This is a genomic window from Methanoregula boonei 6A8 (genome assembly GCF_000017625.1).
GTDB classification, from domain to species: domain Archaea; phylum Halobacteriota; class Methanomicrobia; order Methanomicrobiales; family Methanospirillaceae; genus Methanoregula; species Methanoregula boonei.
In genome coordinates this window covers 1,127,422-2,050,167 of record NC_009712.1, presented here as the reverse complement: position 1 = coordinate 2,050,167, position 922,746 = coordinate 1,127,422, and the positions used below count along the sequence as shown (strand labels likewise).

General features: G+C 53.9%; 871 protein-coding genes, 19 tRNA genes, 1 other RNA gene and 4 pseudogenes (2 of these 895 cut by a window edge). 469 read left to right on the top strand and 426 right to left on the bottom strand.

The window, feature by feature from the left end:
- Together MBOO_RS10340 and MBOO_RS10335 are read right to left on the bottom strand one after the other, a co-directional pair.
- Positions 1–64, bottom strand: partial view of a ThiF family adenylyltransferase gene (locus tag MBOO_RS10340; RefSeq protein WP_232385603.1) — the 5' end (the start) only. 992 nt of this gene lie to the left of the window's left edge; the window shows 64 of its 1,056 coding nt (coding positions 1–64); its start codon is at positions 62–64; its stop codon lies beyond the left edge, outside the window.
- Between the two features lie 65 nt (positions 65–129).
- Positions 130–1,314, bottom strand: coding sequence for a cysteine desulfurase (locus MBOO_RS10335; protein ID WP_012107553.1), 1,185 nt, complete (start codon positions 1,312–1,314; stop codon positions 130–132).
- An 89-nt stretch (positions 1,315–1,403) separates the two neighbouring features.
- On the opposite strand from MBOO_RS10335, the gene MBOO_RS10330 reads away from it, so the two are divergent.
- The 4 genes from MBOO_RS10330 to MBOO_RS10315 all read left to right on the top strand — a co-directional run bounded on the left by MBOO_RS10330 (position 1,404) and on the right by MBOO_RS10315 (position 5,162).
- Positions 1,404–1,616, top strand: a complete 213-nt coding sequence (locus tag MBOO_RS10330) for a hypothetical protein (RefSeq protein ID WP_048068447.1) — start codon at positions 1,404–1,406, stop codon at positions 1,614–1,616.
- A gap of 526 nt (positions 1,617–2,142) precedes the next feature.
- A complete protein-coding gene (cysK, locus tag MBOO_RS10325; RefSeq protein ID WP_012107552.1) occupies positions 2,143–3,072 on the top strand; it encodes a cysteine synthase A in 930 nt (309 codons plus the stop codon).
- 13 nt (positions 3,073–3,085) lie between these two features.
- Positions 3,086–4,048: a serine O-acetyltransferase gene (gene cysE, locus MBOO_RS10320; RefSeq protein ID WP_012107551.1), complete on the top strand. Its 963-nt coding sequence runs from the start codon at positions 3,086–3,088 to the stop codon at positions 4,046–4,048.
- Between the two features lie 262 nt (positions 4,049–4,310).
- Positions 4,311–5,162 carry a UbiA family prenyltransferase gene (locus MBOO_RS10315; RefSeq protein WP_012107550.1) on the top strand — a complete coding sequence of 284 codons (852 nt, stop codon included), beginning with the start codon at positions 4,311–4,313 and terminating at the stop codon, positions 5,160–5,162.
- Here the strand turns inward: MBOO_RS10315 and MBOO_RS10310 are convergent.
- Entirely contained in the window at positions 5,159–5,890 is a 732-nt protein-coding gene (locus MBOO_RS10310; RefSeq protein ID WP_232385602.1) for a helix-turn-helix transcriptional regulator, read from the bottom strand. The two genes, MBOO_RS10315 and MBOO_RS10310, sit on opposite strands and share 4 nt — an antisense overlap.
- Positions 5,891–6,448: 558 nt before the next feature.
- Here MBOO_RS10310 and MBOO_RS10305 point away from each other — a divergent pair.
- The 3 genes from MBOO_RS10305 (at position 6,449) to MBOO_RS10295 (ending at position 9,739) form a co-directional block, all read left to right on the top strand.
- Positions 6,449–7,609, top strand: coding sequence for a nitrogen regulation protein NR(II) (locus MBOO_RS10305; RefSeq protein WP_048068446.1), 1,161 nt, complete (start codon positions 6,449–6,451; stop codon positions 7,607–7,609).
- A gap of 305 nt (positions 7,610–7,914) precedes the next feature.
- On the top strand, positions 7,915–9,126 hold the full coding sequence (locus tag MBOO_RS10300) for a YcaO-related McrA-glycine thioamidation protein (RefSeq protein ID WP_012107547.1): 1,212 nt from the start codon (positions 7,915–7,917) through the stop codon (positions 9,124–9,126).
- Positions 9,089–9,739: a TfuA-related McrA-glycine thioamidation protein gene (locus tag MBOO_RS10295; protein WP_012107546.1), complete on the top strand. Its 651-nt coding sequence runs from the start codon at positions 9,089–9,091 to the stop codon at positions 9,737–9,739. The genes MBOO_RS10300 and MBOO_RS10295 overlap by 38 nt, the downstream gene beginning before the upstream one ends.
- An 84-nt stretch (positions 9,740–9,823) precedes the next feature.
- On the opposite strand, the gene MBOO_RS10290 is transcribed toward MBOO_RS10295, so the two are convergent.
- From MBOO_RS10290 to MBOO_RS10275, 4 genes are all read right to left on the bottom strand, one after another.
- Entirely contained in the window at positions 9,824–10,747 is a 924-nt protein-coding gene (locus MBOO_RS10290; RefSeq protein WP_048068445.1) for a DNA polymerase subunit beta, read from the bottom strand.
- Positions 10,748–10,764: 17 nt separating this feature from the next.
- Positions 10,765–11,337 (bottom strand): L-threonylcarbamoyladenylate synthase, encoded by a 573-nt coding sequence (locus MBOO_RS10285; RefSeq protein ID WP_012107544.1) that lies wholly within the window; start codon positions 11,335–11,337, stop codon positions 10,765–10,767.
- A complete protein-coding gene (locus MBOO_RS10280) occupies positions 11,337–12,014 on the bottom strand; it encodes a DUF5612 domain-containing protein (RefSeq protein ID WP_012107543.1) in 678 nt (225 codons plus the stop codon). The genes MBOO_RS10285 and MBOO_RS10280 overlap by 1 nt, the downstream gene beginning before the upstream one ends.
- Positions 12,015–12,023: 9 nt before the next feature.
- Positions 12,024–12,094: transfer RNA gene (locus MBOO_RS10275), tRNA-Gly, on the bottom strand.
- Positions 12,095–12,310: 216 nt separating this feature from the next.
- Here MBOO_RS10275 and MBOO_RS10270 point away from each other — a divergent pair.
- Positions 12,311–13,234, top strand: a complete 924-nt coding sequence (locus MBOO_RS10270) for a hypothetical protein (RefSeq protein ID WP_012107542.1) — start codon at positions 12,311–12,313, stop codon at positions 13,232–13,234.
- A gap of 429 nt (positions 13,235–13,663) precedes the next feature.
- Here MBOO_RS10270 and MBOO_RS10265 read toward each other — a convergent pair whose 3' ends face one another.
- A complete protein-coding gene (locus MBOO_RS10265; protein ID WP_048068444.1) occupies positions 13,664–13,933 on the bottom strand; it encodes a hypothetical protein in 270 nt (89 codons plus the stop codon).
- A 244-nt stretch (positions 13,934–14,177) separates the two neighbouring features.
- Between MBOO_RS10265 and MBOO_RS10260 the strand changes: the two genes are divergently transcribed.
- Positions 14,178–14,963, top strand: a complete 786-nt coding sequence (locus MBOO_RS10260; RefSeq protein ID WP_012107540.1) for an FHA domain-containing protein — start codon at positions 14,178–14,180, stop codon at positions 14,961–14,963.
- A gap of 73 nt (positions 14,964–15,036) precedes the next feature.
- Complete coding sequence (locus MBOO_RS10255; protein WP_012107539.1) at positions 15,037–17,160, top strand: protein kinase domain-containing protein; 2,124 nt, start codon at positions 15,037–15,039, stop codon at positions 17,158–17,160.
- A gap of 221 nt (positions 17,161–17,381) precedes the next feature.
- Here the strand turns inward: MBOO_RS10255 and MBOO_RS10250 are convergent, their stop codons facing one another.
- On the bottom strand, positions 17,382–18,560 hold the full coding sequence (locus tag MBOO_RS10250) for a deoxyguanosinetriphosphate triphosphohydrolase family protein (protein WP_012107538.1): 1,179 nt from the start codon (positions 18,558–18,560) through the stop codon (positions 17,382–17,384).
- A gap of 48 nt (positions 18,561–18,608) precedes the next feature.
- Between MBOO_RS10250 and MBOO_RS14180 the strand changes: the two genes are divergently transcribed.
- On the top strand, positions 18,609–18,851 hold the full coding sequence (locus MBOO_RS14180; protein ID WP_232385601.1) for a hypothetical protein: 243 nt from the start codon (positions 18,609–18,611) through the stop codon (positions 18,849–18,851).
- 38 nt (positions 18,852–18,889) lie between these two features.
- Here the strand turns inward: MBOO_RS14180 and MBOO_RS14175 are convergent, their stop codons facing one another.
- Entirely contained in the window at positions 18,890–18,973 is an 84-nt protein-coding gene (locus MBOO_RS14175) for a hypothetical protein (RefSeq protein ID WP_232385651.1), read from the bottom strand.
- 333 nt (positions 18,974–19,306) lie between these two features.
- Between MBOO_RS14175 and MBOO_RS10245 the strand changes: the two genes are divergently transcribed.
- The 3 genes from MBOO_RS10245 (at position 19,307) to MBOO_RS10235 (ending at position 21,136) form a co-directional block, all read left to right on the top strand.
- Entirely contained in the window at positions 19,307–20,200 is an 894-nt protein-coding gene (locus MBOO_RS10245; protein ID WP_012107537.1) for an Mrp/NBP35 family ATP-binding protein, read from the top strand.
- 6 nt (positions 20,201–20,206) lie between these two features.
- A complete protein-coding gene (locus MBOO_RS10240) occupies positions 20,207–20,515 on the top strand; it encodes a hypothetical protein (RefSeq protein ID WP_012107536.1) in 309 nt (102 codons plus the stop codon).
- Between the two features lie 165 nt (positions 20,516–20,680).
- On the top strand, positions 20,681–21,136 hold the full coding sequence (locus tag MBOO_RS10235; RefSeq protein WP_012107535.1) for a hypothetical protein: 456 nt from the start codon (positions 20,681–20,683) through the stop codon (positions 21,134–21,136).
- A 95-nt stretch (positions 21,137–21,231) separates the two neighbouring features.
- Here the strand turns inward: MBOO_RS10235 and MBOO_RS10230 are convergent, their stop codons facing one another.
- The 4 genes from MBOO_RS10230 to MBOO_RS10215 form a co-directional block, all read right to left on the bottom strand.
- Positions 21,232–22,188: a hypothetical protein gene (locus tag MBOO_RS10230; RefSeq protein WP_157677674.1), complete on the bottom strand. Its 957-nt coding sequence runs from the start codon at positions 22,186–22,188 to the stop codon at positions 21,232–21,234.
- Positions 22,189–22,334: 146 nt separating this feature from the next.
- Complete coding sequence (gene proS / locus MBOO_RS10225) at positions 22,335–23,771, bottom strand: proline--tRNA ligase (RefSeq protein ID WP_012107533.1); 1,437 nt, start codon at positions 23,769–23,771, stop codon at positions 22,335–22,337.
- Between the two features lie 28 nt (positions 23,772–23,799).
- The gene (locus MBOO_RS10220; RefSeq protein ID WP_012107532.1) at positions 23,800–24,393 is read right to left on the bottom strand and encodes a stage II sporulation protein M; all 594 of its coding nucleotides are present in this window, start codon (positions 24,391–24,393) and stop codon (positions 23,800–23,802) included.
- Positions 24,386–25,252, bottom strand: a complete 867-nt coding sequence (locus tag MBOO_RS10215) for a DUF63 family protein (RefSeq protein ID WP_012107531.1) — start codon at positions 25,250–25,252, stop codon at positions 24,386–24,388. Before MBOO_RS10215 ends, MBOO_RS10220 begins: the two co-directional genes overlap by 8 nt.
- An 11-nt stretch (positions 25,253–25,263) precedes the next feature.
- On the opposite strand from MBOO_RS10215, the gene MBOO_RS10210 reads away from it, so the two are divergent.
- Together MBOO_RS10210 and MBOO_RS10205 are read left to right on the top strand one after the other, a co-directional pair.
- Complete coding sequence (locus MBOO_RS10210; protein WP_012107530.1) at positions 25,264–26,343, top strand: NAD(P)-dependent glycerol-1-phosphate dehydrogenase; 1,080 nt, start codon at positions 25,264–25,266, stop codon at positions 26,341–26,343.
- Between the two features lie 36 nt (positions 26,344–26,379).
- Entirely contained in the window at positions 26,380–26,826 is a 447-nt protein-coding gene (locus MBOO_RS10205) for a UPF0179 family protein (protein ID WP_012107529.1), read from the top strand.
- Positions 26,827–26,985: 159 nt separating this feature from the next.
- Here the strand turns inward: MBOO_RS10205 and MBOO_RS10200 are convergent, their stop codons facing one another.
- Entirely contained in the window at positions 26,986–27,915 is a 930-nt protein-coding gene (locus tag MBOO_RS10200; protein WP_232385600.1) for an ADP-ribosylglycohydrolase family protein, read from the bottom strand.
- A 56-nt stretch (positions 27,916–27,971) separates the two neighbouring features.
- Between MBOO_RS10200 and MBOO_RS10195 the strand changes: the two genes are divergently transcribed.
- The 11 genes from MBOO_RS10195 to MBOO_RS10150 all read left to right on the top strand — a co-directional run bounded on the left by MBOO_RS10195 (position 27,972) and on the right by MBOO_RS10150 (position 36,873).
- Positions 27,972–28,250, top strand: a complete 279-nt coding sequence (locus MBOO_RS10195; protein ID WP_083756205.1) for a UPF0058 family protein — start codon at positions 27,972–27,974, stop codon at positions 28,248–28,250.
- Between the two features lie 3 nt (positions 28,251–28,253).
- Positions 28,254–29,834, top strand: a complete 1,581-nt coding sequence (locus MBOO_RS10190; protein WP_012107526.1) for a tRNA uridine(34) 5-carboxymethylaminomethyl modification radical SAM/GNAT enzyme Elp3 — start codon at positions 28,254–28,256, stop codon at positions 29,832–29,834.
- Entirely contained in the window at positions 29,831–30,955 is a 1,125-nt protein-coding gene (locus MBOO_RS10185; RefSeq protein ID WP_012107525.1) for a DNA primase small subunit domain-containing protein, read from the top strand. The genes MBOO_RS10190 and MBOO_RS10185 overlap by 4 nt, the downstream gene beginning before the upstream one ends.
- A 26-nt stretch (positions 30,956–30,981) precedes the next feature.
- Entirely contained in the window at positions 30,982–31,716 is a 735-nt protein-coding gene (locus MBOO_RS10180) for a hypothetical protein (RefSeq protein ID WP_012107524.1), read from the top strand.
- 217 nt (positions 31,717–31,933) lie between these two features.
- Positions 31,934–32,212, top strand: a complete 279-nt coding sequence (locus MBOO_RS10175; RefSeq protein WP_012107523.1) for a 50S ribosomal protein L44e — start codon at positions 31,934–31,936, stop codon at positions 32,210–32,212.
- A 6-nt stretch (positions 32,213–32,218) separates the two neighbouring features.
- Complete coding sequence (locus tag MBOO_RS10170) at positions 32,219–32,407, top strand: 30S ribosomal protein S27e (RefSeq protein WP_012107522.1); 189 nt, start codon at positions 32,219–32,221, stop codon at positions 32,405–32,407.
- 7 nt (positions 32,408–32,414) lie between these two features.
- Complete coding sequence (locus MBOO_RS10165) at positions 32,415–33,206, top strand: translation initiation factor IF-2 subunit alpha (protein ID WP_012107521.1); 792 nt, start codon at positions 32,415–32,417, stop codon at positions 33,204–33,206.
- On the top strand, positions 33,203–33,367 hold the full coding sequence (locus tag MBOO_RS13610; protein ID WP_012108040.1) for an H/ACA ribonucleoprotein complex subunit NOP10: 165 nt from the start codon (positions 33,203–33,205) through the stop codon (positions 33,365–33,367). The genes MBOO_RS10165 and MBOO_RS13610 overlap by 4 nt, the downstream gene beginning before the upstream one ends.
- Positions 33,364–34,122, top strand: a complete 759-nt coding sequence (locus MBOO_RS10160; protein WP_012107520.1) for a proteasome assembly chaperone family protein — start codon at positions 33,364–33,366, stop codon at positions 34,120–34,122. Before MBOO_RS13610 ends, MBOO_RS10160 begins: the two co-directional genes overlap by 4 nt.
- Positions 34,123–34,272: 150 nt before the next feature.
- On the top strand, positions 34,273–35,658 hold the full coding sequence (locus tag MBOO_RS13195; protein ID WP_012107519.1) for a response regulator: 1,386 nt from the start codon (positions 34,273–34,275) through the stop codon (positions 35,656–35,658).
- 24 nt (positions 35,659–35,682) lie between these two features.
- Positions 35,683–36,873 carry an endonuclease Q family protein gene (locus MBOO_RS10150; protein WP_012107518.1) on the top strand — a complete coding sequence of 397 codons (1,191 nt, stop codon included), beginning with the start codon at positions 35,683–35,685 and terminating at the stop codon, positions 36,871–36,873.
- A gap of 490 nt (positions 36,874–37,363) precedes the next feature.
- Here the strand turns inward: MBOO_RS10150 and glnA (MBOO_RS10145) are convergent, their stop codons facing one another.
- The gene (glnA, locus tag MBOO_RS10145; protein ID WP_012107517.1) at positions 37,364–38,839 is read right to left on the bottom strand and encodes a type I glutamate--ammonia ligase; all 1,476 of its coding nucleotides are present in this window, start codon (positions 38,837–38,839) and stop codon (positions 37,364–37,366) included.
- A gap of 267 nt (positions 38,840–39,106) precedes the next feature.
- Here glnA (MBOO_RS10145) and MBOO_RS10140 point away from each other — a divergent pair, with 267 nt between their 5' ends.
- Together MBOO_RS10140 and MBOO_RS10135 are read left to right on the top strand one after the other, a co-directional pair.
- The gene (locus MBOO_RS10140) at positions 39,107–39,283 is read left to right on the top strand and encodes a 4Fe-4S binding protein (protein ID WP_012107516.1); all 177 of its coding nucleotides are present in this window, start codon (positions 39,107–39,109) and stop codon (positions 39,281–39,283) included.
- Positions 39,273–40,469, top strand: a complete 1,197-nt coding sequence (locus MBOO_RS10135; RefSeq protein WP_012107515.1) for an NAD(P)/FAD-dependent oxidoreductase — start codon at positions 39,273–39,275, stop codon at positions 40,467–40,469. Before MBOO_RS10140 ends, MBOO_RS10135 begins: the two co-directional genes overlap by 11 nt.
- Here the strand turns inward: MBOO_RS10135 and MBOO_RS10130 are convergent.
- Positions 40,458–41,126 (bottom strand): potassium channel family protein, encoded by a 669-nt coding sequence (locus MBOO_RS10130; protein ID WP_012107514.1) that lies wholly within the window; start codon positions 41,124–41,126, stop codon positions 40,458–40,460. The two genes, MBOO_RS10135 and MBOO_RS10130, sit on opposite strands and share 12 nt — an antisense overlap.
- A gap of 54 nt (positions 41,127–41,180) precedes the next feature.
- Between MBOO_RS10130 and rnhB the strand changes: the two genes are divergently transcribed.
- Both rnhB and MBOO_RS10120 read left to right on the top strand, forming a co-directional pair.
- Positions 41,181–41,822 (top strand): ribonuclease HII, encoded by a 642-nt coding sequence (rnhB, locus tag MBOO_RS10125; protein ID WP_012107513.1) that lies wholly within the window; start codon positions 41,181–41,183, stop codon positions 41,820–41,822.
- A gap of 89 nt (positions 41,823–41,911) precedes the next feature.
- A complete protein-coding gene (locus tag MBOO_RS10120) occupies positions 41,912–43,210 on the top strand; it encodes a site-2 protease family protein (RefSeq protein ID WP_012107512.1) in 1,299 nt (432 codons plus the stop codon).
- Between the two features lie 39 nt (positions 43,211–43,249).
- Here the strand turns inward: MBOO_RS10120 and MBOO_RS10115 are convergent, their stop codons facing one another.
- The 4 genes from MBOO_RS10115 to MBOO_RS10100 all read right to left on the bottom strand — a co-directional run bounded on the left by MBOO_RS10115 (position 43,250) and on the right by MBOO_RS10100 (position 45,634).
- Positions 43,250–44,305, bottom strand: a complete 1,056-nt coding sequence (locus tag MBOO_RS10115) for a 6-phosphofructokinase (protein WP_012107511.1) — start codon at positions 44,303–44,305, stop codon at positions 43,250–43,252.
- A gap of 102 nt (positions 44,306–44,407) precedes the next feature.
- Positions 44,408–45,262: a damage-control phosphatase ARMT1 family protein gene (locus tag MBOO_RS10110; RefSeq protein ID WP_012107510.1), complete on the bottom strand. Its 855-nt coding sequence runs from the start codon at positions 45,260–45,262 to the stop codon at positions 44,408–44,410.
- 34 nt (positions 45,263–45,296) lie between these two features.
- Positions 45,297–45,370: transfer RNA gene (locus MBOO_RS10105), tRNA-Pro, on the bottom strand.
- Positions 45,371–45,454: 84 nt separating this feature from the next.
- Positions 45,455–45,634 carry a hypothetical protein gene (locus MBOO_RS10100; protein WP_012107509.1) on the bottom strand — a complete coding sequence of 60 codons (180 nt, stop codon included), beginning with the start codon at positions 45,632–45,634 and terminating at the stop codon, positions 45,455–45,457.
- 473 nt (positions 45,635–46,107) lie between these two features.
- Here MBOO_RS10100 and MBOO_RS10090 point away from each other — a divergent pair, with 473 nt between their 5' ends.
- The 11 genes from MBOO_RS10090 to MBOO_RS10040 all read left to right on the top strand — a co-directional run bounded on the left by MBOO_RS10090 (position 46,108) and on the right by MBOO_RS10040 (position 56,398).
- The gene (locus MBOO_RS10090) at positions 46,108–46,467 is read left to right on the top strand and encodes a roadblock/LC7 domain-containing protein (protein WP_012107508.1); all 360 of its coding nucleotides are present in this window, start codon (positions 46,108–46,110) and stop codon (positions 46,465–46,467) included.
- Complete coding sequence (locus MBOO_RS10085) at positions 46,467–47,096, top strand: response regulator (RefSeq protein WP_012107507.1); 630 nt, start codon at positions 46,467–46,469, stop codon at positions 47,094–47,096. Before MBOO_RS10090 ends, MBOO_RS10085 begins: the two co-directional genes overlap by 1 nt.
- 150 nt (positions 47,097–47,246) lie before the next feature.
- Entirely contained in the window at positions 47,247–47,912 is a 666-nt protein-coding gene (locus MBOO_RS10080; RefSeq protein ID WP_012107506.1) for a response regulator, read from the top strand.
- A gap of 56 nt (positions 47,913–47,968) precedes the next feature.
- A tRNA-Lys gene (locus MBOO_RS10075) sits at positions 47,969–48,042 on the top strand.
- 76 nt (positions 48,043–48,118) lie between these two features.
- A complete protein-coding gene (locus MBOO_RS10070) occupies positions 48,119–48,370 on the top strand; it encodes a DNA-directed RNA polymerase subunit H (protein WP_012107505.1) in 252 nt (83 codons plus the stop codon).
- 9 nt (positions 48,371–48,379) lie between these two features.
- The gene (locus tag MBOO_RS10065; protein WP_012107504.1) at positions 48,380–49,948 is read left to right on the top strand and encodes a DNA-directed RNA polymerase subunit B''; all 1,569 of its coding nucleotides are present in this window, start codon (positions 48,380–48,382) and stop codon (positions 49,946–49,948) included.
- The gene (gene rpoB / locus MBOO_RS10060; RefSeq protein ID WP_012107503.1) at positions 49,945–51,759 is read left to right on the top strand and encodes a DNA-directed RNA polymerase subunit B; all 1,815 of its coding nucleotides are present in this window, start codon (positions 49,945–49,947) and stop codon (positions 51,757–51,759) included. Before MBOO_RS10065 ends, rpoB begins: the two co-directional genes overlap by 4 nt.
- A 17-nt stretch (positions 51,760–51,776) precedes the next feature.
- The gene (locus tag MBOO_RS10055) at positions 51,777–54,416 is read left to right on the top strand and encodes a DNA-directed RNA polymerase subunit A' (RefSeq protein WP_012107502.1); all 2,640 of its coding nucleotides are present in this window, start codon (positions 51,777–51,779) and stop codon (positions 54,414–54,416) included.
- A gap of 2 nt (positions 54,417–54,418) precedes the next feature.
- On the top strand, positions 54,419–55,591 hold the full coding sequence (gene rpoA2, locus MBOO_RS10050; protein ID WP_012107501.1) for a DNA-directed RNA polymerase subunit A'': 1,173 nt from the start codon (positions 54,419–54,421) through the stop codon (positions 55,589–55,591).
- Between the two features lie 47 nt (positions 55,592–55,638).
- A complete protein-coding gene (locus tag MBOO_RS10045) occupies positions 55,639–55,932 on the top strand; it encodes a 50S ribosomal protein L30e (protein ID WP_012107500.1) in 294 nt (97 codons plus the stop codon).
- A 1-nt stretch (position 55,933) separates the two neighbouring features.
- On the top strand, positions 55,934–56,398 hold the full coding sequence (locus tag MBOO_RS10040; RefSeq protein ID WP_012107499.1) for a NusA-like transcription termination signal-binding factor: 465 nt from the start codon (positions 55,934–55,936) through the stop codon (positions 56,396–56,398).
- A 107-nt stretch (positions 56,399–56,505) separates the two neighbouring features.
- Here MBOO_RS10040 and MBOO_RS10035 read toward each other — a convergent pair.
- From MBOO_RS10035 to MBOO_RS10025, 3 genes are all read right to left on the bottom strand, one after another.
- Positions 56,506–56,580 (bottom strand) — tRNA-Arg (locus MBOO_RS10035).
- 129 nt (positions 56,581–56,709) lie between these two features.
- Positions 56,710–57,108: a DUF473 domain-containing protein gene (locus MBOO_RS10030; protein ID WP_012107498.1), complete on the bottom strand. Its 399-nt coding sequence runs from the start codon at positions 57,106–57,108 to the stop codon at positions 56,710–56,712.
- A gap of 6 nt (positions 57,109–57,114) precedes the next feature.
- Positions 57,115–57,843: a proteasome assembly chaperone family protein gene (locus tag MBOO_RS10025; RefSeq protein WP_012107497.1), complete on the bottom strand. Its 729-nt coding sequence runs from the start codon at positions 57,841–57,843 to the stop codon at positions 57,115–57,117.
- Positions 57,844–57,878: 35 nt separating this feature from the next.
- Between MBOO_RS10025 and MBOO_RS10020 the strand changes: the two genes are divergently transcribed.
- Positions 57,879–58,196 (top strand): DUF5611 family protein, encoded by a 318-nt coding sequence (locus MBOO_RS10020; RefSeq protein WP_012107496.1) that lies wholly within the window; start codon positions 57,879–57,881, stop codon positions 58,194–58,196.
- Positions 58,197–58,264: 68 nt separating this feature from the next.
- Positions 58,265–58,786 carry a YkgJ family cysteine cluster protein gene (locus MBOO_RS10015; protein WP_048068439.1) on the top strand — a complete coding sequence of 174 codons (522 nt, stop codon included), beginning with the start codon at positions 58,265–58,267 and terminating at the stop codon, positions 58,784–58,786.
- Positions 58,787–59,067: 281 nt separating this feature from the next.
- Here MBOO_RS10015 and leuS read toward each other — a convergent pair whose 3' ends face one another.
- A complete protein-coding gene (leuS, locus tag MBOO_RS10010) occupies positions 59,068–61,848 on the bottom strand; it encodes a leucine--tRNA ligase (RefSeq protein ID WP_012107494.1) in 2,781 nt (926 codons plus the stop codon).
- 52 nt (positions 61,849–61,900) lie between these two features.
- Positions 61,901–63,877, bottom strand: a complete 1,977-nt coding sequence (locus tag MBOO_RS10005; protein ID WP_012107492.1) for a PINc/VapC family ATPase — start codon at positions 63,875–63,877, stop codon at positions 61,901–61,903.
- A gap of 1,175 nt (positions 63,878–65,052) precedes the next feature.
- Between MBOO_RS10005 and MBOO_RS10000 the strand changes: the two genes are divergently transcribed.
- Positions 65,053–65,556, top strand: coding sequence for a DUF4352 domain-containing protein (locus tag MBOO_RS10000; protein ID WP_048068438.1), 504 nt, complete (start codon positions 65,053–65,055; stop codon positions 65,554–65,556).
- 110 nt (positions 65,557–65,666) lie between these two features.
- Complete coding sequence (locus MBOO_RS09995; protein WP_012107489.1) at positions 65,667–66,047, top strand: cupredoxin domain-containing protein; 381 nt, start codon at positions 65,667–65,669, stop codon at positions 66,045–66,047.
- A 59-nt stretch (positions 66,048–66,106) separates the two neighbouring features.
- On the opposite strand, the gene phoU is transcribed toward MBOO_RS09995, so the two are convergent.
- The 6 genes from phoU to MBOO_RS09965 all read right to left on the bottom strand — a co-directional run bounded on the left by phoU (position 66,107) and on the right by MBOO_RS09965 (position 72,533).
- Positions 66,107–66,757, bottom strand: coding sequence for a phosphate signaling complex protein PhoU (gene phoU, locus MBOO_RS09990; RefSeq protein ID WP_012107488.1), 651 nt, complete (start codon positions 66,755–66,757; stop codon positions 66,107–66,109).
- Between the two features lie 8 nt (positions 66,758–66,765).
- A complete protein-coding gene (pstB, locus tag MBOO_RS09985; RefSeq protein ID WP_012107487.1) occupies positions 66,766–67,527 on the bottom strand; it encodes a phosphate ABC transporter ATP-binding protein PstB in 762 nt (253 codons plus the stop codon).
- A gap of 3 nt (positions 67,528–67,530) precedes the next feature.
- Entirely contained in the window at positions 67,531–69,426 is a 1,896-nt protein-coding gene (gene pstA / locus MBOO_RS09980; RefSeq protein ID WP_232385650.1) for a phosphate ABC transporter permease PstA, read from the bottom strand.
- Between the two features lie 118 nt (positions 69,427–69,544).
- Entirely contained in the window at positions 69,545–70,531 is a 987-nt protein-coding gene (locus tag MBOO_RS09975) for a phosphate ABC transporter substrate-binding protein (RefSeq protein WP_012107485.1), read from the bottom strand.
- A gap of 447 nt (positions 70,532–70,978) precedes the next feature.
- Positions 70,979–71,350, bottom strand: coding sequence for a phosphoribosyl-AMP cyclohydrolase (hisI, locus tag MBOO_RS09970; RefSeq protein ID WP_012107484.1), 372 nt, complete (start codon positions 71,348–71,350; stop codon positions 70,979–70,981).
- Position 71,351: 1 nt separating this feature from the next.
- On the bottom strand, positions 71,352–72,533 hold the full coding sequence (locus MBOO_RS09965; protein ID WP_012107483.1) for an A24 family peptidase C-terminal domain-containing protein: 1,182 nt from the start codon (positions 72,531–72,533) through the stop codon (positions 71,352–71,354).
- A 212-nt stretch (positions 72,534–72,745) separates the two neighbouring features.
- On the opposite strand from MBOO_RS09965, the gene MBOO_RS09960 reads away from it, so the two are divergent.
- The 3 genes from MBOO_RS09960 to MBOO_RS13190 all read left to right on the top strand — a co-directional run bounded on the left by MBOO_RS09960 (position 72,746) and on the right by MBOO_RS13190 (position 75,591).
- Positions 72,746–73,357: a hypothetical protein gene (locus MBOO_RS09960; protein WP_012107482.1), complete on the top strand. Its 612-nt coding sequence runs from the start codon at positions 72,746–72,748 to the stop codon at positions 73,355–73,357.
- Between the two features lie 112 nt (positions 73,358–73,469).
- On the top strand, positions 73,470–74,579 hold the full coding sequence (locus MBOO_RS09955) for a V4R domain-containing protein (protein ID WP_012107481.1): 1,110 nt from the start codon (positions 73,470–73,472) through the stop codon (positions 74,577–74,579).
- Positions 74,580–74,799: 220 nt separating this feature from the next.
- Positions 74,800–75,591, top strand: coding sequence for a response regulator (locus tag MBOO_RS13190; RefSeq protein ID WP_012107480.1), 792 nt, complete (start codon positions 74,800–74,802; stop codon positions 75,589–75,591).
- 50 nt (positions 75,592–75,641) lie between these two features.
- Here the strand turns inward: MBOO_RS13190 and minD are convergent, their stop codons facing one another.
- The 3 genes from minD to MBOO_RS13185 all read right to left on the bottom strand — a co-directional run bounded on the left by minD (position 75,642) and on the right by MBOO_RS13185 (position 77,844).
- A complete protein-coding gene (gene minD, locus MBOO_RS09945; RefSeq protein WP_012107479.1) occupies positions 75,642–76,442 on the bottom strand; it encodes a cell division ATPase MinD in 801 nt (266 codons plus the stop codon).
- An 80-nt stretch (positions 76,443–76,522) separates the two neighbouring features.
- Complete coding sequence (locus MBOO_RS09940; protein WP_012107478.1) at positions 76,523–77,086, bottom strand: hypothetical protein; 564 nt, start codon at positions 77,084–77,086, stop codon at positions 76,523–76,525.
- 26 nt (positions 77,087–77,112) lie between these two features.
- Positions 77,113–77,844, bottom strand: coding sequence for a hypothetical protein (locus MBOO_RS13185; RefSeq protein ID WP_012107477.1), 732 nt, complete (start codon positions 77,842–77,844; stop codon positions 77,113–77,115).
- Positions 77,845–78,109: 265 nt separating this feature from the next.
- Here MBOO_RS13185 and MBOO_RS09930 point away from each other — a divergent pair, with 265 nt between their 5' ends.
- The 6 genes from MBOO_RS09930 (at position 78,110) to MBOO_RS09910 (ending at position 83,768) form a co-directional block, all read left to right on the top strand.
- Positions 78,110–78,457: a roadblock/LC7 domain-containing protein gene (locus MBOO_RS09930; protein ID WP_012107476.1), complete on the top strand. Its 348-nt coding sequence runs from the start codon at positions 78,110–78,112 to the stop codon at positions 78,455–78,457.
- Positions 78,458–78,482: 25 nt separating this feature from the next.
- On the top strand, positions 78,483–79,220 hold the full coding sequence (locus MBOO_RS13180) for a roadblock/LC7 domain-containing protein (RefSeq protein WP_012107475.1): 738 nt from the start codon (positions 78,483–78,485) through the stop codon (positions 79,218–79,220).
- Between the two features lie 330 nt (positions 79,221–79,550).
- Positions 79,551–81,800: a type II/IV secretion system ATPase subunit gene (locus MBOO_RS09920; RefSeq protein ID WP_012107474.1), complete on the top strand. Its 2,250-nt coding sequence runs from the start codon at positions 79,551–79,553 to the stop codon at positions 81,798–81,800.
- Positions 81,793–81,990 (top strand): hypothetical protein, encoded by a 198-nt coding sequence (locus MBOO_RS14170; protein WP_012107473.1) that lies wholly within the window; start codon positions 81,793–81,795, stop codon positions 81,988–81,990. Before MBOO_RS09920 ends, MBOO_RS14170 begins: the two co-directional genes overlap by 8 nt.
- A gap of 51 nt (positions 81,991–82,041) precedes the next feature.
- Positions 82,042–82,716, top strand: coding sequence for a type II secretion system F family protein (locus tag MBOO_RS09915; RefSeq protein ID WP_012107472.1), 675 nt, complete (start codon positions 82,042–82,044; stop codon positions 82,714–82,716).
- Positions 82,717–82,718: 2 nt separating this feature from the next.
- The gene (locus tag MBOO_RS09910; RefSeq protein WP_012107471.1) at positions 82,719–83,768 is read left to right on the top strand and encodes a type II secretion system F family protein; all 1,050 of its coding nucleotides are present in this window, start codon (positions 82,719–82,721) and stop codon (positions 83,766–83,768) included.
- A gap of 153 nt (positions 83,769–83,921) precedes the next feature.
- Here the strand turns inward: MBOO_RS09910 and yciH are convergent, their stop codons facing one another.
- Positions 83,922–84,227 carry a stress response translation initiation inhibitor YciH gene (gene yciH / locus MBOO_RS09905; RefSeq protein ID WP_012107470.1) on the bottom strand — a complete coding sequence of 102 codons (306 nt, stop codon included), beginning with the start codon at positions 84,225–84,227 and terminating at the stop codon, positions 83,922–83,924.
- Positions 84,228–84,345: 118 nt separating this feature from the next.
- Here yciH and MBOO_RS09900 point away from each other — a divergent pair, with 118 nt between their 5' ends.
- Complete coding sequence (locus MBOO_RS09900) at positions 84,346–85,788, top strand: cobyric acid synthase (RefSeq protein WP_012107469.1); 1,443 nt, start codon at positions 84,346–84,348, stop codon at positions 85,786–85,788.
- A 14-nt stretch (positions 85,789–85,802) separates the two neighbouring features.
- Here the strand turns inward: MBOO_RS09900 and MBOO_RS09895 are convergent, their stop codons facing one another.
- Positions 85,803–86,069 carry a hypothetical protein gene (locus MBOO_RS09895; protein ID WP_012107468.1) on the bottom strand — a complete coding sequence of 89 codons (267 nt, stop codon included), beginning with the start codon at positions 86,067–86,069 and terminating at the stop codon, positions 85,803–85,805.
- A gap of 67 nt (positions 86,070–86,136) precedes the next feature.
- Here MBOO_RS09895 and MBOO_RS09890 point away from each other — a divergent pair, with 67 nt between their 5' ends.
- On the top strand, positions 86,137–87,315 hold the full coding sequence (locus MBOO_RS09890) for a sugar phosphate nucleotidyltransferase (RefSeq protein WP_048068436.1): 1,179 nt from the start codon (positions 86,137–86,139) through the stop codon (positions 87,313–87,315).
- 28 nt (positions 87,316–87,343) lie between these two features.
- Here the strand turns inward: MBOO_RS09890 and MBOO_RS09885 are convergent, their stop codons facing one another.
- On the bottom strand, positions 87,344–88,129 hold the full coding sequence (locus tag MBOO_RS09885) for a CBS domain-containing ParB/RepB/Spo0J family partition protein (RefSeq protein WP_048068435.1): 786 nt from the start codon (positions 88,127–88,129) through the stop codon (positions 87,344–87,346).
- A 466-nt stretch (positions 88,130–88,595) separates the two neighbouring features.
- Between MBOO_RS09885 and MBOO_RS09880 the strand changes: the two genes are divergently transcribed.
- Entirely contained in the window at positions 88,596–89,294 is a 699-nt protein-coding gene (locus MBOO_RS09880; RefSeq protein WP_012107465.1) for a hypothetical protein, read from the top strand.
- 133 nt (positions 89,295–89,427) lie between these two features.
- Here the strand turns inward: MBOO_RS09880 and MBOO_RS09875 are convergent, their stop codons facing one another.
- On the bottom strand, positions 89,428–90,003 hold the full coding sequence (locus tag MBOO_RS09875; RefSeq protein ID WP_012107464.1) for an HVO_0476 family zinc finger protein: 576 nt from the start codon (positions 90,001–90,003) through the stop codon (positions 89,428–89,430).
- A gap of 34 nt (positions 90,004–90,037) precedes the next feature.
- Between MBOO_RS09875 and MBOO_RS09870 the strand changes: the two genes are divergently transcribed.
- A complete protein-coding gene (locus MBOO_RS09870) occupies positions 90,038–90,475 on the top strand; it encodes a DUF371 domain-containing protein (protein ID WP_012107463.1) in 438 nt (145 codons plus the stop codon).
- Here the strand turns inward: MBOO_RS09870 and xseB are convergent.
- Positions 90,450–90,635 carry an exodeoxyribonuclease VII small subunit gene (gene xseB, locus MBOO_RS09865; RefSeq protein ID WP_048068434.1) on the bottom strand — a complete coding sequence of 62 codons (186 nt, stop codon included), beginning with the start codon at positions 90,633–90,635 and terminating at the stop codon, positions 90,450–90,452. The genes MBOO_RS09870 and xseB overlap by 26 nt on opposite strands.
- Positions 90,619–91,893, bottom strand: coding sequence for an exodeoxyribonuclease VII large subunit (gene xseA, locus MBOO_RS09860; RefSeq protein WP_012107461.1), 1,275 nt, complete (start codon positions 91,891–91,893; stop codon positions 90,619–90,621). The genes xseB and xseA overlap by 17 nt, the downstream gene beginning before the upstream one ends.
- A 44-nt stretch (positions 91,894–91,937) precedes the next feature.
- Between xseA and MBOO_RS09855 the strand changes: the two genes are divergently transcribed.
- From MBOO_RS09855 to rpl18a, 12 genes are all read left to right on the top strand, one after another.
- Complete coding sequence (locus tag MBOO_RS09855; protein ID WP_012107460.1) at positions 91,938–92,765, top strand: sugar phosphate isomerase/epimerase family protein; 828 nt, start codon at positions 91,938–91,940, stop codon at positions 92,763–92,765.
- A gap of 116 nt (positions 92,766–92,881) precedes the next feature.
- Positions 92,882–94,159 (top strand): hemolysin family protein, encoded by a 1,278-nt coding sequence (locus MBOO_RS09850; RefSeq protein WP_012107459.1) that lies wholly within the window; start codon positions 92,882–92,884, stop codon positions 94,157–94,159.
- A 10-nt stretch (positions 94,160–94,169) separates the two neighbouring features.
- Positions 94,170–94,778 carry a phosphoribosylglycinamide formyltransferase gene (purN, locus tag MBOO_RS09845; RefSeq protein WP_048068727.1) on the top strand — a complete coding sequence of 203 codons (609 nt, stop codon included), beginning with the start codon at positions 94,170–94,172 and terminating at the stop codon, positions 94,776–94,778.
- Positions 94,779–94,856: 78 nt separating this feature from the next.
- Positions 94,857–95,171, top strand: coding sequence for a ribonuclease P protein component 4 (locus MBOO_RS09840; protein ID WP_012107457.1), 315 nt, complete (start codon positions 94,857–94,859; stop codon positions 95,169–95,171).
- Complete coding sequence (locus MBOO_RS09835; RefSeq protein WP_232385599.1) at positions 95,168–95,419, top strand: YhbY family RNA-binding protein; 252 nt, start codon at positions 95,168–95,170, stop codon at positions 95,417–95,419. The genes MBOO_RS09840 and MBOO_RS09835 overlap by 4 nt, the downstream gene beginning before the upstream one ends.
- 110 nt (positions 95,420–95,529) lie before the next feature.
- Positions 95,530–96,129: a 30S ribosomal protein S19e gene (locus tag MBOO_RS09830; RefSeq protein WP_012107455.1), complete on the top strand. Its 600-nt coding sequence runs from the start codon at positions 95,530–95,532 to the stop codon at positions 96,127–96,129.
- Positions 96,130–96,144: 15 nt separating this feature from the next.
- Positions 96,145–96,483: a DNA-binding protein gene (locus MBOO_RS09825; protein ID WP_012107454.1), complete on the top strand. Its 339-nt coding sequence runs from the start codon at positions 96,145–96,147 to the stop codon at positions 96,481–96,483.
- Positions 96,483–97,082 (top strand): alpha hydrolase, encoded by a 600-nt coding sequence (locus MBOO_RS09820; RefSeq protein WP_012107453.1) that lies wholly within the window; start codon positions 96,483–96,485, stop codon positions 97,080–97,082. Before MBOO_RS09825 ends, MBOO_RS09820 begins: the two co-directional genes overlap by 1 nt.
- A gap of 9 nt (positions 97,083–97,091) precedes the next feature.
- A complete protein-coding gene (locus tag MBOO_RS09815; protein ID WP_048068726.1) occupies positions 97,092–97,244 on the top strand; it encodes a 50S ribosomal protein L39e in 153 nt (50 codons plus the stop codon).
- A 4-nt stretch (positions 97,245–97,248) separates the two neighbouring features.
- On the top strand, positions 97,249–97,515 hold the full coding sequence (locus MBOO_RS09810) for a 50S ribosomal protein L31e (protein WP_012107451.1): 267 nt from the start codon (positions 97,249–97,251) through the stop codon (positions 97,513–97,515).
- Between the two features lie 4 nt (positions 97,516–97,519).
- Entirely contained in the window at positions 97,520–98,182 is a 663-nt protein-coding gene (locus MBOO_RS09805; RefSeq protein WP_012107450.1) for a translation initiation factor IF-6, read from the top strand.
- 5 nt (positions 98,183–98,187) lie between these two features.
- A complete protein-coding gene (rpl18a, locus tag MBOO_RS09800; RefSeq protein ID WP_012107449.1) occupies positions 98,188–98,379 on the top strand; it encodes a 50S ribosomal protein L18Ae in 192 nt (63 codons plus the stop codon).
- A 565-nt stretch (positions 98,380–98,944) separates the two neighbouring features.
- Here the strand turns inward: rpl18a and MBOO_RS09795 are convergent.
- Complete coding sequence (locus MBOO_RS09795) at positions 98,945–100,429, bottom strand: MFS transporter (protein ID WP_048068725.1); 1,485 nt, start codon at positions 100,427–100,429, stop codon at positions 98,945–98,947.
- 213 nt (positions 100,430–100,642) lie between these two features.
- Between MBOO_RS09795 and pfdA the strand changes: the two genes are divergently transcribed.
- The 9 genes from pfdA to rsmA are packed head-to-tail and all read left to right on the top strand — an operon-like array spanning position 100,643 to position 107,364.
- The gene (gene pfdA, locus MBOO_RS09790) at positions 100,643–101,185 is read left to right on the top strand and encodes a prefoldin subunit alpha (protein ID WP_012107447.1); all 543 of its coding nucleotides are present in this window, start codon (positions 100,643–100,645) and stop codon (positions 101,183–101,185) included.
- Between the two features lie 18 nt (positions 101,186–101,203).
- The gene (gene ftsY / locus MBOO_RS09785) at positions 101,204–102,238 is read left to right on the top strand and encodes a signal recognition particle-docking protein FtsY (RefSeq protein ID WP_012107446.1); all 1,035 of its coding nucleotides are present in this window, start codon (positions 101,204–101,206) and stop codon (positions 102,236–102,238) included.
- Complete coding sequence (locus MBOO_RS09780) at positions 102,238–103,563, top strand: signal recognition particle protein Srp54 (protein ID WP_012107445.1); 1,326 nt, start codon at positions 102,238–102,240, stop codon at positions 103,561–103,563. Before ftsY ends, MBOO_RS09780 begins: the two co-directional genes overlap by 1 nt.
- Position 103,564: 1 nt before the next feature.
- A complete protein-coding gene (gene trmY, locus MBOO_RS09775) occupies positions 103,565–104,140 on the top strand; it encodes a tRNA (pseudouridine(54)-N(1))-methyltransferase TrmY (protein WP_012107444.1) in 576 nt (191 codons plus the stop codon).
- On the top strand, positions 104,131–105,363 hold the full coding sequence (locus tag MBOO_RS09770; protein WP_012107443.1) for a tRNA pseudouridine(54/55) synthase Pus10: 1,233 nt from the start codon (positions 104,131–104,133) through the stop codon (positions 105,361–105,363). Before trmY ends, MBOO_RS09770 begins: the two co-directional genes overlap by 10 nt.
- Complete coding sequence (locus MBOO_RS09765; RefSeq protein WP_012107442.1) at positions 105,364–105,654, top strand: 50S ribosomal protein L21e; 291 nt, start codon at positions 105,364–105,366, stop codon at positions 105,652–105,654.
- A gap of 22 nt (positions 105,655–105,676) precedes the next feature.
- A complete protein-coding gene (locus MBOO_RS09760) occupies positions 105,677–106,027 on the top strand; it encodes an RNA polymerase Rpb4 family protein (RefSeq protein WP_012107441.1) in 351 nt (116 codons plus the stop codon).
- Between the two features lie 12 nt (positions 106,028–106,039).
- On the top strand, positions 106,040–106,603 hold the full coding sequence (locus MBOO_RS09755) for a DUF655 domain-containing protein (RefSeq protein ID WP_012107440.1): 564 nt from the start codon (positions 106,040–106,042) through the stop codon (positions 106,601–106,603).
- Complete coding sequence (rsmA, locus tag MBOO_RS09750) at positions 106,600–107,364, top strand: 16S rRNA (adenine(1518)-N(6)/adenine(1519)-N(6))-dimethyltransferase RsmA (RefSeq protein ID WP_012107439.1); 765 nt, start codon at positions 106,600–106,602, stop codon at positions 107,362–107,364. The genes MBOO_RS09755 and rsmA overlap by 4 nt, the downstream gene beginning before the upstream one ends.
- 494 nt (positions 107,365–107,858) lie before the next feature.
- On the opposite strand, the gene MBOO_RS09745 is transcribed toward rsmA, so the two are convergent.
- A complete protein-coding gene (locus MBOO_RS09745) occupies positions 107,859–108,131 on the bottom strand; it encodes a DUF4405 domain-containing protein (protein WP_012107437.1) in 273 nt (90 codons plus the stop codon).
- 86 nt (positions 108,132–108,217) lie between these two features.
- Between MBOO_RS09745 and MBOO_RS09740 the strand changes: the two genes are divergently transcribed.
- Entirely contained in the window at positions 108,218–108,775 is a 558-nt protein-coding gene (locus tag MBOO_RS09740; RefSeq protein ID WP_012107436.1) for a HemK2/MTQ2 family protein methyltransferase, read from the top strand.
- Here MBOO_RS09740 and MBOO_RS09735 read toward each other — a convergent pair.
- Positions 108,772–108,939 (bottom strand): hypothetical protein, encoded by a 168-nt coding sequence (locus MBOO_RS09735; protein WP_157677670.1) that lies wholly within the window; start codon positions 108,937–108,939, stop codon positions 108,772–108,774. The two genes, MBOO_RS09740 and MBOO_RS09735, sit on opposite strands and share 4 nt — an antisense overlap.
- Positions 108,940–109,106: 167 nt before the next feature.
- On the opposite strand from MBOO_RS09735, the gene MBOO_RS09730 reads away from it, so the two are divergent.
- The gene (locus MBOO_RS09730) at positions 109,107–109,709 is read left to right on the top strand and encodes a hypothetical protein (RefSeq protein ID WP_012107434.1); all 603 of its coding nucleotides are present in this window, start codon (positions 109,107–109,109) and stop codon (positions 109,707–109,709) included.
- 24 nt (positions 109,710–109,733) lie between these two features.
- Here the strand turns inward: MBOO_RS09730 and MBOO_RS09725 are convergent, their stop codons facing one another.
- From MBOO_RS09725 to MBOO_RS09700, 6 genes are all read right to left on the bottom strand, one after another.
- On the bottom strand, positions 109,734–110,519 hold the full coding sequence (locus MBOO_RS09725; RefSeq protein WP_012107433.1) for an ABC transporter permease: 786 nt from the start codon (positions 110,517–110,519) through the stop codon (positions 109,734–109,736).
- 1 nt (position 110,520) lies between these two features.
- Positions 110,521–111,432, bottom strand: coding sequence for an ABC transporter ATP-binding protein (locus MBOO_RS09720; RefSeq protein ID WP_012107432.1), 912 nt, complete (start codon positions 111,430–111,432; stop codon positions 110,521–110,523).
- A gap of 97 nt (positions 111,433–111,529) precedes the next feature.
- On the bottom strand, positions 111,530–111,988 hold the full coding sequence (locus MBOO_RS09715; protein WP_012107431.1) for a phosphate-starvation-inducible PsiE family protein: 459 nt from the start codon (positions 111,986–111,988) through the stop codon (positions 111,530–111,532).
- A 76-nt stretch (positions 111,989–112,064) separates the two neighbouring features.
- Positions 112,065–112,538: a HEAT repeat domain-containing protein gene (locus MBOO_RS09710; protein ID WP_012107430.1), complete on the bottom strand. Its 474-nt coding sequence runs from the start codon at positions 112,536–112,538 to the stop codon at positions 112,065–112,067.
- A 24-nt stretch (positions 112,539–112,562) separates the two neighbouring features.
- Positions 112,563–112,910: a hypothetical protein gene (locus MBOO_RS09705; protein ID WP_012107428.1), complete on the bottom strand. Its 348-nt coding sequence runs from the start codon at positions 112,908–112,910 to the stop codon at positions 112,563–112,565.
- 87 nt (positions 112,911–112,997) lie between these two features.
- A complete protein-coding gene (locus tag MBOO_RS09700; protein ID WP_012107426.1) occupies positions 112,998–113,396 on the bottom strand; it encodes a hypothetical protein in 399 nt (132 codons plus the stop codon).
- A 214-nt stretch (positions 113,397–113,610) separates the two neighbouring features.
- Here MBOO_RS09700 and MBOO_RS09695 point away from each other — a divergent pair, with 214 nt between their 5' ends.
- The 3 genes from MBOO_RS09695 to MBOO_RS09685 all read left to right on the top strand — a co-directional run bounded on the left by MBOO_RS09695 (position 113,611) and on the right by MBOO_RS09685 (position 115,876).
- Positions 113,611–113,799 carry a hypothetical protein gene (locus MBOO_RS09695; RefSeq protein ID WP_048068432.1) on the top strand — a complete coding sequence of 63 codons (189 nt, stop codon included), beginning with the start codon at positions 113,611–113,613 and terminating at the stop codon, positions 113,797–113,799.
- 97 nt (positions 113,800–113,896) lie between these two features.
- Positions 113,897–114,271: a MarR family transcriptional regulator gene (locus tag MBOO_RS09690; protein WP_012107425.1), complete on the top strand. Its 375-nt coding sequence runs from the start codon at positions 113,897–113,899 to the stop codon at positions 114,269–114,271.
- Between the two features lie 201 nt (positions 114,272–114,472).
- Positions 114,473–115,876, top strand: a complete 1,404-nt coding sequence (locus MBOO_RS09685) for an MATE family efflux transporter (RefSeq protein WP_012107424.1) — start codon at positions 114,473–114,475, stop codon at positions 115,874–115,876.
- A gap of 56 nt (positions 115,877–115,932) precedes the next feature.
- Here MBOO_RS09685 and MBOO_RS13990 read toward each other — a convergent pair whose 3' ends face one another.
- The gene (locus MBOO_RS13990; protein WP_012107423.1) at positions 115,933–116,082 is read right to left on the bottom strand and encodes a hypothetical protein; all 150 of its coding nucleotides are present in this window, start codon (positions 116,080–116,082) and stop codon (positions 115,933–115,935) included.
- A gap of 318 nt (positions 116,083–116,400) precedes the next feature.
- On the opposite strand from MBOO_RS13990, the gene MBOO_RS09680 reads away from it, so the two are divergent.
- Positions 116,401–116,748 (top strand): hypothetical protein, encoded by a 348-nt coding sequence (locus MBOO_RS09680; RefSeq protein ID WP_012107422.1) that lies wholly within the window; start codon positions 116,401–116,403, stop codon positions 116,746–116,748.
- A 40-nt stretch (positions 116,749–116,788) separates the two neighbouring features.
- Here the strand turns inward: MBOO_RS09680 and MBOO_RS09675 are convergent, their stop codons facing one another.
- The 3 genes from MBOO_RS09675 to MBOO_RS09665 form a co-directional block, all read right to left on the bottom strand.
- Complete coding sequence (locus MBOO_RS09675; protein WP_012107421.1) at positions 116,789–117,349, bottom strand: flavin reductase family protein; 561 nt, start codon at positions 117,347–117,349, stop codon at positions 116,789–116,791.
- Positions 117,350–117,442: 93 nt separating this feature from the next.
- A complete protein-coding gene (locus MBOO_RS09670) occupies positions 117,443–118,702 on the bottom strand; it encodes a WD40 repeat domain-containing protein (protein ID WP_012107420.1) in 1,260 nt (419 codons plus the stop codon).
- Positions 118,703–118,782: 80 nt separating this feature from the next.
- Positions 118,783–119,055, bottom strand: a complete 273-nt coding sequence (locus tag MBOO_RS09665) for a hypothetical protein (RefSeq protein ID WP_012107419.1) — start codon at positions 119,053–119,055, stop codon at positions 118,783–118,785.
- A gap of 120 nt (positions 119,056–119,175) precedes the next feature.
- Here MBOO_RS09665 and MBOO_RS09660 point away from each other — a divergent pair, with 120 nt between their 5' ends.
- From MBOO_RS09660 to MBOO_RS09640, 4 genes are all read left to right on the top strand, one after another.
- Positions 119,176–120,066, top strand: a complete 891-nt coding sequence (locus MBOO_RS09660; protein ID WP_157677668.1) for a tetratricopeptide repeat protein — start codon at positions 119,176–119,178, stop codon at positions 120,064–120,066.
- 497 nt (positions 120,067–120,563) lie between these two features.
- On the top strand, positions 120,564–120,800 hold the full coding sequence (locus MBOO_RS09650; protein ID WP_012107417.1) for a DUF7557 family protein: 237 nt from the start codon (positions 120,564–120,566) through the stop codon (positions 120,798–120,800).
- Complete coding sequence (locus tag MBOO_RS09645; RefSeq protein ID WP_012107416.1) at positions 120,797–121,072, top strand: type II toxin-antitoxin system RelE family toxin; 276 nt, start codon at positions 120,797–120,799, stop codon at positions 121,070–121,072. The genes MBOO_RS09650 and MBOO_RS09645 overlap by 4 nt, the downstream gene beginning before the upstream one ends.
- 364 nt (positions 121,073–121,436) lie before the next feature.
- On the top strand, positions 121,437–122,417 hold the full coding sequence (locus tag MBOO_RS09640; RefSeq protein ID WP_048068429.1) for a hypothetical protein: 981 nt from the start codon (positions 121,437–121,439) through the stop codon (positions 122,415–122,417).
- Positions 122,418–122,558: 141 nt separating this feature from the next.
- Here the strand turns inward: MBOO_RS09640 and MBOO_RS09635 are convergent.
- Both MBOO_RS09635 and MBOO_RS13985 read right to left on the bottom strand, forming a co-directional pair.
- Positions 122,559–122,633: transfer RNA gene (locus MBOO_RS09635), tRNA-Glu, on the bottom strand.
- A gap of 29 nt (positions 122,634–122,662) precedes the next feature.
- Positions 122,663–122,869 carry a hypothetical protein gene (locus MBOO_RS13985; protein ID WP_157677666.1) on the bottom strand — a complete coding sequence of 69 codons (207 nt, stop codon included), beginning with the start codon at positions 122,867–122,869 and terminating at the stop codon, positions 122,663–122,665.
- Between the two features lie 15 nt (positions 122,870–122,884).
- Between MBOO_RS13985 and MBOO_RS09630 the strand changes: the two genes are divergently transcribed.
- On the top strand, positions 122,885–124,000 hold the full coding sequence (locus MBOO_RS09630; RefSeq protein WP_012107414.1) for an OBG GTPase family GTP-binding protein: 1,116 nt from the start codon (positions 122,885–122,887) through the stop codon (positions 123,998–124,000).
- Between the two features lie 56 nt (positions 124,001–124,056).
- Here MBOO_RS09630 and MBOO_RS09625 read toward each other — a convergent pair whose 3' ends face one another.
- The 3 genes from MBOO_RS09625 to MBOO_RS09615 all read right to left on the bottom strand — a co-directional run bounded on the left by MBOO_RS09625 (position 124,057) and on the right by MBOO_RS09615 (position 126,779).
- Positions 124,057–124,695: a hypothetical protein gene (locus MBOO_RS09625; RefSeq protein WP_232385598.1), complete on the bottom strand. Its 639-nt coding sequence runs from the start codon at positions 124,693–124,695 to the stop codon at positions 124,057–124,059.
- A gap of 210 nt (positions 124,696–124,905) precedes the next feature.
- Positions 124,906–125,592: a hypothetical protein gene (locus MBOO_RS09620; RefSeq protein WP_012107412.1), complete on the bottom strand. Its 687-nt coding sequence runs from the start codon at positions 125,590–125,592 to the stop codon at positions 124,906–124,908.
- A gap of 62 nt (positions 125,593–125,654) precedes the next feature.
- Positions 125,655–126,779, bottom strand: a complete 1,125-nt coding sequence (locus tag MBOO_RS09615) for a tRNA (guanine(10)-N(2))-dimethyltransferase (RefSeq protein ID WP_012107411.1) — start codon at positions 126,777–126,779, stop codon at positions 125,655–125,657.
- A gap of 64 nt (positions 126,780–126,843) precedes the next feature.
- On the opposite strand from MBOO_RS09615, the gene MBOO_RS09610 reads away from it, so the two are divergent.
- The 4 genes from MBOO_RS09610 to MBOO_RS09595 all read left to right on the top strand — a co-directional run bounded on the left by MBOO_RS09610 (position 126,844) and on the right by MBOO_RS09595 (position 129,017).
- A tRNA-Arg gene (locus MBOO_RS09610) sits at positions 126,844–126,918 on the top strand.
- Between the two features lie 115 nt (positions 126,919–127,033).
- Complete coding sequence (locus tag MBOO_RS13605; protein ID WP_012107410.1) at positions 127,034–127,591, top strand: hypothetical protein; 558 nt, start codon at positions 127,034–127,036, stop codon at positions 127,589–127,591.
- Positions 127,592–127,683: 92 nt separating this feature from the next.
- Positions 127,684–128,523, top strand: a complete 840-nt coding sequence (locus tag MBOO_RS09600) for a geranylgeranylglycerol-phosphate geranylgeranyltransferase (protein ID WP_012107409.1) — start codon at positions 127,684–127,686, stop codon at positions 128,521–128,523.
- 80 nt (positions 128,524–128,603) lie between these two features.
- Positions 128,604–129,017, top strand: coding sequence for a bactofilin family protein (locus MBOO_RS09595; RefSeq protein ID WP_157677664.1), 414 nt, complete (start codon positions 128,604–128,606; stop codon positions 129,015–129,017).
- Here the strand turns inward: MBOO_RS09595 and MBOO_RS09590 are convergent.
- From MBOO_RS09590 to MBOO_RS09575, 4 genes are read right to left on the bottom strand one after another with little or no spacing between them, the layout of a single operon-like run.
- Positions 128,982–129,695: a DUF116 domain-containing protein gene (locus tag MBOO_RS09590; protein ID WP_012107407.1), complete on the bottom strand. Its 714-nt coding sequence runs from the start codon at positions 129,693–129,695 to the stop codon at positions 128,982–128,984. The two genes, MBOO_RS09595 and MBOO_RS09590, sit on opposite strands and share 36 nt — an antisense overlap.
- Positions 129,696–129,697: 2 nt before the next feature.
- Positions 129,698–130,744: an S-methyl-5-thioribose-1-phosphate isomerase gene (gene mtnA / locus MBOO_RS09585; RefSeq protein ID WP_012107406.1), complete on the bottom strand. Its 1,047-nt coding sequence runs from the start codon at positions 130,742–130,744 to the stop codon at positions 129,698–129,700.
- The gene (locus MBOO_RS09580) at positions 130,741–132,042 is read right to left on the bottom strand and encodes a CoB--CoM heterodisulfide reductase iron-sulfur subunit A family protein (RefSeq protein ID WP_052291915.1); all 1,302 of its coding nucleotides are present in this window, start codon (positions 132,040–132,042) and stop codon (positions 130,741–130,743) included. Before MBOO_RS09580 ends, mtnA begins: the two co-directional genes overlap by 4 nt.
- Positions 132,035–132,523 (bottom strand): gamma carbonic anhydrase family protein, encoded by a 489-nt coding sequence (locus tag MBOO_RS09575; protein ID WP_012107404.1) that lies wholly within the window; start codon positions 132,521–132,523, stop codon positions 132,035–132,037. Before MBOO_RS09575 ends, MBOO_RS09580 begins: the two co-directional genes overlap by 8 nt.
- Positions 132,524–132,559: 36 nt before the next feature.
- On the opposite strand from MBOO_RS09575, the gene MBOO_RS09570 reads away from it, so the two are divergent.
- On the top strand, positions 132,560–133,057 hold the full coding sequence (locus tag MBOO_RS09570) for a phosphopantetheine adenylyltransferase (RefSeq protein ID WP_012107403.1): 498 nt from the start codon (positions 132,560–132,562) through the stop codon (positions 133,055–133,057).
- 36 nt (positions 133,058–133,093) lie between these two features.
- Here the strand turns inward: MBOO_RS09570 and pyrI are convergent, their stop codons facing one another.
- Positions 133,094–133,591: an aspartate carbamoyltransferase regulatory subunit gene (gene pyrI, locus MBOO_RS09565; protein WP_012107402.1), complete on the bottom strand. Its 498-nt coding sequence runs from the start codon at positions 133,589–133,591 to the stop codon at positions 133,094–133,096.
- On the bottom strand, positions 133,588–134,517 hold the full coding sequence (gene pyrB, locus MBOO_RS09560) for an aspartate carbamoyltransferase (protein ID WP_083756204.1): 930 nt from the start codon (positions 134,515–134,517) through the stop codon (positions 133,588–133,590). The genes pyrI and pyrB overlap by 4 nt, the downstream gene beginning before the upstream one ends.
- Before the next feature lie 154 nt (positions 134,518–134,671).
- Here pyrB and MBOO_RS09555 point away from each other — a divergent pair, with 154 nt between their 5' ends.
- The 3 genes from MBOO_RS09555 to MBOO_RS09545 are packed head-to-tail and all read left to right on the top strand — an operon-like array spanning position 134,672 to position 138,115.
- Positions 134,672–135,763, top strand: coding sequence for a DegT/DnrJ/EryC1/StrS family aminotransferase (locus MBOO_RS09555; RefSeq protein ID WP_012107401.1), 1,092 nt, complete (start codon positions 134,672–134,674; stop codon positions 135,761–135,763).
- Between the two features lies 1 nt (position 135,764).
- A complete protein-coding gene (locus MBOO_RS09550) occupies positions 135,765–136,688 on the top strand; it encodes a Gfo/Idh/MocA family protein (protein WP_012107400.1) in 924 nt (307 codons plus the stop codon).
- Positions 136,685–138,115, top strand: coding sequence for a nucleotide sugar dehydrogenase (locus MBOO_RS09545; RefSeq protein WP_012107399.1), 1,431 nt, complete (start codon positions 136,685–136,687; stop codon positions 138,113–138,115). The genes MBOO_RS09550 and MBOO_RS09545 overlap by 4 nt, the downstream gene beginning before the upstream one ends.
- Before the next feature lie 531 nt (positions 138,116–138,646).
- On the opposite strand, the gene MBOO_RS13980 is transcribed toward MBOO_RS09545, so the two are convergent.
- From MBOO_RS13980 to MBOO_RS09520, 5 genes are all read right to left on the bottom strand, one after another.
- Positions 138,647–138,790, bottom strand: a complete 144-nt coding sequence (locus MBOO_RS13980) for a hypothetical protein (RefSeq protein ID WP_157677660.1) — start codon at positions 138,788–138,790, stop codon at positions 138,647–138,649.
- A 119-nt stretch (positions 138,791–138,909) separates the two neighbouring features.
- A complete protein-coding gene (locus MBOO_RS09535; protein WP_012107398.1) occupies positions 138,910–139,635 on the bottom strand; it encodes an rRNA adenine N-6-methyltransferase family protein in 726 nt (241 codons plus the stop codon).
- The gene (locus MBOO_RS09530) at positions 139,632–139,973 is read right to left on the bottom strand and encodes a nascent polypeptide-associated complex protein (RefSeq protein WP_048068425.1); all 342 of its coding nucleotides are present in this window, start codon (positions 139,971–139,973) and stop codon (positions 139,632–139,634) included. The genes MBOO_RS09535 and MBOO_RS09530 overlap by 4 nt, the downstream gene beginning before the upstream one ends.
- Positions 139,897–140,451, bottom strand: coding sequence for a PUA domain-containing protein (locus tag MBOO_RS09525; protein WP_012107396.1), 555 nt, complete (start codon positions 140,449–140,451; stop codon positions 139,897–139,899). The genes MBOO_RS09530 and MBOO_RS09525 overlap by 77 nt, the downstream gene beginning before the upstream one ends.
- A complete protein-coding gene (locus MBOO_RS09520) occupies positions 140,396–141,796 on the bottom strand; it encodes a DHHA1 domain-containing protein (protein ID WP_012107395.1) in 1,401 nt (466 codons plus the stop codon). Before MBOO_RS09520 ends, MBOO_RS09525 begins: the two co-directional genes overlap by 56 nt.
- A 28-nt stretch (positions 141,797–141,824) precedes the next feature.
- Here MBOO_RS09520 and MBOO_RS09515 point away from each other — a divergent pair, with 28 nt between their 5' ends.
- The 12 genes from MBOO_RS09515 (at position 141,825) to MBOO_RS13975 (ending at position 149,127) form a co-directional block, all read left to right on the top strand.
- Positions 141,825–143,267 (top strand): bifunctional ADP-dependent NAD(P)H-hydrate dehydratase/NAD(P)H-hydrate epimerase, encoded by a 1,443-nt coding sequence (locus MBOO_RS09515; RefSeq protein ID WP_012107394.1) that lies wholly within the window; start codon positions 141,825–141,827, stop codon positions 143,265–143,267.
- Positions 143,267–143,734, top strand: coding sequence for a cyclic pyranopterin monophosphate synthase MoaC (moaC, locus tag MBOO_RS09510; protein ID WP_012107393.1), 468 nt, complete (start codon positions 143,267–143,269; stop codon positions 143,732–143,734). The genes MBOO_RS09515 and moaC overlap by 1 nt, the downstream gene beginning before the upstream one ends.
- Positions 143,735–144,095: 361 nt before the next feature.
- Positions 144,096–144,686 carry a 50S ribosomal protein L15e gene (locus MBOO_RS09505; RefSeq protein WP_012107392.1) on the top strand — a complete coding sequence of 197 codons (591 nt, stop codon included), beginning with the start codon at positions 144,096–144,098 and terminating at the stop codon, positions 144,684–144,686.
- Between the two features lie 30 nt (positions 144,687–144,716).
- Positions 144,717–145,358: an RNase P subunit p30 family protein gene (locus MBOO_RS09500; protein ID WP_012107391.1), complete on the top strand. Its 642-nt coding sequence runs from the start codon at positions 144,717–144,719 to the stop codon at positions 145,356–145,358.
- The gene (locus MBOO_RS09495) at positions 145,359–145,922 is read left to right on the top strand and encodes an Rpp14/Pop5 family protein (RefSeq protein WP_012107390.1); all 564 of its coding nucleotides are present in this window, start codon (positions 145,359–145,361) and stop codon (positions 145,920–145,922) included.
- Entirely contained in the window at positions 145,894–146,616 is a 723-nt protein-coding gene (gene psmA / locus MBOO_RS09490; RefSeq protein WP_012107389.1) for an archaeal proteasome endopeptidase complex subunit alpha, read from the top strand. The genes MBOO_RS09495 and psmA overlap by 29 nt, the downstream gene beginning before the upstream one ends.
- A 6-nt stretch (positions 146,617–146,622) precedes the next feature.
- Positions 146,623–147,327, top strand: a complete 705-nt coding sequence (locus tag MBOO_RS09485; RefSeq protein ID WP_012107388.1) for a ribosome assembly factor SBDS — start codon at positions 146,623–146,625, stop codon at positions 147,325–147,327.
- A 43-nt stretch (positions 147,328–147,370) separates the two neighbouring features.
- Positions 147,371–147,670: a 50S ribosomal protein L37ae gene (locus tag MBOO_RS09480; protein WP_012107387.1), complete on the top strand. Its 300-nt coding sequence runs from the start codon at positions 147,371–147,373 to the stop codon at positions 147,668–147,670.
- Between the two features lie 12 nt (positions 147,671–147,682).
- Positions 147,683–147,817, top strand: coding sequence for a DNA-directed RNA polymerase subunit P (locus MBOO_RS09475; protein ID WP_012107386.1), 135 nt, complete (start codon positions 147,683–147,685; stop codon positions 147,815–147,817).
- A 5-nt stretch (positions 147,818–147,822) separates the two neighbouring features.
- The gene (locus MBOO_RS09470; protein WP_012107385.1) at positions 147,823–148,131 is read left to right on the top strand and encodes a KEOPS complex subunit Pcc1; all 309 of its coding nucleotides are present in this window, start codon (positions 147,823–147,825) and stop codon (positions 148,129–148,131) included.
- Positions 148,132–148,226: 95 nt separating this feature from the next.
- Complete coding sequence (locus tag MBOO_RS09465; RefSeq protein WP_048068720.1) at positions 148,227–148,589, top strand: prefoldin subunit beta; 363 nt, start codon at positions 148,227–148,229, stop codon at positions 148,587–148,589.
- Positions 148,590–148,791: 202 nt separating this feature from the next.
- The gene (locus MBOO_RS13975; RefSeq protein ID WP_048068424.1) at positions 148,792–149,127 is read left to right on the top strand and encodes a hypothetical protein; all 336 of its coding nucleotides are present in this window, start codon (positions 148,792–148,794) and stop codon (positions 149,125–149,127) included.
- Between the two features lie 137 nt (positions 149,128–149,264).
- Here the strand turns inward: MBOO_RS13975 and MBOO_RS09455 are convergent, their stop codons facing one another.
- Positions 149,265–150,782 (bottom strand): 2-isopropylmalate synthase, encoded by a 1,518-nt coding sequence (locus tag MBOO_RS09455; protein WP_048068423.1) that lies wholly within the window; start codon positions 150,780–150,782, stop codon positions 149,265–149,267.
- A 151-nt stretch (positions 150,783–150,933) separates the two neighbouring features.
- Here MBOO_RS09455 and MBOO_RS09450 point away from each other — a divergent pair.
- A tRNA-Tyr gene (locus MBOO_RS09450) sits at positions 150,934–151,039 on the top strand.
- A 16-nt stretch (positions 151,040–151,055) separates the two neighbouring features.
- Positions 151,056–151,128, top strand: a tRNA-Asp gene (locus tag MBOO_RS09445).
- 135 nt (positions 151,129–151,263) lie between these two features.
- On the opposite strand, the gene MBOO_RS09440 is transcribed toward MBOO_RS09445, so the two are convergent.
- The 6 genes from MBOO_RS09440 to MBOO_RS13175 all read right to left on the bottom strand — a co-directional run bounded on the left by MBOO_RS09440 (position 151,264) and on the right by MBOO_RS13175 (position 161,560).
- Positions 151,264–151,662 carry a response regulator gene (locus tag MBOO_RS09440; RefSeq protein WP_012107381.1) on the bottom strand — a complete coding sequence of 133 codons (399 nt, stop codon included), beginning with the start codon at positions 151,660–151,662 and terminating at the stop codon, positions 151,264–151,266.
- A gap of 77 nt (positions 151,663–151,739) precedes the next feature.
- Positions 151,740–152,687 (bottom strand): response regulator, encoded by a 948-nt coding sequence (locus MBOO_RS13595; protein WP_232385597.1) that lies wholly within the window; start codon positions 152,685–152,687, stop codon positions 151,740–151,742.
- Positions 152,688–152,696: 9 nt separating this feature from the next.
- Complete coding sequence (locus MBOO_RS09430; protein WP_012107379.1) at positions 152,697–156,869, bottom strand: PAS domain S-box protein; 4,173 nt, start codon at positions 156,867–156,869, stop codon at positions 152,697–152,699.
- 3 nt (positions 156,870–156,872) lie between these two features.
- The gene (locus tag MBOO_RS09425; RefSeq protein WP_012107378.1) at positions 156,873–157,334 is read right to left on the bottom strand and encodes a response regulator; all 462 of its coding nucleotides are present in this window, start codon (positions 157,332–157,334) and stop codon (positions 156,873–156,875) included.
- Positions 157,335–157,339: 5 nt separating this feature from the next.
- Positions 157,340–158,890, bottom strand: a complete 1,551-nt coding sequence (locus MBOO_RS09420) for a sensor histidine kinase (RefSeq protein WP_269677932.1) — start codon at positions 158,888–158,890, stop codon at positions 157,340–157,342.
- A gap of 63 nt (positions 158,891–158,953) precedes the next feature.
- Complete coding sequence (locus tag MBOO_RS13175) at positions 158,954–161,560, bottom strand: PAS domain S-box protein (RefSeq protein WP_012107376.1); 2,607 nt, start codon at positions 161,558–161,560, stop codon at positions 158,954–158,956.
- 333 nt (positions 161,561–161,893) lie between these two features.
- Between MBOO_RS13175 and MBOO_RS13170 the strand changes: the two genes are divergently transcribed.
- Positions 161,894–163,705 (top strand): PAS domain S-box protein, encoded by a 1,812-nt coding sequence (locus tag MBOO_RS13170; RefSeq protein ID WP_012107375.1) that lies wholly within the window; start codon positions 161,894–161,896, stop codon positions 163,703–163,705.
- 31 nt (positions 163,706–163,736) lie between these two features.
- Here the strand turns inward: MBOO_RS13170 and MBOO_RS09405 are convergent, their stop codons facing one another.
- Positions 163,737–164,513 carry a response regulator gene (locus MBOO_RS09405; RefSeq protein ID WP_012107374.1) on the bottom strand — a complete coding sequence of 259 codons (777 nt, stop codon included), beginning with the start codon at positions 164,511–164,513 and terminating at the stop codon, positions 163,737–163,739.
- A gap of 225 nt (positions 164,514–164,738) precedes the next feature.
- On the opposite strand from MBOO_RS09405, the gene MBOO_RS09400 reads away from it, so the two are divergent.
- Together MBOO_RS09400 and MBOO_RS09395 are read left to right on the top strand one after the other, a co-directional pair.
- A complete protein-coding gene (locus tag MBOO_RS09400) occupies positions 164,739–166,784 on the top strand; it encodes a PAS domain S-box protein (protein WP_012107373.1) in 2,046 nt (681 codons plus the stop codon).
- Between the two features lie 656 nt (positions 166,785–167,440).
- Complete coding sequence (locus MBOO_RS09395; RefSeq protein WP_157677656.1) at positions 167,441–167,947, top strand: type IV pilin N-terminal domain-containing protein; 507 nt, start codon at positions 167,441–167,443, stop codon at positions 167,945–167,947.
- A 36-nt stretch (positions 167,948–167,983) separates the two neighbouring features.
- Here MBOO_RS09395 and MBOO_RS09390 read toward each other — a convergent pair whose 3' ends face one another.
- The gene (locus MBOO_RS09390) at positions 167,984–168,178 is read right to left on the bottom strand and encodes a rubredoxin (RefSeq protein ID WP_012107371.1); all 195 of its coding nucleotides are present in this window, start codon (positions 168,176–168,178) and stop codon (positions 167,984–167,986) included.
- A 24-nt stretch (positions 168,179–168,202) separates the two neighbouring features.
- The gene (locus MBOO_RS09385) at positions 168,203–168,844 is read right to left on the bottom strand and encodes an endonuclease dU (protein WP_012107370.1); all 642 of its coding nucleotides are present in this window, start codon (positions 168,842–168,844) and stop codon (positions 168,203–168,205) included.
- A gap of 38 nt (positions 168,845–168,882) precedes the next feature.
- Here MBOO_RS09385 and aglJ point away from each other — a divergent pair, with 38 nt between their 5' ends.
- On the top strand, positions 168,883–169,806 hold the full coding sequence (aglJ, locus tag MBOO_RS09380; protein ID WP_012107368.1) for an S-layer glycoprotein N-glycosyltransferase AglJ: 924 nt from the start codon (positions 168,883–168,885) through the stop codon (positions 169,804–169,806).
- A gap of 530 nt (positions 169,807–170,336) precedes the next feature.
- Here aglJ and MBOO_RS09375 read toward each other — a convergent pair.
- The 6 genes from MBOO_RS09375 to MBOO_RS09350 are packed head-to-tail and all read right to left on the bottom strand — an operon-like array spanning position 170,337 to position 174,760.
- Positions 170,337–170,873 (bottom strand): aldolase, encoded by a 537-nt coding sequence (locus tag MBOO_RS09375; protein WP_012107367.1) that lies wholly within the window; start codon positions 170,871–170,873, stop codon positions 170,337–170,339.
- A complete protein-coding gene (locus tag MBOO_RS09370; RefSeq protein ID WP_232385596.1) occupies positions 170,846–171,496 on the bottom strand; it encodes an endonuclease III domain-containing protein in 651 nt (216 codons plus the stop codon). The genes MBOO_RS09375 and MBOO_RS09370 overlap by 28 nt, the downstream gene beginning before the upstream one ends.
- Positions 171,471–172,121 (bottom strand): NADPH-dependent F420 reductase, encoded by a 651-nt coding sequence (gene npdG, locus MBOO_RS09365; RefSeq protein ID WP_012107364.1) that lies wholly within the window; start codon positions 172,119–172,121, stop codon positions 171,471–171,473. Before npdG ends, MBOO_RS09370 begins: the two co-directional genes overlap by 26 nt.
- Complete coding sequence (trxA, locus tag MBOO_RS09360) at positions 172,122–172,394, bottom strand: thioredoxin (protein WP_012107363.1); 273 nt, start codon at positions 172,392–172,394, stop codon at positions 172,122–172,124. It lies immediately after the preceding gene.
- A gap of 54 nt (positions 172,395–172,448) precedes the next feature.
- Complete coding sequence (locus tag MBOO_RS09355; protein ID WP_012107362.1) at positions 172,449–173,909, bottom strand: preprotein translocase subunit SecD; 1,461 nt, start codon at positions 173,907–173,909, stop codon at positions 172,449–172,451.
- A complete protein-coding gene (locus MBOO_RS09350) occupies positions 173,906–174,760 on the bottom strand; it encodes a protein translocase subunit SecF (protein ID WP_012107361.1) in 855 nt (284 codons plus the stop codon). Before MBOO_RS09350 ends, MBOO_RS09355 begins: the two co-directional genes overlap by 4 nt.
- Before the next feature lie 219 nt (positions 174,761–174,979).
- On the opposite strand from MBOO_RS09350, the gene MBOO_RS09345 reads away from it, so the two are divergent.
- The 15 genes from MBOO_RS09345 to MBOO_RS09275 all read left to right on the top strand — a co-directional run bounded on the left by MBOO_RS09345 (position 174,980) and on the right by MBOO_RS09275 (position 186,318).
- Positions 174,980–175,288: a DUF2551 domain-containing protein gene (locus MBOO_RS09345; protein ID WP_012107360.1), complete on the top strand. Its 309-nt coding sequence runs from the start codon at positions 174,980–174,982 to the stop codon at positions 175,286–175,288.
- 57 nt (positions 175,289–175,345) lie between these two features.
- Positions 175,346–175,633, top strand: coding sequence for a hypothetical protein (locus tag MBOO_RS09340; protein ID WP_012107359.1), 288 nt, complete (start codon positions 175,346–175,348; stop codon positions 175,631–175,633).
- A complete protein-coding gene (locus tag MBOO_RS09335; RefSeq protein WP_012107358.1) occupies positions 175,630–176,037 on the top strand; it encodes an archease in 408 nt (135 codons plus the stop codon). Before MBOO_RS09340 ends, MBOO_RS09335 begins: the two co-directional genes overlap by 4 nt.
- 10 nt (positions 176,038–176,047) lie before the next feature.
- On the top strand, positions 176,048–177,481 hold the full coding sequence (locus MBOO_RS09330) for an RtcB family protein (RefSeq protein WP_012107357.1): 1,434 nt from the start codon (positions 176,048–176,050) through the stop codon (positions 177,479–177,481).
- Positions 177,478–178,053: a hypothetical protein gene (locus MBOO_RS09325; RefSeq protein ID WP_012107356.1), complete on the top strand. Its 576-nt coding sequence runs from the start codon at positions 177,478–177,480 to the stop codon at positions 178,051–178,053. Before MBOO_RS09330 ends, MBOO_RS09325 begins: the two co-directional genes overlap by 4 nt.
- 35 nt (positions 178,054–178,088) lie before the next feature.
- Positions 178,089–178,511 carry a DUF2111 domain-containing protein gene (locus MBOO_RS09320; protein WP_012107355.1) on the top strand — a complete coding sequence of 141 codons (423 nt, stop codon included), beginning with the start codon at positions 178,089–178,091 and terminating at the stop codon, positions 178,509–178,511.
- A 6-nt stretch (positions 178,512–178,517) separates the two neighbouring features.
- Positions 178,518–179,498: a biotin--[acetyl-CoA-carboxylase] ligase gene (locus MBOO_RS09315; protein WP_012107354.1), complete on the top strand. Its 981-nt coding sequence runs from the start codon at positions 178,518–178,520 to the stop codon at positions 179,496–179,498.
- 44 nt (positions 179,499–179,542) lie between these two features.
- Complete coding sequence (locus tag MBOO_RS09310) at positions 179,543–180,052, top strand: biotin transporter BioY (protein WP_012107353.1); 510 nt, start codon at positions 179,543–179,545, stop codon at positions 180,050–180,052.
- Positions 180,049–180,720, top strand: a complete 672-nt coding sequence (locus MBOO_RS09305; protein ID WP_012107352.1) for an ATP-binding cassette domain-containing protein — start codon at positions 180,049–180,051, stop codon at positions 180,718–180,720. Before MBOO_RS09310 ends, MBOO_RS09305 begins: the two co-directional genes overlap by 4 nt.
- Entirely contained in the window at positions 180,708–181,415 is a 708-nt protein-coding gene (locus tag MBOO_RS09300) for an ATP-binding cassette domain-containing protein (RefSeq protein WP_012107351.1), read from the top strand. Before MBOO_RS09305 ends, MBOO_RS09300 begins: the two co-directional genes overlap by 13 nt.
- A complete protein-coding gene (locus MBOO_RS09295) occupies positions 181,397–182,029 on the top strand; it encodes a hypothetical protein (protein ID WP_012107350.1) in 633 nt (210 codons plus the stop codon). The genes MBOO_RS09300 and MBOO_RS09295 overlap by 19 nt, the downstream gene beginning before the upstream one ends.
- 76 nt (positions 182,030–182,105) lie before the next feature.
- Positions 182,106–183,854: a sodium-extruding oxaloacetate decarboxylase subunit alpha gene (oadA, locus tag MBOO_RS09290; RefSeq protein ID WP_012107349.1), complete on the top strand. Its 1,749-nt coding sequence runs from the start codon at positions 182,106–182,108 to the stop codon at positions 183,852–183,854.
- Complete coding sequence (locus MBOO_RS09285) at positions 183,851–185,332, top strand: acetyl-CoA carboxylase biotin carboxylase subunit (protein WP_012107348.1); 1,482 nt, start codon at positions 183,851–183,853, stop codon at positions 185,330–185,332. The genes oadA and MBOO_RS09285 overlap by 4 nt, the downstream gene beginning before the upstream one ends.
- A 69-nt stretch (positions 185,333–185,401) precedes the next feature.
- Positions 185,402–185,531, top strand: a tRNA-Met gene (locus MBOO_RS09280).
- A gap of 286 nt (positions 185,532–185,817) precedes the next feature.
- The gene (locus tag MBOO_RS09275; RefSeq protein ID WP_012107347.1) at positions 185,818–186,318 is read left to right on the top strand and encodes a DUF350 domain-containing protein; all 501 of its coding nucleotides are present in this window, start codon (positions 185,818–185,820) and stop codon (positions 186,316–186,318) included.
- A 155-nt stretch (positions 186,319–186,473) separates the two neighbouring features.
- On the opposite strand, the gene mmp10 is transcribed toward MBOO_RS09275, so the two are convergent.
- Positions 186,474–187,700 carry a methyl coenzyme M reductase-arginine methyltransferase Mmp10 gene (gene mmp10, locus MBOO_RS09270; protein ID WP_012107346.1) on the bottom strand — a complete coding sequence of 409 codons (1,227 nt, stop codon included), beginning with the start codon at positions 187,698–187,700 and terminating at the stop codon, positions 186,474–186,476.
- 185 nt (positions 187,701–187,885) lie between these two features.
- Here mmp10 and MBOO_RS09265 point away from each other — a divergent pair.
- From MBOO_RS09265 to MBOO_RS09240, 7 genes are all read left to right on the top strand, one after another.
- Positions 187,886–187,958: transfer RNA gene (locus tag MBOO_RS09265), tRNA-Thr, on the top strand.
- Positions 187,959–188,410: 452 nt separating this feature from the next.
- Positions 188,411–189,262, top strand: coding sequence for an ABC transporter ATP-binding protein (locus MBOO_RS09260; protein WP_198324430.1), 852 nt, complete (start codon positions 188,411–188,413; stop codon positions 189,260–189,262).
- Positions 189,252–190,016: an ABC transporter permease gene (locus MBOO_RS09255; RefSeq protein ID WP_012107344.1), complete on the top strand. Its 765-nt coding sequence runs from the start codon at positions 189,252–189,254 to the stop codon at positions 190,014–190,016. The genes MBOO_RS09260 and MBOO_RS09255 overlap by 11 nt, the downstream gene beginning before the upstream one ends.
- Positions 190,017–190,028: 12 nt before the next feature.
- Positions 190,029–190,163: a hypothetical protein gene (locus tag MBOO_RS14210; RefSeq protein WP_269677924.1), complete on the top strand. Its 135-nt coding sequence runs from the start codon at positions 190,029–190,031 to the stop codon at positions 190,161–190,163.
- Positions 190,164–190,508: 345 nt separating this feature from the next.
- Entirely contained in the window at positions 190,509–190,958 is a 450-nt protein-coding gene (locus tag MBOO_RS09250) for a type IV pilin (RefSeq protein WP_012107343.1), read from the top strand.
- Between the two features lie 472 nt (positions 190,959–191,430).
- Complete coding sequence (locus MBOO_RS09245) at positions 191,431–191,952, top strand: type IV pilin (protein ID WP_232385595.1); 522 nt, start codon at positions 191,431–191,433, stop codon at positions 191,950–191,952.
- A gap of 262 nt (positions 191,953–192,214) precedes the next feature.
- Complete coding sequence (locus MBOO_RS09240) at positions 192,215–192,676, top strand: hypothetical protein (RefSeq protein WP_012107341.1); 462 nt, start codon at positions 192,215–192,217, stop codon at positions 192,674–192,676.
- Between the two features lie 95 nt (positions 192,677–192,771).
- On the opposite strand, the gene MBOO_RS09235 is transcribed toward MBOO_RS09240, so the two are convergent.
- Both MBOO_RS09235 and MBOO_RS09230 read right to left on the bottom strand, forming a co-directional pair.
- Positions 192,772–193,263, bottom strand: coding sequence for a type II toxin-antitoxin system VapC family toxin (locus tag MBOO_RS09235; protein WP_012107339.1), 492 nt, complete (start codon positions 193,261–193,263; stop codon positions 192,772–192,774).
- Positions 193,263–193,448, bottom strand: a complete 186-nt coding sequence (locus tag MBOO_RS09230) for a hypothetical protein (protein ID WP_048068422.1) — start codon at positions 193,446–193,448, stop codon at positions 193,263–193,265. The genes MBOO_RS09235 and MBOO_RS09230 overlap by 1 nt, the downstream gene beginning before the upstream one ends.
- Before the next feature lie 126 nt (positions 193,449–193,574).
- On the opposite strand from MBOO_RS09230, the gene MBOO_RS09225 reads away from it, so the two are divergent.
- The 5 genes from MBOO_RS09225 to MBOO_RS09205 all read left to right on the top strand — a co-directional run bounded on the left by MBOO_RS09225 (position 193,575) and on the right by MBOO_RS09205 (position 195,943).
- On the top strand, positions 193,575–193,943 hold the full coding sequence (locus MBOO_RS09225) for a hypothetical protein (RefSeq protein WP_012107338.1): 369 nt from the start codon (positions 193,575–193,577) through the stop codon (positions 193,941–193,943).
- Positions 193,944–194,364: 421 nt separating this feature from the next.
- Complete coding sequence (locus MBOO_RS14260; protein WP_394295869.1) at positions 194,365–194,787, top strand: nucleotidyltransferase family protein; 423 nt, start codon at positions 194,365–194,367, stop codon at positions 194,785–194,787.
- The gene (locus tag MBOO_RS09215) at positions 194,730–194,978 is read left to right on the top strand and encodes a DUF433 domain-containing protein (protein WP_012107336.1); all 249 of its coding nucleotides are present in this window, start codon (positions 194,730–194,732) and stop codon (positions 194,976–194,978) included. The genes MBOO_RS14260 and MBOO_RS09215 overlap by 58 nt, the downstream gene beginning before the upstream one ends.
- Positions 194,975–195,334 (top strand): DUF5615 family PIN-like protein, encoded by a 360-nt coding sequence (locus tag MBOO_RS09210; RefSeq protein ID WP_012107335.1) that lies wholly within the window; start codon positions 194,975–194,977, stop codon positions 195,332–195,334. Before MBOO_RS09215 ends, MBOO_RS09210 begins: the two co-directional genes overlap by 4 nt.
- 147 nt (positions 195,335–195,481) lie before the next feature.
- Positions 195,482–195,943: a hypothetical protein gene (locus tag MBOO_RS09205; protein ID WP_012107334.1), complete on the top strand. Its 462-nt coding sequence runs from the start codon at positions 195,482–195,484 to the stop codon at positions 195,941–195,943.
- Between the two features lie 672 nt (positions 195,944–196,615).
- On the opposite strand, the gene MBOO_RS09200 is transcribed toward MBOO_RS09205, so the two are convergent.
- The 6 genes from MBOO_RS09200 to MBOO_RS09175 all read right to left on the bottom strand — a co-directional run bounded on the left by MBOO_RS09200 (position 196,616) and on the right by MBOO_RS09175 (position 203,895).
- Positions 196,616–198,376 (bottom strand): flippase-like domain-containing protein, encoded by a 1,761-nt coding sequence (locus MBOO_RS09200; protein WP_012107333.1) that lies wholly within the window; start codon positions 198,374–198,376, stop codon positions 196,616–196,618.
- Between the two features lie 12 nt (positions 198,377–198,388).
- Positions 198,389–199,447 carry an NAD-dependent epimerase/dehydratase family protein gene (locus MBOO_RS09195; protein ID WP_012107332.1) on the bottom strand — a complete coding sequence of 353 codons (1,059 nt, stop codon included), beginning with the start codon at positions 199,445–199,447 and terminating at the stop codon, positions 198,389–198,391.
- Positions 199,444–200,553, bottom strand: a complete 1,110-nt coding sequence (locus MBOO_RS09190) for an NAD-dependent epimerase/dehydratase family protein (RefSeq protein WP_012107331.1) — start codon at positions 200,551–200,553, stop codon at positions 199,444–199,446. Before MBOO_RS09190 ends, MBOO_RS09195 begins: the two co-directional genes overlap by 4 nt.
- 135 nt (positions 200,554–200,688) lie before the next feature.
- Entirely contained in the window at positions 200,689–201,699 is a 1,011-nt protein-coding gene (locus tag MBOO_RS09185; RefSeq protein ID WP_012107330.1) for a UDP-glucuronic acid decarboxylase family protein, read from the bottom strand.
- A complete protein-coding gene (galU, locus tag MBOO_RS09180) occupies positions 201,696–202,583 on the bottom strand; it encodes a UTP--glucose-1-phosphate uridylyltransferase GalU (RefSeq protein ID WP_012107329.1) in 888 nt (295 codons plus the stop codon). Before galU ends, MBOO_RS09185 begins: the two co-directional genes overlap by 4 nt.
- Before the next feature lie 34 nt (positions 202,584–202,617).
- On the bottom strand, positions 202,618–203,895 hold the full coding sequence (locus MBOO_RS09175; protein ID WP_012107328.1) for a UDP-glucose dehydrogenase family protein: 1,278 nt from the start codon (positions 203,893–203,895) through the stop codon (positions 202,618–202,620).
- Positions 203,896–204,044: 149 nt separating this feature from the next.
- Between MBOO_RS09175 and MBOO_RS09170 the strand changes: the two genes are divergently transcribed.
- From MBOO_RS09170 to MBOO_RS09100, 16 genes and pseudogenes are all read left to right on the top strand, one after another.
- Positions 204,045–205,628 carry a hypothetical protein gene (locus MBOO_RS09170; protein WP_198324429.1) on the top strand — a complete coding sequence of 528 codons (1,584 nt, stop codon included), beginning with the start codon at positions 204,045–204,047 and terminating at the stop codon, positions 205,626–205,628.
- Positions 205,629–206,439: 811 nt separating this feature from the next.
- Positions 206,440–207,489, top strand: coding sequence for a GDP-mannose 4,6-dehydratase (gmd, locus tag MBOO_RS09165; RefSeq protein WP_012107326.1), 1,050 nt, complete (start codon positions 206,440–206,442; stop codon positions 207,487–207,489).
- A gap of 126 nt (positions 207,490–207,615) precedes the next feature.
- The gene (locus tag MBOO_RS09160) at positions 207,616–208,464 is read left to right on the top strand and encodes an ABC transporter permease (RefSeq protein ID WP_012107325.1); all 849 of its coding nucleotides are present in this window, start codon (positions 207,616–207,618) and stop codon (positions 208,462–208,464) included.
- Between the two features lie 159 nt (positions 208,465–208,623).
- A complete protein-coding gene (locus tag MBOO_RS09155) occupies positions 208,624–209,871 on the top strand; it encodes an ABC transporter ATP-binding protein (RefSeq protein ID WP_012107324.1) in 1,248 nt (415 codons plus the stop codon).
- Between the two features lie 12 nt (positions 209,872–209,883).
- Positions 209,884–210,324 carry a hypothetical protein gene (locus MBOO_RS09150; RefSeq protein WP_012107323.1) on the top strand — a complete coding sequence of 147 codons (441 nt, stop codon included), beginning with the start codon at positions 209,884–209,886 and terminating at the stop codon, positions 210,322–210,324.
- A 43-nt stretch (positions 210,325–210,367) separates the two neighbouring features.
- Positions 210,368–211,597 (top strand): class I SAM-dependent methyltransferase, encoded by a 1,230-nt coding sequence (locus tag MBOO_RS09145; RefSeq protein WP_012107322.1) that lies wholly within the window; start codon positions 210,368–210,370, stop codon positions 211,595–211,597.
- Between the two features lie 37 nt (positions 211,598–211,634).
- Positions 211,635–213,419, top strand: coding sequence for a methyltransferase domain-containing protein (locus MBOO_RS09140; RefSeq protein ID WP_157677653.1), 1,785 nt, complete (start codon positions 211,635–211,637; stop codon positions 213,417–213,419).
- On the top strand, positions 213,416–214,285 hold the full coding sequence (locus MBOO_RS09135) for a GDP-mannose 4,6-dehydratase (RefSeq protein ID WP_012107320.1): 870 nt from the start codon (positions 213,416–213,418) through the stop codon (positions 214,283–214,285). The genes MBOO_RS09140 and MBOO_RS09135 overlap by 4 nt, the downstream gene beginning before the upstream one ends.
- The gene (locus MBOO_RS09130) at positions 214,264–215,403 is read left to right on the top strand and encodes a glycosyltransferase family protein (protein WP_012107319.1); all 1,140 of its coding nucleotides are present in this window, start codon (positions 214,264–214,266) and stop codon (positions 215,401–215,403) included. Before MBOO_RS09135 ends, MBOO_RS09130 begins: the two co-directional genes overlap by 22 nt.
- A gap of 349 nt (positions 215,404–215,752) precedes the next feature.
- Positions 215,753–216,195: pseudogene (locus tag MBOO_RS14085) on the top strand (transposase).
- Positions 216,196–216,576: 381 nt separating this feature from the next.
- The gene (locus MBOO_RS09125; protein ID WP_012107318.1) at positions 216,577–217,470 is read left to right on the top strand and encodes a glycosyltransferase family 2 protein; all 894 of its coding nucleotides are present in this window, start codon (positions 216,577–216,579) and stop codon (positions 217,468–217,470) included.
- 50 nt (positions 217,471–217,520) lie between these two features.
- The gene (rfbA, locus tag MBOO_RS09120; protein WP_012107317.1) at positions 217,521–218,414 is read left to right on the top strand and encodes a glucose-1-phosphate thymidylyltransferase RfbA; all 894 of its coding nucleotides are present in this window, start codon (positions 217,521–217,523) and stop codon (positions 218,412–218,414) included.
- 2 nt (positions 218,415–218,416) lie between these two features.
- Positions 218,417–218,992, top strand: coding sequence for a dTDP-4-dehydrorhamnose 3,5-epimerase (gene rfbC / locus MBOO_RS09115; RefSeq protein ID WP_012107316.1), 576 nt, complete (start codon positions 218,417–218,419; stop codon positions 218,990–218,992).
- A gap of 6 nt (positions 218,993–218,998) precedes the next feature.
- Positions 218,999–219,850 carry a dTDP-4-dehydrorhamnose reductase gene (rfbD, locus tag MBOO_RS09110; RefSeq protein WP_012107315.1) on the top strand — a complete coding sequence of 284 codons (852 nt, stop codon included), beginning with the start codon at positions 218,999–219,001 and terminating at the stop codon, positions 219,848–219,850.
- Positions 219,847–220,911: a dTDP-glucose 4,6-dehydratase gene (gene rfbB / locus MBOO_RS09105; protein WP_012107314.1), complete on the top strand. Its 1,065-nt coding sequence runs from the start codon at positions 219,847–219,849 to the stop codon at positions 220,909–220,911. Before rfbD ends, rfbB begins: the two co-directional genes overlap by 4 nt.
- A gap of 345 nt (positions 220,912–221,256) precedes the next feature.
- Positions 221,257–222,159 carry a glycosyltransferase family 2 protein gene (locus MBOO_RS09100; RefSeq protein ID WP_012107313.1) on the top strand — a complete coding sequence of 301 codons (903 nt, stop codon included), beginning with the start codon at positions 221,257–221,259 and terminating at the stop codon, positions 222,157–222,159.
- A gap of 48 nt (positions 222,160–222,207) precedes the next feature.
- Here the strand turns inward: MBOO_RS09100 and MBOO_RS13165 are convergent, their stop codons facing one another.
- From MBOO_RS13165 to MBOO_RS09025, 15 genes are all read right to left on the bottom strand, one after another.
- Entirely contained in the window at positions 222,208–223,020 is an 813-nt protein-coding gene (locus tag MBOO_RS13165; RefSeq protein ID WP_012107312.1) for a glycosyltransferase family 2 protein, read from the bottom strand.
- 228 nt (positions 223,021–223,248) lie between these two features.
- A complete protein-coding gene (locus MBOO_RS09090) occupies positions 223,249–224,514 on the bottom strand; it encodes a glycosyltransferase (protein WP_012107311.1) in 1,266 nt (421 codons plus the stop codon).
- Positions 224,515–224,614: 100 nt separating this feature from the next.
- Positions 224,615–225,355 carry a 3-oxoacyl-ACP reductase family protein gene (locus tag MBOO_RS09085; RefSeq protein ID WP_048068706.1) on the bottom strand — a complete coding sequence of 247 codons (741 nt, stop codon included), beginning with the start codon at positions 225,353–225,355 and terminating at the stop codon, positions 224,615–224,617.
- Between the two features lie 13 nt (positions 225,356–225,368).
- A complete protein-coding gene (locus MBOO_RS09080) occupies positions 225,369–226,661 on the bottom strand; it encodes an acyl-CoA reductase (protein ID WP_012107309.1) in 1,293 nt (430 codons plus the stop codon).
- A 1-nt stretch (position 226,662) separates the two neighbouring features.
- Positions 226,663–227,793: a LuxE/PaaK family acyltransferase gene (locus MBOO_RS09075; RefSeq protein WP_012107308.1), complete on the bottom strand. Its 1,131-nt coding sequence runs from the start codon at positions 227,791–227,793 to the stop codon at positions 226,663–226,665.
- Positions 227,790–229,283 carry a class I adenylate-forming enzyme family protein gene (locus MBOO_RS09070; protein ID WP_012107307.1) on the bottom strand — a complete coding sequence of 498 codons (1,494 nt, stop codon included), beginning with the start codon at positions 229,281–229,283 and terminating at the stop codon, positions 227,790–227,792. Before MBOO_RS09070 ends, MBOO_RS09075 begins: the two co-directional genes overlap by 4 nt.
- Before the next feature lie 6 nt (positions 229,284–229,289).
- A complete protein-coding gene (locus tag MBOO_RS09065) occupies positions 229,290–229,529 on the bottom strand; it encodes an acyl carrier protein (protein WP_012107306.1) in 240 nt (79 codons plus the stop codon).
- 1 nt (position 229,530) lies between these two features.
- Complete coding sequence (gene acpS, locus MBOO_RS09060; protein ID WP_012107305.1) at positions 229,531–229,986, bottom strand: holo-ACP synthase; 456 nt, start codon at positions 229,984–229,986, stop codon at positions 229,531–229,533.
- 17 nt (positions 229,987–230,003) lie between these two features.
- The gene (locus MBOO_RS09055; RefSeq protein ID WP_012107304.1) at positions 230,004–230,873 is read right to left on the bottom strand and encodes a UDP-3-O-(3-hydroxymyristoyl)glucosamine N-acyltransferase; all 870 of its coding nucleotides are present in this window, start codon (positions 230,871–230,873) and stop codon (positions 230,004–230,006) included.
- A 33-nt stretch (positions 230,874–230,906) separates the two neighbouring features.
- Positions 230,907–231,626 (bottom strand): LbetaH domain-containing protein, encoded by a 720-nt coding sequence (locus tag MBOO_RS09050; protein ID WP_012107303.1) that lies wholly within the window; start codon positions 231,624–231,626, stop codon positions 230,907–230,909.
- A complete protein-coding gene (locus tag MBOO_RS09045) occupies positions 231,623–233,032 on the bottom strand; it encodes a polysaccharide deacetylase family protein (protein WP_012107302.1) in 1,410 nt (469 codons plus the stop codon). Before MBOO_RS09045 ends, MBOO_RS09050 begins: the two co-directional genes overlap by 4 nt.
- Before the next feature lie 7 nt (positions 233,033–233,039).
- The gene (locus tag MBOO_RS09040) at positions 233,040–234,128 is read right to left on the bottom strand and encodes a DNA topoisomerase IV subunit A (RefSeq protein WP_012107301.1); all 1,089 of its coding nucleotides are present in this window, start codon (positions 234,126–234,128) and stop codon (positions 233,040–233,042) included.
- A complete protein-coding gene (locus MBOO_RS09035) occupies positions 234,121–235,923 on the bottom strand; it encodes a DNA topoisomerase VI subunit B (RefSeq protein ID WP_012107300.1) in 1,803 nt (600 codons plus the stop codon). Before MBOO_RS09035 ends, MBOO_RS09040 begins: the two co-directional genes overlap by 8 nt.
- Positions 235,910–237,142 (bottom strand): histidine--tRNA ligase, encoded by a 1,233-nt coding sequence (gene hisS / locus MBOO_RS09030; RefSeq protein WP_012107299.1) that lies wholly within the window; start codon positions 237,140–237,142, stop codon positions 235,910–235,912. Before hisS ends, MBOO_RS09035 begins: the two co-directional genes overlap by 14 nt.
- Positions 237,143–237,182: 40 nt before the next feature.
- Positions 237,183–237,506: a hypothetical protein gene (locus MBOO_RS09025; protein WP_012107298.1), complete on the bottom strand. Its 324-nt coding sequence runs from the start codon at positions 237,504–237,506 to the stop codon at positions 237,183–237,185.
- A gap of 50 nt (positions 237,507–237,556) precedes the next feature.
- Here MBOO_RS09025 and larB point away from each other — a divergent pair, with 50 nt between their 5' ends.
- The 3 genes from larB to MBOO_RS09010 are packed head-to-tail and all read left to right on the top strand — an operon-like array spanning position 237,557 to position 240,192.
- Positions 237,557–238,333: a nickel pincer cofactor biosynthesis protein LarB gene (larB, locus tag MBOO_RS09020; RefSeq protein ID WP_012107297.1), complete on the top strand. Its 777-nt coding sequence runs from the start codon at positions 237,557–237,559 to the stop codon at positions 238,331–238,333.
- Positions 238,330–238,836, top strand: a complete 507-nt coding sequence (locus MBOO_RS09015; RefSeq protein WP_012107296.1) for a nicotinamide-nucleotide adenylyltransferase — start codon at positions 238,330–238,332, stop codon at positions 238,834–238,836. Before larB ends, MBOO_RS09015 begins: the two co-directional genes overlap by 4 nt.
- Positions 238,837–238,887: 51 nt before the next feature.
- Positions 238,888–240,192, top strand: a complete 1,305-nt coding sequence (locus tag MBOO_RS09010; RefSeq protein ID WP_048068418.1) for a hypothetical protein — start codon at positions 238,888–238,890, stop codon at positions 240,190–240,192.
- Between the two features lie 45 nt (positions 240,193–240,237).
- Here the strand turns inward: MBOO_RS09010 and MBOO_RS13970 are convergent, their stop codons facing one another.
- The 3 genes from MBOO_RS13970 to MBOO_RS09000 all read right to left on the bottom strand — a co-directional run bounded on the left by MBOO_RS13970 (position 240,238) and on the right by MBOO_RS09000 (position 241,499).
- Positions 240,238–240,387 (bottom strand): hypothetical protein, encoded by a 150-nt coding sequence (locus MBOO_RS13970; RefSeq protein ID WP_157677652.1) that lies wholly within the window; start codon positions 240,385–240,387, stop codon positions 240,238–240,240.
- Positions 240,384–240,581 (bottom strand): antitoxin VapB family protein, encoded by a 198-nt coding sequence (locus tag MBOO_RS09005; protein WP_012107294.1) that lies wholly within the window; start codon positions 240,579–240,581, stop codon positions 240,384–240,386. Before MBOO_RS09005 ends, MBOO_RS13970 begins: the two co-directional genes overlap by 4 nt.
- Before the next feature lie 138 nt (positions 240,582–240,719).
- Positions 240,720–241,499, bottom strand: coding sequence for a metallophosphoesterase family protein (locus MBOO_RS09000; protein ID WP_012107293.1), 780 nt, complete (start codon positions 241,497–241,499; stop codon positions 240,720–240,722).
- A 199-nt stretch (positions 241,500–241,698) separates the two neighbouring features.
- On the opposite strand from MBOO_RS09000, the gene MBOO_RS08995 reads away from it, so the two are divergent.
- Positions 241,699–242,172, top strand: a complete 474-nt coding sequence (locus tag MBOO_RS08995; protein ID WP_012107292.1) for a hypothetical protein — start codon at positions 241,699–241,701, stop codon at positions 242,170–242,172.
- A 192-nt stretch (positions 242,173–242,364) separates the two neighbouring features.
- Here MBOO_RS08995 and MBOO_RS08990 read toward each other — a convergent pair whose 3' ends face one another.
- Complete coding sequence (locus MBOO_RS08990; RefSeq protein ID WP_012107291.1) at positions 242,365–242,685, bottom strand: hypothetical protein; 321 nt, start codon at positions 242,683–242,685, stop codon at positions 242,365–242,367.
- A gap of 182 nt (positions 242,686–242,867) precedes the next feature.
- Positions 242,868–244,037 carry a redox-regulated ATPase YchF gene (locus tag MBOO_RS08985; protein WP_012107290.1) on the bottom strand — a complete coding sequence of 390 codons (1,170 nt, stop codon included), beginning with the start codon at positions 244,035–244,037 and terminating at the stop codon, positions 242,868–242,870.
- A 200-nt stretch (positions 244,038–244,237) separates the two neighbouring features.
- Between MBOO_RS08985 and MBOO_RS08980 the strand changes: the two genes are divergently transcribed.
- Positions 244,238–244,828, top strand: coding sequence for a pyruvate kinase alpha/beta domain-containing protein (locus tag MBOO_RS08980; RefSeq protein WP_012107289.1), 591 nt, complete (start codon positions 244,238–244,240; stop codon positions 244,826–244,828).
- A 4-nt stretch (positions 244,829–244,832) separates the two neighbouring features.
- Positions 244,833–245,687, top strand: a complete 855-nt coding sequence (locus MBOO_RS08975) for a DUF7847 domain-containing protein (RefSeq protein ID WP_012107288.1) — start codon at positions 244,833–244,835, stop codon at positions 245,685–245,687.
- 255 nt (positions 245,688–245,942) lie between these two features.
- On the opposite strand, the gene MBOO_RS08970 is transcribed toward MBOO_RS08975, so the two are convergent.
- Positions 245,943–247,169 carry a DUF92 domain-containing protein gene (locus tag MBOO_RS08970; protein WP_012107287.1) on the bottom strand — a complete coding sequence of 409 codons (1,227 nt, stop codon included), beginning with the start codon at positions 247,167–247,169 and terminating at the stop codon, positions 245,943–245,945.
- Between the two features lie 119 nt (positions 247,170–247,288).
- Between MBOO_RS08970 and MBOO_RS08965 the strand changes: the two genes are divergently transcribed.
- Positions 247,289–249,883: a valine--tRNA ligase gene (locus MBOO_RS08965; RefSeq protein WP_012107286.1), complete on the top strand. Its 2,595-nt coding sequence runs from the start codon at positions 247,289–247,291 to the stop codon at positions 249,881–249,883.
- Between the two features lie 243 nt (positions 249,884–250,126).
- The gene (locus MBOO_RS14080; protein WP_012107285.1) at positions 250,127–250,927 is read left to right on the top strand and encodes an EVE domain-containing protein; all 801 of its coding nucleotides are present in this window, start codon (positions 250,127–250,129) and stop codon (positions 250,925–250,927) included.
- A gap of 964 nt (positions 250,928–251,891) precedes the next feature.
- Here the strand turns inward: MBOO_RS14080 and tmk are convergent.
- Positions 251,892–252,512: a dTMP kinase gene (gene tmk, locus MBOO_RS08955; protein WP_012107284.1), complete on the bottom strand. Its 621-nt coding sequence runs from the start codon at positions 252,510–252,512 to the stop codon at positions 251,892–251,894.
- Positions 252,503–253,180, bottom strand: coding sequence for a HisA/HisF-related TIM barrel protein (locus MBOO_RS08950; protein ID WP_048068417.1), 678 nt, complete (start codon positions 253,178–253,180; stop codon positions 252,503–252,505). Before MBOO_RS08950 ends, tmk begins: the two co-directional genes overlap by 10 nt.
- A gap of 47 nt (positions 253,181–253,227) precedes the next feature.
- Between MBOO_RS08950 and MBOO_RS08945 the strand changes: the two genes are divergently transcribed.
- The 3 genes from MBOO_RS08945 (at position 253,228) to MBOO_RS08935 (ending at position 256,137) form a co-directional block, all read left to right on the top strand.
- A complete protein-coding gene (locus MBOO_RS08945; RefSeq protein ID WP_012107282.1) occupies positions 253,228–253,914 on the top strand; it encodes a (5-formylfuran-3-yl)methyl phosphate synthase in 687 nt (228 codons plus the stop codon).
- Positions 253,915–253,930: 16 nt separating this feature from the next.
- Positions 253,931–255,400, top strand: a complete 1,470-nt coding sequence (gene guaB / locus MBOO_RS08940) for an IMP dehydrogenase (protein ID WP_012107281.1) — start codon at positions 253,931–253,933, stop codon at positions 255,398–255,400.
- Positions 255,401–255,516: 116 nt separating this feature from the next.
- The gene (locus MBOO_RS08935) at positions 255,517–256,137 is read left to right on the top strand and encodes a superoxide dismutase (RefSeq protein ID WP_157677651.1); all 621 of its coding nucleotides are present in this window, start codon (positions 255,517–255,519) and stop codon (positions 256,135–256,137) included.
- 103 nt (positions 256,138–256,240) lie between these two features.
- Here MBOO_RS08935 and MBOO_RS08930 read toward each other — a convergent pair whose 3' ends face one another.
- A complete protein-coding gene (locus tag MBOO_RS08930) occupies positions 256,241–256,456 on the bottom strand; it encodes a KTSC domain-containing protein (RefSeq protein WP_048068416.1) in 216 nt (71 codons plus the stop codon).
- A gap of 168 nt (positions 256,457–256,624) precedes the next feature.
- Between MBOO_RS08930 and MBOO_RS08925 the strand changes: the two genes are divergently transcribed.
- Positions 256,625–257,581, top strand: a complete 957-nt coding sequence (locus MBOO_RS08925) for a hypothetical protein (protein ID WP_012107278.1) — start codon at positions 256,625–256,627, stop codon at positions 257,579–257,581.
- Between the two features lie 58 nt (positions 257,582–257,639).
- Here MBOO_RS08925 and MBOO_RS08920 read toward each other — a convergent pair whose 3' ends face one another.
- Positions 257,640–258,068: a hypothetical protein gene (locus MBOO_RS08920; RefSeq protein ID WP_012107277.1), complete on the bottom strand. Its 429-nt coding sequence runs from the start codon at positions 258,066–258,068 to the stop codon at positions 257,640–257,642.
- 154 nt (positions 258,069–258,222) lie between these two features.
- Here MBOO_RS08920 and MBOO_RS08915 point away from each other — a divergent pair, with 154 nt between their 5' ends.
- Both MBOO_RS08915 and MBOO_RS08910 read left to right on the top strand, forming a co-directional pair.
- The gene (locus tag MBOO_RS08915) at positions 258,223–258,864 is read left to right on the top strand and encodes an ArsR/SmtB family transcription factor (protein WP_012107276.1); all 642 of its coding nucleotides are present in this window, start codon (positions 258,223–258,225) and stop codon (positions 258,862–258,864) included.
- Entirely contained in the window at positions 258,845–259,264 is a 420-nt protein-coding gene (locus MBOO_RS08910) for a hypothetical protein (protein WP_012107275.1), read from the top strand. Before MBOO_RS08915 ends, MBOO_RS08910 begins: the two co-directional genes overlap by 20 nt.
- A gap of 110 nt (positions 259,265–259,374) precedes the next feature.
- Here MBOO_RS08910 and nrdD read toward each other — a convergent pair whose 3' ends face one another.
- On the bottom strand, positions 259,375–261,564 hold the full coding sequence (gene nrdD / locus MBOO_RS08905; protein WP_012107273.1) for an anaerobic ribonucleoside-triphosphate reductase: 2,190 nt from the start codon (positions 261,562–261,564) through the stop codon (positions 259,375–259,377).
- On the bottom strand, positions 261,564–261,833 hold the full coding sequence (locus MBOO_RS08900) for a glutaredoxin family protein (RefSeq protein ID WP_012107271.1): 270 nt from the start codon (positions 261,831–261,833) through the stop codon (positions 261,564–261,566). The genes nrdD and MBOO_RS08900 overlap by 1 nt, the downstream gene beginning before the upstream one ends.
- 159 nt (positions 261,834–261,992) lie before the next feature.
- Here MBOO_RS08900 and thpR point away from each other — a divergent pair, with 159 nt between their 5' ends.
- Both thpR and cca read left to right on the top strand, forming a co-directional pair.
- Positions 261,993–262,544, top strand: a complete 552-nt coding sequence (thpR, locus tag MBOO_RS08895; RefSeq protein ID WP_012107270.1) for an RNA 2',3'-cyclic phosphodiesterase — start codon at positions 261,993–261,995, stop codon at positions 262,542–262,544.
- A complete protein-coding gene (gene cca / locus MBOO_RS08890; RefSeq protein ID WP_012107269.1) occupies positions 262,541–263,923 on the top strand; it encodes a CCA tRNA nucleotidyltransferase in 1,383 nt (460 codons plus the stop codon). Before thpR ends, cca begins: the two co-directional genes overlap by 4 nt.
- A gap of 378 nt (positions 263,924–264,301) precedes the next feature.
- Here cca and MBOO_RS08885 read toward each other — a convergent pair whose 3' ends face one another.
- Positions 264,302–264,913, bottom strand: a complete 612-nt coding sequence (locus MBOO_RS08885; protein ID WP_012107268.1) for a TetR/AcrR family transcriptional regulator — start codon at positions 264,911–264,913, stop codon at positions 264,302–264,304.
- Positions 264,914–265,391: 478 nt separating this feature from the next.
- Between MBOO_RS08885 and MBOO_RS08880 the strand changes: the two genes are divergently transcribed.
- Complete coding sequence (locus MBOO_RS08880; protein ID WP_012107267.1) at positions 265,392–266,078, top strand: mechanosensitive ion channel family protein; 687 nt, start codon at positions 265,392–265,394, stop codon at positions 266,076–266,078.
- Positions 266,079–266,442: 364 nt separating this feature from the next.
- On the opposite strand, the gene MBOO_RS13155 is transcribed toward MBOO_RS08880, so the two are convergent.
- Complete coding sequence (locus tag MBOO_RS13155) at positions 266,443–267,042, bottom strand: TetR/AcrR family transcriptional regulator (RefSeq protein ID WP_012107266.1); 600 nt, start codon at positions 267,040–267,042, stop codon at positions 266,443–266,445.
- 443 nt (positions 267,043–267,485) lie between these two features.
- Here MBOO_RS13155 and MBOO_RS08870 point away from each other — a divergent pair, with 443 nt between their 5' ends.
- The 7 genes from MBOO_RS08870 to MBOO_RS13145 are packed head-to-tail and all read left to right on the top strand — an operon-like array spanning position 267,486 to position 275,436.
- Positions 267,486–268,697: a COG1361 S-layer family protein gene (locus tag MBOO_RS08870; RefSeq protein WP_198324427.1), complete on the top strand. Its 1,212-nt coding sequence runs from the start codon at positions 267,486–267,488 to the stop codon at positions 268,695–268,697.
- Positions 268,698–268,736: 39 nt separating this feature from the next.
- The gene (locus MBOO_RS08865; protein WP_012107264.1) at positions 268,737–271,070 is read left to right on the top strand and encodes an efflux RND transporter permease subunit; all 2,334 of its coding nucleotides are present in this window, start codon (positions 268,737–268,739) and stop codon (positions 271,068–271,070) included.
- A 22-nt stretch (positions 271,071–271,092) separates the two neighbouring features.
- A complete protein-coding gene (locus MBOO_RS08860) occupies positions 271,093–272,385 on the top strand; it encodes a COG1361 S-layer family protein (RefSeq protein ID WP_012107263.1) in 1,293 nt (430 codons plus the stop codon).
- An 11-nt stretch (positions 272,386–272,396) separates the two neighbouring features.
- Positions 272,397–273,710: a COG1361 S-layer family protein gene (locus tag MBOO_RS08855; protein WP_012107262.1), complete on the top strand. Its 1,314-nt coding sequence runs from the start codon at positions 272,397–272,399 to the stop codon at positions 273,708–273,710.
- A 19-nt stretch (positions 273,711–273,729) separates the two neighbouring features.
- Entirely contained in the window at positions 273,730–274,257 is a 528-nt protein-coding gene (locus MBOO_RS08850; protein ID WP_012107261.1) for a response regulator, read from the top strand.
- On the top strand, positions 274,254–274,748 hold the full coding sequence (locus tag MBOO_RS13150; protein ID WP_012107260.1) for a response regulator: 495 nt from the start codon (positions 274,254–274,256) through the stop codon (positions 274,746–274,748). The genes MBOO_RS08850 and MBOO_RS13150 overlap by 4 nt, the downstream gene beginning before the upstream one ends.
- A 25-nt stretch (positions 274,749–274,773) precedes the next feature.
- Entirely contained in the window at positions 274,774–275,436 is a 663-nt protein-coding gene (locus MBOO_RS13145) for a TMEM175 family protein (RefSeq protein ID WP_012107259.1), read from the top strand.
- Positions 275,437–276,425: 989 nt separating this feature from the next.
- On the opposite strand, the gene MBOO_RS08835 is transcribed toward MBOO_RS13145, so the two are convergent.
- From MBOO_RS08835 to MBOO_RS08810, 6 genes are all read right to left on the bottom strand, one after another.
- Positions 276,426–276,764 carry a P-II family nitrogen regulator gene (locus tag MBOO_RS08835; RefSeq protein ID WP_012107258.1) on the bottom strand — a complete coding sequence of 113 codons (339 nt, stop codon included), beginning with the start codon at positions 276,762–276,764 and terminating at the stop codon, positions 276,426–276,428.
- Positions 276,765–276,961: 197 nt separating this feature from the next.
- Positions 276,962–277,570, bottom strand: a complete 609-nt coding sequence (locus MBOO_RS08830) for a hypothetical protein (protein ID WP_012107257.1) — start codon at positions 277,568–277,570, stop codon at positions 276,962–276,964.
- A gap of 264 nt (positions 277,571–277,834) precedes the next feature.
- Positions 277,835–278,857, bottom strand: coding sequence for a Coenzyme F420 hydrogenase/dehydrogenase, beta subunit C-terminal domain (locus tag MBOO_RS08825; RefSeq protein WP_012107256.1), 1,023 nt, complete (start codon positions 278,855–278,857; stop codon positions 277,835–277,837).
- A 6-nt stretch (positions 278,858–278,863) separates the two neighbouring features.
- Positions 278,864–279,607 carry a GltB/FmdC/FwdC-like GXGXG domain-containing protein gene (locus MBOO_RS08820; RefSeq protein ID WP_012107255.1) on the bottom strand — a complete coding sequence of 248 codons (744 nt, stop codon included), beginning with the start codon at positions 279,605–279,607 and terminating at the stop codon, positions 278,864–278,866.
- A gap of 5 nt (positions 279,608–279,612) precedes the next feature.
- The gene (locus MBOO_RS08815) at positions 279,613–281,124 is read right to left on the bottom strand and encodes a glutamate synthase-related protein (RefSeq protein WP_012107254.1); all 1,512 of its coding nucleotides are present in this window, start codon (positions 281,122–281,124) and stop codon (positions 279,613–279,615) included.
- The gene (locus MBOO_RS08810) at positions 281,121–282,170 is read right to left on the bottom strand and encodes a class II glutamine amidotransferase (RefSeq protein ID WP_012107253.1); all 1,050 of its coding nucleotides are present in this window, start codon (positions 282,168–282,170) and stop codon (positions 281,121–281,123) included. The genes MBOO_RS08815 and MBOO_RS08810 overlap by 4 nt, the downstream gene beginning before the upstream one ends.
- Before the next feature lie 170 nt (positions 282,171–282,340).
- Here MBOO_RS08810 and glnA (MBOO_RS08805) point away from each other — a divergent pair, with 170 nt between their 5' ends.
- The 5 genes from glnA (MBOO_RS08805) (at position 282,341) to MBOO_RS08785 (ending at position 288,593) form a co-directional block, all read left to right on the top strand.
- On the top strand, positions 282,341–283,666 hold the full coding sequence (gene glnA / locus MBOO_RS08805) for a type I glutamate--ammonia ligase (protein ID WP_012107252.1): 1,326 nt from the start codon (positions 282,341–282,343) through the stop codon (positions 283,664–283,666).
- A 258-nt stretch (positions 283,667–283,924) separates the two neighbouring features.
- Entirely contained in the window at positions 283,925–285,124 is a 1,200-nt protein-coding gene (locus MBOO_RS08800; RefSeq protein ID WP_012107251.1) for an ammonium transporter, read from the top strand.
- A gap of 417 nt (positions 285,125–285,541) precedes the next feature.
- Complete coding sequence (locus MBOO_RS08795) at positions 285,542–286,750, top strand: ammonium transporter (RefSeq protein WP_012107249.1); 1,209 nt, start codon at positions 285,542–285,544, stop codon at positions 286,748–286,750.
- 18 nt (positions 286,751–286,768) lie between these two features.
- Positions 286,769–287,098 (top strand): P-II family nitrogen regulator, encoded by a 330-nt coding sequence (locus tag MBOO_RS08790; RefSeq protein WP_048068415.1) that lies wholly within the window; start codon positions 286,769–286,771, stop codon positions 287,096–287,098.
- Positions 287,099–287,420: 322 nt separating this feature from the next.
- Positions 287,421–288,593: a hypothetical protein gene (locus tag MBOO_RS08785; protein ID WP_012107247.1), complete on the top strand. Its 1,173-nt coding sequence runs from the start codon at positions 287,421–287,423 to the stop codon at positions 288,591–288,593.
- A 15-nt stretch (positions 288,594–288,608) separates the two neighbouring features.
- Here MBOO_RS08785 and MBOO_RS08780 read toward each other — a convergent pair whose 3' ends face one another.
- From MBOO_RS08780 to MBOO_RS08765, 4 genes are all read right to left on the bottom strand, one after another.
- Entirely contained in the window at positions 288,609–289,349 is a 741-nt protein-coding gene (locus MBOO_RS08780; RefSeq protein ID WP_012107246.1) for a heparan-alpha-glucosaminide N-acetyltransferase, read from the bottom strand.
- 94 nt (positions 289,350–289,443) lie between these two features.
- Positions 289,444–289,528 (bottom strand) — tRNA-Leu (locus MBOO_RS08775).
- A gap of 60 nt (positions 289,529–289,588) precedes the next feature.
- Positions 289,589–291,418: an AMP-binding protein gene (locus MBOO_RS08770; protein ID WP_012107245.1), complete on the bottom strand. Its 1,830-nt coding sequence runs from the start codon at positions 291,416–291,418 to the stop codon at positions 289,589–289,591.
- A gap of 307 nt (positions 291,419–291,725) precedes the next feature.
- Complete coding sequence (locus MBOO_RS08765) at positions 291,726–293,393, bottom strand: AMP-binding protein (protein WP_012107244.1); 1,668 nt, start codon at positions 293,391–293,393, stop codon at positions 291,726–291,728.
- A 191-nt stretch (positions 293,394–293,584) separates the two neighbouring features.
- On the opposite strand from MBOO_RS08765, the gene MBOO_RS08760 reads away from it, so the two are divergent.
- Positions 293,585–294,139: a TATA-box-binding protein gene (locus MBOO_RS08760; protein WP_012107243.1), complete on the top strand. Its 555-nt coding sequence runs from the start codon at positions 293,585–293,587 to the stop codon at positions 294,137–294,139.
- Between the two features lie 672 nt (positions 294,140–294,811).
- On the opposite strand, the gene MBOO_RS08755 is transcribed toward MBOO_RS08760, so the two are convergent.
- The 5 genes from MBOO_RS08755 to MBOO_RS08735 all read right to left on the bottom strand — a co-directional run bounded on the left by MBOO_RS08755 (position 294,812) and on the right by MBOO_RS08735 (position 300,747).
- Positions 294,812–297,523 (bottom strand): DEAD/DEAH box helicase, encoded by a 2,712-nt coding sequence (locus MBOO_RS08755; RefSeq protein WP_012107242.1) that lies wholly within the window; start codon positions 297,521–297,523, stop codon positions 294,812–294,814.
- Positions 297,495–298,277: a metallophosphoesterase gene (locus tag MBOO_RS08750; protein WP_012107241.1), complete on the bottom strand. Its 783-nt coding sequence runs from the start codon at positions 298,275–298,277 to the stop codon at positions 297,495–297,497. Before MBOO_RS08750 ends, MBOO_RS08755 begins: the two co-directional genes overlap by 29 nt.
- Positions 298,274–299,068, bottom strand: a complete 795-nt coding sequence (locus tag MBOO_RS08745) for a hypothetical protein (RefSeq protein ID WP_157677650.1) — start codon at positions 299,066–299,068, stop codon at positions 298,274–298,276. Before MBOO_RS08745 ends, MBOO_RS08750 begins: the two co-directional genes overlap by 4 nt.
- 102 nt (positions 299,069–299,170) lie before the next feature.
- Positions 299,171–299,698 carry a tetratricopeptide repeat protein gene (locus MBOO_RS13140; protein WP_012107239.1) on the bottom strand — a complete coding sequence of 176 codons (528 nt, stop codon included), beginning with the start codon at positions 299,696–299,698 and terminating at the stop codon, positions 299,171–299,173.
- A 29-nt stretch (positions 299,699–299,727) separates the two neighbouring features.
- A complete protein-coding gene (locus MBOO_RS08735; protein WP_012107238.1) occupies positions 299,728–300,747 on the bottom strand; it encodes a DUF3821 domain-containing protein in 1,020 nt (339 codons plus the stop codon).
- Positions 300,748–300,925: 178 nt separating this feature from the next.
- Here MBOO_RS08735 and MBOO_RS08730 point away from each other — a divergent pair, with 178 nt between their 5' ends.
- The 22 genes from MBOO_RS08730 to MBOO_RS08620 all read left to right on the top strand — a co-directional run bounded on the left by MBOO_RS08730 (position 300,926) and on the right by MBOO_RS08620 (position 322,079).
- Positions 300,926–301,894 (top strand): replication factor C small subunit, encoded by a 969-nt coding sequence (locus MBOO_RS08730; RefSeq protein ID WP_012107237.1) that lies wholly within the window; start codon positions 300,926–300,928, stop codon positions 301,892–301,894.
- A gap of 9 nt (positions 301,895–301,903) precedes the next feature.
- Positions 301,904–304,015, top strand: a complete 2,112-nt coding sequence (locus MBOO_RS08725) for a minichromosome maintenance protein MCM (RefSeq protein ID WP_012107236.1) — start codon at positions 301,904–301,906, stop codon at positions 304,013–304,015.
- A gap of 10 nt (positions 304,016–304,025) precedes the next feature.
- A complete protein-coding gene (locus tag MBOO_RS08720; RefSeq protein WP_012107235.1) occupies positions 304,026–304,403 on the top strand; it encodes a dihydroneopterin aldolase family protein in 378 nt (125 codons plus the stop codon).
- A complete protein-coding gene (locus tag MBOO_RS08715; RefSeq protein ID WP_012107234.1) occupies positions 304,375–305,202 on the top strand; it encodes a TatD family hydrolase in 828 nt (275 codons plus the stop codon). The genes MBOO_RS08720 and MBOO_RS08715 overlap by 29 nt, the downstream gene beginning before the upstream one ends.
- 56 nt (positions 305,203–305,258) lie before the next feature.
- Positions 305,259–305,552: a DUF424 domain-containing protein gene (locus MBOO_RS08710; RefSeq protein WP_012107233.1), complete on the top strand. Its 294-nt coding sequence runs from the start codon at positions 305,259–305,261 to the stop codon at positions 305,550–305,552.
- Complete coding sequence (locus tag MBOO_RS08705) at positions 305,549–306,592, top strand: 60S ribosomal export protein NMD3 (protein WP_012107232.1); 1,044 nt, start codon at positions 305,549–305,551, stop codon at positions 306,590–306,592. The genes MBOO_RS08710 and MBOO_RS08705 overlap by 4 nt, the downstream gene beginning before the upstream one ends.
- 16 nt (positions 306,593–306,608) lie before the next feature.
- Positions 306,609–307,487, top strand: a complete 879-nt coding sequence (locus MBOO_RS08700; protein WP_012107231.1) for a class I SAM-dependent methyltransferase — start codon at positions 306,609–306,611, stop codon at positions 307,485–307,487.
- Complete coding sequence (gene coaBC / locus MBOO_RS08695) at positions 307,484–308,677, top strand: bifunctional phosphopantothenoylcysteine decarboxylase/phosphopantothenate--cysteine ligase CoaBC (RefSeq protein ID WP_012107230.1); 1,194 nt, start codon at positions 307,484–307,486, stop codon at positions 308,675–308,677. The genes MBOO_RS08700 and coaBC overlap by 4 nt, the downstream gene beginning before the upstream one ends.
- Before the next feature lie 42 nt (positions 308,678–308,719).
- Positions 308,720–309,586 (top strand): pantoate kinase, encoded by an 867-nt coding sequence (locus MBOO_RS08690; protein ID WP_012107229.1) that lies wholly within the window; start codon positions 308,720–308,722, stop codon positions 309,584–309,586.
- Positions 309,583–310,314 carry a 4-phosphopantoate--beta-alanine ligase gene (locus MBOO_RS08685; RefSeq protein ID WP_012107228.1) on the top strand — a complete coding sequence of 244 codons (732 nt, stop codon included), beginning with the start codon at positions 309,583–309,585 and terminating at the stop codon, positions 310,312–310,314. The genes MBOO_RS08690 and MBOO_RS08685 overlap by 4 nt, the downstream gene beginning before the upstream one ends.
- A complete protein-coding gene (locus MBOO_RS08680; protein WP_012107227.1) occupies positions 310,301–311,296 on the top strand; it encodes an AAA family ATPase in 996 nt (331 codons plus the stop codon). The genes MBOO_RS08685 and MBOO_RS08680 overlap by 14 nt, the downstream gene beginning before the upstream one ends.
- 1 nt (position 311,297) lies before the next feature.
- Entirely contained in the window at positions 311,298–312,029 is a 732-nt protein-coding gene (locus MBOO_RS08675) for a class I SAM-dependent methyltransferase (protein ID WP_012107226.1), read from the top strand.
- 82 nt (positions 312,030–312,111) lie between these two features.
- Positions 312,112–312,447, top strand: coding sequence for a DUF5350 domain-containing protein (locus MBOO_RS08670; RefSeq protein WP_012107225.1), 336 nt, complete (start codon positions 312,112–312,114; stop codon positions 312,445–312,447).
- Between the two features lie 162 nt (positions 312,448–312,609).
- Positions 312,610–312,966 (top strand): hypothetical protein, encoded by a 357-nt coding sequence (locus tag MBOO_RS08665; RefSeq protein WP_048068413.1) that lies wholly within the window; start codon positions 312,610–312,612, stop codon positions 312,964–312,966.
- The gene (locus MBOO_RS08660; protein WP_012107223.1) at positions 312,953–313,480 is read left to right on the top strand and encodes a nitroreductase family protein; all 528 of its coding nucleotides are present in this window, start codon (positions 312,953–312,955) and stop codon (positions 313,478–313,480) included. The genes MBOO_RS08665 and MBOO_RS08660 overlap by 14 nt, the downstream gene beginning before the upstream one ends.
- A gap of 24 nt (positions 313,481–313,504) precedes the next feature.
- Positions 313,505–313,843, top strand: a complete 339-nt coding sequence (locus MBOO_RS08655) for a DUF555 domain-containing protein (RefSeq protein WP_012107222.1) — start codon at positions 313,505–313,507, stop codon at positions 313,841–313,843.
- Positions 313,840–314,736 (top strand): PfkB family carbohydrate kinase, encoded by an 897-nt coding sequence (locus MBOO_RS08650; RefSeq protein WP_012107221.1) that lies wholly within the window; start codon positions 313,840–313,842, stop codon positions 314,734–314,736. Before MBOO_RS08655 ends, MBOO_RS08650 begins: the two co-directional genes overlap by 4 nt.
- A gap of 57 nt (positions 314,737–314,793) precedes the next feature.
- Entirely contained in the window at positions 314,794–316,530 is a 1,737-nt protein-coding gene (locus MBOO_RS08645) for a DUF2070 family protein (RefSeq protein ID WP_012107220.1), read from the top strand.
- Between the two features lie 910 nt (positions 316,531–317,440).
- The gene (locus MBOO_RS08640; RefSeq protein ID WP_012107219.1) at positions 317,441–318,196 is read left to right on the top strand and encodes an RNA-guided endonuclease TnpB family protein; all 756 of its coding nucleotides are present in this window, start codon (positions 317,441–317,443) and stop codon (positions 318,194–318,196) included.
- A 106-nt stretch (positions 318,197–318,302) separates the two neighbouring features.
- Positions 318,303–318,644 (top strand): hypothetical protein, encoded by a 342-nt coding sequence (locus tag MBOO_RS08635; protein ID WP_012107218.1) that lies wholly within the window; start codon positions 318,303–318,305, stop codon positions 318,642–318,644.
- Positions 318,645–318,921: 277 nt separating this feature from the next.
- Positions 318,922–319,797: a VIT1/CCC1 transporter family protein gene (locus tag MBOO_RS08625; protein WP_012107216.1), complete on the top strand. Its 876-nt coding sequence runs from the start codon at positions 318,922–318,924 to the stop codon at positions 319,795–319,797.
- Positions 319,798–319,937: 140 nt separating this feature from the next.
- A complete protein-coding gene (locus tag MBOO_RS08620; protein ID WP_048068412.1) occupies positions 319,938–322,079 on the top strand; it encodes a SpoIIE family protein phosphatase in 2,142 nt (713 codons plus the stop codon).
- Between the two features lie 178 nt (positions 322,080–322,257).
- Here the strand turns inward: MBOO_RS08620 and MBOO_RS13965 are convergent, their stop codons facing one another.
- The gene (locus MBOO_RS13965; RefSeq protein WP_157677649.1) at positions 322,258–322,539 is read right to left on the bottom strand and encodes a hypothetical protein; all 282 of its coding nucleotides are present in this window, start codon (positions 322,537–322,539) and stop codon (positions 322,258–322,260) included.
- Positions 322,540–322,678: 139 nt separating this feature from the next.
- Between MBOO_RS13965 and MBOO_RS08610 the strand changes: the two genes are divergently transcribed.
- The 7 genes from MBOO_RS08610 (at position 322,679) to MBOO_RS08580 (ending at position 328,777) form a co-directional block, all read left to right on the top strand.
- The gene (locus MBOO_RS08610) at positions 322,679–323,140 is read left to right on the top strand and encodes a DUF2178 domain-containing protein (RefSeq protein ID WP_012107213.1); all 462 of its coding nucleotides are present in this window, start codon (positions 322,679–322,681) and stop codon (positions 323,138–323,140) included.
- The gene (locus MBOO_RS08605; protein ID WP_012107212.1) at positions 323,130–323,339 is read left to right on the top strand and encodes a helix-turn-helix transcriptional regulator; all 210 of its coding nucleotides are present in this window, start codon (positions 323,130–323,132) and stop codon (positions 323,337–323,339) included. The genes MBOO_RS08610 and MBOO_RS08605 overlap by 11 nt, the downstream gene beginning before the upstream one ends.
- Positions 323,340–323,822: 483 nt before the next feature.
- A complete protein-coding gene (locus tag MBOO_RS08600; RefSeq protein ID WP_012107211.1) occupies positions 323,823–325,190 on the top strand; it encodes a COG1361 family protein in 1,368 nt (455 codons plus the stop codon).
- Between the two features lie 13 nt (positions 325,191–325,203).
- Positions 325,204–325,884, top strand: coding sequence for an ABC transporter ATP-binding protein (locus MBOO_RS08595; RefSeq protein ID WP_012107210.1), 681 nt, complete (start codon positions 325,204–325,206; stop codon positions 325,882–325,884).
- Entirely contained in the window at positions 325,881–327,071 is a 1,191-nt protein-coding gene (locus MBOO_RS08590) for an ABC transporter permease (protein ID WP_012107209.1), read from the top strand. Before MBOO_RS08595 ends, MBOO_RS08590 begins: the two co-directional genes overlap by 4 nt.
- 157 nt (positions 327,072–327,228) lie before the next feature.
- Positions 327,229–328,095 carry an NAD(P)-dependent oxidoreductase gene (locus MBOO_RS08585; RefSeq protein ID WP_012107208.1) on the top strand — a complete coding sequence of 289 codons (867 nt, stop codon included), beginning with the start codon at positions 327,229–327,231 and terminating at the stop codon, positions 328,093–328,095.
- Positions 328,096–328,261: 166 nt separating this feature from the next.
- Positions 328,262–328,777 carry a class I SAM-dependent methyltransferase gene (locus tag MBOO_RS08580; protein ID WP_157677648.1) on the top strand — a complete coding sequence of 172 codons (516 nt, stop codon included), beginning with the start codon at positions 328,262–328,264 and terminating at the stop codon, positions 328,775–328,777.
- 52 nt (positions 328,778–328,829) lie between these two features.
- Here MBOO_RS08580 and nikR read toward each other — a convergent pair whose 3' ends face one another.
- Positions 328,830–329,252, bottom strand: a complete 423-nt coding sequence (gene nikR, locus MBOO_RS08575) for a nickel-responsive transcriptional regulator NikR (RefSeq protein WP_012107206.1) — start codon at positions 329,250–329,252, stop codon at positions 328,830–328,832.
- Positions 329,253–329,505: 253 nt separating this feature from the next.
- Between nikR and MBOO_RS08570 the strand changes: the two genes are divergently transcribed.
- Positions 329,506–329,955, top strand: coding sequence for a hypothetical protein (locus MBOO_RS08570; protein ID WP_012107205.1), 450 nt, complete (start codon positions 329,506–329,508; stop codon positions 329,953–329,955).
- Positions 329,956–330,569: 614 nt separating this feature from the next.
- On the opposite strand, the gene MBOO_RS08560 is transcribed toward MBOO_RS08570, so the two are convergent.
- Positions 330,570–330,779, bottom strand: a complete 210-nt coding sequence (locus tag MBOO_RS08560) for a TOBE domain-containing protein (RefSeq protein WP_012107204.1) — start codon at positions 330,777–330,779, stop codon at positions 330,570–330,572.
- A 387-nt stretch (positions 330,780–331,166) separates the two neighbouring features.
- Here MBOO_RS08560 and cbiQ (MBOO_RS08555) point away from each other — a divergent pair, with 387 nt between their 5' ends.
- Positions 331,167–332,108, top strand: coding sequence for a cobalt ECF transporter T component CbiQ (gene cbiQ / locus MBOO_RS08555; RefSeq protein ID WP_012107203.1), 942 nt, complete (start codon positions 331,167–331,169; stop codon positions 332,106–332,108).
- Between the two features lie 21 nt (positions 332,109–332,129).
- Entirely contained in the window at positions 332,130–332,966 is an 837-nt protein-coding gene (locus MBOO_RS08550; RefSeq protein WP_012107202.1) for an energy-coupling factor ABC transporter ATP-binding protein, read from the top strand.
- 853 nt (positions 332,967–333,819) lie between these two features.
- On the opposite strand, the gene MBOO_RS13960 is transcribed toward MBOO_RS08550, so the two are convergent.
- The 3 genes from MBOO_RS13960 to cbiM all read right to left on the bottom strand — a co-directional run bounded on the left by MBOO_RS13960 (position 333,820) and on the right by cbiM (position 335,236).
- Entirely contained in the window at positions 333,820–333,996 is a 177-nt protein-coding gene (locus tag MBOO_RS13960; protein ID WP_157677647.1) for a hypothetical protein, read from the bottom strand.
- A 146-nt stretch (positions 333,997–334,142) separates the two neighbouring features.
- Positions 334,143–334,490 carry a PDGLE domain-containing protein gene (locus MBOO_RS08545; RefSeq protein ID WP_012107201.1) on the bottom strand — a complete coding sequence of 116 codons (348 nt, stop codon included), beginning with the start codon at positions 334,488–334,490 and terminating at the stop codon, positions 334,143–334,145.
- Positions 334,491–334,507: 17 nt separating this feature from the next.
- Complete coding sequence (gene cbiM / locus MBOO_RS08540; protein WP_012107200.1) at positions 334,508–335,236, bottom strand: cobalt transporter CbiM; 729 nt, start codon at positions 335,234–335,236, stop codon at positions 334,508–334,510.
- Positions 335,237–335,549: 313 nt separating this feature from the next.
- Between cbiM and ercA the strand changes: the two genes are divergently transcribed.
- From ercA to MBOO_RS08505, 7 genes are all read left to right on the top strand, one after another.
- Positions 335,550–336,707, top strand: coding sequence for an alcohol dehydrogenase-like regulatory protein ErcA (gene ercA / locus MBOO_RS08535; RefSeq protein ID WP_232385594.1), 1,158 nt, complete (start codon positions 335,550–335,552; stop codon positions 336,705–336,707).
- Entirely contained in the window at positions 336,691–337,815 is a 1,125-nt protein-coding gene (locus tag MBOO_RS08530) for a PAS domain S-box protein (RefSeq protein WP_012107198.1), read from the top strand. Before ercA ends, MBOO_RS08530 begins: the two co-directional genes overlap by 17 nt.
- Positions 337,816–337,959: 144 nt before the next feature.
- Positions 337,960–340,086 (top strand): DNA topoisomerase subunit B, encoded by a 2,127-nt coding sequence (locus tag MBOO_RS08525; protein WP_012107197.1) that lies wholly within the window; start codon positions 337,960–337,962, stop codon positions 340,084–340,086.
- Positions 340,076–342,565, top strand: a complete 2,490-nt coding sequence (gene gyrA / locus MBOO_RS08520) for a DNA gyrase subunit A (protein ID WP_012107196.1) — start codon at positions 340,076–340,078, stop codon at positions 342,563–342,565. The genes MBOO_RS08525 and gyrA overlap by 11 nt, the downstream gene beginning before the upstream one ends.
- Positions 342,566–342,652: 87 nt before the next feature.
- Positions 342,653–343,177, top strand: a complete 525-nt coding sequence (locus MBOO_RS08515; protein WP_048068408.1) for a hypothetical protein — start codon at positions 342,653–342,655, stop codon at positions 343,175–343,177.
- Positions 343,178–343,203: 26 nt separating this feature from the next.
- Complete coding sequence (locus tag MBOO_RS08510; RefSeq protein ID WP_012107194.1) at positions 343,204–343,620, top strand: secondary thiamine-phosphate synthase enzyme YjbQ; 417 nt, start codon at positions 343,204–343,206, stop codon at positions 343,618–343,620.
- 146 nt (positions 343,621–343,766) lie between these two features.
- Positions 343,767–344,573, top strand: a complete 807-nt coding sequence (locus MBOO_RS08505; protein WP_012107193.1) for a 4Fe-4S binding protein — start codon at positions 343,767–343,769, stop codon at positions 344,571–344,573.
- Between the two features lie 33 nt (positions 344,574–344,606).
- On the opposite strand, the gene MBOO_RS08500 is transcribed toward MBOO_RS08505, so the two are convergent.
- Positions 344,607–345,530 (bottom strand): DUF475 domain-containing protein, encoded by a 924-nt coding sequence (locus MBOO_RS08500; protein WP_012107192.1) that lies wholly within the window; start codon positions 345,528–345,530, stop codon positions 344,607–344,609.
- Between the two features lie 134 nt (positions 345,531–345,664).
- Here MBOO_RS08500 and MBOO_RS08495 point away from each other — a divergent pair, with 134 nt between their 5' ends.
- The 5 genes from MBOO_RS08495 to MBOO_RS08475 all read left to right on the top strand — a co-directional run bounded on the left by MBOO_RS08495 (position 345,665) and on the right by MBOO_RS08475 (position 349,767).
- On the top strand, positions 345,665–346,147 hold the full coding sequence (locus MBOO_RS08495) for a YkgJ family cysteine cluster protein (RefSeq protein WP_012107191.1): 483 nt from the start codon (positions 345,665–345,667) through the stop codon (positions 346,145–346,147).
- 355 nt (positions 346,148–346,502) lie between these two features.
- Entirely contained in the window at positions 346,503–347,285 is a 783-nt protein-coding gene (locus MBOO_RS08490) for a RimK-like ATPgrasp N-terminal domain-containing protein (RefSeq protein WP_232385593.1), read from the top strand.
- Positions 347,282–348,154: an ATP-grasp domain-containing protein gene (locus MBOO_RS08485; protein WP_012107189.1), complete on the top strand. Its 873-nt coding sequence runs from the start codon at positions 347,282–347,284 to the stop codon at positions 348,152–348,154. The genes MBOO_RS08490 and MBOO_RS08485 overlap by 4 nt, the downstream gene beginning before the upstream one ends.
- Positions 348,155–348,160: 6 nt before the next feature.
- A complete protein-coding gene (locus MBOO_RS08480; RefSeq protein WP_012107188.1) occupies positions 348,161–348,658 on the top strand; it encodes a YkgJ family cysteine cluster protein in 498 nt (165 codons plus the stop codon).
- On the top strand, positions 348,655–349,767 hold the full coding sequence (locus tag MBOO_RS08475; protein WP_012107187.1) for a glutamate-cysteine ligase family protein: 1,113 nt from the start codon (positions 348,655–348,657) through the stop codon (positions 349,765–349,767). The genes MBOO_RS08480 and MBOO_RS08475 overlap by 4 nt, the downstream gene beginning before the upstream one ends.
- A 157-nt stretch (positions 349,768–349,924) precedes the next feature.
- Here MBOO_RS08475 and MBOO_RS14230 read toward each other — a convergent pair whose 3' ends face one another.
- Positions 349,925–350,284, bottom strand: a complete 360-nt coding sequence (locus tag MBOO_RS14230) for a hypothetical protein (RefSeq protein WP_332306243.1) — start codon at positions 350,282–350,284, stop codon at positions 349,925–349,927.
- Positions 350,285–350,948: 664 nt separating this feature from the next.
- Here MBOO_RS14230 and MBOO_RS13135 point away from each other — a divergent pair.
- From MBOO_RS13135 to MBOO_RS08445, 5 genes are all read left to right on the top strand, one after another.
- Positions 350,949–352,646 (top strand): PAS domain S-box protein, encoded by a 1,698-nt coding sequence (locus MBOO_RS13135; protein ID WP_012107185.1) that lies wholly within the window; start codon positions 350,949–350,951, stop codon positions 352,644–352,646.
- Positions 352,647–352,657: 11 nt separating this feature from the next.
- On the top strand, positions 352,658–353,242 hold the full coding sequence (locus MBOO_RS08460) for a DUF7504 family protein (RefSeq protein ID WP_012107184.1): 585 nt from the start codon (positions 352,658–352,660) through the stop codon (positions 353,240–353,242).
- 371 nt (positions 353,243–353,613) lie between these two features.
- Entirely contained in the window at positions 353,614–355,698 is a 2,085-nt protein-coding gene (locus MBOO_RS08455) for an acetate--CoA ligase family protein (RefSeq protein WP_012107183.1), read from the top strand.
- Between the two features lie 73 nt (positions 355,699–355,771).
- Positions 355,772–356,281: a hypothetical protein gene (locus tag MBOO_RS08450; protein WP_012107182.1), complete on the top strand. Its 510-nt coding sequence runs from the start codon at positions 355,772–355,774 to the stop codon at positions 356,279–356,281.
- Between the two features lie 1,611 nt (positions 356,282–357,892).
- Positions 357,893–358,237 carry a DUF2769 domain-containing protein gene (locus MBOO_RS08445; RefSeq protein WP_012107180.1) on the top strand — a complete coding sequence of 115 codons (345 nt, stop codon included), beginning with the start codon at positions 357,893–357,895 and terminating at the stop codon, positions 358,235–358,237.
- 563 nt (positions 358,238–358,800) lie between these two features.
- Here MBOO_RS08445 and MBOO_RS08440 read toward each other — a convergent pair.
- The 7 genes from MBOO_RS08440 to MBOO_RS08410 form a co-directional block, all read right to left on the bottom strand.
- Positions 358,801–360,480, bottom strand: a complete 1,680-nt coding sequence (locus MBOO_RS08440) for a PAS domain S-box protein (protein ID WP_012107179.1) — start codon at positions 360,478–360,480, stop codon at positions 358,801–358,803.
- Positions 360,481–360,639: 159 nt separating this feature from the next.
- Complete coding sequence (locus MBOO_RS08435; protein WP_012107178.1) at positions 360,640–361,170, bottom strand: hypothetical protein; 531 nt, start codon at positions 361,168–361,170, stop codon at positions 360,640–360,642.
- A 45-nt stretch (positions 361,171–361,215) separates the two neighbouring features.
- Positions 361,216–361,557, bottom strand: coding sequence for a helix-turn-helix transcriptional regulator (locus tag MBOO_RS08430; RefSeq protein ID WP_012107177.1), 342 nt, complete (start codon positions 361,555–361,557; stop codon positions 361,216–361,218).
- A 21-nt stretch (positions 361,558–361,578) separates the two neighbouring features.
- Positions 361,579–361,815, bottom strand: coding sequence for an LSM domain-containing protein (locus tag MBOO_RS08425; RefSeq protein WP_012107176.1), 237 nt, complete (start codon positions 361,813–361,815; stop codon positions 361,579–361,581).
- Positions 361,816–361,904: 89 nt separating this feature from the next.
- Positions 361,905–363,002, bottom strand: coding sequence for a fructose-1,6-bisphosphate aldolase/phosphatase (fbp, locus tag MBOO_RS08420; protein WP_012107175.1), 1,098 nt, complete (start codon positions 363,000–363,002; stop codon positions 361,905–361,907).
- 75 nt (positions 363,003–363,077) lie between these two features.
- Complete coding sequence (locus tag MBOO_RS08415) at positions 363,078–364,217, bottom strand: class II fructose-bisphosphate aldolase (protein ID WP_012107174.1); 1,140 nt, start codon at positions 364,215–364,217, stop codon at positions 363,078–363,080.
- 18 nt (positions 364,218–364,235) lie between these two features.
- Complete coding sequence (locus tag MBOO_RS08410; protein ID WP_012107173.1) at positions 364,236–365,138, bottom strand: class 1 fructose-bisphosphatase; 903 nt, start codon at positions 365,136–365,138, stop codon at positions 364,236–364,238.
- 602 nt (positions 365,139–365,740) lie between these two features.
- Here MBOO_RS08410 and MBOO_RS13575 point away from each other — a divergent pair.
- Positions 365,741–366,793 (top strand): response regulator, encoded by a 1,053-nt coding sequence (locus MBOO_RS13575; protein ID WP_157677646.1) that lies wholly within the window; start codon positions 365,741–365,743, stop codon positions 366,791–366,793.
- A 111-nt stretch (positions 366,794–366,904) separates the two neighbouring features.
- Here MBOO_RS13575 and MBOO_RS08400 read toward each other — a convergent pair whose 3' ends face one another.
- The 8 genes from MBOO_RS08400 to MBOO_RS13130 all read right to left on the bottom strand — a co-directional run bounded on the left by MBOO_RS08400 (position 366,905) and on the right by MBOO_RS13130 (position 377,567).
- Positions 366,905–367,387 carry an Hsp20/alpha crystallin family protein gene (locus MBOO_RS08400; RefSeq protein WP_012107171.1) on the bottom strand — a complete coding sequence of 161 codons (483 nt, stop codon included), beginning with the start codon at positions 367,385–367,387 and terminating at the stop codon, positions 366,905–366,907.
- Between the two features lie 179 nt (positions 367,388–367,566).
- Positions 367,567–368,634, bottom strand: a complete 1,068-nt coding sequence (gene dnaJ / locus MBOO_RS08395) for a molecular chaperone DnaJ (RefSeq protein WP_012107168.1) — start codon at positions 368,632–368,634, stop codon at positions 367,567–367,569.
- Between the two features lie 21 nt (positions 368,635–368,655).
- A complete protein-coding gene (dnaK, locus tag MBOO_RS08390) occupies positions 368,656–370,545 on the bottom strand; it encodes a molecular chaperone DnaK (protein WP_012107167.1) in 1,890 nt (629 codons plus the stop codon).
- Positions 370,538–371,026 carry a nucleotide exchange factor GrpE gene (locus tag MBOO_RS08385; RefSeq protein ID WP_012107166.1) on the bottom strand — a complete coding sequence of 163 codons (489 nt, stop codon included), beginning with the start codon at positions 371,024–371,026 and terminating at the stop codon, positions 370,538–370,540. The genes dnaK (MBOO_RS08390) and MBOO_RS08385 overlap by 8 nt, the downstream gene beginning before the upstream one ends.
- A 44-nt stretch (positions 371,027–371,070) precedes the next feature.
- Positions 371,071–373,662 carry an ATP-dependent chaperone ClpB gene (gene clpB / locus MBOO_RS08380; protein ID WP_012107165.1) on the bottom strand — a complete coding sequence of 864 codons (2,592 nt, stop codon included), beginning with the start codon at positions 373,660–373,662 and terminating at the stop codon, positions 371,071–371,073.
- Positions 373,663–373,791: 129 nt separating this feature from the next.
- A complete protein-coding gene (locus MBOO_RS13955) occupies positions 373,792–373,956 on the bottom strand; it encodes a hypothetical protein (RefSeq protein ID WP_012107164.1) in 165 nt (54 codons plus the stop codon).
- Between the two features lie 169 nt (positions 373,957–374,125).
- Entirely contained in the window at positions 374,126–375,019 is an 894-nt protein-coding gene (locus tag MBOO_RS13570; protein ID WP_012107163.1) for a restriction endonuclease, read from the bottom strand.
- Positions 375,020–376,091: 1,072 nt separating this feature from the next.
- Positions 376,092–377,567 carry a 6-bladed beta-propeller gene (locus tag MBOO_RS13130; RefSeq protein ID WP_012107162.1) on the bottom strand — a complete coding sequence of 492 codons (1,476 nt, stop codon included), beginning with the start codon at positions 377,565–377,567 and terminating at the stop codon, positions 376,092–376,094.
- A gap of 786 nt (positions 377,568–378,353) precedes the next feature.
- Here MBOO_RS13130 and MBOO_RS08370 point away from each other — a divergent pair.
- The gene (locus tag MBOO_RS08370; RefSeq protein WP_012107161.1) at positions 378,354–378,674 is read left to right on the top strand and encodes a hypothetical protein; all 321 of its coding nucleotides are present in this window, start codon (positions 378,354–378,356) and stop codon (positions 378,672–378,674) included.
- 568 nt (positions 378,675–379,242) lie between these two features.
- Here MBOO_RS08370 and MBOO_RS08365 read toward each other — a convergent pair.
- From MBOO_RS08365 to MBOO_RS08345, 5 genes are all read right to left on the bottom strand, one after another.
- Positions 379,243–379,431 carry a hypothetical protein gene (locus tag MBOO_RS08365; RefSeq protein WP_012107160.1) on the bottom strand — a complete coding sequence of 63 codons (189 nt, stop codon included), beginning with the start codon at positions 379,429–379,431 and terminating at the stop codon, positions 379,243–379,245.
- Positions 379,432–379,725: 294 nt separating this feature from the next.
- Positions 379,726–380,193: a GtrA family protein gene (locus tag MBOO_RS08360; RefSeq protein WP_012107159.1), complete on the bottom strand. Its 468-nt coding sequence runs from the start codon at positions 380,191–380,193 to the stop codon at positions 379,726–379,728.
- A gap of 9 nt (positions 380,194–380,202) precedes the next feature.
- Positions 380,203–382,368: a glycosyltransferase family 39 protein gene (locus MBOO_RS08355; protein WP_394295866.1), complete on the bottom strand. Its 2,166-nt coding sequence runs from the start codon at positions 382,366–382,368 to the stop codon at positions 380,203–380,205.
- 59 nt (positions 382,369–382,427) lie between these two features.
- Positions 382,428–382,619 carry a hypothetical protein gene (locus MBOO_RS08350; protein WP_048068404.1) on the bottom strand — a complete coding sequence of 64 codons (192 nt, stop codon included), beginning with the start codon at positions 382,617–382,619 and terminating at the stop codon, positions 382,428–382,430.
- Positions 382,598–385,003: a CDC48 family AAA ATPase gene (locus MBOO_RS08345; protein ID WP_012107157.1), complete on the bottom strand. Its 2,406-nt coding sequence runs from the start codon at positions 385,001–385,003 to the stop codon at positions 382,598–382,600. The genes MBOO_RS08350 and MBOO_RS08345 overlap by 22 nt, the downstream gene beginning before the upstream one ends.
- Positions 385,004–385,212: 209 nt before the next feature.
- On the opposite strand from MBOO_RS08345, the gene thiC reads away from it, so the two are divergent.
- The 7 genes from thiC (at position 385,213) to MBOO_RS08310 (ending at position 391,017) form a co-directional block, all read left to right on the top strand.
- Positions 385,213–386,490 carry a phosphomethylpyrimidine synthase ThiC gene (thiC, locus tag MBOO_RS08340; protein WP_012107156.1) on the top strand — a complete coding sequence of 426 codons (1,278 nt, stop codon included), beginning with the start codon at positions 385,213–385,215 and terminating at the stop codon, positions 386,488–386,490.
- A 68-nt stretch (positions 386,491–386,558) separates the two neighbouring features.
- Positions 386,559–387,371 (top strand): anaerobic ribonucleoside-triphosphate reductase activating protein, encoded by an 813-nt coding sequence (locus MBOO_RS08335; protein ID WP_012107155.1) that lies wholly within the window; start codon positions 386,559–386,561, stop codon positions 387,369–387,371.
- On the top strand, positions 387,368–387,916 hold the full coding sequence (locus MBOO_RS08330) for a dephospho-CoA kinase (protein WP_012107154.1): 549 nt from the start codon (positions 387,368–387,370) through the stop codon (positions 387,914–387,916). Before MBOO_RS08335 ends, MBOO_RS08330 begins: the two co-directional genes overlap by 4 nt.
- Positions 387,913–388,686: a sugar phosphate isomerase/epimerase family protein gene (locus MBOO_RS08325; protein WP_012107153.1), complete on the top strand. Its 774-nt coding sequence runs from the start codon at positions 387,913–387,915 to the stop codon at positions 388,684–388,686. The genes MBOO_RS08330 and MBOO_RS08325 overlap by 4 nt, the downstream gene beginning before the upstream one ends.
- Positions 388,683–389,621 (top strand): ribonuclease Z, encoded by a 939-nt coding sequence (rnz, locus tag MBOO_RS08320; protein WP_012107152.1) that lies wholly within the window; start codon positions 388,683–388,685, stop codon positions 389,619–389,621. Before MBOO_RS08325 ends, rnz begins: the two co-directional genes overlap by 4 nt.
- A 106-nt stretch (positions 389,622–389,727) precedes the next feature.
- Positions 389,728–390,378: a phosphoribosyltransferase gene (locus MBOO_RS08315; protein ID WP_048068403.1), complete on the top strand. Its 651-nt coding sequence runs from the start codon at positions 389,728–389,730 to the stop codon at positions 390,376–390,378.
- A 75-nt stretch (positions 390,379–390,453) separates the two neighbouring features.
- Positions 390,454–391,017, top strand: a complete 564-nt coding sequence (locus MBOO_RS08310) for a hypothetical protein (protein ID WP_012107150.1) — start codon at positions 390,454–390,456, stop codon at positions 391,015–391,017.
- Between the two features lie 286 nt (positions 391,018–391,303).
- Here the strand turns inward: MBOO_RS08310 and MBOO_RS08305 are convergent, their stop codons facing one another.
- Both MBOO_RS08305 and MBOO_RS13950 read right to left on the bottom strand, forming a co-directional pair.
- Complete coding sequence (locus MBOO_RS08305; RefSeq protein ID WP_012107149.1) at positions 391,304–392,302, bottom strand: hypothetical protein; 999 nt, start codon at positions 392,300–392,302, stop codon at positions 391,304–391,306.
- A 652-nt stretch (positions 392,303–392,954) separates the two neighbouring features.
- Positions 392,955–393,290 carry a hypothetical protein gene (locus MBOO_RS13950; RefSeq protein ID WP_012107148.1) on the bottom strand — a complete coding sequence of 112 codons (336 nt, stop codon included), beginning with the start codon at positions 393,288–393,290 and terminating at the stop codon, positions 392,955–392,957.
- Positions 393,291–393,395: 105 nt separating this feature from the next.
- Here MBOO_RS13950 and MBOO_RS08295 point away from each other — a divergent pair, with 105 nt between their 5' ends.
- The 3 genes from MBOO_RS08295 (at position 393,396) to MBOO_RS08285 (ending at position 395,929) form a co-directional block, all read left to right on the top strand.
- Positions 393,396–395,231, top strand: a complete 1,836-nt coding sequence (locus MBOO_RS08295) for a DHH family phosphoesterase (protein WP_012107147.1) — start codon at positions 393,396–393,398, stop codon at positions 395,229–395,231.
- 225 nt (positions 395,232–395,456) lie between these two features.
- Positions 395,457–395,708 carry a DUF7123 family protein gene (locus MBOO_RS08290; RefSeq protein ID WP_012107145.1) on the top strand — a complete coding sequence of 84 codons (252 nt, stop codon included), beginning with the start codon at positions 395,457–395,459 and terminating at the stop codon, positions 395,706–395,708.
- A gap of 32 nt (positions 395,709–395,740) precedes the next feature.
- Positions 395,741–395,929 carry a hypothetical protein gene (locus tag MBOO_RS08285; protein ID WP_012107144.1) on the top strand — a complete coding sequence of 63 codons (189 nt, stop codon included), beginning with the start codon at positions 395,741–395,743 and terminating at the stop codon, positions 395,927–395,929.
- A gap of 47 nt (positions 395,930–395,976) precedes the next feature.
- Here MBOO_RS08285 and MBOO_RS08280 read toward each other — a convergent pair whose 3' ends face one another.
- Positions 395,977–396,654, bottom strand: coding sequence for a hypothetical protein (locus MBOO_RS08280; RefSeq protein ID WP_012107143.1), 678 nt, complete (start codon positions 396,652–396,654; stop codon positions 395,977–395,979).
- Between the two features lie 107 nt (positions 396,655–396,761).
- On the opposite strand from MBOO_RS08280, the gene MBOO_RS08275 reads away from it, so the two are divergent.
- On the top strand, positions 396,762–397,022 hold the full coding sequence (locus MBOO_RS08275) for a hypothetical protein (protein ID WP_048068693.1): 261 nt from the start codon (positions 396,762–396,764) through the stop codon (positions 397,020–397,022).
- Positions 397,023–397,030: 8 nt separating this feature from the next.
- On the opposite strand, the gene MBOO_RS08270 is transcribed toward MBOO_RS08275, so the two are convergent.
- The 5 genes from MBOO_RS08270 to MBOO_RS08250 form a co-directional block, all read right to left on the bottom strand.
- On the bottom strand, positions 397,031–397,840 hold the full coding sequence (locus MBOO_RS08270; RefSeq protein WP_012107141.1) for a CheR family methyltransferase: 810 nt from the start codon (positions 397,838–397,840) through the stop codon (positions 397,031–397,033).
- A gap of 91 nt (positions 397,841–397,931) precedes the next feature.
- Complete coding sequence (locus MBOO_RS08265) at positions 397,932–400,835, bottom strand: methyl-accepting chemotaxis protein (protein ID WP_012107140.1); 2,904 nt, start codon at positions 400,833–400,835, stop codon at positions 397,932–397,934.
- 36 nt (positions 400,836–400,871) lie between these two features.
- Positions 400,872–401,384 carry a chemotaxis protein CheW gene (locus MBOO_RS08260; protein ID WP_012107139.1) on the bottom strand — a complete coding sequence of 171 codons (513 nt, stop codon included), beginning with the start codon at positions 401,382–401,384 and terminating at the stop codon, positions 400,872–400,874.
- Between the two features lie 3 nt (positions 401,385–401,387).
- Positions 401,388–403,379, bottom strand: a complete 1,992-nt coding sequence (locus MBOO_RS08255; RefSeq protein WP_012107138.1) for a methyl-accepting chemotaxis protein — start codon at positions 403,377–403,379, stop codon at positions 401,388–401,390.
- On the bottom strand, positions 403,370–404,257 hold the full coding sequence (locus MBOO_RS08250) for a ParA family protein (RefSeq protein WP_332306252.1): 888 nt from the start codon (positions 404,255–404,257) through the stop codon (positions 403,370–403,372). Before MBOO_RS08250 ends, MBOO_RS08255 begins: the two co-directional genes overlap by 10 nt.
- A gap of 273 nt (positions 404,258–404,530) precedes the next feature.
- Here MBOO_RS08250 and MBOO_RS08245 point away from each other — a divergent pair, with 273 nt between their 5' ends.
- From MBOO_RS08245 to MBOO_RS13945, 4 genes are all read left to right on the top strand, one after another.
- A complete protein-coding gene (locus MBOO_RS08245) occupies positions 404,531–404,878 on the top strand; it encodes a hypothetical protein (protein ID WP_012107136.1) in 348 nt (115 codons plus the stop codon).
- A 4-nt stretch (positions 404,879–404,882) separates the two neighbouring features.
- The gene (ade, locus tag MBOO_RS08240) at positions 404,883–406,559 is read left to right on the top strand and encodes an adenine deaminase (RefSeq protein ID WP_012107135.1); all 1,677 of its coding nucleotides are present in this window, start codon (positions 404,883–404,885) and stop codon (positions 406,557–406,559) included.
- A gap of 97 nt (positions 406,560–406,656) precedes the next feature.
- Complete coding sequence (locus MBOO_RS08235; protein WP_012107134.1) at positions 406,657–407,211, top strand: CBS domain-containing protein; 555 nt, start codon at positions 406,657–406,659, stop codon at positions 407,209–407,211.
- An 84-nt stretch (positions 407,212–407,295) separates the two neighbouring features.
- Entirely contained in the window at positions 407,296–407,436 is a 141-nt protein-coding gene (locus tag MBOO_RS13945) for a hypothetical protein (RefSeq protein WP_157677645.1), read from the top strand.
- Between the two features lie 27 nt (positions 407,437–407,463).
- Here the strand turns inward: MBOO_RS13945 and tpiA are convergent, their stop codons facing one another.
- From tpiA to MBOO_RS08220, 3 genes are all read right to left on the bottom strand, one after another.
- Entirely contained in the window at positions 407,464–408,132 is a 669-nt protein-coding gene (tpiA, locus tag MBOO_RS08230; RefSeq protein ID WP_048068691.1) for a triose-phosphate isomerase, read from the bottom strand.
- 70 nt (positions 408,133–408,202) lie between these two features.
- On the bottom strand, positions 408,203–410,701 hold the full coding sequence (locus MBOO_RS08225; RefSeq protein ID WP_012107132.1) for a DUF3656 domain-containing U32 family peptidase: 2,499 nt from the start codon (positions 410,699–410,701) through the stop codon (positions 408,203–408,205).
- A gap of 121 nt (positions 410,702–410,822) precedes the next feature.
- Positions 410,823–411,359, bottom strand: a complete 537-nt coding sequence (locus MBOO_RS08220; RefSeq protein WP_048068397.1) for a small multi-drug export protein — start codon at positions 411,357–411,359, stop codon at positions 410,823–410,825.
- Positions 411,360–411,458: 99 nt separating this feature from the next.
- Here MBOO_RS08220 and MBOO_RS08215 point away from each other — a divergent pair, with 99 nt between their 5' ends.
- Complete coding sequence (locus tag MBOO_RS08215; RefSeq protein WP_012107130.1) at positions 411,459–412,088, top strand: type I 3-dehydroquinate dehydratase; 630 nt, start codon at positions 411,459–411,461, stop codon at positions 412,086–412,088.
- A 55-nt stretch (positions 412,089–412,143) separates the two neighbouring features.
- Here the strand turns inward: MBOO_RS08215 and MBOO_RS08210 are convergent, their stop codons facing one another.
- The gene (locus MBOO_RS08210) at positions 412,144–413,073 is read right to left on the bottom strand and encodes an MBL fold metallo-hydrolase (RefSeq protein WP_048068396.1); all 930 of its coding nucleotides are present in this window, start codon (positions 413,071–413,073) and stop codon (positions 412,144–412,146) included.
- Positions 413,074–413,103: 30 nt separating this feature from the next.
- Positions 413,104–413,742 carry a DUF2284 domain-containing protein gene (locus MBOO_RS08205; protein WP_012107128.1) on the bottom strand — a complete coding sequence of 213 codons (639 nt, stop codon included), beginning with the start codon at positions 413,740–413,742 and terminating at the stop codon, positions 413,104–413,106.
- 123 nt (positions 413,743–413,865) lie between these two features.
- Here MBOO_RS08205 and MBOO_RS08200 point away from each other — a divergent pair, with 123 nt between their 5' ends.
- Positions 413,866–414,474, top strand: coding sequence for a TetR/AcrR family transcriptional regulator (locus tag MBOO_RS08200; protein WP_012107126.1), 609 nt, complete (start codon positions 413,866–413,868; stop codon positions 414,472–414,474).
- 202 nt (positions 414,475–414,676) lie between these two features.
- On the opposite strand, the gene MBOO_RS08195 is transcribed toward MBOO_RS08200, so the two are convergent.
- Complete coding sequence (locus MBOO_RS08195; protein WP_012107125.1) at positions 414,677–416,128, bottom strand: MFS transporter; 1,452 nt, start codon at positions 416,126–416,128, stop codon at positions 414,677–414,679.
- Between the two features lie 118 nt (positions 416,129–416,246).
- Here MBOO_RS08195 and MBOO_RS13125 point away from each other — a divergent pair, with 118 nt between their 5' ends.
- On the top strand, positions 416,247–416,849 hold the full coding sequence (locus MBOO_RS13125; RefSeq protein WP_012107124.1) for a hypothetical protein: 603 nt from the start codon (positions 416,247–416,249) through the stop codon (positions 416,847–416,849).
- 26 nt (positions 416,850–416,875) lie between these two features.
- Here the strand turns inward: MBOO_RS13125 and aroC are convergent, their stop codons facing one another.
- From aroC to MBOO_RS08150, 8 genes are read right to left on the bottom strand one after another with little or no spacing between them, the layout of a single operon-like run.
- On the bottom strand, positions 416,876–417,862 hold the full coding sequence (gene aroC, locus MBOO_RS08185; protein WP_012107123.1) for a chorismate synthase: 987 nt from the start codon (positions 417,860–417,862) through the stop codon (positions 416,876–416,878).
- Positions 417,859–419,301 carry a shikimate dehydrogenase gene (gene aroE, locus MBOO_RS08180; RefSeq protein ID WP_232385592.1) on the bottom strand — a complete coding sequence of 481 codons (1,443 nt, stop codon included), beginning with the start codon at positions 419,299–419,301 and terminating at the stop codon, positions 417,859–417,861. The genes aroC and aroE overlap by 4 nt, the downstream gene beginning before the upstream one ends.
- Positions 419,244–420,509, bottom strand: a complete 1,266-nt coding sequence (gene aroA / locus MBOO_RS08175; RefSeq protein WP_012107121.1) for a 3-phosphoshikimate 1-carboxyvinyltransferase — start codon at positions 420,507–420,509, stop codon at positions 419,244–419,246. The genes aroE and aroA overlap by 58 nt, the downstream gene beginning before the upstream one ends.
- Positions 420,506–421,300 carry a prephenate dehydratase gene (locus MBOO_RS08170; protein WP_012107120.1) on the bottom strand — a complete coding sequence of 265 codons (795 nt, stop codon included), beginning with the start codon at positions 421,298–421,300 and terminating at the stop codon, positions 420,506–420,508. The genes aroA and MBOO_RS08170 overlap by 4 nt, the downstream gene beginning before the upstream one ends.
- Positions 421,297–422,121, bottom strand: a complete 825-nt coding sequence (locus MBOO_RS08165; RefSeq protein ID WP_048068395.1) for a prephenate dehydrogenase/arogenate dehydrogenase family protein — start codon at positions 422,119–422,121, stop codon at positions 421,297–421,299. The genes MBOO_RS08170 and MBOO_RS08165 overlap by 4 nt, the downstream gene beginning before the upstream one ends.
- Before the next feature lie 2 nt (positions 422,122–422,123).
- The gene (locus MBOO_RS08160) at positions 422,124–423,113 is read right to left on the bottom strand and encodes a 3-dehydroquinate synthase II (protein WP_012107118.1); all 990 of its coding nucleotides are present in this window, start codon (positions 423,111–423,113) and stop codon (positions 422,124–422,126) included.
- Positions 423,114–423,896 carry a 2-amino-3,7-dideoxy-D-threo-hept-6-ulosonate synthase gene (locus tag MBOO_RS08155; protein WP_012107117.1) on the bottom strand — a complete coding sequence of 261 codons (783 nt, stop codon included), beginning with the start codon at positions 423,894–423,896 and terminating at the stop codon, positions 423,114–423,116.
- 10 nt (positions 423,897–423,906) lie between these two features.
- On the bottom strand, positions 423,907–424,695 hold the full coding sequence (locus MBOO_RS08150) for a 2-amino-3,7-dideoxy-D-threo-hept-6-ulosonate synthase (RefSeq protein WP_012107116.1): 789 nt from the start codon (positions 424,693–424,695) through the stop codon (positions 423,907–423,909).
- A 481-nt stretch (positions 424,696–425,176) separates the two neighbouring features.
- Between MBOO_RS08150 and MBOO_RS08145 the strand changes: the two genes are divergently transcribed.
- A complete protein-coding gene (locus tag MBOO_RS08145; protein ID WP_157677643.1) occupies positions 425,177–425,620 on the top strand; it encodes a ribonuclease HI family protein in 444 nt (147 codons plus the stop codon).
- A 165-nt stretch (positions 425,621–425,785) separates the two neighbouring features.
- Here the strand turns inward: MBOO_RS08145 and MBOO_RS08140 are convergent, their stop codons facing one another.
- Positions 425,786–426,346: a flavin reductase family protein gene (locus MBOO_RS08140; RefSeq protein WP_012107114.1), complete on the bottom strand. Its 561-nt coding sequence runs from the start codon at positions 426,344–426,346 to the stop codon at positions 425,786–425,788.
- Between the two features lie 837 nt (positions 426,347–427,183).
- On the opposite strand from MBOO_RS08140, the gene MBOO_RS08135 reads away from it, so the two are divergent.
- Positions 427,184–428,320 (top strand): CBS domain-containing protein, encoded by a 1,137-nt coding sequence (locus MBOO_RS08135; RefSeq protein ID WP_012107110.1) that lies wholly within the window; start codon positions 427,184–427,186, stop codon positions 428,318–428,320.
- Positions 428,321–428,403: 83 nt separating this feature from the next.
- Here the strand turns inward: MBOO_RS08135 and MBOO_RS08130 are convergent, their stop codons facing one another.
- Entirely contained in the window at positions 428,404–429,315 is a 912-nt protein-coding gene (locus MBOO_RS08130) for a DUF3821 domain-containing protein (protein WP_012107109.1), read from the bottom strand.
- A gap of 422 nt (positions 429,316–429,737) precedes the next feature.
- On the opposite strand from MBOO_RS08130, the gene MBOO_RS08125 reads away from it, so the two are divergent.
- From MBOO_RS08125 to MBOO_RS08105, 4 genes are all read left to right on the top strand, one after another.
- The gene (locus MBOO_RS08125; RefSeq protein WP_012107108.1) at positions 429,738–430,070 is read left to right on the top strand and encodes a hypothetical protein; all 333 of its coding nucleotides are present in this window, start codon (positions 429,738–429,740) and stop codon (positions 430,068–430,070) included.
- Positions 430,049–430,897 carry a PAS domain S-box protein gene (locus tag MBOO_RS13120; RefSeq protein WP_012107107.1) on the top strand — a complete coding sequence of 283 codons (849 nt, stop codon included), beginning with the start codon at positions 430,049–430,051 and terminating at the stop codon, positions 430,895–430,897. The genes MBOO_RS08125 and MBOO_RS13120 overlap by 22 nt, the downstream gene beginning before the upstream one ends.
- A 365-nt stretch (positions 430,898–431,262) precedes the next feature.
- Positions 431,263–431,550, top strand: a complete 288-nt coding sequence (locus tag MBOO_RS08110; RefSeq protein WP_232385591.1) for a hypothetical protein — start codon at positions 431,263–431,265, stop codon at positions 431,548–431,550.
- A 568-nt stretch (positions 431,551–432,118) separates the two neighbouring features.
- A complete protein-coding gene (locus MBOO_RS08105; protein WP_048068391.1) occupies positions 432,119–432,466 on the top strand; it encodes a hypothetical protein in 348 nt (115 codons plus the stop codon).
- Between the two features lie 133 nt (positions 432,467–432,599).
- Here MBOO_RS08105 and MBOO_RS13565 read toward each other — a convergent pair whose 3' ends face one another.
- Positions 432,600–433,124 (bottom strand): cupredoxin domain-containing protein, encoded by a 525-nt coding sequence (locus tag MBOO_RS13565; protein ID WP_012107104.1) that lies wholly within the window; start codon positions 433,122–433,124, stop codon positions 432,600–432,602.
- A gap of 238 nt (positions 433,125–433,362) precedes the next feature.
- A complete protein-coding gene (locus MBOO_RS08090; RefSeq protein ID WP_012107102.1) occupies positions 433,363–434,256 on the bottom strand; it encodes an SAM-dependent methyltransferase in 894 nt (297 codons plus the stop codon).
- 261 nt (positions 434,257–434,517) lie between these two features.
- On the opposite strand from MBOO_RS08090, the gene MBOO_RS08085 reads away from it, so the two are divergent.
- The 5 genes from MBOO_RS08085 (at position 434,518) to MBOO_RS08070 (ending at position 436,488) form a co-directional block, all read left to right on the top strand.
- Positions 434,518–434,751 carry a hypothetical protein gene (locus tag MBOO_RS08085; protein ID WP_048068388.1) on the top strand — a complete coding sequence of 78 codons (234 nt, stop codon included), beginning with the start codon at positions 434,518–434,520 and terminating at the stop codon, positions 434,749–434,751.
- Positions 434,752–434,890: 139 nt separating this feature from the next.
- The gene (locus MBOO_RS13940; RefSeq protein WP_157677642.1) at positions 434,891–435,049 is read left to right on the top strand and encodes a hypothetical protein; all 159 of its coding nucleotides are present in this window, start codon (positions 434,891–434,893) and stop codon (positions 435,047–435,049) included.
- Positions 435,050–435,249: 200 nt separating this feature from the next.
- Positions 435,250–435,522: a hypothetical protein gene (locus tag MBOO_RS08080; protein ID WP_048068387.1), complete on the top strand. Its 273-nt coding sequence runs from the start codon at positions 435,250–435,252 to the stop codon at positions 435,520–435,522.
- A gap of 132 nt (positions 435,523–435,654) precedes the next feature.
- The gene (locus tag MBOO_RS08075; RefSeq protein WP_012107099.1) at positions 435,655–435,987 is read left to right on the top strand and encodes a hypothetical protein; all 333 of its coding nucleotides are present in this window, start codon (positions 435,655–435,657) and stop codon (positions 435,985–435,987) included.
- 39 nt (positions 435,988–436,026) lie between these two features.
- Entirely contained in the window at positions 436,027–436,488 is a 462-nt protein-coding gene (locus MBOO_RS08070; protein WP_012107098.1) for a phosphate-starvation-inducible PsiE family protein, read from the top strand.
- A gap of 311 nt (positions 436,489–436,799) precedes the next feature.
- Here MBOO_RS08070 and MBOO_RS08065 read toward each other — a convergent pair whose 3' ends face one another.
- The 7 genes from MBOO_RS08065 to MBOO_RS08030 form a co-directional block, all read right to left on the bottom strand.
- Entirely contained in the window at positions 436,800–437,987 is a 1,188-nt protein-coding gene (locus MBOO_RS08065; protein ID WP_012107097.1) for a phosphoglycerate kinase, read from the bottom strand.
- A gap of 197 nt (positions 437,988–438,184) precedes the next feature.
- Positions 438,185–439,261 (bottom strand): alkene reductase, encoded by a 1,077-nt coding sequence (locus MBOO_RS08060; protein ID WP_012107096.1) that lies wholly within the window; start codon positions 439,259–439,261, stop codon positions 438,185–438,187.
- A 76-nt stretch (positions 439,262–439,337) separates the two neighbouring features.
- Positions 439,338–440,477 carry a glycosyltransferase family 4 protein gene (locus MBOO_RS08055; RefSeq protein WP_012107095.1) on the bottom strand — a complete coding sequence of 380 codons (1,140 nt, stop codon included), beginning with the start codon at positions 440,475–440,477 and terminating at the stop codon, positions 439,338–439,340.
- Complete coding sequence (locus tag MBOO_RS08050; RefSeq protein ID WP_012107094.1) at positions 440,459–441,913, bottom strand: glycoside hydrolase family 57 protein; 1,455 nt, start codon at positions 441,911–441,913, stop codon at positions 440,459–440,461. The genes MBOO_RS08055 and MBOO_RS08050 overlap by 19 nt, the downstream gene beginning before the upstream one ends.
- Before the next feature lie 213 nt (positions 441,914–442,126).
- Positions 442,127–442,366, bottom strand: coding sequence for a winged helix-turn-helix transcriptional regulator (locus MBOO_RS08040; RefSeq protein ID WP_012107092.1), 240 nt, complete (start codon positions 442,364–442,366; stop codon positions 442,127–442,129).
- Positions 442,367–442,393: 27 nt separating this feature from the next.
- Complete coding sequence (locus MBOO_RS08035; protein WP_012107091.1) at positions 442,394–442,741, bottom strand: hypothetical protein; 348 nt, start codon at positions 442,739–442,741, stop codon at positions 442,394–442,396.
- A gap of 401 nt (positions 442,742–443,142) precedes the next feature.
- Entirely contained in the window at positions 443,143–443,550 is a 408-nt protein-coding gene (locus MBOO_RS08030; RefSeq protein WP_012107090.1) for a hypothetical protein, read from the bottom strand.
- Between the two features lie 201 nt (positions 443,551–443,751).
- On the opposite strand from MBOO_RS08030, the gene MBOO_RS08025 reads away from it, so the two are divergent.
- Positions 443,752–444,258 (top strand): type 1 glutamine amidotransferase domain-containing protein, encoded by a 507-nt coding sequence (locus MBOO_RS08025; protein WP_012107089.1) that lies wholly within the window; start codon positions 443,752–443,754, stop codon positions 444,256–444,258.
- A 328-nt stretch (positions 444,259–444,586) separates the two neighbouring features.
- Here the strand turns inward: MBOO_RS08025 and MBOO_RS13935 are convergent, their stop codons facing one another.
- The 7 genes from MBOO_RS13935 to MBOO_RS07995 all read right to left on the bottom strand — a co-directional run bounded on the left by MBOO_RS13935 (position 444,587) and on the right by MBOO_RS07995 (position 453,832).
- A complete protein-coding gene (locus MBOO_RS13935; RefSeq protein WP_157677641.1) occupies positions 444,587–444,772 on the bottom strand; it encodes a hypothetical protein in 186 nt (61 codons plus the stop codon).
- Positions 444,773–445,086: 314 nt separating this feature from the next.
- Positions 445,087–445,869: a peptide-methionine (S)-S-oxide reductase MsrA gene (msrA, locus tag MBOO_RS08020; RefSeq protein WP_012107088.1), complete on the bottom strand. Its 783-nt coding sequence runs from the start codon at positions 445,867–445,869 to the stop codon at positions 445,087–445,089.
- Positions 445,870–445,897: 28 nt separating this feature from the next.
- Entirely contained in the window at positions 445,898–446,998 is a 1,101-nt protein-coding gene (locus MBOO_RS08015; protein ID WP_052291907.1) for a redoxin domain-containing protein, read from the bottom strand.
- Between the two features lie 7 nt (positions 446,999–447,005).
- Positions 447,006–447,713, bottom strand: a complete 708-nt coding sequence (locus MBOO_RS08010; protein WP_048068385.1) for a cytochrome c biogenesis CcdA family protein — start codon at positions 447,711–447,713, stop codon at positions 447,006–447,008.
- A 332-nt stretch (positions 447,714–448,045) separates the two neighbouring features.
- Positions 448,046–448,324: a hypothetical protein gene (locus tag MBOO_RS08005; protein WP_012107087.1), complete on the bottom strand. Its 279-nt coding sequence runs from the start codon at positions 448,322–448,324 to the stop codon at positions 448,046–448,048.
- A 468-nt stretch (positions 448,325–448,792) separates the two neighbouring features.
- Entirely contained in the window at positions 448,793–450,145 is a 1,353-nt protein-coding gene (locus tag MBOO_RS08000; protein WP_012107086.1) for a response regulator, read from the bottom strand.
- Positions 450,146–450,148: 3 nt separating this feature from the next.
- The gene (locus MBOO_RS07995) at positions 450,149–453,832 is read right to left on the bottom strand and encodes a PAS domain S-box protein (RefSeq protein ID WP_012107085.1); all 3,684 of its coding nucleotides are present in this window, start codon (positions 453,830–453,832) and stop codon (positions 450,149–450,151) included.
- A gap of 307 nt (positions 453,833–454,139) precedes the next feature.
- Here MBOO_RS07995 and MBOO_RS07990 point away from each other — a divergent pair, with 307 nt between their 5' ends.
- A complete protein-coding gene (locus MBOO_RS07990; protein WP_048068384.1) occupies positions 454,140–454,334 on the top strand; it encodes a hypothetical protein in 195 nt (64 codons plus the stop codon).
- A gap of 180 nt (positions 454,335–454,514) precedes the next feature.
- Here the strand turns inward: MBOO_RS07990 and glgP are convergent, their stop codons facing one another.
- Entirely contained in the window at positions 454,515–456,674 is a 2,160-nt protein-coding gene (glgP, locus tag MBOO_RS07985) for an alpha-glucan family phosphorylase (RefSeq protein ID WP_012107084.1), read from the bottom strand.
- A gap of 152 nt (positions 456,675–456,826) precedes the next feature.
- Here glgP and MBOO_RS07980 point away from each other — a divergent pair, with 152 nt between their 5' ends.
- The 4 genes from MBOO_RS07980 (at position 456,827) to MBOO_RS07965 (ending at position 462,538) form a co-directional block, all read left to right on the top strand.
- A complete protein-coding gene (locus tag MBOO_RS07980) occupies positions 456,827–458,080 on the top strand; it encodes a phosphofructokinase (RefSeq protein WP_012107083.1) in 1,254 nt (417 codons plus the stop codon).
- A 357-nt stretch (positions 458,081–458,437) separates the two neighbouring features.
- Positions 458,438–459,577 (top strand): glycosyltransferase family 4 protein, encoded by a 1,140-nt coding sequence (locus MBOO_RS07975; RefSeq protein WP_012107082.1) that lies wholly within the window; start codon positions 458,438–458,440, stop codon positions 459,575–459,577.
- Complete coding sequence (locus MBOO_RS07970) at positions 459,574–460,815, top strand: glycosyltransferase family 4 protein (protein WP_012107081.1); 1,242 nt, start codon at positions 459,574–459,576, stop codon at positions 460,813–460,815. The genes MBOO_RS07975 and MBOO_RS07970 overlap by 4 nt, the downstream gene beginning before the upstream one ends.
- Positions 460,816–460,840: 25 nt before the next feature.
- Positions 460,841–462,538 carry an amylo-alpha-1,6-glucosidase gene (locus MBOO_RS07965; protein WP_012107080.1) on the top strand — a complete coding sequence of 566 codons (1,698 nt, stop codon included), beginning with the start codon at positions 460,841–460,843 and terminating at the stop codon, positions 462,536–462,538.
- Between the two features lie 646 nt (positions 462,539–463,184).
- On the opposite strand, the gene MBOO_RS07955 is transcribed toward MBOO_RS07965, so the two are convergent.
- Positions 463,185–463,490, bottom strand: a complete 306-nt coding sequence (locus MBOO_RS07955; protein WP_012107079.1) for a YciI family protein — start codon at positions 463,488–463,490, stop codon at positions 463,185–463,187.
- A gap of 172 nt (positions 463,491–463,662) precedes the next feature.
- Between MBOO_RS07955 and MBOO_RS13115 the strand changes: the two genes are divergently transcribed.
- Positions 463,663–467,727 (top strand): PAS domain S-box protein, encoded by a 4,065-nt coding sequence (locus MBOO_RS13115; RefSeq protein ID WP_332306251.1) that lies wholly within the window; start codon positions 463,663–463,665, stop codon positions 467,725–467,727.
- Positions 467,728–469,269: 1,542 nt separating this feature from the next.
- On the opposite strand, the gene MBOO_RS07940 is transcribed toward MBOO_RS13115, so the two are convergent.
- From MBOO_RS07940 to MBOO_RS07920, 4 genes are all read right to left on the bottom strand, one after another.
- Positions 469,270–469,878: a cytochrome b561 domain-containing protein gene (locus MBOO_RS07940; protein ID WP_083756196.1), complete on the bottom strand. Its 609-nt coding sequence runs from the start codon at positions 469,876–469,878 to the stop codon at positions 469,270–469,272.
- A 513-nt stretch (positions 469,879–470,391) separates the two neighbouring features.
- Positions 470,392–470,775, bottom strand: coding sequence for a response regulator (locus MBOO_RS07930; RefSeq protein ID WP_012107075.1), 384 nt, complete (start codon positions 470,773–470,775; stop codon positions 470,392–470,394).
- Positions 470,772–474,389 carry a PAS domain S-box protein gene (locus MBOO_RS07925; protein ID WP_012107074.1) on the bottom strand — a complete coding sequence of 1,206 codons (3,618 nt, stop codon included), beginning with the start codon at positions 474,387–474,389 and terminating at the stop codon, positions 470,772–470,774. Before MBOO_RS07925 ends, MBOO_RS07930 begins: the two co-directional genes overlap by 4 nt.
- A gap of 158 nt (positions 474,390–474,547) precedes the next feature.
- A complete protein-coding gene (locus MBOO_RS07920; RefSeq protein ID WP_012107073.1) occupies positions 474,548–474,793 on the bottom strand; it encodes a DUF2769 domain-containing protein in 246 nt (81 codons plus the stop codon).
- 449 nt (positions 474,794–475,242) lie between these two features.
- Between MBOO_RS07920 and MBOO_RS07915 the strand changes: the two genes are divergently transcribed.
- Positions 475,243–475,707, top strand: coding sequence for a YbhB/YbcL family Raf kinase inhibitor-like protein (locus tag MBOO_RS07915; RefSeq protein ID WP_012107072.1), 465 nt, complete (start codon positions 475,243–475,245; stop codon positions 475,705–475,707).
- Positions 475,708–475,883: 176 nt separating this feature from the next.
- Here the strand turns inward: MBOO_RS07915 and MBOO_RS07910 are convergent, their stop codons facing one another.
- The 4 genes from MBOO_RS07910 to MBOO_RS07895 all read right to left on the bottom strand — a co-directional run bounded on the left by MBOO_RS07910 (position 475,884) and on the right by MBOO_RS07895 (position 478,509).
- The gene (locus tag MBOO_RS07910) at positions 475,884–476,927 is read right to left on the bottom strand and encodes a Gfo/Idh/MocA family protein (protein WP_012107071.1); all 1,044 of its coding nucleotides are present in this window, start codon (positions 476,925–476,927) and stop codon (positions 475,884–475,886) included.
- 108 nt (positions 476,928–477,035) lie between these two features.
- Positions 477,036–477,248: a hypothetical protein gene (locus tag MBOO_RS07905; RefSeq protein WP_012107070.1), complete on the bottom strand. Its 213-nt coding sequence runs from the start codon at positions 477,246–477,248 to the stop codon at positions 477,036–477,038.
- 23 nt (positions 477,249–477,271) lie between these two features.
- Entirely contained in the window at positions 477,272–477,526 is a 255-nt protein-coding gene (locus MBOO_RS07900; RefSeq protein ID WP_012107069.1) for an ATP cone domain-containing protein, read from the bottom strand.
- Positions 477,527–477,780: 254 nt separating this feature from the next.
- Positions 477,781–478,509, bottom strand: a complete 729-nt coding sequence (locus tag MBOO_RS07895; protein WP_012107068.1) for a PP2C family protein-serine/threonine phosphatase — start codon at positions 478,507–478,509, stop codon at positions 477,781–477,783.
- Positions 478,510–478,779: 270 nt separating this feature from the next.
- On the opposite strand from MBOO_RS07895, the gene MBOO_RS07890 reads away from it, so the two are divergent.
- Entirely contained in the window at positions 478,780–479,172 is a 393-nt protein-coding gene (locus tag MBOO_RS07890) for a hypothetical protein (protein WP_012107067.1), read from the top strand.
- A gap of 138 nt (positions 479,173–479,310) precedes the next feature.
- Here the strand turns inward: MBOO_RS07890 and MBOO_RS07885 are convergent, their stop codons facing one another.
- Positions 479,311–479,535 (bottom strand): hypothetical protein, encoded by a 225-nt coding sequence (locus MBOO_RS07885; protein ID WP_157677640.1) that lies wholly within the window; start codon positions 479,533–479,535, stop codon positions 479,311–479,313.
- Positions 479,536–479,628: 93 nt separating this feature from the next.
- Here MBOO_RS07885 and MBOO_RS07880 point away from each other — a divergent pair, with 93 nt between their 5' ends.
- Together MBOO_RS07880 and MBOO_RS07875 are read left to right on the top strand one after the other, a co-directional pair.
- Positions 479,629–479,826 (top strand): hypothetical protein, encoded by a 198-nt coding sequence (locus MBOO_RS07880; protein WP_048068378.1) that lies wholly within the window; start codon positions 479,629–479,631, stop codon positions 479,824–479,826.
- Positions 479,827–479,832: 6 nt separating this feature from the next.
- The gene (locus MBOO_RS07875; RefSeq protein ID WP_048068377.1) at positions 479,833–480,108 is read left to right on the top strand and encodes a hypothetical protein; all 276 of its coding nucleotides are present in this window, start codon (positions 479,833–479,835) and stop codon (positions 480,106–480,108) included.
- A 364-nt stretch (positions 480,109–480,472) separates the two neighbouring features.
- Here MBOO_RS07875 and MBOO_RS07870 read toward each other — a convergent pair whose 3' ends face one another.
- From MBOO_RS07870 to MBOO_RS07850, 5 genes are all read right to left on the bottom strand, one after another.
- Positions 480,473–481,369, bottom strand: coding sequence for a hypothetical protein (locus tag MBOO_RS07870; RefSeq protein WP_012107063.1), 897 nt, complete (start codon positions 481,367–481,369; stop codon positions 480,473–480,475).
- Positions 481,370–481,510: 141 nt separating this feature from the next.
- Entirely contained in the window at positions 481,511–482,899 is a 1,389-nt protein-coding gene (locus MBOO_RS07865) for a dihydrolipoyl dehydrogenase family protein (RefSeq protein ID WP_012107061.1), read from the bottom strand.
- Between the two features lie 93 nt (positions 482,900–482,992).
- Positions 482,993–483,610, bottom strand: a complete 618-nt coding sequence (locus MBOO_RS07860; protein ID WP_012107060.1) for a superoxide dismutase — start codon at positions 483,608–483,610, stop codon at positions 482,993–482,995.
- A gap of 317 nt (positions 483,611–483,927) precedes the next feature.
- Entirely contained in the window at positions 483,928–486,279 is a 2,352-nt protein-coding gene (locus tag MBOO_RS13110; RefSeq protein ID WP_012107059.1) for a PAS domain S-box protein, read from the bottom strand.
- 389 nt (positions 486,280–486,668) lie between these two features.
- Positions 486,669–489,095, bottom strand: a complete 2,427-nt coding sequence (locus tag MBOO_RS07850; RefSeq protein WP_048068376.1) for a plasma-membrane proton-efflux P-type ATPase — start codon at positions 489,093–489,095, stop codon at positions 486,669–486,671.
- Between the two features lie 1,454 nt (positions 489,096–490,549).
- On the opposite strand from MBOO_RS07850, the gene MBOO_RS07845 reads away from it, so the two are divergent.
- Entirely contained in the window at positions 490,550–492,619 is a 2,070-nt protein-coding gene (locus tag MBOO_RS07845; RefSeq protein WP_083756195.1) for a type II/IV secretion system ATPase subunit, read from the top strand.
- Positions 492,620–493,514: 895 nt separating this feature from the next.
- On the opposite strand, the gene MBOO_RS13105 is transcribed toward MBOO_RS07845, so the two are convergent.
- The 8 genes from MBOO_RS13105 to MBOO_RS07790 all read right to left on the bottom strand — a co-directional run bounded on the left by MBOO_RS13105 (position 493,515) and on the right by MBOO_RS07790 (position 506,467).
- Positions 493,515–494,657, bottom strand: a complete 1,143-nt coding sequence (locus tag MBOO_RS13105) for a response regulator (protein ID WP_012107054.1) — start codon at positions 494,655–494,657, stop codon at positions 493,515–493,517.
- Between the two features lie 227 nt (positions 494,658–494,884).
- A complete protein-coding gene (locus MBOO_RS07825; protein ID WP_012107053.1) occupies positions 494,885–498,646 on the bottom strand; it encodes a PAS domain S-box protein in 3,762 nt (1,253 codons plus the stop codon).
- The gene (locus MBOO_RS07820) at positions 498,643–499,683 is read right to left on the bottom strand and encodes an ATP-binding SpoIIE family protein phosphatase (RefSeq protein WP_012107052.1); all 1,041 of its coding nucleotides are present in this window, start codon (positions 499,681–499,683) and stop codon (positions 498,643–498,645) included. Before MBOO_RS07820 ends, MBOO_RS07825 begins: the two co-directional genes overlap by 4 nt.
- Positions 499,674–499,997 (bottom strand): ATP-binding protein, encoded by a 324-nt coding sequence (locus MBOO_RS07815; RefSeq protein ID WP_198324426.1) that lies wholly within the window; start codon positions 499,995–499,997, stop codon positions 499,674–499,676. The genes MBOO_RS07820 and MBOO_RS07815 overlap by 10 nt, the downstream gene beginning before the upstream one ends.
- A 52-nt stretch (positions 499,998–500,049) precedes the next feature.
- The gene (locus MBOO_RS07810) at positions 500,050–500,454 is read right to left on the bottom strand and encodes an STAS domain-containing protein (protein WP_012107050.1); all 405 of its coding nucleotides are present in this window, start codon (positions 500,452–500,454) and stop codon (positions 500,050–500,052) included.
- A gap of 25 nt (positions 500,455–500,479) precedes the next feature.
- Positions 500,480–501,328, bottom strand: coding sequence for an STAS domain-containing protein (locus MBOO_RS07805; protein ID WP_012107049.1), 849 nt, complete (start codon positions 501,326–501,328; stop codon positions 500,480–500,482).
- 610 nt (positions 501,329–501,938) lie between these two features.
- Entirely contained in the window at positions 501,939–505,421 is a 3,483-nt protein-coding gene (locus tag MBOO_RS14075) for an ice-binding family protein (RefSeq protein ID WP_198324425.1), read from the bottom strand.
- 665 nt (positions 505,422–506,086) lie between these two features.
- Positions 506,087–506,467, bottom strand: coding sequence for a large conductance mechanosensitive channel protein MscL (locus MBOO_RS07790; RefSeq protein ID WP_232385590.1), 381 nt, complete (start codon positions 506,465–506,467; stop codon positions 506,087–506,089).
- Between the two features lie 662 nt (positions 506,468–507,129).
- Here MBOO_RS07790 and MBOO_RS07785 point away from each other — a divergent pair.
- Complete coding sequence (locus MBOO_RS07785) at positions 507,130–509,355, top strand: C13 family peptidase (RefSeq protein WP_012107046.1); 2,226 nt, start codon at positions 507,130–507,132, stop codon at positions 509,353–509,355.
- 320 nt (positions 509,356–509,675) lie between these two features.
- Here MBOO_RS07785 and MBOO_RS07780 read toward each other — a convergent pair whose 3' ends face one another.
- The 7 genes from MBOO_RS07780 to MBOO_RS13095 form a co-directional block, all read right to left on the bottom strand.
- Positions 509,676–511,028: a response regulator gene (locus tag MBOO_RS07780; RefSeq protein ID WP_012107045.1), complete on the bottom strand. Its 1,353-nt coding sequence runs from the start codon at positions 511,026–511,028 to the stop codon at positions 509,676–509,678.
- Entirely contained in the window at positions 511,022–513,796 is a 2,775-nt protein-coding gene (locus tag MBOO_RS13100; protein WP_012107044.1) for a PAS domain S-box protein, read from the bottom strand. Before MBOO_RS13100 ends, MBOO_RS07780 begins: the two co-directional genes overlap by 7 nt.
- Before the next feature lie 39 nt (positions 513,797–513,835).
- Positions 513,836–514,189: a circadian clock KaiB family protein gene (locus MBOO_RS07770; protein WP_012107043.1), complete on the bottom strand. Its 354-nt coding sequence runs from the start codon at positions 514,187–514,189 to the stop codon at positions 513,836–513,838.
- Position 514,190: 1 nt separating this feature from the next.
- Positions 514,191–514,532 carry a circadian clock KaiB family protein gene (locus tag MBOO_RS07765; protein ID WP_048068675.1) on the bottom strand — a complete coding sequence of 114 codons (342 nt, stop codon included), beginning with the start codon at positions 514,530–514,532 and terminating at the stop codon, positions 514,191–514,193.
- 90 nt (positions 514,533–514,622) lie between these two features.
- The gene (kaiC, locus tag MBOO_RS07760; protein ID WP_012107041.1) at positions 514,623–516,344 is read right to left on the bottom strand and encodes a circadian clock protein KaiC; all 1,722 of its coding nucleotides are present in this window, start codon (positions 516,342–516,344) and stop codon (positions 514,623–514,625) included.
- Entirely contained in the window at positions 516,341–516,610 is a 270-nt protein-coding gene (locus MBOO_RS13930; RefSeq protein WP_157677639.1) for a hypothetical protein, read from the bottom strand. The genes kaiC and MBOO_RS13930 overlap by 4 nt, the downstream gene beginning before the upstream one ends.
- Before the next feature lie 408 nt (positions 516,611–517,018).
- Positions 517,019–518,989 (bottom strand): hybrid sensor histidine kinase/response regulator, encoded by a 1,971-nt coding sequence (locus tag MBOO_RS13095; RefSeq protein WP_012107039.1) that lies wholly within the window; start codon positions 518,987–518,989, stop codon positions 517,019–517,021.
- A 346-nt stretch (positions 518,990–519,335) separates the two neighbouring features.
- Between MBOO_RS13095 and MBOO_RS13925 the strand changes: the two genes are divergently transcribed.
- From MBOO_RS13925 to MBOO_RS07720, 5 genes are all read left to right on the top strand, one after another.
- Positions 519,336–520,115 carry an EB domain-containing protein gene (locus MBOO_RS13925; RefSeq protein WP_012107038.1) on the top strand — a complete coding sequence of 260 codons (780 nt, stop codon included), beginning with the start codon at positions 519,336–519,338 and terminating at the stop codon, positions 520,113–520,115.
- Between the two features lie 1,194 nt (positions 520,116–521,309).
- Positions 521,310–526,412: an ice-binding family protein gene (locus MBOO_RS13090; protein WP_012107037.1), complete on the top strand. Its 5,103-nt coding sequence runs from the start codon at positions 521,310–521,312 to the stop codon at positions 526,410–526,412.
- A gap of 313 nt (positions 526,413–526,725) precedes the next feature.
- Positions 526,726–527,904: a peptidase associated/transthyretin-like domain-containing protein gene (locus tag MBOO_RS07730; RefSeq protein WP_012107036.1), complete on the top strand. Its 1,179-nt coding sequence runs from the start codon at positions 526,726–526,728 to the stop codon at positions 527,902–527,904.
- Complete coding sequence (locus tag MBOO_RS13540) at positions 527,901–529,181, top strand: response regulator (RefSeq protein WP_012107035.1); 1,281 nt, start codon at positions 527,901–527,903, stop codon at positions 529,179–529,181. Before MBOO_RS07730 ends, MBOO_RS13540 begins: the two co-directional genes overlap by 4 nt.
- 271 nt (positions 529,182–529,452) lie before the next feature.
- Positions 529,453–531,465 (top strand): hypothetical protein, encoded by a 2,013-nt coding sequence (locus MBOO_RS07720; RefSeq protein ID WP_157677638.1) that lies wholly within the window; start codon positions 529,453–529,455, stop codon positions 531,463–531,465.
- A gap of 518 nt (positions 531,466–531,983) precedes the next feature.
- Here MBOO_RS07720 and MBOO_RS13920 read toward each other — a convergent pair.
- Positions 531,984–532,160 carry a hypothetical protein gene (locus tag MBOO_RS13920; RefSeq protein ID WP_157677637.1) on the bottom strand — a complete coding sequence of 59 codons (177 nt, stop codon included), beginning with the start codon at positions 532,158–532,160 and terminating at the stop codon, positions 531,984–531,986.
- Positions 532,161–533,389: 1,229 nt separating this feature from the next.
- Between MBOO_RS13920 and MBOO_RS07710 the strand changes: the two genes are divergently transcribed.
- On the top strand, positions 533,390–533,731 hold the full coding sequence (locus MBOO_RS07710) for a hypothetical protein (protein ID WP_012107033.1): 342 nt from the start codon (positions 533,390–533,392) through the stop codon (positions 533,729–533,731).
- A gap of 228 nt (positions 533,732–533,959) precedes the next feature.
- Positions 533,960–534,865, top strand: coding sequence for a 4Fe-4S dicluster domain-containing protein (locus tag MBOO_RS07705; RefSeq protein WP_012107032.1), 906 nt, complete (start codon positions 533,960–533,962; stop codon positions 534,863–534,865).
- 163 nt (positions 534,866–535,028) lie between these two features.
- Here MBOO_RS07705 and MBOO_RS07695 read toward each other — a convergent pair whose 3' ends face one another.
- The 6 genes from MBOO_RS07695 to MBOO_RS07670 all read right to left on the bottom strand — a co-directional run bounded on the left by MBOO_RS07695 (position 535,029) and on the right by MBOO_RS07670 (position 540,488).
- Positions 535,029–535,784 (bottom strand): SagB/ThcOx family dehydrogenase, encoded by a 756-nt coding sequence (locus MBOO_RS07695; RefSeq protein WP_012107030.1) that lies wholly within the window; start codon positions 535,782–535,784, stop codon positions 535,029–535,031.
- A gap of 76 nt (positions 535,785–535,860) precedes the next feature.
- A complete protein-coding gene (locus MBOO_RS07690; protein ID WP_048068371.1) occupies positions 535,861–536,664 on the bottom strand; it encodes a formylmethanofuran dehydrogenase subunit C in 804 nt (267 codons plus the stop codon).
- 10 nt (positions 536,665–536,674) lie between these two features.
- A complete protein-coding gene (locus MBOO_RS07685) occupies positions 536,675–538,411 on the bottom strand; it encodes a formylmethanofuran dehydrogenase subunit A (protein ID WP_012107028.1) in 1,737 nt (578 codons plus the stop codon).
- A complete protein-coding gene (locus tag MBOO_RS07680) occupies positions 538,408–539,793 on the bottom strand; it encodes a formylmethanofuran dehydrogenase subunit B (RefSeq protein WP_012107027.1) in 1,386 nt (461 codons plus the stop codon). The genes MBOO_RS07685 and MBOO_RS07680 overlap by 4 nt, the downstream gene beginning before the upstream one ends.
- 2 nt (positions 539,794–539,795) lie before the next feature.
- Positions 539,796–540,206, bottom strand: a complete 411-nt coding sequence (locus tag MBOO_RS07675; RefSeq protein ID WP_012107026.1) for a molybdopterin dinucleotide binding domain-containing protein — start codon at positions 540,204–540,206, stop codon at positions 539,796–539,798.
- Positions 540,207–540,224: 18 nt separating this feature from the next.
- A complete protein-coding gene (locus tag MBOO_RS07670) occupies positions 540,225–540,488 on the bottom strand; it encodes a 4Fe-4S binding protein (protein ID WP_012107025.1) in 264 nt (87 codons plus the stop codon).
- Positions 540,489–540,782: 294 nt separating this feature from the next.
- Between MBOO_RS07670 and MBOO_RS13915 the strand changes: the two genes are divergently transcribed.
- Positions 540,783–540,920 (top strand): hypothetical protein, encoded by a 138-nt coding sequence (locus MBOO_RS13915; protein WP_157677635.1) that lies wholly within the window; start codon positions 540,783–540,785, stop codon positions 540,918–540,920.
- 298 nt (positions 540,921–541,218) lie between these two features.
- Positions 541,219–541,872 carry a flavodoxin family protein gene (locus MBOO_RS07660; protein WP_232385589.1) on the top strand — a complete coding sequence of 218 codons (654 nt, stop codon included), beginning with the start codon at positions 541,219–541,221 and terminating at the stop codon, positions 541,870–541,872.
- A gap of 163 nt (positions 541,873–542,035) precedes the next feature.
- Here the strand turns inward: MBOO_RS07660 and MBOO_RS07655 are convergent, their stop codons facing one another.
- Entirely contained in the window at positions 542,036–542,587 is a 552-nt protein-coding gene (locus tag MBOO_RS07655; RefSeq protein WP_012107021.1) for an NADPH-dependent FMN reductase, read from the bottom strand.
- A gap of 369 nt (positions 542,588–542,956) precedes the next feature.
- Complete coding sequence (locus MBOO_RS07650; RefSeq protein WP_012107020.1) at positions 542,957–544,423, bottom strand: amino acid permease; 1,467 nt, start codon at positions 544,421–544,423, stop codon at positions 542,957–542,959.
- An 841-nt stretch (positions 544,424–545,264) separates the two neighbouring features.
- Here MBOO_RS07650 and MBOO_RS13085 point away from each other — a divergent pair.
- The gene (locus tag MBOO_RS13085; RefSeq protein ID WP_012107019.1) at positions 545,265–547,004 is read left to right on the top strand and encodes a response regulator; all 1,740 of its coding nucleotides are present in this window, start codon (positions 545,265–545,267) and stop codon (positions 547,002–547,004) included.
- 201 nt (positions 547,005–547,205) lie between these two features.
- Here MBOO_RS13085 and MBOO_RS13080 read toward each other — a convergent pair whose 3' ends face one another.
- Positions 547,206–549,512, bottom strand: a complete 2,307-nt coding sequence (locus MBOO_RS13080) for a response regulator (RefSeq protein WP_012107018.1) — start codon at positions 549,510–549,512, stop codon at positions 547,206–547,208.
- A gap of 192 nt (positions 549,513–549,704) precedes the next feature.
- Entirely contained in the window at positions 549,705–550,217 is a 513-nt protein-coding gene (locus tag MBOO_RS07635) for a multiprotein bridging factor aMBF1 (RefSeq protein ID WP_012107017.1), read from the bottom strand.
- Positions 550,218–550,411: 194 nt separating this feature from the next.
- Between MBOO_RS07635 and MBOO_RS07630 the strand changes: the two genes are divergently transcribed.
- Entirely contained in the window at positions 550,412–551,587 is a 1,176-nt protein-coding gene (locus tag MBOO_RS07630) for a proteasome-activating nucleotidase (RefSeq protein ID WP_048068666.1), read from the top strand.
- Positions 551,588–551,774: 187 nt separating this feature from the next.
- Positions 551,775–552,494 (top strand): FKBP-type peptidyl-prolyl cis-trans isomerase, encoded by a 720-nt coding sequence (locus tag MBOO_RS07625; protein WP_052291902.1) that lies wholly within the window; start codon positions 551,775–551,777, stop codon positions 552,492–552,494.
- Positions 552,495–552,548: 54 nt separating this feature from the next.
- On the opposite strand, the gene MBOO_RS07620 is transcribed toward MBOO_RS07625, so the two are convergent.
- Both MBOO_RS07620 and MBOO_RS07615 read right to left on the bottom strand, forming a co-directional pair.
- A complete protein-coding gene (locus MBOO_RS07620; RefSeq protein ID WP_012107012.1) occupies positions 552,549–553,055 on the bottom strand; it encodes a DUF5804 family protein in 507 nt (168 codons plus the stop codon).
- Positions 553,056–553,132: 77 nt separating this feature from the next.
- Positions 553,133–554,302, bottom strand: coding sequence for a proteasome-activating nucleotidase (locus MBOO_RS07615; protein ID WP_012107011.1), 1,170 nt, complete (start codon positions 554,300–554,302; stop codon positions 553,133–553,135).
- Positions 554,303–554,304: 2 nt separating this feature from the next.
- On the opposite strand from MBOO_RS07615, the gene MBOO_RS07610 reads away from it, so the two are divergent.
- A complete protein-coding gene (locus MBOO_RS07610; protein ID WP_012107010.1) occupies positions 554,305–554,745 on the top strand; it encodes a DUF126 domain-containing protein in 441 nt (146 codons plus the stop codon).
- A 23-nt stretch (positions 554,746–554,768) separates the two neighbouring features.
- On the opposite strand, the gene MBOO_RS07605 is transcribed toward MBOO_RS07610, so the two are convergent.
- From MBOO_RS07605 to MBOO_RS07590, 4 genes are all read right to left on the bottom strand, one after another.
- Complete coding sequence (locus MBOO_RS07605; protein ID WP_012107009.1) at positions 554,769–556,430, bottom strand: Ppx/GppA phosphatase family protein; 1,662 nt, start codon at positions 556,428–556,430, stop codon at positions 554,769–554,771.
- On the bottom strand, positions 556,427–558,031 hold the full coding sequence (locus MBOO_RS07600) for a CHAD domain-containing protein (RefSeq protein WP_012107008.1): 1,605 nt from the start codon (positions 558,029–558,031) through the stop codon (positions 556,427–556,429). Before MBOO_RS07600 ends, MBOO_RS07605 begins: the two co-directional genes overlap by 4 nt.
- Complete coding sequence (ppk1, locus tag MBOO_RS07595) at positions 558,018–560,120, bottom strand: polyphosphate kinase 1 (RefSeq protein WP_012107007.1); 2,103 nt, start codon at positions 560,118–560,120, stop codon at positions 558,018–558,020. Before ppk1 ends, MBOO_RS07600 begins: the two co-directional genes overlap by 14 nt.
- A gap of 154 nt (positions 560,121–560,274) precedes the next feature.
- Positions 560,275–561,105: a PEGA domain-containing protein gene (locus MBOO_RS07590; protein ID WP_012107006.1), complete on the bottom strand. Its 831-nt coding sequence runs from the start codon at positions 561,103–561,105 to the stop codon at positions 560,275–560,277.
- Between the two features lie 87 nt (positions 561,106–561,192).
- Here MBOO_RS07590 and MBOO_RS07585 point away from each other — a divergent pair, with 87 nt between their 5' ends.
- Complete coding sequence (locus tag MBOO_RS07585; protein ID WP_232385588.1) at positions 561,193–561,882, top strand: VTT domain-containing protein; 690 nt, start codon at positions 561,193–561,195, stop codon at positions 561,880–561,882.
- Positions 561,883–561,911: 29 nt separating this feature from the next.
- Here the strand turns inward: MBOO_RS07585 and MBOO_RS07580 are convergent, their stop codons facing one another.
- The 6 genes from MBOO_RS07580 to MBOO_RS07555 all read right to left on the bottom strand — a co-directional run bounded on the left by MBOO_RS07580 (position 561,912) and on the right by MBOO_RS07555 (position 567,134).
- Positions 561,912–562,991 (bottom strand): GHMP family kinase ATP-binding protein, encoded by a 1,080-nt coding sequence (locus tag MBOO_RS07580; protein ID WP_012107004.1) that lies wholly within the window; start codon positions 562,989–562,991, stop codon positions 561,912–561,914.
- A 96-nt stretch (positions 562,992–563,087) separates the two neighbouring features.
- A complete protein-coding gene (gene gpmA, locus MBOO_RS07575) occupies positions 563,088–563,837 on the bottom strand; it encodes a 2,3-diphosphoglycerate-dependent phosphoglycerate mutase (RefSeq protein WP_012107003.1) in 750 nt (249 codons plus the stop codon).
- Between the two features lie 113 nt (positions 563,838–563,950).
- Positions 563,951–564,511 carry a ferredoxin domain-containing protein gene (locus MBOO_RS07570; RefSeq protein ID WP_012107002.1) on the bottom strand — a complete coding sequence of 187 codons (561 nt, stop codon included), beginning with the start codon at positions 564,509–564,511 and terminating at the stop codon, positions 563,951–563,953.
- Between the two features lie 72 nt (positions 564,512–564,583).
- Positions 564,584–565,051, bottom strand: a complete 468-nt coding sequence (locus tag MBOO_RS07565) for a hotdog fold thioesterase (RefSeq protein WP_012107001.1) — start codon at positions 565,049–565,051, stop codon at positions 564,584–564,586.
- Positions 565,020–565,721 carry a glycosyltransferase gene (locus MBOO_RS07560; RefSeq protein WP_012107000.1) on the bottom strand — a complete coding sequence of 234 codons (702 nt, stop codon included), beginning with the start codon at positions 565,719–565,721 and terminating at the stop codon, positions 565,020–565,022. The genes MBOO_RS07565 and MBOO_RS07560 overlap by 32 nt, the downstream gene beginning before the upstream one ends.
- 72 nt (positions 565,722–565,793) lie before the next feature.
- Entirely contained in the window at positions 565,794–567,134 is a 1,341-nt protein-coding gene (locus MBOO_RS07555; RefSeq protein WP_012106999.1) for a protoporphyrinogen/coproporphyrinogen oxidase, read from the bottom strand.
- Between the two features lie 144 nt (positions 567,135–567,278).
- Between MBOO_RS07555 and MBOO_RS07550 the strand changes: the two genes are divergently transcribed.
- On the top strand, positions 567,279–568,856 hold the full coding sequence (locus MBOO_RS07550) for an L-lactate permease (protein ID WP_012106998.1): 1,578 nt from the start codon (positions 567,279–567,281) through the stop codon (positions 568,854–568,856).
- A 147-nt stretch (positions 568,857–569,003) separates the two neighbouring features.
- Here the strand turns inward: MBOO_RS07550 and ilvN are convergent, their stop codons facing one another.
- From ilvN to MBOO_RS07535, 3 genes are read right to left on the bottom strand one after another with little or no spacing between them, the layout of a single operon-like run.
- A complete protein-coding gene (gene ilvN / locus MBOO_RS07545) occupies positions 569,004–569,507 on the bottom strand; it encodes an acetolactate synthase small subunit (protein WP_012106997.1) in 504 nt (167 codons plus the stop codon).
- Positions 569,504–571,183, bottom strand: coding sequence for a biosynthetic-type acetolactate synthase large subunit (gene ilvB / locus MBOO_RS07540; protein ID WP_012106996.1), 1,680 nt, complete (start codon positions 571,181–571,183; stop codon positions 569,504–569,506). Before ilvB ends, ilvN begins: the two co-directional genes overlap by 4 nt.
- Positions 571,180–572,670 (bottom strand): 2-isopropylmalate synthase, encoded by a 1,491-nt coding sequence (locus tag MBOO_RS07535; RefSeq protein ID WP_012106995.1) that lies wholly within the window; start codon positions 572,668–572,670, stop codon positions 571,180–571,182. The genes ilvB and MBOO_RS07535 overlap by 4 nt, the downstream gene beginning before the upstream one ends.
- Before the next feature lie 182 nt (positions 572,671–572,852).
- Here MBOO_RS07535 and MBOO_RS07530 point away from each other — a divergent pair, with 182 nt between their 5' ends.
- The gene (locus tag MBOO_RS07530) at positions 572,853–573,530 is read left to right on the top strand and encodes a DUF2115 domain-containing protein (protein ID WP_012106994.1); all 678 of its coding nucleotides are present in this window, start codon (positions 572,853–572,855) and stop codon (positions 573,528–573,530) included.
- Between the two features lie 360 nt (positions 573,531–573,890).
- Complete coding sequence (locus tag MBOO_RS07525) at positions 573,891–575,273, top strand: PKD domain-containing protein (RefSeq protein ID WP_012106993.1); 1,383 nt, start codon at positions 573,891–573,893, stop codon at positions 575,271–575,273.
- Between the two features lie 143 nt (positions 575,274–575,416).
- Here MBOO_RS07525 and MBOO_RS07520 read toward each other — a convergent pair whose 3' ends face one another.
- From MBOO_RS07520 to MBOO_RS07495, 6 genes are all read right to left on the bottom strand, one after another.
- Complete coding sequence (locus tag MBOO_RS07520; protein ID WP_012106992.1) at positions 575,417–576,073, bottom strand: nitrite/sulfite reductase domain-containing protein; 657 nt, start codon at positions 576,071–576,073, stop codon at positions 575,417–575,419.
- Between the two features lie 126 nt (positions 576,074–576,199).
- The gene (locus MBOO_RS07515) at positions 576,200–576,754 is read right to left on the bottom strand and encodes a PEGA domain-containing protein (protein WP_012106990.1); all 555 of its coding nucleotides are present in this window, start codon (positions 576,752–576,754) and stop codon (positions 576,200–576,202) included.
- Positions 576,755–576,849: 95 nt separating this feature from the next.
- On the bottom strand, positions 576,850–577,482 hold the full coding sequence (locus MBOO_RS07510; protein WP_012106988.1) for a class I SAM-dependent methyltransferase: 633 nt from the start codon (positions 577,480–577,482) through the stop codon (positions 576,850–576,852).
- A gap of 32 nt (positions 577,483–577,514) precedes the next feature.
- Entirely contained in the window at positions 577,515–578,792 is a 1,278-nt protein-coding gene (locus MBOO_RS07505) for a magnesium transporter MgtE N-terminal domain-containing protein (protein WP_012106987.1), read from the bottom strand.
- Entirely contained in the window at positions 578,789–579,010 is a 222-nt protein-coding gene (locus MBOO_RS07500) for a hypothetical protein (RefSeq protein ID WP_012106986.1), read from the bottom strand. The genes MBOO_RS07505 and MBOO_RS07500 overlap by 4 nt, the downstream gene beginning before the upstream one ends.
- Positions 579,011–579,025: 15 nt before the next feature.
- Complete coding sequence (locus tag MBOO_RS07495; RefSeq protein WP_012106985.1) at positions 579,026–580,294, bottom strand: NRAMP family divalent metal transporter; 1,269 nt, start codon at positions 580,292–580,294, stop codon at positions 579,026–579,028.
- A gap of 421 nt (positions 580,295–580,715) precedes the next feature.
- Between MBOO_RS07495 and serS the strand changes: the two genes are divergently transcribed.
- The 5 genes and pseudogenes from serS to MBOO_RS14255 all read left to right on the top strand — a co-directional run.
- A complete protein-coding gene (gene serS, locus MBOO_RS07490) occupies positions 580,716–581,993 on the top strand; it encodes a serine--tRNA ligase (RefSeq protein ID WP_012106984.1) in 1,278 nt (425 codons plus the stop codon).
- 104 nt (positions 581,994–582,097) lie between these two features.
- Positions 582,098–583,687 carry a zinc ribbon domain-containing protein gene (locus MBOO_RS07485; RefSeq protein ID WP_012106983.1) on the top strand — a complete coding sequence of 530 codons (1,590 nt, stop codon included), beginning with the start codon at positions 582,098–582,100 and terminating at the stop codon, positions 583,685–583,687.
- A 91-nt stretch (positions 583,688–583,778) separates the two neighbouring features.
- The gene (locus MBOO_RS13075; protein WP_012106982.1) at positions 583,779–584,759 is read left to right on the top strand and encodes a PEGA domain-containing protein; all 981 of its coding nucleotides are present in this window, start codon (positions 583,779–583,781) and stop codon (positions 584,757–584,759) included.
- Positions 584,760–584,846: 87 nt separating this feature from the next.
- Entirely contained in the window at positions 584,847–585,758 is a 912-nt protein-coding gene (locus MBOO_RS07475) for a hypothetical protein (protein ID WP_012106981.1), read from the top strand.
- 61 nt (positions 585,759–585,819) lie between these two features.
- Positions 585,820–585,936: pseudogene (locus MBOO_RS14255) on the top strand (carbohydrate-binding protein); the annotation flags it as partial.
- A 50-nt stretch (positions 585,937–585,986) separates the two neighbouring features.
- Here MBOO_RS14255 and MBOO_RS07470 read toward each other — a convergent pair.
- Positions 585,987–586,529 carry a hypothetical protein gene (locus MBOO_RS07470; RefSeq protein ID WP_012106979.1) on the bottom strand — a complete coding sequence of 181 codons (543 nt, stop codon included), beginning with the start codon at positions 586,527–586,529 and terminating at the stop codon, positions 585,987–585,989.
- 291 nt (positions 586,530–586,820) lie between these two features.
- Positions 586,821–587,435 carry a TetR/AcrR family transcriptional regulator gene (locus tag MBOO_RS13070; protein ID WP_012106978.1) on the bottom strand — a complete coding sequence of 205 codons (615 nt, stop codon included), beginning with the start codon at positions 587,433–587,435 and terminating at the stop codon, positions 586,821–586,823.
- A 144-nt stretch (positions 587,436–587,579) separates the two neighbouring features.
- Here MBOO_RS13070 and MBOO_RS07460 point away from each other — a divergent pair, with 144 nt between their 5' ends.
- The 5 genes from MBOO_RS07460 (at position 587,580) to MBOO_RS07435 (ending at position 598,629) form a co-directional block, all read left to right on the top strand.
- Positions 587,580–588,080, top strand: coding sequence for a DUF350 domain-containing protein (locus MBOO_RS07460; RefSeq protein ID WP_012106977.1), 501 nt, complete (start codon positions 587,580–587,582; stop codon positions 588,078–588,080).
- Between the two features lie 1,586 nt (positions 588,081–589,666).
- Complete coding sequence (locus tag MBOO_RS13065) at positions 589,667–592,177, top strand: autotransporter outer membrane beta-barrel domain-containing protein (protein ID WP_052291901.1); 2,511 nt, start codon at positions 589,667–589,669, stop codon at positions 592,175–592,177.
- Positions 592,174–596,259 carry a PKD domain-containing protein gene (locus MBOO_RS07445; protein ID WP_012106974.1) on the top strand — a complete coding sequence of 1,362 codons (4,086 nt, stop codon included), beginning with the start codon at positions 592,174–592,176 and terminating at the stop codon, positions 596,257–596,259. The genes MBOO_RS13065 and MBOO_RS07445 overlap by 4 nt, the downstream gene beginning before the upstream one ends.
- 68 nt (positions 596,260–596,327) lie before the next feature.
- Positions 596,328–596,681, top strand: a complete 354-nt coding sequence (locus MBOO_RS13910; RefSeq protein WP_157677633.1) for a hypothetical protein — start codon at positions 596,328–596,330, stop codon at positions 596,679–596,681.
- Between the two features lie 982 nt (positions 596,682–597,663).
- Positions 597,664–598,629 (top strand): HNH endonuclease signature motif containing protein, encoded by a 966-nt coding sequence (locus MBOO_RS07435; protein ID WP_012106973.1) that lies wholly within the window; start codon positions 597,664–597,666, stop codon positions 598,627–598,629.
- 54 nt (positions 598,630–598,683) lie between these two features.
- On the opposite strand, the gene MBOO_RS07430 is transcribed toward MBOO_RS07435, so the two are convergent.
- The 6 genes and pseudogenes from MBOO_RS07430 to cfbA all read right to left on the bottom strand — a co-directional run bounded on the left by MBOO_RS07430 (position 598,684) and on the right by cfbA (position 604,104).
- Positions 598,684–598,758, bottom strand: a tRNA-Glu gene (locus tag MBOO_RS07430).
- A gap of 290 nt (positions 598,759–599,048) precedes the next feature.
- A pseudogene (ilvE, locus tag MBOO_RS07425) lies at positions 599,049–599,912 on the bottom strand (branched-chain-amino-acid transaminase); the annotation flags it as partial.
- A 126-nt stretch (positions 599,913–600,038) separates the two neighbouring features.
- Positions 600,039–601,412, bottom strand: a complete 1,374-nt coding sequence (gene cfbB / locus MBOO_RS07420) for a Ni-sirohydrochlorin a,c-diamide synthase (RefSeq protein ID WP_012106971.1) — start codon at positions 601,410–601,412, stop codon at positions 600,039–600,041.
- Positions 601,409–602,482, bottom strand: a complete 1,074-nt coding sequence (gene cfbD / locus MBOO_RS07415; RefSeq protein WP_012106970.1) for a Ni-sirohydrochlorin a,c-diamide reductive cyclase catalytic subunit — start codon at positions 602,480–602,482, stop codon at positions 601,409–601,411. Before cfbD ends, cfbB begins: the two co-directional genes overlap by 4 nt.
- A 2-nt stretch (positions 602,483–602,484) precedes the next feature.
- Positions 602,485–603,696 carry a coenzyme F430 synthase gene (gene cfbE, locus MBOO_RS07410; protein ID WP_012106969.1) on the bottom strand — a complete coding sequence of 404 codons (1,212 nt, stop codon included), beginning with the start codon at positions 603,694–603,696 and terminating at the stop codon, positions 602,485–602,487.
- 6 nt (positions 603,697–603,702) lie between these two features.
- Positions 603,703–604,104 (bottom strand): sirohydrochlorin nickelochelatase, encoded by a 402-nt coding sequence (cfbA, locus tag MBOO_RS07405; protein ID WP_012106968.1) that lies wholly within the window; start codon positions 604,102–604,104, stop codon positions 603,703–603,705.
- 279 nt (positions 604,105–604,383) lie between these two features.
- Between cfbA and MBOO_RS07400 the strand changes: the two genes are divergently transcribed.
- From MBOO_RS07400 to MBOO_RS07390, 3 genes are read left to right on the top strand one after another with little or no spacing between them, the layout of a single operon-like run.
- Positions 604,384–605,523 carry a methanogenesis marker 9 domain-containing protein gene (locus MBOO_RS07400; protein ID WP_012106967.1) on the top strand — a complete coding sequence of 380 codons (1,140 nt, stop codon included), beginning with the start codon at positions 604,384–604,386 and terminating at the stop codon, positions 605,521–605,523.
- Positions 605,495–606,316, top strand: coding sequence for a triphosphoribosyl-dephospho-CoA synthase (locus tag MBOO_RS07395; protein ID WP_012106966.1), 822 nt, complete (start codon positions 605,495–605,497; stop codon positions 606,314–606,316). The genes MBOO_RS07400 and MBOO_RS07395 overlap by 29 nt, the downstream gene beginning before the upstream one ends.
- Positions 606,304–606,861 (top strand): DUF447 domain-containing protein, encoded by a 558-nt coding sequence (locus MBOO_RS07390; protein WP_012106965.1) that lies wholly within the window; start codon positions 606,304–606,306, stop codon positions 606,859–606,861. Before MBOO_RS07395 ends, MBOO_RS07390 begins: the two co-directional genes overlap by 13 nt.
- Before the next feature lie 63 nt (positions 606,862–606,924).
- Here MBOO_RS07390 and hypE read toward each other — a convergent pair whose 3' ends face one another.
- The 5 genes from hypE to MBOO_RS07365 form a co-directional block, all read right to left on the bottom strand.
- The gene (gene hypE, locus MBOO_RS07385) at positions 606,925–607,920 is read right to left on the bottom strand and encodes a hydrogenase expression/formation protein HypE (protein WP_012106964.1); all 996 of its coding nucleotides are present in this window, start codon (positions 607,918–607,920) and stop codon (positions 606,925–606,927) included.
- A complete protein-coding gene (locus MBOO_RS07380; protein ID WP_012106963.1) occupies positions 607,917–608,261 on the bottom strand; it encodes a hydrogenase maturation nickel metallochaperone HypA/HybF in 345 nt (114 codons plus the stop codon). The genes hypE and MBOO_RS07380 overlap by 4 nt, the downstream gene beginning before the upstream one ends.
- The gene (locus MBOO_RS07375; RefSeq protein WP_012106962.1) at positions 608,261–608,485 is read right to left on the bottom strand and encodes a HypC/HybG/HupF family hydrogenase formation chaperone; all 225 of its coding nucleotides are present in this window, start codon (positions 608,483–608,485) and stop codon (positions 608,261–608,263) included. The genes MBOO_RS07380 and MBOO_RS07375 overlap by 1 nt, the downstream gene beginning before the upstream one ends.
- A gap of 133 nt (positions 608,486–608,618) precedes the next feature.
- Positions 608,619–608,703 (bottom strand) — tRNA-Ser (locus tag MBOO_RS07370).
- A 102-nt stretch (positions 608,704–608,805) separates the two neighbouring features.
- Positions 608,806–609,900, bottom strand: a complete 1,095-nt coding sequence (locus MBOO_RS07365) for a hypothetical protein (protein ID WP_012106961.1) — start codon at positions 609,898–609,900, stop codon at positions 608,806–608,808.
- A 30-nt stretch (positions 609,901–609,930) separates the two neighbouring features.
- On the opposite strand from MBOO_RS07365, the gene MBOO_RS07360 reads away from it, so the two are divergent.
- A complete protein-coding gene (locus MBOO_RS07360; protein WP_012106960.1) occupies positions 609,931–610,917 on the top strand; it encodes an archaeosine biosynthesis radical SAM protein RaSEA in 987 nt (328 codons plus the stop codon).
- An 81-nt stretch (positions 610,918–610,998) separates the two neighbouring features.
- On the opposite strand, the gene MBOO_RS07355 is transcribed toward MBOO_RS07360, so the two are convergent.
- The 3 genes from MBOO_RS07355 to MBOO_RS07345 all read right to left on the bottom strand — a co-directional run bounded on the left by MBOO_RS07355 (position 610,999) and on the right by MBOO_RS07345 (position 613,967).
- Positions 610,999–612,234, bottom strand: a complete 1,236-nt coding sequence (locus MBOO_RS07355) for an ornithine cyclodeaminase (protein WP_012106959.1) — start codon at positions 612,232–612,234, stop codon at positions 610,999–611,001.
- Positions 612,235–612,375: 141 nt separating this feature from the next.
- Entirely contained in the window at positions 612,376–612,981 is a 606-nt protein-coding gene (locus tag MBOO_RS07350; protein ID WP_012106958.1) for an NTP transferase domain-containing protein, read from the bottom strand.
- The gene (locus MBOO_RS07345; protein ID WP_012106957.1) at positions 612,969–613,967 is read right to left on the bottom strand and encodes a pyridoxal phosphate-dependent aminotransferase; all 999 of its coding nucleotides are present in this window, start codon (positions 613,965–613,967) and stop codon (positions 612,969–612,971) included. Before MBOO_RS07345 ends, MBOO_RS07350 begins: the two co-directional genes overlap by 13 nt.
- A 195-nt stretch (positions 613,968–614,162) precedes the next feature.
- Here MBOO_RS07345 and MBOO_RS07340 point away from each other — a divergent pair, with 195 nt between their 5' ends.
- The 4 genes from MBOO_RS07340 (at position 614,163) to MBOO_RS07325 (ending at position 618,062) form a co-directional block, all read left to right on the top strand.
- On the top strand, positions 614,163–614,342 hold the full coding sequence (locus tag MBOO_RS07340; protein WP_012106956.1) for a ribbon-helix-helix domain-containing protein: 180 nt from the start codon (positions 614,163–614,165) through the stop codon (positions 614,340–614,342).
- Positions 614,343–614,352: 10 nt separating this feature from the next.
- Positions 614,353–615,519: a cell division protein FtsZ gene (gene ftsZ / locus MBOO_RS07335; protein WP_012106955.1), complete on the top strand. Its 1,167-nt coding sequence runs from the start codon at positions 614,353–614,355 to the stop codon at positions 615,517–615,519.
- Between the two features lie 476 nt (positions 615,520–615,995).
- Entirely contained in the window at positions 615,996–616,856 is an 861-nt protein-coding gene (locus tag MBOO_RS07330) for a coiled-coil protein (RefSeq protein WP_012106954.1), read from the top strand.
- Positions 616,857–616,928: 72 nt separating this feature from the next.
- On the top strand, positions 616,929–618,062 hold the full coding sequence (locus tag MBOO_RS07325; RefSeq protein WP_012106953.1) for a DUF373 family protein: 1,134 nt from the start codon (positions 616,929–616,931) through the stop codon (positions 618,060–618,062).
- Positions 618,063–618,257: 195 nt separating this feature from the next.
- Here the strand turns inward: MBOO_RS07325 and MBOO_RS07320 are convergent, their stop codons facing one another.
- The 8 genes from MBOO_RS07320 to MBOO_RS07285 form a co-directional block, all read right to left on the bottom strand.
- On the bottom strand, positions 618,258–618,737 hold the full coding sequence (locus tag MBOO_RS07320) for a hypothetical protein (RefSeq protein WP_012106952.1): 480 nt from the start codon (positions 618,735–618,737) through the stop codon (positions 618,258–618,260).
- A gap of 113 nt (positions 618,738–618,850) precedes the next feature.
- Entirely contained in the window at positions 618,851–619,132 is a 282-nt protein-coding gene (gene albA / locus MBOO_RS07315) for a DNA-binding protein Alba (RefSeq protein WP_083756220.1), read from the bottom strand.
- Positions 619,133–619,149: 17 nt separating this feature from the next.
- On the bottom strand, positions 619,150–620,166 hold the full coding sequence (gene asd / locus MBOO_RS07310; protein WP_012106950.1) for an aspartate-semialdehyde dehydrogenase: 1,017 nt from the start codon (positions 620,164–620,166) through the stop codon (positions 619,150–619,152).
- A gap of 256 nt (positions 620,167–620,422) precedes the next feature.
- Positions 620,423–620,596: a 4Fe-4S binding protein gene (locus tag MBOO_RS07305; protein WP_012106949.1), complete on the bottom strand. Its 174-nt coding sequence runs from the start codon at positions 620,594–620,596 to the stop codon at positions 620,423–620,425.
- A 72-nt stretch (positions 620,597–620,668) separates the two neighbouring features.
- Positions 620,669–621,436, bottom strand: coding sequence for a 4-hydroxy-tetrahydrodipicolinate reductase (dapB, locus tag MBOO_RS07300; protein WP_012106948.1), 768 nt, complete (start codon positions 621,434–621,436; stop codon positions 620,669–620,671).
- Positions 621,437–621,443: 7 nt separating this feature from the next.
- A complete protein-coding gene (dapA, locus tag MBOO_RS07295; RefSeq protein WP_012106947.1) occupies positions 621,444–622,385 on the bottom strand; it encodes a 4-hydroxy-tetrahydrodipicolinate synthase in 942 nt (313 codons plus the stop codon).
- 8 nt (positions 622,386–622,393) lie between these two features.
- Positions 622,394–622,585, bottom strand: a complete 192-nt coding sequence (locus MBOO_RS07290) for a 30S ribosomal protein S17e (protein ID WP_012106946.1) — start codon at positions 622,583–622,585, stop codon at positions 622,394–622,396.
- 10 nt (positions 622,586–622,595) lie between these two features.
- Entirely contained in the window at positions 622,596–623,153 is a 558-nt protein-coding gene (locus tag MBOO_RS07285; RefSeq protein ID WP_012106945.1) for a thiamine-phosphate synthase family protein, read from the bottom strand.
- Between the two features lie 190 nt (positions 623,154–623,343).
- Here MBOO_RS07285 and MBOO_RS07280 point away from each other — a divergent pair, with 190 nt between their 5' ends.
- On the top strand, positions 623,344–623,523 hold the full coding sequence (locus MBOO_RS07280) for a hypothetical protein (RefSeq protein WP_048068365.1): 180 nt from the start codon (positions 623,344–623,346) through the stop codon (positions 623,521–623,523).
- A gap of 253 nt (positions 623,524–623,776) precedes the next feature.
- On the opposite strand, the gene priL is transcribed toward MBOO_RS07280, so the two are convergent.
- On the bottom strand, positions 623,777–624,865 hold the full coding sequence (gene priL, locus MBOO_RS07275) for a DNA primase regulatory subunit PriL (RefSeq protein ID WP_012106944.1): 1,089 nt from the start codon (positions 624,863–624,865) through the stop codon (positions 623,777–623,779).
- On the bottom strand, positions 624,866–625,609 hold the full coding sequence (locus MBOO_RS07270; protein WP_012106943.1) for a DNA polymerase sliding clamp: 744 nt from the start codon (positions 625,607–625,609) through the stop codon (positions 624,866–624,868).
- Positions 625,610–625,703: 94 nt separating this feature from the next.
- On the opposite strand from MBOO_RS07270, the gene MBOO_RS07265 reads away from it, so the two are divergent.
- The 4 genes from MBOO_RS07265 (at position 625,704) to MBOO_RS07250 (ending at position 628,975) form a co-directional block, all read left to right on the top strand.
- Entirely contained in the window at positions 625,704–626,285 is a 582-nt protein-coding gene (locus MBOO_RS07265) for an RlmE family RNA methyltransferase (protein WP_012106942.1), read from the top strand.
- Positions 626,286–626,296: 11 nt separating this feature from the next.
- On the top strand, positions 626,297–627,187 hold the full coding sequence (gene moaA, locus MBOO_RS07260) for a GTP 3',8-cyclase MoaA (RefSeq protein ID WP_012106941.1): 891 nt from the start codon (positions 626,297–626,299) through the stop codon (positions 627,185–627,187).
- 74 nt (positions 627,188–627,261) lie between these two features.
- Entirely contained in the window at positions 627,262–627,771 is a 510-nt protein-coding gene (locus MBOO_RS07255) for a hypothetical protein (RefSeq protein WP_012106940.1), read from the top strand.
- A gap of 22 nt (positions 627,772–627,793) precedes the next feature.
- The gene (locus MBOO_RS07250; protein ID WP_012106939.1) at positions 627,794–628,975 is read left to right on the top strand and encodes a M20/M25/M40 family metallo-hydrolase; all 1,182 of its coding nucleotides are present in this window, start codon (positions 627,794–627,796) and stop codon (positions 628,973–628,975) included.
- A gap of 40 nt (positions 628,976–629,015) precedes the next feature.
- Here MBOO_RS07250 and MBOO_RS07245 read toward each other — a convergent pair whose 3' ends face one another.
- The 7 genes from MBOO_RS07245 to MBOO_RS07215 form a co-directional block, all read right to left on the bottom strand.
- Entirely contained in the window at positions 629,016–630,017 is a 1,002-nt protein-coding gene (locus tag MBOO_RS07245) for a tetratricopeptide repeat protein (protein ID WP_012106938.1), read from the bottom strand.
- A gap of 62 nt (positions 630,018–630,079) precedes the next feature.
- The gene (locus MBOO_RS07240; protein ID WP_012106937.1) at positions 630,080–631,183 is read right to left on the bottom strand and encodes an MFS transporter; all 1,104 of its coding nucleotides are present in this window, start codon (positions 631,181–631,183) and stop codon (positions 630,080–630,082) included.
- A gap of 13 nt (positions 631,184–631,196) precedes the next feature.
- Positions 631,197–633,116 (bottom strand): beta-CASP ribonuclease aCPSF1, encoded by a 1,920-nt coding sequence (locus tag MBOO_RS07235; RefSeq protein WP_012106936.1) that lies wholly within the window; start codon positions 633,114–633,116, stop codon positions 631,197–631,199.
- Positions 633,117–633,140: 24 nt separating this feature from the next.
- Positions 633,141–633,782: an archaeal proteasome endopeptidase complex subunit beta gene (psmB, locus tag MBOO_RS07230; RefSeq protein WP_012106935.1), complete on the bottom strand. Its 642-nt coding sequence runs from the start codon at positions 633,780–633,782 to the stop codon at positions 633,141–633,143.
- Positions 633,783–633,866: 84 nt separating this feature from the next.
- The gene (locus tag MBOO_RS07225; RefSeq protein WP_012106934.1) at positions 633,867–634,715 is read right to left on the bottom strand and encodes a CBS domain-containing protein; all 849 of its coding nucleotides are present in this window, start codon (positions 634,713–634,715) and stop codon (positions 633,867–633,869) included.
- A 5-nt stretch (positions 634,716–634,720) separates the two neighbouring features.
- A complete protein-coding gene (locus tag MBOO_RS07220; RefSeq protein ID WP_012106933.1) occupies positions 634,721–635,149 on the bottom strand; it encodes a universal stress protein in 429 nt (142 codons plus the stop codon).
- Positions 635,150–635,178: 29 nt separating this feature from the next.
- Positions 635,179–636,225 (bottom strand): amidohydrolase family protein, encoded by a 1,047-nt coding sequence (locus MBOO_RS07215; RefSeq protein WP_012106932.1) that lies wholly within the window; start codon positions 636,223–636,225, stop codon positions 635,179–635,181.
- 48 nt (positions 636,226–636,273) lie between these two features.
- Here MBOO_RS07215 and MBOO_RS07210 point away from each other — a divergent pair, with 48 nt between their 5' ends.
- Positions 636,274–636,444, top strand: coding sequence for a preprotein translocase subunit Sec61beta (locus tag MBOO_RS07210; RefSeq protein ID WP_048068364.1), 171 nt, complete (start codon positions 636,274–636,276; stop codon positions 636,442–636,444).
- Between the two features lie 31 nt (positions 636,445–636,475).
- Here the strand turns inward: MBOO_RS07210 and MBOO_RS07205 are convergent, their stop codons facing one another.
- A complete protein-coding gene (locus MBOO_RS07205) occupies positions 636,476–637,228 on the bottom strand; it encodes a coenzyme F420-0:L-glutamate ligase (protein WP_048068363.1) in 753 nt (250 codons plus the stop codon).
- Positions 637,229–637,384: 156 nt separating this feature from the next.
- Here MBOO_RS07205 and MBOO_RS07200 point away from each other — a divergent pair, with 156 nt between their 5' ends.
- The 3 genes from MBOO_RS07200 to MBOO_RS07190 all read left to right on the top strand — a co-directional run bounded on the left by MBOO_RS07200 (position 637,385) and on the right by MBOO_RS07190 (position 639,506).
- Positions 637,385–637,654, top strand: a complete 270-nt coding sequence (locus MBOO_RS07200) for a DUF1922 domain-containing protein (RefSeq protein ID WP_048068362.1) — start codon at positions 637,385–637,387, stop codon at positions 637,652–637,654.
- Between the two features lie 142 nt (positions 637,655–637,796).
- Complete coding sequence (locus tag MBOO_RS07195; protein WP_012106929.1) at positions 637,797–639,044, top strand: BaiN/RdsA family NAD(P)/FAD-dependent oxidoreductase; 1,248 nt, start codon at positions 637,797–637,799, stop codon at positions 639,042–639,044.
- Positions 639,045–639,131: 87 nt separating this feature from the next.
- A complete protein-coding gene (locus tag MBOO_RS07190; RefSeq protein ID WP_012106928.1) occupies positions 639,132–639,506 on the top strand; it encodes a hypothetical protein in 375 nt (124 codons plus the stop codon).
- 34 nt (positions 639,507–639,540) lie between these two features.
- Here the strand turns inward: MBOO_RS07190 and MBOO_RS07185 are convergent, their stop codons facing one another.
- Entirely contained in the window at positions 639,541–640,746 is a 1,206-nt protein-coding gene (locus tag MBOO_RS07185) for a TraB/GumN family protein (protein WP_012106927.1), read from the bottom strand.
- Positions 640,747–640,948: 202 nt separating this feature from the next.
- Here MBOO_RS07185 and MBOO_RS07180 point away from each other — a divergent pair, with 202 nt between their 5' ends.
- The 8 genes from MBOO_RS07180 to MBOO_RS07145 all read left to right on the top strand — a co-directional run bounded on the left by MBOO_RS07180 (position 640,949) and on the right by MBOO_RS07145 (position 651,519).
- On the top strand, positions 640,949–641,746 hold the full coding sequence (locus tag MBOO_RS07180; RefSeq protein ID WP_012106926.1) for an ATP-binding protein: 798 nt from the start codon (positions 640,949–640,951) through the stop codon (positions 641,744–641,746).
- Entirely contained in the window at positions 641,743–642,522 is a 780-nt protein-coding gene (locus MBOO_RS07175; RefSeq protein ID WP_012106925.1) for an ATP-binding protein, read from the top strand. Before MBOO_RS07180 ends, MBOO_RS07175 begins: the two co-directional genes overlap by 4 nt.
- A 105-nt stretch (positions 642,523–642,627) precedes the next feature.
- Positions 642,628–644,988, top strand: coding sequence for a CO dehydrogenase/acetyl-CoA synthase complex subunit alpha (gene cdhA / locus MBOO_RS07170; protein WP_012106924.1), 2,361 nt, complete (start codon positions 642,628–642,630; stop codon positions 644,986–644,988).
- Positions 644,985–645,539: a CO dehydrogenase/acetyl-CoA synthase complex subunit epsilon gene (gene cdhB, locus MBOO_RS07165; RefSeq protein ID WP_012106923.1), complete on the top strand. Its 555-nt coding sequence runs from the start codon at positions 644,985–644,987 to the stop codon at positions 645,537–645,539. The genes cdhA and cdhB overlap by 4 nt, the downstream gene beginning before the upstream one ends.
- Complete coding sequence (gene cdhC, locus MBOO_RS07160; protein ID WP_048068361.1) at positions 645,532–646,917, top strand: CO dehydrogenase/CO-methylating acetyl-CoA synthase complex subunit beta; 1,386 nt, start codon at positions 645,532–645,534, stop codon at positions 646,915–646,917. Before cdhB ends, cdhC begins: the two co-directional genes overlap by 8 nt.
- A 3-nt stretch (positions 646,918–646,920) precedes the next feature.
- A complete protein-coding gene (gene cdhD / locus MBOO_RS07155) occupies positions 646,921–648,156 on the top strand; it encodes a CO dehydrogenase/acetyl-CoA synthase subunit delta (RefSeq protein WP_012106921.1) in 1,236 nt (411 codons plus the stop codon).
- A gap of 11 nt (positions 648,157–648,167) precedes the next feature.
- On the top strand, positions 648,168–649,598 hold the full coding sequence (acsC, locus tag MBOO_RS07150; protein ID WP_012106920.1) for an acetyl-CoA decarbonylase/synthase complex subunit gamma: 1,431 nt from the start codon (positions 648,168–648,170) through the stop codon (positions 649,596–649,598).
- Between the two features lie 73 nt (positions 649,599–649,671).
- A complete protein-coding gene (locus MBOO_RS07145) occupies positions 649,672–651,519 on the top strand; it encodes an ASKHA domain-containing protein (RefSeq protein ID WP_012106919.1) in 1,848 nt (615 codons plus the stop codon).
- A 13-nt stretch (positions 651,520–651,532) separates the two neighbouring features.
- On the opposite strand, the gene MBOO_RS07140 is transcribed toward MBOO_RS07145, so the two are convergent.
- Positions 651,533–653,059, bottom strand: a complete 1,527-nt coding sequence (locus MBOO_RS07140; RefSeq protein WP_012106918.1) for a TrkH family potassium uptake protein — start codon at positions 653,057–653,059, stop codon at positions 651,533–651,535.
- A 99-nt stretch (positions 653,060–653,158) separates the two neighbouring features.
- Between MBOO_RS07140 and MBOO_RS07135 the strand changes: the two genes are divergently transcribed.
- The 4 genes from MBOO_RS07135 to MBOO_RS07120 all read left to right on the top strand — a co-directional run bounded on the left by MBOO_RS07135 (position 653,159) and on the right by MBOO_RS07120 (position 657,503).
- Complete coding sequence (locus MBOO_RS07135; protein ID WP_012106917.1) at positions 653,159–654,205, top strand: AI-2E family transporter; 1,047 nt, start codon at positions 653,159–653,161, stop codon at positions 654,203–654,205.
- Between the two features lie 90 nt (positions 654,206–654,295).
- A complete protein-coding gene (locus MBOO_RS07130; protein ID WP_048068360.1) occupies positions 654,296–656,110 on the top strand; it encodes a KUP/HAK/KT family potassium transporter in 1,815 nt (604 codons plus the stop codon).
- Between the two features lie 80 nt (positions 656,111–656,190).
- Positions 656,191–656,275: transfer RNA gene (locus tag MBOO_RS07125), tRNA-Leu, on the top strand.
- Between the two features lie 160 nt (positions 656,276–656,435).
- Positions 656,436–657,503 carry a hypothetical protein gene (locus MBOO_RS07120; protein ID WP_012106915.1) on the top strand — a complete coding sequence of 356 codons (1,068 nt, stop codon included), beginning with the start codon at positions 656,436–656,438 and terminating at the stop codon, positions 657,501–657,503.
- Between the two features lie 516 nt (positions 657,504–658,019).
- On the opposite strand, the gene MBOO_RS14165 is transcribed toward MBOO_RS07120, so the two are convergent.
- A complete protein-coding gene (locus MBOO_RS14165; RefSeq protein WP_232385585.1) occupies positions 658,020–658,265 on the bottom strand; it encodes a hypothetical protein in 246 nt (81 codons plus the stop codon).
- 735 nt (positions 658,266–659,000) lie between these two features.
- On the opposite strand from MBOO_RS14165, the gene MBOO_RS07115 reads away from it, so the two are divergent.
- On the top strand, positions 659,001–660,290 hold the full coding sequence (locus tag MBOO_RS07115; protein ID WP_048068358.1) for a hypothetical protein: 1,290 nt from the start codon (positions 659,001–659,003) through the stop codon (positions 660,288–660,290).
- Between the two features lie 65 nt (positions 660,291–660,355).
- Here MBOO_RS07115 and MBOO_RS07110 read toward each other — a convergent pair whose 3' ends face one another.
- Entirely contained in the window at positions 660,356–661,783 is a 1,428-nt protein-coding gene (locus tag MBOO_RS07110; protein ID WP_012106913.1) for a hypothetical protein, read from the bottom strand.
- A gap of 193 nt (positions 661,784–661,976) precedes the next feature.
- Here MBOO_RS07110 and MBOO_RS07105 point away from each other — a divergent pair, with 193 nt between their 5' ends.
- Genes MBOO_RS07105 through MBOO_RS07090 form a run of 4 tightly spaced genes read left to right on the top strand, consistent with a single transcriptional unit; the run spans position 661,977 to position 667,580 of the window.
- Positions 661,977–662,867, top strand: coding sequence for a hypothetical protein (locus MBOO_RS07105; RefSeq protein ID WP_157677631.1), 891 nt, complete (start codon positions 661,977–661,979; stop codon positions 662,865–662,867).
- Between the two features lie 28 nt (positions 662,868–662,895).
- Positions 662,896–664,470 (top strand): sensor histidine kinase, encoded by a 1,575-nt coding sequence (locus tag MBOO_RS07100; protein WP_012106911.1) that lies wholly within the window; start codon positions 662,896–662,898, stop codon positions 664,468–664,470.
- Positions 664,470–666,365 carry a sensor histidine kinase gene (locus MBOO_RS07095; protein WP_012106910.1) on the top strand — a complete coding sequence of 632 codons (1,896 nt, stop codon included), beginning with the start codon at positions 664,470–664,472 and terminating at the stop codon, positions 666,363–666,365. The genes MBOO_RS07100 and MBOO_RS07095 overlap by 1 nt, the downstream gene beginning before the upstream one ends.
- A complete protein-coding gene (locus MBOO_RS07090) occupies positions 666,366–667,580 on the top strand; it encodes a response regulator (protein ID WP_012106909.1) in 1,215 nt (404 codons plus the stop codon). It begins immediately after the preceding gene.
- A gap of 13 nt (positions 667,581–667,593) precedes the next feature.
- On the opposite strand, the gene MBOO_RS13060 is transcribed toward MBOO_RS07090, so the two are convergent.
- Positions 667,594–668,040 carry a type IV pilin gene (locus tag MBOO_RS13060; protein ID WP_012106908.1) on the bottom strand — a complete coding sequence of 149 codons (447 nt, stop codon included), beginning with the start codon at positions 668,038–668,040 and terminating at the stop codon, positions 667,594–667,596.
- 170 nt (positions 668,041–668,210) lie between these two features.
- On the opposite strand from MBOO_RS13060, the gene MBOO_RS07080 reads away from it, so the two are divergent.
- Positions 668,211–668,879 carry a type 1 glutamine amidotransferase gene (locus MBOO_RS07080; RefSeq protein ID WP_048068651.1) on the top strand — a complete coding sequence of 223 codons (669 nt, stop codon included), beginning with the start codon at positions 668,211–668,213 and terminating at the stop codon, positions 668,877–668,879.
- Between the two features lie 37 nt (positions 668,880–668,916).
- Here MBOO_RS07080 and MBOO_RS07075 read toward each other — a convergent pair whose 3' ends face one another.
- From MBOO_RS07075 to MBOO_RS07055, 5 genes are all read right to left on the bottom strand, one after another.
- Positions 668,917–670,023, bottom strand: coding sequence for a hypothetical protein (locus MBOO_RS07075; RefSeq protein ID WP_012106906.1), 1,107 nt, complete (start codon positions 670,021–670,023; stop codon positions 668,917–668,919).
- The gene (locus tag MBOO_RS07070) at positions 670,007–670,993 is read right to left on the bottom strand and encodes a homoserine dehydrogenase (RefSeq protein ID WP_012106905.1); all 987 of its coding nucleotides are present in this window, start codon (positions 670,991–670,993) and stop codon (positions 670,007–670,009) included. The genes MBOO_RS07075 and MBOO_RS07070 overlap by 17 nt, the downstream gene beginning before the upstream one ends.
- Positions 670,990–671,481: an amino acid-binding protein gene (locus MBOO_RS07065; protein WP_012106904.1), complete on the bottom strand. Its 492-nt coding sequence runs from the start codon at positions 671,479–671,481 to the stop codon at positions 670,990–670,992. Before MBOO_RS07065 ends, MBOO_RS07070 begins: the two co-directional genes overlap by 4 nt.
- 87 nt (positions 671,482–671,568) lie before the next feature.
- Positions 671,569–672,381: an NAD(+)/NADH kinase gene (locus tag MBOO_RS07060; protein WP_012106903.1), complete on the bottom strand. Its 813-nt coding sequence runs from the start codon at positions 672,379–672,381 to the stop codon at positions 671,569–671,571.
- Between the two features lie 6 nt (positions 672,382–672,387).
- Positions 672,388–673,164 (bottom strand): bifunctional fructose-bisphosphatase/inositol-phosphate phosphatase, encoded by a 777-nt coding sequence (locus MBOO_RS07055; protein WP_012106902.1) that lies wholly within the window; start codon positions 673,162–673,164, stop codon positions 672,388–672,390.
- 106 nt (positions 673,165–673,270) lie between these two features.
- Between MBOO_RS07055 and MBOO_RS07050 the strand changes: the two genes are divergently transcribed.
- A complete protein-coding gene (locus MBOO_RS07050; RefSeq protein ID WP_012106901.1) occupies positions 673,271–673,648 on the top strand; it encodes a translation initiation factor IF-5A in 378 nt (125 codons plus the stop codon).
- Positions 673,649–673,832: 184 nt separating this feature from the next.
- Here MBOO_RS07050 and MBOO_RS07045 read toward each other — a convergent pair whose 3' ends face one another.
- A complete protein-coding gene (locus tag MBOO_RS07045) occupies positions 673,833–674,672 on the bottom strand; it encodes a hypothetical protein (RefSeq protein WP_012106900.1) in 840 nt (279 codons plus the stop codon).
- Positions 674,673–674,931: 259 nt separating this feature from the next.
- Here MBOO_RS07045 and MBOO_RS07040 point away from each other — a divergent pair, with 259 nt between their 5' ends.
- The 16 genes from MBOO_RS07040 (at position 674,932) to MBOO_RS06965 (ending at position 690,878) form a co-directional block, all read left to right on the top strand.
- Complete coding sequence (locus MBOO_RS07040; protein WP_012106899.1) at positions 674,932–675,540, top strand: archaellin/type IV pilin N-terminal domain-containing protein; 609 nt, start codon at positions 674,932–674,934, stop codon at positions 675,538–675,540.
- 217 nt (positions 675,541–675,757) lie between these two features.
- Positions 675,758–676,378 (top strand): archaellin/type IV pilin N-terminal domain-containing protein, encoded by a 621-nt coding sequence (locus MBOO_RS07035; RefSeq protein WP_012106898.1) that lies wholly within the window; start codon positions 675,758–675,760, stop codon positions 676,376–676,378.
- Positions 676,379–676,748: 370 nt separating this feature from the next.
- A complete protein-coding gene (locus MBOO_RS07030; protein WP_012106897.1) occupies positions 676,749–677,666 on the top strand; it encodes a hypothetical protein in 918 nt (305 codons plus the stop codon).
- 9 nt (positions 677,667–677,675) lie between these two features.
- Positions 677,676–678,179 carry a hypothetical protein gene (locus MBOO_RS07025; protein WP_012106896.1) on the top strand — a complete coding sequence of 168 codons (504 nt, stop codon included), beginning with the start codon at positions 677,676–677,678 and terminating at the stop codon, positions 678,177–678,179.
- Between the two features lie 14 nt (positions 678,180–678,193).
- Positions 678,194–678,694, top strand: a complete 501-nt coding sequence (locus tag MBOO_RS07020) for a hypothetical protein (RefSeq protein ID WP_012106895.1) — start codon at positions 678,194–678,196, stop codon at positions 678,692–678,694.
- Between the two features lie 10 nt (positions 678,695–678,704).
- Positions 678,705–679,439 (top strand): ATPase domain-containing protein, encoded by a 735-nt coding sequence (locus MBOO_RS07015; RefSeq protein WP_012106894.1) that lies wholly within the window; start codon positions 678,705–678,707, stop codon positions 679,437–679,439.
- Positions 679,440–679,442: 3 nt separating this feature from the next.
- Positions 679,443–681,311 (top strand): type II/IV secretion system ATPase subunit, encoded by a 1,869-nt coding sequence (locus tag MBOO_RS07010; protein WP_012106893.1) that lies wholly within the window; start codon positions 679,443–679,445, stop codon positions 681,309–681,311.
- Between the two features lies 1 nt (position 681,312).
- The gene (gene flaJ, locus MBOO_RS07005) at positions 681,313–682,953 is read left to right on the top strand and encodes an archaellar assembly protein FlaJ (RefSeq protein ID WP_012106892.1); all 1,641 of its coding nucleotides are present in this window, start codon (positions 681,313–681,315) and stop codon (positions 682,951–682,953) included.
- Between the two features lie 539 nt (positions 682,954–683,492).
- The gene (locus MBOO_RS13905; RefSeq protein ID WP_012106891.1) at positions 683,493–684,218 is read left to right on the top strand and encodes a hypothetical protein; all 726 of its coding nucleotides are present in this window, start codon (positions 683,493–683,495) and stop codon (positions 684,216–684,218) included.
- 68 nt (positions 684,219–684,286) lie between these two features.
- Complete coding sequence (locus MBOO_RS06995) at positions 684,287–685,096, top strand: CheF family chemotaxis protein (protein WP_012106890.1); 810 nt, start codon at positions 684,287–684,289, stop codon at positions 685,094–685,096.
- A gap of 66 nt (positions 685,097–685,162) precedes the next feature.
- Positions 685,163–685,525, top strand: a complete 363-nt coding sequence (locus MBOO_RS06990) for a response regulator (protein ID WP_012106889.1) — start codon at positions 685,163–685,165, stop codon at positions 685,523–685,525.
- Between the two features lie 5 nt (positions 685,526–685,530).
- Positions 685,531–686,583: a chemotaxis-specific protein-glutamate methyltransferase CheB gene (gene cheB, locus MBOO_RS06985; RefSeq protein WP_012106888.1), complete on the top strand. Its 1,053-nt coding sequence runs from the start codon at positions 685,531–685,533 to the stop codon at positions 686,581–686,583.
- The gene (locus tag MBOO_RS06980; RefSeq protein WP_012106887.1) at positions 686,576–688,549 is read left to right on the top strand and encodes a chemotaxis protein CheA; all 1,974 of its coding nucleotides are present in this window, start codon (positions 686,576–686,578) and stop codon (positions 688,547–688,549) included. The genes cheB and MBOO_RS06980 overlap by 8 nt, the downstream gene beginning before the upstream one ends.
- Positions 688,550–688,556: 7 nt before the next feature.
- Positions 688,557–689,168, top strand: a complete 612-nt coding sequence (locus MBOO_RS06975; RefSeq protein ID WP_012106886.1) for a chemotaxis protein CheC — start codon at positions 688,557–688,559, stop codon at positions 689,166–689,168.
- A gap of 17 nt (positions 689,169–689,185) precedes the next feature.
- The gene (locus tag MBOO_RS06970; protein WP_048068355.1) at positions 689,186–689,680 is read left to right on the top strand and encodes a chemotaxis protein CheD; all 495 of its coding nucleotides are present in this window, start codon (positions 689,186–689,188) and stop codon (positions 689,678–689,680) included.
- Positions 689,658–690,878: a ligand-binding sensor domain-containing protein gene (locus tag MBOO_RS06965; RefSeq protein ID WP_012106884.1), complete on the top strand. Its 1,221-nt coding sequence runs from the start codon at positions 689,658–689,660 to the stop codon at positions 690,876–690,878. Before MBOO_RS06970 ends, MBOO_RS06965 begins: the two co-directional genes overlap by 23 nt.
- Before the next feature lie 30 nt (positions 690,879–690,908).
- On the opposite strand, the gene MBOO_RS06960 is transcribed toward MBOO_RS06965, so the two are convergent.
- Both MBOO_RS06960 and MBOO_RS06955 read right to left on the bottom strand, forming a co-directional pair.
- Complete coding sequence (locus MBOO_RS06960) at positions 690,909–692,681, bottom strand: ribosome biogenesis/translation initiation ATPase RLI (protein ID WP_012106883.1); 1,773 nt, start codon at positions 692,679–692,681, stop codon at positions 690,909–690,911.
- Between the two features lie 24 nt (positions 692,682–692,705).
- Entirely contained in the window at positions 692,706–693,059 is a 354-nt protein-coding gene (locus MBOO_RS06955; protein WP_012106882.1) for an EMC6-like membrane protein, read from the bottom strand.
- A gap of 62 nt (positions 693,060–693,121) precedes the next feature.
- On the opposite strand from MBOO_RS06955, the gene rqcH reads away from it, so the two are divergent.
- Both rqcH and MBOO_RS06945 read left to right on the top strand, forming a co-directional pair.
- Positions 693,122–695,017, top strand: a complete 1,896-nt coding sequence (rqcH, locus tag MBOO_RS06950; RefSeq protein WP_012106881.1) for a ribosome rescue protein RqcH — start codon at positions 693,122–693,124, stop codon at positions 695,015–695,017.
- Positions 695,014–696,039 (top strand): mRNA surveillance protein pelota, encoded by a 1,026-nt coding sequence (locus MBOO_RS06945; RefSeq protein WP_012106880.1) that lies wholly within the window; start codon positions 695,014–695,016, stop codon positions 696,037–696,039. The genes rqcH and MBOO_RS06945 overlap by 4 nt, the downstream gene beginning before the upstream one ends.
- A gap of 116 nt (positions 696,040–696,155) precedes the next feature.
- On the opposite strand, the gene MBOO_RS06940 is transcribed toward MBOO_RS06945, so the two are convergent.
- Entirely contained in the window at positions 696,156–697,229 is a 1,074-nt protein-coding gene (locus MBOO_RS06940; protein WP_157677629.1) for a glycosyltransferase family 87 protein, read from the bottom strand.
- A 403-nt stretch (positions 697,230–697,632) separates the two neighbouring features.
- Positions 697,633–698,310 (bottom strand): FKBP-type peptidyl-prolyl cis-trans isomerase, encoded by a 678-nt coding sequence (locus tag MBOO_RS06935; protein ID WP_012106878.1) that lies wholly within the window; start codon positions 698,308–698,310, stop codon positions 697,633–697,635.
- Positions 698,311–698,367: 57 nt separating this feature from the next.
- On the opposite strand from MBOO_RS06935, the gene cyaB reads away from it, so the two are divergent.
- Entirely contained in the window at positions 698,368–698,895 is a 528-nt protein-coding gene (gene cyaB / locus MBOO_RS06930) for a class IV adenylate cyclase (RefSeq protein ID WP_012106877.1), read from the top strand.
- Here cyaB and MBOO_RS06925 read toward each other — a convergent pair.
- The 14 genes from MBOO_RS06925 to MBOO_RS06855 all read right to left on the bottom strand — a co-directional run bounded on the left by MBOO_RS06925 (position 698,885) and on the right by MBOO_RS06855 (position 712,687).
- Complete coding sequence (locus MBOO_RS06925) at positions 698,885–699,526, bottom strand: metallophosphoesterase family protein (protein WP_012106876.1); 642 nt, start codon at positions 699,524–699,526, stop codon at positions 698,885–698,887. The genes cyaB and MBOO_RS06925 overlap by 11 nt on opposite strands.
- Before the next feature lie 6 nt (positions 699,527–699,532).
- Complete coding sequence (locus MBOO_RS06920) at positions 699,533–700,642, bottom strand: TIGR04013 family B12-binding domain/radical SAM domain-containing protein (RefSeq protein WP_012106875.1); 1,110 nt, start codon at positions 700,640–700,642, stop codon at positions 699,533–699,535.
- A gap of 45 nt (positions 700,643–700,687) precedes the next feature.
- Complete coding sequence (locus MBOO_RS13900; RefSeq protein ID WP_012106874.1) at positions 700,688–701,176, bottom strand: hypothetical protein; 489 nt, start codon at positions 701,174–701,176, stop codon at positions 700,688–700,690.
- 90 nt (positions 701,177–701,266) lie between these two features.
- Positions 701,267–702,103 carry a HEAT repeat domain-containing protein gene (locus MBOO_RS13055; protein WP_012106873.1) on the bottom strand — a complete coding sequence of 279 codons (837 nt, stop codon included), beginning with the start codon at positions 702,101–702,103 and terminating at the stop codon, positions 701,267–701,269.
- Positions 702,100–703,458, bottom strand: a complete 1,359-nt coding sequence (locus MBOO_RS06900) for a protein kinase domain-containing protein (RefSeq protein WP_012106872.1) — start codon at positions 703,456–703,458, stop codon at positions 702,100–702,102. The genes MBOO_RS13055 and MBOO_RS06900 overlap by 4 nt, the downstream gene beginning before the upstream one ends.
- A complete protein-coding gene (locus MBOO_RS06895) occupies positions 703,452–704,360 on the bottom strand; it encodes a PP2C family serine/threonine-protein phosphatase (RefSeq protein WP_012106871.1) in 909 nt (302 codons plus the stop codon). The genes MBOO_RS06900 and MBOO_RS06895 overlap by 7 nt, the downstream gene beginning before the upstream one ends.
- A gap of 7 nt (positions 704,361–704,367) precedes the next feature.
- Complete coding sequence (locus MBOO_RS06890) at positions 704,368–705,057, bottom strand: vWA domain-containing protein (RefSeq protein WP_012106870.1); 690 nt, start codon at positions 705,055–705,057, stop codon at positions 704,368–704,370.
- 171 nt (positions 705,058–705,228) lie between these two features.
- Positions 705,229–705,495 (bottom strand): hypothetical protein, encoded by a 267-nt coding sequence (locus tag MBOO_RS06885; RefSeq protein WP_012106869.1) that lies wholly within the window; start codon positions 705,493–705,495, stop codon positions 705,229–705,231.
- 557 nt (positions 705,496–706,052) lie between these two features.
- A complete protein-coding gene (locus MBOO_RS06880) occupies positions 706,053–707,435 on the bottom strand; it encodes an NAD(P)(+) transhydrogenase (Re/Si-specific) subunit beta (RefSeq protein ID WP_012106868.1) in 1,383 nt (460 codons plus the stop codon).
- On the bottom strand, positions 707,432–707,749 hold the full coding sequence (locus tag MBOO_RS06875) for an NAD(P) transhydrogenase subunit alpha (RefSeq protein WP_012106866.1): 318 nt from the start codon (positions 707,747–707,749) through the stop codon (positions 707,432–707,434). Before MBOO_RS06875 ends, MBOO_RS06880 begins: the two co-directional genes overlap by 4 nt.
- A complete protein-coding gene (locus tag MBOO_RS06870) occupies positions 707,746–708,891 on the bottom strand; it encodes a Re/Si-specific NAD(P)(+) transhydrogenase subunit alpha (RefSeq protein ID WP_012106865.1) in 1,146 nt (381 codons plus the stop codon). Before MBOO_RS06870 ends, MBOO_RS06875 begins: the two co-directional genes overlap by 4 nt.
- Before the next feature lie 89 nt (positions 708,892–708,980).
- On the bottom strand, positions 708,981–710,621 hold the full coding sequence (gene arcS / locus MBOO_RS06865; RefSeq protein ID WP_012106864.1) for an archaeosine synthase subunit alpha: 1,641 nt from the start codon (positions 710,619–710,621) through the stop codon (positions 708,981–708,983).
- Complete coding sequence (gene tgtA, locus MBOO_RS06860) at positions 710,618–712,066, bottom strand: tRNA guanosine(15) transglycosylase TgtA (RefSeq protein WP_012106863.1); 1,449 nt, start codon at positions 712,064–712,066, stop codon at positions 710,618–710,620. Before tgtA ends, arcS begins: the two co-directional genes overlap by 4 nt.
- 45 nt (positions 712,067–712,111) lie before the next feature.
- On the bottom strand, positions 712,112–712,687 hold the full coding sequence (locus tag MBOO_RS06855; RefSeq protein WP_012106862.1) for a TIGR00296 family protein: 576 nt from the start codon (positions 712,685–712,687) through the stop codon (positions 712,112–712,114).
- A gap of 107 nt (positions 712,688–712,794) precedes the next feature.
- On the opposite strand from MBOO_RS06855, the gene rnpB reads away from it, so the two are divergent.
- Positions 712,795–713,140, top strand: an RNA gene (gene rnpB, locus MBOO_RS13285) — RNase P RNA component.
- 89 nt (positions 713,141–713,229) lie between these two features.
- Here rnpB and MBOO_RS13525 read toward each other — a convergent pair.
- The 4 genes from MBOO_RS13525 to MBOO_RS06845 form a co-directional block, all read right to left on the bottom strand.
- Positions 713,230–714,252, bottom strand: coding sequence for an ATP-binding response regulator (locus MBOO_RS13525; protein ID WP_012106861.1), 1,023 nt, complete (start codon positions 714,250–714,252; stop codon positions 713,230–713,232).
- A 199-nt stretch (positions 714,253–714,451) separates the two neighbouring features.
- Positions 714,452–714,589: a hypothetical protein gene (locus tag MBOO_RS14070; RefSeq protein WP_198324424.1), complete on the bottom strand. Its 138-nt coding sequence runs from the start codon at positions 714,587–714,589 to the stop codon at positions 714,452–714,454.
- Between the two features lie 279 nt (positions 714,590–714,868).
- Entirely contained in the window at positions 714,869–715,372 is a 504-nt protein-coding gene (locus tag MBOO_RS13895) for a hypothetical protein (protein ID WP_157677628.1), read from the bottom strand.
- A gap of 438 nt (positions 715,373–715,810) precedes the next feature.
- On the bottom strand, positions 715,811–716,470 hold the full coding sequence (locus MBOO_RS06845; RefSeq protein WP_157677627.1) for an FmdE family protein: 660 nt from the start codon (positions 716,468–716,470) through the stop codon (positions 715,811–715,813).
- A gap of 209 nt (positions 716,471–716,679) precedes the next feature.
- Here MBOO_RS06845 and MBOO_RS06840 point away from each other — a divergent pair, with 209 nt between their 5' ends.
- Complete coding sequence (locus MBOO_RS06840; RefSeq protein WP_012106858.1) at positions 716,680–717,765, top strand: hypothetical protein; 1,086 nt, start codon at positions 716,680–716,682, stop codon at positions 717,763–717,765.
- Positions 717,766–717,774: 9 nt separating this feature from the next.
- Here MBOO_RS06840 and MBOO_RS06835 read toward each other — a convergent pair whose 3' ends face one another.
- Together MBOO_RS06835 and MBOO_RS06830 are read right to left on the bottom strand one after the other, a co-directional pair.
- Positions 717,775–719,205 (bottom strand): aldehyde dehydrogenase family protein, encoded by a 1,431-nt coding sequence (locus MBOO_RS06835; RefSeq protein WP_012106857.1) that lies wholly within the window; start codon positions 719,203–719,205, stop codon positions 717,775–717,777.
- A 65-nt stretch (positions 719,206–719,270) separates the two neighbouring features.
- Entirely contained in the window at positions 719,271–721,181 is a 1,911-nt protein-coding gene (locus tag MBOO_RS06830; protein ID WP_012106856.1) for a molybdopterin biosynthesis protein, read from the bottom strand.
- A 633-nt stretch (positions 721,182–721,814) separates the two neighbouring features.
- Here MBOO_RS06830 and MBOO_RS14160 point away from each other — a divergent pair.
- From MBOO_RS14160 to MBOO_RS13890, 4 genes are all read left to right on the top strand, one after another.
- Positions 721,815–722,342: a tryptophan transporter gene (locus tag MBOO_RS14160; protein WP_012106854.1), complete on the top strand. Its 528-nt coding sequence runs from the start codon at positions 721,815–721,817 to the stop codon at positions 722,340–722,342.
- On the top strand, positions 722,339–723,784 hold the full coding sequence (locus MBOO_RS06820; protein ID WP_012106853.1) for an ABC transporter ATP-binding protein: 1,446 nt from the start codon (positions 722,339–722,341) through the stop codon (positions 723,782–723,784). Before MBOO_RS14160 ends, MBOO_RS06820 begins: the two co-directional genes overlap by 4 nt.
- Entirely contained in the window at positions 723,784–724,587 is an 804-nt protein-coding gene (locus tag MBOO_RS06815; protein ID WP_012106852.1) for an energy-coupling factor transporter transmembrane component T family protein, read from the top strand. The genes MBOO_RS06820 and MBOO_RS06815 overlap by 1 nt, the downstream gene beginning before the upstream one ends.
- A 1,063-nt stretch (positions 724,588–725,650) precedes the next feature.
- On the top strand, positions 725,651–726,121 hold the full coding sequence (locus MBOO_RS13890) for a hypothetical protein (protein WP_157677626.1): 471 nt from the start codon (positions 725,651–725,653) through the stop codon (positions 726,119–726,121).
- 186 nt (positions 726,122–726,307) lie between these two features.
- Here the strand turns inward: MBOO_RS13890 and MBOO_RS06810 are convergent.
- Both MBOO_RS06810 and hypD read right to left on the bottom strand, forming a co-directional pair.
- Positions 726,308–726,379: transfer RNA gene (locus tag MBOO_RS06810), tRNA-Arg, on the bottom strand.
- A 59-nt stretch (positions 726,380–726,438) separates the two neighbouring features.
- Positions 726,439–727,467 carry a hydrogenase formation protein HypD gene (hypD, locus tag MBOO_RS06805; RefSeq protein WP_012106851.1) on the bottom strand — a complete coding sequence of 343 codons (1,029 nt, stop codon included), beginning with the start codon at positions 727,465–727,467 and terminating at the stop codon, positions 726,439–726,441.
- Positions 727,468–727,512: 45 nt separating this feature from the next.
- On the opposite strand from hypD, the gene MBOO_RS06800 reads away from it, so the two are divergent.
- From MBOO_RS06800 to MBOO_RS06790, 3 genes are all read left to right on the top strand, one after another.
- The gene (locus MBOO_RS06800) at positions 727,513–728,544 is read left to right on the top strand and encodes a mechanosensitive ion channel family protein (protein WP_012106850.1); all 1,032 of its coding nucleotides are present in this window, start codon (positions 727,513–727,515) and stop codon (positions 728,542–728,544) included.
- 248 nt (positions 728,545–728,792) lie between these two features.
- Positions 728,793–729,506, top strand: a complete 714-nt coding sequence (locus MBOO_RS06795; RefSeq protein WP_012106849.1) for a sugar phosphate isomerase/epimerase family protein — start codon at positions 728,793–728,795, stop codon at positions 729,504–729,506.
- A 172-nt stretch (positions 729,507–729,678) separates the two neighbouring features.
- Positions 729,679–729,752, top strand: a tRNA-Thr gene (locus MBOO_RS06790).
- Positions 729,753–729,835: 83 nt separating this feature from the next.
- Here the strand turns inward: MBOO_RS06790 and MBOO_RS06785 are convergent.
- From MBOO_RS06785 to MBOO_RS06715, 15 genes are all read right to left on the bottom strand, one after another.
- Positions 729,836–730,441, bottom strand: a complete 606-nt coding sequence (locus MBOO_RS06785) for a YIP1 family protein (protein ID WP_048068352.1) — start codon at positions 730,439–730,441, stop codon at positions 729,836–729,838.
- A 118-nt stretch (positions 730,442–730,559) separates the two neighbouring features.
- Entirely contained in the window at positions 730,560–731,243 is a 684-nt protein-coding gene (locus tag MBOO_RS06780; protein ID WP_012106847.1) for a YIP1 family protein, read from the bottom strand.
- A gap of 113 nt (positions 731,244–731,356) precedes the next feature.
- On the bottom strand, positions 731,357–732,568 hold the full coding sequence (locus MBOO_RS06775) for an energy-coupling factor ABC transporter ATP-binding protein (protein WP_012106846.1): 1,212 nt from the start codon (positions 732,566–732,568) through the stop codon (positions 731,357–731,359).
- Positions 732,569–732,575: 7 nt separating this feature from the next.
- Positions 732,576–733,367, bottom strand: coding sequence for a cobalt ECF transporter T component CbiQ (cbiQ, locus tag MBOO_RS06770; protein ID WP_012106845.1), 792 nt, complete (start codon positions 733,365–733,367; stop codon positions 732,576–732,578).
- Between the two features lie 51 nt (positions 733,368–733,418).
- Complete coding sequence (locus tag MBOO_RS06765) at positions 733,419–733,727, bottom strand: energy-coupling factor ABC transporter substrate-binding protein (protein WP_012106844.1); 309 nt, start codon at positions 733,725–733,727, stop codon at positions 733,419–733,421.
- On the bottom strand, positions 733,724–734,422 hold the full coding sequence (locus MBOO_RS06760) for an energy-coupling factor ABC transporter permease (RefSeq protein ID WP_012106843.1): 699 nt from the start codon (positions 734,420–734,422) through the stop codon (positions 733,724–733,726). The genes MBOO_RS06765 and MBOO_RS06760 overlap by 4 nt, the downstream gene beginning before the upstream one ends.
- 351 nt (positions 734,423–734,773) lie before the next feature.
- A complete protein-coding gene (locus MBOO_RS06755) occupies positions 734,774–735,205 on the bottom strand; it encodes a hypothetical protein (RefSeq protein ID WP_048068351.1) in 432 nt (143 codons plus the stop codon).
- Between the two features lie 73 nt (positions 735,206–735,278).
- Positions 735,279–736,334, bottom strand: a complete 1,056-nt coding sequence (locus tag MBOO_RS06750; RefSeq protein ID WP_012106841.1) for an AI-2E family transporter — start codon at positions 736,332–736,334, stop codon at positions 735,279–735,281.
- Positions 736,335–736,384: 50 nt separating this feature from the next.
- The gene (locus MBOO_RS06745; protein WP_012106840.1) at positions 736,385–737,791 is read right to left on the bottom strand and encodes a hypothetical protein; all 1,407 of its coding nucleotides are present in this window, start codon (positions 737,789–737,791) and stop codon (positions 736,385–736,387) included.
- Positions 737,784–738,512 (bottom strand): ABC transporter ATP-binding protein, encoded by a 729-nt coding sequence (locus tag MBOO_RS06740; RefSeq protein WP_012106839.1) that lies wholly within the window; start codon positions 738,510–738,512, stop codon positions 737,784–737,786. The genes MBOO_RS06745 and MBOO_RS06740 overlap by 8 nt, the downstream gene beginning before the upstream one ends.
- Positions 738,513–738,651: 139 nt before the next feature.
- Positions 738,652–739,299, bottom strand: coding sequence for a TetR/AcrR family transcriptional regulator (locus MBOO_RS06735; RefSeq protein WP_012106838.1), 648 nt, complete (start codon positions 739,297–739,299; stop codon positions 738,652–738,654).
- Complete coding sequence (locus tag MBOO_RS06730; protein WP_012106837.1) at positions 739,296–739,976, bottom strand: MBL fold metallo-hydrolase; 681 nt, start codon at positions 739,974–739,976, stop codon at positions 739,296–739,298. The genes MBOO_RS06735 and MBOO_RS06730 overlap by 4 nt, the downstream gene beginning before the upstream one ends.
- Positions 739,977–741,209, bottom strand: a complete 1,233-nt coding sequence (locus tag MBOO_RS06725) for an aldo/keto reductase (protein ID WP_012106836.1) — start codon at positions 741,207–741,209, stop codon at positions 739,977–739,979.
- Between the two features lie 146 nt (positions 741,210–741,355).
- Positions 741,356–743,950, bottom strand: a complete 2,595-nt coding sequence (gene mgtA / locus MBOO_RS06720; protein WP_012106835.1) for a magnesium-translocating P-type ATPase — start codon at positions 743,948–743,950, stop codon at positions 741,356–741,358.
- A gap of 883 nt (positions 743,951–744,833) precedes the next feature.
- On the bottom strand, positions 744,834–744,980 hold the full coding sequence (locus MBOO_RS06715; RefSeq protein ID WP_157677625.1) for a desulfoferrodoxin FeS4 iron-binding domain-containing protein: 147 nt from the start codon (positions 744,978–744,980) through the stop codon (positions 744,834–744,836).
- Between the two features lie 177 nt (positions 744,981–745,157).
- Between MBOO_RS06715 and gap the strand changes: the two genes are divergently transcribed.
- Complete coding sequence (gene gap, locus MBOO_RS06710) at positions 745,158–746,177, top strand: type I glyceraldehyde-3-phosphate dehydrogenase (protein ID WP_332306250.1); 1,020 nt, start codon at positions 745,158–745,160, stop codon at positions 746,175–746,177.
- Between the two features lie 65 nt (positions 746,178–746,242).
- Positions 746,243–747,136: an Mrp/NBP35 family ATP-binding protein gene (locus MBOO_RS06705; protein ID WP_012106832.1), complete on the top strand. Its 894-nt coding sequence runs from the start codon at positions 746,243–746,245 to the stop codon at positions 747,134–747,136.
- Positions 747,137–747,369: 233 nt separating this feature from the next.
- Here MBOO_RS06705 and MBOO_RS06700 read toward each other — a convergent pair.
- A tRNA-Leu gene (locus MBOO_RS06700) sits at positions 747,370–747,454 on the bottom strand.
- Between the two features lie 253 nt (positions 747,455–747,707).
- Between MBOO_RS06700 and MBOO_RS06695 the strand changes: the two genes are divergently transcribed.
- The gene (locus MBOO_RS06695; protein ID WP_012106831.1) at positions 747,708–748,208 is read left to right on the top strand and encodes a hypothetical protein; all 501 of its coding nucleotides are present in this window, start codon (positions 747,708–747,710) and stop codon (positions 748,206–748,208) included.
- Between the two features lie 14 nt (positions 748,209–748,222).
- Here MBOO_RS06695 and MBOO_RS06690 read toward each other — a convergent pair whose 3' ends face one another.
- The 5 genes from MBOO_RS06690 to MBOO_RS06670 are packed head-to-tail and all read right to left on the bottom strand — an operon-like array spanning position 748,223 to position 751,183.
- Positions 748,223–748,720 (bottom strand): HD domain-containing protein, encoded by a 498-nt coding sequence (locus tag MBOO_RS06690; RefSeq protein ID WP_012106830.1) that lies wholly within the window; start codon positions 748,718–748,720, stop codon positions 748,223–748,225.
- Entirely contained in the window at positions 748,713–749,234 is a 522-nt protein-coding gene (locus tag MBOO_RS06685) for a transcription factor (protein WP_012106829.1), read from the bottom strand. Before MBOO_RS06685 ends, MBOO_RS06690 begins: the two co-directional genes overlap by 8 nt.
- Complete coding sequence (locus tag MBOO_RS06680; RefSeq protein ID WP_012106828.1) at positions 749,234–750,307, bottom strand: ATP-grasp domain-containing protein; 1,074 nt, start codon at positions 750,305–750,307, stop codon at positions 749,234–749,236. Before MBOO_RS06680 ends, MBOO_RS06685 begins: the two co-directional genes overlap by 1 nt.
- On the bottom strand, positions 750,304–750,834 hold the full coding sequence (locus MBOO_RS06675) for a tRNA (cytidine(56)-2'-O)-methyltransferase (protein WP_012106827.1): 531 nt from the start codon (positions 750,832–750,834) through the stop codon (positions 750,304–750,306). Before MBOO_RS06675 ends, MBOO_RS06680 begins: the two co-directional genes overlap by 4 nt.
- 4 nt (positions 750,835–750,838) lie before the next feature.
- Positions 750,839–751,183 carry a hypothetical protein gene (locus MBOO_RS06670; RefSeq protein WP_012106826.1) on the bottom strand — a complete coding sequence of 115 codons (345 nt, stop codon included), beginning with the start codon at positions 751,181–751,183 and terminating at the stop codon, positions 750,839–750,841.
- Positions 751,184–751,202: 19 nt separating this feature from the next.
- On the opposite strand from MBOO_RS06670, the gene MBOO_RS06665 reads away from it, so the two are divergent.
- The gene (locus MBOO_RS06665; RefSeq protein ID WP_012106825.1) at positions 751,203–751,613 is read left to right on the top strand and encodes a hypothetical protein; all 411 of its coding nucleotides are present in this window, start codon (positions 751,203–751,205) and stop codon (positions 751,611–751,613) included.
- On the opposite strand, the gene MBOO_RS06660 is transcribed toward MBOO_RS06665, so the two are convergent.
- The 3 genes from MBOO_RS06660 to MBOO_RS06650 are packed head-to-tail and all read right to left on the bottom strand — an operon-like array spanning position 751,608 to position 754,212.
- Entirely contained in the window at positions 751,608–752,324 is a 717-nt protein-coding gene (locus MBOO_RS06660) for a UPF0280 family protein (protein WP_012106824.1), read from the bottom strand. The two genes, MBOO_RS06665 and MBOO_RS06660, sit on opposite strands and share 6 nt — an antisense overlap.
- Entirely contained in the window at positions 752,321–752,707 is a 387-nt protein-coding gene (locus MBOO_RS06655) for an indolepyruvate ferredoxin oxidoreductase subunit alpha (RefSeq protein ID WP_012106823.1), read from the bottom strand. Before MBOO_RS06655 ends, MBOO_RS06660 begins: the two co-directional genes overlap by 4 nt.
- Entirely contained in the window at positions 752,704–754,212 is a 1,509-nt protein-coding gene (locus tag MBOO_RS06650; protein WP_012106822.1) for a homocysteine biosynthesis protein, read from the bottom strand. Before MBOO_RS06650 ends, MBOO_RS06655 begins: the two co-directional genes overlap by 4 nt.
- A gap of 95 nt (positions 754,213–754,307) precedes the next feature.
- On the opposite strand from MBOO_RS06650, the gene MBOO_RS06645 reads away from it, so the two are divergent.
- Positions 754,308–755,015: a Nif3-like dinuclear metal center hexameric protein gene (locus MBOO_RS06645; protein ID WP_012106821.1), complete on the top strand. Its 708-nt coding sequence runs from the start codon at positions 754,308–754,310 to the stop codon at positions 755,013–755,015.
- Positions 755,012–755,329: an SWIM zinc finger family protein gene (locus MBOO_RS06640; RefSeq protein WP_012106820.1), complete on the top strand. Its 318-nt coding sequence runs from the start codon at positions 755,012–755,014 to the stop codon at positions 755,327–755,329. The genes MBOO_RS06645 and MBOO_RS06640 overlap by 4 nt, the downstream gene beginning before the upstream one ends.
- Positions 755,330–755,350: 21 nt before the next feature.
- On the opposite strand, the gene MBOO_RS06635 is transcribed toward MBOO_RS06640, so the two are convergent.
- Complete coding sequence (locus tag MBOO_RS06635; protein ID WP_012106819.1) at positions 755,351–756,559, bottom strand: molybdopterin molybdotransferase MoeA; 1,209 nt, start codon at positions 756,557–756,559, stop codon at positions 755,351–755,353.
- Positions 756,560–757,052: 493 nt separating this feature from the next.
- Between MBOO_RS06635 and alaS the strand changes: the two genes are divergently transcribed.
- Entirely contained in the window at positions 757,053–759,797 is a 2,745-nt protein-coding gene (gene alaS, locus MBOO_RS06630) for an alanine--tRNA ligase (protein WP_012106817.1), read from the top strand.
- A 2-nt stretch (positions 759,798–759,799) separates the two neighbouring features.
- Positions 759,800–760,396 (top strand): ArsR/SmtB family transcription factor, encoded by a 597-nt coding sequence (locus tag MBOO_RS06625; protein WP_012106816.1) that lies wholly within the window; start codon positions 759,800–759,802, stop codon positions 760,394–760,396.
- Between the two features lie 117 nt (positions 760,397–760,513).
- On the opposite strand, the gene MBOO_RS06620 is transcribed toward MBOO_RS06625, so the two are convergent.
- From MBOO_RS06620 to MBOO_RS06610, 3 genes are all read right to left on the bottom strand, one after another.
- A complete protein-coding gene (locus tag MBOO_RS06620) occupies positions 760,514–761,347 on the bottom strand; it encodes a hypothetical protein (protein ID WP_012106815.1) in 834 nt (277 codons plus the stop codon).
- Positions 761,348–761,434: 87 nt separating this feature from the next.
- Complete coding sequence (gene hisH, locus MBOO_RS06615) at positions 761,435–762,043, bottom strand: imidazole glycerol phosphate synthase subunit HisH (protein ID WP_012106814.1); 609 nt, start codon at positions 762,041–762,043, stop codon at positions 761,435–761,437.
- Positions 762,036–763,430 carry a phosphoadenosine phosphosulfate reductase domain-containing protein gene (locus MBOO_RS06610; protein WP_012106813.1) on the bottom strand — a complete coding sequence of 465 codons (1,395 nt, stop codon included), beginning with the start codon at positions 763,428–763,430 and terminating at the stop codon, positions 762,036–762,038. Before MBOO_RS06610 ends, hisH begins: the two co-directional genes overlap by 8 nt.
- A 188-nt stretch (positions 763,431–763,618) precedes the next feature.
- Here MBOO_RS06610 and MBOO_RS06605 point away from each other — a divergent pair, with 188 nt between their 5' ends.
- Together MBOO_RS06605 and MBOO_RS06600 are read left to right on the top strand one after the other, a co-directional pair.
- Positions 763,619–763,882, top strand: a complete 264-nt coding sequence (locus MBOO_RS06605) for a hypothetical protein (protein WP_012106812.1) — start codon at positions 763,619–763,621, stop codon at positions 763,880–763,882.
- Positions 763,879–764,217, top strand: a complete 339-nt coding sequence (locus tag MBOO_RS06600) for a hypothetical protein (RefSeq protein ID WP_012106811.1) — start codon at positions 763,879–763,881, stop codon at positions 764,215–764,217. Before MBOO_RS06605 ends, MBOO_RS06600 begins: the two co-directional genes overlap by 4 nt.
- 92 nt (positions 764,218–764,309) lie before the next feature.
- On the opposite strand, the gene MBOO_RS06595 is transcribed toward MBOO_RS06600, so the two are convergent.
- A complete protein-coding gene (locus tag MBOO_RS06595) occupies positions 764,310–764,663 on the bottom strand; it encodes a hypothetical protein (RefSeq protein WP_012106810.1) in 354 nt (117 codons plus the stop codon).
- An 825-nt stretch (positions 764,664–765,488) separates the two neighbouring features.
- Here MBOO_RS06595 and MBOO_RS06585 point away from each other — a divergent pair.
- Positions 765,489–766,160 (top strand): hypothetical protein, encoded by a 672-nt coding sequence (locus MBOO_RS06585; protein WP_157677624.1) that lies wholly within the window; start codon positions 765,489–765,491, stop codon positions 766,158–766,160.
- A 190-nt stretch (positions 766,161–766,350) separates the two neighbouring features.
- Here the strand turns inward: MBOO_RS06585 and MBOO_RS06580 are convergent, their stop codons facing one another.
- A complete protein-coding gene (locus tag MBOO_RS06580; RefSeq protein WP_012106808.1) occupies positions 766,351–767,013 on the bottom strand; it encodes a nitroreductase family protein in 663 nt (220 codons plus the stop codon).
- Positions 767,014–767,423: 410 nt separating this feature from the next.
- On the opposite strand from MBOO_RS06580, the gene MBOO_RS14205 reads away from it, so the two are divergent.
- Positions 767,424–767,558: a hypothetical protein gene (locus MBOO_RS14205; protein ID WP_269677923.1), complete on the top strand. Its 135-nt coding sequence runs from the start codon at positions 767,424–767,426 to the stop codon at positions 767,556–767,558.
- Between the two features lie 144 nt (positions 767,559–767,702).
- The gene (locus tag MBOO_RS06570) at positions 767,703–770,165 is read left to right on the top strand and encodes a plasma-membrane proton-efflux P-type ATPase (protein ID WP_157677623.1); all 2,463 of its coding nucleotides are present in this window, start codon (positions 767,703–767,705) and stop codon (positions 770,163–770,165) included.
- A 63-nt stretch (positions 770,166–770,228) separates the two neighbouring features.
- On the opposite strand, the gene MBOO_RS06565 is transcribed toward MBOO_RS06570, so the two are convergent.
- On the bottom strand, positions 770,229–770,729 hold the full coding sequence (locus MBOO_RS06565) for a shikimate kinase (RefSeq protein ID WP_012106806.1): 501 nt from the start codon (positions 770,727–770,729) through the stop codon (positions 770,229–770,231).
- Between the two features lie 79 nt (positions 770,730–770,808).
- On the opposite strand from MBOO_RS06565, the gene MBOO_RS06560 reads away from it, so the two are divergent.
- From MBOO_RS06560 to MBOO_RS06540, 5 genes are all read left to right on the top strand, one after another.
- Positions 770,809–771,432, top strand: coding sequence for a 2'-5' RNA ligase family protein (locus tag MBOO_RS06560; protein WP_012106805.1), 624 nt, complete (start codon positions 770,809–770,811; stop codon positions 771,430–771,432).
- An 82-nt stretch (positions 771,433–771,514) separates the two neighbouring features.
- Complete coding sequence (locus MBOO_RS06555; RefSeq protein ID WP_012106804.1) at positions 771,515–772,033, top strand: hypothetical protein; 519 nt, start codon at positions 771,515–771,517, stop codon at positions 772,031–772,033.
- A 241-nt stretch (positions 772,034–772,274) separates the two neighbouring features.
- Positions 772,275–774,314 carry a type B DNA-directed DNA polymerase gene (locus MBOO_RS06550; RefSeq protein ID WP_012106803.1) on the top strand — a complete coding sequence of 680 codons (2,040 nt, stop codon included), beginning with the start codon at positions 772,275–772,277 and terminating at the stop codon, positions 774,312–774,314.
- 85 nt (positions 774,315–774,399) lie between these two features.
- Positions 774,400–775,017 carry a CheR family methyltransferase gene (locus tag MBOO_RS06545; protein ID WP_012106802.1) on the top strand — a complete coding sequence of 206 codons (618 nt, stop codon included), beginning with the start codon at positions 774,400–774,402 and terminating at the stop codon, positions 775,015–775,017.
- Positions 775,014–775,604, top strand: a complete 591-nt coding sequence (locus tag MBOO_RS06540) for an MBL fold metallo-hydrolase (RefSeq protein WP_012106801.1) — start codon at positions 775,014–775,016, stop codon at positions 775,602–775,604. Before MBOO_RS06545 ends, MBOO_RS06540 begins: the two co-directional genes overlap by 4 nt.
- A gap of 40 nt (positions 775,605–775,644) precedes the next feature.
- On the opposite strand, the gene MBOO_RS13050 is transcribed toward MBOO_RS06540, so the two are convergent.
- Complete coding sequence (locus tag MBOO_RS13050; RefSeq protein WP_012106800.1) at positions 775,645–777,324, bottom strand: ATP-binding protein; 1,680 nt, start codon at positions 777,322–777,324, stop codon at positions 775,645–775,647.
- A 214-nt stretch (positions 777,325–777,538) separates the two neighbouring features.
- Between MBOO_RS13050 and MBOO_RS06530 the strand changes: the two genes are divergently transcribed.
- The 10 genes and pseudogenes from MBOO_RS06530 to MBOO_RS13040 all read left to right on the top strand — a co-directional run bounded on the left by MBOO_RS06530 (position 777,539) and on the right by MBOO_RS13040 (position 788,342).
- On the top strand, positions 777,539–777,766 hold the full coding sequence (locus tag MBOO_RS06530; RefSeq protein WP_048068346.1) for a hypothetical protein: 228 nt from the start codon (positions 777,539–777,541) through the stop codon (positions 777,764–777,766).
- Positions 777,763–777,936, top strand: a complete 174-nt coding sequence (locus tag MBOO_RS13880; protein ID WP_157677622.1) for a hypothetical protein — start codon at positions 777,763–777,765, stop codon at positions 777,934–777,936. Before MBOO_RS06530 ends, MBOO_RS13880 begins: the two co-directional genes overlap by 4 nt.
- Positions 777,937–777,948: 12 nt before the next feature.
- Positions 777,949–778,140 (top strand): hypothetical protein, encoded by a 192-nt coding sequence (locus MBOO_RS06525; protein ID WP_048068345.1) that lies wholly within the window; start codon positions 777,949–777,951, stop codon positions 778,138–778,140.
- Positions 778,127–781,072: a methyl-accepting chemotaxis protein gene (locus tag MBOO_RS06520; protein ID WP_012106797.1), complete on the top strand. Its 2,946-nt coding sequence runs from the start codon at positions 778,127–778,129 to the stop codon at positions 781,070–781,072. The genes MBOO_RS06525 and MBOO_RS06520 overlap by 14 nt, the downstream gene beginning before the upstream one ends.
- 20 nt (positions 781,073–781,092) lie before the next feature.
- Positions 781,093–781,698, top strand: a complete 606-nt coding sequence (locus tag MBOO_RS06515) for a chemotaxis protein CheW (RefSeq protein WP_012106796.1) — start codon at positions 781,093–781,095, stop codon at positions 781,696–781,698.
- A 28-nt stretch (positions 781,699–781,726) separates the two neighbouring features.
- Positions 781,727–782,266: a response regulator gene (locus tag MBOO_RS06510; protein ID WP_012106795.1), complete on the top strand. Its 540-nt coding sequence runs from the start codon at positions 781,727–781,729 to the stop codon at positions 782,264–782,266.
- A 287-nt stretch (positions 782,267–782,553) separates the two neighbouring features.
- Positions 782,554–783,315: pseudogene (locus tag MBOO_RS14225) on the top strand (response regulator); the annotation flags it as partial.
- Positions 783,316–783,487: 172 nt separating this feature from the next.
- Complete coding sequence (locus MBOO_RS13045; protein ID WP_083756188.1) at positions 783,488–786,292, top strand: PAS domain S-box protein; 2,805 nt, start codon at positions 783,488–783,490, stop codon at positions 786,290–786,292.
- A gap of 28 nt (positions 786,293–786,320) precedes the next feature.
- A complete protein-coding gene (locus MBOO_RS06495) occupies positions 786,321–786,683 on the top strand; it encodes a DUF5658 family protein (protein WP_012106792.1) in 363 nt (120 codons plus the stop codon).
- A 240-nt stretch (positions 786,684–786,923) separates the two neighbouring features.
- On the top strand, positions 786,924–788,342 hold the full coding sequence (locus MBOO_RS13040) for a response regulator (protein WP_012106791.1): 1,419 nt from the start codon (positions 786,924–786,926) through the stop codon (positions 788,340–788,342).
- A 533-nt stretch (positions 788,343–788,875) separates the two neighbouring features.
- Here the strand turns inward: MBOO_RS13040 and MBOO_RS06485 are convergent.
- Entirely contained in the window at positions 788,876–789,445 is a 570-nt protein-coding gene (locus MBOO_RS06485; RefSeq protein WP_012106790.1) for a flavodoxin family protein, read from the bottom strand.
- A 534-nt stretch (positions 789,446–789,979) separates the two neighbouring features.
- Here MBOO_RS06485 and MBOO_RS06475 point away from each other — a divergent pair.
- A complete protein-coding gene (locus MBOO_RS06475; RefSeq protein ID WP_012106789.1) occupies positions 789,980–790,795 on the top strand; it encodes a hypothetical protein in 816 nt (271 codons plus the stop codon).
- Positions 790,796–790,953: 158 nt separating this feature from the next.
- Here the strand turns inward: MBOO_RS06475 and MBOO_RS06470 are convergent.
- Positions 790,954–791,025, bottom strand: a tRNA-Gly gene (locus tag MBOO_RS06470).
- A gap of 210 nt (positions 791,026–791,235) precedes the next feature.
- Here MBOO_RS06470 and MBOO_RS06465 point away from each other — a divergent pair.
- The 3 genes from MBOO_RS06465 (at position 791,236) to MBOO_RS13875 (ending at position 793,385) form a co-directional block, all read left to right on the top strand.
- On the top strand, positions 791,236–791,862 hold the full coding sequence (locus tag MBOO_RS06465; protein ID WP_012106788.1) for a precorrin-2 dehydrogenase/sirohydrochlorin ferrochelatase family protein: 627 nt from the start codon (positions 791,236–791,238) through the stop codon (positions 791,860–791,862).
- A complete protein-coding gene (gene hemA / locus MBOO_RS06460) occupies positions 791,855–793,129 on the top strand; it encodes a glutamyl-tRNA reductase (protein WP_012106787.1) in 1,275 nt (424 codons plus the stop codon). Before MBOO_RS06465 ends, hemA begins: the two co-directional genes overlap by 8 nt.
- A gap of 94 nt (positions 793,130–793,223) precedes the next feature.
- On the top strand, positions 793,224–793,385 hold the full coding sequence (locus MBOO_RS13875) for a hypothetical protein (protein ID WP_157677620.1): 162 nt from the start codon (positions 793,224–793,226) through the stop codon (positions 793,383–793,385).
- Positions 793,386–793,612: 227 nt separating this feature from the next.
- On the opposite strand, the gene MBOO_RS06455 is transcribed toward MBOO_RS13875, so the two are convergent.
- The gene (locus MBOO_RS06455; RefSeq protein ID WP_157677619.1) at positions 793,613–794,278 is read right to left on the bottom strand and encodes a hypothetical protein; all 666 of its coding nucleotides are present in this window, start codon (positions 794,276–794,278) and stop codon (positions 793,613–793,615) included.
- A gap of 123 nt (positions 794,279–794,401) precedes the next feature.
- On the opposite strand from MBOO_RS06455, the gene hemB reads away from it, so the two are divergent.
- Genes hemB through MBOO_RS06430 form a run of 5 tightly spaced genes read left to right on the top strand, consistent with a single transcriptional unit; the run spans position 794,402 to position 798,720 of the window.
- Positions 794,402–795,379 carry a porphobilinogen synthase gene (gene hemB / locus MBOO_RS06450; protein ID WP_012106785.1) on the top strand — a complete coding sequence of 326 codons (978 nt, stop codon included), beginning with the start codon at positions 794,402–794,404 and terminating at the stop codon, positions 795,377–795,379.
- On the top strand, positions 795,376–796,617 hold the full coding sequence (gene hemL, locus MBOO_RS06445; RefSeq protein WP_012106784.1) for a glutamate-1-semialdehyde 2,1-aminomutase: 1,242 nt from the start codon (positions 795,376–795,378) through the stop codon (positions 796,615–796,617). Before hemB ends, hemL begins: the two co-directional genes overlap by 4 nt.
- Positions 796,608–797,492 carry a hydroxymethylbilane synthase gene (gene hemC, locus MBOO_RS06440; RefSeq protein ID WP_012106783.1) on the top strand — a complete coding sequence of 295 codons (885 nt, stop codon included), beginning with the start codon at positions 796,608–796,610 and terminating at the stop codon, positions 797,490–797,492. The genes hemL and hemC overlap by 10 nt, the downstream gene beginning before the upstream one ends.
- Entirely contained in the window at positions 797,489–798,253 is a 765-nt protein-coding gene (gene cobA / locus MBOO_RS06435; protein WP_012106782.1) for a uroporphyrinogen-III C-methyltransferase, read from the top strand. The genes hemC and cobA overlap by 4 nt, the downstream gene beginning before the upstream one ends.
- A complete protein-coding gene (locus tag MBOO_RS06430) occupies positions 798,253–798,720 on the top strand; it encodes a phosphate-starvation-inducible PsiE family protein (protein WP_012106781.1) in 468 nt (155 codons plus the stop codon). The genes cobA and MBOO_RS06430 overlap by 1 nt, the downstream gene beginning before the upstream one ends.
- 83 nt (positions 798,721–798,803) lie before the next feature.
- Here MBOO_RS06430 and MBOO_RS06425 read toward each other — a convergent pair whose 3' ends face one another.
- The gene (locus tag MBOO_RS06425) at positions 798,804–799,904 is read right to left on the bottom strand and encodes a sensor histidine kinase (RefSeq protein WP_012106780.1); all 1,101 of its coding nucleotides are present in this window, start codon (positions 799,902–799,904) and stop codon (positions 798,804–798,806) included.
- Between the two features lie 202 nt (positions 799,905–800,106).
- Between MBOO_RS06425 and MBOO_RS06420 the strand changes: the two genes are divergently transcribed.
- The 10 genes from MBOO_RS06420 to MBOO_RS06375 all read left to right on the top strand — a co-directional run bounded on the left by MBOO_RS06420 (position 800,107) and on the right by MBOO_RS06375 (position 806,382).
- Positions 800,107–800,649: a bifunctional cobalt-precorrin-7 (C(5))-methyltransferase/cobalt-precorrin-6B (C(15))-methyltransferase gene (locus MBOO_RS06420; protein WP_012106779.1), complete on the top strand. Its 543-nt coding sequence runs from the start codon at positions 800,107–800,109 to the stop codon at positions 800,647–800,649.
- Positions 800,640–801,245 (top strand): cobalt-factor II C(20)-methyltransferase, encoded by a 606-nt coding sequence (locus MBOO_RS06415; RefSeq protein ID WP_012106778.1) that lies wholly within the window; start codon positions 800,640–800,642, stop codon positions 801,243–801,245. The genes MBOO_RS06420 and MBOO_RS06415 overlap by 10 nt, the downstream gene beginning before the upstream one ends.
- A 2-nt stretch (positions 801,246–801,247) precedes the next feature.
- Positions 801,248–801,994: a cobalt-precorrin-4/precorrin-4 C(11)-methyltransferase gene (locus MBOO_RS06410; RefSeq protein WP_012106777.1), complete on the top strand. Its 747-nt coding sequence runs from the start codon at positions 801,248–801,250 to the stop codon at positions 801,992–801,994.
- Entirely contained in the window at positions 801,991–802,863 is an 873-nt protein-coding gene (gene cbiG, locus MBOO_RS06405) for a cobalt-precorrin 5A hydrolase (protein WP_012106776.1), read from the top strand. The genes MBOO_RS06410 and cbiG overlap by 4 nt, the downstream gene beginning before the upstream one ends.
- Positions 802,853–803,635, top strand: coding sequence for a precorrin-3B C(17)-methyltransferase (gene cobJ / locus MBOO_RS06400; RefSeq protein WP_012106775.1), 783 nt, complete (start codon positions 802,853–802,855; stop codon positions 803,633–803,635). Before cbiG ends, cobJ begins: the two co-directional genes overlap by 11 nt.
- Positions 803,583–804,248 (top strand): precorrin-8X methylmutase, encoded by a 666-nt coding sequence (locus MBOO_RS06395; protein ID WP_012106774.1) that lies wholly within the window; start codon positions 803,583–803,585, stop codon positions 804,246–804,248. The genes cobJ and MBOO_RS06395 overlap by 53 nt, the downstream gene beginning before the upstream one ends.
- Positions 804,245–805,249: a cobalt-precorrin-5B (C(1))-methyltransferase gene (locus tag MBOO_RS06390; protein ID WP_012106773.1), complete on the top strand. Its 1,005-nt coding sequence runs from the start codon at positions 804,245–804,247 to the stop codon at positions 805,247–805,249. Before MBOO_RS06395 ends, MBOO_RS06390 begins: the two co-directional genes overlap by 4 nt.
- Positions 805,246–805,857, top strand: coding sequence for a cobalt-precorrin-7 (C(5))-methyltransferase (locus MBOO_RS06385; RefSeq protein WP_012106772.1), 612 nt, complete (start codon positions 805,246–805,248; stop codon positions 805,855–805,857). The genes MBOO_RS06390 and MBOO_RS06385 overlap by 4 nt, the downstream gene beginning before the upstream one ends.
- Positions 805,858–805,940: 83 nt before the next feature.
- Entirely contained in the window at positions 805,941–806,111 is a 171-nt protein-coding gene (locus MBOO_RS06380; RefSeq protein WP_157677618.1) for a hypothetical protein, read from the top strand.
- A 79-nt stretch (positions 806,112–806,190) separates the two neighbouring features.
- Positions 806,191–806,382 carry a hypothetical protein gene (locus MBOO_RS06375; RefSeq protein ID WP_012106770.1) on the top strand — a complete coding sequence of 64 codons (192 nt, stop codon included), beginning with the start codon at positions 806,191–806,193 and terminating at the stop codon, positions 806,380–806,382.
- A 41-nt stretch (positions 806,383–806,423) separates the two neighbouring features.
- On the opposite strand, the gene MBOO_RS06370 is transcribed toward MBOO_RS06375, so the two are convergent.
- A complete protein-coding gene (locus MBOO_RS06370) occupies positions 806,424–806,957 on the bottom strand; it encodes a hypothetical protein (RefSeq protein WP_012106769.1) in 534 nt (177 codons plus the stop codon).
- Between the two features lie 67 nt (positions 806,958–807,024).
- Positions 807,025–807,921 (bottom strand): HhH-GPD family protein, encoded by an 897-nt coding sequence (locus tag MBOO_RS06365; protein ID WP_232385640.1) that lies wholly within the window; start codon positions 807,919–807,921, stop codon positions 807,025–807,027.
- Between the two features lie 187 nt (positions 807,922–808,108).
- Here MBOO_RS06365 and MBOO_RS06360 point away from each other — a divergent pair, with 187 nt between their 5' ends.
- The gene (locus MBOO_RS06360; protein ID WP_012106767.1) at positions 808,109–809,653 is read left to right on the top strand and encodes a CorA family divalent cation transporter; all 1,545 of its coding nucleotides are present in this window, start codon (positions 808,109–808,111) and stop codon (positions 809,651–809,653) included.
- Between the two features lie 36 nt (positions 809,654–809,689).
- Here the strand turns inward: MBOO_RS06360 and mutL are convergent, their stop codons facing one another.
- Genes mutL through MBOO_RS06345 form a run of 3 tightly spaced genes read right to left on the bottom strand, consistent with a single transcriptional unit; the run spans position 809,690 to position 815,037 of the window.
- On the bottom strand, positions 809,690–811,528 hold the full coding sequence (gene mutL, locus MBOO_RS06355; protein WP_012106766.1) for a DNA mismatch repair endonuclease MutL: 1,839 nt from the start codon (positions 811,526–811,528) through the stop codon (positions 809,690–809,692).
- Positions 811,528–814,239, bottom strand: a complete 2,712-nt coding sequence (gene mutS, locus MBOO_RS06350) for a DNA mismatch repair protein MutS (protein WP_012106765.1) — start codon at positions 814,237–814,239, stop codon at positions 811,528–811,530. Before mutS ends, mutL begins: the two co-directional genes overlap by 1 nt.
- Positions 814,240–814,296: 57 nt before the next feature.
- Entirely contained in the window at positions 814,297–815,037 is a 741-nt protein-coding gene (locus MBOO_RS06345; RefSeq protein WP_012106764.1) for a metalloprotease family protein, read from the bottom strand.
- 93 nt (positions 815,038–815,130) lie between these two features.
- Between MBOO_RS06345 and MBOO_RS06340 the strand changes: the two genes are divergently transcribed.
- Positions 815,131–817,278 carry a thioredoxin domain-containing protein gene (locus MBOO_RS06340; protein ID WP_232385639.1) on the top strand — a complete coding sequence of 716 codons (2,148 nt, stop codon included), beginning with the start codon at positions 815,131–815,133 and terminating at the stop codon, positions 817,276–817,278.
- Between the two features lie 23 nt (positions 817,279–817,301).
- Here the strand turns inward: MBOO_RS06340 and MBOO_RS06335 are convergent, their stop codons facing one another.
- The 8 genes from MBOO_RS06335 to MBOO_RS06300 all read right to left on the bottom strand — a co-directional run bounded on the left by MBOO_RS06335 (position 817,302) and on the right by MBOO_RS06300 (position 827,656).
- Positions 817,302–817,778 carry a pyridoxamine 5'-phosphate oxidase family protein gene (locus tag MBOO_RS06335; protein WP_012106762.1) on the bottom strand — a complete coding sequence of 159 codons (477 nt, stop codon included), beginning with the start codon at positions 817,776–817,778 and terminating at the stop codon, positions 817,302–817,304.
- Between the two features lie 69 nt (positions 817,779–817,847).
- Positions 817,848–819,221, bottom strand: a complete 1,374-nt coding sequence (locus MBOO_RS13035; protein ID WP_052291897.1) for a 2'-5' RNA ligase family protein — start codon at positions 819,219–819,221, stop codon at positions 817,848–817,850.
- A 107-nt stretch (positions 819,222–819,328) separates the two neighbouring features.
- Entirely contained in the window at positions 819,329–820,042 is a 714-nt protein-coding gene (locus MBOO_RS06325) for a tetratricopeptide repeat protein (protein ID WP_012106760.1), read from the bottom strand.
- Between the two features lie 55 nt (positions 820,043–820,097).
- Positions 820,098–821,066: a TRM11 family SAM-dependent methyltransferase gene (locus MBOO_RS06320; protein ID WP_012106759.1), complete on the bottom strand. Its 969-nt coding sequence runs from the start codon at positions 821,064–821,066 to the stop codon at positions 820,098–820,100.
- A 138-nt stretch (positions 821,067–821,204) separates the two neighbouring features.
- Positions 821,205–823,823, bottom strand: a complete 2,619-nt coding sequence (locus MBOO_RS06315; protein WP_012106758.1) for an oligosaccharyl transferase, archaeosortase A system-associated — start codon at positions 823,821–823,823, stop codon at positions 821,205–821,207.
- Between the two features lie 166 nt (positions 823,824–823,989).
- Positions 823,990–825,111, bottom strand: a complete 1,122-nt coding sequence (dnaJ, locus tag MBOO_RS06310; RefSeq protein WP_012106757.1) for a molecular chaperone DnaJ — start codon at positions 825,109–825,111, stop codon at positions 823,990–823,992.
- A gap of 103 nt (positions 825,112–825,214) precedes the next feature.
- Positions 825,215–827,077: a molecular chaperone DnaK gene (dnaK, locus tag MBOO_RS06305; RefSeq protein WP_012106756.1), complete on the bottom strand. Its 1,863-nt coding sequence runs from the start codon at positions 827,075–827,077 to the stop codon at positions 825,215–825,217.
- 36 nt (positions 827,078–827,113) lie between these two features.
- The gene (locus tag MBOO_RS06300) at positions 827,114–827,656 is read right to left on the bottom strand and encodes a nucleotide exchange factor GrpE (protein WP_012106755.1); all 543 of its coding nucleotides are present in this window, start codon (positions 827,654–827,656) and stop codon (positions 827,114–827,116) included.
- 439 nt (positions 827,657–828,095) lie between these two features.
- Here MBOO_RS06300 and purH point away from each other — a divergent pair, with 439 nt between their 5' ends.
- Together purH and MBOO_RS06285 are read left to right on the top strand one after the other, a co-directional pair.
- Positions 828,096–829,583: a bifunctional phosphoribosylaminoimidazolecarboxamide formyltransferase/IMP cyclohydrolase gene (gene purH, locus MBOO_RS06290; protein ID WP_048068637.1), complete on the top strand. Its 1,488-nt coding sequence runs from the start codon at positions 828,096–828,098 to the stop codon at positions 829,581–829,583.
- A gap of 138 nt (positions 829,584–829,721) precedes the next feature.
- Positions 829,722–830,426, top strand: a complete 705-nt coding sequence (locus MBOO_RS06285) for a DUF4013 domain-containing protein (RefSeq protein WP_012106753.1) — start codon at positions 829,722–829,724, stop codon at positions 830,424–830,426.
- Between the two features lie 76 nt (positions 830,427–830,502).
- Here MBOO_RS06285 and ilvD read toward each other — a convergent pair whose 3' ends face one another.
- Positions 830,503–832,155: a dihydroxy-acid dehydratase gene (ilvD, locus tag MBOO_RS06280; protein WP_012106752.1), complete on the bottom strand. Its 1,653-nt coding sequence runs from the start codon at positions 832,153–832,155 to the stop codon at positions 830,503–830,505.
- 302 nt (positions 832,156–832,457) lie between these two features.
- Here ilvD and MBOO_RS06275 point away from each other — a divergent pair, with 302 nt between their 5' ends.
- Both MBOO_RS06275 and MBOO_RS06270 read left to right on the top strand, forming a co-directional pair.
- The gene (locus MBOO_RS06275; RefSeq protein ID WP_157677617.1) at positions 832,458–833,222 is read left to right on the top strand and encodes a hypothetical protein; all 765 of its coding nucleotides are present in this window, start codon (positions 832,458–832,460) and stop codon (positions 833,220–833,222) included.
- 132 nt (positions 833,223–833,354) lie between these two features.
- Positions 833,355–833,426, top strand: a tRNA-Arg gene (locus MBOO_RS06270).
- A 148-nt stretch (positions 833,427–833,574) separates the two neighbouring features.
- Here MBOO_RS06270 and MBOO_RS06265 read toward each other — a convergent pair.
- The 5 genes from MBOO_RS06265 to MBOO_RS06245 all read right to left on the bottom strand — a co-directional run bounded on the left by MBOO_RS06265 (position 833,575) and on the right by MBOO_RS06245 (position 839,165).
- The gene (locus MBOO_RS06265) at positions 833,575–834,612 is read right to left on the bottom strand and encodes a M42 family metallopeptidase (protein ID WP_012106750.1); all 1,038 of its coding nucleotides are present in this window, start codon (positions 834,610–834,612) and stop codon (positions 833,575–833,577) included.
- Positions 834,605–835,720, bottom strand: a complete 1,116-nt coding sequence (locus MBOO_RS06260) for a pyridoxal phosphate-dependent aminotransferase (protein ID WP_012106749.1) — start codon at positions 835,718–835,720, stop codon at positions 834,605–834,607. Before MBOO_RS06260 ends, MBOO_RS06265 begins: the two co-directional genes overlap by 8 nt.
- A 16-nt stretch (positions 835,721–835,736) precedes the next feature.
- Positions 835,737–836,336, bottom strand: a complete 600-nt coding sequence (gene hxlB, locus MBOO_RS06255) for a 6-phospho-3-hexuloisomerase (RefSeq protein ID WP_048068338.1) — start codon at positions 836,334–836,336, stop codon at positions 835,737–835,739.
- A 105-nt stretch (positions 836,337–836,441) separates the two neighbouring features.
- Entirely contained in the window at positions 836,442–837,971 is a 1,530-nt protein-coding gene (locus MBOO_RS06250; protein ID WP_012106747.1) for an MBL fold metallo-hydrolase, read from the bottom strand.
- Between the two features lie 99 nt (positions 837,972–838,070).
- Positions 838,071–839,165 carry a PEGA domain-containing protein gene (locus tag MBOO_RS06245; RefSeq protein ID WP_012106746.1) on the bottom strand — a complete coding sequence of 365 codons (1,095 nt, stop codon included), beginning with the start codon at positions 839,163–839,165 and terminating at the stop codon, positions 838,071–838,073.
- A 177-nt stretch (positions 839,166–839,342) separates the two neighbouring features.
- Here MBOO_RS06245 and acsB point away from each other — a divergent pair, with 177 nt between their 5' ends.
- The 7 genes from acsB (at position 839,343) to MBOO_RS13520 (ending at position 848,110) form a co-directional block, all read left to right on the top strand.
- Complete coding sequence (gene acsB / locus MBOO_RS06240) at positions 839,343–841,373, top strand: acetyl-CoA decarbonylase/synthase complex subunit alpha/beta (protein ID WP_012106745.1); 2,031 nt, start codon at positions 839,343–839,345, stop codon at positions 841,371–841,373.
- Positions 841,374–841,382: 9 nt separating this feature from the next.
- On the top strand, positions 841,383–842,330 hold the full coding sequence (locus MBOO_RS06235) for an acetyl-CoA decarbonylase/synthase complex subunit delta (protein WP_012106744.1): 948 nt from the start codon (positions 841,383–841,385) through the stop codon (positions 842,328–842,330).
- A 2-nt stretch (positions 842,331–842,332) separates the two neighbouring features.
- Positions 842,333–843,667, top strand: coding sequence for an acetyl-CoA decarbonylase/synthase complex subunit gamma (gene acsC, locus MBOO_RS06230; RefSeq protein ID WP_012106742.1), 1,335 nt, complete (start codon positions 842,333–842,335; stop codon positions 843,665–843,667).
- Complete coding sequence (locus MBOO_RS06225) at positions 843,668–845,575, top strand: ASKHA domain-containing protein (protein WP_012106740.1); 1,908 nt, start codon at positions 843,668–843,670, stop codon at positions 845,573–845,575.
- Positions 845,576–846,616, top strand: a complete 1,041-nt coding sequence (locus MBOO_RS06220) for a uroporphyrinogen decarboxylase/cobalamine-independent methonine synthase family protein (protein WP_012106738.1) — start codon at positions 845,576–845,578, stop codon at positions 846,614–846,616. It begins immediately after the preceding gene.
- Positions 846,617–846,634: 18 nt separating this feature from the next.
- Complete coding sequence (locus tag MBOO_RS06215; protein ID WP_012106737.1) at positions 846,635–847,411, top strand: ATP-binding protein; 777 nt, start codon at positions 846,635–846,637, stop codon at positions 847,409–847,411.
- 186 nt (positions 847,412–847,597) lie between these two features.
- Positions 847,598–848,110: a zinc ribbon domain-containing protein gene (locus MBOO_RS13520; RefSeq protein ID WP_198324451.1), complete on the top strand. Its 513-nt coding sequence runs from the start codon at positions 847,598–847,600 to the stop codon at positions 848,108–848,110.
- A 939-nt stretch (positions 848,111–849,049) separates the two neighbouring features.
- Here MBOO_RS13520 and MBOO_RS06205 read toward each other — a convergent pair.
- Together MBOO_RS06205 and MBOO_RS06200 are read right to left on the bottom strand one after the other, a co-directional pair.
- On the bottom strand, positions 849,050–849,763 hold the full coding sequence (locus MBOO_RS06205) for a winged helix-turn-helix transcriptional regulator (protein WP_012106735.1): 714 nt from the start codon (positions 849,761–849,763) through the stop codon (positions 849,050–849,052).
- Between the two features lie 19 nt (positions 849,764–849,782).
- On the bottom strand, positions 849,783–850,226 hold the full coding sequence (locus MBOO_RS06200) for a hypothetical protein (protein ID WP_048068337.1): 444 nt from the start codon (positions 850,224–850,226) through the stop codon (positions 849,783–849,785).
- Positions 850,227–850,493: 267 nt separating this feature from the next.
- Between MBOO_RS06200 and MBOO_RS06190 the strand changes: the two genes are divergently transcribed.
- From MBOO_RS06190 to MBOO_RS06160, 8 genes are all read left to right on the top strand, one after another.
- Positions 850,494–851,771, top strand: coding sequence for a hypothetical protein (locus tag MBOO_RS06190; RefSeq protein WP_048068335.1), 1,278 nt, complete (start codon positions 850,494–850,496; stop codon positions 851,769–851,771).
- 615 nt (positions 851,772–852,386) lie between these two features.
- The gene (locus MBOO_RS14200) at positions 852,387–852,518 is read left to right on the top strand and encodes a hypothetical protein (RefSeq protein WP_269677929.1); all 132 of its coding nucleotides are present in this window, start codon (positions 852,387–852,389) and stop codon (positions 852,516–852,518) included.
- A gap of 123 nt (positions 852,519–852,641) precedes the next feature.
- Positions 852,642–852,878 carry a hypothetical protein gene (locus tag MBOO_RS06180; protein WP_157677616.1) on the top strand — a complete coding sequence of 79 codons (237 nt, stop codon included), beginning with the start codon at positions 852,642–852,644 and terminating at the stop codon, positions 852,876–852,878.
- A gap of 321 nt (positions 852,879–853,199) precedes the next feature.
- On the top strand, positions 853,200–853,868 hold the full coding sequence (locus tag MBOO_RS13870) for a hypothetical protein (RefSeq protein ID WP_157677615.1): 669 nt from the start codon (positions 853,200–853,202) through the stop codon (positions 853,866–853,868).
- A gap of 164 nt (positions 853,869–854,032) precedes the next feature.
- Entirely contained in the window at positions 854,033–855,364 is a 1,332-nt protein-coding gene (locus tag MBOO_RS13865) for a hypothetical protein (protein WP_012106730.1), read from the top strand.
- Between the two features lie 928 nt (positions 855,365–856,292).
- A complete protein-coding gene (locus MBOO_RS06170) occupies positions 856,293–856,589 on the top strand; it encodes a hypothetical protein (RefSeq protein WP_012106728.1) in 297 nt (98 codons plus the stop codon).
- Positions 856,574–857,902: a hypothetical protein gene (locus MBOO_RS06165; RefSeq protein WP_012106727.1), complete on the top strand. Its 1,329-nt coding sequence runs from the start codon at positions 856,574–856,576 to the stop codon at positions 857,900–857,902. The genes MBOO_RS06170 and MBOO_RS06165 overlap by 16 nt, the downstream gene beginning before the upstream one ends.
- A gap of 22 nt (positions 857,903–857,924) precedes the next feature.
- Positions 857,925–858,863, top strand: coding sequence for an LPXTG cell wall anchor domain-containing protein (locus MBOO_RS06160; RefSeq protein ID WP_012106726.1), 939 nt, complete (start codon positions 857,925–857,927; stop codon positions 858,861–858,863).
- Positions 858,864–859,163: 300 nt separating this feature from the next.
- On the opposite strand, the gene MBOO_RS06155 is transcribed toward MBOO_RS06160, so the two are convergent.
- A complete protein-coding gene (locus tag MBOO_RS06155) occupies positions 859,164–859,853 on the bottom strand; it encodes a hypothetical protein (protein WP_012106725.1) in 690 nt (229 codons plus the stop codon).
- 1,012 nt (positions 859,854–860,865) lie between these two features.
- Here MBOO_RS06155 and MBOO_RS06145 point away from each other — a divergent pair.
- Positions 860,866–861,489, top strand: coding sequence for a hypothetical protein (locus MBOO_RS06145; RefSeq protein WP_012106724.1), 624 nt, complete (start codon positions 860,866–860,868; stop codon positions 861,487–861,489).
- A 255-nt stretch (positions 861,490–861,744) separates the two neighbouring features.
- The gene (locus MBOO_RS06140; RefSeq protein WP_157677613.1) at positions 861,745–862,083 is read left to right on the top strand and encodes a protease inhibitor I42 family protein; all 339 of its coding nucleotides are present in this window, start codon (positions 861,745–861,747) and stop codon (positions 862,081–862,083) included.
- Positions 862,084–863,512: 1,429 nt separating this feature from the next.
- On the opposite strand, the gene MBOO_RS06130 is transcribed toward MBOO_RS06140, so the two are convergent.
- The 5 genes from MBOO_RS06130 to MBOO_RS13645 form a co-directional block, all read right to left on the bottom strand.
- Positions 863,513–864,055 carry a pyruvoyl-dependent arginine decarboxylase gene (locus MBOO_RS06130; protein WP_012106722.1) on the bottom strand — a complete coding sequence of 181 codons (543 nt, stop codon included), beginning with the start codon at positions 864,053–864,055 and terminating at the stop codon, positions 863,513–863,515.
- An 86-nt stretch (positions 864,056–864,141) separates the two neighbouring features.
- Positions 864,142–864,867, bottom strand: a complete 726-nt coding sequence (locus MBOO_RS06125; RefSeq protein WP_012106721.1) for an HAD family hydrolase — start codon at positions 864,865–864,867, stop codon at positions 864,142–864,144.
- Between the two features lie 85 nt (positions 864,868–864,952).
- The gene (locus MBOO_RS06120) at positions 864,953–865,174 is read right to left on the bottom strand and encodes a hypothetical protein (RefSeq protein WP_012106720.1); all 222 of its coding nucleotides are present in this window, start codon (positions 865,172–865,174) and stop codon (positions 864,953–864,955) included.
- Positions 865,175–865,227: 53 nt separating this feature from the next.
- Positions 865,228–866,067 (bottom strand): slipin family protein, encoded by an 840-nt coding sequence (locus MBOO_RS06115; RefSeq protein ID WP_012106719.1) that lies wholly within the window; start codon positions 866,065–866,067, stop codon positions 865,228–865,230.
- 255 nt (positions 866,068–866,322) lie between these two features.
- Positions 866,323–878,562 (bottom strand): tetratricopeptide repeat protein, encoded by a 12,240-nt coding sequence (locus MBOO_RS13645; protein WP_012106718.1) that lies wholly within the window; start codon positions 878,560–878,562, stop codon positions 866,323–866,325.
- A gap of 479 nt (positions 878,563–879,041) precedes the next feature.
- Here MBOO_RS13645 and MBOO_RS06105 point away from each other — a divergent pair, with 479 nt between their 5' ends.
- The 5 genes from MBOO_RS06105 to MBOO_RS06085 all read left to right on the top strand — a co-directional run bounded on the left by MBOO_RS06105 (position 879,042) and on the right by MBOO_RS06085 (position 882,853).
- A complete protein-coding gene (locus MBOO_RS06105; RefSeq protein ID WP_012106717.1) occupies positions 879,042–879,332 on the top strand; it encodes a hypothetical protein in 291 nt (96 codons plus the stop codon).
- Positions 879,333–879,627: 295 nt separating this feature from the next.
- Entirely contained in the window at positions 879,628–880,053 is a 426-nt protein-coding gene (locus MBOO_RS06100) for a metal-dependent transcriptional regulator (RefSeq protein WP_012106716.1), read from the top strand.
- Positions 880,054–880,204: 151 nt separating this feature from the next.
- On the top strand, positions 880,205–881,158 hold the full coding sequence (locus tag MBOO_RS06095) for a metal ABC transporter solute-binding protein, Zn/Mn family (RefSeq protein WP_012106715.1): 954 nt from the start codon (positions 880,205–880,207) through the stop codon (positions 881,156–881,158).
- A gap of 3 nt (positions 881,159–881,161) precedes the next feature.
- Entirely contained in the window at positions 881,162–881,959 is a 798-nt protein-coding gene (locus MBOO_RS06090; RefSeq protein WP_012106714.1) for a metal ABC transporter ATP-binding protein, read from the top strand.
- A 12-nt stretch (positions 881,960–881,971) separates the two neighbouring features.
- Positions 881,972–882,853 carry a metal ABC transporter permease gene (locus tag MBOO_RS06085; RefSeq protein WP_012106713.1) on the top strand — a complete coding sequence of 294 codons (882 nt, stop codon included), beginning with the start codon at positions 881,972–881,974 and terminating at the stop codon, positions 882,851–882,853.
- Between the two features lie 75 nt (positions 882,854–882,928).
- Here MBOO_RS06085 and MBOO_RS06080 read toward each other — a convergent pair whose 3' ends face one another.
- From MBOO_RS06080 to MBOO_RS06070, 3 genes are all read right to left on the bottom strand, one after another.
- On the bottom strand, positions 882,929–884,086 hold the full coding sequence (locus MBOO_RS06080; protein WP_012106712.1) for a geranylgeranyl reductase family protein: 1,158 nt from the start codon (positions 884,084–884,086) through the stop codon (positions 882,929–882,931).
- A 19-nt stretch (positions 884,087–884,105) separates the two neighbouring features.
- Positions 884,106–884,711, bottom strand: a complete 606-nt coding sequence (locus MBOO_RS06075; RefSeq protein WP_012106711.1) for a DUF308 domain-containing protein — start codon at positions 884,709–884,711, stop codon at positions 884,106–884,108.
- 170 nt (positions 884,712–884,881) lie between these two features.
- On the bottom strand, positions 884,882–885,106 hold the full coding sequence (locus MBOO_RS06070; RefSeq protein ID WP_012106710.1) for a hypothetical protein: 225 nt from the start codon (positions 885,104–885,106) through the stop codon (positions 884,882–884,884).
- Positions 885,107–885,362: 256 nt separating this feature from the next.
- Between MBOO_RS06070 and MBOO_RS06065 the strand changes: the two genes are divergently transcribed.
- From MBOO_RS06065 to MBOO_RS06055, 3 genes are all read left to right on the top strand, one after another.
- A complete protein-coding gene (locus tag MBOO_RS06065) occupies positions 885,363–885,710 on the top strand; it encodes a hypothetical protein (protein ID WP_012106709.1) in 348 nt (115 codons plus the stop codon).
- 88 nt (positions 885,711–885,798) lie between these two features.
- Positions 885,799–886,326, top strand: a complete 528-nt coding sequence (locus tag MBOO_RS06060) for an META domain-containing protein (protein ID WP_012106708.1) — start codon at positions 885,799–885,801, stop codon at positions 886,324–886,326.
- A 95-nt stretch (positions 886,327–886,421) separates the two neighbouring features.
- Entirely contained in the window at positions 886,422–887,732 is a 1,311-nt protein-coding gene (locus MBOO_RS06055) for an STAS domain-containing protein (RefSeq protein WP_012106707.1), read from the top strand.
- A gap of 27 nt (positions 887,733–887,759) precedes the next feature.
- Here the strand turns inward: MBOO_RS06055 and MBOO_RS06050 are convergent, their stop codons facing one another.
- Entirely contained in the window at positions 887,760–888,176 is a 417-nt protein-coding gene (locus MBOO_RS06050; RefSeq protein WP_012106706.1) for an ATP-binding protein, read from the bottom strand.
- Positions 888,177–888,389: 213 nt separating this feature from the next.
- Between MBOO_RS06050 and MBOO_RS06045 the strand changes: the two genes are divergently transcribed.
- Positions 888,390–888,755, top strand: coding sequence for an STAS domain-containing protein (locus tag MBOO_RS06045; RefSeq protein ID WP_012106705.1), 366 nt, complete (start codon positions 888,390–888,392; stop codon positions 888,753–888,755).
- A gap of 66 nt (positions 888,756–888,821) precedes the next feature.
- Here MBOO_RS06045 and MBOO_RS06040 read toward each other — a convergent pair whose 3' ends face one another.
- Positions 888,822–889,577: a SagB/ThcOx family dehydrogenase gene (locus tag MBOO_RS06040; RefSeq protein WP_012106704.1), complete on the bottom strand. Its 756-nt coding sequence runs from the start codon at positions 889,575–889,577 to the stop codon at positions 888,822–888,824.
- 104 nt (positions 889,578–889,681) lie between these two features.
- On the opposite strand from MBOO_RS06040, the gene MBOO_RS06035 reads away from it, so the two are divergent.
- Positions 889,682–890,497, top strand: a complete 816-nt coding sequence (locus MBOO_RS06035) for an ABC transporter ATP-binding protein (protein WP_012106703.1) — start codon at positions 889,682–889,684, stop codon at positions 890,495–890,497.
- 35 nt (positions 890,498–890,532) lie between these two features.
- Here MBOO_RS06035 and MBOO_RS06030 read toward each other — a convergent pair whose 3' ends face one another.
- From MBOO_RS06030 to MBOO_RS06020, 3 genes are all read right to left on the bottom strand, one after another.
- Positions 890,533–891,117, bottom strand: a complete 585-nt coding sequence (locus tag MBOO_RS06030) for an HdeD family acid-resistance protein (RefSeq protein WP_012106702.1) — start codon at positions 891,115–891,117, stop codon at positions 890,533–890,535.
- Positions 891,118–891,322: 205 nt separating this feature from the next.
- Complete coding sequence (locus tag MBOO_RS06025) at positions 891,323–892,273, bottom strand: aldolase (protein ID WP_012106701.1); 951 nt, start codon at positions 892,271–892,273, stop codon at positions 891,323–891,325.
- 115 nt (positions 892,274–892,388) lie between these two features.
- On the bottom strand, positions 892,389–893,192 hold the full coding sequence (locus MBOO_RS06020) for a V4R domain-containing protein (RefSeq protein ID WP_012106700.1): 804 nt from the start codon (positions 893,190–893,192) through the stop codon (positions 892,389–892,391).
- A gap of 106 nt (positions 893,193–893,298) precedes the next feature.
- Between MBOO_RS06020 and MBOO_RS06015 the strand changes: the two genes are divergently transcribed.
- From MBOO_RS06015 to MBOO_RS06005, 3 genes are all read left to right on the top strand, one after another.
- Entirely contained in the window at positions 893,299–894,516 is a 1,218-nt protein-coding gene (locus MBOO_RS06015; protein ID WP_012106699.1) for an FprA family A-type flavoprotein, read from the top strand.
- Between the two features lie 275 nt (positions 894,517–894,791).
- Positions 894,792–895,856, top strand: coding sequence for an epoxyqueuosine reductase (locus MBOO_RS06010; protein WP_012106698.1), 1,065 nt, complete (start codon positions 894,792–894,794; stop codon positions 895,854–895,856).
- 355 nt (positions 895,857–896,211) lie between these two features.
- Complete coding sequence (locus MBOO_RS06005) at positions 896,212–896,883, top strand: MarC family protein (RefSeq protein WP_048068326.1); 672 nt, start codon at positions 896,212–896,214, stop codon at positions 896,881–896,883.
- 53 nt (positions 896,884–896,936) lie between these two features.
- Here the strand turns inward: MBOO_RS06005 and MBOO_RS06000 are convergent, their stop codons facing one another.
- The 9 genes from MBOO_RS06000 to nifH are packed head-to-tail and all read right to left on the bottom strand — an operon-like array spanning position 896,937 to position 905,423.
- Entirely contained in the window at positions 896,937–897,563 is a 627-nt protein-coding gene (locus MBOO_RS06000) for a Fe-only nitrogenase accessory AnfO family protein (protein WP_012106696.1), read from the bottom strand.
- Positions 897,564–897,600: 37 nt separating this feature from the next.
- Entirely contained in the window at positions 897,601–897,909 is a 309-nt protein-coding gene (locus MBOO_RS05995) for a 2Fe-2S ferredoxin (RefSeq protein WP_012106695.1), read from the bottom strand.
- Between the two features lie 5 nt (positions 897,910–897,914).
- Positions 897,915–899,306: a nitrogenase component 1 gene (locus MBOO_RS05990; protein ID WP_012106694.1), complete on the bottom strand. Its 1,392-nt coding sequence runs from the start codon at positions 899,304–899,306 to the stop codon at positions 897,915–897,917.
- Positions 899,296–900,693 carry a nitrogenase iron-molybdenum cofactor biosynthesis protein NifE gene (gene nifE / locus MBOO_RS05985; protein ID WP_012106693.1) on the bottom strand — a complete coding sequence of 466 codons (1,398 nt, stop codon included), beginning with the start codon at positions 900,691–900,693 and terminating at the stop codon, positions 899,296–899,298. The genes MBOO_RS05990 and nifE overlap by 11 nt, the downstream gene beginning before the upstream one ends.
- A gap of 48 nt (positions 900,694–900,741) precedes the next feature.
- Positions 900,742–902,109 (bottom strand): nitrogenase molybdenum-iron protein subunit beta, encoded by a 1,368-nt coding sequence (nifK, locus tag MBOO_RS05980; protein WP_012106692.1) that lies wholly within the window; start codon positions 902,107–902,109, stop codon positions 900,742–900,744.
- On the bottom strand, positions 902,102–903,742 hold the full coding sequence (gene nifD / locus MBOO_RS05975; protein ID WP_012106691.1) for a nitrogenase molybdenum-iron protein alpha chain: 1,641 nt from the start codon (positions 903,740–903,742) through the stop codon (positions 902,102–902,104). The genes nifK and nifD overlap by 8 nt, the downstream gene beginning before the upstream one ends.
- Positions 903,743–903,769: 27 nt before the next feature.
- Entirely contained in the window at positions 903,770–904,189 is a 420-nt protein-coding gene (locus tag MBOO_RS05970) for a P-II family nitrogen regulator (RefSeq protein WP_048068325.1), read from the bottom strand.
- A gap of 16 nt (positions 904,190–904,205) precedes the next feature.
- On the bottom strand, positions 904,206–904,532 hold the full coding sequence (locus MBOO_RS05965; RefSeq protein WP_012106689.1) for a P-II family nitrogen regulator: 327 nt from the start codon (positions 904,530–904,532) through the stop codon (positions 904,206–904,208).
- Between the two features lie 60 nt (positions 904,533–904,592).
- On the bottom strand, positions 904,593–905,423 hold the full coding sequence (gene nifH / locus MBOO_RS05960) for a nitrogenase iron protein (RefSeq protein ID WP_012106688.1): 831 nt from the start codon (positions 905,421–905,423) through the stop codon (positions 904,593–904,595).
- Positions 905,424–906,365: 942 nt separating this feature from the next.
- Here nifH and MBOO_RS13030 point away from each other — a divergent pair.
- The 3 genes from MBOO_RS13030 to ygiD all read left to right on the top strand — a co-directional run bounded on the left by MBOO_RS13030 (position 906,366) and on the right by ygiD (position 909,421).
- Positions 906,366–908,057 (top strand): ATP-binding protein, encoded by a 1,692-nt coding sequence (locus MBOO_RS13030; protein ID WP_012106685.1) that lies wholly within the window; start codon positions 906,366–906,368, stop codon positions 908,055–908,057.
- Positions 908,058–908,193: 136 nt separating this feature from the next.
- Complete coding sequence (locus tag MBOO_RS05945; RefSeq protein WP_012106684.1) at positions 908,194–908,382, top strand: tautomerase family protein; 189 nt, start codon at positions 908,194–908,196, stop codon at positions 908,380–908,382.
- 217 nt (positions 908,383–908,599) lie between these two features.
- On the top strand, positions 908,600–909,421 hold the full coding sequence (ygiD, locus tag MBOO_RS05940; protein ID WP_012106683.1) for a 4,5-DOPA-extradiol-dioxygenase: 822 nt from the start codon (positions 908,600–908,602) through the stop codon (positions 909,419–909,421).
- Between the two features lie 62 nt (positions 909,422–909,483).
- Here the strand turns inward: ygiD and MBOO_RS05935 are convergent, their stop codons facing one another.
- From MBOO_RS05935 to MBOO_RS05925, 3 genes are all read right to left on the bottom strand, one after another.
- On the bottom strand, positions 909,484–910,095 hold the full coding sequence (locus MBOO_RS05935; RefSeq protein ID WP_012106682.1) for an isochorismatase family protein: 612 nt from the start codon (positions 910,093–910,095) through the stop codon (positions 909,484–909,486).
- Positions 910,096–910,783: 688 nt separating this feature from the next.
- Positions 910,784–912,007, bottom strand: coding sequence for an MFS transporter (locus MBOO_RS05930; protein WP_012106680.1), 1,224 nt, complete (start codon positions 912,005–912,007; stop codon positions 910,784–910,786).
- Between the two features lie 148 nt (positions 912,008–912,155).
- Entirely contained in the window at positions 912,156–912,908 is a 753-nt protein-coding gene (locus tag MBOO_RS05925) for a winged helix-turn-helix domain-containing protein (RefSeq protein ID WP_012106679.1), read from the bottom strand.
- A gap of 133 nt (positions 912,909–913,041) precedes the next feature.
- On the opposite strand from MBOO_RS05925, the gene MBOO_RS14155 reads away from it, so the two are divergent.
- The 3 genes from MBOO_RS14155 to MBOO_RS05910 all read left to right on the top strand — a co-directional run bounded on the left by MBOO_RS14155 (position 913,042) and on the right by MBOO_RS05910 (position 914,460).
- Positions 913,042–913,443 carry an MTH865 family protein gene (locus MBOO_RS14155; RefSeq protein WP_232385638.1) on the top strand — a complete coding sequence of 134 codons (402 nt, stop codon included), beginning with the start codon at positions 913,042–913,044 and terminating at the stop codon, positions 913,441–913,443.
- A 32-nt stretch (positions 913,444–913,475) separates the two neighbouring features.
- On the top strand, positions 913,476–913,880 hold the full coding sequence (locus tag MBOO_RS05915) for a pyridoxamine 5'-phosphate oxidase family protein (RefSeq protein ID WP_012106677.1): 405 nt from the start codon (positions 913,476–913,478) through the stop codon (positions 913,878–913,880).
- A 205-nt stretch (positions 913,881–914,085) separates the two neighbouring features.
- Positions 914,086–914,460 carry an ArsR family transcriptional regulator gene (locus tag MBOO_RS05910; protein ID WP_048068323.1) on the top strand — a complete coding sequence of 125 codons (375 nt, stop codon included), beginning with the start codon at positions 914,086–914,088 and terminating at the stop codon, positions 914,458–914,460.
- A gap of 194 nt (positions 914,461–914,654) precedes the next feature.
- Here the strand turns inward: MBOO_RS05910 and MBOO_RS05905 are convergent, their stop codons facing one another.
- Positions 914,655–915,212, bottom strand: a complete 558-nt coding sequence (locus MBOO_RS05905; protein ID WP_012106675.1) for a ferredoxin domain-containing protein — start codon at positions 915,210–915,212, stop codon at positions 914,655–914,657.
- A 74-nt stretch (positions 915,213–915,286) separates the two neighbouring features.
- A complete protein-coding gene (locus MBOO_RS05900; RefSeq protein WP_012106674.1) occupies positions 915,287–915,571 on the bottom strand; it encodes a hypothetical protein in 285 nt (94 codons plus the stop codon).
- 550 nt (positions 915,572–916,121) lie between these two features.
- Here MBOO_RS05900 and MBOO_RS05895 point away from each other — a divergent pair.
- The 6 genes in view from MBOO_RS05895 to MBOO_RS05870 are tightly spaced (at most 15 nt apart) and all read left to right on the top strand, a layout consistent with a single transcriptional unit that may run on beyond the window.
- On the top strand, positions 916,122–916,601 hold the full coding sequence (locus MBOO_RS05895) for a GNAT family N-acetyltransferase (RefSeq protein ID WP_012106673.1): 480 nt from the start codon (positions 916,122–916,124) through the stop codon (positions 916,599–916,601).
- A gap of 15 nt (positions 916,602–916,616) precedes the next feature.
- A complete protein-coding gene (locus MBOO_RS05890; protein ID WP_012106672.1) occupies positions 916,617–918,566 on the top strand; it encodes a proton-conducting transporter transmembrane domain-containing protein in 1,950 nt (649 codons plus the stop codon).
- A complete protein-coding gene (locus MBOO_RS05885) occupies positions 918,563–919,504 on the top strand; it encodes a respiratory chain complex I subunit 1 family protein (protein ID WP_012106671.1) in 942 nt (313 codons plus the stop codon). Before MBOO_RS05890 ends, MBOO_RS05885 begins: the two co-directional genes overlap by 4 nt.
- A complete protein-coding gene (locus MBOO_RS05880; protein WP_012106670.1) occupies positions 919,501–920,193 on the top strand; it encodes a hydrogenase-4 component E in 693 nt (230 codons plus the stop codon). Before MBOO_RS05885 ends, MBOO_RS05880 begins: the two co-directional genes overlap by 4 nt.
- The gene (locus tag MBOO_RS05875; protein ID WP_012106669.1) at positions 920,190–921,674 is read left to right on the top strand and encodes a proton-conducting transporter transmembrane domain-containing protein; all 1,485 of its coding nucleotides are present in this window, start codon (positions 920,190–920,192) and stop codon (positions 921,672–921,674) included. The genes MBOO_RS05880 and MBOO_RS05875 overlap by 4 nt, the downstream gene beginning before the upstream one ends.
- A protein-coding gene (locus MBOO_RS05870; RefSeq protein ID WP_012106668.1) for a hydrogenase large subunit crosses the window boundary here: on the top strand, positions 921,671–922,746 show its 5' portion. 505 nt of this gene lie beyond the right edge of the window; 1,076 of the gene's 1,581 nt are visible here — the first part of the coding sequence; its start codon is at positions 921,671–921,673; the stop codon falls past the right edge of the window. Before MBOO_RS05875 ends, MBOO_RS05870 begins: the two co-directional genes overlap by 4 nt.

Genomic DNA, 922,746 nt, shown 5'->3' with positions numbered 1-922,746 from the left:
GCTGGCGGCAGTACCGGTCCGGCTTTTTCAGCAGAGGATCCCGGGATATGCCCGCTGCTGACACCTCTGAGGTGTGTCTTCTCTTTTCATCTATTTTCTCTGGCAAAACCATCCCCCGTATCCCTGCGTTCACCGTTCCCCGGCAATTTTTCCGACAGTTTCTACGAGCCGATCTGCATCCTCCATCGTGTTATAGCAATGCAGGCTTGCACGGATCGTACCCTCGGAAAGGTGCAGGCAATCCATGAGTGGCATACAGCAGTGGTGGCCGGACCGTACCATAATATCTGCTTCACTGTCCAGAAGGATGGCAACATCATGGGGATTAAAGCCGTCCAGGGTAAACGAGACAACCCCTATCCGGTTTCCTGATGGGCCGGGACCAAAGATATGGAGGTTCCCGATCCCGGTCAGACCCTCGATAATTCTCCGGGTGATTGCCTGCTCATGGCGTTGAATATTTTCCATGCCCAGAGAGTTGAGGTATTCGATGGCACGGCCAAGACCGATCGCACCTGCGATATTGGGTGTACCGGATTCGTACCGCTCATATCCCCCGGTAAGTGTATACCCTGCGGCTGTAACCCGTTCCACGCTTCCTCCCCCAACAACGAGGGGCTCCAGGCAGGGCTCTTTCATGAACAGGACACCGGTGCCGGTAGGTCCAAGCATCTTGTGTCCGGAAAAACAGAAAAAATCACAACCGCTCTTCCCGATATCTACCGGGATGTGGGGAACAGACTGGGATCCGTCCACCAGAAGGAGCGCCCCATAATCATGACAGATTTTTGCAAACTCACTGACCGGAACGACGTTCCCAAGAACGTTGGAGGTCTCGGTGATGGCCACAAGGCGCGTCTTTTTGGTAATGATCGCCTCCAGGGCAGCCGGATCCAAGGCTCCGTCCTGTGCCGGTGTCAAAAAACGGAGGTCGAGCCCCTGGTGGTCACGCAGGCGCATCCAGGGAAGAAGATTACTATGATGTTCAAGGAGGGTGGAAATGATACCCTCCCCCTCATGCCAGGAAAGGCCCGATGCGACCGTGTTTATCGCCTCGGTGGAGTTGCGGGTAAAAACGACTTCCCCCTCTTCGGCATGAATAAATTTTTTGACCCGTTCATGGGCCTCCTTGTATTTCTGGGTGGCTTGTTGGGCGAGCCTGTGGACGCCGCGGCCGGCATTTGCCCGGCAGGTATGCTCGTACTCGAGCATTGCGTTAAGGACCGGCTCCGGTGAAAGGCTGGTTGCGGCGCTGTCCAGGTAGCAGACCGAGGAAAGCAGCGGAAAATCCTTACGGATTGTATCGGGAATCATCAGTACTTTACCCTGCTGATAATATTATATTGGAGTTCACAATTGTTAATTCTTACTATACCTGTCGGACAAAACGGGAAGATTCCCTGATGCTACGAAAACTATGGGTCTTTATCAGGCAGGCATCACTCCTGATGGTGAGCCTGCATGAGGATCATGGTCCTGTAGCCTCAGAAAAAGAGCCGCAGCCGGGGAGTGTGGACTATCCCGAATGCCTAGGAGGAGATGAAGAGGTTGTGGTACATGAGGCGATTGGCGATCCGGCGGATATATTGACCATACACCGCGAGATAATGCCGTGAGTGGAAAGTCGGATCGTTGGTGATCAGGATATTCAGGATATGTCCCTTACGGGCGTATACCCGTAACCGGAAATCTCCTGCAGGGTGCTGTAAGTGATCACAGGAAGCCGGTTCAAATCAGCTCTTTTGGCGTACAATACTGCCCGGAGCCTCCTACGCTGCTTGAACGTACCGCCAGCTTTTGGGGCAAGGGTAGTGCAGTGACACAGACAACATTTCCTGCAGGTAGCAGACCGGCCGTATGACCCGCGATATTCGCGTAGTGTGTATTCATGGCCGTTTTCCTGTTCACGTAGATGTGAACACGATAATATTGACCCGTTTTGATAATATATCCTGATTTTGTGTTGGATTTTGCCACGAGTTTTAATTCCGATTACTTAAATGGCATCTTTTAGACCTCCGAACGCAGAGCCATCCTGCAGAAAACCAAACTATATCATCTCTTAAGAGTTAACAATTGTGAAGTAAGGGGCTTCCTCTCGCTACCATAAGAGGGATTTCCGACAGGATCAAGAGGCAGATTATGGCAAAAATTTACGACAATATTACTGCAACAATCGGCAACACCCCGCTTGTGCGCCTCAATCGCGTTACCCGCGGTCTGGGAGCTGCGGTGCTAGCCAAGGTTGAATCATTCAACCCCATGGGCAGCGTCAAGGACAGGATCGGATATGCCATGCTCGATGCGGCAGAAGCAGCCGGGCTTATCAAACCGGATACGATCATTCTTGAACCTACCAGCGGGAATACCGGGATTGGGCTTGCAATGGTGTCCGCGGCCCGGGGATACCGGATAACCCTCGTCATGCCTGAAACAATGAGCATTGAACGGAGAAAACTCCTCAGGGCCTTTGGAGCGGAACTGATTCTTACTCCCGGAAAGGAGGGCATGAAAGGTGCGATAGCGAAGGCCGAGGCACTTCTTGAAGAAAACCCCAAGTGCTTCTATATCCCCCAGCAGTTCCGGAACCCGGCTAACCCTGCCGTTCACCGGAAGACCACCGCCGAAGAGATCTGGCGGGATACCGATGGAAATGTGGATGCTATCATTGCAGGAGTAGGAACTGGCGGGACCCTCACGGGTGTTGCAGAAGTAATCAAACCCCGCAGGCCATCCTTTAAGGCTATTGCGGTTGAACCTGATGCATCACCCGTCCTGTCCGGAGGACAGGCCGGGCCTCACAAGATCCAGGGACTGGCACCAGGTTTCATTCCGCCGGTGCTTAAGATGGACCTGATAGATGAGGTAATCCGCGTAACTTACGAGGATGCTGTCGCCACCGCACGGCGTATGGCAAAAGAGGAAGGGATCCTGATCGGTATATCCGGTGGAGCTGCCACATGGGCGGTGCTCCAGGTGGCAGCCCGGCCTGAATTTGCGGGCAAGACGCTTGTTGTCATTCTCCCGGATACCGGTGAGAGATACCTGAGTACGGAACTCTTCGAAGCTTAAATGAGGAATAATTATGGTTTTTGACCGGCTGCGGGAGGATATACAGGCCATTTTTTCCAAGGATCCGGCGGCCCGTTCTACCGTCGAAGTGCTCTTCTGTTATCCCGGACTCCATGCGCTCTGGATTCACCGCAGGGCACATTGGCTCTGGTCTCACGGTTTAAAATTCTGGGGGCGTTTGGTTTCCCATATCAACCGGTTCCTGACGGGGATTGAGATCCATCCGGGCGCTACGATCGGCCGCCGTGTGGTTATTGACCATGGCATGGGTATTGTTATCGGCGAAACTGCCGAAGTTGGCGACGATGTCCTGATTTATATGGGTGTTGTGCTTGGCGGGACAGCGCTTGAAAATGTCAAACGCCACCCTTCTATCGAGGCTGGAGTGACGCTGGGATCCGGTGCCATTGTTCTTGGCCCTATCATTATTGGCAAAGGCGCAAAAGTAGGGGCCGGATCCGTTGTGGTCAGGTCAGTTCCCCCTGGGGCAACCGTAGTCGGGGTCCCGGGCAGGATTGCCGGATTGGATCGGGGTATGGAGGAGGAAATCGCCGGCGAGGTACTTCCCGACCCGGTGCTCCGTGTGGCCAGCCGGTTGCTGGAGCGGCAGAACCAGTTTGAAGAGCGGCTCCGCCTCATAGAACAGGCACAACCGGCTCCGGCCTCACCCTCAGTCCAGAAAGAACTGATCTGGGAACTCCAGATTCGCGATGCATTGCGCGAAGTAATCGATCCGGAAGTGGGCCTTGACATCATCGATCTCGGTCTGGTCAAAGCGGTCCGGGTAAAAGGTACCAGCGTGGAGATCGATCTGGTTCTTGCCTGTAGCGGCTGCCCCCTTTCGGATCACCTGTCGGAACAGGTGAAACTTAAGGCTCTTGGTGTCAATGGTATCGAGCACGTGACGGTCAACGTTCTCAACGAGCCATGGAGGCGTGATGGGGCAAAAAAGCGGGAAAACACCGGACCGGGATAACCCGTTTGCGTCGGAAACTCATTTTAGGAAGGAAAATGTCATCTCCTTATTTTTCCCGTGTTAACTTCTTACAATGACCTCGAAACTGCGATTATACTATATATTGTGAATATGAATGGCGATAGAATAAGTGCAGAGGAGCAAAGATTTTCGTGAGGAAAACAAATTAAAAATGTATTATATTTAAATATCTAATAATTTTAATCTTGTTGAAATTTATCATGCGTTTGTAATAACATAGCCGGCCAAAATTTTTTAGGGTATGTCAATCTTTGGCAACCCAACCTTTCGGCTTCTGAATTCATCAACAGTAGTTGCAATAGGAGGAGGGCTCCGGCTGCACATCGCCTTTCTCCTTGCAGGTCTCGCAGTTCAGATACCCGAATATTGCGCCTGTGCCCTGATCATTTATGCTACTTATACCCTTGATCGGGCGCTCGATTGTAAAGAAGATGCAATCAACAAACCCTCACTTATAGGTGCAAATGGCAGAATAGGGATCCTTGCCTGCATTGTTGCATTTCTTCTGGGTACCTTTCTCTTTGTACGCGACGGGATTTACCTGGCACCCTTTTTCCCGTTCATTGTCGGGTATATTTACACAAGAGGTCTACAAATCGGACCTTATGCATTCAAACTCAAAGGTGGAGCCGGGATAAAAAATATTATCATCGGCATAAGCTGGGGAGGAGCGATCGCACTTGTCGTAAGCCGTTACTGCGGCAGTATTGCAACTGTCGGTGTGATCTTCCTTTTCTTTGGACTAAAACTGTTTGTCACTTCATGTGTGAATGATTTCAAAGATGTTCGCGGTGATGTGGCTGCCGGCATTCACACGCTCCCTGCATATCTTGGAGAGAATCTGACAAAAAAAGTCCTGGTGATCATTATTGTTGCGCTTCACATCGTGATGGCTTATGCAGTGTTTTTCCATGTTATCCAGAATGAATGGATTATAATCGTGTACAGTTTCGTAATTACCTCATCCTTCCTTCTTGTATACTCATCATCATTTGAAAAAAGCTCGCTAATTATCTGCCGGAGGCTTCGAGAAATCGTTATTTACTGGGAATCGGCCATAACACTGGTAATCCGGTCATGTATAATGGCCTAATCATCCGCCTCAATTTTTTCCGCTCTGTTAAGGTAATAAGAAAAGAGACGGTTCCCCCATTCACGGGCGGAAGGATCATAACTGATGACATCGTGTTTGGAGTCAAATACCCCGTTATTATAGAATAAGGACAAAGAAAAATAGGTATCCGTGGTAATATTTGAGAATTTGACGTCTTCTTTTAACACATACACATCCGCGGATTTGAGTTTCAATCCTTCATTGAGCAGATGCCGGTATTTCTCCTGAATAATTTTAAAAACGCCGGGTGTCAGGATCAGGGACATTTTCACCCGCTTCTTGGCAAGATTCAGGAAAAAATCCGGGAATCTCGGATGCACGGTATGGGATATGCCGGTGAGCGTCCTTGCCTTGTTTATGTTATCCAGAAAAGCGCTTATACCGAATATTTCCTCATCTGCTGTTTCCAGGATCTGGTAATTTCCCAGATCTCCGATATCCATTAAAAGCTCAATCGGAAGTGCGTCAAGATTATGATCCTGCCAAAACTTTTTGTTCTTGTCAAATACATCCATCGTTCTGATAAGCGGGGTCATATGGGCAGTGAGGACTCTTCCCATAGATGTGAGAGAAAATTGTTTTCCTGCTCTCTCAATCAGGTGCTCTTCCTCAAGAATTTTAACCTGGGGGAGCATGCCGGTGGACGTGACTTTTAGAATCTGTTTAATTTCATCCCATTCTTTTGGGCCGTTATTTAAGAGGATCAAAAGATTCCGCCGTTTATCGGATGCCGAGATGATACTCAAAAGATCGCTCATGTTGCACTGTCCGGAGTGTGTTTTCCTGAATAGTGTATATTGCTATCACGTATGAAAAACCCTCCTGAAATATGACGTCGGGATCTCTGATTTTTAAGTTTCAAGGCGTGTTTTTTTAAAAGACTGAATGCCTCTCTTTGGAGTTTGCTCGAAAACCCGGATGCAATTCGATGGATTGCCATGGCGGTAACGTCCGGGTCTGGTAAGGTCTCCGCCAGCGTAAATGGATTATAACCGCGTTGAAATTTTTAATGGCGTTAAAACTCACCGGCAGGTAATAATATACTTGTCCCTGCCGATACAATGAACACTGTCTGATTTCCTGAATGAACAGTAAGTATGATACCATACCGGCACACAGGTCCTTCCCGAAAGTTTTCCCTCGTAAAGTGATCCAAGATCCTTGGAAAAATCTGTTCTCTTTGGGATTTCAGACAGACTTTCTTCATCGCGGCTAATGCATAGGCATCACAGAACAACTTCGTGCCGAATCTGTACCAGAGAGATATGACCACGACGACAAATCCGGAAAAACGGGAAGATGGCAAATTATCTGCAATCCTGACCCCCTCCGTGGATCAGAGCAACGACATTCTCTCCCTCATGGGTGCCGTCGTACGAATGTCTGTCATCCCGCAATTTCTCATAGATCGCAGTCACTCGGTTATTGCCTGGAACCGGGCGCTGGAAGAATCCACCGGGATCTCCGGAGAAGAGATATCCGGGACGCCGCGGTCTTGGACGGCATTTTACGAAACAAAAAGGCCCTGTCTTGCTGATCTACTGGTAGATGATGCAACAAAAGACCTAAGCATCTGGTACCGTGACAAATGGGCGGAATCCGATTGCGTTGAACGATCCTATGAAGCCATTGATTTTTTCCCCCGCTTGGGAAAGAAGGGCAAATGGTTGCATTTTACCGCGGTTCCTATCCTAGACGGAAACGGGGTGATCCTTGGATGTATCGAAAGCTTTGAAGATCTTACTTCCCTCAAAATGATGGAGCGTTCATTCCTGCTTTCCCAAAAAAAACTCCATCTGATGAATAATATTGTCTGGCATGAGATAGAAAACAAGATCACAAGCATACGCGGGTACATCGAATTTTCAAAAGAGATCGTGAAAAATGAATCGTGCATGAAGTGTTTTGAAGCAGAGGAGAACCTGCTGCGGAAAATCCATGCTCTCCTCCAGTTTACAAGGGATTACCAGAAGCTCGGTACGCAACATCCCTGCTGGGTGAATGTGGGGAGGGCGATCCAATCAGTTTTCTCTTTAATGGAGACCGGATCTCTTTCGATGGATGCCGAGGCACATGCGCTGGAGATCTTTGGAGACCCCGCACTTGAGATAATGTTAGCCTATCTGGTGAAAAATACCCTGGCAAACGGGAAATCTGCACCGGAAGTCAGGATCAGTTTTGCGGAAGTAAAGGAAGGCCTTCAGCTCACCTATGGGGACAATAGCGCCGGCATTCCCCTTACAAGGAAGAACAATCTGTTCAAAGAAGAGATCGTGAATGCCAGCAACTTTTCCCTGAAACTCATCCATGACACCCTTGAATATTCCGGTATGAGCATACGGGAAACCGGTGACCCGGACCTGGGTTTGCGCTTCGAAATTCTTATTCCCAAAGGTGCATACCGATTTAACCGGGCCCACTGCTAGATCTCTTTTATCAACCGCTTTGAGTTCATGGAAAGCAATCAGTGTATCCCCAGAACTGCAATAATCCCGATCCCAGAGGTCCTGCCGAAGAGGGGGAGTACGGGTCCCGGGTAATGTAAAGACGGTTAGGGCCGGTGAAGTGATTAGTAACGAGATCGTGAATCTTCGTGCCGTGTACTTGATAGTCCCCAGAGCACAGGATCATCGCTGGAGAGGAGTTATTGCCCTGGGGGACATGTATAAACCGCAAGAGTGTGAAACCTCAAGAGTGAAAAACAGGTAACCCTCGGAATCCCGGTGAATCCATGCGTATTTCCTCCTGCAAGAAGACTTACAGCAACGAGACCCAGCGTGCCGTACCGCTCGCAGAGACCCTTGCACGCATAGAGCCGAAGATCCCCGTTGCCGGCATCACCCGGGTAGCAGAGATCACGGGTCTTGACAGGATCGGTATTCCTGTCTTCTCCTGCATCCGGCCGACAGCAGAGGATGGGGCGATCACGGTATACAATGGAAAAGGCGCAACCGTGGAGGAGTCGCGAATCTCCGGGATAATGGAAGGGATCGAACGGTATTCTTCCGAAATTCATGATCGAAAAGTCCGGCTTGATACCTATGAGATGCTTAAAGACCGGGAACCTGTGATAAATCCTGCAGATCTTATCCTTCCGGCAGAAACACAGCCCGGGCATGTACTTCCCTGGGTCGAGGGATGGGATATTGCCAACGATGAGCAGCTTCTTGTCCCGGCCCAAGCTGTATTCCACCCGCTTCCGAGAAATTTCCGTCAGATCTTCCGCACATCCACCAACGGTCTCGCCTCGGGAAATACCCGGGAAGAGGCAATCTTTCACGCGCTTTGCGAAGTGATCGAACGGGATGCATGGTCTCTGGTGGAAGCCACCCGCGATACCGGGCCATCAGTAGTAAATATCAGCGATCCGATGCTTGCGGATATGCAGAAGAAGTTTGCCGATGCGCAGGTGGATGTGATCGTGCGGGATATCACAAGCGACATCGGCATTCCCACGATGGCAGCGGTTGCAGATGATGTGCTCCTTAAAGATCCCTCGTTGCTCACCATTGGGATCGGCACCCATAGCAATGCACGAATCGCGGTGATGCGGGCACTCACTGAGGTAGCACAGAGCCGGCTTACCCAGATCCACGGGGCACGGGAGGATACAATAACCGCCGAGCTCAGGAAGAAGATGGGCTATGACCGGGCGAAAAGGATCAACGGTTACTGGTTCAAGGATAACGGATATGTGGACTATGCGGCTCTACGATCGTTTGACAGTGACGATTTTGCACGGGATATCCGGGTTGTCATAGAAGCGCTCAAAAAACAGGATCTGAACCGGGTAATCGTGGTGGATCTGACCCGGGAAGAGGTGGGAATCCCGGTGGTCAGGGTAATTGTGCCCGGTCTTGAGGTGTATGCCATGGATCCGGAGCGCAGAGGAGAGCGGCTGAGACATGCCAAAAACCATCGTCTTTCTCGGGCCAAGTCTTGATCGGACTTCTGCGGAAAAAATCCTCCCTGCAGAGTACCGGCTACCCGCAAAACGGGGTGATATCCTCGCCGCCGTCGATGCCGGTGCCACAATCATTGGTTTGATTGACGGGGTATTTCACCAGGATTCCGCGGTTGCCCACCGGGAGATCCTCACCGCTGTAAAAAGGGGCGTTGTGGTGGTCGGGGCGTCCAGCATGGGTGCACTGCGGGCTGCAGAGATGGACACATTAGGAATGATTGGTATCGGTAAAATCTATCAGATGTATAAGGAAGGCACACTTATTTCTGATGACGAAGTTGCATTGGTCTTTGATCCGATCTCTGGATACGCGCTCTCAGAACCTCTCATTAACATCCGCTGTACACTTAAACGGGCAGAAACTGCAGGTATCATAACCGCAGCGGACCATGCTGCCTTTCTTGCCGCAGCCCGTTCAGTCTTCTACCCGCAGCGAACATACCCAAAAATTGTATCTGTAGCTGGTGGGGTAATCGATGTCGATACCCGGGAACGGTTCCTCGCCTATACTGAGGCTACTCCGGCCGACCAGAAAAAGGAGGATGCGATCGCTGCAATCGAATATATCCGCACGCTCAAAAAGGGAGTTTAAGAGATCTGCACCGGTCTCGTCTCAACATCCGCTATCCTTTTGCTTTTTGCGCATTCTCGAAGAAAACGGCGCACTTACAGGATCTTACCGTCCGAGCAGTGTTTTTGATATAATATATTCCCCTCGCGCTTCCCGGGTCGTGCCAACAATGAGCCAGCGCTCATGTCCGTGCTGCTCCACTACGCCGCAGGCTTCGATGGTTTCGCCGGGAAGGGCCTGGCCGCTGTATGTATGCGTGAACGAAAGAACCTTACTCACGGATTCATGTTTAACAGAGTAGACCGCCGGGTTATCAAAGGCAAGCGACGCATCGGTTACCCGCGCTTCGATCGTCTCTTTTCCCAGGATTTCGCCTTTCCCGGCAGGAACCCCTTTGCAATCATTATAAGTCCGGGTATACAGGATATCAAAGTAGGTGCCATCGATCTGCCCCCGGTTCCACTTCCGCTGTTCATGAAGCACAAAGGCCTCAAAGGGGATTTCCGGTTTACGTTTTTTGTACACTTTCCGCCACATATCCTGTGACATGCCCTCGATCTTTCCCTCGTCAATGCCGCGTTTGACCTGCGCCTGCGCATCAAACCAGTGCCTGCCGTATACTACCATGTCGATATCCGAGGTCTCATTATCGAGACCGCACAGGAGTGAGCCGGTGCAGCCTATCGTTCCCTGGGGGAGGTCGAAAAGATGCAGCAGTTTCCTGACCCGATCATGTGATGTGGCTATCCGGTAAATCTCCACATCCGGTTTTAATACCCTGCGCAGATCGGTAACCGGTATACGCTGAACCAACCCGGCATAGGCCGGTTTCTCGCGTGCGATCCGCGCATAGGCGTCTTCAAAATCGTACTTGTGGTACCTCTGGCCGGCCGGGTTTACCCGGTCTCCCTGGCTGTCCGGCACGTACCTGAGAACACACCCGACATTACGGTCATTGTCATACGTGGAGACGGCGTAGATCCAGCCGTCAGGATCCTCAACAAAATCACGCAGGCGGATAGGGAGCACGGGTACCACATCCGGGATCAGCCGGATCGCAGAAATGCCTCTATAGCATCCGCCTCGGCACCGCGCCTGACAATCTCTTTTTTGGTCAGATCAACGACAGTACTGGGCTTCCCGGCAAGTCTCCCTCCATCAACGAAAAGATCCCGGGGTACGGTACATTCCTCGGGAGTCTGCGGATCTTTTCCCCCGGAGAGGTTGGCACTTGTCGCGGTGATGGGCGCATCAAATTTCTCAATAATCTGGAGGGCAACACCGTGGGCAGGGATCCGGATCCCGATCATCCCTGTTCCCCCACTCAGGATTTCGGGCAGCATCTTTCGTACCGGCACAATCACGGTCACCGGCCCGGGCAGGAATCGTTCGATAAATTCCTCGGCAAAGGGAGTGGTATGCGACACCGCAGCAAGCATTTCGAAATCAGAGACCGCTATTGATATCGGCTTTGAAAGATCCCGCTTCTTTGCCTCGTACACCTTTTCCAGGGCCTCATCGGAAAAAGCATCAGCTCCAAGACCATACAGCGTATCAGTCGGGTACACAATCAGGCCATCGTGTGTCAGTACCGAGACTGCGCGCTCGATAATATCCATTAGAATTCCCTGCCACGGACCCGGTTAATATCGAAAACTGCCTTGCTGCTCACTTGCATCACGGCAAATACGCCGGCCTGGATTGGATCGGTAACTACAAGATCGGCATGCTCCGGTACGGTTCCCGCCATCTTGAGGGCAATGACCGGAATACCGGCTTCCCTCACCCGATCTACCGCTTTTGAGATTTCGCCACCCATGATCGAACCGGCGAGCACGAGAATCGATGCGCGGGGGAGTCGCGAGACTGCGTCAACCGCAAGGGCAAGTGTACGTTCGCCCACCAGTGGGATTGTATCAACTGATATGCGCTCGCCCCGGATGTTATGCCGGTCCGCTTCATTTACTGCACCTAGTGCCACCTGAGCAACCTGCGCCCCGCCACCAATAATGATCACCCGGGAACCGAATATATCCCCAAATGGCTGGAAATTTTTTACGTCCCGGACCGATTTTATTGCTTCAAGATCGCGCACCAGCTTTTCCCGATCAGGACCCGGTTCGTACTCAAGATAGAGTTCTCCAAGACCGGCATAGGGGCCGGAATCAAAGATTTCCTGATTTATCATGAGGATATTTGCCCCATGGCCGGCAATAACTGTCGCGATATCCCGCAGAACACCACTGGTATTCTCCGCAATGATTCGCATTGCACAGCGTTCAGGTTGCGCGTCCATACCAACCAATGCGATAGCCGGGGATCGAACCCGGGTTAGAAGCTTGGGAAGCTCCTGTCCTGCCGCTAGACTACTATCGCGAAAGTACTTTCTGCTCTATCATATTGCCTTATTTCGAAGATAAATATAGTGCTCCCCCGGATCCAGAGGAGAACGTTCTGTTATTTAGAGATATTTTTATGAACGGCGGCAGAACATTATAAGCATACATTGCTTGCGGATACCTTCCTGCCCGGCATATTTCCGGGACGGATTCGCACACCGTTTGACCATACATCTATAAGGGAGTACACATCGTGAGAAACATCCGCTTTTTCCTGCTTCTGGTGCTGGCTGCCGCAGTCATCACCCTGGTAAGTCCTGTTCAGGCAGATTCGGCAACACCAGGCGTTCTCTATCAGGAGAACTTTGCATCAAATCCCCAGTGGACCACCAACAATCCTTCATCGGATTACTGGGATTCCACTCAGGAGATGTACCATTTTGGAATCGAGCCAAGTACCGGCAATTATGCATACTCGTCAGCAATCAGTTTCAATGGTGGATCATTCACACTGGAGTACGATATCCTCTTCGTGCAAATGGATCCCGGTGCCACATTCAGACTGGGCTTTACCGGCACCGATATGGACTTCAACAAGGGCCCCAACGTGATAACTGCGTTCACCAATAATAAAAATGGTCTGATTATGGTGCTCCACACAGTCTCCCCCAGTGCCATTCAGGAAGAAGTAACCAGTGAGCTATCTTCCTATGGCGGGCAGACTGTTAACTTCGAATTGAATACTACATACCATGTCAAGGTCGATTATAACAACGATACAAACATCATCACCGAGACGGTTACAAATAAACAGACCGGTCAACCTCTCTGGAGTTACTATATCACTTCACAATCCCCCCTCAAGGGAATGAACAGGATCTATCTGGGTAATGTTGGCGATTACGGTACTATGGGATTGTACGCAATAGGGTGGATCGATAATGTCCGGCTAACTGTTCCTGCACCTGCCGCATCAGTAACGGAAACCCAGCAACCTGTCATCACCCAGCCAACGTACTCTATTAATCAGACTGCGACGACACATCCGCTTGTGACATATACGCCAATATCTACGGCGACAAAGAAATCTCCGATTCCGGGATGGGTATCAGTGAGCGCTGTGGGAATTGTAGGGTTTTTCACCATAATTCACCCTGTGCAGAAAAAGAAAAGATAAGCATTTGGGGAAGTCAGGGACGCTCCATTTTTAACTCCGGTTTTTCTTTTTTCCGTTGAATGATGCCGTTACTTGTGCCGGATCAATTTTGTAATGATTTCGTTGGTTGGCGAATCACGAAATAGTGAGAGGGATGTGGTGCATCATGATCTCCATGGATTACGTCCCCCCTTGTGAAATTCATTAAAACGCACGAACTTCGCAAAATCTTACACATGCGATTTTAAATCGATTTAATGATGTTCACCCATTTCTGATTCACGAACTCATAGAGCACAAAATAGTCTGGGTCCTTAAAAAGAGTATGGGGGTGGCTTTTATGAAGCCTGGAGGATGTGTATCAGGGTTTTTGAGGAAAGGCCGCATGCGGGAGCGTCCTTCCCGGTTTTGTCTTGCTCGTGCTGCTGCTTGTTGTACCTTTCAGGTTGTTCATCCCGTAATTTTCGGGTCATCCGGAATGAATGATGCACAAGTACTGATGATAAATCGTTTGTACGAATGCGTGGCGGGAACGGATGAACCGGCCCCGGGATCACAGAATACATTACAGCCTGTCGGGATCTGCCCAGAATCACCGATGTCAATGTTCTGCTGAACCGGGTATATGCAACCGGTTTGTGCAGCGTTCGCAGGATGTACCACAAGACCGATCATGAGCAGGACCAATGCTGTTCCCATCAGGATCTTCCCGGTGTCCATTGTACGTGCTCCATCCGTTTTTTGTTCATGGGTCGGTGACACACCGAAAACATTTCCGGCTATCACCTGATCTCATAGTTACATGCAGCGTCACTTATATTGCCCCCATGAAGCCGGTTAGACCATTGAACCCGCGGGTTATACAATAACCTTATTGTGTAATCATGATCGGATTCAGTGAATCCGGGCTTGGAACGTGCATAGGGTTATAGGAGGACAAAGCAACGTATCTCTCAGGAAGAATATGGACCCGGCAGACAAGTCTCCCACAATTGTCGTTGAGGATACGGAGGATTCTCTCGATGAACTCTCGGAATATCTCGATGTTTTATCGAGCAGCGCCCGATTGAGGATTGTTAAGTTTCTCGAAAAGAAACCCCGGGATGCGCGGGCTATCTCCCATGAGATTGAGACCAGCTATGAAAATACCAAGAAACATCTGGACAAACTCATGAGTATTGGTGTGATAAAAAAGGAGGCTGGTTTAGGCTCCCCGACGTCCAAAGGGATTCACCCGGTCTGGCAGTATTCTCTTGTCCCAGGAGGTCTTGAATCCATTATCCGGAATCTCGGACTCTTCTCCAACACCAGAGTCCAGATTATCGGTGGGGAAATATCACGTCGGCTGGAATCGGTCAAAAATACTCTCTCCAAGGAAGTGCTCGGGAATGTTCCCGCAGTAATTATCCTTGGCGGTCATGATGATGGCAAAACATTCCTGTTGAGGAACGACGGAGTACGGGTCGGGCGCAGCGATCCCGAACGCCCCGCCGGGGCAACCGGAGACAGCGATGTTGAAATTTCCGGATCCTATACTGCGGTCACCCGGATCTCAAAACCTCACGGCAGATTCCTCCAGAGAAAAGACGGATGGTATTATGAAGATTGTGGGAGTACCGGTGGATCGATGCTGAACAATGCGCGACTGGAGCGCAATACCCCCGTCCAGATTCACGATGGCGATCTGCTGGAACTGGCAAAAGGCCCGGCCGGGACAAAGATGCTGTTAATTATCCCCAAAAGCCCATAATATAAGTAATCCTTCTAATAATGTAACAGATTCTTCCCCCCCTTCACCCTTTGCCTCCACCCATGAATGAGCCATGATCCAGAAAAGAATTGACCCCATTAAGACCTGCATCCCGGCATGGATCCTTATTATCAGCGCAGCGGTATTGCTTATTATCGCATCTTTTGTCCCTCCAGCTGCAGGAGCGGAATACGTGGTTGCACCATCCGGAGGCAGCTTTACCAGTATCCAGAATGCAGTGACATGGGCGTCGCCTCTCGATACCATTGTGGTGAAGAGCGGGACCTACCCGGGGACAGTCAAAATCGATAAAAGGATCACGCTGATTGGGATGGATACCGGTGGAGGAGCGCCGGTTATAGATCCCGGAAGGAAAGGAACCGCTGTTGAGATCGATGCTGACAATTGTTCCGTTCAGGGTTTTGTTATCCGGAACAGTGCGGAGGCGAGCGGGATTCTAGTTGCCTCGAACGGGAATACGATCTCCAACAACACTCTTACCGGTAATGCAGTAGGGATCCAGCTCTCTTCTACAAATAGCAACTGGGTGACCGGAAATACGATAACTGCCAACAGCCGGGCGGGCATTGTGCTCAAGGATGCCCAGGGTAACCTGATCTATGGGAACCGGCTGACAAACAATGCTATCGGGATATCCATTGATGAGCTCTCCGGTGCTAACACGATCTACCTTAACTCCTTTTCCAATACGGTAAATGTTGTGTCCCGGGGCAGCGGCCAGCAGTGGGAATCGCCGTCAAGTCTGACCTATACGTATATGGGACGATCGTTTACCCGGCAACTGGGAAATTACTGGAGTGATTACCGGGGGACCGGAGATCAGAACTCTGATGGGGTAGGTGATGCATCGTATATCATACGTTCTGAATCTGCCCGGATTTCTGGAAATGCCGGCTCTGGCAACGAAATCGATCCGGCTCCCCTCATGGATCCTATTGATTATTATCTGCAGATCAGTTCGGCGGCATCCGGGACAGGGACGATTACCCCGCCATCATCCCCCTCAGTAACTGCACCTGCCACCGGACAAGTATCAATTCCCGAGGAGAGTACTTCTCTGCCTGGGAGCCACCCCGGCAGGGATCTCGTAACTCTGGTCATAATTATAATCCTGATCGGTATTGTTGGAGTTGGGGGGATGCTCTTCATCCGGTCCCGTTCACAGCATAAAGGTCAGGTACTCTCTGCCCCGGTAAATATCGACGATACTCCGTCTCGTCAGGTTCACGCATCACACCACGTTGACGAATCCTTAGTATATAGTAAGCCCCCTCTCGACACCGGCCCTATGGAGACCGTTCCTGCCCTTGAGACCGAAGTGATCACTGCCTCTCGGGAATCAGCTCTGCCCTCAGCAGGATCGAAGTTTTACTTCCCGCCGGAACTTGAGAGCAGGTATAGTGACATCCGGCATATCGGCCGGGGGGGCGTGGCGCAGGTCTTTGCCGCGCATCGAAAATCCGATAACCTTCTCGTAGCAGTCAAGATACCGATCAGCTTTGATGAAGTGACCGGTAAATGTTTCCTTAACGAGATTGCTGCATGGCAGACACTCCGTCACAAAAATATTGTCGAAGTGCTGGAGGTTAACATCCTCCCGGTTCCCTATGTGGAAATGGAATATGTGCCCGGTTCCCTGGAGTCCGTGGAAAAACCCCTTCCGGTCTGGAAGGCGGTTCATCTGGTGCACGGGATAGCAGACGGTCTGGCATACGCCCATACCCACGGAATCATTCATCGTGACATCAAGCCGCACAACATCCTTGTAACCAGCGATTTTGTTCCCAAGATCACTGACTGGGGCATGAGTAAAGTCATCGCAACTACCATGGACAAATCCAATGTTGCCGGTTTCTCTCTTTCGTACGCTGCACCTGAACAGGTCTCCCCGGCCGAGTTTGGCAGAACTGATATCCGTACCGATATATACCAACTGGGGGCGCTCTTTTACGAGCTGGTCACGGGGTCCATCCCCTTTGGCGGGGACAGCATTGTTGAAGTTGGAAACGCTATTGTTCGGGATGATCCCCTCCCTCCCACCGAGTACAATCCCGATGCGGAAGTCGTGGAAAAAATTATCCTTAAATGTCTTGCAAAAAATCCTGCGGACCGGTACCAGTCCGCTGACGAATTGCTTAATGCTCTTTCCCGTTATCTTGATGAGGACGATGAATAAAGAATCGCGGTCAAAATTGTGATGGTAACTGATTGGGTAACTTACGAACCAGCAATCTGCGGACATTGCGGCGGACTAGGCTGTTCCTATTGCAATGGGACCGGTACCGTTCTTGTGCAGGCACCCAAGAAAGTCTGTCCCGAGTGCGAAGGAGTGGGTTGCCTTTATTGTGGTTTTACTGGATGGTTTCATCCTAAAGGAAAGTACGACTAATGCCCCCCTCACCGAAATGCCCCTTCGATTCTGTGGGGAATTACACAATCCTCGAATCGTTTCAGGAAATAGCGATCGGTCATCCCGGAAATAAAATCACGGGTGAGCCCGGCAGGCGGGGTCGTGTGAAGGTACTCCCGATTAACCCATGGGGCATTAATAAAATCAGAGAATATTTTTGAGCTGCGCCGATCGGATTCTATATCGGAAAGATAGGTTAAGAACAGAACCCGGTACATCGTTCGGATCTTTTCCCGCTCCGCGGTCAGTTTCGGGTTATTGTAAATGGTGTGCCGGGAGAATGCCCGGAGTGTAGCGAGTGCATGTTCTACCTCCCTGCTGTAGGAGATAAAACATTTATCATCCGCATCGCTGTTCTCCAGTAGATCACGAATCAGGGTATCGATTATAGCGCGGTTATCTGATCCAAATACCTCTTGGCATTCCTGCGGAATCTCACCGGGATTTTTAATAAGCCCGACTTCTTGTGCATCTTGGAGATCGCGGCCAATATATGCAATCGTATCGGCAAATTTTACCACACATCCCTCAAGAGTCATCGGAGATCCAGGCCGCCCACCTGTCTCGTTTGCGCAGACTTTCCGATCAAAAGTTGCCCAGTCCGGGCAGGATTCCGGGGACATACGCAAATCCTCGGCTTCCCCGTTATGGCAAAGGATCCCGTCCAGTACCTGCATGGTCAGATCCTGATCCTCAATCCTGTCCAGGGATCTTACGCTCTGAACGTTATGGGCAAATTTCCCGATCCCGTGCTCCAGGCAGAGGTCCGAAAGGCAGGCCTCGCCGAAATGCCCATAAGGTATGTGACCGATATCGTGTCCGAGCGCGATCGCCTCGATCAAGTCTTCGTTGAGGCGCAGGCACCGGCCGATCGTGCGGGCGATCTTCGAAACGAGCTGGACATGGATAACCCGGTGGGTGATGTGGTCGTTTTCAACAAGGTAAAAAACCTGAGTCTTGTCAATGTACCTCGTGTACGCCCGGGTATGGAGGATTCGGTCCGCGTCCCGGGAGTACGGGGTGCGTATATCTTCCGGCTTGCGGCTCTTGCGTCTCAGCGCCTGGTCGCTGCGCGAGGCACGAGGAGAGAGAAGAGCCTCGCGTTCGCGTGTGTACCGGAAAATTGCTGCGTTGCGATCCGGGTCCTGATCTCTCTGCTTTACCATGCGTAGTGTCAATTTAGGGGGCGGGGGGCATTAAGGCTGACGACTGTCGTGCCGTTACCGTCACTACGTGACAAAGGTCTCCCAGTACAGGATGGCCTGCCCATTCATCGCTTCAACCAACTGGTCTTTGGCGGCACCGGGTGCGAGATCAAGTTCTGTATCGAGCCCGTAAACCTTGAAGAAGTTCCGGGGGTCTTCCCATGGGGCGGGCAGGGGCCGAAGTACCCGATTGTCCCAAAACTGTTGGTTCCCCGGACCGCCCGGATCGGGAAGGTCACCTCGGGGTCCTGAAGGATTTTCTCCGGTATGAGTCTTGCCAGTACTATTTTTCAGGCTATCCAGTGAATGAATCCCCTGCCACCCGGGGCATCAGGATCCGTACAGATGAGGGCAAGGCATTTTGCGTGTTGCACGTTTACACGCCCGACTTCGATCTCAGGTTATTTGTTCGCTCCAGCGCATGTGTATGCGCTCGGGAGGCTTTTAACGGAAATCCGTACACTTAATGATTCCATAATTACATTTCCCCTCTTCTTGCATCATCAAGGGCACAGTCCATAAAATTTTGATCATACACAACGATGTCATACATCACGATTTACTCGATCTTTCGTTCATTTCCCGCTTATGAACGGGCACTCCTTCACCTCCCCTCATGCATGCCGGTTGCCCTCTCCGCATGTTTATTGTCTCACAAGGTGAATACAACAGGAAAGAAGTACTCTTACTGTACTTCAGAGGCAACCATGGCAAAGAAATCTACCGGCGCCCTGCCGGAAAAACCCACGAAGGATACCTGCTCCCACGAATGCTCCAGCTGCGCGACGGCAGGAACCTGCTCCGATGCAAAGCCAGGCCTGCCCCCCAAAGCGGACATCGATGTAAAGCACGTTATTCTGGTGCTTTCGGGAAAAGGCGGTGTAGGAAAATCGACAGTATCGGTAAATCTTGCCTACGCGCTCTCCAGCCACGGTAAAAAAGTCGGGCTCCTTGACTTGGATATGCATGGCCCCAATATCCCAAAGATGCTCGGGATAGAAGAGTACAAGCTCTCGACTATCGGTACCAAGATTGAACCGGTCCGGGTAACCGGTGCCCTTTCGGTTATTTCCATGGCATTTCTCCTGCCGGATAAAAGCACACCGATTATCTGGCGCGGGCCCATGAAGATGGCGGCGATCAACCAGTTCCTCACTGATGTAAACTGGGGATACCTGGACTACCTTGTCGTGGACCTTCCCCCGGGCACTGGGGATGAGGCTCTCACGATTGCTCAGCTTGCACCCAACGTGCGCGGTGCCGTGATCGTGACCACTCCTCAGGACGTTGCCACACTGGATTCAAAAAAAGCCATCAAGTTCGTGGAAAAACTCGGCCTCCCTGTGCTTGGCGTTATTGAGAATATGAGCGGGATGGTCTGTCCCCACTGCGGTCAGGAGATCGACCTTTTTGGCAAAGGCGGCGGTAAAAAGATTGCCGATGAGTTCTCGGTTCCGTTCCTTGGGGCAATTCCGATCGATATTGATATGCGTAAGGCAGGTGATGAGGGCAGACCGTTCATTATCCGGCGTGGCGACAGTACAACATGGGCGAGCGTGGACAAGGTTATGGAAGCGCTTATCAAAGTGGTCGAGGGATAAGCCGGCATGGACTTCCTTCGGATCCTTTCCGGGAAATCAGCCCCGCTTCCCATTTATGAACCGGTTATTGCCTGTCTGGAGAGTCCTCAGGTATTTCCCGATCTGCTGGAACCGGTGTACCGTCAGGCAATGAAGCTCGATGACGAGACCCTTGACCAGTTCCGTTTTGCGCTCTTGCGTCTCCAGATCTATGCAGATGTCCACAGAAACGAGGATCTGGAGAAGGCTATGTATATCCGTTACGTTGCCCAGGTTCTCGAAAAAGTGATCTTTGGAACCCTTGTCATGGAGCCTCAGGAGCCTGAGACCTCGTGAAACGATATCAGGTGCCACAAACCTCTTATCGGGGAGGATATGCACGGATGATATCTATAAGTGTCCGTCCGTATCATGTATGATCAGGCAGATATATCCAATCTGAGACAATCTTCATGCGATCTTTCTGCATCCGCAAAGTGAATACAAACGAAAAGGTTACCTATGACGTCACGCATGCATGCCCCTCATACCACTTGCCCGGGTTGTCAGGAAGAGGTGTTCCTCGACGAGCTGGTGGGTGGCAAATGCCCGCTGTGCGGCTGTTCACTGGAGGACTTCGAAGAGTCCATTGGCGAGTACGACGGCATTCTCGATCGTTCCGATCTTTCGTGGCTAATCTTCAATTATTTTGTATTTAAGAAATTTGCGGACTTAGGGGTTCCCCCTTCCCAGATCATGGATCTTCTCAGCACCTATGAACAAAACGCTGAGAAGCCCCGCGAAGAATGGACAAAATCGGATTTCTCCCTCGAGCTTCCTATGGGTATGTTGGATGCACTTCGTCCCAAGAAATGCGCCAAGTGCAACCGACTCTTTTTCCGTGGCGGAAAAAAGGAAATTCACGGAGATATGCGCTCCACAAAAGTATATACCCGGTATTTTTGTGACCGGTGCTGATCCTTTTTTCTGATAGTGCTTTCTGATTTCGTCAAAGCTGGCGAAAAAGTCTGCGATCCTGATATATAATGCCGTTGCCAAAAAAGGGAGTGCTGTTACTTTCGCAACGATACGAGCATAATGATCCCGATAATGGCAAGAGCAGCACCGCTGATCAGGAGGGGGAGAAGAACATCAAAGGGTGTTGTCCCCGGGGGAAGTTCCGGTTGAGGGATAAAGGAAGAGTTGCCAGCAATCAGATATTCCCGGATCATGAGCTGTGCTGATGCGCTGCCTTTGGTTGTGTACTTTTGCTCTCCAACAGTCACCGTATATGAACCGGGCGGAAGGCCCGGTTCGTTGAGTGAATAGGTCCACTGGTTGGTATTGGCACCTTCCACCACCGGGATAGTTTGTGAGGTGACCAGATCTCCCGATGTTGCATTCCGGACGCTGACCTGGAGCTGGTTTTCGGTTCCAATGTTTGTGGTTCCGGTGATGAGTAGTGCTTCACCAGTGGTCTGGTCGGGCAGGCTTCCGGCACTATTTTCCCGGTTGAAGTGGATAGTAGGCTCCTCCACGTAAAAATAATACGGGGTAAAAATATCATCCACATCGGGTCTGTCTGAAGCATTAAGAACAGTCTCGGCCACCGGCACAATATTAGCCGGAAAAGTTGCCGGAGAACCTATATTTTCTACAACTTTTCCGCGGTCTGAAATGCGGATGCTGCCATCAGACCAGGATAGCGGCCCGATCTCAAACACCTGGTTAGCTCCGGGATCCTGAATCAGGAAAGCATATTTTCCCGGGGAGAACCGGTTTGTATCTGCCGGCTTGAGCGTAAAGGTATAATTCCCTTTTTTATCCGGTGTCGTTGTCATGGTGGCAAAATAATTGCTCCCGAAAATCCAGAGAGTAATCGAACCATTCTGGGCACCGGACCCCGAGAGAGTTACCGTATCTGCCTTTACAATAGTCTGGGGGGTGCTCGTATTAATTACGGTAAGATCAGCAGATACTGGCAGTACAATCAATATAAGAAGAATAACTGCCAGAATTGTCGAGTTCATACGGGCCTCAAGGATCACATCGTGGCTTACAATCGCCCGGTGCAACCGCTTGTATAAATAGGGGGTTTTTTTCTCTTTTAACATTAACGCCCGGAATCTGACTCGCGCTCTATGGTTTCGCCTGTTAGTTGACCGGTTAAATAGGATCAGTAGGTTCTGCCAACGAGAGTTGCTTTCCCTGGTTTGCCGCAGATGATGCATGGCCCATCTGTCGCTTCGATATATTCCGACCTGACCTCTGTTCCGAGCAGGCTCGAGTTGGCCTTTTCCTCAATAGTGTCCCCACAGGTCCGGTCACGGCACCAGTGCACTACTGCCACCTTTCCTTCATTGAGTGCGATGTCCAGCCCGTCCATGGTGTGCGTCGTGCAGAGATGGGATTTGGTGTGCTCCCCGGCTTTGGCCCGGATCGCATCCGTGATCCCGGTCAGAATGCTTGTCGTGTCCTCCGCAGCATTCGCAAGGCAGATCGTCGTCTTCTCGCCCGTCCGCGTTACTGCCATCGCTTTCCCGGAATCGAGATCCCTTGGCCCCAGTTCGAGCCGGAGAGGAACGCCCCGAATCTCCCACCAGTAATATTTCGCCCCGGGCCTCAGGTCCCGCGTATCGAGTGTGACCCGGAGACCGGCGTTTTCGAGATCATTTTTGAGTTTTCCTGCAGCTGCGAGCACATCTTCGTGGCGCTTCCCTATGGTGATCGGAACGATCACCACCTGGAACGTCGCGACCGTCGGTGGGAGAATCAGACCCTTGTCATCCCCATGGAGGGAGATCAGCGCTGCGATACAGCGCTCCGAAATGCCGTAGCAGGTCTGATATGCCTCTTTCTGCTCCCCGTTCTTGTCCTCGTACTGGATATTGAAGGTCCGGGAAAAATGATTGCCGAGATGGTGGACAGTCCCGATCTGGAGCGTCTTGCCATTAGGCATGATCGCATCTACCGCAATCGTGTAATCAGCACCGGGGAATTTGTCCCAGTCAGGACGCTTTGAGATGATGATCGGGATACAGAGGTTCCGATAAAATTCACGGGTGAGTGCGATCTCCGATTCTACCTGGATTTCGGCCTCGTCCCAGGTTGCATGGACCGTATGAGATTCCATAAACGAGGTGATCTCGCGGAGCCGGATCAGTGGCCGTGTTTGCTTGGTCTCATACCGGAAGGTGTTGACAATCTGGTAGATCTTTATAGGGAGGTCGGCATGGGAGCGCACCCAGAGAGCAAACATCGGGTAGATCGCAGTTTCGCTTGTGGGGCGGAGGGCCAGTTTCACTTCAAGGGGTGTAGTGCCGCCGTGGGTGACCCAGTAGACTTCATCCTCAAATCCCTTGATGTGCTCGGCCTCTTTCATGAACTCCTGTTCCGGGATAAGCAGGGGAAACAGTGTCTCTTTGTGATCCCGGTCAAGCAGTTCGCGAAGGTGCTGGTACACGAACTTGCGAATCGCAAATCCGTACGGAAACCAGACATAGAGTCCTTTTACCGGGTAGCGGACATCCATGATCTCCGCACGCCACAGAATCTCGTTGTACCATTCAGAAAAATCCTGCTTTTTTGGCAGGGCGCCCGTGTCTGTTTCCATGATAATTGTACCCTCGGATATTTTGCGGTTATGCTACCATTTGTATGATTGCCGGCGTAATAAAAGCCTCGACAATTGCTGCGACGGTGATAAGGGGCAATACATACAAGAGAAACAGCCGGGCGAACCGCTGGGCATCGGCCGCGGTATCGGCAACCCCGTACCACTCTGCGATCAGCGACTGTGCCATACAGAATCCAAGCGTGGATGCGATAATGAATGCGGGGATCTCGAAGATTCCATGGGGGATGATGGCGGCGGCAATAAAGAGTATGGAATGCCCTTTGCTGATGATCTCGGTGACTGCACCGATTACGATCCCGTTCAGGCTCAGGATTATGAGCGTCAGGATGCCGAATGTGGCCCCCCCCAGAAAGAGCAGGATGCAGGCTTCGAGGTTATTTGCAAAGATCATCATGCACATGTTAGCCGGGTTATCCATCGTAATCTGACCTGCGATCTCTTTCTCGAAGAGGGCAAGGAGCTCGTTACCTATTGCAGGGTTGTGCAGGGTTCCGATCCATCCTGCAATCAGGGAGATGATAAAAATAAGAATGGTGACCGTTGCGGTTGTCCTTAAAAGGAATCTCATCTGGATGGTCGGGACACCGGAATCAGACATACAGGACCATCCGGATCATATCACGTATACCCGGGGCAAGGCCGACTACGATCATTGCAAGGAGCACCAGGTGCCAGAAGGTCGCATTTGCCTCCTTACGGTAGAGTTGCATGATATAGATGGCCGGGAAGAGGATGACCAGCTTGAGCGGGTACATGACAAACGCGGTCCCCGTCATTGCAATCAGGTTAGACCCGACCACGTGCTGCTCTATATAATGTACGGCAGGGTGGAAGGTGAGTCCGTAACTGGTGGCACTTGCGTCCAGCATCTGCCCGAAAATAAGAGCAATATAGAGAGGATCCTGCACATATTCCCAAGAGAGGATATATCTCATGAAGCCCCACACCAGCACTGTTGCCGCAAGGGCCATAAGCAGGATTATCGCAAGGATGAATAGATCAACATGAGCGTGGGCCATACCCCATGAAAGAAGGATAAGCGATACGACAAAAACCGACATGCAGCCAATGAATGCATAGAATGACAGGAAATCTTTTATAAGTCCGTTTTTCTTCAGGGTACCTCCGATAAAAATCATTGCGAGGGTAAAGAAGAACAGTACAAAGTAGATCGGGGGAGTGACGATCAGGTACTGCCAGTCCCCCCCAACCATCCCGGTATCCTGGATCACCCGGAGCACGCCGCCAAGCACAACATAGGGCAGCGTGGCAAGGATAAATGAGGAATCAAGCTTTATCCCATGATCCAAGAGCCATGCAGAGTTAGAGAACCACCGGTACAGTAAATATACTCCTATGATAAGGATGATCGCGTAAGTCAGTGTTTCAACAATATTGTAGGGTTCACCGTATTTTACTGGATCGATGTAATATTTGTATAGGAAATCACTAATCATTCATAATCCGGATGAGCCCAGATGCTATAAAATTACTCAAAGAGAAGGTCTTTGACAAGTCCAAATGGATGCAGTTACCCCGTGACGTGGTGATCGGTCACGATGTCCTCGGCCAGATCGCTCCTGTGTGCGAAGATCTCAAACTGGGCAGGTCCGCCCTTTTGATCTCCGGCAAAAACACGATGGACCGGGCCGGAAAAACGGTTCAGGATGTGATCGGGAAGACCTGTGACGTAATGGTCTATATCTCCGATGAGATCAGCCCGGCTGTTATCAAGGATGCCGAGAAGGCGGCAAAGGACGTAGACTTTGTGATCGGTGTCGGAGGCGGCCGGGTTATCGATACGGCAAAGATCGTATCGTACAACCTTGATCGACAGTTCGTGTCGGTACCAACCGCTGCCTCCCACGATGGCATTGCATCAGCCCGGGCATCGGTACCTACCGGCGAAGGTAACGTTTCCCTTGAAGCTCATCCCCCCATAGCGATCATTGCAGATACCTGCATCATTGCATCTGCCCCTCACCGTCTCCTTGCGGCCGGGTGCGCTGATGTGATCTCCAATTACACAGCGATCCTTGACTGGGAGATGGCGCACCGGATCAAGGGTGAACCCATGAGTGAATATGCAGTGGCCCTTTCCAAAATGACTGCAGAGATTCTGGTGAAGAATGCCGATCTCATCCGGCCAAACCAGGAACAATCGGCATGGTTTGTCACCAAGGCCCTTGTGTCGAGCGGGGTGGCTATGAGCATTGCCGGATCGTCCCGGCCGGCCAGCGGCGGCGAGCATAAATTCTCCCATGCGCTCGACCGGCTTGCCCCCAATAAAGCTCTTCACGGTGAAAGCTGTGGGATAGGGACGATCATATCGATGTATCTCCATGGGGGCGACTGGCGGGGAATCCGTCAGTCCCTCCGGACGATCGGTGCCCCGGTAACACCGACTGACGTTGGCATAGCGGATGAGATTGCGGTAGAGGCGCTCCTTATGGCAAAGACTATCCGCCCGGAGCGCTTTACCATCTTTGACATGGGTATTACCCGGGACTCCGCGGAGAAGCTTATCCAGATGCTTTATGCGGATTGATTATATCCCCGTAAAGAAGGATGCAGGAGGTTTGTCATGGCTGAGACAAAAACCAAAGTGACGCTTGTGGGGACGGTGCTTGCAAAACCCGGCACCGAGTTTGTGTACGAAGGCGAGTCTCCGGAATGCGAAACCTGCAAGGTCAAAAAAGCGTGTAACAATCTTAACCGGGGACACCGGTACCGGATCATCACGGTGCGGAGTACTCATCATGACTGTGCTGTCCATCTGAACGGTGCGACCGCTGTCGAAGTAATGGAGGCGCCAGTTACCATGCTCATTTCTGCAGATATGGCAATGATCAACTCCAAAATAAAGGTGGAGTTCTCCTGCAACAAAACTGAGTGCCGGAGCTATTCCCTCTGCCGGCCTGATGGTGTGGTTGAGGGTGAAAAATACGTGGTTGCCGATGTTCTGGGCAACGCGTCCGATATCTGCGGCAAGGGTCGGGCCCTCAAGCTGGTCGAGATCAGGCCTGCGTGATCCTTTAAATTGCCCTTTTTCTTCCCTTGCGTTTGGCATAAGTGTGTGAAATGTGGCCGTGCAGATCAGCCCGGTATACTCTGCTTATCCTTCTTGGAGATTACCCTGATGTTCCCAGGGCTTCAACTTGTTGTCTGAAACCTCCCCCACCAGAGTAGATTATGGTAAGAACTCGCGGTTATCCGCACGCCACCTCTGTTCTTTCCGGTCTTCCCGACTCTCCCACAACGCCCCTGCAATACGGATCAGCTCGTCGTACCCCTCAATCATCCGGCTCCACCGCTCCGGTACGGCGTTCATACCCCAGTATGCCCCGGCAAGCGCCCCGCAGCAGGCCCCCACGGTATCCGCGTCTCCGCCAAGATTGACTGCGGCAAGGAGTGCGTTTTCAAATGTCCTGGCGTTCATGAAACACGAAAGCGCCGCGTGTGCACACTGTACGGCGTCCAGAGAGGGGATACGGGGGTACCGCTCGAAACTGCCTAGGACCGCAAGCACTTCCGCATTCAGGCACCGCGAGCGTGCATGCATAAAAGCCCGTCTCCGGGTCGCGCCCCGGCACAGGTCTGCTGCCATCATGGTCATCCATGCGGAGCAGTGAGCGGCCACCGTGTCGTAGTGCGTGATCCGGGAGCAGTCTATGCTGATGGTATATGCATGGTCAGCCGGGTAAAAGATCCCAAGCGGAAAACCTCTCATAACGCTCCCGTTTGTCCGGCTCCCCCCATTGCGACGGTGGACCAGCCACGCGGCATGGTGAGGCGGGGTACCGGAACCAACCAGATCGAAAAAAGCAGATGAGGTAGGGCCGTACCATTCCGGCCGTTTGCGGTATCCGGAAAGAAAACGTTGTACGAGGTCTGACGGGTCGAATCTCTCGCATGCAATAAGCGATTCCGCGACCGCAAGTGCCTGGAGGGTGTCGTCCGTGTACTGACCGGCCCTCCGGAAATGGCGCCCGCCGGGCCGCATATTTGTTACCCAGGCTTCAGATTGCGGAGATCCCTCTAAAGGCGCACCCAATGCGTCCCCAATTGCGAGTCCTGCCAGCAATCCCCTAGGGTGAATGTATTCTCTTATAAATCTCACCAAAAAGGTATATCTGCCGTACAGAAAAATTAACTTTTCAGAGAGAAGGCGATAGTGTGCAAAAGGAAGAGTTACTGCATCTGCATATGCTGATGGTTCACATCAGGAAGTACTACGAGAGCACTACAAACGAAGAGATTCCTACCGAACGCTACGATGCCCTTGAAATATCGCCGGTTCATATCCATAAAGACAAAAAAGCCCACAAAGACGCCCTCCTCACCCTTGGTGAAGAGGTTGTAACCCATATAAGCGGACACCACCGCGTGCATGTGGTGAACTATTCTCCTGAGACTGTAACTGCCGCAACCCAGCAGGTAGCAGTCGAACATTAAGTCATGGATGAGGCGCTGGCGATTCGGGAGATCATCTCCCTCATCCTCTCCCATCCTCAAGGTGAGAACGGGATCGTTGCCGCAAAGATCGAGACCTGCCGGAAGTACCGGCTGAATGCGGTTCCCAAGAATTCGGCGATACTTGCCGCAGCCACTCCTGATGAGCGGGAGACTTTGCGGCGTATCCTGCTGGTCAAGCCCACCAGGACGCTCTCGGGAGTTGCGCCGGTTGCGGTCATGACCTCTCCGTATCCATGCCCGCACGGGCGGTGCCTTCCCTGCCCGGGCGGTCCTTCCCATCCTTTCAGCTCGCCCCAGAGTTACACCGGGGAAGAACCCGCAGCAAAGCGGGCCCGGGAGAATGGCTACGATCCATTTGCCCAGGTCCATGCGCGGCTCAGCCAGTTCGAGACGCTGGGGCACCGGGTGGAAAAGGTGGAATTGATTGTGATGGGCGGGACCATGACCGCCCGCCCGATTGAGTACCAGCATGAATTTGTTGCCCGGTGCATCGAAGCAATGAATCTCTATCCTGAAAACACGCCCGCAGCCTCCCCTCCGGCAGTTGAAGGAGTCCAGTCAGCAAATGAGATATCAGATGTCCGGTGCGTGGCGATCACGTTCGAAACACGCCCCGACTGGTGCAGGAAAGAACATATCAACCGGATGCTCGATCTTGGCGTTACCAAAGTGGAGCTGGGCGTCCAGCATCTGGATGACGAGATACTTGCCTTCAACCGTCGGGGATGTACGGTTGCAGACACCGCGGAAGCAAACCGGCTCCTGCGGGACGCAGGGATCAAGGTCGGATTCCACATGATGCCAAATCTGCCGCATTCGACCATCGCGGCAGATAAGGCAATGTTCGAGACTCTCTTCTCCGATCCCCGGTTTAAGCCGGATTTCCTGAAGATCTACCCGACCCTGGTCACCCCCGGCTCAGAGATCGAGGAGCTCTGGGAACTCAAGCGGTATGCCCCGTACGATGAGGAGACGCTTATCGATCTTATTGCATATGCAAAAATGCTCATCCCGGAGTACACACGCCTATCGAGGGTGCAGCGCGATATCCCGGCCAAGCTGATCGTGGCCGGATCCCGGCATTCCAATTTCCGGCAGCTGGCCCAGAACCGGCTTGCCGCACAGGGCCGGCGCTGCCGCTGCATCCGGTGCCGGGAGATCGGCCGTCTCCCCTCAGCAGATGAGGCGGAGATCCGGGTGATCCGGTACGAGTGCTGCGGGGGCATGGAACATTTCATATCGGCTGTAGCTGGTGATTCTCTGATTGGGTTTGCCCGTCTCCGGTTTCCCTCGGCCGAGTTCCGTCCTGAGATTGCCGGTGCCGCGCTCCTCCGCGAGCTCCACGTATACGGGAGCCTTGTCCCGGTGGGGATCGATGCGGCAGAACAGGAGGAGTATCAGCACCGGAATTTTGGGAAGATTCTGCTCTCCCGGGCTGAGGAGATTGCACAGGCCGCAGGCTTCGGGAGTATGGCTATTATGAGCGGCATCGGAGTCCGGCCCTATTACCGGCGGCAGGGATATGAGCGCAACGGGCCCTATATGGTAAAGGAGATGCCATGAACCCGGCGACAACGGAGTTTGTGCGGCAGCGTTTTGCGGAGTACTATCGCAAGGCCATGCTAGTTTCGCCCTCATCTCTTGCCCAGCGTGAATGGGGTTTTGTCCTTTTTAACCCGGGGGCCGCCGAGCTGCGGATGCGCCGACATATCGCATTCCCTGAACGTACGGAGCTTTTTGATTACATCAGGAACCTTGTCCCCTCTCATGTGTATTACTCGAGCGCGTACTATGAGAAACCGGATGCGCCTACCATGGCCGAGAAAGGCTGGTGTGGGGCCGACCTGATCTTCGATCTCGATGCGGATCATATTGTCAAGGGGCCCTACGACCAGATGCTCTCCCGGGTCAAAACCGAAACCGAGAAACTGCTTGCCATGCTCACTGAAGAGCTGGGGATCGATTCAAAACAGATTGAGCTGGTCTTTTCCGGTGGGAGGGGCTACCACGTGCACGTGCGGGATCTTGCCTTCCGCGGGTGGGGGAGTGCTGAGCGGCGGGAACTGGTTGACTACATCTGCGGTATCGGGATAGATCCCGCCGTGCTGCTGAACGGGGGCCTGGTGCCCGGGTGGCCAGCCCGGTTCCGCAGCGCGCTGGCGGAATATATCGGATGGCTCGGAACGCTCAGCGAAGATGGGGCGATGGCACATCTGACTTCGCTTGAAGGCGTGGGAAAAGAATCAGCAGCCGGGTTTTTGAAAAAACGTGCAGAGATCCTTGCCGGGCTCAGCGGGGAAATCGATCCCACTCTTCTCAAAGACCGGGTAATAAAAGCAGTTGTGCACGAAACTGAAGGGGAGTTTCGGAAACGGCTCAACGAGAAAGCCGCGCTTGCAGATGAACCGGTCACAACGGACATCAAGCGCCTGATCCGGATGCCAACATCCATCCATGGCGGCAGCGGGATGCGGGTCCAGCCACTTGAACTACGGGATCTGCCTGACTTTGATCCCCTTGTGGATGCAGTGGTCTTTTCTGCCCGCGAGGTCCGCGTGGACGCTCGCTTCCCGCTTGCCATGCCTATGCTGGGAAGCACTTATCAGATCCAAAAAGGGATCTCTACAGTACCCGAAGCCGTGGGCGTCTTCCTCTGCTGCCGCGGCATTGCGGAAATTGCATAACCCTTCAAACCCGGAGGCGCTCATCCATGGGATTTGACGATCTGCGCAGCATCCTGCTCACCGAACGCGAGACCGGCAAACTGGTACAGGTATCTCCGGATATCTTCGACCGCACTCACGCTGAAATTGCCGCACTCTTAAAGAAGGTCTATGCAATAGAGGATCCGCTCTCCGACGAAGCCCGGGCTCTCATCGAAGAGACGATCGCCATGAAAGAAACCATGCACGAACTCTTCTCGATCCGTTCGCGTAAAATCCTTGCCCTTACCCTCATGCATGCAGAGGGTAACTACTATGACCGCGAGGAGGTCAAAAGGATGCTGCCGGCTGAGCGCACCATGTTCGAGCAGATCGCAGCAGATCTGGCAGCCTGCCAGGGGGCACTCCTGAAAAACGAGAAGCAGCCGCTTGTCGCTGTGCCGGCACCGGTGGCCTCTCATCCAGCCGCTGCACTTACGGTCGCGACTCCGACAGATACAAGCGATGATGACTGGGAATCTGCTTACGAACTGGCCTCGACCGAAGCTGGAGGAGCTGGTGAACCCTCCCGTGACTCCCCGACGCCTGCGTCTGACTCACCGGCCCTCATGCCGCACTACCTGCTTGTGCGGGTACGTGCAGACATGGACTCCTTCATGGGGATCGATGGGAGAACCTATACACTTACCCGGGGCGATATTGTGACCCTGCCCGAGAGGAACGCCGCGGTGCTCAGCGACCGCGGGATTGTGATGCCGATCTTGCTTCCGAGCTGTAAATAACCCCCCCTCTTCCCATTTAACTTGTTCACAGGTGACGGGAGTATCCGAATCTTTTTTAACATCCCGGCGCCAAAACCTAAACACTCTTCGCCACGATGAGAATTGCATAATGGTGGGACTGAACAGTGCCTGAGTACTGCCGGAAACCCATATCTTAAATATGAACCTTAGCCAATAATACTGGGATTCAATATCCAGTACGATCGGTGAAATTATTATGAAGATGCCAGCGAAATTCAAAACTTACTGTCCTTTTTGCCGGAATCACCAGATCCACGAGGTGGAGAAGGTCAAGAAGAGCAAGACGACCGGCCTCCACTGGATCGACCGCCAGAAGGCACGCAGAGGCAAAGTGGGTAACATGGGCAAGTTCTCGAAAGTCCCCGGTGGCGATAAGCCCACAAAGAAGATCAATGTCAGGTACCGCTGCACCACCTGCGGAAAAGCACACCTGCGCAAGGGCTTCAGGGTTGCCAAATTCGAATTAACGGAGTGAGTGATTATGGTACGTGAAGCACGAGCAAACCGGAGCAGCTTTTTAAAGGTAAAGTGCCCGGACTGCGACAACGAGCAGACCGTCTTTTCAAAGGCAAGTACAACTGTCAAATGTGTTGTCTGCGGGCGCGATCTCGCGACCCCCACAGGTGGAAAGGCGAACCTAAAGGCTGAGATCATCTCAGAGTTCAAGTGAGCAATTCATGCCGGACAGGGAGTGGCCTCAGGAAGCGGAACTGGTTGTTTGTACCGTAGAAAATGTCAAGGATTTCGTAGCGTTCGTATCGCTTGACGAGTACAACGGCAGGCAGGGTCTCATCCCGATATCTGAAATCGCAACCGGCTGGATAAAATATATCCGTGACCACATCCGTGAGGGCCAGAAAATCGTCTGCAAGGTTCTCAACGTTGACCGGACCCGTGGCCACATTGACCTTTCTTTAAAAGACGTCAACGACCACCAAAGGCGCGAGAAGATTCGCGAGTGGAAGAACGAGTCCAAGGCACGCAAGTGGATTGGATTTGTTGCGGAAAAATCCGGGGAACCTGCCACAGCGATAGAGGATGTTATCCTCGATAAATACGGGGAACTCTATGCGGTTTTTGAAGATGTAGTCCTTGACAGCGACGCAACGATCAGGAAGCTGGGCCTCTCCAAAAAGGCAAGTGAAGCCCTGATTCATATCGCCCACGAGAGTGTCAAAATCCCAAGAGTCGAAGTGACCGGCCAGCTTGTTCTGACGTCTGCTGAATCTGACGGCGTGATGGTTATCCGGAATGCCTTAAAAAAGGCAAGCGACGCAAAGACGGCGGGAGCCGATATCGAACTGCTGTACCTGGGTGCGCCGATCTACCGGATCAAGGTTACCGCTGCCGATTACAAGAAAGCGGAAAAAGCGCTTGAAAAGGCAGCAAACGCTGCCATTGCCGTTGTTGAGAAGAGCGGCGGCGAGGGCAAGCTGGTCAAGAAGCCCAAGTCCGGGAAAAGCCAATGAGTGGTAAAATCCGCCGCTGCGGTACTGATCATACCTATACTCTTTCTCTGCAGTGTCCGGTATGCGGCGGATCTACATCAGTTGCGCACCCGGCGCGTTTTTCTATCCAAGATCGATTGGGCCGGTACCGGCGAATCGCCGGGGGCCGGTTTGAGCCATGATCGACGATATCAGCATCCGTTACTGCGATACCTTCACGGATAAAAACCTTGCAGATCCGATCCTTGTCGTGGGGCTGCCCGGCATCGGTCAGGTGGGAAAACTTGTTGCCGAGTACATGGTCCATATGCTCGGCGCAAAAAAAATTGGTGAGATCCATGCGATCTACTTTCCCCCACAGGTAATCCTTGACGAAAACGGTATCTCTCGTCTGCCGCGGAACGAACTCTACTTATACCTGGCGGAAAACCGGCATGTGGTCTTTCTTGTGGGCGATTTCCAGAGCACCTCAAACGAGGGTCACTATCTCATGGCGGACGCGTACCTCGACACTGCAGCCGAACTGGGTGTAAAGCGGATCTACACGCTGGGTGGTTTTGGCGTTGGTCACCTCGTGTCCGCACCCCGGGTTTTCGGTGCTGCCAACCGGGAAGATCTTAAAAATGAGGTCTCAGAGGCCGGTGTGACCTTTGATCGCGACGAACCCGGCGGAGGAATCGTTGGTGCGGCCGGGCTCCTCCTGGGGATGGGAGGTCTGCGGGGGATCGATGCCGTCTGCCTGATGGGTGAAACGAGCGGGTACGTTGTTGACCCTATGAGCGCTGCAAGCGTTCTTTGTGTCCTCTCAAAACTTATTGCCGTGCCGGTGGATCCCACGCAGCTCAATGACCGCGCGGCCGAAATGGAGAAAGTCGTGCAGGGTCTTCTTGAAAGCGAAAAGAACCAGCACGATGAAGAACTCAGTTATATAGGTTGATTTGATCCTGTTTTTGCCGAATCCCGGATTGTTTGTACGCGGTAGCCCGGTAGATCCTGATCGGAGCAGCAATCTGCATGCGCGTATTTTATAAGCCCATGCTGACCTGATTATATATTGCGCGAATATACGAGCGCAGGTGCAGGCAGCATGCTTTCCGTGATGATGGTTGATGATGATCCGGCGATTCTGGATGTTACCCGGCAGGTACTGGAGAGATCGCACGAGATCACTGTCCGACCGGTCATTTCAGCACGGGAAGCCCTCGAACTGCTTGATAAGAATAGTTTCGACGCCATCGTTCTTGATTACGATCTGCCCGAGATTAACGGTATTGAGTTCCTGAAAATTATCCGGGGCAAGGGAATTGTCACGCCGGTCATCATATTCACCGGTGTCGGGCGGGAAAATGCAGCGATCTCTGCGCTCAATAATGGAGCCAATTTCTTCTTAAAAAAGGGCGAGAATCTGGAGATGCCGTTTATCGAGCTCCAGCGGATGATCCGGCATGCGGTTGACCAGCGCTTCATGGGAAAGGCAAAAGGTCTTGCCAGAAAGATTGTTTTCGACCTGCTCAATTTTTCCCTTGATGCCGGTTTTGCCATTGATCCGGATGGGAACGTGCTGGTATGGAACCGGGCCATGGAACAGCTGACCGGCATGCCATCGCACGCGGTGATGGAAAAGGGCAATTACCTTTATGCAGAGCCATTTTTTGGCAAACGCCAGAAGATGCTCATCGATTTTGTTTTTTCCTCTGATGAGAACATCCGCAAAGCCCGGTACATGGTCATCAGCAGGGAGAAGAACGGGCCGGTCGTGGCGGTAACCCGGGCGCGGAAACCGGATGGGACGGAATGGACGCTCTGGATGAAGGCAACCCCACTCTTTGACAACCACGGGGAGTTCGTTGCTGCGGCCTGCATTGTCCGCGATGTCACCACTACATTCCGTGATGTCAGTATCGAGGAGGAATCGGAAGCCGGGACTTCTCCGGCAGCTGCAAACGGCGAGGCTCAGCCCTCGGGCAGCGGGGGTTTCATCGACCGTATCCTTGGCCGGGCAATGGGGCAGTACAAAGAGGGAGTAGTCCTGTATGCCCGCAACCGGAATTACCGCGGGGCGATCGAGGCGTTCGAGCGGGCGATCGAGATCGACCCCAAACTTCCCCATGTCTGGAATGACCGGGGGATCTGTATACGGGCGCTGGGCGATTATGATGAGGCGCTCAAATCGTTCCTGCGTGCTGTGGAACTCTCCCCTCAGAATCCCGAGATCCTGTACGAGCTTGGCGAAACGCTCGAACAGATGGGGGTAATGCAGATGAACAACCGGTATATCGAAGCGGCAGTGGAAACCTTCAAGATGGTGGTTAATAGCCTGCCAAACAACATGGATTCCTGGAACCATATCGGCATCTGCTTAAAGGAACTGGGAAAACCCGAGGAATCTAAGTTCTATTTTGACCGGGCCCGGGACATTAAACTCTGGAAGAAGGATACACCCGTTCCGCGGAAGCGCAACGAGTTCCTGTAAAGGGGCCGGCTAAATAGTTGTTTTATGGAAGGGGGGCTGAAAACACGGGTCCTCCTTATATCCCTGTACGGCGTAATCCGGAAAGGTATACTCATGCTTGCCACTGCCGACCTGCACATCCATTCGCCGTACTCGATTGCGGTTTCCCGATTCATGCAGCCGGAGGCGTTGATCAAAGGGTGCGTGACCAAGGGCATCCAGGTGCTCGGCACTGGTGACGCACTCCAGCCTGACTGGCTTGCCGGGTGGGAACCTTTCCTTGAGAACGATGCTGGCATTATTATCGTTCCTCAGGCAGAAGTCGAGGACAAAAAGCGTGTCCACCACGTAATCCTTGCGCAGGAACCCGCCCAATTCGATCAGCTTCGGGAGCTGCTGGCCGGAACCACCAAGAGTTTTCTTTCGAGCGGGCGACCGCACGTATACCTGAGTGGGGAGGATATTGCCCGGCATGCCCACGATGTTGGCGCGCTTATAGGCCCGGCCCATGCATTTACCCCGTGGACGGCAATGTATGCATACTTCGATAGCGTTCCTGCCTGTTACGGGGGCGAGCCGATTGATTTTGTGGAGCTTGGCCTTTCTGCGGACAGCTCGTACGGGGCTGCCATCCCGGATCTCTATAATCTGCCGTTCCTCACCAACTCTGATGCCCACAGCCCGACACCGGATAAGCTCGGGCGGGAGTTCAACCGGTTCAATCTGACCGGCCGTACCGCAAAAGACGTGATCGCGATGATACGGGTCGGGGATGTTGCCATGAATGCCGGCTTTTTTCCCGAGGAAGGGAAGTACAACCGGACTGCCTGCACCCGCTGCTACACGCAGTACTCCCTTGAGGAGGCGATCGGGCACAACTGGAAATGTCCCGTAGATGGCGGGCTCATCAAGAAAGGGGTATCTGACCGGGCAAGGGAACTCTCACGGGGAGGAACCGCCCGACCCCGGCCGCCGTACCTCCATGTGCTGCCGCTTGCCCAGATCATCCAGACTGTCGAAGGCGCTTCTTCACCGAATACAAAGAAATGTAAGGAGATTTATGCCTCGTTTATCGGGACGTTTGAAAACGAGATTGCCCTTCTGGTCGATATTCCCCTTGCCGAGATTCAGGCGGTCCACCCCGGTGTCGCGGAAGCAATCTCGGCACTGCGGGAAAACCGGGTTGTCCTCCATCCCGGTGGCGGGGGGAAGTACGGAACGTTCTCGCTGAGGTGAATTTTTCTTTTCCCGCTTCTATCGTACGGCATTGGTCATGTGGGTGAGGTCGGGCCCGGGATTTTTTTAACCGGCCAGGTACCCTGCCTGCGCAAAGGACATGGCCGGTCCGCCACATTTTTGTGCTACGCGGGGGGGGTACCCCCTACCCCCCCCTCCATTGTTTTTACAAGAGGGTGGTTCACTCCCTTTATCTTTAAGGAAATGGTGCTTTGGCAGACTGAAGTTTCATTCCTGAAAATGTCGATTTTCCCACACAATCGGGAGGGGGGTGCCCCTCACCCCCCGGTCCTTATTTTTTATAAGGGGGGATCACCCTCTCCCCCTCGTATTGGTCGTGCGGGGGATTCTCCCATCCTTCAAGAGCTGTGCGTGATGCACAAGGTTGTAGTGTTGCTGGTAATCAGCATTGCCCGGTATGGCGCACTATGATAATTAAGTTAAAAATCCAGTAGCGCAACATCGCAACCTATAAAAAAAGGTGAGAAAATTATACGTCGAAGTAGAGCTGGAACTCCCACGGGTGGGGGCGGAGACGGACAGCATCGATCTCTGCACGCTTGATCTCGATCCAAGCCTCGATAACATCCTGCGTGAACACACCACCTTCGAGCAGGAACTTGTGGTCTGCCTCCAGTGCATCGATGGCCTGTTCGAGCGATCCGGGAACGGTTGGGAGCTTCTTTGCTGCCTTGCCGTCGAGCTCATAGGTGTTTCCTTCGAACGGCTGACCCGGGTCGATCTTCTTCTTGATCCCGTCAATACCTGCCATCAGGAGTGCTGAGAATGAAAGATACGGGTTGCATGTCGGGTCCGGGGGACGGAATTCAATTCTTTTCGTCTTGGGGTTTTCCGAGTACATCGGGATCCTGACTGCTGCCGACCGGTTCCTGAGCGAGTACACAAGGTTGACCGGGGCTTCGTAGCCCGGCACGAGACGCTTGTAGGAATTGGTTGACGGGGCGCAGAAGGCCATTAGCGCATTTGCGTGCTTAAGGAGCCCACCGATGTAGTACTTTGCGGTCTGACTGATCATACCGTAGCCCTTCGGATCGAAGAACAGGTTCTTTCCGCCCTTCCAGATCGACTGGTGGGTGTGCATGCCGGATCCGTTGTCGCCAAAGAGGGGCTTGGGCATGAAGGTTGCAACCATGCCGAACTGCTGGGCCATGTTCTTGACGATGTATTTGTACATCAGGCAGTTGTCCGCCTGCTTGACAAGCGAGTTGTACCGTATATCGATCTCATTTTGTCCTGCGGTTGCCACCTCGTGGTGGTGCACTTCTACCGGAATGCCGGTCTCGATCATCTTGTTGATAATATGGCTCCTGACATCCTGGAGAGAGTCATGCGGCGGGACCGGGAAATAGCCTTCCTTGTGCCGTATTTTGTATCCAAGGTTGGGCTGTTCGTCGCGTCCTGAGTTCCAGATGCCCTCTACTGAGTCTACCGAGTAGAATCCCTCGTTAACTGTCTGGGAGTATCTCACATTGTCAAAGAGGAAAAACTCGTATTCCGGTCCCCAGAAACTTTCCTCTGCAATGCCGGTGGACTTGAGGTACTGCTCCGCCTTCTGGGCAATGTATCTTGGATCACGGGTATATGCCTCTTTGTTTATCGGATCAAAGACATTACAAATGATGGAAAGCGTGGGAACCTCGCAGACCGGATCCGTGACTGCGGTTGAGGGATCCAGGTACAGGACCATGTCTGACTCCTGGATCTTCTGGAATCCCCTAATCGACGAACCATCAAACCCGATTCCTTCTGCCCAGATGCCGGCATGAGGGTCGGACTCCTTGACAAGTTCGTGGGCCGGGATGGAGAAATGCTGCCAGAGGCCCGGCAGATCATTGAATTTGAAATCAACGATCTTGATCTCCTTCTTTTTGATAAGGGAATTGATCGAGCTGATCTGATCTTTTGTAACGCTCGGAATCGTGGTATCCTTGCTCTTTTGAACCATTTGGTCACCTGTTCATACCGGCAGTCATGTACGTACGAATGCGGATCCCAAACCCTCATGAAATCCACGGACGCGCATCTGCTGGCAACAGGAAGAGTATTTCCTACTAATAATATTTAAACATAAGTCCTCTATACCCGATATCTCCACGGTCAGATATTCCCGGTCTTTGGTCATGGGTGTTACACCCTGGAGGAGGAAATCATTTCGTCTTTCCCGGTTTTTTGCGTAAAGATTAATGAAACCGGCCTCCAACATATTCGATCAATGCTCAATGTACACAGGGATATCTGCGGGTATTGTGGTTGCTGTGTGTCAGTCTGCCCCGAAGGTGCGCTGGAACTGATCGATGCATACCTTTCTGTTGAGGAGAACTGTACAAGCTGCGGTATCTGCGCCAAGGTCTGTCCGTTAGGTGCGCTGGAGGTCGTCCATGAAAAGTAAGTACGATGTGCTGATTATCGGTGGTGGTCCTGCCGGGGCCCTTGCAGCACGGACTGCAGCACAAAAAGGGCTCTCGGTCTGCCTGGTGGAAAAGCGCCCCGCGATCGGTGCCCCTGTCCGTTGTGCTGAAGGCATCGGTAAAGAAGCCCTTGCCGAGTTTATCCCGCCCAATCCCCGCTGGATCTCAGCGGAGATGACCGGCGCGGGCATTGTCGCCCCTGATGGTTTTGAGATGACCCTTGAATCCTCCATGGCCGGGGGGAAAGTCGGGTACATTCTCGACCGCAAGGTCTTTGACCGGGAACTGGTCTGGCAGGCGGCCGATGCCGGTGCCGATGTCTATGTCAAGACCCGGGCTTCTTCCCCGATTATGAGCGAGGGAAGGCTCAAGGGGGCAGTGCTTGACTATTGCGGGAGCTCCAGCAAAGTCACGGCGGATGTCGTGATCGCCGCTGATGGCGTTGAATCAAAGTTTGGCAAGTGGTGCGGGATTGACACGACAGTACCGGTGCGCGAAATCATGAGCTCGGTACAGTATGTCATGACCGATATCGACATCAATCCCGGCGCCACGATTTTTTATCTCGGTAACGAGGTGGCCCCTGAAGGATACCTCTGGGTCTTCCCGAAAGGAAAACGGGCTGCAAATGTGGGTATAGGTATTTCAGGAAGGAAGAGTGGCAAAGGGCACCGGGCAAAAGACTATCTCGACAAGTTTGTGAAACAAAAGTTCCCGCACGGCAAGACCATCGAATGTATTGTAGGTGGTGTCTCGGTCTGCAGACCTCTGGAGTGCACGGTCGCTGATCACCTGATGCTGGTAGGTGATGCGGCACGGGTTGTGGATCCGCTCACGGGTGGTGGCATCTATAACGCAATGTATACCGGCAAACTCGCGGCAGAGGTCGCGGCGGATTGCATTGCCAAAGGGGATCTTTCGAAAAAAGCCCTGATGATCTACGATCGGGAGTGGCGGGCCTCCAAGATGGGTAAGAGCATCGAGCGCAATTATCATATAAAGGAATACCTGATTAAGCAGCCCGATGAGAAACTCAACACCATCATTCATTCGGTTTCGAAGCTGGACCTCAAGGAGTTCTCCACGCTCACACTGATAAAAGAGTTATTGAAGGCAAATCCCAAGCTGCTTGTGGAACTCGGGGCGCTTGCCGCATCAATCCGCTGATTTTTTTAACTGTTTGTTGAGGAGCCGCAGGCAGTCTTCCTCTGCCTCTTTTTTGGTAAAAACCGTAAAGACATCGCCGGGCTGGATCCGGACATTGCCGCTAGGGATAATAAGCGCACCGCCGGCCCGCCGGATCGCGATAAAGACAAAGTCCTTAACCTTGAGCTCGCGGATCTCATGACCCACTATAGGAGCATTCTCTTCTGCCATGATCTCGAAGATCGATCCGCCGGGAATGGAGGCCAGCTGCTGGAGTTTCGGGTTCTCGGTCCAGTAATAGAGACGCGAGGCCACCAGGTCGTCCGGGTTCTCGCTGATCCGGACTCCTACCTCTTTGAAGAATTCCGAATGGGCTGGCTGGTTGACGATTGCTACCACGTTTGGGACATGAAATCTTTTTGCAAGCCAGCAAGTCATCAGATTGACGGCATCATCGCTTGTGGTGGCCACAAATGCATCAGTCCGATCGATACCAGCTTCCTCAAGTGTTGACTTGTCGGTGGCGTTACCGGTGATTGCCAGGATATCGTAGTGCTCCAGGATTTCGCTGCACCGGGCCTCGTCCTGGTCGATGACAACCACGTTGTTGCCGTGTTCGACCGCCTGCCTGACCAGACTTCGCCCGATTCCGCCAAGCCCCACGATGATGATGTACATGCCTACCGGTTACCATCATCTCCATTGAAATAATTTGCGCAGAAATCACTCTATGTGATCTGCGGGGTGGACGAGGCCGGAAAAGGATCGGTGCTGGGGCCGATGGTGATCGCGGGAGTGGGTGTAGGATCCACAGAGATGATCGACGGCTTTGGACTTCGGGACTCCAAACAACTATCTCCCTCAGAACGGGAGCGTCTATTTGTACTGATCAAAAAAAAGTGCAAGGTTGCAACAGTAGTGATATCTGCGGCGGAAATAGACGCATTCCGGCGCGAAATGACCCTGAATACCTGTGTTGCCCGGGCCCACGCAGTGGTTATTGCCCAGCTTGCGCCGGAGATTGCGTATGTCGATGCCTGCGATGTGAATCCATTCCGGTACGCAGAGACCGTCCGGGGATATCTTTCCTCGCCATGCGAGATCGTTTCAGAGCATCATGCGGATAGTACCTACCCGGTGGTTTCCGCGGCAAGCATCGTAGCAAAGGTCACCCGCGACCGGGAAATTGCAAAGCTCGCGAAAAAATACGGGCAGATCGGGAGTGGCTATCCCTCCGATCCCGAGACGATTGCCTATCTCAACGCGTATATTGACGAGCACCGGATCCCTCCTCCAATCGCCCGTAAAAGCTGGAAGACGGTAAGTACCCTGCTTGCAAAAAAAACCCAGAGCAGTCTTACTTCTTTTTTTTAGGGCCGGATTTTTTCAGGGGATAACAAAAACAACCTCGGGGGACTGTAGTCCCCACCATTGCCTTAATGTGGTTGTCCAGACCATAAGGTATGATGGACTGGCTGTTGATCCTGATCGCCTTGGTTGCGATCTACGCCGTTGTGGCGTATATCGTGCACCGGAATGGGCTCTGGACCGATCATATTGTCTTCTATGGTCCGATCATGGCGATCAAGACCCGCCGGGTGCAGTTCTTTGACCGGTTTACTGCACTGCGGTCATTTTTCAGGATCTATGGCACAGTCGGCGTTATTGCAGTGGTTATTGTCTCGGTCTTCATGACCGTAATGCTCTTACTCTCCATACGGTACACGCTTATGGTCCGGCCCGAACCGACCGGGATTTATGAACCACAGAATATTCTCCTGCTTCCGGGGATAAATGATTATGTCCCCTCGACGTTTGCGGTCTGGTTTGCTTTCTTTTTGACGATCGTAGTCCACGAATTCGGCCATGCCATCCTCTGCCGCGTAGAGAATATCAAGGTCAAGGGCATGGGAGTCCTGCTTGCCGTCATCCCTATTGGTTTCTTTGTAGAACCTGATGAGGAGGAACTGGAAAAGACAAAAGGTATGCCCAAGGTGCGGATGTTTGGGGCCGGGATCACCAATAACCTGGTGATCGGCTTTTCCTGCTTTGTTCTCATGATCCTGCTTTTCGGGCTGGTCGTTCCTTCCACCCAGCCGGTGGTCCATGGGATCTACCAAGGCTATCCTGCTGACAATGCCAGCCTGCCGCAAGGGGCCGTGGTGACCGCGATCAACGGGGTACCGGTGGCAAGCCGGGCTGATGTTGCATCGATCCTCAATACGACAAAACCCGGGGATACGATCACTCTCACAGCCGAAAAGGGGGGGGTATCGTCAGACTACCGGCTCACGCTCGCCACGTGGCCTGTCGGTGATAACACCGGCCAGACCAGCGGGTTTATGGGTGTTGAGTACTATGACGGACCCACCGTCAAGTCTGCGATCGGATCCATGCTCTCGCCGGTAGGGTTCTTCGAATTTTTGATTGTCCCCTTTACGACAAGCGATGGGATGCAGTACCTGCGTATCCTTGCCTTTGATTCCCCTGATACTTCGTATTACCAGGTGCCGTTTGCCGGATTCTGGGACGCGATCCACCTCCTCTTCTGGTGTGCATGGATCAACATCAACGTGGGGATCTTCAACGCAATCCCAATGATCCCGCTCGATGGGGGGTACATCTTCAAGGAAGGCGTCGATCGGCTGCTCGACCGGCGCGGGCTCATTAAATATTCCGGTTACGTGGTCGGAGCTGTCAGCTACGTGATGATCGTGGTTCTTATCTCTCTTATCCTGCTGCCGTACCTGCTGCACATGTGAATGCTGCTGATTATAACGTGATATGGGGGCTGCTTCAGTTCACTTGTGCTCCGTGATTCCTGCCACGTTCATTGCCTCTTCGTATACCTTGGGATCGACTCCCTGGGACCGGCCAGCTACGGACTCCAGAGGTACCTGGACGATCCGGCCCTCCTGCATCCCGACCATGCAGCCAAAACTGCCCGTGTGGATTTGCTCTACCGCTGCGATCCCAAGCCGTGTAGCAAGGATCCGGTCATGTGCAGTTGGGCTTCCCCCGCGCTGCACATGGCCGAGCACCGTGACCCGGGTCTCGATGGACAGACGCCGCTCCAGCTCCTTTCCCAGGAAATTGCCAATCCCGACAAACTTTTCATGGCCACATTCATCCCTGTCACATGCCGGGACCACAGTTCCGGCAATATCTTCGTGCCGGGTCCCTTCTGCCACAACCACAATCGAGAATTTTTTCCCGACCCGGGACCGTGCCTCAAGGGACGAACAGACTTCATTCATGAGTACCTGGATCTCCGGTACCAGGATTTGGTCGGCACCCCCGGCCATCCCGGCCGCGAGCGCGAGCCGGCCGGACCGGCGTCCCATCACTTCCAGTATCATAATCCGGTGATGGGATTCCGCGGTTGTGTGGAGCCTGTCGATCGCCTCAGTCACAATTGCTACTGCAGTATCGAACCCGATAGTGACATCAGTCCCAAAGACATCGTTATCGATGGTTTTTGGGATCCCCACAAGGTGGACGCCCTTTTCTGCCACCTCTTTTGCTGCACTGAGGGTTCCGTTGCCCCCGATCACCACGAGAGCTCCGATGCCCTGCTCGTCCAGCGCCCGTTTGAGGGCTGCGATATCGTCAGGATTTTTCACCGGATCGGTACGGGACGTACCAAGGATTGTTCCTCCCCACGAGATAATCCCGGAAACCAGATGATCCGAAAGCGGGAAAATATCGTTGGCAATGAGACCCTGCCAGCCGTTCCGGATTCCGATTACCTCATACCCGTGTGCAATTCCGCTGCGCACCACCGCACGGATCGCCGCATTGAGACCCGGACAGTCTCCGCCACCAGTCAGCACGCCGATTTTTCCTGTGAATGCCATGTGTCAGCCGTCCTGGTATGTGCATTTTGCAAAGGGACGTAATGATATTTTGTATGATTGCACGATCCCGGGTGTTTGTGCCCGTACAGAAAAGCCGCTCGGTTATTCGCGGAGCATTGCAATTTTTGCCCCAACCGGTACGCCGGCCTCCTGCGCAACAGGCTGACATTTTGCTGCCATCAGGTACGCAACCGGGGGCAGTTCGCTGCGTTCGAAAAGGGATTCAAAGTTCGCCATCCCTTTTGCAATGACCAGTGTGCAGTGCGAAAGCGCACTCTTGAGTTCCGGGGGTGCCTCTTCAGGAGAGAGCCCGATCTCGGGGATCGTGCCATTTGTTGTTAGGCAATCGACGATCCGGTCAAGGCCGAGCATCTGTGCATCATCAAGGGTCGCATCATTGAGTGCCGGTAGGGCTTTTACCGCAAGCGTAACATGTGCACCGCGGGATTTCAGGTACTGGATCAGGAGCCGGTCAAAAACGATCTCCCCGCAGTTATCGCTGAGGTACACCACCCGTTGTGTCAGCGGCAGGATCCGGTCGGTATCATCGACTGCAAGCCCTTTTTCAAATTCCTGCCGGAAAAATGAGGAGAAATCATCCGTAACGATGTGCCCCCTGACCCCGTAATCAAATATGTTTCCAATCACCGAAGCGAGCACAAAGTCCCGGAATGTAGAAAATGTTGGCCGGACCTCTCTGCAGACCCGGATCGCCTCAGCATTTCCCTGGGCTTTGAGCTCGCGGAACGGATCTGTAGTACTGAGCAGCTGGTACGCATGCAGATGGATCCTGCTTGCGATCTGCGGGTGCGTGAGCGGCTGATCTTTTAAGGAAAACAGCAGATCGCGGCACGATTCCATGGTCTGCCGTGTAACTTGAGGGTCAGCTCCGACAAGCCTGCATTCGAGCGCCACCCGCGAGATCAGGCAGTCAATGCAGGAGTCCGTAATCTTCACGGGTCATCACCACGAAAAACGAAACAATTGAAAATGGGGCCATCGCGATTTGAACGCGAGTCAGAAGACCCCCAGTCTCCTAGGATGGCCAGGCTACCCTATGGCCCCGCGGTCATAGTATTCGCACATATCCCATATGTATCTTGTTATCCGAAAACGGGAGAATCAGAAAGGAAAATGTGCAAAGGGGGATCAGAGGCTGCTACGCTTGAACTCCTCAACTTTCTGGATCAGGCTGTCGATTTCCGTATCGGTGATCTTCATCTTTCCTTCAATTGCATTGATCTCGGTGAGGAGCTGACGGATCCTGACGTACATCAGGTACATGATGAACTGTTGGACAACGATCACCGCACCAAATAAAACCACCATGTAACTCTCTAACACCCTATCACCCCGTACGAAGTCTGATCCACCCGGATTCTGGTATATCTCTCATCCGAACACTTTTTCTCCGGACTCTGCTGCATACACCTGTTTTCAATCGGGCAGAAACCAATACACCATTTTTCTTTTTAGCTTTATTTTTATCCTTTCTCTATGCAAGAATTTCCATTTTACGGTTGTGCGCGAAAAAAGGTAAATCCGCCCTTGTCATTGCGTCACCGGAAATTTTTTCTCTCTTCATATCTGTTCAGCGGTGGGGAAAAAGATACATGATTTTTTCTTCTCCTACTGCATAATTAATTATCAGGCGCAAAAGGATCGCGGCTCCGGCAATCCCCCGGAACCGTGTAACTTTCTCCGGAACGTGGAAAATGCGCCTGAAATAAAAAAGATATGTATATAAGGTGCCATCTGTTATTATGACATACAGCGAATAATGCATCACTGGAGCCATGGGCATGTTAAAAGACAAGATTGCGGCATTTATTGAAAAAATCCGGGCTGTCGACGGGGTAACCTCATGCGCCCTCGTATCGCGCGACGGCATTATTGCCGGGAAATATTTTGACCGTGATCTCAACGAACCCTGGTTTGGTGCACTCGCTGCCACTATCCTTGCTTCATCAGAATCTGCGGGGAACCTCGTTGGCATGAAATCTCTTGGGACAGTCTCTGTATTGGGGGCTGACTCATCCATGCTTATCATGGGTGCCGGTGATCATTTCCTTATCGCAGCGCTCCTGAAGGGTGATGCACAAAAGGAAGAAACAAGCTCCCAGATCCATGCCGTTGCCGCAGAGATCGGGCAGGTGATGTAATGTACACAATTCTTGTGGTAGATGACAGTCCCTTTATCGTTGATGTTTTTGTCACGATGCTTGAACGGGGGGGATACCGCACCGTGGCTGCATATGGCGGCGAGGAGTGTTTGGGAATCCTCAAGACCGTGACCCCGGATCTCATCCTTCTGGATATCATGATGGAACCGATGGACGGGTGGGAGACCTTAGAAAAGATCAAGGAAAACCCGGCCACAAAAGATATTCCGGTGCTGATGCTCACGGCAAAACAGCTGACTCCGACAGAAGCGGAGGAGTATGGAATCTTCATCGAAGATTATGTACTCAAACCCATCACCCATCGTGAGCTCTATGATGCCATTGAGCATGTACTTGGCCGGCGCCAGACGATCAGGTCCGATATGGACCGGGCCCGGCAGTCCGGGGTCGATTTCGATGTTGTGAACGAATACGCCCTGCTCTCAAAGAGCATTGATGTGAACAAACGGTTAATGAAGATTCTCGAAACGACCTACAATTTCAATGACTCAAAAGTCCGGATCAGCGATGACATCTCTCGTGCCCTCAAAAATATGGACACCAATATCAAGTTCCAGGAAGCACGGCTCCAGCAGATCAAAGGAGAACTGGCCGGAAGAATCCAGTAAGAATACCGTTTTTTTAAAAAAAAAACGGGATCTCTTATCCTCCTCCGAAAAACAGCGATCGTTAAGAATGAATAGGATGGCACTGAAGTCCTGCGCTCGCAGATATATAATTCATCCTGCCTGCCAATCCCCGGATATTGGAGAACTCAGATGGACGCTACTATCCTGATTGTGGATGACAGCCCGTTCATTGTCGATGGTCTTGCAGCGATCCTTACGCGGAAGGGCTACACCCCGCTATCCGCTAATGGCGGGGATGACTGTCTTTCCGTTCTTAAGACCGTGACCCCGGATCTTATACTGCTGGATATCATGATGGAACCGATGGACGGGTGGGAGACACTGGAAAAGATCCGTGAGAATCCGGTGACAAAAGATATTCCTGTGCTGATGTTCTCGGCAAAAAAAATTACGCCCGATGAGGCCCGGGAGCACAGCATGAACATCGACGATTTTGTCTCAAAACCCGTCAGCCCGGCGCAGCTTCTAGAATCGATCCAGCGGATCTTCTCTCGGAGAAATGATGTGCTGCTTGCGCGCCTTGCGGCACAGGACAAAGGGATGGATACCACAATCATAGATGAATATGCCCTTCTCCGCAAGAATGTCGAAGTTAACCGGAACCTCCTTTCAGTTCTCCGTGCAGCAAGCGGGATCGATCTGCCGGGACGTGAAGTCTCGCGCGAGGACAGGGATGCAATCCGGAACCTCGAGGACAAAGTGTATGCCGAGGAGCGAAGGCTGCGAGAAATTCATGATCTGGTTGAAAAGGTGCAACCCCCTGTTCTGGAAACAAAAAAACCGGAAGGGCTCTGAAGGAACATTTAAATAAGTTTCTAACATTGTTATAATGCTGTACATCTTACTTTCCAGGGTTCGTAGCTCAGTTCGGTAGAGCGCCTGGCTTTTAACCAGGTGGTCGGGGGTTCAAATCCCTCCGGGCCCGTTACCACGACCAATCGTGGATCTTTTGCGGTGATGCATCTGAGAGGCAATCGTTTCAATGTTAAGGGGGTTTTTCCTTGAGCACCAAACTGAATGTGTTGAGCCACGTAATGGTGCCGGATCACCAGCTCATGAGTGAAGAGGAGGTATCTGCCCTGCTCTCCCGCTACCATATTACTACCGAACAATTACCAAAAATCTATCACGACGATCCTGCAGTAAAAGCGATCGATGCGAAAGTCGACGACGTCATCCGGATCATCCGGAAGAGTCATACCGCCGGCAGAGCCGAGGCGTACCGACTTGTTATCAGGAGACCCAAAAAATAAAGGCCGGGGATGGTCTATCTGATCGACAGAAGCGTTTTATCTAGGGCATACTTTGCACGGGAGCATGTTGCGCGCCACCAGCTTGACTCCTTTAACTATTTCCTGACAGAAAATCTTCAGAAAGTGGTCAATGAACAGAAGATTATCGAAACCGATATCGAGAACCGGGGCCGGAATAACGACCCGGTCTGGGTCGAGCTCGGCAATATTGAGGTAAAAAAACCGCTCGTGCGCGAGGCCGATGGTTCGCAGGGTGAACTGTACCCGAGCGAAGCTCGCCTGCGCAACCTCACCTACGCAGCACCAATTCAGCTCGGGCTTACGCTCGTACACGGAGAGGATCGCCAGGAGCCGATCGTCACGACCATCGGGCAGCTGCCGATCATGGTTGGTTCGGTTGCCTGCAATCTGTATGGTATGAGCGATGAGGAACGCGTTTCCCATGGGGAAGATGCGTTTGACCCGGGCGCGTATTTCATCGTCAACGGCACTGAGCGCGTGCTCATGACCTTAGAGGATCTTGCCTCCAACAAGATCATGACCGAGTTCACCGAGCGGTATAACGAGCGGATCTATGTGGCCAAGGTGTTCTCGCAGTTCCGCGGCTACCGTGCGCTCGTTGTTGTCGAACGCAACAAGAAGAATCTGCTTGAGGTCTCGTTCCCCTCGGTTGCAGGCCACCTCAAGTTCGTGGACCTGATGCGGGCCCTGGGCATGACCAATGATCAAGAAGTCGTGAATGCGGTCTCGACTGATGAGGACATCCTCACCTTCATGATGCAGAACCTCGAAGAAAGCGAGTGCGACTCGGTTGAGGGCGGCGTCATGTACGTAGGAAAAAAGCTTGCCCCCAACCAGACCAAGGACTACCAGAAGAAGCGCGCCGAGTTTGTGCTGGACAATTACCTGCTTCCCCACCTCAACTATGCGCTGCCTACTACCCTCAAGGAGGGTGATGAGGGCTATGATGAGGCTGTTGCCTCGGTCCGACTCGCAAAGGCGCACTTCCTTGGCCGCATGGCAGAGGCCTGCTTCGACCTTGTGCTGAACAAGCGCCGGATCGATGACAAGGATCATTACTCCAACAAGAGGCTCAAGCTCGCAGGCGACCTTATGGAGGATCTCTTCCGTATCTCGCTCAACCGCTTGACCCGGGATATCAAGTATCAGCTTGAACGGGCAAGTATGCGGCATCGCGACCTCTCGATTGCCACTGCAGTCAGGGCCGATGTGCTCACCGAACGCCTGCTTCACCCTCTTGCAACCGGTAACTGGGTGGGTGGGAGGACTGGTGTCTCCCAGCTTCTGGATCGGGTAGACCACATGGCAGTTCTCTCGCACCTGCGCCGTGTCATCTCTCCTCTCTCGCGCTCGCAGCCTCATTTCGAGGCCCGTGATCTGCACCCGACCCAATGGGGCCGGATCTGCCCAAGTGAGACACCAGAAGGGCCGAATTGTGGTCTGGTAAAGAACTTCGCGCAGATGGTGGAGATCAGCAAAGGAGTCAATGACGAAGAGGAGATCATGCGCATCCTGCATTCACTCAATGTCGAGCACATTCGGGGTGAAGTCAGATGAAGAAATCACGCGTATTTGTTGATGGTGCCTTAATCGGCCTTGTCGATGACCCAAAGGGCCTTGTGGAGAATATCCGTTCCATGCGCCGGCAGGGCGCCATATCCTCCGAGGTCAATGTCTCGTTCAAGGAATTCAACGGCGATGTGATCCTTCTCACCGACCGCGGCCGCGCCCGCCGACCCCTGATCGTATTAAAGGACGGCAAGAGCCTGATCTCTGAAGACGATATTAAGAAACTTGCCAAGCGTGAGATCGATTTCTCCTCATTCGTACAGCGGGGCCTCATCGAGTTCGTGGATGCCGAGGAAGAAGAAGATCTCCTCATTGCCATGAATCCCGCCGATATTACGCCGGCGCACACCCACCTGGAGATTGACCCCTCGCTTATCCTTGGGATCGGTGCGGCGCATGTCCCGTTCCCGGAGCACAATGCAAGTCCGCGTGTCACAATGGGAGCAGGGATGGTCAAGCAGGCGCTGGGGTTTGCCGCGGCAAACATGAAGCTCCGGCCGGATACCCGTGGCCACATGCTTCACTATGTGCAGAAACCGCTCACCCACACCCAGACCTCCGAATTGATTGGATCAGACGACCGGCCTGCCGGGCAGAACTTTGTGGTTGCCATCCTCTCGTACGAAGGTTACAACATTGAAGATGCGCTTATCTTCAACAAGGCCTCGATTGACCGTGGCCTGGGCCGTTCGCACTTCTTCAGGACCTATGAAGGTGAAGAACGCCGGTACCCCGGTGGCCAGATTGACCGCATCGAAGTCCCAGATGAAGATGTGAGCGGTGCCCACGGTGCCGAATCCTATAAGAATCTGGATGAGGATGGCGTGATCAATCCCGAAACGATCGTTGCCGAAAAGGATGTCCTGATCGGTAAGACTTCGCCGCCCCGGTTCCTTGAAGAGCCCTCCGGAGAACTTATCGCGGTGGAGAAGCGCCGCGACACCTCGGTCACGATGCGCAGCAACGAGCACGGCATCGTGGACACGGTTATTATCACTGAGGGTGAGAACAGTTCACGCCTCGTGAAGGTGCGGACCCGTGACCTCCGTGTCCCAGAGATCGGCGACAAGTTTGCATCCCGACACGGACAGAAAGGGGTTATCGGGCTTATTGTCAACCAGGAAGACATGCCCTTTACCGAAAGTGGTCTCTCTCCCGATCTCGTGATCAATCCCCATGCAATCCCGAGTCGTATGACCATCGGGCACATGCTCGAGATGATCGGTGGTAAGGTCGGGTCACTCGAAGGCCGAAGAATCAATGCCACCGCATTTGGAGGCGAGAGCGAGGCTGACCTCCGTGCCTCTCTCAGAAAACTCGGCTACTCTCATACCGGCCGAGAAGTGATGTATGACGGGTATACCGGAAAATCTTTTAAGGCCGATATCTACATCGGCGTAATTTACTACCAGAAGTTGTACCACATGGTCAGCTCCAAGATGCACGCCCGGTCCCGCGGGCCGGTGCAGGTGCTTACCCGGCAGCCCACCGAGGGCCGTGCCCGTGAAGGAGGTCTCCGGTTCGGTGAGATGGAGCGTGATGTCATGATCGGCCACGGTGCCGCTATGGCATTAAAGGAGCGTCTGCTTGACGAATCAGACAAGGTGCAGGAGTATGTCTGTGCCCACTGTGGAATGGTGGCAATGCTTGACCGCAAGCGCAACATGACCCGCTGCCTGGCCTGCGGCAACGAGACTGACATTTACCCGGTCGAGATGAGCTACGCATTCAAGCTCCTGCTGGATGAGATGAAGAGCATGGGAATAGCACCCCGCCTGAGATTAGAGGATGTAGTATAAGGAGGTGCCATACAGTCATGCCAAGCCCAAAGAGAATTGGAAAAATCGAGTTCGGCCTGCTCTCCCCAAAGGAGATCCGGGAAATGAGTGTCAGGAAGATTATCTGGGCAGATACCTACGATGATGATGGTTTCCCGTATCCGCAGGGGCTCATGGACCTCAACCTCGGGGTTATCGACCCGGGGCTCCGGTGCAAGACCTGCGACCAGAAGGCCAGCGATTGCCCGGGGCATTTCGGGCACATCGAGCTCGCCAAACCGGTCATCCATGTAGGCTACACGCGCTTGATCAGAAAACTCCTCCGTGTCACCTGCCGGTCCTGTGGCCGCCTGCTTCTCTCCCCTGATGAAGTCGAGAAGGTAGTCGGGACGGACGAGGACCTCACCGGAGACCAGATCTCGGAGAAGGACGTGAAAAAAGAGCGCGTCTGCCCCCACTGCGGCGAACAGCAGCTCAAGATCAACTTCGAGAAGCCCACAACCTTCTCCGAAGTGATGATCGAGGATGGCAAGAAAGTCGAGCACAAGCTCACACCCGCGGATATACGGGCGCGCCTCGAAAAGATCCCAGATGAGGATCTCATACCGCTTGGGATCAACCCCCGGGTGGCCCGCCCGGAATGGACTATCCTCACGGTGCTCCCGGTGCCCCCGGTTACGATGCGCCCCTCCATTATCCTTGAGAATGGGCAGCGATCGGAAGACGACCTCACCCACAAGCTCGTGGATATTATCCGTATCAACCAGCGTTTCAAGGAGAACCAGGACGCCGGTGCACCCCAGCTGATTATTGAGGATCTCTGGGAACTGCTTCAGTACCATGTCACTACCTACCTTGACAACGAAGTTGCCGGTTGCCCACCGGCACGGCACAGGAGCGGTCGGCCCTTAAAGACCCTGTCCCAGCGGCTCAAGGGGAAAGACGGGCGGTTCCGTGGCTCGCTTTCGGGTAAGCGTGTGAACTTCTCAAGCCGTACCGTTATCTCGCCCGATCCCAATCTCTCGGTGACGGAAGTAGGCGTTCCGCGTGCGGTTGCAAACGAAATGACGATCCCCGTCAGGGTCACACCCTATAATCTCGAGGAACTCAAGCAGATTGTCAGGAACGGCCCGATCCGTTCCAGTGTCAATGCTCCCTGCGGCGCAAACTATGTCATTCGTCCGGACAATCGCCGTCTCCGTCTGGGTGCAGATAATCTGGATACTGTCGCCGACATGATTGAAACCGGCTGGACGGTTGAACGCCAGCTCCGCGACGGCGACATTGTCCTCTTCAACCGGCAGCCCTCACTGCACCGCATGAGTATTATGGCCCACCGGATCAAGGTTATGGAAGGCAGGACCTTCCGGCTTAACCCGGCTGTCTGCCCGCCCTACAACGCCGACTTTGATGGCGATGAGATGAACCTCCATGTTCCCCAGACTGAGGAAGCCCGGGCAGAGGCATCGATTCTCTGCTCCGTTCAGGAGAATATCCTCTCTCCCCGGTTTGGCGGTCCGATCATTGGCGGTATCCACGACCACATATCCGGCATCTTCATGCTGACCCATGACATGCGCTGGTTCACCAAAGAAGAGGCGCTCTATCTTTTAAAGCCTGTCAGGGTCGATCACATGCCCCCGCCCGGTAAGACCGAGAATGGGATCGAATACTGGAGCAACAAGCAGGTATTCTCGCAAATCCTGCCGACAGCGCTCAACATGGTCTTCCATGCCAGCTCCTGCCAGAACTGTGACACCTGCAAAAAGGAGCTCTGCGAGCGTGACGCTTATGTCCGCATTATGGGGGGCCGGCTTGAATCCGGTACCATCGATAAGAAAGCAATCGGTGCATTTGACGGCCAGATCGTTAACCGGATCATTCGCCAGTACGGCATGAAGCGGGCGACTGAGTTTATTGATCAGGTTACGAAGCTTTCTATCCGTGGAATTATGATAGACGGTTTCTCGTTCGGTATCGATGACGAAGATCTCTCCAAGACCGAGTACGGCCAGATCGACGATGTTCTGAATACTGCCGCACTTGATGTCTCCCGCAGGATTAAGATCTACGAGGACGGCCAGCTCGAACCGATGCCCGGGCGTACTGTCGAGGAAACCCTCGAGATGCAGATTATGCAGGTGCTTGGGAAAGCTCGTGACCAGACCGGTCAGATTGCGGGCCGACACCTTGGTCTTGGGAACAGTGCCGTGGTAATGGCGGTCTCAGGCGCCCGTGGTTCGATGCTGAACCTGACCCAGATGGCTGGTTGTATCGGCCAGCAGTCTGTCCGTGGTGAGCGTATCGTCCGTGGGTATGATGACCGTACCCTCCCGCACTTTAAAAGAGGTGACCGGGGTGCTGATGCACACGGATTTATCGCGCACAGCTACAAGGGTGGCTTAAATCCGACCGAGTTCTTCTTCCATGCTATCGGTGGCCGTGAAGGTCTCGTGGATACAGCCGTTCGTACGTCCCAGAGCGGGTACCTCCAGCGGCGTATGATTAACGCACTTCAGGATCTCAAGGTCGCGTACGACGGTACTGTCAGAACGACCGGCGGCAGGATCATCCAGTTCCAGTACGGAGAGGACAGCACCGACCCCACGAAGAGCGCTTTTGGCGACCCGGTGGATGTCAAAGGCATTGTTGAAGCCGTGCTCAAGGAGGAAGTCTGATCATGGTTGCCGATAAGTACGACAAGAAGATCGAGGCAGCCGGTCTCCCGCAGAAAACAAAGGACCAGTTGCGTACCTTCCTGGAGGGCAAGGAGATCACCGACGCCCAGTTCAAGGAAATTCTGGAACGGGTTGAAAAAGAGTACCAATCGACCCGGATCGAGGCCTGCGAAGCGGTGGGAGTGATCGCCGCACAGTCGATCGGAGAACCGGGCACCCAGATGACGATGCGTACGTTCCACTACGCAGGTGTCGCAGAAATCAACGTTACCCTTGGCCTCCCCCGCCTCATCGAGATCATGGATGCACGAAAAGAGCCCAGCACCCCGACAATGACCGTGTACCTCGAAACCGAGTACGGTATTGACCGGGACCGGGCCCGTGAGGTCAGCTGGCAGATTGAGGCCGCACCGCTTCACGAGTTCGGTGACATCACTACCGACATGGAGAATATGCAGGTAGTGGTTCACCTCAATGTTAAGGTCTGCGAGAAACGCAAGATCTCCCCTTCGGAGATCATGGAAGTGGCGCCCAAGAAGATCCGCGACCGCCGTCACTACCGTGACTTTGAGCATGATGTTGACGAAGCAAACGCAACCCTCATTTTCACGCCCAAAGACCGGGAGAGCTACCAGAACCTTTTCCAGCTGGCCGAGCACGTCAGGAACGTGATTGTGCAGGGCATTGATGATATCCTTCGTGTCGTCGTGAGAAAGGAGGCCGGGGAGTATATACTTTATACTGAGGGATCCAACCTAAAAGATGTCTTTGACGTTGCCGGTGTGGACACCACAAGAACCCGCACCAACAACATCAGTGAGATCGCCCAGGTACTTGGTATCGAAGCGGCAAGAAATGCGATCATCCACGAGGCCCAGTCGACTTTGAACGAACAGGGGATCCTCGTAGATGTCCGTCACATCATGCTTGTTTCTGACATGATGTGCATGGAAGGCGAGGTCAAGCAGATCGGCCGTCACGGTATTGCCGGTGAGAAGGAGAGCGTGCTCTCCCGTGCCGCATTCGAGGTGACCGTCAACCACCTGCTCGATGCTGCCGTTGCAAACGAAACCGATGAACTGAGCGGCGTCACCGAGAACGTTATCGTTGGCCAGCCGATCCAGCTGGGCACCGGCGATGTAAAGCTCGTGGCCGTCAAACAGCGAGAGAATTAAAGACCAGGTAAAAAACCAAAAACCACCCTTTAGAAGGAGAATTGCAGATGGATTTTAATGCTTCATTAAGAAGAGCAATCAAGACCGGAGATGTCATTCTCGGTCAGAACAACACAGAAAAATGCATAAAAGAGGGCAAGGCCCAGATGGTTGTCATCGCGGCAAACTGCCCGGAGAACTTTAGAAGCCAGCTTGGCTCGTACGAGAACCTCTTTATCCACACGTTCGAAGGCTCGAGCGTGGCGTTGGGCAAGGCCTGCGGTAAACCGTTCATGGTGAGCACGCTTGCGATTGTCAGCCCCGGCGAGTCAGACATTCTCTCCTTAAAGAGGACGGCATGATATGGTCGAAGTCAAACTGACCGAAGACTGCATGCGCCTGATCTCCCAGTTCGAGTCGCTGACCGGTGCGGGAAGCCGCGACTGCGTTATCGATGACCGGAATGAGAGGCTGATCTTTGTCGTCAACCCCGGGGATATGGGGCTTGCGATCGGAAAGAAAGGCGCATCCATCAAGAAGGCGTCCGAGGCAATGGGCAAGAAGATCGAAGTTGTGGAGTACAACAGTAACTCTGAGCAGTTCCTCAAGAACTGTTTCCTGCCTGCACAGGTAACAAGTATTGTCTTTTCCGGGGAGCCCGATGCACAATCGGCAACTGTCGAAGTCCGCGATGAGGACCGGGGTATTGCGATAGGCAAGGACGGTAAGAATATCTTCAAGGCAAAGAAACTGGCCCTGCGACAGCACAACATCGTGGATGTGCAGATCCTCCAGAAGCCGGTAGACGATGCACCGGCCCAAGAGTAATACATCTTACCTCTTCTTTTTATCCCGTCTTTTGTTTAACAGATCATCTTACGGTATTCAATCGAGCAGGAGCAGTCCCCCTCATAAGAAGTGTATAAAAAGGAGAACGGGCTTGGAGGGATTTGAACCCCCGACATCCGGGTTAGAAGCCCGGCGCTATGTCCAAGCTAAGCCACAAGCCCAAATAACGCCTCCTATATTCGTTTTCCGGGCTAATTAATCTGTGTTCCCAATCGGGAGACCAGGTTTCGCACGCAGGACGGATCATTATGCATTACAAGAATAAGATGATGTAGTCCTGCCCGGGGCACTCAGCCGGCATGGTAACATGATGATTTTAGCACTTCCACAAATGTCGGGGCGCAGAGCTTTTCGCGGAAGACTTCCCGAACCGTGGACGAGAAGCAGTACTTCACCTGCACCCGGGCTGACATCCGCTCCCGTTCCTCGTAATAGATTCCTTGTGCATATTCCACGACCCGCTTCATGGAGATAGATGAGGAGAGAACTTCGACGCAGATTCCTGCATCCCCGGGTCCCAGGTCCTCGGCATCAATGGAGGTCAGGAAGATATGGGCTTCGGGTCCGGCATCGATATTTGCGATAGTAATGATATTCTGTGTGCTCTGGAATTCGAGTGTTCGGGGCCGTCCGGCCCGGAGATCCCGGATAAGATCGGGCGAAATTCCGGTTAATGCTGCGCATTTCATAACAGGTCACCCGTACATTGGCAGATCTTTTTTGGGCGAGGTATCTGCGGACTGCTGGACCTCTTCTGAGATCCGGTGCATACTCTGCTCAATTTCCTCGGCCTGCTCAAGGAGTGGCTTGATATCGAGGCCCAGATTGTACATCTTGTTGAGTACCTCGATAGTTGCTGCAGAGGATCGCGGGTCGGGCGCATTTACCGTTTCGCCCAAGAGGCCGTACCCCGGGATATTCCGGATCTTGCATCCCGTGAGAATACTCGAAGCGATCCCCGAAATACTCCCGATTGGGAGGACGAGGGTGTGATCCTGGATCCGGGTGAGTGCTTCGGGAGTCGTTGCAACGCCAAAGACCCGTTTTTCCGACTCGTTGGTGACTATCCCGGCAATCGTGAGCACCTCCTTAGGCTTTAAGGGGGCAAGCCAGTCGAGAATACCTGTCGAGATCTCGTAGCAGATCATAGGGTGAATAGGGATATCGGCCACGATAGCAGCAATATCGTTTTTCATGTACAACCGTACGGGATCGTTGACAACGCCTTTGTTCATCATGGCGAGAGGAGGGAAGTACCGGGAGGTCATCGTGCCGACCAGATCGAATTCGAGCTGATCGACCATGTACTGGAGGGCGATTGTGCCCACAAGGCCGCTCCCGGGGAATCCCATCAGAACCGCAGCGCCCTCGCCCGGTGGGGGGTTGGCAAATATCATGAGGTCGTGAGAAGATTCGGGTGTCATTAAGTTAACATACACGCAGTACCTAAAAAAGTAGTATGCAGGAGTACCCCATCAAGCGAGGCCTCACAAAAGATCTCGAACAGCGCGTTTTCACGGAGCTCAGGAACTGCTTTGGAATTGAGCCGGAGAAGTCCGGGAGCACGTACCGGATCCGGTTCGGTGCCTTAAAAAAACTGGAAGCAACGATCGGCGCCGGGGGAAAGACTCTCCGGGTGGACACTGAATCCGACATCTCGGCAAGCGATGAGGTGATTATCGACACGAACAAGCGATTCAGGAAATTCCTTGATGCGGCCACAGGTTTTTCCACCAAGGAACGGGTAAAGCGGGCAAAGAGCGTAGAAGGGGAATAACGCTCTCCTCTCCGATCTTGTTTTTCCCCCGTCTTCTCTGCGTATTCATTACCGGTAACCGGTGCCCGATGGTCTTGTTTGTCTGTGATCACTGCGGGAAGTGCTGTACCAGCCTTGGCAGATATATCCGGATTGAGCGGCAGCTTTCAGACATGGACTATTATTGCAGGAACACGATCACGGGGGAGATCTCTCCCGTTCATGTGGCGCCGGAGTTCGCGGAGGAGATTGATGAGGACTTCACCACGGGTTCCGCCGGCTCCCGCCCGGGTTGCATCTTCCTGCGCCGCAATCCACATGGCCCCGGGCAGGTCTGTGCAATCTATTCCACCCGGCCCCAGATATGCCGGGAGTTCCGGTGCTATCATATGATTATCTACAATTCGAAGGGTGAGCCAGCAGGCCGGATGGTCGGGCGGGCGGATATCCAGACTGCTGATCCTGTGCTCACCACGATATGGAATGATGAGGTTAAACCCTTGCCCTGCCCGGCAACACACTGTGGCGATCCCACGTGGGTAAATAGTGTTTGTGCGATTCTTGCCGGACACGGGTACCGGGGGGAGACGGTTAAGGGTGGATATGCGTGATAACACAACGGTCGATCTCTTTCCGATACGGGGGCCTCACACATCCGGGCGGTGCAGGTCGTCAGCGATCTCTCCGAAATATAAGAGAATGAACCCGCCCACCCTGCAAAACAAGGAACCATCGCATCCCTCGCGAGGAGGCCCCCCTCATTCCGCCCGCAGCCACACCTTGTGGAAGGGGGGCGATGGCGGAGAAGGGTGGTGGTCGGTCTCTCTCATCGACTCCAGAGTGTACCTGTTTCAGGCGTATTTTTCTGTAAAAAAGAATCAAAAAAGAATACTTACTCGATTACAATTGCCGGCTTGAATGGCAGAGCGGTTGCCCCCTTGGCATGACCGCTTGACTCCGCATCCATGATGTGAACTGGCACGCCGAGTTCGTGTTCGAGGAAAGCCTGGGCCGCCTCAAAGACTGCCCGCTCGTTGATTGATTCCTGCGCAAGAGACGTAACCACGTGCGGGGGCAGGCGGTGGATGAGTGTGGTGCACTGTTTTGCAGCGTCGGTGGCTTCTTTGCCCCGCCTCTTCATGCTCTCGTCCTTCATGATCTCCTTGAGCACGGTGTTGCGGTCGCTGGACTTTGCGATGGTCTTAAAAACCTCATGCTTCCATGCAGGTGCGAGCACGATACTGAGGGACTTGGGTGTGATCTGGATGAGTTTTTTGATCGACTCAATGTCCTCCACGGTCCGGGCAAGGAGCTCTTCTGCGAGCTCGATTCTTGTGTTGACCAGTTTTTCATCTGCGACCGGCCATTCAGCAAAGGAGACAAGATCCTTGTTGCCCAACTCTTTCCATAGGTGCTCGGCAGTGAACGGGATAAAGGGTGAAAGGAGCCGTGTCCAGGCCGAACAGAGGTTGGCCAGTTCCCTGCTGCCATCGCAATTCGCGGGCAGCCGGCGGCGGTACCATTTCATGTCGGTCTCGATGCCGAATGATGCTTCCTGGAGCGCCTGCCGGGTCTGGAAGTTCTCAAGGGCCGCTGTTGCTTTTGCAATGTGCTCCTGGAGCCGGCTGATCAGCCAGCGATCGATGTCCTGGGGCTCGCCACCGGTGTCCTTGATCTCCATGATCGTAGAGTAGACCCGTTCGATTTGCTTTTTGGTGGAGAGAACGAGCTCGTTTCTCCAGTCGAAATCCTGCCAGGGTTCGGCACTGCCGGTCAAAAACATCCTGACCGTGTCGGCCCCGAACTCGCTTACGGCATCTTCGAGCAAGAAGACATTCCCCTTCGAGGATGACATCTTCGCACCATTCAACAGGCCCATGCCGAAGACCACCATGCCTTTGGGGAGCTTGTCCTTGGGGAAGATGGTCACATGATGGAAAATCTGGAAGGTGAGGTGGTTGCTGATGAGGTCCTTTGCCGAGAACCGGTAGTCGTACGGGTACCAGTACAGGAATTCCTCCCTCATCGCGTCCAGTTTTTTCTTCTCGGGAAGGTCGGGGGACTTCTTCCCGAGGAAGATGTAATCAAAGACCGCCGGGGTAAGAAGTTTGGGATCGAGCTCACGGATCTTGTGGGCGATCGTGTAGTATGCCATGTACACGGTTGAATCGGAGAGTGGCTCGATCAGCTGGGCCGGGTCCCACGGGAACCGGGTACCAAGGCCAACGCGCCGGGTGCAGGCCCAGTCCTTGAGCCAGCCGACAGTACGGTCAAACTCGGCCCTGACCTCGGGTGGGACAAGCGCCATATCGTTGATATGGGTACCCGCCTGCTCCTTCCATACGGGATCGCTGTACTTCAGGAACCACTGATCGTGGAGGATCTTGACCCTGACTTTGTTGCCGCACCGGCAGATCACGGGGCGGGTATCGAACTCGTACATCACGACCGAGCCGTACTTTTCGCACATCTCCTGAGCGACCTCGTCGCGAGCCACCCGGACCGGCTTTCCGCCGTATTTCTCGAAAAGTTTTCCCTTCGAAAATTCCGCAGAATAGATCTCCTGAGTGAGGGTATCCATCCGGCTGTCCATCTGGTGTTTGATCCCTGCCCGCTCAACTGCATCCTGGGCAGGGACTTCACCGTAACCCTCGACTTTGATCAGCGGGACCGGCTTGATCGTGGTGTATTTGCCCTGCTGCTGGAGGTCGCGGAGCGCGATATAGTCAAATGGTGCATGGGCGGGAACGCTCATGACCATACCGGTTGCCATGTCGGGATCCACGAAATCGGCCGGGAGGATCGGAACCGTGCCGCAGAGAGGGTGGGTGACGGTCTTGTCGATGAGATCCTTTCCGGGAATCTCATTCTCGATCTCGACGGTGTGGTCCTGAAGTGAGAGTTTTTCTGCTGCTTCTTTTGAGACAATCCACGGTTTGCCATCGATGATTGCACGGACGTAGGTCACGTTCGGGTTGGCCCAGAGGTTGGTGACCCCGTGGATGGTCTCGGGGCGGAGGGTGGCGGTGGGGATGAGGGCATCGCCATAGTGGAACATGACGAGCGTGAATTTGATCACCTCTGCCTTGTCCCCTTCGAGCAGGTCGTGGTCCCCGACCGGATTCTCATCCACTGTGCAGTACCGGACCGGGTGGACCCCTTTCATTACGTGGCCGGCCTCGTACAGGTGCTTCCACTGCCACTCGACGAATTTGCTGTAGGTCGGGTCGACCGTGATGAAGCGCCGGCGCCAGTCTATCGAAAGGCCGCAGGAGGTCATCACGCGCTGGTACTCTGCCGCAAAGTGCTTGACAATGGTCAGCGGGTCGGTAAACTCCGCGAGCACGTTTTGCGGGACTTTATAGAGGTCGCGGTACAGATGGATTGTCTTTGGGTCGTTTCGTGCAATCCTTTTCGAGATCCCGACTACCGGTGCGCCCGTGACGTGGAATGCCATGGGGAAGAGCACCTGTTTTCCCCGCATCCGCCAGAACCGTGCGATAACATCGGGAGCGATATAGGTACGCCCATGACCGACGTGCATTGCGCCGCTCGGGTACGGGAATGCGACCGTTATGTAAAACTTCTCGCGGTCCGAGGGGTTGGACTCGAACGCCCGCGCCCACCGCTCGTGTGCTTCCTTCTCGAATGTGCCCAGATCAAATTCGCTCAAAACCCTTCACCTTCCCTCTCATTATGGGTGGTAGTGCGTTTTATTCCTCCGGTCAGACCGGCCGCAGCCTGATGGTCTCGCTATTCTGATAGCGCCGGAGCATCTCCTGCGCGATGCTTGAGTTCTTGGCAAGGCTGATCTCGCCGGTCTCGTTTACTGTGGCGGTGAAAAGGTACTCCTTGCCGGCAAAGACGTCAACGATCTTGCCGCTCTGGTCCGGGGCGATGATCACCAGCTGCTTCTTGTCGGTCTGGATCTTGATCCCACCGCCCAGTGAGATCTCACCCTCGGGTTTTGCAGATGCCTGCTGGGTGTGCTGGCGTTCAAGGTCGGAGCGGGGCTTGATGTCGATCCCGATTCCGATCTTGTTTACGATGGCAGACACATTCTTGCCACCCTTGCCGATCGCTGCCGGAACATCCTTATCGTCAATGTAAACTACGGCCTTGGTGTCGCTGATCATCTCAACTTCTACCTCACCGTCAGTGTACCGTCCGATCTCGCGCTGGATCTCCTTCTCGTTAACCTTCCAGCCGGGTCGATCTTCGGCCTGCGGTGCCCGGGGGGTTGCGTCGGGAATGGAGGCTAGGGAACTCCCGGGTCTGCTGACCGGAGGAATTGGCTGGGCGTTCTGGACCGTGGCTGCTTTTGCCGTCGGCGCAGCGGGAGCAGCCGGGACGCCGGGGACGACCGGCATCACTATCGTCTGGCCATCGTACCGGAAAATATCGAGCACGAGGCTGCCGGTCTCAAGATCAGTAACTGTGGTAACCGGCCGGATGTGCATCTCGCTTCCCATGCCCTCGGGCACCTTGATGGTAAACCCTACCTCGTAGATTTTTGTAACCACGCCCTTTTCCAAAAAGACAATCGTGTTGAGGATCTGCGAGAGGACGGAGAAGTCCTCGCGATCAGAGAAGCGCTGGAGCGCGTCCTGGACGCTGTTTGCGTGGATCACGCCAACCATGCCCAGTCCCGCAAGCCGCATGTCGGCAAAGACCGAAAAGTCCTCGTTCTTGCGCAGCTCGTCGAAGATGACAAAGTCCGGACGGACAAGGAGGAGGACATCGGCAGTGTTGGACATGCTCCCGTCAAGGGTGGTGTACTGCGTGATCTGGTCGGGCACCTGGAGCTCGCGGGGTGCTTCCATAGTCTTGACCACGTAGCCGTTGTCAGACAGGAAGATGGCAATGCTCTGGGCAAGCGTGGTCTTTCCTGCGCCGGGAGAACCAGCGATAATGAGGCCCCGGCGGTCCGAAATAATCCTCTTCTTGATGACCTCGGCTTTCGCGTAGTTGTCCAGGGTTACGTCCACGATGGGGCGGACTGCGGTTATCTCCATACCGTCCGAGAAGGGACGACGTGCGATCGCGATGCGCATGGACCCGATCTGGACAACGGTAATCCCGCGCTTCTCGACTTCGATAAACCCGTCGGGATCCCGTTTTGCCCGTTCGAGGATTTCCTGGGCGAGGTTCCGGAGCTCGTACTCGCTTACCGGCTGATCGCGGATTTTGACCAGCTTCATATCGTTTATGGTGCCCTTCTTTGCGCTTGGGGGAACCCGTTCCTTGAGGTATACGGCTATTGTATGCTCATCAAAGAACTGGTCTATCCCGAGCGGGACAAAATCGGTAATTTGGGGTTTTAAGTAGATGACATCGAGCCCTTTTGCACGTGCCACTTCGGCCTGCACGTTGTCGCTGGTGATGAACCGTGCAGCGTTCTCAATCGCGATGCTTCGTATCATCGCGTCGATCTCCCCACCGCTTGCAAGCTTTACCTGTTCGAGCGTGGGGCGGATGCCGGAGAACTTGAGTTCGATGGTTTTTTCCTCGGCCATCCTGCAGAGGGACTGGAGTTCGCCCAAGCCCGAGAACCCGATCTCGCGCCCGTTATTTGCCTGGGCTTCAAGCTCGGCAATGACCGCCTCAGGGACGATTATTGTTGCTCCCTTGTATTCACCGGCCTTTATCATTGAGGTTATGCGCCCGTCAATGAGGACGCTTGTATCTGGTACCAGTATCATAAAATATTCCTCATCCCATATAGTATGGTGTTGTATACTATTCATTCAACGAATGGGTACGTTGATAGGTACTGTTATACGGTGTTGGGGTTTATAAGCGTGAGGGGGACAAAGATCCTTTTTGCTATTTAAATCTGCTTGCTTGGATCTGTTGTGATAAAGTTTTTCCGAGTATATTTCATTGCGCCACGATAATCGTATTTTTTGGTTTTCTCACATCTCTCAAAGAATTATCCGTCATGAAATACAGGTTCGGACACTTTGTACCCATGTGCCCCCCTCCATCCCCTCCCCCGGCTATAGTACACGATCCACATGCTCGGGTATGGCTGCAGCATCCCATCTCCACGTTATAAAATATCAGAAAAACCGGCCGGTAATTCAAATACAGCATCCGGATCTGTGCGGGACCATTCTACAGTTTGTACCCACGTGACCCCCTTCATCCCTGCTTCAAACCTGATACAAAATTGAGCCATTTTTATGACTATAACTCATGGCAAAATAGGGTACCGTGTTCTGCAGGGGGTCACGCGATCCAAAAGTGTTCTGACCACCGTATATCGATGGGGCATGACGTTTTCGTTGATTTAGGTCAGGCCCGCGTCGGGTGCGGTACCCCCAAACAGATCTGGATCCAAAAAGAGACAACAAGGTTTCCTAAGTCGGTTCCGAAAGTTAACTGAAATTTATTTCACTCAAAACCCGTATTATGATCAAACAGGTGGAAGGATCCTTCACACACTGCACAGGTACTCTTCCTCAACATTATCATCGCGATTCTCCACGCCATTGTCCATGTCCTTCCCGCCGCATAACGGGCAAAACAGGATCATAGCGAATAATGCCGGGCAGGGATGCTCCCTGCAATTCCTTCTCTATTCTTTAGCATGAATAAAAAAGAAAAGTCCATAAGCCGGGCCGCTGATGTGATCATTCCCTGACATGCGAAATGCGTGCATATGCCGGGGTCGGCGTGCGTTCGGAAACACTTCTTCGTTCCCGGGGACGCGGCACCTGACAGGAACAAAAGGTGATGAAGTACGGCAGTAAAACGGTGTCCCCGGTGTAAAACTGACAACCCGGTGATTTACACCCGGTGCATTAATTGTGGTTCACCCCTGCCGGAGCTCCCTCAACATGAGGGGATACGGCGGTACCTGGTTCCCGCAGTCGTGCTCCTGGTCGTTTTTATAGTTCTCGTCCTTGTGATCGTCCCGGCCATTGAATATTCCATGGCCGGCGGGCACGTACTCTCAACCGCTCTCGGTGCTATTACTGCCACACCAACACCATTACCTCAGTACCCTCTCAACCAGCCTGTGCGGATAGGGGATCTCCAGGTCACGGTCACCGACGCCCGAGCCGGAGAGACCCAGTTCAACGGAAACCGGTTCTATACTGTCACCCTCACTTTCCAGAACTATAACGCATCCGACACCTATACCATTGCGGCAGCTGATTTTGCCCTAACCGATGGCAAGGGCATCTATTACACTCCTTCCGGGGGAATTCAGTCCAAACCTTCGTACGATCTGTCTCCTGATACCACCGGCATTGCAAGCGTGGTGTACATCGTTCCCCAGAACTCCGACAAGATGCAATTGCTGTACACATTCCCTTCTGCAACAGCAGCAGCACCCGACAAAGGACGTACCCAGGTTGCGTTTATCCTGTAAGGCAATCCCGAAAGACCCTACAGGATATTCTTCCGGTTCCTGCTGACAAATGGGGAACAAACCTGGCCAAAACCATGAAGCCTTTATTGTCCGGTAACCAATCTTAGTCCATGCAGCCCCGATCTCCTGTGGTATTGATGGTCGGCGTTCTTTGTGTGTTTGCTGCACTGATATGTATTGCAGGCTGTGCCGGTTCGCCACCCCCATCCCGCCCGTCAACACCTCTGTATACCCCGCAGACCACAATCCTGATCGGGAGCGCAGGTGTCAATCCCCAGGTTCTGGTGGTGGATAAGGGGGTGACGGTTACCTGGCTCAACCTTGATATGGGTGTCCATACGGTCACCTCCGATGCATCAGATCCCGATTCCTTCACCTCACCGCCCCTGGTAAATAACAGCCGGTACCAGTTCACGTTCACGATCCCGGGGACGTATGGTTACCACTGCACGGATAACCCGTCAATAAAAGGAACGGTAATCGTCCACTGAACTCCCGGGCAGCAAAAGGGGTGTGCTTCTCTCAACAAATCCCTGTTTTTTTAAAGATCTCATTTGATTTCGATCCGTTCGCCGGTTTCCATGTACTGGACATTTTCTGCCATCTTGCAGGCATGGTCAGCACAGCGCTCCAGGTACCGGGCAATGATGATATAGTATGTGGCCTGGGTGATGGTTTTGGGGTTTTCCATCATGTAGGTGATAGCCTCACGGAAGATGGAGTGGCGCAGAGCGTCGATTGCATCGTCCCGTGCGGAGAATCCCTCGAGTTTTTTTACGTTTTCGGTTTCGTAGGTAGTGATCGCATCGTCGATCATTGCAAGCACGTATTCCGACATGAGCGGGATGCTCATCATGTTGGCAATATGGGGCTTGCCGGAGATCTCTTTTACGATTTTAGCGGTTGACTTGCCGTATCTCCCGATCCGTTCCGATGCTGCGATCATCTTTAACGAGCAGACGATCGTCCGCATGTCCTTTGCCACCGGCTGGTTTAAGGCAATGAGTTGATAGCAGATCTCCTCGAGTTCCACGGTCTTCTCCCGGAGAGCGTCTTTGCGGTCGAGCACCGTGGCGGCAAGCGCGGCGTCCTGGTTGATGAATGCCTCCTGCGAGTCCTGAAGCATCGAGAAGGCGTAGCGGGCCATTCCCGAGACCCCTTTTTTGAGATCTTTGAGTTCCGTGTGGAATTTGTCTGTCATATTTTCCCTCACCCGAACCGGCCGGTGATATAGTTCTCGGTCAGGTCCTCATTGGGGTGCTCGAAGATGGTGGTGGTCTTGTCAAATTCGATGAGCTTGCCCAGGTACATAAAACCAGTATAATCGCTGACCCGGGCCGCCTGCTGCATGTTGTGCGTGACAATGATGACCGTATAATATTCTTTGAGCATTTCGATGAGGTTCTCGATCTTCGCTGTCGCGATCGGGTCAAGCGCAGAGCAGGGCTCGTCCATCAGGATTACTTCAGGCTCTACGGCAAGGGTCCGGGCGATGCAGAGCCGTTGCTGCTGGCCTCCTGAGAGTCCGAGAGCGGAATCGTTAAGCCGGTCCCGAACCTCGTCCCAGAGCGCGGCGTGCCTGAGGCTCTTTTCCACGATTGTGTCCAGCTCCTTACGGTCGTTGATCCCGTGGACCCGGGGGCCGTAGGCAACGTTCTCGTAGATGGACTTGGGGAAGGGGTTGGGGCGCTGGAAGACCATGCCGACCCGTTTCCGTAAGGCCACTACGTCCATGCCGTTGCAGAGCATATCCTCTTCATCGAGGAGGAGTTGCCCGGTGATCTTCACGTGGCTGATGAGATCGTTCATCCGGTTAAAGCACCGGAGCAGCGTGGACTTCCCGCACCCGGAGGGTCCGATCAGCGCGGTGGTCTTCTTCTTTTCAATATCCATGGTGATATCCTGGAGAGCGTGTTTCTCGTTATACCAGAGGTTGAGGTTTTTGGTTGCAATAACAGTTGAATCGGACATGGATTATCCCCGTGCCTTTTTTGCATAATGGTTCCGGATCAGGATAGCGACTGCATAGAATGTCACGACCAGCATCAGGAGAACAAGCGCCGTCCCGTACTTGTTGGTCGAAGAGCCGGGTACATTGGTCGACAAGATGAAGAGATGGTAGGGCAGCGCCATCACCGGCTGGAAAAGCGATGTCGGTAAAAACCGGGTCGAAAAGACGACCGCGGTGAACATGATCGGCGCTGTCTCCCCGGCGGCCCGGCCGATCGATAGGATCGCTCCGGTCACAATCCCGGGAACTGCGGGTGGGATGACCACGTTTTTGATCGTCTGCCATTTCGTGGCGCCGAGCGCAAGGCTTCCTTCCCTTAGGGACTGCGGGACGTTCTTGAGGGCTTCTTCCGTCGTTCGGATCACGGTCGGGAGCACCATCAACGCCAGTGTAATCATGCCGGCGATAAGTGATACGCCTACATTGAGGAAGAGAACCAGGAATGCAAAGCCAAAAAGACCAAAGACGATCGAGGGCGTCCCATTGAGGAGATCAACCCCGGTCCGGATCAGCTTGGTGATCCTTCCTTCCCGGGTGTATTCGATCAGGTAAATTGCGGCCCCAACCCCAAGGGGAAGGGCGATCAGGATGGCGCCTGCCACAAGATAGAGGGTACCTACAATCGCCGGGAAGATCCCGCCACCCCTGCCCAGGTCCGTAGGGCTCTGTGTCAGGAACTGCCACGATATGGCCGGCAAGCCGTTTATAATAATGTACCCAAGGATGATCGCGAGGATGGCAAGGACTGCCATTGCCGCGGCGATGACGCATCCGAATGCTACCCGTTCAATGGAGCGCCGTGAGAACCGCTCACGGCCATAGTGCCAGGCCCCTGCAGCAAGGACAATGACGATTGATACTTCCCAGAGACCGATAGCAAGGAACAGGAGCGCGATGAAGGCAAGAAGAATCTTTTGGGAGTACGGGTGGAGTTTTTCCCTCACCGGTGCAAGAGCGGGGATGTCGAGCCACGGGCGTTTCGCCCGGCCTGCCGATTTCCCAAGGTGGGAGAGGATGGCCACCGCACTTATATTGATAATGAGTGTAATAAGGAGGAGCACGACAGCCACGCCGAAGAGTGCATGGTAGTGCTCGCTTCCGATGGCTACATCACCCATTTCGATCCCAAGTGTCCCGGTAAGGGTGCGGACTGATGAGAGCACGTTCCATATGGGACTGGGGATGATGGCGGCGTTCCCGGTGACCATGATCACGGCCATGGTCTCGCCGATGGCACGCCCGATCCCAAGGATGATTGCTGCCGCTATCCCCGAGAGTGCTGCCGGGACGATCACTTTGCTGATGGTCTGCCAGCGTGTTGCTCCGGTTGCAAGCGACCCCTCGCGGTACTCCCGGGGAACGGAGCTGATTGCGTCTTCGGAAACGCTGATGATCGTGGGGAGCGCCATGATGCCCAGAAGGATCGACCCGGCAAGCCAGGTCTGCCCGCTGGAGATGTTGAAGGTAACGCGAATGAAGTTGCTTAATACGATCATGCCGAAGAACCCATACACGACTGACGGGATGCCTGCGAGAAGTTCAGTGGCCGGTTTTAGGATATTCTTTATCCGGGGAGAGGCGAGTTCAGAGATGTAAATGGCACAGCCCAGGGAAAGCGGAACGGCAAAGACCATAGCACCCAGTGTAACAAGGAGCGTACCGATGATGAGTGCGGCAATCCCGTAACTGGGCACATACGCGCCCGGGGCCCAGATCGTCCCGAAGAGGAAGTTGAGTGGTCCCACGGTCTCGAAGATCGAATAGCCGTCCCGGAGCAAGAAGAGCAGGATGAATGCTACGACAATGACTGCAAAGAATGCTGTGACGAAGAATACGGATCTGACGAACCGCTCCTTGATGAGGGAGACAAAGGCGGTGTTTCCCGGGAGCTTTCCGACAGGTTTTTCTCTCTCTGTAATGGTTTGTCACCTCTCCACACTACTTAAAAAAGTGGATTTAAGGAACTTCATCATCAGTTCAGGGAAGGGCGACGTACCCTTGTGCAACAACGATCTGCTGGCCCTGTGTGCTGAGGAGGAAGTCGAGGTAATCCTTCGCAAGACCCGTGGGCTGTCCGTTAGTGATCATGTAGAGATCGCGGTGGATCGGGTAGGTCTTGTCCTTGACGGTCGCAACGCTCGGGGCGATGACATGGCCGTTTGTGGTTAAGATCGGGACTGCCTTGACATCGGACGTGAGGTAGCCGATGGAGATGTACCCGATAGCACCCGGGGTCTGGGCAACTTCCTGAAGGACTGCTCCGTTGGAGTTATCCTCATGCATGGACAGGGAGTCGTTGGTATTCAGCATAACGAACTGGTCAAAGTAGGTACGGGTTCCCGAGGAACTGTCACGGCCGACAAGCACGATCTGGTTGTTGGAGTTGGGCACACCGGCGCCAGGGACGGAAGTCCAAGAAGTGACGCTGCCATTGTAGATGGCCTTGACCTGGTCAAGAGAGATGTCCTGGATGGTGTTTGCAGGGTTCACAATGATTGCAATGCCATCGTGGGCAATCGTAATGATATTCATCTGAGGGTCTTGTGCCTGCTGTGCTGCAGAGACCGCAGCTGAGCTCATCCCGATATCTACTTTCTTGTTAATGATAGCCTGGACGCCGACACCGGATCCTCCGCCGGAAACCTGAATGTTTACGTTAGGGTTGTTCTGCATGTAAGCATCAGCAACAGCCTGAGCAATGGGCAGAACGGTGGTCGAACCTGTCAGGGTAAGCGTCTGGCCGGAAGAAGCAGTGGTGTTTGAGCTCTGGGTTGCTGCTGCGGTTGCCGCTGCTGTGGCAGCAGCCGTTGCCGGGGCCGCAGTGGGCGCGGCAGTTGCCGCCGGTGATACCGTGGCAGAGTTTGTTGATCCGTTGCTGGTACATCCGGCAACGATAAGCGATGCAATGAGCAATGCCAAGAGGCATGCTGTCACCAAGAGATATGAACTCCGATTGGCTTTCATGGTGTTCGTTCATGTGATTATCCCGAGTTAATATACAGTTTTTCGACATAGAATATACGAATATATATGAAAAAAAGATTGACATGGAGTCACGCATATCTATCATATATCTCTAGAGTTATTGTACTCTTTTTTGCACTCTTTTATTTTTCCGGATAGTCGGGTTATGCCATTTACGGAGATATGAGTAGGAGATCCGCACTGGCATCGTTCTGTCAGCCCTTATACTACAACAGACCCGTATTGATAGTTGGTATACCGTTGGACCAATGTATCCTTTCCGGTCCCGGAAATCTGCTTTCCCAATTTGCGAATCGTTAAAAAAAGTTTTTGCGTTGAATCACTCTTACCCTGAACCGTCAAGTTCAGGGCCTATTCTCCACAATCCCCCGGCCTCCCGGTGATTCCCACAGGATCTAAAACTGCAAACTGGATCCGCCCGGTGATCTAATGCCCGGTTTTCCCGTACACTTTTTCTGGGTCAAATATTTTTTCACCAATGGTGACGCCGTCGAGGGTCCGGTAAAAGCAGGTGCGATAGCCGGTATGGCAGGCCGCACCGGTCTGCTCGACTTCGTATATGAGGCAATCCTCGTCGCAATCCACGAGAATACGTCCTACTTTCTGGAAATGGCCGCTCTCTTCTCCCTTCTTCCAGATTTTTTTCCGGCTCCGGCTGTAATAATGGGCAGAACCGGTACTCTCGGTAAGCCGTACTGCCTCCTCGTTTGCATAGGCCATCATCAGGACTTCCCGGGTCTTTTGATCCTGGACTATGACGGGGATCAATCCGCCCTCATGGAATTTAAGGGGGAGCACGTTATGCACCACCGGTTACAAAGCTCATTATAGTAAATAGGATATCCCCAAAGAGAATGGCGGTGATCAGTCCCGCGGTAATGGGAAGGATAAACGGGACGGCATACGAGATCCAAACATTCCCTGCTTTCTTGTATGTTCCGAGCTCTTTTTCGAATTCTTCAGGGTGTTCACGGAGATCCTTGGTATACACTCGTCCCTCATCGGAACGCATCCGGCGCAGGGAGTCCCAGAACCCAATGAATTTTCGTTCTATCTTCCCCTCCTTCTCAGTGAAGTCCTCCATCACAAAGCCCCAGGCCTCTTGGATCTTTTCTCCTTTTACAGGGAAGCCAAAAAACATGTACTGGAGCGGGGCACGGTTCTTTTTGACTACGTTGATGATGAAGATCCCCAGTGGAGCTACAAGGTTGAGGATCAGCGCATTGATCAGCACCGAAAACGCGAGAAACCCTATGGGGGAGGCCTTGAAGAGCGGCGTTATGGGGAACGTAGGGATGCAGAAGGCGATAAAGATGAGCGCCCAGGCATCGGCACCGCCAAAGAGGCGCATCTGTCCGAAGATATAGAACACTCCACAGAAAACTGCTGCAAGTGCAATGTAAATGCCCGGAATTCCCCAGTTTCCGCTCCCAATCATATAGAATGATGCTATGGCCAGGATGACAACGACCAGCACGAAATACCAGCGTGTCAGTACTTCCTCTACGTTCGATTCCCGCTGCGCCTCCTTTCGTGCTTGTTTTGCCGTGAGCCGGCGTTCAGGTTCCCGTTTGTATTCGCGGTACGAGACGTACCCGAGCAGACCGGCAAACATGATATACCACGGAATCAGCTGCGTTTCAGGCATATGTCCTGTAGTGAGGATAGGAAGAAGGAACCAGGATAGAATAGGGAGCGCAAGCACAATGGCAAGATACTGCAGCCGGAACGGTGTCCCGGGCTCATGGTTGTCGAGATAGTCCGCGTACAGGAAGCTGGCCACCAGTGCCAGGTAACCGCAAATCAGGCTGATGTTTTCGGTATTCTGGTAGAAGAGTACGATGGTAGCAATCATTCCGACAACAAGCATGGGGTACCATGTCCTGAACGGGACACGCCGCTCTTTGACATCCAGGTACGAGGCATAGAGAAGCGTAATGAAAACGGCAACCGTCGATATTATAAGCGGGGAATATGTCATATGCAGAAATACCGGTTATATCTCCAACCACTTATGCATGACGATTCCCGTGCCTGTTTCCTTCATCGGAGATATCCGGTTTTGTCCGACAGTGAGCTTTTTTGCAAATATATAATACGCCTGTTGTGAATATATGATTAAAAGCAATTGGCACTTGGCCGGGAGAGATTATCTTTATTTCTGCCCCGGATTGAATACGCGGAGAATAATTCATGGATCTGCAGGAGCTGCTGGAGAATATTCTGAAGGGTGCGAAATACCTGGGTACTTTTTCCCTCACCGATATGCTTGCGTTCGCTGCATCCCGTCGCCTGCATGCCCTTGCTGTAGCAAAGGAAGGAAACAAGCAGTTCTATCTTGCTTTTCTCAACGGGGAACCGGAAGGGGCAATCTATATCGACTCCGAGGGAGCGCTCTATGGCGACAAAGCAGTTGTCTATATCCGGGAGGGCCGGCAGTATGTTCTCTGCGATGTCAAACCGGAGATTATCGATGCGCTTGTCATGGGGTGCCGGATCTTTGAGAAGGGGCACATCCGAAAGAATATCACGTATTCGGTACCGGAGATCGGCAAGAAGAGTGAGGGCCTCGGGGTTGTCACGCTCACGGTCCGTCGGGAAAAAATGCCGCAGAACGGCGTACGGGTATCGATCCGGAAAGATGGTAAGATTGTGGGAAGCGATGTCACGACCGGTAACGGAACGGTCAGTTTTCGGGTGATGTACGGCACCTACACCTGTATTGTCCAGGACCGGTCCCAGGTTGTGACCCGTTTTACTATTAATTTTGATGAAGCGCACCCTTCCCATATTCTGGATCTCTGATTATCCCGTTGGGCATCAGGGGATGGGTGAACCAACAGTTGTTTTTCCTTGGGAATATACGCCGAGAATCGAGGCGAAACCCTTTAATTATATAATCGCAGACTGATTGCTTATGAAGATCGGACGTGAAGACTTCGAGGCGCTGATCAAGGGTGAGAAGGACATCACCTCATATATCGAGCTGGATCCCGTGGCCGGCACCTATTCGGTTTTTGGGGTGAAGACTGCGAGCAACCCCAATTATCTGATTAAAGCTATCTACGAGATGTACGAGGGGCACCTGAACCGGAAACTGGCCGTAAAAGCGGTGCGTAAACTGTTCCGCTCTGTCGGTCAGGGTGCTGTGGGCCTGCAGAATCTCCTCAAAAAAATGGGCATGGAACTTACTCCGGCCGAATTTCTCCTTCTGGTCTTCAAGCTCCAGCACCAGCAGGGCTGGGGAGCTCCTTTTGAGGTTGTGGAGCAGAGCGAAAAGCGGATCGTCCTTCGCACAAAACACACCTTCGAATCGGAGATCTTAAAAGACTGGAAAATGCCGGTCTGTGGTGTCCACATGGGATGGATCGAAGGTGTACTGACTGCGGTTACCGGTAAAACCTGGTATTGCCTCGAACGCAAGTGCGTGGCAAACGGGGATGACTGCTGCGAGTTTGTTGCCGATCAGGTTGAACCGAGCTGGAAGTTCAAGGCCCAGGCCGTGGTAAAGGGAGATTCTGCTATTACTGAGTTCATCGATCACCGCCCGGTGGAAGGGATCATCCAGCTGATCGATGACCCGGTGGTTCTGATGCCACGTTTTGTCTTCACGTCCATGATGAATTCACTCAAAAAGACGATGGGGGAGCTTCCGGCAGGTGGAGTAAACTACCGTGCCTATATGGACATGGGTAAGGAAAACGTCGAACACTATAAGAAGATGGGCATCACGGAACCAACGACACTCTCCGATATGGCATTTACGTTCTACTCCCAGATGGGCTGGTTTAAGCTTGTCAAGAGCGAGTGGAACGAAGCAAAGAAGGAAAAGATTATTACGCTCGAACACACCGTTGAGTCAGAAGCGTTTGGTTCAACCGGTAAGCATGTATGCTATTGTACCGCTGGCCTTCTCGCCGGGATCATTGAAGGATCGTTTGGCGTCAAAGTTCAGTGCCGGGAGATCAAGTGCCGGTCAAAAGGTGACGAATTCTGTGTCTTCACCGTAACCAATAAGGCAGAATGATCTTTGCCGGAACGTAAAGGCATGGATTTTCACCCCCACACCAGTTTTCCTTTTTTTAACTCTTGGATACAGGATGTTGTATGCCGGGAAGGGGATAGTTTTTGATGTACTCTCTGTGAGGAGATCGGGATGTGTTCTGCTTTTTTATAAAAAATAAAATCTACATTTAAATACTCCTGTTCCATATTCTTAACCAGAACAATCCCATCCTGTGAATGCCATGGCCTCGCCCGTCCAGATCCTGATCGTGGAAGATGACGAGATTATCTCCAACCTTATAAGCGTTATTCTCGAAAAGAAAGGATATGCTGTTGCCGGCAAGGTGATGACCGGCGAAGACGCTATCATGAAGGCGGCCGAATATCAGCCTGACTTAGTTCTCATGGACATCAGCCTCGCCGGTGCACTGGATGGTATTACGGCTGCTCAGTATATCTATTCTATTTTCCGCATCCCAGTAATTTTTCTCACTGGCCAGTGCGATGACGCGATCCTTACCCGGGCTAAGGCCGCAGAGCCGTACGGGTTCCTCCTCAAGCCTTTTACGTCAAACGAAATCGTATCCAATATTGAGATCGCCCTGTACAACCATACCATCCGCAAGCGCTATTTCGACAAAGCAGCACTGTGGGATATGAAAAAGATCATGGCTGCACTTGAATCGGTGATCATCACTGACACCCGGGGCCGGATCATCTTTTTGAACCCATATTCCTGCCGCTTGCTGGATATTCTGGAGAAGGATGCACTGGCGCAACCGCTCAGGAAGGTCCTGATTCTGGTCAACAAACTCACCGGTGAGAGGATTAATGATCCGGCACTTGACGTCATCCGGGACAAGATAGTAGTCAGCTATGAGCTTAATACCGTTCTTGTCTCTCTTGCTAACAAGAAACGGTTTGTTGCGCTCACGGCCAGACCGGTCAAGGATGACAAGAACGAGATGATTGGCGTTTCCATCCAGATCCGGGAGAAAACATTAACTGAGATCAAGATGGCAGAGAAGGTTTGAATCTGACCTCCCCAGTTCCGGCAAGTTCCTAAAAAAAACGCAAAAAATCCTTATTTCTTATCCGATTTCTTCTTGAAGAGTGCCTTTGAGAAACGGTCAATGAATCCTTCGCGCTTGGCCACCGCCGGGGTCTCGTCCTTGTATGACACCCCGATAAGGTCTGCGGCTATCCGGTGGATTGCCTTTGATGCAGGTGAGTCCGGGTAGGAGACTACTATTGGAGAGCGGGCTGCTGCTGCTCTCCTGACATTAGAATCTTCAGGTATGATTCCGAGGACTTTTACCCCGAGGACTTTTTCCATCTTCCGTGAGATGACATCGCTTTTGTCCTGGTCCACCCGGTTGATAATGGAGCCAAGCACATGGCCGCCGACCACTTCTGTCAGGATCTTGGTCTTGAGTGCATCGACAATGGACGAGAGTTCGGGGTTGACCACGAGGATGACCTCATCGGCAACCGCGAGCGGGACGACCCCATCCTTACTGATGCCGGCAGGTGCATCGATCAGGAGGAATTCGCACCGTTTTACGATTTCCGACATAACGTCGCGGATTTTGTCCGGGTCTGCCTGCTGGAAGCCCTGGAGCGAGATGCCGCTTGGGATAACCTTGAGCCCGGCCGGGCCCGTGTAGATACCCTCATCGATATTGTTTTTTCCGGCAAGAATTTCATGAAGGGTGACCGGTGCATCCTGCAATCCCAGGATTAGTCCGACGTTTGCCATCCCGATATCGGCGTCCATCAGATAGGTCTCTTTACCCATCTTGGCAAGCATTGTTCCGAGGTTAACAGAAACGGTGGTTTTTCCTGTACCCCCTTTTCCGGATGCAATCGTATATACCTTGACCATCAAACACCTGTCGTCCTGAATATTATCCTGTGTAAATATACGTATTGTGGAATATTTTATTTATGTGTTTCATATTCGTGTTATATCCACCTGTTTAAAATAGCTTTTGTCTCGCGTACCATATCCGGATCGGGCTCCTGGATCAGCAGATCTCTTCCCCTGGCGATTCCTACAAGATGCGAACCCTTGTACTCCAGACCAAAGAGGATGATCCCAGGTGGCCGGGGCTGGATGTTTTCAGCAAACATTCCTGTGTATCGTGCAATATCTCCTGCCGGTGGAGCGTTCCGGGACGAGGCAAGCAAAAGGCCGTCCGCCGTGGCAAGGATAATTTCGTCCAGGGAATATTTCTTTGCAAGGGCATCCAGGCTCCCGGCAAGATCCCTCTGTTTGTTGACGCAGTCTGTCTCTTCCTTGTGGGACGTGGCATCTGTGATCTTGTCGGGATTGGCAGGATCTTCAGTACTCCGGAACGGGACTTTCTGCACCCGGAGCGGTGACCGGTTGGGGTCCAAACTGATGGCAGAGGCCAATCTCTTTACTCCGCGCCGACGTTTCCCTGCGAGGAACCACGCTGCAATGCAGAGGATGAGCAATCCCCCGGCAAGCAAAAGAATAATTCTCAGAGAGGGCAGGTCAGGCATCGTTGGTATCACCACGTAAGGGGTAGTTAATCCTTGTCCATGAGATGATCCAGCTTGAGATGCTTGACCATGGTCTTGCATTCATCCCGGATCTTACTTTTGACCTGGTCGAGATTCATGGAATCCAGCGTGTCCAGATCGCTCTCAAGTGAGGTTTTCCCGCTCTCTTTTGAGGGAGGTACCGGCTCCGTCAGCTCTTCTTTTTGTACATGTATTTTTTCTGCCCGGATCAATGGTGGTGGCCCTACGATAGGATTTCTAGGGCCTGCTAATGGTGGTCGGGGTGTTTTCTCCACGGGGTGTGTTATCAGCCTTGTGACTTCGCTGCCGGGGGGGGGATTGCCTGCTGTTGGTGCGGGGCTGGTTTTCTTTGCGAGAACTCTCGGTGCAGGGTGGGCAGGGAGGATATCCGGGTGCACCGGTTTTTCCTGTTTTCGGGAAGGATTAGGGGAAACGACTTGTTCGCGTTTGTTAAATTCAAGAGATAACCGGATCTGGGCCTCATCAAGCGTGGAGAGCGCAGCGTCCACAGCCTCCTCCTCAAAGGAAGCAAAGAGGCTTTCGAGCGCAGCATCGCCCTTTGCCGTGTTGTATTCTGCAAGAATGGATTTTCCCGTATGGAAAACAAGCGTACAGATACCATCGGGGCAGGAAATACTGCAGATCCCGCTAAACCGGCTCCGCTCCAGCTCCGTGAGGATCTCACGGGCTTTCCGGCTCTTCTGGATCTCGCGGAATGTCCCCCGGGGTAATTGCATGATCTCTCTAATGATTGCATTCCAGTATATAGTTTCTTTTTGCACAATCCGGTCAGGTATCCCCGGTTTCAGACAATGCCAAACGGAGCCACCTGTATTTGTTTTCTCACCTTACCTTGAGGTAGGTCATTTTTCCGATTTTTGCGCCACAAATGAGGGTTTTTTTTGGTTTTTAAAGGCTATTTTGTGGCATTCTTATGGAAAATGATCCCAACATTTTAATAGGAAAAAAACAAGAAAGTCACAATTATTAAATGGTGAGATAATGCTCAAGCCGTTATTAGATGAATTTCTGAGAGTTGAAGGCGTATCGGCGGCAGTTGTGGTGGGGAGGGACGGATTTGTAATAGAAAGCGCCGTATCCGGTAAGGTAGATATCGAGGCGCTGGGAGCTATGGCATCGACCGGCCTTGGGACATCAGAAGCAATGGGTAATACCCTCGGGAAAGGCGAGCTTTCCCAGATGCTGGTCGAATTGGAAAAAGGGCCTATTATTCTTGCACCTTTATCCGCAGATGAACTGATAGCACTTGTCGCAGATACAACTGCAAATATCGGTAGAATCCGTTATGAATTAAAGAAGAACAAGGAACGCATTGTTGCGGCCCTTTAGACCACTCTTTATTGGGCTTTTTTTTATGAAAATGCCGGCAGGAACACAAGGGGGTATCGCTCTCGATCCCCGGAAGGGTGACACTCTTGAGAACCTTAGGGGCTTTAAAGGGTTAATTGAGGTGGAAACCGACCGCGGAAAGGGGTTCATCCTGATGCGTAACGGCGAACTGGTGGCAGCCTGTTTTGAGGATAAGGAGCAGATGTATCGGGGAGATGCCGCACTCAGGTACATCATGGCAACACCTGCGGGAGGGAGCGACCCGAACCAACAGCAGTTTGCCCTGAGACCTTATTCGGATAAGGATTTTGCAGAAGCACTAGATCGGTGTACAGAACGCCAGCTCTTTATCGGATCAGCCCCGGTAGTGCAGAAATCTCCTCCCCCTCTTTACGAGAGCACACAAGTACCCCGTCAGCCTTCAGGTAATTTGGATGAGGCAACCCTCACAAAGATTATGGCACAACCGGGCGTTGTAGCCGTTTCCGCCTTCTATGAGGGATTCCCGGTAATTTCCCGAGGCAATGCGGATTTCGAGCACGTTGCCGCACGGGCAGAGGACCTCCTCCGGACGGGAACCACTATTGCCCTTGATATGAGTCTTGGCCGGCCTGATCAGCTGATTCTTGAAACCGCAGAGAACAAGTTCATCATCTCACCATTCGGGGATCTTTGCCTTTGTATCATTGCCCGATCTGATGCCCAACTCGGTCTCCTCCGGGTACTTATCAGGAGTCTCCAGCACGAGGCTGGACATTCCTGACAAGCAGCTGGTTTTGCCGTATGCCCGGCGAGGGGGAAGGTTTTTCCTGATTGGGGTAAGAGAGTACATATAGTCCGGGATAAGAAAGATCTTTTATAAAATTTTAAGGAACGTGGAGATGAAAACAGGGGGACATCCGGCTTGAAACCAAAGGATGACGAGGATCAGGACAGTGTAAGCAATCTTCTCAAAAAGATACGGGGTATCCAGGCACCGGGCAGTACACCTGAGGCGCCGGTAGCCGCGCCTCCTCCGGCGACGCAGGGAGAGGACGGAAGTGCTGGAGATGGAAGCCCGGGTGATTTCTCGGCACTGATAAAAAAGCTTGGCATGAATGCCGGTACCCCTCCTCAAGAGGTAGTTCCGGAATCCCTCCCCACCCCGGATGAGCCCGTACAATTCCCGAAAGAAGCAACCGGTAAACCTGAAGAGCTGGATACTTTCGATGAGCTTCTCGAAGATGTCCCCCCGGCGCAAGAAGGTGTAGAACCCCCGGTACTAAGCGGGGACGATGTTCGCGCGGCACTGGGCAAGATCATGGGACAACCGGAGATGGTCCCCCCGTCGGCGCACTCCCCGGAGCCTCTTACAGCCTCCCCGGAATCAGAGTTACCCCCGGAACAAGTTGTCGAAATTACTGAAGAGGAAGATCCCCGCGAGAATCGCACGTCCCGGTTTTTCAAGAAAAAGAAGGCCGAAAAAGTGGGAGCCCCGACAGATCAGATCGGGAAATCCGCGGTGACCGAATCTGATGAGCGGATTATTTCCGCTGACCAGATATCCGAATTTTCCGGTCTTATTCTCCCCAAAGGTGCGACATTCCATGTTGATGAGATCAATCTTCATGGCCGGATGCAGGCGTTTGAGTCCACCGGAACCGGTAGCCTTCCCCCGGAACTTGCCGAGATCTGGAAAAGGGAGTTTTCCACATCCGGTTTCAAGGACCTTGAATCAGAACTGACCCTTGCAGACAAGGGGACGGATAAGGGGACAGAAAAGAAATCCTGGTTTAGTGCACTCTTCAGCGCGATCCGGTCGGAGAACGTGGAATACGATCCCAAGATCCATGGACCTCTCGTCGATCTCACCTTTGAGCCAAAACCCGGTATCGAAGTGATGGATACGTACCCCGTCAACGATCCCTATGCATATGTCCGGGTCATCTATGACCATTCCACCCATGAATATACCTACCAGGTTCTCGAACCTGTACTCTCGGAGCCAGAGAAAGACCTGTTAAAGGAGTTAAAGGAACGCCTTTTTGAGATCCTTGACATCAACACCAAGGACATTTCCAAAGAGGAGGCCCGCAGCCAGCTCCGTCGTTCGGTTGATGAGATTCTGGCGGATTACGGAATCAAGCTCAACCCGGTGGAACGTGAGAAGATCCTCTATAACATGCACAAGGACTTTCTGGGTGATGGCATGATCGATGCGATCATGCATGACAAGTATATCGAGGATATCTCCTGCGACGGGGTCAACACCCCTCTCTTTGCCTTCCATGCCAATTACGAGTCAATGAAGACCACCCTGATGTACCACAATGCCGAGGAGCTCGACTCCTTTGTCACCAAGCTCGCACAAAGGGCAGGCAAGTACATCTCCATTGCCGAGCCCATTCTCGATGCGACCATGCAGGATGGATCCCGTATCCAGATGACACTGGGGCAGGAGGTCACTGCGCACGGCTCGACATTCACTATCCGTAAGTTCAAGGACGAGCCAATTACCCCTACCGATCTCATTGAATGGCACACCTTTGCCCCGCTCTCGATCGCTTACATATGGCTCTGCGTCGAGAATGGCAAGTCCGCTATCTTTGCCGGTGGGACCGCGTCCGGGAAGACTACTGCCCTCAATGCAATCTCGCTTTTCATTCCCCCGATGGCAAAGATTGTCTCTCTGGAGGATACCCGTGAAGTCAAGCTTCCTCACCCGAACTGGATCCCGAGTGTCACGCGTGACTCATTTGACACCGCCGGCAGAGGAGAGATCAACATGTATGAGTTGCTCCGTGCGGCTATGCGTCAGCGGCCCGAGTACATCATCGTCGGTGAGGTTAGAGGTAAGGAATGCCAGACACTTTTCCAGGCAATGAGCACGGGCCACGTTACCTACTCCACAACTCACGCCGACTCTGTTGCGAGCGTCGTGCACCGTATCGAGAACCCGCCCATGGACGTACCACGGAATATGCTCTCCGCGCTCGATTTCATCTGTGTCCAGGTACAGGCCCGGATGGGCGGGAAACGGATCCGCCGGAACAAGCAGATTGTTGAGATCCTCGATATCGATCCGCGGACAAACGAACTGATCACAAACGAGGTCTTCCGCTGGCGATCGGCAACCGATGAGATCACCTACTCGGGGAAATCTTACATCCTTGAGGACATCATGGAGGCGCGGGGCTGGAACGAGAACCGTATGCGGGAAGAACTCAAACGCAGGCAGGAGGTGCTGGAGTGGATGCGTATCAAGAAGATCCGGCACTACAAGGATGTAGCAAAGATCCTTATCTCGTACTTCCGTGAGCCCGAAGTGGTTGTAGAGCGCGTAAGGAAGGATCTATATGAATAGTTTCGAGCGGTTCTGCTTCAACCTTCTGGGTATGAGGATGAAGTCAAAACGGGAGCAGTACGCCCAGCTCCGGAACGATATCATCTCGGCCCGGCTCAAGACCCCGTTTGAGGTATATATCTCCACTGCGGTTGTCAGTTCCATCCTTGTTGGTCTGATTTCGGCGGTCTTCCTGGGTCTTATCACATAGGCCTTAAAACTCCCCAACCTGATACACTACAAAGGTGAAGTCCCGGCAACGATGCTTTTCCTCAACCAGTACGGCGTCCTTCTCGGGACTATCTTTGTGGTGGTCTTCTCGCTTCTGGTTTTTGGGGGGATCACGTATGCAATTTTTATTGCATATCCTTCTGTTGTCGCCGGGAACCGACGCCGGAATATTGACGCGACCCTGCCCTACGCGATCAACTACATCACCTCTATGTCCACGGCCGGTATCACACCGGCAGAGATCTTCCGCCTGCTCGGGGACAGCCCGATATATGGTGAAAGTTCCGTGGAGGCCCGTTACATAGCCCGGGAGCTCGATATCTTCGGGCGAGACCTTATCGATGCCCTCCGGATCGTTTCCTCGAGTACACCTTCCCTGCGGATGAAGGAATTCCTGCAGGGTGCAATGGCAAGCATATCGAGCGGGGGAAATCTCACCGAGTATTTCCGGACAAAAGCTGCTCAGTATGCCCTGGAGAACCGCCAGACCCAGAAACTCTTCCTGGATACGCTTGCCCTGATTTCGGAGTCCTACGTGACGGCGATGGTGGCAGGTACGCTCTTTTTGATCATCCTCCAGTCCATCATGTCGGTGCTGGGTGGGGATTCAAAACCGATATTTCTCTATGTCGTTATCTACCTCATGATTCCCTTCGGTACGATGATGTTTATCATCATGATCAGTTCCATGACCCCGGAGTCCTAATTATGGCATTCAACGATAGATTAAAGGGCATTCTTGGAAAAGAAAAAGATCCTCTCTCCCAAGCCCCGCCACCGCTTTCCAAAAGCGAGATGGATTCCGTGGAAAAGGAACTGAGCGATATTTCCGGCAGGCTGGATACGGAACGCAAGAGCCGGGAAGGGATCGGGCGTTTTCTTAAGCACCCGCTCAAGGTGCTCGTGGAAAAGCCCGAGAATATCCTTATTGTCTGCGTCCCCCTGTCACTTATCGTTTTTGTTGGTGGATTTATCTCGATGGTGAAGATGTACGGCATCTCCGTGCTCTTCAACTCAACCGTGATTGATGATTTTGCCGTTGCGGCGGTGCTCATTTCCATCATCCCGGTGGCAGTCCTCGATTTCCGGGAACAATCACGGATGCGGAACCTGGAGACCGCACTCCCCAACTTCTTCCGTGATCTTGCCGGCATGAATGATTCCGGTATGACCCTGCCAAACGCGGTCCACCTGGTGGCAGGGGCGGAATACGGTACCCTGTCCCCCCATATCAGAAAACTCGATAACGAGATGTCATGGGGAGTCGGTTTTGTCGAAGCCCTGTACCGGTTTGGGAAAAGCCTGGGGACCCCGCTTGCCGACCGGAGTGTTGACCTGATTGCCAAGGCAAGCAAGGCCGGCGGGGACATCAGCGAAGTGCTCCGTGCGGCGGCAAACGATACCTTTGAGGTGGTCAATCTTGCCCAGGAACGCCGGAACAACATGCTGATTTACGTGATCATCGTGATTGTCTCATTTACCGTATTCCTGTTTGTTATCGCGGTGCTCGTAAGCTCTTTCCTGAGCACCATGGCAACCGCAGGGACGGCCGCCCAAGTAACCGCGGCAAGCAGCAAATTCATGGGACGAATTGATCTCCCGGCCTATAAGCGCCTGTTCTCCCATGCGGCTATGATCCAAGGCTTTTTCTCTGGCCTCTGCGCCGGGCAGATGGGCGAAGGCCGGGTCATTGCCGGGCTCAAATACTCCGCGATCATGCTGATTGTCGCGTGGGTCACCTTCCGGTTCTTCATCTGATTTTTCTTTTTACCTCCGTTTTTTTGTGAGGTTATCTCTTGCAGGAACTCTGGACTTACCGGTTTTCCCGCGAGCTTATTTTTTGAAAAAATCGGACAAACCGCCCGCTATCTTACACCCGGATAGTGTGAAAAAGAGAAGAACGAGATTATATTAAGAGATGTTTTCCGTGCTGTAGCCTTTGAGCGAGAGAAGTTCCTTGACACGGTCGCGATGATTACCCTGCAGTTCGATCGAATTTCCCTTGACCGTTCCGCCGCACGCAAGCTTGCCCTTCATAAATTTTGAGAGATCCTCAAGGTCAATATCCGTAGGGTCAAGACCTTCGATTACTGTGACCTCTTTCCCGTACCGGCGTTTGTTGACTTTGACGTTGATCCTCTGCTGTTCCTTTGCTACCTCCTCGCAGATACATAGTTCCTTGGGAAGTCCACACGTCGGGCAAATGCCACCAATCATTACAGCTATTTTTAAGTTCTCTTTATTTATTACTTGGCATTGTCCGGACGTATTTCCTGCTTTTTTTGCGCAATCCGGCACGTATCCGTTTTATGTGGGGGCATTCAAATGATTGTATATGCCGCTCATGGTCGTGGGGACATCGTCGCATGTGGGGAAGAGCACGATGGTAGCGGCGATCTGCCGCTGCCTGGTGCGCCGGGGCATCCGCGTTGCGCCTTTTAAATCCCAGAATATGAGCCTGAACTCCTTTGTGACCGCAGATGGCGGGGAGATCGGGATTGCCCAGGCAATGCAGGCCTGGGCCGCCCGGCTCTCTCCCACAATCGATATGAACCCGGTGCTGCTCAAGCCTAAGGGTGACTGCACTTCGCAGGTCGTGCTCCTCGGCCACCCGTACAAGGATGTCCCCATCGCCGAGTATTATATGGAAACCCCCTATCTCCTCACCGAGGCACTCGCAGCGTACGGGAGGCTGGTGGAGGAGTACGGCGAGGTAGTAGTTGAAGGGGCCGGCGGGGCAGCCGAGGTAAACCTGTACGACCGGGATATTGCCAATACCCTGCTTGCAGAGAAACTGGGTATTCCCCTGATCCTTGTTGCCGATATCGAGCGGGGCGGGGTCTTTGCCCAGGTCTACGGGACCATAAAACTGCTCCCGGCCCCGCTTCGGCCGCTGGTCAAAGGGATTATTATCAACAAGTTCCGGGGCGATCCCGCCATCTTTGCAAACGGAATCCGGATCATCGAAGAACTCACCGGGGTCACGGTACTTGGTGTGGTGCCACATTTCTCCCTCCCTTTACCCAGTGAAGACTCCCTCTCGATAGGGGACAAGAGACATCGCGATCTCCCGGTCCGGATTGCAGTGATCCGCCTTCCCCATATCTCCAATTTTACGGATTTTGAGTTGCTCGAACAGTATGCCGCGGTGGAGTATGTGCCATGTGGTGGATCGCTTGCGGGCTACGATTGTATCATCATTCCCGGTACCAAAAATACCATCGAAGACCTTGCAGCTCTCCGGGAGGCAGGGACGGACCGGGAGATCCTATCTGCACGGGAACAGGGGATCCCGGTGATCGGTATCTGCGGGGGATACCAAATGCTGGGTGCCACCCTGATTGACGATGGCTTTGAATCAGCGGCCGGCGAGTACCCCGGTCTCGGCCTTCTTGACTGTTCCACCCGGTTTGCCACGTACTCCAAAAACACTATGCAGGTAAAGCGGCTGGCCGCACCGGTGTCTCCTATCCTCGTTTCCATGGGTGAGGTGACCGGCTACGAGATCCATATGGGTGTGACCGATCCGGGCACAGACCAAGAAGCGTTCTCCGGCGACGGCAGGGTAACCGCGGACGGACTGGTCTTTGGCACCTACATGCACGGGCTTTTCCTCAACCCATCTGCGGCAGATGCCCTGCTTGCCTACCTGTACGCCAAAAAAGAACTAACATATTCCCCGATACAGACCGGGGCTGCCGATCCCTACGATCTGCTTGCTGGCCTCTTTGAGGAACACGTGGATATGGAAGCCATAGTAGCCCTGCTTGAAAAATAGCGGGATGGCCTGTTTTACCCGATAAGGCTTGTGATGCTGTGGAACCCCTCGCTCTGGCGATCCGCACACCGGACCGCCTGGACGACCGAGAGGTCTACTTCCCCGGTTACCCGGCATTTCACGCAATAGGCAAGGGAGGGGGATTTCACAAACTGGCCCTTTACTTTGAATTCCCGGCAATGGATGCAGAGGCGGCAATGCTCCACGGGCTCCCGCTTCTCCGGCAGGCACTGCACGGTTCCTCCTGATACATCAAGATCCCGGTATGTTTCCGATCCCATGATCTCTCCCGGCTGTACTGTTTTTCAGGCACTATACTTAAAGCAATTCAACGCCAACGTGTGAACCATGAAGGTGTGTATCATGTGCGGGGGCGAAGGTACACGCCTGCGCCCTCTCACCTTCGAACGGCCAAAACCCTGTATTCCGATCGTCAACCGACCGTCAATCCAGCACCTGGTTTCCCATCTCTCCAACCTTGGGTTCCGCGAAGTGGTGATGACCCTTGGATACATGGGAAAAGACATCGAGGCTGCGCTAGGTGATGGGTCACTCTATGGCGTTGATATCACGTATGTCCATGAGAAAACCAAGCTCGGGACAGCCGGCAGCGTGCGCAATGCCAAAAAATATCTTGACGATCAGGACTTCCTTGTGGTCGGCGGCGATCATGTTACCGATCTTAATGTCCTTGAATTCTACCGGACCCACCAGAAGGAGAAGGCCGTTACTACAATCGGCCTGATCTCGATCGATGATCCCGGGGAGTATGGTATCGCTGAGATCGATGTGAGTTATGAGATAAAACGGTTCAAGGAGAAGCCTTCCCCCGGAGAGATCTTCTCCAATCTCGCAAGCACCGGGATGTACGTCTGCAGTCCTGAGATCTTCGATTATATTCCGTCCGGGAAAAAATCCGACTTTGCCCGGGACATTTTCCCGCGCCTGATGGAGGAAGGAAAATCCCTCAAGGGCTGGCTTGCCCGCGGGAACTGGACCGATGTGGGCAGCCCGCACATGCTCCGCCAGGCCGAGCGCTGGAAACTCCAGGAGATCACCACCACCGATATCATCGGCGATCTTTCCATGCACGGAGCCCGGATCCAGGGACCGGTGAATCTTGGGGATTCGATAACCCTTGGGAAGAACACCCGGGTGATCGGGCCGGTATCGATTGGATCGGGCACCACCATCGGAAACAACGTGCTGATCGGTCCCTATACGAGTATCGGCGAGCGCTGCATTATCCGGAACAACGCGAAGATCTTCTCGTCTTCGCTCTACAACCGGGTAACAATCGGATCAAACAGCACGATCTCAGGAAGCATCATTGATAACGACACCCATATAGGTGAGGGCTGCAGTATTGAGAACGATACCGTTCTTGGCCCCCGGGTGGTGCTGCGCAACAACGTGGTGGTCCATTCCAAGACCCGAATCTGGCCTGAGATCGTGGTCTGCGATAATCAGATCATAAAAGAGCACGTGCTCAACGACAAGTTCGACCTCCGGTGCGAGGGATCGTAAAAAAAGATAATTTCCTATTTTTCGTATTTTACGGGCGTTTTACCAACCGGTGTGTGATAGCCACGAGCGGGTGGCGGGCGTAATCCAGCACCTGGACATCGTCCAGCGTCTTGAGGTTCATTGTGTGGGCGGTCCGTTCCATACCCAGTTCGATATCCTCGTTAACCTCGATGATGTATGCATCCAGCGCCGTGATGCCCAGTTTTTTTGCCGCGATCGCCCGGTGATGGCCGTCCACAAGAATGATCCTCCCCGGGCGGCGCACCACGATAATAGGCTCGGCAAGCCCTTTCTTGATCTCGTAGATCCGGCCTTCGAGTTCGTCCTGGTAGATCTTAGACTGGGTAGGGAGCAGATCTTTAACGGGGACGATCCCGCGGTTGAGGGTGGGATCCACACCATAGAGTTTCTTGAGCGTGGTCATGAAGTTAAAGACTTTTTCGGGAGAGACGTGCTCGATCTGCGAGCGAATCACATCGGAATTGGAGATAATGCCCAGCAGGTGATTTTTCTCGTCCACGACCGGAAGTTTCTGGATGCCGCTCCTGAAGATCACCCGGGCTGCATCGTTGATGTCCATCTCGGGGTCGGCAACAATCAGTTCGCCGGACATGGCGGCCTCGATTGTCTCGCCCGGCTTGACAAAGAGAAGGTCCCGGGCGGCGATATACCCGACTACCACATCCCCGTCAAGGACCGGGAAGCCATCGTGCTTGGTCTGCTGGATCTTCTCGATGACTGATTCCACCTTCCCGTGGAGATCCACGCTGACTACATCGTAGGTCATGTAGTCCTTGACCTTTTTCTTATCCATCTGTACAATTTCCGGTGCCGGTAACATTAAAGGAATCGGTGGACCGGAATAACAAAAAAGGAAATGAGGTACGAAGGGTAAGGAGCCTCACATGATTGTGATGCCCGAGGATGGTGCGATGGTCTGGCGTTTGAGATGGACTTCCAGGACACCGCTTTTGAATCTGGCTTTTTTGCTTCATGGATAACGTCCGCGGGCAGTACCGCTACCCGCCGGAGCATGCCATAGATCATTTTCCGCAAACCCCTGCTTTTTTCACTCGAAAGGGGTACGTGCGGTCCGCACAAAAATGAAAGGGGGGTCCGGCAAAATAAAAAAAGTACCCTTGGCCTCCCGGGTTCTGCTTGGGTTCTTGGGGCACATTAATACCCTGGCCGGTTGGCAGCTGCTCCCGGCAACCACCTCCCCGTTTGGAAAGAATAGTTTAAGACCGTTCAACAAGGAACTAATAAGGAGGATTTTAGGCATGGGCACGAAAAAACAGGCAGAAAAATCGCAGAAGATGTGGATAAAAGTAATCGCTGTTATCGTCGGGGTTGTTTTTGTGGTCCTGATGGTGGTATCGGCCATGGGTTCGAGCTGGATCTCAAGCCTTGCCACGATAAAGCCCGGTGACACGGTACAGATTGATTATACGTTTAAGAATGCGCAGGGAGCCCCCATCCTGACCTCGAGCTCCCAACTGTACCTGCAGCTTGCCAAAGAAGGATCAGGTGTACTGTACGCGAAACCGCTGACGATTACGGCTAACCAGACCTATTCCGACAGCGTGTACCCGATCGCATTCTATACCCCGACAAACGGCTGGTCAACCGATAACCAGTTTGCCCTGTTCCGGGATGAGTTCAACGCCATCAGTTCCGGTGTTGTTGGCATGAAGGCAAACAGCCAGAAGACCATCTCCCTTGATTCCACCAAGCCCATGACCCAGTTCTGGTCAAAAGACCAGCTTTCGGCAGGGAACATGAGCCTCTCCTCGATCAGTGTCGGGGACTACCTGAATATGGGTGTCTCCAGCAACCCGTACGCCTCTGAGGACAACTCCACTCCAACGTATGTCCGGATTGCCCAGGTAACCAACAAGACTGCCGATGGCGTCACCATAGATTTCTCTTACCCGACCGTTGATATCACGGTTGATTCGATCAACTCCGCATCGAGCTGATCATTCATTTTTTTTAACCGTGCTGTCTTTTCTGACGCCCGGCGCTTGAAAAACAGGTATTCCCCGTTTTTTCGGGAAAGCGGCTGGCAAACAGTCCCCGGAATATGGAATTGCCGCCCTTAAAAAAAAGAGATTATGACCTGACGCCGTAGACCCTCTTGATCCGGCGGGCAAAGGTCTTCCAGTCCGGCTTTCGCATCAGGGGGCCATCGCGCAGCTTGATGTGGGAGAGGGTGAAACGCTTTCCGTCCACCACGTATTTCTGGCCTACCACGAACTCGTCCTCGCCTTCGCATTCTAGGTAGAGTGGAATGGTCTTCCTGCCGTCGTGGATGGAGATCTTCACCACTACCCGGTCGATGGTCCGGGTCCACAATGTGGTGATATCCTTTACCTTCGCCCGCTGCGGCCGCTTTTCTCCGCACTCGACTGCCGTGATCTCGACCCCATAGGCTTCATCCCCGGCCTCGGCAACCAGATGGTCGTCCACGGAGCATTCGTCCTCGGGGTCAAACTCAATGGTCCCGGCAATCGAGGTCCCCTCACGGGAGATGATCGTCTTTACCACAAGTGGTTTTACCTCTTTTTCCCTGGGGATATGGTGGTGGTGCCCGCATGCAGTGCACCGGACGAGCCGGTCGCGGGATTCGGAGAGGATCTCGTGCTCGGTCTCTTCCTTGCATTCAGGGCACGGAACGGTGATAAACATTAAAATATGAATGGCAACCCTCACATGATAAAGCATGGAGGCGCAGGAGATCATCCGCTGCCGGGGGCATCCCCTTGTCCTTGGTACCCACCCGACGACGTTTGAAGTGACGTGCGAGGAACACCTTACGGAGAACGGTAATTGTATCGTCGGGGTTGCAGCTGACAGGGGCTGCGCCGGCCTCTCGCAGGAATTCCGTTCCCTTCTCTGCCATGATGACGCGATGCTCACCACCCGGCTCGCGTCAGGGGAGATTACGGCGGAGATCCATGCAAAAGGCTCGGACCGGCTCACCCTCAGTCACCCCACCGATATGGTCTGGCGGCGCAGCACGTTTACTTGCTCACGAACGATTGGCATCTGCTCGGACGCGGTTGCTGCCACATTGCCCCGGGAACTTATTGCCCGGCTCCGGCAGGGAGACGAGCTTATCGTTACCCTGACGGTTACGCGCCCCGGGCCAGCGTCGTGATCTTCTCTTCTGCATCAGCAAGAAGCGTCTCGCACTGCTTCACAAGTGCCGCCCCTTGTTCGTAGAGCTTCATGCTCTCGTCAAGGCTCGTCGTGCCGTCCTCGATCTTTGCGATGATCTGCCGCAGTTCTTCGATCTTTTCCTCATAGGTTCCCGTCATGGTCCACACGCTCCACCACCACTCCGCCCCTGCCATCGTAAAAATGCAGGGACAGGTGGTCGTCTTTATGCAGGGCACCCGCTGATCGCACCACGGTGCCGCCTTTTTCTGCCACGCAGTAGCCCCGGGCAAGGACCGCTCGCGGGCTCCTGCCTTCGAGTGCCGTTCTCATCTCCGCAAGCACGAGCCGGTCCCGCTCGATCCGGGTGACAAAGGCCCGTTCGAGCCGTTCGGAAAGATCGGCCGTGGCCTGCCTTTTCTCTCCGATCTTCCGGCAGAACCGCTGGGGGCGGAGCCGGTCACGGAGATCCGCTACGTCCTTTTGGGCCCGGGCAACCCGGGCAAGGAGAGCCCCGCCCAGCTGGCACCGGAGCTCCCCAAGCGCCACCCGGAGATCCCGCCGATCCGGTACTACGAGTTCTGCTGCCGCAGACGGGGTCGGGGCCCGAATATCTGCCGCAAGATCGGCCAGGGTCACATCAACTTCATGGCCGATGGCCGAGACCACCGGTACCGGGCAGGCTGCAATCGCCCGCACTACGTCAGGGTGGTTGAAGGCAAAGAGATCCTCGAAACTCCCGCCTCCCCGGGCTACGATCACTACATCCACATGGCTAGCGACCCGTGTGATAGCCAGTGCGATATCGGTGTGCGCTTCCTCGCCTTGCACGGCAGTCGGGGAGATAACGATCTCCACCGGGAAACGCCGGGCGATCACGATGCGGATATCGTGGATCACCGCCCCGGTTTCCGAAGTGACTACGCCCACGCGGGCAGGAAATGCCGGGAGCGGGCGTTTCCTTTCCGCGGCAAAACATCCCTCGGCTGCCAGTTCCTTCTTCCACTGCTCCACGAGCAGGTACTTCTCCCCGAGGCCGCCCCGGGTCATCCGTTTTACCTGGACCTGGTAAGCGCCTGACGGGGCATAGACCCGGACCGACCCGGTGACCACTACTTCCATGCCATCCTCGGGTACAAACACGAGACGGTCAGCGTCTGTACGCCACATGACGCACCGTATTATGGCTGCCGTGCTCCCTCCTCCTTTCTCCGAGAGCGAGAAATACCGGTGGCCCCGGCTGTGGTGCTTGTAGTTGGTCACCTCGCCCAGCACCCGGATATCCTGGAGCCTCCGGTCGTCGAGCAGATCTTCGATGAGGCTGCTCACCTCCCCGACCGTAAGCGGGGCCTCCGTGACAGCGGGCGTTTTTGGCTCTTTCCGCTCGTCCGGTGTTTCGGTGCGGTAAAACCAGTCCATGAAGGAAGTATTATGCACCAAAGTGCTTATCAATTAGTATTATCATGACCGCCTACGGCGTTTCGAGCATGTTCTTCCATGAGTACCCCTCAGCGGAAATATTCTCCCATGTTTCGCGGGCGGGCCTTGACGGGATTGAATACTGGCTGGAGACACCGTACTTCTGGCTTTCCCGTCTTCCGACCGGGGAAGTAGCAGCCTGCCGGCAGGCGCACCCGGAGATCGCCACGTTCACGGTCCATACCCCGGTTCTCGATCTTAATCCCTGTTCCATCAATCCTGATGTAGCCGAGGTCTCGGTTGCATGGGCAGTACGATCGCTTGCCCTTGCCCGGGAGCTCGGGGCCGGGCTTCTCACGGTCCATCCCGGGCGGCGGACGGCAAAACGCCCTCCCGGGGATGCAGACCAGATCAGATTTGACCATTACCTTGCCGTACTGAAGGAGGCAGCCCGGAAAAGTACAGTAACTGTGGCCATGGAGAACATGGAGCCTGCCGTCAATGCCCTCATCTGCACGCCGGAACGGATGCGGGAGGTGCTTGATGCAGAACCGTGGCTGAAGTTTACCCTGGACACTTCCCATGCCCTCGTTTCCTCGGAAGAGACGGTCTCCGAGTACATCGATCTCTGCGGCGACCGGCTGGCAAACGTTCACCTCAGCCGGGCTGCCGGGGGCAGACTCCACCTTCCGCTGGAGGAAAGCCCGGTGATGGCCCGGATCCTTGGGTTCCTCCGCGATCATCATTACCTGGGCCCCCTGATGTTAGAGATTGATGACCTTAATTTTCCCCGGCCCTTCTCTCATGAGGAAAAATGCGCAGTCCTTGCACGGGATCTCCGGTTCATGCGGGAGTGCGTGGAACAGGGCTAAAATGCTTCCCTTTTTTCCGCCGTCCGTTGGTTTTATGTAATCTTGTCCCCTATATCTGGTGTAGATTACGAAATGAACCAACGATGCCTGCGTGCCTGTGCACGGTGTGAAAGCGGATGATTGAGGACTTTTTTTATCTCCTGCTATTTATCATCTGCATCCTGCTCTCCGCATTTTTTTCGAGTGCCGAAGTGGCCCTGATCTCGATTACCCGGGCACGGGTGCGGACGCTGGCAAACGACAATAAGCCTGGCGCCGCAGCCCTTGCCCGCTTAAAGGAGAACCCCGATCACTTCCTGATCACGATCCTTGTCGGGAACACGATTGTCAACATCGCTGCCGCGTCCATTGCAACGGCAATTGCCATCAGCTTTTTTGGCAGCATCGGTGTCGGGATCGCCACCGGGTTTGTGGTGATTGTCCTCTTGGTCTTTGGGGAGATCGGCCCCAAGATCTATGCTACCCGGGCCCCGGATACCTATCCCCGTGCCGTTGCCCCGGTGATCCTTTTCCTCTCCCGTATCCTCTCCCCGGTTATCTGGGTGGTGGAACGGGTGAGCCCGTCGCTTGGGATGGGCAGGGACTCTGCCGAACCGGCGGTGACCGAAGAGGAGATTAAGGAATGGATCGATGTGGGCAAGGAAGAGGGTACGATCGAGCAGGATGAACAGGATATGCTGTACTCGGTGCTCGAGTTCGGGGATACCACTGCCCGGGAGATCATGACCCCCCGCGTTGATGCGATCGTGATGGAGGATACCACAACACTCGGTGAAGCGATCCGGCTTTTTAACGAGACCGGCTTTTCGCGCATCCCCGTGTACCACGACCAGATCGATAACATCACCGGTGTTCTCAATGTCAAGGACGTCTTCTCCGCGATGGTCTCCAACCGCAAGGATCTCTCGATAAAAGAGATCATGTACGACCCGACCTTTGTTCCCGAGACCAAGAAGATTGACGACCTCTTAAAGGAGCTCCAGGTCCACCGGGTGCAGATCGCAATTATTATCGACGAATACAGCGGCTTTGTCGGTATTGTCACGGTCGAGGACATCCTGGAGGAGCTGGTAGGGGATATCCGGGACGAATACGACCGTGAGGAGCCCGATGTGCAGAAGATCGCAGAGGGAGTGTACATCCTTGACGCTCAGATGTGGGTGGACGATGCAAACGAGGAGCTTGGCCTGGCATTGCCCATGGACGAGTCCTACGAGACTATCGGCGGCCTGTTGATCGACCGGCTCGGCCACCTCCCCCAGCACCCGGGTGAAAAGGTGGAGATCGAAGGGGGCAGGATCACGCTTGTGGTCATGCAGATGCACGGGCGGCGGATCGTAAAGATCAAGTGCGTGGTCCGCCCGGAGACAAATGACCGTGAAGAGTCCCGTTAACGGAGGAAGCATGACAAAACGGATCGTGGTGGTTGCGTCGGGACGTGGCTCGAATTTCCAGGCTGTGATCGAGGCGCTCCAGCGAAAGTGGATCCCGGGTGAATGCGTGGCTCTTGTCACGGATAACCCCAAAGCCTTTGCCATTGAGCGTGCACAGGAGGCGGGTGTCCCGGTGGTTGTTGTGGATTACGGCTCGTACGCCTCCCGCGAGCTCTACGAGCAGGCGCTCCTTGCCGCACTCAAAGAAGCACGCCCGGATCTTGTGATTCTCGCCGGCTACATGCGGATCCTCGGTTCTGCAATCGTGCGGGAGTACGCCGGGATGATGATCAACATCCACCCGGCACTCCTGCCCAGCTTCACCGGTCTTCACGCCCAGCGCCAGGCCCTTTTGCATGGCGTGAAGATTACCGGCTGCACGGTCCACTTCGTAGATGAGAGCCTGGATGGCGGCCCCATCATCCTCCAGCGGAGCGTCAGGGTGATGGATGATGATGACGAGGACACCCTCGCAAACCGGATCCTGATCCAGGAGCATATCGCGCTTCCCGAGGCAGTCCGCCTCTTCTGCGAGGATCGGCTCACCATTGAGGGACGGAGAGTCCGGACCCGGCTCTAGGCTCCCCGCCCGGGCACCTGCCCTTTTTATACCCCGGGCACGGATACTATCTCACCTCAGGGCAGGCATAAGAAGACCATGAAGGACAAAAAGCGCCCCCCCTCCGTAAAACCCCTGGCACGGGAGCGCATCGCGGTGCTTTTCTCCGAAGCAGAAAAGATATTCCACGAAAATCCCGGTTACAGCGACCGGTACGTGGCCCTGGCCCGGAAGATCTCCATGAAGGAGCGGGTGCGGATCGATCACGAATACCGCCGCAGGTTCTGCCACCATTGCTCGCGGTACCTGGTCCCGGGGGCGAACATGAGAGTGCGGGTGCACCACGGATGGGTGGCGGTCACCTGCCTTGGATGCAAAAAAACAACCCGGTACCGGGTGGAGAGAACCCCATGACCACAAAGAACGATCCCGCAATGCAGGACCTCAAGCCCACGGTCTGGATAGGAAAGCAGGGCTGCACGGAAGCAACGATCGACGAGATTACGGCCCAGCTCAAGAAGCGCAAGGTGATCAAGGTAAAATGGCTCCAGAATACCGAGGTCGACCCGGAAGCCGTGGCAGAAGCAGCATGCGCGGCGCTTGTCGGGGTCAGGGGAAAGACCATGATCCTTGCACAGCGCGGAAAACCGACGAAGAAATAAGCCCTTTTTTCGTGCCCGGATACCGGGCGCCGAACCTCGAAATATATAAAAACCTCGCTACCCAATAAGTTAAGACTGTTATTTAGTTTTAAATACAGTGAGGACTAGTCATGACGACCGTATATGATGTCCCGGCCGACCACCTCATCAGGAAGGTAGCCGAGGAGCTCAAGAAGCGGCAGGAGATCAAGCCGCCGGCATGGGCTGCCTTTGCAAAGACCGGGGTACATAAGGAGATGCCCCCCGAGGATCCCGACTGGTGGTTTACCCGGGCAGCAGCAGTGTTAAGACGCGTCTATGTCGACGGCCCCCTGGGTGTCGAACGGATGCGGAGTTTCTATGGCGGGAGCAAGAACCGCGGCTCTAAACCGAATGCTTTCCGGAAGGGCAGTGGCTCTGTTCTCAGAAAAGCTCTCCAGCAGCTTGAGGCAGCAGGACTTATTGTGCACGACAAGACCGGGCGCAAAGTCTCTCCTGCCGGCATGGCCTTCCTGGACAGCGTGGCAAAAGAGGTGCTCACCAATCCGCCGGCACCGGTCCCGAAGAGAGTAAAACCGGTTGCCGAGGAGCCAAAGAAGGCCGAGCCGGCCAAGAAAGGCGGCAAGGCTCAGAAAGGCGGCGAGAAGTCCGACGATGCCAAGGCCGAGAAGAAGCCTGCCGCAAAGAAAGGCGAAGGCAAGAAATCTGAAAGCAAGAAGTCCGAAGAGTAACAACGGTGATGATCCATGGGAGACGATGAGCTGAGTGAGATCCGCAAGAGAAGGATGGCGCAACTCCAGCAGCAGGCCGGCGACCAGCAGGCCATGCAGGAGGAGGTCGAACGCCAGCAGCGTCTCAAGTCCCAGATCCAGATGGTGCTCATGCAGGTTCTCGAGCCTGATGCCCGGGAACGTCTCAACACCATCCGGCTGACAAAACCGGACTTCGCGAGCGCCGTGGAACAGCAGCTGGTGATGCTTGCCCAGAGCGGGCGTCTCCGGCAGAAGATCACCGATGCACAGCTCAAAGATCTGCTCCGGCAGCTTGCACCGGCAAAACGGGATTACTCGATCACCAGAAAGTGATGAAAGCAGGAGTGCTTTACAGCGGCGGGAAGGATAGTTCCCTTGCAGCGATCATGCTGGGTACGTATTTCGAGGTCGAACTCAACACGTTTGTGTTCGACCCCGCCCGCTTAATCCCGTCAATAGAACAGGCCGCGCAGGCGCTGGGGCTCCGTTTGAAAAAACGGGTATTTCCCGAAGGTATGGCAGAAGAGATGGCAGAGATGGTAATTTCATGCGGATATCCCAATGACGCGATCAACCGCATCCACCGGACTGCCATCGAGACCCTTGCCGGTGAGTACAGGGTTGTCGGAGACGGCACCCGGTTTGACGACCGGGTCCCGATGCTCACCAGGGATCAGGTGCAGAGCATCTGCAGCCGGACCGGGAGCACGTATGTGCGCCCGCTTCTTGGCTATATGCGGGCCGATGTTGACCGGCTGGTTGACCGGTTTTTCCTCGTGGAATACGGGGAGACCGGGACGATCGCAAACGGCGACTACGAGTCCGAGATACGGGCTGCTGTCCGCACCCTTGGCGCGGATCCGGCTGCCCTGTTCCCCCTGCATCACGAGCAGTCGCTTGTGGTGGGAACAAAGAAGAACACGAACAACTAGGTGAATGATATGAGCAAGCTCAGCAAAGGAAGGAAGATCCGGCTCGCGAAAGCATGCGACCAGAACCGGCGCGTGCCCCAGTGGGTCATGATCCGGACCAAGAGAGCGGTGGTCAACCACCCCAAAAGACGCAACTGGCGCAGAAGTGTGCTGAAGGTGTAAGATCATGGCAGAAGAGATGAAAGAGCATATCTACATCATCCCCCTCCGGGATGCCCGCAGGATGCCACGGTGGAAGCGTGCCAATGGCGCGATCAAGGATATCCGCAAGTACCTTGCCAAGCACATGAAGACCGAGGACGTCAAGCTTGACAAGACCATCAACGAGAAGGTGTGGAGCAGGGGAGCCGAAAAACCGCCCTCAAAAATCCGCGTCCGCGCCATGAAGATGGAGGACGGGCAGGTCCAGGCGGAACTTGCCCTGGAATCGTAAGCATATGGAACGCACGACCACCTTTGCCGGGGATCCCAATATCGGGGTCTTTGCCCGGGTAGCAGGCAACATTGCCGTGATCCCACCGGAGGCGCCGGAAGAGTTCCGGAACGCAATCCGCGAGGGTCTTGGCGTGGAACTGCTGGTTACCACGATCCAGGGCAGCGCGATCATCGGATCGCTTGTTGCAGGGAACAGCCGGGGCCTCGTGGTCTCGGGGCTTGCAACCGATGAAGAACTTGCGGTTTTGAAAAAGCACCGGAAGGTCATGCTGCTCTGCGAGACGATGAACGCAGCGGGGAATGTCATTATGGCAAACGATACGTTTGCCGCGGTGCACCCCGACCTTCCCGCTGAGGTTGCCGAAGAGATCGGCGCATTCCTTGGTGTTGAGGTGATCCACCTGACACTTGGGGGAGTGCGGACAACCGGCATGGCCGGGGTTGCGACCAACAAGGGCGTGATTGTCCATCCGCGGGCAACAGCGCAGGAGATTGCCCGGCTCGAAACAGTATCAGGCATCCCGGTCGGTACCGGCACAATTAACATGGGCAGCGGCCTTGTCGGGACCGGTCTTCTGGTGAATGACACGGGATACCTGGCCGGTAATGCAACAAGCGGATTTGAACTGGGCAGGGTCGAGGACGTATTTGGATTTCTGGAGTGAGAATTATGGCAGCAGAGCAAAAGTTTGAAGTGAAAGGAACTTTCTTAATGGGCGAAGACTGGATGCCCTACACGAAAGTGATCGAGGCCCCGAATGCAAAGCAGGCTGAGGAGCGCACCTTTGCAACCATCGGGAGCAAGCACAACCTCAAGAGACGCTACATCACGGTCTCCGGCGTTTCGCCGGTTAAAGAGTAACTCTTTCTTTTTCCTGTTCCCGGTGGCAGGTCACCGGGAGATCCGGGATTTCGGATTTTTCGCTGCGGATTGTGCAGGGTTATCCAATCCGTCTCTCATTCCGGAAACGCTGTCCTCTACCAATGAACAAAGGGCCGCCCCGATCTTTTTTGAGATCGATCGACCCGGCCAATTTTTTTGCGGAGCGCAGAGTGGAGGGTAGGGGGCCACCTGAGATCCCGCTGCATGATCGGTAGCCCCGACCAATTCCGGAATTGATCGGTCCGGCCATTTTCAGAAACGATCGGACTGATCATCCCGTTTCACCTGAAACTCCAGTGGAAGCATATGTTGCGATATTGGAAGAAAAGGGGTTGCCCCGACCTATTTTGAAATTGATCGGTCCGATCAATTTTTTTGCGGAGCGCCAAGAGGGGGGAGGGGGGTGACCGGTTTTTTTTGGAATGGGGGGGGTCACCCCCCCCAATATTTTTGGAAATGTCCGAGTACGAGCCGGGGAGCCCTCCATTATAACCTCCCAAAAAGCCGCAGTTCCGGCTCAAATCTCCAAGCCCCATACCTTTTCTTAGATCATCCCCGGTCCGTTTTCTCCTGTGTCGTTCTCGTAATCCGGGTGGATCTCCTGACGGATCACGAGCGTCAGGGCAAGGATGATCAGGCCCAGGATAAACGAGCCCAGGAACGCAAGATCAAAACCGGCTGAGGCTACTTTTATCTGCAGGTCGACCGGGGAGGCCTGTGTCACATTGTGGTTTGTGGCAATGGAGAGGATCCCCCACAGGAAGATCAGGTTGAACATTGCAATACCCAGCGTGAGGGGGACAAAGCGTTCGAGGCTCGTGAGGCTTGAGACCATGCCCTGTTTTGCCTTTGCCACCGAGTTCATCACCAGGTTCGAAGCCGGGGTGATAATCAGGCCCAGGCCAAACCCGATGAGGGCAAGACAGAGGACGATATATCCGACCGGTGTATCCGGGTGGAGCTGCATGATGAGGAAATAGCCTGCGGTAAGCAGGATACCGGCAGCAATGCAGAGCAGCTTGGGGCCGGTCCGGTTGAAGAGCATGCCGGCAAGGATACCTGCCACCATCATGGCAAAGGAAAGCGCGGTCATGATCAGGCCTGCAGTGGAGGTATCGTAGGCCCCGATGTACTTGAGGTAGAACGGCAGGAGGTAGTTGATCCCGGAAAAGCTCAGAAATACCAGGGAGAGCAGGAGGTTTACGGCCAGGAAATTTTTGTTTTTGAAGAGCGAGAAGTCAAGAAGCGGATCAGAGAGCCGGCATTCGTGCCGGATAAACCACGCGAGCGTGACTATGGCAAGGGCGGCAATACCCAGGATGGCAGGGGAGGTCCAGCCCATCGTCTCTCCTTCGGAGACTACAAAGAGCAGGGCGGCAAGGCCGGTAAATATGAGAACGGCGCCGGACCGGTCAAAACCGGCAAGACTGCCCCTGGCTGTCGATGCCGGGATCTCCCGGGTGCCGAGTATAACCGCACCGATCCCAACTGGCACGTTGATGAAAAAGATCCAGTGCCACGAGAGGTACTGGGTCAGGAATCCCCCAATGGTCGGCCCGAGCGCAGTCCCAAGGCCGGCAAGCGTCATGACAATGCCCATTGCCTTTCCCCGCTGGTCCAAGGGGATGTACGCCGTGACCATGGCCGGCGCAATGGCAGTGATCATTGCCCCGCCAATTGCCTGGACCATGCGCGAGCCCACAAGCACCGGAAGGGAATGGAACAGGTCCGGCAGGGTGCCACAGGCAAGTGATCCGAGCGTGAAGATGACAAAACCGGTCAGGAATATCTTCTTAAAACCGATGATGTCCGATATTTTCCCGAAGATCAGCACGCAGCCGGCCATCACGAGCAGGTAAGCGGTGGCAACCCAGCTCACCGTTGTGGAGGAGACGTGGAACGCCTCCGAGATTGTCGGAAGCGCGATATTGACAATCGTGCCGTCAAGGCCCGCCATGAATGTGGCAAGCGAGATGGAGAAGACAAGGAGGAAAAAACCGGACCGGGGGGCAGAGCCCTGACTGTTCATGAAAGGGATGTTGCCTCCCATGGGTCAAGAGAATTGTGATCCGACCTTACTGGCCGCAACCACACTTGAGTACAGAAGCGGACAGGGTTGGCATGCGGGTTTTGTGACCGGGTAACGAGGGGGATCCCCCGAAAAAGAGCGGGATATGGGGGAGGCGGGACGGGCCGATTGCCGGCCGGGAAGCGCCGCATCACGCCGCATCATGATGTATTTATGCTCCCTGCGGACAAACATATCAGAAAGACCCGGTACCAAAAGAACGGGGAGGCACGGATCGTGGCAGCAGCACAACCCTTGGATCAGAATGAAATTGAGACGCTCCAGTACTACTTAAAAGAATACGGCCAGCAGGCCGAGGTCTTTGCCGGCCAGCTCGAGCTCATGGAGAACGGGCGCATGGAGGCGCTTGCCGCGATCGAGGCGCTTGAGGCGCTTGCCACATCAGAAGACGGCACCGTGCTCCTCCAGATAGGTGGCGGGGCAAGCCTGCGGGCAAAAGTCCTTGAACCGGAGAAAGTCCTCCTCAATATCGGATCAGAGGTCATTGTGGAGAAGACAAGTGTTGATGCGATCGAGTACCTCAAGGACCGTATCACCGAACTTGAGGCCTCGCAGAAGAAGGTTAGCGAGGCGCTGGAGAAACTCCGCGCCCAGACAAACGAGATCGCAAAACGGCTCGAACAGGGGTACCGGCAGGCCCCGGGTGGCAGCCCGGTCCCCCACCGCCACGATCACGAAGATCACGACGAAGAATAAGAGTTCGGAATTACGGTTATGTTTTCGGGTCTGAGGGAACGGCTGCAGTCTGCACGGGACCGGCTTGGCGCAAGTATCGGTGCTGCAGCGGCAGCATCACAACCACAGGAGCCGGAAAAACCGGCTGCACTTGAGAAGGAGGGGGAAGCCCCGGCAAAGAACCCGACCCTTGCCGACAAGGTCCGGATCCTCATCATCGACCGGGAACTGGTGGTATCGGAGAAGGACATCGCCGATGCGCTCTCGGAACTGGAGATGACGCTTCTTGAAAGCGATGTGGCTCTTCCCGTAACCGATGCCCTGATTGCCGATATTCGTGCGGGGCTCGTAGGAAAGCACCGCAAGATCGGAGAGTCCGTGGACTCCCTTGTGGTCCGGTCCCTCAAATCCGCCTTGTTAAAGGTTCTTGGCCAGGGTTTTGACCTCCCGGCCTATATCCGGTCCCATGAGCGGCCGGTCAAGATCCTCTTTACCGGGGTAAACGGCACCGGCAAGACAACAACGGTCGCAAAGATCGGGGCGTATCTCAAAAAGGAAGGATTCTCGGTTGTTATCGGGGCCGGCGATACGTTCCGGGCCGGTGCCATCGAGCAGATCGGGGTGCATGCAGAGCGGCTTGGTATCAAGGTGATCGAGCACCAGACCGGTGCCGACCCGTCCGCGGTGCTCTTCGATACCGTGCAGTACGCCATTGCCCACAAAACAGATGTGGTGCTCGCCGATACCGCAGGCAGGTTCCACACCAAGGCGAACCTTATGAGCCAGCTTGAGAAGATCCGGCGCGTGATGAAGCCCGATCTTATCGTGTACGTGGACGAGGCGGTTGCCGGGAACGACGCGGTGGTCCGGGCAGCGGAGTTCGACAAGACCGTGGGTGCAGACGCGATCGTGCTCACCAAGGCCGACATGGACTCCCGGGGAGGGGCGGCGATCTCAATCGCCCATACCATTGGTAAACCCCTCCTTTTCTTGGGCACCGGCCAGGCATATGAGGATATTATGCCGTTTGAGCCCGGGGCGGTTGTAGAAGAACTTCTTGGCGGTGCTGCCTGATGATGGACAGCCTTTCAGGCTCGCTCAAGGACGCCTTAAAAAAGCTGGCAGGAAAAGCAGTAGTTGACCGAGCGGCGGTTGACGAGCTGGTAAAAAATCTCCAGCGGGCGCTCCTCTCCGCCGATGTTAACGTCAAGTTGGTCATGGATCTTTCAAAAGCGATCCGTACCCGGTCGCTTGATGAAGAGCTGCCCAAAAATACCAATGTCCGCGAGCATGTCCTGCGGATTGTGTACCAGGAACTGGTACGGCTCGTCTACGCCAGCGCCGACTTAAAACTAGAACCGCAGGTCATTCTCATGGCCGGTCTCCAGGGGAGCGGCAAGACCACGACCACGGCAAAGATCGCCCGCTACTTCCAGAAGAAGGGCATGAAGGTCGGGGTGATCTGCGCCGATACCTTCCGGCCCGGGGCGTACGACCAGCTCTCCACGCTCTGTGCGAAGATCAACGTGCCCTGCTTTGGCAACCCGAAGGTTACCGATGCCCGGCAGATTGTCCGGGAGGGTCTTGTTGCGGTTAAGGACCAGGAAGTCATCATCGTTGATACCCAGGGCAGGCACGCTCTGGAGCCCGACCTGATCCAGGAGATTATCGATCTCAATGCACTCACGAAAGCATCCCACCGCTGGCTCGTGATCGATGCCGCACTTGGCCAGCAGGCAAGCGAGCAGGCAAAACGGTTCCACGAAGCGATCGGGATCGATGGCGTGATCATCACCAAGATGGACGGCACGGCAAAAGGCGGTGGCGCCCTTTCGGCAGTTGCCGAGACAAAGAGCGGGATTGTCTTTATCGGTGCCGGGGAGACGATCGAAGATCTCGAACGCTTCGATGCAAACGGGTTTATCTCCCGTCTCCTCGGTATGGGGGATCTCCAGGCCCTTGTCGAGAAGGTCCAGGAAGCCCAGATGGCTGACGAGGTGGACATGGAAGCGATGATGAAGGGCCACTTCACCCTTCGCGACATGTACAAGCAGCTCGAAGCCCTCAACAAAATGGGGCCCTTAAAGCAGATCATGAGCATGCTCCCGATGGGAAACATGCAGCTCCCCGAGGGGGTCTACGATGTCACCAGCACCAAGATGGCGCGGTACCGGATCCTTATGGACTCGATGAGCCCAAAGGAACTCGACGATCCTTCCCTCATCAACAGCTCCCGGATGCAGCGGATCGCCCGGGGTGCCGGGGGTACTCCCGAAGAGGTACGGGAACTCCTGAAATATTACAAGATGATGCACAAGACCCTCAAGGGCCTGCGGGGTTCCGGTGGCGGGAAATTCAACATGCAGCGCTTGATGAAGCGTTTCTCCGGAATGCAGTGAGATGACCGTGTTTGCCATTGTCGGGCACCGTGCCCGCACGGACGGTGAATTCTCCTTAAACGACCTGCCTGGTGCCGGGCGCATGGATGTGCTCTGCCGGTGCGTAAATGCGTCGCTCTTCCTCTCGCATGACCTGCGCAGGGATGTGGAGTGCGGCCTTGTGCTGCTTGGCGAGCCCAAACCCCCCAAAACGGTGCTCTTCAAGGGTAGTGAGATCCGGTCCCTGTCTCCTGATGAACGGAGCGCGGGGGCGCTTATCAAAAAGGCGCTCTCAATCCCGTGCGGGAGCGAGTTCCGCGAGGCAGCACCCGGGGTCTTTGTGCGAAACGGAGGCCTTGAACGCCTCCTTGCAGAACAGGCATTTGCCGTACTGGACGAGAAGGGTACCGATATCCGCACGGCCAAGGAAGTGCCGGGGGCGTTTCTCCTGTCAGACCACCAGAATTTCACGGAAGAAGAAGAGGCACTCATCCGGGATGCCCCCCGGTACTCGGTGGGGCCTGCCTGCCTGCACGCCGATCACACGATTACGGTGATCTCAAACGAGATCGACCGGAGGACAAACGGATGGAGATAAACGAACAGGTTGAAAAGATCCTTGCCTATGGCGAGTGTTGCGACCATTGCCTGGGCCGTTTCTTTGGGAAACGCTCGCATGGCCTTACCAATGATGAACGTGGACGGGGGCTCCGGATCGCACGGGCCCTTGCTGCAAACCAGCCATACGAGCGTTTTAGCGGCACCTGCTGGGTCTGCGGCAACTTCTTTGATAATATTCCCCAATGGGCACAGAAAGTCGCAGCAGCCCTGGAAGGCCACGAGTACAAGACGTTCCTTGTCGGCTGCCGGGTCCCCCCGCTTATCGCGGAGAACGAGGAGATGGTCTGGAGCGATCTCTCGCTTGGCGAACCGGAACCGTTTAAGTCCGAGGTGAACCGGGAGGTAGGCAAGGCGGTATCAGTCATCACGGGAAAGGTCGTGGACTTCAAAAAACCCGATATCACCGTCCTGCTCGACCCGGCGTCAGGTCTCGTGGATATCCAGGTCAATGCCCTGTTCTTTTATGGCAGGTACCAGAAGTTCGAGCGCGGCATCCCGCAGACTCACTGGAACTGCCGGGCCTGCGGGGGTGCCGGCTGCGAGAAGTGCAATTATACCGGCAAGCAGTACGCAGACTCGGTGGAAGAACTGATCGGCAGGCCGGTCATCGAACTCTTTGATGCGGAGAACGCGGTCCTGCACGGGGCGGGCAGGGAAGATATCGACGCCCGTTGCGTGGGTACCGGCAGGCCATTTATCCTTGAGATCGTGGCACCCAGGAAACGTTCTGTTGATCTGGCCGCCGTGGAAGCGGAGATCAACAGGTCTGCAGAAGGAAGGGTTTCGGTTGCCCTTTCGCGCTGGAGCGACCGCTCGGAGGTGGAAACCCTTAAATCAAGCAAAGCGCATAAAAAATACAGGATCCTGGTCGAGGTTGATGGGCAGGTGCCGGCAGAACTGCTTGCAAATGCCCTGAATACCTTAAAGGGCGTCACAATACAGCAGCGCACGCCCGAACGGGTCGCCCACCGGAGAGCAGATAAGATCCGGGAGCGTAAAGTCCTCGATATCGAGTATGTGGGGGAACAGGACGGAAAGTTCATTCTTGAAGTCCTCGGCGAAGCCGGCCTCTACATCAAAGAACTCATATCAGGCGATCAGGGAAGGACCATCCCGAGTCTTGCCGAGATCCTGCAACGACCGGCACGCGTCACCAGTCTTGATGTCGTGCAGGTAGAAGGACCACAGGAGGGAGATTAAATGGCACACCACAACGGACCCAGAAAGAAAACACGGTATAAGTTCAAGAAAGAGTTAAGACAGCGCGGGCTGCCGCCGGTCACCTCCGTGATCCAGCAGTTCGAAGTGGGCGAGAAGGTTCACATTGTCGTGAATTCAAGCGTCCAGAAGGGTATGCCGCACCGCCGGTTCCACGGGCTCACGGGCACCGTGATCGGTAAGAGGGGCCGGGCCTGGATGCTCACAATCCACGACGGTAATGCGGAAAAAACGGTCATTGCAAGACCGCAACATCTAAAAGCACAAAAGTAAACTCAATTGTCAGGTGATTGGCATGAAAGTCAAGGGCGTTCTTAGCGAAGAAAAGGTTACGCTCCCGGAGCTCCGCGCTTCACTTCAGGGCGTGGAATCCGAGAGAATTGCTGCGGAAAAAGAACTTTCGTATGAATTCCGGCGCAGCATGGAACATGCCAATCAGCTTGCCAGGACCACTCCTGAAAAATCCAAGGAACTCGTGGAGAAACTTCTCAAGCTCGAGAAGATGAAACCGGAGATTGCCTATAGGATCGCAAATATCATGCCCAAGAGCCGGGATGAGGTCCGGGCAATCTTTGCCAAGGAGCGTTTCACTCTTTCTCCTGAAGAGATCGATTCTATCATCGACCTGGTCATGGCACACTTTTAAGGGGTGCAGATCATGAAGGCCGAGAAGAAAGAGGTCAACGCGATCGTACTGGACGTGCTCATGAAAGGGCATGCCGGGGATCCCCGGCCCCAGTTCAAGCGTGAACCGGTTATCCAGGCAATGGGCCTTGAGCAGTTCAAACTGCTCGAGCTGATCCCCAAACCCGGTGTGGTCATCAACCTGCATGACAAGATGTATATCGGGGACTCTGAAAGGGACAAGATCGAGCGGGTGAAACGCCGGATCGGGTACGAAGAACTGACTCCCACGGCAAAGGGAGAGCTGCCGTTTATGGTCGAGCAGGTGGTAAAGGAGCGCGAACAGGACTTTGTCACTTTCTTTAACAAGGCGATCTCGATCACCCCCAAACTCCACATGCTCCACCTTCTGCCCGGCATCGGGAAGAAACTGATGTGGGAGGTGCTTGAGTCGCGAAACCGCAAGCCTTTCGAGAGCTTCGCAGATATCTCCACCCGGATCAAATCGCTGCCCCACCCGGAGAAGATGATCGAGGCCCGTATCCTCGAAGAACTGCAGGACAAGGACGTCAAGTACCATCTCTTTACCACAAAATGACAGCCCGGTACGACCAGCACTTCCTTATCGATAAGAACGCGATCGAGCGGATCGCGGGCTGTGCGGACGTGAAGGAAAAAGAGGTTCTTGAGATCGGGCCGGGGAACGGGGCCCTGACCCGGGCCCTGCTCGACCGGGGTGCCATTGTCCACGCGGTGGAGCTGGACCGGATCCTCTGCGACGAGCTGGCCGATCGTTTTTTTGAAGAGATCCAGAAAGGGACGCTCACCGTTACGCACGGGGATGCGACAAAATGCCCCCTTCCGCCCTTTGAGATGGTGGTTTCCAACCTTCCCTACTCGGCCTCGTCAAAGATCACGTTCCGGCTTCTCGATCTCGGGTTTAGTGTTGCCGTCCTGATGTACCAGCAGGAGTTTGCCGAGCGCATGGCAGCCCCGGCAGGCACCAAGGACTGCGGGCGCCTCTCGATCATGGTTCAGACGTATGCGACCGTCCAGCGGTGCTTCACGCTCCCGCCTGCCTGCTTCTCCCCCAAGCCACAGGTGCATTCGATGGTGGTAAAGATTGTTCCCCGCCCCCCTATCTTTGGGGTTAATGATAGAAAGCGGTACGCGGACGTGGTACGGGCGCTCTTTACCCACCGGCGAAAAACGGTACGAAACGGTCTTCGGGGGTCTTCGGGCATCCTTGCTCCCGAATGGACAAAGCGTGTTATTGACGCACTGCCGGGTGAAATTCTCCAGAGCCGGCCGGAAGAACTGTACCTGGAAGATTTTGCAACAATAGCAAATTTCGTATAATTTTTGGATTTTTTTCGGAAATTTCTGCCCCTTTTTCGACGAGAGACCTCCCCATTTTTTTGGATTTCCCGTTTTATTGGCTGGTGATCCTGGCAGGGCTCCCTTTTTTTGTCTGTTCTTACGGATTGTATCTGAGAATGGTACAGTACACGGTCATTCCCCTTTTTCTATCAGTATATACTCCCGGTGAGTTTATTGTAACCGGGATTTTTATGGGAGAACCGGGCCGGACCTGCCGTTGTAACAGGGCATCTTTTTTGCGCCGGGTCTCCCGATATTCCCGATCAGAAGAATACGGTGAGAATCTTCCCGCTGGTGGCGGAGAACATGTGCGGGTAAGGGTGAATCAAAGGATTTGAAAAGATCGGGCTATCCTGCTGATCCCTCATATACACGCTGAGGGGAAGCCGCAGGGATACCCGAATTCAGGGAACAAAAACCAGAGTTTCATCCCGGGGCCGATCCTTTGGATGCCGACCCGGGCAGCAAAAAAATCAGGGCTCTTTCCTGCTTACGGCAAGGATCTTTTTGGTGGTAGCGATGATCCAGTGGCGGTTCAGGATCAGGTGAAGGAAGACAAAAAATCCCATCAGGAGCCCGGTCCAGTCGTGGAGATCGGAGATCTGGGCGGCAGGGAGGACAATGTTGTTAAGCCCGGTCAGCTCGAGGAGATCCTGGTATTTCAGCAGGCCGGTGACAAAACAGACAAGAAACGAGACTCCCATAAGGAGGTCGATGAGCCATTTTACCTTTATTGGGGCATCCATTGAATCTCCGTTTCTCGTAGTTGCTCATATTATTTTGCGCTAGGGGCGATCCCTTTTTCCCCTCTTTTGCCCCAGATTCCTGTGTCATGCCCTGTGATCCCACCCAGGTGTACCAACCCGAGGCCGATACGTTCCTGCTTCTTGAAGCAGCGCAGGAGGAAGTAAGGCCTGGGGACCGGGTGCTTGAAATTGGCACCGGATCCGGGCGGATCGCGGCAGCACTGGTGCGGGATCATGAGGTTGTTGCCACCGATATTAACCCCCACGCGGTCTTCTGTGCCAGAAAAGAAGGCCTTGATGTCATCCGGTGCGATCTCTTTTCCGGCATACGGGGCAGGTTCAATCTTATCCTCTTCAACCCCCCCTACCTCCCGACCCGGCCTGAGGAGCGGATCGATGACTGGCTGGAGTTTGCACTTGATGGCGGGGCAACCGGCCGGGCAACCATAGATCGATTCGCATCATCTGTCGGCGATGTGCTTTCCCCCGGCGGCCGGCTCCTGCTCCTGATCTCCACCCTGACCGGACTCCCCGAAGTACAGGAACTCTTTTCCCGGTACGGATTTGCGGTATCGGTGGTCCGGCAGCAGGCACTGGAAGGAGAGGATCTCTTCGTGCTCCGGATCACGCGGCAGGGAGACTAGCTTTTTATCCAGAGGATCAGCACGACTACGTTCGTGGCAAGGATCATACCGATCATGCAGAGCCCCGGGTAGAACCAGTCGCTGTTCAGGAGAAGGAAAGCAGCCCAGAGCAGCCCGGTTAAGGATATTAGGTAAAAGAATATCAGCTGGCGGAGGTTTTTCATGCGGTTCCTCAGTATACGCCGTTTGTGATAGTAGTTTTTTCCCATTTCGGAGATACGGCACCGGGATACTCCCGGCAAAATCAAATTATTTATGGAAATACCGGCAATATGTATACAGATTTTTCGCCGATCCCGCTTTACTTGCACCAAAATAACCAGGTAATCCCATGGACACCGTTACTCCTGATGACATCACCTGCCGCCTCCGCCATTTTGCCACGGCAGTAAAAGAGACCAGTACCCATGCCGCAGAACGCAGTGCCTTTGGGAGATACCGGGCCGGTGCCCCCTATTTTGCCCTGTACCCGTTGCGCCGCCTGATGGCTTCAGGTGAGACTGAGGCCCGGTGTTCCCCGGAGCATCATGCGGAGTTTGGGCGTATCAGCCGGGATCTTGCCGCACTCGAAGAAGAAGGTGGCAGTGCATACCGTAAGGAACTCTTCTCGGACCTTTTCGTGTACACGGAAGCGTACCGGACCCTGTTCTGCTACCATGAGCTGGGCATGTGTTCGCTTGCCGGGATTGCACGCGATCCGCTTCGGGAGGAGATCGCGGTCCTCCTTGCCGAGCTTGAAGGGGAATTTCCTCTTGAAGAGATCCGCGCGTTGGTTGCGGGCCTTGACGAAACGCTCTGTCTTCTCCACCGGTCATCTTCGTCAGGAACCCCCCGGGCGGATCCCGCCGGTGGTGCCGCAGGAGAGGCACCTTCTCCCTATGGGGAGAGCATTCCCGCTTTCCACCGGCCGCGGGAAAGGACCGGCTCTCTCTGATCGCGGATCTCTTTTCCCTCTCCGTTATACGATCAGCCGGCGCCGCATCAGGTTGATCGAGATGATGCAGAACACCACGGTCGCAACAAGGATCCAGGTGATATTGAGCAAAAGGATCGCACCCGGCGCCGGAAGGGTAGCCATCCTCATGAGTGAGACCAGGTGCGTGAGCGGGAAGAAGGCAAGGGCAACGTACTGGAAGATCGCCGGGAGGATCGAGAGCGGAAAGAAGGTGCCCGAGAAGAGCATCATCGGGGTGATGAGCAAAAACGACGGGTAGTTGAGGGTGTCAATGCCCGGGGTGATCGCAGTAAAGCACATGGCAAGGCCGGCAAACATGAGGCCGCCGATGAATGCCAGTGGTATGGTAAGAAGCGAGAAGGGCAGGGAGATCACGTTAAAGGCCACGAGCACCGGCAGCATGATCGTAACCGAGATCACGGCCCGGGTGGCGCCCCAGAGAAGTTCGCCGGCGATTACGTCCTCGATGGAGAGAGGGGTCGCGATGATCGCGTCAAAGCTCTTCTGGTAATACATCCGCACGTAGGAGCCATAGGTGCACTCGAAGAAGGCCGAGTTCATGGCCGAGATGGCAAGGATGGCCGGTGCAATGTAATTCACGTACGGCACCCCGTTGAGTGCGCCAATGTAACTCCCGATCCCAAGGCCGATGGCCGAGAGGTAAAGGAGGGCCTCGATAAACGGCGGGAAGAAGTTCACCTTCCAGGTCTTACAAAAGACATCGAAGTTGCGGCGCCAGACCCTGCCGGCGCGGCGCGAGACCCGGGGAATGGCCCAGAGGTGCGCCATCTCACTCACGCAACGTCCTCCCGGTCAGTTTCAGAAACACGTCCTCAAGTGTTGCCGGCCGCGTGCTCACGCGGCTGGTTTTGCATCGGTCAAGCAGGATTTTTGCCAGTTCCCGCGAGGACGCATCGGTTGCCACCTGTACCTGGTCGCCTGCCACCTCAAAAGTCACGCCGAGTTCATCAAGGCAGGCGATCACCTCGGGGGTGTTATCCATCTCGATGATCTCGCTTCCCACCTGCTCGCGTACCAGGTCTGCAGGGGCGCCCTCCACCAGGAACGTGCCATGGTCCATGATCACCAGCCGGTCGCAGAGCCGGGCAGCCTCGTCCAGGTAATGGGTGGTCATGAGGATGGTGTTCCCCTGCGCCCGCAGGAGCCGCAGGCGCTCCCAGATCAGGTGGCGGGCCTGCGGGTCAAGGCCGATGGTGGGCTCATCCAGGATGAGCAGATCGGGGTTGTTGATGAGCGCCCGGGCAAGGATGAGGCGGCGTTTCATTCCCCCGGAGAGCTTGTCGATTGCAGTATCGCGTTTCTCGGTGAGCGCCACGAATTCGAGGAGGTTTTTAACCCTTATTTGCGCTTCTGCGGAGGGGATATCGAAGTACCGGGCATAGACCAGCAGGTTTCCTGCACAGGTGAAATCCGGGTCAAGATTGGTCTCCTGTGGGACAACCCCTATCCTCTGCTTGATCCCGGCCGGGTTTACCTCAGGATCCATGCCAAATACCCGGAGCGTCCCCGAGGTCCGGGGGGAGACGCATTCGATCATCCGCATGGTGGTGGTCTTGCCGGCGCCATTGGGCCCCAAAAATCCGAAGATCTCGCCTTTTTTTACCGAAAACCGGATATGGCTGACCGCAACCATATCGTTATAGGTCTTGGTCAGTTCGTCGGCCTCGATAATCGCAGTCATGCAACTCCCCCAGTATCCATCAGTTTATTGCCGGCCCATAAAATGCCCGCGATGTTTCCAAAACCCCCGGACTGTCTCTGTATCCGGTGCGGCAAAATCAGACCGGTGAGATCTGATCTTCGCTTTTTACAAACACAATCCCCACGATGAGGACCGCGAGCAGCGCCACGGTGGCAAACATCTGGAGAGCGTCGGTGGTTGCCACATTGTAGACCAGGATGTGGCGCACAAGGCCGGTAACGCCGGCAATCAAGAGCGCCCGCACATCCACACGCTTGGTACGGAAATAGACGGTGACCGTCTCGAAAAGCACGATAATGGTGATCGTGAGGAGCAGCGCATAGATCGTCTGGACCAGACCGTCGGCAAAGTCGCGGGAAACGATCATATCCACGATCTGCAGGGCCGCATCGTAGACCGAGAAGATGGCGATGATCGTGAGCAGGGCCGCGACAATGATGTACATCGCGAGTGGGACAAGGGAAAAGAACCGGATCACATAGTCGAGACCGCGCTGTTTTTTTGGTACGCTTGCTGCAGGGGTATTTTCTGGCATGGTACGCACTCCTTGGGAGATACCAGTAGGTAAGATGGTACGGGATTAAAAAATCATGGGCCGGACCTGGCCCGGCTCACCTGTTCTTTTGCAGCCGGCCAATCGCCCGTCCTGCCGCTTCCCTGACCTCTTCGAAGGGATCGTGCATGGCCGCGGCAAGCGCCGTAGCAGCCCGCCGGTCCCCGAGTTTTCCCAGTACTTCTGCAGCCCCGGCCCGGATCCGATCGTCGCGGTCCGAGAGGCACGCGGTAAGGGGGATCACTGCGCTTTTGTCCTTAAGCCGCCCAAGGGCAGCAACCACCCCTGCCCTGACCCTGGGATCGGTGTCGGAGAGTGCAACCACAAGCCCCGGGACAGCCCGTGCGTCGTCCAGCCTTCCCAGTGCAAGCGTGGCCTCGATCCGGATGGCAGGATGGGGATCAGAAAGCGCCTGCACAAGCGGCATGACTGCCTCCGGGTTGCCGGACCGGCCAAGGGCCGCAGCGGCCGTGCGCCGGATCTTTACCGTAGTGGAACCAAGACCGGCAAGCAGGGTGGAAATATCGGCCATACGAAAAAAGGAATTAACCCGGGATCAGGTGTTGCATTCCCCGCCGGACTCGTAAGCGGCAATTACTTTTTTTGCCATATCGGGGGAGATCCGGTCGTGGACGAGTTTTACCAGTGCTTCTGCATCCTCGGGCTCGACGCACCCAAGACCCTCCTCGCCGGTGAGGATCTTGTCGGTGATATAGGCCAGTTCCTCATCGGAAAGCCGGCTGATCCGCTCAGTAAAATCCTCCGCACTCTCGGCAAAGTGGTTGGAGACCGGGGGCAGGATCGCGTGGAACCGGTGCCCTGATCCCCCGCAGGTGAGATCGTCGCATTCGGGAGCAAGTTTTTTGAATATTGCGAGGTCCTTTTCTGTCAGTTCGCGTGCCATGTGTCCCTCCTGGATCCGGGGTCAGTGATAGTGCTGCAGGACAGGTTGTTTTTGCCTGCCCGGTATCTGCAAAAAAAAGACCGGTGATCAGAAGTACTTATTGATCCACTTCTTGATCCCTGCAATAATGCCCGTGCTGCTGCCGGATGAGGATCTCCTCTGGGGGGTCCGCGGGGGCTGCGGTTCGGGCCGGGTTGCCTGGATGGGGGGCGGATGGGCAACCGTTCGCCTCTGTACCGGTTCCGAGCGCTGGGGGATGTCCCGGATCATGCCCTGAGGCTCCTCTGCTGCGGGTTCAAATCCCCACGAGAAGCCGACCTTGTACGCTTCCTCGTTGTTGCGGATCCAGTTGGCGGCTGCCATATACCCACGGTCTTCTGCCCTTTTTACCGTGTCCTGGGTGTCCAGCGTGAAGTGGATCTCACGCTCCAGCGCTACCAGTTCTTCGTATACATTGCCTGGGACCTTGATCTTCTCCCTGCTCATAGTAATTCATATAGGCATATGCAGGGATACGATATTTAATGTTTCCTCATAAAAAAGCGCAAAGACGCGTTAAATCCAGAAACCGGGTGAAAAACCACGGAATCCAGGCAGAGGCGCCGCGATCTCCGCAGAAAGTTGATACACGTGCCCGTACAAAGACTATCCTTTGAGAGGGCAGTCCCGGTAACGGGATGCCCGCGGGAGCGTCCGTTGTATGGCAACAGTTGTTTTTGTGGATGATGATTTCCGTCGGATGCCCCGTGCGGACATGGCACGGCTCCAGCGGCTTATTGCCGCCGGCAAATATGGCGAGCACCGGATCGCGTTCGGGGATCGCCAGATAAATGTGGAACTCAAAAAGCAGGGAGACAAAATAGTCGTCCGGATCTCCCGGATAAGTTAGATGTACAGGAGATACAAGGGGGTATAAACACAATATTTATAAGAATGGGTTATGTAAAATAGAATTAACATAATGGAAATAGGGGTGTATAAAAAGTATGCCGGGAATGAAAGTCCAGTATTTCACTGAACGGGAAGAGGAGTTTGCCGGCACCCTGATCGCAGTCGGTCTCCCCCGGATCGTGGCAAAGGTCCTGGTCTTCCTTGCCTACGCCGGTGAGGCCTCCTCCCGGGATATCGAGAGGGGAGCCGATCTCCGCCAGCCCGAGGTCAGCCTTGCGATGCAGTATCTCCTGGAACGGGGCTGGGTTGCAAGCCGGCTGGATAAGACCGATGCGATTGGCAGGCCCCAGAACATCTTTTCCCTTTCCCGGCCCATCGCGGAGATCGTCGGGCAGATCCAGACAGAAAAGGAGACCGAGATCCGGCACAAGATAGAGCTCACCCGGAAGATCCGGGATTACGTCTCGTAAACCCGCTATCCGGCGGAACTTTTTTTGGTCTCTCCAGCCCTTATTAGTCAGGATTTCTAGCCGGCACCGCGATCTCCTGTTCCGGTGCCATTTCCCGGGAGTGAAAAAACATTCTGACTGGACATTTGGCCGGCACCGGCAGTCTTTTTGGGCAGTCCTGCCGGCGCTGTGCGTCCCCGGGAAGGAACGGGGGTACCGGCCATGTCCGCTGATTCCCCGACAGGGAAGGCCCCGGAACCGGTCCCTGTACAGGCAACACTTGGCGTTGCCCTCCTGACCGGCGATCCCAAAAAGGCGATCCTGAAACTCTCGGGCCCGATGATCGTTGTCATCCTCCTGATGTCGACCTACAACCTGATCAACGCAATCTGGGTGGCCGGTCTTGGCCCGGATGCCCTTGCCGCGGTCGGGTTTGTCTCTCCCCTGTTCATGGTGCTCGTTGGCTTCGGAAACGGCCTTGGCGCCGGGGCAGCCTCGCTTATTGCCCGGAGGATCGGGGCAGGTGACCGTGCAGGGGCAGACAGTGCGGCTGTCCACTCCCTGGTTATCATCACCGTGATCTCGGTTGTCACGACCGCGCTCCTGCTTGCCTTTGCCGGACCCATCCTGATCGCGTTTGGCGCCGGTCCAACCCTGGGGCTCGCCCTTGAGTACGGGCAGATCATCTTTGCCGGGACCCTCCTCCTTCTTGTCACAAGTATCCTTGGTGCCATCCTCCGGGCCGAAGGTGACATGAAACGGACCTTCTATGTCTTTGGCGCATCGTCCATCCTCAACATGATCCTCGATCCGATCCTCATCTACCGGGCGCACATGGGCATTGCCGGTGCCGCATGGGGGATGATCATCTCCCAGGTCATGGTCGCCCTCGTGCTCCTGTACTTGTTCTTTGTCAAAAAAGACACCTATGTCTCGCTCTCATGGAATGGTTTTGTCCCGGACAAAAAGACGGCCATGGGTATCCTTGGCGTGGGCCTGCCCGCCAGCACGGAATTTTTCATGATGGCGATCCTCTCGATCTTTGTCAACCTCATGCTCGTGATGGTTGCCGGCACCGACGCCGTAGCGGTATACACCGCGGGTTGGAGGCTGGTCATGTTTGCGGTCATTCCTATCGTAGGGATCGCCCTTGCGGTCGTTTCCGTAGCCGGGGCTGCATACGGGGGACGGCACTTTGATAAGCTCCCTATCATCCACCACTTCTCGATCCTGCTCGGACTTGCCATTGCGCTCTGCACCAGCGCGATCACCTGGCTCTTTTCCTCCCAGATCGCGACTGTTTTTACGTACTCATCAGAGACCGCGTATCTCACCCCGGAGATTGCGGCATTCCTTTCGGTTATGTGCCTCTTTTACCCGTTTGTCCCGCCGGGCATGATGTCGACTTCGATCTTTCAGGGTGTGGGTAAGGGCATGACCTCGCTTGCGATCGTGGTGCTGCGGGAGCTGGTCTTTATTGCCGTTTTTGCCTGGATGTTCGGGATTGTCCTTGGCATGGGAGAACGGGGGGTCTGGTGGGGCATGGTGGTGGGTGTCACGCTTGGCAGCCTGGTTGCCTATGCCTGGGCCCGGGTATATATCCGCAGGCTCCGCCGGAACGCATGATCGCTCTACGGTGGAATGCAGCCATCCCCCTCCCGCAGGTTAAAAAGAGGGAAAACCTAGATTTGGGATTCGTGCTCGGCAGAGTACAGCAGCGCTTTTACCAGGAAATAGGCAAGAACAATGGCAATGGTGAGAAGGGCGACTGCAAGGAGGACGCGATCCTGGGGCGGAACCACAAGCGAAAGGTATGCATGGTTGACAAGCATCAGGTCTCCCTCTTTAGAGCAGATATACTCAGATTCAGTGCTCTTTTACTGTTTCCCCCTTTAAATAACCTGTTACCGGCCAGGCCGGCGAGGCTCTGCCCGGCATCCCGGTGTGTGGCTGGTACTTCTGTTTCCCGCAGACCCCCGTTTTCTGTCCGCAGTTCCGCCGGAAACTCCCTGCTTCCCTGATGACTGCGGTATGCCACCCGATTCCACCGGGCAGGTATGATGCCTCTTATGCACTATTGAGCGGTACTTCGGATATCCTCAAATGGTTCGGCAGTAAATGGTGGATTTGAGGACGTGTTTTCGGGCCGTATGAAGACCAGGAACGGATGGGTGGAGATCGACGGTGTGCGGTATGATCATGACGTGGTGGTCCATACCGACCGGAGCGTGACCAAAAGGCACAAGAAACCGTCAAAGCGCCTCAAGAGCACCTATGGCCACACGCCCCTTTCTGGCGTGGAACTGGGATTTCTGATTCACGAGCAGCCGGCGATCCTCTATATAGGGACCGGCCAGTACGGGGATCTTCCCGTTACTCCCGATGCAGAGGATGTATTCCGGCACTACGAGACCGTGGTCCGGCCCACACCGGATATCGTCGATCTGCTCAAGGAGGAGCCGCGGCCGTTTGTCGCGATCCTGCACGTGAACTGCTAAAGCCGGGCAGGGATCTGGCCGCAAAAAAGGGTTGTTTCCGTTACGCGGAGTGGTACTTCTTGCCTGCGGAAAAGGCTTTGTCGAGCTCCTTTCCCACACCGAAATAGGTGGCCTGCGAGTACACGATCGGAGCAATCTTCGCAACGTCTGGCTTCCCGTCGGTCAGGACAGACTTGTCCGCATGGATCTCTGCGATTTCACCCACGTACAGGAGATGGCTCCCGCAGTCCACCGAGTTGTAGAGCCTGCATTCAATGTTGACCGGGCATTCCTTTGCCAGGGGTGCGGTCTTCAGTTTTCCGTAATATGACGTAAAGACCGTTGACTTGTCCTTGTGTGTACCGGAGACAAGGCCGCAGTGGTCGGTTTCGATCACCTGGGCTGCTGAGGGAATGTTGACGGAAAACGTCTTGTTCTCCTCGATCCCGATCGCAGTGTACCGCTGCTTGTTGATTGCCACGCAGAGCATCGGGGGGGCCATGCAGGCGACCGTTGCCCAGGCAACAGTCATGTAGTTTGCTTTGCCTTTCACGTTTGCACCCACAAGGACCGTGGGCATGACACTCAGGTACGGCATCGGGCCGAGCGTTACTTTTTCCATGGGAGGTTCACCGGTTTCCGGTTTGCAAAGGAGGGGTTTAAGGATATCCCTACCCTTGGGAGGTGAGACCGGGCACTCCCGGAAAAAAGCCACTTACCGGTGCAGGCGTCCCTTTGCAAAGGCCAGGGCCGCAAAGGCACACAGGACAAGGGGAGGGGAGAACCCGGGCATGGTGGTTCCCGCAGGGGCCGGGCTCGCACCCTGAGCGGTCCCCGGTGCAGTCGCGGAGAGGGTGCTCATAAGAGTTGTGCTTACCGGTGAGGACGGGAGCGTAGTGTTCGTGGTCCCTCCCATGGCCGGCGTGGATGCCGCGGACAGGTTGGCCGGTGTGGCAAACTGGCTGCGCGAAAATCCGTACACGTTCGTGTTGTCAACCGCTACGATCAGGCTGCCGTCGCCGCTCACGGCAACCGACCGGGATTTTACCGGATTTTTGGTAATAGCTTCCCCAAGGAGCGTGCCCTGTCCGTCGTAGACATGGATCCGGTTATCGATGCTGCCGGTGGCAACCGTTGAGCCGTTATCCGAAACGGCCACGCTCGTTGCCCAGGCACCGGCCGTCCCGGTCCAGATGAGGTTCCCGTTGCGCCCGATATCAAGAACTGTTCCGTCGTCCCGCCCGGCAACAATGGTTGATCCGTCATTGGAATAGGCAAGGGAGATGATGTTTCCCCCGGGGAATGCCTGGTTCCAGAGCAGAACCCCGCCACCGTGGTACATCCGTACCCGGTTGCCGTTCACGGCTACGATTCCGGTGCCGTCACCGGAGATTGCCACAGCCGAAGGGTTGAAGGTTGTGTCATTCCAGAAGGGGACATACGAGAGGTTGAAACTCTGCAGGGCCCCGGCGGTGCAGACCAGGATCTGATCCTTTTCCGGGGATACTGCGAGATCCTGCACGGTTCCGGTGGTGTTCTTTCCCATGCCGGCACCCGAATTGTACCAGGACTGGATCGATGTCCCGCCGCCGGCTGCTATCACCTCCGCATCCGGTGAGAGGGAGAGGGCCGTGACCGTTTCGCCCAGCGGCTGCTGCCAGAGAAGGATTCCCTGCCCCGAGATAAGTTGTACAAGCTGGCCCTGGGCCGCCGCAATATACCCGCCATCGGCGCTCACCGCAAGGGGCGAGCCACTCCACCCGGCCCAGAGTTTTTCACCCGTCGGGGAGATGGCAATCAGCTGGTCTCCCCCGGCAACGATGACCGAACCGTCATGTGCCATGGCCACCGCAGACAGGCTCTCGCCCGGGGTGGCATTGACGATCCAGAGGGGTGAAACTGCCAGTGCCGCAGGTACAAGAAGGCAGAGCAGGGCAAACATCCCGAAGAACCGCAGGGGCAGGCGTGTGGGCATTCCAATAAATGAACCCATGATCGGGATCGGTTAAGAACTCTTGCCCGTGTCCCGGGCGAAAAAAAGGTATGCACCCGCGTTCACGGGTTGTTGTTCTCTGTGGCCGGGTTCTCCTGGACCACCTTGCGGAGCAGCGCCCGGAACTCGTCATCGTGGCGGGCGAGGTTGAAAAAGACGCCCCGCATGGTTTCGGGGAACCGCTCGCTGTTCATGTCATAAAACTGGCAGTAGTAGGCACAGGCGTCTATGATCACGTCCTCGCGGTTGAGGTACTTTAATTTGGCAATGGTATCCAGCTTCTCGACGAGCGCGGTGGGGATGATAAGCGAGACCGGGGTATCGTCTTGAGACATACTGTGAACTCTTCGCTTTGAGTTTATGAAGTTATTGCCGGGTCCTGCCTGTTTTTGGCCGGTGTCCCGTTCCTGCTTCCTGTCACAATCCCTATATCCGATCAGGTTGCCCTTATCATCATGGAAGATGCAGAGAGCCTGTTTGCTGAAGGTGTGGCCCTGTACGGGAAGGGGGATTTTCGCCGCGCGATTGCCGCCTTCGATAAGGCCCTCGTCCTTGACCCGAAGCTGACGGAGGGGTGGAACAACCGGGGGCTTGCCCAGATCCAGACCGGGGATTATTCAGGGGCACTCCAGTCCATCAACCATGCCCTGGCCCTGGATCCCGGTCACGCGAATGCAAAGAAGGCAAAGAAGGTGGTCCAGGGCCTTATCAGCGAGTCGGGAGGCACCCTTCCTCCTGAATCCTCCGGCCCTCTCGCACCTGATAGCGCGGCAACACGCGGCCAGATGCGCCCCTTTATCCTGATCATTGCGGTGGCGGTGATCGCGGTCGCGGGTACTATCGGAGTCCTTGCGATCCTCCATCCCGGTGGTGCGGCGGCCATTCTCCCGATTGCGACTCCCACCCCGGTCCCGACCCCGATTCCTGTCCTAACTCCGACCCCGACACCCCTCCCGACCGCTACCCCGGTGCCGACGCCAACCCCGACCCGTATCCCGCAGACCGGGGTCTGGGTGGAGGTCAGCTACGACCAGCTCTTCTCGGGGAACGTGGGTACGCCCGGCAACCTGCAGCAGCTGGCCGGCAGCCTGCAGGCGCATCCGAACACCGGGGACCAGTTCTACCAGATCCCAAGGACGAACAGTGGGTACATCACGGCCTCGGTGAACAAGAACGATGGCTCCGGGGATAACCTGACGGTGAGCATCTATTCCGACGGTACGCTCGTCCAGACTGCGTCCACCACCCAGCCCTACGGCGCGCTGGATGTCGTGGCAATCATACCGGCTTCAACCCCGGCCCTGTCATCGGACAACAGCACGACAAACGCTACAACCACTGCATAACCCGGGGCCGCACCATCTTTTTTTGTCCGGCAACCCGGCCCTCCCCATCATGAGCGGGGGGTAGGGCCCCCTTTTTTTGAGTCAATGGGGGGTCGGCTTCTTTTCGTGCGGCCCCCCCGTGGGGGGTAGGGGGGTACCTTTGATTTGCGAATTTCGCGAAGGGACTCCCCTTTATGATCAGATCAAGGAGGACCCCCTGATCATTGAGTAAAAGGGGACCCCCAATCCCCTCTCACCGGAGCATCCAGTGGAAATGCAGGTCGGGAAACTGGAATATGCAAAGGGGGTCCCCCTTTACGTTGGGTCAAGAGGGTCCGGCTTCTTTTTGTGCAGACCCCCATGTGGGGGGTAGGGGGGTGTCTGATTTTTTTAAAAGGGGGGGGTCCCTGATCGTGATGATGGGTGGGGCGGACTTTTTCGGAACTCTTTGGTCCATCCAGACCGTTTATCTCCCCTACAGGCACTTATAACACCTATAGGTGCATAGTAGTATTACCATGCAGGCCGCGACCACCATTTACATCCGGGAAGATCTCAAGGATCAACTCAACTCCCTGAAACGTCACCCCAAGGAATCATACAACGATGTCATCGAGCGCTTGGTCACGCTCGCGGTGGATGAGGAACCCTTAAGCGAAGAGACCATAGCAGGACTCGAAGAATCCCTTGGGGATGTCAGGAAAGGCAACCTGATTGCCGAGAAAGAGGTCATGAAAAAATACGGGGTTAAATGAGCGGTTACGCGGTCCGGTATACGCACCGGGCCGACCGCGATCTCGGCCGGCTTCCTCCCGAACTTGCCCGGCAGGTTATCCGGAAGATCCATGCGATCAGCCAAGAACCCTATCACCATATCAAAAAGATCAAGGGCTCCCATCCCCTGCATCCCGTCTATTCCGTCAGGATCCGGAGGGGTCTACGGGCATTTTTGTCGATCCATGATGATGTTTTAATTATTCATGTCCTTGAGGTGGAATATCGGAAGAGTGCATACCGTGATTTTTAAGCGCCCCGGGGACGGTCATTCTTACCGGGGGATATCGTAACGATGCCTGACGCGCAAAACGCCTCGTCGGGTTTTGCGCTACGCACTTACCGGGATCCGGAATTATTCGTCAAGGCTCTTGCCCGAAGAGGCGCCCGAGCGACCATTAGCAAAGCAAGTTCGAGGGAAATATATTGTCTCGTTTGCTGAACTCCTTCTATATTGGGCAGATTTTATTCAACAGAAAAAAATGAGACAGATTTTGTTGAATGAGTAGTAAATCTAAATTTACTTCTTCTTACAGTGTAGTATTGAATTGTAATGATTGTTGAGAATCCATAAACGAGGATCGCGTTTTTATAATGCTCGATGCATTTATTTCCATATGCCATTGGTTGATGACATATCTGTGGTTGTTAATGTTTTCGTGGCGTTAGGAACAATTCTGCTTGCGATTTATGCTTATAGAAATATCAAAATTACTCAATCTCAATTGAAATCCTTCCAAGAACAGACCTCATTTCTTCTTTCTCAGAATCGACCTATTTTAGAAATTGGTAATTGTTCAGTTGATAAAAATAAATTAAAAATTAGCTTGAAAAATGTTGGGAATACTCCTGCTTTTGAATTGGGAGTGTCTACGTACTGTTTCTCTGTCGATAAGACGGATGACATTAAACATATGAAATGGCTCCATGATTTTGGCTGGCCGTATGTAACTGAACGCCTTGTTAAAGATATATTTAGGAAAAGACTCGACCAAACTGTAGATGTCACTTATTATGATCCAGAGAGAGTGCTTGATGGGGAAAAAACTTCTAAATACAAACCTATTGAAGGAATTACTTTTTTAAAGCGGCCAACTGGCGATTCCTACTTATTACCATCTGAAAACTGGATGCCCTTTGAAATTGAGCCAGTCTATATGCTTGATGATGATTTCAATAATAACCTGAAATATGAATTTTTGGAACATAAAAGAGCAGATCTCCTTCAAAATTACAAACCTAGGAGATATACTTTAGAACAGATTGCAAAAATCTATTTGAAAAATGAATTGCCTTATATTTGTGTAAAATTTTCATTGTATTGTAAAGATTCGTTTGAGAATGAAATTTTTGTGAACGATATTGATTACTATATTATTGATTTGAAAAAGGAGAAATCGATTGAAGAAGGCGTGGGTAAACCCCGGCTGTTGGCACCTTCGTTTTTATCACATCCTCGTCTCGTAAAAGAGGTTGGGTATCAACCTCGATGGATATACTCAAACTTGAAATGGAGAACCGTTAATTTAACAGAAAGTGATCGAGAGGAGCAAAAAAAGCAGAAAAAGCGGGCCTTGTATCGTGTCCCGGGTAGATGAGATTTCAATGTTTAGAATCGCATCAATTGAAGAAACATAAAAATATATTTCACAATTTATCAAATATTAATCGTGATCCGTAAATAATAGATGCTGGACGTGAACTCTCATCAAAAGAGCATTAAACCATGAGTGTTCGAGTGCTGCTAAGGGGATTTGAACCCCTGTCGCGAGCGTGAGAGGCTCGCATGATTGGCCGGTCTACACTATAGCAGCGTAATTGCCCAATAACATGGGCGATGGACTTACTTAAAGGTTGCCCGAATGCCATCGCCCTGCCGGTACTGCCGATGTGGGGGAAGGCGCGGCAGGGGTTGGGTCTCACCCGGGTCCTGGATCTCCCCCAGAAGCAGGATCCGTATGCACCGGGTCTTGTTCTGCCCCGGCTCGGCCCGGTGGATCCGGCAGGAATACGGGCTGTTCCCATGAACAACTATATCCCGAACGGGCATCGATTAATATGAGAAATGGCTGGTAGTCTTGAAGAGCAGATAGCCGAACTGGAAGCGGAGCTGGTAAAGACTCCGTACAACAAGGCTACATCCAAGCACATCGGGCGGGTTAAGGCAAAGATAGCCAAGCTCCGCGATGAAGCCGTTAACCGTGCGATGAAATCGGGCGGTGGCGGGGAAGGCTACTCAGTCAAGAAGTCCGGCGATGCAACTGCGGTGCTTGTCGGTTTCCCGTCCACGGGTAAATCCACACTCTTAAATAAGCTCACCGGTACCGACAGTGCCGTGGCCGCGTATGCGTTTACCACGCTTACGGTGGTGCCCGGCGCCCTTGAACACAAAGGGGCGAAGATCCAGCTGCTCGATATCCCGGGACTTATCGCCGGTGCTGCCATGGGGAAGGGGCGCGGCAAGGAAGTCATCGGTGTCGTGCGGAGCGCCGACATCATCATCATCCTTGTGGATGTCTTCAACGAGCGGCATGTCGAAGTGCTCTTAAAAGAACTCTACGATGCGGGTATCCGGATCAACGTGCCAAAACCCGATATCACCATCAAGAAATCCTCTGTCGGCGGGATCCGGCTCGCGGCTGTCGGGACCCTGGATCTCGATATCGATGATGTGCGATCGATCCTCTCCGAGAGCAAGATGATGAACGCCGATGTGCTCATCAGGGGGAACGCCTCCCAGGACGACCTTATCGATGCCCTCCAGGGGAACCGCGTGTACGTTCCCGCTTTTATTGCGGTCAACAAGGTGGACCTCGTGGATAAGGAGCGGTACCTGGAGATCGAGCACGATATCGCGGCCCGGTTCGCAAACCCGCCCATCATGATCTCCGCCCATGCAGGGTACCACATGGAGGAGCTCAAGGACGCGATCTACGACTGCCTCGGTTTCATGCGGGTCTACTTAAAACCCCAGAGCGGCGAGGCCGATCTCGAAGAGCCGCTCATCATCCGGACGGGAAGCACGGTCGAGACGGTCTGTACCAAGCTCCACCGGGACTTCGTGCGCCGGTTCCGGTACGCCCGGATCTGGGGCGACTCGGTCAAGCACGGCGGCCAGAGGGTAGGCCTCACCCACCCGCTTCTTGATGGTGATATCCTCACCATCATCATCGAGCACTAGAAACCGCTTCTCCTGCCCCGGCAGGAAAGCGATCCTTTTTTTGCACCTGTTTACCGTTATGCTGCGCCGGCAGCAGCGGAGGTGATGTTGACCGACTTTATCATGGAGTCAAAGTCAGAATCTTCCATGGTATTGTACGTAAAGATATAGGCGGTGTTGTCCGGCGTGATCGTAAAGACTGCGATCTCAACCGAGTTGTCCGGTTTTACAAAATCAAAGCGGTACGCCTTGTACCCGGAAACATGGTAAATGGATGTGGGGCGGAGATTTGAGACTGGTGCGTAGTTCCTGCTCAAAGTCGCGGTAGCAGCGTTGAAGTAATCTTCGAGGCTTGATCCCGGCGAGGGATCAACATCCACGCTGAAGATGCGGTATGCCGGGTTATCAGGGGAATAGAAGTTGACGATATTGCAGGTGGTCCGCCCGTAGTCCCGCAGGGAACAGTCTCCCGGCTGGTTAAGAACCCAGCCTTGGGGGTAGTTCATGGTCAGTGGGTACTTGGGATCGGTATAAACCTGGTTTGGCACCGGGGTTGCGGTCAGGGGAATGATCGTTGTCTGTACGATGGAGGCGGACGGAGCAGGTGAGGGCAAGCTTGTACCCGGACCGCTCGTTGCTGCTGCCAGCGGTGAACTATCAGTCTTGGTACTGCAGCCCGCACAAAGAACGAGAAGGATCAGCAGGATCCCTCCCATAACTGCAATACGTCCACCTGCCAGTTTCCCGTTCATGGTTCCACGGGAGAGTCTGGAACGCTTTCTCCCATAAACGTTTTGAACCGGCGTTTCTCCTGGTAACAGGCAGTTTTTGGCCCGGATCGCGTCCCGGGGCACCGGGAGCACGATAGGGGACTTCCGACACCTGGGGTCAAAAATACGATTTTTTGGGGATTGCAGGGAGACCACTTACATGTTTGTCGTAGCAGCGGCAACGCTGGTAATGTTGACCGAATGCATCAGGGTCTGGAAATCCGCGTCCTCCATGGCATTGTACGTGAAGATATAGCCCACGTTATCCGGGGTGATCGTGAAAACCACGATCTCGTTTGTGTTGTCCGGTTTGGTAAAATCAAGCCGGTACGCCCGGTACCCGGATACCGTGTACATCGCGTCGTGCCGGGTAACGGTGAGGGGATCGTAGGTCTTTCCCAGGGCAACAGTTGCGTGGTTGAAGTAATCCTCAAGGTCCGAGCCGGGCGAGGGATCGACGTCCACGCTGAAGGTCCGGTAGGTCACCTGGGTTGCATTCGGGGAATAGAAGTTGGCGATATTGCGGGTCATCTTCCCGTAGTCTTCCATGGTGAAGTTGCCTGGCTGGTTATAGACCCATCCCGCAGGGTAGTCCATGGTCAGCGGGTAGGTGGGATCTGTGTACACCTGGTAGGGCGGCGGTGTTGTTGTCACCGGAATGATTGTTGTCTCCACCAGGCTTGCGGATGTTGCAGCGGGGGGGAGGGTCGTAACCGGCGTAGTTATTGCAGCAGTCGTCGGTGCATTCCCGCCCGTTGAACTGCACCCCGCGGAAATGACAAGGAGACCCAGCAGGATCCCTCCGATAACTGTGATCGTAACACGAGCCTTATTCCCGTTCATGGTTCCACGGGGGAGTCTGGAACGGGTCTGCCCATAAACGTTCCGAACCGTTTTTTTACCGGTTACGGCTCGTTTTTGCCCCGGATTGCATCGTAAAGTACCGGAAGGGGGGCATTGGTCTTTACCCCGGTGCCGGAATAGTGTGTGCGGCTTGCGTCAAAACCGGCCGACCGCAGGGCTTCCAGGAGAGTTTCGATCTTCGGCGGGGAGACCACGAGCTGTTGTGCTACCCGGTGGTAATCATAATGGCTGGAGGTGGGTAGTTCCTCCCGGCAGGTGGTAAGGAGTTTTTCGAGTTCTTTTTGTGTCCCAAGTCCGCAGCTTGGGAGCCGGGCCTGCATCTGCCCCAGGATCTCGTCAGAGGAGATCGCCCCCAAAAAGAGCGGCCCGATGGGGCGCAGCGGCTTTCCACAGAAGGGGCAGGTGGCAGCGGGAGGAAACATCCCGGGCAGCTCCTCGCGGTAGGCACAGGTGGGGCACTGCAGGATAAACCCGAGCCTTTCAATGGTCCGGTCAGCGGCTTTTGGCCCCCGGGTAAGGCGGAGATTGAGGCGAACGAAATGCTCCCGGGCAAAGCAGAAGAGCGGTTCTATCCCCCGATCGTACTTCACGGTCTCCCGGGCAACAAACCCAAGGAGGATCCGAAGGCCCACCTCCCCGTGGTAACCGGTGTTTCCCGGGCGGGCAAAGTACCGGCGGATCCCGGCCTTAAGGTGTGCCCCGCAGAGTGGTGCTGTGTCGGTGGCAGTCAGGAGCAGGAACCTTCGCGTGCCCCGGATCCCGGCATCGGTAAAGGGCGCCGGCGTTCCAAAGGGGTCGATGTCCACCGCGTCAAATGCCTGCTCGAAAAGGAGCGAACAGGCATCCCGGCAGGTGACGGTAACGGGAAGCCCGAGCCGGGCCACGTTCTCCCGGATCAGGGGGATTGCCTCCGGGTCCCGGTCGTTGATGGTGACCGGGATCCCGACCTCGTGTGCTACCCGGAGCCCCCGGACACCGGTAGCCCCCATGGCATCCAGGTAATCGGACGGCTGGAGTACCGAAAGGAGGAGCACAGTTGCGTCCCGGTTGAGCTCCATACGGCGGTTGAAAAAGACCGGGGCTGTTCCGGGCGGGAACTGCCCGGTGCTGTCCTGCACCGGGACAAGAAACGTTGTTGTGCCTTCCGTGGCCTCGATAACGTCCATGGTGAGGAGAGAGATTGCAGCGCGCAAAACTTATACATATTCCCCCGCAATTGGTATGAGCAGTGGGCGAGTGGCTTAGTCCGGATAGAGCGTTAGCCTCCTAAGCTAATGGTCGGGGGTTCAAATCCCCCCTCGCCCGTCTCTCCGGCACTTTTTTCCCTGCCTTCACCCGCATCTCCCGGCTCTGTTTTTCGACAGGATTTTATGGAAAAACACAAAAAATATCCGGAAAAAATACAGACCGGAGAAAAATCATGAAGACCGTAATCATTTGTCTTTGTGCTCTTGCTTGTATCGGCCTGATTCTTGCTGCCGGGTGCACATCCGGCACGGGAAGCAACGGAACAACCGTGCCATCATCCGCTGCCGGCGCATCGGGTCAGGCAGCAGTTGATCAGGATCGCGTGATCAGCCTCACGAACGGGACGTACTCCTTCAACGCGAGTATCGACCAGATATCCACAACCGTCCTGCCATCCGGCAGTCACGAGGTGGATATTTTTGTGCGGGTAACCGATACGGGAACAACCCCTCTCCAGCTGCAATGGTACAGCACCCTGACCAATGCAAAAGGGTCCTCATTTGGCGGCATCGGGGTTTCCCATGGCGGTGACGGGTCAGAGACTCCTCCTCTCGGGCCGGGACAGCCAGCGTCAGGAAGGGACTATGTAACGATTACTTCCGACCAGGATTACCAGTCCCTGAAAAACGGAGCTGCTCTGACAGTGAACTTCTTCACCGAACCGTCCGGTAACCAGACCCCGGCCAGTTTCTCGGCCACGTGGACGCTGGATCCGGCGGATTTCCCCTGACTTTTTTCCTGCCCGGGCCTCCTGATACCAGGCCATCCTCCGTCAACGGGTACGCAGGTTAATATCTGGCAAGCCCGAACCGGATCCTGTATATGGGAGTCAGGGGCTTTTTTGCCATTACCCGCCCGGCCAACTCGGTTGTTGCCGGCCTTGCAGCCATTGTCGCGTACCTGATCGCGACCGGGACGCTTGTGTACGGCGTCCTCCTGCTCATGGCAGTTGTACTCCTGGTAACTGCTGCCGGGAACGTTATCAACGATTATTTCGATGCCGCGATCGACACGATCAACCGCCCCGATCGCCCTATCCCGTCGGGAGCTGTCAGCCGGAACGCAGCGCTTGCCTGGGCGTTTTCCCTCTTCCTTCTCGGCCTTGCGGTAAGTGTATTCACCACGCCCCTCTGCATGGGCATTGCTCTTGTGAACGCCCTGCTCCTTGTCCTCTACGCCGCCCGGCTCAAGAGCACGCCGTTTTTCGGGAACGCTGCGGTTGCCTTTCTCTCGGCAAGCATCTTTCTCTTTGGCGGGGCGTACGCCGGGTGGCACGCACTTCTCGACATGCTCCCGATTGCGGCCATCACCTTCCTTGCCATGCTTGCCCGCGAGCTCTTGAAGGACGCCGAGGATATTGAGGGGGACCGGGCCCACGGGGCTGACACCCTTGCCATCCGGATCGGTGTCCGTAAGACTGCGCTTATCGCCTTTGCGTGCACTGCATTTGCCATCGCGGCAAGCGCAGTCCCGTACCTCTGGTGGGGGGGCTGGTACCTTGCCGGGATCGCGGCAGTCGATCTGGTAATCCTTTTTGCAGCCGGGCGCTCTCTGGGCTGCACCGATCCTGTATCCCTTAAAGCCACTGGATCCACAACGCTCCTCAAGCTGGGGATGTTTGCATCCCTTGTCGTTTTCACGCTTTCTGCGGTATTCCTGTAAGTTATAACGTCTGTTTTACGTAACAACAACCTTTATGCCCAAGGTCATGCCTCATCTACCTTGATATACACATGGCCCGCATGGCACGCGTCATCCAGAAAGGCAGCACGTTTTATGCCCCAAAAGGGGCGTATTACGAAGGAAATGTCAGGATTGACGGCGATTTCATCGTGCCGGCCCGGACCCATTTCTGGGGCCGGCTCGTGGTGACCGGGCGGCTGGAGCTGGGCAAAAAATCCAGTGTTGCCCTTGACGTGGAATGCGGGAGCGCAATCATCGGAAGCCATGCCCGGATCAAGGGTCCCCTGGTCTCTGCCGGGGACGTGAGCCTGCTTGACCATTGCGTGGTCTACACGGTAACGGCGGGGGGAAAGGTCATGCTCCGCCCTGATGTCCATGTCGGCGACGTGACCAGTGCCGATACCATCATCGTCCACGGGAAGGTAAAAAGCGGGAAGTTAACCGGCAAGAGCATGAAGGTCCTCGGGAACTGAGGCCTTTGGGTCGAGCCCGAGGATTGCCACGTCATAGATATCCTGCCAGTTCACGAGTGTCTCCACGCACCCTTCTTTTATGGTTACCACGCCCATGGCAACAAGACCGATCTTGTCGGCCATGTCGATCCCTTCTTTTACCTCAGTCAGGCAGCCAACCCCGATGATCGCCCGGGGATGATATTTTTTCACCATTCTCTTGATAAAGGACGAGCCCGGGATGATAAAGACCCGGTATCCCATCTGTTCGAGCCGGGCCCTGGCCTCCCCCACGGTACACTCCCCGCAGTTCACGCACTTGAGCCCTTCCGGGGTAAGGTGGGCCGGGCACTTTGCGGACCGCAGGCACTGGGGGAAGAAGATCGCCCGCTCTGCAAGCGGGATCTTCGAGAATGCGCTCGTGTTCATCGTGTTGTGGATCTTGATAAAGAAGGTAAGCATCTCCCGGTCCTCAAGGCCCAGGAGCCGGAAGAATGCTTTCATAAAGCCTTCCAGGAACACGATCCCCGCTTTGATGAACGTGGGGAAGTAGAGGTGCCCCCGCCGTATCGAGTACAGGGAGATGACCACAAGGATGAACGATACCAGAAGGGCCCCAAGGATAAAGAGAACCGTAATCTCCCCGATGATGTACATGAGGCTGTGCCAGGGGGTAAGGTCGATATCAAAAAGCGACATGGTCAGGGCACCGGGCCGGAACGGGAAAGAAGTGCCCCGATATCAAAGGGCGGGCGGACAACGCCCTGTTCGGTTACAATCGCGCTGACAAGGTCCATGGGGGTGGAATCGAATGCGTAATTCTTTACCGGGACACCCTCGGGAATGAGGGTCCGGTTCCCCACCACCGCGAGCTCACCGCGTCCCCGCTCCTCGATGGTGACCTCCGACTCCTTGCGGGTGGCATCGAAGGTCGAGAGCGGGGCTGCCACATAGAAGGGAATTACATGGTGTTTTGCGCAGACGGCATGCATGTAGGTACCGATCTTGTTGAAGACAGCATCCCCGGTGATGCGATCCGCTCCTACGATCACGGCATCGATCGCCCCGCTCCGCATCATGTGTGCGGCAGTAGAGTCGGTGATCACCGTGACATCGATCCCGTCCCGGGCGAGTTCCCACGCGGTGAGGCGTGCGCCCTGCAGGAGCGGGCGGGTCTCGCAGGCGATCACCTTTACCTGCTTTCCTGCCGCAACCGCAGACCGGATCACCCCGAGCGCCGTCCCCCACGATGAGCAGGCAAGGGCCCCGGCATTGCAGTGGGTGAGCACGGTGCATTGGTCGGGGAGGAGGGCTGCCCCGTGCTCCCCGATAGCATGGCAGCAGCGGGTGTCATCCGCGGCGATTGATTCAGCTTCGGCAAGAGTGACGGTCTTGGCGGATGTCTCATCGTTTGCTGCAAGGAACCGGGCCACCACCCGGTCCACACCCCAGCTCAGGTTGACCGCGGTAGGCCGGCTCTCCCGGATCCGGTCGGCAGCACGCAGCACGGCCCGGGCATAATCATCAAACGAGGGCCCGGTGCAGGTACGTGCGGCAAGGGCCACCCCGTATCCCCCGGCAACGCCAAGGGCCGGTGCTCCCCGGATCTCCAGCCGCTGTATCGCGGTGATGAGCTGGTCTATGTCCGTGCACCCAGCGATTGCGTATTCCGTGGGAAGGAGGGTCTGGTCGATGTACCGGATGCCCCCGAGGGACTCGTCCCACCAGAGTGTCTTTGTCTCCTTCACCGGGATCGCGCCCTCGCTGCCGTTTTCTTTTTTGCCCCTGCAAATGCCCGCATGGCCGCAGCCCCGCCCGAGGCCACGCTGTCGGGGATATCCTTGGGAGAGACTGCCGCACCGGCAACAAAGATTCCCGGCCGGACCGTCCCCGCGGTATCGACAGCGTCATGCAGAGAGCGCAAAAACCCGCTCTCCTCAAGTGGAAGGCCGAGATTCTCCGCAAGTGCCGCGGTGGCACCCGAGGGCTCAATTCCCACCGAGAGCACCACAAGGCCCGGGCGGAGGACCTCGATCTCCCCGGTCTCGGTGTTCTCCACCTGGAAGGAGAGGCCGGTTCCGCTGGCGTCTGCATGGAGATCGGAGGGCATCCCGCGCAGGAACTTTACACCGACACTCTTTGCCCGCTCGTAGTACTCCTCGTACCCCTTGCCGTAGGCACGGACGTCCATGTAGAAGATCGTGACTGCGATCTCCGGGTGCTTCTCCCGGATAAGCATTGCGTTTTTCATTGCCTGCATGCAGCAGACACAGGAGCACCAGGGCCGGCGTAAGGGGGCGTCCCGCGAACCCACGCACTGGATAAAGACAATACTTTCGGGTTCCCTGCCGTCGCTTAAGCGCCGGATTTTCCCGCTGGTCGGCCCGCTGGCATTGATCATCCGCTCCAGTTCCAGGCTTGTTATCACATCGGGATATTTCAGGTACCCGAGCGGGCCTTTCTTTTGTGCGTCAAAGACATCGTAACCGGTGGCAACGACAATTGTCGATGCGGTGATGATGGTCTCTTTCTCCGTATCTTCGCGCAGGATCGCCTGCGGGCCGCACGAATCATAGCAGAGCCCGCACTCGATACAGTGCTCATTGTCCTTGACTACGCGGTCGGGTACCACCTGCGGATGGGGTTTGTAGATTGCTTTTCGAACCCCTACCCCGGCATCGAACCGGTTATACACCTCGACCGGGCAGACCTCGATGCAGTCGCCGCAGCCGGTGCAGGCCACCATGTCGATATAGCGCGGGTGTTCGCGGACGGTTACCTTAAAATCACCGGCCTTTCCCTCGACCTGTTCCACTTCTGCAAGGGTATGGATCCTGATGTTTTTGTGCCGCTGGACATCCACCATCTTGGGTGAGAGGATGCACATGGAGCAGTCGTTTGTGGGAAAGGTCTTGTCGAGCTGGGCCATGTGCCCTCCTATCGTGGGCTCCCGCTCAATGAGGTGGACGGTAATACCGTGGTTTGCGAGGTCGAGCGCTGCCTGGATGCCGGCAACGCCGCCTCCGATCACGACCGCGTCACCCATGGGCATATTCCCCGGCGAGCCTGACGTAGGACTGCGCGTTTTCGAGGATGTGTGCCTTCTGGGCATCGGTGGTAGTTTTGAGGACTTTCCCCGGGACCCCGAGCACGACCGAACCGGGCGGTACCTGCATGCCCTCGGTAACTACAGCTCCCGCGCCGATCAGGGAATCTTCTCCCACCACGGCACCGTTGAGGACAATAGCACCCATGCCGACCAGCACCCGGTCTTTTATGGTGCACCCGTGGAGGATCGCTCCGTGACCCACGGAGACATCGCACCCGATCGTGGTCGGAAATGCAGCGCTTGTGTGGACCACGCAGTTGTCCTGGACATTTGACCGGTCGCCGATGATGACCCGGTCCTTGTCTGCCCGGATCACTGCCCCGTACCAGATGCCGACATCCTTTCCCAAGGTCACGCTGCCTATCACCGTTGCATTCGGCGCACACCAGAGCGGCGTGCCTGCGATCCTCTTATCCATACCCATAATACCATAGGAACTTAACGTACAGGTAACATGAAGGTTATGGTAGGGGGCACCTTCGACCCGCTCCACGACGGCCACAAGCGCCTTCTGACCCGTTCGTTCGAACTGGCCGGGCCGGGCGGAAAAGTCGTGATCGGGCTTACGACCGATCCGTTTGCGAGCCGCAAGACCCACCCGATCCATCCTTTTGCAGAGCGCCGGGCCGATCTTGAAAAGTTCATTACCGGGCATATCATCGCGCAGATCCCGGAGCGAAAGTATGCAACTCTCTGGGAGATCGAACCCTTAAGCGACCGTTTCGGTTCGGCACTCGACGCGGACTTTGATGCGATCGTGGTCTCCGAGGAAACGCTCCCTGTTGCCGTAGAGATCAACAAGATGCGCAGGGAAAAGAACCTCCGCAAGGTGGATATCCACCAGATTACCTGCGTGCTTGCCGAGGATGGCCGCTGGATTTCGTCCACCCGTATCTGGCGCGGGGAGATCGATGTGCACGGGCACCTGATCCACAGCCCGCAGCCGGAATAAGCCCGGGTCTGCCGGGGAGAAAAAAAGCAGATAAAATCAGATGATGTAACTGGTCAGGTCTTTTGTGATCACCGAGTCGCAGTAAAGGCAGCGCAGGCCTTTCCCGTCCGGCAGCACCGCAAACCGGGTCCGGATCGGCTCGTTTGTGCGGGTAATACAGCCGGGGTTCGGGCACCGCACGCTCCCTTCGATCACGGTGGGGATCTCGACGCCCTGCTTCTCGCAGACCTTGAAGTGCCGGATGATGTTGATTGTTGCATTTGGGGAGATGAGTGCAATCCGGTCCACCTCTTCCTTGGAGAGCTCACGGTTGGAGATCTTGACGATATCCTTGGTACTCCCCATGTGCTTACTGGGAACATTGGTGGCAATCGAGAGTGCCTCATTTGTGGTCCCCGAGATCCCGAGGATCCGTATGACATTGAGTGCTTCGCCCCCGTCGATATGGTCGATCACGGTCCCGTTTTTGATCCGCCGCACAAGAAGGCCTTCGCCTTCGTCATCCCCGGTATCTGCTGCTGCGATATGCCTCATTTCATCACGTCCAGGAGCATTGCCATCCGCACGGGAACCCCGTTCTTGGACTGTTCGAAGTACTTTGCATGGGGAGAGGAGTCCAGGCGTGGGTCGATCTCGTCAACCCGGGGCAGCGGGTGGAGGACAATCAGGTGCTTTTTTGCCCCCACGAGGAGTTCCGGGGTGATCCGGTAACTGGAGGCCACGTTGAAGTACGAGGCCGGGTCCGGAAACCGCTCCCGCTGCACCCGGGTTACGTAGAGGACGTCGAGATCCTTTACGACCTCTTCAATGGTGTCGTGCTCGATGATCTCCATGCCCTTTGCCGTAAGGGTGCCCACAAGCGCCGGGGGGAGTTCGAGCCCGGGCGGGGAGATCGTGTGGAGCCGGACCCCATAGAGGGAGAGCGCCGAGGCAAGGGAGTGCGCCGTCCTCCCGTACCGCAGGTCGCCTACGAGCGCCACATCAATCCCGTCGATCTTCATTGACTGGCGAATGGTGTAGAGGTCAAGGAGCGTCTGGGAGGGGTGCTGGCCGGCACCGTCGCCGGCGTTGATGACCGGCACCGTGGCAAACTCCCCGGCAAGCCGCGCCGCGCCTTCCTTGGGGTGGCGAATCACGATCGCATCTGCGTACCCGCTCACCACGCGGATGGTGTCGGCAAGCGTCTCGCCCTTTGCCATGGAGCAGGCTTCCACGCTGCTCACCGCAATCGAGCTCCCTCCGAGTCGCGCCATGGCTGATTCAAAAGACATCCGTGTCCGGGTACTGGGTTCAAAAAAGAGGACGGCAAGAATCTTGCCATTGAGGGCGTTTGTATCGTATTTTTTCTTTCCTATCTGTTGTGCATGATCCAGCAGCCGGTCAATTGCGCTGCGATCAAAATCCCCGATGGAAATGATGTGATGCGTGGCAACTCCTCCCGCGCGGTATTTTCCGGAAATATATGCACGTTCCGGCCTAATGTACCTATCTTCACGCGATCACGGTAAAAACCCACGCCGGGAAAACGACGGTGGGCGACAAAATGATATTATCCCTTTGGGGGCAATGTACCTGGAAGGATATCTTTTACCATTTAAGGGAGACAAAAAAGCCATGCAGATACCCGTAGCGCGGCCGGTCATCGGCCCGGATGAAGTGGCGGCCGTTTCGGAAGTATTGCTGTCCGGCATGCTTGCACAGGGGGAGAGGGTCGCCGAGCTTGAAAGCAAATTCGCGGCGTACTGCGGCACTGCCCAGGGGATTGCGGTCAACAATGGCACCGCCGCTCTCCATGCCGCCCTGCTTGCCTGCGGGATCGGGCCCGGCGACGAGGTGATCGTCCCGGCCTTCTCGTTTATCGCTACCGCGACCGCGGTCTCGATGTGCGGGGCAAAACCGGTCTTTGCCGATGTGGACGAGGAGACCTTCAACATCCGTCCTGACCAGGTAAAAGAGCGCATCACCCCCAAAACCAAGGCCGTTATCGGTGTCCACCTCTTCGGCCAGCCCTTTGATGTCGACCCCGTCCAGGAGATCTGCGAAGCGCACAGCCTCGTGCTCATCGAGGATGCGGCCCAGGCCCATGGCGCCCTGTATCATGGCACAAAGGTGGGCAATTTCGGAAGGTGCGGGTGCTTCTCGTTCTATGCCACAAAAAATATGATCACTGGTGAGGGAGGGATGGTGACCACAAGCGACAAGCCCACGGCTGACCGGCTGCGCCTGATAGTCAACCACGGCCAGAGCGAGAAATACCTCCATACCGTGCTCGGGTACAATTACCGGATGACCGATATTGCGGCGGCGATCGGGATTGTCCAGCTCAGGAAACTGGATAAGTTCAACCTGCGCCGGAAAAAGAACGCGGAGTACTACGCGGCAAACCTTTCTGCAAAGGGCCTAATCAAGCCAAAAGTAGCCGACAACGTGCAGCACGTATACCACCAGTACGTTGTCCGGCTCACCGAGGAATTCCCCCTCTCCCGGGAGGCGTTTATGGACTATCTCAAAGCAAAAGGGATCGGCTCGGCGGTGCACTACCCCATCCCGATCCACCGCCAGCCCCTCTATGCCCCGGTGGCCGAACCTGATCCCTGCCCGGTGGCAACAAAGCTTGCCGGGACGGTTCTTTCCCTTCCGGTGCACCCATCGCTTGACGCAAAAGATCTTGCCACGGTCTGCGAGGCAGTAAATAAGGTGAAATAAGATGGATGTCGGGGTCATCGGTGTCGGGGCAATGGGTAAGAACCATGTCCGGGTCTATTCGGAGTTAAAGAGCGTAGGCACTCTGGCTGTCTGCGATGTGAATGCGGCAGCGGCACAGGCAATAGGAAAGCAGCACGGTGCCGAGGTGTACCCCTCGGTTGCCGAACTCCTGCGGCACGTTGATGCGGTCAACATCTGCGTCCCGACCCCGTTCCACGCGGGTGTGGTGCGCGAGGTCTTTGCCGCAGGAAAGCATGCATTTATCGAAAAGCCGATCTGTGCCACCGCAGCCGAGGCCCGGGCGCTCATGGCATCGGTTCCGAAGGGGATCGTGGTCGGTGTCGGGCATATCGAGCGGTTCAACCCGATAGTTTCTGAGATCAGGAAAATCGTGACAAAACCCCTGTACGTGGAGCTCAAGAGACATAACCCGGCATCCGCCCGGGTGACCGGGAGCTCTGTTGTCGAGGATCTGATGATCCATGATATTGATATCGTGGCAAACGTCTTTTTCCCGGAGATCGGCACGATCCGGTCCATGGGCAATGCCGACCTCTGCAGCGTGCAGATGGATGCAGGAGGCGTCCCGGTCATGCTCTCTGCAAGCCGGAAGGCCTCAAAGAAAATCCGGCTTATCTACGTCGAGGACGAGGAGTTCACGGTAGAAGGCGACTTCATGAGCCAGGAGGTCACGATCTACCGTAAGCCCGGGCAGTACCGGTTCGAGAATGAACGGTACGTGCAGGAGAACATCATCGAGAAGGTGATGGTTAACAAGGTTGAGCCCTTAAAGGTCGAGCTTTCGGCTTTTATCGACTGCGCAAAATACGGCCGGTCCTTCCCGGTCACCCCGGCCCAGGCAATCCGGAACCTTGATATCTGCGAGCAGATCCGGGCCGGTTTCGCGCCCGGGGCACCGGCATGACCCTTGCGGATCTCATCAGGGGCCGCGGCCCGATTAAAAAGATCGGTGTGCTCGGCATGGGATACGTCGGCATCCCGGCTGCTGCCCTTTTTGCCGATGCCTCTCAGTTCTCTCACGTGTACGGCTTCCAGCGGGATTCGCCATCTTCGGGATACAAGATCGCGATGCTCAATCGTGGCGAGAGCCCGCTCAAAGGCGAGGAGCCGGGCCTTGAGGACCTGCTCAAAAAAGTGGTGGGGGCAGGAAAGTTCGCGTGCACCCCGGATTTCTCGAAGATCGCCGGGCTCGATGCAGTTACCCTTTCGATCCAGACGCCGTTTGCGAACAAGGACGACCTGATCCCAGATTTCTCTGCCCTGTATGAAGGAATCCGGAATGTCGGAAAGTACCTCCGGCCCGGGATGCTTGTGGTGCTCGAATCCACCATCACCCCGGGGACAACGGAAGGACCGGCCCGGCAGATGCTCGAAGAGGAGTCCGGCCTTGTTGCGGGCAAAGATTTTGCGCTCGCCCATGCCCCGGAAAGGGTGATGGTGGGCAGGCTCCTGCGGAATATCCGGGAGCACGACCGGATCTTGGGCGGGATCGACCCGGTGAGCACAGCAAGGGCAACCGAGCTGTACTCTCCTGTGTTGACAACCGGCAGGGTGATCCCGATGAGCGCGACCGCGGCAGAGGCCACCAAGACCGCGGAGAACACCTTCCGCGATCTCCAGATCGCAGCGGCAAACGAGCTTGCCCTCTACTGCGAGGCAATGGGGATCAACTTCTATGATGTGCGGACCGGGATCGACAGCCTCAAGGGCGAGGGGATCACCCGGGCCATGCTCTGGCCGGGCGCCGGCGTTGGCGGCCACTGCCTGACCAAGGACACCTACCACCTGGAACGCGGGGTGCAGCAGTTGGGAAAGGATCAGCTGGATTACCCGGCAGGCGAGCCCTCGCTCTTTGTACTTGCCCGGCGGATCAATGATTTCATGCCCCGGCACATGCTCCGCCTCACCCGGGAAGGCCTTGCCCGGGTAGGTACGCCGCTTGCAGGGGCAAGGATTGCACTCCTTGGCTGGGCATTTTTGGCAAACTCCGATGACACCCGGAACACCCCCTCAGAGCCGTACCGGGACGAGCTGCTTGCAGCTGGGGCACACGTTACCCTCCACGACCCGTACGTGGAGCATGCGCCGGGCATCACGCTCACCCCCTCCATCGATGAAACGATCCGGGGCGCAGATGCCGTGGTTGTCTTTGCCGGCCACCGCCAGTACCGCTCGCTCGACCCCCGGCAGGTAAAAAAGCTGAGCGGCAAAAAACACCCGGTCGTCGTGGATGGTCGGAACCTCATTGACCCGGACCCGTGGATTGCTGCCGGGTTCGTGTACAAGGGAATCGGGCGCGGGGACAAGAACAGCCACCCGGTACGGGATTAATCTCTTTTTTGGCCGTACCTGCGGCAAGGCAGAACAAAATATCGGGAGAACAAAACGCCGGTACTTGCGCAATTACCGGGAACGGGGAGTCTGGAGCAACCAGGTATGGGGCTTTGGAGGAGGCTTGAAATGTCTGGGGTCATTTTCTCCTCCCCGTTTCCGGAACCGTGCGCATGGATCCGGGGGACAGGACCCGAAGGGGAGGTCAGGGAAGGTTTTCCCTTTGGGTCTGCTGCTGTACCGGACCACCGGGTTTGCCGGTATGAGATGAGGGGAATGCCACGCGGGTATCCTTTCCGCGTGGGCCTGCAGAATGGTTCCACGTGTCTGTGGTATTCCTGCAGGCCTGATCCATGGGTTGGGCAGGGCTGGTTATAAAGCGCGGGAAGTTGGAAAAAAGTGGCTCCGTTGTTTCCATCGGGGTGGCATTCCCGGGTCACCAGCGGTGCCATGAGATACACGCTTTCCCGGCAATTTTGAGGTGAATCTGACCGGGTATTGAACAGGAAAAGAGAGGAGAGATCTAAAGGTTTAAGGGAGAACTGCGGAGAGCGGTCCGCACACTGCGGTAACTGCGATAAGGAGCAGGATTCCTGCCAGGTGGATGGCAGGGGGAATGGTGTGGCGGGCCGGAATCGTTTCGTTGATAATTGTGCCAATGGTTTGGGTGAGCATTATGGTATCCTCCTTTTAGCGGGTATATCCGCTGATCCTCTGTGGACCCGGCCGCGATATAAATCCCGGGAAGTTGGAAAAAGAGATGCCAAAATTTTCGAAAAAAGAGAAGGTCAGATCTATTTCCTTGCAATCGTGATATACCCCGAATGGCTCACGCTTGTTGAGGGCCGGGTTCCCCTCTTGGACCGGGTCATCTCACGCTCGATGAGCTCGTGGGTATGGACCTCAGGGAACCGTGCCTGCGCAGCATCGACAACGATCGCCATCTGTTCCAGGAATGGCGTGTAGCAGGCCATGTATCCCCCGGCCCGGAGGTGGTCGCAGGCAAAGTCAACGTGCGCCGTCTCGATTTGCAGATCGAGATGGATCACATCATAGATGCCCTCCGCGGTAAGCACGTCAGCAGCGACAGCCTCCACGTTTTCGAGTTTTGCTTCTTTGATGTTCTTTGCCGCGAGCGCCGAGAATTCTGGCCTGACCTCATAGGTCTTCACATGTGCTGCGATCCCTCCAAAATAGATCGCAGCGATTCCGCTGCCGGTGCCGGCGTCAAGCACCTCGTCGTTCCTGTTCATCCCGGTAAACGCGATCACAAGGCCGATGTCTTTGGGGAGCATCGGGGCTCCCGAACGCTTGCCGTGCACGAAAAAGTCTGTCGGGCGCGGGAGCCGGAGCACGAACTCCTGTCCCGTATGGGTAGTAAAAACATCGCCCGGGGCCGCACCGACCAGCGGTTCAAGCTCGAGCTGGCCCTTGTCGGTTGAGAGTTTTCCCGGGCCGGCGCGGACAAAAAATTCCCTTCCTGCGCCGACTAAAAGGACACGATCGCCGGCTTCGATCATGGCGAGGAAAGTTTCACGATCGCTTCAGCGATATCGCCCCTGGTGGCGACAAGCGCCTCTTTTGCCTTCTCTGGCGGCACCTGTGCCTGTTCGGCCACCATCGCGATGTCTTCAGCAGGAATCTCGACTGCCGCTTCCTCAAAGTGCGGGGTGCCCGTGACCTGGTAACTGGTGGACCCCTGCATGGTCATCACGGTCACTTCTGCCTCATCAAAAACCCAGTTCCCCTTCGGGGTCTTAATGACAATACTCTGGACGTCCTCAATCTGCTCGACCTGCATGCCGAGCTTCTTCATCATCGTCTTCATCTGGCGCGGATTGATGTTTCCTGGAAGCATTTTTCTCACTCCCCTGCCGTACTCTTACCGCTGCACCGTAATTAAATGCAAGCATCTCCTTACCTGAAAGGAGCGCAGCGCCGCAGGCTAAAAGCCGATCGCCACCTGCAACCACAAGCACATCATCTCCCGCGCGGATCTGCGGGTCGGCTTCGAGCACGTGCTTTGCAAACGTGTTCTTGCCCTGTGCAACAAACCCGGCCACGTCTTCACGGATCACTACCCGGTAGCCGGGTGCCGGAAGGGCCGCGTGGAGCCGTCGCGCCCCCTCAATCCCGAGCGTAAGCCTGCCATCAGATGCACGGATGGTTGCAAGCCGGACATCATTGTACAGGATCTGGCGTACCCTTCCCGTAGTAGAGAGCAGAAACCTGCACCCTTCAGGGAAGAGCGCAGTGCCGCACAGGCCCCCGAACTGGTAGTCAGCGATTGCCTGCACCCGTGCGAGCGAACTGTTCTCCGAGTATCCTGTTGACACGGTTGACAAACTCCTGTTCTGCGGTTTTCGGGATAAATGCTCCGGCGGCGATCTTGTGACCCCCGCCGCTGCCTCCGTATTCTGACGAGGCTTCGCTTACTGCCTGCTGGAGGTCGACGCCCCGGGCTATCACCCGTTCGTTTGTCCTCATCGAGACTTTCAAGAGGTTCTTGTCCTCCGGCACCTCGCACAGGATCAGGATGGGTTTGTTCGCGTTCAGCTTGGAAAGTGCCATTCCTGCCCCGATCCCAACGATGGTGTCCGGGTACTTCCCCCCGACATCGATGTACTGGACGTGTTCAAGCTCGGTCACACCGGTCTCAATGATGTACTGGAGGAGGTCCCGGATAATCGCACGGTGGTTCCCCAGCATGTGCTCCGCTTCCCGGTAGGCCTGCCCCCGGTCACCTTTTAAGATGGCACTCCCTACCGCGGGTTTTGTCCACCGGCCGCAGGCGTTGAGGACCGTTGCGTACTCCTGCGCATTCCGGAGCGGGGTTCTGGGGATCTCATCCGGGAACCGGTAGGTCTCCGCCAGGAGCCGGTCCACGCTCTCGCCGTTTGCGATCAACTGCTGGGCAAGCGCGGAGATGATCTGGCGCCGGTCATCATCGGAGAGTTCTTCCCATACGTACCAGCGTCCGTCAGATGTCTGCTGGACGATCCCGAGTTTCTTTAAGAACTGTTTTGCGCCGTCAGGGTTGTTACTGATTCCTTTAATGAACGGGTCGTCATTGTAGGCAAGCGAGAGGTGGACCGGCCGCGTGGCTGTTCCATAACAGTTGAGGTCTTTTTTGCAGACCTTCACCGAGCGGTGCCGGACACCATCCTCCACGATCTGTTCGCGGACCGGGCCGACAAGGCCGCAGGTTTCCCGCGCCATCATGTCTCCGACGTTTCCTATCACCGCAAGTTTTGCAAGGTCGATGTTTGCTTCGTCCAGTGCCTTTGCAATAAGATACGAGACACCAGCAGCGCTCATCTTTGTGTACCCGTAGGGGAGGCAGTTGACCTGCGGGTACGTAATCTCACCGGGCTGGCTGACGTGATGATCCACAATCAGGACGTCCTTTTCCTTAAGTCCCTTTGCTGCAAGGAGGTTCTGCTGGCCGGCGCCAAGATCCGTGAAGATCTTAAACGAGGAATCGTCAGGCACCTGGGGCATGGTGAGCGGTTCAAGCTGCCGGACAAAAACGGAGCGGACCGGAATACCCTGCCTTGCTATTGCCTGCGAAAGAATAGCTTCACAGGAGATGCCGTCGGCATCGATGTGGGAGATGATGGTAATTTCGTGTGCGGCCGCAATCTGTTCGGATGCAGCCTTCACCTCATCGGAAAAACCCATTGCCTAATATTTAGGGAGTTCTTAATTGATGAAGTGTAGCATTATGCGGCCCGACCTTTCCACCTGTGCTGAGGAGTTCACTGAGACCGGCATCGTCACTCACGAGCGGATGCGGGTAATAGACGCGAACGCCCGGGCACTGGGGGTCTCCGGACTCCAGCTCATGGAGAGCGCAGGGAGGGCACTTGCAGATGCCGTGCTTGAGTACACGCCAAAAAATGTGCTCGTGGTGTGTGGCCGGGGCAACAACGGAGGCGACGGGATGGCCGCGGCCAGGTACCTCCAGCATGGGGTGGATACAACGGTATGTTACTTAGACCATGGCGACCGCAGCCCCTCCTGCTCCCTGCAACTCAAGGCTCTTTTGGGGTGCCGGGTCAGGCTTTCCCCGTTTATTTCAAGCGACGATCTGCGCTCCCTCGCCCCCCTTTTTGGCAAAGCGGATGTGATCGTTGATGCCCTGCTTGGGACCGGGACAGCGGGGGTACCCCGGGAACCCCTTGCCACCTGTATCGCTATGGCAAACGCGTCTCAGGCAAGGATTGTCGCAGCTGATATTCCGACATCGGGGATGAGAGCGGACCGGATCTGCGCCTTCCACCGTCCCAAGGTTGAAGGATCGACAGCCGCTGATATCGGGATCCCGATCGAGGCGGAGATCTGCACCGGCCCGGGAGAGATCACTCTTCTCCCGGCCCGGCAACGGACCCGTCACAAGGGGGATGGCGGCGAGGTGCTCATCATCGGGGGCGGGCCGTACCAGGGTGCACCGTACCTTGCCGGTCTCGGGGCGCTCCGCGCCGGCGCGGATATCGTCCGGGTGGCATCGCCTGTTTTTGAACCGGTGCCGGACCTTATCTATGAACGCCTGTTCGGGGACAGGATTGGTGAGGAGCACACGGAACTGCTCATCGCCCTCGCGGAGCATGCGGATGTGGTTGTCTGCGGGAACGGCCTCGGGAAAGAGAGTCATGGGGCGGTGCTGGCGGTGGCCCCGTACTGTAAAAAAGTGGTCTTTGACGCGGACGCCCTCCGGCTGCCCATTCCCCGGGCCGCACAGGAGACGGTGTACACCCCCCATGCCGGCGAGTTTGCCCGGATCGCGGGAAAATTCCCTCTCCCCGGTGATGCAACCGATGCCTGCGGCAGGGCGCGTGCGGCGCGCGCGGCGGCAAAGAATCTTCGCGCCACGATCCTTCTCAAGGGCCCGGTGGATGTGATCACGGACGGGAGCCGTACGCGGTTCAACCGGACCGGCGATCCGGCCATGAGCGTGGGCGGGACCGGGGATGTTCTGGCAGGGGTTACGGGTGCGCTCCTCTGCCACCTACCGGCGTTTGAAGCAGCCTGCATTGCCGCGTACGTGACCGGGCGGGCAGGAGAGCGCGTAGCGGAAATGCGGGGAGAAGGGATGCTTGCTTCCGATCTCGTGAACCATATCCCGGAAGAACTGTTCGTGAGGCATGCGTAATGGTCGAGTTTACCCATATATCGGATGGCAGGGCACAGATGGTGGATATCAGCGCAAAACCCGATGTGGTGCGCGAAGCGGTGGCACAGGGGAGGATCTACCTGCGGCCGGCCACCCTTGCCGCGATCCGGGAGGGTTCGGTGGTCAAGGGCAATGTGCTTGCCACGGCCCGGGTTGCCGCCACCCTCGCGGTCAAGGATACGCCCCGGATCATCCCGATGTGTCATACGATCCCGCTTGGCGCTGTCACGGTGGACTTTACTGAAGGTGACGGGTACATCGAGGCGACGGTTGTCACCAAATCGACCGGGAAGACTGGCGTTGAGATGGAGGCGTTGACCGGTGTCTCGGTGGCGCTCCTTACCATCTGGGACATGGTCAAGTCCGCGGAAAAGGATGAGAACGGCCAGTACCCTGTGACCTGTATCGAGGGGATTCGGGTTGTGGAGAAGAAGAAGGGGCAGTGAGTTTCGTCAACATTTTTTTGTTTGTCTCTCACTATTATCCCAAAGTGCTTCTCTTGGGGGTTTTGCCCCGGCCGCTGTGCTCCTCCCTGTGATATCCCTACGCGCAAAATTCCTTATCGGGTTTTGTGCTACCCATTGCCGGAGCAGATTTTAGCGGGTAATTGAGCCGCTGCAGGAGTACTCCTTCGGGGCGGCAGCAGAAATCCCTTCGGGAAAGTGTGGTCTCCTTGTCAGTGAAGTGCTTGTGAAATGGCCTGCGTACTTTAATATCCCCCTTATCCAATTCTATAGAACCGCGGGATTCGTCCCGTTACAAAGGAATGTAGCCCGTCATGGGCCGAACCTTGAGGTGTTATCGCACATGGTAAAATCGATGTACGCATATGTCAGGGAGGCATGGGCCCGCCCTGACAAGTCTGATGTAAAAGCACTGCTCTGGGACCGGATGCAGGTGTGGCGCCGCGAGGGCAGCGTTACCCGCATCGACCGCCCGACCCGTATCGACCGCGCCCGCGCGCTCGGGTACAAGGCCAAGCAGGGTATTGCAGTTGTCCGCGTGCATGTGCGCCGTGGCGGCCGCCGTGCTTCACGGTATGTCCGCGCCCGCCGGTCCGCACGCATGGGCAAGAACAGTTCCACTCCGGGCAAAAGCATCCAGCGGATTGCCGAGGAGCGTGCATCCGTCAGATACCCGAACATGGAAGTGCTCAACTCCTACTGGGTCGGCCAGGATGGTAAGCTGAAGTATTACGAGGTTATACTTGTTGACGGCCACCACCCCTCGATCCAGAGCGACAAGAACCTTGCATGGCTTGCAAACCCGACTCACCGCGGCCGGGCAGAGCGCGGCAAGACTTCGGCAGGCCGGAAGGGCCGTGGCATGCGGACACGGGGCCGGGGCACCGAAAAGACCCGCCCGAGCATCCGCTCCCACGCAAACCAGGGCAAATAATCTTATCTTTTTTTACGGCAAGGGTATCTCATGAAGATCACCGATGCCTGTGTGTTCCCGTATCCTGTCGGTGACTCATCAGTGCGCCGTTTTGCGCTAGAAGCCCGCTCGCTCGGGTATGACAGTCTCGTTGCGGCAGATGCCACAGCGGCCACGATCTGCGGTGTCAATATTATCCCCGGCGTGATACTTGTCGGCGTTTCCGCAAAGGATGTCCAGAGCCGGGCAAAAAAGAGCCGGGGCACCGGGGGAATCATCTCCGTCCAGATGGGAGACAATGGCTTTAACCGGGCCGTTGCCGGGACAAGCGGTATCCATATCCTGCGGGGGATTGCGACAGCCGACAAGCAGGCATTCGATCATGTAGCCGCAAAGATCGCTGCCGACAACAACACCGCCCTCGATATAGATCTCTCTCCCATTATCTTCGGGCGCGGACACCTGAGGCAGAAAGCAATCCACCGGTACCTCGATCTCATGGTCCTGCACCGGCGGTTCGAATTCCCGCTTACGATCTCGTCTTTTGCCTGCTCGGTCCTTGGCCTGCGGGCCGTACGGGATGCAGCCGGCCTCTGCTCGCTCTTTGGGATGGATGAAATCGATGTTCAGGCAGCGCTTGCCGGGGTTTCCCGGGTTATGGTGAGGGGCGGGGCAGCCGTCAGGGTGATCTAGATGAGCATTCGCCCCCCTACGCTCCGGGAAAAGAAACGGTACGTGCTTGCCCGGATCGATCCGGCCGGTATATCTCCCGATCCAAAAGACCTGTATTACGCGGTGTACGAGGCAGTAGTCTCGCTGTTTGGCGACATGGCCGCGGCAGCAATGCAGCCCTCCGTGCTTTCGGTGGAGAAGGGCTGCGTTATCCTGCGTTGCCGCCGGGGTGCCGAGCGGGAATTTGCGATTGCCCTTTCCACGCTCTCCGGTTGCCGGGACACCTTGCTCACCCTCCGCGTTCTTGCCGTCTCGGGCACCATCGAGAGCCTGCGGGAGCGGATCGCGGAAATCGCATCCCGGAAAGATCCCGGGGACCGCCCAAAAGATGTGGTTTTACCTTCAGCAGAAGGGACAAGCGAACCTTCCCTGTACCGGTTCGGTTCCGAACCGGTTGACATAATCGTATGGGACGGTCGCAAGGTTGATGCATTAGAAAAGGGATTTAAAAATGCACGCCGATTGTTCTTAACAACTGAGGATCTGGAGATTATACATGCAACCACAATACCAGATGGGCTATGACCGGGCGATAACTGTTTTTTCGCCTGATGGCAGGCTGTACCAGGTAGAGTATGCCCGGGAAGCGGTAAAGCGCGGGACAACCGCAGTCGGAATTAAGGCACATGACGGGGTTGTGCTGATTGTTGACAAGCGGGTCAGCTCCAAGCTGCTCGAGTCCTCATCGATCGAGAAGATCTTCAAGATCGATGAGCATATCGGGGTGGCCTCATCAGGCCTTGTCGGGGATGCACGGGCCCTCGTGGACCGGGCTCGGATCGAGTGCCAGATCAACCGTGTCTCCTATGATGAGCGCATCGAAGTTGAGGCACTGGCAAAGAAGCTCTGCGACCATATGCAGACCCTTACCCAGTACGGCGGTATCCGCCCGTACGGCACTGCCCTCCTTATCGCCGGGGTAAGCGATGGCGAAAGCCGGCTTTTCGAGACCGATCCTTCAGGCACGCTGCTTGAGTACAAGGCAACCGGTATTGGTATCGGCCGGCCGGCCGCGATGAAGGTTTTTGAAGAGGAATACACTGCAGATCTCGCCCTCAAGGATGCGATCCTTCTTGGCCTCAAAGCCCTGCACTCCGCAACAGAGGGCAAATTTGATGTCGACACCGTGGAGATGGGCATAGTTGAGAGCAGCACCGCGCAGTTTAAGAAGATGACCAAGGAAGAAGTCGCATCGTACGTCGGACAGTTCAAGCAGTGATCCGGTATGATTCCCCTTGAGAACGCGGTGGTTGCCCGTCTGGAAAGTTACGGGGAACGCTTCGAGATATTAGTCGAGCCCCATCTTGCAGCACGGATAAAACAAGGTGAGGACATCAATATCGAAGATGCTGTCGCAGCCTTAAACGTGTTCGGGAATTCCTCGAAAGCCACCCGGGCATCCGAGGAGTCGCTGGAAAAGGTATTCCACACCTCGGATTTTGCAACTGTGGCAAAGAAGATTATCGAGAAAGGCGAAATCCACCTGACCTCAGACCAGCGCCGGGAGATGACCGAGGAGAAGCGCCGGCAGGTAATCACGTTTATTGCACGAAACGCGGTCAACCCCCAGACCGGCCACCCCCACCCGCCGCAGCGGATCGCGATGGCCATGGAAGAGGCACGGGTCAATATCGATCCTTTCAAGCACGTGGATGAACAGGTCAAGGAGACTGTTAAGGCGCTGCGCCCGCTCCTCCCTATCCGGTTTGAGGAACTCCGGCTCGCAGTGAAGATCCCTCCCGATTTTGCTGCCCGCGCATACGGGGATATAGCGGCTGCATGCACCATGGAGAAGGACGAGTGGCAGAAGGACGGTTCCTGGGTCTGCGTTGTACGTATTCCGGCCGGCATCCAGGGCGAGTTCTACGACCTGATAAACAAGCTTTCCAAAGGCGAAGGACAGGTAAAGATCCTCAATCAAGTATATTAATTGCGACGACAAATATAGCAAGACAGTTTGGTGGACAGTTATCATGGCAGGCTCTGAACATTCAGCAAAAGGAAAAGTAACCGGCAGTGCCGGTCGTTTCGGCTGCAGGTACGGACGCTTCGTGCGCAAGCGTGTTGCAGAGATGGAGAAGATCTCGCGTGCATCCCACCGTTGCCCCAAGTGCGACACCCAGTCTGTGGAGCGCAAGGGCACCGGTATCTGGCTGTGCCGGAAGTGCGGGTATAAGTTCGCCGGCGGCGCATACCAGCCCGAGACCCCGACCCTCCGTGTTGCCCTCCGTGCGATCGACCGTACTCGTGCAGTCGAAGGCAAGACCCCGTAAGCGGTACCGAGAATGGCAAGTACCTACAAGTGCGCCCGGTGCAAACAGAAAGTGGAGATCGACGTTAACGTCCGGTGTCCCTACTGCGGCCACCGTATTCTCTTTAAAGAGCGCGGCGCAGCGATAAAAGAGCTCAAAGCCAGGTAAATGAAGTGCCGGCACGAGAACCGGCCGTTCCCTTTTTTATTCCGTTTGTCGTATACCTTTCCGAGGTATTCAAAGTGCCGCCGCACGATGCCCTGTTCCGGTTCACTACCGTTCATGCGGATCGGATCTACCGCTCGCTCCTTCCCGAGCTCAAAGATGAAGTCAATCCGAGATCCGTTGCGACCTGCTGGGTAGAGGAGGCCAACACGCTGGTACTCCGGATCGAGGCACAGGATCTTGCAGCGCTCCGGGCGGCGCTCAATATGTTCCTTCGCCTGGTCAGCATTGCCGAAGAGATGCAGCAGATTGCATAAAAAAAGACCGGCACGGGAACACTTCCGCCAAAAAAAGAATTTTGCGGAATCATTTTTATTGCTGGCAGATGAACCTAGATACGGAAGATTCAATCATGCAGAACATATCCCCCAAGGTCCAGAACCAGTTTGCGATGCTCCAGCAGGTCCAGCAGCAGCTCCAGACCGTTCTCTCTCAAAAAGCCCAGTACGAGATGGCGGTACGCGAGGCCAAGCGCGCCGCAGAAGAGGTAAAGGACGCTGCCGATGACACGCCCATGTACCTGAGTATCGGGACGGTCATGGTGCAGAAGAAGAAAGACTACATTGACGGGAAGCTGACCGAGAAGGTAGAAACGCTCGAACTCCGGATCAAGTCCCTGGAAAAGCAGGAGACCCTCCTGCAGGGCAAGTTCGAGCAGCTTCAGTCCCAGATCAAGGCCGCACTTGAGGGGAAGGGCGCCCCGAACGCGGCATAAGTTTTTTTTTTTAAATTTTACCTTTCACCGGGTGGTTACGTGCTGCCCAAAAATGATACATTCTCTTTTGTGGGATCTGTAGTGAAGGTCTTTTTGCATCTTTGCTGCGTTAGTGGTGGGCAAAGCACATTTTTGTAAGATAATGCCACATCAACCGCGTTCTCTCAACAGGTATATTTTTTACAATGTCAAATACACAAGAATGAAAAAACGTGATGCAGGCCTCATACTTGGGATGTTTTTTGTCCTTATGGCAGTATACTTCCCGATTACCGCGTTTGTATTTAATGGTGGGTTTACCAGTGCCATCGGAATAGAAGCGTTCTCTCTTAACGCAGCACTGGCAGCGATCATCACCGCACTGATTTATACCCTGGTTGCAGAGAAGGGTCAGACTGAAGCGGATGAGGAAGAAGAAGACGAAGAAGAAGACGAAGAAGAAGACGAAGAAGAAGACGAAGAAGGGGATGAAGAAGAGGAAGAAAACGGCGTGAAAAAAAAGGAACTCTCAAAAGAGGAAAAACCAGAAACAAAATAATTCGATTTTTTCTTCTCTTTTTGCTTTATTGAAATCCCGGATGGGAATTGTAAGAACGCTCTTTTAGGTCTCCGTCAATCTCTGCCCGGGGCCCCCGTGTGGTCTTTTCGTGCTACTAAAAAAGGTACCACCGGGGTTTACTCCCTGCTTGTCAGGTTGATCGCGTTTACGAGAGCATCGACCGAGGCAAGAACGATATCGTCCCCGCTCCCGCTTGCATCGTAGATACGCCCGTGCTCGTCTTCGACAGCAATCGTCACGTGGCACATCGCGTCCGAGCCTCCGCTGATAGCTTCGATATTGAACTCGGTAAGCTGGATCCGGGCCGGAATGATCCCGACAATCGCCTTGAGCGCCGCGTCCACCGGGCCGTTTCCCACACTGGAGAAGACATGCTCGGTACCGTTTACCTGCGCCCGCACGCTCGCGGTTGGGATCACGTGGTTGCCGGTCATGATGGCAATGTCTTCCAGCCGGAGCACTTTTTTGCCGACAGCAATACCCATAACACTTTCTGCGATCTCGTAGAGATCGGCGTCGGTCACCCGTTTCCCCCGGCTTGCGATCGCCTTGACCCTCTCGACAATGGTATCCAGCTCAGCATCACCGGGCTCGATATGGACATCGATAAGCATCTGGCGCACGGCATGGCGACCTACGTGCTTGCCCAGAGTCAGCCGGCGGCGGTGGCCGACCATCTCGGGGGTCATGATGCCGGGTTCGAAGGTCTCGGAGCACTTTAAGACGCCCTGCGTGTGGATGCCGCTCTCGTGAGAGAAGACGTTCTCCCCGACTACCGGCTGGGTGGGAGGGATCCCGATACCCGAGAACCGGGAGATCAGGCGCGATGTCTCGACCAGGCGCTCCTTTGTGATCCCGGTTCGGATTCCATAGATGGACTCCATGATCATCACGGTCTGGGCAAGGTCGGCATTGCCGGCCCGTTCCCCGAGGCCGTTGACCGTCACCTGCACCTCTGAGGCGCCGGCTTCCACCGCAGCGATCGTGTTTGCCACCGCTAGCCCGAAGTCGTTGTGGCAGTGGACATCGAGCGGGCAGCCGACCTCGCGGGCGAGCCGGCCCATCAGGGTCTTCATGCCCGAGGGAGAGATGACCCCAACGGTGTCCGGGATGTTGATGATCGTGGCGCCAGCTGCTGCTGCGGTCCGGCAGACCTCAACAAGGTAGTCCGCGTCCGTCCGGGTTGCATCCATCGGCGAAAACATGCATTTGTCCACGTGGTCGCGGACATAGCGGACGATATCGCCGGTGATCCCGAGCACCTGCTCGCGTGTCTTGTTGATCGTGTTCTCCCGCTGGATGTCCGAGGTCGGGATAAAGACATGAATCATGTCGACATCGCAGTCTATGCAGGCGTCCACGTCGGCTTTCACCGATCGGGCGAGCCCGCAGATGTTGGCCGACAAACCCAGTCGTTTGATCGCGGCGACGGTCTCTTTCTCAGGCGCAGATGATGCAGGGAACCCTGCCTCGATGGTATGCACGCCGATGTCAGAAAGCTGACGGGCAATATCGATCTTCTGTTCGAATGTGAAGGCAATCCCCGGGGTTTGTTCCCCGTCGCGGAGTGTCGTATCAAAAACGGTCACGTCATTCTTCGCACGGCTATCGGTGAAGAAGACGATCCCCCGCAAAATCCTTGCGAGCCATGGTAATTCATACGGGCCCGGATTATTTAAAGAAACCCTGCACCACGATCTTTTATGCCGGTTCTTTCTCCCTGAAAAACTCTCTGCTCCTACGATATGTTTAATAGGAAACTGTCCCTACATTATTAGGCAGTGCCCCGCCTTAACTCAGCCTGGTAGAGTGCGCGGCTGTAGTATGGTTTGCCGGTATCGGCAACTGCGCGGCTACCGCGATGTCCCCGGTCCGAATCCGGGAGGCGGGATAAACTGTACCAAAGAGCCCAGGTAGTGTAGCGGCCTATCATGATTGCCTGTCACGCAATCGACTCGGATTCGAATTCCGACCTGGGCGTTTACAACGTTTTTTAGTGTTTATTCTGTTGCTGCGATAGGTCTATCGCTGTGTTTTCATTAAACGAGCCCGGTTTCCTGTGTGATCGCATTCTGTCTGTAAGCGTTCATTTTGACAAAGACTGGCGGGCAGTCCTTACTGCTGATCAGCAGATCCTGTCTTTTCCCGGTCAAGTGCTGTCTGGATACACCCCGCCAGGTCCCGCGGATGGACCGGCTTCCTGATGACATCGGCGATCACTCCGCCAAACCTCTGGCGGTCCTCTGGAGGGAGATCCCATGCCGACACAATAATGACCGGGATCCCGTTTATCGAAGTACTTTTTTTCTGTTCTTCCAGGAACTGGAGTCCGGTGATCGGGGACATCATCAGGTCAAGAAGAATCAGGCTGGGCGCCGGATCCTCACAGGGCAGGCTCGCCAGCGCTACTGCGGGGTCCGTAAAGGTACAGGTATCATATCCAAAAAAGGTCAGGGTCTGGGAGAAAACCTCGACAATTGAGGGATCGTCGTCGATTACTGCGATCTTGTCCATAGATATTATTTCTCTTTAATACAGCGTATCTAATGAATGTGCCCTTTTTCTTTTAAAGAGCCCACATCATGTCATGCTCATCTCTCTAGTTCTGACAGGCCAATAGCACTTCCCAGGATATTTGCTGCTATGTGCATGGCCTCGATCTCCTCTGCCGGCCAAGAACGGTCGGTTCCATCGACAAAGAAGATCAGGCCGTACGGCATTTCCCGGACCTCAATTTCGAGGACAGCCATGCATGAAAAGCGATATGCGGCAAAGGTGGACCGGATCTCCGGAGCAAAATCCCCAATCCCGAGGGTGACTGCGGCCCCGCGTGCCAGATCGTGCATGTGTGGCTCAAGCCCCAAAGATGAGGGGGCGATCTTCCTGACAAGGGGTGAATGAACAAGGCCGGCAGAATCCTGGAATGTCCATTCGTCAGCCAGAGTGAGCATGGACCGGTCTGTCCCGTTATAGCGAAACAGGGCAATCCTTGCAAGGTCCATGGCGTTTCCCAGGCTCTCAAGGATTGGCCGGTATCCCGGTTCTCCCGAATGTGCAGGGTCATGGTGCGGGACAATCCGGTGATGGTCTGCGAACTGCCTGAGGAACCATTCGATCCCGGAACCCAGCGCAAGCAGGATGGCATCGCGCTTCTCAATCTCCCGGTCCAGCCGGTGCCGGTACAGGGCGATCTCGATATTCGAGCGGATCTCCCGCTCATTAAAAGGTTTGACAATGTACCCGAACGGCCCGGTTTTTTTTGCGCGGGCAAGGAGAAGATCATCGGCATATGCGGTAACGTAGATGATCGGGGTGGTACGGATTGTCTGGATCCTTTCTGCTGCGGAAATCCCGTCCATCTTTCCTGAAAGCATGATGTCCATGAGAATGAGATCCGGTTTTTCTCTCTCTGCAAACGTAATGGCGTCTTCACCGGACCCGGCTATGCCGGCGATCTCATACCCAAGCGATACAAGCGTCCTGCTTAAGTCTTCTGCCACGACCCGTTCGTCTTCCACAATCAGTATCCGTGCTGTCATCATCATTCCTCACGTTCCGGCGTGCCGGGGGATCCTGAGGACAAACCGGGTTCCCGTGCCGTTCTCTTCTTTTTCAATGGTCCCTCGGACCTGCTCGATCAGGGTCACCACCAGGTGCATGCCCAGTGACGGTGAATTGCGCCAGTCAAAATCCACCGGCATCCCTGCCCCGTTATCCTGTACTGAGATGACAATCGTATCAATTGTCTGCGATCCCGTGATCATGATCTCCCCTCCTGTCTGCGGAGTAAACGCATGCTTGAGGGCATTGGCGATCAATTCGTTTAAGATCAGGCCTATCGGGATGGCGCGGTTGATATCCAGTGAGAGATCGGCAATCTCCACCTTGAATGCCACCCGGCCCTGGTTTACCGAATAGGTATTGAACAGGTACCGGGTGAGATCCCGAAGATAATCGCCGATATCGATATGCGCGAGATCGATAGACCGGTAGAGTTTCTCATGGACCAGCGCCATGGACCGGACCCGGCTCTCGCTGTCAAGAAGGATCGCCTGCATCCCGGGATCGGTGATATGGCGGTTCTGGAGCCGGAGGATGCTGATGATGATCTGGAGGTTATTTTTTACCCGGTGATGGATCTCGCGGAGCAGGACCTCTTTTTCCTCAAGGGTGGCATTAAGCTGATCGGTACGCTGGATGACCCGCTGTTCAAGTGCACGGTTCAGCGACCGGATCTCCTCTTCCATCATTTTGCGGTCTGTGATATCGACGAATGTGGACTGGAATAACCGCTCCCCCCCGCGCAGGATCCTGGCACTGTTAAGGAGGACGGGAAAAGTACTGCCATCGCGGCGCCGGCACACCAGCTCGTAATCGCTGACAGAGCCTTTGGCAAGGACGGTGCCTGCCAGCTGTAGCCGGATTTCGGAATCCGCGTAAAAAGAAGAGATATTGGTTGAACCAATCTCGTCCCGGGTGTACCCGAACATCCCGAGCATGGTCTCGTTTATCTCGAGTATGTTTCCCGCGATATCGGTAAGGGTGATCCCGACCGGCGATCGGCGGAAAAGGCTGCGGTACCTCTCCTCACTTTCCTCAAGGGCGATCTGGGCTTTTTTCCGGTCAGTGATATCATGGGAGATTCCCAAGACCCCCAGCACGTTATTCTCTGCGTCAAACAGCGGAGAAAGCCGGGCTTCGATCCAGATGTTGCCGGAAGGCAGGTTCTCGATCAGCTCAGTTTCCGACGGCTCGCGTGTTTCAACGATGTGCTGTATCCCGATGAGATGGTTCCGGGCGGTATCGGGCAGGAAAATATCGTTGAGGTGTTTACCTATGATATCTTCCGGCTTCATCAGCAGTCCCTCTGCTGCACGGCGGTTGACAAACCGGATATGCCCCTCCGGGTCGATAAAATAAATCATATCCGGAGAAGTTTCTGTAAAGAGCCGGTATTTCTCCTCGCTTTCCCCAAGGGCCCGCTGTGCCTTACGGACCTCCGTGATGTCCCTGATGATCCCCATAGCGCCCACGATTGCGCCGTTGGCGTCATGGATCGGCGAATAAATCCCCTGTCCCCACCCTTTTTTACCGGTCCGGCCAAAGATGAACGGGATATCTGCAGACTGCCCGCTCTTTCCTTCGAGTGCCTTGAGGAGCAAAACATCGATCCCCTCCTCTTTGAGGAACGGGAAGATCTCAAAGACATCCTTTCCCAGCACCTCCTCTGCCGGGTAACCGGTCAATTCTTCCATAAACCGGTTCCAGAGGGTGATATGGAGATCCCGGTCATATCCTATGATGCCTTCTCCCGCACCGTTGATCACCTGGCGCAGGAATTCCTCTGATTCGCGAACCTTTGCCTGGCTTTCCAGGAGCGCCTGCTCTATCTCCTTGCGCTGTCCGATGGGCCGGGTTGTGATCACAATGCCGTCTACCCCCTGAACCCCCAGCAGATTTGCGCCAATGGAATCAACCCAGATATAGGTGCCATCTGCACGGCGTACCCGGAATTCCGTTGGAATGCCATCGTTGGTCTGGTCAAATATTGTCTGGAAATCTGATCTTACCCGCTCTACATCGTCAGGGTGGATATAGGGCCAGGGCTCCTTCCCTGTCAGGGCTCCCTCCGGGTAGCCAAGTATTCTCTCCGTTGAAGGGGACTCGTACCGGATCTTTCCCTGACGGTCAAGGATTCGTATCATATCGGATGCATTCTGGATGAGCAAACGGAACCGGGTTTCGCTCCCTTTTAGGGCATCTTCTGCCGCCTTTCTCTGGGTGATGTCCCGGTTACTTCCTCTGCGTCCAAGATATTCTCCATCGGGGCTATAGATCGGATGGCAGACATGCCCGATCCACATGAGGTCTCCCTTTTTTGTCCGGATGCGGAATTCGAGGATCCCGGTATCCGGGGAATTACTGAGTTGATCGCAATGGGTCCGGAATCTCTCCCTGTCCTCCGGGACGATGAGATCATCGAAGAGTTTTTCGTTGCGGTAGAATTCATCCGGGGGATAACCGCTGATCCGCTCGCAGGAAGGAGATACATAGACAAATTTTCCATCGGCACCGATCCAGTACTCCCAGTCAAAAGTATAATCGGCAAGGGTCCGGAATTTCTGCTCGCTTGCAAAGAGTGCATCCTGTGCCCATTTTTTCTCAGTGATGTCGGTCAGCACGTTGAGGGTTGCCGGCTGTCCTTCAAACAGGATGGCTGCGCCCCGGATCTCAACCCAACGCAAAGGACCGCCACCCGGGGCAGCAACCTTAACAACATAGGGCAGTACCGGGCCGCCACCGGCCCGTTTTTTTATCGCCCCGCGGACAATCTCCTGCGACTCTTCCGGGATATACGCTAAGATATTGGTGTGTTGTAATTGTTCTGCGGGCCTTCCCACCAGCCGTGTGATCGCCGCGTTGACATAGAGCAGCTTGCCCTCACGGTGGACGATCACAAAGTCCGGGAGTTCATCGACAAGCGTGCGGTACCGCTCCTCGCTCTCGCGCAGGGCTTTTTCGGCACGGATCCGATCGGTAACGTCGAGATCTGCGCCACGGTAGCCAAGAAGCGTGCCGTCATAGGCAAGGACCGGGATGCCTCGGGTTTCCAGCATGACGATGCGGCCGTCCTTGTGTAGGTTGGGATTGATAAAATTACCGAATGCTTTTTTTTCCTTGAATGCGGCGAGCGCCGCGTTCATGAGAGTCACTCTCTGGCCGGGTTCGAAATAATCGTAAAAATACGTTCCCACGATCTCTTCCGGGGTATACCCGAGAAGATTTTTCACGACCGGGCTGCTGTAGGTGTATCTGCCGTCTGCATCCACTTCCCAGATCCATTCTCCTGCGGTCTCGGCTACCTGGGCAAACCGTTTGCTGCTTTCGGCAAGAGCCTTTTCCGCACACCTGCGTTCGGTAATGTCCCGTGCTATGATAAGGACCTGGACGACTTTGTCGTTTTCACCTGGTATCGGCTGGATAATATTATCGTACCAGCATCCCGCGTGCTCATCCTCAAAACGTTCCATTTTTCCTGTTTTGAACACATTTTCAACTTTCCTGCGTCGCACTGATGCGAGATCGGCCGGGAGATAATCGTAAATGCAGGTTCCTAAAACCTCAGGAGGGGTCTTCCCCATTCCTTTTGCAAGGGTAGGGTTCAGATCGAGGATAGTACCGCTCCGGTCGAGAAGTGCGATCGAATCGGCAGGATTGTTCAGGAGGGCGCGCAGTACTGACTCCCTTGTGGTCAACCGGTGGAGAAGTACCCGTTCTGACTGGCGGTTTTTCCATATCCCGAGCGAACGTTCGGTGATATGGGCAAGATCATCAAATACCGCTTTGCCCTTCACAAGATAGTCGACAGCGCCCCTCCGGACCAGCCGGGTACCCTCGGCCTCGTTCCCGTAACTGGTCATGACAATGACCGGGAACTGCAGTTCTTCCGGACTCTCTGGCAGCAGTTCTTCGCCGCTCCCATCAGGAAGCCCTCTGTCCAGGATCAGGAGGTCCGGCGGATCGGCCAGGATGCTCTTTCGTGCTCCTGCAAGGGTTGTTTCGATCGTCAGCCGGTACGGCGTTTTGTATGCCAGAAGCCCGCGCCGGATCAACTCGGCATGGGATGGATCGTCTTCAACAATAAGAAAATGAAATGTTTTATCGTGGGGAGGCTTTGCCGGGGGGCTTTTTTGTGATTGTCGTATTTTGGATCTCTTCATGTATTACTCGCCGGCACAGGAGGGGACATTCCAGCCCAGCCAGTAGTGCCCGAGGCTTTCCATAACCCTGGTAAATTTTCTGAATTCCGTAGGCTTGACTACGTAACTGTTTGCACCGGAATCATAGGAGCGCAGGATATCGTTTTCTGCATCGGAACTGGTGAGAATTACAACCGGGATGCGCTGGAGGCCGGGTGTCTTTTTTATCTCCCTGAGCACATCAAGACCATCGACCTTGGGAAGCCTGAGGTCGAGGAGTACCAAGTGTGGGCGTGGATTCGTTTCTGCAGTTTTTGCAAATCCTCCCTTGTTATGCAGAAAATCAAGCGCCTGCTGGCCATCACTGACATGGAAGATCACATTCTCTATGTCCAGCTCCCGGAAGCTCCGCATCACCAGCTCGGCATGAGCCTCGTTGTCTTCCACAAGCAGGATAACCGGTGGATCTCCTTGCGATTCCGCCATGTAAATCACTCTCTTCCTTTTCCCTTATTATGTGTATCTGTCTCTGCCGTCAGTGCCAGGGGAAGCGTAAACAGGAACGTGGTCCCCTTACCCGGGCCTTCAGACTCCACCCGGATCGTCCCTCCGTGGACCTCTATGATCCGTTTGACTATGGCAAGGCCGGCACCGGACCCTTCTTTAAGGACATCCAGTTTTTCAAACAGGTTAAAGATCCGCTCGTGGTATCTCGGGTCGATCCCGATCCCGTTGTCCCGGATAAAGAACACCGGCCGATTGCCGTCTTCGTGAACCCCGATGTGGATCTCCGGGTGCTGCTGGTCGCCCATGAACTTGATTGCGTTCTCGACAAGGTTTGTCACCACTTCGCGGACCCGCCCACGGTCGACACTGACCACCGGCATATCCGGATAGATAGTAACCGTTACTTCCCGTTTTTTTAAGGGGGCATTCAGGAGTTCTATTGCTTCCTGTGCGATTTCGGTAAATGACACGTTTTCCGGAGGATTGACGATCCTACCGATCCTTGAGAGGTTCAGGAGGTCCTTTAGGAGCATCTCCATTTTCTCTGTGGCCGCATCAATGCGATCGAGATCGCGTTTCACAGCAGCGGTATCATTGTTCCGGATGTCTTCTTCGACAAGACCGGCAAATCCCCTGATGGTGATGAGCGGACTTTTGAGGTCATGGGACACGGTATACGTAAAGCGTTCGAGTTCGGCATTTTTCTGCTCGAGATCCGTTATGAGGGCTTCCCGCTGCCGTGCCAGCCTCTCGCGTTCAGCTTCGATCGCTTTCCGTTCCGTGATATCCCGCGTGATGCCGGAGATTCCCATGATTGCACCGGTGCTGTCATGGATTGGGTTGAGTACGACCTCGTAATCATGGACAGCGCCGTCCGGCATGGGTGTTTTTGTTTCGGCAGTAAGTGAGATATCCGTTGTATAAACCCGGCTGTGCAGAGCATCCCATTCCCTGCAGATTTCCCGGGGAAAGCCCAGTTCCTCATGCGTTTTCCCGATTATCTGGTCCGGCCGCATGTGCATGTTTTCGCAGAGCTTCCGGTTGGCGCTGGTAAATCTGCCGGCCCTGTCGTAGCTGTAGATAGAATCCTTGGAAGAATCATTAACGAGACGGAGCCGCTCCTCGTTCTCCCTGAGCGCCTCCTCTGCTTTTTTGCGATCCGTGATATCATGGATAATGGAGAACAGGTACTGCCTGCTCCCTACGCTGATGGGTGACGAGTGAATCTCCACCGTCCGCACGCTCCCATCGGAAATACGGTGAGGGGCAACAAAATACTGCAGGGATCCCTCTGAAATCTCCCTGCGGAGCCGGGCAACCTCTTCAGGGGAAAGCTGGTTGATCTCTCCTATCTTCATGGTGCAGAGGACATCCCGGGGATACCCGTAAAAGGCTGATGCCGCCGGGTTAACATCAAGGATGGTGCCGGTCCAGGGATCGAGCATAAGCATGACCGCATTGTTCTTTTCAAAGAACTGGTGGAAGCGTGCCTCACTCTCTCTGAGCGCTTCTTCTGCACGTTTACGATCAGTGATATCGGAAAAGATCGCTACAAAATGTTCCGGTGCGGAGGAATATGCAGAAACATGCAGCCATCTCTATGAGGGACTGAATTCTATATCAAACGATTCAGGGTTCCCGGTCCGGGCAACCCGTCCGTAAATCTCAAACAATTGCGGGAATGCAGTGCGGATACCCGGGAACACTTCGGTGACCGGTTTTCCGATCACGGTGCCGGCACCAATAATCCGATCGAATGAATGGTTGACAGCCAGGTATACGAAGTCCACCGGCTGGCCATCATTATCATAAAGCATGCGGCAATGGGCAAGCCCTTCCTGCATGTTTTCGAACAGAGAGCGGTACTGCTCCTCGCTCTTTTTCAGTGCTGCCTCCGCGGTTTTGCGTTCTGATATATCCAGGACAAAAGCAACGCCCTCAAGGAAGTGATCGTCAAGCATCGCTCCTGCAATGAGAACCGGGAAACATGTACCGTCTTTACGGAAGTACTCCTTCTCGAAGGGTGCCCTGTTGACGCCGCGTTCCCTGAGTTCCTCCAGAGATTTTTCATCCTGCTCCCTGAACTCGTCCGGCGTCATGGCGCCCCAGTCGATCCGGTCTGCAAGGAGATCTTCGCGGGTGTACCCGGTCATGGAAAGGAATTTGTCATTGGCATCAGTGATCTTCCCGGTGGTAGTCCAGAAGATCACCCCAAAGAGGCCTGATTCGTAGAATCGCCGCAGGCGCTGTTCGCTCGATCGAAGGGCCCTCTCACTTGCCTCGAGCTGCTCATAGTTTTGCCTGAGTTCTTCTTCAGTCGAAGTCAGCTGCTCATAGGCTGCATTCAGTTCCGCATGTTTTTCCTGCAGTTCCTGCTCTGCTTTCTTTTTTTCAGTGATATCCCGGCCGGTCACCACAGAACCGACGATCCTGCCGGTTACATCGCGGATGGGGCTATAACTGTAACTGCCCACCCATGTTTCTCCAGTATCCTTTCTTTTGAGGGCAAATTCCACGTTTGTCCCGGTCTCGCCCTGAAGGGCACGTGGCACTGCCCACATATCCAGCGGCGCCGGCGTCCCATCGGCCATGAGCACATCGAGAAATGCCGGGTATTCTGCGAGGGTCGTAGCGCACTCGGCCTTATTCTTAAACCGGTGGAACGTAGCAAAGGCATCGTTGAACTCAATAAACTTCCCCTCTGTATCCGAGATAAAGACTGCATCTGTCATGCTGGCAAGCGCAGCGGCAAGTTTTGTCCGGCTTTCACCGAGTGCCATCTCTGCTTGTTTACGCCAGGTGATATCTTCAGAGAAAATAACAATCCCGCCGATGGCATGATCCGAAGTATACCACGGGCGGACCTCCCAGGAGAGCCACTGGACTGTCCCATCCCCCCGTACAAACCGGTCCTCCTGTGCAGTCACCACTTCTCCTGCAAGACCACGCCGGTGAACCGCTTTCCACTCATCAGTAATTTCAGGGAAGATCTCGTAATGGGATCGACCGATGAGCTGCTGGTCTTTTAACTGGTAATCGGTCATCCACTTCTGGCTGACAACAAGGTAACGCATTTCCCGGTCAAACATCGCAAGCGCCGCCGGTGCATGCCTGATAAAAAGGCGGAGCCGCTCTTCGCTTTCCTGAAGTTTTTTCTGGCTTCCTGCCAGTTCCTCATAGTTCCCCCGCAGTTCTTCCTCTGTGGACGTCAGAAGCTCGTATGTGGTATTCAACTCATCGTAGTTCTGCCGGAGCTCTTCTTCTGCCTGTGCTCTCAGTTCCCGCTCGCGATCGATGGTATGACCTATACTTCCCGCAAGGATCGTAACTCCCCAGCTTGCAATGACGCAGAAGAGAATGAGGGTTAAGGAAAGCTCAATGGCCTGGTTTACATGGAAGATCGAGAGCAGGAGGATCGAGAGCTGGTTCTGGATAAGGACGAGCGTAATCGTGAAGGGGACAAAGAACCTGAGAAGACGTGCACGCGTGGATGGGCCGGAAAAATATACAAGCGGAAATACGGCCGGGCCGGCCGCTGCAATCATCCCGACACCGACAAACAAGCCGGCCAGTGCAGACGTGAAGGCTATGGGCAGGATTGAAGTGCCATAGAAGAACGGCATCTGGTACAGGTAGCTTGCGATAAAGAGAAAGCCGGCGAGCAGGCAGAATACTCCGAAAATTCCAATGAGTGAATGTTCATTTTTGTTCTCATCCGGGTACTCCTTCTTTACGATCAGCAAAAACAGGCCTATTGCCGCAGGGAGTATCATGAGCGCTGCCAGCGGCGAGATGGGAACAAGAGCGGTCTGAACAAAATGAGATGCGTTGGTGTTGATGAAGGATTCGATAAAAGAATGCCGGCCAAGGAATCCCAGGGGAAACTCGATCGCTACAGCGACCGCGATGAATGCTGTCACGGTCCCGAGGAGAACTTTTACAATCCGGGAGAATGGCCGTTTGCAGCAGAAGATCAGGACCAGACCGAAAAAACACCAGATCAGTGCTGCAGAAAGTGCTATAGGCCGGTAGCCTGAAAAAACGCTTGAAAGCGGGACAATCCCGAAAAACAGCCCAAAAAGCCCGGCCATTCCCAAAATTAGAGTGCCCGCACCGGAGACAATAAGGAGAATACGGATAACGTATGCGGCGTTCTTCCTGTCCTCCCCGCGGAGGATATCATTCGCATTTTGGGCAGAAGACATGATCTGCTGGCTCCTGATCGTTACTCTTTTAGGAACGCGGTTCCCCGGGGTATAAAGAGAGCATACCGGTAATAGGACAATATACTTTTTAATCTGTAGTAAATATATTGATTCTATATATGTAAGGATAAGTTCCGGACGAAGGTAATCAGTGATCTGGTAAGGTGGAAGATATCCGCGACCGGCAAAGAACCTGCGTTGTGGGTATTTACCTCTTCACGGTCCTGAAACGATGATGCCGCAAAAACAGGTATCCCTGTGATTGTCGGGTTACTGCCTGTATTTCATCCCGGACTTTTACCAACGGGCAAAAAAGAGGAGAGGATTAGACCTATGACTGCCGCACGGATCCTGATTGTGGAGGATGAAAGGATCGTTGCCGAGGACCTCCGCCTGACTCTTCTCCAGCTGGGATATGAAGTGACGGGCAGCGTTGCTTCCGGGGAAGAAGCCATCCCTCTTGCGAAGGAGCGTTCCCCTGATCTTATCCTGATGGATATTTTTCTTGCAGGGAAAATGGATGGCATCACTGCTACCGGGGAAATCCGGAAGTTTTCTGCAGTACCGGTGATCTACCTGACAGCTTTTGCCGATACGACCATCATGGACAAGGCAAAGATCACGGAGCCTTATGGGTATATCCTCAAACCTTACCAGGAACGGGAACTCCACACGATCATCGAGATTGCCCTGTACAAATACCGTCTCGACCGGCAGCTCCGGGAGAGCGAGGAGCGGTACCGACGCATCGTGGAGACTGCTAACGAGGGGATATGGTGCATTGATACCACGGGTCGGACGCTCTTTACCAACCAGCGGATGGCCGCACTGCTTGGCTGTTCTGTTGATGACCTTGTCGGCCGCAATGTATCAGAGTTCATCGTTCCCGATGACCTGGCAGCATATACCCGCGAATGGACGGAGCGCCACTTGGGAAAACGGGGAAACTATGAGCTGCGGTTGCGTCACCGAAACGGGTCAGTACGGTGGATGCACCTCTCATCAACTCCACTCTATGATGAAAAGGGTGCTTTCTCCGGATCGTTCTCCATGCTTGCAGACATCACCGATCGTGTGATTGCAGAAGAAAATCTTAGGCAGATTAACGAAGAACTGGAAGAACGGGTCTGCAAACGAACCGCGGATCTCGATCACCAGGTGCATTTCCTCCAGCAGCTCATCGATACGATCCCAAGCCCGGTATATTACAAGGATAGTAATTTCAGGTACCTTGGGTGCAACAGGACCTTTGAAAGTTATCTGGGCCTTTCACGGGATGCCATCATTGGAAAGACCACAAATGATATTGCGCCTCAGGATCTGGCGGCACTGACCGCGCTCAAGGACCAGTACCTGATCAGTCACCAGGGTATTCAGGTCTACCAGATCAAATTCCCTCACCAGGATGCATCGGTCCGTGATATCATCGTTAAAAAAGCCACATTCAATGACAGCAGCGGCAGGACTCTGGGCATCATCGGAGTCTGGATGGATATCAGCGACCGTGTCCGGGCCGAAGAGGCACTCACGGAGAGTGAAAAGCGGTTCCGGGCAGTGGTCCAGGACCAGTCAGAATTGATCTACCGGTTCCGGGTGGACCGGCGGATCCTCTTTGCCAACAAGGCGTTTCTCGACTACTTTGCCCTTGATGAGAATAAAACGGTGGGATATATCTTCCGTCTCCCCATACATCCGGATGACCAGCAGTCAGTTAATGACCATTTTGCATCGCTGGTGCCGGAACACCCGGTCGGTCTCATCGAATATCGGTGCACACGGGGTGACGGTTCTGTTGCCTGGCAGCAATGGAGCAACCGCGCCTTTTTCGATGGAGCCGGGAACGTGACCGAGTACCAGTCTGTGGGCAGGGATATTACCCGGAAAAAAGAGATTGAGGAGCAGCAGCGCAGGGCCTTCCAGCAGATCGAGCAGAACCTCCAGCAGTTTGCAACCCTTAACGATCACATCCGAAACCCTCTTGCTGTTATCGTCATGCTGGCCGGGCTCAAAGAGGATGAGAACTCCCGGAAGATCATTGAAAAATCCCGTGAGATCGATCAGATTCTCGGGCGGATGCACGCAGGGTACCTTGATTCTGAAAAAGTGAGAATGTTTTTGCGAAAGCACTACGGTATCGAAGGGTAAGTGTGGATTTTTGGGTTTTTTGGATCATCAGTTATTCTTTTGTAAAATCCGCCGGATCGATCTCGCTTACCAGGATGAAGATGCTCTTATGATCGTCTTTTTCTTCCCGGACCAGCCCGGTCCGGAACACCCCGGTCCTCCGTTTTCCGCTCCTTGTGGAAAACGTTGCAACCGGCGCAAGATAATCGAGGGCCTCAAGAGCAAGGAGTCTCTGGATGGTTTCGTCCCCCGCATCCCCCCGGTGAGAGGGAGCAAGATTCATGAGATCAAAAAAGTTCATCCCTTTCATCTCCTCCGTCTTGTACCCGGTCAACACCTCTGCAGCAGGGTTGGTGGAAAGGATCCGGTTTTTGAGATCGATCACAAAACCGGCATCTTTTACCTTGGTCATGAACAGCTCGAGGTTTTCCCGTGAGGTTCCTGCGCGGTCATGGAGGCGGTGCTTGTAGATGGCAAATTCGATATTCGAGTACAGCTCTCTCTGGTTGACCGGTTTTACCAGGTAACTGTGCGACCGTGTTTTGATGGCGCGGGCTACCGTCTCGTCATCGGCATAGGCTGTGAGGTAAATAATCGGTACATCGGAAAACTCGTTAATCTTCTCGGCAGTCTGGATACCGTCAGACGATCCCTTGATATGGATGTCCATGAGGATAACATCGGGTTGCCGGTCCCGGGTGAGTGAAATGGCCTCGTCCCCGGTGATGGCGGTGCCGATAATCGTATATCCCATTTTTGTCAGGATGGACTGGAGCGAGAGGGCAACGACCCCTTCGTCCTCCACGATAAGGATTTTTTTCTGCTGCATGTTCCACGGATCCCTTCTCTTCTGTGATCTGGCAAGGTACAGTTACGTCCGGAAATAGGGGATTAATACATACCACTCCCGCGGTTTCCGGTTCAGTTCCCTTGAGTAACCGTTGTACGCGATTTATATAAAACTATATAATGCCGGGGCTCTGATGAAAGGATTGGTAAATCACGGATACGCTGGATAACAAGCGCAAAAACACTGCCCAGGAAGTGAATCCTCATGCCAGAAATCAGGAAGTCCCGGTTTGTCATCATCCTGCTGGCGGCCCTCCTGTCCATTGCCAGTATCCTTATTACGATCTTTTCTCTCAGGAACGGCCTTGTTGATGTATACCCCTACCTGTACCTCGTCCCTGTTATCCTTGTTGCCTATGCGTGGCCGAGGATGGGAATTTATTTTACCATTGTTCTTGGGTGGCTGTATCTGGGCACCGTGTACATGTATGGCGCGCTCGACCTGCACCTTCTTGCTTCCAGTAGTATCTGGTTCTATATCTTTGTCTCGCTGGGTGTCCTGATCTCTGCGTACACAAACGAGCTGGCAAAGCAGCGTACATTCAGGGACATCTTCATGAGTTCCCAGTCCGGGATCTTCACTTTTGATCTTGAGACTCTGAGAATCCAGCAGCACAACATCCGGCTCAATAATCTCCTGGGGTACGATGAGCGGGAGCTGGACGATAAAAAACTCTCTGATATATGGGAATCCCCCGGGGAGATGAATGCACTCATCTCCCGGATCCGGTCGGGCAGCGCGGTAAATGATGCAGAAACCGTGTTTGCAAAAAAGGATGGCAGCCGGGTCTGGTGCCAGATTACGATGTCCTGTAGTACTGAGAACCTTGTTACCACTTCGGTTGCAGATATCAGTGAGCGCAAAAAGGTGTGTGACCAGCTCCGTGAAACCGAGCTTCAGTACCAGATGCTCTTTGACCGGGCCGGCGATGCCATTGTCATCCATGACAGGAGCGGCCTGATCCTGGCAGCAAACCGGATTGCCTGCCAGCGCTCGGGCTATTCCGCAGAAGAGCTTAAAACGATGCACTTTACGGATCTCGATCTTGCGTCATGCGCCGAAAAAACGCGTATATCCCTGCGGGAACTTGAACACAAAGGTTTCCTGATTTACGAAACAATTCACCACTACCGGTCCGGAACGAAAATCCCTACTGAGATCAGCAGCAGCCTTATCGAATTCCGAGGCCGCCCTGCGGTTATCAGTATTATCCGGGATATCTCGGAGCGAAAACGGGCCGAAGCCCAGATCCGCGAACGCGAACAGCGCTTCCGGAAGACCGGCGAGCTCATTCCCTATGGCGTCTGGATTGCCGATGCAGCCGGCCAGTTTACCTACTGCTCGGATTCCTTCCTGGCACTTCTTGACATGAAACTTGAGGAATGCGCACACTTTGGCTGGATGAAACGTCTCTCGCCGGAAGATGCGGAGCGCACGAAAAACGACTGGATTGAGACTGTGCGGACCGGCGGGTTCTGGGACTACGAGTACCGCCTCTTTGATAAGGCCGGGGGAGAGCACTTCGTTTTGAGCCGCGGTTCGCCTTTACGGGATGGTACAGGAACGATCCTCTCCTTTGTGGGCATCCACCTGGATATCACGGACAGGCGACGGTACGAGAACCAGCTCGAAGAATCTCTCCGGGAAAAAGAGGTCATTATCAAGGAAGTCCATCACCGGGTCAAGAATAACATGCAGGTGATCTCGGGGTTTTTGCAACTCCAGTCCAATTATATCAGTGACCCGGAATCGGCCGAGAAGCTCAACGAGTGCCAGCGCCGCGTGCGCTCCATGGCACTGGTTCACGAGAAACTTTACCAGTCGCGGCACCTCGGGTTCATCAATGTTGCAGAGTATATCAAGTCCCTGGTGTCAGAACTTCAGGAAGCTTACGTGGTCCAGGCCGATATCCGGTTTGAGGTGAATGTCGAGAATGTCAATATCAACCTGGATACTGCAATTCCCTGCGGCCTTATCATCAACGAGCTGCTGACCAATTCCCTGAAGTATGCCTTCAAGGGGAGAGCTTCAGGGACTGTGAAGATCTCCCTGAACCTTTCCCCGGACCACCGGTTCACTCTTAAGGCAGGTGATGATGGGACCGGTCTCCCGGCGAATTTCGATCTCCACAGCACAGCCACGCTCGGGATGCAGCTGGTCCAGGTACTGGTGCGCCAGCTCGGCGGGGAGATTGCCATCGTCTCCCAACAAGGGACAAGTTTTGTGATCACATTCCCGGAAAAATTCTAAATTATAGTGCCCGGTAATGTCCCGGGCTAGGGAGGCATTCAGCTGTGGTACCTTGCAGAAAAACGGGGGGGGGATCTCGTCATCAGGATGCCCGTTCTCACCCCGCATTGGGGCCCCGGGTTGCCGATCCCCGGATTTTTTTCCGGATTTGCCGGTTGTAATTCCGGGGGTGCAGATTCTCGTTTATTTCGGGCCGTATTCGCAATCCAGCCCCCTTTCGTGACCCTGCTGGACTCATTTAGCATCCCATTTTTGGGGCCCGTACAAAGGCCGCTAATTTGCACGGTCTGTTTTTGATTAAAACAGGTTATTTTTAAAAAGAACGATTTAAACGAAAAATCATGGAATGAGTTGGCACCATCTCTCCGGGAACGTCCCTGTCCCGGGAAGGGTACTGGAGTGCCTCCGTCGGAGAAAGATTTGCAGGAAACTATAAGTCCCGCCCACCCCTGAACAGGATCCTGCCCTTATTTCCGGCATCAGGCCGGGACCAAACTTCTTTTCTCATCCGCAATCCATGACCGGGACCCGGGCGGCCGGAGAATCTTGTCCCGGCTTTTCGTTATTCTGATCGAAAAAATGGTTTTATACATGACATAATGTCGCGTACTCTTTCCGGACATGTTTATTGCACTTGATGAAAAGATCCAAAGAATGTGCACTCATCAGCCAAGCGTCAGGAGGCAGCCTCACCTGCACTGGGAATAATGCTGATGCTTGCGATAACCCTTATCCTTGCTGTCCTCGTCCTGCTGATGTTCCGCCTGCCGTACCTTTATGATCCTTCTGTTCCTGCGATCTTCAAGATTACAAATATAAAACACGACCAGAATGGCATTAGAAATTTTGACAGTTATATGGTGGTCATGAACACCGGGACAACAAGTTACCGTAACAGCAATCTCTATGCTGAGATCTACCGGAACGGAGAAAAACTGGACTGCCGGATAGAGACCCTGAACGGGCACGATTTTATTCCGACCCACCATTATAAGATCCAGACGATGGGCGGGCCGGGATCGCAGGGGTTTTTCTGGAACCCTGTTGAAATGATTTTTGTTGATTTCCGTGACGGGACGTTCCATCCGGGCGATCAGGTTACCTTTGAAGTGTATGACAACACCACGCGCCAGTTACTTTCGCGTCACACGTACACGGCATAACTTCTGGCAAAAAAGAAAACCGGGCATTGCCGGTTTTTACTCATCGAGTTTTTTGAATACGCCTTTCTTGATCTTGCGGATCTTGCAGATCGGGCAGATCCAGGTGTCGGGCAGTTTCTCAAAGGGGATCCCCGGAGGGACATCCTGTGTTTTATCCCCTTTCTCTGGATCATAGATGTAATGGCATTCGAGACATACCCAGCGGGAAAGTTTTTCTGTCTGTTGTGTCATTCATGTACCTCGGATATTTCTTTTCTATTTATCATCCTTGCCAGATATGAACTCTCCTGACGAGGCCAGGGAATCCGCTGCATCGCCTCCCGTACCTGTATCCGCCCGCCGGGTAAATTCGTGGACCGCCCGGGCTGATATCCGTGCAACGCGGAGGGGCTCGGGGATCTTTCCTTCGCTGGTAAAAGCCGAACAGAGCTGAGCGGCCTCGCAAAAACCTATGCCCCAGCTGCGAATGAACACCATCTGCCCGTTTGGGTGTGTATGTGGTATCCTTTCCCCAAGGCTCCGGTAGGCGTCCCGCCGCTTGGTATCCCCGGGAAAATGATGACGGATGTCTCCTTCCAGACCAAAGGATTCCTCGTAGGACACGCAGATGACCGGCAGCCCCGTGCATTCCTGTACGCGCCGGGGATCGATAATGTTGAAAAAAGCGATCACGCAGCCCGAAAGGAAGATCGCGTTGATATCCCGGCGATCAAGTGCCCGGATGAGGGTAAGAACGCCCTCCGTTGCATCCATTCCGCCGACGGTGACTTGGGAGAATGCCGTTCCATCAATGACAAGATCCCGGCGCATCACGATCCCGGCAAGGATCGAGTGCTCCCGCCCGGAATAACTATCAGCGATACCGAGCACCCGCAGGCCCTTTTTCTGGAGGTGCATAGAAGCACTTATGATACCGCGGTAAAAATAGTATACCAATGAAATTTAACAAAGATGAGGTCTGCATCCTTATCCCCACGCTGAATGAGAGCTTAACCATCGGTCCGGTGATTAAGGATTTTAAAAGCCTTGGCTTTAACCGCATCCTTGTCATCGATGGTAAAAGCACGGACAATACCGTTAAGAATGCGCGGGAGGCCGGGGCAGTAGTCCGTACCCAGTCCGGCAAGGGCAAGGGCAACGCTATCATTGAGGCATTCGAGATCATCGAAGAGCCCTATATCCTGATGGTTGATGGTGACGGGACGTACTCGGCCAAGGACGCGGAAAAGATGCTTACTCCGCTCTTTTTGGGATTCGATCAGGTGATCGGAGACCGGCTTATCAATGCAGAGGAAGGGTCGTTCTCACATCTCAACCTCTTTGGCAACCACATGCTTAATCTCTTTTTCAAGCTTGCCCACAGCCGTGACCTCCACGATATTCTTTCCGGCTACCGGGCCTTTACCAAGCTCTCCATCCAGCAGATGAACTTAAAGGAGACCGGCTTTGAGATTGAGACCGAGATGTCTGTTGAGGCGGTCAGAAACGGCCAGCGGATCATGGTTGTACCGATCCGGTACTCCCGCCGCCCGGGAACGCCGACAAAACTCTCCCCGTTCCACGATGGGATCCGGATCGTGACCACCATCTACCGGCTTGCCCGGGTCAACAACCCGATGTTTTATTTCGGCATTATGGGGCTGTCTATTTCTGTCCTGGGGCTGCTCACCGGGGTATATGTGCTGCTGGAATGGTTTCGTAATATCCAGCATATCCCTCTCACCATCCTCACGGTGCTCCTGATCGTAGTAGGGATCGAGATCTTCATGTTCGGGATGATCTCTGATATGCTGCTTGTCTTCCACCGGGAGATTATCCGGGAGATCCAGCTGAACCAGCAACCCCGGCAGCCAAAGTGATCCCATTCGTTATTCTATTTTCCCCACCTTTTTCAGGGCGGCTCTCATTTTTTAAAAACAGCAGGACTCTTTTAGCCACCTTATACGTGAAGAGAAAGGGTACCCCCACCTTTTATTATGATGGGCCACCCCGACTCCCAAAAAAACGGTCATCCCCTCCCCCCAATATGATGCTCCGAAAAAAAAATAGACGGACCGATAAAATTCAAAACTGGTCGGGATGACCTCTTTTGCTCCAGTATCAAAACCAGCACTTCCCTTGGAACTTCAGGAGAGACGGGGTGGTCGGTCCGATCGTACACAAAATCGATCGGTCCGGCTAATTTCAGAAATGATCGGGGCAACTCTTAACGCACGCGGATCAGGGGTAGCCCCCCAACCCCCATGAGGTTCAAAAAAAAAAATGATAAGACCAATCGATCATGGAGATTGATTGTCCCAACCCCTGGTTAACAAGGGAGAGGACCGGATAAAAAAATGTCCGGCCACGCTGCTTAAGTGTCTGGAAAAAATCCGGTTATCCGCCAGGTTCAGAGAAACATCTTCCTGAACGCGATTACCCGGCAGGCATGTTCAGCAAGGGAAGTGAGCTGGAATGCCTCGTCCAGAGTTGCGCCACCCGCAAATGTCCCGTGCCCCCGGGCAATGACCAGTTTATGGTGCAGCATTGCGGCCGTCACCGCGTCAGCAAGACCCTGCGTCCCGGGATCGCCTGAGGTCACCGGGATGAGTGGACAGAACATGATCCCTTCGCTGTCCAGCGGCCGGATTTCGTCTGCCTCAAGCGAGGCGGCAACAGCATAGGGAGGATGGGCATGGACAATTGCTTTGTATGCAGTTTTTCTGTACACTGCGAGGTGAACGCGGTACTCGCTTGAGGCATCTTTTGGGACCTCCCCATGGAATGGAACAAATGCCGGATCCCCGGGATCATCAAGATAGGTCCCGGTTCGTTTGACAAAAAATCCTTTCTCCCCGTCCCGCACACTGATATTCCCGAAGTTCCCGCCGACAAGGTGTTCTGCAAACAGCCGTTTTCCTATCCGTTCAAAGCCGTAATCCTGCATCCTTCGCACCTCTTTTTTGTACACCAGCCTTTGGCGTATTCAACGATATGGGCATGGGTCTGGCGATAGACATACTGATCTTTTTCAAGTACGCTCTCAAAAAGATCTTTGAGGCCACAACGCGGAGCGGCGATGCCCGCGCAGCGGGATATCCGGTCCGTATAGGCATCGATCACAAAACTCGCCCGGCCAAACCCATAACAGAGAATGCTGTCCGCAGTCTCCTCGCCAATCCCGTTCACACCCAGGAGCCCTGCGCGGAGCACTTCGGTGGGCATTGTCTCCATGGCCTCCACACCCCCACAGGGTCCGGTGGCATATGCCGCAAGAGCCTTGAGCCGGCGCGTTTTCATCCGGTAAAATCCCGTGCACCGGATCGCGGCTTCGATCCTGTCAGGTTCAGCTGCAACAATGGCTGCCAAGGTGCAGAGATCCTTTTCCCTGAGCAGCCGGAGTGCCTGTTCCACGTTCTCCCACCAGGTCTGCTGGGTCAGGATAGCCCCGATCATAACCTCGTCGGTATCCCCGGGCCACCACGGGATTTCGCCGAATATGGCCGCAAGGATACTCGCGATCTCTCCTGCCTTTTTTGCGTTCTTAACGGAACTGGATGCCGACATCATGCATCCTGTTGTACCGTGCTATATTGAGCACCAGCGGCGTGAGCGATTCGATCAGCGGCGCGACAGAGAGCGGCCCGGCATTAAACGCCTGGAGATCTGAGATCCGGTTCACCATTGCCATCACCTGGTGTTTGGCATCCTCATCATCCCCGCAGACCGGCACCGAGTATGCCAGTTCCTCCTCAATGGCCTTCCACCGGTTTGCCGCAATGGTATTGAATGCGCAGCAGAGCCGCACCTCTTTTGGCAGGAGTTTTTTGATCAGCAGTGCCGCCGATCCCTCCGGTGGGGGGACAAAGACGAAATGGTCATGTTTCTCCATTGGGTTGACCGGGCTTATTACGATCTTGTCCTCAAACCCGTGAAGTGTTGAAAGGGTCGGTACAACATGCTTAAACGGGACTGCAAGGATAACAATATCTGCCTTGTCTACGGCGTCCTGGTTGGAGACGCCATGGAGAGTGCATTCCTGGCCCCGGTGTTTCAGCATCTCGCGCGTGGCAGTACAACTGGCTTCGGCTTTATCCTGCTCCCGCGAACCGACAACAATGTCAAAGACCGGGGAGAGACGCATGGCCATGCCCTCTCCGATATCCCCGGTCCCGCCGACAATGCCAATCTTCACTTATCCCACCAGCGGCCGGAGCAGTTTTTCAAGCGTTGCTGCATCGGTTACGCCTTCCAGTGTCTGGACAATCTTCCCGTCCTTTTCGATGATCAGGGTGGGTACCACGCGGATACCATATTTCTCAGCAAGCTCCATGTTCTCGTCGACATCCACTTTTTTTATCTCCACTGCGTCGCCCAGTGTCTTTGCCAGTTCCTCGATAATGGGTGTCTGCATTTTGCAGGGGCCGCACCACGTGGCAAAAAAGTCATACAGAACAGGTTTTGTCATAGCATCATACCCGCTAGAGTAGTGGGTAAAAAAAAAGATAAATCTATGGTATTGTTATTCGGAGAGGATCTCCATGATGATCCTGCCGTAAGCCGGCCGGGTCACCACGACGCCCACGATGACGCCCATGATAGTGATGATGGCAAATCCCTTGAGCGTGGAGAGATCCATAAGTGCGAGCGGCAGCATCGCGATAATCACCGTGGCCGCCGCGATCATGATAATGGTGAGCGCCCGGGCCAGTCTTTTTAAGTATACATTGGGGGAGGGAACCAACCCTTCGTGGAGGATCTCATCGGTAATAACGACCAGCTGGTCGATACCGGTCCCGAGCACTGCAATGAGACCGGCGATTGTCGGCAGGTCCATCTGGAACTTGATCACGCTGATGAACCCCAGCAGGATCACGATCTCTGATGCATTGATCAGCACCATGGGCAGCACGATCCTCGGCTCGCGGTACCGGTAGAAGATCACAAATGCGACCATGATCAGCGCAAGGATACCCGCGAGCAGGCACATCTCCATGTAGTGCTGGCCAAGCGACGCAGAAGTCGAACCTGACCCGGCAACTGAGACATCGACCGGCAGTGCCCCGGCCCGAAGCTGGATTTCAAGGTCGGTTGCCTGCTGCTCACCGGATGTACCGGAGCCGGTAGATGCGAAGAGCTGGGTAGTGGGTTCAGACACGAGCGATGCTGCCAGCTGCTGGGAAAGCGGGGCCGAGTACACGGTCTGGTTGTCGAGCAGCATGGTGAGCTTGTGGTTGCTTGGGTCGGTGGTGGCACCGTACTTGATCGCCGCGTTCTGGAATGTGGCTGCGCCGTCTGAGCTTAAGGTAAAGCCAACCCCCCAGTCGCCGCTGCCCGCCGGCTGCTGGCTGGGTGACTGGACACTGGTTATTGAATCTCCAAAGAGGACATGCTCGGACTGGTTTCCTGTAGTCTGGATACGGATCTCGAACTTGCCCTGCTTGCCCACGATCTGCTGGGCCTGGTTCATGTCAACGCCGGCCATCTCCACGCGCACGTACCGGGCCACGTTGTTCATCCCGGTGAGAGTATTGACCTTTGCATCTTTGGTGCCCATCGCATTGATCTTCTGCTCGAGGATCTGTTTTACCAGGTCTGCTGTACTCGAGGAGATGCCGGGCTGGTACGAGACAATGGTCCCTCCTTCAGCGGCAAAATACGGTGCAAGTTCGTCCTGCGTGTAGGATTTCCGGATCTCGACATGGTTTGCATCGACCAGAACCACATCCGTGTCAAGACTTTTTGAGAGGTTGGTCACGAACGTATCGACTGGCTCCGTTGTGGTAAAACCTACCACTTCAGCCTTGAATTCAAGCTGGAGCCAGGCTCCCTGCTGGAGATCGAGGCCATACTGGAGATTGGTGGTGAGGTTGCCATTACTGTCGAAGTGCGGGTAGATGGCGATGATCGCGAGGACGAGAAGGGTAATGAGAACCAAAACCCGCCAGTCCCTGAACATGTCCTTGATCCGTTCCGGCTTCATTTCCCGCCTCCCTTCTGAACATACCATTTCAGGATACCGACATTCGTAAGCCAGGTGTTGAGGATATCAAAGAAAAGGCCCATAAGGAGAACTGCCGATATTTCCTCTACCACTTCGACCTGCCCGGCCCAGGATACTATCAGCAGCACCGTTACCGCCGCAATCGTGGTTGAGGTCATAATGATACCGGTATGGAATGCACCGGCAAGCTTGTCGTTGAGTTTGCCCTGACGTTTGAGTACCCTTGTTGTGAGCAGGATATCACTGTCCACAGAATAACCGATCAGCATCAGGAGCGCCGCAACCGTCCCAAGCGTGAGCTGGATGCCCAGCACGTTCATCATCGCAGCGGTCATGACCATGTCCGCAAATGCGGAGAGGACTACTGCGACAGAGGGGATAAAGGTCCTAAACGAGACAAAGACCACAATTGCCATCCCGATAAAGGCAATAATTAAGGCAATAAATGCCTGGTCCTGCAGAGTCTTCCCGAACGATTCCCCGATCTGGTTGATCTGTGCATCGGGGTATTTGCTTTCCACAAGGGCCGTCAGACTCTGGTACTGCGTATCACTCATTGGCCCGAACGTGATGAATTTACCATTGTTGAGACCCTGGCTGATGCTCACAAGGGGGTACCCGGTAAACGTCGCCTGAATCTGATCCGTGGTATCCGGCGTGATAACGGATATGGCAGTCCCGCCGGAGAAATCGATCCCCGGCCTGACCGGCATTCCCGCCGTGAGCGTGACATATGCAAGCACCACAAGCGATATGGCCAGCAGCACCAGCGGGATTATCACCAGTTGCTTTGGTGAATATTTCTCGATGTTATAATGAAATAACCCCATGCTGTATTCATCTGCTCATGAACGATAAATAAGTACCAGATACGCGATGACGATTCCCCGCCTCCGCAGAGTCTGCCTGTACAGCAAATGCGGCAGATGGCTGCGCGATAATTTCGCAGAATATTCCTGTCACCTGCAGGAATGGCGGGATTTCCAATCGGGGTTTGTAAAAAGGAAAAAAACAAAAAATATATATGGAAAAGGCCGTGATACTAACGCATGAGATCTCAGTTTGAGATCGAACGGATCATCGAGGGGAGGCTTAAGTCCTATCTTCACCGGGATAAGACCGGCATCCGGCGGGAAGTGCTCCGACTCTTCTTACGATTCCGGCAGACCACCATCGCTGACATCCTTGAAGACCTTAAAGGACAGTTCAGCGTATCGTTCCATACGATTGCATCGATGGTCGGGATTATTGCCTCCCGGATCGGCATCCTGAAAGTGAGCAGGAATTCCGGCGGGGTCACGACCTACGAGCTCAGGGAGAAGTACGCGGCGATGGTCGTACGGCTTGCCGGTGCATGAGTGTATCCATTCTAACCATAACCGTTTTTTACCAACGAGGGAAATAGTACCGGCATAATGCCAGGTTATTCTCCTGATTCTTCCGGTGTTTCCCGGATTGCCATTGCACCCGATGTTATCCGGTACATCGAAAAGAGGGACTGCGATTTTAGGATCTGCACATCCTGCGGTGGGCCGGTTCTCCTTCCTGTGCGCATAAAACCTCCCAAAAAGAGCGATATCCTGATCCAGGCTGCACGCCATACGATCTACATTTCCATCCACCAGGCGCGTTTTCTCGATGAGATCCGGGCCGATATGATCCCATTCTTCGAAGAATGTCCGGAAGGGTTTGAGGGAGAATGAGCTACGAAGAGCTCTCTCATACGGCCGATGTGAAAATCCGGGCCCGTGCGCCCACCCGGGAAGGGCTTTTTGAGGAAGCATTTCGGGCGCTGATGCAGGTGATGTACGGGGAGGACCGGATCGGCAATGTAACAAGGACTATCGACCTCTGCGCGGATGACCCACAATCACTTCTCTGTGATTTCCTGTCCGAGGTGCTCTATGTTTCCGAAGTGGACGGGTTGGTTTTCCGGGATGCCCGCGTCCGGCTTGACGGGACGCGGCTCCATGCAGTTCTCGAAGGCGAACCGTTCGATCGGGCGCGGCACGCGATGGGTACTGAGGTAAAAGGGATCTCGTACTCGGGCATGTCGATTGTTCAGGATGCCAAAGGATATATGCTGGACATCTTATTTGATGTATGACGGGGAAAAAATGCCTGACGGTATAATACGGGTTGGTACGGACGAATGGGAGATTCCGGTCGGATATGTTCCTGGAATGCGGGTGCCGGGGCGATTTTTCCTTTCGGAGGCCCTTGCGGGACTTCTCGAACCGGGTGCGTTGCAGCAGCTGGCAAACGTTGCCACGCTGCCTGGTATCGTGCGGTACTCGCTTGGCATGCCGGACCTCCACTGGGGTTACGGGTTTCCCATAGGGGGAGTAGGGGCGTTCTCGCTCGATGAGGGTGTTATCTCTCCGGGTGGGGTGGGCTTTGATATCAACTGCGGGGTCCGGCTTTTTACAACCCCGCTTGTGAGAGCGGATATAAAAAAGCCCCGCGAACTCATTGAGTCTCTGTACCGTGCGGTACCTACCGGCGTAGGCGCAAAAAGCACTGCAAAGATCCCAAAGGAAGCACTCTTATCAATGATGGTAAAAGGGGCACGCTGGGCTGTGGAGACGGGATATGGGACCACGCGGGATCTCACCCGGTGCGAAGAGGGCGGCGCGATGAATGATGCCGATATCCGGGCAGTCTCGGAAAAAGCCCGGGCCCGGGGGATCCCCCAGGGAGGGACGCTCGGTTCGGGAAACCATTTCCTTGAACTCCAGGAAGTAAGCGAGATATATGATGAGAAAGCAGCGGCAGCCTTTGGCGTAAAAATGGGGCAGGTCTGCTGCATGATACACTGCGGCTCCCGGGGACTCGGTCACCAGGTCTGTACTGATCATCTTAAGGTGCTGGAAACCGCCACAAAAAGATACAACATCGCTCTTCCCGACCGCCAGCTGGCCTGCGCCCCGGCCGGGTCACCTGAAGGGCAAGCCTATTATGGTGCCATGGCTGCCGCGGCGAACTATGCCTGGGCAAACCGCCAGATGATCCTTCATGCGGCCCGCAAGGAATTTGTCCGGATGTTTGGCATGGATTACGAGAGCATGCCCCTCGTATATGATGTTGCCCACAATGTGGCAAAGATCGAGGAACACACCGTGGAAGGGCGCCGTGCCCGGCTTCTTGTGCACCGAAAGGGTGCCACCCGATCGTTCGGGCCCGGTGCTCCCGATCTCCCGGGAGATCTTGCGGCAATAGGCCAGCCGGTTATCATCCCCGGGAGCATGGGAACCTCCTCGTACGTCCTTGCAGGGACAGCAACGGCAATGGAACGGACGTTCGGGAGTACCTGTCATGGGTCGGGCCGGATCATGAGCCGGTCGCAGGCAAAAAAGAAGCTGACCGGAAAAGAGGTGGCAGACGCACTCCTTGCCCGTGGAATCATTGTCCGTGCACCCAACGAAGCAGCGATTGCCGATGAAGCGCCGGATGTGTACAAGCCCAGCAGCGAGGTTGTACAGGTAGTTCACGACGCCGGCCTCTCTACGCTTGTGGCCCGGCTCACCCCCCTTGGGGTGATCAAGGGTTGAGCTGCCGGGCGGGCTTTGTCTGGGAGACACCCCAGCCGTTTATCCGTTATATTGAGGAATGTGGTGTTCCCTGCGAACTGGTCACCCCGTATATGCTCGCTGCTCCGTACTTTCGCGGGTCATTTTCCTGCCTGATCATTCCTACCGGCTTTGCAAACCCGGCCTACTGCCGGCTGCTCCCGGCGCTCCGGTCATCATCGGGCCGGATCCAGAGGTTCGTGGAAAATGGTGGCAACCTCCTCGTCTATGGTGCCGCAATCGATCGGCCCGGAGTTTATGACTGGCTGCCATTTCCGGTCGAGTACCGGCATGAATTCTCTTCCCGGTCCGTGAACTGCAGTGGATCGGACCTTGGAGGATCCCTCGTGGAGGATTACGATCCTTCCTGTATCGAATGCGATGGATCATTTCCCTTACATGGGGGTACCACTGCGGGCATCTCCGGGGATGCCTCGCTCATCATAGAAAAAAATCTTGGGAAAGGAACCGTGATCGTGACAAGTGTACACGAGTACCCGTCCCGTGCCTTTGTGAAAAACTTCTGTTGTAGCGGCATCCAAACCTTATTTTAGAAAGAACATTACCAGATTGATATGAGGTATGTCCGATGCACCGTTACACGTTTTGCGAAACAGCGGAGGCAGCAGATCTTGAACCGGTGGTTCTTGCCATCCACGAGATCATCCACCGCCTGCCGGTGACGGCAAAATCGCTCCAGAAGCCCGGGATCCGGATCGAGGATGGCAGGGTAGTCGACCGCAATTATACGGGTCCGGTGCTCGAACAGGCCATTGCGACAAACCGGGTGATCAAAACCACTCCTGAGAATGGTGCGTACAAGGGAGTGCCGGTAACCGTTGCTCCCATCCGCGATCACGAGGGAAAGGTGATCGGGGCGCTTGGGGTGGTGGATGTGACCGGGATCTTCGATCTTGCTACGCTCATGGAGGACCAGTCCGCGATCATCAAGCAGGTCTGCGGAAAGGATCCCTGCCCGCTGCCTGAAGAGGCCAGTGATTCCCGGAGGTGACGCGGTTTGCCCGATTCTGCGTTCAAGGTCATGGCGGTTCTCGAGAAGGCGGATGGGCCGGTCTCGGGCGAAGTGATCAGCAACGAACTCGGGATCACCCGTGCCGCTGTCTGGAAACATATCAACGAACTGCGGATGATGGGGTACGATATCTCGTCGTCGCAGAAGGAAGGCTACCGCTTGACAAGGATGAGCAACAAGCTGCTGCCTTACGAGATCCACAAGAAACTCCACACAAAGTTCATCGGCAAGAAGATGCGGTACCTGGAGAACACCCCCTCTACTATCTGGGCGGGAAAGCAGCTCTGTGCCGAGGGCGATGTGGAGAAGATGCACGGCATGGTGATCATCGCCGAGGAGCAGACCGGCGGTGTCGGTCGTATGGGCCGGGCCTGGGTCTCGCCCAGTGGCGGGATCTGGGTAACCGTTGTGCTCAAACCCCATATACCGATCGACCATGTCTTTATGATAACCATGGCCGGCTCGGTGGCTGTGGCCCGGGCGATACGAAAAGAGTTCTCCCTGAGTGCATTGATCAAATGGCCCAATGACATCTTTATCGGGAACAAGAAAGTTGCCGGGCTGCTCCTTGAGCTTGCGGCCGAGTCCGATACCGTGCACTACTGCCTGCTTGGCATGGGCATCGATGCCAATATCTCGCTTGCCCAGTTTGCACCCGGGCTAAGGGATCTCATCACGTCGATCTCCGCAGAGCTCGGCCATGAAGTGGACCGGGCTGCGTTTCTGGCACGGGTCTTAAAGGAATTCGAGAGCCAGTATCTCCTTGTCGAGAGCGGGGAGTACGATACCATTATCCGGGAATGGAAGAGCCTCTCCTGCACGCTCGAACACCGCGTGGATATACGAACCTTAAAGAACAGCTTTTCCGGTGAGGCGGTCGACATCGATGAGTTTGGTGCGCTTATCATCCGGAAAGACAACGGCAAGCTCGAACGGGTAATTGCCGGAGACTGTTTCCACCAGTAAGCAATCCTTTTTATCGTCAACCTCCAAAATTTCAGAGGTTTACGATGTTTGGCGATCTCGCACGCTCACGCCGCGTTGCATATACAGCGGCCTTTATTGGACTTATCACTCTTGGAGGGTGGATATCAGTTCCGTTTATCCCCGTCCCCTTTACCCTCCAGACATTTTTTGTCCTGCTCGCAGCAGCGGTGATGAAGCGCGACGCCGTCATCCCGGTCACCCTGTATGTAGTACTGGGTGTGCTCGGGCTGCCTGTTTTCCACAATGGCGTAGCAGGAATGGGTATCCTTCTGGGGCCGACGGGAGGATATCTTGTCGGTTTTATCCTGGCAGTTCTGGTTTCCGGCTTTGCGTATGAATCCGGCAAGGCTGTGATCCGGATTGCCGGGCTTGCCAGCGGCGATCTGCTCATTCTTCTCTGTGGGATGGCATGGCTGATCGTTTCCACGGGCATGGCCCCGGCTGCGGCATTTGTCCTTGGACTGGCAGTTTTTATTCCCGGTGAAGCGGTGAAGGTGGGTGCAGTCTACTACCTTGGCCGGGACTTGTCATGATCACTATTCGGGATCTCCGGTACCGAGCCTTTGCTATCGATGCCCTGGATATCTCCCCCGGCATCACCTCAGTGATTGGGAAAAACGGCAGCGGCAAGAGCACATTTTTGAAACTGTGCGCCGGTATTGCAGAACCCGGGAGCGGAACCATCTTTGTGGACACATTACCCCCACGGGAAACGGACGCCGGGTACGTCAACGAATTCCCGGACCGCAACATCCTATTTTCCACGGTAAAGGACGAACTTGCCTCTCCCCTTCGGTTCCGGTTTACTCCCTGCGAAGAGACCGGACACATGGTGCAGGAATGTGCGGAACGTCTCGGCATCGGACATCTCCTGGACCGCCGGATGGGGGAACTGAGCGGCGGGGAGAAGGTGCTGGTTGCTTTTGCTGCTGCGGTTATCGGCCGGCCACGCGTTCTCGTACTAGATGAGTGCGATTCGCATCTCGATTCTGGCCGGTGCGGGTGGCTTGAGGGCGCGATCCGTGCCTCCGGTGCCATGTACGTGATCCGGTGCACGCAGCAGATGGATACTGCGGCAAGCAGCGATCACCTGCTTTTTCTTGAAAAAGGGCAGGTGCTCCACGCGGGTACGCCCGGGGAGGTCTTTTCCCGGTTGGCCGATACGCCGTTTTATCCTCTTTCCTGGAGATGCACGCCTTGAGGCTCGTACTCGATCATGGCAACACCCGTCGCCCTTTCTGGTCGCTTGAGGCGCACGGGATTTTCGAAACGGGCATTCACCTGGTAAGCGGCGATGTCGGGAGCGGGAAGTCCACTCTTGCCCTGATGATGGCCGGCCTGCATGCCCCAACAAGTGGCGCAGTGGTCCGCGAGGGGATCAGGAGCGTGCTCGTCTCTTTCCAGTTTCCCGAGTTCCACGTGACCGGGCTCTCGGTGGCAGAGGAGTGTGCATCGTGGGGCTTTGAACCGGGAGCCGTGATCCGGCAGGCAGGCATCGATGTGTTGCCGGAAATACCGGTCCTTTCCCTCTCCCGGGGGGAGCTCAAGCGCCTGCACCTTGCCTGTATCCTCTCAAAGGAATGCGATCTGCTGCTGCTCGATGAGCCGTTCTCCTCGCTGGACTGCCCGGCAAAAGAGGAGGTCTGCCGGCAGATAAGCCGGCGGGCCGGGGGTATCACGGTGATCTTCACCCACGAGCAGGGCATTTTCCCGGAGATCGATCATCTCTGGGAGATCACCGGAGGGAGCCTGGTTGATTGCGGCAGGATGCCGGACGGGCTCCGGCACTGGCAGCACGCCCCGCCGCTGGCGCGGCTCCTTGTGGAAACCGGCAGGATCCCTGCATCGCTCACACCGAAAGGGTTGCAGGAGGCCGCATGCAGGATCCGAGATTAAGACTGGCCTGTGTGCTGCTGCTATCTCTTGCAGCATTCGCAAGCATCGTCGGGGCCATAGCAGTATTCCTTTGGTGGCTGGCCTTTACCGCGCGGCAGAAGAGTATCCGGCACGTGCGGGCGCTTGCCGCAGCGTTCCTGCTGTTTATCCTGATCGCCGTGGTTATGATCTTATCCGGGAGCGACGGGCTCTCGTACCTTGTCCGTATGACTGCTATCCTGCTCGTAGGTGCCTGGGTATATGCCGATTCCCGACCCGGGGATTTCCTTGCAACCGGGGTCTGGATGGGGGGCAAAAAGACCGGATTTGAACTGGGCATGACCGCAGAGATGGCAATGGGGATGGCAGAAGGGCTCTTTTGTGATTTTTCCCGGATCCGGATTGCGTCGGTACAGAAAGGCGTTGTGTGGGGACCGCGCAGCCTGCTTCCGGCCGGCCGGGTCCTTATCTGCGATGCGCTCCGGCGGGCAGATGAAACTGCAGAGATCCTTGCCGTGCGGGGATATCGCGGGGGTGGAACGGTCTGCACCCGGTTTGCCGTGACCGTTCCAGGAATTATTGCAACTCTTTGCGCTGTTGCGGCTTTTATCGTGGCAATTTTCCCCCGTTGGTGAATTTTTTATACTTACCCGCCGAAGTTTTGAGAGGCTAATTATACAACCGGAGCCCCTTTGATTGTCGAGGTTTCCCATGTGTGCTGCCGTTTCCCGCAAAGTGCATATTACCGATACAACGCTTCGTGACGCTCACCAGTCCCTGATCGCCACCCGGCTCCGCACTGAAGATATGATTTTGCTCGCCCGCGAGATTGATGCATGCGGCTTTTTTTCTGCCGAAGCATGGGGGGGAGCAACCTTTGATACCTGCATACGGTTCTTAAACGACGATCCATGGGACCGGCTCCGGGCGCTCAAGGCTGAACTCACACACACCCCTATCCAGATGCTCCTGCGCGGCCAGAACCTGGTGGGGTACCGCCACTACTCCGATGACGTAGTGGACCGGTTTGTTTCGGCCTCGCACAAAAATGGTGTGGACATCTTCCGGATCTTTGATGCGCTCAACGATATCCGGAACATGAAGCGCTCGATGGAGCAGGTGAAAAAGGCCGGGGCGCACCTGCAGGGCACCATTTCCTATACCACGAGCCCGGTCCACAACACGCAGATGTTTATCGAGATGGCAAAGGAACTGGCCGCGCTCGATTGCGATTCCATCTGCATCAAGGACATGGCCGGGCTTATCATGCCCGGGGCTGCCCGCGAGCTGATCAGCGGGATCAAAAAGGCGGTTGATATCAAAGTCTGCCTCCATTCCCATTCCACGAGCGGGATCGCCCCGATGAGTTACCAGGCGGCGATCGAGGCAGGCGTGGATATTCTTGATACCGCAATGTCGCCATTTGCCATGGGGACCTCGCAGCCGCCGACCGAGAGCGTGGTGGCCTCCCTTACCGGGACGTCCCGCGATACCGGGATCGATATGCTCAAACTCCGGACCGTGAGGAACACCTGCGTGCAGATCCGGGAAAAATATGCGGGGCTGGTGAACCCGATCTCGGAGCGCGTGGACAGCAACGTGCTCATCTATCAGCTGCCCGGCGGCATGATCAGCAACCTTGTCTCGCAACTTCAGGAACAGGACGCGCTTAATCGTCTCGATGAGGTATTCGCCGAGATCCCCCGGGTACGCCAGGACCTTGGGTACCCTCCGCTCGTGACTCCCACAAGCCAGATCGTGGGAACCCAGGCAGTTTTAAACGTGCTCGTAAACGGCCAGCGGTACGCGAATGTGACAAAAGAGGTTAAGGATTATGTCCGGGGTCTGTACGGCCGCTCCCCCGCTCCTGTCAGCGAAGAGATCCGGAAACTGATCATCGGTGATGAAAAGCCGATCACCTGCCGCCCGGCCGATATGCTCGAACCCTCGTACGAGCGCATGAAGGTAGAAGCGGAAAAGGCGGGCCTTGTAAAAAAAGAGGAGGATGTCCTCACCTACATCATGTACCCGGCCATTGCCCCGGCGTTTTTGAAAGGTGAGCGGGCGCCCGAGCAGATACCCTGCAAACAGCCGGCCGCCCAGCCTGCAGCAGGAGCCGGGGGCGTTCCGGACCGGATGGAAGTCGAGGTCGACGGGGAGGTATTCTCTGTCCGGATCGTTTCAGTGGGCGGAAACCAGGTGCAGGTGACGCAGGCTGTGCCCCAGAAAGCGCCACGGGGCGAGATCGCCGGCGGGATCCGGAGCAACATGCAGGGCATGGTTCTCCAGGTGATGGTCAACCGGGGGGCGGCCGTAAAAAAAGGCGATACGCTCCTTGTGCTCGAGGCCATGAAGATGGAGAATCCCATCCACAGCCCGGTTGACGGCAAGGTCACCGAGATCTTTGTCGATACCGGCGATGTCGTCCAGAACGGCGATGTCCTGCTGGTGGTGCAATGAAATTTTTCGAGAAGATCCTGATCGCAAACCGCGGTGAGATCGCGATCCGGGTCATGCGTGCCTGCCGGGAACTTGATATCGATACCGTCGCGATCTACTCGGAGGTGGACAAAAACGCCCTCCACGTGAAGTACGCCGATGAGGCATTTGCTGTGGGCGAGGCACACCCGTCAAAGAGCTACCTAAACATGGAGCGGATCGTTGACATTGCAAAAAAGAGCGGTGCAGAGGCGATCCACCCGGGGTACGGGTTCCTTGCGGAAAATTACCGGTTTGCAAAGTTGTGTGCTGATGAGGGTGTGACCTTCATCGGGCCAAAGTCAAAGACCATCCAGGCCATGGGCTCCAAGATTGGGAGCAAGCAGATGATGAAGAAGGCCGGGGTACCCGTGCTCCCCGGGACCGATGACGGTATCCGCGATATCGATACAGCAAAAAAGGTGGCCGCGGAGATCGGCTATCCGGTGATTGTCAAGGCAAGCGCCGGCGGTGGCGGCATCGGGATGCAGATCGTCAATGACGAGGCCGCACTCGAAGAGGCGATCACCGGCAGCATGAGGATTGCCCGGTCAGCATTCGGCGATCCGACGGTTTTTATCGAGAAATATCTCGTCAAGCCCCGGCATATCGAGTTCCAGGTGCTTGCCGATGAGCACGGGCACGCGGTCCATCTCTTTGACCGCGAGTGTTCCATCCAGCGCCGGCACCAGAAACTGGTCGAGGAAGCCCCCTCGGCGATCATGACCGACGAGCTTCGGGCACGCATGTCTTCTGCCGCACTCAAAGTAGCAGAAGTATCTGATTATACAAACGCCGGCTCTGTCGAATTTTTGTACAGCAACGGGAACTTCTACTTCATGGAGATGAACACCCGGCTTCAGGTTGAACACACCATTACCGAATTTATCACGGGGATTGATCTGGTCAAGCAGCAGATCGCCATTGCGGCCGGGGAATCCCTGCCCTTTGACCAGCAGGATATTTCGATCCGGGGCCACGCGATCGAGTGCCGGATCAATGCCGAGGATCCGCTCAATAACTTTGCTGCGGACCCGGGCAAAATCCAGCGGTACCGCTCCCCGGGTGGCCCGGGCATCCGGGTGGACAGCGGCATCCATATGGGATACATGATCCCGCCCAACTATGATTCGATGATCGCGAAGCTCTGCGCGTGGGACAGCACCCGTCCCGAAGTGATCATGCGGATGCGCCGTGCGATCTCGGAGTACATTATTCTCGGGATCAAGACCACGCTCCCGCTCCATTATGCAATCATGAACAACCCGCAGTTTATCGAGGGCAACACCCACACCCACTTCCTGCAGGAGGAGCATATCGTAAAGACCCTCGAACGGTACAAACTTGATGAGGAGGCGCGGATGCAGACGCTGGCCGGATCGTTCTCGCAGGGCAACAAGGTGGCGGCAATTACCGCGGCGGTAAACGTGTACCTCCAGCAGCAGAAAAAGGGTGGATAAAATAATCCTCATAATCCTTTTATGAGAACCTTTAAGAGTTTTTATGGCGTTGTAATTATGCACTTTCGTGCTGCGGTGGCCTAGCTGGTTAGGGCGCCAGACTCATAGGGTTTTATTGGAGCGCAAAAACAATCCGGTTTTTGCGCGATAAGATACCTGGGACATCTGGAGATCGTGGGATCGTAACCCACTCGCAGCATCCCTGTTTTCATGAGAATTTTTGAGGATATTTTCTTTCTTTTTCTGTTTCATACTCCTGCTGGTCTCTCCGGGGAGAAGGCAATAACAGATAGGGCGGGGTGCCGGGTGGACCCACAGTACAGATTTTTGTTGCCGGAACCCTGTTTGCTTTCCGATCCATTTTGGCGGAGATTGTTTCCCGGAATGTCATTTCGCCCGGAATTTCTGCGTATTTTTGCCTGTCCGGCGGAGATATATTTATTTATCCCGTAAGCCCATCTAACTAAAAAATGAGGTGAAAAAAAATGATTCTTGTTAATGCAGCTGTCGGTATCATCCAGTTGGTCATCGCAGTTATCCTTGCCGTGGTGGCACTGTACATCGGCTTTTCTGTCTTTGGCAAGGTTACCCGGGAGGTTGACGAGCAGAAGGAGCTTGCAAAGGGCAATGTGGCATTTGGTATTGTCGTTGCCGCAATCTTTGTTGCCATTGCTGTGGTAGTCCAGTCCGGTGTTTCCGGCATCTCGGTTGGCATCAGCAAGGCATCTGTTCTTGGTTTTACCTCAGTTGACGGACTGATCGTTATCACCGTTGCGATCATCCAGCTGATCCTTGGTGTTCTCCTTGCGATCGGTGCAATCTACCTTGCGCTCAACATTCTCGATAAGCTCACCAAGGAAGTCGAGGAGTTCGAGGAGCTCAAGAAGGGTAATGTGGCTGTCGCGCTCGAGATGGCTGGCGTTATTATCGCAGTTGCCCTGATCATCCAGTCCGGTATCGTGGGTATCACGACATCACTGGCCTAATCCTACCCAATTTTCCTTTTTTTGTTTTTATCTTACTGGACCGGATCCAGGTGGCAAAAAACCGGTAACCTCTGATGGATTAAAAAGGGGAGTGACGGTTATTCTCCCTCTTACGCCACGGCCATACCCGGGATCCACAACGGGCGTCGGCGACTTTATGTCCCATAGTGATTGATACACCAGATCAGGTTACTGATCCCGTCCATCTCCAGCGCAAGCACCTCTTTTTTTGTCATGCCCATGCTTGTCTCGGCATCTGCGGTAAGCTGGTCCGGCCCCCGGATCACCGTGCGGGTAGTCCCGTCACGGCTTGCGATCTTTTGTGCCTCGGTATCGTGGACAAAGGCCCTGCCCGGGATAATAATTACGGGTTCGAGGATGGAGCAGTCGATCTCCCGGAGATCGTCTTCCGTGATCAGGCAGGCGATCTCTTTTTCCACCGGGATCACCGGGACTGTTGCCCCGCGTGCTGACAGGATTGCATTGATGAACGGGGCGGCAACCGAACCGCTGATCACCGAGGCGCGGCGCTGGACCCGGGGCAGTTTTTTGAGGAGGTGTGGCTCGTGCAGGATCGCAAACGGCGATCCGATGGCCGGGTCCCAGAGCGGGGTGCCGGAGATCTTCATTTTATACATGTGGGAAAGATCGCTGACCATATCCCGGAACGATTCTGTGGACTGGACGACCTGGCCTTTAATAACCGGTGCGTTTTCGAGGATGAGTCCCTGCTGAGTAGTATTGGCAAACCGCATGAGGATGAGTCCTTTAGCGCCGCGTTCTTCAAGCCATGAACAGGTGTGTTCGAGCACCTCCCCGTCATTTATCCCGGGCAGCACAACCGCTGCTGCGTAAACATCGGCAGCACCGCAGAGCCGTTCGAGAATCTCAAGCGAGGCCTCGGGAGTCGGGTCATGCATCCAGCGCTTCCTCAGTGCGGGATCTGCGGCAAAGACGGTAAATGAACATTCGGTAAGGCCGTTTTCAACCAGAAGATCGGCAATTTTTGGATCGTCCCATCCCTTGCCGCTGGTATAACCGATGTGGAGCGGGGCCTCGGTTGCCCCCAGCAGTTCGACCAGATCCGTAAACTGGGGGTAGCAGCTGGGATCCCCTCCGCCGGAAATTGTGATACGGTCAAGGTCGCCGGTCTTTGTCTGGAGTGCAGCAAGCGTATCCTGTGCAATGGTCCGGAGATCCTTAAACCCGGCGTACTCTTCCCGGACGCCCTTTGTGCAGTAATCGCAGCCTTTTGCAAATGGCAGGCAGTGCCGGCAGCCGAACGCACGGGTGGCCTTTACCCGCTTGAAGTAGCAGTACTCGCAGAACCCCCGGCAGTCCAGGCCCGCCCGTCCCCCGATATCCACGGTCAGCTGTGCCATTATTGCTGGTACAGTACTTGTCAGGATGTGTATAATGTGTTTGGAAACGAGCAGGCTTGAGGTCAATCCTTTTTTGCCCCAGGTCAATTCGACCGGGACGTTTTTTCTTTCCGGAATGATCTCCGGTTGGAAAATCTGCAGGGCAGCACCATCTTTTTTACCCCTCACGGTCTATTGTATATGGCGCCTCAGTGGCTTAGCTGGCAGAGCGGCTGACTTGTAATCAGCAGGTCCCGTGTTCAAATCACGGCTGAGGCTTTGTCGTACTTCTCTTTCTGACGATATTTTTCCTCATCTTTCCCGGGTTAAAATCCAGATAAACGATTTTTCTATACTCGAAGCTTGTATTGACATTGTTGTCAGATTCAGGTCGTTTAAACCCAACTCCATTTCAGCGATAAAAATTCCCCATCCCCATTGTAGGGATTAACCTGTATTCCGACCAGTGAGGGATCATAATCCCCGGGAAAATGGACAAGCTAAAAAGGGGCATTGCCTGGGCCCTTTACTTTATCTGACGCCGGAGCAAAAACTACCTATAAACCCCATGCTGCCAAAAATCAGTTCCGGAGCAGAGATGATCTCATTTCCGACAAAGCATCGTAAGGGACAACAGGATCAGTTCAGGAGGATAGAGCATCCCGGCAGATGCATTGTCACTGGTATGTGAAGGGTTGACCAAGATCTATGCGGGGAGTCCCGTCCCGGCCTTGAACTCCGTCAGCTTCACTCTTCCCGCCCGGGGAGTATTCGTACTCATCGGGCGGAATGGTTCGGGAAAGACTACGCTGGTCCGCATCCTTGCAACCAACCTCGAGGCTACCTCAGGAACCGCCACGCTCAACGGGATCGATGTGATGTCGGAACCGGATCAGATCCGGGAACGAATTGCCATCGTGCCCCAGGAGGCCCGGCCGGTTCCCTGGATGACTCCCCTGCAGTCGGTGCTTTCCTATCTTCTCTGGCGGGGTCTGGGCTATGGCGAAGCAAAACAAAAGGCTGGCGAGGTGCTGGAAAAGCTTAAGTTCGGCAGGAAGGCGCGGGTCCTTAATCGCACGCTTTCCGGTGGCATGAAGCGAAAGGTGCTGATGGCTATGATCCTTGCCACGGAAGCAGATGTAATCTTCCTGGACGAACCTACCACCGGGCTTGATCCTCTTGCCCGGCGTGAGTTCTGGGAGGTGCTTCAGGAGGTCCGCAAGGACCGTTTCGTGGTACTAACCACTCATTACATGGAGGAGGCAGAACAACTGGCAGATACGATCGGTGTACTGGAGGAGGGGAAGCTGATCGCCCTCGGTACGCTGGACGAACTGAGAAAACGATTGCGGTACAACTACAGTGTGAAGCTGCTCTCCATCCCGGAAGCACCTGTTATCCTTACTGAGGGGGAGATGGTGAAGGGAAACCACGATCTCCCGGTGATCCTGACGACCGAGGGTGAGGCCTTCCGTATCGCTCAGGAACTGTCCCGGGAGGGGATTAAGTTTACCATCAATCCTGTAGGGCTGGAGGATATTTTCTTCTATCTTCACCCCGGGGGTGACACCGGTGGCAGATAAGAACCTGACCCGGAAGCGAAACCTGTTCAGTCAGGTTTTCGCGGGGATTCTTGTAAACTCCGTGTACGAGATGCAAAACTACCCCATCGTACTCCTGAATACGGTAGTCTCGCCTCTCTCAATATTAGTGGTGATTGTGTTCGTCAGCCACGGCAGCCTTTTCGGAGTGGGCATCATGGGTGGATTCATCATGGCCATGTTCTCCGCAGGCATGGCCCTTTCCGCCGATCTTTCCCACTTAAAGAACGATTTTAAGCTTCAGGATATGATCGTGAGCTCCCCCACTGGCTGGCTCGCCTATATGCTCGGGCTTTCCTTTGCTGAGATTGTGTACGCTATCCCTGCCCTTATAGTGCTCACCGTTCTTGCCTCATTCGGGCTGTCCCTGACCCTGGTGGGAGTCCTTGAATTCGTGGCAGTACTGCTGCTTATTTTTATCACTTCGATCTCCATTGGCTATACGCTCGCTACCTTCTCCAGCGACATCGTGCAGAGCTTTGCCTTTACAAGGCTGATCTCGACTTTTTTCTCCACCATCCCTCCCGTGTATTATCCAATTACCTACATCCCCCTTCCTTTCCGCTATCTGGCCTACCTCTCCCCTACTACCTATGCGGCTGAGCTGGTCCAGGGGATTGGCGGGTACCTGTCCCTTTCTTTGACTACGGTCATAATCGACTGGGCCGTTCTGATCTCTGTCACGGTTGCCTTGTTTGTTCTGGCCCGGAACAAGGCGCGATGGAGGGAGGTTTAGGGTGCCGAGTATATGGTTGCGATGAAAGGTATGGAACAAAAAAGATTAATTGCGGTTGATGACAGTTTCTTTTCCGGTTTTTTCCCTTTTTGGGAATCCCCTGGTATTTTTTTGGAATGTGTGGGTGGGTTGGTTTTCGGTATCTAACCGTATACGGGAATGGAACGTACTATTCCCTGTGTAAAAACCTGGAATAATTTCTCTTCATTAAAATATCTGTGAAATAAAAGAGAAGATTGGATCCAGCGGATATCATTTTCTTCAAGGATTCAATGAAGCCGGATTTTCCCGCTCATCTTTGCGATTATGGTTATCCTCTTTCAACCAGCATTGTATCTTTGTACTGTAATCTTTACATTATTTGGTGATTTCCCGATCAGGTTCCAATTTCTATGAGAATTCGGATAAAAATATCTATATAGTGTAAGATGGAAATAATCTGATTATACTGTGTCTATCTTTTAAAGGATATAGTTATTGGAGTGTATTTGTATGGTATTTACCAGAAAGAATGAAGAAGCAGTGTCACCGGTCATAGGTGTCATCCTGATGGTCGCGATCACTGTAATCCTCGCGGCTGTTATTGCAGCGTTCGTATTTGGCATGGCCGGTAACATCCAGAAGACCAAGGTGGTTGCGGCGACTGAGCATCGTACCAATTCGAATAACGTGACTATCACCTATCAGGGTGGACAGGATGCAGGAACATTAGGCTCAATTTTCTTTACCGTTGGCGGTGCAAACGCAACAATGACTGTTCCGAGCGGTGGTACTTATAAAGCTGGTGGACAGGGTACTGAAACTCTTATGCCCACTTCAGGAAGTGTATTGCCCGTTGGAGCAACATGCATTATTACAAATGCGCCAACCACTTCACATGTAGTTGGAGTGGGTCAGTTTACGGACGGGTCAACACAAGTCATTGTTGATACCACCATCTAATTTTTTTATTCAGGATAGTTTTATTCGATGGGTAAATTTCTTTCTTTACGTTAAGAGAACTTTGATGAGCGAGCGCTTTATTCAATATTTGTTATCCTAAATTAATTATCAAGAATAATATCTGATGATGACGTCGAAATACCTATATGCAATTATAAATTGCGTATATGTCCGATAATAAGGCCGCAAATTAACCGTGGAACTTGAATAAAAAAAATATTTATTCGTGAAATGTTATGAGATCCTCTGATATTTATAAACTCTTGCCTTCAGATTTTCCCGCAGTTCACAGAATTTCCTTTTGTCAGCCCTTCTTCATTCATAATATAAGGCTACTGTCTCTGCTCAGCAGTACCCCGCTGACATCGGTTTCTCACGTCTCTGCTAAAATGGATTTACTCCCCTGAAAAGATCCCATAATTTCCAGAGAACTGTTCTTGTTTTCTCGTAATTCCAATAATAATATTTATATGTGGAAAAGGGAAATAATCAGATCATAAAGTATCATATCCAGAATGGGATATGGATATTGGAGTGTATTTATATGGTATTTACCAGAAAGAATGAAGAAGCCGTGTCACCGGTCATCGGTGTCATCCTGATGGTCGCGATCACTGTAATCCTCGCGGCTGTTATTGCAGCGTTTGTATTTGGCATGGCCGGTAACATCCAGAAGACCAAGGTTGTTGCAGCTACTGAGTCCCGTACCAACTCGAACAACGTGACTATCACCTATCAGGGTGGACAGGATGCAGGAACATTAGGCTCAATTTTCTTTACCGTTGGCGGTGCAAACGCAACAATGACCGTTCCGAGCGGTGGTACATATAAAGCTGGCGGACAGGGTACTGAAACTCTTATGCCCACTTCAGGAAGTATATTGCCCGTTGGAGCAACATGCGTTATTACAAATGCGCCAACCACTTCGCATGTAGTTGGAGTGGGTCAATTTACGGACGGGTCAACACAAGTCATCGTTGATACCACCATCTAATCATTTTTTTAATATTTGCGATTTCACGCTAGGTTTCATTTGACCCTATATTTGAATTCCTTCTTCAGCCGGAAATATCCGTTCCGATGTTTATCCTGCTTTAAAGATTCGGTACGATGATGAGTTGTGGTACGCCACACATTTGTAGACGCATTATTTTCCGCTCTTGGGAAGAGCTGGCCTTTCAGAAAAGCATTTTACCCCCTCGGTAGTTCTTAATGAAAAGAAAAATGTTCGGAACCTGTGCCCCCGGAGAACTTGCATGAAAGGAAAACAACCGGAGAACCTCCGCACCGCCTGGATCGACTGCGCCCACCGGATGGGATATTTCTGCGCGGAAAACAATGAGGCCGCGTTGCCCTTTGACGGCCTCATGTACCGCGACACAAATGTGGTGGCAGTCAAACTCAAAAAAGTCCGGTACAGCCCGGGTGAGGATTTCCTTTTGGATAAGAAGTTCCCGGACGAAGTGGAGGCACTCCGTACCCTTCCCCTCCCGCCGACCGTGCACCGCGAGCTCTGGCTCCGTACCCAGAACGAACGGGCGTTCCGAAGATTCTGGATCGTGCCGGGATCCACCACGGTCGAGATCCAGGAGATCACCCGGGACGGCTACCGAAATCCCCATTACCAGAATGGGTACTGGGAGAACGCACCGTACCGGGTGGATATCCTGTTCGGGAAGGATGGGGGAGGAGAGGGAAGTTCTCCAAAAACCCCGTAAAATGACCCGTCGCCGGCGGGAGCCTCATACGCCAGTGCCGGGGTAATCAGATTACACAGACAGGAGTCCAAACGGATCCATCATCTGGAATTGTCTTATGGTCTTACAACGGTCAAAAAATCCACCCGATCGAAATCGTGATCGTTGGTTACGAAGTAATCTATGCAGTTCCTGCGTGCGCAGGCTGCATGGAGCGCATCGGAAAATAACAGGCCGAACTTTTGCGATATATCCAGGGCATCAGTGAGAACCCCGGATGTATCGAGAACGACCAGCCCAAAATTCCCCAGCAATTCTTTTGTCATCTCGAAGGGCTGGTGAAATTCGTGAAGCCTATCCGGGTTTTGTTTGATATATGCAATCGCATCTTTAGGGACAAGATGTCTCTCCATGAAGAGATTTGTGAGAAGAAGTTTATGAAAAAATTCGTCAATAACTGTGGGGTTTACAAATCCCCGGATTTTTCCTGACTGCACCCGCTCAAGAAATGCCTCACAGGACGGGGAGAACGGTGTCGAAGTATATGCATACAGGAGAATGTTTGTATCGACAAACGCAGATCCCCCGGGGATATCCGCGATCTTCATCAATACAGCTCTTCAAGATCTTTCTCTGCGATCTCCATGACAAAATCCTGAGGAGCGTACATCTTGGTCGGGACAGGAGATCTTTTTTTCAACCTGACCACTACCTGGTCCTCGCCGTTTTGCAACGGCTGATCAAGCTGTATTGTAGTAGTATTGAGCAATCGGCCTTCTACCTCAACCGGCATACCCATCCATCCTGATGGGATATTGGAGTATTATGGTTAATATGTCTTTCATGAGAGGAGAACCACCGTACCGGATGGATCGACTGCGCGGAAAACAATGAGACCTTGTTATCTTTTGATGGCCTGATGTGCCGCAAAGAGGTCGTGGCGGTAAAACTAAAAAAAGTCCGGTACAGCCCGGGTGAGGATTTCCTTTTGGACAAGAAGTTCCCGGACGAGGTTACCTCCCTTCGTACTCTTCCCCTCCCGCCGACCGTGCACCACGAGTTCTGGCTCCGTACCCAGAACGAACGGGCGTTCCGGCGGTTTTGGGTAATCCCGGGTACGACCACAGTCGAGATCCAGGAGATCACCCGGGACGGGTACCGGAACCCCCATTACCAGAAGGGGTACTGGGAGAACGCACCGTACAAGGCTACCCTTTACTTCGCTGACCGGGGAAAAGGGTTGGAGGCGGAGGCGGGCAGGGAAAGCGACGACCGGAAAACCCCGTAAAATGTCCGGATTGGCAAACGGGCGATCCCGTTTTTCGGCTGGAGTGGAAATGGTGTCCACGCCCGTGAAAAATCCTGTTTTATTGAGTTGTTTTTTGAAAATACGGCATTATCGGGGGGTTCAAACCTGCACTACCGGGCCGTTTATTTGCCCCTGTTTTTGGAGAGGGTGTTTTGGCCTGTCCTTTCTGCTGTCGCCCACCGGATAGCCGCTATGGCCTTTTTCCGGGGATACACATTTTTACGACGGAATCTGCGAAGATAGCAGGAGTTTTTGTGGGTCTGTCACCGGGCGGCTATGATCCGGACTGACGAGTATCCTTCCGGTGGAGGAGCGTTGTCATGCTTTCAGATGGTGCAGGCAGAAGATAGGTACGGAAAGGTTCCGGAAAAATAACGGATCATAAAAGAACCGCCAGGCTATCCTTGCTCTCGCACGGAAACGAGGGGCAAAGAATATACGGATTTTTGGATCGGTAAGCAGGCACGAAGCCCGCCCGGACAGCGATATCGATCTCCTCATCGATCTCAGAACCGGGATGACAGCCTTCTGGATGTCGGTGGTCTTGCCATGGATCTGCAGGCCCTTCTCCACTGCCCTGTCGATATCGTTACCCAAGCGGTCTCCGCCCCCGGATCCGTGCCAGCGTGTTAAAGGATGCCCGGCCACTATGAGAAACGATCGCGAACGTGCACGTTTAACAAAAACAAAATCCCGTAAGGCACTCTCCACTTTTTCGTTTTCCGGCAGAATAAGTATATTATTTCCGGGACACCATGGTTTTCCATGGACACTGCATCCCGGATTATCCTTGATCCATCCATCCTGGCCGGCAAACCGGTGATAAAAGGTACACGGATCTCTGTAGATCACATCCTGGATCTCCTGGCCTCGGGATGGAGTGAGTCCGAAGTACTTCAGGAATACCCGGATCTTTCCCGTGAAGACATCCTTGCATGCATCAGGTATGCTCAGGAGATCATCCATTCGGAGCGGGTTTATTCCACAACACCCCGGGGCCGGATTACCGGATGAAATTCCTTGCCGATGAAAATGTTCCGGCATCTGTCGTCAGGATGCTTGAAAATGCGGGAGTGCACATCCGCTCGATCGGGGCGGATACTCCTGGTATTTCAGACCGGGATGTAATGAAGTATGCTTTGGAAGAAGAGCGGATCATTCTTACCTTTGACAAGGATTTCGGGGAACTCGCAATAAAAGATACGATCTGCCCGGTTCCCGGTGTTATCCTCTTGAGGCTCCCGGGAATGAAACCGGATCAGCTTGCGGGATTCATCACGCAGATTCTCACCTCCCGCGATGACTGGGACGGACATTTTTCCGTAATCGAAAAGGAGAGAATCCGGATGCGGCCACTTCCCCCACCGTAATAAAATCCATCGGACGTTTTATTCGCTTTTGAGTAATTCAACGGATTCTCCGGTCCGGGAAAGATCCGGACAAAAAAGCATTTTGCCCACCCGGTCGTTCTCAATAAAAAGAAAAATTCCCGGGCTCCATAACCCGGGTGAACCCGCATGAAAGGAAAAGCCCCCGGGGACCTCCGCACCGCCTGGATCGATTGCGCCCACCGGATGGGCTACTTCTGCGCAGAAAACACCGAGACTGCGTTGCCGTTCGATGGGCTGATGTACCGCGAAGCAATGGTCGTGGCGGTAAAACTAAAAAAAATCCGGTACAGCCCGGGTGAGGATTTCCTTTTGGACAAGAAGTTCCCGGACGAAGTGGAGGCACTCCGTACCCTTCCCCTCCCTCCGACCGTGTCCCGCGAGCTCTGGCTCCGCACCCAGAACGAACGGGCGTTCCGGCGGTTCTGGGTAATCCCGGGTACGACCACGGTTGAGATCGAGGAGGTTGCCCGGGACGGGTACCGGAACCCCCATTACCGGAAGGAGTACTGGGAGAAAGCACCGTACCGGGTGGAGATCCTGTTTGAAAAAGAGGGGAAGGGAGAGAGCAACTCTCAGAAAACCCCGTAAAACGCCCGGATTGCCAAAAGGGCGATCCCGTTTTCCGGTTGGAGTGGAAATGGTGTCCACGCCCCTGAAAAATCCTGTTTTATTCGGGTATTTTCGGAAAAGGAGGTCTTTTTGGGGCGTTCAAACCTGCAATACCGGGCCGTTTTTTCGCCCCTGTTTTTTGAGAGGGTATTGGGGTCATATATTTCTCCCGGGACCGCCGGATGGCCGCTATTGCCGTTTTCCGGGAAAGGGGCAGTTTTATGACGGATTATGGGATGACAAGCCGTGATTTTTGTGGTCCTGACACCGGACAGCTATGATCCGGATCAACGGCCGGAATAGATTTTCTGGCCAGACGTCTAAAAAAAGCAGTCCTGCTGGTATTTCATAGAGTGATTTATGGGTTTATTAATGAAATTCCATCGGCGCTGCGTGAACTGTCCGCAGTCTCCGGGATTGCAAAATGTCCTTCAGTAAACTCGCCGGGATGGGAAATACCAAAGTTAGTGTCGTCCTCCAGTATTCATAAGAAGGGGTGCAGTTCAGGATACTTCTCGATCCGCATAAATTGTAGATACTTTTTGCGGGTGATCTTCGGGCACTGAAAATATTATATCATTCGAATCACGTATTTCCTGAACGGCAAATCTCATTTTTTGGGATAAAAATATTAAAATCTTTGTTGAAATCTCAACTCTCATGCGTTTTATCCAATTCTTTGTCGGACTTCCCATTTTTCCTGAAGAACCACCGCGAAGCAAAGGCGATATGAATCGTTGCGATCAGGCCAACGATATAAATTACCAGGCCCCGTGCGAAGTGGTCGACGAGGGCTATGGACATACCGAGAGCACTGGGGACGGAGAAGAGCATCAGGACGCCGGTTATCGATGCTTCCTGGACACCAAGACCTGCGGGGGTGAGGGGGAGTGCTTGGACGATGAACGCCACAACTCCGGCGGTAGCGGCGTAAACAAAGGAGAGGTTGTAGCCGACGCTCCGTGCTGCAAAGAAGATGCTGGAGACTTCGAGGAGCCAGACCGGGATGGAAAGGATGAAACAGAGCACCATGGCTTCGGGGTTCGTTGCGATCTCATCAAGTCCTTTCTTGAGCAGGACGAGGGACTGGCGGATAGAGGGAATGCGACGTTCGAAGAGCCGGATGATTGTCTCCTCATATTTGTAGATCATCAGCAGGACCAGAACCATGGCAGCAATAATCACAAAGGATCCGGCCTCGATGTAGACAAAGGAGGCCTTGTAAACGAACATCGAGGCAACGCCCAGGAAGAGCGCGAGGGTAATCATATCGAGGATCCGTTCGATTACGATTGTTGAGAGGGTCATACCGAACGGGGCGTCAGAGGTTGTCTTGAGGGCTGCGGCCCGGGCAATATCTCCCAGGCGGGCCGGCAGGATATAGTTCAGGAACCAGCTAAACATAAGGCATTTGAACAGGATGTCCCGGGGATAGACATAGCCGGCGCTCCGTAACAGAACACTCCACCGCCAGGTCCGGACCACAAAGGAGAAAAGAATCGCAATGCAGCTGGCGGCGATCCAGGGCCAGGACACTGTTGCCAGGATTGAGAAGATCGTGGAAAATCCGGTCAGGGTAAAGAGGAACGCAAGGATAAGGAGACCAAAGACCAGTGCGAGGATAATTCCCAGCCAGGAACCTTTCACAAAATACCGGAAGAGGTCTTTGAGAGCCACGAGGTTCCCGTGGATGAACAGATTCAGGAACCGTTTGCCATAGACCGAGCCGTTCCGGGACAGCTTCAGCTTTGCCTCGCCAGCAGTCCGGTCCGTCCACTGGACCGGGACCTCGGAACTCCGGAATCCCAGGATATGTGCCTTGATCGGGATTTCGACCGTGAGATCGAACCCAATGGATTCCAAGGTATCTGTCCCAATCTCATCGATAACTTCTCTACGGTACGCTTTGAATGCGTTGGTCACATCTCGGAAGGGTATCCCGAACGCCAGCCGGACCAGGTTATTGAAGGCACGGTTGGCGATCATCTTTGCTTTAGGGTATCCGTTGAGCGCTCCTCCCTCCACGAAACGGGAACCGTAAGCTACATCGTATCCTTCGTCAATTCGTTCCACGAGCCGGGGAATGTCGTGAGGATTATCCGAGAGATCGCCCATAAACGGGATGAGAATATCCCCACGGGCTTCTTTCATGCCGGCTTTAATGGCATTGCCAAACCCGGGCGAGGTGGTCCGGTGGACCGGCCGGACATGCGGGTCGTTCTGCGCAAGGGTATCGATCAATCTCCCGGTGGAATCGGTGCTGTTGTCATCTACCACAACGATCTCATAGTCCCTGATGATGGGGACACTTTGCAGGACCGGCGTCAATGCAGCGATCACGGAAGTAATGTTCCCCTCTTCGTTTCGGGCAGGGACGATACATGAAACAAAATAGGTATTCCCGCTTGTCACGTCAAAAAGCCCCTATAAAATATTGGAGAGTAATGCCCTGCTGGAATCAATCCACCGCGTAATATCCGTGACGGTATCCTTAACCGATCGTTGTGGTTTCCAGCCAAAGGTGCGGGAGACTCGGGAATTATCGGTAACATACCAGATGAGGTCGTTTGGCCGGGTCTCCGGAACAGAACGTACAGGAATTGTTTCTCCGGTAACTTCCCGGCATATCGCGGTCATCTCCTGGAGCGAGATGCTGTTGTTCAGTCCGCCGCCAGCGTTGAATATCTCCCCGGAAAATTCATCAAGACGTTTCATCTGCGCAAGGACCAGATCACAGAGATCATCGATATGCAGCACATCCCGGACCTGTTTTCCTGTACCGTAGTACCCGATATAGGCTAGATCTTTTCTGAACCGGTGACATGCCGCCCAGAGCATCACCACACCCTGATCGACTTTGCCCATCTGCCACGGCCCGGCGATAAGCCCGCACCGGTTGATGATTGCATGGATACCATATGATGCGCAGTACTCCTGGATGAGATACTCAGAGCATAACTTGGTCGCCCCATAGATCGACCGGGGGCCGGCGAGGGGGAACTCTTCGGCAATCCCCCGAGAGCTCACCCCGGGAATTCCCGTGGTATCTCCCAGCGAGAACCGGGTGGCCTCCTCGCGGAACGGAAGAGCATTGATCGGTCGGATGGGATACACCCGGCTCGTGGAGAGAAAGAGGATGGCCGCATGGTTTTTCCTGACTGCTTCAAGGCAGTTAATCGTGCCCAGCAGGTTCGTGTTCATGACATACGATGGTGACGATCCGACCCCCGCAAGAACCGAAGGTTCAGCTGAGCATTCGATCATCAGGTCAAAAGGAGGAAGCGCCTCGAAATCTTCCTCATTCCGGACATCCCCATGGGTAAATTGGATCCCGGCCACTTTCAACCGGGTAAGATTCAGTTCGGAACCTCTTCGTTTCAGGTTATCAAAACAGATAACCGTGGTGGCAGGCAGGCGGTTTTTCAGGAAAATCGCAAGATTTGACCCGACAAACCCGGCACCCCCGGTTATCAGCACTCTCATGTACGGAGCTCCCGGAAATAATGCGGCTCTTTAAGATCGAGATCCAGATGGAATATATCGATCCAGTTGTGGAGGAGTTCATTAAAGATATAGTCCAGATCTTTCTTTGGGCCTTTCCAGTCCGGGTAATCATTCTTGAATCTGGACATGTTGCTGATCCACCAGAGATGATCGCTTTCCCGTTCGGGTGCTTCTTCGAAATTGGCCTTTAACCCTGTTTTTGCCTCGATGGCCGCAATGGTCTCGTAGATTGAGACTGAATTGGCCCGCATGCCGCCGAGGTTGTACGGTTTCCCGAATTTCCCCGTTTGGGACGGTACAGGTTTGGTTATCCACCTGTACAGAACATCCGCCACATCGCTGGAATGGATGTTGTCCCGGACCCGGTATCCCCCGCCATACACAAACAATTTGTTCTGCTGCAGGATCTGTTTGGTGAAAAATCCCAGGAACCCGTGCATCTCAACTGCTTTCTGGTGCGACCCGATCAGGCACCCGCCCCGGAATGTTGCCGTGGTCATGCCATAATTGATCGCATATTCCTGACAGTACATATCGGCCGCAGCTTTCGATACCCCAAACGGTGTATGGCCGCACCCGTCTATTGGCAGGTACTCGTCAAAGGATTCCAGTGCGGTGTTCTCATACCGTTTATAGACCCCGTTTTCAATGGTGGTATAATTGTAATAATTGGGATAGTCCCCGTATACTTTATTTGAGGACATATACGCAAACGGAATATCCGGATTATATTTCCTCGTTAGTTCAAGAAGGTTGAGAGTCCCAAACGCATTGATCTGGAAATCCTCCATTGGGATCTCCAGGGATCGTGGATGCGACGGCTGCGCTGCAAGGTGCACTATCGCATCCGCATCCTTGATCAGCGGTGTAACAACCTCGTTGTTCCGGATATCTGATTCGATATTGGTGAAATTCCTCTCTTTTTTCAGAGGATCGAGATTGCTGTGCGTGTCGGCCTCTTTGCCAAATAATTTCTCCCGCGTGAAATTATCCACGCCGGTTACATGCCAGCCTTCGTGCAGAAATTTTTCCACACATGCGCTGCCGATTAACCCGCTCGATCCGGTTATTATGACGTTTTTCATCGATCGCTCACTTCTGAAACGGCAATAATATTCTTGGATTTATAGCATAATAATCGTCATGAATACAATAAAAGTGTATAGTTTTCGGGAACAGAGTTGTTCTCAACGATGGTGTCCGGGGCTTTATCCAGGCAGTCAATTATGTGGTTTTATCCATTCAATCATCCGCCCCAGCCCTTTTTCCAGCGGCACCTTCGGCTGCCAATCGAGGATCTTCTTTGCCTTTGTCACATCCGGCCTTCTCCGAAGCGGGTCATCCTCCGGGAGCGGATGGAATGTCAGGGCCGATTTCGACCCGGTAAGGGCGATGACCTTTCGTGCCAGTTCAAGAACCGTGATCTCATTCACATTCCCGATATTGATTACCTGTCCCTCCGCATCATCCAGTGCCGCCAGCCGGAGAAGCCCTTCAATCTGGTCTGTCACATAAGTAAAACTCCGGGTCTGGGATCCATCGCCAAATACCGTGATGGGTTTACCGGTCAGGGCCTGGTCGATGAACCGGGGAATAACCCTGCCGTAGATACCGTCCATCCGTATGCGGGGGCCGTAGGTGTTGAAGATCCGGGCGATGCGGGTGTTGAGCCGGTGCTCCCGGCGGTAGGCGATCACGTAGGCTTCACCACAGCGTTTTGCCTCGTCATAGCACCCGCGTAACCCGACCGGGTTTACATTCCCGTGGTAAGTTTCTGGTGTAGGGACGATATCCGGGTTCCCGTACACCTCGCTTGTGGAGGTAAAGACAAATCGTGCGTTGTGCTTTTTTGCGATCTCAAGCGCAATCATCACGCCCTGCGTGTTTGCCCTTAAGATCTCAATGGGGTAACGCTCGAACTCGAACGGGGAAGCCCGGCTGGCCATGTGGAAAACATAATCTACAGGTGTCTCAACGGGAAGCGACCGGGAAATATCGTGCTCGATAAACCGGAACCGTTCGTTTGCCATAAGGGCATGAATGTTTTCTTTTCGGCCGCTTGCAAAGTTGTCAACACAGGTAACTGATGCCCCAGAATCTATCAGGAATTCACACATCCACGAACCGAGAAAACCGGCACCCCCGGTCACCAGCACCCTCCGGTCTTCAAAGGAGAGCTCACCAAGGTTTTTACGTATCGTATCAAGTTCTTCGCGGGAATCAAACGTCATGAACCTTCACCTTTCAGGAGTTTTGACAAAAACGGACGAATCTCCCCGGCAAACTCCTCGCGTTCGAGCGTGAGCTCGATGCTGGATTTCATCCAGCCCAGTTTGTCTCCGATATCGTAACGGCGGCAGTTGGTGACAAGGCCTAAGGGCCTGTCCAGCCGGCGGAGTGCATCGGTAAGCTGGATCTCGCCGCCAACCCCGGGTGTTGCATCGGCAAGCAGGAAAAAGATCTCCGGGGTAAGGACATAGCGCCCGATCGCCCCAAGATTTGAGGGTGCATGCTCCGGGGCAGGTTTTTCCACAATATCATCTATCTCGTAGACGCCCTTTTCGATCTCCCTGCCGTCAATAATGCCGTAATCCTGTATCTTGTTCCCTGCTACGGGTTCAACTGCTATGATCGATCGCCGGTGGCGTTCGAATGCATCCATCATCTGGCGGGTACAGGGTTTTTCCTTTGCAGGAGAGATGCAGATGGTATCGCCCAGCAGTACGGCAAATGGTTCGTTATCGCAGTGTCGCCCGGCGAGGTTTACTGCATCCCCAAGCCCCTTTTGTTCCCGCTGACGGATGAAATGGAGATCCGGGAAATCCGCAAGGGCCTGTAAAGATTCCGTGAATGGATCTTTTTTACGATGGGAAAACTTTACCTCCAGCTCAAAACACCGGTCAAAGTGATCCTCAATGGCCCGTTTGTTCCTGCCCGTTATGATCAGGATATCGTCAATCCCGGACTGGATCGCCTCTTCTACTACGTATTGGATCACCGGCTTGTCGACAACCGGTAGCATCTCTTTAGGTTGGGCTTTTGTTATTGGGAGAAATCTCGTGCCAAGGCCGGCTGCGGGAATCACCGCCTTGCGCACATGCTGGCCCCCCTTCATCCCATCCCTCCTCTCTGATTCGACGGTTTTGGTCTTACCAGCATATTCCCTCTCCGCCTTTCCATGTCAAAATCCGCCTGCCTTCAATGACGATCTTATGAGCCATCAGGCCAAACTCCTTGTCAATCTTCGAAAATTCCGGCCACTCGGTCATCACCAGGCATGCATCGGCACCGGTAAGAGCACCGGCTGCCGTAGAACAGTACTCGATTGCAGGAAAGATCTTCTGCATATTCGGGATCGCCAACGGATCATATGCGGTGACACAGGCGCCTTTTTCAACCAGTTCCTGAATCACCGGGATCGCCCGGGAATCACGGATATCATCGGTATTATCCTTGAACGCAAGGCCGAGGATTGCGATACGCTTGCCTTTAATGACACCTACCCTTTTTTCCACGATCGAGATCATCCGGTGTGGCTGGTGCTCGTTGACCGTAAGAACGGATTCCAGCAGAACCGGATCTTCACCGTTCTCTTTTGCAAGGGAGACCAGCGCAGAAACATCCTTGGGAAAACAGCTTCCCCCGAATCCTGCGCCTGCATTGAGAAAGAGCGGCCCAATACGGGCATCGAGACCCACCCCTTTCATCACTTCGTAGACGTCAATGCCCAGCACTTTGCAGAGGTTTCCGATCTCATTTGAAAATGAAATTTTTGTGGCAAGAAAGGAATTCGAGGCATACTTGATCATTTCCGCAGCGGTGAGTCCCGTATGTATAATCGGTGCCTGAATGTTTTGGTACACGTCTGCGACCCGGTTTCCGGCGCGTGGATCGCTGCATCCTATGACGATACGATCCGGGTGCAGGAAATCTTCCACGGCGCGTCCCTCACGGAGAAATTCAGGATTCATGGCAAAACCGATCTCATTTTCGGTTTTACCGGATGCCTGAATAACTGCGGGCCATACGATCTTTTCCGTAGTGCCCGGGGGAACCGTACTCTTGACGGTTATAACGCAATAAGACCGGTTATTCTTTAACACTTTCCCGATTGAGGTACTTGCGGATTCTATATACGAAAGATTTGCGCTGCCATCCGGTTTTGGCGGAGTTCCCACTGAAATAAAGACGATATCTGCAGATGCAACGGAGTCGTAATCTGTGCGGGCCCGGAGTCTTTTTCCGGCATTTTTTTTCAGCAGATCTCCAAGCCCGTTTTCAAAGATCGGCGGTTTCCCGTCATTTATTGCCCGGACTTTCTCCGGATCGATCTCGATAATTGTAACCTCGTGTCCAAGCTCTGCAAAGCATGTCCCGGTTACGAGACCAACATACCCTCCACCGACAATGGATATTTTCAGGGACATAGTTCCGTAATGAACTAATAGGTGGTTGAAACATATAATAAACTGGTTAAGTATTCAGCGAAACCTGTTATCGAGGATATCCGATGAATTTTGATAAATTTTTATTTCCTATCGAAAATAATCCCCTATTTTCCCGGGTTTACGGATATTTGGACTATATTGTGCTTATCTGCCTGAATATCCTCACCCATTACCTGTTCATCGGGTCTTTTAAATTTGTTTCAGATGACTGGGTTCAGGTGGTATATTCTGACTTCAATCAATATTCGTTTCTCCATCTCCTGTTTGAATCCCAACGACCCGGTCAATATATCCTCATAAAAATTGCTGTTGATGCGTTTGGTAGTGTTGCCCTCTGGTACCATGTCTTGAATTTTGTATTGTCGACAATTCTCCTTCTTGTAGTATATATAACAGCAAAATCGTTATTTAAACTTTTTTTCCAGAATCCGGCTCCTTGTGCGCTCCTTTTTGCCGCTTGTTTTTGCCTGCTGTTTAATAAAGATCAATTATACCCCTGGGCAGACCTGTTTTATGACAATATTGCGTATATCCTGTATTTTGGTTCATTTTATTGTTACATGCAGTCAAGAGAAAAACGATCGTATTTCTTTTTGGCATGGATTTTTTATGCCGGGGCAGTTTTTATTTACCAGATTGGGGCATTTCTGCCGATTGTTTATATCTTTTATGATATCTTGCAAAAGAGAACCTTTAAACAGGCAATATGGTTCGTTCTTCCTCCATTTGCGTATATGCTTATCCGTATCACCGATTGGTTCGGGTTCGGCTGGGTGTATATGAATTTTAATTATAATTATCTCTCAGCACATTTTCTGACCAATTTTATTACTAATCTTGTTCATGATGTCATTACCTCAATTGGTGTGACGGTTGTCAATGTAGTATACGGTGTATTGGGTTTAATGAATCTGACCGTTCCGGCCGTATGCCTGCTTATTGTCCTTGATGTGATTATTTCATGGCTCATCTGCCATTATATTGCAAATTTGCTGAAAAAAGATCCCGGGTATGTTTCCGCCGGCTATAAGGAACAAGTCACCAGATTCATTATTTTTTGTATTATCGGTGCATTTTTTTCCTACATATTAATCAGCGCGAATGGGTTTGTTGAATCCAGGTACCTGATATTTGTTGATTTTTTCCTTCTCTTGGCGTTTGTCCTTCTGCTGATCTCTCTGATACAGAAAAATATGGCCATTTTCGCTGTGATTTTTATGCTCTGTCTTTTAGTGAATCAGGGATTATATGTAAACTGGGTAATTTCCGGAAATATTCAGGATAGTGTAAATAAGGATCTTGCAGCCCACTCCGGGGAGATCATGGGAAAACCTTATTTTTATGTTAATGCATCTGATTTTTCCCGGGTCCGGCCTGATATCATTTTTACTGTTGGACCGGGGTTTTCGCTGCATCGCAACCAGTTCTCATATCAGATCTATGATCCTTACCTGAACAGCCAGGGCCTGTCCCAGTCCGCCCTGGTATTTATGCTCACTTATGGGGCACATATCAATCTGACATCAACCAAGTTGATCTACGGGACGACGGGGAACGTTTTTGTATCTTCGGAAAATGGGACACTTACCTGTCAGGACTCTAAAACAGGCATCTATTACACGGTTAACCCGTCCGATTATTATGAAGGAAATTCGTCAAATCTTCTTTCAGATTATACTGCGGAAACAGGATCAGACTGGTTACTTCGATAATGAAGGTGAGTAATCCAGACACTACCCAATACCTGCCGGCATTTAAAAAACGCGGAGGCATTAGTGGTGGCCGGGTAATCCGATCCAACCATTCGTCTTTATATAGATCATACGGAGTCGGGAGAGAGATTATCTCTTTATTAACGGTACTTTTCGTGTCACCTGCAATCTGACAATAAGTAACGCGAAAATGGAATTCCCGGTACCAACTCATAACCGTGACTCTCTCCCTCCCGGGAAGGGATTCAAAGAGGGGAGGGAAAGAGCGACACCCAAAAAACCCCGTAAAATGCCCGGATTGACAATCGGGCGATCCCGTTTTCCGGCTGGAGTGGAAATGGTGTCCACGCCCATGAAAAATCCTGTTTTATTCGGGTATTTTCGGAAAAGGAGGTTTTTTTGGGGCGTTCAAACCTGCAATACCGGGCCGTTTTTTCGCCCCTGTTTTTGGGGATGGTGTTTCGGTCATATATTTCTCCCGGGGCCGCCGGATGGCCGCTATTGCCGTTTTACGGAGAGGGGATATTTTTTTATCGTGTCCGTAATATAGATGGGGTTTTTGTGACCCCAAGACCCGGCTTGATACTTTGGGCAACAAAGTCCGGTATTTCCCCTTCTTAAAATGGGCTCAAACGTTTATTGGATAACTTCACGATTCAAAGAACCAGGAAGACACCACTAGGTGAATTTCTCTGCGATTTCGGGTTGTATTGATATATATTAGATCCCTGTTCCACCAATCATTATAATGCCCTGCGGGGAATAACCTAAGACGAGTCCAACTCCAAAATCTTACGATGGTGAGTATTCCATGGCAGATAAAAAAGCACTGATTACCGGGATTACCGGACAGGATGGATCCTACCTTGCGGATTTTTTGCTGGATCGCGGGTACGAGGTTCACGGCATCATACGGAGATCCTCCTCATTTAATCGCCAAAGACTCGAACATCTCTATATAGATCCACGGGAATCCGGGGCGAAACTTTTCCTACATTATGGGGATCTATCTGATGCTGAAGCCCTTTCTCATATTATATACAATATCCGGCCGGATGAAGTGTATAACCTGGGGGCCCAGAGCCATGTTCGGGTCAGCTTCGATATGCCTGAATATACAACAAACGTTACCGCCTTGGGAGTAACACGATTGTTGGAAATTGTACGGAGATCCAACCACAATGTCAGAATATATCAGGCCTCCTCCAGCGAAATGTTTGGTTCTGCTACCCCGCCCCAGGGAGAAGAGACTCCCTTTTGCCCGAGAAGCCCGTATGCCTGTTCAAAACTCTATGCCTACTGGATGGTGAAAAATTACCGCGAGGGATATAAGTTGTTTGCCTCCAACGGGATCCTGTTTAACCATGAATCCCCGCGGAGAGGGGAGACATTTGTTACCCGTAAAATCACTTACAGCATTGCTCGCCTGCTCACCAAAAAGGACCGACACCTGTATCTTGGCAATCTGGAATCGAAACGGGACTGGGGGTATGCACCAGAATATGTTGAGGCAATGTGGAAGATGCTCCAGCAGGAATCGGCAGATGATTTTGTTATCGGTACCGGGGAGTCCCATTCTGTCCAGGAGTTCCTCGACCAGGCATTTGCTTACGCGGATCTTGATGTTGGCGAGTATGTAAAGATTGATCCGTCATATTTCCGGCCAACAGAAGTTGAAGTTCTCATCGCGGATACGAAAAAGTCTGAGAAGAAACTTGGATGGAAACCTAAGATCAAATTCAATGAACTGGTTAAGATCATGATCGATGCAGATATGCGGGCTGCCGGACTTGAACCCCTTGGGGACGGCGATGAGATCCTGCAGAAAAAATTCCCTCATCGTTACTGGACTTCTGACTAATCCTGTTTCATCAATGGGATTCCCGGGGAGGATCCCAGAGGTAAAAAACTCCATTTTATCTTGCCGTGTGAAGACAATTTCACGGTACTATAAGTAATGCCACAACAAAAATCCTGATCAACTTTCATGACCGAGACCTCACCTGCCCCGGAAGTCACCCTGCCAACCCTTGTTATTCGCCCGCCCAGGAAATGGGTGCCGGTTGATCTCAAGGAACTCTGGGCCTACCGTGAATTGATCGCTGCGTTCACCATGCGCGATGTGAAGCTCCGGTACAAGCAAACCGGCCTCGGGATTGCTTGGGCAGTCCTGCAGCCGCTCCTGACAATGATTATTTTTACGGTCGTTTTCGGAGGCCTTGCACATCTCCCTTCAGATGGTGTGCCGTACCCGCTCTTTGTCCTGGCGGCGCTACTCCCATGGATGCTCTTTGCCGAAGGGTTGACACGATCCACAACGACAATGGTGACCAACTCCAGCATTATGACCAAAGTGTACTTTCCCCGCCTGATTATGCCCCTTTCGAGTATTCTCTCGCCTCTCGTTGACTTTGGCGTCTCATTTATCATCCTCATTGCAATGATGGTCTATTACGGATTTGTGCCAACTTTTAACATTGTATTCCTGCCGCTCTTTGTTCTGCTTGCTCTTGCAACCTCGCTTGGGGTCGGCCTCTGGTTATCGGCACTTAACGTCAGGTACCGTGATTTCCAGTACACTGTTCCCTTCCTTATCCAGATCTGGATGTTTGCTTCGCCCGTCGTGTACGCCTCAAGCCTTGTTCCTGAATCGCTGCGTGTCTGGTACGGTCTCAATCCGATGGCGGGGGTAATTGAAGGATTCCGCTGGGCATTGCTCGGTTCCGGGACACCCAGTGCGATGATACTTGTTTCAGTTGGGATGGTTATCCTGCTTCTTGTCTCCGGTATGTTTTATTTCCGGAGAATGGAGCAGTACTATGCGGACATTGTGTGATGTACACCGTGAGAATATATTGAATTCATATCTTTCAATGGGAATGTGTCTATCCGTTATCATAGAAAATTTTCAGACAATCTCCCCTACCGTTTGATTCAATTATTCCGGGTACAAATACTTTAACGATATCCTCCGTTATTCAGGAACCAATCCCCTATGTCCGATGATCGCATTGCCATCCGTATAAGTCACTTAAGCAAGCAGTATACTCTTGGCGGACCGCAGGAGCCTTACCATACGTTCCGCGATGCTATTATCAATTCCCTTAAGGTGCCACTGAAAGTGTTCAACAAGGCCCCTCCGGTCGAAGGGTTCTGGGCTTTGAAGGACGTCTCGTTTGATGTGGAACAGGGGGAGGTTGTCGGGATCATTGGCCGGAACGGTGCCGGGAAGAGCACTCTTTTAAAGATTCTTTCACGGATTACTTCGCCCACGGAAGGTACCGTTGAACTGCATGGGCGGGTAGGTTCGTTGTTGGAAGTAGGAACCGGGTTTCATCCGGAGCTGACCGGCCGTGAGAATATCTACCTGTCCGGTTCTATTCTCGGGATGAAACGAAAAGAGATTGATGCGAAACTTGATGAGATCGTAAAATTCTCGGAGATTGAAAAGTTCCTTGATACGCCGGTAAAAAGATATTCGAGCGGAATGTATGTCCGTCTAGCTTTTGCGGTGGCGGCGCATTTAGAACCGGAGATCCTGCTGGTTGATGAAGTTCTTGCGGTTGGGGATGCGGCATTCCAGAAAAAGTGCCTCGGGAAAATGAGCGATGTGGCAAAAGAAGGGAGGACTGTGCTGTTCGTCAGCCATCAGATGGGATCAATAGCACAGCTCTGTAAGACTGCGATCCTTCTTGAAAATGGTAAGATTTCTCAAAGGGGCCCTGTTTCCGAAGTTATTGCCGGTTACATGAATCAGTTGGGCCAAGGCTCCATGAATTTTGAAGCCCCCACTATGGGCGACAGGGATATCGCAATAATCCGTGCGGTGGTAATGGATGACGCTGGTAATCCAACAGCCACATTTACCCATATGCAATCGATTACTATTGCGATTACCTGCCGGATCAATAAATGGATTCGTGGCGCCGAGATAAGAATCGCTGTGCGGGATTCCCGCAGGAATGTTTTCACAACAGATACCGGGATTGTTGTGGACACTAATTGCATGCCGGAAATTATTGTTGCAAAAGCCGTCATCCCGGGAAATTTGCTGAGGCCGGAAACTTATTTTCTGACGCTGGCAATATTTATTCCTAATCAACTGGTAATCGATCGTATAGACGATGCAATCTCTATAACTGTTATTGACGGCGGATCCAAATACGCTGCAAGTGCGGGGCTAGATTATGGATGTGTGTTTGTAGATTGTTTCTGGACAATAGAACCGGCAATAAACAGATAAAGGGGAGAATTTATGGCTGAAACACTAGGATCACTTTGCGACAAACTAACCATCGTAAAACTGAAGCAGTTCCATTCGGAGGACTCATATCGCCTAAGCAGTCTCGCAACTCAGGAAAAGCAGCTCTGTGAAGAGATAGACTGGTTTATTCGTGATGCTGTAACCGGGGAGATCCCTTCGGAAAGGCTTGTTTTCTCTTCTAACAAAGTCTATAAAAAAGAAGGAAACGAGATCGCTGAAATATCTGGTTCAATCAGCGAGGTTTTTTCCGAACTTGCGAGAGTTAACTGTGAATTGTGGCATGAACAGGAAAAGGTCTATGATTTCGAAAAAGTGGCCCCTGATGAAAAAAATGTTGTTGTCAAACAACTTGCGATCCTCAATTTGCAGCGGAACCAGTGTATAGACAAGATTGATAAAAAATTCCAGCAAATAATAGAAGGCACTCATTAAAGCAGCGAAAATTTAGGGAAATATCAGTAGATGGGGATATATAATGTATTCTGAGATAAAGCAGTGTCGTATCTGCCATAATTCCACTCTTGTAACGGTACTATCTTTGGGTGAACAATCACTGACAGGTGTTTTTCCCGGGCATGCTTCTGATTTCGTCTCAAGTGGCCCGCTGGACCTTGTCTGGTGTTCTCATTGCGGATTGCTCCAGTTAAAACAATCCTACAATCTGGATGAAATGTATGGCGACAATTATGGATATCGTTCCGGGTTAAATATCTCTATGGTACGCCATCTCACGAATAAAATCAGAACACTGGAAAATTTAGTGAAATTATCCGAAAGCGATCTGGTTGTGGATATCGGAAGCAATGATGCCACTTCTTTAAAGGCGTACACTGTCAAGTGCAAAAAACTGGGAATTGATCCTACCGGGATTAAATTCAGAGAGTATTATACCGAAGATATTGATCTGATCCCTGATTTCTTTTCCTCGAAGGTTTTCACTCAAAAATACCCTGATAAAAAAGCAAAGATTGTAACTTCTATAGCCATGTTTTACGATCTCGAAGATCCGACGGCCTTTGTAAAAGATATCGAATCTGTTCTGGCGGATGATGGCATATGGCATTTTGAGCAGAGTTATATGCCTTCGATGCTCCGTTCGAATGCCTACGATACGGTCTGCCACGAACATATTGAGTTCTATTCGTTTAAAGTTGTAAAAAATCTCTTGGAATCCTGCGGACTTCGCATCATCGATGTCCAGATGAACGCGATTAACGGAGGAAGCTTCGCAGTAACTGCATGCAAGAAAAATGCGGCATTTCGATCCAATCAGCCCATTATCGATTGGGTTCTCCGGCAGGAAGAGGATCTTGGACTGGACACTCCGCGACCGTACCGGAATTTCGAAGAACGTGTTTATCGTCACCGGAAAAGTTTGCTTGAACTCATAGATGCCCTGACCAGAGATGGTAAAAAAATATTTGGCTACGGTGCATCAACAAAAGGAAATGTACTTCTCCAGTTCTGTGGGATTACCAGCAAACAGATCCCCTATATTGCTGATGTAAATCCGGACAAGTTCGGGTGCTTTACACCGGGAACGCATATCCCTATTCTTTCCGAGAAAGAAGCGCGAGCCATGAAACCGGATTATTTCCTTGTTCTGCCATGGCATTTCAAATATTCCATACTGGAACGTGAACATGAGTTTATTGAGAATGGCGGGAAATTTATTTTTCCCATGCCGGAAATTGAGATTGTGTAATAATTAAAGATAAATAATGATATTTAGGAAAGAAACTATGGATCTAAATAAAAATCCTATTCTCTTCGTAAATCACAGACCCCAAAAATGCGGTGTATACGAATTTGGTCTAGCCATTGGAAATACATTGACAAAATCGAGAAAATATAACTTTATTTATCGGGAGATTGATAATTGGCTTGAATTTAAGGAAATTTTTGATCAATTGAAACCTTCAATTGTTTTGTATAATTATTATCCCTCGACAATGGGGTGGATTAGTGAATGGAATGGAATGAGTATTAATTCCCATAAAGTGAATGCAATTCAAATAGGTATCATTCACGAGGTAACTCAGGAAATATCCGATAGAACGACTGATTTGTTGTTTGATTATTATATTGCTGCAGATCCGACTCTCTTATTAAAAAATCCGATCGTTTACAAAACCGGTCGACTTATTCCGCGTTTTGAAGGAAAATTGCAATCTAATAAAATAATAAATATTGGTAGTTTTGGATTTGCGACTCAAGGGAAGGGATTTATCAAAATTATTGAAAAGGTTCAGGAAGAATTTGATGAAGCAATGATAAATTTGAATATCTCATTTGCAAAATATGCCGATGAAAATGGTGATAATGCTAAAAAAATCGCAAAGGAAGCCCAAAAATTTGTTACAAAAAAGGGCATATTTTTGAATATATCGCATGAACATTTATCTACAGATGATTTATTGAAATTTCTCTCTAAAAATGATCTTAATATGTTTCTTTATGAATATCAAGAAAACCGTGGGATTTCGAGTGTCACAGATTGGGCGGTTTCGGTTAAAAAACCTCTTGTTATTACCAAAAGTAAAATGTTTAGACATCTCTTTGAATGTTATCCAAGTATATGCATCGAGGATAATTCCATAAAAACAATTTTAAAAAATGGGATAAAGCCAATAGAATGGTTATATGAAGAATGGAGTCCTGACAATTTACTTTGGGATTACGAAAGAATTGTGACCGATATCCTTAATAAAAGCAAAACTCGTCCAACCCCCTCTAGACTACAGAAAAAAATTATGTATGTCCTTAACAAGTTTCATTTAAAACGAATTCGCCCTCCACATTCAATCTCTCCATGGTTAAAGATTGATGATTCAAATTTATTTGATGGATTCGTTGACAAATCCTACATCCCCCTCAATGATAATGATCTTTCGTACAATATAATTTTAGATGACCCCCTACGAGAAAAATATAAGCGGACATTGGACTTTATTAAGGCTGTATCTCCTGACCTGTATGCCAAAAAAATTTTGAAGGCCAATATTCAACAGGGTTTTGTATTTGATACGGCATATCGTATCGCTTCCCAGAAAGATTCAATGAAAATTCTTGCGATAGGGGCATTTGAAGATACCGCTGCATTGGCCTTAAAAAAACTTGGTTTTTCTATAGAATTTATTGATCCTATTATCAATTACGATTTGGAGACATATATTACAAAACCTAGCGTTAAAAGCCAAAATTTTGATGTAATTATTTCTACATCCGTCATTGAACACGTTAAAGATGACGAACGGTTTATCAAGGATATTGCATATTTACTTAAAGTGGGGGGTTGGGGGATACTCACTTGTGATTTTAATAACTCTTATAAAATTGGCGATTCCCTTCCCAAAGTTGATTGTCGGCTGTATACCCAGAAAGATTTTCTTGAGCGACTTCTCCCTTCGATTCCCAATTGTAAATTGGTAGATACCCCTAATTGGATATATCAGAATCCGGATTTTATTTATGATAACTGCCATTACTCCTTCGCCTCATTAGTATTCAAAAAGGTGGAACCTTGAAAGCATTTATATTCGGCGCCAATGGTCAGGATGGGTTCTATTTGAACCAACTCTGCGTGAGAAAGAAAATACACGTCATTGGAGTATCAAGGTCACCCGGCAATTGGGTACAAGGTAACGTAAGTGATTTTAATTTTGTCGAAAATCTCATAAAAAAAGAACAGCCGGACTATATCTTTCATTTAGCTGCAAATTCCTCTACCCGGCACGATGCACTTTTCGAAAACCATGAAACTATTTCAACAGGTACCTTAAATATTCTGGAATCTGTCAGGCGCCACAGTCCGAAGAGCCGTGTTTTTCTTGCCGGCAGCGGTATACAGTTTAAAAATAATGGCTTGCCTGTAAAAGAAACAGATGAATTTGAAGCGACCAGTCCATACTCAATTGCCCGCATACAATCTGTATATGCTGCGCGATATTTCCGGAGGTTGGGGTTAAAAGTGTATGTGGGTTATTTATTCCACCATGAAAGCCCGCTTCGGAAGCCAACCCATGTAAGCCAGATGATTGCCATGGCGGTTAAACGGATTGTGCAAGGCAGCAGCGAGAAAATTACACTTGGTGATGTGTCGGTCAGAAAAGAATGGGCATTTGCGGGAGATATTGCGGAAGGAATGTTTACACTGATAAGTCAGGACAAAATATTTGAAGCATGTATCGGGACTGGAAAAGCGTATTCTATCCAGGATTGGCTGGAAATTTGTTTTAATACTATCAATAAAGATTGGGCGGAATATGTAGTTTTAAAGGAATCATTTTTACCAGAGTATAAAATCCTGGTTTCCGATCCATCGACTATTCATTCGTTAGGGTGGCTGCCCCGGACTTCTTTTGAGGATTTATGCACACTGATGCTGAAATGAAACAACAAATAAGGATATTATTAGTACATCTGGTATCAATGGGGGACTGTCTCTTTGTTACCGCATTAGCCCGACAGATAAAACAGGATTATCCTGGTTGCCATCTGACATGGGCTATCAGCGATCGTTGCTCACCGGTTATCCTGCATAATCCGTACATCGATGAAATCTGGGAAATTTTTTCTGAAAAGATGAGAGATAATTTTGGATTTGTATGGGAGCAAACCAAAAAGGAGGCCCTGGCAAGAAAAGAAAAAGGCTTATATGATATTATATTTTTTACCCAAATAATCCCGGATAATTTATCCAATTATGATGGAACTATCCGCTCATCCACATTCCGTAACTATCCAAATCCAATAACTGTCCCGGTATCCCCTATAATATGTCTGACCGAAAAAGAGATTGAAAACGTTAGAATTTTCGCGATGCGATATAATCTGCAGGAATTTGACAAGGTGATCCTCTTTGAGTGCTCCCCCCAAAGTAAACAATCGCCGGTTAATGTGAATTTTGCCCTGGAATTATCCAGAAAAATTGTGGATGGATTTGAAGATTGTGTAATTTTGCTGACGAGTAATCAAAAAATAAATACCGGTCATAATCGAATTATTGATGCTTCTGAAATAACTTTTAGAGAAAATGCAGAATTATCGAAATATTGCAATTTATTAATCGGTTGTTCAAGTGGCATAACCTGGTTATTAACTTCAGAATGGGCAAAAAAAATACCCACAATACAAATTTTGAACACCAGATCTCTGGGTTTTTCATTTGCATCGGTAAGTTATGATTTGAGTTACTGGGGGCAATCAACCGAACATATAATTGAAATCACTAAATCCGAAGATCAGTACATTTTTAACTGCATTAAAATGACCTTGGAATGTGGGGTGGAAAACGCCCGAAATAAGTATAATCAAGTATTAAAACCAGATATTTTATCTCTCGATGAAATAATAAAATCCCTCCCCTATGAAGAAAAATTTAAAAACATTATTAAAATATTACGTAATTTCTATAATCGAAATAAAGATCCGTTAATGATACTTATAATCCCGTATGTGACTGCTAAAGTTTTTATCGGCTATTTATTGAACATTATTAAGAAATTATGATTATTTAACGGTGGGCCCTCATTTTCGTCAAAATAACAACAATATACAATTTGTTTCCGTAGGGTTCATTTATCCGAGGGAAACCCCCCCGATTTACTAAAAGATCAAGGATGCAGAGATTCTTACCTTTATTATGTGCCATAAATGGCGGGAGACGCAGAGGTCGTGTTCTCTTTCCTTATCAGAAATTAAAACCTAAACAATTTTCGTGAATCTATTAGGTAGTATAACGAATTGCTGTAAAAAGTGAAGATGCCCTGTATCCAACATCATATTGCAACAAGGAGAATCAGAGGCAATGAATCTAAATAACATCGTACTGAATTACCTTACCGATAACGAGTAGGGAATGCAACAGCTCATCACATGGTTCCTGAACGATGTGATGAACGAGGTAGTGGCACAACCAGCGGAGTACCGAAACACGCGAGATCGAGTTCGAGAAGATCTCAAAGGAATGGGTTACCGATCCAGGTCCCTCAAAGAATGCCTGAGTTATTCCGGGAGATTGCCAGAATACTCAGACCCACTCAATTCCCATGTTCTTACTCGTACTTCTGATACGATTCACCGGTTCCCCCAAGGGGTGACGAATTGCCCGGCATTTCCCCCTGAGTTCTTGAAAAAGATCCGAACTACAAATATCCTGGAACGTGTTAACAAAGAACTTAATCGATGGAGCAAAAAGATCGGGGCCTTCCCAAATAACGCTTCGTTGTTAAGACTTGCCGTTCAATCCTTATCGATATTAACGAGGAGTGGATCACGGGTAACCGGTATTTATCTGTCTAAAGTGAAATGATCTTTTGGGATACTGGAGGTGCTGATATTACATCTTTATAGTGACACTGCTCTATTGGATATCTGGAAATAATATCTTGGAAAGAAGAAATAATCATTTTCTACAGCGGAAAATTTTCCTGCGTTACAATGCTCCGTTTTTCCTCCCGTAATTTCCTCCAATATTTTTAATGCCCCGCAAATTAACCACTATTCATTCACCATGATAAAGAACGAAGGGAAATCAGGCCATTTCAAACTTTACCTCACGCTGGCTATTCGGTTCAGGGAGATTTGGGCTCACAAATGGTTTCAGGAGGATGGGCTGCCTCTCGACAATATCTCATTTGAAATCCGCAATGGTGAGATGCCCGCGAGACCGTGTGGGGCGGAATGCTGATGGAATCCCCACGCGTTTGCATTATCCTCCTGAATTGGAATGGCTGGCAGGATACGCTTGCGTGTATCAGTTCTCTACGCCGGATCACCTATCCCAACTATCGCATCATTCTTATCGATAATGGCTCCAACGATAACTCCTGTGACGTCTTTGCCTCGCATCTCGATGCCGGCATTTGTTTTATCCCCCTCAAAGAGAATCTCGGGTTTGCGAAGGGATGCAATTTTGGCATGAAATACGCCTTGGAGAACATGAATCCCGATTATATCCTGCTGCTGAACAATGACACGGTTGTCGAACCGGATTTCTTAAGCAAGGTTGTTCAGGAAGCCGAGGCATCCGGTGCCGGGATGGCTCAGCCATTGCTGTTGAGAATGGCAGATCACAATATAATCGATGTCAGCGGCCACAAACTCTACTGGGGACTCATGTTCGCCCGAGGTGCAGGGGAACCAAACAAAGGGCAGTACAAAGACAGCTCGGGGCTCATGGGAGTATCCGGTGCGTGTGCACTGTATAAAACTGAAATGATCCGACAGATCGGAATATTGGATGAATCCTATTCCCATGGTTCCGAGGACACCGAGTATGGGTGGCGCGCAACGAAAGCCGGGTGGAAAACTGCATTTATTCCATCAGCAATTGTCTACCATAGAGGTCAGGTATCAGGAAAAAAAATGCTGAAAATTAATCCCCAATTGATTAATGCCATATACAAAGATTCTGCCAGACCCTGCAAGACTCACGGAACTAGACTCCAGAAAATACAGTTTGTTTTTTTAATGCTGTACCAGGGAACCAGAAGCGTAATCGGGAAGTACCTGGGGCGGCATGAATTTGGATGCGGACCCCATATTATTGCGATCAGAGAAATGATTTTCGGTTGAAGTCCCATATCATTAAAAATTTCTAAAGTCCATTGGATAATGGAACACTCATGAAAGGCATAATACTCGCTGGTGGATTTGGCACCCGTCTCTATCCGATCACAAAAGCCGTGTCAAAACACCTTCTGCCGGTGTACGATAAACCCATGATTTATTATCCCCTGTCAATCCTTATGCTTGCGGGGATCCGGGATATCCTTATTATTTCCACTGAGCGGGACATCCCCTTGTATAAGGATCTTCTCGGGAGTGGAAAACAACTTGGCCTGTCTTTCTCGTATGCAGTACAGGAAAAACCTGGGGGGCTCGCCGAGGCATTTATTGTCGGTGAAAACTTTATCGGGAAGGATCAGGTTGCGCTGATTCTTGGGGACAATATCTTTTACGGGCAGCACTTTTCAGAGTTACTCCGGAATGCACGGAAAATCCACGACGGGGCCGTGATATTTGGCTACTATGTCCGGGATCCCCGGGCATATGGCGTTGTGGAGTTTGACAAAGACGGCAACGTGATCTCAATCGAGGAAAAACCGTCCAGCCCTAAGTCAAATTATGCTGTCCCCGGCCTGTACTTCTTTGACAATAATGTCATCCGGATCGCAAAAACCTTAAAACCCTCCGGAAGAGGCGAGCTTGAAATTACCGATGTAAACCGGGAATACCTGCGTATGGGTAAATTAAAAGTTCAGGTTTTTGGACGCGGTATGGCCTGGATGGATGCAGGAACCCACGAATCTCTCCTTGAATCGGCGAATTTTATTGAGACCATTCAGAAGAGACAGGGAATGTATGTTGCCTGTCTCGAAGAGATTGCCTATCGTCTTGGATATATAAACCGTGAGCAAATCAGGGATTTGGCAAAGTCGCTTGGCAACACGGATTATGGCCGTTACCTGGTATTAGTTGCCGATGATTTCGTACAGGAACCCATCCCGGAGAGATAACCGTGGGGAAATTTGAGAGAGTTAAAACAAAACTCAACGACATAACAATAATCCGGCCCACCGTCTTCAAAGATGATCGCGGTTTTTTCCTTGAGACCTATAACCGGGAAGAATTTGCAGAAGTGGGTATCACTGATGAATTTGTTCAGGATAATGTATCGCACTCGGCAAAAGGAGTTGTACGGGGTCTCCATTACCAGTCAAAAAATGCGCAGGGTAAACTGGTACGGGTGTTGAGGGGAAAAATCTTCGATGTTGTGGTCGATATCCGCAATGGCTCTCCAACCTATGGGCATCATCTCGGTATCGAGCTTGATGCACAGGATGCCGGGATGTTATTTGTCCCGGTTGGTTTTGCCCATGGATTCATGGCCTTAAAAGACGCTACCGAAGTCATGTACAAGGTGACAGATTTTTATTCCCCGCAGTATGATGCAGGTATTCGCTGGGATGATCCCGATCTCCGGATTCCCTGGCCGATGAAGGCACAGGAAATCAGCAGGCCGGTTGTCTCTCCAAAAGATGCAGTGCTTCCTTTCCTCAGGGACATTATATCACCGTTTAACTATGCCGGGTAAGAGATCATGAGAGTCCTTATAACGGGTGTTAATGGCCAGCTTGGGCAGGATATCCGGAAAGTCTGCGAACAAAATTCCATCGACCATATCGCAACCGGCTCAAAAGAACTTAATATCTCCAATGTGTCCGAAGTACAGCACTTTGTGAAAAAGAATCCCGTGGATGTTATTATCAATTGTGCGGCTTATAATGCGGTCGACCTCGCAGAAACCGAATGGAAAAAAGCGTATAGGGTAAACGGGCTGGGGGTGCGAAACCTTGCAACAGCCGCAAATTCTCTGGGTGCAGTATTTGTTCATTTTTCAACCGATTACGTCTTTGACGGGAAATCCCGTCTCCCGTATACCATTGCTGACCTCCCAAGGCCGATAAGCAGGTATGGAATGAGTAAACTTCTTGGGGAGACGATGACCCGGGATATTGCTGATACATTTATCCTTATCAGGACCAGCTGGGTATTTGGAAAAGGAAACGATAATTTCCCCAAAAAAATTATGGGCTGGAGTAAAAACAAGACGGAACTTAAGGTTGTTGACGATCAGGTTGCATCACCGACCTATACCGCGGATCTCGCCAAAGCGACACTGGATTTGATCCTGAAAAATGCAAGGGGAATGTACCATATCACAAATTCCGGCTACTGTTCCCGGTATGAGTGGGCAGAGTTCCTCCTGGCAAAGGTTGGTTGGAAAGGAAATCTTGTCCGGGGTTCATCAGATGAATTCATGAGTGCAGCACAAAGGCCGGCATACTCTGTTCTCGATAACTTTGGAACACCGGAGTGTCTTGGGTATTCCCTTCCTGACTGGAAGGATGCAACAGAGCGGTTCTTACAAGATCTTGAGGCAGTATCATGAAAATCCTTGTGACCGGCGCGGCCGGGTTTATCGGGAGCAATTTTGTTTATTATTATCTTTCCCGCTATCCGGAGAGAACGATAATCGGTCTTGATAATCTTTCGTATGCGGGAAATCTGGAAAACCTTTCTTTGTTATCCCCTGATCAAAAGGCGAGATTCGTCTTTGAGAAGGCCGATATTACCGACACCGTTCAGATAAAAAAGATCCTTTCAAAATACCCTGTTGACGGTATCATAAATTTCGCTGCTGAGACCCATGTGGACAGGTCAATTCATGACCCGCAGGTGTTCCTGAAAACAAACATCCTTGGCACTCATGTTCTCCTGGATGCAGCAAAAACTATCTGGCACACAAAAGAAGGCGGCTGGGAAGACGGGAAAAAATTCCTGCAGGTGTCCACGGATGAAGTGTACGGGACACTTGGGCCATCGGGGTACTTTACCGAAACAACGCCCCTGGACCCTCACAGTCCCTATTCCGCGAGTAAAGCCTCTGCCGACCTCGTGGTAAAAGCGTATCACGACACCTATGGAATGCCGGTGAATATTACCCGGTGTTCCAATAATTACGGGCCCTGGCAGTTCCCCGAGAAATTAATCCCTCTCCTGATACAGAACGCCCTTTTGCACCGGGAAATTCCCGTTTATGGCGATGGAAAACAGATCCGTGACTGGCTCTATGTCGGAGATCACTGCCGGGCAATTGATCTGGTATACGAGTCCGGTAAGACCGGGGAGACCTATAATATCGGGGGCAATAACGAACGGGAAAATATTGTCATTATAAAAAAGATTCTTGTCCTGTTACAGGATATGACCGGAGACCCGCACATTAATGATAACTTGATTTCTTATGTGAAAGATCGGCTGGGACATGACCGGAGATACGCGATTGACGCTTCGAAAATCAAAAGGGATCTTCACTGGGAGCATAAGGTTCCCTTCGATGAGGGGATCGAGCGAACGGTCCGGTGGTATCTTGATCACCGGGAATGGATGGCCAATGTCATCTCCGGGGAATACACGAAATTTTATGAGAAAAATTATGAGGATCGTTAACTAGGCAAAAGTAACGAACCCGGTTCAACCCTCATCAACTCTGACCGGCGGATGAATATTCGCCTCCCTATCATTTACAGAGGGAAAATTCACCATTACACTCGTTTTCCCACTCCGATATTTTTAATGTACCCGCAGGTCAACCGGAATACACGCATCCATGACGAAATTCCAAGGAATCTCAATACAGCTCAAACGCCATCGCTCCTCTCCCGATAGGCTCAGGGAACCCGTATCCTTTCCAGCGTATCGTAAGGAATTTATGGCGCTCATAGCGATCTCCTTCAAATCCCTGCATGGTGTGACGACAATCTGGAGAACAGGGCCGGATGGGGCGTGCTGTTGATGGAATCCCCTCTTGTCTGTATTATCATCCTGAACTGGAATGGCTGTCAGGATACTCTTGCCTGTCTGCGTTCTCTTAAAAATATCACCTATTCTGACTATCGCATCATTCTTATCGATAATAACTCCTCAGATAATTCCCTCAACGAATTTGCCTTGCATCTTGACCCCGGTATTACCTTTTTCCCCCTCAGGGAGAATCTCGGGTTTGCGAAGGGATGCAACTTTGGCATGAAGTACGCACTGGACTCATTAAATCCGCAGTACATCCTGCTCCTGAATAATGATACCGAGGTAGAACCTGATTTCCTGGATAAAATGGTTAAAGCAGCGCAAACATCTGGAGCAGGTATGGTTCAGGCGTTGATGCTCAAACAATGGGATCATACGATTATCGATAGTACCGGCCATATCCTTGTGTGGGGGCAGGTAGAGGACCGGGGCAACAGGGAAATTAATTCCGGCCAATATACTGACAATCGAAATCTTATCGGAGTGTCCGGAGCAGCTGCATTATATCGGTCTGAGATGATCCGGCAGATGGGGATGTTCGATGAATCATTTGATTCCGGATTCGAGGATAGCGAGTATTCGTGGCGGGCATACAAGACTGGATGGAAAACGGCGTATTCTCCCGCCGCCATCATTTACCATAAAAGGAGTATCTCGGTTATTAAAAGATCTGACGTGGATCCACTTTTTTTTCAATCTACCTGGCGCAATTATGTCCGTCCCTGTAAAATGCATGGGACAAGTGTGCAGAAGATCCAGTTAACAATAAACATTTTATGCAGTATCGTGAAGAGCGGGGTTGGTAAATGGATGGGAAGGAATAACGTGGGCGCCCATCCCTATATCATTGCCCTCAGGGAAATGCTGAAACGCGATATTAGGCAGAAATAAATGCATAACTTTTTACGGGCAAATATTACGTAGCCTGAAATATTTTTTCTATTGTACTCTCCTTTTCAAAAACCTGCATGCAATTCGCATCCAGAACGGGAAATTCTTATTTTCTGAATACATCTCCAGCCTCAGTTTTTTGAGGACTTCCTTGCCCCGGGAACTTTGGGTATTCTGGTTTGGGTGAACACGCCAGAACGCCCCCATGGAATGAATTGCCCGCCCTTTTAATTTATGAAGGAAAAGTCCCTCGTAGATGATGTGATCGCAATAGGTCCCGTACTGATTATACCAGGTAAGATATTTGTGATATGATGATGCCCGGATCATGACTGCGTTGGTATTCATTGGACCGCGTAACCCCAGGATAAGGTAGCAGATATTGGGGAATTTCAGAAAAAGATTATCAAAAATCCAGAACCATCGTGGAGAATATTTTAGGGGCAGGGGAACCCATGAAGTATATGTTTCGACCGCATCCGTTGTTGTGTCGCCAATAAGACTGATGTTGTTGTAACACCAGTCCAGATTCTTTTTTTCCATTTCGGCGACCTGAATGGATATGTGATTGGAATTAACAAACGCATCATCCCCGGTCAACCGGCAAAGATACGTCCCCTTCGCATGTGCATATCCAATACTGCAGGTTTTACACTCTCCAAGATTGTTTTCATTTTTTAAAACAGTTATACCTGAATATTGAATGATATGCTGTACGCTTTCGTCAGTGCTTGCATCGTCTATTATGATTATCTCTGTATTCGGGTAGTCTTGTTTTTGTGCCGATCTAATACATTCATCGATATAGGGTTCGGCATTGTAAACCGGGATGATAATTGAGACGAGCGGATTGGTTTCCATTATTCAGCGGCTCCTTAATTTTTTCGTGTCATATCTTACATCGAAAATATCGTATTCATGTTTTTGTGCAGGTTAATTGTACGCTATATTAGCATCTGCGAAATAATCTGGTTTTCGCCTGACATCGAATTTATCTGTGCGATGTGGCCTGGGCAGGATTTCCCGAAAGATCAGTCCGTGCGAATCCTGCACCGACAATGCATTCCCTTATAATGACCACCATGATTTTCAGGGTTTATCTGCCTTAAATTCATAAAGATCTGCGGGAAATGATTCAATTAACTGTCTGTACACCTCGTTCAATTCGCGTCCGATTGCTTCCCAGCTGAATTGTTGTGCGTATTGAGAGATCCGTTCACGGTCCCATGCTCTTCCCAGGGCCGCGGTAAGGACCTGTGCCAGGGCTTGCGGATTTGCAGGTTCACATACGTACCCGTAATCGTCCGACTGAATTATTTCCGGGATCCCCCCGGCATCCGTCCCGATAAACGGGGTCCCGCATCCGAGGCATTCAAACATGACGGTCGGATTTCCTTCCTTGAGGCTTGGCAGGACAAAGAGATCTGCACTGTTCATCCAGCGGACAACCTGTTTGTCCGGGACAAACCCGAGAAGAAAAATATTTTTTTGCAGCCCCTTTTTCCGAATCTTTTCTGTAAGGTTCTTCTTTTCCGGGCCTTCACCCCCGATATAACAGAGGGTCGAAGGATCTTTTTTTATCACCTGTTCCATGGCATCGATAAGATAGGAAAAACCCTTGCGCTCGATCAGGGGAGCGAGACTGAAAACAATCTTATTCTCCGCCGGAATACAAAGGACGCGCCGTGACTCCTGCTTGTCCATCGGATGAAATTCCGGCCCAAAGCCATTGGGAATCGAGATAATCCGGGTATTGTAGCGGAGGAGGAGTGGGACGTCTTTCTTATTTACTCTGATTAACCTGTCGCATTCTCTCCATGCCCTGACGAGGAGTGGCTGCTCCATACGGATCTCTTCCTCAAGCCACCCTGAATCCTCATGGATTGTTGTAACAACTGGGACATGGAACTCTTCCCTGATCTGCGCGGCAATTGCTGCGGAGGGCCAGGTGAAATGGGCATGGATAAGATCAAACTGCGTGTTTTCTTTCCGGATAATCTGTCTCACTGCAGAATACCGGAAATCAAATGACATTTTTTGTTTATTGCTTACAAACGGAAGCGGAAGGCTGCGGGGAAGAAAGAAACAGCGCGGGTAAAAGACCCGGACATTCCCGTATGTGTAATTTTTGCAGTACCGGTCATTGGGCAGCAGCCGGAAACTGAACAGGACCGGGCAGATGACAATAATTTGTCTGAAAATTTTTTTTAGTGGTTCAATCTGGTTTTTCACAAAAATTGAACCAATATAGTGGTGATCCCTATCAGGAAAATCCGGCGTGATAACAAGAAGTGTTTTATCCTTGAGATCGGCAAAAAGTCGATCTGGTATTGTAGTCAATAAATTTTCATCCATTTTGCGTTACCTTAGTCGAAATAAAGGCATTTACTTTTTTTTAGGAGATCCGGGATCCCACTTTCACTCACTCTAATTCCAATGTGCCGGTACCTGGTGTTTACATAATCTCGCAGCCGTCCACCCCGATTACCTGCCCGCTGACATACCCGGCGAGATCCGATCCAAGAAATACGATTACCTTAGCCACATCATCAGGTGTCCCGATTCGGCCGAGTGCAATATTTTTAAGGATATCCTCTTTTACCTGAGATCTGGTATCTGCAGTCAGGTCCGTATCGATAAATCCCGGTGCAACGGCATTGACCGTGATATTGAACGCCCCCAGCTCTTTAGCAGCGCATTTGGTAAACCCGATTACAAAAGATTTGCTGGAGGCATATGCTGACTGGCCCCTGTTCCCATAAACCCCGACGACAGAAGCAAGGTTGATAATCGTTCCGGCCTTTTGTCGTACCATTATTTTTGCCGCATGCTGGGTGCACAGGAACGTTCCCTTGCAGTTTACGTCCATCACGTCCTGGTATTCCTGGATTTTTGTCATCATCAGGAGATTGTTCTTCATGATGCCCGCATTGTTTACCAGGATATCAAGGCGCCCGTACTGTTCCCGGATCTGCCGGAACATCTCTTTGACCTCCTCTTCACAGGTCACATCGGCACGGATTGCCATGGCAGAATGACCAAGAGCAGTTATTTCACTGACCAGGGATTCTGCCTGATCTGCGTGTTTCTGATAATTCACAATAACCTGCGCGTGGTTTTTTGCAGCAAGAAAGGCTGTGGCCCGTCCTATTCCCCGGCTTGCGCCGGTAACAAGTATCACTTTACCGTTAAGCATAAGGATCACCTCATCACGCATCTCTCAGTACAACCCATCTGACCAGCCGGTTCAGGGTCATAATCCCGTCCCATGGCAGGATAAAATCATGCATTGTCCCGGGGATTACAATGCGGTCTGCACCGCGTGCAGTGACCTGCTGCGCAAATACCTTTCTCTTCTCCGGGTCAGAAATTCCGATAGCGATTGCCTGGATCTTGTGATTCACCTGGGGGATGACATCGTCCAATGCTTTCACCTCTTTTATAAAGATGCATTTTCCCTGGACAGGTTCTTCAAGGCCGGGCCTCCCGCCAATGAGAATTGTCCAGCCCAGATCGGCAGGGGCTACGCAGTTTTTATCCTCTGCAAGGCGGTAGATCGCCCGTTCATTGATAATTTTTGCTGAAAGGCTGACAGGTATATTCTGGAGACGCAATGCAGGTGGCAGGCGCTCGAAAGCTTCTGCAAGCAGTGCCGCAATCGTTTCCATAGAGAACCTGCTTTTCTCCAGGAACAGGACATGGGGCGAAGAACAGGCCATCTGGTTAAAGACAGCGATGTCACGGGCGAAAAGGTCAAGGGATTTTTTGAAGCCCTCCGATTCTGTGTATTCCCGGTCAAATGCCGCAAAGGAGTATTTCGGCCCAAAGACAATGGTCTCGCAGTGGTCCCGACAGGGCAGGCGGGTAATAGCGTGGATTGCTTCACTCCCCCCAAAGACGATGCGGCAATCGGCAGAACGGGAAAATTTTTCGCTAATGTCTGCGGATCTCCCTTCAAAGACCACAATAGCGATCGCTTTAAGAAGGGTTTCGCCGGTGCATTTTGTGTTTTCCACCTCTACTATGATACCCTGCAATTCGCGGAGGAGCGAGAGGATCAGCGGCACATATTCTTTTGGAATTTTTGCCATGCTGCCGTTTTTGGAGAGGAACGCCTGGACAATGGAGAAGAATCCCAGTGTCGGCATATTTGCTGCGATCCAGTGGCAGACAATCCCCCGGGGTTGTGCCATCATCCGGGAATGGGAACCGGCCTGCTGGCAGAACCGATCCGCGAACCGGTTGTCAGTATAGTTGACCTGGCAGATACGGTCGAGATTTTCACGGCGCAACCAGAGCGAGATGTAACTGACACCGGGCACGGAATTTACCTCAGGATTTTTCAGGATCTTTTTTCCCAGCGCATCAAGGATTCTTATGATACCTTCGAGTGGCATCGCGGCAAGATTAATCCTCCCGGAATTGACGCTACCCGCTATATCTTCGAAATCCTGACAAGTACAAGTTTCGAACTTCCCGTTTACCAGGTAACAGGTGATCATATCAGCCAGACTCCCGGAAAGTATCCCCGCATCCGCGTATCTCGGCTTTTTCCACCCGTGAGACAAAACGGAAATATCTTCCCTTTCTTCCACACGGACAGTCATCCACGCCAACAAGCATGCCAAGATCCTCGGTCAGCACAGCCTGATCGTAGTAACTGTCGGCAAGGATACTCATTACCTCGATAAGACCGGGCTTCCCGGGAGCGCAAGGTTCCAGTGTGAACGGATCCCGGATAATGACCTGAGAGAATGCCGGCACGTGTTTGTTACCACATTTACAATCAACAAATATTATGCCGGTCTGTTCAGCCATCCCATAAAAATCGAGGATGTTTTCCACTCCGGTGCCAAAGACCCCGGCGATTGTCCCGGAAAAAGTCTCTTTAGAGACTGCGAGATCTTTCATTTTTTTCCATCCGCCCCCATGGAACAGCGTGATCCTGTCAAAAGAGAACCGGATCCCCTCTTTTTTGAGCTGTTCGTAAAAGACCGTCCAGATAATGTACGTGAATCCGAACGCGTACATCTCTTCATGCGAATAATTCTCCATAATATCCCGGATGACCGGCAGGTTCAGGGAAAGGTGCCCATCTTCTTCCTTAAGCAGGTAAAATGTTTTTTTCGCATAGATGCTCAGGCCCCGGACCCCGGCGGTGCGTGCGGAAAAAGCCATCTCCGGTTTATTGATCCCTTCATGATCGATAACGAGGAAGATCTTCCTGTTTTTTCCGAGATAATCGGAGAGAATTGCCTTGAGGGCCTTTATCTGGTTTAAGGTGGTTAATTTATCCAGCGGAATTCTGCTGGGAGTACCGCCGGTAGTCCCGCTGGACTGGAGGATTTTTGCGACGGCATTTTCCGGGCAGGTCCTGAGATCGAAGTGCTTGAACATCTGGACCGGGATAAACGGTACATCTTCCGGTTGCAGAAGGGTATCGATATCAATCTGCAGCTTTGAAAAATAATGTTCTATATGCCGGTTATTGCCACGGGCACCTTTCAGCTGTTCCCGAATAATAGGCATGAGTCGTTTATTTTTCTCCCGGTCGTCAAGGCTGTACGGGTCAAGTGTGAGGAGGACCTCTCTCTCGTTAGTCTCCTGTGCCCCGGCCCGGGCGGTCGTCGTCATTTCTCATGCACCCCTTTCTCCTTCAGCCCAGAACGCAGGGATGCAGCAATGACCTGCCTGTCCACTTTATTGGAAGCATTGAGCGGGAACTCCTTTACGAAGTATAGTGATCGTGGGACCTTATATGATGGCAGATGCTGCCTGCATTGCGTGAGGATCTCTTCCCTGAGTGACGCTTCCGGGATATCCCCCGGCTGGACCACGGCCACAACGGCCTCTCCCATAATCTCGTCCGGCAGGCCCAGCACCACACAACCGGCGACGTTATCAAGGGAGCAGATAAACTCCTCTATCTCGTTTGGAGAGATACGGTACCCGCCGGATTTAATGATGTTCTTTGCCCGACCGACAATAAAAATATACCCGTCTTCATCCACTGTTGCAATATCCCCGGTAAAGAGCCTGTGGTCTTTTATAACGCTCTGTGTCTCTTCAGGATCCCCATAATACCCCTTCATGATATTGTCGCCGCGTGCAATGATCTCACCGGCTTCTCCGGGTTTTACCGGATCTCCTTTCTCGTTGAGCACTTCGAGAGTAACCCCGGGGATGCCCTTTCCGACAGAGCCAAGTTTTGTAAGCACCAGTGCCGGTGGGAGGTACGACATCCGTGCCGTGGCTTCCGTTGCCCCGTACATCACGAAGAATTGTTTCTCCGGGAATGCCTCTGCGATCTGCCGGATGTACTTGTTTGGCAGCTGCCCGCCGGCCTGTTGCATATACCGGAGGGACGGGAGTTCTTCCCTGAGAAAGGGGGTTTTTGTTACCAGAATCTGGTAGGTACTGGGAACACCGGCAAAACCGGTGCAGGAGAAGGTCTTGATATCCCGGAGAGCGCCTCCGAGAAAAATGTTGTTGGAAAGGACTATGCTCCCCCCGGCCCTGAGATGCGTGTGCAACAGGGATGCCCCGTAACAGTAAAAGAACGGTAGAGTGGCGCAGATCCGGTCGTCCGGGGTGAGGCCCAGATACTCCACGATTGATCCGGTGTTGGCACGCAGGTTCCGGTGCGTCAGCATGACCCCTTTCTTTGCGCCAGTACTTCCGGAAGTAAAGATAACAACGGCAACATCATCATCATTGACCGCAGAACTTTCGTACTTTTTTACCGAAGTGAGAACCGGGAGGATATCCTCTGTAATGGCAGTAACGTGGTCCGGGATCTTTGCCAGGTATTTTTTCTGGACCAATACCGCCCCGATATGGCATTCATGAAAGAGGGAGACCAGTTGTTTGTCCGCAATCTGTGTCTCAACAAGCAGGGCCGTATTCCCGCTCTTTATAATGGCAAGATAAGCGATGACAAAAAAAGGGATGTTTTCAGAGAGTAATAGGCATTCTTTCCCCGTGCCTAAAATGCCCGCGAGGTAACCTGCAAGACCGTCAACCTGTGAGATAAGATCCCGGTAGGTAAGGGTGCCTCCGCGGGACAGGATGCACTCCTTTTGGGGGTCCGGAACATGTTCAAAGAGGTAATCGACGAAATTCATAACCGGCTACGTGAGATACTTGTGGAGAATTTCCTTGATCTTCCCGTAATTTTCCATCGCGATGATATCATCCATATCGATCTCAATTTCAAATTTTTCTTCGAACATGGCCACCAGCTGGAGATGTTTGAGGGAATCCCATTGCGCGCAGGAGTTATACGCGAGCGTATCTGTTACCTCATCTGCCGGGATTCCAAGGACTTCACAAAAAATATTTTTTATCGCATTCTCATTAAAGGATGCCATGTCAGACCTCTCGAATAATAATACAAAACGCCAGCGCCATACCTGAACTGTGCGACAAACTAAGTTTTATACACAATTTTTCGCAGTGTTCGGTATTAATCCTGACGCAGGGAACGCCCCGCTCATTGTTGAGTATTTCGATATCGGGATAGAAAATACGGGGGATGTTCAGGCTGGAGATCGCTTTTATTATGGCTTCTTTGCCTGCGAACCGTGCAGCAAGATGCGGTGCCGGTGCATCTTTTGACAGGCAGTACTCCCTCTCCTCTCGTGTGAAATTCTTTTCGAGAAATGCTGCAACTGCCCGGTCACGAAAATTTTCGAACCGGCGGATCTCTTCTATGTCTGTGCCTATGCCAATGTCCTGCATGAGATTCTCCAGTATCTGACCGGTGGCTCCCTGCAACCGGTAAAGATAGTTATCGATTCCGGCCCCCATGAATTGCATAATCTGCATGCATCCATGCGAAATGGTTACCGTATCACTTTTTTGAATCGCTGCCGGTCAATTACATACTTGTCTTTTACCAGCATATTATCTCCGACATCACGGGATACATGGGAGCCAAGGGTGATGTATGCCTGGTTCCCGATCAGGATCTGTTCGGCAAGCGTGGAATTTGGTCCGATCCAACTGTCGTTCCCTATAACAACACAGTCGCCAATATTTGCACACGCAACGACAAGGCATCTCTCCCCAATCCTCACCCCGGGGCCGATGTGTACCAGGTTGTCCACCTTGGTCTGCCGGCCAATTACGGTGTATCCTTTGAAGACCGCCCGGTCAATGATCGTATTTGCGTGGATGTCAACGTCACGGTGGATATGGACACCCCCGGAGGGATGCATATCAATACAATCCTGTTTTCCCTTCAGCGTGCAGGTATTTCCAACCACACTCCCGGAACGGATAATAACTCCATCGTCAATAATGGTCTGTTCATGGATCACGACATTTTTTCCGATCTCCACGTTCCTCCCGATACGGACACCGCGGGAAGCAATGGTTGCACTCGGATGTATGGTTGAGGATGAATGAATCGTATTCTCCAACCGTTCAAAGGCGCCTCCTGTCTGCCGGGACAATGACGCATGGATTTCATAGAATATTTCCTTTGGATTGTCTGCAGAGATAAGACCGGGATATCCGGGAACTTTTGGGACGAGCGTATCCGTGGTGATTACGCAGGATACAGAAGGATTGTGCTGGATCTTGTCAATATCCTGTTCCCGCAGGGCAAACACCAGTTGCTGGGGATAATGCGTAAAAACGGACCCAAGTGATTCAAATCCGCCGTTACGAACTAGGGTGCAATCGTCTGACTGGTAATCTGCGAGCTCCATCACAACCCCACATTTCACATGATTTCCCAAATGTCAGGCCATTCCATCGTGATCGGCGCCTCTCATCTCATCACCGCTTATCTTTTTTATGGAACGGGTTACGATGGTACAATCAGGTACACGTACCTCATCTTCGAGGGCTATTGCATCAGCCAGTGAAGAGTCCCTGCCAATCCGCACCCGGCTCCCGATATCCGCATAACCCCCTACCATCGTACCCTGTGCAAGCGTTGTACCCTGCCCGATCTTAACACCGTGTCCAATATGCGTACAGGTATGAATATATGATGAATCACCAATCTCGGTATAGGTACCCAGAGAGCTTTTGTCTATGCAGACGGATCGGCCAATTCTCACATTATCGTGAATAATCACACCTCCTGTATGGACGATTGGCACGAGTTCTCCGGCAATTCTGCGGAATTCAAAACCCTCCGAACCAATCACGGCTCCCTCTTCTATAGTGACGTTGTTGCCAATTATGGTATTTTTTTCTATTATCACGTTTTTCCCGATCGTGCACAAATTTCCCATCACTACATTTTTTCTTTCGATGATCGCAGTCGGATGAATACTATTTCCTGTCCCGCAGGAACCGTTAAGCCCATGCTGGAAAAAAGAAGTCCGGCTGACCAGAAAATTATACGATTTCAGGGAATACTTAAAAAAAAACTGCATGATCTTCGAATGCGCAATCCTGGAATTGGCAATCTGCGGACTTTTAATCTTTTTAAATATTTTTTCTGTGATCATGCTATGCGCACCGTTATGCACCGTTTGTCCATCTTTATGTCAATATATCCACAAGCTGGGGAATACTCCGCGTCTATCGATACAATTTGATCCGGCGGGATATGTACTCGCGCTTGTAGGGCGTGTGTATCTTGTTCCGGGAGAATTCCATCAGCAGTAATAATAATTTCATTCTGGAACTGTAACGCCGTAAAGTAGATCTCCCTCCGTTTCCTGAACCACTTCGCCACTTCCCCCGCTGTCGTCACCCACGCCCCGTCCACCTTCGCCTGCCTGACCATGTCCGCGTAAAACCCGGACCAGCCCTTGGGCGGCATAAGATTCTCGTAGTGCCAGAGTACCGTTACTGCTCCTCCATAAGTACGTGCGTACGCAAAGATGCGGTCGCACCACGCACGTGCCGTTGGTTCATCGAGATGCAGGCACGGTGTTTTTTCCCAACCGTTCTCTGTAGGTGCCCAGCAGAATTTCCCAAAGAGCCCGAGATCCTGGATATGGAGCGGGAGTTCCAGCAGATTTTTTACATCGCGCGGCCGATATGCCTGCAGGGTGCCGGCACGGAACCCGGCATCGTCGTTGTACCCGAAGGTCGTATCGTATACATATCCCGCAGCATCGAGAAATTTCCAGCTGTTTGTATCAAAGAGGAGCCAGTGCGTCCGGTTGCCAGGATGTGCCGTCACCGGCTCTAGAAATACTCTCTCCTGTTCGCCGGAACCAGCATCAGCCCAGTTGTCAAGGCCGTGGACGCCGGTCTCCCATCCGCCGTTTTCCAGGTCACGCAGCACTTCTGATTTCTGGGTTACATTATAACTGATGGCCCGGTACGGGTGTGCCCTGATGCCTGGCTTCCCCGGTTTTGGGACAAAAAAGAAGGTAGAGTGGACCCCAAGAGAGTCCTCAAACTCTTTCCAGCGGGAAAAGAGCACCCATGGATCGGAACAAAATCCGCAGCGCGCAAGGAGGAGATGTAATCCCGCTGACCAGCTCCCCTGCGTAAAGCACTGGTATGCTGCATATCCCACGGTAGTCCACCGGCACTCCCGGACTGAGGTGAGATCCACATCGTGGGTCAGCGCGACCATGTAGGGATGTCCCCACGGGGTGGGCGGGATCTCCACAAGCAGAGTATGTTTTTTGAGTTCCTGCCGGAGAGCATCGAGCAGGATATCGCACGTTGGTTCGTGCAGGTGTTCCGCGCCGGTGTTGAGCAGCCCGGCCACTTTGCTGAAGACATCGTTGCCGGTAAGATCAACAAGACTGCCGGTCCATTCCGGCACATCAGCTTTGCGGGAAATGACAATATCGTACTGCCGGCCGGGCGCGTACCATTCCCAGGGTACTTTGAGAAGCTGGAAGGTTTCTTCAACGGCATACTTGTCCGGGTAGCAGACACCAATGCTCATGGCACTCCTAGATCACGCCCATTTCAGATAACCGGGCCGGCAGGTACTTTTTTGTTACAAAGTCCAGCCCCCGGGCCGCAAACGCCTGCTGTTCTGACTTCAGCCCCAGTTCGAGCTGCAAATTGATCTGCTTCTTCCAGTAATCTGTTGCAAACCGGGGATCGGTCAGCTCGGCATTCAGGGCCTCGACATCTTTGTCAGATAGTTTGTCTGATGGCAGATTGTAATCCCGGATATCGCTGGGCTGCAACCCGAGGAACTGCGCTTTCGGCGTAGCCAGCAGTTCGGACATATGGGCGCTTTTGATAGCCCCGTACGCAACCGACGCATAGATCCGGTACGACCATGGGTCGCCATCGGTAAAGACAAGGATCGGCAGGTTCCAGGTCTGGCTTATCCGGTTAAGCAGCCTGCGTGTTGACCGGGCCGGCTGGCCCTTAAGATGGAGGAGGATCGCGTTGTGCTCCTCGTCAAACCCGTTCTCGATCAGCCGGTCGTACATACCACCTGTTTCCATGGCGATGACGAATTTCGCATCGTGATCCACCAGTTCGAGGTTTTCAACATTGTTCGGGATGGAATACCCGGCCGATCCTACGTCATCCTGGCAGTGGATCATTTTTAAGCCCCGCCGGGTCGGCTCCCGGATCCGCATCGGGCCGTAGATGCTTGCACCATTTTCCTCGGGGCGGAGGTGGAAACCTTCGCGCGGCACATCGGAGATGATCTCGAGGTCTTCTACAAGGAAGTTGCTCTCGTCCTGCGCGCCAAACTTCGCCCGCTTCCAGCCTTCAGAGATGTAATACATTTCTCTCAATGTTGAGGAGCGGTTCTCGATGAGCTGCTGCTTGACAAAACCGATCACATAGGCCATTTTCAGAAGGTGTGTCGCGCTCTTTGCGGTTGCCGCGGTCCGGAGGCTCTCCTTGTCCCCGTACTTCCAGACCTCACTTGCATCGTCGTACTCGATGTTGTATTTTGTACGGGTGGGAAGCGAGATGGATGGGATATCCCCGGCCTTCATCTGGTCGTACCAGGCCGACGCGATCGTCATGAGTGCCTTCATCGACCGCGCATCGAGTTCCTCTTTAGACATCGAGATCCACCACCATCTTCTTGTTGTCCTCTATCCCGCGGATGTCAAGCATGCCGCCGCCTTTGCCGGTGTACGTAACGCGCCACACGGTCTGTTTGGGGATTGCCATCTTCCAGACTTTCGTGAACTGTCCGTCCATCTCGGTCGAGAATGCGGGCGGCATATCGGCATCGGCAGCATTATCCGCGGAAATATCGTAGACCGAGATCTCGACATCGCTTGCGGTATAGTTGTTCGCTTCGATCGTAACCTTCCCGTCCCGGGTCCATTTCTTTGCAATCAGCTTGCGCATCAGCCGGCCCTCGATCGGGGTCGTGTCGACCACCGGCTTTTCCACGATCTCGCTCACTTTTGCCGCGATCTCGGGGATAACTGCACAGACGGCCCGGGCCCGGTCCTCGGCAAGCTTGTTACGGTCCCTGCGCGAGAGGAATGTCTTAAGCTCACGGCCAAGATCCTGGAGCGCGAGCACGATCTCCTTTTCGATCTCCGGGATGTCTGCAATTGCGTCCTTACTCTCGCTTGTGAAGGGCACGTTCGTGGACGCGACATGGACGAGGATCAACACCGGCCCAAGGGGGAGGCCCTGCTGGGAGATGTTGTACGATTTCCAGTTGACGTTTGCAATGCATTCAGTGATTGCGCAGGCACCCTGCTGGTACATGAGCGGGACCCGGTTTGCAAAGCGCAGGATCGTTGCATTGCCTTCGGCTTCGAGCCGGCCGCCGTATCCGATCGCTGCCTCGACCACAAACGGGTGGCCGGAGTAGACCGAACTGGGCCGCGTCCGTGCCGCGACAAAGTCCATCTGGAATTCCTTGTCAAGCCCGCGCCGGATTAAGTCTTCACCAATGGGTGACAGGCACTGGCTGGTTGGAGGGGCAGGCACGGCCACCGCCTGCATGGCGGCAAGCAGGTTTTTGAGTTCGTCAGCAGAGAGGCCGGCCACTTTTGCGGTAACTTTGAGGCCGGCGCGGTCGCACATCTCCTGCGCGGTCTTCTTACCCACCCGGGAAAAGCCGTTTACGAGAAAGTCGATCAGTTTCTCGTCACTTGCGGCGGCCATCCGTTTGAGCTGCCCGAACTCGATCCCGTGCGGGTGGGGCTGGATCGCCACCGGGCACGCGATCACCTCCTGGCTCACCCGCTCGAACGTGAACGCCTCATCGTCCAGCTCCACCCGGAACCGGGCATGGGGGTTAACGATCGAAGTGTACCTGAGGTATTCGAGCAGCTTCTTCTTGGCCGACATCGTACTCTTGAACTCGATCTGGACCCGGGTGCCGTGGATCCGGTCCCATTCAAAAGGCTGCTCGGAGATCACATCGGGTTCGTTGGTCTCAATTTTTATCTGGATCCCGAATTTGTGCGCCTGTTCTTTTACCCCGGTGCGTGAGATGACAACCGTTGGCAGGCCGCTTGTCAGCTGCGCATAGAGTACCGCCGCCGAGATCCCAATCCCCTGCTGGCCCCGGGTCTGCCGGATCTGGTGGAACCGGGAGCCGTACAGGAGCTTCCCGAACACGAACGGGACCTGCGCCGGGACAATGCCGGGGCCGTTGTCCTCCACAATGATCCGGAAAATCTCCGGGCCTGTTTTTTTGATGCTGATGTAGATATCGGGCAGCACCTGCGCTTCCTCGCAGGCGTCTAGGGCGTTATCCACTGCCTCTTTAATAGTGGTGATCACGCCCCGGGTAGGGGAGTCAAAGCCCAGCAGGTGCTTGTTCTTCTCGAAAAATTCCGCTACGCTGATGCTGCGCTGCTGCTTTGCAAGCTCCTCAGCGAGCACCATGCGCTTTCACCTCGGCAATCGCCGCGGCCGGGTCAAGTGTTTTCTGCTCGCCCGAATGAAGATTTTTGAGCGTGACCTGGCCGGCATCCGCCTCGCGTTTGCCAATCACGACCGCAAAGTCAGCAGTCTTTGACGCATGGGCAAGCTGTGCCCCAAGCCCGCGTCCCATAAGGTCCATCTCCGCCCGGATCCCGGCGGCCCGGAATTCGCGGGCCACCGAGAGCGCGAAGCTGCGGCCCTCATCCGTGCAGACAATCCCGGCAATGGTATCTTTTGCAGCAAACACCTCTCCAAGGGAGACCATCACCCGGTCAAAGCCGATAGCAAACCCGCAGGAAGCAACATCGTCCCCTCCGAACAGGTGTGCGAGCCGGTATGCCCCGCCGCCCAGGATCTGGTTCTCGGCACCGAGGTTCTCTGCAAACCCCTCAAAGACCATGCCGGTGTAGTAGTCCAGCCCCCGGGCAATCCCGAAGTTAAGCGAATATCTGACACCGGAAGCATCGAGGATGCCCATCGTTTGCTCCACGCGCTCCTTTTCTGGAATAGTCCCGGCGATCTCAAAAGCCTCCGCGAGCGTGCGGCACTCCACGAGCGCTGTAAGAGAGTCGTTCAAGCCGGATTTTCTCATCCCTGCCAGCGTTTCTGCAAGCCCTTCGAAATCTTTCTTGTCGAGATGCGCCATCACCCGGCGCTGGGCTGCCGGGTCAAGGTCGGCGAGAAGATTTTTCATAAACGCGAGATGGCCTACCTTAAGTTCCCATGTGACGCCGGTTGCGTTGAGGGCCTCTGCAGCAAGCATGATCACTTCCGCATCGGCAAGCGCGGTGTCGGCCCCGATCAGTTCGGCCCCAAACTGCCAGAACTGGCGGTACCTCCCTTTCTGCGGGCGCTCGTACCGGAAGCAGTCCGCAAAGTAGCACCAGCGCAGCGGTTTTGGCGCTACCTTTGCCTCATTGATGTACATCCGGATCACAGCAGCGGTGATCTCCGGGCGCAGGGCAAGCTTGCGGCCACCCTTGTCCTCAAAGACATACATCTCCTGCATGATCCCCTCGCCCGACCGGAGCGTGAAAAGTTCGAGTTCCTCGAATTCGGGGGTGCAGACCTCCCGGTACCCGAAGCGGCGCACTGCCTCACGCATCTTTGCCTCTATACTGCGCCGTGCTTCCATCTCATCGGGAAGGAAATCCCGTGTGCCTCGTGGTTTCTGGATCATGCCTCTAAAATCCCTGATAGTTTGTTCTCATGCCGCAGCCTTATTTTTTGTCCGGGGCCCGGCGCGGTGCGCTGCCCAGGAGACGCACAAGCGTGCTCTCGTCTCCCTTCCAGATTTTCTCTTTTCCTATCCTGCCCTGCAGGTACAGCGCTGCAAGGATGATGCCCAGGCCCAGGAGCTCAAAAGTGTTTCCCGCAATCGCGCACAGGACACCGAAGGTTCCAAGGGCCCCATAGAGCACACCGTGGTACGCTGCTTTCCGGTACCCGGGAAGGCCGGTCCTGAAGAAGATCCGCGCATCGCGCAGCCAGAGCAGGATCACCACTGCGCCGCCAAAATAAGCCACATAGAGCAGGTACGACATGGCAATGAACTAACTTATAATACGCCTCTCCATATCTGTATTATCACATCATGCATGCAAATCCCGTCCTCTCATCGGTTCTTGAACGCTACAAAAACGGCGAGATCCCGCTCGAAGCAGCAGCAGAGGAGATCGAGGGGCTACGGATGGAGCGGATTGGGGACTTTGCCTGCCTTGACCTTGGCCGGGCGGTCCGGTGCGGGATGCCCGAGGTAGTGCTTGCGGAAGGAAAAGACGAAGCGCACCTGGCAGAGATCGCGGCCTGTCACGCACAGGCTGCCGGCCGCTGCGTTGTGACAAGGGTAAACGCTGCGCAGGTTGCGGCAGTGCAGGCACGGTGTGCCGGCACCGGCATTTCCGTTGAGCACCGGGAGGCGGCACGGGTGCTTGTGCTTTCAACCGGGACTGCACCGGAACCAACCGGTGGCGTGGTTGCGATCATCACTGCCGGTACCTCGGACATCCGGGTCGCAGAGGAGGCAAAGGTGATCGCAGAAGAGATGGGTTGCACCGTGAGAACCGCGTACGATGTCGGGGCGGCCGGCATCCACCGGCTCTTCCCGGCCTTAAAGCCCCTGCTGGATGCCGATGCATTCATTGTCTGTGCAGGAAGGGAGGGAACGCTGCCGGCAGTTGTAGCCGGGCTCGTGGACAAACCGGTGCTTGGTGTTCCTGTCAGTACCGGGTACGGCTACATGGGCCAGGGACGTGCGGCACTTGCAAGCATGCTCCAGTCCTGCTCGGTTATTGCCGTAGTAAATATCGATGCCGGGTTCACGGCAGGTGCCTTTGCGGCCCGGATCGCAAACGGGGGAGGAAAACAATGAAGCGGGGATTTTACGTGGGCAGGTTCCAGCCGTACCACAACGGTCACCAGGCCGTGCTCTCCGAGCTTGCCCGTACCTGCGATGAGATTATCCTTGGCGTGGGGAGCGCGCAGCTCTCCCATACGCTTGAGAATCCATTCACCGCGGGAGAGCGTGTGCTCATGATCACCCGGGCACTGACCGATCTCAGGTGCCCGTACTATGTGATCCCGATTGAGGATGTGCAGCGGAATGCGCTCTGGGCTGCACATGTCAGATCGATGACACCGCCGTTTGATACCTGCTATTCCTCAAACCCGCTTGTGGTCAGGCTCTTTTTCGAGGCAGGGGTCGATGTGCAGTCCCCCGCGATGTACGAACGCGACCGGCACAGCGGTACGGAGATCCGGCGCAGGATGCTTGCAGGTGAGCCCTGGGAAAACCTGGTACCTCCTGCAGTAGTAACCGTAGTCCGCGAGATCGACGGCGTGGAAAGACTGCGCGAGATCGCCCGCGCTGATTGAAGCAACCACGAACCATTTCTCTTTGTACAGACAAAAGTACCAGAAACTTTCATGTACCGACTGGAGGATTCCATGCTGAAATTTCTCAAATCGCTTCTTTTGCCGTCAACCGGGAATACAATCACCCTTGCGGAACACGATGTACCTGCATGGCTTGATGAACGGGAGAAGGCGGCAAGGGAGGTGCTCAGAGCAGAAGTGGCAGAGCCGGTACAGGCTATCCAGACTGCAAAAGCCCAGCTTCAGCTGACGGTAAATAATCTCCAGGGTGCCGACCAGGATCCTGAAGCCCATCCGCGGATAAAAAGCATAGCGAAGAATTCACTGCCCCTTTTTCTCAAGGCAATGAACACTTCGCTGGCGCGTGAGCTGCCTGAGGATCCGGAGGAATTCTATGCAGCAGCTGTCGAGTGCGTCAAGGGTGCCTTAAACGCAGCACGAGGTCAGGGCCGGTACCTGAACGTGGCATTCCCGGATGAGATGAAGGACATCAGGGCAGGCATTGATGCGATAGGCCGGGAGATCAATACCATGACCAAAGCCATTGGCCGTTTCAAGGAAGAGTCTGCCCGGATTGCTGCTGCACGGGCGGCAGCCGGCTCTCTTTCTGCTGCACGCAACGATCGGGTGCATTCGCTTGCAAAGGAAAAGCGGCTCAAAGAACGTCTTTGTGAGATCACAGAGCGTCTCTCCTCCATCGAAACGGAAACTGCCCGTCTCAACAATGATCCCGCGTACCTGGCGCTCGAAAATGACCGGGCCCGTTGTGCGGAACTGGCAGCAGAGCGCGACAATCTCCTGCGCCACTATGCCGCGCTGACCATGACCGCCTCGCATGTTTTCCGGAAGGCAGAGAAGATCGCGGCAAAAAAGAAACTTTCAAAGGAGGTGCATATCCTCAAGAGTGCAATGGAGATCCTCTCCCACCACGATGTGGCAACTGCCCGGGAAGTCACTGGTGCGCTTGAGGCTGCATGCCCGGTGGTACAGAAGATGGTTGATGACGGGGAGATTATTCTGAAAAACCGCGATGAGCGCACGGTCTTCTCCGATACTGCCGCATTTTCCCGTGAGGTGGGTGATCTCTGCACCCGGCACTGCGCAGTTACAGGGCAGTTTAAAGAAGAGGAAGACCTTCTCGCGTCCCACCCGATCCCTTCACGGCTGCGATCGCTTGTTCGGGAAAAAGAGCAGCTGGATCACATGCAGGCCCGCGAAGAACAGGAGCACCACGATCTTTTGTCTGCGCAAAAGGAGCGTGAAGAAACAATTCCCCACCTGTACGAAGAACTGGCAAAAAAACTGGGGGAGATGAAAGGGGAGACCGTGCAACTGGTGGAGGATGAACCGGTGTGAGGGTAATGCACCGGTACATGGCCGAGAGCAGGTCGTTTTTCCGTTTTATGTGAACAAGTCCTCTGCATCCTCGAATATCGATTCGAGGCTGTCCTGGGTAATGTCGTTTTTGATACTCCAGCTGCTTGTGTCTGCACCCTGCAGCCGCAAAAGAAGCGCCCGTTCGCTTGGGGAATTCCCGCCGGGTTCCCTCATGTGCGGTCCTCTTCTTTGGCAAAATCCGCAAGTTCGCTCTGGCCGGCCGGGAAGGCATCCGACCAGCCATAGCACTCATGGAGCATCTGTGCAATCACATCGCTGAAGGTCATGTTGCCGCGCTTGAGCGCGAGCAAAGCCTCATACACCTCGGGATCAATCCGGATCGACCGTCCCTCGCCTGCACGAGGCATAATTACCACTCTGTGGTAACACTATATAAATATATCCTAAAAATCGCGACCGGGTTTTTAAACAACCGCTAAAATCTCATTAAATTGGGGATTTTTTATACACCCGGAACGGGCATGCGGTCCCGCCCGGCCTGCACATTATGAAAACGACGTACCGCATCTGCCCGGGCACTTGAGCCGGATATACGTAAACGAGGTTGAGTCAAGGTAACCGAATTCCGGCTCGTCCCCATGGCACCCGCCAATCCTGAAAAGTGTTGGCATATCAAGGAGGATGCGGGCCGATTCCATCGCACAGCCGTAAAGAAGAGGCTCTTTTTCCGGGACATAACGGATCCGGTGTTCGTTAATCCCGCTGGTGGTCTTGCGGCAGCAGATATGGGTATGCTGGTGGCCGCAGACCAGGAACGAGAGCCCGCGCCGTTCGAGCGCCTCAAAAGCCATCTGTGCAGTGTAGTGGTATCCGGTAAAGGAGTCACCTGCCGTGCGCGAGAGCCGCTGCCAGCACTTGAGCCGGAGCGTCTGGGTACCAAGATCCAGCGGCCCGCCATGGACAAAGAGCATGCCCCGGTCCACCCACTCCATGGGCATACCGGAAAAGATCTCAAGGAGCGGGGAACCGCGCAACTTCTCGTGACGGCGGGTACTTATCTCATCGCTTCCTGAGACCGGGACACCGTTGAGGTACGCATGATCGTGATTGCCAAGCACAGAGATGAGCCGGTACTCTTTTGAGAGATCCCGGATAAGTTCGAGCGTGGGCTCAGGGCAGTTTCCCCGGTGCAGGAGATCTCCCAGGTTTACCAGGGTATCGACCGGGCCAAAGCGCCGGGCAAACGCGTTGTCCCTGAGGAGATCTGAAATCATGCCCAGCGCATCTGCGTCGGCATGTACATCGGAGAAGACAACCGTGCCCATAGATCCGTGGATGGATATTGATCGTTTATCCTCATATATACCCGTGATATCCCGGGTTCGATCAATAAATTGCGCGCTTATTAACGGATACGGTTATGTCTGATTTCCGCACATGGTACATGGTTAAGGAAGAGGGTAGTACTCATCCTGCCCGTGAGGCAGGGGTACGCGCCCAAAAAAGAGAAAGGACACGATCCCCATGGAGAAGTTTCTCGACGCGTATCTGGAACGGATGATGCCAGTGTTTGAACGGTTCCCGGAAAAAACGGGCCATGGCATAGCCTCAGTTTTCCTCGCATACCGGTTTGGCCTGTACCCAAAAGCAGTCAGGGAATGTGCTGCCGTGCTCCCGCAGGTGCCGGAGGGCAGCGGCAGTGCCGCACTGAAAAAAGCGATCGCGATAACCGGTGCCTATGCCCAGGCTTTTGCGGATTCGCAGGTAAAGCCGGATCAGCCGCTCTCGTTTGCACCGGAGGAGCGATCTTTTCTTGCGGTCAACCTGCCCCGGGAAAGCGTTGAGGACCCTGAGACCCTGGAACTGGACAATGCCCTTATTCTTGTTTATGCTGCAGCCATGATATCATCCCCGGATGATGAGGACGCACTGGAAGAGCACCGGAAATTCGTTGTCATCATGCTTGAGGCATACAAAACTGCGCTCGGGCTTGCATAACGTTCCTTTTAGGGTTTCTCACGACATATCCTATTTTTCGCAGATCGCCATTTGCGGATTCTTTGGTATCACTGTTCGATAATATCCTCAAAGGATTTTCATGGAGCCCGGGGCTGCCTGAAAATCATCCGGATCGGGCACAGCATATCCGGCTTTTCTTAAGCCGGGAAATGAGCTAATAACAAAAAAAGGTTACAGGCTGTCAAGGCTGACAGCGTTAAAGTCCTGTGCCACATCCTTGATGTCCTTGACACCGAATGCAGTCTGGACGCTTGCAAGCTCGAGTTCGTTTGCCGCGTCACAGACATAGTCCAGCAGATCGACCGAGAGCTCCTTTTTGATCTTGCTCTTTTTGAGCTGGTCGAGCAGGGTCGCCATCTTTTCGGGGGACTCCATGCGGAGCTTTGCAAGGCTCATAACACACATGTAGATGCGTGTCAGGTTTCTGTCCGTGCCGGTGATGGTGTCAAAGAAGTTCCGGATCACCTGTGCCTGGTAGATTTCTCCTCCCATGGATTCACCTCCTTCCTGCTGTTAGGATATTTCCCCTATACTCTGCGTCATGTTATAAAGATTGTGGTAAACCGAGCAAAATCCTGCCTTAAATCGCGAAAAAAAGGGCAAATCTGCCGCAGGAGCGGCGCGGTTGTCAGACAATCGTATGACAAGCGTCACACAACGCGGCCCGGCGCCGCCTACTTCGCGGCACTTACGATCTTGATAATATCCCCATCCTTGAGGATATGGGTCTCCTTGATCCGCATCTTGGTGCGGGCATCGATTGCGTACAAAAATCCCTTGCCGATATCAGTGTGAACCTGGAACGCGAGATCGTGCGGAGTCGATCCACGCTTCATTAAAAATGCATCCGGCAGCACGTCGCCCTGCTTGTTGCAGAGCTTGTTCTCGTCTTCGACCGGGTATACGACAATCCGGTCGAGAAGTTCAAAAACCGCCCGGTTAATCGCGTCCTGAACACCCGTCCCATTGTTCTTCTTCATGACCTCGGCGATCTTCACAAGGCCCGCTTTCTGCGGGGCGGAGAGCGTGATGCCATCAGCAACAGAGAACTGCTTGTCGCCCGGCAGATATTTGATCACTTTTGCAGCCGCGGCATTCCGGAGCGCAAGTTCGGATGCTGCGCTTGCAAACGCGACTTTCTCAGCGGCAAGTTTTTCTTTCAGTGGTTCGGGCGTCTCATCGATCTTGTTTCCTACCACAAGCATCGGCTTTGAGATCTTTACCATCTCCGCGCTGAACTGCACAAGTTCCTCCATCTGCGCGTGGACAAGGTCGAGTTTGAGCTTGAGTTCCACCTCACGCACTTCATCGGCCGTGATCCCAAGGCCCGTAAAGACCTCGGCAATGCCCTGGTGGATAGAGAATGTCTTGACCGAGGCCTGCCGTGAGAGACGGGACCAGTGCTTGTCGAGGATCCCATAAACCCACATGGTCATCTCATAGGTAAGGAACTTCACGTCTTCGGATGGGTCGTGGTTGCCGGCGCCCACAGGGTTCCCCTCGCTGTCGGTTCCGCCGCTTGCATCGATCACGTGCAGGATCGCATCGGCCTGCCGGAGGTTGTCAAGGAACTGGTTACCCAAACCTTTACCCTTGTGCGCATCGGGAACGAGCCCGGCAACATCGATCAGGTTGACCGCCACGAAGCGCACACCGTCAATGCAATGGCCGCATGTGAGGTCGAGACCCTTACAGGGGCAGGTCGTCCGTACATAGGCGACGCCGAAGTTGGGATTGATGGTCGTGAACGGGTAATTGGCGATCTCAGCGTTCGCCATGGTGGCCGCCTTAAAAAAGGTGGACTTTCCGCAGTTTGGTTTGCCTGCAAGCGCAAGAGTGATCATACTTACTCCTCATAATTTCCCGGTGAAGGGAAGAGATATCTGTGGGGGATAAAACGGCACAGGTGTGCAGTTCTCTTTTTTTATGGTTATTTTTAGAATCTGACAAAGTTTTTCATGGCTGGTTATTAAAAGGTACTTCTACCAGAGGATTCCCGCGTCAAAATACTCATGTGCTGGCACGCGAGATGTACATGATAGTTATGGCGTTTACTGCAAAAACCACGTATTATTTCGATGCACCGGGCGCTGCCAACACAAAGGATGCAGCGCGCTTTGCGGTCGAACGGGCAAAGGAACTACACCTAAAAAAGATCGTGGTCGCGAGCAGCTCCGGTGAGACTGCGAACGTCTTTTTTGATGCAATGAAAGGAACAGGGCTCACCCTTGTTGTCGTGACCCATGTCATGGGCTTTTCAAAACCCGGTGAATGGGAGTTTGACAAAAAGGCTGCCGAAGACCTCCGCAGGCAGGGTGTTATCATTGTGACCGGCACCCATGTCCTCTCGGGACTCGAGCGCGCCATCTCCCGGTCAAAGAATCTGGGTGGCGCATCCCGGTCCGAGGCGATTGCCGAGGCGTTGCGCCGGGTGATCGCGATAGGCCTCAAGGTCGCAGTTGAATGTGTCCTTATCGCTGCAGACCAGGGCGCCATAGGAATTGATGAAGAGGTTATTGCTGTCGGGGGAACTGCGACCGGTGCTGACACGGTGTGTGTGATCCGCCCGGCAAACACCTCAAGCTTCTTCGATCTCCAGGTGCGGGAGATCGTGGCCATGCCAAGGAACCGGTAAAACCATGGTGCTTGCTGAGTTGCAGGAGGCCGTCCGGTCCGTTGGCCAGGCCCCGGTGTACTGGGTTTCAGGGGCTGCAGCCGGGCTGCTCTGCGCGGCACTCTGGATTGTGTATAATATCTCCGGTGCTTTCTTTGCCGGACGTCTGGTCATTCTTGCCGCGCTCGTGATGGTCCTCTTTATTGCCGGGACCTTTGCCTTAGTAAAGAAGAATAGTACTGATGCCGGAGAACTGGTGCGCGAAGGAGTGCAGTATTATTTCCGGGTACTGCTCCCGTGGCTTGTCATCTCCGCCGTGCTCCTTCTGGTCTTTGTCGTGATCACCATTGTTACCGTTTTTACCCAGGGCAGCACGGTGGATTATGAAGCAATGGGGATCCTTGCCGTGATTGTGATGATCCCTACGCTCTTCCTGACCTTCTTTTGCGATACGGCTGCAGTCTTTGAGGACCTCAGGGTCTTTACTTCCCTGCGCCGCAGCATCGGGGTTGCAGCAGCCCATGCGGGTGCAGTGTTCAGTTTCTTTGTTGTGTGTGCCGCGCTCGTGTTTGCGGACTTCTTTATCTTTGCCATTATCTGGGAAGGACTGCTCTACGAGAAACTGGCACCGCTTGCGCAGTACAATGAGACGCAGTTTGCCTCTGTTACCCCTCAACTGCTCATCACCATGATTGGTCCGGATGGAATCTGGATTACTGCCGCGGTCATCTGTCTTGCGCTCCTCTTTATCGTACCGCTCCTGCTCGCCTACAAGGCCTGCTTTTACCGGTCCATTGCAGGAGTTGCGGGAGTTGCACCGGGTGTTGAGAAACCACTGACCGGCGAATACGACAGCAAGGGCCGCTGGTACAAATACTGATCTTTTTTTTGATTTTTGCGAAACTCTTACTGCCCGGTTCTTACCCGTGCATACGAAGCCGTATCAGGAAGACCCCGGCCTTTGTGATTTCCGGAGTGGATCCCGGGGCCGGGGGCCGGTAATTTTTTTAGAAGCCCGGGCCCGCATCCGGTCATTTTTTGGATCCCTCTCCAGCGTGAGACAGTTTGTAATATTACAGCTCAACTGTAAGGTTAAGTAATCCGGCCCGGCCGGTTTTGTAAAAAACACCGGCCCTTACCAGACAATGCCGTGCGTGATAAAGATCCAGTACAGGGCCACCGCAAAGAGGCCGCCGCCCAGTGTGGCAAGGAAATTTGTCCCTGCATTTCCCAAAAAGCCCTTGTTTTCGAGAAGTGCTCCTACCAGGCTGTCAAGATTTGTACCCACAAAGCCCGTAATCGTGCAGATGACCGCCATTGACGGCGTGATGAGATGGAATCCGAGTGCAACCAGCGACACCACAAGACTGCCCAGCACGCAGACGGCTTCCCCCTTCACCGAGACGCCGCCGTTTGTCCCGATCGGCACCTTGCGCAGCGTTGTTATCATGTAGGGTATCCCACCGGTAACACCAATCTCGCTTGCCATCGTATCCGCGGCCGCGGTTGCCACGCACCCGACGTACATTACGATAAAAACCGGCTGGACAAAGACGCCGTACAGCACCGCAGCAGCACAGGCAACGATCCCGTTTGCAAAGACATTGCGGTAGCCCCGGGCCCCGCTCTTACCCTGCTCAACCCCGATCTGCTTCTTGTACTCGAATTTGTACCGGGTGCAGACCGAACCGAGGATAAAGAAGGTGAGCATGACAAGGAGCCATGTTGCATCGGCAAAGACAAGGAGGATGACGCCCACAAGTGCGATGGAAAAAAGCCCCGAGAGATCTGCGGTCTTTGCCCGGAATGCAAAATATCCAAAGACAAAGGCAATGACCACAGCAACGAGCACGATCTCAATGTTGGCCGTGTAGTTGAGCTCCTTTATCAGGTACATTGTCATTGCAATACCCACACCCTCAAGCACCAGCGAATCCTCGTACTTCAGCAGGATCACCTTGAGGAGCACGGCGGCGATGATCCCAAAGATAATCATGAGGATTGCATTTTCATGGAGATAGACCATGACAAGCACGCCGGCCCAGGCCGTGGATACGATGTAGTAAAAGTAGGTGTTGAGATCATCGGTCCCCGACTGGAAGACCAGTTCGCCAAGCGCTATCATGGCCATTGTTGTTGCAAGGACGAGAAAAGGCAGGAGGTTGACCGCGTACAGGCCAGAGAGAATGCAAAAGACGTACGCGAAATATTTCAGATCAAAGAACCGCCAGAGGATAAGGGAGAAAAGAATGATAATAAGGGCCATGAGCCACGGGGACCACAGCGACTGCACGTACGGGCCGGCAAGGATGGCACCACCGGTAAGCGCCGCTGCGTATCCCAGTCCCCGCTGCTTTGCCATTGTCAAGATATGTGATCCCGGATAAGAAGAGCCTTATCGTTTTTCCCCTGCAATGCATTTCCTTTCCCGCGGGCAGGTGACGATCACTATATTTTGTGCAACAACCAATCCGGTACGGAATGGCTTCCTCTGACGAACTTCCCAAAAATTACGATTTTGCCGAGGTGGAGGAGCGCTGGCGGAAGAGCTGGCGCGACGAGGACCACTATTTTGACCACAACTCGAAAAAACCGCAGTTCGTGATCGATACGCCCCCGCCCTACCCTACGGGAAATTTCCATATCGGAAACGCGCTCAACTGGTGTTATATCGATTTCTTCGCCCGGTACAAGCGGATGAAAGGCTACAACGTGATGTTCCCGCAGGGCTGGGACTGCCACGGTCTCCCCACCGAAGTAAAAGTCGAGGAACTCAACCATATCACGAAAAACGATGTGTCCCGCGAAGAGTTCCGGAAGATGTGCCGGGAGCTCACGCTCAAAAATATCGAGCAGATGCGCCTGACCCTGCGGCGCATGGCGTTCTCCACGGACTGGTCGAATGAATACATCACGATGATGCCGAAGTACTACTCAAAGACCCAGCTCTCGTTTTTGAGGATGTACCAATCCGGCTATATCTACCAGGACGAACACCCGGTCAACTATTGCACCCGGTGCGAGACCGCAATCGCGTTTGCCGAGGTTTCGTACGAGGACCGCGAGACGCAGCTCAATTTCTTTAATTTCGATGGTGTGGAGATCGCGACCACCCGGCCGGAGCTCCTTGCCGCCTGCGTTGCCGTTGCAGTCCACCCGGACGATGACCGATACCACAAGCTCAAAGGAAAATCCCTCAAGGTGCCGCTCTTTGGCCACGCGGTTCCCGTGGTCCAGGATGAGGCCGTTGATCCGTCATTTGGGTCTGGCGCGGTGATGATCTGTACGTTTGGTGACAAGCAGGATGTCCACTGGTGGAAGCAGCACAACCTGCCGCTCCGTAAAGCCATCGACCGTACAGGAAAGATGACAGAGATCTGCGGGAAGTATACCGGCCTGTCTACCACGGAATGCAGGAAAGCGATCCTTGCGGACATGAATGCTGCCGGCATCCTTAAAAAACAGGAGAAACTCCAGCAGCGCGTGGGCACCTGCTGGCGGTGCAAGACCCCGATCGAGATCCTCTCGAACCGGCAGTGGTTCATCCGGATCAAACAAAAGGAGATCCGGGATGCCGCCCACCAGATTGCATGGTACCCCGAACACATGCTGCGCCGGATGGAGAACTGGATCGACCAGATGGAATGGGACTGGTGCATCTCCCGGCAGCGGATCTTTGCAACCCCGATCCCGGTCTGGACCTGCGCAAAGTGCGGCGAGATCGTGGTGCCTGACGATAAGGATCTTCCCTGCGACCCCACGCTCACCAAGCCCAAACACCCCTGCCCGAAATGCGGTGGGAACGACTTTGTAGGTGAAGAGGATGTCCTTGATACCTGGATGGACTCGTCCATCTCGGTCTTAAACGTGACCGGCTGGGACGGCTCGGGGAAGCCGAAGATCTTCCCGGCGCAGATCCGCCCGCAGGGCCACGATATCATCCGGACCTGGGCGTTCTACTCGATCCTGCGCTCGGTCGCGCTCACGGGAAGCAAACCCTGGGACCAGATCCTCGTCAACGGCATGGTGCTCGGCGAGGACGGCTTCAAGATGAGCAAGAGCCGGGGGAACGTGATCGTTCCCGAGGATCTCGTAGGTCGGTACGGCGCCGATGCGCTCCGGCAGTGGGCGGCGACCGGGGCAGCGCTCGGCTCCGATATCATGTTCTCATGGAACGATGTGATCGCCGCGTCACGGTTCCAGACCAAGATGTGGAACATCGCCCGCTTCGCGCTCATCCAGCTCGAAAAGGAAGGCATTGATGAGAATGCCCCCATAACCGCGCTTGCCGACCGCTGGCTCCTTGCCCGGCTCTCGGACACGGTGGCAACGGTCAGCGCGAGGATGGAGAACTACGAGTTCGACGAAGCCCTCAAAGAGATCCGGGAATTCGCATGGGACGTACTCGCCGATAACTACATCGAACTGGCCAAAGGCCGGCTCTATGCCGGTGACGCATCGCGCAAGAGCGCCTGCCGGGTGCTCTACACCGCGTACGACGCACTCTGCCGGATGCTCGCGCCATTTGTCCCGTACTTTGCCGAGGAGTGCTACTCGTACCTCCACAAGGGGAGCGTGCACAATCAGTCGTGGGTTGATTTCACCTTCGATGACCCCGCAGCCCGGGCCGAAGGCGATCTGCTCGTGAAAGTGGTTGCTGAGGTACGCAAGTACAAGCATGACAAGGGCCTGGCGCTCAACGCACCGCTCGGGAAGGTCACGGTCTATGCCCCGCACACCACAAACGATGAGAACGACACAGGCCGGACCCTGAATGCGGACGTCCATTGGCGGACCGACAAGGCCCATCTTGACAAGGTGGTTTCGGGGATCGACTTCAACCGATCTGTGGTCGGCCCGGCATTAAGGAAAGATGCGGGCGCGTTCATGGAAGCAGTCAAGGCTCTTTCGCCCGAAGAACTCGCCAATCCGCCAAAAACGATCACGGTGAACGGGAAAGATCTCGCGATTCCCGAAAATGCATTTACGCCGAAGTATTCCTATGTGGAAGAAGGTGCGAAAGTTGATGTGATCACGGTCGGCGATGTGATCGTGACGGTGGCGGGGAAGGAATAAGTTTTTTTTGATTTTTAAGTTTTAGATCGTACGGTTTGCACTCAACGGTAGTGATGGCTCCCCGCCTCAGGGCCCCTAGCGGGGCACGGCGGGGCAGATTACCAGCATTTTTCTAGTAATTACCGCTTTGTGGGCCATCCCATGCGGGGTGGCTAGAGGCATCGCAGCACGACGAGCTAATATCATATTTTAATATATGTTAGTAATATTAAAACTTTCAAACAATCTTGGGGGCTCTGTTGAATGTCGAATGTCTGGATTTTTCAATCGAATCCTAAATACTATGATCTCATTCGTGATTTAGGTGAACTGACAAGGATGGAATCTGGCTGGCCTATAAGACAGCAGAAAAATAAAATCGAGAAAGGAGATTTGGCTTTATTGTGGGTATCTGGTGAGAATCGAGGAATTTACGCGACTGCGGATATTATTTCTAAACCTAAAATGGAAAAAGTTGACTTCACAGATTCTTGGGTTAATCCTAAAAGATCCGCAGATGGAAAAACTGAGGAATTAATGGTCGAATTAGGACCTATGACGATTTTAAAGCCGCCATTGCTTGAATCGGAACTTAAACAAATTCGTGAATTGTTTTCACTCTCTATTATGCGACAACATAATGGAACAAATTTCCCCGTTACAGAATCCGAATGGGATATACTTTCCAAAGAGATTGAAAAAAGAACTTTAACAAAATATGAGGAAATATTCACTTGTCCGGAATATTTTACCGAAGGAAAAGAGAGAGAAATAATCCAAACAATTTATGAAAGAAATTCAAAACTAAGAGAGATGGCCATAAAAATGCACGGAACTACGTGTTCAGTGTGTGGTTTTAATTTCGCTAAAAAATATGGGATATTAAGTGAGGGTTACATCGAAATTCATCACCTTGTTCCTCATTCAGAGCATAAAATTAAAGGAGAATCTGAAATCAATCCTGAAACAGACCTTATCCCACTTTGCTCAAATTGTCATCGGATAATACATAAACCTGAAAAAATGTTAAGCATCGAAGAGTTGAAAAAAATTGTAAAATCTTAATTTTAATCGTAGAATTATTTCGTCACCTTTTTGCTCACACAATCCCTTCAACCCAATTCGATTACGCGTTGGGATCCCGGTAAGTGCGTAGCGCAAAACCTGACGAGGCGTTTTGCGCGTAGAGCCTCGCATCGTTTCAGCGGCCTGGAAAACTTCTGTGAAATTCTTTCTCTCTCATTTCAAAATTGGTTCATTCGTTTTCCTGTCGCGTGATCAGATCATTTTTCATCGTCCGGCACGGGAACTCCTGTCGGATGTGGTAGCTCCCCTCCCTGGGGGGTATATGGGGACAAAACCCCCGGATCCCACGATCTGAGATACCCTAATCCGGGCCCGTATTGAGCCCGGATGGTTCATTTCCAGATCCGGATAAGCCCAATTTGGGCTCCGTTTAAATCAGAGCCCAAATAAGCCTTATTTTTACAAACGGACGATTTTAATGAGCCTCATAACGGCCCTTTCCTGCCCTGTTCTCACCTCAAACGGGCATTTGTTCATTCCCGGAAAAAGAGGCCGAAAAAAGGCCGCTATTGCCCGGCAATGGGCATTATATGGGGCTTAATTTGGGCGTGTTTTGGCAAATAAATCAATTTAATGGCTTTATTTCCACGCGAACCGAAACGGACGGTTTTACGGGCGTATTTTTGGGGGTGGTGTCCCCCAGTTTTCGTCTTCCCCTCTGATTCCAAATTGTTCGACTCAATTCATAGATTTCCGGAAAAGTCCGGTCCACGATCTGAGAATTTAAAAAAAAAGATCGATCCGGCAGCCGGGGATTTTGAAATATTCAACTGCTGACCGGTCCATTTTCCGGAATTCACAAGCTTGCAATGTATTTTTTGAAAGCGTCCTTGCCCAGCGAGGGCCCGATGAGGCGCCCGAGCGACCCCCGAAGGGGGTGGGGTCCCTCATAAAATGTCTGAGAAAAGTATGCCATTACAATGTTAACCAAACCGTGCCCCGGTTATTTCCTCCTCCTCTTCTTCCCCTCCGCCACAACCTGCCGGATCGCACCCGCGACAAATTCCGCGACTGCATCCTTGTCCAGCATGGAATCTACAATCACAAACCGATCCGGTTCCGCCCGGGCAAACTCCATGTACCGGTTCTGGACTTTCTCCAGCACGTCGCGCCGCTCGAAGTGTTCCCGCCCGCTCTTTTTCGAGAGCCGGGCGAGCGCGTCATCGATCGGGATGGCAAGAAGGAAGGTCTTGTCCGGGACAATGGACCACCCGTCATGCATTGCCCGGAGCCAGCGCTCCGGTTCCGGGATAACGCCTTCGAGCGTGACTGCCTGGTACGCGAACCGGCTGTCAGAATATCGGTCCGAGATCACGAGTTTATGTTCCGCAAGCGCCGGGCGCACGACCGTTGCAAGGTGGGCTGCATGGTCAGCGACAAAGAGCGTTGCCTCGCAGACCGGATCGATCTGTTCGGCAATTGCCCGTCTCACAGAATCTCCCACCCACGTGGCCCCCGGCTCACGGGTAAAGACCGGCGAGAGATCTTCGAGTGATTCCTTAAGGGCTGCAAGCAGCGTGCTCTTTCCCGATCCGTCGATCCCTTCGAGTGTGACTAGGACCATGTGCCCCTCCGGATTGCTTCGGCCGGCACAGCCCCCTTGTGAAGTGCCGTTGCGATAATGGCCCCGTCAAAGCCGGCATTTTTTATCGTATCAAGATCGGCAGGTGAGGCAACTCCGCCTCCATACAGGAGCCGGCCCGGGTACGCGGAGCGCCATGCGGCAAGCGGCCCGGTCCCTTCCCCAATACCGTTCTCCGTTCCCACAAATCCGAGATTGAGAAGAATGCAGCCCTCAAAATCCCAGCCGCGTGCCTCCCGAAGCACGGATTCGGGGGAATCTCCGGTTGGGATCACCTTCCCGTTCATCACATCAATGCTCAGGTACCCTCCGTGGTACTGCGAGAGCTTGGCAAGACTGGTCTCGGTGCCGATAATATTTTTGAGATGCGGGCCGGTTAGCAGGTCTGACGGTGTCTGCACTCCCCGATCCACGTAACAGCGCTCGACAAGATCGGCACAGCCCCGTATCAGGGCATCATGGTTTCCTTTCCCTTCGATCCGGTCGAGATCGGCGATATAGAGGAATTTCGGTGCTGTCGCTTTTACAAAACCGATCGGTTCCGCCGTCGGGGAAAGCCCCCAGTCCAGCGGTTTGTAGGTCGCACGCTGCCCGGATTTTCCGTGTACAACCATATTATGCTGCAAATCCAGCGCGAGCACCAGTTCCATCGTCGCCTGCCCAAAACCACTATTAGGATAAAAGATCATTAAAGCTTATGCAATTGTTGGTCAGCCCCAGCTCTATTTCCGAGGCTCACTCTTCTGTCGCTGCAGATATTATCGATGTCAAAAAACCCTCCGAGGGCTCGCTTGGTGCCAACTTTCCCTGGGTGATACGGGAGATCAAATCGTTTGCAAACAAACCCGTGAGTGCAGCGATTGGCGATTTCCCGCACAAACCGGGTGGCGCTGCACTTGCGGCATACGGGGCTGCCTGCGCAGGAGCTGACTATGTGAAGATCGGTCTTGCGTTTTCCGGGAAGGACAAGGCCCGCGAAGTGATCGAGGCAGTGACAAAAGCCGTAAAGGACGAGTTTCCCGAAAAATTCGTGGTAATTGCCGGGTATTCCGATTACGAACGGATGGGATCGATCTCCCCGTTCGAGATTGCCCCCCTTGCCGCCGCATGCGGAGCCGACTATGCCATGGTGGACACAGGGATAAAAGACGGGCGGAGCACCTTCTCCTTCATGGACGAGACAACCCTTGCACGGTTCACGAAACAAAACCGGGAGCTGGGGATTGGCACCGCTCTTGCCGGCTCGCTTGTCTTTGCCGACATCGACGCCCTCAAACGGATCAACCCGGAGATCATCGGCGTCCGGGGCATGGTCTGCGGCGGCGACCGGAACGCGACTATCCGGGAGGATCTCGTAAAGACCGCCCTTGCCCGGATCCATTAACAAAAACAGGTGTGTAATGTTTCAAAACAAACTGGATGTTCCCCTCTCTCTCACGTTCGATGATGTGCTGCTTGAACCCCGCGAATCATGGATCGAACCGGCCGAGACTGATACCAGGAGCCGGTTTTCCAAAAATATCGGGCTCAATATTCCGTTAGTCTCTTCCGCGATGGATACGGTGACCGAGGCGATGATGGCAATCGCGCTTGCCCGTGAAGGCGGGATCGGCGTGATCCACCGGAACATGACCGCCGAGCATGAGGTCCAGGAAGTCAATGTGGTCAAGCAGGCCGAGGAGCTCATCGAGCGCGACGTGCTTTTTGTGGAGGATACGGCCACGGTTTCCGATGCCGAGAAACTGATGAACCAGTACAGTATCGGTGGCCTTCCTGTTGTGGGGAAGGGGAAGATCATCGGGATTGTCTCACGCCGGGACGTGCGGGCAATCGTTTCCCGGTGCGGTGAAGAGAGCATCCGGACTATCATGACCAAAAAGCCGATCACGGCAAGCGAAGACATCACGCCAGAAAAAGCGCTTGAAGTGATGTACACAAACAAGGTCGAACGGCTGCCGGTAGCCGATAAAATCGGCCGGCTGACCGGGATTATTACCATGCAGGACATCCTGGAAAAGCGCCAGTACCCCAAGGCAACCCGGGACAGGAAAGGCAACCTGCGGGTTGCTGCCGCGGTCGGGCCCTTTGATTTTACCCGGGCAACCCTTCTTGATTCCCATGGTGCGGATGCGCTTGTCGTGGACTGCGCCCATGGCCATAATATGAAAGTGGTCGAGGCAGTCAAGAACATCAAGGGCAGCGTAAATGCCGAGGTGATTGCAGGAAACATCGCTACCAGTTCCGCGGCAGAGGCCCTGCTCGACGCCGGTGTTGATGGCATCAAGGTCGGGATCGGCCCGGGTTCGATCTGCACAACCCGGATCGTGGCGGGAACTGGTGTCCCCCAGATCACCGCGATTGCGCAGGTAGCCGATGTTGCGTCCCCGGCCGGCGTACCGGTGATTGCCGATGGCGGCGTGCGGTATTCGGGCGACGTGGCAAAAGCGCTTGCGGCCGGCGCAGACACCGTGATGATGGGGAGCATGTTTGCCGGCACCGACGAAGCGCCCGGCAAGGTGATCACTATCAAGGGCCGGCGTTACAAGCAGTACCGGGGCATGGGGTCGCTTGGGGTCATGAGCTCGGGCCAGTCCAGCGACCGGTACTTCCAGAAGAAGGGAATCGGGGCGACAAAGTTTGTGCCCGAAGGCGTGGAGGGCGTGACCCCGTATGTCGGGCCCGTGGGCGAAGTGATCTACCAGATGGTGGGGGGGCTTAAGTCCGCTATGGGTTATTCAGGGGCATCCACGATTGCCGAGATGCACACCAAGGCCCGGTTTGTCCGGATCACAAACGCCGGCATGACCGAGAGCCATCCGCACAATATCCTCATCACGGACGAGGCGCCGAATTACCGGCTCTTCGAGTAACTTTTTCTCCTGAATTCTTTTCTCCACAAAGGTCCATTTTCTGCCCCTATGCAGACCATCAAATAGCCGGGCGGGAATAGTATCCGTGTATCCCTTCGTGTAAGGAAGCGATGCATATGACCAGCGAAAAACTCTATACCCTCCCGAAGCTGCCGTACGATTATGCGGCGCTCGAACCCTACATCTCAAAAGCACAGCTCACCCTGCACCATACCAAACATCACCAGGCGTACGTGACCGGTGCAAACGCGATCTTCGAGAAACTGGACAAGGCACGAAAAGAGAAAACTGACCTTGACCAGAAGGCAACCTTAAAGGAGCTCTCGTTCCATATCGGGGGCTTCCGGCTCCATGACATCTTCTGGGAGAACCTTGCCCCGGCCGGTAAGGGCGGTGGCGGCCAGCCAGAAGGGGAACTTGCCAAAGCCATAGATGCGGAATTCGGATCGTTTGAATGGTTCAAAAAGGAGTTTACCGCAGCGGCATCGAGCGTGGAAGGCTCGGGCTGGGCGGTACTGACGGCAAGTACAACCACCCCTCGGCTCCTGATCAACCAGATCGAGAAGCACAACGTGAACGTATACCCGGGCTTCCGGATCCTGCTTGTGCTCGATGTCTGGGAGCACGCGTATTATCTGGATTACAAGAACGACCGGGCTAAGTACATCGAGGCGTTCTGGAACCTCACAAACTGGGATGCGGTAAACAAGCAGTTCATCACGCACCTTAAGAAATAACAATCTCTTTTGCATTCATTTTTTTATCCGGTACCCGGAGCGGGTACAAAAAAATTCCAAAACCGGGAAAAAGGAACGTATTTTCGTATCTTAGCGATTGATTCTATGCCCCTATCTTTCTTGCCCGGAACCGGTTCCGGACCTTCTCGGAAAAGTATTTTCCAACCGAATCAGAACTCATGAGATCCGCGTAGATTTTTGCAGGGACACCCGCATACTGGAAGACAAGTCCCGAAGAAAATTCGATCTCCATGTTTTTTTGCGCGGCATCATATCCCACGGAGCGAAGAATACAGGATTTAACGGCAAGTCTTTCCACAAGTATCACCGCGGAACCATATGCGCTTTGGATAGTTAACGGTTTTTATAAAACCAAAGCAATGTGTTGGTGGAAATGGGCAGCCGTAACCTGCGGTTTTTCCCTATTGTTTCCCAAAGGCCGGTAAAAACACGATCTATATGATATGCCTGTCCTATTCTTCATTACATGAAGTCCTTCCTTTTCTGCCTGATCCTCCTTCTTGCTGCCGGTACCTGCGGCTGCCTGTCGTCAGCCCCGCAGGGTAACCCTGCCGGCCCTGTTACCTCTGCCATCACCACTTCACCCGCATCAGGAATTTCCGGGAGTCCCGTGACAGGAATTCCTGTGGGACGGAGCCAGTTTGTTTTTACCGATACGCTCGGGAATGCTGACCGCCCGATCACGGTCTACTGCTACCGCCCGGCCTCGTGGAACCAGTCCGGGCCGATCTTGATCGTGATGCCCGGTGCCGGCCGGACCGGCGAGTCTCCGCGGGACACATGGGTACCGTACGCGGACGAGTACTCAGGCATTGTCCTTGTTCCTGAATTTTCGCAGCAGTACTATCCCGGTGACATGTTCTATCCGCTTGGGTACATCTACGGTTCTACGTGGGAGCCCAAAACGAACTGGACCTACATGGCCATTGAACATCTTTTTGATTACGTGAAGAACGAAACCGGCGCAACAACGCCGACCTACCTTCTTGACGGCCATAGTGCTGGTGGCCAGTTCGTCCACCGGCTGGTGACCTTCCTGCCCGATGCCCGGTACAGCAGGGCGGTTGCGGCAAATGCCGGCCTGTATGTGATGCCGGACTACACAATCCCGTACCCGCTGGGCCTTGAGGATTCTCCGCTCCCACAAAGCGAGCTTGCGACGGTTCTCTCCCGGAAACTGATCATCATGTCCGGCAGCCTCGATACAAACCCGAACGATTCGAGCCTTGCAAATTTCCCGGCCGCTGAGGCAGAGGGCAGCACCCGGTTTGCCCGGGCACAGGCCTATTACGCAAACGCACAGGCACAGGCAGCGACGCTTGGCGTCCCGCTCAACTGGGAGTATCACATCGTCCCGGGTGTTGGCCACGATGAGGCAGGCATGGCCGGGCCGTCGGCAGCGCTGCTCTTTAATGCGAGCTAAATGGGGTGTCCGGACCGGATCCTGTTTTTCTTTCGCGGGAACGTTCTATAGGTTCCCCTCAGAATTTCTTTTTCCTGTTCATTGCCCCCATTTTTTCTTTATCAAACCAGCCATCGCGGTTGTAACTGAGATCGAGGAAATGCAGGATATAATTGTTAACAGCATCTCTTCCCGACCGGGTTCTCATCGTTCCTGCTTTTAGGTAATCCCCGTAAAGATCCAGGATGATATCATCCGGTAATGTTTTGACCCGGTCGTCGAAGTGATCAATGATCATCCGTTTGGTCCATGCCTCCTCAAAATCCAGGGAATCTATGGTTATGCGGTCCGCAAACGGCTGCTTATATTCCATGATCAACCGGTTGCGCATTGTGGCAATCGCCGATCTGCTGGTAAACAACTGCCTGAATTTTTTCTTCAGCCGGGCAAATGGGGCAGGCTTACCAAATGTTTCCGTGATGAATTGTGCCTCTTCGGTGCCCACCATACAGGTCCCTTCTTTTTTTAAACAATTGTAGTTTTCGGGAGTAGAATTTAAAGGAAAGATATGCCGGCATTTACCCTTAAGATAGTGCCTGAAACGCATCAGACTGCACACTTCATCTTATTTTATATTGTTACAACACTAACATAAAGTAAACATGGAGGATCTCGCAGAAGTTGCCCGGTTGCTCGATATCCTCGGGAACCGGAACCGGCGGCGCATCATCGGCCTCCTGCGGCAGAAGCCCTGCTTTGTGACCGAGATATCGGAGACGCTGATGATCTCACCCAAAGCCGTCATCGAGCATCTTCAGCTCATGGAGCGTGAGGAGATCCTCTCCTGCCAGACAGATGACCGCCGGCGCAAGTACTACTACCTCGCAAATGACATTCTCGTGGATGTCTCCCTTCGCAGCCTGCAGAGCGCTATGATCGGGCTGGATGTGGAGGGAAAAAATATGGAAAACGAGCGGACACGTCAGGCGGTTGTCATGCTTGCAAAGATGGTCCAGGCCCACGACCAGCTCGTTACCCATCTTGAGCAGCTCAACCATGACATCGACACGAAACTGGCCGATCTTGCCCGCAACCATAATGATTTATTCAAAAGCGAACGAGAACTATCTGTGGCAATTGCCCTCTCCCACGAACCCCTGACTCCCGAAGAACTGCGGGAGGCCACCGGGTATACGCAAGAAGAGCTGGAGCCGGTGGTTGCAGAGTTCGTACAACGAGGAATTGCAGGAAGAACAAAGAACCGGATACACTTACGAGGAGTCCATGCAGACCAATCCCAATAATCCCTACGATGAAGTGTTTGGCAACCTCTCGAAAATCGTCGAGGAGATCGTGCGCTCCATGCCCGAAGCCGAGCACGCCCGTGTCATCGGGTATACCATCGTAACCCGGCAGATGCCCGGCGAGCCCGGGATCTTTACCGGGGGAACCCCGGACAGCGAGGACGACATCCCGTACGAGGTACAGGAATCCGATACCCACATCTTTGTCACCGCCGCGATCCCGCCCGAGGCAAAGCACGCCCCCTACGCGGACATCCAGCCGCACGCGGTCCGTATCTGCGTTGATGACCGCGAGACCCCCGTGGAGCTCGAAAAGGCAATCGATGTGATCCACAGCACGTACCGGGTGCACCGCGGCGTGATGGACATCACGCTCCGGAAGGTACCGGACTACCAGTAAATTTTTCTTTTTCGCGGCAGAAGGCGCTTTTTAACCAACCGCTTTACGGTCGGTCTTGCGGGCACAGCCCGTTTCTCTCCTGCCTTAGAGAAGTTCCCGTCAAAAAAAAGTTATGCCTTTGCCGGCACATCTGCCGGTGGCATCCACGATCCTTCCGCCCTCTTTTCCGGCCGGAACTCACGGAACTGCCGGAGCGGCACGGTGAGATCCCGGGTGAATGCGAAGTACCCGATCTGCGTGTTCCGGCAGAGGTTCATGGCCATATCCATGAGCCCACGCGGATCGGGCCGGGCCTCCCCGAGCCATATGTGGAAGATGTTTCCGCCGTCCACGATCGGGAAGAAGACATGCTCGATCTCCATCCTTTTTGTGAGCGGGACATTGGCGCCCGGTGCCACGTGTGTCCCGTTCGTGTAGTAAATCGGGAGGTCGCGGGTCTTTCCCAGGTTATTGAGTGCATAATCGAGGTCGCCCTTGATCACCTTTGCCGCCATGTCGTGGTACCGCTTATCAATGAGATCGGCGACCGCAAAGCGCTGGCCGGTTGTCTCGGCCGGGGTGCGGGCAAGGGCTATGGTCATGTTGTTCTTTGCCGAGAGTTTCCTTGCATACAGTTCCATCTCGGTCATGGCGCGGATGGCAAGTTTGAATGCCGCCTTTGACTCGTGGACCTGCTGGCCTGTGTGGTGCTGGACCATTTCGTTGACCCCCACGACACCGATCGTGTACACAAGACCTTCGAGATCAACGGCAATTGCCCCGCGATCACCGGTGTTGGGGTCCTTTGGCCGCTGCATGGCAAACGGCATCCGCCCGCTCGCCCGGATATTATTCATCCACCGGCGTTTTATCTTGAAGAGTTCGACGGCCACATCCATGAGCGCCCGAAGTTCAGCAAAGAGCCGTTCGTCCTTCCCCTCCGCATTATAGGCTGCACGCGGGCAGTTGACCGAGACCACCTGCCACGAGCCCATCGAGAAATGCCGGCCACCTTCGAAAAGGAGTTTTTTGTCAAACTCCGAGTCCTTGTCTGCCACTGTGGAGAACTGGTACGCGCAACACTGGTAGCATGAGATCCCCTTGCCTGCGCCGCGGTACGCCGGGAGCTGGTTGTCGTAGTACGGCGTCCCGAACTTGGAGGCAAGCTCAAATGTCATGAGATAAAGATCGCGGAATGTCGGGAGATCCGGGTGGTTCCGGTTGAACTCCTCGCGCTCTTTTGTGAAGTCCGGCTCAATGGAGATCTCGGGTTTGGGGAAGTTGAACGGCTTTCCCCAGTAATCGCCCTCGATCATTACGTCCATGAGCGCCTTGAAAAGCAGCCGGACCTCCCGCTCAAACTCTCCGTAGGTGCGGCGCGGGGCCTCTTTCCCGTCCCAGATTTTTCCTTTAAAGACGCAGGGCTTGTCCTGCCAGAGCGTCGGGACGCCCGGTGAGAGCTGGACGGATGAGAAGACGAGCTGGCCGCCCCGGGCCACCATCATCTGGGTCATCTCGTACACAAACATCTGCATGTTCTGCTTGATCTCGTCGTAACTCATGCCCTCCATGTAGGGCGCGAGGAACGTGAGGAAGTTGTAGTAACCCTGCCCGCCGGCAAAATTGGTCTGGGCGCTCCCGAGCGCTTTTACCGCATGGAGGATTGCGACCTCTGCACGTTTGGCCGGGCCGGCGACAGAAGCCTTTGTCCCGTTCCCGTCCGGCATGAGGCCATAATAAAAGAAATACCTCAGGTCCCAGTCCTGGCAGAACGGCCGGGTGCCGAAGTATTCGAGATCGTGGATATGCATCTCACCGCACAGGTGATGGTCGGCAAGCTCCGGGGGGAGCTGGAGCAGGTACTGTTCTTTAGAGATCTTGTCCGCCTTTTTCTTGTGGCTGGTCTCGGCATTCTCCTGGAGGTTCGCGTTGTCGTGGGCCTCAAAGCCCTTGCCCACATCGATCTGGTGCGCATCGTAGACAGGTGTTCCCACCCGGGTGCAGACGTTACGGTACTGCACCATGCCTTTTTCGAGGAGCGTGATATTCATGATCTCCCGGATGAGCGGGCCCGAGAGTGACTTGAGGCCGAGCGCAAGGATGCGCTGCTCGACCTCCCTTGCGATCTCCTGTGCGGTTGCGTCGTCTGCGCCCTCGTACCCGTAAAAAGACTCGACAAGTTTTGTTTCCTTTTTGATCTGCTCGGCGATCCGGTTCCGGTCCCAGTCAACGATGTGGCCGTCGGTTGTGCGGACCGGGGGCAGGGCCGGGGAAAAGCCGCCACCAAAGGTCAGTTGCCGGGTCTCCCTTCGGGCCGGCATCATGCACCCGAGAGTATCGCACCGAGTTTTTTCTCGTCAAGCGATCCTGCCGGGAAGATGTCATCAGTGGTGTAGAAGTCCTCACCGCGCTGGAGGACCGGCGCTTCATTGACAAAGACGCCGTTTACCCGGAGCTCGGTAAGGGCCTCTGCGGTGGAGAGGTCCTTTTCGGAATACGCATATCCCTTGTTTTTGAGGAATTTTTTGAGCATCTCGCAGTGCGGGCACATCTCAAGGGAATAGACAATCAGGGGTACGGATTCCGGCATGGACACTAACCTCTCTTTCATTTTAGCAATATGCACTTTTTTGGATAAAAGACGATCCCTGCCGCCGTAAACCCGGGTAATTGTACCTGGCTAAACCCGGTTTTTGCCTGGTACCGGGTTCTTTCATGGAAACGATTACCATTGTGGACTGACTAACCAATGCATACAGTCATGGTCAGGGCGTTTGTGGCATTCGAGATATCAGAGGAGATGCGGGAGCTCCTGAGAGCAGCGCAGGATACGTTCAAAAAGAGTTCATCACGGCTCACATTTGTCGATCCCCCGCTCATCCATATCACGGTCAAGTTCCTTGGCGAAGTAGACGAGCGTAAGATCCCGCTGGTCATCAGTGCCTTAAATACTATAAAGGCCGTGCCGTTTGCCGCAAAAGGCAGCCGGATCACGGTCAACAATTTCAAAAGCCCGCATACAGTCTGGTGCGCAATCGACGATGCCGGGAAGGGCCGCGAGGTCTTTGGCGCTGTCGAAAGCGTTCTTGCGCCGCTCGGGTTTGCCCGCGAGACCCGGGCGTTTACCCCCCATGCAACGCTCGCCCGGGTCAAAGTGGCAAACCCGGCACTTTTCCGGTGCCTGGAGGAAGTGAAGACCGCCCCCTGCGGCAGCTGCATGGTTGCCGGTCTCAAGCTTAAGAAGAGCACGCTCACTCCCAACGGACCGGTGTACGAGGATATTGCAGAGGTGGCCTGGTGAGCGGCCGGCTCCCGTTTGAGGAACAGCTCCTTTCCGGGCAGCTCCGCCCTTCCGCAGAGGAGCGCGAGTACATTGCCGGGGTTGCGCGCCGGCTGCTTGATGCGATCAATGCGAGCGGGAAAGCAACAGGGATGGTGGTCGGCTCGATTGCCCGGAACACCTGGGTAAAAGGCGACCGCGACCTCGATGTCTTCCTGCTCTTTTCCCCGGAGATGCCCCGCGAGGCACTCGAAACCGAGGGTCTTGCGCTTGCCCGGAGCATCGCACGGGCGTTTACTCCCATGTTCCACGAGAAGTACGCCGAACACCCGTACATCAATGCAAACGTTGAGGGGATCGATGTGGATCTCGTGCCCTGCTACAACGTGGCAAGCGCTGAACATATCCAGAGCGCGGTGGACCGGACACCATTCCATACCCGGTACATCACGGACAAGATCAACGGCCTGACCGACGATGTGCTCCTCTTAAAACAGTTCGCAAAGGCCGGGGGGATCTATGGGTCCGACCAGATGACCGAAGGTTTCTCGGGCTATCTTTGCGAGCTTCTCGTCCTCCATTACGGCGGGTTTGCCCCGCTCCTTGCCGCGGCAGCAGAGTGGCGACCGCCGGTGATTATCGATATCGGGAAGCATGCGGCAAAGAAATTCGATGAGCCGCTTGTGGTAATTGACCCGGTGGATCCCCGGCGCAACGTAGCAGCGGCGGTCTCGCTTGACCGGATGGCAGAGTTCGTGGAGCTAGCCCGGGGCTACCGCGATGCACCTTCGGAGGAATTTTTCCGTATCCGAAAGGAATACCCGTGCTGCCCGGCCGATCTTGCGGCACTGCTTGCCTCGCGGGGCACCTCGCTTTATGCGGTCACGTTTGCCACCCCACCGTTCATTGAGGAGATCGTGGTGCCCCAGCTCAAGCGGAGCACGGGAGCAATATCGGATCTCCTGGACCGGAGCGGTTTTGCCGTACACCACGCCCATTACCGGATGGGGCCGGGGCGGTGCATGCTCCTCTTCGAGCTCATAATTGATGAGCTTCCGCCCATCCGCCGCCACGAAGGACCGCCGGTCTGGAACCGGGTAAACGCGGAGAAGTTCCGGGAGAAGTACCGCACTTCGCCCCTGCCCGGGCCGTTTATCGAGAACGGGCGGTACGTGACCGAGGTGCCCCGGGAATTTACCCGGGCCGGGGATCTCATAAGCTCACCTGCCATTCTCTCCGTGGGAACCGGCCGGCACGTGCGGGAGTCGCTCGGGAAAGACTGGTGCGTGCTTGAGGGCGCCGATTGCTGGCAGGAAGAGTTCTCCGGGTTTATTGCCACGTTCTTTTCCCGGCGATCGCCGCTTGTCAGGATCGAGCGGGACAGGCCGGGCCGGGAATAAACCGGGCTGCTGCGAATGAGGGCATCCGGACCGGGGGTCATCATCCTTTCCCCTCCGGAGAGAAGGTATTAGAAGGGATCTTCGTATAACGCCCTTTTTTACACATGCCCCCTATTCCGGCACATCCGGAAAACCGGGGCAAAAGAAAGCCCGCTATAATGCAGGTTTGAAGGCCCTCATTTTTGGCCGGTTTTTGAAAAAAAGGACAAATTGCCATTTTTTCCGTGGACGTGGACACCCTTTCCGGTGGAACCGGAAAACGGGACCCCCGGATCGGGAATCCGGGTTTAATTTGGGCCCGGAAAAGCATAGCCAAGATCCCGAAGGACATGGATGATCCCCTATATCTCTGCCCGGTCCGCAAATGCAACTGAACCCTCAATCCGAATCTTGATAAGGCTTTAACTGCAGGATACATTCCACCGAGTCTATCCAGATCACTCTTGCTTCCTGCGGATCTTCCTCCGACAGGATATAGATAAATGCAAGACCCAGGGTTAATCCGTTAATAGCACGGATTGCTCCGTACACATCGATCATTGTTGAGATCTCTCCCGATCTTTGTCGCTCTAAAAGTTTTCTGGAGAGAGCAAGAAGCACTTCGTCATACTGCCGGTATACCTGCTCGCGGAACTGCTTATCCCGGATAATTGCCGATAACGCCTGTAAAAAGAGCGGTGCAATAGGATCGCCACGGGAATAAAGGATCTCAGCGATATGTTCAATCGATTCGCGGATCCCGACGTTCTCTTTTTCTGTGTCAGCGAGAATGCGTCCCCAGAGTTTCCGGATAAGTTCGAAGGTGGCCTCTTCTGTTAGGGAACTGCTGTTCTCAAAGTAGGTATACAGTGCGGCTTTTGTTACGCCCACCCTTCGTGCAACAGCCTCCAGCGTCACCGTACTCCAGCCGCTCTCACGGGCGATATCAAGCGTCGCTGTAATAATTTTCCTTTTTGCGTCGCGGTGGTATTCAGCATTGATTCGTGGCATGTCCGTCTGCTACCTGCGATATCCTCCATTATATCTACATCGTTTCACTTAATTTAACTTTCGTTTAGAAAGTTGACAGATATTTTGATATAGTAAAAGTATGTATAGTATTTTGGGACAATGGTGCCAGTCCCGCGGATATGCCCGAAAACCCGGATACAGACACCAGATCTGATGATAAACTCCAACCCTCTCAGGCATCGTCAGGTGCCGGGTCGGAGGGCATTCATCCGCAAAAAGACTTTAGCCTGACCGGAATTCGCGAAAAGCAAAAAAAAATGTCCCCCACAGAAAAACACTCCAACCCGCTTTTCGCGATACGGTCTTTCATGAAAGGGTAAACGGCACACAAAAAGTACGTTAACACGCGACAGGATTTACCGGGGAAAACGAAAAAGAGAATGAACCTGATGGGCTCACTCGCGAAATAAAAGGAAAGATCCCTGTTCTGCAGTTAATCGTGGAGGTTATGACAACAATGGCTCCTGTAACGGATACATTCTTTAGTGGTACTTACCATAATCTGGCGACGTATGTCCCTGGTATCATAGGTGCGCTCGTCGTCCTTATTCTCGGCTGGATTGTCGGCCGTCTCCTGGGCAAGGCTGCCCGGATTATTCTTGACAAGATCGGTGAACAACATGTCGTGGAAGAAGGGGCAGACCTTGCTTCGATCCGCGGCTCTATGAAAAGTGCCGGGCTGACGCTGGGATATATCGGCGATATTACGGTCCGTATCGTAGTATACCTGATAGCGCTTCTTGCAGCAGTTAATATTCTGAACCTGGATTACCTGTCCCAGCTGATGATGGAGATTGTCAATTACATCCCGCACGTGGTTGTCTTTGTCATTATTCTGGTGGCCGGCTTCCTCTTAATTGACGCGTTTATCGATTTCCTTAACCGGTATTATGCCCAGAAGGATGTCGAGTTTATCAGGCCCGTCCTGGTCCTTCTCCGGGTCTTTTTGTATTTTATCACGGTAATTCTCGCCCTCTCGCAGCTGGAACTCGACCTCACTATCATCTATACGTTTGTTACCCCGGTCGCATGGGGTATTGGCCTTGGCCTTGGCGCCGCGATTGCGATCATCGTCGGGTTTGGTCTCAAGGATCGCAGCGGGGAGATCATGGACCAGGTACTTTCGGGCATCTTAAAAAAGTAACACTTTTTTTTAAAAAAACAGGTCTGGGAAAAACCCGGGAAGATCAGGATTTCTTCCAGAAGAACCCATGAGCAAATGAATGGTTCTTCCCTTACCTGTTTTCTATCTGTCCGCAGCCGGGCGTGGGTAGGGTAACTGTGCAGGTAAACCCTGTACCGTTAGCTATTTGGCAGGGTGAGGTGTACTGGCCCCCCTCAAAGGTGCTGCCTCTGGACTATTACAGGAAATCCCTGGCCGGGTTGTTGCGTTTAACCGTAATTGGGAGATCTATTTTATCGCGTTTTTATCGGTACGCATATGCCGGGCGCCCTCGCGGCCGGAACGGTACGATCAGGGATAAAAGAAAAAACAGTGCTGACCGTTCCTACGTAGTGATGTGTAAGATCTCTTTGGTATGAGCAATCCAGGTCTCCTTTGCAGTCTCCGGATCCCCGCCACCCAGCACATACATCATGATATCAAGACCCAGATTCATGGCATAAATTCCCCGGACTGCTGAAGCAAGATCCACGTCTTTGGCGATCTGCCCTGATTCCTGGAACGGGAGGAGTGCTTCTGCAAACCGGGTCACACTTTCATCGATCAGGGAAAAAATTTCTTTCCGGAATTCAGGCTCCTGGGGCATGCAGGTGACAATAGTCTGGATGTAGAGCGGGATGTATCGTCTGGGTTTAATGAAGAGAACATTTGCCGCGTGATCGAGTGCAGTGTTGATATCAGTGGTCCGGGCAAACGCAGAAACCTGCTGGCCCTGGTGATCCTTAATAATGGTCACGATCACTTCCTGGGTTAATGCATTGCTGCTCTCGAAATAAGAATAAAAGGCTCCCTTGGTCACGCCGATCTTCTGCGCAATGGATTCCAGTGTTACTGCATGCCATCCTTCAGTGGCTGCAATCTCCATCGCAGCAGCAATAATCTTCTTTTTGGCCTCGTCCCGGTATTCCGTATTGATTCTGGGCATGATTCTGTAACTGTATACTGTTCCAACTATATTCTCTTTGTGTTTGTTTAATTAAACGTTATCCAATAAATTGTATTTATGTTTTCAAAGTAAACAAAGGTTTAATAATTTGAACAAAGATACATTATACCTATCATCCGTACGCATGGATGGTGCAGGAACGAGCGGGGAAGATCTCCCTGTACAAAAAGCCCAGATCATGCCGGAATGCATCAGATTAAAAAAAGCCAAAAAAGGGAAGTGAGTGCTTAATGGTATATTCAGCGGTTTTGCGCAATGGCGAACCTAAAGGAAATAATTGCGGATCGTACAAAAGATCGGTGTCTTTGAAAGGCTCCCGGAATGGTTCGGAGGGTGCCTGGGGCATCCTCTGGATCTTATGTGCGGCTCTTGCTGTATTCCTCCTGATCGCCGTTTCTCCGGTGTCAGCGGGGGAGCAGGTGATGGCAGGCAACCCGGAGCTCTCGGCTCATATCGTGGGAACAAACGAATTTTCCCCGGGTGACGATCTCAGTCTCCAGGCAGAGATAGAGAATACCGGGCTCAATGAATTTATGATCGTCAAGTCGGGGATCATAAGCCCGGGTGATCTTTCGAGCACGGCAAAGCAGCTGACGGTTACGCTGGGAGCCGGGGATGCACCGCTGGTGGTCAAGGCAGACCCGCAGATTGCCGGAGACCTGCCGGCAAGCCAGAGTGCCACGGAAGCATTCCACATCACGGTCAACAAATATGCTCCGGCCGGGGTCTATCAGCTGCCGGTAATCCTGAATTACACCTACCTGTACCAGGCTAACCAGGAAGGCAGCGAGACGCTCAATTACCAGTACAAAAGCGTCAACCAGACCATTCTCGTCCCTATCCACATAAAACCCCAGATAGAAATTGCAGTTTCCGATGTTCAGGCTGACAACCTCAACGCCGGTATCGAGGGGTATGTCAATCTGACCGTAAAGAATGTGGGATCGGATAACGGCCAGAATGCCGTGGTCCAGGTCCGGCAGAGCCAGGACAGCCCACTTGTCCCTACTGAAGGAAGCAATTATATCGGGGACTTCCCGGTGGGTGTGGTGACCAACTGTTCGTTCCGGGTAACGGTGGATCATGATGCACAGCAGAAGACCTACCCGCTTGACGTGCTCGTTTATTACAAAAACTATGAGGGTGACTACGTGGACTCGCCCATAGAAACGGTGGGTGTCCCGGTTGGCCAGAAGGTAAAATTTACCATGACGCCGGTGGACGCGTCGATGTCTCCGGGAGGAAAGACGGTCCTTACCTACCAGGTCCAGAATGTCGGTGGTACCACGGCATACAACGCCGAAGCCCGGATCAGCGCAATCGTTCCCTTTACCTGCAACGATGATACGTCATTTTTGGGTACCATAGCCCCGGGAGAGACCCGGACGGCCTCATTCGATATCACTGCCGACTCCGATGCGACGGTAAAGGACTACGGCATGGATGCCGAGGTTCTTTACCGCGACTCCCTTGATAACCAGTTCACCTCTGATCCGCTCAAGGCAAATATCCAGGTTGTCCCGCCATTTAACCCGGTTAACCTGATCGGCCTGCCGGCCCTTATTGTGATCCTCCTTGCCGTGCTCGCGGCTGCCGGATACGGTGCCTACCTCAGGTGGTTTAAGCCGAGGTAAATTTTCGGACTTTCTCCGTTACGACAAAAGGGAGCAATCATGATCGATCAAATCTTTTCCGCCATTGCCCATGGGGTCAATCGCCATCCCAAGGTGATAATCGCTGCAATAGGGGTGCTTTTTGTCATTGCCCTCTATGGCATGACCATGATCACCATGGACACCAGCAACAATGTGTACATAGATAAAACATCGCCGGAGGGCATCACCAATAATCACTACACCGAAACGATCAACAAAGACGTATTTGTCCTGATTATCAAGACCAGCGACCCGACGAGCCCCGCCGTGCTCAACTACATGGACCGGCTGGAAGGGGATCTCCGGCAGCAGCGCTATATTTCCGGTGTTTCCAGTATCGTTGATATCCTAAAACAGGAGAACCATGGGGTCCTCCCCCAGACAAAGGGTGAGATCGATGCGCTCGTAGGCCAGCTCCCGCCATCTGCCAGGGAAATTTACCTGCCCTCTAATGTCCTGGTCTTAATGGAAGTGGATCCCTATACCGGGATCTCGGCAAAACTCACCCAGACTACGGTCCTTGACACGGTCCAGCAGGTAGTTGACCAGTCGAATCCGCCACCCGGATTAGGAATTTCAATATCCGGAATGCCGGCGTTCCATGCCCAGCTGGAGGCAACGATGGGATCCCAGATGGGCGTGCTCATCGGTGCAGCAATGATCCTGATGGTAATCATGATGGGCCTGCTCTTTTCGTACGTCAGCCATCGGTTCCTGCCGGTCCTCTTTGTCGGGCTGGGCCTTACCACCGCGATGGGCATCATGGGGCTTGCCGGCATTCAGCTTACTCTTGCCGTGCTCGGGGCTTTCCCGGTCATGATCGGCCTTGGCATCGATTATGCGATCCAGTTCCATGCCCGGCTTGACGAAGAGGCCCGCAAAGGATCGCTTGAAGATGCAGTGTTCATGACCATCACTCGCACCGGGCCTGCCGTTATGTATGCAATGCTTGCTACATCCCTCGGGTTTGCTGCGATGTTCGTCTCGACCGTGCCCATGATCCGTTCCTTTGGCCTTGTGGCGATGATCGGTATCATGAGCTGTTACTGCGTCTCGCTTGTGGGACTCCCGGCGATCGCTCTTGTCATCCACTACAAGCCTAAAGCCCAGACCCCTAAGGTATGTTATGCGGTTGGCGAAGATGCCTGCGAGTCCCTGCCACCTGCCACTCCCAGGAAAAAATCCTGGTCCTACAGCCAGTTCCTTACCGACAGCGCGGTGAAGATCGCCAAAAATCCGATCCCTATCCTGCTCATCGGGTTAGTTATTGCCGTCATCGGCTTCCAGATCGACCCGCTCATCCCTATCAATGCGGATCAGAAAGACTTTGTCCCCAGCACCCTGCCGGCAAAAATCGACCTGGACACCGTCACAAACATCCTTGGCTCTACGGTAACTGCGGATTATTATATCCAGGGTGCCCGGGTTACCGATCTTGATACGCTCCAATGGATAAAAAATTTCCAGGATTACGAACTCTCCCACCAGTCCCACATTACCTCGGCAACCTCCATTGTGACCTACATTATGGCCTACAACGGCGGAACAATGCCCCAGACCCAGAGCGAAGCCGATGCAGCACTGGAAAAAATCCCGGAGAGCATCAGGGATCAGTACCTCAGCGGGTCCACGCGTGGCCTGATCGTGTTCACAACAACAAATCTCCAGATTCCCCAGCAGCAGGACTTGAAAAATCAGCTCCAGAACGATATAACGTTCCTTGATCCCCCGCCAGGAATTACCCTGAGCCCGGTAGGGGATTTCGAGGTCTTTACGACAGTTATCTCTTCGCTTGTCGCATCCAAGGACGAGATGACCTACCTGGGATTTGCCTTCATCTTTGTGTACCTCCTGCTGGTGTACCGGCACATCCACGCAATCTCCCCCCTTATCCCGATCATCTTCATTGTCGGCTGGAATTCGGTGGTGATGTATGTGCTTGGCATTGCCTACACACCGATGACTGCCACCCTTGCCTCAATGACGATCGGGGTTGCCGCCGAATATACCATCCTTGTGATGGAGCGCTATTCCGAAGAGGAGGAGAGACTCGGCGACCATATCGCCGCCATCCAGGAGAGCGTCAGCAAGATTGGATCTGCCATTACGGTCTCCGGTCTTGCGACATTCTTTGGTTTCTCTGCGCTCTGTCTTTCCAGTTTCCCCATTATCAGTAACTTCGGGATCTGTACCCTGATCGCGGTCGGATTCTCGCTCTTTGGCGCGATCTTTGTGATGCCGGCGGTACTCTCCCTCATGGGCGGGTTCACCGAATGGCTTGAAAAGAGAAAACACCAGTACCAGGCAGGACCGGAGATTGCCACAAAAACCGGAGAGCCCGGCCTGAATTAAAAAAATTACAGAGGTAAATGACATGAAAAATTACACAACATGTGCGGTCCTGCTCCTTACCGCCGTTCTCTGCGTGATGCCGGTCCTGGGACAGGAAAAGTACCTTGGGGGCTCCCCCCGGGTGACTGCCTACATAGCCGGGACAAACGATTTCTTCCCCGGCGAGGACGCCACCATCATGGTGGAAATCCGGAACAGCGGAACAGAGGCGGTGATGTTCACCGACCAGGGCACGCTGCCGCAGACAGATCTCCCCACCACGGCAAAATTAGTTACCGTCGGACTCTCCAGCGGGGGCGCCCCGATCAACATTACCTCCGGTCCCCTGGCGCTGGGAGATATACCAAGCCCCGGGGTCACCACCGTAAGTTTCCCGGCCAAGATCACTTCTGATGCAGATATGGGATCCTACACGCTGCCTCTCGCGGTGCAGTACGAGTATCTCTCCAACAGCCTCGCAAATCAACCCACCAGTGATGTGGTCCAGTCCGTGTATACTCCCGTGAACGTGACGATCCCGCTCACGGTCATGATCCAGCCGGTGGTCCATATCCACGTGCTCGATGTACAGGCCACGGATCTTGCCGTGGGGACAGAGGGCTACGTTAACCTGACTATCGAAAATACCGGCTACCAGGACGGGACAAAGGCAACGGTAAAGATCCTGCAGCATGGGGAGAGCGCCATTATCCCGACCGATAACAGCGTCTACGTTGGGGACTTCCCGCAAAACGGGATCGTTACCTGTCTCTACAAGGTCTCCGTTTCCAACGAAGCACAGCAGCAGACCTACCCCGTCGATGTGGAAGTGATCTACACAAACTCGGACGGTAACATCGTGACCTCCGCGATCGATACCGTGGGTATCCCGGTGGCCGGCAAGCTTACCTTTGCCGTGGTTTCGCCCCCGGAGGCAATTACCCCGGGCTCAGATGCCGTGGTCAACATCACGTACAAAAACACCGGTGCGATCATGGCGCATGATGCCGAGGCACGGCTGATACTCTATGGTCCGCTTTCGGGCCCGGACTCCCTTGCCTACCTTGGCGATCTTCCTCCCGGAGGGACCGTGAATGCCCGGTACGCCATCTCCGCTGCCGAAAACACCGCACCCGGCACCTATACCTTAAACACCGAGATCAGGTACCGCGACGACCTCGATAACAGCAAGGTATCTGATATCTTTACGGCAAACGTCACGGTCGCTCCCAAACCTCCTGCATCCCCGTTTGTTATGGTTCTTGAGATTGCCGGGATTGGTATCATTGCAGTGATCGCCGGTTATGCCCTGATCCGCGCCAAGAGGAAACAGTGAGGTGATTTACCATGGAAATAACATTCCCACAAAAAAGCCGGATTGCAATCATCCTCCTTCTCATGACAGCAGTCCTTCTGGTTGTACCGGCGCAGGCCGGTACACGGTTCTTTGGAGGCAGCCCGAACCTGACGGCATACATAGCCGGCACCGACCAGTTTACAGCGGGAAGCGAGATCCAGATCCCGGTAGTAATCAAAAACACAGAAATCGACGATAATTATGAAGTATCCCCGGATATCGTGGACCGGGCAGATGTCCCCACTACTGCGAAATTTGTAACGATTGCGATGGGGGCAGGAAATGCGCCGGTCACCGTCAAGACCGATCCGCAGATGATTGGCGATATCCCCAGCCAGGCACAGCAGACCGTCGTATTCTCAGCGAAAGTCAACGAGAACGCCCCGGGCGGTACATACACGCTTCCGCTCACCATCAATTTCACGCAGTTCTCGTCCGTTGACCAGCTTGATAACATGGGATCGTTCCGGTATTATTACGTACCGGTGAACATGACGCTCACTGTGCCGCTGGTCATTAAATCTGAGGTGATCCCGGAGATCGTATCGGCAACGTCCGAGAACCTGGTGGCAGGTTCCAGCGGGTACGTGAACTTAACGATTGCAAATACCGGGTCGCTTGACGGCACAAAGGCAACGGTCCAGATCACACAACACGACGACAGCCCGGTAAGCCCTGTGGACTCCAGCGTGTACATCGGAGATTTCCCGGCAGGAAGCACGGTCTCGTGCCAGTACAAGGTCTCGGTTGCAAAGGATGCTGAAAACAAGACTTACCCGGTGGATGTGACCGTACTCTACCAGAACGATGAAGGCGACTTTATCTCCTCTCAGACCAAGACCGCGGGAGTACCAGTCGGAAACAGGGTGACATTTGTCATCCTCTCACCCCAGGTCATCATGAGCCCGGGCAGCACGAACACGATCCAGGTCGAATACGAAAACACCGGGGATAGTACGATCTACAATGCCGAGGCACGGGTAAGCGTGGTCGCTCCCTTTTCCAGCTCATCTGCTGTTGCATATATCGGCGAACTTGCCCCGGGACAGACCGCGGTTGCTTCTTACGAGATCAGCGTTGCACAGGCTGCCACACTCAAGCAGTACGGCCTTGATTCCGAGATCCGGTACAACAGTGCGCTCGGAGATACCTATGTGTCCGACCCCGTGAAGGTTTCCATCAGCGTGGAAAACCTTACCGGTATCCAGGGTATCATCTCCAATCCAGTGTATGTCTCCCTGATTATCGCAGTTCTCATCGGTATCATCTATGGTGTCATCCATACGAGGCGGAAAAACAGGTAAAGTAAAAAGGGCAGTCATCATGGGACAAGTGCGCGATGGACCGGCTGTCGGGATAAGCCCCAGTATATGCATACCTTCCTCCGGGAGCGAGGTAACGGAAAAAGCCCCCAAAAAACCCGGGGCAAAAATTTCCGTCCTGTACGTGGAGGACCGCCCGTTTCTGCTTGATGTGGTCAAATGGTACCTTGAGAGCGGGGGAGGGATAGTTGTGGAGTCTGCACAGTCCATTGCAGACGCGGTCCAGAAAATCGGGATCTGCCGGATAGATGTCGTGGTGATCGATTACCACCAAATGGGGGAAACAACCGGCACTGTTCTGTTCCAGCTCAAAAGGGAATTTGGGATATCGACGCCGTTTATTTTTTTTGCCCTTTCACCCTCAGTTGCTGAGGAAGAGGCACGGCAATCCGGGCAGATGCAGTGGGTGCGAAATCACACGCTTTCCGGGATTGAGGAACTTAAAAGGCTGATCCACGTTGTTTTGAAGTGTCCCGGGTCATGTCATGAGGCCCGGGAATTCTACAAGTCACGGGAGTATCACCCATGATACCAATACTGTACGTGGACGATGACCCCGGCCTGCTTGAAATCTGCACCTTATTTTTCGAACGGACCGGGGAGATAGAGATCGATACTGCATCATCGGTATATGAGGCAAATAAAAAGATGAGTTCCCACTCGTATGAATGCATCATCGCCGACTACCAGATGCCAGGAATGAATGGGATCCAGTTTTTACAGGAATTGCGTTCCCGTGGCAACATGACCCCATTTATTCTTTTTACCTCCTATAATGACGATGACAGCATCAAAGAAGCGGCATACCGGCGTGGTGCTTTCAGCGTTGTCGGTAAAAATTCGGCAGAAAAAAATACGATCCGCACCCTTATCAGGACCGTATACTGGGCAGTTCTGTATGATAAGGATTCGAAGCGATCCGAATGCCTCGATCCAGACACGCACCAGGTAAGGCAGGAAGACAATTACGAAAGGAACCGAAAAGATATCGACCGTGAACCTGTCAGAAGCGAGATTTAATGAGAGAACCGGAGATCAGGTAATTATGCCACCGGAAAAATCCCATTCAACATACCAGTTTTTCAAGAACCTCGAACGCCTGATTAATCTCACGGACTGTATATTCGCATTTGCAATAACCCTGATGGTCCTCTCGCTTACCGTTCCTGTTGTTACAAAAGGTAATATCGCCGCGGAACTCCCGGTACATCTCATCAGTGAATGGCCGACGTTTTTGATCTATGCCATTAGTTTTGTCATTATCAGCGAATGGTGGATGGCCCATCACCACATTTTCCAGCATATAAGAAAACTGGACCGGACCGTTAGCGTACTGAACTTTTCATTCCTTTTTTTTATTACCCTCATCCCGTTCCACACCTCGCTTATTATCGAGTATCCCGAGACTCCGGTTGCTGTGATATTTTATGCGATGACCCAGGCATGTGCCGGTGTTGTTCTTGCTGCTCTCTGGTGGTATGCAACAAAACATCGCAGACTTTCGGACTCTGATATCACTGACGGATATGTGCATTACCGGCTCATACGCCTGCTGGGCGGGTCAGGAGTATTTCTCATTTCGATAGGAATTGCAGTATTTAACACCTATATTGCCGAATTATCGTGGATTTTTATTGGGATCCTCATATGGCTGGTAAACAAATGGTTTTACCGGAATGATCTGCTGGTTTCCGCTGAGGTCGATTAATTTTATGCCGGCTGTTATTTTAGAACCCTGACACTTTTGCCCAACGGTATCAGGTGATTCGTTATTTTTCTTTGAAAGATCAAAATTCAGCATGGCTGATATCTTTGAAAGCGCAATTGCGCCCACGGGATCTGGTGCAATAAAGAAAGTTTGGGAATAAACCTCCGAAGAAAATTTGGGGACTCTCCCAGAAATACACCGAAAACGGACTGATAGAACCACCTCAATATGAGAGAGAAACACCTTTTCGCTTTCCGGGGTACCTTGAAAACAGGGGTTAGACCGGAAGCGGGAGAATAAGCCCGAATCGGGCTTCTTTTCCGGATTTTGGATCCCGATCACTCCCGGAAAACTCCGTATTGCCCTCCGTTTTGGTTCGCGTGGAAAAGGGACCATATACTAGCCCTGTTTGCCGAAATGCGCCTGATTTCGATGTCAAAGAATGGCCACTACGGGCCCTAAAATCTCGGTCAATTTTGACCCATGCTTTTACCCATCCGGTACCTAAAAAGGCCGGAAAAACGCGGATATTGCGATCTTTTTTCCGGGTTGAAATCTCTGCAATATCACCCTTTTTTACACTTGCCCCCTATTCCGGCACATCCGGAAAACCGGGGCCGAAAAAAAGCCGCTATATTGCAGGTTTGAACTCCCCGCAAACTCGTTTTTTTCCAAAAATACCCAAATAAAAAAGAATTTTTCATAGGCGTGGACACCATTTCCTGTGGAACCGGAAAACGGGACCACCGGATCGGGAATCCGGGCCCGTATAGGGCTTATTTTACCTGCACTTTTTCCCGGCTGGCTGCCCGTAGAGTGAACAGGAAAAGAAGAGGCTGTTTTAAGGGCAGATCATCGGGAAAATTAAACGGGAGGGGAAATGGTTCATCGCCGGTAAAAGAACCGCCGGTCCAAAATTGCGTGAAAGCACGTTGCCGGGCCAGACCCGGGAGAAGAGTAAAAAAGAACGTATGGATCTGTAAACAGTTTCAGATCCCCTTGGATCCCCGCTCGCCCGTCCGGACCCGGATCGAGTCCTCGACCGGCAGAACGAAGATCTGGCCATCGCCGACCTTCCCGGTGTATGCGGCTTTCCTGATAGTCTCGATTACGGTCTCTGCTGACTCGTCCGGGACAACGATCTCCAGTTCGCGCTTGGGGATCAGGTCGACAACATACTCGGCGCCCCGGTACTGCTGCTTGATCCCCCGCTGGACCCCGCGGCCTTCCACATCGAAGATTGTCATCGCCCCGAATCCTGCCGTGTCCAGGGCGGCTTTGACATCTTCGAACTTCTCGGGCCGTATCATTGCCTTGATCATCTTCATGGTATTCACCTGCCGGGAGAGGGACGGGCATATTTAGCGCCTGTGCCCGGATTTTTCCGGTAACATAGAATGAGGAAGGCATCCCTTAAAAGAATTCGGGAATGTACAAGGGACAAAAAATCTCAAAGGCAGGGTCCGGGTGCCTTTTCCGAATTTTGTGAACAGACCCGTCCCTGTAAAAATGTGATAAGGGGATATCAGGCTTTTTTCAGGATATCCGGACGGTACTTTGTCAGTGCTTCCAGTGCCCGCTGTTTGTGTACACGGGCGGGGTACCATACGGTAAAGATGATCGCGATTACCATGAAAACCCATTTCAGGTTGTCCCAGAAGAGTAAGCCCGGTGATGGGTACACCAGCAGGAAAGCGTCTATTGCAAAACCCAGGGTAAACGCGATTGCCCAGACGGCGGTGATAATATAATTGACCCGCAGGAAGGGGGCGCTCTTGGCCCGCTCGGGTTCCACTCCTTCCCGCGAATACTGGAGGGTGAAGGGAAACCGGAACAGGATGGTGGCCCAGCAGACAATCGTCAGGAGCAGCATTGACAGCACTGCGATGTAATTTGCAAGATAATAGTACTTGAGTCCGATAATGAGGACAAAGAATACGGCAAAGAATGCAAGCGACACTATGGCAAGGATATACCCTTTGAGGATCTGGTGGTAACTGGTCAGGAGGGTGAGTGCGATAGCGATCACAAACGCAAGAATCAGGCTGAGGCCGGGATTGCCCAGGGGTGCTTCAGCAACAAGGGCAAAAGCGATCCACGGTATGAATGCAGCGAACAGAGATAGTATGTTCATAATCCCTCGCTATATTGGATCCTTTCAGGGATAACGCTTTTGAAAATTAACCCCACTTACGGTCAGTTTTGGCTCACCTGGTGCAAAGGGGCCTTTGCAGGAGCCGGTTACGGGGATAATGTCCTTGTATTTACCGTAGAGTATCCCCGGCAGTTGACTGTGCATCTGTTGTGGCAGGCGGGGGAATTTCATGTCCCGGGGATTATGCATTTCCGCTGCAAAGGGACCAGCCACGCAGGGTACACGGGTAAAAAAAGAAAAAAATTATTTTTTTGCGTTCTTCCGGATCTTTGTCGCCGCAAGCTTCTCGATCGCAGCGGTATCGACCCCGGGTCCTTTCTCCAGTTTCCCGTTCCGGAGAGCGCTCTCCACAAAGCCTCTGCCGGTATCGGTGCGGACCACAAGCGTTGTGTATCCCGCCGGGCTCCCTACCGACCCTGCCGAAAGATCGGCAGAGAGCGAGGAGAAGTCCGTGCAGATCCGGCAGCCCGGCCGGATGGTCTCTTCAAGATCCGCAAGCGGGATGGAGAGATGGGAATCGTCCTGTTTGAGGATATCGAGCTTGCCCTTTACGTCCAGTTTTTTTATCTCGTGGGGGGCAAGATGGTATTTCTTTTCGAGCTTGCCGTGCACGAGCCCCGCGTAATCGAAAGTCTCCGTGCAGAAGAGACCGACAACGAGCCGGATCCCTTTTGCGTACGGGCGGAGGAGATCGTTGTCGCTCGACCGGATCCGGGCCGCTGCCTGTACTGCGCAGGGAACCCCGATCACGGCAACCTTCGTGTACTTCCGGGTAATGCATGCTTCTTTAAGCGCGGCAAGGAGCGGTACCCACCAGCCGTACCGGCTGCCGGCTTCGCGGATGAGAACTTCGGACTTTGTGATGACCGCTGATGACGGTTTGAGCGTCCAGGGATCTTCGGTCACCGTGACAACGGCATCGATCAGGCCCTGTTCGAGGGCATTTGCAAGGATCGCGGTCACCGCGCCGCCGCTCTGCCGGTGCGGGATTGCAAAGGTCGATTTTGCCGTGAACAGATCGAGATGTGCGCCGAGGGTCCCGGTGGACTGTTCGCCGGTCCGGGGGCAGACCGCGTAGCACGCCCCGCAGGGGACATTGTCGGTCGCCTGCTTGCAGTAGCCGTTACTCCTCGGGCTTGTCACCATCTCCCCTTCGGCAAAGGAGAGGGCATCGGCCGGGCAGACCGCGACGCAGGCACCGCACCCCGAGCATTTCTTCTCATCCCAGACCTCGCTTTTCAAATCGAGATAACTCTTTTCTGCCATCGCTTCTCACTCCGGTGTATACTTGCTTGCAAACGGCCGTGCGCTTACTGCCGCGATCCGGGAATAGGATGCAGAAACGAGGGGTGCTGCATCGATCCCGTATGCCTTTGCAAAGTCCTCGATGATGGGCTTTAGGATCGCCATCTGATCGGGAGTTGCCGGCTCCTGCTTTGCACCAACCCCGAGATACTTTGTGTCTATTTTCCCGCGGACATAGATCTCGCCGCCGTGGATCCCGCTGCCTACACCCCGTTCCGCAACCGGTGGCTGGCCGTTAAGGCCAAGGACAATGAGAAGGCCCCCGGCCATGTACTCGCCAAGGAACGCCCGGGCAGAGCCGCCGACCACAAGGATCGGGCGTTTCTCCATGTACTGCTTCATGTGGATACCGCCCCGGTACCCGATATTGTCCCGGACATACACCCTCCCGCCCCGCATGGAGTGTGCTGTTGCATCGCCGGCACTTCCGTGGATGATCACCTTGCCCTGGTTCATCGTGTTGCCCGGCGCATGGTCGGCGTTGCCGTGGACAATTACGGTCGGCCCGCTCATGAACATCGCAAGGTCTCCTCCGGGAACACCGTTGACGGTTATGGTTACGTCATTTCCCCTGAGGCCGTCCCCGATAAACCGCTGGCCGAGCACATTGTCGATTACGATCTCCTTTGCGCCATCGCAGATCGCTTTTCGTATCTGCTGGTTGAGCGGCGTATAGTGCAGGTCCTTTGCATCAATGCGTACTGCTGCCATCGGTTTTACGCCCCCACGGTTTTTACATCCAGTACTTTGAGCAGGCCTTCGTCGAGCATGTAGCCCCGGAGCCGGTCGCGGTTGCCCCGCAGGCTCTCGATTGAGTTGATGCCGGCTGCGCCCATCAGCTCTGCAATCTCGTCGGTCCACGCGTGGATCAGGTTTGCAACCTGCACCGCGTTTGTCTCCGGGTCAAGCCTTTTTGTGAGCTCCGGCCTCTGGGTCGCGATCCCCCACGCGCAGACTCCCCGGTTGCAGGTACCGCAGACCCGGCAGCCCATCGCAACGAGTGCGGAGGTGCCGATGTACACTGCGTCAGCCCCAAGGCAGATGACCTTTGCGATATCCGCGCTCTGCCGGATCCCTCCGCTTGCGATGATCGAGACCTCATTGCGGATCCCCTGTTTGCGAAGTTTTTCATCGACACTTGCAACTGCCGCCTCGACCGGGATGCCTACGTGGTCACGGAAGACCCGGGGGGCAGCTCCCGTCCCGCCGCGGAACCCGTCCACGACCACGGCATCGGCGCCCGAGCGGGCAATGCCGGCTGCAATCGCGGCAGAGTTGTGCACGGCTGCGATCTTGACAAAGACCGGCTTCTTCCACTCGGTTGCCTCTTTGAGGCTGTGCACGAGCTGTTTTAGGTCCTCGATACTGTAGATGTCATGGTGCGGTGCCGGGCTGATTGCGTCGCTTCCTTCGGGGATCATCCGGGTACAGGAGACATCTGCGCAGACCTTTTCGCCCGGCAGGTGCCCACCTATACCCGGCTTTGCGCCCTGGCCGATCTTGATCTCGATTGCCGCTCCCCGTTCAAGGTAGTTGATGTCAACCCCGAACCGGCCCGACGCGACCTGCACGATCATGTGGTCCTGGTACGGGTAGAGCGACTCGTGTAATCCTCCCTCACCGGTGCCAAGGAAGGTGCCCATCTTCTTTGCCGCTTTTGCAAGGGCGGTCTGGGCGTTCAGGCTGATCGCACCATAACTCATGTGGCCGATCATGATCGGGGTCTCGAGCTTGAGGTTCGGCGCGAGCGTGGTAAGGAGATCCGTGTCGCCGTTTGGGTGCTCTTTTACGGAGAGGGCAGCGGGCTTTTTCCCAATATAGGTGCGCAGCTCCATGGGCTCGCGGAGCGGGTCGATGGAGGGGTTGGTGACCTGGCAGGCATCGAGCAGGAGCCGGTCAAAAATCATAGGATAGGGAAGCACGTTGCCCATACCGGCAACGATGATCTTTCCCGTTTTTGCCTGGTTGAAGACTGCCTCCCTGACCTCGCGGGTCCAGACCGGGTGGCTCCGGTAGTCCGTGGGCTTCTCGTAGATGCTGATCGCATCACGGGGACAGAATGCGGTACAGCGATGACAGGCAACGCAGTTGCGCGAGTTGACCACGATCCGGTCGCCCTCCCGGCGGTACACGCCGTACGAGCAGTTCTCGATGCAGCGCCCGCAGTTCATGCACTGCCCGGTGTCAAGCTCTACCTTGAACCTGAGCGGGATGCTCCCGATACTCATGCGATGACCCTCCCGATCACAGGTTCGCCGGCCTTGGGCATACTCACGTCAGCAATCTCCGGTTCGATGCGCCGGATGGCGGCCTCTTCGCTGGAGATGAAGAGCCGATCGCCATGTTCACCGGTAACAAGCGGGCGGAGCTTGATCCGGTCGGTAAAACCCAGGAGCATGTCAGGAGTGGCAACACAGATCGCAAACGGTCCGTTCATGAGCGCCGGACCGTACGTGAGCCGGAGTGCCCGGTTGAGTTCCTGCTCCTTTGCCGGCATCACATCGATCTCGTCCCAGAACGGCGGGGCAAGGGCTTTGACCGCCAGTTTCTCGGAAAGCCCGTGCTTTCGCACCAGGAGATCGACGAGGTAAGCAACAACTTCGGTGTCGGTGTACATCGTGCACCTGTACCCGTAGCTCTCGATATAGCGCTGGTTGGTGCCGTACGAAGTGATCTCCCCGTTGTGGACAACGCTCCAGTCAAGCAGGTTAAACGGGTGTGCCCCGCCCCACCAGCCGGCAGTATTTGTGGGGTAGCGGTTGTGGGCGATCCAGAGATATCCCTGGTAGTCCTGGATCCGGTACAGGTCGGCAACTTGTTCAGGCCATCCCGAAGCCTTGAAGACGCCCATGTTCTTTCCCGATGAGAAGATAAGCGTACCCCTGCGTGCGGTGTTGACACGCATGACCAGCTGCATGACAATTTCATCTGCGGTCTCTCCGGGTTCCTGTGCACGGCTGATGTCAGGCTTGAAAAAAAAACGCCAGGGAGTGTGGACTTTCTTTATCCCGGCCTCGAAAGTGGGAATGGGTTCATCATGGACTATCGTACCCCATGATTCGAGCTCTTTTACCAGGGCCGGTTTGTTCTCCTTTACATTGTCAAAGAAGACATGGAGGGCGTAGGCATCCTTGTAGTCAGGGTAAATGCCGTAGGCCGCGTAACCGGCGCCTTCCCCGTTTCCCCGCTCGTCCATCTGGGCAAGCGATTCCCGTATCTTACTGCCGTCCATGGGCCGGCGGCGTTTGTCGATAACACCGATAATTCCACACATTTTCAATCACAATCGGGATGTCTGGTTCTTCTATTATCCCCGGCCGTACTTTCCCTGCCGGGAAATTGAAACGTATAGTATTGGTACGTTCCCAGAATTGAATGTAACCATTCTCCCATGAAATAAGTTAAGAAAATATAAATGTAATTGGTAGGAAAATTATTGCCGTTATGTCTGCGGATGTTACCAAACTGCTCAAAAAGATTGAAGCGGACGACGTACAGTTCATCCGGCTCCAGTTCACCGATGTACCCGGCATGCCCAAGAATGCCGCAATCCCGGTTGCCCAGGCAGAAAAGTCCCTGACCGACGGGACCTGGTTTGACGGATCCTCTATCGAGGGTTTCACCCGGATCGAGGAATCTGATATGCTTTTAAAGGCCGACCCTGCCTCGTACGCGCTCCTGCCATGGAGGCCCCAGGAAGGAAAGGTTGCCCGGTTCATGTGCGATGTGTACACCTACGGGAACAAACCCTTTGAAGGCGACCCCCGCTACGTGCTCAAGAAGGTCCTGGCAGATGCGGCAAAGATGGGTTACACCTACAACACCGGTCCCGAACTCGAGTTTTTCCTCTTCAATCTTGTTGACGGGAAGCCGACCACCCAGTTTGCCGACCAGGGATGCTACTTTGATCTTGCTCCTATGGACAAGGCAGAAGACGTCCGCAGGGAAATTGTCCTCTCCCTGAAAAGCATGGGTCTTGAGATCGAGATGTCCCACCACGAAGTTGCGGCAAGCCAGCACGAGATCGACTTTAAGTACGCCGATGCCCTGACCACCGCGGACCGGGTGATGACGTATAAGTTTGCGGCAAAGGCAATCGCGCTCAGGCATGGCCTGCACGCATCCTTCATGGCAAAGCCGATCGCCGGAATCAACGGCAGCGGCATGCACACCCACGGCTCGCTTGCAAAGAACGGCAAGAATGCATTTTATGATGCAAATGCAAAAGACGGCCTCTCCGATACCGCTCTCTACTACATTGGCGGTCTCTTAAAGCATGCAAAGGCCATCACCCGGGTTGCAAACCCGACGATCAACTCCTACAAGCGGCTTGTCCCCGGTTACGAGGCACCCTGCTATATCTCGTGGAGCACCACCAACCGCTCGGCCCAGATCCGTATTCCGGCCGCCCGCGGCAACAGCACCCGTGCGGAGTTCCGGAGCCCGGACCCGATGTGCAACCCGTATCTCACGTTTGCCTGCCTGCTCGCTGCTGGTCTTGACGGTATCAAAAACAAGATTATGCCGCCAGACCCTACCAACACCAACATCTACCATCTTTCCGCAAAAGAGAGAAAGAAGATGAAGATCGATATGCTGCCCGGCAGCCTTGCGGAGTCCCAGGCAGAACTTGTCAAGGACAAGGTCATCTGCGAAGCGCTCGGCCCGCACATCCTTGAGACCCTTGCTACTATTGCAGAGGCAGAGACCGATGCGTTCCGTCTCGCGGTTCACCCGTGGGAACTGGACCGGTACCTCGCTACCTACTAATCTTTAAAAAAACTCCATAATCTCCCAAAATTTTTCCCGCATATCGGGACAGGCTGGACTTTTTATCCGGTAACTGCCCGTCGCCCGTTCAGGATCCGGGAAAGAGGGATAAAACGGCCGGGGCACCCTGCCGCATGCTGTACAGGTACGTACTTCGCACGCTGACGTGTGCATAAACCTGTTCCTTGCAGGCCCCCGGTTTTTCCCCGCAGGATCCAGACACGGGCCACCCCACTAAAAGTTACAGGAGAAAAAGATATGGCTCTTGATACCGGTGTTACCACCTGGCTCATGGTCTCGGCGCTGCTGGTCATGCTCATGACCCCGGGCGTCGGGTTTTTCTATGGCGGACTTGTACGCAAAAAGAACTTCATCTCGATGATTGCCCTCTCGTTCCTGGTGCTTTCCCTTACCAGTATCCAGTGGATCCTCTATGGGTACTCGCTTGCGTTTGGCCCTGATGTGGGGGGATTTATCGGCAACCTCCAGTACCTGGGGCTTTCCGGCGTGAGCGCCACCGCCACCGGCGTTGCGGCCTACCCGCCGCTGGTGTACATGGTATTCCAGCTCTTCTTTGCCTCGGTCACGCTTACCATCGTGACTTCCGCGGTTGCCGAACGGGTCAAACTGACGTCGTTTATCGTATTTTCCCTGATCTGGCTGACCATCGTATACTGCCCGATCGCACACTGGGCATGGGGAGGCGGCTGGGCCCAGCAGATGGGCCTTATTGATTTTGCCGGCGGGACAGTCGTTGAGATCTGCTCAGGTTTTGCGGCCCTTGCTCTGGCGATGGTAATAGGGAAACGGGCCGGCTTTGGCGAATACTCGCTAGAACCGCACAATATCCCAATAGCTCTCCTGGGTGCGGCCCTGCTCTGGTTTGGGTGGTTCGGGTTTAATGCCGGGAGTGCCCTTGCGGTGAATGCGAGTGCGGTTACGGCTTTTGTGAACACGAACACCGCGGCTGCTGCAGGTGCCCTCGCGTGGATGTTTGCCAGCTGGTACAAGGGCAAGCCCAGTTCACTGGGCATGGTAAGCGGGGCCATTGCCGGGATGGTGGCAATCACTCCTGCAGCCGGCTTTGTGACCCCTCTTGTAGCTGTCCTTATTGGTGCCGTAGCCGGCGTGCTCTGCTTTGGCATGATGCTTTTACGGATCAGCAGGCAGCTTGATGAGAGCCTGGATGCATGGGCGATTCATGGCATGGGCGGGGTCTGGGGGACGCTTGCCACCGGTCTCTTTGCTGCTGCAGCCGTGGCCGGCTTTTCCGGGTTTTTTGAAGGTAATACCCACCAGCTGGTGGCAAACACGATCGGCGCCTTGGCAGCAGTGGCGTACGCATTTGTCATGACCTTTGTTATCGCGTGGATCCTTGACCGGGTCATTGGTCTGCGAGTCACCCCGGACGAGGAATATGTAGGGCTCGATATCTGCCATCACGGCGAACGGGCATAACTTTTTTTTTTATAATCTGGCTGATGCAACCTCACTGTTGCGCTATTTACATTCCGGGTATTCCGCCCCCGATGTAAACGGGCCTTTTCAGGATCCTGGACGATTGTCTGTAATATAGTGACTTCCATGGGTATATTGCGGACCTCGGGTATCGAGAGCACAAAATCAAAACATTTATATGTATAGGAATAGAACTTCCTTCCTACAATCTTAGTGAGCATTTCAACATGGACTCTTTCCCGCTGGTGCAGGTATCAAATGGTATGGGTGACACCGGACTTTCTTCCCGGAGTATGTCGCCGGCATTTGGCCGGGGTGCCATGCACGGGAAGAGATCCGCTGCCGGCTTGTGCAACCGGAAAATTATCCGGTTCGCGTAGCTGGCAGAAATCTGATTCATGATACCAGGTGAACTACATGGCTTTGGATTCTGGAGCAATTGCATGGGTGCTTGCCTCCACGGCGCTCGTCATGATCATGACGCCGGGAGTCGGGTTCTTTTATGGCGGTCTTGTCCGCAAGAAAAACTTCATCGACATGATCACGCTCTCGTTTGTGGCATTTGCCCTCGTGAGCATCCAGTGGGTACTCTTCGGGTACTCGCTTGCGTTTGGCCCTGATGTCGGCGGGTTTATCGGAAACCTGAGCAACTTAGGCTTAAACGGCGTAAGCATGACCGACCCCGGCCCGTACAGTACGCTCGTACCGGGAATGCTGTACATGGTATTCCAGCTCGTGTTTGCCACGGTTACGATGGCGATTGTCACGTCCGGGTTTGCCGAGCGTATCAAGTTCAGCTCGTACCTGATCTTTGCCCTGATCTGGACAACGATTGTCTATGACCCGCTCGCCCACTGGGTGTGGGGCGGTGGCTGGACCTCACAGTTCGGTTCAATCGATTTCGCGGGCGGCACGGTCGTGCACATCAGCTCGGGTTTTGCCGCACTTGCCCTGGCACTTGTGATCGGTAAACGGGTGGGATATGGAAAGTATGCAATGGAACCGGCCAATATTCCGTGGTCAATCCTCGGTGCCGTGCTCCTGTGGTTTGGCTGGTTTGGGTTTAACGCGGGCAGTGCAGTTGCCGCAAACGGTCTTGCGGTCAACGCCTTTGTGACCACCAACACCGCAACTGCAGTTGCTGCAATGGCATGGCTGCTTGTATCGTGGTTCCATGGCGGCAAGCCCAGTTCTCTCGGGTTTATCTCGGGTGCCGTAGCAGGCCTTGTCGCGATCACTCCCGCTGCCGGTTACGTTACGCCGATGGCATCGATCGCAATCGGTGCGGTCGCAGGCGTGATGTGCTACTTCATCATGCTCTGGAGGCAGAGCAAAGGTGTTGATGAGAGTCTCGACGCGTGGGCAGTCCACGGTATGGGCGGCCTGTGGGGTGCTATTGCAACAGGTATCTTTGCATCCGCAGCAGTGAACGGTGCCTCGGGTCTTATCGAGGGTAACGTCCACCAGTTCGTTGCCCAGATCGTTGGGGCCGGCTCGGCCGTGATCTATGCGTTCGTGGTCACGTACATCCTTGCAGTCATCGTGGACAAAACGATTGGCCTGCGCGTGACCGAGGAAGAGGAATATGTCGGGCTCGACATCTCCCAGCACGGGGAGCGGGCCTGAAGGCTTCGGGTGATTACCATGAAAATGATCTCCGCAATCATCAAACCGGAACGCTTCGAGTTTGTGAAAAAAGCACTTGAAGACAAAGGCTATGTCAGTATGACCATCACGGAAGTGAAGGGAAGGGGCGAGCAGAAAGGGATCTCCCTTGAATACCGCGGCGGCAAGATGACCGTCGACCTTCTTCCCAAGGTCAAAATCGAGATCGTTATCCGTGACAAGGATCTCGAAGATGTGATCGCAACCCTCACCGGTGCGGCCCGGACCGGAAAGATCGGCGACGGAAAAATCTTCGTTATTCCGGTCGAGAAATCCATCCGGATCCGGACCGGTGACATCGAGACATAAAAACGACCACAAAAACGTGTACCGTCAGGAGTGTGCTACGCACAAAAGTGCGGGGCCAGGAAAGGCAGGGCATCTCATCCCTGCTTTTTCCTCACGTTAAGGCACCGTGGCCGGATTGTCCCTGCCAGGGACAGCCGTTTTTTTTCCGATTTATTCCGGGAACAATTATCCTCCTGCTTCCCTGCGCATGCCAGCCGGATGCACAGGAAGACAGGGCGCGATCTTATTGCATGTTCGGCCCCGGGTCCGGCCCCTGGTCAAAGGACCTGCCTTTTTGCAGATTATTATTTAGCCTTCCCGTAGAAATGTATCATATTCCATCATGATCCCGTGGCTGAACTCCAATTTTAAAAATTTCAAACCCACGGCTGCCATTGCCCTTAATGCTACACGGCACATGAACACTGCCGAGCGCAAAAAACTTTTCTCCCCGGATATCGAACCAATGCGGACTGCCGAAGGCCGCTGGTTTGAGGCTATCGTGTACGAGATGTTTTTGGAGATCTCGCAAAAATCTTCTCAGATTAAGTACCTCGCACGCAAAGGTGCCGATGCCCCGCGGGCTGGTGCAGTTGCACGGCTCGGCCAGAACGGGATATTCTACTCCCGGTACGGGGATATCACGTTCCGGGGCAACGGCCAGGATCTCGCGGAGTTTGACCTCCTTTTAGTGGATGCGCAGGATCGGGTTGCATTCGGGGAGGTGGTCACCTCCCCGGCCGATCTCAAGGAGTTTGAAGTCGAGATCGCGTTTAAAAAGCGGCTGCTCGGGTACCTTTACGGCCAGGAGCACGTCCCGTTCATTCTTGTGTCTTCCTTTGACATCTCCAATTATTCCGTGGTAAAACGCCTGGCAAAGGATCCGGACAACGCGATCATCCACACCAGCTCCTGCGAAGAGATTAAGGCGCTCGTAAAACATTACCGTCCCCGGATCCTGTACACGAAACCGGCCGACCACCCCAAGCTGGTACAGGCTACCGACATCCCTCTCAAACACCCGATTGATTACCGGGTTTTCCACGACGGGTTCCGGAACCGGATCTTCTCTGAGATCGGCCGGGGCCGGGCAAAAAAAGACTTGTCGCCGTCCACCGGATCCGAAGCACTGGTCAAAAAGATCCTCTATGGGGCACTCTACCCCCGTGCGATCAAGGCGGTCTGCGAGCAGTACGGCCTTGTGGTCCGGGGCCGGCGCGTGGAATGGGGTGAATTCTTCCGGTACTTTTCCAAAGCGATCATCGCAACCGATCTTCCCGGTTTTGAGCTGATCATCTACCTCAGGTCCCGGGAGAAAAAAGAGTATTTCAAGATGGTGCAGACAAAGGAAGGTCACTTCCGGTTCGAGCGGCCGACCCCGTCCCGGGTGGGATTTTTCCTCTGGATCGAATCGCTCCAGCCCACCCTTGGGACAAAGATTTCCCTGGATATCCTTGGGACATTCAGCATCAGGGAGCCGGTAAGAAAAGATCCGGCAAAAAAACCGCAGGAATAAAATCCCGTCTTTTTTTTAAAGCACCGGTGCCCCGTTTACCAGGTACAGGATGAGCAGGATCACCGGCTGGTGAACCAGATAGATGACAAGGGTGTGCCTGCCGATAAACGTGACCGGGGCGATCGCCCGTTCGGGAAGTTTTGGGAGCGTCCACCACCGTTCTCCCCCGGGGTAGGCAAACTCCCCGATGGCCAGACCGATCAGTACCAGGCCCATCCATGGGAAGACGGGTGTGTAATCAACGCTCTGGAAGGTGAGCGGGTGGATGCCGATAACCAAAAGCTCCATCGGCCCGGGGATGGTGGCAAGAATCCACCCGATAGCGATAAAAACGATCCCTATCACCGCGTTCCACGTGCGGAACCGGAAGAAGAGCGGCGAGAGCATGACGGCAAGCCCGATCAGGTGGAGGATACCAAAGATCACGTAGCCTTCCTGCAGGTACCACCAGGTGGCAACGGTTACCAGAAGTCCACAGCAGAAGATCCCGCCTCCACGGAGGAGGAATTTCTGCACAAGTGCACGGCCCTGGAGCCGGCGTGCGGCCCGGGCATGGCTGACAGAAAGCGACACCCCTACTATCAGGAGGAAGAGCGAAGCGGTGGCATAGGCAAAGTACCGCCAGAAACCGTCAGAAACATCGACCGGTGCGATCCGGAAGAATGCAAGATCAAAGAGCGTGTGGAAGAGGATCATCATCAGGAGAGCGATCCCCCGGAGGAGATCAATCTCCGGGTACCGTGCCGGGCCGCTCATGGGTACAGGTACAATCGATGCCGGGCTCTGATATGTGTTTTGACAAATAAGTTCCAGAACGACAAAAAAAAGTTCCGGCCATCATGGCCAGAGATGCGAGGGATGGGATTCGAACCCAAGAACTCCTGCGAGACCAGGCCCTGAACCTGGCGCCGTTGACCTGGCTTGGCTACCCTCGCGCCTGTATAGATTATGTTCACGGTTTAATAAAGGTAAGGGAAAAAAGGGAGGCCGGGCCGTTACTGTTTCTGGCCGGCGGAAAACCTCTTGAGTTCCCGGTCCCTCAGTTCGATCCTCCGGATCTTGCCGGAGATGGTTTTGGGGAGTGAATCGACAAACTCGATCGCCCGGGGATACTTGTACGGCGCCGTGACCTTTTTTACGTGGGTCTGGAGATCCCTGACCAGCGCATCCGAAGGTGCAAATCCCGGTTTGAGGATCACAAAGGCCTTGACAATCAGGCCCCGGATATCATCGGGCGATCCGACCACGGCAGCTTCCTGGACCGAGGGGTGCTCGATAAGTGCACTCTCCACTTCAAAGGGCCCGATCCGGTAACCGGATGCCTTGATCACGTCATCGTCGCGGCCGATAAACCAGAAATACCCGTCCTCATCCTTGTAGGCCTTATCCCCGGTGTAATACCAGCCGTTCACAAACGACTTGCTGTTCTCTTCCGGGTTCTCAAGGTATCCCGTGAACATCCCCACCGGCCAGGGCTCGACCTTGATGGCGATCCTCCCCTCTTCATGGATGCCCACCGGTTTGCCTTTCTCATCATGGAGTTCGATGACCCAGCCGGGCGAAGGCTTGCCCATCGATCCATAGCGTGCTTCCATGCAGGGAAATGTCCCGATGCAGAGCACGGTCTCGGTCTGGCCATATCCTTCGTAGATTGTCAGCCCCGTGGCATCCTTCCATGCCTTGATCACCTCGGGGTTGAGCGGTTCACCGGCGCTAACGCAGTGCCGGAGCTCGGTGAAGTCAAACTTATCGAGATCAGCAAGGATCAGCATCCGGTAGATCGTGGGCGGGCAGCAGAACGTATTGATCCCATACCGCTCGATCAGCGGGAGAAGTTCGGTGGCGTTGAACCGGCCCCGGATATCGTACACAAAGATTGCAGCGCCTTCCAGCCACGGGCCATAGAGTTTCCCCCATGCACTCTTTGCCCAGCCGGTATCCGAGAAGGTGAAATGAAGATCGTTTTCATGGACGTCGTGCCAGAAACGGGAGGTGGTGATATGGCCAAGGGCATAGCTCTGGCTGTGGACCACCATCTTTGCTTCACCTGTGGTGCCTGAGGTAAAGAAAATCACCATCGGGTCGGTGGCCTTGGTCTTTTTCATGCCGGGGAGGTTGACCAGTTTTGCCGAGACCGGTGCCGGGTAATCGAGTTCGACCGGGTAACTGATCCAGCCGTCGCGCTTGCCATCGATCAAAAACCGGCAGGAGAGGGAGGGGCAGTCGTTCTTGATCGCATCGATCTTGTCTGCCTGGTCCTGAGAAGTGATCACCATCTTAATCTCTGCGGCATTAATTCGGTATTTCAGGTCGTGCTCGGTGAGCATGGTCGGGGCCGGGCAGTACACTGCACCACGTTTGATGAGTGCGATAGTAGCGATCCACCACTCGGGGACTCTTGGGAGCATGATCATGACCCGGTCGCCCTTGCTGACGCCGTACTTGATGAGCATGTTCACGATCTGGTTGGAAAGGCGCATGAGATCCCAGAAGGTGAACTTCTTCTCCTCACCTTTCTGGTTGGTCCAGATCATGGCAAGTTTGTTCCGGTCCTTCTTTGCCCATGCATCGATTACGTCAAAACCAAAATTGAAGTACTCGGGCACATTGATCCGGAAATCCCGGTATGTTGTATCATAGTCCTCCATGTTGTGCCGGAAGGCAGCGGGTACCGGCAGGGTGCCGGCAGGGCCCGTTGCACTGGTGGTCAGGTGGCCGGTGCAGGCCTCGCTGATCCAGTCAGAGCGCGAGATCTTCTTCTGCTCGCAGAGCCGATCGATCTTTTCCGTGAGGGTATCATCCATGGAAATTGAGTAGCGCACCATGCATGATCTGTTTAGTGGTGCGTATTATCATTGTTTGCCTTTATTGTGCACCAAAAACGTGTGTTTATTGGAAAAACCGGGCTCTCATTACATGAGTATCACGTCGATGGTGCACTACATTGGCGGATTTTTTGGATTTCCAAAACAAAATACTGCATCCATTGGTCCTGATAACTGCAGCATTGACCGAAAAGTTCTGTTATGACAACGACAGCGATCAGGTGCATCATCTCATAGTTCCGGTTATTATGGCCAGGAACCGGTTCTGCACGGATTTTTGGGAAAAGAGAATGGTTGATGGGTCCGCTTACCGGAATTCCCGGTACTTCCTCAGTTCCCGTTCGCGGAGCTCGGCTCGCCGGATCTTGCCGGAATGGGTCTTGGGGAGCTCGGCCACGAATTCGATCGCCCGGGGGTACTTGTACGGCGCCGTGGTCTTCTTCACGTAATTCTTGATCTCTTTTATGAGCGTCTCCGAGGGGTCATATCCCTTGTTGAGGACCACAAAGGCCTTCACGATCAGCCCCCGGAGCCGGTCCGGTGCACCGATGACTGCGGCCTCCTGCACGGCCGGGTGTTCAAGAAGCGCACTCTCCACTTCAAAAGGCCCGATCCGGTAGCCGGACGATTTGATCACGTCATCGTCCCGGCCCACAAACCAGAAGAACCCGTCTTCATCTTTGTACACCTTGTCGCCTGTATAGTACCAGCCGTTCACAAACGACTTCTTGTTCTCCTCGGGGTTGTCCAGGTACTCCACAAAGAGGCCTGCTGGGGGCGGAGTAACGGAGATTGCGATCCTGCCCTCCTCGCGGACGCCAACCGGGCGGCCCTCCTCGTCATGGATCTCCACGTTCCAGCCGGGCGAGGGCTTGCCCATGGAGCCGGGCCTGACTTCGATGCACGGGAACTCGGCAACGCAGCAGCAGGTCTCGCTCTGGCCGTAGCCTTCGCGGATATCAAGGCCGGTTCCCGCTTTCCAGACCCGGATCACCTCGGGATTGAGAGGCTCGCCGGCACTCGTGCAGTGCCGCAATGATGAGAGGTCGAACTTGTCGAGATCGGCAAGGATCAGCATCCGGTAGATCGTAGGCGGGGCACAGAACGTGGTGATCTGGTACTTCTCCAGGAGGGGCAGGATCTCGGTTGCGTTGAACTTCCCGGTAAAGTTGTAGACAAAGATGCAGGCCCCTTCGATCCACTGGCCGAAGATCTTGCCCCACCCGCACTTGGCCCAGCCGGTATCGGTGACCGTGAAGTGGAGATCGTTGTGCCGGAGGTCCTGCCAGAACCGGGCGGTCACGGTCTGGCCCAGCGGGTGGCCGTGGTTGTGGAGCACCATCTTTGGCTCTCCCACGGTGCCTGAGGTAAAGTAGATCAGCATCGGGTCGGTGCTCTTTGTTTTCTGATCGTCCGGAATGCTCGGGGTGTGGTGGGAGACCGGTGCCGGGTACAGGAGCTCATAAGGCCAGCTTGCCCAGCCCTTACGCTCGCCATCTGCAAGGAACCGGCAGGTGAGCGTCGGGCACTCGTTGCAGATCTCCTCGACCTTGCCTGCATTTTCAAGATCGGTGATCACCATCCGGAATTTCCCCTTGTTCACCCTGTATTTGATATCCCTCGGGGTAAGCATTGTGGGGCAGGGGCAGACGACGGCCCCGAGCTTGATGAGCGCCACGACAAAGATCCACCATTCGGGGATCCGGGGGAGCATGATCAGGACCCGGTCGCCCTTGTTGATCCCGTATTTTAAGAGGACATTTGCCGCCTGGTTGGAGAGGCTGGACATATCAAGGAAACTGAACTTCTTCTCCTCGCCTTTCTGGTTTGCCCAGATCATGGCCAGTTTGTTCCGGTCCTTTTTTGCCCAGGCATCGACTACGTCAAAACCGAAGTTGAAATGTTCGGGAACTTCGATCTTAAATGCTGCCATCGTCTTGTCGTAGTCTTCCATGTTGTGCTGGTCTTCGCCCATACAAATCAGCCTGGATAATGCCGGAATATTGAAAGTTTTTCCATTTCAATCTGTCTTTTGGCGTTTCTTATTCTCTGCCATTTCCCCGGGAGTATCACGTTTCAGGTCTCCTCATTTACGTCAGGGAATCAGGCAGGGACATAAAGATTCTCCATTAGTATTATGATTCGACAGACTGCATAGTATACAGGATGGCTGACAAACGGTACGATTCATTGAAAATTGAGAATGTCGTGGCTTCGGGAGTCATCGCCGAATCCATTGACCTTAACGAGGTCTCTGCCAAGATCAAGAGCTGCGAACTCAATACCAAGAGGTTCCCCGGTGCAGTGTACCGCATCGAGAACCCCAAGATTGCATCCCTGATTTTTTCCTCGGGAAAAGTGGTGCTCACCGGCATCCGTGATGACAAGGCGTTAAAGGACGGCCTTGCAATCATCATAAAATCCCTCAAAGAGGCCGGGGTCGAGACACTGGAGAAACCCCGGGTCAATATCACCAATATTGTCTGTTCCTATGATATCGGCAAGTACATCAACCTCAACAAGGTCGTTGTCACCCTCAACCTTGAAAATATCGAGTACGAACCCGAGCAGTTCCCGGGCCTTGTGTACCGGATCAAGGATCCGAAGATAGTTGCACTTCTCTTCTCCTCTGGTAAGATCATCTTAACCGGCGGGAAAAACCTGGACGATATCAAGAAAGGTCTTGATTTCCTGGAACAGAAACTTGAAAGTATCATGTAAATACCGGTACCGTTCTGGTACCGCGATCTTTTTTTCCTGAATCTCTTTATATCTCGGACAACCGGATACAACAGAGATTATTGTTCGCGTGACCCATCTCCACGACGTTATTTCTGCCTTTCACAGGGACCCGGCATTTTTTATATCCTGTACATACTCCCCTGCTGTAAAGATACGGAAGATAACCTGTTCCGCGTATTTCTTCTTTACCTGACCACTACCTCCTTTGTGAAAGAGAGTAGCCGGACCCGCATTCATCAGGGATCTATTCTCCGTCGGAGAGTTTCCGGACCGGATCCGGACCCGGACGGTTAATGTGGCAAGGGTGCCAACCCAATCCTCGATTTTTCGTATAAATGGTTATTTTCCCAAACAGGCTGTTTTAATCGGGAACAGACCGTGCAAATTAGAAGCGTTTTTTCGGGCTACGAAAATCGTGATGATAAATTGGTTATGCAGATTGCAAAACAGGGCTAAAAACGCGGACAGGGCCCGAAAATTTCGGGGGTTCTGTACCGGGAAACGAGGTCACCTGTGTTTTTCGTGAAAATCCTGCGATCTGTCATCCGGAGCCTTTCAGGGAGGCAGGAACTGGTATCCGGTACTAAAGGCACGTTATTTGTCCTCAAAACTCTTCTCGGATAACGGGAAATGAACCCCTGTTAGGATCCCCTACGACCAGTACCGGTGTGTCTGGATAAAATTCCGTTCTGCCTTGAGGATCTCGCGGTAGAAGGCATCGCCATCCGCTAAGGTTGCAAGGATCCGGGACGCATTCTCTGGCCCCACGCCCCGGGCCGAAAGTGCAATCACCGCCTTCTTCCCGCTCGAGAGCACGATATTTGCACTCCGGAGCAGGCGCTGCTCGGTTGCCCGCTCCTCCGGGGATTTGTTCTTCTTTGCGGTAGTCTCGTACGTGTCTGCCTCGTACGGCTTGAGCACGGCAATCAGCCGGGCCCCGCATTTCGGACACTGGGGGATCTCCGGTACCCGGGAGACCACGGTCCGGCTCTTCCAGTTCCGGCAGTTCATGCACGCGAGCACCACTTCGTCCTGGTCAAGCCGGCGCTTCAGGGTGGCAAGCACAGCCTGGTCTGCGGTGGGGGGTGGGATCTGGTCCCGGGAAGAGAGGATCCCGTCCGCCCCGATGATCGAATGGGGCCCGATGGCCAGCTCAATCTCGCCGGCTTTTACCCGGCGTACGATCTCTGCTGCTGCGTCCACGTCCATGTAGCCGGACAGGAGCTCGCGATACGCCTCGCGCTGCACGACCGTGTTGTCGAAATAATCGAGCAGCCGCTGGATGCTGATCTTCTCGTAGTCCGCGTCCGGGTCGATTGCGCCGAACTTCTTTGCGATCTGTACGAGCTTCCACTTGAAAAGTGCCGTACGCTTGAGGGCGAGCTTCAGGATGCCGGGCATATGGGCGGGTTCGAGCGAGAGGAAAAAGTCGCGGACATCGGCCGCCCGGACTTCGGAAGGCAGGCGCAGCAGGATCCGGTACGCGTCAAGCTCGATTCCTACCGTTGTCCCATACCGCGCCGAGATCAGGATCGAGAGTACGCGGCCGAGCGCCTCGTTTGACTTGTGGCCGGCGCAGACATTGCAGACCACGCCGTCATCGATGTTCTCGAAGGTGATGAGACGGTCTGTCGGGATTTTGCACCGGTTCTTCTCCATCTCGGAAAGGACATGATCTGCAAATGCGATACCTTCTTTTTCCTGCGTGTACTTTCCCGTTGTGCGTTCGCGCCGGATTGTCCCTGCCTCCCGGGCCACTGCAAACGGGACCGGGATCTGCTCGCCTTCCCATGAAGGGAGCTCGCCGATTGCCTTTTTGGCCGGCTCGACCGTAAGCCGGCCATCGTTTATCTCCAGTACACGCCAGAGCTGGCCCTTGGTGATGAAGACCGCCCCGGTGTGCACCCAGCCGACAACAAAGGATTCGTCGAGGGTTCCCACGGTCCGGCGCGAGACCATGTCAAAGACCGGGATCTTTCGCTCGTCATGGATCATCGAGAGGTTACCCGAGAGGTATCGCCTGGCCCGTGCCGTGGTGACGATCCGGCTGCCATCGAGCCGGACAAGCCGGTGCTCCTCAAGCTGGGTACAGACATCGTCAAGGAGTGTGCCGGAGCCGGCAAAAAGGGAGGTGCGCTCCACTATTGTGCGGATCCGGGACCGCTCGATCTCGCCATACTCCACGGCAATCGCCGCGACCTGGTTTGCGAGCACATCTGCCGCACTTGCCTCAGGCACCACCGGCTCGATCTCGTTTGCACGCGCCCTCCGCGCAATCACAAGCGACTCCAGCAGATCGTCAAAACCGGTGGTGAGGATGGTGCCGCGCGAGATGGTATTGAGCTGGTGGCCGGCCCGGCCCACCCTCTGGACCAGCCGGGCCACCTCGCGGGGGGAACCAAACTGGATCACATGGTCAACTCTCCCGATGTCGATCCCCAGTTCCATGGACGAAGTGCAGATAAGGGTCCGGATCTCGCCCTTCTTGAACCGGTCCTCAGCATCGATCCGGATCTCTTTTGAGAGCGAGCCATGGTGTACTTCCACGTCCCCCCTGGGGTACAGGGCATGGCCGAGCGCTTCGGCAGTCACCCGGGTATTGACAAAGACAAGGGTCGAGCCTTCCCGGTCCAGCGCCTGTTCGAGCGCCCGGACCTGGTGCTTGAAATCATCCCCCACAAAATGTACCGCGATCTCCAGCTGTTTTGCCACGGGCACCTGTACGATCGCACAGGGCCGGGCCCCGCAGAGGAACCGGGCAATTGTCTCGGGGTTGCCTACCGTTGCGGAAAGCCCGATGCGCTGGAACTCCCCGGCGTATTCTGCGAGGCGTTCGAGTGCCACCGCGAGCTGCGCCCCCCGCTTGCTTGCGGCCATCTCATGGATCTCATCGATGATGACAAATTCCACGTGTTCGAGATGCTTGCGCAGCCTCTTTCCCATGAAGAGCGCCTGGAGCGTTTCAGGAGTCGTTATGAGCAGATCAGGCGGCGAGAGTGCCTGTTTCCTGCGCTCGGCCATAGGGGTGTCCCCGTGCCGGACGCCGACTTTAAGGCCCAACTCCCGGCACCACCATTCCATCCGCGAGAGGATATCCCTGTTAAGTGAGCGCAGCGGTGTTACGTAGATCGCACGGATCCCGCCGCCTGCCGGCATCTTTACAAGGGAATCAAAGACCGGGAACATTGCGCTCTCGGTCTTGCCGGTGCCGGTCGGGGCGATCAGCACCAGGTTTTTCTTCTGCAGGACAAGGGGAATTGCCTGTTCCTGCGCAGGAGAGAGACCGGCAAACCCGCGTTTTTTTATGCAGGCTCGCACGTGGTCGCCAAGCAGTTCAAGCGCCAGGGCAATCCCCCCTCTCATTCTCGTCTTCCCGGTCATCGTCAAGCAGCATTGCAAGCGGACCGATAAGCGTGCCGTCGGCGAGAATGACCTCCGCATCCTCCTGTTGTATGCACCGGGAGATTGGCGAGAACGGGTCTTTGGCGATCCTGACAATATCGTACCCCGCTATCTCGTTGAAAGCGGGCACGAACAGGGCACGGGTCGTTCCCGTATATCCTCCTTCAAGGCCGAGCGCCAGTGCATTTATCGCCGCCCGCAGGAAGGCCGGCGCCACAAGCGAACAGCCCACCTGGTCGCGCAGGCTTACCTGGGGGTGGTGATGCCCGGTAACGAGCAGGCGTCCGGCAAGGCCCGGCGCCGGGTACGTATGGCCGTGAAGATATGCAACCCCATCAATCACTGCCCCTTCCTTTGGCTGGATCTCGCCGGGAAGAAGGAACCTCTCAATTCCTATGTCGTGGTTTCCCGGGAAGACAAGGACCGGGACGCGCTGCCTGATCGTATCAAGAATGCCCGGGATCTCTGCCCATTCCTGCCGGGTGAGCGAGGGGATACTATGCTTGACATCCCCAAGGAGGATAAGCCGATCGGGCCTGGTTGCCTCCACGGTCTGCATCAGCCGGTCAAGGCGCTCCCGGCTGTGGCTCCGGAAGTGCATGCCATGGGAGGCGAGATCGGCCTCGATCCCGAAATGGAGATCGGCCACGACGAGCAGGCGCTCGGTGTTCTCGATTACGAGCGCCGGGCCGTCACGGATAAACTCCAGTTTCATAGTGGCCTGATGTATCCTTTCTGGGGCTGGTAGCAGTCATCGTTCGTGATGAGTGTCTCGATCGCGGCAAGCACCGCCCTTTGAGTATGCCCGAGCACGCCGGCCTTTGTGAGCACATCTTCTACGGAAACGCCCCGGGGGCCGCTTTCCGTGCGGATGATCTCCATCACTGCTGCACTGATATCTTCTTCCGTGGCCGGTGGCGCATCGGGAACGGTGCAGGCACCGGCGAGCGCCACTTCGATCTGTGCGGCCATGTCCCGGAGATTCTCCCGGGTGAGGCTGTAGTGCCGGACAACCCGGGCTGCCCGGTCGTCCCCGGTGGTTCCTTCAATGGCGGATAGCAGCCCTTCGAGACGGGCGATTGCCATGTCTGCGGTTGCAATAACCCACCGGTTCCGTCCGGCTTTATCGATCGTCTCCACGAATTCCGGCCGGACCTGGACTACACACCCTCCGCCCTTCCGGTACAGCTGTGCGGTCCCTGTTACCGCAACAAAGGACGGTACCGGGATCGCACGGATCTGTCCCGCCACAACCCCGCGCCTGCCTCCTGCGACAAGGTCAAAAGCCCCGGTCGGATCGGCAAGCCGGCAGTACAGGACATCTGCCACCTCTGTGATCTCGGTGAGCGCACCGCAGAGATAGAGCGACCGGCACCAGGCACCGCCCGGGGTGACCACCCATGCCGCATTCCCGGGTTCATCCGCAGGTACTGACAGCGTTGCCTGCGCATAATCTCCGGCAAAAACCCGGGCTGCACCTTCCATCGTTGTGATCAGTACTTGCAAAAGAGAGTTCTTCAAGGTATAGGCATTGATAACCGGCCGGGATGCCGGATTGTATCAGGAATGTTTCCCGGATCGAAAAACGATCAGGTAATTGGATAAAAATTATGGGTGTTTGAGTGTCGGATCCAGTGCTGATGCATTTGCGTAATTCGCATCTGCCTCGCTGGTCCGTCCCAGCGCTTCAAGAGCATTTGCCTTATTGTAGTATGCAATGGCCCGGAGCGTGGTCAGGTTCCCGGGCGCGCTGATCGCCACATCGGCTGCATCGATCGCTTCACTGTAATTTCCCGTCTCCACCAGAATCCCCGCCCGGTTGGACTGGATCAGGGGAATGAGCGAAGGGACATTATATGCAAGCGCGGCATTGGCATCAGCGAGTGCTCCGGTATAATTCCCTTCGTTTGCCAGGTCAACGCTCTGGCAGTACAGGGCCCCTGCAGACATAAAACTTGCCTCGTCAGTTACCGGGATATTTGCTGTAGCGTCTGCCCACGGTCCCTGCTTTGTGAGCACCAGGCCGGCAACGATCGCGATACAGATTACGATTATCACACCGAGTGCAATAACGTATTTTCGTGGTATCCTTGTGCTGGGCTTTTCCTCAGAACTTGTTTTTTTCTTACTGCTCATATCGTACAAAAAAAGGGACAGGAGACTGATTAATACTTCCGTCCTGCCACGATTGCGCATGTCGCAATGCCGAAAGCGGCGATGGCAATCCCGTCAGGCAGAGGGGTAAAGGTAGTCTTTTTTGGGATGATGGTTGCGGTTGGTTGTACTGTTGTCGGTACAGGTGTAATGGTTGCTGCGGCGGTTATATTGGTGGTTTGATTAGGTGTGGCCTGCGTGAGCGGGATTGTGGTCGGGGTAGCAAAAGAGGCCGCGGGCAGGAAGGTTACCGTTCTGTTCCCGCTCGTGACATTGCCGATTGCAGCATCACCGGTAAAGCTGCCGGTCATACCGTTAAGATTTGCCGTTGCCACAAAAGTGTAAGTTCCGGGCTGGTACACCGCGCTCCCGTCAGTGCTTTTTGCGTTCCGGTCCCATGCAGGTCCGTTCTGCCAGAAATACGGTGAGGAGGTAATCATCGGGTTGCTGTCAAAGGGGATGATCTGTGTGGCAGAATTTCCCACATTCCCGGTAAAAACAGAGGGCATATTCCCTCCGGATGGCGAGGTCAACGTTACGGTAAAGAAACCATCTGCGGGATTGAAATTCGGGCGGTAGGTATAGTTGAGTGCCAGGTACAGGTTCGTATCAATGCGGTAAGTAACATTGGCGGATAACGGAACCGATTGGCCGGTAACGTCCGTGTTAGTATCGGTGTCCCATACCGAGAGATTGATCTGGGGCTGATATACATTCAAAACAGGGATATCAGGTTTTACATCATGCGAGTACCATATCCCCGTATACCCTTCGAAAAGGGCGGGGTCGATATAATAAGAATGGGGATTTCCTGATATTGTTATCGTCTGCGCCGGGGTGCCACTTGTATCCGCACCCGCCGGCCACCACGCGATCACTGAATGGCCGTTCAGCCCCGCGGAGATATCCACGTTGTTTTCACCGATAAAGACCGGGGCGCCCGCAGCGATCTTTGTAAGACTCGCCTGGGCGGGCAGGATGAGGAGGATTGCAATGAGGAGGAGACCAAGGGAAATAGGGCACCGTAACATGAAGAGTAATTTCAAAACGCTTATGATAAAGATTATGACAATCCGGGGGTTCCCAAAAGAATTTTTCTTTTTTTAGCTCCTCCTCTCTGCAGGTACACTGTTTTTTTGATTATGTGAAACGAAAATGCAAAAATAGTCCGGCACCAACCTAGTGGGTACCTACTGGGTGATCTTTCTCATGGATGAGTCTCACACTATCTGGATAGAGAAGTACCGGCCGGCAAAGCTTGCCGATATAGTCGGTCAGGACGATATAGTAGAGCGGCTCTCATCCTATGTAAAGTCCGGGAACCTTCCCCACCTCCTTTTCACGGGAAGTGCCGGGGTGGGAAAGACCACCGCCGCAGTCACCCTGGCCCGGGAATTCTTCGGGGACTCGTGGCAGATGAACTTCCGCGAGCTCAATGCCTCTGATGAACGGGGTATCGATGTAGTGCGCAACCAGATCAAGGAGTTTGCCCGGACCCGGCCTGCAGGTGATGCGGCATTCAAGATCCTCTTTTTGGACGAAGCCGATGCACTCACCACCGATGCTCAGGCAGCACTGCGCAGGACAATGGAGAGCTATGCCAAGACCTGCCGTTTCATCCTCTCCTGCAACTACTCCTCAAAGATCATCGACCCCATCCAGAGCCGGTGCGCGATCTACCGGTTCCGGCCTCTCGGTCCGCAGGCAGTAAAAGAGGAGATCACCCGGATTGCCGCAAGGGAGCACTTAGATGTGACACCGGAGGCAATGGATGCAATGGTATACATCGCTCAGGGGGATATGCGCAAAGCCATCAACGCCCTCCAGGGTGCAGCGATCCTCAGTGCAACGATCGAGGCCCCGATGGTGTACGCGATCACGTCCAATGCCCGGCCGGAAGAGATCGGGGAGCTCTTAACGCTCTCTCTCTCCGGGGATTTCGATGGGGCCGAGGCGCTGCTCACCCGGCTCCTGCGCGAGCGGGGTATCGCTCCCAACGAATTGATCAACCAGTGTTACCGTGCCCTCACCAAAAGGGATATGGACCGGGTGCTCAAGGTGGAACTCATCGACGCGCTTGGCGAAACGGATTTCCGTCTCTCTGAAGGGGCGAGCAGCGACATCCAGATGGAGGCGCTGATTGCCAGGTTTGTTCTTGCCGGTACAAGGAAGCGGTGAGGAGCAAAAATGGAGAAGGTACCCGAACTACACCAGGGCGATCGTGCCGATGACTGGGGCCGGTTTCTGAAAAGCCGGTACAAGAAGGAGCTTGGCGAGATCTCGCGCCTTTACCCGCACAGGCGATCGCTTGTTGTTGATTACCGCCAGATCGAGAGGTTCGGCAAAGCCGGTATCACTCTCGCCGATGAGCTGCTGGAGAACCCGGGCAAGGTGCTCGAGGATGTCTGGGATGCAATAAAAAACAACCAGCTGGTCAGGACACGGGATGGCAAGGAGCCAAAGGCCCTCAATATCCGGTTCACAAACCTCCCCAAAAAGACGGCAATCCGCGAGATCCGGTCCGAGGATATCAACCGGTTTATCTCGGTCGAGGGGATCCTCCGGAAGACCACCGAGGTCCGCCCCCGGATCGTGGAGGCTGTTTTTAAGTGCCCGGCCGGCCATTTCACCAAAAAGACCCAGAAGTACGGCAAGTTCATCGAGCCGGATGGCTGTGCCACAGATGGCTGTACTTTCAAGAAGGTCGAGCTCGTGCCCAAGCGTTCCACTTTTGTCGATTCCCAGAAACTCCGGGTGCAGGAATCCCCCGAGGGCCTGCGGGGCGGCGAGCAGCCGCAGACGCTTGATATCGATGTGACTGATGACCTTACCGGCACGGTTGCGCCCGGGGACCGGGTCGTAATCAACGGGATCCTCCGGTCCATGCAGCGGGTGGTCAAGGGTGAGAAGAGCACGGTCTTTGACATCTTCCTCGAATGCAACTCGATCGAGATCGCGGAAAAAGAGTTCGAGGAAGTTGAGATCGATGAGGAGGCCGAGGATGAGATCAAAAAACTCTCCAAGGATCCTATGATCTATCGTATGGTCACCCATTCGATCGCCCCGACTATCTACGGGAACGAGGACGTTAAGGAAGCGATCACCCTCCAGCTCTTCGGCGGGATCGCAAAAGAGATGCCGGACGGGAGCCATCTCAGAGGAGACATTCACGTGCTCCTGATAGGCGACCCCGGTATTGCAAAAAGCCAGCTGCTCCGCTATATCGTGAAATGTTCGCCCCGGGCCATTTACACAAGCGGGCAATCCTCCACATCGGCCGGTCTTACCGCAACCGCGGTCAAGGACGAGTTTGGCGAAGGGCGCTGGACGCTTGAGGCTGGTGCGCTCGTGCTTGCCGATATGGGTATTGCAGCGGTGGATGAGATGGACAAGATGCAAAAAGAGGATCGTTCAGCCCTTCATGAAGCAATGGAGCAGCAGTCCATCAGCGTGGCAAAGGCCGGCATCACCGCTACACTCAAGTCCCGGTGCGCCCTTTTAGGCGCGGCGAACCCGAAGTACGGGCGCTTTGATATGTACGGCGATATTGCCGACCAGATCAACATGCCTCCTTCGCTCCTCTCGCGTTTCGACCTCATCTTTATCATGACCGATCAGCCGGAGCAGAAACGGGACCTTGCCATTGCCGAGCACATCCTTAAAGCACACGGCGTCGGGGAGCTGATCGCCCAGCACAAAAAGACGCCGATCCCCGGTGTCACCCAGGAGTTTATCGAGCAGCAGCTCAAGCCGGTCATGCCGGATATCGATCCTGCGTTTTTCCGGAAGTACGTAGCGTACTCCAAGCGTACCTGTTTTCCCATCCTCTCTGCGGAGGCAAAGGAGGCGATTGTCGGTTACTATCTCAAGCTCAGGGGGATCGCGGAGCCCAACAAGCCTGTCCCGGTAACGGCCCGGCAACTGGAAGCGCTCGTCCGGCTTGCAGAGGCAAGCGCCCGGATACGGCTCTCTGATAAGATCGAGGCCGGCGACGCGGAGCGCGTGATCCACATCGTGGACGCCTGCCTGCGCCAGATCGCCTACGATGCAAAGACCGGTAACTTCGATATTGACAAGGTGGCCACCGGTATCTCCAAGGAGAAGCGCGACATTGTCCGGGTGATCAAGGATGCGATCCGGGACATTGGTGGCGAAGGCCGGCGCGCTTCCATCGATCAGGTGATCGAGGCTGCAGCGGCAAAGGGCTTTGCCCACGACAAAGTAAGGGAAGGAATCGAGATGCTCCTGCGGCATGGCGAGGCCATGGAGCCAAAGTCGGGGATCATCCAGCTGATATGAGGTGCAGATCATGGAAGGAGCACACGAACACGACAGGCCAACAGACCGGGAGCAGGCTATCTTTGAAGCCGGGATCAAACTGGGGGCGCTCTACCACCAGTGGGTGGGAACCCCGATTGCACAGGAATCTGCGGCAAGCGTGGAATCCGCGATTGAAAAGGCAGTGGTCCTCCAGCCTTTTGTCGAGGAGATCACGGTGAGGCTCGATCGTTTTCGGATGCAAAAGAATGTATTTGGGTACAGCGAACTTTCCGGTCTCATGTTTGATGTGGAGATCGTGACCCGGGTAGGCTTTTGGTACTGCCGGGCCACTCTTGCACCGGAGAACGGTTACCCTCTCATGAAGGTCCTGGAGTGCCATGAGATCGCGGCTCTTTCCGATCACTGACGATCATATCCATTTCGACCCGGTAAACGGGCGCGGGGTCGAAGCGGCAAAGGATTTCCTGCATGGGGGAGGAACGCATCTTTTCCTTGTCTCCAAACCCTCGTGGTCGCTCGGGGTCGAGCCGGTAACAGGGAACGATTACGCCAGAGTCTTTGACGAGACCCTGCGTATCGCCGGGCTGATCCGGGAGACCGGCCTTGTGGTCTTTCCCATCCTTGGGATCCACCCGGCCGAGATCAGCCGGCTTACGGAACGAATGCCACTTGAGGATGCGGTACTGGTAATGAAGGGGGGTCTCGATTGCGCTGCCGGCTATGTCCGTGAGGGAAAGGCTGTGGCGCTCAAGAGCGGGCGGCCGCACTACGAGGTCAGCCCCGAAGTGTTCTCTGCCTCAAATGTCGTGCTCTCTCATGCGCTCTCCCTTGCCGCAGGATACCGGTGCGCCCTCCAGATCCACGCGGAGAGCGGCCCGTGCGCCGATGTCGTCGACATGGCACGGAATGCCGGCATGGACCCGGGGCGCGTCATCAAGCATTACGGATCTCCGGATACCCCTCTCCATCCCTCGCTTGTGGCCCGGCACGAGGCGGTGCCGGTCCTTGCCCGCGAACGCCGCCCCTTTACCATGGAGAGTGACTTCATGGACGAAAACTCGCGGCCCGGCGCTGTGACGGGCCCAAAGTCGGTCCCGAGGATCACAAAAAAACTGCTTGAATCGGGTACTATTACCGAAGAGGACTGCTGGCGCATCCATGGGGAGACCGTGGAGAAGGTGTACGGCGTCCGCATCGTGCTGTAGATGCACCGGTTGCCTTCCCATCTTTTATCAGGTCAGCCCTGCAAACGATCTGATTAATGTTCTTAAAAATCCACCACTCGCCGGAGATGGGCGATGTGGTTGCGGTCTGTGACCGCGAACTGCTCAACACCACCATCACCCACGGAGACCTCAGGGTCACGGTGACTGAGGGCTTCTACGGCACTACGCATGCAGATGAGGCCGCTGTCACTGAAGCCCTTTTGCGGGGAGACAACGTCAACCTCATGGGAGAGCGTGCCGTGGGGGTTGCCGTGAAGATGGGACTGATCACCCGGGCTGATTGCATCATGATCGGCAGCGTCCCGCATGCCCAGATCTACCGGCTATGACCTCCATACAGGACCGGTTCTGCCCCAAGTGCGGCAAACCTTCAGATTCAGACGGGCTCTGTGCGGCCTGCCGGGTAGCGGACACGCAGTGGGCCACCTGCGATACGCGGGTAACAAGCATCCACTGCCCCGGCTGCGGGGCAACAAAGCAGGTGAACACGTGGACCGATACGAACCGGGAGCGTGAAGATCTGGCCCCGGATCTGGCACGCAGCGCGGTGCATTTCCACCCGGACGTAAAAAAGCGGTTGATCGAGGTCAGGATCCGCGAGCTTAGTTCCAACCGTTCCCGGGCCTACCTGAAGATCAGCGGAACCCTGTACGGTCAGCCCGTAGAAAAAGAGTGCACCGTGGAGATCGCCTGGCACCGGGAGCAGTGCGACCGGTGCAACCGGATCACCGGAAGTTATTATGAAGGGATTGTGCAGGTGCGTGCTGACGGACGCGACATGAGCCCCTTTGAAATGCAGAAGGCAGCGGCAATTGCGACCCAGATCGAGGACTCGCTCCAGCAGGGCGGGGAACGGCTGTCGTTTATCTCCGATATGGCCGAGACCCGGGATGGCCTTGATGTCACAGTAGGCTCCCAGCATATCGGCCTTTTGATCGTGCAGGGGATCACGGCGCAGCTTGGCGGGAGGTATACGACCCACCCAAAACTGGTCGGCGAGAAGAACGGGCGGCAGCTCTTCCGGATCACGTATCTTGTCCGGCTGCCCCGGTACCAGCGGCATGATGTGGTAAAGCTGCCCCGGACCTACGCGGAGATTGAGCAGTCGGATTCCCGCACAATCCGGGTATTTGATCTCTATGAGGGCAGGAACCGGACGGTAAAAGAGGAAGATATCGTGCGGCTGGTGGGCAATGCAAGAAACGCCGTGCCGGCGCTTGTGGCATATATTGCGCACGGGATGTTTGGGCTCCTTGATCCGGCAACAGGTGCAACCATCGAGGTCACGGAACGTCAGTGGATGGCGGTGAGCGCAGGGGAGAATGTGCAGGTGCTCCGCGATGGCGACACAATGGTCGTGATGCGGTAAGTTCCCGGGTAATCCTATGCGGGTACGGGAAGTCCGGACAGATCGGCTGGGTGCCGTGAGCGGTGAGGTGTGGGTTGACCTGACCCGGCACCCCTACGTTGAAGGGGAAACTGCCTGGGTACCGGTCAGGGAAGGATTTGCTTTCGACCGCGAGATCCCGGAACGCCACGCATACGCTGGCAGGGGTTATTTCATGCTGGGCGACGTGGCGGTCGTGCGTGGGGACCGGCCTGCAGAAAAAGAGGTTGCAGGAATTGTCCGGTTCCGGCACCCGCGCGGGGTGCTCTGGATCGAATCGCTTGACGGGGTCACCCGGACACCGGTGACCGAGATCCTGTGGGGCAGTGCAGGAGAGGTCTGTCACCGGGAGGAGGGGTATACATACTATCTCGATCCCGGCCGGGTGATGTTTGCGCAGGGAAACCGGGACGAAAAAATGCGGATGGCCCGGCTCGTCCGTGAAAGTCCGGCCGGTGCCCGGGTGGCAGATATGTTTGCCGGCATCGGGTACTTCGCTATCCCGATGGCCGGTAGCGGGGCGAAAGTCCATGCCATGGAGATCAACCCGGTAGCCTGTGCGTACCTGGAACGCAATATTGCGGCAAACGGCCTTGCCGGCCGAGTACAGGTTTCCTGTGGGGACTGTCGTGTACATCTCTCCGGCACGTACGACCGGGTAGTGATGGGACACTTCGATGCCGTAACTATGCTGCCCGCAGTTTTTTCCCATGTCCATGGGAGAAGCGTGATCCATGTGCACAGCATCGGTGATGTATCCGGGACAATACAGGATCTTGCGGAGGGCGCAGGTTTTTCTCCCTCAATCAATGTACATAAGGTAAAGAAATACCGCCCGCACGAATGGCATATCGTGCAGGATGTGACCCTGTCATGACTCAGAAGACCCTTGCCGGAAAAGAGATCGTGCTTGCTGTCACCGGGAGTATCGCAGCGGTTGAAACGGTAAAACTGGTCCATGCGCTGCGCAGGAAAGGGGCCACGGTCCAGCCGGTGATGAGCGCGGCAGCGCAGGGGATTATCCATCCCGATGCGCTCACGTATGCGAGCGGCAGGCCTGCGATTACCCGGATCACGGGTCTTGTCGAGCACGTGACGTACTGCGGTGATGGAGGGAGCGCTTCGCTCCTCCTTGTGGCACCCTGCACGGCAAACACGCTCGGGAAGATCGCATGCGGGATCGATGATACCCCGGTCACTACGTTTGCCACGACCGCACTTGGGAGCGGGATGCCGGTTCTCACTGTTCCTGCCATGCACCACAGCATGTACCGCCACCCGGCGGTGGTGAAGAATATCGAAACCCTTGTATCGTGGGGCGTTGGTTTTGTGGGTCCCCGGATAGAAGAAGAGAAGGCAAAGATCGCCGATATTGACGAGATTGTGCTCCGGTGCGAACGGACCCTCATCGGAAAGCCGCTTGCCGGAAAAAACGTGCTCATCACGGGTGGTGCCTGCCGGGAACCCGTGGACGATGTCCGGGTGCTCACCACCCGGTCGAGCGGGAGGATGGGCAAGGAGCTCGCGCTTGCAGCGTACCGTCTCGGAGCAGAGGTCACCCTTGTCCACAACGGTTCCCTGCCCTGCGTAGAGAATGTTCCCGTGGAAACGGCCCGGGACATGCGGGCAGCAGTCACCCGGTACCTGAAAAAGAGGCATCCCGACATTTATATCAGCGCAGCGGCAATCTCGGATTTTGCCCCGGAAAAGGTTCAGGGGAAGATCAAAAGCGGGAAACGTGTCACTCTTGATCTCGCGCCGATTCCAAAGCTGATCGATACACTTCTGGCAGAAAGGAAGACCCGGGTGGTTGCATTCAAGATCGCAAGAGATCCCCTCCCGGAGGCACGGGCATTTCTTGCGCGCGGTGCATGGATGGTGGTGACCAATACGCCTGAGAGCATGGGATGTGCGGACGGTTCGTATCGCATCCTGTCTGGCAGGGCAAAGGCCGGCACCGCCGTTTCCGGCACAAAAGAGGCGATCGCCGCCCGGATCTGGGATGCCATCCTTGAAGGGATAAAGAAGGATACTGCCGCCCCACGTTCCCGGCAGCACAATTCCTAATAGCGCCGGGCCACCAATTGATATGACAGGTACCTGACTGCCATGACAGCGGCATCCGTGACAGTGTTCTGCCCCGGCCATATCTCCGGTTACTTCAAGAGGGTGGACGGATCCAATCCGTCAACAACAGGGAGCATCGGCGCCGGTATCGTGATAAGTGAGGGAGTGACTGCCACGGTAAAATCTGCTGCCCGTTCCTCCGTTCTTGTGCGGAACCGGTGCGCTGATGGGACGATACGGGAGATCTCCCGCGAGTCCTCTCCTCTCACATACGCACTGGACCAGCTGGGCGTTACGGTTGCCGTTGAAACCATCTGCCGGCTTCCTATCAGTGCCGGTTTTGGTCTCTCTGCCGCGGCGCTGCTTTCAACACTTGCCGCTGCCGACCACCTGCTGGACCTCAGGCTCGGCGCAGACGGGATTGCAGAGCGGGCCCACGAGACCGAGGTCCTGTTCCGGACCGGCCTTGGTGATGTTGCCGCCTGCCAGGGTGGCGGACGGGTGGTACGGACCGACCCGGGCATCCACGGTACGATCCTGCGGAGCTTCGACGTTGATACTCCGGTCTGTGCAGTCAGTTTTGGCCCGATCCGTACACCCGATGTATTGGGATCCCCGGCCCGGATGGCACAGGTGGCTGCTGCATTCCCGGAAAAGCAGCCGGAAAACGTTGTGGAATTTTTTACCTGCTGCCGGGAATTCTCGGCTGCAAGCGGGCTTGAGACCGTAGCGGTGCGACGTGTGCTCGAGGAATGCGACCGCCAGGGTGTTCTTGCCGCAATGACGATGCTTGGCGATGGCGTTTTTGCCTGTGGAAAACGTGCCAGTACGGTGCTCCGGTCGTTTGGTGAAGTATACCCCATGGATATGGCCAAAGCCGGTGTGCATATCGTCGAGGGTGCAGCATGATCCCGCACGACCATCCGCGGTACCAGTCGCTTGTCACCCGGGAGCACCTTGCAGAGTGTGCACGATCGGGAATTGTCTCATGGGAAGGTCTCATCTCCCATGGTCGCGGCGAGGCGTTCGATTACCTGCTCGGGGAAAAGACAAGCGACAGTGCACGACGGGCCGCCCGTGTGGCGGCGGCCCTGCTCCGTACTGCCCGCTACCCGGTTATCTCGGTAAACGGCAATACGGCGGCCTTGGCCGCCCGCGAGATTGCCGGGCTCCAGAAGGCAAGCGGAGCCCTTGTCGAGGTCAACCTTTTCCACCGGACCCCTGAGCGTGTGGCGCAGATAGAATCCCTGCTTTGCGATGCAGGAGCGGATGTCTTTTCCGGTGAAGCAGAACGCCTGCTCCCGCTCTCGCATGACCGGGCCTGGTGCCGGCGTGACGGGATGTACAGGGCCGATGTCGTCCTTGTCCCCCTCGAAGACGGGGATCGGTGCGGTGTCCTTGTGGAGATGGGAAAAAAGGTGATCGCGATCGATCTTAATCCCCTCTCCCGTACTGCACGGACGGCAACGCTGACCATTGTGGACGAAGTGACCCGGGCCCTGCCGCTCATTGCGGAAGCCTGTGCTACCCTGAGCGCGGAAGAGTGCCGTGAGCTGGTGGCCATGCTGGACAACCGCGTTTTTCTCAAAGAGGCGGGAATCGAAATGGCAGGGAGGCTTTCTCATGCTCTGGACTGAACGTTACCGCCCGTCACAGTTCTCCGATATTGTAGGACAGGACCGGGTCACCGCACTTCTTACATCCTGTGCTGCTTCAAAAAACGCGCCGCACCTGCTGCTTGCCGGCCCGCACGGGACCGGGAAAAGTGCAGCGATCCGATGTTTTGCCGGCGAACTTTATGGGGAAAACTGGGAAGCAAATACCACGATCTTCCAGACCGCAGATATCTTCTCCCAGGGTAAAAAGGTCTTTGAGGAGGACGAGCGGTATGCCCACCTGTACCAGAAAGGCCAGAGCCTGATTGTCAACTTCAAGTACATCCTGAAGTGGTATGCCTCGATGCGCCCGCTGGATGCCGGTTTCAAGCTGATGGTCTTTGAGGATGCGCATGCCCTTTCCCGGGATGCCCAGCAGGGACTGCGCCGGATCATGGAGCGGTACAGCAGCACCTGCCGTTTTGTCTTTTCCACTACCAACCCGAGCGCGATCATCCCGGCAATCAGCTCCCGCTGCCTCCCGCTCTTCTTTGCACCCCTGCCGGCCCACGTGATTGCCGCACAGCTGAGATCTATCCGGGTCCGGGAGACGCAGGGAATGCAGGCCGCATGCACCGATGACGATATTGAGCTGATTGCCGAGGCCGCGCAGGGTGACCTGCGCCGGGGAATCCTGCTCCTTCAGGCAGTCTCCGGCGCCGGTACATGTAACGGCCTTGCCGCGCTGTCACAGTCGGAGACCGAGACCGTTGCCGCAGGAGCCATCCTTCTCATCAGGGATGGTGATGTCAGGGGAGGGATCCGGCAGCTCGAAGCCCTGATGATCGATTACGGGCTCTCGGGCCGTGAGGTTCTCTCGGAGATCCGGTCTGTGGCCCGGAGGGAGTACAACCATCCGCTCCTCGCGACCGCCCTTGCTGGAGCAGATGCCCGGCTCGGACACGCGAACAACGAATATGTCCAGATCGATGCCTTTGCCACCGGTCTTAAGGAGATTTTTTAAAATGACAGTTGCAAAACGGGAGAAGATCCAGCAGCATTACGATGAAATTGCTGAGGTATACGATCTCCACTACGACCACCCCCGCGGCAGGACGTACCATACCCGCATCAGCCGTCATGTAATGGAGGCACTCCCCCGGGGTGGGGCTCTCCTTGATATTGGTTGTGGTACCGGCCTTTTTGTGGAAAAATACCTCCACCATGGCGGTTCCGCTGTAGGCATTGATCTCAGCAGGAACATGATCGAGCGGGCACGCAGGCGATGCAGCTGTTGCGGTTTCACCCTTGGGACCGGCGAATCTCTTCCGTTCCGCGATAACTCGTTTGATGCTGTTGCGAGCCTTCTTGTTTTCAGCTATGTGCGGGATCCTGAATCCATGCTCAACGAGGCGTACCGGGTGATGCGCCCCGGTGGGGCGATCTCGATCTGTACGCTGGGGAAAAAACTGCTCACGAGCGGCATTCCGGTTCTCTACAAGGTAAGCGAGAAGATCCGGATCCCCCATGTGGTCATGAAGGATTTCGGCGAACATTACTATGACGAAGAGGATATGAGGGCACTCTTTTCCCGTGCCGGCTTCTGCAATGTAAAGGTCAGCTGGTGCTCGTTTGCCCATATCGACATGGGTGACCCTCTTTTCAATCTTGCACAGCGGATGGAGCCGTTTATCGAGCGCAGGATCCCCCAGCTGACGTACAATATCTGCGTGGATGCACAGAAACCGGCAGAGTGAGTGTGTTTTTAAAAAAAAGGGGGACGGATTCTCCCCAACCTTTATCTGCGGCACGGCAGAATTAGATAAGGAGTTCACGTTTATGGGCAAGACAGGTACAACCCTCTGGTCACAGGTTAAAGGCGTCAAGGGCCAGATCCGGCTCGTTCCCAAAAAGGAAGGGGAGCGCAAGAGCCCGGGACCCAACCAGCGGTTCAAGTCCAGTATCAACTTAAAGAAGATCGATCAGGCCGCAGCCGAAGAGCAGCGCGGTGGCCGGGGTGGCGGGGCACGGCGCGGCGGCCGCGGCGGAAGGCGCGGAGGCGACCGGTCCGGTGGCTCAGGCATGAACGAATCCACGGCAAGCCCGCTCATCCGCCGGCGCATGCGCAGGGCAAAAGTCTCCGCCCTGGGCGCAAAGGCAAAATCCGGAAAATAAGGTGAACTGCAGCCGGGATTGTGCATGACCGGCGGCAAATAACGGGGCAACGCCCCGTCATGGACATTTTTTTGTGTTTTATGCGGCCGGGTATTATATCCGGGGTCTGGCCGGAAACATCCGAATCATAATTATCATTTATCTCCAGAAACCATGGTGAGTATGGATCTTCCGACCGCAGTGAACAGTTTCCAGTTCGGTGAGCGGGCAAAATCCGAACTGATCGTAGTCTCCCAGCTTTGCGTCGCACTTACCGGTTTTCCTGATACCCAGAAGAGCGGCGGCAAAAAGATGCTCCTCCTCCTCATGGAACAGGTAAGGACAGAGGTGGCATTTGCCGAGAAGAGCACGGGACTTGCAGATTTTGGAAAGGCGGTCAATGCCATAAACGAGGCGATCTCGCTTGTGGAAGGGGATCGCCCTGAGCAGGCCACAGAGAAACTTGCTCAGGCCATCAGCGCTACGACCACCCCGGCGCAGAATGCATGGCAGGTGCTCTCTCTTCATGGACTCCTCTGATTTCAAAAAATTTGTTTCCGGCCGGGTTTCGGTGCGCGACTTCCAGGAGACCGCGCTTTGTGAAGATGAGATCTCGTATATTGTTTCCTGTGCCGGTACAGCTCCCAGTGCCGGCAATCTTGAAGCATGGGATGTTGTGGTGGTGACCGATGCCGAGGCCCGGTTTGCGCTTGCAAAAGCGGCATTCGGGCAGGAGCATGTGGGCGCTGCCCCGGCCCTTTTTGTAGTATGTGCCAATTACGTGCGTTCGATGTCCCAGTACGGGGAACGGGGTATCCTGTACGCGGTGCAGGACGCTACGATTGCCTGCACATACATGATGCTTGCAGCCCATTCCCATGGCCTGTCCTCCTGCTGGACCGGCGCATTTGAGGAGGATGACGTGCGGGAGATCCTTGATCTTCCCCCGCACGTGCGGCCGCTTGCGCTCCTTGCAACCGGGTACGGCCGTGAGCCGTCCCGGCGTGCCGGGCGCATGGAGATCGGGGAGCACCTCCATTATGAGACATGGTAATGGAAAAGAGCAGGGGAGAACATTATGCCTGACTATCTGGTAACTCTTGAATCAGCGTGGTATATCAAGGAAGCAAAGACGCTTGACGATGCAATCGGGATCGCGATCAGTGAGGCGGGAAAACGCCTTAATCCCTCGGCGAAGTTTGTCGAGGTCGAGGCAGGTATGCTTGCCTGCCCGTTCTGCGAGCGGGAACTCTCCAGCGCCATTGTTGTTGCCGATACCGCGCTCGTGGGCCTTATCCTGGAGATGAAAGTGTTCCGTGCCGAGTCAAAGGAGCACGCCAGCCGGATTGCAAAATCGGTGATCGGGAAAGCCCTTCACGAGATCCCGTTGAAGCTGCTGGATGTGCAGGAACTATGATCCATGTAGTAGGCCACACCGCGGTCGATCATATCTCAAAGGTACATCACCTCCCGGAGCCCAACAAGTCCACCCATATCACAGACCGTCAGGTTTTTTTCGGTGGCGGTGCAGCCAATATTGCGGCAGGGATCGCTACCCTTGGTGAACAGGTGACGCTTCATTCCTGTGTCGGTGACGACTTTTCCGGCAGTGCTTATGAAAAATGGATGGACGGGCTGGGTATCCGCCGGCAGTTTTTCGAGGTCCCCGGCACGCATACGCCGACAGCCTTTATGTTTACTGACGATGCGGGCAGCCAGATGACCTTCTTTGAATGGGGGGCATCAGCGGCATTTGCGACCGCGGAGGCCCCGGCGCTCCCTTTAGTCCACATGGCAACTGCTGATCCCGAGTTCAACTGCCGGGTGGCAGAAAAGAGCGAATTTGTCTCGTTTGATCCGGGACAGGATGTTTTCTGGTACACAAAAGAACAACTTGATTCAATCCTGGCAAACACCGATCTCCTTTTTGCCAACCAGCACGAGGTAAAGCAGATGTGTGCCACGCTCGGGGTGACAAAAGAGGCACTCGTCGATAGTGTCACACTGGCGGTCTTTACCATGAGCGGGGATGGAAGTCGCCTGTACGCTGACGGTAAAGAGCATTTTGTCCCGGCAGTCCCGGTCACGCTCTGTGACCCGACGGGCGCAGGAGATGCATACCGCTCCGGCTTCCTGTCCGCATATGTGAGGGGGCATTCCCCGCTGGACTGCTGCCGGGTTGGGACCGTGACCGCGTCCTACGTAGTCGAGCACGCCGGCTGCCAGACCCATCTGCCCACCTGGACGCAGATGCTCGAACGCTACCGGAAACACTTCGGCACTCTTGAACCTGTGCCGGCACAGGGATAAGATCATGAATATGGCGGGTACTGGCAGTTTTCGATCTTTTAACGGGGGTCGGACCTGATGGCGATTGCAAGTGATGTCAAACTCGGGCAGCTCACCAAATACCTGTTTACTGCCCCTTCATGGCCGGTCTCTCTCCTGATCCTTGTTATCCTTGGCCTGGTTATCGATGGTGCGAGCGCCCGTGCCTGGGTCTACCTTCCCTTCTCGGGCACACTTGCCTTTACTATCCCGGCGATAGCCGGGTTCCTTCTCACAAAACCCATCATCGAGTACTCCGGTAAGACGATGACCTGGAACCGCTCGGCACTCCTCGCACTTGCCTGCACGATCTTTGCGGTCATTATCACGTTTGCCTCGCTTGCCGGCGGAATAAAATACCTCCCGCTTTTCTATGGGATCTCTCTTGGCTTTATTTTCGGACTGCGCCTCTTTGTGCTGGTGGCGATCTCGGACTACCGCCTGCCCCGGATGATCCTGCCGGCGATCACCCAGAGCGGTGTCGGTGTTCTTGCCGGGTTCTTTCTCTTCTCGCCCGGGTGGGCGCTCTTTGCCATTGTCCTCCATATCGTCTTTGGCCTGGGTTTTGCGATCCTGGTCTGGCTCATCGAGCGCCCGCTCTACCGGGCATTCCATATACGGGGCCTGGCATTTGTAAACGCCTTTATTGCAAACATGACTGACGGCTCCAAGAGCATGGAGAACTTCTTTAGGGAGATTGGAGAAGAGATCTATGTCCCGCAGGTCTGTCTTTTCTTCCGTCGCACAAAGAAGATCCCCCTTCTCTTTACGGTCCCAAATCTCCATCCCGGCCCGATGGGAGAGATTGGGGGTGGCAACCTGCCCATGGTGATCCACGACCACATGGAAGAGGAGACTCTTGTCCCGCACGGGTGCGCATCCCATGACTTTAACCTGGTTTCCGAAAGTGAGATCGGGAAGGTGGTTGATGCGATCGAACGCTCGAAGAATGATCGGATCTACGGGCAGGGTGCCACCCCGTCCTCCAGAATCTCATGCGGTACCGTTCAGATCCTGTACCAGCGCTTTGGCGATTCCATCCTGATGGTTTCGACCCGCTCACCACAGATGACCGAGGATCTCGATTACTCTATCGGCTTGGCGATCATGGCTGAAGGCCATCGCTGGTTCCCGCACGTGGCCTTTGTGGATGCGCACAACTGCATGACCGATCTCTCCTCCGCAGTGCTCCCGGCGACGCTGACCGCAACCGAGTACCAGCATGGAGCGATCCAGGCAATGCAGGCCGCTCACGCAGCTGAGCTCCATGCATTCTCGGTTGGTTACGCCCGTGAGCGCCTGCCCTATTCCCGCGAGCAGGGTTTTGGTGACCTTGGCGTGCAGGTCATGGTCGTGGAAACCTGCGGCCAGAAGACCGCGTACGTGCTTTTCGATGGGAATAACATGGCATCGGGTGTCCGGGATGTCATGCTCGGAAAGATCCTGACGCTTGTGGATGCCGCGGAAGTGATGACTACCGATTCGCACGTGGTCAATACCCTGACCGGTAAAAATCCGGTGGGCCAGGAAGTGCCGGTGGATGTGTTCCTTCCTGCGGTCCTGCGCACCGTGCAGGCCGCGATCGATGATCTCGGGACAGCTGAGTGTGCGGCAACCACGGCCCAGTGCGAGCATGTGGTGGTCTTTGGCTCCAACCGGATCTCGCAGCTTGCAAGCACGGTAAATGCGATGCTGATCTTTGTGGCCCCGCTCTCGCTTGCGATGCTGCTCCTTGCATTTTTCCTTTCGCTTGCGGCGTACGTGCTGATGGTGTGAGGGACACCCGACGTCCATCATCATGAAACACATACCGGATTTTTCCGGAAAAGTTCGCACCGCAAGCCGAGAATAAAAAAATAGTCGATTCGGTTGCCGGAGATTAACTTAAGAGAACAGGTTACGAGCGGAGAATTCCGGAAAATCTTCGACCCGACAGCGGAGAATTTCCAAAAAAAGATTGCGAACCGGGCCTTCCGGGAATCCCACTTCCCCCCTCTCCGACGGTGTCTGGCCAGACACCTCCCAAATCCCCCTGATCCGGCTTACGCCCATCCGGGCCCGTATTGAGCCCGGATTTCCCTTTTTGGGAGCTCGAAAAGCCCGTATCGGGCTCCGTTTTAAAATAAGCCCGTATGGACCGTATTTTTGCAAACGGACAAATTTTAAGGTTCGCGTAAAGGCCCTTTCCTGCCCGTTTCCGGATCAAAATGGGCAAATATCCGATCCAGGAAAAAGAGGCTCCCGGATGGCCGCTATTGCCCGCTAAAGGGCATTATATGGAGCTCAATTTAGGCTTATTTTGGCAAATAAAACGATTAAAATGCGCATTTTTTATGCGGACCAAAAAGGAGCGTTTTACGGGCGTATTTTTGGGGTGAATCCGGAGACACTTGTACAAACTGAGCCGGGGCAGCCCCCTACTCCTCAGGAGATCCCTATATTCTCTAGAGATCGTCTTTTCGTCGAAAAATGCCCCAAACCATCCCTGAATATTTCCCGCATACATAATTCAGCATGATTTATCATTCCTTTTTCAAATTCGGGCCGAATGCCTCAACCGTTTGACCACAAAGTTTAAAGGAAAGCCCTGCCTAAACTCGAGTAAGGACAGGAGGATCAAAGAACCAGAGCAGCACGTAATCGTGTATTGGCAGTTTGTACCGCAGGCGAACTTGGGTAGGGGAAGGTGATTAAAGTTCATTTAACCGCACATGCACCTGCCCGCTGGATCGGTGTAGATCTCAACACGACCGGCCATGCGGCCGTAGCCGCCGAACCGGACAGCGGGAAAGTCCTGAAACTGGGAAAAAACGTACACTATGTCCGCAGCAACTCCATCAAAAACTGCACGAAACTCTACAAGGAAGGAAAACTCTGGAAACTAAAAAAAGTAAAAAGCCGTGAACGCAAGGCGTTCAAGGCGGCATTAAGCAAAATCTCCCGGCAGATCGTATCCTTTGCGGAATCGCTCGGCACGGGCATCAAGTTTGAAAAACTCTTCTCCAGCCGTTACTCGCATTCCCATGATGCCGGGGGTTTTGTTGAGTTCTCGTTTGCAAACGGATCGTTCTTCTCGCTCCAGCGTCTCGTGGAAAAAATGGCAGAGAGAAAGGGCATTCCTGTCATCTACGTGAATCCGGCATATACCTCCAAACGGTGCAGCCGGTGCGGGAGCATGGGCCGACGAAGCAGAAAACGGTTCGAATGCCCGCACTGCGGTTTTGTCGCCCACGCGGATGTGAACGCTGCGTTTAATATAGCACTTACCTCCCGCCGGTCATCGCTGCTGAACTTCACCGAGGAAGAACAGGATGAACATGTCCGGCTTACCAAAAAGCAGGTGCGCCGGCGCGTCCGCGAGGAGATATTTTCCCATCATCCCGTTATTCCCGGGGGAACGGTTCAGGCTCCTTGTGAAAACCTGCTTGCGGTGCTGGAATAGCGCAAGCCCTCCCTTTTATTTTTCTGTAACCCGAGAGGCAGCTGTTTCCTGATTCCTGCGGGAATGGGGAGAAAAGATTTCCCCTTTTCGGGGAAACTATCCTTCCATGACTGAACACAAAGGGCTGCTCTACAGTTTTGCGCTCTTCAAGCAGCGGTACACAAGGGGGACTTCGTGGACCCAGATTCTGCTCAACTTTGGTATCATCACAGCAAACGCCAAGCTCTTCGAGGATTTTTTCTACATCCACTTTGGTCTGACCCTGCCCATGGTCATTGCTCTCGCGGTTCCCTGCTATATCCTTGTCTGTTACATCATCGGGCACTACGATGAAAAAATCGGGTTCTGGCAGATCGAGAACAACATGAGTTACCGGTACACCCCGTACTCTGAAGAGATGCTCAACAGTATCCGGGAGATCAAAAAGAAACTGGATAAGGAATCATAATCGCTCCTGTGGATACACCCGCTATTCTCTATTATTTCGGGGAATCTGTCCATTATGGGCAATCTTTTTTACAGATCGATCTGTTGCGGTTCATATACTATTATGAGGCACCGCAATACCCGGCCCCGGGAAAAATTATGCAACAGGGGATGCCAGTCGATCTCCTTATACAGGGGCTCTTTCATACAGTTCAGGAGATCACCTGCCTGCCCCCTCTGTCGGACAACCGGATATCCAGTCCCGAGGGGGCAGACAGAATACCACGGTGAGGTATACCATGACGCTGACCGCACCATCTCTTGCAAGGATCGCCCGTCTCCAGAGAAATGAGATTACCGAACACCATATTTACCAGAGGATCGCGCAGGTGACCCCGGATCCTCACAACCGTGAGGTCCTGCTCCGCATTGCCGGGGAAGAAATCCGGCATTATGCCACCTGGAAGCACTATACCGGCCGGGACATCGCCCCCAACCTCCTCCGGATCTGGTTTTACTACCTTATTGCCCGGTTGCTCGGGATGACCTTTGCCATAAAACTCATGGAGGGGGTGGAGCAGGGAGCGCAGATCGGAGATCCCGCGCTCCTCTCCGCAATACCCGAACTACCGGCGATGCTTGCCGATGAGGCAAAGCACGAGAGGGAACTTATCGCCCTCATCGATGAGGAACGACTGAAGTACGTGGGCTCGGTGGTCCTGGGCCTCAACGACGCGCTTGTGGAGTTCACCGGTACCCTTGCCGGCCTGACATTTGCGATCCAGGATTCACGCATTATCGCGGTTGCCGGGCTGATTACCGGTGTTGCCGCATCCCTCTCCATGGCTGCATCCGAATATCTCTCGCAGCGGTCTGATGAGTCAGCCGGGACCAGTCCGAAAAAGGCCGCATTTTATACCGGTATTACCTATATCGCGACCGTTGCCCTGCTGATCCTTCCGTTCCTCCTTCTTGCAAGCCCATACGTGGCGCTGGTCTTCACTCTTGTCGGTGCAGTGCTGGTCATCTTTGTGTTCACCTTCTATATTGCGGTGGCAAAAGATCTCCCCTTTTGGCGGCGTTTTGCCGAGATGGCTGCGATCAGCCTGGGGATTGCGGCGATCTCCTTTGTCATAGGGCTCCTGATCCGGGTGCTGCTGAACGTGAACGTATGAAGGGCTGGTACCACTAAGTTCCCTCTGTTCCCGTTTTTTCTGGTCCCGCCCCGGATTGACAGAGAGAAAAAAGGGATGGGCTTTTTGCTGATCACGACATTCATGAACACATACGGTCGTTTGCGCCCGCGAGCAGCCCTATGAAATCGTCCGCCTCCTCACGCATTGCCCTTTCTATACGGGCTAAGATCCTGATCCTGTTTCTTGTACTTTCGCTTGTGGCGCTTGCTCTTACCGGGTATTTTGCGTTTTTTGCCATTACCCGTGTGGGCTCCTATGCACAGGGGAGCAGTGAGGCACTGGGAATGGGGATGGCAGACCAGAGCTCGGCAGCGCTTCTGTCTCTGGGAGAGGAGTACCTGCAGCGCATCACCGCCGACCAGGCAAATGTCACAGATACCCTCTTTGCCGATACCGATACCGATACCGAGATGGAGATCCTTGCAGCACAGACCGCGGAGCTCAAGCGTAATTCCCCGGTGAAGGCTATAACTCCGACCTATCTGGCAACGCAACCTCCATCGGATCCCATGGCCGGGGCGGTGCTGGTCTTTGCCCAAAATGCAACTGTAACCCCGGAATCACAGGAGGCGCGAACGCTTGCCGGTCTTGCAGACAGTCTCAAAGGGGTATATGACTCAGATGAGGATATGGCGAGTGTCTATATTGGCACGGCCTCCGGCATGATGCTCTATTACCCGGGACAGGGGAATTTCCCCAAAGACTATGATCCCCGGACACGGCAATGGTTTACTGATGCTGAAGCGTCGCCAGAGATTGTCTGGTCCGACGCTCCGTATGTAGATGCTGGTGGCAATGGTCTTGTTATGACCTCGTCGGAGGATATAACCGGTCCGGCCTATGGAAACTGGGTAATCGGATCTGATGTAAAGACCGATACGATTAATGAGGATTTTATCGGGAAAACGCTGGGCGGGAACGGGTATGCCGTGCTCATCAACCAGGAGGGTACGATCATCAGCCAGCCCGGGCTGTCTGCCGGCAATCAGACCTGGAACAAGCCATTCACCCAGAAAAATGTGCTCTCGGGCAGCGCTCCCGATCTCCGTGCCGTGGTCACCAATATGACCGCCGGAAAGACCGGTATCGGCACAGTAAACTTCAGCGGGACAGAGACATACGTTGCCTATGCACCGGTCCGTTCCATGAACTGGAGCCTTGCGGTCTCGATCCCGGTCAGCCAGATCACTGAACCGGTTCAGGAGTTCACCGGGAAAATTGAAGATGCGACCCGGGATACCGGGACACAGATTACTGCCCAGACAGACTGGCTCAAGGAAGTTTTTGCGATCCTTTTTGTCGTTATCCTGCTCGTGGTCCTGCTTGTGTCCATTGAACTCAGCCGGGTGATTACCCGGCCCGTTGAGCAGCTCAAAGAGGGAGCAGCGGCCATCGGTGAAGGGGACCTCGCGTTCCGTGTGAATATCCAGTCGGGTGACGAATTTGAGGATCTTGCCCGGTCCTTCAATGTCATGGCCGGTGCGCTCCAGGAAAATATTGAAAATCTCCGGCGGACTACCGCGGAAAAGGAGCGGTACGCAAAAGAACTGGAGATTGCCCGCTCCATCCAGACCAGTTTCCTCCCTGAAAAAATGCCGGACATTCCCGGGTATGATATTTCGGCAGTTATGATACCGGCGATGGAAGTGGGCGGGGACTTTTACGATATTATCCCGGCAGCTGATGGAAAATGGGCGTTTGTCATTGCAGATGTCTCCGGGAAAGGGGTCAGCGCCGCACTCTTCATGGCCATGTCAAGAACGCTGCTTCGCGCCGGCCTTGAGAATGCATCCGATCTTTCCTGTGCTATTGGTACTGCAAACCAGGTCATATCCCGGAACGCACCGTCATGTATGTTTGTAACAGTATTTACTGCGCTCCTCGATCTTCCTGCCCGAACGTTCACCTGCATCAATGCCGGTCACAATCCACCTCTTCTTGTCCGGGGTAAGAGCGGCGAGACGGTGTTTTTCCATGAAGGTGGCGTCGCGCTGGGAGTCCAGCCTGAAATCAAAAGCGTCCAGGAATGCGTGCAGCTCCAATCCGGGGATCTCGTGATCCTGTATACTGACGGCGTGACTGAGGCCTTCGATGCTGCGTATACCCCGTTTGGCGAGGATCGGTTGGTAGAAATCGCAAAAGAGTGCAGCAACCTTCCGGCTGACCGGGTAAGGGAGGGGATCATAGCGGGAATCCGCGCATTTACCGGCCCGGTTCCCCAGTCTGACGATATCACCCTCGTCGTGATCCGGGTGCTGTAACCCCCGGCAATTAGTGGAGCAGAATAATTGTGGTTATGTCCGCCCCTGCTACAGCACAGCAGCAAACGCAGGCATTATTTCCGGCAGGGATATCCCATTATGCAAAAAATCATCGTCTGGAATAGTTAAAAAACGAGCGAAATCCAGGGAACTGATCTTAACGCGAGGAAAATAGGGGTTATTTCACCACCATTTCTTCAGTAGCTTCTTCTGTGGGGGGTGTGACCCAGACTTTCCAGCAGAATCCGATGATCGAACCGAGTTCGAAAATGACCAGGATCACCGCACTGAAAATGTTCTCCGCTACATCAGTACTCACGGGGATGTTCATACCCATGTGGTCATTGAACACACCAATAAACAGAGCGACAACCAGGAAGAGAATAAAACCCACGATGGCTCCAAGGATTATAGCCGCTGCAATCCGCAGAATCCCGGGGTTTGACGTCTTGTTATCCATACCATTGATGGTAAATTTGCCGATAAGAATCTTTTTAACTTTTGTCCGATCAAAAAATGGTGTCCGGATCTGCACTTTTCCGGGGACAAAGCAGATATTTATATCTTGCATCGTGTAAAATGCATAGAATAGGAGTACTATGAAAAAAAACATCTTCTACCTGATGACCGGTCTCGTCGCAGTTGTGCTGCTGGCGATCTTCTGGTATTCAGTAGAAAATTTTACCCCGCTGTTTTTTACGATCGCTTTTGTGGCAGGCATCGTTCTTCTTTACCTTGCCTACCGGAAGGTCGAGGATTTTATTGAGGACGAACGGAGTGCACGGATCACCGAAAAGGCTGCCACACGGACACTTCAGGTTTTCTGGGTCTGCTTCTGTGCGTTTTCAATCCTCGCCGTGATGAACCTGCTTGACATGCCCCGTTTTTCCCGTGCATTCTGGCTGAATCGCGGAACCGCGGTAGTTCCTCCGGAAGTATTGCCGCTGAAACTGATTGGCTACTTCCAGCTGGCATTGCTCTGCCTGATGATCTTCCTGTATGTCGGGTTCAGGATCTACTACGCACGAAAGTTCGGGGACTGGGAGTCCGATGAAGAATAAGATCAAGGTATACCGGGCCATGCACGATCTTACCCAGGAGGATCTTGCAGGTGCAATCGGCGTAACAAGGCAGACCATCCTTGCTATAGAAAAAGGGAAATATGTACCCTCCCTTGATCTTGCCTTCAGGATCTCGCGGTATTTCAAGGTAAATATCGAAGAGATCTTTTTCTATGATGAAAATATAAACGGAAGTTAAGATTGGTCCACAATATCTCTTTTTTTCCGGGACTCATGTGTGGCACCCCATTTTCCGGGTGCTCCGTTGCCTTGATGTACCGCAAAAAGGCCTCTTCCCCGAAACGACAGGGTCTGTACTTTTTGTTTATCGGATTTGTCCGGGTTCATGGAGAGCGACTGCCCGTAATCATCTGAATTTTCCCCCGGTACTGACTGCCTGACCATACCGGATGTATTTTTGGGGAACTGCGCGATCGTATCGTCCTCTCTGGTGTAGGGAACAATCCTTTATTCTGTTCGTCGTAGTGATTTATTCCCGGGTTGCCGAATGAGAAATGCATTTATAGGTTTAAGTATCCAATAATGAACAATAAGTAAAATATACATTACATTTGGTTTCCTGGGCTGATCCGTGGACAGACTTAAATGACCGTATGGTCTAAGCTTGACTGTTCCATAATCGATTATACAGGGGCCGGAGTAACGAAAACATGGTGTCATTATGAAGTTTCATGCTGCTTGCATTGGAATCCTGCTGGTGTTTTTGATGGTTGCCGCCGCCAGTGCCGGCTCCACCAGTTCAACAACCTCTACAGGGAGTACAACGTCCAGTACGAGTTCTGTCAGTGCGTCGACTACTGTTTCAGCCGAACAGGCGTTGTCGCAGGTGTACGTCAGTTCGGTCACGGTAGATCCGCAGGTATTTTATCCTGGCGATCAGGGAACGATCACCGTTCAGCTGACAAACAGCGGTACTCAGGAAGTTGCATTTGAACATGCAGATATCCTCAATTCCCAGAATGTCTATATCCCTGACGAGCTCCACAATCCCTACCAGGTCATGACCTATCTTGGGCCCGGTAATACGATGACCTACACATTCAATGTCGTTGCAAAAGGGTCTGAGGGAATATACTACCCTGATTTCAGTGTGGCTTCACGGGATTCCGCCAGCATCATTTATCCCATCAAGGTTCAGGTTGACTCGACTCCTGTTCAGGAAACCATCACTCTTCGGCCGGATAATTTTGCCCTTGATAATACGGATACGGTCAATCTCACGATAACCAACCCGCGTAACGGTGCTATCGACAATGTTGAGGTAACACCTTCAGGTACCGGTTTTGGAATCTCCCCACTCCAGTCGTTCATCGTGTCCATCCCCGGGGATTCATCGGTAAATATCCCCTTTGCCATTACTCCTTATCAGGCAGGGTCCAACGTGACATTCACGATCCAGTACAGCAACGGGCAGACAATCCAGAACCCCCATACGGACACCGTAGTCCTGCCTCTCAATATCGGGCCGAGCAAGACTGCTGCAACGACTGTAATCAATGATCTTGCTCTTACCGTCAGCAATGGCGCGTATCAGCTGACCGGGGATGTCACCAATACCGGTATCACCGATGCAAACGGCGTTGTTGTCACGGCTGGAGCCCCGGCCCAACCGGTCGAACCCTATTCAAGTTACGCCGTGGGTTCGCTGACGTCCAATGATTTCTCCAGCTTCACCCTCACCTTTACTGCATCCGATCTCTCTGCAATCCCGATTACGACTCAGTGGAAGGACGCAAATGGTAACACCCTCTCCTCCACCCAGACGTTCGATCTCCGTTCACTTGCCAGTGCTGCAGAATCCGGTACCCGGAGTGGAAGTTACTCCGGAGGATCGAGTACTGGTGTTTCATCATCTGCAAGCGGGTATGGCGGAGCCGCACGTGGCGGCGGCCTGTTTGGGATTGGTGGCGGCCGTGGCGGTGGCCTCTCATCTTTCTACCCGGTCATTATCGGTGCGATCGTAATCATCGCGGCAATTGCGCTCTACGTCAAGAGGAAATGGATCCTTGGCAAATTCAGGAAGCAGTGAGCGGTGATTCGCCATGAGCGATATGCCACTTATCCGACTCAATGATGTCTCAAAAATATACCATCTGGAGAGTGGTGACTTTACCGCGCTCGATCATGTAACTCTCGATATTGCCGAGAACGAATTCGTGGCGATCATGGGACCGTCAGGGTCGGGCAAATCAACGATGATGAACCAGCTGGGGATCCTCGATGTCCCGACCACCGGGGAACTTTTTATTGCCGGCGAAAACGTGGCAAAGATGTCCAGCCTCGAACGGACGCACATGCGCCGGGATATCATCGGGTATATCTTCCAGAAATTTTACCTGATCCCTCTCCTTTCCGCGTACGAGAACGTAGAATATCCGCTTATCCTCAAGTACAAAAAGCGGGACACCACCGGCCGGGCTGCCGGATACCTCAAGGCTGTTGGCATTGATGAGGAAAAAAGCGCCCACCGTCCCAACCAGCTGTCAGGTGGTCAGCAGCAGCGTGTGGCCATAGCGCGGGCACTGGTTAATGATCCCAAGATCCTTCTCTGCGATGAGCCGACCGGGAACCTTGACAGCAAGACAGGCCTTCAGATTATGGAGATCCTCTGCGATCTCCACCGGAAAGGAAAGACGGTGATCATCGTGACGCACGACCAGAAGATCGCGGATTACGCCCAGCGGACGATCCGGCTCGCTGACGGCAGGGTCGTGGACTCATGAAGGATATCTTCTTTGATCTTTCGGTCCGGAGTGTCCGGCTCAACTTCCTGCGTTCCCTTCTTGCTTCTATTGGGATCGTGATCGGGGTAGTTGCCATCTCATCCATGGGGATGCTCGGAACCAACATGCAGCTCTCGGTAAAAGACCAGCTCTCGGCAGATGTCAATACGGTCATGCTCACTTCTGATGTCGTGAAAGTAAGCAGTGGTCTCGGGGCTGCCCCGGTTTCAAGTACAATTGATGAAAGCACCCTCAATGATATCAAAGGCTCCGCAGGACAGAATGATGTAGTGCCGATCCATCATACGAGTACGCAGTTTAGCGTTGGTGACCAGAATGGTCGCGGATCGATCTATGGGCTCGACCCCAGTGATGTCCCAAAATTCCTTACCATCGCACAGGGATCAAATATCCGGGGCAGTGATGTCCTTGTGGGCGCAACCATTGCCAGCAATTTTAACCTTGTGGTTGGAAGCACGATCAAGATCGGTGAGAATTGTGCCACCGTTTCACGGCCGGTGGTCAGGGTTGCCGGGATTCTCCAGGCCCGGGGCATTGCGGCCGATGGCGTAAACGTGGACAATGGGATTGTGGTAGACGATACCTGGTACACAGATCACTTCGGAGGCCTGGACCAGTACGACCAGGTCAACGTGATAGTAGCTGATGTTGATACCATCAACCAGACCGAAGCGGCGATCAACGCAAAGGTCAACCGGAACAGCGATGTGGTCAGGGTCTCCGATGCCAGTTCCCGGTTGTCGACCATTTCAAGTACACTTGGTACGATTACCACGTTTATCATGGCGATCGGCGGTATTTCGCTTGTGGTCGCTGCGGTAAGTATCTTTAACGTCATGATGATGTCGGTCAAGGAACGGGTCCAGGAGATCGGGATTCTTCTTTCGATCGGAACGGAGAAAGGTGAAGTCCGCAGGATGTTCCTGTACGAGGCATTAATCCTCGGTATCATTGGTGCGGTGGTGGGCGGAATCATGAGCTTTATCATCGGCTACTCGGTCGTGAGTGCCATGATCGGCTCCACCCAGTACTTCTTTACCCCGGACAGCCTGATCTTCATCCCGTACGGGATGATCATCGGTGTGGTTGTCTGCGTGGCATCCGGTATGTATCCCGCGTGGGCGGCTTCGAATATGGACCCGATAGACGCCCTTCGGGCTGATTAATTTTTTTCTTTTCTTAAAAAAGATCTTTATTTTGGGATTTGTTTTTGCAGGGATACCCCAACGGTGTGCCTAGCGAGACTACGAGGGGCTGTGCATCTTTTCTTCAGGCTGATAATTTAATGAACACATTCGATCAAGCATTACCCGGGAATTCTTCATGAAACCGGAACAAACTGTCGGATGTATTGGTCTTGGTCACCTGGGCCATACTATTGCACGTCGCCTCATAGATCAGGGTGTACCGGTTGCCGTATGGAACCGGACCCCTAAAAAAGCCTCCGATCTCGGTGTACCTGTTGCTGCATCACCCCGGGACCTTGTCGGGCGGGTGGATGTTGTTCTTATCAATCTCTTTGACAGCGATGCGGTCGAATCTGTCCTCTCCGGCCCTGAAGGCCTCCTTTCCGGACCCTGTACCGGGAAGATTATCATCGATACAACAACCAACCACTTTGGCCGCGTGAGTGACTTTTATGCCGGTGCCCGCGATCATGGTGCCACTTATCTCGAATGCCCGGTGCTCGGGAGCGTGGTGCCTGCCTCGCAGGGCAAACTAACCGTTCTTGTCAGCGGGGATGAGGGAACATATGAAGTGGTAAAACCGCTGCTTTCACGGATAGGATCAACGCTGTACTATCTTGGAGAACCGGCTCTTGCAACAAAGATGAAACTGATCAACAACCTGGTTCTTGGCTCATTTATGGCAACGTGTGCCGAGGCAGTCGCGCTGGGGGAAGCGGCGGGTATTGACCGCGGAGAAGTGATCGATATCCTGCTCTCTGGCGCCGGTAACTCAATGGTGCTTGCGGCAAAGAAGGATAAACTCAAAAACAGGGAATTCTCTCCACACTTTTCCTCTGCGCTGATCTATAAGGATCTCCATTATCTCCAGGACCTATGCCGCACGCTCAAAAAACCTCTCTTTGTCGGGAGCACCGTAAAGGAGGTCTTTGCCCTTGCACGTTCGAAAGGTATCGATGAGCAGGATTTCTCCGTGCTATATGAGGTATTCAGGGAATTCTGATCCTGCATTTGCCCGGCAATCGTATTTTTTCACTATGAATATACAGTATCTGTGAGGGGGGTTGAGAATGGACCGGCCGGTCTTTCCGGGATTCTCATCTGGTATTGAACACCATGGGGGATGTCAGTTTCGTGTATGTAGTGCACCGTACCGGCAAATCTTCGAAGTGCCTGAATACCATTTTCAAGACATCCGAGAGGAGGATCATGTCCTTGATATCGGGGCTAATGTGGGTGCGTTCTGCATCCGGGCCGCTTGTTTCTCGCAGCACGTGACCGCGGTCGAACCGGTAACTGCGGATCTTCTTTCCGATAATATTGAGCTCAACCATGCTGACATCACCGTGATTAAAGGGGCGCTTGGCACCGGCTCCCCGACTGAGATCACCTGGGATGACTGTAGTGTAGTCTCGCCGACATTCACGCTTGGGACGCTTGTTGACCGGGCAGGCGGATGTGATTTTCTTAAATGTGATGCAGAAGGGGCAGAGTGGCTGATCCGGCCTTGTGATCTGGATGGGATCCGGCGAATAGAAATGGAACTCCATGTTCCTCCCATTGGCCCCCCTCCGGATCCCCTGCTGCTCGAATACCTTGGTGAAAAGTACACGTTTTCCCTTGACCGGACTCCGGTTCACTCAGCACTTGGCGTAATGGGAATCCTGCACGCAGTCCGAAAATGAGCTGCCTCTTAAGAGAAACTGCACGAAAAAAGCGGGGAAGAATCCCGGAATCTTATTCTTCAATCTGAATAGTTGTCAGTTTCACGGACTCAACACCTTTCTGGGACATCAGTCGTTCGGCAAGCGCCTTGAGCTGTCCTCCATCGCCATGGACAAGAATTACTTCCAGGCACCGGTTATGGGTCACATGCGAATGAAGGGATGCCTTGATAATCTCGTGGAATTCGTGCTGGATATCCGTAATTGTGGTAAGAAGACCGCGCTGGTCATGATCGTAGACCATCGTGATCACTCCTTCACGCTCGCCTTTGACATCCGCCATCCACTTGTAATAAGTGATGTAGGTACGGATCGCGTCGCGAATACCCTCAGACCGGGAGGAGTATCCCCGGGCATTGATAATTTCGTCAAACCGGTCAAGCAGGTTCTTGGGAAGGGAGATCCCGATGCGGGAGAGATCGTTTTCGAGTGTCATACAATCAGGTAGGTGTATATCATAGCTGCTTCTTTTTTAACTTTTTTAAATAAAGAGCTCCGGGTAATACTTCGTAAGATTCGATAGTAAAATCGCCTGTTTCAACCCTGGTTTTCATTCATCCGCATCAACATTTGTTAATCTTCCTCATCTAAATTCAAAAATCGTATGCTATTTTTAGTTTACTTAAATGCAAAATAAATCACTTTAAAAAAACTTATAATCTTACAGGAACAATGGGAAAAAGATCACTATGGGTGTCGCAACCGATATCATGCAGACGTTTGCCACAAAAGAGATCCGGTCCTGTTTCCGGGAGAGCGATGGCTGGGAATGCCGGCAGGAGTCCTCTCCTGTTCCCGGCGCCATGACCTTTGTCCTGTCCCGTGAGATCCGGGGGAAAAAACAGATCATTCCCCTTGCGGTTTCGTACGAGCACGAACCCACCCTCTTCCCGCTTGAGCATCTGGTTGGTACGATGAAAGGAAAGAGACTGACCGGAAAGTGCCTGCTTGTCCCAAAGGGGGCAGATGTCACCGCGCTTCCGGGAGATATCCGGGTGCTTTTCATGGATTCATTTGGATTCGTGGATGAGAGACTGGTCTGGCTCACCAAGAAGAAGAATGCAAAACAGTACCTCGCTGCTGAAGTTCCTGCCGCTGCGGAACCTGCAACCCCGGCCAGCCAGCCGCACGCAGCATAAGATAGCGGTTCACTCAAAAACATTTTTTTATATTTGCGTCTTGTGTCGGATGATTAAAATTGCATTATCTCAGGTTTTTTTAGGGATACGGTTTTCCAGGAATCAGACCGGTTTTTGCATGTTGCGCAGATGCCGGGCATGTTTTCAACAAATCGAAAACGTTCTGTGCTGCAGAAGAGTGCACTCACTGACTGGTACGAGCGGGATGTTTTACGTAACAGGATCAGATTAACGGCAAAAATGACAGTTCCCAAACGCAGATGGCTGGCACCGGCCGCAATGGAGGATGGTGCTCATGAGATGATCATGATAATTGTGTGCGGTGACTCCGGTGCCGGGGACTTTTTTTACCAGTCTGCCGTTTCGAGCGAGGCTCTGATATTCCCTGTATTGTTCCTGTGTCTGTGTGCATGTGTCCTTGGGTTTTTGTGCTTCCTCCAAGGGACACTATCTCTATTGATCCTCAGGTGTTATAATATTTTTCTTTTAACTTTACAGTTATATTAATTAAAATACCTAAACTCACCCGGAGATGGAGGATTTACCTGTCACTTTTTCCCGGAATGACCCGGAAATGACCGGGACCTCAAACACAGTTCTATAAAAGAGGAGAATTAGTCTACCGCGATCATGACTTCGCTGGATTTGATTACCGCATAAGCCTGCTTGCCCGGGGCAAGGCCGAGAGCTGCAACAGACTTCTTCGTGATGATGGAGGTGATCTCCTGTCCTCCGGGAAGCTCGATGACGACTTCGGAGTTAACGCTGCCAGCCGTGATCGCTTTTACTGTGCCTTTCAGGATGTTGCGTGCACTGATCTTCATAGCTTTCACCACAGGGAAGTGGTGGCGATCTCTATAAGTATCTTACGATGATTCCACATTTTTACAGGATTATTTCCGACACTGGTTAATTGGACTGTATTCATGACTTTTCCAGATGCCGGTTTGTTTTTGTCTCGTTTTATCGTCCGGGAAACCTGTGCTTACCAGGACAAGATAGTCGGGAAGTCGGGTTATTTTACCAGATTCCAAATTATTGCACTTTTTTCGCTACCGAAGAACAGATTGATCAGACTCAATCGCAAATACTAATGCTTTTTAACTACCAGGTATCACTATACGAAATAATCGTAACAACATTGTGTGTTCATCTGCCCGGACTTCCCTCCCGGGAATCATCCGTTGCACATGATCAGGATTGTCCGTTCCATGATACCCGAGTGGATGCAGAAGATCGAAGCAGGCCCCTGTTCCTGCTGCACGGTAAGTGTCGGCAAGAAAAAGGGTTTTGTCCAGAAGGCGATCTCTGACATCTTCACGTTCTTTGAAGAGTGCCTGGTAAATGACAACATCGCCCGGCGCAAGGGCCTGCTGCAGAGCCTTGATCCCCGGGTGAAACTGGTGTCGATGATTGCCCTTATCTTTGCCGTGGCTATGACCCATGACATACGGCTACTTGCAATCGTATACCTGCTGACACTCATCGGGGCATACCTGAGTAAAGTCGAAATAGGTTTTTTCCTTAAGCGTGTCTGGGTATTTATCCCGATCTTTGCCGGCATCATCATGATCCCGATTCTTTTCAATGTTTTTACCCCCGGTGATACGCTGGTAACCGTTGCAACCCTGGGCCAGAATGCACATGTTGGCCCGTTTGCGCTCCCGCCGGTTATCACCATTACGGTCCAGGGAGTAATGCTTGCACTGGCCTTCGTGCTGCGGGTGGCAACCTGTGTGTCTGCGGCGGTACTCCTGTTCCTCACGACTCCCCGGGATCTCATCTTCAAATCCCTTCGCTCGCTTAAAGTACCTAAAGTGTATGTGCTTACGATGGACATGTGCTACCGGTATATTTTCCTTTTTGCCGATACCATCAGGGGTTTTTACACGGCAAAGAAGAGCAGATCCATCAAACCGCTACCGTTGATCGAGGAACAGAAATGGGTGGGAAACCGTATCGGCTATACCCTTGTAAAATCCCTCAGCATGAGCGAGAAGGTACACCAGGCCATGATATCGCGGGGATTTACCGGGGATATCAAGATCATGCACCGGTATTCGATCCATAATCGTGATTACGTAGCGTGCGTGAGTATGTTTGCGCTCAGCATCTTCCTGATACTGGTGTCCCAGAACCTGGTACGAATTTAACGAATAGACACGAGGCATACCATGGAGACGATATTCGACCTGCGCGATGTATCCTACACCTACCTGAGAAGGTTCGAAGCGCTCAGGAATGTGACTCTGTCTTTTAAGGCCGGGGAGCAGACCGCCATCCTTGGAGCCAACGGAAGCGGTAAATCTACGCTCCTTTCGATCCTGAATGCGCTGACATACCCGACTTCAGGTGAATTTTCTGCGTTTGGAACCCCGGTAAAAGAAGAGGTATTTGACACTCTCGAAGATAATGAATATGCCCGGTTCTTCCGGAAAAAGGTGGGTTTTTTATTCCAGAACCCGGATATCCAGCTCTTCTCATCAACGGTCTTTGATGAAATTGCCTTTGGGCCGCTCCAGCTTGACCTCCCTCCGGATGAAGTACAAAAAAGAACAGACGAGGTTATCGCGATGCTTGGGATCGAGAACCTCCGGGACCGGGCGCCCCATATGCTAAGCGGCGGTGAAAAAAAGAAGGTTTGTATCGCATCGATCCTGTCTACAAATCCCGATGTCCTGCTCCTTGATGAGCCCTCCGGTGGTCTTGACCCGCGCAGCCAGGCCTGGCTGATTGAGATCATCCAGGATCTTGCAAAGGCCGGGAAAACGATTATTACGGCAACGCATGACCTTGACATTGTCGAACAGATCAGCACCCGTGCCATTGTGGTCGGGGAAGACCATACGATACATGTTGATTGTGACTGTGCAAGTGTGATGGACAATCTTGAGCTGCTGATGTCGGCAAATCTCATCCACCGGCACATGCACCGGCACGGCAAACTTCTTCACGAGCACCTGCATGCCCACTCAAAAGAGCACGACCATGTGCATAGTGATGCTTCCTGATCTTCATAACGGTCTTTGTCCGATTGACTTTAAGAGAACCGTTGTGCCGTAAAAAGTCCGGAGAACCCGGAAAAATCTGTTTGTTTTTGAGATTTTCGATTCTTTCTTTTTTTAAGATGCCCGGCTTGGCGGAGACCGGATACGAAAATGTAACACGAGATTTTTTTTTATGAAACCCGGATAGGAAAAAGAGATCCCGCGCTCAAAGAAAAATTGCGCATGAAATAGTCCTTTGTATTCCGCGTCTGTGTGTATAGGTGATGGCCCTCTCAATGGGGGGTCGGCTGATCTCCTCTCCCGTCCTGTCTGCAGGATGATCATGCATAGGTAATCCGGCCCCATTCTGGCCTCCGATCACTCATTTTCAGAAAAAAATAACCCCGTATCGGGCTCCGTTTAAATCCAAGCCCAAATATGCCTTATTTGGGCAATCGGACAATTTTAATGGTTCTCATAAAGGCCCTTTCCTGCCCCGATCTCACCTCAAACGGGCATTTGTTCATTCCCGGAAAAAAAGGCTGAAAAAAGGCCATTAAAGGCCGATTATGAGCATTTTATGGGGCTTAATTTGGGCTTATTTTGGCGAATAAATCGACAAATGGGCACAGAATTCCGGGCAGGGGAATCGGACGGTTTTACGGGCTTTTTTTGGCTTCTGCAAGGGAGGTCACTATGTCCGGTTTGCACACAACAGATGTGAACCTCTCTCTTTGGGTTTACCCACGTTTCCCCGGATCTGCCGGCAGTGCGAAGGTCATTACTCAAAAATATTTTTTCGGAGATCAATAATGCCGGAGATATGCTGCTCTGTGGCAATCGATGCAAAAAAGGATCTCCAGCTAAAGGCAGCGCATCAAACCCACCATCCATAGATCTGACCAAGTTTGTACAGGATAGTGACAGACAGGCAGAATCCGATAATGGCAATGTACACCCAGTTTTGGTTCTTGTGCATCCACGCGGCAATAGATTGGATCCGGGCCTGAATCTTTTGGACAGGTGAATCTGCTGGCGGCTTTTTCTTTGACATGGCAACCTTACCTTTGGCGGTGATTTTGGATATTTGATCTGATCACTTCTGCTGCAGGAAGACTCCCTTCTCATTGGTAAAGCCGCATTCAGTTCCCGGTTTTACTCAGGTATGCCAGCTATAAAAAAAGGTAATTTTTACGAGATTCAGTCATTCCTCTTGATGATGACTTTTCCCACCCCATATGCAATCAGGCCGGCACCGATAACACCAACGATCGCTGAGACATAATATCCCGGTGTCTGGGTTGGAATGGTTTCGTGGTCCCCGGGTAAATCATAGCCGTCCAATGGAGCGCTCCAGAGACCGGTCATCTGCTGAAGCCCGGCCGGCACATATCCTACCGCCTGCTGGAGTTCGTCGGGACCCCATTCCCCAAAGGCAGTCCCGCTTGCGATAAGTCCGATGGGCACAAGGAGCATGAGGACGATCAGGCAGATTATCAGTGTCCTGAACGTTTTGTCCATTTTGTTGAATGAATCCATAATACTCATACCATTCACCACCATTATTACGCCGGTGTTGCCACCGGTCGGGCCTCCGGTTTCGAATTCTTTTCAATTTCTTTATAATTGAAGATGACATCCGGACTGTTTCTTGCAATGTATGCAAATGCCAGGCCGGTTACAATCAATTCTACCCAGCAGAAGAAACCGAAATGATCGATCAGCATCGCAGGTACGGTAACGTTGAGCCCGTACGGCATGTAGAGGGGGGTACCCGATGCCGTATGTTCGAGAATTGGCTGAAGGCCCATCTCGAACCCTGCAACACCTGCAGCGATACCCAGTCCGAAGTACCCGCCAAGCGCCGCGGCAATGATCCTCCGGGTTGAGGCAATAGCGGACTTCCCGGCAATCAGTTTGTAGAGGAAGTACCCCACGAACGGGATGACCGTGCCCATGTTGAAACAGTTTGCCCCAAATGCCGTAATCCCTCCATCCCCGAAAACAAGACACTGGATGAGGAGCGCGACGGATGTTGTTACGACTGCTGCCCAGGGGCCAAGGATGATCGCCACGAGAGCGCTGCCGACCGCGTGCCCCGAACTGCCACCGGGAACCGGTACATTGAACATCATGATAACAAAAGAGAATGCAGCTGCCAGCGCAAGGTACGGCACCTGCCGGGACCGGAGATTTTTCTGAACCCAGTATCCGGCGTATAGCCAGATTGGGATCATAATCAGGTACATGGTGATAAAGGTCGTTGGACCCAGGTATCCATCAGGTATATGCATTTTTTCACCGGAATAGAATAATCGCTTTAGGTTATAAAAAACTGCCGATTTCGTAGCACTGACTACTACAAAATAAAAAAAAAGTGCTATCTCTCATGTTGCTCTCTCCGGTTTTTGCCCGTTTACCTGAATGCCCTGTCTTCACCTGGTTCTACCGTCAATCAGGTAAATACCGGTATCTGTGGCACGATCTCTGGATGAATATTTTATACCGGGGCTGCTATCATGTTGTTGTAGTCCGGAAAAAGTACTCTTGTGGTAAGGGGAGGCCTGCCACTGGAGCAATCTGCCCGGCCCTCTTGTGTGCATGTCTATGACCCGCCTTGAATTACGGAAATTTGTTGCTCCCGAACTGCTTTTTGGGAGTGGCGCACGGCATCTTGCCGGCAGGTATATCCGGAACTTTGGTGCAAAAAGCGTGCTGCTGGTCACGGATCCCGGCGTCCGGAAAACCGGGGTAGTCGATGAGGTCGGTGCCGATCTCCAGCGGGAAGGGATAGGATACGAGATCTACTCGGATATCAAGCCAAACCCGACGGTCGAAAATGTGATGGGGGGCGCTGAGTTTTTTTCGCAAGGAAGGTGCTCTGCACTTATTGCGGTAGGAGGAGGATCGGTTATCGATTGTGCAAAGGGGATTGGCATTGTCTCTTCAGAAAACCGGCCGATCACCGAGTTCGAAGGCGTTGATCTGATTACCGTGCCTCCTCCCCCGCTGATCTGTATTCCTACAACCGCAGGTTCAAGTGCGGATGTCTCGCAGTTTGCCATTATTTCTGATTCTGTACGCAGGGTCAAGATCGCCATTATCTCCAAGGCACTTGTTCCCGATGCCGCCCTTATCGATCCTGAACCCCTGCTCACCCTTCCCCCGGATCTTACGGCATACACCGGCCTTGATGTTCTTGTCCATGCCATCGAAGCCTATGTCTCTAACGCGAGCTCGCCGCTGACCGATCTTTACGCGCTTGAGGCGATCCGGAGGATCTGCCGGAGTCTTGAAAATGCCGTAGCCTCCCCCTGCGATCTCTCTCTCCGCGAAGAGACCATGCTTGCGAGTATGTATGCCGGCCTTGCCTTCTCCAACGCAAGCCTCGGGGCGGTGCACGCGATGGCGCACAGCCTGGGCGGGTACCTTGACCTGCCCCATGGAAAATGTAATGCACTGCTGCTCGACACGGTCATTGCCTATAACTACTCATCGGCGCGGGAACGGTACCTGGATATCGGTGAGGCTATGGGAATTGCGGTTCGTTCCCAGCCGGAAGAAAAGCGCCTCCCGGCGATCACCGGGGAGATCCGCCGGTTGCGCGCAGCACTGGGGATCACGGAGACGCTGGCCGACCTCGGCGTAACAAAATCCACGATCCTGCTGCTTGCCGACAATGCAATAAAAGATGCGTGTATGGCCACCAATCCCCGGGACCCTGCCCTTGAAGAGATCCGGGTGCTCTATGAATCCGCACTCTGATCCCGGGCGGGATCGTACCGCCCTGCGGGAGCGGATCATCGGGATGGGGGAGACCTCGCTTCACAAAAGTTACTATCCCCTCCTCCAGCAGCGGCTTGCAGACCTTGAACGGTTCCGGGCCCTAATCGATGAAACCAATGAGATGATCCTTGTAGTACAGACCCCCGGGAACCGGTGCGTGGATGCCAATCATGCCTGTACTGTCCAGCTGGGCTACACCATTGCACAGCTGCAGGACATGGATATCTTTTCCCTTGTTGCTTTGACAAAACGAGAGCAGTTCCGGAAGGTGTTTGCCCAGGCAGCTGCCACCCGTGCCCAGGAAAAGATCGAGACCGATCTTTTTACCTCACAGGATAAGGTGATCCCGGCGGAGATCCTGATACGTTTTGTGACGTTTGACCGGCAGATATACGGGGTCATTGTAGCCCGCGACATCAGCGAGCGGATCCGGTACGAGCGGGAGCTTGTAGCTACCCAGAAAAAACTTAACCTCATAAACTCCCTGGCCCGTACCGATGTCAAGAGCCAGATCTTTATTGTCCGGGCATATCTTGATGTGCTCCGGCAGATCGCAAAACATCCTGAGGAGACTGCAATCCTGGACAAGCTCCGGGATACAACCGGGGAGATCCAGAACCATATCGAACTTGCAGAGAATTACCAGAAACTGGGGCTGCATGCACCGCGATGGCAGAACTTTAACGAAGTGCTGCTCTATGCCATCTCCCATATTCCCCCGATCCTCCTTACTCGTACAACGGGAATGGACCGGCTGGAAATCCTTGCGGATCCTCTTCTTGAAAAGGGGCTTACCCACCTGATGGAATATCTCTACGCCTCCGGCGGGATTGCAGAACCGGTGAGGATCTCTTTTCAGGAAAACGAAGGAGGTCTTGTCATTTCCCTGGAGAAAACGGGAACCGGTATCCCGGCGGTCCAGAAGGAATCCCTGTTTGTCTGGGCTCCTGCAAAAACCACCGGCCCAAACCTTTTCTTTATCCGGGAAATTCTTGATATAACCGGGATAGGGATCAAAGAGACCGGCGATCCGGCAATGCTCTGTTTTGAGATCCGTGTACCCAAAGGGGGGTACCGGTTTTCCTAAAAACCTTTTTATAGAAAAAACTGGTGGCTATACAGGTTCCCACGCCTGATTTTATGACAAGCAGGATTTTAATGCCGGAGAACCAATAATTATTGTGATAATCTTAAGGAATTTTTTTAATGAATTTTCCACGGGAGGTTTTTCTTGACTGATACTTACGATGCATCCCACATCACGGTACTGGAAGGTCTGCAGCCGGTTCGGGAGCGCCCTGCCATGTATATCGGGAGCACTGATACCCGGGGGCTCCATCACCTTGTGTATGAAGTCGTGGACAACTCTATCGACGAGGCACTGGCCGGCTTCTGCAACCGCATCTGCGTTGTCATCAATAAAGACGGGTCGCTCATGGTCGAGGACAATGGCCGGGGGATACCCGTTGACACGATGGAGAAGAACCACAAGAGTGCCCTCGAAGTCGTTCTGACCGTACTCCATGCAGGCGGAAAATTCGACAAGGAGACCTATCAGGTCTCAGGTGGTCTCCACGGTGTTGGTGTCTCCGTGGTGAATGCCCTCTCGAACTGGCTCTCCGCCCGGGTGTACCGGGACGGCAATATCTACGAGATGCGGTTTTCGCAGGGAAAAACCACGTTGCCCCTCACGACCCGGGAAGAGACCCTTGCCGAACTTCTTGCACGGTACCAGCAGTGGTATGGCGAACCGGCACCGTTTGCCAGAGCCTCCCCGGCGCTTGCGGTCTCTTCGGGCGCTATCCCGGGTCAGGTTCCTGTCACACCTCCCGGCACGGTCACCGGCCAGCTCGATCTCACGACGGCCGCCCACTATCCCACGGGCAACGAACAGGAAGACCGGGCATCGCTCCTCGCAACCCTCGGCAACAAGCTGACCGGCACCCGGATCCACTTCGTCCCTGATGCTTCGATCTTCGAGACCACCACTTTCGACTATGACGTCCTCGCCCACCGGCTCCGGGAACTTGCGTTCCTTAACGCCGGGCTCACCATTATTATCACTGATGAGCGGACCGGGGACTCGGCGACGTACTGTTATGCGGGCGGGCTTTCCGAGTTCGTGAAATACCTAAATGAAGGCAACGAAGTCCTTCACCCGAATCCCATCTACATCACCAAAAAAGACGCTGAAAACAAGCTCGACCTCGAAGTCGCGATGCAGTACACGACAGGGTACGACGAGAAACTCTATACCTATGTCAACTCGGTCAACACCCGTGAGGGTGGCACCCATCTCGAAGGATTCCGGAGCGCTATCACCCGGGGTATCAACGTTGTTGCAAAGAGAAACGGCATCATCAAGGAGAATGCCCAGGTTACGCTCAGGGGCGAAGATGTCCGCGAAGGCCTGACCTCGGTCGTCTCGGTCAAGATGGCCAACCCCCAGTTCGAGGGCCAGACCAAGATGCGCCTCGGGAACAGCAGCGTGAAAGGTATTGTCGATTCACTCGTTTATGCTGCACTTACCGAGTACTTCGACGAAAATCCGGGCGTGCTCAAGATCATCGTCGAGAAGGCACTATCAGCAGCAAAGGCCCGTGAAGCAGCGAGGAATGCCCGTGATCTTGCACGGCGCAAGAGCTCGCTTGAATCTGCCGGCCTGCCCGGGAAGCTCTCGGACTGTTCCGAGCGCGACCCGGCAAAAAGCGAGATCTATATCGTGGAAGGCGACTCTGCAGGCGGCAGTGCCAAGCAGGGCCGCGACCGCAAGTTCCAGGCCATTCTTCCCCTCCGGGGTAAGATCCTCAACGTAGAAAAAGCAGGCGAACACCAGATCCTGAAAAATGCCGAGATCCAGACACTGATTAACGCTATCGGCACCGGGATTGGCGAGAAATTCGATCCCGAACGCGCCCGGTACCACCGCATCGTCATCATGACCGATGCCGATGTCGACGGGGCGCATATCCGGACTCTTCTCCTCACGTTTTTCTACCGGTACATGAGGAAACTTATCGAGCTCGGGTACGTGTACATCGCCCAGCCGCCTCTTTTCAGGATTGCGAAAGGAAAGGAGGAAAAATACGTGTACAAAGAGGCTGAGATGCAAAAAGTTTCAGCCGCCATGGGAGATAAGGGAGTCTCCATCCAGCGGTACAAGGGTCTTGGTGAGATGAATGCCCAGCAGCTCTGGGACACGACCATGGACCCCGAGAACCGGATTTTCCTCAAGGTCTCGATCGAGGACGCGTACGAGGCAGACGAGATGTTCAAGACCCTGATGGGGAAGGATGTGGAGATACGAAAGAATTTCATCATGCGCCATGCAAAGGAGGTGACGAACCTTGACATCTGAAGTCCCGCCTGCAGGCACCCCCGAGACCCATAAGACGGAACCGATCAGCATCGAGCAGGAGATGAAGACATCGTTCATCAACTACGCGATGTCAGTCATCATCCAGCGTGCCATTCCTGATGTCCGCGATGGCCTCAAACCGGTCCACCGCCGATCGCTTTACGCGATGTGGGACATGGGCAACACGAGCGACAAGCCCACGAAAAAGAGCGCGAGGGTGGTCGGTGACGTGATGGGTAAGTACCACCCGCACGGTGACGCATCCATCTACGACACCATCGTCAAGATGGCCCAGCCGTTTTCCTACCGGCACCCGCTCGTGCAGGGGCAGGGAAACTTCGGTTCAGTGGATGGGGATGCCGCAGCAGCGAGCAGGTACACCGAAGTGAGGCTCTTCCCGTACGCCGAGGCGCTCCTTGAGGATCTCGATAAGGAGACGGTGGAATTCGTTCCCAACTACGATGAGTCGTTGAAGGAGCCAACGGTACTCCCCTCGAAGATCCCCAACCTCCTCGTCAACGGGACGGATGGGATTGCGGTCGGGATGGCCACGAAGATGCCGCCGCACAACCTCCGCGAGGTCTGCGCAGCGGTCAACCGGTTCCTCGATGAACCCTCCGTCCCGGTCGAAGAACTCCTGAAGATCATGCCGGGCCCGGACTTCCCGACCGGCGGCATCCTGATGGGTGTCGACGGCGTGAAGAATATCTACGCCACCGGCCAGGGCCGGATCGTAGTCCGCGGCGTTGCTGAAATAGAGGAATCCGAGGGTGGAAACCGGGGCGACCGGATTATCGTCACCGAGCTCCCGTACCAGGTCAACAAGGCCCAGTGGATCACGGCCATCGCCGACATGGTCAAGGATAAGAAACTCGACGGGATCAGCGATATCCGCGATGAGTCCGACAAGGACGGGATCCGGGTTGTCTTCGAGCTCCGCAAGGGCACGATCTCGGCGGTCATCCTCAACAACCTGTACCGGTTCACCGCCCTTGAGTCTGGTTTCTCGGCGTATAACCTCGCGATTGTGGACGGTACCCCCAAGCTCCTCAACCTACCGGCCCTGCTCGGGAACTTTGTGCATCATCGCATCGAGGTTATCCGGCGCAGGTCGGAGTTTGATCTTAAAAAGTGCCAGGAGCGGGTCCATATCTTAAATGGTCTCCTCACGGCGCTTGCGAGCATCGATAAGATCATCGCGGCGATCCGCGGTTCTGATACCGTGGACAACGCACGCATTGCGCTCATCTCCGGATTTGGACTGGATGAACTCCAGGCAAACGCAATTCTCCAGATGCAGCTGCGCCGCCTCGCGGCGCTTGAACAGCAGAAGATAGTCGATGAAAAATCAACCCTCGAGGCGGAGATCCTCAAGCTCGAAACGATCCTCGCAAGCGAAGAAAACATCAAAGATGAAATCCGGCGCGAGACTTCCGAGATTGCACTCAAATTCGGCGATGCGAGGAGAACGGAGATTACCCTTGACGCAAGCGATCTTTCCACTGAGGACTTAATCGAAGACAAGACGGTTCTTGTCTCGATCACCACTGCCAACTACATCAAGCGCATGGACCTTGACACCTACCGCAAGCAGCGCAGGGGAGGCCATGGCATCACCGGGATGACCACAAAAGAGGACGATGTCGTGAGCTCTGTCTTTGCGGCGGGGATGAAGGATTACCTTCTCTGTTTCACGAACATCGGCCGGGTCTACTGGCTCAAGGTCTACCAGATCCCCGAAAGCTCCCGCATTGCAAAAGGCAAGCCGATCGTTAACCTCCTTAACTTGAAAGACGAGGTCGTTACAACGGTCATCCCGATCCGGGAGTTCCGGAAAGACCGCTACCTGTTGTTCGCAACGCAGCTCGGGCAGGTCATCAAGATCCCGCAGGATGAGTTCTCGTTCCCGCGTTCAACCGGGACCAACGCTATCCGTCTCAGGGAAAACGACAAGCTGGTCGATGTGATCACGACCGACAACACCAAAGAAGTCGTGCTTTCGACCCGGTTCGGGTACGGCCTCCGGTTCCACGAGGACACTGTGAGGATCGTGGGCCGCGGTGCTTCCGGTGTTATCGGCATGCGGCTGCGGGGCAACGATACTATTGTCGCACTGACGCTCGTGGAGAAAGATCACCTCCTGTCCATCACCGATGCCGGGTTTGGCAAGAGGACCGAGTTCGACGACTTCCGCGGTCACGGCAGGGCAACAATGGGTGTCAAGAACATGCAGGTCGAGCGGGATGTCGTGATACACTCGCGTGCGGTCGCGGATACCGATGAGATCTTTGTCATGACCGCATCGGGTGTCGTTATCCGGACATCGGTCAACTCTATCCGGATCACCGGCCGTGGCGCCAAAGGTGTCAAGATCATGCGTCTTGATGAGAAAGACAAGGTTATCGGCGTTGCCATAGTCACCCCGGAACCGGGTGTGGAGGCTGACCCTGAACCCCCCGCACCTGTATCTCCGGAATAATCTTTTTTTTTTTACTGGTCTCCTGCTCATTCCAATGAGAACCTTTTTGAGCTGGATCTTCCAAGGATGGTTTACGGATCTGATCCTTTGCCCCTCCCGTGCCGTGACCGCGCCCTGACTGAAGCATACGGGATTTTTCTGCTCATCCTTCTGATCGGTATTTCGGTTGTCCTTATCATTGCCGTTTCGGGGGTATTTGTCACCACCTTTCTCCAGAAGCCCCCGGTATTTGCCGTCCAGGCAAAAGTTTCAACACCGGTTCCCGACAAAAGTGTGATCATCCTGTACCATTTGCAGGGCGATCCGGTTGCTCTGGCCAACGCATCCGGTCCTGCATCATCACCCGGGGTCTTTGTTACCCTTGAGTCTCCCGATGGTGAAAAGATTCCCGTCGCACCTTCCCCGGTCATGACCGGAAAGCCATGGGCTGATGGGGGGACTGTGATCATTTATTACGATGGATCGCAGTTCTGGGACACGGATAATTTCAGTGCTGTGATATCAGGGAAAGGAACCGGGGAAATAACCGTCATTCCCCCAGGGATCTGGATCATCTATATCACCGACCAGCAGACCCAGGTTGTGGTTAACTCGCTTGCGGTTACTGCCTGAACGTTCTAAAAAAAATGGAGCCCCCCATGTTCCGTAAGATTATATCCGTTACCACCCGGCGTGAAGGAGAGATACTCAATATCACGCCGCAGGTAGCTGCTGTTGTTTGTGAGAGCGGGATACAGGACGGCCTTGTACATCTTTTCGTGCAGCACTCGACTGCGGCGCTGACCACGATCGAGTACGAGCCCGGCGTGCTAGCGGATCTCGACCGGGCACTCTGTGTTCTTGCGCCCGATACTGCAGACTATGCCCATAACACGAAGTGGGGGGATGGCAACGGGCGCTCGCATGTAAAAGCCGCGCTTGTGGGCCCGTCTCTTACGATCCCGGTTTCAGGCGGGGCTCCCTGCTGCGGGACATGGCAGCAGATTGTCCTTCTTGAGCTTGATGTAAACTCAGGCAGAAAACGAACCATTGTGTGTACGGTCACCGGCGAATAAATGCCGCTTGCCCTTTTTGTCCTGTCCCCCGGCATATATCCCTCTCGTGATAAAGGGATGTCCGGGATTTTTTGCCCGGATCTTGCCGGGCATATTCTTTGCCCGGGAACAAACTCTCTTTACCTTCCCCGTGCAACACGTGATCCATGAGCTCGCTCCTCCGGCGCCAGATCCTCAGGAAAACCGGTGGCATGGATATCCCGCTTGTCGGATTTGCCCCGGCAGAGCGCTGGAACAATCCCCTGTTCGAACCCTGGGTCCCGGAGGCATTCCGGCCGGCATCCCTTGTTCCCGGGACAAAAAGTGTGATCGTGATCGGATTCCCGGTCAGCCTCCCGATCGTGGACACTGCACCGTCCATCTGGTACCACGAGCTGTACCATGTGGTTAACGAGACTCTTGATGCCTGTGCGTACCGCCTTGCCACATTCCTGACTGAGAAAGGTTACCCCTCGGTCTGGGTCCCCCGCGACGGGTACGGGTCGATTACGGTCCTAAAGGAGAACCCGGCAGCTTTCTTTTCCCACCGGCATGCGGCTTTCTGCGCGGGTCTTGGCACATTCGGGGAGAACAACATGCTCCTTACCCCCCAGTACGGCCCCCGGGTCAGGTTTGCTTCCATTCTCACCTCAGCCGAAATCCCCGGTGACCCGGTTTTAGAGGAATCCCTCTGCATCCGTTGCGGGCGTTGTGTATCCGCCTGCCCCGTATCGGCTGTAAAAAGCGGCGGTTACCCGGCACACCTTACCGATAAGCATGCCTGTGCATGCCGGTCAGAAGAACTCCGGGACCGGTACCTGTCCCCGTGCGGGTGCTGCATCAAGGTCTGCCCTGTGGGAAACGACCGGCAGCAGTACAACCGCAACGACATGCGGATGTACGATGACCACAACCCCCTCTCCGAACCCTATCGCCGCGTCCGTGACCATGTCCGATCCTACGGGTCGCGGTGATTCCTCTCAAGAAAATGAAGAAGGATCCTTGGTTTACGTAGTACCGGCCGGCGGGGCTGCCCGGATGGAGCGGTACAGGAAATACCCGACAATGCCAAAAGTGGCGATCGGGGAGACATACTCAGGGATGCCGGCGCCAAAGCCATCCAGGATCATGATAATGCCCAAAATGAGGATGGAATACATGGCCCCGTTTTTCAGGTACCGGTAATTCCGGATTGTGTCCACGTTCCTTACGGTCAGTTCCCGGACAATCAGGGCACCAATCCCGTTACCTATGATGATGAGCGGGACTGCCATGGTAAACGCGAAGGCTCCCATGACCCCGTCGATGGAGAATGTGGCATCGATGATCTCCAGGTAAAAGATCTTGCTGATATCGGAGAGATCGCCCGAGACCATTTTTCTCTCATGCTCCTCTGCATTCTGCCGGAACCCGTGCACAATGAAAAATGCCGAGGAGCCCACAACCGCACCAAAGGCCATCATGGGATTTTTGCTTATGGCAAGCCAGACAAGGCCGGCAAGGAAGATTGAGACCACGGCAAAGAACCAGACACCCTTTGTAGCGATATAACGCTCGCCGCAGATCCCGTACTCCTTCTCCTCTAAAAAGATCCAGTGTAAAAAGAGGAAGATAAGGAATGTCCCGCCGCCCACAAGAAGGATCGGGGCGGCCTGGGCGATTGCGGCAACAACCGCGGGGTCGCTAGAAAAGGTTGCGGTGAGTGCGCCAACCGGCCCAAGCGAGGGTGCTGAGGCCCAGACAATCAGCCAGGGCAGCACGCCCCGGATCACAAAGACGGCAAAAAGGAGACCCCAGATCAGGAACCACCGTCGTGCCTTTTGCGACATGGTGGAGAGAACCTCGGCATTGATAATGGCATTGTCAATGCTTGTGATCGTCTCAAAAAGGCAGAGCCCGGCGATGGTTAAGAGAATCGAAAGAATCTCCATGCGATGGTACGTATATGTGCGGGACCGGTATTAATCTTGGCAATTTCCGGCAAGAGCAGTGTTTTTTTTAACCTTCCCCTGCACCAGTGCCATTAAAACGCGGGGCGTTCTATGTCCGGTAGAGGACCGGGACAATGGTTTTTGACTGCCAGCAGTGCGGGGAATGCTGCAGCCACCTTGGGCTGGTGCACAGCATAACCGAGGATCGCGGAAACTATACGTTTGTGGTCTTTAACCGTTACACAAACGAGTCCAACGTTGTTGTGGTGGACCCGGATAAGCAGGCCCTGTACGATGACCGGGCCATCTTTGACAAACTCCCCGAGGCATGCCCGTTCTTCCGGCACCAGCCCGGTTCCGAAAAGGCATTCTGTACCGTGCACCTGACCCGGCCCGATATCTGCCGGGACTATGGATGCTGGAGGATGCTGATCCTTTCCCGGACCGGAAGGAGGGCCGGGCGGATCATGTTCTCGCGCTACCTCTGCTCGGAGGATCCGTTTGTGACCCGTATCTTTACAGAATGCATCGATCCGGTGCACGAGCCGGACGATAACCGGTGGGACGATCTGGTGATCCGGGTCCTGACCGAACGGGGATATACGGTACGGAAATAACAGTGCGACCTGCGCGTCTTCTCTGGTCCCGGCCCGGGCTATGACCCGTAATCATAAATGCAGGGTGGAACACCCAAAGATACATTATACGGCCTCTGCTTATAGAAGAAAAGAGAATAAATCCGGTCACGTGTGCCGGATTAGTGTTGAACATGACCGTCTGTGTCAGCAACGATGACGATGAAAAAGAGGATAAACGGGTCTCGTTTTCTCCTTCTTTTTCTATAGAGCGCTGCAGGGTAACCGCGGCGCGTATGATTTGTAATCTGTCTTTTGCCCGGTCCTGCCATGCCGTACCGGAACTACCCGGCCCCCGGGGACGATCAGCGAGGGTAACAAACGAGCTGATCTGCAGATGAACGATAGGTGGGATGCTTCGGCAGAGGCCGGGGCTATGCCTGAATCCGGGGGCAGCATTCTTTCCAAAACCGCGGGCACAGCATCAGGCGCGCTTCCCCGCCCGGTGGTAAAAAAGCGGGCAGCGGCACATGTCCTGCACCGGAAGGATCACGCCATGGTGCGGGACTCCCTTGCGGTGATCCAGCGGGACAGTGCCTGTCATGTAATTGCCGAGGACTACTCATACAAATCCGAGGCTTACTACACCATTCTTGCCCGCGAGCAGGCAGGCGAGGCAACCCGCCCCTCCAGCCGCGATGTTCTTGATGCATTCGTGGTGCCGGTCTGCCTTGAGCGCGCAAAACGTGCCGGTATCCCGGTAGCAGAATGGGGGATCTCGCAGGCGTACGTTCCCCTGCCGGCCATCCTGTACGGCATCAACTACTTTGCCACGGCTACCGATTATGCGGTGGTACGGGACAGCGATCAGTCAAAGGATGTGATCAAGCACATCACCAACCGGGGCAAGTACCCCTTCTGCTACCAGAAGATCGACGATGATGCAGCGATCTGCACCTGCACGGCAGTCTTTGGGAAGACTACGGACAGGTGTGCGACAATCGCCGGCTATGCGGAGAAACTCTACGGGCTCTTCTCCATCCCGCTTGTGAACATGGTCTTTGTCCGGAACGGCGACACCTGCGCTCTCTCCTCGCTCGCCCCCACGCGGTACACGCGCCTCTCCCCGGGAGAGCGGGCATTCCTTGCGGCGTACCGCGATCACCAGGTGTTCCTATGAGCCGGCTTGGCATCTTTGTGGACCGGAAAACCCTCTCCAACGCCGAGCAGCTTACTGCCCTGATCCACTGCCGGGACGTGGCGGAAGCCCTGGGGCACAACGCGGAGTTCCTTTTTCCCGTAGATATCAACAAGATCCCGAAAATGGATGCCCTTTTTATCCGGGCCCGGACCGATCCCAAGAACATCACCTACGTGGCGGCCCGGATGGCGGAATTCCACGGGATTCCCGTAATAGATGATGCAAACTCCATCCAGATCTGCGGGGACAAAATCAACATGTACTCCCATCTCATCAGGATGAACGTCGCGCTCCCAAGAACGGTATTCCTGCCAAAAACCGATCTCACGGTCGAAAAGGTTACCGAGCTCTTCGATACACTGGGAACACCGCTCATCCTCAAGGAACCCTCGACCTCGTTCTCGCAGCGGGTGGAGAAGGTGAGCGATATCGCCGAGTTCTTCCGGGTTGCGCGGCGCTTCATCAAGATGTCGGACCGGATCGTGGTCCAGCAGTTCGTGGAGAGCAAATACGACTGGAGAGTGGGAGTCCTTGACGGGAAACTCCTGTATGCCTGCAAGTACACGATCCCCTCGGTGACCTTCAAGATCCAGGCCTCAGTCAACGGCCATATTGTGTACTGCGGGGTGGAAAGCATGCCCGAAGCAGCTGTCCCTCCCCACGTGGTGCAACTCGGGATTGAGGCGGGTAATGCCATAGGGAACGGCCTGTACGGCGTGGATATCAAGAACAACAACGGCGATGCCTGCGTGATCGAGGTAAATGACAACCCGTCGCTTGAGAGCGGCGAGGATGCCTGCTACCCGCAGATCTACGAGCAGATCATCGGCCACCTTTTTGCGGCGTGATCTATTATGACCGAAGACTGGCTGCTTCGTGCCGAAGCTATCTGTATGGCCTGCGGGGGACACTGTTGCGATGAGGCACATCCCCCGGTTTCGCAGGAACGGTACCGTGCCCTGATTGCTGCCGGCATCCCGGCAGCATCGTTTGAGCGGAAGGAAGGCTATTTCCGGCTCCGGACCCACAAGGACAATACCTGTATCCTCATGGTGGATCACAAATGCACCTGCCATGCGATCAAGCCCGAGACCTGCCGGGCCGGTCCTTTTACCTTCGATGTGGTAAACGACACCATCCGGATCTTTTTAAAACAGGCATCCATATGCCCGATTGTCCCGCTCCTTAAGGAACAACCTGCGGCGTACCACCAGCAGTACGAACGGGCGGCAGAGAATATTGTCCGGCTTGTTTCCGGCCTCCCCAAAGAAGAGATCGAGGCGATCAACCGGATCGAGGAACCCGAGACCGATCTCGTGGCGGTTATTCCACGGGAACACCCCCCGGTATGACTGTCGGAACAGAGCACGAGTACTCGATCAACGATGCGCACTTTACAGCGCTCCCGGTCTCCGACCAGATCATAAAGGCGATCTGCGGGCGGTTCGAGAGCGAGATCCGGTTTGGTGAAGTAAATCTGGGAAAAGAGCTCCAGAAGAGCGTGATCGAGTTTGTCCCGCGCACGCCGGCCTCCGGTCCTGCAGCGCTTGAGGCCCAGATCTTTTCCGGCATAGAAAAGTTTTACCGGGTTTTTCCTGCCCGGTACCACCTCCTTGGGCTGGGGATGCACCCAACACTTACCCTTGACCGGGCTATTGTGTGGGACCATGACGAGGGAGAGTACTACGAGGCCTATGACCGGCTCTTCAATATCCGCCAGCACGGGTGGCTCAATATCCAGGCGCTCCAGATCAATCTCTCCTATGCCGGGGAAAAGGACCTGCTCGTGCAGTACAACCGGATCCGAACCCTGCTCCCGTACCTTATCGCGCTTTCGGCCTCCTCTCCCATGGTCGAGGGAAGGCTGACCGGGGCCATGGACAACCGGCTCCTCTTTTACCGCGAGAACCAGAAAGAGATCCCGGGGATCTGCAGCGGGATCATCCCGGCCCGGCTTTCATCTGTTGCAGAGTACAAATCTGCGCAGGAAGTGATCTATACAGAGCTCCGGGAACGGGATGCGGCAATCCTCTGCGAGGAGTGGCTCAATTCAAGCGGCCTTATCATCCGGTTCTCCCGGCAGTGCCTGGAGATCAAGGCGCTTGACGAACAGGAGTGCGTCCGCTCGGACATGGCATTTGTGGCATTCGTCTCCTCCCTTCTCCGCTGTACAACCCTTCCGGTGGAGAGCGACCAGGACTCGCTCCTTGCGCTTACCGAAACAGCGATCCGGCAGGGTACGGCCGGCCTCTTGCCCGAACTGGAAGCGTTGTACTCTCATGCCTGGCGAAAGGCAACAGCCGAGGAACGGCAGTATCTCCCGGTTATCAAAGAGCGGATTGCCAAAGGCAGCCTTGCCGAGCAGATCGCAGAACGATACCGGAAGGAACAGGCGATCGAGCCTGTCCTTGCAGATCTTGCGCAGTGCCTGCGGGCAAACCGCCCGTACGGGGCAGAGTAATTTTTTTTTATTCGAGGACAGGCACGGATTTTTTCTTTTGGATTTTAGGAATGGATCCGGTGTTTCTTTCGGACGAACCTATTGTCCTCTGCCGGATGATGATACCCGGCGGTCCACCCCGGTAGTTGTGACCGTTCAAACCATCATTCTTTTATTTTTAGTTCCGGTATTTCCCGCAATGCTGTTTGTACTCCAGGTTTTTTGTACCTGGTGCTGTTTTGCGCGGGATGGGGATTTGCACTCTCCAGAAGTCGCGGTTGGGCCGGGAGGATGGCGCCGGCAGGTTAGCATTCCCGTTTTCCTGTACGGGAGCCATACGGTACTGGTAAATGATCTGGCGCATGTCATGGATGTTCATCTTTTCTATGAGGAGTTTTCTTTCCCTGAGCTGTTTTAAGGCGTAGCGTATGGTTCTTGGGGAGTAGTCACATTTGCCCACGAGATCCTTGTGGGTCATTGCACCACAGGTACCGAGAATATCGAGTATGGCTTTTGATGACCGGGGTAACGGGTTCATGATCATTACCTGTCGCGGAACCGGGTGAGATCGCAATACCGTACAGACTGGTAAGGAAATTCCCAGGCATTGTCATGACTCTCCTGCATGGATGCAACCGGGGAATTTGAATCAGGTTTTAAAGCATCCTGTACTGTATATGCAGCCACGCGACCGTCATCAATGGCATCGCCGGCCCTGCATTTCTGATTGTCAGGTAGTATGGTTTCAACTCCGCTCCCCGGTTAAATTTTTTCCTTTTTCCTGTTAAGAGCCTGACACCATATCGTTGGATGGAGGATAAATCTGTCCTGTTGTTGCAAAATATGTCTTAATTTTTGATTTTTAAGGTAATTACCGGTAAATCCTGTTTTCCCCGGTTTGCCGGCGGGCCAAGGGGTTGGTGTTACTCTCCCCCAAAAGCAGATTGTGTGTGACGAGCCCCCGTATTTCTCTCATTTCTGGCCCGGATTCACGTTATGGAAGTAACTTCAGGGAAGTACCGGGCTTCCTGGATGGCGATTTACTAAAAAAAAGAGGTTTCTAAAAAATATTTTTCACACGACATTATATTACCCGTTGTTATCCAGATACCTCCATCGTTCTTCCGGTCCTTGCAGGCATACAAAAATGCTCCACGGTGTGGTTCCTGCCCTGCCAGGTCCAGGGTATAACGGGAAGGTACATGATGGACAGTCGCAGTATGTGGAGGAAAATCCCGGGGCTCGATCCCCGTTTTTCCCTGATTCTTGTTTTTATGGGAATGTTTGTCCTGACCGGCATTTTTGAGACGGGCTATAACTTTTTTTATCCGTATCCCGGGATGTGGGAGGTTTCCCTTCTTACCATGGTCGTGGTGAGTGCATGCGGAGCATTCATCGCATTCTTCCCCATACGGTCTCTCCGTACCGCAGAAGCCCGACTGGACACGCTCCTGAATGGTTCCCCGGCCCCGCAGTTTGTGATCGACGCGGATCACCGGGTTATTTTCTGGAACCGGGCCATGGAGATCGAGAGCGGGATCAAGGCTGCAGAAATGTACGGCTCCACGGATCCCTGGCGTGCGTTTTATACTGAACAACGCCCGACCCTCGCCGATCTCCTTGTGGACGGAAATGTTGAAAAATTTCCCGAATGGTATACGGGCAGGATCACCCGGTCCCCGCTTATCGACGGATCGTATGAAGCAGTGGATTTTTTCCCGCATATCGGAAAAAATGGCAGATGGTTCTATTTTACCGCATCACCGGTCCGTGACGATAAGGGCGTCCTTCTGGGGGCTGTCGAATCATTCATTAATGTGACCAGGAGTAAACGTACCGAAGAGGTGCTTAAAGCCAACAAGCTCCTGCTTGAAGATTCAATGGAACTGGCGCACATGGCATACTGGGAATTTGATTTGCCATCGGGTACGTTCATCTTTAACGACCGGTTCTACGCCCTTTATGGTACAACCGCAGAGCGCGAAGGGGGGTACCGGATGCCAGCGGATGTTTATGTGAAAAATTTCGTCCTCCCTGAAGACGCCGGTCTCGTTCAGGAACGGATCGCCGCATCCCTCTCCTCACAAGGCCCGGACACACCCTCTGAACTGGAGCACCGGATTATCCGCAGGGATGGTGAGATCCGGTATATCAAGGTGCGTATCCGCACAACCCGGGACAAAACGGGTCGCACGATCCGATCCAATGGGGCAAACCAGGATATTACCCTACGGATACAGGCACTGATCTCCCTCAAAGAAAGCGAAGCGCGGTACCGGAATGTTGTCGAGGACCAGACGGAATTCATCTCCCGGTTCTTACCGGATGGCACGCATGTTTTTGTCAACGATGCCTACTGCCGGTATTTCGGGCTGAAGCGCGAAGATATCATCGGACACCGCATCCGCCCCCGGATCCCCGCTGAAGACCGGGAACGGGTGAAACAGTTCTTTGCATCCCTGACCCCGGACCATCCGGTCGATAGCATCGAACACCGGATCATCATGCCGGACGGCACAATACTGTGGCAGCGATGGAGCGATCGTGCGATCTTCGATTCTTCCGGAACGATCACCGGATACCAGTCGGTAGGCCGGGACATTACCGAACAACGACAGGCAGAGATCGCGCTCAAAATAAGCGAGGCGCGTTTCCTCGCGTTTATCAGCGAGGCAGCCATGCGGTTGAAAAATCCCCTTACCCTTATCGAAAACAACCTTGAGTCTGTGGTAAGCGATATCGACCGGGGCAAAGTGAGCATTCCTGATCTTACCCTCCAGCTCAGGCTGCAGACAAAGAACCTCGCGCAGATCCGCAGTAACATCAACGAGTTGAACAGGGCAATTGTCGATCATTCGGGCGGGATCCCGGATGCCTCGAAAAAATTCCTGACAGAATAAGGTGATCAGATATGGCAATTACCCAGGCTGATCTCAAAGACGAGGGGCTGTACCTGATTACCGCCCCTGCTGCACGAATGAGGGAAGAAAATATTAATCTGATCCGGATGCTGCTTTTGCGGGATTATTACGTGCTCGTAGTCACGGTAAACCTGCCCTATGATATCCTCAAAAAGAACTATGCGGAGAAAGGGATCCCGATGGAAAAGATATTTGTGGTCGATACTGTCACGAAATACGCGATAGGGCACGATCACGAACCGGTGTTAAACTGCCGGTTCGTCGGCAACCCTTCTGATCTTACCGATCTTGGGATCGCCATCACGGGAATCTTAAGCAGTAACAAGGAGAAGAAAATTTCCCTGCTCTTTGATTCGGTCAATGCAATGCTTATCTATATCTCGTCCCAGAATATCACCAAGTTCATCCATTTTGTCACGAATAAACTGCGGCTGATGAAATTTTCCGGGATCTTCCTTGCTGTGGAGAAGGGACTTGATCCTAATCTTCTCCTCCAGCTGACAACCTTTGTGGACCGGGTTATTGATGTGGATGAGGAAGGTACCGGGGCAGTGCAGTCGGAGCTAAAAGAGTAATGAAAGGGCAAAACCGGATTTTCATCCCATTACTATCCCCTGCCCTCTGACAACGTATCCGATCCCCGCCCGGATATTCAATCAGTTCCATACAGGTTCATCACCACCGTTACCCATTGATAAATTCCCGCACAAGAATGAACGGTTATCCTGTGCGGCGGCGTTCATCGGTCATCGAATAATGATACCAATTCCCGGAAGGGATCTCCAAAGGATTTTTGTGTGCCTCCGGTCAGACCGGGCCAGAGCGTAAAATCCCCGGGCGAACTACCTGTCTTGCATATCCCTCTAGAGGAACAGGTTACCCGGAGATCTGCACAATCCTCATTAACCCGGTGGGCGGAACTATCAGGTAAGGAGTTGTTGCCACCATGACCCGCACCCTGCTCTCCGAGGCACAAGGTTACGCACTGCTGGAAAAATATGGCATTCCGGTGCCCCGGTACGCGATCGTGCAGACGGCGGCGGAAGCCGAAAAAAAAGCTGAAGAGATCGGCTTTCCGCTTGTGGCAAAGATAGTCTCGTCCGACGTGATCCATAAGAGCGATGCGGGCGGTGTCATTACCGGCATTGCATCTGCTGAGGAGGCCGGGGAAGCATTCCGGTCCATCATGGGGAACGTGAAGGCGGCATACCCGGAGGCCGGGATCCAGGGAGTCATTCTTGAGGAGCAGCAAAAAGCCGGCCTCGAACTGATCGTCGGGGGAAAGACCGACCCGGCATTCGGGAAGGTGCTCTCGGTGGGCATGGGCGGTACGCTCGTGGAACTGCTCCGGGATATCTCCCTTCGTCTCCTCCCGGCAAGCGACGAGACTGTCCGGGCCATGGTCCGCAGTCTCCGGGGTTACCCGCTTCTCGCCGGGTACCGGGGCGCCGGCCCCAAAGACGAGGAGGCATTCTGTGCAATCATCGGGGCACTGGGGCGCATGTTCCTTGAACATGCAGAGATCGCGGAGTTCGATATCAACCCGGTGATCCTGTACGGGAAGGGTGCGTGTGCGGTCGATGCCCGGATTTACGTGAGTGATCTGCCGTTACCGGCCCGTCAGGATACAGGCGATGTGGCGCCGCCGGGGAACCTGTTCCGGATCGGATCGGTTGCCGTAGTCGGCGCATCCCAGAACCCGGATAAGGTAGGGTACGCCATCTGCCGGAACATGCTTGCATTCCCCGGGGCCCTGTACCCGGTCAACCCCGGAAGCGCGGACATCCTCGGGAAGACGGCGTATCCTTCCCTTTCTGCCATCCCGGACCGCGTCGATGCTGTGGTCATTGCGATTCCTGCGGCGGGAGTGCCGGCCATTGTCGAGGAAGCGGGGAAAAAGAAGATCCCGCTTGCCGTGATTGTTTCTTCAGGTTTCCGCGAGATCGGGCCGGCAGGAAAGGTGCTTGAGGACCAGGTGCTTGCCGCTGCACGGAAGTACGGGATCCGGGTGATGGGTCCCAACTGCCTGGGTTTCATGCTGCCAGCACAGGGAATTAATACTACCTTTGATCCGGTCTCCCCCCGGGCCGGTTCCATCGCGTTTGTCTCGCAGAGCGGGGCGATTATTACCACGATTGTGGACTGGAGCCTGCCCGAGGAGATCGGGTTTTCGGCAGTCATATCGGTGGGAAACCAGCTCGATCTCACGTTCGAGGATTTCGTTGCATGGACCGGTTCTGATCCGGCGACAAACGCCATCATCCTGTACGTGGAGGAGATCCGGGACGGGCGGCGTTTCCTCGATGTGGTGAGCCGGATCACACCCACAAAACCGGTGATCGTGATAAAATCCGGATCTTCGGAGATTGGGCAGAAGGCCGCATCGTCCCATACCGGATCCCTTGCAGGGAGTGCCGGGGTGTACCTGGCAGCGTTCCGCGAGGCCGGGATGATCCCGGTCCGCTCGATCCGGGAGGCGTTCCAGGCCGCAGAACTTCTTGCCTCCGAAGGCTACCCTTCCGGTACCCGGGCCGTGGTCATCTCCAATGCCGGCGGGTTTGCGGTGCTCTCCTCGGATTATGCGGAACGTTTCGGGATCGATCTTGTGCATTTCCCGGACGAACTGGTCCGGGAACTGGATGCGGTCCTTCCCCCGGCCTGGAACCGGGCCAATCCCATGGACATGGTGGGGGATTCACATCCCGAGCAGTACGCAAAAACGTTTGATATCCTGATCCGGCATCAGGATCTCTGGGATATCGCGTTTGTGATCGCGGTCCCGACAGCAATCTCCAATCCCATACGGGTGGCAAACGAGCTGATCCGGTTCTCAACCCACACAAAAAAGATGATCGTGGGCTGCATGATTGGCGGCGATTCCATGAAGACACCGCAACGGATCCTACGGGAGTCAAAGATCCCCAATTTCCCGGATCTCGAAGATGCGTTCCGGGCCGTGGGAAACATCTGCCGGTACACCTGCCGGAGTGCGGATGGGCATCCCGGGTGCCGGAAAGGATCGCGTGACTGAAGGACCGGACCTTAACGCTATCTAACCCCGGCTATCCTATTATCATATATACCCTCAGGGTTCATGTTCCCGCATGAACTTCCGACTGGCCATTGTCCCGGCACTTCTCCTTGTGCTGGGGCTTGCTCTTGCCGGCTGCACCCAGCCGGACTCAACATCATCCGGTACTCCTGATACTACGCCGGCAACGATGACCGCTGCAACAACCGTAGCGACTACCCCGACTTCTGCTTTCCCCCCGGAGTCCGCTACTCCGGAACCCACCGGGACCCTTCCCACCTACTGGAGCGTGAACGTACAGGCAGCAAGCAACGGGATGGCCATTAACCCGCAGATCATTATGACCTTCCGGGGCGGCCAGGGCCTGAACCTCATCCCGCAGATCCTGCTGAGAGTCACCCGGTCGGATGGCGTTGTCGAGACCGGGGAGATGGACCCTCCGTTCTCCATGGGCCAGAGCGTTACTTTTGCGGCAACCACCGGCTACCAGGACCGGGCCGAGGCCTGGGCTATCACGCCCCAGGGGGATGCGGTAAAGATCCTTGACCAGTACGTGCCGTTCCGGTCCTATAATACCGGGTAACGAAGCCGGGAAAAACCGGGGAATAATTTTACTTTTTTCAGGAAATTTTCAGAACCGGCGCCAACTGTTTTTTCCGGATTCTTCCCGCGTGGCTCGGACTTTTTTTAAATCGCCAGCAATCGGATCAAATTTTTTCCAAAATGTTCCGCAGCTTGGTTGATTATTTTCCAGAATCAATGGTTCCCGATCCGCACTTTTCCGGAAGATATTGGCCGGGCCGTATACTCATGATTGCATAATGGTGATGTCGTGGGGACTGTCATCCCCCCCACGCGAAGGGTGTCGCCATACCCAAAAATACGCCCGTAAAACCGTCCGTTTTGGTTCACGTGGAAAATAGTCGTTTTAATCGATTTATTCGCCAAAATACGCTCAAATTGAGCCCCATATAATGCCCTTTAGCGGGCAATAGCGGCCATCCGGCAGCCTCTTTTTTTTAGGATTGGGGAATGCCCGTTTTGAGCCGGGATCGGGCTGGAAAGGGCCTTTATGAGATCGTTTTATTTTGTCCGTTTGCCAAAATACGGCCTATTTGGGCTTATTTTTGCCGGCCAGGAAACGGAGCCCGATACAGGTCCGGATTGGATCCAAAAAGGGTCATCCGGGCTCAATTTGGGCCCGGATTAGCTTAAGTCCAATCTGGAGGAACGGAGGTGCCGGTGCTGTCACCCCGGGAGGTAAACTCCTGTTCCCTTACGGGAACATACGTTGCTCTGTACAGCGTTCACCAGACACCGGTTTTCCCGGATAGATCAGTACTTCAAAAATACGCCCTGTACGGGCTCCGATTCCTTGCTTTTCCGGACCGGGAGGTAATAATTCCGAAAAAAACGGTAATAATTCGGTCGAAAACCCACCTTTTTACGCCGGAGAACCAGAGGCAACAATTAGCAGCATTTGGGAGGCGAAAACTGAGTGGAGGCAGGTATTTGCCTCCCGGGGGATTTTTTTTCGGTTCCCGGGCCGTTGGTGGCCCATAGCTGACATCTAAATCGGGCGTATTTCGGCAAACAGAGCTCAATTTAAGGATATTTCTCTTGCGACCTGAAACGGAGCATTTTACGGGCGAATTTTGAGTGGGGCCGGATCGGAAAGGTGAAGTCCGGGCTCAATTCGGGCCCGGAATAGTACAGGTCAGATAGTGGGAGTAAAGGTGCTAATACCCCTGTAATCCCATACGCGATGCGCTGTAACTCTTAAAAGGACAATTAAGGATCTTACGCATTCTGCCGGACAAACGATCTCATGATTGAGAAAAAGAAAAAAGTACTTGCACGAGAATTTTTTTCCTGATGCTTTTGATGAGGAGAGCGATGTCAGGTGCAAGATAATGCCGTGCCGGGTTTTCCGCTTTGCGAACGTAGCAGGATCCGGTTTTGATCAAGGCAATTGCCCAATCAGGGGGCAAGTCAGGCAGCCCGGGCAACACCAAACGCTCGCGGGAATGACGATTTGACCCGTTAGCCCGGATACCAGGTGCCCGGGAACTTTCAAATTGTGTCTCACAATTCAACACCTGTGGATATTTTATTAAATACCGTGGGAAAAAGGGAGGCTGAACGGAAAGCTGGATCACGTATGGATCCGGTTTTCTGCAGGATGTGAAAACAAATGGCAATGTCAGCGAGCACAACATGCGTAATGCCGGAAGACACCTTCACAAAGGCAATGAAGTCAATGACGAAGATGCCGGCCAACCAGGCAAGGGCAAAGGTGGGGGAACTCGAAAAGATATGCGTCTGCAGCACGTGCCCGACCTATACCGCGACCTGTGCAAGTAAGGCCGGTGAGAGCGTTTTCTGTGCCCGGGGGACGAGTTTTAAGTGCATCACCGCGGACAAGGGAGGATGTATCTGCACGACCTGCCCGGTGTCAAAATCGATGGGCCTCCAGTACCAGGCATTCTGTCTTATGGACGGGGAGAAGGCGCAACGGTTCGACGCGATGCTTCGGTAATCGTTTTTCTCTCTTTTTTTCAGATCCCGCTGAATACGGGACTTATCCCGGCGGAAATAAGGTTTGGAAAAAAGCAGCGACGGGTATGGCAGTACGGGAACTGATCGGCTCCGTTGCGTTGTCGTGACTCAAAAAAGATGACTCCGTCAAAATCAGCCACGCCCTGTATGTAAAGAGTCTCGAAGATGCACCAAGACCGGCATTGATGGGGAGCGATGCCGGACGCGAGAAAACGCCTCGTCGGGTTTTCCCGCTACGTACTTACCGGGTCCGGATTTGATCAAGGGATTTGACGGCGAGCGACTGGTCGGACTTAGGTGTCTGAGCGATTGTTTTCCGGAATCAGCTGCTCCAGATCCATCTTTTTTCCTCAAACAACTGCCGGCCGTGAAAAAGAGAACAACCTTTCCCGGTTGTTCCTCCTAGCGAGACGAGTGTGGCTGTGTCACCCGTCGAGCGCGAGGGGGCGGAGGGGGCGCGTACTCGCACTGTTTTGAGAATATATAGAATAAATCATAGCAAAGATGACGCCACAATTAACCGTGCGCCATTTCAAAAATTTCTCATAGCGTGATCTTCTTCAAAATCAGCCCGTTCTTGAAGATCGTGATCCCGCCGCCACTCTGGGAGACCACGATGCCCACGGCCCTTGTCACGCTTGTTATTGCGGCAACCGAGTTGTGGCGGGTGCCCATGCCCTTGGGGAGCGTCACCTTGCTTGAATCCACCGTGATGTACCGTCCCGAAGCCTCGATGAACCCGTCGCCCGAGACCACGAATGCCCCGTCAAGCTGGGCAAACTCCTTGATGTTCTCCTTTAAGTCGGGGTTGGTGACCATGCGCATCTCGGGGACATGGCCCTCGAAGGCGTTGAGCATGATCTGGCGGGACTTGGCAAGCACGTTTTTGGTGTCGCCGATCAAAAAGGTCGTGCCCACCGGTTTTCCTTCCCTGCCCTCGATCGAGATCTCGGTGCAGATATGGAAGACGGAATCAAAGACCTCTTCGCGCACATCGGTATCTGCAACCACCTGGTCTTTCCAGGTATCGGTGCTGATCCGTACTTCCCCGCTCCGTTTCCGGTCGGTGATATCGTGACCTATACAGAGCACTTCCACGATATGGCCCTGCGGGTCGCGGATCGCCTTGTTGATCCACGCGATCCAGACAATATCCCCGTTCCGCCGGATATTCTCGCTGACGTTGATCGCGTACCCCTCGGCATTGAACCCGAGATCGTTTGCCATCATCGAGAGATCATGGCCGCCCCGGTTCTTCTCGGGAGCTATGGTCCCGACCACGTTCTTCCCGACAAGGCCTGCCTCGGGGTAATCGAAGAACGCCGCCGCGTAGGTGTTGACATACGTGATCGTGCCCTGCATGTCCATACGCACGATGATGCTCTGGGCATTCTGCATCATCTCGCGGTACTTTGCCTCGCTCTCCTTGAGGGCATCGCGCATCTTTTTCCGCTCGGAGATGTCGGTGACGACAACGGTACCGCCTTTTTTTGCATCAAGCGGGTCAAGAAGCCTGGCCTGGAGAGTGCAAGGAAGGATGCTCCCGCCCGGGCGGACAAGTTCGCAGTCAGCACACCCGTTCCCGAGCACGTCCCGGCGGATCTGGAGGTCCCGGCAGACCTGCACGTATTCCTCCTCGGTTACGAAAAGCGAGCGGACCGGTTTTCCCACGATCGAGGACTCCGGGACTCCAAGAAGGGCTGTGAGCGGATGGTTGACCCATTCGATGATCCCGTTCTTCATGTTGAAGATTCCAAGAGGCGTTGCCGAGAGAATCGCGGTGAGCTGATCGTTCTGCGCCTTGATGTCGCGCTCGGCTTTCTTTCTTAGCGCAGCCTGCCTGATGAGCGTGAGGAGATCTGCTGCCGGTGAACGCAGGTCAGCAGCGCGGGGAATGGCGATCTCCGAGCCGTTGCTGACCTCGGCAAAAGCCACCCGGCTCTCGCTTTTACGATGAAAAAGGAGGACCGGTGTGGGGTTTCCCATGGAGCGGAGGTATCGCAAAAAGCCGACGCCATCCATGTCGGGGACAAAATCGATGCCGTTGACCGGCGAGATGTCCTCGTAACAGACAATCACATCAAAGGCCCGGTTCTTGAGTTTCTCGATTGCCTGCTTGGTGGAGGCCACCACCTCAAGCTTCATCTCGCCGGTCTTTTCAAGGACCGGGCGGAACTGCGCAAGGAACTCGGTATTGTCATCGACAAACAGGACAGAGATCATCACAGGCTCACGAAACGAGGGGAATATTTCCCGGCGTGTACACCTATAATCTGGATGGCGGTCGGATAAATAGTTGACTTTTGTTGCGGTGAAATTGCCGGTGGGGCACAATTTACAGCCGGAATACCTTTTTGCGGCATCAGGCCGGTTTTACCGTGGCTATCCTTTTGTCCCGTCGGATTCCGGCCCGGCGCATTCATCCGGCTCCCCGGAATTTTCCTCCGGGGTTGTGAAATTCCCGCAGGCAAGCCAGAGCCCGACAACAATAATGACCGGGATACCAACAGGGACAGAGGATCCGTGATCGTTTGCAAGTGTTGGCCCGTACTCAACGAGTTCCGCAAAAAGGAAGAGCGTCCCGCAGGCAATCGTGAGTATCCCGGCGGGCCGGACCAGGCCGGGTTTGTCCCGCACCGCAGCGATGGCAAGCACAACAAGTGCCGCGACAAGAAGCACCGCCCCGGTGACCCAGATACCGGTCGAGAGGGCGCTGGCACCCCGCAGAACCCCGCCAATAACATAGTGGATATCCTTGTGGATCAGAATCAGGGTGTTTCCCAGAGAACTCTGCTGGTACCGGAAGAGGGCCCACTGGACACCTTCTGCGAGATTATTTCCGATCACATAGATGTTGAGCGGGATGCACAGGAGCAGGCACTCGCAGATAAAGGGTAGGGTGAGGCGGGTCATGGTACAAAAAAGAGATGATAAAATGTGAGGGAAGGGACCGGTTACTCAAGAACTGTTCCCGACAATGGCAAGCTGGTACATCCAGTCCATTAAGGGGTGGCAATCCTCGACCACGCACTCAAGGTCGCAGGCAATACAGGGAATAAGTTCGTCACCGGCAAGCAGGTCTTCAGGCCGGACCGGCTGTCTTTTTGCCCGGAGGAGGTAGGTCTTGATCCCCTCCTTTTTGAATTCAACACGCTCGATAAGCCCGCCGTCTTCAAGTTTTTTTACAATCCGGGAACATTTCCGGCTGTCCACACCCAGTTCCTTCCAGAGCTCGCTCTGGAGGACGCCCTCGGGGTGGGACTGGATCAGGGCAAATGCTTCATCTTCAGGTTCAGGCATTGCTGGTACTGCTCCTTTCTTTTAGAGAACCGGGGCAATGGTAAGAATATTGTTGCCCCGGATAACGACCGTGCCCAGGCTCCGCCCGCGCTCGTTGTTGACGAATTCGATCGTCTCGTCCATATGGATATTGAGGTATTCGTCTACTGCCACAAGCCGGCCCTGCAGCTTGCGCCCCTCATCCTTGATCTCGACTATGATCTTGGAATCTACGAGAGCAAACACTTTCTTTATGGGCAAAACAATTCCGTTAACCATCTGTCCTGATTTGGGTCGTAAGATTATTAAAGTTTCCCGCGGGGAAAAAAGAGATACCCGGATTACCAGTCCCCCTTCTTACGGAGGTCTTATTCTTTGAGCAGTTTCCAGCGGTTTTCCAGCTCCTTTTCAACTGCGGGAAGCGTGGTGTACTCCATCTCCCCGGCAGAAAGGCGGTGGGGTTCAAAGGGCCCCTGCGCCCGGATCGTATCGGCGAGTTCGTTGCACCGTGCCCTTACCCGGTCAAACGCGGGGTCATCGAATATGTCAGCCGGGCCGACAAGGGCCCCGTTTGCCACCTGGAACCCGAAGCAGACAACCCGGGGAGGGCCGTCAAACCGGGTGCAGTTGGCATCGCAGAGTCCGACCGGCAGGAGCGGGCCATTGTGGGAGCCGCGCATCCAGCCGGCCACAAGCACCGGGACCGTGAAGGGTTCAAGCACCTCGCCCATAGAGGGAAAACCGCTCTCTGCCCGGACGATCATAACGGGATCATCTTTTCCCACGTATTTTCCTGCGGTAAGGTTGAGGCGCTGGGTGCTCGTGGAAGCCACAATCGTCCCATCCCGTTTAAACACATACTTGATCACGTACCGCGATGATGACCCGATATAGGCAAGCAGGCTGTAACTTTCCTCGGGGCAGGAGAACGTGATCATCCGTTTTGCCACGGTGTCATGCACCTCGAAGACAAATCCCCCGGAGAGCGCCGGGTCGAGGACAAGCCCGGGGGTGTTGAAGGGATCGGCAAAGATCTTGTACAGGTAAAAATTCCATGCCCCGGGCCCTGTCTTGTCCGCCATGAAGATAAGGACGGGATCGGACTCCCGTTCCTCGAATTCCATCTCGGCCACGCCCGGGCCGAGTTCCCGGATATCGCCCGTGAAGGCTTCGGCAAGGAGGTCCTGGCCGGCACCGTGCAGCTTGAATCTCTTTGCAACTTTTGTGCATTCGGCAAAAACATTCCACGCAAGGCGGTGAACGGCCTCGCTGTTGGCCCCATGGGAATGGGTCATGACCAGTTCGAGATCATCGCCGCAGTGGGTGACAAAGGAATCAAGGAGGAGTTTTCCCCTCTCGGCCCTGAGCATCTGCGCCGCGGTTTCAAGCAGCTTGGGATGGGCGCGGGAATGGCCGGGGAAACTTCCTACATCTGCCTTAATAACGGAGATGGTGGTCTTTGGCATGGGTACTCACAACTAGGAGATCGCACGGGGATCCTAAAAATGGTTGGGGCTGGTTTGTTGCAGGCACACCGGGAATCAGTGCAGGGATTTCCTGATGGCCGACGCGGTGCCGTACGCGCCAAACGCCCTAAAGAAGACCAGGCTTTCTGCATAGGCCATTGCCTGCATGGCCTTGTTTGTGGTGTCATCGACCGCGTAGATCTCTTTATAGAACTCTTTTATCGCCATCTTGCAGTTGCCGTCAAAGACCTGCCGGTCTTTCTTGCCCGGGTTCTGAGGGCGGTACTTTTCCAGCGTCCAGTCTACGATGCTCTTGTAGAGATCGGGCTCGTAGATCTTCAGGACCCCGAATGCCACGTCCTGCCAGAAGGTCCCCACATTGCCCTTGATGATATCTCCCTTGGGGAAGTGCAGGTTGATGAGGTCCCGGGGAGTGCCGGTGATCCCGTGCTGGGCGATCCCGACCTTGAGGTGGTTATCGCGGAGCGCCTGTGCGATCTCTTTTGTGCGGTTGATATCGATCGAGAGCTGCTCAACCACGTTCCCGTTCGCATCGTAGGCATGGCCGTGGGAGCTGCCGTTTGCAATTGCGATCACATGGGGGAACACATCGTTCTCGTTAAGTGCCTTGATGAACCCTACGGCTTCCTCGGGCCGGGTCAGGATCAGGCCCTCGGTGTCCTTTCTCCCGATCTCGCCTACCTCCACCTCAAGGCCGAACTCCTTTCCCTTCATCTGCTGTTTGATGTAGCGGGCGATATCCGTGGTGGCCGCAATATTTTCGGCCAGTTCCTCGCGGACATTCTTTCCCGCGAAGTTGAAGAGATGCGAGGCATCGATGGCAAAGGAGGTGTAGCCTGCCTTTACCTGTGCATCGATCAGTTCTTTTGTCCCGGCGATCTCTGCGGCATCGCCCTTCTTGATAGAGATATGGTCCGCGTGCAGCGCCCAGATGTCGCAGCCTGTTGCTGCAGCCGCTGCCCGCATCTTATCACCAAAGATCTGCGGGGTCATGCCGGTGTATCCGCCTTTAAGGTCGGATTCGGACCGGGCCAGTTCCATGAAAACCGCGGAGTCGGTATCTTTTGCCGCCTTAAAAATCCCCTCGGCAACGGTGGCGATGCGGACATTTGCCGCCATGACAATGGCTTTCTTTCCTGTTACCCCGGAAAGGATCGTTGATCCGGGGATCGGATCGTAACGGTGTTTGCTCATCGTGGGTCTTTCCTTACCTTATCCTTCTCTCATACAGGATTCAATCTTTGCGATCTCTTTTTTGCCGCCGATGTAGAGAGGCGTGACCTGGCCGATGGCGGAAGGGACAATCTCCCGGTAATCCGTATGCCCGTTGCTTGCCGCACCGCCGGCTTCGCAAACGATCATGCCCATGGGGTTTGCCTCGTACAGGAGGCGGAGCTTGCCGGACTCTTTTCCCTTGTAGCCGGGATAAGAGAATACTCCTCCCTTGTGGAGGATCTGGTGGACATCAGCCACAAAGCAGCCGGAGAAGCGGAGTTTGTATCCCTCGTTTTCCAGGCATGAGATCCATTGTGCATGGGCAGTGAGGTAGTCCCTGCGCAGGGCGCCGGGGGACTGGATCTTTCCTTCGGGGATCTTCAGGTTTTCGTGCCGGAGCACAAACTCGCCGGTTTCGCACTGGACAAACTCGTGGACACCATGTTTTGTGGTAAATGTGAGCAGCGTCAGGGGACCGTAGAGCATATAGAGGGCGGCGATCATTTTTGTCCCCTTCTCAAGGACATGGCCCGGGTAGATGCCGATGATGGAGCCTACGCAGAGGTTGACATCGAGAAGCGAGGACCCGTCAAGGGGATCGATAACAACGCCGAACTGGTTCTTTGCGCCGCTCACTTCGATTACGTGGTCCTGTTCTTCGGTCGCAATATACCGGACAAGACGCGATTTCTGGAGCGCGTGGATGAATACATCATCAGCGTACTTGTCCAGGGGCTTCTGGTCCTCCCCGAACATGTTTTGGGTACCGCAGGCCCCGGTGTTCATGCAGGTGGAAAGAAATCCTTTTTTGACCTCGCGTGCCTGTCCGCTTAAAAAGAGTATGAGCTCTGCGAGGTTCTTCTCTGTTCCCTCTTTGTCAAGAAATTCCCTGAGGATCATAGTGCGACTCCTGATTTACCGCCGGATACATCCCGCCCGGTGCCGGGTAATGTGACCTGCACTGGCGCGGGATTCGTGGTTAGTCGTTGGAGCCGGATCTTTATCAGGATTGTTGATCAGGGTAGGTTAAAAAAATCATTTGGGATTTTTTCAGGGATCATTAAAGAGAAAATAAGAGCTACAATCTTAATTTAAGAGAAAATATTATCATATCCTAAATAATATTGCATTTAAGAATTGTGAAAAAATAACTTGCAAAAATTATGGAAGATTCCAACGAAAAGTGGCATACATCGTCAACTGTCACCTATTCAGCCGAGGATTTGGAGCAGATCAGAAGAGATTACAACGCTAAGCTGTCAGCGCTTGAGTCCAAGCTTCAGGTTATAGAAAATGCGGTCCTTCCCAAATCCTCAACAAGATGTCATATCAGTGCACTCATGCCGCAGTCCACAGACTCCTCTCTTGAGAGGGCTACCCCCCGGCAGCTGTTTGAACTGTTCGAATCCTCTCTGAACGCGGGACCCAAAAAACCGGATTTCCGCAAACTTACTTCTGCCTGGGGCATATTGTTCTCTTCCCTGTTTTTATCCCCCATGGAAATGCAGAGCGAGATCCAGAATAAGATTAGCACAGAGAACCTCGCGATGCTCCGTGAAGTTATTAAATCAGACTGTGCACGGCAAGGCAGGTTCGTTTTTGATGTGATAAAAAAAGGCGAGCAAATCGACCGGTTGGCACTCATCCTGATTGCAGACCTACGGGACCTGGGGGGAATTGAACATGATGGAGTACCTGCGATCCACCTTCTCACCAGGGCATGCGATAAAAGTATACGTCCTGTCCTTATCGAGAAGGCAGGAAAACACCTGCTCTCCAGTGTGTTTGACCGCGACGGGATGCCCGTCTTCTTTACCATTCTAGGTTTGGGCAATCTCACCATATATGATATTAACGCTATAGAGAAGGTCTTCTCAAAGGATGATCTCCGCCAGGTCATGGTCCAAAAAAAGACGGGAAGAAACGGTCTCGAAGCATTCACCGAGATCTCGACACAAATGCGGGAGAAACTGGCTCTCCAACGCAAAAGGCTTACCACCAGTTGTCACAAAGCAAATGCAACCTATAAGGGTGCTGTCGGGCCTCCGAAAAATATCCCTGTCCCGGATGAGAATGGTAAGGATATGCAGGCAGGCGAGGAAACCGGGAGCCCGGCAGAACCGGGCAACGACAACAAATCCACTATCTGTCAGCAAGACGCGTCATCAATGAGCGACGCCGGGGATACCCCGAATAAAAACAAAAAAATTCTCATTGTTGATGATAATGAGATCATCCGGCTCCTGCTCTTACAGCGTCTCAACGATCTCGGGTATGAAAACTGTGTCCAGGCAAAATCCGGCGATGAAGCTGTGAAGCTTGCCGAGGCAGCCAGACCCTATCTTATATTCATGGACATTAAGATGCCCGGAAAACTGGACGGGGTTGCAGCGGCACACAAAATCAAGGCAAGTCTGGATACACGGATTATTTTTGTCACGGGCAGCTCTGATGAGGATACCCTTGATCGTGCGAAGGATGTTCATCCGGAGGGATATATCCTCAAACCTTTTGACGAGACAAAACTTCGTGTCGCGTTACAATTATTGAGGTGAGAGATTTTTCGCCGGCACCCGGTTTAGTTCGTTCCAGGAATCCATCCTTTTCCCGAGGCAGGTCACCGATTCTTTTCAGATGCTTCACTCCCTCATGGATCTTCTCCATCATCAATCCACGGGTATTTTTCCCCGTGATCCTTTCGTGATCTTTTTGAGATGGACTTCCAGCACGCCGTCCTTAAACGTTGCAGACGATCCCTCATCAGTCACCGGTTCCGGGAGGGGGACGATCCGTGTCATCGATCTGATCGAATGCTTACGCTGATAATATCCCTCGTTCTCCTTTGTGGTCTCATCCGTTTGTTCACAGGAAATTTCCAGCGTGTGAGGATTGATCAGGTCAAGTGCAATATCTTTTTTCGTGATACCGGCGATCACCCTCGTGGCGATCACCACTTCATTATCGTTCTCAAAAACATCTGTCGGGAGAGTTGTCGGTTGCACCGGCAGCATTTTTATTGCCGACCCGCCGGAGGCAGCGGGCAATAACGCCGCAGGGGTGGTCCCGTATATCTGCCGGTTCAGCGCCTCAAGGTAGCTCCTCATGTCCTCAAGTTCGTCAAAGACAGAGCGGTAATACCATGTTACCATATGTTTTGCCCCGCACGTGGTTGGGAATCAACAGTGCCCAAATCCCGTTCTGATCCTTTTTGCCGTTCCGGACCTGCGGACTGTTCTTTCTCCCGGCTTCCCGTCCGCTCCTCCGGGAAGCAAGCCTTCCGGGATAAACAGCGGTAATGAACCCCCGGTTCAGTGGTCCGCATTATGGCTCACCCTGCAGGCCCACCCACGAACGCTTCCTTCATCAGTTCCTCCTGCTTTTTTGTCAGGTTTGCCGGGATTTTCACGATCACCCTGACAAGGAGATCCCCGCGGTTCCCGGAACTGAGGGACGGCATCCCCTGGCCCCGGAGCCGGAAAAGGGTATGGCTCTGCGTACCGCGGGGAATTTTTAAGGACGCACTCCCGGTAATCGTCGGTACCGTGATCTCTCCTCCCAGGAGCGCGGTGGCAAGGCCGACCGCTGCTGTGGTCTGCAGGTCGGCACCGTGCCGTTCGAAGATCTCATCCTTCTTTACGTGAACCACAACATAGAGATCGCCGGGAGGGCCCTGGTTCTCCCCGGGTTCTCCTTCCCCGGCAATGCGCAAAAACTGCCCGTCCTCAACGCCCCGCGGGATCGTCACTTCGATCCGCCGCATCTTCTGCACAGTTCCCGAACCTTTGCAGGTACTGCACGGCTTGTCAATGATTTTGCCGGTTCCGCCACAGTCCGGGCACTGGGCGATGCTCATCATCGTGCGGTTACCTACTTTCCGCGGGTTCCGGATCTCACCCGTCCCATGGCAGGTTGGACAGTCCTTCACGTGACCGGGTTCTGCACCCGTTCCATGGCAGGTGCCGCATTCGTAATCATGCGGTACGGCAACGGTATTCTTCGTCCCGCTGAAAGCATCGGCGATGGATATCTCGATATCATAGCGGAGATCCGCCCCGCCCCGCTGCCGCATCCCCCGGGGTCCCCCCGAGAACGCGTTGAAAATATCCCCAAGGCCATAGTCCCGGAACAGGTCGTCGTAACTGGGCGGACGGTATCCCGCCGTTTCTCCTGGGGCAAACTCGACATTGCCTCCCTGGTCGTACTGGGCTTTCTTTGCGGGGTCGCCGAGCACCTGGTATGCCTCATTGATCTCCTTGAATTTTTCTTCCGCTTCTTTACTGCCCTTGTTCAGGTCCGGGTGATACTTTCGTGCAAGGTGCCTGAATGCTTTTTTGAGATCATCCGCTGAGGCATCCCGTTTTACGCCAAGGATCTCATAATAGTCGCGTGTTGCCATGGGTATTTGTGATAAAAAAAATTATTTTTCATCCTTTACTTTGAAGTCGGCGTCAACAACGTTCTCGCCGCCGGGGCCACCGGCATTGCCCGAACCGCCGGCATCCTGCGAAGGCTGCTGTGTGTTCTGTGAAGCACCCTGCTGTTCCGCCTGCTGCCGGGCTGCCGCTTGGTATGCAGCGGAACCTGCCTCGCTTAAGACTTTCTGGAGTTTTTCTGTTTCGGTCTTAACACTTGCAGTATCCTTACCCTCCAGTGCCGCTTTGACCCCGGTGATCGCAGCATTCAGCCGTTCGACCATATCCGGGTTGAGTTTATCCGCCAGATCGGTTTTTGTTTTCTCTGCCGTGTAGACAAGGGAATCCGCGATGTTCCTGGCCTCGACCTCTTCCTTTCTCTGCCGGTCCTGCTCTTCAAACTGTTTTGCCTCGTCAACCATCTTCCTGACATCCGTTTCTCCCAGTTTTGTGGAAGCCGTGATGGTCATCTTCTGCACTTTCCCGGTGCCGAGATCCTTTGCAGAGACATTGAGGATACCCGATGCATCGATATCGAAGGTGACCTCGACCTGTGGGACACCCCGGGGCGCCGGGGGAAGGCCGACAAGGTTGAACTGGCCCAGGCTCACGTTATCGGCTGCCATGGGTCGCTCGCCCTGGAGCACATGGATCGTGACCTCGGTCTGCATATCCGCCGCAGTCGAGAATATCTGGCTCTTCTTTGTCGGGATCGTGGTATTCCGGTCGATGAGCGCAGTCCGGACCCCGCCGAGGGTCTCAAGGCCGAGTGTCAGGGGAGTTACATCGAGCAGCACCATGTCATTGATCTCGCCGCCAAGGATCCCGCCCTGGATCGCGGCACCCATGGCCACGCACTCCATCGGGTCAATACCGCGTTCCATCTTTTTCCCTACATGGTCCTCGATAAATTTCTGGACAACCGGCATCCGGGTCGGTCCCCCGACAAGGATCACTTTCTGGACATCGTCTTTTGTGAGTTTTGCATCTTTGAGGGCCTGCTCGAAGGGTTTGATGCACCTTCTTATGATCGGGTCGATCAGCTGTTCGAGTTTTGACCGCGAGAGCTTGATGTTGAGGTGCTTGGGGCCGGTCTGGGTCGCCGATACATAGGGAAGGTTGATCTCCGTTTCCATAACGGTGGAAAGTTCAATCTTGGCCTTTTCGGCAGCCTCCCTGACCCGGTTGACTGCCATCTTATCTGCCCTGAGATCGATGCCTTCCTGTTTTTTGAACTCATCTGCGATCCATTCGAAGATGGCATTGTCCATGTCCGTGCCGCCCAGCTGGGTGTCCCCGGAGGTTGCAAGAACGGTAAACGTGCCGCCGCCGAACTCCATAATGGTGACATCGAGCGTGCCGCCGCCGAGATCAAAGACCAGGATCTTGAACTCGCCACCCTTATCAAGGCCGTATGCCATGGATGCTGCGGTGGGTTCGTTCACCAGCCTGACTACGTCGAGGCCGGCGATCTTTCCGGCATCCTTTGTTGCGGTCCGCTGGTTGTCGTTGAAGTAGGCAGGGACAGTGATGACGGCCTTTGTGATCTTCTCTCCCAGGAACGCTTCGGCATCGCGTTTGATCTTCTGGAGGATGAACGCCGAGATCTGCTGGGGGGTGTACTCCTTCCCGTAGATCTTATAGACGTGGTTTGTCCCCATCTTTCTCTTTGCTGCGGTAACGGTACCCTCGGGGTTGCTTACGGCCTGCCGCCGTGCCGGTTCCCCTACGAGAAGCTGGCCATCCGGGGTAAAGGCCACATAGGAGGGAAACATTTTCCCGGCAACTGTAGCCCCCTCTGCGGACGGGACAATAGTCGGTTTACCGCCGACCATGACGGCAGCTTCGCTGTTTGAGGTACCAAGGTCAATTCCGATGATTTTTTCTTTAGCCATTGTTCTCACCAACTTTCTCTGTTACATGTTCTGCAATCTTTACTTTCGAGGGCCTGATGACTTTGGATTTCAACTGGTAGCCTTTCCCGAAGTCTTCAAGGATCGTGTTCTGCTCCTGCGGGCATTTTTCTGTACAAAGTACTTCGTGGTAATGGGGATCGAATTTTTTTCCCACGCATTCTATCGGTTGCAATCCATAGTCGGACAGGATTTTTGCAAATTTTTTATAGATCATGGTCATTCCTTCCCGGTTTTTCTCCTGCTCTAAGGAAGGCAGGGCCAGCTCGAAATCGTCGAGGATAACCAGGAGATCGTGGATCAGTTTCTCGTTTGCAAGGGCGGTGATCGTCTCCTTTTCCTTTGCACTCCACCTGCGGAAATTGTCGAAATCTGCCTGGAGGTATTGCAGCTGATTGAGGCGTTCCTCAGCAAGCCGGGTCTGTTCTGCGAGTTCCTTTTTGAGCTCTTCAATATCTTCCATGCTACTCCCTACCCTACAACTGCATTACCCCGGGCGTTCAGGTTTCAGGCATTCCCGAACACCAGTTTTCCTCCTTTCTCATCAACCACGATCTCCTTGTCCTTCTGCACTTTTCCTTCGAGGATCATCTTTGACAATTCATTGAGCAGGTTTTTCTGGATCACGCGTTTGATGGGCCGTGCTCCGAACTGCGGGTCAAAGCCCAGGGCGGCGATAAACCGGATGGCTTTCTTTGTGGCCGTGAGCCGGACATCGCTCTTTTCAAGCATCTTCTGAACGCCCTCCAGCTGGATCTCAACAACCGTCCGGATCTCATCCTCCGTGAGCGGTTTGAACATAATGATCTCGTCGATCCGGTTGAGGAATTCAGGACGGATGGTCTTCTTGAGCAGGTCAAAGACCTGTTCCCGCGTGCGCTCAAAGAGCTCGTCCCTGTCCTTCTCGGTGGCTTTTTCCATGTTCTCCTGGATGAGGTGCGACCCGATGTTCGAGGTCATGATGATGATGGTGTTCTTGAAATCCACCGTGCGGCCCTTGTTATCGGTCAGGCGGCCGTCGTCAAGGACCTGCAGGAGGATGTTAAAGACATCCGGGTGGGCTTTTTCTATCTCGTCCAGCAGTACCACTGAGTAGGGCTTTCTCCGGACCGCTTCGGTCAGCTGCCCGCTCTCTTCATAGCCAACGTAGCCCGGCGGTGCGCCGATCAGTCTTGACACGGTATGCCGTTCCTGGTACTCCGACATATCGATCCGCACCATGCTGTTCTCGTTGTTGAACAGGAATTCTGCGAGCGCTTTGGCGAGTTCCGTCTTTCCTACACCGGTTGTGCCAAGGAAGATAAACGAGCCAATCGGGCGTTTTGTGTCCTGCAGCCCGGCACGGCTCCGGCGGATCGCATTGGATACTGCCGCGATGGCCTCATCCTGGCCGACAACACGCTTGTGGAGTTCGGCTTCGAGGCTGAGCAGTTTTTCCCTTTCGCTCTGGAGCATCCTGCTTACGGGAATCCCGGTCCAGCGCGAAACAACTTCGGCGATCTCTTCGGCATCCACCTCTTCGTTCACGAGCGCGGAATCCTTCTGCAGCACGGTGAGTTTTTCCTTTAACGCCACCATGCTTTTTTCATTATCCGGGATACGGCCATAACGGATCTCGGCAACTTTCCCGAGGTCGCCGTTCCTTTCGGCACGTTCGGCCTCGAACTTTAAGTCCTCGATCTCGGTCTTCCGTGACTGGATCTGCTCGACAAGCTCTTTTTCCGACCGCCACTTTGCATTCAGCCGGTTGCGTTCCTCGGTCAGGTTCCCGATCTCTTCATTTAAGGCCTTGAGCTTCTGCTGGTCTTTCTCGCGTTTGATCGCTTCCCGTTCAATCTCCAGCTGGTGGATCTTCCGTTCAATTTTTTCGAGTTCTTCCGGTTTTGAGTTAATTTCCAGCCGGAGTTTTGATGCAGCCTCGTCGATTAAGTCGATCGCCTTGTCGGGGAGGAACCGGTCGGAGATGTACCGCTGCGACAGTTCAACGGCGGCGATAATCGCCTCGTCCTTGATCCGCACATGGTGGTGGGTTTCGTACTTCTCCTTGATGCCCCGGAGGATGGAGATGGCGTCCTGCATATCCGGTTCGTTGACCATCACCGGCTGGAATCGTCGCTCAAGCGCCTTGTCCTTCTCGAAATACTTCTGGTATTCCTTTAAGGTTGTTGCGCCGATGACATGCAGTTCTCCGCGTGAGAGCGCCGGCTTGAGGATATTTGCCGCATCCATCGCACCCTCGCCGCCACCGGCCCCGACCAGGGTGTGGATCTCGTCGATGAAGAGGATAATTTCCCCGTCAGATGAGGTCACTTCCTTGACTACGCTTTTCAGCCGCTCTTCAAATTCTCCCTTGAACTTGGCCCCGGCGATCAGGGCTCCCATATCAAGGGAAAAGATCTGCTTGGTCTTCAGGTTATCCGGGACATCCTCATCGATGATCCGGTGGGCGATACCTTCAGCGATCGCTGTCTTTCCCACCCCGGGTTCCCCGATGAGGATCGGGTTGTTCTTTGTTCTCCGTGAAAGGATCTGCAGTACCCGGCGGATCTCTTCGTCACGGCCAATCACCGGATCGAGTTTTCCCTTGCGGGCAAGATCGTTGAGGTTCCGGGCATATTTTTCCAGGGCATTGTAGGTCTCTTCGGCATTCTGGTTGTTCACGGTCTCACCTTTCCGCAACTGGCCAATGGCAGTCTTGAGATCTTTTTCCTTTACCCCGTTCTCTTTGAGCAGCCGTGAGGTGCTGTTGTCTACCGAAAGGATCCCAAGGAGGATCTGTTCCAGGGAAACGAATTCATCCCCGGACTCCTGGGAAAGTGCGGTGGCTTTCTGCAGGGCTTTTGTGGCATCACTGGAGAGGTGCTGATCCCCGCCGGTCACCTCGGGATACGCATCGATAATCCGGTCGAGCGCAGGAGTAAACCCGTTGAGGTCCACATTGAGTTTCTTGAGGAGGTACGGGATGACATTCTCGTCAACCAGGAGCATTCCCTTGAGGAGGTGCGACGTCTCGACAGACGGGTTCTTTTTTGCCGTTGCTAATTCTATCGCCTTTGAAACGGCTTCCTGCGATTTGATGGTGAAATTGTTGAAGTTCATGGCAATCGTAATTTTTTCTTGTTATTCGTAATCCGCTACCGGTAATTCGTAATAGCGTTTCTTCCTGTCAAATAGTTTGGCAATGCGGAAGTTTCAGTCCGGCAAACACCGGGGATGATCCCGTGGCCGTCAGACGGATTGCGCCAGTGGCATCCGCATTGATCCCGGTCGTGTCCCGCCGGGCAGGCGGAGCCGGTCGATCACCCGCCAGGGCAGGATGGCACTCTTGCGCCTGACATCGTCGTTGCTCGCGGCTTCCCGTTCGGTCAGTTTTACGTCGTTGGAATCGGTCATAATCATAAGCCTCCTTTTCGAGGATTAACCATTAGTTAGTCTGGTTTAGTATATAAAATATTGTGTTGGGGGTTCTGTCAAGTTGTCGGGAGGTAAGTTATGTTGAAAAGTGCTGTCAAAAATCAGGTGGTATTACCGTACGTTATAACTAACAATGTTTTAGTGCGCATTATTCCGGTTTAACAGGTCTGGTGGAGACTGAAAAAATAGCCTCTCCGTTCTTTTCGGGTTTTCTATGAAATGTCACAATTCCTCTCTCCTTATTTATTGGCAATTCGGCTTCGATCATTTCACTGATCACCCCGTTATCTCCTTCATATTTCCGATAGGTTAGAGGTACCCATTTTTCTTCTATCCAAAATTCTGCAATTGCTTTAAAATTTTCCACATCAGCCAATCCTTGTTTCCCGATAAGTGCAATTACATGCAATTTGGGATCTAAATTTAAATTGACAAGGCGTGTTCTCCTCTCTCCATTTGGTTGTAATGAATTATATACAAAATCGAAATTTGAAGATTGCCACAAATTCCAAAAACTTAATAATTTTCCATCTTTCTTATTCAAAAATACAATATCGTGTGATTTTGGTGGAATACCCTCATATACAAAATCGGAAGATACTGGATTTACTAAATTTATATCTATTCGTAAAAAATTTACGTTGGGGGTTCTGCATAGAACTTCTCGACACTGTAACCAAGAACCGATTTCTTGCGCGGTGACTTCTCTAAGCGTTCTATATCCTATATTGTAAACCTTAGCTTTCTTGATTGCACTTTTTGTAAATCCTGAAGAAGACACAACAATAACTTTGTCTGCTTTATTATCTCGTGCCTTTTGGATAACTTGCTCAATCCATTCAACCCCGCCTTTTGATTTTCTATCACGACATTCTAAAAAAATTAGATCTCCTGTTTTGAGTTTTACTAAAACATCAACTTCACGTGATCGATTAGTTACTGAATCAACAATACGATCGGGAGTTGTAATTATAGCATCTGGGACTTCAATTTTCTCTAATAGAGCAACAAATTTCTCTAAATATCTACCTTTTCTTGCCATGGATATTTAATGATTAAAAAATGTTGAAATGATATTACTTTCGCTTCATTAAGTTTGGTTCGTTAACAATTGATCGTATATTTTCACGCAAGTAAAAATCTAAAAAATATAGAATTTAATTTAGATTATCCGCGTGATGGGCAGGTGTAGTGAAACGTGAGATCGTGTCTTTTCGGCAAATGCTCTCTTGAACAATCAGACCCGGCGGATACTCGCCCTATTCCCGAAGAAACAAACAGGGCCCAGTTTGCCCGTTTTTTAATCCCCTCCCCGGAAAAAAGTTCCTCAAATTCGGCCCTTTTTTGCCTTTTCGGGTGTCAGATAGGTAAAAGTCCGGGTCAGAATTACCCTCGATTCTAGGGCCCTTGGTGGCCAATAGCTGACATCGAAATCGGGCGAATTTCGGCAAACGGGGCGATTATGGGGCTTCTTTTCTACGCGAACCGAAAAGAAGCGATTTACGGGCGTTTCCGAGAGGGGGCAAAATGGGGGACAGGGAATCGGAGCCCGATACGGGCCCGGATTAATGCAGGTCTGATCAGGTCTGGAAGGGCTGTCGGACCATACACCCCCGGAGGAGGTGAGTCTGCTGTCCACCGACGGTTCTGTTTACTTCGCGTAAGGTGTGAAAACAAGTGTTAACCCGGGTGAGATAATGATAAAATTTCGGACCGGTAGCATCCACAAAAATTATGCTTCAGTAACAGAAGGTAATCCCTATGCCCGGTATGGCTGCTAATTTATGCGGTGTGATAACCGTTATCCTTCTCGCAGGAGTTTTGCTTTTTGTAGGCATGGGACTTATGTCAACAAATTCCCAACTTGGAGCAATCTGTTTGCTCATCGGGATTGCGGTAATAACGCTGTGTCTAAAAAGTGTGACCTGAATTTATAATTTTATTTTTCTGCCGCAGCTGCATTCCGGATTAAAGTCCGCCACCTATTTTCCCATTAACCACAATCCCGCACGCTTCCGGCAGGGTTTTGCCCTCTGACCCCTCGTGCGGTTTGATAAAGTTCTGACAGACTTCCATCCCCTCATTTGGAGATATGCTCTCAATCTTTTTTCTCGTCACTTTGTGCCGAATATATCCTGCAGCAATTCACTGATGAATGTCGTTATAGGGGAGAGCGGGGAAGGTGGCGTGGCCGGAGTGTTCGTTGGCAGGGGTTCCGGGACTACGGTTGATGCAGCCAGAGGTTGAACTGGCGCTGGTACACCAGGGGAACCTGAATTCGTGACCGATGGCGCAGCAGGAGATACCCCCATCGGCGTCGGGGCCGGGCCGGTGTAACCCTGGTCGTTTGCACTGCCGGAGTTGACCCAATAGTCGGTTCGTGCAGCATGACCCCCGGAATTCGGTGCGGTAGTGGGTGCGGTAGTAGGTAAGGTAATCGTGATGTACCCGGCTTGAGAGCTGGTATCGGATCCCGCCGCATACTGGACGCTTAAACTGACGGTGTAACTTCCGGTCTGGGTATACTCATGCGTGATATTACGGAGAGAATCATCCGTGGTGTTATACCACTGGCCGTCGCCAAACGACCAGTTCCACTGATCCGGTGAATATGCCGAGGTGTCATTGAACTGAACGGTAAGGGGGGTGGTGGTACCGGTACGGGGAGTGGCCGTGAATGAGGCGACAGGAGGAGTGATCTGCAAAAACTCCTGGATCCGGTTGTTGCCCGCGTCCGCCACATAGATATACCCGGTTGAGTTGACGGCAATCCCGGAGGGATCGTTAAACCCCGATCCCCACTGGGTCACATAGTTTCCGCTCAGATCAAAAACCTGGATCCGGTTGTTGACCGAGTCGGCCACATAGACATACCCGGTCGAGTCGATGGCGACACCATAGGGGTGGTCAAACTGGCCGTTTCCTGAGCCTGCTGATCCCCACTGGGAAACATAGTTTCCGCTCGGACCAAAGACCTGGATCCGGTTGTTGTTCCAGTCTGACACATAGGCATACCCGGTAGTATTGACGGTGATAACCCAGGGCAGGTTAAACTGCCCGTTTCCCGAGCCTGCTGATCCCCACAGGGTAACAGAGGTCCCGCTCGGATCAAATACCTTGATCTGGTTGTTGCCCGAGTCAGCCACATAGACATACCCGGTCGTGTTGACGGCGACACCAATGAGGTGGTAGAAACCTCCCCACTGGGTGACATAGGCTCCGCTCGGATCAAATGCCTGAATCCGGCCGTTGCCATAGTCTGTCACGTAGACATACCCGGTCGTATTGACGGCAATCCCGGAGGGACCTTCAAACTTCCCGTTTCCTGATCCCGCTGATCCCCACTGGGAAACATAGTTTCCGCTCGGATCAAATACCTGGATCCGGTTGTTCTGGTTATCCGTCACGTAGATGTACCCGGTGGTGTTGATCGCGACCTCCTCCGGCTGGCTAAACTGCCCGTTTCCTGATCCTGATGATCCCCACTGGGTAACATGGGTGAATATAGGAGAGGCAGCCGATACCGGCACAATTATTATCAGCAATACAATGAGGAGAAATCCTGCCAATACCAGACGGTACGATTTCATACGCAATTCACCAGCAACAGGGAACTACATCGGATCCGTGACGGCATACCACGATACCGGTTACTCAATCCCTTAATAAAAATGGACCGACGTCGCATTCCTTGTACTAAAATGATATGGGAATTTAATTAAATTCTCCGTACTTCGGTTTGGGGTAAGGGGTGGATTATATCAAATAATATGTTTAACGAGTAAAAATCGGCTCTGTAAAATTCCTCAAAAAGAGAATCATGAGGGACAAAGCAAAGATCATTTTTGAGATATTGTAGAGAATGATTTTGATCTTAATTTCTCTGACATGGAGCCGGTATTTGCATGCCTTGAGGGTTCCACCCGAAATATCTTTTCAGGATGAAGAATACGGTTTTAACTTTGTTCTTCTGAATGGATCCATGATATATTCAACTCTTGCTCTCTTATCCCCATCAGTTTAATGAAGTTGTGGCAGATCTGCTTGCCAGCAATGATCATAGCGATTCCCCATGCGTCACCCGAAGGGGACCACATGTCCGCCAGAAAAGGTAATCTGCCCGGCGAGGGCTTGGCAAGATGCCCGAGCGACCCCCGAAGGGGGTGAGAAAACTCGTATCGGTATCAGGGAAATCTGCCATTTTGAGGGGCCCCGAAGCGGGACGCAAATATTTCCAGAATCTGGTACCAAGTTCTGTTAACTTGGCGTGGGGTATAAACAGCTGTTAACCCGAGTGAGATGATGGCAAAATTTTGGATCAGACGGCATCCACAAAAATTATGCTTCAATAATAGAACGTAACCCTTACGCCCGGTATGGCTGCTGGTTTATGCGGTGTGATAACCGCTATCCTTCTTGCAGGAGTTTTACTGTTTGTAGGCATGGGAATTATGTCCATAAAGCCTCAATTCGGAGCAATCCTCCCGGCTAAAATATTCGTGTTCCCCTCGGGAACAAAAGTCACTCCGGCAGGATTTCACCGGACACCGGTTTTTCCGGATGGATCAGTACTTCAAAAATACGCCTTGTACGGGCTCCGATTTCCCGTTTTCCCGGACCGGAAGGTAATAATTCCCGAAAATACGGTAATAATTCAGGTTATTCAGGGTATTTTTCCGTCGGAGATCGTGAGGTAACAATTAGCAGCATTTGGATGGCGAAAACTGATAAGGGGCAGGGATTTGCCTTTCCCGGGGGAGTTTATCTGATTGTAAGGGCCTGGCGGCGTTTTGATAGAAGGAGTGGTTTTACGACGGAGAACGGGGGGCGGGCAGCGGGGCCATCTTTTACCTGCGGTACCCCTACCCCGGAAAAAAAGATCCCCATATTCGCGTTTCTACCGCTTTTTCGGGTGTCAGATAGGCAAAAGCCCGGGCCAGAATTATCCTCGATTCTAGGGCCCTTGGTGGCCAATAGCTGACATCGAAATCGGGCGAATTTCGGCAAACGGGGCGATTATAGGGCCTCTTTTCCACGCGAACCGAAAAGAAGCGTTTTACGGGCGTTTCCGGGAGGAGGCAAAATGGGGGACAGGGAATCGGAGCCCGATACGGGCCCGGATTAATGCAGGTCTGATCAGGTGAGGAGGGGTTGTCGGACCATACACCCCCGGAGGGGGTAAGCCTGTGGTCTCCCGAAGGGGCACAACCCCGCGGACACCGGACAGAGCGCCGTGACTGTAGGGAGGGAAAAAACAAAAGAAGATTATTTTGCCGGCGCCATCATTTCCGGTTTCTTCCAGAGCGCCTTCTTGATTGCCACGATGATGATCAAAAGTCCTGCAAGGATCAGGCAGATACCTGTTATATAGAGCGTCATCATACTTGTGACTCCGGCAATAATCAGGAGAAGCCCGATCAAAATCCACACTGCGACCATTACCATTTTACTCATTTTCCTTCCACCTCTCAAATGTTTAGCAGCCCGGAAATGTTTTGAAACGCGATCAATTCATTGAGTACTAGCCAGCAAACAAGCTGCCAATCGATCTGATCTGCGAGCTGGTTAAAAAAGATTTACCTGAGTTTCACCGGGTAACACATCCATGGGCTCATCATCATGTACCCTGTTGTCGTAACGGGCGGGAGTTCTCCTGCCCCTTCGCACAAAATGCCGGGCCCTCCCCGGCCCGGATTGGTTGCGGGGATCCGGTCTGCATCACAGGGTGCCGGCGTCCCGGTCTCTCCGTTATCGCAGGTAATCTCTCCGGTCGCCGCTGATCCGGTGTTTCCCTAAAGAGAACGTGATCCTGCTCTGGCCAAGATAGTTCCAGGCAAAGGACAGAATGATCGCGATGAGTTTTGCGACAAGGTAGTTTTGCGAGAAGATCTCGACTGCAATATAGAGAACCCCGAGTGTCAGGGCAAGGCCGGTCGAGGAGATCAGGGCAAAGGTGACAAACTGCCAGAGGTAATGCCGGCTCGTATCCTGAAAATTGAGGAACTTGTTTAAGAGAAAATTGAGAACCATCCCGCAACTGTACGAGACTGTTGCGGACAGGAGATACCAGATATGGAAATATTCGGTGAGGCCGTAGAGGAGACCCAGGTCAAGGATGGTCGAGATGATGCCGATAACGACAAACCCGGGGATCTTTTCCCGGGAAAGGAGCCGGGCGACAGATGCGACCGGCCCGTCCCCCTCCCAGACATCCATAGGCAGCACTCATGAGCCGGATGTGGCGCCTGCACAATCGTACAGGGATCCGGCTCCCGCAGTCCCGTTTCCTGCAGGGAGAACGATTGCCCGGCAGTGCTCCTCCACCCATGTGGCAACCGCACTGTTCCCTCCACCCGCTCCTCCCATTGCGGTACCTCCGCCAAGGAAGTACCGGACCTTGCCCTCACTGACCAGCGCTGCAAATGACTGCGCTGTGAGGATCCGGTCGCTGCCCGAGAATCCCCCGATTGCCATGACCGGTTTTCCTGTCGCCACAATGATGGGGGATGCGGACTGGCTGCTCGGCGTTGCAAGGATCCATGTCTCATTTGTGGTATGGGTAAGCAGGTAATTGATGAGCGCCGTGTCGGTTGAACTGCCCTGTCCGGTATATGCCGTGGCATTACGGGCCGTTGCGGCTCTCGCACCGGTCAGCGCAAAACCTCCCGCCCCACGATTGGCGTTCCCGTCCATGGCAGGGATCCGGTCCGCGCCGGCGAGGGCAAAGCCTGCCTGTGCATATCCCGCGCCGGATACGGTCGTGGGCGGGCCGGCCACCGCATCCCGGTCCCCATACAGGATGGGCGTGGAGGACCACGCAAGGGGGGCAATGAAGAGAAGGCCGAGTGCAACAACCGCAAGGATTTTTTTGTGATTGTGCGGCACCGGGTGGTCCCGGGCAAGGAAGTATGCAAGGAGACCTGCACAGGCAAGTGTCCCAACAAGAATGACCGGGATAAGCAGGCCGTCCCAGTGGATGGCATAGGAAAGAAAGAGAGCCTGGCAGAGTCCGGTGGCAAGAATGCCGCCGACAAGGATCCAGCCTTTCCTGCCCCCTGCCATGTACTGCTGGTACATGCCCGCAGCCCCGATACCGACAAGGCCGGCAAGCGGCGGCGTGATGGTCGCGATATAGTAGGTATGCGCAAATGCGGTCGAGAAGCTGAAGAAGAACAGGCCGGGCACAAACCAGAGGAGCAGTGCGGCAAGGAGAACTCCCCGCTCGCTGGTCAGGCCGGCATCTTCAAGCGACCTTATCGAGAGGGCCGCCGGTTTTCGTATCCATGCAAGGAGCCCAATCAGTGCAAGGGGAATAAGCCAGGAGACCTGGCCGGCAAGCCCTTCGCCAAAGAACCTTGTGATGCCCGGCGTACCATCACCGTTTGCCATGCCGCCGGCAGCCGTGCCTCCGCGTGCCGGGTCCAGGGTGAATGCAGCCTGGGCTGTTGTCCCCGCGGACGCCGCTCCTGCACCCGTCCGTTCCCCCGCACCGGTCAGCCGTGTACTGCCCGAACGGTATTCGCCCGCGGCTCCCGCCCCCGGGTCCCGGGTACCATTGAATGCTCCGCCCATGCCGCGGCCTTCGAGTCCGAGGCGTTCGAGGCCATTGTAATTGACAATAAGGCCAAGGACCGTGTTGTCGCCGCTGCCGCCGATGTAGGGCCGCTGGTCTGCGGGGATCGCATCAACCGCGACCGCCCATGAAAGTGAGACGGCAAGAAGGACAAGGACGGCAAGCCCAAGATGGAGTCCCTTCTTTTTTAACGAAAGATCCGTAGCGCCAAGGAAATAGACCGCAAGGATCGCAGGCACAACCACGAATGCCTGAATCATCTTGATGTTAAAACCGATCCCGATAAGGACAACCGAAACAAGGAGCCAGGGCAGGGACCGCTCCCGTGCAGCTTTTAAGACCGCCCAGAGCGCGAGAAGAAGGACAAAGATGAGCTGGGAGTCCATGGTGCCGTTCCGTGAGACCGCAACAAGGATGGGTGTTACCGCTAAGGCAAGGGCAGCAACAAGACCGGCCGGTTTCCCAAACGGGCGGGAGACGATAAGATAAACGAGGAGAACGGATCCCACGCCGGCAAGGGCCTGCGGGAGGACAAGGACCCAGCCCGAGAAACCAAGGACAAAAGCAAATGCCGCCTGGACCCAGATGCCCACCGGGGGCTTGTCAATCGTGACAAATCCCGCCGGATCAAAGGAGTTAAAAAGGGCAACCGGGGGATTGACGAGCGCACTTTTTACCGCAGCAGCATAAAACGAATTCGAAATCCCCTGGTTCCAGATGCCCCAGAGGTTCAGGAACAGGGCAAGGGAGAGGATCCCGGCAAGCAGGAATTCTGTTTTGTACTTCCGGAGATAGTCGCTGCCGATCAAACAGGTCACCCTGGTGCAGGGAATGGATTATTGTAATGCTTATTGAACATATTGTAATAAATGATTTACTAAAGCGACCATGAGGCAATCCCCCGGTCTCCGTGGTCATCCTCGCAGACCTGCCGGGGCAGGACCGTTATTTTTCCGGCCTTTCCGGGAGGGCCGGAAGTATCCGGGACTCCCTGCCGGCATGCAGCCCTGGCAGAAGCCGCGGGGGAGATCCGGGAAAAGTCCGGGCTTAATCCGGAGATTTGGTACATGCTTCAAGCGCCTTCCGGAGCTTTTCGGTACGTTCCCGGATCTCGTCAAACGAACGCCGCTGCCAGTACACGAGATCCCGCAGTTCGTCGGCCTGTTTTATGATCCCGGCTTTAAGCGTGGTTTTCCCCCTGAGGTACTCGACCTGGTTGATGAGACCGACTGCCTGGTACAGGATCTCGCGCCTGTTTTTCGCGTACAGGAGGTCCCAGGACTTCTGCTCGTACCGTTCGAAGTCCGTTCCGTCAAGTGTGCCCTTGACCTGTTCCAGCGCAGCATCGAAATGCTGCCGGGTGATCCGGACCGTCTCCGGTATCTTCTCCTCCCCGGTGCTGCCATCCCCGGTCACCTCATCGATCACGATCGCCTTTGCCTCTCTTACCAGCGCTTCGAGATCAGCGCCCACAAAAAACCGGGTCTGTGCGGCAAGTTCACCGGTGTTCACGTCCGGGTCAAGGACTCCCTCAATGCCCCGGAGATAGGTGGCAAGGATCGCTTTTCGTGCCGCCTCATCCGGCGGGGGAATGTACAGGTGTTTTTCGAGCCGGCCGGGACGGAGCAGGGCCGGGTCAAGCAGGTCGGGGCGGTTGGTGGCCCCGATCACAAAGACCTCCTTGAGTTCCTCGATGCCGTCGAGCTCGGTCAAAAACTGGGAGAGCACGCTCTCGGTCACGTGCGTGTTGTCGGCAACCGTGCCTCTTTTCGGGAAGAGCGCGTCGATCTCGTCAAAGAAGATGATACAGGGCGCCGACTGGCGGGCCTTGCGAAACGCCTCCCTCACATGCTTCTCGGAATCTCCCACCCCTTTGGAGAGGAGCTCGGGGCCCTTGACCGAGATGAAGTTGAGCTGGCGCTTGCTTGCGATGCCCTTTGCAAGCAGCGTTTTCCCGGTCCCGGGCGGACCAAAGAGGAGGATCCCCCGGGGGGGCTTGTAGTCCAGTTTCTCGAAGATCTTCGGGTACCGCAGGCGCCCCTCGATGATCTTAATCAGCGTATCCTTGGTCTGGTCAAGCCCGGCAATATCCTCCCATGCCACATCCGGGATCTCGATAAGCACCTCGCGCAGGGCGCTTGGCTGGACAATCTTCCGGGCCGTATCGAAATCGTTTTTTGTGATCCGCAGCTGCTCAATCACCTCGGCCGGGATCTGCTTGTTGATGTCGATGAGCGGGATGATCTTCCGGATCGCGTTCATCGCGGCTTCCTTGACCAGAAGCGCGATATCGGCGCCCACAAACCCAAACGTGGTCTCGGCAAGGGCGGCGATATCCACGTCCTTTGCCAGCGGCACGCCCCGGGTGTGCACCTGGAAGATCTCTAAACGTCCCTTCTTGTCCGGAATGCCGATCTCGATCTCGCGGTCAAACCTCCCTCCACGCCGGAGCGCCGGGTCAATGGAGTTGGGGAGGTTTGTTGCCGCAATCACTACGACCTGTCCCCGCCCGGCAAGGCCGTCCATGAGGGCCAGGAGCTGTGCCACGATCCGGCGCTCCACCTCTCCCTGCACGTCCTCGCGCTTGGGGGCGATCGCGTCGATCTCATCAATAAAGATGATGGACGGGGCGTTCTCCTCCGCGTCGTGGAACTTGTCCCGCAGGGCTTTTTCGCTGTCCCCGTAGAACTTGCTCATGATCTCGGGGCCCGAGAGCGTGCTGAAGTGGGCATCTACCTCGTTTGCCACAGCCTTTGCAATCAGGGTCTTACCTGTGCCCGGCGGGCCGTAGAAGAGGACACCCTTCGGGGGCTTTATCCCCAGTTTTTCAAAGAGCTCAGGGTGGCGCAGGGGGAGTTCGATCATCTCGCGCACCAGCTGGAGCTCGCGTTCGAGGCCGCCGATGTCCTCGTACTGGATGGAGGAGATCTCCCGCTTTCCTTCTTCGGGATTGAACGGCTCGTTCTTGAGCTCGATCTCGGTGTCATCGGAGACAATCGCGATGGCCCGGGGGGAGACCCGGACAATCACGAACGTGACGGAGTTCCCGATGATATCGACGCGGAGCGTCTGGCCCTCTACCACCGAGCGACCCCGGAGCACCCTTGAAAGGTACTGCTCCCCGCCCACGAGCTGGGTGGCCTGGGTCGGCTGGATCACGACTTTTGTCGCGTACACCGCCTCGGATTTGCGGATCTTCACCTTCTCGTCAATGCCGGCATTCGCGTTTGCCCGTATGCTCCCGTCTATCCGGAGGATCGCAAAGCCGATGTCCTCGGCAAAGCCCGGCCAGACAATCGCCGCAGCGTTCTTCTTTCCCACGATCTCGATGACATCGCCCGAGACAAGGTTGAGTTTTTTCATCACATCGACACTGAGCCGGGCAATACCCCGGCTTGCATCGTTGTGCGCCGCCTCTTTGACCGTTACCTCGAAAAAATCAGATTCCGCCATCGGTGCCCCGCAGTATTTCTCACCCCTCTTCTTGGGCGTGGTGGGCTATAAAAACAACCGTGCAGGCAGGAATACCGGCCCGCCATGGCCATCCGCATGTTCGGTCCATTTTTCTAAACACAATTTTACTTGTTTCCAGGACAAGCCAGATTTCGCTCGGAAATGTAAAACCGAGTCTTTATCTTGTCCTTTTGCAGTACCGGTAAGGTATGAGTATCATTGAGGATGCCCGGCACGGCATCGTAACAGAAGAGATGAAACAGGTCGCGAAAGCCGAAGGCGTGACCGAGGACTTTATCCGGCGCAGCGTCGCCGAAGGCCACATTGTTATCCCGGTCTCGCCCTACCGCAAGGTGAAGATCTGCGGTATCGGCGAGGGCCTGCGCACCAAGGTGAACGCCTCTATCGGGACCTCCACCGATATTGTCAATATCCCTGAAGAGATCGAGAAGGCAAAACAGGCAGAACGGGCCGGCGCCGACACGCTTATGGAGCTCTCCACCGGTGGGGACTTTGCCGATATCAGGAGACAGATTATCGCCAATACCACGCTCTCTGTCGGTAGTGTCCCCCTTTACCAGGCATTCATCGAGGCCGTGAAAAAGGACGGGGCCGTCATCCACATGAAAGAGGACGACCTCTTCCGGATCACGGCCGAGCAGGCAAAACTGGGCACGAACTTCATGGCGATCCACACCGGCATCAACTGGGAGACGGTAAAGCGTCTGCGCAACCAGGGCCGGCACGCGGGGCTTGTCTCCCGGGGCGGTGCGTTCATGACCGCATGGATGCTCCATAACGAAAAGGAAAACCCGCTCTACTCCGAGTTCGACTACCTCATGGAGATCATGAAGGAGCACGAGGTCACCCTCTCCATGGGTAATGGAATGCGGGCAGGAGCCATCCACGATGCCACCGACCGGGCCGGCATCCAGGAACTCCTCATCAATGCAGAGCTTGCCGACAAGGCGCATGCAAAGGGCATCCAGGTGATTGTCGAGGGTCCGGGCCACGTGCCGATCGATGAGATCGCCACAAACGTCCAGCTCATGAAGCGGGTCACCAACAACAAGCCGTTCTACATGCTCGGCCCCATTGTCACCGACATTGCGCCGGGTTACGATGACCGGGTCTCGGCCATCGGGGCCGCCATCTCCTCATCGCTCGGCGCCGACTTCATCTGCTACGTCACCCCCGCAGAGCACCTTGCGCTCCCGACGCCCGAAGAGGTGTACGAGGGTGTCATCAGTTCGCGGATTGCGGCCCATGTCGGGGATATGGTCAAGCTTAAGAAAGTCCGGGAAGCCGATCTCGAGATGGGCCATGCCCGGCGCGATCTCGACTGGGAACGCCAGTTTGCGGTTGCCATGAACCCGGCCCGGGCCCGGAAGATCCGCGAAGAGCGGATGCCGGCCGACACTGACGGCTGCACCATGTGCGGTGACTTCTGTGCCATTAAGATCGTTAACCGCTACTTTAAATTCTAAATACCTTTTTTCTCCACAGACCGGTCCTTCTCTCCCCAACCACGCATACTAAATAATTCCGTCTCACAATGATTCGTTACGGTGATGGTATCAGGCTGAACTATGGTGGTTTTATCCCGCTCTCGACCGTGGACTGGCGGGGCCGGTCGGTCTGTACCGTCTTTTTCCGGGGCTGCCCGCTCCGGTGCTCGTACTGCCAGAACGCGGCGATCCTGGCCGGTGAGGACCTGCGGGATACTGACGAGATTATCGATCTGATTCAGGGATCGAAGATTGCAGCCAGCGGCGTGGTCTTTTCCGGGGGCGAGCCCACGATGCAGAAGGATGCGCTTCTCGTTCTTGCCCGTGCGGCAAAAAAGTTTGGCCTTGCCGTGGGAATCCAGACAAACGGCCTCTTCCCGGATACGATAGATGTGCTCATCCGCGAACGGCTGGTGGACCGGATCGCGATCGATTACAAGACGCAGTGGGAGGGTTTCACCTGTGCCGGGGAAGGTGCAGGACTCACCAGCCCGAATTACAAAAAGAACGTGCAGCGGTCAGTGGAGATCGCGGCCGCTGCATTCCGGGAAAAGATCCTTCCTGAGTTCGAGATCGTAGTAACCGTATTTTATGAGAATGCGAAATACTTACAGGAGATTTCACGCATGTTTGGCGACATCCCGCTCGTCCTCCAGCAGGGGGAGCACAAGATCCCCATGGTCCCGGGCGGGGTAAGAAACGCCTCTGCCTACCTTGCAGAAAAGCAGGCCGGCCTCGGGCAGTACACGCCTTTAACACTTGCCGAGATCAAAACAATTGCCGACGGGCTCAAACGGGATGTAAGGATCCGGACCCGGGAGATCGGCGAGATGGCATATAACCGGAGGTATCTCCTGTGAACGTAATCGGTGTTGTCGGGCTTCCTGCAAGCGGCAAGGGAGAGTTTTCAAAGATTGCAGAGGGCCTTGGGATCCCGGTCGTGGTCATGGGCGACGTGATCCGGAACGCGGTAAAAAAGGCCGGCCTTCCCCCGACCGATGAGAACCTCGGGGCCATGGCAAACCGGCTCCGGGCCGAGCGGGGCATGGATGCGATTGCCATCCTCTGCGTGGATGCGGTAAAGGAACAGAAGGCCCGGCTCGTCCTTATCGACGGTATACGGGGCGATGCGGAAGTCCGGGTCTTCCGGGAGCATTTTCCCGGCTTCCGGCTCATTGCCATCGAGACCTCGTTTGAAAAGCGGCTCAGCCGGCTTTGCGAACGCAAACGCAGCGATGACGTGGGATCGGCTGAGGGTCTTCTTACCCGGGACAAGCGCGAGCTTGGCTGGGGCCTGGGTAACGCCTTGCAACTCGCGGACATCCGGCTCAACAACGACGGGTCTCTTGAAGAGTTTACGGCACGCGTGACCGATCTTATCCACTCGATGGAGCGCGAACCATGACCGTCCGCCCGTATTTCTCCTCATCGGCTAAAGTCTGGGACGATATCTCCTGGGTATACGGCATTGAGGAAGCCGGGTATCCCGGCTGGGAGATCGTGGCGGATGGCAATTACCGGTTCGAGCAGCCCGAGAACCTCAAAAAAATCAAAGAGGTGCTTGCAAGTACCGGCCTTAAGGCCACGGTGCATGCACCTTACGGCGATCTCAATCTTGCGACCCTCAATGACCCGATCTGGCGCGAGTCTATCCGGCAAGTAGAGGTCTGCATCGCGGGTGCCGGGGAGCTCACCGACCGGGTCACGATCCACCCCGGCTATCTCTCCCCGGCAGGAAAACTCCTGCCCGGCAAGGTCTGGGATCTCCAGAAAGAGGCCCTGCGCCGGATCGGGAAGTGCGCCGTAGAGCACGGGGTGCTTGCCTGCCTGGAGAATATGATCAGCCACAAGGAATTTCTCTGCCGTGACGTGGGAGAACTCATGGGGATGGCCGGCGGGATCGAGGGCATCGGACTCACGTTTGATTTCGGGCACGCAAACACCGTGGGCAAGGTCCCCGAGTTCCTTGCACAGGTCGGTTCTGCAAACCACATCCACATCCATGACAACCACGGCGTTCTTGACGAGCACCTGATGCTCGGCGCCGGGACGATCGACTGGAAGAGCGTGGGAAAAGGCGTTGCCGCACGTTACAATGGGGTGGCCGCGATCGAGGGCCGCTCGGTTGAGGAGGCAAAAAAGAGCCTTGCAGTCTTTAAGGAGTATTTTGTATGAGTGGCGAGACCCTCCAGGTCTATTTCCTCGGGACGGCGGGAGCGCTTCCTACCCCGGTGCGCAACCCGTCCTGCATCATGATCCGGCGCGGCACCGATACGCTCCTCTTTGACTGCGGGGAAGGCGCCCAACAGCAGATGATGCGGGCCCGGTGCGGGTTTACCATCGATGCGATCTTTGTCTCCCACTGGCATGCCGATCACTTCCTTGGGATCTTCGGCCTTGTCCAGACCATGTCCTTTAACGGCCGTACCGAACCTTTGACCATTTACGGCCCTTCCTGGGTGCACGACTTTGTCGAGACTGTAAAGAAAGTGAGCCGGTTCAATCTCAAATTTACCCTGGATTCTGTCGAACTCGAAGAGGGCTCATGGGTGCGCTTTGAAGGTTACACGATCACCGCCTTTGCCGCAAGCCACGGCCTGCCGGCGCTTGGCTACGTGCTCGAAGAAGACCCGCGGCCGGGCCGGTTCGATCGCGAGCATGCCATAGAACTCGGCGTCCCCGCAGGACCGCTCTTTGGCCGGCTTCAGCGCGGCGAGACCGTGAAGGTGACAAAGGACGGAGAGGAGCGGGAGGTGCTGCCTTCGGACGTGATGGGCGAACCCCGCCCGGGCCGGAAAGTGGTGTACACCGGCGATACCCGCCCGATTATCCCGGCCCTTGTTGCGTACGGGAAAAATGCCGATCTCCTCATCCACGATGCAACCTACGATGAGAGCGAAAAGGCACGGGCCGCAGAATTCTACCACGCCACCGCAGCGCAGGCCGGCCAGGCAGCAGCGGCCATGAATGCCCGGACCCTTGTCCTCACCCACATCAGCTCACGGTACACGGACACCTCTGCTCACGCTGCCGAAGCAAAGGCTGCGTTTACCGGGACTATTGTTGTCCCGGATGATCTCTTGATGCTGGATGTTCCCTGGCAGAACTAAAAAAAGCCGGGAATGTGAACCCCTTTTTTCGTTGCCCGGGAGACCCCGCATGTGCGCCCCCGGTCTCCGCAATCATTATGTGCAATGGGATCCAGAGCAACCGCATATGGGGGAGATACTTGACAATCCCCGGCTCCGGGAACAGAGGTTTGTCTTTTCCGATCGTCATGATGCAGGAAGACAACTGGGAGCGCTTTTAAAAACTCTCCCCGCTATCCGCAACCCGCTCGTTCTTGCCATTCCTGCAGGTGGTGTGCCGATCGGAAAAGAGGTTGCAATCGCTCTCGGTGCGCCCCTGTCACTGGCGATTGTAAGAAAGATCCGGATCCCCGGCAGTACCGAATCGGGGTTTGGGGCAATCACCTGGGACGGGGAGGTGCTGATCAATGAAGAGCTGCGTGCCGCACTGGGGATTCAGGCACCCGAAGTCAGACTGGCAATCGCTCAGACACGCGAAAATGTACGTGACCGGGTAGCCCGGTTTACCGGAGGAGTGGCGCTTCCTTCACCCGCCGGGAAAACCGTCATCCTGACAGACGACGGCCTTGCGTCGGGGTTTACGATGCTTGCCGCGATAAAAAGCATCCGCTTCCGCGAGCCTGCCCGTATCATTGTCGCTGTTCCTACTGCATCTGCATCAGCTGCCGGGATGGTTTCTTTGCTTGCGGATTACCTGGTCTGCCTCAACATCCGCAGCAGCCGTACGTTTGCTGTCGCTGATGCCTACGAACAGTGGTATGATCTGACCGATCGCTAAGTCCTCGAAGTGCTGGCCGGTGTACCATGAATCCTTTTGGCACCATCTTTTTTTTGTGGGGTTGATCTTTTGCAGATGCGTGATCGGTATGAGAATATCCCGGCAGATCTTACCCGGCTTGACCGCTGGGTCGTCTGGCGGTACGAAGAACGGAACGGGAAGCTTACCAAACCGCCGTATGTCCCGGCACCGGGAAAAATGCGCCATGCACTTGTCAATGTCCCCTCCACATGGGGGACTTTTGAGCAGGCAAAAAACACCGTAAACGCCGGTGGCTTTGACGGGATCGGCTTTGTCCTGGGAGAGGGAATTTTCGGCATCGATTTCGATCATGCGACTGATGCGATGGTTCAGGAAGCATTATCCCTTGGTTCCTATACGGAATGGAGCCCTTCCGGTCACGGGGTGCATGTCATTGGCCGTTCAGCGATAGTACTCAAAGGCAGGAAAAAAGGATCTGTCGAACTCTATATGCAGGGGAGGTACTTTACGGTTACCGGGTCTGTGGTGCCCGGGTCGCCACCGGACATCCGGGTAATTTCGCCTGACCGGTTGCTGGACTTTTTCCGGCGGCATTTTGAGGACGAGCCGGTACCGGGCCGGAACAATGGCACAGGCTCGGATACACCTGAGGCGTGAATAGTGCAGATCCTCCCGGGAATATATGCTACTTACAGGACAGCTCGAAAGATTCCGGCCGGGAGGAAAACAGGATGGCTGTCACCAGGTCCGATGCACCGGGAGATTACCCGGATGATGCCTGCAACCGGTCCTGAACCTTGCGGGTTTTGGGGAATCCGGGTTGTGTGTTGTCCGGGTGTCTGTCAGGCTGTCGGGACTGTTGTCATTCCCTATGAGCCTGTGAGGCCGGATGGCGGGGGGATCGTGACGGGAAATGCAGGGAATGTTGTCCTGGCGGGCACGTTCATCTTTTTTTCTCAAGAATATATCCCTTGATGGCGGTCAGGGTCGTGCTGTCCAGCATCACTGAGAAGTCAAGATCCACGATGAAGACCGGGAAGGCTCCACCGAGCGTTTTTCGGTTTACCGTAAAGATCTTTACTTCGAGCAGGAGTTTGCTTAGCTCGAACGGGTTCTCATCCGGGCCCGGGATTTCCGACGCAGCCGTATTCTCCGCATCGAGGATATCAGTTAGTGCACTTTCCTTGAAGTCAAAGAGCCGTTCTGCCATCGCCCTGCTGGTTATGCCGTGGATGTACCGGATAATGAAATACTGGCTGACCGCAAGGATGGCGATGAAGGCAAAGAGGTTCTCGATCTGGGCCAGCTGGGAATAATTCAGGAACGCCTGCAGGGTAACACCCGGTAACCAGATGATGGTAATAAGGAAGAGAAATATGGCCATTAAGAAACCGAAGATAAACATAATCGTGATCAACTGTGTCGGCAGTTTCTTCCGGCGAAGGCTGAGTTTTACCCCCTCCACTTTTTTTACATAGGTTGTCGAAAAGGGTTCCATCCTCCAGACCAGCAGGTAGAAGATGACAATGACCGCACACTGGGCGATTACGGCTGCAGCTGTCAGGAGGGGAACTCCTCCCCGGGAATAATCGAAAAGGGTGAAAACGATATCGATGGAGAAGACGAGCCCGATACCTAAAGACAGGGCCCGGCTGTTGATGAAAAGCGAGTTGATGAACAACCGGGTAAACTGTGTTGCGCCAGATGTTACGCCAACCTCCCTGAGCCATGACTGGAATCGTGAGAAGTCTGCAACCGGCAGATTGGTTTTATTAAAATTTGTCGGGATGATCAGGGTGATAAAATAGTACATGTTGAGGTAGAAACTGGCCGCAATAAAAAGCCCGAAATAGTCGGACCGGGTCAAAAAAAAGATAAGGTTAACCAGGATGCAGACACCAAGGGTCAGGGCCTCTGTCCCCCGCAGACTCCGGGGTGTCATACTGTTGGCACGGCTTTTCTGAACTGAAGATAATTCCCCCCGGATAACCTCCCGAAGGGCAATACCCCCGGGGGATACGGGATTTATTGTGTCAACAACAACCAACAGCCTCACCGGAATAGTAATGGCTATTTGTTAATGGAAGATACAAGCATTGCGATTTCATGTCCGTATTTTTGCAGTCATAAGGGGTTACGACCCCCCGCTTTCTCCTAATCCGGTCTGCACTAATCCGGGTCCAAATTGGGCCCGGATTCCCCTTTTTGGATCCGACCCCCTCCCGGAAAACCCCGTAAAATGCTTCTTTTCAGTTTGTGTAGAAAATACGCCTAATAATCGCCCCGTTTGCCGAAATTCGCCCGGTTTCGATGTCAGCTATAGGCCACCAAGGGCCCAAAAATCGAGGATAATTTTGACCAGTGCTTTTACCCCTCCGGTACCCAAAAAGGCCGAAAAAACGCGAATATGAGGATCTTTTTTCCGGAGAGGGGGTGGCAAAAAGGGCAGATTGGGCCCTGTTTTGTTTCCCCGGTATTAGGGTAATATCTGTCCGGATGAGTCTTTCTCCTGTTCCCCCGAGGAAGCGTCCTTTCGGGGGTGGCAGCACTTCCCGCTCGTTGGGATGTGCGGGTTGACTGCCCCCACGATGCAATCATGAGCCTGCGTCCCGGCAATGGACTTTCCGGAAAAGTCCGACCACGTTGCCGGCTTTTTTCCGAAAATATCGATCACATTGCCAGACTTTTTTTAAAAAGACCGGCAACCCTGGCGAACAATTTTTGAAAAGTTCGATAACTTTGCCGGGCAATTTTAAAAAGTCCGGTAATGTTGGAGAGTTTTTCCCGGAAAAGTTCCAGTTGCGAACTAAAAGATCCAAAAAAAAGGGCGGCTCAGCACCTGAAGATTTTAATAAATTCAGACCGGCCATTTTCATCCCGCTGACTGTATCACAACTAACATAACCCTCCGGTGACCATTCTTGGTACACGCTGGCACCTCAATCGCGGTGCCGGATACGTTGAACGATGCAAATACCAAAGATAAGCCGCATACCATATCGTTTCGTTTCGCTTCGTGCGTGTGGAGAAAGAACATGGAAGAAGATACTCTTGTTTACCGGCTGTCACCTGGCTGTGACCTGTCCGATGTCGAGGAAGGCAATACGTACCTGGGAAAGGTCCAGGGCTTTGCCACGTTTGGGATGTTTGTCCAGCTCAATGACCGGATAAAAGGCCTGGTCCACAAGACCAGCATGAAGGCCGAGCACAAGGAAAAAGATTCCGTGCTTGTCCGGGTCCGGCAGATCCGGCCCAACGGGAACATCGATCTCGAAGAGCAGCTTATCCAGGTGTACCAGGTCCAGCCCGTGGAGCGCAAGTCCACCACGGTCAGGATTGCCGATCTCGGTACAAAACAGGGAAAGACGGTTGCCATCGAAGGCGAGGTTGCCCAGATCAAGCAGACAAGCGGCCCCACCATCTTTACCATTGTTGACGAATCCGGCACCCAGAACGTGGCCGCATTCGTCGAAGCCGGTGTCCGGGCCTTTCCCGAGGTCGAGCTCAACATGATAGTCAAAGTCATCGGCGAGGTCATGATGCGCAACAACCAGTTGCAGATCGAGGCCGATGCGGTGACTGCGCTTTCTGATGAGGAGGAGAAAACCGTCCGGGCCCGGATCGAGACCGCTCTTGATGCACGGGCAGAGCCCGAGAACATCAAGCCGATGGTGAAAAGCGATGTGCTTGACAGCCTCATGCCCGAGATGCGCAAGGTGGCAAAGATCATCCGGCGGGCGGTCTTTACCGCCCAACCGATCATCCTCCGCCACCACGCCGATGCCGATGGCATCTGCTCCGCGGTTGCCATCGAGCAGGCAGTGGTTTCGCTCATCCGCGAGTCCGGCGGGGACTTTGACGCTGACTATTATCTCTTCAAGCGTGCACCGTCAAAGGCGCCCTTCTACGAGATCGAGGACATCACCCGTGACCTGGACTTTGCACTCAAGGACCATGCACGCTTCGGCCAGAAGATGCCCCTTGTGATCCTCACCGATAATGGCTCCACCGAAGAGGACGAACCGTCCTACAAGATCGCAAGCGTGTACGAGATCCCGTTCGTGGTCATCGACCACCACCACCCGGATGCGACTATCGACAAGTACCTGGTCGGGCACGTGAACCCGTACCACGTGGGCGGAGACTTCGGGGTCACGGCAGGGATGCTTGGCACCGAAGTGGCCCGGCTGATCAACCCCAGGGTCGAGCCGCTCATCCGCCACCTGCCGGCGGTTGCCGCGGTCGGGGACCGGAGCGAAGCCCCCGAGCGGGGACATTACCTCGCGCTTGTCCGCGACCAGTACCCCGAGCAGGCCTGCAAGGATATTGCGCTTGCCCTTGATTACGAGCAGTTCTGGCTCCGGTTCAACGATGGCCGGGAGATAGTAAAAGATGTGCTCGATCTCGTGGGCAACCACGAGCGGCACATAAAACTTGTCGGCCTGCTCGTGGACGGGGCAAATGCCATGATCGAGGACCAGATGAACGCCTGCATGCCCCACGTCGTTCCCCGTGTTCTCAAAAATGAGGCAAAACTCTTCCTCATTGACGTGGAGATCCATGCCCACAAGTTCACCTTCCCGCCGCCGGGGAAGACCTCCGGTGAGGTTCACGACCGGCTCTGCAGACAGAACGAGGGAAAACCGGTGGTCACGATCGGCTTTGGCCCGGACTTTGCCGTGCTCCGGTCCCGGGGCGTGCACATGAACATCCCCCGTATGGTCCGCGAACTTCACAACGAGATCCCCGGGGGCGGAATCTCGGGCGGCGGCCACCTTGTCGTGGGCAGCATCAAGTTTGTCGAAGGCATGAGGGAGCCGGTGCTCGAAGCACTCATTGCAAAGATCGCCGAAGCACCGGTCCAGCAGTGAGGGAGCGACCCCTTATTTTTCCGCTCCGGCCCGATCGTTGCCCCGGATTTTTGAAAATAATGTAGAATCCTGCCGGAAAAAATTCGGCCAGAAATTTGCCCGATTTGAATTGTTTCATGTCAAGATTGTGACACTCTTGGAAAAAAAACCATTAATCTTACCGCAACCATCAGATATTTATATATAGGACTTGATCTATATGCATTCGTATTGCTGAGGCGAAATATGTCAACAGGCACGAACATACGCGATAAGTACAATGAAACCCAGCACAAAATCGTCTCCTACCTTCATACAGGGATAAACAAAGGCAAGCACTACTTCAAATCGAAGTACATTGCAAAGGACCTTGGTCTCTCCCCAAAGGAAGTGGGAACGAATATGGCGATCCTTGCCGACATGTGCAAGGAGTTGTCCATCATCAGGTGGAGCTATTCGAACAGCACGACGTGGATGGTCACGCCCCGTGCCCTCTAAACTTTTTTTAGTCCTCCCCGCATTCTTTACTTATGGCAAAACACGCATTCGAAGCACCCATTGAGTTTGTTGCCGATATCAACGAGGTCAAGGACTGCCTCATGTCCCAGGACTGTACCCAGGACAACCCCGGGGCTCTCTGGTTCAACATCGATATCCCCAAGGGCCATGGTTTTGTGGCCGGCGACCGCGTACGGGTAACCGTGGAAAAGATTTCCTGATCTTCCCCCTGCAGGGGCACACTTTCGGGCCCCCTTTTCTCATCTGGTCATGTTGTTCCGGGTGCAGCGGCTTTTACATAATATTCGTACGGCGTTTCCATCAAGATTGTGTACGAATCCACATAGCTGACACTGATGATCATGTACACCGGCCCGGTGTTCCTGACCACCTTGTACATCGACCCTCCGTTCTGGATCTCTGATCCGGTGAGAATGGTACCGGTCTTTGCATCGCAGAGCACCATCTTAAAGTCCGAGTACTGGGGCCGGGTGGTTGCATTGACACTGATATTGAGCGCCCACACCTCGTAGGGTACGGTAAAGATTGTGGTAAGACCGCCGCGTGAATCCGTGACATAGGCAAACGTCACGGTATCGTTCGATCGCAGGGGGATATTGGACGTACCAAAGGTTGTCATGCGATCGGGGAGATGGATCATCGGGTACGTAAAGGGGTTATTTGTGAACAGGATACGGGTCGGGGCTGCCGGAGGTTGCGGGGTCAGGTTAGCGGTCGGCGTGGGAGTGGGTGTGGTAAGGACCGTGGCGGGTACTGCAGTCGGGGTGGCGGTCACCTGCACTCCCGGCCCCTCCGGTGTCACTGGTGTGCCCGGATGGAGTGACGGGAGAAGTCCTGAGTTAGCGACAACAGCAATGATCAGGATCACCGCAAAGCCGCCGGCGAGCGTGAAAAGATCTCCCTTGTCCACACGTATTACTGGCATCGGTGCGATAAAACCGTGACGATCCGATGGCGCAAAAGGGCCCCGTCCTCCGCGGCTACCGGCTTTTTCGGAAACGGTTTAGTACTCCTTTGGTAAATATTGATGATATGGATGTTCCCGGCCTGAGGACATGGGTGATCTTTTACCTGATCTCGTTTGTCGTTCTTCTCTGGGCCGCGTTTCTGACTGTAAACGGCACCATGCTCTGGGTGAGCCTGATGCTTGTGATCGTGGTCGTGGGCATCAACTTTGTCACCGTGTACAACCAGATAAAGTCCCAGGCCTCGCGCAAGGCCATGCAGGCTGAACTGACCAAAAATATTGGCAAGGAAGACAAAAAAGAGGTCGACGACCGCCAGCGCCACTAAAAAACGGGCTAGTCTTTTCTTGTGTAAATTTTCTGGATGGAATTGACCGGCGAAAAGAGCCCTTCTACCTCTCGCCCGAGATATTCGGTCTTGCCCATCACGTAGTACCCGCCGGGCACGAGCGCTGCATGGAACATTTTTGCCAGTTCATCTTTCTGCTTCTCGGTAAAGTAGATGGTCACGTTCCGGCAGCTGATCATGTCCAGGTAGCGCGAGATCGGCTGGCCGCTCATAAGATCGTGGGGGCGGAACCGGATGAGCGACTGGAGATGCGGTTTTACCTGGAAATTACCGTCGGGAAGCTTCGTGAAATGGCGGTGAACCTGGGTCTCAGAGAGTTTACCCATGGATTTCTCCGGATAAATCCCCTCTTTTGCCTTCTTGAGCACCACCTCATCGATATCGGTGGCAAAGATCTGGCCGGAGATGGTCTTGTCAGCAGCCATCATATCCGAGAGCATCATGGCAAGGGAATACGGCTCTTCGCCGGTCGAGCAGCCGGCGCACCAAATCCTGATTGTCTTCCTGCCTTTGAAGAGTGCGGGGAATACCTCCTTTTTGATAAGATTATACACGTCGGCATCGCGGAAGAACTCTGTAACGTTTATCGTGAGTGCGTTTCTCAAGTTTTCGAGCTCCGGTTCGTGCTCGCGCAGGTACCGGAGATATTCGTCATATGCCGAGGTGCCGGTGGACCGCATGCGTGAGAGGAGCCGGCGCTTGATGTAGTCCTCCTTGTAGTTGGAACACTGGATCTTTAACGTCTGCTCGATATACCGCTTCAGGGCGGAAAAACCGTCGTCTTTCTCTAAGGTCATGGTATGCTCCTGTCCCGTAGTGCTTCTGGCTGACTGTGGGGATGGCAAAAAACAGGAGTGCAATACTCATGCATTTTGCACAACCGCAAAATCAGGTATGGAACTCCTTCATCATCCCGGAGCAGCGCTCTGCCATGATCGAGAGTTCGGCAGAAGCACTGGCGATCTCTTCTGTGGAGGCACTGGTTTCCTGTGCAAGGGCCGCCATATCCTCCATCCGGTGCTGGTTGTTTTCGGTCGATCTCCTGAGCGTGTCAATCCCTGCCATCAGGCCGGAAGTGGCCTGCGCCTGGCTCTCGGTGGCTTTGGTGATCTCGGCAAGTCCCTGGGAGACCACGCTTGCCTCGGCTATGATCTTATTGAGCGATTCGACCGTCATGTTCACGCTCTCGATGCCGCCCTTAATCTGCACAAAGGAGTCCTGGATGGATGTCGCCGTAACTTCGCTTTTTGTCTGGATGGCCTTAATGAGGGTCTCGATCTGGTTGCTTGCCTTCTTGGACTCCCCGGCAAGGTTCTTTACTTCCCCGGCAACAACGGCAAACCCGCGACCGTGCTCGCCGGCTCTTGCGGCCTCGATCGCAGCGTTTAGGGCAAGCAGGTTTGTCTGGTTTGCAATATCGGTAATCAGGTTGACGATCTTTGTGATCTGGCGCATCTGCTCGTTCAACGCCGTGATCTCATTGACACTCTGCTGCGAGATCTTCTCTACTGCCTGCATCTTGTCTGTTGCAGTCTTGCCCACGCTTGCGGCATGGGATCCCTCCTCCGCCGCTTTTCCGGCATGAGCCATAACATCGTGGGAAGTGCTTGCGATCTCCTCGATGGAAGCAGAGATGTCCGAGACGGTGACGGAGATCTTCTCCACGCCGGCGAGCTGCTCCTTGGAATTGTCGGTTGCCTTCTGGGAGGATATGGCCACCTGCTCGGTAGCTTTTGCAATCTCGTCAGTACTTTTGATGGTGTCCTGGATGGTCACATCCAGTTTCCGGATTGACTGCATCAGTTCGGCAATGACCGACCGTATTGCAGCAACGGACGAGTTGTAATCTTTCTTGAGCCGCACCAGCGGGTCTGCCTCATCGATGCTGAGCTGGTATGTGAGATCTCCGGCAGCGATCCGTGCAAGCCCGGTCTGGAGCTCGGCAGCACTCGCGGAGAGCAGTTCGGCATTTGCCTTGGCCTCGTCCATCATGGCCCGGATCTTATTCTCCTGTTCGCGCCGGGCGGTCACATCCACATACACACAGAGGATCGTGGAGAGGTTCTGCTGTGCATCCAGCATGGGGATGCCGTACTGTTCGAGAATGCGCAGGCCTCTTGGAAACTCGATGGTAACCTCGCCATAGCTCCTGGCCTTCTTTTCAAGCACTTTTTTGAGCCCCTCCCCGGACTGGGAGAGTATCTTAAACTCCCGTGCGCTCATGCCATGGATTTTTTCTTTTGAGAGGCCGGTGAGATTTGTGTAGGCCTCGTTTGCCATGAGGATCTTAAAGGAGGGATCCATAAGCATGATGGGCATGGGGTTCTGCATGACAATGATATCGGAGCGCTTCTTTAAGGCCGCAACTTCCTCCATCTTCTTTGCAAGGTCCTGCTGGCTTGCCCTCTGGGCAGTAACATCGTAGTATACGAGAAGGAGGTGCTCGATACTGTTTTTGGCGTCCAGGAGCGGCATCACGTACTGTTCGAGAATCTTTGTCCCGCTCGGGAGATCCACGGTAACTTCCCCGGATGCGCGGCGTTTCTCCCTGATTGCAATGCCGGCACCTTCGCCCTTCTGTTCACGGATCTTTATCCCGCGCAGGTTCATGCCGGTGATCCGGTCAGGAGTATACCCGCTCAGCTTCTCAAAGGCGGTGTTAGCCGAGATGATGGTAAAGGAGCGGTCGGTTATAAGGATAGGGATAGGATTTTCCCGGATGAGCGCCTCGGACAGGTTCCGGGTATCAAGACCTTCGCCTGCCTCCTGTTTTTCCCCGGTGATATCGTTGTATACCACAAGGATGTTCTCGATGGCGCCCTTTGCCCCGGGGATGGGGATGCCATACTGGCGGAGCCGGTGTGCCTTCCCCTGAGACTCAATGACAACCTCTCCTTCAGAACGGGTCCCGGTCTCAAGGACTTTTTTAAGCCCGTCCCCGGCCTGCTGTGTGATGGCAAGGTCATTGAGGGACCGGGAGAGCAACTGGTCCTTTTCCCTGCCGGCAAGCGCCACGAAGGCATCGTTTACCACTTTAATGATAAAACCGGTATCAACGAGCACGATAGGCATCGGGTTCTGCTGGACAATCGTCTCTGAGCGCGCCTTAAGCCGCTCGATCTCCTCGTTCTTCTTTTTCTTTGTGGTAAGGTCGTCGTAGAGAATGACAAGCGAAGTGACCGCACCGCTGCTGTCAAGGACCGGGATGCAGTACTGTTCCAAGGTGTGGACTCCTGAGGGGAAGGTAACGGTGAGTTCGCCCACGGCCCGCCGTTTCTTTTCTATGGCTTCGCGTGCGCCCTCACCGGACCGGTCCGTGATGGTAAAATCGTGGAGATTGGTTTTTACGATCTTGTCTTCCGGGATCCCGGTCAGGGCCACGTATGCGGCATTGGCCTCGGTGATATCAAGTGCCGGTGTTGCAATCAGCATGGGCACCGGGTTGTTCTTCTCCATGAATTCGAGCCGGCGTTCGAGCACATCGATCTTCTTCCCGTACTCTGCAAGCATCTCCGGGAGCATTTCCCCGGGGGCCGGCACGCCCGGTGCGGGTGCAGTCATCTGTGCCGCAGCGGTGTTTACGGCATCCACAAGGGTTGTGTACTCGCTGCCGAAATGCGCCGGATCAAGCGGTGGTACTGCCTTTTTTGCATGGGCACCTTTGAGTGCCAGTGCAAGCTCTTCATTGAGATCCCGGACTTTCTGTGCTATTTCATCCGGGGTTGTCCGTACTGCCGCCGGGGCCTGGGCCCCGACAAACAATGCCTTTCGTCCCGGTCGTTGTTCAGTCATACCCGGCCTCCTTTTTGCTCATTTCCCGTCGTGTCCTCACAGGGCATCATGCCTGGTACCGGCTCCCGGGCCGTTCCTTGACCCGCTGCCCAGGTCTGCAATCACCCGTTCCATATCAAGCCAGATGATGAGATCTTTTTCCTTTTTTTCAGTATCCTCGTTTGTGACCTTGATAATCCCCTTGACAAACTGCGAGAATTCCGAAGATATCCCGGAGCCGATGTGCTCGATGTTGTCTTGTGATACCTGGCGGACACTTGCAACATCGTCGACAATAATCCCGACATTGTTCCCGTTTGCCGCATCGGGCACAAGAACAATGATCTTCTGGTTCTCGCGCACTTCCTTTTCCGGCAGCGCAAGGAGCGTATTGAGGTTCATGATATTGGTGATCTCACCCCGAAGGTTGATCACGCCCGAGATAAAGGCCGGCGCCCGGGGGATAGGGGTGATCGGTATCATCTCCACGATCTCGCGCGCCAGGTTGATGTCAAGCGCATACCGCTCCCCGCCTAATTCGAACTCCACTACGTCAATTGTTCCGGCCATGGTTCACCGTAACTTGAATTTGTCGGTTGCGACTTTAAGTCTCTCCGCCATGCGGGAGAGCTCTGAGGATGCACTGGCGATCTCCTGGGTGGAGGCGCTTGTCTCCTCTGCAAGGGCTGCCATGTCCTCCATGCGCTGCTGGTTTTCATGGGTGAGGGTGCTTGTCTGCTCCATGCCCTGCATCACCCGGTTTGTGGCTTCGGCCTGAGCCTCGGTGGCCTTGGTGATCTCGGTAACCCCCTGCGAGACCACGTGGGCTTCGGAGATGATCCGGTTGAGTACCTCGATGGTCTGGTTGACACTCTCGATACCTGTCTGGATCTCCTGGTAGGAGTTCCTGATTGCCGCCGCGGTCTTCTCGCTGTTGTTCTGGATGGAGCCAATCAGGGTCTCGATATTGTTGGTGGCGGTCTTGGACTCCCCGGCAAGGTTTCGGACCTCTCCTGCCACAACCGCAAAACCCCGGCCGTGCTCGCCGGCTCTTGCGGCCTCGATCGCGGCGTTTAAGGCCAGCAGGTTTGTCTGGCTGGAGATATCGGCGATCATCTTTACGATGTTGGAGATCTCCTTCATACGCTCGTTTAAGGCCGTGATCTCGTTGACGCTCTCTCCCGAGATCTTTTCTACGGCCTTCATCTTGGCGGTTGCAACCTTGCCCAGCTCTGCTGCCTGGTTCCCCTCGGTAGCGGCCTTCTGCGCGTGGGTCATAAGGTCATGGGTGGTGCTTGCGATCTCCTCGATCGAGGCAGAGAGATCAGAGACATCGCTTGAGACTTTCTCGATCTCGGAGATCTGTTTTTTTGCCCCTTCTGCGGATTCCTGGGTGGAGATCGCCACCTGCTCGGTAGACCGGGAGATCTCCTGGGTGCTCTTGCCGGTCTCTGCCGTGGTGGCGTCAAGCTGGCGGGCAGACTTTACGATCTCGTCGATCACGTTTCTTATGGAGCCGGTGGCCGAGTTGTAATCCTTCTTTAAGGCCACAAGCGGATCTTTCTCATCGATCTCTGCAATAAAGGTGAGATCCCCTTCGGCAAGCCGTGCAAGCCCGGTCTCGAGAACTGCTGCGCTTGCGGAAAGGACCTGGGCTTTTTTCTTTGAATCGTCCACAAGTTCCTGGATTTCCTGTTCCTGCCGGCGCCGCTCGGTGATATCGTTGTACACGACGAGCAGGGATTCCACCTCGCCTTTTTCGGTGAGAAGCGGGATGTAGTACCAGTCGAGCGTGAGGGTGCCTGCGGGAAACTCGATCACCGATTCACCGTGCCCGCGCTGCTTTGAAGTGATTGTCGCCTCGACACTGGCGCCTTTGTTCTTCTTGAACCGGAAATTCTTCATGGTGAGATGAGCAGCCTCGTCCCGGGAATACCCGGTCAGCTTTAAAAACGCACTGTTTATCGAACGAACGGTAAGCCCGGTATCGATGGTAAAGAGCGCGTACGGGTTTTCCTCGATAATACGGTCTGCCCGCTGCCGGATCTGTTCTGCCTCGGCAACTTTGTCATGGAGATCGGTGGTATCGATCCAGAAATAGAATGCACCGTCAGCCTCCCCTGCCTTGTCCAGCATCGGCATGGCCTGGAGCGTCAGGTACTTCTGGGTGCCGTCAGCCCACTTCACCCGGCAGTGGCTTTCGGCAAGCTTGCGTGTCTCAAAGCAGGCATAGAGGTGATCGCCGGATATGACCGTAATATCGAAGTCATAAAGCCGCTTTTTCAAGAGCTCTTCCCGGGTCCCGCGCCAGAGCGATTCGTATTTTTTGTTGATATTGATAATTGCCCGGTCTTTCTTTAAGATGGCAATCGCAAGCGGGTTGTACTTGATCATGATATCTGCCCGCTGCTTTTTTTCCGCCGTGTCCGATGCCTTTGCAATAAGCCGGTTTATCTGCTGTGCCAGCGGACGCAGTTCTGCCTCTGCATGGTTCTCGTCAATGCGGACCGCAAGGTCCCCTTCTGCGGCTTTTTTTACTGCCAGTTCCAGTGGTGTCATGTCCATGGTATCACTTCATCTGCGATTGCCCTGTATGCCTTCCCGGCACTGCTGTCGGGAGCAAAGTGTGAAAGCGGCAGCCCGCGCTTCTGGGCCTCGTACACCTCGGGAGAGTACGGCACGGTATGCACATCGGCAAACTTCTTTTCTACCTCGCCAAGCATTCCCTGTAACCGCTCGTGTTCTTTCACACGTTCTTTTTCTGCCCTTTTTTCCTCCTCACTGGGCTCGTGACGGGGGGAAAAGAGCGAGCGCAGCCAGCCTGCAAGATCTTTTTTTGTCTCCTCTTCCTGCACTGCGGGTTCCAGGTCCCCACCCTCTCCCCAGCGGGAAATAATTGCCATGTCCACACTGAGGTTCTTACCCATACTCTCCCGGATGTCCCCGAAAATAGTCAGGAGGGGACTCACGCCGGCAAGGGCAAAGGAGCCGGAATCAAGAGTGACAATTACGTGATCGGCGGCAACAAGCCCGTTAATCACAAACTGCCCCATGCTCGGGGGAGTGTCAATCAGGATAAAATCATAACGCTGTTTTACCGGCCAGAGAGCGTCTTTAAGCACCTCGGCCCGTGACGCGATCCCGTACAGGTAGGGTTCTGCACCGACAAGATCGAGAGTTGCCGGTGCAACGTCGATACCGGATTCGGAAGAACAGATGATATCTGTTATGGGTACCTGGGGAAAACCCTCCACCCGGCTCATGAAGACATCATAGATGTTCTTTTTCTCCGGGTCAGGGACGATGCCGAGACCGGCCGTGGCATTTGCCTGGGGGTCGCAGTCAACCACCAGCACTTTTTTTCCTGCAAGAGTACAGAACCCGGCAATATTCAGGCAGGAAGTGGTCTTCCCGGTTCCGCCTTTATGATGGCAGAACGTGATGGTTGTTATGATCTCACCTGACTGAACTTTTATAAAGAATCCCTATAATAACTTTGCCTCCCCAATAATCGTCGTAGATTTTGGTTTTATTATTTATTGAGGGAAATTGAGACGCTTTTACGGCCCCGCTCCTCGTAAAATATCCGGCCTTCTTCATTTGGGACTTCCGCTGCGTTTTGCATTACGGACCCTGCCCGGGTCCTAAACATAGCCGGGTTTTTCGGTATCCGGGCCGGCTAAAAGGTATTTATGGATGAACCCTGACAAAGAACTATGACCGGGCGCTGGTACCTGCTTTTGGGTTTTCTGCTGCTTCTTTTGTGCGCTGCCGGCTGCACCTCGCTTTCCATTGGCACGGTATCGTACGCAAACAACAATCTCTCCATCGGGGTTACCGGGCCGCAAAGCCCTCAGGAGATCGGTGTCCAGGTTACGGTGTATGGGGTAAGCGATCTTTCGCAGCACGAACTTTTCACCACCGGGACCACGACCACTCTTGACGGGACGGGGCAGACGGTGACAATCCCGGCAGATCTTGCACCGGGCACGTACAAGATATATGTCTATCTTATTGCAAACGGCAACCGCGAGGCCGCCGTGATCCGGGATATCACGGTGTGAGACCATGGATGCCCCCCCTTTGCATGCGAACCTGATCCCGGCTGCCCGCGGTACAGAACCTGCGGATCTGGTCCTAAAAAACGCCATGCTCTTCGATGCCTTCTCCTGTTCCTGGGAGGAGGGTGATCTCGCAATAAAAGATGGTATCATAGTCGGGACGGGCAGATCCTACCGGGGCATCCGCGAGCGTGACCTTGGCGGTGCGCTCGTGGTACCGGGCCTCATCGATGCCCACGTACACATCGAGAGCTCGCTTCTGGTCCCGCAGGAGTATGCACACCTCGTTGCGGCACATGGCACGACAACGGTGATTGCAGATCCCCACGAGATTGCAAACATTGCAGGAAAAGAGGGGATCGAATACATGCTTGCCTGCCGGGCCGGCCTGCCGGTGGATATCCTCTACATGCTGCCGTCCTGTGTGCCGGCAACTCCTGCTGATGTGGGCGGGGCGGTGCTGGATGCAGGAGATCTTGCCGGCTTTCCTGGCCGGGACGGGATCCTCGGCCTTGGGGAGATGATGAACGTGCCCGGGGTTCTTGGCGGGGATCCCGGGGTTCTTGCCAAACTCGTGCTCTCCCGGATCCGTGACGGCCATGCACCGCACCTGTCCGGCCCTGACCTCAATGCGTATCTCCTCTCCGGCCCGGACAGCGACCACGAGTGCACAACAGCTAGTGAAGCAAAAGAAAAACTCCGGTGCGGCATGTATCTCTTTGTCCGTGAGGGCTCGACCGAGAAGAACATTGCCGCACTTGTCCCGGTAGTCACCCCATATACCGTTTCCCGGTGCAGTTTCTGTACCGACGACTGCCATGCCGACCTGCTTGCCCACAGTGGCCATATCGACCGCTGCATCCGCACGGCCGTGGCCGGGGGCCTTGAACCGGAGCTTGCCCTGCGGATGGCAACGCTTTCCCCTGCAGAGCGCTTTAGCCTTCCTGATCGTGGGGCGCTTGCGCCGGGCCGGAGGGCAGACTTCTGCATCGTTGACGATCCCCGGCACTTTGCAGTAAAGGAGACCTACTCCCGCGGGAGGCCGGTTGCGGAATATGCGGCACCGCAGGCCCGGCCGCCGGTATTTGCTGCGCTCCGCTGCACCGTACCCTCGCGGGATCAGATCCGGCTTTTTGGGACTGGCAGGGCCCGGGTGATCGGGCTTGTGCCCGGCCAGATCCTCACCGAATCGCTCACCTTCGATCTCGATGCTGCCGCACTTCCCGATATCTCCCGGGATCTCCTCAAGCTCGTGGTCTGTAACCGGTACGGAAAGGGATCGGTTGGTACCGGTATCGTGCATGGCTTTGGTTTTAAGGATGGAGCAATTGCCGCAAGCATTTCCCACGATGCCCACAATATCGTTGCCGCAGGGACCGGAGACGAGGTGATCCTTTCTGCCCTGACCGCCGTGATCCGGGCCGGGGGAGGCATGGCGGCGGTGCACAAAAAAGACGTGACGGTGCTCCCGCTCGACTGTGCCGGGCTCATGTCTACGCACCCTGCCCGGGAGGTTATTGCCGGGCTTGATGCCCTTTCTGCGGCAACACGCCGGATAGGGGGGATCGATGATCCGTTCATGTACCTCTCGTTCCTTGCGCTCACCGTGATACCGGCGCTGCGTCTCACCGACCGGGGACTTTTTGATGCAGTAGCTTTCCGGGACGTACCGGTCTTTCCCTGAATCGGTTTCCTGTTTTTTGGTTCCGGCAGATTTTTCCCGGCAGATATTACCCAAAGCAGAAGGTTGATATTTTCATTATCACTCTCAGTAATTGCATATGCATATCCCCAGTCCTGAAGAACTCCGTTCCCGCCGTGAAACACTGGGTCTCCGGCAGACCGAAATTGCCCGCAGGGCAGGGATCAGCCAGTCAATGGTGGCCCGGATCGAGGCCGGAAGCGTAGACCCCCGGGTCAGCACCTTGAATAAGATCATTGCGGTTCTCAATAATGCCGAACCCCGGAAAGTTACGGCCGGCCAGATCATGCACACGCCGGTACTTTCTGTCCCGCCGCAGGCAAGCATTTCGCAGGCGCTTGAGCTTTTCGAGAAGAACAATGTCTCCCAGCTGCCGGTGATCGAGCGGGGTGCACCGGTAGGCTGTGTCTCCGAATCGGCGATCGTAAAGGCGCTTGGCCAGCAGCGCCTCCACCCTGCCCACCCGGTAATTGTCCGGGACTTTATCGAGCCGGGTTTTCCCACGGTACCCCCGGACATGGACGTGGAGACGGTCATAAACATTCTCCAGCAGAACCATGCGGTGCTGGTGACCGAAGGACGCCTTGTAAAAGGCGTGATCACAAAACACGACCTGATCACGCTTATCGTCTGATACAAAACGTATATTTTTGTTTTTTTTAAATCCGGGCCCGTTCAACCGAAATATTTATCATGGACAATACATGAGGTCTCTCATGTGGATGATTATGCCACATCAGAGGTCTGTTTCATGGCAGAAGAAAATGCCCCCACGGAGATCAGCAGTCTGACGGTTATCGGGATCGGAGTGGTACTCTTTATTGTAATTATCGGTATCTGGTACCTCTTCCTCAAATAAAACCGCAGCAGAATTTTTCCCTTTTTTTTAGAGTTTAGAGACAAGGTCGCGGAGTATCACAACCGGATCCGGGGCTTTTACCACGCTTGAGGCAAGGAGTACGCCGTCTGTCCCGAGATCAATCGCAATCTTCACGCATTCGCCACTCTGGATCCCGGCGCCGGTAAGGATCTTTACCTTCGGGTTTATCGCACGGACAGCGGCAACCGAGCGCCGGATGATCTCGGGGTTTGCCTTTGCGACCGAGACCCCGCTCCCGATGAGCTCCGGCGGCTCGATTGCGACATAGTCCGGGCCAAGCGCTGCTGCCGCGGCGCTTGTGATATCGTTGTTGGTGCAGACCACACTGGAAAGCTTCTGGGTCTGGATCCCCCGGACCGCAAGCTCGATCTCGGCAAGGGTGAGCCTCCGTTCGGAATGGTTGACAAGCGACCCCGCGGCCCCGGCCAGTTTTATCGCTTCGACCGGCATATGTCCGGTCCGTGCCCCGGGTTCGTACCCGTCCACGTGCTGGGCATACACCGGGATCGCAAAATGGTGGCAGATTGGGTGGAGGTCAATATACCCCGGGGCAATGCCGATCACGGCCCCGCTCTCCCTTGCTACCAGCTGTGCGGCAGTGGCGATCTGGTGGGCGCGGTTGCCCATGCCTTCCTTGTATGTCTTGAGATTTACCAGGATCAGGGGCGCTGTCATGTGGAAATGCTCCTCGTGCATGAGGTGTTTATTCCCGGGTCCATTCAACCTTTCGCCCGCATGCCGCTGGCTATTCTCCGGTAAGTCCCCTCTGGTAGTGGCCTGCGGTAATGCCCCCAAGGGCGATCGCTTTTGCCCGTTCGCGGAGAGCGGCAACGTTGCTTCCGGTACTGCCCGGTAATGCCATAGCGATCGCTTCCCGGTAGATGCCGACCATCTCTCCTGCATAGGCTGCAGTCCGCCCCCGGGCATCGATCACAAAGCCACGAATCCCCTGCCGGACAAGGTCCGGTACCGCAGCCACAAGGCAGGTCTCGGCAGCATTGAAGATATGGCCCTGGCAGGTACTGTCGGTCCGGACCGGCAGGAGATGGCCGGTCCCGTCCCGGATCCCATACCACCTCCCTTTGGAACAGGGCCCGGTACCGCCATGGCACCGCTCCAGAGGGGAGATGAGACAGTCGCCGGTAACCATGGCCTCAAGATTTCCCTGCGCAAATACTGCAAGCGCCGGGCCCTCCCCGTGAGCGTGTGCGAGGTCTTCGATCTCAGTTGCGGACAATTCCGGCGAGAGCGTGAGCAGCGTAAAGGGCAGGGTCCCAAAAGCCCGGGCGGTCTCCGCATTGAAAACGTTAAGCCCGATCGAGCCTGCCAGTTCCATGCCCGGCACGGCATCTGCAACTGCAATGGCCGCGCCCGGGTTGTCTGCCATGCAGGTCCGCAGGCCTGCTGCGTACAGCCGCGGCAGGACCTGACGTATAAGCATGATCTCTGCTTCCCGGGTGATCCGGGGCAGTTTCCAGATAAGCCGGGTGTCCTGTGCCTTGCAGAGGTCAAGGGCTGAATCGATCGCGGCTGCCAGCTCCGGCTCCGTTCCCTTTCCGCAGGGTTCATAGCAGATTGTTCCTGCCCCGGCCTGTACACCGGCTTCAATCGCCTCAAGGTTGTCTGCCCAGAGAATTATTTCCGGTGTGCGCCCGGCGCGTTCCGTGGATATCGGTGCTGTTTTTCCCGTACGCCACCGGTCCAGGCGCCGCTCTGCATCTTTGACGGCTTTTTCCCCGGGGCGCGAGGCCGCCACAAGGGCTGCCTCTGCCCGGGCAAAAAACTCCCGCCGGACCCGGTTGATCTCCCGGACCGGGGCAAAGCGGGTGCCGTCATACTCAAGCGCCAGGTCCGAAAGGACAAAGGGCGTTCCCCCGGTCTTTTCGAGCTGCCCGGCCAGCTGCTCCCGGGTAAGCGGGCGTGTCTTTGCCGGTTCGAGCCGGAGCTCCCCGGCCGCAGATATAACCACCGGCGCTTTTCCCGGAGGGTACAGGATTCCGGTAAGGGTGAGGTCCCCGTCCGGGCTGACTGCGGCAGCAAGCGCTGCCGGGACCGGGTGATGCAGCAAGGGATTTTCCTGTTTTACGATCTGCCGGGCCCCGGCCAGGAGATCGATCGAAGAGGTGAGACAGACCTGTTCTCCCTTCTCTGCCGGGCGGGGGACAAACAGTGCGATCCCCTCCGGAAGTATGACCGGTTCGGTATTGAGGGAAAATCCCCACTCCTTCTCCGGGCTTTTTGGAAGAGAAAAGAGGAAACCGTCGCCGGGGCGAAGGGTTACGGGCTTGTCCGGACATATGATTGCCACCCTCTTTATTGGGTCATACCTGATGACCGTACCGATAAGGACCCCGCGGTTGTCCGGCCGGTCCCGGGCCATGATTTTTCCTTTTTTGTCGCCAAAGAGATAGCCCCGGGTGAAACCCCGGTTGAAGGCAAGGGCAAGATCGCGGATCTCATTTTCGTCCGAAACAAAGGTACCGGCAGCCGCAGCATCGAGTGCCCGCCGGTAGGTCGAGACCACGATTGCCACGTACTCTGCCGATTTCATCCGGCCCTCGATCTTGAGGGCTGCTACCGTGGAATCCACGAGTTTTGGAATATCCCGGTACGTGCAGAGGTCCTTTGGCGAGAGGAGATACTGACCTGGCACGGGCATGTCTTTTGGATCAACAGGCCGGCCGTACCGGTCTGTCTGTGCCGTAACAAGGGCATAGGGTTTCCGGCACGGCTGGGCGCACATGCCCCGGTTCCCGCTCCGCCCGCCGATCACCGATGAGAGGAGGCACTGGCCGGAATAACTGTAGCAGAGGGCCCCGTGGGCAAAAACTTCGAGCCCAACGCCGGTATCTGACGTGGCCCGGGCAATCGCCTCCACTTCATGGAGGGGCAGCTCACGGGCAAGCACCACACGTGAGAACCCCATCGTGTGCGCCCACCTCACCCCTTCGGCATTATGGATCGTGAGCTGGGTTGAGGCATGGAGCACGAGATCCGGCACGATCTCCTTTGCAAGCGCTGCAAGACCTGCATCCTGCACGAGCACCGCATCCGCGCCGGCCGCGTACAGCCGGACCAGGTACGCAAGTGCTTCAGGGAGCTCCCGGTCATGGATCAGCGTGTTGACCGTCACATACACCCGGACCCCCCGGGCATGGGCATATGCGATCGCCCCTGCGATCTCTTCTTCGGAGAAGTTCTGCGCGAACTTCCGTGCCCCAAACCGTCTGCCGCTCAGATACACTGCATCGGCACCTGCAGCAATGGCTGCAGTAAATGCCTCATTTGACCCGGCCGGAGCGAGCAGTTCGGGGATCTGTTTTTTCCGGGAGGCATTCGTGTCACCGGTCAGGGATGCGGCAGGTTCAGCGGAAGAGATAGTGGATCACCCCCAGCGTGGCAAGGGTCGTGATCGCGGCGGCAACGCAGTACCCGGCCATGGTGATCGCAAAACTGCGCCACTTGTTCCAGCCAAAAAGCCATGAGACCGGGGCACAGAGGTACACTCCAATGATGATCTCGGCAGGAAAAAGGCCGAGGATCCCGTACCGGTCAAACATCTTCGAGCGCGTGGCAAGCGAGTGGATCCATGCAAGGAACCGGGCAACTCTCCCCGAGGCAGTCCCGATCGTGTCGAGCAGGCCAAAGAGGCCAAGGAAGATCCCGGCTTCGATGCTTGTGGCAGCGGCAAATACGTACTGTGCCGGCAGGCCAAGGCCGATCCCAATCGGGATGGAGCCGTACTCGATCACAAAGGCACTTGCGACCAGTGCCCCTGCAGCAGCAGGGGAGAGCCCAAGCATCCAGGCCCCGCCGAGCGGGAGGATGAATGCAAGAAGGGCGCACCACCCGATTGCCCCGGATGCGGGCCGGAGCACTGCCATGACTGCCGGATATTCCATAACGCTTGTGCTGTAGTTCGACCCGGGAGGGGATAAACCGGTATCATGGGAATATTTTTGGCGCATCTTTTTGTGGCGGGGCGGCAAACCGGATGACAGATGCAGATCGTAGCCTCACTTACCGACCCCTCGCAGGCTGCCACGGCCCAGTCGCAGGGAGCAGACCTCCTTGAGCTCCGCTTTGACCTGATGGAAGGGGACCCGGTGGATATCGCGAGGCGGTGCAGAGCGATCTCGAAGCTCCCTCTTATTGCCACCTTCCGCTCGGCACTGGAAGGCGGGCGGTACTTCGGGAGCCCGGAGGAATGGGCCAAAAAGATCGCCCCGGTCCTCCCGCTAGTGGATTACGTAGATATAGAGCAGCAGTTTGCCCGCAAATCCGGCCTGGTAAGGGAAGCCGGAAAAGCGATCATCGCTTCGCACCACACTGCCGAGATGCTCCCGCTCCATGTCCTTTTTGTGCTCGAACAGGAGCTCCGGGCGTACGGCGACATTCCCAAGATCATTGTTACCCCGCATAACGAGGACGAGCTCATCGATCTCATCGCGTTTACCCGTGCAGCAAAAAAACCGGTCTGCACCGGGGTGATGGGGTCGGCATTCCGGTACGCCCGGGCCATCCTCCCGCTCTTTGGCTCGGAGCTCGCGTACTGCCATGCCGGGGTGCCTGCCGCAGAAGGGCAGTACTCGGTTGCAGAGTTTGTGGCATTGATGAAAATGCTCTCCTGATCGTTAAAAAGAACATTTTTGACCGGGAAAAAAGGGGGACCCCCGGGATAGGATCCTAAAATATGTATCTCGTTCCGACTGTGTTCAGGATACATTTTTCCGGCATTGCGGCCATGAATTGGTTGATCGCATCCCAGCCGGTGCAGTGCATCGGTACTACGTAATCGGGATTGATCTCTTTTATTGCAGCAACGGTCGGTTGGATCCGTGGCGCAAAGGCCGGGCCGGTGAGGTGGAACCCGCCAAGCACTGCATGGACCTTTTCTGTTCCGGTGATCTTCTGCGCGTATTTTACGGTGTTTGCGATCCCTGCATGGGCACAGCCGCTCAACACGACAAGACCTTTGTCTTTTACCTTAATGACAATTGCCTGGTCATCCCGGATCGGGTCTGGAAGCCATGCGCTTTTATCAAACATCTCCATGCCCGGCATCCCGGTTTCGAAACTGGTTGTTCTCTCTATCTCGCCTGTGACCAGCAGCCGGCCGGCGGCGAGCGTGGATGGCCCTTCACGCCCGAGGATATCGGCCCCGGCCTTCTTGAGCGCTACGGCATCTATGCCCGGCAGCTCTGCGATGCCGTTTTTGCCGTTTATCCTCCGTGCCAAAAATGCATCCGGGTGGAGGACAAGCGGCACCTGCCGGCCCGCACCGCTGACAGCGGCAGGCAGGCCCCCAATATGGTCGAAGTGGCCATGGCTCAAAACAACTGCCTCGATCCCGCCAAGGGGGATTTTGAGCTGCCGTGCGTTCCAGGCCATGCATTCCCGCGAGAGCCCGGTATCCATGAGGATTGCGTGCTCCTGCTTACCGGAAAAAACCCGGACAAGGCAGGAGAAACCGTGCTCTGCCATGAGGTGCCGGCAGGGATCGAACAGGAGCCGGTGATCAACAGGTGTTGCCTGAGGTACGAAGATATCGATATAGTTGTCCACAAGGACCGTGATCTCCGTGCGGTCCGCGGCTTTGAGTGATACATTGGTCATGGATATCATCTCTTACAGGTGTGATTTTTTTTAATCGATAAGAAGGAGCGCCATGAGCTCAGGGTGCCCTTTGACCGGGAATGTTATCGGCATTTTCGCTTTTGCCGCGGTTGCGACCATGTTTATGCCCACAGCGTGCTCGGGGATGCGGGCCTGCGTGGGGTGGATACAGAGCCCACCCTTGACATTGCAGGTCTCGCAGAGCCGGCACGAGCCATTGACGAAAGCAAGAGCGAACGGATTACCCGCGTTGAATGCGAGGCGTTCGAGTTCGAGCATCATGGGCGCAAACGATCCGGTGCCGTTGAAGTGATCCTTCCAGAATTTTTCTGCTGCTACCTTCATGTCGGCCGGGGCCGTCGGATCAAGCCAGTACTTGTAGATCGAGCAGATCACGTCAGGCTCCGCTTCTGCCGGGGATATGAATTTCACAAGCAGGGCGTACCGGTACTCGGACAGGATATTTCTGAAATTGTCCGGGGTTGGGACGTACGGCGGACAGGTGAGTTTTTTACCGTACCCGATGCAGCCGGCCCGGCACTTTAAGGTCACACGGTTTTCGACAATTACGTCCGATGCGGGAATCACCTTTGCGTCAGCGGCCCCGAGCCGGCATGCCGCTTCCACGAGGAAAGCAAATTTTTTGTTATGTGATTCTGCGAGTTCCATAATCTCACATACCCTATTGCAAAATAACATACTAATTAGAATGTATAAATACCAAACGGTTTGTTTTTCATCCGGATGCCATGTTTTTTAACGCTCCGTGCTCAAACGTGATTACGAGGAGCAATGCCCAGGGTCGTCCCGGAGTACAAGGAAGATGCAAAGCGCCGGATCATTGCTGCGGCAATCGATGTGATCGCACAACGCGGCTGCGAAGGTATGACTGTTGACGATGTGGCAAAAAAGATCGGTGTGACCAAGGGCGCGGTCTACTGGTATTTCCCAAGCAAGGAAGAACTCATGACCGCGGTGCTCGACTCGCTCCAGGCAGAGATCAGACAGGTCACGTACGAATCCTTCTACAACCGGCCTGCCGAAGACCTGCTCATGCAGATCTTCGACCGTTTTGCTGTTGTCGACCCAAAGAAGCGGGTGGTGTTTTTTGATATGCTCACCCTCGCAAACCGGAACTCGCAGGTGCGGCATGCCATTCGGGAATATTACGACGGGCTTGTCGCGACCTTCGAGAGTGCAGTCACCCGGGAAAAGAAGAAAAAATTCATCCAGACGCAGGCAGATCCACACCACCTCGCCCTGATGCTTGCTGCCCTCTACTCCGGGCTCCAGAACTACGACATGCTCATGATGCATCAGGACGAACTCAGGGAGCTCTGGAGGGAAGGGGTCAGGATCCTGCTAAAGTCCTCGTATTCGGGAACGTACGGTGAGAAATGAGGTTGAGAGTCTAAAAAAATTCCGATACCTCCCCTCTCCATGTGGGGCCGTTTTTGTGCCGGTGGGATGTTTACCCGGTATTTTTTTTAGAGAATCACGTCAGGATATATCATATCCGGCCCGGCAACGCGACAAAAACCGGATTACCGGTATTTTTCCTCAATCCCGCATAATACCTGGGAGTCCAACGGCTAACCGCCGGTCAGGATCTTTCCTGATCGGTATCCGCGGGTGCAATGTCCCGTGCATGCCAGGCAAAGAACACCGCAACAAGACTGAGTCCTGCGGCAAGGAAGAACGCCGCCTGGAACCCACTTGCGAGCGCCGGCATCGGGACAGAGAATGGATCGTGTACCTGCCCTACGGCTTCCGCGGCAATCAGCGTCTCGGAGAATGCGATCTGGAAGATCACGATCCCAAGGATGATGCCGGTATTCCCGAGCGCCTTCATGACCCCGGATGCAGCGCCTTTCATATCTACAGGGCTGTGGTCCATGATCAGTTTTGTATTGGGGACAATGAATACCCCCCGGGTAAGTCCAAGGATGACGAGTGCGAGGACTGCCATAATGAGCGTGATATCCTGAGTAAACCCGGCAAAGAACAGGTACACCGCCGCCGATCCTGATGCACCGATGAGACAGAGTGTCCGTGCACTGAAACGGTCGGTTAAGATGCCCACCACCGGGGTGGAAAGGAGCATCACGGCAGCGGGCACGATGACAACGAGGCTGGTGAGTGCATAGGAATAGCCCAAAACAAGGGTCATGTAGAACGGGAAAAGGAAGACCGGGCCGTTGATGACCAGCTTCATGAGGAAAAACGAGATATTCGCACTGGTGAAATGCCGGTTCCGAAACAGGGAGAGCTCAAAGGCCGGGTCTTCGGTCGTACTTTCGTACACGATCGCAAGCGTCCAGAAAGAAAACGTGAAAATGACAAGGCCCGCCGTGATGAGACTTTCAATTCCAAAAACATTCACCGAACTGATGGCAAGGACAAGTGCAAGGGTGGCAAAGGAAAAAAGGCAGGCCCCGAGAAGATCGAACTTCCTTCCCTTTGCAGTCCCTTCGCCCGCCGGGAGAGTGAACCAGCCGGTTGCAATGATCGCTATCCCGACCGGCACCAGGACAAAAAAAATCCAGCGCCAGGAAAGCGTACCGGCGATTGCCACACCGAGCGTTGGCCCGAGGATGACCCCCAGTACCGCCGCTCCCGAAAGATAGGCAAATCCCCGCCCGTGCCAGGCTTCGGGAACATGGCAGGTAACATACGGGGTGACAACGGCCGCTACCATCGTTGCACCTACGGCCTCGATGATGCGGAAAAGGATAAGCTGGTTTACCGTATCCGAGAGACCGCAGAGAAGCGATCCCAGGGCAAATGCAGCAGTGCCGAAAAGAAACACCCTGCGATATCCCCATACGTCGCCAAGTTTCCCAAAAAAGAGGAACAGTCCCGAGAGGACCAGAAGGTATACAATAACAGAAGCGGAGGCAAGGCCGGTGCTTGTGTGGAGATCGCCTGCCACCTGCTGGAGCGGGACGGTGATGCAGCTCGCCGCAAAGGCGCCAATAAGGGCGCCAAGGGAGATGAGGGCGAGGTTGAGCCGCCAGTACCGTTCAGGGGCGGCTGCCCCGGGCCGTGCATCCATACACACAAAACTCGTCCTGCCGGCTATATGATGGTTTCAATGGCGGTTTTTGTAATCGTGACGGACCGGGAAATACCGCAACAACCATGTGGGTGGGAAAAGAGAAGTACACATCGACATGGTACTGGACCGGTTCACCGGGCGGGTGAGGGTGCTCATTATTTTCTGCTGCATCCTGCTCGCGGTGGCTGCTGTTATCGTTACCATCGGGTTTACCCAGCAGGTACAGGTAAGAAAGCAGCTGCTCCAGACCGAACTTAAGATCACCGCCGGCCAGATCGCCGCCCAGGTAAACGGCGACGGGCTGCTCTCCTTAAAGCCGGGTGATGAAGGATCGCCGCTCTACCTCTCGTTTGCACGGACGATTTACGATGCACGCATCAATAACACGCATATCAGCAATGCGTACATCATGCGGGTGGATAACGGGAATATCACGTATGTCATCGACGATTTCTACCTTACGCACGGTCTGGACTCATCGGTTGCACGGATCGGGGACCCGACAACCGAGGACCAGCCGGTGCTCCTGGCGGCGCTCACCGGGCCCCAGAGTTCCCCGGATATCTATACGTCAAAGTGGGGATCGTTTCTCTCGGGGTATGCCCCGATCCGGGACTCGAATGGTACGGTTGTCGGCATCCTTGGAGTGGACGAGACTGCCGATTTTGTCAACCAGTACGAGTATGCCAATGTGTTCAATCTCGTTGAAGTGACGTGAGGACAGGCGGCGTTAAAAAAAAAAGGTTACCGGTATTTTTCCTGCTCCAGCACCGCGTCGATGAGAACGAGGGCGAGCATTGCCTCTGCCACCGGGAGGATCCGGGGCACGATGCAGGGGTCGTGCCGGCCGCCAATCGTAATCGTTGTTGCGTTCCCGTGGATGTCCCGGGTATGCTGGACTTTTGCAATGGACGGCGTGGGTTTTACCGCGATGCGCACCACGAGGTCCTGTCCTGTGGAGATCCCCCCAAGGATCCCCCCGGCATGGTTGCTTTGAAATCCGGCTGCGGTCATCGGGTCGTTGTTCTCGCTACCGAAGCGTTCTGCCACGGCAAAGCCGTCGCCAATCTCAACACCCTTGACCGCGCCTATCCCCATCATGGCCGCTGCAATGCCTGCGTCAAGTTTCCCGAATACGGGATCACCCAGGCCCGCTGAGCAGCCGGTGGCCGTGATCTCCGCGATCCCGCCCACAGAATCACCGGCAGACTTTGCCCCGAGGATCTCGTTTTCGATATTCTGCGGATCGGTTTTGCCGTGCACGGCCACGATCCGGCCCTGGACCGCGATCCCTTTTGTGGCCAGGTACTTCAGGGCCACCGCTCCTGCCGCAACCCGGCCCACGGTCTCGCGCCCCGAGCTCCTGCCCCCGCCGCGGTAGTCCCGGATACCGTACTTGGCCTGGTACGTGAAATCCGCATGGCCCGGGCGGAACTTCTCTTTTATCGTATCGTAATCGCGCGAGTGCATATCCTGGTTCCGCACAAGGAGCGCAATCGGGGTCCCCGTGGTCATCTTCTCAAATACGCCCGAGAGGATCTCAACGGTGTCTGCCTCGTCCCGTGCCGAGGAGAGGGGGGATGTGCCCGGGCGGCGCCGGTCCAGCAGCGGCTGGATGTCATCCGCGGAAAGTGCGAGCCGGGGCGGGCACCCGTCAATAACGCAGCCCACGGCCGGGCCGTGGCTCTCGCCAAAGGTTGTTATGCGGAAATTGCTTCCAAAGGTGTTCATGCCAGTATCTCCCGTATGGTGGTGTCGGGCACATCGATCCCAAAGAAGAGCCGGAACTGCTCCTGTGCCTGGTAGACAAAGGTCTCGGTGCCCAAAATGGTGGTGCAGCCTGCTTTTCGTGCTGCCGCGATCAGGGAAGTGACCGGAGGGGTGTACACAAGATCACATACGGTCATCTCCTTTTTGAGCTGATCGTCCCGGAGCGGGCTTCCTGTGTCCGGCTGCATGCCGATTGATGTTGCATTTACCACAAGGTCCGGGTTTGTGCGGTCGAAATCGTCCCATGCCCCAAAGCGGCAGCCGGTCCGTTCCGCAAGCGCCCGGGCTTTTTCCGGCGTCCGGTTCAGGATAATAATTTCCATATCGAGGTCCCTGAGCGCATAGGCTGCCGCAGCGGCAACTCCGCCGGCGCCAAGCAGTACAGCGCGGGAGCCGGAAAGGTGGGCAAGGGGTTTTCTGATCCCGATCCAGTCGGTGTTCCATCCGTACGCCCTTCCGCAGGCAAAGACCACGGTGTTTACCGCCCCGATCTTTTGGGCTGCCTCATCGATTTCATCAAGGTACGACATCACGTCCTGCTTAAAAGGGATCGTGACCGAAAGCCCTTTTGCACTGATGAGCCGGGCCATCTCCATGACAGGGCCGATTTCGGGCGCCTCAAACCGGGTGTAATGGCAGTTGAGCCGGTAGTGTTCAAAGAGCCGGTTGAAGAGAACCGGGCTTTTGCTGTGGCCGCAGGGCCAGCCGGCAACGCCCAAAAACCGGGTCTGCGGATCGTATCCGGGGCCAAGAAGTTTTCTTTCCAGTTCTTCCTTTTCAGGTGCCGGAAGCGGCGTTGCGGCAAACCAGCGGGCCGCAGTGTGGCGTGCCGTATCCGGGATGCTCCCTGCCCCAAGAAGAGTGAGGATCTTTTCGGCCGCCTCCCCGGCTGTTGTCCGGCCGGTGTCAATGCAGAAGTCGGCTGCTGCTGCGTAGGCCGGGCGGCGGTGCTTGAGCATTGCTGTAATCTCATCCGTGGGAGAAAGACTGGTCAGCGCCGGGCGGGGGGCATGTGCGAGCCGGTGCCCGATAACGTTTGGGTCAGCAGAGAGCAGCACGCAGACGCTCTCCTTTCGCAGATGCTCCATATTTGCCGGGTCCATGACCACGCCGCCCCCGGTGGCAATGATGGCGTCCCGGTCCGGGAGACCGGAGACGGCCTCACGCTCCCGTGCCCGGAACCCCGCTTCCCCGGAGTCGCGGAAGATCTCCGGAATGGTCCGGCCGGCCTGCTGCTCCACGAGCGCATCGGTATCGAGAAACGGTACGCCAAGTTTCTGTGCAAGTACCGTGCCAATCGCGGTCTTTCCCGTGCCGCGGTACCCAAAGAGCACGATCCTCTTCATTCCATCACCTTCGAGAGTATTTCCCAAAAACCGGGGAAGGACTTGTTTACGCATTCTGCACCGGTGATCGTGATCCCGCCGATCCCAAGGCCGAGCACGGCAAAGCTCATCGCGGTCCGGTGGTCGTTTACCGGGTCGATCCTCCCGCCGTGCAGGGTAGCCGGCTGGATTACGATACGGTCTCTTTCTGCGGTTACAATACCGCCCAGCATCCTGAGCCGGTCCGCGGTGACTGCGATCCGGTCGCTCTCTTTGAACTTCAGGTGGCCGATGCCGGTGATGATCGTTGGTGTCCTTGCCACTGCCGCCACCATGCAGAGTGTCTGGACCGTGTCGGGAGCCGAGGACATATTGATCGTGATCCCGGTAAGCGGGCCCTGGTTTTCCACGGTAACCCCATCGTGGGCATAGGTCACCTCGCAGCCCATCCGCTGGAGTGCATCAAGGAAAAGCCGGTCACCCTGCACAGAGTCCGGGGCAAGGCCGGCTACGGTCACTTTGCCCCCGCAGATCGCAGCAAGCGCAAAGAAGTACGAGGCAGAGGAGTAGTCCCCTTCAACAACAAACGTGCGCCCGGTGTAATGGTTGCAGTTGCTGACCAAAAACCGCCTGTAGCCCTCGCGCCGGATCACGGCGCCAAAGTCCGTCATAACCCCGGCCGTGATGTCGAGGTACGACTGCGACGCAGGAGTCCCTGTAACGGTCAGGTCCACCGGGCCTTTTGAATACGGTGCCGCCATCATGACCGAGGAGGCAAACTGACTGCTCTGCGAGCCGTCAATTGTGGCAGTCCCGCCAAGGAGCCGGCCCCCGATGGTGACCGGGGGATAGCCCTCTTTTTTGGTGAAGATGACCATTCCCCCGAGGTCGTTAAGCGTGTGGGCAAGGGGCCCGAGCGGGCGCTCCTGCATCCGGGCGCTGCCGGTGAGCGTGACCGGGTAAGTGGCGAGCAGGGCTGCCGAGGCAAGCAGGCGCAGCGAGGTGCCGGAGTTATCCAGGTCAAGCACTGTTCCCGGTGTATTTGGGAAGGATCCATCGCAGCCTTCCAGCATGATATTGTGCTGGTCGGCGTGGATCGCAACACCGAGTTTCATGAGCGATGCAATGGTGAGTTTTGTGTCATCGGCCATGAGCGGGCGGACAATCGTGCTTCTCCCTTGTGCAAGCGCTGCTGCTATCAGGGCGCGGTGAGTGTAACTCTTGGAGGGCGGGGTGGTGACGGAAAGTTCGATCCCGCTCCGGGCCGGGAGGGTGACGATCATGGCGGCACCCCTATCCGCGGGTAGCACCCGAGGTTGCGGACCGTGGTGATCGATTCGAGTTCGGAAAAAGCCTCGTCTGTTGATCCGTTTACCGCGTAATCCAGGAAGAAGACGTACTTCCCCATGCCCCGCTTTGACGGGCGGGACTCGATCCGGGTGAGGTTGATCTTTCGTTTGGCAAAGACCCCGAGAAGCTCGTACAACAGCCCGGCCCGGTCGGTGTCGGGATCGATGAGGAGGCTGCACTTTCCTGCCCGCGGGGCCGGTCCGGGGTTTTTTGAGATTTTTACAAACCGGGTCGTGTTCTCTTTGTTGTTCTCCACATGTTCCATGATAACAGGGATATGGTAGATGCCTGCTGCCGAGACCGAGAGAATAGCCCCGGCGTTCGGGGTCTTTTTGGCCTCAATCGCGCTTTGCGCATTGCTGCTTGTGTGGATCACCGGCACCTCCTTTAACTCTTCGAGCCACGTGCTGCACTGCTCATGGGTCTGCGGATGGGCGTAGATGACACGGATCTTTTCGAGCGGGACAAGCGAGGCAAGGTTGTGGTGGATGGGCATGTACATCTCCCCGGTAATGGAAAGGGAGTACCGGGAAAGACCGTCCATGGTCTCTCCCACCGCGCCGGCCTCGGAGTTTTCGATGGGGACAATCCCGTCGCCCCGGCCTGCTGCAACGCCGGCAAAGACAGAATGGATGGTGGGTTCGAGTACTATTGGGTCGCATTTGAGCCGGAGCGCAAGCTCGTGGGAGAAGGTTCCTTCGGGGCCAAGGGTGAGTACGGTCATTTCTTCACCATGCATTCGATCAGGGTGTCGGTGAGCACCTGCCCGCGTTTGCAATAGGTGCCAAGGTGCTCCGTGTCCCGGGAGAAAAACTCCGCGAATGCTTCGGGATCGCCGGAGGCAACAATGCCTGCAAGGTCGGCGGCCGCAGCCCTGCACGCGGCAAGGACTTCGGGCACAAACGGGTTTTCCTGCAGGATATCTGCGTAGAGCGCCGGGTCCTGTGAGAGGAGCCGGCCCACAAGCGAGAGCTCGATCTGGTACACCGGGCTCATGAACGGTTCGGTCTTTTCTATGTCCACGCCAAGGCGGCGGATAGAGTCGGCCATGCAGATCGTGACAAAGTGGGTGAGCCCCTGGACGATCGCCATCATCCGGTCATGCTCCTCCGGGGTTGCAATCGTGCAGACTGCCCCTTCGCGCAGGAAAATGTGCCGGAGATCGGAGAGCGTTGTCCCGGTAACCCGCGCCGGGCACATCACAATGGTCTGGCGGGCAATGGATGAGACGGTGGGCCCAAACATCGGGTGGAGCCCGATCACCTGCGCTCTGGATGTGAGCATTGCCGCTACCGGCGCCACCTTGAGCGAGGTGAAGTCGCAGAGGACCTGGCTTTCGTTCAGGAGCGGGGCAATCTCTTCGATCACCCGGATTGTGTCGCGGATGGGGATCGAGACAATCACGAGATCGCAGGTTTCCGCGATCTCTGCGTTTGTCACCCCGGTGGACCGCCCGGATACGATCACCTCATAGTCCGCCCGCTCAAAAACAGGGCGGAACAGTTTTCCCATCTTGCCGGTGCCGCCGATGATGCCTGCCTTCATGCTCATTTCTCGCGGATCGTCTCTTTGACGGCCATGCCAAAATGCCTGCCGCCTTCAAGGGCACAGCCGAGGATCTTATTCCCGGGTGCAAGGTTCACGACCGAGATCGCGCTCCCGTCGGGGGCCACCAGCCGGATTGTCTCTGCGTTCTGGAGGATGAGGCTTGCCTTTGCCCCGCCTTCGGCTGTTGCCTCGACAAGGAGGAGCGGCCTTCGCTCAATTTTCGTCCGGCCCACGATCGCGGACCTCCCTGCGCCCTTGTGATCAGAGACGAGCACCTGTCCGCCAATACTGAGATCGGCAAGGTACGCGGTCTTCCCGTCCGGGAGCAGGATGTAGGCATGCACGGCGCCGGCGTTTACCCGGAACGGGCGGGGGGCCACATACGGGTTTTCGAGCGTCTCCGCATGGACAAGAAGCATGGCAGACGAGGTGTTACCCATCAGCATACCGTCGCCATCGGCAAGCATCGAGCAGGTGTCCACGCAGACCCGGTCGCCCATGCCCACGGGATGGATCTTTGTAACCGTGAAGGGAACGAGCTGCACGCTGCCGGAGGTGCTCTTGACAAGCGCAGCAACGGCTTTTACCACCGCAGGGTCGCTGGTCTTTAAGAGGATCCCGTACACGCCCTTTTCGAGTACGTGGATGGCAAGCTCTGCCTCGTGCACGTTTTTTACCTCCGCAATGATCTTATCCGACTGGGCCACCAGGTTTTCGAGCGGGATGACCGTCCAGTCGCTCGTGGTCACGATCACGATCCTGTTTTTGCCATTCGCTGCCGCCTCGTTCTCGCTTGCCTTATCCGTGATCGTGCACTCGATCACGTCTTTCCCCGGGACAAGATCGCCGTCCGGGGCAACGGTCGTGATCCGGCCAAGACGCTTTACATCTGCTGCCTTCTCTGCCACCACCGCATCCGCACCGCTCTCAATGGCGGTGGTCACAACATCCTTGTTCCACGGCCGGGCATCCACCCAGAACTGCTTCATTTACGGCTGCTCCAGCGCCTTCTTTGGATCAACGTTGTGATGGACAACGCGGCAGATGGAGTGGACAAACGCACGGGTGTTTTCGCGCTGGAACGCGTTTCGTCCCATGCAAACGCCCGCACCGCCGGCAGCAACCGAGTCCCGGATCATCTCCAACGATTCAAGGTCGCTGCACTTTTCGCCGCCTGCCACAAAGACCGGCACCGAGCAGGCTTTCGTGATCCGTGCAAATGCCTCGGGGCTGCCCGGGTACGTGGTCTTGATTAAGTCAGCGCCGAGCTCTTCAGCCACGCGTACACAGTGGCCCACGGTCTGCGGGGATGACGGGTCGATGCCTTTGCCCCTCGGGTAGATCATCACGAGAAGCGGCATGCCCCAGCGGTTGCAGTCCCGGACGATCCTTGCACCGTCTTCGAGCATCTTGGATTCATTGGGCGCACCGAGATTGATGTGGATAGAGACCGCATCAGCGCCGAGCGCGATTGCCTCTTCGACCGTGCAGACCAGCACCTTGTCATTCGGGTCCGGGTTGAGCGAGGTACTGCCCGAGAGGTGCACAATCAGCCCGATGTCCCTGCCGTGCTTGCGGTGGCCGCGCTTGACCATGCCCTTGTGGAGCACGATCGCGTTTGCGCCGCCCTCGCTCACGTCTGTGATCACTTTGGTCATGTCCAGCAGGCCGTCAATCTGGCCCATGGAAAAACCGTGGTCCATGGGAATGATCACGGCCCGTCCCGTGTTCCGGTCAATGATCCGTTCGATCCTGATATCTTTTCCAATCATGACTGCCACCTTACCCGAGGATTTTGAGCGCTTCTTCCACGCTCTTGTTCTGGTGCACGATACAGGCCGCTGCCCGGACAAATTTGTCCGGGGTCCGGTGCTGGAAGGCATTGCGGCCAATCGAGATCCCGGCCGCACCGCCTGCCATCGCGCCTTCTATTAATTCCAGTGTTGTGCGGTCATCCGTCTTTGAACCTCCGGCAACCACCACCGGCACCGGGCAGCCCCGGGTCACTTCGCGGAAGGACTCAGGGTCGCCGGTGTACACGGTCTTTACAATATCAGCGCCGAGCTCCGCTGCTACCCGGGCCGCGAGCTTGACCTGGTCGAGATCGTTATTCGTCTTGATGTTCTTCCCGCGTGGGTACATCATCGCAAGGAGCGGCATCCCCCATTCCATGCACTCGACTGCGACCGTGCCGAGATCGGAGAGCATCGTTGCCTCGGACTCGGCGCCGATGTTCACGTGCATCGAGACCGCATCGGCGCCCATCTTGAGCGCATTCGTGACCGAGTTCACGAGCACCTTCTCGTTTGGGTCCGGTGCAAGTTTCGTGCTTGCCGACAGGTGCAGGATAAGGCCGATGTCCCGGCCGCCCTGGCGGTGGCCGTGCAGTGCAAGGCCCACGTGGCCGATCACCGCGTTTGCCCCGCCGTCCGCGATCAGGTTCACGGTCTGGCCCATATCGATCAGGCCCGGTATCGGCCCGTCAGAGACCCCGTGATCCATTGGCACGATGATCGTTTTTTTCGTATTGCGGTTCATGATCCTTTCCAGGCGAATTTCCTTTCCTCTCATAATTTTACCACTCCTTTTTTTTAAACAATCAACAATGGGTGAATCAGTAACTCTCAATCAACAACAATCAGCAGCGCCCCTTCGAACCAATGCATGATCAGCGGCGAAGGGGCTTACCGGTACCAGGGATAATACCCAAAACCGAAACAGCTAAAACCAAAATAGCCGGAAGCGCGATAGCACAGGCTCGTCACGCTTGGGTTTTCAGAAACGGAACTGTTCATGCTCCGGACGGTGCTCTCGCTTTCAGAGATAAAGACATTCCCGAGGGAAAAAACCCTCACGGGTGCGGACGCATCCTTCCTGCATGATCATTTGTATGGAACTGGGGGTATATAATGGTGTGTGCTAATGTGTAGCATGGTGGGGGGATTCAATGAAAACAGGGAGACGAACTTCGCGGTACATTATTTCAAACCTCGATGTGTGGTGAGTTGTAATCCCGTCACCTTTTTCCCTCATGCTGCTCTCGTTCATGGTAATGTCTGGTTCTCATTCAGAAAAGTCCGCCTCTCCCACCCTTACGGTGTATACTGATGGGGCCTCGCGGGGAAATCCGGGGCTCGCGGCATACGGGTTCATCTTTGTCAGGAATAATGAGATTATCTTTGAAGAAGCCAGAACGATCGGAACGGCCACCAATAATACTGCTGAATATTACGCGATCCTGTCGGCACTAAAAAAGGCAACTGAATTTGCCAGTGAATCAATACTTGTCTATTCCGACAGCGAGCTCGTGATAAAGCAGATCAATAACCAGTACCGTATCACAAAACCACATCTTGCCCAGCTCCGGGCAGAACTTGCGCTCTTAGAAAAAAATTTTACTGATCTTCATTTCCGGAATGTACCCCGGGAAAATATTTTTATCCGGCGTTGTGATGAACTCTGCAATCGGGCTTTGGACCGGGAAACGGAGGTGTGAGCCCGGGATTTACCGGGACCGGATCCTGAGAGGATAGTTCCCTTCCGGGGCATGGCTGGAAGTCCCGGCCCCCCCCCCTTCCGGGCTGCCTGTTGCCCGGTAAGAAACGTGAGGGTCCCGGACCCGGCAACAACGCAGCAGGTGGTGGGGGGGATAATCCCGATCTTACTTTTTCCGGTATTTCTTTCCGGCCGAGAATGCCTTTTCGACCTGTTTTCCGATATCGAAATAGGTGGACTGGGAAAGTAAGATCGGGTTTATCTTTGCGACATCCGGTTTTTTGTCAGTTATGCAGCCCTTGTCGGCGTAGACCTCGACAACCTCGCCTATATGCAGCAGGTGGCTCCCGCAGTCAATGGCTTTGAAGAGTTTGCACTCGATATTGACCGGGCATTCCTCTGCCATGGGTGCAGTTTTCAGCGTGCCGTAGAACGACCCAAAGACCCCGGACTTGTCCTCCGTGGCCCCGGATACAATACCGCAGTAGTCGGTCTCAACTGCCAGCCTGGCTGACGGTATATTCAGGCTGAATGTCTTGTTCTCACCAATTCCCTTCACCGTGTACCGGGCCTTGTTGAGCGCAACGCAGACCATGGGCGGAGCTATGCAGGCGATCGTTGCCGCCCCGGCGGTCATGTAGTTTGCTTTTCCGTCCACATTTGCACCCACGATCACCGTGGGCAGGACACTCATATACGGCATCGGGCCGAGCGTGATTTTATCCATGATTCCTCTCTTTGCTGCTGTTTGTACGGGTGGAGGTTAAAGGTATCTTTGGAGGATCCCGACAGCCTGACGGGATTTTGTGGAAAAACCGGTGAATTATACATTTTAACAAACGGGAAACCTGCAGAAGTTTCCCGGCATCCCCGGATAAAAATTCCGAAAAGAAAGACAACAAGGACGGGAAACTTATCGGCAGGATGGAAAAGGACCTTGCAGCCCTCCGGGATGCCCTGTTCTGGGCCAGTACCCGGTCCAGGGAAAAATAAGCCCAAATCGGGCTCCGATTCCCTTTTTTGGATCCGGACCTGTTCCGGAAAAGCCCGTAAAACGCTCCGTTTCAGTTCGCGTGAAAAATAAGCCCGAATTGGGCTCCGTTTGCCGAAATTCGCCCGATTTCGATGTCAGCTTTTGGCCACCAAGGGCCCTGGAATCGAGGCAAATTTTGACCTGTGCTTTTTCCCATCCGATACCAGAAAAGGCCAAAAAAGGCCGAATTTGAGGAAATTTTTTCCGGGGGAGGGGGTGGAAAAACAGGAGTATCCGATAAGGATGTAGGTTATGCTTCTTTTGCATCATGCTCTTTTTACACTCCGATAGCTACACTGATTTCAAAGACTCAGGTATCTGTTCCTGTTCCCGGGGGGTACGATGTCGATTTATTTCACCGCCCGGCAGGGAGAGAAGGGTACTCCCTCCCCCCCATGGCTCTGTTACCCTGAAGAGGGATCGGATATTTTATCGGAAGTGAAGAAATTCAATTAATCCCTGACCCGTGGAAAGGGCTAAAAAAATGGCCATATCTAAAAGTATAACTTCCCGGGCGATTATCCCTGCATAATGAACGGCTCCTATAAGATTGGACGGCTCTTTGGCATTCCTGTTCTGATCCATTTTTCGTTTCTGATTGTTATCCCCCTTTTAGCGTGGATCATCGGAATCCAGATCGCACTTACCACAACTACGATCCAGTATATTTTCCAGGTTCCCATAGATACCACCCTGATCACGGCGGGATTCATGCCATGGATCCTCGGCACCATCGTCGCACTCGGGCTTTTTTTGGGAGTTCTGGTCCACGAAATCGCCCATTGCATTGTTGCCAGGAAAAAGGGTGTGAGGATCCAGAGTATCACCCTGCTCATGTTCGGTGGTGTCTCCCGGATGGAGGAAGAAGGAGTACCGGATCCGAAAGTTGAGCTCCCCATGGCACTGGTCGGGCCATTCACCAGCCTTCTCTTCGGTCTCGTATGCGCCGGTCTCGTCTACCTTGTCCCGGGAATGACCCCTTATCCCGCGATCGCCGGCATCCTCATTTTTATCTTCGGGTACGTTGCCGTGCTTAACATCCTTCTCTTTGCATTTAACCTGATCCCGGCATTTCCCATGGATGGCGGCAGGGTACTCCGGGCGGCACTGGCACAACGAATGCCCGTCCACAAGGCGACCCGGATTGCTGCCAATATTGGTAAGGGGTTTGCCATTATTTTTGGCATCATCGGCCTGTTATTCTTCAACCCGTTCCTGATCCTTATCGCACTTTTTGTCTACATCGGGGCAGGCTCGGAAGCAACCATGGACCAGTTCACCTACCTGTTGCACAACGTTACGGCAGAGAGCACGATGAGTTCTCCGGTAACGTCCGTGACACCGGCCCTCTCACTTTCAAAGGTGGCAGAGATGATGCTTTCCACCAAGCACCTAGGTTTCCCGGTTGTCGAACATGACAAACTTGTAGGAATGATCACGCTTGTGGATGTGAACCGTATCTCACCGGCCGATCGCGAGGCAAAGCAGGTCCGCGACATCATGACCCGCGATCCGGTTACCCTTCCGCCATCTGCACCGGTCATGGACGCCTTAAGAATCATGTCAGCCCGCAATATCGGGAGGATCCCCATAGCTCAGGACGGCAGGATCATCGGTATTGTCACCCGTTCCGATATCCTGAAAGTGGCCGAGCTCAAAAAGGCATGATCACCGGTATTATTTTTAAGAATCGGCCACGTGTTTTCCTTTTATCTGCATACAAGGAAAAAATGGGTAAACGAAAAAAAAATTCAGGAAGTCTCCGGAATCACCGGGTTACGGGGTACGGAAATACTGACCGTTGCGGGCTGGCTGACGGTCTTACCGGTGTATGTTGCGCCGCCATTTTGATAGTTATCATACATGCCGTTAAGCCGGGAGCGGGCGGTAACGGTGTACACACCGGACGGGTAGGCATTTTGTCCGGTCTGATCGACTGCACCGGTCGACCAGTTGGCTGCTGCGTTGGAGGATGACGGGACCTTTGCGTCCTTTGTTCCCCAGAACCACAACGGGAGATTGGCATTCTGAGACGTAAGGCTCGTAGCATCGGAACCCGTGCCGCTGAGCAGCTCAGTGTACGTGATGCCGGTGGGACCCTTTACCTGGAGATCGAAGTTACCCGCCTCGGCACCGGTAGCACTCTGGCCGCGTTTGGCCGGGTCAAGTGCAGACTGCATGTTCGTGCTGATACGGAACGCAAGGTAATCTCCCCTGTGCACCGTACCGCCGGTTACTGTGGTTGCGGTGGAAAGATCCCAGATGTCGAGAGAGACACGGGGATCCTGTACCGAGAAGAGTGCAGGCCCGCCGTCCCACATTCCATTCTTCATACCATACCAGTTGCCCGGCCAATTCCCAAAGGCAGCAGGAGAGACATAAAAAGATCCCAGGTCAAGGTTACTCAAACGGTAGGATCGCGCAGGTGCAGAGGTAGCAGGCGATGCTGCGGACGCCCACCAGCCGATCGCGTCGTCTGACTTCAGGAGCGGGTCAGATGCGGTTAAGTTGTTCAGGTTCAGTTGCTGTTCTCCAATAAACACTGTCGCACCCGGGACGGTAATCGTGTTGTTGATAGCATAGCAGGTTGCCGATACGGGCACTGCTGCGACAAGAACCAACAGACCCAGCGTACAGAGTGCAAACATAGATTGTCTGGTCATGTGTTTCCTCCCTATCCCTATCGTTACGGCCTGTATCTGGCGTCCGCAGTTAACGGGTTTATTTCCCCGAAGGGAAAATCCACTCCCCGCCGCAGATGAAAACAGCACCGGGATTTTATGAGCTAACATCGCATGCCGGAAGAATAAGGCCGTCGTTGAGTGAAAAAAATTTGCAGTCACCGGGTCAAAAAAGGAAACGGGGATTATACCCGCAATCCCGTATATTTCAACGCATGGTTCGGCCAATCGGATGATAGCCGAAAATATCTGAATATACAGCCCTTCACAGCACGGTAACGTCTGCGGGTGGCGATATATTTCCCCGATAAAGGCTTATTGCAACCCCCAAAAAGACGTAACAAGGCCTACTCTCATGCCGGATCGGACATTTGGGAGCACAGGGCCCGTAGAGAGATCCGCCGGTGGACGGGCAGGAGATCCCAAAACAGGCAAAAACAGGTTTTTACTCAGGAACTCTTTCACCGGAGTGGCTCATCAGGGTGGTGTTTATTATCCCGAATGCTGATTTCAGTATATTAATTCCTGTGAAAAGTGTACCCCGGTTAAACAACATCGGGGTTTTTTACCCTGAAAAAAATCCGGGTCCCGCCGATATGGGTCTCATGAATCATCACAGGAACGCAAAAGCCGGCCGGGAAAGGGGTGTAAAATCTCCCCGGGCACCAATGATAACCTGTGAGAGAAGAAAACCAAAAGCAGGCATGTGGTCCTTATGGGCGAAGAACGAGATCTGAGTGAAAGGAAACCTGGCGACCCGTCATCCGGCCTTCGTGATTTTGGCGGGAACTCCGATCAAATCCCGACAAAGAGAGAAGTGGCCGGCACCATGGAAGATGCGGTCTTCTTAGAGCCGGGTGACGAGAACACTCAGAATATCATACGGGCGATCTCCCACAAGACTGCAGGGGTTGTGGTTCAGCTCCTGTCCTCCGAAGGACCGCTCAGCCTGTCTGATATTGCCAATCGGCTTGAAATATCCATGAACGCTGCCAAGTATCATATCGTGAATCTTACAAAAGCCGGAGTTCTGGAGATCTCCAGGACCCGGTACAGCGTTAAAGGGAAAAAAGTCAAGATTTACCAGGTGAAAAGCCAGGTCTTTCTCGTTTCCCCTACGGTGACCAGTGCCGATCAGCTCAAAAAAGCAGTAATGAAACACCGGGCTGAAATCGGGGAACCGGTCCGGATAATCCTGAAATGGGATAAATCCGGGAAAATAACCTACTTCAATGAATCCGGCCACCGGTTTTTCGGCTTTGATCACCACGAAGTTATCGGAAAACCGCTGGTGGGAACCATTGTCCCGGACAAGGAATCGGGTTCAGAACGCGATCTCGAATACATGATTGAAAATATCCTCACGCATCCGGAAAATCACCAGGCCAATGAGAATGAGAATATCACCAAAGACGGTACCCGGGTCTGGATCCGGTGGAGTAACAAACCAATCTACGATAAAAAAGGCGAATTGATCGGAATGTTTAGCATCGGTACGGACATGACTGAGCACAAAGCAGAGGAAGAATCGATCTTCCGGGCAGACAATGATACCCTGACCTGAAAATCTCCCCAAGCCTCACAAAGGGGCTTTAAGGTAATCCCCTGTCTCGTTTCTTACAAGGATGTTCCTTGTGCCTCCCGGTTCCGGAAAAGCACGAATCAGGTAACCGTTCCGGCCCAAAGGTCCGTTCAATCAGTACATACCCGGTCCTGCCCGGCAAAACTGAGTTCCCCGGAACTCTCCTTTGCGTACTCCCGATCCGGAAAACAGGGGTTTCCTTCATGTATCCTATGGATTTTTTAGCAGAAAATTCCCCCGGGGCTTTTTTTTATTTTGTAAAAATCCTGTAAACCGGCAATGTATTAGTAGCATTTTGGCAAAAAGGACCAAAAAAATATTTAATGAATAATCTACAATTTTTTCCCATGCCACGAGGACGACCCAAAGGATCAAAAAACCTGAGCGTGTACGAACAGGGAAAAGTCAGAAAAATCCGTGAGAACCTTGCAAAGAACGGGATTGGGGATTTTGATAAACTCCGGGATGCACAGGTCCTTCATAATATCCATGTCAGCACGGATGGAGAGGTTTTTGTAAAGTACGAAATCTCCCGACACCCCCGGATAAAAAATTCCGAAAAGAAAGAGAACAAAGGCGAGAAACTTATCGGCAGGATAGAAAAAGACCTCGCAGCCCTCCGGGAAACCCTGTAGCAGGGTAGTACCGGGGTCAGGGAAAAATAAGCCCGAATAGGGCTCCGATTCCCTTTTTTTGGATCCGGACCGGTTCCGGAAATGCCTGTACATGGCTCTTTTTTACTTCGCGGGGAAAATAAGCCTTTTATCGGCCCCGTATGCCAAAATACGGCTGATTCCGATGTCAGCTATGAGCCACCAGGGGCCTTAAAGCCGAGGTTAATTTTGACCCCTGTTTTTACCCGTCTGGTCACTGAAACGCCAAAAAAAAAGCCGAATATGAGGATCTTTTCCGGAGTGGGTTACAAAAAACGGGCAAATCAAACCCGGTTTTGTTTTCCCTGGAATGGGGCGGGTTACCATCGGGATCTATTCCCGCTTTGCCCGACTCCCCGTCGTCCTTGATCTGGCCGGCTCTTCTACTGGTCCCCAAGCAGATTCTCCTCTTCTTGTAAAGAAAATCTGCCAGGATCACAGTTAATCCAAAATACTATACAAGACCTGTTGCAGCAATCAGAACTAATTTATGTGACGGTAAAGAAAGGATGTTTTTGTTGTGGTACGGCAGGGAGGCCGAAAAAATCTGATGACCAACGTAATTTCAGACAGTATCAGTTCCGGGATCGGGGATACGGAGAATGAAACTCAGGCGTATGCACTCGAGGTTGGCGGGAAGTACGCGGTGATAATGCCCGACCCGGAAAATACGGACAAAAAGCTGGTTATCCTTTTTACCAAAACCGGCAAAAAAGTCATTTTCCGGCACACGTCAGTTCCCCGGGGGAGTAAGGTTGTCGCATTCTTTTTGGATGGCAACCCCCCGATTATCGTTAAATGTGAAGAAATTCTGGACAACGAGCCGGAAGGAATACCCCTGCTGGATCTCCCCACGCTTGGTTCCGGTTCCGTGAGAACCTGGCTTGGAACAAAGTAACCGGTTTTTCAAAATCCGTTTTTGTGCAGGCACCAGAACCTCACATTGAAAAGATCCGGCCCGGGGGAAATGGCCCGGAGCACGAAAGCTGCCCTTTGGGAAAAAAACCAAAAAGAGTGGATAAGGATCTTAACTACGCTGAGTGATACGTTGTTGTACCGGAAGGCGGCTGGACGATAATGGTCCCCATCACTGAGGCATTGTCTGCCAGACCATAGTAAAGGATCCCCGATTTTATACCAAATGTGTACGGGAATGCTGAACCCGGGATAATCTCACCTGAGTTGAACGTGCCGGTGCTGTTACCGATGCCTACGATCGTGTGGGTGACATTGTCATTGTTCGCAAAGAAGACACTGGTGCCCGGCAGGACGATATCGGTTTCAGGAGTGAACCCGGCGCTCGTCAGATGGATGATCGTGACCATGGATGCCGGGGTGGGTGTGGCCTCCCAGGACAGGGTTTCCTCAGCAGTAGTGTTTACCGGTACTGTGGTTGCAATCGTTGTGGGAACGGCAGTTGTCACCGTTGTGACCGCAGTAGTTGCCGGAGCAGTTGTTGCGGTTGTGGTCTGTACTGAAGGCGATGCGGTCTGGGTGCAACCGGTGACCGCCACCAGTGCGACAAGAAGGACGATAAATCCCATGAGCAGTTTCATATAGTGTATACTAAATTTTCCACAATAAATATATTTACCCGTTTTTACGGCCAAATCCCGTGCAAATCCAAAAACAGAACCTGGATTGTTGTATTCGAAATGATCCGGCCACGTATTCTCCCCGTAATGGGGTGCTGATACGTTCACGGGACCCGGGGATTGTCCCCACGTATTGTTATACGATGAAAATTCTTAGGGAAAATCTCATTCTCTAAAAAAAAGGAATTCCCGGTTTCTTTTACCGGTCCCCTCTTACTGCATACATAAACGATGACGTAGTGAGGAGTTCCCGTCCTTCCTTTTTCCGGTTGAAATACAGGCCACGGTACTCCTCCCCGGTTGTAATCCTGAGCCGGGAAAAGCCCCGGGCGCGGAGGAATGCTCCCGGGCCTTCCTTTGGCATGGAAAACAGGATCGGTTCGCCATGCCGGGCGGTATGGTTCCCGAGATCTTCTCTCATCTCCCGGGATGAGGCATCAGTGTCACCGGTCTCTGCCGGATAATCAAAGAGCACGGCACTGTTTTTGCCGGAGTTATTGACCACAAAGGACAGGATCGCATCAATGGCCGTGGGAGTGAGGTACATGATCAGTCCTTCCATGACAAACAGGGTCTTTTTCTCCGGGGAATACCCGGCTTCCAGCAGACGGCGGCCCCAGTCCTGCGTCTCAAGATCCACCGGGACATACACGACATCTTTGGGAAGCCCTCTGAAAAGTTCCTCAATCTTCTCTTTTTTTACCTCCTGGGTATCGGGATGATCGAGTTCAAAGACCCGCACGCGGCCCTTAAACTCCGCGATCCGGTACGCCCGGGTATCGTACCCAGCACCCAGGATCACCAGCTGTTCGAGCCCGGTCTTTGCCGCAAGAGTAATGACATCGTCAAAATGCCGGGCCCGTGCAGCAATATAATTCCGGAGCCCGGGGAAATGGTTGTCGGTATATTCTGTCAGCTCGTCAAGGTGATCGGGATCAGTAAACCGGATCGCATACGGATCGTAGCATACCCTCTGATCCTCCTGCAGCGCTGATTCGGCTGCCCGGAATGCAGCCACCCGTTCCGCAGTCAGGCTGGGCCCGGACCGGGTGTGGTTCCCGGGGAGATCACGGGCTCTCTCTGCTTGTTCCATGAAAGAGTCTTTTTTTCCGGAAGATAATGAGGTTTCTTATTCCCGCTTTCCCACAGGATACATCCCGCCGGGAGCCGGGGCACTTCCCGTTCACAGGGATTAGAAGGATCTCCGGAAACCTGCAGTGTCACCCCGCCCGGCTAAAAAAAAACGTGCCAGCCACTGTTCTTCACCCCCGGATACATCAGCGTACCAGACAAAACCCAACATTGAATACATCCAGTGGAAAAATCACTTCTTCATCGCTGGTGAATTTTGCAGATGACCGACGATTGCTGGGATTTGCTCTATCGGGTGGGGGAAAGTCTCTGTTGTATCGGGATGGGTGTGCTCTTCCTCCTCTTCTGCGGGTTGAACATTACCTTTGGTTATACCGGTGAAGCAGCACACCTGATGCTTCTCATTTTCTTAGTTGGCGGGTTGTTCTTCCTGGCGTTGGGAATTTTCCTTACCATAGATTGCGGCAGACAACAGTCGGCCGGTGTAAAACAATAATCCCCCTCAGGCCAAAGTCCCCCGGCGCTACCGGGGCACAAAATTTCCTATTGAGTCTATAGTGCAGGGTATACCTCTCGTGACCGATCCGTCGGGAATCCTGAAATAATTCCCCGTACTAAAGAGGGGGTGATCGGTTATGATGGCTCTCAAAACAAGCCTGGAACTTATACACATTTGTGCGACCCACGCATCTGCGGAAGTGCGCAGGGCAGCAATTTTAGAGTATCTCTCCCGGCACCCTGAGATTGACCGGAATGAACTCCTGACTATGATGCCGGAAATGCCGGTTGCCTGAATGGTGCATACCCGGTCCGGTTAGTAAAAAAAATTACGGTGCCCATCCGGTCTTTTTTCGTGGTCCCCTGAGCCAAGGGGATTTTACAAACGGCCTGTCCGTGATGCAGGAGACCGGTCCTGGCGGTAATACATTTTTCTTTCCCCCACAAGCCTTGTATTTATACATTGTTTTATCAGCAGGCAGCGGGAGTATTGCCTATGTCACCACACCACGATCCCAAAACACATACCCGCGACCCGCAGTCGCACCGCGGTTCATCCGCCGGGCAGGACCAGGAACGCAACAGGGAAGGGGAACGCCACCACCCCGCAAATCCTCCCCATGCAGCCCACCACCCGCAGGTAAAACCGGTGCTTTCTCCCCGGCATGATGCCCATTCCCGTCTCCATGGCGACGAGCTCCCGGCCCATACCAACCCGCCTTCGACCATCAGGCCCTCAAAGAAGATGACACAGACCGGGCAATCTTAACATTGTGTGCCTTTCCCTGGCCGGACCGGGGCCCCGTATCAGAGGGTGACAAAAGAAACGCTCCTTTTTTGGATCTCCCAAAAGGAGCATGCAGGGACTGTCCCAAACCGCAGTAAACGAGATGAGAAACGTATGTTACGACCAGAAGATGTTGAAACGATCCTGACAACACACGACCTGTCCGTGTATCTGAAAAAGATGGTACAGACTGATGACCGCAAACTAAAAATTGACATTGACTATGAATCGGGAGAACTCTTCATCAACTGCCCGGGCTTTTCCGGGGGTCTTTCCGTGAGGGCTGATCCCTTCGGCGTATGGGTGATAAGCGAAGTGATCTCGCAGAATAATGACGGGATTTTTACCCAGACCGGAAAACTCCACAAGACCGAAAAGACCATCACCGTGCTCCGGGCTGTTGCGAGTTGGATCCGGGACCTTGAAGAGAGTACAAAAAATACCTAAAGAGCGTCTTTTGGGAAAGGGTCGTATGAGGTATACCTGATGGATATCATAGATGCTGTCGAAAAGTTTGAGAAAGTTATCTATGCCGGCCTGATGTTCATGCTGATTGCCGTGATCATTGTCGCTATCGTAGATCTCGGGTATTTCCTGGTTTTATCGCTTGCAACCGGCAACTCTGCCCAACTGGAAGCTCACGAGCTTAATGCTGTGCAGGAGGTGATCTCGGTGCTTGGGTCCTTCCTTCTCATCCTTATTGGAGTGGAATTGCTCGATACCATCAAGGCGTACTTCCGGGAAAAAGAGATCCACGTGGAGATCGTTCTTATCCTTGCAATTATTGCGGTGGCACGGAGTGTGATCCTGCTCGATCCAACAGGCATGAGTGGGATCGAGTACGGGATTGAACTGATGGGAATAGGCGTTATCGTGGTAGGTCTTGGGGCAGGCTATTACCTGATCAGGAAAGCGGGACTGGTTCTTACCGCGAGCCACCAGCGTTGAGGGGACCTTGAGGTACATGAGGATTTCCCACGATGAGCTCCCGGAAAAAGTCCGGCTCAGCATCTGAAGTATAAAAACGATGTTTTGCTCTGGAGAAACGATCCATTCAGAGGTAAACGATAACCAGAAGATCTAAGGTACCAGGCCTCCCGGTTCCGTCAGGTCTTGTGCAGGTTGTCATTTTTCTTTTGGATTCTGCAATCCGGATTTGACTGTGACCTGACCGCACGACCGGGAACGTTACCCGAAAATCCCCTCATCCTCCGTTTCTCTTGTGCCTGATGCGGAAAAAATCCCAAAAATGATGAATATCACTCCTTGTCCGCCAGGACCGCTATCCCGGGCAGTATCTTTCCCGAGAGGAACAGGAGGGTTGCTCCTCCGCCGGTTGAGACATGGGTCATTTTGCCGGAAAGCCCGAGCTTTGTCACGGCCTCGGCCGTTGAACCACCCCCGACTATCGTCATAGCATGGAGATCTGCAAGAGCCGTGGCAATGGATTTTGTCCCTTCGGAAAACTGCGGGATCTCAAAGACCCCCATCGGCCCGTTCCATACCACAGTCCGGCAGTTTTTGAGCTCTTTTGTAAACTCCGTAATGGTCTGGGGCCCGATATCCGCTATTATGCTATCGGCGGGGATCTGCTGTGCGCTCACCCCCCGGGCAATGGCACCGGTTTTTAGTTTTTCCGTGACAATTACATCCTGTGGAAGCAGGATCCTTACACCAAGGGCTCCTGCTTTCTGCATAATCGCCCTGACTATTTCCATCTTGTCCGGTTCCACAGGAGAGATTCCCGCATCCCAGCCCTGGCCCTTTAAAAACGTGGCACTCATCCCGCCCCCGATAAGGATGAGATCCACTTTGGAAATGATATTTTCCAGAATTCCGATCTTCTCCTCCACTTTTGCCCCGCCCATGATGGCTGCAAAAGGCCTCCTGGGGTTCTCAAGAAGACTGCCGAGTCTCTCGATCTCCTTTTCCATTAGGAGACCGGCTACGCAGGGAAGATACGCTGCCAGTCCTACAACCGATGCGTGTGCCCGGTGGCTTGCGCCAAAGGCATCGTTAACAAAGAGATCCGCCAGACTGGCAAGTTCACGGGCAAAACCGGGATCGTTCTCTTCATCGCCCGGGTAGAACCTCAGGTTTTCCAGGAGGATGATCTCGCCGTTTTCCATGCCGGATACAGCCCGCTCAACTTCGGGTCCGATCGCCTCCCTGAGCGGCTTGACCGGCCTTTGCAAGAGTTCTGACAGTCGCCGCGCTACCGGCTCCAGTCTCAGGTGCCCATCTACCCTGCCCTGCGGCCTGCCGAGATGGGAGCAGAGGATGATCCGGGCCCGGTGATCGATCAGATAGGTGATCGTGGGAAGACAGGCCCGGATCCGGGTGTCGTCTTCGATCGTACCGTTCCGGTCCATGGGCACATTGAAATCAGCCCTCACGAGCACCCGTTTCCCATATACCTCTTCATCCTCCACCGTCTTTTTCTGCATGGTTCTTTCCCTCCTGACCTGTCCGGACAAACAAGACAGGTATTGTATCTTCTGTTGTTTTTTTGTGCCAAACGGGAATATATCATGACAGGGTTCTGTGAGGTCTGGCCGGTTGTCAATTTTTTTTTAAAAGAAAAAGAGAACCGGACTGCAGACAACCTGGCAGAACCTGGACAAAAATCCCGGAAAAACCGGTCTTACTTTCCCAGTGCAGGGTAATCCGTGTACCCCTTTTCCTCACCGGTATAGAACGTTGCCGGGTCTTCCGTGTTCAGCGGTGCACCTCTCTTGAAACGCTCGGGAAGATCCGGGTTTGCAAGGAACAGGGTGCCAAATGCCACAAGGTCTGCAAGGCCGTCTTCAATTACCCGGGTTGCGCTCTCTTTGTCGTACCCCCCGTTCAGGATCAGGGCCCCGTCGAATTTCTTGCGGATGAGCGGGGCCATCTGCGCATCCGGGCTTACCTCCCCCAGTTTGCCGCCGACCGGTTCAACAAGGTGAATGTACGCGATGCCGAGTTTACTGAGCCGGTCTGCCAGGTGCCCGAAAGTTTCCCGGGGGTGCGTGTCCGACATTGCATGGAGGTTGAAGTGCGGCGAGATCCGGTAGCCTACCTTTTTTGCACCCCAGACCGCAACTACCGCTTCTGTTATCTCTATGGGAAGACGTGCCCGGTTTGCAAGGCTTCCCCCGTACCGGTCGGTACGATGGTTTGAACCGTCCCGCAGGAACTGGTCCAGCAGGTACCCGTTTGCCCCATGGATCTCGACGCCGTCAAACCCCGCCTCTTTGGCATAGGCTGCGGCGTCCTGGAACTCATGCACGATCTTTGGGATCTCCGTAAGCCCGAGCGCCCGTGGGATGGGGATCATCATCTTTCCCAAGGGCGTGTGAATCACCTCGTTGACCGGGAGGGCAGAGGGCGCAACCGGGAGGCCACCGTCGAGAAAATCCGGGTGCGACACGCGGCCCACGTGCCAGAGCTGGATAAACATCTTTCCCCCGGCCTGGTGGACGGCAGAAGTTACCTTCTTCCAGCCGGCAACCTGCTCATCCGAATAAATCCCGGGCGTCCGGATAAACCCCACGCCCTGCGGGCTGACCTGGGAACCTTCAGTGATGATGAGACCGGCCGCTGCCCGCTGGACATAGTATATGACCGAGAGCGGACCCGGGACATTGCAGTCGATGGCGCGGCACCGGGTCATCGGCGCCATTATCATCCGGTTTGCAAGCACGAGGTCACCTAAAACGTACGGGGAGAATAAACTCATAGGATTCCCTCATTCTTACCTGCGATCGAACGGTATACGTATCCTGACGCGTGAAACGAGCGCCCATCCATGGGGTTCACCCGCATGCCCGCGAATAGGTGTCTGCCATACGGCGTGCGATCGGGCTCCAGAGGAACTGCCGGTCCACTTTTGCCCGTCCCCTCCGTCCCCGCACCTGCGCTGTCGTGGGATCGTCGATCATCGCACCGATTCCCCATGCAATCGAATCCGGTTCCGGCTGCACCTTGATGCCGTTGACAAACGTGTCGATGTTCTCGGAAAGGCCGCCGACATCACAGGCCACCACCGGTTTTTCCGCGCTCCATGCTTCGAGCAGCACAAGGCCGAACGGCTCGTTCCTGCTCGGGATGACCACGAGGTCGCAGGCATTCAGGAGCCGGATGTATTCAGAGTCCGGGATATACCCGACAAAATTGACGGGAAGGTCCCGTGCCCGGTCCTGGAGATACTGCCGCATCCCGCCGTCCCCGGCCACAATCACCTTTGCATCCCAGCGGTCGTGGCACACCTTCCGCAGAGCCTCGATAAACAGGTCCGGGCCTTTCTGGTATACGAGACGGCCGATGAAAAGGATCAGGGGCGCATAGGGATGGATCCCGTATGCCCGTTTCACGTCCCCGGGATCGATACTGGCCCGGTACTGTTGCGGCACGATACCGTTTGGCACCACGTCGCATTTCCAGTCAGGGATATTATAGAGCTGCATCACTTCCCGTTTCATGACACTTGAGACCGCGGTCACCTTCTTTGCGATAAGCCCGCCATACCATTCCTTGCCGGAGATCTCCTTATACTCCCACCAGTCGCCGTACTGGTTCCCGTTCCTGCCGTACTCCGTGGAATGGAATGTAAGGATGGTATCCCGGTCCTGAAGCCGGTGGAGCGCCTGCACGGGATGCCAGTCATGGAAGTGCAGGATATCAAACTTTTCTTTCCTGTCGGACTGCCGGAACTGGTCGACCATCTGGTTGCTCATGTCCTCGCAGTACTGCACGGTGTTGTTCCCCTGGGGCCTGCAGTAATGATACGAGACGCCATTGATCTCCTGGTCTTTTGTCCATCCCCGGGTAAAGAAATGCACGGTGTGATCTTTTGCAAGGCTCTCTGCAAGCCGTGTTGCCGCACTCGCGAGCCCCCCTACGCGTTCGGCATAAAGCGATTCCCAGCAGAAAAATGCTACGTTAAGTGACTCCATAGCAGTTTCCTCCTCTCGTCAAGTATCGTAAAGAGCTCCTGCCGGTCTGTAATGCCGTTGATCTCCCCGGATAATTTCTGGTCTGAAAGGACATGTTCGATCCAGTGCGCGATATCTCCCCGCTCCTGGTGGTAGGCGATCGAATCTGAAGGTACTACCTTGAGCAGACTGCAGAACTGGTCGAGGCTGTATGCGGCATACCCGACATAGCCTGAGGGCGAGGCGAAATGGAACGCCTCTTCCGGGGTCAGGGTCCGCAGCGTCTTTGCCGACCGCTTGTTCTTCATGAACCGGACCTCCCGTTTCTCAAAATCAGCAAGAACGGACATGTACGTCTTAAATGCGTCCTCTGCCTCGTGGTGGCTGAAATAGTTGTGCACTTCGCCGCAGGTCCCGTACTTGGAGGCCATGTAATAGAAGTGGTCGCTTGTCTGGAGGTACCGCCAGATGGTCTTATCCTTAGCAAACGCAGCTGCTTTCTGGATGGCCGAATAAGCCGTATGCTGCCGCTCGTTTCCCATCCACGCCGACACATCCTTTTCAACATCTGCCCAGGAGATAGTGTCCACGACATCAATCGTGCCGACCGGCGGGTAACGTTCCAGGACTTCCGTGGGAAGTATTGTCCTGACTCCCCGTTTTTCTAGTTCTTCAGGAAGGTAGGAGAGGAAATTGAAGATCCCGGTCTCTTTCCAGAAATGCTCGCCAAAGGTCTCGTAATCAAGGAAGATGTTTACCACGTCACCCGTTGTACCGCTGATCCAGCCGGCATAGGTATCCGCAGTCAGCGGGTACTTGTCCCAGCCCTGGTTGCCAAACCGGAACGCGATATCGTCGGAGAGCTGGACGTCGCGGAGGAGGACGGGCAGATCGTTGCAGGAATAGATATGGTGCGGGCTGCGCCAGTCAAGGATCCGGTCTACTCCCTCGGTGAAGATCCCGGCATATCCCATCTTCTTTACGCAGGAGGCGATCTGGTTGTTGAACGTGAACTCGGTATTCTCAAAGACATTCGGACGGGTCTTAAACTGATCGTACATCAGGTCGGCATGCATCCCGGCCTGCTCGATGAATTCCGATTTATCGCCAAAACAGCCGGCAATGCTGTGGTAGTATGTCTGCCCGAGGATCTCGGAATTTTTATGCCGGGCAACCTGGTCAAAGAGGGACAGGACATCAGGCTTCCACCGTTCCAGCTGTTCGATAAGCGTACCGGAAAAGGAGAACGTACAGCAGAATCCTTCGTCCAGTTTATCCAGGATGATCCGGGTGGCCGGCAGGTAGCATTTTTCTGCCACCCGTTCCAGAACCTCACGGTTGAGTTCGTCAAAATAGAGTGCCTCCAGATCCTTTTCCTTCTTCTTTGGATCCGGTGAGAAGTGCCGGTTGAGCCTGAATGGCTGGTGCACTTCAAATCCGATACAGACCTCTGGCATGTTTTTGCCTCCCTACCTGCTCTTTTTTTACCTGGTGCCTGTTCCTCCCGCTTTTTGCATGAGTGAGTTTTAATCCGGCCAAGCGGGGGAATTTTTTTTTAATTATCCTGACCTTCTTTTGGGAGATATAATAGAAGCTTTTACGAAAATCAGATTTTGAAACAAGGTTTGAAACTATTGAAAAAAAAGAAAATAACCCGGGCGGAGTCCGGATCACTGCCTGGCTTCCCCGGTTTCCTGCGGGGAAGGAACCGGGTACTGGTAAATGACCTGACGCATGTCCTGCAGGTTCATCTTCCGTATGAGGAGCTTTTTTTCTTTGAGTTTTTTTAACGCATACCGTACTGTCCTTGGGGAATAGGCTATTTTTTCTGCAATCTCCTTGTGGGTCATGGCACCACCGGTGCCAAGGATCTCAAGGACCTTTTTTTGTGATTGAGGTAATAACTCCATAATTTCACACCTCTTTTTTTTCAGGTATCAGCTGCAGCTCGCGCCGCATGTCCCCTCGTTCTGGTCTGATGCTTCCTTGTCAGCCAGGATATGGGGGAGGCTTTTTTTAATAAAATCATCGATCGTTTCCATTGTCCCCCAGGATTCCGCGAGATACGCATCGGAGTTATCGGGGTCGGGCAGGATAAGCACATTTCCCTCCTGGTTTGGCCCGGATATGTACTTCCTTGCGGTATGCAGGTTGTGCACGCCCTGCGCCTTTCCTTTGGGGATCCTTGCATAGATGATCCAGTAGGTCTGTTTGTCGGTCGCGCTGACATAGACCTCGTAGTCCTGCTCGAATTTTTTTAAAAGTTCCTGCGTTTTTTCCTCCATGGGCGTCACCTTTTTTTCCTGCATTTACCCTGGCGGGAATTAGTTCCCCGGGCTATTGTGTTTTTTTCACAGGAGTGAATCCTGACTGCTTTCTGGTTAGAGACAGGCCTTTTATAGCACCTCGCCTGAAAAACAGGTTTTGAAACAAATTTTGAAACACAGGAAAAGAATATTAAAAAAGAGGGAAAACCTGCCGGTTTTTTCTTTAAGAAATAAACAATGGATTGTTACCTGTTGCGAGGGGACTTTCAGAGTTTTAGAAACCCGTCCTTGCGTTTTTTTGTACCTGACGCTATTTTTGTTCTCCGGCGGTCCTGTCAGGTCTCAGGCAGGCTGTCACGTTTCTTTTGTGCGATCAGGTCCAGAACGGCTGACAACCTGACAGACCCCTTTTGCAGTCCCTAATATTCGTCCTGCGGTTTTGATATCACAGCTTCTTCTGTCTCGGGCTGAAGCAGGGCAAGCGCTTCCCGGACTTTTTCCCTTATTCCGGGTTTTTTGTAATCCTGCAGGGAGTCCAGACTGGCAATAACGCCTTCTTCGATAAGCGCCTCTGTTGCCCCGGCAGCCGCAATGGCGGTAATAATCTGCAGTGCTGAATAGACGATGTGCTCGTTTTTTTCCTGCAGCATATCCCTGATGATCGTTATGCCTCCCTGACGAATCAGCTCATCCGGTCTCCAGTCATCGTCTTCGGTGCTTACGGCAAGGGCTTCAATTGCAGCCTCTTTTCCTTTCCTGCCGTTATCCGAAAGCCGGGCCAGCAGGTCCGAAATAAGGTCCTGTTCAACACGCAGTGTTTCCGTCATCGTCTCTCCTGTCCGGGTCTTGTATGGTGCGCATCATGGCCGGACCCGATGGATGATACTAAACCTCATAGGTAAAAAACCCATTGACCCTGGCAAAATCCGCAGGGGAAAACTGAGTACGATGAATGCTTTTATCTGGGAAAACGGCACTCGTTCACGTAATCCTTACCGCAACAGCGGTCAGGGGCAGGAGGTGAAGTATTGAAAAAGATTGCAGTTATTCTTACGGATATGTTCCAGGATGTCGAATATCAGCGGCCGGTGGATGCGTTCAGGAATGCCGGGCACACAATCGTGCACGTGGGACTGGTTGCGGGATCCACGGTGAAAGGGGAATACGGGACCCCGGTACTGATTGAGAAAGCTGCCCGGGACGTCACGGCAGACGATTTCGATGCACTCTTTATCCCGGGAGGGTACTCGCCGGACCGGCTCCGGGCCGATGCCAATGCAGTACGGTTTGCCGCAGATTTCTTTGAGAAAAAGAAACCGGTGTTTGCGATTTGCCATGCGGCCCAGCTCCTCATTACGGCCCAGGTTCTCAAAGGACGGAGGGTCACCGGCTGGATGTCGCTTGTCCAGGATATCAGAAATGCCGGGGCGGAATATGTCGATAAAGAGGTTGTCGTAGACGGGAACCTGGTATCAAGCAGGAAACCGGCAGATATCCCTGCATTTATCCGCGAATCGCTTGCGAAACTTTCCTAGTACCCTGTTTTTATTTTCGCTGTTCACCCACGTATATTTAAAAATGTCACTCAGTCAACTTTGAAAAAAGTAAAAATGAATACCCTTCTTGGCCGTCGTCATTACAGCCCTGAAAGGGCTGCCCTCAGTGGAACGTCATTCGCTCATGCATCAAGGCTGCCCCCCCGAGGGATGGCGGCTTGCCGCTGTCCCTCTCTCGGCTCATATAGAATAACTGTCTGGACTGGGGACTGGGCTCATATAGAATAACTCACAGCAATAATATATCAAAAATTAGACAGAAAGAAAAGAAATGGCTTGATCGAAATTCAACGGAATTATTTCGGTTTTATTGTCCCCATTTATGCTTAATTGGGACAAGTTTGTCAGCTGTTAACAGCCCAGAACTTTTTTTAGTCTTCTTTGGACGGGCGCGAACATTATGATATTTACCCGTTGTCATATCTTTTACAGTTTTTTCTCCATTGCGGCATTTAGCACTGGCTTCTTTTTCACTGTCATAAGGTTTTCCCATTTTTAATCGATTTCCTTTAGCAAATCATGATATATAGCATTTTCTTTATGTAATTTCCTTAAAAATAAGATAATGCACATTGGGATTATAGATGAAGATTAACAAAAGCAATCCTCAAAATTGGGACTAAAAACTTTTTTACTATTTTCACAGTCAACAATGTGTTATAAAAAAAAGTATCCCAAAGGCCGTGTAAAGACTTCAGGTGTTCAGCATTGAGCCTGTGGCAGGGAAAATATGTCGCCACCTTCAGGCTTTATAATGCCTGTTATTATATCGCCCGGAGAACTGGCTGAATTCCTGACCCACATCAGTTAAGTTCCCTGCAGGAGCTGGTCCAGTTTTTTCCGGTCAAACCCGAAGATGAAGGTATCATCGATCTGGACATAGGGCGAACCGAGGTGGCCGGTTTTTTCCATGACAAGCGTCCTTGCCCTCTCATCTGCGGCGATATCGATCTCGGTGAATTCCACATTCTTCGATTTTAAGTATTCCTTAACCGCACGGCAGCCGGAACATCCCGGTGTCGCGTAGACCCGGACAACGCGGGGTTTACCCCAGAGTTTCCTGATGAATGATTCGCGGCCGGACAACGCCTTGTACTGCTGGTATCTCCCGGGATTTTTCTTATCATAGTCCTGGTGGTATTCCTCGGCCGGGTAGAAATTCGTGTACGGCCGGATCTCTGTTGCAACAGGGTGTGCAAACTTTCCTGAAGCCTCGACCTTCTTTTTCGATTCTTCTGCCTGCCGTTTTTGTTCGTCGTCGTGGTAGAATATGGCGGTTTTGTACTGCGACCCCTTGTCCGCGAACTGCCCTGCCGGATCGGTCGGGTCTATCTGCTTCCAGAACGTGTCAAGGAGAGTATCATACGGGATCCTATCCTCGTCATAGGTCACCTGCACCGATTCGAGGTGCCCGGTCGTCCCGCCCGAAACCTCCTCGTAGGTCGGGTTCTCCTTTTTTCCGCCTGCGTATCCCGATACCGCATCGATCACACCGTTGAGCGCCCGGAACGGCGGCTGCATGCACCAGAAGCATCCGCCGGCAAAGGTCGCTTTTTTTACGTTTTTTCCCGTTCCCTGTTTTTCATCCATGGTACTCTCTCTCCTGGTTCTAATGTTCTCACCCAAAGGTAAATGTGTACGCATTCAGGCCCGGCTCCGGGATATCGAGCTCCAGCGTATGTGTCCCATAACCGGATCCCTGCACAAGGGAGTACAGCCGGTCTGCCTGGATCGTGACGGTCCCGTTGGTAACATCAGGACCTGCCAGGTCAGTGACCGGTTTCCCATCAAGCAGGACCTGCACGGCCGTGGCATTGTCCGCACTTGCAACGAAGTAGACGTTTTTTGCCTCGTACGGGAACACGATGCTCGCATTCCCGGTGTTTTCTGCGTACTGGTCGGCAAAATCCCATGTCCCGGACAGGTACAACCCGTTGAGCTGTACCTGCGCGGGAATCACAAGGGTCTGGAGCCCGGTCACTGATGAGTTCCCGTTTGCCAGGTACTGGTTGCGTGCTGCACCAAAGTACGTCTCCGGGCTCCCAACCGCAGAAAAGTTTACCGCAACTGCATCTGACGGGACACTGGTCGTGTTTGAGATGGTGATATTGAGGCCGAGTGCCGCTGCCCGTTCCCTTAAGAGGTCCTGGATCTCGGCCTCGGTCTCATTGTAATCGCCCTCGCCGATATGATGGTACACGATGAAGCCATCGATGTCGACAAGGTAGTCCTCGGGCCAGTACTGGTTCCCGTACGAATCCCAGGTCGCGTAGTTGTTGTCGAGCACAACGGGGTACTGGATACCAAACTTCCGGACTGCCATCCTGACATTGTTGATGTCGTGCTCGAACTGGAACTCAGGGGTATGGACCCCGATGATCTCGAGGCCCTGGTCATGATATTCTGAGTACCACAGGTTCAGGTACGGGATCGTGCGCTCGCAGTTGATGCAGCTGTACGTCCAGAAGTCCACAAGGATAACATCCTTTCCGACAAGGCTTGCGATAGTGATATTGTCGACGTTTACAAACCCCGACGGCTCTGCAATCTCCTTTGCGTACGGGTACAGTTTCGCCTTTTCTGCGTTTATTGCGGTCCTGTTCCCCGGCGCTACTGCTGTTCCGGTAAAAGACCTGTTGGGGGAAAGCGGCGTAAGGACAATGATGGCCGCTGCGATGAGGATGAGCGCCCCGATAAGTGCCAGTGTTCTTTTTTCCATGGTTTTTTCAACTCCCCAGAAGGAACCCGTTGAGCTCCGGCAGGTTTGCGATGAGCGAGAGCGTCTGCGTGAAGATCAGGATACCGATAACGATCAACAGGATGCCAAAAACGATATTGACGTAATGCAGCACCCGGGAATATTTGCTGATCCAGCCCACTGCCTGCGATGCAAACAACCCGGTAATAATAAACGGCACGCCAAGCCCTGCCGAGTACGCAAGGAGGAGGGTGAACGCAACCGTCGGTTCCGTTGCGGCAAGCCCCAGGATTGCCCCGAGAGCTGCCCCGACGCAGGGGGTCCACCCGGCAGCAAAAGCGACACCGAATACAAACGAGGTAAGGTACTTCGATTTTATCCCGGTCACAGAAAACTTGTGCTCCTGCTCGAGCCAGCCGATCCGGATCAGGCCGACCAGGTAGAGCCCAAAGAAGATGATGATAAGCCCCCCGGCTCTCGACAGCCAGAGCTGCACACTGTACGTAACAGAGTTCAGGATCGTACTTAAGAGGACCCCAAGGAGGGCAAAGACAATCGAGAAGCCGGCGACAAAGAGGAGGCTTGCAAGGACGATGTCCCAGCGTTTTCCCGATCCCTCCTTCACCGAAGTCCCGGCAAGATAGATGAGAAAACCCGGTACGAGAGGCAGGACGCAGGGCGCAAGAAATGAGACGATCCCTGCAAGGAATGCGACAAGGTAGGACACGCCGGCCATGTATAATCTCCGAAATTATCCGGGACAGTTTCCAGTACACCCTTACGGCACGGTATTCCCGTTGTTATCGTTCCGGGATCCGGACCGGGTGAATTATCATATCCCAGGTATTGAAAAAAGGGATTCTAATAGAAATTTTCCTTAAGAAGCAATTTTTGAAACACAGAATGAAATAAAATATTTACCTTTGGCCTTACCATAAAGGGCAGGAAAAAGGGGGTCCTGTCAGGTCATCGGGTGTCAGCATCAAACCTGCTTTGAGGAAAAAATGTCGCCCCCTGCAGACTTTACAGAGCCAGCAGGGATCAGAAATAAAAAAAAACTGCCTGGTCTTACCCGGGCTCTTCAAGAATGAGTTCCAGTATGCAGTCACGATACTTTTTGCTGCTGATCCTTGATCCCTCGGGGACCTCGATTTTTTTTATAATATCCCCGTCTTTCCCAGAGGCCGATATGACAAGCCGGGTCCGGTCAAGGTAAATCCTGATACTCTCCTCGGGAACACCGGGAAGCTGGCATACTACACAGGTATCTTTTCCGTTTTTTGAGATGCCGGCCGGTGGATCGATAACGGGTTTTTTCTTTTTCTGCGGCTTTTTTGTACCCATCATACCTTTGCCCCGCCGGGAATACTATGGCAATGATTCCGGTTTACCCGGCTGACCCGGGTAATCCCACCGCGAAGTGACTCTTCTCCCTTTGCGGTAAATACGTATTTGGATATTGCAGGATTTGTCTCACGATTTGTAACAACCGCCCGGCAGATCGTGTTTTTTTTTAAAAATCGCAGAGGGTGTACACCCCTGCTGAACCATAACGGCTGTGTGGTAAAAAATCAAAAAAATGCTCTCTCTTGAGAAACCCCGGGATTATACCTGCCCGTCCGGGCTGCCGCCGCCGCATGCCGGAGACATTCCCTGGCTGCGATGATACGGTGTTACCAAAAAAAGAAACATGCGCCTTCTGTACGGGAAATGCCGTGACATCCCCATGCGCCCCGCCCCTTTCGGAGAACGTATCGGCGAAAAGAGGGGAGTGGCATCTTTCCCCAAAAGAGGATTAAAAAAGGGCAAAAAAGATCATTCCTTTTTTACCGGGAGAGCCGGCTCTTCGCCCATGATGTGCCGGAAGACAAATTTGAACTCGATCAGGCGCTGCCGGATGTATTTTTTCCCGCTCTCAGTAGGATAGTACAACTTTGATTTGCCGGATACCTTCATCTCCAGGTACCCGTTCTTCTGGAGTTCGTAGAGGTACGTATAAATCCGCGCCTGGGGGATGAGAACCTTGTACCGGTTATGGATCTCATGGACAATATCAAACCCGGAGATCGGTTTTTCGAGAATGGAGAGTATGACCGGTTCAAGCAGTTTCTTTACCACGTCCTCGATTGTGGCCTGGGGGACAACAGTGATGGACTCGGGCGGGAACGTTGAATGGGCAAAGGAAATCATCGTGTCCTTCCCGGTCGACACGATGATCTTTGCAATGCCTTCCGAGAGCAGCCGGATCCGTTCGTGATCAAGACCAGCCATGCTGGCGGCAATAATGCCGGTGATGGGGACACCGGTCTCCCTGTATTTCAGGATCATGTTTTTTACCGCTACGATATCGTCGAACTCCCCGGTGTCGGAAAAGTCGAAAAGTACCTGGAGACTGCCCCCGGAACCTGCCGGGGGAAGGGTCTGGGTGCATTTTTCGATAAGACTGTGCAGCAAAAAGAGTTCCCCTGGTTTTATACGCCGGCTAAAGAGCCGGCCGCTCCGGCCCTCTTCAAGGAAATATTTCTGCAGCACGGACTGGTGGTAGGCAAAGAAAGTCCGCCCCCCTTTTTGGATCCCTGCCTCAATGGCGAATTTGAATATCGGATCCTTTACCTGGGGATCCACATAGAGGAAAAGGACAATGCCGGAGAAGATATCCTTTAACAGCACCGTTTTTATCTCGGGCAGGGCAAGGTACTCCGCTTCCTGTACCGCCCCGGGGGCAGTACCCGGAAGAGTCGCAGGCTGCAGCGGGGTCGCGGCCCTGGCGGCCTCTGCGTTTTGTTTTGATTCCCGTTCCGCTGCCTTGCGGAAGAGGGCCACTTCAATGGCTGCTTTTATTTCCAGTTCACTGAAGGGTTTTACGATATAGCCGTACGGCCGGGCCTTTTTTGCCTTCTCAATAATCGCGTCATCGGCGTACGAGGTAACAAAAATCACCGGGATGTCCAGTTCTGAACAAATGACCTCCGCTGCCTCGATGCCGTTGAGTTTTCCCGGCATAACGATGTCCATCAGAATAAGATCGGGTGAGAGCCTGCGTGCCTTCCCGATCGCATCCTCTCCCGATGCTGCCATGCCGGCAACCGTGTACCCCATTGCATGCAGCCTCTCTTCGAGCTGCATGGTAATGATTGCTTCATCGTCGACCACAAGAATCTTTGGCATTTTTTATCCTCCCGTTTTTGCGGGAAAATCGATCGTGACTTCTGTACCCTCTTCGGGGCTTCCAATAGTAAGCGTTCCCTGTAACTGATTTACCAGGTTGCGTATCAGCTTGAGGCCAAGGCTTGCCGTACGCTCCGGATCCACCTGTTCCGGGATGCCTGTCCCGTCATCCCGGATACTGATATGGACCTGTTCGCCCGTCCGGTGTGCCAGTACCCGTATCGTCCCGTGGGTGCGCTCCCTGAAGGCATGTTTGAACGAGTTGGAAAGGATCTCGTTAATGACCAGCGCACAGGGGATTGCAAGATCGACCGGGAGGGAGAACTCTTCTGCATCCACCTCGCACCTGATGCCGGGAGAGGAAGGCAGGTAGATGCCGGAGAGATCGGTTACCATATCCCGGATCTGGCCGTCCATGCTGACCTGGCCGGACTGGTTGCTCTCGTACAAACGGGTGTGGATACGGGCCATAGTCTTGATCTTCAGCATCATGTCCGTGAGGATACCGGTGGTCTCAGGGTCCTGGGCCCGTGTCCTTGTCATATCAAGGAGGCCGGTAACGATCTGGAGGTTGTTTTTCACCCGGTGGTGGATCTCCCGGATCAGGACCTCTTTTTCCGCAAGCGCTGCAAGGATCTTTTCATTGGCCTGTTTCTTTTCGGTCACGTTCCGGAAATACCCGATAAGGCCGTCAACCTCCCCTGCTTCATTCCTTGTAGGAACATATGCCCCGGAAAAGTAGTTTTTCTCGCCCCGTGCGTTTGTCAGGTGCATTTCACTGCTGACTGCGCTACCGGTCTCAAGAACCTGCTTCTTGATCGTTGTCAGGGTGTCTGCCTCTTCTCTTGAGAGAATCTCGTAATCGGTTTTCCCGATCATATCCTGCCCGGTAAGTCCCGGCTGGGGATTGATGACCTGGGTATACCGGAGATTTTTGTCCTGCACCAGGATATGGTCCGGCGTGCTCGTTGCAATGACCCGGAATTTCTCCAGGCTTTCCTGCAGGGCGATCTCAGCCTGCCTGCGCTCGGTAATGTCACGGTAGCTCCACACACGGCCGACAATGGTGTCGCCGATCTTCTGGGGCAGCGAGTACCTCTCGAAGATCCTGCCATCCTTCAGCTTTACCGTATCATAACTCTCCCGCCCCGGGTGGTTGTACAGGTCGTTGAGGTGGCCGGTAAACTCTTTTGCATCTACTACCTGCCGTGCCATGGAAACAAGCGCGATTGCCTCGCGGGCACAATCATCGAGCACAGGTTCGGGGATGCCCCAGATGGCACAGAATTTCTTGTTATAGCCGGTAATGGTTCGTGCATTGTCGACTACAAGGATGCCGTCACCGGTGGAATCGAGGGCTGCCCTGAGTAACGATGCAGTTTGTCTGGCAGTCTCTTCTGCGTTCTTACGCTCCGTGATATCCTGACCCTGCGCTATGGTGGAGACTATGGCCGCACCGTCGGGATCGTATACGTTTGCAGAGTTCCACAGGACCATTTTTACAGAGCCGGAAACATGCATGACCGGGATCTCCACCGATTCCCAGCGTTCCCCTCCACTGGTCCTCCTTATGAGTTCCATGGAATCCCGGCGGGATTTTTCCGGGAACAGGATATCGAGCGGCTTTCCGATGATCTCGTCCGCAGAAAATCCCGTCAGGAACTCAAATGCGTGGTTGAACCGCAGGATCCGGTAGTCCGGGTCCCAGACAATGATCGGTGCATTGGCGTAATTTATCAGGCTCTCCAGGTACTGGCTTGTGCTTTTGAGAGTATCTGCGATCTGCTTTTGCGCCATCGCAGTAGCCACAAGGGCCGTCACTGACTGCATCAGGTCCAGTTCATCCTCGCTAAAACAGGCCCGGTCAGCGGTGCCAAAGGAGATCGTCCCAAGGGTGCGGCCCTGGAAGATAAGCGGGTGGCATGCATACCCGGAAATGCCCAGGGACCGGACCAGGCGTGTTTTTTCGTCATCGGTGCTGAGAATATCATAAATTACCATCCGCTTGCTGTCGCGGGCCACCCTGCCACAGACTGCATCTCCCAGGTTAAGGTACCGGATCTGCTCTGCGTCCTCCTGTGCAATACCGGCATAAGCGTTGAGTTCCATCCGCTGGCCGGTTTCATCGATAAGATAATTGAAAAAGACCTGGCAGGAAAGGAACTGCATTACCCGTTCCCCTATGCGCTGGACAACGTGCCCGGGTTTTTCGGAACCAAGGAGGAGCCGGGCGGATTCTGCAAGTATGTCCAGTTTCCCGCTCTCCCGTTTGAGCATTTCTTCAACCTTCCGGCGCCGTGAGATATCCTGGATGGTCCCGATAACCGAGGACAGGTGCCCCTCCCTGACCAAAGCAAGCCCCCTGATCTCCGTCCAGACCTCCTCATTTGTCCCGGTGGTGATCCTGATCTCATGGGTAAACGGCTTACCGGTGGCAAGGCACGTTTCAATACTTTCGCGGATAAGGATCTGATCCTCCCGGGAAAAACAGTTCAGGCCTTCGGAGAATCCCGGCCGGTGATGCCCCGGGATCCCGAAGATGTCATAAACCCCTTCGCTCACCTGGAGATAATCGGTCTTTGGGTTGGCCTTCCACCCGCCGATCTTTGCAATCTTCTCGGTTTCCCGGAGGAATTGTTCGCTTTCGTGGAGGTCCCGCTCGTTTTTGATGAGGGTCTCGATCGTCTGCCTTAGTTTCTCTTCTGCGGATACCAGGTTGTCATTAAGTTCTCCGAGATATGCATTTTTGTCTGCAAGTTCCTGCTCTTTTTTGTCAAGGGTCTGGCCGATCATCTCCGATACCCGGCCGACGATAACCGAGGTAACGACGATAAAGAGGACAAGGCTTGCCGAGATCATGATCTCATTGGAGATACCAAGCCATGCAGAAATGACGTAAAAAAGGATGGTTTCACAGAGCGTTATTGCTACACTTAAGGAGACAAAGGTCCTCAACAGCCGCGCCCTGATGGAATTTCCCATAAAATAACAGACGGGAACCGTGAAAGGTCCTGCAGCGGCAATGAGCCCCAGGCCGATAAAAAACGCAGCAAGGGCAGAGGCAGCTGCAATGGGGATGATCGCTTTTGCAAGGATAAGCGGTGTCCCAAACAGGTAACTTAAGGCGAGCGCAAACCCCATAAGCGTGAGGATGCCCCCGCTTATGACCGTGATCTCCCGTGCCCTGAGGCGCGAAGGTGACAGGAGGGAAGGATCGGTGCAGAAAAACAGCCCGGCTGCAGCTATGGCGATGAGGCCGGAGGCTATGGGGGATATCGGCGTTGACAGCGATCCAAAAAGCTCCGATCCTGCCTGAACCGACCATGATTCAACGATAAACTGCGCTCCGTTCAGGCTGAATGCAATCTCAATGCATTCCAGGCCGAAAATAAAAACCAGGATTGCCTGTACCAGGATCCGCACGGTACGCCCGGCCTGCCGTGCGGACAACAGGAGAAGGAGGGCGCCAAAAAAGATCCATATGAGTGCAGCACTCAGCGCAAGGGTCTTGCACCCTCTGCATACACTGCTCAGGATGAGACTGCCGGATATATTTCCGAGGATGCCTGCGATGCAGATCGCAATGGCAAGAATGGCGAAGGCGCAGGTAGTTTTTCTTAAAAAGTCTGCATCCTTCATCCCGGGTATGCCGTCAGCAGTGGTAAGGGGGGCCGGTACGGTCATCATCACTCTTTCCTTGAAGAACAGATCCAAAAATCCGGTTATAGAGTAAAACTTAGTATCATTATTTAAGGATTCCTCCACGTTTCAAAAAGTGAGATCAAGGGAACATTCCCGGGGATTTGCGGATTTTACCCGGGAAAGCGGAAAAAGTGGTACGTGAAGCAACCAGGAATCGTACAAACAAGACCGACCGGAAAGGTTCTGAATTATGTTACATAGGGTGAAAACCGGGCAACAGTATATCATTTGTTTTGGCAATACCACACCCTTTTGAATCCGGTTTACCGGATATGAGGAGTTGAGAACCATTATGCACGAACAGGGTATGCAACAGGATGAAACGCCCATGACCGAGATGTGGGAAAAGCTGACCGATGACCAGAAAAAAACACTCATGAAGCGTATGCTTGACGGGAAGATTATGATGAAGGAAGGTATGATCAAACACTTCCAGTTCAAGATCGAGACCCTCAAAATGGTCAAAAAAATGCTGGACGAAAGCTAAAAAGATGCCGGATTGTCCGTACATTTTCCTTTTTTTTTGGACCGGCGGTGCACTCATTATCGCCTCACCGGGTGCCCCGGCCGGGCCTTTTATTACGGGAAAAACAGGCTGTTTCTGCTGATTTTATTGCGCCCGTTTTTGTATCCCGTATTTATTTTATAAAAAAAACGAGCGTGGAGGTCATCTGTCCTGTGCACCCGCCACGAGGGTGGGATAGTACCTGGTAACATATTCCTTGACCATACGGCGGGCGGAAAATGCTGCACTGGTGCTCTTTATGGATTCCTTCATCATCTTTACCCAGCCATGGGGGATCCCGTCCATGGATGCAGAATAATAAAGCGGCATTACCTCTTTTTCAAGCAGATTATAGAGCGCAGTGGAGTCCGATGCGTCCCGCGTTTCCTGAGACGGATCGCCTTCGAACGCCCATCCGTTTTTTCCCTGGTAGCCCTCAATCCACCACCCGTCAAGGATGCTCAGGTTCAGTACCCCGTTTAAGGAAGCCTTCATTCCGCTTGTCCCGCACGCCTCCATGGGGGGTACAGGGTTGTTCATCCAGACATCCACGCCGTGGACAAGGTACTGGGCCATCTGTTCCCCGTAATCTTCCACAAACCCGATCCTGCCGCCAAATTCCGGCTGCTGGGCAAATTCGTATATCCGCTGGAGGATCTCTTTACCCTCGTTATCTGCAGGGTGAGCTTTTCCGGCAAAAATAATCTGCACCGGGCGCCAGGGATTGGTCAGGATCCTCTTGAGGCGTGTCCTGTCATGAAAAATCAAATCTGCCCGTTTATAGGAAGAAAAACGACGGGCAAATCCGATGGTGAGGACGGAGGGGTTGAGCATCAGGCCTTCTGCCACAAGGTTGCCGGGCTCATTGAGCTGGCTTCCCCATTTTATCCTTTTGCGCTCCCGGATCCTGTTGAAGAGTTTCTGTTTGAGCCAGAGGTGCATCTCCCAGAGTTTCTTGTCCGGGATCTCCTCAATCATCTGCCAGATCTCCGGGTTATCGTGGTCCTCGTGCCAGAGGGGATCAACGCACCTGAAATAATCCGAGTACAGGGTTTCCATCCGGGGGTTGAGCCACGTGGGAAGATGGACCCCGTTTGTGATATGGTCGATGGGGACTTCCTGCTCGCTTGTGCCGGGCCACATGCAGTGCCACATTGCCCGGGCAACCGTACCATGTTTTTTTGAGACCGCGTTGTGGTACTGCGTGAGCCTGAGGGCAAACGCGGTCATGTTAAACCCGGTCCCCTCATCACAGGGGTGGTGCCCGAGGCCAAAAAAGGTCTCAGCGTCGATACCCATCTGCCCATAATAGGAGGAGAAATACGTATTCATAAGATCGCGGGGAAAGATATCATTGCCGGCGGGGACCGGGGTGTGAGTGGTAAAGACCGAGGTTCTTTTCACCTGCTCCATGGCATCGGGAAAGGTCATGCCTGCCGCCACGCGCTCCCGGATTCCTTCCAGCAGCGCAAATGCCGGATGACCTTCGTTAAGGTGCACGGCGGCAAATCCTATGCCAAGTTCGGCAAGCATCTTCCGGCCGCCAATCCCAAGAACGATCTCCTGTTTGAGGCGCTGTGCGGTCTGCTCTGCGTACAGGCGGTGGGAGATGGTCCTGTTTTCGGGAAGATTTTCTGCAATATCCGTATCGAGCAGGAAGAGGGGAATTTTTCCCACGTTGACCTTCCATGCCGCTGCATACATCCGGGGCTCGATGAACGGGACCTGAATGACCATCTGGTTGCCGGCAGCGTTCAGGACCCGGGTAATCGGCGCAGCATCGCGGTCAAGCACTTCCGTGATATTATCCTGCCAGCCATCGGGACGGATATGCTGGTGGAGGTAACCTTCGGAGTACATGAATCCCACTGCGACCAGCGGGACCCCGAGATCGCTGCATTCCTTTAAATGATCCCCTGCAAGGAACCCGAGGCCGCCTGCATAAAACGGGAGCGAGTGATGGAGGCCGTACTCCGCAGAGAAATAGGCAATGGGCTGCGATTTTTCTTTTGGGTAATGTTCTGAAAACCACCCGCTGTGGTTTGCCATGTACCGGGAAAAACGGTTCATGATGATATCATAACGGCGAAGATATGCGGGATTGGCAAGAACGCCGTCAAGATATTCGGGAGGGATATCCCGGAGCATCTTCACCGGGTTATGGAGGCTTTTTTTCCATGCCTGCTGGTTGATCTGCTTAAAGAGCACCCGTGCCTCGGGGTGCCAGCTCCACCAGAGATTGTATGCCAGATCGACAAGGCCGGATAACCGTTCCGGCACATGTGGGAACCTGTCTGCAAGCCCGTCCTTATGATCGGCCATGTACGTGAATCATCCTCCCGTTAGTTCATCTTGGATCATGCCATGGTTAAATACTATCGGGAAAGTCCCTCCCGGGACAAAAAGGGGTGCGGGAAAAGCACCTTTATCATCTTCCGGCATCCTATTCCCGCATGCGATAAGGAGATATTCCCGTGGATACCGGTACGTGGTCTTTGTTGTACCAATCCGTAAAAAGGCCGCAGACCGGCCCGGTACTGACCGGCTTTAATGCCAACATCGACCGGATCATTCCGGTCACCCCGGGTCTGCTGCGTGATATCCACAACCAGCCCGGGCCGGGTTTTGGTGCCCTTCTTAAACGGCTAAACCATTCGATGCGATACTGCTCTGCTGACGAGATGGTTATGGGGGATCCCTCTGTTTTTTCTGCGATCTCCGGTTTTTTCTCTGCAACCGGTTCTCTTGTGCCCGGGGGACAGGCAGGAATTGCAGCGATCCAGGTACGCAGGCTCAATCCCGCAACGGTGACCTGTGCCGTACCCGGCGCCGGCCCGCAGACAAGAGCGATGCTGCAGGACGCCGGTGTCAATCCCCTGTCCTTTGGACAGGAATCCGGCAATAATCCCGATCGTATCCACCTTGTGTTCGAATATGATCCCGGCCTTGTACCTGTTGCCCGCGGTGTCGTGCCCCGGAGCAACCGGTTCATCGTGTCACCGGCCCATGACCCGTCTGATGTCATTATCCCGGAGGAACAGGAGGCTGCTTTCCTCGAACAGATTGCCGGCTGCCGGCGTGCATTCCTTTCCGGTTACCAGTTCCTGAAAACAAAGCAGGAATTTGTCACTGCCGCACGGCAGCTGGTGCAGATCCGTAGCGTCAATCCCCAGATGCGGACGCATGTTGAATGTGTCTCCGGGGTCCGGCCCCGGATCCTCGGGCTGCTGCTCGAACATATCCTCAAAAATACCGACAGCATCGGGCTGAACGAACAGGAACTGGGAAGTTTTATCCGGATTTTGGGTGGGCCGGGGCAAAACTCCCGGGCAGACCCGCAGTCCTCGCCGGTTACGCTGGTACGGGACGCTCTTTCCCTTGCGCATGCCACAGGAGTATCCCGGCTCCACCTTCACACGTTCGGGTACTATATCCTGATCCAGAAACAGGGGACCGGGCAGCCTGAATTATCCCGGAATGCCCTCCTCTTTGCAGCGCAGGAGGCTGCCGGTGCTGCGGGAGGGACCGGATCGGTCCTGTCACCGGAAGGCCTCCGGGCATATGCAGACATTAAGACTGCATTTGGCCCGGATGAATCACCGGGAATTTTCAGGGCCGGTGACCTGATGGTGCTGGCAGTTCCCAGCCTCATCGCCCGCAATGTCCAAAAAACCACCGGCCTTGGCGATATTATCTCCTCCACCGCCTTTGTTGCAGACCCGTTCTAAAAGGAAGTATCATTTTTTTATCGTGCCGGCCCGGTGACGCGGATAACGCAGATTGAAGAAATGTATCTCATATATTAAAGAAAAATGCTCCGTCTCAAAAATTGTAAACAACGATCATTTTTATATCCTGTATCAGGGATCATAAAAGACTAAAAGTACACATTCCGGAGGAAATGCTGCGGCGCTTTTGTGATCCCGGGTGGATCCCCAAGGGCCGTTTTTACCGGGATGAGGATCCGGGAGAATTAAAAAAACCGGAGAAAGAACATCCCTGTTTGATCAGGGCCAGAGCAAGGGTCTGCGGGGCTTTGGGAAAACGGATGCCGTAAACCTGATGGACACCTGGAGGAACGATCTGTGGAATCACTCAAAATAGCCATGTTCTGCTGGGAATCGCTCTATGCCGAACGTGTGGGCGGTCTTGCCCCGGCTGCAACGCATCTGGCCGAGACCCTGGCAGAACATCACGAGGTGCATTTTTTCACCCGTGGCCAGGTGCCGGACCAGACAATCAACAATGTCAGCTACCATTACTGCCGGCCGGAAGGCGCAAACATCGTGGAGTACTGCAACAGCATGAGCCTGTTGATGGTGGAAAATTTCCACCGGTTCGATACCGGCAGGAGATTCGATATCCTGCACTTCCATGACTGGCATCCCGTGCAGGCGCTCCACCTCCTCAAGGACCGGAACACCATCCTCACGTTCCATTCCACGGAATACGGCAGGAGCGGCAACCATTTTGGCGACTGGTGGGAATTTAAGGAGATCTCCGGCAAGGAATGGTATGGCGGGCTTATTGCAAAGCGCGTGACAGCGGTTTCTGCCACGCTCAAACAGGAGGTCATGGCGCTCTACAACATTCCCGAAGGGAAATGCGACGTAGTGCCAAACGGTATCGTGCCGCGGCAGTACCGGGCAGAGATCAACGCAGCGGAAGTAAAGCAGTCCTATGGGATCCCGGCATCTGACCCGCTTATCCTTTTTATCGGCAGGCTGGCCTACCAGAAGGGCCCGGACATTCTTATCGGGGCAATTAAAACCGTCTGCCGTGAGCACCGGGATGCAAAACTGATTGTTGCCGGCGAGGGAGACATGCGGCAGGTACTGGTGGAGCAGGCATCAGATCTCCCGGTAAATTTTATCGGGTATATCCCGGATTCCGAATACATCCGGCTCCTGAACGCCTGCGATCTCGTGGTCATCCCGAGCAGGAACGAACCGTTTGGCCTTGTGCTGCTCGAAGCATGGAGTGCGGAAAAAGGGGTGGTAGCATCCAACGTTGGCGGGCTTTCGGAAAATATTGATTCGTTTGTCGATGGCGTCAAGGTGGAGCCGCAGGCAGAAACCCTTGCCGAAGGAATCAGTGCCGTTATCGGCGAGCCGCAGCAGGCAGGAGCACTCGGGAAACAGGGGAGGAAAAAGATCGACCGCCTGTTCCTGTGGGGCCCGATCGGCGGGAAGATGACAGAAACGTATTCCCGGGTGGTTGCATGAAAATCGCGTATTTTGTTGACGAATTCCCACCCTTCTTCCGGGGGGGGCTTGGGACATATGCGGACGAGATCTCCCGCCAGTTTGTCCGGAAAGGGCATTCCCTTACGGTTTTTTCACGGAACACCGGGAGCGCTCCCACATCGGAGACCCGGCCCGGCATCGATATCCACCGCCCAAACCTGATAAACATCTCCGATATCATTCCCGTAATCAACCCGGAAGAGATACGGATGTGGGACGGGAACGGGCAGAATTTTTTCGCAGAAACCATCCTGTACAACCTGCTTTCCGCATCCAAACTGGTAAATTACCTTGTTGCAAAGGAGAACCGGCAGTACGACCTGCTGGTCTCCCATGACTGGCTTGCAGCACTTGCCGGTATCACGGCCAAAAGGAATCTCCAAAAGCCGTTTGTTTTCCACTTCCATTCCACAGAACAGGGAAGGAATCCTTCCGGCTCACCGACCATAAAGGATATCGAGCGCCTGTCTGCCACCATTGCGGACCGTATTGTCACGGTCAGCTATGCCATGCGGGACGAACTGGTAAGTTTCGGGTACTCCGAGCAGAAGATCCGGGTGATCCACAATGGCGTGGACGAGAAGAAATACGATCCTGCACGGTTTTTGCCCCGCGAGATCGAAGCATTCCGCGAAAAGATCGGGGTGGGGCACTCCCCGGTGATCTTTTTTGTCGGCCGGCTCACGTGGGTGAAGGGAGCAGACACGCTGGTCCGGGCCATGATCCATATTGTAAAAGAGATCCCTGATGCAAAACTGGTTATCCTCGGTGTCGGCGACATGGAGCAGATGCTCACGCACATGGTGCACAACCACCATCTTGAAGAAAACGTGCTTTTACACTTCAGGATGGCACCGGAAGAGGAGCGCATCCTGTATTATGCTGCGGCCGATGTCGTTGTCCTGCCCTCGAAATACGAACCTTTTGGCATTGTCTGCACCGAAGCGATGTCCATGGGAAAACCCGTGGTTGTCGGGGCCCGGGGGACCTCGGGTTTCCGCGAGCAGGTGATTCCCGCCGGCGAAGGGATCTGCGGCTACCACATCAACCCGTACGATCCCCTTGATATCGCAAAGTTTACCATCGGGATCTTAAAGCACCGGGATCTTGCAGAAACCATGGGGAGGAACGGCAGGAGCCGGGTGATCGAACATTTTACCTGGGATACTGCTGCGGAAAATACCCTCAGGGTCTACCGGGAACTTGCAGACGGATAACCATTACCGGGGAGATGCGTGAAAAATGTTCCAGTACGGGCGGGAGGTCCGGGTTCCCGGGACCGCCCGGCAGCTTGAATTTCTCATGGCCTCATCCCATGCGTACGCGTCCTCGTCCGTGGGCGGTAACACGAGAAAATACCATGGGCTTTTTGTCCGGGACGCACGTGTGCTCCTTGCCGGGCTCGACGAACGGGTAAACGGTGTCCCGCTCTCCGCACAGCAGTACGAGGGTGCACCGGATGAAGGGGGGCTCCGGTACCTTGCGGGGTTCTGTGCCTATCCTCCGTCGTGGCAGTACTGGATCGACGATAGTGTCGTACAAAAGACGATCGCGTTTAACGGGAGCCTTTCGGTCACGTACGCTATTTCGGGCGATGCAGAACTGTGGGTCCGCCCTCTCATCACCGACCGGCCGGTGCATTCCGTTATGAAAAATCCTGTCCCGGACTGCACCCGGGAACCCGGCGGGTTCCGGTGGGCCGGTCTTTTTTTTGGCGGGGATCTTCCGTACGGGGCAGACCCGGTCACCTACCGGAACGTGTGGTACCAGCGGGAGTACGAACGGGGGTACGAACCGGTGGAAGATCTCTTTTCCCCGGGAGTTTTCCAGGGCCGCGTACGGGATGCTACGGTCCTGTTCCGGTGCACCGGGGACGCATGCGATCCCCCGGGCCCGCCCCGTCCGCGGTCGCCGCAGTCCCTGCCCGGCTGGCTGGACCGGGCAGCGGATGTATTCTGCAGGGGTGAGGAGATCGTTGCCGGTTACCCCTGGTTCTGCGAATCATGGGGGCGCGATTCGGCGATCAGTGTGACCGGCCTGCTCATTGAACCCGGGAGACGGGACGAGGCCCGGGCCGTGCTCAGGCGGCTTTCTTCCCTGATGCGGGACGGCGTTGTCCCAAACAGGGTTCCGGATAATTACCACGCGAGCGATGCCTCGCTGTGGTTTATTTATGCCCTCACCCGGTACCGGCGCTCCTTTGGGGACGATCCCTTCATGGGGGAGATGAAGCCGGTGATCGAAACGATTCTTGCGGAATATCCCTCATCCCCTGTTGCCCGGCTGGATCATGACCTGATCGCTGTTGCTCCCGGGAGCACGTGGATGGATACTGCGTTTACACCCCGAGCGGGAAAACCGGTGGAGATCAATGCGCTCTGGGTACATGCCCTTGCAGAAGCGGAGGCCCAGGGGATCCCGGTGCCGGTGAGTTCCGCATCGGCACAGAGAGCGTTCCGGCAGTTCTGGAACGAGGAAAAGAAGTGCCTGTACGATGTGATTGACCCGATCGATCCCTCTGTCAGGCCAAACCAGGTAATTGCGATCGCCCTTGGCCTGGTCAGTACGGAACAGGCAGAATCTGCACTTGGTACGGTCTCCCGGGAACTCCTGACACCGTACGGGCTTCGCACGCTCTCGCGATCGGATCCCGGCTACCAGGGCCGGTACACCGGCGACCGCAGTTATCATAACGGCTGCGTCTGGCCGTGGCTCACCGGCTTTTTCTGTGAAGCGCTCATCAGAAACGGCGTCCCCCGGGAGCGGGCAGCACAGATCCTCATACCGATCCTTGCTCACGGGCGGGAGGCGGGGATCGGGTACATCTCCGAGATTTTTGATGGCGATCCGCCGTTTTTTCCCAACGGGTGCATTGCCCAGGCATGGAGCGTGGCAGAGGTTGGTCGGGCGTACCGGATGGCGAGGAGAGATCCGTTTTAAAGGAAAAAGTATCCGGAAAAATCCCGGTACGGCTGCGAAAATTTCCCGGGAATGTTTGCAACTCTTTTGCCGGCCCAATTACGTTTTCCTCTCAAAGCCCCGGGATTATTCACCGGGTCCGGCACCGGGTACGCCCCAATTGGTCTCGCGGGATTTCGTGAGAGGCTCCGCCGCACTTCATCAGCGGGGGATCATCGATACGGTGTGGGGGGAGATACCCTGTGCAATTCCCACGGGAATATTCAAGAAAATAAGCCCGTAAAACACTTCTTTTCAGTTCGCGTGGAAAAAATCGTTTTAATTGCATATTTTGCAAAAATACAGCTGATTTTAATGTCAGCTATTGGCTGCCCCGAGGGCCCTAAAATTGAGGTTAATTTTGACCCATTCTTTTGCCTATCCGGTACCCGGATCGGCCTTAAAACGTGAATATGAGGATCTTTTTTCCGGGGGAGGGGGTGGAAAAAGGAGGATGTCGGGGAATGATTCTGATAAGGTGGCAGTTGATTTGTATTTTCTACCGGGGTAAACGATCATTCCCTTGCGAGATCGTTTCAGAGCATCATGCAAATAGTGTTGATTTGTATTTTCTACCGGAGTGAACGATTATTTCCCAACCGGGTTTTATCAGGATCCGGTTTTCCCTTCATGTCATAACTTCTCTGACTTCAACGTATCCGCCATTCTCCAGTATCGGGCACCCCTTTGCTATTGCCACCGCTTTTTCGTAATTTTCCGATTCTACCATTATGTAGCCGCCGATGGTGTCCTTATCAAATGTCAGATTTGTTACCCCTTTTGCGGAGACAAGCCTTCCCTCTTGCAGGAATCTGCTTCCCGGAACACGGCCTGACGCAACCTTTTTGGCCCATTCGACAAACCGATCCGAGTATTCCTTCGAAAGCTCTGAATGTCTCAAACCGCCTTTGAATAATAGTGCGTAGAGTGGCACGCCATCACCAATCTGACTTTTGCTTCAGGGTTTTTATTTCTTTTTGGGATTCTGATTGCTCTGCGGAGAGGTTTTGCGTTAAATCCTCGTTTGAGGAAAATATGCTGCCACCCGCAGACGTTACAGAGCCTCAAAAGACAAGATATAATAGACGGTCGAACCATATCGAAGAATTACGTCTCAGATTTACCGTATTCTCTATGTCGACGATGAACCTGGTCTTCTTGAAATAGGCAAACTCTTTCTCGAAAAAGAGGGTATGTTCTCCGTTGATGTTGTCACGTCAGCCTCCGGGGCCCTTTCCCGTATGGAGTCAACAAGCTATGACGCCCTTATCGCCGACTACCAGATGCCAGAGATGGATGGTATAGAATTTCTCAAACAGGTAAGAAGTTCCGGTAACCGCATCCCTTTCATTCTCTTCACCGGGCGGGGCCGGGAAGAGATTGTCATCCAGGCATTAAACGAAGGGGCGGATTTTTATCTCCAGAAAGGGGGAGCACCGCAGGCACAGTTTGCCGAACTTCAGTCCAAAATTTTACAATCAATATACCGCAGGCAGGCAGAAGAGAGGGTGGTGTATCTCAGCCGGATCAATTCCCTGCTCAGCCAGGTCAACAAGAACATTGTCCATATCCCGACCCGCAATGAACTTTTCAAAGCGATCTGTGCCGTTGCAATAGAGTACGGGAAATTCCAGATGGCCTGGATCGGGACAATCGACAGGAAGTCCCGGAGGATCAATCCCGTTGCATCAGCTGGTATGGGCACCAGGGAATATCTTTCCCACGTGGCCCTTTTGGCAGATGATATTCCCGAAGGACGAGGGCCTACGGGACGAGCCGTAAGGGAGGGCAGGCCGGTAGTTACAAACGATATCCGACAGGATCCGGCAATGATCCTGTGGCATGAGACCGCAGAAAAGTTTGGTTATCGCTCATCAGGCGCCTTCCCGATCTGTTGCAGGGGTGAGGTGATCGGTGCATTTTCTCTGTATGCTTCAGAACCTGAATTTTTCTCTCCCGAGGAAGTGGCACTCCTCGAAGAAGTTGCAGAGGAGATCTCGTTTGCACTCGATAACCTGGAACGGGAAAAAGAACGTTTTGCAGCGGTCGAAGCCCTCGCCCGGAGCGAAGAGCGCCTGAAGTTTGCACTTGAAGGCGCCAATGACGGCCTGTGGGACGTATGGATGGAGACCGGGGAGGTGTACCTGAGCCCCCGGGGATGCGAGATCCTCGGGTACACACCGGAGGAACTGCCCGAGATCGCCAGAGTGTGGAACGACCTGGTGTACCCTGACGATCTTCCCCGGACCCGGGCAGAACTGGATGCCTATCTTGAAGGGCGCACGGACATTTTCTCGATCGAACAGCGCCTGGTAACCAAAACCGGGGAGCCGAAATGGATCCTAACCCGGGGAAAGGCCTCCGTCCGTAACGATCAGGGCAGGGTACTGCGGATGACCGGGACGCACTCGGATATAACGGAGCAGAAAAAAGCCGAGAATGAACTGCGGACGGCAAACGAGCACCTCACTGCATTGGAAGAGGAAATCCGGGCACAGTATGATGCGCTTGCAGAACACCAGAAAGCGCTGGCGACATCTGAAGAAAAATACCGGAGTGTCCTCAACAACATCCAGGACATGTTTTACCGGAGTGATCGCTTGGGGAACCTGATCATGGCAAGCCCGAGCTGCCTTAAGACGCTTGGCTATGATTCCTTTGACGAGATATTAAACAAACCCATATCAGAGACGTTCTACTATTTCCCGGAAAAACGTAAGGAATTGCTTTTGCACCTTGACGAAAAAGGATCCGTTGAGGATTACGAGGTCCCGTTGAAACGCAGGGATGGCAGTATAATCTGGACCTCAACAAACAGCCATTATTACCGGGATGGAACCGGTGCAATTGCAGGTGTCGAGGGGATTTTCCGGGATATTACCCTGCGCAAATCCTATGAGGAAGCATTGAAACGTGAGGCCGCCCAGCTCGACCAAATCATCAACCTTGTTCCCCATATGATCTTTGCGACTGACCCGGCCGGGAATTTTCTGCTGGTAAATCAGGCTGTTGCCCGGAGTTATAACAAAAGTGTTTCCGAAATTGTAGGAAAACCCCAGGCCGACTTCCAGAGGGACGCAGCGGAACTCCGGCGTATGCTCGATGACAACCGTGAAGTCATCACTTCAGGAACGTCCAGATTTATTCCGGAGGAAACCTTCACCGACGCGTTCGGAAAAAAGCATTATCTCCAGACTACCAAAGTCCCCTTCACCACACTTGGAAACAACCAGAAGGCTGTACTCGGGGTTGCCATCGATATAACCGAACGGAAGCGTATCGAAGAAGAACTCCTCAGGAAGAACGAGGCGCTGGCTGCCTCCTATGAGCAGCTTACCGCAACAGAAGAAGAACTTCGTTTTAATTTCGATGAATTGATCCAGCGGGAACAGGCACTAAAAGAGAGCGAGGAACGGTACCGGAATGTAGTTGAGGACCAGACCGAATTTATCTCCCGGTGTCAACCGGATGGCGTCCATGTTTTTGCCAATGAGGCCTACAGCCGCTATTACGGTAGGAAACGTGACGATATTGTAGGTCATCGGTTCCGGCCTGATATCCCGGTTGAAGACAAGGAGCGTGTGAAACAGTTTTTTGCATCATTAACACCGGACCACCCGGTTGATGTCATTGAACACCGGGTCATTATGCCTGATGGAACCTTGCGATGGCAACAGTGGACGGATCGTGCAATTTTCAATTCTTCCGGGGAGGTTACTGAATACCAGTCGGTAGGCCGGGACATTACCGAACGGAAACTGGAGGAGCAGGCGCTGCAGGAAAATGAACAACGCCTGACTTCGATTTATAATACGGTCGGGGATTCCATCTTTCAGCTGGCTGTTGAATCTCATGGGCAGTATCGCTTTACCTCAGTCAATTCGGCCTTTTGCAGGACCACAGGATTGCCTCCCGGGCAGGTGATCGGTAAGAACGTAAACGAGATCATCCCCGAACCTTCACTCTTATTGGTTCTGGAAAAATACCGGCAGGCTGTCGAAAAAAAGGCCATTGTCCGTTGGGAGGAAACGTCCCATTACCCGAGCGGGCAACTTACCGGAGAGGTCAGTATCGCGCCTATCTTTGATCAGGCAGGTAATTGCACATACCTTATCGGGTCCGTGCATGACATCACTGAACGCAAGCACGCAGAAGAGGAACTGCGGGAACGAAATTCCCTGATGCGTGCACTCATCGATAACCTCCCGTTTGATACGTGGGCCATGGATCGTTCGGGCCAATATATCCTGCAGAACCTGGTTTCGATCAAAAACTGGGGAGATAGTATCGGCAAAACCCCCGGCCAGATCCATCTTCGTAACGATCTGCTCGAAAAATGGCAGGAGAATAACAGGAAAGCGTTTGAAGGAACTGTCGTAAGAGATGAGTTGTCCGTATCCTCCAAAAACGGGGTGCGGATATATGATGAGATCATTGCCCCCATCCGGTCAGGTGATGTCATAACCGGGATCATCGGAGTAAATATTGACATCACCGAACGAAAACAGGCTCATGAGGCACAGCTCCTGGCAACTAAGAAGCTCAAGCTCCTGACAAGCATCACCCGCCATGATATCAACAACCAGATCCTCGCTTTGCAGAGTTACCTTGCCCTGATGGAAATGAAACGGCCCGATCCTGCATTTGATGAGTATTTCCGGAAAACCAGAATTGCTGCAGAGCGCATATCTGCAATGATCCAGTTCACCAAAGAATACGAGGTGATCGGCATGAAAAACCCCGGCTGGGAAAACTGTCGCACACTTGTCGAGACTGCGGCGACACAGGTTCCCCTTGCAAACATCAGGCTGGAAAACGATATTCCTGCCGGAACTAAGGTATTCGCCGATCCACTGATTGTCAGGGTCTTTTACAACCTGATGGATAATGCAGTCCGGTACGGAAAGACAATTACGACAATACGGTTCTCTGTAAGGAAATCCGACGATGGTCTTGTTATCCTGTGCGAGGATGACGGGAAGGGCGTCCCGGCAGACGAAAAAGAGAAGATCTTTGAGCGCGGGTTTGGGAAGAACACCGGACTCGGGCTTTTCCTTTCCCGGGAAATTCTTTCAATCACCGGTATTACAATCCAGGAAACCGGGGAGCCGGGAAAAGGAGCACGGTTTGAGATTATCGTACCTCAGGGATCCTTCCGCAGCCGGGGTTAACCATTTGATGGCGATACTATCCGCATGGGCAAAGCATATTTTGCCCTTTTGTACATATCACCGTTTTTTGTTCGCATCTGTATGAGCATTTTTGAAGGCTCTGTAACGTCTGTGGGTGGCGATATAGTTTCCTCGGCAAAGGCTTAGTGCAACTACCAGATAACCAGACAGATCCGTTTTTTTATTCGTGCTTTCAGGAGCGCCTATATTTCCCTGAATACCAAAGAAGGAATTATGCCCCCTCTAAAAGATTTGGCGGATAAAAGAAAGGCATGGGATACCCTTTCTGAATCCCTGAAAAGCAAAGGCGTTGTTATTCAGACATGGTCCCGGAGTCGCGGCAATGGATGTTATTTTCATGCCATTGTATCCGGGGACAGTATAATAGTTAGTGGGACCCCCTTGAAAGCGCCATCATGCAATATTAAAATCGGTAAAAAAAGATCTATTGATTATGCACAGTTTGAACAAGTGGCAAATATCTTTGAAAAATACGTAACCGGGGAGACCTCGCGAATGGATATGCTAAAATTGGGGTGGAACTCTTCTTACATTATCTCGTTAATTGTGCGCCTTCTCTAACCAATCCGGTGAAATACCGTTCTCATTCATGTCATGGATTGCCACAAGTGAAATTACCGGCAATGATCTTTGCAGGGGATTTTGATAAATTGACGACTGATTTGACCTTTCTGTTGACGTGAAAAATCAGGGATCAACTATTACCTTACCAGGGCACCTGTTCTCGATCACTTTTAATTTTCGCATGAGTCAGTTTCGGTGCAGGCCAAGCACGATCAAAAGATCCCGATCGCGCCCGGGATGAAAATCCGGTGCGTTGTCACTGATGCACAACGATATCAGGCCGAGCCTTTTCGTGGACTGCAGCATCGTTCGATCTCGCGTACTACCGGGCGCTGATCGAGAAGGCTTATGGAGAGATAGCCTATGCATTTACTCCTGGAACGGGGGGAAAATAAGCCCGTAAAACCGTCCGATTCGCCCCTCAAAAATTTCGCGCCAATAAAACCCCCCATTTGCCGAAATACGCCCGATTTGAGCCGCATATAATGCCCATTATCGGCCCATAGAGGCCTTTTTTTCAGCCTCTTTTTCCGGAAATGAACAAATGCCTGTCTGAGGTGAGATCAGGGCAGAAAAGGGCCTTTATGAGGTTCGTTAAAATCGTCCGATTGCGAAAATAAGGCTAATATGGGCTTATTTTGGAAAGTCGGGAAACGGAGCCCGATACGGGCTTTTTTGGATCTGAAAAGGGGTCATCGGAGCTCAATTTGGGCCCGGATGGGGGTAAGTGATGGGGGATGATTTGGGGCGGTGGGGGGTATACCCCGTTCTTCGGCAGGGGAATGATTCTCGGGAATTGCTGTTTTGCAGACCGGAAGTTTCTCAAGAATTTTTATCAGCGGAAGTGTACATTTTTAGAAATCCTCAGCCACCCTCTTGAAGATTTTCCGGAATAATACAGAATTAACTGTTATTTCAAAAAAAGCTCAGTAAATTCCCCGGACAAAAATCCCCGATCTACCTCCGTAGAATAAGTGACAAAAAAAAGATCCCAAGAACAATCGTGACCGCCATGAGTGCGATCGTGATCCGCCCCAGCCAGCGATGGCTTGTGCGGACAACCGTTTTTGCGGTGTGAACTCTCCTGACGCTGTACCCGAGCAGGAGAGCGATGATGACCAGGATTCCGGTTACTATGCCAAAAATCTCGTGGATATTCCGGAATGATGGAAGGCCGGAGAGCGTAACCATGTACACGCCAACCGTAATACCTGCAAGGATACAGGCTCCGCCGCAGACCTGGAGAATTGTGTGTGTTTTGTACCAGTCCTTTGTCTTGTGGTACCGTGCAACCATAAACCCGGCAAAAAGGAGAATAAAACCGGTTATCATGAGGGTGGCATGATAGGGCCAGTAGACACCAATTCCCTGGTCGAAGTACCCGGCCCCGTGTGGTGCAGTCAGGGGAAGAGCGAGGGCCGGACAGCATATGGCTGCAAGAGCAGGCACTATGAGAAGACGGGACAAGAGCCATCTCGTCTTTTTGTATATCCGGCATGGTGCCGGAGATGTGCCCGCGGTTTTTGTCATGCAGATCCCGGTCAGTGGCGACATAGGCGGATACATGGATAATATCCTGTACCGGTATTTATCTTTTGAGAAGAGTACTACAGAACAAACAAAACTGGTGCATTTTTGGAAAAACCGGCAGGCTTGGGGTCATTATAATAACCCCGGGGAAATCCGGGCAGTGCATCCCGCAGCACAAACCTGTGCACCGCTCTCCCCCGTTCCGACAGAACCGGGAGGAAATGACACGGCATTCATGCGTGACACTGCCAGTGGGTATCGATGCACCGGGCGTTTTTTTTTCAGGAAATAGAAAGTAACGTGCGGCTTTTTAATCCGGCAGCCTGATATCAAATCCGGCCGCACAAAAAAAGCGGTGAAGTAAACTTCAAAATTGCACCAGAGCCTTCGCGGGCGTGGAATCCCTCACGCCCGTTCTCCTTTTCCTAAAAGAGAGGAATCATACGGTGTCCCGCCGGAAATTCCGGCACCGGGGCCTTTCCGCGAAAAGTGTGGGTTTTTTCCTGTCCCGGCTTTTTTCGTGTGCGGTCCCAAAGGCTGCACGCAGCTTTACGATCCTGCCGGCTGGTCCAGTGCTCTCCGGATTGCGGTAATGAGGTCCTCTTCAGTTACCGGTTTTACCAGAAAACCGGTGGATGACACCTCTTTTGCCTTCTCTATCCGGGCCTCATCCGAATATGCCGTAAGGAAAATAATCGGGAAGATAAAGCGTTGTCGGATCTTTTTTGCAGTCTCGATCCCGTCAATCGATCCGGCAAGTCCGATATCCATGAGGACAAGATCGGGCTGCGGGGATGTATCGAGCGTCCGGAGTGCCCTCTCTCCCGAGTACACCGTGCCGGATATCCGGTATCCCGCCCTTTCCAGTACCTCAGTCATATGGAGGGCGATCAGGCCTTCGTCTTCGACCACCAGAATAGTTTCCCCGCTCATGCGTGCTCCTCTGTATCTTTAAGTCTGAAAATAAACTCCGTGCCCCTGTCAGCCCGGACTTCGATGTTGGCCCGGAGCTGGTGGCAGGCAAGGAAGTTTACCAGTTTGAGGCCAAGCGATTTTGTTGCCATGGGATCAAGTCCCTCCGGCAGCCCGCAACCATTATCGGCCACGATAAGTACATCTGTCCCATCCTCGCGGTAAAGCGCAACCCGGATCGTACAGGGTTCTTTTCTTACAGCCATGCAGTCGAACCCCGGAGGGAAGGCATACTTGAACGAGTTTGTTACCAGCTCGTTGATGATAAGGCCGGCAGTGGTTGCCCGGGCAAGATCAAGGGACACTTCGTTTATCTCCGTAACGATCCGGATCTTTGCACTCTCCTTGTAACTGGCGGCAACCTGGCTGAGAAGATTACTGAGGTACACCTTCATATCCACGGTCGAGAATTTCCCTGTCCGGTACAGGGTCTCGTGGATCAGGGCCATGCTCCGGGCCCGGTTCTGGAGATCTTTTCTTAAGGCCCTCCCCGCATCAGTCTCTTCATACGAGCCATCAAGACTCAAAAGGGAAATAAACGAGGTCAGGTTGTTCTTGACGCGATGATGGATCTCCGATAAGAGCGCCTCCTTTTCTGCAAGGGCTCCTTCGAGATTGGCTGCGCTTTTGATCAGCTCGTGCTCGCGGAGGCTGAGTTCTTCAAGGTTCTGCCGGAGTTCTTCTTCCTTTGAGGCAATCTCTTCGCAGGCAGTATTGAGATCCTCGTTTTTCTGCACGATCTCCCTCTCTGCATCCTTGCGCCGGGTTATATCCACATGGACCCAGAGCCGGCCATAGGGCATTCCCTTGACGATAATCGGTGTAAACGCCCGCAGGAAAGTCCGTCCGCCACGCATATTCACATCTTCATCTGTTACCGGTTGCCCAAGGTCAACTATTTCATTGATACGGGTTATTGCCGCGTCGGGATCTTTATACGCGGGCCGGATTTTTTCAAGCATTTCCTCCGCTGACAGATGGGACAGGGCCGCGGGAGTATCTTCCAGGCCAAACATATCGCAGAAGGCCTGGTTGGCAAATTCTGTCCGGTTCTCGTCTGTGACCAGCAGGATGCCATACTGCATATTTGAAAGAATCCGGTAAAAGCGCTGCAGCGTGATCTGGAGCTTTTCCTCCATCTGCCTGCGTTCCGTGATATCGATAAAGATGACGGCAAACTGCATCTTATCCATCTTATATGCAACGCAGTCGAACCACCTTCCAAGCGGGCCGAACTTTTCCTCAAAGTGCGCAGGTTTTCCGGTAAGAACAACGTCCCCGTACCGCTCAAACCAGACCGGCTCGGCACCGGGGAAAAGCTCGAGGGTGGTCCTGCCAATGATATCTCCGGCCTTAAGGCCGGTCTGGATTTCGAACGCCGGGTTGACGCTCAGGTACCTGAGATCAACGGGCATACCCTTGTCATCAAGGATGATCTCGTTGATAGAGAATCCTTCGGCCATGGTCTCGAACAGGGTGCGGTACCGCGCCTCGCTTTCCCTGAGTTTTGCTTCGGCACGGGTGAGTTCGCCTATGTGCTGTTGCAGCTCTTCCTGTGCAGTATTGAGTTCTTCGTTGAGAATTTCGAGATCCGCATTCTTTTTTAAGAGTGCCTCTTCTGCGTTCCTTCGTTCGGTGACATCACTCACAAAACCGTTACGGTACAGGGGAAGGCCGGTTGCGTCATTCATGATATTTATCTTCAGCGAGAGCCAGCGGTACTCTCCTGAACTTTTCAGCCAGCGGACTTCGTACCCGCCATTTCCTTCTTCCTCTATGCGGGTGTTCGCTGCATCGAACCGCGACAGGTCATCCGGGTGCACACGACTCCTTGTGTCGTTGGCACTCATTTTGATCATCTCCTGCGGTGAATACCCATAGATCGAACCACATGCAGGACTGAAGTATTCATATCTTTTCGTCTGGAGGTTTAATCGAAAAATAACAACGGGGGAATTATCCATGACCGAGCGGAAGCGCTCTTCGCTCTCCCGTAAGGCTTCTTCTGCCTTCTTGCGTTCGGTGATATCGTGGGAGATGGAACCTACGCCATATATCCGGCCATGGGCGTCCACGAGAGGAAACTTGTTTGCAAGGAAGGTATACTGACGGTCCGGGAGATCCGCCGCCTCTTCAACCTGGATTGCCTTACCGGTATCGATTACTTTTTTGTCGTGAGACCGCCAGGAATCAGCAACCTCCTTTGGAGCAATGTCATAATCGGTTTTGCCTTTGAGTTCCTGCCGTGATTTTCCCAGTATTCTCTCCAAAGCCGAATTGACTGAAATGAACCTGCCCCCGAGATCTTTAAGGAAGATGGGAGAAGTACTGCCTTCCATCACATCTTCGAGGAGCCGGATGTTATTCTGCAACGCATCGTCTGCCTTCCTGCGTTCGGTAAGGTCACGGATGATGCAGGTGCTTACCCGGGTATCTCCTACCATGTGCCGGGACAACGCCAGTTCTACAGGAAACGTGCTCCCGTCTTTGCACCGGGCGGTGATCTCCACGGGTTTTTGCAGGGCCGGATCCGCGGGGGGAGGGACCGGGCCCCGGAAATTGTTTTTTATGATAGGGGTAAATTCGTCCGGTATTACCATCCGGAAAAAAGACGACCCGGTTGCTTCAGCGGGCGTATACCCAAACATCCTCTCTGCCGCCCGGTTCCATACGATCACCTGGTCGGCCGAATCAAAAACCACAATGGCGTCGGTTGCGGTCTCAATGAGGGCCCGGTAACTCGTTTCGGCTTCACCAAAAAACCGGGAGAGCATATCTCCTGCCGGGATGCCTGTCCGGCGGGCGCTCCGCCCAAGGGCAATAAACGCGATGAGGATGTAGACTCCCCCGAGATACTGGGCTGACCTGCCAACCCAGCCCAGCGGACTGCCGAGCACTGACGGAAAATGAACCGCGACAAGACCAATCCCGATCAGGGCAAGACCGATCGAGTACCAGAAGAAAAAATCCTCCCGCTCCCGGTAATACAGCCAGAGGAGAATCCCGGCTGCCAGTGCGAAAAATTCAACTGCACTGGCGATAAGAACCTCCCGTAACGGCGTAAAGCCCACGCCCGGAATAAAAAACGGAGGGATTACCCCGGTTACGGCAGCAAGGGAAAAGAAAAAGACGATAATACCGGATCCGCCATAGAGGAGGGTACATTTGAGCCCGTCGTCAGATCTCTGTTGTGGTACCGTCCCGGAGAGCGCTATGAGAATCCCGATGAGCTGGAGAAGGGCACCGGCACAAAAACTGGTGTTCTGGACGGTGATGTTGGCATTCATGGAATCCGGCAGGTAGTTGATGATGCCGGCAGCGATTGCCCCAAGGCCAAGCACCAGCATGCCGGTCCCTTTCAGCAGTACGCCGGTTGATCCGCTGCTCCGGAAAGACATGTACGCAACATACGCAACATAAAGGGGGATCAGGCCAAGGAAGAGCGTGTTAAACAACAGGAGCAGGATGGGAGGATTGAATGAGGCATTACTATTTGCGGCCAGGAAAACCCCAATAAGAATAAGATAGACCGGGATAAGCAGCAGCGACAGTATTTTCCGGGTATCAGGGGTCATCGGGGGGCGTCAGTTCCAGGGGTGCCTGTATCCACGAGGATACAGGCGAACTATTTTTAAAAGTTTTTCAGTACCCTGACGCGATAAAGATTGCTGTTTGATGCTGCTATTGCCATTACCCACACATATGGCATTTTTTTATGGGAATACCCGCCCTGTCATGCACTGCTATGTTCCTTCATGCAGTAGTAATCGCCGGTAAGTTTGTACCGGGTGTGTACCCCGCACTTCGGGCAGTTGCAACCTTCCTTTTTTATCTCATGAGTCACGGAGGATCCACCCTGGCCGCAGAAGAGAAGGGGAGGCTTACCGGTTTTCAGGCAGTTTGCCGCAAATGTCGGGCACGACCCGCAAAACCTCCCGCAGACATCGAGGTTTGCTATAGACACATCCACTTTTGCCATTCTTTACTCCCTCTGTGGATGATTAACCGCAGGGAGAATACATCAACATATCGGAAGATCCCGGAAAATGAAAACTGCATTTTGGCATTCCCGGAAAAGATGTTCTCTCATGAGGATGTACGGCAATCTTAAAAAAAAATCAGGACCCTGTCTCTCCACGGGATGCCCGGAAAAAAAGGGTAACCGTCTTTGAAAATACCGGGGCCGTCAGGAACCTGCGAAGCAAAAAATCTGCACTTTTATCCGGAACATAACCACTATTTTCCCGTAAATGTCATTTCCGGCATTCGCGTTTTTTTTATTCCCGGTTCACCGGCTTAAACCTGTATTTTCAATTAATGTCACAGATTTTGTAAATACGGCATAGGATTATAGAATGACGGAGGGATAACCGGGTCATCACAATCGTCCCCCGGCAGGAAAACGGAAGGGGAAAGGAGTCACTGGTTATGGAAAACGAGAATCTTTTTATCAGTATCGATTTTGACAAGGGGAATTTCCCAAAGAAGCATACCTGTGATGGCGAGGATATATCCCCGCTGATCCACATCGATCGCATCCATTCCCCGTACCTTGCGGTCATTATCGATGACCGGATCGGGCCCTCCGAACGCTTTACCCACTGGCTGATGTGGGATTTCGAAGCACGGCAGGTCATACCGGAAAACATTCCCAAGAGCGCATTGATTACCCTGCCCTTTACTGCGGTCCAGGGGACAAACGATTTCGGCTCAACCGGGTACCGGGGCCCCTGTCCGCCTCCCGGGGAGGTACATACCTACTATTTCAACGTGTACGGCCTTGACGCGTTACTGGGAATTCCCGCAGGTTCAAAGCGGGATGCCCTTGAGAACGCGATGAAGGGGCATACGCTCCAGTACGGCGGCCAGGCCATTGCAACATACAGCCGGTAACCGGCGTTACCTTTTTTTTATCCACACCGGCATTTCAGCGGCCGGGATGACTGATGATATGCATAAAGCAGGACCGCTGCAGGAATCGGGCCCGGTAAATTCCGGAGTAACTTTAGAGTTTCCCCGGGAAAGGCCTGACGAACCTCCCAAAAGACGTGGCATGGCACGGGGTTACGTTATCCCCCGGATAAACTCCACCGGCGCCACCAGGCCCGGTCCCCGCGGTATATCCGGTCAATAAGTTTCATGGACCGCAGGGCATCACCGGAAGATCCCTGCAAAACCGTTGTGCCGCTCCTGATGCAGTCCGCAAACACGTCCACCTCCCGTTCCGCTGCAGCGGCTGTGTCAAAACAGGTGATCGCTTCTTCAAAGAGCCCGATTGTTCGTTCCTCCTCCCGGGTCGGCCGGGGCAGGAGGGTCAGGGTTTCCCGTGGACCGTACTCCCCGGTCGGGGTAAGATCTCCCCTGATCGTCATGTGCCCGCTCTCAAGACCAATCTCGAGGGCGTACGTATTTTTCCAGTGGGCCGAGGATGCATGGAGCATTGCTACCTGGCCTTTGGCATTGCGCATCAGGGCAAAAGTATTGTCGTCCACCGGGATATTCCACAATGACGTAGTGACAACACTTTTTACCTCGTTAAATTCTCCCGCAAAAAACAGGAACAGGTCAATTAACCGGATCCCCTGATCGAGAAGGATTCCCCCGCCTGCCCACTCCCGGTTGCTCCGCCATATGCTCTCAAAATCGGTACCCCCCGACTTCCCGTGGACACCCTTCATCCACAGGATTTTCCCGAACTTCCCTGAATCTGCGATCTCCTTTGCCTTGCACACCGCACCATGGAACCGGTGGGTAAACCCAAAACCGAGTACAACCCCGCCTGCCTTTTTTTCCGCGGCAATAATATCCTCCATATCGCCGACACTCCTGCCCGGCGGGATCTCGCAAAAGACATGAATGCCCCGGCCGAGGGCATCGATTACCACCTTTGGCCGGTACTTGTTCTGCGGGGCAACAAATACCGCATCCACTCCGGAATCAAGAAGCCTGCGGTAATCCTCATAATAGCGGTACGTTTCCTGCCGGGGGATATCAGGCCGGTGGGCATCGCTGACCGCAACAAGAGTAAGTCCCGGGTTCTTTTCAACTATTGTCTTCCAGAGGAGACCCCTGCTGCCAAGCCTGATAATTCCCGTTTTAATGGTATCCTGCATGACCCGATACCCTATCCTGACCAGCCGGCTGTTTCCTGTGCCTCAGGTCCCTCGCCTGCCTGCCATCTTTTAACGGCAGAAAAGAGATGACCCTCCCGGGTCATCCGCCTATTCGCGGGATTCGAAATACTTCATGGCCCGGGGAACGTGCTTTTTTACCTCTTCGAAGAAATACCCGACAACTTTTAGATCTGAGTCCGCTATCGATCCATTGAGCGTTGAAATAAGCCAGTTGGGCAGGTCAGGGTTCTTGTCAAGGACATTCATTATCACAACAATGGCTTCGTCCACGTCAGTCTTTGTTTTCCATCGGTACGGCATACCCGTCTTCACCTCTCTCCCCTTTACTCCGGCCGCTTTTTTACAGCCGTGTCAAACACTATCCAGTTCCGTTCCCATTCGGGATTTTTCGCCTTGAGTACCCCAAGTACTTTTTTTTTGAGTTCCTTTGTGGCGATGCCGTCTGTGGCATTCTTTTCGATATCCAAAGCCACGGCCCGTGCCACCTCCACCGGTGCACCGGATTTTATCGCGCTTACCACGATCTTTTCGGTCACAAAGGGTTCTTTTCGGCCGTCCCTTTTCTTTACCATGATCATGTTTTTTTATCACCTCCGGCAAGATCCGGTCCCGGGGGATCCGGAATTGCATTTTCGGGTCAGGGATACGCTCATCCTCTCCCGCTGTTTGAGCCCTCATCACGCTGCATCATAGCATTTGTGCCGGTTGTCATTTTTTGAGACAAACCGTGAAACAGCGGGTCGTATGCTTCCCGATCGTCCTGCACGGTGGTTCCCGGGAGGGATCGCACAAATTCCAAAAACTAAAAAAAAAAGATCGCTGAGAAAAAGACTCAGTGACGGTGACCGTGGACAAGGACAAGAGTAATCGTCCGGTCGCTTCCGGCAGAGAGCGCTTCCTCCACCAGGAATTCAGCGGATGCCTCGACATTCTCCCCGTTCCGGCGGACAATTTCCGCAATCCGGTCCTTTTTGACATACTCATACAGCCCGCCGGAACTAAAAAGCAGGAACCGATTCACAAGGTTTACCGTCACAAGATCGGTTTTTGCAAGGATGCGGGGCTCGCCAAGGGTATGGGAGATCATGCCCTCCCGCTTCTTCTCTTCGTCATTGCCCTGTCCGGGAAACCCGGGCTCCTGCGCGTGAAGGGACAATGCATGTTCCCCGGGAACGTGGATGCCGTCAGGGCTGACAATGTAGGCATTGCCTTCACCGGTATCAAGAATCGTGCATTCCAGGTTATCGTTGATGAGGCAGGCACTCAGGTGTGTTGCATCCGGTGTCCTGCCCGGGGAGCCTGCTGCATGTGCACTGATCCGGGCGTCGCTCTTTTGCACGGCCCGTACAAGGGTCGCAGCCGGCGAATGTGCCGGGCTTTTTGCGGACTCTTTAAGACAGGAGATAGCAGTACTACTTGCGGCGCCCTCGTGGAGTGGATCGGAATCTCCCTCAGCTACCCCGAAAACATAATAGTTCCCGATCTTTTCAGCACAGAATGCATCATTATTGATTGACCGGATACCCCTGTCCGATAAAGCAGAGAAATGCAGTTGGGCCATATCCTCAAAGGAGTCTTGTCGATTCTTAACACTTATGATTGAGGAAGCGGTCGTGTTTTTCCGGCATCAAAAGAAAGGAAGATCTCCCGTGAAATAACCTGAATCATACTATTTGTCAAAAAAAATGTCCCGGCTGCAGAATATCCCGAAGATCCTTCCTTGTACTATGTCGGGAATAATGATCTTTACAAGAGGATGCCGGTGTCATATCGGCATGCCCGGTGGGCGAAGGATGTAAATACAGGATCAGGCAATCAGGACATGATACCTATGCCTGCGGATCCTCACAGGGAAGTACTGAGGCTCTTATCTGACCGGATGGTGCGCGAGGGCGGTTTTGGCGATTATCTCTTATCTGAACAATTTTCCCGCTTCTGCAAAAACTACGATATCTATGAAATATGGAGCGGCCTTCTTACAAATGCCGGTGACCGGCCGGATTTATACGGGATCGACACGACATGCAATGCCTTTTTCCTGCTGCTGCAGCATATCCTCCGGGGCAGGAGTGCAGAATTTCCCCGGATCCTTGCCGGGCTCCTCGCAGATTATGCAAAAAAACCCCTGGATCCCTTGTTTGTTTCTGCCATCAGGCAGGATTTAACCCGGCTTGGATATCCCCCAAATGATGTGGATGACACATTTTCTGCCGTGAGTCTGTAAAGGATCAGGTATACCCGCCTCCCCGGCATCGCAGGTACGTGGGAAAACGGACAAAACCCACCTTTCCCCGGACACAAGGTGTCTCAGATTTTGTTTCAAAAACTGCTTTTTACAAAAGGGCCTATTAGGCCTCCCTGATTACTTCCTCACCGGGTGAGACCGATTCCCGTACCAAAGCCTGCCGAAGAGTCGTGGGTTGCAGGCGAGCCTGTCTGCAAAATTCCGGGCAGTCTTTGCAAAACAAAAGCTGATGTCCTCAAATATGCATACTCCTGCAGCTCTTCCGGGGTTTTCTCCTGCACGGGAACCGGCTGTAACCGCTGTATGTCTGAAAGGTGCATATATTCGGATTTCATCCGGCATTACTGGATCCATCCCCGGTCCGACTAAAAAAATTACGGGGGAAATTGCAGGCGAAAAAAAAGCACAACCCCCCATGACAGAAAGGAGGGAACCATGCGGCAGGTTTCGGGCAGTAACAAATTCAGGAACGGTATACGGGAGTCCTTGTCCGATGCAGGGAATAAGAACCAGGATTCCTTTACCGGTGAGACGCTCATGGCCCGGGAGGCCAGCGCACGTGATCTTCTCAACAATCCGGGAATCTGCCGGATTGATCCGGACAGAATCGGCCGTGTAACGGTCCCGGGGTAGAGGTTTATGGTCCCGGAAAAAATTCATTCGGAGGATTTGAAACGCTCCCTGGTCAACCGATACCAGGAAACCCTCATCAACCGGTTAAACCGCCAGGATCTTGAAGAACTCCAGTCGTATCTCCGGGACGAGTACGATCCCAAAACGGGCTGGAACCCCGGGGTGCGGTTGCAATTTGAAGCAAAACTGAGGCGGTATTTTCACGAGGAGGTTATCAGGCGCGAAATCTCCGGTATCGAGGCATTGCTGAACCTGCTGACCCCGGCAGACCTCAAAAATTAGATCCGGTCCCTGTGCCTCTTTCATGAATGCGCCGGGGATCGTTTACACCGGTGCCAGCAGGGAGCAGTGTACTTGCGGGAGGTTCTGCCGGTTAGAAAGGAAAAACCAAAAAAGGAGAATGTGACTGAGAGGGACAAAGAAAAAACATTTCGTACGGGATAAAAGGGCAATTCCTTTTTCGCATCATCGGGCATCTTGGAAATGTGAACCTGCCTGCTGCAGGCCGGGCTGACAATCAATGATCGTGGGGATCCGTCAGTGATGCATCCCGGTCCTCCCCTCTCAGGGCAGGTCACGAATTCTTTCCTTTACCCACATCGGGCAGGAAGATATCCGCCACTCGCACGATCCGTTTGGTGACCCTTTAATATCCTCCGTACGACATTATGGATTGTGTCGGGTTTGCCGTTGTCGGGACCGGGGTAGGTTCTGCCGTGGGTACTGCAACAGGCACAGCAGGTATCGTACCGGTGATATTTGCCACGTACCAGAGGTTGTTGAACCCCTCGCCGTTTGTCTCGCCGGGTTGCGTATCGTTTGCGAAATAATAGAGCGGCATACCCATGAATGCGGTCTGGTTCCTGCCGTCAGCTCTTGCCACCGTGCCAAATGCTGACGGGTCCAGAACTGAGGGGGCACTGATGGTGCCTGCGTAGAACGGGGGCCATTTTGCAAGGCATGCGGCGGTACAGGCACTCGTGGCCGGGGTGTCCTTTGCAAAATAATACAGGGTGTTTCCCATCCGGTCGGTAAGGTACAGGCCAAGAGTGCTGCGCTGGGCAATCATTATGGTCTCATCCGGCCGGACTACAAACCAGTCCTTGTTCACGTTCTCACCTGAGACATCCCCGGCTCCGCTGTCTCCCTGGAAATAGTAGAGCGGCCATCCCCGGTACGCGGTCTGGCTTGTCCCGTCGGCCCGGACAAAGGATGAAAAATCGGATGCCACAAGCGGGGGCGACACCGTGATGGTATTGCTGTAAAAGACCGGCCAGATGCCGGCACACGAACCGCTGCAGGTGCTCGCACCGCTTCCCGGTATGTCAGCGGCAAAATAATAGAGAGACTTTCCCTGCGCATCCACAAGGATATTTCCGAGCGTGCTTGAGGCAACCCTGACCGTGTCGGATGATGCGGGGGCAGTTAACTGCTGGGTTACCTGTTGCGACGCCTGGGCAGGAGCCGCGTTCTGGGTACATCCCGTAATGAGAAGTACTGCGCCCAATACCAAAAACACTCCCAGAATAAGATGATCATTCATACAACAACTTCACCGTACGAGCGTCTCTTCACCGGAGCAGAAGATAATAATTTCGTCGATTTACAGACTATGGAACAATCCCTGAAAATAGCCGGCATATGCCGTAGTCTGGGCCCGGTTATTTTTAAGGAGCCCGGGATCTCATTTGGAACAATCCCCGGTATTTGCCTGCAGGCCGCGGGCACAGACCGCAAGGGCTTCTGTTGCTGTAGGAAAGACATGCGGCAGTTCGGCAAGATCGTCTGCAGTAAGGTATCTTGTGACCGCAATGACTCCTTCCTGGATCATCTCGGTGGCAAGCGGGGCACATAGGTGAACTCCAAGTATCCGCCTGCTTCTTTTGTCGGCAACAATCTTTACCATGCCCCGGGTGTCCCCATCGATCGAGAATTTTGCCATCGAATCAGTCCGGATGCTGTGCGATACCGGGTTCAGGCCGGCCTTTTGGGCCCTGTCTTCTGTCATCCCCACCCCTGCCACCTGTGGCGTTGTGAAGATCCCATGGGGAAGAAGGGCGCTGTTGTACGATCGTTTCAGTTCCCGGAGGGCATTGGATGCAGCAATTTCACCGCCATATCTTGCCGCCGTTTCAAGCATCGGTTCACCCGTCACATCGCCGGCTGCCCAGATATGCGGGGCCGAAGTCTGAAGCATGGTATCCACAACGACCGCCCCATCGGGCCTGGTGTCTACTCCTGCAGCACCGCAATTGAGTTCCCGGCTGTTTGGCGTCCGTCCGGTTGCAAGAAGAAGACGATCCGCGGAAATAACCCGCTGTTCTCCTCTGGTACCTGCAATGACCGCAACAGAATCCCCCGTCCGTTCGACACGCTTTATATCAACCCCGGTCAGGATCCCAATGCCCTCCCCGGCAAGATAACCGGCCATAAGGTCTGCAATCTCCGGTTCTTCCTCCGGGAGGATCCTCGGGCTTCTCTGGAGAAGGGTGACCCGGGTCCCAAGGTGGGAATAGAGCTGGGCAAATTCGAGACCAAGCGCTCTTCCTCCGATGACAATAAGCGTAGCGGGAATGCGCTCCGGGCTGAGTGCGTCTGCGCTTGTCATGAAAGGAACCGATCCGATCCCCTCCACCGGCGGGATCGCGGGAGAGGAACCGGTTGCGATGATAAAGCGTTTGGATGCAAGTTTCCTGTCGCCGGCCTGCAGTGTATGGGGGTTGAGAAATGTCGCTTCCCCTTCGATAAGTTCAACGCCAAGCCGACTAAAGAGAGTATCACGCTTCTTTTCCCTCAGGCGCTCCTGGAGCGTATTTTTTTCCGCGAGCACCTCTCCGAGATCGAGCCGGCCCTCCATGCGGACCCCGGGATGACTGTGTCCCCGGTAGTAGGTATAACCCGCCAGGGTGAGAAGGAACTTGCTTGGGATACAGCCGGTATTGACACAGGTGCCCCAGAGCGGGCCCCGCTCGACAACTGCAACGCGGGAAGCACCGAGATGTACAGCAGCAGTAGCCGCTGCTACCCCGGCCGCACCGGTCCCGATAATAACGAGATCATATTCCGCATTCATAGGTTGTTCCCTTCGGGTGTCAGGTGATGGCCGGAAAGCCCGGCCCGTTTCCCGGAGTTCTCCTGAAGTAAGACATTCTCCCGGAATCTCTCTTCATTTCCGGATATGGTCAAACCGCTTGGCGATCTCATCCCAGTTTACAATGTTCCAGAATGCATCCACAAATTTTGCCCGATCGTTCTTGTAATCGAGATAATACGCATGCTCCCAGACATCAAGGACCATGATGATACCAAAACCGGGAAAGACATTCGTGTTGTGCTTCTCTATCTGCATGATAAGCGGCCGGCCGGTCTTTTTGCAGAAGGTCAGTGCGGCCCATCCCGATCCTTCGGCACCGGTTGCAGCCTGGGTAAATTCCTTTTTGAACCGGTCAAACTTCCCGAACTCAGCATCGAGTGCTTCGGCAAGGGCCCCTTTTGGCATTCCTCCCCCGCCTTTTCCCGCGGGCGCAAGGTTCTCCCAGAACAGGTTGTGGAGTTTGAATCCCCCAAGGTGGAACGACAACTCCTTGAGCGTTGCCTTGACGTCGAAGTCCGCGTTCTCTTTGCGTGCCTTGTCGAACTTCTCATAGATGGCGTTTGCCCCGTTGACATAGGCCTGGTGATGTTTCTGGTGGTGCAGCTTGAGTTGTTCTTCGGAAATATAGGGTTTTAAGGCCCCATAGTCGTACGGCAGCTTGGGTAATGTATAGAACTTGTCCGCTTCCATGTCCAAAACCTCTCCATAAAGGACGCATCCTGAACAGGACAGTCCTTCACTGGCCGGGGTATTTACCCGTAAATTTTAAAGGATCTTTCCTGAAAAACAGATTTTGAAACACCGGGTGAAATGATACGTCCACCTTCTCCTGACCGTGAATGACAGGAAAAGGGCTAGATCCGTATGCTATTCCTTCACTGGTGCTGGTGCATCTGCGGGAGATGCCCATATTTTTCTCTTGTTGATTATACCAAAACTCCCTTTATTGCACCAGAACCCTACCCGACTCCCTCCCGGTAACCTGATTGGATTGATAATCCGGCCACTTACATCTTCATCGGACCCGCAAACCGAAACGTACCTTCCGGTACCGCGATCTCAAATCGTGCACCCTTGCCCGGAACACCGGTCTCGCTTATGGAAATCCCGGTAATTGACAGAATCTCCCGGGAGAGAAAAAGGCCAAGTCCGGTATTTTTCCCGAAACCGCGTTCGAAAATATGTGATTTGTCTTCCTGTTGTATTCCGACCCCGTTATCCGCAATGACGATCGTAAGCCCGGTGCCGACGGGATGATCCGATATGCTGATACGGGTAACTGCGCCTCCGTGTTGCCGGGCATTATCAAACAGGTTGTAGAACACCTTGACAAGGAGTGGGTCGGCATATATTTCCAAGTGATCCTCGGGAATTTCAAAGGTAATAGAATCGGCTGCCAGCTGCAATGAAGCTGAACGAATAATGTCGGATGCCCGCTGCCATGTGGGAGACCTGACTCCGAGATCCTCATATTCTTTGGTAAATTCGATCTGGCGCAGGATTGTGTCCGCTGCTTTGTATGCCCGGTTGATATTGGCAACTCCTTCAGGTTCTTTAACGGTTTTCCGTGAAAGTTCCAGGGAACCGGAGAGCGCCATCAGCTGGTTCCTGATATCATGGCGGGTGATACTTGATAATAGTTTCAGTTTCCTGCTCGCAAGGGCAAGTGCATCTTCAGCACGTTTCCGTTCAGTGACATTCCGGATGTTGCACTGGATAATCCTCTTATTACCCACAAGGTAAACATTGCTGACAAACTCCACGCTGATAGCATTGCCCTGTTTTGTTTCCAGGGGCAGATCTTCATACCGGATATACCCATCAGTTTTCAGTTTCTCAAACGCATTTTTGGCAAATGATTTGTCTTTGAGAAACCCAAGTTCCCAAAGATGCCTGCCAACGAAATAATCCAGCGGGTATCCCAGCATATCGAGAATAAATTTATTCGCATCGATAATTTCTCCGGTATCGCCGTCAAGGATCAGAATCGCATCCTGTGCCGTTTCAAAGAGGCGGCGGTACCGGATTTCGGATGCCAGCATTTCATCCTGGACCACTTTCCTGTCAGTGATATCCCTGATATTGCACTGGATAATCCTCTTTTCACCTACAAAGTAGACGTTACTGATGAACTCCACCCTTATAGCCCGGCCTTGTTTGATTTCCAGAGGCAGATCATCATTCCTGATATACCCGTCAGTTTTCAGTTTCTCAAACGCGTTTTTTGCAAATGATTTGTCTTTGAGGAACTCCAGTTCCCAGAGACGCCTGCCAACGAAATAATCCCTCGGGTATCCAATCATATCGAGAATGAAAGTATTCGCATCGATAATTTCTCCGGTATCGCCGTCAAGGATCAGGATCGCGTCAGGTGCCGTCTGGAATTGCTGCCGGTACTGGAGTTCTGACTTCTTAAGATTATTTTCAGCGGTGATTCGTAGTTCTTCATGATCAAAAGTTACAAAAGCAAACGAGATGTCCTCTGCCTGTTCATTGAGGAGCCGGATGATCTGGTCATTAAAAAATCCCGGTTCAGAAGCATAGAATGTGATCACACCGGCATTTCTGGTATCAAGTGCAAAGGGGAATGCTGCAAGTGAACGGTAGCCCCGCTCAAGTGCCCCTTTGCGCCACGATGCAATAGTGGGATCGTTTTCTATATCATTACAGACATTGAAAGTTCTCGTTTGGAATGCAGTTCCGGTCGGGCCTCTCCCGGTGGGTGTGTCATCGATCGATAGGGAAATCGTATCAAGGTAATGGTCAATATAACCAGATGTCGCAATGGGTTCGATGAGATGGTTTTCAGCATTGAGGAGCCCTACCCAAGCCATCTTAAAACCCCCGGAATCCACAGCAATCCGGCAAATCTCATTCAGAAGTTCCTTTTTATCATGAATACGGACGATTGCCTTGTTTGTCGCGGAAAGAACCGTATAGAGCCTGTTGAGGACATTGAGTTGGACATCAGCCCGACGGTGTTCGAAGGTTACCTTAATTTTGTGCGTCAAATCGGCAAACTGCGATATTGGATCCCCCCCTTTCTGGATATACGCGTCAGCACCGTTTTCAAAGGCCTCAATCGCGATCTCTTCCCTGCCCTCACCGGTAAACAAAATGAACGGGATATGTTTGTCAGTCGCCCGGACCTGTTTTAAAAATTCTATGCCATCCATTTCCGGCATCTGGTAATCGGAGACAATGGCCTGGATTCCATTGGATTTTAACCGGGTAAGGGCAACCCGGGCAGATGATGCGGTGGTTACGGTAAATTCTTTTGTCTGCTCAAGGTACAATTTGCCAATATCACAGAGTACGGACTCATCGTCTACATAGAGAACTGATATCGTAAGGACCAACCACAGGGAATCTGTTTTTCATGAAGAATCACCGGCTACGAGCAATAAATATTTCGTCTGGAATCAAAAAATGGAAACTGATCTTGTACTGCCTCGATGGAATGTAACCAACTGATATGCAATAGGGGTTTTCTTTAAAATAATAAATCCAAAAAGCGCTCCCTTCATGCCGGTCTGGTCATGATCCGGATATCCTGTATCTGGCAATCCGTCGTCATTTAAGGTTCTATTTTTTTGGATGACTGATTTTGGGAACTGAATTTCTCATGAACCGGAAGCACAAAATTTTCTTGCACCTGCCACTCATGCAGGTTCAGCCGGTATTCTCCTGAAGTTTCCTCCCATAATTATCTGATATTTACGGGGGATAATTTGGGGAAGTACTGATATTACACCATGGAATATCCCGGTGCTGCGCATTTTGGATGTGCAACGGTAATCCTGTTATTTAACCAAACCTTGAGGATATCGGCTATTACAAAGAACGCGATAGACATGGCAACGATCCAGAGGATCACCGGAAGGCTTATGCTGTCCATGAATATGCCATAGTACGCGAAGACGATTCCCGCCAGTACTCCACCCAGGGATGCAGCTATGACTGCAATGCTTGGCATGGATTTGAAGGCCCATCCCCGCTCCCTGACATTGAATATGGTCACTTTGTCTGATATATTGAGCATCAGGAACGCTGCAGTTGCGAGCCCGGATACAGACAACCCGAAAACGCCCAGGCCAACCGGCACTAAAAGCAGCGCCTGTATGGTGAGCAGTCCTCCCAGCAGGGCTGCCATGGGCATGATGTATTTCATATCCCAGAAATCCGGATTTTTTGAAAATCCGACGTTGTCCGTAGATATCGACAGGTTGACTATATCATTTGTGAACGTGAGCAGTATCAGGAGGAACGCGGTAATCGGGATAAATCCGTATACGACGAATATTATGGTGATAAACGCCAGTTGCTGGATAACTTTTGCTAACTTTACAATGGTGTAGATGAGCATCCTCTCGAATATCCTGCGGCTTTCTTTTACGGCATCTACAATCACCTCGATTCCGTTTTTTGTCAGCACAAGGTCGGCAGCGCTCTTTGCAACATCGGTCGCACTCTCTACGGCGATCCCCACATCTGCCTGTTTTAACGCTGGGGCATCGTTAACGCCATCTCCCGTCATTCCTACGATAAAGCCATGATCCTGCATCGCTTTTACAATCGTATATTTATCCTTTGGATAAATTCCTGAAAACCCATCCGCATCTGTTATGGTTTTTACCAGATTGTCATCCTTATCGAAGTCTCCTGAATGTATGTCCACGATATTGGTGCCTAAGCCGACCTCACGTGCTATCTGTACTGCAACAGCCCTGTTGTCCCCGGTTATCATCTTTATGGAAATACCGAGATCGTGGAGTTTCTCGATCAGTTTTCCGGAATCCGGACGAGGCCGGTCATAGAGTGCAATCACACCAACAATTTCCCATTTCCCTGCATTTTTTGCAACAGCAATTGTCCGATACCCTTTCAGGGCAAAACCCGTCACTTTTTCGTTTAATGTCTGAGTCTGAACAGCACTGATTCCGCATAATACGGAGATTATGTTTGCCGCCCCTTTTGCGACAGAATATGTTTCATCTCCACCCTGTACCTGCGCCTCTGTCATCTTTGTCGAAGAATCAAAAGGGACGAATGATAACTGTGAACCTGATTTGACATGGAGTGTTTTTGCGTATTCCAGTATGGCGGTGTCTATCGGATCTTTGTTCTCATCGCTTGACGCCTCTGCAGCATATCTTATGACTTCTGCTGGCCCTGTTCCAAAGCCAAAAACCGCGGCTACTTTTATCCTGTTCTCAGTTATTGTCCCGGTCTTATCCATGCATAAAAGATCCATGGTTGCGGTCCCTTCTATGGCAGAAAGTTTTGTAACCAGTATCGATTTCTTCGAAAGCTTTTCCGCCCCGAATGCAAGTGATACCGTGAATGATGCGGGGAGTGCCATGGGGACTGACGAGATGAATACCACTAACAGGAATACGATGAGCGCGGGAAGTGCCATATGCAGAAATCCATAGCAGTAGATGAAAAGGAGGGTTATGATGACCAGGTCTGCGGCGACAAGGTACTTTACTATGTTGAGTATTTCTGACTGAAGATGGGACTTGGGTTTTGCGGTCTCCACCAGTTTTGCCGTTTTTCCATAGAGTGTCTGGTATCCGGTCAGAATTACGACGCAGGTTGCCTCCCCCTTTTGTAATACCGTGCCGCTATATACCAGGTCTCCGGCAGATCGTGACACCGGCAGGGATTCCCCGGTCACTGCTGACTGGTCAATACCGAGATTATCTCCTGTAATCACTTTTGCGTCTGCGGGAATGATGTCCCCGGGCCGTACCCGTATTATGTCTCCGGGGACGAGCATTTTTGAGTGCACCACGTTCCATGATCCGGAACGGTATACGCGTGAATTTGTTGACAGCCTCTGTTTCAGGAGAGTTATTGATGTATCCGCTTTGTCCTCCATCGCAAAGCTTACTATCGCATTGAAAACCAGGAGGGCGGTTATGATGTACAGGTCAGCCCAGTTGTTGAGGCAGTATAACAGCCCCATTATTATCCAAAGAAGCGCAGGGATGGGGCCGTAGAATTTACTGATAAATTTCAGGATCCTGCTTTTTTTCTTTTCTGCAATCTCGTTAAACCCACAAATGGCAAGCCTTGAAGCCGCTTCAACATCTGTCAATCCGTCTGCACGTGATTTAAGCGAGTTTAAAACCTCTCCTGTGCTGCATTCCTTGAACGGATCCTGATCCATAATCGCGTGTCTCATGGGGATGGAGCAGGGAAATTCCCTGAACTCTTTGTGGCGGGTTTGCAGGTTTTTAAAACTGCAATGAGTGATCTGACGTATTCTTACGCCAGGGCTTACCTTACGATTATGTCTATAAACTCATGGGATTTTAAAACAAGAGGGATTGTTCCAAATTTCAGAACGATGTTAACCGGGAAATTTTTCCCTGAAATTAAAGGATTTGTGGGAAAACCGACCACCGGACCATAGGTCCAGGATATCTAAAAAGTATTTCTCCCCGGTATATCATGGTATACCCATTAATGGTCCGGGAGGACAATTGAGGGGAGACAGGGAAGCCGGTCTCTGCCCGGAATGGCACTGGTGTACACGGCGCAAAATCCAATCGGTTCAGCACTTCTACAATTGTTAGTCCGGACCAAATACAACCTGATTCTGATACGTGAGAGGTTGATCCCCGATGTGAACCCTATTGGAAAATTCTCTCCAGATCCGTTACATACCAGAATCAACGCACAACATCACTTGTCGCGGATATGGTCGGGATTGCAATATGATACTGACAGGTAAGGGAATCACCGGCCATTCTTATAAATTTCCTGCATACGAGGAATCCGGGAATATGCATCGTCTCTTGAATCACCATATACTATAAATGAAGTCACCCACTTGTCGTTGACTGCATTATGGTCGGTTACGTTTAGATTATCAGTCATTTTGGTTTTCAACTCCGATATCCGGTGAGATTTTATTCCCTGTCCGAACTTATCACCATCCCGCGGGACAACGGATAAACCTGCTCTGGTGTTGCAAAATTTGGTTTTGATAAGCTAAAGACTGGCTGATATTTTTTTATACGGTAAAAATTGATCTCCTATATCGTACGTATCGAACTACCGTATTCTTGGAACCCTGGCTAAACGTGAGAGACGCACTGAAAACTCCCATAAACCGGACATCCCGGGGCAGAAGACCCCGTATTTTGTCTGGGGGAAGAAAAGGGCGAAGTTTTGTTGAGAAATTCACAGATGAGCGTCCGGGCCCGGTGAAACGACCAGAAGGACACCCGGCAGCAGTGCCGGTTGTGCCTGCGGCAGTGGTGATGACTGAACTGACGGCAAGCCTGTAACAGCTTCGTTTTTGCCTGCGTACCGGTACGGAGAAACGTATCCCTGCAATTGATCCCCATGGCCTCCCGGGATTCCCGAAGTCAGGTCATCTCCAGAAGAGGGGTTTTCATGATCCTGACCTTGGTGATCGGGATATCCCGTTTCCCGTGTTCTCATACGTGAACGGTCGCTAACCTTTTCCCTTCATGAGAAATTCTCTGTCAACCGTCAGATTATCAAAAGCAAATTTTGCAACAACAGGACAGGTATATTCGTTGTCCTGTCAGATAGTGACCTGCTCGGATAGAGGTTGAACAATACTAATACCGGACAGACACGAGGATTTTCATGTTGAAATCACAGGATGCTGTGGCTCACGACGAGATAAGCACCCTTCTTAAAAAAATCCATGGGATACAGACGCCGGAAGATGGAACAGCCGGCCCGGCTGCCTCACCCCGACCGGAACCTGTGGTCGAGAGTATTGAAGATGATACCCTAACCTCCTTATATTCCCGGGAAAAAACCGCAATAACAAAAGAGGTATCCAAAAAGACGTCTGCCGATACGGTTCCTGGTGATACCGATGAGCGGATCATCTCTGTTGACCAGATCTTCGATCTCCCGGATCTTATCCTCCCAAAAGGTGCAACATTCCGGATCGATGAGATCAAACTTCATGGCAGCTTTAACGCCTTTGAGCGCTCCGGGATCGGAATCCTGCCCGGGGAGGTTGCAGATATATGGAAGCGGGAATTTTCAAACGCAGGGTTCAGGGATCTCGAAACAAAACAGTTCCCTGAACAGGAAACGTCAAAAAAATCTTCGGCAAAGAAATCCGGACTGGCAGCACTTTTCAGCAGCGTCCTGCATTCCGCAACTGTGGACTATGATCCCAGATTACATGGCCCCCTTGTAGATCTCTCATTTGAACCAAGACCCGGCATTGAAGAGATGGAGATGTATCCCATCAATGCCCCCTATGCATATGTCCGCGTCATCTATGATCACTCAACGCATGAATACACGTACCAGATGATAGAACCCGTTCTTTCCGCATCCGAAAAAGATCAGTTAGTGGAATTAAAAGAACGCCTCTCAGACACTCTCGATATCAACACCAATGATGTTTCCAAAGAGGAGGCGCAGCGCCTGTTCAGGAAGTCTGTGGATGATATCCTGGCAGATTTCGGGATCAGGCTCAGCCCGGTCGAGCGTGAGAAGATCCTCTATAACCTGCACAAGGATTTTCTGGGTGATGGCCAGATCGATGCGATCATGCATGACAAGTACATCGAGGATATTTCCTGCGATGGTGTCAATGTTCCCTTATTTGCATTCCATGCCGGTTACGAATCGATGCAGACTACGCTGATGTACCATAATGCCGAGGAACTCGATTCATTTGTCACGAAACTTGCCCAGCGTTCCGGCAAGTACATCTCCATTGCGGAACCCATCCTCGATGCGACCATGGGCGATGGTTCCCGTATCCAGATGACCCTTGGGCAGGAGGTAACCGCTCACGGCTCAACATTTACCATCCGCAAGTTCAAGGATGAGCCGATCACCCCGGTAGATCTTATCGAATGGCACACGTTTTCCCCGCTTTCGGTTGCCTATATCTGGCTTGCCGTCGAGAATGGCAAATCCGCTCTTTTCGCCGGGGGAACCGCATCCGGTAAGACCACAGCATTAAACGCGATCTCTCTTTTTATTCCCCCGATGGCAAAGATCGTCAGCCTTGAAGACACACGGGAATTGAAGCTTCCCCACCCCAACTGGATCCCGAGTATAACGCGGGAGTCGTTTGATATGAAAGGACGCGGAGAGATCAACATGTACGAACTCCTGCGTGCGGCCATGCGGCAGCGACCTGAGTATATTGTTGTAGGGGAAGTCCGTGGCAAGGAATGCCAGACGCTCTTCCAGGCGATGAGCACCGGCCATGTCACGTACTCTACGATCCACGCGGACTCGGTGTCAAGCATCGTCCACCGCATCGAGAACCCGCCCATGGATGTGCCACGGAATATGTTCTCGGCACTCGATTTTGTCTGCATCCAAGTGCAGGTCCAGATGGGAGGCAAACGTATCCGTCGGAATAAGCGGATCGTTGAGATCATCGGGATCGACCCACGGACAAACGAACTGATCACAAACGAGGTTTTCAAATGGCGGTCGGCAACCGATGAAATTACCTATTCGGGGAAGTCCTACATCCTTGAAGAGATCATGGAGGCCCGTGGCTGGAACGAGAACCAGATGCGGGAGGAACTCAAGCGCCGGCAGGAAGTGCTGGAGTGGATGCGCATCAAAAAGATCCGGAATTACAAGGAGGTCGCCAAGCTCCTCATCTCCTATTACCGTGAACCCGACGCCATTATAGAACGCGTAAGGAAGGACCTGTATGAGTAACTTCGAACGGGTCTGCGTCAATCCCCCTGGCAGGTGGATAAAGGCACGGCGGGAACAGTACTCCCGGCTGAGGAGCAACCTCCTGTCGGCCCCGCGGAAGGTTCATGAAACCGTTACTTTTCTTATTCACCCTGAAGACCGGTCCATGGCAGATTGGGACCCGGAACTTTGGGTCCCAAAAATCCTGGATCACAGCACTCCGGAACATCGGCAGGATATGCATTTAATCGATAATCCCGTGAACTGCATTTCCGAAGATGACCCTCACCGGTGAGATATTTTAGTGCTTGTGACCGTGAATCCTCTTGCGTTTTTTTTCGAATTTGTATTATGAACTATATGCACACTACATGCGCATGGAAGATTTTCGGTCGGGATATGCACGGGGGGGATGCCTGCTAAATGCAGTAAGGTCTCGTCCGGAGGACTCCGGTATCCCCCAGAATGGATAAAATCAAGTTCATCAAAGACCTAAAAAATTTTCCCAAGCGGGCAGAACCGCAGGTCAGCAAAACGGGCATTCATTATGGCACTCTGCACCGGTGAGTGTCAAAATGCAGACAATGGTGCCAATCTTTTCGTGACAATCTTCCATGCCCATGCAACGATGGTTTTTAACGACGGTTTTTCCTGCACCGGTCATATTTTTCCGGTCAGGGAATTTCTTAAAAAAAAGTATTTCGCTTTCCCAAAGCGGCGTGCTCGATTTTTAGGAAAGAACCCCTGGTATTCTGTACCTGTCAGGATCATTCAGGTCAGCCGGGTTATGATCAGGACCTGGGATTTCCTGCAGTCCGGGTGCATTTTTAGTTCCCTCTTTGTGAGGTGGGGTTATTGGGGAGAGACGATCTCCTGGACAGGGGGCACAAAATAATCGTGTACCTGCTCATCCCGCTCACTGCTTGCCGTAAAATTCCTGCCGGAGCACAAAGACCCGGTTTTTTAGCAGGTTTTCTTCAAATACCGGGGAACCCTTGATGAGAAATGACAGGTTCATCCCGTATTTGTTCCGTGCAACGAATTTACCCGTCCAGACTGATTTCTGATCGTCCAGGAATACTTCGCGGTTCAGGGCAAACAGGTTCTCTTGTGCCGCAAGAGTGCTCAGGTGTTTTCCCTCCACCTCCTGCAGGGTATACACAAATCGTGTGTTAAACGCTGCATTCACGTACGTAATCATACCCCGGTGATTGGTGACAATGACCGGGTCATCCATGCTGTCCAGCGCTGCGGTAAGCGCTGTGAGCCGGTTCCTCTCTGCAACAAGCTGATCGTTTGCTGCCTTCAACTGCTGCTCCGCACCTTTCAGGAAGGTAATATTTGTGCAGAATATCGCAATGGACTGCACAGCGCCACGGGAATCCCGGACAGGAATAATCGCATTATCATATACGGTTCCCTTCTGTTCTTCTTCAAATCGGCTCTCCTTTCCGGATGCGGCCTGCTGGACCGCCTCCCTGAGGCGCGTGGTGATGTAGCCTCCGGGCACAAGATCCATAAACGGGGTTCCGGTGAGTTGTCCGGGGGTTTTTCCTGCCGTTTTTGCAACTTCATTGTTTACTGCCCTGATGAGACCCTGACGGTCAATGAGAATGAGCGGATTTGAGGTTGCGTTGATGAGGGTGTTGATCGTTGCATCGTGATCCTTCAACTGCTTCTCCAGTACAGAATTGTAAAGCGCGATCTCGATGGCAGTCTGGATCTGTCGCTCATTAAACGGTTTTAAGATGTAGCCGGAGGGGTTGGTTTTTTTCGCCCGGTCAATAATTGCCTGCGTGGCAAAAGCTGTGACATAGATGAGGGGGATACCCCATCGCGAGCGGATCTCCCCGCCGGCTGTTATCCCATCCATCGCACTGGCAAGGTTGATATCCATGAGGACAAGGTCGGGGCGGTGTTCATCTGCAAGGGCAATCGCATTCTCCCCGGTCTCTGCGATGCCGGGTACCTCGTATCCGAATCCCATCAGCATCTCCTTTAAATCTTCTGCAACCAATGATTCGTCCTCAACAATGAGGATCCTGATTTTTTCTGTCATAGTTCACTCCCTCCTGTTTATTGGATTTTTACTCCCCTGGCACAGAATACCAGTGTTCGTTTCCCTCCCGCGGATCTCATATCCCGCCGTACCTCGGTCTTTACTGCAGTAAGGACCATCTGGGCAACACCGGTGGAAGGAACCTGCTCCGGGACAGATCTCGGTCCGTTCTCTTATGTCCATCAAATCCCGGATCGTTTTCCGGAAGTACCGGATCATTGTCATGGTCACATCCTGCCCGTGGTTTCTGCCGGTTTGGGGACCGTGAGGACAAACTTCGCCTCATCCGGATGGTCAATTGTCTCGGTGCTGTGGATCTGGCGGGTGAGCGTGTTTACCGGCGGTCCAGTTCTTTGGATTTCTGCGGGTTTGGGAATTACAAACACAAACTTTGTACCCCCGGTCCGATCGATCACAACCGTACCGTGGATCTGGCCGGTGAGTGTTTTGACAAGCCGGAGTCCCAGTGACGTCTGGTTCTCCAGCGTGATGCCTTCAGGCATTCCGACACCATTATCTGCAACAATAAGCGTAAGGGCGCGATCATTCTCAGTAGCCGTGATAGAGAGTTTCCCGTCTTTCCTGCCTTTAAATGCATACTTTAAACTGTTCGTGATCAGTTCGTTTATGATGAGGCCCAGGGGAATTGCGGTATTGATATCTACGTAAATATCAGGGAGATTCAGGTCGAACCGGACAATTTCGTTTGCGTTTCCGTACGACTGCGAGAGCTGCATTCCCAGTGAATGGATATAATTTTTCAGGTCGATACGCGAGAAATCTTTGCCCTTGTAGAGGTGTTCGTGGACAAGTGCCATAGAGAGCACCCGGGACTGGCAGTCTTTTAAGACTTCAATGGTTTTGGGATCGTCTATCTTACGGATCTGCAGGTTAAGGAGGCTCGAAATGATCTGGAGGTTGTTCTTGACCCGGTGGTGGATCTCCCGAAGCAGGGTCTCTTTCTCGGCTAGCGACGCTTCGACCAGATCGGTCATCTTCTTCCTTTCCGTAACATCTCGTGCCGATGCATAGATGAGGTTTCCTGCAGAGAACAACCGCCATTCTATCCAGCGGTACGTCTGGTTCCTGTGGCGATACCGGTTCGTGAATTGGAGGACTTTTTTACCTGCACTCAGTTCGGACATTGCACCAAGAAACACCTCCATATCGTCAGGGTGGACAAAATCAAAGAGCCGTTTCCCCTCCAGCTCGGCAGGACTGTACCCGAGAGCCGTTTCCCACTCCTTATTCGGGCGTCGGAAATGCCCGTCCGCGTCTGCGATGCAGAGCAGATCGAGGGTATTGGTAAAGTACCCGTCAATTTCCTCATTTTTTTGGCGCAGTGCCTCTTCTGCGAGCTTGCGCTTGGTAATATCCCGGATATTGCACTGGATGACCTTCTTGTTGTTCACCTCGTAGACGTTACTGATGAACTCCACGGCAATTCTTTGCCCATCGGCAGTTTCGAGGGGCATGTCTTCGTAACTGATATATTCTTTCCGCTGCAGTTCTTCGAAATTGTCTTTGTTGGCAACGATATCCTTGAACGTCCCGATCTCCCAGATTTTCTTACCCAGGAACTGTTCGCGCGAGAAACCCAGCATGTTGATTAAAAAGGGATTTACCTCAACGATCTGGCCGGACTCTGCATCGAGGATGAGAATGCCATCCTGTGCAGTCTCAAAAAGACGTCGGTACCGGACCTCGGAAGCAATTTTTGCTTCTTCTGCGAGCTTGCGGTCGGTACTATCCCGGATATTGCACTGGATGACCTTCTTGTTGTTCACCTCATAGACGTTACTGATAAACTCCACTGCTATATGCCGCCCGTCGGCAGTTTCAAGGGGCATATCCTCATACCGGATATATTCTTTCCGCTGCAGTTCTCCGAAATTGTCTTTGTTTGCAACGATATCCTTGAACGTCCCGATCTCCCAGATTTTCTTACCCAGGAACTGTTCGCGCGAGAAACCTAGCATGTTGATTAAAAAGGGATTTACCTCAACGATCTGGCCGGACTCTGCATCGAGGATGAGGATGCCATCCTGCGCCGCCTCAAAAAGCCGCCGGTACCGCATCTCGGAAGCAATTTTTGCTTCTTCTGCGAGCTTGCGGTCGGTATTATCCCTGATATTGCACTGGATGACCTTCTTGTTGTTCACCTCGTAGACGTTACTGACAAACTCCACGGCGATCCTTTGCCCATCGGAGGTTTCAAGGGGCATATCCTCATACCGGATATATTCTTTCCGCTGCAGTTCTCCGAAATTGTCTTTGTTGGCAACGATATCCTTGAACGTCCCGATCTCCCAGATTTTCTTACCCAAGAACTGTTCGCGCGAGAAACCCAGCATGTTGATTAAAAAGGGATTTACCTCGACGATCTGGCCGGACTCTGCATCAAGGATGAGGATGCCATCCTGCGCCGCTTCAAAAAGCCGCCGGTACCGCATCTCGGAAGCATGCATTGCATCTTCTGCCCGTTTGCGCTGGGTGATATCATGGGCAATGGTGGACACACCGATCAGACGATTTTGTGCATCCCTGATCTGAGATGCAGTAAGGGTGATATCGATCAGCTCGCCGTCTTTCCTCCTGCGCCGGGTTTCGTAGCGGATGACCGGTTCACCGTTCCTGATCCGTTCAAGAATCAATACGGTGTCGTTTGGGTGATCCGGCGACTCCAGCAGCGAAATTTCCTTGCCAACCATCTCCTGTACAGAATACCCGTAGATCCGCTCGGCTCCGGCGTTCCAAGATGTGACGATCCCGTCAAGTGTTTTGCTAATGATTGCATCTTCAGAGTACTCCACAATGGCGGCGAGACGGGCCCGCTCCTCGTCTGCAAGCCTGCGATCCGTGATATCAGTGCAGGAACCCACCATCCTGTACGCATTGCCCTGACTGTCCAGCATGGCAATTCCCCGGTCAGTCCAATACCGGATCTTCCCGTCTTTTTGTACAACCCGGTACTCCGTTGCATAAGGAGCCCGGGTCTTTACATGGCGATCTAAGAGTGCCATGACCCTGTCCCGGTCATCAGGATAGATACTCTTCTTCCACGAATCGAAAGTCCGGGGAAACTCAAGAGGGGCATACCCGAGCAGCTCATCGATCCGACCATACCATTCCATCCTGCCATCGGGAATGGACCGGTCCCAGATCACGTCGCTGATGCTCTGGGCACTGATACGGAACCGCTCCTCGCTCACCGACAACTCCCTGTCCCGGTCTGCAAGTTCTTCAAACTGTGCGTGCAGTTCTTTCTGGGTAGTTACCAAGTTATCATTGGCCTTACTAAGATCATTCGTCCGTTCTTGTACGCGGATCTCAAGCTCGTCACGTAATGTTTTTAATGCAGCGGCCTTGTCATCCAGTTCCACGTACAATGCTACGACGCCCCGGTTGGTTTCTTCGAGCTCCCTGTTGACCTGGGCCAGATCTTCCTGCCGCAGGTGCAGTTCTTCCAGAATATCAGTAATATCCTGATTCCGGATCTGGATCTCATCGAATCCGTTGAGGGTGAGATTCTTTGCCAGCATGTCAGTGATCCACAAGATGAGATCCGGAGTGACCGGAGGGGCGGTAAGTGGAAGATTCTTACCCAGAAAAACCGTGGTACCATCGTTACGAGTGTCGATGAAAAACTGGTCCATTAAACGTTTTGAAACAATGATGCCCAGCCTTTTCCCTTGTCCCGGGGTAAACCGGCCATTGAGGATCTCCTCAAGCCGGGAAATACCCCTGCCATGATCCCGGGCCGTGATAGAAAAGACCGTGGGGACCTTGCCATTATCGATGCAGAACTCAATTTCACCCCCGTTGGCATACTGAAACATGTTTCTTGAAATCTCGGACACAGCTGTGCTGATTCGGGTCTGATCGCTCTTGGAAAACCCGAGTTGTTCTGCGATAATGCGTGCCTGGAACCGGGCAGAGACCACGTCCTGTTCATTCCGCACTTCCCTGTGGCTGATCAAGGTGCTCATGAAGTCTCCCCGACGAGTTTTACGGCAAGGACCGTCACATCATCCGTTCCCCGCGTATGATCCCGGTACAGAACACCGGCAATGAGTGCCGGGTGCTTTCGCTCGAGTCCCGGGTAATCCTCAAGATCCCACTGCATGGTGAGCCCATCGGAGTACATAATCAGGAGAGCCTCCGTTACCCAGGGATACGAGAACTCACTGAATTGCCTGATCTGGTCACCTACAGTTCCGCTCAGAGAAACCATTTTATTGGTAACATGACCGGTGATGATCCGGCCGGAAATATTGCCGGCGCCTGTATACGTGACCCTGCCTCGCTCCTCATCGATAGCGGCAATCGCCGCGACACCCCCTCGGGTGTTCCTGAGTGCAGCGTGGAGATTCCTGAGTATTTCCACCGGTTCACCCGCCGGGTTCTTCCGGAAGACCCTGATGGCTTCGACCTGAACTTTCGAGGCTTCCGGTCCATGACCCAGTCCGTCGATAACAAGGATTACCGTTCTGTTCTCCGACCGGATCACCTCCCATCCGTCGCCGCAGGGTTCATCCGGCACGAGTGGAAGACAAACAACGCCGACCTCGGGTCGGGTTGAGCACAGGGGGTGCGGTGGATCGGACACTGGTTCAGGAGATCTGGTTTCGATCCGGGAGAGGACGGCCGTCCCCTTCTCCGGGATGGAATAGAGATCAAACAGGGAAGAGAGACGGCGGACTGCCATAAGGCCGGTCTCCTTACCAGCAGTGGCAGGATATTTGCCCCGCAGGCTTCCGCCGATATCTGTGATCCCCATGCCCCGGTCAAGCGCGAGGCACTCGATTCCGGAAACATCTCCTTCGGTACAGGAGCGAATAAGAAGTTCTCCCGAACCGGCATGTTTGACGAGGTTTGTAGCGAGTTCCGTCACGATGAGGGAAACGTTACCGGAAAGGACCTCACTGAATCCCTTTGTCTTGCAGAAATTCATCGCTGTCTGCCGGGCTTCGACAATACCGCTCATCTCCCCAATATGGATGCACTTCATCCCGTTCATCGCCATCGCGTCACCGTTACCTGTGTGCCCTTGTCCGGTTCTGACCAGATCTTAAACTCGTTGACCAGCCGTTTTGAACCGCTAAGCCCGAGCCCGAGCCCGAAACCCGTGGTAAATCCGTCCTGCAATGCCCGTTCTATATCCTTAATGCCCGGGCCATGGTCGAGAAAGACCAGCCTGATGCCGATTCGTCCGGCATCGGCAAGGGGTTCAATATGCATCGTACCCCCTTTCCCATAGTCAACGGTGTTCCGTGCCAGTTCGCTTGCTGCAGTCACCATCTTGGTCTGGTCAATAAGGCTGAACCCCTGATCAATCATACAGGTGCGGACTCTCTGTCGGGCCCTGATGATGTCCTCACCTGTCTTGAGTTCAAGGGTTTCTGGTTCCCAAAGACTCATGATGGATACCTTTCTCTGAATTTTCCATGGCACGCTTGAGATTCTCGACACCCTTTTCGACATTTAAAGCTGTCTGGATATTTTCCATAGGGAGTCCGAGTTCCACGATCGTGATCGCGACCGCCGGGCGCATACCCACAACAACGGTTTGGGCCCCTAAAGCTTGGCTCATCGCTGCTATGTATCCCAGCATCCTTCCTATGAATGAGTCGACAATGTCGAGGGACGAGATGTCGATGAGGACGCCCTTGGCGTGGTCTTTGACGATCCGGGCTGTGAGGTCATCCTGGAGACTGACAGCGAGCCGGTCATGCATGTCAACCTGAATCGTGACCAGTAAAATATCGCCTATTTTCAGAATGGGTATCTTGTCCATGATCTCACCCGCATTTTAACAACCCTCAGGTAACGGTTATCCCGGCCTGCTGGAATGCATATTTCAGGGCATCGGCAAGGGACGACTTTGTGACCACATCGCCAAATGCCACGCCGAGATGTACCATCGTCTGGGCGATCTGCGGGCGGATCCCGGAGATGATGCAGTGTGCACCCATGAGCCGTGCCGCAGAGACAGTCTTTATCAGGTTCTGGGCAACAAGTGTGTCAACCTCCGGGACACCGGTAATGTCGATGATGGCAATAGAGCTGTTCGTATCCACGATATTCTGGAGCAGGTTCTCCATTACGACCTGCGTCCGCGAATCGTCCAGCGTGCCGATCAGAGGAAGGACAAGAATTCCTTCCCAGATTTTAATGACCGGTGTCGAGAGTTCCAGGAGTTCTCGTTGCTGCCGCCGGATGATATCCTCCCTGCTCTTCTGGTAGGTTTCGGCAGTAAAAAGTCCCAGTTTGTCCAAAAGGACCGTTGCAATCCAGATCTCTTCTGCCAGTGCCGATGCATTGGTCCCTAGTTCTGACTTCATGCGTGCAAAGACCGGCTGTTTTAAGGAGAAGATAAAGGTCGCCGTCTCCTGGGTGGTAAAACCCTGCGCCGCCCGGGTCTTTGAGGTGGCCGCAAGAAAATCAAGCACTGGTTTCCATTCTGGCGTGGTCATATCTGTGACATTCCCGCTGCGGCTTGCGGCGATCATCAGACCCATAAGTTCTGCGGACTGCGTGCGGAGTTCGGCTTCAGTGAGAAGGTCTTTTCGGTACGTGATCGAAGCAATCTGTTCACGCATCCAGTCCTCAAGGATCTCCTGTTCGTTATTCGTGAAGATATCAATCAATTTGCTTTTTTGTTTTACCATAGTTTTTAGTCTCCCAAATACCCGTCATTTTCTTTATACGCTGCTTACACCCGGATGCGGGATTGAAATGGTACAGATAAATACTGTAATTGCATCCGGTGAACGCTATCTGTTCGTTTCAGCACTATCAGAAGAGGGTGAAATAAAGTGACTTGATACTTTCCAATTTTTGTAATATAATCCGGAGAACAGGATCTCCCGGAGAAAAGTCAGTATCAGAGTGGTTTTTTCGGGGGATAGTTCAACGATTCTTTCGAAAAAGCGTTTTTGCTGAATTCGCGGCAGATGTGGATCCGCCTGCATCCAGGATCTTTCTGATCTGCAAAAAAATCCCGAAAACAGATCATTTTTCTCGTGATCATTTTTTCACAAACAGGAGGGTATTAAATGCCCTGTGAAGACTCCGGCAGAGCCGGTTTTTCATAAGGTGTAGAAATTAACGCTTGAAAAATAAGTGGGATTAAATCTGTCTGCGGGGGATGATCTGGCACCACCTTTTTTTTTATTCATCGTGGTTTGACAGACTCCCTTCCCCGGTCTTCAGGTACTCTTCCTTTGAGATCATTTAAGTTTACGGACAGTTGTAATACCCATTTATCATCGCGTTGGATCAATTCACCGTGTTTGCGTCCAGGGTAACTGCAGTCTGTGCCAGTGCTCGACCGTGTAATACTGCGCCGGTCTTTCCCACAATTGCAGTCTGATCCAGGATGTTTCCGTTGAATGTCGATCCTGTCCCAAGTGTTGTCTGGCCGCCAACTACCCAGTAGACGTTCTGTGCCTGTGCACCGCCACTAAGGACAACGTGCTGACCAGAGCTGATATCGAGATTTTGTGCAATCTCGAAGATCCAGATGCCATTCGGGCTGCCTGAGAGGGTGACATCTGTAGGGATGGTCACGCTGGTGCTCCATTTGTAGACTCCGGGGGTTATGGTCATCCCGCCGATATTTCCTGCGCCCAGTTCTGTTACATCGGGAGCGCGGCCGGCTGCGTCAGTGTATGCGGCTTCCATGTCGCTTACCGCGCTCGTCATGGTGGCCGGAGTTGGCGGCACATAGTCGGCTGCATATACCTTCCCGTTAACCAGAGACGATGTTGAAAACTGGTTCGAAGGATCCATGACAAGTCCAAACCCGGTTATGTATGTTGCTGCAGCCGGGCTCACACCGACATTCCCTACAATTGACGTGGTTCCTGTGGTTGAGATCCCTGATTTTGTCAGGATAATGAAGTTACCCGCCGTTCCAAGGTTCACCGCAGTTGTTGAGACGCTGTTGCTGGGGGGTGATGCCATGCCCGATGCCGGGCTGGTCACTGTGTTTGCGTCCAGGGTAACTGCAGTCTGTGCCAGTGCTCTGCCGTTTAAGGTTGCACCGGTGTTCAGTACTATTGCAGTCTGATCCAGGATATTGCCGTTGAATACCGATCCTGTTCCAAGAGTTGTCTGACCGGCAACCACCCAGTAGACGTTCTGTGCCTGTGCACCTCCACTAAGTACAATATGCTGACCAGAGCTGACATCAAGATTTTGTGCAATCTCGAAGATCCAGATGCTATTCTGGCTGCCTGAGAGGGTGACATCGGTGGGGATGGTCACGCTGGTGCTCCATTTGTAGACTCCGGGGGCGAGGGTCAGCCCGCCGATATTTCCGGCAGCCAGTTCTGTTACATCGGGAGTACGGCCGGCTGCATCAGTGTATGCCGCCTGCATGTCGCTTACCGCAGTCGTCATAGTAGCGGGAGTTGGAGACACATAATCGGCTGCATATACCTTCCCGTTAACCAGAGACGATGTCGAAAACTGGTTCGAAGGATCCATGACGAGACCAAATCCCGTCATTCCGGTTGCAGCGATTGGACTCACACCAATATTTCCGACAATTGATGTGGTTCCGGTGGTTGAGACTCCTGATTTTGTCAGGATGACGAAGTTGCCGGCCGTTCCAAGATTCACTGCTGTTGCAGAGCCGCCGTTTGTGGGAGCCACCGTTGCTAAGGGGTCACTCACTATGTTTGCATTCAGGGTAACCGCGGTCTGCGCCAGTGCCCTGCCATTTAATGTTGCACCGGTGTTCAGGATGATTGCCGTCTGGTCCAGGATATTGCCATTGAATGCCGATCCTGTTCCAAGTGTTGTCTGGCCGGCGACCACCCAGTAGACGTTCTTTGCCTGTGCACCGCCACTGAGGATCACGTGCTGACCTGAACTGACATCAAGATTTTGTGCAATCTCGAAGATCCATACGTCATTTGAGTTTCCCGCGAGGGTAACATCGGTGGGGATAGTCACGCCGGTACTCCATTTGTAGACCCCGGGGGCGAGCGTCATCCCGCCGATATTTCCAGCGCCCAGTTCTGTTACACCGGGAGCACGGCCGGCTGCATCAGTGTATGCTGCCTGCATGTCGCTTACCGCGGTAGTCATGGTAGCCGGAGTTGGCGGCACATAATCAGCTGCATATACCTTTCCGACAACCAGGGACGATGTCGAAAACTGGTTGGAGGGATCCGCCACGAGACCAAACCCGGTTATGTATGTTGCTGCAGCCGGGCTCACCCCAACGTTCCCGATAATTGTCGTAGTTCCGGTGGTTGAGATTCCTGATTTTGTCAGGATAACAAAACTGCCTGCTGTTCCAAGGTTCACTGCTGTTGCAGAGCCGCTGTTGCTGGGGGGTGATGCCATGCCCGATGCCGGGCTGGTCACTGTGTTTGCGTCCAGGGTAACCGCGGTCTGCGCCAGTGCCCTGCCATTTAATGTTGCACCGGTGTTCAGGATGATTGCCGTCTGGTCCAGGATATTGCCATTGAATGCCGATCCTGTTCCAAGTGTTGTCTGGCCGGCGACCACCCAGTAGACGTTCTTTGCCTGTGCACCGCCACTGAGGATCACGTGCTGACCTGAACTGACATCAAGATTTTGTGCAATCTCGAAGATCCATACGTCATTTGAGTTTCCCGCGAGGGTAACATCGGTGGGGATAGTCACGCCGGTACTCCATTTGTAGACCCCGGGGGCGAGCGTCATCCCGCCGATATTTCCAGCGCCCAGTTCTGTTACACCGGGAGCACGGCCGGCTGCATCAGTGTATGCTGCCTGCATGTCGCTTACCGCGGTAGTCATGGTAGCCGGAGTTGGCGGCGCATAGTCGGCTGCATATACCTTTCCGACAACCAGGGACGATGTCGAAAACTGGTTGGAGGGATCCGCGACGAGGCCAAACCCGGTTATGTATGTCGCTGCAGCCGGGCTCACTCCAACGTTCCCGACAATTGAAGTGGTTCCGGTAGTTGAAATTCCTGTTTTTGTCAGGATAACGAAGTTGCCGGCCGTTCCAAGATTTACGGCTGTTGTTGAGCCGCTGTTGCTGGGGGGTGATGCCATGCCCGATGCCGGGCTGGTCACCGTGTTTGCATCCAGGGTGACCGCGGTCTGTGCCAGTGCCCTGCCATTTAAGGTTGCACCGGAGTTTATAACAGTCGCTGTTTTACTCAGGATATTCCCGTTGAATACCGATCCTGTACCGAGTGTCGCCTGGCTGCCTACAATCCAGTAGATGTTTTTAGCCTGTGCTCCGCCACTAAGGATAATGTGCTTGCCAGAGCTGATGTCCAGCCCCTGTGCTATCTGGAAGATCCAGACATCATTGGGGCCACCCGCGAGGGTGACATCCGTGGGGACAGTCACGACAGTACTCCATTTGTAGACACCGGGAGTGAGCGTCATCCCGCCGATATTTCCGGCGCCAAGTTCGGTAACCCCGGGTGACCAGGTAAGCGCATCCGTATACGCTGCCTCCATGTCACTTATAGCAGCATTCAGGGTAGCCGGTGTAGCACCAGCATAGTCCGCTGCATATACCTTTCCATTAACTAGGGACGATGTTGAAAACTGGTTTGAGGGATCCATGACAAGGCCAAAGCCCGTTATGGCCGTCGCATTGATTGGACTTACGCCAACATCTCCAACGATTGACGTAGTTCCTGTGGTTGAGATTCCGGATTCTGATAGAATCACATAATTACCGGCCGTTCCGAGATTCACATTTGCTGAAGATCCCATCACGCCGGGGATTATCACGGCTGTCATCAGGACGAGCAACGCAATACTGAATACAAGGGAGAAACGAGTTTCTCCACTTTTTTTCAAACTTGACATTTTAACCTCCTTGATAATCAGCCTAGTAGCGGGCCCGGGTGATAGGATCTGTGCCAGAATGCAGATTTTGGAACAAAATTTGACACGATATACCCGCGTTGTTTTTTAGGAAAGAGGGGATTTTGTTGCCTTGAGATCGGCTGTGAACGAGATCACCGGGCACGGGTTTGCAAACGGAGATTCCCTGTCCTGTCCCCAGAAGGAACCCCTGGAAATGTGGCCCGGACTGCTTTTTAAACGTTCAATGGTGTTATCAGATTTTCGTTCTCGAAAAATCAGACAACCTCATAAGTCATACGCATAAGGATAACGTTGGCCCGATCGTCCAAATGCAAACTATCTGCCGAAATGATCGCAAGCGATCTCTCCCATCCACGGGAACGATCCCCTGAAGTAATGCCTGAATATGGCGATACGGATTGTGCGTCCCTTTTTTCCTGTGATCATGAAAGTGAGGGTTGAAATTATTGGATCCCGTATTGTTCCCGAATGGTTTTCCCCCGAGAGCACAGAGGGCCGGGCGCTCTTTATTCGCTGTGATGAGTACAAGCCCGGGAGTGAAAACAGGATCTGCCCCTGTTTTTAAAAAGGGAAGATCAGACTTTTTTTGACATGTCTGCCTTCATGATATATTTCACGAGCGTGAACACCACCAGGGCAATGATAATGAAATTGATCATGGCACCGACAAAGTCACCTGCCATGAAATTGATGGGTCCGATCGGGAGAATTGCAGTCTGCCAGTTCTCGCCAGGGAGAATGACGCCAATTACCGGCATGACGATGTCCTTTACAAGCGATGTGACCAGAGCCGTTGCTGCGGTCCCGATGATAAAAGCGACAGCAAGACCGATAACCTGGTTTTTTTTCAGGAACTCAACGAATTCTTCTTCGAAACCCCGGGCGTCTTTGCCCAGTTTCATCACGTCTTCCCTGAGTTCTTCCTCTGCATCTTTGGTATTCTTTACGTCCATCATGCACCTCCTGCTGTATGCGGATATCCCTGCACTTTAGTAAAATAACCGGATACGATGCCTAAAGCCGTCCATTGAGCGTTCGTCTGCCGGGCATTCTCGCCAAAATTACCGCAGTTATAGTAGTCCACACCTGATGCCCGGCCTTATAAATCCGTATCCCTATGGGTGAAAGTAATCATGCTGATGGCCCGGATATCAGGGAAATTCCGTGCTGAGGCCAACACCTCACTTACACAGATCGGAGAGAAACCGTCCCGACTCCCGACGGTTTATAATCCGCAACCGGAACCACTTGTGTAAATTCCGCCAAGCAAACCTCCACCTTATACAAAGAGACTGCGGTTATCCGGATCGCCAATACGGAGTCCCGCCCCAATGTGAACGTAAATCCCATTGGCCTGAAACAATAAGCGAGATCGAGCAGACCTTAACTAGGATGTTTAATCAAAACACAATTAACCGAAATGGTGATGCCAACGTATCACCGGTGGATTGCTACAATCTCCCTCCTCTTTTCCGGATCAAGCCCGGTTCTTGTAACCATCAAACCAAGATTTGCCAAATCCCGTCAGTGTTATCATCTCCCCTAAAGAGACATACGCTTGAGTTGGGGACCAAAAACACGTGTGTTGGAAGTCCGGCACTCTGGAACCTGAAACGCGGTGATACGAATCGAACAAAAAAAACGCTGGCCAAAGTTCCTGCTTATTGCTGTTGTCATCCTCATTATCGCAGCCGGAGCTGTGGCCGGGTATACGATCCTGCATGCACGTACTCCCGTCCGGATCGGTGTCCTCCTCCCCATCACCGGTGGGGTAGATATCAAAGAACCGCTCGAATGGGCAAAAGATACCATTAACCAGCAGGGTGGCATCGGAGGGAGGCAGGTCGAGCTTGTATACATGGACACCGGCACGGGTAACACCACGCAGATGGCCGAAGAACTCCTTAATGACGATTCTGTACAGATTGTCATCGGGCCCCGGAACAGCGACGATGTCTTCACGCTTGCCCCGGAATTTATCAAAAAGAAAAAACTCCTTATCAGTCCGATGGCCACCGCCGGCAGCATCACTCTTGCATTTGGAAATCAGGGATACTTCTGGCGGACTACGCAGAGCGATGCGGCACAGGTACAAGTGATCGTGAACATCCTGAATAAACAAGGGGCTCACCGCGTTGCCCTTCTTGCTGAAAACTCCGCGTACGGGGAGACTTTCTATAACTGGATGGGGTTCTTTACCATAGAGAATGGCCTCGATCTTGTCTCGATACAGCAGTTTGACCAGAACAGCAGCTCGCTTGACGCGGATGTTGCAGACGCCCTGAAGTCAGATCCCGATTATATTATTGCAGCCTGCGACAATCCGTCCGACGCTGCAACGATAAAACGGGCGATCGACAAGTCAGGTAAACCGGCAAAGCTCTTTCTTACCGACGGGGCCGTCTCCCCGGCGCTCATCAGTTCGCTTGGGTCTGAGGCTGAAGGGATTGAAGGGACCGCTCCCACCGCGGATCCATCCACCAATTTCCCGGCTGCGTATGAAGAGAAATTCGGCCACGCTCCCACGGGTTTTGCAGCGCCAGCGTACGATGCCCTCCTGCTTGCCGCGTATACCTCGGCCCGGCAGGAGGCAAACCCCACTGAGTCCCTTGCCGCTTCGATACACGACGTGGTGTCCGGCAACGGTACTTCACCGGGCTGGGATGCACAGGCCATCCATGAGAATCTTCTTCTGATCGAAAGCGGGCAGACACCCGGGATCAGCGGAGCAAGCGGACCGCTTATCTTTGACAGGGATGTTGGCGTGGATCCGCTGGTGACCTATTATTCCCACTGGGTCATCAGGGACGGGGATTTCCAGACCGTTGGCGTCTTTTCGGCAAACGCGAGCGCAAACGGTGTGTCGATTGCCCGGAGCCGGCCAACAATACCGCCCCCGAACCCTCCCTCCAACAGCGGGATCTCATCAGTACCCCCGGCGGCAGGGGAATATCTTCCTCTCCTCTCAAACGCGAGCACAAACGGTGTGTCAATTTCCCAAATCTCACCTTCGGACAACGGGATGTCGCCAGTATCTCAGGTTACAGGGAAAAATATCCCTTTCCTCACAAAGACCGATTTTGAGGCAGTCATTATTGCGCCCACAAACGGGTGGATTAATTACCGGCACCAGGCAGACGGGCTGACCCTGTACACCCTGCTCCGTGATAACGGGGTCCCTGATGACCACATCATCCTCATGTTGTATGATGATATCCCCGCCCTCCCGGAAAATCCTATCCCGGGAAATGTCCACCATGTTCCCGAGGGGTCCAATATCCGGCTCGGTGCCAATGTGGCGTATACCGGTTCGCAGGTGACTGCTGCCACGCTCAATAATGTCCTGACCGGTACAAAAACCGATTTAACCCCGGTGGTACTGGACAGCAACGCGAGTACCGATGTGTTTATCTATATTGTCGGCCACGGCGATCCGGGGACTATCGACTTCTGGAACGGCAATCTCTTTACTACGGATAATATTACCCGTATAACGGATACGATGAGCCGGGAACAGAAATACCGGCAGCTCGTTTTCATGGATGATACCTGTTTTGGCGAGAGTATCGCCGCGAACCTAACGGCGCCGGGTATCATCTACCTTACGGGAGCTTCCAGTACCGAGCCCTCGTTTGCCGCGACCTACGACATTGATATTAAGCAATGGATCTCGGATGAATTTACCTTAGAAGCGGTGGACCTTATCCAGGAAAACCCGGACATTACCTTCCAGGAACTCTATACGGAAGCATACACGAACGTGACCGGCTCGCATGTCCAGCTGATAACGACAGGAAATGTGAGCACGCTTCATGAACCGGTCCTGGAATTCTTAAAACCATAAGCCGGAAAAGTATTTCCTTGTTGGAACCCTCGTCACGGTATGGCCATTTTTGTGAGTGTCGCATATCAGCATGTGTCCGGACCTGTGAGCGTAGATAAAATGCGTACTACGGCAGAAATGAAGAAGGTGTAAAGACTGAAAAGGAGCTGCCTTCCGAACCCGGTGCTCATGCAGTTTTACAAGAAAAGGAGTGCGTAGTACTCAACCATACACCGTTCTCCGGGGTGCCTGTTATCCCCCCCCGGATCGGAAAATCCCACGGTCCAAGCGTTTTTGCGTTGTAATCTCTCTTGTAAGTGGAGTTTTGATACATACCCCGCTCATATTTTTTTATCCTTCTTGTCCGCAGTTAATCCTCGTTTGTCCGATATAATATGCTGGAAGACCTGCTGGAAGTCATTGAGCTTCTGGTCGATATTTTTCTTCCCGTTTACAGTAAGACTATACAATTTGGATTTTCCTGAAGTAATAATCTCAAGGTCCCCTTTTTCCTGAAGATCATGGAGAATGGTGTAAATCCTTGCATGCGGAATAAGCACATTGTACCGGCTGTGAATCTCGTGAACGATATCATATCCTGAAATCGGTTTATCCAGAAGAGAAAGGACCACCGGTTCCAGTGATTTTTTTACGACATCATCGATGGTTGACTGGGGAACAACCGAAATAGATTCGGCAGGAAATGAATGATGGGCAAACGAAAGGGACGTTTCTTTCCCGGTTGACACGATAATCTTGGGAATCCCCCGGGCTAGGGATTGTATCAGGGTATGATCAATTTTCCCGATATTCATGGCAATGATCCCGGATACCGGGGTATGTCTCTCCTTTTTTGAAAGGAGCAGATCCTTTATGGCAAGGATATCATCGAACTCATCGCTTTCAGAAAAGTCCAGCAGGATTTGCAATGAATCGGTTGAACCCGGATAGAGCAGGGATTCAGTGCACTTATCAATGACGGGCAGCAGGGCGGAAACTTCATTTCTTTTTATCCGGTAGGTGTACAGCTCCTTTTTGAGGATCTCTTTTGGGAAATATTTCTGGAGTGTTGAATGGGAATAGGCAAACAGGTTGCGTCCTCCCTTTTTAAGGCCCTCTTCCAGCGCAAATTTGAATATTGGTTCTTTTATGATTTGATCCGTGTAGAGGAAGATAACGAGGTCCGTGAAGATATCGGTTAAAAGTATGGTCTTTATTTCCGGCAGGTCATGATAGGAAAGATCATTTTGTACCAGCGTGCCGCCGTCTGCACCCGTCACAATTTTTTCCGGTGCAGATTTTCCCGATTTCTGCTCCTCATGTTCTATTCCTCTTCGGAACATTGCCATTTCAATGGCTGCCTTGATTCCCAGCTCATTGAAGGGTTTGACAATATAGCCATAGGGGCGGACACTTTTTGCTGCTTCAATAATGGCATCGTCAGCGTACGCGGTGATAAAAATAACCGGAATATTCAGTTCCCCCCTCATGACCCCTGCTGCTTCAATGCCATTCATATTTCCCGGCATCACGATATCCATCAGCACAAGATCAGGCCGTATATTCCGGGCCTTGGCGACTGCCTCTTCACCGGAAGACGCCATACCTGCAATGATATATCCCATCGCGGTCAGCCTTTTTTCCAGCTGCATCATTATGATTGCTTCATCATCTACAACAAGTATTTTCACCATACGTTATTCCCCCCCTCTGTCAAAGCAGGAAACTTTATGCTGATTTCAGTACCATCCTGGATTTTATGCGTAACCGTTCCCTTCAACTGGTGCTGCACCAGTGTCCTGATAAGTGAGATCCCAAGACTGCCGGTGCGATCAAAATCAATGTAAGCGGGGATCCCCGTCCCATTGTCACGGATTGTGATTTGTATGTGGCCGTTCTCCTGTGATACAGAAATACGGATTGTGCAGTTTTTTTGCCCGTTGAAGGCATGTTTATACGCGTTCGAAAGGATCTCATTCATGGCAAGCCCGCAGGGGACAGCTAGGTCCAACGGAAGAACTACTTCGTTAGAATGAATCTCACAGCTGATCTCGCGTCCATTATGGGAATAAATACCTGAAAATAAGGCTACCTGGTCCTGTATCTGGGTGATTAAACTGATCTTTCCGAACTGTTTACTCTGACACAGCCTTGCATGGATCTGCGCCATGGTCTGGATTTTGAGCATCATATCGGTCAGAATGCTGTTGGCCGGTTCATCATGGGTGTTCATCCGGGTCATATCAAGCAGGCTGGAGATCAGCTGGAGATTATTCTTGACCCGATGGTGAATCTCTCGAAGCAGCACTTCCTTTTCCGCGAGAGATGCTATAAGTTTCTCCTCTGCATGCCTGCGATCGGTAATGTCCCGGAAACTCCAGACCCTGCCGACCACACGATGCCCGATTTTCTGGGGTTTTGAATAGTGTTCAATGATTTTCCCGTTTTTACATTCGATCACGTCAAATCTTTCACATGCCGTGCGGGACCGGATCTCTTTGAGGCTGGCTGAAAACTCTTCAGGGTATGTGAGTTGCGGCAGGATATGCTGTATCACCGTCTCATTTTGCCCCGATGCCAGCACTGCCGGAGGGATATCCCACAGGGTCATAAAATTCCCGTTATAACTGGAGATCTTACCCTCAAGGTCGACCACATAGATCGCGTCTGCGGTCGATTCAAGAGATGCATGGAGGAGCGACAGGGTTTTTTTAAGCATTGTATCGGCTGACTTTCGCTGCCTGATCTCCTCATTGAGAGTCTCGTTTATTTTTGCATACCCTACAGCCCGCAACCTGTCCTCGGCCTCTATCCTTTTTCTGTCGGTGATGTCCTGCCCCTGGGCAATCGTCGATATAATTGTTTTCCCGTCAGATCCAAAAATTGAGGCAGAGTTCCAGAGTACTGTCCTGATATCTCCCTTCTTGTGGAGAATGGGTATTTCCGTGCTTATCCACTGTTCCCCGTCAAGAGTGGTTTTCATGATGAGATCCATTGACTCAGCCTGGCATTTCCCCGGTAAGAGCGTATACACCGGCAGTCCGATGACTTCCTTTGCTTTCCTGCCTGTCAGATGCTCAAACGCCTGGTTGAACCGGGTGATGCGGAATTGCGGATCCCAGACGATAATGGGGGCATTGGCATGGTTAAACAGATTATCAAGATATTCCTTTGTTTCACGAAGGGTCTCCTCAACCTGTTTCTGCTCCGTTACATCATATGCAACTTCCCCGGCTGCCACGATACTGCCATTATTATCCCGGAGGGGAGTGTGGAGTACATTGTAGATCCTGATGTTCTCACCACCGGGATCAGCGAATTTTATCGTCTCGTTTACTTTCTCTCCGTGCAGTACCTTGCTCCATTCATTTACGGTCCTCTTCTGCTCTTCTGGAATCTCTGCAAACAATTCAATCATACTGGCCCCTAAGGTGAGGTCCTTGCCGGTGATTCGCCTAATCTCTTCCTTATACGTCTGGTTAAAGAAGATATAGCGGAAGTCCTGGTCCTGGGCCGCGATGAGCACACTTGTTCCCTTTGTTACGGCCTCCAGCAACACATGAGCCCGGAGAAGGCTCTGCCCGTTGTCCCGCAATGCAGCATCCCTTTGTTTCTGTTCGCTGATATCGTGGCTTGTCCGGATAACCGCGATGAGCTTCCTGCTGTTATCGAAGACCGGGGCATTGGTGGCGTAGATGGGAAATACGTGACCGTCATAGTGACGTACGAAATATTCCCCGTTCCAGGTATCTCCATTTGCAAGCTGTGCCACTATCCTCTCCGTCTCCTCCTTCGGGATCTCGGGTGCTGCTACACCCGCGAGTGCACGCCCTATCGCCTCCTTTGCCGTCCACCCGTAGGTCTTTGTCGCAGCAGCGTTCCAGTAGATGATCCTCTGGTCAGTGTCGGTCGCGATGACTGCCTCCCCGACCGCGTCAAGCATCCTTGCCTGCAGCCAGATTTTTTCTTCGTCTTCTCTCCGGTCGGCAACGACAACGCTGACTTTCGTGTCCTTGTCGGAGGAGAGCGGGTTCATGGAGATGAGGGCCGGGAGGAATCCCGTCTCCTGCCGGATCCGGATATTGATCCGGTATGTTTTCTTCACTATCCCTTTTAACGCCGTTTTTACCACGACGTGGTATTCCGGGCAGATATGATCGAGAATGGAGGTACCGGGTATCTTGTCCGGGGGCAACTTCACCATTTCGGCAAACTGCTTGTTCGCGTACAGGATCATCCCGGTCCGGGAGAGGGTGAGTACTCCTTCTCTGATATTTTCTACAAGCGATTGGTACGGGTGATCGGCCCCTTTGAGTGTGTAGACCTGCTGGACATCGTCTTTCGAGACAACGATGGCATCTACTTCGCCGGAACGGATGGCATCGAGTGTTTCCTCGAGTTCGCGAACCTTCTCACGCAGTTTCCCGACCTCTTTTTTAAGGTCCGCGTCTTCCTGTTTCATGCTTGTCACCGGGAGTGTTTTTGTCATGCAGGGATTGTTCTACGTTCGCGGTACAAGGTCAAGGCCAATAAGTACTCTTTCCTTACGGGTCATGTCTCCTATGATTCTTCGCAGGGGGAGCGGCAGTTTCTTGATCAGGGTCGGCGCTGCAAGCACGAGGTCAATAGGATTCTTTGTCCGGTCAAGGTAGATATCGACCACTTCGAGTTCGTATCTCCCGTTCAGGTACTCATCGCAGAGTTTCTTCACGTTCTCGACTGCGGCCTGTGACCGGGGGTTGTTGCCTGCTACATAGAGCCGGAGCACGTAATAATTGTCCTTCCGCTTCTCAAGTGCTGTCTCGTATTCGGCGGTGACATCTGCTTGTGCCTTCTTCTTTGGGGCGGCCTTCACGTTATCTCACCTTCCGAAGGTCCAGACCGACAAGAACTTTTTCGGTGTTGGAGAGGTTCCCGATGATTTTCTTGACCGGGACCGGGAGCTTCCGGATAAGGGTGGGAACGGCGATAATCTGGTGATCCTTTGCGAGCTGCGGATCTTTTATGAGATCGATGACCTCGATCGTATACTTGCCTCCGAGATAATCCTCGCAGATCTTCTTGAGATTTTCAAAAGCGGTCAGGGAATTTTGTGTCTGCCCTGCAACGTACAACCGCAGGATCCATCTTCCGTCCGCTGTCTCATCTATCTCTGTTTCTGTCTCCTTCCGGTTGATATCTGGTGTAGTTGGCAACATTTCACCTTGTTTTACAGTATGGTTCGGGGCACTCTTCCCGGTTCCGGACAATTTTTTCACCGGTGTTCACATCTCCTTCGGGAATCCGGCTTATCGGTCGACGTGCCGCTGGGTTGCGATCTCCCTTTTGGTCTTTGCGGCTACTTTCTCGCGGGAGACGTCCTGCCCGATAAGGATCATCATCTCGTCTTCCTCCTGTGCGAATCGCTCTCTGAGCAGAGAGATCTCGTTTTCCATGAGTTTCCGCCGGCTTTCGAGTTCCCGCTTCTTGCGTTCGATCTCCTCGTTCTTGCAGAGCCGGTCGTCGATTTCATTGCCCTCCTGTGCTATACGGGCGGAGCCGAAAAGGACTCCCTCGCTGCCCTTGTACACATCGAGAAGCCGGATGCCTTTGTCCGACAGGATAAACTCGCGAAGCTGGTTTGAATGGGCCATCCCCCGCACCTTGATGATGGAAAACGCGCGGTTCCGCTCCCCGTTCCCTTCGATATTCTTGAGGATGAGCCACGCATCCATCAGGGAAGATACGTGCATCTCGGTCGGCTCGACCGAATAGACCCCGACATTCACATCGTTCGAAAGGCTGGTAAAGAGCCCGGTTATCTGGAGAGACTTGGCAAAGTCAATGAGACGCATCAGCATCGAGCGAACCTGGATATCATCTCCAATGGGGTAGAGGTTGGAAATGGGATCGACTGCCACAACCCTTGGTTTGAATTCCCCGATAAGTTTCAGCATCACCGAGAGATGCATCTCGAGGCTGTACGCCGTCGGCCGGACCGCGTGGAACTTCAGGAGACCGGATTTGACCCATGGTTCAAGGTTTATCCCGATGGACTTCATGTTCCGCAAAAGCTGGCTCTCGGATTCTTCGAAGATAAAAAAGAGGCATTTCTCGTTCCGCCTGCACGCTGCATCGATAAACGTCGCGGCAATACTTGTCTTGCCGGTCCCCGCCTGCCCGGATATAAGGATGGATGACCCGCGGTAGAATCCTTTCCCCTCCAGCATCGTGTCGAGCCGGGGAATGCCGGTAAAGATCCGCTCACCCGATGCCTTGTGAGTGAGGGATAACGAGGTGATAGGGAGAACGGAGATCCCGTCTTCACTGATCAGGAACGGGTATTCGTCAGTACCGTGGATACTTCCCCGGTACTTGACAATGTGCAGGCGCCGGGTCGCGATCTGGTTTGTAACCCGGTGGTCAAGGGTGATAACGCAATCTGCAACATATTCTTCAAGGCCGTACGTGGTGATTGTACGGTCCCCGCGCTCGCCCGTGACAACGGCGGTAACACCACGGTCTTTAAGCCAGAGGAAGAGCCGGCGCAGCTCCGACCGAAGGATTGCCTCGTTTGCAAAACCGGAGAAGAGGGCCTCCAGAGTGTCGATAGAAACACGCTTTGCGCCGACCTCGTCGATGAGTGCGCCAAGCCGGATGAACAACCCTTCAAGATCGTACTCGCCGGCTTCCTCGATCTCGGAGCGATCGATAGTGATATGATCGAGGACCAGTTTCTTCCGGCGGATGAGGTTGTCGAGGTCAAATCCCATTGACCTGAAATTCAACTTCAGGTCGTCGATCTTCTCCTCGAACGCTACAAAGACACCGGGTTCACCGTAATCGATGATCCCCCGGATGATGAACTCCATAGCAAAAAGTGTTTTCCCGCATCCCGGGCCGCCGCTGACAAGCGAGGGACGGCCTTTGGGGAGCCCGCCCCCTGTTATATCGTCAAGACCCTTGATCCCTGAGTGGACTTTTTCGATTTCTGCCGCTCCCACGATTGCAGCAGTCTTATTTTTTTTCATGATGCTAGCACTTCCCTGAGATCCCCTATAAATCTGGAATCTTCGTCGATTATATACAAGGGAAATGGTACTTCACTCTTCCCGGGGATGTACTGGCCGCAGGTGATCCGGAACGGAGTACTGGTGTCACGTAGTAAAGGCGTGACGATGAGTGGATTCATAATCTTCATGAAGGTTTTCCGGGAATCTGGCACAGGCTCTCTGATATATCCGGCCTGCTCTGTGACAGAGAGGGCTGCGATTGCAGCAACAACTGTTTTAATCATATGTCTGATACTCAAAACTTTTTTTAAATGCTTAAAAAGGAATTCCCGTATTGCAATTTTTGGAACATATAAACGCCTGAGTATTGCCGGATATTACTTTCATTTTTTTAACAGGATCAAGTGATGCAATCTCCTGTCGGGATACATCCCTGTACTGCTGATCCACCGGTCAAAAAAGGTGGAACGTTCCCCTAATTTTATCCTTTTGGATAGTAGTGACCCGTACGCTTAGTAGCTACGATCGTTCTTGCGATTTACGATTCCGCTCAGGGGGTCTCGCAGGCTGCTCCTCTTCTTTGCACCCCATAAGTTCCGGCGATTTGTGAAAGGGTTCCTCACATACTCCGCCGCTTTTTGATAACGGGATGCATGACACAGAGGGAGATGGAGTTAATCCACCCCGGATTTTTATGATGGTGCCGGTTCTTTCTTAAACCGGAATGCTTCTTCCGGTACCAGGATCTCAAATTGTGCACCTTTGCCCGGGGTTCCGGTCTCACTTATGGAAATGCCGGTAATTGAGAGGATCTCCTGGGAAAGGAAAAGGCCAAGGCCGGTATTTTTCCCAAAGCCGCGTTCGAACAGGCGCTGTTTATCTTCGACAGATATTCCGATCCCATTATCCGCAATGGTGATAATGAGCCCGCTAACGGCTGGATGGTGGGATATACTTATGCGTGTTACTGCGCCCCCGTATTTCCGGGTATTATCAAAAAGGTTGTAAAAGACCTTTTCAAGGAGCGTGTCGGCGTATATTTCAAGGGAGTCGTCGGAAATTTCAAGGATAATGGGATTAGGGGCCAACTGTGATTCAGCGGAATGGACAACCCCGGATAAACTCTGCCACGCCGGTGCCTTGCTTCCGAGATCCTCATATTCCTTGGTAAATTCGATCTGGCGCTGAATAGTGTTTGCCGCTTTTTTCGCCCGGTTCATATGGACTGTTCTTTGGGGTTCTTTTGCGGATTTTTGTGCGAGGTCAAGGGAACCGGAGAGCACCATGAGCTGGTTCATGATATCATGGCGGGTAATCGTTGACATCAGGCTCAATTTCCTGCTGGCAAGAGCGAGTGCATCTTCAGCACGTTTTCGTTCAGTGACATTCCTGATATTGCACTGGATAATCCTCTTGTCCCCTACAAGATAGACATTGCTGACAAACTCCACACTGATAGCTTTACCCTGCCGGGTCTCCATGGGCAGATCTTCGTACCGGATATACCCCTCGGTTTTCAACTTCGTAAACGTCTCTATTGCAAAGGATTTGTTTTTGAGAAATCCCAGTTCCCAGAGATTCTTGCCAACGAAATACTCCAGCGGGTAGCCCATCATGTCGAGAATGAATTTATTCGCGTCGATAATTTCGCCGGTCTCTCCGTCGAGGATAAGGATCGCGTCCTGTGCAGCTTCAAACAGCCGGCGATACCTGAGTTCTGATTCTTCCAGTTCATGTTTGGCGGCTGTTCGTTGCTCTTCGTGATCAAGTGTTTCGAGCGCAAACGAGATATCCCCGGACTGATCTTCGAGAAGCCGGATGATCCGATCATTAAAAAATCCCGGTTTTGAAGCATAGTATGTAATGACCCCTGCATTCCGGGTATTAAGCGCGAATGGGAACGCGGCAAGTGAACGATAGCCTCGTCCAAGTGCCTCTTTCTGCCATGGTGCAATCGCCGGATCGCTTTTTATATCGTTACAGACATAAACGGTTCCCGTATGGAATGCAGTTTCGGTGGGATTCTTCCCTGCGGGAGCGTCATCAGTGGATAGTGCGATCGCATCGGGGACGCCGTCAATCCTGCCGGATGTTCCAACGTTTTTGATGAGATGTTTTTCTTCATTAACAAATCCGGCCCATGCCATTGTTATGCCGCCGTCGGCAACAACAATCCGGCAGATCTCGTCGAGTAATTTTGATTTATCATGAAAATGAAGGATTGCCTTGTTGGTGGCGGATAGCACCGCATAGAGCCTGTTTACGGCGGTAACCTGTGCATCAGCCTGGCGGTGCTCGACGGCCACCTTGATCTTGTGCATAAGCTCGGCAAACAGGGATTCAGGGTCTCCTCCTTTCTGGAGATAAAAGTCAGCACCGTTTTCAAAGGATTTGACCGCAATTTCTTCCCTGCCTTTACCGGTAAACATGATAAACGGGATATTGTTATTCATCGCCCGGATCTGCTGTAACAATGCGATGCCATCCATATCCGGCATCTGGTAATCGGAGACGATGGCCTGGATCCCGTTGGATCTAATCAGTTCGAGTGCAGCAGAACCCGATGATGCGGTGACCACGGCAAATTCCTGTGTCTGCTCAAGATATGATTTGCCTGTGTCAAGGAGGTCAGAATCATCATCTACGTAGAGAACAGAAATCATAAAGACCGATCGAGAGCCCCGATTGTATGAATGCTGATGGTCTCAGCCAATAAACATTTCGTCCAGTTTCACTGCATGAAACGAGGACTCTGGAGAAAATCTGATCCAATGTCGGTTTTACTGAAGACAGAATGATCGAAATTACCGTTCGTGTCCCCCAATGTTATGCACATACCGGGTGGGTGATAAAATACCGGGAAGTAAACCGGTATATCGGGTTTGTCGCATTAAAAAGTCCCGCTTGATCGCAGATTCCCCAAATTGCATTCTATTCATCCGGATTTTAGAAAAATACGTAAAGCCCGGTGCAGGATAATTATAATACCCGTTACCGGAATGCTATAGCATGGGAGAATCTCCAAAAAAAAATACAGATCTGATGTGTATTTTTAGTATCCTCTTTCTCTTCGTAATAGTAATTTTTACCGCCGGTTGTACCAGTAATGTAACGAATAACCAATATCCGGCCCAATCCGATAATGCCACTCCAGCGTATACTCAAGCGTATGGTGTAACTACCACTCCTGAATGGTTACGGGATCAAAATATAGAAACGGCCAAAACCATTGTTGAGGAATATCATAAAACCCACACGTACAGTCTGCCCGATATGTTTGTGTGTGCCCAGATGTCACAGGATGTCTGGGATATGGTAGAAACCCGGGGAATAAATGCAACTATCGAAGTAGGAAGTGTTGACCAGAATATCAGTTCAATCCAGGAAGCAGATCACGCATGGGTATTAGCGGAAGTATCACCCGGTGAATGGATTGCAGTGGAGACCACAGCAGGATATCTTGTATGCGCAGATCCCGGCATTTGTGCTGTTGATAATCCACGATATTACACCGGATGGAGTTTCAATACCCCAAAAGCCTTGCAGGACTATCTGAATAATCCTCCCTGTTCAGCCGGATATGTTCTTGGAAGCGATAATCTGTGTCACCAGTCCTGCGGAGGAAGTGCGTATTGTACAGGAAACAGCGTTTGTGTCAACGGGCAATGCCGTGGATGCAATTCCGGGTATGTTTTCGGGCAGGATTTACAGTGTCACCCGGCGTGTGGCGGGAACAATACGTACTGCACCGGTAACAGCTCCTGTGTCAATGGGGAATGTAACGGCTGAAGTACAGGTATTATCTCATACCTTATTTCCATGTCACACATCACGGATCTGCTACACCAGTACATTGAGTGAGCATTCAAAAAAAAAAATAAAAATTTATTCCGAATCTGAATAAACCCGGAAATTTCATCGATTTTGAGAAGAACTCGAAAACTACGTGATCGATTTTTCCGCTTCAGGAGAAATACGGGATTGTCCGAATGCACGCTCATGTAGGATGATGAACCGTTAGTAGTTCACGATAAATCGTCATGAACCCGTCTGGATCACGCCGGAACTTGTAAAACCCGGACAAATCCGGTACTTCTCTAATATATCCCCCCGGACATTGAATGATCATCCCCTTGGGCAGGCAAAATCTCCCTGCCTTCAGACCTAAAGTCCCTCCCCCTCAATCCGGGGCCAAAACGGGCTTGTTTTCTTATCAGGGTCCGGTGGTGGACACAAAAATGGAACACGTTTGTCCACCGCGGGAATTATTCCCGCTATTTGGGGTTAAAATCACAAACCGGGAAAATTCAGGGGCATTATATTTTTCCCTTTAGCGGTGTTCTGTACGGGGTGTTTTTTGGATCGGACTTTGTATCATCTGGCGCCCGATCGGGTCCCCAGAGGCCATTATGGACCAGAATCCGGATTGGGGGGTGCAGGAAAATGATGAATAATGGTGGGTGTTTTCGGTTTTTACCTGACCCTTACCGGTTTTTGGGAGTTGTTGGGCCAGTCTGAACTGAGGGAAGTACTGACACCGGCTCTTTTTTGTGGGATGCACAAGTCCAAACGCATTCCCGGTTCCCCATCCCCGAAATTGTACCGGTTGGATCGAAGACGAAATTGTCTGCTCAAGCGTACGTGATTTTTGTGGAAATCCCGGACATACATCCGGTTGCTGTTTTCATGACCGAATACCGGTACTCTCCATCATATTCTCTGGATGTACGGGTAATCGTACCTGGTTCGTGGAATGAGGCGTCTGGCGCTGCATCCACACATTATATGCCCGCTGTAGTACCGGTGATACATTTCACCCGTTTAAAAAAAAACAGCGGGTACTCTTTGTTGCAAATTTTGCTCCAAAAACTGCTTTTTGGCAAATCGCGTTCCAATAGTCCAAATTTTGCTCTAAAAACTGATTTTTGACGAAGTGAGTATATTCCGGGCTGACATCAGGGAAGGCTATCAAGGAGTATGAACATGACACGTTTGAAAAAAAGTGGGGGAAAACCTTTCTCCCTTGTTTTGACCGTAGCATTGATCTGCCTTATGACAGCCGTGTTAATTCCCGGCGTAATGGGCAACAATGCAACAGCTGTTAATCTTGGAACAGCTGGTAATTATGCGATCCTGGCACAAGCAGGAATCTCGACCACAGGAGCTACAGACATCACCGGCAATATCGGGGTGAGTCCTGCTGCTGCGACAACCATAACCGGGTTCAGCCTCATTGCGGATCCCTCGAACCAGTTTTCAACATCTACGTATGTTAATGGGAGTGTCTATGCCGCCGACTATGCGGCACCTACTCCTGCTACCTTGCTCACCGCTGTAAGTGACATGGGGACAGCGTACACCACTGCCAATGGTCAGACTCCGGCAGATTATACTGACATTGGAAATGCCGGAAACATTGGTGGGCTGATACTCGATTCGGGTCTTTATAAGTTTGACACCGGCAGCCCTAACGTGGTCATAAATTTATCAGGCGTCACTCTGGACGCTCAAGGCAACCCGAATGCAGTCTGGGTATTCCAGATCCCCGGAACTTTCACTACGGCATCAGGAACTACTAGTTCCTCCAATGCAGGGAATGTTATCCTTGTGAATGGAGCACAGGCAAAGAATGTCTTCTGGGTAGTTGCCGGCGCAACGCAGATTGGAACCTACACTGACTTCAATGGGAATATCCTGGATCACACAAGTATTGCAGTACAGACCGGTGCAACATTTACCGGCAAAGCACTGGCACAGACCGCGGTTACGCTTGACGCCAATACGTTCGTAACAGATCCGGCGCCGGTGACATTGGGCGCGGCTGCAGGCCCGACCGTTACTTCAGCAGCGACCAACGCAGCCGGAACAGTGATCACCGTCACCTTCAACAAGGCAATGACCAGCCCGGCCGGCAATGTAGAAAACTTCACGTATAAGATTAACAACGCAGTGACCGGGACGTTCGGTGCAGCTGCTCTTAACGGGACCACCAGTATTGACCTGACCGCACTCAGCACGCCTATTGCGTCCGGTGATACAATTAATGTCAGTTACAGCGCAGGCACCGTAACAGCATCAGATGGCACTCTGCTTGCAGACTTTGACCACACCGTTACCAACACCATGCCGACAGCCCCGACCGTTACTTCAGCAGCGACCAACGCGGCCGGAACAGTGATCACCGTCACATTCGACAAGGCTATGTCAAGCCCGGCGGGTAATTTCGAAAATTTCACGTATAAGATTAACGGCGCAGGACCCCAACTGGCGTTCAGTGCAGCCGCACTTAATTCAACCCCCACCAAAATTGACCTGACAACCTCCGGCACGCCTATTGCATATGGTGATACGGTTAATGTCAGTTACACGGCAGGCACCGTAACATCATCAGATGGCGTCCTGCTTGCAGACTTTGACCACGCAGTCACCAACACCATGCCGGCACCACCCGGCAGCTCGGTTCCTGTGTCGGGCAATGCAACCACTGTCGATCTCGGAACGGCCGGCAATTTCGCTATCCTGGCAAAATCCGGCATCTCGACCACAACAGGCACACAGGCCACACAGATTGTCGGCAATATTGGCGTGAGCCCGATTGCTGCGACAGCCATAACAGGATTTGGCCTTGTGATGGATCCATCGTACCAGTTTTCAAAATCGTCTCTGGTTACTACCGGTAATGTATATGCAGCTGACTATGCGTTACCCACTCCGGGTACCATGACTACTGCGGTAAACGACATGCAAGCCGCATACACTGCAGCGAACGCACAGGCTCCCGATGTCACCGGCCTCAACGCCGGACTTATTACCGACGGGACGACCCTTACCCCCGGTGTATACAAGTGGAGTACCGGTGTGACCATCCCCGCCCATCTCACACTGGATGCTCAGGGTAATTCGAGTGCAGTCTGGGTATTCCAGATAGCAGGAGTCCTCAGCAGTGACGTAAATTCGCATGTTATCCTTGCTAACGGAACAAATGCCCAGAACGTTTACTGGGTTGTCGCCGGCAATACGGCACTTGGAGCAAACTCTGAGTTGAATGGGAATATCCTGGATCAAACAGGGATTACGTTCGGTGATAACGCAACCTTAAATGGCCGGGCACTGGCACAAACCGATGTTACCCTTATCGGGGATACGGTCAACGGCCCGGCAGCGGCGGCCACCCTCCCGGAGGCCACACCCGGCGCGACGGTCAATGCAACAACCGTGGCTCTCGGAACGGCCGGCAATTTCGCTATCCTGGCAAAATCCGGGATTACGACCACGGGAACCTCTGCAATTGATGGAAATATTGGTGTGAGCCCTATAGCTGCGTCATCAATGACCGGCTTTGGTCTCACTCTGGATTCATCAGGTCAGTTTTCGACATCCTCTCAGGTTACCGGAAATGTCTATGCCGCTGACTATGCAGCACCTACTCCGGCTACCATGACGAGCGCTGTAAGCTACATGGAAGCAGCGTACACCGCAGCGAATGCACAGGCTGCCGGTGTCGCCGAACTGGGCGCCGGAAATATCAGCGGGATGACCCTCATCCCCGGTGTGTACAAGTGGAGTACCGGTGTGACTATTCCCGGCAGTGTCACTCTTGACGCTCAAAACAACCCGAATGCAGTCTGGGTATTCCAGACAACAGGAGTTCTCAGTACTGGCGTGAATTCGCAGGTTATCCTTGCTAACGGAGCACAGGCCCAGAACGTTTACTGGGTTGTCGCCGGCAACACGGCGCTTGGAGCAAACTCCACGTTCAATGGGAATATCCTGGATCAGACGTATATTGCGCTGAACGATGGCGCAACCTTAAACGGCCGGGCACTGGCTCAGACCGCAGTTACCCTTATAGGGGATACGGTTAACGGCCCAACGGCAACGGCAACCCCCCCGACGACAACTGTCAGCGGCGGGACGACTACTCCAACAACCGTTGATCTTGGAACGGCCGGCAATTTCGTTATCCTGGCAAAATCCGGGATCACGACCACCGGAACTACAAATTCAACGATCATCGGCAACATTGGCGTGAGCCCCATAGCTGCGTCATCAATGACCGGCTTTGGTCTCGTTCTGGATGCATCAGGTCAGTTTTCGACATCTCCTCTGGTTTCCGGAAATGTCTATGCAGCTGACTATGCGGCACCTACTCCGGCCACCATGACGACCGCAGTAAGCGCCATGGAAGCAGCGTACACTGCGGCGAATGCACTGACTCCCGGTGTCACCGAACTTGGCAACGGAAGTATTAACGGGATGACCCTCGCCCCCGGTGTATACAAGTGGACTACCGGCGTGACAATCCCCAACACACTCACCCTTGACGCTCAGGGTAATTCGAATGCAGTCTGGGTATTCCAGACAACAGGAGTTCTCAGTACTGGCGTGAATTCGCAGATTATCCTTGCTAACGGTGCAAATGCTGATAACGTGTACTGGGTTGTCGCCGGCAATACGGCGCTTGGAGCAAACTCTACATTCAACGGGAATATCCTGGATCAAACGTATATCGCATTGGGTAATGGTGCAACCTTAAACGGCCGGGCACTGGCTCAGACCGCAGTTACCCTTATCTCAGATACGGTTACTGGCCCAACGGCGGCAACATATGCTCCGGCAAGCCCGAGTGGATCCGGTTCCCAGATAACAACCGCGATAATTTCAGGAGCAACGACAACTCTTGACTTCTCGACGACAGCCAATACTACTATCACCTTCACTACAAACAACAGCGTAGATGCCGGCACACCGGTCAACGTGACCGCGTATACCCGCCCACCGGTTACAGGAATGCCTCTTCCGGCATTCACTGCAGTAGGCAGGTACATCACCATCTCCGCACCGGCGCTGGAATCTAATGTCAGCTCGGTGATCATCAGTATGCATTATGACCCGGCCACGCTCCCGGCAGGTGTCACCGAAGCAAATCTTGTGATCGAGTACTTCAACGTGGCGACCCAGTCATGGGAATCACTCCCTAGCACCGTTGATACCGTCAATCACATCGTATCGGCAACCTCCACGCACTTTAGCACCTACGGACTGTTCGCTGGCGCTTCAGCCGTTGATCTTGGAACGGCCGGCAATTATGTGATCCTGACTGAAACCGGAGTGACGACAACGCCCGGCACGCAGAACACACTGATCACCGGTGATATAGGGGCGGACATCGTTTCGTCAGCAATAACCGGCTTTAGTCTTGCCAATGATTCATCTGGCCAGTTTTCGACATCCTCCCTGGTTAACGGAAAAGTATATGCGGCAGACTATACGGCACCTACTCCCGCTAATCTGAATACCGCTGTACTCGATATGCAGGCAGCATACACTGCAGCGAATGCACAAACTCCCGGTATCACCGACTTGGACACCGGGACTATTACCGATGGAACGACCCTCACCCCCGGTGTCTACAAGTGGACTACCGGTGTGACAATCCCCAACACACTCACCCTGGACGCTCAGGGCAATGCGAATGCAGTCTGGGTGTTCCAGGTAACAGGGGTTCTCAGTAGCGACGTAGGTTCAAAGGTTGTGCTCGCGAACGGAGCGCAGGCCCAGAATGTCTACTGGGTTGTCTCCGGTAACACGGCACTTGGAACAGATTCTACGTTCAATGGAATCATTCTGGATCAAACGTATATCGCGCTGAACGATGGTGTGACCTTCAACGGTCAGGCACTGGCACAGACCCAGGTTACCCTTATAGGGGATACGGTCGCAGTCCCAGTAACAGCGGCAGCCCCCGGTAACAGCGGCAGCAGCTCAAGCAGCTCTTCTGTCGACAATGGCAACAGCGGCGGCAGCAGCGGTGGCGGCGGTAGCGGTGGCGGCAGCAGCGTTTACTTCCCCGCAGTGGTGGCGCCGGGCCAGGCACCCGGATCCGCGCTTCCGCAGAATATTCTTGTCCCGGCAGTAGCACCTGTAGCATCAGGCCAGAAAGCGCCGGTCCTGACTCCTGCAGCTGCAACATCAGCACCGACAACTTCAACCGGTGGCCTTCCCCTCATGGGAATTGCCGGTGTAGTGGTAGTGCTTGCGATAATCGGCGTTGCAGTACTTCTGTTCACCAGGAGACACCCGTGAAGAGATTAACTCCTCTTCTCAGGCGCACTTTTTTTTAGTCCCTTCGGTTGAGGAAAAACAGAAATGCCCTCGTAAGAGATTCCCGATATCAGTCCAACCCGGTTCATTCCGATGAAGTACCTTTTTGTCGTACTGAAAAACGGATGTAATCTGTCAGGGAAACCCCCTCTAAAAAAGAACCTTTCCAAAGATAATGAGAGAATTTCCGGCAAATGAGAACCCGGATCAGTTCGGGGAGACCTTCGACCGTGGATTGCGGATGAAAGAACACACATAACGCATACTATCCCATAACCTGAAGTGAACGAACACCATGAATCGCAGCCAGCAGATCCTGATCCTTTGTGGAATCCTTTCAATCGGGATCGTGGCAGTACTCGCTGGAATAATGATGTACATGAATGCCGGTGCCCCGACAATGACAACTCCTGCTGGTGGAATCCAAAAATCTCCCTCGGGATACGATCTTTCGCTGTTAACGGTTGATGTGCCTTCAGGGGAGCCTCTTGGAAACGTTTCTGTGTACCTCGATGGCGGATACGACGGTTCTACATCCGATCAGGGAACAACGGGGATCCTGGAACTCGGCCCGGTATCAAAAGGCCGGCATACCATCCGGGTATCAAAATCCGGATACCTGGATTATACGCAAAGCGTGGTTGTCCCATCCGATTCACCGGTCAGGATCGGACTGCAGTCCCAACTGCTCGTTCCCATTCAGGTAGCCGGCTCCCATGATACGAAGATCGATATCGTGTTTATCCCCTCGGGGACTACGTACGATTATGCTGACCAGGAAAAAATTACTACAACTCCGTATGTCACGAACAGAAGTGCATTCGTAACGGATGTCAACGGGATCGTTAATGAGTCACTTTTCACCCTTGACACGGTTACCGATACAACTAACCCTATCCCCTCCGACTACCGGAACCGGTTCAATATCTATTATTATTATGACTCGTCACAGTTCGCAGACGCCTTTGACGGGTGCTCAGGGAGTGTTCCGGATACATTCTGGGAAACGGTACCCTTTGCGGATGTCGTCATAATCCTGTATCCCCCCTATTCAGCCACGGATGCCGGTACATCGGACGAGCCGGAGGGCTGTGTCAATCACGGCTCAGGCAGGAGCTGGATGAAAACCCCTGACAACCAGAACGTCCTCTTCCAGCATGAGATCGGTCATGCGATCTTCGGCCTTGTCGACACCTACTGCGGCGACACATTGTATTGGCAGAACGATCCTCATCCGAATGTGTGGTCGTCACAGGAGAGCTGTGTAGCGGATGCAATAAACAATTCCTGGGACCCTTCAGCATGCCGGCAGATCGAGGCTGCGGATCCGGCGTCCTGTACAAAGCCATTCTGGCGATGGGACCCCGATCCGGATATTATGCACGAAGGGTACAGCGGGACGTTCGGGAAGGCCTCAACCCAGCGGATGACGTATGTCTTCAATAATATCAATATCTGGGGGACAGCTGCATGAAATCTTTATCCGGATTCACAATTATCTGTCTGTGTCTTCTCCTTCCCGTTCTCACCGGTATTGTTGCAGCCGACTCTCCCCAGTACGACAAATACGTAAGTCTCCATATGAATATCGACAATGGGAACTTCACCACAAACTCCACGGGAATATATTACGGCTCCGCATCGAATCTCTTCCCTGCGCAGCCGGGCTTCAGAGCGGAACTGGTCGCTGCCAATGGTTCAATTGTGAAAACGTTCACAGTCTGGGACCCGAGAGTCCAGTACGGGGATTTCAGAAGCTCAGACGGCCAGATCCTGGGCGTTGTGGATCGCCGGAATTCAACAGATTTTGTCGTCACCTTCCCGTTCGACCGGAACGTTACCGGGTTCATGCTGTATAATCCTGCAGGAGGAGCGCTCCTCGCCTCGGTGGACTTAAAACCCCAAATCGATTCATTCTTTGCGGATTACCCAAATGATCCCGATAATCCTGCATCGTTCGAATCAAAAGCGCCGGTAAATGTAAATCCGCCCCGGGCCAGTTTGCCGGGATCTGATGCATCGATGTACGGGCAACTCTGGGGAATACTGGTCATAGGATCCGGGGCTATGCTCCTCTTTGCGGGGATATTTGTGTATATCCGGTACCTGCGGGTGAGACCCAAAAGTGTTCTCATAGTTGATGACGACCAGGATATTATCGACGTGGTTGATGGACTCCTCAAAATAGAAGGATATACCACCCGGACCGCCACGAGCGGTGGGGAGTGCCTTAAGCAACTCGCATCTGCAGTCCCCGATCTCATCCTGCTTGATATCGGTATGGAACCAATGGACGGATGGGAAACCATCAGGGAGATCAAGAAAAACACGGCAACCCGGGGCATCCCGGTTATCATGCTCACGGCACTGCGGCTTACGCCAAAGGATGTTGAAAATTATGCAATATGCATTGAAGATTATGTCTTGAAACCGGTAACCCGCGAGGGGCTGGTGGATGCAATAACGCATGTATTTGGGCGACGGCAGATGATCGAGGAGAAAATTGCCGCTGCAAAAAGAGCCGGTATCGATCGGGATAAACTCTGTGAACATGCCCGTCTTACCCGGGTTGTAGATGTCAATAAACGATTATGGGACCTCCTTGTCAGGACCTATCATCTGGACACAGATACTCCGGAGCCCGAAAGCGAGATAGGAATTGCCATTAAGAATGCGGAAAGGAAAATACGGGATCAGGAGCACCGGCTCAAACAGATTGAGAGGAGTCTTGGTTCAGGTGCAGACCAGTGAGAGCACCCTCCATTTTTTTTTAATTCGTTCAGGATTCGGTAATCGGATGTATTTTATGCTTCTATCTGGTAATTGTTCGATCTTATTATCCACTATTTTTATTGTTTTTGAAACTGCTGATGGGGAAAATTCTCATGACCGGGAGTCATTTTTTGCTTCGGGAAATACATAGCATCTCATTAATCTGTTTTTTGCTTCTCGTGGGAGAATCTCGTTGCAATAACTGCTCCAAGAAATGCAATACCCGGGTAAGTATATACCTCGGGCCGGCGTGTTGGATGATGATTTAAGGAGCAAAGCACAGGATATGGAAAAAATCTGGGTTCAGTTCAGGGAATCTGATTATCAGATATACCATAATTACTGCTTTCGCTACTATACCGTTTACAACACAACCAGAAAACGATCGATTCATTTATTCCTTGAACTATTTGAAAAAAACAAGCTTCCGGTAAGGGAACATGATCTTGAAGAAATTTTTACCTTTTTTTCGCAAAAGTGTGACGAGTTACAGGAGGATCAGAATTTTTTTGGAAAAAACAATCCTTCAACAGATCTTTCCCGATTCCAGGTATGCAGGGATCTATTGTTCCTTATTGAAGATTTTGAGAAAATATACCTCCTTATACAGAAAACGGGGATCATATCCAATTATTATCTGATCCTGGCAACGTTCTCAAAGATCATCGAAAAGGAAGAAAATGCAAAAAGTGCATATATTTCTGCAATCAACGAATATGACAGGAAAAAAATAGATGCGGTTGCGCCCGTTATAGCAAAAATTATCCGGACACGACTGGGTCCCGATATCGGCTGGGAACCGGTTCTTCAGGAAATAATACGTGTCGTGCGAAAGTTTAACCTGGTGTCAACCGATCAGAGAATCGATTGGAATTCCACATTCCTCCTTGGATCTGCAGCAGTCTCTTATCTTAATCCCGGCACAGGATCTGCGGAGATCCAGTCAACCTTTGAACGATATGTCCGGGAAAGTGAACTTGCTGAATTCGAATCAATTTTAAACAAAACGCCCTATTTGCCGGATGTGGCTTCAGATTTAGACACCAGCAGCAGTGATCTCTTCGAAGCGCTGAAATCAATCTCCGGTAGCGACGTAGATGGAAGATACTACGAAACGGTCTCAGATCCCGGACTTCCCAAAAGTGCTGCGATTTCCCCGTTTGATTTACAATCAGTCACATCCCGCAATTCCAAAGCAACCACTCCCTCCGGACAAACGTTTGGATATCCCCATAAATCCCGGGAAAAGCATTCCCGCACATTTGAAATTGATGTAAGTGATACGTTACAAAGTCTCGTGGTTTTACCGGAAAAAAAGACCAATCCCTACTATTCCGCGATCCTGAAACCCGGAAAATCCCGTTATCCTCTCCTGGCTGCAGTTTTTCTCATTTTTATCCTGCTTGCAGTTGCAATAGTGCCTGTATTTGGAATCTGGAACCCGGTAAACATCATGAATCATACCGGTACAGAAATGAATAGTAATGTATCTAATCCCCTGGGTCTTCAGAAAAATTTTTCGCTGTCCTCTAAAAATGATTTGGTAAAAGATACCATTCCTGAGCACCCGCCAACAAATAGCCTGGGTACTGTCAGTACAAGTATGAGAAGCAATGTATCCACTAAGACAAATCTTAAGAATCAGTCCCTGACAACAAATACGGTATTGTCTTCCGCAGTTATCAACAAGTTTTTCATGAATATTGCATTTGGTCCTGACAATACCATCATTGAAAAGCCTGATGAAACACGTATCAGTCTCGCCATTAAGGGGGCGTACGATGATAATGATACCGCAACAATCGATCAGTTCGAGGCCCAGTTTAATAACGTCTCACGCACGAACAAATTTACATTTGATAAAACGAGCGATATAGCAACTATAAAAATAACTTTTTTGCCGGGAACTGCAATGGACAATATTATGGACTCTAATGCTTCCGCGTTAACTCCCACTATCTCAGATACGGGGGTCATTACGTATATTAAGGGTAATCTGGTAACTCCGTACCTGAATGAAAATCTCTTGTATATTAATTCTGATTTTAATGGTGACCAGAGAAAACATTGGATTATGAGAGGTGTGTTGTCGGAATTAGGTTTTGTGGGTGAAACCACAGACTATCCGGATAGTATTTTCTACTCCGGGTCTGATAACACAACACAATTAAGTGATTTAGACTGGAAAGCTGTCGGGTTGATGTATGGATCCAAAATAACCCCGGGGATGTCGTTTGACCGCGTAAAAGCGTTTTACTCATGATATACCACGAAAAAAATTCCGCCATGAAAAACCATCAGGCCATATTTCTCTTTGTATTCTTTTAGCCGGGGTTGCCTCCTGACTTCACTTTTGTCAGGCACAACAGTGCATGGCCGGGATGATCGTTCCTGCCTACAGGAACCCCTTCAAGACCTACACTAATCCGGGCCCGTATTGAGCCCGGATGGTTACATTTTGATCCTATCGGAGCCCGTATCGGGCTCCGTTTAAATCAGGGCCCAAATTAACCGTATTTTTGAAAACGGACGATTTTAATGAGGCTCATAAAGGCCCTTTCCTGCCCTGATCTCACCTCATATGGGTTTTCGTTCGATCCCGGAAAAAGAGGCCGTTTTTGGGGGCTCTATAACCGATTATGGGCATTATATGGGGCTCAATTTTGGCGTATTTTTTAAAACCGGGCTATATATCGGCCCGGATTTTTTTGGGGAACAATCGGACGGTTTTACGGGCTTTTTTCGGGTCCCGGAATGGGGAGATATATCCTCCCTCACGGTCTAGAAATACATCCTGCTTCCGAGGAATGCAAGATACAGGCAACCTCCGATAACTGTCAGCGTGGTAAAACCGGCAAGGAGTACCGCAAACCATAGTATTCCGCCAATGACAATCTCCAGCTCGTTTATTGTCTGTCGATGTACGCCCGGTTCAGTTTTTATTATTTGTACATTCATATCAGATGAACTCCTGTTGGCACGTATCTTTCGGGCATGTGCCTATATAATCTTCAGATGGTCCGCGTGAAATGATTGAACCTGCAGGTTAGTACTATTGAGACCATGAAAATCGCCGGCGTTATGCGTATCGGACTTCGCCGGTATCTTTTCGCATGCACCGGTAACCGGGGAATATCTCCGGGCAGGTTGTACCCCTGGCCTGCCATCCCGCCGGGCCTCGTGAGATTGCTGCAAAAAAAAACTGCACCAGACAACGTATTTATGGAGTTTTGCGGGAGGGTATTTTGTATTATGGGATTTTTGGCATATCCCTGCCTCCGTATATTCTGCGAGGACGTCCGCACCTGCCCGGCTTCATGGGTCTTCTGGAAAGCAGCAGAAATTCCTGCCGTTAGCAGAGCGGCTGCCCTCGCAACTGGAGTATGGGCAGATGCTTCCGCCTTCTTGTTCGGAAAGGAAGCGGGCGTTTTTACAAATGACCGTTCCCCAGACCCTCCGGAAAATGTCCGGTTTTGTTTTTCGGGAGCTTCGCGTAAGAATCCCTGTCGGCTTTTCCCTCGCACCACGTTTTTTTATCCCTGTGCAAGAGTGGTCTGTCCCGTTAAAGGTCGGCCCTGTTCCCGGTATTTCCGTTCGTCCCGTTAACCGCAGATGCGAGGGCATGCGCAGAATCTGCTCCGGATTTGTGTTGTTCTCTTACATGAGGTTATATTCTCGGACAACCTGTTATTATATACACAAACGGTTTTGGGCATACATACGATCGCGCTCAATAATGATTGTCTAACCCTGCGATCCATGACCTCCCCTCATGAAACCTTTTTTGTAGTATTGATCCAGTAAAACCCGGGTGAGGTATCTTTTCCCCGGTCGAACCAGCATATAAAAAGAGTAAACAATGGCTAACCAATCATTAAAACCAGTAGTTGCGGGAACCCCCTCAGGATATATCATCCGTTGGACCTGTCCCTCATGTTATGCAGACAATGTCATTATCAACCGGACCCCGGGAGAGTTTTTCAAGGCCTCCCGGGATTCCACCTGCCGGCACTGCAGGAAGCGTTCAACCATCTCAACGCCCTGCTTTCATAAGTAACCGGCATTTTTTTTGTTTGTGAAACGGCAGGGAAATCCGTGTCCCTCCGTCACACTTCTCTTTACTGGATGGCTCTTTTTCCGGGGTGTCCTGCCCGTGTGGAAGCCTTTTGTAGTATCACTGTCTACCAATGATAAAACAGGATCTCGTGAGTACCATGACCGAAAAGAAAGGGCACTTTGAAAAGGGGCTCTGGGTGGATGACCCTGTCCCGGCCCCCAAAAATGAGGAACACCCGATTGATGTCCGCCTCGCCTCCGCAACAAAGTCGGTGATCTCTGCCATGGATGATTTCGCAAAGGTCACCCGCGATCTTGTCACGACCGATGAGGGCAAGAAGCATATCGAGAATACCGTGAAGGACACAACAGCGCATGTGCAGAAATCCTTTGACGATATCCTTGCCAAAGCCAAATCTGAAGTAGAAAAGGCAAAGGCGGAGATCGAAAAATCTGCAGGGCAGAAAAAGTAGATCCGCATCCGGGTAATCCTGGACTCTTTTTTCTTTTTTAGATTTTTGCCTCCCGTCAGGAAATTCGCCGCCGGGCGGAGGGATCCCCGTCTGCACAGTCGCGCACCTTCCGGATAGGCCGGAGCAGGACTGGTTGTTTACTGGTATATTTGATCGTATATTTTCGTCAGTCAGCATTTAGTGTCACAAACCTCACGCTTAATTATATTCCCCGTCGTAGTACTGACGATGTATCCCGAGTCCGGCATTCATATGAAAGGGGGCGTGATCACCGAGCGGGATCCCGGTTTTATCACCGTCCGCATACGGGCACCGGCAGGTTCCCTGACCGCAGAACAGATCCGGGGAATAGCCGCCATATCAAAAAAATACGGGGCCGGAACCGTGCACTGTACCACACGCCAGTCCCTGGAGATTCCCCATGTCCGGCCCGCTTCCCTCAAACGGATCGCGGCCCGGCTTGAAAAAAACGGCACCCCGATCGGATCCGAGAAAGACGAGATCGTCAATATCACCTCGTGCCCGGGGACCGAGCGCTGCAAGTTTGCCAATATTGATACGATTGGCCTTGCACAGAAGATCGACAAAAAACTCTTTGGGAAGGCGATGCCGGTAAAGATGCGCATCGCACTCTCGGGGTGCCCCAATGCCTGCACAAGCCCGATGCTCAACGAGATCGGGATCATAGGCAGGATCCGGCCGGTCCGGACTGCCGGGCTCTGTACCGGGTGCGGCTCGTGCGTGTACTACTGTAAGGAAGAGGCGATAAAGATCCGCAACGGGATCTCCGAACTTGATGAGAAGAAGTGTGTCCTGTGCGGGATGTGCGTTACCTCCTGTTCCTTTAACCTGTTAAAAGAAGCCCACACCCATTTCCTTATCACGGTCGGCGGGCGCCGGGGCCGGCACCCAAAAATCGGGAGGGAACTCCTGACCGTGGAGACCGAGGACCAGGTCCTCTTTGCCATAGACCGGATCGTTGACTGGGTGTACCGCCGGGCCTGGAGCGGCAGGCTGCTCTCTGAACAGCTCGATGAAATCCAGTTCGAAAAGCTCCGGGACGAGATCGCAGCAACCCTGCCAAAGGCAGGGCCGGAAAAACCGGATCTCCCGGCAGACAAGCGAGCGTTATAAAAACAAAAAAATCCCGGCCGGAACCTTAGGGCGGTCTTTTTCCCCGAAAAACGGGGTAATTTTTAGTTGCCCGGGGCCTGCCAGGTTATCGGAGGATAAGGCATCTGGTTCCGGTTTGACCATGACATATGCCTCCTCATGGATTGAGCAGACCAGGAATGATCTAGCCAAGCGTGACATTCTCCTGAGTCTTTCCCACTGCTGCAAGGTAGATCGGCCACTGGGTTTCAGTATCGAGGTTAGCGAGTTTTGCCATCATCTCGTCATGGAAGAGATCGATAGGACAGACCCCGTACTCCAGGGACGAAGCGGCAAGGATCAAGTTCTGGCAGGTATGGCCGGCCTCGATGAGAGCGCTTCTGTAGCCGCGGTTGCCAAGGGCCCAGACCGTCCGGTAGGGAACTGCCACCCAGAGGAAGGTAACTGCTGCCCTTGTCACCATCCGGAAATTCATGCTTGCCGTGCTCATCTCAAGCGTGAGGCCGGAATCGATACGTTCGGCAACAATGCTGTGGGATGAGGGAAGGTAGCGGTACAGTCCCATCTCGAGTCCTTCGACCTCGCTTGCTACAAAGTAGGTTTCAAGCGGGTAACGCGAACCGCTGGAAGGGCTGTTCCTTATCTGGACCGTCTCTGCTACAATCTTTCGCAAACCCTGGGTGCACCAGAGAAGATAGGAAAGATCCGGAAGTGTCAGGTCAGACCGGGCGAAAAATCCCGGTGGCTCCCAGCTTTCGATTGCAGATCGCACGGAACGGTTCGGCACTTTGACTTTTTTTGGGGCCGGAAGTTTTATAATCTCTTGTCCTTCCCGGGGTGGGATCTCAAGGGCCGGCTCCGGGACGCGGAGAACGAGATCCACTGTGGAAAAATCCGGATACCGCGTCCCCCACATGAAATCCTTGCCAACGTTACTCATACCTTCCTCGCTTGTTGTTTGTGATGATGAAAAGAAAAAAAGATTAATGGGTGCTTTTGGCCGGGTGTGCATCCGGTCAGGCAGCCTTCAGGTAAAGATTGGCAAAGATCTCCTTACCCTTTACCTTGGGGTGGCGCTCGCCGAGGTCGCCGATGTAGTGATCGAAGCTTGCTTTTATGCCATCGATCTCCTTTTCGACACGGTCGATCTTCTTGTAACCGGGCATCATGAACTTGATGGCGCCCAGAACGTACATGTCGCCCTTGACCATCTGGCCACCGACACGGCCCTCGACATCGCCTTTGATGATGACCGTGCCGCCTTCCGCGTGGGTGGAGACGTGGATGAAGGCATCCTTCTCAATAATGATGGTTCCGCCGAGCATGAACGTACCGATGTCGTTGCCGGCACTGCCTTTGATCCGGATCGTGCCGCCCTTCATGCCTCTCCAGTCGCCACGGTATGCGCAGCCGACATGGTTCTTGGCATCCCCGTCAACAAGGAGCTCCCCGCCTTCCATCTGGATCCCGCAGAAGGAGTCCACGTTACCGGTAACATGGATTTTTCCGCCTTTCATCCAGCCGCCGACATACATGTCTGCGCTGCCGTTTACGGTTACGGTGCCGGCGGTCATCTTGGCGCCGATATATTTGACCCTCGAACAGTCGCCTGCGATCACAATGTCGGTTTCTGCTGCTGTTGCGCCACCGTTACCGGAGACTGCAAAAAAGTCCCCGATAGTGACATAGGTTTTGCCTTCCCGGCATTCGAGCCGGGCGATCTGCTCTGCGGTCTTTCCGGCAAATGCATCCGGCGTGATCGGATTTGCCTCAAGCATGAGTTCTGGAGTCTTTGTGGGTGTTAAGGTAACTGTTGCCATGATCGCACCTCTAGGCCTCCACATCGACATCGATCACGAACGGGTGTGGTGCAAGGTATTCGCGGACCGGGTAATTGGTGAGCCCGACCGTGTAATATCCCTTGTTGAAGCTCTCTGCGATATCGCGCTTAACCTGGGGGTTTTCTTTCATCTTCGGGTTGACCCAGACCGTCTTCTTGTGGCCGTGGCTGAGCACCTCGCCGTCTTTTACTACGATCTCGCCTGACTTGACAAAGCAGGCCGCCCGCAGGAATGCGGACTCGATCTTTTCGGGATCGCTTGGCATGCTCTTGTAATTGAGGTCAAAGACTGCAACATCGGCGTTCATGCCCGGGGCAAGACCCCCGTAGATGCTGGAGAGGCCCAGGCACTTTGCCGGGCCAGCCCGGGTCATTGCAGCGATCTCGTACAGGGTGAGCTCACGGTCAAGGGAGTGCAGATCGGTTGCCTCGATAACCTTGTCCTTGTGCTTAAAGGAATCAAGCGTGGCCTCCCGTGCCTTTTTGCTCATGAGCCACTTGATGATGCGGGGGTAGCGGGTAAATGGCCCGGCGTTCGGGTGGTCGGTGGTGACAAAGCAGCGCATTGGATCCTTTGCATAGAGTCCCAGTTCAAGGCCGATCGCCCACTGGATATCACAGACCTTGATGTTAGGGTCATACACATAGGGAACAACACCTGCTGCGGTCTCCATCTCGACATCGGTGTTTGCCCACTTGAGGTGGTTGAGGCCGGTTAAGTGGTGCTCGAACGGACCGTCCGCGGTCATGGTCGTGGTTTCATCCAGCGTTACGCAGCCAAGATCTACGGTGATGTTCTTTTGCCTGTTGACGTAGTCCATGACATCCTTTGCCCTGGTCTCGAAGTTTGCCCAGGAATCCCCGCCGTACGAGTGGAACTGGATGTGGGTCGAGTGAATGACCTGTTCGCGGCCGAACTTGTTCTTTGCCTTAACGCCCTCGGCAAGACGCAGGGAGTCAAGGGTGACCTTGTAGTTCCCGGGGTTACCCAGATCGTTCTGGTGAAGGTGGACCGAATGGGGCAGGCCAAGGTACTCGTTTGCCTGTATGAGGCCGGTGATGATCTCGTGGGGCGTAATGTCAAAGTAGGGAACATTGTCGCTGAGCGAGAGACAGTTGAGCCCCCATGCCCATGCCGCCGTGCCACCGGGGTTGACAACCTTGATGCCGAATCCCTTTGTTGCACGGATCAGCCAGGCAATATACGCTGCCGTGTTCTCGATCTCGCCTTTCTTGAGGTATTCCATGACAAACCAGTTGTTCCCAAAGACCGGCAGTGCCGCTTCATCAATAATGGGAGTGTCGTGGATCTCCTCGTGTACGTGAGGGGCGTGAATCGGGGGCATTGCCGCTTCCATGACAAAGCCGTAGCCCATGCGGGCGTAGTCGTACCCGGTCTTTAAGACGCTGGGGATGGAGAAACCCGACTCCATACGGAAACCGTTTGCCTGCGCCATTGCGCTTCGGGATACGCCAGAGAGGAGCTTGTCCTCGGGGCGCATCAGGCGGCCTACGTTAACCTTGGGACCTGCCACGTGAGAGTGAACATCCACCCCGCCGGCCATGACAACCTTGCCTTTGGCGTCGATGACCTTTGCTGCACTGCTGACCTTATCAACGATCTTGCCGTCCTTTATTGCGATATCGGCAACATCCCCGTCGATCTTCTGGGACGGATCGACAACAAATCCTCCCCTGATTATAATTTCACCGGAAATCCCGCTCATGCTTCATTCACCGCCGAGATATTGGACGGGTGTTTGCGGTCTTCCTTTGCTGCAAGCCAGATCGGCTGGGTGTTGGTAAGCTCACACATGCGTTCGTACACCATGTCGAAGAGTTCCTCGTCGCTTGGTACGCCCGGCAGGCCCTTGATCACGGCCTTGAACTGGATCGGGACATTGTCCATCCGGTACACGACCCCGGGCTCGTCAACGCCTGCGATCCGCACAGGGATGTGGAGATCGGCGATCTCGCTTGCCATGCAGAAGTTGGGGTCGACCGCTATGAACGGGTGTTTCTTTAAGTGCTGGACTGCCTGGATGGGGAAGTGGGCACCGGCATCGGCACCGACATTGACAAAGCAGTCAACCTCATCCCGCATGGCAAGGTCAACCGAACTTGTCTCACCCGGGTTCATGTGGGCATGGGTACCCTTCGAAAGATCGATACAGTACGGGAACCCGAAGATCCATGACCAGACCTGTCCGGGGCCGGCGATATTGTAATGTCCGCGCATAGCCATGATCGAGGCCTTGGTGAACGTGTTAAGGTCGCGGACCATGCTGATCGCGTGGTCGACATTATGGTTGCGGCCATCGGAGTGCGTGCAGCCCATGCCAAAGAAGATCATCACGAACCGTGCCTTCTTCATGATCCCGACTGCTTCCTGGATCGTCTCTTTTTTAATGCCGGCTACGACATCAGGGATATCGTAGCCCCTCATGACAGTCCGGAACGCATCGAAGAGTTCGTAGTCATGGCCCTGGTCGAGCATAAGGTGGATATCGGCAAGTTTTGCGGTATCCGTCTGGCGGGGGTCAACGCTGATTACCGTCCGCTGCATCTGGCCCTTCTGGGTGAAGTAACCCCGGGGGAAGATCGAATACCGGGAGGTGTGGCGGGGGTGGGCGTGCATCGGGTTGCAGCCCCAGAAGACCACGACGTCGGCACGGTTCTTGGCCTCACCCAGCGTGCAGCTCGGGTAGCCGTTGTCGAAGATGGCCAGGAACGAGGGGCCGTGGCAGATGGTTGCACAGTTGTCGAGCACTGCGCCGGATTTCTCGGCAATGCGGGCGACCGCGCTCATGCCCTCGCAGTTGGTGGAACCAAAACCGTAGATGAGCGGTTTTTTTGCCGCAAGCATGGTCTTTGCCATCCAGTCAATGGCCTCGGGGTACGGTATCTCCTTCATGGAGCCGTCGGGCTGGCGCATCCGCGGGAGCCGCGGGCGGGTCGGGTCGTTTGCATGGTGGAAGAGGTTGTTTCCGATAATGCACGCATTGTGGACATCAATGATCTGGGTCTCGTCATCCGAGACAAGGACCTCGATGTCATCGCAGGATGACCCGCAGTACGGGCATCCGACGTTCTTGATCAGCTTTGGCATGGTTATTTCCCTCCTTTCCAGAGCCCGACAGAGCCCTGCACGAGCTCGAGGGCTGATTTGAGTTTCTCCTGCGGTGCGGGTTCAATCGTAACGGGAAAACCGCTGTACTGCGGTGTGCCGGTGGACTGGGTTCGCGGGGGCACAACCTGGTTTGCCCAGACTCCCTGCCGGATGTGGGCAAGGCCGGGCGGGCAGTACTGGGTGGGCTCGATTGCCTTGACAATCACGGTGCCACATTCGCTTGTTACCCGGACATTGGTGTTCTTCCAGATTCCCAGGCGTTTCATGTCTTCAGGATTAATTTCGCAGATCGAGCAGGCCTCGAAATAGTCCGGGTTGGTCTTGCCCTTCTCCATTGCAGCGCCTTCCTCCACCGAGCGCTGGGTGATCATGTTCATGATAATTTTTGCCATAGATCACATCCTCCGTTCTTACGATGGCACCAGGGCGCCGGTCTCTCCACGACCGGAAAGGGAGATCACTTTGTACGGGCAGGCCCCTACACAAACGCCGCAGCCGGCGCAGAGTTCGGTCCTGACATCAAGATTGATCGATTTCCCATTCAGGACATGGTAGATCTTTTCCTTGGTCACGGGGTCTATCGTGTACAGTTCGAGGGCATTGACCGGGCAGGCAACCACACAGTTCCCGCAACCGGTGCAACGGCTCATGTTGACATGTACTGAAAATGCCATGCAGTTCACACTCACAGGTTGAAAGTTAATATGTTTTGTACTGATCGATCATGGGTTTACAATAATTAATAAACCTTTTGAATGTCACATTTGACTTTGTTAAATCACGTCGTTGCAGATCTTCCCCGGTACAGGGATCCGGATCTTGCCTCCTTTTTTCCTGCCGGAATTGAGCTGCGTTTTTCCGGGCCACCAAATGGCCCGGATTTCCCCGACCGGCTGCGCGGGATGCAACAGAAACGAAAATGCGCATGAATTTGCAGTTGGGGAGAACTGTTTCATGCAGGAGACTCCATGCACCTGATTGTTGCAATTATCCGGCCGATCCTTTCCTTAAAACGCACCGGTGAAGAGGAGATGAAAAGAAATGCAATGCCGGGAGCTCTTCCATCAGGCCGGCCAACCATCACGTTTATTTCGGATTTTTCGTGAAATGTAATCAGGAGTAGTATATACTGCGGTCCATTCGGCAGGGATCATCATACCCGATGAGCCGGAGCAGGAACCGGTCGTGTTCTTCAGGGATGAGAATGAGCAGTAGGCCCGGTGTTGCGAGTCAATAAGGAACGGCGGTCTCCCTCCTTTACCGGCCCGGATCCCGCCACCTTCTCGCGGTTGCGTTCACAAGCACTCTCCTTCATGCAACCTGGTTACAGAATGACCACTGGTTGCTCTATTACCCTGACTGGTGATAAGAGTACGTTACGGACAAAAATTCCGCATCAGGAAGATGATGAAATTCATTGCATTCAACGGGAGCCCCCGGAAGAAGTGGAATACCGCCACGCTCCTCCGGCATGCCATGGACGGCGCTGAATCGGAAGGTGCCAAAACCGAACTGGTCAACCTCTATGATCTTGACTACACAGGCTGCACCAGCTGCTTTGCCTGCAAGCGGATCGGCGGGAAGAGTTACGGGCACTGCCCGGTCAAAGACGATCTCAGGCCGCTTTTCAAAAAGGTTGAGGCCGCAGATGCGATCCTTGTTGGTTCGCCCATCTATTACGCGCTTGCCACGGGAATGACCCGGTCGTTTCTCGAACGGCTGATGTTCCAGTACTCAGTTTATGATCCGGAACACTCCACGCTCTTTGGAAAAAAGATCCGGACCGGGTTCATCTACACGTCCGGGGCCCCTGAACCGATGGTAAAGGAGATCGGCTACGATAAGTTTGAGCAACCGACCGAGATGGCGATGGCAAGGATCTTCGGGTCGTGCGAGACGCTCTGGGTCACCAATACGTACCAGTTTGACGATTATGCAAAGTACGTATCCACGCTCTTTGACCCGGAGGCAAAGAAGAAGCACCGGGAAGAACAGTTCCCGCAGGATTGCAAAAAGGCATATGAACTGGGGGTCCGGCTCATCCGGGCAAAACCCTGATTTTTTGGTGGGATTGGGCAGGTACCCTGCCTGATATTTACGGCAATACCCTGAACCCTCCGATCTGTTTTTGCATTGCGCCGGGCCAATAGGCCGGGGATCTTTCCGGTTCATCTGGTCCGGGAGTTGCCCTTGTAATCAGGCCACGGCCCGGTGGTCTCATTTATGCCGCGTTCTTCCGTATCCACGCTACGTACTTGTCCATCCAGTTCTGGAGGTAAGCCCTGCTCCCGGCCCCGATGTTTCCATCGGGATCAAACATGCCCTCACGCATCTGGAGATAGCCTTCGGGCTGGCGCATCACTGCGACATCGAGATAGGAGAGGACGTTTCGCAGGTGCTGCTGGGCCATGGCAGTCCCGATTGCCCCGGTGGAGACGCCGATGATCCCTGCCGCCTTTCCTGCCCAGACGCTCTGGCCTGCCGGGCGTGATCCATGGTCGAGGGCGTTCTTGAGTACTCCCGGGATTGAGCGGTTGTACTCCGGGGAGACAAACAGGATTCCGTTTGCGGATTGTATCTCGTTTTTGATGCGGACAACGGCCGGGGCCGGGTGCTCGTCATCGTCCTGGTTGTACAGCGGCAGGTCGGCGATCTGCACCTGCGTAAAGGAAAATCCGGGCGGTGCGAGTTTTATAAGGCCGTTGGCAAGCTTCTGGTTAAGTGAGTCCTTCCTGAGACTCCCGACAAGTACGGCGATCTGGTACTGGCTCATAGATCGTACATTTCCGTCCCGGGATATGTAAGTGCCTTTTGGGGATGGCGAAATGGGGGGAGCGGGCAGGTTCTCTTTTGATCCTCTCCGTTCCGGAGATCGCCTGCACGGCCAGACCTTTTTTTTAGAAACGATTCCTTAATGGCAGCGATCCCTTATCTGACAGAAGGGGTAGGCAATGCACATATAGCAGTACCAGCATGTTTTCGGTTGTGAACCGACCGGGCAGTGTTTCATAGGATTGCATCATCACGCGATCGGCATATAGCTGGCGATGAGTGAAAAAATTTCTGCAGTCGTAAAAAAGGGGTTCACCGATCCCCTGCCCCACCCGGCCGGCGCGGGTAATGGCTGCAGCAGGAGAGGCGGTTACCGGTCGGGGGAGTCCGCCCCTGCCCCGCAGATCCCGGGATCGGCAGCCGGGCTTTTCCCGTTCGCACTGTTTTTTATCCCGAAGAAAAAGTAAATCGCAAGTCCGATAAGCATCCAGATCACAAACCGGGCCTGCGTCACCGCAGGAAGGACAAGGATCAGTACTGCGCAGGAGACAATGCAGAGGAGGGGGACATACGGCATGGCCGGGCACCTGAACGGCCGTTCGAGGTGCGGCTGGCTCCTCCGCAAAAGAATGATCCCGAAAGCAACGACCATGAACGCCGCGAGTGTGCCGATGTTTACCAGTCCCGCGATCAGGCCTAGCGGCAGCAGGCCGGCAACAAGGGCGGTCGAGAGGCCCACGAGAAGTGTCACTTTCGCCGGCGTATGGAATGTCCTGTGGATATCGGAGAAAAACGCCGGGAGCAGGCCGTCCCGCGCCATCGCAAAGAAGATCCGGGTCTGGCCGTAGAGGGTGACAAGGATCACGGACGTGATCCCGCAGAGGGCGCCCAGCGAAACGAGCAAAGCTCCCCCGTGGACCCCGATCCGGGTCAGGGCATCTGCGACCGGGGCACTGGTGCCCAGTTCCCCGTAGGGGATCACGCCTGTAAGCACGGCGGCAACTCCTACATAGAGGAGGATGACAATGGCGACTGATCCGATAATCCCGATAGGCAGGTTCTTCTGGGGATTCTCTATCTCCTCGGCCGCGGTCATAACCGAATCAAAACCGATGTAAGCAAAAAAAACGATTGCCGCCCCGGTAAAGACCCCGGTCCAGCCAAACGGCATGAACGGGTGCCAGTTGACCGCATCGATATGGGAGTAACAGAGGAAAAAGAAGATCAGGATCACCGCAATGTTGACAATCACGATGATCGTATTGAGCCGGATGCTCTCTTTTACCCCTGCGATAAGGAGGGCCGTGATTGCCAGAATGACGAGCACCGCGGGAAGGTTGATGATGCCCCCGGCTATTCCCGGGGGGTTAGCCAGGGCCGGGGGAAGGAATATGCCGATCTCTGAAAGCAGGCTTGTCACGTATGCCGACCATCCGACTGCGACTGCGGCAAGGGATACCGCGTATTCGAGGATTAAGTCCCACCCGATGATCCATGCCCAGATCTCCCCGAATGTGGCGTAACAGTACGTGTACGCACTGCCTGCTACCGGGACCATGGAGGAGAACTCGGCATAACAGAGTGCGGCAAGCATGCAGACAATGCCCGATATGACAAACGAGAGGATGATTGCCGGGCCGGAGTACTCTGCTGCAGCAATACCGGTGATTACGAAAATGCCCGTCCCCACCACTGCCCCAATCCCAAGAAGGACAAGCTCAAAAGGGCTGATAACCCGGTGGAGGGCGTGCTCACCGGAGCAGTGCGCCAACAGCTCTCCAATAGGTTTTGTCTTAAACATCGCATGGTTGCGGAGTGACCTGAGTGATGGAGCCATGATGGTTTCCTTTTATACCGTAACCGTGAATTGTAACGCTGGTGCACCGTCGCGGTGTGACAAAATGGGTTGGATGGGACCGGTCACTGTTTGTTCGCGTTCAGGGCCGGTGATCCGGATCAGCACTGCGGACCGGCTCCAGGAATAATAATGGGAGGTTAGCCTTAAAATCGCATAAACCCGACGATAACCGCAGAAAAAATTTCAGTCATCAGAATATTCTTGGCCCGGGGAACTCTCATATATTTCCTGAGGTAATGGCGGTGGTTTTCCGGAAAAAGGACGCCGGGAGCGGGCCGGACTTTCATAATTTGGCTTCATGGGTGTTGTCCTGCCTTCTTCCGGGCCGATGCTTTTTCCCAAATAACTGACGCCCCGATAGTGGATCTGATCTCCATTCTGTCATGGCGGGGTCTCACCTCACCCCCGCCCGTTTTCGATCCATCGCTCGTACGTTTGTTTCCTGCGTTCCGGCTTTTGCAGATCCAGGTCACTCAGGATCCCGTCTGGCTGTTCATGGATGTTTTCCCGGCAGGATAACCGGGAGGGTCATGCCATGCTACCGTGGTACTGGAACTTCCCGTTTCACTGTTTTAGCGAAGTTTTATTGACCCGTGGATAACGCCGCCCCTCATGGACATTCCCTGAAAATAATTGCGGTTTTTTACCCGTTTTATCATCAAATCAGGTATCGTTTATTTGAAAAGAGGAAGATTATAAAGGGAAGTGGCAGATTAGCAGAGAATTGCAATTTTCGATACAATAATATCTCCGGAAGCATTTCCTGTAACCATGAAGAACCTGATGTTTTTGCGGGTGCGTTTTATCCCGGGTGATCTGTTTGGCTGAACATCCAAAACCCGTGCCGGCAAAGGAGATTCTCATTGTCGAAGACAGTCACGTTCAGGCTGAGATCCTTAAGCATATCCTCGATAATGCCGGTTACACCTGCCAGGTTGCAGAAAACGGGGAAAGGGCCCTTGAGGTCCTGGCCCGGAAGATCCCCGATCTTATTATCAGCGATATCATCATGCCGGTGATGAACGGGTACGATCTTTGCCGGGAGATCAAAAAGAACGTGAGAACGAAAAATATCCCCCTTATCCTCCTCACGGCCCTTTCCGATTCCCGGGACATTGCCCTTGCCATTGAATCTGGTGCCGATAACTTTATCACAAAACCCTACCCGGCCGATTATCTTCTCCAGCGTATCAGGAAGATCCTTGAAAATCGCCGTCCCCCGATATCTGAGAAAGCCGACGCCGGATCAGTACCATTCCTGTATGAAGGGAAGACCTACTCTATCGGGATGGACCGTGTCAGGATTCTGGATTTTCTTCTCTCGGCGTATGAAGCTGCTGTGATCCAGCACAGGGAATTCCAGCGATCCCAGAAAGAACTCCGTACTACAAATGAGAGGATCAACATCCTCAACCAGATCATCAGTGTCAGCAATTCGTCGATGAAACCAGATGCCCTGCTGGAAAGCATCTTACATAAGGCCCTATCTATCCAAGGATTTGAAATGGGGGCACTGTACCTGAATAATACCGGGAAAACCGAAGCGACAATGATCTGTTACCAGGAAACGGCCCCGGCCAGCTCTGACCTCCGTGTCCTCATGGGTGTCCTGAATTTCGGTGAACCCCTGTACCAGGAACTCTGCATCCGTGGCATTCCCCAGTTCGTAGACCTTTCAAAGGATACCCCTGTCAGCCGGGACAGCATTATTCTCCGGGATCTGGGAGCCCGGTCGCTTGCCCTGCTCCCGCTTGTTTCAGCATCGACCGTGATCGGTGCAATGGCATTCATCAGTACAAGGAAACATGATTTCTCTGACCAGGAGCGGTCGCTTCTTTCCCTGATCAGCACCGAGATCGGGAATGCAGTCCAGAAGATCCTCCTCTTAAAACGTCTTGAGCAGTCTAATGACGAGACCAACCTCTACCTTGACATCATGTCCCATGATATCAACAATGTCAATGCCGGTGCCCTCATGCAGCTTGAACTCCTTTATGAATCGCTTGACGCCGAGAACAGGAAAATGGCCGAGACCATCATGAGGGCTATCGACCAGTCCGTTGAAATCATCGGGAATGTCTCTACGATCCGCAGAATGCACGAGCAGAAAGCGGCATTACGGCCGATCCGTCTTGACGAGGTCATCCGGGCCGAGACCGGGCGGTACTCCGGAGTTATCTTCCATTATGCCGGAACGGATGCGGTTGTTATGGCAGATGACCTGTTCGGCCAGGTCTTCACCAACCTGATAGGAAACAGCGTAAAATTCTGTACAGAAAACCCTGAGATTACCATAACTGTCGAAGACCGGGCAGAACAGGTTCAGGTTACGGTGGCCGATAACGGCCCGGGAATCCCTGACGAGCTCAAACCTGAGGTCTTTGACCGTTTCCGCAAAGGAAAAAGCAAGAAAAGCGGGAAGGGGCTGGGGCTTTTTATTACCCGGCACCTTATCGAAGGGTATGGGGGGCGCATCTGGGCCGGTGATCGTATTTTCGGCCGGCAAGACCAGGGTGCAGCAATTCATTTTACCCTGATTCCTGCCGAGTACCCGGTATAAACCGGGTATTCCGGCAGTTCGGGATGCCGGCCTTTTGTTCTGGAAAAGAGAAGGGAGGGTTTGCTCCCTGTCCTGCCAAACCCGGTACAAGGAATGAAAAGCCGATGGTGAAAGGGTGTTTATCCCACTCAAAGGATTGTAAGAACCCGTCTTTCGACCCGCCCGGTCGCGATACGCGGCCCGCGAAAAATAAAAAAACGATCAGGACTTCCCGGTAAACCGGTACGTGTCCCGGGGTACGGTGATCTCGAAGCGTGCTCCTTTTCCCGGCTCCCCGGTCTCCTTTACGGTGATGCCGGTCAGGGAGAGGATCTCGCGGGCTAAAAAGAGCCCAAGGCCCGTGTTCTTCCCATAGCCTCGATCAAAGATCTTCTCCTTGGATGCCTCAGGGACACCCTCCCCGTCATCCTCGCATACGATCACCCCGCCGGCATTGTCCCGTTCGATGAACGAGAACCGGATAAAGGTAAGCTTCTCCCCGTACCGGAGTGCATTATCCACCAGATTATAAAAAACCTTGAGGAAAAGGGGGTCGGCAAAGACCTCGATGCCGGCCGGGATCTCATTTTTGATGATAACCTTTCCAAGTGATACCTGTCGGGCCGTGGTTTCTGCAAGGGCCCGGATATCCTGCCAGAGGGGATGTGTCTTTCGTACGGTCTCATAGGTGCTTGCAAACTGGATCATGGAAGAGATCCGTGTGCTCACCTGGGAGATCCAGACAAAGTACTCCTCAAGCGCCGGGTCCCGCACCTTCTCGTGGAGCAGTTCGAGAAATCCGTTTAATGCTACCAGCTGGTTGTTGATGTCGTGCCGGGTAACGTTTGTGAGCAGTGCAAGGCTCCGGTTTGCCTGCTGGAGCGCTTCTTCCGATCGACGGAGCTCAGTCACGTCGCGAATTGCTCCGATCAACACTTCGCGTCCCTGCAGCCGCGTGGGGTTCACCGTGATCTCGACGGGAAACACGTTCCCGTCTTTTTTCTTGTGGTACCTGTCCCGGATAAAAGGTGTTGCACCGGCGATCGCTGCACTGGTTGCATCCGATTCTGCGGACAGGACTGTGATGGGCTGGCCGGGGAGTTCCTCTTTCAGGTACCCGTGCATGAATGCCAGGGCATCGTTGCATTCAAGGATAATCCCGGTTTCCCTGTCCACAACTGCGATCCCATCCGATTCTGCGGCAAAGATGCCCTGGTACTTGGCCGCGCTCTCCCGGAGTGCTGTCTCAATCTCCCGACGCCCGGTGACATCGGTCCCGATAGAAAAGAGGCCTGCAAATTCCCCGCGATTGTCGAAAATGGGTTTGTTGTGCCACCGGATCCAGACCCTTGTGCCATTTTTGCAGACATTTTCATTTTCGTTGACAACATAGACATCAGGCTGGTTGAGAATATCCAGGATCATCCGCGTAAGGTCCTTTTCCGAGCCGGATTCGGTTGCCGGTACGATTGTTTCCATTACGGAGCGACCGATCAGTTCCTCCCGGGTGTATCCGAAAAACTGCAGGGCAAATTCGTTGGCAAAGGTGATTATCCCGGACCGGTCCCATTTTATGATTATGCTGTTTGCAGTCTCAACAAGTTCGCGATATTTTTCTTCGCTTTCCCGAAGCTGCCGTTCGCTCCTGACCAGTTCGAGGTACTGGCTGCGCATCTCCTCTTCGGTCGCGGCAATCTCATCGTACGCAGTTTGCAGCTCGGATTCCGCAAGTTTTTGCTCGGTGATATCCCGGATGGACTCGATTGCGCCGGCCACATCCCCCTTCTCATCCAGAAGAATGCTTGCCTTTCCCCATATATGGAGCCGGGTCCCGTTTGGTCTTTCCACATGGGTCTCGGCCATCAGAGTCCGCTGATCGTGGTGCGTATAGAGATATTCCGCCTCCTCAAACTGCGGGTCCGGGGTAAGGATCAGGTCAGCAAGCATGGGTCGTCGTTTGTGGTAAAGCGCAAAGGCATGCTCATAGTGATCTTTTCCAAGGACTTCGGCCGGCCGGGCCCCGGTCATCTCCTCCATAGCCCTGTTCCATGCAATGATCACGCCCTTCTTATCGATAGCAAAGGTTGCATCGGGCAGGAAGTTGATAATGTCTGCCTCGCGTCTTTCGTGATCACGGAGCCGGGTCTCGGCCCATCTTTTCTGGACTGCGTGCCGGATCTTGTAGGCGAGCTCGGTGAACTGTGCAAGGGAACTCCCGCCTTTCTGGAGATAGAAATCGGCTCCTTCGTTGAGTGCCTGGATTACAACCTCCTCACGTCCCCGCCCGGTAAAGAGGATGAAAGGGATGGTTTTTCCGGAAGCCCTTACGTGTTTTAATAATTCGATGCCATCCATCTCCGGCATCTGGTAATCGGAGATGATGGCATCGTAGGGTTTTTGCCCGATCAGTGTGAGGGCCTCGGATGCGGAGGTGATGATATCAACGGCGAACTGACCGTTACGCTCAAGGAAAATCTTGCCAAGCTCAAGCAGGCTTTCCTCATCATCCACATAGAGGATAGTAATCATGGCTCTCAGACCCGGGCTGGTGCTGCTGTTAGTTCCGGTTTGTTTCCTGAAATATATTGGTGTCGCCACTCATAAGGGACGGATGGGGACCCGGGGGAGCTCCGGGAGATTGCATTCCCGGCTCTCGCCAAAACCATGTGGCCGGGAACAATCTCCTCCCACGCCGGAAGGTAAAAAGAAAAAACCCGGTAATTATTTTTTTGCTTTCCGGATAATTGTGAGATCGCCCAGTGTCTGGGTAATCTTTGCCTGTGCCTTTTTCTCATCGTCACCGGCCACTATGTCTACAAGTTTTATCCCCAATACTTTTTCCAGTTTCTTTCGCACTTCCTCTTCCGGGATAAGTTCGCCTTTCTCGATCTTTTTAATGAGCAGCTCCCTTACCATAAGCTGGAGGGCGAGGTCTTTCTGGGAAATGCCCTTTTCCATTCTCGCGTTTCTGACCCGTTCTGCGTAATCTTCGACGATTTCGCCTTCCATATAATCGAACATGTCCCGTTTGCGCTGGGCCGGGGCTGATGATGCCGGTGCCCGGGATCCGGGTGCCGGCCGTGGTGCACCCGGCCGCAGCATATCTGTGCGCCGGGGCTGCTGCACTTCTGTGCCAAACTTCCCGCATTTGGCACAGACCTGCAGTTCGGCACCTTCCACGCGGATCAGTTTGGGAGCTCCGCGGATGGTTTCACCGCACATTTCGCACTGCATAGTATCACAAGCACTTTATTATAGGGCGATTTCCCTATATACCTATTTGAGGTACCCACGTGGGCGATATTCTCCGCGATACAGCCGATCCACAGACTCCCGAGGAACTGTGCCGGCTGTACCGCTCCCTGACCGAGCAGCTGCGTGACCAGCTCCAGCGGATCGAGACCGATAAGCAGGATCTTGAGTCCCAGATGCTGGAACGGATTTCGAGTCTTGAATCACGCAACCTGGAGCTCCGGGAGCAGATCCGACAGGCAGAGGCGGACAAGCGCTATATCGAAACCCAGAAGATCAGGTACGAGCGGGAGGTAAGAAAGCTCAAGAGCGAGAGCGAGCAGCTGCGGAGCCCCCCGCTTATTATCGGAACCGTTGTAGACGTGGTGGATGCCAACAGGGTCATTGTACGCAGCAGCGCCGGCCCCCGGTTCCTGGTGAGGAGTTCACCATCCGTTAATCCCGACGATATTAAACCGGGTGCACGCTGCACGCTCAACCAGCAGTCACTTGCGATCGTCGAATTGCTGCCCAGTTCTTTCGATGCCCAGGTGTACGGGATGGAACTGGTGGATTCCCCGCAGGAGTGCTATACGGATATCGGGGGGTTAAAGGAGCAGATAAACGAGGTAAGGGAGGCAGTGGAGCTCCCGCTCAAACGGCCTGAGCTCTTTACCCAAATTGGGATCGAACCTCCCAAGGGTGTTCTCCTTTACGGGCCGCCGGGCACGGGAAAGACCCTTCTTGCAAAGGCGGTTGCCCATGAGACCAATGCCCATTTCATGCGGGTGGTGGGAAGCGAACTGGTCCAGAAATATATCGGTGAGGGAGCACGCCTTGTCCGCGAGCTCTTTGACCTTGCAAAGAAAAAAGCCCCGACCATCATTTTCATCGATGAGATCGATGCGGTAGGTGCATCAAGGACCGAGGCAAACACCTCGGGAGATCGCGAAGTGCAGCGGACGCTTATGCAGCTTTTGGCCGGCATGGATGGCTTTGAAACCCGGGGAGATGTGAAGATTATCGGGGCAACCAACCGGATCGACATCCTGGACAAGGCCCTGCTCCGGCCCGGCCGGTTCGACCGTATCATCGAGATCCCGCTTCCCGATGAGGAAGGCCGTCTCTCCATCTTAAAGGTGCACACCCGGACACTCACCATGGAGGAAACGGTCAACCTTCCCGAGATCGCGGGACTGACAGAGGGTAAAAACGGTGCTGATCTCCGGGCAATCTGTATGGAGGCAGGGATGTACGCGATTAGGAATGAGCGCCCGGCCATCACCAGGGAGGATTTCCTTTCAGCAATAGAGAAGGTCCGGCTTGACTTTTCCCATTCTCCGACCGATTCAGAAGGGCGGATGTTTGCCTGAATTTTTTCCTGTTTTAGAAAAAAGCCCATTCCGGTATCAGTCCCCGTCCCGGTAGTGTTTTTTTCATAATGGCCGGCATTGTTCGGCACCCGGTGCCTGCTCTTTTTTTAAGCAGGCAAACCGCGAACTTTTTCCCGTTCCCCGCCAACAGGTACAGGAATCCATGGTATCTGTGGAGTGATTGCACATGAGCGAGCCGGAAACCAAAAAGGAAGAAACTACCCCCACAACCCCGGAAAAGACAACCGGTGCCGTTGCAGAGCCAGCGTCCGTGCCGGAAAACCCGGCTGGTGGTGAAACGGAACACCCTGAAGATAACCCGAAAAAAGCAGTTCCTGATGCCCGGGAAGTACAGAAACGCAAAAAACTGTTTATTGCGATCGGGGCGGTTATCGTCATTATCGCTGCGGTCCTTGGTGCCTATCTCCTTCTTTCCGTTCCCACGGCAATGAAGGGAGATACTGTAGCTATATATTACAACGAATCGTTCGAGAATGGCACTCTCTATTTGTCCGCTATGAATGCCACCTATCCTCCTCTGATCTTTACCCTTGGTAACTCGAGTGTGATCTCCGGTGTCCAGGATGCGGTAATCGGGATGTCTCCCGGTGAGATAAAAACGGTAAATATCCCTGATGCGTATGGTGCTTACGATCCGGGACTTGTCCAGACCGTGAACCGCACCGGTCCCGTTGCACAGGCGATCTTTGGAAATATGACTCTTAAACCCGGGCTATATACCGTCCGCTACAGAACGACAAATACTGTCAGCACCATGACCATTCTCAATGTCACGAATACGACCCTTACCTTGGATACCAATAACCCGCTGGCCGGCTATAACCTGACATTTACCATAGAACTGGCAAACCTTACCAAGGCTAATGCCCCGGCGGCGACGTCATAATCTCCTTTTTTCCTATTGTCATTGGAAGAAAAACCCTTTGGAGGGGGACTTACATTATTCGGTCCGTCCGCCCGGACCGGGTTCATCCCCGGCCTCTTCAAGGGTGATGAGATCTCCGATATCTTCGACCTCGTCTTCTGTGCACCAGACCTCGATCATTCGTCCAGCCCCGGCCAGATTCTCTGCGTAATCCTGCGCAGCGGAGCCTGCGGCCATAACGAGCCGGCGGATCGGCTTTGCGGCAAAGAATCCGTAGATACGCCGGAATGCCCAGGGTTTTGCAAGAACTGCAGAGCGCTCATAATAGGTTTCCTGCGCCAGGTCATGAGTGCAGAAGATCCCAGGCTCTATCTCAAAGATAGTCTCACGCACGTAGCGCCGGATATACCAGCGCAGCTCGGAAACAAGTGACAGGGCGCTACCGAGCGTTGCAACTGATACAAGAATCCCGCAGGAGACTTTTTTGGGATGGTAAAAACGGAGTGCAAGGCGGCTGGTCTCGGAAGAATAGAGGATATGGTGGAGATCAATCTCATCCCGCTGGATCAGGAGAATGTTCATCAGGTCTCTCCCTCCTTGCCCCGTTTCAATCCGGTTATTATGGCGTCAGTCCCCAAAGCCCGGCGCCATTGGATTATTTATGTATACATCCGGGTATCGGTGATAGTCTCGGTCCTGACTTTCCTGACTGCATCAGTAAAATCCTTCATCTCTATTGCGGAAGCATCACGGCGGACTGCCATCATGCCGGCTTCGCGGCAGACTGCCTGGAGTTCAGCTCCGGTAGCCCCGTCAGTCATAGAGGCGATCATATCGAGCCTGACATCGTTAAGGTGCATCTTTTTTGAGTGGATCTTCAGGATCTCAAGGCGTGCATTACGATCGGGAAGCGGGATCTCGATGAGCCGGTCGAACCGGCCGGGCCGCAGGAGTGCCGGGTCAAGCATGTCAACACGGTTGGTGGCAGCCATGATCCGGATCTCGCCCCGGTTATCAAATCCGTCCATCTCGGCAAGGAGCTGCATGAGCGTGCGCTGCACCTCGGCGCTGCCGCTTGTGCCATCATTGGTGCGCATGGAACCCACAGCATCGATTTCGTCGATAAAGACAATCGCGGGTGCCCGCTCCCGGGCAAGGGTGAAGAGCTCACGGACAAGCCCGGCTCCTTCGCCGATAAACTTGTGGACCAGTTCGCTTCCCGACATGCGGATGAATGTTGCCTTTGCTTCGTGGGCGACCGCCTTTGCGATCAGGGTCTTTCCGGTCCCGGGTGAACCGTAGAGCAGGATCCCCTTGGGTGGTTCCACTCCTATCCGCCGGAAGATCTCGGGCTTGGTGAGCGGGTACTCCACTGCTTCCCGTACTTCTTTTATCTCGTCAGTAAGTCCCCCGATCTGCGTATAGGATATCGATGGGGACTCCTCGAGCTCCATCACCCGTACCCGGGAGTCGTAAACGTTCCCGATCACCTTGACAATCGAGAGTGCGTTGTTGACTGCCACCTTGGTGCCGGGCTTTAACAGGGGCCTGAGCTCATCCGAGGCATGGGTCAGGTACTCCTGGTTGTTTCCCTGCTGGCGGAGATAGATCTCGTTGTTCTCCAGAATATCGATGATCACCGCTACAAAGAGCGGCATGCGCTTGAGCTGGTTGTTCTCGCGTTTCAGCTGCGCATTTTCTTTCTGGAGATCTTCGGCTCTGACCTTCTGTTCCAGAAGCGCCGCCTCAAGCTCGTTTATCTGGATCTGGTATTTGAGCTCGTTTGAGGGCGGGGCATTGTCCACCGCAGTCTCTTCCATACTACTCATATATGATCATCTTCAACCATTTATGTGGTGTGATTTTGCTCATTACCGGCCGGAGCATTTCCCGGGGCAGGGGTACAGGGAAGCTGCTTGTGAGTCCAGAACCGATCTCGTTTCTGTCCGGGGTCGATCCCGAGACGGGAATTGTTGTGGAAAAAGGCCATCCGCTCGAAGGAACGTCGGTTGCCGGGACCGTGCTCGTGTTTCCCTATGGCAAGGGATCGACTGTGGGATCGTACGTGATTTACGCTCTTTCGCGAAATGGCCATGCCCCGGCTGCAATTGTCAATACGGAGGCCGAACCCATCATCGCCACGGGTGCGATCATCGGGAACATCCCCATGATCGATCGTCCAAAAATCCCGCTCGACCGGCTCATGACTGGCACACAGGCGATCGTGGATGGCGATGCGGGAACCCTGGAGTACGACGGGACGCCGGTATAGGAAGGCGGACTTTTTTAGCAGGTTTACCGGGCTGGACCGTTCTTTTTTGCGGCCGCAAGAGGAACAGGCAGGGTATCTTCATCATTAGTATCCTCCCTGTTCACGGAGCTTGGTGCGATTACTTCAATTTTCAGGTGCCGGCCAAAGACTTTCTCAAACGCCCGCTGCTCCGCTTCTGCACCCCAGATCTCAAGCTGGCAGTCCGTTTCTGCGATAATATCCAGTACAATCTCGTTTTTTTCTGCACGGACAAATTCAGCGTGCTGCACGAGCCCCGCATGACTTCTATCCAGGCTCTCGGCCAGCCGGACAAACATGGCAAGGACAAGAACTGTCCCCTGCTCGTGGTCGGCAAAATCCGGGAGATCAAGCCTTTTTTTGCGAGGTTTCTTTTTGCGGTGGAACCGGGCAATGTTTGCCATCATGTCAATCTCTTTTTGGTCAAAGCCGAGCAGCTCGGAATTCTTTATGATATAATAGGAATGGGCATGATGGTTGGTAAACGAGATAAACGATCCGATGTCATGAAGGAAAGCCGCGTATTCCAGAAGTTCACGTTCATTGTCTCCGTACTCGTGAAGTTTTACGTCTTTTGCCGAATCAAAGATCTCAAGCGCCAGCCTTGTCACGTTCCGTGCATGGGCCTCGTTTATCCCGCAGGACCGGCCCAGCTGGAGCACGCTTCGTTCCCGGGGGGAGAGCGTACCAAAAAGCGGGAAGTCTTCCATGCGCGAGAGATAGTCCATCAAAAGGCCGTCCTGGAGGCCGCGGCCGGTGGTGGTGATTGAATCCAGGGCAAGTTCTTTCATAAATGTCTCAAGAATCACCGCCCCGGCAATGATGATATCTGCCCTTTCGGGATTGATCCCGGGCACCTTCCGGCGTTCTTCAAGGGGAAGGGAGCAGAGGATCTCTACTATCTTCTTAAGATCCCGGCAGGTGAGAACGCCTGCCGGAAGGCTGCCCTCGGGATGAAGCGCCTTTGCCGCAATATCGGCAAGGTTCATGATGCTCCCCGAGCTTCCCACGGCCAGATCGATCTTCTGGTTTTTGATCTTCTGGACCGTGTGGATAATCGCATTTCTCACGTACTGCTGGATGACCCGGTACTGGTCCGGGCGCACGGGCCCGGGGGGGTTATCTGCAAGGAACATACCGGTGAGGCGGATCGCCCCGAGCCTGAAACTTTCTAAAAGGGTGAACTGCTGTTGGCCGCCGAGCGAGATCTCGGTACTTCCGCCCCCGATATCGATAAAAAATGCCTGCTTCTCACCCAGGTGCATCCCGCTTGCAACGCCAAGGTAGATAAGCCGTGCCTCCTCAAGGCCGGAGATCACCCGGACATCGATCTGCACCTCCTCTCGGAACCGTTCGAGAAGAATGTTCTGGTTGGTAGCCTCCCGTGCCGCTGACGTTGCCACGGCTACGAACTCCTCGGCCCCAAATGTTTTTGCGAGCTCCACGAACTTGCGGCAGACCATGCAGGCCCGGTCTATGGCCTCGGGGGTGATCACGTCATCGTCAAACTCTCCCTCCCCCAGGCGAGCCTGCTGCTTCTGCCGGGAAAGAACACTGTAGGAATGGTTGGGGTTGAACCGGACCACAAGCATCCGTACGGAGTTTGTTCCAATGTCAATGAATGCCACGATTCGCCCGGTTGCGCCGATCTTCTTTTTTCCCTTCATGCGATCACCAGCGGTTTACCGAATACTTCCAGGAACATGTCGCTCTTGCGCATTGCCCTGCCCTTTTCTGCCGAGAGATCCCCGGTACCGGTGATGGTACAAAGAATATCGGAAGTCCGTACTGTACAGGTAAGATCAGTCACGTTTCCCGCATGGAGGTAATCGAGCCCGTCAGCCACCCGAAGGATGGCGGCAAGGGTGCGCACTTTTTTTTGGTCAACCGGGGTAAGGAGGGTAAAAAATCCCTCGGGCCGGGCATCAGGCTTCCCGCTATGGAGCCCGGCGATCACGGCGATCATACCCTGTTCCCGTACCGGGACCGGGAGAGCTGGCGAGGCAAGGATTATTGCTGCACTCTCCTTCTGGTGACCTTCCTGCCCGCGGATCCAGCCGATATCGTGCACTGTGGCGGCATAAGAAAGGAGGGTGCGGTCTCTCCGAACAAGCCCGTGGACCGGAGCAAGTTCGTCAAAGAGGCGGAGCGCAAGCCTCGTAACAATCCGGCTGTGGTCTTCATGATCGGGGGCTGTAGCAGCAAGGCGGTAAAATGCCCCCTGTTCCTCTTTTACCGGAAGCGTGCCGTGATGGCAGAATGTTGAACGCTGCCCGCAAAGAGCTGTTGATGCAAGGTTTTCCCAGAAGCCGGTCCTTAATAGAGCATCCCAGTACCGGACAAAGATCCGGTACAACCGGCTTCTCCGCTTTTCCCGGTTGGAGAGCAGTCTCCGCAATGGGGCAATGGCCGAGATTGCAGCAGCGGATGAGCCATCATGTGGATGGCGTCGGGCACGCTGCTTTACAATCGCAAGCGAGACCTGTTCGATCCAGACATCGCAGTCATGGATGTCTCCCAGGAGATCCTGGAGACGTTTTATCCGGGCAATCGGTTTTTTTAAGTCGCGCCGGTAGAGAGGAGCATATGCTTCGAGAGTATACCGGAGTTTCTTTGCCGCGATGCGCAGCGCATGATGCTCAAAGACCGCATCAGGATTGTGGACATAAGGTTCGTACCGGGAGATGGCCTGCAGGCGCTTTCCCATCCGCCCGGCGGCAACCGGGAGGATGCCGGCAAAGCGTTCCCGCTTTCTTTGTTTTGCACGTTCTTCGGGAAGGGTACAGGCCGCCCGGAGAGCGGGGAGCATCCGGGAGTGGTCCAGCTCATCCAGGGCTGTCACCACTTTTTTCTGAAGAGTACCACGCTGTTTCTGGAGCCGGATCAGGTGTGCCGCGACCGGGTCACCCTCATGTGCTGCCGTGTCTGGTCCCGGTACAGGCCTTTGCGAGCCGGTCAAGGTCTTGAGATATTTTTTCAAAAACGCGATCTGAACGTCTGTGTCCCGTGCTGCACCCAGTTCACGGGTAATGTTTCTTATTTCTTTTGACCAGAACCGGTACTCCTTTTCGGGAAAACACTCGGCAAAAAGGGGAAGCGCGGCGCGGAGCCGGCGGGAAGCGACCCGCATTCGGTGGACATGTTCGATGTCGTCATCGGCCCGGACCCCCGCGATCTCGGCGGTTAGTACATCGATAAGAGGCAGGAGCTGGCCCGCTCCGAATGTACAGGGACCGGTTGTGATTGTTGCCGGCTCAGGGTCCGACATGGTACCATATCCCCATATGGTCGAGGAACCAGGATTGGGAATCGACCGACTCCTCACCCGGAGCAGGGTGTTTTCTCTCGTACGTCCCGTCACCCTTCATCAGCCGGAGCTGCTGGTTGTCGCGCAGTTCCGCGTCCAGGACCACCGAGAGCAATGCTTTCTTGATTGAGGGATCCATAACCGGGAAAAGCACCTCAACCCTGCGGTCCAGGTTACGGGGCATGAGGTCAGCGCTTCCAAGCAGTACCTCGTCCTCGCCATTGTTCCGGAAGTAGTAGATCCGCGCATGCTCTAAAAAGCGCCCGACAATCGCGCTCACCGTGATATTTTCGCTTGCACCCGGGATGCCGGGTCGCAGGCAGCAGATACCCCTTACCTGGAGATCGACTTTCACGCCTGCCTGCGATGCCCGGTAAAGGGCAGTAACGCACTCTTCGTCCACAAGTGCATTCATCTTGAAGATGAGGTGGCCGCCTCCATGCTTCTTGTGACTTTCAATTTCCCGGTCAATGCGTGAGAGGATAGCAGACCGGAGCGTGACCGGGGCCACGGAGAGTTTCCTGTACTGATCGAAACGTGCATAGCCGGTCAGGAAGTTAAAGAGGTTTGCCACATCGTCTCCAATCTCGCGGTCGCAGGTAAACATGCCAAAATCCGTGTATATCCGGCTGGTGGTGGCATTGTAGTTGCCGGTTCCAAGGTGCATGTACCTACGGATACCGTCTTTTTCCCTGCGGACAACCATGCAAAGTTTCGCGTGCACCTTGAGACCCACAACGCCGTACACCACATGTACTCCCGACCTTTCCAGCGCCCGGGCCCAGCCTATGTTGTTTTCCTCGTCAAACCGTGCCTTGAGTTCGATTAAGGCTGCCACAGCCTTCCCGTTCTCCCGGGCCTCCATGAGTGCTTTTACAATGGGGGAGTTGGATCCCACCCTGTACAGGGTGATCTTGATGGCAAGCACTCCCGGATCATGGGCTGCCTGCCGGATAAAATTGATGACCGGGGCGAAACTGTCGTAGGGATGGAAGAGAAGGATATCTTTTCGTTTTATGGCAGAGAAGATATCCTTTTCCTCGGCAAGCTCCGGGGGGACCGAGGGTTGGAACGGGGGATCTTTCAAGTCGGGACGGTCAAGAGAGAGAAGCTCCATGAGATCTGCCATCCCGACCGGGTGGCCGATCCGGTACAGCATGTGAGAACTGGTGCCCAGTTTCTTTTCGAGCATGTGGCAGGTGCTCTCCTGCATTGAGCAGTCCACTTCAATCCTGACCGGGGTGCCTCTGGCCCGCTGTTCCATGATCTCCTCAACTGTTGTCAGAAGATCGGATGCCTCGTCGACTTCAATGTCCAGGTCAGCATCCCGGGTAATACGGAAGGGTGAGGCTCCGATCACTTCTAGGCCGGGGAAGAGCAGGTCGAGGTGCGCGGCAACGAGGTCTTCTAAGTACACGAGGTGCACCTGCTTGTCGTCACGCCGGCCGGAAGAGTGCGTGTCCGGGATCCGGATAAGCCGTGGAAAGAGCCCGGTAGGTACCTTGATCCGGGCAAAGAGTTCCTTTCCCCGGGGATCACGGATGGTAATCGCAAGGTTGAGTGAGAGGTTGGAGATGAAAGGGAACGGATGGGCGGAATCGAATGCGAGCGGAGTAAGTACCGGAAATACCTCCTCGACAAAGAACGTGCGCAGAACACGCTTCTGCTCATCGTCGAGCTCGTTATATTCGTGAATAAAAATACCGGCAGCGGCGAGCCGGGGCAGGATCTCGCTGCTCCAGCATTCAAACGAGAGATCCAATTCGGGAATAAGCGCCTTTTCAATGGCAAGTATCTGTTCTGACGGTGTCATCCCATCGGGTGGAGCCCTGAGTACCCCTTTTGCCGCCTGCCGCTGGAGACCCGATACCCGGATCATGAAGAACTCATCGAGGTTGTTTGCAAAGATCGACAGGAATTTTACCCGTTCAAGGAGCGGATGGCGCTCATCCTGCGCCTCTTCCAGTACGTGGTGGTTGAACCGGATCCAGCTCAGTTCACGGTTGATGTACAGCGAGGGGGAATCATGGGGGGGAACAGGGTCTGTCATAAAGTCACCGTCACCACCTGCACGCCAAAGACGGGCACATGTGGGGGGGAAGTGTACTCTTTTGATAGGTATGCCGGGCTTATCAATCCTGCACCCGGCAGGAGATCTATAGGGAACACTTGAGGTTACAGAGCAGGAAATGAACAAAAAAGGATCAGGCCATTTTCCTGTGCAGGAGAAGAACGCAGCTCCCGGCAAGGGCAATTGCCACGATTACCGGCCCGGTTCCCGGCGCCCCCGATTGCGGTGTCGGAGTTGTAGCATAGGACAGGATTACTGCGAGCTGGGCGGTTTGTCCTGCGGTCACTGTGACATTACGGGAAAGGGGTACAAAGCCATCGGCCTCAAGCAAAATCTGGTGGTTTCCCGGGGAAATGCCCGAAAAGAGCCCGGGGCTCTCGCCGATATAGGCGCCGTCAACAGAAATCCGCGCGTGTTCGGGTGACGTGTTTACCTGGAGGGAGCCTGCCTGTGATGTGCCGGCAATGACGTGATCAATCCCGGGAAGGGTGGACTGATCGGTAAACTGCTGTGAGTATCCGTCCGGGAAGGTAACCGTAGTGATCTTTGGGGTAAAATCTGCAGTGATTACGGTACTTACTGCTGAATTTTTTAGTGCTACCTGGGCTTTGGAAAAGTCCATGGAGGCGGTCTGGTACTCGGTTCCGTTTGACACCGTATTTGGGACCGCGAAATTTTTCAGAAGAAGCCTTGCGTCAGATTTATTAAAGGATATGACCTGTGGAGGATCGGAACTGGTTGCAAGCCCCTTGATCAGCTGGTCCTGAAGCACAGAGAGCGGGATGGCGTTCTCAATCACACCCTCAAGTGTATAATGGAAATCTGCAATCGCATCACCGTTTGTTCCCACCGCGATGGCAAGAGAGTCTGCAGTAAATGCATGGGCCGGGGCTATGAGGAGAACCGCAAGGCAGAAAATAGCGCAGGCCAGGGCCATGCGTGGGATTTTTGCGGTAGGGATCATGGGACAGTTGTACCGTAGGGCGTCCCGGATTAAAATGTTCCCGGCGTGGGTTCCCTACAACCGATGGTTTGTACCTCAGGTAGATATATGCAGGCGGCCTCATATCTTGTACCAGCCATGATGGTATCGTTTATCGATCTGATCTTCCATCTCGATTTGCACCTTGCCGGGGTGGTGCACAGTTATGGCCTCTGGACGTACCTGATCCTCTTTGCCATCATTTTTTTTGAGACCGGCCTCGTTGTCACGCCATTTCTGCCCGGGGATTCCCTGCTTTTTGTTGCAGGAGCCCTTGCAGCCGGGGGAATCCTCAACCTTAACCTCCTGATCGTGGCTTTCATTCTCGGAGCTGTCTGCGGCGATGCCCTCAATTACTGGCTGGGCAGTTACATTGGGATCCACGTTTTTAAGGAGCGGTTCCCGAACCTGATTAAAAAAGAGTATCTTGATGATACCTACGCATTCTACGAGAAGTACGGCGGCACTACTATCTTTGTGGCCCGGTTCGTACCGGTGGTACGGACGTTTGCACCGTTTCTTGCCGGGGTTGGGACCATGGAGTTCCACCGATTCCTGTTCTACAATGTGCTCGGCGCAGTCGCGTGGACGCTTGTCGTGGTGCTGTCGGGTTTCTACTTTGGCAGACTCCCCATTGTTCGGGAGAATATGAGCCTGCTTCTCCTCATGGTGGCTGCAGTAACGGCAGTTACGATCCTGTTGCTTATTATCGGCATTGTCTCCTCGTGCTGGCAGCAGAAGAAGGATGGTTGCCAGTAATTTGCCCGGTAGTTTAAAAAAAGAGAATTCTATTTTCCGTACGTGACTGAGAGGCCGTTATTGTCCACCTTTGTGGCAATGGCAATTGAGAGATCGAGCGGCGCGAGGATCTTCTGGATCTCCTTTCTGCTCTTATCAGTTACGATCGCGATTGACGGCCCCACAGAGCTCATGCCCACGAATTCGAGACCGGCTTCGCGAAGCATGCTCATGTACTGGTAGATCCGGTAACTGTGGTGCTCCACCTCGGCCCTTTTTGAGCCGCGGAACTCGATCTCCCAGATGACATCCCCGATCTTTTTGAGATCATTGCGTTCGAGTGCGGGAACGAAGTCCATCAAAAGGAAGTATGCCTTGAGTTCCCGGTCCCGGTAATCGAGCGTCCGCGCCCGGTTCATGAGGAGATCAAACTCCTTTGTGCCGGCAGAGGAGATATCCGTGGGCGGAACCACGATAAAGACATTCTTGCCCTCAGCAAAGGCATGGTGGTACACAAGCACCAGCTCATCGCCCATCACGGCCATCCCCCCATACGTACTTGCCGCAGGCCCGACGCCGGTTTCAAAACCAAATGCAATGGCGCCGTCAGCTGTTTCCTCAACATAGTTGTGACCGATCAAGGTACGGAGTTCTGCATTGGAAAGCGGTGATCCCACGGCTTCATTCAACGCGGTTGCCACAGCGATCATCACCGTGCTCGTAGATCCAAGGCCCACATGCTTGCGTTCATGGTCTGTTGCCTTGATCTTAAACCCGCCGGTATACCCGACGGCCTTGTTAAAGACCGCAACAAAGTTCTCGATAATAACCGACCGGTTGTAATCAATCAAAAGACCCTGGCGGGTACATTCCACTTCGGCGGTGCAGTAGCACTGGATCGCAAAACCGATCCCTCCGCCACCAGCATGATCCGGGGCAAACCGGTTCATGTCAAGAACCGAGAGATGGATCCGGGCCGGGGCCTTTACCACGATCTTTCCCTTCTTTGGCCGGAGCCGGTAGTTGTTCTTCTCCAGGCCGAGCGTCTTTGGGATCTCGCCGGGGAGGAATGTCCGGAAGTCATACTCCACGAGATCCAAGTCGCCGCCGCGTATCATCATCACTGGCATGGTCTGTCAGTGGTTATGATCCTTATTGGAACGAAAAGGTTTCGATCAGACAGGTTTTTGGACAAATCTGGTGCAGCGGCATCTGATAAAAAAAGATTATTTCCTTGCCGAGGTCTGGTCTGCCACCGACTCAGTTGCCCGCCGGATCTCATCGGGATCGCCCAGATAGTAATGACGGATCGGGTGCAGATCCTTGTCAATCTCGTACACCAGCGGGAAACCGGTCGGGATGTTGAGCCCGGTGATCTCATTGTCAGGAATATGATCAAGGTACTTGACTAGTGCGCGGATACTGTTCCCGTGTGCTGCAATAAGGATCCGTTTTCCTGCCTTCACCTCCGGGGCAATGGAATTTTTCCAGTACGGCACCACCCGGGCAAGCGTATCCTCCAGGGATTCGGTTGCCGGTAGTGCATCCGGCCCCAGACCCGCATAGCGGGGATCAAACCGGGGATGCCGGGGGTCCTCCTCTGCAAGTGCCGGCGGGCGTACTGCATAGCCCCGGCGCCAGAGCAGGACCTGTTCTTTGCCGTACTTCTCGGTGGTTTCACGTTTGTCCAGCCCCTGAAGTGCCCCGTAATGACGCTCGTTTAGCCGCCACGAATGATGAACCGGGAGGTACATCAGGTCCATTGTGTCAAGTACGATCCAGAGTGTCCGGATAGCCCGGCGGAGCACAGATGTATGGCAGAGATCAAAGGTGAAGCCGGCTTCGTTAAGCAGCCGGCCGGATCTCCCGGCCTCAACAATCCCATCTTTTGAAAGGTCAACATCGGTCCAGCCGGTGAAGCGGTTCTCTTTGTTCCAGGTGCTTTCGCCATGGCGCAGCAATACGAGGGTATACATAAGGAAGCCTTCTGTACGGTATTAGCATTTCCGGGTTAAAAGAGAGGTGATGCAAAAGGCATCCTGATGCTCGCCCTGCACGAATTTTGGGTCCTACAACTACTGCTTGAATCTTATTTTGAGGTTGGCCGGTCAAAGTAGATACTTTTTCCAGATACCGAGAGCGGGATGGCGTAGGCTGCCGTACAATCCCTGCCAAGGAACCCAAGGGCCATCGCTATTGACCCGGCCGAGTACATAATCCGGTTGTCCACGTTGTGGATCTGGGCAGTCTTTGCTGCGGAACCTACCGCGATCCCGAGATCCGTCATCCTCACCGCACAGTTCGGGCCGGCAAAAGGTGTATTCTGCGTCTTTGCCTTTCCTGTTGCCTTGGCAAAAGCCGCACACGTGGGATACCCGCAGGCCCCGCAGTTAATCCCGACGTATGCCTTTCCCCGGGCACCAATAACGATGCAGGCATCGCTTGCGGCTACATTGCCGGCGTCGCGCAGGAAGAAACCCACGCCATTTTTCGTGCCGTACTCCTGCATCGCCGTTGCGACTTTCTTTTTCTGGACATCAGTGAGTACCGTGATGAGGATCTCGTCCTGCCCTTTTCCTTTGGGCGCCGTGCGGGCTGCAAGGGCCATGAGTCCGGCAACAGTGGCCACTGCATCTTTCTCAGCTGTCATAGGGAAGTATGAGGTACAACAATACAATAAAGCGGCAGGTTACCGGAAAGGAAGAAAGGAACACTGTGGGAACTACGATGAGACCCGGAATGCGACGCCGTCAAAGATGGCTACGATCCGGTCACCCTCGTACACGGTGACCCGGTGCATCTCGCAGGTACCGGTTCTTCCCACACGTTCGGCAATTGCCACGAGCCGGCCTTTTGCCGGGGCAAGGTACTGGATGTGGACAGAGACTGCCGTGTGGTGGAAATTCCCGCAGTTGGACGCGATCCCAAATGCATGATCGGCAAGAGCAAAAATCGCCCCGCCGTGGGCTATCCCGTGCGGATTGCACTTCCCCTCGCAGTCCATCTCAACCCGGGCATAGCCATCACGCGCCTCGGTGATATGCAGCCCCAATAGCCGGCCAAACCCACTCTCCTCGAATTCGGCTATCCGGTCCTCAACAGCGACAGGGGCGGGAGTGTCCTCACATTCCGGCTGCCCTGTTATTCTTATCCCGCCCTCATTTGTTGTATTTTTTCTGGGTGTAGGCATACTTCTGGGACTCCCCGCCATGCGCTACGATGTAGAGCCACTCATACAGGGATTTAAAGGTACCATACTGCTGGTACCGGCGCATGGAGAATCCTACCTTAAGTTTTCCGTCAAAACGGATCTTTCCCTGATCCTTCATGCGCATTGCAATTTCGAGGTCATCCCCGGCATCGATGCAGCGGTACATACCTGCACGGAGAAATGCGTCTTTCCTGAATGCCGTGTTGCAGCCAAGCGTATAGTAAAACGTACGGCTGTAATACCCGATCCGGGAGAAGGTATTTGCCAGGAGAAGCGAGAAGTGGTTCCCCATACTGTCCTCAATGGGGTACACCGGCCCGTACACCTGGACTATGTTCTTGTCGGAAAAGTCCTTTTTTACCCTTTCTACCCAGTACGGAGGGAGGATACAGTCGGCATCAGTTGAGGCAATGATATCTCCCTTTGCTGCCATCACCCCATCGTTACGGGCGCCGCCGACTTTCTTGCTGGTCTGGATAAATACCTTATCCGCATACTTTCTGGCGATCTCGCAGGTCTTATCTGTGGATCCGCCGTCCACCACAATGATCTCATACTCGCTTCGTTCAATGGTCTGGTGCGAGAGCGATACAAGGCACTGGGCAATGTTCTCCTCTTCATTAAATGAGGGGACGATAACAGAGATCATGGGGGGATGAAAAACTCCTGTACTTTTTTAGGGTTTTCTGATAATAAGCGTGATGCCGAAAGCGCGGGGATTTTATACGGGATAGGATGCCACAAAGTCCAGCACGCTCCGGATACACCCGTCCATATTGAGGTACTCGAATTGTGCAAACCGGCCAACAAGCGGGATGCCCATAGTATTGCAGTACTCGCGGACAATTGCGATGTTCTTCTGGTAGTTCCTGTCGTACACCACGTAGGCAAACGGCTGGCGTACCACTGAAGAGAAGACGATCTGATCGGGAGTGATAATTCCCATTTCGGTAAGCGTTGTCGTGACCTCGGCGATCAGATCGTTGTCATTCATCCTTGCCACGGGATCGCCGGGCTGGTGAGTGATCTCGGCAAGAATTGCGCTGCACCCTTCAGGTGTCACATGTCGGCTGTACTGCGAGGGAAACGAGATCCGGTTGGTCTTCCCGAGCGCCGGATCAGGAATGTAGAGCCACGAGTAGTCCGGTACCGTCCCGCGGACACCAATGTTGACGCAGACCAGCGAGTTGTACGTGAGCGCATTGCAGGCCTTCCTGACATTTTCCGGTACACCTTCCAGGGCGGCAAGCAGGTGCTGGACCGGGATAGTGGAGAGGATCCGGTCTGCTTGTATCGTTTCTGTACCATCGCTGATGAGCCAGTACCCGTGTTCTTTCCTGACCGATTGAACCCGGAATCCTGTTTTGATAAACGGTTCTATTGGCCGGGCAATTGCTTTTACCAGAGCCTCAATGCCTCCATCCAGCGGGTACGAGAAGACCGACTGGTGGGTATAGCCTTCCGTGGGGATGCCGATCGCGGACTTAATCACATCATCAACCGGGGGCCGGGGGATGCGCCCGTCCACCCAGTGCAGGGACATATTGTGGGAGGGGTACTTCCAGATCTTCTCGTTGTACGGTACCATGTAGCACTCGGCGATTCCTTTGCCGAACGTATAGTAGATCCAGTCGCGGAACGTCTCAGGAGCAGGAAGCTCGCCCTTTTCCACTGCAACAAGAGTTTTTACAAACTCGGAAATGCAGAAGAACCTGTCCTCGTCTGGAAGATCTGCAAGGCCGTTCTCGAATGGATACTTCACATACCGGCCTTTGTAAAAGATCTTCGTGTTCCGGATATTCTCCTGCATATTGTCCGCGATCATATCTCTCATAAAAGAGAGGACCTCTGTGTCCCGCGAGAAGATGATGTGCGAGCCGCCGTTATCGAATGTAAACCCGTTCTTTGTGGAGGATCGGCAGAGGCCGCCATATACCGGTTCCCCTTCGAGTACCACGAGCTCCATGCCCTGTTTGTACAGGAGCCGTGCCAGCGCAAGGCCGGATAAACCGCCCCCAAGAATTGCAGTCTTCACTGCCCCAGATGTTGGCGGGCAGATCATATAGAACTCACGTTAAAACCTTTCTGGCAGGAAAAAGTCGGGGCATTTAGTGCACTTTCCGTCCTTTTTAATGTAGAATCAAAACGATAGTGTTATGCTATGGCATAGCAGACAAATCCTCCATACCCCGGAGGGTAGATCAAAGTGGACCTGAGTATTCTGTTTATCCTGGCCATCCTGCCCATGCTCCTGATATTTATCGGGCTTGTCCTTTTCCGGCAGTCCGGAACGCTGATGGGAATCTTCGGATGGGTATTGACCGTTATAATTGCAGTATTCTTTTTCCAGACCAGCGCCAGTGTAGCACTGGCGGCATCCTGGGAAGGCGTGCTTTCATCGTTTGGGATCTCGCTGATGGTGCTCTTTTCCATCCTGCAGGTCACCATGATGGACGTGACGGGTGCGATCAGCAGCATCACGGCATACATCAAGACGATTGCTGCGGAGCGGTACGAGCAGATTATGATGTTAAACGTAGGTTTCGGGACATTTCTGGTGTCCATCGGGGCTACCCCGGTGACCATGCTCCCGCCCATCATGCTCGCTCTCGGTTTCTCCCCCCTTGCGGCAGTTGCCCTGCCCTGCCTGGGATATGATCCGCTGACCTCATTCTCGCTGCTGGCAGTCCCGATCACGCTTCCGGCAGCTGCCTTCGGCATCGATGTTCGCTCCCTTGGGATTACGGTTGCATGGTTCCTGCCGGTGATCTCGACAGGAATCGCGCTTGCCATGCTCTGGGTAGCCGATGGCTGGACCGGTGTAAAGAAAGGATTTTTCACCGCACTTGTCGCCGGCCTGACGCTGGGGCTTTGTGCGATCCTTTTCGTGCATATCCTCCCGGCTGCGGCAATCGGCCTCGTGGGAGTCTTCTCCGGGCTTGTCACCGTTGCAGTCCTTTTCCTGATGAGAAAGATCCGGGGCCGGCCGCTTGATGTCGCTGAGCCTGCCGCGGTCCAGGCTGCAAAAGACGAACGGAAAGACAAGATGCCGCTCTGGAAGGCAGCGCTTCCCTGGGTGGTGCTGGTCCTCTTCTGTATTGTCATCAGCATCCCGGTCCTCAAGTCCGGGCTGCCTTCGATTCTTGGCAACATGCAGAAGATCCCGGTCATGGCCGACCAGATCGTCAACCTGAATCTCCTGAGCCAGGCGTATTTCTGGGTGCTTATCAGTACCCTTATCACTGCACCTGTCCTGATCCGGTCAAAAGAGCAGGTTGGCAAAATTACCAAGCTCTGGCTGAAACGGGCATGGAGCCCGACCCTTGCCGCGATGGTCTTTTTTGCTATTGCCTATGTCATGGACTGGTCAGGAAAATCGGTAAGCAACGGTGCACTCACCCTGGCCCCGGCGGCATCAAATATGAACGTGGTTATCGGCCTTGTGCTGGCCCTTATCTTCGGCGTCGCGTTCCCGCTTTTTAGCCCCATGCTGGGTCTCTTTGGATCCTTTGTCTCGGGAAGTGAGACCTCATCCAACGTCATGTTCTATGGCATCCTCAAAAAATCGACCGATGTCCTCAACCTTGACTTCCTCCAGGTCTATGCTGCCCACCTGGTGGCTGGAGGCATTGCATCAGGAGTTGCGGTTGCAAAGATCATTAATGCCGCCGCGGTCGTAGACAAGATTGGTATCGAGGGCGAAGTGGTCCGCAAGGTCGCACCTGTCGCGATTATACTCACCCTTGTGACCGGCATTATGCTCGTGCTGATGCTGTACCTCTGATTATCCCCCTTTTTTCGTACACGTATTTTCTCAGGAGCGGGAGCCCCCGGAAAGGGTCTGTCCTCCGTAGAGACAGCATCCAGGCCGGGTGAGCGACAATCCCAAATACGATCTCTCCGGAAGAGGATAGTGTAAAAAAGAAGAAAATTACTTGCTGCTCGTTACGGTCTTTGTGCCGCGCATGATCCCGATCCGGCCGGTCCGGATCAGCTCTTTGATCCCGAACTGGCGGAGCAGTTTCTCCATCGCGTTGATCTTGTCGGTATCTCCCACTACCTGAAGGATCACGGACTTTGCCCCCACGTCCACAATCTGGGCCCGGAAGATGGTGGCAATCTGCATGATCTCGGCCCTGGTCTCTCCCTGTTCAGCCGTCACCTTAAACATGGCAAGCTCCCGTTCCACCCGCTCGCTGTCAGTTAAGTCCGAGACCTTGATCACATCGATGAGTTTGTTGAGCTGTTTCATCACCTGCTCGACCTGTGCATCATCGCCGATCACAACGATCGTGATCCGGCTCATGTCCGGTTCCTCGCAGGTGCCTACCGCAAGGCTCTCGATGTTAAATCCGCGTCGTGAGAAGAGGCCGGTGACCCTTGAAAGGACCCCGGCCTTGTTCTCCACGAGGATGGAGAGTGTATGTGCCTTCATGATGGAGGATGCCCCCCGATCATCTCGTTGATGGCAGCCCCGGCCGGCACCATAGGGAAGACATTTTCCTCACGCTCGATCCGGAAGTCCAGCACAAACGGCCCGTCATGGTCCACAGCAGCTTTGAGCGCCGGCATCACTTCGTCGCAGGATTCCACCTTGATCCCTTCGATCCCATATGCCTGTCCGATCCTGACAAATTCTACCGGTGGGAGCTCAGTGTAAGCATAACGCCGGTCGTAGAAGAGCTCCTGCCACTGGCGTACCATCCCGAGGTACATGTTGTTGAGGATCGCGATTTTCACCGGGATATTGTACTGCGCAACCGTTCCCATTTCCTGGATGTTCATCTGGATGCTCCCATCGCCCGCCACATCAAAGACCGGCACATCGGGCCGGGCAAAATGTGCGCCGATTGCTGCAGGGAAGCCGTAGCCCATTGTGCCAAGGCCGCCAGATGTGATCCAGGTTCGGGGATGGCGGAAGCAGAAGTATTGGGCGGTCCACATCTGGTTCTGGCCCACTTCAGAGACGATCACAGCATCGCCTTTCAGGAGCTCGTTCATCTGCTGGAGGATGAACTGAGGGTGAAGGCAGCCGTTGTCCTTCCCGTACCGGAGGGGGTGGTTCTGCTTCCAGTGCTTTATCCGCTTCTGCCATGCTTCGCTTGCATTCTTTTTGGCAAGACCTGCTATGATATCGGTAAGTACTGCTTTTGTGTCTCCAACAATCGGAACATCCACGCGCTTGTTCTTCCCGATCTCGGCCGGATCGATATCGATATGAATCACTTTCGCGTTCGGTGCAAAAGTATCGATCTTTCCAGTGACCCTGTCATCAAACCGGGCCCCGATGGCGATCAAAAGATCGCACTCGGTGACCGCGAAGTTTGCGTACTCGGTGCCGTGCATTCCCAGCATCCCCATGTTGAGCGGGTGGTCACAGGGAATGCACCCGATACCCATGAGGGTTGTTGTTACCGGTATTCCATGAGTGGAGGCAAAGGCCACAAGCTCCGGTGAGGCATTGGATGAGATCACCCCGCCGCCCGCGTAGATGAGCGGCCGTTCCGCTGTCGTGATGAGCTCGATGGCCTTGTCGATCTGTCGTTTGTGCCCTTTATAGGTCGGGTTGTAGCCCCGGAGCACCACTTTCTCCGGGACTATCGGCTCTTTTACCGATCGGGTGTTGACATCCTTGGGGAGATCGATGAGAACCGGCCCCTGCCGCCCGGTACCTGCAATGTAGAATGCTTCCTGCACCACGCGGGGAATGTCTGAAGTCTCTTTTACCAGGTAATTGTGCTTGGTAATCGGCATCGTGATGCCCTGGATGTCCGATTCCTGGAACGCGTCGTTCCCGAGCATCGTGGTCGGGACCTGGCCGGTAATGGCGACTACGGGAACCGAGTCCATATAGGCCGTTGCGATACCGGTCACCAGGTTGCAGGCACCGGGCCCGGAGGTGGCAAGGCATACCCCTACGCGGCCGCTCGCGCGTGCATACCCGTCGGCGGCATGCGCAGCTGCCTGCTCATGCCGTACCAGGATGTGCCGCAATGGTGAATCATAGAGTTCATCATAGATCGGCAGCACTGATCCGCCAGGGTAGCCGAACAGTGTATCGACGCCCTCGCGCTGCAGTGATTCGACAAGGAGTTTTGCCCCGGTCTTCATGTTCGTTCCTCGAGTAGTCTGTTCATCCCGGCGATCATCGCCTCGACGCTCGCCATGATAATATCGGTGCGTGCACCGCGTGAAGTAATTATCTTCCCGTCTTTACTTAACCTTACGGTCACTTCGACCAGCGCATCGGTGCCGCCGCTGATCGCATCCACATGGTACTCTTCGAGCCGGATGTCAGCCACATCGGCCACTGATTTGGCGAGTACCTGCATGGCGGCATCCACTGGCCCGTCACCTGTAGCGGCACCGGTCATCTCCTTTCCTTTCACTTCAAGAGTGACCGATGCAGTCGGGATCATGCTGCTCCCAGAGACCACGGTGAACTGCCGCAGTTTGATGGTGGGTTTGCACTCCATGGCAAGCACCGTATCGGCAACGGCCATTAAGTCTGCGTCGCTCACACGTTTGCCGGAATCGCCGAGATCCTTGATCCTTGCTACGATAGCTTTGAGCTGTTGTTCGTTGGGTGCGTACTTCATCTCATGGAGTGCTGCTTCCACAGAGGCAGAACCGGAATGCTTCCCGAGCACGATCCGGCGTTTCCTCCCGATCTGCTCGGGACGGATGGACTCGTAGGTGGCCGGCTCGCGGATCACGCCATGGGCGTGGATGCCACTCTCGTGGGTGAACGCCATCTCTCCCACAACAGCCTTGTTGACCGGCAGCGGGACTCCGGTAAGGCGGGAAACAAGCGTAGAGAGGGAATAGATCTCCTCTTTTTTTATTCCCGTGTGGTACCCGTACAGCACCTCCAGAGCCATTACGAGTTCCTCAAAAGGTGTGTTCCCCGCCCGCTCTCCCAGGCCGTTTACTGTCGTATGGGCACAGGCGGCCCCGGCCTTTAATGCCGCCACCGTATTGGCAAGTGCGAAGCCCAGATCATCGTGGCAGTGGATGGAGAGCGGTGCAATCCCGGCAAGCGGCGGGATATATGCCGCAATCTTTTCCGGGGTGAGAAGGCCAACCGTGTCGCAGAAACAGAGCCGGTCGGCCCCGCGTTCCACCCCCCCGGAGTAGATCTCCTTAAGAAAGGCCAGGTCGGCGCGTGAGGCGTCCTCACCCGAGAGTTCTACGATAAGCCCCCGGCTTTTCGCGTACTCCACCGAGCTCCACGCCATATCCGTTACCTGCACGCGGGTCTTCCGCAGCTTTTTCTCAATATGCAGGTCACTGACCGGGATCACAAGATGCACGGAATCGGCGCCATTGTCCGCGGCATAGTCAATATCTGACGTTACCGCCCGGACAAAGGTGCAGGTCTCCACGGGAAGCCCGGCATCCGAGATAAGCCTGATCGCGTCCTGCTCTCCAGCTGATGCTGCAGCTGAACCCGCTTCGACCACATCGACACCAATGGCTGCAAGCCTGGTCGCAATCTCCAACTTCTGGTCCGGGTTTAACGATACACCCGGGGTCTGTTCCCCGTCCCGTAACGTGGTATCAAAAAAGCGCAGTTTACTGGCGAATAAAACACTCACTCATGGCAGACACCATATTCCATTATATGTGTGGTGCATATAAAAAATCTCGCTGCACCACGGGCAGGTATACCTGAAACAGTAAAAAAATGTCTTTCTTTGGGTCAGGTTCAGATGTTCCGTGAGGAAATCTCTTTAGGGCCGGGAAAAATACCCTGTAGTGGAACACGGTCTTTCCCAACATGTCATTTTTTCACCTAGGTAATAAGAGCCCCTCCGACCCTCCAGCATCTGCTGCCCTGATAGCGGAGGCGTGCCAGGATCTGGGCACTGCAGAAACCCGCGGGGATCTCGGGAAAAAGATCGCCGCCCTTGTCCTGGAGTACTCACCCCGCGACATCCGGCAGATGATGACAAATTTCGGGAATACAATTCAGGACATCTCCATGGAGTACCGTGCAGAACTCGAAGCATCAGTTACCCTCCACCTGCTCGGGACATACCAGGATATTCGGCTCGCAGAGCAGCAGGGCTCATTTGCGCGGATGAAAGAGCAGGTCACCGCCCATGAACGCTCCTACTGGGGGATGGTGGAGGGGCAGTGCCGGAATGGCCCGGGAGATCTCCGCCTGCGTTTTTTGAAATTTCTGCTTGCGGGTTTTGCAATGATCGTCCGGCAGGAACCTGGTCACCCGGTGGGGATGCGCTTTCCCGGCGGCGACCGGGTCGAGCGGATCGATGGCGTATATTACTGCCCGGTGCGGGAGAAGGCAAACGATGTGGATGCTGCCCTCTGCCCTTTCTGCCCGGCACAGCAGACTCCAGATATCGGGTACCTGAAACCGCCGGTGAATGCAAGCGAACACCGCAAACAGGAATTTATCGACAACTGCTACCGTTTCCACAATTTCAATGGATAATGATCTGTAGACTTTCTCCGGATGAGCGTACTTATAAGGAAAAATCCATTTTTCAATATTCCGCTTTCCCTGACAATGACTGCCGGGAAATTTTCACTTAACCCAGTGGATAAAAAACATTCCGGCCAAAAATCCTGTCTGGGGATATGCTTAACCTGCTGGTACAATCGTTGTCCTGGCAGCGCAAGTCCTGCCTTTCCAGCGTAATTCCAATTTATATTCTCCCCATCGCTATCACCCTGCAGGAAAACCCGGGAATAAAACCGACCCCGGGGAATACCCTCCTCCACACAGATGCAACCGGTGGGCTTACTGCCCTGTGCAGAGTTGCCCCGTCTCTGCGTCCCAGGAATGAGTACCATGATTTGCCTCATAAAAAAGAAGAAAACTGATTGCGGAAGATCCCTTGCGTTTGCCGGATACGGCCTTCTTACGGGATGCATCTTTCTGCTGGGTCTCCTTTGCCTGATCCTGCCGGTGGCAGCAGAAACCTACACAACCGTCCCGGTTGCCTCCTTTACTGCCTCGCCAGCATCGGGTACCGCACCGCTTACGGTTACTTTTACCGATGCTTCCGCGAATGCGACCTCGTGGAGCTGGAGTTTTGGTGACGGGAATACAAGTACCACGGAAAACCCATCGTGGACGTACACCTCAGCAGGAACCTACACCGCGACACTTACCTCCACCAACTCCTTCGGGAGCAACTCAACTACCAAAACCATAACCGTGAAAAGCGCAGTGACTACTCCGGTCTCCTCCTTTTCTGCATCCGCGACATCGGGTACCGCACCGCTTACGGTCACTTTCACCGATACCTCTACGAACTCTCCTACGTCATGGAGCTGGATCTTCGGTGACGGAAATACGAGTACCTCGGAAAGTCCGTCGTGGACATATACCTCGGCAGGGACATATACCGTGTACCTGACCGCAGGGAATTCAGCAGGACAGTCAACAAGTTACAAGGTCATTACGGTGAGCTCGGCGACAACCACTCCGGTAGCAAGTTTCACCTCAAATGTTACCTCGGGAGTGCTTCCGTTCGCGGTCCAGTTCAACGACACATCGACCAACACGCCGACCTCGTGGAGCTGGGTCTTTGGCGATGGGTATACCAGTACCACCGAGAATCCGGTACATACGTATACTTCCGCAGGGACCTACACGGTTTACCTCACGGCAGCAAATTCTGCGGGAAGCAACGTCACCTATGTGTCGGATTACATCACAGTGACTGCAAACGCAACACCCGTAGCGAGTTTTTCCAGTAATGTCTCATCAGGAACTGTGCCGTTTGCAGTCCAGTTTAATGACACGTCAACCAACACACCGACCTCGTGGTACTGGGAGTTTGGTGACGGGTACGTAAGCTCTGTTGAGAATCCGGTTCATACCTACTCGGTATCCGGAGTGTATACGGTCACCTTTACCGCCACGAATGGTGAGGGGAGCAATGTGACCACAGAAGAAGATTATATTACTGCAAGTTCAGCGGCAATATCTTCGACATATGTTGCCACTCCCCTGCCAACTTCTGCCGTCACCCCGCTGTTTACCGCTGCCCCGACCTACGCGATCACTACCTCTGCCACAACCACTTCATCAGTTGATGACTGGCTTGCAAAGCAGAACGCCATCATCACCACAGCCACGACAAAAAAAGCTCCGGGATATGATTTCCCTGTTGCCCTTGCCGGATTCGCGGTGGTTGCAGGGATAGTGGTATTCAGGAGGCAGTAACTCCCCTCATCAGGATCAAAAACCCGGATGCACACCTTGAAGCAGGAACGGGAAAAATGCCCGTTAGTATGGGGGGAGCCCTATGGACTCTTCCGGTGGGGCAACATAATATCCGCCCCCCTTCTACCGTAGTGTGATTCCGGCTATTCTTTTACGATTTTTCCAATCCAGTCAGTCCCTGCCCTCTCAAGGAACCGGGACGACCTCTCCTTTGGCTCTGCATGAGTCCGGTAATAGGAAAGCAGGGATCGGACGCACTCAAGTGCCTGCTCTGTGGTCAGGCCGGTAGCAACCTGCTCTCCCTGGCGTGACTTAAATCCACTGTGCCCGCCGAAGTACACGGTCCAGCCCTTTGCACTGCCCATAATGCCAATATCCCGGACGCGACTCTCCCCGCAGCACCTCGGGCACCCCGAGACACCGATCTTGATCTTGGCCGGGAAATCAGTTCCGTCATATTCATCAGAGATCGCTTTTGCAAGGCTGATCGAGTCCTGAGTCCCGTTCTTACAGTACGAGATCCCCGGGCATGACTGGACGTACCGGACGCCGGGGGTAATGGATGCGGTCCCAAGCGCCCCGAGGTCCTTTCTCACCCCTGCAATATCCTGTTCCTGCACGCCAATCAGGAGGAAGCGCTGGCCTGAGGTGATCTTTACCAGTGGGATAGCATAATCCCTTGTAACCCGGGCAATGGTTTCGAGCTCAGCCGGGGTTACGACACCAGCAGGGATCCGGGTCTGGATCGCGTATGTCTTCCCGTCGCGCTGGATCTTTGCGCCGTACGTGGCATCGGTCATGGATATTTTGTTGCAGTTCGCAAAAGATGAAGGCTTGGATGAGGTACTCTGTGCAATCGCACCATCAGTACTGCCATTCCGCCCGCATCCGCAAAGATCCGAACGGAAAAGAAAAAAGAGGATTGTCTACCGGCGTGACCGGATTGCAAATATCCCAAGTACGACAAACGCGCCAAGGGCGGCAAACGGCAGGCTGCCGGACTTGGTCGGGGCCGGTGAGACCGGGGCCATGGCAGTTGTCATTTCCGTGGAAACGGTAGCCGGTGCCGTTGCATTTGCCTGCACCTCAGTGGTGTTGGCCGCTGCGAGCGGAACAAGCGTCACCGGGACGTCAACGGTCTGGTTCGCTGCCGGGTACTGGGTGATGTTCACGGTAGCAATCTGGTATCCGGGTGCCTGTACGGTGATCGTCCGGTAGGGCGTGCCGGTCGTGTATACGGGTACCGCGAGCTGGCCGCCGGTAATGATACCTTTGTAATCTGAATCGAAGGTCACATTTGCCCCTTCAACGTTTGAAGTGACAAGGTAAGTTCCCATGTTGCCACCGATAAGCTGCGGCGCGGTCGTAACTGTGGTCGTAGTATTTGCGGCGACTGTCTGGTTGGCATCCGGTACGGCTGCCATTGCACATCCAATCAGTACACTGCACACAAACAGGACAAGAAGAATTTCTTTTCTCATAAAATGCACTTCCCTGTGCGGGAGAAAATAAGGTTGCCAGCCCATTTAAGGATTCCTCTATGATACGCCGGAATTTTGTCTATTCCTTTGTATATTCAGGAGGTTTTTGTAAATGCGGCTGCAATCTCGGCCCGTGGGAGGGGCTGTCCGCGTATGGTCATTACCCAGTGTCGGGTAATACATGAGAGGGGATGCAGCCTGCAAAACAAGCCGAGTACTTCTTCTTCGGAGAAGTAATGGGTTGCAATCCCGTTTTTGCGCAGCACGGTTCCCGGTTCGGTATCCGAGCCGGCCCCGGCACGGAAATCCTCGCAGGAAAAACCGGAAAAAAAGAGCGTGCCGCCATTTCGTATCACACGGGACGCCTCGCGTGCGGCACGTGCCCGCCCCTCATCCGGCAAGTGGCCGATCACATGGAATGCAATAACGCTGGAGAATGATCCGTCCGCAAATGGCAGGCTGCAGGCATCGGCTCGCGCAAATTGTGCGCCGGATCCCAAAGGAGCCAATGACCGGCAGAGATTCAGGGCTGACGCTGCCCTATCGATCCCGATGACCTCATAGTCCCGTTCCAGCAGGGTCCGATAGGTTTTCCCATCGCCGCACCCGAGTTCAAGGATGCGTCCTTCACGAGGAATCTCCGGCAGGTGGTGGACTGCCCCCCCCCAGAGGCGCCCTTTCCTGGAGTACTCATATTCCCAGGGGTCAGTTTTGGGTGCCGGGTCCATTGTGTTGTTCTCTCCCCCGGACCCTAAAAAAATTATTCAAGGAGGTGATGGGTGAGATCCATCACATCGCGGTAGGGGATGGCCCCGATAAGATGCTCTTCGTCATCGGTAACCGGCAGGGCCCGAAAGCCATACCGCTCAAACTCCTGCGAGGCCTCCTTGAGCGTGCTCTCGGCATTTACCGAGATCACGTTCTCGGACATGATAGCCGAAAGCGGGGCCTTGTCATCGGCAATAAGGAGTTCTTTTAAGTCCACCACGCCCATCAGGTGCTCTTGTGCATCCACTACGTAGATGTACATGATGACATCTTTTCCCCGGGCATGGTTAGGATAATCGTTCTGCACGTACTCGACAAGTGTTTCCGGCAGGAATTTGAGGATCTTCTGGGTGGTGTAGTGGATCACCTTCTCTTCCTGCTTCTCGGTAATGGCCCGGATCTTCTTTGTCATTTCCGGCGTGAGGGCCTCAAGGATGTCCTCAGCCTCCGAGTGCGGGATCGCCGAGAGGACATCGGCAGCCTGCCCCGGGGTCATGGTGCTGATGAGGGGCACCACTTTTGCAATGTCGAGCGAGGCAATAAGGTCTCGCTGGACATTGGGTTCGATCTCTTCAAGGGTATCTGATGCGTGTTCATTGTCGAGAGAGGCAAAGACCGCCATCCGCTGGTCGTGATCGAGTTCCTCAATGATATCGGCAAGATCCACCGGGTGGATCTCCGCAAGATTCTCCTTTAAGACCTTGAGTTTCACATCTCCCTTGAAGCTCCCGATGTTGGTCGGGAGCGGCTGGATATAGGTCCAGGAGATCATCTGGTCTTCGGGTTCCTCAGAAGAGAATACCCGGGAGAGTGTTTTCAGGCCAAATCTCCTCAGTCGGGCAGACTTGCCCGTGTCCACGTCCGTTACATAGAGTTTTTTGTTCCGGTGGACCAGGCGGATATCGTACACTACCTCTACCTCGCTCTCTTCAAGATCAAGGACTTTTTTATCCATTACATAGTCCTTGAGGAGGAGTGCGTCCTCAGGGGGATTAGCCTCAAAGGGTTCAAGTGCCGGAATATCGACAATGACCCGGTGCCCCAGCTCCACCACGTTCTCCCAGGGAATGATCAGGCTGGGGTACCCAAATGACCTCTTGACGTAGAGCGATTTTACCTCAGGGATCTTCGCGGTCTCCACGATGATCAGGTCACTTAAAGTTCCTATCTTCTTTTCTCTGCTCAGGACCGGGATACCGAGGATTTCGGAAAGGAAGATCTCCTTGTCCGCCGCTTTTGCCGCCCCTGTGGCAGTCTCGTTTGGGGTCATAACGATCCTCCTGTTATGATTGTATAGAACTTGTAAACCAAAAGGAGCACAAGGAAGATCAGGTACAGCCGCAGGAGGAGAAGGGCTGCTTTTACCCCGGGTGACATGGTGATCCTCGGGTGTTCGTATTTTTTGTTGATTGCCCTGACCGCGGCTATGCCGTTTGCAACACTCGATTTGACCGGTTCGATGATACCGTTTTCCAGGTTAAATGCCATATTCTTTTGCCTCCCCTACCCGAACATGTTCGGGAATAACGTGCTGATCCCATATAACGAGGATATGACAATGATGACCGTCACGATGGTAATATTTGCGATATTGTCAAAGAGGGTATTTTTGTATTTCCCCATGATTTCCTCGTTGTTGAGAAGGATGATCAAAAACACAAGCGCTGCCGGGAGCAGGGTCACTGCAACGACCTGGACAAAAAGTGTGATAAGCACGAGAGGGGCGCCGGGGATCAGGACGACACATCCTGCTGTTGCAAGTCCAAAGAAGTAGAAGAGGTAGAACCAGATTGCCTCTTTTACCTTGTAGTTTAAGGAGTGTGCCCACCCGAAAACCTCGCCGAATGCCCACGAGCTCGTGAGTGCAATACAGAGTGCACCGAGGAATCCTGCATCGAAGAGGCCAATGGCAAGCAGCGTTCCCACCCATGGGTGTACGCCCATCAGGATTCCTGCGGCCTGTGCAGCGCTCTCCACGTCCATCCCCTTGAGCAAAGTCCCGGTCACAATAATGATAAAGACTGCAACAAGAACCGTGAAGATGGCCCCGACCACTGTGTCAAACTTGCCCCAGGGGATATCCTTCTCCTTCATGTTCTTGTCCACGACCGCGCTCTGCTGGAAGAAGATCATCCATGGAGCGATTGTGGTACCGATGTTTGCCATCAGGAAAAAGAACAGTTCCCCGTTAAAGCCGCCCGGGAAGTTGGGGATAAATCCGTTATGGATCACCTGGTCAAGGGAAGGGTGAACAAGGAATGCCGCGGGAATATAGATCAGGTTCACAAGGCAGAGCACCATCGTGAGCTTCTCCCAGGTCCAGTACCGGCCCGAAACGACAATCGCCATCATGATGCAGATTACGATAAGGACCGTTAGTACTGGGGGCATACCGAATATTGCAAGGCCTGCGGTCATCCCGATAAACTCGGTCACGAGTGTAAGCCAGTTCACCAGGGTCAGATCGCACAGGGAGAACCAGCCCCAGAACGAACCAAACGCGGAAAATATCGCCTCTGCATGCCCATGCTTGGTTACGGCCCCGAGCCGTACGGTCATCTCCTGGACAAAGTAGGCAACAGGTCCAAGCAGGATCAAAAACCAGATCAGGTTGTACCCGAATTTTGCCCCGGTTGCCGCATAGGTGGTGATACCCCCGGCATCATTGTCCGCAATCATGACGATAAGACCGGGACCGGCCAGCAGCAGGTAGATCTGGATGGTTTTGATGATTCTCCGGTAGTTAAAATAGAACTTAGACAAAAAATCCATAACGCTCCTCCACACTCATGGTTCAATTCAGTGCATTGTGTCTGTCATCCCCCCATTCGATCCGAATGGCAGTTCAAAGGCGCGGGCAGGACGGCCCGCAAGGCCGATGCCTAATGGGTGGACACCGGGCTCATATAATAATATCGACCCTGAAGACGTTTTTTTGAGTTTTAGGGAATATCATGGTCATCAATTCCTCTCAATAGCGCTATTCTGTCTCCTTTATTCAAACGAAATCCAGATTGTCCGATTTAAAATAATATTCCTGCAAAGGTGCCTTTTTTCACACCTGGCTTCCCAAGTGTGGTGCTCCGCATGCATTGAAGCATAATAAGGGAAAAGAGAGAATACCTCTTAGCAGGAAAGCAGCAGCCGGGGCTTTCGATATGCATCGACAGGGTCCCGGGTGAGGTACGAGAAAATGCTTGAAATCAGGTTTGTACGGGCAAGCCCGGATGTCGTGAAAGCCGATCTGGAGAGACGCGGCACACCGGAAAAGATTGCGTGGGTGGACGAAATTCTTGCAAAGGATGCACGTTCCCGCGAGCTTAAAGTGCAGACCGATGAGCTGCGGCGCAGGAGAAATACGATCGCCCGCGAGATCAACGAGGCGCGCAAGACGGGAAAGGATGCAGCACCCTTACTCCGGGAGGCTGCCGAGCTCCCCCAGAAGATCAAGGCAAATGATGCCGAGCAGGAGGAGATATCAGGGATTATCCGCACCCGGCTCATGCGCCTGCCAAACATCCTCCACGAAAGTGTGCCCAAAGGAAAGGACGATACCGAGAACGTGGAGATCCGGCGCGTGGGAACGCCGCGCACGTTCGATTTCGAGCTCAAGAACCACGGACAGCTTGCTGCCGACAACGGGTGGGCGGACTTTGAGCGGGCCGCAAAGACCTCGGGTGCCGGGTTCTATTTCCTGAAAGGGGGGCTGGTGATGCTCGACCTTGCCCTCCAGCGTTTTGCCCTTGACCTTCTCGGGAAAAAGGGATTTACCCCCGTGATCCCACCATTCATGATCAAACGGGATTCCTATGAGGGTGTGACCGACCTCGACGATTTCGAGAAGGTAATGTACAAGATCGATGGCGACGATACCTACCTGATAGCCACAAGCGAACACCCGATAGCCGCGATGTACCAGGATGAAATCTTTGAGGAAAAAGATCTCCCTCTGCGCCTGTGTGGGCTCTCACCCTGCTTCCGGCGCGAGATCGGGGCTCACGGGCTTGACACCAAAGGTCTTTTCCGCGTCCACCAGTTCACAAAGATCGAGCAGTTTGTCTTCTGCAGGCCTGAGAATTCATGGCAGATCCACGAGGAACTCCTGGCAAATGCCGAAGAGGTTTTTACAAAACTCGGCCTTCCCTACCACGTGGTCAATATCTGCACGGGAGATATCGGGACGGTCGCCGCAAAGAAGTACGACATTGAAGCCTGGATGCCAAGAGAGAACGCTTACAAGGAAGTGGTCTCCTGCTCCAACTGTACCTCGTACCAGGCAGCGAGCCTCAATATCCGTGTCAGGGACAAGGAGAACTTCGAGACAAAGCACTTGGTCCACACCCTCAATTCGACAGCGATTGCCACGTCACGGGCGCTGCGCTGCATTCTTGAAAATTACCAGAACCGGGACGGATCCGTGACTATCCCTGACGTGCTCCGCCAGTACATGAACGACCGGGAGTTCCTCTGATCTCTCGGGTATCCTTTCAGATATCCGGGAACCGGGGCAGATTTTTTTATACATACTTTTTTGTCAAAGGTGATGCAACAGTACTACTACAGTACGTGGTAATCATGGGCTATCCCGATCTCAAGAGCGATGAGTCCATTGTCCTGACGGCACAGCATGTGAAGGTCAAATCCGTGCCGTTCGAACTGGTGCTCACCAATCGTCGTCTTATAATTATTGACAGCGAGAAGAATGTAGTTCCGACCCAGCAGATCACGCTTTTTTCCATCCGGAACGTGATGGCGAGCGAGAATGCCATTCGCGATCCGGTCATCACGCTGACGATCCAGACAGATGCAGCAGAGACCCGGGAGATGGCGCTCACGTTTGTCCGGCAGAGCGCGGGAGAGCGGCGGCGCGAGGCCGATGAATGGGCAAAATCTCTGCGGAAGTACATTTCTGAAGCGGCATCACAGCCCGGTGATTTTGCCACCGGGGCGCCGGCTGCGTTTGAATCCCGCCCGGATCACGGGGTCACACCCGGTATCAAAAAGAAGATCGAGATTGCCGGGCCCATCAAGAGGATTACGGTGGACACAAGCCACCTTCCCCCAAAGCCGGTGGAGTCCACCTCGCTTCCCGAGGGATCGTTCTGCGGGCGGTGCGGCAACCGCATCCCCCCGGGATCGACCTTCTGCAACCGGTGCGGTACCCGGGTCAACGTACCCTCAGAAGAAGTGCCGGCTCCTGTTGCGGCGCCCCAGATTGCCACTGCCCCGGCAGCCACGGCCGGAGCGGGCGAGCGTAAAATCAGCGGAGGGCGGCCCATAGAACAGATCATCCACTCGATTGAACCTTTGATTGAAGATTCCGTCCCCCGCACAGGATCTTCACCGGCGGTTCCCGAGCCGTTTGTCCCGGCACCGGCAACTCGTGAAGCAGAGTCTTCTGTCCCGGCTCCTGAGACACCAGCGCCGGCCCAGGAGAGTGTCGTCCCCTCTGAAGGAATAGCGCCGGCAGCGACTGCTGCACCCGCTCCTGCAGAAGGTGAGCAGATCCCGGCCGCCGCCATCCCTCCGGCTCCCCCTATCCCGCCGGTTCCTGCAGCACCCCGTAAAGGCGGCAGGAAGATTCTTGCGGCCGCGATCATCGTCATTCTGGTAATTGCGGTTGTTGCCGGGGGATTGTTTGTCCTCCCGGCCCTGAACAAGTCTGCTGTCGTGACCCCGACCCCGACACCAACACCTGTTCCCACTACTGCAACCCCGACCCCGACACCCACGCCAGTCCCCACTTCTGTCGTCACCACAGTTGCCGTCACCACTACCCCGCAAAGCCTTGTTCCCCAGAGCGGGGTCTGGGCCGAAGTCACGTACGACAATACGTACTCCGGTCAGGTAGGTGTTCCGGGATCCCAGGCCTCGGTCAGTGATACCGGGGATCATTTCTACCGTATTCCGACGGTTGACGGGATCGTGGCAATTACCCTGAAAAAGACCGATGGATCGGGAGACGAGCTCAAAGTTGTCCTGTACAAGGATGGCGCCGTAGTAACGACAGCATCCACAAAGGCACCTTACGGAACGGTTGATATGCAGTTCTCGCTTCCCGCCGCGTCAACCCCGACTCCGACTGTTGCCATACTGACGGCAACACCCACAGCGACACTTACGGGTTCGAACGCGACTGCAAACAAGACGGCCTCCTCCTTATGATGAGGGCACCCGTCCGCCATATTTTTTCGTTATGATTCAAAGGGCAGATTACCAGGATAATTCCGGGGCAGCGGCCCGGGCGGGATACCGTATGATCTGCGCAGGTCTGCTCCTGCTCTTTTTTGTGCTTGCCTGTGGTGCAGCTGCCAGCTCGATACAATCCTACATCGGAGACACGGTTCATCTTTCAGGCTACTGTCCCACAAGCCAGACCGTCTACCTCTTCCTGACTGGTCCCAACCTGCCGGCAAACGGCGTGGCGCTGGATAATATCAACGAGCGTGCAGACCAGGGCGGATTTACGCAGGTAAGCGTAGACAGCAACGACCGCTGGCAGTACGACTGGGGCACCGGTTCGATTGGTGGGAGGCTCGATGCCGGAACCTACACCGTATGGGCAGTTGACGGTCCAAACGATCTTGCCAACCTCAACCAGGCCCAGTACAGCATGATCTCGGTTACGCTTTCCGAACCCGGCCTGGGAAGCGTAAGTGCATCAAACTCGCCTGGCAGCACGGTAACGGTAGCAGAGTCCGAGCCCGGGATCCTCAACGTCAGTTCGGTTCCGGAGGATGCGTCAGTGGTGGTTAACGGGAATTATCAGGGGCGATCGCCAATCAGCATCCCGGGCATTTCTCCCGGCACGTATTCGGTGAATGTATCCCGGTTTAATTATGAGACTCTTTCCACTACCGCAACGGTCGAATCGGGTGCAACAACGGAAGTAACCGCTACTCTCCGGCCAAAGACCGGGACCCTGAGTATCAACACAACCCCCGAAGGAGCAAATATAACTCTTGACGGGGTTTTTGCCGGTCTCTCCCCGCTTACCTTAAACGGGGTTTTTGCCGGCAATCACACGGTCAATGCAACGCTTGAGGGGTATATCCCGTCTGAATCCGTGGTCTCCGTGATCGCAGATCAGTCGGTTACCAGTACACTCCCGCTTGCAAAGCCTGCCTTTAGTCTCCTCCCGGTAAGCCTCACTCCCATCCCTGCGATTGTTCCGCTTGCCGCCTGTGCCGGTGCCATTATCCTGTTTGTATTCTTCCGCCCGCGGAAAGGTTTGTAACCCCCTTTAACTGAATTTTTACTATTTTGTTTTCCTCCCGCAGAACCCTATATCATAGGAAAGACAATATCTATTGAGATTCCCTGTATGGCCCGTATATCCGGAACCGGCCCCGGCCGGGAGCGCCTTGAAGATCTCAGCACCGAACAGCTCTACGCGATGTTTGCGTATTACGCAAAAAGGCGCCCGGCAGTTGTTCCCTCATCAGATCTTGCTGATGCATGGGGCCTTTTCTTTTCCGGCCTGTACCTTTCGGCAGAGGAACTGCTGGCCGGTATGCAGGGATCAGAAAACCGTCTTCCCGGGGAAAGGGAACAGGTATTGCGCGAATTCATCCATGCAGACTGCCAGAAGGGTGGTTCCTTTGTCATTGCAGTGACACGCAACGGCGGGAAGATTGACCGTGCTGCTCTCATCATGGTTGCTGATCTTCCTGACCTTGCAGCGGTTGAAACCCATGGTACTACCGCCCTTCACCTGCTGGCTGCTGCCTGTGACCGGCGGTCCCGCCCGGCTCTTATCATGCGGGCCGGAAAAAAAGCGCTCTCCGGGTTCTTTGATGCCCGGGGGATGCCGGTGCTCTTTACGATCCTCGGGCTTTCCGATCTTGCCCGGGAGGATCTCGACGCGATCGGAAAGGTCTTTTCCCGGGACGAGCTGCGGGGTATCAAAAGCAGGAGCCGGGCAGGCAGGAACGGGCTCCAGATGTTTGCTGAGGCAGAGCGGCGCCTCAAGACCCGGGAGCCTGCCGATCGCAATGCATTCTCTATCCCCCGGGCCGTGAAGAATACAAACATGCGGGGCGAGCTTGGGTCGCAGATGCAGTCCCGGGAACGCGGGGGGCACGATGCGCATCTTGCAGGCAGGGATGTGATGGGCGGGAACCGGTGTGAAGACAGTGACTCAACGCAGGGGGCCGCTGAGAAGTATGATGAGATGATGAGGCAACCCCTTGACAATATCCGGGGAATGGTGAAACGCGGAGGCGGCACAAGATAGGGATCCAGCCACCGTCTCCTGTTTTGCGGCCAGAAGATCCGGAACAGTTGCCTGGGTAAGCACCGCGGTATATACTGCGGGTGACGAGGTGACCTACAATGGTACGACATATCAGGCGCAGTGGTGGACAGAGGGAGATACTCCGGGAACAGCCGCGGTCTGGAAGGTTGTACGTTAGTAATCCCCTGGGGATCCCCCTTTTTTTTCGTACAGGTACTATGACCTGTCCTAATCGGGACTTCCGGTAATATACCGGTATTTTTCAAAGAGCACGGTAAGAGAACCTTCGGCATAGATGCTGTTGAGGAAATCGGGTGAGAAGAACTCATCGATCATGATAAAAAAAATATTTGCCGGGGTCTCGCTGTGGCTGTCCGGGTCAAGGACTATCTTGAAGCTCCGGTAGTCAGCAAGATCTTCCGTATCGTAAATCATCTGCCAGAGTGAAGGCAGGGAAGAAAATTTCTCCGGGTGGGCGGTTTTAAGCCAGTTGACAAATCCCGGGAATTTCGCCCGGTCGCCTTTCTTCTCTTCGTCCACCCGCCAGCGCATGTACTCGTGGGCAGTAAAATTTTTTGCGAATTTATGGGAACGGAAAGTGAGTATCCCGAGCGTATAATCGATATGGGCGAGCGAGTCCACGAAATAGAAATACAATACCGGGTGGAATTTCCGCACATCCCAGAGGGTGATCGTTTTACTGTACAAGTGTTCGAGCACGTTGAGATATTCACGGTTGTCAATCACACGAGTCCACCTGTTTTCATCCATAACCGGTTTTTATCTGCGCGAAGAAAACACGCTCATAATCGAAGGGAGGCCCGGCAGCAATCCCGGGGTCCGTTTGTTTATTGAAGATTCACAATCGTTAATATTTAATCATTGGTTTCGGGGACACAGGATTTTTTCCGAACCGTTATGACGAAATTGCTCGATGATTCCTGCCCTGAACGGGATGTGACAAAAAGATCCCGGAAAACAGGTGTGCGGTTATCAGTCAGTGGCGCACTGATTCAGGTTACTCTCTCAATAAAAAAAATTGAAGAACCCCGGTGATACATCTCACGATCTGCCTGCGGCATTTCCGGCGATCAGGAGGCACCGTTCCACTGCATTGATCCAGATCCTCTTGTCTCCTTCGGTATCTTCCTCTTCCATCATAATTGAGCCAAGCGAAATACCCATAGAGATCGCAAAGATCATCCGCACGGCCTCATCAGGATCTACCCGGGGAAGAAGATCTCCTTTGGCTTTTGCCCGGATCAGTGCGTCGCGGAGTATGATGCTGTGGATTTTGAAGATCCTGGCTATTTTTTTTCGTTGTTTTGGATGCTGGGATAACTGGGCGAGAAGCTGGATGAAGGCAGGTCCGTAGTATTTCTTCTGGTTAAAGGTCAGATCGGCGATATCCCGGATAATCTGATGAATATCATCTTCGTGGGCCACGCCTGCTTCAAGATGGAGCTGCGTAACATGGGCAACTTTGAGGATCACTTCGTCAAGCAATGCATCGCAGTTCTTGTAATAATGGTAGAGCGCAGGAATCGTGACGCCGACTTTCTGGGCAATTGCATCGAGTGTCACGGCATCCCAGCCGTTCTCACCGGCGACTTCGATGGCCGCGGCGATGATCCTTTCCTTTGCATCCTCCCGGTATTGTTTATTGACTTTTGCCATTCTCCTCCCTTGTTGGTCCGGACAGTATATTCAGTTTGTTCTCAGGATGTTTAATCCGGTTTTAGAAATGTTAAAAAGATTTAAATAAACATGAAGTGTTTTTATGATATAACGGGATAATCCCGCGAAATTGGAGGAATGTACATGGATCTTTTAACCGCAGTTGTTGGAATTATCCAGTTGATTATCGCGGTCATCTTTGCGGTAGTGGCACTGTATATCGGATTTGCTGTCTTTGGCAAGGTCACCAGGGAAGTTGACGAGCAGAAGGAACTTGCAAAGGGCAATGTTGCATTCGGTATCATTGTTGCTGCAATCTTTGTCGCAATCGGGGTTGTTGTCCAGTCCGGTGTTACCGGCATCTCGGTGGGTATCAGCAAGGCTGCGACCATGGGATTTACATCAGTTGACGGCCTGCTGGTAATTGCTATTGCCATCATCCAGCTGGTGCTCGGGGTTCTCCTTGCGATTGGTTCCATCTACCTTGCCATCAATATCTTTGACAAGCTCACAAAACAGATCAACGCATTCGAGGAACTCAAAAAAGGCAATGTCGCAGTGGCGCTTGAAGTTGCCGGTGTCATTATCGCCGTTGCCCTTATCATCCAGTCCGGTGTTGTCGGCATTACGGCAGCGCTGGCGTGAAAACTCCTGAATCCATTTTCTTTTTTCTAAAAACGAAATCTGTGATGTGAATTATTTTTTCCGGATTCTCATACGCCCGGTTGCACGGAAACTTTACCGTGCACTCTCCGGTGTCGGTGCCCGTTTGAATTTATCGCCAAAATCCCAAATTCTTTTTGAAATTCAAAAATAATCCCCACTGGATTTTCCGGGAAATTCCCCGCTGTATTGAGGTAATCTATGAAAAACCCAATGCTGGTTGAACAGTGGACTCATCACCGGAGCATAGGTGGTGATATTACATACGTTCCCTGAGGGGAAATCATCTAAAAATACGCCCGTAAAACCGTCCGATTTGGTTCGCATGGAAAAAAACCGTTTTAATTGTGTATTTTGCCGAAATGCGCCCAAATTAAACCCCATATAATGCCCTTTACCGGCCCATAGAGGCCTTTTTTTCAGCATCTTTTTCCGGGAATGAACAAATGCACGTTTGAAGTGAGATCCGGGCAGGAAAAGGCCTTTATGCGATCCCTTAAAATCGTCCGATCGCAAAAATACGGCCAATTTGGGCTTATTTTGGAGAGTCGGGAAACGGAGCCCGATACGGGCTTTTTCGGATCTGAAAAGAGGTTATCGGAGCTCAATTTGGGCCCGGATTAGGGTAAGTCAGATCGGGTGGATGGGGGGAGTACCTTCATCTTCCAATAGTGGGGAGACCTGCCACCGCCTCAGACGAGGCACCTCCGAGGCGGAACGAGGAAGAGAACACGACCGATATTTGCCTCGTCGTGCCCGGACTCATACTCTCAAATAGAATACATTTTCAGAGAGGGCCAATCCTATTATTGAACATCATCACTGGGAATATAATTTTTTGTAAAAATGATCATTCAGTTGTCATCTTCCGGGAGGGAGATATTCTCATTAACCGGAATTAATACCTGCCCGCTTGATGTAACAGTATATTCAATAATATCTCCATCGACATAATTCAGGGTGAGCAGGTTGTTATTATTTTTAAACATACCGTATTTTACGACGTTCGTGGAATTATTATAATTTATATGAGTAAAGTTTCCCTCGTAAAAGAGAAAATTACTGTTATTAAAAATAATGGATTCATTATTTTCTCTAAAATTTCTCTCGCTTATGTACTCACCGGATACTGCGTTATTTTCCTGTAAACATCCTATGAAAAAAGCAAAAAATGAAAGACATAGCAAAATACTGAAAATCTTTAGCGGATTTATGTTCTTCGAACACTTTTTGGATTGATACTTTCCTCATTCAATGAGGGGATAATAATATATCTCCCTTTTTTACCCAAACTAATATTTATTTTAATCTCTTTAAAATTTTTTAAGCCATTACATCTCTGAAAATACAAAACACAATATTTTTATTAATTGTTTTCCCATAACCGATTAAAAGTTCCAGAAAACACTCATAAAAACCGAAGAGATGGGTTCACCCACCCTGAAAGCCGGATGATCCCATTTCCGCCCGAAGGCATAACATACTCACCATTATAAGAAATGAAGTTTGTGTTCGTGCCTTTCGAGCGGAGCAGAGAATTGGCCCGGAGGCAAAGAATGCGATTATCAATGACAGGCGATGTTATCGTCACAATTTTTCTGGTATCGATATTTCTGATATCAGGTGTACAAGGTGATTCGAATATCACCTCACCCTCAATTATGCCCGTTTCGATGAGCATGGGAGCGGTTGCATCCAATGGAACATCGACAGAACAAAACGCGGCTTCACCGCGAAGCTTCGCAAGTTCGGATACAAGTTCCCTTCAAATCATGGCTTCCAGCATTCCTGGCATCGAATGGCAGGATCTCCTTGGTGGCCTTGACGGAGAAACACTTTCTGGTATCCGGCAGACACCCGATGGCGGATATATCGCTTGTGGATTTGTGGGATCTCTTGCCGGCGATGGTGATGTCACTTCAACCCATGGCGGGGGGGATGTCTGGATCATCAAATTTGATTCCGCAGGGAACATCCAGTGGCAACGATCGTTAGGTGGGAGCGGTTACGATCAAGCGATAAGCATTCAATTAACCTCTGATGGAGGATATGTCTTTGCAGGCTTTACGAAATCCAGTAATAACGGAGATGTCGGCCAAAATAATGGGGGTTACGATGCGTGGATCGTGAAACTGGATTCAAACGGGAACATCCAGTGGCAGAAAGTACTTGGAGGAAGTGCCGATGATCTGGCATTTAGCATCCGGCAGACATCAGACGGGGGGTATATTTTTTCCGGAGTAACCGGCGCTACATTCAACGATGAACTTAACATAGCCTCCCATCCGTTTATGGGAGGACATGCGTGGGTAGTAAAACTGGATTCCACAGGTAGCGTCACTTGGCAAAAAGTATACGGAGGGAATAGTGATGATGAGGCAAACAGTATCGTACAAACATCCGATGGAGGATACATCTTTGTCGGCACTACATATTCCAATAACAGCGGGGATGTTGGAGCAAATCACGGATTAACAGATATCTGGGTTGTCAAACTGGATTCCACAGGTACGATTCAATGGACAAAGCTTCTTGGAGGTGCGGGATGGGACATTACGAGTCTGTGGTGGGATAACGGAATTCAGCAAACTTCCGATGGCGGGTATGTCATTATTGGTACAACTACTTCAACGGATTTCGGCGGGCAAATAGGGATAAATCATGGCGCAGGTGATGTCTGCATAATCAAACTGGATAACAACGGAAATATTATCTGGGAACGTCCCTATGGGGGATCCAACGCAGATAATGGAATAAGCATTAACCAGACTCCCGATGGGGGTTATGTCTTTACCGGATTTACTTATTCGGATAACTCCGGAGATGTAGGCGCAAGTTATGGAAACGGGGATTACTGGGTAGGGAAAACAGATTCTAACGGGAATCTCCAATGGCAGATTCCACTTGGAGGATCTGCCTACGATCAGGCAGAATCTATTCAGTCAACATCTGATGGAGGATACATTGTCACCGGACGATCCTATTCGAGTAATAGTGGGGTAGTGGCCGAACAAAATCATGGAAATATAGACGCGTGGGTAGTGAAACTCACCCCCCGTTTTGTCGTTAACGTGATGGATTCCGATACCGGCGGATTTATTCCAGGATCCAATGTTGGATTGTACGATTCCAAATACGATGTCTGGATGAATCAAACAGTTGGGGATGGACCGGTTGTATTTAACGGATCCGTGGGATTGAATGCATTCAATTTTACGGATGACAGGGTTTTCGGCTTGAGTGTATCTGCTGGCGGGTATCCTTCCGCATCCGAAAACGTGAAGTTTGAGATTACCAACCAGACCGTCAACGTATATTTAACCTCATTTGACAGACCAGCGATTGGACAAACATACTCGATGACTATGATTCAAAATCCTGGCCCATTGGGGGGGGTCTCTAGCCTAATTGTGGATGGTTTTGGATGGGGGACAGCAGTTCATGGTGTCGTACAAAATTGGCTGGAAACTCAAGAGGGATGGTCAAATACATTTTATCACACGGAAGATCAAGTTACACAGGTCGATTTTGGAACTAACTATCAAGGATTAGATAATGCTACTTTCTTTTACCATTTTGGACATGGACATTTACTTTTTTTGATGGAAGGATCCGAATTAATCACTACAGATACATACATCCCGCTGTCTGGATGGTCCGCCTTTTATCCGACACCGAGTACTAGCGTGAAACCTTCTGATGTCTATAAAAAATGGGGCGGTCAGAACAAATGGGTTTTCTTGGATGCCTGTAGTTTACTTACCGATAAACGATGGGGGGGGGCATTAAATACATCACACGGAATTCTCGGATATCAATCTTCAAAGTACGTTAGTACAGATCTTCCAAATGCATTCTTTTACAATGCATTCGTCAGAAACGAATCTATCGTTCAATCGTACTATGAAGCCACAATCGCTTCACAAGCTGGATATGCTCCTGCAGTCATTTTCGCCACACCTGATCAATTTTATCATGACCATATGCCGGGCCATGGAACAATTGCCGCCGATGAAAGTCCCGATAATAATATTACATATTATGTTAGTTGGTGCGCACAAGGAGTGTGTGGCCAATGAAATATGCAAAAGCGACAATAACTGCAATAATTGTCACTATCGCATTATTAAACATTGGGGGTTTAGCATACGCCGATGATATCGCACTTTCTCCCAATCAATCCGTCTTCGGTGAGATCAGTTTCAATACCACAATTCCTTCGTCCCCATCGGAGATTCCCATTATTGCCTCAACAACGAATACGGGAGATATCATACAATCCTGGAGCCCGGATCTGATGCAGGAACAGCAGAATGTGACTTCTGAAGCGGATGCTCCACAGGCTGCGATGGCTGTATTAAATGAAAATGGTGGAGTACCGAGTGGAGCCGTTTTATCTTATGTCAAAACAGTGTATCTTACCGGGTATAACATACAAACAGGACAGACAACCAGCCAGACGCCGCTCCTCACCCAGGTCGCATACTCTCGTGAAATAAACGGAATGCCGGTTGGTGGCCCGGGAGGGATTATTGATATCTCTCTTGGGGAAAACGGTGAAAATCTCGGTCTGTTAAAGGTATGGAGAACCGCAACACCAGTGGGTTCCCAAAAAGTCATTACAGCAGATGAGGCTATCGATAAATTGCTGAATGGAGAATTGATCCAGACCCCTCAGGATCCGGTTAATGTAACTATAAACAACATCTCACTTGGATATTATGAAACGGGAGCAAGTGATCAACAGGATTACTTCGAACCGGTGTGGATTTTTTATGCCAATACGTCATCAGGGGATCCCATCGATTTTTACGTTTATGCCCGGCACTTCGCCAACTTTACTGCAGAGCCAACAAATGTTTCCATGTGGCAGGCTGTGAACTTCACTGACACCTCGGATACCAACACAACGCAATGGTACTGGGACTTTGGCGACGGGACTAATTCGACATTGGAGAATCCCGAGCACATATACTCAGCACCGGGTAATTACACGGTGAATCTTACTGCATGGAACGACATTTCAAGCGATACCCTATCAAAACCGGATTTAATCAGCGTTTCCTATAAGAAACCCCTCAATTCCAACTTCACTGCAAGCCCCACCAATGCCTCTATTGGAGATACCATATCGTTCACTGACTCCTCCGACGCATTGCCAACACAATGGTACTGGGACTTTGGGGATGGTACCAACTCGACGTTAGAAAACCCCACGCATGCCTATGAATCCGGCGGATACTATACAGTTAACCTCACCGCCGGGAATAGTTTCGGGAACGACACCCTCTCCCGGTTGAATTATATCTATATCTATCCGTACCCGACCCCGGTTGCGGGGTTCGTATCAAATTATACCTCCCAGAACAGATTTACCCCACTTGCTGTGGCCTTTAATGATACCTCCAGTGGAAATATCACCGCTTGGAGTTGGGATTTCGGAGACGGAACAAATTCTGCTGATCAGAATCCCATTCACATCTTCAACGTATCTCCGGGAACTTTATTCGGATCTTATACCGTAAACCTCACAGTCACCGATGATTTCGGAAGATCGTCAGCATATCAGGATTACATCCATGTCAAACAGGCATTATCACCGGATTTCACGGCAGAACCAGTCAGCGGCCCAGTGCCGCTAAACGTCACATTCACCGACATCACGCCGAACGGGAATCTCGCATCAGGCAATGAATGGGATTTTGGGGATGGAAACGATACCGGTGAACTAAATCCGTCGGTAACCACAATTTCGCATGAATACGACTCGCCAGGAACTTATAATGTAACACTGTACTATTATGTCAACGAACCATTCTTCACTTCCGTGGTCAAGGGAATCCATCCCAATAATATTGGAGGATGGCTTGATACATATTCCACCACCAAGACATACTGCATCAATGTCACTTCACCGCAGTCACCAATAGCGGATTTCACTGCCAACGTTACTACGGGAAAGGAACCGCTTACCGTCTCGTTTAACGATACTTCGACGGGTTTCCCGACATCATGGAACTGGACCTTTGGCGATTCCGGAAACTCTACTGATCAAAATCCTGTCTATACCTACCAGAATGCAGGCACGTACTCCGTTTCATTGATCGTGGTAAATGATAATGGCCGCAACTCAACAACGAAAACCGATTATATTTCGGTTCTTCCACGCGCGTCCCCGGCAGCTAATTTCACGGCAAATGTCACGACGGGGACAGCACCTCTTGCGGTTGCATTCACAGATACTTCAACCAATAATCCAACCGGGTGGAACTGGACCTTTGGGGATGGCGCCTTATCGGATCAACAAAATCCCACCCATGTTTATTCAGAACCCGGAAACTATTCAGTTAATCTCCAGGTGATCAACGCAGATGGTACAAACAGCCTGCTCAAGACCGATTACGTCTCGGTCTATCTTACAGAAACCGTCGTAACATTGCAGCCTGCGCCGCCAAATCCCCCTCTCGCCAACTTCACTGCTAATGTCACCCAGGGAAAGACGCCGCTGGGTGTTGCATTCATGGATACTTCGACCGGGTTCCCCGCCAACTGGACCTGGGACTTCGGTGATGGGACAAGTGCCATAACTCAAAACCCGGCCCACCTCTACAGTACCGCAGGTTCATACAATGTTTCATTGACTGCATCGAACGTATATGGGAGTAACCAGACCCTCAGGATCGGTTACATTACTGTACTTCCACGCACGCCCCCAGTTGCAAATTTCACGGCGAACGTAACTTCAGGATATGTACCTCTTGGTGTATTATTTACTGATTTATCCACTAATTCGCCAACCAGTTGGTACTGGGACTTTGGCGACGGGACAAATGCAACCACCCAGAACCCAACCCATGCGTATACGGCAGCAGGATCTTATTCCGTCTCCTTGAAAGTCGCTAATCCTGATGGAAATAACACTACCATCAGATCGAATTACATTTCGGTCTCGGCCATTGCATCATCCCCTGTTGCTAATTTTACCGCAAAGCCAACTTGCGGGAATGCACCACTGAGTGTAGTGTTCAATGATACTTCAACCGGTTCTCCGACAAGCTGGAACTGGAATTTCGGCGATGGGACTAATGCCACAACCCAAAACCCGGTTCATATCTACACTTCTTCCGGAAAATACAACGTATCTCTGACCGTGTCAAATGCCGGGGGAAGCAATACTCTGACCCGACAGAATTACGTAACCGTGAGTGGCGGATCGTTAAAATCACCTACTGCAAACTTTGAAGGAATACCCACCTGCGGAAAAACACCGCTCACTGTGACCTTTGCGGATTTGTCAACCGGTTCCCCGACCAGTTGGTACTGGAATTTCGGTGATGGAACCAATGCCACAACCCAAAACCCGGTTCATACATATACAACTCCGGGAAAGTATACGGTCTCCTTGAAAGTAACGAATGCCGCAGGAAGTGATACGAAAGTACGGCAGGACTATGTTTCTGTCAGCAGCTCCAAACCCGTTGTCGCTGATTTCAGTGGTACACCAACGTATGGGAAATCTCCCCTCAGGGTATTATTCACTGACCAATCAACCGGTTCCCCGACCAGTTGGTACTGGAATTTCGGTGATGGAACCAATGCGACCACTCAAAACCCGGTGCACACCTATACAATAGCGGGGAGATTTACGATCTCTCTGACAGCAGGTAATCCAAAGGGAAATTCGACAAAAACCCGGGTGGATTATATCTCGGTCTCTTCAGGGGGATGGTCAACACCAACCATAACACCCACACAGACCTGTACGATTGTCCCGCCGCACCCGTGCACCAAAATTTCTGAATCTATCGAAGACAACAAAGTCCGGCTTACCTGGGATCGGATTTCAGATCCTCAACTTCGAAGTTATTATGTGGTAATTTCGAAGAATAACCCTAACCCCAGCTATCCCGATGACGGATACGTGACAGGGACCATTGATCCGGGTACGAATTTCACGGACATTGATACAACAATGCTCTATCATGGCGGGGACTTTGGAGGCCATCTGATACCCGGGGAAAAATATTATTTCAGTGTTGCGTCAGTATACAATGACAATACGGTAGTACCGGGAAATCCTGTCCTGCTGACTTGGCCGGATTCCGCAAAATATTTTACCGGGAATGACTCTGCTAAACAAGGGATCGGTGGATCGCAATAAGGCTGGATCAAAGGTTCAGTGATGAGGGATAGTGAGCAAAAATTGAATGAATTGAAAGGAGGTCCAAAATGAACTGGAAAAACTGGAAAACCGGGGCGACAATTGGCTTTATTTATGGTTTGATCTGTGCGATATATTGGATACCAATTTTAGTAATGCAATATTTTCCATCATCACATTTTCCTATTATGCAATGTGAAGATACATGCTCTGGCATGTATGAATTTATTGGGATTATTCTCTTTTTCCCCATTCAGTTCTTCACTTTTTTAATTACAGTTCCATTTTACCAAAAAATAACTGCAAATTATCTTATATTATCATATTCAGTAATTGAAATAATGGTTGGAACGGCTCTAGGTGCTGCAATTGGTCATTTTTTTGGTTGGCTTGAAAAATCTCAAAATGAAGATTCTGCATGAGAATATTCAGTCTCCAATAGTACATTCCTAAATTATTTTTATCAATTCACTCATAGATTTACTATCGAATCAAACTCTTTGAGAGGGATAGGGCCAGATTTCTCACTCTCTTCACAACACGCCCGTAAAACCGTCCGATTCCACATGAAGATAATTAGGGCTATTATATCAGTTTATTTGCCAAAATACGCCCAAATTGGGCCCCATATAACGCCCATAATCGGCCTATAGCGGCCTTTTTTTGGCATCTTTTTCCGGGATCGACCGAAAACCCATTTGAGGTGAGATCAGGGCAGGAAATGGCCTTTATGAGACCAATTAAATTCGTCCGTTTGCCAAAATACGGCCTATTTGGGCTTGTTTTAAATCGGAGCCCGATACGGGTTTTTTCGGATCTGAAAAGAGGTTATCGGAGCTCAATTTGGGCTCGGATTAGGATAAGTCAGATCGGGTGGATGGGGGGTGGTATCCCCCCGTTTGGGGGAGACAGACGCCCCTCCCTGAAGGAACGTCCCGCAGTATACGAGAAAGGATCATATGGACGCGGCCGGAGAAAACAGAAAGACCATTTCAAAGTAAGAAAGGATTCGTCCCGTAGAATTTTTTCCGGGCCGCTGAACCGGAGCGATGCCGGACGCGCAAAACACCTCGTCGGCTTTTGCGCTACGCACTTACCGGGATTGAGCTTTTTAGGATCCTTACCCAGCGAGGGCCCGACGAGGCGCCCGAGTGACTCACTGCGAAGCACAGGGAGGGGGTGGAATCGCTGGACAAGGGAAGATTGAGGAATGGGTAAGGGGGATGACGGAACGCTGTTCCCGAACCTTAGCGATGAGCCTTATCCGGATGATTTGGTCCCTGAAGGAGGTGTGATAAACTCGTTCTGGAAAGATATGTACTGGATGAGTGAACAAGGGAGAAAAAAATGCACATTATCGTTAATCCAAAATTATTTCTGTTTAATTCTCATTTCTATTTTTAAATGATAAAGAAAAAACGGACTGAAATTCCTGCTGATATATCAGCTAAAGTTTTGTTTGACTCGAATAGGACATGCTGTGTATGCAGAAATGACTCAAAACAAGTCATCATTCATCATCTTGATGAGAATCCCTCCAATAATAAGTTGGATAATTTAGCGGTTCTTTGTCTTGAATGTCATGGTAAAACGCATACTCGTGGTGGCTTTGATAGGAAGTTAGATGCCGATCAAATCAAATTATACCGTGAAGATTGGCTTAGGTTAGTCTTACAGCAAAGAGCAATATTTACGCTTGAAGACACTGAACCGCCATTTGCCACTGGAGAATTAGAACTGATAACGTCTCAAGCAGAAATTTTCAAAGAACATAGGCAATATGTATTATTAGCGGGATTGTATCATTCAATTAACAACCTAGAATTACGTGATAAATACATTGAGCTAGCCTTAAAGAAGAAGCAACCCGATTCAACTATAATTTGGCTAAGATGTCTCCAAAACAAACAAGAATTAATTCCTGAAGCTGTTTTGAAAAGAAATTTTGATACATACTTAAAAAATAAAGACTATTTGCAAATGGGACGATTAAATTACGACTTAAAGAGATTTGATCAGGCTGCTATTGATTACATCGATGGTATACATCATGCAATTCATCAATATGACTCTGCTTTTACTGCCGCCTTTTATTTGAAAGAATTTGTCGAAAAGAATCTAATTGAGACTCTTTTTATTAAAGCGTTTAAACAAGCTTCTAATGATGGCGATTTGTGGTGGCAAATACGAGCCCTACAAGAGTTAGGGTGGGATGATGCTTTAAACGAGTTCCTCCTAAAAAATGCCGATGCAATTGAAAAGGGAGGAGATATTCGGATGAAAAGTATGGTGGCGGCCGCAAAGGGACAGTATGATAGATCTATTGAATTAGAAAAACAACTTGCCTCATTAGCAAGGGATACAGATTAATTGATAAATTCTATTTTAAAGTTGAATTAGAGTGTTGTACTGTCAGTGTTCGAATGCTGCTATGGGGATTTGAACCCCAGTCGCGGGCGTGAAAGGCCCGCATGATTGGCCGGTCTACACTATAGCAGCGCGTTGCTCTAACTAGTTTTACTCTGCCTCATAAATAGGTTATGGAACGGGATCGCCACCAGCCTTTTGCCGGTTCCGGTAGAAGCCCCGCTGGGAAAAAGGGATGGGGATTATTTCTTCCGGGCTGCGGTCTTCTTTACCGGTGCCGTGGCCTTGCGGACAACCGGCTTTTTTGTGGCTGCGGCGGCTGTCTTCTTTGCCCCGGGCTTTGCCTTTGCCGCTGCAACGGTCTTGTTTTTCTTTACGGATTTTGCAGCCGCTGCCACCTTTCCCTTTGCGGGGGCTTTGGTATAGATCGCGTGGCCTTCCGTCTTCGTAACCGCCGTAAAGGCTGCCATCAGCTGGCGGGTGACCGGCCCGGGCTTACCCGAGCCAATGACCCTGCCGTCCACCCAGGTGATCGGGGCGACTTCCGCCGCGGTCCCCGTGCAGATCAGTTCGTCTGCGGTATAAAGGTCGAAGTATCCGAGGTTCTGCTCCTTGACCGTGATGCCAAGGGACGCCGCGATCTCAAGCACCACCATCCGGGTCACGCCCCGGAGATTGTTGAGGGTGTGGGGCGTTAAGATCTCGCCGTTCTTGACCACGTAGAGGTTGTCGCCCGAGCCTTCAGAGACATAGCCGTTCGTGTCAAAGAAGATCGCCTCGTCTCCGCCCTTGTAGTTCGCCTCGATCTTTGCAAGGATGTTGTTGAGATAGTTGAGGCTTTTCACGTTCGGCGGCAGGCATTCTGCCGGGTTGCGCCGGACCGAGACCGTGACCGCTTTGAGCCCCTTCTCGTACAGGTCGCCGTACATTGCGCCCCAGGTCACCGCGATAACGATAGCGGACGCTCTCCTGCACTTGCGGGGGTCAAGGCCAAGGTCGCCCACGCCCCGGGTGATGATCGGGCGGATGTAGGCGTCCTTAAGCTTGTTCCTGCGCAGCGTCTCGCAGATCGCTTCGGCCATCTCATCTTTTGTGATCGGCGGGGTGATATCGAGCGTCTTTGCCGAATCATAGAGCCGGTCCAGGTGCTCCTTGAGCCGGAAGACCCGGCCGTTGTACGCACGGATCCCCTCGAAAACCCCGTCCCCGTAGAGCAGGCCGTGGTCAAAGACCGAGACCTTGGCAAGGCCTTCGGGGAGGTATTTCCCGTCAATATAGATTATCATAAAAATAAAATGGGGTGTCAGTGCTTTTGTAGTTTTTTGTTGTTTTTTTTAAAAGACTGGCAATTCCCCTGCCAAAACAGGAATCCGCCAATATTTCCGGTGCACGAATATTTCGGGAAACGTGCCTTACCGGCGACTACGGCAGAGATCGGTAAAGTGCCGGAACATCTCGCTGCTCCCGACCGGGTGGAGGTGAGTGTAACTCCCCAGCGTATTGTCGCGTACCGCACCATCGAGGGTGTCATGGATGCCGATCCCCCGCGAGAGGCGGTACGCGTATTTCGTGGAGGGGTCAAGCGTAACCCCGGAATAATGGAACTCGTGGCCCCGGAACCGGGCAGCACCCACGGGTGAGTCTTTGCTGCTTGTCCCCTCCACGTAGCTGACCACCCTCTTTGCCGGCATCACGGTCTCTCCTTTGAAAATCCCGCACATCTCCCCGGAGAGTTCCGTTTTCCTGCCCTGCCATCCCTCTTTTAACACCATCCGGTCAGTGAGGTACATGAGCCCGCCGCACTCGGCATAGACCGGTGTCCCGTTCCGGGAAACATCATGGATTGCCTCCCGCATACGATCGTTTCTCTCAAGCTCCGGGACAAAAAGCTCCGGGTAACCTCCCCCAATGATGTAGCCGTCCGACTCGGGAAGCCGGTCATGGACCGGGCTGAACTGCTCGACTGTTGCTCCGAGCGCTGGAAGAAGATCGAAGAGATCGGCATAATAGAAGTTAAACGCCTCATCGTAGGCAACAGCGATCCGGATGTCCTGCTCCGGTGCAGGCTCAAAGAGCGTGTCCCTTGCTGATGGCGTACCCTCTTTTGCAAGCGCAAGGAGCCGGTCGATGTCCACGTGGTCCCCGATGATCCCGGTGATCGTCCGGATCCGTTCGTCAAAATCCCCGCAGCCCGCGCCCTCGCGGTACGGGACAAGGCCGAGATGGCGCATGGCAAGCTGCATCTCCTCCATCCGGGGGATGGCGCCAATCACGGGAACGCCGCAGTAGTGCTCAATCGCCCGCGTAGCTTTCTCCCGGTGCGATCCGCCCTTGACCTGGTTGAGGATAATGCCGGCGATCCGGATATCGGGATCAAATGCCTGAAAACCTTTCACGATCGCAGCCGCGCTCCGGGTGATGCTCTGGGCCGAGACCACGAGCACGACCGGGAGATCAAGGACTTTTGCAATGGCGGCGGTGCTCCCGGTGTCGTCCAGTGCCTCTGCACCCTCGTACAGTCCCCGGACACCTTCCACAAGCGCGATGTCTGCGCCTTTGCATCCGTGGGCAAAGATACCCCGGATCTGCCCGTCACCAAGGGCAAAGTTGTCCAGGTTCCGGCAGGGCCGGCCCGAGACTGCTGCAAGGTACGAAGGATCGATGTAGTCCATCCCGACTTTGAATGTCTGGACCGTTCCCCGCTTTTTTAAGAGCGCAGCTAATGCAAGGGTGATGCTGGTCTTCCCGCTGCCGGACCGGTCACCCGTTATGAGGAGGGACTTCATCGCGCAAGGCTCCGAACTACTGCCCCAAACTCGCTTTCCACAATCTCGCGCACGCCCAGCGTCCGCGGGTGGAGGTCGATCTCCACGAGCACATGCCGGTGACCGATGGCCTTGAGGGGCGCCACCTGCCGCGGGCCGTTTGTCACCGAGAAGCACTCGATACCGTTTGTGTACTCCGGGGGGATTGCATGCGGGACGCCGACGATAAGTGCAAACGCGGGTGCAATCTCCCGGATCCGGGCCCCGAGTGCATCGCCGTTTGCCCCGTATTCATCCAGCGCACCGATGAGCTCAGGATGAATTCCGCGTTTCTCCATTTCCGCAAGGATACGACCGGCGTCCGCCCGCACCTTGGGCAGGCCTCCGTTGTCCAGGTTCGCAATATAGGTGATATCCGCATCCGGGCAGGCATCGTGGAGAGCGATCAGTTCATCGGCAAACATGTATGCGGTCTCTTTTTTCGCGTTCAGGATCGCGACCCCTTTTGCCCCGCTCTTTGCACACTCGATAAGGCGCTGTGCAGCTACGTGCTTGAGATCGCCCCGCGAGGGCTCCAGGTACTCCTGCGAGGCAGCGCCCCGGAGTTTCTCCACCTCATTTGCCTTTCCCATGAGCCGGTGCTGGCGGGCAAGCTCATCGGCACTGATCCATCCGGCTCCGGCCGCCGCCTCAAGTGTCGCGAGCACGCCGGCAATATTCTCGGTAAAGCCCGCGTGAATATCAACGGCAATTGTCGGGGTAGTGATCCCGGCGCTGTCAATGGCGGCCTGCAGGTCCTCACCGATGATCATAGAAACGCAGGTCCCGATCACGGCTATCTTTTTGGGAGCAAAATGGTCCTCGGCATACCTCAGCACTTCTTCGAGCGGCTTCTGGCCGCCAAAGACAAACTCGTTGTCCGCAAGCGCTGTCGTAAGCACCCTCATCCCGTCCTCTTCGAGAAGACGGGCGTGCTTGAAAGAGCAGCCCGAGGGGCCGTGCAGGATGGCGACATCCACTTCGAGGTCACGTGCGGTATAGAGGGCGGCCACAATCGAGCTCGGGCGGGGGTGCATGAATCGTGAAGGCATACTTATCTCCAGGTCTTGACCGCAAGCACGATGGCTCCGGTCTGCGTCCTTTCCCGGGCGCAGCGTTCTGCTTCTTCGAGGGTCTGGCAGACTGCATCAATTGCAGGCAGGCCAGGGATTTCGGAACACTTAGGGGGATTCCCGACCCGGATAAGGGTCCGGGGCCGGGTTGTCCGGATCGCTGATAGTATCTGATCCTCGGGGAACCCTTCGCACACAGCACCATCGCCTTTGACCGTCCCGATCACAAGAGTAATCTCGGGAGATCCTGAACAGTCACGGGCGTACCGGGCGGCCTCAATAGTGGTCTCCGCGTTTGTCCCGCTGTTTGCGTTGTCGATCACAAGGATCCCCTGCTCTTTTCGTACCTCCATCCGCCCGGGAACTCCCGGGAACGTGGAGAGCGGGGCAGGGTTCTGTCCGAGCAGGAGGGCTGCAGTTCCGGCAAGGGCAAGCGGAACCCGGTACCCGGGCAGGGCAAGCAGCGGGTTTGCAAAAGTCCCGGACCGGCCGGCAACTGTGATACTGCACCGGTCGCCGTTAACCGTTGCCACATCATCCAGATGCACGGCATTCGGGTGCCCGCCGGACGCGACGCCCGGGGCACAGAGAAGCAGCGGGCTTTTTTGGGCAGCTGTCACCTTCTCTGCAAGCGCGCTCTTTTTCCCGGCTGCGCACCGGTAATCGACAGGGGAGGTAATGATGGAAAGGTCGCCGGCCCCGGTTACCCCCAGCGATTCTTCTGCCACAAGCCAGCCTTTGAGGGCAATGGCCTCTCCTGCTGCATCCAGCACCGAGGCCGGGGTAATACTCTTTTTGAAAAGCAGCCGGCGGCCGGGCATCGCGTACGTGCCGGTCGAAGTGTGAAGGAGACCGGCCCCGGCAAGGATATGTGCGAGGGCATATGCTGTTGTTGTTTTTCCCCGGGTCCCGGTGATCTCGATCATCGGATGGGGTATTTTCCCTGCAAGCAGGCGCCGCACGGCCTCATGGTGGGTGATCACCGGTTCCGTTCGCCCGGCAAGGAGCGGGTGGGAGGGATCGAGATGGACCGGGGCTGTCACCAGATCATACGTGGCTGTTGCGGCCCGGTCTGCTGAGTCGGGTGTAGTCCCCCGGTACACGTCCACAGCATCAACGGTGTGACCGACCCGTGCAAAGGCTCGCCCTATCTCCGTTCCGCCATGGATCGTATCGAGGACCAGTACCCGCATATGCGGTCAGACGTGTGCAAGGGCTTTGTGGGCGTTCTTGACCATCAGCTCGGCAAGGAGCGGGTCGATCCCGATGGGATCGGCGTACACGAGCGGGATGGTCTTCCCGTTGAGCCCGAACGTGCCCTTCTTGGTTCCCTCAGGGAGGCCGATCTCGCCGGGGATGTCTTTTTCAATGTGGACGCCTTTTGCAAGAAAGAGCGGGACAACAACAAGTGCATCGATATTTTCTTTGGAAAACTCGGCAAGTGATTCCTTGATCGAGGGCTTATTGATATTCATAAAACCGCATTTTACCACAAACTCGGGGGTCTGCGCTGCGATCATCTTTGCCGTGGATTCGATGAGCTCCTTGTTGTAGGGCATGGTGCTGCCATGGCCTACCAGTAACATTCCCTTTTTACTCATGGGGGTAACTCCGCTGTTGAGACCGTTCTGTGTTTATTGAGATTCGTGTACTTTTTCCCACGATAACACATTACGTATGAAAAATGGGATGTGATCGTAATAATGGTTTGTCATTTGGATCGTCCGCGAACGAGAGACAGCAGATTGGGAAAAGCGCGAGTTTCACGGTGAAAGGATTTCCTTTTTTTGGCTATGCCAAATTCCCCGCATATCATGCTTGGGCATGAGTGTTCCGATCCAAAGGATATTTCCGATGCAACTCGCAACTGATATGAACTTATGATGGATGCGTTCGAACGGTACGGCCTTGTTATTAACGATCACGTGGTAAAGACGCCGGTGGTCATTGCATCCATGGCGGGAATCGTGGATGCCCGGTACGTGCTCGAACGCAAAAATCACGCCGGGGTTGCATTCATCGGAGGGTACTCCATAGACCGGCCCACGATGGATGCCGCACGGGAGATGGCAGCCGGGGGCGAGCGAAAGGAATTCCTGTACGACGATCCCATCGCAGCGCTGGGTGCCGAAATAGATCTGCTCAAAGGGTCCGGTGTGGTTACCGGCATCAACCTTCGGGGGAGTTCACCGGCAGCCTTCACGGCTGTTGCGGAAGCCTTTGGAAATGCGGTGGTGTACGAGATCGATGCCCACTGCCGGCAGGCTCCCATGGTTGCAGCCGGGGCCGGGGAGTATTATCTCAAAAATACCGGGACCCTTGTTGCTGTGGTAAAGGCTCTCAAAGAGAAAGGGGTCACGGTCTCGGTCAAGATCCGGGCAGGGGTTTCCGGTGATGATCGGGCACTTGTCCGGACATTGTGGCAGGCAGGGGCAGATATCCTCCATATCGATCTCATGGATGAGGGCATTGCAAAGCTCCGCCAGATCCGGAACACCTGCCCGCTTATGATCATCGCAAACAACGGGATAACAAGCTTTGACCGGATGCGGGAGATGCTCTCCCACGGTGCCGATCTGGTCTCGCTTGCCCGCAAATCTGATGTTCAGACCCTTGCGGGGCTGGATGCAGCCATCTCCCGGTATGCTGATGAAGAAGGCTGGTACAATTCCCCAAAGCAGCTCTGCCGGGGCGGGGACATACGGGCTCTCACGTTCTGCTGCATGCCGGTCAAGGAATGCCCGCTTCTTCCTGCCTTAACAAAGATCGGCATGTCAAAGGAGGATTATATCGGCATGAAACAGGAGGCGATAAAAGGCACACCGCTCGATGGCGGCCCCCATACCTGTTTTGGAAGCCTTGCATGGTGCTGCAAGACCTCTTCACCCTGCATGTTCCGGGACATGACGCTTGCCTCTGAAAGACTCTCAAAGAAAGAGTATATGCGCCGGAAACGCGATCTTTCAGATACGATAATGAGTCGTATCTTCCATGACGTCCCATCTCCTGACTCCCGCTGAACGTGCGCAGCTTGCCATGATGCTTGAGGTCTGCGCGTTCCCCAAACCCGGTAACGTGGACCGGTGCCACGATTACCCCGATACCCGGCTCGAACATTTTCTTGCATCTGTGATTCTCGCCCGCCCGGCGCTTGAAGAAGCCGCGTCCGGCAGGGGACGGATTGGCGAGATCATTGGTCATGCGGTCCGGCAGACCAATGTCCATTCGGGGGGAAACACGCATTTTGGGGCGTTCCTCCTCCTTGTCCCTCTCCTGTACGGTGGCGATATCGCGGGGGGAAATGCAGCTGTCACCAGGACCGATATCTCTGATGCCGTGGCGTTCTACAAGGCCTTTGCCCTTACCCGGGTCCGGATGAACGATACGGATGAGCTCGATGTAAATGATCCGCGGGCCCTTGACGAGCTCCGTGAGCGTAATATGTCCCTGCTCGATGTGATGCAGCACTCTGCGCCCCACGACATGGTGGCCCGGGAGTGGATCAACGGCTTTGCCCTTACCCGGCGCGGGGCCGACATCCTCCGCCAGATAGGGCCGGGCCGGGAAGCAATTGTCGAGATGTTCTTAACTCTCCTTGCCACCGAGCCGGACACGTTTATCATCAAGAAGCACGGCCGGTCAGTTGCGGAGCAGACTATGGAGAATGCCCGGCAGGTGCTGGACAAAAAAAAAGTGCTCGAAACCTTTGATGCCGAATGTATTAAAGCCGGCATCAACCCGGGTTCGATTGCCGATATCACGATTGCGGCGATCTTTATTGCCCTTGGCGAGGGATGGGAATGGGACTCTTGAAATCCGGCATCAATGAAGTGATCGCGACCACCGCATTCAATGCGGCACCTATCGGGATCCATGTCCGTGACGGGAGCACGACCATGCTCCTCTTCTCCGGCACCCACACTGTAGAGAACGTTGTGCGGGACGGGTGGGTGGTGGCAAACCTCATCCATGATCCGCTGCTGTACGTAAAGACTGCGTTTGATGATCTCCCCCGGGATGCATTTGTGGAAGAGCCGGTGGCAGGAAAACCGATGTACCGGCTTGCAGATGCCGAGGCATGGGTGGCGTTTACTGCACATGTGGAAAAGAATACCTCCGGGACCATCAGGGTCGGGCTCACCCGGGAAAAAGAGATCATCGAGAGCGTTGCGGTCCACCCGGTAAACCGGGGCTTCTCTAACCTTATCGATGCGACCGTGCATGCGACCCGGTACCGGGACAACCGGGACCCGGAGTTAAAAAAGCTGATCGATTATCACATCAGCATCGTGCGCAAATGCGGCGGGAAAAAAGAGATTGAGGCGCTCGACCTGCTGATGCAGTATATCGGAGAATAGGTGCCGCACGAAAGCGTGCCGGACACCGGCACCTCTGTTATTTTTTAAAACGAATGGGTGATATCAGCAGACCCGGGGCACCGGATCGCCCATGGGCGGCTCGATGAACCGCTCGCCGCCAATCGCCGTCTCCATGATCACGTGGGACCCGGCAACCACCCTGCCGACAACTGCTGCATCTTTGCCGTATTTGTGTGAGTGCAGTGCGGCGAGGATCGCATCTGCATCGGCTGCCGGCACTCCCATTACGACCTTTCCTTCGTTTGCCACTTCGAGCGGATCGATCCCGAGCATCCCTGCCGCACTCTTCACGCTCCGGCGCAGCGGGATGCGGTCCTCTTCGATCCTTACCTGAACCCGGCTCTTTTTGGCCATCTCGTTGATGGCACTGGCAAACCCGCCCCGTGTCGGATCCTTCATCGCGTGGATGGTGCCGGCGGCAAGAACCCCCTCCATCATTCCCCACAGCGGGGCAACATCGGAATGGATCTGCTCGCCAAGATCGAAGCCCTCACGGTGGGCCATGATCGCGATCCCATGATCGCCCAGCGTCCCCGAAACGATGATCACATCACCCGGGACAAGTCCGTTGTCCCGTACAACGGTCTTTGCAACACCAATCCCTGCGGTGTTAATAACAATCCCGTCAAGCGATCCCCGTTCAACCACTTTTGTGTCGCCGGTTACAAGGCATGCCCCGGCTTCCCCCAGCGCCTCGTCCATCGAAGCAACGATCCGGGCGAGATCGGCCACATCGAAACCCTCTTCGATCACCATCCCGCACGAGAGTGCCACCGGCCGGCCCCCCATCATGGTAAGATCGTTCACGGTACCGCAGACCGATATCCTCCCGATGTCCCCGCCCGGGAAAAAGAGCGGGCGGACCACGTGGGAGTCCGTAGTAAAAACAATGTTTGTACCGTTGATCGGAATTACGGCCCCGTCGTCAAGGGACTCTAATCCGATCCCGCCGGCATTGTTGTGGGAGAATTTTGTGAGCGTCTGCAGGAGTTCGCCCATTACTTCTCCCCCGGCACCGTGCATCAGGTTGACCTTCATGGGGAATCCTCCGCCTCGATCTCGATATTGGTCACCACAATTTCCCTCCCGCGTACCACTTCAGGCAGTGCCCCGCAGCGGGGGCAGACATAGATCTCATTTCCCTGGTAACCGCAGGGGCACTTCGTTTCCGGTTCTACCTCCGTGCAGTCAAGGACTGCGGCAGAAAAGAGCGGGTCGTCCTCTTTTATGGTATCGAACAAAAAGACCACCTGTTCCGGGTTTACCATGGCCATCTTTCCCACGTCAACCCGTATCCGTTTTACCTGCGTTGCCTTATTATCAATCGCTGCTTTCTTTGCGGTTACGTACAGGTCGTAAGCGATGCTGTACTCGTGCATCACTCCTCCAGTGCGGCATACACCTGCTTGAAGATCTCTCGGGTCTCAAGACCATCCTCTCGGGAGAGACGCTGGATCGCAAAACCCACATGCACGAGCACGAACTCCCCGACTTTTACGTCAACGAGATCGAGTCGGACTTCCTGTTTAAGGTCGCCGTAATCCACAACCCCGATATTCCCGTCTTTTATCTCAAGCACTTCGGCAGGAACTGCAACGCACATCGATGGATCACACCTGTATCCGGTTATCTACTATAGCATGTCCTCACTCATAAAAACAGTGATACGAATCGCACAGGCCTTATGTGGGGACTGCTGTACCGGATGCGGAAGATCGGGAGAATAAGGGGCCGGACGCCGGGGAAGAGATTTGAACTCTTGAGGTGCAGGGCACCAGTGGCTTTCAAGGCCACCGCCTTACCGGACTAGACTACCCCGGCATTTATGCGTCTACTCTTTTTGCGGTGCAATATGAAAAAGGCTTCTTATCCGGTGTTTAAGCATGCGGAAAAATACGGGAATGGTAATGAATGGATCGATCCTTATGGTCTGCGTACAAGGAAATGGAGACACAGCATGGCGATCCCCGCCGCAGCGATTCCTGTTTCTGCCCCAAGCGGGGACTGCGTTACCGGTACCTGCTGGGAAGGCAGCTGCGCCTGCCCAAAGGCTGCCGGTGGATTCCCGCTGACGTCGATGGAATCTGCATTTGTGGCTGAGATTGAGATATCGTCGGTGACCGAGTACTTGTCAGGATAGACCTTGAAGTACAGGGGTGTCCCGGTGTCATTAATGACGATATCCGGAGAAACGGCCCCGCCCTGTTCATGAAGGGTATTCCGGTTCCCGTCTGCATCCGTGTATTCGACAATCCAGTCTGAAGTGGCTGAAGTGGTGATGGTGAGGGGACCGTTTCCTGATGGCTGCACGGTAAAGTACACCGGATCCTCGCGGGATGCGATCCCTAAAGCCGAGACTGCAGCGACCGGCGAGATGGTCTCCGCTGAAGCCTGTGCAGATCCCCCGGTAACCCGGAATGTCTGTGTCCGGATATACCCGTCAGCATCGGTAAAACTCACGTCATAATCCCCGGGCTGGCTGACCGGAACCGAGATGTTGAACCTGCCCTGGCTGTCCGTTCCTACATATGCCGGGCCAAAGAAGATACTGTTGTCCGCCTCGATTACGATAATCTGGACACCGGTATTGATATCGGCCGGGATCTGCCCGGCAACGAGCAGGGGGCCGGGCAGTGCCTGGGCTATCGGGGATGACAGGGAAAGTTCGTCAGAGCGTTCCACAAGCCTGACCTGTCTCATGGTAATCGAGTCCCCCGTGCCGCTTGCCGGGATCTCGACCTTGTAGGTTCCCGGGGTGAGATCGGTCGTGTCAAAGATCACCCTGAATGTGTTATCCGACTGGACATACGCTACCGTCCGTTCGATCTCTGTGCTGGTTGTCACCTGCTGGTAGAGGACCACATCGATAGGTGTCCCGATGCCAAACGTCGTTGTGCCGTTAACCACAAGTGGCATGCCTACCGTAAGGTCAGAGGGGGCATACAGGTAAACCTGGTACGCCGTCACGCCGGCGATAAGAAAAAGGATCCCGGTACAGAGAAGGAGGATCTTCTTCATCTATGTACAAGATCAACAATTGGGCTGTTAATGATTTCTGAAGCCCCAAGAAAGCCCCTCGCGTGCTGGCGGGGAAAGGAGCGGTACAACAGGGGCACCGTTGAGTGCCTGACCATCATCTTTGAATCGGGTGGCTGTTCCTGGGCCCGGTGCCGGATGTGCAGTTACCGGTTCGAGAAGTACCGTGCCCGGTCCTGTGAAGAGTTGCATGCCCACCTGCATTCCCAGCTTGCCTGGGTGCGTTCGGAGTTTTCCCTTGATGATTTTTCAATGATCAAGATCTTTACCTCGGGGAGTTTTTTTGACCCAAACGAGGTCCCACCCGCATTCCTTGATGAGATCGGGGTGGTATTCCGGGGAAAAATTGTGATCGCGGAGACCCGGCCCGAGTACATAGCCCGGGATACCCTTGAACGGTTGGTCGCAGCACTCGACAACGGAACCCACCGGGTCCCCCTCTACTGTGCGATCGGCCTTGAAACAACCAGTGATACGATCCGGGAGAAGTGCATCAACAAGGGATTTTCCTCTGCAGATTTCTTTTCTGCTGCATCGGCGGCTCATGCCGCAGGAGCCGGGGTAAAAGCCTATCTTCTCTTCAAACCGCTCTTTTTAACTGAGGCAGAAGCCGCAGCCGACATGCGATCCTCGTTTGCCGATCTTGCCGGAAGAGTGGAGATGGTCTCCATGAATCCCTGTACCGTGCAGAAAAGGACCGAGCTTGAATTGTACTGGAAGCAGGGTGCATACCGTCCTCCCTATCTCTGGAGCGTCCTGTCCCTCTTAAAAGATGCCCCCATGGAAGTTACCTGCGATCCGCTCGGTGGCGGGCAGAAACGGGGGCCGCATAATTGCGGGACGTGCGATTACGAGATTGTCCGCGGCATCCGTGATTACTCCATGAGCGGTGATCGCGACCTCATCGGGGCTCTCCTGGAAACGGACTGCGCCTGCAAAAACGAGTGGGAGTACGTGCTTACCCGCGAGCAGCCGTACTGTATGCCGCTGACGCGGTAACCCCCCCCATCACGGTTTTTAATAGGCATTCCCGGCCCGGGAAAAAGAGATAAGGGTTTTCTCCTGTCTGGGAGTGGCCGGTTATTTTTTCCCTTTGCTCTGCTTCTCGATCTGTTCGGCAAGAAGGGGGAAGAAGGTGCCGGCATCAGAGACAATACCGATAGCCTGCGTTGTGCCGCGGTCCATGAGTTTGGTGACAGAGGCGGGGTTGATATCCACGCAGACCGTCTTCACGCTGGAGGGCAGACAGTTTCCTACCGCGATCGAGTGCAGGAGGGTTGCTACCATCAGGACCATCTTGCAGCCGGGAATGTACTTGCGCATCTCGTCCTGCGCTGCCATCGTGTCCTGGATCACATCGGGCAGGGGGCCGTCGTCCCGTATGGAGCCGGCTAGGACAAAGGGGATGTCGTGCTTTACGCACTCGTACATGATACCTCCTGTAAGGATGCCCTGGTCCACTGCATTTTTTAACGAGCCGGCCCGCATGATCTCACTGATAGCGTAGAGATGGTGCCGGTGTCCCCCCATCACCGGTTTCCCGGTTTTTATATCCATACCAAGGGACGTCCCATAGAGATTGCACTCGACATCGTGCGTGGCAAGGGCATTTCCCGCAAAGAGGACATTGATGTAGCCTTTCCGGATCATCTCCGCTACTGCATGATCAGCGCCGGTATGGATAATGGCAGGCCCTCCCACGAGGATGATTTTCCCCCCGGTTTTGTGGACTTCGAGGATCTCTTTTGCAATCTGGGCGATCAGGGTCTCGCTGGGGCGCTCGGAGGAGACCGTGCCATGCATAAACTCAAACGTACTGCTTGTCCGGGGCCGCTCGGGGTAATTTACCAGAACTCCTTCTTCCCCGACTACCACGAGATCGCCTTTTTTGATCTTCCCAAGGGGCGTGCACCGGGCTTTCTTCTTTGCCGGATCGACCACGATCAGAAAGTCCATCTCAATGTTTTCAACCGTCACCCATTCGTCAGCCAGCCTGACCTGGGTGGGATGGTTGGTGGTTGTGTAAAATTCCCGGGGAGCGTTCCGGTTGCTGGCGGCAGGAACATAATGGACGGACTGCACCGGGGGGAGGCGTGCACCGAGGCGATGAAGTTCCGAAAGGATGGAACGCAGTTTCTCCTTGTCCTGTGCAACGATCTTAAGGCGGGCATAACTGGGATCGGTCTTCTTTTTCCCGACGTCAAAGGTGAGGATCTCGAAATTTCCCCCCATGTCCATGACCCGGTCAAAGAGCTGGGTCATAATACCGGAATCAATGATATGACCCTGCAGCTCGATCTCCTGCGACTCCGCCATAGTACTACACTATTAATCCCCGCACCTTAATATTGATTCGTATCAAATACGGCAGGATCTGCCTTTATTTGGGGGATACAGCCCCGATTGGGGTTTGTTAACATGTGGTATGAACGTACATCACGGTATACCGGGGACAGTTCACGCTGTACCCTGTCGCTTCCGGAGAAATGCTTCTGCAGCAAGAATGTCAGAGCGGGCATTGACATTGATGGCAATCCGCGGGTCATCGAGTACAAGCTGGAGTTCGTCCTGGGTTTCCGCGATACGATCGCCCCGCAGGATGTTGAGTCCGGCTGGACATGCTTCGGTATCCCGGATCATTGACCTGTAGGTGATCCCTCCCCTGCAAGAGGTGACTGTTCGTGCCGGGACCCATGTAGAGCAGGCATCTTTTCCCGAAGCAGAGTATGCCTCCGAGACCGTAGTAATTATTTCGGTATCGATACAGGGAATATCGGCAGCACACACAAACAGCGGCCGCTTTTCTTCCAGTGCCCGGACTGCCTCAACCATATCTGTGATGTAGTCTGCGCCTCTTGCATCGTACAAATCGATCCTCTGCGCCCGGCACCAGTTCCGTGTCATGGGTGTTTTTCCGGACGTAGCGACAATAACCCCGCACCCGGCGCCACAAAATGCATCGATAATGTACCGGATCATTGGCTGGTTGTTGATGAGGATAAGGGGTTTTTCACCGAGATTGAGGCGGCTTCCGGCCCCCCCGGCCATGATCAGCGCACGCATGCGGCAAGTGCCTCCATAAGCTGTGCGTTCTCTTCATGGGTCCGGACAGCCACCCGGATGCTTTTTGGCAGGCCAAACGAACTGCAGTCACGCACGAGAATGCCCCGGTTTGCAAGCTCTGAACAGAGCGGACCCGCATCGCGGGTACAATCCACCAGGATATAATTTACCTGTGACGGATGGCACTGCAGGCCGAGATCCCGGATCTTCATTTCGAGAAATTCCCGCTCCTTTCCAATGTATGCCCGGGATTTTTCCAGATCTTTAAGGTGGTCAAATGCTGCAAGGGCAAACGCCTCTGCGTACGCATTCACGCTCCACGGGGGACGTGTAGTTTCTATTCTGGCGATCAGGTCGGGATCCCCAAAACCATACCCGAACCGGATGCCCGGAACGGCAAAACTTTTCGTGAGTGACCGCAGGACAAAGAGCGATTCTCCGGCATCCCGGACAACGGACTGGGCAGGATCTGCCAGCTCGATAAATGCCTCATCGGCAAAAAGGATCCCGCGATGCAATGCCGCGGTCCGGGAGCATTTCAGCATATCGCTGCGTGTGGAGAGATCCCCGGTCGGGTTGTTGGGGTTGCAGGCAAAGGTTACATCTGCCGTTTTCTCGCTGGTGGCAGGAACTGCACCGGCCAGGCGGGCAGAGAGATCGTACTCTCCAAATGTAGGCATACCGGCATAGTAGGTTTTCCTGTCCGAGAGCACAACCGAACAGAAGACCCGGATAAGTTCGATGGATCCGTTCCCCACACAGATCTCATCCCTGTCCCGGTGAAATATTCTGGCGATGCACTCCTTGAGCCGGTGGTATTCATTGTCCGGGTAGATTGCGAGATCCGCAGATGCGCATGACCAGGTGAACTCCGGCGGCAGGGGGTTGAGGCTCGCGCTGAAATCCAACAGGTTATTCCCGGTATTTTCACGCTCCCTCTTTCCGGTTCCTCCGTGAATCACCGGCTTTGGAAAATCAGCAGCCATCAAATCAACCGTCTTTTTTCAAAATACTTGGCCGGTAAGTCATAAATGCGTTTGGAGAATGGCCCGGAATCAAATGAAAAGATATTTATATTATTGTGTTTCATTTTGGTTTATCTGGTTAAGTCAGACACAAGTGTTCCCCTTGTCAGACACATAGATGACAAATAGCAGACATGTGTCAGAAATGGAGATACAATGATGCAACGAATCACCTTACGGTTGCCCGAACAACAGATTGGCCTGCTCCAGCAGATGGTGGATGCAGGCGAGTATCCCAATGTATCTGAAGCAGTCCGGGCTGCAGTCCGTGATCTCGTTGAAAAGCGAGCGGGCCGTGTCTTAAAAGATAATGACCAGGTTTCATTCAAGGTATGAGAGGGTAGAAATGCAGAGCATAATCAACGATGCACTCAAAAATTCCGAACTTGAAATGGAAGTAAAAAAGTCCGGATCCAATGCACCGGATGAAGATTTCCTCGGGCAGCCGAGAATTGTTATTATCGGCTGCGGAGGCGGTGGCAATAACACCGTCAACCGTATTCACCACATGGGTGTCTCGGGCGCGGAAACCATTGCGATCAACACGGATAAGCAGCACCTGGATATGATCCAGGCTGACAAGCGTGTCCTTATCGGGAAGTCCCTGACCCGTGGTCTTGGTGCCGGTGGTTACCCCGATGTCGGTAAGCGCGCAGCCGAGATGGCCCGCCCGACACTCGAGGCACTGCTTGAATCGGCGGATCTCGTGTTCATTACCGCTGGTATGGGAGGCGGTACCGGTACCGGTTCAGCCCCGGTTGTTGCTCAGGTAGCAAAGGAACAGGGCGCAATCGTGGTCGGGATGGTCAGCTACCCGTTCCAGGTTGAGAAGGCCCGGTTGATCCGTGCAGAAGAAGGACTTGAGGCACTTGCCGCATCAGCAGACTCAGTCATTGTTCTCGATAACAACCGGCTCAAGAACTTTGTCCCGAATCTCCCGCTGGGCCAGGCATTCTCCGTCATGGACCAGCTTATCGGTGAGACCGTTAAGGGTATTTCCGAGACCATCACCGAGCCCTCCCTCATCAACATCGATTACGCTGATGTCCGGGCCATCATGTCCAAGGGCGGTGTTGCCTCAATGCTTGTTGGAGAGAGCAAGCAGCAGAACAAGGCAGAGAGCGTTGTCCGCGAGTGCCTGAGCAACCCGATGCTCGATATCGACTACCGCGGTGCAACCGGCAGCCTGATCCATATTACCGGTGGAACAGACCTTACCCTGCAGGATGCAGAAGAGGTCGCAACCTCGCTCACGTACGAACTTGACCCGCACGCAGATGTCATCTGGGGTGCCCGTGTCCGTCCGGACATGGAAGGCAAGATCCGTGTCCTTGCGATCATGACCGGTGTCAAGAGCGCACAGATCCTCGGGACCCGCCAGTCTTACAAGACCATGGTCCAGGAGATCGATGCAAAGAGATCCAGCCCCAAGCAGGTCGAGATGCCCCAGGCAAGAAAGGTAGCCCCCCGGGACCAGACCAGCGGCGGCGGCGTCCTTGAATGGGTTGGATGAAACGTCATTACAAAACAAATAGAAAATACCCATACGTCCGGGGGAAATGGAATTAATCCAGTCCCCCGGATTTTTTCAGGCACACTTCTTTAGATCTGTTTTTTTAAGTCGCTCTGTAGCCTTCGCTTTCCGTTTCCTGTTTCCCCGGCGAAACGCTTATGTGGACTCCCCGCCTTTAAAATATAGTACATTCGACCAGATCATCTGGTGGGAGAATGGTGGGCGATACTCCAAAAAGGGGTATCATCCGTGTATCGGGAGTTGAACATCATGAATCGAGTGTCGAACAAAGGCTTCTGTCTGAAGTCTTGTAAACCGTTGAACAAACGATCCTTTTCTGATGTTTTTTGCCCTGCAGCTGGCATGCAGAGCGGCTCATTGCCGGGAAGCGAACAGATCGCGCGTATCCCTGCATCTGCCTCTGAAGGGTATGCCTGCCCATCCCTTACCGGAATCAGGATGAGGAGTGGTACCGCATGTTGAATGACATAATGGAAAAGAGAAAGAAGATCCTTGCCGAGTCTGAAGAGCACAAGAATAAGAGAAACGATCTCAACGCTAACGCGAGCAAATCAGCACGGGAGCGTAACACTCTCAATAATCAGACCCGGGAATTTGTAGAAGAAGCCCAGAAGAACAAGGATCTCCGGGACAAGTACAATCAGGATGTTCTTGACCTCAAGGCACAGCGCAACGACTTTAACGATAAGGCAAATGTGCTGTTCGAGGAGATCGAATCATTCAAAAAGGAGCACGGCTCGCTCAAGAACCGGGGCATCAAGGAACTCCAGAAGCAGATCGAGTACATGGAGTACCGGCAGCAGACTGAGGTCTTTACCACCGATAAGGAGCGCGAACTTATCGAGAAGATCAAGCAGATGAAAGGTCAGGTCCGGGAGCAGGAAGCAGAGCTTGAGCAGAACAAGGAGATGCGGACCAAGATCACATCTGCACGGGATTTCCGCAAACAGGCATCTGATCTCCATGCAAAGGTAACCGAACTTGCCGAACTTGCCCAGAAACACCACGACCTGATGGTGGAGTCATACCGGAAGGCCGACAAGTCACGTGAGGCTGCAGACGCTGCCCACAAGAGTTTTGTCGAGGCACAGGAATCCGCCGATGCCGAACACAAGGCGTTTATTGCCTGCCAGAAGGAACTGCGTGATTATGATAAGGTGATCTCCGGCCTGCGCAAGAAGACCAAGAAGGTCAAGGTAACCAAGGAACAGAAAGCCGTCCGCCAGGAAGCTGAGCACCTGTTCAAGAATTTCCGGGCAGGAGAAAAACTCACCACGGACGATATCCTCCTGCTCCAGCGTTCAAAACTCATCTGATCTCCCCCCGTCAATTCTTTTTTCCTCATCGCAGGTAATAATTAATAGATTTACAGTGACTCTATTATACCAATGACAAAAGAGCGGACGCTCGTCCTGAGCGTGGATCGGGACGATGATATCGGGTGGAAAGCCAAGATTGAAAGCCCGGTTGTTGGCAGGCAGGAATGCCTTAAAGCGGCAGACGGGCTTGCGCTTGCCGATCCCGAGGACTCTGATGTCAATGCGATCTTTTCTGCGGTAAAAATTTATGATGAACTGATCGCAAAAGGGGAAGATGCAGTAGTGGCGGTGATTGCCGGCAATCACCTCCATATGATCGAGGGTGACCGGAAGATCGCAGCAACCCTCGATGATGTGATAAAAGCAACGCAGCCGACCTCCTGCATTCTTGTTTCCGACGGGGCCGAAGATGAATTCGTCGTTCCCATTATCCAGTCCCGGATCCCGGTGGCAAGTATCCGGCGCGTGATTGTCAACCAGATGCCCAACCTTGAGGGGACCTATTATATCCTCAAAAAGCTTCTGGACGATCCCAAGGTATCCCGGGTGGTATTTGTCCCCCTCGGGCTTGCCATGTTGCTGTACGCAAGTGCGTACATCCTTGGGTACCCCGGGACTGCAACCATCATTGTCGTTGGCGTCATCGGGATGTACCTGCTGTACAAAGGATTTGGCCTGGATGAAGTGATCCACGGGGTGATCAATGCACTTCGGGCATCGATGTCCCGGGGTAAATTCTCCTTTGTCACGTATTCCACTACCATCGTGCTGGTGGTTATCGGGTTTACCATCGGTTTTTTCACGGTACTGAACTATTATGCAGCGGACAACAGCCTCGGAGTCCTCCTGTATGTCATGAGTTTTATATATGGCGCTATCCTCTGGCTGATCGTTGCCGGCCTTGTCACCTCGCTTGGAGTTATCACCGATGTGTACATCAATGAGCGGGAGAACCTGGTCAAAGTCGTTGTTTTCCCGTTCTTTGTAACGGCAATCGGGTTGATCCTGTACGGGGCAAGTACCTATATCCTTGCGGTCAGCAGTGTTTCCGGTTTCCCCATTGGCCCGTCATCCGCCGGGATATATATTGTGTACTCTACCCTCTTCGGGCTCGCGTGCGCGATCGCCGGCGTTGTTGTTCAGTATGTCCTTGCAAAAAGGGCGGCTGAAGCGCAGAAGGAAGCTATTATCGAAACAATCTGATACTGACAAAGAGTGTTTGGGCCGGGCTGATATGCCGAAAGCTCCCTTTTTAATATCTGAAATGATATGAACAGGACTCCAGAACAGGATGATTTCTCCCGGATTATTTGAGGAATCAGGAAGGAACCTCTGCGTGCCACGAGAGGGTACAGTCCGTTCAATGCTGATACCTGCCGTGCTTCAAGGATGTAATAATCACGCCGAAGATGCCGGTTGATCCTCAGGGGGATTCTCGAAGTATCCCATTCCCTCGGGGAACAGGTTTGTATTGGTATAATTACGGATCACCTGGGGGGAAGTGATCGTCAGCCGGGGAATAACCACATTAAACTGGTGCGTCGGGAACCAGTACACCCCGTTTCCGTAGGAGTACGATGCATTGTCCACCACAAATTCGGCATCGGAGAGGTTGACGTACTGCATCTGGGCGCCGTCATAATTGAGAATAGTGATTAGTTTGTTTTTGAGATCCTGCTTTCCCAGCAGGAAGAAAATAATCCTTGTTCCTTCATCAACTGAATAATGCATATCAACAATTGCAGTATCGTTGTGGAGCTGGATCTGCACCGACTCAAGGGTGATATAGCCATATCGTTCGTCATTGGCAGCTGCAGCCGGTACGATACAGAGTGCTATCAGAATAAGAAAAATACACGTGGCTGCCCGTGCATTCATAACACTATGACTGTGAATGCACCAGTTAAATGGTTTACGGTTTTTCTACTGCCCTGTCCTCCGGTTTACTGAAGAATTTTCGAGGTGGAACGTTTTCTCCCTCCCCGGAAAAATTATTTTTTTGCAGAAAGGATAATCTCGATGCTCGAGACATTGGTCTTGCCGGTATCGGTGTCGATCACCTCAGTGGAGGTAATAATCTCCTTTTTGCTGATTCCATCGAGGAACCGGTTCAGGGCAATCTCTGCGGTATCGACTGCCCGTGAGATTGCCTTGCCCCTGGCCTTGATGGAGACTTCACCGGCCCCGTTGTTAAACTGGGTGACGACCGCAAGCACATAGTTCATCACGGGTTTGTTTCCCACAAACACGGTATTTTCTTTCATCGGCTGCATGCTTGTCTCCATAAAAATCACAGGTACTTCTTCTTTGAGATCAGCTCTGCATTCAGCACACTTGCACCCGCTGCACCGCGGATGGTGTTGTGTCCCATGGCCACGAACCTGAGGCCTTCGCGCACACGCCCGACCGATACGGTCATGCCATGCCCCCGCATCCGGTCGAGCCGGGGCTGGGGCCGGTCCTCTTCGGCACACAGGTGCACGGACTCTGCGGGCTGGGTGGGCAGTCCCTTGATCGGGGGTTTGTAGTCCGCATACGCCTTCTTTACCGTCTCGACCGGCTCTTTGATATCCACCCAGACTGCCATCGTGTGGCCATCAATGACCGGCACCCGGTGGCAGCTTGCGCTCACCTGGAACGGGGCATTGACCACTTTTTTTCCTTTGAGTGTCCCCATGATCTTGAGGGTTTCGGTCTCCATCTTCTCCTCTTCTTTTCCTATGTAGGGAATGATATTGTCGTAGATGGACATCGCGGCCACACCGGCAAAACCGGCTCCCGAGATCGCCTGCATCGTTGCGACACGAATATCCGAAAACTTGAATTTTCTTAAAGGTGCCAGGGCAGAAACCAGCATGATCGTGGAGCAGTTCGGGTTGGTCACGATAAATCCGTCCCGTCCCGCATCGCGCTGGACATCGATCAGTCCCAGATGTTCCGGGTTGACCTCAGGCACTACGAGTGGGACGTTCGGTTCCATGCGGTGCGAGCTCGCGTTGCTGCAGACTGCAATACCTGCATCGGCAAATGTATTCTCCACATCCTGTGCAATTTCTGCAGGAAGCGCGGAGAATACGAGATCCACATCCTTCATTGCAGAAGGGGTAATGGCAGTGACCTTAAGTTTTGCAATCTTCTCCGGGAAGGGCGTCTCAAGGCGCCAGTTGACTACTTTTCCGTAGGGTTTTCCCGCACTGCGTTCCGAGGCTGCGAGGGTTGTCAGATTGAACCAGGGGTGATCCGATAAAAGTTCGACAAATCTCTGACCAACCGCGCCCGTTGCTCCGAGCACTCCAACATTGATCATGGCTGACAGGTCCTGTTCTTGGTGATTATCTATCCCGTTTGAGATGATGGCGGGTTGTAAAGTCCCATTTCATCTGTGATAATAAAAACATTGTTTTTTACAGTTTGTCCCTGTTCTCCTGCTGCAAATTCCCGGCCGTATTAAGGTAATCCGGGAAAGTTGTCCGCAATTGGGGGTTATATCGCTGCCCGGTCCGTCATATGTTCATAGGCCGGCCTGCAACGCGGGGTTAAAAAAGAGCGCACATTTTTTTTAATTATTCCATCTGGATGGCTTCGGACGGGCAGGCATCAACGCAGGTCTGGCAGTCCACGCACATATCCTTGTCTACTTTTGCCTTTTCATTCTCCATGGATATGGCGGAAGCCGGGCATTCGCTTACGCAGGTTTCGCATCCGGTACACTTGGTCATGTCAATTACTGCAACCAAAGAGTTCACTCCATCGTAATAATGCGGTAAAAGACAAAAAATAGGTTTCGATGTATACAGAGGAAAACACGGTCAGGTTTTCTCCAGGCCAAGAACGTCGTTCATACCATAGATGCCCGGTTTTTTCCCGACAACCCAGCGTGCAGCACGAAGTGCCCCGCTTGCAAAGACCGAGCGGTCATATGCCCGGTGGGAGAGTTCGATCGTCTCGAAGTTCTTTGAGAACATGACCGTGTGATCGCCCACAATATCCCCGCCACGGATAACATGGACACCGATCTCGTTTTGCCGTTCCATCATGCCCTCGCGACCGTAAAGTTTCCTGCGTTCCCCTGCCTCTTCATCAAGGATCTGGAGGATGGTTTTAGCCGTCCCGCTCGGAGCATCCTTCTTGTTCCGGTGATGGGCCTCGATAACCTCGATATCGTAATCCTTAAGCAGCCTTCCGGCTTCCCGTACCAGCTGCCAGAAGATGTTGACGCCAACTGAGTAGTTGCTCGAGATAACGGCCGGAACGTGTCCATTGATCGCAGTTGCCATAACCTCACGCTGCTCCGGTGTAAATCCGGTGGTTCCCACGATCAGGGCAACGTTATTCCTTGCCGCACTCTTTACGTTTTCCACTGCAGCGTGTGCGACCGTGAAATCAATCAGTACATCGGGTTTTTTGCTTGCAAGGAGCGCCTCGATCTCTTTTGCTGCCACGATCTCGGCACCAAAGAAGGATCCCGGGTGCAGATCGATCCCGCCGGCGAGTTCGAGATCCTGCGATTCTGCTACCATCCTTCCCAAAGTCTGGCCCATACGACCGGAGGCGCCGCAGATAACAACCTTTGCCATTTCGGATTCACCTCCGGCTGCGTTTTACCTCAGTTTTCTTTGCGGGATTCTTCTGCGCGGCCGCCGTTTTTGCTGTCGGGATAGCGGCAAGAATCTTTTTGAGATCCGCCGTCTTTTTCTCGTCCAGATCATCGAGAGGGAGCCGGACCGGGCCGCCTGCCATGCCCATCAGCTCCACCGCTTTCTTGACAGGTATCGGGTTGGTATCAACGAACATTGCCCGGAAGACCGGGGAGAGGGCGTAATGCAGGGCAAGCGCTTTATCCCAGTTACCTTTTTTTGCCGCTTCGTAGAGAGCAACCATTCGTGTGGGGTCCACGTTTGCGGCCACCGAGATCACGCCTTTTCCGCCCAGCGCCATGATCGGGAGGGTAAGGTTATCGTCACCGGAGGTAACCGTAAAGTCCTCGTCCTGTGTCATTTCGATAATCCGGGAGACCTGGCCGATGTTGCCGCTTGCCTCCTTGATCCCGACAATACTGGGATGTTTTGCAAGTTCCGCGATCAGGTCGGGTTCCAGATTCTGGCCCGTGCGGCCGGGAACATTGTAGATGACCACGGGAATATCAAGGTCCGCAAGCTTCGTGTAATGCTTTATAAGGCCAGCCCGGTTGGGCTTGTTGTAATATGGGCTGATAACGAGCACGCCATTGGCACCGGTGTCCTTTGCCGCCTTGGTGAGGATGACTGCTTCTGCGGTGTTGTTTGAGCCCGTTCCCGCAAGGACGGGCACCTTGCCGTTGACCTTGTCGATGGTAGTGCTTACGACCTTTTCATGCTCGGCAAACGAGAGCGTTGCCGACTCACCGGTCGAGCCGCAGGGGACAATTCCGTGGATGCCACAGGAAAGGAGGTAACTGATATTCCGCTCAAGCCCCGGGATATCCAGGCTCGTCGCGGAATTGCGCCGAAAAGGAGTGATAATAGCGGGAAGGACACCTTCAAACATACCATGCGTTATGGGTGTCTTTTTGTATTAATTTTTCTTGTTATATACCCGGCGATTCGATTCCTGACCCTTTTGCTGTCAACGGAGACCGAGCTGGCAAGCTGCTGCTTGTTTGCGTCGAAGTTGTTACTGAAATGCTCTTTCTGGGTGGAAAGGAGTGCCGTACCGATAGTTTTGATATACGATGGCTTGATTCCCATGCGTTATTCCTCAAAGTTCTATAGGTATAATGCGGTTCGACAACATAATAATATTGGCTGCAACATCTCCGGGTTTTTCGCCGAACAGGTGAATCCGGGGGAGATGGTCAGGATTCCCGCGGTCGATAATTGCTTCCGGCACCCCCTCTTTGCAGCAGGATGCGATTCCCCAGTCCATGGTACCGATTCCCGGGGGTTTCCCGCGCCGGTCAACGGTGCAGCATTCAAGGAACATGCCTTCAAGGATCTGGCCTGCCTCGTCAGTGAATCGGATCGTAGCGGCCGAGCGCATCACCGGATCAAATTTTGAGGCAGTAAGGATAATTGCTGCAAGAGCAGCATCAGCATCAAATGTGCATGCTCCCGCTGCCCTGACCGTATCGCCCTGAACCTCAAATCCTCCTGTCACTGCGGCAACACCGGCACTGTCCCGGGCCCCCCGGATCGCATACCCGATGTTGGTTATCCCTTTAACTGCCAGCACCGAAGCCATCGTACCCCCTAGAGATGCAGTGGCTTTGGAAAGCTCTGCAAGGACCTCATCTCTCTGTCGATCCGGACTGGTCATCGTATCTGCTCCTTTTGTTTATCCGGAGGGCTTTTATTCTCTTCTCTTATGTCATAGCCTGTGATCCGCTGCGATTCTTATCGACCTGAATCTGCCCCGAGGTTGTAAATAAATATGATTGCCGTATCGTCATCACAATAACTTATTCCCGGGGATATGCATATAACCGATAAAAGCCCACATTTCTGGGATGGATGCACGACTGCTCGATGTTCTTATTGGCGTAACGGGCTTTGCGATCCTGGTTGTCTGCCTTGCGATACTCCCTATGGTCATTCCCGCTACAGGAGCAGCCTATATCATCGCCATTGTCATCTTTATCCTGTTCCTCTCCGGGGCAGGATACATGGTTAACGAGAAGATCGTCTGAATAGCCTGGCGATTTTTTGTTTTTTGGCCCTGTCAGAAACTTGGAAATATAACCGTTTGTTACCGGTGTATGTACTGCGGTATTGTCCAGGAGTACGGATTCCACCCGGATCTTTTTTTTCGCGCGAAAAAAGAAATGCCGGCATTTTTCCCGGCAAAAAACCCGGTCATCCTAATTATTCCTAGCAATCCGCATATTTCGTGATCTCTTGTCTGGTGGGATCCGCAAGGTTTTCGACAGCATAGAATTTTTTTTATGTGTTCTCCGGGTCACCGGCATTTTTAGTCTCTCTGTTCTGAGGGGCAGGTTTGAGAGGTCGGGACTTTTTTACTTTGTAATAACTCAGGGGATGGCTGATCTTCTCGCAGATTGCATCCCGGTGCACGCAGAGGCCTGTGGTCTGCATAGCTGCGCAGGCCGGGGTCGTATACTCAGTCCCTGTTCCCCCGCGACCGGTGATATGCTCAACCTGGTACATGGTCTTCTCAATATCGAAGTCCGGGGAGCGTGCGTACAGTTCTGCAATCCCGGTGAGGTCCATACCTATGTTATGGAGGAATGCAGTAAGCGAGAACCGGCCTGCATGCGTGAGGTTAGTGCCCGCTGCAAGAGCAGAAATTAATGCCTGCATGCACGGGGGAAAGGCACTTTCTTCCACTTTGCCAAACTGCCGGAGCATCTGCTCCTGGTATACTTTCTTGATCTCCGCAGCTTTTGGAGCAAGCAGCTCGCAAACCTCCTTTGGCACCCGGTGGGGGAGATCGCGGCGCAGGAGTACACGGACCCGCTCCCGCAGCAGATCATAGCGTTCGTCCCTGTTGATCGTGACAAATCCCTGCTCCACGCGCCGGTTAATCAACCGGTAACGGTCCTCGTGCAGGGGAGCCACAAGTTCCACGTAATCGGGTACCGGCATCCGGTTGTTCTCTATTCTGATGCCCAGTTCATCTACGATTGCTTCCCAGAGGCGGGAATACTCTCCCTCGCCCTGAGTGTACCGGCTGTTCCACTCTTCTTCGTTAACGAGGAAATAATACGCCCTCTCTGCCTCATACCGGGTGAGCCGGTCTATAAGCTGTTTGTCATTCACACAGGAAACGACAATGCGGGCCAGCGCATATGCGGCGATCTCGTCCTCAGGAGAATCGCGCACCTCCGGGGCCCGGGTTTTTTTCTGGGAAAGTGCGTCCCGGATCCGGGCGACCGCAAATGAGACGAGCTCCTCTCCTTTGGGAGTAGAAAGTATTGTTCCAAGCGAAGCAAACCGGGACCGGATAGGATCCTGGGCTTTTTTCAAAAACGGAAAATGGGATAGTTCCTTGCCTGAGGGCACATATTCCATTCAGTCAGCCTCAATACGAGGTGCAAGCAGGTACTCCACGTGCCCGTTGCCGCCCGCGATATCAAAGGAGAACCGAACCGGGTGGTCAATGCCCAGGCAGACCTCAACTTCCGTCGCCTTTGACATTACCTTGCCCATGTCCCTGAGGTAGTCAAGGGAGAAGAGGGAACGCGCCTCAACCGGGGAGAGCGACTTGAGTTCGTCTTTGCCAAACTCGCGCTGGATGTGATCGGTATCGCCTTCGGCAACCATGTAGAATGTCTGGTCCTTGGGATTGATACCCATGGCAATCTTGTCGGAGATGACTGCAGCAGCCTTGATTGCATTATTAAGGTCTTCACCGGAGATTACAACTTTCCCCGGCAGATTGATTGTCGGGGAATTGGGATCCTTCCTGATAGTATTGGTATCAAGGAGGGTGATCGAGTAATGGTAACCGTGGACGCTGACCGCCATTTTCTGGGCGTTGTCCGCAAGTTCGAGACTGATGAGATCGCCCTTCCCGCCCATATTGAAGATGTTCTTCATCTTGGAGATATCGACACCGATCTCGCTCTTGGTTGCCTTGAAGGTGTCAAACGCCTCTTTTTTCAGCGTAAACGCAATCATGGCGACATTGGCGGTGTCTACAGCCCGGGTGGTAATCCCATCTTCCGCGGTATGCAGACGGCACTCGGGAACGAGTGCCGAGATCGCTTCAATGGCCTCCCGGAATATCTCTGCGTCAATGGTTGCTTTTAACATCGCTTTCCCCTTAACAACTGTCTTATACAGTATATCGTCATACTTTAATTATAGCGTTTTGGGTCTGAATCGGTAAAATTTCAGGTGAAATTGCATGGGTTCTCAATGGTCACGGGATAAGGTCTATCTCCGGGCAAAGCACGAAGGATTCCGGTCCCGGGCGTCGTACAAGCTTATCGAGATTCAGGAAAAATTTGCGGTCATCCGCAGAGACGACAATATTATCGATCTCGGTGCTGCCCCGGGGAGCTGGCTCCAGGTGCTGCGTACGCTCACTGATGGCCGTGTCCTGGGAATCGACCTTAATCCGATTGCAGACATTGAAGGCATCGAGACCCTTGAAGGCGATCTCACCGATCCTGTTGTCCAGAAGCAGGCTAAGGAGATGCTTGGCACGGTGTGTATTGTTGTCTGCGATGCAGCCCCAAAACTCTCTGGTCACAAGAGCTACGATCAGGCACGGGCGATCGCTCTTGGTGAAGAAGCGCTTCTCTTTGCCTGCAATGTCTTAAAACCTGGCGGGAATTTTGTGATTAAGTCTTTCCAGGGGGCCGACTTCCCCGAACTGCTCGCAGCCATCCAGGGGCAGTTCTATGCCGTAAAGACCTATTCCACCAAGGCGACCCGTAAGGGAAGTACGGAAATATATATTATCGCAAAAAACTTCAAAGGCTAAACAATCTGCATATGTCTGCAACAGAAACGCTCAGGGATTCCTATGGCCGCCCGGTCACCAACCTCCGTATCAGCCTTACCTCCAGGTGCAATCTTTCCTGTATCTACTGCCATGCCGAGGGTGAGAAGAACCCGGCCACAGAGATGAGTACTGACGAGATCATCGCGATCATGAATGTTGCGGCAAAATTCGGGATCCGGAGCATCAAGTTCACCGGCGGTGAACCCCTTATCCGTCCGGACATTCTCGATATTATCAGGGCCGTTCCTGTGGGGATTGAATCATCTGTTACAACAAACGGGATCCTTCTTGCGGATATGGCCTATGATCTGAAAACAGCCGGCCTTCGCCGTGTCAATGTCAGCCTGGACAGCCTGAACCCGGAGACCTATAAAAGGATTACCGGCTGCGATTGCTTAAACAACGTGCTTGCCGGGATAGATGCCGCCCTTCGGGCCGGACTTACTCCGGTCAAACTTAACATGGTGATCCTTTCCGGGATAAACGATAACGAGATTGATGATTTTCTGGATTACGTGCGGGACAACCGAAATCTCGTCCTCCAGCTTATCGAGCTGATGCATTTCAAGGATTGTGATTACCACGGTGACCTGAAGGGAGTCGAGGCAATGCTCGCCTCGCGGTCAAGTGGGATCCTCACACGCCGGATGCATCACCGGAAAAAGTACTGTCTTGATGGTGCAGAAGTAGAAGTGGTGCGCCCGCTTCACAATACTGAATTCTGCGCTTACTGTAACCGCCTTCGTGTTACCTCGGATGGCAAACTCAAACCCTGCCTCCTGCGGACGGATAACCATCTCTCTATCCGGGGAACGAAAGGGGCCGAGCTGGAATCACTCTTCCGCAAGGCTGTCGAACAAAGGGAACCTTTCTTCAAATAATCGTATTTGCCCCAGGACCGGAAGGCAGTGCCAGTTACGGGGGTTTATTTACGAATCACGCCCACACTAGGAGTATGACATCAGACAACGAGTATGTCCAGGTCCTTTCCCATCTCTATGAAAAATCCCTGATCCTTCATGATACCTCCCTTTTTGACAAGACCCTGTATTTCTATTTCGTTGATGCCCTTGCCCATATCGACTACACCTGCAGTGTCTATGCCTACAACTACCAGTCGCCAAAGAATGTCATGGGTGCAGAGTATATGCGCTGGCGTATCGATGAGGAAAAGAAAGGGGACCGCCCCCGGTTCCCTGCATTTATGACCTGGCTTAAAGAGACACACCCGGAGAAATTCGCAAAACTCCCCTCGCTCTGGCAGATCATCTATGACACGGAGGATCCTGCAAGCTACCGGAGCTTCCGCATTGTGCCCGACCCGGATAGCAGGCAGGCAGTGCCTCCCGACTTTTTCATTGTCCTCATCGATGAGCTTTTCGAACAGGAGTTCCTCAAGAGCCTGTACGAGGAGGCCTCGCTCTCCCGGTTGTTTGTCCAGTTCATGACAGAGAAACAATCCTGAATCCCCTTTACCGGAAGCCCTTATGATGGAGCCTGATATTATCTGTTCGGACCTTGTCTCTATGCGGAGTGAAAACCCGCCGGGCGATACCTCCGGACCCATAGGATACATCAGGGACTTTCTCACCGACCGGGGCATAAAATCGGATATTATTTGTTCTCCTGGGGGACGTTGCAACCTGGTGACCCGGGGAGATCCCCGTTCGCTCATGCTCTGCGGGCATGTGGATGTAGTACCGGCCCTTGAAGAGGGTTGGGAGCGCCCCCCGTTTTCCGGGGCCATCGAAGAGGGATATGTCTGGGGCCGGGGTACAAGCGATATGAAAGGCGGTGTCGCTGCCATCCTCTCTGCCTGCGATACCCTTCTTGAAGCCGGTGAGCCCCTGCCAGCCACCCTCCTTTTTGTGTGTGACGAAGAGACCGGAGGCGAGTACGGAGTAAGGCTCCTGCTTGAAAAAGGTCTTCTTCCTCCCTGTGATTGCCTGATTGCCGAACCCTCTCCTGCCCTGCATCCCTGCATCGGGCAGAAGGGGCTCTGCCGGCTTGAACTCCGGTTTACCGGGAAACCCGGCCATGGGTCCCTGTATCCCCTCGTGGGGAGGAGTGCAGTTATGGAAGCCGTACACCTGCTTGAATATGTCAGGGGTCTTCCCGATCATGTTTTTTCCCTGGATGAAGATCTCAGGGACCTGATCAGGTCTTCGTCAGCAGTCTTTGCCGAAGAGTTCGGGTTAGATAAGGGAGGGGATATCCTGGAGCGGGTGTCGTTTAACCCCGGCATAATAGCCGGAGGGGAGAAGGTCAACATTGTGGCCCAGCATTGCAATCTCGATCTTGAACTGCGTATCCCGTGGGGATGCGATATACGGATGCTGGTTGAAGGGATTATGGCTCACGCACCCCATGCCGCGCTTGTCAGGAAAGCCCTTCATGAGCCTTCCCTGACCGATCCTCTCTGTGATTTTGTTTCCGTGGTCTGTCGGGAGGTCAGTGCCGTGCAGGGCAGACCTGCGAGCCCAATCCTCCAGTGGGCGGCAAGCGATGCCCGGCACCTGCGTGCAGCGGGATTCCGGGTGATCGAGTATGGTCCCGGCGATCTAGCCACGCTGCATGGGATCAATGAACGGGTTTCTGTTGCAGCACTCAAAAAAGCCGCAGAAATTTATCTGCGGGTTATGCGGGAGTATAGTTCACACCTGTCCTAAACGATAAAAAGAAAATGAGCTTCCTGTTTTTTTTAGAAACTCACCGGTTCTTACCTCTCCTGATCCGGACCAGAAGGAATACTGCAAAACCAAGGCCCGCAAGCACCGGAACTGGTGAGAGCGGCGTATACGTGGTCCGTGTCGGGACAGGTGTTGTTGCCTGGATTGTAGTAACCGGCGTTGCTGTCTGGACAACCTGGGTAATATTTTCAAGGGATACTGCAACTTCAGTCGGGGTTGCGCTTGTTGGGGTAATCCCTCCCAGGTACCAGCGGGACTCTGTCGGGGTGGGTGTCATTGTATACGTATAGACCTGGCCCTTGCCCATGGCCGCATTCAGGTTTTCCTGTGCTGCAGTGTAGGTCGGATTCAACGTGAGCGCGGTGTTAAAGCAGGGAACTGCATCCTGATACCGGCCCAGTGCAACAAGTGCCTCTCCTTTGTTGTTCCAGATCTCAGCATTATTGACGGTAAGAGCAGTTGCCTTGTTAAATGCATTCAGGGCATCAGTATACTTGCCCAAGGACATATCCACAAGGCCAATCTGGTTCCATACCAATGGATCATTTGGGTTAAGATTTGTACATTGGGAATACGTGGCAAGTGCCTGTGTTGTATAGTTGACCTGAACATAGGAATATGCAAGATTGCAGTATGCCGATTGTTGATTGGTTACGACTGCAGTATAATTGGTATAAGCCCCGATCGCGTCATTGTACCTGCCCAGGTAAAAAAGGGCATCCGCCTGCGCTCCAAGCGCTGTGGGACTTGAACGGATTGCAAGGGCCTGGTTTGCTGCGGTAAGTGCCGCGGAATACTGCCCGAGTGAATTAAGTGCCGCCGCCTCCCCGGCGTATGCGGCATCATAGGTAGGATTGAGACTGATTGCATTGGTGTAATAGATCACTGCATCGGTATAGTCGCCTGCTGAAGCAGCGTTCTGGGCTTTGGTGTACCAGTCCGTAGCATCCTCAGCTGCCACCGCGGGAATGAGAATAAGGAGAACAAGGACCAGCATACCAGCTTTTGTGCTCATCTGCATATCCGAAAATGCTCTTTTGTAACAGATGAAGGTATTGTTTTACCCTAACGGTCTGGCGTGGTTTACATTCCTGTCGGGGCCGGGTTGCAGCGCCTGCCGCAGATCAAAAATGCTACCGTTCCGCCAAGGATTGCGGTGAAAACGAATGCGTAAGGATACCCTGCTCCTTCAGCAAGGATCCCGGCAATAAACGGCAGGATAGTCATACCCAGGTAACTTGCGGTAGAAAACAGGCCCATGACCAGCCCCTGCCGGTCCTGTTCTCCTGCGAGGATCGCCATCTGGGCAACCATCACGATACCGGCAAGGGCCCCGAGCACCACAAAACCAAAGGGAGAAACAAAGGAGAGAAGAACCCCCCCGGCCATAAGGACCGCTGACCACCGGATAGTATCCCGTGCAGGCAGGGGAAATCGGGAGATCACCAGCACCGTAATAATTGTAGCCACGCTCATCGCCGCGAGCCAGATACCAAGGACATCTGCCGGTTCTTTTGAGAAACCCGGGTACAGTGACGAGATCACGCCGGTGATCCCCACAAGGACAATCGCAGAATACCACAACCGTACATGGGCACGAATGAGCGCGGCAATCCCCCGGAGATCCTGTCGGGGGCTGGCAGCGGTGCAGGAATGTGCCACCGGTGTTTCGCGGATGATGAGGCCTGCGGCAAGTGCCCCAAGGGAAATTAGGGTAAAAACGCCGATTCCCAGTGCTGGCTCACTAAACCGGGTGGCAAGCCATCCCGAAATCGCAAGACCGGCCACCAGCCCCACATTGAGCATGGCCAGGTAATAACCACTCAGGCGGGTGTGGTTTGGTTGCGAGTTGATATACGACATCCCTGCCGCGATAAAAAGACCGGCTCCGAGACCCTCAATGAAGCGAAGCGCGATCACCGGCAGGGGCCCCGATGCGCAGAAAAGCAGGGCCCCGCTTATCACCGTCAGCACAAGGCCGGCGCGGATCACCGGCACCCTGCCGTATCTGTCGGAAAGAATGCCCCCGGGGAGCGTGAAGAGGAAGGCACCAAGAAAATAGGCAGCATAGATGGCGCCCTCCTCTGCCGCTCCCGGTGCAAATGCAGGAAGCACCGGGACGATCGCATTTGAAAGTGCCATCAGCGCAAAGACGCCCAGACAAATGACAGCGAGGTATGCCTTCATTGATAGTTCAGTGTTATACCATGCGGTACGTTTCCAGGTTCATCGGAGAGTGCGTCTGGATATGGTAACGTTTGTAGATGGAACTGGCAAGATCGATGGTGTTGTTCTCATCGCCGTGAATACAGAAGATCTTCTCGGGCCGGGGCTGGATCTGGCCGATGTAGTTCATCAGCTGGCGCCTGTCAGAGTGCCCTGAGAAGCCGTCGATGGTGTCAATCTCGAGGTTAATTGTGATCGTGCCCTTCCGGCCCAGGGGTACCTCGCGCCACCCCTTCTGGATGCGCCTGCCCTGCGTTCCATCAGCCTGGTACCCGACAAAGACGAGCGCATTCTTCTCATCCTCGGCAAGGTTAAGGAGGTATTCCATGACCGGTCCGCCGTTGAGCATCCCGCTTGTGGAGATAATAACGCACGGATCGCCGTTGATCACCTTCTCGCGGAGCTCGGATGAGTCCACCTGCTGGAAGCACTCGGCAAGGAAGGGGTTCATCCCCTCCCGGAATATCAGGTTCCGGAGGTCATTGTTGAGGTACTCCGGGTAGGTAGTATGGATGGCTGTTGCCTCGCGGATCATGCCGTCGAGGTAGATCTTGACATGCGGGATTTTTCCAAGACGCATCCCCTCTTCAAGGGCAAGCATGACTTCCTGTGACCTGCCCACGGCAAATGCTGGAATGATCACTTTGCCGCCCCGCGAGAGTACCTTGTTGATTGTCTCGTAGAGCTTCAATTCTGCGTCCGAGCGTGCCGGCTGGAAATCATTGGAACCGCCATAGGTGCTCTCCATGAAGAGGGCTTCGAGGCGCGGGAACTGGTTAATGGCCGGGTTAAAAAGCCTGCTTTTGCTGTAGTTGAAGTCCCCGGTAAATGCGATGTTGTACAGCCCGTCTCCGATGTGGAAATGTGCGATGGCGGAGCCAAGGATATGGCCTGCATTATGGAAGGTGAGCTTGATGTCAGGGGCGATATCGGTCACGCTGCCGTAATTGAGGGTAATCGAGTGCCGGATGTAGGTCTTGACCTCATTTGAACTGTAGGGGATCTTGCGATCCTCCTTGTTGATGACATCCAGGTAATCCAGCTGGAGCATCGCCGAGAGATCCCGGGTTGGCGGGGTGGAATATACCGGGCCCTCGTACCCGTATTTGTACAGGAGGGGTATGAGTGCACAGTGATCGAGGTGGGCATGGGTAAGGACCACGGCATCGAGCTGGGCGAGGGGGTGGATCTCGGGGACATAGAGGTATGGGGTCCCGCCGGCATTGTCCGGTTTTTCCCCGCAGTCGATGAGCACACGGCTGTCAGGGGTGGTTAAGAGGAAGGCTGCCCGGCCTACTTCACGGCAGCAGCCAAGGGTCGTGACCCGGACCCACTGGTCTTTCCTTGGTGCATCCTTGTTGGTTTCGTCCCGGCCCGGGATATCGCGGTGGATCCGGCGCCCGATGGTACGCAAAAACGTTTTCCGTTCCTCGTTGACCGAGCGCAGGTACTGCCGGACCTGCTTGACCGTGGAACTTTCAATTGGCGGGGTGCGGACCACTTTTGGCGTCCAGCCTATATGCTTGGTGATCTCGCGCAGCGTGATCCCGTTTTTCCCGATAACTACACCGGGTTTTTCTGCCTCGATAAGAACTTCCCCGGTATCCGCGTCAAAGAAAATATCCGTGATACCTGAGGAATCCGGTACAACCGCCCGGATCTCGTTTGCCGCTTTCTCAGGATCCTCAAGGATAGTGGGACGGACAACGATCCGCTTGCGCAGATCGCGTGCCAGGACCCGGATCAGGTCGGCTTCATCGGCAAACCGTTTGGGATCATCCGTGTAGATCACAAGTTCGGGCCCTTCAAATTCAACCTCGGTGACCCGGATTCCCGAAGGCACCCGCTCGTTGATCTTATCCCTGAGCTCTTTTAACCGATCTTCAATCAACATAACTGTAAACGTCCTAAAAAGAGATTATGCGATAGTTTTGGCGAGGTGTTTTTTTATGGTCTCCTCACTGACATTTTCGTATCTGTCTTTGGTGATGACCACAACATGGATTCCTTCGCCGGATCCGGCATCGCGCTTCATGGCCGACCGCAGGGCACGGACCGCAAGTTCGACTGCCTCATCCTCGTTCATCCCCGGGCGGTACCGGTCTTCCAGCACACCGTAGGCCATGGGCGAGCCGGAACCGGTGGAGACAATGTCCTCCTCCTTTGTGGCCCCTCCCATTGCATCCACCGAGTAGACGCTTGGCCCGTGATCGTCAATTCCGCCGACCAGCAACTGGACGTAGTACGGGAAGTACCGGTTCTGGTTTAAGTAGTTGGAAAGGAGCGTAGATGCGGCCCCTACCGTGATCTCCCGTGACCTGCGTATCTGGTACAGGTTGCATTCAACGGTAATGATCCGGGCCAGCTGCTGTGCATCCCCGACCCCGCCGGCAATTGTCATGCCGATACGGTCGGCGATCTGGTAGACCTTCTTTGCACGCTTGCTTGCGATCATATATCCCATGGTCGCACGCTTCTCCGTGGCAAGGATCACCCCTCCGGCAAATACCAGACCTACCGTTGTCGTCCCTGTCATAGATTCCTGATATTGTTCAGGCATATCAACACCTCAAAAACAAATGAACGCCTAAAATCAATTAAAAGCGTTTTATAGGTAAAATGACACCGGGGAACTTAAAGGTTGTTATTCCGTATCCTCTTTGCAGAGGGCCCGGATAAGTTCCCGGTCAAAGAGCATGGCTGACAGCCTTTTATCCCCGTTGACCACCGGGAGCTGGTCGACCCGCGATCTCCGCATCTTGAGCGCACATTCGCTCACTTCGGAGTTCTTGGGAACTGCCACGACATTCTTTACCATGGCCAGTTTCACCGGCCGGTTGGGCAGCTGCACCCGGGAGATGCCAAAACTGATGGAGTGGTTGTCGCGGATGCTCTCCCAGGTCCACTCGTCATCATCTGTACCGTTCGAGAAGTCGGAAACGCCGACAGAGTCTTCGATTGACGAGTGCCGGATCAGGTCACGTTCTGAGATGATGCCCTGGAGGACACTGTCAGAATTGAGGATCGGGATTGCGTCCACACCGGAGATCTCCATGACCCTTCCTACAAGCGGGAGCGGGGTGTCTTCCCAGAGTGCAAAGGTTGTACTTGTATAGAGATCTTTGATCTCATCTTTTATCTTCATCTGGGCAATCGCGTGGATGAGGTCGGCAACTGAGATCAGGCCGATCAGCTTGTTGTCCTCTACCACCGGTAACCTTCGGATCCGGTGGGAAACCAGCAGCCGGGCCGCCTCCCGGATATCTGCATCAGGGCCGATGGTTATCGGCTTTGAGGTCATGAGGAGGCCGAGCTGGGTTTCCTCGGGTTTTCGCAGGAGATCCTTACGGGTGATGATGCCGACCAGCTTCTTGTTCTTGAGAACGGGTACTCCTGAGATGCCGGTGCGTTTGAGGATCTTGAGAACATCGTCGCGGTTGCCGGGGATATCGACATGGACGACATCGGACGTCATGTAGTCTTTAACAAGCATGTCGGTTATGATCTCACCACCATGGTCGTGACCGGGCTGTGTGTAGTAATATAGGTGCTGACGCTTCCTAAGAGAATGCTGTCGGTCCTGCTCTTACCGTGGGAACCAGAAACGATAAGGTCGGCCTTCTCTTTTGCGGCCAGAGCCAGAATCTCGCTCCCGGCGTGTCCCTGCTTTAAGTGCGGAGTAAGAGTTACACCATTTTTTGCTGCGATTTTTTTTGCTTTTTCAAGGACTGCATTCCCCTCGGTTTCAAGCGCACGGTACATGAGTTCTACGGTATTGTCTGAGGGGAGTGATGTAAAAAGGCCCGTTTCTACCACGTATACTGCATGAAGCCGTGCGTTCCATAATTTTGCTTCGTCGACAGCCCGTTCGATAGCCTGATCGCTTGCCTTTGAACCATCGATGGCAACAAGTATGTTAGTAAACATTGGCATCACCCGAAACAAACATGCCATTTTTATTGAGTTTTCAAATTAAAAACGTTATTCCCGCGCATGCCCGTTTGAGCGCGTTTTACCAGAGATGCGACCGGGTCGCGGCTGCATACAAGCGCGGATTGGGCCGGATCGAACGTAAAAAAGGCTGCGCGGGCACCTTTACGGATGAAAAATGGTGTACGGGTCAGTTCCGATCCTGCAACCGCAGATCGGAGGATAACCCGGGGATCGAGATGGTAGATCGTTGAGAGAAATGCCATCTCCGAGAACATATCCGGGGGGATAAACATTACATTGTCTGTTCCAAGCAGGAGGGTGCACCCCAGCTCGATCATGGTCCGGACTGGGGGATGGCGTGCCGATGAGGTCACGCCCAGTACCCAGTTGGACCGGGGGCAGACCACGATCGGGATCTCCTGTTCCGCACATGCCCTGAGCTGCCTTTTTGTTGCATGAGTCATGTGGATGAGAAGATCCGGTTCAAAGGAGAGGGCTGCATCAATGTCGCCACGGTCCCGCTCACCCGCATGGAATGCTATTTTTTTTCCGGCATTCCGTGCGTGCCTGATCATCTCTTCCACACCCGGAACATCACGGGTACTGCTTACCCCAAGGCCGTCTGCAAGATCTTCTCCCCCTCCCCTTCCGAAAATGACCGGTCTGAAAGTAAGGCCGGCCACTGCGTCCCTGAGTGCCAATACCCCTTCCCTGCCACCTTCCCGGAAATCAGCACAGCCCAATGTCCCGGATCGGATCATCCCGGTAACCGATGCACGCATACCCGCGGTAAGATCCTTTTTTGTTGCAGCAGCAAGGAGCCGGTGCTTGAGGCCGTCTGGAGGAGTAACCAGGCTGACCAGATCGCCGGTGCTTCCGCAGTCCATGGCAATGGTATCCCCAAGGTGGGTATGTGCATTAAAAAAAGCCGGGCAAATCCAGACCGGAGGTGCACGGGGATTTTCTTCGATAGCCGTGATCCTGTCCCCTTCAATTACGATATCCACCGGCCGCAGCGCGAGCTCTTCACCCACAATAGCCTGGCCCGAGAGAACCTGTCCTGCCTGCATCAATCCCCGTAACTCTCTTTTATATAGCGAAAAAGGAAATATATTTGTATGGCAAAGAAGCAAGGCGGAAGGTTACTCTCCTCAGCAGGTCTCGTCAACTACTACGAGAGCGAGGACCGGCGGGCTGTTCATATCAGTCCCATAGCGGTCATGGCTATCGCAGCAGTAATCGGGATCATTGTTATGGCCCTTAATCTTCTCTATTCAACACACGCATAACCCGGCTAATACAGCCGGATCCCTTTTTCTCTCATGAAGGGTTGTGCCCTTTGAGCAGTTTTCTTGTGATATCCTCTGATTTCGAGAAATAGATCTCGTCATGGCCGGTCCATGATGGGCAGTTATGGAAGATCACTGCGGGAACCCCGTTGTTGCTCTCCCCCATGACAAAGTTGGCAAACCCTGCAATTTCGTCCACCACTGCCTCCTCAGTGATCTTGAGTTTGTGGCCGAAGAGATCAGTATCTCCCCGGAAGTCCCGGATCGCGGTAAACCCGCTCCACCCGATGGCATGCCCGGTCTGGCCCCGCCTGAAGGATCTCCCGCAGGTATCGGTGATGATCACACCGATGGTTTTTCCGGTGATCCTTTTGATCTCCTCCCTTACCTCCGCTGCCGCCTGCATCGGGTCCGGTGGGAGGAAGATCACGTGGCCATCATCGATGTTGCTCTGGTCCACCCCTGCCCGGACTCCGATGTGGCCGAATGGAAGTTCGGAGAGAATAAAAGGATGCTCCATGAGGATCTCCTTTGAGGCATCGAGAACGGCCTGGACAAACCGGGGGTCTTCCCCGTTGAGTTTTCCCAGCCGGACAGCCTGCGGTGAAGGGGTGATCTCGGAAAGGGATTTGGTATAGCCCTTGGCTTTTGAGTAGATCGTGGAAGCAAGAGACAGGATATCTCCATTGTGTATCTCCACTTTCTCACAGATCATCGCGGGAATATTATCACCGGATTTTATGAGGGGAAGTCCCCGGATACCTGTGACAGCGATATTTTCCATAATCCCTGTGTATGGGGTAATCGCACCATATAGGGATTTCGTTTGGCATTATGGTATAACAGTTCTCCCTGTTTTTCCCGGCAGGATACATTTCCGGAATCCCTGACCCGGATATCAATATATTTTTATAGAGGTCACACAGATGACCTCATGCCTATGTACCTCATCCTCCGGTGTCCGGGATGCAGGGCGTTCTCCTATGTGGACCGGTTCCAGAAGTGGAAACTCTGCCCGGCCTGCGGGCATGCGTTCGAGGTTGCCAAGGTGCCCGCGTACCTTGAGGTCGGGGATTACCATGATGCCGAACACATCATCCGGCAGATGGAAAAACACCTCCATACCCATAAAAAGAAGGATTTTACCCCGGAAGAGGCCGCGGAGCTGCGCCATCATTATGCAGAATGGTTCCGGAAAAAGTGTAATTAGGTCCCTTGTGCGGTAGTCCCTCCGGCTTCCCGGAAACTGCGATCGTTCGATGTACCTGACTTACAAAAACCTGCTCTTGATGGTGATATAATGCAAGGTTCATCTGCCGGAAAAGCGAGATAATCCGTACACAGGTGCCCTTTTGGAAAAGTACGATACGGTAATTGCCGGTGCCGGTCCGGCCGGCATTTTCTGTGCGATCCATGCTGCGGCCCCGCAAACCCGCGTACTCTTACTCGAGAAAAACGCCACGCCAGGAGCGAAACTTAACATCTCCGGTACCGGCCAGTGCAATCTCACTCACGAGGGAGATATCCGATCGTTCTTTTCCCGGTACGGTTCGCACGGCCAGTTCCTCAAACCGTCCCTGTTATCCTTCACCAACAAGGCCCTAATCGGATTTTTTGAGGAACGCGGCCTTTCTTTTGAGACAACGCCGGGGGGGAAGATCTTTCCCAGAAGTCGTAACGCCGCCGATATTACCGCGCTCCTTATCCGGGAATGCGAGCTCAGGGAAGTTATCCTCAAATGTGGGGAACCCGTCCGGCAGGTTGAGATTGCAAATCCCGGTTTCAGGGTTCAAATATCGGCCGGGTGGGTATACGCCCGGCACCTTGTCCTTGCCACGGGAGGGGCCTCGTACCCAAAGACAGGCTCCACCGGTGACGGGTACCGGATCGCGGCGTCTCTTGGCCATACGATTACTGATGTTGGCCCTGCACTTTCCCCGGTTATTGCAGAACCGTTCCCGTTTTCCTCACTTGCCGGGATAACCTTTCCTGCGCTCCCGTTCTCACTCTGGCGCAACGGCCGCAGGATTATGGAAGGAAACGGTGACCTGCTCTTTACGCACACCGGCCTCTCCGGTCCTGGCATTCTTGACTGCTCCCGGGACATACGGGCCGGTGACGAGATCCGGATAGCGTTTTCCGGGTCTGTCAGGCGCGATGCGCTGGAACGCGAGATCCTTGCTGCCATTGCCCGTTCACCTTCAAAAGCGATCAAGTCCCTTGTTGCCGGGCTTGGAATTCCCGAACGGCTGGCCCGTCTTCTCCCGGAATGTGCGGGTGTTCCGGCCGACAGTACCGGGGCCCACCTGACCGCTGCCGCCCGCAACCGGTTGATCAGCATGCTCACGGAATACCCGGTCCGGGTTTCATCAGTAGGCAATCTTTCTGTTGCCATGGTAACCCGGGGCGGTGTTGCACTTGATGAGGTGAATCCCAAAACCATGGAATCGAGACTGGTACCCGGCCTTTTTTTTGCCGGGGAGGTGCTCGATATCGATGGGGATACCGGCGGGTTTAACCTCCAGGCCGCGTTTTCTACAGGACACTGCGCAGCCCGGGGTATCCTGTCGGGAGCAAACAAGGAAAGACAACACCCCTGAGTAAAGCCCCCCGCTCCTGATGCCAACCTATTTATCGGTTCAGGTTCGAGCCACTCTGGTAAGGGTAGTGTATGCGGGAGCGCGTATATGGACGAGGATTCAGCCAACCGGCGGGAAGGAAAAATGGACACCGGTGAGGCAAATGCCGGAGTGCCCGACCCTTCCTGTACTCCGGCGCCTCCCGTTGCAGGTGGTATGACTCTCGAACAGATTATTGATGTAACCGGTGAGTTCTCGCACCTCAACGATCTGGTGATGATCCATATTGAGAAAGCCGGGGGATTTACCGGGGCAGAGGAGTATTTACGGACTGTCGAGCCAATCCTCGATTTGCTTGAAGTGGAGATCCGGATCCGGTTTTCTGCGGGCATGACTCAGCAGCAGATGAAACTGGTAGTGCAGGACTGGATTGACCAGGAGATCCGGGCATGCACAGTGGGGACCGGAATACACGAGCCCTGACCGGTCCTTTCCGGATTATCTATTGTTTTCTTTTTTAAATGAGCCCGGCGACCCACGTATACATGTTGTGAACCCCGGTGGAGATCACCGTTCCCGGGTCAATGTGAAGCAGCGGGAAGACAAGGAAAAAATACAGCACGGTACCTATCAGGCTTCCCAGGTTTGCCAGCGCTGCCACGAGTACGACTTTAAAGAGCGGTATGCGTGCCATCTCCCGCAATGACTCTGTCTCATAGATCTTCCGGAAATCCGAAACCGGCGGCTTCCTGACCTTTGCCTCAACGTATGCGGCAAACCACCCGGCATGGAGCAGCGGGTTAAGTGATGTCATCCACGCCACGGCAAAACAGGTTAGGGCAGAATAGGGATGGCCGCCGGCAATGAGGGTAAATACCGCGGCAAGCACCCCGTGAATGATTACCCAGAAGAGGAGTGCGTACAGGAGTACTGTCCAGCCTACGCCAGAAAATGCAATCGCGGCAAGCAGGAATGCAAAGAGCCCGGTGACTGCAAAACCGAAAATTTTTGCCCAGGGAAAGGATTTTGGCTCTTTAATGAGTGAATCAAACGGCGGCAGGGTCTGCGGTTTCTCGACATAATTCGTAATGCCCTGGCGGTGGCCGGCACCGACTATGGCAAGGATGCGGGCATCCGGTCTCTGCGCCTTGAGAATGACCAGCTGGTGGGCGATGAACGCATCCCGCTCGTCAATCAGCGCATGGGCCCCGTTGGGCGAAAACCGGTGAAACTCCTCCATGACAGCATCGATGATATCCTGGTCCTTGAGAGATTCGATATCGATCTGTTCTCCCTTGTCCACTTCGGCAATCGAGAAGATTAATGCAAAAAACATCTTGATCTTCTCGATTACCCCCATGGATTTCCAGAACCGGAGCAGAGTAAGGCGGATGTCGCGGTCCACGAGGGCAACCGGGATATTGCGGCTTTCTGCTTCAGTAATGGCAGCCTTCATCTCGGCCCCGGGCTCAACACCAACATCGACGCCGATCTTGCGCTGGAGGTAGGAGAGGAGCCACTGGACAAGAAGCGAGTTGAAGTTCTTGACTTCAAGGACATCCTCCACGGTCGGGTCCTTTGCCTGTTTCTTGAGGGCCGCAAACCGGGCAGGATCCAGTTCTATTGCAACAATGTCCGGCCGGAACTCCTCGATTGCGGCTTTCACCTCATCAACACTTTTCTGGGAAACGTGTGCAGTCCCGACAATCCGAAGTTCAGCCATCAGCCACCGTACTTCCTATACCGTTGGCCGTTTACCCTCATTAAGGTACGGGACTTCTCCGGGTGAAGGGAGCGGATCCACCCGTTCAATTCCCACAACAAATCTGTTTTTTTGCCGGGGCGTGTCCTATGAGATCATTGGTAACGTAACCGGTTTCTTAAACCGGTTCTGCCAATATATCAAAAACAGGGTGTGGTGCGGGATGAAGATCGCAGTGGCAGGGAAAGGCGGGTCGGGAAAGACACTTCTCGCCGGGAGTCTGGCCTTCCTTTTTGCCCGCGCCGGGCATACAACCCTCGCCTTGGATGCAGACTCTGCGCCCAACCTTGCCTTCCTGCTCGGCCTCTCCCCACGCGAAGCGGATGCCATTATCCCGGTCTCGAAGAACGCGGATCTCATCGCCGCAAAGACCGGGACATCCTATCCCGGCGTGTATGCGCTGAATTTTTCTGTGAATGATATAGTAACAAAGTATGCCGTCCCCACCCCTGCCGGGCCGCACCTGCTGGTCATGGGCACCGTGACTTCGATGGGTGCCGGGTGCACCTGCCCGGCAAACAGCGTGGTCCGCGCCCTGCTGCGCCACCTGCTGGTGGAGCACCGCGAAGTTGTTATCCTTGATATGGAAGCCGGTGTTGAGCATATCGGGCGGGGAACTGCAGAGAACGTGGATGTGATGCTCGTGGTAAGCGATGCCCACCGGCAGTCGCTTGCCATTGCCGGGAAGATTGCACAGATGGCACGGGATGCCGGTATCCCCCGGGTGGAACTGGTGGGAAACCGGATCCAGGATCCGGCGCAGGATAGGGTTATCCGGGATTTTGCCCGGTCCCGGAATCTTCCCGTTCCTGGTATGATCCCGTTTGACCCGACGGTGACGCGGGCAGGTGTAGCCGGGGAAGCAGTCGCTGCGCTCAAAGGCTCGGCAGCGCTTGATGCCATCGCCGGGATCCTTTCAGAGACCAGCCGGGAAATGGCCGATCAGGAAGAACACCCATGAAGACACTGGTAACCATGGGCCGGGGGGGTACCGGTAAGACAAGTTTTGTCGCACTGCAGACCAAATTTTTCCTTGAGCAGGAAGAGGCCCCGCTTCTCCTCATCGATCTCGACCCTGACCAGAACCTTGCCGAGATGGTGGGCGTTGATCTCGAACGCGAAGGGGTAAAGACGATTGCCGAGCTCGTGACCGAGACCTTCATTAAAAAGGGCGGGACGATGACGGGTATCGCCCCCACAGAAAGGATCGAGAGCCGGGTGCTCCGGGACGGGCTGTATGAGAGTGAGCATTTTGACCTTATCGCTGTGGGGACCAAGTGGATCGAGGGTTGTTACTGCATGCCGGATGCAGCGCTCAAAGGGGCGCTCTCAACGCTTGCAAAAAACTACCGGTGCGTGCTGGTCGATTCTCCTGCCGGCCTCGAACACCTCAACCGTAAGGTGACGGCCAGCGTGAGTGATCTCTTCGATGTGCTGGGGCCGTCCCACAAATCCTTCCTCCATGTCAAACGTGCCGACCGGATCGCACGGGAAGTCGGGATCGCGTTCGACCGCTTCTTTGTGGTGGGCGGAAGCCTTTTCCCTGCCGAGCTTGGTGCAAGGGCAGAAGAGGAGACCGGGCGGGAGTACCTGGGAAAGATTGCGTTCGATCCCCTGGTGCAGGAATCGGTCATTGCAGGCCGGCCGCTCCTTGACCTGCCGGTGGATTCCCCGGGATACCGATCGGTCTGTACCCTGATGGAACGAGCCGGTTACGGGAAACCCGGTTCAGGGTGATCCCCCGGTACCCGTACCTTTGGTATCCCGGTCGATTTGGTTAAAAACCTGTACGTGTACATATATACCAGTATCCTGTATTTTAGGTGACAATTTACCCCGGTTGTGCTGCTGGTGACGGAAAAGAAAGTCTCTTTGTCGATAAAGGAACTGGATGCCGGTTTTGGCCGGATCCGGGACCTCTCGGTTTCTATCGGGAAACTTTCTGCCGGGGACTGGGCTGAAGAAAAAGGCCCGACGCCATACCCTTCACTTGCCACCCTTCGTGAGTGGGACCATACACTCCTCTCCCGGTACCAACCGTTCTACATGCCCTTTTGCGATCTCTGCTGCCTGTGCACCTACGGCAAGTGCGATCTTACCGGCACCAAAAAAGGAGCCTGTGGGATCTCGATGCCGGCCCAGCAGGCCCGGACCGTGCTCCTTACTGCGTGCATCGGTGCCGCCACCCACACGAGCCATGCGCGTGAGCTCGTGACCTATGCCATCAAGCGTTCGGGTCGCGACTGCGAAATTGATCCCGGCGGGAATGCGATTGGGGTGGAGGCACCTGTCATCCGGCTTGTCTGCGGGGAAAAGCCGCAGATCCTTGCGGATCTTGAAACCGTCCTAGATTACTGCGAGAGCCAGATCACGTCGCTTCTTGCGGCAACCCATACCGGGCAGGAGGGCAAATACCTGGATTTCGAGAGCAAGGTGCTCCACGCCGGCATGATCGACCAGGTGGGCATGGAGGTAGCAGACCTTGCGCAGATCTCGGCGCTCGGTTACCCGAAAGCCGATCCCGATGCACCACTTGCGGCGCTCGGCATGGGAACAGTTGAGACCACAAAACCGGTGATCCTGGTCATCGGCCATAATGTTCCGCCCGCGGTTGCCATTATCGATTACCTTGCGGAGGAGAACCTTACCGACCAGGTGGAGGTGACCGGCATCTGCTGCACCTCGGTTGATGCCACCCGCTACTCTCCGCGGGCAAAGATCATCGGCCCCATGTCCTGGCAGCTACGGTACATCCGGAGTGGGATTCCCGATGTGATCGTCGTAGATGAGCAGTGCGTCCGGACCGATGCGTTTGACGAGGCTGTGGCTGCCGGCACGCCCTTTATTGCCACATCTGATAAGAACTGCATGGGCCTTCCCGACCGGACCCGTGACCCGGTGGATGCCATAGTTGCCGATCTCTCGTCAGGCCGGGCCAAGGGTGCCCTGATCCTTGATTCGGAAAAGGCCGGCGAGGTGGCAGTCCGGGTGGCCCGGACCGTGATGCCGGCACGGAGGAAAACCTCCACTGCCCTTTCACCGGAGGCAGTCCGCGAAAAGGCTGCTGACTGTACCCGGTGCCGGCTCTGCCAGCGGGCCTGCCCCAACGACCTTGCTATCCCGCAAGGTATGAAAGCTGCGGCGGAAGGCGACCTCTCGCTTCTTTCTCTTCTGTACGAGACCTGTGTTGGATGCGGGCGGTGCGAGCATGCCTGCACGCAGGATATCCCGGTCCATTCGCTGATCGTGGCTGCAGCCGCAGAGAAGATCAAAAACGAGAAGTTCGTGATCCGGACTGGGCGGGGCGCTATTCAGGATGTCGAGATCCGCAACGTTGGCGGGCCCATCGTTCTCGGGGAGATCCCGGGCGTTGTGGCATTTGTCGGCTGCTCCAATTTCGCAAACGGCGGAAAAGAAATCGCCGAAATGAGCGTGGAGTTTGCAAAGCGCCGGTACATTGTCTGCACCTCGGGCTGTGCCGCGATGTCGATTGGGATGTACCGGGACGAGGAGGGAAAGACCCCCTATGAGCAGTTCCCGGGCAGTTTTACTGCAGGAGGGATCGTGAATGTCGGTTCCTGTGTCGCAAACGCCCATATCGCCGGGGCAACCATCAAGATCGCAAGCATCTTTGCCCGACGCAACCTGCGCGGGAACTATGCCGAGATCGCCGACTATGTCCACAACCGTGTCGGTGCGGTAGGTGTTGCGTGGGGTGCGATGTCCCAGAAGGCGGCGGCAATCGCAAGCGGGTTCTGGCGGCTTGGGATCCCTGTGGTGGTCGGCCCCCATGGCACCAAGTACCGCCGGATGCTCCTTGGCCGGGCTGACCGCGATGAGGACTGGTATGTTCACGACCAGCGGACCGGCGAGAAAGTCTATGCCGGCCCGGCCCCGGAGCATCTCTTTGTGGCCGCCGAGACAAAAGAAGAAGCAATGGTGCTTGTGGCAAAGCTCTGCATGCGGCCCAATGACACGACCCGGGGCCGGGCAATGAAGCTCACGCACTACATTGACCTGTACCAGCGCAGCCACGGCGCATTGCCGGAAGACATCCCGCGCTATATCCGCACTACCGCAGATATTCCTGTGACCCTCAAAGGTGAGATCACGGGTATTCTTTCCCAGTCCGGCTGGAAGGAACAGCCCATACCGGACCCGACCCTGCTTACCCGTGATATGCCCGGGGAGGGCCGGCTATGAGTTCAGCAGATCCCTGGCAGACAGCCGAGGTGGGCGGCCCGAAGAAAGCTACCGTGATCACCAAGCCGGCCATGGCAAAAGCCGTGATCGGCCGCGCCCGGTCACCGGTGCTCCTGCTTGGGAACCAATCTGCATCAGCAGAGATCGGGGACCGGAAGCTTGTTGATTACCTGCTCGTGCTTGCCCGGGCGTACCGGATCCCGGTCATTGCCACCGGGAACGTTAACCGGGCCCTCGTAGAGAGGGGATACATGAATGCCCTTATCTTACCGGCAGTTGTGGCCGGCCAGAGGATCGCGGATCCTGTCTGGGAAGGGCCGGGGGGAAAGGGCCCCTGTGATCTTGCCATCATCGCCGGCCTCCCGTATCCCATGGCCTGGACACTTCTTTCCGGGCTCAAGCACTTTGCCCCGCATACAAGGACGATCACGCTGGACAACAAATACCAGCCCAATGCCACCTGGTCGTTTGCCAACCTCTCCGAAAAGGACTGGCAGGAGAACCTTGAGGCCATAATCGAAGAAACCACGGGAGGCGCGGCAGGTGTTTGAAAATATGCCGGTGGATGTCGGGCTTGTCCACGTGGGTGAGAGGATCCGGAAAAACGACATGCATGTCGAGCTCGGTGGCCCCTCAGTGGAAAAGAAGTTCGAGCTGGTAAAAGTGCGAAAGCCCGGGGAGATCCGCGATGGGGCGATCACGGTTGTCGGCCCGGACCTTTCTGCCATGGAAGAGGGCGGAAAGTTCCCGCTCGGTATCCTTGTCGAGATTGCGGGCCCCCAACTCGAAGAGGATATCGAAGGCGTGATCGAGCGCCGGATCCACGAGTACACCAACTATGTCGAAGGCTTCATGCACCTCAACCAGCGCTACGATATCTGGGTGCGGGTATCCAAAAAAGCCTATGCAAAAGGACTCACCTCCCTTACGCACGTGGGAAAAGTCCTCATTGACCTCCTCAAAAATGAGCTTCCGATTATCGAGAAGATCCAGGTCACATTCTTTACCGACAAAGAGGCAATCTCTGCCCGGTACGCCGAGGCAATGGCCTCGTATGAGGCACGCGATGCCCGGGCCCGGGGGCTCACCGACGACGACGTGGATGTCTTTTATGGCTGCGCCCTCTGCCAGTCGTTTGCGCCAAGCCACGTCTGCGTGATCACGCCCCAGCGGTACGCAAACTGCGGGGCCATCAGCTGGTTTGACGGGCGGGCAGCAGCCCGGATCGATCCCAAGGGCCCGATCTTTCCCATCAGCAAAGGAGAGTGCGTTGACCCTGTAAAAGGCGAGTACACCGGGATCAATGAGAGCGCAAGGAAACGCTCGCTTGGCACCGTGAGCCGGATCTTCCTGTACAGCGCCTTTGCCTGCCCGCATACTTCCTGCGGCTGCTTTGAAGGGATCGCGTTCTACATTCCCGAGGTTGAGGGCTTTGGGATCGTTATGAGGGGCTATGGGGACGTAACGGTGAACGGTCTGCCCTTCTCCACCATGGCGGATTCTACTGCCGGGGGCAGGCAGGTGGACGGGTTCCACGGGATCTCGCTTGAGTACCTGCGTTCCCCCCGGTTCCTTGCCGCGGACGGGGGATATGCCAGGGTAGTCTGGATGCCTGCCGAGCTCAAGGAGCAGATGCGGGCATTTATCCCCACAGATCTCTTTAGCCGGATCGCAACCGAGAAGGATGTCCAGACGGTAAGCGAACTCCGCGACTTCCTTTCCGGCAAGTCCCACCCGGTCACCGAACGGTGGAAGGCAGAAGAGCTCGTGCCTGCAGAGGAGACAAATGGTGCCGTGCAGGTCTTCTCCGGCGGGGATTTCCCGGTGATGGCGGGGGGATTCAAGATCATCTTCAAGAACGCGAAGATCACCGCGGACCGGGTCATTATCGAGCCGATCCGGCCCAAAAAACCCGGGGAAGGTGCATAAGGGATGCCGGAAAAGAACCCGCGTAAGGATCTGATGGTGCCGGAACCGCAGGCAGGCCAGGAAGTGATCTCCCGGCTCCTATCCCTGCTCTCCGGTAAGGAGCGCCTTGAACTGGAGAACTTCTCCATGGAGGTGGGCGACCTCGAGTTCTGGATCCCCGCCGGCATTCCTGCCGCATCCCCGGGCCTGCCCGCCGTTCCCCGGAAACCGGCCTCACTTTTTGCAGAGACGTTTGTCCCGCACGATGAGGAGTTCGCGGGCAGGATCCACGAGGTGAAACTGGGTGCAACAAAGGCCGATGGAGGCAGCCGGAGCAAGACACTTGTTATCGGGGGATCGACCTATCCTCCCTTTGTTAGCGCCGATCACCCCGCGCCGCATCCGCCCGTCTTCGCACTCGATGTCTTTGACATGGAGACCCAGCTCCCGCGGGTGCTCATGGAGAACGTCAAGGACGTCATGGGGGATCCTGCCGAATGGGCAAAGATGAACGTGAAGAAGTATGGCGCGGATATGGTCACTGTGCACCTCATGTCCACCGATCCGCTCATCCGGGATGCTTCTCCTGCGGCAGCGGCTAAGACGGTTGAGGAGGTGCTCCAGGCCGTTGACGTTCCGCTTATCATTGGCGGGTGCGGTGACCCAAAGAAGGATGCACAGGTCTTTAGCAGGGTAGCTGAGGTGGCCGATGGCGAGCGGCTGCTCTTGAACTCCGTCACGCTCGGTATGACCGAGACAAAGACGCTCGATGTTGTGGCCCGGGCGGCAAAGGAGCACAACCACGCGGTGCTCGGTTTTACCGGCCTTGAGCTCAACAAGGCAAAGGAGCTCAACCGCCGGCTCTACGAGTATCTCCCGCCCGAGGACATTGTGATGGACCTCACCACCGTTGCCCTCGGGTACGGCCTTGAGTATTCGTTTACCATCCACGAGCGGGCCCGGCACGCTGCCCTGATGGGGGATACCGAGCTCCAGCACCCCACCATCTCTGCATCCACGAACGCATGGGCGGCCCGCGAGGCATGGATGAAGATGGACAGGAAGTACGGTTCGCGGGGACTGCGTGGCCCTCTCTGGGAGACGATAAATGCGCTCACGCTCCTCCTTGCCGGGGTGGACATCTTCATGATGATGCATCCGGCCGCAATCCGGACCTGCAAGGATACGATCCTGATGTTTGCCGAGAAAGACGCGCCGGTGCCGGGTGATGTGGCCCGCTGGGCTACCATGAAGATCTAGGGAGGAGCACGATGTCGGAACGCGAACCAAGAAAGACGATCAAGGAGATCAGCCCGATTGACGTGTACAAGCTCCTCCCCAAGACCAACTGCAGGGAATGCGGGGAGGCCAACTGCATGGCCTTTGCCACAAAGGTGGTAAACGGTGAGCTTGCCGTGGATAACTGCCCGCCGGTCACCAAAGAGGAGTACCGGGCCAATTTTGAGAATCTCTCAAACCTCATGGCCCCACCGGTCAGGACCGTTCATGTCGGGACCGGGGAACGGGCCATGAAACTGGGCGGGAAGTACGTGCTGTACCGCCACGAGTTCACCTACCACAACCCGACCCCGATTGCCCTGGATATCTCTGATGATCTTTCTGATGAGGAGCGGGATGCCCGGGTAAAGGCAATTTCGGAGTTCTCCTACAACTACATCGGGCGCGAGCTCCGGCTGGATGCAATTGCGATCCGTTCGACCCGGCATGACCCGGCTGCCTTTGCCGCAGCCGTAACCGCAGTTGCCTCACAGACCGATCTTCCTCTCATCCTCTGTACTTACGATGCTGCGATCATGGCGGCAGGCCTTGCCCATATCCGCGAGCGCCGCCCGCTTCTCTATGCAGCCACCAGGGACAACTGGAAGGAGATGGCAGAGCTTGCCCTGCGGTACGCCTGCCCGCTTGTGGTCTCGGCCCCCCATGATATCGCACTTCTGCGCTCACTGGTAAAGACGCTTGTGGCCTACGGGGTGACCGATCTCGTGCTTGACCCGGGGACCTCAGTCGAGCCCGGCCTCTCGGGCACGATTCATCTCTTCTCGCAGATCCGCCGTGCGGTCTTTGCCGATGGCGACGATCTTCTGGGCTATCCCCTTCTTGGCACCCCGATTACCGCGTGGCTCTCCCCCGAGATCTCGCACGAGCTGATCCAGTGGAAGGAGGCGTGCGCTGCATCGATGCTCCTCTCCCGGTATGCAGATCTCCTGATCCTCCATTCCCTTGAGGGATGGGTTCTCCTCCCCCAGCTGATCTGGCGCTTTAACATCTATACCGATCCGCGAAAACCAGTCTCGGTTGATACCGGCATCAAAATTTTTGGCTCGCCCAAACCGGATGCCCCGGTGCTGATTACCACAAACTACGCCCTGACCTACTTTACCGTGGAAAGCGATATCAAGGCCGCGGGGATCGACTGTTTCCTGATTGTGGCAGATACCGGCGGGAACAGCGTGGAGAGTGCTGTTGCCGGACGGTACCTCAACGCGGAATCGATTGCTGCGGTCCTCAAGGATACCGGAATCTCCGACCGGGTCAGCCACCGGTACCTGATCCTCCCGGGGCTTGCCGCACGCCTGAGCGGTGAGACCGAGGAGGCAAGCGGCTGGCATGTGCTGGTCGGGCCAAAAGACTCGTCCGGTATCCCGGCCTTTTTAAAGGCTCACTGGCCGCCAAAGACATGAGCGGACGGTCGCTTTCGGGCCGGACAAACGGTCTGATCCCGCAGGGATACTGATTACAGGAGGAAGACAATCCATGGAACAGCCCGATGCACCGGTGATCAGGGTAATCTTCCAGCCGATGAACCGGGTGGTCACGGTTCCGTCCGGTACCTCGCTCCTTTCTGCAATCGTGCTTGCCGGGCTTACTATCGAGAGTATCTGCGGGGGAAAGGGAACCTGCGGGAAGTGCAGGGTCATCCTGAATTCCGGCAGCTGCACGGACGCGCCGGACACCGTCACCGGCTGTCGCCTCACCCGGAAGGAACGGGAAGCCGGCTACCATCTTGCCTGCCAGGTGACGGTGCTTTCCGATGCGGAATTTACGATTCCGGTAGAGAGCCGGATCGACTCCCCGCAGATCCTGGTAACAAAGCCTGCTGTGGCCGGCACGGTTGAACCAATGGTCATGCAGTACCTCGTGGAACTCTTTCCTATCGAAGGCCTGCCGGTGGCCTCGCAGTCCGTCCGGTTTGCCGGCTATTCCGGCCTGCGCCCCCGGATGACCGACGAGCAGTACCACGCGCTCCTGGACCCGGATACCCCTCAGACGGCTCTTCTCTCCACGCTTCATTCGCCTCCCAAGGTGCTTGCGTTCCTGCCTGCCGAGAATCCGGTCCGGCTGTACGGCGTGGCTATCGACCTTGGGACCACCACCGTGGTTGGCTGCCTTGCCCGGCTTGACACCGGCGAGATCCTTGCCACGGCTTCCACCCTGAACCGCCAGATCACCTATGGCGAGGAACTCCTCACCCGGATCGGGTACGCGGCCTCTCCTGCGGGTCTCGCTACGCTCCAGAAATCAGCAGCCGCTGCCATTAACGATGTGATTGCAACCCTGGCCTTAAATGCCGGTGTCGAACCCACAGCCATCTTTGCCCTCACTATAGCCGGAAACACGGTGATGAACCACCTGCTCTGCGGCCTTGATCCCCACTACCTTGAGCTTGCAGATGCCGAGGTCTCGCGTGTGCCGCTTATCCGGACTGCACAGGGGCTTGGTCTTCTTGCCAACCCGGCGGCTGAGGTCTACTGCCTTCCCAATGTCAGCCGGTTCGTGGGCGGGGATGCGATAGGTGATATGATCACGGCCGGGATGCAGGAATCCGATGACCTCAGCCTGATGGTGGATCTGGGAACAAACGGAGAGATCGTGCTTGGCGACCGGCACTGGTCTGCCTCGGTCTCCTGCGCCTCCGGCCCCGCATTCGAGGGTGCCGGCATCCGGGCCGGGATGCGGGCGATGAAAGGAGCGATAGATCATGTGGAGGGAGACCCGACAACCGGGAAGATCCGCTGGACCACGATCGGCGCTGCCCCGCCCCGGGGCATCTGCGGCTCGGGGATCGTGGACCTTGCTGTTGCCCTGGTAGAGACCGGTGCCCTGGATTTTGCCGGCAAGTTCGATTCCACCAGTCCCCGGGTCCGGGCCGGGCCTGACGGGGCAGAATACCTCCTTGTCCGGGACGATGAGAGCGGGACCGGGCGGGAGATCGTGATTACCCAGCAGGACATCGATTACCTCATGGACTCCAAGGCCGCGGCCTGCGGGGCGATCGCGGTCCTTCTCAAGCGGTACAAGCATACGGTGGGCGATGTCCGGCACCTGTACCTTGCCGGTGCATTCGGGGCCTACACCAACATCGAAAAGGCGGTCCGGTTCGGGATCCTTCCCTGGTTCCCGGCAGCCACGGTCCACATGATCGGAAACGGGTCGCTCTCGGGGGCATATGCCTGCCTTGTGTCGGAGAAGAGCCGGGCCGCGGCCGAGTCCATGGCCCGGCACATGGTGTACATCGATCTTATGACCGACACGGCGTTTGCCGAGGAGTACGCGGCTGCACTCTATATCCCGGGACGTCCCGATCTCTTCCCCTCGAAATAACCCCGCCCCGCCGTCAGTTATTTTCCTCGTACGCCGGGGCATGCATATCCTCTGATTCTGCGGGTGACTCGCTTGCAAGCTCCTCGCGCAGCCCTTTTACGATCCCCATCACCATGATGATCACCGGGACGATCTCGAGTCGTCCCAGCCACATGAGCATGATAAAGATCCATTTTATGGCCACGGGGCTTTGTGCGGTGATAAACCCAACGGTGAGGCCGGAGCTTGCGAGTGCCGAGACGCATTCAAAGAGCACCTCGTCAAGGCGGAATGACGTAATATACAGATGCAGGCAGAGGATGGTGGCGACACAGGCCGTAATGGCATAGAGGGCGATCACCAGCATGTTTTTGGAGATCTCCATCTCCGAGATCTCCTTTGAGAGCATCTTTCCCTCGTACCGGAACGGTACAATCACCCTGCTGCTCACAAAGAACCTCCGGAACCACCATTTTATCCCCTCGTACGCGAGCACCAGGCGGTTGATCTTGATCCCCCCGGCCGTGCTCCCCATTGCCCCGCCGATAAATATCAGCAGTGCAATGACTGCAAGCGGAACAGCCGTCCAGACATGGAGGTCGGCGATCTGGAGCCCGCAGGTGCAGATGGCCGCGACCGCCGTAAACGATCCCTCGCGGATCGCGTCATAGGGTGCCATGCTGTTGAAAAGGTACAACTCAAGCGAAACAATGATCGAGCCGACAAGGGCCAGCAGGAGCAGGAGGCGTACTATCCGATCCCGGAAGAGCGCACCCATCTTGCCGCGGTACATCAGGAAATAGATCTTAAAAGGAATTGCACCGGCAAGCATCACCGGGATGAGCAGGGCCTCAAGCAGGGGGTTGTGGTAGTAGGCAAGGCCTGCCGAGTGCAGGGTAAAGCCGCCGGTGGCGATTGCGACCATGACCAGGTTTACCGCATCCCAGAGCGGGATGCCTGCAAGCATCACAAGGCCGGTGAAGATTACGGTCAGGAAGATGTAGATCTTCCACATCCTCCAGCCCGTAGACATCAGGTTGGGCATGAGGTCTTCGGGTTTTCCCTCGGAACGGAAGATCTGGAAGAGCGAGAACCGGCTTCTCCTCCGCATCGAGATCCCAAAGACAATGATCCCGATCCCGCCGATCCACTGCATGTAGGTCCGCCAGAAAAGAAGCGTCATGGGCGCCTGGTCAAGCGCCTGGATCATGGTAAAGCCGGTGCTGGTCCAGCCTGACATTGCCTCGAAGATGCCGTCAGTATAGGACATGCCCATGCCCAGCATAAAGGGGAGCGCCCCGACAATGGCGATCAAAAACCAGGCAGCGGCAACGGCCACAAGCATGATCGAGACGGGCGGCTCGTAGTCCCTGACCTCGACCCGGGTCAGGATGTACCCGAGAACCAGGAACGCAATGGGGGCGCTTGCCATGGGAATGAGCATGTCCCATTCCTGGAATATCACCAGAACCACGAAGGGAAGAAGCGAGAGGTATCCCAGGAACCCGCAGATGCGCCCCACATCGTGGATAATCATGGCAAGGTGATCGAGCCGCTTCATGGGATAAGGAGATAGTTGGTGTTCTTTCCTTGTTATGGGTTATGATCGCGGGAACCGCACCCGTACCTATTTTAAGCTCCTGCCGTCAACCGATCAGGTATGGAGTGCCCTGACCGGGAGTACTACCCGTTTCTTGTGGTCCTGTTTCTTACCCTGCTGGCCCTGGTCATCTTCTGGCCGGTGCTTGATATGGTGGTACTCTCGGCTTCCCTGGCAGTTGTGCTGATGCCGGTACACCACCGGCTCATGCGCTCGGTGCCTGCTGTGGTCTCGGCAGCAGCGCTCACGATTGCGCTCTTTACCCTGGTGGCAGCGGCAGCATACTGCACCGATCTCGTCCTCCGGCAGAATGCCGGGCTCATCAACCAGATCTTTGGTACCATCGGAACATGGCTTGCGAACCCGGCCACGCAGCCGGGGGCGTTCGGGGTCTCGATCAGCAAGGACACGCTCCTTTTCTGGGTGGCCAAGGGTAACGCCCTCTTTGTCAATTACTGGGCCACCATCACGGCAAATATCCTTCTGATTGTTTTTAAGGGCCTTGTCTTTTTCCTCTCCTTCTTCCTCTTTTTGCTCCGGGGCATTGCCCTCAGGGACCGGATCTTCCGGCACCTTCCTGTGCAGGTGCGGAGTTACTGCGAGCTGCTCACCCCGGTGACGGTTGACACCCTGTACGTGATCTATATTGTCCAGTTTGCAATTGCTGCCCTGACCTTCGTTATCTCCCTGCCGGTCTTCTACCTGCTCGGGTACGGGAACATCCTCTTTTACTCATTCCTGGCCGCTTTCTGCGAGCTCATCCCTATCCTTGGCTCGTCAGTTGCCTTCATCATTGTCGGAGCCTACTCGCTTGCGCTTGGGGACCTGCGGGGCCTGCTCATCATGGTCATCCTGGGGTATATCGTAGTCTCGGCTCTCCCTGAGATCTATATCCGCCCGGTGCTTGTCGGCCGCCGGGTGAAGATCAACCCGGTGATCATGTTTGTCGGGCTCATCGGCGGGCTCCTGACGCTTGGCCTTGCCGGGTTTGTTCTTGGGCCGCTCATTATCGTGCTCGTGATGAAGAGCTACCGGATCTGGACTGACGAGCGCAAAGGGTCAAAAGAGCCGCAGGATGCAGGGGACGACGGGGAAGCAGGGCAGTAGTATCGCCTGCACCCTCCTCCCGGAAAATCGCATAATCCGCCAGAGAAAGGAAACTAATATACCTTCGTCGTCCCCACGGGTAAAGCAGGAATGCTTCGGGATCACGTTGCGATGCCTTCGGTTGTCAAATCGATGGGCCTCGTTTTTGGCGATATCGGTACCAGCCCCATCTATACCTTCACCGCGATCTTCCTTTTGATCCCCCCCACCCCCCAGAACGTTATGGGCATCCTCTCGCTTATTTTCTGGACGCTCACGATCCTCGTTACCGTGCAGTACACCTTCCTTGCCATGCACATGGGGAAGAAAGGCGAAGGCGGGACCATTGTACTCAAGGAGATCCTGCTGCCGATGTTAAAGTCCGGCAACCAGATCGCGTTTGTCTCGCTCCTGTCCATCATAGGCATCTCCCTTTTTATCGGGGATGGCGTGATCACCCCGGCGATCAGTATCCTTTCGGCAGTTGAAGGTGTGCTCCTCATCCCGGGTTTTGAGCAGACTGCCCAGATCTTCCTCATGCTTGCCGCGGCAATCATCACCATCTGCCTGTTTGCCTTCCAGGCCCGGGGGACCGAGAAGGTGGCCTGGGCCTTTGGCCCGGTGATGGTGGTCTGGTTTGCAGTCCTTGCGGTCTCGGGTGTGGTGGCCCTCTGCCTGGCCCCGCAGGTGCTCTTTGCCGTCAACCCGATGTACGCGGCAGACTATCTCCTCCATAACGGCCTTGCGGGCTTTTTGATCCTCTCTTCCGTTATCCTCTGTGCCACCGGGGGCGAGGCGCTCTATGCCGATATGGGACACTTGGGCCGGGAGCCCATTGTCAAGGCCTGGCACCTGGTCTTTTTTGCGCTTGTGATCAACTACTTTGGCCAGGGCGCTTTCCTGATGGCCAACCCCAACTCCCAGAACGTGCTCTTCGATATGATCTTCTCCGAGGCAAAATTCCTCTACATCCCGTTCCTGCTCCTGAGTATTGCCGCGACCGTGATCGCATCGCAGGCCATGATCTCAGGGATCTTCTCCATTGTGTACCAGGGGATCACGACCCGTATCCTCCCGCTCCTGCACATCGAGTACACCTCCCCGCACCTCCGTTCCCAGATTTATATCGACGTGGTGAACTGGATGCTCCTCTTTGCGGTGCTCCTGGTCATTATGGTCTTTAGGTCCTCGAACAGCCTTACCCATGCCTACGGCCTGGCCGTCTGCGGTACCATGATGATCACCAGTATCTTCATCCTCTGGATCCTGGTGCTCCGCGGGGAGCTCATCAAAAGCATCATTGCGGGCGGCGTGCTGGTCGTGACCACCTCGTTTTTGATCTCCAACCTCCATAAGATCCCGAGTGGCGGGTACTGGTCGCTCATTATCGCAGCAATACCGCTTGGGATCATCCTGATTTACACAAACGGCCAGCGCCAGCTGGCAAGCTCCCTCAAGCCCGTGCCTATCGAGGATTTCCTGCCGGAGTTCAACAAGGTCTATGCATCGGTGAACAAAATCTCGGGCTCCGCCCTGTACTTTGCCCGGGACTTCCGGCGCCTCCCGCAGTACATCCCCCGGACAATGTTTGTCAACAACATCGTGTACGAGGAGAACATTGTCATCTCGATCATCCGCACCGAGCAGCCGTTCGGGGTGACCTGGGGTGTGACCCGGGAGCTCACCAAAGGGCTCTCGATCTTCGAGATTTACCTCGGCTACATGGAGATCGTGGATATCTCAAAGATCCTAAAAGAGGCCGACATCGACGAGAAGACCATCTTCTACGGGATGGAGGATATCGCCACCAACCACGTGGTCTGGAAGATCTTCGGGGCCATCAAGCACCTCACCCCTTCGGTCGTGCAGTTCTACCGGCTGCCGGCCGACAAGATCCACGGTGTCGTTACCAGAGTGGAGATGTAAGGCAGGAGCGATATTCCTCCACTCTCCCGGCCCGATGTCCCGATATACTCTTTATTCTGCCCTGCCAATAGTGAGAATGCGCGAGGATCGCCGAGCTTGGTCAAAGGCGCTGGATTTAGGGTCCAGTCCCGCAGGGGTTCGCCGGTTCGAATCCGGCTCCTCGCATATTTTTGCAATAGATCCTGGATATCGCGTTTTGCAACCTATCGTTTCGATATCTCTGTTCTAAAAGCCGGTCATAGGTTCACTCGGGGAGGTTTGAACACTACTACCCTGGTAGAATTAAATAATAACACGTTCATATATCCCATTTAAGGATCGTCATATGGCCACTTGCCCCCACTGTGGAAGAGAATATTTTTCTTTAAACATTGATTGCCCTCACTGTGGTAAAAGAATTGTAAATTATTTTACGATTAATGCATTTTTCAGAGATAATTTTCACTATTTTACAATAATCGGTGTAACAGGAACAATGATAGCATTGTTGCCGAATCTAGGGGAGAATATCATTGGAACTGACTGGATATCAGACAATATGAGTCTATTGTCCGCTTCTCTGGCGTTTTTGTTTATATTTGGTGCATTGCTTCTTTTTGGAATTTTTATTATTTTATTGAAAAAAATTTGGAGTCGTGAATGCCATTCTCAAGAAGATCCGGTATTCAATGTAAATTATTTGAGATGGTTAAAGAAAGGAGATAAAAGCCGATTAATGTTGAGCTTTTGTCTTTTTCCGATGATGATTGCATTAATTGGTTTTTTAATTTTAATTTTGATATATAATCCCAGTAGTTTGGTGAGAGTTACAACCCTTATTGTAGCTATATCGATTTTTGTCATAGCTTATGGCTATTACATTAGTAGTACTCTCGTTTTAAGAGTAATCCGATTATTTATAAAAAATTGGAAGCATGGACTTGGATTTATTGTAATTTGTGCATTTCTAGGGGTGATTTATATCAGTCTTTTCAGTCATATCCCTCCGCCGTCCCCGCCAGTTTACCCGGTTCCACAAGAAGTAAATATTATCGCTAGCCCTTCGTTCTATGATCCCCAAATTTCCTCAGATAAAGGATTGTTATTAGAAGCTACAGAAACTCAAGAAGGCTTATATGGGCCAAATCAGATGCATTGGAAAGCAAATTATGGGTATTTTATTCAAATTGAGCCCGGAAATAAAGTCATTTTATTGGGTAATGATACAATCCAAAAATCAACAAATCTTTTCGGAGATCAGACTATATTCTGGGTTTATCCGACATCAGATTTAGGAAAAGTAAAACCATCTGTTAACATTTCATTGAATATTGTAAGTTCAAATAATGCAATAATAACCAACTCTTCATTGAAATTAAAATGGATGGATCGGGACGTTATTTTAGCTTCTTAATTATTAAGTAGTCCACTTTTGCCCTCATATTGGAATGAAAACGTTACTAATCTTTTAATCCAATCATTTTTTATTTCTCTAATCCGTCCGTGTACCTATGTTCATATTCAATGTGAACGGTTTGTATCAACCGACATCCTTCCTCATTTAATGCATAGTCCTCTTTGTGTATCTTTGTTTTTCCACTATGCACAGAGAATAGCGATAATCATTTTTCCCACAACCTTGGCTATTATCCAATCCTACACTATGGAGAAATGAGATCACGGTAAGTGTGTAGCGCAAAACCCGACGAGGCGTTTTGCGCGTAGGGCATCGCTAAGTTTCACAAGCACAAAAACACCCGTTACGATTCCACTCCCTCTTCGCTGTTGCTCGGAGTCGCTCGGGCGCCTCGCCGGGCCCTCGCTGGGCAAGGATCCTGCCTGAGTTGATTAGACCCCGATGCCGCGGGGGGGCGCTCTCTGGGGGTGTGGGGGCGGCAGCCCCCGCGATATCCCCACCACACACTATGGATCAAGCCAACCCTGCCAAATATTTTCGGAAAAGTCCGGGTCGTGAGCCAAAGATTTCAAAAAATGAGCGGCTCGGCCGCTGAGGATTTTCAAAAAAGAGTGGGTCACGAGCTGAGAATTCCGGAAAAAGAGCGCCCACGCAGCTGAAGATCCTCAGAAAAGAACGATACGGTTTTGCAGCAAAAACCGTCAACCCACGAATAATCATCAAATTTTCCGACGGGACATTTACAACACCCGCGATCATTTACAAAAAAGTCCGGTACGGCAGCTGAGGATTTCAAAAAATGTTCAACTTGGCAGCTGAGAATTCCGGAAAAAGAGTGGCTCAGCTGCTGAGGATTTTGAAAAATGATCGCGTCCCGAGCCAAAGATTTTAAAAAAAGACCGACCCCCCACCCCCCATTCAAAAAAATAAGGCACCCCCCTCCCCTCCGTTTGAGGGTCTCGAAAAAAATAAGCCGGACCCCCTTGACCCCCCATAACGAGGGACCCCCTTTGCCAGTTCCAGTGTCAAAACCTGTATTTCCCCTGAAACTTCCGGCGAGAGGTGATCAGGGGTCCCCCGTTCCTTCATGATCCAGGGAACCCCCTCATCATGAACATAAGGGGGAGTCCCTTGCAAAATTCGCGGATCAAAGGTACCCCCCTCCGGCCCTTTTTGGGGTCAGCAAAAAAATTGGTCGGACCCCTTTGACTCAGTGTAAATGGGGGTCCCCTTCATTTTCCTGTACCTCATCCGGTGCTTTGCTTGGAGTTAGTCGGGTGCCGGGATTCCCTTTCCCTGGTCCTGGATTCAGGGCAGAAAGGTCAAGTACCCCTATGAAGAATACATAGATACGGAACCGGTAAACCGCCGTAGGGAGTATGTGATCTCAGGAACTGTCCCCTGGTGTGTCATACCCCGGCTGTCTGCTTCCGGAAGTCTGACGTGGAGGGCCGGGAAGGCACGGGCCGGTTATCGGCATCGGTATTGTTCATCATGAGCGAAAATGCATTGTTCCGGAACCGGATCCTCCCCCATGCGGTGGAAGAGGATGGCACAACCTGGGAGCACCAGAATATCATTGAAGCGTCCTTCTTCCGCGTCACAAATGCCGTGCGGGGAGCCTGCCGGGAGATTCTCCGGGCACGCAAGATAACCTTAAATCCACTCCTGACCACGAGTTCTCTCCTTGATGCCGGCACAAACTTCCTTATTATTTTCCTGTTCCTGCTGCTCGTATCCGCCGTCCTCTTTATCCCGCCTTACGTGCTTATGCCGGGCACCGCGGACAACCGGATGGTCGTCGTATCGGAGTTCCTCTTCCTTATCCTCGCTGCCTCGGTGCTCTGGACCGGCTATGTGTACCTGTTCCGGGAGTTCCGCAAACTCGTAAAAGATGAAGCATACCCGCTCTTTGAGAAACGGGGCTCCGAACTCTCCCGGCACCTCATGTGGCTCGTGAACGGGAAATATTTCCGGTGGCAGTCGGGCCGGGGGGTACGGATATTTCTGACCACCATCCTCTCGGTCCTGCTCTTCGTGTTGTACTTTTCCGAGATGTACAACATTGTGGTGCCCCCCTTTTTTGTGCTCTTCGAGAACTCTGCCGATCCTGCCTACCTTGTCCTATCCCTGATGAGTTTTGCCCTGCTCGGTTTCCTGATGGTCTTTTTGATCTTCCTGGTCTGCTCGGTAGAAGTTCTCGTGATCTCCGTGTACCTGGTGCTGCTTGGCACCACGCTCGATCCCTCGTGGGAGATCAACCCCCTGGTCGAGATGGGCGGCACCGAAAACGCCGGGAAGATCGTGATGCACTGCCTGTTCCTCTTCACGTTCTCTGTTGCGATCTACCCGATCATCACCGTGCTGCCCCAGCTGGAGAACAAGCTTGCCCAGCTCTCGCAGCTCCACCTGCAGTCCATCAACGATATCGCATCCATGAGTTCCACATTCTATACCTCCCTCGGGAATATCCCCTTTAGCGTCCTGACCCGGTATTACGGCCCGATCCAGCAGGTCCTTACCGTGGTGGGTTTTGCCATTGTTGTTCTCGTGGTGATCCACTTCAGGATCAAGCAGAGGAAAAAAGAAGAGCTTAATGCACTCCGGCAGGAGCTCTCCCGGTACAGTCCTACCGACCGGGAGAACATGGCAAAGATCCAGCACCTGCTCTTCCTCTCCGACCGGGTGGCAAACCTCTCCGAATGGCCGGTGAACGGGAAGAATTTTATTATCGGTATCCTGATGTCGGCCGTGATCCTTGTCGTTTCCCATATCTTCCTTTAAATACGACCAAAAAAGACCGGGATTTGCAAAATCCGGTTCCCGTTTTTTAACAACCCCGTGTCCTGCTACAGGGAGATCTCGCCAAATACGTCGTTGAATCCGGCCTGGCTCTCCATTGCCCGCTCGATGCATGCCTGGTGCCAGACCTTGAGGGCAAGGAGCGTGCAGACCGTTTCAAGGGATTGCCGGTCGATCGGGGGTATCATATCCGGCGACCGGGGGTGCCAGCCAAACCCGCCTAGGGTCTTTTTGTTTTTCCGGATCGGGACCTGCAGCAGTTCGTCCATGCCCGTCTCTGCGCTGTCGCTCCCTTCTGCCCCTTCGTCCGTGCCGGGCTTACGCATGCTCCAACGGTACGTGCGGGAAAAATCCCCCATCTCCCGGATCCGGATATTTAGGACACATTCGTCAGCGTCAAGCAGCGGGTGCAGTTGTTCGAGAGCCCAGGGGACAAGGATAGCGCTTGCTTCCCGTTCGCGGATCTGGAGCCGGGTCAGAAGTTCCCGCAGGAAACTCTCCCATCCCGAAGGGACCACGTGTACCGGCCGGGCGGCCTCCTTTTGCGGCCCGGTCCTGTGCAGCACCCCGATCATTGCCCCGGAATCCGGGTACGGCATCCGGCTCAGGTGGAATGCATAGTCCCCGGCAGTCTCTTCCCCGTTTCCGGTCAGGGTAAGCGTCAGCGGGGAAGGAGCCGCACGGCTCTCCTTTTCCAGCGCAGAAAGAGAGGTCTCCAGGGCAGTCAGGGATGATGCCTGGAAGAACCTCTTGATGTTGTACCCCCGGATCGAGTTGATCGGCCGTCCGATCAGCCGCGCAAACGAGGGGCTCGCGTGGATAATATGCATATCCTGGATGATGACCACGCAGTCGCTCTCGGCAATAAGGGTGTCCTCCGGCGAAAACCGGGGGGAATCCCGGGAGCCTGCGGGATCCCTCTCCGGGGATCGTGTGGTGTAGAGCACCACCAGCGGTTCCCTCCCTGCAAAAAAGAGGGGAAACGCCCGGTAGGCAAGTGTCATGGCGCCGGCGCTCTTGTCCGTTTTCCGGATCTCGTACAGGGATTGCTGTGATCCCGGGGAAAATTGTATGCGGGAGATCCACTGCAGGAACGGCCCGGACTCTAAGATCTCTGCGATATCCCGGGAGAAGGGGATCTCTTCTGTACGTTCCGGGCCAAGGCTGGAGATTGCCTCTTTTCGTTCGATCTTATCAAAAACAAGCACCGAGCAGGACAGGTCCAGGACGAGAATGAGGTCCTGGGTCTCCGTTCCCGCGGGAGCGGACTCTCCCGGTGCACGGAGATAAAATTTCTTTGCCATCCCGTGATGGATCATCCCCACGCTGCCGCTCATCACCATTCTCTCAAGGTATTTCGAGAGTGTGTTCCGCGAGATGCCGGTCTTCCTTGCTAGGCCGGCAATGGAGACCGGCCGGCTGGATGCCGTAAGGGTGGAAATGATAGTGGTGCGTATTTCGGACGATCCGGGCATTGAAATCCGGTTATATATATCTTATATTTAATAGTATTTCCATTGATGCGCAATTTTGGTGGCTTTATCTTTCCCTGCCCGCGATACCTCTGTCTATACCCTTTCACCCGTACCAGGATGCCCTGCCCTATCTCGTCGGGAAAGCGAGAGGACAAGGAACACTAATAATTCTGGGGGGGAGGTGGAGAACTTCGTGATCACGGTTGCCTATATTGACGGGAATTCAGCCATGCGGGAGTACGGCTCACATTATCTTGGGTACTATGCCGGTTACCTGGTCGAAGCCTTCGACTCCCTGAAGTACGGTTCCGACTGGTTCGTGTTCCATACCTATGATGCTATTGTCCTCCAGGAGACTGGCGACCCGGATCTCATCCCCGGTCTCCTGTCCATGCTCCCGTACGGCGATACTACCCCGGTTATTGTTCTCCGGAAATCCTCTTTTTCGCATAAGCACCCGGATATGCTTCCCTTTATTGCCTCCCACGAGCCGGTATTTGCCCTGCCCTCCCGTGACGATCCCCATAACCTGTTTTTTGAGTTGCACCTGATGATCGAACTTGCCGTATGCAGGACCAAACTCCAGAGAGGCATGCAGTCCCTGGATTCCCTCCTGAAAAGATCCGGACTCTCAGCGGGGGGGACGATAAACGAGCGTATCGGGGATATTGTCGGCGCCTGCGGCAGGTGCCTGTCAGCAGTTTTTGCGGCGTATCACCGCGCCCCGGAGAAGGTTCTCTGCCCGGCAGCCGAGTGGCATGCCGGCGAATGCAACCTCCGGTATGCACCGGCAGATTATGCCGTGCTCCCGATCCTTTCCCGGAGGATCCGGAGGGGAATGATATCGTCGGGATGGACATGCCTGGAGGATGGCCGGATTGCTTGGGCCGGAAATGACGGTACCCTTTCGGTCTTCCTTTACCCGGTATTAGGAGAGGATGACCAGAAGGGCACCCTCAGTATCGTGTACCCTTCGGCCGATACGCCCGCCATTCATGAACTCCTGATGGTGGAGACCTGTGCGGACCTGATATCCTGGCATGAACGTCTGGCCGTGCATCCTGCGGGGGAAATGAATGCATGATATGGCCCGGTCAAGAGGAGATAGCACGATGTTCAGCGTAATGGATCCCCGAAAACCCCGCTCATTACCTTCAGTTGTCCGGTCTCGCAACAGCGGGACCGGTACGGTGACAGTCCCCCCCTGCGAAACAGGAAACGGGGTGGTGCACCCGTCCAGTACTCCGCTGCACACTTCCGGTGATGCATCCGCTCCCCGGCCGGTACGGGTGCTCTACGTTGACGATGAACCGGCGCTCCTGGAACTCGCCCGGCTTTTTCTCGAAAATACCGGCGAATTCAGCGTGGGTACGGTTCTGAGTGTTCCTGATGCAGTAAACGCGCTTGAAAGATACGAGTACGATGCCATTGTTTCCGATTACCTGATGCCTGACTCCGACGGGATAACTTTCCTTAAGAATCTCCGTTACCAGGGCAATGCCATCCCGTTTATCATTTTCACCGGAAGAGGCCAGGAAAACGTTGTCATCGAAGCCCTCAATGCCGGCGCGGATTTCTATATCCAGAAAGGGGAGGATCCCCGGGTCCAGTTTGCGGATCTCGGCAACAAGATCCGGCAGGCAGTACGAAGAAGCACCGCAGAACGCGCCCTTAAGGAGAGCGAGGAGCGGTTCCGGGCCGTAGTAGAAGATCAGACCGAGCTTATCTCCCGGTTCCGGCCTGACGGGACCTTTGTTTTTGTCAACGATGCATTCTGCCGGTATTTCGGGGTATCACGCGAGGAGGTTCTCAACCGCCGGTTTGAGATCCAGATCCCCCGCGAGGATGCCGCACGCGTGGCATCGCACCTGCGATCGCTCTCAGAGAGATGCCCGGTTGCCACGATCGAGCACCGGATTGTTATGCCTGATGGCTGCCTGCGGTGGCAGCAGAGGAACGACCGGGCGCTCTTTGATGAGGCCGGCAATCTTACCGGGTACCAGTCGGTCGGGAGGGATATCTCCGATCTCAAGCTGGCAGAGGAGTCTATCAGGACCTCGCTTGTGGAAAAGAACATGCTCCTGCGCGAGATCCACCATCGCGTCAAGAACAACATGCAGGTGGTCATCGGTCTTTTGCAATTTCAGCTTTCTGCCGTTTCATCCCCGGAGATTGCTCGGATTGTGCTCGATACCGAGACCCGCATCCGCTCTATGGTGCTCATCCACGAACGGCTGTACAATTCTGATGATCTCATCAATATCCCGCTGGAGGCATACATCCGGGACCTTATTGACAGCCTTATCTATACCTACCGGTCAAAAACAACCCTTACCGTAAAATATAATATAGAAAATATTCAGATTGACCAGCCAATGCTGATCCATTTAGGGCTCCTTATCACGGAAGTGGTCTCCAATTCCCTTAAGCACGCGTTTCCCAACCGGGAAACCGGCACGATCCAGCTCTCGTTCCGCCGCAGGGACGATAACAGCCTGATCCTTTCCATCCACGATGACGGTGTTGGCATTCCCGATGCCTGCATCCGGGAGAAACCGGCAACCATGGGCCTCCAGCTCATCTACCTGCTGGGCCGCGACCAGCTCAACGGGAACATCCTGATCGAAGGCAGTAACGGGACAACGTTCACGTTCACCTTTAACCCGTCCCTGACAGAGGAGATCTGATGGTGCCGGAAACATTTTCCCGGGGCCCGGCCGGCGATGACGGGGTTTACCAGCTGATGTTTGAGCTCTCGCGGGACGCAGTCTTAAACATCGAACCGTTCTCCGGTGAGATTTCGGCATGCAACACTGCATCGATCCAGCTCTTCCAGGCCTCCGGCAAAGAAGAGCTACTAGCAAAAAATCTTCTTGACCTCTCCCCGGCTTCCCAGCCGGACGGGCAGACCTCTGCCCAGAAAGCTGCGCTCGTCTACGAGAAGGCTCTCCAGAGCGGGCAGATCGCGTTTTCCTGGAGGTGCCGGCGCTGCACGGGCCAGGAATTCCCTGCATCGGTCCTGGTTACCAGCGTAGAAACAGAAGGACACAAAACCCTCTGGGTCACGATCCGGGATACGTCCGCAATGGAACACCTCAGGGAAACCCACCAGGCAACCCGGGAGCAGCTGGCAGCGGCCGAGGAAGAATTACGGGCCCGGTACAATGAGCTCCAGAACGTGGAAAACGAACTGCGCGCCTCGGAGACCAAATACCGGATGCTTGCCGAGAATACCTATGATATCCTCTATTCCATAGACCCGAAGGGACTTTTCACGTATGTCGGGCCGCAGGTTGCCCGGTACGGGTTTACGCCCATGGATTTTATCTCCCACAGTATCTGGGAATTTATCGAGGAAGGGGACCGGAAAAGGATACGGGCGGAGGCAGAAAAGGTCTTTTCCTCGGATAAGCCGATCCGGGCTGCCTTCCGCGTAAGGAACCGTGCGGGCACTATCGTCTGGCTTGAGGATACCAGTACCCTCTTAAAAGACCCGGCCGGGAACATCGTTGCCCGGACCGGGGTCCTCCGGGATATCACCGAACAAAAAGAGAACGAGGAACGGATCCGCAAAAGTGAGGAGCTGTATCATTCCCTTGCAGAAACCTCGCAGGACCTTATCTATGTGATCGACTCCGACGACCGGATTGAATATGTCAACAGTTACGCCGCGGCTTCGCTGGGGAAAACCTACCATGAGATCATCAACATGGAGCGGTGCACGATCTTTCCCCCGGGTGCCGGGACCAGCCAGTGTGATTACCTGCAGCGGGTTTTTGTTACCGGAAGACCTGAGCGTCACGAAGGCCAGATCCCGTTTCCGGAAGGTACCCGCTGGTTCGATCACGCCCTCACGCCGCTAAAAAACCCGGATGGGACAGTCCGGGCGGTCCTGTGTGTCTCCCGTGATATCACCGGGCTCAAGGAGACCGAAAAGGCCCTCACTGCGTCGCTGGAAGCAAAGGATGCCCTCCTGCGGGAGATCCACCATCGGGTCAAGAACAACATGCAGGTAGTAATCGGGCTGCTTCATTTCCAGGCATCTACCGTCTCCTCTCCAGAGATAGCCCGGATCGTACTTGATACCGAGACCCGGATCCGCTCCATGGTGCTCATCCACGAACGGCTGTACAAATCAGACGATTTCATCAATGTCAGCCTGGAGACCTACCTGCGGGATCTGGTCAACAGCCTGATCCACGCCTACGGGACAAAAACCTACATCAATGTTGAATATTCCATTGACAAGATCCAGATCGACCAGTCCACCCTGCTTCACCTGGGACTGCTCATTACCGAAGTTATCTCCAATTCCATCCGGCATGCATTTCCCGGCCGGAGTATCGGGACCATATCCATTTCGTTCCACCGCGGGGAAAATAACGGCCTTACCCTTTGCATCCATGATGACGGGATCGGGATCCCTGAATCCTGTATGCGGGGGAAGGCGTCGACTGTAGGCCTTGCGCTCATCTACCTGCTGGGTCACGACCAGCTGGACGGGAAGATCCGGATTGAACGGGATATGGGAACCACGTTTACCTTTACGTTTCACTATGCGCTGCAAAAGGAGGAAAATTAAATGGCTCAGGAAAAGATTCTGATTGTTGAAGATGAGGTCATAACTGCAAAGATCCTCGAGGACCTGCTTAATTCCCTCGGGTATAGCGTCGTAGCCCGGGTAAAGACCGGGGAGAATGCCATAAAAACTGCCGGCAAGTTCCGCCCGGATTTCGTACTGATGGATATCGTGCTCGAAGGGACCATGGATGGTATCGATGCCGCTGCCGAGATCCGGAAACGCTACGGCATCCCGGTCATTTACCTGACGGCTTTTTCCGATGATGTCACCATTGGCCGGGCAAAAGAGACCGATCCGTACGGATATCTGGTCAAGCCGTTTGTCAAGGAGACCATCCATTCCACGATCCAGATTGCTGCCGCAAAGAAACTCTTTGACGACCGTATCCGGAATGCCTCGGTCTGGCTCAACCGTACCATCCAGATCCTGGACCGGGGCATCATCACCATTGACCGCGACGGGCGAATAATCCTGATTAATGCCTATGCAGAACAGCTGACCGGGTGGAGCATCCGTGATGCCTACTTAAAACAGCTTGACGAGGTCCTGCAGTTTTACGATGCAGTCACCGACCAGCCCTTTATCCTCCACATCACCCCTACGCTCAACAAAGGGGTAGTTTCTGTTTTTCCCTCGGATGTCTATATCCTGTCGCGAAACGGGGGCCGGCAGTTACTGCGGGACTGTGTTCTCTCACCCGTAATTGATACCAAGGGGATCATCATCGGCGCTCTTGTAGCATTTTCCTCTATCGACGATGGCCGCGCACGGGGTGAGATTACCAATACCTACTTAAAGATCGCCCAGAAGGAACCCACACCGGAAATAGCAGTTCACAAAGAACCCGCGGCCCCCGGGAACTTAAAATCCCTGTCCTCGGCACGGATGAACAAGATCTTAGAGGAGATAAGCGATCTCATGCATCTGGAACAGGCAAATACCCTCTCGGTCATGGGAAAATTCGATGAAGCAATCTCCGAATACCAGAAAGCGCTGAAGATCCGGTCAAGCAACATCCAGGCCTGGCATAATATGGGCGTAATTCTTGAGAAACTGGGAAGGGACCAGGAAGCCCTGGATGCATTCAACAAGGCTCTGGAGATCAACCCGCGTTCAGCCGAATCACTCCGCCATAAGGGGGAAGTTTTACGGAAAATGGGGAGATCTGATGAATCCCGGCAGGCCTTCCACCAGCTGGAGCTCTACACGGGATAACCTGATAAAAAAATCAGAGGGTTTTATCGAGGATAACCTGCTGGGACCCGTCCGAGAAGACCGCAACACCCATTACCCGGTCCTTCCCGGGGTCGGGTGCAGCAAGGTACGCGTTTGCCCCGATGGACAGGATACCACCGCTTGCCGGGAGGTTCTGCATGCCGGCGGTCACGCCCGATCCGCCGATCCAGGTCGCCGGCGCGGCACCGTTTACGGTCCAGTTGATGCCTACGACCGATCCGGCATTCTGTCCTCCCACAAATGTGACGGTCACGTACGAGGAGTTCACCCGGCTGATGGTTGAGGTGGCGATCTTGCCCTTCTGCATACCGCTGGCCATGCCCATTACGAATGCAACGATGACCGCGGCAAGGATTACAGTGATTGCGACAAGCAGGATTGTACTCACCACTTCCGAGATTGCCTCCTCCTTTCTTCTGCACGTTGCCAAATATATCACGCACCATACATCCTGCCTTATTTGGACAGGACAATTGTGAAGATAATATTGCAGGGAGGGGTTGATAAGTATTCTTTTGCCTGCATCGGATCAAAAACACCCGGCAGCCCGGAGAATTGTCATGGCGGACAGATTTTATGTGCCTCCTCCTGCATACACACATTGTACGTATGAAGATCGCCATATTCCAGCATGTTGCCAGTGAACCGGCCGGGTACTTCGAGACGGTCTTTTTTGAACAGGAGATCCCGTTCGAGTACGTCCGGCTGTACGAGACAAACGAGATCCCCGATGGTGCAAAGAATGCCACCCATCTTCTCTTCATGGGTGGGCCCATGAGTGTTAACGACGAGAGGGAACTGCCCTGGCTTGTTGAAGAAAAGGCGCTCATCCGCGACGCGGTAAAGAAAGACCGGCCGGTGCTGGGGATCTGCCTTGGGGCCCAGCTGATCGCGTCGGCTTTTGGCGCCCGGGTATATCCGTACCGTCAGGAGACCGGCTGGTGTACGCTCACCCGTACGCCGGACGCATCCGGCATATTCTCGCGCTTCCCCCCGCAGTTCTCGGTTTTCCAGCTCCACGGTGAGACCTTCGATCTCCCACCCGGCGCCCGCCTGCTCTGCACCGGTGAAACGATACACCACCAGGCATTTGCGTACAAGACCGCACTCGGCCTCCAGTTCCATCTTGAGCTCACGGATACGATCATCAGGGAGTGGGTAAAAGACCTTGACCCGGGGATCCAGGCAGCGGTCCAAAAAGAAACCCCCCGGTTCCTGGCTGATAGCAACCGGCTCTGCCGGGTGATCGCACAGGATTTTGTTGCAAAAAAGGGCTGAAGGCTCGTTTCCTGGTCTCCCGGTACGGTCCTTTTTTTTAGGGAATTTTCTGATCCGGGTCGAGCTGGATCTCATGGGGCAGCCGGGCCAGGGCAACTGCCCCGAGCGCCCCGATCACCCCGTTTCTCCCGATAAGTGTCACACCGGTTTTCTGTGCCACAGTTTCTGCTTCGGCACAGGTCACTACCTCTTCCCGCACATGCCTACCGTACTCCCTCAGAGCCGGGGGGATGGTCAGACCAGAGTGGAATGCAATGCCCCATTCCGGTGAGAGGGACTCGTTTTCCACAAACTCGCGGCACTTTGTCATTACCCTCTCGACCCGGGAGGGGTGGACTGCAACCTCGATATAACTGGCAGAGTTGCCGGCGGTCTTTTGCTCGACATGCTCGTAGAGCATGACCACGTGGTGACTGATGGGAAGCACTGCCTTTGCTGCCGTGATATGGGTGAGCAGCGCAAGGGCGAGCGCAAAGGTAGCCCCGCCCGAGGCCGAATCGGTATCGTCCACCCCAATCGTGAGGTGGGTGAGCGCCTGAGTCCAGACCCTTCCCTCCACGATCTTCCCGCTCTGCCCATGCTCCACTCTGACCACACCTTCTGCTCTGGACATCATGTCGGTGAGCGAGTAAGCCGGGCCGCCAATGCAGCAGATCTGCTGGATGATATGTCCGCCAATGTACCGAATCCCGGCGATCCCTACTGCTGAATCAGGGGGGAGGCCGATAGCCACCGGGCCTTCACCAATACGGGCACATTCCCGCAGCAGCGTCCCGTCACGCTTTACCCCGGCGATGACTCCCCCGGCCCGGGCATGGTGGTAACCGCAGAATGCGGCACAGGCCCCGCTCATGCAGTCATGGAAGATCTCCACCCGATCGCCGTCCGTTGTGGTAAAGAGCCGCCGGCAGGTACTCTGCGGGAGGGCAGAGAGGGCGGCGTACCGGGCAGCCGTCCGCCCGGACTTCTCCTTTTTAACCAGCACGCAGCCTTCGTGCACGAGGCGCGTGACCCAGTCCTGAGCTGTACTTCGGGGGATACCTGCGGCCTTCTGGAGATCGGTGACGGTAAAAAAACCGGCTTCCTGCGTGAACCGGCGCATCAGGCGCAGGTATTCCCGCCGGTGTTCAAGCACGCTTGCCATAATGGTCGCGGATATACAGGATATCTCCGATAATCGCACTCGCCGTCTCGATCGATCCGGCACCTTTTCCAATCAGCGTGATCTCCTTTGCCATGTCGGTCTCGAGGGTGAGCGCATTCAGCGATCCTTCGACTACGAGAGGGTGGCTTTTTTCGATCATGCGCGGCGAGACCCGGAATATTTTCTTATCCGGGATGGCCTCAGCGATCAGGCGGATGGTGCTGTCCCCTTCCTCAGCCAAGCGCAGGGCGTCCGGGGTGAGGAGGTCGATGCCGGTGATATCAATATCGGCAAGCGTGACACCATTGTCCCAGACCGTATTTGCTAGGATGACGAGTTTTATAGCAGCATCGATCCCTTTTACATCGTAGGTGGGATCGGCCTCGGCATATCCCATCTCCCGAGCCTCCAGCAGTGCCTGTTCGTAGGTGAGTCCCTCGGCAGCCATACGGGTAAGGATGTAATTGCAGGTTCCGTTGAGAACCCCATGGACCGCGACAATCCTGTTCCCGCACAGGCCGTCTTGGAGTGTATGCATGATCGGGATTGCCCCGCCAACCGTAGCCTCGTACCGGAGCGCCACTTCTTTCTTCTGTGCAAGCCCCGCAAGATCGCGGTAAGCAAGGGCAATCGGGCCTTTGTTGGAGGTGACAATGTGCTTCTTTCGTGCCAGGGCTGCCCGTATGTACCCAAGAGCCGGTTCTCCGGTCAGGGCATTGGTCGGGGTAACTTCGATAAGAACCTCATAGTCCGCGTTCCTGATCACCGCAGCCGCATCGATCCTGCGGTCACCGCACAAGCCGGTCCTCTGCTTTTCCTTAAGCACAACCTCAGGATCAATGCCGGCGTTATCGATGCACCCGCTCTTGGAATCGGCGATCCCGGTGATAGTGATACCGAGATTTTTGTTGGCAAGTATTTCAAGAACACCGCGTCCCACCGAGCCAAGCCCGATCAGCGCCGCCTTCATGCGGATTCCTCCAGCGGCTCAATAAGGAGCAGTGACTTCTGTGATGCAACCTTGCGCAGGATGGCAACCGCGGCATCCATGTCCGCCCGGTTGGTGGCCTTGAGCGTGACCCGGGATGTCGAGCGTTCATTGATCTCAGGCATGCCCATGGAGATCTCGCAGACCTCGGCAAACCCCGTGGAATCGATCTGGTCGACCGTATCAGAAAGGTTGGTGTGCATGAGATGGCCTATCAGGATCACCGTCCGCTTGTACAGCAGGCGCTCTTTTCCGATCCTCTGGATATGGACTCCCTGTTCTTTTAAGAGTTCCACCAGCGTATCCAGCCGGCCCTCGGGAAGCGCGAGCACGATCTGGACGTTAAGGGTACGGCTGGTGGATTCCGGGTCCCGGTGGTGGATGACCGCAATGATGTTTCCTCCGACTTCCGAGATCGGTTTGAGGGCTGCAACCAGTTGTCCGGGTGAGTCTTTCATCTCCAGTTTCATCGAGACCTGCACGGGTACCACCTTACTATCAGGAATAGCGCTTGTATCAAGAAAATCTTTTTATTTTCGCACGCAGGCAGGGTTTGCCTAGAGTTTCCGGAGTTTGCGGTCCACCTTCTCAAAGAAATTCCGGTGCACATCGATAAACCGTGCCGGGCTGGCTGCCTTCTGTATTACAAGGGAGACCGCGCTCCCCAGTTCCACGGTATTCTGGCCGTCAATAACCAGTTTTGCCGGTTTTGAACTCTCCAGCCGGATCTCCAGCCTGCGGCTGCTGGAAATAAGGTGGGGACGGGACGAGAGCAGGTACGGGGCGAGCGGGACAAGGAGGAATCCCTCGATCCGGGGGTCCACGATCGGCCCCCCGGCGCTCATCGCATATGCGGTCGATCCGGTGGGTGTACTCACCAGAATCCCGTCTGAGCGGAACTGCTCGGTGAGTCTTCCGTCAACAAGAATCGAGAACCGGAGCATCTTTGCCGGCCGGGTGGTGACAATAAGCCCCTCATTCAGGGCATCGCCCAGGTGATCCTCTTCGTTCCACAGGGAGAGCCGCATGCGCTCCTCAACGTCAAAGCCCGGCGCAAGGGATCGCACGAACGCTCCCGCCTCTTCGGGCTCGAGGTCTGCAAGGAACCCCACCTCGCCATGGTTGATCCCGATGATGGGGATCTGTTCGTGCAGCTGCTGCACGGTGCGCAGGATCGTGCCGTCTCCCCCAATCACGACGGCCATATCTGCGGAAACCTTGTTTATGGAATGCCCGGAACCTCCCAGCATTGATGCCGTATCCGGGTCAAGAACCACAGTATGTCCTGCACGTTCCAGCGCCGTTTTCATCCGGCTGGCGCAGTCAAGGGCTCCGGGCATGTCAATACGGGAAACAAGAAAGCATTTCATGGATCATCACCGCAGGTACTCGATCACTTTGTGGTGCAGCACACCGTTTGTCGCCACCATGCACCTTCCGACGGTCACCTCTTCAGGAAAATCAAGTGGGGCGCCATTTAAATCGGATACTGTTCCCCCGGCTTCGGTACAGATAAGCATACCTGCCGCTGCATCGGTCACGCGGAGTGTTCCCCGGAGATCGACAAAACCGTCAATCCGCCCGGCCCCCACATAGCAGAGTTCAAGTGCAGAGGCGCCAAACAGGCGCCAGCGCCGGATTTTGTGGCCGAGCTGCATCATCCGGGTCGGGTCAAATTTGCGGCCATAGATGCTCATGGCACACCGGTCCAGGCGGGAGGTGGCAGACACATGAAGGGGTTTGTTATTGCACCGGGCAAATTTTCCCCGTACAGCGGTAAACGTATCTCCCGATGCCAGATCCCGGACAAATGCCTTTTCCACGATCCCGTCCTGTGCCCATGCAAGGGATATGGCATAGAACGGGATGCCGGTTACCGCGTTGTAAGTGCCATCTACCGGGTCAAGGAAGATCGTTCCTTTTCCCCCCTCCAGGGGTACCCTCCCAGCCTCCTCGCTGATGAGGATTGAACAGAGCTCGTGTTCGCGGAGGAATCCGAGAACACAGTCTTCGGCAACCTGATCTATCTTCTCGGTTGGTGTCCGGTCCGCGCCCATCCGGATCACTTCTCCTCCGGCAGGTGTGCCTACATACGGCCCTATCTTTTCCCGTACACAGGAAGCCATCTCATTGCAGGCAGAAAAGAAATTCATGGCACAAAAACCCTCTTAATGCGGCACCGTTGTATTTATGTACGGCAATAAAGATAAATTACTTCTGCGCTTAGGATAAGGATACGTTTCAAGGTTGTGAAAGTAAATGAAGGAACAGACTGAAATCGGAAAGATCAAGGAAGGACGTTATATTGTCATCGATGAAGAACCGTGCAAGGTAGTAGGTCTTGCCACCTCAAAGCCCGGGAAACATGGTGCGGCAAAGGCACGGATTGATGCGGTTGGGATCTTTGACGGTGTCAAGCGTTCCATTGTCTCGCCGGTTTCGGCAAAGACCTATGTCCCCGTTGTCGAGCGCAAGAGCGGTCAGGTAATCTCCATTGCCGGCGATATGGCCCAGCTCATGGACATGAAGGACTATTCCAACTTCGAGATTGCTATCCCTGAAGACAAGAAAGGTACCCTTGAAGTCGGAAAAGAGATCATGTACATCGAGTCCATGGGAAAACGCAAACTCGACTAAAAAGCGCTTGTTTTTACCAATATATTTTTAATTATTCAATCCATCTGCCCGGTCACAGGGACCGGTTAGGTATTATGATAATGCCCTTTTGGAATATTTTTTGTTCGTGCCACAGGCTCCGCGTGTTCCTTGTTTTTGGCATTTGCTCCCCCGGAAAAGACGCGATGGCGGCCTGTTCGCCTCCCTAGTACTTACCAATATACCGCGACGGGATAAGGATCTTTAAGGTGTAAGATCCGATATTTTGTGAATTGATAATGAAATAGTATCCTCTTCCTCCCTCGTAGAACTTTTCCAGCCAAGGACGGGGATCGGTATTAGACGCGGTTGGGGTTGGGGATATTGTGGCATATTTGGCGAAGGTTGTTACTGTCACTGCAGGTACAGCATAGGCCGTCCCGCTCCAGAGATTAAAATCGATCCCGCCGGGCGGTGTGATGGTTCGTACAATCCGGTTGGGATCCGTTGCGTCCATAACCTGGATCGAGAATTGCGGCTGGACGGTCGAGAATGACCCCTGAACTCCGCTTATGGAAGCACCGGAGCCAAATGTCGGGGTTATTTGAAACGATGAGACCGCTGCGGGAGACGCTGCTTGCGTTATCGTGTAAGATAATTCCCAGTAGGGAAACGGGATGTTCACAATCTGTGTGGTGCCACCGGCGGTTCCTGTTATGGTTGCATAAACGGTGAAGTTATTATCCGGCAGCGTTGCGTTGATGGGTCTTCCTTGAGGCAGTGACTGGTTGCTGGAGATCCCATAATTCGATGGGTTAACAAAACCGATGGTCTGGATTTTCTGGTTCCAGGTCGGGACCGGGGTAGGCGGGGAGGTCGTGGGAGCCGTTGTGATTGTGGTAATGTTTGTATAGGTCACAAGGGGAGGGCTCGTTGGAGGTACCGTTGTGGTAAAAGAAAGACCCGTATTAACCGGCTGCCCGGTAGCAAGGGGTTTTATGACAAAGGCTATAACAAGGATGATAAAGAATGCGGCAATGATATACGTAATATCTTTTTTATCCATGACAGTACCTTTCCACTATGATATCATTCATACATAAAAATGGTGGAAATCCACCTGCAGTTGTTGAGGATTACACCCGTGATCAGAACATAAATATGGTTTTCTTTCCTGCCAATCAGGGTTAATCTGCATAAAAAAATGAAGAAAATGCCCAAATGGTTTTTGGAAATGAGCGTAACTATTTATAGTATAACGACATTTTAACTCATTAGAGACGCTGGTACAGACTAGTGTCTACTTCATTCACGAAGGTGAATTCATGAGTTCGTTCAAACATAAAGATGAAGGATTCACCGGCCTTGAGGCAGCGATTGTGCTGATTGCATTCGTTGTCGTCGCGGCGGTGTTCTCGTATGTAGTACTCGGCGCCGGGTTCTTCACGACGCAGAAGGCACAGCAGACTGTACACACCAGTGTCGAGCAGTCCAGTTCGACCTTGGAGATAGTAGGAAATGTGTATGGTACAAATTCCGCTGCAACCGGAGCACCAGGAGATACGGTTAAGTTTATCAACTTTAGCATGGCCTTAGCTCCCGGCGGAACTCCCATTGACTTTTCAAAAGTGGTTCTGGTTTATAGTAATGAGACCCAAGTCGTCACCCTGACAAACTCAACAAGTCTGACTCCGCCCACAGAACCGTCGACTACTGCAGCAAATACATGGTCGGTTAACAGTGTTCAAAATAGCCCGTCGAGTACCGCATCCCTGTTGCTCCAGCCAAACGAGCAGTTCGGCATTAGCTGTTATGTTCCCGGCATTCCCGCGAATGATCAGTTTACCATTGAGGTCAGGCCATCAATTGGAGCTGCCTTCAGTATAACGCGGACTGTTCCCGCCGCTGTAAATGCAGTGAACATCCTCTATTAAATTTTTTTGGCCGTTATTGTCCGTTATTGTGTTTCTGTAATCTTTTCTCCTCAAAATTCGTATTTGTTTTTGCAGAGAGACAAATAGATTTTTCCACATACTCCTTCCTGCACCCGGAGTAGATTTTCGGCTATGTTATCGTTTATTCACGCAAAATTTTATATTATTTTATGACGTGAATTATGGATGGTACTGTCCTGGTAATAGGAGAAGGCGGATGAATGAAAAAGTACGTTATTGGGATGATGAAGGATTCACCGGCCTTGAGGCAGCGATTGTGCTGATTGCATTCGTTGTTGTTGCAGCAGCATTTTCATATGTAGTACTCGGCGCCGGGTTCTTCACGACGCAGAAGGCACAGCAGACTGTCCACACCAGTGTTGAACAGTCCAGTTCGACTCTGGAGATTGTAGGCAATGTGTATGGTACAAATTCCGGTGCAACCGGAGCTTCAGGAGATACGATTAATTTTGTCAACTTTAGCATGGCCTTAGCTCCCGGCGGAACTCCCATTGACTTTTCAAAAGTGGTTCTGATTTACAGTAATGAAACCCAAGTCGTTACCCTGATAAACTCAACAAGTCTGATTCCACCTACAGAACCAGCGACTACTGGTGGTGTTAAAAACACCTGGTCAGTTAATAGTGTTCAAAATAGCCCGTCGAGTACCGCATCCTTGTTGCTCCAGCCAAACGAGCAGTTCGGCATTAGCTGCTATGTCCCTGGCATTCCCGCAAACGATCAGTTTACCATTGAGGTCAGGCCATCAATTGGAGCTGCCTTTAGTATAACACGGACCGCTCCCGCCGCTGTAGATGCGGTGAACATCCTCTATTAATTTTTTGTTTTGTGTAAATCTGAATCAAACCCCTTTATATTAATAATTTATATGATTGGGCAGGATCTCTCCACATTGTACTGGAACTGGGCAAAGCTGGCAGATGAGCCGAATGAAAATTTTATGTGGTTTTATTTTCATAGTAAATATCGTAATCCAGAGATCTCTATGTTTTGTAAATATGTCTATTATTCTGCCTAGACTAAATCACGCATTGATTTGATCGCAGTCTGGATTGAAAAGTTATCCTGTATTATCGCCCATGTCACTGAAAATCATTTTTTAACCCGAAAACCGAAAAAAATCCCGCCAATCTCCTTGTTTCCGGAGCAAAGTATATTAATCAAAAACAGGATAATAATTCAATGTTATGGCGGTAAATCAGGCGCAGGTTGACCACATCATCACTGCGGCTTCCGAAGACGACCCCGAGGTCAAGCTCCAGAACCTCGAACGGGAAGTTGACCTGATCAAGACCTCCATCAAGCGTCTCCTCATGGACATCCGGGAACGGATGAATGAGATGGAGAATCCATTTACCCTGACTGCAAGCGGTTCATCGGCCGGCCCAGGAAGTGCTGACAATTCTGCAAATGCTGCCAAACAGGCAGCCCTTGATGCCAAAGAGGCAGCACTTGATGCACGGGAATCTACCCTTGACGCTGCCGCGGCAAAATCCACTCCGGGCCCGGTAGTCTCCGATGCCCCCTCAAAAAAGACTGATCCCGAAACAAAGACGGTTATTCCGGTTCCCTCCGGAGAAGAGCGACACCTCCCGGTTGATGAGCAGATGGTTTCTCTTCTCAAGGCGCAGCTCATGGGGAATGGTCATAATAAGGCCGCAGTTCCTCCCAGCGCTCTTGCAAATGAAAAACTTCGTCTCCAGAAAGTTTACAAACTCTTCAAGTGGACCAACTCCGCCATCCGCAAGTTCGGGCATGACCGGCTGGATATCATTCTTGAATCGTACCGCATCATGGGATACATCTCCCGGGAATCCTGCGATGAGATCAAGGAGATCTCGCGCCTGATGCCAGCCAACCTTGGCGATGAACACGAGGTCGGGCCGGATGAATTTGTCTCGGAGCTTTATGCCCTCAACCGGATCCTCTCCCCGAATGACTCCTCCCTTGACCGGGATATGATTGAAGTGATGATGGAACAGCGCCTGCAACCGACGGTAGTTCAGGAAAGAACTGCGGGTGCCACCCTTCCGGAAAAGGAACGGGAAGCTCCCCTCCCGGCCCGGAAAGATGAAGAGTGGATGAACCTCCCGGACAGGATCTAGAGATAACCCATGTCCGCTGATACTTTCACGACTGCCATGTTCCTGATTACTGCAGTCATAGCTGCGGGCGTACTGATCAGCGCCATATTCCCGGTTGTATACCAGATGTCCGGTACCTTCACCGCTGCCGGTCATGCATCGGACCAGCAGATACGGACAAATATGCAGATTGTTCTGGATGTGGCAAACCAGAGCAATTACGTACGGGTCTGGATAAAAAACACCGGAAGTGTCCGGATTCCGGTAGCAAATATCCAGCAATCCGATGTTTTCTGTGGGGATGCAGGGAACTTCAACCGCATGAGCTTGTCAACAACCGGGACTCTTGGTAATGGGCAGTGGTCATATACCCTGACCAATCCCAGTACCCCCAACTCTTGGAATCCGGGAGATACCCTGGAAATAGATGCCTACACGACAACGATCAATTCCTCCGACCCTGTATATTTCCAGTTCGTCCTGCCCAATGGTATTTCGACTTCAGACCAGTTTACCGTGAGTACAACTCCATGATACGGTGATCTGGCATGGCTGTTGCAGATATGATCGGTGCGGCAGTGGGAGTGATACTGCTTGTGATCGTAGCCTATCTTCTGGTCGGGAGTGTCCTTTCCATCTCCCAGACGGTCACCAGTGCCCAGAAATCCGCGACATTGCTTGAAGAGCAGCAGCTCAAAACCGAGCTTGCCATTACCAATACCAGCACTGAGATAGATTCCAATTCCAATATGATGGATATCAACTGCACGATCTCTAATACCGGAAGCGAGATTATCTCCGACTTCAGCCAGATGGACGTTTATGTGTATGATTCTGGTACAGGATCCTATCAGCTGTATCGCTATGCTTCGGCTGCCGGTACTGCCGGAACCTGGACGATTGTTGACCGGGGAACCGATATCGTCCATCCCCTGGAACTGGATCCCGGAGAAACCTACCGGATCCTTGTACAGACTACGGGGGCATCCCCTGCATGGTTCCAGATCACGACTGCAAATGCGGTCTCTGCATCGTCATATCTTGTGTGAGGTTAAGAAGATGGCCGTGGAACTTTCTGACCTGATGGGGGGAGAGGACCGGCAGATTATCTCGACCGGCAATAACGAGCTGGACAAGAAGATTGCAGACGGGCTCCCGGTGGGATCCCTGACCCTGATCGAAGGGGAGAACGATACAGGAAAGAGTGTCCTTACCCAGCAGATTGTATGGGGGGCAATGAAACAGGGCATGTCGGTTGACCTTTTCACCACTGAGAACACAAGCAAAAGTTTTATTAAGCAGATGGAATCGATGAGCCTTGACATATCAGATTATTTCGCATGGGGATATCTCAAAGTCTTTCCTCTCCACGTTGTGGGTTTCGAGTGGAAAAAAGAAGAGATGGAAGGGATCCTTGCCCGGCTGATCACCTATATCAAAAACAGCCCTTCTCAGGTTGCTATCGTTGATTCGTTGACGCTTTTTACGGAATACGCTGAGACCGATACCATTCTCACCTTCTTTACCAACTGCAAATCCCTTGTAGACCATGGCAAGACCATCCTTGTCACGCTCCATACCTATGCATTTGAGGAAGATACCCTGGTGCGCATCCGTTCGATCTGCGATGCCCACTTGAACATGAAAAAGGCACTCGTGGGGGATAAGTACGTGATGGTCATGGAAGTGGTCAAGGTACGCGGTGCCCGAAAGACTACCGGAAACCTTGTCAGTTTCGAAGTACATCCGGGGTACGGAATGAAGGTTATCCCGATGAGTTTTGCGAGGATCTGACGTATGAGCACCCTTTCCGTTGCCGTCAACCTGCCCTTCAAACCCGAACCGGTAGATCTGGATGTGGATCTGTACGCCAACCTTGAATCGGATGCGCTTTTCAAGATGCTGCCGGCAAATGCAAAGGAGTACGTGCAGAACAGCCCTCATCTCCTTGAGTACCTTCACACCTTTCCGGTAAACACGTACGGTATTCCGCTCTTTTTGTCTGAGTTAAAAAAGGATGTCCGGTCCATGAAAAATCCCAACATTATCTATCCGGTCAACGATACTACGTTTGTGCACATTCTGCCGGACCCGGATGATGTGAGAAACTTCTATATCCCTATCGAGCCCTCATTCCTGCATTCTGTCAGTGATATCCTGCCGGTCATTGAGACCAAACTTATCGACCTCATTGATGGCCTTGATACGGATCCGACTACGGATAAGGAAAGGACCGAAGTTATCAAAAAGATGCTCTCTTCAATTGCGGTAATTAAGCCCCCTGGCGTAGACATCGCGAGTATATCCGGGGGAGAGGGAAAACCGCAGGGGGGAGCATCCAAACTGGTAAAATTCCTCAACACGGATTTTACCGCGCAGAATAAGATGAAATCCAACAAAAAGTCCAAGAATCTCCCTCTTACTCCTGACGGTAGAATTATCCTTTCCAACGTGGAATACAAGGCGATCGAGTATCTTCTTGTCCGGGACAAGATTGATATGGGCGTGTTAAAACCGTTCCTCTCCGACTCTTATATCGAGGATATCTCCTGCGATGGTGTCGGACCAATCTTTATTGAGCATAAAGTGTTTAAAGGACTCAAATCGGTTATTGAGTTCAAGGTTTCGCGCGAACTCGATGAATTCGTGGTCAAGGTTGCAGAGCGGATAAAGCGGCCCATTACGTACCGCAGTCCCGTGGTCGATGCCACGCTTCCAGACGGTTCACGTATCAACATCGTGTACGGGACGGAGATCAGTAAGCACGGCAGCAACTTCACCATACGAAAGGTAAACGAGGTGCCGCTCTCCATTCTCAACATTGTTGAGAGCAATGGCATTGATTACATGTCTGCGGCGTATCTCTGGATCTGTGTCGAGTACGGCATGTCTCTTTTCGTGAGTGGTGAGACAGCGAGTGGCAAGACCACGCTTTTGAATGCGATTACCACGTTTATCCCCCCGGAGAACAAGATTGTAACCATAGAAGATACACCAGAGCTCACCGTTCCGCACAGGAACTGGATACGTGAGGTGGCACTTGCCAAAGGTAAAGGAGAAGGGGACGGCGCGGGAGGCGGGGTTACGATGTTCGATCTCCTCAAGGCCGCACTCCGTCAGCGACCCAACCAGATCCTTGTCGGTGAAATCCGTGGTGTCGAGGGCGCTGTGGCATTTGGCGCTATGCAGACGGGCCACCCCGTGATGAGTACCTTCCACGCGGCATCTGTGGAGAAACTTATCCAGCGTCTCTGCGGGGACCCTATTAATATCCCAAAAACGTACGTGGACAACCTCAATCTGGTGATTATCCAGAGCGCAGTTAAGAGACCGGACGGGCAGCTTGTCCGCCGGATGATCAGTTGTAACGAACTGGTAGGATACAATGCAGAGACCGGGGGATTTACGTTTGTCCAGATGTTCACCTGGGAACCGGTTTCCGATACCTTCATCTGGACCGGCAAGGGCAGCTCATTCCTGCTCGAGAATAAAATTGCGACAATGCTTGGTATCCCGGACAGCAGGAAAGCCGAGATCTATCTTGAGGTGGAGAAACGCGCCAAAATTCTCGAACGCCTGCATAAAGCCGGATATGTGAAATTCTGGGATCTTTTCCATATGATGACTAAGATCAAGAAACAGGGCCTCCTTAGCATTGGTTCGTAACATGCCTGACGAGTCCCCTGCCCAAACTCCCACTAAGGCCACGGCTGAAAAAAAGATCCCATTTGCGGGGATGGTTAACGACATCCGGCAAAAAATGGCTGCGGTTCAGGAGGGCAAGAAGATGGGGGCCGACCTCCTCTTCATGACCACGTATATGGCATCGCTCGCGATTGCCAATGCTACTCGTCCTGAAATTTTCTCTTTTGCATCAAACCGGCATGAATATATTTCATCAAAGTATATCGCCAAAGTGGATACCTTTGTAAAAAAATGGAATTACAGCTATGCTGAGAGTCTCTCGATTGTTGCCGAACGAACCCAGAACGAGATTCTCCGGAGCATGCTCAACCGGTTTTCCAACTCCATTGATTCAGGTGTTCCCGATGAAGATTTCCTGACCAACGAACTTTCGACGGTCAGAAGTGTATATCGCAGTCAGCTGGAACAGGGCATGTCCATGCTGCAAAAATGGGGAGACGCCTATGTCGCAATGCTCCTTTCCGGTACTGTCATTGCAGTCATTATAATGATCTCAGTCGTGATTTATACACCCAGCGATATCCAGTCCACATTTGACATGTCCTATGCGGTCATTCTCGCGATCTCGGTCTTTGGGATTGTCCTGATGTATACCTCCGTGCCCGATGATCCTAAAAGTCATGGCCTTTCGGAGCGAGCCTCGAAGGAACAGACCACGATTCATGCCATGGAGCGGATCATCGTCCCGGCAACGATTGCTATTATCGTTATCCTTGCTGTGCTTGGTGTGTCTGCGGGCCTGATCTTCCTTTTGGTGGGTATCCTGATGGCACCCCTGGGCATTATCGGTTTTATCGATGATCACAACATCACGCTGCGGGATAACGACTTTTCCGTTTTCATAAGAAGCTTTGGCGCCGTGATGGGTGGCCAGGGCACAACCGCGGTCTATGCCATGGGAAGCATCGATCGCAAATCGCTTACTGCCCTCGAACCACTTATCAATTCCGTTTATTCGAAACTCAATCTGGGACTTGACGAAAAACAGGTATGGGACAAGTTCATCGGCGAGGCTGGCAGCAACCTCATCTACAAGTACCTCAACATCTACCGGGATACCGTTGCGCTCGGGGGACCGCCGGAACCCATAGGGACGGTGGTAGGCTCCTCGATGCTCGAGCAGACCCTCCTTCGGGAGAAAAAAGACATGCTCGCTCGAGGCTTCATCGTGTTATTAGTTCCTATGCATGTGGCCATGACGGGTCTCTTTGTCGCACTCTACCAGATCCTCCTGGTGCTCACCAGCTCAGTTACAACTATGATGGGCCAGTTCCAGAATATGTCTACAGCATCCGGCGGACAGGATATGGGTGGTGTCTCTGCCGGTGCCGTATTTGGCGGCGGGATGAACCTTTTCTCAAATTTTCCGGCAGCAGCGATGCAGACGTATGTGGTTATTACCCTGGTCATCATTACCGTATCAAATATTGTCGCAGCACGGATTGTGGGGGGTGGCGATCGATACATGTATTATTTCTACGCAGCAATATTCTGCACATTGACCGGGCTTGTTCTCCTTCTGGCCCCTTCAGTGGTGGGTCTCTTCTTCAGCGCCCAGGCGCTGACGAACATAGGTGGCAGCGTGTCCGGAGCAGGGGTGTAAGGTGTGAAAGACAGTATCCGCAGGCTGGTTCTTTTTATCGCCATTGTAGGCCTTGGATCCGTCATGATCCTTGTGGATATACCACTTATCTACATGATTCTCCTTGTCGTTGCCGTTGGCATTCTCCTTCTCTTTGCGCTTGGAACCATCACGGTAGCCGAGATCAGGACTGCCGTGTCGGCACTCAAATCGACAAACTTCCGTACTGGCAAGGGAAAAAAAGCGGCTTTGCCTGCCCCGGCATCTGAGAAAAAGTCTGCTCTGGCAAAGGCCGTTGCTGAGAAAAAACCGGAGAAGCCTGCTACAAAAAAACCAACCGAATCTCCCGGTGGGATTAAGGGCCATCTTTCCCTTCTTGCCTCATCAATAGGATCGCTGGGGAAGATCCTCTCCGAAAGCCGCAAGCCAAAAAAGAAGGTCGAGGATATCGACAAACTGCTGGACCGCACCATCACCGAGAAGGTGTCCCGGAGCTCGGCCCTTGAGAATGCCGCTGCGATCCCGACCGCACCTGTGGCCGGGGGGGGGCAGGGAGGGAAATGCCTGAGGGGGGTGAAGAAACCGATCCGTTCCTCTCCCTGTCAAGCGAGGAACTGGAGACCGGCCTGCTTGATGGGCTGGAAGATGCTGATCTTCCTGCCCCGGCATCCTCACATGGTGGAGGGGATGCACCCCCTCAGGAATCTGCCGATGCTGCCCTCTCCATGCCGGATCTTGATATGCCACCCCTTCCGGATGAGACTACTGATGACGCCAGTGCCATACTTGCGGCCCATGCGGCAGAGGATGGTGCGGAGGAACTGCCCGGTCTTGAAGGTGCGGATGAAGCCGTAAGCGAAAACCTGGGTGATCTCGACAGCATCAACCTTGACGAGATCGACCTTGGCGATGACAGCGCGATGATGGAGACTGCTCCTGGGCCGGCGCCGATCAAAGCCACCGGCCCGGCCCCGGGATCGGGCAGTCTCGTCCCTGCTACCCCCATCACTGCGGCCGGGGCAGACAGCGGGGAGGATCAGGGAGATATCTCCTCCTTTGCCGCGGGCACAGCCCCTAACAGCGATGAGGATATGCTCAGTTCGCTTGCATCGGATATCAAGACGGTAAAGAAAGAAAAAGATGTCAGCCTCCTTCGTGAATTAAAAGACTTTAAGGCTCCGGCAACAGACATAGAAAAGGAGCTCTCTGATATTGCAGAGCAGATGAACACCGCAGCAAGCAATGGTGCAAAAAAACGGGATTCCCCCGCAATGGGAATTAAATGACCTGCTTCTTTTGCATACTCGTACCGCTCTGTCCTCCGTTTCCCAAGTAAGAAATCCCTGTGTGTGCCATGACTGAAGTCCCCCTGAAAGTTGAACATGACGGAAAATGGGTCGTTGTCAAAGCTGCCGTTGGCGAAGACCGGATCACGCTTCCCGCACCGGTAGATAAGGAGATCCTTTTTAAATCGATCTTTGATCTGGAAGAAAAAAAGAGTGTTCTTGTACTGACGGTCAAGGGAAACCCTGATGCGATCATACGGATCGCAAGCGTGGAAAAGGTTCTCATTGTCCTCAAGCGCCTGATCCTTGCCAGCTGTAATGCGTATCGGCTCATGGCGTATTTCATGTCACCGGCAATACGGGGAGGCGTGCTTGCCAAGAATGCCCAGTGGGAGAAAGGCAGCATCGTTGTGGTCAAGAGCGGGATCTGGTTTGCAAGCGCTGCAAAACAGATCTGCGTCCCGCTTCCCGATGTAGCTGCGATCGAGCTGACCAAAAGGGATGTCCAGGGCAAGCAGACAGATGTGGTCCGGATCGATCATGTGGAATCCGGTGAGGTTGTCTCAAGCCTTGTCCTTTGTCCTCTTTCCACCCTGCAGGTACTTGCAAACTTCCTCAAGGATGCCACTAAGGGAATCGATATGGCGGGCACGGAGCTTGATGCGATTGACCAGCAGGTAGCCATGCTCGTATATTCCGGGATGGACTCCCATGCAATTGAGAACATGCTCAATATCCCCCATAAGCAACTCGATGAGATCTACGACCGGATAATCAAGCTCGGCATTGCCGAAGTGACCATTATACGGCGTGAGGTCCAGCTCACCACCAAAGGGGTCCGTTACATCTCTGATGCCACAAAGACCCAGACAAATTAAATTACGCCTGATTTTTCTCCATTACCCATTTATAGCATGATACGCAAACACTCTGTCTGATACTCCATGGGAACCATTCTGATCGTGGACGATACGCTTTTCATGCGAACCCTCCTTAAAAACATCCTCTTCTCGGGCGGTCATACCATAGCAGGTGAAGCTGCAAACGGGGAAGAGGCGGTTGCAAAATACAAGGAACTCAAGCCCGATCTTGTTACAATGGATGTGGTGATGCCCAAGGTGAACGGGATCGAAGCGTTAAAATCGATTAAGCAGCTGGATCCTGCCGCCCGCGTTATCATGTGCACCGCAGTCGGCCAGGAACAGATGGTCAAGCTTGCCATAAAAAGCGGTGCCAAGGGATACATTGTCAAACCGTTCCAGGCCCCAAAAGTCCTTGAAGAAGTCAAAAACGTGCTTGCATCCTGACGGCTATGGTAAAGGTTCTCATTGTTGATGACTCCGTTTTTATGCGGACGGTCATCCGGGACATGCTGCAGAAGGATCCTTCGATCGAGATCGTGGGGACCGCCTCCAATGGCCTTGAGGCACTGGAGAAGATAAAGTCCCTCCGGCCCGATCTGATAACTCTGGATATCGAGATGCCCCGCATGAATGGTCTTGAGGTGCTGCGCGAGCTCAAGAAAGCGGCATGGCACCCCCGGACGCTCATGCTCTCATCGCTTACTTCGGAAGGTGCCGAGATGACCGCCGAGGCGATACGACTGGGGGCTGACGATTTCATGCTCAAGCCAAAGGATGTCCCCCAGCTCCGGTTGATAGCAGATGAGCTGGTAGCCACAATCCACCACCTTACCTCATCGCCCCCCGCCTCAAAAAAAGAGGCATTGACCGTTTCGCACCGGGAGGGGAGTGCTGAGCGCGTGGTCCTGATTGGCTCTTCGGCCGGCGGTCCTCCCATGCTTGACGCTATTCTGGCTAAACTGCCCGCCGACTTCCCTGCTTGTGTGGTACTCACCCAGCATATGCCGGTGGGTTTTACTGCCCCTCTTGCCGCCCGCTTCAACCGCCTGGCCCACATGCCGGTCAAGGAGACAGAGAACGGGGATATGCTCCGGGAAGGTTCGGTCTTTCTCTCAAAAGCCGGTGTCCACACCATGATAGGAGCTGCGCTGACCGCAGACGGGAAACGGACAGGCCGGGTTATCCATTCCAGCGCTCCCCCGATCCATGGGGTGCGGCCTGCCGTGGATAAGACGTTTGAGTCCGCGGCACAGGTCTTTGGGAAGAATGCCGTGGCTGTCATCTTAAGCGGGATGGGAAATGATGCCGGTGCCGGGGCGGCAGCCATCAAGGAAGCCGGAGGGACAATTATCCTGTGCGACCAGAAGGATTGTCTTGTGTACGGAATGGCGAGATCGGCGATCCAGCATAACGCGGTAGACCAGGTCCTTCCCTTATCAAAGATCCCGGAGGCCATCGAACGTATTGTCGGGAAGATGGCCGCGGAGGGCAGCCATGTCTGAATTCGAGCAGTACCGATCGCTCTTTGTGGCGGAATCCAGAGAAAACCTTGAAAATCTGGTCAACAATCTCCTTATCCTTGAAAAAGGCTCCGACCAGAATGCTATTGATGAGAGCTTCCGTTCGATCCATACGCTTAAGGGAGCGTCAGCGTCCATGGGATTTGCAGACATGGAGCGCCTCTGCCACACTATGGAAGATGCATTGCAGCTGATCCGGGGCGGCAGTTCCGAGATGTCTGCCGATCTTGAAAATATACTCCTTTCCTGCACTGATCTGCTTGAAGAGATGCTCGACGATGTCGAAGCTGGTGGGGACTCCTCCTCCAAAAACCCCGACCATCAGGTCCAGGCGCTGCATGCATGGCTGGGGCAGCAGGACATTGAATCTGCCGGGAAGGGTGAGGAGCTGGGCTGCAAAGAGCCTGCCGAAGAGAGCCGTGAGACGCTTCCTGACGGGGAAGTTGCTGCACCGGAGGATCGGCCCGAATATGCGATGACAATCACCGTGGCCCCGGAATGCATGATGAAGGATGTCCGGGCAATGATTGCGATCCAGAACCTGGAAGCGCTCGGGACTATCCGGTCGATTGAGCCCTCGAAAGAGGCAATTGACGAGGGGAAATGTGAAGGAACCATTCACCTCACCATTGCAAGCGATGCCGGGGAAGAGGCACTCAGGACTGCAGCACAGGGGAGCGAGATCGCGACCGTGGAGATCAAGGAGGCGGCCGGAGCTCCAAAGGACCGGGACAGCGCAGCAGGGATACCTGCTGGGAGACAGCCGACAGAACCCGAACGAAAGCCGGCGGCAGCGGCACCGGATAAGAACCGGGAGATTAAGAACCTGCGGGTGGATATTGCCCAGCTCGATCACATCATGAACCTGGTCGAGGATCTCGTGATCAACCGGGGCCGGCTCAAGCAGATCGCTGAGGAGAAGAAAATAAAAGAGATGGACGAGGCGATTAGCATGGTCGAGCGATCGGTCTCCGAGCTCCAGAGCCTCATGATGATGATCCGGATGATCCCTCTCTCGCATATCTTCAACCGCCTCCCCCGGGTCGTGCGCGATGTGGCGCAGTATGACCATAAGGAGGTCGAATTTATCATGGAAGGTGGGGAGACGGAACTCGACCGGAGTGTGATGGACGGGCTTAACGATCCGCTCCTGCACCTGATACGAAATGCCGTAAACCATGGGATAGAGGACCCGGCGGTACGGGTGGAGGCTGGCAAGCCCGCAAAAGGTCTGGTAAAGCTGAGCGCCTACCGCGACCGTGACAATGTCATTATCAAACTAACCGACGATGGTGCCGGTATCAATGTCGAGAAGGTAAAAAAGAAAGCCATAGAAAAGGGACTTATCACCGCCGAGACAGCGGCAACCCTTTCCACGGACGAGGCGATCGACCTGCTCTTCCAGCCAGGATTCTCCACTGCGGATACCATCACGGATATCTCGGGAAGGGGGGTGGGGCTGGATGTGGTGAAACGTTCAATTGAGTCTCTTAAGGGCACCATCAAGGTTGAGACAACGCCCGGCCAGGGAAGCACGTTTGAGCTCCTCCTCCCACCCACCATGGCGATTGTTGATGTCATGATAGTGCGGCTCAATGGCCGGCGCCTTGCAATCCCCATCAGCAGCATTGTGGAGGTAGCCAATTTCAGGAAAGATACCATGCACCATATCGGTAAAGGCGATGTGACGCTTATCAGGGATGAAGTGCTCCAGATCCTCAGGCTTGATGAGATGGTCGGGAGCTCGGACCGGTGCGAGATCCTCATTGTCGTCCAGTACCAGAAACGGAAATGCTGTATCCCGGTTGACGCTGTTGAAGGGAAACAGGAAGTTGTGGTAAAGCCGTTGAGCAGTTTTATCGGGACCACCAAAGGTATCAGCGGGGTCACCATTCTGGGGGATGGGGATGTGGTGCCGGTGCTTGATGTAAATACGATGCAGGAATGAACCAACCATGAAGTTATCGTCAGTTCAGATAGATGCAATGCAGGAACTGGGAAACATCGGGGCTGCGCACGCCGCTACCACCCTTTCCCAGATGCTTTCGAGTACGGTGGAGATGAGCGTCCCCAAGATCAAGGTCGTGGACGTTGCACAGCTGGCAGAACATATCGGGGAGGAACCGGCTGCGCTCGTGGTTTTTGAACTGCAGGGTGAGATCCCGCATGGCGGGTATATCATCTTCTATATCTCGAGAGCTTCTGCAGTCCGCCTGACCAATACTATGCTCGGCCTGACCGATCCGGATCGATCCCTCAACGAGATGGACGAAAGTGCGCTGCTTGAAGTCGGAAACATCATGGCATCTGCCTTTCTTGACGCGACCGCTGAACTTCTGGGCCTGGTCATGCTCCCCTCCCCTCCGTCACTAACCATTGATATGGCGCATGCCGCCATGGAGTCGCTTATTGCCCAGATGCAGGAAGAGATCGATGAAGTCATGCTCTTCTCCACCGAGCTCATGTGCGCGGAGCACCGGATTGACAGCGACATCATCATGATGCCGGAATCAAGCATGCTCCAGACATTTGTCGACCGCCTGGAAAACCTGATGAATCCCAGCTGAACCGTATCTGACAAGGAATGACTGACCCAGCCGCCCCCCAGATAAAAACGCCCGTAATGATTGGTATAGGCGAGTACCACGTAGGTTCAGGGCCGATGATGACGATCGGTCTTGGCTCCTGCATTGGCCTGACCCTGTATGACCGCGATCTTCGCATCGGGGCTATGGTCCATATTATGTTACCGGACAGTTCGGGGCGTACTGACCGGCCGGGGAAATACGCGGATACCGCCATACCCCTTCTCATCAGCAAACTGGTGGAAAAAGGATCCCGTCGGTCATCTCTTGTGGTCAAGATGGCGGGTGGGGCCTGCATGTTTGAATATTTTGGCAATAACCTCAATATTGGCGAAAGAAATGCAGAGCGTGTGCGAGCTGTCCTTGCCGAGCACAATCTCCGCCTTCATGCTGAGGAAGTGGGCGGGAAGGCAGGCCGGACCGTGGCATTTTACCCGGACGAGGGCGGGAAAGTGACGGTCAGGAGCGCTGATGGCGCCGCCCATGAGATCTGAATATTTCCTTCTTATCCTCCTCATCCTTTGCGGTCTGGTTCCGGTTGTTTCAGGAGCCGGGGCGGTGGGTACCGGTGCTGCCGGGCAGGAATATTCTGCAAATATCACCCTGTTTCGCCCTGCCTCTGATTCTGTCCCGTCCACACAGGTAAATGCTATTATCAACGGCCTGCAGGGAGAAGTCCTGCTGGGAACCCCTCTGGGCCTTTCGAGCTACGATGGTACGTGGAGCACCCGGCATATCGATCGGAGCAATCTTTCTGAAGGTCTTTTAGATAATTTTGTTACTGCACTCGCTTATGACAGTTCCGGCCATCTCTGGATAGGCTACGCTGGTGGGATCCAGATCTACGATGGCCGTACTTACCAATTGATCACTGACCAGCAGCTCTTAAAGAGCCTCCAAATACGGGCTCTGCAGCGCTGGAATGATGGGATGTGGATCGCTACCGGGAACTCTGGCCTGAGCCGGTACTATAACGAAACATGGACCTGGTATGCCCCGTACTCTCCCGGGGGCCCAGGGTTTTACGAGGCTGACAGTATGACCCTTGACTCGGCCGCAGACACCCTTCTTGTGGGAACCCTCAAAGAAGGTCTCTGGGCCGTGAGCGAAGCCAACAACACAATCGTATTTACCCGGATCCAGAACCGGGACGATCCCTATGGCCTGCTTGGCCACGTCAGGAAAGATCCGCTGGGCGGGGCGTACTTCTTTAATGAAACAGATGTGGCTCACTACAGTCAGGCCGGGGGATTTACCCCGGTTCTCTCATCTGGTGATTTCTACGGGGGGCCGTATATCATTGACGATGTGGCAGCCGGCCCGGGAGGGGCGGTTTATGTGGCAACGGAAAACGGCATCTATGTATGGCAGAACGGGGCAGTCACCCGACATCTGGGAACGTTTGAAGGATTTAGTAGTGCCGCGCACAACGTCAAGATGGTTTTTGTCGATGCCCGGGGCCGGCTCTGGTTCTCCACCATGGATGTTGTAGGATATTATACCGGGGATATCTCAACCGCTCCCCCGATATCGGTTGAAACCATGACCCCGACGCCAACACCGGTCCTGCCCACCAGCATCCCGACCACGGGACCGGTGGTAACGGCGACCCCTGCGCCCAGTCCCTCGTTTATCGACAATATCAGGACTTTTCTTGGCGGGATCTTCGGCTTTTTACCTCATTCCCGCTAAAGAATACCTGGTGCTAGTGCTTCTGCGGACCTATTCGTCTTCTGCCGCATAATAGTAGTATTCTCCCCGGCTCTTCTGGTCCCTGTCCAGGAAGGAGTCGGGCTTGTTAATCCGGGGCCGGCCGGTCTGATCGCGCCGGAAGGTTACATCCAGCGCTTTTAAAAACCGGTTCATGCCGTCCCGCATCTCGAAGGGACCTGCCGCGGTACCGGCAATGCCGGGTTCGCCCTCAAAGACAAGGATGCGCTCGCTGATCATATCGATGAGGTAGATATCGTGGTCAATGACAAGGATCGCCACCGCTTTTCCCTCTGCATGGCGTTTGATGAGCCTTGTTACCTTCACACGCTGTTCCACGTCAAGGTGAGCACTTGGTTCGTCAAGAATATAGAGGTCGGCATCGCGCGAAAGGCAGGCAGCAATAGCCACTCGCTGGAGTTCTCCCCCGCTCAGGGTATCAACGGGGGATTGGAGGATGGACTGGAGCGAGAGGGGTTCAAGGATCTCATGCTGGTAATACGAGCTATCAAATTTGGTAGTGCATGAACGCAGGTACATCTCCACCGAGACTGTGGTATCTGCCTTGATGTACTGTGGCTTGTAGGAGATCCGGATCTTTGAGTCCATGCTGCCGGTGTCCGGCTTTTCCACGCTGGCAAGGAGTTTTGCAAAGGTACTCTTTCCCATACCATTTGCCCCAATGACACCAAGAACTTCGCCAGCTCGGATGGTCCCGCCCGAGACCGTAAGGTGAAAAGTATCATATTTTTTTGAGAGTGCCGGGACCTCGACAAGATCCTCGCGCTTGGATCCCTTCTCATGTGCCCGTTTTTCAAATACCACCTGTGAATCCCGGAACCGCACATTCTCTTCGGCAAGGTAGCCTTCGAGGTACTGGTTGATCCCGACGCGGACGCCCTTGGGCCGGGTGATGACACCAAAGACTGCCGGTTTGCCATAGCCAACGTGCACGGTATCAGCAAGCATGTCAAGAATAGCGAGGTCGTGCTCCACAATCACAACCGGCTTTTCAGCCGCAAGCTCGCGGATCAGTTTTGCCGCTGAAATACGCTGGTAGATATCCAAAAACGGGGTGATCTCATCGAGGAAGTAGAGGTCGGCATTTCGTGCAAGGCATGCGGCAATAGCCACCCGCTGGAGTTCTCCGCCGCTTAAGGTGTTGATCTCGTGTTCGAGAATGGCATCCAGCCTGAGTGCGGAGACGAGTTCGGGAAGTTTCCCCCGCTCATCAGTGGTTTTAAGGAGATCGCGGATCGTGCCGGTAAACACTTTCGGAATAAAGTCGATGTACTGGGGCTTGACTGCAATCTTCTTAGTCTTTTTGGAGACCGTCTGGAGGTAATCGAAAAGTTCTGTTCCGGTGTAGCGCTTGAGGATCTCCTCCCATGCCACCTCGGAATCAAAACTGCCAAGATTGGGGCGGAGCTGTCCTGAGAGGATCTTCACTGCCGTACTCTTCCCGATACCGTTTGCGCCAAGGATGCCTGTCACTTTTCCCTGGACCGGTATGGGCAGGCCGTACAATGCAAACCCGTTTTTGCCGTACCGGTGAGTGGGATGTTCGAGTTCCTCGGGAAGGCTCACGATATCGATGGCATCAAACGGGCACTTCTTAATGCAGATACCGCAGCCAACACAGAGTTCTTCGGAGATGAGTGCCTTGCCATCCTCACCGATACTAACAGTTTCGTCACCGGTCCTGACCCGGGGACAATAGATGATGCACTCGGTTCCACACTTTTTGGCGTGGCAGCGATCCTTGTGGACAATGGCAATTCTCATGATAATCTTCGTTTTTAAAAAAAATCAGTGGGATACGGTGGTCAGCAGGATGGTCCAGGACAGAAACCAGAACGCAAAGGTCATGAATGCCTGGTAGAACCAGTCCTTTGCCCCCATTTTCGTGGAATCAATTTTTAGCAGGATAAAGATGTGCCGCTGGAGGACGATGGCCGCAACCATCAGCATGAAGGCCAGGAGGCCAATATCATTTTTCACGGTCACCTGGAGATACCATGAGAGAATCCCGACGAAAATACCGGCAATGCAGGCTACAAGCGTCTTTTTGATCCGTACGATATGTTCTGCCTGTTTCTCCAGTTTGGTCTTCTTCTTCTTTGGAAGAGCAACCTGTTCCTCTTCGTGTACCTCGTCGGTCATGAATAATTCACCCAGTAGTCTTATTTTTTAGTGCGCAAGCCATATGTACCTTGGTATAATCCATGGCGACAGCACAGGGGATGAGCGGGATCGATGTACGGGCGGTCACGTACGAGCTTGCCGGAAAGCAGCCGCTCTGGATCGACAAGGTGTATCAGTTTGATTCCCGCACGCTTGGTATCCGCTTAAACGGGGAGGCGCATGCGAAGTACCTGCTGCTCATCGAGGCCGGGCGTCGGGCACACCTGGTAAAAAATGCTCCCGAGCCGCCCAAGAATCCCCCGCAGTTTGCCATGTTCCTGCGCAAGTACCTGACGGGAGGTAAGGTGCTTGCGATCCGCCAGCACGGTCTGGAACGGATTCTCATTTTCGATATCGGGAAGGGTGCGCTTACCTACCGGCTCATCATTGAGCTCTTTGACGAGGGAAATGTGATCCTTGCCGATGAAGCATACCGGATCATCAAACCGCTTCGCCACCACCGGTTCAAGGACCGGGATATTGTTCCCGATGCGGTTTACGCAACGAGTGGCACTGACCCGACCGGCTCCCGGGAGAACCTTGCGGCAGTTCTCGCCGGAGATGAGCGCGACCTGGTACGGGCGCTTGCGATTGCCTGCATGCTGGGCGGTACGTATGCCGAATGGGTCTGCAGGACTGCCGGCGCGGATAAGGCCATGCCTGCCGCACAGGCAGATCCAGCCCTGCTCTTTGATGCGGTGACCTCACTCTTTGACCGGGTGGAGCACCATGTGCACCCGGTGATCTCCAAATCAAGCTGCGAGCCGGTGGTGCTTGCTGAAAATGCCCCGCAGGATGAGAACCAGTTTGCCGGGTTCTCTGACGCGCTCGAAGTCTTTTACCCGATGACTAAAGCCGAGAAGGTAAAGGTGGCAGCGAGGCCCAAACTATCAGAAGGGGAGCGGATCCGGAAGTACCAGGAGGCCGCGATCAAAAAGTTCGACGAGAAGGTCGCAAAGGCCGAGGAGGTTGTGGCAGCGATCTACGAGAACTATCCGTTTATCTCTCAGGTAATCACCTCCCTTGCCGCCGCAAGTAAACGCCTTTCCTGGCAGGAAATTGAACATCATCTTAAAGATACCTCATCGACCGATGCAAAACGGATCACCGCCTTTTTCCCCGGTGAGGCCGCAGTCGAGGTTGATATCGGCAAAAAGGTAAAGATCTTTGTCCACGAGACTGTTGAGCAGAACGCCGGGCACTACTACGACCAGATCAAGAAGTTCAAAAAGAAAAAAGAAGGCGCCCTCCTTGCGATGAAAACGGTAAAACCCCGGAAGAAGGTGATCCGCCACGATATCGTCCCGATGAAAAAACTCTGGTACCACCGGTTCCGGTGGTTTATCACCAGTGACGGCGTGGTAGTGCTGGGCGGCCGGGACGCCGGGCAGAACGAGGAACTGGTCAAGAAGTACATGACCGGCGGCGATCTCTTTGTCCATGCGGACGTACATGGGGCAAGTGTGGTGATCGTCAAAGGTAAAACGGAAAAAATGGATGAGGTGGCGCAGTTTGCCGCATCGTACTCGGGTGCCTGGAGGAGTGGGCATTTTACGGCAGATGTATTCAGCGCACAGCCAACTCAGGTCAGCAAGACCCCGCAGGCCGGCGAATTTGTTGCCCGGGGATCGTTTATCGTCCGGGGGGAGCGCACCTATTACCGCGATGTCCCTCTGTCTGTCGGGATAGGCCTTGTGCTGGAGCCATATGCGGCCGTGATCGGGGGGCCACCGGCCGTGATCCGCTCGCGGACAAAGACCTTTGCCGAGTTAAAGCCCGGCCGGTTCGAGCCAAACGATGTGGCAAAGAAGGTGCTTCGCCAGCTGCGCGAGAAGATAACACCTGAAGAGGAGAAACTGCTCAAAGGGATCCTCAATACCGAATCTGTTGCCGCATTTGTCCCGCCGGGTGGATCCGATATAGCAGGGACGCCATGAAAGCGGAGTACGGTGAGATTAAGGATAATTATGGCGAGATCCGGCTCTTCCCAGAGAGCATCGACGACCTTTGGCATCTCCAGCATCTGGTCTCCCCCGGGGATCTGGTCTTTGCCACTACGTTCCGGAGCGTGGAAGGGGCCACCGACAAGATCCGGCCGGAGAAAGTGGAAAAACGCCCGGTCCGGCTCGGGGTTCGGGTGGAGAAGGTGGAATTCTCTCATCACGGTGTGCGCCTGCGGATCTCGGGGATTATCGAGCACGGAATGGATACCGGTGCTTACCACACGATCAATGTGGAGACCGGTTACGAGATCTCGGTGATCCGTCGCTGGCGGCCGGTAGACCTCGAACGCCTTGATCGTGCGGTCAAGGCCTCGGTCTATGGGGTGATCCACATCCTTACCTTAGAGGAAGGAGAGGCGGAGCTCTTCCGTCTCCGGCAGTACGGCCCCGAGAGTGTGATCACAATCACTGCAGGGAGCGGCAAGGGTGGCGAGACCGAGACCCGGACCGGCTTTTTTGATACGGTTATAAAGAGCATCGCCGAGGTATCCGGGCCGATGGTCATTGCCGGGCCGGGGTTTGTAAAAGAGGATTTTGTCCGGTATGCAAAGAACAAGAATTGTGCCCCGGCCGGCCGGGCAATCGTGGCTGAAACCCGCCGGATCGGGCGCGGTGCGGTGCAGGACGTGATCGGGGCGGGAACACTTGAAAAACTGATCGGCGATCTCCAGCTCTCCCGGGAGGTCCGGTTAATGGACGAAGTGCTCCTGCGGATTTCCCGTGACGGAGCAATAGCCTACGGGTACAAGGATGTTGCCACCGCGATAGAGTATGGAGCGGTAGATGAGGTGCTGCTTGCTGATTCCCTCCTGCGGGACAGGGCGATTGTGCCCCTGATCGAGAGTGCCGAGCGAATGCAGGCAAAGATTATCGTGCTCTCCACTGAGTTTGAGCCCGGCGAGCGGCTTGCTGCACTCGGCGGAATTGCGGCGCTGCTGAGATATAAAATGGGATGAAGGGTGCAATGAGAAATATCCTACAATAAAAAAAAGATTGTCTCATTTACAGCATCAAGGCTATTTCCTATCCCTATTATTCAGAAAAATAACATTTCCTGTGATATCAGATCTCTTTAACTTGCTATGCCCTCCCCATTAAGCGTTACAGGGAGCCATCGATCGTACAAAATTATCAGAATAAAGACAAGGATGAGGCTGTATGCCTGGATATATCCTCCCAACTTGAGAGGAAATCCCTGAGTATAAACGGAAAAAAAATTAAGGAACCAGAAAAAGATCGGCAGAGAAATAACCCCCAACATCAGGCATTTCATCCGGTAACTGTAATCCTTGCATAAAAAGTAAAGCGGTATGACCGTGATAATAAAGTCATAGGGTTTTATTCGTGGCAGCATCATAAAGATAGCAAGAAAAACAATGGAATACATTTTGAGCGTATTCTTTTCGTTGCTGGTAAAAAATATCCCTGTCGCATACAGGATAAGGCCGGCGTAAATGCATGCAACAATGGCGACCGGCAAAATGCCATTGATATTTATCTCTTTTAGGAGATCCCCGAACAGGAGGAAGGGTGTGGGTGTATCAGTTCCTCCCTGATCATACAGGGGGCTTGAGGTCCCCTGCAGGGTACTGATATAGGATCCAAGGTATGCCGGGTTAATGCAATAGCTCACAACAAACAATGCCGCAACAACTCCTCCCGCGATGCATATGTATGCGAAACGATGCGGGAGAGGGCGCTTTACGATAAGGTACAGTGCTGCAAAGGGCGCTGTGATAAGCGAAACGGCAGCAGCAAGGCCGGTTATGATAGCAGATTCCCAGAATCTCTCTTTTAGCAGCAAAACAAAGATGAGGGCAAATAAAAACAGGAATAAAATATCCTTGTTACCGGTTACAAGGTTCCATGCAGTTCCCATAAATCCGGCTACTATCAGGGTAATGAGGAAAAGATAATCCGGATCCTGATCCAAGGTCACGATAAGATATCCGCTGAGTATCAGGAGGAGGATCAGCAATACATAATATATTCCGATATTCTGGAATACGAGGAATTGATCGAGAATCACGAAGAAATACAGCGTATGAGGGGGGTAGGTGAAGGGAAGAACCTCTCCCGTATAGTGCCCAACATACTGGTTAATGTTATCGAGAACATAGGGATTCTGCATATGGTCAAATGCCAAAACAGCACCTTCAAAAACGCGGTAATCTTCACCATATGTGGGTTCCCGGAATATCACAAAAAACTGGAATGCTGTCAGAGCGATAAGAACGAGGCACAGCCCAATGTAGAGGATCTTCCAGGGATTCTGGGAAGGTGGTAAAAGCCCTGATTTTTTCCTTTGTTTTTCCTTTTTAGAATATTTTACCGATGCTATTGAAAACACCTGTTAACAGATTAAATTTTAGCCGGATACAATATTTAATTCTGGTGGGAGCCCATCTTCTTTTCCGGCTTGAGAAAGATACCTCTCCCGGGGTGATTTATCCCGAGCAGAATAAGCAGATATTTCCGGATAAACGGTGAAATGTGTTCTGTGAAGTTTTTGATTTGAAAAAACAAAAAAAAGATTCGAATTAACCGGTTTATTCTTCCCTCTTTTCCGGCTTCTTGTAGGTCTCAACGAGCGTGATCTCGTTAATCCCCTTAACACTCTCGAAGCCTTCGTGAATGATCCGGCCGCGCCAGAGAAGCCAGCGCCGATCGTAGTTGATGCCAGGGGGGAGGGTGATGGTGGCCTTGCCCTCATCAAGCGAAGCCTCCATGTCCTTCCCCGCATAGAGCCGGATAATCCCCTTGAGCTGCTCCAGCGGATCGGTGACTTCTTCCTCAATCTTGTAGTGATACGTGAGGGTCTGGCCGGCAAGGGGGGCGTTGAAGTCAACGAGAACCCGGGAGCCGATCACATCAACAACTACACCTTCGCCGTGCTCCTCAACAGAGATGCGCATCCCGCGGACGGGCTTTTCCTGGAACTTGCTCTTGGGGAATGACTGGACCTTTTTCGGGTCGCGCTCCCCAAAGGCCTTTTCCGGTGGGACGGTGACATCAGCCTCGGTACCTACCTTCTTTCCTACCAGTTCCTCGTCAAGGCCGGTGATCACGTGCTTTTGGCCAATGCAGATTGTGACCGGGCCATAGATCGCGGACGGGCTGTGGATATCTGCCTTCTTTGCTACAGCCTCATCGGTGGTATCGAAAACAATACCGTTTGCGCTGCCCGTATAACTGAGTTTTACAAAATCTCCTTCTTTTATTGTCATAATCTTCACCTGACTATATTAAATCGCAACAATGACAGATAAAAGTGTGGCACGATCATGCTCGAAATAGAACTCAAGGTACGCGTAGATGCGCTCGATCCCCTCCGTAAGAACCTCCTTGCCCGGCATGCTGAGTTCACCGGAAAGCAGCACGAGCACGATATCTATTACAATGCCCCGCACCGCGATTTCGGCACCACGGATGAGGCCCTGCGGGTCCGGTACACCGATGGCCCGGCTCTTGTGACTTACAAAGGAAAGAAGATCCCCGAACTGAATCTCAAAGCACGGGAAGAGCTTAACACCTGCGTGGAATCCGGCGAGGTCTTCGAGACGATCCTGAACCGGCTCGGGTTTACCAAAACCGCAGAAGTGAACAAGTGGCGGGAGAACTACCGACTGGGGAACGCTTCCTTTGCGCTCGATACCGTCGAGGGCCTGGGTACCTTTGCCGAGATCGAGATCATGGCCGAGAACAATGGTGAAGCTGCCACTGCAGAAATTATGAAACTTGCAAAAGAGTTGGGAATTGGGGGCGAGCCGATCCTCGCCTCGTATCTCGAACTGCTCCTATCTACACGGTGAGCAGTTCGATCTTGATGTCTTTTGCCTCGTTCCCGAAATGGAGCATGGCACAGTAGCCGTCCATTGCAGGACCGGGGTTGACAATCTTCACGCCATCGACCTCTTTTACGCCCCGCTGCTCGTGGATGTGGGCGCAGCAGACAAGGTCGAAGTTTTTCATATGGCGGCGCACGCTCTGGCTGCCCACATGCTCGCCATTGACCACATCCAGGGTCTCGAACGGCGGTGGGTGGGAGATGAGCACGTTGTGCACGGTCTTTTCCATCTTTGCCATGCCATGGACGAGCAAGTCATCGATCTGCTTGTCGGTAAGCTCGAACGGCGTGTTAAACGGCGTGGGATTGGAACCGCCCACCCCCACGATCGTCATGGGGCCAAGGTTTATCTGTGCACCATGCAGGCATACAGCGTCCGAGTGTTCGAGCGTATCGAGGATCTCTTTGGGATCACAGTTGCCCGGTACCGCAAAACAGGGTACATCGATACGGGAAAGTACATCATCAACCATGTCCACCGGACCCATATTGGTGATATCGCCGGCGATAAATACAGCTTCCGGATTCAATTCCAGAAATGAATCAATTTTACCGAATTGACCATGGAGATCTGCTATCAAAAGCACATCTTTCATGGTATATCATTGAGAACGGCTTTTAAAAAACCTTATCTCAGGGTCGTTCCATGAGCCGGTCAGTTTACCGCCGAAGGCGAGATCCCCGCAGATTTTTTCTGTGGCAGGAAGGAGCGGACGCGCACATGTTCCGGTGAGGTCTGTTCCGGGGAGCGGTATGAACCGGTGGACATGGATCTTCCCAATCCGCGAGAGATCTTTTATCACGGTAATAGTAGCCTCCTGGTCTTCGTCAGTCTCAAAGGGAAATCCGACAATAAAATCAATCACCGGGGTGATCCCGGCAACGGCGCAGAGTTCTGCTGCCGCAATCGCGTCATCCACGGTATGTCCCCGGCGGAGTCGTTTGAGCACCGCATCACTCCCCGACTGGGCGCCAAAGTGAAGTTTTGTATTGGTACAGTATTCGGAGATAAGGGCAAGTGACTTTTCGCAGACAAATTCCGGCCTGACCTCGCTCGGGAATGTCCCAAAAAAGATCTCTTTTTTGATCTTTTGTAAGAGGCGTTCGATTTTGTCAAAACGCGGGTGGATCCCGTCCGATCCATAGGCAAAGGCATTGGGGGAAACAAACCGTGCCTGCCCGTACCGGTTGGCATATTTCGCGATCTCGTCTATCGAGCGGTGCCGCATGCAGTGTCCGAAGATCTGTGGAGTCTGGCAGTACCCGCAGGCAAAGGGGCAGCCGCGTGAGATCTCCACGTAGCCTTTTACCTCGGAAAAAGCCGGGTAGGCGTCGAGTCGGACGCTGCTTTTTACCGGCTCGTATCCCTCCCGGGTTGCTACTCCGGGAATTCTGCAGCTTCCCCCGGCCTCAAGATCGGCAAGGAGTGCCGGAAGGGTATATTCCCCTTCCCCCACGACCACATAATCGGTATACTCTGCGACTTCATGCCAGCAGGCTGTCGCATGCGGCCCCCCGGCGATCGTGATGCAGCCGGCCCCGGCGATCTCGTCGCGGTATCTCCGCACGCTTATCGACGTAAGCGAATAACAGGTAACGTCAGCCTCCGGCTTTTCCACGGGCTGGAGATTCCAGCCTCCTGCCGCGCATGCCGCAGAAAGGACGGCATAGGAATTCCGTGCGGCTGGGATCTCCCTCCAGTTTACCTGCATTCCGTCATTTCCGTTATTGTGGACCCTGGATCAGAAGGGGGGCGGTTACTCCCCGCTTCCGCTCCGCGAGCGGTACTGCCGCAGGACATCAGCTACCTTGTAGGTTTGGCCGTTGTTCATGGTGACATAGACCTGCACGCGATCGAATTCCCCGGCAAGGGATCCGGTCCCGCGTGTCCCGGCAAGGTTCACTGTATCGCCGGCATCAGATCCGAGAGTTGCTGTCTGGGTTGTTCCGTCCGCCTTGGTGAGGACGACCTGGATGGAATTCACATTAATCTGGCCGGCGCCCCCGTTAAAGGTGACCGGGATATTGCCCAGGTAATCCTTCTCGCCAACGGTGACCGTGACCCCCATGTTCTGGGGCATGGCATCTGTGGGGCTCGTTGTCAGTGACGAGACCGCGGAGGAAGTACCGGCAGCGGAGCTACCCGAAGAAGGTGAAGACGCGGCATTCTGGGAGCTGGTGCAGCCGGCAAGGATCGCAGCTAAAGAGACAAGAATAATCAGTACAACAACCGTGCTCGCTTTCATACCAGAAAATGATCGGCGGAATTATTTGTGAGTTGCGATCCACGTCCCGGGACTTTCGTTTAAGGAGATCTCTCCGGGATAAAATAAGAGTTATCTGCCGATCTTCCTGAGTGCATCCTCTGCGGCATGTCCGGTGGCGCTGTCGGCATGGCGTATCAGGTCCATCAGCGCGGTTGCTGCTCTTGTATCCCCGATTTCCCCCAGCGCCCAGATGGCGGCATCCCTGACCCGTGGTGAGCAGTCGAGAAGGGGGAGTAAGGATCCTACGGCATCCCGGGCTTTCAGGGCCCCAAGAACCAGAACGATCCGCCAAGTCAGCCCTTCGGGCGCCTCGTGGAGGGCGTCGATAAGCAGCCCGGATGCACTGGTTCCGGGATCGCAGAGAGTGTCGAATGCTGCCTCCCTTACAGCCCAGTCATCGTTTTCCAGAGTTGCAATGAGAAGCCGGGAATTAGTAGCATCCGGTGCTGCCGCGAGATTTGCGATGATCCCAAGCCGGACCGGCCGGGTTGCATTCCTGAGTTTTTCGGTCCACTGGGCACGCAGTGCCGGGTCAGTACTCCCAGAAACGGGCTCCGGTGCCACCCTGACTAATTCCTGCACCGGCGCAGGAGCCGGGTCTGCCCGGCCAAGGGCCTCGGCCCAGCTGGTGACCGCCCAACGTGCCACATCAACGGAAAACCCCAGTTCATCCTCCAGCCTCTTTACAAGAAACGCCTCGGTCAGGGCAAGAGGAAGGGTGTGGCGGGGGGTGAGGAGATCGTCAGGGATATGCTGGCGTACCGTGTGGACAAGGACAAAGATCTCCCGGTTGCACTCCGGGCAGGTATCGCGCAGCAGACCTTCGCACCTGTTGGCATCATGAGCGATCGATACCCCGTACAGGCTGACCAGGCGGACAAGCATGGTTCGTGCGGTATCGTTCATGAAGTCTCCCGGCCCGGCGGCATGATGGTACAGGATATGCCGTCAATGATAATGGAGGTTTTCGGGTGAAGGGGCACGGCCTTACCCGGGGGGACAGCAGCGATTGTCCCATCAGGAAACGTTACCCTCCAGGTACTTTCGGAGAGGTTCCGGATCCCGGCAGCGCCCGGAATTGCCGGATGGGAGACCACCCGGCCAATCTCCGTAGTACCTCCGCCGTTGCTGTTTCCCGGGTCGGTATGATAAGCGTGCAGGGTAGTGCCCAGGGCTAGTGCAATAGAGGCATTCCCTCCAGGGCGGCGGATCAGGAGAAACGGCAGCGGAGGAATCGGGCTTTTGCAGTTCCAGCAGGAAAAGTCCGCCCCGTTTTCCCCGGCAATGTTCTCAGCCCGGCAGCGGGGGCAGGGCATCACCCGGTCCTTGAGGGAGGAAAAGAGCCCCTGCCATTCTCCTTCGGTAACCCGACGGCCCGGAGTGGAAAGACCCTCGGTAAAAGCCCGGGTAAAGAGTGCTTTGAGTCCCGGGGGACAGAGTTCCCAGCGGCGGCGGGCAATCGCATAATCCGGATCATAGGGAAGGCGGTTTGTCGTATTCTCCGGGTCAAAGACAAATACCGGGTTAATGCCGTACACCTGCTTTTTTGCCGGGATATCCCAGCAGTGATACCGGTACTCCATTTCGCCATGGAATGGGTGGTGCCAGACCCACAGATAGAAGAGCAGGACCGCAAGAGCATGGAGATCGGTTTCAGTTGAAGGATCGCACTCCCCACGGATAAGTTCGGGAGCCATATACTCCAGTGTCCCCCAGACCTGGCTTTGTGACTGACGGTTGATGCCCACGTTATCGTTATCACAGATAAGTACATCACCGGTTTTTGGATCAAACATCAGGTTCCCGGCCGAGATGTCCCGGTAGCAGTGGCCTGAAAGGTGGAGCGCCCGGTAACTGTTTGCCAGCTGGTAGGAGATCTCGCAGAGCGCCGCAATCCCCGGGACCGGCTTGAGATGCGCCCAGATCTCGCCAAGCTCGGCAAAGCGCTCCGTGTCTATCCGGGCCATAAGGTACCCGAACTGTCTGGTTTCATCAGCGGTAACCAAGTCGAGCGGCCAGATAAATCTCCTGCCCGCTGCCCCGTACGGTGGGCCGGTCCGGACCAGGTAGGCAATGGCATCCTTCTGCTCCGGGGTTGCCTGATCAGGGCGGTACCATTTCACAGTCTGGTATCCCTGCGGGCCGTCCACGAGATACACCTCGCCCTGAGTGCCCTCTCCGATCTTTTTTATTACCTGCAGGTCGGTCTGAAGCTGGCGGGCCCGGAGGCGCTGGCCGGAAGAAAGAGGCACTGCTACCATTCCTCCCCGGAGGAGAAGAAATCGTCCCGGTTGGTTTCCGCCACCTGCGGCACTTCCCGCGGGCGGACACAGGCCCAGACAAGCGTCATATCGTCCCCGCTTGCTATTTGTGAGAACCGGTCGAGCCAGCCTCCCATTGCATGGGCCACTGCCTCGTTCCCGTAGGTGTGAATCCGGTCGGCAAGGCTCCTGATAAAAACCGCAAACTCCTCGCTCTCTGCACCGGCAAAGGAATCCGATATCCCGTCAGTTGCAGCAAGGAGGACGCCCCCTTTACTCCGGTCAAGAATTGCCGTTCGCCAGAGCAGGTGGGCATCGGCAGAAGAGAGCGATCGTGTCTCGTTACCCGCAAGGAGCGGGTCATGCGGGAGGGGGAACTCGATCTCCCCCCCTGGCCGGACAAGCATCATGTCCCCGTCGCCGATCTGGGCAAGGAGAATGCTGTCATCGACCACCAGCCCTGCCATCAGCGTTGTCCCGTACCGGGTAAAACCTGCATCTGCCGGACTGACGGCAGGGTCCCGTCGCTGTCCGTCAAGGCTCACCAGTTCCCGCCAGCGCCGGGTGGCAAGCCGGGGAAAATCTGCCTTGAAAGCCGCACGGAACTGCTGGCGGGGAATGTTCCCGTCAGCATACGAACGGTGGAATGTTACCAGTTCTGCCGTGGCCGCTTCCACGGCAAGAGCAGAACCGGTCCTGCTCCGGTCGTGGCGGGGGTCTCCGTGTCCGTCAGCAACAGCAAAAGCAATGCAGGGCGTTGCCCCGGCAGCACCGCTCCAGAGGGCATATGCATCCTCGCAGGGCCGCCCGGCCCGCAGGTGGGCAGCCCCTGTCCGGCTGCACCCGAATGCCCAGCCAAGGCCGGTCTCGCAGGTGCAGGAGAATTCTTCAGGAGACGGCATAGGGGAATTAGAACAGGTCGGTGTTGGATGTGATCATCGGCGGCGGGGACTCGAGGGCAACGTTGGAGGTATCCTCCTCAGCGGGAGCGCCCCTGCTCCGGCCCCGGGACGAGGCAACCGACGCGCTTACTGACGCCCACTTGATGTACGCCACAAGTTCCTCAGGAGAGTGCGCCTTTAAAAGGCCAACGGATTCCTGGTTTGCGAACTTGAGCAGTTCTGTGGCATTGTAATCTGATTCGTCTCCAATGGCGATAGCAAGCCGGACGGCCTTGATTCCCCAGGGGATCTTCCCAAGTTCGGCAATCGCGGTATCGTATTCCTCGCGGGGATCCGTGCAGAATCCATCGGAGATAAGGATGCAGATTGGGGGGAGGCCGCGGCGTGGCATGCGTTCGATAGAGAGTTCACCGGTAAGGAGGCGGATGGCCTTTGCGGTGGCAGTCAGGCCCTCGGTTTCGAGCTCAGGCCAGACAAATTCATTTATGGGAACCGGGTCAGGGCCCACATGCCATGCGGCATCATTGGAGAATTTTATTGCCCGCATGCGGATATCGACTTGCGGGTAGGCGGCAACAGCCTTCTGGACCTCGGGAAGTGCCTCCCGGATAGCCTGGTTGAGCGTTGCAATCTTCTTTCCCCGCATGGAATCGGAGCAGTCAGCAAGCCAGAAAAAGTGGAGCTGCTTGCGGGCCACCTGACCGTCAGGGATAGGAATCGCATCTTCGATAAAAACTCCCCCTTTTTACCTTGGTACTCAATCTATCCGGCTACCATATAAGATCACCGGTCAGGCGGACTGTCCAAAAGGCTTGGAATGCTGATGCGCCCTCACCGGGAGGCGCAAAAAAAGGAAAAACAAAAATTTTTACTGGGAGGGGGTGGTCGTTGTGGAACCGGCCGGGACCGCACTCTTGATCATTGCCTTCACCGGTTCAGGAAGGTTCATCCCGTCTACAACGGAAGGAAGAATGCTCATGATCACCTGCTGGCCCTGTGAGGACGCTGCAAAGCTCTTGAGCAGGTTCATACCATCAGGGGTTGAAAGGAAGTTCTTTACCGCAGCCTGCCCTTCGGGGGTTGCAATGAATCCGGCAAGCGAGCCGCCAAGGCCGCCAAGATTTCCAAAGTCCATTTTAATACACTCCTTGTAATGTTTTCTCTACATATTGGCAATATTTGTTCTTAAATATGTGGGCGGAGTAATCTCACGGGATGGCGGAGCGACCCATCTCAAAATCGATCGATCCGACCGATTTTTTTGCGGACCGTGAAGTGGGGGGGAGGGGCCATCTTTGATTCTGCTGTACGATCGATCGGCCCGACCATCTCCGGAATTGGCCGGATCGATCGATTTTGAAAACGATCGGACCGATCTCCACGTTACTTCTGAACATCCCGTGGAAGGACATGTTTTTACAATGGAAATAAACGGTCACCCCGATCGATTCCGGAATTGATCGGACCGGTCAATTTTTTTCGCAACTGGAAACTGTGGGGAGAGGGGGAGATCAGTTTTTTTTGATTGAGGGGGGCAGGGTGGTCGATCTTTTTTGGAAATTGCCGGAACGCGACCGGCTTTTTTTTTGAAAAATCTTTTACACTGAGCCGGTTATTTTTTGGGAAATAAAAGGTTGTTACCTGCGACCTTTCTAAAAAAGAAGATATTAGCCCAGAATTTCCCGGAGATCCTTATAGTTTCTTGAGCGCCGTAACGACCTTTGCCACAGTTTCCTGCGCATCGCCGTACAGCAGCCGGGTATTGTCCCGGTAGAACAGGTCGTTTTCTATCCCGGCAAAGCCCCTGCCCTGCCCGCGCTTGAGCACAATCACGTTCTTGGCCTGCTCCACATCCAGAACCGGCATGCCGTAGAGCGGGCTTCCCTGCCGGTGGGAGGCAGGGTTGACCGTGTCGTTTGCCCCAATAACAAGCACAACATCGGTACCGGCAAACTCCGGGTTGATCTCGTCGCGGTCAAAGAGCTTGTCGTATGCAACTCCGGCTTCGGCAAGGAGTACGTTCATGTGCCCGGGCATCCGGCCGGCCACCGGGTGGATGGCAAATTTTACGGTGACGCCCCGGCTTTCGAGGAGGTCGGCAAGTTCCTTGACCTTCTGTTGGGCCTGGGCCACTGCCATACCGTATCCGGGGGCAACGACAACCTTGTCTGCGTAGGCAAGCATCACGGCAACATCGTCCGCCTCGATCGGCTTCATGCTGCCCTGGATCGTAGCGCCGTCTTCTTCGGTTGCACCGAATGCGCCGAAAAAGACGTTGGTGATCGAGCGGTTCATTGCCTTTGCCATCTGGAGGGTCAGGAGCGAACCTGCTGCACCTACGATAATCCCGGCAACCACCATCGCGTAGTTGGGGGTTGCAAACGAGAAACCGTCAAGGGCTACTGCAAGGCCGGTAAATGCGTTGTACATCGAGATGACAACCGGCATGTCCGCCCCGCCAATGGGCAGTGTCATGAGCACGCCAAAGAGGAGCGAGAGGACAAAGAAGAGCGGGAGGTACGTAGCAATTCCCAGCGGGAGCCAGGCAGGGGTGAGAATGATGAACGCACCCGAAAGGATGGCAAGTACAAGCACTGCGGTATTAACGATCTGCTGGCCCGGGAATGTAACCGGCCGCGGGCGCATCCAGCCCTGGAGCTTCATAAATGCGATGATGCTCCCTGCAAACGAGACCGCACCGATAATACCACCGATAATGGCAAGCGAACTGGTCACATCAATGGTGCCGAGGAGCTCGACTGCCGAGATTCCGGCTGCTGCCCCACCGCCCATACCGTTAAAGAGGGCTACCATCTGGGGCATACCGGTCATGGCCACGCGCTTTGCGGCAATATAGCCAAAACCGCCGCCGATCACGATTGCGATCGCCATAAGGGCAATGTTATTGAGGTTTGCGGTCAGGAACGTGGCGAGCGTTGCGATCAGCATGGCAGCGCCGGCCCAGACAATCCCGCTGCGTGCCGTGAGCGGATGGCTCATCCGGTACATGCCGATGATAAAGAAGAAGATCGTCACGATGTAGACCGGGTCAATAAGCCAGGCAAAGTCGATCATTTCCTTGCCTCCTCTTTAGGTTTCTTGTTCGAGCGGTCAAACATCTGGAGGATCCGCTCGGTCACCACGTAGCCGCCAGTTACGTTTGCAGCCCCGAGTATGACTGCAATAAAACCGATAAGCTGTTCGAGCGGGGTTGTGGCAAGGCCGAGTGCGACCATCGCACCCACAAGGACGATACCGTGGATAAAGTTCGAACCGCTCATGAGCGGCGTGTGGAGGAGTGCGGGGACTCTGCTGATAATGACATAGCCGGCAAAGGCCGCCAGCATCACGATGTAGATCGCGGTCCAGAGCATGGTGGTGTCGATCATGGTGTCTTCTCCAGGAGGTCTTTTGTGGGCTGGTGCCGGACCTGTCCGCCATGGACAAGGAGGCTGGCGGTAAGAATTTCATCGGTATATTCGGTGACGAGCACCCCATTCTTGTCCACAAGGAGAGTCAGGAACGACTGCAGGTTCTTTGCGTACATCTGGCTTGCGTGGAAGGGTACCTTTGCCGGGAGGTTCTTTGGCCCGATGATGGTAACCCCATGAGCCTGGACGGTTCTTCCGGCCTGCGTAAGCTCGCAGTTACCACCGGTCTCTGCAGCCATATCGATAATGACGGCGCCCGGCTTCATAGTGGCAACGGTCTCTTTTGTGACAAGGACCGGGGCCTTACGGCCGGGAATGGCTGCGGTGGTAATGATGATGTCTGCCCGGGCAACAGCGGCAGAGACCATCTCCTGCTCCTTTATCTTCTCCTCTGCCGTAAGCTCACGGGCATAACCTCCCTGGCCCTCAGCATTTATCTCAAGTTCGAGGAACTTGGCACCAAGGCTTCTTACCTGTTCGCCTGCGGCCCGCCGGACATCGTAGGCCTCGACAAGGGCGCCCAAACGCTTTGCGGTGGCAATCGCCATAAGGCCGGCAATACCGGCACCAAGGATGAGCACCGTGGAGGGACGGATCGTTCCGGCCGCTGTCGTGAGCATAGGGAGGAATTTGGGACAGTGCTCAGCGCCGAGGATGACTGCGACATACCCCCCGGCGGTTGCCTGCGAGCTGAGCGCGTCCATGCTCTGGGCACGGGAGATCCTTGGCACCAGTTCAAGGGCAAACGCGGTGATCTTGCGGTCGCGCATCTTTTTGATGGCCTCAATGTTGCCTGCCGGGTTCATGAACCCGATGACAATGGTACCTTCCGGCAGCTGCTCTGCCTCTGCAACGGTAGGTGGCTGAACCGCAAGAACGATCCGGGCACCGGCCAGCAGTGCGTCCCGGTCGGAGACGATTGTAGCTCCCGCAGCGGTAAAAGCAGCATCGGTATAGTAGGCCATTGCACCGGCATCGTGTTCCACCCGGACCTCACAGCCCGATTTCTTCAGGTTCCGGACCACGTCCGGTACGGTCGCCACCCGCTGTTCCCCGGGTGCGAGTTCCTTTGGGATAGCAATCACAAGAAGCCCGGTCATGGCACCCACCGGGCCTGTCTGGTCATATCAGAGCAAAACAAGTACTTCACTCCATAGGATGATCTGCAGTTGTATCCTACAGGTTCGTCCTACAACTTCTTTACTTTACGCACCCGGACGGCAACACCGCGCTTCGATCCTTTCATCTCCGCACCCGTCATAGCGGCTCTTCCCGTGGCCAGGGCCTTTGACCCCACCACGAGCACTTCGTCCCCTTCACGGATGGCGGGATCGGCCTCCACAATGCCCGGGACAAGCACGTCCCCTTCAGGAAGGAAGTCGCTGATGGTCACGCGGTAGCCCTCCGGGACAAGGCCCCAGCCTTCGAATGTGGGGCGGAGAAGGCCGGTACCGGTGTCAATGGAGAAGAGCTGCTGGTTGTTCCTTGAATAAAAGATCTCCGGGAAGTGGCCACGGGAGAGCATGCCTTTGGTATCTATATCACTCCCGAATTGGTACGAGAGCATGCCGTGGAGCCGGTCGTCCTTGACCCGGCGCTCGCAGTCCAGGGCATGGCTGAGCCGGGTAAGAGCCTCTTCCCCGGTAGGGTGGTCCCGGCAGGAATATTCAAGCGTGATCCCGCACTGTTCCGCTGCCATCTCCGCCACTTTGAGCGCCCCGCCTTCAAGGTGGGCTATCACGCGCTCGTAGGAATGGAGCGCAAGGTAGCGGGCAAGGATGTCCGCGATGTATGCACACTCCTCTGCATCCCAGTAGCCGGTGACCGGAACATCGTAGTGCATGGCCGGGTACACGCACTCAAGCTCCCGGGGGACAAGGCCGAGCGGGGAGGTGACAATGAGTTCGTGTGCACGCCCTGCTATCGCCATCTGGAACCGGCGGTGGCTCTGGGAGAGCGAGTAGGGTTTTTTCGCCGAGCAGGGCAGGAGAACGGCCACAGTAGCTTTCGGAGGCTTATAGCGTGAAAGGAGGCGTTCTGCAAAGCGCCGGACCTCCACCCGCTGCATGGACTCGCCGGAGTTTGCCCGCATGACACCGCTGCGTGCAACCGGGGAGAAGGGTTCGGACCAGGTATAATCCTGGTCAAGGTGACGCATGATAGCAACAGAATTTGCGTTCATCCGGCACCTGGCCTCCACAAGTTCGCGGAGCTTCTGCAGCCCGGTAAAGTACCGGGCAAGAGCCACCTCGTGCTCCAGTGCGAGCCGGTTGTGCAGCGCAAGGTCGCCGTTCCGGCAGCCTTCACATCCGCAGAGGCCGGCGGCCTGTGCGTCCGCGGGAAATTCGCCTTCGGGAGTGCAGAAAAGCCCCTGCGCGGATTTGAGATCCACGCCCGTGTAATCAAAGAGGGTAAACCCCGTGTAGCAGAGAATGTGGACGGTTGAGGGCAATGCCGCAGCCGGGGCATACCAGAGCGTGTCGGGAGGGGTTTTATCCCGAAGTGCCTTGAGCCAGAGGACATATTGCCGGGGGTTTGCAAGCGCCGTGTGCCAGCCCGCCACCATCACCACGTCCCCGCTCACTGAAGGGTTATCAAGCGCCGGGTGAATGGTGACCGGCTGGCCCGCATCTTTTGGTACATAATCCGCAGCAAAGGCCGGCGGTGCAGGGAGTGGAACGCTGGTGCCGCTCCGCAAAGAGAGGGCCGGGAAGACTGCGGCCGTATCGAGCACGGCAGGGAACGCAAGCGGGGACTTTGGCAACTCATCCCCAGACATGATGCCGGCCCGGGCAAGGCCGTCACGTTTTTTGATCTCGAACCGGATCATCTCACCAGCTCCGCTGCATCGCCGGCTTCCTGTGTAAAGATCTCCTCCCAGTTAAGAAGGCCCGAGACCATGATTCTGCTCTCCTTATGGCTCTCGGCAAGCATCCGTATGCCACGACAGCCCTGCCGGACCATGGCCTCGTCCCACGGGGGAATCTCGGCCGGGCCAATGGGAAAAGTTTCCTTTAAGGCTGGCGGGTAGGGACCAAATGGGGGCTTGAAGAAGAGGACGTCGTCATAACCCTCGCGCTCCTTCCCATCGCAGGCCACGAGCACGGTTTTCCCGAGGCGGAGACGGTCAAGCTGCCTCTGGTACCGGAGCACCTCGGTCCGGGCACAGCTCTCGTCTCCCCGGTAGAAGAACCGCCTTTTGGAGGCCCTGTCATAAAGTTCGAGGTCAGCTGCGTGGGAGAGGAGCCTGCGGTATCCCGAGAGGAGCTGCGGGTGGGTCCGGCAGCGCTCGTCAACAAGCTCCCAGAGCGTCCCGTCAGCTATTGCCTGCCGGATCCGCGAGATCTCGGCAAGGGTGACTGCCAGGTTGTGGAGGGCCAGAAGGCGTGTCCGGTCCTTTGCTGTGCAGAGTTCCTCGGCTGTATGGCTCCGGCAGACTGCACATGCGCAGGGAAGATCGGTGAGTTCGTCTATCCTGAAGCTCCCGTGGGTGGTGAGGTACCGTCCATCCTTGGCATAAAGCGCGTACGCGGCGGAATCGAATAGGTCGCATCCCATTGCAGCGGCGAGTGCAAACATGGCCGGGTGACCGGCCCCGAAGAGGTGAACACACGCGGAGCGGGGAATGGTGCTCTTTGCTGCCATTACCACGTCAACAAGTTCCCGGTACCGGTAGGATTCCATGAGGGGAACTACTGCGCCGATGGGACAGAAGGAAAAGCCAAGATCCCCGACCTCCTTTCCTGCCCGCTCGCGGAGGTCCGGGAAGATCCCGCCCTGCACCGGCCCGGCCAGCGGGGCATCGTTCCCGAAGAGTTCCTTTGCCTCGCGAAGGCGCTCCATAGTGATCGCAAGCTCCCGTTCTGTTGTTGGCCTGTCCGCATCCGGGGAGGTGGGAATATCGAGCGGCACCCAGATGTCGCTTCCGATATCCCGCTGGTAGGAGAGGGTCTGTTTATTCGTGAATGAAACCTGGCCGTACACCGAGAGCTGGAACGAGCCGGAGTCGGTCATGATCAGCCCATCAAAGTCAAGGAGTTTGTGCAGACCTTCTTCCTTTACCCGCTCGCTATATTGCCGGCTCTGGGAAAAGATATAGGCATTGGTGATCAGGGCCTCGACTCCCATGGCTCGGAGCTCTTTGGGGGTGACCAGCATCAGGTGGGGATTGATGACCGGCAGCAGCGCGGGGGTCTTTATGATCCGTTTTCCCGCGCCCAGTTTGCCAGTGCGTCCTGCAATATCGCTGTCCAGACTTTCGAAGGTGATCGCCATGCCCAAAGGGTACTCCTGTGCCTAACAAATTGGCTGTCCCGTCTGTTAAAGTGATTCCTTAAAGGAACCGGTAAAGATCTGGCCCTCGTAAGTAAGGATCTCCACATTCTTCTTTGTCCAGCAGTCCCGTGAGAGCCCGGCCTTCTCGCAAGTATGATCAAGGAAGGTTTTTACATCCCAGCCGTACTCGGTTGCCACCTGTGGGAGCAAAAGTCCGCTTGTGCCAAAGCCCCGGGCAATCAGGCCGTGGCGCCCTATCTCTATATGGGCCGGGCGATCTTCAGGCGCACATTCCAGGGGGACCGGGGGGGTCAGCACGGTCACCTCGAAATCAAGTGATGAAAGCTCGTCTTTTTTCACACCGGGAAACCGGGGGTCTTCGAGGGCTGCAGCAACCGCGGCGTCCTCGATCGCGTCCCCGAGTGGCATCACCGGGTAGGGAAAGCCGATGCAGCCCCGGAGCTGATGGTTCCTGGTCAGGGTTACAAAGACCCCCCGCTTCTCCGCAAAGACCGGTGTCAGGTGAACCATCGGTTTGGGTCTCTTGGCAATGGTGTATTCAATGGCCCCGCGGGCGAGCCGGATGGCAAGGATGCCTTCATCTGGTGTCAGGAGCTGCATGGCACGTACCTCTGTTGTGACACATTCTGCAGGGGCCGTTAAAGTAGTTATCCCTCCGGTGAAGCAGCGGTACCTTTATTAAGGATCGTTCGCGCATATGTTCTCGTGAGAGGGAGAGAGCGGCTGACGGTGGTCTTTTATGATCGCTGAGGAAAGTCCCCCCACCTTCCGGACACGCAGCCGTATGCAAGTACGGGTGGCGAGAGTCACGGCAATGGCACAGAAACGACACGGCCTGTTCCCAGTTATGATGCGGCCGAGCCCCCCGGGGCGAGAAACGCGGTTGTTGCCGCGTGAGTAACCCGTTGAGCGCTTTAACGGAACAGGATACGATGAAACGGCGAATCCCTGCGGGTGCAAGCCAGAACAGGGCAATGGATCGTCCGGTATCCGCCCGGGTATGGTGCAGAGCTGAATGCCGCACGAACAGAAGGAGGCTTACTCCTCCCACTCACTTTTCTTCAGTCTTATCGGATTACAAATGTACCTGCGGGTAACGTAGATGTATCCAGGTACTGACGGTCGGGTCGGGCGCTCCGGATTCAGGACTCTTTTTGGGCTGACCTGCCCGGGTGTACCTCTTCCAGGTAATGCCGGATAAGGAACTGGCGGACTTTCCCGGATTCAATCCATCCGTGGTCAAGGCGGTGGACAAGATTGTTTATCGCCCTGACCTGCTCTATGATATCGCCCTGGTGTTTCCGGCAGTCCATGTTGACGTACCCGAGGATAGCCTGAAGAGGGTTCCGGATCTCATCGTTGAGGATCTGGAACTGCTCCATGTTCTGCTCGATCTGGGAGAGCCCGCCGGTCCGGAGTTCCTCCTCAAATCTCTTGCGGGCCGTAATGTCGTGGTACTGGATCAGGAGCAGGGGGTCTTCCGGGTCCGGGCCCGCTACGGGGAAGAGTGAGATCTCGTACCATGTGTCACCCTCCTGCTCCTCGAATACTCCCGGGACAAGGGTGGAAAGGGCTTTTGCGATCCGGGGAAGAAGGGCCGCGTACCTGCCACTGTTTTCAGGCAGGAAGACCGGCGTCTGCCACTCGTCTGGCCGGTCGGTACGCAGGTTGTGGACCATGGCATCGTTTGCGGCAAGGATCTTCAGGCGCCGGTCCAGGAGCATGACAGGATCGGGGATGGCATTTGCGAGCACCCGTATGGTCCGCTCCTTTTCCCGGGTGAGAAGATCCAGGTGGTACCGGGAGAGTGCCATCTCTATTGTGGTGTGAAGCTCGCGATCGCTAAACGGCTTGAGCAGGTAACCGTAGGGTCCTGTCAGTTTGGCGCGGGCGACATTGGCTTTGTCGGAATGGGCAGTAAGGAAGATAACCGGGAGACCGAACCTGTCCCGGATGAGGCCCGCGGTCTCTATCCCGTCCATGGCTCCCGCAAGGCGCACGTCCATAAGCACAAGATCGGGGAGGGCACTTCCTATTCCTGCAAGGGCGTCCTCTCCCGAATGTGCGACCCCGCCTACAGTATAGCCAAGGTCTTCGAGGGTCTGGCGGAGATCCTCGCTTACGATGAGCTCGTCTTCCACGATAAAGATCGATGCCTGTGGCATGGTTTTCCCTGAATTATTGTTCAATGAGTTATGGCACCTTTTAATAAATGTTTGTTATCTGCGTACTTTTGCTGTACAGTCCCTCCCGATACAAGCTGGCCATTCTGGTACCATGATTAAAAAAATGCTGCACTCAACGATGGCCCTTATTAGGGGTAAGGGGAAGATCAGCTTAACCCGGCGGGAGAATACGTACGAATCAAATCCTTACTTCTTTTCCTGCAAACAGGGTGGTCTTTGTCCTGTCCCTGGTGGCGGTTGCCGCCATGACCGCCCTTGCAGTACAGGCTGTCTCGGCATTGCCACTACTCAGGTCCATCTGGCACAATACTGCCATTTCTGGTGCAGCGAGTACGTCCAGTGCTTCTGGGGATGTGATTAGTCATTGTTCCTGATATGGATCCATGAGTCCGGGAATCAAACCTCCCGGAATTGACTGAGGGGTACCCCCGCTGAAAAGAATTTGCCAGGGCCCCCTGCCCCTTTCTTCTGGGGCGGGTATTATGAGAGATAGTGGTCCCTATCAATGCTGAAATACTGAAATAGATCGGGCCGATCGATTTTTGAGACATTCTGACCGATGGCGTAAGTGGAACTGTAATTGTCACCTCGTTTGTTACTGGCAATGACAAAGGCCATCGGTTGGGGTAGATTGTTGTGTCGTTGTTGTTGCTATCGCAGGCGCCATGGGGCAGTGACAGATCTGGCGGGAAGGTGCCGGTGACCCTACCGATGAACTGTTTGCGTTAATAATTGTCCCAATGCAGGTACCACTCAGGAGGATCTGCGTCATATTCCCATTATCCTGGAGAAATGCGCCGCTTGGAACCTGCACAACCTTTGTTGACTGCAGCAAACCACCCGGTGTGGGTGACAGATTATCTGAATCATTTGCGATGAGTATCTGTGTACCGTTACGGTCAAATATCCGGGTGAGCCCATCGTAACCGTGATAGATGATGGAGCCATAGGGAAGCGCGTAACTCCCATTATCGTTGCTGAAACTAAAACCCCATGAGACATTCGTTGTTTCCTGGCTGGTATTGAAAACCAGAGATGGGATTGAACAATCGCTGGAGTTTTCCTGGCTCTGTCCTGATGATGCCGATGTTGTAACCATTGCTAAAGCGGGTGATACAGACGTTGACGTTTGCGAATTTCCCGATGCATTCTGGTTCGCGATACACCCCGCCATACAGGAAATAATAATCAGGATAATAACAGATGCGCAGATGAAAAGTGATTTCATGGTAATTCCTTCACTGTGCATTTCATCAGTGTAACCTATAAACTTTGATTTAACTGCGATTTTATTCGAAGTTATCCGGATATTGGAGTATTGCGAGGTACTCCCTCGCTATCCCCGTGAGCGAGGAGCGCCGCTACCTCTCGGAGTAACAAGGTTTTTCCCGCACTCCTGCTTACCACGTTATGTCCCGCGAAATGTCCTGATGCGGGATGTAAACAACATCAGTTGCCTCTGAAGTGTGTGATGAAATAAATTTAGAAAAAAAGTGGTATGTCTCTCTTTTAAAAAGGAAAAAAATTAAACTCGTTTTCAGATCTTCTCATAGTATTTCATCGGCCCGCATGCCCCGCATTTCCCGTCCACAACCATGTAGTCCGGCACCGTCTCGCCGCAGGTCGGGCACTTCACCGGCTTCCATTGCTCCTTGAGTGTAACCGGCACCCGGACCTTCTCGTACGAGAGGAGTTGTCTGCCCGCAATAAAGATCTGCTCCTGAAGGGCGTTACCCTGGGCATGCTTGCTGAATACGGGACTGTTTGAGAACCACGCATCAATGATGGGGAACTGCTTGATCTTCTCCATGTCCACGTACACCCGGAACCCATCTACGGTCTTTTCTGTTGAGACCCGGTTCATGGTGATCGCAAAGCGCCCGATGGGAACGACCCTGAGCCGCCCGTTCCCGGTGGTGGCATGGGCGATTACCTGAGCTGCATCGGGAAGACACTTGGGTGTCTCGCTGACTGCAAAGAGCTTGTCGTCCGGGGTTGCATTCAGGAGTTCGAGGGCATAGTCCACCATGAAGGCGCCGATCAAAAGTCCCGGGGCCGGGGCGGAGTGGAAATGTGCGCACCGGGTAAGATAGGTACGCACCGGTTCGGGAACATTGCAGGCCGCAATCCGGGCCTCGAATTCCCCACCGTGGTGGTGATGCGCCGGGTGGTGGCCCTGGTGATGTTCGTGGTCCATGAAAAGTACTTGGTTTTTCAGGCCATTAAACGTTTTATGTTTCCTTTTTGCCCCGCAGACCCGCGAGATAGCGATGATGCACACTGAAGGAAGGAAAGAGAATGAGGTGTGAGCCGGTTATTTTAAGGAGCCCGTCCCAGTACAGGATGAGCACTCAAACCCTGTCCTGCAACAGGACAGGCCACACCCCGCAATAAGGAAGTCCTGCCATGAATGCCCTCCCCGGAATCATAAAATTCTGCCTGCCGGTCTGCCTGCTGTTGCTGGCCGGGGTACTCATGTTTCCCGGCTCAGCCGCGATCACCCTCACACCCGGGAGCACCAGCTCGTCCGCAGTGATCGCACAGGGTGACCCGGTTACGATCAGCGGGATCGCCACCGGGCACCCATTGGTAGGGCTCCAGATCTGGTTTATCGGGTATAATTTCGCCAAGGTTACAACCATCCCGGTAAACGACGACAACACCTACTCGTACCAGCTCCAGAGTGCCGATACTGCAAACCTTGCACCAGGGCAGTACTTCGTGATCGTCCAGCATCCCATGGAAAACGGGCGGTTCGATATCGTGTATGATTCCTCAACCGGTGCGGTAGAGAATGTACAGACCGGAAAAACGGTCTTCCAGTTCACCGGCAGCGGCAGCCTCCAGAGCACGAATGCGGCAACTGCACTCCTTGCCGCTATCGGGAGCCAGAATATCGACGACACCTTTGCCACGGTCACGTTCTTTGTCGGCCAGCCTACCGTAGGCATTGCATCTCCCGGCACTGTCCCGCAGGGGACTTCCTTTACCCTCAACGGTACAACGAGCCTCGCTGCGGGCGATAACCTGAAAGTGGATATCACCTCATCCTCGTTTACGCCGACAAAAAAGACAGATTCCTCCGGTTTTTCGGGTGCCTCAGGTGTGGTCGCGGTGCAGCCCGGGACATCAGGGCTCAATACCTGGTCATTCCCGGTGGATACATCGACGTTTGCTCCCGATGAATATCTGGTGACCGTTAGCGCGATTACCCAGAGTGCGACTGCGTCCACGAAATTTACCGTTGTTCCGGCAACAACGGATTGCAACGATACATCAGGTACCTGTCCGATCCCCGGCCTTGTTTCTTCCAATGCAACCGCTACTGGCGCAGCAGCGGATGTTACCGGGAACAATGCTACGGCAGTAGTAGCAGGCGGAACCGCGGCCACGGCAGCGCTCCCGGCAACCACCAAAAGCGCCTCTTTCCCGGCAGCCTTTGGCCTTGCCGGGATTGGTGCCGCAGCCCTCCTGCTGCGCCGGCATTCCTGAACTCCTCTTTTACCAGCCTAAAAAGAGCGTCTTTGTCTGGGTGTAACTGTCTATGGCATGGAAGCCGTTCTCTCGCCCTATCCCGCTCTCTTCGGTACCGCCAAACGGCACCTCGGGAGGGAGGGTGAGGTGGCGGTTCACCCAGACGATCCCGGCGTGAACATGGGTAAAAAACTCTTTAACCGTGGCAAGGTCCCGGGTCCAGACCGACGCACCAAGGCCGTACAGCGAGCGGTTTGCTTCGGCAATCGCGGTGGCAAGATCCGGGAAGGTCATCACCGGTAAGACCGGTCCGAAGATCTCGTTTTTCAGCAGTGCCGCATCCGGGGGCACGTCCCCGACCAGTGTAGGCTTATAGAAATTACCCCGCTCATACTCCTTTCCCGGTACCGGACAGCCGCCGGTCAGAATCTTTCCTTCATCGTTTGCAGTTATCTCATGGACCACGGTTGCGATCCGGTCGCGCTGGGCAGGGCTGTTGAGCGGGCCCATATCGGTTCCCGGTACAAGCCCGTTTCCAACTTTCAGCCCCTCGACCTTTGTAGTCAGCTCGCGCATGAACTCTTCGGCAATCTTCTCGTGCAGGTACAGCCGTTTTACCGCAGTGCAGACCTGTCCGGCGTTATAGAACCGGCCCCGGATCGCCCCTTCGACCGCTTTTTTTACATCTGCATCGGCCATCACAATCATCGGGTCTGAGCCGCCCAGCTCCAGCGTGAGCGCTGCAAGCCGGTTACCGGTAAGCTCCCGAATCCTCCGGCCGGTGATTCCGTTCCCGGTAAAAGAGATCTTTTTTACCCTCTTGTGCTGCACGAGCGCCTCTCCTGCGATCTCTCCTGATCCGGTCACCACGTTGAGCACTCCGGCCGGGAGACCCGCCTCGGAAAAGAGCCCGGCGATCTTCAGATTTGTGAGGGGTGCAGTGGATGCCGGTTTGAGGACAAGGGTATTTCCGGAAAGGAGCGCCGGGCCCACCTTCCAGCCCATGATGATCACCGGCATGTTCCATGGGATGATCGCGCCGCAGACTCCCAAGGGGACACGTGTCACCAGGCAGTCGCCGGCTTTACCCAGGCTGACCGCTTCGCCGGCCGGCTTGCCTGCAATAGAGGCATAGTACTCAAGGATATTGGCACAGCCCCGTACCTCATCAATGGCTTCCCGGATCGGTTTTCCCTGTTCCCGGGTTAACAATTCGGCCAGTTGTTTGTGGTCCCGGCGCACCAGTTCTGCGGCCCGGCCAAGGAGAAGGCCACGCTCCCTCATGGTTTTTTCCGACCATGCCCCAAATGCGAGATCCGCAGATTCAACTGCCGCATTCACATCATCCTTTGACCCGGCCGGTACCCGCTCGACCAGTTCCCCGGTTGCCGGGTTTATTACCTCAATCCATGCGGAACCGTTACCTGCGTCCGCTTTCCCGTTGATAAGCATCTCCATACAAATGACCCCTGCCGGATCTGTCCGCAAGCCACCTTTAAAAGGGCAGCGGTGATCCGGCCCGGTTATGGGATGACGGACGGAGGAGCAGATGAGGGAATATCAATATCGGAAGTATCCGATGAGAGGCTGCGGATCCTGCCGGTCAGTGCCGTATGATAGGCCCCGGTTCGTTCAAGCTGGGCCTTAAACTCCCGGCCCTGGACAAGGGAAATAAGGGAGATAATCCGGGGATCGCCGAGCATCTCCCTGCGCATCACCAGTTCGTACTGCTCCTTTGCAAGGGGGAAGAACCGGAGCCCGTGGGATGTGGCCAGCCCCTCCGAGCAGATGCCCGCATCGGCCTGTCCGGCCTGGACTGCGGCCGCTATCGCACCCGGGGTTGCTGCTTCAGTTGTGTATCCCCGTACCTGGGCCGGGGAAAGGTGGTGTGAGGCAAGCAGTGTATCAAAGAGGAGCCGGGCCGGTGTGTCCCTGCCCGAGTTGACCCAGCAGACAGTATCAAGGGTATCGGGACTAACTCCCTTTGACGAAACAATTCCCTGCTCCCGGGTGGCGATATTGACAAAGACAAGATCCATGGATTCAAGCAGGGAAAAAAGGGTAGCGTTTTCCCGGAGCAGGGAGAAGGCCGGCAAGCTCATGGGCGCTGCATGGCAGGCATTCCGTTTGAGCGAAAGGATGGCACTGGTGTTTCCCGCATTTGCCGTATGGATGAAGAGTCCCCGGTCATGGGCAAGGTTGCCCAGTTCCTCAAGCACCGGGTCGATGGCACCTGAGAAGAGAAGCGTCCTCTCGATATTGGCCGGGTCGGTGGTGAGGAAAACATCGAGCTCATGTTCTGCATCGTACCCCTCGATCCGGGCCGGGATATGGGCATAGCCGTTGGACCTGACAGTGGACATCTGTACAACCGCGCTCCGGGAGCGGGCGATCCCCCAGTGCCGGGTGCCGATTCTTCCCACAGAGACCGGGACAAACTCGTCAAACCCGAGATCTGATGCAAGGGGTGTGGCAAGACGTGCACGGACCACGTGTTTCGCGAAGGGTGCAAGCCCCCAGTGTTCCAAGAGCGGGACGGCAAACTCGCGCAGCACGGTCTGGGCTGCAAGGGGATAGCCGGGCAGACCGATAACCGGTGTTCCTGAAATCTTCCCTAGCATCATCGGTTTACCCGGTTTTACTGCAACCCCATGGAAGATCAGCTCGCCGACCGCAGCAATTGCCCCGGCTGTGAAGTCGCGAGTGCCGGCCGAGGAACCGGCGGAGATAATAACCAGGTCGTTTGCGGTTGCAGCGGCCCTGAGTGCTTCTTCAATAAGGGTGGGATCGTCCCGGACAATGGGCAGGCGCGTACAGGAAGCCCCCATAGATTCGAGAAGCACCTGCGCCATGATAGTGTTACTCTCCACCACCTGCCCAGGCCGCGGGTGGACCCCGAGCGGGACAAGCTCGCTTCCCGTGGGGATGATGCCTACACCTGCGGTGGTGGATTCGATCTCAGTGATCCCATAGGTGGCAAGGGCCCCGATATCAAAGGCCCGCACTACGTGCCCTTTGGGGAGGACAAGCCGTCCCTCCCGGATGTCTTCCCCGGCCGGGCGAACGTGCTGCCAGGGGGAGGCACTTTTCCGGATCTGGAATTTATCACCTACCTCCCAAGTGTCCTCAATCATGATCACTGCATCGAATCCTTCAGGGAGAACGTTTCCGGTATTGACCCGTGCTGCCTGCCCGAGCGTGACCGGGTGCTGTTCCGAGGCCCCGATCGTGTCCCGGCTCTTTACAGCAATCCCGTCCATGGCAGCAAGGTTTACCTCGGGAACCGCGTACCGGGCATACACCGGTTGTGCCACGGCCCGTCCCAATGCCCGGATAACCGGGACTATCTCGGTCCGGCCGGGACCGGGAAACGTGGATTTGAGAAGGGACAATGCCTCGTCAAACGAGGTAAGGGAAAGGTAGCGTTTTACCATGCGGCACCCCCGGTCTGTTCTGTAGCAGCGGGAGCGGCTAAAAGGAGTTTCGTGCGGGACATGGAATACGGTCCGTGCCGGTGCGGGGCCGGTTTTAGTACCGTTTCCCGGTGATCCTCAATAAAGAATTCGATGCAGGATCATTTTTTCATCAGACCCCGGGGGAATCACTAACCCCGGTGATTGTCACATCTTTGGATTACCGGAGTGTGTTTCGGAAGAGAATATTTCGCCGGATCTGGTTCCCGGGAGGGATCCGATCTCACGTGGGAAGTGCGGGTGAAGAAGGCAAAAAAGACCGTGGCAGTTGTGTTCTATTCTCCCACGTATGCGATCTGCCACCGCATGAATCCATATTTCCGACACCTGTTAAGAAAAGGATTAAGGATGTACTTCTGCGGTGGAGACAATGCGCTAAGTACTCAGCAGCGATTGATCATGAGATTAGCGCATATGGCAGATCCAGTCCCAGTTCTGGCAACCGGCTGGCAGAGTCCGACAAAGTTACATTTTAATACATCAATGAACAAAAGTATGCATCAGGTACGGTTTCCCCGCCATGACAGGCGGTATCGCATCACGTTTGTGTATGCCCCTCTCGATCCAGTGCCTTAATTCCGGTGTGAAATTATCATGAAGTCAAAAGACATTGCCATTGTCGGTATCCTGCTTGCCATCGGGGCTATCCTGCGGTATTTCCTTGCCATGCTCCATACCCCGCTGACGCCCAACATGATCATTGCGTTCTACTGCCTTGCGATCATCCTGGTCCGTCCAAGAGTATACGAGGCCCTCGGAATAGGTATCGTGGCCGGCCTTCTCTCGATGCTGATATCCAGTTCCATATTCCCCCCGGCAAACCTGATAAGCGAACCGCTGGGTGCCCTCTCCTGCTTTGGCCTGTACGCGCTCCTCTCGTCCCGGACAAAGTTTGCCCCGACTGTCACCACCTTCCTTGCAACGCTCGTGAGCGGCTTTTCCTTTGCGGCTGTTGCGATCATCTGCGTTGCTGCCACCATCCTTTCCACGTTCAATGGCAGTCTCGGCGCATTTGTCGTGGTCTTTGTCCCGATCGTGGTTATAACGGCAGTGTTTAATGCGATTATCGTTCAGATCCTCTACCTCCCCGCGAGCCGGGTGCTTGTACGAGGATCCGAATGATCGAACTCTCCAAAGTCAGTTATACCTACCCCCACACGGTGCAGGAAGCCCTGCACCAGCTCTCCCTTGTTCTGGAGAAAGGTCACTGCATCATGGTCACCGGCCCTTCAGGTGCCGGCAAGACCACGCTCTGCCTTGCAGCTGCCGGGATCCTTGCCCATGAGTACGGTGGGAAAAAGGCCGGCATAGTGACGATCAACGGCAAAAATGTTGCTGATTATCCCGGTCTTTCCGCCATTGCAGAGACAATCGGGATCGTCTTTGACGATGCCGAAGCCCAGATGATCTTCACGACAGTTGAAGAAGAGATCCTCTCCGCGCTTGAGTACCGCGGCCTTTCCCCGGAAGAGATTGAAAAGCGCCTTTCTGAGATCCTTGAGATTACATACCTTACGTCCCTCAAGGATCGCTCCCCTCATCATCTCTCCGGTGGCCAGAAGCAGCGCGTGGCCCTTGCGGCAACACTTGCCTTGGGAAACGATGTCCTTATTCTCGATGAGCCGACATCAGAACTCGACGAGCATGCCACCCGGCGGATTGTCTCTATTCTTAAAAACCTCAAAAGTCTGGGAAAGACCCTGCTTATCGTAGAACACAAGTTCTCGCACTTCCATGAGATCATCGATACCCTGGTCGTAATGGAGCACGGTGCCATTACTTCCATCGGTCAGCCCGACGAGGTTCTCAAAAACGACCGGATCCGGAAGATGGTGATCCCTGACTTCTCCGGGATCCGAGACGGGATTATCCCCGCGGCGCCGGCAGCAGGTACGGTTCCTGCCATCGATATCCGGCACCTCTCGTACTCGTACGGCGAGGTAGAGGCCCTGCACGATGTGAACCTTACCCTCACGCCCGGCGAGTTCGTGGCGATCGTCGGGGAGAATGGTTCTGGCAAGACCACGCTTGTCCGGCAGTTCAACCGCCTTCTCACTCCCACAGCAGGAGATGTCTTCATCCATGGAAGGAATACAAAGGAGTGCACGGTTACGGATCTTGCCCGGGATGTGGGCCTGGTATTCCAGAATCCGGACCACATGTTCTTTGCCGATACGGTAAAGGAGGAGGTTGCATTCGGGCTTGAAAACCTCGGTATCACGGACCGGGATGCCGTTATCGATGCAGCGCTTACTGAGGCCGGACTCCTGCACTCAAAAGATCTCTATCCCCGCTGGCTTTCCCGGGGCGAGCGCCAGCGGCTTGCCATTGCCTGTGTGGTGGCCATGCGGCCGAAGATCATTGTGCTTGACGAGCCTACCACCGGCCTTGACGGAGATGAAGCACGCCTCGTTATGGAGATCCTAAAGAAGCACCAGCAGCGCGGGCACACGGTCGTGGTCATCACCCATAACCGGGAGATTGCCCGGGACTGCGCAGACCGGATCATTGCCATGGACCAGGGACGTGTACTTTCGGATACCCGGGCGGGAGGAGAGGGATAATGGCCGAGATCCTGCAGTACGTGCATAAGGACGGCCTCTTCCACCGGCTCTCACCGTTTTCGAAGATCCTTCTCATCATTGTCATTGCCGTGATGTGCGTGCTTGCCACCGGCATCCCCTTCCTGCTCCTGCTGGTTGCGGCTCTCATCGTTCTTGCCGTTGCAAGCAACCTCCACCGCGAGCTCTTTGGCCAACTCAGGCTCCTGCTCGTGATGAGCGTGATCTTTATCGTGATCACCGTGCTGACCATGCCAAACGGCCCGGTTGTCGGCACGGTCATACCTCAAAGCGTGCCATTGATCGGTGGGGCTATTCCGGTTACTGCCGGGGCGGTGATGATCGGTATCGTTCTTGCCCTCCGGTTTGTGGTGCTGATCTTTGCCTTCCAGCTCTTCCTCATCTCCACCCAGCCCCGCGACCTCGTGCATACGCTGGACCGGCTCCACATGCCGGTGGACTATATCCTGATGTTTATTATTGCGCTGCGTTTCATCCCCACCCTCCAGATTGAAGGGAAACGGATCCACGAGGCGCAGCTGGCCCGGGGTTATAACCCGGGGACCGGCCTGCTCGGGAAATTCCGGAGCGTCCAGCCCATTGTTGTCCCGCTGGTTTCAAATGCCCTGCTACGATCTACGGTGCTTGGCCTCACCATTGATATGCGGGGGTACCGGACCGGGACACGGACCCGGGTGCGGGAGCACCGGTTCGGGACCGGGGATTATGTCATGATCTCCGGTATTGTGGTTGCTGCTGCTGGTTTTGCCGTGGCTGTGATTCTTGCACCGGCAATGATCTTCTGATTTTCTCCAAATTTTTCATCGACTTTTCATGCTCCGGATATTTTTGCCGGCACTCTTCCAGCGATCCGGAGATTTCCATTTTACACCTGCAACCACGCATCAAAAAATTTTCCGGTACCGGAACGAAAACAGTGCCCGAATACCCAATGCCAAGGTTTGAACCGGATTTCCTCCAAACAAGACCTCCCCTCAGAAAGGAGGTAGAAAGCTGAACTAATCCGGGCCCAAATTAAGCCCGGATGACCCTTTTTTAGATCCCAAAAAGCCCGTATCGGGCTTCTTTTTAAAACAAGCCCAAAATGGCCGTATTTTGTCAAACGGACGAAATAAAAGGTTCACGAAAAGGCCCTTTCCTGCTCGTTTCCGGATCAAAACGGGTTTTTGTATGATCCCGGAAAAAGATGCCGAAAAAAGGCCGTTATAGGCCGATTATGAGCATTATATGGGGCTCAATTTGGGCTTATTTTGATGAAAAGAGTGATTAAAATGGGTTTTCTCCACGCGAATCGAAACGGAGCGTTTTACGGGCGTATTTTTTTAGGCCGGTTATGCCAAAAGCAGGTGGGCCGGGGCACCCGCCAACCATGATCCCGAATCTGCCCTGATCCCCGTTTCGACGCGATCACGGCAGACATTTTCGCGTTGCGATGATCCTTTTTGATCGTGCATCATTTGGATTTTGTACGCTTTTCTTACGATCACGATAATCTACCGGACAAATTGTAAAAAATGATTATCACATAATCATTGCATCATGAAATCCGGCTGATGCTTGTTTGTATGAGGCTCAAACGTGCCGGTTCGCGAAAATAACACGATCGCGGGAATAAGGATGAATGAGCGGCAAGATTTTTTTTGTCGCACGCGGGTAAGTGTGATTGTTATCGCATGCCGGAACAGCCCGATTCTGCGCCCGTGAGGCCGTAGCCGTGCTTGCCCCTGGGAGGGCGCGGTCGCGGTTGGGGAGATCTGTCAGAAGTTTAACCGAACAGAGAAACCAAATTGAGCAATAAGATGAGATTACTGTGAAAATTTATAATTCAGAAGAGATTAGTATCGTTATATGAATTCGGGTAAAAAGGCAAATAGTGAAATTTGCTTTTTCGTTACAATTGTAAATAAAGTGACTATTTTTATCCCTTGTTATATTTGTGGTTTTATACTTGCAGTTCTAATTGAATCTTTGAATGTAACGCCCACTTTTCCTAATGATTATTTCAGTCAAATTGCGAATGCCTGCATTGTTGTATTGTCTGTAATAATAGCAACAATTTATGCAGTTATCGCAATTGTTGTTTCTCAAAAAGATACGATTGAAATCAAACAAAAAAGTAGAATTCGTTCTTGCTTAACAGGTTCGATAATACCCTTTTTGGGAATAGGCTCTAGTTTATTATCATTGATACTTTCGGCTTTTTCGTATGATGAAGCGAAAATATTTCTTGCGATAGCGGTCTTTATAACAGTTACAAGTTTTGGAGTAACCTATCTAGTAATGACTCGTTTGTTTCCAGCAGATGAGAATAAATCTTAATTTTCAGCAACCTATTTTGAAATAGGTACGATATGCGCATTTAGAGTAAATTGAGAAGCTTTAATGTTGTAGAACCTTGACAAAATAATCTACCGAGCTGAGGTTTGTGAGAAACGATATCATTTTTGGAATTAATAGGGAATAATCAATTGGGCAAATGAAATCTCACTTGAAAAGAAAACGGAGCGCCTCGGCCGGGACTTGAACCCGGGTCAAAAGCTCCGGAGGCTTCTAGGATGTCCACTACCCTACCGAGGCAAAATTTACCTTACTTAATCTTGTGTACTTCCTTATAAAAGAGAAGGTTCACCGGCCCCTCACTGCTTTTTAACCTGGTACAGGTGCCAGATCTTGCAGGCTCCTTCGTGGCTGACCATGCAGGGCCCCACCGGGGTCCGGGGCGTGCAGACCTTGCCGAAAAGCTTACAGTCCGTGGGTTCGGCAATCCCGCGCAAAACCTTGTCGCAGATGCAGGCCGAGTGCTTGCTGACCTTTTTGTACACGATGCCAAACTTCTTCTGCGCATCGTACTGCCCGAATTCTTCTTTGAGCCGGAGACCTGACTGCGGGATAACCGGAAATCCCCGCCATTCAACATCCGATGGTTCAAAAACCTCGTACATGATCTTCTTTGCTTTTGCGTTTCCTTCCCGGGTGACTACCCGGGGGTAGGCGTTATCCACCCGGTGCTTTCCCTCGCGGACCTGCTCCACGAGCATGAGCAGACCCAGAAGGATATCCTCGGCCTCAAAGCCTGCAACCACCTGCGGGACAGGGAACTGTTCATACTCATCGTAGCCCATCACGGCGCAGACATGGCCGGGGAGCATAAACCCGTCAAGTTTTGCCTCGCCCTGTTCGAGCAGCCACTTCATAGCCGGCGGGACAACACGGTGGCAGGAAAGGATCGAGAAGTTTTTCGGGGGATTGGAAAGAATTGACGCAGCTACGGTTGGAGCGGTGGTCTCAAAACCCACCGAGATAAAGACCACCTCTTTATCGGTCTTTTCTGCGATCTCTACAGCCTTGTGGATTCCCTGGACAACGCGAATGTCGCCCCCGCACGATTCAAGCGATCCTTTCGAGCCGGGTACCCGGAGCAGGTCGCCATAGGTTGCAATAATGCAGCCCTTCTCCACGAGATCGAGGGCAGCATCAATCTCTCCCTGCGGCGTGATGCAGACCGGGCAGCCGGGGCCCATGACAATCTTTAACTGCGGCGGTAGGATGCTGCGCAGGCCGGTGCGGGCAATTGCCGCTTCGTGCGTCCCGCAGATGTGCATAAAGGTCATATCCCGGTCCACCAGCCCCCGGAGTGTTTCTGCAATCTCGTTTCCCGTCGCCATGGTATCTTACACTTATTTACCGCTGCCAGACATAAGAGTACTCATATGAATGATAACCTGCTTTTTGCCATCGCAACCATTATTGCCGGTGTTGTGGTGGCAATCATCGCACGGATTATCGTGCGGTGGCTGGAGAAGTTTGCCGAAACCACCGAGACCAAGTGGGACGATATTATCGTCGCCGCAATAGGTACCCCGGTCCAGATCGGTATCATCGCGTTTTCCCTTTACATTGCCCTGAAATATTATGACATCGTGCCGGCCCAGTACGCCTGGATCCTCTCCGGTAAGGTTCTCGATTCGATCTACATCCTGCTCGGGACCTGGATCGCTGCATCCCTCCTCCACGATATTGTCCGGATCTATGGGCGGCAGATTGCCGAGTCAACCGAAGGGGACATGGATGATCGTATTGTCGACCTTCTCGAACTTGCCGTGCGCTACGTGGTCTGGTTTGCCGGGATCATGCTTGTCATGGTCAACCTGGAGATCAACATTACTCCCTTCCTTGCCGGTGCGGGTATCGCAGGTATTGCCCTTGCGCTCGCTGCACAGGACCTGATCTCCAACTTTTTTGGCGGGGCCATTATCACGGTGGACAAGCCCTTCAAGGTGAGCGACCGGATCGAGGTTGATACCTATTATGGCGATGTGCTCGTGATCGGGACGCGGAGCACACGGCTCCGGACCCTTGACGGGAAGATCGTCACCCTCCCAAACAATAAGATCACCACCAACAGCGTCGTGAACTTTTCCGAACCGGATCCCCGGATCCGGTACACCATCCCCATTACTGTGGCGTACGGAAGCGATATTTCCCGGGTCAAACAGGTTCTTCTTGAAGTCGCAAACGATGCAATAAAAAATACGGATTTTTTTGATAAGGATCAGGTCCCGAAAGTGTTTTTTCAGGAGTTTGGGGATTCGGCCCTCAATTTTATTATTTATGTCTGGGCAAAAGCCTACAATGTCTCTGATGAGGCAAAAGATGAGATCAACACCCGGATCGCGGCACGATTCGCGGCAGAGGGAATCGAGATCCCGTTCCCGCAGATCGATGTGCATGTGAGGAAATAATTTTTTAGGCCCCTATCGGGTTTTCATTTCAGATATGTATCCAGAATTTGGATAATTACGAGGGTCCCCTACATCAGGGCCCCTTTCGGGGGGCAGCGGCATCCATCTCACGAGTCAGGGATGTGAGAGCGCCCCATCGCTCTCCGGGCTATTTTTTGAAGATAATGTTTTGCAATGAGTCTGATCTCTTCTCCCCAAATCCCGGATCAGCACGTTTATGCCGATGAGTTCCCACACACTCTTCTAAAATGCTTGGCATCTCCACGCTCTGCCTCCTTGATGAACCGCTCCCCGTAGCGCTGGATCGTATTGCAGGGGTTACCGGTGTAATCGAGGTGATGGACGAGGGACGCCATTTCCTTACAAATGCCGAACCTCTTCTTTCCCATACCTGTACCTTTTCTCTTCATTCGCCCAGCCGGGGGACAAACCTTGCAAGCCTTCTCGAACCGATCCGGCGGGCGAGCGCGGAAGTGATTACAGAATGTTTTGCCATTGCTGCCGAGGTCGATGCGCATGTCGTGGTCCATCCCGGCTACATTGCCTGGCCCGGAGAACAGGAACCTTCACAGGTGCAGTTATCCCGGTCGCTCGCGGAGCTTTCGGCAGCCGCCCGTGACTATGGGATTACGTACTCGGTAGAGAACATGGGTGACTGGGAGCATTTCCTGTTCAAGACCCCGGCCGAGCGTTCCCTGATTGGCGACTGCGGTTTTACCCTTGACGTGGGGCATGCGCACCAGAACCACTGCCTTGCCGGATTTCTCAAACACCCCGCGCAGCATTACCACCTGCACGACAATGACTCCACGGCAGATTCCCATCTTGCCGTGGGGAGGGGAACCATAGATTTCGGGCCGGTGATGGCGGCGGTAAAAGAGAGCCGGGGATCGCCGGTGATTGAGGTGGCAGACTTTGACGGGGCGGTGGCAAGCTACCGGTTGTTGAAGGGAATGCTGTAACGATGTGTTGGGGTGGGTCAAACAGGCAGAAATCCACAGCGATTTACGCAGGGATTTGGGGAGTTTCCGCAATATTTTATAAGGAAAACCTACAATGTATCTAGGCAATCTGCCAGTGTGGCCCAGCCGGTGCAAACCGTCTTGTTCCAGACCTGCAGAAAAAGCATGCTGTGCCTAAGTGACTCAGCCCGGCAGAGTACCTCCTTGGTAAGGAGGAAGTCGCGAGTTCAAATCTCGCCTTAGGCTCTTGTTTTTCTTTTCTTTTTGCACAATAAGCGGGATATTTCCCGGTATCTTAATGTCCGGACTGGTATCCGAAAAAAGATTTTTTAGTATCCCATTCGCGAGCTCATCATTGCCGCGTGTATGATGGGCAGGAAAAAGACCACAAGGAAAACCGCCACGACCACGAGCGGGATGAGAACCGCAATAACCATTGCAAGTGCCGCCCGGGCAGGGCTTAATCCTGCAAGTTCGCGCAGGCCAAGGATATCAAGGATAAACGACCAGACTGCAAAAAGGATACCTACAACAGGAATCCACCCGAAGATGAGCGCGGGTGTCAGGCCGTACAGGAATGCCTTGAGTGTCTGCCCCGCCCCGTTTCTCCCGCCAAGAATCCATACCCAGAGATGGACCCAAAGCCCAAAGAGGCCGGAAAAGACAAACCCGAAGATGAGGATCTCAAGAAAGACGATTACCGGCATTACCGCCATAAATTTTGAAGCAAACGGATTCATTGTCCCAAAAAAACCCGATGAGCTTAATGCAGAAAACAGGAGCGCATTCATGAGTGCGGACATGACCGCAAGAAACAGAAGGAGGATCCCGAAGTACGCGACCACCGTTTTCCCCGGATCCTCCTTTGATGCCACAAAGGTCTCCACAGGGTTTGCGATAAGCCCCCGGGCCCGTTCAAAAAGTGCATAGGTCATATAAGGATCGAATACCCGCTATGCCTATTTAATAAATCCGTTTTTCCGGCCGTTTTATGGGAGTACACTCCCGGTATCCGGGCTGCAACAACCATGCATTATAAAAAAAAGTGTTTCCTTATGATGCAAAAAAGGTGGAAAAGAGGAACAGTACCGAAAGAAGGTAGAGGATATAGATAAGGACCGGTGCCCCCACGCAGATTGCAGCGTTCCGGGCTGTCAGCTGCCGGGCATGTTTCATACCAAAGATCCAGCAGTATGTGCTCCAGAGCAGGAAGATGATGGCAACGATCATCGTGATCCGGGTGTACTGCACCACTACCGGGTTGTTCATGAAAGCCTGTGTTGCGCTCAGGGCTGCTGCGGGATCGGACAGGGAACCCTGGAAGAGGTGTTCGGCGGTGAGCCGGGGAATGTACACAAGGCCCGTGGCAAGTGTTACCAGGTAGCCAAGCACCAGGGGTAAAAACCCGTACCCGATTGTTTCCAGACTGCGGGCAAAGGTGCCCTTCCCTTCAAAGAGCAGGGAGATAAGGTAAAATATCCCGGTGATAATCGCCCAGTAAATAAAAACGCCGACAAATGCACCGATCACCGAGAGGATCAGGACCAATCCGGGACCAAATCCGGCCAACCCCATCATCTGTGTGGTCATACTTGAGGCCAGGTAGCCGGAGGCTGCGGCAATTATTGCACCGGCAAGAATAATGATTGCAGGGAAAACGAGGTTTTCGGGTTCTGCTGCCCGTTTCTGGAAAAATGCATCGGGCCGGAACAGGAGTTCGATAAGATCAGGAGCCATAGATAATCTCGTCTTTTTGGTTCAGATATAATTATTGCAAGCTTTGTTTTGGGTACAGGAAAAGTCCGGATCCCGGTAATCATCCGGATATCCGTGGTGTCCGGCGGGAAAGATTATTCTGCCGGACCTTGTTTTTTCAGGGCCCCGGAAGTAAGAGACGCAGTTTTTGCATTCATGGGGACAACGGCAATCGTATTGCCACTCTCCTGACAATAGGTTTTAACCCGGCGGAATACATGCGGCACCATCGATGCCGGTGTGAGAAGCACCGAGCATTCCCCGACAAGTGCCCGCAGGATGCTTTTATCGATTACGCCATACGTAAAATCAAGCGCTATCGATTTCTGCTCGGCAAGGTTCTTCGCCCGGGTTCCCATTGCCCCACGCTTGTGCCCGGGATTGTCAGCCACCCACGCCTTGATTTCATCGGCCCCTGTCGCATCCACATTGCAGACCGCGATGGTCCCAAGGGCCCTGTCTGCCCGTGGTTTACTAAAATTCTGTTCGAGCGAACTGACCAGCTGCAGAACGGACTTTGGCGACTGCGTCTTTTCCACCATCTTTCGCGAGAGGAGCTCCGTGTAGACTTCCAGCACGGCGGGCATCCGGAGATTCGAGGACGTTACAAGCGCCGGATCCGTAAAGACTTCCTCAGGAGTTCCCGAATGAAGAACTGTTCCTTTGTTCATGAGGATGATCTGGTCCGCCCACAGGTATGCAAGCTCTACATCATGCGTGGAGATAATGATCGTCGCGCCTTTTGCATGGAGCTCGTCAAGCAGTTCCATAAGATCCGCAGCACCGGCAGGGTCGAGCGAACTGGTTGGTTCATCAAATACGAGAATCTCCGGGTCCATCGCAAGCGTCCCTGCAATCGCAGCCCGCTTTTTCTCCCCGCCGCTCAGCTGGTGTGGCGGGCGTTTTTCGAATCCTGCCAGCCCCACCTCAAGAAGGGCCCGGCGGACGACCTTCTCGATCTCGCCGGGTTCCATGCCAAGGTTGAGCGGCCCGAACGCCACATCCTGGTATACCGTTGGAGCAAAGAGCTGGGTATCCGAATTCTGGAAGACCATACCGACTTTTTTCCGCACCTCACGAAGCGATCTGCTGTCGTACCTGAGCGGTTCTCCATCGAGAAGCACACGCCCCTTTGAGGGTTCAAGAACCCCGTTTGCCATCAGCATCAGGGTGGTTTTACCGGCACCGTTCGGGCCGACCAGCGCAACCCTGGCTCCTTTTTTTATCGAGAAAGTTACTCCGGAGAGTGATTCCCGGCAATTCGGGTAGGCATAATGTATATTGTCAAATTCGAGCAGGTTTGTCATGGTTCACCTAAAAAGGCACTATTGTGCTGGTCATAATTGCAACGGCAATGCAGAGACCCAGATAGATCGCGACAGAGGCAATTGCCGCCGGTTTCGGAGGATTCTGCCGGCCCGGCAATGCCAGTTTGCCGTCATAGCACCGCGAATCCATAGCGATGATCAAGTCTTCAGCTTCTTTCCATCCACGGATGAAAAGCATAGCACCAAGCATCGCCATCGAATTCAGGGATCGTTTGAACGTGGTATACCCGTGCCGGATAGTCTGTGCGTTATGGATTGCGATCGTCTGGGCGATAAAGACGAAGATAAAATGGTAAATCAGCATGGAGAGATCGACCACAACGGGGGGGACACGCAGTTTGTGCATGACAGAAAAAAGTTCAATCATAGGAGTTGTCAGCGCAATGAAGAAGAGCCCGCACATCCCGCCGAATGTCCGGACAAGGACGAGGGATGCAAGGTTTGCGGAGCCTGTCGTGATGGTCAGCGGAACATTTGCAACGGTAAATGTAAGGAGGGTATCTCCACTCCCGCTTAAAAACAGGATAACGATCACGGAAGAGAGCGCAAAAATTACGGGAATAAGAAGGAGTTCCGCATACACCCGTACCGGAATTTTTGCGAATACCAGGGTAATTGCTGAAAGAGTAATGAGAATAAAAAGCGGGGCAAGCGGGGCGGGGGAAGCAACGCAGACGAGTATCGCTCCCAGACCAAGCGCGAGTTTGAGATAACAGTTTACGTCACGTAAGGCATTTGTCTGTGCATAATAATCCAGGTTCTCTTCCATAAATGTCATAGTGAGTACCTATCTTCGGACGTCCCGGACGTCAGTAAATTAAATGGGGAGTTACGCTTGGTTCCCACTATCCCGTTTTCCCCGGTAAAATCCGAAGAAGTACCCTATTACAAATGCCCCAAGGCCGGACTGAATACTGAAGAGCAGCGACTCAACCTCGGAACTGGGCGGGGTCCAGAGCGGCTGAATCCACGGTGTGTATCCTGTTGCCTCAATGGCTGCACTGCCCTGATCGTCCGATCCCTCCCATTTTGCCTGGGCCTGGGTATTCTGCTCGTAAAGGAATAGAACTGCGAATGCAACGATAAACACAATGAAGATGATCTCGAGTTTGTATTTTTTGAAGAATCCGGGGATCATTTAAAACCCTCCATAATTTTTGTCACCTGTTCCGGGGTGAGCACTTTGAGTTTAACGAGAATGTCGCCCCGGCTCTGGACGATATATTTGAACACGAGCGCGATAAGGAGTCCTTCAACGATCGCAAGGGGAACCTGGGTAACTGCATAGATTGCAAAGAATGTTTCAAAAGAGACCAGGAAACCGCCGTGCGTTGCCGGGAAGGCCGCGGCAAGCTCGATTGCCGTGATAACATACGTAAAGAGATCTGCAACAAATGCGACGAGGAAGATGTTTACGAATATGTTCAGATTCACTTTCTTTGCCACCCGGTATACCAGATACCCGAGGAGCGGCCCGGCAATTCCCATCGAGAAGTCATTGGCCCCGAGCGTGGTAATCCCCCCGTGGGCCATGAAAAGTGCCTGGAATATAAGTACGATGGCGCTGAGAACGCAGGTGATGAACGGGCCAAAGAGGACGGTCGATAGCCCGGTCCCCGTAGGGTGGGAGCAGCTGCCCACTACCGGAGAGGGCATTTTCAGCGACGAGAGCAGGAAGATAAAAGCACCGGAAACCGCAAGAAGCGAGAGGGTCTCACGGTGTTCCTTCACCTGTTTGTTCAGCAGATAAATTCCATAGATGATGAACGGTGCAGATACAATATACCAGAAGATGCACCAGTTCAGGGGTAAGTATCCTTCCATGATGTGCATGATAACCCGGGATCATATTTACTTTCATTAACTAAATAAGAATTGCGAAATAGAATGTGTAATTTAAAACAGACAATTTAGAATGTTTAATTTACAATTGCGTCTCTGGAATTCATCGCCCGTAACCGGACATACGGGGGCGCACTATCCGGGATCCGGTGCAGTATTTTTCCCCCTCCCCCGGGACACGGGATTGTCGTCTGTCCCGGAAGGTTTCCGGCAGTCCGTGAAATCAGGTCCCAAAAAAACGCGATTATGCATGCCCCGCCAAAGACCGGGAGATCCTCCGGTCCGCGGTAAGTCTCCCGGGAGGGGTGTGGCTCTTTCCGTCAGGTTTCCAATCCTGTCCGGTTACTCCTGTTTTTTCCTGAGTTCCTCTGCAAAGATATGGAGGAACCAGCCGTTGAGGCTGTAGGTCAGGCTGATGGAGTTACAGAACTGGGCAAGCAGCCGCTCGCGTACTGCAGGAGATCTGACCTGTTCGATTTGTTCAAGCTCATCATGCAGCCGGATCAGGGTGTCTTTTGGCAGCGTATGGATCCGCCGCTCGAAATAACGGATCTGGAGATCGGTTATCAGGGTGTCGTGACCGGACAGGTTTTTGATATATTCGGTAAAGCGCGGCTCGCTTTTCCGGATAAAATTCCCCCGGATCGTCTCGATTGCTGCGGGACTGGTAAAGACGCCGCGGATCTTCCGGCGGATCCGGCGGGTCAGGGAGAATTCCTGGACCTGCGATTCGATAAAATCTGCATACTCCTGCTGTTCTTCACGGGAGAGCATACCCGGTGGTTGTCTTTTGCTCCCAAAAGGGTTTCGACTCCTCCTGATTCCCAAACAGGATCCTGCAACGCAGTTATGTACCCCGCCCCTCTTTTTCCACAAAAAGAGGATCGAGCCCGAGCAGGGTGTTGACCCACGAAAGTTCATCGGAGAACGAAACGAGCGTGACTACCATTAAGGTGAAGGGAACAGAAAAGAGCATCCCTGCAAGGCCAAGCAGCCAGCCCCAGAAGATCACGGAGAAGATGACAACGAGTGCCGGGATCTCGAACTTGCGGGATGCAAGGTAGGAGAAGACCGGGTTTTCCACGATCAGGTTGAGGACGCAGACAATGGCAACAACGGCAACCGCTCCCCAGATTCCAAACTGGAGCCAGGCAAAGAAAATGGCCGGGATCGCAGCGAGAATCAGGCCGAAGTACGGGATGTAGCCAAGGACAAAGGTCAAAATCCCCCAGAGGACCGCGGCATGCACCCCCATCAGCGCAAGCGATCCGCCAAAAAGTATCCCGTGAACGAAGTTTGTCTCGGTGCGCACGACCATGAAATCCACGACAAACCCGCTCATCTTTGCCAGGTGCCAGAGTTTCTCCGGGCTTTCTTTGAGCATCTCTTCTGTCCGGCTAATCATTGGCGGGGCTTCGAGCAGGATGAAAAACGTGGTAACCGCGATAAAGAAAAGGTCCATCATATCGGCGCTGAGGTTTGCAAGTGATGAGACCAGTGCCGGGATAATGGCTGCGAGGTTGGGTACGGATGAAAAGAGAAACCCGGTGCTGATACCGTAGGATCCAAGGAACGTCGAGATATCGCCAAGCCTGAGCGCAAGTTCCTGCTGGTACAGGGGGAGATCGGTGATAATAACATTAAAGGACATGACCGTGAGCTCTACGAAGAGTACGACACAGATCACGGCAATGAGTGTCACCATGCCAACTGCCGCCGGATAGGGAAGGCCCCGCTGCTGCAGCCATCGTGTTGCCGGGTAAAGCAGGAGGGCAAGCACGAGTGCGACCAGAAGAATGGTAACAACCGAGCCGGTCATTTTTATCCCAAGGACAATAATGACCAGAAGCCCAAGGCAGAGCAGGACGCGCTCGGTCACGGAGAGGGAAGAGGGAAATGACATTTACCTGCTATTCTGTGTTTCTCTCATAGAAAGATTCCCATGAAAAGAGATCAGAAGCCCGGCTGCTCGCGGGCTTCCCATTTTGCAAACCCGAGCCGGGCAAAGAAGATGGCCGGGATAAAGAGAACAACTGCGCCGAGAGCCGCAAACGGGCTCGAAAACGCCACTGCCGAGAGTGCAAGAAGCACCACCCCGACAAGGGCAAGGTACGTGACCATCACTTTAACGCTGTACACCATCACGCTGGGCGAAAGACCGGTCAGCCAGACCGTGACACCGAGACTGTAGAACGAAACCGAGAGGGTGAGTACGACTGCAGGGAGAAGGTAGAGCGCCTGGCCGGAGAGCAGGGCAGCAAGCGCGACAAAGACCGCCGGGATGATCTGGAGGACCGTAAAACTTGCAATCTTGCTTTTTATGACCGTACGGACGCTTACCGGCAGGCAGGCATAGGCCCCGAAGGTGTCAAACATGGTCAGCCACGTGTACATGGTTGACGCAATCACACCGGTGACCAGGGCAAATTCGAGCAGCACCCCGTAAGTGGGCAGGTAGCCGTTGAGGAGCGACAAAAAGAACCAGATGACCACAAGCGGGATGACAAAGGAAAAGAGCGTCTGGCCTACCATCCCTCCGCTTCGGTACATGTCGATAATGTCTTTTGCCGTAAGCGGCGGTGTCGGGAAAAAGGAGAGTTTCTTTGCAAGCGGCATGAGCATATCGTGATAATGTTTTGTTGAATCGGCAGTCTCCGGGGTAAAGAGCCAGATGGAGACCGTAAAGAGGATTACGATCGTGGCACAGCACAGGAGGAGATTGGCCCACGAAAATGCATTAAAGAGCATCACCGGCGGGAAGAGCTGGGCCGGGTTCTCGTGGGTAACAAAGGCAATTGCCCCTGCTGCAAGTGCAAGGAATACAAGAACGGCGGCAAGTGCCGGTTTCGAACGCGAATACAGGGAAGAGAGGAAAAAGACCAGGCAGAGGCCGGAAAGAAACGCGAGGGTGAGGGTAAGCGAGAGAAGAAGCGGGAGCGTGATCGGCACGCCGATAAAGGGAGATGCAAGCAGAAATCCGAGCGCAAGCGGGAGCACCCAGAGGACAAAGTAGTAGAGCGTGTCTTTTATAACAAAGTTTGCAAAGATGAAGCGCTCCGAGAGCGGGAGGCTCCGGGCTGCATAGGCAAGCAGGCTTGCCTGTCCGAAGCGCCGGTTCATGACCTCGGAGCCGAGAAGCCCGAACGCCCCGACCATAAAGCCAAGCATCAGGTAGTTCGCGTGCAGGACAATCGAGAGTTCTCCTGACGGGAGGGCCTGGCGCATTAAGGGAAGAAGAAACGATCCCATGAATGCGATCCAGAAAATGAGGATGGGAAAGAGCGCAAACGAGATGCTCCCAAACATCGTGGAATGGATCCGCCACTCCTCTTTTATCATGGCAATGAAGAGCTCAAACATTCCTAGTCCTCTGCACGAGTTCGAGGAAGAAATCGTCAAGGTGGCGGTGCTCCGCGACAAGGCTTGCGACTGTACCGGTATGGAGGATGTTTCCCTTGTGCAGGATCACAAAATCCGAGCAGATCTCCTCGGCCACTTCAAGGATGTGGGTGGAGAGGAAGATGGTGTTTCCCTTCTTTGTGTATTCAGCAAGGTAGTCCTTGACCTGGTGCTGCATGATGGGGTCGAAGTTGATGAGTGGTTCGTCAATAAGCGCGAGCGCGGGCTGGTGGACGAAGGCCTGGGCAAACATCAGTTTCTGCCGGGTGCCGCGGGAGAGATCCTTGCAGAGCACGTCTTTTTTGTCCCCAAAGTCCATGAAATCAAACCACCATGCAGCCCGTTCTTCGATATCGGGGATCTTCCGGATTGCGCCTACCAGCTGTAGGTATTCATGTGCAGTCAGGAAGCTGGGTGGGGTCTCCTGTTCGGGGATGATCCCGACACGCTCCCGAACCCCAACAGGGTCCTGCTGCACATCAACCCCAAGCACGGTTGCGGTTCCGGCCGTAGGCCGGATCTGGCCGGTCAGCATCTTAATCATCGTAGACTTGCCGGAGCCATTGGGGCCCAGGAGACCGTAAAGTGCGCCCTTCTCCACAGAAAGGCTGACACCGTTTACGGCAACAAGGTCGCCGTACTTCTTGGTAAGGCCGGTGGCTGCGATCACGTGTTCGCTCATGGAACGCCTCCGGTGGGAAGGCACGGGTAGTCTGGTGTCGGTGCATGGCAGCGGGGTAACTGCCCGGGCCGGGTGGTTTTTTTGGGGACGTTGTTCATGAAAGGATCACCGGAATGAGGAATGGCAGGGAGATGTGTATTCATGGTCTTTTGCCTCGTTTGTTCTTTTTTGTTTCCTGATCTTCTGGGCTGGCGCAGGCATCAGGATGTGCTGCAAGCCCGTTCCAGAGGAATGCCAGGGCCTGCCGGGTAAGAAGGGTTTTTTGTGCAGAATCTTTTTCTGCAGTGATACGGGGGGCAATCCCGGAAAGTGAGGTTGCAAGGATCGAGCAGAGAAGTGCAGGGTCGTAGTCCCGGATAATGCCCTCCCGTATCCCCTCCCGGATCAGCTCCAGCAAAAAGAGAAAATGGGACATGCCCTCTTCGTGTGCGGTGGAGGAGACAAACGGCGAATGGGCAAACTGCTCCATGAACCGGTATTTGTCCGGGTTTTCTGTTACCCAGGCAATTGCATTTTCCCATACCCGGCAGAGCTTCTGTTGTATGGCTGGTTCGTTGTCAATGCCAGTTTTTAAAGCCGCGCCGGCTTCTCCCTTGATCTGGCGGTACAGGGTGTCGATGAGCTCTTCCTTTGTGGGGAAATAAAAAAAGAGCGTGCCGGTTGCCACCCCGGCCTCGCGGGAGATAAGCGATGTCGGCGTGCCGTGAAACCCGCGCTCGCAGAAGAGCACGAGCGCCGTTCTGAGAATCGCGTCCCTTTTCTCGTGTGCCGGTTCCGTTCCGCTCACCTCAGGAGGGCCTCTGTCTCCGGTGCAGAAAACGGCCCGCCATGGCCGGTATAAATAATCAACGGGTGGCGGTCCAGGAGCGCCCGGATATTCTCCCGGGCGAGCGCTGTATCTTCGGCAAAGATCGGCAGCCGGGCCTTACGGGGCGGGAAAAGGCCGGTAATGAGATCGCCGGCAATGCACTCCCCGGTTGCAAGATCAACAGAAAGCGATCCTTTCGTGTGGCCCGGCGTGGGAATAACCGCGCCGTCAATCCCGTACGCATCGAGCCGGTACGGTGCATCGATCCGGATCACCGGTGTCACTCCCAACTCGGGCCGGGGGGCGAGTTTCCCGATCATCATACGGAGAACGCGGCCGGTCAGTGTTGCCGGGACAACCGGTGCGCCTGCCCCGGACGAGAGGTATTCCGCTTCAGCTTTGTGGACGAGCACGGGTGCCCCGGTGGCGCCGGCAAGTGCCGCTGCACTCCCGGTGTGATCGAGATGTGCATGGGTAATCACGATCAGGCCGAGTTCCCACGGCTTATACCCCTCTTTCTGCAGGGCGGAAAGGATCTTAGGGGTGCTTCCCGGAAAACCGGTATCAACGAGAACCGGCCGGGTGCCCCGAATCAAAAATGCATTCACGTGGCCAAGCGGGATGGGAATAACTAAAGGCTTTACCTCTGTGGTCATTTACGTTTTCTCCCGGGAAAAGACCGAGCGGATGCCCGAGGCCGCGTTCATGCACCAGAGTCCTCCCTTAAGAACCGGGACAAGCAGCATTGCCATGCCCTCCATGTCGGCTTTCACATCCTTTAGGAGCCGGGGGATCGGCAGGTGCTGGGGACAGGCCTTCTCGCACTTGCCGCAGTTCTTGCACAGGCCGGCATTTGAGGGCTTGTTTAAGAGGCCTCCGTGGTGGCCGATGTACTGGAAACGCGGATTTTTGTCTTTGGGGAAGAGGTGGCGGGCATTGTAGAATGCAAAACAACCCGGGATATCCACCCCGGCCGGGCAGGGCATGCAGTACCCGCAGCCGGTGCAGCCCACTTTCATGAGCTGTCTGAATGCAGCCTTTGCATCGTCCAGGATGGCCCGGTCTTCGGGTGTGAGTGACCGGGGAAGGACCGCACCTGCTGTACGGATATTCTCGTCGATCTGGGCCTCGTCGTTCATGCCCGAGAGGACAACGGTCACCTCCGGGTGGTCAAGTACCCAGCGCAGGGCCCATTCGGCCGCGGATCTTTTTACCGGTGCCCGGTCATAGATCTTCTGCACTTCGTCCGGTACATGGCCGGCAAGGCTTCCCCCCCGCAGGGGCTCCATCACCATCACCGCGAGTCCTTTTCCTGCGGAATACCGGAGCCCGGCGGTCCCGGCCTGGTTGTGCTCGTCAAGAAGATTGTACTGGATCTGGCAGAACTGCCAGTCGTACCCGTCCACGATTGGTTTAAATTCCTCGAAATTTCCGTGGAACGAGAACCCGGCATTTTTGATCTTCCCGGATGCCTTTGCCGAATCGAGGAACTCAAGGATCCCAAGCTTCAGGAGTCTCTCCCAGCTCTCTCCGGCAAGGCTGTGGAGCAGGTAGTAATCGATATGATCGGTCTGGAGGGTTGCCAGGTGCTTTGCAAGGATCCGGTCCATGTCGGCACGCTCCTTGACCGTCCAGTGGGGAAGCTTTGTTGCAATCTTTACCTTTTGGCGGTACCCGTCCTGGAGCGCCTTTGCAAGGATCGGTTCGCTTTTTCCCAGGTGGTAGAGCGGAGCGGTGTCGAAATAATTGACCCCGTTATCGATCGCGTGGCGGATCTGGCGGATCGTCCGCTCTTCATCAATCCCCCGGTTCTTTGACGGGTAGCGCATGCAGCCAAAGCCAAGCGCGGAAAGCTGTTCGCCGGTTTTTGGAACGGTACGGTAGAGCATGGGTGCACCTGTGATTAAATTGACTGGTCAGTCAGTCCATATATGCATTCCGGTTCTTTCGTGAAACACCGGTTACAGAACCGGGCAAAAAGAGAAATCTGCAAATCCTGCATCGGGAAAAATTTTTCGTGCCGATTGTCTTTTTTTTAGGCACTCGGCATTTTCTTTCTCTCAACAGAGGATGCGTATCTCCGGTAGAACCACCGTTTCGCCAGTTCGACGAGAAGGATGTACCCGCCCACGATGAGAATTAATGCGGCATAGAATGTCAGGGGCGGCTGGACAAACCCGAAGAATGCCCCGAGGATCGTAAACGGCAGGATGCACCCGACAGCGGTAATGATTCCTGCACAGATTACAAGGAGTTTGCTTGGCCTGCTCGTATAGAACGGTACAACCCGTGTCCGGATAACAAAGACGATCAGCGTCTGAGTGCAGATCGATTCCACGAACCACGAGGTCTGGAAGAGCGCAGAGTTGGCCTCGAAGAAATAGAGCAGGATAAAGAAGGTGATGTAATCGAAGATCGAACTCAAAGGGCCAAAGAGGATGGTGAAGTCCTTGATGAAGCCTATGTCCCATTTCTTGGGAGTTTTGGTATAATCCGCATCCACGTTGTCGGTCGGGATCGCCACCTGGGATAGGCTGTAGAGGAGGTTGTTGAGCAGGATCTGGATCGGGAGCATGGGAAGGAAGGGAAGGAAGATCGAGGCCCCGGCAACGCTGAACATGTTCCCGAAATTGGAACTGGTGTTCATGAGGATGTACTTCATGGTGTTCCCCACCGTCTTCCTCCCTTCAATCACCCCGTCATGGAGTATCCGGAGATCGTTTTTCAGGAGAATGATATCCGCGGACTCTTTTGCGATATCCACAGCGTTTGCCACCGAGATCCCGACATCTGCCTCCCGTATGGAAGGTGCATCGTTGATCCCGTCGCCCATGAACCCGACCACGTGGCCGTTCTTTTTTAAGGCATTCATCACCCGGTTTTTCTGGACCGGGGTTACCCGCGCAAAGATGGTAATGTCGTTTACTACCCGCGAGAGCCCTTCTGTATCGAGGTTTGCGATCTCGGCTCCGGTGAGGACACCTTTTATGGGAAGGCCGATCAGCTCGCAGGTTTTCCTTGTGACCAGCTCGTTGTCGCCGGTCAGGATCTTGAGTTCGATCCCGGACCGGGCAAGGAGTTCTACTGATTCGCGGGCGCTCTCCTTTGGCGGGTCAATAAAGGTGATGAGCCCGACAAGGATCATTTCCTTTTCGTCATCTATGGAAAATGCGGTCTGGTCCCCGGTCAGGGTGCGGTAACAGACTGCAAGCGTCCGGAAACCCTGGGTGCTCTGCTCGTCATAGATCTTCTGGATCCGGGCCCGGGCCTCATCGTCCAGTGACTGGATAAGGCCGCCCTTATCCTCGGCTGTACAGATCCGCAGGACCTCTTCAGGAGCGCCTTTTGCAATGATCACCGATCCGCCTTTTGTTTTTGCGACAACAGAGACCCTTTTCCGGACAAAGTCAAACGGGATCTCATCGATCTTGGTATAGTCGCCGATATCGATATGCCGGAACCTGAGCACCGCTTCGTCGAGCGGGCTTTTGAGGCCGGTGCCAAAAGTGCTGTTGATGTAGGAGTAGGTGAGCACCTCTTCGCTGTCGTTTCCCTCCGTGTCAAGATGCCGGACAAGTGCAATCTGGTTGTCGGTAAGGGTCCCGGTCTTGTCAGTGCAGAGCACGTCCATGCTCCCGAAGTTCTGGATCGAGGCCGGGTGCTTGACAATCGCCCCCTTCTCCGACATAGCAATCGCACCCTTGGAGAGATTGAGGGAGAGGATCATGGGCAAAAGCTCGGGCACCATTCCTACTGCAAGAGCGACCGAGAAGAGAAGGGAGTTTAAGATGTCCTGCTTGATAAGCGCGTTCACAAAGAAGACAAAAATGACCAGGGCAAAAACGAACTGGGTCATTAGGTAGCTGAAGTGCCGCAGGCCGCGCTCAAACTCGGTCTCGGGAGGGCGGGCCACAAGCGTCTTTGCCACGCTCCCAAACTCGGTTGCAGCGCCGGTCTTTGTGACAACGGCAGTCGCGGTCCCGCTCACGACCGAGGTTCCAAGAAAGATGTAGTTCTCTGCCTCTGCCAGGGGTTTTGCAGGATCTGAAACGCCGGGCATTTTTTCTGCAGGGTAGGGTTCACCGGTCAGGGCAGACTGGTTCACATACAGGTCCCGGCCGGTGATCATCCGCGCATCCGCGGGCACGATATCCCCGGCAGACAGGAAGATGATATCACCCGGGACAAGCTCGAAGATGGGGACTTCCTGCACGGTCCCGTCACGGAGCACCGAGGCATTGGTGATGATCTTTTTTCTTAAGAGCTCGGCTGCCTGTCCGGCCCGGTATTCCTGGAAAAAGTCGATGGTGACGCTGATAAAAACGATAATAATGATAATAATCGCGCTTGTGACCCCGCCGGTAAACGCGGAGAGTACAGCCGCTAAAAGCAGGATGATGATCAGGAAATTCTTGAAGTGCTCCAGGTACTGGAGCAGGATCGGGCGCTTTTTTACCTGCGAGATATCGTTTGGCCCGTACTTTGCCGCTCGGGCGGTCGCTTCCGCGGAGGAGAGTCCCTGGGGAGAGGTGCCAAGCCGGGCAAATACGCCTTCCACGGGAAGGGCATGCAGCTGCGTGTCCTGTTCGTTACCCTGTTGTTGATCCTGCTTTGTCTTTTTGCCGAACATGACTCACGTACCCTTGTTAAATCTCCTGCAAAGTTCCTGATACTCCGGTGCAGATTTCGCATTCCCCGGAAAAATCCTGTTAGCTGATGTTCCAAGGTAAGTGTATTAATATTACTCTTTGTCTTCCCGCGAAAAAATGGTGCCGGGGCAATCTTGCACTCAGAGGAAAAATGGTGTGATTGCGGTTTTGCCGGGCAGGCATATGCCGGGTTACGAATACGCATTAGGATATTTATTCCAAAAACCGGGAGAAAATAAGCCCGTAAAACCGCCCGATCGCCATCTTCAAATTTTAAACCCCTTAATGGCCCTCATTCTCAAAAATAAGCCCAAATTGAGCCCCATATAATGCCCATAATCGGCCCATAGAGGCCTTTTTTTGGCACCTTTTTCCGGGATCATACAAAAACCCGTTTTGATCCGGAAACGAGCAGGAAAGGGCCTTTATGAGGGTCATTAAAATCGTCCGATTGCAAAAATATGGCCAATTTGGGCTTATTTTGGAAAGTGGGGAAACGGAGCCCGATACGGGCTCCGATGGATCCAAAAAAGGGTCATCCGGGCTCAAATCGGGCCCGGATGGGGGTAAGTGATCAGGGTGGATTTGGGGGGGGGTGGGGTTTACCCTGTTCATCGTCAGGGTGATAATTTTCGGCAATTGATGGATCGCGGACCGGGCTTTTCTCAGGAATCTTTGGCAGCGGAGTTGCATATTTTTAGAGAAATACACCGTGGTTCTGTTGCGTTGTCGGGATGTTTATATAGTCAAGGATAATGTATCACGACAATATCATTTTCATTAAGTCCCTTTAATACAAGAGCAACGCAACTTCGAACCGTATGACGTCTCCATTCTAGGGGGAAGGCTGATTTTATCTCTCATCTACCCGGATTTGTTCTCTGGTGATTCTACCAGCTGCATCGGCTCGTTGTGGCAGGTAATTTCCCCGCCACCTGCTTCTTTTACCACAACGACATTTCCGCATATCATGCACCGGTATATTTCACCGGATTTCTGGACGTTTACCACCAGATTCCCCCCGAATTTCACCTATTTTTCTCAAATCTCTTTCAGTCCGGTTGAGATGCTAATAGCACAGTTATAGATTTCGTTATTTTTCAAAATTTGTTTTAAAATCTGATTCGAACGCCAACTGATATTAGGCCGCAAACGTAGTGATCACGCCGGTAATGACAGGAGGTTGCCATCATCAAAACTATTGCAATTAACGGTCTTGGACGAATCGGGAGGCTGGTGCTCAGGCATTATGCAGAAAACCCGCCGGGTAATATCCGGCTTACTACCGCTAATTCCTCGACATCCCTGGAGGATCTTGCGTACCTGATCAAATACGATTCAGTTCATGGCAAAGCCCCATTTCCGGTGTCGTATGGCGAGGATTACCTCACGCTCGGATCCCACCGGCTTGACGTCGTGAATAACCGTGATCCGGCCCGGATCCCATGGAAGGAACACGGTATCGATATAGTGCTCGAATGCACCGGTGTGTTCACGAAGCGGATAGCGGCTGCTGCACATATCACAGCAGGTGCTTCCAGGGTTATCATCAGCGCCCCGTCAGCGGATGCTGATGCGACCTTCGTAATCGGTGTCAACGAGAGGTCCTTCGATCCGAAAAAACACCACATAGTCTCGAATGCATCTTGTACGACAAACAGTCTCGCTCCCGTGGCTAAAGTGCTCAATGATGCGTTCGGTATCGAATCCCTGATGATGACAACCGTTCACGCATATACCGCGAGTCAGGCGCTGGTTGACGACTCGGCACGAACCAAACGGCGGGGACGGGCTGCGGCAGTATCACTGGTCCCTTCGACAACCGGTGCCGCAGAGGCGACGGCATTGACCATCCCGGCACTGAAGGGTAAAATGCACGCGATGGCAATCCGTGCTCCCGTCCCGGATGGGGCGATCACCGATATCGTAGTGCATGTCGGACGGCACGTCACCGTTCAGGAGGTCAATGATATCCTGAAGATGGCAGCCGAAAACGAGTTGGCCGGCATCATGGAGTATTGCGAGGATGAGCTGGTGTCGGCCGATATCATCGGGAATCCGCATTCCGCAATCATCGATGCCTCATCGACCGCTGTTGTCAACGGGAATGTGGTCAAAGTGATGGCCTGGTACGACAACGAGTGGGGCTATGCGAGGCGACTGTTGGATCTCGCGTCATATATTGCAGGTCGCATGGAGGCCGGATGAGAGCACAAACGGAGAATCTACGAAGATACAATCTTCTCTATGGATTCGTTGTCCGGGGGTAATCCATGGCAGAACAAACTAATGGTACACCCCCGGAAAAACCCACAAAAGAGACCTGCTCACATACGTGCGCCGGTTGCCCCTCTGCGAGCAGTTGCTCCGAAGCAAAACCCGGCCTTCCTTCAAAAGCAAATATCGGGGTTAACCATGTAATCCTTGTGCTCTCAGGGAAAGGAGGTGTGGGAAAATCGACTGTTTCAGTCAACCTTGCTTATGCTTTGTCCGGCCATGGCTACAATGTCGGACTTCTTGACCTCGATCTCCACGGCCCAACTATTCCGAAAATGCTGGGCATTGAAAGCCATAAACTTCTTACATTAGGAAAGAGGATCGAACCGGTTCACGTTACCGGCTCGCTCTCGGTTATCTCCATGGCACTCCTTCTCCCGGATACGAGTACACCGATTATCTGGCGCGGACCCATGAAGACGGCGGCAATCCGTCAGTTCCTTGAAGATGTCAACTGGGGTTCGCTTGACTATCTCGTTGTGGATCTTCCCCCGGGCACGGGTGATGAGGCTCTTAGTATAGTCCAGCTTGCGCCTAATGTACGGGGTGCAGTGATTGTAACAACACCTCAGGATGTTGCTACGCTTGATTCCAAAAAGGCCATAAAATTTGTGGAAAAACTCAACATCCCGGTGCTTGGGGTCATCGAGAACATGAGCGGCATGATCTGCCCCCATTGCGGCGAGGAGATCGATCTCTTCGGTAAAGGTGGCGGTAAAAAGATTGCAGAAGAATTCTCGGTTCCCTTCCTTGGTGCGATCCCCCTGGATATTGATATGCGGAAGGCCGGTGACGAAGGACGACCGTTTATTATCCGGCGCGGAGACAGTGCCACGTGGGCAAGTGTAGACAAGGTTATAGAATCACTTATCAAGGTTGTTGAGGGATAGCCGGCTGGAATTTTCAGAGGTTATCCTTGTCAGGAAAGAGCTGCCGGTTCTGGTGCGTTGTTGTGACCCGAAGAAAAGACTCCGTCAATCACTACCCCGCCAAATATTTAAACAGTCTTAAAGATGGTTCTTTCAAGGCTGCGGGATCTGACTCTCTCTTTTCGATGTTGATATCTTTCCAAATCCTTCAGACATGACAGAACCCAGATAACGCTCAATCAAATCAGAAAAAGTGCGAGGGATGGGATTCGAACCCAAGAACTCCTACGAGACTAGGCCCTCAACCTAGCGCCTTTGACCTGGCTTGGCTACCCTCGCCCAATGAAGAATTACTGCACTGTGGCTTTTCGCCGGAGAATGTGCTCTGGCCTGCCTTTTGTGCCATAACAAAAAGGTTGTCTATCTAAAAGAATGTTATGGCCGATTCCGTCCTGCCCCTGTCAGGAAACTCACCAGGGGCCGACGATCCAGCATTTGCCGCGGAAGAAACGGGCGATCGCTGCAATCGTATACGCTGATGGCAGCACCGATGCATACATGTATATTTTCCTGCGTTATACCCGGTGCATACATGTGGGCTGATATCATCCGCGAATTTGCCGACTCGCCCTCCCAGTCCCGGGTGGTCCGGTTTCTTCTCGAAAACGGGTTTGGCATCAACGAGGAAGGAAGAGTCTGTTGTAACGGTATCGAGATCCCCGCCACCTCCATTGCAAAGGCCATTGGATCGGACAGGCGCGTTGTGGATTCAACTGCCCGGCGCATCCTTGAAAAGACTTCCCTGCGCGAGATCTTCCTGAATATGCGGGCCACACCCGACCTGAGCCGGGTGGCTGAAACCCTTGGCTACTCGGTCATTGTGGTGATGCCTAAGGACGCAAACGAGCGCGGGATTGTCAGCGCCGCACTCCGGGTACTCTCAAACCATTCGCTTGCGATCCGCCAGATCTTTGTCACCGATCCCCAGCTCTCGGAGGACCCGAAGCTTGTGATCATCATTGAGAACCCGCTTCCTGACGGTGTGGCAAATGAGATCCGGGCCCTCCCGCAGGTGCGGCAGGTTATTCTGTAAACCGGGAACTTTTTTTAAAGGGTGAGCAGTTCCACTTCATTAAAAAGGCGGTACATTCTTTTCCTGATCTTTCTTGGCAGGTGGATCGCGCCCGCAATCTCCTCTTCGATGGTTACCCGTTTTGCACCGGCAATCAGGTTATCGGCGTTCGTGACAATCTTCTCTTCTATGGTCTGCGGCATGCAGTCGCGGGGAAGAAGGCCAAGGAGCGTACATTCGTCTGCAGAAAGGCCGGCGCCGGTGTGGCACTCCACGATCCGTGCAAGTTTCTCGGGACATTTCATCCCGCGCAGGAGATCGGCCCCTCGTTGCGCATGCCCTAAAGAATGCGTGCTGCCACGGCCGATATCATGAATGAGGGCGCCTGCGATCACCAGATCCGTATCGGCAAGCGGGGTCTGCCGGGCATAACCCCGTGCACAGGTACAGACGGCCTCGCAATGAGCGATAACCTTCGGTTTACAGCCAGCTTTTTTGAGAAGATCAATGCAGCGTTCCGGCTTTTCAGGCATGGCCGAGCGTCTTTTTCATGATCTCGATGCGCGCCCGGAGCGCTTTTGCCAGTGTCTCGTTCTCGAAATGCGAAAGTGGCTGTCCGCAGTTCGGGCAGGTGAAGTTACCCCCCATGGCTACGGTGAAGGTGTAGATATCGTGGCAGTCCTTGCAGATATAAAAGTCGTTCTCTTCCTCGAACCGCGCCCGGCGTTCAAGTTTTGAAAGAACCGTCTCCATATCCTCGCGGATGGCATCGTAGAGCAGGTCAATCCTGAGCTGCCAGAGATAGGTCAGCCAGCCGGTTTCGTTGTTCTTGATCCTGTGGTACTCGGCAAGCCGTTTCTCGTACAGGGTATAAAGCGTGTGGCGCACGGAGTTGAGGTTGATGCCCGTGCTTGCAGCAAGATCCTCATCGCTGTGCTCACCATCCTTGGGGAACCGCTCCAGGAGATTGATCCCCTCATCTCCGATCAGCCGGTGAATATATGCCCGGGTAGCCGGGTTATTAAGCACTTCTTCCACAGGATCCATCAGCGCATATATTGTCGGACAGTGCTAATATTCTTATCCAGCGCTTTTTGTGCGGCGTTCCGGGTGGGACCTGTCCCGGACACGCTGGTTACGGCCTGACCCTCCTCAAAGAATGTGCCCGGCCAGGGAATATCCGCGATCACGGGGGCCAGATCCTTTAAGTTATCAGTGAGGGTGAAGTCCCGGTCTGCAAAAAGGATCCGCCGTGCTGCGTACTGGTGCGCGTGAGATTTTTCAGGGATTGTCCCGGCGCACGCATCCATATGGTACTGGAAAAGGTTGCACCCGTATGCGGCCTCCACCGTATCAAGGGTGCCCTGGAAACGCGGGTTAACCTCGATAACATACGGGGTTTTTTCTCCTGCCACAAAGTCGATCCCCAGTGTTCCCATGCAGCCGCTTGCAGCAACAATTGTTTCGGCAAGGGCGATCATCTCCGGGGCGAGTGGATGATCGAAAGGAGTGATCGAACCGGAGAAGCCGTATGCGGATTCACCCTCGCCCCGGAGTACCTGCTCGTTTACTGCAATTGCCCGCGCAGCCGTACCGTTTGCAACACAACAGACACTTGCCGGGATTCCCTTTGCCACCTCCTGCCGGATGTAGGGGATCTCCGGGTACAGTGAGGCCCAGGCTTTTTCTGCGGCTGCATCGGGAATCACCGCGTTCCGCCATCCTCCTGCTCCCCGGCAGGGTTTTGCCATAATCGGGTACTGGCCGTCGGCTGCGATTCGCGGTACCGGCACACCCAGTTTTTCGAAGAACTGCTGCATGGAAAGCTTGTCCAGTAACGGCTCCACGCGTTCCCGGGGTGTTCCGCAGAGCGGCACCGGGAAGGAAATATCCTCTGCTCCCGATGTGGCTATCGCAAAATCAAAAACATAGCGTTCGCACATCTGCGCGATCGCACCGGGGAGGTCTGACAGGTCTTCAAAACGGATCCTGTCCCGGGTGTACCATGAAAGATCCTGGTCGCAGAAATGATCGATAGAACAGACCTCGTAACCTGCACGTGAGGCAGACTCTGCCACATGGCGCGTGGTAAAACCGGCAACAAGGACCCGTCCTTTCACAACTCCTCCGTCTGCTTCCCGGCCCGGGAGGGGATGATCCGGATCTTTGCCCCGGGAAATTCGCCCGCAAATTCCCTGCCGTCATGGTACCGGTCCAAAAAGAGGGCAAGGCTCGCGATCTCCGAATGGGGCTGGCCGGTTACCGCAACATTATAGTCAGCGAGGCCGTACATCTCGCCGGGCACTTTCTCGGCCCCGACAACCACCAGCAGTTTTTCACACGGCCGGATCTCTTCGATGATATCGGGAAGGTTGATCCCGTACATGGTAAGGTGGGCCACTTTTCCCCCGGCAGCCTTCCAGTCCTTAATGCAGGTGCGCCACCTGATATTATCCTCGCAGAAGAACTGCCCTCCCCACCGTTCGGCAACATCAAGTACGCTCTGCACCACGCCCTTGTCGCTTGCCGCAAGATACATGCCACACGCGCCAAGCGCCCGGCCGGTCAGGGCCACATGGGTGGTCACCCGCTGGTCCCGCTCGGGACGGTGGCCGATCCGGAGAATGACTACTTCTTTTCCTGCCATAATATCAGTTCTTTTTTGCTTTTACTACGCCGTTCTCGAACACGTACGGGAGGGTATTGTCATATTTTGCCTGGCACCTCAGCATGGACTCGCCCACAGAAAGGGCCCGGATCGTTGTCCCGTCCCGTTCAATCAGGAAAGCGCGGTCCAGCCGGTCAAGGGAATCAGCCACAGAGTCCCGGTCAAGGCCGGCCTTTTGTGTTAGCGCCTCAAGGGCGATCCTGTTTTCCTGCGCGAGGAGGTGATATACCATCCAGTCCGTGTCCTCGTTTTTCACCTGTACACATTCCCGCCCGGTCTCATTATAGTTTATTGCCGTGGTGTCTTTGTCCCGTATCTTTTTTGCCAAACGGGCCTCCACAAGTACTATGGACAGCGATGGCCCGGCGCCCTCTTTTACCGAACTGGTCAGGATTGCAGATTGCCTGCTTGAAGAGAGCGGTGAGGATGAGGACGCACTTGTGCGCCGGCTGCAGGTCCTGCCCGGCCCGGTCCTTTCCGAGCTCCTGGTCTCGGACCTCCTGAATGCCTGGCAGGTCTTTTACTATTTCTTCCGGAATGCACCGGACGAGCTGGTGCGCGAACGGCTCGAACTTGAACCAGCCTCATCCCTTGAGCACGGTGTTGAAATTGACGAGATCGAACTGCTCAACCGGGTATTCCGCATAAAAAAGGGCATCCCCGAAATTGTTGTAACCGACGGGAAAGAGCCCTTAAAAACGTTCTTTGGACCAAGCGCCGTTGATGACAGCCTCTCGTACATCGAGTCAACATTATAACCGGTCGCCTGCAGCGATCAGCTGCTCATCGACCCGGGCGGGAACCACCGGTGGTACCTTCCCCCACGAGACCACAGATTCTCCCATGATAGCATACACCCCGTCCACCCGGGAAGGATCGATCGTTTCAAGCACACGATGGTCATCCGGCCGGATCCGGTTGCAGACGGCAGTGGCCCATGCATCGGCATCGAGAGGATCGCGGGCAAAGATCGTGACTGCGTCTGCCATCCCAAACGAGATGGACGGGCCGACCGTGGCCGATGAGGTGCAGATGCCATAGGAGTGCTGCTCCTGTGGCGGCACAATAAAAGCAATCCTGTCCGAGACCGGGGCAGACCCCGCATGCACTCCCACCCGGACGTCCCGGTCGCTGACAAGGGCAATATCGCCGCCATTATCGATCACGCCAAAAGTTGCCCCTGCATCCATCATGGCATTGATGCCGGCCGCGGCAATCGCCCCCGCAACCGTTGCCATGGGTCCGACACCGGCATGTGCCGCAGCATTTGCCATGTGGCAGATCAGGGTCTCATCGGTTTCCGGCTCGTAGGGAAAAAAGGTGCTTGCAAAAAAAGGATCCCGGGCAATGTAGCATTCAAGCACCTGCCGGGCGGCGATCATTCCTCTCTTTGCCGCATCCGCATGTGCCGGGGTATCCGCGAGGATCGCGGCAAATGTCTCCCGGTACCGGAACGGTTCGCGGATCATAGGGGAAGTGTGAGCGCCGAATGCGGACAGGCCGGCACGCACTTGCCGCAGACAATGCACCGGTCTTCCGCAATTGCCAGTTTCCAGTCTGTGTCAAAGGAGAAGACCTCGCGGGGACAGATGGAGATGCAGGCTCCGCAGTCCACACACTCGCTGGTATTGACATTGATCCCGTGTTCAAGCAGCCGGACCGAGGCGCCATGCCGGGTCATGCTGCTCCTGACCAGTTTGCACTGGTTGTCCGGTACCTCGATGAGCGCCTCGCCCTCGGATGAGTCAATGACGGCCCGTTCAACACTGATGAGAACGCCGGTCTCTTTTACCACCTGTGCGATGATCGGGGCGTTCTTTTTGCCTTTACTGAAGTTCACGAGCAGTTTCATTTCAGCCACCTTCCGCCAAAGAGCTTCCCGAGATTTATTGCCGTGAGCATCCCGATCACATGGCGATCGGCATCAAGGACGGGCAGCGCACTGATGTTGTTCTGTTCGAGCTTTCGTACGGCAACATCCACCGCCTCATCAGTTGTCGTGGTCACCACCTTCTTTTTCATAATATCGCCCACGGTCGATGCCTTGCCGGGGTTTGCCACGGCTTTAGAGATATCAAAAGTGGTTATGATCCCGGCAAGCCTGCCATCACGGCCGATGACCGGGAGGTGGTTAGTCTCCCCTTTGAGCAGTTTCTGCGCTGCAGTCTGGATCTCCTCACCCTCGCTCACACTGACCACCTGTCGGTCCATGATGTCGAGCACACGCGGGCCGCTCGTGGTCTCATGCATGGGGTGCACTTTTTTTGTGGCATCGATGGGGCGGGTGGGAAGCGCAAGCTCCATCTTTCCTTTTCCTATCCAGTTTTTGAGCTCTGCTGCTACCTGCCGCGCCCTGCGGAAACTCGACAGGGACGAGGTGCGCACCTGCTCCCCGTTGATCTCCACGGAACCGGACCGGAGCTCGGCATAGGTGACGCTCCTGACCTTCGGGCGGGCGCGGCTGGGCACGCCATAGTCAAGCAGGTCAACCGGGATGTCCTCGTCCCGGACGGCAGTTGCCCGGACCACGTCAAGGTCAAGCACCGGTAGCGGTACGCCAATTCCAACGTAGAGCGTAACACCGTAGCCGGTCATGGTGGCAGCACGGAGGTACTCGGGAGACATTTCCTTGAGATTGCCGGTCACCATCAGCGTGCCAAAACCGCCACCGGGTGAATGCTGGGTCCCCTCCCCAACAACCATACCCTTCGCACCACACAGGAAGATTGGGACACCGCTTCCAATCAACCGCAGGTGGGGATCGTTGGTGAGCGGGTTGAGCAGCCCGGCGCCCGAGTACGTGATATTGCCGGTATTGGGAAGGAGCGTTCCCATGTAGGTATGCAGGAGCCTGTCGGTGGTATTGGTTGCCGCATTGTACCGCTGGTAGGCATTGCGCGGGTTGCACATGATCGCCTGGTTGAGGTTTTCCAGCAGGAGCTCGGTGGTAATCGTCCTGCGCGGGTAGCAGTCGGTACCCCGGGAGCTTGCCCGCAGTTCAACTGATTTTCCCGATACCAGGTCTTCGATGACGTGCGCTCCGCCGTACCGCTCGTCAAGTGTCTCTGACTGCTGGGTTGCCCCAATGTAGGTGTCCACCGCGGCAAGGCCCCCGTATGCTTCTACATCATTGAGCCAGATCCGCTCCATACGGATCGGTGGCTCCGAGTGCCCGAAGTTCAAAAAAGCGCCGGACGAACACATCGCGCCAAACGTTCCGGTGGTGACAACGTCAACTTCCCTGAGCGCCCCTTCCTCGCCCAGCTCGTCAACGATGCGGGGCATCTCCTCCGCGGTGACAACATGGGCACTGCCGTCGCGGATCCGCTCGTTGATCTGCCCGATGGATTTGTGCATATCTGGAAATGTCGTTTTATGAATATTAAAAATAACTGTTATTATCCAGAGTAATATGAAGTGTTTTTATCCCGGTCCTGCACCATTCCTACTATATGGACCTGCGTGCCTTTACCCGGGAGATGGAGACGCTTGCCCCTCCGTCACTTGCCGAGGACTTTGATACCGGCCGGATTGGCCTTGTGATCGAAGGCCGGCCGGAGATACAGACGATCTGCTGTGCCCTTGATGCAACGCCCGCGGTGGTCCGGCAGGCAGTTGCAGCCGGTGCGGAAATGCTCGTGGTCCACCATACCCCTCTCTGGACCCCGCTGACCAGCATTACAGGAAGCACGGCCGCATTGGTGCGCGAGATTATCCGGGGGGACCTTAACGTGTACGTGATGCACACAAACTTCGACCGCGCGGCTGAAGGGGTGAACGATGCGCTTGCCGGGCTCCTTGGCATGAGCGAATGCCGCCCGCTTTCCCTTGGTCTTGTCGGCACCTGTACCCTGCCGCTTTCTGAAATGGCAGCCCGGCTGGGTGGCAACCTCCGCGTCTGGGGAACGCTTGCCTCCCACCGGAACCTTGCAATTGTGGCCGGCAGCGGGTTTGATCTCTCCCTTATGGCCGAGGCTGAGGCACAGGGCGCAGAGGCATTTCTTTCCGCGGAAATGAAACTCTCCGTTGCCCGGGCAGCTCCCCTTCCCTGCATAGAATCGACCCACTACGCGCTCGAAGCCCCCGCCATGCAGCGCCTTGCCCGGCAGAAAGGCTGGCAGTATATTGACGATCCGCCGCAGATGTCCGTTTATCCATGATCGATCCCTGGCAGAGGATCGGTGAGAAAAAGTGCCTTGACGAGGAGAGCCGGGCAGCGCTTATCGAAATGTACGGATCACGGGGAAAGAAAGCGCTGGATGCCGTTACGCAGGGCCTGGTGAAAAAATATCGCGATTTTTTTGTAGTCACCGGGTCTTCCGGCGATCATGTGGTAAGCGAGGGCGTCTGCACGTGCCGGGATTTTGCATTCCGGCAGAAGCCCTGCGGGCACATCCTTGCGGTCAGGATTGCGGAGCTGACCGGGGCATACGAGACCGTTGACGCATGGTACCAGGAGTCCTGGAAAAAGTAACCAAGGCTATACCGGGCAGCGTTACCACAGGATAACGTCAACTTCGGTTCCCTGCTCCAGCCCTTCCTGGCCGGCCGCAACGCAGACCAACCCGTCACTCTCTACAAGCGTGTTGAGCAGACCTGCCTTGCCAAAGATCGGGTGGGCGATCCCGTTTGCGAGTTTTACCCGGACATATTCTTCGCGGCCTTTCTGGGAAGGAATGTTACTGCCAAGGGTTGCCCTCGTGGTTGTGATGGCAGTCTTCTTCTCTCCCAGCATGTGAGCCAGCAGCGGCCGGACGATCACAAGAAGCACTACGTAGGCAGAGGCCGGATGGCCGGGAAGTCCAAAGACCGGTGTTTTCCCGATCGTCCCGATGATGGTTGGTTTACCCGGGGCAATCGTTATCCCGTGGACCAGTACCTCGCCCATGCGGGCAATGACTGATGCAGTCATGTCCCGGTCGTCCTTTGAACTTCCCCCGGAGATGAGGACCACATCGCATTCCGGGAGCGCTTTTGCAAGAGTGGCCTCAAAGGATTCACGCTCGTCGCGGACAATCCCGTACACCCGGGGAGTGCAGCCATACTCCCGGAGGTATGCCACGAGCATGGAGGTATTGGCATCCCTGACCTGGCCCGGACCGGGAACTGCAGTTACCGGCACAAGTTCGTTTCCGGTGGAAATGATCCCAATCACCGGTTTTTTTGCCACGGTCAGGGAGACCTTCCCGCAGGCTGCAAGGACTCCGGCATCCTGCGGTGTGATCCTCCGCCCGGCCGGGAGGATCACCTCGCCGCGCCGGTAATCCTCATCATGCATCAGCACGTTTTCTCCATGGGCAACCGGGCGCTTTACCAGCACCGTCTCGCCCTCGGTGTCGGTGTGCTCCACCATAACAACCGCATCGGCACCTTTCGGGAGAACGCCGCCCGTGGGGACATATACGCAGTTACCGGGAGCAACAGCAAGACCCCCATCAGGTTCGCCCATGGCAACCCGGCCCGTGCTCCGGAGCAGTGCCGGGGCAGAGTCGGTGGCACCTGATGTGTCCTCAGCTCTGACCGCAAACCCGTCAACAATCGAGCGATCAAATCCGGGAATATCGGCGTTGGCGGTCACATCAGTACAGGTCACACGCCCGGGCGCTTCATCCGCAGGAATCTCTTCCGGCACGGGATCCGGTGCGATCCGGATTGCTGTTGCAACGGCCCCGGGTACATCGATAACCTCTAAGAACCTGCTCATCCTCACAGCACCCCCGGTACCCCGGAATTTTTGTGGGTTTTGTCTGCCGTTCCCGACCGGTGCCCGGGCAGAATGCGGATATGATGAATGCAGGGTAACCGGGTGGTGCCGGTTCCTGTCCCGGATCCTGCATGCTGCTCAGCAGTCCCGGTAATCTCGTGGCGCATAATGAGCTGATTTGGTTTACTTGTTTATTTTGTTACTTCTTTTTCCTGACTTCCTGCCGGGCGGGCTTTGCCCGTATATATCTGGGAAATTATAGGGTGAATATGAGGGGAGCATATTCTTATGCCTGCTTTCCAGCGCAAACCATTTTTCCTTAAGGAACTAAGAACTGGTGAATGAAGATTCAACCGGTATACCGGGACGATTGTCCGGTCGTATGTTATTTTCCCCATCCGGTTTTGGGAAACCGGCCACACCTTTCTCCCGTTTGCACCGGCATGCATATTCATCATAGTATCCCGATAGTGATATCACGGACGTGCGTTTGATGCTTGAAGAAGAATACCAGCTTGATTATTTTAAGGAACAGGGATTTACCCGGAAGATCTGTAAATCCTGCGGTTCTGCTTTCTGGACGCGCGACAGTTCCCGTGAGGACTGTGGCGATGCTCCCTGCGTACCCTATTCCTTCATTGGCAGTCCTGTTTTTGCCCCCCATACGGTTGACGAGATGCGCGAGGCATTTCTCTCTTTTTTTGAAAAGAACGGGCACACCCGTATTGAACGGTACCCGGTAGCTGCCCGCTGGCGGGATGATATATATCTCACCATTGCCTCCATTGCCGATTTCCAGCCGTTTGTGACCGCAGGTGTTGTCCCCCCGCCGGCAAACCCCCTTACCATCTCCCAGCCCTGCATCCGGTTAAACGACCTCGATTCCGTTGGCCGTTCGGGGCGGCACCTGACCACGTTCGAGATGCTCGCCCACCACGCGTTCAACACCCCCACTGAAGAGATCTACTGGAAGGATCGCACGGTCGAACTCTGCGACCAGTTCCTTGCGTCAATCGGGGGCGACCTCAACAAGGTCACCTACAAGGAGCACCCGTGGATCGGCGGCGGGAATGCAGGCCCGAGTGTTGAGGTGATGATCGGGGGTCTTGAGGTCGCCACCCTTGTCTTCATGAGCCTCGGGCGGCAGAAGACCAGCCACCCCGGCTACGATCTCAACGGCGAGAAGTACTACCCGATGAAGCTCCGCATTGTCGATACCGGCTATGGCCTGGAAAGGCTGGTCTGGGCATCGAAGGGCTCACCAACTATCTATGATGCGGTCTTCCCCGACATGGTCAGCCGGGTGATGAGTTCAGCCGGCATCTCGCACCTTCTGGAGAACAAGGACTACACGAAGATCCTTGCCATGAACGCCCGGTTTGCCGGCCTCATGGATATCTCGGGTTCCAACCTCTTTAACCTCCGAAAGAAGGTTGCGGCAGCCATCGAGATCTCACCGGAGAAACTCGACCGGATGATTACGCCCATCGAGAAGGTGTACGCGATCGTGGACCACACCCGCTGCCTTGCCTATATGCTTGGCGACTGCATTGTGCCCTCCAATGTCCGGGAAGGCTACCTTGCACGGCTTGTGATCCGCCGGACCCTGAGGATGATGAACGAGTTTAAGATGCAGGACACGCTGGCCGATCTCATCGAAGAGCAGATGAAGATTATTGGGATGGACAAGTTCCAGCAGGACATTGCCGTGGTGCGCGAGATCGTTGACCGCGAGGTTGAAAAGTACGCCATCACGCTTGACCGCGGGACCCGGATTGTCCAGAAAGTGGCAAAGTCCTACAAGGCAAAGAGCCAGCGCGTGCCGCTTGCCGAGATCATCACCCTGTATGACTCCCACGGCATTCCCCCAGAGATGATCAAGGATATTGCGGCAAAGGAGGGTGCAGTCATCGATCTGCCGGATAACTTCTATTCCCAGATCGCCGATATGCACTCAGAATCCAAAAAGGAGGCTGCCCCGGACAAAACCGCCGGCTATGCAGAGCGGGTCAGCGCCCTTCCTCCCACAAAGAAACTTTACTACGAGCAGCCGGGTGACACCGAGTTTGAGGCAGTGGTCATTGATTTCTTTGATGAATACGCAGTGCTTGACCAGACGCTCTTCTACCCGGAGGGTGGCGGCCAGCCGGCAGATACCGGGAGCCTTGTGGGCTCCGATAGCATGGCCCGTGTTGATGATGTCATAAAAGTCGGCGAAGTGATCCTCCATCACATCAGCGGGGGAGTTCTCCAGCGCGGCGAGCGGGTGAAGGGTATGATTGATGAGGAGCGGCGCTTCTCGCTCATGCGCCACCATACGGCTACCCACATCCTTCTCCATGCCGCAAAGGCGGTGCTCGGCGTCCACATCCACCAGTCCGGGGCGCAAAAAGGACCCGAAAGCTCACGCATCGATATCCGGCACTTCAAGCATATCACTCCGGACGAACTCCGTAAGATTGAGATCGAGGCAAACCGGATGGTAATGGCAAACCGGCCGGTGGAGATCTCTATTGAAAACCGAACCAAGGCCGAGCAGGAATACGGCTTTGCATTGTACCAGGGGGGTGTCCCGCCGGGCAAGGACCTTCGTATCGTTAAAGTGGCCGGGGATATCGAGGCCTGCGCCGGCACCCACTGCAGAAGTACCGGGGAGATTGGTGCCATTAAGATCCTCCGGGTCGAGCATATCCAGGATGGAATAGAAAGGATAGAGTTTGCTGCCGGGACTGCTGCTGTCTATTACATGCAACACCTGGAGCAGATCGCAGCCTCTTCCGCTGATGTCCTCTCGGTCCAGCTTGAGAACCTCCCGCCTACCGTGACCCGGTTCTTTTCGGAATGGAAAGACCAGAAAAAAGAGATCGAGCGCATGAGCCAGCGGCTTGTCGAGCTTGAGATCCAGGCCATCCAGCCCGAATCCATCGGCGGAATCCCGGTTGTGGTAAAACGCATTGATCTTGCCCCCCGGGAACTTTCGTCCATTGCTACCTCGCTTTCGGAAAAAGGCGGTGTTGCCCTCCTTGCCACACCGGGCGAGACTGCACGGATTGTCCTCGCCTCGGGAGATGCCCGGGTCAATGCCGGGGATATTATCGGGCAGCTCTGCAGCCTCCTTGGCGGCAAAGGCGGCGGAAAACCCCAGATGGCGCAGGGTGGCGGACCAGAAGTGGACAAGCTTGACCTTGCCTTAAATGTCGGGCGCGAACGTATCATTGCCGCGCTGCAGAAGAAGTGAACATGACCGAAGATGTCGTAGTGCTGGAACCCGGTGACGAACAGGCCACAAAGATAGCAAAAGCCATGTCAAGCCAGACCGCAAGCGACATCCTTTCCCTTCTTGCGGCCGGTGCAAAGAGCCTTACCGATATTACTGAACAACTCAAAATCCCGCTTACTACCGTAAAGTACCACACGGAAAACCTGCTTGACGCAGGTCTTATTAAGATCTCAGAGACCCGGTACAGCATCAAGGGGCGCGAGGTGAAGATGTATGCGCTTACCGACCGGCTCCTGATTGTAGCGCCGAAACGGACCAATGTCCGGGATCTCCTGCTCAAGTACAGCTCCCTTTTTGCGATCGTTGTTGCCGGGTCGCTCTCCGTTTTTGCCCTAGCCCCACTTTTCGGACCGCAGGCGGTTCCGGAAGCTGCTTCTTTTGCGATGAACAGTGCTGGTGCGGAAGGCGGCCGGGTCTATGTAGCAAAAGCTGTTTCCGATACTGCCCTGGCGCCTTCAGCGTCGCTCGATCCGGCACTTGCCTTTTTCTGTGGTGGTGTGCTTGTGATCATCGTCCTGCTCTGCTACGAGGCATATCTCTGGAAAAAGAGACGCTGATCCGGATCGATGGCGGACTTTCCTTGGATGAAGCGCAGTTCTTTTTTTTGTTTTATTTAAGAATCAGTTAATGCCGGCACCGGTGCTGCATGACTCTAAAAAAGAGATATTACAGGATTATTCTTTTTCTCTCCTGACTGCGAACAGGACTCCGATTCCCAGTGCCCCGATAATAAGGGGTACGGGCAGGGGGGATTTTGCAGTTGTGGGTTTCAGGATAGGGGTATAGGTTACCTGGGGGGTTGACGGGGTGGGTACAGGAGTGGATACCGTGGGGATCGTGGTTGCGGTTGTAGGGGCAGTGACCTGGAAGACAACAGATGTGATAACCCCGTTTGTATCGGAGAACTTAACGGTATAATTATCCGGCTGGGTTACAGCTACCGTCTGTGAGAAGGAGCCATCGCCGGTCTGGATATTATTTGTGGTCGGGATATACTGCGGGCCAAAGACCCGCCCCGCGGAGGCACCATCCACCTGGATCTGGATACCGCTGTTCCCGCCATTCTTGAGGGTTCCCGCGATCACCAGCGCGTCAGCAAGATCCTGGGTGGTGGCAGATGTCATCGTGATCTCGCCCGAGCGATCGGTAAGCTGGACAAGCTGGGCGGAAATAGAATCCGAACGCATTGCCGGTACATTGCCGTTCCATGCGACCTCTACATCATACTGGCCTCCTTTAAGCCCGGTGGTGTCAAAGAGGGCGTACTGGGTAGTCTGGCTTGGCTGGATGGTCATTGTCTGGCTGGAAATCAGGGTTGCTGTATACTGCTTCTGGTAGAAGTTCAGGCTGAAACTGGTGCCCGGCGGAAAATCCGAATTAACAGCGCACTTGAGGGTCTGGCCGACCGGGAGGGTGAGCGGCGTGCAGTTCAGGTATATGCCATATGCAGATACCGATCCCACGAGAAAGCAGGAGAGCAGGATGAGAGTACACAGAAACTTCTTCATGCCTAGTTGGTCGAATCGCCGGCATTAAAAAGATTCCTCATTGTATTCCGCAAAGTGTGTGGGGATTGTTGCAGCAGATCGTGACGGTCAGATCAAACCGACAAAATTTTTCAGCAGTGCTACACCTGCCGCGCCGCTTTTTTCCGGGTGGAACTGGACGCCGTACACATTATTGCGGACTATTGCAGAGGCAAACGGGAGGATATACTCCGTGGTAGTAAGCGTATATTCCGGTGTAGTGTCCGCATAATACGAGTGTACAAAGTACATATATGCTTCATGGGAAAGGCCGGAGAAGAGCGGGTTTTTTTCTTTCTCCAGCCGGATCGTATTCCATCCCATATGCGGGACCTTGATCCCGGGTACAGAAGGAAACCGGCGCACGCGGCCAGGAATAAGCCCAAGTCCCTGGTGGAGCCCGTGTTCCTCGCTTGAGTCCATGAGCATCTGCATTCCGAGGCATATGCCAAGGAGCGGAACCTCCCGGGTTGCTGCATTCACCGTGTCCCTGAGTGAGCCCAGTTGTTCCATACCCTCATGGAAAGCGCCCACGCCCGGGAGCACAATCCCGTCGGCCGCTGCGATCTCTTCTGCATTCCCGGTGACAATCGCATCCGCCCCTGCCGCTTCGATCCCGCGCATCACGCTGCGCAGGTTCCCAAGGCCGTAATCAATGACCGCGATTTTCTTACCCATGCTTTTCCTCCCGGATTCTCCATGCCCCGCTTTCGATCCAGCCAGCGGGCAGGCCCTGCGCGTCCCTCCATGCTTCCAGATGCTTCATCCACCCGCTCCAGAGACCGGGAAAATCGGCCTCGATCATGTGGATTAATGCCATATCACTTGACGGGCACATGAAACATCCGATCCGATCCAGCCGGTGTTCGTAGAGCTGGTTGTAGGGCGCCTCCTCCCGGAAGAGGTAGAGCCAGACATGGAGTGCCGTCCAGTCCTGGATCGGTGCTGCGGAGAGTTGTACCTTTACGATCGCGTTTCTCCATATCCTGTCACTCTGTGCACGCGAGAGCGATTCGTACCTGCGCTGGCCGATAAACGAGAGACACTCGCCCCATGTCGAGCGGATGGTTTCGGCTACCGGCAGGAGCTTGCAGATGCTGCAGCACCAGCGGGCATTGACTGCCGGCGGGCCCTGCCGGGCAAGGGTGGTCCAAAATTTTTCTGCGGCGGGTGTCCGGATTATCTTTGCCTGATACTGGTGCTCCATGGCATCCACGTTTGCATATGTTTCGGGGAATTCAAGGCCGGTATCGGCAAAGAGCAGGGGGACATTCCCGAGCGCCTTTTTTACCACAAGAAAGGTTGCAAGGCTGTCTTTTCCCCCGGAGTACGAGATGGTGGGCTGGAGAGGATATGCCCTGGCCACGTTTTTTACAAAGGTTACCGCTTCGGTTTCAACCCGGTCAAGAACTGCGGCATTAGAACGGACTGCATCCTTCCACGTGGCTCTCCCGGGAACAATGGTCGAGGGAGTATTCCTGCGGGTGCGCACGACCTGGCCCTTCTGCATGGCCCGCGCCTCTTCTGCCCCGGCTTTTGCCCTGCCCACCGCAATGCAGGTGCCGTCTTTTGCAAGAATAAAGACCTCGTCTCCGGTATCCACATGGTCTTCGATAGAAGCCATACCGGGACGGAGCACACTCATCCCCTGATCCCTGATGAATGGCACTGCAGTGTCGTCGACCGTAACTACGCGTTGTATTGGGTAAAAGAGCGTGCAGGCCTCCGGGCGGGGAATTGGTTCCCACCGGCGTTTTTTGGGGAGGTACCGTATGGATCCGGCAATTCCCCCGCCGATAATGATCTCTTCCATCCGGTCTGTATCCGGGACCTTGTTGAGCAGGACCAGGTGGCCTTCAGGTACCAGCGGTGCACCGAAGTGCTCACAAAAAATGCGGTTGATAAGTTCAATGTCCGCAGGAAATGCCGGTCGCGCATCACCTGGTGGCGTAAGGGGCACTTTCCGGGTTGGTGAGCCGCAGGCAGCACAGGTCTTCCCCAGAACCGGCGTATGGCACCGATCGCACCAGGAGAGCAGGATCCTGCCAAGATAAGAAGGGTGCATTCTCTCATCTGTTCGCTCTTTCGGGATAAAATGATAAGCGCCAAATCCTCCCGGGATGAGGTAAATAGTACGGATTCCGGCTCTCCTTGAAGGTGATTTTGGGAGGTTTGATATGTACTCCCTACCATTCTGATACGGTGACAGCCGAACGGAAGGATCCTGTCGATTTTTCCGGGAGGTGATCGAGAATGACGATTGATATCTGGTTTATTGCAGCAGCGGGTTTTTTTCTTCTTACTCTTTGTGCAATACTGCGCATTTTCCCCGGTCCCACGCTGAATGACCGGTTGATCGCAGTTAACGTAGCCACCACTCTTGCCTGCGCGGGCTCGCTTGCACTGACTGTGGCTCTTGGCAGCCTTCTCGTGGTCCTTATCGCCGGCCTTCTTGCCTGCATTGTTTTTGCAACAACCGTCAGGATATCCCAGGTAAGAAAGGAGGCGGCCCCATGATCGACTGGCTGCTGGATCTGCTTATTACTCTCCTGCTCCTGGCTGCTGTGGGATTCGGAGCTATTGCCGTGATCGGCCTGCTTCTCTTCCCGGATATCCGGAGCAGGTCTTTTACCGGAATCCGGGCCGGAATTCTTGCCACCGCCCTTGTGACCATTGCCGGAATATGCTATGGTATGTTTGCATGGTTTTCCTTCGGCGGGCTTCAGTATCTGCTCTATTCCATAAGTGCGATCCTGATGCTTGTGCTTGTGATCGTGCTCAATCACCTTGCCACCGTTGTCCTGTGCCATGCAGCCGTTCCGGTCGGGCCCCCCCGGGAGAAAAAAGAATAGGATTCACTCTTTTGCAGATGCCGGCGTGGATGCAGAGGGGTTCGCAGCCAGCAGGACCGGGGCCGGGAGGGGGGATTACCGGGGATCCGGTTTTAGTTGTCCGTTTCTTCTGCAGGAAGATCTTCGTCCATCTCCGGCTCGGTAAAACAGAGTGCCGCTGCACATCCAAGAAGGATGATGGTCGGCAGGTACCAGGCAAGGAGATCGAACGTGCCGGCAAGAGGAACGGAAAGCAGGATCCATACCGAAGAAGACAGAAGCATCCAGCCGGCAAACCGGGTCTCGGTATTTGCGATCGCTGCTCCCATCAGGCCAAGGCTGGAGAAAAGGGCAGCCTGTACACCCGAGAGCGTAATATCCGGGGAATGCGAGAAAAAAATGACATATGCTGCTGTGGCAATCCCAAGAAACCCCCCGGTCGCTCCAATGATAAACTGCTTTTTCATCAATACTCACTGGGACAACGGGTATTCTTAAAGATTATCTTTTTTTATTTTCTGTTGTATAATACACTGGACCCGATGATACTTCTGGAAACGTTTTTTTAAAGAAATACCCCCGGAACGGGCTTTGCGCGCGCATCCTGATGACCTTGGAGACGGGATTTTTCCCTTCCCGTGTGTCGATTTTGACAAACCGGGCCAAAAGAGGAAGTTTGCGCAATTTCCTCCCAATTGTTCCAGATTGGGGTCCTATTCCGGTGTCCCTTTGCATCCAATGGACAAAATGGTAAATCATCCAAATTCTATGCCCGAAAATATCATTTTGACCAAAATATTTATCTATTCGTAGAATAATGAAAATTATAACCCTTTCCGGTGGGAGGTGGAACGAATATGGTTGCAGCAAAGAAACCGGCCGCAAAGAAGGCCCCCGAAAAAAAACCCGCCGTAAAGAAGGCAGCCCCCAAGAAGAAGTAATCTTCCGGGGTACGATTCGTATCTCTCTTTTTTTTGAATGTTTTTTGTTTACAGAATCAATCGTGAACCAATGCATTCCAAAAAGGACAAACCGGTATCTCTATTCCTTTGACCATGTAAACAGCTTCACGGGTTCATATGGGCCCGGGTCCGGGAAATGGAGTGTCGGACAGGATGGCGCTGCGAAATGGAAACTGTCTCTGCCTATTCAAAAACCGACTCGCAACCTAAGCACTAGGTTATTAAAAAATCAAATTCAATGTTTTGAGATGCCACCGTAAATATTAAACAATTCGTTGCCAAAAAAACGGCCTGTTTTTTATGAGACCAATACCTGATCTGGAGATGAATATGCAGTTCCCCAAAAAAATTATCAAATCCTCATACGTGAGCGCTGCAGCCATGCAGGCCCAGCCTGTCCTCGACGCCTTTTACTCATCTGTTGTGGCTTGCGGCAGACAGCCACCATTCAAACCGACAATACAGGTCGCTATGACTCCGGGATCAATGCGCTATGACCCCGTGGGACGTGCGATTATTATCATCCCGTATGAAGTACTTCAACCTGCTCAACGAACCGCTTTGGAGCGCTTTGCTGCGGTAGGAACGTTGGGCTTGTCAGATCGTGATCAACATAGCGAGGTTTTCAACAACCTACTTGTGGCGCATGAACTCGGACATTGGTTGCAGGAGATAGCTCAACGACCTTTAAACCGCTGGCAAGCCGAGTATGAGGCGAACCGGATAATGGTTGCCTTTTGGCGCGATCATCCTGCCGCATCCCCGTCAGCTCCGACAGAAAAAAGACTACTGAATTTCGTTGCGCAGTCCCTGAACTTTCCGAGTCCCATGCCCGACAATATCGGCATGAGCGCCGAGGAGTATTTCAACATCCACTTTGCCGAGATTGAGAAAAATCCGATTGCCTATGCCGGATTTCAGAAGATGATGGTGCGCCAAGCAATCGTTGAAAATCCGACTCCTGGCTTCTGCCAAGTCGTGGCCGAGACGTGGCCAGAGTAGCAAACGCATCCAGCTCACTTATGTAGTCAATTCACTCGATTTGTAAACGTTCATGTAATATCCTTGATTGCGGAAATAATGCTATTTTATTTTGGTTTTATGTTTTCTTTATGATATCACAGTCAACAGTGTATTTGTTTACATAAAAACAGAAGAGCCGGGCAAATGGCACCGTTCCCCGGAGTCTGGTTTATCCCATCCAGGTGGTGACTTCGCCAACAGATGGCCGGATTGATGGTGATAACTGTTCGGCAGGGTAGCCCGTAGCACATCCCATAAACGCCCACTTCCCGGGTTCCACTCCCAGGAGCCGGCAGAACTGTTCATTATCTGCCATCTGTGCCGTGACCGAAACTACCTGGAAACCCAGGCCAAGCGCTGTTGCTTTCAGCCACATGTTCTCCATGCAGGCAAAAAGGGACTGCTGCTCAACCGGGGGAAATCCCTTTTTCTCGGCAACAACAAGGTAAAACGGTGCGGTGCCAACGCCGGGAACCCTGCCCAGTTTCCGGATCATTGCCAGACGATCGGTAAAAGCAGTGGCCTGTTCCCGCAGCGCAACATCGTGTGCCATCCCTTTTTCCAGGGCAGCCGCCAGGGTATTGACTTCGGCAAAGACTAAGAGGGCAAGCGCACTCATGGTTTTTGAATCCCTGCGGATCACAAAAAATTTCCTGAAATAATCCGAGGTACTTCCGATTGCCGATGCGGCAAACGGGGCATGGAGGCCGGCATGGATGAGGCTTTCGATCATCTCATCGGGAGGGATCGCTGCGGTAAACTTCCTGTGGGTACGACGCTCCCCGATAATCCTGTCCAGGACTGCGTTTTCATTTCCGGTTTCTGGGGTCATGTGTTCTCGTCCTCACATTTCTTGGATGACCGGGCTATTTTAAAGATTGTACTTTACGGTATGCCCGCCTTTTTTGTACCCGCCCTTCAGGAGCCCACATTATACCGGGAGCGGGTATCCGGCTCTTCTCCGGGGATCATATTCCTGCTGTACGTCTTTTGCCGTAGTGGCGGTAATCTTTGTGCAAATTCCACTGCTGCTCATCACACTGCAGATTCCTTCTTCAGGGAAAAAAAGATACGGGAACTCCTGGCTCCGGTAATTCTTGTCCTGCCCGGGGAAAAGATCAAACTTGCTCCAATCTCTTTTTCACTCATTGCACCTTTTACAGACCTGCCCGGGAAGAAGTACAGTCATGGGCACGCTAAAAAAAAATCGGCATAATCCTTGGTGCTATCATTCTTGTAGATATGCTTCCTCTCATTATTGCACAATTCACCCATGACGACTCTGCCTGCAACCATTGCCGTGCGGTAAACCAGACGGTTACGCCCGGGGTAACCCTGGTTCCGGGAAAAGTACAGCCTCCCCTGACAAACGGCTAAAAAACGCCTGAATCCGGCTGCACCGGTGGATGAACCTGTCCTCTCCCCGCACCGGTTTACTTTCCCTCACCAGTAAGAGGCGTTTTTTAAAGGCCCGCGTTTCCTGGTACCCCGTACAAATCTATATCCCCGTCAGGATCGCACATGAGCCTGATACGTAGTACCGGGGATACAATGCCAGAAACTCAGGATGCCGTGGAAAACCTCGTCGCTTCCGTAGCCATGGAAACCGGTGATCTGGTTGCCAACCCCGGTGCGGATCCCACAAACGGCCTGTCTGCTGTGGAACACAGGCGCCGGATCGCACAGTACGGTTACAACGAGATCCCGGAAAAAAAGCCCTCTCCTTTCCTCAATTTCGCCAGAAAGTTCTCCGGCCCCACCGCATGGATGCTCGAAGCCGTCATCGTCCTCTCCCTTGTGCTTGGCAATTATGCCAATGTGTACATTATCGTTGCCCTCCTTGTCCTCAATGCCGTGCTCGGTTTTTTTCTGGAGCAGAAGGCCTCAAAGGCCGTGGATGCACTCAGGCAGCGGCTCCGGGTCAATGCCCGGGTACTGCGGGACGGGAGCTGGCTGGTTGTTCCTGCCCGGGACCTTGTTCCCGGAGATATCGTGCGGATCCGGGCCGGGGACTTTGTGCCGGCCGATCTTCAGGTGCTTGACGGGAAGCTAGCCGTGGACCAGTCCTCCCTTACCGGAGAATCTCTGCCGATGGAAAAGGCGCCATCCTCCCTGCTCTTCTCCGGCTCGGTGATCCGTTCGGGCGAGGCTACCGGCCTTGTCCTCCTTACCGGGGCCCGGACCTATTACGGGAAGACAACCGAGCTGGTGCAGTTTGCCCGCCCGCGGCTCCAGGCCGAGGAAGTAACCGCCCGCGTGGTGAAATGGCTCTTTGTGATCGTGGGCCTTTCCCTATCAGCTGCGTTTGTCGTAGCGCTGGTTTCGGGAATGCACCTGGTAGATATCCTCTCGCTTGCGCTCGTGCTCCTTGCCTCTGCCATCCCGGTTGCCCTGCCGGCGATGTTTACGATCACGCTCGCGCTTGGTTCGGTGGAACTCTCCCGGCGCGGTGTTCTGGTCACCCGGCTCAATGCTGCGGAAGATGCGGCCACCATGGACACCCTCTGCACGGATAAGACCGGTACTATTACCACCAACCGCCTCACCGTTACCGGCATTCTTCCCGGGGATGGCTGGAGCGAGGCCGACGTTATCCTGTACGGGGCGCTTGCCTCGGAAGCGGCTAACCACGATCCCATTGATCGTGCTTTCCTTCTTACAGCGGAGGAACGGGGTGCACCACAGGACCGCTATACCCGGCGGTCGTTTATCCCGTTCGACCCGGCAACCCGGCGGACCGAAGCGGTTGTGGAAAAGGACGGCACCACCCTCCGGGTGGCCAAGGGGGCCATAGTTGCCATTGCGGAGCTCACCGGCACCGATCCTGCCCGGCTTCGGGAGCAGTCCGGGGGATGGGCAGAAAAAGGGTACCGGACACTTGCCGTGGCCGCAGGTGCCGGTGATGATCCCCTCAGTATCGTCGGGATTGTCGCCATGCAGGACCTCCCCCGCCCGGATGCCCGGCACCTTGTTGGCGAGCTCCAGAAACTGGGTATTTCCGTAAAGATGCTGACCGGTGACGCCCTGCCGATCGCTCAGGAGACTGCACGGCAGGTCGGGCTTGCCGGCACCATCACGGGGGCAGAAGAATTTGAGAAGGTAAAGGAGGCCGACCCGGCCCGGGCATCCGCCCTGATCGAAGAGAGCGCCGGGTTTGCCCGGGTCTACCCGGAGGACAAGTACGCGATTGTCAGAAGCCTCCAGGCACAGGGCCATATTGTCGGCATGACCGGCGATGGCATCAACGACGCTCCCTCGCTCCGACAGGCCGAAGTGGGCATTGCCGTGGCAAGCGCTACTGACGTGGCAAAGGGTGCGGCAAGCGTGGTCCTGACCGGGGAGGGCCTTGAAAACATCGTGGATCTCGTGCTGGTCGGGCGCATGATGCACCAGCGGATCCTCACCTGGATCTTCAACAAGGTGGTCAAGACCTTCCAGGTTGTTGTCTTCGTGGTCGTGGCTTTCCTCCTTACCGGGCAGTTTGTCATCTCGGTCTTCGGCGTTGTGCTGCTCCTCTTTGTGATCGACTTTGTCACGCTCTCGCTCTCCACCGATAATGTGCGGGGATCGAAACACCCGGACAGCTGGGAGATCACCGGTCTTGTGCGGTCCTCGCTTGTGATGGGCGTCCTTGTGGTGATCGAGTCCCTGCTCATCCTGAATGTGGGCCGCGGGCCGTTCGGGCTTGCCGCCACTACTTCCGGGCTCCAGTCGTTTGCCTTTGCGATCCTCTTCTACTTTGGGATCATGACTGTCTTTGTGGTCAGGGAACGGGGACATTTCTGGGATTCGGCGCCCAGCATTCCGCTCCTTCTTGTGTCCCTTGCAGACATGGGGATTGTTGCGGTGCTTCTCACCATGGGTGTTCCCGGGCTGGTACCCATCCCGCCGGCTGCGACACTTACCGTGATCGCCATGGCCGCGTTCTTCTCGTTTGGAATCAACGATACGATCAAGTACCTGATGCTTAAAAGATGGTGGTGACCGGTAAATCCGGGCACGAGATATTCCCCTCTCACGCGGATCAGGCTCAGGCCGGCTGCGTCGTTATCCTGTCTGGAAACCTGTCACAATCTCCTGTACAACAGATTCGGCATCCTTCTTTGAACAGCGGACGGTAAGATCGGCATAGTTCTCGTACAGTGGCACCCGCTGATCAAACATATGGCGGAGGGTTTGCCCAGGAAGGAGGACAATACCCCGGTTTGTGATGTTTGCAAGGCGCCGTTTCATTGCGGCAAAAGAGAGCTCCAGGTACACGATCACGCCCGTCTTTTTCAGGTGTGCTATTGCCTTTGGGCTCATGACCACACTGCCTCCCGTGGCAATGACCGTACCGGTGCAGTTTAAGGAGATGATTGCTTTTTCCTCAGTTGTCAGGAATGCGACGGGGCCTTCATAGTCAAGGATTTCCTGGAGGATCCTGCCGGCACGATCCTGTACCAGAATGTCAGTATCGATAAAGCCCATACCGAGCGTCTTTGCCAGGATCACGCCCGTGGTGCTTTTTCCTGCGCCTGGCAAACCGATAAGGATAATGTTTTTCATGGGACTGTCGCTTCCCTCAAGGGAGATCGGATAAATGCTATTTCATTTTATGGCCTATCAAATGTAGTGAGGTGTACACTTGACCCGTTACCTGATCGATATCCGCCAGATGGGCCCGGTCATGCACCAGATCCATGCGCTTTCTGCCCGTCTCGAAGAAAAGTTCCCCATCCGGGACCGGCAGGTTGTCCCGCATATCACGCTTGCCGGGCCGTTTTCTACCAGGGATGAGGAACGGCTTATCCGGGATTTTACCCGGGTCTGCGAAAACCTGGCCGGGATTCCGCAGTACGGCGTTGGGGGATACGGGTTTTTTGATACATCCCGGGTCGTCTTTGTCACCATCATCCCGGATGACTGCCTCCGGCAGTTCCGGGCCACATTGGCAGAGGCGCTTCTCCCCTACTGCACGCTCCGTGACTACGATCGCGTGCCCGCAGAAGAATTTCAGTTCCACTCTACACTTGCCATGAAGCTGGACTGGCTGACATTCATGAGATTAAGATGGTATATCCGGCACCAGGAACCGGTTGTCCACAGTCCCCATCCGGTCCGGGTAACCCTGCTTAAGAACACCCGGATCCTCTGCGAATATGATTTTGCCCGGCACCGGATGCTCTCCGGGGCCCGGGCACGGAGCCGGGCTATGCTGATGCGGGACCGGGACAGCCTGAAGCCCTGGGGCGATGATCCCGGGATATAAGTGCAGCCTGATCTAAGTTTTCACTTTCACCCTCCGCGTGGCCGGCTCTTTATCATGCGCCCTGCAGCAGGGATCCGGTGCTATGCAGATCGAGATCCGCCGGGGCATTTTTCTCCAGCCCGGGAGTTTTGCCGCTGTTGTAATGCCCGAGCGGCAGATGGCAGCGGCCCTCAACAACACCGCGGAGATCCAACGGTTCCTTTTCCTGTATATCGGGGGCAATTACTCCCGGCTCCTGTCCGGTCTCCACCGCTCCTCAAAGAACCTTGAGATCTGCCGGGCGTTCACCGCCCACCAGTTCCTCGCGCTTGTCCGCGAGGCCGGCCACACAGTGATCTTTGTCGAGCACGACCCTGAACTGTTTACCGGGACTCACGGGATGCTCGGACCCGCGGCAGATGCACTTGCCGATGCCGGGCGGGAGTCGCTGGTAATCCTCTACACGCCGGTACCGGATCGCACATTCCTTGCCCTTGCCCGGAGGGCCGGCCGGTTTATTGAGATCTGTGCTGCTGAAGATCCGTCTCCACAATCCCCGGGCGTCCGCCCGCGCATACCACGGTCTTCCGGCACCGGCCAGCGGACCCTGGAGGTGTTGTAAACGAAAAGGGGTGAGGCAGATGCCCGACCGGAGGCAGGCGATATCGCAGGACGGTGGGCCCGGTCTGCCCGGGCGCTCAAAAAAAGAGAACGGCATTATGGAGAACAGCTTGCAGAACTTGTACGGCTGCATTCCCGAGCAGATTTTCCCGGCTGCGATGATACCCTTGAAGCCGTGGTCTTTTTGGCTCTTATAGAAATCCTCCGGCGCCAGGATGTGTTGAGGGGAGAAAAAGAGGGCCATGTGGATCCTTGATTCTGCGTACCGGGACGGTGGCGTAGACCTCTGGGTAAAGGAGGGGGGCACTGTACAAAAGATCCACACACCCTATGACCCGCCCTTTTACGTCTCTTTCCGTGATCCGACAGCCTGCCACGAGCTGATCGCAGCGCTGGAAACACAGTACGGGGCAGAGAAGTGCGCCATCCTCACGATATTCGGTGATGTCCCGGGGTATGCCATCCATGCGGGGCGGGATGTGGCCGAAGCGATCGAGCGGCAGGCGCAGTACGACACCGATCTTTTCAATGTGGACGTACGCCGCGATCAGCGTTTCATGGCAGAGCGCGGGATCGTCCCGTGCACCGGGAATGACGGGGACCGGTTCTCCCCTGATGTTGCGCACGATCTCACAATCCTGGAACTCCGTACCCGGGGCAACCCGGTCGTTTCCGCCCCGTCACTGGAGTTCGATCTGGAATGCAGCGGGGAAACCTGCAGGCTGGACGGAAAGGCCGGGGATGTGCTCGCAGACCTTGCCGGGCAGATTGCATCACATGATCCCGATATTATTCTCATGCCGGATGCCGATCTGGCCGTACCCGGTCTCCTTACCCTTGCCCGGCAGTACGGAATCACTGTTCCCTTTTCCCGGAACGGGAAGTACCGCAACCAGAGTGCACGGTCGTACTGGAGCTACGGGCGCATGGAACACAAGGGGGCGGCACTTGTCCCGGAGGGGCGCATCCTCATTGACACGGAGCAGTCGTTTGCATATCATGCCGGCGGACTTTCCGGGATGCTCATAGCATCCCGGCTTGCCGGCATCCCGCCCGGTCCGGCGTCCCGGCTTACGCCCGGGACACTGATTAGCAGCTACGAGATCCGGGAAGCCCTCCGTCAGGGGATTGCGGTGCCGTTTCGCAAGAACGAGCCCGAGCAGGTACGAAAGATCGCCGAACTCCAGGCCGCAGACCGGGGCGGTCTGATGTTCCAGCCGGTACCGGGGACATATGAGTCAGTGGATGAGATCGATTTTACGTCCCTGTACCCAACGATTATTGTAAATGAGAATCTCTCTCCTGAAACCCTTGGTCATAACGATCGGCCCGGGTTTTTGCCCGCCGTGCTTGATCCCGTGATCGGGTTGCGCCGTACCACAAAAAGGCAAAAAAAGACCGATCCCCGGCTGCGGGGCCCGGATGCGATCCTCAAGTGGATGCTTGTGACCTGTTTCGGGTACACGGGGTACAGGAACGCGAAGTTCGGGAGGATCGAAGTACATGAGGCGATCACGGCAGCATCCCGGGAGATCCTGCTCCGCACCAAGGAGATTGCAGAAGAGATGGGATTTACCGTCCTCCACGGGATTGTGGATTGCCTCTGGGTGCAGGGGAACCTGCCAATCGAGACGCTCCGGGAGCGGATCGAACGGGAAACCCGTTATCCCATTGATGCCGAACATTTCGACTGGATTGTCTTTTTGCCGCTGGCAGACGGCTTTGGCGCGTACAACCGGTACTACGGGAAACTGTCAGATGGGCACATCCGGGTGCGGGGAATTGCAGCACGCCGGCATGATACGCCACCATTCATAAAGGAGGTGCAGTGCCGGATGCTTGGTGTCATGAAGCGGGCGGCAACCATTGCGGAGCTGGAAGAGACAAAAGAGGAAGCAGAGCAGATCTTTCGGGAGGCGATTTTGGCCCTCCCTGCCGCAGACCCTCAACAGATGGCAATCGGCCGCCGGATCAGCCGGCTTGTGTACCGCCACCGCTGCCTGGAAGGAGCTGCCGTTCAGGCGTACCGTGACCAGGGGATCGAGCTTTCGCCCGGTATGCAGATCCGGTACGTGGTTGAGGATGCCCGGCATTACCGGGTGGTGCCGGCCGGGTCAGCGATCTCGTTTGATACCGCATTCTACCGGACGCTGCTTGAACGGGCAGGGGAGGAGATCCTTGCTGCATACCCGTCCGCAGCGCCCGGGAAGAAGATGCCTGTCAGGTCCGGTAACGTACCGGGCGTTAAAAAACCCGGGACAGGAAACGCGACACTGTTCTGACTAGGCCGGGGCCATGATTTTGCAGGGATCCGCAAAACCCATATATGGTACTCACGGTCAGATCAGACATAGCGGAAAGGACTCCATGGCATTTACGTATTTTTTTCGGGATTACCAGACCCTAGATATGATTCGTGAATACGTTCTCCCGGTGATCGGGAGCCGGAGATACATCAACATCTGGAGTGCCGGGTGTGCCATGGGCCAGGAACCCTACACCATTGCTATCCTTCTCAGGGAGAATATGGGCCAGATGATATTCCGAAACGTCCGGCTTTACTGCACAGATATCGATTCAAGCAACCTGTTTGCAAAAATTATCGAAGACGGATCCTATCCCCAGGTAGAACTCGAACGGATCCCAAAGGATATCTTTGCAAAATACTTTGCCCCGGATGAGAGCCGTGAAGGGTACTACAGGATCTCTGACGAGATCCGCAAGCGCCTGACCTTTGAACGAAAAGATCTCCTGACCTACGAGGCAGTCCGTCCCAACATGGGCCTGATTGTCTGCAAAAATGTGTTGTTGCATTTCACCGAAGAACAGCGGATTCGGGTCCTTAAAATGTTCTATGATGCACTTGACGACGGCTGTTTCCTTATTACCGAGCAGACCCAGAAGATGCCGCCGGAGCTTGGCGATCATTTCGAACAGGTTGTGGCAAATGCCCAGGTTTTCAGAAAAATCCCCGGACCGACATGAAAATACGCAACCTTTCCACCCGGGACCAGATCTATACGTCAAACGTTTACCTTGTGACCGGCACCCGGAATGCGATTGCTGACAAAAACACGCTGGTTGATGTCGGACGTGACCCGGCAATCCTTGAAGATCTTATGTCTGCATCTACCGGTGTAGGCAAGAAACGGGTGGAACAGGTGATCCTGACCCACAGCCACTACGATCATGTCTCACTGCTGCCGCAGATCCGGGAACTTTTCTCACCGGTGGTGTACGCAGCCGCATCTTCTCTTTCCGGGGTTGATGTCGTGCTCAAAGGGGGCGAACATCTCTTCCTTGGCGACCGGGAATGCGAAGTAATTCCCACACCCGGGCACAGCCATGATTCCATCTGCCTGTATTGTGCGGATGACGCTGTCCTTTTTGCCGGGGATACGCCGCTTATTATACGGAATTCCGATGCCACATATGCACCGGAATTTATCCAGGCGTTTGAAATGATCTGCAGCAGGAATGTTGCTGCAATCTATTTTGGGCACGGCCCGCCGCTTCTTACTGACTGTAACGCGGTCCTTGCCCGCTCACTTCGGAATGCAAAAGAAGAGTAACTGGCTTTCCCCAAAAAGGTGGGAATCAGATCGGCGGATCCTATAATGAAGGTTCCGGGAAACGATAGGCCCCTTTGGGAACAAGGATCTCAAAGCGAGCCCCTTTCCCATAATGACCGGTCTCTTTTATGGAAAGACCGGTAATGGACAGGATCTCTTTAACCAGGAACAGGCCGTAGCCGGTATTGTGGCCAAAACCCCTCTCAAAGATCTGTTCCTTATCATCAGGGGAGACCCCGGTCCCGTTATCTTCGTACAGGATAACAAGATCCTCGTCCCGGTAGGTATAACTGAGACGTATCTCTGAAACATTCCCGCCATGGCGTACGGTATTATCAATAAGGTTGGCGTAGACTTTCTCGATCAGGGAATCGGCATACTCTTCAAGGTTTGCGGTGTCTATAAAAACCGATATCCCTCCGAGATCGGTGGTCTCAAGGATATGCGCTACCGTTGCCTTTACATTGTACCATTGCGGCGGCTGGATCCCGATGCTCTGGTAGTCCCGGGTAAATGTGATCTGGCGCCGGATAGTCTCTGCAACGCTCTGCTCCCTTTGAACAAGATCAAGTATGGCCCGGTTGCTTTCTGCGGACTTTTTGGTGAGATCAAGATAAGCGAGCAGGGTGTTGAGCTGGTTGAGGATATCGTGCCGGGTCACGCTGTTTAAGAGCAGTATCTGTTTGGTGGCCTTACGGATCGCGTCTTCTGCCCGTTTGGTCTCGGAAATATCATGAACCACACCAAAAACAGCCTTTCGTGCCGGATCATATTCTGCAATGGACTGGACGTCTACTACCGTGCCATCCACCGGCCTCTGGATCCGGTATTCAACATTGAAGGGTTTATTCTCCCGGATCAGGTCCCTGACGGCAGCTCCAAGAACGGGCCGATATTCAGGAAGCGTGATCTGCCCGAGTTCGTCGAGGGTTGGTTCATTGCCGGAAATGCCGTACAGGGTTCGCATGCCCTCCGACACAAAGACCCTCTTTTCCTCATGGTAATATTCCCAGTTGCCAAAATGCGCCACGCCCTCAGCACGGCGAAGCCGACGCTCGTTCCTGGCCAGGGACTCTTCTGCCCGGGTGTGCTCCGCGATCTCTTTTTTTAAAGCAGTATTGGTCTGCTCCAGTTCCGCAGTCCGAAGCCGTACCTGTTCTTCCAGATCGTGCTGGTATTGCTTCATCTCTGTGATATCCTCAAAGATGATACCTGCCGCCCTCCCACCTTCCTCAAAGACAAGGGGAATACATTTTGTCCGGAAATACCGGATACTTCCCTCGTTCTCAAACCGGGTCTCAAATGCAGTCTCCTCTCCTTCCAAAGCTTTTGTGAGGGCTGCAAGGTGCTCACCGCCAAAATACGATGCAAGCGGGGAGTGCTCTATCCGTACTCCTTTGAGTGCCGCCTTGGTCTGGTGGAAAAAGGAGAGGAACGGATTGTTTGCCTCCTGGATAAAAAGATCCTGGTCAAGAATGAGGATAAGATCGGATGCGAGCGAGAGCAGGTTGGTCATCGGGAGACGCTGGGTGAGGTAGAAGAGCTTTGCCGGCCCCAGCGTCCGCATATCCGCCTGGCCGGAGACTACCAGGGAGGTCAGGTATTTTGCTGCGGTGGACCTGTTAAGCCCAAGCTTCTTTGAGACTTCCTCAATAGTCAGGCCCTTGGGATTGCCCTTTAATAACTCCCGGATCCGTTCCTGTTCGCTTTCCCTTTCCATACCTACCCTCCTTATCTCAAATATCGGTGCTCATTATTTATAAATATCATTAATGTGACTATTACAAATCATTGTATTCGACTAACTATTCTAAACGCTTTTAGTAATCATCATAAGTAGAAAATATTAAATATTATTGATGATTATTGTTATTTAGTTCCCAAACTGCTGAACAAAAGAGGGTATCCCGGCAGTCACAGAACTGGAGCAGAACATGTCAGGGGAAACACAAACTGTTCATCAGAACTCGATCGGCAGGGTCATACAGGGTCATTCTGTTGCTGCCGACCTGCACGCGTACTTTGGCGTGCTGGATGAACTCAGTACGAAATTTGACGACTACTGTACTCTTGGAGCATTTCCGGACTGCATACCGGAAAAGACCGTCAGCGTGCAGTTTCCTGCCAGAACTCAGGTTGGAGAACTGAGCGAGAGACCATGAGTCACATTGGGAGGGATACAACAACACAGGATCTCTGGGCCCGCTACATTTTCATGAAGGCTGCAGAGGCTCATGGAATCCCGGAACCGGGCCAGGAGAACCGGAAGGCAGTTCTCTTGGCCGGAAGCGGACACTTCCGTATCAGTCTTGCGTTTGTTGTAGCAGAATGAGGGGAGAGAAGAATGGAGAATTGTGCAATCACAGAATCCGGCTGGGAAACAACATCCGGCAGGATTGCGGATCCGGATGCAGTCCCGGACGGTATCGAGGTACGAACAAATATTGACGGCACGCTGGACTTTGGCCCGCTGCCGCTTGCGATGAAAGGAATCTGGTTATTCAACAATGGAGGGGAAAAAAATGACGTTTATTGATGAAATGAAACTGGGAAAAGAGTTCAACACATTGCTTGTCGATATAGAGCACATGTCGGACGCGCACGACAAAGGGGATATTGATGTACTTATACCGGTCGAAAAGTACCAGGGTTCGGCAAAGACCGCGGCCCAGTGTATCAACAACATGGTTAACGGGCACATCACGGTAAAGAAGAAGGCTATGGCAACTGTTGCCGAGTTTGCCAAGGGCAACTTCGAAGCACCGCTGGAGAAATTCCCGGGCAAGAAGGCGTTTATCAACGACAATATCGAACTCCTGCGCACGAATCTCAAGGCCCTTGTCGCAGATGCGAACATGCTCAGCAAGGCCGCAGTCGAGGGCAAACTTGATACCCGTGCTGATGCATCCAAACACCAGGGAGACTACCACAAGATTGTCCAGGGCGTCAACGATACACTTGACTCGGTCATCGGCCCGCTCAATGTAGCAGCGGAGTATGTTGACCGGATCAGCAAGGGAGATGTCCCGGCCAAGATCACCGACAATTACAACGGTGACTTCAACGAGATCAAGAACAATCTCAACCAGTGTATTGACGCAGTCAACCTCCTGGTAAAGGATGCAAACCTGCTCAGCAAGGCCGCAGTCGAGGGTAAGCTCGATACCCGTGCTGATGCATCCAAACATGAAGGCGACTTCAGGAAGATCGTTGAGGGCGTTAACCAGACCCTTGACTCGGTCATCGGCCCGCTCAACGTTGCCGCAGAGTATGTAGACCGGATCAGCAAGGGAGATGTCCCGGCCAAGATCACCGACAATTACAACGGTGACTTCAACGAGATCAAGAACAATCTCAACCAGTGTATTGACGCAGTCAACCTCCTTGTTGCAGATGCAAACATGCTCAGCAGGGCAGCAGTTGAAGGTAAACTCGATACCCGTGCTGATGCATCCAAACACCAGGGCGACTTTAGGAAGATTGTCCAGGGTGTTGACGACTGTCTTGACGCAGTGATCGGCCCGCTCAACGTTGCCGCAGAGTATGTAGACCGGATCAGCAAGGGAGATGTCCCGGCCAAGATCACGGACAACTACAACGGCGACTTCAACGAGATCAAGAACAACCTCAACCAGTGTATCGACGCAGTCAACCTCCTGGTCCAGGAAGCAAATATGCTCAGCAAGGCAGCAATTGAGGGCAAGCTCTCCACCCGTGCTGACGCATCCAAACACCAGGGTGACTTCAGGAAGATCGTCCAGGGTGTTGATGACTGCCTGGATGCCGTTATCGGTCCGCTCAACGTAGCTGCCGATTATGTAGACAAGATCTCCAAGGGCAACATCCCGTCAAGGATTACTGACAACTACAACGGCGACTTCAACGTTATCAAAAACAACCTCAACCAGTGCATTGACGCTGTCAATCTCCTGGTCCAGGACGCAAACATGCTCAGTAAGGCGGCAGTTGAAGGCAAACTCGATACCCGCGCTGATGCATCCCGACACCAGGGTGATTTCAGGAAGATTGTCCAGGGTGTTGATGACTGCCTTGACTCGGTCATCGGTCCGCTCAATGTAGCTGCTGATTATGTAGACAAGATCTCCAAAGGCAACATCCCGGCAAGGATCACTGACAACTACAACGGCGACTTCAACGTTATCAAAAACAACCTCAACCAGTGCATTGACGCTGTCAATCTCCTGGTTAAAGATGCAAACATGCTCTCGGAAGCAGCGGTTGCAGGAAAACTCGGGACCCGTGCCGATGCATCCAAGCACCAGGGTGACTTTAAGAAGATCGTTGACGGTGTTAACGACACGCTCGATGCAGTCATCGACCCAGTAAACGAGGCCATGCGCATCTCAGATGAGTACGCAAAGCAGAACTTTACCGCCCGCGTAAACGAGGACCTCCAGGTCCGCGGGGACTTTATCCGGTTCAAGAAATCCCTCAATAACGTGGGTATCCAGGTTTCTTCGGCACTCAGCAAGGTCAATGACCGTGTCAACGAACTTTCAGCGAGCGCCCAGGAAGCCAGCGCAAGCGCAGAGGAGGTCTCTGCCGGTTCAAACCAGGTGGCAAAGAACGCCGGTGCAGTCAGCTCGAATGCAGACAAGAGCGGGGAAGGAATCAAGCAGGTACTCAAGGCAATGGAAGACCTCTCAAACACGGTCCAGGAAGTTGCCTCCCGTGCTGATGCAGTTGCCCAGCTTGCCAAACAGTCAGAAGAACTTTCCCGGAAAGGTACCGATCTCGCAAATAAGGCAGACCGGGGAATGGACGGCATCACCAAGTCCTCCGCAGAGGTTAACACGATTATCCTTGATATCAAGTCCCAGATGGACAAGATCGGGGACATCGTGGTCCTGATTGCAAACCTGGCAAACCAGACCAATCTCCTTGCCCTCAACGCGGCAATCGAAGCAGCCCGCGCCGGTGAAGCAGGCCGCGGATTTGCGGTCGTCGCCACCGAGGTCAAGTCGCTTGCCGAGGAGTCGGAGAACTCCGCAGAGAAGATCCGCCAGATGATCGGTGAGCTCCAGAAGCAGACCCAGCGTGCAGTTGAGGCCGTGGAATCTGCAAATGATGGTGTCAGGGAAGGCAGCGGCGCCCTTACCCAGACCCTCGAGGTATTCAACAAGATTGTCACCTCGATCGACGACATCAACAAGAACATTTCAAGCGTAGCTGCATCCGCAGAAGAGCAGGCCGCATCAGTCGAAGAAGTTACTGCCAGTGTCACAACCGTAAGCACCTTGATCAGTGAGACCGCAAAAGAGGCAACCGACGCAGCTGCAGCAACCGAAGAGGCGTCCGCATCCATCGACCAGATCACCAAAGTCATCCAGAACGTGAACACCATTGTCGAGGATGTCAGTCACGAGATCGCAGGGTTTAAGGTCGATGCATCGGTACGGATCAGCGCAGACAGAGGCGCGGCATCGAACACAGCGAGCGCCCAGTAAGCCAACAGGAGGGAACAGATATGACAAAGACATCAGAAAACGGTAGTGGGGGATCTCTCTCCCCTTCCGCAATCCGGTCGCGGGCCGAGGCGTTACGGCGGGGAACAAGCGGCGCAGGAGCAAACACAGTCCAGGTCGTGGAGTTCCTGCTGGGTAAAGAGCACTTTGCCGTGGATCTCTTCAATGTCCGGGAAGTAGTCGAATACAAGACTATTACCCAGCTGCCGGATACACCGGCCTACATCAAGGGAATCATCGATCTTCGTGGGGAGATCACCACCATCATCGACCTAAAAGAACGGCTCAATATTCCGCGCAAGGAGGGTGCAAGCGATGAGAACTGCAGGATTATTGTCCTTGATGACAGCATCACCCGGTCCAAGACCGGCATTATGGTTGACAATGTTTCATCAGTCACCACGTTCGACCAGTCCGCAGTAGATACGAGCACCTCCTCAGTGGAACAGAACAACTCCGCAATTATTGGTATCATCAAGAAACGTGTCAGAATCAAGGACCGCGATGCAAACGAGCTCCTCATCCTGATTGACATAAAACGCCTGGTCTCGGATAACGAGGTCGGGATAGATCTTGCCAGTACCGCCCCGGAAGAGATTGCGGCATAAGCCAAAAGGTATGGGGAGGATGAGACGTATGGCAATAGTAAACGATCCCGGTGCAAGCCAGGGAAGCAGGGGAAGCGGCCTTACGGCCGCTTCTTTTGCGGGGCCGGACTCTCATGCCAGCCGTGCGATTTCAGTCCTGTACGTGGACGAATCACCCCGGCTCCTGGAGATCGTGTGCGAATATCTTGAGACTCAGGGAAACATGATCGTAGACCTCTGCCTGACCGTGGGCGAGGCCCTGGACAAGATGCGGTACATCGATTACGATGTGGTGATCACCGATTACAACTTTGAACACGGGGAAGGAATCAGTCTTCTTGAACAGGCACGAAAGGCCGGAAAAGCGGTACCTTTTGTGTATTTTGTTCTCTTCCGGTCAGAAATGCTGGAAGATGAGGCCCGGCAGTACGACAAGGTCTGGTTCGTAGAAAAATTATCCCCGGGTTCGCAGTCACCATTCCCTAACTTTTACCGGGCCATTGTCAGCGCTGTAGGTGCATTCCCGGAGAATGCCCGCCTGACTGGAAGTCCACAGCCCGGGGAAAGCGCAGTTGTGCGATTGCCCTAACCATTTTTCCCGGTTTCCCGTTCCGGCAAAACGACACGCGTTTGTTTTTTTCCGGGCACAGGGCCGGCCCATAAAAGATCCTGCACACTCAGCAACCGATACATTGTCCTTTTGGGGATCCGGACAACCGCATCATAAATTCCCGGTTTTGCCTGTAAATTCCCGATAACCGTACACCATATACGTGCTGTGGATCAGATGAAAAGGGATATAAAACGACGAGAGGAATATAAAAATGGCAAACATTAATCCGGAAAAATCGAGATTTTCCGGTGAGCGAGAACTCCATGTCCCCGGTGACCATTCTCTATGTCGATGATGATCCAAACCTCCTTGAGGTAGGCAGAATCTATCTTGGGAAACTGGGAGATTTCAAGGTAGATACCGCACTTTCCGCAAAAGTGGCGCTTGAAAAACTTGCTCTCCTGGATTACGATGCCATTATCTCAGATTATGAAATGCCTAAGATGAATGGCATCGAATTTCTCAAAGAGGTAAGGAAGGAATACCACACCCTGCCGTTTATTATTTTTACCGGACGGGGCCGTGAAGAGATCGTTATTGAGGCGATCAACAGCGGGGCAAACTCCTATCTCCAGAAGGGTGGCGATCCCGAGGCGCAGTTCACCGAGCTCGTTCACCGGGTCCGCCAGACCGTCCAGAGCAACAGGGCAGATCTTGCACTCCATGAGAGTGATGAAAAATTCCACAAGATCTTCAACAGCGTCAATGACGCCATTCACATTCATGAGATTGACGACAACTACCTGCCGGGGAAATTTATCGACGTCAATGATGCTGCCTGCCGGATGCTGCAGTACGAGCGGGCCGAACTCCTGACAAAGACGCCGCTTGATTTTGCCGTAGAAGAGCACAGCCGTCCACTCGACAAAATTGGGAATACTCTGAAAAACGAAGGAAATCTGATTTTTGAAACAGAACATATCCGGAAAGACGGCACCCGCATACCGGTCGAGATCCATGCACATGTCGCGCTCATGAGCGGGAAAAAAGTGGTTGTATCCGTCATACGCGATATCAGCGAACGTATCCGGGAAAATAAGATCCTCCGTGCTGAAGTCGAACTGACAACTGCCCTCCAGAAAGTCCGGGGGCTTACAGAAACCCTAAACATCTGTCTCTCGTTTGCCCTCGAAGCGTCCGGGCTTGATTCCGGTGAAATTTACCTTATCGACCCCTCTACCGGTTCCCTGGATCTGAATGTTAGCAACAATGTACAGGCCGAACTTCGTGTCTCTGTGGCCCAGTACCCCGCCGGCACCACCTTTACCTCTCTTGTCACTGCCGGGGAAACCCTGTTATTTTGCTGGCAGGCAAAGCGCGCCGGTTCATCCGGGTACCACGGCCGCATCCGGTGTCCGTGCATATGCAATAATCCCGGTAAACTCACAGGACCATACCATCGGCTGCATGGCACTCTCTTCCAGAGAGGGAGACGAGATCTCCTCCCATGCCCGGATCGTTCTTGAAACCATTGCAACGGTGATTGGAATTGCAATTGAAAAAGCGCGGGCTGATGAGAGGGGCAGGGCCAACGCAGTCAGGCTTGAGACCGCACTGGAGATGGGGAATCTTGCCTGGTGGGAGATGGAACTGCCGCAGGGTACGGTCAGGTTCGATGCACGCAAGGCAACGATCCTTGGCTATTCCCCGGAGCGTTTTGTCCACTATTCTGATTTTACCTCCCTTCTTCACCCGGAGGATTATGAACGAACGATGCAGGCCATGCAAGATCACATAACCGGGAAGGTGCCCCGGTACCTGGTGGACTACCGCATATGCGCTGCCGACGGGAGTTACCACTGGTTCCGGGATATCGGGGGAGTGACCCGGTCCAATCCCGACGGATCTCCGCAGATCGTGACCGGTATTGTAATGGATATTACTGCAGTAAAGGGCATGGAATCAGAACTTGCCAAGAAACACGAGGAACTCCAGGCGGCCTTTGCGCAACTGGCCGCAAACGAAAAGGTATTACAATGGAATTACGCTGAACTTGAAAAGAGCTCCACTGTCCTGGCAAGAAGAGAGGAAGAATTCCGTAACCTTTTTACCAATATGGAAGAGGGGCTTGCCACCCACGAACTGGTTGTCGGCACAGACGGGAGGGTTGCGGATTACCGGATCCTTTCTGTCAACCCGTCATTTGAACGGATCCTTGGCATCAGGGCTGCAGAGATAATCGGGAAGACCGGGAAGGAGGCATACAAAACGTCCGATTCCCCGTACCTGGATATTTATTCCCGCGTGGCCCGGACAAGGAAACCCGAGTCCTTTGTCACCTACTTCCCTCCCATGGACAAACACTTCCGGATCTCTGTATATTCCCCAAAAGCCGGGCGGTTTGCCACGATCTTCTCGGACATCAGCAAGGAGTTCCGGCAGGAAGAGGCCTTAAGAAAGAAAAATACGGATCTCGAGGCAGCATACGAAGAACTGACCGCAACCGGAGAGGAGATCCGCCAGAATTTCGAGAAACTGATAGAGAACCAGCATGAACTCCGGAAAAGCGAGGAGCGATACCGGCGCATTGTGGAGACTGCCCGCGAGGGCATCTGGGCCATGGACCGGGAATTCAGGACTACATTTGTTAACCGGCAGTTTGCAGAATTTCTCGGGTACCCGCCGGAAGAAATGATTGGCAGGGATATTTATTCGTATATCCCTGAAGATGAGCGGGTTGACCTGCGGCAAAAACTTGAAGAGAGAAAGATCGGCAAGGCCGGCTCGTACGAATGGCGATACCTGACCAAGAAAGGCGAGGTTCGGTGGGGTCTTGTATCTGCAACTCCCCTTTTTGCCGCGGACGGGACATTTGACGGCTCGTTTGCGATGGTTACCGACATTACGGCACAAAAAGATACGGAGTTTGCCTTAAAAGAAAAGAACGCCAGCCTCGAAGCTGCCTATGAGGAGATGACCGCAACCGAAGAAGAGCTTCGCCAGAACCTTGAAGAACTGGGCAGGAACCAGAATGATCTCCGGAAAAGTGAGGAGAAATTCCGGCGGATTGTGGAGACCACCCATGAAGGTATCTGGATGTGGGACCCGGATCTCAAAATCACTTTCGTGAATGCACGTATGGCGGAAATGCACGGATATGTGGAAAAGGAGATGCTTGGGCGGTGTATTACCGATTTTATCGATCCCGGCGACCGTCTCACATCCGATGCCGAGATCAAAAACCGTCGGCAGGGAATCAGCGGGCATATGGAACTCCGGCAGGTCAGGAAAGATGGTTCAGTCATCTGGGTACAAATAAGTTCTACTCCCCTCAAGGGATGTAACGGGGAATTTCTTGGCGCATTTGCCATGCTCACTGATATCACCGAACGGAAACGTGCAGAGATGGCACTGCGCCAGGCAAACCGGCAGTTAAACCTCCTCTCCAGTATCACCCGACACGATATCCTCAACAATATCACGGTCATCCGCAGTCACCTGCTCCTTGCCGAAGAGGCAGCTCATGAACCCTCGGAACGGGCGTTCTTGAAAAAGATCGGGTCTGTGACCCATTCGATACGGGACCAGATCGATTTTACCAAGGTATACAAGGATCTTGGCACAAACGAGCCCCAGTGGCAGGCGCTGGAAAAGGTCATTGCAAAACTTGCGTTGCCCCCGGGCATCTCCCTTCAGAATGAGACAGACGGCCTGGAGATCTATGCCGATCTGCTGCTGGAAAAAGTCTTTTACAACCTGCTTGACAATACCGTGCGCCACGGGGAAAAGGCAGACCGGGTCAGGATCACCTGCACAACAGCTTCCGAAGGTCTTGTGCTTTCCTGGGAAGATAATGGTGCAGGAATTCCTGATAAGAACAAAGAAGCGATCTTTGACAAGGGCTTTGGGAAGAATACAGGTCTCGGTCTCTTTTTGGTCCGCGAGATCCTTTCCATTACCGGGATAACCATTCGCGAGGCCGGGACACCGGGATCCGGGGCTCGCTTTGAGATTACGCTGCCGGGCGGGACGTTCCGGTTTGCCAATGCCGGTACATCATGAACGGGAACTGACCGGAGATAAAAATACTATGGGAATACACCGGAGCGGTCAGGGCCCGAATTTGTGGAACCTCGTTGTAATAGGTATTTTGTGCGAGATCGGGGATGCGGTTACGACCGCCGCTATTCTTGCCCATGGCGGTTCCGAGAAGAACCTGATCTTTGCACCGGTCGCGGCTCATCCGTGGCTGATGCTTGCGGTTAAAGTTATCAGTTTTGCAATAGCAGCCGGATCTCTTGCCTATCTGGGGATGAAACTGGATTTCCACTGGCGCAACGTGGTCGCCGGCCTTATGGTGATCATCATTATCGTATTTGGTGTGCTGCCGATCGTTTCCAATTGCTGGCAGCTATGGCTCTATCACAGTTCCGGATCCGGTGTGTTGCTGTGATCTCTTACAGGAACCAGTACATGAGTGAAACCCTGCCGGGCATTCCAGAACGTGGAGTCCTCAGGCTGCCTCCCTGCCGGACGGTTATGCTGCCGGTAGAATGAACGCCCCTTCCTGTCTCTGAAAAATCCGGGGATCGCTGATCAGGATGATAACGATCGATATTTCCCGGTACCAGAGAATTGCGGTGTCCGGTTCAGAATCATTATACGATATCGCTTCCCCAGAATGTAATAAGCAATGGCGGCCGCACGGATTCTGATCGTTGAAGACGAACGGCTGGTAGCAGAAGACATTAAGCTCACACTTCTTGGCTTTGGCTACCAGATCGCCGGCATTACGACCACCGGGGAGGAAGCGATCCGGCTCGCCCGTGATGCAACTCCTGACCTGATCCTGATGGATATCCATCTTGCCGGGACCATAAACGGGATCGCTGCCGCTGAAGAGATACAGAAGTTTTCTGCGGTCCCGGTGGTGTACCTGACCGCATTTGCCGACGAGAACATTACAGCGCAGGCCAAGATCACGCAGCCGTACGGCTATATCATCAAGCCTTATGATGAGCGCGAACTGCGCACGGTCATCGAGTTCTCCCTGTTCAAATCCCAGCTTGACCAGAAACTTAAGGAAAGCGAGGAGAAGTACCGTGCCCTTGCCGAGAACACCGCCGATGTCCTATTTGCGCTGGATGTAAACGGTATTGTCACCTACATCTCGCCGCACGTAAACAAGTACGGCTATCTGGTCGAAGATCTGGTTCTTGGAGGTTTCTGCGATTTTGTCTACCCGCAGGACAGGAAGATCGTGCGGGAGAATTTTCTGAAGGTTCTCTCGTGCGAACGGCAGGAAAGTACCGTGTTCAGGGTCGTGGACAAATGGGGGTACATTCACTGGGTGGAAGAGCGCAGCACGGTCAGGATGGATGTATACGGCAGGCCGATCGGGATTTACGGCACCCTCCGGGATATCACGGACCGCCGGCGGGCCGAAGAAAGTTTTGTGCTTGCCAATAAGAAACTCAACCTGTTAAATAACATCACCCGGCATGACATCCTCAACACCATCACCGGGCTTCTAGGCCTCATTGACATGTCTCTGGCAAGCAAAGAGATGGCGGAACGCGATGAACTGCTCCAGGAGATCAAAAATTCCGTGGAGATCATCCAGCACCAGATCTCCTTTACCCGGGAGTACCAGGAAGTAGGAGTGAATGCCCCGATCTGGCAGGAGGCAGAGGCAATCCTGCAGCGGGTTATCCCCGATTGTTCCCGGCCGGGAATTGCCATTGTCTCGCAGGTCAAAGGGATTGGGATCTTTGCTGATCCGCTGCTGGAAAAAGTCTTCTACAACCTGATCGATAACGCACTACGGTACGGAGGGGAGACTCTCACAACCGTCACCTTTTTCGAGCAGGTCTCCGATGAGGGGCTGATCCTTGTCTGCGAGGATAACGGCGCAGGTATCCCGCCGGAAGAAAAGAAGAAGGTCTTCGAGCGCGGGATTGGGAAGAACACCGGCATGGGCCTGTTTCTCACACGGGAGATCCTGCTGATCACCGGGATCACGATTCGCGAGACCGGGATCTTGGGGAAAGGCGCACGTTTCGAGATCCTGATTCCCAACGGGGCCTGGCGGCTTACAAAGACAAATGTGTGAGCCGTGGCCCGGTCATCCGGGAAGTGTAAGCGGGATATTGCGGGAGCCGGCTGATCCCGCATCCCCGCGATCAGGGAGTCCTGTTGCCCCGGGAGGGAAATCCCCCGGGTCAGATTCCCCGGTTATCTCGCAAAATACGCCCGTAAAACGTTCCTTTTTAGTTCGCGTGGAAAATAATCATTTTAAAGGCATATTTCACCAAAATACGCCCAAATTGAGCCGCATATAATGCCCATAATCGGGCAATAGCGGCCATCCGGCAGCGTTTATTTTCAGGATCGAACGAAAACCCATCCGGGCCTGAGATCGGGCCGTAAAACGCGTTTATAAGGACGTTTTATTTCGTCCGATTGACAAAATACGGCCTATTTGCGCCCGGATTAAAACGGAGCCCAATACGGGCTCTTACGATGTCCAAAAAGGGGTCATCCGGGCTCAATACGGGCCCGGATTAGGGTAAGTCAGATAGGGTGGATCGTGGGGTGGGACCTGGCAGGCCTGCCCCGGTTATCCTGTCCTTACGACGCCGGTGATCATTCCGAAACCAGCGATGATCCTACCTTATTCATGGCAGTGAGCAGATCTTTATGTTCGTGCGCCGGTTTCTCCCGCATGCCGGCAATCACAACTACATCTTTGACATCGAACTCCAGCATCCGGAACATTTTTTTCGTGTAATCGAAATACTCACGGAACATTCCGGGATCCGGATTTCCCTGAGTGAACACAAGAACCAGCTTTTGTTTTGTAACTTTTTCTTTGTAATGCGGTGAGAATCGCGGAGAAATTTTCGCAAACAACCGGTCGGTGAATATCTTTGCCTGCGCACTCATCTGCCCCATGTACACCGGTGAGCCAAGGATAATGGCATCGGCATCATCAAGTGCGTCATAGAGTTCCTGCATGTCGTCATCGATTACACAACCCCGATCGCTCCCATCGTGACAGCAAAGACAACCCCTGCACGGGCTGATATCCAGATCGCTGAACGACCATGACCGGGTTTCCGCGCCCCGTCCTTTCGCACCTTCGAGTATTTTGTTTACGGCCCAGGCGGTATTGCCCTCTTTGTGCGGACTTGCGATAATTCCGATGATTTTCATGGTCTCTCCTATTATTTCTGGCCGGGCTCATGGGATAAAGAATTGTCATCGGTTTTGTCCGGGCCTGGGAAACGGAAGTGTATGAGCGGCTGAAACAAAACGATGCCAGACGCGCAAAACGCCTCGTCGGGTTTTGCGCTACGCACTTACCGGGATCCCGATGCGGGATCAGGTTCGGTGGATGGGACTATGAGGAGAATGGAGCGGGCGCACACACGCACTTGCCCAGCGAGGGCCCGACGAGGCGCCCGAGCGACTCCGAGCAAAGCGAGGAGGGGGTGGGATCGTTTTACCAAATGTTCTTTGGCCGCTCCCAAAATTTGTCTCCCGCCATTAAAGAAAAACTGAGAGAAAGCTGGGTTATGTCTAGCTCGGTACATCCACCCATCATCTCGACAGAGAATCTGATGAAGATAGAATTATTCGGAATAATCCTACGTGAAAATAGGAGTTGAAATGAAAAATCATCTCTAAACTTCTACAAAGGTTTGAAGTATCTAGTTATTATAATCCTAATTTAGGATAGATACCATTATGGATAATTACACTAGTCTTAAACCAAAAATTGATCATTTAGCGAAAGATGCGTTAATAATTGAGAATGAGATCCAACATTTATTTATATCTATTCGAAATCCAAAAAAATCTCCAATTACTAGTGAAAAATGGAAAACTCTTGATCGAGATCGTACTGAATATCATAATTTCATAATTAAACACTATGAGTTTTGGTACACCTATTCTCATTTTTTGGTTCAAATTTTATATGAGGAAAAGGAACCTGAATTCAGAGAATTACATGATGGAAAAATGATAGATTATACGGGACCAAATTCCATATTGGATAAAACGATTGTTACAACAAAAGTTCATACTTTTTACGGAATATCAGATTTACTCCAATTTAATGAAGAGATTAGATGTCAATACGATCCGCAATCACTAGCACAACAAATTCTTGGATTATTCTCTAAACAACAAGGTATTGTTCTTGCATTATTAGAAATATCCCTTTTATTGCCGTACAAAAAAATCCCCGAGAAGGAAATTTTTGAATCTCAAATGAAAGAATTCCAACAGCCAATAATTAATATCAACAACACCGGTATCTTTAATAATGAAATGATTCTTCCCATTCAATCATTTTATGCGGCATGTGATTTTATTGAGAATAAAATTGAGGATAGAGTTAAGCAGGAAGAATTAAAAACGAAAGTAAAGGAATTTCAAGGTTTAAATAATAGACAGAAATATTTAGAGAAATACCAACAATTTGTTAACATTCTGGCCGACCATTTCACTCTTTTATATCCTGTTGTAGTATTTTTGATGCAACAGGTACCAAAATAATTGCGTACAAATGTTGGGATTTTCTCCAATTTTTTTTTAAAGTATACATTATAATAAATTTGAACATTGTCATAATCCGCAACGGGTGACACAATCAAATTGAAAAAACAACAAACCAGAAAGCATCTGCTCTCCCTTCAAACCCACAAAACAAGAAGTGCGCCGATCGGGACTCGAACCCGAGTTTAGGCGTTGGCAACGCCTAGTGATAACCACTACACTATCGGCGCAGTGTGCTCTACAATGTGGGTATTCTTACCATTTAAGTATATCGACCTGTGGGTGCCCGGAACAGGCAGGATCGGCAGGCGCTGCCCCGGAAGCCGGGCCGGGGCCCGGCTGGTTTGCTTAGGAGATTCGCCTTCACTTCTCCACTTCATCCCCTCACCCGGATGCAAATGACAGTCCTCAAATACGGCATCGCTCTATCATATTGATCAATGATTCCACTTTTTGTGGAGTGTGCAGGTAAGCAGATTGTCGTGTTCGGCGGCGGGGAAGTGGCGGCAAGGAAGGCCGCTCACTTCTCGCAGGAGGCCGACGTGCTGGTGGTGAGCCGGGCGTTTACACCCTCGGTCCGTGCCCTGCCGGTCCAGATTGAGACGCTCGATACCCGGGAAGCGGACGATGCAGAGCTCCTGCGGTTTATCGGGCCGGCGTTTCTGGTGATCGGTGCGCTGTCCGATAAGGCCGAGAACGACCGGATCGGTGCGCTCTGCAAAGAGCATGGCGTGCTCTTCAATAACGCTGACGGGAAGCCGGGCGATGTGGTGATCCCGGCAATATCCGCGGGAGAGTTTTACACGATTGCAGTGAGCACCGCAAGCCAGAGTCCCGCGGTCTCCCGGTTTATCCGGCAGGAGATCGAGAAGCGTTACCCGGCGCTCGATGCGATGGTGGCACTCCAGCACCGGCTGCGCGAAACCCTGAAGGAGCGAATGACCACGCCCGAGGAACGGCGCCGGATCCTCTGGGATGTGCTCCGCGACAAGACGGTCTGGACGCTTCTTTCCGAATCGCCGGACCGGGCATGGGAGCGGGTGAGCGGGCGGTATCTCAATGAGTAAGCACCCGTCAAGATTCGCCGTGGCCGGCGTCAGTCATCATACTGCGGACGTCCTCGCCCTTGAAGCCTTCCGGTTCGGGGACGAGCCGGCCTTTCTTGCCGCGGCACAGAAGAAGTTTGCCGGCGCCCTGCTCCTCCAGACCTGCAACCGGGTGGAAGTGATCGTGGAAGGCGATGCAGCCTCGCTCCGGGATTTCCTCGAAAGCCAGGAACGCAAAGGGTTTTTCCTGCTCGAAGGCCGCGAGGCCCTCCGCCACCTCTTCTCGCTTGCCGCAGGCATTGACTCGATGATCGTGGGCGAGGACCAGATCATCGGGCAGCTCAAAAAAAGTCTTGCCGATGGTGAGGCCGCCTGCACGGCAAGCCCGTTTCTCTCGCTCTGCATCAACAAGGCTGTGCATGTTGGTGTCGGGGTGCGCCGGACCACAAAGATCAACCGGGGCGCAGTCTCGGTGGGTTCTGCCGCAGTCCTCCTTGCCGAATCCGAACTCGGGACACTTGAAGGCCGGCACATTCTTGTGGTGGGGAGCGGGGAGATGGGCCTCCTGGTGGCCCAGGCGCTTGCCGCAAAACACCTGACCGCGATGTATGTCGCCAACCGCACCTTTGGCCGGGCGGTAATACTTGCAGAGAAGATCGGCGGCGTGGCCGTCCGGATGAACGAGTTGTACCATTACATCACCCTCTCGGACGTGGTGATCTCCTGCACCTCGGCACCGCACCCGGTCATCCATAAGACAGCACTCAAAGAAGCCATGCGGGACCGGTGCTGGCCGGTGGAGGGCCACCCACGTCCGCTCATTCTCGTGGATATTGCCCAGCCCCGGGACGTGGAGGAGGGCGCCGGTGCTATCGATGGCGTCCGGCTCTTTACCATCGATGACCTGCGGCAGGTAAACGAGCAGACCATGAGTACCCGAAGGGCAGAGGCAGAACGGGCAGCGGAATACGTGGACGACGAGCTGGATCTTTTTATCCGCCAGCTGCACCGGAAGTCTGCCGATGACTGTATTGCCGCACTTCATACCTGGGCAGAAGCAGTGCGTGTGCGTGAGCGGGACCGGGCGCTTGCCCGGCTCGGGAACATGGATGAGCGGACCGCCGGGGTAATCGATGATCTCTCCCGGGTGCTCACAAAAAAGATCCTGACGGATGCAACCGCCTCGATACGGGCCTGTGCTGAAGAAGGAGACCGGGATGCCGCAGAGGCGCTTGTCAGGGCCCTGACCCGGGGCAGTGCGGCGGATTCCCGGGAAGGTACGGAGTAGCTGGCGGGGGAAGAACATGATTGCTTGCTGTTTCTCAAAAGTTAATAGGAATGAATAAATACGTCATTTTTTGATAAAGTACTATTGAACAACTATGGATCACCAGCACACCTGTGAGACCTGCGGGGCATTCATTCCGCGTACAGAACTGCTCATGCCCCGGTGCGACAACACCGGCGCATCACCGCTTTCAGAACCAAAAATCTACAAAATCCGGCGCCAGGGTTGTCCGGTCTGGTCACCGACCGCTGAGTAAGCTTTTGAGATTTCTTTCTTTTCGCTTCCTCTCTTTTTTTCTATGGGCACAATGCCACACCGGCAAGGGTAAAGAGCAGACCTGCTGCAATCGTGTGGCTTTGCAAGGAAGGATTCTCCGGATCAGGCCCGCACTTACCGGGATAAAAGGGGATTTTTCCTGTACCGGAACCCCCGGCACATCACGCACCCCAAAAAAGTGATTGCCCGGCAAACTCCCGGGAGGGCTCACCCGGATTTTGCATATGCCGTTTGTGCCAGTGCGGCAAGCGTGTTGTACTGTGCACCAGGGCCGGTCATCCGGATCACTTCAAAGACCTGTCCTTTCCCAAAGATGACCTCCATATAGCCGGTAACCGGCGCTGATGTAGCCTGTGCTACGGGAAGGATCCCCCCACCTACAGATGAGGAACTGCCGGAAATATTTACCACGATGGCATTGATGGCGCGGGCGCCGGGAATACCGGACGGTGGATCAAGGGCAATAAATCCAAGCCCGGTATGCTGCTCTTCGTTAGCACTCACAATCCCGACAAGTTCGGTCATGTTGGTGGTATTGTATTGTGTAATCGTCTGCGTGATCGTAGTTGTGCCTGAGGAAACGTTTCCGGCAGAGGTAAAATTTGCAACGTAGCCCTGCTGCCAGCCCAGGTATTTTGCGGCAGCGCTGACTTCATCCGGGGATTTGTACCGGCCGGACTGCTGCACAAAACCGGCAGGAAGATCGGCCGGGTTGAGGGCCAGCGGGGCTAGCGAGAGATTCCCTGCCGGGGAAGGGGTGGCTGCCGGAGTACCCGATGGGATGCCGGAAGGGGAGGTACAGCCGGCACAGAGAAGCACAATGAACGTCATCACAAGAAATACCGGGGCGATATATCGCGGCATATACTGCATAAGGACAGGTGAAACGGTAAACGGGATATAGGTTACCGGCCGGGCCGGCGGTACCCGGATAATATAACCATAAATACCATGCATCAGCAATCTGTTATCAAGCGTCAAAGGTCTGTGGTGCGAATGTTCCCAACGAGACGAATGCGGCGGGTCCGGTCCCGCACGATCCAGCCCCTGTTGTGCGAGACGACCATAAGCAAAAACGATCTTGTCGCCCCGCTCTTTGTTGATGAAACAGCGTCTGCCCCGGTGCCCATCAGCTCGATGCCCGGGCAGTTCCGGTACCCGGTCAGCGGGATCGCAGCGGTGGTACAGAAATTCCGGGACCGGGGTATCCGGGCGGTTCTCCTGTTTGGGATCCCGGCGCACAAGGATGAGGGTGCAACCGCTGCATACGACCCGCAGGGGGTTGTGCAGCAGGCAGTACGAAATATCAAGGCAGCCTGCCCCGACATGCTCGTGATCACCGATGTCTGCGCCTGCGAATACACAAGCCACGGGCACTGCGGGATCGTGGGGGACAGCCGGTGCAGCGGGCCGGATCTCCTTAATGATGAGTCGCTCCTGCTTATGAATAAAATTGCCACAAGCCATGCCGAGGCCGGTGCCGATATCGTGGCCCCGTCCTGCATGCTTGACGGGATGGTAGGATCCATTCGGGCGGCCCTTGACACGGCAGGGTACGAAGAAGTCCTGATCCTCTCGTATTCCACAAAATTTTCCTCCGCCCTGTACGGCCCCTTCCGCGAGGCAGCGGAATCCGGGTTCTCGTTTGGCGACCGTACCACCTACCAGATGAACCCGGCCAATGGCCGCGAGGCATTTCTTGAATCACAGCTCGATGCCGATGAGGGCGCCGATATCCTGATGGTCAAACCGGCCGGCCCGTACCTGGATGTGCTCGCAGATGTGGCAACGCTCGGCCTCCCGGTTGCCGCGTACCAGGTAAGCGGGGAGTATTCCATGATAAAAGCGGCAGCGGAACGCGGCTGGATAAAAGAGAAGGAGACCGTGCTTGAGACACTGACCTGCATCAAGAGGGCCGGGGCCGACCTCATCATCACCTATTTTGCGTACGATGTCTGCGGGTGGCTCTCATGAAGAGCGAGGAACTCTTCTCGCAGGCAAAGGAACTGATGCCCGGCGGGGTATCAAGCCCGGTCCGGGCAATCAAACCCTATCCCTTCTACACGGCTCATGCACAAGGTGCCCATATCACTACCGTTGATGGCGAAGATCTGATCGACTGCTGCATGGCATATGGTCCCCTGCTTCTCGGACATGCGCACCCGGAGATCAAAAAGGCAATCGCCGCACAGCTGGAAAAGGGCTGGCTCTACGGCACGCCCACACCATACGAGCCGGAGTTTGCCCGGCTCATAACCGGCGATCACCCGGGCATGGAGATGGCCCGGTTTGTGTCGAGCGGATCTGAGGCCACTATGGCTGCGATCCGGCTTGCCCGGGGGTTCACGGGAAAATCCGATATCATCAAGATCGAAGGGGGCTTCCATGGCGCCCACGATGCGGTGCTGGTAAAAGCCGGTTCGGGTGCAACAACGATGGGCGTCCCGGATTCCGCCGGCGTTCTTCCGGCACTCGTAGCCCACACCCGGCAATTGCCTTACAACGATGCCGAGGCACTCGAAGCAATGCTAGCCTCGCACCATGACATTGCCGCGCTTATCATCGAACCTGTGCTCGGGAACATAGGGCCGGTGCTGCCCGAAGACCATTATCTCCGGGAGATCCGGGAGATCACGAGCGCGTACGGCGTGCTTCTCATTTTCGATGAAGTGATCACCGGCTATCGCCTCGGCATTGGCGGGGCACAGAGGATGTTTGGCGTGAAACCCGATCTTACCACGCTTGGGAAGATCATCGGAGGCGGCCTTCCCATTGGGGCATTCTGCGGAAGAAAGGAGATCATGTCCCTTGTGGCGCCGCAGGGCCCGGTGTACCAGGCCGGCACCTTCTCGGGTAATCCCCTCTCTCTTGCCGCCGGGATTGCTACCATCCGCTGGCTCCACGACCACCCCGGGATCTATCCCGATCTCGCGGAGAAGGCCCGGGCCATTGGGGATTCAATCGGTGGCGGGGCCGGAGGGTCGTTTGTCCGGATCGGTTCGATGTTCAAGTACTTCTTCCGGGACAGCGCCCCGAAAAACTATACTGAGGTAAAAGAATGCGATACGGCTGCCTTTGGCCGGTTCTGGGAGAAGATGCGTGCCCGCGGGATCTTCCTCCCTCCCTCGCAGTTCGAGACCAATTTCCTGTCTGCGGCTCATACCTCTGACGATCTTGCCACTCTTGCCGGGGGTTACACCGCATGCCTGTAAGGATAGGGACCCGGGGCAGCCGTTTAGCGCTTGCCCAGACTGCGATCGTAATAAAGAAGATCGAGGCACTTGGTATCGAAGTAGAACAGAAGATTATCAGCACGCAGGGTGACGAGGTCACGGGAGTTCCCCTCCATGAGATTGGAAAGCAGGGTGTTTTTGTGCGGGCGCTGGATGATGCGATTCTCAATAACGAGATCGACTGCGCCGTGCACAGCATGAAGGACATCCCCGCGATCCGGCCCTCCGGCGTGTTTACCTCTGCCATCCTCAAACGCGATTCCCCCGCCGATTACCTTGCGTTCACCGGCCCGGTATCCGCAGTAAAAGTTGTCGGTACGTCCAGCACCCGGCGCAGGGCCCAGCTCCTCCGCCATGACCCGGGTCTTGATATCCGCGATCTCCGGGGGAACGTGGACACACGGATACGAAAGATGAGCGAAGGCCAGTACAATGCCGTAGTGCTTGCTGAGGCCGGGCTCTCGCGCCTTGGGATCCGGATCCCGGGCGAACGGCTTCCCCCGGAGAAGTTTGTCCCCTCCCCTAACCAGGGAACGATCGCGGTGGTGAGCCGGGCCGACCCCTCGATCATGGAAGTGCTCTCGAGCCTCGATCACCCGGCAACACGAAAAGACGTTGCCATAGAGCGGGCCGTGATGGAGCAGGTGGGAGCGGGCTGCTTTACCCCCATGGGCATCTACTGCAAGGACGGCAGCCTGATTGCCGAAGTCCTCTCCCTTGACGGCACACGGGCAGAACGTATCGAAAAGAAGATCGGGACACTTGAAGAAGCCCGGGCAGAGGGCAATGCCCTGCGGGAACGGGCGGGCGCCCTGATTGAGGAAGCATACCACACACTCGGGATCTCGTTATGACCGGAAAAGTCTATCTTGTGGGCTCCGGCCCGGGCGGCACGGGGCTTTTAACGCAGCGTGCAGCAGACCTGATCGCATCGGCAGATGTCATCTTCTATGACCAGCTGCCCGGGGAGGAGATCCTCTCGGCACTCCCGGAAAAGGCAGAAAAGATCGATTGCGGAAAGTACGGCAGCCATCACACTCTCGAACAGCGCGAGATCGAAAACATGATGGTGGACCGGGCAAAACAGGGTCGTGTAGTGGTTCGCCTGAAAGGAGGGGATCCGTTCCTCTTCGGGCGGGGCGGCGAAGAGCTCGAAACCGTCCGGGCCGCCGGTATCCCGGTTGAGATGGTGCCGGGGATCTCAAGCGCCCTTGCTGTCCCGGCCTCGGTAGGGATCCCGGTCACGCACCGGAAGTACGCCTCGCAGGTGACTATCCTCACTGGCCATGAGGATCCTGCCAAGCCGGCACCGGCCCTTGACTGGAAACTGCTTGCGCAGAGCCGGGGCACGATTGTGATCCTGATGGGGGTGGCAAACCTGCCAAACATTGCAAAAGCCCTGCTTACAAATGGCAAGAGCCCGGACACCCCTGTTGCGATCATTGAACGCGGCCTGAGGCGGGACCGCAGGGTCACCACCGGCCCGCTTGCCGGTATCGGGGACCTGGCAACAACGGCCGGGATAAAACCCCCAGCCGTGATTGTGATTGGCGATGTTGTCCGGCTCTACAATCCTGCACAGCCGGACCTGATCCCCCCGGGAGGGGACCTCTGATGATTGAAGAGATCAACAAATTCGAGCGGATCGTGTATACGATCCTCATCATTTTGCTTGGTGCAGTGCTGGTCTGCGCAATAGCCGAGCTGATCTGGACGTTTATCGGTGACCTTTTCAATCCGGGAATAAGCCTGCTGGACAACAAGGAGATCGTGGCCGTGCTCGGCTCATTTTTACTCGTGCTCATCACGGTCGAGCTGCTGGACACAATGAAGGCATACATTGTCGAAAATGTGATCCACGTGGAAGTGGTTGTGCTCCTTGCGATCATCGCAATCGCCCGAAAAGTAATCCTGCTCGACCCAACATCGATACCCTCCGATTCCGGGGAGCTCGTTGGCATTGGAATTATCATAGTCGGGCTTGCTGCCGCGTACTACCTGATAAAAAAGGCCGATGTGTCGATCAGATACCCGCCGAAAAAAGAAGAATCTCCAGCACCGGAAAAACAAAAAGAGGGTTAACACCCGGATTCTTTTTTTCCCTGTTATGTTCGAGATAACAGGGAAGGCCACCGGGTAATCCCGTATGCCGGGAAATGACAGGTTCAGCGTCCCTGTCCATCATTCACTGATTCCGTGCTCCCGATAAACCGGTATCTCCCTTCCGGTACCCCGATCTCAAACTGCACCCCGGTCCCGGGTGTCCCGCACTCACTGATGGAAAGGCCGGTAATTGAAAGGATCTCACGGGAGATAAAGAGTCCAAGGCCGGTGTTCTTCCCAAAACCACGATCAAAGATCTTCTCTTTTTCTGCGGCTGCCACACCCACTCCGTCATCGCGGTAGATAAGCGCCAGACCGTCAGGATTTTTCCGGTATGACACGGTAATGTGCCGGACATGCTCCCCATGACGGAGGGAATTGTCCACCAGATTCTCAAAAACCTTTTCGAGCAGGGGGTCAGCATAAATTTCGAGATCGCCAGTGGAGATCTCAAGGGCGATTCCGGCAGATTTGAGCTGCGGCAAAAGGATTCTCATCTCCTCTGCCACGTTGTTCCATGTAGGCGTTTTTACACCGATATCTTCGTAGTCCTTCGTAAACTCGATCTGGCGCAGGATGTTGTTTGCCACGAGCTCTTCCTTGTCAATGGTAGCGGTCATCTCGGGATCCTGTTGGATCATCCGGGAGAGTTCGATATATGCAAGGAGTGCGGTCAGCTGGTTCCTTATGTCGTGCCGGGTAATGCCGGAAAGAAGATTGAGTTTCTTGTTTGCGGTAAGGAATGCTTCACGGGATGCGTCCAGCCGGGCATTGAGATCCTTAAGCTCTGCATTCTGGATAAGGAGCCGGTTGTAATATCCCGTCATCTCCTCCACGATCTTCCAGATCACGATCGCCACAAGAAGGAGCATCAGCGCCCGGATAATGGCCTCGTACGGCAGGGAGTCCGGCGCAAGCAGCCAGCTTACTGCAATCTGGAGAGCCCCAAAGAAGAGTGCAATCGCAATAGCGGCCCGGCCGTACCACAGGCAGACTACGACCACTATGAGGTAGTAGAACTGCGTGTACACGGCCGAGATGTGGTACAGATAATGGACAATGCCCTCAAGAAACACGCCAACAAGGACAAGGATGGCAAGGACAATCAGCTTGAGCCGGTCCGGGGCATTGTACAGGGTGCCAGGCGAAGAAGTCTCGTTCACTGGATCCGCTCCCGGGAATATCCCTACAGGTAATGTTGCAGGAGCGCCATATATACCTCTCGGCAGGGAACGGTTCTGCGATAAGGGCTCCGCACACCATACTGTCAGGACCTGTTAACGAGCCGGGCTGAATTTTTCGGCCATGCTTTTCTTTTGAACGTAAACAAGAATTTAATACCTTACCGTAACCTAAATTGTGAAGATGGCCAATGCAGCGCCTGCCGGCGGTCCGACCCAGGACGAGATCCTTGCAGTCTCGTTATTTAAGATGAACATTACCTCGAGTGATACAGTTCTTGATCTCGGGTGCGGGACCGGCAAGGTGGCAATTGCGGCTGCTTTGCGGGCAAAGAAAGTGTACGCCATTGACCGGCGTCCGGAGGCAATTGCGTATGCACAAAAAGCAGCACAGGAGGCCGGTGCAGCCAATATCGAATTCTTCTGCGGGGAAGCGGCAGATTTCCTGGCATCTGCTCCCCTTTTTGACTGCGCATTTGTCGGGGGTTCGCAGCAGATCGAAACGTTCCTGCCGCTGATTGCAAAGAGAGTCCGCCGGGTGATCGTGGTCAATGCCGTTTTAGTCTCCACCCTTGCAACCGTTACTGCCACGATGCAGGCGCTGGGGATCTTCCGCGAGGCGGTAAACGTCCAGGTGTCCCGCTCCTGTGCACTCGGCAAGAGTTTCATGTTCAAACCGATCGATCCGGTGTATATCATTGTCGGGGCTGGTGCCGCATGCTCGTAGGACTTGGCCTTGGCCCGGGAAACCCCGAGCTCTTAACACTCCGTGCCGTCCGGCTGCTCAAAGAGGCAGACACCGTATTTGTCCCGGGCCGGATTGCCGCAGACCTGGTTGCCCCGTACCGCGAGTCCGTGATGCTTGACTTTCCCATGACCGATGATGAGGACCGGATCCGGGCGTGCCTGGAGGCCAATGCAGAAAAGATCGCCCCTGTTGCAGAAACGGGCCTTGCGGTTTTCGGGATCCTTGGCGACCCGAACTTCTTTTCCACGTTCTCGCGTCTCTGCTCCATTCTTGAAAAACATCACCCGGGTATTTCCTGCCGGACCGAGCCCGGCATCAGTGCAATCACGGCCTTTGCTGCAGCAGCTGACGTCCCGCTCAATGGCGGTTTTGTGGTTTCAGATGGCGCAGAACCCTCGGCCCTGATCCGGCTTAAGGCCCGGCACCCGCAAAAGATTATTGCCGGCCTCAAAAAAGAGGGATACCGCGAATTTGTTCTCGTTGAGCGGATGTTCTTTCCTGATATGAAAGTGTACCGGGATGACAAGATCCCGGAGAAGACCGATTACATGAGCGTTCTGTACGCGAGGCGCTGACTATGACCATGGCAAAAAAATCCCGGGATACCGGGGCAAAGGTCTGGTTTGTCGGTGCCGGACCCGGGGATCCCGGTCTTATTACGGTCAAGGGACAGGAACTGGTCAACACCGCAGATGTCCTGATCTACGCAGGATCGCTTGTGAACCCTGTTCTTGTGGAGCAATCGGGAGCTGCCGTAAAACAGGACAGCTGGGGCATGCACCTCGATGATATGGTCGATGCACTGGAAAAGAATGCAAAGGCCGGGAAAAAGGTCGTGCGCCTCCATTCGGGCGATCCCGCTCTCTATGGGGCAATTGTCGAGCAGATGGAGATCCTTGAGGCCCGGGGCGTGGCAACGGAGGTTGTGCCCGGCGTCTCCTCACTCTTTGCCGCTGCAGCAGCACTTAAGACCCAGCTCACCCTCCGGGGCGTTTCCGAATCAGTGATCGTGACCCGGCCGGCGGGTAAGACCCTGGAAAAAGATCAGCTTGCTGAATTCTCGCTCCTCAACACTACCCTGGTGGTTTTCCTTGGCACGGAAAAACTTGAAGAGATCACGGCAAAACTCACCTGCCCTCAGGAAACCCCGGCTGCGGTGGTGTACCATGCCTCGTGGCCTGACCAGAAGATTGTCCGGGGCAATGTTGCCGATATTGCGGCAAAGGCACGTGCAGCCGGGATCGAGCATACCGCCCTGCTCCTTATCGGGGGAGTTGTCGGCACCAGAAAGGAAGGCCACATCACTTCGTACCTCTATTCATGACAGACTCGGTTGTGATCGCCCTGGCCCGCTTCCTGCCTGATGCCCGGCGGATTGCGGCACTCCTTGATGCGGATGTTATGGAGTACCGGGCCGAAATCTTTGCCGAGGTTTTTCCCAAAGCCCGGCGGATTGTTGCGCTGATGTCCATGGGCATCGCGGTCCGGGGCATTGCTCCCCTGCTTTCGGACAAGTGGACCGACCCGGCTGTTGTTGTGGTCACACCGGATTTTTCCTATGCAGTACCTCTGCTTGGTGGCCACCATGGGGCAAATGCCCTTGCAAAGGAACTTGAAGCACTGGGGCTTATCCCGGTCATCTCAACGGCCACTGAGGCTACCGGGCATGATTCGGTGGAGGGAATTGCAGAGCGTGAGGGTCGCGATATCGTGAACCACGACTCCACACGGGCGGTCAATGCGGGGATCCTTGACGGGAATACCAAGGTGTATTCTGTTCCCGGGCCCGGGATCGTTCTTGCCGGCCCGGATGTCTCCATACTTATCCGCCGGGGCACGTATGCAGTCGGGATCGGCTGCCGGAAGGGCGTGACTGAAGCCGAAGTGACCCGGGCGATAAACGGGGCTTTTGCAGAAGCGGGAATACAAAAAGATGAGGTCATGCTCTTTGCAACGACCGCAAAGAAATGCAGCGAGACCGGGCTCATCGACGCTGTTGCCTCAATCCCAGCCCCTTTAATATTCCTTGACGATGACACTATTAACGCGCAGGTGCCCCGGACTCCATCGAAGGCAAAGAGGCTCGGTTTAATCGGCGTTGCCGAACCCTGTGCACTTGCTGTCTCAAAGCACCGGGAACTGATTATGAACAAGAAAGTTTTTTCAAAGGTGACCATTGCCATTGCCCGCTGAGCACCCTGCACCCGGCCTTTTTATCGTGGGAATTGGTCCCGGCCGCACGGAATACCTGACGGTCCGGGCCGCACACGCGATTGCCCGTGCGGAATATGTCATCGGAAACGACAGTTACCTTGACTCCATCGGCTCCCTGCTCGAAGGAAAGCAGGTAATCCGGAGCTCGATGGGAAAAGAGGTGGAGCGGGCAAAAACAGCGATCGAGCTTGCACAGTCCCACACTGTTGCCATGGTATCTGGCGGTGATGCCGGGGTGTACGGCATGGCCGGCATTGTGCTCGAAGTGCTGGAGCACTCGGGGGCGGAGATCCCGGTTGAGATCGTGCCGGGCGTTACGGCAGCAAACGCCGCCGCTTCCCTTGTGGGATCCCCGCTCTCCGGGGATTTTGCGGTCATTTCCCTCTCGGACCTTTTAACCCCGCTCGAAGTGATCGAGAAGAGACTCGATGCAGCATTTTCGGTCGGGATTCCTGTCGTGCTCTACAATCCCCGGAGCCATGGCCGGCCACACAACTTTGCCCTTGCAATCGAGCATGCCCGGAAATATTATCCGCCAACCGTGCCGGTAGCGATAGTGAAAAATGCCCTTCGCGAGGGACAGGCTGACCCTGTTATCGTGACACTGGGGGAGATCGAACATGTCATGGACGATGTTGACATGCACACGACCGTGATTATTGGCGGGAGCGAAAGCAGGATATGGAGGATGGGTAACAATGTCAAAGGAATCATCACACCACGCGGGTACCACCGAAAGTACGTATATTGACCCCGGCGCAACCACTCCCGAGGCCTATGAGATCTCAAAGACCTCGCGGACCCTTGCGCGGAAGATGGTGGGGAACAAAACTCCTGAGGACCGGGTCCGGCAGCGCTGCTCGGTCGCGGTTGGCGATTTTGCCATGGCTGACCTGCTCAGGTTCAGTGCCGACCCGGTAGCAGCAGCGGTGGCCGCACTTAAAGCCCGTGCCCCGATCATTACCGATATCCGCATGGTCCAGGTCGGGATCCAGAAAAAAGGACACCATTCTGAGGTCCTCTGCGCACTCGATTTTGGCAGTGATATTGCACAGGAACAGGGAATAACAAGGAGTTCTGCCGGTTTTATCGCACTCCGCGACAGGATTGCCGGGTCCATTGTGGTGATCGGGAACGCTCCGTCCGCACTTCTCACGGTCTGCGCTATGATCAAAGAGGGTATCCGGCCCGCAGTTGTGATCGGTGCACCGGTGGGTTTTGTGAATGCAGCAGAATCAAAAGAGCTCCTGCGGACAATTGACATCCCCGCCGTTTCCACGGAGGGGACACGGGGTGGTACTCCTGTGGCAGTTGCAGCCATAAACGAGATTATAACGATCCTGATTGAGGAATCGGCTCCATGAGGGACCCGGTCACCGGTTTTGTGTACCCCGCAGCATGGGTAGAGAAGGTATCCGATCCTGCCGGCCTTGAGAAGGTCAGAGGGGGATCTGCGGTACTCACCTCGTCAGGAACCGTGCTTTTGAGGGGATATACTACCGGGACGACTGCCGCTGCTGCATGCAAGGCAGCAATACTCTCCCTTGCCGGGGATATTTCACGGGTAACAATTCAGCTGCCCTGCGGGCTTTCTGCAGATCTTCCGGTCAAGGCCCGGGCCGGTCATGCCTCGTGCAGGAAGTACGCCGGCGATTACCCCTCCGATGTGACTGCCGGGATCGAATTTATTGCAGATGCCGCAGTTGCCCAAAAAGGGATTTTGCTGGTACCCGGGCCGGGCATCGGCCACTTTGTACGGGATACACCGCGGTACAAAAAAAGGGAACCGGCCATAAGCACAGCCCCGCTTGCCTGCATCCTCTCCTCCATGGAAGAAGCACTTGGAGCAACCGGTCTTTCCGGTGCAACCGTTACGCTCTCAATCCCGGAAGGGAGGACCATTGCAGACCAGACCCTTAACCCCAGGATTGGAATCGAAGGCGGGATTTCGGTGCTTGGTTCAACCGGTCTTGTCGAACCCTGGGACGATCATCTTGAAGATTCGGTGATAGCCCGTGTGGCCGGGGCAACAGACCCGGTTATCACTACCGGACGGGTCGGGCTCAGGTATGCCCGGCTGCTTTTTCCCGATCGTGAAGTAGTGCTTGCCGGAGGTAAGATAAAAGGAGCACTTGCCGCGGCCAAAGGGGAAGTTACTCTCTGCGGCCTGCCGGCCCTGATCTTAAAATATATCGAACCGCATATTCTGGATAAGACCGGGTATGCGACCGTGGAAGAGCTTGCAGCCTCGCCTTCTTTCCCTTCGGTCGCACTCCCCATCCTTGTAGCATATAAGAAAAAACATCCCCGCGTGCGGGTGGTACTGGTGAACCGGGAAGGAACTGTTATCGCGGAGAGTCCATGAAGATCGTTGGTGTGGGGTGCGGACCGGGCCTGATCACCGAGCAGGCGGTACAGGTGATCCGCTCGGCACGGCTCATTTACGGCTCCGGCCGGGCCATCGAAATGGTACAGAAACTCATCCCGCCCACCTGCGTAGTCAGGTCCATCAGCGATTACCGGAACCTTGCCCAGCTCCCCGAGAATGCCGTTGTGCTCTCGACCGGCGATCCTATGCTTGCCGGCCTTGGGTACCTGCCCGGGGAAGTGGTGCCCGGTATCTCCTCCCTCCAGGTAGCTGCTGCCCGGCTCCATCTCCCGCTCTCCCGGGTAGCCGTGATCGTTGCCCACGGGCGGGGGCATGACCGGGCCATGCAGGAGACCATTGAGGAACTCCGCCGGGAAAAAGTGGTTTTTCTCATTGCAGATCCCCGCTTTGACGTGGACGAATTATACCGGCGCCTGGGTACCATGGGGCTTCCCGGGCAGATCCGGATCGCGGTCTGTGAAAATCTGGGATATCCCGATGAACAGATCCTGACCGGTGATCTCGCAGCCCCGCCCCTGCCTGATGCGGATCTCTACTCCCTGGTGATCGGACAATTCGGGGAAGTCGCAAAGAAACCGGCCTGATGCCGGTACCCGTTTACCGCGATTCCCCGGGAGGCTTTGGTAAACGCGATCTCTATTTACTTCCGGGATCAAAACAAACCGGCATGAAGGTCTGGCGTCTTACCGCACCGCAGGTAAAGGGGATCCTCCTTGGGATTATTGTCGCGATCATCGTTGCCCTGATCGGTACACCGGCGGGGTTTGCCGTTGTCGTGGGGATCGTCTTTGGCCTTGTGGCCTTTTTCGTCCTCAGGGACAGCACAAAAACCAACTGAAATGCGCCCGGGTCAGGATCCCGTACGGTAATAACTCTTTTACGGGAAGGGATCCAACCTCTGGAACAGGGAATACCTCATGAGTGCCGGAAAGTCTTCATCTGTCTCAAAAACGCAGTTCAGCTACCTGTTCTTTATTGTCGGCCTTATCCTGCTGATCCTTCCCGAGCTTAACGGGCTTGGGTTCCTGCCTGCCGAGATACGGGCGTATTTTTCCGTTCTCTTCTATCCGGGTATTGTCTGCGTGATCATCGGGTATATACTCAGGTAAAAACAGGTCTGACCAAAAATGGGATACCGGGAATAATCCGGCTATTTCTTTACACCCGTTTTCTCCTCTTTTTTTGACACCGGGGGCTTTTTCTCGATCTTCACTTCACACCGTTTGTCGCCGGTACACATGGCCCGCACGAAACGTGCGGTATAGTCCTTGTTGAGGATAGGGACTGCCGTAAGGGTAAGCGCCATGCAGCGGGAGAAGGCACGTTCGTGATCGCTTGAGAGCGTATCACTGTGGACCAGAAACGGGCAGCGTTTGACCAGTATCACCGCACCATCATCTGAAACTTCCATGATCTCGCCGCCGTATTCGGGCCCGAAAAGAATGATGGTGGCATTCTGGACGGCCTTTGCAATCTCCTTTGCATTCCCGGTCGGAAAAGAGCTTGTATGAGCGATCTCCTTTACCATCTTTGCTATTTCCATCCAGATATCCTGTTCGAGCACGGCAAATTTTTCTCCCAGGGCATCACGGAACGAGATCTCGTACAGCGCCGGGAGTTTTGCAGCGCACTGTGCAGCGTAGTGCCAGCGCACGTTATCGGGGATGTTTTTGAGGTCCGGCATAAGAGTTCCTCAAGAGAGGAAATGTGGACAACCGGGCATATCAATATGGTGATCGGAACAGGACTGCTTATTCTGCGATCCGGAACCCGTCCTTTGCTTTTGCCAGAAATCCCTCACGTTCAAGCATAGCAAGGATCCGGCGAATACGGGCCGGATCTTCTGCTACTGCAGTAACAATTGCCTTCTCCCGGACCGGGGCATGTGCTATGACATATTTCAGGATCAGGCCCCGGATCCGCCGGTCCGATCCCGCAAACGGGGCTTGTTTTACGTAAGCCGCGCTCTTTCGGTTGGGATTGGGTACCTTTTTTTTGAGTTCCGTGCCGAGATCCATCAGTGCCCAGTACCAGACCCGGGGATTTTCCCGGTCAAGGGTCTGTTCCACAAGCGGCAGGATCTCTGCATCGGTTACCGTGTCCGCATCGGAAAAGAAGAAATGGATAAAGACCCGGCGGATGTTCGTCTCGATAAAGACCACCGGCAGGTTATAGGCAAAAGCACAGATGGAGGCTGCAGTTGCCGGCCCGATGCCGGGAAAGGTGGCTAGAACCGCCGGGTCGCCGGGAAGCGTACCACCAAATTCATCCACCATCTTTTCAGCGCTTTTCTTTAAGGCCACTGCCCGGCGGTTATATCCCATTCCCTGCCATGCAGCCAGTACATCGGCAAGAGGGGCCCGGGCAAGGGCCGCTGCATCCGGGAATGCAGCAATGAATTCAGGATACTTTATCGCAACGCGGTCTACCTGCGTCTGCTGGAGCATGATTTCCGAGACCAGGATCCGGTACGGGTCATCCGTGTGACGCCAGAGCATGTCGTGCCGGCCGCGGGATTGGTAAAACAAAAGCACCATGTTCCGGAATTGAATCCCCTCATCCTCTGTCGGGATGTCTGGCGAAAAGGCAAAATCGTTTGTGTCGAGCATAGACTGGATGCTCTTTTTTTTCCTGACAGCGCCCGTCATTTCTCCCGTACGGATCTTTTCATAAGATGATAAGAATTGGGATTGCTGCATGACAATCTGCCGGGATTTTCCCGCTTTTTGGTAGCCGTTCCCCTGATAACCGGTGCCGTCCCGACCGGGCCGGAAACTGCAAGGTTAAATACTCTTTATGTAGTGTACCTGACTATCGTATCTTAAGGAAATGCGTATGGGTCAGGATCCAAAAGACAGCGCCCACCAGTACGAGGGGGGCGGGGCGACCGATGGAGAGGAGCGCTTTATGCGCTGGAAAGACTGGCAGGACATGGAGCAGGGTTCACGGCGTCCACGGCTCCAGAGGAGCATTGATGCCATCTTTTCCGATTACCTGATGATCGCACTCTCCCTTGTCCTTATTCCTGTCCTCCTTATCCCGTTCTTTGTGGAGATTTCCCCTGCGGGACAGGTCGTATTGGGTACGCTTGACAGTGCAATCCTCGTAATTTTTATTCTCGAATATACACTCAAGCTCGCGTTTGCAGAAAACCGTCGGGAATTTTTTATAAATCCCTGGCATATCCTGGATCTCTTTATTATTGCCGCACCGGTAGCTGGCATACTTGCCGGGGCATTCCAGACCGTAACCGGATCCCTGCGTCTGCTCCGGTTGCTCCGGCTCGCCCGGAGCGCGGCGCTGGGTACCCGGGTATATGCCCGCACAGAGTCCGGATCGGATCAGGATACAGATACCTCAACTGTCCGGGCTCAGGAGTGTACTGTAAGTATCCTGTATCCTGCCCCTGCCGGTACCGGCAGAACCTGGCTTGCCCGGGAATTGCGCGAGCTTCCGGATGCTGATCGCACTATCCCGACCGGGCTCCCCGAAGGGGTCATGAAATGGTATGATTTTACCTCAGTCACACCGGCGGATCTCCCAAATATTTCCCGGTTGACCGGGGTTTCTGTAAGCCTTCTCAGTGAGGCGCTCAGGGAACGTGCATTTCCCTGGGCAAGATCCCACCGTACATATGCCGCGGTGTACCTGAAAATCCGAGAAAGCCGCCACAATCCGGCAAACCCCCGGCAGATCCTCATTGCGTGGCGATGGATCCTCATTGTGAGTAAGGATCACACCCTGCTGACTTTCTCTGCCCTGCCACCCCAGGCCCCGGCACTGATCGCAAAAGACGCACTCCTGGAACACGATACCCTTACCCCTGCGGAAATAACCTACCGGTTCTTCCAGGATGCGTTATCAAGGATGGAGGAGACATTGCGTTCCATCGAAGACGAACTGGAATACACCGGCTCGCTTCCCATAAGCGAACAGCCGGCAAGTTTCTTTTCGGAAACCTTCAGGCTCAAAAAAGAATCGGTCCGGATCCACTCCTGGCTCCTCCATACCCGGGATGTCCTTAACAGCATTGTAACCGGCAAGGTGGTACTCCATGGCATGGAGGATGGTTCGCGTTTCTCGGCCCTTCTGGACCGGGCATCGTACCTGTACGATATCTCTGACGATATCACGGAAAACGTCTCATCGCTGAATGATTATTACTTCAATGCTACCTCGTTCCAGATGGGCCGGGTCATGAAGCTGATCGCGGTCCTCTCTGCACTGACCATTATCCCGACGGTGGTAGGAAGCCTCCTTGGTTCGAACCTTGAGGGTAATCCCTGGCCAATATCCCTTCCCCAGATCGTAGTCATTGTGGGAATTGCCATGCTTGCCACGGCTTGGGTGTATTACCGGCTCGGCTGGCTCAGGATGTGAAATACGATTTCCTTTTTTTTAAATGGTGATTTTTTTTTATGTCCGCTTGAACATCTCGTCCAGTTTTGCGCGGGTGAACCTGACCATGGTGGGCCGGCCGTGCGGGCAGGTAAACGGTGTCGTTGTTGCCCTGAGCTGGGAAATAAGCCGCCGGCACTGTTCGACGGTGCAGACCGTACCGGCTTTTATCGCGCTCCGGCAGGCAATGATCCGGGTCAGGCGCTCCCGGTCGCTGACCGGGCGGTCAAGGTCCTTGTGGAGGAGATCGCTTACCAGGTCGTCAATCATTGCCGGCCCCTCCACCTTTCCCATCAGGGCAGGAACTGCCCGGACCAGAAAGGATCCGGCCCCGAACTCCTCGATAATAACACCTTCCTGAGCAAGCGCGGGGATCAGGCTTTTGAGAATCGCAGTATCTTTGGGAGGGCAGTGGATGATTGCCGGGACAAGCAGCTCCTGAGCCTGCCGGGCTGCCATGCTCCTTGTCACCTGCTCATAGAAGATTCGCTCGTGGGCAGCGTGCTGGTCGATAATGATAAGTTCCCCGCCAGCCGCTTCGGCAAGGATATAGATCCCGCCAATCTGCCCGATTACATCCATCTCCGGCACTACGGCCGTAACCGGCGGGACACCGCTTGCAAGCTCGGTCTGGCGGAGGCGATAATCGGTTGCAACCGTCCCGGTATGGGTCGGTTCCGTGAATGGCGAGAGCGTTCCTGTGGATACTGCTGAAGGGAGGGTTCCGGCACAGTACGGTTCTGCAGGTTCTGCAACATACGGCACAGGAGATAAGTCAGATCCCCCGGCATCCAGTTTCCGGTAAACCGGTTTCGGTGCGTTCACCTCAGGGATCAGATCGCCCGATGCAAGCGCTGCCCGCACTGCTTCACGTACACCATCAGTGATCTCTTTTTCTTTGGTGAGCCGGACCTCCTTTTTGGTAGGATGGACGTTGATGTCCACAAGCCGGGTGTCGATCTCAAGTGAGAGAAACGCAACAGGATACCGGCCATGAGGAAGGAGAGTCCCATAGCCTTCGCGGATGGCAGTTGTTACGGGTGGGGATGAGATGTACCTGCCATTGATCGCAATGAGGATCCGGTCATGATCCTTGCGGGAGAGAGCCGGACGGGAAATGTAGCCGGATATACGCATGAACGGGAGGGCAGCGGCGGCCGGGATAAGTTCGCGGGCAGATTCGTTTCCGAAGATCCGGGCGATTGTGTCGAGCGGCCGGCCGGTCCGCTCGGTGGCCAGCTGCTCGCGGTTGTTATGGAAGACCTTAAACGAGATCTGCGGGCAGGCAAGGCAGAGGCCTTCGAGGATGCCGTGGATGCGGGCAATTTCTGTTGTAAGGCTCTTCTGGAACTTTTTCCGGGCAGGGGTATTAAAGAACAATTCTTCCACAAGCACGCTTGTGCCTTCGGGGGCACCGGTCCCGCCACGTAATTGGATCTCTCCGCCCACCACCACAATCCGGGTACCGGGCACCCGGTCGCTGCCTTGTGGCTTTGTAATAAGTGTAACTTTTGCGATCGCCGCAATGCTTGCCAGTGCCTCACCCCGGAATCCCAGGGAATGGATGGAGAAGAGATCGTCAAGCGTATGGATCTTGCTTGTGGCATGCGGGACAAAGGCAAGCTCTGCATCAACCGGCGACATCCCGCACCCGTCGTCGGTTACCTTTATCGCTGTGATCCCACCCTGCACGGAAGTAATATCAATCCGGATCGTGCGGGCGCCGGCATCGATCGCATTCTCCACCATTTCCTTTACTACCGAAGCCGGCCGTTCGATCACTTCTCCCGCCGCGATCTGGTTGACAGTAGCCGGGTCCAGTACCCGTATCGCGGGGGGATGCTCCTCTGCGCCCATCAGAGATCCTTCCCGGGCATGTTGCATGACCTGCCTGCACGACTTTTGAGTTCTGCCAGTTTTGAGAGTGCCTGCATTGGCGTCATGGAATCAGGATCCAGTCCGGCAATCTCCGCAATTACCGGATCCGGAGCAGCAGCAGCCCGGGCCGGCAGGTTGTCGTCTGCCAGCAGGAGCTGGGTATAGCGCCGTGCTTTTGAGCCACCGGAAGCATCGCGTTTGAGGGTTTCGCAAAGGTGGACTTCGGCCCGGTCAGTTGCTTTTTTTGGGATGCCCGCAAGCCGTGCAACATGGATACCGTAACTCTTGTCGGTTGCCCCGGGGATCAGTTTCCGGAGGAAGACTACATCCTGTTTAGTCTCCTGCACGGCAAAATGGTAATTTTTTACCCGCTTAAGCTCCGCTTCCATGCCAATGAGTTCATGGAAGTGGGTGGCAAAGAGTGTCTTTGGGCCGGCAGAGGATTTTCCATGCAGGTATTCGAGTACCGCCTGCGCGATCGAGCACCCGTCAGCCGTGCTCGTGCCACGCCCGATCTCGTCAAGGATCACAAGACTTTTTTCTGTCATGTTGTTGAGGATATTTGCCAGTTCGAGCATCTCGACAAAGAAGGTACTCTGGCCGCTTGCAAGATCGTCAAATGCCCCGACACGGGTAAAGATCCGGTCGATGATCCCAATTTGGGCAGACCGGGCCGGGACAAAACTTCCCGCCTGGGCCATGATGCAGCAGAGCGCCACCGAGCGCATGTAGGTGGACTTGCCCGCCATGTTGGCGCCGGTGATGATCATGATCTGGTTTTTTGACCCGGAGAGCTCGGTATCATTGGGGACAAAACCCCCGGCAAGGCTTTGCTCCACCACAGGGTGACGGATATCCCGGCAGGTAATCGCATCCCCGGTATCCGGCCGGGGGCGGACGTAATCGAAATCCGTGGCCGCATCGGCAAGGGCAGCGGCAACATCAAGCGTTGCGATCCCGCGGGAAATGCTCTGGAGCGCGGGGATCTCCTTTCTGATCTCATCGATAAGGCCGGCATACAGCGAGCGTTCAAGCGCAAGAACGCGCTCATCTGCATCCGTGATCACGGCCTCCTTTTCCCGGAGTTCGGGAATGGTGTACCGTTCCCCGGTTGCCGTGGTCTGCCGGCGCTCGTACCGGGCCGGCACGAGTGCAATATTGCTCTTGCTCACATCAATGTAATACCCGAAGATCCGATTGTATCCGATCTTGAGGGATTTGATCCCGGTCTTTTCGCGCTCCTGCTGCTGGAGCTCTGCAATCCAGTTCTTCCCTGAGTGCAGGACACCGGTCATCCCGTCGAGCTCTGCCGAATAGCCGGACCGGATAACTCCGCCATTCTTTGCGATCGCCGGGGGATCATCGGTGATCGCTCTCCGGATAAGATCGATTATGGACGGGAGATCGAAAAGGCAGTCCCGGGCAGCAGCAACACGCCGGGGAACCGGTGCGCTGTTATCCGATCCCACTGAAGGCCCGGCAAGCAGTTTCCGGATCTCGGGGAGGGTGGCGAGCGTTTCGGCAAGGGCAACAAGATCCCGCGGACCGGCATTCCCATATGAGATTCGTGCCGTGATCCGCTCGATATCAGCATGGCGCGTAAGAAGCTCGCGCAGGGTCATGCGCAGTGTGGCTGAAGCAGTGAAATATTCGACAGCATCGAGCCGTGCATTGATCCGGGCAATATCCGTGAGCGGCCGGGTCAGATGCAAGCGTAAAAACCGGCTGCCCATCGGGGTCTTTGTACGGTCAAGGGTGGAAAAGAGCGTTGCCCCTTTTGTCCCGCCCCGTATGCTCTCATGCACCTCGAGGTTGCGCAGGGTGATCGCATCGAGCATCATGCCCTGTGCTGATGAGCGCGTGAAAAGGGAACTCACATGAGGGAGTGTGGACTTCTGGGTGTCAGCCGCGTAGGAGAGCGCTGCACCGGCCGCTGAGACCGCAGCCGGCATTCCCTCACAGCCATACCCGGCAAGGGAGGCGACACCGAAGTGTTCGCAAAGGGTGCGCCCGGCCCGGTCGGGAAGGAAACGGTCATCGGCATAAGGCGTCACCACCACACCGTCACGCCGCAGCGAGGTACGCAGTTCTTCGTCCACGGATGAGGGGACGATACACTCCGCCGGGCGGTACCGGGCAATCTCGGACCGGAGGTTCCCGGTACTCCCTTCCGCCGGAATTGCAAGGACAAAAAATTCACCGGTGGAGATGTCCAGGAGCGCGATGCCCCAATCCGCACCTTTTGTGCCGGGAGAGACCGCCATCAGGTACGCAGCAGCCGATGAGGGGAGCATTACCGGATCAATTACTGTACCGGGCGTGATCACCCGGACCACCTCGCGTTTTACCAGGCCCTTTGCTGTTTTCGGGTCCTCGGTCTGTTCGCAGATGGCAACCTTGTACCCTTTTGCCACGAGGCGGGCGATGTATCCCTCACCGGCATGATGGGGAACCCCGGCAAGCGGTATACGCTGGTCGCCATTCTTGGACCGTGAGGTAAGTACAAGATCGAGCTCCTTTGACACGATCTCCGCATCGCCTTCCAGCGTCTCAAAAAAGTCCCCTATATGGAAAAAGAGAATTGCATCGGGGTACTGCGCCTTGATCTCCCGGTACTGCCGCATCCCGGGCGTAAGGGTTCTGCCATCATCGGCTGCCGGGCCGGTGCCGAGAGAAGGCTCAGTCTTCATCAGAAGTACTATGTCAGGCTTTGAGATTAAATCGTGCGGATCCCGGCGGGTAGAGGATCAGGAAGCGCTCCGGTAAAAGAGTAGCGCCGGGAGGGAGACGAGGAGCGCAACGATGCCAAACGCAAGACCTATTGCAAGCCCGGTACCGATCAGGCCAAGAAGGAGGAGAAATCCCCCGGTAACTGCCGGGATGTTAAGCGCAAGGAGGCATATCCCGGCTATTGCCAGGATTACCAGGCCGGTAAGGGCATTTTTAAGATCCTGCACGCTGGGAGAAAACGAGAGCGCAAGGCTCGTGACCAGGTACAGGTAAAGAATAAACCACGGGTTAAATGCCACAATAAGGTTCTGGTACAGCGTAGTTCCAATTGCCGCAACCAGAGGATATAGTGACTCTATCGAGCCAAGCGAGGGTACGGCAGTTGAAAATGAACAATCGGCAAAGGTGCCAAAGAGCCACGTGAGTGCGGCAAGAACGAGCGGGAGAAAAAAGAGAGGGGCAGTACTGATGATCACATCCCCAAGAACCGGTATCGCTGGCGGGGAATACGAGACCATACCTCCCTCTTTGGAGAGTAGCACGACCTTTTTGATTTTTGCACCGGTAATAAGGCAGCCGATCACATGGGCGCATTCATGGAGGATCACCCCGGGAGCACTGACAATGAGATAAAATGAGGGGTACCTCAGCGAGTGTGCCCAGATATGATCGAGCAGGTGCGAGATCCCCATGATGATAAGACCGGCGCAGATAACCGTGGCAAATGTTTCCATGGCCGGAGTAATCGGGAAGCTCATTAAGTTGTACTTCCGGCATTATGGGTAAAAAAGCACACGCCGGTTCTATGGCACTTCTGAAAGGATAATATGGGCAAAGGACGATGGAACCGTATGCAGCCCGGAGAATACCCGGACACTCATAATTCAGGCACCATGCAAACGCGCCGGTCATCCAATCGTCTGGCCCGTGAGACAAGCCCGTACCTGCTCCAGCATGCGTCCAACCCGGTGGATTGGTACCCCTGGGGAGGGGAGGCATTTTCCCGTGCCAAACGTGAAGACCGGCCACTCTTCCTTTCTATAGGATACTCTGCCTGCCACTGGTGTCATGTGATGGCACGGGAATCTTTCGAGAACAACGAAGTTGCCGGAATTCTCAACAAACATTTTGTCTGCATCAAAGTGGACCGCGAGGAACGCCCGGATGTCGACAGCGTGTACATGGGGATCTGCCAGCAGCTGACCGGGCAGGGGGGCTGGCCGCTTACCATTATCATGACACCGGAGAAAAAACCGTTCTTTGCCGGGACATATTTCCCCAAAACCGGCAGGGCCGGGATGCCGGGGCTTACGGATATTCTCATCACTATCGCCAATCTTTGGGAAACAAGACGTGATGAACTGTATGCAGCCGCGGAACAGATCCTTTCTGATGCACACCTTTTGCACAAAAGCCCGTCAGGGGATCCGGACCGGCACCTGCTGGATAAAGGCTTTCGGGAACTTGCTGCGCAGTTCGATTCTGCAAATGGAGGGTTTGGCCGCGCACCGAAATTTCCGGCTCCCCATAACATACTATTCCTCCTCCGGTACTGGCAGATGACAGGTGAGAACCGGGCGCTTGATATGGCAGAGCAGACACTGGATGCGATCAGGCAGGGTGGGATCTGGGACCATGTCGGAGGCGGCATGCACCGGTATGCAACCGATGCCCGTTGGCTCGTCCCGCATTTTGAGAAGATGCTCTCTGATCAGGCAATGCTTGTGCTTGCCAGCACTGAAGCGTATGCTGCAACCGGAAAGATCCGGTACCGCACCATTGCCGAGGAATGCATTGCCTACGTACTCCGCGAACTACGGGATCCCGGGGGAGGGTTTTACACTGCCGAGGATGCTGACAGTCCGGCAGGAGAAGGGGCATACTACCTGTGGACAGAAGAGGAGATCGCCCGGATTCTTGGCCTGGACGCTGCATTCGCATCCATCCTGTTTTCGTTGACGCCGCTTCCCGGTTCCGAAAAACACGCCAGTATTATTTCTGCTGCCGGGCCGGACCCGGTTCTCCTGAAAAATCTTGGGATCACAGAGCAGGAACTTATTTCCCGCCGGGCTGGTATCTTACGCCGGCTCGCACACGAGCGGGAGAAGCGTCCTAAACCGGCCCGTGACACCAAGATCCTGACAGACACAAATGCCCTCTTCTGCACTGCCCTTGCCCGGGCCGGCCGGGTATTGGGAAATCCTTCATACACCGATGCCGCAGCCTGCACCCTCCGGTTTCTCCTGCAAAATATGAGAAATGGTGAGGGCAGGATCCTGCACCACTCCGGTGGAGGAGAACATGCAGTTCCCGGTTTTGCTGATGATTATGCGCACCTTGTCGCTGCACATATTGAACTTTACAAGGCAACATCCGACATTGCCTGTATCAAAGAAGCCGTTACGATCAATGCCCTGCTCCTTACGCACTACCGTGACAAAGAGGGCGGGGGATTTTTTACTACTGCGGATACCGCTGTGGATCTGCCGGTGCAAAAAAAAGAATGGTATGATGGCGCAGTCCCGTCAGCCAACACGACCGCCTTTGAAAATCTCACCGCTCTTTACCGGCTCACCGGCAATGATGTATTTAACGAAGCGGCGCTTGAGTGCGCCAGGTTTATCACCGGTGCTGCTTCCAGGGCACCCCATGCGGTCACCGGGTTCCTTGCAGCGCTCGCATGTTCCCCCTTAACTGGAAATACGCAGGATCTTGTGATTGCCGGTGATCCAGCAAATGCCGGCACGCAGACCCTGCTTGCCGTGGCACGCAGGCAGTACCTCCCCGGTCTGCTTATCCTGCTCCGGCCACCGGGCAAAGCCGGCGATGAAGTGGATACAGTTTTTCCGGTTGTACAGGGCAAAGTTCCTCATGAGGGAAAGGCAACTGCATATCTTTGTACCGGTTTGGCGTGTCTGCCCCCGGTAAGCGATCCGCAGGAACTGGTAAATCAACTCTCCATGCGGGATAAAAAAAACCGGCCCCTAAACAAAGGTTAGCCGGAAGTATGTATCAATAAAATTTACATGTTTTTTAAGGCAACCAGATCGCGCACGCCAACAAGCTTCCAGACAAGCGACCGCTCTTCCTCGGCAATCTTTGCCGGGGGATCTGCGGTAGAATGTCCAAGGGCAGCAAGGATATTGCAGGAGAGCCCGCGTTCCACAATCAGATCGACAAATTTTTCCCGGATGATCTTTTTCTCAATGGAATCGCTGACTTCCTCAAGATAACCCTGGAGGGTAACAAAGGTATAAGACGAAAGATCCTTGGTGTACTTTTCGATCTCTACTGACACATGCGGGCTTTTCCGGAAATATTCCTGTTTTTTACCATATTTGGTGGAGAGGAAATACATAAAAGACCCGTCGAACACATACAGGAACGGTGCAATATAAGGGTATTTTTCCCCCTGGAATGCGATACGGCAGACATACCCTTTCTCAATAAGCCGATCATATTCCTGTTTTTCCATCCGCGGGATCTTCACGACCTCCATCCACACGCACCAATCCTGATTCAGAGAGGAAGATAATAAATCTTCGTAAATGGGGCCGGATATCCGGGATTATTCGTCCCGTTGGACGTTCCGGCCATCTGTCCCATCTCTTGAAATCGCGGTGTACGGGTAGCGCAGGAGCAGGGATTTTCCTGAAGGAAGAACCGTTTCCTTGAGAGTACGGCAAATCTCCTGCAGGCTTACCGGGAAGTACCCTACCACTTCTGCACTGACATTGATCTGTTTTCTTTCCGGATCAATGTACGGAAACGCGCGGAGATCATTATTGTGGTGGTGGCCATGGATCACCCACCCGGTATAGCCGGAAGGGGCTTCAGCGGGATCATGCACAAGAAGGAAATCCATCCCGTTGCATGCGATCCGGGCAGAAGAAACAGTCTCACCGGTGTCGCGGTCATGGTTACCCCCAATGTACGTAACCGTGCCATTCAGGAGGGACTTGTACTCTTTTTCGGTGCGTGCTCCTTTCCCGTACCGAAGATCACCAAGGAAGTAGACCCGGTCTCCCGGGGAAATGGTGTAATTCCAGTTGGCGACAAGAACCCGATCCATTTCGTCAACATCTGAAGGGACAAACGGGCGGGAACAATACCTGATGATGTTTGCATGACCGAGGTGAAGATCCGATATCAGGAAGACCTTGCCGGGCGGGTGAGGAAACTGGCCGGAACGTTCAAATCCTGCAGATACCCGGTACCGGGCCATGCTCTCCTGCCAGGATCGGTCATCAGGGATCTCTTCTGGGGCAAGCCACCTCTGCTGCATCAGGTCATATTCGCCAAGAATCTCATTCTCGCGCATCACCGTAATCCTGATACCGGCATCATCAAGCAGGACCGGCCGGATAGGGACTGCCTCAAGGTTCAGGAAATGCCGGATCGGGCCGGACAGTGCTGCAAAAAACGCTCTCATCGGGGAAAAAAAGGGGTGCGGCGGAGACAGATCGTCAGAGGCCAATTGCGTGCCTGCGGGAAGACCCGCCATTATTGCTCCTGCCTTTCCCGGGGGAAGATGATTTGCAATGGTGGCATGGTACCATTTGAGCCCGGGATCCTGATCCCAGGGATTCAGGCTGGTGGTAATCCTTGTAAGAGCACGGGAAAGCCCTGTAGCCAGTTCAACAAAATCCGGGGACGGCAGGATGGAAAATGCCACAACACCCCCGTGCACCCCGTCACGGCGTTCCCATTCACCAATCGTAAAAGGAATTGCGCCGTATGGAGCAGCACATGTCGCAATCGTATCAAGGAGATCCTGTTCGCATACAAACTCCCCGAGCGTGAACGGCCCAAACAGGGTCACATGCGGATGCCGCTCCCGGTAGTGCCCGACACCGAATTGTTGTGTAATGGCCCGCGAGAGTTCCTTGATCCGCCACCGGGTCCGGGCAAGACGGATCTCAACAAGGTAGGTTTTGCCCATGGAAACATTCGCCCAAACGAAAGTACCGGTGTATTTGCCGCAGGCAGTTAAAATGCTGACCAAAAACCTTTGTAGAAAAAAGATGAGTGATCGGCAAGAAAGGCACATTAATATTTTTTCCGGACTGCAATATACCACAAGGCAGCGGCAGCAATAGCGATTGCAGCCATCACGATCTCCGCTGCATATTGGACATAAAAGGGCGTCTCGCCGGCTGCCAGTTTCTCAGCCTGGGCAAGGTTGAGCTGGAGATAGGGATACTCAGGATCCAGGGTTTCAACTTTCTGGAATGCGGCAACACCCTCTGTACACCGGCCCATTCCGCAGAGAGCATAACCTTTGTTAAACCATGCCTCGGCATTATCCGGATCAATGCTGATTGCCTGGCTGAAAGCATCCAGCTGCATCTGGTAATAGGTATTTGCAGTGGCCTGATCCTTGAGCTGGCTCTGGTAGTAATACCCGATATTATAGAGGATCTGTCCCCGGTTGATCCATGCCGACGGGGATGATGCATTGAGTGCAAGTGATTTATTGGATGCATCAAGCGCAAGTTTGAGCGTGGCAAGCGGGTCTGAGGTGTACTTATTGGCACGGTTGAACACATCGGCTACACCATTCCATGCCTCCGCATTACCGGGGTCAAGTACAATTGCCTGCTGATATGCCTGGAGGGCCTGGGTGTAATTCCCGGCAGCAGTCAGGCTCTGCCCGGCCGCATACCATCCTGCCGCATCGGTCGGATCTGATAATGCCGGGGGAACAATAACAGTGCAGACTGCAAGAAGGAAAAGAATACACACAAGGGATCGGGTTCTCATACTACCGTATATATAAGACAGAATTCCCAGATAAGAATTGCTTTGCCCCCGTCTCTCATTTCCCCAGCACAAGGATATGCCGGGTAAGACTTTTGTGTACCCGCTGGGTATGATGCTGGAGCACAGCCATATGCTGCACGGCAATGCAGGAAATATCGCGGTGTGTCACAACAACCGCCCGGGCACCCGGTTTTAAAATACGATTGATCTCACCGAGCGCATCATAGTACAGGCGCTCCATGGTATCCGCTTTTTTGATGCAGACGGACTGGCCGTACGGGAAATCCGTCACAACCGCATCCACCGAACGATCACGCACCGGCAGGCTGGTGGTATCAGCAAGAAGGAGGGTACTTGAGCTCACATTACCGGCACTTCCCCGGATCATCATGGGGTCAAAGTCACTGCCAATTGCATTCATAGAGAGTATCTCTGCCTCAATCAGGATACCTCCGGTCCCGCAGAACGGATCAAGCAGGATTGCCCCGGAACCGCAAAGCGAGAGGTTGACCAGTGTCCGTGCCATACGGGGCATCATGACACCGGGGTGGAAAAATTCCCTCTTACCGGGGTTCCGGGCATCATATGCCCCGCGATCAATCCGGTACAACACCCTTCCAAAATAGCACCGGTCCTGCGAGAGGATCGCACGGTATTCCTCAACAGGATTAACCAGCTGGACCGGTCCGTTGATCATGGTGCCGATCAGGCGTTCGAATTCCCGCTGGGAGCAGGAATTCTTCAACTGGCAGCCCTCATGGACCAGCCTTGCACGGCCGGCGAACGGTCGATCCGTAACAATACTGAGATCCAAAAGAAGTTTCCGGAATGAGGCAGGATCCGGGTCACATTCGCCAAGGTATTCGAGTACCCCATGGGTCATTGCCAGGCGCAGGGTGTTGTTTGGGTGTGCGCATTCAGCCACGGCAACCTGCGGCCGGGCCTCCAGGACACGACCGACACATTCCAGCTCGGCGCACGGCAGGGTAGGATTTTCCCCCGAGAGCTCAAAAAGGAGCTTCATTCCCACAGGTATGGGGCGGCTGCCCAGAAATACCTGTGCGCGGGGGAATATCCGGAGTGTTCCTCAGCCGTGCCTAACATAGGGTACAGGTCCGGAAGCACCACTTAGGAAACTGATGCAAAAAAAACCAAAGAAAAATTAGTTAATGGTAAGTCCCTGTTCGACGGCATTCTCCGGAACTTCAAATGTGGTACTTGTTCCCTCAATCTGATAGGGACCGGTTGCATGTACTCCGGAGGCATCACCGGTAGTTGAATAAGGAACAATAAATTCCCCGTTTATGCTTTCCTGGCTGTACGTGAAATTCCTGCCCTGGTTTGTGACCAGAGGAATCTCGATAATCCCGGATCCTTTAATACGGGCCCCCTTGACGTATTCAAAGATCTTTACATAGCGGATATCTGTTGTATTGGTGCTTGTTACTGATGTGGGTGATTCGTGGACAAGCCGGTAGTGTTGCAGTGCCGGAATATCTGTAATTGGCGATGAGAAGTCCAGGTTAAGCGCAGCCGCATGGTACCCGGCCCGGGCCTGCTGGTTGTACTGGGCAGCAGCGGCAAGCGCATCGGATGCATTCATCTCTTTTACATCCACGATGGCAGGTAGTGAAGTCTGGGAGACTGAGGGATCTGCGTATTCAACATAATAGGCAGAGCTTGCTGCAGCCATGGATCCATCGTAGTTATGGAGCCGCGAGATCATGGTGGAATAATATGCAGGCGCGTTGAGCATCACGGACTGGTAGGTGGAGGGGTTTGAGGGATCGGGCATCATTAAGGAGGTCTGATAGGATCCGTACGATGAACTGGTATTGTAAAGACTATACCACGTGGCCATTGCATAGAACTTGCCGGTATCCATCTCGACATCGGTGATCACGTATTTTGTCCCATCATGGTCCAGGATTGTGTCAGCAACAGATTCCGACGGGGCCATGAAAAAGGCCGCGGATCCGTCCGGCCCGGTTACTCCTGCCTGGAACGGATTTGCATTGGGGATCCGATGCGCGATATACGTGATCAGGTGGCCATAATCCCACCAGGACATCACGCCATAGGAGGTGTTGGGGTAGGCAAACGTATCCTTGTCATAGATGGCATAATAGTTTACCCCGGTATCAGGAGTGTTGTTTGCCATCCATACAAGTGCCTCCTGCCAGTCCGGGTTAAGTGCCTGGGTATCGCTAGAAGCCGCAGTATAGTTTGCTGTTGCTGAAAAGATGATGAACAGCGCTGCAAGGATCACAGTGCCGGAAAAGATCACCATTGCCGGTATGTCATTCTCGTGGCGGATCTCGCGTTTTGCTTTTGCACCTTTGCCTTTTCCTTTTTTCTGCCGGTCCCCGCCAGCCACCCCTTCGGGTGCACTACTGTCCCTCTCTCCCGGAGCAGTAGTGCCAGATGAAAGTCCCAGGCGGGAGAACACCGGCCTGGCCCCGTAGTCCCATGCGCATCCCAGGCATATCGCTGAGAGAAGGGCTACGTTTACCGCAAAGTAGTATTCATATTTAATCCGCTGGATGGTGCAGACCAGCATGGCAATGGACCAGATAAGGATGAATACTTCACCCTGCTCCTCCTTTTCGTAAGTCTGCCAGATCAGGAGAAGGATGCCGCCGGTCGCCAGGATCAGGCCGAAGTTGAACGTGGACCATGCCCGTGCCAGGGTCCAGGGAATATCCTCTTCAACCGTGGAGATGATCGGTGCCTGGCCAAAGAACCCGGCAAGCCCGTTGGTAAATTCCGAGAAAAGTGCCGGGTACAGGATCGCGAGGATTGCTGAGAAAAGGATTGCAATTGCGGCTAGTGATGCAAGATAATAGTATTTTTTCCGGTCCTTGAGATAATCTGACCAGAGGAACAAAAAGAGGGTAGCTGCGATCAGCAGGAAATAGGCAAGGACCGGGCCAGCCGTATACCGGGAAAGGTCAAGACCCGGCTGTTTGAAGCCAAACAGGAGAAGGCCGATAATAACAACACCAAATGTCACCGTGTTGACCAGTGCAAGGTACAGGTTCGGGATGGATCGATGGTGATTGACCACGGCCTGGACAAAGGTAAAGACCGCAACAATCAGTGCAAAAACGATCATGGTCTCGATGTTGAGAACCCCAACAAAGAACGCGATGCCGGAAAGCGCAGCAAAGAACAGGATCTCTTTATAGGTGGTAATATCCGAAAGAACGATTGTAGTCTTTTTGGCCCGGAGCAGGGTATAGAGGTAGAGCAGGCAGAATAGGGCACTAAAGAGAGTCTCCCCGATATGGTGGTATAGGGAACCGTACATGGAGCGGAAGAAGAACTGCCCCGAGATAGAAGCGATCATAAATGCAGCAAACAGGCCGGTCTTCCAGTCTGCCACCGTTTTGCCCAGCCAGTACATGACAAAGACCATGGCTACGGCTTCAAGAACCGGGATAAAGAGGGAGACTGTGATGACCTGTGTCGGTGTGGTGGCATGGACAAGGATTGCTGCAAAGGAGCACAGGTACGTCAGGAGCGGGCCCCAGTAGACCGTTGATCCAACCGGGTACTGGGTCATGGGATCAAACCATGCATAATTAGGGAAGTTTGCGAGGGTCAGATCAATCTGGCGGAGTGCATACATCGGGTCATCGGGCTGCACGAGCGAGAAAACATCACCGTTACCCAGATTGAGTAAGGGTAAGATCCGCAGCCAGAACATAAAGAGGGCGGATATGACCAGAAGTGCAAGGATGAAATAGGTCCGGTGTTTCGGGTTGTTGAACAGGTCCATGGGATTCACCACTACAGTTCCGGGAATTTCTTAGTTTCCGGACGGATAAGACTGATCCTGTCTGGTAAGACCTTGTCCGCCGTAATGGATCCCCGACTGTCAGTCCAGCATCGGGACGGGGAGGAGAAATAGCATTCTGACTAGTGGAAAAAAGAGATAAAAAAAATTATTTCTTTCCTTTTTTCTTTCCCATGATGCCGGAGAAGATTCCTCCAGGCTTGTCGTTACCCCCTTCAAGTTCGGCAAGTTTCTGGTAGAGTTCCTTAGCCTCTCCGGATATGTTCTTAGGAGTAACAACCTTTACCCGGACAAGGAGATCACCATGCTTGCCGCGTCTCTTGACGCCTTCGCCGGCGATCCGCAGCGCAGTGTTGTACTGGATACCCGCCGGGATCTTCAGGTCAATGTGCCGGTTGTCAATTGTTTCAATCTCGACAGTTGTCCCAAGCACGGCAAGGGCTGGCGAGATCTCAATGATCGTTTCAAGATTGTCCCCGGTGCGCTCGAAGCGTTTGTGAGGGAGTACAAACATCTCGATAAAAAGATCGCCGTTGGGAGCTCCGTAATCCCCCGCTTCACCGTAACCCTCCATCCGCAGGCGCATCCCGCTATCCACGCCCGCCGGGATATGGACAGAGACCTTGCGTTTCACGCGGGTATGACCGGAGCCATGGCAATCACGGCACGGCCGTTCGGGGATCTTGCCCCGGCCGCCGCACATGGTACAGGGCATCATCCGGACAAACTGGCCAAACACAGACTGCTGGGTCTGGCGCATCTGCCCGCTCCCGCCACACCGGGGGCAGACATTGGTCTTTTTAGTCTCGCTCCCGGATCCTCCACAGGCAGGGCAGGCCTCGCTGTGCAGGACTTCGATCTCCCGGTCGGTGCCCGCCACTGCCTCTTCAAGCGTGATCTGCAGGCGCATCAGAAGATCGGCACCGGGCTGAGGGCCCGATCTGCGCTGTCCTCCGCCGCCAAAGAAATCAAAAATGTCACCGAACCCCGAGAAATCGGAGGAGAAACCTCCGCCATACCCGCCAGCGCCGGTGTAGGACCCCTTTGAGGCATTGGTAAAGGTCTCATGGCCCATATTGTCGTACTGGGCCCGTTTCTGGGAATCGGAGAGAACGCTATACGCCTCGTTGATGGACTTGAACTTTTCTTCTGCTCCCGGATCCTTGCAGACATCCGGGTGGTACTTCCGGGCGAGATTGCGGTAGGCTTTCTGGATCTCCTTCTCGTCGGCCATCCTCGGTACACCGAGGGTCTCATAGTAATCGCCCATGCTACACCACAGATTAATTCCTTTATATACTCATGCTCTTCCCGTTAATACTCTGCGTGTCGTAAGCGCGATTTTCAGAGTAATCGCCCGAGACCATGGATATTCACTCGTCTTTGACTTTGTAATCTGCGTTAACTACGTTATCGTCAGTCTTCTTTGGTTCAGCGGATGGATCGGGGCCTGCACCGCCAGCCGGGGCTTCCTGCTGGGAGGCGGCCTGCTCGGCCTGCATCTTCTGGTAGATCTTGGTAGTTGCTGCATACACGGCTTCGGTCAGGGTCTCCATGGATTTCTTGATCTCATCCGGGTTGTCCCCGCCAAGAGCAGCCTTTACCGCAGTAACACCCTCTTCTACTTTCTGTTTGTCGGCAGCATCGAGCTTGTCGCCGCTCTCCTTGAGCATCTTTTCTGCGGTAAAGACTGCGGTATCTGCCTGGTTGCGAACCTCAATCTCGTCGCGTTTTTTCTTGTCTTCCGCCTCGAACTGTTTGGCCGCATCCATCATTTTCTTGATCTCTTCATCGGAGAGTTTCTTGTCGCCTTTAATGGAAATTGCCTGTTCGTTGCCGGTCCCGAGATCCTTTGCCGAGACGTGGATGATACCGTTAGAGTCAATATCGAAAGTAACTTCGATCTGCGGGATCCCCCGGGGGGCCGGAGGGATACCGGTCAGCTGGAACTTACCCAGCGTGAAGTTGTCTTTTGCAAGCGCCCGCTCGCCCTGCACAACATGGATCTCGACACTGGTCTGCCCATCAGCTGCAGTTGAAAAGATCTGGCTCTTTCTTGTGGGAATGGTGGTGTTTCGCTCGATGAGCTTTGTAGCAATACCCCCAAGCGTCTCAATCCCCAGCGTGAGCGGAGTCACGTCAAGAAGTACAATGTCTTTAGTCTCCCCGGTCAGTACTGCCCCCTGGATTGCCGCGCCAAGCGCAACGCATTCATCCGGGTTAAGTCCTTTATCCGGTTCTTTTCCCAGCAGTTTCCTTACAGTATCCTGTACCAGCGGGACACGGGTTGATCCGCCGACAAGAAGGACATGGTCGATATCCTTTGGCTCAAGTTTTGCATCGCTCAATGCCTGCTTGACCGGTCCCTCCGTTGAGGTGACGAGATCTCCGATGAGCTGTTCCAGTTTTGCCCGGGTAAGATCTATATTGAGGAATTTTGGTCCTGTTGCATCGGTTGTGATATAGGGCAGGTTGATGTTCGTGGTCTGGCGCTGGGAGAGTTCAATCTTTGCATTCTCCGACGCATCACGCAGGCGCTGCATGGCATAGATATCATTTTTGAGATCGATGCCCTCCTTCTTTTTGAATTCCTCAACCAGGTAGTCGGTGATAAGCTTATCAAAATCATCTCCGCCGAGGTGATTATTTCCCGCAGTAGATTTTACTTCAAATACCCCGTCGCCCAGAGTGAGAATGGATACATCGAACGTGCCGCCACCAAGGTCATAGACAAGAACGGTAACATCCTGTTCCTTGTCTATTCCGTAGGCAAGGGCGCTTGCGGTCGGCTCGTTGATGATACGCAGGACTTCAAGGCCGGCAATCTTTCCGGCATCTTTTGTGGCCTGCCGCTGCGCATCATTGAAATATGCCGGGACCGTGATGACTGCCTTTGCGATCTTCTCCCCAAGATACGCCTCTGCATCAACCTTGAGTTTCTGGAGGATCATTGCGGAAATTTCCTGGGGAGTGTATTCCTTATCGCCGATTTTTACTTTTTCAGGTGTTCCCATCTTCCGCTTGATCGACTGGATCGTCCGCTGGGGGTTGGTTACCGCCTGGCGTTTTGCAAGGCTCCCGACAAGGCGTTCTCCTTCCTTGGTAAACGCGACAACGGACGGGGTTGTCCGCGCTCCTTCACTGTTGGGGATTACAATGGGTTTGCCTGCCTCCATAATCGACATGCAGGAGAAGGTAGTCCCAAGGTCGATACCCAGAATTTTCTCGTTTGCCATTTTGATTCAATCCTCCTAATTGGTTACTGTAGTTATTCAGACGCTTGTTTCCTCGTTTGAAGGGTTTCCTTTCGAAACTGCAACCTTTGCATACCGGATTACCTTGTTATGCATCCGGTACCCCGGAGAAACCACGTCGATGACCGTTCCTTCCTTCTCATCGGAAGGAATATGTGCGACAGCCTCGTGGACCCCGGGATCAAATGAAATTTTTTGTGCATCTATGGGTGTGATACCATGTCGTGCAAGCACTCCGGCAAGCAGCTGGCGGATCTGGTCAACACCTGTGCGGAGATGATCCTCATCGGCTTTGAGTGCACGGTCCAGATTGTCTGCAATCTCCAGGATATCAACGGCAAACCGTTCGTTTGCCAGCTGAACCTGGGTTTCATGGTCCCGTGCGATCCGCTTCCGGTAATTGTCGAAGTCCGCTGCAAGCCTGAGGTACCGGTCATTGAGCTCTGCGTACCGCTTCTTCTGCCCGGCAAGTTCATCGTTCTGCCCGGGCGGAGAGGGTACCGATGTCTCCGGCTCTGCGGCCGGGGTCTCCGGCACAGGGGTGGTATCGTGATCTTCCATAGCACATCCCATTCGATGTTCCATTATCTATTGAATTGTGGTTCTATATAAATAATAAGTACGGCACAATGACTGTTGACAGGGTGCAAACGGAAATTTAAGAGGGAAACTGCATCCGGTTTATCCGATCCGGACCGGCCTTGACTGCCTTTCGGAACCGCGGAGTATTTCCCCATAGTCGCCAGAGCATCTGACATAGTTTTTTGCACCGGCTTCCTGTCAGAAAATGGATCAAAAAGATACTGCCGGTTTCCTCTTACCAGGGGGAATTTCTGGAGAAAACAGTCTTATTCTTCGCACCAGCACCTGCTGGAAAAACCTGCCGGGAATGCAGCGGGGGTCTGCCCGGATGGATCCCGGCCAGGGTAAAAAGGCAGTTTTGAATCGGAGTTGCCGGACTAACACATCTTTTTTGTCCTTTCTGTGCGTATATACAATCATGAAATGGGCGCTTCTTTCAGTCTGGGACAAGACCGGGATTGTGGATCTGGCACAGGCACTAATTCAACACAATTTCAGTATTATGAGCTCCGGGGGAACCGGGACGGCACTTGCCGGGGCGGGCATCCCGTTTACTGAGGTATCCAGATATACCGGCTTCCCCGAGATGATGGATGGCCGGGTCAAAACCCTCCATCCCAAGGTACATGGGGGATTGCTCGGGAGACGCCAAATCGACGACGCGATCATGGCAAAGTACGGGATCAACCGGATCGGTCTCCTGGTCGTGAATCTCTACCCGTTTGAACGGATGTCCCGCGAGTCCCTGCCTCTTGAAAAACTGATAGAATATATCGATGTAGGGGGTCCGGCCATGATCCGGGCAGCAGCAAAAAATTTTAAGGATGTTGCCGTTGTAGTGGATCCCTCGGATTACCCGGAAGTTGTTAAAACCCTCAGCAGCAATGTCGGGTTTTCCCATGAGCAGCGGCTTATTTTTGCAAAAAAGGCATTTGCCCGGACTGCAGCATACGATGCCGCAATCAGCAACCATCTTTCAAACCTTGACAACACGTTCCCGCCCATCCTCACCCTCCAGTTCACAAACGGCCGGATGCTGCGGTACGGAGAGAATCCTCACCAGCAGGCAGCCGTGTACGGCACCACCGGCATTGCAGGTGCAGAGCCCCTGCAGGGCAAACAGATGTCGTACAACAATTATCTGGATGTCAATGCCGGCACGGCGCTTCTGGCAGAATTCGAAGAACCCACGGCAGTCATCGTGAAGCACAACAATCCCTGCGGTGTCTCTGTAGGGACGGATATTCTCGAAGCATACCTGTCTGCCCGGGATGTCGATCCCGTATCTGCTTATGGATCCGTGGTCTCCCTGAACCGCGAAGTCGATAAAAAACTGGCCGAGGCCATTGACTCAACGTTTGTTGAAGTCGTGGCAGCCCCGTCTTTTACCCGGGATGCTGTCGAAGCAATGAGGAAAAAAGAGAATATGCGGGTGCTCATCCTTCCCGAGAGGAATACATCCGATGAAGTCCGCACCATTGACGGCGGGGTCCTGGTACAGCGGACACCGGCATACCAGGAGAACTGGCAGGTCATTACTGATCGCGACCCGACGACCGATGAAATGTCCGCACTCAGGATCGCCTGGAAAGTCTGCAAGCACACCAAGAGCAATACGATCATCTTTGCCGATCAGAAACGCACGCTGGGTATAGGTGCCGGGCAGATGAGCCGGGTCGATTCGGCAAAGATTGCCATTGAAAAAGCCTGTGCACCACTTGCGGGATCCGCTGTAGCTTCCGATGCCTTCCTCCCCTTCCCCGATACGCTGGAAGTGGCGGCAAAGGCCGGAGCAACCGCACTTGTGCAGCCGGGCGGATCTATCCGGGACGACGAGGTTATCAAAGCCGCAAACCGGCTGAATGTGGCGATGGTCTTTACCGGTGTAAGATATTTCAGACACTAAATATAATCCCGTATTTTTCTATTTTAAGCCAGATTTTTGGATAATTATATATTCTGCGAAGTCGTCAGAAACTAATTAAACCATTTGTGGCGCGATAGTGTCGCGGTTGGTTTCGCACGAAGTGCACTGGTGAATGAAATGGACTACGGTATGTTGATCGGGAATTCCTATACCTATGTGAAGGAAGGCATCATTGACAAGGTTAACAAGTGGCTGCTGCTCATGATTGCCACACTGATCCTGACCCTGCCCCTTATGGGGTATATTATGAACGTTTACCGGGGGACAAATCCCGCACCCGAGGTGGAAAACTGGATAAAACTACTGGTTGACGGGATTCTTCTCTGTATTGTCGGACTCATCTATGCAATACCGGTGATCATCCTTGAATTTCTCACGATAGGGGCGACATTTGCAACAACGATGACGGAGAACCCGACCGCTGCGATCGCGGGTATGGCAGGTGCGGGAATCCTTGCAATAATCCTGATCATTGTAGCCATTCTTGTCGCCATTATCTCACCAATCGGCATCATCCGGTTCGCACGGACCGGTTCCTTTGGGGAGGCATTCAATTTCAGGGAGATTACGGCCACCATAAAAAAGATTGGCTGGCTGACATACATCCTCGCACTTATTGTTGTAGCTATTGTAGTCGGGATACCGGCACTCATCCTCTGGATTGTCGTACTGGGACTGACGTTTGCGCTTCCACTTGTCGGAATTGTTATCGGGGCACTCCTCCTGCTGATCGTACTGCCTCTTCTTGCAGTCTTTGAAGCGCGGTATCTCACGCAGATCTACGATAGCGCGGAAGTTGCCGGACCTTCAGCCGGTCAATAATTATCCGGCAGAACCCACGTCACTTTTTTTAATAAGTTCTTGATAAAATGCGGGAAAAAATGATGTTGAAGAACGGTTATCTCAGCACCGCACCAAGGTTTGCCTGCCCGACGGTCTTTGCATAGCGGGCAAGGACACCGGTCACCGGCCGCATCACCGGTTTCCATGCGGCCTTGCGGGACGTGAGGACTTCTGGATCCACCAGCAGGTCAATGGTCCGCATAAACAGGTCCACGGCAATCCGGTCGCCATCCTGCACCAATGCAATCGGGCCACCGACAGCAGCCTCAGGTGCAACATGCCCGATACAGGGCCCTCTGGTTCCGCCAGAGAACCGGCCGTCAGTGATCAGGACTACGTTTTTATAGCCCACACCCATAAGTGCCGAGGTTGCAGAAAGCATCTCGGGCATCCCCGGCCCACCACGAGGCCCCTCATTCCTGATGATCACCGCATCACCTTCATGGATCTGCCGGGAAAGGATTGCTGCCATTGCAGGCTCCTCGGACTCGAAGACCCGGGCGGGTCCGGTATGTTTCCAGATCTCTTTTGGAACAGCGGCAGATTTGACCACGGCGCCATCGGGAGCAAGCGAACCAAAGAGTATGCGAAGCCCACCGGCCGGACTTACCGGGGCATCCAGGGATCTTATTACCTGCTCGTTTTTGATCATTGCATTCCGTGCAACCTGGTAAAGAGACAGACCGGAAACGGTCGGACAGTCGTCAAGATGTTTTTCCAGCCTCTTAAGTACAGCAGGTATACCACCGGCCCTGTAAAGTGCCTGCATAGAGTAGGGGCCAGCCGGAAGCATGTGGCAGATATGCGGGATCTCATCTGCGATGCGGTTGAAGTCTGCAAGAGAGAGAGGGATCTCAGCCTCGGTTGCAATCGCCATAAGGTGCAGTACGGTATTGGTTGATCCTCCTAATGCCATATCCACGCGGATTGCGTTTTCCAGGCTCTTCTTGGTCACGATATCCCGGGCAGTACTGTTTTTCTTTACCAGGGGAATGATTGCTTCGCCACTCTCCCGGGCGATCCGCAGTTTTGCCGCCTCCACGGCAGGAACAGCTGCACAGCCTGGCAGGGACATGCCCATAGTCTCGGTCATGCAGGCCATGGTGTTTGCCGTGTAGAGCCCCTGGCAGCTCCCGCAGCCGGGCATGGCGCAGCATTCCAGTTCCTTAAGGGCATCTTCTTCCATGGTACCGGCAGCAACCTTTCCCACTCCTTCGAAAACATCAATGAGTGAAAGATCTTTACCCCCGCTACTGCCGGGAAGCATTGCTCCGCCGGTGACAACGATCGTCGGAATATTGGTCCTGACGGCAGCCATGAGCATGCCGGGAACAATCTTGTCGCAGGTACCCACACACACAAGACCGTCGAACCGGTGGGCCTGTACCATGAGCTCAATGGAGTCAGCGATATTTTCACGGGAGGGAAGGGAGTACCGCATCCCTTCATGTCCCATCGCGATCCCATCGCAAATGCCGATCACGCCAAATTCAAAGGGGACGCCCCCGGCCGCGGCAATTCCCTCTTTTACCTTATCTGAAAGCTGACGCAGGTGCGTATGACCCGGCACGATGGTATTGAATGCATTGGCAATACCGATAAACGGGAGTTCTATCTCCCGATCCGTAACTCCCAGCGAGCGCAGGAGAGAACGATTCGGAGCCCGCTCGTACCCTTTCCGTATGGTGTCGCTTCGCAGATCTGTCATTATTTTAATGGTTACTCTGCTGGAGGCATGAATCTGTTGCCATGCACACCAGATAATCTGCCCGGCAAACGCCCGGTGAAATGATGGAGCCGGGGAACCGACCGGTTTTTCTTAACCGGCAAAATTCAATATTTGCAATTGGCCTGTCCTTCCTTTGCGCCATCCAATACCCGGTCTCACATTGTGCCGCAATACTGACTTACTCATTTTTTTTAAGCATACTTAAATATCAGAAAAAAATGTACACATCTGTAATGACTAAGCGATTACATTGTGCAATATTGGTAGTGGGGATCGTATTCATGCTCCTTGTCGCCGGGTGCGTTACCCCTCCGAAAAGTTCATCCGGGTCGACATCGGGAGGAAATTCTGTTGTAACCGAAACAAGCACGGAAGAGACTGCTGCAACTCCTGCGTATGTGACAGCAGCAACACCATTTGTAACCACCAGTGCAGCACTCCAGGGTACTGGATCAGGATACAGCAATCCCTATGCCACGCCGACACCTATCGCCGCAGATCTTTCATGCCAGATCTACCAGAATACACAGTATTTCTCTTATAATTCAACCGCGGTCGCATTCGATCTAAAAACTCCCCCCATGTATATCACCTACTCCGTAGTTCCGTTCAACATCACGGTCACTAAGGTTGTCCAGGTAAATCAGGGAGGTAGTAGTGGAGATCAATGGGTTACCCTGCAGTACTCCGATTATGCACCTTACTCATGGTTCCAGATCAGCGTTTTGGATAAATCAACCGGGAATCTTGATTACCAGGCGGGATTTGGGAAAGCACCGGGTATCTCAAATCTCTCTGTTTATCAAAATGCTACGCTTGGACCTATCCTGAATTCCGGGGATCTTCTCGTCCAGATGACCGGAAACAACATTACCGCCACGACCGGGATCTGGGTCAAACCCGTGGGCAATTTTGATGATCCGCAAAACCAGACATTTACCCAATGCCAGTACTGGAACGGTCAGCGCCAGAACTATATCCCTGTGGCAACGACCACTGCTACCCCTACGTGGACGCCGGTAAACGTGCAGACGCCCAACGATTGATACTGCAAATTAATCTTTTTTTGATGAAATGTCAGCTGGTTTCTGCGGTAACTGACGCTCTCACCCGGTAAACGGTGAGATATTTAAGCGATGAAAACGATGTAAGTAAGGCAGGCACCCAAAAACACACACGTCCCGGTGGGGTAGTGGACATCCTAGAAGCCTGCGGAGCTTTTGACCCGGGTTCAAGTCCCGGCCGGGGCGCTTCACTTTTCGAAATAACTCTCTGTATCAGAGAGATAGCCATTTCATGACATTTGACACGACTTTTCGAAATAATTGTCAGAAAAGATCCTTTAAGCGATAGAATTATCCCGGGATAAGGATTCAACAAATCAAAAAAAAATTGAATTTAAAGCGCAGGCTTTGTCTTCAGCGCTGCAACAAGCAGGTTAACACCGGCTTCTATATCCCCTGTATCCAGGACTTCCACCGGGGAGTGGATGTACCGTGTGGGCGGGCTGATAGTGGTACTTGGCACGCCGCCGCGGGACAGGTGAATAGAGGTTGCATCGGTTGTCCCCCCGGTACCAACCTCGTACTGCACGGGAATCGCGTTTGTTTCAGCAGCATTTTTCAGCCACTGGACAACCTTGCGGCTGGCAATAAGTCCTCTTCCGCTGCTGTCGACAATGGTGATAACCGGCCCTTTTCCCATTTCTACTGCTGCATCCTTCATATCAATCCCCGGGTGATCGCCGGGAATGGTAACATCCGTAGCAATGGCCCAGTCGGGATCGATTGTATAGGCGCTGGTCTTTGCCCCTTTGAGACCCACTTCTTCCTGCACGGTAAAGACGGCGTAAACCGTGAACGGGGACTTCATTTTCTGCATGGTCTTAATAAGCATTGCAACACCGGCCCGGTTATCAAATGCCTTACCGGTAACGCGGTTATTCGCGAGTTCGGTAAATTCGCGATCAATCGTTACCGGCGTGCCAACCTCAATACCCAGCTCCGCAACATCGTCCTTGTTTTTTGCCCCGATATCGATGAACATGTCGTCGGTTTTCACCCCTTTCTTACGTTCATCTTCGTCCATCATGTGCGGGGGCTTGCCACCGATGACACCGATCCGGTCACCTTTTGTCCCATGGACGATCACGCGCTGGTTATAGAGTGTTGGCCCGTACCACCCGCCAAGAGTGATGAACCGGAGAAAGCCCTTGTCATCGATATACTTGACCATGAGCCCGATCTCGTCCATATGGGCGGCAAGCATCACCTTTGACTTGTTACCATGCCTGACTGCAATGAGATTTCCCATAGGATCCTCGGTGATCTCATCAACACAGCCTTTGAGTTCTTTTTTTATTAAGGCAAAGACACTGCCTTCACTTCCCGATACCCCGTGGGCATTGGATAATTTCCGTAATAATTCCTTAACCATGGTACTCTCCTGTTGCCTTTTTGATCCTATCAAGAGCTTGCATAAGATTCTCCCGCGATGCAGCATAACTGATCCGGGCATAATCAGGTGCATTTGCACCGAATGCTGAGCCAGGGGTGAGAATAACCCCGGATTCGATAATATTCTGAACCAGCGCCGGTTTCATCGGCACAAACGCATAAAACGCCCCTTCCGGGACCGGGAACGAGAAACCGATATCGGAAAGCCCCCTGCAGAGCAGGTCACGGCGTGCATGGTATTCATCCCTCATCTGCTGCACCGGTGCCTGATCTCCGGTGTACGCTGCAAGCGCAGCATACTGGGAAATTGAGGTAGCACATGCCTGGCAGTACTGGTGCACCTTGAGGCACTGGCTGACAACTTCCGCCGGAGCCGCAAGGTACCCGAGGCGCCAGCCGGTCATCGCGTAGGTCTTGCTTGCCGCATTTATCGTGATCACATTGTCGCCAAACCGTGCAGCACTCACGTGCTTTTTCCCATAGATAAAATGCTCGTATACTTCATCACTGACGATGGTGACCCCGGCATCTCCCGCATATTCAACGAGTGTCCGGATTGTCTCTGCGCTCTCCACGGCACCGGTCGGGTTGGCCGGGGTGTTGAGGACAAAAAGGCGGGCACCATCCATAAGAGCCTGTGCTTTTTCCAGATCGATATGGAAAGTTGCATCAAGCGGGACACCCACCGGCCGGCCTCCGGCAAGTGTTGCAAGCGCTGCATACGAAACAAAACCCGGGTCAGCGCAAAGGACACGATCCCCGTCGCTCACAAGAGCCTGCATGACAATATGGAGGGCCTCACTTGCACCGGCAGTAACGAGTATCTGATCTGTGGAGTACTGCACGTTGTTCTCTTTTCTGAACTTGGTGCTGAGCGCTTCCCTGAGCTCGGGTATCCCCGTGTTGGGTGTGTAACCTGTCTTTCCCTCCCGGATCGCCGCAATGGCAGCATCCTTGATATGCTGCGGCGTATCAAAATCCGGCTGACCCAGGCCGAGATTGATCGATCCCGGCCCGGCAGCCTCAAAGATTTTCCGGATCCCGGAGATCTCAATGCCCCTGACCCGCGATGAAAACCGTTCCATCATTTTTTTGCACCCCTGGTTATTCGATATTTGCATGCCGGTTCTTGAGCGCAGATTCGTCGGTCTTGGTGATCTCCATGAGCCGGGAGATCACCGCATCGGAAAAGATCATGGAAGCCGTTTCAAAAAGCGTCCCCAGTGGCGCAAACGATTTGTGGTCGCCAAGCATCTGGCGGATCTCAAATTCCGCGGCATCGTCGCGGACATCATCGCGCTGGGTTTCGATGATCACTTTACAATCGGCAATTTTGCCGATCCGCGAATCCGCGTTTGAGGTGATAAGGCCGATGTGTGCCCCGATCTCCTTTCCGGTCTCAGCAATGTCGGCGACAGTCTTTGTTTTTCCCGACCCGGAAAAAACAATGATGAGATCGCCCTTCTGGAGGGCCGGCGTGATTGTCTCACCAACAACATACGACTGGAGGCCAAGATGCATCAGGCGCATGGCAAATCCCTTTGCTACAAGTCCAGACCTGCCGGCACCCATAACATAGATGCGCCGGGCTTTCAGAATCTCTGCAAGAAACCCTTCGACATCATCAGCGGAAAGGGAGTTAGCAACCGATCGAATTTTCGATGCCATCAACAGCATCATTTCCTGAACCCTGTGATCATCCATCCTTCTCGCTAGGAGTGTGCAATCCCATAGTAAATGAGAATATCGTGCCCGGAGCAGGCTTCGCTGGTACGCGATCCCCCATAGATGTGGGGGGCCAACAGGGTATCAGGGGGCATCAGGTATTTGGTAGCGGGTTATCTCCCCACAGGGAACAAGCCTGCCCTTGTCCAGAACCGATACCGCACCATGCCCCCCGCAGATAAGGCAGCGTTTCCCCTTGCGGGCAAGCTCCCGGTCAGTCTCTGTGGCAAGTTCAAGCAGCGCTTTTCTCTCCCTGCGTGCAAGATCGCTGTCCACGTTTACCGAGCTAACCAGAAAATCCGCAAGAGAGCTGTATGAAGCACGTTCCGGTGTAAGACTGGAAAAATTAATCACCGCGTCTGCGGTAAAAAGTAAGCCCTCTTCACGGGAATAAAGATAGATCTGCCCGTGTGTATGACCCCCCAGCCCTTCGAGGATCTCAAGCCTGATTCCTGCAATGGCAACAGATCCAAGCACCGGGAAGATACTCTGCACTGAGGTCCCGGCCTTCTGGAGGCAGGTTACGTTCCCGGGGGGGTTGAAGCGGGAGAAGCAATTGATCATCTTGGTGTAAAACGATTCAAGAACAGAGTGCTCGCTCCGGGACCCGTACGCCCGGTTGTTTGTTTTTATGATATCACGGGTACCGGTATGCATAACTGCACCGGCCGAAAAAAAGCCCCCGCCCCCGCAGTGATCGGCATCCGCATGGGTGATAACAAGGCCGGTAAAATTTCCTTCTTCTCCAAGACCAAAAGAAGAAAACATTGCCATGACATCATCATGGTAAATACCGTACCCGGTATCGATCATCAGGGCCTCTTTTCCGGAAAAGAGCACATAGATGCTTCCTCCGCAGGGGAGCTGGAAACAGAAAAGACTGACCGCAGGAGTAATCTGGATTTTCTGGACATCGGCGTAGAAATTTTTGCCGGTGGTGGCCCGCAGGGTCCGCCCGGTGAGAAGCACACTGTCAAAGACCTGCCGGGGATTGTTCCCCCGGTTCATCAGTTCCTGTGCAATATGGTTGGTATCGGCAAGAAAAGAAAGGAGAAACTCATTTTCAGATTCTCCGATCAGGTCACGGATCTCCTGTGCAAATTTAACATAGAAGACCGTATCGTCAAGATGCTTCCCGGTCGTATCGTACTCAAGGATCTCCAGGTGATACCTCGATTTGAGCTGATCGAGGAGGTTTTCAACTGCAGCCGGATCCTCAAGGTTCAGGCTCACCGTGAGCCGGTCGGGGAACCTGCCGGTGTCGTCAAAATCAATAAATCCGATATTTGCCCCGGATTCTGTAGTGAATTTTAAAAACCGGTGCAATGAGCCCGGTGCGTGGGGGAGATGGACAAAGAATTTGAGAAAACTTACCGGCTGCAATGAAGTCTGGAGATAGCCGATATCCGCAAGATCACCGGTGATCCTTGCATACTCTTCTTCTGTTGAAGTTACCTCGTAAAAGACCGTGCAGGGATCAATTCTCCGGTCGTACTGGATGCGGTTGATATTGCCATTGTACCGGGTTATGACCTGGGCCGCCTGCTCCAGCGAGCCGGGCTCATCGGGCATGTGGGCTATAAAGCCAAACTTTCTGGCAGAGGGCGCTGTCATATGCAGGACTAAAATAGTAATGGGTTTTGGTTATAGGTTGCGGTAACCCTCAAATGCATTTATGAGGGTATACTTCTCCGCTCGTATGCAGGTTATCCGTTATTTCTTCCGTGAAACGATAAACAAAGCTGCTGCACCAAGGCAACCGCCGAGCGCTGCAAGGGGAGAAAGCCCAAGTCCAAAGGGTGCCCTTACCAGCTGGGGTGAGACCTCAACAGGCTTGTCACTTGTGACAACGACATCCATGGACACGGTAAGGTAACCCGGAGACTTGATCTCCACAAGGTGCGTACCGGGTGCAACGCCATTCAGTGTCACCGGCGAAATTCCGACATTTGCTGAATCAAGATAGACTGAAGCGCCGGCCGGTACTGATGATATCACCAGTGTCCCCGATCCCGGCGGGATTGTGGCCGTGGCCTGAGGAGCAACAGGTGTCCCGGTCGAAGCAGGAGGCGAAGTAACCTGAGTGCTAATAACCGGTGCAACCGCCGTCAGGTTTGCATTGGATTCTACCACGGTCAGGGTGCTTGTCAGGCTGTTGGACAGTGAAGGGCTGCTGATGTAAACCGTGTACACGCCCGGGGGCATATCCACATGGAATCCATACTGGAAATACCCCCCGTTACTGACCGGCGAGGAAAAGGTATGCACCTTATTCCCGGATGCATCTATCACATCAATCCCGATGGTATCTGCCGCAGATTCCACCTTTCCGGTTACCTGCACATAATCATTGAGAACAGCCGGGTTGGGAGATATGGAGGCATAAAATTCCGGTTGCTTCAGGAAGACAGAGACCGAGGAGTTAATTTGAGAATTGCTGTTGTCGTAGACCGTAAATGTATACCGTCCGGGGTTAAGACTGGAGGCTCCCAGTGCCCGTGACGAATCCCAGTCGTATGACCATGTCCCGGACGGATCGGTAACCGCGGTATTCCCGGTTCCTGCGTCGCCGGTCAGGTTATAGGGAGGTACACCGGCAGCCGGCAGGCCCGGGCCGGTGATGGTTATCACGGTGGTGTTGCCTACCGTGTTCATCCCGTCCAGTATCACACTGTCACCAACATAATATCCACCGCTTCCCCGGTACGTGATCGAAACGGTCCCGGCCTGTGCCGGTCCGATGCACAATAGCAGAATTATTGCAAGAAGAAGCCAGGAAAACAATTCCGGGAAATTTTTAGAGCTCATTTTTCATCTTCACCTTAAAGAGAATATATTCATGAGAGAATAAACATTATTGTCATTTTACCTGATTTTGAGCGAAACGGTACAAAGTCCGGACGCAAATGTTACCGGTAACGGAATTGCGCACATAACGAAACTATATGTAGGGTTGCGCAGATACCCCCTTACCAGAGGGATATTATGACCGACGTCATCCTGGCCAAAAAAACCGGAAACGGGCACCTCAAAGAGAAACTCGCCCACATTTCGAGCGAATTTTCCTATGACGAAACGGCGTACCACCTTCCGATATCGTATGCCCTGACAGGCATTCCTGTGCATGACCGGAAATCTGCGACTGATGTTTATGCAAAGACCGGGGAAAACCCCCTGGTGGCATCAGAATCTTTGCTTGCCGCGGAAACTGCCGGGACAGGGAAGGAGCCTGTTCCCTATACCGGTTTTATCAGTGACACCGTTATCCGGAAACTCGGGTACTCCCTGGTGGACGGAAGTATCCTGGGTCTTGCCCTGATCGTTGGCAGACCCCCGGGTGCCGGTACCGCAGCGGCAATCTGCCGTGAGCTCCAGGAAAAATATATGCTCACCTTCCTTGCCGGCGACGTGATCTCCTCCCTTTCCTCAGCCGGCGTGAAACTGGGCCTTGATTACCGGCTTATCCCTCTTGGTTCCCGACCGGTTCACAGCGTACATTTTGTTGATATCATTGCCCGGGTTGCGATGATGTTTGGCGGGGTTTCACCGGGTGATACCGGGCGGCTCCTGTCATACGCTGCAGAGCGGGCAAAAGCTATTGTCATTGTCTTTCCCGGCCTCTCTGACGAAGAGATAGCCTTTGTCGATGCCATGCGGGTGCTGGGATTTCCCCTCCTTACCCTGGAGGGATACGAGGGCGGGGACTGGACTCCTGCCACTCCCGATGATGTTGTTCGCACCGGCATGGAACTCAAAGGGATCCGGGTCACGGTCACTGCCATCCCCATTCCGATGGGGTGCTCTCCTGCATTCGAAGGAAAGAGCATACGAAAAGAAGAGATGCAGGTGGAGTTTGGCGGCGGACGCTCCCCGGCCTTTGAACTGCTGCGGATGAAAAATCCCGGTGAGATTGAAGACGGGAAAGTGACAGTTGTCGGGCCTGAAATAGATACTATGAAAGAGGGAGGGGCATATCCCCTGGGTATTGTTATTGAAGTGACCGGCAAAGGAATGAAGAAAGACTATGAGCCGGTGCTCGAACGGCGGATCCACAATTTCGTCAATTATGGCGAAGGGTCATGGCATGTTGCACAGCGGGACCTTGTCTGGGTGCGCATCTCAAAGGAAGCTTTTGCAAAAGGCGTAAAGATCGAGCATCTGGGAAAACTTCTTGCAAGCAAATTCCGGATGGATTTCCCCCAGCTCCTTGATGCCGTCTCTGTTACGCTTATTACCGACCCGGAAAAAGTGCTTGCAGGAAAAAACGAGGCAGAGAAGATCTACGAAGAGCGTGATGCCCGCATTAAGGGAATGCGGGACAATGATGTCGACACCTATTATTCCTGCACGCTCTGCCAGACCTTTGCCCCTAACCATGTCTGCGTAATTACGCCCGAACGGCCTGCCCTCTGCGGGGCGATCAGCTGGCTTGACGGGAAGATCGCGTATGAGATGTCCCCCTCGGGCGCAAACCAGCCGGTGGAAAAAGGCGCACCCGTCAATGTCCAGAACGGCGAATTCGAGGGAGTTAACCGGTTTGTCAAGAAAGCCAGTCACGGCGAGATAGAACGATGCTCCCTGTACAGCGTGATGGAATTTCCCATGACCTGCTGCGGATGTTTTGAGGCCATCGCACTCATGCTTCCCGAAGTAAACGGCATCATGGTGGTCAACCGGGAATACAAGGGCATGACACCTTCCGGAATGACTTTTTCAACTCTTGCCGGGACCATCGGTGGCGGTGCCCAGACTCCGGGCTTTGCCGGGATATCCAAGAACTATATCCTCTCTGACCGGTTCCTCCAGGGAGAGGGCGGGATCGAGCGGCTGGTCTGGATGCCCTCCCAGCTCAAAGAGGAGCTCAAACCCCGGCTTGTCCCCCTGCTTGCGGCAAAAGGGCACCCTGACCTGTTTGATAAGATCGCCGACGAAGTATCCGCCCCGACAATTGAGGATCTGATGGCATTTCTCGAACGTGTCGGCCACCCGGCGCTTGCCATGAAACCCCTGATGTGAGGCGTGCTTATGATACCTGACCCGAATTTTGGCTGGACCGGTACCGTGGGAGAAGTCATCCTTGGCGCAACCCGATCCGAGGGAGGAACGCGCTCACGCTCCTACCGGATTGGTGGTGGCACGACACTCCCCTTTATGGAAAAAGATACTGCCGCTCGCCCGCCCCTTATTGCATTTGAGATCTGCGATGATCCCCGGTACTGGTCACCGATCGTAAATGAGTACTGCGGCGATCTTATCCATGATCCGGCTGCATGGGCAAAGACTGCGGAAACCGCATACGGTGCAGACCTTGTACGGCTCTGCCTGACCAGTACAAAGCAGCGGGACTTTTCCGACATTGCCACGCTCGGGAAAACGACAGAATCTGTTCTTACCGGCACCGCCCTGCCGCTTATCATAGAGGGAAGCAACGAGCCGAAGATCGACAGCGAAGTTTTCCAGAAATGCGGTGAGACCGGGCAGGGAGAGCGCCTTCTCCTTGGTACAGCCGAGGCCGGACGGTACCGGAGCATTGCAGCGGCGGCCCTGGCCTACAACCATGCAATCATAGCCCAGTCCCCGATCGATATCAATCTCGCAAAACAGCTCAACATTCTCTTAAAGGAGATCGGCATCTCACGGGATCATATCGTAATTGATCCGTACACCGGGGCACTGGGGTATGGCTTTGAGTACACGTACTCTGCGATGGAGCGGATCCGGTTTTCTGCACTCAAAGGGGATACGGATCTTGCCATGCCGATGATCTGCGCACCCTCTGATTCACTCACAATAAAAGAGGTGCGGGAGGCCGATGCCGGTTCACGGGATGCCATGGCCGTGGAATGGGAATTTACCACAAGTCTTGCGGCAGCAGTTGCCGGGGCAGAGATTGTCTGCGTCCGGCACCCCCTGACCGTAAAACGCCTCAAGGAGGCATTTTACGGCCTGAATACGCGAACCGGAGGCGCCTAGATATGCCGCTTAAGGCCCTTGATATCTACAAACTCCTGCCCAGGAAAAACTGCAAGGAGTGCGGGGATCCCACCTGCCTGACCTTTGCCATGAAGCTTGCGGCCGGCAAAGCCGATATTGAACTCTGCCCGTACCTTGACGAGAATGCAAAGTCGGTCCTTGGTGCCACGACCCGGCCGCCGATACGGCGGGTCAAGCTCGGGGTTGGGGAGCGGTCCTTTGCAGTCGGTGAGGAGTTTGTCCTCTACCGCCATGACAAGACCTTCTACCATCCGCCGGGCATCATGTTTGTAGTGTCCGATACCCAGAGCGAAGAGGAAATAACTGCCATAACCGCACGGGTCCGGGATGAAACCCTGACCCGGGTGGGAGCCGACCTGAAATTTAATGGTACTGCCATTGTCAATACAAGCGGTACGATCGAGGCGTATGCAAAAGCAGTGGCTGCCGTGGAAAAAACGGCCGGGCTTCCTGAGGTCCTTGTCTCAGAGAACCCGGCAGCCCTTGCTGCGGCGCTTGTCCTGTGCGGGAGTTACCATCCCACAATCTGCGCAGCAACGCCGGAAAACTATAAGCAGATCTGTGCGCTTGCAAAACAGTATGCCTGCCGGCTCGTTGTCCGGGCATCCACCCTTGAAGCACTTGTCCAGCTCGCGAAAGACTGCGTTGCAGAAGGTGTGCCGGATATCCTTCTCGATCCCGGTGCAAAAACCCTTGGGGATTTCCTGTACCGCTCCACTGCAGTGCGGCAGCTGGCCATTACCCGGGCGGTACCGGATCTCGGGTACCCTGTGTACCTCGATGCGACGACATTTGAGGATGAGGATGCTGCGATTGCCCTTGGTATTGTCAAGTACGCTTCGGTCATTGTGGCAAAACCCCTCTCCCCGGCATCGGCAAAGGCAGCGCTCACCCTGCGCCAGAATATTTACACGGATCCCCAGAAGCCCATCCAGATGAACCCTGGCATTTACCGGGTCGGGACCCCGGGAAAGGATGCCCCGGTGCTCATGACGGTCAACTTCTCGCTGACCTATTTCACCCTCCAGGGTTACCTCGAATCCACCCGGATCCCCTGCTTTATGCTGATCGTGGATACCGAAGGGCTTTCGGTACTCACTTCTGTTGCCGCAGGAAAGCTTAACGAGTCGCTGGTCCGGGACGCGATAAAAAAATTCGGTGTAGAGGGAGAGGTAAACCACCGGAAACTGATCATCCCGGGCTATGCCGCTCCCCTTTCCGGCAGGATAGAAGAGGCAACCGGCTGGAAAGTCCTTGTGGGGCCCCGGGACGCTGCGGAGATAGGCGAATATCTCGTGCAGGAATGGAAACCCTAAATGCGCACAGTCACCTTCCTTCCCAGTTACCGCAAGATCGACGCCCCCCGCGGGACAACCATCCTCGATGCTGCGCAGAAAGCCGGGATCAACATGAACGTGGTCTGCGGCGGGATCGGTAAATGCGGGAAATGCGTGGTCATTGTCCAGTCCGGCAAGGCCGAGTTTGACCGGGCAAAATACGGGCGGTTCTTTACCGAGGAAGAGTTAAAAAAAGGCACCTGCCTTGCCTGCGTTACCACGATCCAGGGAGATCTCCAGGTAGTTATCCCGGAAAGTACGCTCATCCAGGAGCAGAAGATCCTCATTGACGGAATGGATGCTCCAATCGAGTTCCATCCGTCCGTAAAAAAATATTACGTGGAGCTCCAGCAGCCGACCCTTGCCGATCCGTCCCCGGACCTTTCCCGCCTGCTCTGGGGGATCCAGAAAAAAGGCGGACCGGTTGCAGAAAAGATGTACGCACCCCTTGAGGTGATGCGTGAGATCCCTGCCCTGCTCCGTCACAGCGACTGGAAAGTGACCGGGACCGTTGCCCTTGTTCCCGGGGGTTACCGGCTTATCGATCTCCAGGAGAACGATACCTCACAACGGCTCTACGGGGCAGCAGTCGATCTTGGCTCTACTACGGTCGTTGCCTACCTCTGGGACCTGATCTCGGGAAAGGCGGCCGGGGTTGCCTCGAACTATAACCGCCAGATCAGTTGCGGGGAAGATATCCTTGCCCGGGTCAATTATGCCCAGAAAAACGGGATTGAAAAACTCCAGACACTTGCCGTAGAAAGCATCAACTCGGCGCTTACTGCCGCGGCCAATGGCGCAGGGATCGACCGCGAGGATATCTACGAAGTCGTAGTTGCGGGAAATACCGTGATGACCCATATGCTCCTTGGCATTGACCCGGCCTATATCATCAAGGAACCCTATGTTCCCGTGGTGCAACGTGCGCTCTCGGTTGCGGCGGCGCGGATTGGGATCACCTGCAATGACAACTGCGGGCTCTTTGCCTTCCCTGCCGTCAGCGATTTCATTGGTGGAGATATCATTGCCGACATCCTTGCCTGCCGGATGAGCGAGAGGGAGGAGATCTCGCTCCTTGTGGATATTGGGACAAACTTCGAAGTAGTGCTCGGGAATAGCGAGTGGATGTTTTCCTGCGCCGGGGCAGCAGGGCCGGCGCTTGAGGGAGGTGAGGTGCTCTATGGCATGCGGGCAAATCCCGGTGCTATCGAGAAGATCTCGATCGATCCGGCTACGCTTGAACCCACGTATGCCACGATAAACCGGATCAAGCCCAAAGGGATTACCGGCTCCGGCCTGATTGATATTATCGCTGAACTGCTCTCTGTTGGTGTCATTGACCGGACAGGACGGATCAACACCGGGATAACTAATCCCCGGATCCGTTCCGGTTCCCATTACCCGGAGTACGTGGTTGCCTGGGCGGGCGAGACTGACATCGGAAAAGACATTGTGATCACGGAAAACGACATCAAGAACCTGATCATGAGCAAGGCCTCGATCCATGCTGCCTGCGTTACGCTGATGAAAGAGGCCGGGGTCACACGGCTTGACATTGACACCATTTACTTTGCCGGGGCATTTGGCAACTACATCAACAAGAAAAACGCGACCATTGCTGGCCTGATCCCGGAGATCGATCTCGAGCGGATCAAAAATATCGGGAACGGGGCAGTAGCCGGGGCCAATATGGCGCTTATCAACCGCAGGCAGCGCAAACTCCTGGATGGTATCGCCGGGAAGATCGCGTACATCGAACTCAATGCCGAGCCCTCGTTCATGGACGAGTACACATCAAGCGCCTTCCTCCCGCATACGGATCTCTCGCTCTTCCCCCGGGTGCAGGCACTGCTCGATTCCCTGCGCGAGAAAAAGGAGGCAACCTGAATGTCAAAGATGATCCCATCCCCAAACTCCCGCGCCACCGGTATCGGTGCACTCCCGCATACCGATCCGGTACTTGCATGCGATGATGTCCTTGAGATCTTCGCGGAGTTCCCGTACGCCCCGACACTGCCCGACCGCGGGCTCCTTGAGGGGATTGTCTTTAACGACTCGGCCCAGCTCCCGGGGCAGGTGATCCGCGAGGGGCGGCTGCTCTACGACAGCACCCGGGACAATTCCGCAGACATGGAGAAGGTGTACCTGGACTTTGTCGAAGAGAATTTTGCGCCCTACGGCCTTGATGCCACCCATGCATCCGCATTTATCGAGATGCTGGGCCGGCCGCTTGCCGGCGCCCGGGTGCTCAAGTGCCAGGTGACGGGCCCAGTCACGTTCGGGATGCAGGTTGTTGATGCCGATAAACGGCCGATCTATTATGATGCCCAGATCGCCGATGTCCTCGCGAAGATGATCGCGCTCAAGGCCCGTTGGTGCGAAAACGAGATGCAGGCAAGGACCGGGATAAAAGAAACGCTGGTTGTCTTAAACGAGCCTTACCTTGCCTCACTTGGCTCATCAGTCGTGCCGCTCGACCGGGCGAGCATAAAATCCGGCTGGGAGGACATCGCAACGCTGGTCAAAGGCGGCCTTGGCGTTCACTGCTGCTCGAATACCGACTGGAGTTTTGTTATCGGTCTTGATCCTTCCCTGATCTCCCTTGATGCCTATACTACCGCAACAGAATTCATGCTCTATGCAGAGGCTGTTGCCGCATACATGGAACGGGGAGGCGTTGTTGCATGGGGCATTGTCCCTGCCGAGTACAAACTCTTTGCCACAGAGACCGTGGATTCGCTCTATGCGAAGTACTCCGCAATACGCTCCCAGATGACAAAGAAAATCCCGGCGGAGCTCTTTGATGCCCAATCGATGATCACGCCGAGCTGCGGGATCCGGTTTGCAGACCGGAACGGGGCCCGTGAAATCCAGCAGGCAGCAGCCGAAATTTCCCGGAGAATCCGGGCAGAAGCAAAGTTATCCTAAAAAAGAGCGTGAGAGACCATGCCACCACCACGACCACGCCCGTTTACGATTGCGCTCTCCGGAAAAGGAGGGACGGGGAAGACAACGATCAGTTCCCTTCTGGTCCGCTCGTTCATCGAAGCCGGCGAAAGCCCGGTCCTTGCGGTTGACGCAGATCCCAATGCGAACTTCCATGAAGCGCTGGGGGTTGAAGTGCGCGAAACGCTCGGCAGCATGCGGGAAGAAGCGTTCTCCCGGAACATTCCCCCGGGTATGAACCGGCATGACTACGTGAGGTTCCGGTTCCGGCAGGCACTCGTCGAGGCGAACGGGTTCGATCTCGTGGCCATGGGCCGGCCCGAAGGCACCGGCTGCTACTGTTTTGCAAACGATCTCCTCTCGGAATGCATGCAGCAGCTGGAGCGGGACTACAAGTTCCTCGTGATCGATACCGAGGCCGGCATGGAGCACATCAGCCGGGGCACGATCGGAACACCGGACGTGCTCCTGATCGTAAGCGATCCCGGCGCCCGGGGCCTGCGGACCATTACCCGGATCCGGGAGATCGCCACCCAGCTGGGCCTTGAACCGGAGAAGATCCACGTGGTCTTCAACCGGTACAAGGCCGGTGCCGCACCGGTGGATATAGGGAATGAAAAACCGATCGCCATAATCCCCGAAGACCCGGCTGTTGAGGCCGCGGATCTCGCAGCGACACCGGTGTCACAGATCCCGGAGGGAAGTCCGGCCCGACAGGCGGTGAGGGAGCTGGCGGGGAAGATGATAAAGATGGCACGGGAGAAGGTGGGGGAGTAAAGGGGGTTTTTGGTTGCAGAGAACACCGAATGGCCGATGCTGAGCGAGACGAGGTTCTTCTGGTGCACAAGGTAGGGGCAGAATGATTAGATTTTAGTGACCTAATCCAATACCGTTTTTTTGAATTTTCCTGTAGGTGAAATGAGATTAAAAAGATATTTCGTTAGGTTTGATAATTATTACATTATGAAATACTGCCCCGAATGTGGCAAATCTCTTGCGAGCGAAACCGCAAGGTTTTGTGAAAACTGCGGTGCAAAACTTAGCAACGCTACCCCCTCCGATCAACCGATAGTAGTCATAACTCCAGAAGAGAAGAATCCTGTCTTAGCAGCAGTTTGTTCATTATTTGTCCCAGGATTCGGGCAAGTGTATGACGGGAAAATGGCGAGAGGATTTGCCATCTTTATTGGAACAGTAATAGGTCTTATTTGCTTAATTGTGCCGGGAATTATTATCTGGCTTTTCGGAGTATACGATGCTTATTCCCTTGCTAAAAAGATGAACAACAACGAGATCCCCTTCATCCCCACAAAAACTGCGCATTTGATCATCTACATTGTTTTAGTAGTAATTATCTCTGTGATTGTTTTTGCCATTTTAGCATTAATTGCCTTGGCAACATTTGCATCACATGAAACCGCACTAACTCCTTCAGCCATTCCAACTATGACTCTCCCACCCTTTTTCACACCGTAATAATAAAATCGAAACTTCATTTTCTGCAAAAATAATAACGTTTGTAATACTCTCTGTGCTGCACTAGGGTTACACAGAAATATTACGATGCTTCCCCGCCTCAGGGCCCCTCGTGGGGCACGGCGGGCGAGTGAATATCCGGGAACCCTGCTCTTTTCATGTCACCGTACCATTCACTGAATCCAATCTCAAATCAGGATCCCGGTAAGTGCGTAGCGCAAAACCCGACGAGGTGTTTTGCGCGTAGGGCATCGTTCCGGTTCAGCAGCCCGGAAAAAATCTCATTTCACAATTTCTCGCTTACTTTAAAAATATCATTTTGTTTTTTCGGCCGCAATCATTTGATCTGTTCCCGAACACGGTAAAAGTACCCCTCCTCCCCGTAGGGGTATAGGTATCACTACCCCCCACCCGACCGATCAGACATACACTATTCCGGCCCCAAATTGAGCCCGGATTACCCCTTGAATATGCCCGGAAGGTAATAATTCCCCAAAAACAGGCAATAATTCACGGTCCGCAGGGTATTTTCACGTCGGAGAATGGCGACATCAATTAGCAGCATTTGGAGGACCGATCCGGGTGCCGGATGGGCTTTCGTCCGATCCCGGAAAAAATGGCCGAAAAAAGGCCGTTGTAGGCCGATTATGGGGCATTATATGGGGCTCAAATTGGGCGTATTTTGGCGAATAAATCGATTTAATAGCCCGAATTTGAATCACTTGGAATCGGACGGTTATACGGGCGTATTTTGGAGCGGATCCTGATAAACTCGTAGTGCGATTCCACCCCTCCCCGCTTTGCCCGGAGTCGCTCGGGAGCCTTGTCGGATCCTCTGCTTGGATAAGTGCCGGCCCGGGCACACTCCCTTGATCTGCCGTGGAGGCGCCCCGTCGGGGGCAGCGGCAGATCTTTGCTCCTCATTCTCTGCTCCTCCTCTTATTCAGAAAACTCCGCAAGCATTTTCGCCACTTCCGGTGTAACGGTGTAGCCCACATTTTTCCCGTCCCAGTGGCTTTCGATCATCTTTTCTTCAAGGAACTGGTGCAGGTGCCGGTGAACGGAGCTTTTGTCGAGATGCAGGCGTTCTGCTAGAGTGGCGTTGCTGATGCCAGGCTCGTTGAGGATTGCCATGAGGATCTCCCGTTTCCGGGGATTCCGGATATACCCATATTCCTGTTTTCTCTCGGGACTTGCTCCGCCGTTTTTGAAATGGTACATCTTGTTACCATCGTTTTTCCGGACAATTTTTTGTTCCCGGAGCAGGAGGAAGAGATGGTATTTGACCGTCCCGCGGTTGAGACCTGTGTTTTGTGAAATGTCTGTGATAGTACAGCCGGGATGGCTGCCGACATAATCAAGGATAGCGCGCCGGTTTTTGTTGTCCAGCAGCTCTTCGACCCTGCCAAGGACCAGAGGGATACATTTGAAAAGGGCAAGAAAAGCGAGTACCGCACCGGTAATACAGCTGATCTGTATCCAGAGAGGCAGCTGGAAAAAGGATACATGTGCATCTGCACCAGATGCGTCATAGGGGCCGGTCGAAAGCGAGTATGGCGTGACATAGGGTGTAACCGTATATCCTCCGCTCGCAACGGCAATGATAAAAGAAAAAAGCAAAAAAAAGAGAAGTACCTTTGTTGCATTTTTCATAACAGCGGTACATTACGACTCATATGGAATAAGTTTGTGTTCCAGAGACGCTGTAGCCGTACACCTTATACGACCATGTTCCTTCTGCAATTCCATTGCTGTTCTGGATGGTAAGATCAATACGGCCATCAGTGACCCCGTCGGAACTATCGTAATACGGGCCGAATACGTATCCGTCGGGGGAATAGATGGTGAGCTGCAAGGAATTGGAAGGATTCCCCCAGTTCAGATTTACATTGAGGGTAGTGATATACGAGGAAACGCTTTTTGATTCCCAGTTTGTCTGCCCCTGCGTAATGGAATTGTACACCGTCAGGGGAATGATCCCGGTGCTATGACCGGGTGTGATGGTGTATCCCCCGTTGCCGGGGAGAGACACCGATAATTCCTTTGCCGATACAACTGCTGATGCGGTGCACAGTAAGAGCACCACCATCACAAATAGTCCCAGTCTTTTGGACATGAACCTGACGTTCGAAAACGGATAACTTACGTTTTCTGTCCAAAGATCCCAACTGGCAGTTGGGAAATGTGGACAGAAAATATAAAATGAAAAATTTCTGAATACCCCTTTGTGAATACTTCCGGGTATTCCGCAGGGTCCCTGAGGACAATCCCAGTCTTATGATCTTTAAAGGACCCTGGAACGCTTGATGGCGTAAAAGAATCAGGATTGTGCAGATCCCATGCCAGAGAGCGAAGCGTATCAAAAAATAGGGGGAATGACACCATGAAAACACTGAAAGTTAGCATCATCCTGCTTGTATTCCTGCTCGCAGCGATGATGATGGTACCGATGGTGAGTGCGATTGAGCAAAGTACAGTAATCGCATCTCCCAATCAAACGAATGCATCGACAATTGATGTCAGTAAAATTCAACTGCCCCAACTCATTTATGACAAAAATCAAACGCCAATCGTGATGAACGATGAAATGAGCCTTGACCCAAATATCCAAAGTACTCAGATTGCGAGGATGGTAGAAGGAGCAAGCAATCCAGCAATATCCAAAATACCCTTCGGTGCAATTATTCATCACTCGATTGATGGTATTACAACGGTATTTGATTCTACGGGAAAACAACTCTTTACTGCAGACGATAGTAAAGCAGGTCTCGTAAGCACGTTTAAAGGACGTGTGCCAGCGACACATGTTCAGGAAGTTCCCGACAAATCAGTAATTTATGACATGGGCAATGTGCTGTACGTATTTAGCAATAATATGTTAATCCTGACAGTTACCGATGATAGCATCTCTGGGAAAAACAGCGCTTTAACGGCGAGTAGCTCCTCGACAATCAGTCCGCAATGGATTGAATGGGGTTCAACTAATGCTATACCCACTGCTGTTGGGCAATTCATATCTCAGTGGAACGTTCCAACTAAACCAACCCTTACGAAAAGTTTGGTTATTGGAAGTGTGTATTATGATTCGTCGTTGGAGATCTGGAATGGACTTGAAAATGACCCCAGTTTATTGCAGCCAGTTCTTGAATGGTATATGAAAGACGGTTACCAAATTCCAAGCCCCAGTACTCCACAATGGACCATGGCAACATGGTATGTATGGGGGAGTGGCAATTCATTTATTCACTCGACCAGAACCTCTGGAATTTACTCAGGTGATCAGATGCAGGGAAATATCCAGTTAAATACACTGGGATATGATGGCATAGCATCAATTACGGATTTGGGCAATCAAGGTGGAGGCAGCTCAACGCTTTTCCTTGCCAAAAGCTCAGCGCCTATAAGAATGCCAACTACAAATCTGCAGGCAGAGATAGTACTGGAAGGGTGGGATCCAACAACTCCATTGGGTGGCCTGAATTCACAATATTTATGCGGACCTATCACGTTCCAGAGTTTTGTGTTAAAAGACAGTAATGGAAATAATCTTATCTCAAATTATCCTATGTCAGGATATTACAATACTAATTATTGGAATCCCTCAACCTATGGATTATCGATCTCAAATCTTTGGCCAACGAGCATTACCCTGGGAACCTAACAACCCAAAATTTATTTTTTAACATTCGGTAAAATTGAACTCCGGATCTCCGCACAAGACAACATCGGGTAACGTTTTATTTAACAAATGTAATTCAAATCAGCAGTGAAAGTGATTGAAATGACGTTGAAAATAATAGTTCTCACAATGTTTGCAATAATTATTATGGCAATTCTAACGGTCTCGGTAGTATATGCTGAAAATGTAACTTCCAATACAACTTTGTTTATTACGATGGATCCCATCGGGAACCATTCCATTAACGATGTGCTCTTAATTCATGGGACCACAAATCTGCCGGTCTCGAATGATTCTATTCACTTTTGGACAGCTAGTGAATCTTTTACTCCTGCGGGATGGGGATCCCGTTTCGATTCAAACATCTCAATTCAACCGGGAGAGAACGGGGTCAATTTCTGGTCCGTTAATGCTACCACAGATCGATGGATAACGTTCCCCGGACCAGTACCTGGTGCTGTACCGGGTGAATATGTTGCAGCGGTCTGGCTCAACCAGGATTCCACTGTTTCAGCCAGCCAATTATTTTTCTTGTTACCACCAGAAAACATCATACCAAACCAAACAATCGTTACAGTTCCTACTCAAAGTTCTCCTATGATTCAACCTACCACCGGCGCAGCACCCCGTACAACGACCCCGTCATCATCGTTTCCTACGGTATTGCTGCCCCTCGCGGTAATTGCAGCGCTTGCGATCACAAAGTCCCTGTACAGGGGAAAACGATGAATTCAGGGGAATTACTGTGGCAGCCGGAGTACCCCAACAGGTCTGTTGGAACCTTTGGACAGAAACCCTAAACGGCAGGAACCGGAAAAAGTGAAATAATAAGAAAAGGGTCTTACGGTGAATATGATTCCACAAAAACCGGGAATGGTAATAGCCGGCGCGGTCATTCTCATGGTGGTCCTCTCGGCCGGCTGCCTCGGGTCAGCCGTGCAAAAGCCACCGGTGCCCTGCTCGGTAACGTTAGTACCGGGACAAAACCTGACGATAAATGAAACACAGGATAATGCCATAATCTGTGCAAAACCGGGCAGTACTTTCACCCTCGAACTGAACGATTCATCTCAGGTTGGCAACCAGTGAATAATAAACGCGAGTCCCGGTCTCCAGATCGGTCAGGAGGGGATGACTTATTATTTCTATGATATGAATGGGAAATTTCTCTCAACCTCAAACTCGCCAGTACCTGACACATGGGCATGGGCATATATTGAACGTGGTGTGGACTGGTGGAATGTCACTATGACAAATACCGGGATACAGACGATAAACGGAAGCCTCCAACGGTATATACAACCCGAACCTCGCACTCTTAAGACGCTCAACTGGACTATTGTCGTCAGTTAGATCTGTCATAATGACCGCAGCTCAGGAAGTGTAAAACGGAAGACCGTGATCGTGACAATGAAGAAATTCCTGATGTGCATCACACTCTTGGTAATAATAACAAGCATACCGATAGCCGCTGCTGCAGACAACGGGGGAGATAATGGTATCAATCAGACGAACGCGTCTCAACCATATTACATTACCATCGATCCCATCGGGGATCATACGGTCAATGAGATTTTTTTTATGAATGGAACGACGAATTTACCGGTTTCCGAAAATGTATCCATATTTATCGGTCCCAACTGGGCCAATCCCTCAGGCGAAGGATCCAGTTTTACAGCAAATGTTGCTGTCCTACAGGGAGAAAATGGGGCAAATTTTTGGTCCTGTAACATTACCCCAACACTTTGGGTAACCCGTTTAGTGGGGGCTCATCAATCCACTAACGATATCGAATATTTTAATTTTGGTAATTTTATCGGATCTGTAAGTTCACCTAAGTTTAACATTACAGCACATTCTGAATTATTCGCCATTTCCTCGGTGGAACCGAATACTCCATCAATACCTACAGGGACTCATACTCCCTCGCAAACTCCCACAACCACGTTGTCATTGAACCAAACCGGGGCAATACCTCCTCCGCCTTCTCCAACCTCTGCTTCGCCCCTTTCTCTCATAGTGCCACTGGTAGCAATAGTCGGGATTGTGGTTCTGTACTCGACGGGCAGGAACAGGTAGAGGTAAAATCCCGCTCAGAAATGGGATAGATCCTGTTTCTATCCAAATTTCCCAACTGGCAGTTGGAAACTGTGGACAAAGAATATAAAATGAACAATTTCTGAATACCCCTCTGTGAATACTTTCGGGTATTCCGCAGGGCTCCTGACGATAATCCCAGTCTTATGATCGTCCGGGGCCCTGGAACGCTTGATGGCGTAAAAGAATCAGGATTGTGCAGATCCCAGCCGGAGAGCGGAGCGTATCAAAAAAGGGGGGATAAAAAGATGAAAACACTGAAAGTTGGCATCATCCTGCTTGTATTCCTGCTCGCAGCGATGGTGACGGTACCGATGGTGAACGCAAAGGAAATTAATTATTCCTTAGTATCTGATGTTAGTACATTATCCGTTCCACAATTGCACTTTAACAATTCCCAGAACTATGCAACTGTAAAAACAGAGTTGGATCCGGCCCTCACTACCCGGCCATCAGATATTACCAATCTTCTTGCAACATCCCAGAATCCAGATGTTTCGAAGATACCTTATGGCTCAATCGTCTATCACTCAAAAAGCGGAGTAACAACTGTCTTTGATTCAAATGGAAATCAATTATTTGCTGCGCGGGATGCAAATTCTCCTGAAATACCAACGCCTGCAGGATCCATGCCGGCAACCCACGTGTTTGGATTCCCTTCAGGCTCGGTAATTCTTACGTGGGGGAATACTACGTATGTATCGTATCATAACGTATTGCTCTTTAGAGAAATTGATGAAGGAGCATCTACAAATTCGAAAACATTCTCACCAACTCCAGGTTTGTCAGATCCGAACTCATATGTTGAAGGAATTTATGGAACTCCGACATCATCGTCTCTTAGCAATTATGTTACATATTGGACGGTGCCCTCAAATCCACAATATTCTAATGATACACCTGTCACAGGTGGAATTGTCCATTATCCGGTGTTCCTTTGGAATGGAATCCAGACAATCGGAAACTCCCCTATACTTGGGATGCCCGAATTAATCCAGCCGGTTTTGCAATGGAACACTAAAACTTCCCCTGATGAGTGGAGTTTAGCATCGTGGGTTATTTTTGGAAGTATATCTTCCGGACACTCAACTGAGGTTACTGGTGTATCTGCGGGAGATGTCATTTTAGGCCAAATGTCATATAGTCCGGGGACGGCAACATGGACAATACTTGCACGAGATACTTCAGTTTCTGGCATGCCCACCGCTACATATAGTGTTGTAAACAGCATGCCTAATTCAAATGTAAACACTGAGGTTTATCTTGAATCGTGGGCTGGAAATAATGTCACCTACATGCCTGGAGCGACACCGTTTTACACATTCATTATAACGGATACCAGTGGTAATAATTGCAGTCCATCATCTATCACGTTAGATTATCAGAGAGCAATTTTCTCCAATCTGATCTTAAATATCGCGAATTCGGCCTACTGGCCCAATACAATCAGCCATCCCTTAATTTTTACAACTCATTAACTTTTTTTTTAGTGATTACTCCTCGCCTCAATAAAAAATATAAAGAAAACTGGCATCTGTTCTCCGGTCCAGGGTCAAGATAGAATATCTTGTTCACTAGATTTTCTATTAAAAGATGAGATTTGTTTATTTCTCCGTTGAATTCAGGATTTCAAAGAGCGTACTGTTTTGTACTTGGCCAGATCTCCCGCTTGCAGTAAGAATATACTGGTGGTTAGGCTGGAATCCGTGTTGTGACGTATCAACCATCCATGTCCAGGTATTTACGCCACAATTCCCCGGTTGGATTATAACTGTATCGAAGTATCCCCCACTGCAGGCGGACACTAAATCTGAAGGCCCGGTGCCTTTTGCGCAGGGTGTGAATTCGGTGGAGAGTATTTTCAGTGACAGAGTTTCCCCGGCTGCCAAATTCGTAGTCCCGGAGAAGGTGAAAGTGTCACCAAATACATGACCGGGTGTGGGATCAAAAATGATCTCCGATGCATTCGTGACATTTCCTGCAGCTGTCTCCTGCGGGCACTGGCCTGATGCTTGCGATACGGGGGACACCGAGACCATGGATGAGGATGGGGAAAGGCTGGCATTCCCCGGCCCGGAAAACGATGATAAACAGCCGGCTGCCAGCACCACACAGAAAAAGAGGAGAAGTCCTCCACAGATGTAACCGGGCCGGATTGACAACCAAGCCCAACCCTTTTTCACGCTCATGGTATCAGCATATGTTCATTCCCCCTGAGAGGAACGATTACTCCTGTATCCTTCTTACGCAATGAACCAAAATAGGTTTTCTGTCCGAAGATCCCAACTGCCCGTTGGGAAATATGGACAGAAAATATAAAACGAAAAGGTGCTGAACATCCATCTGTGAATACCCTCGGTCACCTGAACCGAAAATACATGCTACCTACTAGAGAGAGGTACCTGAATGAAAAAAGAAGTGAAAACTGTTTTAGCTCTTGTCGTATTCGCGCTGGTATCATTGTATTGTATGATGACCAATTTATGGATTCTCTGGGCCGGGATTACGGCTATGCTTTTTATCGATGCGCTAATTGACTCATTAAAGGACTGGCTGGACACCCGGCAGGAACGATACCTTGACGCAATGAAAAAAATGAACCCACTCTCTGAAAATCCGGAGACCCTGCTTTTGCTCCAGCAATCGATCACACGAATCGAAAATAAACTGGATGTACTGGAGAAGACATGGGAAAAACAATAAGAAGGATCCTGTCTGTCGGGCTGCTGTCGCTGCTTATCCTGATCCCTCTCTCCCCTGCAACAGAGGTGCAGTATATGAACCTCACCTTTGTCGGGAAAATCCTCTCAGATAACATCACGGAGCAATCGTCTTCTTTCATTTTTTCTGGTGATTCCATTCTCTGGAATAACATTAGTGCTGGCGGAGTGCTCTATCTTTATTCTCTTACGGATAATTCCACCCGGCTCATAGCAATGTCACCCGGTGGAATGATAATGCCGGACGGTTACACAATGTCTGATGGTACCATTGTATGGTCAAACGATTCCAACATATTGCATGAGTATACGATAGCCCTGGGTCGCGATCACATTATCCCGAACACAAACACTACCGGTTCACAAAAGACCTATTTCTGGAATGGCTTTCCGGGCATACAACGATGGGAGCCGTCAGTGTATGGGGACCGGGTTGTCTGGTTCCAGGGATATCCTTCAGGAACCTATCGTAAGGCAGACATCGCATTTTTAAACACGACAACAGACGAGATGACCCTCATCAATGAATCGCCTTCTGCGAAAGGCGGCCTACAGATTAACGGAGAAAATGTTATCTGGTATGCGTATGATGAGGATGTTACTGATACTTCCGGTCCGGCCACAGAGAGCAGTATCAACCTCTACAACATCGTGACCGGAAAGGACACGGTTGTCTGTCCCGAACCGGGTCTCAAGGGCCAGGCTGCACTTTCCGGTAACTATATCGGGTGGACGGATTTCGGGAACCCGCTCGCGACGCCGCGGCCTCTCTGGCGGGTCTCTATTTACACGATATCATCGGGAACGACCCAGACCGTTCCTTCAACGTCAATGGACCAGAATCTTGACTTTATCTTCGGTGATTACGCAGTATATACTGAATGTCCGGCGTACAACGCGGCCGACAAGGCCACCAACGAGGAATCCTGTCAGGATAAAATATTCGATATCCGGACCGGGAGTACCTGGCAGATTTTACCTTCCTGGACCGATCAAAACATCGTGGGATATTCTGACGGCCTGTTCCTGGTTGAAGATACCCGGGGCGATACACCAGCACTTTCATTATTCAGGGCAGACAACCTGCCCCCGGCCGATACAACTACGGCAACGCCGGCTCCGGCCATGCCGGAAAATAACGTGACTTCTCCGGCGGGCACCACCCTTTCGGTTCCTCCCGTGGCCGGAACGCGTCCTACACCAACACGGGCATCGCTCTCCGCGCTCATCCCGGTGACCGGTGTCAGTGCAGTCTGCTTAGCTTTAGGAGCATCAAGGAAAGTGAAGCGACTATGACCACATTTCGGAGGATTAAACCATGAACGTACGTATTGGAAAAGCAAGCGGCGTTGCTCTTATCATGATTGTCATTATGATCATACCTGTTGCAGCTTCGGTGTCATTTACATCCAGTCGTCCGCTCACCCTTGCAAAGGGTGATCATTTCACGATCAATGGAACCGGTGCAGACAACGGGACCGTTGCGATCTGGATCGTCGGGAAAAATTATTTTGCGGTTGATACCGTAAACCCGTCCAGTGATGGCACTTTCTCATATACTCTGGATCCGGCAGTGACCCGAAATTTTTCCAGTGGCCAGTATGCGTTTATCGTCCAGGACCCGGGAGCAAACCGGAAATTTGAGATTGAACCGAATGTTTCCGGAAACGGCTCTATCACGATCATGGATCAAGGAAAAACCTGCGCAGATATCGGGCCCGCAGGAGACTTTACAACCTCGGTTTCATCCAAAGTAGATTCCATTGTATCAGCCTCAAACCGTTCCGGGGTTGACGATTCCTTTGCGCCGTATTTCTTCATTGTTGAAGAGCCCGTAATTGATTTTGATGGTGCAAATGCATCCGTCCTTGAAAACCGGGATTCCGGAACCCCCATTACCTTCAGCGGGACGACAAATGTAGGTACCGAAAATCTTCTCAACGTGGTGATTTTCCATAACATCTCCAACCAGACCATGCAGCCGGTATATTCCACGACCACTGCAGTCCATTCGGGGACAGACTCAAACACGTGGTCCTTTGCTGTCAGTCCCGGGACGTTTCCCACCGGGGATTATTTTGTAACGGTCGGCTGGCAGAAATCCAATATTACGGGTACCGGGACCGCCGAGTTCAGAGTCGTCGGGAGTAACACCACTGGTGCTTCCGGAACACCGGTATTGTTTTTCAGTATTGCAGGTATCCTCGCTATAATCAGTCTTGTCTGGGTGGGAGTTTCCAAGAGGAAAAACAAGTAAGTGATATCTGTGGAGTATTTGTCGCTACGCACGTGGGGAATATCAGATCCAGATCTTTTTTCCCTTTTTAGCCGGACATAACAAATAATGCCACACCGGTGCTGTTGCGTTGGCGGTTGTTGATGAATTTTTCACGTTAAAAGAATGTACAGACAACCGCAGACGCAACAAAACCGACCCTGTTTCTGTCCAAATTTCCCAACTGACGCTCAGGTAATATAAACAAGGTCGTACCGGTGATAAATGAGAAAAACTGCGTATGCCCGTGATATGAAGGTCCGGCCCCCGTGCTACATCAGTTCATGCCTTGCCTGTATCGGCACTGGCAGACGAGACCCAGCCCAGCACTGCATAATACAGGAATGCAACGAAAAAAACCTCAAGGTAAAAAGAGCAGGCCCAGAGAATACTGTACACGTGGGAATCGAATGCGTAGACGACATCCTGAAGATGCAGAATGTTTGCCAGGCCATCAAAAATCCAACCGGAAAGAGGGAATGTAGAGGAATATTGTGGCAGCGGCTGCCCCGCAAGGCTCTCTCCCATGGTCGAGAAAAAGAACAGAGCCACACCCACAAATGACATAAGGGTAAATACCTGCCAGGGGTTTTTTGCACCGATCTTTTCCTCAAAAAGAGGGTAGGGGCCGATCACTGCCAAAGTGGAGAGCAGGAATATCAGGGAAAACGGGATGATGATATTTTCGAGAAGGCCTGCTCCACCGAGATGACCGCTGGAGAAAAGAACGATTACCGGAATGACCGGAAACAGAGGCAGCCAGAATGGAACCGGATCAACGATTTTTCTTAAAACCCGGTAAATGAGGGCGGGAATGATAAGGACGAAAAGAAGGACGAGAACGATAACGGGCAGGGAAGTCCCAAGAAGACCCAGTCCCATGACGATGTAGAGAAATACAACACCCAGTACAACGAGAACAAACGAATTTTTGAGCGCCCATTGGATTCCAGTATATCCCTCTACAACCATGAATATCAACAATCTTTCATTCAGAGCAGATCAGCTGGCATGTACACAGGATATGCCGATACGTAACTTTTCTTGTGTTTTTGTAACGTCTTTAGGGAGTATACATGAATTTTTTACTAATGCTTTATCGAATTCCCCCACAAAGGATTGACAGGTCCTCAAAATATCACGTCACCTGTACCGATCATCAGTTTAGGCTCGTTAAAAATATCCCGGCGCAGGGTTTTATCTTTTGTGTCCCCATTTTCCAACTGGCAGTTGGAATCTCTGGACAGAAACCTTAAACGGCAGGAACCGGAAAAAGTGACATAATAGGAAAAGGATCTTGCGGTAAAAATGATTCCACAAAAATTAGGAGGGGTAGCGGTCGGGATGGTTCTTCTCATAGTTGTGTTATCGGTCGGCTGTCTCGGGTCCGACGGGCAAAAGCCGGACCTGAATAATGCATCCGTGCAACCTTCCCCATCGCTGTCCCCAGTGCAAACGGTGACGGAAACAGTGACGATTCAGCAAAACCTGACTGTGGCCCCAGTGGTTGGGCCCTGTTCGGCAACGTTAGTACCCGGACAAAATGTAACGATAAACGAAACGCAGGATGGTACTACTATCTGTGCAAAGCCGGGCAGTTCACTCACTCTCGAACTGGTAGATGCGTCTAGAACCGGTCATCAGTGGATAATGAATGCGAGTCCCGGTCTTCAGATCACCGATGAGGGTGTAACTTTGTATCATTATTATATGAATGGGACTCCTCTCACAGAAGAAGCGGCTGAAACGTATAACGGACCGGGAATGGAGCGAGGTATAGACCGATGGAATGTGTCTATGACAAATACCGGCGTACAGACAATAAATGCAAATCTCCAGTTCTATATAACAAACGACCCACGCACGGAGAAGACACTTAACTGGACTATTGTTGTCAGTTAGAGCCATAATGACCGCAGCTCAAGGAGCATAAAAGGGAGATCGAATTGTGGTGAAAAAGGAATTCCTGATAGGGATTCTACTCATGGTAGTAATCACAGGTATCCCGATAGCCGGCGCTGAAAATGTAACACCCGTAACAACACCCTTCATCACCATCGATCCTATCGGTAACCATACGATAGACAGTCCTTTCTTTATCAATGGTACGACGAATCTTGCGGCGGGAAATGTCCTCCAGTTGGTGATCGAAACAACGAATTTTAACCCGGGAGGTGCCGGGTCCGGACTGGTTGCCAACGTGACCGTCCAGCCAGGACAGGACAGTGTCAATGTATGGTCGTGCAATGCCACGACCTATCTCTGGGAGACTTTCGGGCCCGGTTGCTGCCAGGTACCCACACCTGATGCAGTTACCCCGGGGGAATATGTCGTGATGGTTACCAGTGCTCAGGCGTATGACCGCGAGCTCTTTTACATGCTGCCGGCTGAATCTCTCCCGACTGGGGCAATTATGTCGTTACCGGTAAGTTCTCCATCCGCAAATTCCGCGGACGATCAGGAAACGCCCTTCCCTGTCTCTACTACGATTTATGTCCCGACAAATCCGACGACCCGGTCATCACCCTTATCCGTGGCAATACCTGTCGTGGTGATTGCGGCAATGGTAATTGTGGGATCCATATGCAGGCGAAACCGACGAATTTAGGAGAATTAGTGTAGCAGCCGGAATATCCCAACAGGTCTGTTGGAACCTTTGGACAGAAACCTTAAACGGCAGGAACCGGAAAAAGTGACATCATAGGAAATGGGTCTTGCGGTGAATATGAATCCACAAAAACCGGGAATGGTAATGGCCGGGATAATTCTCTTCATAATCCTCCTTGTTGCGGGATGCCTCGGCTCAGTTCAGCAAACTCCAACGGCAGTACAATGTACGGAATCATTATTGTCAGGACAAACTATGAGCATCAACGCGACACAGAACGGTGCTGTTATCTGTGCGAAACTGAACAATTCTATAAGAATTGAGCTCTCCGATCCTTCGAGGATGGGCGGGTATTGGACGATGGATGCAAGTCCCGGTCTCCAGGTTATTGATGAAGGGATCATCACATACTATTCTTATCTAAACAGGACGCCCTCGCAGTATCCCATAACCAGCGCACATATAGAGAGGTATACCCACGCGTGGAATGTCACCGTGATCGGTACCGGGGTTCAGACTATAAGCGGATATACCAGTTTCTCCGGGAATACCGCTCCTCACAACAAGTTTGACCTGACGGTAGTTGTCGAGTAATGAGTTACCGGTGATCGTGAGCGGCGACGGAGTCCTGAAAATAGTTGAGCCCTCTCCCGCTGCGAGCGCCCCTCTCGGGCCCTCGCTGGGCGAGTGCGTGCACCCGGGCTTCTCCGCCGCTTACTGGGCCGTACCATCCACTGGTTCACGTGTTCGGATCCCGGTAAGTGCGTAGCGCAAAACCCGACGAGGCATTTTGCGCGTAGGGCATCGCTTCAATTCAGTAATCCGGAAAAAATTTATTGTACGATTTCTCATAGACATTGAAACGATCTTTTTGTTTTTTCTGGCAGAGACAATTTGATCTTTTTCCGTACACTGTGACAGCATCTTATCTCCTCTATTAGGAAAGGGATCCTCACCCCTCCACCCAATTGATCAGACCTACCCTATTCCGGGCCCAAATTGAGCTCGGATGACCCTTTTTTAGATCCCAAAAAGCCCGTATCGGGCTTCTTTTTAAAACAAGCCCAAAATGGCCGTATTTTGTCAAACGGACGAAATATAAAGTTCTCATAAAGGCCATTTCCTGCCCTGATCTCACCCCAAATGGGCTTTCGGTCGATCCTGAAAACAAAGGCCCGTAATGGGCCGTTATTGCCCAATTATGGGCATTATATGGGACTCAAATTGGGCGTATTTTGGCAAACAGAGACCATATAATGCACATTTTTCACATGAACCTAAAAGAAGCGTTTTACGGGCGTATTTTTTGAGTACGAACCGGGGGATTTGATGAGAGAAAACCCGGTACCGGAAGGCGGCATTACTCGTTTGCTGGGGTGTGGGGGTGACAGCCCCCGCGATCCCTCACACACAACCAGAAATCGTCCGGCCCGGTCCGAAGATTTCCGGAAAAGTCTGAAACGCGAACCGGAGATGCCAAAAAATTCCCGGCTCAGCCGCACAAGATTTTCAGAAAAAATCCGGTCCGCGACCCGGCAATTTTCAAACAGATCGACCCCACCCACCCCACCTTCAAAAAAATTGGTCGCCCCCTCCCCCTCACTTCCCGCTCCGCGAAAAAACCGGTCGGTCCGATCAATTTCAAAACAGGTCGGGGCGATCTCTTTTGTTCCAGTACCTTAACCTGATCTTCCACAGGAACTTCTGACGAGACATGATGATCGGTCCGATCATTTTCAAGATCGATCGGTCCGGCCAATTTCAAAATTGATCGGGGCGACCATTCGCCCACAGGGATCAACGGTAGCCACCCTCCCCCCGCTTTGTGCTCCACAAAAAAAATGATCGGACCGATCGATTTCAGAATCAATCGCCCCCACCCCATTGTCTGTAAAATGTGGGGGAACACCCATGATCATTTCCGAAAAAAACTCAACTCAGCCGCTTGAAATTTTCAAAAGCGATCGGATCTGGGATTTAAAGAGTCAAAAATGGTGAGGGATAAGTTTCAGGAAAATCAACATCAGAGAAAAACCGCAACCGCAATGACTGTTGTCCACAGGCCGTTCTTGTCACCCTGTGCCGACTGGCAGACATGCTTGGTCCGGATGATCTTACCGCTTGCCTTATAGGTCTGCTCGCGTTCCTGCCAGGCCGCATTTGCATCGAACTCGATACCAAGTGTGGTCGCAAGCATGGTTGCCGCAAGATCTTCGGCATATTCCCCGGTCCTTTCCTGGGTCTCCCCGAATGCATGGTGCTCGGAGAGGTACCCGTACTCTTCCACATCCTTGGGAAGGGCAAGGCCGACTGCGGCCGAGACCAGCCGGTTTGGCTCGTTTGTCTCGTTCCTCGCCATCACGCAGAACGTAATGCCACCGGACTGGAGTTCACGCAGGCCGGTCCGGGTCGGGATCTGTTTGCAGTTAGGGGGAAAGATACTGGATACGTACACAAGGTTGCATTTTTCAATGCCGGCCTTGCGCAATGCCAGCTCAAATGAAGCCAGCCGATCTTTATGGATTCCCACCCCCTTGGTGAAAAAGATCCTCGATGGAACAAACATAATTTTTATACACCGTGAGGCATTTTTAAATTTTTGGTCAGGATAATCCAAAAACAGGCATTCATTCTTAGCGTATCCGGCGCAATTCACGTTCCGGGCGGGGAACCGGCAACGGGGATGGGCGCAAGGATCCGGAGGAGCTCGTCCATGCGGTCGATCACGAAATCGGCCGCAATATTGTCCCGGGTTTTTGAGAAACGGTCACCGTACCGCGCATACACGGTACGGATCCCGAGCTTGTTGCAGGGCTCGATATCCCGGCGCGGGCTGTCACCGATAAAGAGGGCCTCGTGGGGCCTCGCATCCACGGCTCTCAGGGCCGCAAGGAACGGATCGGGCGCAGGTTTCTTGACGCCGACTTTGTCATACGTCACCATGCAATCAAAAAACCGGGTGAGCCCGCATTTGTCCAGCCGGAGCCGGGCATCGGGATGTTCCGCATCGGTGACAAGGGCCATCGTATAGCCCCGTTCCCGGACTGCTGCAAGGGTCTTTGCGACACCGGGGTAGGGCGTGACATTGCGGAGTTTCTCGCTTGCATAGATCCGGCAGGCCTGCTCGTACATGCCGTTTGTGGGGATCCGGCGCTCCTCCATGTACTGCCGGATATTCTCCGTTGATTCAAAGCCGTGGGAGCCGTTAAGGAAGTACAGGAAAAGATCGTCACCGTCATCGTAACCGAGATGGCGCACTACGCTTTCGCAGGCAGCAATCTGGGCCCCGACCAGATCGAAAAGGGTATTGTCCATGTCAAAGAGGAGCGCACGGGCCGGTCTTGTGCGAATATCCTCCTGAAAAGATTCCTTGCTCACGCACGTACTTTTCCGTGCTGCAAGGCCAAAATAGGATCGATATGGGTAAGGGATCCCCCACCCGCCGTCATGTGCCGTGCACGAATTACTTTTTGTAACCGGGGCTGGTCACATATTTCCGGACCACAAGGGTATGGGCCCGGGGATCGATCTTGTAGGATCCTGGCCGTTCAATAAGATCGAGCGCGTTGATACTCATGTCCTGGAGATCGGAATAATTGAACGATTCATAGAGCCTCTCTCCATTCTCGTCCCAGAAAACCACGATACCGTTTTCCATTTTCCTGCTGCTGACAATATCCTGCATACTACCCGATCAGAAAGGAAAGGTAATGAATATTCCTGCCACCCCGTATACGATTACGGCTGTTCCAGCGGTTGATCTTTTTTCTGCTTTGGTTCTTTTGCGAGCGTCTCTGCAAGTGCGGTTGTGCCGGTAATTGCCCCAAGGTTCATGGATTCAAGCGCGGTCGCCGGTACAAGGACAATGGTAGCATTTCCTGTTTTGAGCCCTTCGTACAGCATGTTCATGGCCCGGAGGTGAAGAGCAGTAGGATTGTTCTCGTAACTTTTTGCAGCCTGCTCGAACTTCTCGGCAATCTGCCGCTCGGAATCCCCAAGGATGACCCGGGCCTGCCGTTCGCGCTCGGCCTGGGCCTGCATGGACATGGCATCCTGGAGAGATCCCGGGATTACGACATCACGGATCTCCACAGAAAGGATCCTGATGCCCCAGCCACTTACCCGGTTCCCGATCATCTTCTGGAGCTCGGCATCGATCGCTTCTCTCCCGGCAAGCATATCCGCAAGGAGAGTTTTGCCGATAACATCCCTGAGCGCAGTCTGCGAGGCAAGTGAGATCGCATCCCGGTAATCCTTGACCTCAAGTGCCGCCTTCTGCACGTCAATAACCTGCCAGAACAATACCGCATCAACATTGACCGGCACCGTGTCTTTTGTTAAGGTCTGTTCTGCATTGAACGAAGTCGTAATGACCCGGAGATCAATCCAGTATGCAACCCGGCTCAGGAACGGGACAATGAGAAAAATCCCCGGCCCCCGGATTCCTACAAATCTCCCCAGGAACAGGACAACCGCCCGCTCCCACTGGTTGGCGATCTTGATCGCCATCGCAAGGAGAACTACCGCAATAATCAGGATCACAATTCCGGCAAACAGGTAAAACGCTGGTATATCCACAATCGGCCACCTTCCCGTACAGATCGGTTATACAGGAGGATATCTGCCGGAGCATATATGCGTGATCGAACGGGCAATGCCTCAACGGCTGGATCAGGCGTGGTACTAAAACCGGATCTTTTGTCGGCCAGAAAAAGCCGGAAACCGGGAATTCATCGGATGGTTAATACTTAAAACCCGGCTATAGAACGCATCCTGCAAAAAAATGGGGAAACTAAAATCCTTTACAAATCAAAAAAGAGAATAGAACGAGGATTACAGGGCTTTCTCGTAACAGATTTGGGCTTCTTCATGCTTGCCCAGTTTGTCAAGTGTCGAGCCGACGTCGTTCCAGATCTCTTTTCTTGACGGATCGATCTCAAGGGCGCGTTTGAACGAGGTCAGGGCTTCCTGGTATTTCTCCTGTTCCTGAAGGGCCCGGCCCTGGTGGATCCAGGCATCCACAAAGTCGGGCTGGAGGGAGATCATGGCCCGGAAGGAGGCTTCGGCCTCCTCAAACTGGCCGAGCGCTTCAAAAGCGCTGCCCCGGGTGAAGTACGCGATCGAGAACGAGGGATCGATTGCCAGGGCCCGGTCATAAGACTCGATCGCAGCCTTATGATCGTTTAAGCCGGCAAGGGACATGCCCCGCCGCGTCCAGCCCACGGCATTCTCCGGGTCGCGGCGGAGGCCCTCGTCATACGCCGCGCAGGCTTCGGTAAACTTGCCAAGATCATAGAGGACATTTCCCTTGCCAAACCAGGAGGTCGCAAGTTCCGGATCCTTCTCGATAGCTTTCTCAAATGCTTCGAGCGCGTCGCGGTACATCCCCAGCTCGGCAAGCGAACTTCCCTTGTGGGAGAATGCGTCGGCACCGTGGGTATCAAGCTCCAGCGCCTTGTCATAGGATTTGATGGCCTCGCGGTACTGATCGATTGCCGCATAGGCAAGACCTCGGTCGCGGTAGAGCTCGGGCCGATCCGGTTTTATTGCAATCGCCCGGTCATATTCCGTGATGGCTGCATCATAACTGCCCTCATCGTACAACGTCCGCGCTTTCCAGTAGTGTGCCTGGAAGCAGGACGGGTTGACCTCGAGGGCGCGGTCGAATGACCGGATCGCCCCGTCCGGGTTCTGGAGGGTAATATACGTCCGTCCTTTCTGGAAGATTGCTTCTGCATACCCGGGATTTGCAGAGAGGGCCTGGTCATACGCTGCAAGCGCCTCCTTGGACCGCTCAAGGTGGAAAAGTGCCCGGCCTTTCTCGTAAAATGCCTCGGGGTAATCGCTCTTTATCCGCAGGGCTGCATCAAAGGCTGCAACAGCCTCCTCGTACTGTCCTTTGCGTGCCAGTGCAGTTCCCTTGTAATAATGCGCCTCGGCAAACTGCCGGTTGATCGCAAGCGCCCGGTTAAAAGCGTCAATGGCGTCATCATCCTGCCTGCGGTTCAGGTGGGCGCGGCCTTTATAGTAAAATGCATCCGCGGATTCCGGCTGGATGGTGAGCACTTTTTCAATCGCCGCAAGCGCTTCACCGGTCCGCTCCAGGTGGATAAGCGCCCGGCCCTTGTTGAGGAGGGCTGTCGCGTAGGACTCGTTTTGTGCAAGGGCGTGGTTGTAGCAGTCCAGCGCCTCCTCAAACTCTTCGAGGTTTGCCTCGGCTATTCCCCGGTAGAGCCATGCCTCGGGATAATCCGACTGCTCGGAGAGGGCCTTGTCAAACGAGGTGATTGCCTCGTGGAACATGGAGACACCGCAGAGGGCCCGGCCCTTGGCGTAGAATGCCCGGGCGCAGGACGGATGCTGGACAAGCGTTGCCTCAAAATTCCTGATTGCATCCTGGTACCGCCCAAGGGAAAGATACGAGAGCCCGGCCTGGTAATAGGCCCGGGAATCTTTCCGGTCAAGGGCGATTGCCTTGGTGTAGCAGGAGATTGCATCCTTATGCCGGTCCAGTGCGGCAAGGGCCATTCCTTTCCCGGTCCAGATGTACGAAAAGTTCGGGCGGAGCCGCAGTGCCTGGTCGAATGCAGAGACCGCATCCCCTGCCCGCTGGAGTTTCAAAAGGGCCATACCCTTGTGGTAGAATGCCTCATCGTGCTTGGGGCGAAGGACGAGCGTACTGTCGTACGCGGAAACGGCTTCGCCGTATTTGCCCATTGCAAAAAGGGTCCGCCCCTTGTAATACCAGGCTTCGGCAAATTCGCCCTGGAGATCGAGCGCCCGGTCAAATGCTGCTATAGCTTCGTCGTACGTATTGAGTGCGTAATAGGACCGGCCCACCAGGTACCAGGCATCTGCATTGGTGGGACCGATCTCAAGCGCTTTTTTGTACGAGGAGATGGCATCATTGAACCTGCCAAGATCAAAGAGCGCCATCCCCCGGTGAAGCCAGCCCTGGACGGAACCGGGATCTGCCTGGATCACGTGATCGAATGCCTCCATCGCATTAGTAAGCTTTCCCGTGGCAGCAAGAGAGACCCCTTTGTGGTAGAAAGCGTCGTTATTGCCGGCATCAAGATCTATGTCCTTATCAAATGCAGTGATTGCCTCATCGTGCCGCCCGAGTTCGGCAAGAGCAAGACCCTTGTGGAAATAGACCCCGGCATAGTTCTTTTCTATGAGCAGGGTCTTGTCAAAGGTCTTGACTGCCTCGCGGAACATCCCGAGGGTGAGCAGTGCCTTTCCTTTGGCAAAGAGCGCATCGGAAAAGACCGGGTCGATCTCCAGGGCCGCATCAAAGGCCTTGACTGCCTCCTCTGGCTGCCCGTTCTCTGCAAGGGAGACACCCCGGTAATAGTGGGTCTTTGCATCGGAAGGCTTCAGGGCAAGGGCTGCAGAATAGCTGGTTACAGCCTCGCTGTACTTCCCCAGGTCGTCAAGCGCCCGGGCCTTCTGGAACAGGGCATCGAAGTGTTCCGGCACCAGGTTAAGGACATGGTCGAATGCAGCAATTGCTTCATCGTAGTGGCGGAGCCGGGCCAGCACGCAGCCCTGCTCATACCAGGCATCCGCATTCTCCGGAGTATACACAAGAAGGCGTTCGAACGATTCGGCAGCTTCGGCATATCTTTCCAGGGCTGCAAGAGATGCAGCCCGGAAGTACAATGCGCCCGGGTGCCGGGGATCGCTGGAAAGGGTTGTATCAAGCGCCTCAACGGCATGCTCGTACTTTGCCGCGTAATAGAGGGCACGGCCCCGTTCGAAGCTTGCCACCGGATCTGCCGGCTCAAGGGCAAGTACCTGATCAAATGAGGCAACCGCCTCATCGTTCCTGTTGAGTGCGGCAAGAGCCCGGCCACGCTCCAGGTACGCACCGGGATCGTCAGGCAAAAGAGAGATGGCGTGATCGAATGCTGCAACTGCGCCTTCGTAATTGCCGGCATGCATCAGTGCTCCGCCTTTTTTCTCCCAGATCTCCGGGAGGTCCGGGCTCAGGGAAAGCGCTGCATCAAACGCCATGTCCGCATCTTCATACCGTTCAAGCGCAAGAAGCGAGAGTCCGCGAAGGTACGCCGGTTCGTAATTATCGGTGAGCTGGGTAAACGCCAGCCGGAAGATCTCCTGTGCCTCATCATGGCGGCCAAGGGCAGCAAGTGCTTTTGCCTTCTCAAAGAGGATCTCGCCGTTGCCGGGCTCTTTTCCAAGGGCAATGTCAAAGAGATGGATTGCATCTTCGAACTGGCCAAGCCTGGCCCATGCCCTGCCATCGGCAAAGAGGAGCGGAAGATTGTGGGGCTCGATCTGCCGGGCCTTCTCGTACGCCTGGACCGCATCGTTATCCCTGCCAAGGCGCTCTGATGCGATACCGCGGTGGTACCAGGCATCGGAATGATCGGGCCGCGCAGCAACCATCCGGTCGTATGCGGTTATCGCATCGGTAAACTTCCCGACACGCTCAAGGGCAAGACCGAGGTAATAAGCTGCGTCCCCAAAGGATGTGTCCAGATCAAGGGCCCGGGTAAACGAGGTAACTGCCTGCTCATCCTCTCCGAGTTCGAGAAGAGCGCGGCCTTTCTCGTACTGGGCTTCGGGTTTTTTGTCATCACGTGCAATTGCTTCAGAGAATGCGGCAACTGCTTCATCGTTTTTACCCGCCCGGGCAAGTGCCACTCCTTTTTCATACCATACCGCGTACCGCCCGGGATCGATGGCAAGTGCATGGTCAAATGCCCCGACAGCATCATCATAATGCCGGAGCCGGGACTGGGCATATCCTTTGGCAAACCAGGCCTCGTAGTGTTTTGCATCAATGCGGAGGGCTGCATCGAACACGGTAATGGCATCTGCAAATTTCTTGAGGTTTGCGAGGGCAAGTCCCTTGTTGAAAAGTGCAGGAACGTTTGCCGGATCAAGGGCAAGAGTGGCATCAAATGCTGCAACCGCTTCCTTGTTTTTGGAAAGACGGGCAAGGGCAAGGCCTTTCTCCAGATATGCGACCGCGAACTCCGGATCTATTGCCGAGGCCATCTCGAATGCCTCGATTGCCTGCCGGTCTCTGCCCAGGCGGGAGAGCGCCGATCCCTTGTCAAAATAGGCGCTTGTGTACTTCGGGTTGAGGGACAGGGCCCGGTCATATGAGGGGATGGATTCTTCATACCTTCCCAGGCCCGCAAGTGCAACTGCCCGGTCGTACCACCCGTTTGCATTGTCGGGTTTGAGTTCGAGCGCTTTTGTGAGCGCTTCGATAGCAGCCCTCAGATCCCCGTTTGAAAGAAGCGCACTCCCTTTCCGGAACCATGCCTGTGCACAACCAGTATCGGAAGTAACCACGCGGTCAAAGCACTGGATTGCTTCGGGGTACCGGTGCAGGCCGGAGAATGCCTTGCCTTTCCGGTACCATGCAGCATTATTCTCCGGTGTGAGGGCCAATGCCCGGTCAAACACTTCGAGTGCATCTTCCAGACGCTCCTGCTCAAGAAGTACGCTTCCCTTAAGCAGCCAGACATCGGCAATGTTGTTTTCCAGGCCAAGGGAGGTTTCAAGAACTGCAAGGGCCTCATCAGGCCGGCCCAGTTTTGCAAGCATCCTTCCCTTCTGGAACAATGCCTCAGCGTTCTGCGGCCCGGATTCAAGAAGTTTATCAAACGCAGAAAGTGCAGGGGAGTACCGGCTCAGCGCTGCATATGCAAGACCGGTGTGGAATAACGCATCGGAAAGGGAGGGATCGTGTTCGAGCGCGTGAGTAAAGGAGCGTATCGCTTTCTCATTCTTACCCAGTGCGAACAGGGCGAGTCCCTTGTGGTAATGTGCCTGTGCATGCCCGGGCACGAACTGGATCGCCGCATCAAATGCCTCGATCGCGCCGTTATAATTTTTCAGCCGGAGAAGGGCAAGCCCTTTCTTAAACGATCCTTCAGGATATGCGGATTCAAGGCTGAGCGCAAGGTCGTACGCATGTATGGCCTCCTCATCGTTTCCAAGAAGTGAAAAAGCCTCGCCTTTAAAGAACGCTGCGTCTGCGGCTTTGGGATCCAGCACCAGGGCCTGGTCGAATGCTGCAACTGCCGCGGCCCCGTCTTTCTGGGCCAGCAGCACGCTGCCTTTGGCAAGCCAGGTAAATGAGTTTTCCGGATCAAGGCCAATGGCCCGGTTGAGCGCATCAAGTGCCACACCGTAATCCCGCATCTCGGCAAGGGCCCGGCCGCGGTAGTACTGGATAACCGCAGTCTCGGGACCGAGAGTCAGGGCACGATCGAAGGCGGATATGGCCTCCGGGTACCTCTCCAGCATAAAGAGGCAAAGTGCGTTCCTGAATGCATAGTCCTGTACTGACGGGGCGAGCTCTGCTGCCCGTTCAAATGCCGGCAGGGACTCTTCGAAGCGCTCCCGTTCAAAGAGCACCAGCCCTTTCTGGTACCAGGCAGTAGCACACTCCCCGTCAATTGTCAGGGCCTGCTCAAAGGATTCCTGCGCCTCATCATGGAGGGACAGGTGCGAATAGGCAATCCCTTTGTAATACCAGGCATCAGCACTCTTTGGCTCTATCCCCAGCAGTTTGTCGAAGATCGCTATGCCTTCCTCCCATTTCCCGTTATGCAGGAGGGATTTGCCCCGGAACCTCAGGCTGAAGGGATCCTTTGGCTCGCGTTTCTGGGCTTTTGCAAAGGATTCTGCAGACTCCTTGAACCGGCCAAGGCGGTACAGGGAGTATCCCTTGCAGGCATAAATGCGTGCATTGTTCCCGTCATATTCAAGAGCCCGGTCAAGCGCAACCACGGCATCCTCGTACCGGGCCAGGCGGGCCAGTGCAGTGCCCATGACAAAATGTGCGATGACATTCTCAGGGTCGAGCGTGATAACACGGTCAAAGAGGGTTACTGCTTCTTCGTACTGCCCCAGATTTGCACGTGACTGGCCTTTCTTGACCAGGGCACCGATGTGGTTTGCATCCAGCGCAAGCGCACGGTCAAACGAGGCAATTGCCTCACTGTATTTCTGGAGCGCGAAGTATGCACAGCCTCTCTCGTAAAGGATCCCGGCATTCTCCTTTCCCAATTCAAGATACCGGTCAAAAAGCCCGATCGCCTCATCGTATTTTTCCAGACGGGCAAGCACAATACCGGCCTGGAAAAGGGCGTCGGGATTCTCCGGGTCAATCCTGAGCGTTTTTGCAAAAGCCGCGATTGCTTTTTCATCCCGGTGCTGCTCGATATATGCAAGACCCAGGTGATAGTAATCGTCTGCGGCCGCCGGATTGACAGATGTCGCTTCCTCAAATGCAGCCGCTGCCTCCCGGTACTTTTTCAGGGATTCAAGCGCGTGTCCTTTTGCAGAGAGGACGATCGCATCTCCCGGGGTTATTGCAAGGGCGCTGTCAAATGCCACAACAGCCTCTTCGTATTTTCCAAGGAGGGCAAGTGCTCTCCCCTTGTGGAAGTATGCCGGGGGATAATCGGACACCAGGCCAAGGACATGATCGAACGCACCTGCGGCTTCTTCGTAACGCTGGAGTTCGACAAGGCAGAGCCCCATCTCAAACCAGGCATGGGTGGTAGTGCTGTCCAGTTCGAGTGAACGTGAGAACGCCGGCACGGCATCGGCGTACCTTTTCAGGGTTTCGAGGGCAACGCCCTTATAATACCAGGCCTCGGCAAAATCCGGCTGGATCCCAAGGGCAATATCTGAAGCCAGGATCGATTCCTCGTCCCTGCCCAGGCTGTGCAGGGCAATGGCCTTGTTAAGCGCCGATTCGGCGCTCCGGGGATCGTACCGGAGTGCATTTTCAAAGGAGGAAATTGCCTCCGGGTACATACCCTGTGCAGCAAGTGCGACACCACGGAGATGATGGGCAGTGGCTTGATCCGGCTTAAGGGAAAGCACCCGGTCAAACGCCGGGATTGCGTCGCCGTACCGCTCGAGTTTCAGCAGCGCAGCCCCGAGATGGTAAACCGCCTGTTCAAGATGGGAATCTATCTGTTCCGCGCGGGCCAGGGACTCGACTGCCTCTTCGTACCTCCCAAGTTCGTACTGCGCAAGGCCGCGGTACAAAAGGGCCTCTGCAGAGTCTGCATTGAACCGGAGCGCGTGATCGCATGCCTCAATAACCTCGGTATAGTCGCCAAGTGAAAACCGGGCCCGGGCCATCTTAATCCAGGCTTCGGCATTATCCGGGTGTTCGGTGAGGATCTTCCCGAACTCCTTGGTTGCGTCGCGGAATCGGGAGATGAAGAGGAGCGCCTCTCCCTTGTGCATACGTGCAGGGATACAATCCGGTTGTGCCTGAAGCGCGGCATCGTATGCAGAGATTGCGTTTTCGTACTGCCCGAGACCGTCAAAAGCCCGGCCTTTCTGGTAGTTGACCCGGGCATTCTTTGGATCTCCGGCAAGTGCGTGATCCAGGGCTTCGACAGATTCCTGGTATCTTCCCAGATTGGAAAGGATCAGACCCCGATACCTCCAGGCCTCAGCAAAATCCGGCTGGATCTCGATAGCCTTAACGGCAGCTGCAAGTGCGTCCTCGTCCTGCCCCAGGTTGTGGAGGGACATGGCCTTATTCAGGGCAGATTCACCACTACCCGGATCGCATTCAAGCGCCCGGTCATATGCATAAATGGAATCCTGGTACAGTCCCTGTGCGGCAAGCGATACACCCTTGAGGTGGTGGGCCGGTGCATACTTCGGAAGGAGCAAAAGAGCTGCATCAAACGCCTGTACCGCTTCGCGGTAGCGTTCCAGTTTCATGAGGGCTGCGCCCCGGTGGAAGAGGGCATAATCAAGATGGGGGTTGCTCTCAAGCGCCTGATCATAGGACAGGAGGGCCTCCTCGTACCTGCCCAGCTCGTACAGGGCAAGACCCTTGTGGTAATGGGCCTCTGGGTAGCTCGATTCCACTTCGAGTGCACGATCATAAGCATCGATCGCTTCGGTATAGCTGCCAGAGTCAAAAAGGGCCCTGCCCTTCTGGTACCAGGCATGGAAATTATGGGGGTTCTCGGCAATGGTCCGGTCAAAGTCGCGGATAGCATCAGCATACCGGCCCAGGTTGTAGAGCGAGATGCCCTTGCGCATCCGCGCTTCAGAATACCGGGGTTTAAGCGCAAGGGTTTTTTCGAATGCAGCAACCGCTTCCTGAAACCGGTTCAGGCCGTCCAGCGCCCGGCCTTTCTGGAAATAGACAAGGGCATTCTCGGGATCGTACACAAGCGCACGGTCAAATGCATCCAGTGCTTCCTGGTACCGCCCCAGTTTGGAGAGGGCAATTCCTTTGAAATAGTAGCCCGGGGCGTTGCTGGTATCTTTTTCCAGGTTCCTCTCAAACGCTTCTATTGCCTCGGGGAAACGCCCGAGCTTGGAAAGCGCCACCCCCCTGCTGTAAAAAACTTCAGTATAGGCCGGCTCGCGTTCGAGCGCCTGGTCAAATGCAGCCAGGGCTTCCTGGTATTTTCCCAGGTCAAGGAGCATCTTTCCCTTGTTGTACCACGCCGGGGCAAAGGTGTCCCGGATCTTTAGTGCAGATTCAAAGGCAGCAAGTGCATCTTTTGGCCTGCCTGATCCGGCAAGTGCAAGGCCCATGTGATAATGGGCTTCGCTGTTGTGCGGATCGATTTCCAGAAGTACTTCAAAGACCTGGAGTGCCTCACCGGCCCGGTTGATCTTTTCGAGAGAAAATCCCTTGTACAGGAACGCAACAGTGCTCCGCTGGTTGAGGGCGATCGCATTATCGAATGCATCAATAGCATCCTGGTACCGTCCCAGATCAAAAAGGGCCCTTCCTCCCTTAATCCATCCCTCTTCCTGATCGGGATCCAGTTTTAAGGCCTCGGCATATGCTTCTGCAGCTTCCGAAGTCTTCCCCAGCGTGCTGAGGGCATCGCCCTTGTGCATCCAGATCCCACCGATACCGGCATTGATATCGAGAGCTTTTGAAAATGCGGTAACCGCTTCAGCGGTTCTTCCCAGATCCTGGAGCAGGACACCCTTGCGGGCCCATGCATCTGCGTTACCCGGGTTGATCTCAAGGACCCGGGTATAGACCGCCAGTGCATCCTGCTTTTTAACCAGGCGTTCGAGCGCGGCTCCTTTCTGCATCCATGCCGAAATCACGTTCGGGTTTAAAGAGAGGATCCGGTCAAACGTCTCTACGGCATCAGCATACCGTTGGAGGACCATGAGGGATTCGCCCCGGCAGACAAGCGCTTCCATCTGCGAGGGATTTGCGGCAAGGCTCCGGTTGAGAGCGGCAACTGCTTCGTCATGGCGTCCGAGCCGGGCAAGGGAAATGCCAAGGTACGTGAACGCATCGGAAAGCGATGTATCCATGCGGATTGCCGTATTAAGCGCGGCGATAGCCTCCTCGTATTGGTGGGACTGCAGGAAGGCAATCCCCTGGTAATAATAGGTGGATGCATTTGACGCATCAAGCAACAGGGCCTCGGAGAACGAGCGGAGGGCATCGTCATACCTATCGCACTCCACCAGTGAAACTCCCATATAATGGTGGGCAAGGGGATTTTTTGGATCGATCTCAAGGGACCGTTCGAATGCAACGATAGCCTCATCGAACCGCTGCCTTCCTGCATACGCGATGCCAAGGTAATAGAGTGCCTGGGCATTCTCCGGTTCGAGCGTGAGCAATCGCTCGAACGTTTTTATTGCATCGTCGTACCTCTCACGCTGTGCAAGCGCTATTCCCTTTTGGTACAGCGTGACCGGGTTATCAGGATCAATCTCCAGTGCCTGGTCGTACGAAATAATGGCTTCCAGCTGTTTTCCGAGATGGGCGAGGGCATTTCCTTTCTGGAAAAATGCCGGGGAGCACCGGCGGTTGATCTCCAGTACCCGCTCAAATGACCGGACCGCCTCTTCAAAACGCTGGAGGGCTGCAAGGGACATGCCCTTGTAGTACCATGCCCGTTCGTCACGGGGGGCATCTTCCAGCGCGCGGTTGAGTGCGGCAATTGCTTCCTCGAACTTTCCGGTAGTTACTAGCGCAATACCCTTGTGGATAAATGCCTGCGTATTTTTCGGAGAAAGTGCAATTACCCGGTCAAAAGCAGCAATCGCATCAGGGAATTTCCCCAGGTTTGCATTGCATGTTCCAAAAGCCAGCCAGGCGTCAATAAGGCCCGGGTCCTGTTCGACTGCCTGCCCGAATGCCTCGGCTGCATCTTTCCACCGGGAAAGTTGCATAAGCGCTACGCCTTTTTCATAGAGTGCGGAAGTATTCTGGGGAGAGAGGGCAAGCACGGCATCGTACGCAGCGGCCGCATCAGCGTACCGTCCCAGTCCGGAGAGCATGGTTCCCCGATGGTACAGGGCAAGCGTATGAGTGGGATCGATCGCTATGGCATGATCGAACGCCTCAAGTGCTTCTTTGCGCATTCCTGTGCGGGAAAAAGCGATCCCCTTGTTGTAGTACGCATTCACGTAATTGGGATAGATCCCGATGGCCTGATCAAATGCCTCAAGGGCGGGACCGAACCGCTCGGCCTTCAGGAGCGCGCTGCCCTTATCGTAATACACCTGTGCGTTATCCGGCTTCAGCGCAATACTCTTATTCAGGGCCTCCAGTGCTTCTTCGAGCCTGCCGGTCCTGACCAGGAGCTGGCCTTTCTGGTGGTATGCCGGGGCATTGCCCGGGTTCTCCGTTAAGGCCCGGTCAAATTCGAGCAGGGCATCTTCGCTGTTACCCAGTTTTGCAAGCGCAAAGCCCTTGTGGTACACAGCATCCGGGTAATCGGGGCGGATCTTCAGTGCACGGTCATACGCAGCAACAGCATCGCTGTAACGTCCCAGGCTTGCCGAGGCAAGACCTATCTGGTAGGCGGCCGATGCGCATCCCGGGTCAATGGCAAGCGTGTGTTCGAATGCACTGATGGCCTCATCCTGCCTGCCAAGACGGGAAAGAACCACCCCCCGGAAATAGGAGGCACCGGCATGATCTCCCTGTGAAGCCAGGATCCGGTCAAACACACTGAGGGATTCATCGTACCGGCTCAGGTGGATACAGGAAACTCCGCGGCTGTACAGGGCATCGGCGTTCTCCGGTTCCGCGGCAAGCGCCCGGTCGAAATCAGCAACTGCTTCACGGTATTTGCCAAGACGCTGGTTGGCTTTGCCCCGGGTATAGTAAATCTTCGTGGTTTGCGGTGAAAGCTCTGCAGCTTTGTCGAGAGCATACGTGGCGTCCTCGTACCGCTCCATATCGAATAATGAGAAGCCCTTGTAAAGCCACGCATCGGGTGCGAGGGGGTCCTGCTCGATAGCGCGATCGAACGCGTCTGCCGCCTCATCAAGCCGCCGGAGCCGGTACAGGGAAATGCCCTGGATCACCCAGATATCCGCGTGCTCCGGCTCAAAAGAGAGAAAGACCCCGGCGGCTTCTGCGGCCTGGGCATACCGCTCCTGCTTTGCGAGGATAAACGCACGGTAGTACCAGACCCATGGATCGGAAGGATCAAGGTCATGCGCCTTCTCGAATGCACCAAGGGCCTCATCGTACCTCCCGATCTCGTACAGGGATATGCCCATGTTGTAGTATGCCTTTGCATATTCAGGAACGATCCCGACAGCTTTCCCGTATGCGGCAATCGCTTCATCATGCCGGCCGAGATCCGCAAGGGCGATTCCCTTGTTATAATAGACCTTTGCATAGGTGGGATCGATGGCAAGTGCATGATCATAGGCAGATATTGCATCGCGGAATCGCCCCAGTTCATAAAGGGATATTCCCTTGAGGATCCACGCCTCCGCGTTATCGAACCGGAGCGCGATAAGCCGGTCGCAGGCATCGAGCGCTTCCTTATTCCTGCCGATCTGCGCAAGTGTCGCTGCCTTGTTGTACCAGGAGTTGATATCAGAGGGGTCGAGCGCGAGTGCGTGATCGTAGGAATCGAGAGCATCCTCGTACCTCCCAAGGTCATACAGGGCAATTCCCTTGAAATAATGGGCCTTTGGCAGCTTGGGAAAGAGGGTGAGGGCCCGGTCAAACATGACCACGGCTTCCTGGTGCCGGCCCAGGTCATAGAGTTCGGTACCCTGCCGCATCAGCGCTTCAGCGTCACTCCTGCTCATGGAAAATTATCTCCCCTCATGTGATTCTCCCAACTTTTCCTCGCGCCTGTGCCGGTACCGGCTTTGTTGCAACACCGTATGTACCAACAGGTGGGGAAATTCGGCATATACCCTTTCCGGTATATATTAGTGTAACCCTATTTATGAATACTATTTTTATAACCACCCAGTAGGTAACTGGTTTAAGCAGATACCAGGCATGTTTGCGGGAACAGGAAACACACCGGAAAACTGCATGTTTTTTCATTCGGGTAATTATTCATTGCAGGGAAATTATGTTGTTTCCCCTTGCAGGTTGCGGCACATTGCCCGGCGCTTTGTTTACGAAGAACGATGAAAAAAATTCACGAGCCGTAACTACAGGCGGCTGATCTGATAACGATCCCCGTAAAATACACCGGGAAGAGCAGATTCCTCCCGTAAGAACACTTCAAAAGGCTTTTTACCATGGGGTGCGCACAGTTTCACCGGAACGTTGTATGACGGTTATCAAAAGCATTGACATTATCTCATGGGCAAAAATCCATGCATTGTTCGGTATCGTGTTCGGCCTGATTTATGGCGTCCTGTTTGCCATCCTTGGCACGGCCATCGGGGCCATGCATGGCCTCCCGGGCCTGACGACCCTCGGCCTTCTCTCCATCATCGTCTTCCCCATCATCTTTGGGATCATGGCATTCATCGCTGGTGCGATCCTTGCCTTCCTGTATAACATCTTTGCAAACAGTATTGGTGGCATCGAGATCGAGCTTGTCGAGAAAAAAGCATAATTTTCTTTTTTATTTTCTTCAACCTGAACGGGTAACCTCAAAAAAAGTTCCGGTTCTACGCTTCAAAGCCCCGGTTTGATCTGACATTGCTCGTCCATTAACCAGGGGCCGAAGGATACAGGACATTTCATTTTCCCACCGGGATATTCGGGATACACGATCACGCAGGAAGTGTCTTGTCGGATACAACATTTTGGCAGTTTTTAAAAACAATTCTCAAGACAAGAACAGGTATTCTTAAGATATTTTGGTACAATAGCAAACATTTATCGATTTTACATAATAATCCAGTCATATGCACACTGATTCCGGACTAGAACTTTCCCCGAAGAAAGTTGAGTATATCAAATTCCTTACCGGGAAAAACGGCCCGGTAAAGACAAAGGATATGGCCGCAGGTTTTGGTGTGGACCCATCGACGATCACAAAAACGATGAGTGAACTTACTGATGACGGCTTTCTAGATTACACACCCTATCACGGGGTCTCCCTTTCGGCAAAAGGAAAAATCACAGCAGAATTCCTGATAAAAAGGCACAGAATACTCGCCTTGGCGATGACGCATTTTGGTCTTTCGCATGAACAGGCATGTCTTGAGGTCTCAAGGTTCGAGAGTTTCGTATCGAAGGATGCAATAGATCTGATGTGTCGGGCCATGGGACATCCCAACAAAGGGATATGCGGGGATATCACGCATACTGACGGGTGCCTTGAGGAATGATCTCCGGAAAAGGGAAGCGCTTTTGAATCTTTTTGGGCTGAATGTAACATTGAATTAAATTTTGGGCAATATCCAAAATTCGCATAATTATTATATGGACAACCAGCGAAGCAGTTGCTCAACATCATACATCTTGAGAGGGCAGAAAACAATGAAGTCGAAAACGTATGTCGCCATCGGAGGAATCACATTTTTTATCATTATGGCTATTTTTATTATTGTGGCGGGTTGTACACAGTCAAATTCTGTTGCGACTCCTCCCAATTCTATTCTCAACAACACAACCCAAAAGATACAGATTGTTGCGGCTGAAAATTTCTGGGGCAGCCTGGTTTCACAGATTGGCGGGACGCATGTCCAGGTGCTGAGTATAGTTTCAGATCCTAATGCCGATCCCCATGAGTATGAAAGCAATACTGCGAATGCGCGTGCATTTGCAACGGCAGACTATATCGTTGTCAACGGTGCCGGATACGATGAATGGGCTGACAAACTTATTGGGGCAGGGATCAAACCGAATGCCAAAGTGCTGAATGTGGCCAATCTTATTGGACAACAGAACGGCGATAATCCTCATTTCTGGTACAACCCTGATTACGTGAACGAGACTACAAAACAGATGGAATTAGATCTTATTTCCATCGATCCGTCCAATGCCAAAGACTATGAGCAGAATTATGCCAACCTGCAGGTATCGCTGTCCCAATACCAGAACCGGATCGGCGAGATCAAACAGCAATTCGGGGGCACGAAAGTTGCAGCCACCGAATCCATCTTTGAATACCTGGCAAACGCTACCGGCCTGGATCTTGTCTCACCCCCGGCATTTACTCACGCTGTGGCCGAAGGAAACGATCCACCGGCAGACAGTGTTGTCCAGTTTGAAACACAGCTCCAGAGCGATAATGTGAGTGTGCTTGTCTATAACCAGCAGACAGTTACGCCGCTCACTGATAACATAAAGAAACTGGCCTCAGAACAGGGGATCCCTGTTATTGGTATAACAGAGACTATCCAACCCCCCGATGTCTCATTCCAGGACTGGATGAACGCAGAGTTAATCTCTCTTCAGAACGCGCTCAATGCAAAATCTCTGGGAAGTTAATCCATGAAAGACAACCTTCCACCGATTATCACCGCAGAAAACCTGACCGCAGGATACCAGGAAAATACCGTCTGGCAGAACGCCAGTTTTGCGATCGAACATGGCGAATTTGTTGCGATTATCGGTCCCAACGGGTCGGGTAAGACGACCCTGTTTCGTCTGCTTCTCGGGTTACAACAACCAATACGAGGCAATATTAAAGTATTTAATGCCCGGCCAAAACGCGGTAATGAGCATATCGGATACGTGCCGCAAAGGCACGTAATTGATGCCGATACGACGCTCGAATCCCTTGAACTGGTGCGGCTTGGATTTTCCGGCAATAAATGGGGATTGAACCCATTTTCCCGGAACGATCACCAGATCGCGTTTGATGCATTAAAAGCCGTCGGAGCAGAAGATCTGGCACATCGTTCCCTTGGGGGATTATCGGGGGGAGAATTACAGCGGGTATTCCTTGCAGAAGCGCTGGTAAGCAATCCACATTTACTATTACTGGATGAACCGCTGTCGAATCTTGATATCCGGCGTGAGCAGGAATTGGTTCAGGTTATCCATAATGTGGTTCGATCGCGCGATGTGACTGCGTTGCTCATCGCCCACAACATAAATCCTCTCCTGCCGGTTCTCGATAAAGTGATCTATATCGCCAACGGCAGGGTTGCTATCGGGAAGCCGGATGAAGTCCTGACCTCCGAAGCCTTGTCCGCGTTATACGGGGTTCAGGTTGAGGTACTGCGGGGTTCCCGGGGTCAGATCGCAGTCATAGGCACTGAAGAAAACCAGCATCATTACGATTAAACCGGGGCCATTATGGTTGATATTTCCTTTAGCTTTAACCTGTTATCCGATCTCCAGGTGATGTGGCAGTACGACTTCATGCAGCATGCCTTTGAAGCCGGGACAATTGTTGCGATCATCGCAGGCATTGTGGGCTATTTTGTCGTGCTCCGTCGCTCGTCGTTTGCAGCACATGCCCTTTCCCATATAGGGTTTGCAGGGGCCGCCGGAGCCGTTCTTATTGGGGTCGACCCAATCATAGGCCTCCTGCTGTTTACGAGTGGGGGAGGCATTACTATCGGGCTGCTTGGCCGGCGTGCCGCTTCCCGGGATATTCAGATCGGAACGGTTTTGGCGTTCATGCTTGGCCTGGGCGTCCTGTTCATCAGCCTCTATAGCGGGTATGCAACCGAAGCGTACTCTATCCTGTTTGGAGAAATCCTGGGCATCAGCGGGAACAATGTCCTTGTAACACTTGTTGCGAGCCTGGTAATTCTTTTGTTAACCGCTGTCGTGTACCGACCGCTTTTATTTGCATCTCTTGATGAAGACGTGGCAGAGGCAAAAGGACTGCCCACCCTTTTCCTCGGAGTAATTTTCATGCTTTTGGTTGCAGTGGCGACATCGATCTCAGTTCAGGTCGTCGGAGTCCTCCTTATTTTTGCATTAATGGTGACACCGGCAGCAATTGCTCAGCGGTTAGCGAAACGACCCCTGAATGCGATAATGATATCCGTTTTCATTGCGCTCATTGCAACGTGGATCGGGCTCTTTGTCTCGTTTTATGAGCCATACCCGGTGAGTTTTTTCATCACAACCATAGTATTTTCGATATACCTGATTACCCTAATCTTTCAGAAGATCAATGCCTCTTTTATTTCCAAAAGGCTGTCCCGTCATGAAAATAGGGGCTGAAAGGCGCGATTGAATTCCTCAATTTTCGTGTCAGTTTTCCAAAGCCCGTTTTTTGCTCTTACAAATTTTATCTCATTAAAAAAACGATCGAATACCGGAAAGAAGAAGAGGCGAAAAGAACCGGAAAAGCGAAGGATGCCGGACCAGGATGCCGGCAATTTTTGCAGGCCGGTCCATGTCCCCGTACCGGAGGATTTCCTGCACTATTGCCGGATCGCTCATTGCATGGATCATCTGGTCTATAGTTTCTGCCGGAAGGTGCTGGCGCATCTGGAAAAGGCGGTACCCCATGGAGAGTTCCCGCCCGATATCCTCCTGCCAGCGCCGCTCGTACTCTGCAAGCGCACTATCGGAGAAGCAGTCCTGTTCGCAGCAGGCAGCTGCCACCGCTGCGGCATGCCGGGCAGACCGGACACCGGTGTACACCCCCCCGCCAGAGGTAGGTTTGGCAAACCCGGCGGCATCTCCCACAAAAAGCGTCCGTTGTCCATAGGTACGAGGCATCACACCAAGAGGGATCGTGCCGGTGACCAGGTGCAGATCGGATTGAAGACCGGTTCTTTTGAGAAATGCGGCAAAGCGTTCTTTGACCTGCACTTTCCCGCACAGACCGGCCCTTGCCCGTCCATTACCGTTGGGAATGACCCACCCAAAGAATTCCGGGGATGCATCCGGGTACAGTTCCACCAGATCGATTTCCTTATGCAAAACTCCCTCGGCCTGGATGCCGGCCAAAAAGACCGGCGGCCGGGCAAACCCAAGCGATCGTGCTATTGTACCCCGCGGGCCATCCGCCGCGATCAGGATGCGAAAGGGAATCTCTTCATGCCCATTAGCCCCCCGGGTTATCGCCTTCCCGTCCTGTATTCCGCAGACCGCCGTTTTGGGCCGGAACTCTGCTCCCGCATCAGCTGCTGCCTGCGCCATCTCCCGATCAAGCAGGGCACGGTCAACAACATATGCCTTGGGGACTCCGGCGTTTATTGTCAGAGGTTGCCCGGACGAAGGCACGATCCGGGCGCCGGTCACGGTATTCTGGATCGATCGCCGCGAAACTGCACATTCTTCGAAAGCTGCCCGGGAAAGGAGGCCGGCGCACTGGACCGGGTACCCGATGGTTCCCTGCTCTTCCACACAGAGCACCGAAAGCCCCTGCTCTGCACAGGCACGGGCGGCAGCAGAACCAGCCGGCCCGGCACCGGCAACCACGACATCATACGCCGGCCTGCTCATTACCTCTGCACCAGGATTGTTACTTGGAGACCTGGTCCCCGGATTTCTCTTCGGGTTTGTTCGCAGGGTTTATCTTGATCCGGCTGAGGATAAGCGTACGGGGAGACGGGGGTAGTTCCTCGCTGTTTTTGACGGTTATTCCGGTCAGGATAGCAAAAAGGCCAAGGACAAGGGCGATTGTCCCGACAACGGTCATAACCAGGTGTGACTGCATGGACGGGACATATATAAGGAAAACAGAGAACAGGATCACGCTAGCGGCGGCAACGCTCCCCACAAGATACCATTTTGTCTGCGGGCGGGTCAGGGCAAACGCTACACCGGTGTAGCCGGCATAGAATGCGAGCCCGGCAATGGCCAGTGCGAAAATAAGCGAAACCGAATCCGGGAAGAGCAGATCGACTATCCCGACAATGAGCAGGCCCACTGCACACAAAAACCAGAAAAATGATTCCTCTGCAGAGGAGCTGATGGCAATCAGGATAGACAGGACCATTCCCGTAATAAGAAGGATCAGGATTATTCCGGTAAAGAAGGCAAGAAGGGGCCCTGGCACCACCAGCGCAAGACCGCCGAAGATAACTCCTGCAAGCCCCTTGAGCAGGCAGGACGTTTTCGCATCCATAGAATTACGTCTCTGTGATCGTGTTAATAGTTTCGTATACCGTTTCGGGAGAACCGGTTACAGGTTTTTTTTAGATCCCCGCGATTATCGATCACGCACCGGGCCCTGCCAGGGCATATTTTCCCTTAAATACAGGCTTCCCGGAAAAAATTGGCTGCAATGATGTGCCCTTATTCGCGCCCAAACCCAAAAAATTCTATACCAATGGCTTTTTCCAGCACGTAAAGGATGGCAAAGAAGATGACCGCATAGAGGACAAAGCCCACCACAAAGTTCACCCAGCCGGAAAGACCGGTGTAAGCAGTGATCAGATTCGAGAGCGCATTGGCTATAACGATGGCAATAAGGATCCCCAGAAAGAAGATCACCCATTTCCTGACAGTGGCAAAATCCATACCTGTACTTGGGGTTCTTTCCTATTAAAAAAGCGCAAAAAAATGCGGCCCTAACGGGGTTGCACCAGGTGACGGGGGAGAATGACCACTGGGAAATATACGCCGTTTCAATAGCCTCAGAAAGTATTTGGCCGCTCTTTTCCAACATCACGCAGGTATCCGGGATCCCCTGCCGCGCGAACAGGGCCATTCCTCCTCCCCAGAAGAGAAGGCACCTGCTGCCGCAGGACGGGGTCAGTTCCGGACATTAGTAACCATGAAAAAACAGGACACCTGCAGGCAGCTGCGTGGCATTATTGCCGCGATCGATCAGGCTGCCGATCTTGCCGAAAAGTACCGGTACGAGGATTTCTGCCAGGACTATAAGGCCCAGACCACTATTACGGGGTATATCTGTGCTATTACAGCGTACGATCGTGAGATCTCCACCATTGTACGGGTAAAATACCTGCTTGTTCCCTGGAAAGATCTTGATGCGCTGGAAGACACAATCTCCCGGGCCGATCCTGCCAGCCGCCCCCGGATTCTCTGGAGGATAACCACCGATGTGCTTTCGAGGTCCCGGCCCCAACTTGCTGACGTGCTCCGGGACATGGAAAACTAAGGAACGAGCAGACACTTTTCCTTTCTTCCAAATCACAGCACGCGGATCCGCGAACACTTAATTGTGCTGCAGGGCATGTTGTACTGATATGGATGACGATGAGGAGACTGCTTTCGAAGAACTGGAAGAAGAGCCGGTGATCCTGCCACCGGCACCCATGGGCCCGTGGTTCTGGGCGGTCATGGCAATGATCGGTATCCTGCTTCTCATGATCCTCTACGGCCAGGTCCAGGGCATTACCCATCCCATTGAGGTTAACCTGACAGATACACAATGGACGCTTTCTTCGTACGCAGATGCACAGGGGACCATGGTCCCGGTAAAAGACGGGGCGGGATCCAACATCTCCTTTGGCCTGCCGGGCGACGGCACCCTGAGGGGGATGAGCGGCTGCACTGCCTATTCCTACCAGTACGTGCGGAATGCGACCTCTATCCATATCTCTGATGGCAGCATTATATCCGGTTCCTGCGATGATCCCGGGACAGGAAACGCCACCTCGCTTTACTTCAGCGACCTTACCCGTGCATCCGGCCTCCGGTTCCGGTCCGGACAGATTTTTGTTTCCGATGCCGCAGGCCGCCCGCTTCTTGTCTTTGACCTGGCCGGCACCTGATCCTTTTTTTAAAGGCCGCTCGTAAAAAAACGAGATACGAACATTATAAACTCCGGGTGCATGAAGTATTATTACGGAGAGAAGGCTGGAGAACCATGGAAGCCAGGAGCGAACGAAAAGAAGGCGTGCTTGTCTTCTTTATCAACGGACGGCTGGATGCGTTTGGCGCCCAGCAGCTGGATGAATGGATCAAGGGCGCACTGCATGACGATGATAAGGAACTGGTACTGGACCTGTCCGGAACCACGTATCTTTCCAGCGGCGGGCTGCGCACGTTCAACATGCTCAAAAAGGAGATGAAACGCAGGAACGGGCGCTTTGCCTTAGCTGCGGTTGGGGAATACCCAAAAAAAGTGCTGGATATGGCAGGGTTCTCGACCATCCTTGAGATATTCCCGACTACGGATGCGGCGGTTGACGATATACGCAAGAAACGCAGGAACCCGACACTCTTTAACGAGATCTTTTACAAAAAGATCGAGGAAGAAGGGATCTCCCTTACCATCGAGCCCGGCTGGATGACCAGCCCTCCCGTGCTCCGGATCACGGGCGATCTTTCAAAGGTGCTGCACGCTAAGCTCACCGAGGCGGATATAAAAACCAGGAAGTTCTCCGAGATTACGTACTCACTGGGCCTCGGGGCGCTTGGGGCAGACAAAAAGGATGCAATGCTGCTTCTTGGTGAGATGATCACGCTCTACGGCTCCATGGTCTGGCTGCCTACCGATGGGAATAATACCCCCGATTTTCTCACACCTCTCGATGCGGAGGCTGATGTACCGGTGTACACAGGCTATAACGTGACCCTGGACGGCCCGTTCAACGAGTACCTGGCGCTTTCTGTCGAAGAGGGAAAGAGCGTGAGCATTGCCGATATATACCGGATGATCTTTGCCGGTGCCAGGGATCGGGGAATCAAGAGTTACAAGGGAGTGGTTGCGGTTGCGATCTGGGGCGTGATCGATGGTCTTGCAAGCTCCGGGATCAAGAAGGCCCCGGTTGCAGGCACCGGGTTGCCCGGCACTGCCACGATCATGGATCCGGCCATCTCCGGCGAGTGGATGGCATCCGACACCGGCATGTCCTATAAGGGCGATACGCTGGTGAGTTTTGGCTTTGGGATCGATCTTGCCGCAAGCATTACCGGCTTCCAGCCTGAGGATCTCGATGCGCTGTATTATGCAAACCCGGCGAGCCGGGCAGCATCAAAAGCCACATATCTCCACAACCACGGGGTAGTATTCCGCGGCGTCCCCTTCGATGCTTCGCTTGATCTCAATACCCAGGTAAAAAAGATCGTAAACGATGCCACGTTTGTGGATATGCGCCACCTGCTGGACAGCACCCGGCTCCGGCGCGCAAAGATCGGCGTTGCGTATATCCAGGAGATTGTGCGCGAGCCCTAACCCCTCTATTTTTCCTGACCCCCTTCCTTATCGATCCTTCTTTTTGGTGAGAGTCAGGATATTTTTTCCTTCGTTGTACCGGTAGGCAACAGTATCGGTCACCTGCCGGACAAGATAGATGCCAAGCCCGCCAATCTTTCGCTCCTCAAGCGGGGAGGTGATATCCGGGTCAGCCACAACAAGAGGGTTAAACGCCGGTGCACGATCGCTGATCTCCACGGTTAAGACACCATCACGGAATTCGCAACAAATGGCAATCTCACCCTCGCTTCCCTGGTACCCGTGTTCAACGGAATTGGCAATCACCTCTTCAAGGGCAAGCTGGATATCAAGAATTGCCTGGACGGAAAAACCGGTCCCCTTCATGAACTCTTCAATCGCGACAGCAACCCCGGGTACGGCTTCGAGCCGGGCCGGTATGACAAACTCGGTTAGGGCAGGCACATCTGCGCCTCCGTAATATATGACCCGGTATGCCGGCTTTCTGCGGTTACAGGAATCTGCATGGAGGGTAGTATCCTTATGAGATCATAGTTTTTTATAAACCCATAAAAAGCCGGCTTATGCCGCATCCACAAAAGGAAAGATTATCTGTACCCGGAAATGATATGTGTAGAGGAGACACCTCTGTACCTGCCCCACCTCTGAGTGATCCCCATGGACCTTCCCGAAACAACATTTACCCTTACCGTGGCCAAACACGATACGGCTGCTATTCTCTCGGTCAAAGGACGCATTGACGCCACAACAGCCGGGGAATTCGAGGGCGCCATAAACAGCCATATCGGCATGGGCGAGCGGCAGATTATTCTCGACCTCTCCGGGCTTGCTTATATCTCCAGCGGGGGCCTGCGCGTCCTTCTGGCCACAGCAAAGAAACTGCACAGCAACGGGGACCGGTTCGTGCTCTGTGGCTTGTCGGTCGAGGTGCAAAAGGTGATGAATCTTGCCGGCTTCACTACCATCTTCTCCATCTATGCAACAGTATCCGATGCCCTTGCGGCTGTCAGTTCCCCAAAATAATCTCCCCTCCTTTGCCTGCTGCAGCAATTGTGCGGCGGGTCACACGGTTTTGTCATTGCCCTTTCTTTAGGTCTTTCCCACGGTTGCACCGTAGATCATGAACTGTCCGGTCCCGTCAATCCCAAGGATCGCGGCCATCAGGTCATCATCAAACGCTGCAAGGGCACAGACCCCGCAGCCGATCGCTTCTGCTGCAAGGTACAGGTTCTGGCAGACATGGCCGGCATCGAGGTGCAGGTCCCGGTACCCGCGCTCGCCGTACCTCCAGGTCATCCGGTAACAAACCGCCGTCCAGAGGAAGGCCACAGAGCAGCGCATGACAAAGTCCTGGTCCATAAAGCCATGGGCAATTTTGATGTGGATATCCGGGTCTGAGGGTATCTGTTGGAGTCGGTGGGAGAGAGCCAGGTAGCGGTACAGGCCCGGTTCAAGATCGCTGACATCGTTTACCAGCAGGTACGTCTCAAAGGCGTGGCGTGCCCCGGCCGACGGGACAGTGCGGAAGGTAGCAGCGCTGCCGTGCACATACCGGACACCCTGCGTGCACCAGAGAAGAAACGAGAGCTCCTCCTGACTGATCGGCTCCCTCTGGTACAACCGGACACTGTGCCGGCGTTCAATCGCGGCCCTGAGATCGAGTGGGGGGATTACAATGTCTTCAGGTTTTACAAGATCGATGACCGGAAGACCGGGTGCCGGCGGGAGTTCAAGCGGAGGCTGGGGAATACCCTTTTCCTGATCGGACCGGCCCAGGCACCGGTATTTCGTGCGCTCCATGAACTCCTGCCCGGCGCCGGGCGGGCGCTGAATCGGGTCTGGCATAGGTAACGATCTTAAGTGCCCGTCCCAGATAGTCCTTGTGCCGGGGCGTGGGAACGGATATCAGCCGGGAAAGAAAAACAGTGATTCCACACTAAGGGAGTACGATGCCACACGGTACTGCATGCAGCCCGGACCGGGGATTGCCGCTTATCGAGTTTGAAAACGTAACCGTGACCCGGAGCGATGTACGGGCGCTCGATTCTTTGTCCCTTACGCTCTATGAAGGTGAGAACACCGCGATCCTCGGGCCAAACGGTGCAGGAAAGTCCTCGCTTGTAAAAGCCATCACCCGCGAGTACTATCCGGTGATCTCAAAAGAGCCCTGCACATTCCGGTTCCGGGGCGCAGATGTCTGGGATGTCTTTGCCCTCAGGTCGCATATCGGGATCGTCTCAAACGATCTCCAGTACACGTTCACGCGCCCCCTTACCGGCCGCGAGGTCATCCTCTCGGGGTTCTTTTCCAGCATCGGCCTGTTCAACCGGGAGATTACACCGGCAATGGAGGAGAGGGCCAAAGAAATTGAGCGGCTCCTTGGGATCGATCACCTGTCAGGCCGGCTCATGAATACGCTCTCTTCCGGCGAAGCACGTCGCTTTTTGATCGGGCGGGCCCTTGCATTTGGGCCAAAGACCCTCCTCCTTGACGAGCCGACAAGCAGCCTCGATCTCTTTGCCCTGCATACCTTCCGGCAGGCTCTTCGGGCGGTTGCCCAATCGGGAACCGGGATCATCCTTGTGACCCATAACCTCCACGATATCATTCCGGAGATCTCCCGAATTGTGATGATGAAGGACGGCAGGGTCTTTGGCGATGGAAAGAAAACTGAAATGCTGACCGATGAAAGGATCGGCGGGCTTTTCTCGGTCCCCGTTCATGTGCGGGAAGAAAACGGCTGGTATTACGCTACCGGGTACTGACCCCGGGCAAAAGAAAAAAAACGTGGTGGATCCGGTCACGCTGCCGGTGCAGCATCCACGACCTTTTTTGCGCCATACGCGGCAACGATAGCGGCAAAGCCGATGACGATCGCAAAGATCCCGGCGATAAACGGCACAAGCACTGCCGAGATGAGCGGGAAGATCAACAGCAGGATCCCAAAGAGGAGACTGATAAACCCAAGGACACCATTTCCTGCATCCTTCTTGGCAAATGCCACGTACAGGTGGGCGCCCCCGGTAATGCAGGCCCAGACCCCGACAAGGATGACAAGGAACGTCAGGAGGAGAACAGTACTGTACAGCGGGTAGGTAAGAACGATGATACCGGCGATCAGGTTGAGGACCGCAAGGAGAATCTTCCAGCCCATGTCTGTCCGGTCAATCGCAAGGCTCGCAAGCGAGAAGATCCCGCTTACCAGCCAGTAAGCGCCAAGGAAGGTGACAAAGACAATGGTCGTGATGCCCGGAGAGGACAGGAACATGATCCCGATGATAAGGGAGAGCAGTCCCCACAGGAGCAGGAGCCACCAGGGATGGAAGCCGGAAGTAAACCAATCGCACGGTTGCACCGAAGCAGGGGAAACAGCAGTATCAGTCATAACAAGTACCTCAAAATTTATATGTGAACTCTGCCCGGGCAGATATTTGAAGGTTGTCTTTTTTTTGCACGGTCCGCCCGGTCTGATAGATAACCCGTCAGTACCGCTCACAGGAATCGGACGTTGCCGGGGATTTCCCCTTCTGCCTATATGGGGGGAATAACTTCCTTATCCCCCTTGCACTATTTTTCCCGGTCCTGCCGTTTTACTCAGTTTTTATCCCGATAATATTCCTGATCTGCTCCTGTGTCTCTTTTGGCGTCCCGGTGGTGTTGAGCAGGTAACAGTCTGTCCGGTCGAGAAGCTCACCAAGGGAGCGGTCGCGGATCGCAGTCTTTCGGGCATCCCGCACCAGCAGGTGCGGGTTGAAGTACCCGTTTTGGGTAAAAAGAGCAAGTGTCTCATCCTTTTCCATCCGGCAGAGGATCCGGGGATCGGAAGGATCATGGTGAAGGATAACGATCGTCCCAAGAGTGGTGAGTGGGAGAAGGCGGCCCTTCCCCACCACCCAGCGGATATCTGCCACGGCCCGGCCGTCCGCATCGTACTCGTTTGCTGCCACGAGACCGCCAAACTCCTTCCAGATCGCGGAGAGATCCTGCCGGATATAGAAGTTGCGCTCCGAACCGTAGGCTAGGATTTCGGGGCCAAAAACCCGGCCAAAGAACCAGTCGTCCGAGATGATCCGGGTATGCGGGTCCCGGAGGAGGCCATAGGTCTGCGTGGTCTTTCCCGCGCCTGAGACCCCGACGAGCGCGAGCCCTCTGCCGTACACGTCCACGCAGGCCCCGTGGATCGAGAAGATCCCGTGCTCGTCTTCAAGAATATCCCCGCACAGGCCAAGTGCAATCGATTTGATCCAGCCATAGTAGGAGAAGTTAAAGAGAAACACGGTCTTGGAATACGGGTCAAACCGCACGGTATTCTCCGCAATCGAAGGGTCGCGGAATACGTAAAGCCGGCCGTGCGAGCGGATGGCCTGTGACATGGGAGAGAAGTTCTCCTGCCATGTTTCGGCAAGGGCTTTCTCATCGGTGAGGAGCTTGATGCAGCACCCAAAGATCTCGGATTTGATCTCGTACCGCACCCGGGGGGCACAACACCCGTCAAGATGTTCTTTTTCTTCAGGAGAGATCAGGATAACAGTGTATGGCATGGGAAAACCCCCGGGCACAATGTAACTTACCGGTTGATATCCGGTCTGCCGGGATAGGATGTTTTCGGTTGATCCGGCCCGGCACAATAATAAAAAACCGTTCTGGTGAAGATCGTTATGCCGATGGAGCAATACCGGGAGTTCCCGGAGCAATCACGAACCGGCAGTGATCGTCGCCCATCGCATAACAGGCTGTCTCATCCACCTGCTGGGGTTTCCGGTAATGCCGGGTAAATATTGCCTGGAGAATCCCGGAGTCAAAGGCACAGGCCGGGCGCCCAAGCTCCGGCAGGCTCCCGCACTCAAAGCAGTCATACACCCTCATCACCAGTGGCCCGGTACTCTCCACTTCAAGAGTGCCAAGGTTATTTTTGGTCCAGAATTTTGTGGTCCTTTCCAGGATCTCTTCAAGGCCCGGGGCCGCAAGGGCCGAATAGATCCGCTCACCGACCTCGTACCCTGCATTCCTGAGCACCGGGTCGATGTTGATCCCTTCAGAAAGAAGCGAGACCCGGATCGTCCGGAACATCAGCCGGTAGAACCGGAACGGATTCGGGCCGGCCACCAGCCGGGCGAGACCCTCCGGGGTCTCTTTGAGATCCGGGCGGACACCGGCAAGATTCCCAACCAGTGGTGAGGAAATGGAGAAGAGTTTCTTGCGGGAATCTTCGGGATTCCTCCTCCCGATTATAATCCCTTCATGTTCGAGTCCCTGGAGCTGCACCGAGACCGTGGACTTTGCTTTCCCCGACTGCCGGACAATCTCGTCAAAGGGCAGTTCGTGCTCAGCAAGCACGGAAAGAATCTTCGCACGCGCCGGTGACTGCACTGCCCGTATACCGGACGGTGTTGCAAAAAGGCCCACGGCCGGTGTAGCATCAGGGCGGCACTCTTGTTCGGATTCCTTTTCTCCTGACATGAAGTACTCCCGCAGATTTGTCTATATCACTAAACGCAAACTAGATATATAATCTGTTCGTAACAAATAGAATGTTCGTATTTGATAGAACAAATGGTGAACTGCCATGAAAGCAACAAAATTAGCAGAAGGCGTCTACTGGGTAGGTGCCATTGACTGGAACCTGCGCGACTACCACGGTTATACCCTGCCGGGCACGACATATAATGCCTATCTTGTGGTAGGAAAGAAGCATACCGCACTCATCGACAATACCTATCCCGGCCATGAATTCCAGATGATGGAGCGGATTAAGGATATTATTGATCCAAAGAAGATCGACATCATCGTAGCAAATCACGTGGAAAAAGATCACTCGGGAGCGCTCCCGATGCTCACCAAACTCCTTCCGGGTGTCCCGATCTATTGTACGGAAGCAGCGGTTACCGGTTTTGGAAAGTACTACGATACCAAGGGCTGGAACTTCAAGACCGTAAAAAGCCTGGACAAGATCGATTTGGGCGGAAAAACACTGGTGTTTGTCGAAGCCCCGATGCTCCACTGGCCCGACTCCATGTTCACCTATCTCGCCGAGGACAAGATACTCTTCCCAAACGATGCCTTCGGCCAGCACATTGCCGGCTGCGAACGTTTCGATGACGAACTGGGAAAAGAAGCATCCTTTGCCCATGCGCAGAAGTTCTTTGCAAACCTGATAGTTCCCCTCGCGCCCAAAGTATTAAAGAAACTTGACGAGGTCACCAAACTCGGCATCCCTATCTCCATGGTCGCACCGAGCCACGGGATCATCTGGCGATCATATGCCGGCGACATCATCACAGCATACGTGAACTGGTCGCATGGCGTTGCAAAGAATAAAGTGACCATAGTCTATGATACCATGCATCACTCTACCGACATGATGGCCCAGATGCTGGCCGAAGGCGTCATGGCCGAAGGCGTTGCGGTGAAAGTCTGCATGCTCAAGGACGGGAGGTTCGAAGGAACACACCGGAGCAACGTAGTCACCGAGATTCTTGATTCAAAGGCGGTTCTCGTTGGTTCTCCCACGCTCCAGGATGAAGTGTACCCGACCGTGGCCGACTTCCTCTCGTACCTGCACGGTGTCCGCCCCGGCAGGCTGACCGCTAAAAAGATCGGGTTTGCCTTCGGATCGCATGGCGGCCAGGGTGGCGCAATTAAGATCGTCACCGAGGGGCTTAAGAAAGCCGGCATCGAGACAATCAACGACGGATATGAAGTGCTGTACAAGCCCGATGCAGCAGAACTCGCAAAATTGTACGAACTGGGCCGGGAGGTTGCACGCAAAGTAAAAACAATGTAGGCTCAATAACGATTCCCCCGGCGCAGCAATGCCCCGCCATCATGCACCAGCCCCATCCCTCATGGTGCCCAAAAGGGCACCGATCTCCTCCTTTTTTTTATGCAAATCTCCCGGGACACAACCCAGATTACAAAGAAAAATCCGGATCCCTGCCGGATTCCCGGTCATTTTTCTGCACAAAACAGGGATTTGTACACTTTCCTGACACTCAGGTATAAGTGGCAACATGCCCCATGCATCCGTATCCGGTTCTTTTACCAGAGAGGAGGAGACCTGTGCCAACAACAGACCTGAACAAACTGATGCTGGAGATGCCAAAAAGGCTGGGAGCAGATCTTTCCGGGATAGCAACCTGCAAGACACTGGCCGGGGGACCGCCTTCTGCCGATCTCACGCAGGTTCTACCGACAGCGCAGTCTGCGATCTGTTTTGCGATTGCGCTCGATGAAGCCGCACTTGAGCGGTACCTGGCAAAAAAGGACCACGAGACGTTCAACAAAAACAAGATCCGTGCCACCACTCTCGCCAACGGGATTGCACTGGAGATGGCCAATTTCCTTACCCAGATCGGGTACGCCTCGGTCCCGGTCTGTGCGAATTTCCAGTACCGGAACGGGAACGGCGTAACCTATGCCGATCGTATTCCCCTTATCTCACACCGTTACCTCGCGGTCCGGTCCGGGATCGGGCATTTCGGGTACTCAGGCCACGTGATCACGCGTGACTACGGATCGGCCATTGTCCTTGGATCGGTGGTTACCGAGGCAGAACTTGCGCCCACCGATCCGCTTCCCGCAGGAGAAAACTACTGCAATGACTGTCGGCTGTGCCGGGCAGTCTGCCCGTCCGGGTTCATCTCCCCGGACGCGAGGGTAACGGTGCGTCTTGGGGACCGCGAATTTTCGTACGCAAAACGCGGAGCATATTCCCGGTGCGGGTACGTCTGCGGGGGGATTGGGGGGCTTGACCGGTCCGGGAACTGGTCCAACTGGTCGCCATCGCGGTACCCGGTTCCGGAGAAAGATGAGGAACTCCCGCAGGCAATGGCCCGGGCCATGCCCGCATACCTTGGACGGACACTTCCCGATCAAATCTTTTACATCTCATTTAGGCCCGGCTATGCGCTGGATTATTCCTGCTCATTCTGCCAGCTGGTCTGCCACCGCGATCCTGCGATCCGCGGGAAACGGTACAGGATGGTAATGGAGGGAGGCGTTGTTGTCCAGGATGCAGACGGTTCCTGTCACGCGGTATCCCCAAAAGAGGCACGGCAGAATCTTGATGCCATGGAACCGGAGCGGCGGTGGCTGTACGAGCCGGCGGAGGAGACACAGCAATAATACGGATGTGGCCTCACTCTTTTTCGCCGGTGCATTTTCTAGAGGAATGGGACAAGGGATTTTAAGGACCGTAGCTGCGATCAGGAAACTGCACCACGGCAGTTTCTGATGGAATGCATGAGATGCTGGCGATAGTTCCCTGGTTTTGGGATGCATGTGCCCTTCTCCGGATTATTTCACAAGGATCAATGGAGGGGACCGTTTCAGTAATTTTCTTTATTACAAACGGAAATCTTCCGGTTTGCCCCCGGCAAAAAACCTGCACGAAGGATTCTTCTTTTCATTTCCCCGGTAAAAGGGCAAGACGGGCAGTTCGTACCAAAATATTCTTATGATGCCCTGTTCATGGCTTTATATGGATCAGGGAACTTTTTTTGTAACCTCTCTTGCTGCACTCTTTGCCATTATCAACCCGGTGGGGAACATCCCCTTTTTTATCATGTACACGTCCGAGATCCCGTCACCCCGTACCCGCCAGGCGGTTGCCGTACTTCTCGGCCCGGTCATTTTTGTGACCGTTCTTCTCTGCATGTTTTTTGGCTCGGCAGTACTTTCGTTTTTCGGGGTGTCGATGCCCGCCTTTGAAATTGCCGGCGCAATTATCCTGATGATCATTGCCCTTTCGATGATCAGCGGCACCCGCACCGAGCAGGTGCATGCCGCCACCTCTTCCGAGACCGGGCTCACCTGCTGGAAAGCGGCCGAAGCGTACATCCCGAAAATATTCATTCCCCTGATCTTCCCGATCTACATTGGCGGAGGGACGATCGCGGTCTCAGTTCTTTACGGTAACGATGCCCTGACCGGAGGATTCCTTGCAGCGGCCATCGGCGTTACTGCCATCATCTGCATCATTATTATTGCCTGCAATCTTGCCTCCGATGCAATCACGAGGGTTCTCGGGAAACAGGGACTGGAAATTGTTGCCCGGCTTGTAGGGGTACTCCTCCTTGGACTTGCAGTCCAGATGTTTGCAACAGGGGCAGGCGAGATGGTTGCAACATTTATCCAGACCCACGGGATCTAGAAGGTTCCGGGCCGTACTGATGCCCGCAAGGACGAGAACTCTCATCCCGTAGCTCACCGCCCGGCATTGGTGGTGAGCCGGACTTTTACCGAATCTTTTCCGAGTTGTTCGGTTTCGAGCGTATATCCCCGGCGTTCCGCCTCAATCTCGATCCAGGGAGGAACGTGGCTGCAGACGATCTCAAGGTTCAGAAATCCCCCGCACTGGATGAACTGCTGGAGGACCTGCTTGCTTGAGAGGTCCGGGCGTTTTCCCTGGACCTCTTTTATCGAGATAAAGAAGTTCCCCGGGGTCTTTTCTATGGGTTTTGGAATACCAGCTGCCGCAGGTGTTCTGGCAGCGGCTCTCTCCTTTTCTTCATCGGCCCAGACCTGATCGAGGAACTCTTCGGGCCGGCCCGCGATCTCCCAGAGTGCGCACCGGGCCTTCTCAAGCTCGAAATACAGCGCCCCGCTTGCCGACCGGGTCACCACGATCCGGCAATTGCCAAGATGGGAAAGGATCCCGGCGGCCATTGCCCGCAGCCCTTTGAGCCCCTGCGCAGGATCGACAGCAAGCGGCATCTCCCGTACCCGTTTCCACGTGCCGGCCTCTTGGGCATAGACCGCAAGGACACCCGGTTCGCCAGGCGTCCCGGTAGTCCCGTCTTCCCCAAGGATTACTGCAATCTCTTCTGCCATCGTGTCTCCCGTTCGAATTTTTCAGGGTTACCGGTCTTTAGATCACGAGCCGTTCGACAGCGTTTCCGCCTTCGATATGCGTATCCATGATCTCGGTCACGTCATCCGGCGTCACGGCGCCGTACCAGACATTGTCCGGGTACACGACCACGACCGGCCCCTTGTCGCAGATCCCAAAGCAGCCGGTGTTGGAGAGGAATACTTCCCCGCCGCAATCCCGCTCTTCAATCTCTTCCATAAAGCGCGACATGATGGCAACCCCCTCTTTTGAGTGGCAGAATCCTTTCTGCTGCCCGTTTGCACGGGAGCTGGTACAGACAAAGATATGGTGTTTTGGTTTTTGCATAGGTATTACACTCCTTCTGCTGTGCAGAGTTCTTCTTTGATCTTCTGGCGGTACGTGGCGTACTTGTGTTCTAACAGCGTGTTGGTGAACCGGTCGAGAAACGCGAGCGTTCCCCGGTAGCCGGCCGACAGGATCCTCTGGCCGCCGATCCGGTCATGGATCGGGTAACCGGCCCGGACAAGGGGAATGCCGTACCGCTCGGTAAGCAGTTTTCCCCCGGAGTGCCCAATCGCTATATTTGCCTCAGCCCCGAGCGCCGCAGCGGCAACGGCCGCAAAGTCTGCTTCCTCAAGAACGACCGGAGGTTCGTCCGCATTGAGGACGAGCGGTGCGAGCCGTTCTTTAAGGAGGCTGTTTTTTGAGCCGGTCGAGATGACCACCGGCATGGCCCCGTTCTCTGCGCAGGCCATCGAAAACGCGTACACGAGCTCCGGTTCGCCATAGACCACCGGCCTCCCGTCGGCATTGAACTTGTGGGAATCCGCCATGCCGTCAATGAGCCAGCCCCGTTCGAGCGCGAGTTCTTCGGGAACGGGATTCCCGCTGACGTTCGCAAGGGTCTCAACAAAGAGATCCACATTCCCAAGGCCGATCGGGAGGGGGAGGTTCACGAGCGGGACATTGTACTCCTGTTCGAGATACCGGCCGGGTGAGAGGCTGTCAGGGCAGGTTGTCCCAAACTGGATTGTTACCGGGGCTCCCGGCATCTCCGCTATCCGTTCTGCCGGGGTTCCCCCGGTCGGGATCTTCTGGTATTTCCCGCCAAACGGGCGGTCAAGCGTCATGGAGAAGTCCGGGAGCAGCGTGTACTCAAGGCCCATGAGTCCGAGGATACGTTTGATCTCGCGGATGTCGGCCGGGCTGATGTTCGGGATTATCACGTTGATGCGCCGGTGGGATGATGCGGGACGTGCATAGTAGGCAACAATCCCCCGGGCGGCCGCCCAGAACCCCTCGGCATGCGTACCGCTGTAGCTGGGCGTCGGGACCGGGATGATATCGATCCCGGCGATCTTTTTTTCTTCAATGTAGGAGGCGACGATCCGGTCGAGGTCTTCGCCCATGGTCTCGGCAAGGCAGGTCGTTAAGATTCCAAGGACGTTGGGCTGGTACACCCTGATGACATTGTCCATGGCTTTTTTGAGGTTTGCCTCGCCTCCGTGGATCGTCTGTTTCTCGTTCAAGGACGAGGACGCGATGTCAAATGGCTCATTGAAGTGCTCGACATTGGCCAGGCGCATGTACGTGCTGCACCCCTGCGAGCCATGGACGAGCACCATCGCATTCTTGATCCCCTTGAATGCCACGACACCGCCGATGGGCATGCACATGTTACACTGGTTCTCATTGACCTGTTTTGCCCGGCCCGGTACCGGGGCAGCATTTTCACCGGGCATGCGCTTCTCCTCCCGGGGCCGGGGACCGGGCGCGTTCCCAGACCGGCGAGCAGGTGGTGACATACACTTCGCGGGCAAACCGGACTGCGCCTTCAAAGCCGGCAAGGCCGTCTTTCCGGTCATGGTTGTGGTCGACAAAGCCGATCCCGAGTTTGTAGGCAAGGACGCGCTCCTTGACCCCGCCGATCATGACATCAACGTGTTTTTCAAGAAGGAATTTTTCCAGTTCTGCCGGGTTAGCGTCATCGATGATGATCGTTCCTTCGGAGAGGATCCGGCTCATGCTCTCGTACTCGTCGGCTTTACCGGTCTGGGTGCCGGTAAGCGCGATCTCCATCCCGAGGCCCCGGAGCTGGCGGATGATCGCAATGGCCTTGTAGGCCCCGCCCACGTAGATCGCAGCGCGTTTCCCCCGCAGCCGGGCCCGGTACTTCTCAATGGCCGGCCGGATCCGGGCCATCTCCCGGGCGATCAGCGCCTCGGCCCGTTCCATCATGGCCGTGTCATCGTAGAACGCAGCGATCCTGCGCAGGCTCTCGGCCGTGTTCTCGGGCCCAAAGAAGTTCACATCCATGTACGGCGTCCCGAAGGTACGCTCGAGGTTCTGGGCCACCCAGTGCATGGAGCCGGTGCACTGGACAAGGTTAAGGCAGGCAGACGGTGCCCGTTTTAAGGCCGCAACCGTGGAATCGCCGGTAAAGGCAACGTTTATCTCAATGCCTATCTCCCGCAGGTACCGTTCGGCCAGCCATTTTTCTCCGCCGAGATTGTACTCGCCAAGGAAATTGATCTTTTGTGTTTTTTCAATAGTCCCGCCCTCTTTTGGCCGGATAAGCCGGAGGAGGGCTTCGGCCGCGGCACGGTACCCGACTACCTTGTTTCCCGAGATAAACCCGCTCGATTCAACCGGGATGATATCGGTATTATGCCGGGCGGATGCGGCTTTGCAGACGGCAACAATGTCGTCGCCGATCATGCCCGAGACGCAGGTGGCATAGACAAATACGGCCGGTGGATGGTACTTCTCTACCACCTCGTCGATGCAGGCTGCAAGCTTTTTTTCGCCGCCAAAGATGACGTCTTTTTCTTTCATGTCGGTAGAGAAGCTGGTCCGGAACAGTTCCGAACCGCTTGAGAGGCTTCCCCGGATATCCATTGTGTAGGTAGCGCAGCCGACAGGCCCGTGGATCAGGTGGACCGCGTCGGTCACCGGGTTTAAGACCACCCGGGCTCCGCAGAAGACGCAGGCCCGCTGGCTGACCGAGCCGGCAAGGCTGTCATCAGCACAGTGAATGCGGGTCCGGCTTTTTCCCGCGGTCTGGATGGAGTCCTGGCGCTCGGCGATACACGCGGTCGCAGCCCGCGGAAGCGTGCATGATTCTTCCATAGTGAATAGTCACCTCCTTTCTGTTGTGCGTTCTTTTTTCCTTGAGATCTACAGGACCAGTTCGAAGTCCTCGTCAAGGGCATCGCGGTCGCGGCGTTCGAGAAATGCGTTACTGATCTGCTCGATCAAGCGCAGGCAGCCCCGGTAGCCAACCACGGGCATGAGCGGGTGGACGGCCCGGTCAAGAATGGGAAAGCCAAACCGGACAAGCGGGATGTCCTCGGTCCGTGCAATGTACTTCCCGTAGGTTGTCCCGATCATCAGATCGACTTTTTCCTCCCGGATCCATTCGTGAAGCTCGAAAAGGTCGCCCTCGGCTTTGACCCTGCTTCCCGTTATGCCCGCTTCGTCGAGCATCTTTGTGACCGTTGCCTCGAACTCTTTTCCCGGCGTCCCGGTAAGGACGTACTTCGGGACCATGCCCATGGTGATGACAAACTCGGTCATTGCGATCACATGATCGGGGTCGCCAAAGATCGCCACCGTCTTTCCCTGGTAGTGGAAGTGCGTGTCGATCAGCGTATCGATGACCTGGCCGCGCTCGATCGCGATCTCTTTTGGGATATCTGCACCGAACCAGTCCTTTACGGCCATGATGAAATCATCGGTGGCTTTCAGGCCGATGGGGAGTTTTAAGGGGATACCGGTAACGCCGCATTTCTCCTGGAGGAGGTCGGCTGCCGCATTCGATGCGAATGCACCAAGGGCAAGGGTAACTTCGGAGTTGCCCGAGTCCCGGATCTCGGCAATGGTTGTGCCGCCTTCGGGATACATCTGGTACTTGCTTGTCAGCGGTGCGTCAAGGACACCGGAGGTGTCCGGGAACATGACGAGTTTTACCCCAAGCGCAGTGACGATTCGCCGGATCTCGCGCATGTCGCCGGGGTTTACAAACCCCGGGATGACATTGACCTGCTCTTTTTTGGTCTCACCTTGTGCCTCTGCCAGGTACGCAACCATGGATTTGCACATATTGGAGAATCCCGTGATGTGCGAACCCACGTAACTGGGGGTGTTGGTGTGGATGACGATCTTTCCCTCGGGGATCTCGGACTGCTTGATGATGTTTGGGATATCGTCCCCGATCGTTTCGGACAGGCAGGTCGTGTGGACCGCGATGATGTCCGGGTTGTAGATCTTAAAGATGTTCTTGATCGAGGTTTTCAGGTTGCTCGCCCCGCCAAAGACCGAAGCCCCTTCGGTAAACGAACTTGAGGCGGCAAGCACCTGGTCACGGAAATGCCGGGTCAGGTGCATACGGTGGTACGCACAGCAGCCCTGCGAACCATGGCTGTGCGGGAGGCACCCGTGGATCCCAAGGGATGCATACATGGCACCGATCGGCTGGCAGGTTTTTGCCGGGTTGATCTTGCCGGTTGTGTGTTCGGTTTTTCCTTCGGGCACGCATTCAAGCATCGTTCGCACCTTCCTGTTTTCCTGTATCGGGTTCTTCGATTCGTTCCCAGGGGGGCACAATCATCTTCCAGGCCGGCGTTGTCAGCGTATGGGCAACATCGTTTGCGAAGTTGATCGCGCCGTTGTATCCCGCATAGGGCCCGGCATAATCGTACGAGTGCATCTGTTTTGCCGGAATTCCCATTTTCTCTGCAATGTACTTGTCGCGGACGCCGGTGAAGATCAGATCGGGCCTGAGTTTTTTAATTAACTCCTCAAGCTCGTAGTGGTTGCAGTCGTCGATCATGATGTCCCCGTTTTTCATATCAGGGTACATCCCTTCGTAGTAGTTGAGCGGAACCTCTTTTTTTAAGGCCTCAAACTGCTCTTTTGAGAGATTCAGGTACTCGTTTCCTTCCCGGTACAGCTTCTCATCGGCTTTGAGGTGAAGTTCGGGAATGTTTTTGGAATCCGCATCGCTTTTGATGGTCGGGATGACCTGCCGGCCTTCGTAATCGTCGCGGTGGGCAAATTCATAGCCGGCAACAACGACCTCCATCCCGAGATCCTTTAACAGATGCTGGTAGTGGTGGCTGCGGGACCCGCCGACAAAGGCAAACGCTTTTTTGCCCCGGCAGATCTTCCGGAACTGTTCGAGCGCCGGTTCGATCCGGGCGGTCTCCCGTGCAATGACCTCCTCGGTCTGTTTTTCCAGTTCGGGGTCACTGAAACATTTAGCCATCTGGCGCAGGGATTCGTTTGTCGCTTCGACACCGACAAAGTTGACCTTGAGCCACGGCGTCCCGTACTTGGTCTCCATCATCTCGGCGATGTAGTTGATCGAGCGGTGGCACTGGACGAGGTTTAAGTCTGCAAGGTGCAGGTTTTTGATGTCCTCGTAACTTGCATCGCCGGTCATGACGCAGTTGACCGTGTAGCCGCAGTCTTTTAAGATGCGCTCCTGCTCCCAGCCATCGCCGCCGATGTTGTACTCGCCAAGGACGTTTATGACGTGTTTACCGGGTTTTCTCTCATTTCCTTTCCCGATCACGTTCTGCATGATGGTGTTGTTGGCAATGTGGTGGCCTGCCGATTGACTGACTCCTTTGTAACCTTCGCAGGCGTACGCAAGCACCTGGATCCCGTGGCGTTCTGTCGCCGCTTTTGCAACAGCACCGATATCATCGCCGATAAGCCCGATAGGGCAGGTCGAACAGATGTTGATGCCCCGGGGATGGAATGCAGCAACAATCTCGTCTATCATCCTGGCGAGTTTCTTGTCCCCGCCAAAGACAATATCCGGCTCCTGCATGTCGGTGGTAAAGCAGAGCTGCGAATAGATCTTGTCTTTTGGCGTTGTGCTGTCTGCCCGTGCCTTGTTCCGTCGCGTTCCCCAGCTGTAATAACCGCAGCCCACCGGGCCGTGGGTGATCGTGATCATATCCTTGATCGGTGCGACTACCACGCCTTTGCAGCCGGCATAGGCGCAGCCCCGCTGGGATATGATACCCGGGATCGTACGCGTGTTTGCCTCAATCTGGGGGCAGGCAACATCTGCCTCCGATTTGATGACAATATGTTTCTTCCGGTTTTTTTTCACCGTATCCGGATACTGCGTGTAGAGCTCTTCCAGTGTTGTATCCATTCCGTCCATGATGTTTTTGGCCTCCTCAAATCCCCCTTACCAGATGGCGGCCTCTCCGGTCTCTCCGGTACGGACACGGACCGCATCGTACACCGGCAGGACAACGATCGTCCCGTCACCGATCCCGTGATCCGTGTGGTTGGCTTTTGTGATCGCCTCAACAATGCGGGGTACGTCCTCATCATGGGCAAGGATCGTAAAGAGACGCCGGGGGAAAAACCGCGAACCATCCAAAAATGCGGTCACCTGTTTTTCCGTTTCCGATGAATCGCTGAAATCGTCTGCCCCCATCGAGAGGAGTTTCCCGCGGCACTCTTCAAGAACGCCGGGATCCGTGATGAGTTTCCCGCGCCCGAGCACTTTTACCGCGGTAAAACCGGCAACACCGGTCTCAACAAGGGCTTTTTTGGTGGCGCCGGTCTTTTTCATCCGGACTATGGCCATGATCTCTTTCACGTGCCATCCGCCCCTTCTAAAGTCCCCTGCTGTTTTTTGATATGGTATAGACCTCGTCAACCGGGCTCACAAAGATCTTCCCGTCGCCAAAGGTACCGTTTGCCCCGGTCCGCCCGGTCTCAAGCACGATCTTTACGACCCGGTCCTTCTCCTCATCGGGAATGACCATGAGGATGAGCACCTTTGGGATCTCGTCGTACACCATCCCGCCAATTTTGATCCCCTTCTGCTTGCCCCGCCCGACCACGTCTACCATGGTCGCGGCATTGAATCCCGCTGCAGAAAGGTTTGCAAGGACTTCGTCTTTCTTTTCCGGTCGTACTATTGCACGCATGAGTAACATTGTTCCAGCCTCGTAATTGCCCGTAGTTTCTGGTTAATTCGCACACATCAGACAGTTTTTTTAGGCAATTGCATCCAGGAACCCGTGTTGCATCATGAGTTCCTCAAGCCGATCCTGGGTCATGGGCTTTGGCACAACAAACATCTTGTTTTTGTCGATAGCCTCGGCAAGGCTGCGGTATTCGCTGGCCTGGCCGGATGTCGGATCGAAGTCCACAACGGTTTTCTTGTTGATCTCGGCACGCTGGACAAGGTTGTCACGCGGGACAAAGTAGATCAACTGCGACCCGAGTTCTTCGGCAAACGCCTGGAGCAGTGCACGCTCGTTATCGACCTTCCGGCTGTTGCAGATAATCCCGCCAAGCCGGACTTTGCCGTTTACCGCGTATTTCTGGATACCTTTGGAGATGTTGTTTGCCGCATAGAGGGCCATGAGTTCCCCGGATGCGACAATGTAGATCTCCTGGGCCTTGCCCTCACGGATCGGCATGGCAAAACCCCCGCAGACCACATCACCGAGCACATCGTAGAACACGTAGTCGAGATCGGGCGTGTACGCTCCCAGCGATTCGAGCAGGTTGATCGAGGTAATAATACCGCGTCCCGCACAGCCGACGCCGGGCTCGGGGCCTCCCGATTCCACGCACATTGTTTCCTTAAAGCCGGGTTTCAGGATTGCGTCAAGCTCGATATCGTCCCCTTCATCACGGAGCGTATCAAGCACCGTCTTCTGGCAGAGCCCGTGCAGCAGGAGCCGGGTTGAATCCGCTTTCGGGTCGCAGCCGACCACCATGATCTTCTTTCCGGCCTCGGCAAGCGCCGCCACCGTGTTCTGGGTTGTTGTCGATTTTCCGATACCGCCTTTTCCGTAAATTGCCACCTGTCGTGTCATGGATCGATTCCTTACGCTACCACTATTATGAGGAGCACCACACGGTCCTTTACCGGCAGGGCCGGTTATACCCGCCCGCATCCGCTCCTGATATACCCAGCAGACGATCACAAAAATCATCCGCATCGCTTTTTTTGTGCTTTCCTTTTTTTTAGGACTGCCATGCCCACGTAAACAAACGTGGCGCTTCGCATGGTTCCCAAAGAAGCTGCCGCATCCAAACTCCCGGTTCGGGACTCCCGGCATTACATAACCGTTTTTAGGAAAAAGATCCCTCCTTTTTCCTGCCCGGCCTGTAAGTCCTTCGTCATTCCGCCCAAGAGTAGACCGGCTGCTTTGACGTGTGCAATGCAGCACCCGGGCACAAAACGCAGCGTGCGCCTCCTGCCCCCGGCCGCCGCACCGCAGGCAGGTGCCGGAATCCCCGGGCTGCCACCGATACAAGCAGTGTTTTTTGCATCATTCCTCCATTCTGCAGATCACACTCTGCTTTACAAATATTTATATTTGATAGTAGGAACATTCTTTCTATCATAATACTGGATGATGAAAGATAATTGCCCATGATTAACCGTCTGCGAAAAGATCTGGATCGCCGGAGGGCAAAAACTCGCGAAACGGCATAAACACTGCCCGGGCCTTCCACCGCACACTGTCATCAGGAAAGGACCAGGAAGAGTTGGACCAAGCCCGCTGCGCCGCACTAAAAAAAATTCCGGCCCCGGGCACCAGGCGTTAATCCCAAACAAAGAGAATCTTTTGGGACCGACACTGCCCCGGAGGCAGAGCCGGCCCTGATAAAAGCCGGGTAACCGGTTTTTTGCCGGGTTCTGCCGGACACTGGCGGCCTTATCCGCAATGCCATACTTCTTTACGTTCCGGGAAAAACCATTCTCCATATAACCAGACCGGGGCGCACCGGCCCGGACCGGGAACACCGTTATGTGGGAACCTGATGCCAGAACACTGTTTTTGATCCTTTTCCTTGCAAATGTCTTCCTTGCACTGATGCTTTTTGCATTCTGCCGGACACAGAAGACCTATTACGGGCTCCGCACCTGGATGTTTGGCCTGATGATCATCTCCTGCGGCTATTTCCTGTTCATGCTCCGCGGTGCAATACCCGACCTGCTCTCAGTGATTGCCGCAAGCATTCTTGTTATCCTCTCTGCCATGCTCCGGGCAGACAGTACCCGGAGGTATTTCTGGTCAAAACCGGTCCCTCCGGCCATCTATGCCGTGCTCATCCCGTTAGCGCTCGGGTTTGTCTATTATACGTATATCGCGCCTTCTGTCCTTCCCCGCGACATACTCTCGAACCTTATTCTTGCCCCCGCCATTCTGGTGGCCGCGTACTATGCGGCATGTGCACCCGACCCGGAGTCCCGCCCGCTCAGGCTCGGTTTTGCCGCCTCGCTTGCGGTTGTTATCGTGCTGCTGACGGCCCGTAATATCGTCTGGCTGTTTACCCCCGGGGGCGATTATACCATTACCTCCCCTGACCCGCTCAACCTGCTCCTCTTTACCGTTGTGGTAATCACCGATATCCTCACTACGGGATTATTCTTAATGCTCAATATGGCCCGGTCCCAGTCTGAACTGCGTGCAAGCGAAGAGCGGTACAGGAATCTTGCCGACAACCTGCCGGACTACGTGGTCGTCCATGACGGGAAACACATACGGTTTGCCAACCTGGCGGCAGCCCGGATCCTGGAGCGGTCCCAAACGGATCTGGCCGGTCAGCCGCTCGCTTTGTTTCTGACCCCGGCAAGCGCCGATGCAACAGAAACACGGATCCGGGCCGTACTTGGAGGGGCATCAAAGCCGGCCCCGGCAGAGATCGACATCCAGCTGCCAAAAAAGAGCATCCGGCACTGCATTGTCCGGACAACAGTGATCCACGATAATGGCGTTCCCGCACTTATGTCGGTCCTCACCGACATTACCGAGCGCAAGGCCGCAGAGGACGCCCTGTCCCGGGCAAACAAGAAACTCACTATCCTTTCCTCAATTACCCGGCACGACATCAAGAACCAGCTCCTCCCCCTTTCGGCGTACCTGGATCTCGCGGGGGAAAACCTCGATAAACCCCGGGTGGTATCGGATTACTTAAAAAAAGCGGGAAAAATTTCCGGGATTATCGGGAACCAGATCGATTTTACCCGGGCATATGAAAGCCTGGGGACAACTGCCCCGGTCTGGCAGAATGTTGCCGAAAGTATCCGGAGGGCCGAGACCTCACTCCCTGCCGGGAATGTCCGGATCAGCGTGGACCGTCCGGACCTTGAGGTGTTTGCCGATCCGCTCATTGAGAAGGTTTTTTTCAACCTGATTGACAATGCCCTGAGGTATGGAGGAAACCGGATGGAAACCATCCGGTTTTATTCCCGCAAAACCCCGGCCGGGCTTATCCTTGCCTGCGAAGATGATGGTGCCGGTATAGCAGAAGAAGACAAAAAACAGCTTTTTTCCAAGGGGTTTGGGAAGAACACCGGCCTTGGCCTTTTCCTCTCCCGCGAGATCCTCTCCATTACCGGGATCACCATTACCGAAACCGGCGAGCCCGGCAAAGGGGCCCGGTTCGAGATGCTCGTGCCAGCCGGGGAGTACCGGTTTACCGGAGAGAGCCAGTAAACCCGGTATGTGCCGCTGGCAGGCGTACCCGGACGTATCTCTGAGGGGATTTTTTAAGCAGCCGGTTGCGGGGCAGCTATGCAGACAGTCCTGCCGGTAAAAAATTATTAATTTCCCAAACCACCAAAGGACTCCTATGCCAGTTGTCCATGTGGAACTCTATGAGGGCCGGACCCGGGAAGTAAAACAGAGGATCGTTTTTGGGATAACAGACGTTTTTGTAAAAGAAGGCGTATCGTCAGAAGCAGTCACCGTGATCCTGACCGAGATAAAAAAAGAGAATTATGGGACAAACGGGAAACTGGTTCCTGCCGACAGGACCTGATCGCCATCAGGTATGGTTGTCCCTGCCGGTCTTTGGGAATGCAGCGTAAGCCGATCGTTTTTCTTTTTTTTAGTTCACCTGTGCCCGCGTTATCCCCATAACAAGAATGATCCGACATCAACCCGGATTTGGTACAGGATGAATTCCGGCTAAAAAGTGCCCTTCAAAAAGGTAAAATATCCCGGGCATCCCTCACTGCTAAGCGTGGGAGTACCTGATGACATCCCCTCACGATCACCCGGCAGAAAAAAAGATGCCCGTGCTCTTTATCGGGCATGGATCGCCCATGAACATGGTGCTTGACAACCGGTTCACCCGGCATCTTGCCGCACTTGGTGCATCCCTTCCCCGGCCAAAAGCCATTCTTGTGATCTCGGCCCACTGGCTTGCAGACGGGAGTTATGTTACCTGCACCGACCGGCCCCGGATGATCTATGACTTCTACGGTTTCCCCGGGGAACTCTACCATGTACAGTATGGATGCCCCGGGGCACCCTCCCCTGCACAGCGCACCGTTGAAAGTTCCGGAGGTGCAATCCGTTGCGACCAGTCATGGGGAATCGACCATGCGGGCTATTCCATTTTGAAGTACATGTTCCCGAATGCGGATATCCCGGTCTTTGAGATGAGCCTGGACTATGCTTTCGGTGACCGGCACCCAAAACCGATCGCGTACCATTACACGCTTGCGCAAAAACTCGCACCTCTCCGTGAGCAGGGCGTCCTTATCATTGGCAGCGGAAATATCGTGCACAACCTTGGCCTTGTGGATTTTGCCGACATGGATGCAGCACCACCGGCCTGGGCCGTTGAAGCAGACGCGTGGATGCGCGACAGAATCATTGCAGGAGAGCACCGCAAGCTCTTCACGTACCCGTGGGAAGGAGGAAGCGCAGCCTCGCGTGCGGTGCCAACACTCGACCACTACCTCCCGATGATCTATGCCCTCGCCCTGCAGGAAAAGGAAGAGAACGTGCGCTTCACCTTCGAAGGATTCCAGAACGGATCCCTTTCCATGCGATCGTTCCGGATCGGGTAAAAGGGAATTCCGGCTCCCCTCAGTCCCGCAAAACGCGTGATCGATCCCTTGGCCGCCACGGTTTAAAAGCCGATCATGTACCCGTAGTGCGAGTAGACCTCTTTTATGAGCTCGGGCACCTTCGGGTTGGTCCAGTCATGCATCCATTCGGACACGAGCGATTCGACCGTGATCGGGATCACGCCGGCCTGGATCATCCGCCGGATGCCGTACGTATGGGCATCGCGTGTTGAATCACCGGCAGCGTCCATCAGGCCGTACACCTCGTACCCTTCCCTGAGGGCATGAAGAGCAGTATAGGCAAAGCACATGCTTGTCCACAGGCCGGAGATGACCATCTTTTTGCGGCCGGTTTTCTTTGCCGCGTTCCAGGTCTTTTCATCCTCGAAGGCATCGAACCCCGGGACTTTGCGTGCAAAGGCCTCCTGCCCCGGGAACAACGCGGTGATCTCCGGCATGAACTCCCCGTTTGAGGGAGGATTGATAGCCGACAGTACCACCGGGACAGAAAGAATCTGTGCCGCTTTTGCCGCACAGAACGCCGCATTCCGGATGATGGTCTTGTCTCCCGATGCAACGCCTTTGAACATTGTTGACTGGTAGTCCACAAGGACAAGCATACTGTTCTTGTCGCTCAGGAACTCCAGGCAGCCTTTTGGTGCAGATGTTGTCATGTTTTTTTCACCACTGTATGATAAAGGGAATTCTGCCACGCGGACATTAAACATTGGGATAGGGGCAGTTTTTTTTGTTTGAGAGAACGCGGGGATCTCCGGTTATAATCGGCAAAACGATCTTATGTGCCGGCACGTATTGTCCCGGTTTTTCTTCCGGATTTTTCCGGTGGAATGCTACTGCGTCCGGTGTCCCATACTGCCGGGCGCTGATCTCCATAGCCTGCGAGGAGATTGGATATGCGTTTTTCCTTGGGGTTTGCGGGAAAATAAGCCCGTAAAATCGTCCGTTTCGGTTCGCGTGGAAATAGGGGCAGTAAATCGATTTATTTGCCAAAATACGCCCAATTTAAGCCCCATATAATGCCCAATAGCGGCCCATAGAGGCCCTTTTTTGGCACTTTTTTCCGGGAAGGAACAAATACCAGTTTGAGGTGAGATCAGGGCAGGAAAGGGCCTTTATGAGCCTCATTAAAATCGTCCGTTTTCAAAAATACGGCTGATTTGGGCTTATTTTTGAAAGTGGGGAAACGGAGCCCGATACGGGCTCCGATGGATCCAAAAAAGGGTCATCCGGGCTCAATTTAGGGCCGGATGGGTTCAGGTCTTCACGCGGACAAAGGGGGGATAGAGGAGCCCGACCAGGGAAACATCCGGGGTCAGACAGGAGAAGCAGGTCCGCAGGAAATCAGACGGTATCCTGTCCCGTGCCCCGGACCGAAAATACAAAGATCACCGTGACTACCGCGGCGAGCAGGAGGGAGACAGAAAAGCCGGCAGCATAGCCTGCAAGCGTAATGACCACACCGGTGATGAGCGGGCCGGAGGACTGCCCGATGTCCATGATCGAGGAGAGGGCCCCCATCGAAGATCCGATCTGCTCCTGCTTTGCCACATCGGCTACGTACGCGCTTGTCGCTACCGTGGAGACCGCGATCCCAAGACCGAAAAGCGCGCTTGCAGCAAGAAAGCCCGGGAAAGTCGAGGCTACCGGGACTGCCGCAATTGCAATACCGGTGACAAGAAGCCCGGTCACGATCTGGATTCTCCGGTCGATCCGGTCGGACAGGCGGCCAAACACCGGCTTGGTGCCGGCAATGATCAGGACCTGTACGGCAAAAATGATCCCGGTCTGGTAGGCTGCAAAACTGAGGGAGGCAAGGTACAGCGGGAGAAATGTCTCAAAAACCCCGTAGGCAAAATAGCTGGCCATGTCTGCCATTGCGGTTGCCCGAAGCCTGCGGTTGGTCACAAATGTTGCAAGGCTTTCCTTATAGACACCGATGCCGGGCAGGACAAGGGAGCCGGCCTCCGCCTCCCGGTACCGCAGGATCAAAACAAAGACCGGCAGGGCAGAAAGTGCGGCGCAGATATACACCATCCGGTAGGCGAGAAGGCCGGGCGCAAAGAGGAATGCCGTAATGATTATCCCGCCGGCAAGCGGGGCAAGCGTCCGCCCGACAAGGGTAGCCGAGGCATAGGTACCGAGTTTTTCACCCCGGGAATCCGGGAATCGTTCGGCAATGATGGCCGAAACCACCGGCCCAAGAATCGCAGTTGCAGTGCCGTGGAAGAACCGGACCGGGACCAGCCAGACCGGATCGGTAATAAAAAGGTACAGGATCGGTGCGATAAGAAAGACAAATGCAGAGATCACCAAAAGCCGGCGCCGACCCAGGTGATCGGAAAGGACGCCGACCGGAAACGAGAACAGGACACCGGCAAGCGGGGAGACCGCAGCAATTACGCCAAGGAGCGCTGGACCGGCGCCAAGCGACTGGACAAAGAGAGGGAGAACAGGGCTTTTAGAAATGGTTGTTGAAAAGATGGCAAAGAACCCGATGAGGCAGAGATAGTACATCAGGACGCGTCCGGACCAATTCCTGCCCTCCATCTCCGGATCCACCGACATGAACAGTACTTTCCTGCCGGTGTAAAAAAACTAAGCGCGGCAAAAAAGCACGAGAAGAAAGTGAAGGTACCGGGAAAAGGAAAAATCCGGGAGAGTGACCCTGCCAAAACAGGACGGAATGCATCTCCCGTCCCTCTTTTCGATGAGATCAGGAGTGAGTTACCTGGCGGTGCAGTTCTGCAATCGCGGTCATGGTCTTGTACCCCCGGTCAGTAATGATGTAATCCCCCCGCTCGTGGCGCTGGAGGATCAGGCCGCAGTCGAGAAGTTTCCGGATATGGAACAGGAGGTTTCCCCCCTTTAGGCCGGTGATCCCGGAGAGATCGGAGAATGTCCGGGTCTGGGCGGAGAGCGCTTTTAGGATCTGGAACCGCTGGACATTTGCCACCGGTTCGAGAATGTTTTTTACCACCGATTCATCGGTTGTCCCGGGCTGGTCCGGGATATTCTCCCCGGGCTTCTGGTAAATGCCCAGGGACTGCATCAGGTCCACCTGCTTTTCAAAAAGGCGGTACACTTCGGTAAAGCAGGTATCGCAGCGATCGGACGACCCCTTTGCCCGCAGGGCTTTTATCTGCTCCCGGTAAGACTGGATGATCTCATCGGAGACCTCCCCATCCCGGATGTGCTTTGACGTGGTCTGCAGGAAATTCATAAAAACCTGGTAGCATTTCTCCCGCATCCCGCACTCTCCCACCATATGGGCGGAGAGATCGGTTTTTGCATTCTCGACCTGGTGATCGGAAAACAGGCCGGCATAATTTTTCCTGAGATCCCCAAGAACTGTTGCAACATGCTGCTGGTTTGCGTGCTCGATGAACCGTTTGAGATCGGTCCGGAGCCCGGAAATCTCGGTTTTCAATTCGCGGATCTCTGTCAGTGTCCCAAAAGCTGCGCCCATAATTCCTGCATCCCTGTTATTGCTCCCTTGTCATGAACCCGGGGGTCATTTTTCTGCACCGCAATTGTCTAGTATATTTTAGTGACGCTCAAGTATATATTTCTAACAACAGTATCAATCTCTGGTGAAAGAAATGCAGACTTGGAAATACACAGGTAAGGATGTATCAAAGGAAAAGGCACAGGAATCCCTCGCAGCGGTAAAGGGCGCCTGCTTTGGCTGCGGCACGCATAGTGCGGACTGCCCGATTGCCGGGGCAGCAGGGGCAATCTCTGAAATGCTGGGTTGCGAGACCCTTTCGGTAAAGGAACAGATCCACGCACAGATCACCGGTGCCCTGAAAGGAGCGAAATTCCCGGTCAAGACTCCAAAGGATCTTATTGCAGCATTCCCGAATGGCGCAGATACAACCTGCCAGGTCGGGGACCTTAAGATGACTGCGGGCGAGGCAGGAAAACTGCTCAAGGCATCGGATTTCCCGTTTAAGAATGCAAAAGCAGTTGCCGATGTCATTGTTGACCGGGCAGGGCTCTGATACCGCGACAGGAAAAAGGAAGTGAGTGTACTATGGCAGGATTAACCAAAGAGATGAAAGAAGCGTTTGGCAAGATGAAGATCTTCCCGGTAGCGACCGCAACAAAAGACGGGACACCAAACGTTGTCCCTATCGGGGTCGTGGAACTCGTAAGCGACGACACGATCTGGATTACGGACAATTTCATGAACAAATCGCTGGAAAACCTCAAATCAAACCCAAAAATTGCCCTCTATGTCTGGGGACCGGAGATCAAGGGATGTTTCCAGGTAAAGGGCCACGCGACCGTTAAGACCAGCGGCCGGGATTTTGACGAGATGAAGGCAACGCTCAACAAGAAAAACCCGGCACTCCCTGCACGTTCCCTTATTATTGTAAAGATCACTGATGTGTTCGAATGCCAGCCGGGTCCGAACGCCGGAAACAAAATCCTCTGATTTTTTTTGGCAGCTCTTTTTGGCAAACAACCCGGATTTATCGTGTGGCTCCGGTTCACGCGCTTCTTTACCATCCCCTGCTGCAAGGGCACGCATCCTGCCGGGCAGGCACACCGGTAAAATACAGATCCAAATAACAGGCCATATATCCATGGTAAGATAAAGTGTGTAAAATCATTACCAGGGAATGATGGATGGGACACGCATGAAGACCGAAAAAGTCATGTATTTCTCAGAAAAAGAAGAAGAGTTCGCAAACCTGCTCATTGAGATTGGCACCAGGAAAAATATTGCAAAGGTCCTGGTCTTCCTTGCCGGCACTTCCCCGGCAACGTCCCGGGCCATCGAACGGGGCACGGATCTCCGCCAGCCCGAAGTGAGCATTGCCATGAGATCACTTTCCAACCGTGGCTGGGTCTCAAGCCGCGAGAGCAAGGCAGAGAGCAAGGGGCGGCCGGTCAAGATCTACGTCCTTGCAAAGCCCATTGGCGAGATCATGGACAGCATCGAGAGCGAGAAGAAGAAAGAGGCCACAACGCAGCTTGCCATGATACAGAAATTACGGGAATATATCCGGTAAAATCCGGGATCCGGGCAAGGATAGTCCATCCTTTTTCGTCTTTCATTTTTACAGATTTTCCCGGCATAATCAATCGTGTCGGCAGGCAGGGTGGCACCGGGTTTTCCCATAGAGACTCATACACAGTATCCGATACGTTTCTTTTCTGATAATGTGAGCCGCCACAAAAACGCGTCTGCAAGGAGAAAAAAAGATTAGTGCCCGAACTGGACATCAAAGTAGATACTTTTGCCTGACGCCCGGAGCGGGATGCCGTAGGCAACACTGCACCCTTTGAGGGAACCGGCTTTTAGGGCAACAAACCCGGCCGTGTACATGATCCGGTTGTCCACGTTATGGATCTGGGCGGTCTTTACTGCTGAGCCGACCGCAATGCCAAGATCGGAAATCTTGAGCACGCAGTTTGGGCCGGCATAGGCAGAGCCCTTGTTCTTTTTTGCTTTCTGTGCCTTTACCATCTCTGCGCAGCTGGCATACCCGCACCCGCCGCAGTTGATGCCAAGCGTCTTTGTGCCCTCGACCCCGATGAGGACCGTGGCATCGCTTGCTTTCGCCTGCTCGCCGTTGATCCGCAGAAAATCCATGCCGGTCTCTTTTGCTGCGGCGATCATTTTGTTCCCGAGAGCCTGCTGCTCTTTACCGGTCACGATCTCAATCTTGATCGAGTCAAGTCCGCATGCCTTGGGTGCCGTCCGTGCTGCAATTGCCATGAGGCCGGCAACGGTCTTTACTGCATCCTGTTCAGTTGTCATACCCGGACATTGCACCCGGTGGGCAATAAATCCGCATTGCCGGAAAATGATTCCCAAAAAAAACGAAAAGAAGCCTACAGGCCCCCGCAGGGTGCCGCGGGGACCGGGCGGACAAGGGAGGGTGTGTTCCGGCGCCGCTCGTAGTCCCGTAAGACATTGTATACTCCTCCGGGGAAATACCGGTGTGCATCCTGCGACTGTGCCGACGGGTGCAGGACCGGTTCTGCCAGCGGTGCGTACCGCCGGGCAACAGCGTCAAGAATTCTCTTCATTGCCATAAGTTCGCCAAGCGTAGCGGGATATTCCCTGTCATCGATCACCGTTTCTATCTGCTGGATCACTTCATCCATCCGGGTCATGGGTTCATTTCACTCCTGGTGTGAGTTTTTGCTGATCGAAAGTCAGCGGGAGAGGATATATAATGGAAAAATGAGCGGGGTTCATGGGTGTACAAACCAGGTACTGTACCAGAACCCCGGAGTTACAGGATACTACCGGCAGGGAACAAGGGGGAAAATACCTTTGCCGCGGGTCACAGATACGGGAACAAAAAACAGGAGGGGCGCACAGTAAAGATTTCAAAAAAGGAAAATCCTTGTATGAATTCCGGACCGGCAGGGGATATTTTCATTTTTTCCAAAAAATGCCCAAAACCTATAAGCAGGATCAGGGGGAAACGTATGAAAATTCTCACCACCGCACCAAAAGGGGCGTGCGAGCCCTTTTCGGGAGCGGTGCACAGTACCCGGGAGATTGTAAGTTACGTCAGCACAATCAGAGGAAGATCACACCAAAGAGGCAGGGGAAGACGCCACCCTGCTTGAGCTCTATGCCCTTGCCGGGGCGGAATGCGGGGAGATTCTCTCCCTCAATCCGCACATCGTCCACCGGATCCGCCGCTACCTTCCGGTGCTGGGCGACCGGATCGGGTTATCACCGGAAGTCTCCGGTGTAGAGGTCCGCGAACTCCCTCCCCACGAGATGCAACGGGCCGAAGAGGAACTCTGGATCCACGACCGGCAGCAGAAAGCAGACACCTCAACCGACCGGGTCTTTGCCGCCTTTACCGGCGCAAGCCTTGTCGGGGTTGCACGCTGCACCCGGTTCCCGGAGGGTTCCCTTGTGGACGGGGTGTACGTTCTCGAAGAGTACCGCCACCGGGGATTTGCCCAACGGATCATGCGGCGCCTGATCGAAGAGTGCGGCCGGGACGGGGCCCTGTACCTGTACGCGAAGCCCGAGCACCTTGACTTTTACCGGGAGATGGGATTTGAGCCCGTACCTGAAGCCGTTCTTCCCGCAGCCATCCGGGCCGGAACTCCGGGCGCGGGCGGCGCCAGTCCCATGAAGCGCGATCCCCTGCCACCGGCAGGAGACCTGCACGAATAGCGGGGAGATGTGCTGATGCAGGGGCTGCTGTTTTTAATTGCGATCCTCATTTTCCTTGCCGCAGCAGCCATTGCTTTTGCAGGTGCGGCGCGGGACAGTCGGATTTCCCGCCTCCTTTCGCTTGCCTGCGTTGTGGGAGCCTCAGCGCTCCTTCTCCTTTTTGCACTCATTGTCCTTGTGACCGGCATACCGGAGTCGATCCCTGCATGGCAGCCCTTCCCGGGAATCTCTGTTACCTTTTTTATCGACCGGCTCGCTGCGTTCTTCCTTGTCCTGATAGGCGCGGTCAGTGCGTGCGTTGCGGTATACTGCACCGGGTATATTGAAGAGATGGAAGGCGCGGGCAGGCGCAACATTCTCTGCGGCTGCACTGCGCTCTTTGTGTTTGCCATGGCGCTCGTGGTTGCCTCGGCGACAACGATCTCTTTCCTGCTTTTCTGGGAACTGATGGCAGCGGTCTCGTTCCTGCTCGTGATGTACGATTACACGGGATCTGAGACCACGCGGGCCGGCATCTTCTACTTTGTCATGACCCAGCTCTCCACGCTCTTTGTGATGCTTGGGATCATCCTCCTCTTTTTTGCCACCGGTTCCTTTGCCATTGCCCCGGCGCATGTCACCGCCGGCTCCCTGCCCCTTGTCACCGCCGCATTCCTTGCGCTTTTTGTGGGATTCTCGGTCAAGGCCGGGATCATCCCGTTCCACAAGTGGCTCCCGTATGCCCACCCGGCCAGCCCCTCCCCGGTCTCGGCACTCATGAGCGGCGTGATGCTCAAGGTCGCAGTGTACGGCCTTATCCGGTTCCTGGTCGCAGTCTTTACTCCCGATCTCTGGTGGGGGATGGTGATCCTTATCGCCGGGATCACCTCGGCGGTCCTCGGGGTGATCTATGCAATCAAAGAGGACGACATCAAGGGTCTTTTGGCGTATTCGAGCATCGAGAACATCGGGATCATTTTTGTGGGCATCGGCCTTTTTGTGATCTTTTCCTGCACGGGTCTTCCAATGCTTGCCACCATCAGCCTGCTTGCCGCACTCTTCCACTCCCTGAACCACGCACTCTTCAAAAGCCTGCTCTTCCTCACGTCCGGATCCGTGGTGCACGCTACGCACACCCGGGATATCGAGCAGATGGGCGGACTTGCATCACGGATGCCGGTAACCTCTGCCCTTTTTTTTGTGGGTGCCGCCGCGATTGCCGCACTCCCCCCGCTCAACGGGTTTGCAAGCGAACTGCTGGTGTACACCGCGTTCTTTGAATCGGTCACCGTGGCCGACCCCTTAATCAAGATCCTTCTCTTTGTCTGCCTTGCCCTTTTCGCACTGACCAGTGCACTCTCTGCCGCCTGTTTTGTCAAGGCCTTTGGCTCCATCTTCCTTGCCCGGCCCCGCTCGCAGGAGAGCAGGGAGGCACGCGAGGCCGGCCGGGCTATGCTTGCCGGCCCGGCCCTGCTTGCCATCGCCTGCGTGGTGCTCGGCGTCTTCTCGTACCAGATCCTTGCCGGTTTCGGGTATATCTTCCCCATCCCCGACCTCCTTCTCGTGAGCGTGCTCCTCCTTGTCATGGGAGCGCTCACGTACATTGTCCTGTACGTCACCGCATCGCACGCGGAACGGACAAGTGAAACCTGGGGGTGCGGCTCCCTCTCTCTTCCGGCATCGGCCGAGTATACCGGCCACGGGTTCTCCGAACCGATCGTCACGATCTTTGCCCCGCTGTACCGGACAAAAAAGACCGTGACAAAGAACTATTACGACCGGCACGACTGCATCGTTGCCGGGGGGACTGCGGAGATCCGGCTCGTAAAATTCTTTGAGGAGTACCTTTATCTCCCCCTTGCCCGGGGCGCAAACCGGGCGGCAGGATATGTTGCACGCATGCAGAACGGGTGCCTTGACACGTATCTCCTGTACGTCTTCCTTGCCGTTGTCGCCGTTATTATCTTTCTCGGGGTGACCGCATGAGCTTCGATTTCTTCTTGTACGGGATCATCAATACCCTCTGTGTTGTCCTTGTCGCCCCGCTCTTTGTGAGCGTGGTAAAGAAAGTCAAGGCGTGGACACAGGGGAGGCAGGGCCCGTCGGTCTTCCAGACCTATTACACCATAGCAAAACTGCTCAAAAAAGAGGTGATCTATTCCCCGGATGCCTCGCGGATCAGCCGGGTCACGCCATGGGTCTGCATGGTGGCTATCCTTGTTGCCTCGCTCTTTGTCCCGCTTGTCTACGTCACGGCACCGGTCGGGGGGATTGGCAATATCATCCTCTTTTTGTACCTGCTCGTGCTTGCCCGGTTCTTCATGGCCCTTGCCGGGCTGGACGCGGGAAGCACGTTTGGCGGGATGGGCAGTTCACGGGAGATGAGCATTGCCGCGGTCATCGAACCCACCACAATCATCGTCTTTGCCGCGCTCGCGTTTGTCTTTAAGTCCCTCAATATTATCGACATGGCAGGGATTGCTGCCACCACCGGTACACCGGTAACCCCGGTGCTCATCCTCCTTGGGATCTCGCTTTTCATCATCCTGATCGTGGAGACCGCACGGATCCCGGTGGACAATCCCGAGACCCATCTTGAACTCACCATGATCCATGAGGGCATGATCCTGGAGCAGTCCGGAAAGAACCTTGCCCTGATGGAGTACTCCGCGGCAATAAAGCAGGTCGTGCTCATGGCTCTGCTCATCAACCTGGTCATTCCGTGGGGAATTGCAACCACACTTGCTCCCGCAGCTCTCGCAGCAGCAGCCGTCCTCTTTGTCGCAAAAGGGCTTGTCCTTGCGCTGGTGATCGGCCTGTTTGAATCCTCCATGGCGAAAATGCGGTTCTTCCGCCTGCCCGGCCTCTTTGTGATGGCGTTTTTCTTCTCTACGCTTATTATCATTGTCGAGGTGTTCGCATGAGCGACCCCGCATTCTTTGACGGCCTTGTCAAGATCCTCTTTGTCTGCGTGATCGTCACCTCCGCGTATATCATCACGACCCGGAACCTGGTCTCTCTTGTCCGGGTGTACGCGCTCCAGTCGCTCTCGCTTGTGGCAATCGCGCTTGCCCTTGCATGGTACGAGAATGCGGCAATCCTCCTTGCGATTGCCCTTCTCACCCTGGTCTTCAAGGTGATCGTCATCCCGTACTTCATCGCAACCGTCCAGGAGAAGATCCGGATAAAACGGGACATCGAGTTCCATTTCCTCAGCCCGGCAAGCTCCCTCCTGATCTCGCTTGCCCTCATGATCGTCGTGTACATCACGCTCTCCCGGGTATTCTCCCCGGCTCCCGCTGAAGGCAGCCTCTTTTTCTTCGGGGCGGTCATCGGGATCTCGCTTGTCATGATGGGCATGATGGTGACGTTCTCCCGGAAAAAGGCGATCACAAAAGTGCTCGGGTACCTTTCTATGGAGAACGGGGTGCTGCTCTTTGGGCTCTTTGCCACCGAGCTCCCGTTCATCATCGAATTTCTGATCGTAATAGACCTGGTCATCCTCATCCTGTTAACCACCATCCTCACGGTCGGGATAGACTCTACGCTCGAGGATTACCATAACCGCCTCCACCGGTTCTACCTCTGGGAAGACCAGGAGGAATCGCCATGATCCTTGTTGCCTTTGCGCTCACGGCTCTTGCCGCGATCGTCCTTGTTGCCCTCAGCCGCACGCACAACCAGATGAACGCCGCCGCAGTCGGCCAGGCGCTGGTCTTTGCCGCGCTCGCCTTCTACATTCTCTTCTTTGTCCGGGTGCCGGTGGATACGTTCATCGTAGGCAGCGGCTACTTCTTCATCGACCACCTCGGGCTCCTCGAAGTCCTTGTGGCAACATTCATCTTTGTGCTTGCCGCCGTGTACGCCCGGGGTTACGTGGGCAACCTGCTCATAAGCCACGAACTCGAAGCAGGGAGCCTGAAACTTTTCTATGCCGCATGGTGCCTGCTCGAACTGGTCATTGTCTTAGCATTTTTCTCCGATAACCTGGCCCTTTTCTGGATCTTTGCCGAGATGACCACGGTTATCTCCGCAATGCTTGTCGCCATCCTCTCGGCAAAAGAGAACATCGACGCGGCGCTCAAGTACATCTTTGTGGCCTCGGTGGCGATGATCTTTGCCTTTGTGGGCCTCATCTTCCTCTATGAGATCACGCGCTCTGCACTGGGCACCGGAACCCTCAACTGGACGGTGCTCATAGCCCATGCCTCAGTGCTCCCGGCCGGCATGACCACAGCCGCATTCCTCTTTGTCTTTATCGGGTTTGCCGCAAAGTCCGGCATCTTTCCCTTCCACACGTGGCTGCCTGAGGCCCACGCAAAGGCGCCGTCGGCCGTGAGCGCGGTCCTCTCGGGCGTGCTCCTCAACGTGGGGATCTATGGCATCATCCGGGTCTTTGCCATTGCCCACCAGACTGCTGCCGCGGCAATTGTCGTACCGGTCATCCTTGTCTTTGGTATCTTCACGATCGCGATCGCCGCATTCTCCATGCTGCCGGAAAAGAACCTCAAGAAGCTGGTCGCCTTTTCAAGTATCGAGAACATGGGCCTCATGCTCACCGGGATAGCAGTTGCAACCCCGCTTGCGATCTTCTGGGTGCTTGTGCAGGTTATCGCCCATGCGCTCACGAAAGCTTCGCTCTTCTTCTCGGCCGGCATCCTGCACCGCCAGTACCGGAACCACCTCTCGGCCGATGCACCCGATGATATCCATGATGTGTTCCGGTTCCAGCCTCTTGCTGCATGGGGAATCGTCCTTGGAGGACTTGCGATCATCGGTATGCCGCCGTTCCTGGCGTTCTTCTCCAAGTTCTTCATCCTGCTCTCGCTTGGCTCAATTTCGCCGTGGGTACTTGCGCTTGTCCTTGTGCTCCTCTTTATTGCCGCCTCTGCATTCGGGTATTTTGTGATCCGCACGTTCGGGCGGACCACGCCACCGGGTGAACCCTGCGAGCCTGTACCTTACCATACACCGCTCTCCATGCAGGCGCCGATCGTGATCCTGCTTGCGCTGGTGCTTGCCCTTGGCCTGATGTTCCCGGCAGGCGGATATGCATTCATTACGCAGATTGTAACGGAGCTCGGATTCTCATGACAGGAAAAGATACCGGTGCAGCAGCCACGGCAGCGCAGGAGATCTTTGGCAGCGGTATCTCCGGCCGGCTCGCGTACGGGAGCAGCAGGGAATGTATCCTTGACGTGAATGCAGACGAACTTGACCGGGCCGTCCCCGGCCTTGCAGCCCGGAACTTTGTCCTGTCCGCACTCTTTGCCACTCCCGTGTACGCCGGCGAGGGGTACATACTCCGGTACGTCTTTTCGCATGCCGGGAGCATCCTTGTCCTCTCCCGGGCCCTCAACAGAAAACAGGCAACATCCATTGCCACGATCTTTCCCTCGGCCACATGGCCGGAGCGGGAGTGCAGGGATATGTACGGGATTAAATTTGAAGGCGCATTCGATACACGGCGCCTGGTCCTGCATGAGACCTGCCCGGCCGGGTTTTACCCCTTAGAAAAATCCGTTAAAAACGCACCCGTTGCAACCAAAAAAACCGTTCCCCCGGCCGAAGAGTACCCGTTCCGGACCGTGAGCGGTGACGGGGTGTACCAGGTGCCGGTGGGGCCGGTCCATGCCGGCATCATCGAACCGGGCCATTTCCGGTTCAGCGTGATCGGCGAGACCGTTTTCAACCTCGAGATCCGCCTCTTCTATACCCACCGGGGCATCGAAAAACTTGCCGAAGGAAAAGACCCGGCAGCATGCGTACGGGTTGCCGAAGCGGTAAGCGGGGACGAGTCGGCGGCAAATGCCACCGGCCTGTGCATGGCAATAGAACGGCTCTCCGGGATAACCGTGCCGGACCGGGCATGGCACATCAGGACGGTCCTGTGCGAATCGGAACGGATCTGCTCGCACCTCGGCGATCTCTCCGGCATGCTGACCGATGTGGCATTTGCCCTTGGGGCCAGCCACTTTGCCGTACTGCGCGAAGAGTTCTTCCGCGAGCAGGAGAAACTTTCCGGCTCCCGCTTCCTCCGGGGCATGATCCTGCCGGGAGGAATCAGCCGGGACATTCCTGTCGAAACCCTTGCCCGGTACCGTGAATTCCTTGCCCGGTTTGCAAAAGAGTTCCGGGCCGGCCTTGCGATCGTGCTCTCCACCCC

Bases quoted from the DNA above. Each gene is read 5' to 3' on its own strand.
- MBOO_RS10335 (WP_012107553.1), bottom strand. From the start codon at position 1,314: ATGATTCCCGATACAATCCGTAAGGATTTTCCGCTGCTTTCCTCGGTC.
- MBOO_RS10330 (WP_048068447.1), top strand. From the start codon at position 1,404: ATGCTACGAAAACTATGGGTCTTTATCAGGCAGGCATCACTCCTGATG.
- cysK (WP_012107552.1), top strand. From the start codon at position 2,143: ATGGCAAAAATTTACGACAATATTACTGCAACAATCGGCAACACCCCG.
- cysE (WP_012107551.1), top strand. From the start codon at position 3,086: ATGGTTTTTGACCGGCTGCGGGAGGATATACAGGCCATTTTTTCCAAG.
- MBOO_RS10315 (WP_012107550.1), top strand. From the start codon at position 4,311: ATGTCAATCTTTGGCAACCCAACCTTTCGGCTTCTGAATTCATCAACA.
- MBOO_RS10305 (WP_048068446.1), top strand. From the start codon at position 6,449: ATGACCACGACGACAAATCCGGAAAAACGGGAAGATGGCAAATTATCT.
- MBOO_RS10300 (WP_012107547.1), top strand. From the start codon at position 7,915: ATGCGTATTTCCTCCTGCAAGAAGACTTACAGCAACGAGACCCAGCGT.
- MBOO_RS10295 (WP_012107546.1), top strand. From the start codon at position 9,089: ATGCCAAAAACCATCGTCTTTCTCGGGCCAAGTCTTGATCGGACTTCT.
- MBOO_RS10285 (WP_012107544.1), bottom strand. From the start codon at position 11,337: ATGGATATTATCGAGCGCGCAGTCTCGGTACTGACACACGATGGCCTG.
- MBOO_RS10280 (WP_012107543.1), bottom strand. From the start codon at position 12,014: ATGGACGCGCAACCTGAACGCTGTGCAATGCGAATCATTGCGGAGAAT.
- MBOO_RS10265 (WP_048068444.1), bottom strand. From the start codon at position 13,933: ATGGACACCGGGAAGATCCTGATGGGAACAGCATTGGTCCTGCTCATG.
- MBOO_RS10260 (WP_012107540.1), top strand. From the start codon at position 14,178: ATGGACCCGGCAGACAAGTCTCCCACAATTGTCGTTGAGGATACGGAG.
- MBOO_RS10255 (WP_012107539.1), top strand. From the start codon at position 15,037: ATGATCCAGAAAAGAATTGACCCCATTAAGACCTGCATCCCGGCATGG.
- MBOO_RS10250 (WP_012107538.1), bottom strand. From the start codon at position 18,560: ATGGTAAAGCAGAGAGATCAGGACCCGGATCGCAACGCAGCAATTTTC.
- MBOO_RS10245 (WP_012107537.1), top strand. From the start codon at position 19,307: ATGGCAAAGAAATCTACCGGCGCCCTGCCGGAAAAACCCACGAAGGAT.
- MBOO_RS10240 (WP_012107536.1), top strand. From the start codon at position 20,207: ATGGACTTCCTTCGGATCCTTTCCGGGAAATCAGCCCCGCTTCCCATT.
- MBOO_RS10235 (WP_012107535.1), top strand. From the start codon at position 20,681: ATGACGTCACGCATGCATGCCCCTCATACCACTTGCCCGGGTTGTCAG.
- MBOO_RS10230 (WP_157677674.1), bottom strand. From the start codon at position 22,188: ATGAACTCGACAATTCTGGCAGTTATTCTTCTTATATTGATTGTACTG.
- proS (WP_012107533.1), bottom strand. From the start codon at position 23,771: ATGGAAACAGACACGGGCGCCCTGCCAAAAAAGCAGGATTTTTCTGAA.
- MBOO_RS10220 (WP_012107532.1), bottom strand. From the start codon at position 24,393: ATGTCTGATTCCGGTGTCCCGACCATCCAGATGAGATTCCTTTTAAGG.
- MBOO_RS10215 (WP_012107531.1), bottom strand. From the start codon at position 25,252: ATGATTAGTGATTTCCTATACAAATATTACATCGATCCAGTAAAATAC.
- MBOO_RS10210 (WP_012107530.1), top strand. From the start codon at position 25,264: ATGAGCCCAGATGCTATAAAATTACTCAAAGAGAAGGTCTTTGACAAG.
- MBOO_RS10205 (WP_012107529.1), top strand. From the start codon at position 26,380: ATGGCTGAGACAAAAACCAAAGTGACGCTTGTGGGGACGGTGCTTGCA.
- MBOO_RS10190 (WP_012107526.1), top strand. From the start codon at position 28,254: ATGGATGAGGCGCTGGCGATTCGGGAGATCATCTCCCTCATCCTCTCC.
- MBOO_RS10185 (WP_012107525.1), top strand. From the start codon at position 29,831: ATGAACCCGGCGACAACGGAGTTTGTGCGGCAGCGTTTTGCGGAGTAC.
- MBOO_RS10180 (WP_012107524.1), top strand. From the start codon at position 30,982: ATGGGATTTGACGATCTGCGCAGCATCCTGCTCACCGAACGCGAGACC.
- MBOO_RS10175 (WP_012107523.1), top strand. From the start codon at position 31,934: ATGAAGATGCCAGCGAAATTCAAAACTTACTGTCCTTTTTGCCGGAAT.
- MBOO_RS10170 (WP_012107522.1), top strand. From the start codon at position 32,219: ATGGTACGTGAAGCACGAGCAAACCGGAGCAGCTTTTTAAAGGTAAAG.
- MBOO_RS10165 (WP_012107521.1), top strand. From the start codon at position 32,415: ATGCCGGACAGGGAGTGGCCTCAGGAAGCGGAACTGGTTGTTTGTACC.
- MBOO_RS13610 (WP_012108040.1), top strand. From the start codon at position 33,203: ATGAGTGGTAAAATCCGCCGCTGCGGTACTGATCATACCTATACTCTT.
- MBOO_RS10160 (WP_012107520.1), top strand. From the start codon at position 33,364: ATGATCGACGATATCAGCATCCGTTACTGCGATACCTTCACGGATAAA.
- MBOO_RS13195 (WP_012107519.1), top strand. From the start codon at position 34,273: ATGCTTTCCGTGATGATGGTTGATGATGATCCGGCGATTCTGGATGTT.
- MBOO_RS10150 (WP_012107518.1), top strand. From the start codon at position 35,683: ATGGAAGGGGGGCTGAAAACACGGGTCCTCCTTATATCCCTGTACGGC.
- glnA (WP_012107517.1), bottom strand. From the start codon at position 38,839: ATGGTTCAAAAGAGCAAGGATACCACGATTCCGAGCGTTACAAAAGAT.
- MBOO_RS10140 (WP_012107516.1), top strand. From the start codon at position 39,107: ATGCTCAATGTACACAGGGATATCTGCGGGTATTGTGGTTGCTGTGTG.
- MBOO_RS10135 (WP_012107515.1), top strand. From the start codon at position 39,273: ATGAAAAGTAAGTACGATGTGCTGATTATCGGTGGTGGTCCTGCCGGG.
- MBOO_RS10130 (WP_012107514.1), bottom strand. From the start codon at position 41,126: ATGTACATCATCATCGTGGGGCTTGGCGGAATCGGGCGAAGTCTGGTC.
- MBOO_RS10120 (WP_012107512.1), top strand. From the start codon at position 41,912: ATGATGGACTGGCTGTTGATCCTGATCGCCTTGGTTGCGATCTACGCC.
- MBOO_RS10115 (WP_012107511.1), bottom strand. From the start codon at position 44,305: ATGGCATTCACAGGAAAAATCGGCGTGCTGACTGGTGGCGGAGACTGT.
- MBOO_RS10100 (WP_012107509.1), bottom strand. From the start codon at position 45,634: ATGGTGGTTTTATTTGGTGCGGTGATCGTTGTCCAACAGTTCATCATG.
- MBOO_RS10090 (WP_012107508.1), top strand. From the start codon at position 46,108: ATGTTAAAAGACAAGATTGCGGCATTTATTGAAAAAATCCGGGCTGTC.
- MBOO_RS10085 (WP_012107507.1), top strand. From the start codon at position 46,467: ATGTACACAATTCTTGTGGTAGATGACAGTCCCTTTATCGTTGATGTT.
- MBOO_RS10080 (WP_012107506.1), top strand. From the start codon at position 47,247: ATGGACGCTACTATCCTGATTGTGGATGACAGCCCGTTCATTGTCGAT.
- MBOO_RS10065 (WP_012107504.1), top strand. From the start codon at position 48,380: ATGGTCTATCTGATCGACAGAAGCGTTTTATCTAGGGCATACTTTGCA.
- rpoB (WP_012107503.1), top strand. From the start codon at position 49,945: ATGAAGAAATCACGCGTATTTGTTGATGGTGCCTTAATCGGCCTTGTC.
- MBOO_RS10055 (WP_012107502.1), top strand. From the start codon at position 51,777: ATGCCAAGCCCAAAGAGAATTGGAAAAATCGAGTTCGGCCTGCTCTCC.
- rpoA2 (WP_012107501.1), top strand. From the start codon at position 54,419: ATGGTTGCCGATAAGTACGACAAGAAGATCGAGGCAGCCGGTCTCCCG.
- MBOO_RS10045 (WP_012107500.1), top strand. From the start codon at position 55,639: ATGGATTTTAATGCTTCATTAAGAAGAGCAATCAAGACCGGAGATGTC.
- MBOO_RS10040 (WP_012107499.1), top strand. From the start codon at position 55,934: ATGGTCGAAGTCAAACTGACCGAAGACTGCATGCGCCTGATCTCCCAG.
- MBOO_RS10030 (WP_012107498.1), bottom strand. From the start codon at position 57,108: ATGAAATGCGCAGCATTAACCGGAATTTCGCCCGATCTTATCCGGGAT.
- MBOO_RS10025 (WP_012107497.1), bottom strand. From the start codon at position 57,843: ATGACACCCGAATCTTCTCACGACCTCATGATATTTGCCAACCCCCCA.
- MBOO_RS10020 (WP_012107496.1), top strand. From the start codon at position 57,879: ATGCAGGAGTACCCCATCAAGCGAGGCCTCACAAAAGATCTCGAACAG.
- MBOO_RS10015 (WP_048068439.1), top strand. From the start codon at position 58,265: ATGGTCTTGTTTGTCTGTGATCACTGCGGGAAGTGCTGTACCAGCCTT.
- MBOO_RS10005 (WP_012107492.1), bottom strand. From the start codon at position 63,877: ATGATACTGGTACCAGATACAAGCGTCCTCATTGACGGGCGCATAACC.
- MBOO_RS09995 (WP_012107489.1), top strand. From the start codon at position 65,667: ATGCAGCCCCGATCTCCTGTGGTATTGATGGTCGGCGTTCTTTGTGTG.
- phoU (WP_012107488.1), bottom strand. From the start codon at position 66,757: ATGACAGACAAATTCCACACGGAACTCAAAGATCTCAAAAAAGGGGTC.
- pstB (WP_012107487.1), bottom strand. From the start codon at position 67,527: ATGTCCGATTCAACTGTTATTGCAACCAAAAACCTCAACCTCTGGTAT.
- MBOO_RS09975 (WP_012107485.1), bottom strand. From the start codon at position 70,531: ATGAAAGCCAATCGGAGTTCATATCTCTTGGTGACAGCATGCCTCTTG.
- MBOO_RS09965 (WP_012107483.1), bottom strand. From the start codon at position 72,533: ATGACATATTCCCCGCTTATAATATCGACGGTTGCCGTTTTCATTACG.
- MBOO_RS09960 (WP_012107482.1), top strand. From the start codon at position 72,746: ATGGATCTGCAGGAGCTGCTGGAGAATATTCTGAAGGGTGCGAAATAC.
- MBOO_RS09955 (WP_012107481.1), top strand. From the start codon at position 73,470: ATGAAGATCGGACGTGAAGACTTCGAGGCGCTGATCAAGGGTGAGAAG.
- MBOO_RS13190 (WP_012107480.1), top strand. From the start codon at position 74,800: ATGGCCTCGCCCGTCCAGATCCTGATCGTGGAAGATGACGAGATTATC.
- minD (WP_012107479.1), bottom strand. From the start codon at position 76,442: ATGGTCAAGGTATATACGATTGCATCCGGAAAAGGGGGTACAGGAAAA.
- MBOO_RS09940 (WP_012107478.1), bottom strand. From the start codon at position 77,086: ATGCCTGACCTGCCCTCTCTGAGAATTATTCTTTTGCTTGCCGGGGGA.
- MBOO_RS13185 (WP_012107477.1), bottom strand. From the start codon at position 77,844: ATGCAATTACCCCGGGGGACATTCCGCGAGATCCAGAAGAGCCGGAAA.
- MBOO_RS09930 (WP_012107476.1), top strand. From the start codon at position 78,110: ATGCTCAAGCCGTTATTAGATGAATTTCTGAGAGTTGAAGGCGTATCG.
- MBOO_RS13180 (WP_012107475.1), top strand. From the start codon at position 78,483: ATGAAAATGCCGGCAGGAACACAAGGGGGTATCGCTCTCGATCCCCGG.
- MBOO_RS09920 (WP_012107474.1), top strand. From the start codon at position 79,551: ATGAATGCCGGTACCCCTCCTCAAGAGGTAGTTCCGGAATCCCTCCCC.
- MBOO_RS14170 (WP_012107473.1), top strand. From the start codon at position 81,793: ATGAATAGTTTCGAGCGGTTCTGCTTCAACCTTCTGGGTATGAGGATG.
- MBOO_RS09915 (WP_012107472.1), top strand. From the start codon at position 82,042: ATGCTTTTCCTCAACCAGTACGGCGTCCTTCTCGGGACTATCTTTGTG.
- MBOO_RS09910 (WP_012107471.1), top strand. From the start codon at position 82,719: ATGGCATTCAACGATAGATTAAAGGGCATTCTTGGAAAAGAAAAAGAT.
- yciH (WP_012107470.1), bottom strand. From the start codon at position 84,227: ATGATTGGTGGCATTTGCCCGACGTGTGGACTTCCCAAGGAACTATGT.
- MBOO_RS09900 (WP_012107469.1), top strand. From the start codon at position 84,346: ATGCCGCTCATGGTCGTGGGGACATCGTCGCATGTGGGGAAGAGCACG.
- MBOO_RS09895 (WP_012107468.1), bottom strand. From the start codon at position 86,069: ATGGGATCGGAAACATACCGGGATCTTGATGTATCAGGAGGAACCGTG.
- MBOO_RS09890 (WP_048068436.1), top strand. From the start codon at position 86,137: ATGAAGGTGTGTATCATGTGCGGGGGCGAAGGTACACGCCTGCGCCCT.
- MBOO_RS09885 (WP_048068435.1), bottom strand. From the start codon at position 88,129: ATGGATAAGAAAAAGGTCAAGGACTACATGACCTACGATGTAGTCAGC.
- MBOO_RS09880 (WP_012107465.1), top strand. From the start codon at position 88,596: ATGGGCACGAAAAAACAGGCAGAAAAATCGCAGAAGATGTGGATAAAA.
- MBOO_RS09875 (WP_012107464.1), bottom strand. From the start codon at position 90,003: ATGTTTATCACCGTTCCGTGCCCTGAATGCAAGGAAGAGACCGAGCAC.
- MBOO_RS09870 (WP_012107463.1), top strand. From the start codon at position 90,038: ATGGAGGCGCAGGAGATCATCCGCTGCCGGGGGCATCCCCTTGTCCTT.
- xseB (WP_048068434.1), bottom strand. From the start codon at position 90,635: ATGACGGGAACCTATGAGGAAAAGATCGAAGAACTGCGGCAGATCATC.
- xseA (WP_012107461.1), bottom strand. From the start codon at position 91,893: ATGGACTGGTTTTACCGCACCGAAACACCGGACGAGCGGAAAGAGCCA.
- MBOO_RS09855 (WP_012107460.1), top strand. From the start codon at position 91,938: ATGACCGCCTACGGCGTTTCGAGCATGTTCTTCCATGAGTACCCCTCA.
- MBOO_RS09850 (WP_012107459.1), top strand. From the start codon at position 92,882: ATGATTGAGGACTTTTTTTATCTCCTGCTATTTATCATCTGCATCCTG.
- purN (WP_048068727.1), top strand. From the start codon at position 94,170: ATGACAAAACGGATCGTGGTGGTTGCGTCGGGACGTGGCTCGAATTTC.
- MBOO_RS09840 (WP_012107457.1), top strand. From the start codon at position 94,857: ATGAAGGACAAAAAGCGCCCCCCCTCCGTAAAACCCCTGGCACGGGAG.
- MBOO_RS09835 (WP_232385599.1), top strand. From the start codon at position 95,168: ATGACCACAAAGAACGATCCCGCAATGCAGGACCTCAAGCCCACGGTC.
- MBOO_RS09830 (WP_012107455.1), top strand. From the start codon at position 95,530: ATGACGACCGTATATGATGTCCCGGCCGACCACCTCATCAGGAAGGTA.
- MBOO_RS09825 (WP_012107454.1), top strand. From the start codon at position 96,145: ATGGGAGACGATGAGCTGAGTGAGATCCGCAAGAGAAGGATGGCGCAA.
- MBOO_RS09820 (WP_012107453.1), top strand. From the start codon at position 96,483: ATGAAAGCAGGAGTGCTTTACAGCGGCGGGAAGGATAGTTCCCTTGCA.
- MBOO_RS09815 (WP_048068726.1), top strand. From the start codon at position 97,092: ATGAGCAAGCTCAGCAAAGGAAGGAAGATCCGGCTCGCGAAAGCATGC.
- MBOO_RS09810 (WP_012107451.1), top strand. From the start codon at position 97,249: ATGGCAGAAGAGATGAAAGAGCATATCTACATCATCCCCCTCCGGGAT.
- MBOO_RS09805 (WP_012107450.1), top strand. From the start codon at position 97,520: ATGGAACGCACGACCACCTTTGCCGGGGATCCCAATATCGGGGTCTTT.
- rpl18a (WP_012107449.1), top strand. From the start codon at position 98,188: ATGGCAGCAGAGCAAAAGTTTGAAGTGAAAGGAACTTTCTTAATGGGC.
- MBOO_RS09795 (WP_048068725.1), bottom strand. From the start codon at position 100,429: ATGAACAGTCAGGGCTCTGCCCCCCGGTCCGGTTTTTTCCTCCTTGTC.
- pfdA (WP_012107447.1), top strand. From the start codon at position 100,643: ATGCTCCCTGCGGACAAACATATCAGAAAGACCCGGTACCAAAAGAAC.
- ftsY (WP_012107446.1), top strand. From the start codon at position 101,204: ATGTTTTCGGGTCTGAGGGAACGGCTGCAGTCTGCACGGGACCGGCTT.
- MBOO_RS09780 (WP_012107445.1), top strand. From the start codon at position 102,238: ATGATGGACAGCCTTTCAGGCTCGCTCAAGGACGCCTTAAAAAAGCTG.
- trmY (WP_012107444.1), top strand. From the start codon at position 103,565: ATGACCGTGTTTGCCATTGTCGGGCACCGTGCCCGCACGGACGGTGAA.
- MBOO_RS09770 (WP_012107443.1), top strand. From the start codon at position 104,131: ATGGAGATAAACGAACAGGTTGAAAAGATCCTTGCCTATGGCGAGTGT.
- MBOO_RS09765 (WP_012107442.1), top strand. From the start codon at position 105,364: ATGGCACACCACAACGGACCCAGAAAGAAAACACGGTATAAGTTCAAG.
- MBOO_RS09760 (WP_012107441.1), top strand. From the start codon at position 105,677: ATGAAAGTCAAGGGCGTTCTTAGCGAAGAAAAGGTTACGCTCCCGGAG.
- MBOO_RS09755 (WP_012107440.1), top strand. From the start codon at position 106,040: ATGAAGGCCGAGAAGAAAGAGGTCAACGCGATCGTACTGGACGTGCTC.
- rsmA (WP_012107439.1), top strand. From the start codon at position 106,600: ATGACAGCCCGGTACGACCAGCACTTCCTTATCGATAAGAACGCGATC.
- MBOO_RS09745 (WP_012107437.1), bottom strand. From the start codon at position 108,131: ATGGATGCCCCAATAAAGGTAAAATGGCTCATCGACCTCCTTATGGGA.
- MBOO_RS09740 (WP_012107436.1), top strand. From the start codon at position 108,218: ATGCCCTGTGATCCCACCCAGGTGTACCAACCCGAGGCCGATACGTTC.
- MBOO_RS09735 (WP_157677670.1), bottom strand. From the start codon at position 108,939: ATGAAAAACCTCCGCCAGCTGATATTCTTTTACCTAATATCCTTAACC.
- MBOO_RS09730 (WP_012107434.1), top strand. From the start codon at position 109,107: ATGGACACCGTTACTCCTGATGACATCACCTGCCGCCTCCGCCATTTT.
- MBOO_RS09725 (WP_012107433.1), bottom strand. From the start codon at position 110,519: ATGGCGCACCTCTGGGCCATTCCCCGGGTCTCGCGCCGCGCCGGCAGG.
- MBOO_RS09720 (WP_012107432.1), bottom strand. From the start codon at position 111,432: ATGACTGCGATTATCGAGGCCGACGAACTGACCAAGACCTATAACGAT.
- MBOO_RS09715 (WP_012107431.1), bottom strand. From the start codon at position 111,988: ATGCCAGAAAATACCCCTGCAGCAAGCGTACCAAAAAAACAGCGCGGT.
- MBOO_RS09710 (WP_012107430.1), bottom strand. From the start codon at position 112,538: ATGGCCGATATTTCCACCCTGCTTGCCGGTCTTGGTTCCACTACGGTA.
- MBOO_RS09705 (WP_012107428.1), bottom strand. From the start codon at position 112,910: ATGGCACGCGAACTGACAGAAAAGGACCTCGCAATATTCAAAAAACTT.
- MBOO_RS09700 (WP_012107426.1), bottom strand. From the start codon at position 113,396: ATGAGCAGGGAGAAGATCAAGGTCCCAGGCAATGTATACGAAGAACTG.
- MBOO_RS09695 (WP_048068432.1), top strand. From the start codon at position 113,611: ATGGCAACAGTTGTTTTTGTGGATGATGATTTCCGTCGGATGCCCCGT.
- MBOO_RS09690 (WP_012107425.1), top strand. From the start codon at position 113,897: ATGCCGGGAATGAAAGTCCAGTATTTCACTGAACGGGAAGAGGAGTTT.
- MBOO_RS09685 (WP_012107424.1), top strand. From the start codon at position 114,473: ATGTCCGCTGATTCCCCGACAGGGAAGGCCCCGGAACCGGTCCCTGTA.
- MBOO_RS13990 (WP_012107423.1), bottom strand. From the start codon at position 116,082: ATGCTTGTCAACCATGCATACCTTTCGCTTGTGGTTCCGCCCCAGGAT.
- MBOO_RS09680 (WP_012107422.1), top strand. From the start codon at position 116,401: ATGAAGACCAGGAACGGATGGGTGGAGATCGACGGTGTGCGGTATGAT.
- MBOO_RS09675 (WP_012107421.1), bottom strand. From the start codon at position 117,349: ATGGAAAAAGTAACGCTCGGCCCGATGCCGTACCTGAGTGTCATGCCC.
- MBOO_RS09670 (WP_012107420.1), bottom strand. From the start codon at position 118,702: ATGCCCACACGCCTGCCCCTGCGGTTCTTCGGGATGTTTGCCCTGCTC.
- MBOO_RS09665 (WP_012107419.1), bottom strand. From the start codon at position 119,055: ATGTCTCAAGACGATACCCCGGTCTCGCTTATCATCCCCACCGCGCTC.
- MBOO_RS09660 (WP_157677668.1), top strand. From the start codon at position 119,176: ATGGAAGATGCAGAGAGCCTGTTTGCTGAAGGTGTGGCCCTGTACGGG.
- MBOO_RS09650 (WP_012107417.1), top strand. From the start codon at position 120,564: ATGCAGGCCGCGACCACCATTTACATCCGGGAAGATCTCAAGGATCAA.
- MBOO_RS09645 (WP_012107416.1), top strand. From the start codon at position 120,797: ATGAGCGGTTACGCGGTCCGGTATACGCACCGGGCCGACCGCGATCTC.
- MBOO_RS09640 (WP_048068429.1), top strand. From the start codon at position 121,437: ATGCCATTGGTTGATGACATATCTGTGGTTGTTAATGTTTTCGTGGCG.
- MBOO_RS13985 (WP_157677666.1), bottom strand. From the start codon at position 122,869: ATGCCCGTTCGGGATATAGTTGTTCATGGGAACAGCCCGTATTCCTGC.
- MBOO_RS09630 (WP_012107414.1), top strand. From the start codon at position 122,885: ATGGCTGGTAGTCTTGAAGAGCAGATAGCCGAACTGGAAGCGGAGCTG.
- MBOO_RS09625 (WP_232385598.1), bottom strand. From the start codon at position 124,695: ATGGGAGGGATCCTGCTGATCCTTCTCGTTCTTTGTGCGGGCTGCAGT.
- MBOO_RS09620 (WP_012107412.1), bottom strand. From the start codon at position 125,592: ATGAACGGGAATAAGGCTCGTGTTACGATCACAGTTATCGGAGGGATC.
- MBOO_RS09615 (WP_012107411.1), bottom strand. From the start codon at position 126,779: ATGGACGTTATCGAGGCCACGGAAGGCACAACAACGTTTCTTGTCCCG.
- MBOO_RS13605 (WP_012107410.1), top strand. From the start codon at position 127,034: ATGAAGACCGTAATCATTTGTCTTTGTGCTCTTGCTTGTATCGGCCTG.
- MBOO_RS09600 (WP_012107409.1), top strand. From the start codon at position 127,684: ATGGGAGTCAGGGGCTTTTTTGCCATTACCCGCCCGGCCAACTCGGTT.
- MBOO_RS09595 (WP_157677664.1), top strand. From the start codon at position 128,604: ATGGCACGCGTCATCCAGAAAGGCAGCACGTTTTATGCCCCAAAAGGG.
- MBOO_RS09590 (WP_012107407.1), bottom strand. From the start codon at position 129,695: ATGTCGCTTTTTGATATCGACCTTACCCCCTGGCACAGCCTCATGTAC.
- MBOO_RS09580 (WP_052291915.1), bottom strand. From the start codon at position 132,042: ATGGGTGACGCGGTCGTGATCGGAGGCGGCGTTGCCGGCATCCAGGCA.
- MBOO_RS09575 (WP_012107404.1), bottom strand. From the start codon at position 132,523: ATGGATAAGAGGATCGCAGGCACGCCGCTCTGGTGTGCGCCGAATGCA.
- MBOO_RS09570 (WP_012107403.1), top strand. From the start codon at position 132,560: ATGAAGGTTATGGTAGGGGGCACCTTCGACCCGCTCCACGACGGCCAC.
- pyrI (WP_012107402.1), bottom strand. From the start codon at position 133,591: ATGAGGCATATCGCAGCAGCAGATACCGGGGATGACGAAGGCGAAGGC.
- MBOO_RS09555 (WP_012107401.1), top strand. From the start codon at position 134,672: ATGCAGATACCCGTAGCGCGGCCGGTCATCGGCCCGGATGAAGTGGCG.
- MBOO_RS09550 (WP_012107400.1), top strand. From the start codon at position 135,765: ATGGATGTCGGGGTCATCGGTGTCGGGGCAATGGGTAAGAACCATGTC.
- MBOO_RS09545 (WP_012107399.1), top strand. From the start codon at position 136,685: ATGACCCTTGCGGATCTCATCAGGGGCCGCGGCCCGATTAAAAAGATC.
- MBOO_RS13980 (WP_157677660.1), bottom strand. From the start codon at position 138,790: ATGCTCACCCAAACCATTGGCACAATTATCAACGAAACGATTCCGGCC.
- MBOO_RS09535 (WP_012107398.1), bottom strand. From the start codon at position 139,635: ATGATCGAAGCCGGCGATCGTGTCCTTTTAGTCGGCGCAGGAAGGGAA.
- MBOO_RS09530 (WP_048068425.1), bottom strand. From the start codon at position 139,973: ATGCTTCCAGGAAACATCAATCCGCGCCAGATGAAGACGATGATGAAG.
- MBOO_RS09520 (WP_012107395.1), bottom strand. From the start codon at position 141,796: ATGGGTTTTTCCGATGAGGTGAAGGCTGCATCCGAACAGATTGCGGCC.
- MBOO_RS09515 (WP_012107394.1), top strand. From the start codon at position 141,825: ATGAAGTGTAGCATTATGCGGCCCGACCTTTCCACCTGTGCTGAGGAG.
- moaC (WP_012107393.1), top strand. From the start codon at position 143,267: ATGGTCGAGTTTACCCATATATCGGATGGCAGGGCACAGATGGTGGAT.
- MBOO_RS09505 (WP_012107392.1), top strand. From the start codon at position 144,096: ATGGTAAAATCGATGTACGCATATGTCAGGGAGGCATGGGCCCGCCCT.
- MBOO_RS09500 (WP_012107391.1), top strand. From the start codon at position 144,717: ATGAAGATCACCGATGCCTGTGTGTTCCCGTATCCTGTCGGTGACTCA.
- MBOO_RS09495 (WP_012107390.1), top strand. From the start codon at position 145,359: ATGAGCATTCGCCCCCCTACGCTCCGGGAAAAGAAACGGTACGTGCTT.
- psmA (WP_012107389.1), top strand. From the start codon at position 145,894: ATGCAACCACAATACCAGATGGGCTATGACCGGGCGATAACTGTTTTT.
- MBOO_RS09485 (WP_012107388.1), top strand. From the start codon at position 146,623: ATGATTCCCCTTGAGAACGCGGTGGTTGCCCGTCTGGAAAGTTACGGG.
- MBOO_RS09480 (WP_012107387.1), top strand. From the start codon at position 147,371: ATGGCAGGCTCTGAACATTCAGCAAAAGGAAAAGTAACCGGCAGTGCC.
- MBOO_RS09475 (WP_012107386.1), top strand. From the start codon at position 147,683: ATGGCAAGTACCTACAAGTGCGCCCGGTGCAAACAGAAAGTGGAGATC.
- MBOO_RS09465 (WP_048068720.1), top strand. From the start codon at position 148,227: ATGCAGAACATATCCCCCAAGGTCCAGAACCAGTTTGCGATGCTCCAG.
- MBOO_RS13975 (WP_048068424.1), top strand. From the start codon at position 148,792: ATGAAAAAACGTGATGCAGGCCTCATACTTGGGATGTTTTTTGTCCTT.
- MBOO_RS09440 (WP_012107381.1), bottom strand. From the start codon at position 151,662: ATGGACAAGATCGCAGTAATCGACGACGATCCCTCAATTGTCGAGGTT.
- MBOO_RS13595 (WP_232385597.1), bottom strand. From the start codon at position 152,687: ATGACAGCACGGATACTGATTGTGGAAGACGAACGGGTCGTGGCAGAA.
- MBOO_RS09430 (WP_012107379.1), bottom strand. From the start codon at position 156,869: ATGAAGAGATCCAAAATACGACAATCACAAAAAAGCCCCCCGGCAAAG.
- MBOO_RS09425 (WP_012107378.1), bottom strand. From the start codon at position 157,334: ATGGCGGAATCGCAAGGAGATCCACCGGTTATCCTGCTTGTGGAAGAC.
- MBOO_RS13175 (WP_012107376.1), bottom strand. From the start codon at position 161,560: ATGTCTTCTGCCCAAAATGCGAATGATATCCTCCGCGGGGAGGACAGG.
- MBOO_RS13170 (WP_012107375.1), top strand. From the start codon at position 161,894: ATGACTGCCGCACGGATCCTGATTGTGGAGGATGAAAGGATCGTTGCC.
- MBOO_RS09405 (WP_012107374.1), bottom strand. From the start codon at position 164,513: ATGCAGCAGAAAAAAATCCTTATCGTGGAGGACGAAGGGGTCGTTGCC.
- MBOO_RS09400 (WP_012107373.1), top strand. From the start codon at position 164,739: ATGCCAGAAATCAGGAAGTCCCGGTTTGTCATCATCCTGCTGGCGGCC.
- MBOO_RS09390 (WP_012107371.1), bottom strand. From the start codon at position 168,178: ATGACACAACAGACAGAAAAACTTTCCCGCTGGGTATGTCTCGAATGC.
- MBOO_RS09385 (WP_012107370.1), bottom strand. From the start codon at position 168,844: ATGCACCTCCAGAAAAAGGGCCTGCGGGTGCTCGGTATCGCTGATAGT.
- aglJ (WP_012107368.1), top strand. From the start codon at position 168,883: ATGAAATTTAACAAAGATGAGGTCTGCATCCTTATCCCCACGCTGAAT.
- MBOO_RS09375 (WP_012107367.1), bottom strand. From the start codon at position 170,873: ATGCAGGATTACGGCTTTGAACGGATAGGAAAACGGCTGTTTGCAGAA.
- MBOO_RS09370 (WP_232385596.1), bottom strand. From the start codon at position 171,496: ATGATGTCGGCATCCAGTTCCGTTAAGAACGCAAAAAAGGCAGGAGAG.
- trxA (WP_012107363.1), bottom strand. From the start codon at position 172,394: ATGACAAAACCTGTTCTGTATGACTTTTTTGCCACGTGGTGCGGCCCC.
- MBOO_RS09355 (WP_012107362.1), bottom strand. From the start codon at position 173,909: ATGAAGCCGGAACGGATCAAGGACATGTTCAGGGACTGGCGGGTTTTG.
- MBOO_RS09350 (WP_012107361.1), bottom strand. From the start codon at position 174,760: ATGGGGTTATTTCATTATAACATCGAGAAATATTCACCAAAGCAACTG.
- MBOO_RS09345 (WP_012107360.1), top strand. From the start codon at position 174,980: ATGAGATCTCAGTTTGAGATCGAACGGATCATCGAGGGGAGGCTTAAG.
- MBOO_RS09340 (WP_012107359.1), top strand. From the start codon at position 175,346: ATGCCAGGTTATTCTCCTGATTCTTCCGGTGTTTCCCGGATTGCCATT.
- MBOO_RS09335 (WP_012107358.1), top strand. From the start codon at position 175,630: ATGAGCTACGAAGAGCTCTCTCATACGGCCGATGTGAAAATCCGGGCC.
- MBOO_RS09330 (WP_012107357.1), top strand. From the start codon at position 176,048: ATGCCTGACGGTATAATACGGGTTGGTACGGACGAATGGGAGATTCCG.
- MBOO_RS09320 (WP_012107355.1), top strand. From the start codon at position 178,089: ATGCACCGTTACACGTTTTGCGAAACAGCGGAGGCAGCAGATCTTGAA.
- MBOO_RS09310 (WP_012107353.1), top strand. From the start codon at position 179,543: ATGTTTGGCGATCTCGCACGCTCACGCCGCGTTGCATATACAGCGGCC.
- MBOO_RS09305 (WP_012107352.1), top strand. From the start codon at position 180,049: ATGATCACTATTCGGGATCTCCGGTACCGAGCCTTTGCTATCGATGCC.
- MBOO_RS09300 (WP_012107351.1), top strand. From the start codon at position 180,708: ATGCACGCCTTGAGGCTCGTACTCGATCATGGCAACACCCGTCGCCCT.
- MBOO_RS09295 (WP_012107350.1), top strand. From the start codon at position 181,397: ATGCAGGATCCGAGATTAAGACTGGCCTGTGTGCTGCTGCTATCTCTT.
- oadA (WP_012107349.1), top strand. From the start codon at position 182,106: ATGTGTGCTGCCGTTTCCCGCAAAGTGCATATTACCGATACAACGCTT.
- MBOO_RS09285 (WP_012107348.1), top strand. From the start codon at position 183,851: ATGAAATTTTTCGAGAAGATCCTGATCGCAAACCGCGGTGAGATCGCG.
- MBOO_RS09275 (WP_012107347.1), top strand. From the start codon at position 185,818: ATGATTCTTGTTAATGCAGCTGTCGGTATCATCCAGTTGGTCATCGCA.
- mmp10 (WP_012107346.1), bottom strand. From the start codon at position 187,700: ATGGCACAGCTGACCGTGGATATCGGGGGACGGGCGGGCCTGGACTGC.
- MBOO_RS14210 (WP_269677924.1), top strand. From the start codon at position 190,029: ATGGTTGCGATGAAAGGTATGGAACAAAAAAGATTAATTGCGGTTGAT.
- MBOO_RS09250 (WP_012107343.1), top strand. From the start codon at position 190,509: ATGGTATTTACCAGAAAGAATGAAGAAGCAGTGTCACCGGTCATAGGT.
- MBOO_RS09240 (WP_012107341.1), top strand. From the start codon at position 192,215: ATGAAAGGAAAACAACCGGAGAACCTCCGCACCGCCTGGATCGACTGC.
- MBOO_RS09235 (WP_012107339.1), bottom strand. From the start codon at position 193,263: ATGAAGATCGCGGATATCCCCGGGGGATCTGCGTTTGTCGATACAAAC.
- MBOO_RS09230 (WP_048068422.1), bottom strand. From the start codon at position 193,448: ATGCCGGTTGAGGTAGAAGGCCGATTGCTCAATACTACTACAATACAG.
- MBOO_RS09225 (WP_012107338.1), top strand. From the start codon at position 193,575: ATGTGCCGCAAAGAGGTCGTGGCGGTAAAACTAAAAAAAGTCCGGTAC.
- MBOO_RS09215 (WP_012107336.1), top strand. From the start codon at position 194,730: ATGGACACTGCATCCCGGATTATCCTTGATCCATCCATCCTGGCCGGC.
- MBOO_RS09210 (WP_012107335.1), top strand. From the start codon at position 194,975: ATGAAATTCCTTGCCGATGAAAATGTTCCGGCATCTGTCGTCAGGATG.
- MBOO_RS09205 (WP_012107334.1), top strand. From the start codon at position 195,482: ATGAAAGGAAAAGCCCCCGGGGACCTCCGCACCGCCTGGATCGATTGC.
- MBOO_RS09195 (WP_012107332.1), bottom strand. From the start codon at position 199,447: ATGAGAGTGCTGATAACCGGGGGTGCCGGGTTTGTCGGGTCAAATCTT.
- MBOO_RS09190 (WP_012107331.1), bottom strand. From the start codon at position 200,553: ATGAAAAACGTCATAATAACCGGATCGAGCGGGTTAATCGGCAGCGCA.
- MBOO_RS09185 (WP_012107330.1), bottom strand. From the start codon at position 201,699: ATGACGTTTGATTCCCGCGAAGAACTTGATACGATACGTAAAAACCTT.
- galU (WP_012107329.1), bottom strand. From the start codon at position 202,583: ATGAAGGGGGGCCAGCATGTGCGCAAGGCGGTGATTCCCGCAGCCGGC.
- MBOO_RS09175 (WP_012107328.1), bottom strand. From the start codon at position 203,895: ATGTCCCTGAAAATATCCATTGTCGGTGGAGGGTATGTTGGTCTCGTA.
- gmd (WP_012107326.1), top strand. From the start codon at position 206,440: ATGGCAGATAAAAAAGCACTGATTACCGGGATTACCGGACAGGATGGA.
- MBOO_RS09160 (WP_012107325.1), top strand. From the start codon at position 207,616: ATGACCGAGACCTCACCTGCCCCGGAAGTCACCCTGCCAACCCTTGTT.
- MBOO_RS09155 (WP_012107324.1), top strand. From the start codon at position 208,624: ATGTCCGATGATCGCATTGCCATCCGTATAAGTCACTTAAGCAAGCAG.
- MBOO_RS09150 (WP_012107323.1), top strand. From the start codon at position 209,884: ATGGCTGAAACACTAGGATCACTTTGCGACAAACTAACCATCGTAAAA.
- MBOO_RS09145 (WP_012107322.1), top strand. From the start codon at position 210,368: ATGTATTCTGAGATAAAGCAGTGTCGTATCTGCCATAATTCCACTCTT.
- MBOO_RS09140 (WP_157677653.1), top strand. From the start codon at position 211,635: ATGGATCTAAATAAAAATCCTATTCTCTTCGTAAATCACAGACCCCAA.
- MBOO_RS09130 (WP_012107319.1), top strand. From the start codon at position 214,264: ATGCACACTGATGCTGAAATGAAACAACAAATAAGGATATTATTAGTA.
- MBOO_RS09125 (WP_012107318.1), top strand. From the start codon at position 216,577: ATGCTGATGGAATCCCCACGCGTTTGCATTATCCTCCTGAATTGGAAT.
- rfbA (WP_012107317.1), top strand. From the start codon at position 217,521: ATGAAAGGCATAATACTCGCTGGTGGATTTGGCACCCGTCTCTATCCG.
- rfbD (WP_012107315.1), top strand. From the start codon at position 218,999: ATGAGAGTCCTTATAACGGGTGTTAATGGCCAGCTTGGGCAGGATATC.
- rfbB (WP_012107314.1), top strand. From the start codon at position 219,847: ATGAAAATCCTTGTGACCGGCGCGGCCGGGTTTATCGGGAGCAATTTT.
- MBOO_RS09100 (WP_012107313.1), top strand. From the start codon at position 221,257: ATGGAATCCCCTCTTGTCTGTATTATCATCCTGAACTGGAATGGCTGT.
- MBOO_RS13165 (WP_012107312.1), bottom strand. From the start codon at position 223,020: ATGGAAACCAATCCGCTCGTCTCAATTATCATCCCGGTTTACAATGCC.
- MBOO_RS09090 (WP_012107311.1), bottom strand. From the start codon at position 224,514: ATGGATGAAAATTTATTGACTACAATACCAGATCGACTTTTTGCCGAT.
- MBOO_RS09085 (WP_048068706.1), bottom strand. From the start codon at position 225,355: ATGCTTAACGGTAAAGTGATACTTGTTACCGGCGCAAGCCGGGGAATA.
- MBOO_RS09080 (WP_012107309.1), bottom strand. From the start codon at position 226,661: ATGATCACCTGTTACCTGGTAAACGGGAAGTTCGAAACTTGTACTTGT.
- MBOO_RS09075 (WP_012107308.1), bottom strand. From the start codon at position 227,793: ATGACGACGACCGCCCGGGCCGGGGCACAGGAGACTAACGAGAGAGAG.
- MBOO_RS09070 (WP_012107307.1), bottom strand. From the start codon at position 229,283: ATGAATTTCGTCGATTACCTCTTTGAACATGTTCCGGACCCCCAAAAG.
- MBOO_RS09065 (WP_012107306.1), bottom strand. From the start codon at position 229,529: ATGGCATCCTTTAATGAGAATGCGATAAAAAATATTTTTTGTGAAGTC.
- acpS (WP_012107305.1), bottom strand. From the start codon at position 229,986: ATGCAGATTATGCAATTCATGGGGGCCGGAATCGATAACTATCTTTAC.
- MBOO_RS09055 (WP_012107304.1), bottom strand. From the start codon at position 230,873: ATGGAGCTCGCAGATTACCAGTCAGACGATTGCACCCTAGTTCGTAAC.
- MBOO_RS09050 (WP_012107303.1), bottom strand. From the start codon at position 231,626: ATGATCACAGAAAAAATATTTAAAAAGATTAAAAGTCCGCAGATTGCC.
- MBOO_RS09045 (WP_012107302.1), bottom strand. From the start codon at position 233,032: ATGAGCATTGGTGTCTGCTACCCGGACAAGTATGCCGTTGAAGAAACC.
- MBOO_RS09040 (WP_012107301.1), bottom strand. From the start codon at position 234,128: ATGTCTAAAGAGGAACTCGATGCGCGGTCGATGAAGGCACTCATGACG.
- MBOO_RS09035 (WP_012107300.1), bottom strand. From the start codon at position 235,923: ATGGTGCTCGCTGAGGAGCTTGCAAAGCAGCAGCGCAGCATCAGCGTA.
- hisS (WP_012107299.1), bottom strand. From the start codon at position 237,142: ATGATCCAGAAACCACGAGGCACACGGGATTTCCTTCCCGATGAGATG.
- MBOO_RS09025 (WP_012107298.1), bottom strand. From the start codon at position 237,506: ATGTCGTACCTGCTCTATGTGGCTTATTTTGGCGGCGCAGTGGTGATC.
- larB (WP_012107297.1), top strand. From the start codon at position 237,557: ATGCATGCAAATCCCGTCCTCTCATCGGTTCTTGAACGCTACAAAAAC.
- MBOO_RS09015 (WP_012107296.1), top strand. From the start codon at position 238,330: ATGAAGCGGGGATTTTACGTGGGCAGGTTCCAGCCGTACCACAACGGT.
- MBOO_RS09010 (WP_048068418.1), top strand. From the start codon at position 238,888: ATGTACCGACTGGAGGATTCCATGCTGAAATTTCTCAAATCGCTTCTT.
- MBOO_RS13970 (WP_157677652.1), bottom strand. From the start codon at position 240,387: ATGAGGGAACCCGGCGGGAATTCCCCAAGCGAACGGGCGCTTCTTTTG.
- MBOO_RS09005 (WP_012107294.1), bottom strand. From the start codon at position 240,581: ATGCCTCGTGCAGGCGAGGGACGGTCGATCCGGATTGATCCCGAGGTG.
- MBOO_RS09000 (WP_012107293.1), bottom strand. From the start codon at position 241,499: ATGGGCACGGTTGTCTTCTCCGATGTACATGCCGACGCAGATGCGCTG.
- MBOO_RS08995 (WP_012107292.1), top strand. From the start codon at position 241,699: ATGGAGAAGTTTCTCGACGCGTATCTGGAACGGATGATGCCAGTGTTT.
- MBOO_RS08990 (WP_012107291.1), bottom strand. From the start codon at position 242,685: ATGGGAGGAGAAATCTACCAGGCACAGGTGATCCGGAACTTCTTTGAC.
- MBOO_RS08985 (WP_012107290.1), bottom strand. From the start codon at position 244,037: ATGATCACTCTTGCGCTTGCAGGCAAACCAAACTGCGGAAAGTCCACC.
- MBOO_RS08980 (WP_012107289.1), top strand. From the start codon at position 244,238: ATGGCGTTTACTGCAAAAACCACGTATTATTTCGATGCACCGGGCGCT.
- MBOO_RS08975 (WP_012107288.1), top strand. From the start codon at position 244,833: ATGGTGCTTGCTGAGTTGCAGGAGGCCGTCCGGTCCGTTGGCCAGGCC.
- MBOO_RS08970 (WP_012107287.1), bottom strand. From the start codon at position 247,169: ATGGCAAAGCAGCGGGGACTGGGATACGCAGCGGCGCTTACCGGTGGT.
- MBOO_RS08965 (WP_012107286.1), top strand. From the start codon at position 247,289: ATGGCTTCCTCTGACGAACTTCCCAAAAATTACGATTTTGCCGAGGTG.
- MBOO_RS14080 (WP_012107285.1), top strand. From the start codon at position 250,127: ATGTCGAATGTCTGGATTTTTCAATCGAATCCTAAATACTATGATCTC.
- tmk (WP_012107284.1), bottom strand. From the start codon at position 252,512: ATGGTCCTAGTCACACTCGAAGGGATCGACGGATCGGGAAAGAGCACG.
- MBOO_RS08950 (WP_048068417.1), bottom strand. From the start codon at position 253,180: ATGGAACTGGTGCTCGCGCTGGATTTGCAGCATAATATGGTTGTACAC.
- MBOO_RS08945 (WP_012107282.1), top strand. From the start codon at position 253,228: ATGCAATTGTTGGTCAGCCCCAGCTCTATTTCCGAGGCTCACTCTTCT.
- guaB (WP_012107281.1), top strand. From the start codon at position 253,931: ATGTTTCAAAACAAACTGGATGTTCCCCTCTCTCTCACGTTCGATGAT.
- MBOO_RS08935 (WP_157677651.1), top strand. From the start codon at position 255,517: ATGACCAGCGAAAAACTCTATACCCTCCCGAAGCTGCCGTACGATTAT.
- MBOO_RS08925 (WP_012107278.1), top strand. From the start codon at position 256,625: ATGAAGTCCTTCCTTTTCTGCCTGATCCTCCTTCTTGCTGCCGGTACC.
- MBOO_RS08920 (WP_012107277.1), bottom strand. From the start codon at position 258,068: ATGGTGGGCACCGAAGAGGCACAATTCATCACGGAAACATTTGGTAAG.
- MBOO_RS08915 (WP_012107276.1), top strand. From the start codon at position 258,223: ATGGAGGATCTCGCAGAAGTTGCCCGGTTGCTCGATATCCTCGGGAAC.
- MBOO_RS08910 (WP_012107275.1), top strand. From the start codon at position 258,845: ATGCAGACCAATCCCAATAATCCCTACGATGAAGTGTTTGGCAACCTC.
- nrdD (WP_012107273.1), bottom strand. From the start codon at position 261,564: ATGCCGGCCCGAAGGGAGACCCGGCAACTGACCTTTGGTGGCGGCTTT.
- MBOO_RS08900 (WP_012107271.1), bottom strand. From the start codon at position 261,833: ATGCCGGAATCCGTACCCCTGATTGTCTATTCCCTTGAGATGTGCCCG.
- thpR (WP_012107270.1), top strand. From the start codon at position 261,993: ATGCATACAGTCATGGTCAGGGCGTTTGTGGCATTCGAGATATCAGAG.
- MBOO_RS08885 (WP_012107268.1), bottom strand. From the start codon at position 264,913: ATGCCACGAATCAATGCTGAATACCACCGCGACGCAAAAAGGAAAATT.
- MBOO_RS08880 (WP_012107267.1), top strand. From the start codon at position 265,392: ATGGCTCCTGTAACGGATACATTCTTTAGTGGTACTTACCATAATCTG.
- MBOO_RS13155 (WP_012107266.1), bottom strand. From the start codon at position 267,042: ATGCCCAGAATCAATACGGAATACCGGGACGAGGCCAAAAAGAAGATT.
- MBOO_RS08870 (WP_198324427.1), top strand. From the start codon at position 267,486: ATGGCAGGCAACCCGGAGCTCTCGGCTCATATCGTGGGAACAAACGAA.
- MBOO_RS08865 (WP_012107264.1), top strand. From the start codon at position 268,737: ATGATCGATCAAATCTTTTCCGCCATTGCCCATGGGGTCAATCGCCAT.
- MBOO_RS08860 (WP_012107263.1), top strand. From the start codon at position 271,093: ATGAAAAATTACACAACATGTGCGGTCCTGCTCCTTACCGCCGTTCTC.
- MBOO_RS08855 (WP_012107262.1), top strand. From the start codon at position 272,397: ATGGAAATAACATTCCCACAAAAAAGCCGGATTGCAATCATCCTCCTT.
- MBOO_RS08850 (WP_012107261.1), top strand. From the start codon at position 273,730: ATGGGACAAGTGCGCGATGGACCGGCTGTCGGGATAAGCCCCAGTATA.
- MBOO_RS13150 (WP_012107260.1), top strand. From the start codon at position 274,254: ATGATACCAATACTGTACGTGGACGATGACCCCGGCCTGCTTGAAATC.
- MBOO_RS13145 (WP_012107259.1), top strand. From the start codon at position 274,774: ATGCCACCGGAAAAATCCCATTCAACATACCAGTTTTTCAAGAACCTC.
- MBOO_RS08835 (WP_012107258.1), bottom strand. From the start codon at position 276,764: ATGAAGATGATCAAGGCAATGATACGGCCCGAGAAGTTCGAAGATGTC.
- MBOO_RS08830 (WP_012107257.1), bottom strand. From the start codon at position 277,570: ATGAACATACTATCTCTGTTCGCTGCATTCATACCGTGGATCGCTTTT.
- MBOO_RS08825 (WP_012107256.1), bottom strand. From the start codon at position 278,857: ATGGCAGAAAAGAGTTATCTCGATTTGAAAAGCGAGGTCTGGGATGAG.
- MBOO_RS08820 (WP_012107255.1), bottom strand. From the start codon at position 279,607: ATGGCAGCAGTACGCATTGATGCAAAGGACCTGCACTATACGCCGCTC.
- MBOO_RS08815 (WP_012107254.1), bottom strand. From the start codon at position 281,124: ATGAGTATCGGGAGCATCCCGCTCAGGTTCAAGGTAGAGCTTGACACC.
- MBOO_RS08810 (WP_012107253.1), bottom strand. From the start codon at position 282,170: ATGTGTGGAATTATCGGTGTTATCGACAAACGCCGCCGGCCCATGGAC.
- glnA (WP_012107252.1), top strand. From the start codon at position 282,341: ATGTCTGCGGATGTTACCAAACTGCTCAAAAAGATTGAAGCGGACGAC.
- MBOO_RS08800 (WP_012107251.1), top strand. From the start codon at position 283,925: ATGGCTCTTGATACCGGTGTTACCACCTGGCTCATGGTCTCGGCGCTG.
- MBOO_RS08795 (WP_012107249.1), top strand. From the start codon at position 285,542: ATGGCTTTGGATTCTGGAGCAATTGCATGGGTGCTTGCCTCCACGGCG.
- MBOO_RS08790 (WP_048068415.1), top strand. From the start codon at position 286,769: ATGAAAATGATCTCCGCAATCATCAAACCGGAACGCTTCGAGTTTGTG.
- MBOO_RS08785 (WP_012107247.1), top strand. From the start codon at position 287,421: ATGATCCCGTGGCTGAACTCCAATTTTAAAAATTTCAAACCCACGGCT.
- MBOO_RS08780 (WP_012107246.1), bottom strand. From the start codon at position 289,349: ATGAGCGGCCCGGCACGGTACCCGGAGATTGATCTCCTCCGGGGGATC.
- MBOO_RS08770 (WP_012107245.1), bottom strand. From the start codon at position 291,418: ATGGTGCGCTACTCAATTTCCATGGATGATACCCTCACGGAAAAGATC.
- MBOO_RS08765 (WP_012107244.1), bottom strand. From the start codon at position 293,393: ATGGGCGAAGACCAGCACAACATGGAAGACTACGACAAGACGATGGCA.
- MBOO_RS08760 (WP_012107243.1), top strand. From the start codon at position 293,585: ATGGCTGACAAACGGTACGATTCATTGAAAATTGAGAATGTCGTGGCT.
- MBOO_RS08755 (WP_012107242.1), bottom strand. From the start codon at position 297,523: ATGAGAGGGGGGATTGCCCTGGCGCTTGAACTGCTTGGCGACCACGTG.
- MBOO_RS08750 (WP_012107241.1), bottom strand. From the start codon at position 298,277: ATGAAACTGGAGTTTATCCGTGACGGCCCGGCGCTCGTAATCGAGAAC.
- MBOO_RS13140 (WP_012107239.1), bottom strand. From the start codon at position 299,698: ATGAGCAGTAAGAAAAAAACAAGTTCTGAGGAAAAGCCCAGCACAAGG.
- MBOO_RS08735 (WP_012107238.1), bottom strand. From the start codon at position 300,747: ATGTTACGGTGCCCTATTTCCCTTGGTCTCCTCCTCATTGCAATCCTC.
- MBOO_RS08730 (WP_012107237.1), top strand. From the start codon at position 300,926: ATGGATGAGTCTCACACTATCTGGATAGAGAAGTACCGGCCGGCAAAG.
- MBOO_RS08725 (WP_012107236.1), top strand. From the start codon at position 301,904: ATGGAGAAGGTACCCGAACTACACCAGGGCGATCGTGCCGATGACTGG.
- MBOO_RS08720 (WP_012107235.1), top strand. From the start codon at position 304,026: ATGGAAGGAGCACACGAACACGACAGGCCAACAGACCGGGAGCAGGCT.
- MBOO_RS08715 (WP_012107234.1), top strand. From the start codon at position 304,375: ATGAGATCGCGGCTCTTTCCGATCACTGACGATCATATCCATTTCGAC.
- MBOO_RS08710 (WP_012107233.1), top strand. From the start codon at position 305,259: ATGTTCTTAAAAATCCACCACTCGCCGGAGATGGGCGATGTGGTTGCG.
- MBOO_RS08705 (WP_012107232.1), top strand. From the start codon at position 305,549: ATGACCTCCATACAGGACCGGTTCTGCCCCAAGTGCGGCAAACCTTCA.
- MBOO_RS08700 (WP_012107231.1), top strand. From the start codon at position 306,609: ATGCGGGTACGGGAAGTCCGGACAGATCGGCTGGGTGCCGTGAGCGGT.
- coaBC (WP_012107230.1), top strand. From the start codon at position 307,484: ATGACTCAGAAGACCCTTGCCGGAAAAGAGATCGTGCTTGCTGTCACC.
- MBOO_RS08690 (WP_012107229.1), top strand. From the start codon at position 308,720: ATGACAGCGGCATCCGTGACAGTGTTCTGCCCCGGCCATATCTCCGGT.
- MBOO_RS08685 (WP_012107228.1), top strand. From the start codon at position 309,583: ATGATCCCGCACGACCATCCGCGGTACCAGTCGCTTGTCACCCGGGAG.
- MBOO_RS08680 (WP_012107227.1), top strand. From the start codon at position 310,301: ATGCTCTGGACTGAACGTTACCGCCCGTCACAGTTCTCCGATATTGTA.
- MBOO_RS08675 (WP_012107226.1), top strand. From the start codon at position 311,298: ATGACAGTTGCAAAACGGGAGAAGATCCAGCAGCATTACGATGAAATT.
- MBOO_RS08670 (WP_012107225.1), top strand. From the start codon at position 312,112: ATGGGCAAGACAGGTACAACCCTCTGGTCACAGGTTAAAGGCGTCAAG.
- MBOO_RS08665 (WP_048068413.1), top strand. From the start codon at position 312,610: ATGGATCTTCCGACCGCAGTGAACAGTTTCCAGTTCGGTGAGCGGGCA.
- MBOO_RS08660 (WP_012107223.1), top strand. From the start codon at position 312,953: ATGGACTCCTCTGATTTCAAAAAATTTGTTTCCGGCCGGGTTTCGGTG.
- MBOO_RS08655 (WP_012107222.1), top strand. From the start codon at position 313,505: ATGCCTGACTATCTGGTAACTCTTGAATCAGCGTGGTATATCAAGGAA.
- MBOO_RS08650 (WP_012107221.1), top strand. From the start codon at position 313,840: ATGATCCATGTAGTAGGCCACACCGCGGTCGATCATATCTCAAAGGTA.
- MBOO_RS08645 (WP_012107220.1), top strand. From the start codon at position 314,794: ATGGCGATTGCAAGTGATGTCAAACTCGGGCAGCTCACCAAATACCTG.
- MBOO_RS08635 (WP_012107218.1), top strand. From the start codon at position 318,303: ATGACTGAACACAAAGGGCTGCTCTACAGTTTTGCGCTCTTCAAGCAG.
- MBOO_RS08625 (WP_012107216.1), top strand. From the start codon at position 318,922: ATGACGCTGACCGCACCATCTCTTGCAAGGATCGCCCGTCTCCAGAGA.
- MBOO_RS08620 (WP_048068412.1), top strand. From the start codon at position 319,938: ATGAAATCGTCCGCCTCCTCACGCATTGCCCTTTCTATACGGGCTAAG.
- MBOO_RS13965 (WP_157677649.1), bottom strand. From the start codon at position 322,539: ATGGATAACAAGACGTCAAACCCCGGGATTCTGCGGATTGCAGCGGCT.
- MBOO_RS08610 (WP_012107213.1), top strand. From the start codon at position 322,679: ATGAAAAAAAACATCTTCTACCTGATGACCGGTCTCGTCGCAGTTGTG.
- MBOO_RS08605 (WP_012107212.1), top strand. From the start codon at position 323,130: ATGAAGAATAAGATCAAGGTATACCGGGCCATGCACGATCTTACCCAG.
- MBOO_RS08600 (WP_012107211.1), top strand. From the start codon at position 323,823: ATGAAGTTTCATGCTGCTTGCATTGGAATCCTGCTGGTGTTTTTGATG.
- MBOO_RS08595 (WP_012107210.1), top strand. From the start codon at position 325,204: ATGAGCGATATGCCACTTATCCGACTCAATGATGTCTCAAAAATATAC.
- MBOO_RS08590 (WP_012107209.1), top strand. From the start codon at position 325,881: ATGAAGGATATCTTCTTTGATCTTTCGGTCCGGAGTGTCCGGCTCAAC.
- MBOO_RS08585 (WP_012107208.1), top strand. From the start codon at position 327,229: ATGAAACCGGAACAAACTGTCGGATGTATTGGTCTTGGTCACCTGGGC.
- nikR (WP_012107206.1), bottom strand. From the start codon at position 329,252: ATGACACTCGAAAACGATCTCTCCCGCATCGGGATCTCCCTTCCCAAG.
- MBOO_RS08570 (WP_012107205.1), top strand. From the start codon at position 329,506: ATGGGTGTCGCAACCGATATCATGCAGACGTTTGCCACAAAAGAGATC.
- MBOO_RS08560 (WP_012107204.1), bottom strand. From the start codon at position 330,779: ATGAAGATCAGTGCACGCAACATCCTGAAAGGCACAGTAAAAGCGATC.
- cbiQ (WP_012107203.1), top strand. From the start codon at position 331,167: ATGATACCCGAGTGGATGCAGAAGATCGAAGCAGGCCCCTGTTCCTGC.
- MBOO_RS08550 (WP_012107202.1), top strand. From the start codon at position 332,130: ATGGAGACGATATTCGACCTGCGCGATGTATCCTACACCTACCTGAGA.
- MBOO_RS13960 (WP_157677647.1), bottom strand. From the start codon at position 333,996: ATGTCAAAGAAAAAGCCGCCAGCAGATTCACCTGTCCAAAAGATTCAG.
- MBOO_RS08545 (WP_012107201.1), bottom strand. From the start codon at position 334,490: ATGAGTATTATGGATTCATTCAACAAAATGGACAAAACGTTCAGGACA.
- cbiM (WP_012107200.1), bottom strand. From the start codon at position 335,236: ATGCATATACCTGATGGATACCTGGGTCCAACGACCTTTATCACCATG.
- ercA (WP_232385594.1), top strand. From the start codon at position 335,550: ATGACCCGCCTTGAATTACGGAAATTTGTTGCTCCCGAACTGCTTTTT.
- MBOO_RS08530 (WP_012107198.1), top strand. From the start codon at position 336,691: ATGAATCCGCACTCTGATCCCGGGCGGGATCGTACCGCCCTGCGGGAG.
- MBOO_RS08510 (WP_012107194.1), top strand. From the start codon at position 343,204: ATGTTCCGTAAGATTATATCCGTTACCACCCGGCGTGAAGGAGAGATA.
- MBOO_RS08505 (WP_012107193.1), top strand. From the start codon at position 343,767: ATGAGCTCGCTCCTCCGGCGCCAGATCCTCAGGAAAACCGGTGGCATG.
- MBOO_RS08500 (WP_012107192.1), bottom strand. From the start codon at position 345,530: ATGGAGATTCTTTCGATTCTCTTAACCATCGCCGGGCTCTGCCTTTTT.
- MBOO_RS08495 (WP_012107191.1), top strand. From the start codon at position 345,665: ATGGTTTTTGACTGCCAGCAGTGCGGGGAATGCTGCAGCCACCTTGGG.
- MBOO_RS08490 (WP_232385593.1), top strand. From the start codon at position 346,503: ATGAACGATAGGTGGGATGCTTCGGCAGAGGCCGGGGCTATGCCTGAA.
- MBOO_RS08485 (WP_012107189.1), top strand. From the start codon at position 347,282: ATGAGCCGGCTTGGCATCTTTGTGGACCGGAAAACCCTCTCCAACGCC.
- MBOO_RS08480 (WP_012107188.1), top strand. From the start codon at position 348,161: ATGACCGAAGACTGGCTGCTTCGTGCCGAAGCTATCTGTATGGCCTGC.
- MBOO_RS08475 (WP_012107187.1), top strand. From the start codon at position 348,655: ATGACTGTCGGAACAGAGCACGAGTACTCGATCAACGATGCGCACTTT.
- MBOO_RS14230 (WP_332306243.1), bottom strand. From the start codon at position 350,284: ATGAACCCGTTACCCCGGTCATCAAAAGCCATACTCGATATTCTCGGT.
- MBOO_RS13135 (WP_012107185.1), top strand. From the start codon at position 350,949: ATGATGGACAGTCGCAGTATGTGGAGGAAAATCCCGGGGCTCGATCCC.
- MBOO_RS08460 (WP_012107184.1), top strand. From the start codon at position 352,658: ATGGCAATTACCCAGGCTGATCTCAAAGACGAGGGGCTGTACCTGATT.
- MBOO_RS08455 (WP_012107183.1), top strand. From the start codon at position 353,614: ATGACCCGCACCCTGCTCTCCGAGGCACAAGGTTACGCACTGCTGGAA.
- MBOO_RS08450 (WP_012107182.1), top strand. From the start codon at position 355,772: ATGAACTTCCGACTGGCCATTGTCCCGGCACTTCTCCTTGTGCTGGGG.
- MBOO_RS08445 (WP_012107180.1), top strand. From the start codon at position 357,893: ATGGCAATGTCAGCGAGCACAACATGCGTAATGCCGGAAGACACCTTC.
- MBOO_RS08440 (WP_012107179.1), bottom strand. From the start codon at position 360,480: ATGATCTCTGTCCTGTTTGTCGATGACAATACCGAGTTCCTTGCGCAG.
- MBOO_RS08435 (WP_012107178.1), bottom strand. From the start codon at position 361,170: ATGACCCGCCTCACCCTACCCTTTATCTGCGAGTGCCTGCTCCTGTGC.
- MBOO_RS08430 (WP_012107177.1), bottom strand. From the start codon at position 361,557: ATGCCTGAACCTGAAGATGAAGCATTTGCCCTGATCCAGTCCCACCCC.
- MBOO_RS08425 (WP_012107176.1), bottom strand. From the start codon at position 361,815: ATGGTTAACGGAATTGTTTTGCCCATAAAGAAAGTGTTTGCTCTCGTA.
- fbp (WP_012107175.1), bottom strand. From the start codon at position 363,002: ATGCCAAAGACCACCATCTCCGTTATTAAGGCAGATGTAGGAAGTTTC.
- MBOO_RS08415 (WP_012107174.1), bottom strand. From the start codon at position 364,217: ATGAGCAAACACCGTTACGATCCGATCCCCGGATCAACGATCCTTTCC.
- MBOO_RS08410 (WP_012107173.1), bottom strand. From the start codon at position 365,138: ATGATCCTCAGGGAATTTCTTGACAAAGAGGGAACAGAGAAGAACCTC.
- MBOO_RS13575 (WP_157677646.1), top strand. From the start codon at position 365,741: ATGCAGAGCGAGATCCAGAATAAGATTAGCACAGAGAACCTCGCGATG.
- MBOO_RS08400 (WP_012107171.1), bottom strand. From the start codon at position 367,387: ATGGTAACATGGTATTACCGCTCTGTCTTTGACGAACTTGAGGACATG.
- dnaJ (WP_012107168.1), bottom strand. From the start codon at position 368,634: ATGGCAACACGCGACTATTATGAGATCCTTGGCGTAAAACGGGATGCC.
- dnaK (WP_012107167.1), bottom strand. From the start codon at position 370,545: ATGGCTAAAGAAAAAATCATCGGAATTGACCTTGGTACCTCAAACAGC.
- MBOO_RS08385 (WP_012107166.1), bottom strand. From the start codon at position 371,026: ATGGAAGATATTGAAGAGCTCAAAAAGGAACTCGCAGAACAGACCCGG.
- clpB (WP_012107165.1), bottom strand. From the start codon at position 373,662: ATGAACTTCAACAATTTCACCATCAAATCGCAGGAAGCCGTTTCAAAG.
- MBOO_RS13955 (WP_012107164.1), bottom strand. From the start codon at position 373,956: ATGACCGATTCCAACGACGTAAAACTGACCGAACGGGAAGCCGCGAGC.
- MBOO_RS13570 (WP_012107163.1), bottom strand. From the start codon at position 375,019: ATGGCAAGAAAAGGTAGATATTTAGAGAAATTTGTTGCTCTATTAGAG.
- MBOO_RS13130 (WP_012107162.1), bottom strand. From the start codon at position 377,567: ATGAAATCGTACCGTCTGGTATTGGCAGGATTTCTCCTCATTGTATTG.
- MBOO_RS08370 (WP_012107161.1), top strand. From the start codon at position 378,354: ATGGCTGCTGGTTTATGCGGTGTGATAACCGCTATCCTTCTTGCAGGA.
- MBOO_RS08365 (WP_012107160.1), bottom strand. From the start codon at position 379,431: ATGAGTAAAATGGTAATGGTCGCAGTGTGGATTTTGATCGGGCTTCTC.
- MBOO_RS08360 (WP_012107159.1), bottom strand. From the start codon at position 380,193: ATGGATGTCTGGGAGGGGGACGGGCCGGTCGCATCTGTCGCCCGGCTC.
- MBOO_RS08350 (WP_048068404.1), bottom strand. From the start codon at position 382,619: ATGTACCAAATCTCCGGATTAAGCCCGGACTTTTCCCGGATCTCCCCC.
- MBOO_RS08345 (WP_012107157.1), bottom strand. From the start codon at position 385,003: ATGGCGGAATCTGATTTTTTCGAGGTAACGGTCAAAGAGGCGGCGCAC.
- thiC (WP_012107156.1), top strand. From the start codon at position 385,213: ATGAGTATCATTGAGGATGCCCGGCACGGCATCGTAACAGAAGAGATG.
- MBOO_RS08335 (WP_012107155.1), top strand. From the start codon at position 386,559: ATGATTCGTTACGGTGATGGTATCAGGCTGAACTATGGTGGTTTTATC.
- MBOO_RS08325 (WP_012107153.1), top strand. From the start codon at position 387,913: ATGACCGTCCGCCCGTATTTCTCCTCATCGGCTAAAGTCTGGGACGAT.
- rnz (WP_012107152.1), top strand. From the start codon at position 388,683: ATGAGTGGCGAGACCCTCCAGGTCTATTTCCTCGGGACGGCGGGAGCG.
- MBOO_RS08315 (WP_048068403.1), top strand. From the start codon at position 389,728: ATGGGGGAGATACTTGACAATCCCCGGCTCCGGGAACAGAGGTTTGTC.
- MBOO_RS08310 (WP_012107150.1), top strand. From the start codon at position 390,454: ATGCGTGATCGGTATGAGAATATCCCGGCAGATCTTACCCGGCTTGAC.
- MBOO_RS08305 (WP_012107149.1), bottom strand. From the start codon at position 392,302: ATGACACCCCGGAGTCTGCGGGGGACAGAGGCCCTGACCCTTGGTGTC.
- MBOO_RS08295 (WP_012107147.1), top strand. From the start codon at position 393,396: ATGGAAGAAGATACTCTTGTTTACCGGCTGTCACCTGGCTGTGACCTG.
- MBOO_RS08290 (WP_012107145.1), top strand. From the start codon at position 395,457: ATGTCAACAGGCACGAACATACGCGATAAGTACAATGAAACCCAGCAC.
- MBOO_RS08285 (WP_012107144.1), top strand. From the start codon at position 395,741: ATGGCAAAACACGCATTCGAAGCACCCATTGAGTTTGTTGCCGATATC.
- MBOO_RS08280 (WP_012107143.1), bottom strand. From the start codon at position 396,654: ATGCCAGTAATACGTGTGGACAAGGGAGATCTTTTCACGCTCGCCGGC.
- MBOO_RS08275 (WP_048068693.1), top strand. From the start codon at position 396,762: ATGGATGTTCCCGGCCTGAGGACATGGGTGATCTTTTACCTGATCTCG.
- MBOO_RS08270 (WP_012107141.1), bottom strand. From the start codon at position 397,840: ATGACCTTAGAGAAAGACGACGGTTTTTCCGCCCTGAAGCGGTATATC.
- MBOO_RS08265 (WP_012107140.1), bottom strand. From the start codon at position 400,835: ATGACTGAACAACGACCGGGACGAAAGGCATTGTTTGTCGGGGCCCAG.
- MBOO_RS08260 (WP_012107139.1), bottom strand. From the start codon at position 401,384: ATGGCCGGAACAATTGACGTAGTGGAGTTCGAATTAGGCGGGGAGCGG.
- MBOO_RS08255 (WP_012107138.1), bottom strand. From the start codon at position 403,379: ATGGACATGACACCACTGGAACTGGCAGTAAAAAAAGCCGCAGAAGGG.
- MBOO_RS08245 (WP_012107136.1), top strand. From the start codon at position 404,531: ATGACCGGGCGCTGGTACCTGCTTTTGGGTTTTCTGCTGCTTCTTTTG.
- ade (WP_012107135.1), top strand. From the start codon at position 404,883: ATGGATGCCCCCCCTTTGCATGCGAACCTGATCCCGGCTGCCCGCGGT.
- MBOO_RS08235 (WP_012107134.1), top strand. From the start codon at position 406,657: ATGCATATCCCCAGTCCTGAAGAACTCCGTTCCCGCCGTGAAACACTG.
- tpiA (WP_048068691.1), bottom strand. From the start codon at position 408,132: ATGACAGCGCCCCTGATCCTGGTAAATCTCAAGACATACAAGGAAGGC.
- MBOO_RS08220 (WP_048068397.1), bottom strand. From the start codon at position 411,359: ATGGAATATCCGGCAGTCATGGCAGTGCTCCGGCCCGCATCCGGGGCA.
- MBOO_RS08215 (WP_012107130.1), top strand. From the start codon at position 411,459: ATGCAGATCGTAGCCTCACTTACCGACCCCTCGCAGGCTGCCACGGCC.
- MBOO_RS08210 (WP_048068396.1), bottom strand. From the start codon at position 413,073: ATGACCAATGTATCACTCAAAGCCGCGGACCGCACGGAGATCACGGTC.
- MBOO_RS08205 (WP_012107128.1), bottom strand. From the start codon at position 413,742: ATGGAACTCGCAGAATCACATAACAAAAAATTTGCTTTCCTCGTGGAA.
- MBOO_RS08200 (WP_012107126.1), top strand. From the start codon at position 413,866: ATGCCCAGGGTCGTCCCGGAGTACAAGGAAGATGCAAAGCGCCGGATC.
- MBOO_RS08195 (WP_012107125.1), bottom strand. From the start codon at position 416,128: ATGGATGCACGGCCCGGGGCAGCCGCCCCTGAACGGTACTGGCGGCTC.
- MBOO_RS13125 (WP_012107124.1), top strand. From the start codon at position 416,247: ATGGTACTGGACCGGTTCACCGGGCGGGTGAGGGTGCTCATTATTTTC.
- aroC (WP_012107123.1), bottom strand. From the start codon at position 417,862: ATGAACACCTTTGGAAGCAATTTCCGCATAACAACCTTTGGCGAGAGC.
- aroE (WP_232385592.1), bottom strand. From the start codon at position 419,301: ATGCGTAAACAAGTCCTTCCCCGGTTTTTGGGAAATACTCTCGAAGGT.
- aroA (WP_012107121.1), bottom strand. From the start codon at position 420,509: ATGATCGTCACCCTCCCGGCCCGGAGCGGGATCGAACTTTCCGTCACC.
- MBOO_RS08170 (WP_012107120.1), bottom strand. From the start codon at position 421,300: ATGACCGTACTCACCCTTGGCCCCGAAGGAACCTTCTCCCACGAGCTT.
- MBOO_RS08165 (WP_048068395.1), bottom strand. From the start codon at position 422,121: ATGAAGGCAGGCATCATCGGCGGCACCGGCAAGATGGGAAAACTGTTC.
- MBOO_RS08160 (WP_012107118.1), bottom strand. From the start codon at position 423,113: ATGAAGCAGTTCTGGGTGGATGCCCGGCCGTGGAACAAGGATGTTGTG.
- MBOO_RS08155 (WP_012107117.1), bottom strand. From the start codon at position 423,896: ATGATTGGAAAAGATATCAGGATCGAACGGATCATTGACCGGAACACG.
- MBOO_RS08150 (WP_012107116.1), bottom strand. From the start codon at position 424,695: ATGAGAGGAAAGGAAATTCGCCTGGAAAGGATCATGAACCGCAATACG.
- MBOO_RS08145 (WP_157677643.1), top strand. From the start codon at position 425,177: ATGTCTGGTTCTCATTCAGAAAAGTCCGCCTCTCCCACCCTTACGGTG.
- MBOO_RS08140 (WP_012107114.1), bottom strand. From the start codon at position 426,346: ATGGATAAAATCACGCTCGGCCCGATGCCGTATATGAGTGTCCTGCCC.
- MBOO_RS08135 (WP_012107110.1), top strand. From the start codon at position 427,184: ATGAACGGCTCCTATAAGATTGGACGGCTCTTTGGCATTCCTGTTCTG.
- MBOO_RS08130 (WP_012107109.1), bottom strand. From the start codon at position 429,315: ATGACCAGACAATCTATGTTTGCACTCTGTACGCTGGGTCTGTTGGTT.
- MBOO_RS13120 (WP_012107107.1), top strand. From the start codon at position 430,049: ATGGGCGAAGAACGAGATCTGAGTGAAAGGAAACCTGGCGACCCGTCA.
- MBOO_RS08110 (WP_232385591.1), top strand. From the start codon at position 431,263: ATGCCACGAGGACGACCCAAAGGATCAAAAAACCTGAGCGTGTACGAA.
- MBOO_RS08105 (WP_048068391.1), top strand. From the start codon at position 432,119: ATGACCAACGTAATTTCAGACAGTATCAGTTCCGGGATCGGGGATACG.
- MBOO_RS13565 (WP_012107104.1), bottom strand. From the start codon at position 433,124: ATGAAACTGCTCATGGGATTTATCGTCCTTCTTGTCGCACTGGTGGCG.
- MBOO_RS08090 (WP_012107102.1), bottom strand. From the start codon at position 434,256: ATGGAACAAGCAGAGAGAGCCCGTGATCTCCCCGGGAACCACACCCGG.
- MBOO_RS08085 (WP_048068388.1), top strand. From the start codon at position 434,518: ATGACCGACGATTGCTGGGATTTGCTCTATCGGGTGGGGGAAAGTCTC.
- MBOO_RS13940 (WP_157677642.1), top strand. From the start codon at position 434,891: ATGATGGCTCTCAAAACAAGCCTGGAACTTATACACATTTGTGCGACC.
- MBOO_RS08080 (WP_048068387.1), top strand. From the start codon at position 435,250: ATGTCACCACACCACGATCCCAAAACACATACCCGCGACCCGCAGTCG.
- MBOO_RS08075 (WP_012107099.1), top strand. From the start codon at position 435,655: ATGTTACGACCAGAAGATGTTGAAACGATCCTGACAACACACGACCTG.
- MBOO_RS08070 (WP_012107098.1), top strand. From the start codon at position 436,027: ATGGATATCATAGATGCTGTCGAAAAGTTTGAGAAAGTTATCTATGCC.
- MBOO_RS08065 (WP_012107097.1), bottom strand. From the start codon at position 437,987: ATGCAGAAAAAGACGGTGGAGGATGAAGAGGTATATGGGAAACGGGTG.
- MBOO_RS08060 (WP_012107096.1), bottom strand. From the start codon at position 439,261: ATGAGTTTATTCTCCCCGTACGTTTTAGGTGACCTCGTGCTTGCAAAC.
- MBOO_RS08055 (WP_012107095.1), bottom strand. From the start codon at position 440,477: ATGGAGTCACTTAACGTAGCATTTTTCTGCTGGGAATCGCTTTATGCC.
- MBOO_RS08050 (WP_012107094.1), bottom strand. From the start codon at position 441,913: ATGCCAGAGGTCTGTATCGGATTTGAAGTGCACCAGCCATTCAGGCTC.
- MBOO_RS08040 (WP_012107092.1), bottom strand. From the start codon at position 442,366: ATGGAGTTATTACCTCAATCACAAAAAAAGGTCCTTGAGATCCTTGGC.
- MBOO_RS08035 (WP_012107091.1), bottom strand. From the start codon at position 442,741: ATGGAGGAAAAAACGCAGGAACTTTTAAAAAAATTCGAGCAGGACTAC.
- MBOO_RS08030 (WP_012107090.1), bottom strand. From the start codon at position 443,550: ATGACGGAAACACTGCGTGTTGAACAGGACCTTATTTCGGACCTGCTG.
- MBOO_RS13935 (WP_157677641.1), bottom strand. From the start codon at position 444,772: ATGGGAAAACCTTATGACAGTGAAAAAGAAGCCAGTGCTAAATGCCGC.
- msrA (WP_012107088.1), bottom strand. From the start codon at position 445,869: ATGGATGAAAAACAGGGAACGGGAAAAAACGTAAAAAAAGCGACCTTT.
- MBOO_RS08015 (WP_052291907.1), bottom strand. From the start codon at position 446,998: ATGGAAAAAAGAACACTGGCACTTATCGGGGCGCTCATCCTCATCGCA.
- MBOO_RS08010 (WP_048068385.1), bottom strand. From the start codon at position 447,713: ATGGCCGGCGTGTCCTACCTTGTCGCATTCCTTGCAGGGATCGTCTCA.
- MBOO_RS08005 (WP_012107087.1), bottom strand. From the start codon at position 448,324: ATGATGGGTACAAAAAAGCCGCAGAAAAAGAAAAAACCCGTTATCGAT.
- MBOO_RS08000 (WP_012107086.1), bottom strand. From the start codon at position 450,145: ATGCCAAAGATTCTTGTGGTCGACGATGAAGCAATCATTACCATGCAG.
- MBOO_RS07995 (WP_012107085.1), bottom strand. From the start codon at position 453,832: ATGATGACCGTACCGGCCCCCCTTACCACTGCTGACGGCATACCCGGG.
- MBOO_RS07990 (WP_048068384.1), top strand. From the start codon at position 454,140: ATGCACGAACAGGGTATGCAACAGGATGAAACGCCCATGACCGAGATG.
- glgP (WP_012107084.1), bottom strand. From the start codon at position 456,674: ATGGCCGATCATAAGGACGGGCTTGCAGACAGGTTCCCACATGTGCCG.
- MBOO_RS07970 (WP_012107081.1), top strand. From the start codon at position 459,574: ATGAAAATCGCGTATTTTGTTGACGAATTCCCACCCTTCTTCCGGGGG.
- MBOO_RS07965 (WP_012107080.1), top strand. From the start codon at position 460,841: ATGTTCCAGTACGGGCGGGAGGTCCGGGTTCCCGGGACCGCCCGGCAG.
- MBOO_RS07940 (WP_083756196.1), bottom strand. From the start codon at position 469,878: ATGTATCCGCCTATGTCGCCACTGACCGGGATCTGCATGACAAAAACC.
- MBOO_RS07930 (WP_012107075.1), bottom strand. From the start codon at position 470,775: ATGAGCGGGGAAACTATTCTGGTGGTCGAAGACGAAGGCCTGATCGCC.
- MBOO_RS07925 (WP_012107074.1), bottom strand. From the start codon at position 474,389: ATGACCCCTGATACCCGGAAAATACTGTCGCTGCTGCTTATCCCGGTC.
- MBOO_RS07920 (WP_012107073.1), bottom strand. From the start codon at position 474,793: ATGGCAAAAGTGGATGTGTCTATAGCAAACCTCGATGTCTGCGGGAGG.
- MBOO_RS07915 (WP_012107072.1), top strand. From the start codon at position 475,243: ATGGAAAACGAGAATCTTTTTATCAGTATCGATTTTGACAAGGGGAAT.
- MBOO_RS07910 (WP_012107071.1), bottom strand. From the start codon at position 476,927: ATGCAGGATACCATTAAAACGGGAATTATCAGGCTTGGCAGCAGGGGT.
- MBOO_RS07905 (WP_012107070.1), bottom strand. From the start codon at position 477,248: ATGCCGTACCGATGGAAAACAAAGACTGACGTGGACGAAGCCATTGTT.
- MBOO_RS07900 (WP_012107069.1), bottom strand. From the start codon at position 477,526: ATGATCATGGTAAAGAAAAGGGACGGCCGAAAAGAACCCTTTGTGACC.
- MBOO_RS07895 (WP_012107068.1), bottom strand. From the start codon at position 478,509: ATGGCCCAACTGCATTTCTCTGCTTTATCGGACAGGGGTATCCGGTCA.
- MBOO_RS07890 (WP_012107067.1), top strand. From the start codon at position 478,780: ATGCCTGCGGATCCTCACAGGGAAGTACTGAGGCTCTTATCTGACCGG.
- MBOO_RS07885 (WP_157677640.1), bottom strand. From the start codon at position 479,535: ATGCCGGATGAAATCCGAATATATGCACCTTTCAGACATACAGCGGTT.
- MBOO_RS07880 (WP_048068378.1), top strand. From the start codon at position 479,629: ATGCGGCAGGTTTCGGGCAGTAACAAATTCAGGAACGGTATACGGGAG.
- MBOO_RS07875 (WP_048068377.1), top strand. From the start codon at position 479,833: ATGGTCCCGGAAAAAATTCATTCGGAGGATTTGAAACGCTCCCTGGTC.
- MBOO_RS07870 (WP_012107063.1), bottom strand. From the start codon at position 481,369: ATGAATGATCATCTTATTCTGGGAGTGTTTTTGGTATTGGGCGCAGTA.
- MBOO_RS07865 (WP_012107061.1), bottom strand. From the start codon at position 482,899: ATGAATGCGGAATATGATCTCGTTATTATCGGGACCGGTGCGGCCGGG.
- MBOO_RS07860 (WP_012107060.1), bottom strand. From the start codon at position 483,610: ATGGAAGCGGACAAGTTCTATACATTACCCAAGCTGCCGTACGACTAT.
- MBOO_RS07850 (WP_048068376.1), bottom strand. From the start codon at position 489,095: ATGGATCAGGATCCGTTCAAGGAATGCAGCACAGGAGAGGTTTTAAAC.
- MBOO_RS07845 (WP_083756195.1), top strand. From the start codon at position 490,550: ATGTTGAAATCACAGGATGCTGTGGCTCACGACGAGATAAGCACCCTT.
- MBOO_RS13105 (WP_012107054.1), bottom strand. From the start codon at position 494,657: ATGACAGAAAAAATCAGGATCCTCATTGTTGAGGACGAATCATTGGTT.
- MBOO_RS07825 (WP_012107053.1), bottom strand. From the start codon at position 498,646: ATGAGCACCTTGATCAGCCACAGGGAAGTGCGGAATGAACAGGACGTG.
- MBOO_RS07820 (WP_012107052.1), bottom strand. From the start codon at position 499,683: ATGGCGATGAACGGGATGAAGTGCATCCATATTGGGGAGATGAGCGGT.
- MBOO_RS07815 (WP_198324426.1), bottom strand. From the start codon at position 499,997: ATGATTGATCAGGGGTTCAGCCTTATTGACCAGACCAAGATGGTGACT.
- MBOO_RS07810 (WP_012107050.1), bottom strand. From the start codon at position 500,454: ATGGACAAGATACCCATTCTGAAAATAGGCGATATTTTACTGGTCACG.
- MBOO_RS07805 (WP_012107049.1), bottom strand. From the start codon at position 501,328: ATGGTAAAACAAAAAAGCAAATTGATTGATATCTTCACGAATAACGAA.
- MBOO_RS14075 (WP_198324425.1), bottom strand. From the start codon at position 505,421: ATGACAGCCGTGATAATCCCCGGCGTGATGGGATCTTCAGCAAATGTG.
- MBOO_RS07790 (WP_232385590.1), bottom strand. From the start codon at position 506,467: ATGATGGACGTAAAGAATACCAAAGATGCAGAGGAAGAACTCAGGGAA.
- MBOO_RS07780 (WP_012107045.1), bottom strand. From the start codon at position 511,028: ATGGTGAAAATACTTGTTGTAGATGATGAAGCAATCATAATGATGCAG.
- MBOO_RS13100 (WP_012107044.1), bottom strand. From the start codon at position 513,796: ATGAAACAGGAAGACGCGGACCTTAAAAAAGAGGTCGGGAAACTGCGT.
- MBOO_RS07765 (WP_048068675.1), bottom strand. From the start codon at position 514,532: ATGTTGCCAACTACACCAGATATCAACCGGAAGGAGACAGAAACAGAG.
- kaiC (WP_012107041.1), bottom strand. From the start codon at position 516,344: ATGAAAAAAAATAAGACTGCTGCAATCGTGGGAGCGGCAGAAATCGAA.
- MBOO_RS13930 (WP_157677639.1), bottom strand. From the start codon at position 516,610: ATGATTAAAACAGTTGTTGCTGCAATCGCAGCCCTCTCTGTCACAGAG.
- MBOO_RS13095 (WP_012107039.1), bottom strand. From the start codon at position 518,989: ATGATTTCTGTTCTCTACGTAGATGATGATTCTGACCTCCTTGACACA.
- MBOO_RS13925 (WP_012107038.1), top strand. From the start codon at position 519,336: ATGGGAGAATCTCCAAAAAAAAATACAGATCTGATGTGTATTTTTAGT.
- MBOO_RS13090 (WP_012107037.1), top strand. From the start codon at position 521,310: ATGACACGTTTGAAAAAAAGTGGGGGAAAACCTTTCTCCCTTGTTTTG.
- MBOO_RS07730 (WP_012107036.1), top strand. From the start codon at position 526,726: ATGAATCGCAGCCAGCAGATCCTGATCCTTTGTGGAATCCTTTCAATC.
- MBOO_RS13540 (WP_012107035.1), top strand. From the start codon at position 527,901: ATGAAATCTTTATCCGGATTCACAATTATCTGTCTGTGTCTTCTCCTT.
- MBOO_RS13920 (WP_157677637.1), bottom strand. From the start codon at position 532,160: ATGAATGTACAAATAATAAAAACTGAACCGGGCGTACATCGACAGACA.
- MBOO_RS07710 (WP_012107033.1), top strand. From the start codon at position 533,390: ATGATAAAACAGGATCTCGTGAGTACCATGACCGAAAAGAAAGGGCAC.
- MBOO_RS07705 (WP_012107032.1), top strand. From the start codon at position 533,960: ATGTATCCCGAGTCCGGCATTCATATGAAAGGGGGCGTGATCACCGAG.
- MBOO_RS07695 (WP_012107030.1), bottom strand. From the start codon at position 535,784: ATGAGTAACGTTGGCAAGGATTTCATGTGGGGGACGCGGTATCCGGAT.
- MBOO_RS07690 (WP_048068371.1), bottom strand. From the start codon at position 536,664: ATGGCAACAGTTACCTTAACACCCACAAAGACTCCAGAACTCATGCTT.
- MBOO_RS07685 (WP_012107028.1), bottom strand. From the start codon at position 538,411: ATGAGCGGGATTTCCGGTGAAATTATAATCAGGGGAGGATTTGTTGTC.
- MBOO_RS07680 (WP_012107027.1), bottom strand. From the start codon at position 539,793: ATGCCAAAGCTGATCAAGAACGTCGGATGCCCGTACTGCGGGTCATCC.
- MBOO_RS07675 (WP_012107026.1), bottom strand. From the start codon at position 540,206: ATGGCAAAAATTATCATGAACATGATCACCCAGCGCTCGGTGGAGGAA.
- MBOO_RS07670 (WP_012107025.1), bottom strand. From the start codon at position 540,488: ATGGCATTTTCAGTACATGTCAACATGAGCCGTTGCACCGGTTGCGGG.
- MBOO_RS13915 (WP_157677635.1), top strand. From the start codon at position 540,783: ATGCACCTGATTGTTGCAATTATCCGGCCGATCCTTTCCTTAAAACGC.
- MBOO_RS07660 (WP_232385589.1), top strand. From the start codon at position 541,219: ATGATGAAATTCATTGCATTCAACGGGAGCCCCCGGAAGAAGTGGAAT.
- MBOO_RS07655 (WP_012107021.1), bottom strand. From the start codon at position 542,587: ATGAGCCAGTACCAGATCGCCGTACTTGTCGGGAGTCTCAGGAAGGAC.
- MBOO_RS07650 (WP_012107020.1), bottom strand. From the start codon at position 544,423: ATGGCTCCATCACTCAGGTCACTCCGCAACCATGCGATGTTTAAGACA.
- MBOO_RS13080 (WP_012107018.1), bottom strand. From the start codon at position 549,512: ATGATTACTATCCTCTATGTGGATGATGAGGAAAGCCTGCTTGAGCTT.
- MBOO_RS07635 (WP_012107017.1), bottom strand. From the start codon at position 550,217: ATGCAGTGCGAAATGTGCGGTGAAACCATCCGCGGAGCTCCCAAACTG.
- MBOO_RS07630 (WP_048068666.1), top strand. From the start codon at position 550,412: ATGCTGGAACGGATTTCGAGTCTTGAATCACGCAACCTGGAGCTCCGG.
- MBOO_RS07625 (WP_052291902.1), top strand. From the start codon at position 551,775: ATGAGCGAGCCGGAAACCAAAAAGGAAGAAACTACCCCCACAACCCCG.
- MBOO_RS07620 (WP_012107012.1), bottom strand. From the start codon at position 553,055: ATGAACATTCTCCTGATCCAGCGGGATGAGATTGATCTCCACCATATC.
- MBOO_RS07615 (WP_012107011.1), bottom strand. From the start codon at position 554,302: ATGAGTAGTATGGAAGAGACTGCGGTGGACAATGCCCCGCCCTCAAAC.
- MBOO_RS07610 (WP_012107010.1), top strand. From the start codon at position 554,305: ATGATCATCTTCAACCATTTATGTGGTGTGATTTTGCTCATTACCGGC.
- MBOO_RS07605 (WP_012107009.1), bottom strand. From the start codon at position 556,430: ATGAAGGGAAAAAAGAAGATCGGCGCAACCGGGCGAATCGTGGCATTC.
- MBOO_RS07600 (WP_012107008.1), bottom strand. From the start codon at position 558,031: ATGTCGGACCCTGAGCCGGCAACAATCACAACCGGTCCCTGTACATTC.
- ppk1 (WP_012107007.1), bottom strand. From the start codon at position 560,120: ATGACAGACCCTGTTCCCCCCCATGATTCCCCCTCGCTGTACATCAAC.
- MBOO_RS07590 (WP_012107006.1), bottom strand. From the start codon at position 561,105: ATGATCCCTACCGCAAAAATCCCACGCATGGCCCTGGCCTGCGCTATT.
- MBOO_RS07585 (WP_232385588.1), top strand. From the start codon at position 561,193: ATGCAGGCGGCCTCATATCTTGTACCAGCCATGATGGTATCGTTTATC.
- MBOO_RS07580 (WP_012107004.1), bottom strand. From the start codon at position 562,991: ATGCCAGTGATGATGATACGCGGCGGCGACTTGGATCTCGTGGAGTAT.
- gpmA (WP_012107003.1), bottom strand. From the start codon at position 563,837: ATGTATACCCTCGTATTGCTGCGCCATGGCGAAAGCACCTGGAACAAA.
- MBOO_RS07570 (WP_012107002.1), bottom strand. From the start codon at position 564,511: ATGACAGCTGAGAAAGATGCAGTGGCCACTGTTGCCGGACTCATGGCC.
- MBOO_RS07565 (WP_012107001.1), bottom strand. From the start codon at position 565,051: ATGCCTACACCCAGAAAAAATACAACAAATGAGGGCGGGATAAGAATA.
- MBOO_RS07560 (WP_012107000.1), bottom strand. From the start codon at position 565,721: ATGATCTCTGTTATCGTCCCCTCATTTAATGAAGAGGAGAACATTGCC.
- MBOO_RS07555 (WP_012106999.1), bottom strand. From the start codon at position 567,134: ATGATCTGCCCGCCAACATCTGGGGCAGTGAAGACTGCAATTCTTGGG.
- ilvN (WP_012106997.1), bottom strand. From the start codon at position 569,507: ATGAAGGCACATACACTCTCCATCCTCGTGGAGAACAAGGCCGGGGTC.
- ilvB (WP_012106996.1), bottom strand. From the start codon at position 571,183: ATGAAGACCGGGGCAAAACTCCTTGTCGAATCACTGCAGCGCGAGGGC.
- MBOO_RS07530 (WP_012106994.1), top strand. From the start codon at position 572,853: ATGTCATTTTTTCACCTAGGTAATAAGAGCCCCTCCGACCCTCCAGCA.
- MBOO_RS07525 (WP_012106993.1), top strand. From the start codon at position 573,891: ATGATTTGCCTCATAAAAAAGAAGAAAACTGATTGCGGAAGATCCCTT.
- MBOO_RS07520 (WP_012106992.1), bottom strand. From the start codon at position 576,073: ATGACCGATGCCACGTACGGCGCAAAGATCCAGCGCGACGGGAAGACA.
- MBOO_RS07515 (WP_012106990.1), bottom strand. From the start codon at position 576,754: ATGAGAAAAGAAATTCTTCTTGTCCTGTTTGTGTGCAGTGTACTGATT.
- MBOO_RS07510 (WP_012106988.1), bottom strand. From the start codon at position 577,482: ATGGACCCGGCACCCAAAACTGACCCCTGGGAATATGAGTACTCCAGG.
- MBOO_RS07505 (WP_012106987.1), bottom strand. From the start codon at position 578,792: ATGACCCCAAACGAGACTGCCACAGGGGCGGCAAAAGCGGCGGACAAG.
- MBOO_RS07500 (WP_012106986.1), bottom strand. From the start codon at position 579,010: ATGGCATTTAACCTGGAAAACGGTATCATCGAACCGGTCAAATCGAGT.
- MBOO_RS07495 (WP_012106985.1), bottom strand. From the start codon at position 580,294: ATGGATTTTTTGTCTAAGTTCTATTTTAACTACCGGAGAATCATCAAA.
- serS (WP_012106984.1), top strand. From the start codon at position 580,716: ATGCTTGAAATCAGGTTTGTACGGGCAAGCCCGGATGTCGTGAAAGCC.
- MBOO_RS07485 (WP_012106983.1), top strand. From the start codon at position 582,098: ATGGGCTATCCCGATCTCAAGAGCGATGAGTCCATTGTCCTGACGGCA.
- MBOO_RS13075 (WP_012106982.1), top strand. From the start codon at position 583,779: ATGATCTGCGCAGGTCTGCTCCTGCTCTTTTTTGTGCTTGCCTGTGGT.
- MBOO_RS07475 (WP_012106981.1), top strand. From the start codon at position 584,847: ATGGCCCGTATATCCGGAACCGGCCCCGGCCGGGAGCGCCTTGAAGAT.
- MBOO_RS07470 (WP_012106979.1), bottom strand. From the start codon at position 586,529: ATGGATGAAAACAGGTGGACTCGTGTGATTGACAACCGTGAATATCTC.
- MBOO_RS13070 (WP_012106978.1), bottom strand. From the start codon at position 587,435: ATGGCAAAAGTCAATAAACAATACCGGGAGGATGCAAAGGAAAGGATC.
- MBOO_RS07460 (WP_012106977.1), top strand. From the start codon at position 587,580: ATGGATCTTTTAACCGCAGTTGTTGGAATTATCCAGTTGATTATCGCG.
- MBOO_RS13065 (WP_052291901.1), top strand. From the start codon at position 589,667: ATGACAGGCGATGTTATCGTCACAATTTTTCTGGTATCGATATTTCTG.
- MBOO_RS07445 (WP_012106974.1), top strand. From the start codon at position 592,174: ATGAAATATGCAAAAGCGACAATAACTGCAATAATTGTCACTATCGCA.
- MBOO_RS13910 (WP_157677633.1), top strand. From the start codon at position 596,328: ATGAACTGGAAAAACTGGAAAACCGGGGCGACAATTGGCTTTATTTAT.
- MBOO_RS07435 (WP_012106973.1), top strand. From the start codon at position 597,664: ATGATAAAGAAAAAACGGACTGAAATTCCTGCTGATATATCAGCTAAA.
- cfbB (WP_012106971.1), bottom strand. From the start codon at position 601,412: ATGAAGTCCCTCCTCATAACGGGTGACCGGTCCGGCAGCGGGAAGACC.
- cfbD (WP_012106970.1), bottom strand. From the start codon at position 602,482: ATGCCTTCACGATTCATGCACCCCCGCCCGAGCTCGATTGTGGCCGCC.
- cfbE (WP_012106969.1), bottom strand. From the start codon at position 603,696: ATGCGGGTACTGGTCCTCGATACGATCCATGGCGGAACGGAGATAGGG.
- cfbA (WP_012106968.1), bottom strand. From the start codon at position 604,104: ATGAGTAAAAAGGGAATGTTACTGGTAGGCCATGGCAGCACCATGCCC.
- MBOO_RS07400 (WP_012106967.1), top strand. From the start codon at position 604,384: ATGATGGATGCGTTCGAACGGTACGGCCTTGTTATTAACGATCACGTG.
- MBOO_RS07395 (WP_012106966.1), top strand. From the start codon at position 605,495: ATGACGTCCCATCTCCTGACTCCCGCTGAACGTGCGCAGCTTGCCATG.
- MBOO_RS07390 (WP_012106965.1), top strand. From the start codon at position 606,304: ATGGGACTCTTGAAATCCGGCATCAATGAAGTGATCGCGACCACCGCA.
- hypE (WP_012106964.1), bottom strand. From the start codon at position 607,920: ATGAAGGTCAACCTGATGCACGGTGCCGGGGGAGAAGTAATGGGCGAA.
- MBOO_RS07380 (WP_012106963.1), bottom strand. From the start codon at position 608,261: ATGCACGAGTACAGCATCGCTTACGACCTGTACGTAACCGCAAAGAAA.
- MBOO_RS07375 (WP_012106962.1), bottom strand. From the start codon at position 608,485: ATGTGCGTTGCAGTTCCTGCCGAAGTGCTTGAGATAAAAGACGGGAAT.
- MBOO_RS07365 (WP_012106961.1), bottom strand. From the start codon at position 609,900: ATGAAGAAGATCCTCCTTCTCTGTACCGGGATCCTTTTTCTTATCGCC.
- MBOO_RS07360 (WP_012106960.1), top strand. From the start codon at position 609,931: ATGATTTCTGAAGCCCCAAGAAAGCCCCTCGCGTGCTGGCGGGGAAAG.
- MBOO_RS07355 (WP_012106959.1), bottom strand. From the start codon at position 612,234: ATGGCGGAGTCGCAGGAGATCGAGCTGCAGGGTCATATCATTGATTCC.
- MBOO_RS07350 (WP_012106958.1), bottom strand. From the start codon at position 612,981: ATGCGTGCGCTGATCATGGCCGGGGGGGCCGGAAGCCGCCTCAATCTC.
- MBOO_RS07345 (WP_012106957.1), bottom strand. From the start codon at position 613,967: ATGGCTGCTGATTTTCCAAAGCCGGTGATTCACGGAGGAACCGGAAAG.
- MBOO_RS07340 (WP_012106956.1), top strand. From the start codon at position 614,163: ATGATGCAACGAATCACCTTACGGTTGCCCGAACAACAGATTGGCCTG.
- ftsZ (WP_012106955.1), top strand. From the start codon at position 614,353: ATGCAGAGCATAATCAACGATGCACTCAAAAATTCCGAACTTGAAATG.
- MBOO_RS07330 (WP_012106954.1), top strand. From the start codon at position 615,996: ATGTTGAATGACATAATGGAAAAGAGAAAGAAGATCCTTGCCGAGTCT.
- MBOO_RS07325 (WP_012106953.1), top strand. From the start codon at position 616,929: ATGACAAAAGAGCGGACGCTCGTCCTGAGCGTGGATCGGGACGATGAT.
- MBOO_RS07320 (WP_012106952.1), bottom strand. From the start codon at position 618,737: ATGAATGCACGGGCAGCCACGTGTATTTTTCTTATTCTGATAGCACTC.
- albA (WP_083756220.1), bottom strand. From the start codon at position 619,132: ATGCAGCCGATGAAAGAAAATACCGTGTTTGTGGGAAACAAACCCGTG.
- asd (WP_012106950.1), bottom strand. From the start codon at position 620,166: ATGATCAATGTTGGAGTGCTCGGAGCAACGGGCGCGGTTGGTCAGAGA.
- dapB (WP_012106948.1), bottom strand. From the start codon at position 621,436: ATGGCAAAGGTTGTTATCTGCGGCGCCTCCGGTCGTATGGGCCAGACT.
- dapA (WP_012106947.1), bottom strand. From the start codon at position 622,385: ATGTTTGAAGGTGTCCTTCCCGCTATTATCACTCCTTTTCGGCGCAAT.
- MBOO_RS07290 (WP_012106946.1), bottom strand. From the start codon at position 622,585: ATGGGAATCAAGCCATCGTATATCAAAACTATCGGTACGGCACTCCTT.
- MBOO_RS07285 (WP_012106945.1), bottom strand. From the start codon at position 623,153: ATGACCAGTCCGGATCGACAGAGAGATGAGGTCCTTGCAGAGCTTTCC.
- MBOO_RS07280 (WP_048068365.1), top strand. From the start codon at position 623,344: ATGGATGCACGACTGCTCGATGTTCTTATTGGCGTAACGGGCTTTGCG.
- priL (WP_012106944.1), bottom strand. From the start codon at position 624,865: ATGGAATATGTGCCCTCAGGCAAGGAACTATCCCATTTTCCGTTTTTG.
- MBOO_RS07270 (WP_012106943.1), bottom strand. From the start codon at position 625,609: ATGTTAAAAGCAACCATTGACGCAGAGATATTCCGGGAGGCCATTGAA.
- MBOO_RS07265 (WP_012106942.1), top strand. From the start codon at position 625,704: ATGGGTTCTCAATGGTCACGGGATAAGGTCTATCTCCGGGCAAAGCAC.
- moaA (WP_012106941.1), top strand. From the start codon at position 626,297: ATGTCTGCAACAGAAACGCTCAGGGATTCCTATGGCCGCCCGGTCACC.
- MBOO_RS07255 (WP_012106940.1), top strand. From the start codon at position 627,262: ATGACATCAGACAACGAGTATGTCCAGGTCCTTTCCCATCTCTATGAA.
- MBOO_RS07250 (WP_012106939.1), top strand. From the start codon at position 627,794: ATGATGGAGCCTGATATTATCTGTTCGGACCTTGTCTCTATGCGGAGT.
- MBOO_RS07245 (WP_012106938.1), bottom strand. From the start codon at position 630,017: ATGCAGATGAGCACAAAAGCTGGTATGCTGGTCCTTGTTCTCCTTATT.
- MBOO_RS07240 (WP_012106937.1), bottom strand. From the start codon at position 631,183: ATGAAGGCATACCTCGCTGTCATTTGTCTGGGCGTCTTTGCGCTGATG.
- MBOO_RS07235 (WP_012106936.1), bottom strand. From the start codon at position 633,116: ATGTTGATTGAAGATCGGTTAAAAGAGCTCAGGGATAAGATCAACGAG.
- psmB (WP_012106935.1), bottom strand. From the start codon at position 633,782: ATGCCTGAACAATATCAGGAATCTATGACAGGGACGACAACGGTAGGT.
- MBOO_RS07225 (WP_012106934.1), bottom strand. From the start codon at position 634,715: ATGCTTGTTAAAGACTACATGACGTCCGATGTCGTCCATGTCGATATC.
- MBOO_RS07220 (WP_012106933.1), bottom strand. From the start codon at position 635,149: ATGTTTACTAACATACTTGTTGCCATCGATGGTTCAAAGGCAAGCGAT.
- MBOO_RS07215 (WP_012106932.1), bottom strand. From the start codon at position 636,225: ATGCAGGCAGGACAGGTTCTCTCGGGCCAGGCTATTGTGGGTGAAGAG.
- MBOO_RS07210 (WP_048068364.1), top strand. From the start codon at position 636,274: ATGGCAAAGAAGCAAGGCGGAAGGTTACTCTCCTCAGCAGGTCTCGTC.
- MBOO_RS07205 (WP_048068363.1), bottom strand. From the start codon at position 637,228: ATGGAAAATATCGCTGTCACAGGTATCCGGGGACTTCCCCTCATAAAA.
- MBOO_RS07200 (WP_048068362.1), top strand. From the start codon at position 637,385: ATGTACCTCATCCTCCGGTGTCCGGGATGCAGGGCGTTCTCCTATGTG.
- MBOO_RS07190 (WP_012106928.1), top strand. From the start codon at position 639,132: ATGGACGAGGATTCAGCCAACCGGCGGGAAGGAAAAATGGACACCGGT.
- MBOO_RS07185 (WP_012106927.1), bottom strand. From the start codon at position 640,746: ATGGCTGAACTTCGGATTGTCGGGACTGCACACGTTTCCCAGAAAAGT.
- MBOO_RS07180 (WP_012106926.1), top strand. From the start codon at position 640,949: ATGAAGATCGCAGTGGCAGGGAAAGGCGGGTCGGGAAAGACACTTCTC.
- MBOO_RS07175 (WP_012106925.1), top strand. From the start codon at position 641,743: ATGAAGACACTGGTAACCATGGGCCGGGGGGGTACCGGTAAGACAAGT.
- cdhB (WP_012106923.1), top strand. From the start codon at position 644,985: ATGAGTTCAGCAGATCCCTGGCAGACAGCCGAGGTGGGCGGCCCGAAG.
- cdhD (WP_012106921.1), top strand. From the start codon at position 646,921: ATGCCGGAAAAGAACCCGCGTAAGGATCTGATGGTGCCGGAACCGCAG.
- acsC (WP_012106920.1), top strand. From the start codon at position 648,168: ATGTCGGAACGCGAACCAAGAAAGACGATCAAGGAGATCAGCCCGATT.
- MBOO_RS07145 (WP_012106919.1), top strand. From the start codon at position 649,672: ATGGAACAGCCCGATGCACCGGTGATCAGGGTAATCTTCCAGCCGATG.
- MBOO_RS07140 (WP_012106918.1), bottom strand. From the start codon at position 653,059: ATGAAGCGGCTCGATCACCTTGCCATGATTATCCACGATGTGGGGCGC.
- MBOO_RS07135 (WP_012106917.1), top strand. From the start codon at position 653,159: ATGGAGTGCCCTGACCGGGAGTACTACCCGTTTCTTGTGGTCCTGTTT.
- MBOO_RS07130 (WP_048068360.1), top strand. From the start codon at position 654,296: ATGCTTCGGGATCACGTTGCGATGCCTTCGGTTGTCAAATCGATGGGC.
- MBOO_RS07120 (WP_012106915.1), top strand. From the start codon at position 656,436: ATGGCCACTTGCCCCCACTGTGGAAGAGAATATTTTTCTTTAAACATT.
- MBOO_RS14165 (WP_232385585.1), bottom strand. From the start codon at position 658,265: ATGATCGCGGGTGTTGTAAATGTCCCGTCGGAAAATTTGATGATTATT.
- MBOO_RS07115 (WP_048068358.1), top strand. From the start codon at position 659,001: ATGAGCGAAAATGCATTGTTCCGGAACCGGATCCTCCCCCATGCGGTG.
- MBOO_RS07110 (WP_012106913.1), bottom strand. From the start codon at position 661,783: ATGCCCGGATCGTCCGAAATACGCACCACTATCATTTCCACCCTTACG.
- MBOO_RS07100 (WP_012106911.1), top strand. From the start codon at position 662,896: ATGTTCAGCGTAATGGATCCCCGAAAACCCCGCTCATTACCTTCAGTT.
- MBOO_RS07095 (WP_012106910.1), top strand. From the start codon at position 664,470: ATGGTGCCGGAAACATTTTCCCGGGGCCCGGCCGGCGATGACGGGGTT.
- MBOO_RS07090 (WP_012106909.1), top strand. From the start codon at position 666,366: ATGGCTCAGGAAAAGATTCTGATTGTTGAAGATGAGGTCATAACTGCA.
- MBOO_RS07080 (WP_048068651.1), top strand. From the start codon at position 668,211: ATGAAGATCGCCATATTCCAGCATGTTGCCAGTGAACCGGCCGGGTAC.
- MBOO_RS07075 (WP_012106906.1), bottom strand. From the start codon at position 670,023: ATGGCAAGCGTGCTTGAACACCGGCGGGAATACCTGCGCCTGATGCGC.
- MBOO_RS07070 (WP_012106905.1), bottom strand. From the start codon at position 670,993: ATGAAGGCGGCGCTGATCGGGCTTGGCTCGGTGGGACGCGGTGTTCTT.
- MBOO_RS07065 (WP_012106904.1), bottom strand. From the start codon at position 671,481: ATGAAACTGGAGATGAAAGACTCACCCGGACAACTGGTTGCAGCCCTC.
- MBOO_RS07060 (WP_012106903.1), bottom strand. From the start codon at position 672,381: ATGAAATGCTTTCTTGTTTCCCGTATTGACATGCCCGGAGCCCTTGAC.
- MBOO_RS07055 (WP_012106902.1), bottom strand. From the start codon at position 673,164: ATGAATTTCTTTTCTGCCTGCAATGAGATGGCTTCCTGTGTACGGGAA.
- MBOO_RS07050 (WP_012106901.1), top strand. From the start codon at position 673,271: ATGAAGGAACAGACTGAAATCGGAAAGATCAAGGAAGGACGTTATATT.
- MBOO_RS07045 (WP_012106900.1), bottom strand. From the start codon at position 674,672: ATGGATAAAAAAGATATTACGTATATCATTGCCGCATTCTTTATCATC.
- MBOO_RS07040 (WP_012106899.1), top strand. From the start codon at position 674,932: ATGAGTTCGTTCAAACATAAAGATGAAGGATTCACCGGCCTTGAGGCA.
- MBOO_RS07035 (WP_012106898.1), top strand. From the start codon at position 675,758: ATGAATGAAAAAGTACGTTATTGGGATGATGAAGGATTCACCGGCCTT.
- MBOO_RS07030 (WP_012106897.1), top strand. From the start codon at position 676,749: ATGGCGGTAAATCAGGCGCAGGTTGACCACATCATCACTGCGGCTTCC.
- MBOO_RS07025 (WP_012106896.1), top strand. From the start codon at position 677,676: ATGTCCGCTGATACTTTCACGACTGCCATGTTCCTGATTACTGCAGTC.
- MBOO_RS07020 (WP_012106895.1), top strand. From the start codon at position 678,194: ATGGCTGTTGCAGATATGATCGGTGCGGCAGTGGGAGTGATACTGCTT.
- MBOO_RS07015 (WP_012106894.1), top strand. From the start codon at position 678,705: ATGGCCGTGGAACTTTCTGACCTGATGGGGGGAGAGGACCGGCAGATT.
- MBOO_RS07010 (WP_012106893.1), top strand. From the start codon at position 679,443: ATGAGCACCCTTTCCGTTGCCGTCAACCTGCCCTTCAAACCCGAACCG.
- flaJ (WP_012106892.1), top strand. From the start codon at position 681,313: ATGCCTGACGAGTCCCCTGCCCAAACTCCCACTAAGGCCACGGCTGAA.
- MBOO_RS13905 (WP_012106891.1), top strand. From the start codon at position 683,493: ATGCCTGAGGGGGGTGAAGAAACCGATCCGTTCCTCTCCCTGTCAAGC.
- MBOO_RS06995 (WP_012106890.1), top strand. From the start codon at position 684,287: ATGACTGAAGTCCCCCTGAAAGTTGAACATGACGGAAAATGGGTCGTT.
- MBOO_RS06990 (WP_012106889.1), top strand. From the start codon at position 685,163: ATGGGAACCATTCTGATCGTGGACGATACGCTTTTCATGCGAACCCTC.
- cheB (WP_012106888.1), top strand. From the start codon at position 685,531: ATGGTAAAGGTTCTCATTGTTGATGACTCCGTTTTTATGCGGACGGTC.
- MBOO_RS06980 (WP_012106887.1), top strand. From the start codon at position 686,576: ATGTCTGAATTCGAGCAGTACCGATCGCTCTTTGTGGCGGAATCCAGA.
- MBOO_RS06975 (WP_012106886.1), top strand. From the start codon at position 688,557: ATGAAGTTATCGTCAGTTCAGATAGATGCAATGCAGGAACTGGGAAAC.
- MBOO_RS06970 (WP_048068355.1), top strand. From the start codon at position 689,186: ATGACTGACCCAGCCGCCCCCCAGATAAAAACGCCCGTAATGATTGGT.
- MBOO_RS06965 (WP_012106884.1), top strand. From the start codon at position 689,658: ATGGCGCCGCCCATGAGATCTGAATATTTCCTTCTTATCCTCCTCATC.
- MBOO_RS06960 (WP_012106883.1), bottom strand. From the start codon at position 692,681: ATGAGAATTGCCATTGTCCACAAGGATCGCTGCCACGCCAAAAAGTGT.
- MBOO_RS06955 (WP_012106882.1), bottom strand. From the start codon at position 693,059: ATGACCGACGAGGTACACGAAGAGGAACAGGTTGCTCTTCCAAAGAAG.
- rqcH (WP_012106881.1), top strand. From the start codon at position 693,122: ATGGCGACAGCACAGGGGATGAGCGGGATCGATGTACGGGCGGTCACG.
- MBOO_RS06945 (WP_012106880.1), top strand. From the start codon at position 695,014: ATGAAAGCGGAGTACGGTGAGATTAAGGATAATTATGGCGAGATCCGG.
- MBOO_RS06935 (WP_012106878.1), bottom strand. From the start codon at position 698,310: ATGACAATAAAAGAAGGAGATTTTGTAAAACTCAGTTATACGGGCAGC.
- cyaB (WP_012106877.1), top strand. From the start codon at position 698,368: ATGCTCGAAATAGAACTCAAGGTACGCGTAGATGCGCTCGATCCCCTC.
- MBOO_RS06925 (WP_012106876.1), bottom strand. From the start codon at position 699,526: ATGAAAGATGTGCTTTTGATAGCAGATCTCCATGGTCAATTCGGTAAA.
- MBOO_RS06920 (WP_012106875.1), bottom strand. From the start codon at position 700,642: ATGCAGGTAAACTGGAGGGAGATCCCAGCCGCACGGAATTCCTATGCC.
- MBOO_RS13900 (WP_012106874.1), bottom strand. From the start codon at position 701,176: ATGAAAGCGAGCACGGTTGTTGTACTGATTATTCTTGTCTCTTTAGCT.
- MBOO_RS13055 (WP_012106873.1), bottom strand. From the start codon at position 702,103: ATGAACGATACCGCACGAACCATGCTTGTCCGCCTGGTCAGCCTGTAC.
- MBOO_RS06900 (WP_012106872.1), bottom strand. From the start codon at position 703,458: ATGGTAGCAGTGCCTCTTTCTTCCGGCCAGCGCCTCCGGGCCCGCCAG.
- MBOO_RS06895 (WP_012106871.1), bottom strand. From the start codon at position 704,360: ATGCCGTCTCCTGAAGAATTCTCCTGCACCTGCGAGACCGGCCTTGGC.
- MBOO_RS06885 (WP_012106869.1), bottom strand. From the start codon at position 705,495: ATGGACTTTGGAAATCTTGGCGGCCTTGGCGGCTCGCTTGCCGGATTC.
- MBOO_RS06880 (WP_012106868.1), bottom strand. From the start codon at position 707,435: ATGATCGACTTTGCCTGGCTTATTGACCCGGTCTACATCGTGACGATC.
- MBOO_RS06875 (WP_012106866.1), bottom strand. From the start codon at position 707,749: ATGATCGACACCACCATGCTCTGGACCGCGATCTACATCGTGATGCTG.
- MBOO_RS06870 (WP_012106865.1), bottom strand. From the start codon at position 708,891: ATGACCGGGCTTCTTGTGATTGCTATCCCAAAGGAACTCGCACCCGGG.
- arcS (WP_012106864.1), bottom strand. From the start codon at position 710,621: ATGATCCGGTTCGAGATCAAAAAACGTGACGGCCTTGCCCGGGCCGGC.
- tgtA (WP_012106863.1), bottom strand. From the start codon at position 712,066: ATGGCGATCACCTTCGAAAGTCTGGACAGCGATATTGCAGGACGCACT.
- MBOO_RS06855 (WP_012106862.1), bottom strand. From the start codon at position 712,687: ATGCAGCTCCTGACACCAGATGAAGGCATCCTTGCCATCCGGCTCGCC.
- MBOO_RS13525 (WP_012106861.1), bottom strand. From the start codon at position 714,252: ATGCCACAGGCATCGATCTTTATCGTGGAAGACGAGCTCATCGTAAGC.
- MBOO_RS14070 (WP_198324424.1), bottom strand. From the start codon at position 714,589: ATGGCAGTATTGTGCCAGATGGACCTGAGTAGTGGCAATGCCGAGACA.
- MBOO_RS13895 (WP_157677628.1), bottom strand. From the start codon at position 715,372: ATGGTTACAACATCGGCATCATCAGGACAGAGCCAGGAAAACTCCAGC.
- MBOO_RS06845 (WP_157677627.1), bottom strand. From the start codon at position 716,470: ATGGACCACGAACATCACCAGGGCCACCACCCGGCGCATCACCACCAC.
- MBOO_RS06840 (WP_012106858.1), top strand. From the start codon at position 716,680: ATGAATGCCCTCCCCGGAATCATAAAATTCTGCCTGCCGGTCTGCCTG.
- MBOO_RS06835 (WP_012106857.1), bottom strand. From the start codon at position 719,205: ATGGAGATGCTTATCAACGGGAAAGCGGACGCAGGTAACGGTTCCGCA.
- MBOO_RS06830 (WP_012106856.1), bottom strand. From the start codon at position 721,181: ATGGTAAAACGCTACCTTTCCCTTACCTCGTTTGACGAGGCATTGTCC.
- MBOO_RS14160 (WP_012106854.1), top strand. From the start codon at position 721,815: ATGAAGTCAAAAGACATTGCCATTGTCGGTATCCTGCTTGCCATCGGG.
- MBOO_RS06820 (WP_012106853.1), top strand. From the start codon at position 722,339: ATGATCGAACTCTCCAAAGTCAGTTATACCTACCCCCACACGGTGCAG.
- MBOO_RS06815 (WP_012106852.1), top strand. From the start codon at position 723,784: ATGGCCGAGATCCTGCAGTACGTGCATAAGGACGGCCTCTTCCACCGG.
- MBOO_RS13890 (WP_157677626.1), top strand. From the start codon at position 725,651: ATGAATTCGGGTAAAAAGGCAAATAGTGAAATTTGCTTTTTCGTTACA.
- hypD (WP_012106851.1), bottom strand. From the start codon at position 727,467: ATGGCGACGGGAAACGAGATTGCAGAAACACTCCGGGGGCTGGTGGAC.
- MBOO_RS06800 (WP_012106850.1), top strand. From the start codon at position 727,513: ATGAATGATAACCTGCTTTTTGCCATCGCAACCATTATTGCCGGTGTT.
- MBOO_RS06795 (WP_012106849.1), top strand. From the start codon at position 728,793: ATGCTTGGCATCTCCACGCTCTGCCTCCTTGATGAACCGCTCCCCGTA.
- MBOO_RS06785 (WP_048068352.1), bottom strand. From the start codon at position 730,441: ATGACCTATGCACTTTTTGAACGGGCCCGGGGGCTTATCGCAAACCCT.
- MBOO_RS06780 (WP_012106847.1), bottom strand. From the start codon at position 731,243: ATGGCTCCTGATCTTATCGAACTCCTGTTCCGGCCCGATGCATTTTTC.
- MBOO_RS06775 (WP_012106846.1), bottom strand. From the start codon at position 732,568: ATGACAAACCTGCTCGAATTTGACAATATACATTATGCCTACCCGAAT.
- cbiQ (WP_012106845.1), bottom strand. From the start codon at position 733,367: ATGACATTTATGGAAGAGAACCTGGATTATTATGCACAGACAAATGCC.
- MBOO_RS06765 (WP_012106844.1), bottom strand. From the start codon at position 733,727: ATGATCCCCGGATTCTTCAAAAAATACAAACTCGAGATCATCTTCATT.
- MBOO_RS06760 (WP_012106843.1), bottom strand. From the start codon at position 734,422: ATGCACATCATGGAAGGATACTTACCCCTGAACTGGTGCATCTTCTGG.
- MBOO_RS06755 (WP_048068351.1), bottom strand. From the start codon at position 735,205: ATGCTCTCCCGTGAAGAACAGCAGGAGTATGCAGATTTTATCGAATCG.
- MBOO_RS06750 (WP_012106841.1), bottom strand. From the start codon at position 736,334: ATGTCATTTCCCTCTTCCCTCTCCGTGACCGAGCGCGTCCTGCTCTGC.
- MBOO_RS06745 (WP_012106840.1), bottom strand. From the start codon at position 737,791: ATGTTTGAGCTCTTCATTGCCATGATAAAAGAGGAGTGGCGGATCCAT.
- MBOO_RS06740 (WP_012106839.1), bottom strand. From the start codon at position 738,512: ATGAGCGAACACGTGATCGCAGCCACCGGCCTTACCAAGAAGTACGGC.
- MBOO_RS06730 (WP_012106837.1), bottom strand. From the start codon at position 739,976: ATGACCACAGAGGTAAAGCCTTTAGTTATTCCCATCCCGCTTGGCCAC.
- MBOO_RS06725 (WP_012106836.1), bottom strand. From the start codon at position 741,209: ATGCTCTACCGTACCGTTCCAAAAACCGGCGAACAGCTTTCCGCGCTT.
- mgtA (WP_012106835.1), bottom strand. From the start codon at position 743,950: ATGTTCGGCAAAAAGACAAAGCAGGATCAACAACAGGGTAACGAACAG.
- MBOO_RS06705 (WP_012106832.1), top strand. From the start codon at position 746,243: ATGGCAGAACAAACTAATGGTACACCCCCGGAAAAACCCACAAAAGAG.
- MBOO_RS06695 (WP_012106831.1), top strand. From the start codon at position 747,708: ATGTGGGCTGATATCATCCGCGAATTTGCCGACTCGCCCTCCCAGTCC.
- MBOO_RS06690 (WP_012106830.1), bottom strand. From the start codon at position 748,720: ATGCCTGAAAAGCCGGAACGCTGCATTGATCTTCTCAAAAAAGCTGGC.
- MBOO_RS06685 (WP_012106829.1), bottom strand. From the start codon at position 749,234: ATGGATCCTGTGGAAGAAGTGCTTAATAACCCGGCTACCCGGGCATAT.
- MBOO_RS06675 (WP_012106827.1), bottom strand. From the start codon at position 750,834: ATGGCAGGAAAAGAAGTAGTCATTCTCCGGATCGGCCACCGTCCCGAG.
- MBOO_RS06665 (WP_012106825.1), top strand. From the start codon at position 751,203: ATGGACAGCGATGGCCCGGCGCCCTCTTTTACCGAACTGGTCAGGATT.
- MBOO_RS06660 (WP_012106824.1), bottom strand. From the start codon at position 752,324: ATGATCCGCGAACCGTTCCGGTACCGGGAGACATTTGCCGCGATCCTC.
- MBOO_RS06655 (WP_012106823.1), bottom strand. From the start codon at position 752,707: ATGAAACTGCTCGTGAACTTCAGTAAAGGCAAAAAGAACGCCCCGATC.
- MBOO_RS06650 (WP_012106822.1), bottom strand. From the start codon at position 754,212: ATGCACAAATCCATCGGGCAGATCAACGAGCGGATCCGCGACGGCAGT.
- MBOO_RS06645 (WP_012106821.1), top strand. From the start codon at position 754,308: ATGGACCTGCGTGCCTTTACCCGGGAGATGGAGACGCTTGCCCCTCCG.
- MBOO_RS06640 (WP_012106820.1), top strand. From the start codon at position 755,012: ATGATCGATCCCTGGCAGAGGATCGGTGAGAAAAAGTGCCTTGACGAG.
- MBOO_RS06635 (WP_012106819.1), bottom strand. From the start codon at position 756,559: ATGAGCAGGTTCTTAGAGGTTATCGATGTACCCGGGGCCGTTGCAACA.
- alaS (WP_012106817.1), top strand. From the start codon at position 757,053: ATGCTTGAAGAAGAATACCAGCTTGATTATTTTAAGGAACAGGGATTT.
- MBOO_RS06625 (WP_012106816.1), top strand. From the start codon at position 759,800: ATGACCGAAGATGTCGTAGTGCTGGAACCCGGTGACGAACAGGCCACA.
- MBOO_RS06620 (WP_012106815.1), bottom strand. From the start codon at position 761,347: ATGAAGAAGTTTCTGTGTACTCTCATCCTGCTCTCCTGCTTTCTCGTG.
- hisH (WP_012106814.1), bottom strand. From the start codon at position 762,043: ATGGGTAAGAAAATCGCGGTCATTGATTACGGCCTTGGGAACCTGCGC.
- MBOO_RS06610 (WP_012106813.1), bottom strand. From the start codon at position 763,430: ATGCACCCTTCTTATCTTGGCAGGATCCTGCTCTCCTGGTGCGATCGG.
- MBOO_RS06605 (WP_012106812.1), top strand. From the start codon at position 763,619: ATGACGATTGATATCTGGTTTATTGCAGCAGCGGGTTTTTTTCTTCTT.
- MBOO_RS06600 (WP_012106811.1), top strand. From the start codon at position 763,879: ATGATCGACTGGCTGCTGGATCTGCTTATTACTCTCCTGCTCCTGGCT.
- MBOO_RS06595 (WP_012106810.1), bottom strand. From the start codon at position 764,663: ATGAAAAAGCAGTTTATCATTGGAGCGACCGGGGGGTTTCTTGGGATT.
- MBOO_RS06585 (WP_157677624.1), top strand. From the start codon at position 765,489: ATGCAGTTCCCCAAAAAAATTATCAAATCCTCATACGTGAGCGCTGCA.
- MBOO_RS06580 (WP_012106808.1), bottom strand. From the start codon at position 767,013: ATGACCCCAGAAACCGGAAATGAAAACGCAGTCCTGGACAGGATTATC.
- MBOO_RS14205 (WP_269677923.1), top strand. From the start codon at position 767,424: ATGCTTCCTCTCATTATTGCACAATTCACCCATGACGACTCTGCCTGC.
- MBOO_RS06570 (WP_157677623.1), top strand. From the start codon at position 767,703: ATGAGCCTGATACGTAGTACCGGGGATACAATGCCAGAAACTCAGGAT.
- MBOO_RS06565 (WP_012106806.1), bottom strand. From the start codon at position 770,729: ATGAAAAACATTATCCTTATCGGTTTGCCAGGCGCAGGAAAAAGCACC.
- MBOO_RS06555 (WP_012106804.1), top strand. From the start codon at position 771,515: ATGCAGATCGAGATCCGCCGGGGCATTTTTCTCCAGCCCGGGAGTTTT.
- MBOO_RS06550 (WP_012106803.1), top strand. From the start codon at position 772,275: ATGTGGATCCTTGATTCTGCGTACCGGGACGGTGGCGTAGACCTCTGG.
- MBOO_RS06545 (WP_012106802.1), top strand. From the start codon at position 774,400: ATGGCATTTACGTATTTTTTTCGGGATTACCAGACCCTAGATATGATT.
- MBOO_RS06540 (WP_012106801.1), top strand. From the start codon at position 775,014: ATGAAAATACGCAACCTTTCCACCCGGGACCAGATCTATACGTCAAAC.
- MBOO_RS13050 (WP_012106800.1), bottom strand. From the start codon at position 777,324: ATGGAAAGGGAAAGCGAACAGGAACGGATCCGGGAGTTATTAAAGGGC.
- MBOO_RS06530 (WP_048068346.1), top strand. From the start codon at position 777,539: ATGTCAGGGGAAACACAAACTGTTCATCAGAACTCGATCGGCAGGGTC.
- MBOO_RS13880 (WP_157677622.1), top strand. From the start codon at position 777,763: ATGAGTCACATTGGGAGGGATACAACAACACAGGATCTCTGGGCCCGC.
- MBOO_RS06525 (WP_048068345.1), top strand. From the start codon at position 777,949: ATGGAGAATTGTGCAATCACAGAATCCGGCTGGGAAACAACATCCGGC.
- MBOO_RS06520 (WP_012106797.1), top strand. From the start codon at position 778,127: ATGACGTTTATTGATGAAATGAAACTGGGAAAAGAGTTCAACACATTG.
- MBOO_RS06515 (WP_012106796.1), top strand. From the start codon at position 781,093: ATGACAAAGACATCAGAAAACGGTAGTGGGGGATCTCTCTCCCCTTCC.
- MBOO_RS06510 (WP_012106795.1), top strand. From the start codon at position 781,727: ATGGCAATAGTAAACGATCCCGGTGCAAGCCAGGGAAGCAGGGGAAGC.
- MBOO_RS13045 (WP_083756188.1), top strand. From the start codon at position 783,488: ATGTTAGCAACAATGTACAGGCCGAACTTCGTGTCTCTGTGGCCCAGT.
- MBOO_RS06495 (WP_012106792.1), top strand. From the start codon at position 786,321: ATGGGAATACACCGGAGCGGTCAGGGCCCGAATTTGTGGAACCTCGTT.
- MBOO_RS13040 (WP_012106791.1), top strand. From the start codon at position 786,924: ATGGCGGCCGCACGGATTCTGATCGTTGAAGACGAACGGCTGGTAGCA.
- MBOO_RS06485 (WP_012106790.1), bottom strand. From the start codon at position 789,445: ATGAAAATCATCGGAATTATCGCAAGTCCGCACAAAGAGGGCAATACC.
- MBOO_RS06475 (WP_012106789.1), top strand. From the start codon at position 789,980: ATGGATAATTACACTAGTCTTAAACCAAAAATTGATCATTTAGCGAAA.
- MBOO_RS06465 (WP_012106788.1), top strand. From the start codon at position 791,236: ATGATTCCACTTTTTGTGGAGTGTGCAGGTAAGCAGATTGTCGTGTTC.
- hemA (WP_012106787.1), top strand. From the start codon at position 791,855: ATGAGTAAGCACCCGTCAAGATTCGCCGTGGCCGGCGTCAGTCATCAT.
- MBOO_RS13875 (WP_157677620.1), top strand. From the start codon at position 793,224: ATGGATCACCAGCACACCTGTGAGACCTGCGGGGCATTCATTCCGCGT.
- MBOO_RS06455 (WP_157677619.1), bottom strand. From the start codon at position 794,278: ATGCAGTATATGCCGCGATATATCGCCCCGGTATTTCTTGTGATGACG.
- hemB (WP_012106785.1), top strand. From the start codon at position 794,402: ATGTTCCCAACGAGACGAATGCGGCGGGTCCGGTCCCGCACGATCCAG.
- hemL (WP_012106784.1), top strand. From the start codon at position 795,376: ATGAAGAGCGAGGAACTCTTCTCGCAGGCAAAGGAACTGATGCCCGGC.
- hemC (WP_012106783.1), top strand. From the start codon at position 796,608: ATGCCTGTAAGGATAGGGACCCGGGGCAGCCGTTTAGCGCTTGCCCAG.
- cobA (WP_012106782.1), top strand. From the start codon at position 797,489: ATGACCGGAAAAGTCTATCTTGTGGGCTCCGGCCCGGGCGGCACGGGG.
- MBOO_RS06430 (WP_012106781.1), top strand. From the start codon at position 798,253: ATGATTGAAGAGATCAACAAATTCGAGCGGATCGTGTATACGATCCTC.
- MBOO_RS06420 (WP_012106779.1), top strand. From the start codon at position 800,107: ATGGCCAATGCAGCGCCTGCCGGCGGTCCGACCCAGGACGAGATCCTT.
- MBOO_RS06415 (WP_012106778.1), top strand. From the start codon at position 800,640: ATGCTCGTAGGACTTGGCCTTGGCCCGGGAAACCCCGAGCTCTTAACA.
- MBOO_RS06410 (WP_012106777.1), top strand. From the start codon at position 801,248: ATGACCATGGCAAAAAAATCCCGGGATACCGGGGCAAAGGTCTGGTTT.
- cbiG (WP_012106776.1), top strand. From the start codon at position 801,991: ATGACAGACTCGGTTGTGATCGCCCTGGCCCGCTTCCTGCCTGATGCC.
- MBOO_RS06395 (WP_012106774.1), top strand. From the start codon at position 803,583: ATGTCAAAGGAATCATCACACCACGCGGGTACCACCGAAAGTACGTAT.
- MBOO_RS06390 (WP_012106773.1), top strand. From the start codon at position 804,245: ATGAGGGACCCGGTCACCGGTTTTGTGTACCCCGCAGCATGGGTAGAG.
- MBOO_RS06385 (WP_012106772.1), top strand. From the start codon at position 805,246: ATGAAGATCGTTGGTGTGGGGTGCGGACCGGGCCTGATCACCGAGCAG.
- MBOO_RS06380 (WP_157677618.1), top strand. From the start codon at position 805,941: ATGAAGGTCTGGCGTCTTACCGCACCGCAGGTAAAGGGGATCCTCCTT.
- MBOO_RS06375 (WP_012106770.1), top strand. From the start codon at position 806,191: ATGAGTGCCGGAAAGTCTTCATCTGTCTCAAAAACGCAGTTCAGCTAC.
- MBOO_RS06370 (WP_012106769.1), bottom strand. From the start codon at position 806,957: ATGCCGGACCTCAAAAACATCCCCGATAACGTGCGCTGGCACTACGCT.
- MBOO_RS06365 (WP_232385640.1), bottom strand. From the start codon at position 807,921: ATGACGGGCGCTGTCAGGAAAAAAAAGAGCATCCAGTCTATGCTCGAC.
- MBOO_RS06360 (WP_012106767.1), top strand. From the start codon at position 808,109: ATGGGTCAGGATCCAAAAGACAGCGCCCACCAGTACGAGGGGGGCGGG.
- mutL (WP_012106766.1), bottom strand. From the start codon at position 811,528: ATGGGCGCAGAGGAGCATCCCCCCGCGATACGGGTACTGGACCCGGCT.
- mutS (WP_012106765.1), bottom strand. From the start codon at position 814,239: ATGAAGACTGAGCCTTCTCTCGGCACCGGCCCGGCAGCCGATGATGGC.
- MBOO_RS06345 (WP_012106764.1), bottom strand. From the start codon at position 815,037: ATGAGCTTCCCGATTACTCCGGCCATGGAAACATTTGCCACGGTTATC.
- MBOO_RS06340 (WP_232385639.1), top strand. From the start codon at position 815,131: ATGCAGCCCGGAGAATACCCGGACACTCATAATTCAGGCACCATGCAA.
- MBOO_RS06335 (WP_012106762.1), bottom strand. From the start codon at position 817,778: ATGGAGGTCGTGAAGATCCCGCGGATGGAAAAACAGGAATATGATCGG.
- MBOO_RS13035 (WP_052291897.1), bottom strand. From the start codon at position 819,221: ATGGGCAAAACCTACCTTGTTGAGATCCGTCTTGCCCGGACCCGGTGG.
- MBOO_RS06325 (WP_012106760.1), bottom strand. From the start codon at position 820,042: ATGAGAACCCGATCCCTTGTGTGTATTCTTTTCCTTCTTGCAGTCTGC.
- MBOO_RS06320 (WP_012106759.1), bottom strand. From the start codon at position 821,066: ATGAAGCTCCTTTTTGAGCTCTCGGGGGAAAATCCTACCCTGCCGTGC.
- MBOO_RS06315 (WP_012106758.1), bottom strand. From the start codon at position 823,823: ATGGACCTGTTCAACAACCCGAAACACCGGACCTATTTCATCCTTGCA.
- dnaJ (WP_012106757.1), bottom strand. From the start codon at position 825,111: ATGGGCGATTACTATGAGACCCTCGGTGTACCGAGGATGGCCGACGAG.
- dnaK (WP_012106756.1), bottom strand. From the start codon at position 827,077: ATGGCAAACGAGAAAATTCTGGGTATCGACCTTGGGACTACCTTCTCC.
- MBOO_RS06300 (WP_012106755.1), bottom strand. From the start codon at position 827,656: ATGGAAGATCACGATACCACCCCTGTGCCGGAGACCCCGGCCGCAGAG.
- purH (WP_048068637.1), top strand. From the start codon at position 828,096: ATGAAATGGGCGCTTCTTTCAGTCTGGGACAAGACCGGGATTGTGGAT.
- MBOO_RS06285 (WP_012106753.1), top strand. From the start codon at position 829,722: ATGGACTACGGTATGTTGATCGGGAATTCCTATACCTATGTGAAGGAA.
- ilvD (WP_012106752.1), bottom strand. From the start codon at position 832,155: ATGACAGATCTGCGAAGCGACACCATACGGAAAGGGTACGAGCGGGCT.
- MBOO_RS06275 (WP_157677617.1), top strand. From the start codon at position 832,458: ATGCTCCTTGTCGCCGGGTGCGTTACCCCTCCGAAAAGTTCATCCGGG.
- MBOO_RS06265 (WP_012106750.1), bottom strand. From the start codon at position 834,612: ATGGTTAAGGAATTATTACGGAAATTATCCAATGCCCACGGGGTATCG.
- MBOO_RS06260 (WP_012106749.1), bottom strand. From the start codon at position 835,720: ATGATGGAACGGTTTTCATCGCGGGTCAGGGGCATTGAGATCTCCGGG.
- hxlB (WP_048068338.1), bottom strand. From the start codon at position 836,336: ATGGATGATCACAGGGTTCAGGAAATGATGCTGTTGATGGCATCGAAA.
- MBOO_RS06250 (WP_012106747.1), bottom strand. From the start codon at position 837,971: ATGACAGCGCCCTCTGCCAGAAAGTTTGGCTTTATAGCCCACATGCCC.
- MBOO_RS06245 (WP_012106746.1), bottom strand. From the start codon at position 839,165: ATGAGCTCTAAAAATTTCCCGGAATTGTTTTCCTGGCTTCTTCTTGCA.
- acsB (WP_012106745.1), top strand. From the start codon at position 839,343: ATGACCGACGTCATCCTGGCCAAAAAAACCGGAAACGGGCACCTCAAA.
- MBOO_RS06235 (WP_012106744.1), top strand. From the start codon at position 841,383: ATGATACCTGACCCGAATTTTGGCTGGACCGGTACCGTGGGAGAAGTC.
- acsC (WP_012106742.1), top strand. From the start codon at position 842,333: ATGCCGCTTAAGGCCCTTGATATCTACAAACTCCTGCCCAGGAAAAAC.
- MBOO_RS06225 (WP_012106740.1), top strand. From the start codon at position 843,668: ATGCGCACAGTCACCTTCCTTCCCAGTTACCGCAAGATCGACGCCCCC.
- MBOO_RS06220 (WP_012106738.1), top strand. From the start codon at position 845,576: ATGTCAAAGATGATCCCATCCCCAAACTCCCGCGCCACCGGTATCGGT.
- MBOO_RS06215 (WP_012106737.1), top strand. From the start codon at position 846,635: ATGCCACCACCACGACCACGCCCGTTTACGATTGCGCTCTCCGGAAAA.
- MBOO_RS13520 (WP_198324451.1), top strand. From the start codon at position 847,598: ATGAAATACTGCCCCGAATGTGGCAAATCTCTTGCGAGCGAAACCGCA.
- MBOO_RS06205 (WP_012106735.1), bottom strand. From the start codon at position 849,763: ATGAAAAATGCAACAAAGGTACTTCTCTTTTTTTTGCTTTTTTCTTTT.
- MBOO_RS06200 (WP_048068337.1), bottom strand. From the start codon at position 850,226: ATGTCCAAAAGACTGGGACTATTTGTGATGGTGGTGCTCTTACTGTGC.
- MBOO_RS06190 (WP_048068335.1), top strand. From the start codon at position 850,494: ATGAAAACACTGAAAGTTAGCATCATCCTGCTTGTATTCCTGCTCGCA.
- MBOO_RS14200 (WP_269677929.1), top strand. From the start codon at position 852,387: ATGATTCAACCTACCACCGGCGCAGCACCCCGTACAACGACCCCGTCA.
- MBOO_RS06180 (WP_157677616.1), top strand. From the start codon at position 852,642: ATGATTCCACAAAAACCGGGAATGGTAATAGCCGGCGCGGTCATTCTC.
- MBOO_RS13870 (WP_157677615.1), top strand. From the start codon at position 853,200: ATGAAGAAATTCCTGATGTGCATCACACTCTTGGTAATAATAACAAGC.
- MBOO_RS13865 (WP_012106730.1), top strand. From the start codon at position 854,033: ATGATCGTCCGGGGCCCTGGAACGCTTGATGGCGTAAAAGAATCAGGA.
- MBOO_RS06170 (WP_012106728.1), top strand. From the start codon at position 856,293: ATGAAAAAAGAAGTGAAAACTGTTTTAGCTCTTGTCGTATTCGCGCTG.
- MBOO_RS06165 (WP_012106727.1), top strand. From the start codon at position 856,574: ATGGGAAAAACAATAAGAAGGATCCTGTCTGTCGGGCTGCTGTCGCTG.
- MBOO_RS06160 (WP_012106726.1), top strand. From the start codon at position 857,925: ATGAACGTACGTATTGGAAAAGCAAGCGGCGTTGCTCTTATCATGATT.
- MBOO_RS06155 (WP_012106725.1), bottom strand. From the start codon at position 859,853: ATGGTTGTAGAGGGATATACTGGAATCCAATGGGCGCTCAAAAATTCG.
- MBOO_RS06145 (WP_012106724.1), top strand. From the start codon at position 860,866: ATGGTAGTAATCACAGGTATCCCGATAGCCGGCGCTGAAAATGTAACA.
- MBOO_RS06140 (WP_157677613.1), top strand. From the start codon at position 861,745: ATGAGCATCAACGCGACACAGAACGGTGCTGTTATCTGTGCGAAACTG.
- MBOO_RS06130 (WP_012106722.1), bottom strand. From the start codon at position 864,055: ATGTTTGTTCCATCGAGGATCTTTTTCACCAAGGGGGTGGGAATCCAT.
- MBOO_RS06120 (WP_012106720.1), bottom strand. From the start codon at position 865,174: ATGCAGGATATTGTCAGCAGCAGGAAAATGGAAAACGGTATCGTGGTT.
- MBOO_RS13645 (WP_012106718.1), bottom strand. From the start codon at position 878,562: ATGAGCAGGAGTGACGCTGAAGCGCTGATGCGGCAGGGTACCGAACTC.
- MBOO_RS06105 (WP_012106717.1), top strand. From the start codon at position 879,042: ATGACGGTTATCAAAAGCATTGACATTATCTCATGGGCAAAAATCCAT.
- MBOO_RS06100 (WP_012106716.1), top strand. From the start codon at position 879,628: ATGCACACTGATTCCGGACTAGAACTTTCCCCGAAGAAAGTTGAGTAT.
- MBOO_RS06095 (WP_012106715.1), top strand. From the start codon at position 880,205: ATGAAGTCGAAAACGTATGTCGCCATCGGAGGAATCACATTTTTTATC.
- MBOO_RS06090 (WP_012106714.1), top strand. From the start codon at position 881,162: ATGAAAGACAACCTTCCACCGATTATCACCGCAGAAAACCTGACCGCA.
- MBOO_RS06085 (WP_012106713.1), top strand. From the start codon at position 881,972: ATGGTTGATATTTCCTTTAGCTTTAACCTGTTATCCGATCTCCAGGTG.
- MBOO_RS06080 (WP_012106712.1), bottom strand. From the start codon at position 884,086: ATGAGCAGGCCGGCGTATGATGTCGTGGTTGCCGGTGCCGGGCCGGCT.
- MBOO_RS06075 (WP_012106711.1), bottom strand. From the start codon at position 884,711: ATGGATGCGAAAACGTCCTGCCTGCTCAAGGGGCTTGCAGGAGTTATC.
- MBOO_RS06070 (WP_012106710.1), bottom strand. From the start codon at position 885,106: ATGGATTTTGCCACTGTCAGGAAATGGGTGATCTTCTTTCTGGGGATC.
- MBOO_RS06065 (WP_012106709.1), top strand. From the start codon at position 885,363: ATGAAAAAACAGGACACCTGCAGGCAGCTGCGTGGCATTATTGCCGCG.
- MBOO_RS06060 (WP_012106708.1), top strand. From the start codon at position 885,799: ATGGATGACGATGAGGAGACTGCTTTCGAAGAACTGGAAGAAGAGCCG.
- MBOO_RS06055 (WP_012106707.1), top strand. From the start codon at position 886,422: ATGGAAGCCAGGAGCGAACGAAAAGAAGGCGTGCTTGTCTTCTTTATC.
- MBOO_RS06045 (WP_012106705.1), top strand. From the start codon at position 888,390: ATGGACCTTCCCGAAACAACATTTACCCTTACCGTGGCCAAACACGAT.
- MBOO_RS06040 (WP_012106704.1), bottom strand. From the start codon at position 889,577: ATGCCAGACCCGATTCAGCGCCCGCCCGGCGCCGGGCAGGAGTTCATG.
- MBOO_RS06035 (WP_012106703.1), top strand. From the start codon at position 889,682: ATGCCACACGGTACTGCATGCAGCCCGGACCGGGGATTGCCGCTTATC.
- MBOO_RS06030 (WP_012106702.1), bottom strand. From the start codon at position 891,117: ATGACTGATACTGCTGTTTCCCCTGCTTCGGTGCAACCGTGCGATTGG.
- MBOO_RS06025 (WP_012106701.1), bottom strand. From the start codon at position 892,273: ATGCCATACACTGTTATCCTGATCTCTCCTGAAGAAAAAGAACATCTT.
- MBOO_RS06020 (WP_012106700.1), bottom strand. From the start codon at position 893,192: ATGTCAGGAGAAAAGGAATCCGAACAAGAGTGCCGCCCTGATGCTACA.
- MBOO_RS06015 (WP_012106699.1), top strand. From the start codon at position 893,299: ATGAAAGCAACAAAATTAGCAGAAGGCGTCTACTGGGTAGGTGCCATT.
- MBOO_RS06005 (WP_048068326.1), top strand. From the start codon at position 896,212: ATGGATCAGGGAACTTTTTTTGTAACCTCTCTTGCTGCACTCTTTGCC.
- MBOO_RS06000 (WP_012106696.1), bottom strand. From the start codon at position 897,563: ATGGCAGAAGAGATTGCAGTAATCCTTGGGGAAGACGGGACTACCGGG.
- MBOO_RS05995 (WP_012106695.1), bottom strand. From the start codon at position 897,909: ATGCAAAAACCAAAACACCATATCTTTGTCTGTACCAGCTCCCGTGCA.
- MBOO_RS05990 (WP_012106694.1), bottom strand. From the start codon at position 899,306: ATGCCCGGTGAAAATGCTGCCCCGGTACCGGGCCGGGCAAAACAGGTC.
- nifE (WP_012106693.1), bottom strand. From the start codon at position 900,693: ATGGAAGAATCATGCACGCTTCCGCGGGCTGCGACCGCGTGTATCGCC.
- nifK (WP_012106692.1), bottom strand. From the start codon at position 902,109: ATGCTTGAATGCGTGCCCGAAGGAAAAACCGAACACACAACCGGCAAG.
- nifD (WP_012106691.1), bottom strand. From the start codon at position 903,742: ATGGACGGAATGGATACAACACTGGAAGAGCTCTACACGCAGTATCCG.
- MBOO_RS05965 (WP_012106689.1), bottom strand. From the start codon at position 904,532: ATGTTACTCATGCGTGCAATAGTACGACCGGAAAAGAAAGACGAAGTC.
- nifH (WP_012106688.1), bottom strand. From the start codon at position 905,423: ATGACACGACAGGTGGCAATTTACGGAAAAGGCGGTATCGGAAAATCG.
- MBOO_RS13030 (WP_012106685.1), top strand. From the start codon at position 906,366: ATGTGGGAACCTGATGCCAGAACACTGTTTTTGATCCTTTTCCTTGCA.
- MBOO_RS05945 (WP_012106684.1), top strand. From the start codon at position 908,194: ATGCCAGTTGTCCATGTGGAACTCTATGAGGGCCGGACCCGGGAAGTA.
- ygiD (WP_012106683.1), top strand. From the start codon at position 908,600: ATGACATCCCCTCACGATCACCCGGCAGAAAAAAAGATGCCCGTGCTC.
- MBOO_RS05935 (WP_012106682.1), bottom strand. From the start codon at position 910,095: ATGACAACATCTGCACCAAAAGGCTGCCTGGAGTTCCTGAGCGACAAG.
- MBOO_RS05930 (WP_012106680.1), bottom strand. From the start codon at position 912,007: ATGTCGGTGGATCCGGAGATGGAGGGCAGGAATTGGTCCGGACGCGTC.
- MBOO_RS05925 (WP_012106679.1), bottom strand. From the start codon at position 912,908: ATGGGCGCAGCTTTTGGGACACTGACAGAGATCCGCGAATTGAAAACC.
- MBOO_RS14155 (WP_232385638.1), top strand. From the start codon at position 913,042: ATGCAGACTTGGAAATACACAGGTAAGGATGTATCAAAGGAAAAGGCA.
- MBOO_RS05915 (WP_012106677.1), top strand. From the start codon at position 913,476: ATGGCAGGATTAACCAAAGAGATGAAAGAAGCGTTTGGCAAGATGAAG.
- MBOO_RS05910 (WP_048068323.1), top strand. From the start codon at position 914,086: ATGAAGACCGAAAAAGTCATGTATTTCTCAGAAAAAGAAGAAGAGTTC.
- MBOO_RS05905 (WP_012106675.1), bottom strand. From the start codon at position 915,212: ATGACAACTGAACAGGATGCAGTAAAGACCGTTGCCGGCCTCATGGCA.
- MBOO_RS05900 (WP_012106674.1), bottom strand. From the start codon at position 915,571: ATGACCCGGATGGATGAAGTGATCCAGCAGATAGAAACGGTGATCGAT.
- MBOO_RS05890 (WP_012106672.1), top strand. From the start codon at position 916,617: ATGCAGGGGCTGCTGTTTTTAATTGCGATCCTCATTTTCCTTGCCGCA.
- MBOO_RS05885 (WP_012106671.1), top strand. From the start codon at position 918,563: ATGAGCTTCGATTTCTTCTTGTACGGGATCATCAATACCCTCTGTGTT.
- MBOO_RS05880 (WP_012106670.1), top strand. From the start codon at position 919,501: ATGAGCGACCCCGCATTCTTTGACGGCCTTGTCAAGATCCTCTTTGTC.
- MBOO_RS05875 (WP_012106669.1), top strand. From the start codon at position 920,190: ATGATCCTTGTTGCCTTTGCGCTCACGGCTCTTGCCGCGATCGTCCTT.